Genomic DNA, 922,746 nt, shown 5'->3' with positions numbered 1-922,746 from the left:
GCACAGCATGGCCCCCAGGAAGTAACCCAGGTAGTTGGCCGTGGCCAGCCAGCCGCCCATCTGCAGCGACAAGCTGCCTTCGTGCAGCATCATCGGCAGCAGTGGCGTGAAGGCGAAGCGGCCGATGCCCATGGCTACCGACAGCGCCACCATGCCGGACAGGCAGACCTTCCAGGCCTGGCCGTGGCGGGGATGGGGGGCGGTAGATTGATGTGAAGACATGGGGGAGCGCATGAGCGTGTGAGCGTGTGATGAATGGGTATCCATGCTATCGTTTTTGGGTCATTCTAAAAAATGAATAATAAGGATGACTTCATCTTGATCTGAGAACATTGTCTGGAGCCTCGCATGGAACTGGCCGAACTGGAAATCTTCCGCACCGTGGTGGCCGAGGGTGGCATCACGCGCGCCGCCGAGCGGCTCAACCGGGTGCAATCCAATGTCACCACGCGCATCAAGCAACTGGAAGAATCCATCGGCGTACCACTGTTCGTGCGTGAGCGGCGGCGTCTGGTGCTGACCGCAGCCGGCGAAGCGCTGCTGGACTATGCCGAGCGCATCCTCGATCTGGCGCAGGAGGCACGCCAGGTGGTGGCGCCGCACAGCCCGCGCGGCCGCTTGCGCATCGGTTCCATGGAAAGCGCCGCGGCCAGCCGGCTACCCACGCCGCTGGCGGAGTTCCACCAGCGCTGGCCGGAGGTGCGGCTGGAGTTGTCGACTGGGCCCACCGATGTGCTCATGGCCGGGGTGCGCACCGGCAAGCTCGATGCGGCGCTGGTGGCGGGGCCGGTCGATGATCCGGCCTTCGAGGCTACCCCGCTGTACAAGGAAGAACTGCTGCTGGTGACGCCGCGCAGCCATCGCCGCGTGCGGGCGCCCGGGGATGTGGAGCTCGATACCCTGATCGTCTTCGAGCAGGGGTGTGCCTATCGCCGTCGCGCCGAGGCCTGGTTCGCCAGCCACAGCCGGGGCGGTTTGCCGCTGCGCACGCTGGAGCTGGCGTCCTACCATGCCATCCTGGCCTGTGTGGCGGCTGGGGCGGGCGTGGCGGTGGTGCCGCGTTCGGTGCTCGTCATGCAGGTCGCGCCGCATGGCTTTGCCACCCATTCGCTGGGGCGGGAAGGGCGGGTCGTCACTTATATGATCAGTCGCCGCGAGCGGGGCTCGGCTTCCTTGTTGGCATTGCGTTCTTTACTTATGGCCAGTGCTTGATATATTGGATGCATATGGTGCATATAGAAGAGCATTTGATATGTGCTAAATATGTCATGTCGTGCAGTATATGAAGAGGGTGTAACCATTTGTAAAAACGGCTGCGACATGGCGTCGATTTCCCTATATTGAAGTTCCCCCTCCATTCTCCCCCCCGAGAATGGGATTTACCCCACAGCCCGCAAGGGTTGTGGGGTTTTTCTTTTGTCCCGCCCTTTTTTCTGTGCTTTCCACGGTTCGCTGAAAATGCTTGTCAGCTTGTTGTCAAGTTGCCGTGAGTATTGGTGAGATAATATGTTTTCAAATGCAGATTGGGCGGCAGGAAAAAGCAGTTTTGCGACCGGGTGGCTGATCGTTTTGTTACAGCGACTCTTTTCCTTTTGAGGCATGAGTTTCCGGTGTGCCGGCTGCGACCAGGTTGCCGCGTGCCGCCGACTGTATGGCCAGCACTGCCGGATGACTCAGGCGGCGTTCCACCGAGATGGCATAGAACTGCTCGCGGATAGCGTCGGTCTTGCCGATATCGACCAGACCATATTGCTTGCGGATCTGCGCGGCAATGGCGGTGGGCGCGGCAAAGATGCCAGCGCCAGCATCGCCGAAGGCCAGCAGTAGGGCGCCATCGTCGAACTCGCCGGTGATCTGCGGGCGGATGCCTTGCTTTTCGAACCAGCGCAGCAGGCGCGGGCGTACCGCGGCGTCTTCGCCGGGCATCAGGAAGGGCGCACCATCCAGACTGAGCGGGAAGCCCTTGCGATAGCGCCGCGCCAGCGCGGGCGTGGCGAAGAAGCTGGTATCGCATTCGCCCAGCAGGTGGTGGTAGCCGCGCACATCCACGTTGGGCGGCATGGGACTGTCGGCGATGATGATGTCCAGCTTGTGGATGGCCAGGTCGGCCAGCAACACGTCGAGCTTACCTTCGCGGCAGATGATGCGGATCGGCTCCTGCATGGCCAGCGCACTTTCCAGCAGCAGGTAGGCAATCGCCTTGGGCACCGCATCGGCCACGCCCACGCGCAATTGCAGGGCGCGTCCGCCCGGACGCAGGCGCAGCGCTTCTTCCAGTTCCTGGCCCAGGCTGAAGATGCGTTCGGCATAGTCGAACACCATGCGGCCTTCATCATTGAGTTCCAGTCGTCGTCCCACGCGCTTGAAGAGCTTGTAGCCCAGGCTTTCTTCGAACAGGCTGATCTGGCCGCTGATGGTCTGCGCCGTCAGGTGCAGCCGTTCGCTGGCGCGCGCCACGCCACCGGTCTTGGCGACCGTCCAGAAATAATGGAGATGCTTGTAGTTGAGGCTGGCCATGCGGATTTCCCTTCATCCAATACTTCGGTTTTCTCGAAGGATTATCTCAAAATATTCGAATTTTCATTCATCAGGCTTTCGCCTAAAGTGACGCCTTGTCCGGTAGCGATCTTGAGTTGTCGACGTGCCGGGCATCGTTGCCAATACTGATGTTGAGGAGAGCCTGATGAAATGTCCCGTTTGCACATCTCACAACCTGCTGATCTCGGAACGCCAGGGCATCGAGATCGATTACTGCCCGCAATGTCGGGGCGTGTGGCTCGATCGTGGCGAGCTCGACAAGCTGATCGAACGTGCCATGGTCAGCCAGGCGGCACCGACATCGGCCCCGATGCCGGCGGCGCGCGTACCGGGGCCGCCGCCAGCGGCCTATGACGCCCGGTTCGGCCACGGCGGCTATGGATATGAACATAAACGCAAAAAGAAAGGCTTCCTGGGCGAGATCTTCGACTTCGATTGAAGATTTCTTCCAAAGTCGAACAAGCGATTTTCGCCCCTGGCGGATGAACAAGAAAAGAGAGGTCTGACGTGAACGGCGTAGAGAGTTTCGCAAGCCTGCCCATGTGGGGTGGCTTCATCGTATTCGTGCTGGGGATGCTGGCGGTGGACATGTTCGCCCTGGGTGGGCGCCATGCGCACCGCGTCTCGCCCAGGGAGGCCTTGAGCTGGTCGCTGGTCTGGGTATCGCTGGCCTTCCTGTTTGCCGGCCTGATGTGGTGGTACCTGGATGCCAACGTCGGGCGTGAGTTCGCCAACCAGAAGAGCGCCGAGTTCCTCTCCGGCTACCTGATCGAGAAGGCGCTGTCGGTCGATAACATCTTCGTGTTCCTGATGATCTTCAGCTACTTCGCCGTGCCGCCTGAAATGCAGCGCCGCGTGCTGCTGTATGGCGTCATCGGTGCCATCGTCATGCGTGCCGTGATGATCTTGCTGGGTGCCTGGATGATCGCCCAGTTCAGCTGGATCTTGTATGTCTTTGGTGCCTTCCTGGTGTTTACCGGCGTGAAGATGCTGATCTTCGCCGACAAGGAAGCCGACCTGGGCGACAACCCGCTGCTGCGCTGGCTGCGCGGACATCTGAAGATCAGCAACGACTACGATGGCGAAAAGTTCACCACCCGCATCAATGGCGTGCGCTATTTCACTCCGCTGATGCTGGTGCTGCTGTTGATCGAGATTTCCGACGTGATCTTTGCGGTCGATAGCATCCCGGCCATCTTCGCCATCACCAAGGATCCGTTCATCGTCTTCACCTCGAACATGTTCGCCATCATGGGGTTGCGTGCGCTGTACTTCCTGCTGGCCGATTCGGCCGAGCGCTTCCACCTGCTCAAGTACGGCCTGGCCCTGGTGCTGCTGTTCGTGGGTGGCAAGATGCTGCTGTCGATCTGGTTCCACGTGCCGGTACTGATCTCGCTGTCCATCGTCGGTGCCATCCTGCTGGTGTCCATCATTGCCAGCCTGGTGCTGAGCCGGGACAAGAAAAAAGTAGGTGGCGCCGTCTGAGAGCACTTGTGAAGAATTCAACGTGGGGCTTGACCGGCTGGAGCAATCTGGCCGGTTTTTTTATGCACAGGTGAAGTTTATTGCCGTTCGATGCAAATTTGGCATCGCTCGTTTATTGGGGACGGAGTGCATTAGAATGTCAGCTCCACTCTTCAGGTTTGCAGCGTCTGCCATGGCCCGCCTTCCCCGTCTCGTTGTCCCGCACCAGCCTCATCACATCATCCAGCGCGGCCATGATGGCCTGGTCATTTTCCGTGATGCCGAGGATCACCTGGCCTTCCTGGGCTGGCTCAAGGATGCTGCGCGGCAATTCAAGGTGGCCGTGCACGCCTACGTGCTCATGCCCGACCACCTGCATCTGCTGGTCACGCCCAGCGATGACGCAGGGCTGGCACGGATGATGCAATGGATAGGACGCCACTACGTCCCGTATTTCAACCAGAAGCATGGGCGCAGCGGCACGCTATGGCAGGGGCGTTACCGCGCCACCGTCATCGATGCCGAACTCTACCTGCTGGCCATCTGCCGCTACATTGAGCTCAATCCGGTGCGCAATGGCCTGGCGGCCAGCCCGGGTGAGTATCCGTGGTCCAGCTACATGCATCACATCGGTGCCAAGCAGGATGGCTTGATTACCGATCATCCTCAGTATTGGTCCATTGGCAACACGCCCTTCGATCGCGAGATCGCCTATCGCCAGCTCACCGAAGAGGGCCTGGCGCGCGCCGAAGTGGAGCGCATCACCGCTGCCACGCTCAAGGGTTGGGCGCTGGGATCGGACGATTTCAAGCAAGGTCTGGAGCGCCAGACCCATCGCCGTGTCAGTCCGGCCAAGCGCGGACGCCCGGCGGTGGTCCGCCCCGTGACTGAAGTTGAAGACGTATCCGTAGGAAAAGATTCGTAGTCGTTCAAAAATAAATGTGTTGAATCAATGAGTTAGATGTTTTCATCTTTGCTCTGTCCCTAATTAAAAAATCCGTAAATTTCTAGGGAATTAAATTGGACTCAGACCCCATTTATTTTCATTGAACTATTGGGTGCCGTGCACTATTCTTCAAATCCTTACTGTCAATGTGGTGGAGCACCGTTATGCACGCGCAAGGCCTTTACGACCCAGCAAATGAACATGACGCCTGTGGCGTCGGTTTCATCGCCCACATCAAGGGCAAGAAATCCCATTCCATCGTTGACCAGGGTTTGCTCATCCTGAAGAACCTGGATCACCGGGGCGCAGTCGGCGCCGATGCCTTGATGGGTGACGGTGCCGGTATCCTGATCCAGATCCCCGATCAGTATTACCGTGAAGAGATGGCCAAGCAGGGCGTGGACCTGCCGCCGCCCGGTGAATATGGCGTGGGCATGATCTTCCTGCCCAAGGAAAACGCTTCCCGCATTGCCTGTGAACAGGAAATCGAACGCTCGGTGCTGGCCGAAGGCCAGATCGTGCTGGGCTGGCGCGACGTCCCCGTCGATCGCGACATGCCGATGTCGCCCACCGTGCGCGAAAAAGAACCGGTGATCCGCCAGATCTTCATCGGCCGCGGCCCGGACGTGATGGTCACCGATGCGCTGGAACGCAAGCTCTACGTGATCCGCAAGTCGTCCGGCCACGCCATCCAGGCGCTGAACCTGTTGCACGGCAAGGAATTCTTCGTGCCCTCGATGTCGGCCCGCACCGTGGTCTACAAGGGCTTGCTGCTGGCCGACCAGGTCGGCGTGTACTACAAGGACCTGCAGGACGAGCGCTGCGTCTCGGCCCTGGCCCTGGTGCACCAGCGCTTCTCCACCAACACCTTCCCGGAATGGCCGCTGGCCCACCCGTACCGCCTGATCGCCCACAACGGTGAAATCAACACCGTCAAGGGCAACTTCAACTGGATGCGCGCCCGCGAAGGCGTGATGCAGTCGGCCGTGCTGGGTGCGGACCTGAAGAAGCTGTTCCCGCTGATCTATGAAGGCCAGTCCGATACCGCCAGCTTCGACAACGCGCTGGAACTGCTGGTCATGGCCGGCTATCCGCTGCCGCAGGCGATGATGATGATGGTCCCCGAAGCCTGGGAAAACCATACCTCGATGGACGACAACCGCCGCGCCTTCTATGAATACCACGCCGCCATGATGGAACCGTGGGACGGCCCCGCTGCGCTGGCCTTCACCGATGGCCGTCACATCGGCGGCACGCTCGATCGCAACGGCCTGCGTCCGGCGCGCTACATCGTCACCGATGACGACCTGGTGGTGATGGCTTCCGAATCGGGCGTGTTGCCGATTCCCGAATCCAAGATCATCCAGAAGTGGCGTCTGCAACCGGGCAAGATGTTCCTCATCGACCTGGACGCCGGCCGCATCATCGACGACAAGGAACTCAAGGACACCTACGCCAACGCCAAGCCCTACAAGCAGTGGATCAACTCGGTGCGCGTCAAGCTCGATGAGTTGAAGGAAGAGCCGCGCCAGCCGTCCTCGCCCCTGAAGCTGCTGGACCTGCAGCAGGTCTTCGGCTACACCCAGGAAGACGTCAAGTTCCTGATGGCCCCCATGGCCAGCGGTGGCGAGGAAGCCATCGGCTCCATGGGCAATGACTCGCCGCTGGCGGTCATGTCCAACAAGAACAAGCCGCTCTACAACTACTTCCGCCAGTTGTTCGCGCAGGTGACCAACCCGCCCATCGACCCGATCCGCGAAGCGCTGGTCATGTCGCTGGTGTCCTTCATCGGTCCCAAGCCCAACCTGCTGGACACCAACAACATCAACCCGCCGATGCGCCTGGAAGTGTCGCAGCCGGTGCTGGACTATGACGACATCGCCAAGCTGCGCAACATCAGCGCGCACAGCGGCGGCAAGTTCAAGTCCTACGAACTGAACATCTGCTATCCGGTCGCCTGGGGCAAGGAAGGTATCGAAGCGCGCCTGGCCTCGCTGTGCGCCAAGGCCGTCGATGCGGTCAAGTCGGGCCACAACATCCTGATCATCTCGGACCGCAAGGTCGATGCCGACCAGCTGCCGATCCCGGCACTGCTGGCCACTTCGGCCATCCACCAGCACCTGGTCAGCAAGGGCCTGCGCACCTCCACCGGCCTGGTGGTGGAAACCGGTTCGGCTCGCGAAACGCACCACTTCGCCCTGCTGGCAGGCTATGGCGCCGAAGCGATCCACCCGTACCTGGCGATGGACACCCTGGCCGACCTGGCCAAGGGTCTGCCGGGCGACCTGTCGCCGGAAAAGGCCATCTACAACTTCCAGAAGGCAGTCGGCAAGGGCTTGCTGAAGGTCATGTCCAAGATGGGCATCTCGACCTACATGTCCTACTGCGGCGCGCAGATCTTCGAAGCCATCGGCCTGTCCAAGGCCCTGGTGGACAAGTACTTCAAGGGTACCGCCTCCAACGTCGAAGGTATCGGCGTGTTCGAAGTGGCCGAAGAAGCGCTGCGCCTGCATACCGCTGCCTTCAGCGCCGACCCGGTGCTGGCCAACGCACTGGATGCCGGTGGCGAATATGCCTTCCGTATCCGTGGCGAAGAGCACATGTGGACCCCGGACGCGATTGCCAAGCTGCAGCACTCGACGCGTTCGAACAGCTACAACACCTACAAGGAATACGCCCAGATCATCAACGACCAGTCCAAGCGCCACATGACGCTGCGCGGCCTGTTCGAGTTCAAGATCGACCCGTCCAAGGCGATCTCGATCGATGAAGTGGAACCGGCCAAGGAAATCGTCAAGCGTTTTGCCACCGGCGCCATGTCGCTGGGCTCGATCTCGACCGAAGCCCACGCCACGCTGGCTATCGCCATGAACCGTATCGGCGGCAAGTCCAACACCGGCGAAGGTGGTGAAGACGTCAACCGTTATCGTAACGAGTTGAAGGGCATCCCCATCAAGCAAGGTGCAACCCTGGCTTCGGAAATCGGCCGCGAACACATCGAAGTCGACATCCCCCTGCTGGAAGGAGACTCGCTGCGTTCGCGCATCAAGCAGGTGGCGTCAGGTCGTTTCGGTGTCTCCGCCGAATACCTGATCTCGGCCGACCAGATCCAGATCAAGATGGCTCAGGGCGCCAAGCCCGGTGAAGGTGGTCAGTTGCCCGGCCACAAGGTCTCGGAATACATCGCCAAGCTGCGCGTGTCGGTGCCGGGCGTGGGCCTGATCTCGCCGCCGCCGCACCATGACATCTACTCCATCGAGGATCTGGCCCAACTGATTCACGACCTGAAGAACGTCAACCCGCGCGCGTCCATCTCGGTCAAGCTGGTCTCCGAAGTGGGTGTGGGTACCGTCGCTGCTGGCGTAGCCAAGGCCAAGTCGGATCACGTGGTCATCGCCGGTCACGATGGCGGTACCGGCGCTTCGCCGCTGTCCTCGATCAAGCACGCTGGTTCCCCGTGGGAACTGGGCCTGGCTGAAACCCAGCAGACCCTGGTCCTGAACGGCCTGCGCAACCGCATCCGCGTGCAGGCCGATGGCCAGATGAAGACCGGCCGCGACGTCGTCATCGGCGCCATGCTGGGCGCGGACGAATTCGGTTTCGCCACCGCACCGCTGGTGGTCGAAGGCTGCATCATGATGCGCAAGTGCCACCTGAACACCTGCCCGGTGGGCGTGGCTACGCAAGATCCGGTGCTGCGCGCCAAGTTCTCCGGCAAGCCGGAACATGTGGTCAACTTCTTCTTCTTCATCGCCGAAGAAGCACGCCAGATCATGGCGCAACTGGGCATCCGCAAGTTCGATGACCTGATCGGTCGTGCCGACCTGCTGGACCGTTCCAAGGCGATTGCCCACTGGAAGGCCAAGGGCCTGGACTTCAGCCGCATCTTCCATCAGCCCGAGTCGAAGCTGCCGGTCTACCACACCGACGTGCAAGACCACGGCCTGGACAAGGCACTGGACCACAAGCTGATCGCACAAGCCAAGATCGCGCTGGAAAAGGGCGAGAAGGTTTCCTTCATCTCCCCGATCAAGAACCTCAACCGCACCGTCGGCGCCATGCTCTCCGGTGAAGTGGCCAAGCGTTACGGCGACGAAGGTCTGCCGGACGACACCATCCACATCCAGCTGCAAGGTACCGCAGGCCAGTCGGCCGGCGCCTTCCTGGCCAAGGGCGTGACCCTGGACCTGGTCGGCGAAGGCAACGACTATGTAGGCAAGGGCTTGTCGGGTGGCCGCATCATCGTGCGTCCCAACACCGAGTTCCGTGGTCGTGCCGTGGACAACATGATCTCCGGCAATACCGTACTGTACGGTGCCATCAGCGGTGAAGCCTTCATCAACGGCGTGGCCGGCGAGCGCTTCGCGGTGCGCAACTCCGGTGCCATCGCGGTGGTGGAAGGTACCGGCGACCACGGTTGCGAATACATGACCGGTGGCACCGTGGTGGTGCTGGGCAATACCGGCCGCAACTTCGCTGCCGGTATGTCGGGTGGTATCGCCTACGTGTATGACCCGGAAGGTGACTTCGCCGGCAAGTGCAATACCGCCATGGTCAGCCTGGAAAAGGTCTTGTCCGACACCGAGCAGGAGCAGACTCTGGGCCGCAACATCTGGCACAGCCTGCTGCGCGGTGGCGAACGCCAGACCGACGAAGCCATCCTGCGCGGCTTGATTGAACGCCACTTCAAGTACACCGGCAGCACGCGTGCGCGCTACCTGCTGGATAACTGGGCGGCGTCGCGCGCCAAGTTCGTCAAGGTGTTCCCGACCGAGTACAAGCGTGCGCTGGCCGAACTGGCCGCCGCTGCCGAAACGAAGAAGGAAAAGGTCGCCGCCTGATCCATCCGCAGGCAGTGATCAGACTAATCAATCAAGCACGCCGGCGGGCGTGGCGCCACCCAGAGTGAGAGCGCAGCCCGCCGCAATCCTTAGCGAGAATGTGAGAGGAAAATGGGAAAAGCAACCGGTTTCATGGAGTACCAGCGCCTGAAAGAGGCCAGCGAGGCGCCTGCCGCGCGCACCAAGCATTACAAGGAGTTCGTCCTGCACTTGAGCGACGCCGACGCCAAGATCCAGGGCGCACGTTGCATGGACTGCGGCATCCCCTTCTGCAACAACGGCTGCCCGGTCAACAACATCATTCCCGACTGGAATGACCTGGTCTATCGGGGCAACTACAAGGAAGCCCTGGACACTCTGCACCAGACCAACAACTTCCCCGAGTTCACCGGCCGCATCTGCCCGGCTCCCTGCGAAGCAGCCTGCACCCTGGGCATCAACAACGACGCCGTGGGCATCAAGTCGATTGAGCACTTCATTATCGACAAGGGCTGGGAAAACGGCTGGGTGGTGCCGCAACCGGCCGCCCTCAAGACCGGCAAGAAGGTCGCCGTGGTCGGTTCCGGTCCTGCCGGCCTGGCCGCTGCCCAGCAACTGGCGCGCGCCGGTCATGACGTGACCGTGTTTGAAAAGAATGACCGCGTCGGCGGCTTGCTGCGTTATGGCATCCCTGACTTCAAGATGGAAAAGTCGCACATCGACCTGCGCGTGGAACAGATGAAGGCCGAAGGCGTGACCTTCCGCACCGGTGTGTTCGTCGGCAAGGATTTCCCCGAGACCGTCAACAACTGGTCCAAGGAATCCGTCACGCCTGAAGAACTGAAGAAGGAATTCGATGCCGTGGTCATCGCCGGTGGCGCCGAGTCTCCGCGTGACCTGCCGGTACCGGGCCGCGAACTGAAGGGCGTGCATTTCGCCATGGACTTCCTGCCACTGCAGAACAAGGTCAATGCCGGCGACAAGCTCAAGAACCAGATCATGGCCACCGGCAAGAACGTGGTCGTCATCGGCGGTGGCGACACCGGTTCGGACTGCGTGGGTACTTCCAACCGTCACGGTGCTGCTTCGGTGACCCAGTTCGAACTGATGCCGCAGCCGCCCGAGTCGGAAAACAAGCCGCTGGTCTGGCCTTACTGGCCGATCAAGCTGCGCACCTCTTCCTCGCACGAGGAAGGTTGCCAGCGCGATTTTGCGGTCACCACCAAGCGCCTGGAAGGCAAGGGTGGCAAGGTCGAGAAGCTGATCGCCGCACGCGTCGAGTTCAAGGACGGCAAGATGGTCGAAGTGCCGGATTCGGAATTCGAGATCAAGGCCGACCTGGTGCTGCTGGCTATGGGTTTTGTCTCGCCGGTGCAGCAGGTGCTGGACGCCTTCGGCGTCGAGAAGGATGCCCGCGGCAATGCCAAGGCCACCACCGATGGCGAAGGCTGCTACAAGACTTCGGTGGAGAAGGTCTTCGCCGCCGGCGACATGCGCCGCGGTCAGTCGCTGGTGGTGTGGGCGATTCGCGAAGGTCGCCAGTGTGCACGGGCGGTGGATGAGTTCTTGATGGGTTCTTCACTGCTGCCGCGCTGATAGGCGGCTCGCCGAACTGCGGTAAATGATTTATATGATTTAAAGCGTATGACAGTGTAGTTCGTGTGACTCTGGACCCGGGTCGACGCAAGTCGGTCCGGGCTTTTTTTCGTCTGCGCGCAGGCGCGACATGGCAACGGGGTGCAAGTGTAAAATGGCCCATCGCCGCACGCCGGCACCATCCCGAGTTCGCACCGCAATGGCCACCCCCACCCCAATCCGCTACAGCATCACTTCCCTCGATCCCGCCTCTCATCTCTACGACATCACGGTCACCGTCGATACCCCGGCCGCCGATGGCCAGGTGTTCTCGCTGCCGGCCTGGATCCCGGGCAGTTACATGATCCGCGAATTCGGCAAGAACATCGTGACCTTGCGCGGCGAGTCCAATGGCCGCAAGGTGGCCGTCAAAAAGCGCGACAAGCACACCTGGCAAGCCGCTCCCTGCAAGGGCGCACTGACGCTGCACTATCAGGTCTATGCCTGGGATCTGTCGGTACGCACCGCGCACCTGGATCGCACCCATGGCTTCTTCAATGGCACCAGCGTGTTCCTGGCCGCCCATGGTTTCGAAGATGGCCCGCACGTGGTGGACATCCGCCGCCCCGCAGGCGAGGACTTCAAGCGCTGGCGCGTGGCCACCGCGATGTCCGAACTCAAGGCCAAGCGCTATGGCTTCGGCACCTACGTGGCGCAGAACTATGATGAATTGATCGATCATCCGGTAGAGCTTGGCGACTTCGCCCTGGCCAGCTTTCAGGCCCATGGCGTGCCACATGACGTGGTCATCACCGGTCGCGTACCCAACCTGGACCTGGCGCGCCTGTGCGATGACCTCAAGAAGATCTGCGAAGCCCAGATTGCCTTCTTCGAGCCGCGCAGCAAGCGCGCGCCCATGGACCGCTACGTCTTCATGACGCTGGCCGTGGGCGATGGCTATGGCGGCCTGGAGCATCGCGCCTCCACCGCACTGATCTGCGCGCGCGCCGACCTGCCGGTCAAGGGCAAGCCGGAGCAGAGCGATGGCTACCGCACCTACCTGGGTTTGTGCAGCCATGAGTATTTCCACACTTGGAACGTCAAGCGCATCAAACCGGCGGTGTTCGCCCCCTACGATCTGCGCCAGGAAAATTACACCTCGCTGCTATGGCTCTTCGAAGGTTTCACCAGCTATTACGACGACCTGTTCCTGGTGCGTACCGGTGTGATCGATACCGAGCAATATCTGAAACTGGTCGGCAAGACCATCACCGGCGTGCTGCGTGGCACCGGCCGCAAGAAGCAGAGTGTGGCCGAGTCCAGCTTCGATGCCTGGGTCAAGTATTACCGCCAGGATGAAAACGCCAGCAATGCCATCGTCAGCTACTACACCAAGGGTTCGCTGGTGGCGCTGGGGCTGGACCTGAGCATCCGTGAACAGACCCGTGGCCGTCGTTCGCTGGATGACGTGATGCGCGGCTTGTGGACGCGCTATGGACGCGACTTCTACCACGGCAAGCAGCAGGGCGTAGCAGAAGACGAGATCCTGGCCGTGATGGAAGAGTTGAGCGGCGCCGACCTGAAGCGCTTTTATGACCGCCATATCCGCGGCACCGAGGATGTGCCGCTGGAAGACCTGTTGCCGGCCTTTGGCGTCGCCTACGATGCCTGCCTGCCTGCGGATGCCAAGCCCTGGCTCGGTGCGCGCATCGGCAAGGAGGGCGGTGATGCCAAGCTGGCGGCCGTGTATGAAGGCGGCCCGGCGATGCAGGCGGGACTGTCGGCCGGTGACAAGCTGGTGGCCATCGATGGCCTGCGGGTGCCGGCTTCGGGGGCGGATGGTTTGCTGGCGCGTTATCGCTTGAACGACACCGTGCGCATCCACGCCTTCCGCCGTGACGAACTGATGGAATTCAGCGTCAGGCTCAAAGCCGATAGCGCTCCGCAGGTCAGCCTCAGCGCCATGGGCAAGCCGGTGGCGGTGGTGCGCCGGCGTCTGGCGTGGCTGCAACCGGATGGTCAGGGCAAGGCCTGAGTGGCTAGCGAGAAGACGTAAAAAAACCCGCCAATTCACATTGGCGGGTTTTTTCTTGCAGCGGAAAAAGCGAATTACTTGGCTTCTTCAGCGCCGCCAGCAGCAGCTTCACCTTCAGCAGCCACTTGACCAGCCGGCACGGTGGCGGTGGCGATGGTCAGGTTTTCCTGGGTCACGGCGGTCACGCCATTGGGCAGCTTCAGGTCGCCCAGGTGGATCGATTGACCGACGTCCAGCTTGGACAGGTCGACTTCGATGAACTCAGGCAGGTTCTTGGGCAGGCAGGTCACGTCCAGTTCAGCAGCGACGTGGCTGATGATGCCGCCGTGCAGCTTGACGGCCGGCGAGACTTCAGCGTTCACGAAGTGCAGGGGCACCTTGGTGTGCAGCTTCTGGGAAGCGTCCACGCGCTGGAAGTCCACGTGCAGGACCAGTTGCTTGTATGCGTGGACTTGGAAGTCACGCAGCAGCACTTGCTCGACCTTGCCATCGATTTCCAGGTCCAGGATGGACGAGTGGAAGGTTTCCTTCTTCAGAGCGTGGTACAGAGCGTTGTGGTCAACGGCGATGTTCAGCGGGGCAGCAGTGCCACCGTAGACGATACCGGGGGTTTGACCCGCGCGACGCAGGCGGCGGCTCGCTCCGGTGCCCTGTTCATTACGCGCAAAGGCGATCACTTTCATTTGATAACTCCAATGTTGGCGGGGCTCATCGTGGAATCATTCCATGGACGGTTGCCCCGTGAGGTAAATATTCCCCGCGACCAGGGAATACGAAAAAACCTCGCTGCCGAACACTGCAGCGAGGCGAATGCAAATCTTATTCAGCAAACAGCGACATCACCGAGTCACCCTTGGTGATGCGCTTGAAGGTCTCGGCCAGCAGGTCGGCGCAGGTCAACTGACGCACCTTGGGGCAGCCGCGTGCCGCCGGCGACAGCGGGATGGTGTCGGTGACCACCAGTTCATCCAGCGGCGAATTGGCGATGCGGTCGATGGCCGGACCCGATAGCACCGGGTGCGTACAATAGGCCACCACCTTCTTGGCGCCACGTTCCTTCAACACTTCGGCGGCCTTGGTCAGGGTGCCGGCGGTGTCGACCATGTCGTCCATGATGACGCAGTTGCGACCTTCGACTTCACCGATGATGTTCATCACTTCGGAGACGTTGGCCTTGGGGCGACGCTTGTCGATGATGGCCAGGTCGCAGTTCAGGCGCTTGGCCAGCGCACGGGCGCGCACCACGCCACCGACGTCGGGCGAGACCACCAGCAGGTCTTCGTAGTTCTTGTTGACCAGATCACCCAAGAGGATGGGCGAAGCGTAGATGTTGTCCACCGGAATATCGAAGAAGCCCTGGATCTGGTCGGCGTGCAGATCCATGATCAGCACGCGTTCGACGCCAGCTTCCTGCAGCATGTTGGCCACCACCTTGGCCGAGATCGCCACGCGCGCCGAACGCGGGCGACGATCCTGGCGGGCATAACCATAGTAGGGGATGGCGGCGGTGATGCGACCGGCCGATGCGCGCTTCAGGGCGTCGACCATGATCATGATTTCCATCAGGTTGTCATTGGTCGGTGCGCAGGTGGACTGCAGCACGAAGACGTCCTTGCCGCGAACGTTTTCATTGATCTCGACCATGACTTCGCCGTCAGAGAACTTGGAAACGTTGGCCTTGCCCAGCGGGATACCGAGTTTCTCAGCGACGCCGCGCGCCAGTTCGGGGTTGGCGTTGCCCGTAAAAACCATCAGGTTCTCAAGTGCCATATGGGTATCCCTGGAATGCAATCGTTAAAAAGTCGAAAAGCCGACAATGCTAGACTTGTTCGGTCTCACATTGACGGCTTATTTTTCTGACTGGACCCGGGCCTGATTCAAAGGCCTGTCCGAATTAAATGGCAGGGGAACAAGGATTCGAACCTTGGAATGCCGGAATCAAAATCCGGTGCCTTAACCAGCTTGGCGATTCCCCTACGCAACTTGCTGTTTGCCGTGTCGGCGCGCTCATCATCAGGCGCTGCGTCTTCGTCAAACTAATTCTCAATTTTCAATTCTCTTTACGACTGCACTAAATGGGCGAGCGGATGTTCCTGCATCGCTTTGGCTTTCCAGCCGATCCAGCGCGAAGGCAATTGCTTGATCACTTCGTCTGCCTCATGTTCGTGTTCGAATGCACAAAACACACAGGCGCCAGATCCGGTCATTCTTGCATTTCCGAACTTGCCCAGCCATTCGACTGCTGCTGCAACTTCGGGGAAATGCGCGGTTGCCACCATTTCCAGATCGTTCTTCCCGAAGCTGGAAGCAACTTGTTTCGTCGCATCAGGAAAGTCCGTTATTCTGACGGGTTTGGTATCTCTTGTCAACAACTTTGATGAAAAAATTATTGAAGTCGGAACAGATACACCCGGTTCGATCACCACGTACCAGCAATCCGCAGTACGCAGTGCCGACAATTCTTCACCCACACCTTCGGCGAATGCATTGCGGCCGAACAGGAAGAAGGGAACATCGGCCCCCAGTTGCAGGCCCATCTTCATCAGCGAGGCGCGATTGTAGCCGCATTTCCATAGATGATTCAAGACCATCAGCGTGGTGGCGGCGTCGGAAGAGCCGCCACCAACACCGCCACCCATGGGCAATACCTTGTGCACAGTGATGTCAGCGCCCAGGTGAGGCTGGCCGCTGGCCTGGCGCAGCAGGTGGGCGGCGCGAATGACCAGGTCCGATTCGGCCGGCACGCCGGGCACTTCATTGGTGCGCACGATCCGGCCATCCTCGCGCAGCGAAAAGTCCAGCGTGTCGCAGCGGTCGATCAGTTGGAAGGCCGATTGCAGCAGGTGATAGCCATCCGGGCGGCGACCGGTAACGTGCAGGAACAGGTTCAGCTTGGCCGGCGCCGGGCAGGCGGTGAGGGTGGTGCTCATGCGTGGTGCGTTTATCCGGGATAGGGCGGTGGAGATGGACAGGCTCAGGGCTGCTTCCAGCCATCGATGGCGATGCGGATGGAGACCTTGCCGGCCTGGCTGGTATTGCGGCTCAGGTCGATGCGCTTGGGCCGGGTCTGGCCGCTGGCGGCATCGGTTTCCCAGTTGGCATAGGTGACGCGCCAGCCATCGCGGGTGCTGTAGCTGGTGTCATCCTCTCCGGCCTTGGCCACGAAGGGACGGCCAGACGCATCGACGCCGCTGCCTTGCAGCCACTGGCGCATCCCCGAGACCGGCAAGGGCCAGCCCAGCGATTGCGCAGCCAGGGCATCGACATCGGCAGCCACCTGCGGTGCGCGGCCCGACTGCACCAGGGTGGCGATGCCGGGCTTGACGTTGATGGTGGCCACCGTCTGGCCCAGCGGCGAGAACATTTCCAGGTTCAACTCCTGCGCGGTCTGCTTCCAGAAGAAGCTGCCATGCAGGGATTGCGGGCGCTGATCCTGTTCATACTGGACCGAGATGCGGCCATCGATCTCGATGTTGTTCTGGTAGGCCGCAGCGGCGGTACCGGTGGGAACCGCATCCTGCGACACCGTCGCGCAGCCGCCCAGCAGAGCGGCTGCGCAGAGGGTAGTGGCCCTCGCAAAAGCACATGTTTTGCTCATAACTTCACATTCAGACGCGCCAGCGTGCTCTTCAGGACTTCGTTCTGGGGTTCCTTCAGGCTGACTTCGCGCCACACCTTGCGTGCTTCGTCCTGCTTGCCGTTGGCCCACAGCACTTCACCCAGGTGTACGCCGATCTCGACGTCGGGGCGCAAGCCATAGGCGCGGCGCAGCTGGGCTTCGGCCTGCTCGGTGCGGCCCATGCGGAACTGCACCCAGCCCAGGCTGTCGGCGATGAAAGGATCTTCAGGGGCCATGTCGGCGGCCTTCTGGATCAATTCCAGCGCTTCCGGCAGCCGCACGTTGCGATCGGCCAGCGAATAGCCCAGAGCGTTGTAGGCTTGCTGGTTGCCGGGTGCGAGCTGGATCACGCGGCGCAGCGCCTTTTCCATCTCGTCGTACTTGCCCAGCTTTTCCAGGACCATGGAATAGTCGTAGAGCAGGTCGGTATTGTTGGGGAAGCGCTGCAGGCCGCCCTTGAGCACGTCGGCTGCTTCCTGGTTGCGATTGGCGTCGCGCAGCAGGCTGGACTCGGCCAGCATCAACTGCAGTTGCTCGCCATCGTTGTTGGAGTCGGCTTGCGCATCCTCCAGTGCCTTGCGGGCAGCATCGATGTCGTTCTTGCGGGCCAGCAACTGGGCGCGGCGCACCTGGATGTTGACGTAGCCTTCGCTGCCGGGTTCGGCCTGGTCCAGGTAACGCAGGGCCGAATCGAGGTCGCGCCGCTCTTCGGCAATGCGCGAGAGCAGCAGCAGTGCCTGGCTGGGGTCTCGGTCATCTTCCGGCTGCGCCGACAGGACCTGCAGGTAGCGCTGCAGGTAGTATTCGGCATCCTTCAACTGGTCGGTCTGGGCCGAGAGCACGCCGAGCGCAAAGAGCGTGGTGGCGTCTTCGCCGTCTTCCTTCAACAGCGTCTCGAACTGCGTGCGGGCTTGCTTGTAGTCCTTCTGTTCGACCAGGCTGCGGGCATAGGCCACGCGCACTTCACGCGAATCCGGGTACTTGCGCAGGAAGTCGGTCACCAGCTTGGTGGCGTCGGCATTGGTGGAGGCCACCTGGGCGGCGGTCAGCACGGCCAGTTCCGAGTCCGGCTTGATCTTCAGGGCGGTGGCGGCTTCGCGCTGGGCCGTAGCGGCGTCGCCCAGGCCAAAGGCGCCTTGCGCGAGCGCCAGGTGGGTTTCCAGCAGGTCGCCATAGGGCTTGGTGATGTTCTGCAGGATGGTGTAGCTGGCTTTCTTGTCCTTGGCGCGCGCCAGCAGGCGCTGGACTTGCATGATCATGGGGCCGCGTGCCTGCGGGGCGGCGTCGGCCAGGCGCTGGGTCAGCAGCGGCTCGATTTCATCGACGCTGTCCGAGAGCATGATCAGGCCCAGGTAGTTCTGCAGGGCTTCATCCGAATGCGGCGCCAGTTCGGTCCACAGGCGCACCGCCACCAGCGCTTCGCCCGCCTGGCGTGCAGCCACGGCCATCTCGGCGGCGCGCTTGGCCAGGCGCGGGTCGCGCGTCTGCTGGGCCGCCGACAGCATGGTCACATAGGCCGATTGCCACTGGCCGCGCTGGAAGGCGATTTCAGCCGTCAGGACTTTGTAAAGGATGTCCTCGGTCAGTTCCACGGCCGGTAGCGCATCTTCCTGCGGCTGTACCTTGGCCTTGGGCGCCTTCTTGCGGTTGCCCGCCTTGGCGGCGGCGGTCTTCTGATCCTGGGCCGCCTGGGCGTTCGCCTTGTCGCCGGGCTGCTGGAAGCTCGAGCAGGCCGTCAGCAGCAGGGAACTGGTGAGGAGGGCGATGGTTTTTTTCAAGATTTGATCCTGACGATTCGGAGAGTTTCGATTTTACGCGCAACAAACGTGGCTTTGCTGACAGCGCAGTGTAATCCATCTTTGACAAGCTTCCGCGCCCAGGTTGCACGCGCAGCTTCAGGTCTTGTTTTCGGCAAGTGCATTATCATATGCAGCTTCCCGCCCGTCGCCCCTTATCCGCAAGCCAATGCCAGAATTACCAGAAGTCGAAGTCACCCGTCGCGGGGTCGCCCCCTACCTGGAGGGCCAGATCGTCAGCGGCGTGGTCATGCGCCATACCGGCCTGCGCTGGCCTTTCCCGAGCGGTCTGCAGGCCCTGCTGGCTGGTCGCGTGATCCGCAGCACCGGACGGCGCGGCAAATACCTGCTTATCCATTTCGACCATGGCACGCTCATCGTGCACCTGGGCATGTCGGGTCACCTGCGCATCCTGCCGCCGGGCATCGCGCCGCAAAAGCATGACCACTTCGATCTGGAAGTCGGTGGCCAGGTCATGCGCATGACCGACCCGCGCCGCTTTGGCGCCATTCTCTGGCACGACCTGGCCGATGGCCACATCGAGGAACACCTGCTGCTGCGCAGCCTGGGCCTGGAGCCGCTGGAAGACAAGTTCAGCGCACGCGCGCTGTTCCAGCAGACGCGCGGTCGCAGCGCGCCCATCAAGCAGGTGCTGCTGGCGGGCGACATCGTAGTGGGGGTGGGCAATATCTATGCCTCGGAGAGCCTGTTCAAGGCCCGCATCAACCCCAAGACCCCGGCCTACAAGATCAGCCTGGCGCGCTACGAGCGCCTGGTCGAGGCCATCCGCGAAACCCTGGCGGCGGCCATCGAGCAAGGTGGCAGCACGTTGCGCGACTTCATCGCGGTCAATGGGCAGTCGGGTTACTTCCAGCAGAATTACTTTGTCTATAACCGTACCGGCGAGCCTTGCCGCATCTGTGCCACGCCGATTCGCCAGATCAAGCAGGGCCAGCGCTCCACCTTCTATTGCGTGAGTTGCCAGAAATGAAGGGCATTGTTGAATCGCGCCGCAAGACGGCGGCCCCGGGCGATGCCACTGGCGAGCAATATGAAGATCCCTCCTTTGCTGCCGCCGTCATCGCCTGGCAGAAACAGCATGGTCGCCACCAGCTGCCCTGGCAGAATACGCGGGACGCCTATCGCGTCTGGCTCTCCGAAATCATGTTGCAGCAGACCCAGGTAGCGGCCGTGATTCCCTACTACCAGCGTTTCCTGGAACGTTGCCCGGATGTCTTCGCGCTGGCTGCCGCCCCCTCTGAAGAGGTGATGGCGCTCTGGAGCGGACTGGGCTATTACACTCGCGCCCGCAACCTGCACAAGTGTGCGCAGCGGGTGGTGGAGCAATATGGCGGGCGTTTCCCGGATGATCCGGCGCTGCTGGCCGAGCTGCCCGGCATCGGTCGCTCCACGGCAGCGGCCATCGCCGCCTTTTCCTATGGTCGTCGTGCCGCCATTCTGGATGGCAACGTCAAGCGCGTCTTTGCGCGGGTGTTCGGCATCGATGGCTATCCGGGCGCCAAGCCTATCGAGGACAAGCTATGGCTGCGCGCCGTGGCGCTGCTGCCTGACGAGGATATCGAATCCTATACCCAGGGCTTGATGGACCTGGGCGCCACCCTGTGCGTGCGCGGCAAGCCCTCCTGCGGGCGTTGCCCGCTGGCCGGGCGCTGCGTGGCGCTGGCCGAGGATCGCGTGGGCGAGCTGCCGGTGAGCAAGCCCAAGAAGGCAGTACCGGAGAAGGAAACGGTGATGCTGGTCATCACCCAGGGCGCGGATGTCTTGCTGGAGCAGCGGCCTGATAGCGGTATCTGGGGCGGCCTGTTGTCCTTGCCGGAAATCGGCGTGAGCGATGCAGTGCGCTTCGACAGCGCCGTGCGGACCCTGGTGGCGCCCTATGGCGAGCTGGAAGGCTGTCGCAAGCTGCAACCGTTCTCGCATGTGTTTACCCACTTCAAGCTGCACGTCGCACCCTTCCAGGTGGCCCTGAAAAGCCGCACCCTGCACATCGCCGAGCGCGGTCTGGTATGGTATCCAACGCGCAAGCTGGCCGACGCGCCCTTGCCGGCGCCGGTCAAGAAGCTCTTGCTGGGGGTCTTGCGCAGCGATGATCTGCTGGCTGCGGTCTGATCGGATGATTGATTGGATGACCTGACAGTTGGATGTCGGGCACCTGACAGTTCAGTGCCCGGCACCTGTCAGTTCAGTTGGCGGTGCCTGCACACTACCTGTTCAGTTGCGCGGAAGTGACTGGCCAGTTGTTCAGCCAGATAGACCGAGCGATGCTGGCCACCGGTGCAGCCGATGGCCACCGTCAGGTAGCTGCGATTGTCGTTCTTGAAGGCGGGCAGCCACTTTTCGACGAAACCGCGGATATCGTTGAACATGTCGGCCACCTCGGGATAGGCCGCCAGGAATTCGATCACCGGCGCATCGCGTCCGGTCAGTGGGCGCAGCGCGGCATCGTAGTGCGGGTTGGGTAACATGCGCACGTCGAATACCAGGTCGGCATCCAGCGGCAAACCATGCTTGAAGCCGAAGGATTCGATGAGCAGGGTCAGCGGCGAACGTTCCAGGTCCACCAGTTCCTTGATCCAGCGGCGCAGCTTGTTGGAACTGAGCTGCGAGGTGTCCATCACCAGCCCGATATCCTGCAGGTCGCCCAGCATGTCCTTCTCGATGGCGATGCATTCGGTCAGTGTCAGCGGGTCGGCCGGATTGCGTCCCGGCAGCAGACGGTGCGACAGCGGATGGCTGCGGCGGGTTTCGGAAAAACGGGTGATGAGGGTGTCGTTGGAGGCGGTCAGGAAGAAGGCCTTGACGTCATGTCCATCGGTGCGCAATTGCGCGATGTCCACGCGTAGCGTCTCCAGGTAATCGGCGCTGCGGGCATCGATGGCCACGGCCAGCCGGTGGTCGCCTTCCTTGATGCGGGTCTGCACCAGCTCATAGAGCAGGGAAGGCGGGAGATTATCGACGCAGAAATAGCCGGCGTCTTCCAGCACATGCAGTGCCACCGATTTGCCGGAGCCGGAAATGCCGGTGATCAGAACGATTCTCATGCTGGCAATCATAACGCATCGTCTGTCAATGCGTGGCGTCACAGGTATGCCGAAATGTCGCCTAAAGTTTTCCCGTCAAGCGGGAAAGCCGCCCGGGCGGCGCTATTCGCCGTTCATGGCGCGCCGCTGGCGCTCGATGAATTCCTTGAGTGTATCGATGCCACGCAGTTGCAGGATGGTGTTGCGCACGGCCGCCTCCAGCAGCACCGCGATGTTGCGACCGGCCGCAACAGGAATGACCACCTTGCGGATCGGCAGCCCCAGCACTTCTTCGTACTGCGCATCCAGCGGCAGGCGTTCGTAGTTTTCTTCCAGGGTGCTGCGACGGACCAGGTGCACGATGAGCTTCAAACGCATCTTGCGGCGCACGGCGGTCTCGCCGAAGATGGCCTTGATGTCCAGCAGGCCCAGGCCGCGCACTTCCAGCAGATTCTGCAGCAGTGGCGGGCAGCGGCCTTCGATCATGTTGGGGGCGATGCGGGCGAACTCCACCGCATCGTCGGCCACCAGGCCGTGGCTGCGCGAAATCAGTTCCAGCCCCAGTTCACTCTTGCCCAGCCCGGATTCGCCGGTGATGAGCACGCCCACTCCCAGCACGTCCATGAACACCCCATGCATGGTGATCTGCTGGGCCAGCTTCTTGGACAGGTACACGCGCAGGTAGTCGATCACCTGGGCCGCCGGCAGCGGTGTGGAAAACAGTGGAATATTCTTTTCGTCGCACACCGCCAGCAGATCGGGCGGGGTGGACAGGCCCTGGGCGATGATGAAGGCCGGGGGCTCGCCGGCCACCAGCTCGGCGGTCTGGTAGGCGCGCGAGGTGTTGGAGAGGCGGTTGTAATACTCGATTTCCTGATGGCCGAACACTTGCAGGCGGCCCGGGTGGATCAGGTTCAGGTGGCCCACCTGGTCGGAGGCCGAGACGGCATCGCCGGAGATCAGGCGCTCGCCGCCGGGGAAGCCGGCAAACCAGCCCAGTTGCAGGGATTCACGGTTTTCTTCGTAGAGCTGCTGTATCGACAACGCGGAATAAGTGGGCATGTAGATCCGGTTCTGCTGGCGGTTGGATAGCGCGTGCGCGGCTGCTGAAGGACTCGGGGATCAGGACTCAGCCAGTCTTTTCCATCGAACTCTGCCAGGTCACGATGCGGGCGTGTACCACGGCAGGATCGGTCTCGATGGCGAGTTCGTTGCGGAAGGCGTCGTCGGAAAACATCTCGGCGATTTCCGAGAGGATTTCCAGATGCTGTTGCGTCACATTGTCCGGGATCAGCAGGAACACCAGCAGCTTGACCGGTTGGCCATCGGGCGACTCGAAGGGAATCGGTGCGGCCAGCCGCATGAACAGCGCCAGCGGCGACTTCAGGCCTTTGATGCGACCATGAGGCACGGCCACGCCATGACCCAGTCCGGTCGAACCGAGACGCTCCCGGGCAAACAGGTTTTCGGAAACGGTAGAGCGCGCGATGCCGCTATTGTTTTCGAAAGTCAGGCCGGCTTGTTCGAAAGCTCTTTTTTTGCTGGAAACTTCCAGATCCAGAACCACGTTTTCTGGAGACAGGATTTTTGCGAGATTAGTCATGACGCTCAAGGAATTGCCACAGGCTGAAGCTTTGAGCAGGATTATAGGCTTGTTTGGGGAGGGCGGAACGCTTTGAAAGCGCTGAACAGGAGGTGAATTCAGGCCGAAAGCCGGGATTTGAGGACGGCTCTGGCCTGGATGTCGATGATAAACAGCAACTTGTTGCCGGGATTACATTTTTACATTTCAATACGACCGAAGATCAGCAGCACATCGCCATTGTTCTTGTTGGACGACAAACGCGGCACGTAGGCGAACATGATCTTGGCTTTTTGCGTACCGATGGAGGCCAGTGGCAGCGGCACCGGGAAGGGGACGCTGTGGAAGTAATCCTGGCGGCTCATGAGCATGGCCGTGCCGCCCAGGCCCAGCTCCAGGCCGGTCTTGGCGATCGGGAACACCCATTCATAGGCATAGCCGGCCATGTATTGCGGATGGCGGTGCGAATCCTTGATGACGAAACCATACAGTGACTCATCGTCGCCCCGCTCATTGCGCAGGGTCTTGCCATAGCCCAGGCCCCAGGCGTGTTCATTGAGTTCGTTGAGCTTTTCGTGGGTGTAGGTGCTGCGGCCGTGGTGCGCCACGCCGGAAAGATAGAGGGCACCATCGCCCTGGTTCCAGATATTGGCGGCATGGTCCTTGGTCTGTTGCCACAGGCTGTACTGGTTGTCATCGGCACGGGCGGCCGGGGCCAGGGCCAGCGCGGTCGCCCCGAGCAGGGCCGAGCGGCGCAGCAGGGAGGTCAGCGTGGAAAAGGAAGCGGAAGAAAAAGCGGCCTGGCGCCGAAGCTGGGAGGTGGTTGTCATGGTTGTTGTAGAAGCAAAAAGCAGTCGTCCCATGCATTGCTGGCCTAAGCCGGGAAGCAGGAACGGGGTCATGCGGTGTTGAAGAAAAACGGAGGCGTGGCAGGCAAGCTCATCCGCGAAGGGATGGACTGCAATGGTGATGAAAATATCCTGCTACTGCGCTGTTGTGAAAAAGAAAGATGTTACCGAAAGCCCGCCATCCTGGCTGTCAACCCGAGACGGCAAGCAGCTTGCAGCGCGTTGGCTGCAAGATCTGGTCACAATTTACTGACAGCCGGGGCGGCTTACTGGCGTGCGTTGCGCAATTGCGAAGGCGGTTTGGCGCTGGAGAAATTGCTACGCCAGGGATTGATGTCCAGCCCGCCACGTCGCGTGTAGCGGGCATAGACGGCCAGCTTCTGCGGTTTGCAGTGGCGCAGGATGTCGGTGAAGATGCGTTCCACGCATTGCTCGTGGAATTCGTTGTGCTCGCGAAAACCGATGATGTACTTCAGCAGCCGCTCCTGGTCGATGGGCGCGCCCACGTAGTGGATCTGCACGCTGCCCCAGTCGGGCTGGCTGGTCACCGGGCAGTTGGACTTGAGCAGGTGCGACACCAGCGTCTCTTCCACCGTGGCTTCGTCGGTATTGGCGCGCAGCTGACTGCCATCGGGGTGCGGGTTGCCGGATACCGGTTCGATGTCCACATCCAGCCGGTCCAGCAGCAGGCCGGACAATTCACCGAACTGCACTTGCCCGAACTGGGCCGATTCGGTCAAGCTCACCTGGACATTCGCGCCGGCTGCGGCCGACAGGTCGGTGCGCAGCTTGTCCAGCAACTGCGCGCTGCTTTCCAGGCGTTCCTGGTTGAAGGAATTCAGATACAGCTTGAAGGACTTCGATTCGATGATGTTGGGAGAATCGGCCGGCACCATGAAGCTGGCGATGGCGATCTGGGGTTTGCCGCGCAGGTTCAGCCAGGAAATTTCATAGGCGGTCCAGAAGTCGGCACCGAAGAAGGGCAGGGTGCCGCTGATCTGCAATTCGGCGCGCTTGGGCGCACGCGGGATCGGGAACAGCAGGCTGGGGTCGTAATGGGTCGGATATGGCGAGCTCTTGCCCAGGGGCGAGCTTTCCGGCGAATGACCGGTGCCGGATGCGGACGGGGTGATGTGGTCCATGGGAATACTCCTGCGGTGCTGCGGGTTCAACTTGTTGGTTCTGTGATGCTGCCGCGCACCGGGGCAGTGGTGCGCGGCGTTCGGTGTCAGCCCAAGAACAGCTTGTAGAGCGGGTTCTTGGTTTCATCCCAGTGACGATAGCCCAGCTGGGCCAGGAAGGCGCGCAATTCCTTCATTTCCTTCTTCGGCACCTGCAAGCCGATCAGGATGCGGCCGACGTCACCGCCCTGGTTGCGGTAATGGAACAGGCTGATGTTCCAGCCGGGGTTCATGCTGGAAAGGAACTTCATCAGCGCGCCCGGACGTTCCGGGAATTCAAAGCGATAGAGCAACTCATCGCCCGCCAGTTCACTCTTGCCGCCCACCAGGTGACGGATATGGACCTTGGCCAGTTCATCATGGGTCAGGTCGAGCACGCCGAAACCGGCCTTCTCGAAGTTGCGCGCGATCTTGCCGGCTTCGTCCGCCGCCGACACCTGGATACCCACGAACACGTGCGCCGCCTTGGCATCGCTGATGCGGTAGTTGAATTCGGTGACGTTGCGCGGGCCCACGGTTTCGCAGAAGCGGCGGAAGCTGCCGCGTTCTTCGGGGATGGTGACGGCGAAGACCGCCTCGCGCGCCTCGCCGGCGTCGGCCATCTCGGCCACGAAGCGCAGGCGGTCGAAGTTCATGTTGGCGCCGCAGGCAATGGTGATGAGCGACTCGCCCTTGATCGGCTTCTTGCTAGCCTTGGCACGCTCCACGTAAGCCTTGGCACCGGCCACGGCCAGCGCACCGGCGGGTTCGACGATGCTGCGGGTGTCCTGGAAGATGTCCTTGATGGCGGTACAGACGGCATCGGTGTCGACGATGATGATGTCATCGACCAGTTCCTTGGCGATGCGGAAGGTTTCTTCACCCACCAGCTTGACGGCCGTGCCATCCGAGAACAGGCCCACGTCCGGCAGCGCCACGCGGCGGCCCGCCTTGAGGCTGCGCGCCATGGCGTCCGAATCGGTGGTCTGCACACCGATGACCTTGATGTCCGGGCGCACCGCCTTGACGTAGGAAGCCACGCCGGCAATCAAGCCGCCACCGCCGATGGCCACGAAGATGGCGTGGATCGGGTCCGGGTGCTGGCGCAGGATTTCCATGCCCACCGTGCCCTGGCCGGCGATCACATACGGGTCGTCGAAGGGATGCACGAAGGTCAGCTTCTGCTTCTTTTCCAGCGTCAGCGCGTGTTCGTAGGCATCCGTGAAGGAGTCGCCGAAGAGCACCACCTCGCCGCCGCGCGCCTTGACGGCATCGATCTTCACCTGCGGGGTGGTGGTGGGCATGACGATGACGGCCCGGCAGCCCAGGCGCGCGGCCGACAGCGCTACGCCCTGGGCATGGTTGCCGGCGGAAGCGCAGATGACGCCGCGCTTGAGTTGCGCCGGCGTCAGGTGGGCCATCTTGTTGTAGGCGCCACGCAGCTTGAAGCTGAACACGCTCTGCATGTCTTCACGCTTGAAGTAAATTCGATTATCAATCCTTTGCGACAGCGTGTTCGCCAGTTCCAGCGGGGTTTCTTGGGCGACGTCGTAGACGCGGGCGGTCAGGATCTTTTTCAGATAATCGTTACTCATGTTGGTCATCAGTGAAGTGAAGTCAGGCGAGCAGCAGCGGGTTCAGGCGCGGTCATATCGCAATCAGGTAAAGGAAATAAAGGCTGGGTAAGCCGCTGGAAATTCCTCCTGGGCAAGACTGGCCGGTCACCGATCCTGGCCAGGGGGAACTGGACATTATAAGGGAGCCGGGCGAGGCCACGCCAAGCGTGCACTGTCCAGGGGCGATATGAATGTTTCTTCCATTCTTGAAATCAAGCACTGCGGCACCAGCTAGAATGCTCGCTGCGCCACCAGACCGGGCTTGACGGGTGGCAAGTTTCCCTCCTGGCCGCGGCCAGTTCTCCACCTACCTGCCATCTGCATGATCGAATCCGCCGTCCTCTGGCTGCTCAATATCCTCGCCATTCCTACCGTGGGCCTGACCTCGGTGTTCCTGATCAGTTTCGTGTCGGCCACCTTGCTGCCGCTGGGCTCGGAACCGGCCGTCTTTGCGGTCATCAAGGCGAGCCCCGAGATGTTCTGGCCGGTGATTCTGGTGGCTACCGTAGGTAACACCCTGGGCGGTATTGTCGACTATTGGATGGGTTATGGCGCCAAGCAAGCCTTTGCCAAGGAGCGTTCCACGCGCTGGTTCCACTGGCTGGAGCGCTTCGGCGCCAAGACCATGCTGCTGGCCTGGCTGCCCGGTATCGGCGACCCCATCTGCACCCTGGCCGGCTGGCTGCGCCTGCCGTTCTGGCCGTCGGTGGTGTATATGGCCATCGGCAAGTTCATTCGCTATGTGTTGATGACCTGGCTGCTGTTGAACGTGCCGGATGGCTTCTGGCACAAGCTGGGCGACTGGCTGGCGTAAAAACCGGCCTGATATGAAGCAAAACGGCGCCGCAGGGCGCCGTAGTCGTGTTTCTGGCAGGGTGGGTGAATTATCCTACCAAGGTCGGCACCAGGCTCTCGACCACCCGGATGGCCAGGAAGGTAGCCGTCACGCCTAGCACGGCCAGGTGGCGGGTCTTGAGCTTCAGCAAGAGGCCAGGGTAGTGGTTCATCATTGCGCTATTCATGCTGATCTCCCTCACGCCTTGCATTGGGCATAGTCGGCCAGGGTAATGGCCAGGTTTTCCAGGAATTCGGTCATCAGTGCTTGCAACATGGGATCCTCCTTGCGGCGTTGGTTCAGGGCATGTCCCTGATGTCTGGATGGATTATAGGTTTTTACAATCAATTATATGAAATTGATTGTATTTATAAATTCAATTGGCGATGCCTATCGCCGCGCTAGTTCCTGCAAACGTCGCCCAAAAACCGTGCATTCCATCGCGAGTTTGGGCAATAGGCTAAAATGCACCTCCGGCAGCAGATTTACCTCATACATCGATGAACGCCCCCGCACAGATCCAGGCCTTGCTCACAGACGCGCCGCATGGCGCCGCCCTCCCGCGCTTGCGCGAAATTCCGTACAACTACACTTCCTTCTCCGATCGCGAGATCGTGATCCGGTTGTTGGGCGAATCCTCCTGGTCTCTGCTGGACGAACTGCGCGGCAAGCGCCAGACCGGTCGTTCGGCGCGCATGTTGTATGAAGTCTTGGGCGATATCTGGGTGGTGCGCCGCAATCCCTACCTGCAGGATGACCTGCTGGACAACCCCAAGCGCCGCGCCGCCCTGATTGAGGCCTTGAACCATCGCATCAACGAAGTCGACAAGCGCCGCCTGGCCACCGATTCGGCCGAGGCCGGTGACGCCGACGCCCAGCGCCGCAGCGCCAGCGTGGAAGCCTTGCTGAAGGCGGCCAAGAAGGCCATCGGCGACTTTGCCGAAGAATTCCGCCAGACCTACGATCTGCGCCGCCGCGCCACCAAGGTGCTGGGCCGCTACACCGCCCGCGACAACATCAAGTTCGACGGTCTCTCGCGTGTGTCCCACGTGACCGACGCCACCGACTGGCGCGTCGAGTATCCGTTTGTGGTGCTGACCCCGGATACCGAGGACGAAATGGCCGGCCTGGTCAAGGCCTGTATCGAACTGGGTTTGACCATCATCCCGCGCGGCGGCGGCACCGGTTATACCGGCGGCGCCGTTCCCTTGACGCCGATGTCGGCCGTCATCAATACCGAAAAGCTGGAACAGTTGGGCGCGGTCGAAATGACCATGCTGCCTGGTGTAGACAAGCCCTACGCCACTATCTACTCGGGCGCGGGCGTGGTCACCAAGCGCGTCTCGGATGCCGCCGAAAAGGCCGGCTTCGTCTTCGCGGTGGACCCGACCTCGGCTGAAGCCTCCTGCATCGGCGGCAACGTCGCCATGAATGCCGGCGGCAAGAAGGCCGTGCTGTGGGGTACCGCGCTGGACAATCTGGCCAGCTGGCGCATGGTCGATCCGCAAGGCGACTGGCTGGAAGTGACGCGCCTGGATCACAACCTGGGCAAGATCCACGATGTGGAAGTGGCGCGCTTCAAGCTGGAATGGTCGCACCCCGGTGAGAAGGGCCAGAAGACCGAAGTCTTTAAGACCGAGATCCTGGAAATCTCCGGCAAGAAATTCCGCAAGGAAGGCCTGGGCAAGGACGTTACCGACAAATTCCTCTCGGGCCTGCCGGGCGTGCAGAAGGAAGGCTGCGATGGCCTGATCACCTCGGCCCGCTGGATCCTGCACAAGATGCCCAAGCAGACCCGCACGGTCTGCCTGGAATTCTTTGGCCAGGCGCGCGATGCGATTCCCTCGATCGTCGAGATCAAGGACTATCTCGACGCCGAGACCAAGAAGGGCGGCGCCATCCTGGCCGGCCTGGAACACCTGGACGAGCGCTACCTGCGCGCGGTCGGCTATGCCACCAAGTCCAAGCGCGGCGTGCTGCCCAAGATGGTGCTGATCGGCGACATCGTCGGTGACGACGAAAACGCCGTGGCCGCTGCGGCTTCCGAAGTGATCCGCATGGCCAACAACCGCGTGGGCGAAGGCTTCGTGGCCGTGAGCCCGGAAGCGCGCAAGAAGTTCTGGCTGGACCGTTCGCGTACCGCCGCCATCGCCAAGCACACCAACGCCTTCAAGATCAACGAAGACGTGGTGATCCCGCTGAACCGCATGGGCGAATACACCGACGGCATCGAGCGCATCAACATCGAACTGTCGATCAAGAACAAGCTGCAACTGCTGGCCGAACTGGACAGCTTCTTCGTCAAGGGCAACCTGCCGCTGGGCAAGAGCGATGACGCCGAAGGCGACGACATTCCCGCTGCCGAAATGCTGGAAGACCGCGTGCACCAGGCCGAAAGCCTGCTGGAGCAGACCCATGCGCGCTGGTCCTATCTGCTGGCCAATCTCGACAAGCCGCTCAATGAAGCGGGTAACGAGATGATCGCACTGGGGATGGAAAAGCTGGGCGAGACCTTCATCAAGCGGGTCTTTGAGCAGCCTGATGCCAAGGTTTTCCACGTGGTGCAGGACCGCACCGTGCGCATTTCCTGGAAGCAGGAAGTGCGGGCGCAACTGCGCCAGATCTTCTCGGGCGCGGCCTTCAAGCCCATCCTGGAAGAATGCCAGGCCATTCACAAGCGCGTGCTGCGCGGCCGCGTCTTCGTGGCGCTGCACATGCACGCGGGTGACGGCAACGTGCACACCAACATCCCGGTCAATTCCGATCACTACGACATGCTGCAGGATGCCCACGTCGCCGTGGCCCGCATCATGAAGCTGGCCCGTTCGCTCAATGGCGTGATCTCGGGCGAGCACGGTATCGGCATCACCAAGCTGGAATTCCTGACCGAAGACGAGATCGGCGAATTCCGCGAATACAAGAAGCGCGTGGACCCGGAAGGCCGCTTCAACAAGGGCAAGCTGTTGAACCTGCCCGGCATGGAAGCGGATTTGTCCAATGCCTACACGCCGTCGTTCGGTTTGATGGGCCATGAGTCGCTGATCATGCAGCAGAGCGACATCGGTGCCATTGCCAGCAGCGTCAAGGATTGCCTGCGCTGCGGCAAGTGCAAGCCGGTCTGCTCGACCCACGTGCCGCGTGCCAATCTGCTGTACTCGCCGCGCAACAAGATCCTGGCGACCTCGCTGCTGGTGGAAGCCTTCCTCTATGAAGAGCAGACCCGTCGCGGCGTCTCCATCAAGCATTGGGAAGAGTTCGAGGATGTGGCCGACCACTGCACGGTGTGCCACAAGTGCGTCACGCCTTGCCCGGTCGATATCGACTTCGGCGATGTCTCGATGAACATGCGCAACCTGCTGCGCAAGATGGGCAAGAAGTCCTTCAACGCCGGCACCAATGCCGCCATGTTCTTCTTGAACGCCACCGACCCGGCCACCATCAACGCCACCCGCAAGGTGATGACGCAGTGGGGCTTCAAGGCGCAGCGCCTGGGCAACGACCTGATGAAGAAGTTTGCGAAAAAGCAGACCCAGAAACCGCCCGCCACCGTCGGCAAGCCGCCGGTGAAGGAGCAGGTGATCCACTTCATCAACAAGAAGATGCCGGGCAACCTGCCCAAGAAGACCGCGCGTGCCTTGCTGGATATCGAGGATGACAAGATCGTCCCCATCATCCGCAATCCCAAGACCACCACGGCCGATACGGAAGCGGTGTTCTACTTCCCTGGCTGCGGTTCGGAGCGCCTGTTCTCGCAAGTCGGCCTGGCCACGCAAGCCATGCTGTGGAACGTGGGCGTGCAGACCGTGTTGCCGCCGGGCTACCTGTGCTGCGGCTATCCGCAACGCGGCACTGGCGACTTCGAAAAGGGTGAGAAGATCATCACCGACAACCGCGTGCTGTTCCATCGCATGGCCAATACGCTGAACTACCTCGACATCAAGACCGTGGTGGTGTCCTGCGGTACCTGCTACGACCAGTTGCAGGGCTATGAATTCGAGAAGATCTTCCCTGGCTGCCGCATCATCGACATCCACGAATACCTGCTGGAAAAGGGCGTCAAGCTGGAAGGCGTGACCGGTACCCGCTACATGTACCACGATCCCTGCCACAGCCCGATGAAGCAGCAGGATCCGCTGAAGACCGTCAACTCGCTCATCACCACGGTGGATGCACAGAAGATCGAGAAGAACGATCGCTGCTGCGGCGAGTCGGGCACCTTCGGCGTGTCGCGTCCGGATGTCTCGACCCAGGTCCGCTTCCGCAAGGAAGAGGAAATGAAGAAGGGCAGCGACAAGGTGCGCGCCGATGGCTTTGCCGGTGACGTCAAGATCCTGACGTCCTGCCCATCCTGCTTCCAGGGCCTGTCGCGCTACAACGATGACGCCGGCACCACGGCGGACTACATCGTGGTCGAGATGGCGCGTCATCTGCTGGGCGAAAACTGGATGCCGGAATATGTCGAGCGCGCCAACAATGGCGGCATCGAACGCATCCTGGTGTAACAGGAGCTGACCATGAGCCAGACTCCAGTCTGTGAACTGTGTGCCGGCGACGGCGGCGAAGTGCTGTGGCGTCATGCACAATTGCGCGTGGTGCTGGTCGATGAGCCCGATTATCCGGGCTTCTGCCGCGTGATCTGGAGTGCGCACGTGAAGGAAATGACCGACCTCGCCCCGGCCCAGCGCACCCTGCTGGCCAATGCGGTATGGGCGGTGGAAGCTGCGCAGCGCGCAGTGATGCAGCCCGAGAAGGTCAACCTGGCTACGCTGGGCAACATGACCCCGCATGTGCATTGGCATGTCATCCCGCGCTTTACCGACGACCGTCATTTCCCCAGCCCGGTGTGGGCCGAGCCGCGCCGTGCGGCCGATGAAGCCACGCTCGCGGCGCGTCGTGCACTGCTGCCGCAGTTGCGCGAAGCAGTGCGCCAGCAGCTTGATGCGGCGGGTCTGACGGCCTGATCTGCAAGCCTCAAGCCCGGCCTGGATGTTCCGGCCGGGTTTGACCTCTCATACGAATTTCAAGGGAGAGCCCATGAGCGCCCCGTCTTCCCCCATTCCGGTGTCCTTCAAGGTCCGCAAGCTTTCGCGCGTGGTCGAAGTCGAGTTCGACGATGGCGTGATGTTTTCGCTGCCCTTCGAATTGATGCGCGTCTATTCGCCCTCGGCTGAAGTGCGTGGCCATGGACCGGGCCAGGAAGTGCTGCAGACCGGCAAGCGCGAGGTGGAGATCCACGGCATCGAACCGGTCGGCAACTATGGCGTGAAGCCACTGTTTTCCGATGGTCACGCCAGCGGCATCTTCACCTGGGATTACCTCTACCAGCTCGGCCGTGACCAGGCCGCGATGTGGGAGGCCTATCTGCAGAAACTGGAGGCCGCAGGTTTCACGCGTGACAGTGGACGCGATCACCAGGTCGAGGCGGGTGCCGGCCATGGCTGCGGTCATTCGCACTGAAGCTTAGCGCCTCCTGCTGATCCAGGGCAAGCCCTGCGCGGGCCCGTCTTTTATAATGTCGTCTTCATCGTTACAGGCCCAGCCATGACCAACACCACCCATTTCGGTTACGAAACCGTCAAAGAAGAAGAGAAGGTCCGCAAGGTCGCGGAAGTGTTCCACTCCGTCGCCGCCAAGTACGACGTGATGAACGACTTCATGTCGGCGGGCCTGCATCGCATCTGGAAAGCCTTTACCATCGCCCAGGCCGGCGTGCGTCCGGGTTTCAAGGTACTCGATATCGCCGGCGGCACCGGTGACCTCTCCAAGGTCTTCGCCAAGCAGGCGGGCCCCAGCGGCGAAGTCTGGCTCACCGACATCAACGAATCCATGCTGGGCGTGGGCCGCGACCGCCTGCTCAACAAGGGCATCGTTACCCCCACCATGCTGTGCGATGCCGAGAAGCTGCCCTTCCCGGACAATTACTTCGACCGCGTGTCGGTGGCCTTCGGCCTGCGCAACATGACCCACAAGGATGCCGCGCTGGCCGAGATGCGCCGCGTGCTGAAGCCGGGCGGCAAGCTGCTGGTGCTGGAATTCTCCAAGGTCTGGGAGCCACTCAAGAAACCCTATGACGTCTATTCCTTCTCGGTCCTGCCGTGGCTGGGCAAGAAGGTCGCCAATGACGCCGACAGCTATCGCTACCTGGCTGAATCGATCCGTATGCACCCCGACCAGGAAACCCTGAAGCAGATGATGGAACAGGCCGGCCTGGAGCGCGTGCAGTATTTCAACCTGACCGCCGGTGTGGCTGCACTGCATACCGGCATTAAGATGTAAACAAGGCTGGCTGTGGCGGCATTAAGGCTGGCTTAAGTCTGCCTGACCACAATGGCCGCACTGAAACGATGGGCTGGCTTTCCCTCCAGGCGTCCCGTCGTTTCGGCATCATCCACAAGAGGTAAGTCCATGAAAAAAATCCTGCTCGCACTGCTGCTGGCGATGACTTCGCTATCACTCATCATGTCTCCCGCCGAGGCCAAGCGCCTGGGCGGTGGTGGTTCCTTCGGCAAGCAATCGTCCAACTACTCGCGCCAGGCCGCACCGTCGGCGCCGTCCTCGCCCTCCTACAGCCAGCCTGCGGCCACGCCCTATCGCCCCTCGGCACCGACTGCCACGCCGCAAAGCGCTCCCATGTCACGCCCGGCCAGCCCCTGGCGCAACATGCTGGGTGGCGCATTGCTGGGCTTCGGCCTGGGGGCGCTGATGTCGCACTTCGGTATCGGTGGCGCCATGGGCGGCATGTTGGGTTCGCTGCTGACCATCCTGCTGCTGTGCGTGGCGGTGATCTTCCTGGTGCGCCTGTTCGCCCGCGGCCGACAAGCGCAGAGCAACAACCCGGCCTATGCCACCCCGATGCCGGGCGTGAGCCCCATCGGTAGCGCTGCCGGCGCCACGCCGGAAATCGGTTCCGGCCTGCGCGACATCAACCCGCCGCCCGCCGCGTTGCCAGGCGCCGGCTATGCAGCCAGCGCCCAGCCAGCGCAGATCCAGCACTGGGGCATCCCCGAGGGCTTCGATACGGCCGGCTTCGTGCGCAATGCCAAGACTTATTTCATCCGCCTGCAGGCGGCCTGGGACCGCGCCGACGTCAACGACATCCGTGAATTCACTACCCCCGAGATGTTCGCCGAGCTGCGGATGCAGTTGACCGAGCGCGGTGCCGCGCCCAATGCCACCGATGTGGTGCAGCTCGATGCTGAACTGCTGGGCATCGAGACCATGGCCTTCGATTACCTGGCGACCGTGCGCTTCCAGGGCCTCATCAAGGAAGCGCCGGATGTCTCGGCCGAACCCTTCGCCGAGATCTGGAACCTGTCCAAGCCGCTCAACGGCAGTGGCGGCTGGGTGCTGGCCGGTATCCAGCAGATCTAGGGTACTGGATCAAGGAACACGCAGCCCGCAAACCTTGTCCATGCGCCAAGCTGGTACACTTGAAACCGCCCGGCTTTTGCGGGCGGTTTTGTTTTTGCGGCGGTGAATTGTTCACCGTATTACCGTGGCTGTATTGATCTCTGTATCTCTGGCCCAACCCGATTCTGGAATCCATGTCCGTGCTGCCTGATCCCACCACCCTTGCCCTCGATCCGATGAAACCTGCTGCTGCGGTCATCAACCATCTGCTGGCGCAGGAGCCATGGGCGCGCAGCACGCTCATGGCCCATGCCGGCAAGGTCGCCTGCATCGATACCGGTGTCATGCCACTGCGCCTGAAAGTCAGCGGTGACGGCTACCTGCAGGAGGTGCCAGCTGATGCGCCGGCCAACGTCACCATCCGTCTGAAGCTCTCCGATCTGCCGCTGATCGCTGCCAACCGCGAGCGCGCGGTGTCCTACGTCAAGCTGGAGGGCGATGCCGATTTCGCCAATGCCATTTCGCAATTGAGCCAGAAGCTGCGCTGGGATGCCGAGGATGACCTGTCCCGCGTGGTGGGCGACGTCGCTGCCATCCGCATCGTCGCCGGTGCGCGCGAGCTGTTCGATGCGGCCCGCAATACCGGCCGCAAGCTGAGCGAAAACCTGGCCGAGTATTTCCTGGAAGAACAACCGATGCTGATCCGCCCCCGCCAGTTGCAGGATTTTTCTGCCGACGTCGTGCGCCTGCGCGATGACCTGGAGCGCCTGTCCAAGCGCATCGAGAAACTGGAGCGTCGTTAATGCTGCTGCGTTCCATGCGTCTATTCAAGATCATCCGTGTGGCCATTCTCTATGGCCTGGATGAAATCATCGCCGCCGAATTCGCGCCGCCGCGCATCGCCCGCATCATCAATCGCGTCTTCTTCTGGCGCGACCTGTCGGCGCCACGCGGTGAGCGTTTGCGGCGTGCGCTGGAAGACCTCGGTCCCATCTTCATCAAGTTCGGCCAGGTGCTCTCGACCCGGCGCGACCTGATGCCGCCTGACATCGCCAACGAACTCACCTTGCTGCAGGATCGCGTGCCGCCCTTCAGTTCGGAACTGGCGATCAAACAGATCGAGAAATCGCTGGGTGCGCACCCGGATCAGCTCTTCGCCAGCTTCGAACGCACGCCAGTGGCTTCGGCCTCGATTGCCCAGGTCCACTTCGCCACGCTCAAGGATGGCAAGCAGGTCGCCGTCAAGGTGCTGCGCCCCGGAATGCGCGACATCATCGATCACGATATCGGCCTGATGCACGTGGCCGCCGATTGGTTGGAGCGCCTGTGGGCAGATGGCCGCCGCCTGAAGGCCAAGGAAGTGGTGGGCGAGTTCGACAAGTACCTGCACGATGAGCTGGACTTGATGCGTGAAGCCGCCAACGCCAGCCAGCTGCGGCGCAACTTTGCCGAGTCGACGCTGTTGATGGTGCCGGAGATGTATTGGGATTATTGTTCACCTTCGGTGATCGTGATGGAGCGGATGTACGGCATCCCCATCTCGCAGACCGAGCGCCTGCGCGCCGAAGGAGTCGATCTGTCCAAGCTGTCGCGCGATGGGGTGGAAATTTTCTTCACCCAGGTATTTCGCGACGGCTTCTTCCATGCCGATATGCACCCCGGCAATATCCTGGTGTCGGTGGCGCCGGAGAGCTTTGGCCGCTACATCGCGCTGGACTTCGGCATTGTCGGCACCCTCAACGACTTCGACAAGGATTACCTGTCGCAGAATTTCCTGGCCTTCTTCCGCCGCGACTACAAGCGCGTGGCCGAGGCCCACATCGAATCCGGCTGGGCGCCCAAGGATACCCGCGTCGATGAACTGGAAGCGGCGGTGCGGGCCTGCTGCGAACCGATCTTTGACCGTCCGTTGAAGGATATTTCCTTCGGCCAGGTGCTGCTGCGCCTGTTCCAGACTTCGCGTCGCTTCAATGTCGAAGTGCAGCCGCAACTGGTGCTGTTGCAAAAGACCCTGCTCAACGTCGAAGGCCTGGGCCGCCAGCTCGATCCCGATCTGGATCTGTGGAAGACCGCTAAGCCCTATCTGGAGCGCTGGATGAGCGAACAGATCGGCTGGCGTGGTTTCATCGAGCAACTGAAGGTGGAAGTGCCGCGCTACAGCCGCCTGCTGCCGGAGCTGCCGCGCCTGGCGCACCAGGCGCTGACGCGCTATACCGAAGGCGAAGGCCAGCCGCAGAATACCGAACTGATCCGCAAGCTCCTGGCCGAGCAGCGCCGCACCAATATGCTCTTGGGCGTGATCGTCTATTTCGGTGGTGGGTTGATCGGCGGCATCATCGTGGTGCAGTTGTTGATGCACTTGCTGAGATTCTATTGATATAAATGGTATAAATAATTTCTCCAGGAAAAGCGCCGGCAGATGCCGGCGTTTCGCATGTGTGACCAGAAAAGCAGAGGCAGAGAACGTGGGAACCAACGATAACAGCTTGTCCGACGCACGCGTGCGCATGTTGCCCTACATCGTGGCGGCGACCTTCTTCATGGAGTATCTCGATACCACCATCATTGCCACCGCCTTGCCGGAAATGGCCAAGACCTTCGGGGTCGGCCCCAACGAATTGAGCCTGGGCATGACCGCCTACATGCTCACGCTGGCGGTGTTCATTCCCATCAGCGGCTGGGTGGCTGACCGCTTCGGTTCGCGCACCGTGTTCGGCCTGGCCATTGCCATCTTTACTTTCGCTTCCATCCTGTGCGGCTTGTCGCAGAACGTCTGGGAGTTCACCGCGGCGCGTGTGCTGCAAGGTCTGGGCGGGGCCATGATGGTGCCGGTCGGGCGCATGATCGTGGTCCGCAGTACCAGCAAGGAAAGGCTGATGAAAGCCATCGCCACCATCACCTGGCCGGCCATTGCCGCACCCGTGGTGGGGCCTTCCATCGGTGGCTTCATCACCACCTATGCCTCGTGGCACTGGATCTTCCTGATGAACGTACCGTTCGGTATTGCTGCCTTCGGTGCGGTGATGCTGGTGGTGCGTAATGAGCACGGGCAGGGCAAGCGGCCGCTGGATGTGATCGGCTTCCTGCTCTCGGGCTCGGCGCTGACTTCGCTGCTGTATGGCACCGAGATCGCCAGCCACATGGAATCCAACGTCAAGGTGGCGCTCGGCTTCGTGGTCCTGGGCATCGTGCTGGGCTGGTGCGCGTGGTGGCACATGCGGCGCATCGAGCATCCGCTGCTGGATTTTTCCAACTTGCGCATTCCCACCTATTCGGTCACCGTCTTCACCGGTTCGCTTACCCGCATCGGCGTGGATGCGGTGCCTTACCTGATGCCGCTGATGTTCCAGATCGGCTTTGGCTTGACCGCCTTCCAGTCGGGCTTGCTGCTGCTGGCTACCGCTCTCGGCAATCTGGGCATGAAGGCGTTTACCACGCGCATCTTGCAACGTTTCGGTTTTCGCAGCGTGGCGCTCAACAATGCTGCCATTGCCGGTTGTCTCATCATCGTCTGCGGTCTGCTGAGGCCAGGTACGCCGCTGCCGGTGATCCTGGGGGTGATCTTCTGCTACGGCTTGTCGCGTTCGATGCAGTTTTCTACCTTGGCCACGCTGGCCTATGCGGATATCAGTGATGCCCGCAAGTCTTCTGCCAGCACGCTCTGGAGCGTGGCTCAGCAGATGACCATCGGCATGGGCATCGCCTTCGGTGCGCTGGCCTTGCGCATTGCCGCCTGGTTGCGCGGCGATATGGTCGATGTGGTCGGTGCGGTCGATGCAAGCGGCGCGCATTTCACGTTGGGTGATTTCCAGTGGGCCTTTGCCATGGCTGGTGTGGTCACGCTCATGTCGGTGCTCGGTTATCGCGGCCTGGCACCGGATGCCGGCAGCAATATCGGGGGCGGGATGCGGGCCGTGCAGGGCAAGCGTTAAGCGCCGGGTCAGCATAAAAAAACCTCGCACCGGCGCAGACCGGGCGAGGTTTGTTGACGTGCGGGAAGATCAGGCGAACAGGCGCGCCAGCTCCACACCCGGCTCGGGCGCGCGCATGAAGGCTTCGCCGACCAGGAAGGCGTGCACATCGGCATCGCGCATCCGCTTGACGTCGTCGGGCGTGGCGATGGCCGATTCGGTCACCACCAGTTTTTCCGGCGGGATGCGCGGCAGCAGGTTCAGGGTGGTGTCCAGCGTGGTTTCGAAGGTGCGCAGGTTGCGGTTGTTGATGCCCAACAGACGGGTCTTCAACTTCAGGGCCGCATCCAGTTCGGCGCTGTCGTGCACTTCCACCAGCACGCTCATGCCCAGTTCGTGGGCGCAGGCTTCCAGATCGGCCATCAGGCCATGGTCCAGTGCGGCCACGATCAGCAGGATGGCGTCCGCACCCCAGGAGCGGGCCTGGTAGATCTGGTAATGATCCATCATGAAATCCTTGCGCAGCGCCGGCAGGGCGCAGGCGGCGCGCGCCTGTTTGAGGTATTCCGGCGAGCCTTGGAAGAATTGTTCATCTGTCAGTACAGACAGGCAGGCCGCGCCATGTTCGGCATAGCTCACTGCAATCTCGGCCGGCTTGAAGTCGGGGCGGATCACACCCTTGGAGGGCGAGGCCTTCTTGACTTCGGCGATCACGCCGGCCTGGCCCGCGGCGATCTTGTTGCGCAGGCCTTGTTCGAAGTTGCGCAGTTCCGAGCGCAATTCGCTGTCGGATTCCACATCGCGGCGCAGGCTGGCCAGGTCGCGCTGCTTTTGCGCAATACGGATTTCCTCGGCCTTGACGGCCAGGATCTTGTTGAGGATGTCAGACATGTTGCTCCTTGTCGGTTTCAGTGTTTGCCGCCGAGCTGGCGCGTGACCTGCACGAACTGCTCCAGCTTGGCACGGGCCGCGCCCGAGGCGATGGTGGCGCGCGCGGTGGCGATCCCCTCGGCAATGGAGGGGGCCACACCTGCCGCATACAGGGCGGTAGCGGCATTGATGACTACGATGTCGTGCACCGGGCCGGGTTCCCCGCGCAATGCCTCGAAAATCTTTTCCTTCGATTCGGCGGCGTTGGAGACCTGCAGGTTGCGGCTGGCAAACATGGACAGGCCGAAGTCTTCCGGGTGGATCTCGTATTCGCGGATCTCGCCATGGATGAGCTCGCCCACCATGGTGGCGCCGCCCAGCGTGACTTCATCCAGGTTGTCGCGGCCCCAGACCACGATGGCGTGCTGCGCGCCCAGGCGTTGCAGCACGCGCACCTGGATGCCGACCAGATCGGGGTGGAACACGCCCATGAGGATATTGGGGGCGCCAGCGGGATTGGTCAGGGGACCGAGGATGTTGAAGATGGTGCGCACGCCCAGTTCCTTGCGCACCGGCGCGGCGTGCTTCATGGCGGCGTGATGGTTGGGGGCGAACATGAAACCGATGCCGGTCTGGGCGATCGATTGCGCCACTTGCTCGGGTTGCAGGTTGATGTCCGCACCCAGGGCTTCGAGCACATCGGCGCTGCCGGAGGAGGACGACACGCTGCGCCCGCCATGCTTGGCCACACGCGCACCGGCCGCGGCCGCCACGAACATGGAGGCGGTGGAGATGTTGAAGGTATGCGCGCCATCGCCGCCGGTACCGACGATGTCGAGCAGGCCGCTGGTGTCGGCCATCGGCACCTTGGTCGCGAATTCGCGCATGACCTGGGCGGCGGCGGCGATCTCGCCGATGCTTTCCTTTTTCACACGCAGGCCCATGGTGAGGGCGGCGATCATCACCGGCGACATCTCGCCGCTCATGATCTGGCGGAACAGCGTGAGCATTTCATCGTGGAAGATTTCGCGATGTTCGATACAGCGCAGCAGCGCTTCTTGCGGAGTGATGGACATGTCGTGTCTCGTCTTGTTGTGATGGCCTCAGCCGTGGGCGCTACCGGTCAGGAAGTTCTTGAGCAGGGCGTGGCCGTGCTCGGAGAGGATGGACTCGGGGTGGAACTGCACGCCTTGCAGGTCGAACTGCTTGTGGCGCACGCCCATGATTTCACCGTCATCGGTCCAGGCCGTCACTTCCAGGCAGTCCGGCAGGGTGGCGCGGTCGATGGCCAGCGAGTGGTAGCGAATCACGGTGTAGGGCGAGGGCAGGTCCTTGAAGACACCCACGCCGGTGTGGGCGATCTTGGAGGTCTTGCCATGCATGACCTGCTTGGCGCGGATGATGTTGCCGCCGAAGGCTTCGCCGATGGCCTGGTGGCCCAGGCAGACACCGAGGATGGGCAGCTTGCCGGAAAATTCCTTGAGCAGGTCCACGCAGATGCCGGCTTCCTTGGGGCTGCAGGGGCCGGGGGAGAGGCAGATGCGCTCGGGGTTCAGTTTCCTGATGTCATCCAGCGTGATCTCGTCATTGCGGATGGTCAGCACCTCTTCGCCCAGCTCGCCGAAGTATTGCACCAGGTTGTAGGTGAAGGAGTCGTAGTTGTCGATCATCAGCAGCATTTAGATTTCTCCGTCCAGGCCATCTTGCACTTGTTCAGCAGCGCGCAGTACGGCACGCGCCTTGTTTTCGGTTTCTTCCCATTCCATTTCCGGCACCGAGTCGGCCACGATGCCGGCCGCAGCTTGCACGTACAGGGTGCCATCCTTGATGACGCCGGTACGGATGGCAATGGCCACATCCATCTCGCCACCGAAGGAGAGATAGCCACAGGCGCCGCCATAGATGCCGCGCTTGGTCGGTTCCAGTTCATCGATGATTTCCATCGCCCGCACCTTGGGCGCGCCCGAGAGCGTGCCTGCGGGGAAGGTGGCCTTGAGCACATCCAGGTTGGACATGCCGGGCTTGAGGATGCCTTCGACGTTGGAGACGATGTGCTGCACGTGGGAATATTTTTCGATCACCATCTGGTCGGTGACCTTGACGCTGCCGGTGGTGGCGATGCGGCCGATGTCGTTGCGGGCCAGGTCGATCAACATCACGTGTTCGGCGATTTCCTTGGGATCGGCCAGCAGTTCGCGCGCCAGCTGTTCATCGCGCTCGATGGTGGAGCCGCGCGGACGGGTGCCGGCCAGCGGGCGGATGGTGATCTTCTTCTGATCGTCGCCGATGGATTCGTTGCGCACCAGGATTTCCGGTGAGGCGCCGACGATCTGCATATCGCCGAAGTTGTAGAAGTACATGTAGGGCGAGGGGTTCAGCGAACGCAGCGCGCGGTACAGCATCAGCGGCGAATCCACATAGGATTTCTTGATGCGCTGGCCGATCTGCACCTGCATCAGGTCGCCGGCCATCACGTATTCCTTGGCGCGGGCCACGGCCTTGAGATATTCATCCTTGGGGAATTCGCGGACGGTCTCGGTACGTACCGAACCGGTGGTGACGGGCGCATCGGCCGGGCGGCGCAGCATGGCGCGCAGGTCGCGCAGTCGCTGGCGGCCACGGGAGAAGGCTTCCGGCTGGCTGGGGTCGGCATAGACGATCAGGTAGAGCTTGCCGGAGAGGTTGTCGATGACGGCCAGTTCTTCGGTCAGCAGCAGCTGGATGTCGGGCAGACCCAGCGTATCCTTGGGGGCGCTGTCTTCCAGGCGTTTTTCGATGTAGCGCACGGCGTCGTAACCGAAGTAGCCGGCCAGGCCGCCGCAGAAGCGCGGCATTCCGGGGCGGATGGCGACCTTGAAGCGGGATTGGTACTCGGCGATGAATTCCAGTGCATTGCCTTCGGCGGTTTCGATGACCACGTCATTCTTCAGTACTTCGATCTGCTTGCCGCTGCAGCGGATCTTGGTGGAGGCGGGCAGGCCAATGAAGGAATAGCGGCCGAAGCGCTCGCCCCCCACCACCGACTCCAGCAGGAAGGTGTTCTTGCCGGTGTTGTGGCTCTGGGCCAGCTTGAGATAGAGCGTGAGCGGGGTTTCCAGGTCGGCGAAGGCTTCGGCGATCAGAGGGATGCGGTTATAGCCTTCGGTGGCCAGCGATTTGAATTCGAGTTCGGTCATGTTTCACTCCAGACCGCTATTGTAGGGTACGCGGGCCTGGCCGCAGACCGATGTGCACACGCCATGAAGCCATGGACGCGATGCACGCGGATGCAGCAGACAGGTGCGGACTCTCGTCAGCGGTGTCGTTAATGGATTACGGGAAATGCGGAGGATGCGGTACCACAACAAACGACCCGGCACGCAGGTGCGGCCAGGTCCAGGCGTCATTTACTGCGCCTGGAATTGCCAGCGTCGCCACAGCCAGGCCTCAGGGGCGGCTGTCGGTTGAGCGGTTCGTTTGTTGTTACGAAACATTGATGTGGGTCGCGGTTGGATCTTTGGTCTATCGACCGGTAGCCTGACAGGGTGTCAGTCCACCGAGATTTGCTGCGCTGCTTCTACAAGCGTCGAAACTATACCATCCGAATCGACATTGTGTATAGATTCACCGTGGTTGTATCCATACGGAACATTCAGGACACGGCATCCCGCCGCACGGGCGGCCTGGGCGTCGTTGCTGGAGTCGCCGATGGCCACCACCTGCGCCGGTTCCAGGCCGAAATCCTGGCATACCTGCAGCAGCGGCATGGGATCGGGCTTCTTCTTGGGGAAGGAATCGCCGCCATAGACGATCTCGAAGAAGTCGCGCAGGCCCTTCTTCTGCAGCAGCGGCTGCGCAAAGGCCAGCGGCTTGTTGGTCACGCAGGCCAGGCGCAGGCCCTTGCCGCGCAGGGCTTGCAGACCTTCGAGCACGCCCGGGTAGAGCGAGGAATAGTCGCCGTTGATGGCCAGGTAATGCTCGGTGTAACTCTCCAGCGCCTGCTGGAAGTATTGCGCCGCCTCGTCCTCTGCATAGTCCACGGCCAGCACGCGGCGGATCAGGTTCTCGGTGCCCTTGCCGACGAAGTTGACGATGGTTTCCTGGGACAGGGGCGTCAGTCCCAATTCTTCACGCATCCGGTTGACCGCCACATGGAAGTCGGCCGCCGTATCCAGCATGGTGCCGTCCAGATCGATGATGGCAGCCTTGATATTGGTCAGATTCTTCATATGCCCTGGAAACCTCGTTGTTGGTGCGTCTGGCGCAGGGGAGTGGGATCAGACTTGCGCCAGTTCGGCGCGCATGGCGTCGATGACGGCCTTGTAGTCCGGCTTGCCGAAGATGGCCGAACCGGCCACGAAGGTGTCGGCACCGGCACGGGCGGCGGCGGCGATGTTCTCGACCTTGATGCCGCCATCGACTTCCAGCAGGATGTCGCGGCCAGATGCATCGATGCGACGGCGGACTTCGGCGATCTTCTTCAGGGCTTCCGGGATGAAGGATTGGCCGCCGAAACCAGGGTTGACCGACATGATCAGAACCATGTCCAGCTTGTCCATCACGTGATCCAGGTAGTGCAGGGGCGTGCCGGGGTTGAACACCAGGCCAGCCTTGCAGCCATTGTCGCGGATCAGTTGCAGCGAGCGGTCGATGTGTTCCGAGGCTTCCGGGTGGAAGGTGATCAGGTTGGCGCCGGCCTTGGCGAAGTCGGGGATGATGCGATCCACGGGCTTGACCATCAGGTGCACGTCGATGGGCACCTGCACATGCGGGCGGATGGCTTCGCACACCAGCGGGCCGATGGTCAGGTTGGGGACGTAGTGGTTGTCCATCACGTCGAAGTGGATGAAGTCGGCGCCGGCGGCGACGACATTGCGCACTTCTTCACCCAGGCGGGCGAAATCGGCGGACAGGATGCTGGGGGCGATACGGTAGGTCGGCATGGCTGTAAAGAAAGGATGGCTGAATCGACATTGGCCGCCGGGCAGGCGCGAGAGCGGCAAAACCACTATTCTACCTTGCTGGCTAGCCTGCCAGGGGGGCACACGGCGGCCACGCCGGCCGCACTTGCCCCACGACACGCATCGGCTTGCGCTGCGTGCTGAATTCGTGTGCAATCCGGGATGGCCGCAGCGCATCGACTTTCGAGGCTCAGGCGGCCCGCCACATTCACAACACAGGAAATCCCATGGCAGCGTATGAGTTCACGGTGACGGTCAAGACCCAGTACCTGGAGGAACAATCCGATCCATCGCGTTCGCACTACGTGTTCGCCTATGCGATCACCATCGTCAATTCGGGAACCGTGCCGGCCCAGTTGATCTCGCGCCACTGGGTCATCACCGATGCCAACAACCACGTCGAAGAGGTGCGCGGGCTGGGCGTGGTGGGGCATCAACCCTTCCTGCAGCCGGGCGAGCAGTTCGAATACACCAGCGGCACCGCCTTGAGGACCCCCCAGGGAAGTATGCATGGTGAATATTTCTGCGTTGCCGAGGATGGCGAGCAGTTCGACGTGCGCATTGCCGAGTTCGTGCTCTCGCTGCCGCGCACGCTACACTGAATTTTTCTTCCAGGAAGGCAGGGACGGATTTTTCAGCGCGGTGCGCTGTCTGTCTTGTCTTGCGCCGGCTGCTGCGCTTTCGATTGCTTGTGGACCGGTCTGCCATTGTTTTCCTTGCGGCCCGAGAACATGGTCCACCAGACGATGAAGACCAGCACGAAGAAGGCGGCGCAAGCCTCCAGGATCAACCACAACATGAATCTGTCTCCGATGTCATTGAATCGTTTTATCAAGCGTGCGGCGCTGCGTCGCCTAAGTGTACCTGTATTGGCGGTCTCGGTCGCCGTCCTGCTGGCAGCCTGCCAGACCACCCCGTTGACCACGCCTGCACCCGGCCAGCCTGGACCCCGACCAGTGGTGCAGCCGGGGCCGGCCATGCGCGCGACCACCTTCTCCCAACTTCCCGGCTGGACCAATGATGACCTGCGCGAAGCCTGGCCGGCCGTGCAATCGTCCTGCTCGGTGATGATCCGCAAGCCCGAGTGGCGCGCCGCCTGTAGTGCGGCCCAGCAGGTCAATGCCAATGACCTCGGTTTCCTGCGCCAGTATTTCGAGACCTATTTCACGCCTTACCAGTTGTTCAACCCGGATGGTACCGATACCGGGTTGGTGACCGGTTACTACGAGCCCCTGCTGCGCGGCTCGCGTCGGCGCGGCGGGCCGTACCAGACGCCGCTGTACCAGGCGCCGGAGGACTTGCTGACCATCGACCTGGCCAGTGCCTACCCGGAACTGAAGAACCTGCGCCTGCGCGGCAAGCTGGTGGGACGCAAGGTGGTGCCGTATCCGACCCGGGCCGAGTTGATGCAGGGCAATATCTTGGCCGGCAAGGAGATCGTCTGGGTGGATGATCCGGTGGAGGCTTTCTTCCTGCAGGTGCAGGGTTCTGGTCGGGTCTACCTGCCGGAGTCGCGCGAGACCATCCGCCTGGCCTATGCCGACCAGAATGGCCGGCCCTACAAGTCTATCGGGCGCTATCTGGTGGACAAGGGCGAGATGGAGCTGTCCCAGGCCTCGGCCCAGAACATCAAGGCCTGGGTCCAAGCCAATCCGGCGCGCAAGGAAGAGTTGCTCAATGCCAATCCCAGCTATGTCTTCTTCAAGGAAGAGAAGCTGCTCGATCCTTCCAAGGGACCCAAGGGCGCCCAGGGCATTCCGCTGACGCCGCAGCGCTCCATTGCCATCGATCCGCAGCATGTGCCGCTGGGGGCGCCGGTGTTCCTGTCGACCACCATGCCCAATAGCGAGCGGCCGTTGCAGCGCCTGGTGGTGGCCCAGGATACCGGCGGTGCCATCCGTGGCGTGGTGCGGGCCGACTACTTCTGGGGCTTTGGCGATGAGGCCGAGGACCGCGCCGGGTCGATGAAGCAGCGCGGCATGATGTGGGTGCTGCTGCCCAAGGGGATGACGCCGCCGGGCGGGAATTGATCGCGCTAGATTCCTGGTGGCAATAAAAAAGCCTGGTCCCATGAAGGGCCAGGCTTTTTTTGCAATGGGCGTCTGACTGCTTAGCGCAGCACCAGCACCGGGATGGTGGAATGGGTCAGCACCTTCTGTGTCTTGCTGCCCAGGAAGATGCGCGAGAGGCCGCTGCGGCCGTGGGACGCCATGAAGATGGCGTCGCAGCTATGGAATTGCGCGGCCTTGATGATTTCTTCATCCGGGTTGAAGGACATCACCACCTCGGCCTGGCAGGGCACGCCAGCGGCCGCTGCGGCGTCGGTGATCTTCTTGATGTACTGGTTGGCCAGGGTCTTGACGTTTTCTTCATAGAGCGCCGGGTCGATGGCCATGGAGCTTTCGGCCAGCGGCGAGAAGGGGTAGGGCTCGGCGACCGTGATGCCGATCAGGCGGGCGCCGCTGTTCTTGGCGTAATCCACGGCGGTGGCGATAGCCTTGTCCGAGCGTTCGGAGCCGTCGGTGGGAACGAGTATGGTCTTGAACATCATGGCCTCCTTATATAAGTCGTTCAGTCATTGAGTAATGCTTCAGGCGTGGGCTTGCAAAGATGACTCCAATATAGTCCTGTGCTGCCTTGCCTGCATGAAATTATTGGCAGTCATTGCGCCAGGTCGGACTGGCGCATTATTTTTGGCTTATTCTTGCGGTTCGCCGTGCCGGCTTGCTACCGATCCCATCTTAGAAGAAGGAGACCCACATGAGTTATGAAAACATCCTGGTCGAGACCCACGACAAGGTCGGCCTGATCCGCCTGAACCGTCCCAAGGCGCTCAATGCCCTCAACGACGCCTTGATGATCGAGCTGGGCCAGGCCCTGCTGGCCTTCGATGCCCAGGATGAGATCGGCTGCATCATCGTCACCGGCAGCGAGAAGGCCTTTGCCGCCGGTGCCGATATCAGCGTGATGGCGGGCTATGACTATATGGATGTCTTCAATGGTGAATTCATCACCCGCAACTGGGAAACCCTGCGTCGCATCCGCAAGCCGGTCATCGCGGCGGTGGCGGGATATGCGCTGGGCGGCGGCTGTGAGCTGGCCATGATGTGCGACTTCATCATCGCTGCCGACAATGCTAAATTTGGTCAGCCCGAGATCAAGCTGGGCATCATCCCCGGTGCCGGCGGCACGCAGCGCCTGCCGCGCGCGGTGTCCAAGGCCAAGGCGATGGATCTGGCGTTGACGGCACGCATGATGGATGCGCAGGAGGCCGAACGAGCGGGGTTGGTGTCGCGCGTCGTGCCGGCTGACAAGTTGATGGAAGAGGCGATGGCCGCCGCCGTCACCATTACCGAGATGCCGCGTCAGGTGGCCATGATGGTCAAGGACTCGGTCAACCGCGCCTATGAGAGCACGCTCACGGAGGGGATCAAGTATGAGCGGGCGCTGTTCTATAGCTGCTTTGCGACCGAAGATCAGAAGGAGGGCATGAAGGCCTTCCTGGAAAAGCGGCCAGCGGTATTCAAGAACGCTTGATCACATTTTCGCCGATGTAAAAAAAGGGTCGCCCGCCAGGGCGGCCCTTTTTTCTGAATGATTTACGATTTCTTCATATCCGTGAAAACCCAGGCCAGTAGAGGGGTTGAGACGGATCTGGGCAGACCTGGGAGTGGTGCGGCTAAATTATTTTCAATTATTTTTGAAAAAGGGCTTGCGCGGTGTGGGGAGGGTTGCTATAGTTCGCCCCCTGCTGACGCGACACACGAAGCGAAGTTGAAAGACAGAGCGACGGAGGTGGGCGAAGCAAAGAGGTGTGAAGTGGTTTGTAGGGCGTTTTAAATGGAAGTAGTCGAAGCGATCAGTTAAGCGAGACGAAAAAATTTAAAACGAATCGCAAAAAAGTAGTTGACGCGATAAACAAACTGCTACATAATCTCGTTTCTCTGCTGCTGACGAACAAAACGATTCGCAGCGATGCAAGCAGCGCCAAGCGCGTTTGCGGCAGACAAGATCTTTAAAAATTAACAGCCGATAAGCGTGGGCGTTTAATGAAGTGCGACAGAACTTCGGTTCTGGAAACTTTAAACATTAAATGCTCACAAGAAATATAGGTAAGATCGCAAGAAATTACCTGTCAGTATTTTGAGAGAGCGATGCCCTTCGGGGTAGCCAGAAATGGCACAAAACAGAGATTAAACTAAAGAGTTTGATCCTGGCTCAGATTGAACGCTGGCGGCATGCCTTACACATGCAAGTCGAACGGCAGCATAGGAGCTTGCTCCTGATGGCGAGTGGCGAACGGGTGAGTAATATATCGGAACGTGCCCTAGAGTGGGGGATAACTAGTCGAAAGACTAGCTAATACCGCATACGATCTAAGGATGAAAGTGGGGGATCGCAAGACCTCATGCTCCTGGAGCGGCCGATATCTGATTAGCTAGTTGGTGGGGTAAAAGCCTACCAAGGCGACGATCAGTAGCTGGTCTGAGAGGACGACCAGCCACACTGGGACTGAGACACGGCCCAGACTCCTACGGGAGGCAGCAGTGGGGAATTTTGGACAATGGGGGCAACCCTGATCCAGCAATGCCGCGTGAGTGAAGAAGGCCTTCGGGTTGTAAAGCTCTTTTGTCAGGGAAGAAACGGTGGTAGCTAATATCTACTACTAATGACGGTACCTGAAGAATAAGCACCGGCTAACTACGTGCCAGCAGCCGCGGTAATACGTAGGGTGCAAGCGTTAATCGGAATTACTGGGCGTAAAGCGTGCGCAGGCGGTTGTGTAAGTCAGATGTGAAATCCCCGGGCTCAACCTGGGAATTGCATTTGAGACTGCACGGCTAGAGTGTGTCAGAGGGGGGTAGAATTCCACGTGTAGCAGTGAAATGCGTAGATATGTGGAGGAATACCGATGGCGAAGGCAGCCCCCTGGGATAACACTGACGCTCATGCACGAAAGCGTGGGGAGCAAACAGGATTAGATACCCTGGTAGTCCACGCCCTAAACGATGTCTACTAGTTGTCGGGTCTTAATTGACTTGGTAACGCAGCTAACGCGTGAAGTAGACCGCCTGGGGAGTACGGTCGCAAGATTAAAACTCAAAGGAATTGACGGGGACCCGCACAAGCGGTGGATGATGTGGATTAATTCGATGCAACGCGAAAAACCTTACCTACCCTTGACATGGTCGGAATCCTGAAGAGATTTGGGAGTGCTCGAAAGAGAACCGGCGCACAGGTGCTGCATGGCTGTCGTCAGCTCGTGTCGTGAGATGTTGGGTTAAGTCCCGCAACGAGCGCAACCCTTGTCATTAGTTGCTACGAAAGGGCACTCTAATGAGACTGCCGGTGACAAACCGGAGGAAGGTGGGGATGACGTCAAGTCCTCATGGCCCTTATGGGTAGGGCTTCACACGTCATACAATGGTACATACAGAGGGCCGCCAACCCGCGAGGGGGAGCTAATCCCAGAAAGTGTATCGTAGTCCGGATTGTAGTCTGCAACTCGACTACATGAAGTTGGAATCGCTAGTAATCGCGGATCAGCATGTCGCGGTGAATACGTTCCCGGGTCTTGTACACACCGCCCGTCACACCATGGGAGCGGGTTTTACCAGAAGTGGGTAGCCTAACCGCAAGGAGGGCGCTCACCACGGTAGGATTCGTGACTGGGGTGAAGTCGTAACAAGGTAGCCGTATCGGAAGGTGCGGCTGGATCACCTCCTTTCTAGAGTGCGCACGAAGTTAAGCGTCCACACTTATCGGCTGTAATTCAAAGAACAGTTATTTGGTGAAGCGCGGTCTGTGACACAAGGTCACTGACTGGCTACTGATACTGATCCAAGCGGGTCTGTAGCTCAGCTGGTTAGAGCACCGTGTTGATAACGCGGGGGTCGTTGGTTCGAGCCCAACCAGACCCACCAAGGTTTCGGGGGTTTAGCTCAGCTGGGAGAGCACCTGCTTTGCAAGCAGGGGGTCGTCGGTTCGATCCCGTCAACCTCCACCAAGAAATGTCAAACCTAAGTCAGCGTCACAAAACGCAAGACGTAGTGATTTAGGTTTGATCTTTTACGATCAATGGCTGTTTTTGTTCTTTAACAATCTGGAAGAAGTAAAGATTCATTTAAACGATCGCCAGGACTACGGTTCTTGCGAAAGTAAAAATGGGTGTGATTGTATCAATCAAAGTATTACGAAGTGATCTTAGCAATTAGAAGACTTACTTTGGAATACGGCAAACGCTAAAACTCAACGCTTTTTATAACGCTCTTGCAAAAGAGGCTAACGTTATAGGAACAAGCGAATAAGTGCACATGGTGGATGCCTTGGCGATTACAGGCGATGAAGGACGTAGTAGCTTGCGATAAGCTGCGGGGAGCTGGCAAACGAGCTTTGATCCGCAGATTTCCGAATGGGGAAACCCGGCCGTAAGGTCATCGTTATCTGAATACATAGGGTAACGAAGCGAACGTGGCGAACTGAAACATCTAAGTAGCTACAGGAAAAGAAATCAACCGAGATTCCCAAAGTAGTGGCGAGCGAAATGGGATCAGCCTGCAAGATTTAGCATCAACGATAGTAGAACGGAATGGAAAGTCCGGCCATAGTGGGTGATAGCCCCGTATGCGAAATCGATGGTGTGGAACTAGGCTTGCGACAAGTAGGGCGGGACACGTGAAATCCTGTCTGAAGATGGGGGGACCATCCTCCAAGGCTAAATACTCGTAATCGACCGATAGTGAACCAGTACCGTGAGGGAAAGGCGAAAAGAACCCCGGAAGGGGAGTGAAATAGATCCTGAAACCGTGTGCATACAAACAGTAGGAGCCCTGTAAGGGGTGACTGCGTACCTTTTGTATAATGGGTCAGCGACTTACATTCAGTGGCAAGCTTAACCGAATAGGGAAGGCGTAGAGAAATCGAGTCCGAATAGGGCGTTCAGTCGCTGGGTGTAGACCCGAAACCAGATGATCTATCCATGGCCAGGTTGAAGGTGCGGTAACACGCACTGGAGGACCGAACCCACTAATGTTGAAAAATTAGGGGATGAGCTGTGGATAGGGGTGAAAGGCTAAACAAATCTGGAAATAGCTGGTTCTCTCCGAAAACTATTTAGGTAGTGCCTCAAGTATCACCATCGGGGGTAGAGCACTGTTATGGCTAGGGGGTCATCGCGACTTACCAAACCATTGCAAACTCCGAATACCGATGAGTGCGAGCTTGGGAGACAGACGCCGGGTGCTAACGTCCGACGTCAAGAGGGAAACAACCCAGACCGCCAGCTAAGGTCCCAAAGATTGGCTAAGTGGAAAACGAAGTGGGAAGGCTAAAACAGTCAGGAGGTTGGCTTAGAAGCAGCCATCCTTTAAAGAAAGCGTAATAGCTCACTGATCGAGTCGTCCTGCGCGGAAGATGTAACGGGGCTAAGCCAGTCACCGAAGCTGCGGATATCCGTAAGGATATGGTAGGAGAGCGTTCTGTAAGCCTGTGAAGGTGTCTTGTAAAGGATGCTGGAGGTATCAGAAGTGCGAATGCTGACATGAGTAGCGATAATGCGGGTGAAAAGCCCGCACGCCGTAAGCCCAAGGTTTCCTGTTCAACGTTCATCGGAGCAGGGTGAGTCGGCCCCTAAGGCGAGGCAGAGATGCGTAGCTGATGGGAAGCAGGTTAATATTCCTGCACCGTCGTTAGATGCGATGGGGGGACGGATCGCGGAAGGTTGTCCGACTGTTGGAATAGTCGGTTTTTGCATCGAAGAAGGCTGTTAGGCAAATCCGGCAGCGTAATTCAAGGGTGTGAGACGAGCGAACTTGTTCGCGAAGCAATCGGAAGTGGTTCCAAGAAAAGCCTCTAAGCTTCAGTCTAACGAGACCGTACCGCAAACCGACACAGGTGGGCGAGATGAGTATTCTAAGGCGCTTGAGAGAACTCGGGAGAAGGAACTCGGCAAATTGGTACCGTAACTTCGGGATAAGGTACGCCCAAGTAGTTTGACTGGCCTGCGCCAGAAGGACAAAAGGGTTGCAATAAAATGGTGGCTGCGACTGTTTAATAAAAACACAGCACTCTGCAAACACGAAAGTGGACGTATAGGGTGTGACGCCTGCCCGGTGCTGGAAGATTAAATGATGGGGTGCAAGCTCTTGATTGAAGTCCCAGTAAACGGCGGCCGTAACTATAACGGTCCTAAGGTAGCGAAATTCCTTGTCGGGTAAGTTCCGACCTGCACGAATGGCGTAACGATGGCCACACTGTCTCCTCCCGAGACTCAGCGAAGTTGAAATGTTTGTGATGATGCAATCTACCCGCGGCTAGACGGAAAGACCCCATGAACCTTTACTGTAGCTTTGCATTGGACTTTGAACCAATCTGTGTAGGATAGGTGGGAGGCTTTGAAGCAGGAACGCTAGTTTCTGTGGAGCCGACCTTGAAATACCACCCTGGTTTGTTTGAGGTTCTAACCTTGGTCCGTTATCCGGATCGGGGACAGTGCATGGTAGGCAGTTTGACTGGGGCGGTCTCCTCCCAAAGTGTAACGGAGGAGTTCGAAGGTACGCTAGGTACGGTCGGACATCGTGCTAATAGTGCAATGGCATAAGCGTGCTTAACTGCGAGACTGACAAGTCGAGCAGGTACGAAAGTAGGACATAGTGATCCGGTGGTTCTGTATGGAAGGGCCATCGCTCAACGGATAAAAGGTACTCTGGGGATAACAGGCTGATTCCTCCCAAGAGTTCATATCGACGGGGGAGTTTGGCACCTCGATGTCGGCTCATCACATCCTGGGGCTGTAGCCGGTCCCAAGGGTATGGCTGTTCGCCATTTAAAGTGGTACGTGAGCTGGGTTTAAAACGTCGTGAGACAGTTTGGTCCCTATCTGCCGTGGGCGTTGGAAGTTTGAAGGGGGCTGCTCCTAGTACGAGAGGACCGGAGTGGACGAACCTCTGGTGTATCGGTTGTCACGCCAGTGGCATTGCCGAGTAGCTAAGTTCGGAAGAGATAACCGCTGAAAGCATCTAAGCGGGAAACTCGCCTTGAGATGAGACTTCCCGGGAACTAGATTCCCCTAAAGGGTCGTTCGAGACCAGGACGTTGATAGGTCAGGTGTGGAAGCGCAGTAATGCGTTAAGCTAACTGATACTAATTGCCCGTGCGGCTTGTTCCTATAACATTAGCTCTGTTATAGACAAGTTGAGCATATATTGTGTTTGCCCTAGTGCATCACACCCTAGAATCTAAATACTTCTTCCAGTTTGGGTTAGTTGCTGCTCCATCGAGAGCAACTGGCTTTACAAGTTATGCCTGATGACTATAGCAAGTTGGTACCACCCCTTCCCATCCCGAACAGGACCGTGAAACGACTTCGCGCCGATGATAGTGCTGCAACCAGTGTGAAAGTAGGTCATCGTCAGGCTTGTTACTCCGCAGAACCCTCGTTACGAAAGTAACGAGGGTTTTTGCTTTTGCGCGATCGCTTTATGTTGATCGCTTTGTATTGTGAATCTGACTGTGCTTGGGCACATATCTGCACGGGTCGGCCCACTTCTGCGCAGACATCAGGGCGCTGACCTATGATCTCTGACCTCTGACCTCTGACCTCTGACCTCTGTGCTCTGATATCAGAGGTGGGGAGTATCGATCTTGGTGTTATACACAGCTCGCCCAACCAGCATCGCGCTCAATGAACTGACCTTATGCACAAGGTACTTAGTTTTTAGAGCGTGAATCCCCTCGAAAGCCGCATGTCAAGGGCATGTTTGAAAGCCAGTACTTAGATTTATACACAGCCCAAGGCAACGCCCGGCATCGCAGTTAATTTATGCACAGGCGAAAAATCTAAACCCCTCCCTCCAGCCCACCCCCTCGTACTATCCAAAGCAACTCAGTCCGACAAAACTAACAGACAATAAAAAAGCCGGCAAAGCCGGCTCAGATTGATGACAAAGCCTTGGCGAAAGCCAAGGCTTTGTTGTTTAATCGGTCATGCTCAAAAAACCGACAGCCGCCCAGCACGAGTTAGAGATGGTGACCATCGAGATGCTCGTGCCCAAGGACCACCTGCTGCGCAAGATCGACGCGGCGGTGGATTTCGAGTTCATCCGAGAGAAGGTGGCGCATCTGTATTGCGCCGACAATGGCCGCCCGGCACTGGACCCGGTGGTACTCTTCAAGCTCTTGTTCATCGGTTACCTCTTCGGTATCCGCAGCGAGCGCCAGCTCATCCGCGAGGTCCAGGTCAATGTGGCCTATCGCTGGTTTGCCGGATTCCGTCTGACCGACAAGGTACCGGACTCATCCACCTTCTCCCAGAACCGGCGCCGCCGCTTCATTGATACCACCGTCTATCAAGAGATCTTCGACGAGATCGTGCGCCAGGCCATTGGACGCGGCATGGTCGATGGCCGTGTGCTCTACAGCGACAGCACCCACCTCAAGGCCAACGCCAACAAGAACAAGTTCGACTACGTTCAAGTTACCCAGACCCCCTCGGCCTATCTGGCCGAACTGGATGCCGCTGTGGATATCGACCGTGCCGAGCATGGCAAGAAACCGCTCAAGCGTGACGACGATGATGAGCCGCCCACCAAAGAGATCAAGGTCAGTCGCACCGATCCCGAGAGCGGCTACATGGTGCGCGACGACAAGCCCAAGGGCTTCTTCTACCTGGATCACCGCACCGTCGATGCCAAGCATTCCATCATTACCGATACCCATGTCACGCCCGCCTCAGTCCATGACAGTCAGCCTTATCTGGCACGCCTGGATCGTCAGCGCCAGACGTTCGGATTTGATGTACAGGCCGTTGGCCTGGATGCGGGCTACTTCACACCGGCCGTCTGCCAGGGACTGGAGAATCGCGAGATCAGCGGCGTGATGGGCTACCGCACACCCAACCACAAGCCGGGGACATTCTTTAAACGGGCGTATGAGTACGATGCCTACCGTGACGAATACATCTGCCCGCAGGGTCAACCCTTGCGCTACAGCACGACCAATCGACTGGGGTATCGGGAATACAAATCCAACCCTGAGCAATGCCGAGGCTGCAAGGTACGCGAGCAATGCACCAATAGCGCCAATGCGGTCAAGGTGGTGACGCGCCATGTGTGGGAGCGTTCCAAGGAGAAGGTGGATGATCGGCGTCGTACCGAATGGGGCAAGCGCATCTATGCCCGACGCAAGGAAACGGTAGAACGCAGCTTCGCCGACGCCAAGCAATTGCACGGACATCGTTATGCCCGTATGCGGGGATTGCGCAAGGTCGCCGAGCAGTGCTTGTTGGCGGCGGCGGCCCAGAACATGAAGAAGATTGCCCTGTTGGTGGCGCGCTTGCGCGCGCTTTTACACGGTTTGAGCGCCTCTGCCAGCGTACAAAAGTGGCTACAGCGAAAAATGCGCGCCTTGCTTGGCTTCTGCGCCATCGACCATCTGCAAATTACCTGCGCCTGAAAAACAAAACCCCGTGTTCGAAAACACGGGGTTCGTCATCAACCTGAGCCGGCAAAGCCGGCTTCTTCCTTTTTAAGCCAGGAAGATGGTTCTCCATCCTCCTGCCAACATCTAGAACTTAGAACTTATAGGCCACACGCGCCACGGCAAAGTTCACGCCGCCGTTGGGCTCCTTGATACCGCCGTTGGAGAAGTGTTGCAGGCGGATGCCCAGGTCCAGGCCATTGCTGAACACATAGCCGGCGCCGACATGGTCACCGAACTGGAAGGCGGTGGACAAGACCTTGTCGTTGTTGCGGTACAGCTTGGAGAACAGATGCACGCCGATGCCGGCTTCGCCATAGAAGCCCTTGCCATCGTCACGCTGGAAACGCAGCACCGGGGTCAGGCCCAGATCGACCAGGTTGGCGCTGTCATTGGTCTTGTTGTAGTGGTTCATGCGCCAGTTGGCCAGCGACAGATCCCAGTAGCCACCGATGTGGGTGCCGTTGGATTGCCAGAAATTCCAGTTCGGACCCCAGTTGAACTGGGCACCCAGACGGGCCAGCTGAGTGCTGTTGCCGGTACCGTATTCCAGCGACATACCGTCGAGGCCGAAGGCGTAGCTGGGGGACTGGATGGCAAAGGCGGCGACGCCAGCAAAAGCGATCTTGGCAACCAGGCTCTTCATTTTAGTCATGGATTATCTTTCAGCGCGTAAAGTGTATTGAAGGATCTTTGCTTGTACGGGACGCGGCGCAAAGCGTCCGCGATAACGCGATATTCTCTCATAATCATCACAAAAGCATACTCGCGTGTCTGATTGTGCCGCTTGCATACCACAGGCCGCCGCCACGCTCATGGGCGATAGCTGTATTCCAGCCGTCCCGCTACCGCAACCCGTATTGCCAGCACATGGCCGGAGAAGGGATATTGCGCCAGCTCGGCCTGGCTGCGGCCATTGCGTCCGGTGGTGATGAACAGCGTGCGCAGATCGGTGCCGCCAAAGGCCACCATGGTCGGGCAACGCGCCGGCAAGCGGATCTCCTGCAGGATCTCGCCGGCCGGCGACAAGCGCAACACCCGCCCACCCTCGAACATCGCACACCAATAGGCGCCTTCGCTATCGACCGCCGCCCCATCCGGGCGACCACCATAGTCGGGCGCACTCTTGTCGCTGTCGAACTGGCGCAGCAGGCGGCAGTTGCTGGTCTGGCCGGTAGCCAGGTCGTAGTCATAGACGTTGATGCGGTGTGCCGGCGTATTGGCGTGATACATCAGCCGCTGGTCCACACTGAAGGCCAAGCCATTGGAGGTGGTCACCGCATGATGGGCATCGCGCAGCGCATTGCGTTCGAAGCAATACAGCGTGCCACCCTCGCGGTCTCGCGGCTCGTAGATGGTGCCGCACCAGAAGCGCCCGGAGGCATCGCAGCGGCCATCGTTGAAGCGGATGCGGCTGGTATCGTAGGGCGCTGCCAGCAGCGCCGACAAGGCGCCATTGCCGGTATTGAGATGGAACATCCCCGTGCGCAAGGCCACCACCAGGCCGCCTTGCGCGTGCTTGACGATGCTGCCGGGTTCTTCCGGCATGTCCCAGCGCTGGTGCTGCTGCGTCTCCAGCACCAGCTTGTGGACCGCCTTGCCGGGAATGTCGATCCAGTACAGTGCCCCTTCCTCGGCGTGCCACAGGGGCGACTCGCCCAGCAGCATCGGTTCGGGGGAGATGGCGGTGATGGTGTCCGCAGAAAGGGACGGGGAGGACGCGGAGGCCAGGGACATGGGCTTGCCTGTCAGCATGAACGAGGAAGCGCCCATTATGCCTTCATGATGTCGATTGATAAACCTGATCCACACCAGCCCCCGCCAACACGATCAGCAAAAAGAAAAACGGCATGTACGAGCTGGCGTACATGCCGTTTCCCTGCCGAGAAAGTCAGTGCCCACACCTCATCAGTTGGACCATCCCCCATCGATCATATGAACCGAACCGGTGGTGAAATTGGACTCATCCGAGGCCAGGTACAGCGCCAGCGCCGCCACTTCTTCGGCCTTGCCGATGCGGCCCATGGGTTGGCGCGCCACGAAGGCGGCGCGTACTTCATCCTCGCTCTTGCCGGTTTCCTTGGCCTGGGTGGCGATGCGCTGGTTCAGCGAGGGCGATTCGATGGTGCCCGGGCAGATGGCGTTGCAGCGGATGCCCTGCGCCACGAAGTCCGCCGCCACCGATTTGGTCAGCCCCACCACGGCGGCCTTGGAGGCGCCATAGGCGAAGCGATTGGCCACTCCCTTCACGCTCGATGCAGCCGAGGCGATGTTGACGATGGAGCCGGCCTTCTTGGCCAACATGCCCGGCAGCACCGCGCGGATGGTGTGGAACATGGCCTTGGCATTGAGGTTGAAGGAAAAGTCCCAGGCCTTGTCATCGCATTCCAGAATATTGCCGGCTGCCACGTAGCCGGCACAGTTGAACAGGACGTCGACCGTGCCGATCTCGGCCACCAGCGCCTTGATGGCGGCATCGTCGGTCACGTCCAGGATGCGGGTCTCGACCCCGGCCAGACCGGCCAAGGCATCCAGGTGGGGGCGGCTGATGTCGGTGGCGATCACGCGCGCGCCTTCGCGGGCGAACAGTTCGGTGGCGGCGCGGCCGATGCCCTGGGCAGCAGCGGTGATGAGGACGGTCTTGCCGGCGAGGCGGCCAGTGGATGCGGACATGCTGATTCCTTTGATTAAATGAGTTTGCGGTTGGCCAGGTTCTTGAACAGCGCCGTCAGCCCGAAGGTCCACGGTGCCGTTTGATCGCTGAAGTTGACAGTATTCACCAGCGCGCCCAGCTTGGGAGTGGAGATGGTGACGAGGTCGGCCACCTGGTGGGTAAAGCCCTGGCCGGGACCGAAACGGTCCTGGGTCGGTGCGAACATGGTCCCCAGGAACAGCACCAGGCCATCCGGGTACTGGTGATTGGGACCGATCGCGTGTTCCACCAGTTGCAGCGGATCACGACTGATCATGGACATCGAACTGCTGCCCTTGAGCGTGAAACCTTCCGTACCATCGACTCGCATTGTAAGTTCGGCGCGGCGCACGTCGTCAATTGAAAAGTTTGCGTCGAACAGACGAATGAAAGGCCCCACTGCGCAGGAGGCATTGTTGTCCTTGGCCTTGCCCAGCAGCAGGGCGCTGCGGCCCTCGAAGTCGCGCAGGTTGACGTCGTTGCCCAGAGTGGCACCGACCACCTTGCCACGGCTATTGATGGCCAGCACGATTTCCGGCTCGGGATTGTTCCAGGCGGACTTGGGGTGAATTCCTACCTCATCGCCCAGCCCTACAGAGGACATTGGCTGGGCCTTGGTGAAGATTTCTGCATCGGGCCCGATGCCCACTTCCAGGTATTGCGACCACACCCCCTGTTCCAGCAGCACTTCCTTCAAGCGCGCCGCCTCGGGCGAACCCGGCACCACGCTGGAGAGGTTCTCGCCGATCACAGCGCTGATGGCGCGTCGTACCGATTCGGCCTTGCCGGCGTCGCCGCGGGCCTGTTCTTCGATCACACGTTCCAACATGCTGGCTACGAAGGTCACGCCGCTGGCCTTGACCGCCTGCAGGTCGATGGGCGCCAGCAGCCAGGGGCGCGAGGTGTCGCGCTGCGCGGCGTCGGCATTGTCCAGCAGCTCCTGCAGCGTGGCGATGCGCGTCATGTTGCTGGCTGCGCGCACGGCGGCAGCAGGATCGTCAAGCTCCAGCAACTGGCTGGAGGTGGCGGCGATGAGGGTCAAGTCATAGGCGCCATCGGCGTCGATCTTGACGACTACCGGACCCACCTCCGGTTGCCAGACGCGGCCGATCAGCGTGGCCTGGGCGTGGTCTTCAGGCAGGTGCGCCTGGGGTGAAAAAGTATGTGCCATGTTCATCATTCCTTATCAATATCAGTGAAGACGGTCCCGGACTACATGGGAAGCGGGCACCGCCACAATGTCATGTCCTGCATCATCAGCATCAGGTATAGACGCCGATATGCCAGGGCACGAATTCATCCTGGCCATAGCCATGCAATTCGCTCTTGGTCTTCTTGCCCGAGGCGGTATCGAGGATCATCTGGAAGAAGCGCTCGCCGATTTCCTGCGGCGTGACGTCACCATCGGCAATCTCGCCGCAGTTGATGTCCATGTCTTCTTCCTGGCGTTGCCACAGCGCCGTATTGGTGGCCAGTTTCAGCGAGGGCGCCGGGGCGCAGCCATAGGCCGAACCCCGGCCGGTGGTAAAGCAGATCACGTTCGCCCCTCCCGCCACCTGGCCGGTAGCCGAGATGGGATCGTAGCCCGGCGTATCCATGAAGACGAAGCCACGGGCAGTGACGGTCTCGGCATATTGGTACACATCCACCAGGTTGGTAGTGCCGCCCTTGGCGACCGCGCCCAGCGACTTTTCCAGGATGGTGGTCAGCCCCCCGGCCTTGTTGCCGGCCGAGGGGTTGTTGTTCATCTCGGCATCGTTCTTGGCGCAATATCCTTCCCACCAGGCGATGCGCGCCAGCAGCTTCTGGCCCACTTCGGGCGAGACGGCGCGACGCGTGAGCAGGTGTTCTGCGCCATAGATTTCCGGCGTCTCGGACAGGATCGCCGTGCCGCCATGGCGCACCAGCAAATCGACCGCTGCACCCAGCGCCGGATTGGCGGTGATGCCCGAATAGCCATCGGAGCCACCGCATTGCAGGCCCAGCGTCAGGTGTTTGGCCGACACCGGTTGGCGCTGGATGTCATTGGCCTTGGGCAGCATCTTCTTGATCTTCTCGATGCCCAACGCCACCGTCTTGGCGGTGCCGCCGGTGCCCTGGATGGTGAAGGTATGGAAGTATTCGCCTTCCTTCAGATTGTGGCTTTCCATCAGTCCAGAGATCTGATTGGTCTCGCAGCCCAGGCCCACCACCAGCACCGCGGCGAAGTTGGGATGGGTGGCATAGCCGGCCAGGGTACGGCGCAGGATCTGCAAGGGCTCGCCCTGCGAATCGGTGGCGCAACCCTGGCCGTGCGTGAGCGCTACCACGCCATCGATGTTGGGATAGGCGGCCAGCACTTCCGGGTGGATGTCGCGCCGGAAGTAATCGGCAATGGCGCGTGCGGCCGTGGCCGAGCAGTTCACCGAGGTCAGCACGCCGATGTAGTTGCGCGTGGCCACGCGACCATCGGGACGCACGATGCCCATGAAGGTGGCCGGCTCGGCCACGAAATCGACCGGCTTCACGTCCGCGCCGAAATGGTGTTCGCGCGAGAACTCGGCCATGGCCAGGTTGTGCGTATGCACGTGCTGGCCGGGCGCAATGTCCTGGCTGGCCGTGCCGATGATCTGGCCGTAGCGCTTGACCGCTTCACCCACGGCAATGGCGCGGGTGGCCATCTTGTGGCCGGCAGGGATCAGGCCCATGACCTTGAGGCCGCCTTCTTCCTGCAGCACGGTGCCGGAGATGAGCTGCTGGCGGGCAATGACGACATCATCGACGGGATTGAGTCGGATGACGGGAGAGGTAGCTTTCATGTTGATCTCGGTGAGAACGTGGATGCTGCGGGCTGGCCGCAAACGCGGCGGGCGCATGTCGCATCCGATAAGCGATGCGACATGCAGGAAATTACTTGGCGGCGAACTGTGCCAGGTCAGGCATGGGGCTGCCCACCCATTGCTGATAGATGGCGGGCAGCTTGCCATTCTTCAGGTTGGCGGTGATCCATTCGTTGAGCCACTTTTCCAGCGCCGGCTCGCCCTTGCGCAAGCCGATGGCGTAGGGAATGTCCTTGATGGCGAACTTGGTTTCCAGGTTCTTGGACGGATTCTGCTTGGCAATGGCCGAGGCCAGCGAATTGGGCGTGCACAGGGCATCGACCTGGCCCGACAGGATGGCCGCCGTCACCGTGGCATCGTCATCGAAGCGCACGATGTTGGTCCCCTTGGGAGCGATGGGCGTGAGCAGCGAATCCTGCATATTGCCGCGCACCACCGCCACGCGCTTGCCGACCAGGTCATTGATGCTCTTGATGTTTTCAGTCTTGGGCGCGGCCACCACGAATTGCGAAGCGCCATAGGGCTGGGTAAAGGCCACCACCTTCTGGCGTTCCGGCGTGATGGAGAAGGAAGAGATCACCATGTCGGCCTTGCCGGTCATCAGGAAGGGAATGCGGTTGGGTCCGGTCACCTGCACGATCTCCAGTTCCACGCCCAGGTCCTTGGCCAGCAGGCGCGCGGTCTCCACATCCGAGCCCTGCGGCTCCAGCTTGGCATTGGTCATGCCGAAGGGCGGCGCGCCCAGGTCGATGGCGACCAGGACCTTCTTGCGCGCCTTGATGTCGGCCAGGGCATCGGCTTGTGCGGCCTGTGCCAAACAAGCCAGGCCGAGTGCGACGGCGGCGGCTTTTCTGATGAAGCTGAGCAGATGGTTCATTGGGGTCTCCTGTGTAGTTGTAGGGTGCTGCTGAAAATAAAATCCATACAAGCGCAATTCAGAGGTCGCTGGCGACGAACTTCTGCAATTCGGCTGTCCTGGGGTTGCTGAAGAGTTCGTCCGGCGGTCCCATTTCCCACACCTGGCCCTGGTGCATGAACACCAGCACATCGGCCAGCTTGCGGGCAAAGGCCATCTCGTGGGTGACCAGCACCATGGTCATGCCGCCGCGCGCCAGGTCTTCCATGACTTTCAATACTTCGGCGGTCAACTCCGGGTCCAGTGCCGAGGTCACTTCATCGAACAGCATCAGCTCTGGCGCCATCGCCAGCGAGCGGGCAATCGCCACGCGTTGCGCCTGGCCGCCCGAGAGCTGCTCGGGATAGGCTTCCTTCTTGTTTTCCAGTCCGACTAGTTGCAGCACCTTGTGGGCGATCTGCTTGGCTTCGTCGGTGGACATTTTCTTGATGGTGGTCAGCGCCAGCGTGATGTTGCGCTCCACCGTCAGGTGCGGGAACAGGTTGTAGCTCTGGAAGACGATGCCGACCTGCTTGCGCAATTCGCGCAGATTGAGCTTGTCTGGATGATGAATATCATGTCCGCATACATGGATGTCGCCGGCATCGACTGTCTCTAGACCGTTTAGGCAACGCAGCAGCGTGCTCTTGCCCGAGCCGCTCTTGCCGATGATGGCCACCATCTGCCCCTGTTGCACTTCCAGCGACACTCCATTCAAGACCTTGTTGCTGCCGAAGCTCTTGTGCAGATCCTTGATCTTAACGATGGCTGACATTCAATTTCCTTTCAAAGTGCTTGGACAGCGCCGACAGCGGGAAGCACAGGCAAAAATAGATGAGGGCGACGCAGCCGAACACGGTGAACGGCTGGAAGGTCGAGTTGTTGATGATCTGGCCGGCGCGCGCGAGATCGACGAAACCGATCACCGAGGCCAGCGAAGTGTTCTTGACGATCTGCACCATGAAGCCGACCGTGGGCGGCGTGGCGATCTTGACGGCTTGCGGCAGGATCACCTTGCTCAGTTGTTCGAAGCGATTCAAGCCCAGGCATTCCGAGGCTTCCCATTGCGTCTTGGGCACCGCCTGGATGCAGCCACGCCAGATCTCGCCGAGGAAGGCTGCGCAGTAGATCGCAAAGGAAATGCCGGCGGCCACCAGTGGCGTCAATTTCAGCCCGGCGATGGCCAGTCCGAAGTAAGCCACGAACAGGATCACCAGCAGCGGGATGCCTTGCACCACCTGGATGTAGAGGCTGGCGATGGTGCGCAGGCTGGCATGGGGCGAGACCCGCCACAGCGCAATGACGAAGCCGGCCAGACCCCCGAAGACGAACGCTACCAGCGACAGCACCACGGTCCAGACGGCCGCTTGCAGCAGGTACTCCACGTGCAGGAAACTGAATGCATTCATGGCGGCTCCTTACAGGTTGGTGCCCAGCTTGCGCTTGCGCACGAAGGCCATCTGGCTGATGAGCCAGAACGCGCCACGAAACAGGAAGGACAGCACCAGGTACGCCACCGCGATGACGGCATACACCTCGAAGCTGCGGAAGGTTTCCGACTGCACCAGGTTGGCCGTGGCGGTCAGCTCTTCTGCGGAAATCTGCGAGGTGATGCTGGAGGCCAGCATGAGCAGGATGAACTGGCTGGTCAGCGAGGGATAGACGCGCTCCACCGCCGGCAGCAACACCACATGCCAGTAGACATGCAGGCGCGACATGCCCAGGCATTCGGCCGCCTCGATCTGGCCCGGATGGATGGAGTTGATGCCGGCGCGCATGATCTCGGTGGTGTAGGCGCCGACGTTGAGGGTGAGGGCGATGACGGCCGCAGTCTCTGCAGAAAGCTTCCATCCTATGCTGGCCAGGCCGAAGAACACCAGGAACACCTGCACCAGCAAGGGCGTGTTGCGGATGATCTCGACATAAGCCTTCACCAGGCCGCGCAGCACCGCCAGATGGCTTTTTCCGGCCATCGCGCACAGCGTGCCCAGCACGAAGCCCAGCACGATGGACAAGGCCGAGAGCTGGATGGTCAGCCAGGCGCCCAGCAGCAGGCGATCCCACTGCGCGAACACGCTCATGAAATCGAAGGTGTAGTTCATCGGCGCTCCGGCAATCCAGAGGGAAGGCAATAGATCAGCATGAGGGTGGTCTCCTTTATCGTTATCCTGGGGGCGGTCTTTTGTGTTGCCGCCACTTCGAGGGTCATGCGCCGCTTGGCGCGGCTATCGGCTATCGGCTATCGGCTATCGGCTATCGTTGGCTATAACTGTTTGACGCCTCCCGGCCTGAAGTGCGACTGCACATGCGCGATGCCATTGACCAGCGGTGCGCCGAACTCGGCAATGCTGATCTCGATGCTGTCGCCATCCTGGGTGCGCACGCTGTAGGCAAAGGACAGATTGGCCGCGCCCATGTAATGCACGTGGACATCGCCCGGATGCAGCAGGTGGGCATACTTGAAGTAGTGGTATTCCAGGTTTTCGATGGCGTGGCACATGTTGTCGGGGCCGGTCAGGAATTCCTGTTCCCAGATCACCCGGCCATTGCGGCGAATGCGCGTCATGCCCACCAGATGCGCCGGGGGCAGGCCCACCAGCAGCTCCGGTCCGAACGAGCAGTGACGCAGCTTGGAATGGCCCTGGTAGAGGTAATTGCGGCGCTCCATGACGTGGTCGGAGAATTCATTGCCGATGGCAAAACCGAGCCGGCGTGGACAGCCGTCTTCATCGATCAGGTACAGGCCGACGATCTCCGGCTCCTCGCCGCCATCCAACGCGAAGTCGGGACGTGGCAGGGGCTGGCCGGGGGCGACGATGCTGCTGCCATCGCCCTTGTAGAACCATTCCGGCTGCACTCCCACTGTACCGGGCGCCGGACGGCCACCGGCAATGCCCCATTCGATCATCAACTGGGTATCGGTCTTGTCGAGCTCATCGCCTTGGACCCGGCGATGCATCTTGTCGCGCGTGGTGGCGCTGCCCAGGTGCGTGGTGCCGGCGCCGGAGACCTTGCAGTGAGCCGGGTCGGGATGATCCAGCGGCGCCAGGATGCGCGCCTCGGCCAGGATGGCGGCATAGTCTTCGCACTGGTCGGTATTGAGTAGTTGCGCCAGGCGTTCCAGGCCGGTGCCGCGCTGCAGCGCCAACTGCGCCAGCTCGCGCATGGTGGCGACTTCCCCCAGCGCCTGGATGTTGCTGCCATGGACGATGCCCACACGGCGCTCGCCCTGGCGGTCACGATATTGAATCAGCCTCACCGGGTCTCCTGATCTCCATGTCCTGAGTTTTTTTCACGCATCGCCTTGCGCCAAGGGCAGATGCGCTAGCATGGTGGTTTTTCCGGGACGACTATAAGAGGCTGGTACAGGGATGTCTAATGAGCTTAATTCATCGGGTGATAACCGACTGCAGGAAGAGGGTGGTGCGCTGCCCTCGGTCGGCTCCATCGTCAGCCGCCTGCGCTTTCGCCAGGTCGCCCTGCTGACGGCGCTCGACGAACAGGGTTCGCTGCACAAGGCAGCCGAGGTCATGCACATGACCCAGCCGGCCGCCACCAAGGCCTTGCATGAAATGGAAGATGCGCTGGGCGTGACCCTGTTCGACCGCTCCCCGCGCGGCATCGAGGCCACCGAGCTGGGGCGCTGCGTGATCCGCTATGCGCGCCTGATCCAGAGCGACGTGGCCAACCTGCGCGAAGAATTGCAGAACATGATCAGCGGCCGCGGCGGGCGCCTGTCCATCGGCACCATCATGGGCGCCGCGCCCTTCGTCACGCGCGCGCTGTCGCGCCTGCGCGAGATCCAGCCGGAGGTCTCCATCGAGATCAGCGAAGACACCAGTGCGCGCCAGTTGCTGCTGCTGGACCAGGGCCGCATCGACCTGATGATCGGGCGCTCCTCGGTCAGTTCCCAACCCAACCTCTACCATTACGAAATGTTGCGCGGCGAGCCCATGTGCATCGTCAGCGGCATCGACCATCCGCTGGCCACCGCCCAGAAGGTGCGATTGCAGGAGCTGGCCGGCGCTTCCTGGATTCTCTATTCCAGCAACATGCCCATGCGCATCTGGATCGAGCACGAGTTCAAGCTGGAGGGGGGGAAGGTGCCGGGCAACGTCATCGAGACCGCCTCGCCCTTCGTCACCATCACCCTGCTGGCGCAGTCCAACATGGTGGCGGTGATGCCGCTGGACATCGCCCACTTCTTTGCCGCGCGCCAGATGCTGGGCATCCTGCCGGTCAACCTGAAGACCCGCATCGAGCACTACGGCATCGTCACCCGCAAGAACAGCACCTTGTCGTCCTTGGCCAAGATGTTCATACAAATTCTGCGGCAGCAGAACTGAGGCCCGCTGTGGCGGGCATGAGCGCGGTGCCGGCGTTGTATTCCTGAATTTTTTTTCATTCTAGGGTTTTCCCGGATAGGGTGCTGGCGGGTTTTCCTGTTAACCTTCGGGGGCGGTCGGGGTGGCCGCACTCGATGTCTGTACACGATTCCCGCAGTTGATTCCATTTCTCCGGTTGGCCCTCATGAATGTGCCTCACACGCGCGTTGGCGCGCGCCTTGCTGCTGTGCTTGCCTGTTTGATCCGTTTGACTTCTTTGGCCTGTTTGACCCGCCGCCCGTCGTCCTTTGCGCGCAGCATGTTGGCCTCGGCCGGGCTGGGAGCCGCCATGCTGCTGGCCGGTTGTGCCGCCCAGAAGGCCGCACCGGTCGATGCCGCCGCCAAGCAGGCCCGGCTGGACCAGGCGTTGGCGCTGTTTTCGACCAATCCTCCGCAGGGGCTGCCGCAGGGCTGGGAGCCGCTGGTCATCACCCGCAAGAAGATTCCCACCGAATACAAGCTGGTCGATGACCATGGCCGCAGCGTCCTGCACGCCTATGCCGACCGCGCCTCCTCGGGGTTGCGGCACGTGGTGGATATCGACATCAACAAGAAGCCGTGGCTGTCCTGGAGCTGGAAGGCGGCGGGTCTGATTCCCACCGCCGATCTCACACATCGGGAAACTGATGATTCCCCGGTGCGCATCGTGTTGGCCTTCGATGGCGACCATAACAGGCTCTCGCTGATGGACAGCATCCTGTTTGACACCGCCAAGCTGTTGACCGGGCATGAATTGCCCTATGCCACGCTGATGTATGTCTGGGATGGCCAGGCGCCGGTGGGCAGCGTCATCGCCAATGGCCGCACCGGTCGCATCCAGATGCTGGTGGCCGAAAGCGGGGCCACGCACGAGGGGCAATGGCGCTCGTACCAGCGCAATGTCGCCGAGGATTACGAACGCATCTTCGGCGAAAAGCCGGGCCGCCTGATTGGGGTAGGGGTGTTGACCGATACCGACAATACCGGTCAGAAGATGGAGGCTTGGTATGGCGACATCCGCCTCATGCGCGAGGCGGAAGCAGTGGCGCAGTCGCAGCCTTGATCCTGGGTCTTAGACATCAGAGTTCAGAGTTCAGAGCTCTGATATCAGAAGATTAAGTTCAGACCCCGCGCCACCACGCGGCGACATGGCCCCAGAAGCCCTTGGGGCCGTCTTCGAAGAGCCAGGGTTTTTCGCGCTTGAGCTTGTCCATCATGTCTTTTTCGGCCTTTTCGGAAACATTGCCGAAGGCCCGTCCCAGCTTCAAGAGGGTACGCATGGCCCCCAGCTTTTCACGCGCCACCATGCCGGAGGCATGTTCGATGGCGATATGGGTCTCGCGCAGCTCCTGTACCATGGCCGCGGCCAGCATCGCCGCCGGCGTCTTCAAGCGTTCCTGCACTACCGAGATATTGGTGGCCGAGGCCTTGATCTGCGTGGCCAGCATGTCGATCTGGCTTTCATCGCCCTTGGCCTGCTTGATGATGGCCGTGGCCCAGGCCTTGGAGGCGGCGATCAGATCGTCGGTGCTCCAGTCGTGGCGCACCGCGATCCAGAATCCATAATTGGCGGCCTGCTCGATGAGGATCTGCACCACATCCGGGAATTCCTTGTCCATCGCCCGTCTGGCCCAGGCATACTGGCCCGAGAGCATCAGGTGCTGGACCGCTTCTTCGGTCAGGAAATTGGTATTTTCCGAAAGCTTGGCCAGCAGATAGCTATCGAAGGAAGGCTTCACGAAGCCCGAGTCGATCTTGGTCGAGAGCCGCACGAAGTTCTGGTAATCGCGTTCCAGCGAGTCGTAGACCTCATCCTTGAGGAGGAGTTTGATCTGTTTCATGCGGCTTCCTTCTGGACCTGGTCCGATGATGTCGTGGCGGCAGCCAGCAGTTGGGCTGGCTGGGTCGATGGCGATGAATGCTTGTCAATATTGATGCCGATAGGAAACTTGTTATCGGCGCTCTGCGGCGAAACTTTATTTTTCCGCTGAGATTTCAGTAACTGCGCAGCCCGTAGCGTTGTCGGGTCTCCCCATCCGGCAGTAGTTGATCGCGATACAGCGCCCAGGTCGGGTCGCTCAGGGTCACGGTGCTGGTCTTGCAAGCCTGGCAAAAGCGCGCGTGGATATCGGCCACCACCGGTTCCAGTCCATTGGGATCGGTCACGTAGAACCAGGATTGCTGCTGGCCCAGGCTGAAGGCGGTGCCGACAAAAAGGCTGCGGGTCTTCTTGCCGATGGCTGCGGCCACCTGTTCCGACAAGGCTTCCAGCCTATCCTGCTCGGGCAGGGGCGGCAAGCCTTCCGGTGTGTCGGGCGTATAGGCGACCCGGGTCACCACCACGTAAGGAAAGCCGGCCAGCGGGAAGGTCCGGCGCAAGGCCATGTCCAGCTTGACGGCATAGGCATGGTTGTTGCGCTGGGTCTGGTAGCTCCACCATTCGGCCTCCTGGTCCTGCGCACTGGCTTCTTGCGCCCTCAGCGCCATCAGGAGTAACAGGATCAGCAGGCGAGGCATGGTGCGCTCAACTGGCCAGCAAGGCCAGCAGCGCCAGCAAGGCGGGCAGGCCCTGGATGTAGAGGATGGAACGCTTGGCGGTGAGCCCGCCGTAGATGCCGGCCACCAGCACGCAAGCCACGAAGAACAACTGCACCGAACGGTCCCCGGTGGCCAGGCTCCAGAACAGGCCGGCAGCCAGGAAGCCGTTGTAGAGCCCCTGGTTGGCGGCCAGCACGCGGGTGGCTTCGGCGGCCTCGCGCGACTGGCGGAAGGTCTTCAAGCCCAGCGGTTTGGTCCACAGGAACATTTCCAGGATCAGGATCCAGACATGTTCCAGGGCGACGAGCAGGACCAGGATGGTGGCGAGGGTGTGCATGTATCTCCCTTTTATCGTAATGCATGGTGGCGCCTCTTGGCGGGCGGATGGTGTGCGGATCATGCCTGAAATGCCGCCGCTCGCCAATGCCGTCGCAGCCCGCCTTACTTCGCCTGCAGGAATTTTTCCGCCAGCCGCACCCAGTAGGTGGCGCCGATGGGCAGCAGGTCATCGTTGAAGTCATAGCTGGGGTTGTGCAGGTTGCACGGTCCCAGTCCATGACCCTGATCGCGATGGCCGCCGTCGCCATTGCCCAGGAACACGTAGCAGCCTGGCTTGTGCTGCAGCATGAAGGCGAAATCCTCGGCGCCCATGGTCGGCTCGGTGTGGGCATCGACACGATCGGCGCCGAACTGTTCGGTCAGTACTTCCACGGCGAAGGCGGTTTCCTTGGCGTGATTGATCAGCGGCGGATAGTTGCGGTTGAACCGGAAGTCCACCGTGGCATCGAAGGCCGCAGCGGTGTGCTCGGCGATTTCCTTCATGCGGCGCTCGATCAGATCCAGCACCGGCAGGCTGAAGGTGCGCACGGTGCCCACCATCATGGCTTCGTCGGGGATGACGTTGGTGGCGCTGCCGGTGTGGATCTGGGTGATGGAGACCACGGCCGGATCGTTGGGATTGATGTTGCGCGCCACGATGCTCTGCCAGGCCTGGGCGATGTGCACCGCCGTCATCACCGGATCGGCCGCCTTGTGCGGTTGCGCCGCGTGCGAGCCACGGCCCTTGACGGTGACGTGGAACTCGTTGCTGGAGGCCATCTGCGCTCCAGGCGTGACGCCAAAATGGCCGGCCGGGATGCCGGGCCAGTTGTGCATCCCGAACACCGCATCCATCGGATACTGTTCGAACAGGCCATCCTGGATCATGCGTTCGGCGCCGCGTCCGCCTTCTTCGGCCGGCTGGAAGATCACATAGACGGTGCCATCGAAGTTGCGATGCCGGGCCAGGTAATAGGCTGCGCCCAGCAGCATGGCGGTATGCCCATCGTGACCGCAGGCGTGCATCTTGCCCGCATGGCGCGAGGCGTGGGCGAAGGTATTGATCTCGGGCATGGGCAGTGCATCCATGTCGGCGCGCAGGCCGATGGCGCGCGGGCTGTCGCCCTGTTTGATGATGCCTACCACACCGGTCACGCCCAGGCCGCGTACCACCGGGATGCCCCATTCGCTCAGTTTTTGCGCCACCACATCGGCGGTGCGCACTTCTTCGTAGGCCAGTTCGGGGTGGGCGTGGATGTCGCGGCGGATCTGTTGCAGTTCGGACTGGAACTGGACAATGGGGTCGATGAGTTTCATGGGAATTGAGCAGCTAGGACGATCGATGGAAGTGCCGCTATCTTACCGCGCCTGGCGGCGCGGCAGGGGGCGGTGCAATTTTGTTCAATACAGCGCGCGCGACCCTGCGCAGGATGGGCCTCTTTTCTTGTCTTGCCGATGAGGCATGGAGGCGTAGTGATGTTTTCTTCCGAATTCCTGTTGCTGGCAGGGGCGCACTTGTTGGCGCTGGTCAGTCCCGGTCCCGATTTCCTGTTGCTGGTGCGCAGCAGCCTGCGGCATGGGCGTGGCTATGCACTGGCGGCCAGCTTGGGGATCGCCTTGGCCAACGGCATCTATATCGCGCTGGCCATCGGCGGCTTCAGTGTGCTGCAGGAAAATCCTTCCTTGCTGTTGGCCATGCAGTGGCTGGCTGCCCTCTACCTGGCCTGGCTGGGGTGGCTGTTCCTGCGCGCCAGTGGTCAACCGGCCGACCTGTGCGCTCATCTCAGCGGCGGCCAGCGCGTGCGGGTCTCGCCCCTGGGAGGCCTGGGTGCGGGCTTCCTGTCGGCGGCGCTCAATCCCAAGAATGGCTTGTTCTATTTCGGCCTGTTCACCGTGATCGTGGCGGCGCATACGGGCCTGCAACGCAAGCTTTTCTATGGTCTCTGGATGTTTGCCGCGGTGCTGGCCTGGGATGCGGGTCTGGTCTGCCTCATTGCGCAGCGGCGGGTGGTGCAGGCACTCACGCGCCTATTGCCGCTCATCGAGCGCGGTGCCGGCGTATTGCTGATGGTGGCGGCGCTGGCGCTGGTGGTGGGGCGCACGGCCTAGCGCTTGGTGAGTTAGACCAGGGTGGCCTGCGTGTATTGCAAGGGCGTGACCGCCACGCGCGACTTGAAGGCGCGGTGGAAATGGCTCTGATCGGCAAAGCCGGTGTCATAGGCGGCAGCCACCGCGCTGACACCCTGTTGCAGCAAGGTGCGCGCCTGGCGGATCTTCATGTCCAGTTGCAGCGCGTGGGGCGTGAGGCCGAAGCGGCGGCGGAACTGGCGGATCAACTGGTAACGGCTGGTGCCGGCAAGCTCGGCCAGGGTATCGAGTGCGATGCGCTCGCGGCAATGCGCCAGCAGGAAATCATGGGCACGCTGCAAGCCGTCGCCATCCTCCGCCAGGGGGGACGTGAGGGCCGACTCGCGCACGCAGGCCTGGGCGCACAACAGCATGAGTTCATGCAGGCAGGTGATGACCTCTGCCTGCAGATCGGCATTGCGCGCTTCCAGCGCCTGCGTCATGCGATCGAGCAAGTGCACCGCCTGTGGCGCGCGCAGCACCTGCGACTGCAAGCTCGCCAGCAGGCCGCGCGTGGCCGGGGTTTCGTCCAGCAGCCTGGCCAGCCAGCCGGTATCGAGGTGGAACATGCGATAGCTCCAGCTGGCCAGTTCGGTCGGATTGCAGCAGTGCACATCGCCGGCCCGCACCAGCACCACGTCACCGGGCACGATGGCTTGTCGCTGCTCGCCCAGCGCGAATATGCTGTGGCCGCCATCGACGATGCCGATCGAAAAACTGTCGTGCGTATGCGGTGCATAGCAGGACAGGCTGCCGGTGGCGCGCCGGCCTTCCAGGAAGGGCAATTCGGGGTCGCGCCAGAAGTGCTGGAGTGCAGGCATGGAAGGCAAGGGGAAGAGTCGTGATGCGCCATTTTAAGATAAAGTAGCCGCTTGGCCGCAAGGGGGGGGCATCTGTTGCGTTCCGGCTTGCTGTGGGCGTGAATCTGTTTCATTGCGCCTGATCCATTTTTATCTTTTCATTCCCGTTTTCGGTTTTTCCTCTTTGCCTGCTCGCCATGACCACCACCATCGTCCGTGCCGCCTGTCCCCATGATTGCCCCGATACCTGCGCCTTGCTGGTGACCGTCAAGGACGGTGTGGCCACCGAAGTGCGCGGTGACCCGGACCATCCGCCCACTTCCGGCGTGCTCTGTACCAAGGTCTCGCGCTATGCCGAGCGCACCTACCACCAGGACCGCCTGCTGCATCCCATGCGTCGGGTAGGCAAGAAGGGCGAGGGCAAGTTCGAGCGTATCAGTTGGGAACAAGCCATCTCCACCATCGCCCAACGCCTGGGCGAGATCGCCCGGCGTGATCCGCAGGCCATCCTGCCCTACAGCTATGCCGGTACCATGGGCCAGGTGCAGGGCGAGTCGATGGCGGGACGTTTCTTCAACCGCCTGGGCGCTTCACAACTGGAGCGCACCATCTGTTCCTCGGCCGGTGGCGCGGGTTATCGCTACACCATCGGTACCCGTGTCGGCAGCGACCTGGAGCAGGTGGATCACGCCAAGCTGATCCTGATCTGGGGCGGCAACCCGATTGCTTCCAACCTGCATTTCTGGACCCGGGTGCAAGCCGCCAAGCGCAATGGCGCGCGCCTGATCGCCATCGATCCCTACCGCTCGCTGACGGCCGAGAAATGCCACCAGCACATTGCGCTCTTGCCCGGCACCGATGCCGCGCTGGCGTTGGGCCTGATGCATGTGCTGATCGCCGAAGACCTGCTGGATCACGATTACATCGACCGCTACACCCTGGGCTTCGACCAGTTGCAGCAGCGCGTGGCCCAATGGACCCCGGCGCGTACTGCCGAGGTGTGCGGCATCAGCGCCGAGCAGGTGCAGGAGCTGGCGCGGGAATATGGTCGCGTGGCGCTGGCCGGCGAGGGTGTCTTCATCCGTGCCAACTACGGCTTGCAGCGCGTGCGCGGTGGTGGCATGGCGGCGCGTAACGTGGCTTGCCTGCCGGCCCTGGTGGGGGCTTGGCGGCATGCGGCCGGCGGCGTGCAGTTGTCGGTGTCGGACAGCTTTCCCAAGGATAGCGCCGCCTTGAGCCGCCCCGACCTGGCTGCGCGCCATGGCCAGCCCAGTCGCGTTATCAACATGAGCACCATCGGTGATGACCTGTTGCGACCCGCGTCGCCTGCATTCGGCCCCAAGGTGGAAGCGCTGATCGTCTACAACTCCAACCCGGTGGCGGTGGCGCCCGAGTCCGGCAAGGTGGCGCAAGGCTTTGCCCGCGAGGATTTGTTTACGGTGGTGCTGGAACATTTCCAGACCGATACCGCCGACTATGCCGACATCCTCTTGCCGGCCACCACCCAGTTGGAACACATCGATGTGCACGCCTCCTATGGGCACGTCTACATCATCGCCAACAACGCCGCCATCGCCCCCATGGGGGAGGCCAAGCCGAATACGGAAATCTTCCGCCTGCTGGCTGCGGCCATGGGCTTCACCGAAGATTGCTTCAAGGACAGCGACGACCAGTTGGCCGCCGTGGCCTTCCGCCGTGATGATCCGCGTAGTGGCGACTATGACTGGGAACAATTGAAGCAGAAAGGTTGGCAGCGCCTGGCGGTACCGGTGGCACCCTTTGCCGAGGGCGGGTTTGCCACGCCCTCGGGCAAGTGCGAGTTCTATTCCGAGCAGATGAAGGCGGCGGGGCTGGACCCCTTGCCGACCTATATCCCGCCCTATGAATCGGTGGCCAGTAATCCGCAACTGGGCGCGAAGTATCCGCTGGCGATGATCTCGCCACCGGCGCGCAACTTCCTCAATTCCTCCTTCGTCAATGTGCAGAGCCTGCGCGATACCGAAGGCGAGCCGCACCTGGACATGCATCCGCAGGACGCCGCCGCGCGCGGCATCGTCAACGGCGATACGGTGCGCATCTTCAATGACCGTGGCGCCATGCAGGCACGCGTGCGGGTCACTGACAAGGCGCGCCCGGGTCTGGTGGTGGGCTTGTCGATCTGGTGGAAGAAGTTCGCCGCCGATGGCAAGAACGCCAATGAAGTCACCAGCCAGCGCCTGACCGACATGGGCAATGCCCCGACCTTCTATGACGTGCTGGTGCAGGTGGAAAAACTGCCGCAGCCGGCCCTGGCGGACTGAGGCGTGCGCGTCTGATACCCCCTTGCGGCGCAGCAAGGCGAGGGGGTAAATCTTTCCTTCCTGCACCAAAAGACGGCCCAGGGACAGTGTCCCGGCGTATCATGCCGGATGGTTTTGCCGCTCCCTGTGCGCAGTTTGCGTATAAAAACTGAATGCGAAGTCGCTGCGAGCCGGCGCCAATTCGGGCACTAATTTGCAAAATTTCTCGCATTTCGGGAGCAAAAAGCTTGCTCCGCGTTCGAATGCTGGATAGCATCTGCGGTAAATAAAAAAACAGTCGTGCTTTTTTGCTGTGCGCGCCAATGCGGTGGCATCGTTTCACCGCCCAGCCTCAGCGCACGTTATGACCGGAGACAGAGGACACACTATGGACAGATTCTGGCTTGCATCGTATCCCGCAGGCGTTCCCGCTGACATCGACCCCAGCCCCTATGGTTCGCTGGTGCAGATGATCGATGAAGCTTTCGTCAAACATGCCGACCGCAATGCCTACGTCTGCATGGGCAAGTATCTGCGCTACCGCGAGCTCGATGCCATGTCGCGCGCATTGGGGGCCTGGCTGCAGGGACTGGGCCTGCAGAAGGGCGCGCGCGTGGCGATCATGATGCCCAATGTGCTGCAATACCCCATTGCCATTGCCGCCATCCTGCGGGCCGGCTACACGGTGGTCAACGTCAACCCGCTCTACACGGCCCGCGAGCTGGAACACCAGTTGAAGGACTCGGGTGCCGAAGCCATCTTCGTGCTGGAAAACTTTGCCTGCACCTTGCAGAAGGTAGTGGCCCATACCCGGATCAAGCACATCGTGGTGGCCAGCATGGGCGAACTGTTGGGCACGCTCAAGGGCGCCATCGTCAATCTGGTGGTGCGGCACGTCAAGAAGCTGGTACCGGCCTGGTCGCTGCCCAATGCCATCAGCTTCAGCCGCGCGCTGTCCCAGGCCCAAGGCCAGAGCTTGCAACCGGTGCTGCTGACGCCGGACGACATCGCCTTCCTGCAATACACCGGCGGCACCACCGGCGTGGCCAAGGGCGCGGTGCTGACCCATCGCAACCTGGTGGCCAACGTGCTGCAGGCCGAGCAATGGTTGACTCCGGCGTTGAAGTCGGGCCAGCCTATTGACCAGTTGGTATTCGTCTGCGCGCTGCCGCTGTATCACATCTTTGCGCTCACGGTCTGCAACATGCTGGGCACGCGCGAAGGGGCGCTCAACCTGCTCATCCCCAACCCGCGTGACATTGCCGGCTTCGTCAAGGAGCTGGCCAAGTACAAGGTCAACACCTTCCCGGCGGTCAACACGCTCTATAACGCGCTGCTCAACAATGCCGACTTCGCCAAGCTGGACTTCTCCGGCTATCGCTGCTGCGTGGGCGGTGGTATGGCGGTGCAAAAGGGCGTGGCCGACAAGTGGAAGGCGCTGACCGGCTGCCCCATCATCGAAGGCTATGGCCTGTCGGAGACCTCGCCCATTGCCAGCGCCAATCCCTGCACCATCGATGACTACACCGGCACCATCGGCCTGCCGCTGCCTTCCACCGAAATCGCCATCCTGGATGACGATGGCCAGCCGCTGCCGCTGGGCCAGCCGGGTGAAATCGCCATCCGTGGGCCGCAGGTGATGCCGGGTTACTGGCAGCGCCCCGATGAGACGGCCAAGGTCATGACGCCCGATGGTTTCTTCAAGACCGGCGACATCGGCATCATGGATGCGCGTGGCTATACCCGGATCGTGGATCGCAAGAAGGACATGGTGCTGGTGTCCGGCTTCAACGTCTATCCCAACGAGATTGAAGGCGTGGTGGCGCAGCATCCGGGGGTGCTGGAATGTGCTTGCGTGGGCGTGCCCGACGAACACACCGGCGAGGCGGTCAAGCTCTTCGTGGTGCGCAAGGACAAGTCGCTGACCACCGAGCAGTTGATGGCTTATTGCAAGGAACAGTTCACCGGCTACAAGAAGCCCAAGTACATCGAGTTCCGCGATGAACTGCCCAAGACCAACGTGGGCAAGATCCTGCGCCGTGAATTGCGCGATGAACCGGCCAAAGCGCCGCAGAAACAGGCGGCCTGAGCGGTTTGAATACCGATGAAAAAACCGCTGCCGTAATCTGATCTCATCATTTGGTCCGTAAAATTGCTACACGAAGGCCTGAGTCCGGTATCGCACTGGACTCAGGCCTTTTGGTTTTGATTTGATACCTTGCTTGTTGCAATCGTCGATGCAGGCTTGGCTCGACGCATAGCTGGGTGACTCCCCGTTGGGCAGGTCTTCAAGATCTTTAGGACATCGTCGGTATATACAATTGCAAGTTTCAACAGGGAAAAATTAGAATGCGCGCCGGTGTGACATCAGGGAGGGACACTTGATGAACACAGGAACTTCGCATGATCCAAGCGCCCCAGGGTCTGGAAAAGCTGCTTTCAGACTATCAACACGCCCGCATTCTGCGGCTGACTTTCCCGAATAAAGACGTCCTTCCATCTGCACCACTCGTCAAGCAGCTTGACGCTAGCGAGTGGCGATCACGTGACTTGACGCTCTTGAGATCATGGCTGATCAAGCCAGACTTGAGCTCAGAGACCTGCCATACCTCCCGTTCGACATGACGCGGGATGAGCTGGCATGACGACCAAAGGAGTCATCCTCGAGCAGGCGGAGAGGTCAACCACGCGCATCGAGCCGCACGGTGGCGGCACCAACGCAGCCGTCAAGGCCGAGACCGCGGCCGAGAAAACATTTTGGCAAAAATCCAGCCCCTGGGTGCATGGTGTGCTGGGCGTGGCCAGTTTCGTTCCGGGGTTGTCGGTCATCACGGGTGCGATCGACGCGGCAATCTACACCGCGGAGGGCGACTACACCGAAGCAGGTATTGCTGCGGCCAGCATGATACCCGGCGGCAAAGTCGTCACGACGGTAGGCAAGGTCGCCAAGCGTGCCGTCGGCATGGCCAAAGGTGTAGGAACGGCCAAACGAGGCGCGAAGGGAGCTTGCGAGACTGAAGAGGCGCTCAAGGCCGCGAGGGCTGCAAAAGAAGCGGAGGAAACCGCCAAGTTCGCGAAGGACGTCAATGCAGCGAAGGCGGCTAGAGAAGCTAAGCAAGCAAAGGAAGCAGCCCAGGCGGGTGCCGGAGGCAAGGGTGGTGGCAAGGATACGACCGTAAAGAAAAGGCCAAAGGGGCCTTGCGATCATTTGCGACAGGGAAGTGGAAAAGGGCCTTATCGAGGGGGAGCGCATGGGAAGACGAGCAAGCCTGCTAAGGACGGAAAAGATTCGCATCACATGCCAGCTGATGATGTCAGTCCGTTGAAGCGCAATGAAGGACCGGCAATTCAAATGGACCCCCTCGATCATAAAAAGACATCAAGCAACGGACAATCCCCTAAAGCTCACCTCTATCGAAAGAGGGTCGAAGAACTCATCAAGAACAAACAATGGCGTAAAGCGATGGCCGTTGAAATCAGTGATGTGCGAAGGATATCCAAGAAGGTATCTGTCGATAAAAGCTGGTGCTCCGAAGAATTGACCGAATATTGGAGCGAGAACGGTTTACAACTAACCTATTCGGAAACGGATGAAAGATTGCTAGAAATTAGCCTGTATCCCAATCTCCCAAATGTTCAATTGAACGGACTCAAATTGTTCGAAGTTCCGGGAGCGTATGCCTTTAAGGTTCTGCATGATTGGGACGATGCTCCGCTTTCAAGAACTGGCACGAGTGTCTTTCTCAAACTCGGATTAGCTGCCGGTGGCTTTCTCCACGACGACGACTTTGATAAATCGGTTACAGCGTTTGCCAAAGGAAGATGGGATGAATAGGCAGACACGAAAAGACGTGGAGCCTTTGATCTGCCGATATCTCGTTGATCTTCTCTTAAAAAATGAATGAACGTGATCCGTTCGACATTTTCCCATTAAGTGGAATCGGGAAAATCTGCTTCGGCATGACACCCTAAGAAATCGACGCAATATACGGTGCCTCAGAGAGTGTCCGCTTTAACCACTTGAAGAAAAAAGTAGTATTCCGCTCGTTCACGAATTTAGATATTGAAAGCGTGAGCGCGTATCAACGTTGAATTTTTAGACCGTCATGCAAGAACATATCATTACGTCTTACGTAGGCGTCGGACCGCTCAAGTTTGGAATGACTCGGGAAGAGGTTCATCAAATATTAGGTGCACCATCATCTACAAAGAAAAGCCGATTCTTCAATGAATCAAGAGAATATTGGAGCGATAACGGCTTGCAGTTAACTTTCACGGACACGGGTGACGGATTAGTAGAGATTGGCCTGTCTCCCAATCTCCCAAATGTCCAATTGAATGGACTCAAATTGTTCGAAGTTCCGGGTAGATATGCCTTTAAGGTTCTACATGATTGGGACGATGCGCCTCTTGCAAGAACTGGCACGAGTATCTTTCTCAAACTCGGATTAGCTGTCCATGGTTTTTTGGAAGACTATGACGATGACAAAGCAGTAGCGGCTTTTGCAAAAGGAAGATGGGATGATTAGCCAGCAGAAGAAACTTGAAGCCTCTGTTCTCACAAGCTTTTATTGATCTTCTCTAAAAGCATGAATGAACATGAGCCGGGCGACCGCATTCCATTGCGCTGGCGAGAAACTCCCGACACTGAAACCCCTCCCCCAATCCATCAACAAAAAGCCGCTGCCGGCGCAACCCGGCAGCGGCTTTTTGCCTGTATGAAGCTTTATTCAGGAACCGGCGTTACCACGGGCTTTCCGTCGAAGTGGACCTGCAGATTAGTGAACGCCAGTTCCGCCATGGCCGTGCGTGTGAGTAGCGTGCCGCTGGCCATGTGCGGGGTCAGCACCACGTTTTCCAGGGCGGCCAGTTCGGCCGGGATATGCGGTTCGTTGGCGAACACGTCCAGGCCGGCACCGGCGATCTTGCCAGCCTGCAGGGCGGTGATCAGGGCCGTCTCATCGACCACCGAGCCCCGTGCCACGTTGATCAGATAGCCCTGGGGGCCGAGCGCTTCCAGCACTTCGGCATTGACCAGCGCCCGCGTGCCGGCGCCACCGGGGGTGATCATCACCAGGAAATCGACCGCTGCGGCCAGCGAGACGATGTCTTCCATATAGGTGTAAGGCACGTCCTTGCGCGAGCGATTGTGATACGCAATCTGCATGTCGAAGGCCGCCGCTCTCTTGGCGATGGCTTGCCCGATGCGGCCCAGCCCGACGATGCCCAGGCGCGCGCCGCTGACCTTGGTGGTCAAGGGGAAGGGGCCGTTCTGCCACTGGCCGCTGCGGGCGAAATGGTCAGCCCGCACTACCTTGCGCGCCACAGCCAGCATCAGCGCCATGGCCAGGTCGGCCACATCATCGTTGAGTACGTCGGGCGTATGGGTGACCTCAATGCCGCGCTCGCGGGCGGCCGGCACATCCACGCCGTCATAGCCGACCCCGAACACCGAGACGATTTCCAGCGCCGCAAAGCGCGCCATGAATTCACGCCCGACCTTGGCTTCGCCATTGGCGGCAATGGCGCGCACCTGCGGGGCGATGGCGGCCAGTTGCGCTTCGCTCAGGCCATCGAGGATCAGGTTGTGGCAGGTGAAGTTCTGCTGCAGCAGCTCCAGCAGAGGCTGGGGCAGGCGGGCGACGATGAGGACGGTGGGGCGGCTGTGTGAAGTCATGGTCATCAGGAAGAGGGGAGGGAAGAGACAGGCATCACGATACGGATCAAACCGGCCCTGCGGGCTGAAAAATTTTCACCTCAGCAGAGGGTGCTTAGAGCGCCGGACTTGCGCCCGCTTCGCGTGCCGGATCCAGCGGCGGCAGCGGACGCGGCTTGCGGCTTTCGTCGGTGGCCACGTAGGTGAGGGTGGCTTCGGTGACCTTGACGATCTCGGTCTGCAAGCGGTTGCGCTCGGCATAGACCTCGACATTGACGGTGATGGAGGTATTGCCGACCTTGACGATGTCGGCATAGAAGGACAGCAGGTCGCCCACGAACACCGGATTCTTGAACAGGAAGGAATTGACCGCAATGGTGGCGACCCGGCCATTGGCCCGGCGCGTGGCCGGCAGCGAACCGGCGATATCCACCTGGGCCATGATCCAGCCGCCGAAGACGTCGCCATAGACGTTGGCGTCCGATGGCATGGGCATGACCCGCAGTTGCGGCGCCTTGCCAGGCGGGAGTTGGGGGACGGTGGATGACATGGGGGCTCCTTGGTAAAACGTGAAGTCCGGCGGCCTGCCGGGTTGACTCTTATAATTCGGGTTTGCGCCCGCAGGCGCGGCAAGGGCCTAGTGTATCGGATGTTGCCCTCCGGCTGTCTGCGCGGCTCGACTTCTTCCCCTGTGATCCGCCCATGCGCCGCTATCCCAATTCGTCCGCCTCGCCCCAAGCTCCTATCAAACGCCAGCGCGGCGACTGGGAAGTGGTCAGGACGCTCTTGCCCTATCTATGGACCTACAAGTGGCGCGTGATGCTGGCGCTGGCCTTCCTGGTGGGGGCCAAGCTGGCCAACGTGGGCGTGCCGCTGGTGTTGAAGAAACTGGTGGACGCCATGACCATCACGCCGGCCCATCCGCAGGCGTTGCTGGTGTTGCCGCTGGGCCTGCTGGTGGCCTACGGTGCCTTGCGGCTGGCCACCGCGCTCTTTACCGAATTGCGCGAACTGATGTTTGCCCGCGTCACCCAGCGTGCGGTGCGTACCATTGCGCTCCAGGTGTTTCGCCACCTGCACGCGCTGTCGCTGCGCTTCCATCTGAATCGCCAGACCGGAGGCATGTCGCGCGATATCGAACGCGGCACGCGCGGCGTTTCCTCGCTGGTGTCGTACACGCTCTTTTCGATCCTGCCCACCCTCATCGAAATCGTGCTGGTGCTGGCCTATCTGGCCACGCATTACGACATCTGGTTTTCGCTCATCACGGTCGGTGCGCTGGTGCTCTACATCCTCTTCACCATCACGGTGACCGAGTGGCGCACGCATTTCCGCCGCAGCATGAACGAACTGGATTCGCACGCCAATACCCGCGCCATCGATTCGTTGCTCAACTACGAGACGGTGAAGTATTTCGGCAACGAGGAATTCGAGGCGCGCCGCTATGACGAAGGTCTGCAGCGCTACGAACGCGCGGCGGTGAAATCGCAGAGTTCGCTCTCGCTGCTCAATACCGGGCAGTCGGCCATCATCGCCCTGGCAGTCACGCTCATTCTCTGGCGCGCCATCGCCGGTGTCATCGATGGCAGCATGACCCTGGGCGACATGGTGCTGGTCAATGCCTTCATGATCCAGCTCTACATTCCGTTGAACTTCCTCGGTGTGCTCTATCGTGAAATCAAGCAAAGCCTGGCCGACATGGAACGCCTCTTCTCGCTGCTGGAAGAGAACCGCGAAGTGGCCGATCGTCCCGGTGCGCAGTCGTTGAAGACGCATGGTGCGGAGCTGCATTTCGAGCATGTCGATTTCAGCTACGAGCGCAATCGGCAGATCCTCTTCGACGTCGATTTCAAGGTCCAGGCCGGTACCACCACCGCCGTGGTCGGCCACAGCGGTTCGGGCAAGTCCACGCTGTCGCGCCTGCTCTATCGCTTCTACGATGTCGATCAGGGCGCCATCCGCATCGATGGCCAGGACCTGCGCAATGTCACCCAGGCGTCGCTGCGCCAGGCCATCGGCATCGTGCCGCAGGATACGGTGCTGTTCAACGACACCATCGAATACAACATCGCCTACGGCAAGCCGGGCGCTAGCCGCGAGCAGATCGTGGCGGCGGCCAAGGCAGCCTATATCCACGACTTCATCGAATCGCTGCCCGAGGGTTATGCCAGCATGGTGGGCGAGCGCGGCCTGAAACTGTCGGGCGGCGAAAAGCAGCGCGTGGCCATTGCCCGCACCTTGTTGAAAGACCCGGCCATCCTGATCTTCGACGAAGCCACCTCGGCCCTGGATTCACGCGCCGAGCAGGCGATCCAGCAACAGCTCGAAGAGATCGCCCGCGAACGCACGACACTGGTCATCGCGCATCGTCTATCGACCATCGTCAATGCGCACCAGATCCTGGTGATGGATCATGGTCGCATCGTCGAGCGCGGCACTCATGCGGGGCTGCTGTTGGCCGGTGGTCTGTATGCGCAGATGTGGTTGCGCCAGCAGGCCGGGGCGGAAGAAGAGGGCGGTTCGATCTTGCCGGTGCCGCCATCGGCGGCGCCTGGCATCGAAGCCGATGCCGAACCCAGCGTGCTGATGCCGGCCCAGCGTCGCTAGTTTTTCGCGGCACAGGGCCGCTTGCGCCGGCGCGGGCGCAGCGGCACAATGCGCGCATTCGACCTAGAACGGAAGTGGGCGGGCAATGGAAAGCAAATGGCTTGAGGATTTCGTCTCCCTGGCGGAAACGCGCAGTTTCAGTCGTTCGGCGGAGTTGCGGCATGTGACGCAACCGGCCTTCTCGCGACGTATCCAGTCACTGGAAGCCTGGCTGGGTAGCGACCTGATCGACCGCACCTCCTACCCCACGCGCCTGACCGCCGCCGGCGAGGTGTTCTACGAACAGGCCGTGGCCATGCTGGGCCAGATCAACAATACGCGGGCGCTGCTGCGCGGCAAGCGGCCCACGGCCCAGACCACGATCGACTTCGCCGTGCCGCATACGCTCTCGCTGACCTACATGCCCAAGTGGTTGAGCGCGCTGGAATCGGGCTTCGGCGCCATCAATACCCGCCTGATCGCCTTGAACGTGCATGATGCCGTGATGACCATCGTCGAAGGCGGCTGCGACCTGCTGCTGTGCTATCACCATCCGCGCCAGCCGGTGCAACTCGATGCCAGCCGTTACGACATGCTGACCATGGGCACCGAGACCATGCGTCCCTATGCGCGCTGTGACCGCAATGGCAAGCCCGATTATGTGTTCCCGGGCAGTTCCAAGGCGCCCTTGCCCTTCCTCTCCTACACCAGCAATGCCTATCTCGGACGTATGGTGGAGTTGATGATGACCGATACCAAGCGCCCCCTGCACCTGGCCAAGCATTACGAAACCGATATGTCCGAGAGCCTCAAGATGATGGCGCTGGAAGGACATGGCGTGGCCTTCCTGCCGGAATCCTCGGTGGTGCGCGAGGTGCGCAATCGCCAGCTGGCGCGTGCCGATGGACCCACCGGTGAGTGGGAAGTGGAGATGGAAATCCGGCTCTATCGCGAGCGCCCGACCGCGCAACGTACCGGCAAGGCGCTGGTGGCGCGACTGTGGGAATACCTGGTGGAACTGGATGGGCAGCGCCAGGAAAAAGGCGGGCGACCGGAGCGTTCCGAGCGTCCTCGGACGGGCGCTGCCAGTGCGGCCAAGAGCGCCTCGGGCAAGTCCGCGCGAGCTGCCGAAAAACGCGAATCCTGACCCAAAAAGAGCGATAGTGTCGTTCGCAATCCCTTGACTATCAAGGACTTTAAATGGTTATGCATACGCTGCATAGTTACATGCTCACAAAGCATTAGCCTTGTTTTGGCCGGCTGGCTACGATGGCGGCGCTGAATCAGACAGGCACGAATTTCCAGCTGGCGCAACAGGGCCGGGCTGGCAGGCGCGCCTCCGTCGTCGCCGCTCGTGCGCGCCCTCTGAGGCGCCCAGCAGGCTGATGCAGACGGGGTAACATGCCTGGCGGACTTCGGAATTTGCAGGCCTTTTTGTCTTGAACAGCACGGCTATCCAAAGGAGCGATTGCATCATGTCGAACGTACCTAATCACGAAGTGCCTTCCTATCTCGTCCCGCACGGCATCGGTCCGTGGGGCGTCTACCTCGAGCAGATCGACCGCGTCACGCCCCATCTGGGCTCGCTGGCGCGCTGGGTGGAAACCTTGAAGCGCCCCAAGCGCATGTTGGTGGTGGACGTGCCGATCGAACGCGACGATGGCACCATCGCCCACTTCGAAGGCTACCGCGTGCAGCACAATACCTCGCGCGGTCCCGGCAAGGGCGGCGTGCGTTTCCACCAGGATGTGACGCTCTCCGAAGTGATGGCCCTGTCGGCCTGGATGACCATCAAGAACGCCGCCGTGAACGTGCCCTATGGCGGCGCCAAGGGCGGCATTCGCGTCGATCCCAAGACCCTCTCGCGGGGTGAACTGCAGCGCGTCACGCGCCGCTACACCAGCGAGATCGGCATCATCATCGGCCCCAACAAGGACATCCCGGCGCCGGACGTGAACACCGATTCGCAGATCATGGCCTGGATGATGGATACCTACTCCATGAACCAGGGCAGCACCTCCTCGGGCGTGGTCACCGGCAAGCCCATTTCACTGGGCGGCAGCCTGGGTCGTCATGAAGCTACCGGCCGTGGTGTCTTCGTGGTCGGTTGCGAAGCCGCTGCCAAGCGCGGCATGGACATCAAGGAGGCCAAGGTCGCAGTGCAAGGTTTCGGCAACGTCGGTGGCATCGCTGCGCGCCTGTTCGCTGAAGCCGGTTCCAAGGTGGTCGCGGTGCAGGATCACGTGACCACCGTCTTCAATGGCGGTGGGCTGGATGTACCGGCGCTGCAGGCCTACGTGGCCAAGAACGGCAGCGTCAAGGGTTTCGAGGGCGCCGATGAGATCACCGATCGCGCCCAATTCTGGTCGGTCGATTGCGACATTCTGGTGCCTGCTGCACTGGAACAGCAGATCACCGAAGCCAACGCCAACCACATCAAGGCCAAGATCATCCTGGAAGGCGCCAACGGTCCCACTACGCCGGCGGCCGACGACATCCTGCGCGACAAGGGCGTGCTGATCGTGCCGGACGTGATTGCCAATGCCGGTGGCGTGACGGTGAGCTACTTCGAATGGGTGCAGGACTTCTCCAGCTTCTTCTGGACCGAAGATGAAATCAACCTGCGCCTGACCCGCATCATGCGCGAAGCCTTCGCCGCCGTGTGGCAGCTGGCCGAAGAGAAGAACGTGTCGCTGCGTACCGCGGCTTTCATCGTGGCCTGCACCCGCGTGCTGCAGGCGCGCGAGATGCGCGGCCTGTATCCCTGATTCACCAGGAAGTCACCCCGGTGCGCGCGTGCGGACCGGCACGGCCAAGACGATACGCAAGAAGATCGTCGGCCGGATAAAAGAAATCCAGAGACCTTTGGTCCAGGAGGAGACGTGGTTGCTGTGCGTAGAGGCACCGCAGGCCAACCAGCCTTGCGGCGCAAGATCTTCAGTGACGGACCCGGCATGAACATGCCGGGCGCTGCCGCATGTGCGCGCCGTCTGTGCGCATGGTCCTCAGCCTGGAGGCGGGTGGTGTCGCCCATCTCTGCAGCAGAGCTTGGTAATATTCTTCACTCCCGTCACACTCGCTTTTCTCTTCTCTCCCTTCCTATCCGGCGGCCCCATCTTTTTCTTCACCAGGCTGCCAGATGCTTGCATACCAGCCTGATGCGCACCGCATCTCTGCCGTCTTCCTCCCCCTGTCGACTCGTTTCTGGCATGGATATTGCTGACCGGAATGTCGTTACTGCCGTTGCGCGCAGCGCATGGTTCAGTTCTCGCGATGAGGGATTCTGCGCATTGCCAGACCGGGCAGCATATGCCTACAATGCGCCCGCCGACAGTTGCGTATGGGTAATTTGCCGGCATCTGGTCCACTGTGGGGGTGGTTTGCGCAAGCATCGCCAGGCGGGGATCAAACAATGCTGGCAAAGATGTGTGTTAGCACACAGAATAGGCGGCACGGCAGAGAACAATAACAGGCTCGTCATACGGCCGGCCAGCCCGATTCCGGGCGCCGCGCAAGCGCGTCCGGGGCAGGGCATTCGAGGCATTTGATTTACACTACGTAAAAAATTTTTCCAGGAGGTCACACAATGAAGTTATTGAAGCTAGCAGGGGTGTTGGTTGGGGCAAGCGTTCTGATGAGCTCGGTGCACGCAGAAGAATTCACCGGCCGTCTGAAGAAGATCAAGGACTCCGGCACCCTGACACTGGGCGTGCGTGATTCGTCGATTCCCTTCTCCTATCTGGACGACAAGCAGTCCTATCAAGGCTACTCGATCGACCTGTGCTTGAAGGCCGCGACCGCCATCCAGAAGAAGCTGGGCCTGACCTCGCTGAACATCAAGATGGTGCCGGTGACTTCGGCTACCCGTATTCCGCTCATTGCCAACGGTACCACTGACATTTCCTGCGACTCCGCGACCAACAATCAGGAGCGCTGGAACCAGGTGGCCTTCTCGGTGACCGAGTTCGTGACCGCCAACAAATTCCTGTCCAAGAAGTCGGCCAACCTGAAGACCCTGGAAGACCTGAAGGGCAAGACCGTGGTCTCGACCTCGGGCACTTCCAACCTGAAGCAGATCACCGCACTGAATGCCGAACGCAATCTGGGCATGAACATCCTGGCTGCCAAGGATCACGCCGAAGCCTTCCTGATGGTGGAAACCGGCCGTGCCGCTGCCTTCGTGATGGACGACATCCTGCTGTCCTCGCTGGCCGCCAATTCCAAGGCGCCTGGCGACTACCAGGTGTCGGCGGAAGCCCTGTCGGTGGAGCCGTATGGCCTGATCCTGCCCAAGGGTGACAAGGACTTCAAGAAGGTGGTCGATGATGCGCTGACCGTGGTCTACAAGGGCGACGACATCAAGAAGATCTACGCCAAGTGGTTCCAGTCGCCGATCCCGCCCAAGGGTGTCAACCTGAACGTGCCGATGAGCCCGCAACTGCAGGCCGTGCTGGCCAAACCGACCGATTCCTACGATCCGGCGGCCTACGCTGTGGTGCCGGAAGCCCAGAAGAACCTGGGCAAGAAGAAGTAATCGGCATTGCCTGGTGCAATCTGACGAAACGGGGGCCAGTCCCCCGTTTTGTTTAGCCGACGTTGCCACGCTTGCCTGCGGGCAAGGCAGTGGTGCTTCGGCCCTCTATCAAAAATAAGTGGCGCGGCATTGGCCTGGTGAACGCGCCCGATCGATAAACGACTCGATACAGATTCGAACCACAGACGAGGGTATTTATGCATTACAACTGGAACTGGGGGATTTTCTGGGAGATGTCTCCCGATGGAATCCCTTATATCGATACGCTGCTGGCGGGCCTGAAATGGACCCTGGCTACGGCCGCCTGCGCCTGGATCATGGCACTGATCCTGGGCACCATCTTCGGTACCCTGCGTACCACCACCAAACCCTGGGTCGTACGCATCGCCAATGGCTACGTGGAACTGTTCCGCAACATTCCGCTGCTGGTGCAGATGTTCCTGTGGTACTTCGTGATGCCCGAACTGCTGCCTACGGCCATGGGCGACTGGATCAAGGGCCTGCCCAATGCGTCCTTCGTGACCGCGACCCTGGCGCTGGGCTTCTTCACCTCTTCCCGCGTGGCGGTGCAGGTGACCACCGGCATCCAGGCACTGCCGCGCGGCCAGCGCATGGCCGGTGCCGCACTGGGCTTGACGCCGGTGCAGACCTATCGCTATGTGCTCTTGCCGATGGCCTTCCGCATCATCATCCCGGCACTGACCAACGAGTTTGCCGCCATCATCAAGAACAGTTCGGTGGCACTGACCATCGGCTTGGTCGAGCTCACTGCGGCGACCTACTCGATGCGTGAATTTACCTTCCAGACGTTCGAGGCGCTCACCGGTGCCACCGTCATCTACGTGATCATTTCCGTCATCGCCCTGTTCATGGCGCGTCTGCTGGAAAAAGTCACCGCCGTTCCGGGCTACATCACCGGCGGCAGCACCAGCGCAGGAGGACATTGATCCATGTTCAGCAATTTCGATTTCGACGTCATCCAGCGTTCCTGGATCTACCTGTTTACGACCGGCCTGAAGTTCACCCTGATCCTGACCTTCTCGGCCATGGCCGGCGGCATCATCCTGGGTACGCTGTTGGCCATGATGCGCCTGTCTTCCAACAAGCCGTTGTCGTTCATCGCCACCACCTACGTCAACCTGATCCGCTCCATTCCGCTGGTGCTGGTGATCTTCTGGTTCTACTTCCTGGTGCCCTTCATCGGCGCCTGGATCATCGGCGCCTCCGAACCTATCCAGGTCGGCGCCTTCGAATCGGCCTTGATCACCTTCATCCTGTTCGAGGCGGCTTACTACTGCGAGATCATGCGTTCGGGCATCCAGTCCATCCCGCGTGGCCAGGTGTTCGCCGGCTATGCCATCGGCATGAACTACTGGCAGATGATGGGCAACGTGGTGCTGCCCCAGGCCTTCCGCAACATGACGCCGATCCTGCTCACGCAAACCATCGTGTTGTTCCAGGACGTCTCGCTGGTCTATGTGCTGGGTTCGGTGCCGGACTTCGTCACCAGCGCCTCCAAGATCGCTCAGCGTGATGGCCGTCTGGTAGAAATGTACCTGTTCGTGGCCGTGGTCTACTTCATTCTCAGTTTCAGCTTGTCGCAACTGGTCAAGCGCTTCCAGAAGAAGATCGCCATCATCCGCTAATGCCTTTGACGGCCGTCGCCGGTGCGCTATAGCGAGGCGGACGGCCAGTCAATCCAGAATTCAGAAATCCAGGAGAAACAAATGATTGAACTCAACAATGTCAGCAAGTGGTATGGCAGCTTCCAGGTCCTGACCGACTGCTCGACCTCCGTCAAGAAGGGTGACGTGGTGGTGGTGTGCGGCCCGTCCGGTTCGGGCAAGTCCACGCTGATCAAGACCGTCAACGGCCTGGAGCCGTTTCAGAAAGGCACCATCACCGTCGATGGCGTCTCGGTGGGTGACCCCAAGACCAACCTGTCCAAGCTGCGCGCGCGCATCGGCATGGTGTTCCAGAACTTCGAACTGTTCCCGCACCTGTCCATTCGCGAGAACCTGACCATCGGCCAGATCAAGGTGCTGGGCCGCTCCAAGGAAGAGGCCACCGAAAAGGGCCTGAAGTACCTGGACCGCGTGGGCCTGTTGGCGCACAAGGACAAGTTCCCCGGCCAGCTCTCCGGTGGCCAGCAGCAGCGCGTGGCCATTGCCCGTGCGCTGTCGATGGATCCGATCGCCATGCTGTTCGATGAACCGACCTCGGCGCTGGACCCGGAAATGATCAATGAAGTGCTGGACGTCATGGTCGGCCTGGCCCAGGAAGGCATGACCATGATGGTCGTGACCCACGAAATGGGCTTTGCCCGCAAGGTCGCCAACCGCGTGGTGTTCATGGACAAGGGCGTGGTGGTGGAAGATTGCGCCAAGGATGAGTTCTTCGCTTCGCCGCGTTCGGAACGCGCACGCGACTTCCTGGCCAAGATCATCACGCACTGATCGCGCCAGTCCTGTGCTGCAGCAAGGGCCGCTCCGGCAACGGGGCGGCCCTTGTCGTTTGGGCTATATCAAAAGGGCGGCAGGGCGGGTGCTCCGGGGTGCTTGACGGCTACGGTAGAATGTCGATCCTGAAGACATCGCGGCTGGCTCTCCACAGCCCGCATCCGCCGGGATGCCTCGCCTGACCCTCAGACCGACACCCACTCCAAGACCGAAAGACCCGCAATGAGCAACGTATTGACCATCACCCGCCCGGACGACTGGCACCTGCACCTGCGCGACGGCGCCACCATGCAGGACGTGCTGCCGCACACCGCTCGCCAGTTCGCGCGCGCCATCGTCATGCCCAACCTGAAGCCGCCGGTGACCACTACCGAGCAGGCCGGTGCCTATCGTCAGCGCATCCTGGCCGCGCTGCCGGCAGGCATGAGCTTCGAGCCGCTGATGGTGCTCTACCTGACCGACAATACCCCGCCCGATGAGATCCGCCGTGCCAAGGACAGCGGTTTCGTCAAGGCCGTCAAGCTCTATCCGGCCGGCGCCACCACCAATTCGGATGCTGGTGTGACCGATCTGTCCAAGTGCTACAAGACGCTGGAAGTATTGCAGGAAGTGGGAATGCCCTTCCTGGTCCATGGTGAAGTGACCGATCCCGAGATCGACCTGTTCGACCGCGAAGCGGTCTTCATCGATCGCATCATGAAGCCGCTGCGCCAGGCCATGCCCGAGCTGAAGGTGGTGTTCGAACACATCACCACCAAGGAAGCGGCCGACTACGTGCTGGCTGGCGAAGGCCCGACGGCCGCTACCATCACGGCGCACCACCTGCTGTTCAATCGCAACGAGATGTTCAAGGGCGGCATCCGTCCGCATTACTACTGCCTGCCGGTCTTGAAGCGCGAGACCCACCGCAAGGCGCTGGTGGCCGCCGCCACCTCGGGCAATGACAAGTTCTTCTTGGGCACCGACTCGGCGCCGCACGCCAAGGGCGTCAAGGAACATGCCTGCGGCTGCGCCGGTTGCTACACCGCCCTGCACGCGCTGGAGCTGTATGCCCAGGCCTTCGACAGCGCCGGCGCGCTGGACAAGTTTGAAGCCTTCGCCAGCTTCAATGGCCCGGACTTCTACAACCTGCCGCGCAACACCGGCACCGTGAGCTTGAAGCGCGAGACCTGGTCCATCCCGGCCGAGCTGCCCATGGGCGAGGCCACCGTGGTGCCGCTGTCGGCCGGTGAACAGATCCACTGGAAGATGGTCTGATCTTTTCAATTCCGATCAGCCATGTTCCTCCGTCCCCGGTTCGCCTCCTGTTCGATGCAGCGCGAGGCGGCCGGGATGTCACTGACAACGAGAGAAAGGCGAGGTGTATGCAATTCGTCGATGAACTGATTAACGATTTCGACAAGGCGCTGCGCGTGATCAATGGCGTGGTCTTCGAGAGCCGTCCCAATCCCGGGCGCGGCCTGCCGGATGGGATCATGAGTGAGGCCGAGAAGCGCCATGCGGCTGGGCTGATGCGCGTCAACAATGTGGGCGAGGTGTGTGCCCAGGCGCTCTATGACGCCCAGGGGCGGTTTGCCCAGACCCGCGAGATCAAGCAGGCCTTCGAGCGTGCCGGCATCGAGGAAGAGGATCATCTGGCCTGGACCGCCGAACGTGTGCGCGAGCTGGGTTCGCACACCAGTCTGCTCAATCCGCTGTGGTATGGCGGCGCCTATGTGCTGGGCAGCATTGCTGCGCGCCTGGGCGATGCGCGCAACCTGGGTTTCGTTTCCGAAACCGAGCGCCAGGTCGAGCATCACCTGATGGGGCATCTGGACAAGCTGCCGGCGCAGGACAACCGCTCGCGCGCCATCGTCGACCAGATGCGCATCGATGAAATCGCCCACGGCCAGGCCGCGCGCGACCTGGGGGCGGCCGAGATGCCGGCGCCGGTCAAGGGGCTGATGAAGCTCATGGCCAAGGTGATGACCACGGTGGCGTATCGGATCTGATCGAGCCGCCTTGCCGGTAGAAGAAAAAAGCGGCCGCGGCCGCTTTTTTCTTGGCGCCTGCGCGACTGGGCTTACTGTTGCTGCTGGGCGGCGGCCGAGGAAGTGTCGGTCAGGTCGTCGATGATCTCGAAGGAGTGCGTCATCTCGGCCGTCTTCTCCAGCATGATCGAGGCCGAGCAATACTTGTCGTGGGACAGCTTGATGGCGCGCTCCACCACATTGGTCTTGAGGTTGCGGCCACGCACGGTGAAGTGGAAATGGATCTTGGTGAAGACCTTGGGATCGGTCTCGGCGCGTTCGGACTTCAGGGTCACGTCGCAGCCGCGCACATCCTGGCCGCTCTTGCGCAGGATCACCACCACGTCATAGGCGGTGCAGCCACCGGTGCCGGCCAGCACCACTTCCATCGGACGCGGCGCCAGGTTGCGGCCACCGCCGTCGGGGGCGCCATCCATCGTCAGCAGGTGGCCCGAACCCGTTTCAGCCGTAAAGGTCATGCCGGACAAGCCGGTCCAGCGCACTGTGCATTCCATCTGTATCGTCCAAATCGGTTGAGTGAAGCCTGGTATTGTAGCTTTTGATCGGCATGACCGCAGCCGTGCGGAGGCCCTAGAAGGCGAGGGGAGGTGAAGGATAATGATTTTTGCATCGCGGAAAAATTGTTGAAGAGTTATTCATTTCTGGCATCTTTCTTCTGCAGATCGCTTCTTGTAACTCTCTTGTAACTCAAGTGTGACGCCACTTTCAGACGGTTACAATTTAATTCGTTTCTGCTTATTGCAACGCACAAACCCCTTTGCTATATTCAATTCAACGGAAGTTTTTGCAGCCCCTGTGCAGCACGTAACGATGTCTCCTCCACCCTCCTCAATGGTGTGGATTAAACCCGGAACCCAGTGTCCGGGTTTTTTTTGTCCATTTTTTTCGCGCTGCCGGCGATAAGTTGTTTCGATGGCAACGAAATGCGGTGCAAATGCCGTCAACATGCCGGATCGGCACCACAAATCCCCGAAACCTTTTGACGCTAAGTCCTTGAAAAGGCTATACTTGCCGGCTTTCCCATGCGCTCGGGAAGATAAAAGGATGAGTCCGCGAAGCGAAGCACCCAGGGTGGGCTGGTCATACAGGCTGCCCCGCATGAACGGAACCGCCATTTTGAGCGTTTATACATTGATAGAGAAAGTCAAACATGAAGACCTTTTCCGCTAAAGCCCATGAGGTTCAGCGCGAGTGGTTCGTGATTGACGCGACGGACTTGGTCCTCGGACGTGTTGCCAGCGAAGTGGCACTCCGACTGCGCGGCAAGCACAAACCCGAATTCACTCCGCACGTCGATACCGGTGACTTCATCGTCGTCGTCAACGCAGGCAAGCTGCGCGTGACCGGCACCAAGGCCACTGAAAAGACCTATTTCCGCCACAGCGGTTATCCGGGCGGCATCTACGAAACCAACTTCCTGAAGATGCAACAGCGTTTCCCCGGCCGTGCGCTGGAGAAGGCCGTCAAGGGCATGTTGCCCAAGGGTCCGCTGGGCTACGCCATGATCAAGAAGCTGAAGGTCTATGCAGATGGCAACCATCCGCACTCGGCCCAGCAACCGAAACCCCTCGCCCTCTAAGGAACAGACATGATCGGTAACTACAATTACGGAACCGGCCGTCGCAAGAGTGCAGTGGCGCGTGTTTTCATCAAGGCAGGTTCGGGCAACATCATCGTCAATGGCAAGCCCGCCGCTGAATACTTCTCCCGCGAAACCGGCCTGATGGTGATCCGTCAGCCGCTGGAACTGACCGGCAACGTCGAACGTTTCGACATCAAGGTGAACGTCCACGGTGGCGGCGAATCCGGCCAGGCCGGCGCTGTGCGCCACGGCATCACCCGTGCTCTGATCGACTACGATGCAGGCCTGAAGTCGGCTCTGTCCAACGCAGGCTTCGTCACCCGTGACGCACGTGAAGTCGAACGTAAGAAGGTTGGTCTGCGCAAGGCACGTCGCGCAAAGCAATTCTCGAAGCGTTAATCGTTTCTTGCATTACCGAAAGCCGTCGGCATACGTGCCGGCGGCTTTTTGCTTTTTTGACTGCAGACCTGTCCGCTGGGGCAGGGGACGGGTTCGCGCTTGCAGGACGTCTCGTAGTGTGTGGATAATTCCGGCTATTTCGGGAATAACTGTCCGGCCAGAAATCAGCGGGAAATATTCTCCTGCTAGAATTGAAAGCTTTCCAGCGTGTATCACACGCGCGTCAGGCGCTACGGTGCCCCGGCGCATTTCTTCGCCTTTTTTCGCAAGGACCAGACATGATCAAGGTAGGTATCGTTGGCGGAACCGGTTACACCGGCGTCGAATTGCTGCGTATTTTCGCCACCCACCCGCAAGCCCGGGTGCAGGCGGTGACCTCGCGCAAGGAAGACGGGATGCCGGTGGCCGAGATGTATCCTTCCCTGCGTGGCCGCGTGGACGTGGCGTTTTCCTCGCCCGACAAGGCTCAACTGAACGATTGCGACGTGGTCTTCTTCGCCACCCCGCACGGCGTGGCCATGGCCCAGGCGCCTGAACTGGTGGCCGCTGGCGTGAAGGTGATCGACCTGGCCGCCGACTTTCGGATGCAGGACGTGGCGGCCTTCGAGAAGTGGTACAAGCTGCCGCACAGCTGCACCGAGCTGTTGAAGGAGGCTGCCTACGGCCTGCCCGAACTGAACCGTGAAGCCATCCGCAAGGCGCGCGTGGTGGGCAATCCGGGCTGCTATCCGACCACCATGCAACTGGGCTTTGCCCCGCTCTTGAAGGCTGGCGTGATTGATGCCTCGCACCTGATCGCCGACTGCAAGTCGGGTGTCTCCGGTGCTGGTCGCAAGGCGGAGCTGAGCCTGCTGTTCTCGGAAGCCTCCGACAACTTCAAGGCCTATGGCGTCTCCGGTCACCGTCACTCCCCCGAAACCATCGAGCGTCTGTCGCACCTGACCAGCGACAAGGTCGGCCTGCTGTTCACCCCGCACCTGGTGCCGATGATCCGCGGTATGCATTCCACGCTGTACGCACGCCTGACCCGCGACATCGACAACGCTGCCCTGCAGGCCCTGTTCGAAGAGGCTTACAAGGATGAGCCCTTCGTCGATGTGCTGCCCTTCGGTTCGCACCCTGAAACCCGCACCACGCGCGCCTCCAACATGCTGCGCCTGGCCGTGCATCGTCCCGACAACGGCGACACGGTGGTGGTGCTGGTGGTCCAGGACAATCTGGTGAAGGGGGCCTCCGGCCAGGCCGTGCAGTGCATGAACCTGATGTTCGGTGTGGAAGAAACCAGCGGCCTGCAACAGGTCCCGGTCCTGCCGTGAAGTACCGCTTATGGCGTCGGCGCATGAGCATTTCTGCGCCGAAGATGACCATCAAGCGCCATCTCCCGCTGCCGCTGCTGATCTTGCTGTGGGCAGCGGTGGTGGCCGTGGGCGCGGCGGCGGCGGTCTGGACCTACCAGCTCGGCCGCAACAATCTGCCGGGTCTGCATGGCGACGCCGGTGATGCCAGCGAGCAGATTGAGCAGTTGAGCGAGCAGGTCAAGAAGCTCACCGCTGAAAACGAGCGCTTGCAATCTGCCTCCAACGCGTCGCAAAATGAACTGAAGATCGCCCAGACGGCCCAGGCCACGCTGGCTGGCCAGGTCAAGAACCTGGAGGCGGAAAACAACCGCCAGAAGGAAGACCTGGCCTTCTTCGACAGCCTCCTGCCGACCAACCTGGGCGCGCCCGGCATCACCATCCAGCGCTTCAAGGCCGAACAGGCCGCGCCCAACCAGCTGCGTTATCGCGTGCTGGTGATGCAAGGTGGTGGGGGAACGCAACAATTTGCAGGAAACCTACAGCTTAGTGTCAATATTGTGCAGGGCGGCAAAGGTGTTACCATCAACTTCCCTGAAAGCAATGCCGCCGACCAGGCGCGCTACCGGCTCGCATTCAAGTATTACCAGCGGGTAGAAGGCTTGCTGACTATCCCCGAGGGCGCCACCGTCAAGTCGGTGGCGGTCCGTGTTCTCGACCGCGGCCAGGTACGTGCCCAGCAATCGTTAGATCTGTGAGGTGATCCCATGTTTACACGCAAGACCAAAAGCACGATCGACAGCCTGATCGGCATGTCCACCAACATCACGGGCGATGTCGGTTTCAAGGGCGGCCTGCGCATCGACGGCGCCATCACCGGCAACATCAATGCCGAGGCCGGCCAGCCCAGCGTGCTGGTCATTTCCGAGCACGCCAAGGTAGTCGGTGAGATCCGCGCAGCGCACCTGATCGTCAATGGCGAGATCATCGGCGACGTCCACTCCAGCGAGCTGCTGGAACTGCAACCCAAGGCTCGCATTACCGGCAATGTCTTCTACAAGGCGCTGGAGATGCATGGCGGCGCCCTGGTGTCGGGCAAGCTCAGCCATGACCAGCAGGTGGAGACGCCGCTGCTGAAACTGGCGGCATCGTCGGAAGCATGAAAATGCGCAAGCGCTTATAATGGCTGAATCGATCTAATGTATTGATCCGCCTCAAGCCCAGCAGGAGTCCGAAATGAATGCCGTAGCCGAACTGCAACAAACCGACATGCCCGCCCCGATCAACTTCAGCGACAGCGCTGCCGCCAAGGTGGCCCAACTGATCGAGGAAGAAGGCAATCCCGACCTGAAACTGCGCGTGTTCGTGCAGGGTGGTGGTTGCTCGGGTTTCCAGTACGGTTTCACCTTCGATGAAATCGTCAACGAAGACGACACCACCATGAGCAAGAACGGCGTCCAGCTGTTGATCGACTCGATGAGCTACCAGTATCTGGTAGGCGCCGAGATCGACTACAAGGACGACCTGGAAGGTGCGCAATTCGTCATCAAGAACCCGAACGCCACGACCACTTGCGGTTGTGGTTCCTCGTTCTCGGTGTAAGTACCGCCAGACTCCCCCGACTGGCGTTGGCTGGCGGGGAGATGAAGAAAAAGGACGCCGCGGCGTCCTTTTTTCATGTCCTGAAACTTCATATCGGTCGCTACCCGCCGTCCAGCGGGCATTTCCTGCGAGGGGCTTGGCGTCCCCGGAAATGCCCTGGCCAGCCTCAAGCCAATTCAGTGAAGGCTTTGGCAGCGGCTGCGATGGTTTCCTCGATGATGGCGTCGCTGTGCTGGGCCGACACGAAACCGGCTTCGAAGGCCGACGGCGCAAAGTAGACGCCGGCATCGAGCATCTTGTGGAAGAAGCGATTGAAGCGCTCCTTGTCGCCCTGCATCACCTCGGCATAGCTGGTCGGCACCTTGGCATCGAAATACAGCCCGAACATGCCGCCAATCGCATCGGCGGTGAAGGTCACGCCAGCCGCCTTGGCCGCAGCGGTGAGACCATCGGCCAGCTTGCGGGTCTGGGCCGTCAGGTTGGCGTAGAACTCGGGTTGCTGGATGATCTTCAGCGTCGCCATGCCAGCGGCCACGGTCACCGGATTGCCGGACAGCGTGCCAGCCTGGTAGACCCCGCCCAGCGGCGCCAGATGCTTCATCACCTCGGCGCGGCCACCGAAGGCGGCCACCGGCAGGCCGCCGCCGATCACCTTGCCCAGCGCCGTCAGGTCGGGGACGATGCCGTTCAATTCCTGGGCGCCGCCACGGGCCACGCGGAAGCCCGACATCACTTCGTCGAAGATCAGGATGGCGCCGTATTCGGTACACAGACGACGCATGGTGCGCAGGAATTCGTCCGAGGCGCGCACCAGGTTCATGTTGCCGGCCACCGGTTCCACGATCACGCAGGCGATCTCGTGGCCGGCAGTCTTGAAGGCGTCTTCCAGTTGCTGGGCATTGTTGTAGTCCAGCACCAGCGTGTGCTTGGCGAAATCTTCCGGCACCCCGGCCGAGGTCGGATTGCCGAAGGTCAGCAAACCGCTGCCGGCCTTCACCAGCAGGGAGTCGGCGTGGCCGTGGTAGCAGCCTTCGAACTTGATGATCTTGTCGCGGCCGGTAGCGCCACGGGCCAGGCGCAGCGCGCTCATGGTGGCTTCGGTGCCGGAGGAGACCAGGCGGATCTGCTCGATGGAGGGCACCAGCTTGATGATTTCCTCGGCCATCTCGATCTCGGCTTCGGTCGGCGCGCCAAAGGACAGGCCGCGCGCGGCCGCTTGCTGCACCGCCTTGACCACCTCAGGATGGGCATGGCCGACGATGGCCGGGCCCCAGGAGCCGATGTAGTCGATGTAGCGCTTGCCTTCGGCATCCCAGAACCAGGGGCCTTCGGCGCGTTCGATGAAGCGCGGCGTGCCGCCTACCGAACGGAAGGCGCGCACCGGGGAATTGACACCGCCCGGCGTGCTTTGTTGGGCGCGGGCGAAGAGCGAAGCATTGGTCTTGGTCATGAGCTTGCGAAGGAGTGAACCCAGTATCAGTGAATCAATTGAGGGAAGGCGGCGCGTCCGGATCTTCGGATTCGCGCGCCCAGAAATAGCGGTCGGGCAGCAGTTTGCCCATGCCGATGCGCTGGGCATTGGCCAGCGCCGCCAGGGTGAATTCTTGGGCCTCGGAAGCCGCCAGCGGCGCCTCCAGGTCGTTGGCCAGCATGGCTGCCATGGCTGCCGAGAGCGTCGTGCCGGCGCCCACGAAGGAGCCCGGCAGGCGTGGCCAGGCATCCTGGCGCACCAGGCCGGATTCGTCGAAGAGCGAATTGGCCACTTCCTGCAGATCGGTCTGGGTGTTGGTCACCAGCAGGTATTCGCAGCCCAGCTCGATGATGCGCATGGCGTCCAGCATCAGCGTGTCGCCCAGTGCCGGCTCGCGCCAGGTCTCGGCCAGCCGGGTCAGTTCGCCCGCCGAGCACACCAGTACGGTGGCTTGCGGAATGAGCAGTTCGCGGATGGCGATCAAGCGGTCATCTTCATCTTCCTGGTTGGCCAGGGCGCTGATGAACGGATCCAGGATCAGGGGCACATCGGGATAGTCGGAGACGATCTCGGCGATCACCGAGATATTCTCGATGCTGCCCAAGGCACCGACCTTGAAGGCCGACACGGCCATGTCTTCCAGGATCACGCGCGCCTGGTCGGCGACCCAGTCCACCTCGACCACCTGCACGTCTTCGACGCGGGCAGTGTCGCCGATCAGCAGCGCGGTCACCACCGACAAGCCGTGGCAGCCCATGGCGGCGAAAGTGGCAAGATCGGCCTGCACGCCCGTGGCGCCGACCGGATCGGCAGCGCCGAAGGTAAGGATGAGGGGAGGAGTTTGGTTTTGCACGTCGAGTAGATTAAGATAGCTGACTTAGCATTTTACTTGATTGATTTTAGGGATAGTCAGCCGTGACGAATAGCAGCCAAACCGAATTCAAAACCTGGATGTGCCTGATCTGTGGTTGGATCTACGACGAAGAAGCAGGCCTGCCCGATGAAGGCATCGCCCCAGGCACCCGTTGGGACGACGTGCCCATCAACTGGACCTGCCCGGAATGCGGCGCCCGCAAGGAAGACTTCGAGATGGTCGCCATCTGATCTCTGGCTGAAGGTTCGGCAAGCCTGCGCAATCGCAGCCTCAATGGTCGCATCGGCGGCGCCTCCGTTTGGTACGGAGACGCCGCATCCTCCCCGCTTTTTCCCGTCTTTCGGGATTTGATCTATATCAAGTTCCCGTTTCGTCGCGTTTTCCCATCATTTTCTTGTGCCGGGCCGTGCATTGCATTTGCTGCGTGGAAAAACCTCGGACTTTTCTGGGTAAAATCGAGCCCAGTACCAGCATTGCCCGCCTGACCGGATGACAGGACGCACAGACGTTCGCCCGGCATGGTTCCGGCAACTCCCCTCAATGGTCTTGTCATCTGCCTGCGGCCCGCCATCGGGCTGCGGCGTCGCTCGGTCGCTCGCTCGGGCTGGATCGCATGGACTTTTCTAACCGTTTCATGAGGCTGGTATGTCACACCCCAAGGATTTCCTCATCGATGCGCCGCATTCTCCGGCAGCGCCAACATCGCCGCCGCGCGAAGGGCTGGAGCAGTTCCAGGCCTCGCTGCTGGCGCGCATGGCCGCCTGCGACAATGAAAGCACGCGCTCGCGCCGCCTGGCAGTGCTCATCGGCAACCGGCATTGCCTCATCCCCCTGACCCAGGCCAGCGAGATCCTGCCCCTGGACGGCCTGACCCTGACCCCGGTGCCGGCCACTCATGCCTGGTTTCGCGGCCTGCTCAACATCCGCGGCAACCTGGTCGGCCTGGCTGACTTGAGCGGTCTGGCCGGCGCTCCCCTGCAGCCGTGCGGTGCCGGCAGTCATGCGCTGCTGCTGGCGCCCAGCCTGGCACCACAGTGTGGCTTGCTGGTGGCGGGGGTGCTGGGATTGCGCGACATCGAAGAAATGACGCGAATCTCGAAAAAATACGAGGAAGGAATCCACTTACCTGGTGTCAACGGACGTTATAAAGACGGCAGTGGTCAGCAATGGGATGAGCTGGACCTGTCGGCACTGAGCCGGGACAGCAATTTCCTGCAGATCGGCCGCTAGCATCGGCGCGGTCGCGCGCAGCGCGTCACACCACAAGAATCTGAAAAAGAGGGGATAGGAATTCCGGCCATGGACCCGAGCTTGCCGTACCAGTCGAAAAAAAACGCGCCGCCGCGATCTGCGGCGCATAGCGCCGTGGCCGGCGCTGCGGGCAAGGCCTCGGCCAGTGTCACAGCGCCATCCCGCAGCTTGCGCCTGCCCTACCTGTGCCGCTTCTCGCTGCGCACCCAGACGCGCCTGTTGCTGGGCGTGCTGGCGGTGTCGTTGACGGCGCTGTGTCTGTTCATGTGGCTGGGCGCGCGCCTGTACCTGCTGGCGACCTTGCAGACCAATCTGGCCTCCGATCTGGTGATGCATTCGCAGCGCATCGGCAAGGCCGTGCCCAACGCCATCCAAGGCAATCCCCAGGCCTTCGTGCAACTGGCGCAAAGCCGCAACGAATTCAATCGCGGTCTGCTGCTGTTGAGTAGCGGTGGCCTTTATCAGGGCCAGAACATCGGCCCGCCCGATGCCGCCATCAAACCGGTGCTGGAAAACGTCGAGCACATCTGGCGTCGCACCGACCTGGCCGCCGAAACCATCCTCGGCATGGAAAAGGAATTGACCGGCTTCGGTACCACCTTGAAGCGCCTGAACCAGTTGCTGCCGGTGATGCTGGACTTGAGCGAGCAGATCGCCATGCTGCAATCGCAGGGCCACCCCACCACGCGCGAGATGGCCGCGGCCAGCCAACTGGTGATGCTGACCCTGCGCCTGGGGCGCAGCTCCAATGAGTTCCTCACCTCCGAAGGCGTCAACCCGGAAACCGCCTTCATGCTGGGCAAGGACATCACCGCCTTCGGTGACCTGCTCAAGAGCCTGCAGGAGGGCAACGACATGCTGCGCCTGCGTCCGGCCAGCGATCCCGATCTGCGCGACAAGCTGCAGGAACTGAGCCGCGTCTTTGGCGAATACCAGCCGCAGATCGCCGGCATCCTGGGCAACCTGCAGAATTTCATCGCCGCCAAGCGGGCCGAGCAACTGGTCTTTGTGGAGAACGAAACCCTCAAGCGCCACCTCACCGAATTGCAGGACGCCTACCGGGTCGCCCTCAAGGCCCGCTCCTGGACCTTCTGGGCAGTGCTGGCCGCCATGGCCATGGCCTTGCTCAGCGCCATCGGCATCGCCCTGGCGCAACTGCAAAGCAGCCGCAACAACGCCGCCGCCGCCGAAGCCCGGCGCCAGGAAGCCGAACAGCAGCGGCAACTGGCCCAGCAGGAAGAAGAAAAGGCCATGCGCGCCAATCACCAGACCCAGGCCGCCATCCTGCGCCTGATGACCGAGTTGCAGAAGGTGGCCGATGGCGACCTGACGGTGCACACCACGGTCTCCGACGACGTCACCGGCGCCATTGCCGACTCCGTCAACTACACCGTGGAAGCACTGCGCGGTCTGGTCGAGCAGGTCACCCAGATGGCCGCCAAGGTGGCGCTCAGTTCGCAACAGGTGCGCGGCACCACCACCGAGCTGGGGGCGGCGGCGCGGGCCCAGGCCCATCGCATCCAGCGCATCGCCCAGGCCATGCTGGAAATGTCGACCCAGATCAATGGCATCTCGGTGTCGGCCGACGAATCGGCTGATGTGGCCCGTCATGCCGTGGTGGTGGCCGAGCGCGGTACGCGTGCGGTGGAAGATGCGGTCAAGGCCATGGATGGCATCGGCGAGCAGATCCGCGAAACCTCGGGCCGCATCACGCGGCTGGGGGCGTCCTCGCAGATGATCGGCGAGATCACCGAGCTGATCTCCGACATCACCGAGCGCACCAATGTGCTGGCGCTCAACGCCGCCATCCAGGCGGCCTCGGCCGGGGAAGCCGGGCGCGGCTTCTCGGTGGTGGCCGAGGAGGTGCAGCACCTGGCCGAGCGTTCCAGCGCCGCCACCCGCGAGATCGGTGCGCTGGTGCGCATGATCCAGGCCGATACCCGCGACGTCGTGGTGGCCATGGAAAAATCCACCACCGGCGTGACCGATGGCGCCGTGCTCTCGGATGCGGCCGGTAGTGCGCTGGCCGATATCCGCAGCGTCTCCAAGCAACTGGCCGAGCTGATCCAGGGCATGGCCGCCGCCACCCGCGAACAGGCGGTCTCGGCCAGCGGCGTGGCGCAGCAGATTCAGGGCATTCTGAGCGAGAACGACATCATCGAACAAAGCCGCGAGCAGGTCTCCACGCTCTATGAAGAACTATGGGATGCAGCCCGGCAACTGGAAAGCTCGGTGTCGCGCTTCCGCGTGACCGTCTCCTGATCGGTGTGCCCGGATCATGAAGCTCGATTCTGCGTCCGTCATCGATGCCGCTACTTCGGCCGCTGCACCTGATCTACCTGATGCAGCGGATACTTTCGCCGCCGATACCGTCCTGCGCGAAACCCTGCGTCCGCTGCTGGCCATCGTCCGCCAGCAAAGTGCGGCATGGGGGGCGCGCCAGGAAAGTGAGGATGGCCCGCGCGCCGCCGTGCCGCCGCTGGCCCTGCGCTCGCTGGCGGCGCTGCGTGACTACGCCCGCAGCAGCAGCGCCGAGCCTTTCGCCGATGCGGCCGCCAGGCTCTTCGCACTGCTGGAGCAACAATCGGCGCAAGCCGACCTGGATCCGCTCACCCGCAGCATCATCCAGGCCGACATCGAGCAACTGGCCCAGCTGCTGGAAGCGCCGCTGACCGCCACTGCCGGTGCCGTCGCGGCCGGTGTGCCAGCAGCACCGGCCATGCATGAGGAAATCGATCCGCTGCTGCTGCCGGTATTTCTGGAAGAAGCGCAGGAACTCATCACCGGCATCGGCGAAACCTTGCTGGCCCTGCCGGCCGCCGAGCATCGTGGTGTGGCCGACGCCAGCCTGCTGGCCGAGCTGGCGCGTCCCCTGCATACGCTCAAGGGCAGTGCCCGCATGGTCGGTGCCCGGCACCTGAGCCGCTGCCTGCATGACATGGAAACCACCTTGCAGCGTCTGGCGCTGGACGATGCGGTGCAGGAAAGCGGCAGCCTGGCTGCGCTCCTGGCGCTGTACGACCAGGCCATCGAACAGTTCAATACGCTGGAACAGGGCCTGGCCGTTTCATCCTCTCCTGCCCGGCGCGACGGCCTTGCCGACAGCCAGCTCACTGCCCCGCTGATCCGTATCCGCACCACCTTGCTGGATAAGCTGCTCAACCAGGTAGGTGAAGTTTCGATCAGGCGCGCGCAACTGGACAACGAAATCACTGCCTTGCAGGGCGATGCCCGCGCACTGGGTGAACAATTGGGGAAATTGGCCGAGCAGCTAGGGCAATTGCAGCGCCACTGCGGCGACACGCCCTGGGTCGCGCCACCCGGCCAGGACCCCGACAGCGCCGCCCCGCTGGCCCTGGCCGGCAGTATGCAAGAGGCGCTGGGCGAGGCGCTGCAACACCAGAAGCAGTTGCTCCAGCGTGTATTGAAGACGCGCGAAGACCTGCGCCAGCAAGGCCGCACCACCCGCGAACTGCAGCAGGAGCTGATGCACGCGCGCATGGTCAAGTTCAACAGCATGGAGTCGCGGATGCAGCACCTGGCGCGCCAGGTCGCCCTCGAAACCGGCAAGCCGCTCACGCTGGAATTGTCGGATTACCGCCTGCACATCGACCGCGCCATCCTGGAGCGCCTGATGGGCCCGCTGGAACACCTGCTGCGCAACGCCGCCGTGCATGGCATCGAAGATGCCGAGGTGCGTCGTGCGGCCGGCAAGCCCGTCAGCGGCCAGTTGCGCATCCAGGCCAGCCACGAAGGCAATGAAGCCGTGATCCGCGTCAGCGACGATGGCCGCGGGCTGGATCTGCAAGCTATCCGCGACAAGGCCCGCCAGCGCGGTTTGATCGAGGCGCAGCAGATCAGCGAAGCGCGCCTGGCCGAATTGATCTTCGAGCCTGGTTTCAGCACCTCGACCCAGGTATCGGCCCTGGCCGGACGCGGTGTGGGCATGGACGTGGTGCGCGCCGAAGTGGCCGCGCTCGGTGGCCGCATGACGGTCCATTCGCGCGCGGGCCGGGGCGTGCTGTTTACCCTGTACCTGCCGCTGTCGCTGGCGGTCCAGCATGTCTGCCTGCTGCGCCATGGCCAGCAGCCGTATGCGATTCCTTCTACCTTGATCGAACGCGTGGTGCAGCTACGCAGCGACCAGGCGCAGGATGCCCTGCAACAGCGCGCGCTGGAATTCAACGGCCAGCGCTTGGCGCTCTATCCGCTGCATTGCCTGCTGGATGAACCAGCGCATCCCGCCTGGCCCGATCCATCGGACTCGGCCTTTGCGCTGCTCATCAAGCGTGGTGATGAATTGATGGTCATCATGGCCGACCACGTCAGCGGCAATCGCGAAGTGGTGGTCAAGCCGGTCGGCCCGCAAGTGGCCACCCTGGCCGGCGTGGTCGGCGCCACTGTGCTGGGTGATGGCCAGATCGTGTTGATCATCAACCCGCTGTTGTTGTCCGGCTCGCGCCGCGCCGATGGCAGGGCGGCAGAGCCGGCGCCCTGACCGAGGCAAGGGGGCGGGAGTAAGAGGTCAGAGCTCTGAGGTCAGAGGTCAGCGATCAGAGGATCAGTTGCCGGTCGCCACCGGACGTTGCGGATCGGAACTCCATTCGCTCCACGACCCCGGATAGAGGCTGGCTCCCGACAAGCCCGCCACTTCCAGCGCCAAGAGGTTGTGGCAGGCGGTCACGCCCGAGCCGCATTGCATCACGGCGGCGTGCGGATCGCCCACCACCGACAGCCACTCTTCGCGTAACTGGGCCGCGCTCTTGAAGCTGCCATCGGCTTGCAGGTTGTCCTTGAAGAAGCGGTTTTTGGCGCCAGGGATGTGGCCGCCCACCGCATCGATGGTCTCGTTCTCGCCGCGGAAGCGATCCGGTGCGCGGGCATCGACCACCTGCAGCGCCTGGGTCTTGAGGTTTTCCAGCAGTGCCTGGGCATCGACGGTCTTCACCAGCGAAGACAAGTCCTGCAGATTGCCTGGTGTAGCCGGTGCCGGGGCCTCGCTGGTGAGGCTCTCACCCAGCGCCTGCCAGGCCGCCATGCCGCCGTCGAGCACGGCCACGTCGCTGTGGCCCACCCAGCGCAACAACCACCACAGGCGCGCCGCATACATGCCGCCCTGGGCATCGTAGGCCACCACTTGTGAATCGTTGTTGATGCCCAGCTCGCGCATGGCCTGCACGAACTGCTGGCGATCCGGCAGCGGATGACGGCCATGGAAGCGGCCGTTGGCATCGGTCTTGGGGCCGGCGAGCAGCTCATCGAGGTGGGCGAAGCGGGCTTGCGGCAGGTGGCCGGCCGCATAGGCCTGGCGACCGAAATCCGGGTTGAGCAGGTCATGGCGGCAATCGACGATCACCAGGTTCAGGTATTGCGCACGATTCTTCAGTTCGTTGGCGCTGATGAGGGTTTGGTAGGTCATGACCATCTCCTTTTATTCATATATCCAAAAATAGGGGGGGAGGCGGGGCACTTCACGCTTCATATCTCACGCTTTACGCCTCAGTGGCAATCGGGTCCACCTTGGGCACATTCCTGGCCTCAGCTTGGGTTTGCTTCTGGTTGCGATAGGTGGCCAGCATTCCGCTGGCCAGGATCACCGCCATGCCCAGCCAGCCGATCCAGCCCGGCGCATCATCCCAGATCAGCACGCCGAACAGGCTGGAAAAGACGATGCCCGTATATTGCAGGTTGGCCGTGACCAGCGTATTGCCGAGCCGGTAGGCGCGTGTCATGGCGATCTGGGCGGTGGTGGCGGTCAAGCCTATCATGACCACCAGCAGCACACCCAGCCAGGAATGGCTGTGCCACAGCGGCACGCGGCCGGTGACCACGCTGCCGATGAGCCCGGCCAGCACGCCCGTGGCAGAAAAGTAGAACACCACACGATACTCAGGTTCCCCCAGCAGCCCCAGCTTGCGCACCTGCAGGTAGACCAGTGCCGAGAGCACGCCCGAGGCCAGCGAGATGGCGCCGCCCAGCAATTGCTCGGCATTGAGCGAAGGCCGCATTAACAGCGCCACACCGACAAAGCTCAAGGCCACCGTCCCGGCCAGGCCCCATTCGAACTTCTTGTTGCCCTGCCACCAGCCGGCTGCGAACAGCATCACCGCAATCCAGATCGAGGACATGTAGTTCAGCGTAGTGGCCGTGGCAACGGGCAAGAGGCTGAAGGAATAGAACCACATCCACAGCGAGATCACCCCCACCCCGCCGCGGATGAAGTGATCGCGCGGGAAGGGCGTGCGCAGCGTGCCGCCGCGCAGGCGGATCAGGCCGAGGATGAACAGCACGCCGATCACCCCCCGGCAGAGCACGATCTCGGAGGTGGTGTAGTAGCTGCCGGCGAGCTTGACGCACACGCCCATGACGGCGAAGAGAAATGAAGCAACGAGCATCCAGAGCGATTGCATGGCGACGGATCAGTAGTGGGAGAGGAGAGGGGGGAGGGCAGGTGAATCGGATGAAACGCAGGTGGCTGGGCAAGCCATTGCACACGCCGCAATGAAAACGGCAGCCCCGGTATGAACCGGGGCTGCCGTCGTGCAGCGGGTGCCAAGGCTAGTGCCAGTGCCGGAGGGAAAGCGACAATGACGGCGCAGACTGCGTCCGTCGTGAGATTGCCGCTGTGCTTGCATCTGCGTTCCCCCTGCGCGGCCGTTCGGCCTGGTTATGGTGTGCTGGTTCCTGGCGGCACGTCCAGTTGCTGGCGATACCATTCGTGGAAGTGCTGCATTCCATCTTCCATGGGCGACTGGTAGGGACCGACTTCGCTGGTGCCGCGATCCATCAGTATACGACGACCGGCATCCATGCGCTGGGCGATCTCATCATCCTCTACGCAGGTCTCCATGTAGGCGGCGCGTTCGGCCTCCACCAGCTCGCGCTCGAAGAGGGCGATTTCTTCCGGATAGTAGAACTCCACCACGTTGGTGGTCTTCTGCGGACCGCTCGGCCAGAGCGTGGACACCACCAGCACATGCGGATACCACTCCACCATGATGTTGGGGTAGAGCGTCAGCCAGATGGCGCCGAACTTGGGCGGCTGGCCATTGGAGAACTGCAGCAGCTTTTCCTGCCACTTGCCGTAGGTGGGCGAGCCGGACTTGATCAGGCCATGGTTCACACCCACGGTCTGCACGCTATAGTCGCGGCCGAATTCCCACTTCAGGTCGGAGCAGCTCACGAAGTTGCCCAGACCCGGATGGAAGGGCTCGACGTGATAGTCCTCCAGGTAGACTTCGATGAAGGTCTTCCAGTTGTAGTCACACTCATGCACTTCGGTGTGATCGTACAGGTAGCCTGAGAAATCCAGGTCCCGCGTCACGCCCAGACGCTTGAGCTTGTCGGCGATATCGACGCCATTGTTCTCGAACAGCAGGCCGTTCCAGCTTTGCAGCGGCGTCTTGGACAGGTTCATGCACGGCGTCTCACCGAAGTGAGGTGCACCGATCAGTTCACCCTTCAGATCATAGGTCCAGCGATGCAGGGGACAGACGACGTTGTTGGTGTTGCCGCGGCCATCGAGCATCTTGGCCTGACGGTGACGGCAGACGTTGGACAACAGTTCAATACCCTGCGCATTGCGCACCAGCATCCGGCCTTCGTTCTCCCACGGCAGGGTGGAATAGTCGCCGGCATTGGGCACCATCAGCTCATGGCCGACGTAACGAGGTCCGTGCTGGAAGAGTTGTTTCAGTTCCCGCTGATAGAGCGGTTCGTCGAAGTAGACGTGGACTGGAAGTTGCGCGTTGGAACGCGCCAATTTGGCAAAAGTAGCAAGATCGGACATTTCCGCCCCCAAATTAATTTGCACCAACCTAAGGAAGAAAATCCGCAAAAACCTATGTTCAAATAATATGAAGAGGAAATTTTGGACAGAACCGTGGATTATGCCACAAAACCCCCAGAAGGGACCGGGTTTTGTGGCCAAAATGCCAGTAAATTGACCGAATTTACAAGCTCGGCCAGAAAAGCAACGACATTTCCACGCCCTCGATTGACTTGGGAATCATTGGTTTGTTCTAAAATACCGGGTTAGTTTTTTGAATGGGTCGATATGCCTAGAACCTCTGCCGCTGCTGCCACCGCCACTGCCGCCTTGCCCGCCTCCTTCGAAGAGGCCATGCAGGAGCTGGAACAGCTGGTGGCCCGGATGGAAGCCGGCGAACTGCCGCTGGAAGCCTCGGTGGCCGCCTACAAGCGCGGTTCGGAACTGGTCAAGTTCTGTGCCGGCCAGCTCGACAAGGTCGATAGCCAGGTCAAGCTGCTCGAAGGCGACATGCTCAAGCCCTTCAACGCAGCCGAGGCTGCCGGCGGGGACGACTGATGAATGCACAGATGCCGGCGGCCAGCGCACAGGCCTCACATGATTTTGCAGACTGGATGCGCCAAGTCCAGGGTGGCATGGAAGACGTGCTGGACCGCTTCCTGGTACCGACCTCCAAGGTGCCGGCGCGGCTGCACCAGGCCATGCGCTACACCGCCATGGATGGCGGCAAGCGCGTGCGCCCGTTGCTGGTGTATGCCGCCGGTGAAGTCTTCGACACCCCGCCTGCGCTGCTGGACCGTGCTGCGGCGGCCGTGGAGATGATCCACGTCTATTCGCTGGTGCATGACGACATGCCCTGCATGGATGACGATGCCCTGCGCCGTGGCAAGCCCACGGTGCACGTGCAATACGATGAAGCCACTGCGCTGCTGGTCGGTGACGCCTTGCAGGCGCAAGCCTTCGAGACCTTGTCGGCACCGCTGGCCGGCGAGCCGGGCTTGAGCGTAGCCGACCTGCCGGCCCGCCAGCTGCGCATGGTGCAGTTGCTGGCCCAGGCCTCGGGTTCGGTGGGCATGTGCGGCGGCCAGGCAATCGACCTGGCCAGCGTGGGCATGACACTGTCGCTGGCCGAACTGGAACAGATGCATCGCTTGAAGACCGGTGCGCTGCTGCGCGCCGCAGTGCTGTTGGGCGCGCTGGGTGGCAAGGACTTGAGCGCCGATGAAAGTGCTGCGCTGGACGACTACGCGCGCGCCATCGGCCTGGCCTTCCAGGTGGTGGATGACATTCTCGATGCCACTGCCGACTCGGCCACGCTGGGCAAGACCGCCGGCAAGGATGCGGCCGACAACAAGCCGACCTATGTATCGATCCTGGGCCTGGCCCAATCGCAGGCGCTGGCCGACAAGCTGCGCGCCACTGCCCATGCGGCGCTGGCACCATTCGGCGAAAAGGCGCGCCGCCTGCGCCAACTGGCCGACCTGATCGTACAGAGAAAGACCTAAGACCTAACCCAGGCATGAAGACGGACCGCGCGGCAAGCTGCCGAGCTGCCAGATGCGGCCTTCAGACCCCAACACGGTAAGAACAAGATGCTCCTCACTACCATCAACGACCCGGCCGACCTGCGCCGCCTGACCCGCCATCAATTGAAGCCGCTGGCTGAAGAGTTGCGCGGTTTCCTGCTGGACTCGGTGTCCAAGACCGGCGGCCACTTGTCCTCCAACCTGGGCACGGTCGAGTTGACCATCGCGCTGCATTACGTCTTCAACACTCCCGAAGACCGCATCGTATGGGACGTGGGCCATCAGACTTACCCGCACAAGATTCTCACCGGCCGGCGCGAACGCATGGCCACGCTGCGCCAGCAGGAAGGCATCTCGGGCTTCCCGCGCCGCATCGAAAGCCAGTACGACACCTTCGGCACCGCGCATTCCTCGACCTCGATCTCGGCTGCGCTGGGCATGGCCCTGGCCGCCAAGACGCAAGGTTCGGAGCGGCACGCCATTGCCGTCATCGGCGACGGCGCCATGACGGCCGGCATGGCCTTCGAAGCGCTCAACAATGCGGGCGTGCATGAGGATGTGAAGCTGCTGGTCATCCTCAACGACAACGACATGTCGATCTCGCCGCCGGTCGGTGCGCTGAACCGCTACCTGGCACGTCTGATGTCTGGCAAGTTCTACGCCACCGCGCGCGACGTGGGCAAGTCGGTGCTGCCCGGCCCGGTGCTGGAGCTGGCCAAGCGCCTGGAAGAACATGCCAAGGGCATGGTGGTTCCGGCCACCATGTTCGAGGAATTCGGCTTCAACTACATCGGTCCCATCGATGGTCATGACCTCGATTCACTGATCCCCACACTGCAGAATCTCAAGCATCTGAAGGGCCCGCAGTTCCTGCACGTGGTCACCAAGAAGGGCCAGGGCTACAAGCTGGCCGAGGCCGACCCGGTGCTCTACCACGGCCCCGGCAAGTTCAATCCCAGCGAAGGCATCAAGCCCAGCGCTGGTGGCAAGCTGACCTATACCCAGGTGTTCGGTCAATGGCTGTGCGACATGGGCGCCGCCGATGACAAGCTGGTCGGCATCACCCCGGCCATGCGCGAAGGCTCGGGCATGGTGGCCTTCGAAAAGGCCTTCCCGAATCGCTACTACGATGTGGGCATCGCCGAACAGCACGCCGTCACCTTCGCCGCCGGCATGGCCTGCGAAGGCATGAAGCCGGTGGTGGCGATCTATTCCACCTTCCTGCAACGTGCCTACGACCAGTTGATCCATGACGTCGCCCTGCAGAACCTGGACGTGACCTTTGCGCTGGACCGCGCCGGCCTGGTCGGCGCCGATGGCGCCACCCACGCCGGGAATTACGACCTGGCCTTCCTGCGCTGTATTCCCAACATGGTGGTGATGGCGGCTTCCGATGAGAATGAATGCCGCCAGATGCTCTCCACGGCGTACCAATATCCCGGCCCGGCCGCAGTGCGCTATCCGCGGGGCGCCGGTATCGGTGCCGCGGTGGAAAAGACGTTGGACACCTTGCCGCTGGGCCGCGGCGAAATCCGCCGCCAGGGCAAGGAGGTGGCCATCCTGGCTTTCGGCAGCCTGCTGGCCCCGGCCCTGGGCGCGGGCGACAAGCTCGATGCCACGGTGGCCAACATGCGCTTCATCAAGCCGCTGGACGTGGAACTGGTGCGCCAACTGGCCGCTTCGCACGATGCCCTGGTGACGGTGGAAGAGGGCTGCATCATGGGCGGCGCCGGTGCCGCAGTTTCCGAAGCGCTGGCTGCGGCCGGCATCAACAAGCCTATCCTGCACCTGGGTCTGCCCGACCGCTTCATCGACCATGGCGATGTGGCGCAACTGCTGGCGCAATGCGGGCTGGATGCCGATGGCATCGCCCAGTCCATCGCACAGCGCTTTGGCAAGGATCAGCCCAAGCTGGTGGTCAACAACGGTTGATCGATGCGGATTCCCGGGGTTTAGTTTTTGCAGTGCTGAAACTAAGAAAATCCGGGCAGAGAACTAAGTAAACGAAACGCCCCGCCGGTTTCCCGCGGGGCGTTTCGTTTCTCTGCGCAGCCAAAGGAAAATCAGCGTTCCCGCCCCTTCTGCCACAACACATCCTGCCCCCCAGCTTCGCGGTTGAGCACCCGCGCCAGCACGAAGCACAGGTCCGAGAGGCGGTTCAGGTATTGCCGCGCCGGCGCATTCACGCCGGCCTCGGCCTTCTCCAGCATCACCACGCTGCGCTCGGCGCGGCGGCATACGGTGCGGCAGACATGGGCCAGTGCGGCAGTGCGCGAGCCGCCCGGCAGGATGAATTCCTGCAGCGGCGGCAGGGTGGCGTTGTACTTTTCCAGCAGCGCATCCAGCCGCGCCAAGTGCGCCTCGGCCAGCACCGTATAGCCGGGGATGCAGAGCTCGCCGCCCAGGTCGAACAGGTCATGCTGGATCGATACCAGTTCTTCGCGCAAGCTGGCCGGCAGGGTCTCGCACAACAGCACGCCCAAGTGCGAATTCAATTCATCCACATCGCCCAGCGCCTGGATGCGCAGGTTGTCCTTGCCCACCCGGCTGCCATCGCCCAGGCCGGTGCTGCCATCGTCGCCGGTACGGGTGGCGATCCTGGAAAGTCGGTTGCCCATCATTGCTCCTTGATAATCCGGGGGAGCTTAAGCGCAAGCATCGACCAAGGCAAGCGCAGCGGCCGATTGCGCCAATACCACCCAATATCGCGTAAATAATTCACTTGATTTGCCCCACCCGCCGAGACGGGTGGGGAGATCGCGGCATTCTCTTGCCCGCAAGAGAGTAAAATTCATCGATTGATCAGTGGTCAGTCCATTGCACCGGCCCAGCATCGTCCTGCACCAGACTGAGAACAACGACCCCGACCCGAGACACCCGAGACACCCGAGAGAAATTGCATGAATCATCTAGTTGATGCCCGCAAACTGAAACGCCCCGTGCCCCAGGCCCTGCTCGATGAGCTCAAGGCCGTCTTCGGCGAGCGCTGCTCCACCACCCTGGCCATGCGCGAGCATCACGGCCGCGACGAATCCTCCTACGATCCCATGCTGCCCGACGCCGTGGTGTTTGCCCATAGCACCGAGGAAGTCGCCACCTTCGTCAAGCTGTGCAGCCAGTACGACACCCCCATCATCCCCTACGGCGCCGGCACCTCGCTGGAAGGCCACGTACTGGCCCTGCAGGGCGGGGTGACGGTGGATCTGTCACAGATGAACCAGGTGCTGGCGGTCAACGCCGAAGACCTGACCGCGACCGTCCAGGCCGGCGTTACCCGCAAGCAACTGAACCAGGAAATCAAGGACACGGGCCTGTTCTTCCCCATCGACCCCGGTGCCGATGCCTCGCTGGGCGGCATGGCTTCGACCCGCGCCTCGGGCACCAATGCCGTGCGCTACGGCACGATGAAGGAAAACACCCTGACCCTGACAGTCGTGACCGCCCAGGGCGAGATCATCAAGACCGGCACCCGCGCCAAGAAATCCTCGGCCGGCTACGACCTGACCCGTGTCTATGTCGGCAGCGAAGGCACGCTGGGCATCATCACCGAAGTGACGGTGCGCCTGTATCCGCAGCCGGAAGCCATCTCGGCCGCCATCTGCTCCTTCCCCAGCGTGGCCGATGCGGTCAATACCGTGATCCAGACCATCCAGATGGGCGTGCCGCTGGCGCGCGTGGAACTGCTCGATGAAAACGGCGTGCGTGCCATCAATGCCCACGACAAGCTGAGCCTGCCGGTCAATCCGCTGCTACTGTTCGAATTCCACGGCAGCGACAACGGCGTCAAGGAACAGGCCGAGCTGGTGCAGGACATCGCCCATGAAAACCATGCGCGCGGCTTTGAATGGGCTACCCGACCCGAAGACCGCAGCCGTCTGTGGACCGCCCGTCACAACGCTTACTTCGCGCTGCTGCAATTGCGTCCCGGTGCGCGCGCCATTTCCACCGACTGCTGCGTCCCGATCTCGCGCCTGGCCGAATGCGTGCTGGCCACCAAGGCCGACTGCGAAGAGCAGGGCATCATCCACGCCATCATCGGCCACGTCGGCGACGGCAACTTCCACGTGCAGATGATGGTGGACCCCAACGACCCGGCCGACATCGCCCGCGCCGAAGGCGTCAACGCTCGCATGGTGGCGCGCGCCATCGGCATGGATGGCACCTGCACCGGCGAGCATGGGGTGGGGCTGCACAAGATGGATTTCCTGGTCCAGGAGCATGGCGAGGGTGCCATAGCCGTCATGCGCGCCATCAAACATGCGCTCGATCCCAAGAACATCATGAACCCCGGCAAGATCCTGCGCTGGGAGCAGTGAGTCCATTGCGCCAGGCTGGCCAGGTGCAAGGACTTAGTTTTTCGGTTTCGCCATGTTAGTTTTCATCAGTTTTGCTTGAACACGCAGCAGGAATCCACCACCCATGGCTACCCGCCTACCTCCCGTCCATGCCCTGTCCGCCTTCGAGGCGGCGGCTCGTCACAACTCTTTTGCGGTTGCCGCCGAGGAGCTTTGCATCACGCCCTCGGCGCTCTCGCACCGTATCCGCCTGCTGGAAGACTTCGTCGGTGAGCGCTTGTTTTATCGCGATGGCCGTTCCATCGGCTTGTCCGAATTCGGTCGCCGCTACCTCGACGTGGTGCGCTCGGCCTTGCGCACGCTGACCGACTTCCCGATGCCGCATCGCAATGCCGCCATGCAACCCAAGATCAAGGTGATGCTGCCGCCGACCTTCGCCCGTCACCTGCTCATGCCGCGCATTGCCGACTTCACCCAGCGCCACCCGGAGATCGTGGTGGAGCTCTATCTGTCGGTGCCGCTGTATGACCTGTCGCTCTCGGAAAGCGATGTCGAAATCCGCTTCGGTGCCGGCAACTATCCCAACATCATCACCGAGAAGCTGTTCGAGGAGCCGGCCTTCGCCGTCGCCAGCCCCGGCTATCTCAAGACGCTGCCGCCGCTGAAGACCCCCACCGATCTGCAGCATGCCACGCTGCTGCGCTCGGCACTGGAACCCTGGCAGCCCTGGTTCGAGGCGGCGGGTCTGAAGGAATGGGTGGAACCCTCCTCGGGCCTGCGGGTGGATGACCTGGGTTTGCTGCTGGAGGCGGTGCGTCATGGCTATGGCATTGGCTTGACGCGCCAGCATTTCGCCGAAGAATTGCTGGCCCGCGGGGAGATCGTGGAACTGTTCGACGTGCGCCTGCGCACTCCGCCGCACGCCTACTACGTGGTCTACGAGCGCGCGGTGCGCGAGCGCCCCGAGGTAGATACCTTCATCAACTGGATGCAGAACGCTTTCCGCAACCTCTGAAAGCGCCAGGGCGCGGCCTTGTCCACGGTCGCCCTGAAAATAATTCACTGCGGCCGGCAATTCTTTTCAGTCGGGCGGGTAGCCACAGCGTGCCGTCCATGCGGACAAAATTCGGTACACTTGTCGGATCGAACAAGCCCGCCCCCAGCGGGCTCACAACAAACGAGACAGCGTGAGCCGTGCCAGCGGACGCCAAGAGGGACGTCCACACCCCACACGCCTGCCTAGCTTACCGCCGAGGTCCAGCATGAATGCTCCCGCCCAACCGTCCTTCGCGCCGGCGCGCCAGCGCGAAGTCGTCGATGCTCTGCGCCGGGTCGTCCCCGCGCACTGCGTGCTGTCCGACGAGGAAGACACCCGCCCCTACGAATGCGATGGCCTGGCCGCCTACCGCCAGTTGCCCATGGTGGTGGTACTGCCCGAGACCGAGGCCCAGGTGGTGGCCATCCTGCGGACCTGCCATGCCCTGCAGGTGCAGATCGTGCCGCGTGGCGCCGGCACGGGTCTGTCCGGTGGCGCCATGCCCATTGCCGATGGCGTGGTGCTGTCCACCGCCAAGTTCAACCAGATCCTCAAGATGGACAAGTATTCGCGCACCGCCGTGGTCCAGCCCGGCGTGCGCAACCTGGCCATCTCTGAAGCCGCCGCCCCGCATGGCCTGTATTACGCACCGGACCCATCGTCCCAGATCGCCTGCACCATCGGCGGCAACGTGGCCGAGAATTCGGGCGGCGTGCACTGCCTCAAATATGGCCTGACGGTACACAACGTCTTGCGCGTGCGCATGGTCACCATCGAAGGCGACGTGGTGGAACTGGGCAGCGGCGCCCTGGATGCGCCGGGCCTGGACCTGCTGGCGGTGTTCATCGGTTCCGAAGGTATGTTGGGCGTGGTCACCGAGGTGACCGTCAAGCTGGTGCCCAAGCCGCAGGCCGCACGCGTGATCATGGCTTCGTTCGATGACGTGGTGAAGGGCGGCAATGCGGTGGCCAATGTGATTGCGGCCGGCATCATTCCGGCAGGTCTTGAGATGATGGACAAGACCAGCTCGCGCATGGTGGAGCCCTTCGTCAAGGCCGGCTACGACATCGACGCCGAAGCCATCCTGCTGTGCGAATCCGATGGCACCGCCGAAGAAGTGGAAGAGGAAATCGGCCGCATGACCGACGTGCTCAATGCCAGCGGCGCTACCGCCATCGCCTGTTCGCAGTCGGAGGCCGAGCGCCTGCGCTTCTGGTCCGGCCGCAAGAACGCCTTCCCGGCGGCGGGCCGCATCTCGCCCGACTACTACTGCATGGATGGCACCATCCCGCGCAAGCAACTGGCCCAAGTGCTGTTGGGCATCGCCGAGATGGAAAAGAAATACGGCCTGCGCTGCGCCAACGTGTTCCATGCCGGCGATGGCAACCTGCACCCGCTGATCCTGTTCGATGCCAACCTGGCCGACGAATTCCACCGCGCCGAACTGTTCGGCGCCGAGATCCTGGAGTTGTGCGTGGAAGTGGGGGGCACCATCACCGGCGAACATGGCGTAGGCATCGAGAAGATCAATTCCATGTGCGTACAGTTTTCGCCGGCCGAGCGCGAGAGTTTCTTCAAGTTGAAGCGCGCCTTCGATCCCCCCTTCCTGCTCAACCCCGACAAGGCCATTCCTACCCTGCATCGCTGTGCCGAGTACGGCAAGATGCACGTGCAGCGCGGCCAACTGCGCTTCCCCGACCTGCCGAGATTCTGACCATGCAAGAGCAAGCTCAACAAGCGCAACAAAACCCGGAGACCGTGCTGGTCTCGTTCCGTGAACGCATCCTGGCAGGCCGTCCCTTGCAGATTCGCGGCGGCGGCACCAAGGATTGGTATGGCCAGACGCCATCGGGCGAAGTGCTCGACACGCGGGCCTATCGCGGCATCGTCGATTACGAACCGACCGAACTGGTCGTCACCGCCCGTTGCGGCACGCCGCTCTCCGAGATCGATGCGGCCTTGGCCGAGCACAATCAGATGCTGGCCTGGGAGCCGCCGCGCTTCGGTGGCGCCGCCACCGTGGGCGGTATGGTGGCCGCCGGCCTGTCCGGCCCGGCGCGCGCCAGTGCCGGCGCGGTACGCGACTTCGTGCTGGGTGCGGTATTGATGGATGCCCAGGGCGAGCAATTGCATTTCGGTGGTCAGGTGATGAAGAACGTCGCCGGCTATGACATCGCGCGCCTGTTGGCCGGCTCGATGGGCACGCTGGGACTGATTCTGCAGGTGTCGCTGAAGGTCTTGCCGCGGCCCTTTGCCAGCAGCACCCGGGTCTTCGAGATCAATCAGGAAGGCGCACTGCGGCTGTTGAACCAGAGTGCCGGCCAGCCGCTGCCGCTGGTGGCCAGCGCCTGGCTCGACAATGTGCTCACGATCCGTTTGGCCGGCGCCCAGGCGGCCGTTGATTCAGCAATCGCAAAGTTGGGCGGCGCCGAGTTAATTCATTCTGAAGATGTCTGGACCGACCTGCGTGAACAGACGCATCCCTTCTTCGCTGATCCGCAGGCACCGCTGTGGCGCCTGTCCGTCCCTTCCGTGGTGCCGCCCATCGACCTGCCGGGGCGGCAACTGATCGAGTGGGGCGGGGCCCAGCGCTGGCTGCGCCCGGACAGCAGGCTCGATGCGGTCAGCATCCGCGCCGCGGCGCTGGCCGTGGGCGGCCATGCCAGTCTGCATCGCGGTGGCGACAAGGCCATCGGGGTGTTCCATCCGCTGCAACCGGCCGTGGAAAAGATCCACCGCAACTTGAAGCAGCAATTCGACCCGCGCGGCATCTTCAATCCCGGCCGCCTGTACGCCAGCCTGTAAGCGCTTTCCTTAGCCAGCGACCACTCATGCAGACCAACTTAGCCGATTTCATCCGCAACACCCAGGCCGGCCAGGAAGCCGACAGCATCCTGCGCTCCTGCGTGCATTGCGGCTTCTGTACCGCCACCTGTCCGACCTACCAGCTGCTGGGCGATGAACTGGACGGCCCGCGTGGCCGCATCTATCTCATCAAGCAGGTGCTCGAAGGAAAACCTGCGACTGCGGCCACGCAATCGCACCTGGACCGCTGCCTGACCTGCCGCAATTGCGAATCGACCTGTCCTTCCGGTGTGCAGTATGGCCGCCTGGTGGATATCGGTCGCAAGGTGGTGGAGCAGCAGGTGCCTCGTCCCTTGGGCCAGCGCCTCATGCGTACCGCCTTGAAGGAACTGGTGCCGCGCAAGTGGATCTTCCGCCCGGCGATGAAGGCTGGCCAACTGGTGCGCCCGCTCTTGCCCAAGCTGTTGCAGAACAAGGTGCCGCTGCCGCAGCAGGCCGGTGCCTGGCCTACGCGTAGCCATGCGCGCCAGATGCTGTACCTGGAAGGTTGCGTGCAACCCGCCATGTCGCCCAACATCAACAGTGCCACCGCTCGCGTACTGGATGCGCTGGGCGTGCAATTGTTTGCGCCACCCAAGGCCGGTTGCTGCGGCGCCATCCGCTATCACATGAATGACCAGGACGGCGGGCTGGACGACATGCGGCGCAACATCGATGCCTGGTGGCCCTACATCGAAGGCCGCGATGGCATTCGCGCCGATACCATCGTCATGAACGCCTCCGGCTGCGGCGCCACCGTCAAGGAATACGGCCACCTGTTGCAACATGACCCGGCCTATGCCGAGAAAGCCCGTCGCATCTCGCGCATGACGCGTGACATCAGCGAGATCCTGCCCGAGTTCGAGCAAGAACTGAAACACCTGCTCAAGCACTTCAATGGCAAGCGCGTGGCCTACCATCCGCCCTGCACGCTGCAACACGGCCAGCAGATCCGTGGCAAGGTCGAGGGCATCCTGCGCGCGGCCGGGGTGGATGTGCAACTGTGCGCCGACAGCCACCTGTGCTGCGGCTCGGCCGGCACCTATTCGATCCTGCAACCTGAACTCTCTTACCGCCTGCGCGACAACAAGATCAACAAGCTGCAAGCCACCGACCCGGACATGATCGTCACCGGCAACATCGGTTGCGTCACCCACCTGCAATCCGGCACCGATACCCCGGTGCGGCACTGGATAGAGTTGCTGGACTCGGCCTTGCAGCAGACCTGATCCATGATGGATTCATGATGGTTCATAGAGCATGACATCGCAGGCCAGCCTGCGATGTCATCGTCCTGTCAGATCGTCACCTTAAACTTCCGCCTCGACCAAACCAACCGGTGCGGCCAGGCCAAGCGCGCAATGCCTTGTATTGCCTGGCTGTCCACATGAGAGCCAGGATCATGGGCGGCCATTCCCGACGCGATTTTCTAAGATTTTCTGCCACGCTGGCGGGGGCGGCGAGCGCCACTGCGATGTTGCCGGCCTCCATTCGCAAGGCCATGGCCATCGCCCCGCAGGGGCGCACCGGCAGCATCGAGGATGTCGAACATATCGTGGTCTTCATGCAGGAGAACCGTTCCTTCGACCACTACCTCGGGCATCTGTCGGGTGTGCGTGGCTACAATGACCGCTTCCCGGTGACCCTGCCCAATGGCCGCCCGGTGTGGTTCCAGCCGCGCCAGGAGGATGCCTCTGCACTGATCGCGCCGTTCCGCTACGACACCACCGATCCCGCCATGAATGCGCAGTGCGTCGGTAGTCTCTCGCATACCTGGGCGACCACGCATGGTGCGCTCAACGCTGGCCGTGCCGACCAGTGGGCGCAGCAGAAGAGCAATATGTGCATGGGCTACCACGTGCGTGAAGATATTCCCTTCCATTACGCCCTGGCCGATGCCTTCACCGTCTGCGACCAGTATTTCTGTTCCATCCCCGGCAATACCCACCCCAACCGCATGTACCTGATGACCGGCATGGTCGATCCGCTGGGCACAGGCGGTGGGCCGCTGCTGGACAATACCGATTACATCGACAACCAGTTCAGCCACGTCAAGTTGCCGCCCTTCACCTGGACCACCTATCCCGAACGCCTGGAGCGGGCCGGCATTTCCTGGCAGGTCTACCAGCAGGGTACCGACTTCGACAAGTTCAGCGGCAACTACGGTACCAACATGCTGGCCAGCTTCGAGAACTTCGTCCATGCCCCCATCGGCTCTTCCCTGTATGAGCGCGGCATGAGTACGCGCACGATCGCGCAACTGAAGGCCGATGTGGAGCAGGGCAGCTTGCCGCAGGTATCCTGGCTGCTGCCGCCGGCGGTGTATTCGGAACACCCGGACTACACGCCGCTGTATGGTGCCAGCTACTTATCTGACATCTTGGATGCGCTCACCGCCAATCCCGAGGTGTGGAGCAAGACGGTGCTGTTCGTGATGTATGACGAAAACGATGGCTTCTTCGATCACATCGTGCCGCCCCAAGCGCCGACCTTGCCCGGCTCGGGCAAGAGCACGGTCGATATCGCCCTGGAGCGCCATGTGCATGTCACCCCGCGCCAGCAGGGCCAGTTCAGCGCCGACCAGTTGCCCTATGGCCTGGGGCCGCGGGTGCCGATGTTCGTGGTCTCGCCGTGGTCGCGCGGCGGGCGCGTCAATTCGCAGGTCTTCGATCACACCTCGGTACTGCAATTCATCGAGCGCCGCTTCGGTGTGAAGGAACCGAATATCTCACCCTGGCGCCGCGCGGTCTGCGGCGATCTGAGTTCGACACTGGACTTCACCCGGCGCGACGCGTCGCCGCCGCGCCTGCCCGACACCCGCCACTACGTGGCCGATGCCGACCAGCAATGCCGACGCCCGGTGGCCATCAGCGCCCCGGCCTTGGATGCGGCACTGAGTATGACGCCCCAGGAGCCGGGTCTGCGCCCGGCCTGTGCCTTGCCCTATGCGCTGCATGTGACCGGCTGGCTCGATGCGCAAGGCTATACCCTGACGCTGGACAATGTCGGCACCCAAGGCGCGCATTTCTGGGTCTATACCGATGCCCAAGGCGCTCACGCTGCCGCTGCCGCCCCGCGTGGCTACACCGTGGAAGCCGGCAAGCAATTGCGCGACCGGTGGGCGCTTTCAGCCGAAGGCCACTACCACCTCAGCGTCTGGGGACCGAACGGTTATTTCCGCCGCTTCGTGGGGCAGGTTGCCGCAGGCAGCCTTGCAGAGCCGGACCTGCGCACCCATTACGATGCCGCCGCCGGCGTGCTCACGGTGACCTTGCTCAACCCTGGCACCATGCCCTTGACGGCCACCGTCAGCGACCTGGCCTATGGCCAGCCGGCGCGCACCGTGCGGGTATTGCCGGGGCAGAGCGTGAGCAGCCGCTGGGAGCTGGCCGCCAGCCATCACTGGTACGACCTGCAATGGCGCATTGCCGAAGCGCCGCACTGGCTGCGCCGCCTGGCCGGCCATCTGGAAACCGGTCACCCCAGCATGAGCGACCCGGCCGCCACGACACCGGTGACCACGGCGATCTGAGCGCTCCCTCACTCCTTGGTCCACTGACAGAACGCTGACAACGATGTTGGCAGAATCGCCACATTCCGCCTCCTGTGGACGGTTTGCTGCATTTTGGGGCGCTTTTGACCGCTGCGGCTTGACGGCGGGGGGCATAAGTCAATAAGCTTCGTCCTTTTTTCGCGCGACGGGAAAAAACGGTCAGGGTTTCTCATCAGAAACTGAACTTTCCTGACCATCCAAGAGCACTGGCGCCCCTGTCACCGCACCGGCCGGCGCCAACCGCAAGCCTTACATCATCGTCCTCTCATCGGTGCCTGGTGCCGGTGGCGAGCGAGGGCAGGAGAACACATGAACAAACGCATCCCACAAGCCGCCTATATCTTTGCAGCCATGCTGCTGGGCATCCTGGTCGGTTATCTCATTTTCAGCCACTACGACAAGGGTGAAGCCAAGGAACTGGCAGGCTACATCTCGATCGCTTCCGACCTGTTCCTGCGCCTGATCAAGATGGTCATCGCGCCGCTGGTGTTCTCGACCCTGGTGGTGGGCATCGCCCACATGGGGGACGCCAAGTCGGTGGGCCGTATCTTCGGCAAGTCGCTGGCCTGGTTCTTCATCGCCTCGCTGGTGTCGCTGGCGCTGGGCATGATCATGGCCAACCTGCTGCAACCGGGTGCCGGTGTGGCGCTGCCTGCGCCGGACGCGGCGGCGGCCGGTCTGGCCACCAGCAAGTTCACGGTCAAGGAATTCTTCAACCACCTGGTGCCCAAGTCCATCGTGGAAGCCATGGCGCAGAATGAAATCCTGCAGGTGGTGGTGTTCTCCATGTTCTTCGGCATCGCCCTGGCGGCCCTGGGCGAGCGTGGCAGGCATCTGCTGCTGGTCATCGATGACCTCTCGCACACCATGTTGAAGATCACCGTCTATGTCATGAAGTTTGCCCCGGTGGCCGTGTTTGCGGCCATGGCTGCGACCGTGGCCGTCAATGGCCTGGACATCCTGGTCAGCTTCGCAGTCTTCATGCGCGACTTCTACTTCTCGCTGGTGCTGCTGTGGGTGCTGCTGATCGCGGTGGGCTTCGTGTTCCTGAAAAAGCGCATCTTCCACCTGCTGGTCCTGATCAAGGAAGCCTTCCTGCTGGCCTTTGCTACCGCCAGCTCGGAAGCAGCCTATCCCAAGCTGCTCGATGCGCTGGACCGCTTTGGCGTCAAGCGCAAGATTTCCAGCTTCGTCATGCCGATGGGGTATTCCTTCAACCTCGACGGTTCGATGATCTATTGCACCTTCGCCACGCTCTTCATCGCCCAAGCCTATGGCATCCACATGCCCATCTCCACCCAGATCACCATGATGCTGGTGCTGATGCTGACCTCCAAGGGCATTGCCGGCGTGCCGCGGGCCTCGCTGGTGGTGATTGCGGCCACCCTGCACCAGTTCAACATCCCGGAAGCGGGTCTGCTGGTGATCCTGGGTATCGATACCTTCCTCGACATGGGCCGTTCGGCCACCAACGCGGTGGGCAACTCGATTGCCTCGGCCGTGGTGGCCAAGTGGGAAGGTGGCTTGATGACCGAAGAGGAAGCTGCCCGCGCCGAAGTCGAGATCGAGCACGAGGCTGAAGCCAAGCTGCATACCGAAGCCTGATCCCGCACTGACTTCGCCAAGCGATGAATGCCGTCCAGCCAGCCGCTGGACGGCATTTTGTTTTTCCGGGACCGCAACGTATCCGGGTCGATGCAGATGACCGATGTTTCAGAGCCGGTATTGGCCCTGTTCTTCCAGCAGCGCCTTGATCTGCTTCTTGACGATCTTGCCGTAGCCCGACTTGGGCATCGTCTCCCAATAGACGAAGCGGCGCGGCCACTTGTACTTGCCGATGCGCGTTTCCAGGTGCGCCAGCAAGGCTTGCTCATCGACCTGCTGGCCGGGCTTGCAGACGATCACCGCCAGCCCGCTCTCGCCCCACTTGGGATCGGGCACGCCCAGCACCGCCACTTCCGAGACGGCGGGGTGGGTCAGCAAGGCTTCCTCGATCTCGCGCGGATAGACGTTTGAACCTCCAGAGATGTACATGTCAGAGGAGCGCCCCGTGATGTAGAGGAAGCCTTCCTCATCCACGTGACCCAGATCGCCGGTATGGAACCAGTCATGCTTGAAAGCCTTGGCATTGGCCTCGGGATTGTTGTGGTAACCCATGAACACAGCCGGGCCGCGCACGCAGATTTCACCGGTCTGGCGCGGCGGCAGCGACTGACCATCGTCGTCGAGGATGGCGATCTGCATCCCGGTGCGCGGAATGCCGCAGGTTCCTACCCGCGCCTGCGGATGGTCATCGTCCTCGAAGTGCATGTAGGGCGGCAGGAAGGTAATGTTGCCGGTCACTTCGCCCAGGCCGTAATACTGCACCAGCACCCGCCCCAGCTTCTTGAGCGCATAGACCTGATCGGCGCGATACATGGGCGCGCCGGCATAGATGACGTGCTTCAGGGAGGCATGATCGTAGCGATCCACCGAGGCATCCTCGACCAGGAGCTTGACGATGGTCGGCACGGTGAAGAGGTTATCGACCCGGTATTTTTCCACCAGTTGCCAGGCTTCTTCCACCACCAGCCGCTCGGACGAGAGCAGGATGCTGGCCGCGCCGCGCGCGGTATTGACCAGCGCATGGACACCCGCGCCATGCGACAGGGGCGCCACCACCAGCGAGCGCGACTGGTGGTTCAGGCCCGGCATCAGGTCGGCCAGGTGATTGGTGACCACGAAGGCCATCTGGCCATGCGAGAGCACGCCCGCCTTGGGGTGGCCGGTGGTGCCGGAGGTATAGAAGAACCACAGCGGGTCTTGGTGATCGACTTCGGCTTCTGCGAAGGGGCTGCCGTCGCCTTCAGCGAGCAGCGCCTCGTAATCCAGCTCATCCGGCCGGGCCTCGGCCAGGGCGATCACATGTTGCAGCGTCGGCGAGGCAGCCCTGACCGCATCCACATAGTGCGCAAAACCACGGTCATAGAGCATGATGCAGGCGCCGCTGGACTGGCCCAGATAGGCCGCTTCGGGTGGGGTGATGCGGAAATTGGTCGGCACCCAGACCACGCCCATCTTGAAGGCGGCCCAGGCACTCTCGAAGATCTGCTGGTTGTTGCGCGAATGGACCAGCATCTTGTCGCCCTTCTTCACGCCGCGGCGGGTGAGGGCATGGGCCAGGGCATCGACGCGGGCGTTGATCTCTTGCCAGCAGATGATCCGGTCGCTGCCATCGGCGTGGCCCTGCGCCAGGATCAGTCCCGGCTCCTGCGGAAAACGGCGCGCCACATCCGACAACAGGCGGCCCAGGTTCATCACTTTGCTTAACATCGTCTCACTCGTTGTTCTGATAGGAATGGATGGACTTGCCACGTTCTGTTTTTTGGCGCGTGGCTTCATCTTTCGCGCCGCCTGCCAACGAGCAGACGGCGCGGTGAGCTTGTTTTTGTATGGTTAGTTCACACGCTCCAGAATGCTCACATAGTTGGCCACCGCCGCGCCCCCCATGTTGAACACGCCGGCATAACGCGCATTGGCGATCTGCATGTCCCCCGCATCGTGGGCCGCCTGCATGGCCGCCATTACGTGCATGGACACGCCGGTAGCACCCACCGGATGGCCCTTGGACTTGAGGCCACCGGAAGGATTGACCGGCAGCTTGCCATCCTTGGCGGTGATGCCCTCGGCGATCACGCGTGCGCCCTGGCCGTGCGGGGCCAGGCCCATGGCTTCGTATTCCAGCAGCTCGGCCACGGTGAAGCAGTCATGGGTTTCCACCAGCGACAGATCATCCAGGCTCAGGCTGGCTTGGCCCAGCGCCTTCTTCCAGGCCAGCTCGGCCGCTTCGAAACGGGTCGGGTCGCGACGCGACAGCGGCAGGAAATCATTGACGTGCACCGCGGCGCGGAACTGCACCGCACGCGGCATCGAGCGCGCCACATCGGCAGCGCTGATGACCAAGGCCGCCGCGCCATCGGAGATGAGCGAGCAATCGGTGCGCTTGAGCGGACCGGCCACGAAGGGATTCTTGTCGGACACGGTACGGCAGAACTCGAAACCGAAATCCTTGCGCATGTGGGCGTAAGGGTTGGCCATGCCATTCTTGTGGTTCTTGGCCGCGATCATGGCCAGCGCATCGGACTGGTCGCCAAAGCGCTCGAAGTAGCTCTGCGCGATCTTGCCGAAGACCCCCGCAAAGCCGCCCGGAATGCCGGCTTCTTCCTTGGTATAGCAAGCCTTGAGCAAGACTTCGCCCACCTGCGCGGTGGCCAGTTCGGTCATCTTTTCAAAGCCGATCACCAGCACGTGCTTGGCGTGCCCGGCCTGGATCGCCTGCAGGCCGGAATGGATCGCCGCCGAGCCGGTGGCACAGGCATTTTCCAGCCGCGTGGCGGGTTTGAAGCGCAGTTGCGGCAGCGTGTTCATGACCAGTGAAGAAGGAAAATCCTGATACAGGAAGCCGGCATTGAAGGTGCCGAAGTGGACCGAATCGATGTCTTCCGGTGGCAGCCCGGCGTGCTCGATGGCGGCCTTGGCCACCTGGCCGATCAGCACTTCGGGATCGATACCGTCGAGCTTGCCGAATTGGGAATGATGCCAGCCGGTGATGCAGGGTGAGGATGCAGAAGCAGTCATGGTGAGTCCTTGTCAGACGATAGGGGGAGCGCGCTGGTGGGCGCGACCTGGCTCCGGTTCATGCAAGGGCAGGATGCAAATTCGATGCCACGCGCAGGTCGCTTGCCGTGGCGGCATCTTGTCCCGCTCCTGGGGCCGGCGCACAGCAGCGCCACGGCCGAGCGGATGAAGATAGCACGGACTTTACGTTAACGTAAATCATGCTGCCGCAACCGTCAGTTGTTGCCAGTTGTTGCCAGTGGGCAGCATTGACAGGTGTCGCTGCGGCGACAGTGCGGCGACAGTAGATGCGACAGCTGTCGCAGGAGCAGGCAGGAGCATTAAGCGCAAATAAATGCCCGATGTGATGGCTGCACTCTTGTACAGCGCCGCCCTTATCGCCGAGAATACAGGCGCAATGCCGATAACGATGAGCAACATGGCATCCAAATTGCTCTATCGCGGCATAGGCAGTGTTGACGACCGGGACAGGGCGCTGCACGCCAGATCCGTGGCACCCAAGGTAGCGGACGTCGGCAGAGGTAGAACTAGACAGATAAATCGACAAACAGGAGACAACACAGATGGACCATTCCACTGGCAAATTCACGCGCCGTCATTTTCTGAAGACCGCTTCGCTCGCTTCTGCGGCTGCCGCCACGGGCCTGTCCAGCAATGCGGCCCACGCCGCCGAGTTCAGCTTCAAGTACGCCAACAATCTGCCGGTCACCCACCCGATGAATGCGCGCGCCAAGGAAATGGCCGCCGCCATCGCCGAGCAATCCAAGGGCCGCATCGAGTTGCAGCTCTACCCCAACAACCAGTTGGGCACCGATACCGACATGCTCTCGCAAGTGCGGGCCGGCGCCATCGATTTCTTCACGCTCTCGCCGCTGATCCTGGGGACGCTGGTGCCATCGGCGCAGATTTCCGGCATCGGCTTCGCCTTCAAGGATTACAGCCAGGTGTGGCCAGCCATGGATGGCGAACTGGGCGCGCACGTGCGCAAGCAGATCGAATCCAAATCCACCCTGTTCGCCTTCGAGAAGATCTGGGACAACGGCTATCGCCAGATCACCAACAGCACCCGTCCCATCAAGACCGCCGACGACCTCAAGGGCATGAAGCTGCGCGTGCCGCCCAGCCCCCTGTGGACCTCGATGTTCAAGGCCTTCGATGCAGCCCCGACCTCGATCAACTTCGCCGAGGTCTATTCAGCCCTGCAGACCAAGATCGTGGAAGGCCAGGAAAACCCCATGGCCATCATCTCCACGGCCAAGCTCTACGAAGTGCAGAAGTACTGTTCCATCACCAACCACATGTGGGATGGCTTCTGGTTCCTGGGCAACAAGAAGTCCTTCGAGCGCCTGCCCAAGGACTTGCAGGAACTGATGGCGCGCATCATCAACGAAGCCGCCATGAATCAGCGCGCCGATGTGCGCAAGCTCAACGATTCGCTGGTCGATGAAATGAAGGGCAAGGGGCTGGTCTTCAACAATGCCGACGCCGACTCCTTCCGCGCCAAGTTGCGCACGGCCGGGTTCTACGCCGAGTGGAAAAAGAAGTTCGGTGACGAACCCTGGGCACTGCTGGAAAAATACACCGGCAAGCTGGCCTGAACGGCTGACCCGTGAGGGTCAGGTGGCGAGCGGCCAGGTAATGGCTGTCTCGCCCGTCGGCCCTGACTTCAATTTCGCTGGAGCTTGATGATGGAAGCTGCAATGACTTATCGCGCCCCGGCCAGGCTGCATCCGGCTGCGCGCGCGCTGGTCGGTTTGAATCGCCTGGTCATGCAGGTGGTGGGCGCGGTGGCCGCCGGCTTGGTGCTGGCCGAGACCGTGGTGCTGCTGACCGGTGTGATCTATCGCTACGCCTTGCATGATCCGCTGGTGTGGTCGGACGAACTGGCCTCGATGCTCTTCATCTGGCTCTCCATGCTGGGCGCGGTGCTGGCCCTGGATCGCGGCGAGCACATGCGGCTCACCGCCATCATCAACAAGTGTTCCGAGCAGGGCCGTATCTGGCTGGAGACGGTGGCCGCGCTGGTGGTCTGCATCTTCGTATTGATGGTGATCCATCCGGCCATCGATCACGCGGTGGAACAGATGCCCATCACCACCCCGGCCCTGGAAATCCCCGATGGCCTGCGCGCTGCGGCCTTGCCGGTGGGCGCCATCCTGATGCTGCTGGCAGCGGTCTCGCGCATGGCCGCCATGACCACGCTGCGCCTGCTGCTCTCGGCGTTGGCGGTGGTGGCCGTGATCGGCGCGGCACTATGGCTGGCCAAGCCGATGCTGCTGGCCATGGGCAACTACAACCTGATCGTCTTCTTCGTGCTGTTGATCGGCGTGTGCGTGGCCGCTGGCATTCCCATTGCCTTCGCCTTCGGCACCGCCACCATGGCCTATCTCGCACTGGCCACCACGGCCCCGCTGATGATCGTGGTCAGTCGCATGGATGAGGGCATGTCCAGCCTGATCCTGTTGTCGGTGCCGCTGTTCGTGCTGCTGGGCTCGCTGTTGGAACAGTCGGGCCTGGCCAAGACCCTGATCGATTTCATGGCAGCGCTGCTGGGCCATGTGCGCGGCGGTCTGCAATACGTATTGCTGGGGGCGATGTTCCTGGTCTCCGGTATTTCCGGTTCCAAGGCCGCCGACATGGCCGCCATCGCCCCGGCCTTGTTCCCCGAGATGAAAAAGCGCGGCTCCCAGCCCGAAGAACTGGTAGCGCTGCTCTCGTCGTCGGGTGCCATGACCGAGACCATCCCACCCAGCCTGGTGTTGATCACCATCGGCGCCGTGTGCAGCGTGTCGATCACGGCGCTCTTTATCGGTGGCCTGATGCCGGCCGCCATTGCCACCCTCGCCATTGCCGTGGTGTGCTGGAGGCGTGCCCGGCGCGAACCCATGCCCGCGGTCAAGCGCGCCCCTGTCTCTTTGATCCTCAAGACCCTGATTGCTGCCATTCCCGCATTGGCGCTACCCATGCTGATCCGCGTGGCGGTCATCGAAGGCGTGGCCACGGCCACCGAAGTGGCCACCATCGGCGTGGCCTATACGGTGGTGGTGGGACTGGTCATGCACCTGTTCATGCGGCACCTGGATTTCAAACGTCTTTATCCCATGCTCATCGAGGCAGCGGCCTTGTCGGGCGCCATCCTGCTCATCATCGGCATGGCCACCGCCATGGCCTGGGCACTGACACAGTCGGGGTTCTCGGCCAAGCTGGTGGCGATCATGCAGGGCGTGCCGGGCGGTGCTGCCGGTTTCCTGCTCATTACCATCGTCATCTTCATCGTGCTGGGCAGCCTGCTGGAAGGCATTCCCGCCATCGTGCTGTTCGGGCCGCTGTTGTTCCCGGTGGCTCGTTCGCTGGGCGTGCATGACGTGCACTATGCGATGGTGGTGATCCTGGCCATGGGCATCGGCCTGTTTGCACCACCCTTTGGCGTGGGCTTCTATGCCGCCTGCGCCATCGGCAAGGTCTCGCCGGACGGCGTCTTCAACCGGGTCTGGGGCTATCTGGCCGCGCTGGTGGTGGCGCTGTTGGTGGTGGCCTTCGTGCCTTGGATTTCCATCGGCTTCCTCTGATCGTCTCACCAGTCATGCGAGCGATCGGGGATTTTCCATGATTGACCTGCCAGCGACGAATTAAAAACGGCGGCCTCTTTTTTTTTCCTGCCGAGGCCGCCAACACTCACGGAGACAATATGAATCAACATGATAGCGGCGCCCGCGTGGCGCTCGTGACGGGCGGAGCCATGGGTATCGGCGCCAGCATTTCCCAACAACTGGCCGCACGCGGACACACCGTGCTGGTGGCCGACATCAATCTGGAAGCCGCTGCCAGCACTGCGCAGGCGCTGGTCGCAGCGGGCCATCGTGCTGCACCCGTGCAGATGGACCTGGGCAGTGCGGACTCGATTGCCTCGGCTTTTGCCGACATCGAAAAAGACTATGGTCGCTGCGATGTCCTGGTCAACAATGCCGGCGTGGCGCGCACCTATTGCTTCCTCGACTATCCGCTGGAGAACTGGCTGCTGACCATGAATGTCAATGTCACCGGCGTCATGCTGGCCGGCCAGCACGCGGCGCGGCTGATGGTGAAACAGCGCTGGGGCCGCATCGTCAACATCTCTTCCATCTCGGGCCTGCGTGCCGGTGCCGGACGTACTGCCTATGGCACCTCCAAGGCCGCCGTCATTGCCCTGACGCGTCAGATGGCCATCGAGTTGGCGCAGCACGGCATCACCGTCAACAGTGTCGCCCCCGGCCCGGTGGAAACCCAGATGACGCAGGCCATGCATTCCGAGCAGACCCGCGAGAGCTACTACCGCCTGGTGCCCATGCATCGCTATGGCACCACCGATGAGATCGCCTCGGCGGTGTGCTATCTGGCCGCTGATGAATCGTCCTACATCACCGGCCATGTGCTGCCGGTCGATGGCGGCTTCATGGCCGGTGGCGTGTTGGATATCTGATATCTGACCTGGAATCCGATCAGGAGAAGCGCATGGACAAGCTGATGCAAGACCGCGCCATCATCGTCACCGGCGCCGGCTCGGTGGGCGAGGGCTGGGGCAATGGCAAGGCCGCCGCCGTACTGTATGCGCGCCAGGGTGGCCGGGTGCTGGCGGTGGATCGCAGCATCCAGGCCGCTCTGGAAACGCAGGACATCATCCGCCGTGAAGGTGGCATCTGCGAAGTGCTGGCGGTCGACGTCTCGCGCAGCGATGAGGTCAAGGCCATGGCCGAGGCGGCCATGGATCACTTCGGCCGGGTCGACGTCTTGCACAACAACGTCGGCATCGCCGAGCTCGGCGGGGCGGTCGAAACCAGCGAGGAGAGCTGGAACCGCCTGGTGGCGGTGAACCAGACCAGCCTGTTCCTGACGCACAAGCATGTGCTGCCCATCATGGAGCGACAGAGGAAGGGCGCCATTGTGAATATCTCCTCGGTGGCGGCGCTGCGCTGGATCGGTTTTCCCTATCTCGGCTACAGCGCCACCAAGGCGGCGATCCTGGCCTTCACCAAGAACGTGGCGATGCAGTACGCCGCCATGGGCATCCGCGCCAATTGCGTGCTGCCGGGCATGATGAATACCTCGATGATCCGCGAACCGTTGAAGGCGGCCTACGGCGGCGATATCGAACAGATGTGCGCCCAGCGCGATGCGCAATGTCCGATGGGTTTCATGGGGGATGCCTGGGATGTGGCTCATGCGTCGCTGTTCCTGGCTTCCGACCATGCGCGTTACATCACGGGGCTGGACATGATTGTCGATGGCGGCTTGTCGCTGCGCTGTGCAGGATGAAATTGCGGTGTTGAGCAGTGTTTGTTGATCGCGGTCAGGCGGGCGTGGAAGCCGACCTGCTGCGGTTTGATGACCCGGGCGTGTCAGCGCGTCCGGGTCTTTTTTCATGATGTGTTCTAGCCATGCAGCGGCTGCATCCTGCTCCACACTTCCACCGCTGTCTGCGCAAAGGTCCGTATGCAGGGATTGGTATTCTCCCGGTTCCAGACCACCGCGACCTCCACCATCGGTGCGCCTATCAGCGGCTTGAACACCGTGCTCTCCAGATGCATGGCCTGCATCGAGGTCGGTACCAGGGCCACGCCCAGGCCTTCGCCGACCAGGTTGACGATGGTCTGCTGCAGGTTGGTTTCCAGCACGATGCGCGGGCGGAAGCCATGTAATTGACAGTGTTGCAGGATGAGGTCGAACACCACCGGGGCAATCGCACGCGGGATGCTGATGAAGGCATCCTCGGCCAGTTCGGCGGCCGAGATGGCAGGCTTGCCGGCCAGCCGATGCGCGCGCGGCAGCACCGCCAGCAAGGGTTCGGCGTAGATGGTGTGGCTGTCGAGGCGACGGCAATCCTCGGGGCGATACATGATGCCCACATCGACCTTCTCATCTTCCAGATCGGTGGCCAGCAGGTTGGGCAGGTATTCGCTCATGCGCAGGTCCACGTCAGGATAGGCCGCCGAGTAATGGCGCGTCACCGCCGGCAGGATGTTATAGGCCGAGGACATCATGAAACCCACCTTCAAGGCGCCAAGCGTGCCGCTGCTGGAAGAGGCCACGTTGCGTTTGGCCCGCTCCAGGGCCTTGAAGATTTCTGTGCTGTCGCGATAGAAATGTTTGCCCGCTGCGGTGAGCTGGATGGCGCGTTTGCTGCGGTCGAACAATTGCGCGTCCAGCTCTTTCTCCAATGCCGCGATCTGCCGTGTGAGCGGCGGTTGCGAGATGTGCAGCAGCGCCGCGGCACGCCCGAAATGCAGGGTTTCTGCTACGGTGCGGAAATAGAGCAGATGTCTCAATTCGATCATTTGATACCTTTAAGGTATTGATTCTGTCTGTACATTGTATTGGAAGTCATGGGTGTGTCTGGCTATTCTGGGCCGCAGAGCAGGGGCGCCAGCAGTGCCGCGTCCCATAAAAAAGCAGTTCGACAGGAGACCGACATGCCGACATCCTTGCCCGACCAGCCCCTGGCTGACAGTCAGATCCATGCTGCCAGCACGGCCTTTTCCACTCCGCTTTCCCCTCGTTGCGCGCATGGCCGCCAGGTGCCGCGCTATCGCGACATCGACCAGCTCGCCGGCGACGATGCTCTGATGCAGGCGCTGGTCGAACGTGGCAAGCGCTTGATCGAGCGCGGCATCCCGGTGCTGATCCTGGGCCAGACCGGCACCGGCAAGGAATACCTGTCGCGCGCCCTGCATGACTACAGCGCGCGGCGCCAGGCTGGCTGGATCGCCGTCAATTGCGCCTCGATCCCCGAAAGTTTGGCCGAAAGTGAATTGTTTGGTTATTGCAAGGGCGCGTTCTCGGGGGCTTTGCCGGGTGGTATGAAGGGAAAGGTACAGCAGGCCGATGGCGGCACGCTCTTCCTCGATGAGATCGGCGACATGCCGCTGGCTTTGCAGACGCGGTTGTTGCGCGTGCTCTCCGAGCGCGAGGTGACGCCGCTGGGCGCGCTGCGACCAGTGCCGGTGGACGTGCAACTGATCTGTGCCACCCACCAGGACTTGCCGAACCTGATTGCCCAGGGCCGTTTCCGTGAAGATCTCTACTATCGCATCGCCGGTGGCGTGCTGCGCCTGCCGGCGCTGCGCGAACGCGCCGACCTGTGCCGGCTGGTGCTGCAGATGATGGCCGATGAACTGGGTGTGCAGGCCGATGAGCAGCTTATCGCCCCGGCGGCGTGGCAGCGTCTGCTGGCCTATCCTTGGCCGGGCAACCTGCGTCAGATGCACGCGGTGATCCGCTATAGTTGCGCGGTGATGAATGGCACGCGCATCGAAGTGAGCGACCTGCCCGAAGAGTTGATGCAGTCGCAGGGGCCGGTGTTGGCCCAGGTCCATCCCTTGGCGCCGCGTATGGCAGAGAGGCCGCCCAGCGCGGTGGTCACGGGCGGGCCCTGGCCGGATGAGCGCACCCGCGTCATCGCCGCCTTGAATGGCAGCCGCTGGAATATCTCTGCCGCCTCGCGCCAATTGGGCATGTGCCGTGCATCCTTGTATCGCAAGCTGCGGCAACTGGATATTCCGCATGTGCGTGACCAGGGCGTGAGTGTGATGGATACGATGGGTACGTATGCTGTAGCCTAAAATAATATAAATAATTTATGTAATAAAGCGCGTCCTGCCAGAACCCGCGCACCCCTGAATTCCTGCAAGCAATTGCCGTATCGTTTGTCTGGTTTGTCATTAACTTGAAATAAATCCCCATTACCCTCACCCGGTCAAAAAGGGATTCGCCAAGGCACTAGCGTTGGTGCCATGTTCAAGCCAGTGAGCCAGTGAGCGAGTGGGAGTGGGTAAGCCGTTATCGTTCGAGCCGAAAGGACTGCTGACCAGACTGCTCTCGGGCAGAGGGGTGTCGGCAGGGATGGTGCTGCTTGCCGTGGCCGTGTTGTCGCTGGTCTGGTATTTCACCATCCTCCGCATCGAGAACGAAAAGCAGCTGGCCATCGCCGGCTCCATCGCCGACAGCCGCAACGTGGCCGCCATCGTCTCGGCCAATCTCGATGAGGTGCTGGGCAAGACCCTGCTGTATTCGCGCATCGGCCAGTCCATGCTCAATGGCGAGCAATCCTCTTCGGCCTATTTCAATCCCCTCTTCAACGGCGATTCGGCCTACCTGCGGGTGGCCATGTTCGATGCGCGCGGGCGGCTGGTGTATTCCTCGGCGCGCCAGAAGAGCGAGCCCGAGTTGAGTCGTCTCATCAATGCCGGCTACATGAGTTCGCTGACCAACTCAGGCGAACAGAACCAGATGATCATCAAGCCACCCATGAACCGTGATGGGTATAGCTGGCGCGTGCCGCTGCTCATTCCGCTGCAGGATGGCAAGGGCGCCTTGCAAGGCTTCTTCGCGGCCATTCTGGACCTGGGCTATTTCCTCAAGGCTTACCAGGAAGTGAGCGTGGATGGCAGCAGCCGCATCGAGATCATCAATGCCGCCGGCCTGCAATTGGCTGAACTGTACGGCGGCATCCTCTCGGGAGGCTCCGATTATGCCGGCCAGGAGTACGCCACCTTCCTCTTGACCGGCAAGGGCGATGGCCTCATTCATGCCTTGCGGCCGGGTGATCCGGTGCAGCACGTGGGCGTGCAGCGGCGTCTGGCGCATTACCCGCTGGCCGTGGTGGTCAGCCGCGACCAGCAGGCGCTGCTGAGCAAGCTGTGGCCGGCGCATCGGGTGTATTACCTGCAGGCCATCCTGATCTCGCTCTTGATCGTGGTGCTTTCGGGAGGCTTGATCAGCCTGGCGCACCGGCGTCGCTATCTGTATGAAAAGCTGGTCTATTCCGAGCGTGAGAAGAGTGGGCTGATCCATCAGCTGGAACAGGAAAAGAGCCGCGCCTACCAGTTGGCCTCGCACGATTACCTGACCGGTATTCCCAATCGCATGTTGTTCTATGAGCTGGCCGCTACCGAACTGTCGAGGGCGCGGCGCAGCCGCAACCTGTATGCGCTGTTCTTCCTCGATCTGGACAAGTTCAAGCTCATCAACGATACCCTGGGCCATGCCGTGGGCGATGCACTGTTGCAGGAAGTGGCACGCCGTCTGCGTGCCGCCGTGCGCGAATACGACCTGGTGGCGCGCCTGGGCGGGGATGAATTCGTGGTGCTGGTTTCCGAAATCCGTGATGAGGAAACCGTCGCCGAGATCGCCGACAAGCTGGTGGAAACCCTGCGCGCGCCTTACCCGGACCTGCTAGGCTGCGATGTCGAAACCTCGCCCAGCATCGGCATCGCGCTCTATCCGCGCGATGGCCAGAGCATCGAAGCCTTGATGACCAATGCCGACTCCGCCATGTACACCGCCAAGAGCGCCGGCGCCGGTCTGTATCGTTTCTACGATGCCTCGCTCAATGCGATTGCGGTGCGCGGGCTGGAGCTGCTGGGGCGCTTCCGTCAGGCCATCAAGGATGATGAATTCTGCCTGCATTATCAGCCCAAGGTAGAGCTGCAGGATTATCGCGTGGTCGGCATGGAAGCACTGATCCGCTGGCAGCATCCCGAGCACGGCTTGATCTATCCGGGCGAATTCATCGGCCTGGCAGAGACCCATGACCTGGTACAGCCGCTGGGCCCCTGGATCATCGAGGCAGTATGCCGGCAACTGGCGCAGTGGCGCGACGAAGGCTTGCCGCTGGTGCCGGTGGCCATCAATGTCTCGGCCAAGCAATTGAATGATGAACGGCTGATCGCCACCGTGCACGACGCTTTGCGCCGTTATCACCTCAGTGCCGATCTGCTGGAGATCGAGGTCACCGAGAGCTGCTTCATCAGTGACCTGGAACAGGCTCGCCAGACCCTGGAAAAACTGTGTGATGAAGGGCTGCGCATCTACCTGGACGACTACGGCACCGGTTATTCCAGCCTCAGCCACATCAAGACCTTGCCGGTGTATGCACTCAAGATAGACCGCTCCTTCGTGCGCGACATCCGCAACGACAACAGCGACGGCATGATCGTGGCCTCCACCGTCACGCTGGCACGCAATCTCGGGTTGAAGGTGGTGGCCGAGGGCGTGGAGACACGCGAACAACTGATGCATCTCAAACTGATGGGCTGTGACGAAGTGCAGGGCTTCTACCTGCAGCGCCCGGTGGCGCCGGCACAATTGGTACCGCTTTTGCAGAAAGGCAGATTCGAGATCGTATGAAGCGCTTACTGAAAACTGTATTGCTGGGCGCGGCAGTGGCGCTGTCGGCATCGACCACGGCGCCTGCTCTGGCGGGCGGCAAGAGCGCCTGCGAACGACCGCAGCGGCTGCGCTTTTCCTTCGTGCCGCAGGGCCGGGGCAATGACCAGCAGACGGCGCTCAATCCCCTCATCGAGGAATTGCGCGAGCGGCTGAAGATGCCGGTAGACGTGGTCGTGCCTACCTCCTATGGCAGCGTGGTCGAAGGCTTGATCGCTGGCGCGGTCGATGTGGCGCGACTGGGTCCGGCTTCTTACGTCACGGCGCGCAAGGGCGATCCGCAGATCACGCCGTTTGCCTCGATGCAACAGGTGGAGCCCAACTTTGCCGCGCAGGGTGGGGTGTCGTCGGTGTATTACGCCTTGTTGATCACGCGCCAGCAAGGTCCGTATGACAGCGTGGCTTCGCTCAAGGGCAAGGTGCTGGTGCTGGCCGATCCCGAGAGTACCTCGGGTTCGCTCATTCCGCGCCATATCTTTGCGCGCCAGTACAAGCTGCAGCTGGACCAGTATTTTTCGCGCATCGGGTATTCCGGCAATCACGAGCAATCGGTGATGGCGGTATTGCAGCGTCACGCCGATGCCGCCTTCGTGGCCAGTACCAATCTTTCGCGCATGATCAGCGACGGCAAGCTCAAGAAGAGCGACCTGCGCGTGCTGTGGCGCTCGGCGCCGATTCCCTTCGATCCCTTCGTCTATCGCGGGCAGTTGTGCGCCGATATCCGCCATACGATCCGCGCCGTGTTCCTCGACAAGAACGCCTTGCGCGTGAGGCTCACGCTGGACAACCTGCGCGCCACGCATTTCGTACCGGTGCGTGATGCCGATTACCAGATCATCCGCGCACTGCCCTGAAGCTGCGGCGGGAGCTTATTTGGTAGCCTCTTCGGCCAGCAGCGTCTCGATATCGGAAATCATTTCCTCCGGTCGCGTCTGCGGCGCATAGCGCTTGAAGACGCTGCCGTCGCGACGCACCAGGAACTTGGTGAAATTCCACTTGATGGCCTTGCTGCCCAAGAGACCCGGAGCTTCCTTCTTGAGGTACTGGAACAGCGGGTCGGCGTGTTCGCCATTGACATCGATCTTGGCGAACAGCGGGAAGCTCACGCCATAGTTCTTTTCGCAGAAGGCGCCGATTTCTTCGGCATTGCCGGGCTCTTGCGCACCGAATTGATTGCAGGGGAAGGCCAGCACTTCCAGGCCGCGCGCCTGGAACTGGCGATGGATCGCTTCCAGGCCATTGTATTGCGGCGTGAAGCCGCACTTGCTGGCGCTGTTGACGATGAGCAGCACCTTGCCGCGCAACTGTTCCAGCGGGAAGGGCGTCTGGTCCGGCAGCCTGGGCTGGAAATCGTAGAGTGTGGTCATGGGCTTGTCCTTGCGAGCTGGCGAAATGGTGGCCGCCATTCTAAACCGCGGCGCGCAGCGCTGCTGGCGAGCTGCCGCTTACCCGGTGGCGCCCTGTGCACGGGCGGTCTGCTCACTGATGCGGCCCTGGCGGACCAGCGCCGCCAGGCTGGCCTCCAGCGTCTGCATGGCTTGCGCGCCACCGGCCTGCATCACCGAGACCAGTTGCGCGTTGCGGCCCTCGCGGATCAGGTTGCGCACGGCCGGGGTGGCCACCAGCAATTCATGCGCCGCCACCCGGCCCAGACCGTCTACGGTGGGCAGCAGGGTCTGGGCGATCACCCCTTCCAGGGCCTCGGCCAGCAGGGCGCGTGCGGCTTCCTTTTCGCCGGCGGGGAAGACATCGATGATGCGATCCACCGTCTTGGCCGCCGAGGCGGCGTGCAAGGTGCCCAGCACCAGGTGGCCGGTTTCGGCAGCGGTCAGGGCCAGGCCGATGGTGTCGGCGTCGCGCAGTTCGCCCACCAGCAACACATCCGGGTCTTCGCGCAGCGCCGCGCGCAGGGCCTGGGCGAAGTCGGCGACGTGGGTGCCGATCTCGCGCTGGGTGACCAGGGCGCGCCGCGGCTCATGGATGAATTCGATGGGGTCTTCGATGGTCAGGATATGTACCGGTCGCATTTCATTGATGTGCCGGACCATGGCCGCCAGCGTGCTGCTCTTGCCGGCCCCGGTCGGCCCGCTCACCAGCACCAGCCCGCGTGGCCGCAGGGCCAGCTCGGCGCACAGCGGCGGCGTGGCCAGTTCAGAGAGGGATGGGGGCTGCTGTCCCAGGCAGCGGATGGCCGCAGCCGGGCCGCGTTGCTGGTGGAAGGCGTGTACCCGGAAACGCCCCAGGGTGGGCAGGGCGAAGGAAAAGTCACAGTCGGCCCCTGCGGCATGACGGCGATGCAGGGCGCTGGGCATGACGGCGTGCAGGGCCTGCTGCAATTGCGCGGCCTCCAGCGGCTGCAGGTTGATGCGGCGGATGGCGCCGTGGACCCGCAACAAGGGCGCCAGACCTGCACAAAGATGCAGATCGGAAGCCTGATTTCTGACGGCAAATGCCAGTAGGGTGGCAATGTCCATTTATAATCCCGGCGAGGTTTCACTAACAATCTGTTTATCTCCCTGCAGGCTGCCCCTCCCGGCTCCCGGATTATGTCGTCAATCGCCCAACGCTTACAACACGTGCAACAACAGATCGCCCGCGCCACCCAGGAGGCCGGCCGTGCGAGCGCCTCGGTGCAATTGCTGGCCGTCTCCAAGACCTTCGGGCCGCAGGCGGTGGCCGAAGCGGTGCAGGCCGGGCAGCGCGCCTTCGGTGAAAACTATTTGCAGGAAGCGCTGGACAAGATCGCAGCCATGCCGGCCCTGGTGCCCGGGATTGCGCTGGAGTGGCATTTCATCGGCCCCATCCAGAGCAACAAGACGCGTCCCATCGCCGAGCACTTCGCCTGGGTGCATTCGGTGGATCGTCTCAAGATCGCCCAGCGCCTGTCCGAACAGCGGCCTGCGGAACTGGGGCCGCTCAATATTTGTCTGCAAGTCAATATCAGCGGGGAAGCCAGCAAGAGCGGTCTATCCCCCCAGGAGTTGCCCGCGGTCGCCGCCCAGGTGGCGCAATTGCCCCATCTGCGGCTGCGCGGCCTGATGGCCATCCCTGCCCCCAGCGAGAACCCGGCACAGCAGCGGGCCGCCTTTGCCGCGGTGCGGGGGCTATATGAACAATTGCGCCAGAGTGGCCTGCCCCTGGATACTCTTTCCATGGGCATGTCGGCCGACCTGGAGGCCGCACTGGCCGAAGGGGCAAGCATAGTGCGCATCGGCAGTGCTATCTTTGGTGCTCGGCATTACGCTTGATGCGGCCTATATGAAGTTTTCAACCCAATAGCATCAGCCCTACACAAGACACAAGGAGCACAAGTGAAGATAGCGTTTATCGGCGGCGGCAACATGGCATCGGCCTTGATCGGTGGTTTGGTCGGCAAGGTGGCGGCGGCCCAGGACATCCACGTAGTCGATCTCAATGCCGATGCCCTGCAATCGCTCCAGGACAAGTTCGGCGTGGCCACCGCACAAACCATCGATGGCGCCATTGCCAGCGTGGACGTGGTGGTGCTGGCGGTCAAGCCGCAGCAGATGCGCGAAGTGGTAGCGACGCTCAAGCCCTTCATCGGTGCGCAACTGATCGTCTCCATTGCCGCCGGCATCCGCATGGTGGATCTGTCGCGCTGGCTGGATGGCCACCAGGCCATCGTGCGCGCCATGCCCAATACGCCGGCGCTGATCGGTCGCGGCATTTCCGGTGTGGTGCCGCATGAGCAGGTCTCGACCTTGCAGCGCGCCCAGGCCGATACCATCCTCAAGGCAGTCGGTGAAACCCTGTGGCTGGCGCAGGAAGCGCAGCTCGATGCCGTGACCGCCGTCTCCGGCAGCGGCCCGGCCTACGTGTTCTACTTCCTTGAAGCCATGGAGCAGGCGGCCGCGCAACTGGGCCTGTCGCGCCAAGAGGGCCTGGAGCTGGCCAAGGCCACCTTCGCCGGCGCCACCGAACTGGCGCGTCGCTCCGAGGAATCGGTGGCGACCTTGCGCGAGCGCGTCACCTCCAAGGGGGGCACCACCTATGCCGCGTTGACCAGCCTGGAACAGTCGGGCGTGAAAGCGGCCATCGTCACCGCCCTGCAAGCGGCTGCCACGCGCAGCAAAGAGCTGGGCGACGAATTCGGCCAGGCCTGATGAGACAGCCTTACCGTTTCAATGCATGGCTGGCGGCCTTGCCGCTGGTGCTGGCCTTGCTGCTGGCCGGCTGCGCTGCTACCGCCGACGGTGACGGTTACTACACCGTCAAGCGCGGCGATACGCTCTACAGCATCGGCCGCGACTTCGATCAGAGCCCGGCCAACCTGCGCACCTGGAACCGCTTGCGCAATCCCGACGACCTGGAAGTGGGCCAGCGCATCCTGGTGCGCCCGCCGGTAGGCGTGGTGGCCCGCACAGGTGCCGGACAGAGTCCGCGCCCGGCAGCGTCTTCTGCGTCAGGCACGCCGCGCAAGAGCACGACCCGGCCCGCGACCAAGCCGGCTACCAAGCCGCAGGATGACGATGACGACACCCCGGCTCCGGCTGACGCCAAGCTGGACTGGATGTGGCCGACCCAGGGCAAGTCCGCGCCCAGCGCCGATAGCTACAAGAAGGGCATCGACATCAGCGGCAGTCAGGGGCAATCGGTGGTGGCGGCGGCGGCCGGCAAGGTCACCTATGCCGGTCACGGCATCCGTGGCTACGGCAACATGGTCATCATCAAGCACACGCCGCAATTGCTGTCGGTGTATGCGCACAACGACAGCATCCTGGTCAAGGAAGGCCAGATGGTCACGCGTGGCCAACAGATCGCCACCATGGGCAACAGCGACACCAACAAGGTCAAGCTGTACTTCGAAATCCGCCGCAACGGCAAGCCGGTCAACGTGATGGCCTTGCTGCCGGCGCGCTGAAAGGGTAGGCGGTGCGGCGCAGAGCCGCACCGCCAATGCATCACAGAACCTCAGGAATGAACATGGCCAAGCTGGAAGACATCGTCAGGAAACAGAAAACCGGGGCCACCTTCGTCATCAGCGCGCAGATGCTGCAGATGAGCCCACGCGAGTTCGACGCCATCGCCCAGGTCTGGGACGACGAAGGCGGTCCGGGCTTCAATGTTGCGGGCGTACCGTTTCGCGTGGTGGTGGAGGGGGAGTTCCTGATCAGTCGGGTGACGGTGGTGCGCACTACGGCTGAGGTATAGCATTCCTGGTTTTTCACCAGCTTGCCCATGATGACCGGCTTTCCTTCATCTGCATGAAGGTGGGCCTTTCTGTTTTTTCTAAGCATTCCCCCCCTCTATCTCATGACTCGAAATTATGTGAGTCTTGACGAAAAGCTTCGCCTGTTTTCCCTCTTTTTATGTATATACAAATAAAATCATCGCGGATAGTGGTGTAGCTATATGCCGCATTTTGTGGTCATAGATAGTGAGATTTTCGGTCTTTTCGCTTGAAATATCTCCTTTCTTTGTGTATATACATTTTGAGGTGAAGATGGAGGCTTTGTCTATCTCGCTGGGCGTGCGTACCAAGCTGAACAGGAAAGTGCCGCCCGTCAGTGAAGACGAAATTGCGGAGTGCTTCGCCAACAGGTGCGGAGTCAATCTGCTGGATGAGCGCGAAGACAACAAGACTGATCCGCCCACTTTATGGTTTGTCGCGGAAACCAATGGTGGTCGGCTGTTGAAGATCGTCTACGTATTCAAGAATGGCACACACTATCTCAAGACTGCCTACGATCCCAATGAGATTGAAATTGCCATCTATGAAAAGTACGGAAAATAAGCCGGTGCCATCGTGGTGCGGCTGCAAGAGGAGAAGAAAATGAACGCTCCAAAGAAAATCAAAGGAAGTGTCGAGAACTGGGAAAACGGCACCTTGGGTCGGGATGCCCGCTACGCCAAGCGCGCTCCGCCCGAGCTGGAGCAGCAGATTGATGAGGCGCAAGGTTTGCAGGCAATTTCAATCCGCCTCGACCGCGACCTGATAGAAACCTTCAAGCAGATCGCCCGCATCCACAATGTCGGTTACCAGCCGCTCATGCGTGAAGCCCTGCGGCGTTTTGCCGATGCAGAAATCAAGGTCATCCTGGCCGCCGTGGCCAATGCCAGTGACCGCAACGGTCAGCACGGCGGTGGCAAGCACAGTGTCGAAGTGAAGCTCGACGACCTGCAGCGCCACGTCGCCTGATCAAGCCGACTGGCCGGTGGAGCGGTACGAACCTTTCTTCAAGCCTGGCGCTGCAAGCGATAAACCACCGTCTCCAGCGCCGTCAATCCGCGCTCCAGGAACTTGGGTTCCTTCTCCAGGATATCGCGGCGGTCTATCGCCACGGCTTCGCTGTGGGCGGCATACAGGCGCAGCACTTCTTCCTCGGCCACCGAGAAGGGTGGGCCGTCCATCTTCTGCTGGTCGTATTCCAGCGTGATGAGCAGGCTGCGCGCCTGTGCCGGCAGGCGGCCGTAGGTCTGCGTGACATAGTCGGCGCGCATGGGCGGCGGCAGCGCGATCAGTGCGGCGCGGTCGTAGGCGCCGGCGCAGGCGGCCAGGGTGGCGTCTTCCAGGGCGAAGATGTCGCCGCAGATCAGTTCGATGTTGCCGGCCACGTAGTGGCGGCCCTGGGCGCTCTCATGAATGGCGGGCGTCAACTGGTGCTCGCTGAAGAACTGGGTGATGGCCAGCTCCGACAATTCCACCCCCAGCACGCGATGGCCTTGCTGGGCCAGCCATAGCATGTCCAGCGACTTGCCGCACAGCGGGACCAGCACCGTGCTGCCATGGGGCAGCGCCAGTTGTGGCCAGTATTTCTGCAGCAGCGGGGTCACCCGCGACTGGTGGAAATGGGTGCGGCCTTCGCGCCAGCGTTCCAGCCAGAATTGCGCTTCCATCGTGTCTCCCTTTTTCGATGCGTTATTAGCGCATCAGGTAATCCAGCGCGACGCCGGCAAAGATCGCCGCGCCCAGCCAGTTGTTGTTGTTGAAGGCGGCGAAACAGCGCATCCGGTCGCGCTCGCGGATGAGGGTGTAGTGATACCCCGCGAAACCGCAGGCCACCAGCATACCCGCCGAGAACCACAGGCCCAGCCCGTATTGCAGGCCGACCACCCAGATCAGCGCCAGCGCCACCCCGTAGCACAGCATCACGGCGGCCACGTCGTAACGGCCGAAGGTGATGGCCGAGGTCTTGATGCCGATCTTGAGGTCGTCGTCGCGGTCCACCATTGCATACTCGGTGTCATAGGCCACCGCCCAGAAGATATTGGCCACCAGCAGCACCCAGGCCGCCAGCGGCACCGTGCCGGTCACGCTGGCAAAGCCCATGGGGATGCCGAAGCCGAAGGCGATGCCCAGGTAAGCCTGGGGGATGGCGAAGAAGCGCTTGAAGTAGGGATAGCTGCCGGCGATGAGGACCGCGGCCACCGACAACTGCAGCGTGAGCGCATTCAAGGGCAGGATCAGCAGGAACGACACCAGCGCCAGCACGCCGGCCACCATCAGCGCTTCCCACGACTGGATCTTGCCGGAGGTCAACGGTCGCTGTTCGGTGCGCTTGACGTGGCGGTCGAAGTCGCGGTCGGCATAGTCATTGATGGCGCAGCCGGCCGAGCGCATCAGCACCGTGCCCAGTACGTAGATCACCAGGATAGGCCAGTCAGGCGGGCCGCCCGCGGCCAGCCACAGGGCGATGAGCGTGGGCCACAGCAAGAGCAGGATGCCGATCGGTTTGTGGGCGCGCACCAGCAGCGCGTAAAGCCTGAGCCTGTCCATGGAATGTCCGCAAAAACGAAAGTCCGCATTATAATTCGCGTCGCCGTTTCCGCACTGTCGTGCTTTTCAAGAGAATGAACTGATAACAAGACGGACAGTGATCGGAGCCGGCGGCGTCAATCAGTAAATATTATAAAAACGCAAAAACATTTCTTTTGAGGCATTCCCGCTTCGTGCTGCAGGACGGCACGGTTTTTCTTTGCCCTGGCAGGCGAGTACGGCTAATGTAACGCCGCTGTCATGGAGCATTGTTAGCATCGAAACCCCTTTTTTGAGAGGTCCCCTCTGATGAACATGATGAAAAAACTGATCGCCACTGGCGTGCTGGCGACGATCACTTCCTCTGCCTTCGCTGCGACCGAGATCACCTGGTGGCATTCCATGACCGGTGCCCTGGGCGAGCGCGTCAACGCCTTGGCCGATGACTTCAACAAGAGCCAGAGCGACTACAAGGTGGTGCCCATCTACAAGGGCCAGTACGACGAATCGATGTCGGCCGCCATCGCCGCCTACCGCGCCGGCAATGCGCCGGACATCCTGCAGGTGTTCGAAGTGGGCACGGCCACCATGATCTACGCCAAGGGCGCGGTCAAGCCGGTCTATGAAGTGATGCACCAGGCCGGCGAAAAATTCGACCAGAACGCCTACGTGCCGGCCATCGCGGGTTATTACTCGACCCCCAAGGGCATGATGTCCTTCCCCTTCAACAGCTCCACCACCATCATGTTCTACAACAAGGACATGTTCGCCAAGGCGGGCCTGGACCCGGAAAAACCACCCGTGACCTGGCAGGAATTCGTCGGCATGGCTGCCAAGATCAAGGCCAGCGGCGCGTCCTGTGTATACACCACGACCTGGCAATCCTGGGTGCATTTGGAATCGTTTTCAACCTGGCATAACGTCGAGCTGGCTTCCAAGAACAATGGCTTCGGCGGCCTGGACGCGCGCCTGAAGATGAATAGCCCGCTGCACGTGCGCCACATCGAGAACCTGGCCAACTGGGCCAAGCAGGGCTACTTCACCTATGCCGGCCGCAAGGATGAGGCCAATGCCAAGTTCAATGCCGGCGAGTGCGCCATCATCACCGGTTCTTCTTCGGCCTATGCCGATATTCGCAAGAACGCCAAGTTCAAGTTCGGCGTAGCGCCGCTGCCTTACTACAGCGACGTGCCGGGCGCACCGCAGAACACCGTCATCGGCGGCGCTTCGCTGTGGGTGATGAGCGGCAAGAAGGCCGACGAATACAAGGGCGTGGCCAAGTTCTTCAGCTACCTCTCCAAGCCTGAAGTGGCCGCCAAGTGGCACCAGGATACCGGCTACCTGCCGGTCACCAAGGCCGCCTACGAGCTGACCAGGCAGTCTGGTTTCTATGACCGCAATCCCGGTACCGACGTGGCCGTCAAGCAGATGATCGTCAAGACCACCGAGAAGTCGCGCGGCCTGCGCCTGGGCAACTATGTCCAGATCCGCACCGTCTTCGATGAGGAACTGGAAAACGTCTGGACCGGTAAGAAGACCGCCAAGGAAGCCCTGGATTCGGCCGTCAAGCGCGGCGATGAACTGCTGGCCCGCTTCGAGCGCGCCAACAAGGGTAACCAGTAAGTCTGTCCGGTAGCAGCTTCGGTAGCGGCGTTGGGGTCCATGATCCTGGACCCCAACGCCGGCTTCCGTATTCAGATGTCTGAGCTCTGACTTCTGACTTTCTTCAACTTCTGCGGCCAGGTAATCCCTGGCTGAATGATCGTGGAAAAACGCGCGCGCTTCACCTCGAAGTGGTTGCCCTATCTGCTGGTGGCACCGCAGATCATCATCACCTTGCTGTTCTTCTTCTGGCCCGCCGTACAGGCGCTGGTGCAGTCGATGCTGCTGGAAAATCCCTTCGGCGGCTATTCCGAATTCGTCTGGTTCGACAATTTCAAGACCCTCTTCGCCGACCCCACCTATCTCGAAGCGTTCCGCACCACGGCGGTCTTCTCGGCGCTGGTGGCCTTCTTCGGGCTGGCGTTGTCGCTGCTGCTGGCGGTCTTTGCCGACCGCGTGCGGCGCGGTGCGGCGCTCTACAAGACCTTCCTGATCTGGCCCTATGCGGTCTCACCAGTGGTGGTGGGGGTGCTGTGGATGTTCCTGTTGAGCCCCTCGCTGGGCATCCTCTCGCATGTGCTGGCCTGGCTGGGCCTGCCCTGGGACTACATGATCAATGGCACCCACGCCATGATCCTCATCGTGGTGGCGGCCATCTGGAAGCAGATCAGCTATAACTTCCTGTTCTTCCTGGCGGGGCTGCAATCGATTCCCAAGTCCCTGATCGAAGCCGCGGCCATCGATGGCGCCGGACCGGTCAAGCGCTTCTTCACCATCGTCTTCCCGCTGCTCTCGCCGACCACCTTCTTCCTCTTCGTGGTCAACGTGGTCTATGCCTTCTTCGATACCTTCGTCATCGTCGATGCCACCACCCACGGTGGCCCCGGCAAGGATACCGAGATCCTGGTCTACAAGGTCTTCGTCGATGGCTTCCGCGGCGGCGACCTGGGTGGTTCGGCGGCGCAATCGGTGGTGCTGATGGCGGTGGTGATCCTGCTCACCGTGGTGCAATTCAAGTACGTTGAAAAGAAGGTGCAATACGCATGACACCTGTTCTCTTTCCCCTCCATTTCGCCTACCCAGAGGTGCGCACATGATAGAACGTCGTCCCATCCTCGACTTCCTCGGCCATGTGGTGCTGGTACTGGGGGTACTCATCGTGGTGTTTCCGCTCTACGTGGCCTTCGTGGCCAGCACCCAGACTGCCGAGCAGTCGGCGCTCTCGCCGCTGTCGCTGGTGCCGGGTGGCGAGCTGCTCAACAACTACAGCGCCATCCTCTTCAAGGGCACATCCGGCCAGGTGAGCGCACCGCCCGTGCTGCACATGCTGTGGGTGAGCCTGGTCACCGCGCTCATCATCGCCATCGGCAAGATCGCCATTTCCATGCTCTCGGCGTTTGCCATCGTCTACTTCCGCTTTCCGGGACGTGGCCTGTTCTTTTGGATGATCTTCGTCACCCTGATGCTGCCGGTGGAAGTGCGCATCACGCCGACCTACCAGGTGGTGTCGGACCTGGGATTGCTCAATAGCTATGCCGGTCTGAGCCTGCCGCTGATCGCCTCGGCCACCGCCACTTTCCTGTTCCGCCAGTTCTTCCTGACGGTGCCCGATGAACTGGCCGAGGCCGCGCGCATCGATGGTGCCGGCCCGCTGCGATTCCTCAAGGATGTGTTGTGGCCGCTGTCGCGCACCAATGTGATTGCGCTGTTCGTGATCATGTTCATCTATGGCTGGAACCAGTATCTGTGGCCGCTCATCGCCGCCACCGATCCCGGCATGTATCCGATTGGCATCGGCATCAAGACCCTGATCTCCGGCGGCGATTCGGCGGTGGAATGGAACCTGGTGATGGCCGCCATGGTCCTGGCCATGCTTCCGCCCGGACTGGTGGTGGTGCTGATGCAGAAATGGTTCGTCAAGGGCCTGGTCGATTCCGAAAAATAATTTATATCATTTAGATAATTACAGCCATGGCAGCTATCCATCTCAAGCAAGTCCGCAAGACCTATGGCGCCGGCGCCAAGGCGGTCGATGTGATCCACGGCATCGATGCCGAGATCGCCGATGGCGAATTCATCGTCATGGTCGGCCCCTCGGGTTGCGGCAAGTCCACCCTCCTGCGCATGGTCGCGGGCCTGGAAGAAGTCAGCAGCGGTCAGATCGTCATCGGTCAGCGCGTGGTCAATGACCTGGAACCCAAGGAGCGCGACATCGCCATGGTGTTCCAGAACTATGCGCTCTATCCGCACATGACGGTGTACCAGAACATGGCCTATGGCCTGAAGATCCAGGGGCTGTCCAAGAGCGAGATCGACGAACGGGTGCAGCGCGCCGCCGCCATCCTGGAACTGGGCGCCTTGCTGGAACGCACCCCGCGCCAGCTCTCCGGCGGTCAGCGCCAGCGCGTGGCCATGGGCCGTGCCATCGTGAGGAAACCGGCCGTGTTCCTGTTCGACGAACCGCTCTCCAACCTGGACGCCAAGCTGCGCGTGCAGATGCGCCTGGAAATCCAGAAGCTGCACGCCAATCTGCGCACCACCAGCCTGTACGTGACCCACGACCAGGTCGAAGCCATGACCCTGGGCCAGCGCATGATCGTCATGAACCGTGGCGTAGCCGAACAGATCGGCACTCCTGCTGAAGTCTACGCGCGCCCGGCTACCACCTTCGTGGCCAGCTTCATCGGTTCACCGCCGATGAACCTGCTGCGCGGCAAGCTGTCGGCTGATGGCGGCAGCTTTGAGGTCGACCAGGGCGGTGCGGCCGATACCGTCCGGCTGCCGCAGGCGCTGCCGGCTGCGGCCGGTCAGGAGCGCATCCTGGGCGTGCGACCGGAACATCTGCTGCCCATTCTCGATGGCTCGGAGGCGCAACTGGCGCTGGAGGTGGAACTGGTCGAAGCGCTGGGCGCGGAATTGCTGGTCCATGCGCGCTGCGGTGGACAGTCGCTGGTGTTGCGCTGTCCGGCCAATGTACCGGTCAGCACCGGTCAGCGTATCGGCGCCTCCTTCGGGGCGGCGGATGTGCATTGGTTCGATGTGCAAAGCACACACCGGATAGGCTGAAGGCAACAGCGCAAGCGCATGGGAAATGCAACGGGCCTCGCATTGCGAGGCCCGTTTGTTATTGTGGCTGGCTTGGTTGGCGTCAAGCCGTGGTGACGGTTTCGTTGGTCAGCATTTCCACGCCATTGAGCTTGCACGTCAGCACCGCCTGGTGCACGGCATCGATGGCGGCCTGGCGCGTGAAGCTCTTGCGCCAGGCAATCACCACCCGGCGCGACGGCGCGGGGGCGACGAAGGGGACGTAACGCACCATACCGTCGCGGGAATCGGCATCGGGGATGGAGGCACGCGGCAGCACGGTCACGCCGATGCCCGAGGACACCATGTGGCGGATGGTCTCCAGCGAAGAGCCCTCGAAGGTGCGGGCAATGCCATCGCCATTGGTGGAAAAGCGCGACATCTCCGGGCAGACTTCCAGCACCTGGTCGCGGAAGCAGTGGCCGTTGCCCAGCAGCAGCATGGTCTCGCTCTTCAGTTCGCGTGCATCGATCTGCTTGCGGTCGGCCCATTTATGCTGGCGCGGCAGGGCCACCATGAATTCTTCGTCATACAGCGGCAAGACGTTCAAGCCATGTTCGGGGAAGGGCAGGGCCATGATGGCGGCATCGAGCTCACCCTGGCGCAGCAGTTCGATCAGGCGGGTGGTGAAGTTTTCCTGCAGGATCAGCGGCATCTGCGGCACCCGCTCTATCATGGTCTTGACCAGCGAGGGCAGCAGGTAAGGGCCGATGGTATAGATGATGCCCAGGCGCAAGGGGCCCGACAGCGGATCCTTGTTCTGGTTGGCGATCTCCTTGATGGCCGCGGTCTGTTCCAGCACGCGCTCGGCCTGGGCCACGATCTGCGCGCCCAGCGGCGTGACCGAGACCTCGGTGCCGCCGCGTTCGAAGATGACCACGCCCAGTTCATCTTCCAGTTTCTTGATGGCCACCGACAGCGTGGGCTGGGCGACGAAACAAGCTTCTGCTGCATGGCCGAAGTGCTTTTCGCGCGCCACGGCCACGATGTATTTGAGTTCTGTAAGTGTCATGCTGTTATGCCGAATCTGTTTCCGGGACTATAGCGTATTTTGGCTGCGCTGGTTCTGCGCAGCATCATGGTGATTTCCCGCCCTTTGGCGCAGGATGCAAGGGCATTGGCAGGGTTTGCCGGCCTGGTCGCTGGGTGTTATCGTCCTGTCACGTCTTGGTCACAATGGGCAGGTATGTTGTCACGCACTTTTCAGGCGAAGGGGAGTGCCGCGTTCGCCACTTTATCTTGCACAAGAGGAAACAATGGATAAGGAAGAACTGGTCAAGCGCGTCCACCGCGAACTGGCCGACAGCTATGACGAAGAAATGGAACTGGAGCTGGAAGACCGCACCGTGGACCCGGTCACCGGCGAATTCTCCAGCGCCCATGGCAACGAGGAAAAGGAATACCGTCGCCTGTATTTCCGCGAGCTGTTCCGCCTGCAGGGTGAGCTGGTCAAGCTGCAGGACTGGGTGGTGCAGACCGGTCACAAAGTGGTGATCGTCTTCGAAGGCCGCGATGCCGCTGGCAAGGGCGGCGTCATCAAGCGCATCACCCAACGTCTGAACCCGCGCGTGGCCCGTGTGGCGGCGCTGCCGGCCCCCAACGACCGCGAACGCACGCAGTGGTATTTCCAGCGTTACGTCTCGCACCTGCCGGCTGCCGGCGAAATCGTGCTATTTGACCGAAGCTGGTACAACCGGGCCGGTGTGGAGCGGGTGATGGGCTTTTGCACCGATGAGCAATATGAAGAGTTCTTCCGCTCTGTGCCCGAGTTCGAACGCATGTTGACGCGTGCCGGCATCCAGGTCATCAAGTACTGGTTCTCCATCACCGATGAAGAGCAGCACCTGCGCTTCCTCTCGCGCATCCATGATCCGCTCAAGCAGTGGAAGTTGAGCCCCATGGACCTGGAATCGCGCCGCCGCTGGGAGGAATACACCAAGGCCAAGGAGGTGATGCTGGAACGCACCCACATCCCCGAAGCGCCATGGTGGGTGGTGCAGGCGGTGGACAAGAAGAAGGCACGCCTGAACTGCATCCAGCACCTGCTGCAACAGATGCCCTATGCCGAAGTGCCGCACCCTCCGGTGATCTTGCCCGAGCGCGAGCGCCACGAAGATTACGAGCGCCATCCGGTGCCCGACTCCATGATCGTGCCGGAATACTATTGACCTACGGAAGATCGGCGTCGATCACCTCCATGAAAAAATGGCCGGAGCAGTGCAGCTCCGGCCATTTTCATTGGGACCACGCCGGTACCAGCGTGGTGCCGGCCAGCTTAGTCGAAGTACTTGGAAATGACTTCGCCAAAGGCCTGTTCGGCCGACATGCCATTGAGCATGAGCTTGCTGATTTCATCGGAATGCTGGTTGATTTCATCGGGCAGCATGTGGCGGTTAGCCTTGAAGTAGGCGTACTTCTCGCCATCGACCGCTTCGCGCGCGCGGGCCGCGGCGGTAGTCGGGCGGGCCGTGCCGCCGGCGCTGCGGGCCGAGGCGGCGCGTGCCGAGCGCGGCGTGCTGCGGGTGCCGCTGCCACCGGTGGCGACGATGCGCTTGATCTGGTCAAGCGTGAAGATGGGCGTTACGTTGCCGGGACCGAACTCGGTTTCCTCGGCGCGGTGCAGGTGGTGGTTGCCGTCGAAGGCCATCTTCTTGTCGAAGCTGTTGATGACTTCATAGTGCGGTTTTTGCACCGAACCGAACATGCTGAAATGGACGCGGTCGCCGTAGGAGGTCATCTGGGTGATCACGCCGTTGAGGAATTCGGCCTTGATCGCCTCGACGTTGCCATGCCAACGTTTGGTTTTGCTTGAACTCAAAATAACTCTTCCAATGATGCAGGCGCGGCCTTTGGTCGATGCTGTTGCTATCGATGCAGCGGGTGCCGCCAAGGTCGCGCAAATTAAAAACGGGGGGATGAAGGCAATATTATCCTCCTCTGCACGTCTTCTTGCATACCCGATGCCGATTTTTTCTTTCTGCGAAGGGCTTGACTAACCGAATGTTGGGCCATTTTGCCGAGAATTTATGAGGTTTTTCGCAGAAATTGCTTGAAAAGCATTTTCCCAGCCTCCATCTGCTTGCCTTCTGGCAAGCTCCGGCGCCTGTGTGGCGCTATCCCATCTTCCTCTTGCAAAGGCATTCCATGCGACGTAGCTACGTTTCCGTCTTCATCGTCCTGGGCCTGCTGGCCGCGCTGCACGCCTGGATCGGCTGGCAGCTGCTGCCGGCACTGAGCAGCGATGCGCTCTGGATCGGCCTGGGGGTGACCGTGCTGGTCTTGTCCGTCCTGTTGATGCCCGTGGCGCTGGCCGTGCCCTACCTGAAGCGGCGCGGCCTACCCGAACCCTGGTCGGATCGCCCGGCCTGGGCCGGCATGTTGGCCATGGGCGCGTTTTCCTCGGCGCTGCTGCTGACCCTCTTGCGCAGCCTCGCCCTGGCCCTGTTGCCCTGGTTGCCGTTGTCGCCCATCGAGCGGCATGAGATGGTGGAACTGACCGCCTGGCTGGTGCTGGCGCTGACTGCAGCGGCTACCGTCATCGGTTATCTCAACGCCCGCCGCACCGCCGCCGTGGTCGAGGTCAGCGTACCCATCGCCGGGCTGCCCAGCGCGCTGGAAGGTTTTACCATCGTCCAGATTAGCGACATCCATGTCGGCCCCACCATCAAGGCGCCCTATCTGCAAGCCATCGTCGACAAGGTCAATGCGCTGCAACCGGACGTGGTGGCCATCACCGGTGACCTGGTCGATGGCAGCGTGCGCCAGCTCGCGCCGCATACCGCGCCGCTGGCGCAATTGCGCGCCCGCCATGGCAGCTACTTCGTCACCGGCAACCACGAGTACTACTCCAATGCCCATGAATGGATAGCCGAAGTGCGCCGCCTGGGCGTGACCGTGCTCATGAATGAACACGTGGTGCTGGACCATGAAGGGGCCGGCCTGGTGCTGGCCGGCGTGACCGACTACACCGCCCATCATTTCGATGAAGCCCATCGCAGCGATCCCAAGGCAGCCATCGCCGCGGCCCCAGAGGGTCATCCCCGCATCCTGCTGGCACACCAGCCGCGCACTGCGACCGCGGCCGTGGAGGCTGGCTTCGACCTGCAATTGTCGGGCCACACCCATGGTGGCCAGTTCTTCCCGTGGAATTTCTTCGTGCCGCTGCAACAGCCGTATGTGGCGGGCTTGAAGCGTTTGCAGGGGCTGTGGATCTACGTCAGTCGCGGCACCGGCTACTGGGGCCCACCCAAGCGCCTGCTGGCGCCGTCCGAAATCACGCGCCTGCGGCTCACGGCGCGCTGAGGCGTTCTATGTTTCAGTTTCACGTTTCATCCAGCCGCGCCAGTCGGCGCATGGCTTGCGGCGGCTGACCGAACAGGCGCAGGCAGGCGCGCCGCATCCGGTCGGCGTCGCCAAAGCCGGTGGCGCGGGCGATGCTCTCCAGGCTGTCCTGCGATTGTTCGATGCGCAGTCGCGCCGCTTCGGCCCGCATCTGCTCAATGGCGCGCGCCGGGGTCTGGCCGGTCTCGGCGGCAAAGGTGCGGTCGAACTGGCGGCGGCTGAGGCAGGCCACCTCGGCCAGCAGGTCCACCGTCAACTCATGCTGCAAGTGTTCGCGCGCAAAGCCCAGCGCGCGGCGGATGCGCTCGGAACCGCCATCCATCTCCTGCAAGGCCGAGAACTGCGACTGCCCGCCCGGGCGGCGGTGATACACCACCAGCTCGCGCGCCACGCTGCGCGCCAGTTCCACCCCGTGATCCTCTTCGATGAGCGCCAGGGCCAGGTCGATGCCGGCAGAAATGCCGGCCGAGGTCCAGACCTTGCCATCGCGCGAATAGATGCGGTCGCTATCGACCTTCACCTGCGGGTGCATCTGCTGCAGCTTGGCCGCCATGCGCCAGTGGGTGGTCGCGTGCCGGCCATCGAGCACCCCCGCGGCCGCCAGGACGAAGGCCCCGGTGCAGACCCCGGCGATGCGCCGCGAACGCGCCGCGGCCCGCACGATGTACCGCCGTAGCGCTGGCGACACCAGTCCCTCGCGCGGCGCACCACCACCGGCTACCACCAGCGTATCGAAGCTGGCACGGCCGATGCGCTCGGTCTGGATCAGCGCGCCGGCTGAACTGCGGATCATGCCGCCCGCTTCGGAATACAGCGTCAGCCGATACAGCGCCTGACCGGACACCCGGTTGGCGGCATCGAAGGCCGACAGCGGACCGGTGAAATCCAACATGCTGCAATCGGCAAAGATGAGAAAAGCAGTATCGCGCGCGGGCATGGTGCAGAAAACGTCAAATGGCTGGAAATGCCGGAATTATGACATTCAAGCCATCGACTTGCACGCCACACTGCAGGGCCTGATCCTCACCGGAGCCCGCCATGGAACCCGTCGCCACAGCCGCTGCACCACTGGCCTCAACGCCATCCTCATCCCTGTCCGCCAGCGCGCATCGCTGGAAAGTCCTGGCCGCCGGCGTGGCCGCCAATGCCAGCTTCTCGGCGGTGTTCTCGGGCATTCCCGTGACCTCGCTGGTCTTGCGCAGCGACTACCACTTGAGCAATGCGCAACTGGGCCTGGCGCTGGGCCTGTTGAGCCTGGGCGTGGCGCTGGGAGAGCTGCCATGGGGCTTGCTGACCGATCGCCTGGGCGACCGCAAGGTGCTGCTGGTGGGCCTGCTCGGCACCAGTGTGGCACTGGGCTTGCTGATGTTGCTGGCGCGCCCGGGGCAGGGGGCGGATGCGGCCTACCTGTGGCTGTGTGGCGGACTGATGCTGGCGGGTTTGCTGGGCGGTAGCGTCAACGGCGCCAGCGGGCGCGCCATCATGGGCTGGTTCGCCGAGGGCGAGCGCGGCCTGGCCATGAGCATCCGCCAGACCGCGGTGCCGCTGGGGGGCGGCATCGGCGCCTTGCTGCTGCCCTCGCTGGCGGCGCAGGCCGGCTTCGCCGCGGTGTTCGGCCTGCTCATGTCGTTGTGCCTGGCCAGCGTGGGCCTGGTGCTGTGGTGGCTGCGCGAACCCCCGCTGCAGCTGCACGCCCGACTCGCGGCCACCAGCGCCACCCCGGCCTTGCGCAATGCAATGGTGTGGCGCCTGGCGCTGGGCATCGGTTTGCTTTGCGCGCCGCAGGTGGCCTTGATCAGCTTCGGCGGCATCTTCCTGCATGAGGTGGGGCAGGCCGGCTTGCTGCTCATCAGCGTGCTGTTGACCCTGGTCCAGATCGGTGCGGCGGTCACGCGCATTGCCAGCGGCCGCTGGACCGACCGCCGCGGCCAGCGTCGCGATTACCTGCGCGGTTGCGCACTGGCCAGCGCCATCCTGTTCGCCGCGCTGGGCGCGCTGTCCCTCCTGAGCCTGCACGCTGCCTTGCCCTGGCTGTCACTGCTGCTGGTGAGCGCGGGCGTGGTGGTGTCGGCCTGGCATGGCGTGGCCTATACCGAACTGGCCGTGGTGGCCGGCCCCTCCCAGGTTGGCACGGCCTTGGGGCTGGGCAATAGCTGCGTGTTCCTGGTGTTTTTCCTCACCGCCCAGGCCGTGCCGCTGCTGCTGCACTGGCAGGGCTGGCCGGCCGTGTGGCTGGGCACGGCGCTGGTGGCCTTGCTGGTCTTTCCCTTGTTCCCGGCGCTGGTCAAACCACGGGCCTGATCTACCGAAAAAGACCGGTCTTAGACGACCGGTCTAATTTTCCTTTAGAATGGTCGCCATGCGAGAACACTATGGCCAAAACAAGCGCAACATCCTCCAGGCCGGCCGCGCCCTCATTGCGCAAAAAGGTTTTTCCAGGGTCGGCCTGTCCGAGATCCTGGCCGCAGCCGACATCCCCAAGGGTTCCTTCTACCATTACTTCGGTTCCAAGGAACAATATGGCCGCGAACTGATCGAGCATTATGTGGCAGGCTACCTGGACCGGCTAGGCGATGTCCTGGAGGCCCGCCATGGTGGCAACGCCCGCGAGCGCCTGCTGACCTACTGGGGTTATTGGCTGGAAAGCCAGTGCTGCCAGCAGGTCGAGCAGCGCTGCCTGGTGGTCAAGCTCTCGGCCGAAGTGGCCGACCTCTCCGAGGATATGCGCCAGGCCTTGCATGAAGGCACGCAGCGCTTCATCGAGCGCATTGCCGTGTGCATCGAAGAGGGTATCGCCGAAGGCTCGCTGCACACCGTACTGCAACCGCTGGCCACGGCCACCATGCTCTACCAGCAATGGCTGGGCGCCAGCCTGCTGGCGCGCTTGAGCCGCGACCGCGCACCGATGGAAGCGGCCATGCTGGTCACCCGCCATGTGCTGGTGCCGCCCCCGATTGCCTCGCATCGATGAACTGAACACAGAAAGGATTTCCCATGACCCAGCTTCCCCAGAACAATCGCCGCATCGTCCTCGCCTCGCGCCCGACTGCGGCCCCCAGCGCCGACAACTTCCGCCTGGAACAAGTCGCCATTCCGGCGCTGCAGGAAGGCCAGATGTTGTTGCGCGGCCAATGGCTCTCGTTGGACCCCTACATGCGCGGACGCATGAGCGATGCCCCCTCCTATGCCCCGCCGGTGGCCATCGGTGAAGTCATGACCGGGGGCGTGGTCTCGCAAGTGGTCAGCTCGCGCCATCCCGATTTCAAGGAAGGCGACCTGGTCATGGCCTACACCGGCTGGCAGGAATACGCCGTCTCCGATGGTACGGGCGCGCACAAGTTGCCGGCCGGTTTCGACCATCCCTCCCATGCCCTGGGCGTGCTGGGAATGCCCGGCTACACCGCCTATGCCGGCCTGATCGATATCGGCCAGCCGCGTGCTGGCGAGACCGTGGTGGTGGCCGCTGCCACTGGCGCGGTCGGCTCCCTGGTGGGGCAGATCGCCAAGCAGCGCGGTTGCCACGTGGTGGGCATTGCCGGTGGCGCGCAGAAGTGCGAGTCGGCGGTCAAGGAACTGGGCTTTGACGCCTGCATCGACCACCGCGCCGCCGACTTCGCCCAACAATTGCAGGCCGCCTGCCCGCGCGGCATCGACGTGTATTTCGAAAACGTCGGTGGTGCCGTGCTGGACGCCGTCTTCCCGCTGTTGAACATCCACGCCCGGGTGCCGGTGTGTGGCCTGATCGCCCACTACAACGGCGGCAGCCTGGCCACCGAAAGCAATGCGTTCTTGCGCCGCGTGCTGACCCAACGCATTCGCGTACAGGGCTTCATCATCTTCGACTACTACGTCAACCGTCCTGACCTGTATGCCGCGTTCCAGCAGGAAGTCGGCACCTGGCTCAAGCAGGGCAAGCTGCACTACCGCGAAGACGTGGTGCAGGGCCTGGAGCAGGCGCCAGAGGCCTTCATGGGTCTGCTGCAAGGCAAGAACTTCGGCAAGCTGGTGGTCAAGCTGGACTGAACCTCGCTTCAGGCACCGCCTGCATGACCCTTCCCGGGGAAGCTACCCGGCCACCGCGTCAACAAGGATGCACGCATGATTCCCTTTTCCGTTCTCGATCTGTCTCCCATCAACCTGGGCAGTAGCGCTGCCCAGGCCTTCCAGAACAGCAAGGAACTGGCGCAGCGCGCCGAAGCGCTGGGCTATCGGCGCTACTGGCTGGCCGAGCACCACAACATGCCCGGCATCGCCAGCGCGGCCACCGCACTGGTGATCTCACACATCGCCGCCCATACCCGTACCATTCGCGTCGGTTCTGGCGGCATCATGCTGCCCAATCATTCACCCCTGGTCATTGCCGAACAGTTCGGCACCCTGGAGTCGCTCTATCCGGGCCGCATCGACCTGGGTCTGGGGCGCGCACCGGGTTCCGACCAGCGCACCGCGCGCGCCTTGCGGCGTCACATGGGCGGTGACACGGCAGACAATTTCCCCCAGGACGTACTGGAACTGCAGCAATATTTCGATGAGCCCTCGGACTACCAGGCCCTGCGTGCGGTGCCCGGCGCCGGCCTGAAGGTACCGCTGTGGTTGCTCGGCTCGAGCATGTTCAGCGCCCAACTGGCGGCCGAACTGGGTTTGCCCTTTGCCTTCGCCTCGCACTTCGCGCCCGGTTTCATGAAGTCGGCGGTGCAGATCTACCGCGAGCGCTTCAAGCCCTCGGCCAACCTGAAGAAGCCTTACGTCATGCTGGCCCTGAACGTCTTCGCCGCCGATACCCAGCGCCAGGCCGAGCGCCTGTTCACCTCGCTGCAACAGCAGTTCCTCAATCTGATCCGCGGCACGCCCGGTCAGTTGCGCCCGCCGGTGGAGGATATCGATGCGCTCTGGCAACCGGGCGAGCAGGCGCACGTGGAGCGCTCGCTGGCCTGTGCCGTGGTGGGTGACCGCGAGACGGTACAGGAAGGCCTGCAAGCCTTCATCGATGAACATGCCCCCGATGAACTCATCATCACGGCGCAGATCTTCGATCATGCGGCCCGGCTGCATTCCTTCGAGATTGCCGCCGAGGCGCGCGCGGCCTTGCAGGAGCGGGGGGCGATCTGAAGTCGCTGGAGATGGTGGAGGGAAAAACGGCAAGGGCCTGGTCCCTGCCGTTTTTTTTATTTCGGTATGATGCCCGCATCGTAGTCCAGCACAAGAACAGCAACACATCAGGAGGCAGCCATGTTGTATAGCAAGACCTGTCTGGGCGGTATGGTCACCGCTCCCCATCACCTGGCCGCGCAAGCCGGCGCACAGATCCTGCGCGAGGGCGGCAATGCCGTCGAAGCCATGGTGGCGGCAGCGGCCACCATCGCCGTGGTCTATCCGCACATGAACGGCATTGGCGGTGATGGCTTCTGGGTCATCAGTGAAGCGGGGCAGGAACCGGTCGCCATCCGCGCCTGCGGCCCCGCGGCGGCATTGGCCACCCAGGACTTCTACACCGGGCAGGGCCACCGCACCATGCCCACCCGCGGCCCTCATGCGGCGCTGACGGTGGCCGGTGCTGTGGCCGGATGGTCGGCCGCACTCGACTATGCCCAACGCTTTGGCCGCGCCTTGCCGCTGCCGATGCTGCTGGCCGACGCCATCCGTCATGCACAGACCGGCGTGCCCATCACCCGCTCGCAACATGAACTGACCCGCGCCAAGTGGGATGAACTGAAGGACCAGCCCGGCTTTGCCGCGACCTATGCCGCCGACGGCATCCCGCCCCAGGGCAAGGTGCAGAAACAGTCAGCGCTGGCAGCCAGCCTGTCCCGCCTGGCCGAGGCGGGTCTCGATGATTTCTACCGCGGCGACCTGGCGCAACGCCTTGCTGCAGGCCTGCAAGCGGTCGGCAGCCCCTTGCGCCGCAGTGACCTGGAAGCCTTCCGCGCCCAGCTGTTGCCGCCGCTGATGGTGCAATTAAGGTCAGGCCGCGTCTACAATCTGCCGCCGCCCACGCAAGGCGTTTCGGCATTGATGATCATTGGTCTGTTCGATCGACTCGGCGTCCCGCAGGCCGAAGGTTTCGCGCACATCCACGGTCTGGTGGAAGCCACCAAGCGCGCCTTCATCCTGCGCAACCAGCACGTCACCGATCCCGCCCACATGAGCGTGGAGGCCGCACACTGGCTGCTGGCCGAGGCCCTGGACCAGGAGGCTAGGCAGATCGATATGCAGCGCGCCGCACCCTGGCCGCATCCGGCCAAGCCCGGTGACACCATCTGGATGGGCGCGGCCGATGCCCAGGGCCGCGTGGTGAGCTACATCCAGAGCATCTTCTGGGAATTCGGCAGCGGCGTGGTGGTGCCCGACACCGGCGTCGTGTGGCAGAACCGCGGTGCCAGCTTCACGCTCGACGATGGCGTCAACCAGTTGCAACCGGGCAAGCTGCCCTTCCATACGCTGAACCCTTCGCTGGCACGTCTGAACGATGGCCGCACCCTGGCCTACGGCACCATGGGCGGGGAAGGGCAGCCGCAGACCCAGGCCGCGGTCTTTACCCGCCACGTACTGTTCGGCCAGAACCTGCAGGCCGCCATCAGTGCACCGCGCTGGCTGTTGGGGCGCACCTGGGGCGATGTCTCCACCAACCTGAAGGTGGAAGGCCGGGTGCCGGACGCCACCATCGAGGCCTTGCGCCGCGCCGGGCACGAGGTGCAGGTGGTGGCGGACTACACCGACATGATGGGACATGCCGGTGCGGTCTGTGTGCACCCGGATGGCGTCATCGAAGGCGCCACCGATCCGCGTGCCGATGGGGGCTGCGCGGGCGTTTGAATATCGTTTACGTGGCGAGACGGCGAGGCGCAACGTATCGCCATGCCGGCTCGCTTCCGTTGTCTTTTTGCATCTCCCGCATGGCGGGAAAAGTTCGCTATTGGCCTCTTTTACGCTCACGCCGGGGCTTTTGATACGGCAACACGGAGGGAGGATTGATGAGTTTTACGCGTGAGAAAAATTTTCACGAAGTTTTTCGGCAAATGCGATGAAAAACCATAGCTGTTCTGGCAAGATGCCGAAATAGCTAGAACTTATTTCATCAATTAGCACGCAAGTCTGTTGATTGAATGTGTTCTCCGCGGTTCACAGGGGAGCCGTCATGCATCCAGCCGTATTGCAGCATCTTGTCTCAATTGAACAACAATAAAGCCCCATCTCCGCCGAATCTGTCGTCGTTGATTACGCTGGGGGTGGTTATAACCGTGCTCATCACGACCGTGTCGGTGCTGCTCCTGGTGGATCAGTTCACCCGTGGTTATGCGCGTTCGGAAAGCGAAACGCGCATGAAGCAGTTGGCCTGGCAGATGCAGGATGCGCTGGAGCGCGGCATGAGCGAGCGCGAAATCGACCTGCGGCAACTGGTGTCGCGGCCCTCGATCCGCAATGGACATGACTTGTCACTCATCCGCCGGATATTGGACGAATTGCAGGCCAGCGTGCCGCACTATGCCTGGATCGGCCTGGCGCGCCCCGACGGTTCCATCATGGTAGCCAGCCAGGGCTGGCTGGAAGGCGCCAGCGTGGCCGAGCGACCGTGGTTCCAGGAAGGCCGCAAGGGCCCCTACGCTGGCGACTACCATCCGGCCGTGCTGCTGTCGCACCAACTACCGCCGCAATCCAATCCCTGGCGTTTCGTCGACCTCTCGGCCCCCGTGCATGACCTGCAGGGCCGCTTTATCGGTGTGCTCGGTATGCACCTGTCCTGGTCCTGGGCGCGCGACATCGCGGGCAAGCTGCTGGCGCCGACCAGCAACCGCTATGACGTCGAGGTCATCATCGTGCGCAGCGACGGCACCGTCATCCTCGGCCCCAAGAGCATGGAAGAAAGCAAGATCGACACCGCCAGCTGGCGTGCCTCGTTGAAGGCCACCAATGGCGGGTCGATGATCGAGACCTGGCCCGATGGCCAGCGCTACGTCAGCGGCTATGCCCGCACCGGCAGCACCGGTGGCATGAAGCTACAATGGAGCGTGATCGTGCGCCAGCCCGAGGTGGTGGCGCTGGCCGCCTTCCGCGACCTGGAGCGGCGCGTGATCCTGGTCGGCGCGCTGTCCTGCGTGGCGCTGGTGATCCTGGCCTTCGTGCTCACGCGGCGTCTGGTGGCGCCCATCAATGCCTTGTCGGCAGCCTTGGAGCAACGCGCCGCCGGTCAGGCCGAGGTCGCCATCCCGCAGGTCAACAGCTATCGTGAAATCCAGTTGCTGTCCTCCACCCTGGTCAACATGGTCGAGCGCGAAGAACGTTATCTGAGCGAAGTGCGCTCACTCAACGAAAGCCTGGAGCAGCGCGTGGCCGAGCGCACCAGCCGCCTGCACGAAACTGCCACGGCCTTGCAGCAAGCGTTGGACCAGCAACAGGACAACCAGCTCCAGCTCGAAGAAACCGCCGCCGAACTGCGCGCCATCCTGGAAAACGCTCAGGACGCCTTCATCGCCGCCGACGAACATGGTCGCGTGGTGGAATGGAACCGCCAGGCCGAGCTGCTGCTGGGCTGGCCGCGTGACCAGGCGATGGGGCGCGACATGGCCGAGTTGATCATCCCGCCCGACCTGCGCGCGGCCCACAATCGCGGCATGGCGCAGTTCCTCAAGGATGGCACCAGCGTGCTCATCAACAATCGCATCGAGCTGCAAGCCTTGCATCATGACGGCCACGAGCTGCCCGTCGAGATCACGGTGGGTCACGTCAAGCGCCAGAGCGGCCACCTGTTCATCGCCTTCCTGCACGACATCACCGAGCGCCTGGCCTTCCGCGACCAGATGCGCGAGCTGGCCCTCACCGACGTGCTCACCAGCCTGCCCAACCGCCGCGCCTTCAGCGACCGCCTGCCCGAGGGCATGATGCGCGCGCGCCGCGCCGATCAGTTGCTGTCCCTGTTCTTCATGGATATCGACGGTTTCAAGGGCGTCAATGACCGCTACGGCCACGAGGCCGGTGACGAACTGCTGGTGGAGTTTGCGCGCCGCCTGCAACGCTCGGTGCGCGACGTCGATACGGTGGCGCGCCTGGCCGGCGACGAATTCGTGGTGATCCTGGAAAACCTGCAATCGCAGGAAGACGCGGTGATGGTGGCCGAAAAGATCCTGGCCACCATCCGTGAACCCTTCGAACTGACCCACTCCACGGTGCATATCTCCAGCAGCATCGGCGTGGCCGTCTACCAGCCCAACCTGGATGGCGAAGTCGGCCCCGAAGAATTGCTCTCGATGGCCGACAAGGCCATGTATACGGCCAAGCGCCTGGGCAAGAACCGCGTCGAACTGGGCCGCCCCACCGACGTATAAGCCAGCGGGGGCGAACGCGCCTGCGATCTTCTCCGGTTTCTCCTACCTCCCGATTGCACGAGTCGTTACGTCTCGTTTACATCCTGTTTACACCCTCGCCGCAAACATTTACCGGGATTTAATGCCCCTTTCTCTATCGTTGCACTGTCTCCGCCTCCGACCCCGGAACGGAGTCAGACAACGTCAACAATGGAGTGGGAAATGTGGCAAACGGATTTTCTCTACGTAGTCATGCTGCTGGTCTGTGGCATTTCGATGTGGGCATTCATCGCCCTGTGCAGCCGTCTGGAACGGCAAGAAGGGGATAAGAAATGAACCTCATGTATCTGCTGGGGCTGGTGGTCTCCATCGCCCTCTTGCTGTACCTGGTCTATGCCCTGATCAAGCCGGAGGATTTCTGATATGGACAGCAATAATTATTACCAGCTCGGCCTCTACCTGGTCGTGCTGCTGCTGCTCTCCCTGCCGCTGGGCTGGTACATGGCCCGGGTGATGGAAGGCAAGTCGCGCTTCAATCGCCTCTTCGGCGGTATCGAACGCATCTTCTATCGCATCAGCGGCATCGATGGTGAGCAGGAGATGAACTGGAAGCAGTACGCCATTGCCGTGGTGCTGTTCAACTTCATCGGCGTAGTGGTGGTCTACCTCCTGCAGCGCGTGCAGCTATGGCTGCCGTTGAACCCGCAGGCCTTTGCCAACGTCAGCCCCGATTCGTCCTTCAACACGGCCTTGAGCTTCGTCACCAATACTGATTGGCAGGGTTACACGGGCGAAGCCACCATGAGCTACCTGACCCAGATGGCAGCGCTGGCGGTGCAGAACTTCCTGTCGGCGGCCACCGGTATCGCCATTGCCTTTGCCTTGATTCGCGGCTTTGCCCGCCACAGCAGCAAGGGTATCGGCAACTTCTGGGTGGACATGACGCGCAGCATCCTCTATGTGCTGCTGCCCTTGTCGGTGGTGTTCGCGCTGGTGCTGGTGCAGCAGGGCAGCATCCAGAACTTCCATGCCTACCAGGACGTGAAGACCCTGGAAGTGACCAACTACACCATCCCCAAGCTGGACGCAGCCGGCCAGCCGCTCAAGGACGCCAAGGGCGAGCCGCTGACCGAAGCCCAAAGCACGGATAAGCAGACCCTGCCCATGGGCCCAGTGGCCTCGCAGGAAGCCATCAAGATGATCGGCACCAATGGCGGCGGTTTCTTCAACGCCAACTCGGCGCACCCCTATGAGAACCCGACGCCGCTGTCCAACTTCTTGCAGATGCTGGCCATCCTCATCATCCCGGCCGCACTGTGCACCAGCTTCGGCGTGCTGGTGGGCGACCGTCGCCAAGGCTGGGCCATCCTGGCCTCGATGACACTGCTGTTCGTGGTGATGACGCTGGTGTTGATGTACTCGGAGTCGCAACCCAATCCCATGCTGGCCTCGCTGCACGCTTCCGGCCCCAGCATGATGGAAGGCAAGGAAACCCGCTTCGGCATCCCGGCCTCGGCGTTGTTTGCCTCCATCACCACGGCTGCCTCCTGCGGTGCGGTCAATGCCATGCATGACTCGCTCTCGCCGCTGGGTGGTCTGGTGCCGATGCTGCAGATGCAACTGGGCGAGGTGGTGTTCGGTGGCGTCGGTTCGGGCTTGTATGGCATGTTGATCTTCGCGGTGCTGGCGGTGTTCATCGCCGGTCTCATGATCGGTCGCACCCCGGAATACCTGGGCAAGAAGATCGGCGTGTTCGACATGAAGATGATGTCCATCGCCATCCTGATGACCCCGGCCCTGGTACTGATCTTTACCGCCCTGTCGGTGATGGTCGAAGGGGGGCTGGCCGGCATCGCCAACCCCGGCGCACACGGCTTCTCGGAGATCCTGTACGCCTTCAGCTCGGCCGCCAACAACAATGGCAGCGCCTTTGCCGGACTGTCCGCCAATACGCCGTACTACAACATCACCACCGGCCTGTGCACCTGGCTGGGCCGCTTCGGCATCATCGTGCCGGTGCTGGCCATGGCCGGTTCGCTGGCCGCCAAGAAGCGCCTGGCCGCCACCTCCGGCACCCTGCCCACGCATGGTCCGCTGTTCGTGGCGCTGCTGATCGGCGCGGTGATCCTGGTGGGTGCCTTGACCTACGTTCCGGCGCTGGCGCTGGGACCGGTGGTGGAACACCTGCAGATGATGGCGATGTGAATGATTTGAAGGATTCCACCAGGCGCAGCGCCTGGTGGAGCAACCCGCAACGGATACCCATATGAAGAACTCTTCCAGCAATACCCCGGCCGGCAGCACCCAAGCCGTACCGGCCGATGCCATCCCGTCCGCTGCGCAGACTGCGCGCTGGATGTTCGATCCCAAGATCGTCAAGCCGGCCCTAGCCGACTCTTTCCGCAAGCTCTCGCCGCGCGTGCAGTGGCGCAACCCGGTGATGTTCGTGGTCTACCTGGGCAGCATCCTGACCACGCTGCTGTTCATCCAAGCCCTGGTGGGCAAGGGCGAAGCACCGGCTGGCTTCATCTTCGCCATTGCCGCCTGGCTGTGGTTCACGGTGCTGTTTGCCAACTTCGCCGAAGCCCTGGCCGAAGGCCGTAGCAAGGCCCAGGCTGCGGCCCTGCGCGGCGTCAAGAAGAGCGTGCAGGCCAAGAAGCTGCGCAGCGCCGATTACACCCGCGGCATGGATGCGGCCAACGCTGCACGCCAATGCGAAGTGGTGGAGGGCGGCAGCCTGCGCAAGGGTGACCTGGTGTTCATCGAAGCCGGCGATACGGTGCCGGCCGATGGCGACGTCATCGAAGGCGTGGCCACCGTCGATGAGAGTGCCATCACCGGGGAATCGGCACCGGTGATCCGCGAGTCCGGTGGCGACTTCTCGGCTGTCACCGGCGGCACGCGGGTGCTGTCGGACTGGATCGTGGTGCGCGTCTCGGTCAACCCCGGCGAAGCCTTCCTGGACCGCATGATCGCCATGGTCGAAGGTGCGCGTCGCCAGAAGACCCCCAATGAACTGGCTCTGACCCTGCTGCTGGTGGCCCTGACGTTGGTGTTCCTGCTGGTGACGGTGACCCTGCTGCCGTTCTCGATCTTCTCGGTCACTGCTGCCGGTACCGGCTCGCCGGTCACCGTCACGGCCCTGATCGCCTTGCTGGTGTGCCTGATCCCGACCACCATCGGCGGCCTGCTCTCGGCCATCGGCGTGGCCGGCATGAGCCGCATGATGCAGGCCAACGTGATCGCCACCTCCGGTCGTGCCGTGGAAGCCGCTGGCGACGTCGACGTGCTGCTGCTGGACAAGACCGGCACCATCACCCTGGGTAACCGCCAAGCTGCCGCCTTCATGCCGGCCCCTGGTGTGACCGAGCGCGAGCTGGCCGATGTCGCGCAACTGGCCTCGTTGGCTGACGAAACCCCGGAAGGCCGCAGCATCGTGGTGCTGGCCAAGAACCGCTTCAACCTGCGCGAACGCGAGATGGCCGGACTGGGCGCCGAATTCATTCCCTTCTCGGCCCAGACCCGCGTCTCCGGCATCGATATCGGCCATCGCCGCATCCGCAAGGGCGCTGCCGACGCCATCCGCAAGCTGGTGCGTTCAGCCGACCAGCGCCTGCCGGCCCAGGTGGAAAGCGACGTCGAAGCCATCGCCCGCCGAGGCGGCACGCCGCTGGTGGTGATCGAATGGAACAATGAAGCCGCCGTCATCCATCAGGGCGCACCGATCCGCATCCTCGGTACGGTGGAGTTGAAGGACATCGTCAAGGGTGGCATCAAGGAGCGTTTCGGTGAGCTGCGCCGCATGGGTATCAAGACCATCATGATCACCGGCGACAACCGCCTGACCGCAGCGGCCATTGCCGCTGAAGCCGGCGTCGACGACTTCCTGGCCGAAGCCACGCCCGAGCAGAAGCTGGCCCTGATCCGTCAGCACCAGGCCGAAGGCAAGCTGGTGGCGATGACCGGCGACGGCACCAACGATGCACCGGCACTGGCCCAGGCCGATGTGGCCGTGGCCATGAACAGTGGTACCCAGGCCGCCAAGGAAGCCGGCAACATGGTCGATCTTGATTCCAATCCGACCAAGCTGATCGAGATCGTCGAGATCGGCAAGCAGATGCTGATGACCCGCGGCAGCCTCACTACCTTCAGCATTGCCAATGACGTGGCCAAGTACTTCGCCATCATCCCCGCCATGTTCGTGGCCAACTATCCGCAGTTGGGTGCCCTGAACGTGATGCGCCTGGCCAGCCCCGAGTCGGCCATCATGTCGGCGGTGATCTTCAATGCGCTGGTGATCGTGGCCCTGATTCCCCTGGCCCTGCGCGGAGTGCGCTACCGCGCCCTGGGTGCGGCCGTGCTGCTGCGTCGCAACCTGCTGATCTATGGCGTGGGTGGTCTGTTGGTGCCGTTCGTGGGCATCAAGCTGATCGACATGCTGCTGGCCGCCTTCGGCCTGGTCTGAACCTGTTTGAGCACATCAAGGATAGCCTCATGAAAACCTCGACTTCCCATCCGCTGCGGCCTGCCATCACGCTCTTCATCCTGCTGGGCGTGTTGCTGGGCGGCCTGTATCCCTTGCTGGTGACCGGCCTGGCCCAGGCCTTCTTTCCGCAGCAGGCCAATGGCAGCCTGATCGAACGCCAGGGCCAACTGGTCGGCTCGGAATTGATCGGCCAGAACTTCACCAGCCCGGCCTATTTCTGGGGCCGGCCGTCGGCCGCCGGTACCTTCCCCAATAACGGCATGTCTTCCGGCGGCAGCAACCTGGGCCCGACCAATCCGGCCCTGAAGCAAGCCGCAGAAGATCGCGCCAAGGCCTTGCAAGAAGCCGATCCCGACAACAAGGCAGCCATCCCCATCGACCTGCTGACCGCCTCGGCCAGCGGCCTGGACCCCCAGATCAGCCCGGCCGCCGCCGAGTATCAGGCAGCACGAGTAGCCCGTGCCCGTGGCCTGAGCGTGGCACAGGTGCGCTCGCTGATCCGCAGCAACAGCGAGAGCCCGCAATGGGGCCTGTTCGGTGAGCCGCGCGTCAATGTGCTCAAGCTGAACCTGGCGCTGGATGCGGCCGCGCCCTTGCCCAAGACGGCACAGCCCAAGTAAGCCCCCCTTTACCTTGGTCTGATGGCCGGTGGCGCGCACAACGCGTGCCACCGGCTTTTTGCCACTACAATGCTTCAATTCTGATATCCCCTATATGAACACTCGCCCCGATCCCGACGACCTGCTGGAACGTGTGATGCGTGACGAAGAACGCCAGGCGCGTGGCCGCCTGAAGATCTTCTTCGGCTTTTCGGCCGGTGTGGGCAAGACCTTCGCCATGCTGGAAGCGGCCCAGGCCTTGGGCGCGCAAGGGGTGGACGTGCTGGCCGGCGTGGTCGAGACCCATGGCCGCGCCGAGACCGAGGCGCAACTGGCCGGCATCGTGCGCCTGCCCATGCGCCTGGTGCCTTACCGCAATCGTCAACTGCCCGAGTTCGATCTGGATGCCGCCCTGGAGCGCAAGCCCGGCGTGATCCTGGTGGATGAACTGGCGCACTCCAACGTGCCCGGCTCGCGCCATGCCAAGCGCTGGCAAGACATCGACGAACTGCTGCGCGCCGGCATCGATGTCTACACTACGCTCAATGTGCAGCACATCGAAAGCCTCAATGACGTGGTGGGACAGATCACCGGCATCCGCGTCTTCGAGACCGTGCCCGACCATGTCTTCGATGAAGCCGACGATGTCATGCTGGTCGACATCCCGCCCGACGAATTGCTCACGCGCCTGCAACAGGGCAAGGTCTACCTGCCGCAGCAAGCCGAGAAGGCCGGGCGCAATTTCTTCCGCAAGGGCAACCTGATCGCGCTGCGTGAAATCGCCCTGCGCCGCACCGCCGACCGGGTCGATGCCGATATGCGGCAATATCGTGCCGACCGGTCCATCGCCCAGTTGTGGCAGGCGCGCGAACGCATCGTGGTGGCCGTGGGCAGCGGCGCCGGCGAAGAACGCCTGATCCGCGAAGGCGCGCGCCTGGCCGCCAAGCTGCAGGCCGAATGGCTGGCCGTGCATGTGGACCTGCCGCGCCAGCGCCAGAGCATGAACGAACGCGAGCGCGTGGTGGCTTACCTGAAACTGGCGCAATCACTGGGCGCCGAGACGGCCAGCATCAGCGGCGAGCAATTGTCGGCTGCGCTGCTGCAATTTGCCCGCAGTCGCAATGCCGGCAAGCTGGTGATCGGGCAGGAAGAGGGCGGCCTGCGGCGTCTGTTGCGCTGGCCGCGCGGTTCGCTCTCGCAGCGCATTGCCAGTGCCGGCGGCGAGATCGACCTCTACACGATTGCCCGCAGCCGCACCCGCGAACATCAAGAAGAGCGCAGCATGGACAGTGCCGCCAGCGCCGCCGAAGCGCTGCTGACCCGGCGCCGCCGCACCCGTGGCAGCCTGTGGGCGGTGGCCAGTTGCGCCGCCACCACGACCCTGGCCTTCGTGCTGGATGGCAAGCTGCATCCGGCCAACGTCATCATGCTCTACCTGGTGGGCGTGATGCTGGTGGCGATGCGCTATGGCCGTGCCGCCTCGATCCTGGTGTCGGTACTGTCGGTGCTGTCCTTCGATTTCTTCTTCGTCGATCCGCGCTTTTCCATCTCGGTGTCGGACGCCCAGTATCTGCTCACCCTGGCGGTGATGCTGGCGGTGTCGCTGTTTATCAGCTCGCTCACCGCCCGCCTGCGCCGCCAGGCCAGCGTGGCCATGCAGCGCGAGGCGCGCGCGGCCAATCTCTACATGCTGGGCAAGGAATTGTCGGCCTTGCTCACGCTGGACCAGATCCTGGAAATCGGCCGCCGCCATCTGGCTGCCGTGTTCGGCGCCCGCATCGCCTTCTTCCTGCCTGATAGCGCCGAGCAGTTGCGCCTGGCCGAACCGCAAGCCGATAGCGGGGGCGCGCACGTCTTGCGCAGCGTCGATGCCGGCGTGGCGCAATGGGTCTACGACAACGGCCAGCCGGCCGGCAAGGGCACGGCCACCCTGCCATCGGCGGCGGCGCTGTACCTGCCGCTGATGGCCACCATGCGCACCCGTGGCGTGCTGGCCTTTGCCATCGAAGCGCCCAGCGAAGAAGAACGCCAACTGGCCGCCGCGCAACTGGCCCTGCCCGAGAACCGCCAGATGCTGGAAATCTTCTGCTCCCAGATCGCCATGGCCATCGAGCGCCTGCACTATGCCGAGGTCGCCCAGGATGCGCTGGTGACGATGGAGTCCGAGCGCCTGCGTAATTCACTGCTCTCGGCCATCTCGCACGACTTGCGCACACCGTTGACTTCGCTGGTGGGCAGTGCCGAAGTGCTGGCCGGCGACGCCCGACTCGATGACGACGCCCGCGCCATGGCCCGCACCATCAGCGAACAGTCGCAGAAGATGGTGGGATTGATGAACAACCTGCTGGACATGGCGCGCCTGCAAGCCGGCGTGGTGACCCTGAATCGCCAGTGGAACGCGCTGGAAGAACTGACCGGCTCGGCCTTGCGGCTATTGGCCAAGGCGCTCGAAGGGCGCCTGGTCGAGACCCGCATCGCGCCCGACCTGCCGCTGTTGCGGGTCGATGCCGTGCTGCTGGAACGGGTACTGGCCAACCTGGTGGAAAACGCCATCAAGTATTCGCCGCCCGGCAGCAGCATCACCATTGCCGCCCATGTCGAAGACATCGATGACGCGCCCCAGGTCAAGGTCAGCGTGATCGACCATGGACGGGGTTTCCCGCCGGCCATGACGCAGCACGCTTTCGAGAAATTCACCCGCGGCGACAATGAATCGGCCACCCCCGGCGTCGGCCTGGGTCTGGCGATCTGCCGCGCCATCGTCGAGGCGCACCAGGGCCGCATCTGGATCGCGCCGCAGGAAGCCGGGCAGGGCGCCACGGTCTGCTTCACGCTACCGGTGGAAGCGCAACCGGCGCTGCCGGAAGAATAAGGACAACCCATGCAAGAACACGCAGGCAACATCGTCTTCATCGAAGATGACCCGCACATCCGCAAGCTGGTCAAGAGCGCGCTGGAACAGGAGGGCTTCATCGTGCACGAAGCCAAAAACGCCCGCGAGGGCGTCACCGAAGCCGGCACCCGCAAGCCCGACCTCATCATCCTCGACCTCGGCCTGCCGGACGCCGATGGCAAGCAGGTCATCAGCGAAATCCGCAACTGGAGCAGCGTGCCCATCGTGATCCTTTCGGCCCGCACCCAGGAATCCGAAAAGGTGGAAGCGCTCGATGCCGGCGCCGACGATTACCTGGTCAAGCCGTTCGGGATGCCCGAGCTGCTGGCGCGGATGCGCGCCCAGTTGCGGCGTCATGCGCGCGCCTCAGGGGCGGGTCAGTCCAGTGGGCGCTATCGTCTGGGGGAGGTGGTGGTGGATCTGCCGGCGCGCAGCGTCAGTCGCAATGGCGAAGCCCTGCACCTGACGCAGATCGAATACCGCCTGCTCTCGACCCTGTTGCGTGACGCCGGTCGCGTCATCACGCACCGGCAATTGCTGGTGGCCGGCTGGGGCCCATCCCATGCCGAAGATGGCCACTACCTGCGCATCTACATGCAGCGCCTGCGCCAGAAGCTGGAACACGATGCGGCCCAGCCAGTGCATATCCTCACCGAGATCGGCGTCGGTTATCGCGTGGCCGAAGTGGTGGCCGAATAGCGCCTGCCTGCTGCCTGTTCTGCCCGGTCACGGCCAGTTCAGTAGCGGCAGCGCCAGCCCCACCATGGCGATGCAGCCCAGGTTGAGCAGCAGGCGCTGGCGCTTGAGCACGAACGACAGCAGCCAGGAGCCTGCCAGAAAGACGATGAAGTTGGCCAGGTATTGCTTGGCCGCCGCGGCCACCGGCAACTCCGGCGCCTCGGCCAGCCCCGAGAATTTCCAGGCACAGGCCAGTGCCGCCAATACCGCGCAGTTGAAGTAGGTGTTGACGGTGGGGAAGCTGTCTTCCTGATGATCCGATACGTCCACGCTTTGGCATTGATTGTCGCGGTAGCTTGCCTCCAGCCAGTGTCGCTCGCCGCGCCAACGGTACAGGCTGGCGCCGTCTTCACGTATCTGCTGGGATTGCGGCGGGCCCAGGCGGGCCGTCATGAATTCAGGCGTGGTGTTGCGCCACTCGGCAGTCTGTGCGGCACGGAAACGCTGCTCCAGTTGCCGCGCCTTGCGGCGCCGGCCCAGTTGCTTCAGGGCCAGCTGCGCCAGGGCCAGGGAATTGAACAGGTAGATCCATTGCAGGATGGTGTTGTAATCGGCTTGCATGGGCAGGTCGGATGATGGCAATAGCGATGAGGATGCCGCATCTTGCCGTCAGCCTTGACGCTTGTCCAGCCCAACCGTAGTCAGGGGATTCTAACGCGATATGAACCTAAAGATCCCCCCATAGATCAATCTGGCGGCGGATCTGGCCATTGCCTGCGTCGCAGATGAACATGACTTCCCGCAAGTCTTGCCGCACCACGTAGCGGAAATAGGCGTGATCGCTGCGGGCCACGAACTCCTCGCTCTCTATCTTGCCGGCCATGGCCTGGCCGATCTGGCGTCGGCAATCCTCGCGATGCTGCAAGGCCTGCGGCGAGGGGCCATAGTCCTGCTCCGAACGATAGGGCACTACCGCTTGCGTGAGCGGCGCCAGGCTGGCGCAGATCAGGAACAGCAGCAGCGCCACCAGCACGCAGCGATAGCGGCGCCGCTGCGCGGTACGCAAAAACAGATGACGCGGCGAGAGCGGGTGGAGGCGATCTTCGCCACGTTTCCAGTGCAGACGGCTACGCATGATGACTCACCTCCTTACCCATTCTCACGTTCAGTTCACATTGTCGTTTCAGGAAAACGCAGCTCAGAAACCTCAGAAACTCTTGTTGATCGACGCCACCCACTGGTTGCCGCCGATGTTCTTGCCGCGAATGATGTAGCCAGCGTTGGGCGCATTGCTGCCGGTATAGGCCAGACCCAGCACGTAGCCGGAGTAGTCGCGACTGAGGCCCAGCTTCCAGTCGGTATAGGAGAGACTGGAGGCATTGGGGCCGGTATAGTGCTGGCGCCCGATGTGGGCCAGGCCGTTGATGCCGGCAAACAGTTCATGGTTCACCGACAGGTCGGCATAGGTGGTGCCGCTGGTACCGGCATTGCCGAAGGTATCGCCGGTGCTGTAGGAATACTTGAAGGCGATCCACTTGGCATCCAAGCCCAGGTAGAGCTCGGTGGTATCGGGCTTGGTCATGTTGGTCGGATAGCTGCCGGGGTAGGCATAGTGCAGCACACCGATGTCGCCGCTGAGCCAGTCGTTCAAGGCAGGCTTCCAGCCGCCATAGAGATCGGCTTCCAGGCTGGCCGAAGCGGCTGGATTGCCATCGGAAATCCAGCTCACGTTGGACAGCCACACACCGGCATAGAGACCGTTGTCATGGTTCAGGTCGAAGCCGCCTTGCAGGGCCGGTTTCTGATTGGTCTGGGTGGTGCCACGGAACACATACTGGCTGACCACGCCGATATTGCCGGTGAGATGCAGCGGTGAAGCAGAGGTATCTGCGGCAGCGGCGGCGGGTGCAGCAGCCACGCTTTCCTGCGCCTGGGCCGGCGCGATCACGGCAATGGTCAGCAGCGCAGCGGCTGCCGCCAGTGTGGCCAGACCGGCCAGTTGCGCATTGCGCAGGCGGCGCTGCCCCAGCGGCGTGAAGCGGACGAGTTGTTCTGGATCTTGTTGGTCTTGTAGTGAGGGACGGCGGTTCATGCTGGATGCTCCACGGGTTGAGGAGCATGAAGCTTAGATTTTGTTATGTTTAATCCGGGTAAAACTTTAATTGTCCGTCGTAAAAATGGCGTAAAAAGTTCTATCGGAAGATCGTGGATGGCCGCGTCATTGCTGGAGAATCATCTTGTGCGATATCTCAAAAGGCGAGAGCCTTGTCTAGAAATATTTAGTTTTTCGTCTGGTTAACTTTCTAATTTTTCGCCATTTATCCAGACCACCCACCGCTTTCCTGGTAATCGCCTTCACAGTCCTGCCTTTGCGCGTGCATCCCGCACGCATCGGCATCGATCAGGCAGGAGATTCCATGGAGACGTCCCGTCCTTCCCTTCATCAATTCGAACAATGGATACAGCAATCCCAGCATCGTCGTTTCATGCGCCTGAGCTTTCCGCATCAGGACGCCCTGGCGGCGCGTCTGCTGGTGCAACGTCTTGATGCCGAGGAACATTTATCGCGCGACTTCGTCTTGCGCGTGCAATTGATCAGTGACGATCCCCATCTAGCGCTCAAGGATGTGATGGGAAAATTGCTGGTCATCGAACTGGTGCGTGAGGATGGCACCTTGCGATACTTTTCCGGCCATGTCTTTGCGTTTTGCCGCCAGCGCGCCGATGGCGCCATCGTGGTGTACGAAGCGGAACTGGGGCCCTGGTTCAGGTTGCTGTCGCTGCGCAGCGATCATTATATTTTCCACGACCGGACCCTGCTGCAGCAGACCGAAGAAATCTTCGCCGACTACCCCTCCCATGCGCGCTGGCAATGGCAGGTCAGTGCCAACGATCCGGCCATGGCCGATGCCTGCCAGTTCGGCGAGACCGATCACAACTACCTGTGCCGGCGCTGGGAAGCGGCAGGCTGGCATTACTGGTATGAGCATGACGCCAGCGGCCACACTCTCATCGTCGGCAGCGACAGTCGCAACCAGGCTGCCATCGATGGCGATGAGTGCGTGCGTTTTCATGGTGCTGCCGGCAGCATCGAGGACGATGCCATCGATCACTGGTCGCCGCAACGCCAGCTGGTGGCTAGCAGCGTGGCGCTGGGTAGCTTCGACTTCAAATCGCCCTATCCGAACTGGATAGATATTCCCACACTGAACCAGCAAGGCTTGGCGCCTGCCCTGGAACACTACGAGTACACCGGCCAATACGGTTATCGCGACCTGGCCGATGGCGACGCCCAAAGCCGTCTGCGCATCGAGGAGATCGAAGCCCGTGCGCGCCATGTCGCGGGACAGGGCAATTGCCGCACCCTGATGCCGGGCCGCTGGTTCCGTTTGCTGGATCATTTCGAGCGGCCGCGCTTTGATGCGCGCAGGCAGCGAGGCCAGGATGAGTTCCTCATTCTCACCGTGCGCCATCGTGTTCTCAATAATTATTTGCCCGATCTCGAGCAGGACCATCCAGCGCCTTACCGCAACTGGTTCAGCTGCACGCGCCGCAAGTATCCGTGGCGCCCTGGTCGCGGCTTCAATAGTGTCGCGCCCTACGCCATCGGTTCACAGACCGCGACGGTGGTCGGCCTGCCTGGGCAGCCCGCGCTGTATACCGATGCCTATGGACGCGTGCGCGTGCAATTCCACTGGGACCGCGTCGGCCAGAACGACAGCGGCAGTTCGACCTGGGTGCGCGTGGCCAGCAACTGGGCCGGCGCGCAATTGGGCGCGCTGGCCTTGCCCAGGGTGGGTACGGAAGTGGTGGTGCAGTGGCTCGATGGCAACCCGGATCGCCCGCTCATCACCGGCAGCGTCTACAACGGCAGCCACCTGCCGCCCTGGGAGTTGCCCGCGCAACGCAGCTTGAGTGGCCTGCGCAGTCGTGAGCTTACCGATCAGGGCGGCAATGCTGCGCTGGGGCGCAGCAACCACCTGATCCTGGACGACACCGCCGGCCAGATGCAGGCGCAATTGCACAGCGACCAGGCCAGCAGTGCGCTATCGCTGGGCCACCTGCACCGCATCGAAGACCACCTGGGCCGCAAGGAGGCCCGCGGCCAGGGCTGGGAATTGCGCACCGATGCCTGGGGCGTCTTGCGCGCCGGACTCGGAATGCTGATCACCACCGAAGCCCGCGCGCGTGCCCGAGGTCATGCCAAGGCACTGGCCGAGACCTTGGCACGGCTGGTGAGTGCGCGTCAGCAACAGCAGCGCCAGGCCAAGCTGGCCGAGCGCGCCGCGGCCCAGGACGGCGCGGCCCGGCAAGCCCAGGTGGTCGATGCGCTGCAGGCGCAGAACGCCGCCATTGGTGGCCGTGCGGGTGGCCAGGAGGCCGCAGCGCAAAGCGACTTCCCGGAACTTTCCGCCCCCTTTCTGGTGCTCTCCAGCCCCGCCGGCATTGCCGCCACCAGCGCCGGCGACACGCACCTGGCCAGCGCTGGCGATACCGCAGTGACTGCCGGCCGGCACCTGTCGCTGTCGGCGCTCGGAAATTTCTTTGCCAGTGTGCGCCAGGCCATTCGCCTGTTCATTGAACAGGCGGGCTTGCGCATCGTGGCTGCTGCGGGCGACATCGACCTGCGCGCGCTCAAGGACAACATTCACCTGCTGGCCAAGCTGAAGATCACCCAGACCGCAGATGAGATCGTCCTCAGCGCGCACCAGCGCATCGTCATCAACGGCGGCGGCAGTTATGCGCGGCTGGACGCCGAAGGGATAGAGCTGGGCACCCGTGGGCAGTTTCAGGTACGGGCTAGCGTCAAGCATTTCGATGGCGGGAAGACCATGCCGGTGCCGCAGGTGGATGGGGAGGGGATGGAGGGGTTTAATGAGAGATTCAGGGTGGTCGATGAGTTCAAACGTCCGCTCAAGAATGTCCGGTACTAGGTGCGCAGCAGCAGTGGAAAGACCTGGGAGGGAAGGAGCGATGCCCAAGGATGGACGCCCTATTTCAACACTGATCGGCCAGAAAATCTGGAGATCGAGATTCTGCATGAGGTAGATGATGAGACTAATGACGCAACTGAAGAAGCAGCAAAGGAAGAGGAAAAAAAAGCTGAGTCGCAAGGGGAACAAGAAAGCAGCGACGACTAACCGGACGAAGGACTCTGGCGTAGAGGTGATCGTGCGCAGGGATGACACAGGTGACTGGATCAAGCCGACGACGGGGGAGAAATTCTATATCGATGAGGATGCATTATTTCCAGACGTGGAGTTTGAATTCACGACCGATGTGCCTGGGCCTTATGTGTGGACATGGGAGATGATCTGGAGCGCGCAGGTAAGCAGTCTGAGCGAGAAGGAGAGAGGGAGAACCGTTAAGAATCTCAGGCGGGCGGGAAAATTCACGCAGGACGGTAGACACTGGAATGCCCGAAGCATTGGCGCTGTGATTGGCGGCACGCTGCGCATAGTAGTTCAGGTTGGTCAACAGGAATTCATCCGAACGGTAAAGGTGTTGGCAAAGCAGCCCGGTGCGGACCGGATCAAAGCCCATATTCGGGAACGCAATGAACCGCTGATGGAAAAGTTGATCCACCAGGAGTCTCGGTTCAAGCATGTAATCAACAACGATCTGGAGCCCATCGTGGCAGGAGACCGCGGTTTTGGCGTAGTGCAGCTTACCAACCCAATGCCGAGTTATTCGCAGATATGGAGCTGGAAGGAAAACGTGGATGCCGGGATTGCGCTGCTACGGCAGAAGCGGGCTGCGGCGAAAAGAGATTTTGAGCAACAAAAGCCGGTTTCGTACACAGCGGAGATGCTGGATACGGAAACGATTACCCGCTGGAATGGCGGAAAGTACCACGAATGGGATGAAGGGAAGAAGAAGTGGGTTCGGCAGAAGAGCATCCTCTGTGATTCAAAGACGGGAAATGTCGGATGGAATATGACACTGGAGTCCAATGCCGGAAAAACGGAAAGTGAGCTACATGACCGAGATAACGGTACCTATAGAAAGATGAAGGAGGGACAGAATGAAGAACATGCTTGGCAATATTCAGGAGTCTGTTATGCGGACCATATTGAAAAAAGGTAAGTGCGTTGTGTTGATTCGGTTTGGACATCTTCCCGAGTTTGCTATGAGAGCCATATCGTTAAGAAATAAGTGTTTTATTCTCTTGCTGCTACTGCCGTTGTTTTCCTTTGCCAGCGAACTCCCCAGGCTCAGCGAAAAAAGGCTTTCCCAGTATCGCGAGCAATCAAAAGATGGAAATCCGCCATGGAAGTATGTACTGATTCATGCCGATGGTTCGGCGGCCAATGCCGGTAGCTCGGCGCAGCCAGTGTATTTGCTCGACATCAGAGCAGATCCTGGGAGTAATGTCATTTCTTCAGCCGAGATCGACAAGCTCGTCAAAGGAGAGTTCAGCTTGGACCTTCAATCCGACACGCTCCTTAGTCAGGGGCAGACGGACTACATCGTTCTCACCATGTCACGTCCTGCGCAATACAACCCGCGCTATGTTCCCTGCATGATAGGTGCAGGCGAGGAGCGTGCCTATCTGTTAGCCATTTCTCCCGGCAAGCTGAAGGTCGTCAACAGATTCTTTGGTGGTTGTGCGACAAGTTATGAGGTGATACGAGACGGTACTGACCTTGGCTACCGGGTTATCGCGGAAGGACAAACACCCCACACGGTACGATACATGTTGCGCGGCAATAGTGTCATCAGGGAACCTGACTACCGGAAGAAAATCTCCAAATAAATGTGACACCGGCTGCGCATCAAGATTTTTCTATCGGGGTCTGTCGATGAATGGCATCGATCTCGATGCTTTGAAATTTACTAAATATTTTGACATGAGGCGGATATGCGTATCAGTTTCAGGATGATGTGTTGGGGGGGGATGTTCTTTTTCGGGATTGCCAGCGCCTGTGCTGCCGTTGTGCTTCCAGAAGAGAGGTTGGCGCAGATAAGAAAGGCGTATTTCTTGCGAAGTGATGGCCTCCCGCAATACGCCCTGGTATATGAAGATGGCAGCAAGTGTTGCGAGACACCGCCGCAAAAGCCCGTGTATTTATTGAACCTTCTGGTCTATGGGCCTCTCGAGCTGCTTTTTTCGGAAGAGATCAATGCCTTGATCGACAAGAAGTTCGTATTGGAAGTCGATAACGATAGCCTCATCCGATCAGGCAAGACACATTTTGTCGTGATGACCATCGCTCCTCCGGTAGACCAAAGGAATACCTATCCGCTCTGCTTTAATGGCGAGCCAGAAAAGCAGGCGTATCTCCTTGCACTGAGCAAGTCCAAGGTGGAGATAGTCCATCGCAACATGCTCGGCTGCGACACGGGCTACGAGATGGTGATGTATGGAAAGTCACTCGGCTATGAGGTCAGTCATGTCGGTGAGCCTGTCGAGTTTTTACGAGTGCGTGATGGAAAAGTGATCCGCCAGATCAAGCCGGTGGAATAGAACCATATTGCCCAGCATCACCCCAAGGAAAACACCCGATGACCACGCCATCCCAGCCCGACTATGAATTCATCCCCGACGACTTCATCCGTGCCGTCCTCTATCCCTTCGCCATGGCCGACTACGATGGCACTGAGGCGATCCGCCTCAGTGCCGTGCCGGGTTCGGATGTATTCGACGATCTACCCATCGACCTGGTCAACGAAGCCTTGTCGGCGGCCCAGGAGGCGGGCCTGATCGAAGCTGTAGAAGAGCGCCCCGGCGCCATCGCCATGACGCCGCTGGGCAAGAAGAAATTCCTGCTGGTACGCGATGACTTCTTCGATGATGACGCCCTCGCCGAGCTGCGCGACACCCTGGCCGCGCTCGACCTGTCTGCGCTGCGCCGTTCCAGCGACTATCGGCAGCACCAGCAGAGCTGCACCGCGCTGGCCGTGTATCCGACCCAGCCGTGCCCGCAGACCGGTCGTTGGCTGGCGCGGCGGCTGGAGGGGCGGCAATGCGTGATCCAGGAAGGGGAGAGCGTACCGCTACCTGACCTGGATGCCCACGACGCGCCCGTGCTGTGGTACCTGATGAAAACCTGAGCGCTTGCCATGGCGCCGGTGCGCAAGTCACCCTCGCCGCCATCAAGCCTGCGTCGACGGCCACTGCGGCGCACGCTTTTCCAGGAACGCCGCGATCCCCTCCATCGCTTCGCCGTCCATGATGTTGCAGGCCATCACCTCGGCCGCGTGGGCATAGGCATCGGGCAATGCCATCATCTGCTGCTGGTACACCAGGGCCTTGCCGCGTGCCATCGAGATGGCGGGCTTGCTGCAGATCTCGCGCGCCAGGGCTTCGGTGGCGGCGTCGAGTTGCGTCTCGGGCACGGCCTGGTTGATCAATCCCCAGTCGGCGGCGGTGGCGGCATCGATGAACTTGCCGGTGACCAGCATTTCAAAGGCGCGCTTGATGGGCAGGTTGCGCGTCAAGGCCACGGCCGGGGTGGAACAGAACAGGCCGACATTGATGCCCGAGACCGCAAAGCGCGCACTGTCGGCGGCCACCGCCAGGTCGCAACTGGCCACCAATTGGCAACCTGCGGCCGTGGCCAGGCCCTGGACCTTGGCGATCACGGGCACCGGTAGCGCCCGCAAGGATTGCATGAGCTGGCTGCAACGTTCGAATAATTGCTGGTAGTAAGCCTGCTCGGGAGTAGCGTGCATTTCGCGCAGGTCGTGGCCGGCACAGAAGGCGCGGCCATTGGCGGCCAGGATCACGCAGCGGACCTGGTCGTCGTGCGCCAGGGCGTCGAGTTGCGTCTGCAAGGCCTGCAGCATGGCTTCGGAGAGCGCATTGAATTGCTGCGGGCGATTCAGGGTGAGGGTGGTGATGCCGCGCTGGTCGTGCCGTAGCAGCAATTGCGGGCTGGATGCTTGCATGATCTCATCTCCTGGTGATGATGAAGCCGGCAGTCTGCGCTGCCCGGCATAGCCTCCAGACTACCTCAAAGCGAGCTTAAAGCGTCCTTAAGCATCCATACACGCCGCATTCATCCCATGCCGAGCAAGGCTTCCAGATCGTCGTCCTCGCCTTGCGGGGTGGACATGTCGAGCACGCTTTCGATGTGGTGCAGGTGCTCCAGCATGGTGGCGATCGCGTCCTCGGTGCGGCCCTCGGAGATGGCGTCGATGATGTGGCCATGATCGTCGTGGGTGCAGGCCGGTACCGTGGGCGAGTCGTAGAGCACGATGATGAGGCAGGTCAGCGAGGCCAGCTCGCGCATCATCTTGCTCATTACCGGGTTGTCTACCATGTCGGCGATGCGGATGTGGAATTCGCCGGATAGACGGATGATGGCGCGGCGGTCGTTGTCGGCGCGGGCCTGGGCTTCTTCGGCGACATGGGCGCGCAGCAGTGCGATGTGCTCGGGCCGGGTGTGTTCGCACAGGTGGCGCAGCAGGGCCGGCTCCAGCAGGCGGCGTGCAGCGAAGATGTTGCGGGCTTCTTCCGGGGTGGGGCTGGCGACGAAGGCGCCGCGGTTGGGGATGGTGATGATCAGGCCTTCATGCGCCAGCCGTGCCAACACCTCGCGCACGCGGGTGCGGTTCACGCCAAAGATGCCGGCCAGCTTTTCTTCCACCAGCTTGGTGCCGGGGGTGAGCCGGTGTTCCATGATGGCGCCGACGATGCGTTCGTAGATGGCGTCGCCGGCCAGCGGGCGCACGCTGAAGGCCTGGCCGGGCAAGGGGCTGTTGTCCGGGTTCTCGTGCTTGTTGTGCTTCTTGCGGGTGCTGCTGGCGGTAGAGGTGCTCATGAGGTCTGGGATGGATGCGGTATGGCGTTTGCCCGTCATCATAACGGAAAATTGTGCGGGTTTATTGTCACAAAATAATAAAAATTAAGGCACAAAGTTTATTGTTTATTGTTGCACTTCATCGGGGCATTTTTTTTGATCCTGACCGCAAGGATGGACTTGTTTGGTGCGTTCCCGCTTCTTGCTGATGGCCTATCATGACTGGCTGGATCAGCGGAAAGCCCATCAGATCGGACTTATTCGGGCAATTCCCAGCGCTTGCGATGCGCCATTTCTGGCTGGCACAGGCTTTGCATAAACGGTGGCAATAGAAAACTAGATTGTCACAAAATATTTTTTCGCTTGTTCACCTGGGAGAACACCATGCAACAGCAAGTCCGCAAGTCCCCCTTCGGCCTGTCCTTCAAGGCCGCCGCCCTGGCTACCCTGTTGGCCTGTACTGCATTGGGCGCCGGCTCGGCGCTGGCCCAGGCCAAGCCGAAGATCAAGCTGGCCTATGCCAAGTGTGCGCATTGCATGTCCATGGCCATGGTGCCGGCGTTGGCCCAGAACGTGGAGATCGAAGGCATCAACTTCACCGCCGGTAGTGATGCCCTCACCGCGCTGGTGTCCAAGAGCGTGGATATCGCCCAGGTGACTTACCTGGCCTACGTGAGCGGGCTGGACAAGGGCTTTGATCTGGTGGCGGTGTCGGGCCAGGTCAATGGCGGCTCCGAGATGCTGGTGGGCAAGGACAGCAAGCTGGGCGCGGACGACTGGGCCGGTCTCAAGAAGTTGATTGCGCAATACAAGGCCGAGGGCAAGCCCTTCCGCATTGCTGCCTCGCGCGGCAATGCGCAGGATCTGCACATGCGTGGCGAATTGGCCGGGCATGGCATCGATCCGTCCAAGGACGTGCAGTTCGTCAACATCCCCAATCCTTCGGACCATGCAGCCGCACTGGCACGCGGCGAGGTGGAACTGATCTGCTCGGTCGAACCTTTCGCTTCGCAGATCCGCATGACCGGGGTTGGCAAGCATTTTGCCTATCCCTATGACCAGGCTGCTGGTCGCCTGACCAACCTGATCGTCACGCGTTCGGATGTGATCAAGGAACATCCGGCCGAAGTCAGGGAAACGGTGGCCGCCGTGGTCAAGCTGGTCGATGGCTTGCAGAAGGATAAGCAGGGCTGGATCAATAGCATCGTCAAGGGTACCGGGCTGGATGCCAAGATCGCCACCGAGGCGCTCAACAATGCCTATCCCGACTATCGCATGTACCGCACCCAGACCAAGGCCATTGCCGCCATGATGAAGGACTTGAGGTACGTCTCCAGCGATGTCTCGGCGCTGGCTGAAAAGAACATGGACTACAGTTTCCTGATGAGCGTGACCGGCAAGCCCAAGACCGAACTCGGTTATTGATTCACGACGACACACTAGCCCCAAGGAACGATCATGAGTGGATGGAAGCAATCCCTGTCGGAAGCCAAGTGGCGCTTTGCGGTGCCGCTGTTGCTGGTGCTGGGCTGGGAGGCCTTCTCCCGCTCGGGCATGATCCCGGCCTCGCTGCTGCCGGCGCCCTCGCGCGTGTTTGCGACCTGGATGGACTGGATCTTCGGCATCAATGAGGCGGCCCAGGACAGCAGCGGCAAATGGATCTATGACGCCATGGCCAGTTGCCTGCGGGTGACGGCAGGCTATCTCATCGCGGCAGCGTCCGGCATTGCGCTGGGGGTGGCCATCGGTTGGTGGCGTTGGGTCGAGCGCACCATCGAGCCGACCGTGCAGATGCTGCGGCCGATCCCGCCGGTGTCGTGGATTCCGCTGGCCATCATCTGGTTTGGCATTGCCAACAAGCCGGCCATCTTCCTGGTGTTCCTGGGGGCGTTCTTCCCGATCCTGATGAATACCGTCCACGGCGTCAAAACCGCCGACCGCAACCTGTTGCGCGCGGCCGCCATGGCCGGTGCCAAGCAGAGCCAACTGCTGCGCTTCGTGATCCTGCCGGCGGCCATGCCCAGTATCTTCGCGGGCTTGCGCATCGGTATCGGCAGCGCTTGGATGCTCACCGTCACTGCCGAGATGGTGGCCGTCAAGAGCGGGCTCGGGTATGCGCTGTGGGATTCGTATTACTTCCTGCGCTATGACCTGGTGATCGCGGCCATGATCAGCATCGGCTTGCTGGGTTTCCTGGCGGACTGGATCCTCAAGCAGATCATGCATTCCATGCTGCGCTGGCAGCACGTGGCCACCGTGCAGGGCAAGGCCTGAACCAGCACCTCAACGATCAAGGACATCGCATCATGGCATTCATCGAATTGAACGATATCGTCAAGGTCTTCAAGGACCGCAAGCGCGGCACCGACATGCTGGCCATCGACCACGTCAGCCTGGCGCTGGAGAAGAAGGAATTCCTCTGCCTGCTCGGCCCCTCGGGCTGCGGCAAGTCGACGCTGCTTAACATGATCGCCGGTTTTGAATTCCCCACCAGCGGTGAAGTGAGGGTGGCCGGGCGGGCCATCACCGGGCCGGGTGCGGATCGCGGCATGGTGTTTCAGCAGGCCAACCTGATGCCCTGGCTGCCGGTCTGGGACAACGTGGCCTTCTCGCTCAAGCTGCAGGGCAAGAGCGCGGCCCAGCGGCGCGCGGCAGCGCAACCCTTCATCGAAACGGTCAAGCTCAAGGGCTTCGAGAACCACTATCCCAGCGAACTCTCGGGTGGCATGGCACAGCGGGTCGGCATTGCCCGCGCGCTGTTGCAGAATCCCTCGGTGATCCTGATGGACGAGCCCTTTGCCGCGCTGGATGCGCAGACCAAGATGGAGATGCAGGAAGAACTGGTCGCACTGTGGCAGCGCTACGAGGGCACTATCGTCTTCGTCACCCACAGCGTGGATGAAGCCTTGATCCTGGCCACCAAGGTGGCGGTGATGACGCATCGCCCGGGGCACATGCGCGAGCTGATCGACATCGACCTGGCGCGTCCGCGCGATACCACCACACCCGAATTCAACCAGTACAAGCGCCACGTGCTGAGCCTGATCCGCGAGGAATCGGCGCTGGCCCATGCCGACGCTGCCCTCCTGGCCGCCTGAAAGGAAACCTCATGATCCCACGCACCCTGCTCGGCATGCTCACGCCGTCCTCCAACACCACGCTGGAGCCGGTCACCACTGCCATGCTCGCCGATATTCCTGAAGCCAGCGCCCATTTCGGCCGTTTCCGCGTGACCGAGATTGCGCTGTCCAACCAGGCGCTGGCGCAATTCGATGACAGCGAGATCCTGCGCGCAGCCGAACTGCTCTCGCACGCCAAGGTCGGCAGCATCGCCTGGAATGGCACCTCCTCGGGCTGGCTGGGTTTTGATGCCGATGAACGCCTGTGCCGCCGCATCACCGAAGCCACCGGCATTGCGGCCTGCACCTCGGTGCTGGCCTTGAACGAGATCTTCGACCTCACGGGTGTGAAGCGCTTCGGCCTGGTCACGCCTTATCTGGACGAGGTGCAGGCCGCCATCATCGCGAACTATGCGGCCTCGGGGCTGGAATGCGTGTCCGAACGCCACCTGCGCAAGCAGGACAATTTCTCCTTCTCGGAGGTCGGTGCGGAGGAATTGCGCGCCATGGTGCGTGAGGTAGCCAAGGACAAGCCGCAGGCCATCACCATCTTCTGCACCAACCTGCGCGGTGCACCGCTGGTGGAAGAACTGGAGCGCGAGGTCGGCATCCCGATCTACGACACCATCTCCACCGTGGTCTGGAAGTCGCTGCAGCAGGCCGGTGCCGATCCATCGCGCATCCGCGGCTGGGGCAGTCTGTTCCGCGACGTGCGTTAGCACTGGCACTGGCCGCGTCGGCGGCATCTTCCATTTTCATCTTCTGCCTCACGCCGCGGCCCGTGCCGGCGGCGCGGGGTGATACACGCGCGTTCGAAAGGAATACAGATGGACAGCTTTGACCTGGTGATCCGCAACGGCACCGTGGCGACGGCCGCCGACATCATGCAATGCGATGTCGGCATCAAGGATGGCAAGGTCGCCATGCTGGGACGGGGCCTGCCTCCGGGGCGCGAGGAGATCGATGCCAGCGGCAAGCTGGTACTACCCGGTGGCGTGGATGCACATTGCCATCTGGACCAGCCGATGGAAGAGGGACTGCGCATGGCCGACGATTTTCGCAGCGGCACCATTTCCGCTGCCTGCGGCGGCACGACCACGGTGATTCCTTTCGCGGCCCAGGCCAAGGGTGGTTCTTTGCGCGCGGCGGTGGAGGATTACCATCGTCGGGCTGAAGGCAAGGCGGTGATCGACTATGCCTTCCACATGATCGTCAGCGATCCCAGCGAAGAGGTCTTGAAGCACGAGCTGCCGCAACTGGTGCGCGAGGGCTATACCTCCTTCAAGATCTACATGACCTATGACGATCTCAAGCTCAATGACCGCCAGATCCTCGACCTGCTGGCGCTGGCGCGCAGGGAAGGGGCGCTGGTCATGGTGCACGCCGAGAATGCCGATTGCATCGGCTGGCTCACCGAGCAGTTGGAAGAAGCCGGCCTGACCGCCCCCAAATACCACGCCTACTCGCGTCCGATGATGGTGGAGCGGGAAGCCACTCATCGCGCCATCGCCCTGTCGGAGTTGGTGGACGTGCCCATCCTGATCGTGCATGTCTCCGGCCGCGAAGCCATCGAGCAGATCCGCTGGGCGCACGGCCATGGCCTGCGCATCCATGCCGAGACCTGTCCGCAATATCTGGTACTGACGGCCGATCACCTTGATGACGGCTACCACGGCGCCAAGTGCGTCTGCAGCCCGCCGCCGCGCGACAAGGCCAACCAGCAATATGTCTGGGATGGCCTGGCCAGCGGCTTGTTCACGGTGTTTTCTTCGGACCATGCGCCGTTTCGCTACGAGGATGCGCAGGGCAAGAAACCGGGCGGCCGGGAAGTGCCGTTCCGCTACATCCCCAATGGCACGCCGGGGCTGGAGACGCGCCTACCCATCCTGTTCTCCGAAGGCGTGGGCAAGGGCCGTATCGATCTCAACCGCTTCGTGGCACTGACCGCCACCGACCCGGCCAAGATGTATGGCCTGTATCCACGCAAGGGCACCATCGCCATCGGCAGTGATGCCGACATCGCTATCTGGGACCCGCATCGCGCGGTCACCGTGCGTAACGAGATGCTGCATCACGACGTCGACTACACCCCGTATGAGGGCATGGAGCTGACGGGCTGGCCGGTGCTGACCCTGTCGCGCGGCGAAATCGTCTGGAACGATGGCCAAGTGAGCGCCACCCCCGGGCGCGGTCAGTTCCTGCCCTGCGGCCTGCCTGATCCGGCCAGACCAAAGCAGCGCGTGCCGGACTGAGGGCAAGGCGCTGAAAGATCGTGGTTTGGGGGCGATATGAAGTGATCTGCAGATGTGGTGCGGCAACACGCCCGAAGTGGTGCGTGCCGCACCAAATGGGTTTGTGCAGGTGAATATTCTTTCCAACATGCAGTTGGCCGCAAGAAATGCTGCAAACAGGCTTTCTTGCCATCCAATACGGCAGCACTATTGGTGACCTCTTCTCTACCATGGGAGCCGTTTGGATGCGCTGCAGCATACGCCGGGTGGACCGTTTTGATGGACCTTGCCACGGCGTTGCGGCGCTCCGTTTTCATCCTGGAGCCCGAGATGTCCACCGTCATTGCCACCCCCGTTGCCAACCGCTCTGCGACCCGCACCGCGTCTACCCGGCGCCAGCCGATGAGCCGGCTGTTCCTGCTGGCCGTGGTGCTGGCGATCTGCATCTGGGGCGGTAACTGGCCGGTGATGAAGTTCGGCAGCCAGTTCATCCCGCCGCTGTGGTTCGCGGCCAGCCGCTTCCTGTCGGCGGCCATCCTGAGTTTCGTCATTGCCGCCGCCCTCGGCAAGCTGCGCCTGCCGACCCGCCAGGAGTGGCCGGTGGTGGCCGGGGTGGGAGTGTTGCAGATGGGTCTGTTCACGGCCCTGGTGACCGGCGCCTTGCACTTTGTCATGCCGGGCCGCGCTTCGCTGATCGCCTATGCCACGTCGATCTGGGTGGTGCCGGGCGCGGCGCTGGTGTTGAAGCACAAGTTGAGCACCCAGCAATCGCTGGCCACCGTCTGCAGCTATGCCGGCATGGCCGTGATCGTGCTGCCGGCACTGCTGCACGCGGACATGCATAGCATGATCGGCTACCTGATGCTGGGCGCGGCCTCGCTGTCGTGGGCCATGAACATCCTGCAGATCAAGCTGACGCCGGGCGTGAAGCTGGACTTCGATCTGTTGCCCTGGCAGACCCTGGTGGCGGCCGTGCCGCTGTCCTTGCTGGCCCTGGTGGTCGATGGCGCGCCGACCTTCCTGGCCAATCCGCATTCCTGGGGTGTGATCGCCTATACCGGTCCGTTGGCGACCGCCCTGACTTTCCTGATCGTCTTGCAGATGACCCAGCGACTCTCGCCGGTGACGGTGTCGGTGTGCATGTTGGGCGTGCCGGTGGTGGGCTTGACGCTGTCGTCGCTGATCTTCGGCGAGCAGCTCTCAGGCGACCTGTTGCTGGGCATGGGCCTGCTGTGCCTGGGGTTGGTGTTGCCGGCTTTGCCTGCGCTGGCCACGCGCCGGGTGGCTGGCGGGGCCTGATGGCTTCAGGGTCGCGTCAGCGGTCGGTGAGATAACGCCCGATGCGTTCGCCCAGCAGTTCGCGCAAGGCGCGCACCGTGGGCGAGAGACTCATGCGGTGGGTGCAGACCAGGTTCAGCGGCGAGGCCTCGCCCACATAGTCCGGCAGCAGCGCTTCCAGCCTGCCGTTGCGCAGGTCGGCCAGCACGTCCAGGCGCGACTTGTAGGCAATGCCGCGGCCATCGACGGCCCAGCGGTGTACCAGTTCGCCATCGTCACAGACGCGGTCGCCGCTGACTTGCATCTGCAGCGGCGTACCGTCCTTGAAGAAGGTCCATTGCGAATGCAGCGTATCCGAGAGCAGGTAGCGCAGACAATTGTGCTGGCGTAGATCGGCCGGAGTGCGCGGGCGGCCATGGCGCGCCAGGTAGTCGGGCGAAGCGCACAGCACGCGCCGGTTGTCCGGGGCCAGCGCTAGCGCCACCAGGCTGGAATCCTCGGGCGGGCTGTAGCGAATGGCCACCTCCACCGGTTGGCGGAACATGTCGGCCACGCGGTCGCTGATGCGTACCTGCAGGTTCACCGCCGGATGCTGGGCCTGGAATTCATCGAGCCACTGGCACATCAGATTGCGTCCGAAATCCGAGGGCACCGATAGTGACAGGGTGCCGCCCACCACGCGGCGGCCATGGGCCACCGCATCGCGTCCGGCGTTGACTTCGGCCAGGACATTGCGGGCGTATTGCAGGTAGCGTTCGCCATCGGGCGTGAGGCGCAGGCTGCGGGTGGAGCGGGCCAGCAGGCGCGCGCCCAGTTCGCCCTCCAGGCGCTTCATGGCGGCGCTGGCCACCGCCGGGGTGACGTCGTGCTGGCGGGCAGCGGCGGAGAGGCTGCCGTTGTCGGCGGCGCAGACGAAGATGGTGAGGTCTTCCAGGCGGATCATGAGCAGAGACAATGAAGAAGTGGGATCGAAGCCCTCATTCTACTTTCAATTATTTTTTGAAAATGTTTCTGCCCCGCTGCGCTTTTTTGAAACCGCATCCTGGCCGATGATGTCACGCAAGCCGCACTCTCAGATTCATGAGCATTAAGCGCGCTTTAATACTCAACATCAGACCCATTCAACGGAAGGAAATACCATGAGCCTGCTCTCCGCCGCCCGCAAGCGTCACTCCACCAAGGCCTTCGACCCCAGCCGCAAGATCCCCGCATCCATCATCGCCGAGCTGCGCGAACTGCTGCGCCTGGCGCCATCCTCGGTGAACTCGCAGCCCTGGCACTTCGTCATCGCCGCCAGCGAGGCTGCCAAGGCGCGCATCGGCAAGGCGGCCGAGGCCGGTCATCCCTACAACCTGTCCAAGATCACCAATGCCTCGCACGTGATCGTGCTGTGCGCCCGCACCGCCATCAGCGAGCCGCACCTGGAGGCCGTGCTGGCCAAGGAAGAAGCCGATGGCCGCTTCGGCGATGCCCAAGCCAAGGCCGGTCAGCATGGTTCGCGCCTGCTCTACAGCAACCTGCATCGCTATGAATTGAAGGATGCCCAGCACTGGATGGAAAAGCAGGTCTATCTGGCCCTGGGCACGCTGCTGCTGGGCGCGGCCGAACTGGAAGTGGATGCGGTGCCGATGGAAGGCTTCAATGCCAAGGTGCTGGATGAGGAACTGGGGCTGCGCGAACAGGGCTACACCAGCGTGGTGCTGGTGGGCCTGGGTTACAGCGGCGCCGACGACTTCAATGCCAAGCTGCCCAAGTCGCGTCTGGCGGCCGAGACGGTGTTTACTGAACTCTGATGCGCAACCGGCGCTGCTCCGTCACACCTGATGGATCAGCGCATTGGCCGCCTGCTGCAAGGCCGGCAGGACGCGGACCAGCGTCTGTTCCTGCGATTCGACCGCCATCGGAAAGCTCAGACTGAGCGCGCCGATCACCTTGGCATGACGGTTCTTGAGCGGCACCGCGATGCCGCGCACGCCGCTCTGCAATTGCTGCTCCACCAGTGCATACCCCTGCTGGCGCGCCTGCGCGATCAGCTCGTAGAGACGATTCGGATCGGTGATGGTATGCGGGGTGAAGGGCGTCATGGCGCAGGTGGCCAGCCAGGCGCGTACCTGTTGCTCGGGCAGTGCGCCCAGCATGACGATGCCCGGTGAGGCCAGTTGCGCCGGCACTCTCGCGCCCAGCACGAAGCCGGTGGTCATGACGCGGGTGGCGCCGTTGCGGGCGATGAAGACCAGCTCCCAGCCATCGAGCACGCTGGCATACACCGCTTCACCGGTCTGGCCGGTGATCTGTTGCAGGTGCGGCTGCAGGATGCGCGGCAGTGGCGCCGAATCGAAATAGGACCAGCCGACCTTCAGCACCCGCGGCGTGAGGGCGAAGGTCTTGCCTTCGCTGTGCAAGTAGCCCAGGTGTTCCAGCGTCAACAGGTAGCGCCGCGCCGCCGTGCGCGAGAGGCCGGTGCGGGCCGCTACCTGGGCCGAGGTCATGCGCTGGTTGTCGTAGTCGAAGGCTTCCAGGATCAGCAATCCCTTTTCCAGCCCGGCGATCCAGTCGCGCCGCGACAGGCCGCCGGTGCTGCTGTCTTCGGTTTCTGCTGAGGCTGATGCTGCAGCTGCTGCGCTGTGGTCGATCTCGCTCATCGTCCAGGCTCCCTCTTCATACCCACATCATCAAGGTATTGGCCGTGGTCTGCAGTGCCGGCAGGCCGCGCGCCAGGGCTTCTTCGCGCGAGCAGGCGGCCAGGTTGGAGGTCACGCTCAAGGCGCCGATGACGCGGCCGCTGCGGTTCTTGACCGGGATGGCGATGCCGCGCATTCCCATCTCGAACTGGTTTTCGGTGATGCCGTAACCCTGCTTGCGCATGGTGAGGATTTCCTGGAACAGCGCGGCCTTGTCGGTCATGGCCATGTGGGTGTGCGGGATCAGGGTCACGCGTTCCAGGTAGGCCTGGATCTCGGCGTCTTCCCGCATCCCCAGCAAGACCCGACCGGCAGTGGTGGTGTAGGCCGGCAGGCGGGTGCCGGGTTCGAAGCCGGCATTGACCAGTTGCGCCGCCGTCACGCGGGTGACGTAGACGATCTCATCGCCATCGAGCAGCGAGAAATTGGTGGATTCCTGCAATTGCTGCGTGAGCCGCTGCAGGAAGGGCACCACCGCACGCGGTACGCGCGCCGACTCCAGGTAGGACTGGCCCAGGTTCAAGAGGCGCGGCATGAGCCAGAACTTCTTGCCGTCCGAGGCCGCCATGCCGGTATGCACCAGCGTCAACAGGTAGCGGCGCGCCGCGCTGCGGGTCAGGCCCACGCGCTCGGCCACCTCGCTGGCGGTCAATTGGGGGGAGTCGCTGTTGAAGGCGGTGATGACGTCGAAACCCTTCATCAATCCTTCGATCAGGTCACGCTTCTGGATGTCCAGGTCTACCGGGCTTTGGTCGATCATCGTAAAAAATATCCAAAAATGAGTGATTGCCGAACATCTTGCGCGATTATCGCACGTTTAGCTTCATTTTAGCCTTTTGGTGGGGGTGGGGCTTGGCTATACTCGGCTCCGAGACAAATCATCGGGATCATGATGAACACCATAGAAAACAATCCTGTCCCCACCAACCCGCTGGGCATCGATGGCATCGAGTTCATCGAATACGCCACCACCGAGCCGTTGGCGCTGGGCGCCGTGCTGGAGCGCATGGGGTTCGAGCAGGTCGGCCGGCACCGTTCGCGCGAAGTGGTGCTCTACACCCAGGGCGGGATGAACGTGATCGTCAATGCCGACGTGTCGGCTTGGTCCGGCTTCGACCATGAGGTGCAGGCCACCAACCTGAGCGCCATCGCGCTGCGGGTGCGCGATGCCAATGAAGCCTATCGCCGTGTGACCGAACTGGGGGCCTGGCCGATTCCGACCCGGGCCGGGGCGATGGAATTGAATATTCCGGGCGTGCATGGCTGTGGCGACTCGATCATCTATTTCGTCGATCGCTATCGCGACTTTTCCATCTACGACGTCGATTTCAAGCCATCCAGCCAGGAACGCCGCACCACCACGGCGCTCTCGGGCTTGCATTTCTTCGGCCTGGTGCAGGCGGTGGGGCCGGATCGTACGCGTGAGTGGATCGACTTCTATTCCACCCTGATGGGTTTTTCGGTGCTGCCGGAAGGGCAGTTCTTCGGCATCCTGCCCAAGGGCACATTGCTGGCCAGCCCTTGCCGCCAGTTCTACATCCAGTTGGTGGAGCCGCCCGAGGGTACCGAAGACATCCATTGGGAAGAAGAATGGCTGCGCCTGGGCCTGGGCACGCCCGACGTGTTGCAGGCGGTGCGGCAATTGCAGGAGCGCGGCGTGATCTTCGTCGACCGCGCGCCTACCCAGATCAGCGAGCGCGGTGCGCTCACCCAGCTCTACAAGGGCGGCGTCAGTTTCGAACTGGTACGCAGCCAGAAAGACAAGAATTGAGATCATGAAGGAAATCACAGGTACCACCCGCATCTTCCCTGTCATCGGCTGGCCGGTGGAACAGGTGAAGGCGCCGACCCTCTTCAATGCCTACTTCAAGCATCACGACCTGGATGCACGCGTCATCCCGTTCAAGATCGAGCCGCAGCGCTATTGCGAAGCGGTGCGCATGTTCATGAAGACGGAAAACGTGGGCGGCATCTTCGTTTCCATCCCGCACAAGCCCATGACGCTGGAGGCGGTCGAGCAAGCTACCTTGCGCGCCCGCGTGGCCGGCGCCTGCAATGCGGTGTATCGCGATGCCCAGGGAGTGATCTGGGGCGACCTGATCGATGGCGAGGGCTTCATCCGGGCGCTGGCCCGTACCGCCGGCGAGCAGCCGCTGGTGTGGCACCGCACGCGCGCCCTGGTGGTGGGCACCGGTGGCGTCGGTTGCGCCATCGTGGCATCGCTGGCGGCACAGGGCGTGGCCGAGATCAGTGTCTTCGATACCAATCGCGCCGGCGCCGAAGCCTTGCTGGCACGGGTGGCGGCGGCCTTCCCGGCGACCCGGGTGCGCTTTGCCCAGCCCGACGCCAGCGGTTTCGATCTGTTGGTCAACTGCACCCCGCTGGGGATGCATGTGGGCGACCCCATGCCCTTCGCGCTGGAAGGCGTCAACCGCCAGGCCATCGTGGCCGATTGCGGCATGAAGATCGAGATGAGCCAGTTGCTGGTGCAGGCCCAGGCGCAGGGGTGCCGCATCCAGAAGGGCAAGGAAATGCTGATCGAACAGGCGCCACTGTATCTTGAGCTGTTCGGCTGGCCGGGCGTGTCGGCGGATGACTTCCGCACATTGGAGGCATTGTGAACCTCGATCATTTCGGCATGGACACCATCACCCTGCCGGGTGGGCTGGAGTCCAAGTTGCAGGCCTCCAAGGCGGCCGGCTTCTCGCAGATCATGCTGTGGTCCAAGGATCTGGTAGGCCATCCGGGCGGGCTGGACGCCGCCGTCAAGCTGGTGCGCGACAGTGGCGTACGGGTCACCGGCATCCAGGTCATGCGCGACTACGAGGGCTTGCAAGGTACGCTGCACGACTACAAGGTGGACGTGGCCAAGAACCTGCTGCAGATCTGCAAGGCGGTCGGTTCGCCCTTGCTGCTGGTGTGTTCGTCCACTTCGCAACATGCCAGCGGCGATGCGCGCCACATCGCGCGCGACCTGTCCAAGCTGGCCAATCTGGCGGTGCCGCTGGGCATCCGCGTGGGCTTCGAGGCGCTGTCTTGGGGGCGGCACATCAACCAGTACATGCAGGCCTGGGAAGTGGTGGAGATGGCTGACCATGCCAACCTGGGCGTGGTGATCGATTCCTTTCATATCCTCGCCAACCGCGGCGCGCTGGAAGACCTGGACGCCATTCCTGGCAAGCGCATCGTGATGGTGCAGTTGTCGGACTTCATGTGGCGTGAAATCCGCACCCCCGAGGAGCGGCTGGAGACGGCGCGCCACCTGCGCGTCTTCCCCGGCGAGGGCGAGCATTCGCTGGAGCTCTCGGATATGGTGCGGCGCCTGCATCGCAGCGGTTATCGCGGCGACTACAGCTTTGAAGTGTTCAATGATGATTACCTGCAGATGTCGCCGGCCGTGGTCGCCGAGCGGGCAAGGCGCTCGGCCAAGTGGGTCACCGATCAGGTGCTGCGACGCGGATTGCGGGTGCGTGAACCGGTGGCAGCCTGACGCCGGTTTGCAGCAGTAGCGCCGGCTCGCCAAAACAATAACGATTGCGAGCGGGTTTGAGGATGTCGTCCCGGTGCCGGGCCGCATCAACACAACAGAGGAGACGACATGACACCGCAGCATCCCCCATCCTGATTTCGCTCCGGCATGATGGCCGGCGCAGTTCCCCGTTCTTGCCATTCCCGCGTCGATGATGCACGCCTTGCCATGTCTGGGCAGGGCGGGCTCTTGCCCGTAGGAAGGCTGATCCACTTCATCACAAGCATAACGACAACAGAGATCATCGAGACATGAAGCAACTATCCTTACGCACGCCGGTGGCCATGGGCCTGCTGCTGGCCGCCTCCGGCACGGCGTTGGCGCAGAGCGCCAGCAACGTTACCCTGTACGGTACCGTGGACCAATACCTGGGCTACATGCGCAGCAGCAGCGGCAAGAGCCTGTGGGCCCTCAACGATGGCGCCATCCTGCGCAGCCGTATCGGTTTGAAGGGGTATGAAGACCTGGGCGCTGGCTATGCGGCCACCTTCACGCTGGAAAACGGTTTTTCGGGTGACACCGGTGGCTTGGCCGACAGCAGCCGCCTGTTCGACCGTCAGTCCTGGGTCGGCATCAAGACCCCGGCGGCCGGCGAGTTCCGTATCGGGCGCCAGAACAGCGTGCCCTTCTTCATCGGCGGCGCCATCGACTATACCGAGCGCACCACTTACGGTTCCATCATCAATACCTTTGGCGTGCCTTCGCGCTTCGACAATGACCTGTCCTGGAAATCGCCGCGCTGGGCCGGTATCCAGTTCGATCTCCACTACGCCATGCCGGAGACCGCAGGCGAGGGATTGGGGCGGCGTGGTGTGTATCAGCTCGGGGTGGATTACACTAGCGGCCCGTATCGTGCCGGTTATGCCGGATTGATGGCAAAACCCAATGCCGGCGGCCGCTACGACAATACGGTGCAATACCATAACGTGTATGCCGACTACGACTATGGCCCGGGCAAGATCTACCTGGCCTACGTGCGCAGCAACAACACCACCGCCAACGCCAATGGCAACAATGCCGCGACCATCCTCAACAATGTCAGCAACCCCAACAATTTCTTTGCCGGTAACGATCCCAATATCCAGCGCTTCTACAATGTCTACCAGATCTCGGCGGACTATCGCCTGACGCCCCAATTGCGCATCGGCGCGCTCTACGGGGTCATGGTCGATACCTCCCACAAGGAGGGCGGCGCCCAGGGGGGCAACATCGGCGCCTACTACGACCTGTCCAAGCGCACCACGCTGTATGGCTTTGCCAACTATATGAAGAACCAGGCCAATGCCGGCTGGCGCTTCAGCGGTTCGGCCGGGCCGGGCAGCAACCTGGCCGGGGCCGACATCAATGGCAAGAGCCTGGTGGGCCTGCAGATGGGCATCCTGCATCGCTTCTGAATTTCTTCATTTTCCGGCAAGCCGGCCCGCTCCACCAGGGCGGCTTGCCCAGCATTACCCGACGGAGACATCATGCAATCCTCACATACCAACGATCACACGCAGCAGAGCAAGAAGGCCGCCGCCAGCGGCTGGATTGGCTCGGCGCTGGAATACTATGACTTTTTCATCTATGCCACGGCAGCCTCGCTGATCTTCCCGCAGCTGTTCTTCCCCAAGGGCGATCCGACCACCGCCATCATCGCCTCGCTGGCCACCTATGGCGTGGGCTACGTGGCGCGTCCCATCGGCGCCTTCGTGCTGGGCCACCTGGGCGATACCCACGGGCGCAAGAAGGTGCTGCTGTGGTGCATGTTCCTGATGGGTTTTTCCACCATCGGGGTGGGCCTGCTGCCGACCTATGACCAGGTCGGCCTGTGGGCGCCGGCGCTGCTGGTGCTGTTGCGTCTGGCGCAGGGCTTTGCGGTGGCTGGTGAAATTTCCGGGGCCAGTTCCATGATTCTGGAGCACTCGCCCTTCGGGCGGCGCGGTTACTACTCCAGCTTCGCTCTGCAGGGCGTGCAGGCCGGGCAGATCCTGGCCGCCGCCGTGTTCCTGCCACTGGCGCACTACATGCCCACCGAGCAGTTCAATGTGTGGGGCTGGCGCATTCCCTTCCTGTTGAGTTTCCTGGTCATCATCGTTTGCTGGATCATCCGCCGCAAGGTCGACGAAACCCCGGTCTTCAAGGCCGCCGACCAGCAGGAACTGAAGCGCCGCTCGCCGGTGGTGGAAGCCTTCCGCGATTGCACGCCTAATATGCTGCGGGTGGTCTGCATGGCATTGATGAATGTCATTCCGGTGGTGGCCACCATCTTCGGTGCCGCCTATGCGGTGCAGCCGGCCTATGGCGTGGGCTTTGCCAAGGATGTCTATCTGTGGATTCCGGTGGTAGGCAATATCGTGGCGGTGCTGGTGATTCCCTACGTGGGCAAGCTGTCGGACCGCATCGGTCGCCGCCTGCCCATCGTCGTCGGCTCGCTCCTGGCAGGGCTGTTTGCCTTCGCCTACCTGTATGCCATCAGCATCCGCAATGTCGAACTGGCCTTCGTCATGTCGATCCTGATGTGGGGTGTGGTGTACCAGGGATATAACGCCGTGTTCCCCAGCTTCTTCCCGGAACTGTTCCCGGCTCGTGCTCGCGTGTCGGCCATGGCCATCGGCCAGAACCTGGGTACGGCGATCACCGCCATGCTGCCGGCGCTCTTTACTGCGGTGGCGCCGCCGGGGGCCAGCCACATCTGGCTGACGGTGGGCAGCATCGCCTTTGGTATCACCATCGTGGCCGCACTGGCGGCCATGTCGGCCCGCGAGACTCACCGTATCCCGCTGGAGAAGCTCGGTGAAGCCGATGCCCAGCCGCTGCCCAAGAATGAGTATGAACGTTTGCGTCACCAGGCGGAATTGGAGGGGCGCTTGGCCAAATCGTGATCGAGATGACCGCGGCTGGTACCGCGCAGCTCATGAGCAACGCTGTTCCTGGCAAAAGGAGTAGCGTTTTTCGTTGGTGCGGCGTCAAGCTGTGCTGTCGCTCATGTGCGGCTCTTTTTCTTCACTGACCGGTGCAACTTTCGCCCTGGATGGCGGCCTTAGTCATGTCTTTGGCAATCGTATAATGACGAGAAGTCATTAAATCTTTGCACAATAAAAAACTTGACTTCCATCCCCATGAGCGATCATCCGCAGTCCAATCCGCCCCTAGCCTCTCCAGCGCAGCGTCCCAGCCGTATTTCGCTGCTCAGTACGGGCATTGGCGGTTTCGATGAGATCCTCGGGGGCGGCTTGCCCGAAGGCAGTCTCTATCTGATCCAGGGACTGGCCGGTAGCGGCAAGACCACGCTGGCCTCGCAGGTGGGGTTTGCCCAGGCGCGCAGCGGCAAGCCGGTGATGCTATTGACCCTGATTGCCGAATCGCACGCCAAGATGCTCAATCATGTGAGCAACTTCGATTTCTTCGATGACAGCCTGGTCGGCGACCGGATGCAGATGTTGAGCGGCTATGGCGCGCTGGCCAAGGAAGGCTTGCGCGGCCTGCTGCGCCTGCTCAGTGCCGAACTGAATCGCCATCGTCCCAGCATGTTGATCATCGACGGCTTCCGCGCGGTGCGCGATTCCGGTCCGTCCGACCTGAACCTGTCGGAATTCATGCATTCGCTCAATGCGCTGGTGTTCACCATGAACTGCACCACGCTGCTGCTCTCGCCGGTGGAGGGCAACCTGCCCGAATCCGAGAACACCCTGGTCGATGGCGTCATCGAACTGAGCCAGTACGAGTCGGGGATGCAACTGGTGCGCGAGATCAAGGTGTTCAAGCTGCGCGGCGCCAATCACCTGCTGGGCAAGCATGTCTTCGAGATCAACCAGAGCGGGGTGGAGATATTCCCGCGCTTCGAAGCCACCGCCACCCGTGCCGGCAAGGTACCCGGCACCTCCGACCGCTACGTCAGCGTCGGCATCCCGTCTTGGGACAAGTGCATCGGTGGCGGCGTGGTCAGTGGTTCGCTCACCTGCCTCTTGGGCAGCCCCGGGGTGGGCAAGACCCTGATGGGTTTGCATTTCATCGAGCAAGGCTTGAAGGATGGGCAGCAATGTCTGATCCTGGGGTTCTATGAATCACCCGAACGCCTGCTGGCCAAGGCGCGCAAGGCGGGAATGCAGCTCGATGAGCACATCGCCAGCGGCGCCTTGCAGATGATGTGGCAATTGCCGCTGGAAATGCTGTGTGACGACCTGGCCAAGCGCATGTTGGACAACATCGCCCGCCGTGGCGTGACGCGGCTGTTGATCGATGGCGTCGATGGCCTGCGCAGCATCGTGGTGCAGCAGCAGCGGATGCGCCCCTTCCTGGTGGCGCTGACCAATGAATTGCGCGCGCGCGGGGTGACCACCTTCATCACCGAGCAATTGCCGTATTTCCGCGAATCCCGTCCCCAGGTCGATCCCAGCTCTTCGCAGCTGTATGAAAACATGATGCTGCTGGAATACGTGGTCAAGGATGACGTCAACCGGCGCCAGATCTCGGTGATGAAGCTGCGCGAAAACGGCTATGACGGCGCCAGCCGGCTGATGAATATTTCGGACGCCGGCATTGAGATCGACGGCCTGGTATCGGCGGCGTCTGCTTCCTCTTCCGTTCCCTCTTCCGCGCCGGTTGCGGATGGACGTTGACCATGTCCGGCGTGTCTCCCCCACAGCAGGCGGTGCTGCCGCTGCTCCTCATCGTCGATGACGAGATCGATATCACCGATACCTATGCCATGCTGCTGGAGCTGCATGGCTATCGGGTGGTGAGCGCCATCCACGGTGCCGATGCGCTGACCAAGGCGCAGCAGCAATGGCCCGACCTGGTCATCTCGGATTGCATGATGCCGGTGATGAACGGACTGGAGCTGTGCGCCGCCCTGCGCGCCTTGCCGGGTGGCCCGGCGCTGCCCATCATCCTGTGCAGCGGCGCCCCGGAGCGCCACGATCTGTCGCAATCCAGTCACAACCTGTTCCTGCGCAAGCCGGTCTTCTTCGAGCGCCTGCTGCAGGAAATCCAGCGTCTGCTGCCCACGCGCTCCTGATCCTGCCCGCCCGCTCGGGCCTTCCTCCTACTCGCATTAAATCCGCACATCTCTTGCGTCAACGCAATGTTGTCGAGAGTTTCAGGAATTTCCTGATATCGCATTTCGTCGCCAACCATCACCATCCTTCACAACAAGTCACCGCAATGGTCGGGGCGGGGTGAATGGCAGGAGGGAATGGGGTGGGGACCAACAATGAAGAACAGACGGTACTGGTCGTGGAAGACCATGCCGAGTCGCGCGAGATGCTGTGCGACCTGCTGCGCAAGGGCGGCTTGAATGTCCTGGCTGCGGCCGATGGCGTGGATGCCATCGCGCTCATGCAGGATCATGCACCGGACCTGGTGTTGACCGATCTGCGGATGCCGCGCATGGATGGCATGGAGCTGGCGCGCTACATCAAGTCGCATGAACGCTATGCGCAGATTCCGGTGGTGCTTATCAGTGCCCACCTGCCGGCGGCCAGTGCGCGCATTCCCATGATTGCGGCTTTTCTTCTCAAACCTTGCTCGGTCGATCATCTGTTCGGCACGCTCACGCTGCTGTTGCGCCAACGCGCGCAAAGCCACGCCCGGCCAAGTTTTCAGGTGTAAGGAATCTGCGAGTTTTTATGATTTTATGCGCAGATATTTTCTGTATAACGTTGTGATTATGGAAATTCTCCCCGTGCCTGAGGGCTGGTCCGCAAGGCAGTAACGGACAGTGTGCGGGGAGGCTCCGGTAGTCATAAAAACAGGTTCGTCCAGAACAATAGAGTGATGAAAGTACTAATCGTAGAAAGCGATCTCGACTGGCGCAATACCTTGAGCACCCATGTTGGGGAATTGGGTTACGAAATCTCGGTCTGCTCCTCGCTGGGCCAGGCCAGGGACATTCTCAGGTGCCGCCAGCCAGACATGTTGCTATCCGACATCGGCTTGCCAGATGGCAGCCTCTCGCCCGAACTGGCTTCGCTGCGCCAGCATTTTCCCTCCATGGGCATCGTCATCCTCACCGCGGCCACCCGCAGTGAAGAGCGCTTGCGCTGCATGAGCGATGGGGCCGACTATTACCTGGTCAAACCGGTCAAGCTCGATGAGGTCTCGGCCACCCTGACGGCCCTGGCGCGCCGCATGAAGACCGCGCCGCACCAGAGTTCGCCGCAGTCGGAGAAGTGGGCCTTCAACCGCAAGTCGGGGCGTCTGTCCAGCAATGGCAAGGTGGCGCTGCAATTCACCGACAAGGAAAGCACCGCCCTGGCGGCGCTGTTGCAAAGCCCCAACTATCCGGTATCGCACACGCAATTGTTCGACCTGCTGCGCTCCGGGGGCGAGGAATATGACGCCCACCGCATCGACGCCCTGATCTATCGGGTGCGCCAGAAATTGCGCTCCTTGCCGGAGGCGCCGATGCAGATCCGCAACATCTATGGCGAAGGCTTCCTCATGCTGCGCCGTAGTTCGGCGGTCGATATCGTGCTCGAATCCTGAGCGGACCTGCCGCCACCGGCAGATCGTGGAAATTTCCTTCACTTCTTCATCAAGCTCGCGTTGCAGAGGGTGCTGCACTGCGGGCTTGCCTGTCTGAACCTTCACTTGGCCTTCCTCAGAGGGCGAGCCGATGCTGCACTTGGCCCCGATCCCGGCAAGAAATGCTGCGCCGCGAAAGTTTTGCCGCTTTCGGTTATCATGGAGCCAGTTTCGACGCTAAATCGTAGTTCTCCGCTTTAGATTTTCCGCTGAATCTGTCCTTCGCAGACATGCCGTCTGCGGCCACCCGACCGACAAGTTGAAGCAGGCATTGCGGCCCGCCGCGTCATCTCATTGCCCATGGGTTTTGCCCCTGGCCGAGTTGCGCGGCACGGGCCGGATCGCTGCTTTGCCGTTAGTGAACCATCATGACCACTTCCGCTGAATTTACCGGGGCCCTCAACGAGTCCCAGCATCGCCCTCTGACTTCTTCCGACTACCGCACCCTGGGCCTGTCTGCCCTCGGTGGCACGCTGGAGTTCTACGACTTCGTCATCTACGTGTTCTTCGCCGCCGTGGTCGGCAAGTTGTTCTTCCCGGCTGACATGCCCGAATGGCTGCGCATGTTGCAGACCTTCGGCATCTTCGCTGCCGGTTACCTGGCGCGTCCGGTGGGCGGCATCATCATCGCCCACTATGGCGACGTGATCGGTCGCAAGCGCATGTTTACGCTGTCGATCTTCTTGATGGCCGTGCCTACGCTGGTGATCGGCCTCTTGCCGACCTATGCCAGCATCGGCGTGGCCGCGCCCATCCTGCTGCTGTTGATGCGCACCCTGCAGGGCGCGGCTATCGGCGGTGAAATGCCGGGCGCCTGGGTGTTCGTGGCCGAGCACGTGCCGGCCAACCGTTACAGCTTCGGCGTCGGTTCGCTGACGGCCGGCATCACCGGCGGCATCCTGCTGGGTTCGCTCATGGGCATCTTCATCAACAGCGTCTATCAACCGGCCGAGGTGGCGGCGTATGCCTGGCGCATTCCCTTCCTCCTGGGCGGCGTGTTCGGTCTGGTGTCGGTCTATCTGCGTCGCTACCTGGAAGAGACGCCGGTGTTCCGCGAACTGGCTGCGCGCCGCAAGCAATCCCATGAACTGCCCTTGAAGACGGTGCTGCGCGAACATCGTGGCGCCAGCCTGCTCACGGCGGGCATGACCTGGTGCTTGTCGGGCGCAGTGGTGGTGGTGATCCTGATGACGCCGTCCTATCTGCAGACTGTGCACCACCTGCCGGCCAAGCTGGTAATGCAGGCCAACTGCGCCGGCACCCTGATGCTGACCATCGGTTGCCTGCTCATCGGCTGGCTGTGCGACCGCATCGGCACCCGCGCCAGCATGATCCTCGGCTGGGGCGGCCTGGGCTTGTCGAGCTGGTGGTTCTATGGCCAGTTGCCGGGTTCGCCCGAGTCGCTGATCTGGGGCTATGCGCTGGTGGGTCTGTTCGTGGGCAGCATTGCACTCACCCCCATCGTCTCCACCCGCGCCTTCCCGCCGCCGGTGCGCTTTACCGGTCTGTCCTTCGCCTACAACATGGCCTATGCCATCTTTGGCGGGCTCACGCCGGTGCTGATCTCGCTGTGGATCAAGGCCGACCCGCAAGGCCCGGCGCTGTATGTGATCGGCCTGTCCATCCTGGGCGTGCTGCTGGCCTTTGTGCCGATGAGCAGCAAGGGCTATCGCGCCTGATACTTCCCTCCGTCATGCCTGGCGCAAAACGCCAGGCCAACGGTGCGGGCACTACATCTCCAGCGTCATTGCATGATGGCTTTGTTCAGTCTTGAAGACGCTGACGGCGCCAGTGAGGATCTGCGCCTGATCACGCAAGCTGGAGGCAGCAGCCGCAGCTTCTTCCACTAACGCGGCGTTCTGCTGGGTGACCTGGTCCATTTGTCCAATGGCCAGGTTGACCTGGTCGATACCATTGCTCTGCTCCTGGCTGGCAGCGGCGATGTCCTCCATCAACTGGGCCACGCGCTTGACCGAATCCACGGTCTCTTCCATGACTGCGCCGGCATCGTTGACCAGGTTGCCGCCAGAGCTGATCTTCTGCAACGACGCTTCGATCAATTCCCGGATCTCCTTGGCGGCGCTGGCCGAACGCTGTGCCAGGCCGCGCACTTCTGAGGCCACCACGGCAAAGCCGCGCCCTTGCTCGCCGGCCCGCGCTGCTTCGACGGCGGCGTTGAGGGCCAGGATATTGGTCTGGAAGGCAATGCCATCGATGACGTTGATGATATCGACCATGTGGCTGGAACTCTGCTTGATATCGTTCATGGTGGCGACCACCTGGTTGACGATGCCGCCGCCGTTTTCGGCCTGCTTCCTGGCTTGCGCCATCAGTACATTGGCCTGGAGGGCGTTGTCGGCATTTTGCTTGACCGTCGACGTCAGTTCCTCCATCGAAGAGGCGGTCTGCTCCAGGCTGGCCGCCTGTTCTTCGGTGCGCGACGACAGGTCCAGGTTGCCCGAGGCGATTTCTGCGGAGGCCGTGGTGATGGAATCGGTACTGTGGCGTACCTGGGTGACGGCTTGCGTCAGCGCCTTGCTCATCTCCTGCAGGGCGCGCAGCAAACGCCCCATTTCATTGGTGCCACCCACTTCGATGGACTGGGTGAGATCGCCACTGGCAATGCGTTGGGCCACCTCGATGGCACTATTCAAGGGGCGGTTGATGCTGCGGATGAGCCACAGCCCGATGAGGCTACCCACGAGGATGGAGCAGATGATGGCGGCGATGGAAAAACTGCGGAAGCTCTGGTAGCGCTGCTGGGAGTTTTCGTATTCGGACTTGGCTACCTCTGTCTGCAGCTGGATCAGTGCATTCATGGTTTCTGTAATGGAGGTGGCGTAGCGGGCAATATCACCGTGGATGAGCGTCGCCACGGTCTTCATGTCTCCGCCATTCAAGGCATTGAGCGCTGGCGCAAAGCCTTTTTCATCCAGCAGCTTTTGTTCGCGCACCAGGGTGTCTGCAAGTGCTTTCTCATCGGGGGTCAGATAGGTGGCGAGATAGTCTTTCCACACCTTGTCGCGCACACTTTCTTCCTTCTTGAAGGAAGCAATGTGAGTGGCAAGCTCTTCCTGGCTTGAGACCAGGGCTCTTGCAATATTGATCTGCATCTTGTTGGAGGAGCGAATGACCTGGTCCAGCTGGCTTAGCGCGATGAGCCGGTCTTCATAGACGGTTTTCAACGAGTTGTTGACGTTGATGAGCGAGATCAGGCTGGTGGTGCCGATCAGGAAGCTAATCACCAGTAAAAAGCCGATGACGGTGATGAGGCGGGTTTTGATGGTCAGGTTCGCAAACATGGCGAGCTTCTCCTAAATGCAGAGTCAGGGGACGATAGGGGGACGAGGGGAAAAGAGCCTTGCTCTGACTGACGGACGCGATGTTCGCATCTTTTCTTTGCATGAAAGTCAAGTTTCACGTTCTTGGCTTCCACTTTCTTTCTGTCAGGTAGACGGAAGATATTACAAATTTAATATATTTTGTATTTTTAAATTGCAACATATGATAAATATGTGGTTTCGCGAGAATGTGGGCAGCTTGTAAAACCTCTTGTGCGTCTGCCGTCTTTCCCCCGGGACGCTCGCGTACAATGCTGGCCATTGCCGCAATGGCTGCACGGTGCGCTGCCAACGACCTCCACCATGTTCCTCTCCTTCCTGACTACGCGCCTGTGCCGGCGCGCTTCCTGGATACTCCTGGCCGTGCTGCTGGCCGCCTGTTCGCGGCTGTCCACCCCCACCCCCCGTCTGGCCCAGGATGTCTACGTATGGCAGCGCCAGTGGACCCCAGCGCTACGCAATGCCCTGTCGGCCTCCAATGCCCATGTGGCGCGCTGGCATGTGCTGGCCGCGGAACTGGGCGCCTCGGGCCGCTGGATCGACATCGAACCGGAGGCCGCCGTGCTGGCCGACACGGGGCGGCCCCTGCTGCTGACGGTGCGTCTGAACGGGCAGTTGGCGCGTTTCGATGGCGCTGCCATCCAGGCCCATCTGCTGGAACTGCTGACGGCCTGGCGCGCGCGCGGGCTGCAACCGGCGGCGCTGGAAATCGACTATGACTGCGCCACGGCGCGCTTGCCCGACTACACCGCCTTCCTGCAAGGGCTCAAATCCCGCATCGCGCCCTTGTCGCTGGCCGTGACGGCCTTGCCGACCTGGCTGGCCAGCCCGCAGCTGTCGGCCTTGCTGGCCGTGGCCGACGAATCGACCCTGCAGGTACACGCCGTGCTGGACCCGCGCCTGGGGCTGTTCGATGCGCAACGGGCGCAGGACTGGATGCAGCAGTATGCGGTGCGCACCCGTCATCCCTGGCATGTGGCGCTGCCGGCCTACGGTTCGCGCGTGAGCTGGGATGGGCAGGGGCGCATCGCCGCCGTCGAGAGCGAGCGGGCTCTGCTGGCTGGTGGCGTGGGGCGTGAGCTGATGGCCGAGCCGCGCGTGATGGCGCGCTTCGTGGCGCAACTGGAAGCGCAGGCGCCTGCCGGTCTGGCCGGCATCACCTGGTTCCGCCTGCCCACCGGCGACGACCGCCGCGCCTGGAGCCTGGCGACCTGGATCGCCGTGCTGCAACGCCAACCTTTGAAGGACGGCCTCACCGTCCGACTGGTGGCCGCTGCTGGCGAGCCGGGGGCGGCCAGCGATATCCGCCTGGACAACGCCGGCAACGCCGATGCTGCCTTGCCGCTGCGTGTGCGCATAGGGCGGCGCCAGCCAGAGCAGCCGGGGAACGCTTGCAGCGGCGACGGCATCAATGGCTACACCTTGGAAAACGATGCCCAGGGACGCTATCTGCGCCTGGAGCAGGCCGGTCTCTTGCGCGCCGGTAGCAGTCGCAGCATAGGATGGCTGCGCTGCGCCGCTGGCGTGCCCGCCCCCGACATCACACTGGAAATGGGATCCTGATGAAACAAATGAAGCTTTCTGCCAGCGGCAGCGCCAAGTCCGGCCTGCCCGGCGCCAGCCACATGAGTCGCATGAAGAAAATCGCCTACGCCGCCAGCGGCTTGCTGGTCCTGGGCGCCGCCACCGTGGTGGCCTGCGGGCCGGACTTCCCGCTGCAACTGCTGGATGACCGCGCCGGCACCTTGCGCAATACCCCCAACAATTCCTTCGCCTGGGAAGTGGCGCACCTGGTGACGCCCACCGACAAGTTGCAAGCCGACGAAGGCAGCGGCTATGAACACAATGCCGCGCGAGCGGATGATCCGCGCTCCTTGCAGATGCTGGAAAAAGGCCAGCTGGATGCGGCGCAGTGGACGGCGCTGCAGGCCATGCGCGCCGCCCCCGATGGCCAGAGCGCCTATGCTGCCGGCGCGGCACTGCCCCCGGCCATCCGCCTCTATACCGCCGGTGCTCAGGATTTCCGCGCCAATGCACTGGAGGCGGCACGCCAGCGCTTCGAAGCAGTATTGGCGCTGCCAGCGCCACAAGCCCGCGAGCGCGCAGTGTGGGCGGCCTACATGCTGGGCCGCCTGCACGCCATCGAAGGACGGCGCGAGCAGGCCATCGCCAGCTTCATGCAATCCCGTGCGCTGGCGCTGGCTGGTGCGCCCGATCCACTGGGTCTGGCCGTGGCCAGTTATGGCGAGCAGGCGCGCCTGTTGCTGGTGGGGGAGGCGGGGGCGTGCAACTGGTCCGATTTCAATGAGGGTCATGCCTGTGGCGAGAGCATCAAACCGGCCGATCTGAAGCAAGCCATCCATCTCTATGCCGAACAGGCCGCGCGTGGCTCGCTCAGTGCGCAGTCGTCCTTGCAGGCGCTGGCGTCCTGGAGTCTGGCGCGGTCGGCCACCAGTGCCGAGCTGATCGACGATGCGGTGGCGCAACAGCTGCTGGTGGCCTATGCGCTGGCGCGCGTGGGTGACGTCGTGGAGGGGCCGCAGGCCGGGGGCGGCGACTACGATCCGAGCGCGCCCACCTACGGTTCTTCCGGTTATGCCGATGCCGCCCGCAGCGCCAAGTTCAAGCCCAATACCATGCTGGTGAACCTGGTCGATGCGCTCAAGCGGCGCGGGCTGGAACATATCGCCGGTGCCGACCGCGTGGCGGCACTGGCCTATCGCAGCGGCCGCTATGAATTGGCTCAAGCGCTGGTGGATCAGCAGGAATCGGCGCTGGCCTGGTGGGTGCGCGCCAAGCTGGCGCTGCGGCGCGGTGACAATGAGGCTGCGGTCCAAGCCTATGCCCGAGCGGCGCAGGCTTTCCCGCGCAATGACGCCAGCCTGGAACCGGGCAATCTCGATCTGCTGGTGGGCGAGCAGGGCGTGCTGATGCTTTCGCGCGGGCAGTACGTGGAGGCGCTGGCGCAATTCCACCGCGCCGCCACCCAGAGTGCGCGCCAGAACAGAGGCTATTACTCGGCCAGCTATGGCGATTACTACAACGACCTGGCCTATGTCGCCGAACGCGTCCTGAGCACCGATGAATTGAAAACCTACGTCGACGCCCATGCCCCGGCCTCGCCCATGCCGTCGCCCCAGGCGGTGCAGGCCAAGGCGGCGCAGCAGCAGGGCCGGCCCTCGCTGCGTTGGGTCGCGCTTGAACTGGCGCCGTTGACGGTGGAAGACAACTTGCGCCAGTTGCTGGCGCGTCGTCTGGTGCGCGAGGGGCGGGTGGAGGAAGCCCTGCCTTACTTCCCGGATGAACGCGATGAACGTTTCGTCCAGAGCAGCTACGACGACCAGGGCCGTGAAACCCCGGTCACCTGGCGCGTGCGCGCCAAGGCCCGCGAGTACGGCCAGGCACTGGAGCGCGCCCACCACGCCTGGCGCGCTACCAGCCGCGCCCAGGGCTGGTATGAGGCGGCCGTGATCGCACGGCGCCAGGGCATGGAAATCATGGGCTATGAACAGGGACCGGATTACGCCGTCTATGGCGGCAGCTATGCGGGTGGCGCCGGTCGGGGCGTGGGTCTGTATCTGGATGAAACCAAGCCGGTGGCGGACACGCCCCAGGCACGCGCCCAGGCCGACCTGCCGGGGCCGCTGGTGACTGCGGGCGAGCGCCAGCGTTACGCGGCCAGCGAAGCCAAGCCCTACCAGCGCTTCCACTATCGGGCCATCGCTGCCGACTATGCCATGCAGGCCGCAGACGAATTGCCGGCGCGCTCGCAGGCCTTTGCTGCGGTGCTATGCCAGGGTGTCAATTTCGTGGCCGATGATCCTGCGCGCGCACAGCCGCTTTACCTGCGCTACGTCAAACAGGGTGCAGCCGTGCCATTCTCAGCGGATTTCGGGCAGAACTGCGTGGAGCCGGATTTTGCGGCGGCAGCGCGCTTCCCGTATCGCCAGGCCTGGCGCGCGACGCGACATTGGGTGGGGCAGCATCGCGCCGTGAGTGCGGCGCTATTGCTGGCGCTGGTGGTGGGGGCGGGCTGGGGCGCGGCGCACTGGCGGCGCCAGCGCCGCGCTGTATAGAAATGCTAAGAAGGCCCTAGTTGACCAGTTCGCGCTTCAATTCGGAGATCAGGTCCGGGTTGAGGGCGCCGGCACACAGAAAGGCCGGCCACTGGCCCTTGACCAGGTCCATCTCGCGTTCGTCGCGGCATAGCAGGATCACGGGCACATCGGCCAGGTTCTGCCGGGCCTTGAGGTAGTGCGCCAGGCGCAGACCGCTCATGCCGTCCATGGCCAATTGCGCCAGCACCACGTCGGGCCGGTCCAGCGCGATGTGCTCGATGGCTTCGTTGCCATTGCTGGCGATCTGGATGTCGATGTCGTTGATGGCCAGCCATTCGGTCAGGGCACGGCTGACCTCGGGCTGAGGCGTAGCGATCAGGGCGGTCTTGTGCATGACGGGACTCGACGGATAGTCAGTGGACAAGCTCATCATGCCCTGTGGGCAACAGCGCAGCCATCGGGTTTTTCCTGATCCGCTCTTGCCAATGCTCACACCTTGGGCCTTCTTCAGGTATTGACGATCTCGCCGCCATTGGGATGCAGCACCTGCCCGGTCATGTAGGAGGCGCCTTCGGTGGCCAGGAAGACATAGGCCGGTGCCACTTCGTTGGGCTGCCCCGGTCGGCCCAGCGGGACGTTCTTGCCGAAGCTGGCGACTTCTTCCTCGCTGAAGCTGGATGGAATCAGCGGAGTCCAGATCGGACCCGGCGCCACCGCATTGACGTGGATGCCGGCGGCGGCCAGTTGTTGCGACAGCGAGCGCGTGAAGGCCACGATGGCACCCTTGGTGGCGGCATAGTCGACCAGGTGCTTGCTGCCGCGATAGGCGGTCACGGAGGTGGTGTTGATGATGCGCGCACCCCGGGTGAGGAAGGGCATGGCTTCCTTGACCATGTAGAACATCGAGAAGATGTTGGTGCGGAAGGTGTGTTCCAGCTGCTCCTGTGAAATCTGCTCGATGCTCTTGGCCGGATACTGTTGGGCCGCATTGTTGACCAGCACGTCCAGGCGACCATAGGCCTCCATCACCGCACGCACGGCACTGCGGCAGAACTCGGGCGAACCGACGTCGCCCGGCAGCAGCAGGCAGGGGGCATCCAGACCCTGTACCTGCTGCTGGGTCTGGCGGGCATCCTCTTCTTCATCCAGGTAGACGGTGGCCAGGCGTGCGCCTTCGCGCGCATAGGCCAATGCCACGGCGCGACCGATGCCGCTGTCGCCACCGGTGATGAGCGCCACCTTGCCAGCCAGGCGCCGGCCGGGTTCGCCGGCCGGGGTGCTGTGCGGGCGCGGCTGCATCTGCTGCTCGCTACCGGGTTGATGGGCTTGATGCTGGGCGGGTACGCCCTCGGGTCGGGTATCGCTCATGCTGTCCTCCATGATGTGATCCCACATGGTAGGAAACCGGCGTGGCGCAGTATGTAGGCCGGCGCCGTGATGTGGACGCGGCGCGCGGATGACGGCGGTGCAGGAGGGACTGAAGATGAGTCGCTGTTGTCGGCGGGAAATATGATCCACTTCGGTGGACCCTCTTTCAGTCTTTCATTTCGTCTGTCTCGTGGAGGATGCACTACGCCTGTTACTTGAAACGGCTCGTGTCACAGGCTCGTCATCCTGTCGCCCATCAGCGACACAGTCACATTGTTGTCACAGGAATGAAATATGATCCGCGGTCTATCCAAAATCACGACGCGGGCGAGTACGGTGGAAAGTCATTTCAGTCTGACTCCGGTCATGGGGAGCAAGTTGTTCCAGCCGACAGCAGGTGCGCTGGCGGTACAGGTGCCGGTGGTCCAGTTCGATGAGAACAATGCGACGGTGCTGGAAATTTTCGGCCAGCACAAGGAACTGGTGAGCCTGCCAGTGGTGGAGCAGCAGCGGCCGATCGGCTTGATCAGCCGGCATATCTTCATGTCCCAGATGTCCAAGCCGTATCACCGTGAGCTGTATGAGCGCAAGAGCTGCATCGCGTTCATGGACAAGAATCCCCTCATCGTCGAAGCCGATACCCCCATCGAAACCCTGGGCGCGCTGGCCGTGGCCTCGGGGGACAAGACCCTGGCCGATGGCTTCCTGATTGTCGAGCAAGGCCGCTTGGCCGGACTGGGCGCGGGTCTGGCGCTGATGCGCGAACTGGTGGCCATGCAGGAAGAAAAAAACCGCCAGGTCATGCAGAGCATCGACTACGCCAGCGTGATCCAACGTGCCATGCTGAGCACCTCGCGCGCCGCCATGAGCCAGGCGCTGGCCGATGCCTGCCTGGTCTGGGAGCCACGCGACGTGGTCGGTGGCGACTTCTATCATTTCGAAGGCCATGCCGGTGGCTGGTTTGCCGCCGTGGGCGATTGCACCGGCCATGGCGTGCCGGGCGCCTTCCTGACCCTGATTGCATCGTCGTCGCTCAAGCAGGCGTTGGAACTGCACGGCCCGCATGATCCGGCGCGCCTGATGCGCGAGGTCAATCGCAGCATGAAGCGGGTGCTGGGCCAGCATGGGCAGGCCGACAAACCTTCCGAATCCGACGATGGCATGGATGCCTGCTTCTTCTGGTTCGACAGCACTACCCGTACCCTCACCAGCAGCAGCGCCAAGATGCCGCTGTTCCTGTTGGTGGCCGACGGTACCGAGGTGTTGACGGTGGAAGGCAAGCGCGTGGGCCTGGGTTACGTCGATACCCCCGAGGACATGCAATGGGACAACCACAGCCAGGTGATCGAACCGGGTGCCATGGTGTTCGTGTGCACCGATGGTGTGATCGACCAGATCGGCGGCCCCAAGCATATCGCCTTCGGCAAGCAGCGTTTGCGGCGCACGCTGCTGGAGCATGGTCGCCTGGCGATGCCGGCGCTGGGACGCATGGTGATGGATATCCATGCGCATTACCAGGGCAGCCAGCGGCGCCGCGACGATATCTGCTTTTTCGCTGCCCGTCCGGGCGGCACCTCCCTTCAAGACAGTCAACACGGAATGCACGCATGAACGGTATCCAGCAGGAGTGGGCGGAGTTCCACAGCTATGTCGCCCGGCGCGACATCGTCTTTTACTACGTCGGCTATTTTTCCCAGACCATCATCGCCGCCATGGCCGAGGCCGTAAAATTGCGTGCCGAGCATACCGGTGCGCTGGCACAGACACGACGCAAGCTGTTTTCTTCCTTCATCGAGATGGCGCAGAATATCGTTCACTATTCGGCCGATCTGCATGAAAAAGAGGGCAAGGTCACCGAGCCACCGATGCGCCATGGCGCCGTCTTCATCACCCAGACCGATGGCCACTATTTCCTGCATTGCGCCAACCCGGTTGATGCCGATATGGCCGACAAGCTGCGTATCAAGCTGGAACACCTGCGCTCGCTGACCAATGATGAGATCAAGGCCGCCTATAAGGAAATGCTGCGTTCCGAGACGCCGCCCGACAGCAAGGGTGCCGGGCTGGGCTTCCTGACGGTGGCGCGCGATGCCAGCGCGCCGCTGGACTTCGAATTTTCGCAGCCTGGCGCCGATGGCGAGCAGACCTTCTATCTCAGGGCCACCATCTGATGGCCAACTTTCAGGCGGGTATCAGTCAGGCCCGCCGGTATTCGGAATCAAGACATCATGGACAATCTATTCATCGCCGCCAGCGCCAGCTCCCCTGAAGTGGATTTCCGCTTCGACCAGCGCACGCTTTCGCTGAAGGGCGAATCCTATCCCGAGAATGCCGCCCAGTTCTGGGGCGACATCATCACCACTCTGCGTCGCTTCCTGGCCGATGACCAGGAGGGCAGCCCCATCACCGTCAACGTGGCCCTGGCTTACTTCAACAGTTCCAGCACCAAGATGTTGTTCTCGTTGTTCGATGCCTTGAACGAGAAGGCAGAAGCCGGCACCGAAGTCGTCCTCAATTGGTACCACGATGAGGAAGACGATACCATCTTCGAATTCGGCCAGGAGTTGCAGGAAGACTTCGCCGCGTTGGTCTTCCACGATCACGCGGTACAGAGCTGATGGAAGAGGTCGACCTTTTCCACGCCGAAGCCCAGGCCTTGCGCCGTGCCTCCGAGGTGCTGGCCGATGTCGCCAGCGATGCGGCTGCCCATCGTGCCGCGCTGGAAGAACTGGTGCAGCACTATGGCCAGTTGATGCGCCAGAGCCGTCGCCTGATTTCGCGCAGCGACCGCACCGAGCGCGAACTGAACCTGCTCAATACGCGCCTGAAGCAGTTGAGCGATGAGCTCGATTACAAGGCCAGGCATGACAATCTCACCGGTGCTCTCAATCGCGGCGCGGTATTTGAACGGGCGCATCAGATTCTGGAACAATCCTCGATGTCGCTGATCGTGCTGGACATCGATTTCTTCAAGCGCATCAACGATGAATTCGGCCATCCCACGGGCGACGCCGTGATCCGCGAACTGGTTGGGCGCTTGCGTACCACCCTGGCCGACACGGGCGTGATCGGACGAGTCGGGGGCGAGGAATTCACCATCCTGCTGCCGGACATGGTGCTGGAACAGGCGGTGGTCCTGGCCGCCAAGATCCGCCAGGCGATTGCCGGCGAACGCTTCCAGTGCCTGCCGGCGCGGGCGGTCACTTCCAGCTTCGGCGTGGCCTGGGCGGTGGCGGGCAGCGATTTCGAAGACGCCTATGCGCGTGCTGACCAGGCCCTGTACCAGGCCAAGCGCGGCGGTCGCAATCGGGTGGAGTCCGAGGATACGGTGGCCGGTTAAGGCGTTGCATCCCCGCAGCGGGGAGGGGGCTGCGGCGCCTGAGACCGCAGACCGGGACTTCTTCAGTAGCGCGTCATCGCCGCCACCAGCGCGGCCAGGGAACCGGCATTCATCTTGCGCATGACCTGCTGGCGATGCGCCTTCACGGTACGTTCGGAGGTACCCAGTTCGGCGGCGATCTGCTTGTTCAGGCGCCCCTTCACCAGCCGCTCCAGTACTTCGCGTTCACGCCGGGTCAGGGTCTTGAGGCGTTGGTGATGTTCCTGCCGCTGTTGCATCTGCGGGCCGGACTCGTCAAACGGCATCAGCGCCCCCCGAAACGCCGCCACCAGTTGCTCGCGCAGCATCGGCTGCTCGTGCTTGCCGGTACCGGCATCCATGTCGCTGTGCTGGCCGGTCGACAGCGCATTGCTTCTGGCCTCTTGCTGCATCATCGCCGACGGTTCGCCGGTGATGACGATCAGGGGCTGGCCTGTTTCACGTTGATCCAGCAGCGAACGCAATTGTGGGGCGTCCACGTCCTGCATATGAACTTCCAGGACCAGTCCGCGTGGTGTACTTCCGGTGGCCTGCTGCAGGAACTGGTCGGCCGAGGGATGGTGGGCGACATGGAATCCGGCGGCTTCCAGCAGGCGGACCAGCGGTCCACCCAGCGAATCTTCACCACCAACGATGTGAGCGAGATGTGCAGTTGTCATGTTTTTCTTCCTTGACCGATCGGACGCATCGAACGGAGCTAATGGGCTTCACCGCTCCTCGTTGCGGCAGCCTGGGCGCCGGATAACGAGGACATGCGGGAAGAAAAACGCAGTTTCGCTGTGATGTCGAACTTGGTCGACAAAAAAACAGAATTCAGTAGGGATAGCTCGAAAAAATTCTAGATGACAAGCCAGCCGGTTTTGCCCGATGGCCGCTGACCCCTGGTGCGATGGCCGTGGTCGGAGGCAGGGTAAGCTGGGGAGGGGCGGGAACAGGCCGATATGAAGATTAATTCTGCTGCCGCCCGGCCAGGCCGTCCTGGCCTGGCGCGGGGAGGGGGATTTTCATGCCATGCTGACGTTTAGTGCAAGAGTATCCTGGCCTTCAAGGGCATTTCATCGATCAACTCGAAGCGCCGCAGGCGCGTCAGGATGGCTTCGTCGAGGATGTGTTCCTTGTTGAGCAGCAAGACCCCCGAGCGGGTGCGCAGATCCTCGGCCAGCTTCATGCCCACCCGCAGTTCTTGCGGTGATAGCAGTCTGGTCTGTTGCTCCAGCGCCAGGCGCTGTTCTTCCATCATGGCGATGAAGGTTTCCACCACCAGCGGATCGTAGCGATGGTTGGCATGGGTGCGCAGCATGGCCAGGGCCTTTTCCACCGAGACGTTGTTGCTGGTGATGCCGCCATTGCACAGGCCTTCGAAGTCACGCACCACGGCCAGGATGCGCGAACCCAGCGGGATAGCGTCGCCCGAGAGGCTTTCCGGCACGCCGCGACCGTCATAGCGTTCATGCTGGTGGCGGATGATCTCGCCGGCCTCGGCCAGGGTTGGGATCGGCGTCAACAGCATCTGGCCCTTGACCGGATGCCACAGGAAGCGCTGCAGTTCCTCGCTGCTCATCTTTTCGATGGGCTTGCGCACCAGTTCATCGGACAGGTCCAGCTTGCCGATGCCATGCAGCATCCCGGCCATCATCGCATCCTTGGCATGGTGGCTGGTCATGCCCATGCGCAGCGAGAGCTGTTCGCACCAGCGGGCTACCCGCGCCGACTGACCGGTGGCCAGGCCCGCGCGCAATTCGCTGATGTCGGAGAACACCTGCATCATGGCCAGGAAGGCTTTCTGTTCTTCTTCCTGGCCGCTTTCCAGGAACATCACGGTCTGCCGCAGTTCTTCGGTGCGCGCCTGGACCTGGCGTTCCAGTTGGCGATTGAAGTCGGCCAGTTGCAGGTTCTGCTCGCGCACCTTGCGTTCCAGCGCCATCTTTTGCTTGCGCAATTGCTGTTCTTCCAGCGCATGGGTGACCGTCATCAAGAGCTCGCGGTCGTCCCAGGGCTTGGCCAGGTAGTGGTTGATGCCACCATCGTTGATGGCCGAGATGGTGCTGCCGATCTCGGAATAACCGGTCAATAGGATGCGCATGGTGGCCGGCCAGCGCTGGCGCACCTGGGCCAGGAACTGGGCGCCGTTCATGCCGGGCATCCGCATGTCCGAGATCACCAGGTCGACCTCGGCGCTGGCCAGGATGTCCAGGCCGGCTTCGGCGCTGGTGGCGGTCAGCAACTGATAGCCCTGGGGCCGGAAGGTACGCTTCAAGGCCGACAGGATGCTCTGCTCATCGTCCACCAGCAGCACGCACGGCGGCGGCAGGGCGAACGGGTCGGCTTGTTGCAGGGTCTGGATTTCCTGGCTGTGAATAGCGCTCATGATGCTTCTCCTGGTTCGCCCATGACGCCCACGGGCGTCTGGACGCTGGCGGGATCGATGGGCAATTCGATCCGAAAGGTGGTGCCTTGGCCCGGTTCACTGCAGACATGAATATCGCCGCCATGCTTCTTGATGATGCCGTAGGACAGCGACAGTCCCAGGCCAGTCCCGCTGCCGACCGGCTTGGTAGTGAAGAAAGGTTCGAAGATGCGGTTGATGTGTTCCGGCGCGATGCCGTGGCCGGTATCGCTGATGCTCACGGCCACCCGGTCGCCATGCCGTTCGGTGCGGATGGTCACGCTGCCGCGTTCGCTGATGGCCTGGGCGGCATTGACCAGCAGGTTCATGAAGACCTGGTTCAGTTCCGACGCCAGGCACTTGACCATGGGCAGTTCGCCATATTGCTTGACGATGTTGACCTTGTACTTCAATTCGTTGTTGGCGATGTTGAGGGTGCTGTCCAGGCCGCGATGCAGGTCGGCCATCTGCCAGTTGCTCTCGCCGGTGCGTGAGAAATCCTTGAGCGACTGCACGATGTTCTTGACCCGTTGCAAGCCTTCGTTGGATTCGGACAAGAGCTCGGTGACGTCTTCGCTCAGGAATTGCAGGTCAGCGCGGTCTTCGAAGGATTGCAGTTCGGATTGCGCCACACTGCTGGGCAGCTTGCCGCCGGCCACGCACTGGTAGAGCTTGATTCCTTCCAGCAGCGTGGCGACGTAATTGCCCAGGGTATTGAGGTTGGCGTTGACAAAGCCGATCGGGTTGTTGATCTCGTGCGCCACGCCGGCGGCGAGCTGGCCGATGGAGGCCAGTTTTTCCGACTGCAGCAACTGCGCCTGCGCCATCTTGAGTTGCTCGATCAGGGCGCGTTGTTCTTCGGCCTGGCATTGCAGGGCGTCTTCCAGTTGCTTGCGCCCGGTGATGTCGGTCATCAGTCCGATCACTTCCAGCGGGGTGCCGCTGGCATCCCTGATCAGGCGCAGCGTGTCATGCATCCACAGGTAGCTGCCGTCGCGGGTACGGAAGCGGTATTCATAGATCTTCTGGTCTTCCACGAACAGCATGGCCAGGCTGGAAAAGATGTTGGCGGTGTCGTCGGGATGGATGTGATTGAACCAGAAGTTGGGATCGTCCAGCATTTCCTGGGGCTCGTAGCCCAGCACCCGGGAGGCGTTCTCGCTGACGAAGGTCAAGCGGAAATCGCCCGAGGGCACACTGCTGTAGATGATGGCCGGGGTGTTGCCGATGATGTGCCGGTAGCGGGCGTTGGATTTCACCAGTGCCTGGATGTCGGGAGCCCCATCCACGGTGCAGCAACGGGCGCACTCGCTGGCCATCAATGCATCGTAATGTCCCATGATCGCCTCCCTCAGCGATAGCTCCGGATCAGGGGCCGGAGCACAGCCCCATGTTCATGCTGTGCGACCCATGATCAGTGCCTGCAGCTTGCTGCCCAGGCTGGTCGGCACTACTGCGCCACGCTGCACAGCCAGGAGGTCGCTTTCCTTCTTCAAGGCGTGATAGGCCTGCTCTGCAGCCTGGATCTCGCTGCGGCTGGGCTTGGTGCGCACCGACATGTAGCCGGTGCATACGCCGCGTTCCCAGATCGGGGTGACATTGGCCCTGACCCAGTAGAAGTCGCCATTCTTGCAGCGGTTCTTGAGCAAGCCAGTCCAGGGCTGGCACGCCGTGAGGTGGCTCCACAGGTCGGCGAAGATCAGTTCCGGCATGTCCGGGTGGCGCACGATGTTTTGCGGCGCACCGATCAGTTCTTGCTCGGTAAAGCCACTGATGGCAATGAAGGCAGGATTGATGTACGTGATGCGGCCCCCGGTGTCGGTACGGGAGACGATGGAGGCGTGGGCATCGATGTCGCGCTCATGCTCGGTGACTGGCAGGTTGAGGCGCATGATCAATTCCTGAAAAATTGATGGATGGAATCATTAAAGCATAAATTCATTTAATTTGGTAAAAAATGATTCTTCCTGTGAGTGGGCCAGGAATCCGTTGCGCCTTTCCAACTCAGTTGTCATCTGCCAAAGATCCCGCGGACAGGCTGTTTTGTTCGGCTTAGTCATTGATAATTAAGAAAAAATCAGGTTTTTACGTGTCGAGATGAAGCGCAGTGTGCAATTTGATGGAAGTGTTGTATAAACATTTAAAGTGTTTAAATTGAGTTATTTGCTAATTTAAGCTCTAATGATGAGTATCAGCGCGGCATTAATCGATTCGTACCGGTCCCTGGAGGGGAACAGGGGCTAGCAGGAAGGAGTGCATGTGAACAATAAAAGCAAGGTGGTGGCACTGGCGATCGTCGCCACGGTCGTTGCCGCCATCGCACCGGTGGCGGGAATGCTGTGGCTATCGCGTCAGGCGGTAATCCAGGCCGAGCACGAACGGCTGGCGCGCTATGCCGAAACCGTAGTGGAACGCGCCGAAAGCACCTTTCAGGCCACCCAGCGCTCGCTCAAGAGCCTCTCGCCGCTGTTCTTGCATCCCTGCTCGGATGAGCATATCGCGCAGATGCGCATGATTGCCGTCTATTCCAATGCCATCGAGGAGATAGGGTATTACGAATACGGCCAGCTCAAGTGCACTTCCTGGGAGCGCAATGTACAGGCGCAGCGGCGTGCGCAGCCAAGACCCCTGTTTACGACCCGGGAGGGTGTCGGCGTGGCGCCGCAGCAGCCCTCTTTCATTGCCGGTGGTCCCAGCATGATGTCGATCCAGTACGGTTCCCACGCTGCCCTGGTGCATCGCGATCGTTTCGTCGACGTGGTGCTGGAAGATGGCGTGCACGTGGTGCTGGCGCGCAATGGTTTCGGACAGGTGGCCCAGTACGGGATACCGATCGACCCCGGCGTAGCAGCACATGCGCTGCGCGGCGTGGGGCAACAGGATGTCGATGGTTTCTTTGTCTCTACCGTCAGCCGCGATGGCTGGACGGCGGCGGCCATCATCAATGGCCAGCAGGTGCTCGACAGCATGACCAGCGAGCAGCGCTGGTTCCTGCCGGTGGGGGTGCTGCTGGGACTGGCCCTGGTGCTGCTGGTGGTGCGCGCGTCGCAGGCGCGCCTGTCGCCACTGGCCGAACTGCAACTGGCGGTGTGCAAGCGCGAATTCATCGTCTGTTACCAACCCATCATCGAGCTCGATAGCGGCCGCTGCGTGGGCGCCGAAGCGCTGATCCGCTGGAAGCGCCCGGATGGCAGCATCGTGCGGCCCGATCTGTTTATTCCCCTGGCCGAGGAAAGCGGCCTGATCCTGCCGCTGACCGACCTGGTCATCGAAACCGTGGTGGCCGAACTCGGCGCCATCCTGCGCGCTGACCGTGCCCTGCACGTGGCCATCAACGTGGCGGCCCAGGACATCAAGACCGGTCGCATCCTGGAAGTGGTCGGCAAGAATCTAGCGGGCACCGATATCCGTACCGAGCAGATCTGGATGGAAGCGACCGAGCGCGGCTGCATGGACATCGCTTCGGCTCGCGTCACCCTGGCCCGGGCGCGCGAGCTGGGGCATTCGATGGCGCTGGATGACTTCGGTACCGGTTATTCCAACCTGCAATACCTGCAGGGCCTGCCCATGGATGCGCTCAAGATCGACAAGTCCTTCGTCAGCACCATCGGCACGGGGGCTGCCACCAGTGCCGTGATCGATCACATCATTGCCATGGCCAAGAGCCTGAACCTGTACATCGTCGCCGAAGGCGTGGAGACGCTGGAACAGGCCGCCTACCTGAGCCAGCAGGAGGTCGACTTCGTGCAGGGCTGGCTGTTTGCCAAGCCCATGCCGGCTGGTGAGTTCGTCGATTTCTATCGGGCCACCTTGGCCGACTATGGTACCGGGCCGGAGATCATTCGCGGGCCGTATCCGGCCAACGAGCCGGCGTCCCCGCTCAAGCTGGTGTGACGGGGCGGTATCGGACAGGAGCTTCTGTGCTTGGCCGAGGGCGCGTGCTCATGCCGTCCCTGGCACTTCCCCTTGCTGGCGCAATGCCAGGGCCAACTCCTGATCCATGCCCGACATGTGACGAATCAGCATGGCCGGGATCATCCCCATGACGATGTCCACCAGCGGTGCATTGCCATCCTCCAGGTACGGCCGCAATCGATGCAGCAGCGCCAGCAGTTCGGCGTGGTCGCGGCGATGGGCGTGCAGGCCGGGGTAGGTGATGTCGTCCATCATCTTTTCTTCTTCCCGGAACCCCTCTTCGATTTGCGCCACCAGCGCGGAATAGCCACTGGCAAAGCGTTCTGGTGGCACCAGGATCAAGGCCGAGATGCTCTCCAGCACCTGGCGATGCTCGGCATCCATCTCGGCCAGCAGGGCCGGGATGCGCTGGTTCAGCAGGGCGGTGTCCACAGACGGGGGCAGCGCAACATCGGGATCGGCAGTATGGGCCATGGCCAGCCTCCTGGGGCAGGGCGCGACCGAACGCTGGTCGAGGCGGAGACATTCATGTCACCGGCCGGGCCGGGTGGCCACCGGAGGAATGCTCACTTTGATTCTAGGAGCTTGGTCTCGAAATATTTTGAGATAGCTCAAGTTGGTCAGGATTGGTCGGGCCGTCCTGGCAAGTGCTCAAGCACAAAGCACCACGCCACCGGCGAGGGTGGCGTAGTGCGGGTTGCCGGCCACCGTGGGGCGGCCGTGCGCTTGTAAAAAGCGCCGTTCCTGGCTCTGCAAGTAGGTGCCGTCAGGGGGGCAGCACCTTGCGCAGCATTGCTGCCAGTTCAGGCGGTGAAAACTTTGCGACATAACCATTGGCGCCCACCGAACGCACATGGTCTTCGTTGGCCGAGCCGGTGAGCGAAGAGTGGATCACCACCGGCAATTGCTTGTATTGGTCCGAGGCCTTGATCTTGCGGGTCAGGGTGAAGCCATCCATCTCCGGCATCTCCAGATCGGTCAGCACCATGGCGACCTTGTCGGTGAGCGGCTTGCCTTCCTGCTCGGCCTGGCGCGCCAGTTCCTGCAGCTTTTTCCAGGCTTGCAGGCCATCGGTGGTCATCATGTAGGGCAGGTTGAGGTCTTTGAGGCATTGCTCGATCAGGGCACGTGCCATGCGCGAGTCGTCTGCAGCCAGCACCACCGAGCCAGGCTTGAGCTTGAGTTCGGTGCTGCCCGGCGGCGGGCTTTGCAATTGTTCCTTGACCGGCGAGACCATGTTGAGGATCTGCTCCACGTCCAGCACCTGCACCAGGCGGCCGCCATCCTGGGCCGAGTCGAGCCGGGCGATGCTGGTGACCACGCTGCCGGAGGCGTTGGAGTCGGCCGGCAAGACCTGACTCCAGTCCAGGCGCACGATCTCTTCCACCGACTCCACCGCGAAGGCCTGGGTATGACGGGCAAACTCGGTGATGAGCAGGATGTTCATGCCATTGCCTGGCTTGCAGCCAGCCACCGCCGGCAGGTCCACCACCGACATCACCTGGCCGCGAATGTTGACCATGCCCAGCATCGGCGAGCGCATCCCGGCAGCGGCCGTGATGTCCATCATCGGGACGATCTCACGGATCTTGAAGACATTGATGCCGTACAGTTCGCCGGGTTTGTCGGTACTGCCATCGGGTGTGCCGAGGCGAAACAGCAGCAGCTCGAACTTGTTGCTGGAAGTCAGGTTGGTGCGTTCGTCGATCTCTTTTTGAAAGGCATCCATAGCATCCTCAAAGGGTCAGAATTGTTCCCAGTCGCCGTGGTCGGCGCTGTCGTGTTGGCGCTTGCTCGGGGCGGCCTGGGCCGGTCGGGCAATGATCTTGGTGCGGGTTGCTGCTACGGCCGGGTGGCGCGGGAGGACATTGCGTGCTGCCTTGTTGTGCGCCGCCGCTGTATTGGCGGTGTTGGAAACCAGCGGTGCCTGGCTGGCATCCAGGTGGAATACGCTCACCGTCTGGCTCAGGCGTGCCGCCTGTTCCTGCAAGGCTTTGGCAGCGGCGGCGGCCTGTTCCACCAGAGCAGCATTTTGCTGCGTATTTTCATCCATCTGGGCCACGGCATTATTGATCTGTTCGATGCCTTGGGTCTGCTCGGCGCTGGCCGCCGTAATCTCGGCCACGATGTCGGAGACCCGCTTGACGCTGGCCACCACCTCGTTCATGGTCTGGCCGGCTTCATCGACCAGCTTGCTGCCGGCCTCGACCTTGGTCACGGAATCGTCGATCAAGGTCTTGATTTCTCGGGCGGCGGAGGCGCTGCGCTGGGCCAGCGAGCGCACTTCCGAAGCCACCACCGCAAAGCCGCGCCCTTGTTCCCCGGCGCGAGCCGCTTCCACGGCGGCATTCAGGGCCAGGATGTTGGTCTGGAAGGCAATGCCGTCGATGACCGCGATGATGTCCACGATGCGGCGTGAAGAGTCATTGATGGCTCCCATGGTATGAACAACCTTGCCTACTACCTGGCCTCCAGCCTGGGCCACCTCCGACGCAGATACCGCCAACTGGTTGGCTTGGCGTGCATTGTCAGAGTTCTGACGCACGGTGGAGGTCAACTCTTCCATGGCCGAGGCGGTTTCTTCCAGGGCGCCGGCTTGTTGTTCGGTGCGCGAGGACAGGTTCATGTTGCCGGTGGCGATTTCGGTCGAGGCGGTAGAGATGGTGTCGGTGCCGATGCGCACTTCTTGCACGATATCGCGCAGGTTGTCGTTCATCTGTCTGAGTGCATCGAGCAACTGGCCGGTTTCATCCTTGCTGGTGTTGGCCGCAATGTGGGCGCGCAGGTCGCCGGCAGCCACCTGGCGGGCGATGTCCACGGCGTGGGTCAACGGGCGAGCCACCAGGCGGGCGATCCACCAGGACATTAACAGGGCCAGTGCCATGCAGGAAGCGATCAGTCCGACGATGGCCAGGCGGGCCTGCTGGTAGACCTGGTTGGCCTGGTCGTCGGAGTCCATGGCGCCTTTCCGGTTGATCTCCGTGGCTTCATTGATCTGGTCTTGCAGCTTGCGATAGACCACCGTCGAGCTGGTACTGAGCACGGCATGGGCCTCTTGCTTCTTGCCTTGCGCGAACAATTGTTCCATGCGTTCGTGAGCGCTCTTGTAGTCGGCGACGTTGTGCTGGATTTCAAGGAACAGCTCTTTCTCGCGCGGTTCTGATACCAAGCTGCCGTAGATGCTCATTTCCTTGAGCAGGATCTCCATCTGCTTGCTGGCACGTTCGCGTGAGGCTTGCTCTTCCTTCTTGTCGTCGGTGAGCAGTTGCTGCATGTCGAAGCTGCGCGAGCGGGCCAGTGCCAGGCTGATCTTGGACAGGCTATTGATGCTGGGCAGCCAGTTGCGGGCGATATCGGTGGCGCTCTGGTTGACCTGGGCCAGTTGCAGGATGGACATGCCACCCAGCCCGACCAGGAACAGCAGCACCACCAGGAAGGCGGCATTGAGCTTGTGGGCGATCTTCAGATCGTAGAACCATTTCATGATGACGACTCCCCCGATAGTGGTGCGCAATTCGGTGATGTGATGCGCTTAGGAGTCATCATAGGCATACTCAGCAAATAAATCAAATAAAACAATTTAAGCAGTTGTTTTATTTCCCTAGGGATTTTCCTGAATCAGGTTTTTTGTAGCCACTTTTCCACCGTATTCATCAAGCCGACCTGGGTGAAGGGTTTGCTGAGGTAGTCGTCCATGCCGGCATCCAGGCAGCGCTGCCGATCACCTTCGATGGCGCTGGCGGTCAAGGCGACGATGGGCGTGCGGGGGCGGCCCTGCTCACGCTCCAGGGCACGGATGGCGGTCGTGGCCTGGTAGCCGTCCATGATGGGCATCATGCAATCCATCAGTATCAGATCGTAGTTCCCGTTGCGAACCGCTTCCAGCGCCAGTTGGCCGTTTTCCACTTCTTGCAGGATGCAGCCACGGCGCGCCAGCAGGATGCGCAACAGTTGTCGGTTGATCTCGGTATCCTCGGCCACCAGAATGCGTGCGCCGCTCAGCGAGGAGGCGGCGCCGACGACCGGAGTCGGTGCCGGCGTAGGAGGGGGCGTGCTGAGCTTGTCCAGGGTGACCGCAGGGGGCGGTACCGAGTGGGTGGCAGGGGCAGTGACCGGCTCTACCCCTTCCGGGCAGACGATATCGAAGCTGAACTTGGTCGATTCTCCCGGTATGCTCTGGCAACTGATGCTGCCCCCCATCAATTCCACCAAGTTCTTGCTGATCGCCAAGCCCAGCCCGGTGCCGCCGAAACGGCGTGAAATCGAACTGTCGGCCTGGGTGAAAGGCTGGAACAACTGGGTCAGTGCTTCGGGGGTGATGCCGATACCGCTGTCGGAAATGGCAAAGAAGAGGCGCCAGCGTGCCGGCGTCACCTGCTCTTGTTGCGCCGACATGCTCAGTCGCACATAGCCAGCCTGAGTGAACTTGATGGCATTGCTCAGCAGATTGCCCAGCACCTGTTTCAGGCGCGAGGGGTCGCCCACCACGCACAGCGCCTCCTCGCAATCGATGCGCACGTCCAGTTGCACGTCCTTGTTGTGCATCGAGGGCCGGTAGAGCTCGACCAGTTCGCGCACCAGCCGGACCGGGTGAAAGGCTACGCCTTCCAGGTCCAGCTTGCCGGATTCGATCTTGGAAAAATCCAGGATGTCATTGATGATGCGCACCAGCCCGCCGCTGGCATTATGGATGCTATCGGCATAGTGGCGCTGCTTGATAGTCAGGTCCGACTCCATCAGCAGTTCGGACAGCCCCAGGATGCCATTCATGGGCGTGCGGATCTCGTGGCTGACCATGGCCAAAAAGCGCGACTTGGCCTGGTTGGCCTTGACTGCCTCTTCCTTGAGCTCGACCGCCAGGATCGCATCCTGCTCGCGCCGCCGCATCTGGCGCAAGGCCATGACAAAGCCACCGATCAGCCCCACCAGGCTGATGGCCGCCACCATCATGAGCGGGTACATCGATTCCAGCCATTCACCGAAGTAGACCCGGTCGGTCACACCGATCTCCAGGAACATCTGGGTATTGCGCACCGGTCGGTGAATGCCCAGCCAGTGTTGCTGCATGAAGAAGTACGGGGTGCGGCCATCGTTGTCGGCGGGACGCTGGGGATGCAGTTCTGCCAGTGGGGTGATGTCGCGCTGGGCCGATATATCGTGCACCAGAGAGGTACTGATCAAGACCTTTTCATCCTTGCGCGAGAGCAGGATGGAAAAGGGCTTTTCCCGGGTGATGGCCTTGAAGAATTCTTCGAAGAACGAGCAGGGCAGGCCCACCACGATGATGGCCAGCATCCGACCCTGGCGGTCGTTGACACGCCGGCTCAGGTAGAAGGTCGGCACGCCGCCGGCACGGGAATTGACGGTTTCGCCCAGGAAGTCGGCGGTGGAGATCGACTGGTTATGGTGCTGGTAGTAGTCGCGGTCTGTCAGGTCCAGGGGCGGTGCCGGATGGCTGCGCGACAGTGCCAGAATCCGGCCTTCGGCATTGCTCACCCCGACGCCCGAGATGAAGGGCAGGCCGCGGATCTTTTCGCGCATGGTCTGGGAAAATTCGGCGCTGCCCACGTGCTGGCGCAACTGCTGTTCATCATTGATGTTGGCCATCTCGATGTCGGACTGGATGCTGTCGATCACCAGGCGGGCCGAGGACATGGTCTGGGCCGTGCTTTCGGCCAGGACGGTGGAGAGGGTGGAGAGATCATTGCGCCAGTCGTTGAGGCTGGCGCGGTAGAGCAGGGTACCGGAAACGATGACGGTGACGGCCAGCAAGCCTAACAGCAGCGCACCGATGGTGACGGCTGATTTACGGATGCGCGGCTGCATGGGCTGCGTACCGTTGGTGGGCGTGGGAGTCGTCATGGTCTGGACAGGCAGGACGGCGAGCACCGCCCTGGCAGGGTCAGGATTGCGGCGCCGAGCGCGCATAGCGCTCGATTTCTTCCTGCACCAGAGCAAAGCTGGTTTGCAATTGCTGCAATTGCTCCGGCTCAGGCGTGCAACCATCGCGGCCGGCCTGTTCGGTCTGGTGCAGCAGCTCGGTCAGTGCCTTGGCCTGGAACAGCGCGCACATGCCCTTGAGGGTATGGCTCTCATGCCGGCTGGCAGCGGCATTGCCGGCCAGGATCGCCTGTTCCAGCCGCAGGAAGATGGCCGGCGCGCCGGCCAGGAAGGTGCGTGCCAGCGAGGCGACGGTATTCACATCCCCGCCCACGGCATCAAGCAGGTGGCTGGGATCGATATGGTGATAGTCGCCGGTATTGCTGGTGTCGTTGGCAGCAGGTGTTGACTGGCCCAGATGCACGGTTTTTCCCCCTCTGTTCTCATGTCCTTGCGACCGATTACTTCGGTTCTTGCAGCGGCAATGTGAAGCTGAATGTTGAACCTTGGTGTTGCTTGGACTGTAACATGAGTTTGCCTCCCATGAGCGTCACCAGGCGTTGCGCGATGGTAAGACCCAGGCCTGCGCCATCCCTGGCACGCCGTTCGCTGTCGTCGGCCTGAGTGAATTTCTCGAAGATGGTATCGAGTTGTCCGGCGGGAATACCGATGCCGGTATCCTTGATGCGCACGGACAACTGGCTGCCGCTGCGCTCGACCTCGACCAGGATGCGACCGCTGTCGGTGTAGCGCACCGCATTGCCCAGCAGGTTCTCCAGCACCCGCAGCACCTTGCGCTGGTCGCATACTACCACCTGAGGTACCTCATCGCCGATGCGGCATTCCAACGACAGGCCCTTGGCCTGGGCGTCCGGGTAGTGACGGGCCACGGCCTGGCTGATCAGCTCGCGGATGTTTTCCGGCTCGGCCTGGATGGCCACGCGCTGGTCTTCCAGTTCGGTCACCTCCAGGATGGCATTGACCAGGTCCAGCAGGCGGTTGCCACTGTCGTGGATGGCCGTGGCATATTGCGCCAGGGGCGACTCGCCCAGTTCTTCGCGCAGCGCGTCGGAGTAACCCAGCACGCCATTGAGCGGGGTACGGAATTCATGCGACATGTTGGACAGGAAGCGCGACTTGGCATGACTGGCCTGCATCGCATCCTGGCGGCTCTTGACCAGCGAGCCGGCCAGCCAGATCAGCAGGGCATTGAACAGCAGCACGGCCAGCGTGATCAGCGTAGCCAGCAACAAGGTGCGGTTGCGTTCGCGATAGTAGGGTGCCAGGCGTTCTTCGATATCGATGCCCACCGAGGCATAGAGCGGATAGTCGCGCAGCTTGTGGAAGGCGTAGATGCGCTCGCGGCCATCGATCCGGCTGACCGCCTCGACCACACCGTCGCCTTGGGCCAGCATGGCTGCATACACCTTGCCGCCGCTGACCTGTTCGCCCATGGCATCCATCTCGCCGGTACGACGCACGCGTACCACGCCATCGGCACCCAGCAGCGTGATTACGCCGTGATGACCGACGTCGATCTGGTGATAAAGACTGGTGAAGTATTGCGGATCCATCGAGACCACGACCACACCGCCGAAGCTGCCATCGGGATGGTTGATGCGCCGCGTGAGCTGCAACGACCACTTGTTGGAGACCCGGCCCAGCACCGGCTTGCTGATAAAGAGCTTGTCCGGTCCGCCGTGCATGTGCACCTGTATGTGTTCGCGGTCGCTCAGGTTGATCGGCGTGAAGGGCTTGCTGGAGAGGGCGATATCGCCCTTGCTGTCGACGATGGTGAAGAGGTTGTAGACGTTGCGTGCCACCAGGCCATTGGCGATTTCGGTCGCCAGATCCAGGTTCTGGCCGCGTTCGCCGTAGCGGTAGCGCAGGTAGACCGCCGCCTGGTCGGCGGCCTCGATGGTGCGGTAGGCGTGTTCCAGGAATAGTCGGGAGAGTGACTGGGCGTCGCGGCGGGCGTCTTCAAGATTGTTCTGGCGGCTGGTCGCCAGCTCCTTGAGTGCGCCCAGCCATAGTCCGCAGATCAGCAACAGCGAAAACAGACCCAGGGCCAGGCGCAAGTCGATGCGCGCAAACCGGAGGGGGAGAGGAGAGTTTTTCCGGTCATTCATGGCTCTGCGGGCCTTTCCCTGATTGGTCTTTTATCGGCTTTCGCGCTCCCTGCGGGCACAACAGGCCCGCATGTAGCCGCGTAATTCATCAAAATTGACCGGTTTGGGGAAGAACACCACCCCGGCCGGAATACCCCCCCGCTGCGCCATGTCGTCCTGTCCCAGGCTGCTGACGATGGCGATGCTCACATCCCGCAACTGCGGATCGTGGAGGATGGTCTTGACCACTTCGTAGCCATCCATGCCTTCCATGACGATATCGGCCAGCACCACGTCGGGCTTGCTGCGCGCGATTTCCAGCAGCGCCTTGTAACCGTTGTCGCAATACACCAGGTCCAGCGGCAAGCCCCACGAAGCCATGGCACCGGCATACAGTTCGCGCTGCAGGTGGTTGTCCTCGATCACCAGCACTGCCGTGCGGCCATTGCCGGGCCGCGCCGTGGGGCTACGGCCATGCTCACCGGCCTCTGCCGAGGAAGAGCCTGGCGTGGCCTTGTAGGCGTGGACGGCCGCCAACGGGATGCGCCGATGCCCGCCCTTGGTCTTCCAGGCTTCGATGATGCCGGCCTCAACCAGTTGCTGCACGGAGGACACCGAGATGCCCAGAATGTGGGCCGCTTCCTGGGTTGTGCATACCTCGGAGCTGCTTGTCTTTGCGGTTTTCATAAATCTATTATCGGTATTTTACACAAATAAATCAAATTCATTAGATGTAATTTGAAATCGATATAATCGGTTTTCAACGAAAAGCAACAGTCATGCCGATGGGCAAGTTCTGGAGAGGCATTATGCAGAGAATTTCGTGACTTCGTCAGATTTTGTGTATTTTGCCTGTTTTTGCGGCGAGTGGCACAGATTATCGTGAAATGGGATTTTGCACCGGGCGCCTCAGCCTGGAGGGGGCTAGAGGGTATCCAGCCGGCTGCGCAGAGCCTGGGCGCGCGCTTGTAGCGCCTCGAGATCGGCTGGCGCCATCTTCCTGATTTGTTGGTAGACCATGCCCAGGCGTGGGTTGTGGCCGAAGCGGGCCTGGTGGCGCAGGAAGAAATCCCAGTACAAGGCATTGAAGGGGCAGGCTTGCGCACTGGTCTTTTGCTTGGGATCATAGGCGCAGCCGCGGCAATAGTCGCTCATGCGGCCGATATAGGCGGCGCTGCTGACATAGGGTTTGGTGGCGATGAGGCCGCCATCAGCCCATTGGCTCATGCCCAGGGTATTGGGCAACTCCACCCATTCGAAGGCATCGATGTATATGCCCAGGTACCACTGGTGCAGGGCCTTGGGGTCCAGCCCGGCCAGTAGCGCAAAGTTGCCGATCACCATCAGGCGCTGGATGTGGTGCGCGTGGGCGCTCTGCAGCGACTGGCCGATGGCGTGGCGCAGGCAGTTCATGCCGGTCTGGCCGGTCCAGAACCAGGCCGGCAGCGGCAGCCGGTGGTCAAGCGCATTGCGCTGTTCGTAGCCCGGCATCTGCGACCAGTAGATACCGCGCACGTATTCACGCCAGCCGATGATCTGGCGGATGAAACCTTCCACGGCCGCCAGCGGTGCATGGCCGGCCCGATAGGCCGCTTCGGCGCGGCGCACCACTTCCAGCGGATGCAGCATCTTGACGTTGAGCGCAAAGGACAGCAGCGAATGGAACAGGCGCTGGGCCTGGCTGCTCATGGCGTCTTCATAGTCGCCGAAATACGGCAGCACGGCCTGGATGAAATGCTCCAGGTGGTGCAGGGCTTCGGCGCGCGTGAGCGGCCAGCGCAATTGCGTGGCTTGGGGATCGCCGAAGCTGGCCACACCCTGGGTTTGCAGCATGGCCCATAGCGCCCCGTGGTCATGTGGCGTGCGCCAGTCTTGCGGCTGCGGTGGCGTGCCGGGCCAGCGCTTGCGGTTGTCGTGGTCGAAATTCCATTGACCGCCTTCGGGTTGACCCTGGGCATCGAGCAGCAATGCGAAGCGGCGCCGCATCTGGCGGTAGAACTGCTCCATCAGCCATTGCTTGCGGCCCTCGAAGAGACGCGGCAATTCATCTCGGGCAGTCAGGAAGTGTTCACTATCGACTACTACCGTCTGCAAGTCCTGCTGATCGCCCCATTGCTGCAAGGCCTGGTCGAGCCGCCATTCATCCGGCGCCTGCCATTGCACGCAGCGCGCCTGGTAATGGCTTGCCAGCGCCGCCAGGTTGTCTTCCAGCCGCTGGCGGTTGCTGGGATCATCCAGCCGGATATAGCGCACCCGGTGACCGGCTGCGCGCAGGTGTTCGCCGAAGGCGCGCATGGCGGCAAAAATGGCCAGGATCTTTTGCGCATGATGCAGCACGTAATCGGTTTCGCAGCGCACTTCCATGAGCACGTAGACCACATCGGTATCGACGCGCTCGAACCAGGAATGCTGTGGATTCAACTGGTCGCCCAGGATCAGGCGCAGCGTGGTGGCGGGAATGGGGTTCATCGTGCAATCTCAATGCCCATGCTGGCGACCATAGCGCCCCAGCGCCAGCAAGGCCGCCAGTTTCAGCACGCAGGGCAGGGCCGCGTACACCAGCGGCAGACTGCTGCTGGGCCCCTGGCCGGGGTGGTAGTCCAGGGCCGCCAGCAGGGGCAGGGCGACGCCGGCCAAGGCCAGTGCCAGCTTGCCCAGCATGGTGAGGATGCCAAACGCCGCCCCGACCGAGGCGGCTTGCGTCACCACCCGCGCCAGCAGCACCGGTGGCAGTAGCAGGTCGGCACCCAGCGCGGCTCCGGTGGCCAGGCAGACCAGCAGGAACGCCAGCTTGTCACCCGGCCCCAGCCAGACCGCGCCGACGAAGCCGGCCATGGACAGCAGCATGGCCAGGCGCCAGCAGGCTACCGGGCCGACGCGGTGCGCCAGCCGGCTCCACAGCGGCAGGCCGAGGGCCGCCGCACCGAAGTAGGCGGCCAGAAACAGGCTGGCCAGGGCGCGCTGCTGCAATTGGTCTTCGATGAAAAACAGCGCCAGCGTGGCTGGAATGGCCGCCGACAAGGCGTTGAGCAGATAGGGCGGTAGCAGCGCCCGGAAGGCGCGATTGCGCCACAGCCCCTGTAGTGCTTCGCGCCAGGGCTGCTGCTGCGCCACCATGACGGGCGCGGGTTGGTGCAGCAGCAAGAGCAGCGCCAGACCCAGCATGGCGGCAAAGAACAGGCAATACAGCGTGATACGCTCATCCACCCGTGCCGGGTCAGCGGCCAGGATGCCCACCGGCACCACGCTGGCCACGATCACCCCGGCCAAGCCTGCCCCCTCGCGCCAGGGTACGGCGTGCATTCCCTGCTCGGGCAGGCGCGACCCCCAGGAGAGATAGGCGATGCTGAGCATACTGTGCGCGCCATAGGCCAGCACCAGCATGGCTACCAGCCAGGGCATGGCCATTTCCGGTGGGTCAGGCGGTTTCCACAGACATATGAAGGCTAGCGCCAGCACCACGCCGGCCATGCCCATCCAGCGCTTCTGACGCTGGGCCGATCGATCCAGCATATGACCGAAAAGGGGATCTTGCAGCATGTCCAGCAGGCGCGCTGCAAACAGCACCCAGCCCAGCGGCGCCAGCGCTACCCCGACATGGCTGGCGTAATAGGCGGGAATCTGCACGAACAGCGGTAGCGCTGCCATGGCCAGTGGTGCTCCCAGCAGGCCGTAGGCGGCATTGCTCCAGCGCGTGGCGATGGGCTGCGGCAGTGCGCTCAAGGCGTCTCCCCGAGCAGGCGGCGGCGCAGGTTTTCGTCGCGGCTGGGCTGGCCCAGCCAGATGTTGAAGAAGGCGCGCGCCAGTTCCGGGTCGGCGATCTCGGCCAGCAGCTTGTCGCGGTCGTACAGACGCATTCCGCGCTGGGGCAGGTAGACCCCGACCAGTTCATCGCCATCGGCCACGTCGATGAAGGCACGGCCCAGTTCATTCTTCCAGCGCGCCAGCGTAGGGCCGGCAATCGGGGCGGCGCTCATGCGCTGGATTTCTTCGATGGAGGTGCTGGCCAGCTTGTCGCGACTGATCCTGACCTTATAGTCCAGTTGCAGGGCAAAGGGCTGGTTCTCCTCCAGCGGCCGCTGCGGCGCCCAGAGGGTGGCGTGGTAGATGCGAAAGCCCAGCCAGGTCATGCTGCCGCTGCCGATGCTCTGCACCGGGGGCAGCGCTTCGCGCCAGGGCTGGGTAGCGTGCGCGGCGCGACCGGGCAACACGGCAAGCAGTGCCAGCAGGATGGCGCAACAGGCCAGGCGCGGGTGCAGATAGTGCCAAGGGGCAGGCAAGCGGATGGCAGCGATGGACATCGGAAGACTCCTGGTGGGGACGTGCGCTCGACAAAAAGCGAAGGCGCAAGACTTCACATCGGCGACTAGCTTACTACCGCAGAAAGATAAAATCTACTGATTGGTATTTATTATTTACCAATCGGTATTGATGGCTGCGCAGCCAGGTCAGCGCGTCCACTTGCGCTCATAGTCCATTTCCGCGAAATGCTGCACCAGGAAGTCGATGAACACCCGTACCTTGGCCGGCAGGTGCTTGCGGCCCTGGTAGGCGATGTTGATGACCAGACGCGGCAAGTCCCATTCATCCAGCACCGGTACCAGGCGTCCGGCCACCACGTCGTCATAGATGATGTAGTTGGGCTGGATCAGGATGCCCAGCCCCTCCAGCGCCGCGGCGCGGATGATCTGGCCATCGTTGGATTGCATCAGGGCATGGATGTCCAGGCTGCACTGACTGCCATCGCGATGGGTGAAGCGCAGGCTGTTGGGGGTATTGGAATGGCTGTAGACCAGCAGGTCATGCCCGCTCAGTTGCTCCAGGGTGCGCGGCACGCCGCGTGCGGCCAGGTAGCCGGGGGCCGCGGCCAGGATGCGCCGGGTGCTGGCCAGACGGCGCACGGCGATGTTGGAATCAGGCTCGAACTCGCGGGTGCGGATGGCCACGTCGATGCCGCTGTCGAGCAGATCGACGTAGCGGTTGGCCGCCACCACGTCGAGCGTGATGTCGGGGTAAAGACGATGGAAACGCGGCAGCAAGGGACTGATGTGCTTCATGCAGAAAGACAGCGAGGAGGCGACCCGCAACAGGCCGCTGGGCGCCACGCTGTTGGCGTTGACCAGTTCCTCGGCTTCCTTCATCTGCGTCAGCGCCGCCTTGCACTGGCGATAGAAGGCTTCGCCGCTCTGGCTCAAGCCCAGGCGGCGCGTGCTGCGCTCCACCAGCCGCGCACCCAGGCGTTCTTCCAGCGCCGCCAGGCTGCGGCTGGCCGCAGCGTTGGACATGCCCAGCGCCTCGGCTGCGCGCGACAGGCTGCCCAGCTCGGCTACCTGCACGAAAAGTTCGAATTGCATCCAGCGGTCCACCAGCGCCTCCCAGGGCGCTGCAAGTGGAAAACAGTTTTCCACTTGCAGCATATATCCGTCCAAAAATAGGAACTATATTACCGTTGGCCGGAAAAATAAGAATCGCCCATTCCGTCATCCCATCGCGAGGAGACCATGCTCAACCTGAACGAAGACACCATTACCCAGGCCGTCCTGGCGCGCCACGCCGGCATGTCGGACGAACGCCTGCGGCAGATCATCACCAGCCTGGTGCAGCACCTGCACGCCTTCGCACGCGAGGTCAAGCTGACCGAGGCGGAATGGTTCGAGGGCATCCGCTTTCTCACCGAGACCGGCCAGCTCTGTTCGGACAAGCGCCAGGAATTCATCCTGCTCTCCGACACCCTGGGCTTGTCCACCCTGGTGATGGCCCAGCAGAACCACAAGCCGGCCGGCTGTACCGAAGCCACCGTCTTCGGCCCCTTCCACGTGGACAATTCGCCGCAGTATCCGCTGGGCGCAGACATCGCCAACGGCGCCAAGGGCCAGCCTTGCTTCGTCAGCGGCAGCGTGCGCGGCCTGGATGGCAAGCCGATCCCCCATGCCCAGATGGAAGTCTGGCAAGCCGACGAAGACGGCTTCTATGACGTGCAATATCCCGACCTCGACCAGTTGCAGGCTCGCGGCACGCTGCATACCGATGAGCAGGGCCGTTACCACTTCCGCAGCATCCTGGCCAACTCCTACCCGATTCCGCATGACGGCCCGGTGGGCAAGATGCTGAAAACCCTGGGCCGCCATCCCTGGCGTCCGGCGCACCTGCATTTCCGTATCCAGGCCGAGGGTTACGAGACGCTGATCACCCACGTCTTCCGGCGTGGCGATCCTTACCTGGAGTCTGACGCCGTCTTCGGCGTGCGTTCCACCCTGATTGCCGACTGGCCGCGCCAAGCAGCCGGGACCGCCCCGGATGGCACGCAGTGTGAGCAGCCTTTCTACACGCTGGACTATGATTTCATCCTCAACCCCCAGCGCAACTGACCCGGTCCCTGCCATTGCCATGCAAGCCTTCACCTATACCAGCGCCGCCGCCCGCGTCATCTTCGGCGCCGGCAGCCTGCAGCACCTGGTGCGCGAAACCGAACTGCTGGGCGCGCAGCGCGCCCTGGTGCTGTGTACCCCCGGCCAGCGTGCCGAGGCCGAACGTGTGGCCGCCCTGATCGGCCCGCGCTGCGCCGGCATCTACGACCAGGCCGTCATGCACGTGCCCATCGAGACGGCACGTCATGCACGCCAGGTGGCGCGCGAACTGAGCGCGGACTGCGCGATTGCCATCGGTGGTGGTTCCACGCTGGGCCTGGGCAAGGCCATCGCGCTGGAGTCCGACCTGCCGATCCTGGCCATCCCCACGACCTACGCCGGCAGCGAGATGACGCCTATCTATGGCATCACCGAAGGTGGTCTCAAGAAGACCGGCCGCGATGCCCGTGTCCTGCCGCGCACCGTGATCTACGACCCGCAATTGAGCAGCGGCCTGCCGCTGGCGCTATCGGTGACCAGCGGCATCAATGCCCTGGCGCACGCCGCCGAAGGCCTGTATGCAGCCGACGCCAATCCCATCATGTCGCTGCTGGCCGAGGAAGGCATCCGCGCCCTGGCCGCGGGCTTGCCGCAACTGACGCTGCGCAGCGATGACCAGGAGGCCCGCAGCCGCTGCCTGTATGGCGCCTGGCTGTGTGGTACGGTGCTGGGCAATGTGGGCATGTCGCTGCATCACAAGCTGTGTCACACACTGGGAGGCAGCTACAACTTGCCGCACGCCGAAACCCACACCGTGATCCTGCCGCACGCCCTGGCCTACAACGCCCCGGCCGCGCCGCACGCCATGCAGCGCATCGCCCGCGCGCTGGGTGCACAGGAGGCCGCCATGGGAGTCCATGCGCTGGCACGGTCGCTGCAGGCGCCGCTGTCCTTGCGAGAGCTCGGGATGCCATATGAGGGGCTGGAGCGCTGCACCGATATCGCACTGCAGAACGCCTATGCCAACCCGCGCCCATTGGAGCGCGCGGCGTTGCGGGCATTGTTGGAGAATGCCTGGCATGGTCATGCGCCAGTTTGATCGATGACCCGGGGCTTGTACCGCCAGGTTCAATCCAGTTCCGGTCGCAATTCGTCCTGGAACTGCGCCACCTGCGAGCCGCGCACCGAGCACCCGATGCGGCTGCCCGGGAAAGCCGGGTCGCGCGAGGGTTCGATGACCAGGCTGCGTTCACCCAACACGTTGGGCTGGCCGCGATAGTAGTCGAAGCGGGTGGTGCGATGCCAGCCACCGCGCTCGAAGATTTCCATGCGGGTGTATTTGCCGTCGAGTTCGCGGCTGGTGCGCTTGAAGTTAGGAATGGCCGCGCCCAGTGCCGTGGCCAGTTGTTCGGGCGTGGCCGGGCTATAGAAGCCCCAACTCATCTTCTGCAATTGGCCATTGATGACCACGCTCTCATCGTAGTAACCGCTCAGGGTCTGGCCATAGGCCTGCGCGCTGGCGGCAGCCGCGATGCGGTCGCGGCCAGGGGTGTGGCGATCCGGGACGTCGATGCCGGCCACGGGCCCCTTGAGCGTGACCACGAAGGCCGGCTGCACGGCACCGGAGAACTGGCGTAGCGTGGCTGCCAGGCTGGCGTCGCAACTGGCCAAGGCCTTGACGACATTCTCGAATGGGCCGCGCTGGTCAGTCACCGGGGTGACTTGGGTCTTGCCGCGCTGTTCGTTGCGCGTATCGGTGCGTTGGGCGAGCTGCTGCGCCTTCAATTCCATGCGTTGCTGCTTCAGTTGCAGCTTGGCCATGCGCTCTTCCGGTGTGGAGCAGGCGGTGGTCAACAAAAGAGTGCCGGCTGCGAGCAGCCAGGTGCGTGATGTGGTCATGTTTTTCCCCTTGAAATGTGACGCTGTTATGTGTTCTTGATGATGTTGCTCTTGCTGATGCTCTACTTGCCTGCCGATCTAGCTGCAAGTCAGTTCCAGCAAGCTTTCCAGCCCCACCCTGGCACTCTGATGTCGCTCGGGTCGGGTCGGACTGCACAGGCAGAGATGGTAGTGCGGGTCGTGCTCATGATGCAGGTAGGGCGTGGCCTGCGCTGCCACCGGGGTGCGCGTCAGGCTGGCATTGTGGCGGTACTTGTAGTCGGCTTCGTTGGCACACCAGAGCCGGTAGAAGGCGGCTTGTTGCTGCTCGGGTGACTGTTGCGTCAGCCAGGCCAACTCCTCTGATGTGAAGGCGAGGTCGGCCAGGGATTGCAGGTCGCGCTCCTGGGCCGGGACTTCGATATCCACCCCCACCTGTACCACCACGCCCAGCGCACAGGCAATCCAGCCGCGGCTGTGCGAGAGACTGGCAGCCGGATGGTCGATGCCATCGGCCAGTTGTCCGGCCACCATCACCAGCGGTGCGGCACCGCGTCGCTCCTTGACCTCGATATCGTCCAGCGTGCAACCGCAGACGGCCATCAGGGCATGACGCAGCAGCAGACGTCCGAGCAGGAATTCACAGGCGCGCTGCGGCCGCAGGAAGGCTTGCAGGCGTGCCCGCTCATCGGCTGACAGGATGCGCGCCAAGCTGCCCAGGGCGGCCGATGAGGTGGTCTCGGCCACGAAGGGGCCACCATCCACGATCCAGGCGAAGGTGGATGGCATGGCGCTTATTGGCCCAGCTTGACGATGTCACCCTTGAGGGCGACACCGGCCATGGTGGCACCGGCGTGGCATTCGAACTCGGTGGCGCTGGCCATCTCGTTCTTCTTGTAATAGCTCACGATGTTGACCACGGCATTGCCACCCAGCTCCTTGGCCTTCTTGTGCAATTGCACCAGCGCCGACAGGAAGACCCACTTGCAGGCTTCTTCATCGCTCTTGCCCACCGCGTTGGTCTTCTGGTTGGTGACATCGGTGGAAATCTTTTCCAGCACCGCAGGATGCGCCTGGCTGGCGAAGTAGAACTTCACCGAGCCATCCAGGATTCCATCCTTATCCTTCATATTGCTGGTGCTATCGAGCGGCAGCAGATGCTTGGTGTCGCGCACCTGGGCCGGCAGAGCGGCGGCGAGGGCCAGAGTCAGGGTGACGGCGAGGGAAATATGCTTCATATGCTTTCTTTTCCTTATAGTGAGGGGGCTACTTGCCGGCTCACGGCCAGCGCTTGAAGATAAGCGAGGTATTGATACCGCCGAAGGCGAAGTTGTTCGACATCACGTATTCGCACTCCAGCGTCCGTCCGCTGCCGGTGAGGTAGTCCAGTTCACCGCATTCGGGGTCGGGCTGCTGCAGGTTGATGGTGGGGGCGAACCAGCCGTGGCGCATCATTTCGATGGATAGCCAGGCTTCCAGCGCACCGCAGGCGCCCAGGGTGTGACCCATGTAGCTCTTGAGCGAGCTGATGGGCGTGGCCGTGCCGAAGATGCGCGCGGTGGCCTGGGTCTCGGCCACATCGCCCTGGCGGGTGCCGGTGCCGTGGGCATTGATGTAACCGATGGAGGAGGCCGGCAGGGCGGCATCGTCCAGCGCCATCTGGATGGCGGCCTGTATGGTGGCGGCATTGGGATTGGTGACGTGGGCGCCGTCGCTGTTGGTACCGAACCCGACGATCTCGGCGTAGATCCGGGCACCGCGGGCCTGGGCGTGGTCCAGATCTTCCAGGATCAGGCTGCCGGCGCCTTCGCCCAGGACCAGACCGTCACGGTCGCGGTCGAAGGGGCTGGGGGTGAGCTGGGGCGTGTCGTTGCGCACGCTGGTGGCGTACAGGGTATCGAACACCGCCGCTTCGGTGGCGCACAGTTCTTCCGACCCGCCTGCCACCATCGCCACCTGGCGGCCGCTGCGGATGGTCTCATAGGCGTAGCCGATGCCCTGGCTGCCGGAGGTGCAGGCGCTGGAGGTGGTGATGATGCGGCCGGTGATGCCGAAGAACACACCCATGTTGACCGGCGCGGTATGGGCCATCATCTTCAGGTAGGTGTTGGCGTTGATGTCGCGGGTGTTCTTTTCGGCAAACATCATGGCGAAGTCGGCAATCGCATTGGGTGTCCCGGCCGAGGAGCCATAGGCGATACCCAGTTGGCCGCTTTTCAGCAGGGCATGGTCCAGCAGCCCGGCATCGGCCAGCGCCCATTCGCTGGCGCGGGTAGCCATCAGGGCGACGCGGCCCATGCTGCGGGTGGTCTTGCGGTTGTAGCGTTCGGACAGTGAAAACTCCACCGCCGGCGCCCCCAGGCGGGTGTGCAGGCCGACGTATTCGTCCCAGCCCGACATGCGTTGCACGGCATTGGTATAGGTCTTCAGATGTGCCAGCGCACTGCTCCAGTCGGTGCCGATGGGGCTGATACCGGCCATGCCGGTGACCACCACGCGGCGCTCGGTGATCTGCCCACTCATGCCAGACCTCCATTGACCGAAATCACCTGGCGCGTGACATAAGCAGCATCCGGCGACATCAGGTAAGCCACTGCGGCAGCCACTTCTTCGGGCTTGCCGGCACGGCGCGCGGGGATCAGCTTGAGGATCTCTTCCACCGGCGCCTCTTCGGTCATGTCGGTCTCGATCAGGCCGGGTGCCACGCAGTTGACGGTGATGTCGCGCTTGGCCAGTTCCAGCGCCAGCGCCTTGGTGGCGCCGATGACGCCGGCCTTGGCGGCGCTGTAGTTGACCTGGCCGCGATTGCCGATCAGCCCTGATACCGAGGCCAGGGTGACGATGCGCCCCGGTGCCCGTCGCCGCACCATCGGCATCACCAGCGGGTTGAGCACGTTGTAGAAGCCATCCAGGTTGGTGCGCAGCACGCTGTCCCAGTCTTCGCCGGGCATGGCGGGAAAGGCGTTGTCGCGGGTGATGCCGGCATTGCAGACCACGCCGTAGTAGCAACCATGCTGTTCGATGTCCTCCAGCAGCACTTGCGAGGCCGCTTCACGCTGGGCGACGTCGAATTGCAGCACGCGCGTCTTGCGCCCCAGTGAGGCGATCTCGGCGGCCACCTGCTCGGCGGCCTCGCGTCGGGAGTGGCAATGCAGGACGATGTCATACCCCTCGCGTGCCAGGCGCAGCGCGATGGCGCGGCCGATGCCCCGGCTTGAGCCGGTAACGAAAATGCTGTGTTCCCCCGATGTGGTCATGCCATGCCTTCTTGAAGATAGTGTGTTGCGTCGTGCGGCTGGAACACCGACACGGTGGCTTGCGCCAGTTCTTGTTGCGTTGCCAGGTCGGTGATGCGGCACTCGAAGGAGCCCAGGCCATTGTCCGTCTGCAACAGCAATTGCACCGATACGCTCAGGCGCGTGCCGGTGGCAAATTCCGGGACTGCACACTGATAGCGGCGCGCGCCCAGCAGGAAACCGATCTTGACGCTTCCGCCCTGGCGCAGCGCCTGATAGCCGGCCCAGGCGGCGATGCCCTGGGCCATGTATTCGATGCCGACCCAGGCGCCGACGCCACTACCCTGGTGGAACAGGCTGTCGGGGCGGATCTCCAGTTCGGCTTGCAGCGTCTGCTCGTCCACTGCCACGACGCGGTCGATGAGGATCATGGGCGCGGCGTGCGGCAGCAGTTGTTCGATGGGCGGGATGTCCTGTTGCAGGCTGCTCATGCGACCTCCCGGCGCGAGAACACCAGCGCCACATTGCTGCCGCCAAAGGCGAAGGAGTTCGACAGCACATGCCGTAATGGTCGGCCCAGGCGCTGGCCCAGCACCACCGGCTGCAGCGCCGGCAACGCCGGATCGGCCACGCCATCCCACAGGTGCGGCGGCAACTGGCCGTCCGGGTTGTCGTCCTGCATGAGCAACCAGCACAGGCCAGCCTCGATGGCACTGGCTGCGCCCAGCGTATGGCCGGTGAAGGGCTTGGTGGAACTGACCGGTACATTCAGGCCGAACAGGGTCTGCACCACGTGCGACTCCATCGCATCGTTCTGTGCCGTGGCCGTGCCGTGCAGGTTGATGTAGTCGATCTGGGCGGCCTCCAGGCCGGCCCGGCGCAGGGCCTCGTGGATGGCCAGTTGCGCGCCTTTTCCTTCAGGATCGGGGGCCGAGATGTGATAGGCATCGGACGATTCGCCCCAGCCGCTCAACTCGACGCTGGCCGGTTCGCGGGTCAGCAGGAACAGCGCCGCACCCTCGCCGATGTTGATGCCTTGTCGATGCAGCGAGAGTGGGTTGCAGCGTTGTGCGCTGACCGATTCCAGGGCGGTGAAGCCGGCGATGGTGAATTCGCACAGGGTATCGACGCCACCGCACAGCACGGCATCGCACAGGCCCATGTTGAGCAGTCGTGCGGCGCTGGCGATGGCCTTGCCGCTGGAGGCGCAGGCGCTGGACTGGACATAGGCCGGGCCGCTGGTCCCCAGAGTGAGTTGCAGGGCGATGGCCGGCGAGCCCAGTTCCTGCTGGCCGTAGTGATAGCCTGTCGGGAAGTTGCCGCTGGCGGTGCGCTGGCTGAAGGCGGTTTCGCCTTCGGCGATGCCGGAGGTACTGGTGCCCAGCACGATGGCCAGGCGTTGCGCGCCATAGCGGGCGATGGCGGCATCTACCTGTGGACGGATGCCTTGCAGCGCGGCCAGCGCCAAGCGATTGTTGCGGCTGCGCTCGCGCAGCGGCAGGTGGCTGTCATCGGGTAGTACCGTGTCGTCGGCCACCGCGCCCAGGGCCAGGGACTGGCCGCTGGCGTCGACGTAGCGCGCATTGGCGCGCACGCCGCTGGTGCCGGCCAACAGGCGCGTACGGATCGTACCGTGCGCGCTGCCGAGCGGGCAGACCATGCCGAGGGCGTTCAGATAAAGGCTCATGCGTGTGACGATGTCATTCAGAGGTCACCACCACCGACTGGATGGTCAGTTTGTAGTGGTAACGCAGATTGTTCAGGATCACCTTGCCGCCCCAGGGTTTGCGGTCAGGGTAATCGATCACGGCAATCGTTTCACCGTGGAGCAGGAGAGTACGTTGCCCCTCGGCTTCGCGCAACTCCCATCCTTCGGGAAGGGCCTGGCGAAGCGCCGCGGTCGGCCATAGGGTCAGTTGTACATCCTGCAAGACATCGTCACCCTGCACCTGGCTGGGCAGCAGGGCGTGGCGCCAGACCTGCAACTGCTGCCCGTCGTAATGCAGGGACATGACGCGTTGGCCGAAGGCCAGGCCGACCAGGTCGAGATGGTCGGCGTCGATTTCCAGGGCGGTGTCGAGTTCATCGACGCGGTTGCCGCGCTCCACCTTCAGATGTTGCTGCAGGCTGATGCTCTGGCCTAGCGTGGCCGGTGCCAGGCGCAGTTGCAGGCGCGCCGGGGCTCGCATGTCCGGCTGGGCGGGGCTGGCGCAGGCGGCTAGCAGGGCGGTAGTGAGCAGGGCGGCCAGGGTCAGCAGTCGCTTGCAAGCGGTCATGGTGATTCCTTCCCCGGCGGCACTGCATGAGCGCCCTGGCCGGGATGGGTGAACAAGGGCGCCAGCAGCCACACCAGCAGCATTGCGCACAGCATGGTCAGGCCGAAGGCGTGCAGTGGAGGGCTGTGGCTCAAGGCCAGCAAGCCGAACGACAGCAAGGCACTGGCCGCCGACAGGCCGACCGTGAGCCAGGCGTGGGGGCGTTGGCGGGGGGACGATTCCAGCAGGAATATGCCATAGTCCACCCCCAGACCCAGCACCAGCAAGCCGGCCAGCACGTGGAACAGTTGCAGCGGCTGGCCCAGCCAGCCGAACAGGCCCAGCGTCAGGAACGAGGCCAACAGCGGCGGCGCCAGCGCGCGCCAGGCGCGGCCGCGGTAGCGCCAGCTCAGTAGCGCAAAGATGCCGGCATAGGCCGCCAGCAGCGCCCAGCCCATGTAGATCCGGTAATAGCGCAGCACCGAGGAAATCTCGCCGACCTTGTCTACCCATTGCACACCCTTCAAGCCAGCGGCCGCGGCGGCCAACTGGTCGAGCTGGCGATAGTCGGTCAGGCCGCGCAGGGCGACGATGCTGGCGTAGCTGCCCCCCACCCGGCCCAGCCACAGGTGACGCGAGGCGGCGCCGGCAGGCGTGGCGAGGAATTCCTCCGGGGTGATAGGGTGGGCTTTGTCCAGTAGGCGCTGGCGCAGGGCTTGGGCCCACGCCGGGCTCTCTTCGATGGCGCGTGCGGTGAGGGTGACCGGGTCGGGGGTCTCCCCTCGTGGTTCGAGCAAAGCCTGGCGCAGCAGGGCCAGGTTGTCCTGCTGGCGGCGCTGCGAGGGAACCCAGTTGGAGAGCGCCTGCACACCGTTGATGATCTGGCGATCCAGCAGCGGTTGCAGCTTGCTGCGCAGCGCTTCTTCCTGCTGCAGCACGGCTTCGGCTGACTCCCCTCGCACCAGGTAGAACTGCACGGGGGCAGCCATGTCCAGCAACTGGCTGATGCGGATCTGGTCTTGCAGCAGTTGTGGTGGGCTCTTCTGCAGGGCACGGAGATCGTCGCTGCTATGCAGGCGTGTGATGCCGGTCGCGGCCAAGCCCACCAGGGCCGCCGCAGTCGGCAAGACCAGGTGCCAGGCCAAGCCGCCCAGCAGGTTCGGCCAGCGCAGGATGCTTTGGCCGAAGCGTTGCGCCAGCGGGGTGGCGCGCAGGCTGTGCGGGCCGATCAGTTGCGGGAACCAGCAGGCCACCGTGAGCCAGGCGAACAGCAGGCCCAATGCCGAGAACACGGCCATCTGCTGCAAGCCCGGGAAGGGCGTGGCGGCCATGCCGAGATAGCCGATCACCGCCGCCAGCAGCATCAGTGCCAGACCCGGCAGCAGGCGTCGCAGCAGAGTGGGGGAATCCAGCTCGGCGGGCGCGGCCAGGCGTGCGCACAGGAAATAGATGCCGTAATCCTGGGCGATACCGATCAGGCTGGCGCCGAACACCAGCGTGAGCAAGTGGATTTGCCCGAACAGCCACATGCTCACCGACAGCGCCCCCAAGCAGCCCACGGCAATGGAGGTGGCGATGTAGAGGATGGGCTTGAGCGAACGGAAACTCAGCCACATCAATAGCAGGATGCCTACCAGCGAACCGGCGCCGATGGTGGCGCTCTCGCTGCCGGCCTGGGCGCTGGCGGCGGCGGCGTGCAGCACGACGCCGCCGGTCAGCACCTGATCCGCATGGGCCAGAGCGGCCTGTCTGGCGCGTGCCAGCAGCGGCACCACCTGTTCTTGTGCCTGCATGGAAAAGGCTGGGGCCTTCAGTTCCAGCAATAGCAGGACGTAGCTCACGCCATCGCGTTCCACGAAGAGCTTGCCGTCGCGCGGACGCACCGGGGTTTCGCGTGCGCGTTCCTGCACCCAGTCGCCAAACAGACTGAAGGGATCATCCTGCCAGGCCCCCAGGCGCGGGCCGCCAAAAGCACCATACAGACTTGCCAAGGCGCGCTGGCTCCATTGCTGCGGGCTCCAGCTGGCCAGTTGCGCGCGCTGGGCATCACTGAGCAGCACGGCGCGGCTGCGCTCCAGGCTGTCCAGCCACTGGCTCTGGAGCTGAGCGGTGTCGTCATTGATCGGCGCCAGCAGCTTGGCGTAGGGACGCAGCAGTGCGAGATAGGCATCGGCACCTTGCTGTGCGCGTGCCCAGTCGCGGTCGCCGACCAGTACCACCACTTTTTGCTGGGCCGCATCGACCATGTGGGTGAAGGCTTGCTGGCGTACCGCATCGTTGCCGCTACTGGGCAGCAGCGCCAGGATGTCGGTATCGGGACTGGCTCGCTGGCCCAGCCACAGCCAGGCGTTATGCCCGGCCAGCAGCAATACCGCCAGCAGCCAGCCCAGGGCAAGCAGACCTGGCAGGGAGCGGCCCGGCTTAGTCAAACAGCGCTCCTTCTTCTGGCGTCATGGCGCCTTCACCGGTCTTGATGCCAGAGAAGCTGAGATCGGTGCGGTCGCCGCTGGCTTCTTTCATGCTGACCTTGTCCACATAGGCGGCGCCGGCCAGGCTGATGTCGCCGATGGCCTTGGCCAGGGCTGGCTGGCGTGCCTTGAGGGCGACCTGCCAGTGGCCGTCGCGCAGGGTGCCGTCGAGTTCGAAGAGATTGTCCAGTTGGCTCAAGTCGCCGGCCAGCAGGGAAAAGAGCACGCTGTTGATCATCTTCACCACCGGCTCTTGTTGCGCATCGAGTTTCATGGCCACGCGGCCATCCTGGATCTGCACGATGGCCTCGCGCGTGATGCGCAGGGTGTTGGGGAAGGGTTGCAGCGTCTGCCACAGGATGCCGCGCCCCTTGACCACGCAGAAGCGTCCATTGGCCTGCAGCGGTTTCTTGATGCCGGTCAGTTGCTTGGTCTGGTCGAAGCGACCGCACATCACGGCCGGCTTGGCCAGGGTGGCCTGTATCTGCTGCACGGGGGCGCCGGCGTGGGCCGCGGGCAGCGCTGCCAGCAGGGTGGCGGCCAGTGTCAGGGAGGACAGGTAGGGGCTTGCGTTCATGGTGCAGGAAAATCCAGTCCGAGCTTGTGCCACAGTACCGGCGGCGATACGAAGCACATCTCGTGGTTGTTCATCTGTACCGCCACCTGGACGGTGGAGGCGCGGGTCAGTCGAGCGCCGCTGACGGCGTCGCTGATGAGGTAATCGATCTTGAGGCGGTGTTCCCATTCGACGATGGCCGCGCTGACCCGGATGCGCTGGCCGAAGCGAGCCGGCGCGGCGTAGCGCAGGTGCAGGTCGATCACCGGCCAGCCATAGCCGGAGGCCTTCATGGCCGGATAGTTGTAGCCGATGCCGTCCAGCAGGGCGCAACGCGCGTTTTCCATGTATTGCACGTAGCGGCCGTGCCAGACGATTTCCATCGGGTCCAGGTCATAGAACTGGATCTGCAATTCGATTTCGCCCTGCCAGGGGGAATTGGCCAGGGTGAGCTTGCCCGCTGGCAGGAGGGTGTCAGTCATAGAGCGTCCAGGCCTGGTCGCGGATGCGTTGCAGCAGCAGGCGCAGGTCCGGTTCCAGCATACGGTCTTCATCGACCACGGCAATGTCCTGTGCCAGTGCGGCCTGCATCGCCGCCAGGCGGCCCGCAGGCAGATCCTGCAGCGGGGTATCGCTGGCTTGCTGGCGCTGGTTGCGCAGCCAGACGCCCTGGCGCACCGTGATCAGCAGGGCGGCGGCCACCTGTTCGGTCAGTTCCAGCACGCGCAAGCAGTCGCGGGCGGCGATGGTCCCCATGCTGACCTTGTCCTGGTTGTGGCATTCGGTGGAGCGCGAGAACACCGAGGCCGGCATGGTCAGCTTGAGTGCTTCGGCAGTCCAGGCCGAGGCGCTGATCTGCAAGGCTTTCAGGCCGTGGTTGATGGGCGCGCGCGCGCCGCTGGCCCCGGACAGGTTGGCCGGCAAGCCGTTGTTGTAGCGCGGGTCCACCATCAGCGCCATCTGGCGATCCAGCAGGTCGGCGATGTTGGCTACCGCGGTCTTCATACTGTCCATGGCAAAGGCGATATGGCCGCCGTAGAAATGGCCACCATGCAGCACGCGCTCGCCATCCGGGTCGATCAGGGGATTGTCGTTGGCGCTGTTGAGTTCGTTTTCGATGAACTGGCGCAACCCCGGCAGGGCATCGTTGAGCACGCCGATCACGTGCGGCGCGCAGCGCACCGAATAGCGGTCCTGCAAGCGTTTTTCGTTACGGTGCGCCTGGTCGCACCGCAGGTCGCGCTGCAGCCAGGCCGCCACCTGCTGCTGGCCAGGATGGGGCTTGGCCGAGAACAGGGTGGCATCGAAATGGTGGGCATTGCCATCCAGCGTAAAGCTGCTCATGGCGGTGATGCGGGTGGCCAGTTGGCACAGGTAGCGGGCGCGGTCGAAGGCCAGGCAGGCCAGGGCAGTCATGACGGCCGTGCCATTCATGATGGCCAGCCCCTCCTTGGGGCGCAGGCGCAGCGGCGTCATACCGGCTGCTGCCAGCGCTTGTGCTGCGGGCAGGATCTGCCCTTGGTGCCAGACTTCGCGTTCCCCGCACAGCACGGCAGCCAGGTAGGACAGCGGGGTCAGATCGCCACTGGCACCCACCGAACCTTCGCAGGGGATCCGTGGCAACAGGTCGTGTTGCAACAGGCCGGTGATCTGTTTCAGCAGGGCTACGCTCACGCCCGAGAAACCCTGGCACAGCGAATTGAGGCGGGCCGCCAGGATGGCGCGCGTTTGTTCCGGCGTAAACAGCGCGCCCAGGCCGCAGCCGTGGTAGGTGTAGAGGTGATGCGGCAACTCCGGCACCAGCTCGGGCGGGACCGTCACGGTGCAGGAGTCGCCATAGCCGGTGGTGACGCCATAGATGGTGCCATCCTCGCGCAGCAGGCGGTCCAGGAAATCGGCGCCGCGGGCGATGCGCGCACGGAACTCGGTGGCCTCATGCAGTTGCGCGCCGCGCTTGCGCCGGGCCAGCGCTACCACCTCCTCGATGCGCAGCGACTGGGCGCCGAAACGGATCGGGGAACTGCTGGCCAAAGAGGAAACGTCAGTGTGAAGCATGGTGTTCGTCCAGGGCCGAGTCGGCCCAGAAATCATAGAAATTGAACCACTGGTAGGGCGCCTGCAGGCAATGCGCCTGCAGCCGCGCAGCATAGTCGCCGGCCAGTTCGGCCAGCACCTGCTCACGCTGTTTGCGCGGCAAGGTGATCTGCTGGCGAAACGTCTCGAAGGCCACTTCCGCGCCGCTGGCGGTACGCCGCGAAAACATCAGGTACACCGGGCATTGCAACAGTGCGGCCAAGACATAAGGACCGATCGGGAAAGGCGCGCGGCGGCCCAGGAAGGACGCTTGCGCCACACGCGGCTGCGGCGAGACTGGTACGCGGTCGCCGGCAATGACCACGAATTCACCCTGCGCCACCTTCTCAGCCAGCATCATCGCAGTGGCTGGTGACATCTCGGTGACCTGCAGCAGGTTCAACTGGCTGCCGGGATCGAGCTGGGCCAGCATCTGGTTGAAGGCCTGGGCATGGCGCGTGTGTACCAGCACGGTCAGCTTGAGCGCCGGATGCTGGCGACCGATCACGCGGCATAGTTCGAGGTTGCCGAGATGGGTGCAGATGATGAGTCCGCCGGTTCCGGCGGCGATGGCCTCGCTGATGTGCTGGCTACCGCGCAAGTGAACGTTTTTGATGGGGAACAGGCCACCCCATAGCAACATCTTGTCCAGCAGGCTTTCGCCGAAAGCGGCGAAGTGAAGGAAAACGCCCACCAGCCCGGTGCGCAAGGGCAGTGCCGGGGCATAGTGGCGCACCTGCGCCAGGAACTCGCGTGAAGCCTGCCGGGCCCGGCCATTGGCGGCGATGTACCAGCACAGTACGGGATAGAGCATCAGCCGGAATGGCAACCGGCCCAACAGGCGATAGACCGCGAACAGCAAGCGCATCCCGGCCACGAAGCTGACTTCGTTGATCTGCGCCCAGTGGCGCGCGCGCTGTGATTGTGATGGCTTCATCGGCGGCTCCCGGCCAGCCGACGCCAGGTGCCTCGTACCAGCAAGAACGGCGCGCGCGGCAACATGCCCAAGAACAGGCGCGTATGCATCCCCGAGATGCGCACATTGTCCTGCCACACCTGGAAATGCGAGACGCCATCGGCGGGATAGCGCACCCGGGTGGCCAGGTTGTGCACGCGCACGCCGCGCCAGAACAGGCGCACCAGGATCTCGGTATCGAAATCCATGCGGCGACCGATGTGGGCGCTATCGATCAGGCGCAGCGTGGGCAGCAGCGGATAGACCCGAAAGCCGCACATGGAATCGGCGATCTCCAGCGACAGGGTATTGATCCAGACCCAGACATGGGTCAGGTAACGGCCATAGAGGCGGCCTTTGGGCACGCTCTGGTCATAGATCGGGCGGCCATTGATGACAGCCGTTGGCGCGGCTCGCGAGGCCGCCAGGAAACGCGGGATGTCGGCACTGTCGTGCTGGCCGTCGGCATCGATCTGCAGCGCGTGGGTATAGCCCTTGGCTGCGGCGTGGCGCAGGCCGGTCATGACGGCACCGCCCTTGCCTTGGTTGTGGGGGTGTACCAGCAAGCTGACGTGCTGCGCATCGGCCGCAGCCAGTTGCTGTAGCACCGCCGCGCAGCCGGGGCTGCAGCCATCGTCCACCAGCACGCAGGGCAGGCCGTGGCGGCGCACTGCCTCGACCACGGCGCCGATGGCGTGTTCGTGGTTGTAGACCGGGATCACCACCACGGTCTTGTGCAGGTCGAGCGCGCTCATGCTGGTCCTAGCTGGAAACGTCCGCTGGCGTGCTGTCCACCTTCGGAATACAGGCGGAAGGACAGCACGGCCTTGGCGGCATCGTAATGCAGGTCCATCAGCACGCGCATTCCGGGGGTGATGACGCGCTGGAACTTGAGTGCGTTCAGGCCCAGAAAACGCGGTGGCAGCGTGAAATAACGCCGTCCCAGCAGCAGCGACCAGTCGGTCTGCACCACCCCCGGCAGGATGGGCGAGCCGGGGAAGTGGCCCTGGAAGTACAGCAGGTCGGGCGGGATCTCCAGCGCCAGCTGGACTTGATCGGCGGCGCGTTGCAGTTCGGTCAGGCGCGGCAGGGTGGGGGCGCGCGCGGCGCTCGGTGGTGGATTCTCCAGCAGCGCGGTCAGCGCCGACAGGGTGAGCTTGCCTTGCGCGTTCACTGGCATGGCGTCCAGATAGCGCCACAGGCGCGGCAGGGCGATGGCTTCGATGGCACCGGCCAGCACGCTCTTGAGCGCGCCATTGAGGGTCAGCTTGCCTTGGGCTTGCAACAGGGCGCGCCCGCTGGCGCTGGGGACCACGAAGGCGGCGATGAACTGGCGTGCGCGTCGACCCTGGTGGACGATCACGCGCACCTCGGCCACCAGCGGGCTGGCAGCCAGTAATTGTTCGATGCGGGTCAGCGAGATGCGTTTTTCTTCCAGCTTGACGATGCGGTCGCTGCGCCCGCGCAGTTCAAAGGCACCAGCTATCTCTTCCACCAGTACGGCACGGTCGGCCAGACCGAACCAGCTGCGATCGGGTAGGTGTGGCGAGCGTACTTCCAGCTCGCCGCTGGCGCCGATGCGTACCTCCACGCCCGGCATGACCTGCCAGTGCTCGCGCCGCAACGCGGGATCGGATTCGGGCTGACGCCAGGCAATGCCTCCGGTTTCCGAACTGCCATAGATTTCCAGCGGGCGCTGGCCCAACGTGAGCGCTGTATCGCGCGCCGCCTCGGCCGGCAGCGGGCCACCGGAAGAAAAGATGGCGCGCAGTTGCGTCACCTCGGGTTGGGTAGCCTGTTCCGGCAGGCGCTTCAAATGGGCCGGGCTGGACAGCAATACCCATGGTCGCTGACCCACCAGGCGTTGCAGGTCTTCGGGGAAGAAGGCGCTGCCAGCCTGTATCGGGCGACCGGCGCACAGTGCCCATAACACTTTGAATAGCAAGCCGTAGATATGCTGGTGCGAAACGGTAGAGATGATGTCTGCCTGGCCCAGGCGCGCGCCGAACAGGGTTTCCAGCGTGGCCACTTCATTGGCCATCTGTGCCAGTTGCTTGGGAATGGCTTGTGCTGCGCCGGTGCTGCCGGAGGTATAGACCACCAGTGCCGGAAAATCGCCGCGCAAGGCCGGCCAGGGGGCAGCTTCCTGCTCATGCGGCGCATCCTCGGTGGGTTGCAAGGCCGGGCAGTGCGAACCGAACTGGCCGAGGAAGCCATCGACTTCACCTTGTAGCTGGCGGCAGGTCTCGGGCAGGGCGTCGCTGGGCAGGTAAGTGGTCTTGCCGGCCAGCCAGGCAGCGAACAGGGCAGCAGCAAAATGCAGGGTGTCGTGATGGAACAGGGCGAAGCGCTGGCCCGGCGTTTCCTGCAGCAGTTGTTTCCAGCGCAGTAGTTCGCAGCGCCAGGCGGCATGGGTGACGGCCTCGCCATCGCGCCAGCCGATCACGCGTGCGGCGTCGAAAGCCTGGAAGGGAAGTTGCAGCAGGTCCAGCGGGGCGGCGAGCTGTACCATGCCGGCCTCACGCATGATGCTGGCGCCGCACGTGCAGGCGCACCAGGTATTCGCCGGCAAACAGCAAGCCCATGGCGAGATAGGAAATCACGCCCGTGTACATCGACCACACGATCGGCGAGGCCCACAGGGCGGTGCCCAGGGCGATGCTGCCGTTGAGGGCGAAGAACAGGCACCAGACCTGGGTCACGCGGCGCGTGTAGGCGATGGCAAACAGCGGCAGATCGGGCGAGCTCAAGCGCGCCATGCGTTCGATCACGGAGGGCGGCTTGTAGAGGCTGTAGCCGAACAGTGCCAACATGCCGGCGCTAATGGCCACCGGATAGAGTTTCAGCGGCAGTAGCGCATTCCAGTACAGGGCGGGCGCGGCCAGGGCCAGCGCCGCCACCCCCATCCAGCGCAGCGGGCGGCCCACGCGTGCGGTGAACAGGCGCACAGCGGCGATCAAGACCAGCAGCAAGGCCAGCGTGCGCGGCTCGACGCGGCCGTGGGCGTACCAGATCAGCAGGGGATAAAGCAGGATCAACAGCGGGCCGGCCAGGGTGGCCAAGCGGGACATCGCGGGCGGCTTCATGCGCTCACGCGTGCGCCTGTTCGCTTATCAGGCCGGCCAGGATCTCCACCACATCCTGCACCGTGCGCACGCTGCGGAAGACCTCCGGTTGGATGCGCTTGCCGGTGGTCTGGTTGAGCTTGACCACGATATCCACGGCATCGATGCTGTCGATGTCCAGGTCGGTATAGAGATTGGACTGGGGCGTGATGCTGGCTTTGTCGAGCTCGAACATCTCGTGCAGCATATCGACGATCCACACGGTGATTTCGTCCTTGGTCATGTCAGATGTGAGAGTGGTCATGATGTGCTTCTCTTGCGGGTGGCTTGGCGTGTTTGTCAGGTGGCGGATGCTGCTGCCTGATTTTGGTGACTGGCCACCAGGGCGGCCAGGGACTGGACCGAAGCGAAATGCTTGCGGGTTTCCTCGGAATTGGCCGCGAGCTTGATGCCATAGCGCTTTTGCAGGCTCATGCCCAGTTCCAGCGCATCGATGGAATCCAGGCCCAGGCCGTCGCCGAACAGCGGCGCGGCGCTGTCGATGTCTTCGGGTGTGAGGTCTTCCAGATCGAGAGTCTCGATGATGAGTTGCTTGATATCGTGTTCCAGCGCTTGCATCGCTTATTGTTCTTTCATGAAGTACTGTTGCAGGTAAGTCGTCAACTGGCGTGCGGCCAGCGTGGGGTTGTGGGCACCATGAGAAAGTTCATCACCGATGACGCGATCAAGATGGATGTCCTCGCCGATATGCAGCCGGAAGTGCGCCCGGGTCGGCGGTACCTGCCACCATTTCTCACCCTTGCTCAGCGTGCCGGGCGTACAGCGGATGCGCACCGGGGTGATGGCACACTGGCCGCGCACGGCCACGTTGGCGGCGCCGCGCTTGAGGTTGATGTCGCCATTGCTGGGGGTGCGCGTGCCTTCCGGGAAGATGATCAGGTTGCCGCCTGCGCGCACGGATTGGATGCAATCGTCGATCAGGTCTGGCCCCTGGTCATTGCTGATGTAGCCCGCGGCGCGGATCGGCCCGCGTGTGAAGGGGTTGCGCCACAGCGCATTCTTGACGATGCAGTCGGCGTGGCGCACGAAGGCCATCAGCAACACCGTATCGATCAGTGTGGGATGGTTGGCGAGGATCAGCAGGCCATTGCGGTTCAGGCGTTCCAGACCGGTGATTTCGTAGCGGATCACGCCCACCATGCGCATGAGTTCGACGAAGGCGCGAAACGCCAAGCGGATGATGTGGCGAGCCCACAGCACGCGTTGCCGTGCGTTCCGTACCAGCAACTGCAGGATGGGGAAGATCACCAGCCGCAGCAGCAGCCCGCCCACGCCGAAGACGGCGAAGCACAGGCCCGTGGCCAGCACGCGCCAGCCACGGTCGAGTTGCGAAAGGTGGCGCTCAATCATGCCGCGTCCAGTGCCAACGGCGACCATCGGCCTGGCGTTGCAGAGTGGGGCGGCCATGGTCGAGGAAAAAGCGCAGCACGGCGGCGGCACCGCTGGTGTCGGTGCAGGCAGCCGCTGGCGTAGATGCCAGCGGCTCGGCCGGTTGCCATTGTAGCGACAGCGTGGGCAGCGCCGCGTGTTCGTCGGCCGCCCGCATCAGCCAGGACCAGCCGCAGGGTTCCTCGCGTTCGTCGGCATAGTCGGCAAAAATTTCCGGCAACGGCGCATCGGCCACCACCATTAGGACTTGCCTTGCCCCATCGGCAAGCAGCCCGCAGGCTTCGATGACGGCCTGTTCTACCGTGCTTTGTCCGGCCGCCACGGCGATGGTATTGGCCTGGCTGCCACGGGCGATGGAAAACAGGCCAGCGTTGGCGTTGTGCACCGAGAGGCTGAAGGCGGTCGGCGACATCGGTGCGGCCTCGGCCAGTGCCATCTGCAATTCCACCGAACGGGCGCACTCGCCATGACGCGAGGCGAAGATCACGGGGATGTCGCGCGTAGAAAGTGTATCGGCGTCTGGGTCGGCAGGGGCAAGGGGGGCCAGGGCGGCGTAGGCAGTTTCAAGCGCCAGTTTTCCTACCGGGCTGGTGCGCCGGCGCAGCATGGGCGGCATGACCTTGACTGCCGGTTCTCCCGAACCTGCCGCCTGGCGATCACCCCGGATCCATTGTTGCCAATCTGCTGCAGATTCGATTCCCGGAACCCACTGCGCATGTGACGCAACTGAAAAACTGACATCCCCTGAAAACATATCTTCAAAAGCCCGAAGGCTTCTTTTCGGCGTTGTAGTGCACTGGATTCCCTCGTTTGCCCAACTTTCTGCGCACGCCGAGTACGGACCGTCAAGGAAGTAGGCTGTCTTTTATTGATTTGCAGCGTTAATCCAGTGTCGTAAATGGTTACATTTTGTAAGCGGGGTAATGGTACGACAAAACCCTATTGAATTAACACGAAATTTTCATACAAAAACGCGGAAAGCCACACCCACCGAGACTATCCGCTGTGCGGGCGTTGTCGTTTCGGTACGTTTTTCGTCGTGAATGTTGGAATCGGACGTGCTTTTTTTTGTGCCTGATTCTCTAATTCCCCAACAAAACATGCGCGTGGTTGGTAGGGGCGGGAACGAGAATTGTGTTGCTGGAAAGATAATGTTGTGTGGGGCAGGGCGTGCGCGTCGTGCTTTCCGACCAGCGCATTCAAAGTCATGTAGGTAAGCAGTCGCAGTATCTGCCCCTCCTCACCCGCCCCGCAACTTGACTTACATCTCGATGACCAGTGCGGAGTGCTCAAGCGGCAGCTTGAAGTCGCTGATCACTTCAGCCAGCACGACCGCCTGCTGGTTCAGTTGCAGGGTCGCAGACGTGGTTTGCTCCACCAGTGCCGCATTTTGCTGCGTAGCTTGTTCGAGCTGGGAGATCGCCGCATTCACCTCGCCAATGCCGCGACTTTGTTCTTCGGCCGCCACAGAAATCTCGGCGATGGTCTTGCGCACCAAGTCGACGTTCTGCACCACGTCCCGAATGATCTTGCCCGCGTCGTTGACCAGGCTCATTCCGCCACCGACCGCCGACATTGAGGCATTAATCAGGTCCTTGATTTCGCGTGCTGCGGTGGCGCTGCGCTGGGCCAGTGTGCGCACTTCCGAGGCCACTACCGCAAAGCCGCGGCCCTGCTCGCCAGCACGCGCTGCCTCGACCGCCGCGTTCAGCGCCAGGATGTTGGTCTGGAAGGCGATGCCGTCGATGACGCTGATGATGTCGGCGATGCGTCGGCTGGCTTCATCGATACGGTTCATCGTCTGCACCACATCGCCCATCACCTGACCACCTTGCTGGGCCACGTCGGACGCCTTGCTCACCTGGTGGTTCGCCGAACGCGCAAACTCGGCCGATTGCTGGGCGGTGGAAGCGATTTGCTCCATTGCGCTGGCGGTCTGCTCCAGACTGGAAGCTGCTTGCTCGGTGCGGGCGCTGAGGTCGCTATTGCCCGCGGCAGCCTCACTGCTGGCCTGGTTCACCGACATGGCGGCTTGGCGTGACTTGCTGACCAGCGAGCGCAGTGATTCCTGCATGTTGCCCACGTTGTTGAGCAGGGCCGCTAGTTCCGAACGCCCTTGCGCCGCTGGCACGCTGGCCGTCAGGTCACCGGCGGCGATTCGCAAGGTCAGGGTCTGCATCTCATGTAGCGGCGCGGCGATACTGCGGGTCAACAGCCAACCCAGCAGGATGGCGCAGACAATGCTGGCTGCCGTCGCGCCCAGCAGCACCAGACGAGAGCGATCCAGGGCAGCGTCGATCTCGCCGCCCAGTTCGTGGGTGCGTTTCTCCTGATAATGGACGAGATTGGTGCCCTGCTTGATGTAGGCCGTGGCGATCGACTGCATGTCTTGTACCAGTTGCGCGCGTGTGGCGGCATCGGCTCCGACTTCCTCCAGCTTTTGGCGCACGACCAGATAGCGCTTGCGTTCTTCGCCCATGCGCTGGAGGATGGCCTTGCCTTCCTCGGTCTGGTCAAGTTCGGTGTAGCGCTTCTGGATTTCGGTAGTGCGCTTGACCAGGTAGGCCATGTCGTCAGAAAAGAATTTCAGCAGCGTGTCGTTGGCGGTCACCCCCAGTGCCAATGCCCGCGCCACGTTGACAACGATGTTTTCCCGCCATTCCTTAGCCAGCGACAGCCGCTCGGCCTGCTCTTCTTGAAGAATATCGTTAGCCTGACCCACCGCACGGAGCTGCCCCAGCATGACCAGCAGCATGGCCACCATCAGTCCCACGATCACTGCGTAACCCAAGGCCAAACGCCTTCCCACCGACAACTTGTGCAATAACGACATACCTACCCAACCCCTCTTCATGAAAAAACAGAGATTCCTGTTTTTGAATATCGGTTTGACCCCCAAACCTTAAGTCACTTGGTGCGGTGAATTTACGCCGTAATCATTTAGTTCGTTGAATGTATTTCTTTACGGTCGTAACTTATTTTTGTTGCGTGCTGATTATATTGAGCCGGCCGATGATCTGGAAGGCCCATTACACCGTTCCAAGCAGCAATTAATGAAATAGTTGCGCGCAACAATAACAATCGTTGACTTTAATTTAACAAGGCTGGCGGAGAGGGAGATATTCCCCGTTTTTTTTAAGTATTTTCTTTAATTTTTCTAACTAATTAGCAGGCAATTTTTGTATTGGATTTCTCGCATGGGAGGCTGATCAGGGGGCGGTAGCCATTGCTACGGCGTGAGTGAGAAAAGTCTTACTGGCTGACGCCAGCGATGCGGTGAAGCGGATGTCAGTGAGGTGAAGAACCTTAAGATATTGGAACAAGAAACACGAGGCTGAAGAAGTGATGTGCTGGACGCGATCTCGCCAAAAAATGGTGAGCGCATCGGCGCTATTTCAAGTTGGCTTGGACTGAAGAAACGGGCAGATCAGATGACCATGGGTTCGCGCCGCTCCGTGAGTTGCGTCAAGACCTCGGCGAGCCCCAAAGAACACAGATGTCAACGAACTCGCTTGGACGCAATAAACAAAAAACCCGCTATCTCCTGGGAGAAAAGCGGGTTTTCTAGATGTCCCTGGACTTCAAAGGACAGATATTTGGTGGAGCCGGCGGGAATCGAACCCGCGTCCAGAAGCACTCTACAGACAGTTCTACATGCGTAGTGCAGCCAATTGGTTTTAATCCTGGCGACGCGGACGCACACGCTTCGACAGGACGAGTTACCTTGGATTTAATGACGTATGAAGTAACCCCATACGCCACGATTCCCTGTAAATGACTCTACCGCTGTTGCCAGCACACCCCAGGGAAGAAGTGCTGTAGAGCTAGAAGTTTCTTAGGTTTCTAGGTGCGATTTACGCTGCGAGAGCGTAAGATTCGTCGTTTGCATTTAAGCAGTTCCGGATGGATTAACGAGGTAACCAGTCCTCGGCATGCCCTGTTCCGCTTTGCAACCCCTGTCGAAACCAAGTCGGCCCCGTGGTGTTGAAGCTTCGCAAATCCCGCTGGGCGCGTGAACTTGCGTATTACGCTGGCCTCTCGCAGAGCTTCCTGAAGAGGCGCCCGCTTGATCGGCGGGAGGTCGATTATAACCTACTCCCTACTGTATGGGCAGCGCCTGGCTTTTCAAGGCTGGCCTGTGCGGCCTTTGCCTCACTGTATCGTCAGATCGACCCGTGCCTTCGGCTCCTGGGCCGGCAGGCCAGCGCCATCCAGCTTGGGCGCGATCAGGAAGATACGCGCCGGTTCGATGATGCTTTGTTCCTGTAAATAATTTCGCACCTGGTCGGCACGCCGCTGGGCCAGGTTGCGCAGGTCGTCCTGGGTGATGTCGGTGTGCTCCAGGATCATCTTTTCCATCTCGGCCTCAGGCAGCGACTTGGTCAGGCCGATCATGTTGCGCGGCTTGTCGAACGTGCTGTCCTTGTAGACCCGCTCCAGGTACTTGCCGCGCTCGGCCGCGGAGATGCGTACCGGGCCGGAGGGCTGACCTTCCTTGGCGATCAGGTCGGCGCGCTTCAAGCCGCGCATCTTGCGCTCCAGCGCTTCACGACGCAGACCCTGGTCGTCGACCTGCGGATCGACGCGGCCAGTGATGTCGAGCTTGATGCCGGGGCGTTCATGCAGGGCGTAACCGAGTGCGTCGAGCTTCTTGCGCACCTCGTCGTCGATCTCGGAAGAGCCGGGGGCGAAGGCGATGTAATGCAGGTCGCCAATGTGTTCGTCAGCGCGGAACATCGAGCCGATCAAGGCGAAGGGCGAGGTGACGGCCTTGACGATGAGGTTGACGAATACGCGCACGATGATGCCGCCCACCGAAAACTCCGGGTCGGAGAGCGAGCCCGAGATCGGCAGGTTCAGGTTGATGTTGCCCTCCCTGTCCTTGAGCAGCGATACCGCCAACATCACCGGTAGATTGGTGGCGTTGGGGCTATCCACGCGTTCACCGAAGGTGAGCTGTTCGATGCGCAGGTCGTTCTGGGCGACCAGCTTGTCGTTTTCGATCTTGTATTGCACGTCCATGGACAGCTTGCCCTTGGTGATCGGATAGCCGGCGTACTTGGCCGAGTAGGGCGTCAGGCGCGGCAGCTGTACGCCATTGGCGCTGGCCTTCAGGTCCAGGTACATGGGCTTGAACAGGGGGTTGAGCGCACCCGAGATCTGTAGCGGGGCGTCGTTGTCGATCTTGCCGCTGATGTTGACCGGTGCCGGTTGCGGTTTTTCCGAGGAAATCTGGCCGATGGTGCCGGCCAGGCCCGTCATGTTGGCCGTGTAGTTGGGTTTGACGAAGTTGTCGGTGTAGTTGATGTTGCCGCCTTGCAGTACGACCTGGCCGACTTGCACGATGGGGGTGTCGGCCGTTGGTGCCGCGCTGGTGAGCGCTGCGGTCGAGGTGGTCTTGCGCGTGTTGCTGGCGGTATTCGCCGGCGCTTCCTTGCTCCCCTTCTTGTCGTCCGTGATCGAACCCTGTTGCTGGGCATCGGCCACCACGATGTCTTGCAGGTTCAGGCGACCCTGCTCGGAGAGGATGGCGCGCGCGTAGAAGTTGGCTAGCGTGACTTTCTCCAGCGATACCTGGGGCCGTCCGCCCAGGCGCGCCTGGATGCCGGCCAGCTCCAGCGTGCGCCAGCGCAGGAAGTCGGTGCCGGTGCGCTTGTCCTGCATTCGCAGGTTGGTGACGGCGGCGCTGCCCTTGTAGTCCAGCGCCAGCTTGCGTTCTTGCAGTGGCGGTGTGATGGCCAGCTTGCCCTTGGCACTGGCCAGGCCGCTGCTGATGGTGACGTTGAGCACGTTGCTGAAGTAATGCTGGAAGGGTGTGATGGGCAAGTCCTTGATGTCCAGCTCCAGCTCCACGTTCTTGAAGTGCGGGGCGGCGTGGCCGCTCAGTTCGGCGCTGCCGTTCTGGTCGAAGCGCGCCTGCAGCTTGAAGGGGATGGCCTGGTCCAGCGTATCGCTGAGCGTGGGGGCCTGCAGCGACAGCGATGACAGGCTCAAGGGTTGGGCGCCCTGGCCGGGCGGGTTCAGGCGCAGGTCGGCCAGTTGCACGCTGCTGTCGTCGAGCTTGAGATGGTCTTCACGCAGTTGCAGGGTGGTCTTGCCGGAGAGCTTGCCGGACAGGTCGGTGATGGGCGCACGCGCCAGGTAGTTCTGGTAGCCCGCCAGGTCCACGCCGTCCAGCGTGATCTTGCCTGCCAGCGTCGGTTTGAGGGGTTGCAGTTGACCATCGAAGCCCAGCTTGCCGTGGCCGTTTTCCACGGCCGACAGGGTCAGGCGCGCCGGCTGTGCATCGGCGGCGGTGGAAAGTTGGGCGGCGTTGAGTTCGACCTTGCTGAGCTTGATGGTTTGCGCGGGGGCGGCATTGGCTTCGTCGCGCCAGTTGATTTCACCACCGTGCAGGTTCAGTTGTTGCAGGACGATGGCCGCGGCTGGCGTTGTTGCGGCAGGGGTGGTGGCCTTGGAGGGAGCACTGCTGGCGCGCTTGCTAGCGGGTTTGGTGGGGCTGGCAAAGGCGCGCACCCAGTTGAGCTCGCCACGGGCATTCATGCTGGCCCAGACTTGCGGTTGCTCCAGCGTGAGCTGGCTGACTTCACCGCTGGCGGCCAGCAGGTCGAATTGCTTCAACTGCAGGGCCAGCGACTTGGCCTTGAGCAGGGGGGCGCGGGTCTTGTCTTGCAGGGCGATGTCATCCAGGCGGATGTCGCCGGCCAGGGTCACGGTGGGCTTGGCATCCTTGCGCGTGAAACCCAGGTCCAGTCGGGTGCTCAGCTTGGCGCTCTGGATCGCCACCGGCAGCTCGGCCGGGACGAAGGGCAGGTAGCTCACCAGGTCCAGTTGATCGATATCGATGGCAAAGGCCGATTCCTGCGAGGCAGTGAAGGGTTTGCTGCGGCCTTTCAGGTGTAGCGGCGTGCCATTGATGATGGCCGACAGTTGCGGCTGGACATAGCTGTCGATATTGCCGGGCAGGTTGGAGATGAAGGGCAGGCCCACTTGCAGTGCGGCGATGTCGATGTTCTTGCCGCTGACCTTGTCTTCGAAATGGATTGCGCCATCTTGCAATTGCACATTGGCCAGCGAGAAGCGCGCCTGGCCTTCGCTCTTGGGTTGCGCGGCCAGGCGGTCGAGGATGTCGGAGAAATTGTAGTGGCCGATGCCATCGGCATCGAGCCGCACCAGGTGCAGTTGCGGTGTGGTCAGCTTGATTTCATCCAGCACCGGTGCCAGGCGCAGCAGCGAGGCCGAGGACAGGTCGGCCAGCAAGCCCTGGGTGCTGAAGAAGGGGCGCTTGCCATCGGCTTCGTAGAGTGTGATGTCGGAGGCGCGCAGGGCCAGCTTGAAGGGGTTGAAGCTGATCTGGCCGATCTCCAGCTTGCGGCCGATCTGGGCCTGGGTCTGGTCGATGGCGATCTTGCGCACCAGCGCCGGCAGCGCGGCCCAACTCAATGCGGCCAGGGTCAGCAGGACTGCCACGGTCCAGGCCAGCCAGCGCAGCGGTCGACGCAGGCGTTGCCATGTGGGGTGTTGGGTCAGTGCGGCGATGCCCGGCTTGCTCATTATGGTTTCCCTTGTCGGTGCCGGTCCGTCCTGGCGCAATGGCTGCGCAGGTGGCCGGTTCTGATTGTGATGGTAGGTGGGGCGGTGGCACGCCTATCCTGGCGGATGGATGCCGGTCTGCCGCCATTCTAATGCGCAGCGCCTTGGCTGTAACGCCGGGCTGCGCGGGAGTAGGAGGGGAAAGTCGCGCTCAAGTTTCCACGAGGGTGCGCGCAGAGGGCAATCAGGCCAGCAGCGTCAGGATCTGCAGCGGCTCATGCAGCAGCGCATCGGCTTGCCAGCCGGCCGGCTCGGTGTGGCCGCAATAGCCCCAGGCGGCGGCGATGGTGGGCATGTCGGCGGCGCGTCCGGCCTGGATGTCGCGCAGGTCGTCGCCGACGTACCAGCAGTCTGCGGCAGGCAGTTGCAGGCGTCGCGCGGCTTCCAGCAGGGGCGCTGGGTGCGGCTTGGAATGCGGGGTGGTGTCGCCGGAGACGATGCAGCCGGCATGTCCCAGGCCGATCTGCGGCGCCAGCACATCAGTGAAGCGCGCCGCCTTATTGGTGACGATGCCCCAGGCGATGCCGCGTGCTTCCAGTTGCGCCAGCAGTTCCGGGATGCCGTCGAAGAGGCGGCTGTGGGTGGTCATGTTGGCTTGGTAGCGGTCCAGGAAACGCACGCGCAAAGCTTCATATTCTTCGTCGCCCGGATGGATGCCCAGCGCTGCACCGATCAGCCCACGGGCACCGGCCGAGGCGACCGGGCGTAAGTTTTCATAGGGGGCATTTTCCAGGCCCCGTTCGTGGCGCAGGAAGTTGGCGGCGGCCGCCAGGTCGGGGGCGGTATCGGCAAGGGTGCCGTCGAGGTCGAACAGGATTGCGCGCGGAGGGCGTAGTGGCATGGTGTGTCAGTGCTGTGGAGAAAAACGCCGCAGCGCGGGGCTGCGGCGGCGAGCGGTAGGGGCCTCGGCGGTCGGGCTGGGCGCAGGCTCAGGCCAGCTTGGTACAGGCCACCAGGTAATTGACGCTGGTGTCTTCGTTGAGTGAATAGATCTTGGTCAGCGGGTTGTAGCCCATGCCCTTGAAGGCATCGATCTGCAGGCCGGCCTCACGGGTGTAGTGCGCCAGCTCGGCCGGGGTGATGAACTTGGCGTAATCGTGCGTACCCTTGGGCAGCAGGCGCAGCACGTATTCGGCGCCGATGATGGCCATCAGGTAGGACTTCATGTTGCGGTTCAGGGTCGAGAAGAACAGCTTGCCGCCCGGCTTGGCCAGGGTGGCAGCGGCGCGCACGATGGCGGCCGGATCGGGTACGTGTTCCAGCATTTCCATGCAGGTCACCACGTCATACTGGCCGGCTTCGCGCGCGGCCATGTCTTCGGCGGCGATCTTTTCGTAGCGCACCTGTACGCCCGACTCCATGCTGTGCAGGTCGGCCACTTTCAGGGCCTTGTCGGAGAGGTCGATGCCGGTAACATCCGCGCCTTTCCTGGCCATGGATTCGGCCAGGATGCCGCCGCCGCAGCCGATGTCGATCACCTTCTTGCCGGCCAGCGGGGCACGGGCATTGATCCACTCCAGGCGCAGCGGGTTGATTTCGTGCAGGGGACGGAATTCGGAACCCGGGTCCCACCAGCGATGGGCCAGTTCACTGAATTTCTGGATCTCTTGGGGATCGGCGTTCATGGTCGCATTGGTCGCGTTGGTCATATTCATGGGGCCTAATGATAGCCCAAACCGGCAGGGGCGGTCAGGCGCGCCAGATCAATACGCAGTGCAAAAGAGCGCTGAGGCGCAAACGCATCGACAATAAAAAAACCCCGCCGAAGCGGGGTTCTTGGTAGAGCCTTGTAGCGTCAATCGATTACTTGCGGGTGCCCACAACTTCGATTTCCACGCGACGGTTCTTGGCGCGGCCAGCAGCGGTCTTGTTGTCAGCGACCGGTTGCGACTTGCCCTTGCCTTCGGTGTAGACGCGGTTGGCTTCAACGCCCTTGGAGACCAGGTAAGCCTTGACGGATTCAGCACGACGAACCGACAGCTTCTGGTTGTAGGCGACGGAGCCGATCGAGTCGGTGTGGCCGACGGCGATGATGACTTCCAGGTTGATCGACTTCAGGTTGCCAACCAGTTCATCCAGCTTGGCCTTGCCAGCCGGCTTCAGGGTTGCCTTGTCGAAATCGAAGAAAGCGTCAGCAGCGTAGGTGACCTTTTCGGAGGTCGGAGCAGCGACAGGAGCCGGAGCAGGAGCGGGAGCAGCAGCGGCAACCGGAGCCGGGGCCGGCGGTTCTTCGCAAGGACCGTTGGCGAAGGCGGTTTGCCAGCACAGACCGTAACCGCTGCGGGTAACGACGTCACGACCATCTTGCAGGTACAGGCTGCCCGGACGAACCTTGATGTCCTTGGTTTCCTGAGCGGTGGCAGACAGAGCGATGGCTGCGGACGCAGCAGCGAAGACGAGTTTTGCTAATTTGTTCATGTTTCTCCTCTCGGGTGAGATATCCGCAGATAAACTGCGCTACAAGATTACGACATCAAAAAATGAATAATATCATGTGTTCAGGTCGTCACTGGCCCTTGTTCCATGGGGCTAGTAATGAACTTAGCCGCCATTCTGCCACACGGATTGCCCTTCAGCGATGCTTGCCAATTGGTCCAGACAACGTTTTTGGGACTGTGTTGTTTCTTCGCAACGGGATATTTTCGGGCTGTTTTTGTTCCGTTGCAGCAGAAAAAAGCCGGGTTTTTTCAAGAAAATCCTTATATTTCATACGGTTCGCTCATTTTCACGTCGGCAAGTAGTTGCCATTTTCTCTGCGGCATTGTGCGTTGCACTGGCCTCATGTTTTTCCTGATGGCGGAGAAAAGAAAATGCCGTGCATAAAAATTTCCACTCATTTGCACTTTGTTATCGCTCCGAGAGCTCGGGAAATCGATGCCGGACAGTGCGCGCCTTAGTTGCCCATGTGCAGCTTGTCCTCTCGGGCTGGCAGCTTGTCGCCTCTAATATATATAGCGAGTCGTCGCGCACGGCCTGCCACTCTCACATGCTGGGACTGCATTGCCAGCCTTTGTCGCGATGCTGCTGCAGCCCGAAGCGAGCCGTTGCCGGGGCGATGAGGGCGTTTGACGGGCTTTTGACCTTCTTGGCGTGCTAGAATGCACCGTTCTGATCAGTCCAAGGGCCACGCCCGCCCGGCACGCTTTTCTGGCCGGGAAACATCTTTCGACTCTCCAATGGATCAATTCGCTAAAGAAACCATCCCCATTTCCCTCGAAGAAGAGATGCGCAAGAGTTACCTCGATTACGCCATGAGCGTGATCGTGGGTCGGGCACTGCCGGATGTGCGCGATGGCTTGAAGCCGGTGCACCGCCGCGTGCTGTATGCGATGCACGAGATGAACAACGTCTGGAACCGCCCGTTCGTGAAGTGCGCGCGCGTGGTCGGCGAAGTCATGGGTAAGTACCACCCGCACGGCGACGCCTCCATCTATGACACCCTGGTGCGCATGGCTCAGGACTTCTCGTTGCGCTATACCCTGGTCGATGGCCAGGGCAACTTCGGTTCCATCGACGGCGACGGTGCGGCTGCGATGCGTTACACCGAGTGCCGCCTGGACAAGATTTCCAACGAATTGCTGGCCGATATCGAGAAGGAAACCGTCGATTTCGTGCCCAACTACGACGGCAAGGAAAAGGAACCCTCGGTCCTGCCGACCCGTATCCCCAACCTGCTGGTCAACGGCTCCTCCGGCATCGCCGTGGGCATGGCCACCAACATTCCGCCGCACAACATCACCGAAGTGATCAACGGCGCGCTGCACCTGCTGGCCAATGAACATTGCACCATCGATGAACTCATCGAGCTGGTGCCGGCGCCGGACTTCCCGACCGGCGGCATCATCTATGGTGTCTCGGGCGTGCGCGATGGTTACCGCACCGGCCGTGGCCGCGTGGTCATGCGCGCCAAGACACACTTCGAGGAATATGGCCGCGAAGGCCGTATCGCCATCATCGTCGATGAGCTGCCCTACCAGGTCAACAAGAAGGCGCTGCTCGAACGCATCGCCGAGCTGGTGCGCGACAAGAAGCTCGAAGGCATCTCCGACCTGCGCGACGAATCCGATAAGTCGGGTATGCGCGTGGTCATCGAATTGAAGCGCGGTGAAGTGCCGGAAGTGGTGCTCAACAATCTGTACAAGCAGACCCAGTTGCAAGACACCTTCGGCATGAACATGGTGGCGCTGGTCGATGGCCAGCCGCGCCTGTTGAACCTGAAGCAGTTGCTGGAATGCTTCCTGTCGCACCGCCGCGAAGTGGTCACCCGCCGCACCGTGTTCGAACTGCGCAAGGCGCGCGAACGCGGCCACGTGCTCGAAGGCCTGGCTGTGGCACTGGCCAACATCGATGACTTCATCGCCATCATCCGTGCCGCACCGACCCCGCCGATCGCCAAGGCCGAGCTGATGTCGAAATCCTGGGATTCGTCCATGGTGCGCGAGATGCTGGCCCGCGCCGGCGAAGCCAACGAAGGCGGCATCGAAGCCTTCCGCCCGGAAAGCCTGCCGGCCCATTACGGCATCCAGTCCGACGGCCTCTACAAGCTCTCCGACGAACAGGCTCAGGAAATCCTGCAGATGCGTCTGCAACGCCTGACCGGTCTGGAGCAGGACAAGATCGTCAATGAATACAAGGACGTGATGGCGCAGATCGCCGACCTGCTGGATATCCTGTCCAAGCCGGCCCGCGTGACGGCCATCATCATCGACGAACTCAACGCAGCCAAGAACGACTTCGGCATCGGCGCCAAGGACGAGCGTCGCTCCACCATCGAGCACAACGCCACCGACCTGGCTACCGAAGACCTGATCACGCCGCAGGACATGGTGGTCACGCTCTCGCACACCGGCTACATGAAGTCGCAGCCGGTCTCCGAGTATCGCGCGCAAAAGCGCGGCGGTCGCGGCAAGCAAGCCATGGCGACCAAGGATGACGACTGGATCGACCAGCTCTTCATCGCCAACACGCACGACTACATCCTGTGCTTCTCCAACCGTGGCCGCCTGTACTGGCTGAAGGTCTGGGAAGTGCCGCAGGGTTCGCGCAATTCGCGCGGCAAGCCCATCGTCAACATGTTCCCGCTGCAGGATGGCGAAAAGATCACGGTGATCCTGCCGGTGTCGGGCGCCAACCGCAGCTTCCCGGATGACCGCTACGTCTTCATGGCCACCAGCCTGGGAACGGTCAAGAAGACGCCGCTGTCTGACTTCTCCAATCCGCGCAAGGCCGGCATCATCGCGGTCGACCTGGATGAAGGCGACTTCCTGATCGGTGCCGCGCTGACCGATGGACAGCATGACGTGATGCTGTTCTCGGATGGCGGCAAGGCCGTACGCTTCGATGAAAACGATGTGCGTCCGATGGGCCGTACCGCCCGTGGCGTGCGCGGCATGAACCTGGAAGAAACGCAGCAGGTCATCGCCCTGCTGGTGGCTGAAAACGAGCAGCAGTCGGTGCTCACCGCCACCGAAAACGGCTTCGGCAAGCGTACTCCGATCACCGAGTACACCCGCCATGGCCGTGGCACCAAGGGCATGATCGCGATCCAGACCAGCGAGCGCAACGGTAAGGTCGTGGCCGCCACCCTGGTGGACTCCAGCGATGAGATCATGCTGATCACCACCGGTGGCGTGCTGATCCGCACCCGCGTTTCCGAGATTCGCGAGATGGGTCGCGCCACCCAAGGTGTGACCCTGATAGCAGTGGAAGACGGCACCAAGCTGTCCGGCCTGCAGCGCGTGGTTGAGTCCGATGTGGAAGACGTGATCGAAAGCGAAGGTACCGAGGCCGCCGGCGGTGAGACACCTGCCGCTGGCGAGTGAAGCAAGTCCAGGGCGGTGGGCAACGCGCCTGCCGCCTTTTTTGATGGCGAACGCAGAAATGGTCTATAACTTTTCCGCCGGTCCGGCGGTATTGCCCAAGGAAGTGCTGCAACAGGCAGCCGACGAGATGCTGGACTGGCATGGCAGTGGCATGTCGGTCATGGAGATGAGCCATCGCGGCAAGGAATACATGTCCATCATCGAGGCCGCGCTGGCTGACGTGCGCGCGCTGATGAACATTCCTTCCAACTACAAGGTGCTGTTCCTGCAGGGCGGGGCCATCGCCGAGAACGCCATCATCCCGATGAACCTGGCGGCGTTGCGTTCGCCCGCAGGAAAGCATGAAGCCGGTGTGGCCGACTACATCAACACCGGTTCCTGGTCGACCAAGTCGATCAAGGAAGCGGGGCGCTACTGCACTGTGAACGTGGCGGCCTCCTCGGCCGACCGCAAGTTCGCCAGCATCCCGGCGCGCGCTGACTGGAAGCTCTCGCGCAATGCGGCCTATGTGCATATCTGCAGCAACGAGACCATCGACGGCGTCGAATACCAGTACACCCCCGAGGTCGCTGCCGACACCGACGGCGCACCGCTGGTGGCCGACATGTCCTCGCACATCCTCTCACGCGAGGTGGATGTGTCGAAATATGGCGTCATCTACGGCGGCGCCCAGAAGAACATCGGCCCGGCCGGTGTGACTATCGTCATCGTGCGCGAAGACCTGCTGGGTCACGCACTGCCGTTCTGCCCCTCGGCCTTCGACTGGAAGACCGTGGCCGACCACGACTCCATGTACAACACCCCGCCGACCTATGCGATCTACATCGCCGGCCTGGTGTTCCAGTGGATCAAGCGCCAGGGTGGCGTGGCTGCGCTGGAAGCGCGCAACATCGCCAAGGCCGAGCTGCTCTACGGCTACCTGGACAGCACCGATTTCTACAGCAACCGGATCGCAGCGGATTGCCGTTCCCGCATGAACGTGCCGTTCTTCCTGCGCGACGAGTCGCTCAATGACACCTTCCTGGCCGGCGCCAAAGAGCGCGGCCTGCTGCAGCTGAAAGGCCACAAGTCGGTCGGCGGTATGCGAGCATCGATCTACAACGCGATGCCGATCGAGGGCGTACAGGCCCTGGTCGATTACCTGAAAGACTTCGAACGGCAGCACGGCTGAGGCTGTACCTCCCCGGGCGCGTTGCCCGTGCGGTGCTGGTCTTCTGCCACGCCCTGCCAACGCCACGCCAAACAGCGCCGCAGGCCGGTCTTTGCGCCGGGCTGCGGCGTGCAGATACTGAAAGAGCAAGATGAGTGACGACAAGTTGCTGCCCCTGCGCCAGAAGATCGATGCTATCGATGCGCAGATCCTCGACCTGCTGAACCAGCGCGCCCGCGTCGCGCAGGAAGTGGGCCACGTCAAGGCCGAGACCAATGCCCCGGTGTTCCGCCCCGAGCGCGAAGCCCAGGTGCTGCGCCGTGCTGCCGACCGCAATCCCGGTCCCTTGCTGGGCACCGATATCCAGACCATCTTCCGCGAAGTGATGTCGGCCTGCCGTGCGCTGGAAAAGCGCGTGACGGTGGCCTACCTCGGCCCCGAAGGCACCTTCAGCGAACAGGCGGTGTACCAGCAGTTCGGCCATGCCATCTCGGGCTTGCCCTGCGTTTCGATTGATGAAGTGTTCCGCGATGCCGAAGCCGGTACCGCCGATTTCGGCGTGGTGCCCATCGAGAATTCGTCCGAAGGCGTGATCAATCGCACCCTGGACCTGCTGCTGCAGACCACCCTGACCATCAGCGGCGAAGTGGCCATTCCAGTGCATCACAGCTTGATGACCGCCAGCGGCAAGATGGAGGGCATCACCCGCATCTGTGCCCACTCGCAGGCCCTGGCTCAGTGCAATGCATGGCTCAATATGAATTATCCTGCCATCGAACGCCAGGCGGTGGCCTCCAACGCCGAGGCAGCCCGCATGGCAGGTGAAGATAATAGTGTGGCAGCCATAGCCGGCGAGATCGCCGGCCAGAAGTACAGCCTGCAAACCGTCAATGCCCACATCCAGGACGACCCGCACAACCGCACCCGCTTTGCCGTGATCGGCCGTCTGCGCACGGCGCCTTCAGGCCGCGACCAGACTTCCATCGTGCTGTCGGTGCCCAACAAGGCCGGTGCGGTCTATAATCTGCTGGCGCCGCTGGCGCGCCATGGGGTGTCGATGACGCGCTTCGAATCGCGCCCGGCCCGCATGGGGGCGTGGGAATACTATTTCTACGTCGACCTCGAAGGCCATGAGCAAGATGAAAAGGTCGCCAAGGCGCTGGAAGAACTGCGCCAGAACGCTGCCTTCTTCAAGCTGCTGGGCTCTTATCCGCTGGGCCTGTAAGCGCCCGTGGTCCTGACATCCTTCAAGGCAGAGTCCAACGTGTTCAAGAAAGTCGTCATCTTCGGTGTGGGTCTGATCGGCGGCTCGTTCGCCCTGGCGCTGCGTCGCGCCGGTCAGGTTGCGCACATCGTCGGCGTGGGTCGTTCCGTGCAGAGCCTGGAGCGGGCACGCGAACTGGGCATCATTGATGCCTTCGCCACCGATGTGGCCGCGGCCGTGGCCGGCGCCGACCTGATCCTGGTGGCCGCGCCCGTGGCGCAGACCGAATCCATCCTCGCCTCGATCGCGCCGCACCTGGGCGAGCAAGCCATCGTCACCGATGCCGGCAGCACCAAGAGCGACGTGGTGGCCGCCGCCCGCAAGGCGCTGGGTGCACGCATTGCCCAATTCGTTCCGGCCCATCCGATTGCCGGGCGCGAAAAGCACGGGCCGGAAGCGGCTCTGGCCGAACTGTATGAAGGCAAGAAGGTGGTCATCACCGCCTTGCCCGAGAACACGGAGGCCGATGTGGAAACCGTGGCCGCGGCTTGGCGGGCCTGCGGTGCGGTCATCCATCGTCTTTCGGCGCAGCAGCATGATGCGGTGTTCGCCTCGGTGAGCCATCTGCCGCACGTGCTGGCCTTTGCGCTGGTGGACGACATCGCCGCCAAGCCCCATGCCGAGACACTGTTCCAGTATGCGGCCAGCGGTTTTCGTGACTTCACCCGGATTGCCGCGTCCTCGCCGGAGATGTGGCGCGACATCACCCTGGCCAACCGCGCTGCGCTGCTCACCGAAGTCGACGCTTACCTGGTGCAATTGCAGGGCATCCGGGAGATGATTGCCGCTGGCGACGGCGCGGCCATCGAGCAGGTATATGCCAATGCCCAGCACGCCAGGCTGCAATGGGCGGCGGCCATCGAAGCGGCCGAGCGCAAGGCTTGCTGAACCCTTATTCCCGGCAATGATGTGAGGGCCGCCTGGGCGGCCGGATCGCTCCACCGAATCATCCACAGAAAAGCAACCAAGATGAAACAAGCTTCCTACCCCCGTCATATCGACCTGGCCCCGGTGCATCATGTGCAAGGCACGGTCAAGCTGCCCGGTTCCAAGAGCATCTCCAACCGCATCCTGCTGCTGGCGGCGCTCTCGGGCGGCACCACCCGCATCTTCGACCTGCTGGCTTCCGACGATACTCTGGTCATGCTGATGGCCCTGCAGACCCTGGGCGTGAAGTGGGAACAGATCGAAGGCACCCAGGATTACATCGTGCATGGCGTCAACGGCGTGCTGCCGGTGCACCAGGCCGACCTCTTCATGGGTAATGCCGGTACTGCCATCCGTCCCTTGACGGCGGCCCTGGCCGTGCTGGGCGGCGACTACACGCTGCATGGCGTGCCGCGGATGCATGAGCGGCCCATCGGCGACCTGGTCGATGCCTTGAATGCAGTGGGGATGCGCATCGATTACACCGGCAATCCCGGCTACCCGCCGCTGCATATCCGCCGTGGCCAATTGACGTCTTCGCGCATGAAGGTGCGCGGCAATGTCTCCAGCCAGTTCCTGACCGCCTTGCTGATGGCCGCCCCGCTGATGGCACGCGACGAGGCCATGCAGATCGAGGTGGTCGGTGAGCTCATTTCCAAGCCCTACATCGAGATCACCCTGAACCTGATGCGCCGCTTTGGCGTCGAGGTCGAACGTGATGGCTGGCAACAGTTCACCATCAAGCCGGGCCAGCATTACCGTAGCCCCGGCAGCATCCACGTCGAGGGCGATGCTTCGTCGGCGTCCTATTTCCTGGCGGCCGGTGCCATCACCGGTGGCCCGCTGCGGGTCGAGGGCGTGGGGCGCGACAGCATCCAGGGCGACGTGCGTTTCGTGGAGGCGCTGGAAAAGATGGGCGCCACCATCACCATGGGCGAAAACTGGATCGAGGCCTCCTCCAATGGGCCCCTCAAAGCCATCGATGCCGACTTCAACCACATCCCCGACGCCGCCATGACCATCGCCGTGGCCGCGCTCTATGCCGATGGTCCCAGCACCCTGCGCAATATCGCCAGCTGGCGCGTCAAGGAAACCGACCGCCTGGCGGCCATGGCCACCGAATTGCGCAAGCTCGGGGCGCAAGTGGAGGAGGGCGCCGACTACTTGACGGTGACCCCGCCGGCCGAGATCGGCACGGCAGCCATCGATACCTACGACGACCACCGCATGGCCATGTGCTTCTCGCTGGCGGCGCTCGATGGTGCATTGCGGCGTGGCAACCGTATCCGCATCAACGACCCCAAATGCGTGGCCAAGACCTTCCCGGATTACTTCGACGTTTTCAAAAAGATTGCCGAACAAACCTTGATCTGATAAACCCTGTGTTTAACGGAATTACGCTAAATTATTCACAGATAAAGGGTTCAGGCCATGGAAAAAGCAAAGATACCGGTCATCACCATCGATGGCCCGACCGCCTCCGGCAAGGGCACCGTGGCGCAGAAGGTGGCCCGCGAACTGGGTTTCCATTACCTGGATTCGGGCGCGCTGTACCGCTTGACGGCGTTGTCCGTGTTGCGGCGCGGCATCGCGCTCAATGATGAGCACGCCCTGGCCAAGGCGGCCGAGCACCTGCATTGCCACTTCGATGGTGCCCATATCTTCCTGGCCAATGAAGACGTGACCCAGGCCATCCGCGCCGAAGAGGTCGGCAATACCGCCTCCAAGATCGCCGCCCTGATCACCGTGCGTCAGGCCTTGTATGGCTTGCAGTTGTCATTCAGGAAACCTCCCGGGCTGGTGGCCGATGGCCGCGACATGGGTACGGTCATCTTCCCGACTGCCCGTTTGAAGGTGTTTTTGACCGCCAGTGTGGAAGCACGCGCCACAAGGCGCTATAAGCAATTGATTGACAAGGGTTTTTCTGCTAATATCGAAGACCTCTCCAGAGATTTGAAGGAGCGCGACGAACGCGACATGAATCGCTCGTCGGCCCCCTTGAAGGCTGCGGAGGGCGCATATCACCTGGATACATCCGACATGACCGCTGACGAAGCGGTGCAGCAGGTACTCAGCTGGTACGCTGCCCTGGGGCACTGAAATCCGTTGCAAGCTGCTTGAAACGGCACTTTCAGCACCCATCATGGGCAAGTCCTTGTTGTACCCGTAGTGCCATTGGTGCCCGGCAGATGCAAAGTCTGACGGGTGTTGATAAACCTAACCCAGTACCCATGTCGTCGGCGGCAACGAAGACGGCAGTGCAAGTCAGCCTGATTGCATCACACGGATACCGGCCAATCTTTCTTACTTTCTTTTATGTCTACCACTACCGTTATCGCTGCAGGTGTTGATACCTCCAGCGAATTTGCTGCTCTGTTCGAAGAATCGCTGTCGCGTCAGGACATGCGTTCGGGTGAAGTCATCTCGGCAGAAGTCGTGCGCCTGGATCACAACTTCGTGATCGTCAACGCCGGCCTGAAGTCCGAAGCCTTCATCCCTGTTGAAGAATTCAAGAACGACAACGGCGAAGTCGAAGTCAACGTCGGCGACTTCATCTCCGTTGCGATCGAATCCCTGGAAAACGGTTTCGGCGACACCATCCTGTCGCGCGACAAGGCCAAGCGTCTGGCATCGTGGCTCTCGCTGGAAAAGGCGATGGAGTCCGGCGAGATCGTCACCGGTACCGTCAATGGCAAGGTCAAGGGCGGCCTGACCGTGCTGACCAACGGCATCCGTGCCTTCCTGCCGGGTTCGCTGGTCGACACCCGTCCGGTCAAGGACACCACCCCGTTCGAAGGCAAGACCCTGGAATTCAAGGTCATCAAGCTGGACCGCAAGCGCAACAACGTGGTGCTGTCGCGCCGCGCCGTGATCGAAGCCTCGATGGGCGAAGAGCGCGCCAAGCTGATGGAAACCCTGAAGGAAGGCACCGTCGTCACCGGTGTCGTCAAGAACATCACCGACTACGGTGCGTTCGTTGACCTGGGTGGCATCGACGGCCTGCTGCACATCACCGATCTGGCATGGCGTCGCGTGCGTCACCCGTCGGAAGTGCTGTCGGTTGGCCAAGAGATCACCGCCAAGGTCTTGAAGTACGATCAAGAGAAGAACCGCGTCTCCCTGGGCGTGAAGCAACTGGGCGACGATCCGTGGACCGGTCTGTCGCGTCGCTACCCGCAAGGCACCCGCCTGTTCGGCAAGGTCACCAACCTGACCGACTACGGTGCATTCGTGGAAGTCGAACAAGGCATCGAAGGCCTGGTGCACGTCTCCGAAATGGACTGGACCAACAAGAACGTGGCCCCGAACAAGGTTGTCCAGCTGGGCGACGAAGTCGAAGTCATGGTTCTGGAAATCGACGAAGAGCGTCGTCGTATCTCCCTGGGCATGAAGCAGTGCAAGCCGAACCCGTGGGACGACTTCGCCATGAGCCACAAGAAGGGCGACAAGGTCAAGGGTTCGATCAAGTCGATCACCGACTTCGGCGTGTTCATCGGCCTGCCGGGCAACATCGACGGCCTGGTGCACCTGTCCGACCTGTCCTGGACCGAAGCTGGCGAAGAAGCCGTGCGCAAGTTCAAGAAGGGCGACGAGCTGGAAGCCGTTGTGCTGGCCATCGATGTGGAACGCGAGCGCGTCTCCCTGGGCGTGAAGCAACTGGAAGGCGACCCGTTCAACAACTTCGCTGCCCTGAACGACAAGGGTGCGATCGTGACCGGTACCGTCAAGTCGGTTGAGCCCAAGGGCGCCGTGATCCAGCTGACCGACGAAGTCGAAGGCTACCTGCGCGCTTCCGAAATCTCCCGCGACCGCGTGGAAGATGCCGGTACCCACCTGAAGGTTGGCGACTCCGTCGAAGCCCTGGTCATCAACATCGACCGCAAGGCACGCAGCATCCAGCTGTCGATCAAGGCCAAGGACAACGCCGAGACCCAGGAAGCCATGCAGAAGATGTCGGCTGACTCCAACGCTGCTTCGGGCACCACCAGCCTGGGCGCGCTGCTGAAGGCCAAGCTCGACAACAAGAACTGATCTTCCGGTCACGATGACAAAGTCGGAGCTGATCGCCCGTCTGGCTGAGCGTTATCCGCAACTTGTTGCCAAGGATGCGGATTACGCGGTCAAAACCATCCTCGATGCCATGGTCGACGCTCTCGCGACCGGCCAGCGCATCGAGATCCGTGGCTTTGGCAGCTTCGCGCTCAACCGCCGTCCGCCGCGTATCGGCCGCAATCCCAAGTCCGGCGACAAGGTGATGGTCCCCGAAAAACGGGTGCCCCACTTCAAGCCTGGCAAGGAATTGCGCGAGCGCGTGGATGCGATGGTCGGCCAGCCAATCCGCGAGGATTGACCCGGCTAGGCCTGTGACCAGATAGTTCTTGCCGGGCGCAGATGAAGTTTTCTGCGCTCGCGAGCAGTAACAATCGTTGAAAGCTGCACACTCGCACACTGCGAGGTGAACGGGTGTAAAGGCAGATCAACAAAATGAACGGCATCTTTGGATGCCGTTTTTTTTTCACGTACAATCCCGATTTGCCCTGGAATGAACGGGAAAGCGCGCAAAATAGACGCGATTTTTCCGGCCAGCGCAATAATGCTGCGAACCGGTACCCAAGCTCGCTCGTGCTCAGTGCACAGCTTCGCCATCGGGCAATACCACGACCCGCCAGAAAGGATTACGCCATGAAAATACTCTCCCGATTGATCGCGGCCATCCTGTTCGTGTTCTTCTTTTTCTTCGCGCTGCGCAATACCCAGGAAGTGACCCTGCATTTCTTCCTCGGCTATGAGCGCAGCGACCCGCTGGTGCTGGTGCTGCTGGCCTTCTTCGTGATCGGCGCCGTATTGGGTGTACTGGCCATGGCACCGCTGGTGCTGCGTCACCGCCGGGAAGCTGCGCGCTACAGGAAGGCGCTGTCGCAAATCCAGAAGCAGCAGGAAGAAATCGCCCAGGCGCAGGCCCAGCCGCCCCAGCCTGACAGCGTGATTACCGCCCAGCACATCCTCTAATTGTCCCTCTCTCTTTATGGAATTTGAATTTTGGTGGTTGCTCGGCATTCCGGTCTTCTTCGGCCTGGGATGGATCGCGGCGCGGGTGGATATCAACCAGTTGCTCTCGGAGTCGCGCACCCTGCCGCGTGGTTACTTCAAGGGCCTGAATTTCCTGTTGAACGAGCAGCCCGACAAGGCCATCGATGCCTTCATCGAAATCGTCAAGTTGGATCCCGAAACGGTAGAGCTGCATTTTGCCCTGGGTAACCTGTTCCGCCGGCGCGGCGAAACCGAGCGTGCCATCCGCGTGCACCAGAACCTGCTGGCGCGTCCCGACCTGCCGGCCGAGCATCAAGGCCATGCGCTCTACGAACTGGGCCAGGATTATCTGAAGGCTGGCCTGTTGGACCGCGCTGAAGAAACCTTCAACAAGTTGATCGACACCCCTTACAGCGCCCAGGCCGGCCGTGCCCTGCTGGAAATCTACCAGCGCGAGAAGGAATGGGAACGCGCCATCTCCGCCGCCGAGATCCTGCAAGCCACCGGCGCCGGCGGCCGCCAGCGCGAGATCGCCCAGTTCTATTGCGAACTGGCCGCCGATGAACTGGTGCGCACCAATACCGAGGCCGCCATGGCCTTGCTGGAGAAAGCCCTGGCTGCCGACCGCAAGAGCGTGCGCGCCACCATGTTGATGGGCGACGCCTTGCGCGCCAAGGGCGACATCGAAGGCGCACTGGAAACCTGGCGTCGCGTCGAGCACCAGAGCGTGCCGCATACCGCCTTGGTGGCGCAGCGCCTGATGGATGGCTACATCGCCGTGGGGCGTCCGCAGGAAGGGATCAACCTGCTGCGCGCCTACTTGGCCGAAGCCCCTTCCATCGACCTGCTGGAAGTGGCCTTCAAGGCCGTGCTGGACGCCGATGGCATCGATGCCGCCAACGTGCTGGTGAGCGACGAATTGCGTCGTACTCCCACGCTGCTGGGCCTGGACAAGTTCCTGGAAGCGCGCATGATGAGCGCGCCCCAGAGCGTGCGTCCCGAGCTGGCCGTGGTCAAGACCCTGGTGCATGGCTATACGCAGAAGCTGGCGCGCTACCAGTGCAGCCATTGCGGCTTCAAGGCGCGCCAGTTCTACTGGCAATGCCCTGGCTGCAGCCAATGGGAGACCTATCCGCCGCGTCGCACCGAAGAATTGAATGTCATGAATTGAGGCCTGCAACGGCCGTACTTGGAACCTGGATCTACCATGAAAATCACCATCATCGGCACCGGCTACGTTGGCCTGGTGACCGGCGCCTGCCTGGCCGAACTCGGTAACGACGTGTTCTGCCTGGACGTCGACCAGCGCAAGGTCGATATCCTCAACAACGGTGGCATCCCTATCCATGAACCCGGCCTGGAAGAAGTGGTGGCGCGCAACCGTGCCGCTGGTCGCCTGCAGTTCTCCACCGACGTGGCCGCCAGCGTGGCGCATGGTGACATCCAGTTCATCGCCGTGGGCACCCCGCCCGACGAAGACGGCTCGGCCGACCTGCAATATGTGCTGGCTGCAGCACGCAACATCGGTCGCCACATGGAAGGCTTCAAGGTGGTGGTCGACAAGTCCACCGTGCCGGTAGGAACCGCCGACCGCGTCAAGGCTGCCATCGCCGCCGAACTGGCAACGCGCGGCAAGACCGACTTGAGTTTTTCGGTCGTCTCCAACCCGGAATTCCTCAAGGAAGGCGCGGCGGTCGAAGACTTCATGCGTCCTGATCGCATCGTCATCGGTCACGACCAGAGCCCCGAAGGCCAGCGCGCGCAGGCACAGATGAAAAAGCTCTACGCGCCCTTCAACCGTAATCACGAACGCACCTACTGGATGGACGTGCGCTCGGCCGAATTCACCAAGTACGCTGCCAACGCCATGCTGGCCACGCGCATTTCCTTCATGAACGAACTGGCCAACCTGGCCGATCGTGTCGGTGCCGATATCGAGTCGGTGCGTCACGGCATCGGTTCGGACCCGCGCATCGGTCACAGCTTCCTCTATGCCGGCTGCGGCTATGGCGGCTCCTGCTTCCCCAAGGATGTGCAGGCACTGGAACGTACCGCGCGCGACTATGACCAGTCGCTGCTGATCCTGCGCGCGGTGGAACAGGTCAACGATTTGCAGAAACATGTGCTGGGCAAGAAGGTGGTGAACCGCTTCGGCGACGATCTTTCCGGCAAGCACTTCGCTATTTGGGGGCTGGCCTTCAAGCCCAATACCGACGACATGCGCGAAGCATCTTCGCGCGTGCTGATCGGCGAACTGGTGCGGCGCGGCGCCAGTGTAGCGGTCTATGATCCGGTGGCCATGAAGGAAGCGGCACGTGTGCTGGAGCTGGATTTCGCTGACGACGCCAGCCTGCTGCAACGCATCCGTTTCGCCACTTCGCCCATGGATACCTTGCAGGGTGCCGATGCCCTGGCCATCGTCACCGAATGGAAAGCCTTCCGCAGCCCCGACCTGGAGCGCGTCAAGGCAGCCTTGAACAATCCGGTCATCTTCGATGGTCGCAATCTGTTCGATCCCCAGGTGATGGCCGACAGCGGCGTCGAATACTACGGTATCGGTCGTTCGCTGCCAGCGCGTGTGCAATAAGCGATAGAAAAAACAGGACAACAAGGTGGGCCAAATCGTGGACAAGAATATCGCATCGGCCTGGGACGCCGCCCGTATCCTCATCGTCGGTGACGTCATGCTGGACCGTTACTGGTTCGGCGAAGTCAACCGCATCTCGCCCGAAGCTCCGGTGCCGGTGGTGCGGGTCGAGCGCAAGGAAGAGCGCCTGGGTGGCGCGGCCAACGTGGCGCGCAATACCGCCAGCCTGGGTGCCCAGACCGCACTGCTGGGCGTGACCGGCGACGATGAACCGGCCCGCGTGATGGACCACATGCTGGGCGAGATGGGCATCCACAGCCATCTCAATCGCGACCCCAGTATCTCCACCATCGTCAAGCTGCGCGTGATCGGTCGCCAGCAGCAACTGGTGCGCATCGACTTCGAAGAAGCCCCCACCGATACTGTGCTGCGCGACAAGCTCACGCAGTTCAATTCGCTGGTGGCCGATTACGACGTCATCATCTTTTCCGACTACGCCAAGGGCAGCCTGGTCAACGTAGCCGAGATGATCGCCACCGCCAGCAAGCTGGGCAAGCGCATCCTGGTTGATCCCAAGGGCGAGGATTTTTCCCGCTATGCCGGTGCGTCCATCCTCACCCCCAACAAGTCGGAGCTGGTACGCATCGTCGGCCAGTGGAAGAACGAAGCAGACCTCACCGCGCGCGCCCAGCAATTGCGTACCGAACTGAAGCTGGAAGCGCTGTTGCTGACCCGTTCGGAAGAAGGCATGAGCCTGTACCGCGAAGGCGAGGTCACGCATTTCCCGACCATGGCGCGGGAAGTCTATGACGTCTCCGGCGCCGGTGACACCGTCATCGGCACCCTGGCCGTGATGCTGGGAGCGGGCGCCTCGCTGGTCGATGCGGTCACCATGGCCAATCGTGCAGGTGGCATCGTGGTCGGCAAACTGGGGACGGCCACCGTCACCCGCGAGGAATTATTGGCAGGATGATTTAAGCGAGCATTTCTAGTCGCTTTACGGTCAACAGGCAGCCTGGCTTGTCGTTGAGCAAGGGCAGTCCACCGCATGGTGGGCTGCCCTTTGTTTTTTCCTCAACCAAAAGTCGAAAGGAAGCATCATGTTGAAGCACACCCTGTTGTTCATTCTCAGCTTCTTCGTCGCCACCGGCTTGGCCTGGGCCGAAGTGGACGTCAACAAGGCCGACCAGGCCGCGCTGGATGGCGTGCGCGGTATCGGGCCGGCGCTGTCCAAGCGCATCCTGGAAGCGCGCACCAAAGAGGGCGCCTTCAAGAGCTGGGACGACCTGGAAAAGCGCGTCAAGGGCATCAAGGACAAGTCTGCCGTCAGGCTCTCCACCAATGGCTTGACGGTCAACGGCCAGTCCCGCTCGGCCGATGCCGCAGCGACTCCGGCGGCTTCGTCTGCCAAACCGGCCAAATCGCCCAAGACCCCGCGCAGCGAGAGCCAGGACAAGCAAACCGCCGCCCCACCGGCCAAGGGCGAGCAGCCCGCTGCTGCTGGGAAATGATCTTCACCTTCATCTCTCATCAGGTGAAATTTTCTAAAGGAGAGCCGCCCAGGACGGGCGTTTCGGGCGGATGCCCCATATCATGAGTCCAGCCGCCAAGGTTGGATCGACGGCAGGTCAGGGTGCATGGGAACCTGTCGTTCGGTCGCTTCAGAGGGATGGGTGAGGTTGTCGAGAGAGCCCGGTTTTGTGCTTAACTAATTCTTGTTTCTCGAAAAAATTGCGGTTAAAGTGAGGCGCATCTTGTCGCAAACGTCGGCAACCACGTCCCACCATGCGCTGATGAACCATGCCAATCGCCGAGCTGCCCGCCAATGAGTCTGCCCGTATCGAGGCCTTGCATTCCTTGCGCATTCTCGATACGCCGCGCGAAGAACGTTTCGATCGCCTGACCCGGCTGGCGCGTCGTCTGTTCGACGTGCCCATGGCCGTGGTGACCCTGATCGACGTGCATCGGCAATGGTTCAAGTCCTGCGTCGGCCTGGGCGATGCCAGCGAAACCTCGCGTGACATTTCCTTCTGTGCCCACGCCATTCTCAACGAAGAACTGACCATCGTGCCCGATGCCCGGCTCGATGTGCGCTTTGCCGACAATCCGCAAGTCACCGGCGAGCCCTTCCTGCGCTTTTATGCCGGCTGTCCGATCAAGAGCGAGGGCGGCTTCAACCTGGGCACTTTATGCCTGGTCGATATCGTGCCGCGCAGCTTCGATGCCGAGCAACAGGCCTTGTTGAAAGACCTGGCGGCCATGGTCGAGCAGGAGTTGGTCGCGGTGAGGATGGCCACCATCGACGAGCTCACCGGGGTCTCCAACCGGCGTGGCTTCACGACGCTGGCGCAGCACGCCATGGCTGCCAGCAAGCGCAGCGCGCGTGCGGCCAGTCTGCTGTATTTCGATCTCAATCATTTCAAGCAGATCAATGATCGCTTCGGCCATCTCGAAGGGGATAGGGCGCTGACCGATTTTGCCCGCCTGTTGATGGACAACCTGCGTGAGTCCGACGTCATCGGTCGCCTGGGTGGCGATGAATTCGTGGTGTTCCTGACCAATACCGCCCTGGCCGATTCGACCGTGGTGCTGGCCCACCTGCAAGCTGCCGTGCAGGACTTCAACCGCAACGGCCAACGGCCCTACCAACTGGATTATTGCGTGGGCGTAGCGCAGTACGACCCGGCTCGCCACCCGGACCTGTCGGCCCTGCTCGGCAGTGCTGATGCCGCCATGTACGAGCGCAAGAAGGCCAGTCGCGTGCTGGCCTGAGCGACTGGCGCGGTAGTGCCATGCAGGCAAAGGCGATGGCGGCGGTGAAATAGCTTAAAATGCCCCCCTGAGCCAAAAAGCCGACAGCAGCCACCCCATGTCTTATCAAGTTCTCGCCCGTAAATACCGTCCCCGCAGCTTCGACACCCTGGTCGGCCAGGAACACGTCGTGCGCGCGCTGATGCACGCGCTGGAACAGCAGCGGCTGCACCACGCCTACCTCTTCACCGGTACCCGCGGCGTGGGCAAGACCACGCTCTCGCGTATCCTGGCCAAGTCGCTCAATTGCGTCGGCCCTGACGGTACCGGTGGCATCACTGCCGCCCCCTGTGGTGTGTGCGAAGCTTGCGTAGCCATCGATGCCGGCCGCTTCGTCGACTACATCGAGATGGATGCCGCCTCCAACCGTGGCGTGGACGAGATGGCGCAACTGCTGGAGCAGGCCATCTATGCCCCTTCGAACGCGCGTTTCAAGGTCTACATGATCGACGAAGTGCACATGCTCACCAACCACGCCTTCAACGCCATGCTGAAGACGCTGGAAGAGCCGCCGGAGCACATCAAGTTCATCCTGGCCACCACCGATCCGCAAAAGATTCCCGTGACCGTGCTCTCGCGCTGCCTGCAGTTCAACCTCAAGCAGATGCCGCCCGGCCACATCATCAGCCACCTCGACAACATCCTGCACCAGGAGGGCATCGAATTCGACCCTCCGGCGCTGCGCCTGCTGGCCCAAGGAGCATCCGGTTCCATGCGCGATGCGCTCTCGCTGACCGACCAGGCCATCGCCTATGCCGCCGGCAAGGTCACGCTGGAAGCGGTGCAAGGGATGCTGGGGGCACTTGACCAGTCCTACCTGATCCGCGTGCTCGATGCGCTGGCCGTGCAGGATGGCGCCGCGCTGCTGGGCGTGGCCGACGACATGGCCACCCGCAGCCTGTCCTACAACGCCGCCCTGCAAGACCTGGGCACGCTGCTGCACCAGATCGCGCTGGCGCAGGCGGTGCCGGCCGCGCTGGCCGATGACCTGCCCAACCGCGAAGATATCCTGCGCCTGTCCGCCCAGTTCAGTGCGGAACATGTGCAACTGTTCTATCAGATCGTCGTGCACGGTCGCAACGAACTGGGCCTGGCCCCGGACGAATATGCCGGTTTCAGCATGACGCTGTTGCGCATGTTGGCCTTCCGCCCGGTCAGCGCCAGCGCAACTGCGCCGGTGCCCGCTGCCCCGGTGGCCCCTGCAGCCGGGGCAACCGGGGCCACTGGCCCCCGCACCGCCACGCCACGCCAGGCCGCACCGCTCATGGCGCCGCAGGCCGCCGTCACCAGTGCGCCGGTCAGCCGTGTGCAAGCGGCTGCCGCAGTGGCGCCGGTACCTGTTGCTGCGCCTGCTGCCGCGCCCGCCGATCCCGTTGCCGCTGTTGCACCGCCGGCTGCTGCCCCCACCTCTGCCCGCGAAGCCGCCCTGATGGCGCTGCGTGGTGGCAAGGGCGGCAAGGCCGCAGCCCGTCCGGTCGCACCGGTTCCCGCTGCAGAACCGGCGGCACCGGCCGCCGCTACGCCTGCTGTAAATGCCGCGCCCAGTGCCGCCACTCGCAGCGTGCGTGCAGCCAGCCCGATGCCGCCGGACATGCCCGAGCCGCCGCCCTTCGACGCCATCCCGCCATGGGAAGAAGAAACCGGTAGCGCCGCTATGCCACCGTCCGTGCCGATGGCCGAGGCGACTGAAAAAAAAGCTGAACCTGTCATTGCCCCTGCGGCAGCCGTAGAGCCGCCTGCACCCCAGCGCCCGTCCGCCACGCCTGCGCAACAGCAGGAAACTGCCCGTATCGCTGCCGAACTGGGCTGGGACGGTCATTGGCCCACCCTGGCGGCCAGCCTCAGCGCGCTGCGCGGCGTGGCGCACCAGATGGCCTTCCAGAGCGAGCTGGTACGCTGCGAAGCTCTCAATGGCGGCAATGTCTGCTTCCATCTGCGTATCCCGCTGGAAACCCTGCGTTCTTCGGGCAGCGTGGATAAACTGGTGGCGGTACTGTCCGAACGCTTCGGCAAGGAGATCCGGGTCGAGACCGAAATCGGTGCCGTCTCCGACACCGCCAATGCCGTGGCCGAGGCCGAGCGCGCCGAGCGCCAGCGCAAGGCAGAACAGAAGATGAAGAGCGATCCCTTCGTGGTGAGCATGATGCGCGAGTTCGGCGCCACCATCGTGCCGGGATCGATCCAGGCTTTATGAAGCAGCGATGCAAGAGTCAAGAGTAGGCGCCCTTGCCGGGCTCATCCATAAACACGATAGAATTCCGAGAATCGAAACAAGGAGCAAATAGCATGATGAAAGGTCAACTGGCAGGTCTGATGAAGCAAGCACAGGCCATGCAGGACAACATGAAGAAGGCCCAGGAGCAACTGGCCAACATCGAAGTCGAAGGCCAGTCCGGTGCCGGCCTGGTGAAGGTCGTGATGACCTGCAAGAACGATGTCAAGCGCGTCTCGATCGACCCGTCGCTGCTGGCTGACGACAAGGACATGCTGGAAGACCTGGTGGCCGCTGCCTTCAACGACGCCGTGCGCAAGGCCGAAGCCACCGCCCAGGAAAAGATGTCGGGTGTCACCGCCGGGATGCCGCTGCCCCCGGGCTTCAAGATGCCGTTCTGATGTCGCTGCGGTCCGCGGTAAACCCGCGGCCGCTGCCAGGCGTTGCGGTAGTGCAGAACTTCATGGTTCATGATTCTGGTGGAATGCAGGATTGCTTAGTGGAGGCTTCATGTTCATCGTCTCGATCACGTACACCAAGCCAGCAAGCGACATCGACGCCTTGCTGACCGCGCACAAGAAATTCCTCAACCAGCAATATGCCGAAGGCGTATTCCTGATGTCGGGCCGCAAGGTGCCACGCACTGGCGGCATCATCCTGGCCGACTGCGCCGACCGTGCCGAGATCGAAGCCATCATGGAATCGGACCCCTTCTTCATCGGTGGCGTGGCCGAATACGAGATCATCGAATTCGTCCCCTCCATGACGGCCGAGGCGCTCGAAGCCTTCCGCTATTCCGTAGACCGCAATTGAAAACGCCTTCCAGTCTCACCCTCCTGACCGAATCGCTGCGCCGGCTCCCCGGCATCGGCCCCAAGACCGCGCAGCGCATGGCGTACCACCTGTTGCAGCACGACCGCGATGCGGCCGCCGACCTGAGCCGTTCGCTAGCCAAGGCGCTGGACACCATCCGCCACTGCGCGCTGTGCAATACCTTCACCGAGCAAGTCATCTGCGACACCTGCCAGGACAGCCAGCGTGACCACACCCAACTGTGCGTGGTGGAGTCGCCTTCGGACCAGGTGATGATCGAACAGACCCTGACCTTCAAGGGCCTTTACTTCGTCTTGATGGGCCGCCTCTCGCCGCTGGACGGCATCGGCCCGCGTGACATCCACCTGGAAAAGCTCATCACCCGCGCCACCGATGGCGTGGTCACCGAAGTGGTCCTGGCCACCAATTTCACCAACGAGGGCGAAGCCACAGCCCACTACATCAGCGAGACCCTCAAGGCGCGTGGCCTGAAGGTCAGCCGCCTGGCGCGTGGCGTGCCGGTGGGCGGCGAGCTGGAGTACGTGGATGCCGGCACCATCGCGCGCGCCATGCTGGATCGTCGCACTACCTGAGCTTGTGTCTGAAATGCGCGACATCCCGCGCACGCTGCAATAGAATGTCGCCTGCCGGCTTGCACCTCTGATGTCCGGCCATAGCATGGAGTCCCCGAAGAAAAGGAGAACACCGGAGTCGCCCCACGGCACCTCGCACGTCGCACGCCGCGCCAGGCATCCGGTGCAAGCATGATGACCACAGCCACATCCAAGCCCGGCCCGCTGGCCGGCATCAAGGTACTCGAACTGGGTACACTCATCGCCGGGCCATTCTGCTCGCGCATGTTGGCCGAGTTCGGCGCCGACGTGATCAAGATCGAAGCCCCCGGCGATGGCGATCCATTGCGTCACTGGCGTGTGCTCAAGGACGGCACCTCGCTGTGGTGGTCGGTCCAGGCGCGCAACAAGAAGAGCATCACGCTCAACATGAAGGATGAGCGGGCCCAGGAAATCGCCCGCCAGCTCGCCCTGGACGCCGACGTCATCATCGAGAACTACCGCCCCGGCGTGCTGGAGAAGTGGAAGCTCGGCTATGAAGACCTCAGACATCTGAACCCTGCCACCATCATGGTGCGCCTGTCCGGTTATGGTCAGACCGGCCCGTTGCGCGACCTGCCGGGCTTTGGCGCCATCGGCGAATCGATGGGCGGCATCCGCTATGTATCCGGCCACCCGGACCGGCCGCCGGTACGCATCGGCATTTCCATTGGAGACTCCATCGCCGCCCTGCATGGCGTGATCGGCGCCATGATGGCCTTGCGCCACCGTGACGTTACCGGCGGTCGCTGGAACGGCAAGAGCGGCGCAGACTGTGTGGCCGGGCAGGGGCAGATGGTGGATGTGGCCTTGTATGAAGCTGTGTTCAACATGATGGAATCGATGGTGCCCGAGTTCGATTTTGCCGGTGTGGTCCGCGAGCGTACCGGTGGCGCGCTGCCGGGCATCGTGCCCTCCAATACCTATACCACTGGCGATGGCATTAACATCGTCATCGCCGGCAATGGTGATGCCATCTTCAAACGCCTGATGAGCGCCATCGGTCGCCACGACATGGCCAACGATCCCGGCCTGGCGCGCAACGATGGTCGCGTGCCGCGCACGCAGGAAATCGATGACGCCATCCAGCAGTGGTGCAGCACCCAGACCATCGAGTCGGCACTGGCGCGCTTGCAGGCTGCCGATGTCCCGGTGGGCAAGATCTATTCGGTCAAGGACATGATGAACGATGCGCAATTCCTGGCGCGCGACATGTTCGAGCAGCACCAGTTTGCCGATGGCACGCCGGTCAAGCTGCCCGCCATCACGCCCAAGCTCTCCGAGACACCGGGCCAAACCAAATGGCTGGGCCCGGAGCTGGGCGCGCACAGCGATGAAATCCTGCAATCGCTGGGGTATGATGAGGCCCACATCAAGAAGCTGCGGGACCAAGGCGTGGTCTGAAGCAGCCTGACAAAGGCGGGCGCCTGCACGGGGTTGCCTGCAACAAGCTGGACAAGAAGCGGTACCCCCCATCCACACTCGGAGGAGACATAATGAAATTGAGCTGGAAGCAATTGCTGATCGCCACTGGCCTGTTCCTGGCCGGTTACTTTTCCTTCAACGGCAGCGCCGATGCACAGGCACTGGAAAAACCCAAGGTCTCCATCGCCGTGGGTGGCAAGAACCTGTTCTACTATCTGCCCCTGACCATTGCCGAACAGCTCGGCTATTTCAAGGATGAAGGCTTGCAGGTCGAGATTTCCGACTTCGCTGGCGGCGCCAAGGCGTTGCAGGCCATGGTCGGCGGCAGTGCCGACGTGGTCTCTGGGGCTTACGAGCACACCATCAACATGCAGGCCAAGAACCAGCCCATCGTCGCCTTCGTACTGCAGGGCCGCGCTCCGCAGATCGTGCTGGCGGTCAACAACAAGACCATGCCCAACTACAAGAGCGTGGCTGATCTGAAGGGCAAGAAGATCGGAGTCACCGCACCGGGCTCCTCCACCAGCATCATGGCCAGCTACGTGCTGGCCAAGGCGGGTCTGAAGCCCACCGATGTGTCCTTCATCGGCGTGGGGGCCGCTGCCGGCGCCATCTCGGCGATCCGCTCGGGTCAGATCGATGCGATTGCCAACCTCGATCCGGTCATTTCCATGCTGGAGCAGCACAACGAGATCAAGATCATCGCCGACACCCGCACCCTGAAGGACACCAACGATGTCTTCGGTGGACCGATGCCGGCAGCGACGCTGTATGCGCCGGCCGCCTTCATCCAGAAGTATCCCAACACCACGCAAGCCCTGACCAATGCCATGGTGCGCGCGCTGAAGTGGATTCAGAAGGCCGGCCCCTCCGACATCATCAAGGCCGTGCCGGAAAGCTATCTGCTGGGCGACCGCTCGCTCTATATCGATGCCTTCATGAAGGTGCGCCAGGCCATCTCGCCGGACGGCTACTTCCCGCCGGGTGGCCCGGATACAGCGCTGCGCACGCTCAAGGCCTTCGAGCCGGCGCTGGCCGACAAGCAGATCGATCTGTCCAAGACCTTCACCAATGCCTTCGTCCAGAAGGCCAACGCCAAGTACAAGTAAGTCGATCCAAGGTTCCGCAAGCTCGGCTCCCGTTGACGCGAATGTATCGCAAATGCCCGGCAACGGGCATTTGCACTTCTGCACAGTGGAGTCGATGTCCCTGCCTCCGTACCACCCACCGTGGCCCTACCGGCCCGCATTGCCATGACGCCAGCCCTCCAGTTCGACAACATTACCTGCACCTTCGTCTCCAAGGACGACCGCTCCCAGCGCTACACGGCAGTGGCCAATACCGATCTGGCGATTGCCCCCGGCGAATTCGTTTCCGTGGTCGGCCCCACCGGTTGCGGCAAGTCGACCTTGCTCAATGTCGGCGCTGGCCTGTTGCAACCCTCCTCGGGCAGCGTCAAGGTCTTCGGTGAACCGTTGCAAGGCATCAACCGTCGCGCCGGCTACATGTTCCAGGCCGAAGCGCTCATGCCCTGGCGCAGCGCCCTGCAAAACGTGATCGCCGGCCTGCAGTATCGTGGCCATGATGAAAAGTCCGCCGAAGAACTGGGACAGCAATGGCTGGCGCGCGTCGGCCTGCAAGGCTTTGGCGACCGCTACCCGCACCAGCTCTCCGGCGGGATGCGCAAGCGCGTGGCGCTGGCGCAGACCCTGATCCTGGACCCGGACATCATCCTGATGGATGAACCCTTCTCTGCCCTGGACATCCAGACCCGGCAACTGATGGAAAACGAAGTGCTGGAATTATGGAATGCCAAGAAGAAGGCCGTGCTCTTCATCACCCACGATCTGGATGAAGCCATCGCCATGTCCGACCGCGTGATCGTGCTGGCGGCCGGACCCGGCACGCACCCCATTGGCGAATTCAGGATCGACCTGCCGCGCCCGCGCGACGTGGCCGAAATCCGTATGCACCCGCGCTTCGTCGAATTGCACCAGCAGATCTGGGATGTGCTGCGCGATGAAGTCCTCAAGGGTTACCAACAACAGAAGCGTGCCGCGTAAGCCGTAAGCCATCAGAAGCAAGGATCAGGGAAGAGAATCAGAACCATGTGGAAATTACTGAAACCGAATCACAAGAACATCCGCTTCTGGCAATTGATGGTCCTGGCCATCGTGCTGCTGGTATGGCATGTGGCCACTCGCAACCCGCAGACGGCGTTTTTCTTCGGCGAGCCGCTGAAGGTGGCGCAGCGTATCTGGGAGTGGTTCACGGTGGGCAGCGGCTCGCTGGAAGTGGGCTTCGGTGATACCACTTTCTTCACACTCAATTTCCCCGCCGAGATCTATTCGCACCTCTTGATCACGCTCACCGAAACCGTGCTGGCCTTCATCATCGGCACCGTCTTCGGCCTGGGCATCGGTCTGTGGCTAGCCCTCTCGCCGACGGCCTCGGCCATTCTCGATCCCTATGTCAAGGCGGCCAACTCCATGCCGCGCGTGATCCTGGCGCCGATCTTCGCCATGTGGTTCGGCCTGGGCATCTGGTCCAAGGTCGCGCTGGCGGTCACGCTGGTGTTTTTCATCGTCTTCTTCAACGTCTATCAGGGCGTCAAGGAAGTCAGCCCGGTGGTCTTGGCCAATGCCCGTATGTTGGGCGCCAATGCGCGCCAGTTGCTGCGCACGGTCTACCTGCCCTCGGCCACCTCGTGGGTGTTTTCCAGCTTGCATACCTCCATCGGCCTGGCCTTCGTGGGCGCCGTGGTGGGTGAGTATCTGGGGTCGGCGCGCGGTGTCGGCTACCTGATTTTGCAGGCCGAAGGCAGCTTCGACATCAACACCGTCTTTGCCGGCATCGTTGTGCTGACCGTCTTTGCGCTGGTGCTGGACCTGGCCGTGGGCGTGATCGAGAAGCGCCTGATGAAGTGGCAGCCCAAGAGTGGCGAAACCGAAAAGCTTTGAGCCCGCCTGCTTACGACATCGTCGACAATTCTTTCTTGCGCGGTGCGAAGAAGAGCGTGACGATGCGCTCCACGTCGATTACCTGGATCGTGCTGCCGGCGTCGGCGGTGCGAATCAGGTTGCAGATATAGTTGTGTTCGGAGCCGGGAATCCGGAAGGCGGCATCGATATGGATCTCGCCGAACTCCAGGACATCATGCAGGCTATCGACCAGCAGCCCCACCGTTCTTCCGGCATGACGAACGATGATGATTTCCTTGCCCTGGTGCTGCGCAGTGCTGCTGCCCATCAATAGCTGGCGCATATCCACCACCGGCACGAAGACCGAGGCCGCACCGCTGCCGTCCTGGTAATCCAGGGCGCCGGCCAGCACCGGCTTGAAGGTCGAGGTGGAGAGCATACGTTCGGCTTCGATGGATTCGACCACCTGAGCGGCGGGCAGCGCAAAGGTTGCGCCATCGAGCCGGATACTGGCAAATTCGCGCTTGGGGCCGGTGCAGGGTGTGGCTTCCACGCTCGAGCTTTCCAGTGCGGGCTCGGCATCGCTCTGCTGGCCAATCGGCACGAAGACACTGGCGATCACATCATTGACGTACTGCCCATCGTTCTTGTATTCGCGATAACCGAACGAGGTGGTGTGTCCCACCACCATGTAGCTGCCTTCGTGAATCCTGATATCCGCAGTACTGCTGCCATTGGCACCGGCACTGGCCTTGCTGCCCAGTGGCAGCACGCTGCCCGGTGGGTAATCGGCATGGGTACTGGAAATCACCTGGCCGTGGCGATCGGTGTAGGCGGCGAATGCCCCAGGGTGCTCCGGCAGTGCCCCGGCCAGCATGTTGGCGAACTCCGGGGTGGCGTCGAAGACCACGGCGATGCCGCCCATAGCCTGGGCGCGCTCTGGATGGAACAGGGCGGCACAGTAGAGATAGGTGGCCGCACCGTCATACAGCGGCGTGGGCGCGAAGGGCGAGACGCAGTATTGGCTGGCGTCGGTGAGGTGTAGCGTATCGCGCAGCAACTGTGGCTCGACGTAGGTGCCAATGAGCTCGCTGCCATCTGCCAACGGTGAGCTGGTGGCCACGATGCGCCCCTGGGCATCGAATACCACCAGCCTGGCATAGACTGTGTAGAGCGCGTTGATGGCACTGAGGATGGCGGTCATCTCCGCCAGCTCGGCGGCACTGCGCACTTCCTTGGCCATAATTTGCCGCAGACGCGGCGTGAGCGACCACCATCGACAATCATTGGCGCGCTCATAGAGATTGCGATCCATGATGTCGACCATCAGGCGCGAGATGTACTGCCCATCCTGCAAGTTGGCAGACAGGGCGGTGGCGTACAAGTCCAGGATCGATTTGCGGAATACCTCATTGGTCTCATCGCCGGTCTGGCTGATTTCCTGCAGGATGGCCTTGAGCCGCAACAGGTCACCGGCCTCGCCCGAAGCCATGATCTTGCCATTCCATACCACCCGTCGCAGCGAATGATTGATGGCGTCTGCCATGGTGGTGACATCGTGCAGCGGCGGGCAGAATGACTTGGCATGGGACATCACCCCGGCCAGCAACTGCGGATCATATTGCGCCAGCATGTCCTGGTTGGGTTGGCGGAAAGCCAGATCGCAGGCCACCATCACATGGCCGAACCAACCCGGGCCACTGTAGCCCTGATAATTGCGCGCGGCGCAGGTGCGCGCCAGGTACTCGCGGCCGGCATGGCTGACGATCTGATAGGAGTCCTCCAGCGCCAGGGGCACGATGCACCCGACGGGTACGTGTTGGCTATCGCTGCTGGCAATGACCCGACCTTCGCCATCGAGCATGAGCATGACACTGCGGTCATGGGGTTTGCGCAAGCCGCTGAAGATGTCATTCATCTCCACGGCCACCGGGAAACACAGGCACAGTACGCCGATAGGTTGGCCATCGGCCGGATCGACGATCTTGTGGGAATAGATCAGCGCGCGCTGGCCGCCGCGCAGATCGGATACGGCAAAGGTCTCCACATAGCCCGCTGCGGCCAGGGTACGCGCCACCAGGGGATCATATGAACATTCGACCGCGTTGTCCTGATCCAGATGGGCCAGCACGCGGCCTTCTGTATCGAGTATGAAGATTTCATCGTAGACGGTGTATTTCTGTCGATAGGCCTGCAAGCGCTCGACGATCTCGCGCGAGTCCGCCTCCGGTCCCTCCAGGATGAAGCTGCGGATGGCGTCATCCATGGCCAGGAAGCCGACATCGGCAGTGCGCTCGAAGAGATTGCGCACCACGATGTCGATGATGACCCTGGCCTTGAAGTCGAACTCCTGTACCACCTTGCTGATGTTCTGCTCAACCAGGTTGGCAATGAGCCGCTTTTCCAGTTGGTTGAAACCTTCCCGCGTGATCTTGATGGTCGGCAAGATGCTCTTGGCTTCTGCTGGACATACCATCTTGGTGGTGGACTCGATCAGGCGCCATGCCCCACTGAGTTCCCGCAACGCGCGTTCGCAGTCGACGATGGCGGGCATATGGCGCAGGAAATGCTGGCTCTGTTTATTCTTATTCATAGTCGGGTGAGGGCAGGCGAGGTGCGGGATTACTCAAGACAGATAAGCAAAGAGCAAGCCAGTGCCGACCCCGGGAGCGCAAGGTATTCCGATTCTCGCAAGATGGGTCAATCTCATGCATTGAAGAAACGAACGCCATTGCCCCTGCTCCCGACCAGCAGAGGGATTACCCCAAGATTTATGCCACCACGAACACTTCCACTACGCCACTGAGCTTGCGCGCCTGTGCCTGCAGGGATTGCGAAGCCGCCGCAGCCTGTTCCACCAAGGCCGCATTCTGCTGCGTGACCTGATCCATCTGGGCGATGGCATGGTTGATTTCATCAATGCCCTTGCTCTGCTCGCTGCTGGCTGCACTGATGGCACCGATCACCGAGACCACGCGCTCCACGCTGGTGACGACCTCGTGCATGGTCTGGCCAGCCTGATTGACCAGAGCGCTGCCAGTGGCAACCTTGTCCACCGAGTCGTCGATGAGCGCCTTGATTTCCCGCGCGGCGGTAGAACTGCGCTGGGCCAGGCTGCGCACTTCCGAGGCCACCACGGCAAAACCGCGTCCCTGTTCACCGGCACGTGCGGCTTCCACGGCCGCATTGAGCGCCAGGATATTGGTCTGGAAGGAAATGCCATCGATCACGCTGATGATGTCGACGATTTTCTTCGAGGAGGCATCGATGGCCGCCATGGTGCTCACCACTTCCTGCACCAGCTGGCCGCTTTCGGAGGCCACCGCAGAGGCTTGCTCGGCCAGCTGATTGGCCTGGCCGGCGCTATCGGCATTGTTCTTGACGGTGGCCACCAGTTGTTCCATGGCCGAGGCGGTTTGCTCCAGGGAACTGGCTTGTTCCTCGGTACGGGAAGATAGGTCCAGGTTGCCGGCGGCAATCTCGGTGCTGGCGGTGGTGATGGCATCGGTTCCTGCGCGCACCTCGCGCACGATGTCTCGCAGCGCTGTGTTCATGCTTTTCATCGACATCATCAGGCTGGCCGGATCGGCGCTGGCGACGTTGACTTCCCGACGCAGGTCGCCCTTGGCGATCAGGGACGCCAGTTCGGCCGCGTCGGCGGGTTCACCGCCGAGTTGCTTCACCACGCTCCTGATGATGAGGATGGCGCTGACCATGCCCAGCAGCAAGGCCAGCACCCCCAATGTGACGATCAATCGGCGCGCCGTCTTGTAGAGCGCCTTGGCGTCGTCCCTGGCCTCGCCGTTGAGTTTGTCTTCGAAGCGTGCGAGTTCGGCCAGCGTCGCGCGACGTTGCGCCTGCAGCCGGCTCAGGGGGCTAGCAGCCAGGACGGCCTTGATGGCGTCGCTGTCGTTATCCCGGACTGCCTTGATCAACTGCTGTAGCCGAGGCAATACCTCGGCCGATTGTTGCTGGATGAGGATGATGGCTTTTTTCTCGGTATCGGTAGTATCAGGCGCCTCGGCAAACATCTTGGCCAGGGTTTTTTCTGCTTCGCTGTAGATGGAAATCTGTTGCGGCAGCAGGTCGGCGTATTGTTTCAGCTCTTCACTCGTGGTGCTCATCAGGATGCCGCGCGATGCCAGCGACTGTTCAAAGACGGCTGCACGCATGATGGAGAGTTGTTGCACCTCGGCATTGTTGACGTCGGTAATACTGCTCAACTGCTGATCGATCTGGTCCATCTTCAGCAAGGCCATTGAGATGATAATCAACAGCAACAAGAGCACGCTGCCAAAGCCCAGCATGAGTCGTGAAGAAACCTTGAGCCGCCTGAAATCCATGAAATACTCCGTCGGATTATTGTGATTGTGAGTGTCTGCCCCGGATCGGACAAAGGAGGCACTCTAGTTCAAAAGCGGGGCTTTGATTAGCCAGTGTGGATTAATGGATGTATTCAGATAAACGGCGCAATGCCGCCATACGTGGCGACACTGACTGGCCTTGCACCAGAGACTGCCTGAAATTGCCCTGTCACGGTGCGTATGCAAGCACCGCGAAGGGGCTGGTGCTCATGGATGCACCGAGTAATGCCGAAAAAAATGCTCCTTGGAAAAGGAGCATGTCAGAGGACATCGTTCGTCAACCGAATGAAGGATCGGTTCGTGTGGCGGTCACGCCACAGCATGTCCGCATGTCCGCATGACCTTGCCCCTCGTCGTTGTCTGCCGGTCGTTGCAACTTTCCGGATAACGCCAGACCAGAACGGCGATCGGGCAAGGTACATGGGTTCAAGCCATCAACGCTTCAGTGCTGGTTGCGACCCCTTGCCCAGCACCAGGTTGGCCAGCACTGCCACCACCACATTGAGGGCCAGTGCGATCAGGCCGGTGTAGAGGGTATAGGTCTGGTCGCCGACGATGAAGCTGTGCACCGGCTTGATACCATCGATAAAGGCCAGCCAGCTACCGCCGACAATACCTACCGCCCAGCCGCACAGCAGCGCCCGTGCACCGAACCAGCCCACGAACAGACCGAACACCAGCGCCGGGAAGGTCTGCAGGATCCATACCCCGCCCAGCAGTTGCAGGTCCAGCGCGAACTTGGTGGGCAGGAACAGGATGAAGATCAGCGCTCCGAACTTGACCACCAGCGATACTACCTTGGCCACCTTGGCTTCGCCCTCGTGGCTGATGCCAGGACTGACGTAAGGCTTCCAGAAGTTGCGGGTGAAGAGGTTGGAGGCACCAATGGACATCACCGCCGCCGGCACCAGCGCACCGATGGCAATGGCCGCAAACGCGAAGCCGGCAAACCAGCCCGGGAACAGCGTATTGAACAGCGCCGGCACCACATCATTGTTGGCCTGCACCTTGATGCCAGCCGCGTAGGCCATGTAGCCCAGCAGCGCGATCAAGCCCAGCAGGACCGTGTAGGCCGGCAGGAACACCGCGTTCTTGCGGATGGTGTTGGCGTCCTTGGCGGCAAAGATGCCGGTCAGGGTGTGCGGATACATGAAGGCCGCCAGTGCCGAACCCAGCGCCAGCGTGGCGAAGGGCAGGAACTGGGTGGGCTTCAAGGTCAGGCCGGTGGCGCCACCCTTGAGCGCAAAGGCGTCACGGGCTGAATTGAACACCGCCCCATAGCCACCCAGCTTGGCCGGCACCACCACCACCGCCACCAGCACCACGATGTAGATCATGATGTCCTTGACGAAGGCGATCAGCGCCGGTGCCCGCAGGCCGGCCGAGTAGGTATAGAGCGCCAGGATCACGAACGCGGCCAGCAACGGCAGTTCACCGCTCATGCCCAGCGCCTTGATCACCACTTCCATGCCGATCAGTTGCAAGGCGATGTAGGGCATGGTGGCCACGACCCCGGTCAGGGCGACGGCAAACTCCAGCGGACGCGATTGATAGCGCCCCCACACCACATCAGCGGCGGTGACGTGACCAGCCTTGTGCGCGGCGTGCCACAGCTTGGGCATGATCACGAACACGATGGGATAGACCAGGATGGTATAGGGCAGGGCGAAGAAGCCATAGGCCCCGACCGCATACACCAGCGCCGGCACGGCGATGACGGTGTAGGCGGTATAGAAGTCGCCGCCCACCAGGAACCAGGTGATCCAGGTACCGAAATTGCGGCCTCCCAGGCCCCACTCATCGAGATGGGCGCCCTTGTTGCTGGGGCCGGCCATCCATTTGGAGGCCATGAAACCCAGCACGGTGACCAGGACGAAGAAGAACAGGAAGACCCACAGTGCGGTCCAGTGGATGTTGGACGCGTCCATCATTGGACTCCCTTCTTGAGGCCATCACGATAGACCAGCCAGACAATCAGCGAAGTCAGCGGCACCCAAGCGAACTGGTACCAGTAGAAGAAGGGGAAACCGAACAGGCTGGGCAATTCGGCGTTGTAGAACGGGACCCAGAGCAGGCCGATGAAAGGCAGCAGAAGTAATAGCCGCATGATTGATGCTCCTCGAACTTTTGGCGGAAGAATTTTTATATCGACGCAGTGGCGGCCTTGCGGGCCGAATGCGCCGTGAAAGTTGCAGGCCGATTATAGGGATATTCCTCGATCCGCGTCGGCCCGAATTGGCGTACTCTTCTGGCTGTCATTGTCCAGCGAGTTCTTCCATGAGCCAGAGCCTGACTGCATTCGCTCCCGATGCCATCACCGGCGACCTGCTGCTGGCCCTGGCGCAACTGCTGTTATCGCATCGCCAGGTCCTGGTGCTCACCGGTGCTGGCATCAGTACCGCCTCCGGCATTCCCGATTACCGTGATGACAGCGGCGTGCGCCGTGGCCGACTGCCGATCCAGGGCAGCCAGTTCCGCCAGTCCGAGGCGGCCCGCCAACGCTACTGGGCGCGCAGTATGCTGGGCTGGCCGCGCCTGGCACAAGCCGCGCCCAATGCCGCCCATCGCGCGCTGGCGCAATTGCAGCGGGCCGGCCATCTGGGCAGCATCCTGACCCAGAACGTGGATGGCCTGCATCAACTGGCCGGCAGTACCGAGGTGCTGGAACTGCATGGCAGCATCCATGCGGTGCGTTGCCTGTCCTGCGCCACGGTCTATCCGCGTGCCCAGATCCAGCAGGAGCTGGCACGCTGCAATCCCGCCTTCACGCAATGGCAGGCCAAGGCCTTGCCGGATGGCGATGCAGAACTCGAACCGCAGGCTCATGCCCGCTTCCACGTGCCGGACTGCCTCGCCTGCGGTGGCCTATTGCAACCCGACGTGGTGTTCTTCGGCGATGGCGTGCCAGCCGAGCGCAGCGCCCAGGCCGAGGCCGCCGCGCAGGCTTGCGATGCCATGCTGGTGGTGGGTTCCTCGTTGATGGTGTTGTCCGGTTTCCGCTTTGCCCGGATGGTGGCGGCGGCTGGCAAACCGGTGGTGGCGATCAATCGGGGCGTCACGCGCGCCGACGACCTGCTGGCCTTCAAGCTGCGCGAGGATGCTGAGCTGGTGTTGCCGCGCTTGGCAGAGTGGGTGTTGGCGCACGCAGCTCCTGCTGCAGTGTAGGTGGCGCTGTTAGCATGGATTAATGCACTAATCTTTGAGCATTAATGACTGCTTAATGAAAAAAGTGAAGCAAAAAGTGAAGCAACAAGCTCACCAGCAATTGCACCACCATCGTGTTCAGCAAGCTGATCCGATGCGATACGCCAGGGGGGCAAACGCATATCCCATCACAAGATCAAGAAAAATGGCTCCATCGCGGAGCCATTTTTTTCTGCGAGAACGGAGAGACTCAAGCCGACTGCAAGGCCTGTTCCAGATCGGCCAGCAAGTCATCGATATGCTCGATGCCGATGGACAGGCGCACCGTATCCTCGGTCACGCCAGCCTTCTCCAGTTCCCCTGGTGATAACTGACGGTGCGTGGTCGAGGCTGGGTGAGTGGCCAGCGACTTGGCATCGCCGATATTGACCAGGCGCGTGAAGAGCTGCAGCGCATCCTGGAAGCGCGCACCGCCGTCGCGGCCATTGGCTACGCCAAAGGTCAGCACGCCCGAGGCGCGGCCCTTGAAATACTTTTGCGCCAGCGCGTGATCCGGGTGATCTTCCAGCCCCGCATAGTTGACCCAGCGCACCTTGGGATGGCGCTTCAGGTATTGCGCCACGGCCAGGGTATTGGCGGTGATGCGGTCCAGGCGCAGCGCCAGTGTCTCGATACCCTGCAGGATCTGGAAGGCATTGAAGGGGGAGAGCGCCGCGCCGGTATTGCGCAGCGGTACTACGCGCGCGCGGCCGATGTAGGCGGCCTCGCCCAGCGCTTCGGTATAGACCACGCCGTGATAGCTGACGTCCGGTTCGTTGAGGCGCTTGAAGCGTTCCTTGTGCTGGGCCCAGGGGAACTTGCCCGAGTCCACGATGGCGCCTCCCAGCGTGGTGCCATGGCCACCCAGATATTTGGTCAGCGAATGCACCACGATGTCGGCGCCATGTTCGAAGGGGCGCAGCAGATAGGGCGTGGCCACCGTGTTATCCACGATCAGCGGCACGCCATGACGATGCGCGATCTCGGCCACGGCGGCAATGTCGGTGACGTTGCCCAGCGGGTTGCCGATGGATTCGATGTAGATGGCCTTGGTGCGCGCATCGATCAAGGGTTCGAACGAAGCTGGCTGGCGCGGGTCGGCAAAGCGGGTCTGGATGCCGAACTGCGGCAGGGTATGGGCGAACAGGTTGTAGGTGCCGCCATAGAGGGTGGAGGCGGAGACGATGTTGTCACCGGCTTCGGCAATGGTCTGGATGGCATAGGTCACGGCGGCTTGGCCGGAAGCCAGTGCCAGCGCGGCGATACCGCCTTCGAGTGCAGCCAGGCGTTTTTCCAGCACGTCCTGGGTCGGGTTCATGATGCGCGAATAGATATTGCCCTGCACCTTTAGATCGAACAGGTCGGCGCCATGCTGGGTATCGTCGAAGGCGAAGGCCACCGTCTGGTAGATCGGCACGGCCACGGCGCGCGTGGTGGGGTCGGGATCATAGCCGCCATGTACCGAGACGGTTTCGAATTTCCATTGCGGGTTGTCTGCCATGTTGTCTCTTTCTTGTCGTTGGTCGATGTCGGTCAGCGCAAGTTACGCGATCCAGACAAGCTAGCGCGAGGGGCGGCAGGCACCAAGAAATGATTTCTCATAAGCATATGCGGCAACGGAAGATGCACGCCGAAAACACCATGTAGGCGGGGTTTTGCGCGATGACATGCAACCCATGGTGCCGTTGTCAGGCGCACGAATATCTTTGAGAAGCGCCGCCTAGATCGCCGATGCCGGTAGAAGAGCGTGCGCTGCAAGACGATACTGCGGCGCACGACCGACAGCTCATCCCATTCCATCATGTCTCTTCCCCAAGCACTGCTGCAGCACCAGCACAACCGGCTACTGCGTTTGTCTTTCCCGCACGATGACGCGCCGTCTTCGACGTTGATGATCAATCGCTTCCATGGCACGGAATCGATGTCGCGCGATTTCCGCTTCACGCTGGAGTTGCTCAGTGACGATGCCGCCATTTCCCTGGAAAGCCTGATGGGAAAACTGGTGTGCGTTTCTTTGGCACTGAGCGATGGTGGCTTGCGTCCCTTCAGCGGTTATGTGTCGTCCTTTCGTTTCGTCAGGACCGATGGCGGCATCGTTTTCTATGAAGCCGTATTGGTTCCCTGGCTGCACTATGCGCGCCTGCGCCAGAACAATCGGCTGTTCCACGAGCAGAGCATAGAACAGCAAACCGAGTCCATCCTGAAGGATTACGGCATCCTGCCGCGCTGGCGCTGGCAAGTCGCAGCCGAACCCCATCAGTACACCATGTGCACCCAATGGGAAGAGAGCGACCACAACTATCTCTCGCGCCGCTGGGAAGCAGAAGGTTATTGCTACTGGTACGAACACACCGAGCAGGGCCACACCCTGGTGGTGGCCGATGACAGTACGGCTGCGCAGGCCATCGATGGACTGTCCGACGCCATTCGTTTCCACAGCAAGGATGGCGCCCAGGAAGAAGACGCCATTGCGCAATGGCAGGCGATACGGCAGTGGGCATCGTCTCAGGTCGCTGTCAGCGGATTCGATTTCAAGCATCCCTACCCACGCCATGTCGACATCGCCACCATCAACCAGCAGGGCGATATCGCGCGCATGGAAGTGCACAGCTATGCGGGACATTACGGCTTGCGCAACTTCGTCCATGCCGACCAACTGGCGCGGCAGAGAATGGAAGAGATCGAAGCCCGCGGCCTGCACTACGAGGCGCAGGGAAACCATCGGCAGGTGGCTGCGGGCAGGCACTTTCGCTTGCAGGATCATTTCCAGGTGGCCGCCGACGAAGAGCAGTTCCTGATCCTGGAAGTCGAGCACGAAGCCAGCAACAATTACCTGCAAGGCGCCGACGTGCCCGCCACCTACCGCAACCGGATGCGTTGCCAGCCCTTGCCTGTGCCGTGGCGACCAGGGTGCGGTTTCGACAGCATCCAGACCCGGATACTGGCTCCGCAGACGGCGGTGGTGGTCGGCCCGCAGGCCAAGGGGAGCCTGCATGTCGATCAATACGGACGCGTCCAGTTACGGTTTCATTGGGACCGCCAGCCCAGCAGCAGTTGCTGGGTGCGCGTGGCGACCAATTGGGCTGGCGCCCAGAGTGGCCTGAGCAGCCATCCGCGCGTGGGCGCGGAGGTGGTGGTGCAGTGGCTGGACGGTAACCCGGATCATCCACTGGTGACCGGGTGTGTCCACAATGAAGCCAACATGCCGCCCTGGGAACTGCCGCAACAGCAGGCCTTGAGCGGCTTGCGCAGCAGGGAACTGACGCCCGAAGGTGGCAACGCTGCCGGTGGTCGCAGCAATCATGTGATCCTGGATGACAGTTGGGAACGGATGCAGGTGCAGATCAGGAGCGACCACCAGTCCAGTCAACTCAGTCTGGGCCATATCACCCGCATCGACGACCATGCCGGTCGCAAGGACGGGCGTGGACAAGGGTTTGAACTGCGTACCGACGGCCAGGGCGCGTTGCGTGCCCAACATGGTTTGCTGATCACCACCGAAGGCCGGCCCGATGCCCAGGGCCATATCACCGCCATGGAAGAGACCACGGCACGGCTGGAGCAGAGTGGCCAGTGGCACGCGGAACTGGCGCACGCCGCGCAGCAGGCGGGGGCACAGCAAGCGGGCGACCAGGATGTGGTCGCTGCGGCCTTACGCCAGCAGAACGATGCCATCCGGGGGCAGCGCAAGCTGGCGGACGCAGGCTTTCCCGAATTCGAGCAGGCCCATCTCACACTGGCCAGCCCGGTGGGGATAGCAGCAGCCAGCGGCGGCTCCATCCATGTGAGCAGCCAGCAGCACATGGCCTTGAGCAGCGCTGCCCATGCCAGCATCAGTGCCGGCAAGAGCCTGCTGGTGAGCGTGCGCGAAGCGGTACGCATCTTCGCTTACAAGGCCGGCATGAAACTGCTGGCCGTGGCCGCCGACATCGACATCTCGGCCTTGCGCCAAAGCGTCAATATCTTCGCCCGCCTGAACATCACCCACACCGCCAACCGCATCAGTATCACCGCCAAGGAAGAAATCTTCATCAATGGCGGTGGCAGCACCTTACGCCTGAGCCAAGCCGGCATCCATCAGTGCACCAGCGGTCACTGGCACGCCCATGCCGCCCAGTACGACCACGATGGGCCAGCCAATGAAGCCGTTCCCGCACTGCCGGATCCACCGGCCATGTCCGAGCTGAAGCAGCAACAGCGCCTGAGCTTCCAGCTCAAGACGCATTGCGCGCAAGGACGGGGCTTCATGCACGAACCCTATGTTCTCTTCAAGGATGGCGTGCAGATCGCCATGGGCGTGAGCGATGCCCATGGCCTGGTGGTGATCGAAGGACATACGCCGGGCCCGGCACGTTATGCCGTCAAGTTGAGCAATGGCTGCGAATTTGAATTGCCAGCCAAGCCCGGTTTCGAGAGCGACGACGAACGACTGGTTGCCCGCGGCTACCGCGCGCTGTATGACGATGCCCAAGATCTCCAGCGCCATCGTGCGCTCAGGGAAGGCTAGTTGCTGCCGGTCTTGCTCCCCCATTGATATTGATTTTCTTCTTGCCTGGAGATGCCCCGTGTTGACCACCCACAAGAAATCCATTGTCCCTTTGAGCGAAGCACAGCCCCACAGCGAAGGCAGTGCCCAGTGGCTGCTGGAGAGCGAACATGACAAAGCCACGCCCATCCATCGCTGCAACCGCTTGAGGATGCTCTACTGCGGCGAGCAGGCATTCCAGCAGATCCTGGCCGACATCAAGCAAGCCAAGGACAGCGTGGAAATCATCTGCTGGGGCTTCGACCCGGCGATGGAACTGGTACGCGAAGCAACAAGCTGGCCGCGTGGCGATACCTGGGGCGGCCTGTTGCGGGACGTGGCCGCCGGCCGCTACAACGGCGGCAAGCCGGTGCAGGTGCGTCTGCTGTCCTGGTATGGCGTCATTGGTAGCGCACTGGCGCACAACATGCCGGGCTATGGAAAAGAGGCCGACTACGAGCTCAAACAGGCGTTGACGCACGGTCATGCCAGTGTGATCCAACCGGGCGGCAATGGCAGCATTGCTGATCCCGTGGAAGTACGCGACCGCCGCGAAGTCTTCAACGCACACTGGTATCGGGATGCCGAGCAAGGATTGATGCCCAACCTGAGCTTGCGTGTACGCGATGGCGACATCAGCGCCGTCTGGGGCAGCCTGAGCCAGGAAGCCGGCAAGCGCAGCCTGCTGGAGACGGCCGGCATGGTACTGGTTGCTACCGATCACCAGAAGAGCATCCTGATCGATTACGAACATGAAGGTGGGGTTAATGCCGTAGCTTATGTGATGGGCCTCAATTCGGTCACGGATTATTGGGATACCGAAGACCACCTGTACCACGACCAACGACGTGGAGAACTGTGGGAGGGACGTACCGAAGATGGTCGGCCTGGACTGAAGCCCTACCAGGATTACGCCTGCCGCATCGAAGGTGAAGCGCTGGTCAGTGTCAGCAAGAATTTTACGGATGCGTGGAATCGCGCCAAGGGCAAAGGTGCAGCGCTGGAGCGCACGCACGATCTCTATCAACCGCCAGCGGACCTGTGCGCATCGCTCGAGGGCCAACGCACCGTCAATGCGCAGATCGTGCGCACCCAGCCGGAAGAGGGAGACAAGAGCATCAAGCGCTTGTATCGACAGGCCAGCAGCTTTGCGCGCAATTATCTGTATGTGGAAAACCAGTATTTCCAGTATGAGCCCTGGGTCCAGCAGTTCAAGGAAGACCGGCGCAACTTCGTGGAGTGGTGGCAGCTTGCGGGGCAGAGCATGGATGCGCTGCCGAACCTGCATGTGATGGTGGTGATGCCGCTGCCGGAGTTGAAGCAGATGGTGCCGCGCACCTATGACGCCGTGCGTTCGCTGGGGCAGGGGGATTCGATGCCGAACCAGGACAAGCTCATTGAAGATGCACTGAAAGCCTCCGGTCCGTCAGGTGAGCCAAGCGAATTGGCCAAGAGCGCCGCAGCCGGCGGCAGCAAGGATGAAGTCGTCAGGCAGTTGAACATGCTCGGCATCCGCACCTTGATCGGCACTTTGTGGACCTACGACCATGCGTGGCGTGGACGTGCGTCGTTGCAGCAGGATGCGGCGCCGAAGATGGAAGAGCGGTATCGCGAAATCTATATCCACAGCAAGTTGATGATTATCGATGATGCGATGTTTACGGTGGGGAGTGCGAACTTGAACCTGAGGTCGATGGCGGGGGATGCGGAGATGAATGTGGCTTGTGATGATCCGGTGTTGAGCAGGGAGATCAGGCGGCATGTTTGGGGGAGGCATACGGGGGGGATGCAGGATGGGGGTGGGGGGAGTCGGGAGGAAATTTCTAATGCATTTTTCAAATGGAAAAAGCTGATGGATATAAATGATTTTGAAAGAAAAATAGGGGAGCCACCCGTTGGTTTCCTTTTTTCGTTCAAGGATGAACGCGTAAGTACAACCAGGCTGGCATAAGTAAATGATGAAGTTACTTATCAAAACTTTGATTCTTTTTTTGTTCTTTATTAGTCATCACTCCTACGCTATGAAAAATCTGCCACGTAATATGTCCTTGAGAGCATTTGATCCTCATCGCAAAGAATTCGTCTGCAAATACCAGGAGAATATTCTTCCCCGACTTGATGAAGAAGCCGAACGATGGTTTCAGGAGGGACTTGCACTCACTAGCCATACCTTGTGGCCGAACCAACGGGACTATGTCAAGGCAGCACAACTCTGGCAGCAGGCGGCTGACAGAAACCACTGGAAGGCAATGCTCAATCTGGCTAATTCGTATGCTCACGGAGAGGGAGTGAGAAGAGATACCGAGCGCGCAGTATTGATCTTGGAAAAGGCTATGCAACTTAGAATTCCAGCTGCCTTCGATGTCATGGGTACTTATCACATGAGAGGGATAGGCGTGAAGCAGGATGTGAGCAGAGCCTATGCCTTTTGGCAATTGGCTGCTGAGATGGGCAGTCCCAGTGCAATGGCCTATTTAGGCTCCAAAACGGATGCTATCTATGACAGCCCGCCGGCATTCTGGGGTAACCGAAAGATCGCGCTCCAGATGTTGGAATGCGGACTTAACCAGGGAAATGCTGATGCTGCGTTCAACCTTGGAGGAACCATCGCAGGTGAAAAAGAAGAGTTTGAGCAGGATAATGAACGTGCTCGACTTGTCTTGCAGGAGGGAGTAAGGCTGGGAAGTTACATGTCTGCTACTTTCTTATTTGGTGCTTTTGATGATGGCGAACCATTGTCGGGTGTCGGCAAGGACAAAAGTAGGGCAGAGCGATATTTTATTATTTCCGATGCCCTACAACGCAATCCCGACCTGCGCTTCCCCAACCTCGATAAAATCCTGCCACTTCCCCCGGTCAACCTGCCGATGTGGAACGGCGACCGCAATACCTTGTTGGACGCCGCCAAGCCAGTCTTGCAGAAACCTGATGCTCCGCCGCCGCCCGAACCGAATCCGGCGTGGCTGCGTACTGGCCGTGCCCATATTCCGCCGGGCCGTCAGTTACCTGCTGAACCGCAAATTCAGGTCTTGCCCCAATACGAAAGTACCGCCGCTCCACAAACCGGCTACTGGATTGCCAGGTTGATGCGTCCCGTTAGTGATCGTCATCATGCATGGAATGCAGAGCAATTACCGTTGCGTTATCAACAGGGAGAACTCTTTGATCGCAGCCGCAGTGGCTTGCAAGACGAAGACGGGCGCATCCAGTTTCATTACCTGGGCGAGCCTGTCGACCTGCTTCCACCAGTAACGGTGAAGGACGATCCACGAGTCACGCGTCGAGCGGCGCGTTATGTCGAGTTTCCTCAGATCGAGCGCAGATATCGCAGCCACTCACCCTGCCCGCGCAGCGGTATATGGCGACCCTATTTGCCCGATGAACATCCCTTGCATGAATCCTTCAATCGCTGGGATCGCCAGACTTATGTGCGAAAGGGAATGCCCTTCCCGGATGTGATCAAACAGCGTCCCGGCATCGAGCCGCATGAGCTCCTGTGGCAATGGTTGGGTAATGCGAACGAAAAGCGCGATGGATTGGAACGGATCAGTCTTACGCCCGGGGGCGATGACGTGGATGCTGATTAGAACGCATCTCACGTCTATTGATGAAATGCGTTCTAGGGCCATGACGACGATGGATGACAGGCGTCAGGTGTGTCATGTCGGCGTCCACCGCAGGGCCATCATCAAAAATTCTCTGGCGCAAAAAAACGCAGAAAATCCAATAAAACGCAGACTTTCCAGAAGCCGTGTGAACTTCCGCGACAAGACCGGGTAGTCTCATCGCCACTGGGGCAGGAAACAATGAGAGTGGTGAACCCGGTGGCAAGCGCTGTGCTTGCGCACCGAAGATGCGCAGTGCTGGCTCCAGGGTTGACAGACCGGTATGGAGGAGCCCGCAGATGTCCGCAGATGAAGAAAAACAGCCCAAGCCCTTGGTCGATCCCTCCCTGGATGCGATCTACGGCGCCTTGCTGCACACCGCCAGTTTCCTCGAGCACCTCGCACTTGAGCTGGAAGATATCGAACTGGCTTGCAAGACGGCCAATGGGGCGCCACTGCAACGGCAAGCAGCGGCGCTGTTGGAGAAGTTGCGCCGGATGGGTTAAGCCTGGGCTTACTGCTGTTGCATGGCCGAACTACTGAGCATCCGTTCCACATACCGCGCAATGAGGTCGATCTCCAGATTGACCTTGCTGCCCGCCTGCAAATGCTTCAAGGTGGTCACTTCCACCGTATGCGGGATCAGGTTGATTGAGAAGCGGCAGGCATCGGCCAGGTCTTCCACGCGGTTGACCGTCAGCGAGACGCCATTGACCACGATGGACCCCTTGTAGGCCAGGTACTTGCCCAGCGCCTTGGGGGCGTCCACGATCAGCTCGCGCGATTCTCCCACCGGCTCGAAGGAATGCACCTGGCCTAGGCCATCGACGTGGCCCGAGACCAGGTGGCCACCGAGGCGTTCGGCCAGGGTCAGGGCCTTTTCCAGATTGACTTCGCCGGGCGCGTCCAGGCCTGCGGTCAGGCGCAGGCTTTCACGCGAGACATCGACGGTGAAGCCCTGCGCGGTCTTTTCGACCACGGTCATGCAGGCGCCATTCAAGGCGATTGAATCGCCCAGGCTGACGTCGGCCATGGGCAGGGTGCCGGCGTCGATGTTCAGGCGCACGCCGGCATCAGGGCCGGCCGCCAGGGGAGTGACGGAAGTGATGGTGCCGATGGCGGCGACGATACCTGTAAACATGGTTCAGTCCTGATACGAAAAATCTGAAGAAAAATTATTCGAAGCGAGCAAGGATACGCAAATCCGGGCCGACCTGCTTGACCTCGTGGAAGCGGATACCGATCTTGCCCGACAAATCCTCCAGCGGCGGCAATTCGAACATGTTGCGGCCATCGCCGATGAGCGCCGGGGCCAGGTAGACCAGCAATTCATCCACGCAGCCTTCGCGCAGGAGCGCACCGTTGAGCTTGGCGCCGGCTTCCACGTGCAGTTCGTTGATCTGGCGCTGGCCCAGTTCGCGTAGCAGGCCGGGCAGGTCGACCTTGCCTTGGGCATTGGCCAGCAGGATCACCTCGGCCCCTTCGGCTTCCAGGGCGGCGCGTTTTTCAGGGGCGTCGGTGGCGGTGAAGACCCAGGTATTGCCGCCCTGGATCACGCGTGCCTCGGGCGAGACGGCCAGCTTGCTGTCGACCACGATGCGACGCGGTTGGCGCGGGGTCTCGATGGCGCGCACGTTCAGTTGCGCGTCATCCTTCTGGATGGTGCCGATGCCGGCCATGATGGCGCAGGCGCGGGCGCGCCAGATGTGGCCATCGTCGCGCGCGGCCTGGCTGGTGATCCATTGGCTCACGCCATTGTGCAGGGCGGTCTTGCCATCCAGGCTGGCGGCGCTTTTCATGCGTACCCACGGACGACCGGTGCGCATCCGGTGCAAGAAGCCGATGTTGATGTCGCGCGCTTCCTCTTCCAGCATTCCGCACGCGACGTCAATGCCGGCTGCCTCCAGGCGCGCCAGGCCTTGGCCGGCTACCAGCGGATTGGGGTCGGCGATGGCCGCCACCACCCGGGCTACGCCGGCGCGGATGAGGGCATCGGCGCAGGGGGGCGTGCGACCGAAATGGCTGCAGGGTTCCAGCGTGACGTAGACAGTGGCGCCGCGCACATCGTTGCCGCGGGCGGCAGCGTCGGCCATGGCCTGGATCTCGGCGTGGTTGCCGCCGGGCGGCTGGGTGAAACCGGCGCCGATGACGCGCCGGTCCTTGACGATGACGCAGCCTACGCGTGGGTTGGGCGTGGTGTCGAGGATGCCGAAGCCGGCCTGGATCAAGGCCAGGGCCATGGCTTGCTGGTCGTTTTCGATGTCGAACTGGTAGAGCGGTTCTGCAGTGGATGTCATGGCGGTCAAAGACGGATGAGGTCGCCCAGGGGCGACCGGATGCCCGTCAATATACACGGCTTTGCAGCATCCCCCCTTGATGTGCCTGCGTGTCGGCCTTACTCGGCTTGCGTCTTGCTGCACTGGGTATCGGTGATCGGATTGCAGATCCTGGCTCGCCCCAGGAAATTAATGGCCACCGCACGTGCATGAGTGCCGCCGCTGAAATACCAGGTGCCGCGCGTCACAGGCTGTCCGTTAGCCTGGTAGGCCACCAGTTCGCCGCCGCTGGTGTAGGCCACCGCGATGCCGTGTGCCAGGGGTGGATGGCGTGCTAGCACCTGCTGCCCGACGCTGATCTGCCAGCCGGTTTGCCAGTCGTCGTCTTCGACGGGCCGCATCTCGGCACGGCGGCCGGCGCGCAGGGCTTCTGAGCGGGTCAGTTGGACGGCGTGGAAGAAATCATTGCCGACCGTGGCCAATTGCTGTTCGCTGGAGAGGTCGCGCAGGACCGGTACACCCGCGGCCAGGATCAGCGCGGTGATCAGCAGCACCACCAGCAACTCGATGAGCGTAAATCCATGTTTGCGCATGATCTCACCAGCAATCCTTGCCATCGGCGCGCCGGGCGCCGCGGCTGTCGGCGTAAAGTACGCCGCAGGCTTCATCCTGGTAGCCGGCATTGACGCCGGTTCCGCCCGGGGCGGCGCTGACCAGCACGCAACTGGACAAGTCCTCACCCTCGCAGGCGCGCGCCGAGAGAGCGTAGGCGCTGGTCTGCGGCGTGGCGCCGGAATACCACTTGAAGCCGTGTGCCTCGCCCCCTGGCTGGAATGCCTTGTAGCGATGCTGGTAGGCGTAGTGGCGTTCCTGTTGCAGCAGCACTTGCAGGATCGCCGCTCGCCCTTCGGCGCGGCTGGCTTTCTGGGCGACGTGGCGGTAGCCGTTCCAGCCCAGGCCAGCCAGCAGGATCACGATGGCCAGGCTGACCAGAATTTCCAGCAGGGTGAAGCCGCGCGCTGGTGCGCGGGAGAGGACAAGAGACATGTTCATTCCAATACAGGGAGATAAAGGGGACGCCAGGCCCGCAAGGGGCAGGCGCTAGGCAGCGCTTGGCCCTGGGGCGGCAATTGCAGTACCGCTTGCAGGGCCACCGCAGCGCCCTGGCGGCCGTAGCCGATGGCGTTGAGGCGATAGCGCAGGGTTGGGGGCTGGTCGGGGTAGGATTTGTTTTTGTCCACTGTGGGCAGCAGACGTTCGATCAGGTAGCGCGGTGCCTCCAGGCCGGGTCGAAAGCGGCGTCCGGTGAACTGACCATAGCTGGCCGAGAGGGCTAGTGGGCCATGCAGTTGCGCCGGGTTCCAGCCGCTGCGTTCGTTCCGTCCCAGGCACAGTCCGGCGCCCGCGGCATCGGTGCGGCAACCCAGTGTGCTGTTGAACTGTTCGGGTTCGATGCGGCGATGCCGCAGGATGTCTTCGCAGGCGTCTTCCAGCGCGGCTTGCGCGGCCAGGTGGGCCTGGGTGTGTTCGCGGTGATTGCGCTCGGCGCGTTCGTCCAGCAGCAGCAAGGAGGTCGTCGCCGCACCCAGCAGCAGGATCACGCTTAACAGCATCAGCGCGATCATCAGGGTGGCGCCGCGCTGTTGGACCAGAAGGTTCATGGGGCGGCTCCGGTGGCCACCAGGTTGCGCAGCATTACCGTGCCCTGGAACACGGCGCGACGCCGTTGTTCACCTTCGGTTTCGGTAACGCGCCAGGCCGCGTCGCTGCGTCTGCCGGGGAGGAACAGATCGTAGCTGCGCGGCGCGATCTCATTGGCACCGGGACGGCGCTGACTGCCGCGCACCAGCAAGGCGATGCGCACCAGCACCACCTGGCGCCAAGCCGCAGCCGGCATGGCCGTGGCATCCAGCCAGCGGTCCGGCGCGCCATCGCCGTCGCTATCGATGGCGTAGCGCAGTTGCATTGCTTCCACGCCGCGGGCGATGGCGTCCGAGGTCCAGACGCCATTCTTGCCCTGGTAGCGGCAGCGCAATTCGGCTTCGTCACCCGTGCCGGGGGCGATGTAGTAGATCACCCAACTGCGGGCGCTTTCTTCCAACGGCCCGGCAGCGACCTCGGCGCCGCTGCAGTTGCCGACCTGTGCCAGGCTGCCGCGTGGCGTGCCGAACAAGCCCAGCATCAGCACATCACTGTGGTTGACGCCGTCGCCGGTACTGTTGCCGAAGAGGCCGGTCGCAGGATCAAGCAACTCGGCCTGGCCACTGTTATCCAGGCCGCGCAGGCCGGCTGCGAGGGTGGGGGCGGTTTTGCCGTCCAAGGTTTCCCAGGGCAGGTGAGCGGCCTGGCGCAAGGCCTGTTGCAGGTGATCCAGCGCCAGGCGACCGGTCTCTTGCACGCGGCCGGCGTCGTCGATGTCCTGGTAGGCGCTGCGCGCCTGTTGCAGCAGGCTGCCGGCCACCAGTACCACCAGCAGACCCACGGCCAGTGCGATCATCAGCTCGACCAGCGTCAGGCCAGCCTGGCGCGGTATCCCATGGCGTTGAGCGGGGGACAGGAGTGGGCTCATGTTCAGTGGCCCAGTACCAGGGTCAGCAGCGGGGCGCTGGCCACGGTGGAGGGCGTGGCTGCACCGATGCGGCGCCAGCCCAGCTTGAGTACTACCGGGGCACTGCCTTGGTCATCGCATTGCCAGTCCTCCGGCGTGCGGCTGCGGCCATCACGGCACACCGTCACGCGCGCGTGCGGGAAATCGCGGACCAGGCGCCCGGTCCAGTCGGCCAACGCGGCGCGGGTGAAGTCGCTGGGGCTGCAGGCGGCCAGTTCGCAATCGACCTGGGCCGGCAGCGCCTTGCCGGGGCTTAAGGAAAACAGGAAGGGATCAGATGTGCCTACAGGATGCGGCATGGCGCTGCGCAGTTCGGCCAGTTCTTGCGCCATCAGCGTGGCGCGGGCGTGCAGGCCGCTATCCTGGCTGCTGCGCAGGGCGTGCAATTGCAGCATCACCATGGCCAGGGCGCCCGTGCCGATGACCAGCATGGCCACCAGCACTTCGATCATCGAGAAACCACGGCAGCGACCACGCATGGGAGCTCCTGGAAAGGAAAGCCCGCGAGTCTATGGCAAAAGAAAATGACGCTCCAGCAAAAGTCCGAATCAGTCCGCAGTTCTCGAAAACTTCAGAAGGAGGAGCCCGGTTGCGTCAGGAATTCGGTTTCTTCCGGGGTGGATGTGCGGCCCAGGATGCGGTTGCGATGCGGGAAGCGGCCGAAGCGTTCGATCACCGCGTGATGCCGCCTGGCGTAGTCGGCATAGCCATCGAAGGCCGGTTTGTCCTCGCCGCTGGCGGCTTTGGCCAGGGTCCGCATCAATTGCACCACGTACTGCTGGTCATCCAGGTCTTCAGTATGTTCCAGCGGCAGGTAGATGAACACCCGGGCGATGGCCGGCAAGGCCTGGTCCAGTCCCATGGCCAGCGCCAGGTGGCAGCACTGGTGTGCCAGTTCATCGAAGGCGAAGGCTTGTGCTGTGTCGCGGTAGATGTTGCGCGGAATCTGGTCCAGCAACACGATCAGCGCCAGCATGGAGCGCGGCGTTTCAGTCCAGTCGTCCAGTTGGTTGGCGGCCGCTTGCTTGAGCAGTGGCTCGAAACGCTGGCGGCATTCGGCGTCGATGTCCGGGTTCTTGCTCCACCAGAGTTTTTTCTGACGTTCGGCCACCTGGTGCGCCGGCAGGGTATCCCACTGCGGGCCGAACCAGAAGTCCAGCAGGGCGTCGACGGCGGCCTGGCTCATTGTTCGGTGACCGTGATCTGGACATCGCCCAAGCTGACCTTCTGCCCGGCGCTGATCTTGCAGGTCTTGCGGCTCTCGGGCTTGCCATCGACCTTGACCTGGCCGTCGGCCACCAGTTGCTTGCCGGCGCCGCCGCTGTCGCACAGGCCGCAGAGTTTGAGCAATTGGTTGAGCTCGACGTAGGGATGGCCTTGCAGCGGGAAGGTGATCTTTTGCATATGCTTTCTTTCGGAAATGCCGCCCGCATCAGGCGCGGGGGAGCGGTACGGTACGCCGCTCAGGGCGTTTTGTCCAGGCCGTGTTCCACAGCATACACCGCAATCTGGACCCGGCTGCTCAGGTTGAGCTTCTTGAGGATGTTCTGTACATGAATCTTCACAGTGCTCTCGGCCACGTCCAGGCTGCGGGCGATTTCCTTGTTGCTCTGGCCCTGTGCGACGCAGCGCATCGTTTCGCGTTCGCGCGCGGTCAATTTTTCCTTCATATCGCCTGCAACCCCCGGCCTGGCGGCCCGGAATTGCATCACCAGCTTGGCCGTCATCGCCTCCGAGATGACCGGCTCTCCAGCAGCAGCGCGCTTGATGGCCTGCACCAGGTAATCGGCTTCGATGTTCTTGAGCAGATAGCCGGCCGCGCCATTGTGCAGGGCGGTGCTGAGGTCTTCGGCTTCTTCCGAGACCGACAGCATCAGTACGGCCGTCTCCGGCAAGTCCTCCACGATCAATTGCATGGCTTCCAGGCCCGACAGACCGGGCATGTTCAGATCCATCAGCACCACGTCGGGACGCAGCTGGCGGGCGCGCTTGACGCCATCCAGTCCATCGACGGCCTCGCCCACGACCTCGAATTCGGGATGGCGTTGCAGCAGCAGGCGGATGCCGCTGCGAAACAGGGTATGGTCATCGACCAGGAGAATGCGGATGCTCATGCGGCGACTGCTCCATTGAAAATTCGATACTGCGCTCAGGCTACCAGGCGTTCCTCACGCATCAGCCTGACGGTGATGCGGGTGCCGGCGCCGGGCTGGCTGGCGATGTCCAGATGCGCGCCCAGCCGTTCGGCGCGCTCCTGCATGATGCGCAAGCCCACGTGTTCGCTACCTTTTGCGCGCGCCTGGTCGAGCTGGAAGCCGTGGCCATCGTCGCTGACCGTGAGGCAGAAGTCGCGGCCATTGTCGACCTCGATCCTGACCCGGCTGGCCTGGGCGTGCTTGCGGATGTTGGACAGGGCTTCCTGCAGGATGAACAGCACCTGCAATTGTTGCTCCGGCGCCAGCGGCGGGCCGTCGCCGGTAATCTCGATGTCGCCCTGCAAGCCGCTCTGGCGTTGCAGTTTCTCGACCGCTTTGCGCATCTCGGATTCCAGATCGCTGTCCTGCAGGCGGCTGCGGAAGTTCAACAGTAGCTCGCGCACGTCTTCATAGTTTTCCTGCACGCCGGCGCGCAGCAGGGGCGCGATGTCGCGGATCTCGGCCAAGTCTTCGCGGGCCAGCGAATCTTCCAGCATCTGCACCTGCAGGTTCAGGAAGTTCAAGCCCTGGGCAATGCTGTCGTGCAGGCCTTGGGCCATCAGGTTGCGCTCGTGGGAAACCGCGAATTCCTTTTCGCGCGCAATCAGGCGCTGGTTTTCGATGGCCGAGCCCAGGTGCCGGCCCAGGGTTTCCAACAGCCGGCGTTCTTCTTCGCTGATATGGCGTTCGCGCGAGAAATGCAGCGAAAAGCTGCCGATGACCTGTTCGCGCACCTGGATCTGGAAGATGCCCAGCGATACCGCGCCTTCTTCCTGGCAGCGATAGCGGCGCTGCTGGTCCAGTTCGCGGAAGTCGCGCACCAGGATGATGCCCTGCGAGGTCGCGGTCCCGCACAGGCAATCGCCGACCTTGAGGCAACGTTCTTCATCGATGATGCGTTCGGAAATGCCCTCATGCACCGCGATATACAGGTTGCCGCGTTCATCGAGGATGCGCACCGTGCCGCCATCGGCCTGGATGCGTTGCATGATGCGGCGCAGGAAGCCGCTGCACAGGGCCTCGATGGCATGCGCCCCGGAGAGGAAGTCGGTGATTTCATAGAGCGTGCCGACTTCTTCATTCTGCTCGCGCAGGCGTGCGGTTTTGTCCGCCACCCGTTCTTCCAGCGTGCGGTGTACCCCCTGCACGTGATCGGCCATCTGGTTGAAGCCGCGCGCCAGTTGACCGAACTCATCTTCGCTGTCGATGGCCAGCCGCACGTCCAGGTCGTTTTGCGACATGCGTGCAATACCCACCTGCAAGCGCCGCACGGGGCCGACGATCCACAGGTAGAGCAGGTACAGCACGGCGATGCTGGCGGCCAGCGCCAGGAAGATCAGCGCCGTCTGGCACAGCCGCAGCCAGGTGGTCTTGCCGGCCAGGTCGGCTTCCACTAGGGCCACCAGCAGATTGATCTCGCCCACGAAATCGGGCAGCTCCTGCAGGTATTGCGCCAGCGCCTGCTGGCGTTGCTGAGCATCGTCCGCCTGCAACACATCCCTGGCGTGGACTTGCATACGTTGTTGCCACTGGCCTTGTACCTGCAGCAATTGCTCATGGATGGGGCCGCGTGATGGCACGAAGCTGGGCTGTCCGGTTTGCCCGGTCTGCAACATCGCCAGGATCTGGCTGAAGCGCTCGATATCGTGCTGCACAGTGTCACGCGCCTGTTGGTGTTCCAGCGCCAGTCCCAGTTGGTAGGAGCGCATCCGCAGGCTGCCGGCTTCGTTGATGACGGTACCGCCGCCTTCCAGTTGCCAGGACAGTAGCAGGGTATAGCCGATGGCCGTCATGGTCAGGCCCAGGCCGACCAGGGTCATCAGCAGGATGCGGAAGGTCAGCCGCTTGTGGGGCGGCAAGGGTAGCAGCGGGGCGGCAGGAGAGGGCATGGCGGTTCCGGGCGGCGGGCGAGCAGGCAGTCTATGCCTTCGCGGGGTGAAAATCACGGGGGGCAAGTCAATTTTCCTGCACTTTTTGTGCGGTCTTGCTCCTGCGCTTCAGCCCCCGGTCTGGGACATGAAACGAATGATCTTGTGCGGCTGTTCCTGGAATTCATGGCGTTCCGGTTTCAGTTCGATGGCCAGGCGGATGGCCTCTTCCAGGCCCGCATCATCGATCCCGGCACGCAGCAGGGGACGCAGCTCGACGCGCGCCTCCTGGCCCAGGCAGAGGTAGAGCGTGCCATCCACCGACACGCGCACGCGGTTGCAAGTGGCGCAGAAATGCTGGCTGATGGGCGAGATGAATCCGATGGCCCCGTCACCATCGGCGCGCTGCCAGTAGCGCGCCGGCCCGCCGCCCAGTTCGGCGGCCAGCGGTTGCAGGCCGAAGCGCGCCACCAGTTGCTCGCGGATCGGGCCGATATCGACGGTGCCGCTGTGGCGCCCGGTCTGGCCCATGGGCATGGCCTCGATCAGGCGCAGGATGAACCCTTGTTCGAAGCAGAACTCGGCCATGCGCGGGATTTCTGCTTCATTGACGCCGCGCAGTACCACCATGTTGACCTTGATGGGTGCAAAGCCCGCCGCCTTGGCTGCAGCCAATCCGGCCATGACGTTCCCCAGGCTGTCGCGCCCGGTGATGCGGGTGACGCAGGCGCGCTCCAGGCTATCCAGGCTGACGTTGATGCGCGTCACGCCCGCCGCGCGCAAGTCCTGGGCGTGCTTGTGCATCTGCGTGGCATTGGTGGACAGGGATAATTCCTCCACCCCTGGCAGTGCCGACAGTTGCGCTGCCAGCATCGGCAAGTGGCGTCGCAACAGCGGCTCGCCCCCGGTCAGCCGTACCCGGCCCACGCCCGGCCGGGCGAAGGCGCCGATGACGCGGCTGATCTCATCGAAACTGAGCCAATTGGCCGGCTCCTCGAAGCCGTTAAAACCCTTGGGCATACAGTAGCTGCAGCGCAGGTCACAGCGATCGGTGACCGACAGCCGGACATAGCTGATGCGGCGGCCGAAGCGGTCTTGCAGCGCCGGCCGGTCGGTAGGTAAAGGGGGGAAGGACATGATGATTCAGTCAGTGTCATTGCACCAGCGGCGTACCGGTGCCCGGCAGGTCGATGCCGGAGATGCGGGCGCGGCCGACCAGTAATTGCAGGTACTGACGCACGGCGCGGTCGAAGCTGGCGCGTTGCAGGGCCTGGGCGATGTTCTCGCGCACGGCCTCGAAGGGCAGAGCCTGGCCGTCGAATTTGCGGCCAAGCTGGACGATGTGCAGGCCGAAGCGGCTTTCCACCAGACGCGGGAGGATGGCGCCGGCCTGGGCAGCGAAGACGGCCTTCTCGAATTCAGGCACGCAGGCGCCGCGCGTGATCTGCCCCAGGCTGCCGCCCTGGGCGCCGGAGGGACAGTTGGAGTTGATCACAGCCAATTCCGCGAAGCGCTGCGGTTGCGCCAGCGATTCGGCCAAGACCGATTCGGCGTGTAGGCGCAATGCCGCCAGGTCCACTCCTTCGGTGACCTGGAACAGGATATGGCTGACCTCAGCCAGTGCGCCCACACGGAAGCGGTCCGGCGCGGCCTGGTAGTGGCGTCGGCATTCTTCCTCGTCCGGCAGCGGTGCATGGACTTCGCGTTGCAGCAGGGCTTCGATGCGGGCGTCTTCGTCGTCTTGTTCCAGGCCCAGTTGCTGTGCCTGTTCCAGCAACAGCCGGCGCAGCACCAGCGTGGTCATGGCCGCGTGCAGATCAGCTTCTTCTTCGGCGCGGGCAGCGAGTTCCTGCGCCATCTCGGCGTCGCTCAGTTCGTATTCGTTGACGATTACGGGCATGGTGATTCTCCTGGTTCAGCGCGGACGCACCAGTTGCCAGGCGCGGCCCAGATAGGTGACCGAAGCAAAGCCGCTCCAAACGTGCACCAGCCGCGTGAAGGGGAAGATCACGAAGAGCGTGAGTCCCATGAAGAGGTGTAGCTTGAACAGCAGCGGTGCTGCCTCGATGAAGCTGGCCGCATCGCCGCGCAGGGTGATGATGTGCTGGGCCCAGGTCATCAGCAGCACCATCATGTGACCATCGCGATGCTGGGCCGATTCGGCGATGGTGGACAAGCCCAGCCCCAGCGTGACCAGCAGCCACAGCAGCAGGAGCTTGTCGGACGGACGGGTGACGGCGGCGATGCGCGCATCGGTCCAGCGGCGGTGGATCAGGATCAGCAAGCCCAGCAGGCAGAGCGTGCCGAACACGCCGCCGGCGAGCATGGCTACCGCTTGCTTGAAGCTGTGCGTGACACCAATGGCATCCCACACCGCCACCGGGGTGAGCAAGCCCACCAAGTGACCGAAGAACAGTCCCAGTACGCCCACATGGAACAGGAGATTGCCCAGCCGCAGACGACCGGCGTGCAGCAGTTGCGAAGAGTCGCTCTTCCAGGTGTACTGCTCGCGCTCGAAGCGCACCAGGCTGCCCAGCAGGAACACGACCAGCGCGATGTAGGGATAGATTCCGTAGAGGAATTGATGCAGGTAATTCATGATGATCTCCCGATTCAGGCGATTGGATGGACTGGGCTCAATGACTGCTCTGGCTGGCCGGTCTGGCCGCTGGCCGGGGATGGAAATGCAGCGGCTGCACCCCGCCCATGGCCGGTTTGAGCAGTGGTTCCACGCCATCGGCACCAGGGCCGAAGACTTCCATGGCTTCATCCATGTCGCGCACCGGTGGTTCGTCCTGTTCGCGGGGTTCGACCTCGGTCAGGGTGGTCAGCAGCAGGAACAGGCTGGAGTAGGGGTGCTCCCGCTTCTGCAAGCGCAGGCCGATGGCGGCCAGCACGTGAATGGCTTCGCCCAGCAGTTTCTCGGCCGCGGCCGGTTCCAGCAGGCTCAGGAATTCCAGGAACAGCGGCACGTAATCGGGCAGTTCGTTCGCGGCCGGTTCCATGCCATGGGCGCGATATTCCTCCAGCAGATCGACCATGGCCTGGCCACGGTCGCGGCTTTCGCCATGGATGTGCTCGAACAGATGCAGCGAGAGCGCATGGCTACGGTCGAAGGTATCGACATAAGCTTCCTGCAAGTCGATCAGGGGCGTACCGGCCAGATGATCCAGCAGCGGCTGCAAGGCGCTCCGGTGGGTCGGTTCGGCTTGCACTGCCAAGCCGATCTCGGGCAGGGCCGCAATCAGGTCCGCTTGCGGATAGCTCATCAGCGCCGAGAGGATGCGATACAGCTTGGCGGTCTCGGCAGCCGGGTGAAGTTGCTTGGACATGGTGTGGTCTCCGTTCATTCGGTGAGGGCGGTCTTCTTGCGCGACTTGGGCATATCCACGAAGATCACGCTGCCTTGCGGTTTCTTGCCGAACAGGCTGCCGTCCGAGACCCCGCCCGAGCAGCCATTGCCGAAGGTGAAGCCGCAACTGCCCTTGTCGTTGAAGCTGTCTTCCACCATTTCCTTGTGCGAGGACGGCACCACGAAGCGGTCTTCATAGTTGGCGATGGCCAGGGTCTGGTACATGTCCTCGACCTCGGCCGGGGTCAAGCCGACCTGTTGCAGCACGGCCTCATCTTTCTGGCCGTGCACGGTCTCGGCACGCTTGTAGGCGCGCATGGCCAGCAGGCGTTCGAGCGCGCTCAGGATCGGCGCCTCCTTGCCGGCGGTCAGCAGGTTGGCCAGGTAGCGCACCGGAATGCGCAGCGACTTCACATCGGGAATGATGCCGGTCATGCCCATGTGACCGGCCTCGGCGGCCTTCTGGATGGGTGACAGCGGCGGTACGTACCAGACCATCGGCAGGGTGCGGTATTCCGGGTGCAGCGGGAAGGCGATCTTCCATTGCAGCGCCATCTTGTACACCGGCGATCTGCGGGCCGACTCCAGCCAGCTCTCGGCAATGCCCTGGCGCCGCGCCTCGGCGATCACGGCCGGGTCGTGCGGATCGAGGAAGCAGTCCAGTTGCGCCTGGTACAGGTTCTGCTCATCGGCCACCGAGGCGGCGGCTTCGATCTTGTCGGCGTCGTAGAGCAGCACGCCGAGGTAGCGGATACGGCCCACGCAGGTTTCTGAGCACACGGTAGGTTGGCCGGCTTCGATGCGTGGATAGCAGAAGGTGCATTTCTCGGCCTTGCCGGAGCTCCAGTTGTAATAAATCTTCTTGTAGGGGCAGCCGGAGATGCACATACGCCACCCACGGCACTTGTCCTGGTCCACCAGCACGATGCCGTCATCCTCGCGCTTGTAGATCGAACCCGAGGGGCAGGAGGCCACGCAGGCCGGATTCAGGCAGTGTTCGCACAGGCGCGGCAGATACATCATGAAGGTCGATTCGAAGGTGCTGTGCATTTCCTTCTGCACCCCTTCGAAGAGGGCATCCTTGCTGCGCGCGCTGAATTCGCCACCGAGGTCGTCTTCCCAGTTGGGGCCCCAGGTGATCTTGTCCATCTTCTTGCCGGTCAGTACCGACACCGGCCGCGCCGTCGGCGGGGTGGCCATTAGCGGGGCCTTTTGCAGGTGCTCGTAGTCGTAGGTGAAGGGTTCGTAGTAATCGTCGATGGCCGGCAGGTTGGGGTTGGCGAACAGATTGGCCAGGATGCGCACGCGGCCACCCTGTTTCGGTTCCAGCTTGCCGCTGGCATTGCGCAGCCAGCCGCCGTTCCACTTCTTCTGGTTTTCCCATTGCTTTGGATAACCGATGCCAGGCTTGGTCTCGACATTGTTGAACCAGGCGTATTCCACGCCATCGCGGCTGGTCCAGACGTTCTTGCAGGTCACCGAGCAGGTGTGGCAACCGATGCACTTGTCCAGGTTGAGCACCATGCCCACTTGTGCGCGAATTCTCATGATGCAGTCCTTTCTTGCTTGCGGCCATCCAGCCAGTCCACCTTGTTCATCTTGCGCAATACGATGAATTCATCGCGGTTGCTGCCCACCGTGCCGTAGTAGTTGAAGCCATACGACAGTTGCGCATAGCCGCCGATCATGTGGGTGGGTTTGAGCACCGCCCGCGTGACCGAGTTGTGGATGCCGCCGCGCTTGCCGCTCAGTTGCGCACCGGGGGTATTCACGATCTTTTCCTGCGCGTGATACATCAGGCACATGCCGCCCGGGATGCGCTGGCTCACCACCACGCGCGCGGTCAGCGTGCCGTTGCTGTTGAAGACTTCCACCCAGTCGTTGTCCACCAGGCCGGCCGCTTTGGCATCGTCTTCCGAGATCCACACGTGCGGCCCGCCGCGACTCAAGGTCAACATGCGCAGGTTGTCCGAATAGGTGGAGTGGATGCCCCACTTCTGGTGCGGCGTGAGGAAGTTGAGCACGATCTCCTTTTCGCCATTGGGCTGGCGGTTGAGCATCGGCGCTACCGTCTTGGTATCGACGGCCGGCTTGTAGACGCACAGGCCTTCGCCGAAATCCAGCATCCAGCGGTGATCCTGGTAGAACTGCTGGCGGCCGGTGAGGGTGCGCCAGGGGATCAGTTCATGCACGTTGGTATAGCCGGCGTTGTAGCTGACTTCTTCCGATTCCAGGCCAGACCAGGTGGGCGCCGAGATGATCTTGCGTGGCTGCGCCTGTACGTCTCGGAAACGGATCTTGTCGTGTTCGCGCCCGACCGCCAGGTGCGTGTGGTCGCGCCCGGTGATCTTGCCCAGCGCTTCCCAAGCCTTGACGGCGACGTGACCATTGGTTTCCGGCGCGAAGGAAAGGATCATCTCGCAGGCATCGATCGCACTGTCTAGGCGCGGCCGGCCCTGGCTCACGCCGGGTTCGGTGACGCGCTTGTTCAGGGCAGCCAGTTCGCCCACTTCATGGCCGGTCTGCCAGTTGATGCCCTTGCCGCCGTTGCCCAGCTTGTCCAGCAGCGGACCGATCGAGGTGAATTTCTTGTAGATATCCTTGTAGTTGCGTTCCACCACCACGAAGTTGGGGGCGGTCTTGCCAGGGATGAGGTCGCATTCACCCTTCTTCCAGTCCTTGGGTTCGAAGGGCTGGCCCAGTTCGGCCGGAGTGTCGTGCATCAGCGGTTGCAGCACGATGTCGCTGCGGGTGCCGAGATAGTCACCACCGATCTCGCTGAATTTTTTGGCGATGCCCTTGTAGATTTCCCAGTCGGTCTTGCTCTCCCACAGCGGCTGCACCGCTTCGGACAACGGATGGATGAAGGGATGCATGTCGGAAGTGTTCAGGTCATCCTTTTCATACCAGGTGGCGGTGGGCAGTACGATGTCGGCGTACAGGCAGGTGGTGCTCATGCGGAAGTCCAGCGTCACCAGCAGGTCCAGCTTGCCTTCGGCGGCTTGCTCGCGGTACTTGACCTCACTGGGTTTGATGGCTTCGTCGGGGTTGTCGAACAGGGCGTTCTGGGTACCCAGCAGATATTTCAGGAAATACTCGTGTCCCTTGCCTGAACTGCCCAGGATGTTGGAGCGCCAGACGAACATGTTGCGCGGGAAGTTCTTCGGGTTGTCGGGGTCGTCGCAGCTCATGTTGACGGTGCCCGACTTGAGCGCTTCCTTGAGGTAATCCTGCGGCGTCTGGCCCATGGCGCGGGCGTTGTCGCAGATGTCCAGCGGATTGGTTTCCAGTTGCGGGGCCGAGGGCAGCCAGCCCATGCGTTCGGACTTGGCGTTCATGTCGATCATGCTCATGGAGGACAGCTTGTCCTTGTCCGCCGTGGGCGCGACGATTTCATCGATACCCAGCTTTTCATGGCGCCACTGGCTGGTATGGGCATAGAAGAAGCTGGTGCCATTCATCTGGCGCGGCGGGCGCACCCAGTCGGTGGCGAAGGCCAGCGGTGCCCAGCCGAACTGCGGACGCAGCTTTTCCTGTCCCACGTAATGCGCCCAACCGCCACCGGACTTGCCGATGCAGCCGCACATCATCAGCAGGTTGATGATGCCGCGATAGATCATGTCGTTGTGGTACCAGTGGTTCAGCGCCGCACCGACGATGACCATGCTCTTGCCCTGGGTGTCGTGGGCATTCTGGGCGAATTCGCGCGCCACCTGAATCACCAGTTCGCGTTTGACGCCGGTATGCTTTTCCTGCCAGGCCGGGGTGTAGGGCACATCGTCATCGTAGCTGCGGGCAATCTCCCCGCCCAGGCCTTGGTCGACGCCGTAGTTGGCCATCATCAAGTCATGCACGGTCGCCACCAGCGCGGTGCTGCCATCGGCCAGGCGCACGTGGCGCACCGGCACTTGGCGCAGCGCCAGCGGCTGGGCATCGTCGCCGCCGAAGTAGTTGAAGGCGACCGTGACCACTTCATCGTGCTGCGCCACCAGCGAGAGCAGCGGGTCGATCTCGCGGCCCGAATGGCCATCGCGGCTTTCCAGGTTCCAGCGGCCGACCTTGGCGCCGTCATTGACCTGGCCTTCGCCCCAGCGGTAGCCAATGGAGCCGTTGGGGGCGACGATCTGGCCGGTGCTGGCATCGATGGTCAGCGACTTCCAGTCGGCATTGTTGGCTTCTTCAAGCTGGTCCGGCAATTGCGAGGCACGCAGCAGGTGATCCGGCAGGTAGTGGCCGTCGCGCTGTACCAGCCGCACCAGCATGGGCATGTCGGTGTATTGCTTGACGTAGGAACGGAAGTAGGCCGAGGGCCGGGCCTGGTGGAATTCCTTGAGCACCACGTGGCCCATGGCCATAGCCAGGGCGGCGTCGGTGCCTTGCTTGGGCGCCAGCCAGATGTCGCCGAACTTGACCATCTCGCCGAAGTCGGAGGACACCGCCACGGTCTTGGTCCCCTTATAGCGCACCTCGGTATAGAAGTGGGCGTCAGGCGTGCGAGTCTGCGGCACGTTGGAACCCCATACCATCAGGTAGGTGGAGTTGTACCAGTCGGCCGATTCCGGCACGTCGGTCTGCTCGCCCCAGATTTGCGGGCTGGCCGGCGGCAGGTCGCAGTACCAGTCGTAGAAGGACAGCGGCACGCCACCGATCAGGCTGAGATACCGTGCACCGGCCGCATAGGAGACCATCGACATGGCCGGGATGGGCGAGAAGCCGATCACCCGGTCCGGGCCGTATTGCTTGATGGTGTAGGCATTGGCGGCGGCGATGATTTCGTTGGCGGTATCCCAGTCGGCACGCACGAAGCCGCCCAGGCCGCGTACCGACTTGTAGCTGGTAGCCTTGGCGGCGTCGCTGGTGATGGCGGCCCAGGCCTCGACCGGGCTCAGGGTGCGGCGTGCTTCCTGCCACAACTGCATGAGGCGGCCACGGATCATCGGGTATTTCACGCGCTGCGCCGAGTAGACGTACCAGCTATATGAAGCTCCGCGCGGGCAGCCGCGCGGCTCATGGTTGGGCAGGTCGGGACGGGTGCGTGGATAGTCGGTCTGCTGGGTTTCCCAGGTGATCAGGCCGTTCTTGACATAGACCTTCCAGGAGCAGGAGCCGGTGCAGTTGACCCCGTGCGTGGAACGTACCTCCTTGTCATGCTGCCAGCGGCTGCGGTAGGCGTTTTCCCATTGGCGGTCTTCGTTGACCACGGCGCCATGTCCATCGGCGAAGGTGGACTTCACCCGTGACATGAACTTCAATCGGTCCAGAAAATGACTCATCGTGAATCCTCGGTTGCGTGGGTGGACATTCCACCTGCGTTGACTGTAGAAAAGTGTAGGCAAGCTGCGTGGTCGCGCCTATTCGCCAGCTTGTGCCACTGGCTTCTTCAGGCGGACTAGTCCGACTAGTTCGAAAGAACTAGGTCCGTTCTCAGCAAGGCATCTCCGCACCCCGGCGTGCGTAGTACCACCAGGTGATCAACATGCAGCTGGCGTAGAAGCCCACGAAGATGAACATGGCCATGTCAGGTGCGCCGGTCATGCGAATGGAAGTACCGAAGCTTTGCGGGATGAAGAAGCCGCCATAGGCCCCGATGGCGCCCGAGAAGCCCAGCACGGCGGCTGATTCCTTGGCCGCATCCAGGCGCGCCTGCTGCAGGGCGGCCTCACCCCCACCCTGGCGCTGGGCGGCGCGTTCGCGCTCGGTCTGGAAGATCAGCGGGATCATGCAGAAGGTCGAGCCATTGCCCAGTCCGGTCAGGATGAACATGATGATGAAGGAGGCCAGGAACAGCGTGAACTGGTGCGTATGCAAGGCCGGCAGGATGCCCAGCAGGATGGCCAGGCCCATGGCCAGGAACACCCACAAGGTCAGGCGCGCACCGCCGATGCGGTCGGACAACATGCCGCCCAAGGGACGCGCCAGGGCGCCGGCCAAGGGGCCGAGGAAGGCATACTGCGCCACCGCAATCTCAGGAAATTCAGCCTTGATCAGCATCGCAAAGGCCGCCGAAAAACCGATGAAGGAACCGAAGGTGCCTACGTACAGCCAGCACATGAGCCAGTTGTGCTTGCGCTTGAAGATCACCGCCTGGTCGGCCAGCGAGGCCTGCGCCGAGGCGATGTCATTCATACCGAACCAGGCCGCCAGCGTGGCCGCGATGATGAAGGGTACCCAGATGAAACCGGCATTGGCCAGCCAGAAGGTGCTCTCCACACCGCTCTTGGGGTCGTGGAAGAGGAAACCCTGCCCCGAAATGGAGACGGCGAACACCGCCGAAGAAATCACCATCGGTGTAACGAACTGCACCACCGACACGCCCAGGTTGCCGATGCCGGCATTCATCCCGGTGGCGTAACCCTTGCGCGCCTTGGGGAAGAAGAAGCTGATGTTGGCCATGCTGGAACTGAAGTTGCCGCCCCCCAGCCCGCACAGCAGCGCCAGCCCCAACAGGGTGGAATAACTGGTGCTCGGGTCCTGCAGCGCCAGGCCCATGCCGATGGCCGGGATCAGGAGGCTGGCGGTGGAAATGGCGGTCCATTTGCGACCACCGAAGACCGGCACCAGGAAGGAATAGAAGATGCGCAGCGTGGCCCCTGAGAGCGCCGGCAAGGCGGTCAGGAAGAACAGCTGATCTTTGCTGAAATGAAAGCCGGCCTTGTCCAGGTTGGCCGCCACCACGCTCCACAGCATCCAGACTGCGAAGGCCAGCATCAGGCAGGGGATCGAGATCCACAGATTGCGGCGGGCGACGGCTTGGCCCTGCTGGTGCCAGAACTCGGGATTTTCGGGTTCCCAGCGTTGTAATACGTGATTCATGATGAGTCCTTGTCAGGGAAAGGGATCAATGGCTTGGCAGCGCGTCCGACGAGGTCGGCGTCGGCTCGCGGCGGAACTGGAAATGCATCCAGACGAGCGAGCAGCAGACCGTGCCGTAGAGCAGCATGAAGCAGGAGCTGCGCACACCGGTCAGGTCCAGGGCGATACCAAAGAGGATGGGCAGGATGAAGCCGCCCAGCCCGCCGGCCAGGCCGACGATGCCGGAGACGGCGCCGATGTTGCTGCTGTAGTCGTCCGAGATGAACTTGAAGACCGAAGCCTTGCCCACGGCCATGGCCACGCCCACCACGAACAGCAGCACCGTGAAGAGCACTGGATTCAAGCCGATGTGAAAGCGTTGCGGGCCGTTCACGGTCTGGATGGTGAAATCGGTCTGTGGATAGGACAGCAGGAAGAACGCCACCCAGCAGATCCACATCACGTACCAGGTGACCTTGTAGGCGCCGTACTTGTCGGAGAGCCAGCCGCCCATGGCGCGCAGTACGCCGCCCGGCAGCGAGAAGCAGGCGGCCAGCAGGGCGGCGTGCTGGATGTCGAAACCGTATTCGGTGACGTAGTACTTGACCATCCACAGGCTCAGGCCGACGTAGCCGCCGAACACCACCGAGTAATACTGGCAGTAGCGCCAGACCTTGGGCTCCTTGAGCATACGGAGCTGATCGATGAAGCGGGTATCGGAGGCCACCTGGTGGCTGGGATTGGTGGCCGAGCAGAACCAGAAGATCAAGGCTGCCGCCAGCATCAGGCCGGCATACACCTGCGGCACCAGGACCCAGCCGCCGGCGGCGATGAGGGCCGGAGCGATGAATTTGTTGACTGCCGCGCCCGAATTGCCGGCACCGAACACGCCCATGGCCAGGCCCTGGCGCTCCTTCTTGAACCAGCGCGCCACATAGGGCGTACCGACCGAGAAGGAACCACCGGCCAAGCCCACGAACAGGCCCAGCACCAGGAAGTGCCAGAACGCGGTGGCGTAGGAAATCAGCCAGATCGGCAGCACCGTGCAGAGCATCAGAATGAAGAACACGATGCGTCCGCCATAGCGGTCGGTCCAGATGCCCAGAGGGACGCGGATGAGGGAGCCGGTCAGCACCGGCATGGCGGTGAGCAGACCGAATTCGGTTTCGTTCAGGTGCAGGGCATTCTTGATGGGAATGCCGATGACCCCGAACATCACCCAGATGGTGAAACAGACGGTAAAGGCCAGCGTACTGGAACCCAGTACGCCATAGGCCCGGCTTTGGTCGGACATGAAGCCTCCTGCGGATGGTGATCGATGAAGTCCAGCTTATCGATCACGGCGAGCAGGCAACATTGGTCCGACGGTGAGGAAGGTGAAGAAAGAAGGAGGAGAGGGGAGGCCGGGAGAACTAGTTCTTCCGGTGGGGATGGCGTATCGTCTCGCCCGTTTCAGGCGCGTGCCGCAATGACGAACAGCGCGATCACGCTCAGATAGCCAACGATCCAGACCGCCGAGCGGGCTGAAGGCTTGTCCGTCAGGTACAGCACGGTGTAGAGAATGCGTGCCGCAATGAAGACCAGTGCGGCGATGTCGATCTGAGCTTGCGGCGCACCGACCTGCTGCGCCACCAGCACGGCCGCGGCAAAGAAGGGGAAGGCTTCGAAGTGGTTGCGGTGTGCGTAGTCGGCGCGGCGGCGCAGGCCGGTCTGCTGGTCCAGCCAGGCGCGCGGTTCGGCATTGTCGAAATCGCGGCGGCCATACTTGGCTACCGCAATGGTCAGCACCGGCATCAAGCCGGCGATCAGGATGCACCAGTCAGCCAGGGTCATGCGTTGTGTCTCCTTGTTGTGAATTCAGATAATCAGAGTTCCTTGGTGGCGAAGGTATTGCAGGCACTGACCTTGCCTGCGGCAATGCCGCGTTTGAACCACGCCACGCGTTGGGCCGAGCTGCCGTGGGTGAAGGAATCGGGGACCACCACGCCGCGTGCCTGGCGTTGCAGGGCGTCGTCGCCGATGGCCGAGGCAGCGTGCAGGGCGTCTTCGATGTCGCCTTCTTCCAGGATGTGGCGCGCCTGGTTGGCGTGATAGGCCCACACACCCGCAAAGCAGTCGGCCTGCAACTCCAGCCGCACCGACATGGCATTGGCCTGCTTCTCGGTGGCGTTGCGGCGGGCCGCATCGACCTTGTCGGAAATGCCCATCAGGTGCTGTACGTGGTGCCCCACTTCATGGGCGATCACATAGGCCTGGGCGAAATTGCCGGAGACCTTGAAGCGCTGCTTCATCAATTCATAGAACGACAGATCGATGTAGACCTTCTGGTCGCCCGGGCAATAGAAGGGGCCGGTGGCGGTCTGGCCGGTGCCGCAGGCGGTGGGCGTGCTGCCGGAGAACAGTACCAGCTTGGGGCGCACGTATTGCTTGCCATTGTTGGCGAAGATCTGGCCCCAGGTGTCTTCGGTATCGGCCAGCACGGTGGAGACGAAGTGCGCCATCTGGTCGTTGGGCGAGGGTTTGTGCGCGGGCGCCTGCTGCACGGGGGCCGGCGCGCCACCGCCGGAGAGCAGATTGAGCATGGTCAGCGGATTGATGCCCAGGAAGTAGGAAGCTACCAGCGCCACGGCCACCGTGCCCAGGCCGATGGAACGACCACCGAAGCCAAAGCCGCCACCTCCGCCGCCCTCTTCACCGCGGCGGTCTTCCACGTTGTCGCTTTCGCGATTGCCTTCCCATTTCATGATGCGTTCCTCAGTGCGGCTGTCTGCAATGCCGGGATTGTAATGGATGACGTGTGCTGCCGGCTTGTCGGGTGTTGTCTGACCGGGAAGGGTTGTGCTGTCCGATTCCAGCGGCAGAGCTCGCGGGGTATGGTGTAACAAGGAGCAGGCGGTATTAGGTGTCACAATGGCAGAACTCCCGCATCGATGACAACGACGGCAACAGCACAGGAGGCGACATGATCATCTGGCTCATTGTTCTCATTGCAAGCACGCTGGCCCTGATGCTGCTGCGTGCTAGTGCCTGGGTCTGGCTGGCTGCCGAGGTGGTGCTGCTCTGGCTGGGCGCGCGCCTGGCCGGGATCGAATTGCCGGTGCTGGTGCTGCTGGCCCTGCTGTCGTTGACGCCGACCTTGCTGGTGGCCATCAAGTCGGTGCGCCAGTCGCTGATGACGCGCCCGGCTCTGGATCTGTTTCGCAAGATCATGCCCGGCATGTCGGCCACCGAGCGTGATGCCATCGAGGCCGGGACGGTCTGGTGGGATGCCGAGTTGTTCTCGGGCAAGCCCGACTGGCGGCGCCTGTTCGAGTTGCCTGCGCCGCGCCTGACGCCGGAGGAACAGGCTTTCCTGGACAATGAAGTGGAGCAGCTCTGCGCCATGGTCAGTGACTGGGAGACCAGCGTGAAGACGCAAGACCTGCCGCCCGAGGCCTGGCAATTCATCAAGGACAAGGGTTTCCTGGGCATGATCATTCCACGCCAGTACGGCGGCAAGCAGTTCTCGGCCTATATGCATTCGCAGGTGGTGATGAAGCTGGGCTCGCGCAGTTCGACCGCGGCCATTGCGGTGATGGTGCCCAATTCGCTGGGCCCGGCCGAACTGCTGTTGCACTATGGGACCGAGGCCCAGAAGCGCCACTACCTGCCGCGCCTGGCGCAGGGCCTGGAAATTCCCTGCTTTGCGCTCACCAGTCCCTATGCGGGTTCGGATGCGGCAGCCATTCCCGACATCGGCATCGTCTGCAAGGGCGAGCATGAGGGCTGCGAAACATTGGGCTTTCGCGTCACCTGGCGCAAGCGCTACATCACGCTGGCGCCGATGGCCACCGTGCTGGGTCTGGCCTTTCGCGTGCGCGACCCGGATGGCCTGCTGGGTGGTTCTGCCGAGCCGGGCATTACCTGCGCACTGATTCCCACCGATCATCCGGGCGTCGTCACCGGCCGTCGTCACTGGCCCTTGAATGCGGTATTCCAGAACGGCCCCACCGAGGGAAAGGACGTGTTCATCCCGATGGAGTGGGTGATCGGTGGTGCGCAGCAAGTGGGGCGCGGTTGGCGCATGTTGATGGAATGCCTGGCGGCGGGGCGGGCCATTTCGCTGCCGTCTTCCAGCGTCGGTTTTTCCAAGATGGCCGTGCGCGGCACCAGCGCCTATACTGCCACGCGGCGCCAGTTCAGGATCGAGATCGGCAAGTTCGAAGGGGTGCAGGAAGCATTGGCGCGCATGGGAGGACATCTCTACATGATGGACGCCACGCGACGCCTGTCGGCACTGGCGGTGGATGCGGGCGAGAAGCCCTCGGTGATCTCGGCCATTTCCAAATACCACGTCACCGAGCGCGGACGTATCGTGGTCAACGATGGCATGGACATCATCGGCGGCAAGGGCATCTGCATGGGGCCCGGCAATTTCCTGGCGCGGGCCTACCAGCAGGTGCCGATCGCCATCACCGTGGAGGGCGCCAATATCCTCACGCGCTGCCTGATCATCTTCGGGCAGGGCGCGATTCGCTGCCATCCCTATGTGTTGAAGGAACTGGCGGCTGCCGCCGATGAAGATCGTCAACGCGCCTTGCAGGAGTTCGACCGGCTGCTCTTTGCGCATCTCTCCTTCGTGGCCGCCAATGCGGCACGCAGCCTGGTGGGCGGCTTGAGCGGCGGCTGGCTGCTGCCAGCCAGCCGCCACGCCGGGCGTGCTACCCAGAGTTATGTCCGGGCGGTGGTGCACCTGTCATCGGCCTTTGCGCTGTTGACCGATGTCAGTATGGGTGTGCTGGGCGGCACGCTCAAGTTCCGTGAGCGCATTTCCGCGCGGCTGGGGGATGTGCTCTCGCAGCTCTATCTGGTGTCGGCGGTGTTGAAGCGTTTCGAGGATGAGGGCCGGCAGGAAGCTGACCTGCCCTATGTAGACTGGTCGGTGCAGGATGCGTTGAATCGCGCCCAGGAAGCCATCATCGAGGTCTTGCATAACTTCCCCAATCCCTTCATCGCGTTTCTGTTGCGGGGACTGATCTTCCCGCTGGGCCGACCCTATCGCAAGCCCTCCGATGTGCTGGGCACGTGCGTGGCCAAGGCCATGCAGACCCCTGGCGAGAGCCGCAATCGCCTGCTGGCCGATGCCTACCTGCCGCGCGAGGGCGACCCGCTGGCCTGCGGCGAGCAGGCCTTCGTTCTCACGCCTGTGGTACAGCAACTGGAGCATCGCCTGAAGCAGGACATCAAGGACGGCAAGCTGCCCACGATGCCGCAGAACCTCCCGGAATTGCCGGCCTGGAGTGCACTGGCGCTGGAACGCAGCCTGATCTCGGCGCAGGAGAGGGAGGCGCTGGATACCTTTGCCCACTATGCTGAGCAGAGCGTGCGGGTCGATGACTTCGCGGCCGATTTCGACCGTGCCGAGATGCTCGCATCCCAGCGTTGAGAGGCGTGCTGCGCTTTGCGCTATGCTGCCCTCTGACCAAACGACAGGATGAACCATGACCCAGCAGCCCCGCATCTATCTGGCCGGCCCCGATGTGTTCCAGCGCGACTATGCCCAGTACAAGCTGCGCATCAAGCAGTGGTGCACCGAACTGGGGCTGGTGGCGCTGTGCCCGGGAGATGATGAAGTCACGGGCGAGAGCAAGGCCGACATCGCCCGTCGCATCTATGAGATCAACGTGGCCTTGATCGAATCGGCCGATTACGTGGTGGCCAATGTCCGCAATTTTCGGGGACATGAGCCTGATTCCGGCACCGTCTTCGAAATCGGCTACGCGGTGGGGCGCGGCAAGAAGGTGTGGTGCTACAACACCCCCACCCAGGACTTGCTGCATCAGTTGCCCCAGGGCGAGCCCGGTTATTGCCTGGACGGGATGCTCATCGAAGACTTCGGCCTGCCACGCAACCTGATGCTGGCCCATGCCGCCCAACTGGTGCAGGGCGACCTGCGCAGTTGCCTGCAACAGGTGGCGCGCTGGCATGGCGGTCAGCGCTGATCCCTCCTGGCCGGCTGCTTGAATCCTTGTGTTGAGCGGCGTTGTTCTCGGGCGATTGCTAAAAAGAAATAAAAAATATTATTAAGATATATCTTGAAATGCTCGATATAAAGATATATCTTGACTATATCGATCGACACGCAGCGTGCGTCAGTCGCTGCATTTTGCAACCCGACAAGAAGGAAGCACCATGTTCAAGCATTTATTCAGCCACCATGGCCAGCCCGGCCATGGTCCCAAGCACCAGCGTCATGAGCGCACCCATCATGGCGGCGGCATGTTCGAGCAAGATGAAGCGCGTGGTCCGCGCGGCCACCACGGCCCGCGTGGCCGCGAAGGAGGCGGACGCGGTGCGCGCATGTTCGAGCAGGGCGCGCTGCGCATCGTGATGCTGCACCTGTTGCAGGAAAAGCCGCGCCACGGTTACGACATGATCAAGGCCATCGAGCAACTGGTCGGTGGCGGCTACAGCCCCAGCCCCGGCGTGATCTACCCGACCCTGACCCTGCTGGAAGAAATGGGCCATGCCTCGGTGCAGGGCGAAGATGGCGGCAAGAAGCTCTACACCATCAGCCCCGAAGGCAAGACCCACCTGGAAGAAAAGGATAACGCCGAGCTGCTGCAGCAGGTGCTGCGCAAGTTCGAACTGCGGCGTCAGGAACGTCCCGACGCCGATGCGCCAGAGCTGCAGCGTGCTGTGCAGAACTTCCGCCTGGCCCTGCATACCCGGCTGGCCAAGGGCAAGTTGGAAAAGGAAGAGCTGCACGCCATCATCGACATCATCGACCGCGCTGCCGTGGCGGTAGAACGCGTCTGAACGGGCGCCTCGCGAATCAGGAAAGGAAATTCACATGAGAGAACATCGCTACCGCATCACCCTGGAACACCTGGCTACCGCCTCGGAGGGACAGGTCTTGCACGAGCCCCTGCGTTTCGAGGCAGGCAATCATGACGATATCTTCAGTATCGTCTCCCGCCTGCGTGGTCGCGGGCAGTTCGACGACGATACCAGTGCGCAACTGGCGCTGGGCATCAAGCTGTTCGGCGAGGTGATGCTCAAGAACCGCAAGCATCCGCTGTTCGCTGAGATTCAGCCGGCGTTTCGCGAGTTCATCATGAAGCTCAAGTCGCAGGGGAAGGCCGCTGCGGGAGCAGATGCGGCTCCCGCTCCCGCCACCGAATGAGTCTCTTCCCGTGCCGGTCTCACTGATGGGCTGGCGCAATCATTTCCGCATAGTCATACAGCGCACCCAGGATGTCCTGGGTGCGTTCGTCATCGGACTCTTCCTGTAACTGGTCGATCTGCTCGAACAGTTGCGCGATGGTGCGCGCACCGCCGGCCCCTTCGAACAGTCGGGCGGCGCGGTGTTCTTCCCAGTGCTGGGCTTCGTCGGGGCTCAAGGTCTGGGGGAAGTTGCGTGCGCGATAGCGGAACAAAACTTCATTTAGTCGCATGTCGTCGAAGGCCACGCTGGCGGTGGCCAGCGCCTGCGGTGGCAGGGCGCGCAGTTGCGTCAACTGGCGGCGGTCGCCATTGCCGATGAAGCCGCCGTACAAATCTTCATCTACGTCTGCAGCCGCCTCACTGTCGCGCTGGTAGACCTGGCGCCACAGCGGCGCCAGGTCGGGCAGGGCGGCGGCCAGGTCGGCGTGACGCAGGGCGGCTTGGACGTCGATATTGAGCTCGGCGGCGCGCTCGGTAGTGAGGGTCTTGAGGTTGCCCACCACCATCGGTGACTTGTTGAGGTGGATGCTCTTGATCGGCAGGCGGGTCATGCCTTCGGGCAGTTCATCACGCTTGGTGAACATGCGTTGGCGCACCGCGGCCGCATCCAGGCCGGCCAGTTCGCTGGGGTCGTAGCCGAGATCCCAGGCGATCACTTCGTTCTTGTTGGTCGGATGCATCCCCAGCGGCCACATCAACGCCAGGCAGCCATTGGCCACCGGGAACATGCCCGAGACATGCAGGAAGGGCTTGGCCACAGGCAGGCCGATCTCGGCGGCGGCCTTATCCTTCTTGTGCAGGGCCAGGGCGAAGTCGAACAGGCGCGGGTTGTTCTGGCGGATCAGGCGCGCCAGTGCAATGGTGGCGCGCACATCCGAGAGCGCATCGTGGGCCGCTTCGTGGACCAGGCCATTGGCTTTGGAGAGGTCTTCCAGCTTGAAGCTGACGCTGCCGTCTTCCTTCTTCGGCCAGGTGATGCCCTGCGGGCGCAGTGCGTAGGTCAGCCGCACCACGTCCAGCAAATCCCAGCGGCCGCAGCCATTTGCCCATTCGCGGGCATACGGGTCGATCAGGTTGCGCCAGAACATGAAGCGCGTGACTTCATCGTCGAAGCGGATGGTGTTATAGCCCACGCCAATGGTGCCGGGCTCGCCCAGTGTCTGTTCGATGCGGGCGGCGAACTCATGCTCGGGCAGGCCGTGTTGCAGGCAATGCTGCGGGGTGATGCCGGTGATCAGGCAGGATATCGGGTCGGGCAGGTAGTCCGGGGCCGGCTTGCAATAGATCATGATGGCTTCGCCGATCTCGTTGAGCTCGGCATCGGTGCGCACGGCAGCGAACTGCGCGGGACGGTCGCGGCGCGGCACGGCGCCAAAGGTTTCGTAGTCGTGCCAGAGGAAGGTGTGATTGGACATCGCGGCGGCGTTCTCTATGGAATCGCGCGATTATAGAGCTTTGCGCGGCAGGCGCAGCCATGCAAGGCAGGCCAGGGCGAGAGCAAGCTCGATTTTTCGAAGGATTTTTGGGGCCGTAGCGGGATAGCGCCGTGCTTATTGCACCGGCGCCAACGGTGCGGTATCGCGTTGCAAGATCTTGCGCATGACATCTTGCAGGGTGCCGCTGCGCATGGGCGGGTTGCCGCCGGCGTAGTGGATGTTGTCGATCACCCAGCCGCGGGCGTCGCGGCTCAGGTCGACCTTGTCGGTCCATTTGATGGGCGATTGCAGCTTGGCGTCGCTGAAGATCAGTTCCACTGCACAGTTGGCGGCCTGTTCCTGCGCTTCGCACTGGAGGATGCGGAAGGTGGAGGCGCCGTTCGGGTTGCCCGTGAAGAGGTCACCCTGTACCAGCGGCGGCAGCGGTTCGGCATCAGGATCGGTAGCCTGGTCGGCGGCGGACTGGGCGGTGCGCGCTTCCTGAGCCACCGAGACATCCTTCAACAGGTCGAACAGCGGTACCGACAGGAAACGGCGGAAAGTGATCAATTCGCGCAGGGTCAGGGCGCCCGCGGGGCGGTTGGAGGCATGGGTCTGGTAGAACTCCGTGACCAGCTCCTTGGCCTTGCCCTCTTCATTGGCCGAGCACGCTGCAAGCAGCAGGCTGGCGGCGACGATGAGTGTCTTACCGATGCGCTTCAATCCGATTCTCCCTGGGCCATTCGCGTGCGCGGCGACGTGTTGATTCGTTGTGATGTTGTTTTCTGGGTACTTTATTGCATCTGGCCTGCCGGCCCATGGTGTGGGCAAAGCGACAAGCATTCCAAGTGGCAAGGATAGCTTGCCTACCTCAGCCGGAAGGCCCGGAACACATCGCCAAAAAGCCGCCAATTCCACCGCGGCCTGCCTCAGACGAGGCGGGGCGGCTCATCCGGCAGGAACAGCGGCCGTGGCGGCGATGTTACTCGGCCTGCTGGATGGCGTCGTTGAGGTTGTCGCTCAGGTATTCGCGCTGGGAAGACTGGTCGTTGCCAATGAATTCGATGTCATCGATGCGCCACTGGCGCTCTTCGCGTACCAGCAGGATCTTGTCGTTCCAGGTTTCGTCGCTGCCTTGTTTCTGGTAGCGGAAAGTCACCTGGCAGGAGGCGCGGTCGTTTTCGCTATCGCAGGATTGCACGGCGAAGGAGGTGGCGCCTTCATAGAGTGAGGTGAACAGGTCGCCTTCGATGAGGGGCGCGGCCACGCCGCCCGCGGCGCTCACGTAGCGCGCTTCGGCGGCTTCGGCACGGGTCAGCAGGGCATACAGCGCGCGGCTGACCAGCGGCTGGAACTGCTTGAGTTCATCGGCCGAGGGTAGGCCGGGGGCAGCGTTCTTGAGATGGATGCGGTAGAAGTCGCCGATCACGTCGGCTTGTTGCTGTTCGTCGCCGCTGAAATTGTGGCAGCCGGACAGAGCCAGCAACATGCCCAGCGCACAGGCGCCGGCGCGCAGATGGCGTGCGGGGGAGAAGGCAAAGCGGGGCAGTGTGGTCATTCTGGTGTTCCTGCGCGGTCGTGGCCGGCGCATGTCGTGTCCTCGGGTGGGCGGTAGCCGGTGGAGCCCGCCCCTGCGTGATACGCCCTTTAGTTCCGGGCGCGCCGCAAACGTTCCACAGCGCCTGGGGTGGTGGCGCTGCCGGGACGGTGTGTTGCGAGGGCCTGTTCAGGCCGATTCGGTCAGTAGGGCAAAATGTTCGACCTGTGGGGCGCCAGCGAAGAACGGGCCGACGATGCCGCGCCATTCGGTGAAGGCGGGCGATTCACGGAAATCCACGGTATGGTTTTCCAGGGTGGCCCAGTACACCATGAGCAGGTAACGCTCGGGCGACTCGATGCCTTTTTGCACCTTGTGGCCGAGATAGCCACGGGCCTTGCTGATGGTCTGCGCCAGGCCACGCTGGATGGCTTCGTCGAATTCAGCTTGCTTGCCGGGTTGGATGCGGATATCCGCCAGTTCCAGGATCATGTAGGTCTCCAGTGCATAGTCGAGGGATGCCGGGTGGCACCAGCTTGTGTGGTGCCGGCCAAGCTGAACGATTATCACATGTTCCCAGGATGGGGGCCGGCAATGCGATGGCGTTTTGCGCAAACAGCCGGTCTGTTTTTGGGGCATGGGGCTGGTGCAGCCAATGTTTTTGCACCGTCGAGTGGCAGCGCAGCGGCATCCCGAAATCTTTTACAGATTTTTTGGGCGATGCAGTACCGCAGCAATTGTTATTTGTGCGAGCGCTCAATACACTAGCCCCCGTTCCATTGATACCAATAATTCAAAAATATCCACAACGAAAGGGATCTCCATGTCGGGTTCGTATTTCCCCCAATGGCGGCTGCGCCAAAGCACCAACGACGGCCAGGGGGCCGTGATCGCCGCCGATGAGCGGCTGCCTGCGCCGCAGACGGTGGCCATGGGCGTGCAGCACGTGGTGGCCATGTTCGGTTCGACCGTGCTGGCGCCGCTGCTCATGGGTTTCGATCCCAACCTGGCGATCCTGATGTCGGGCGTGGGGACGCTGCTGTTCTTCCTGATGGTGGGTGGGCGCGTGCCGAGCTACCTGGGGTCGAGCTTTTCCTTCATCGGGTTGGTCATTGCCGTGACCGGTTACGCCGGTTCCGGCCCCAACGCCAACCTGGGTGTGGCGCTGGGCGGCATCATCGCTTGTGGTGCGCTCTATGCGGTGCTCGGCCTGATCGTCTCGGGCGTGGGCACGCGCTGGATCGAGTCGCTGATGCCGCCGGTGGTGACCGGTGCGGTGGTGGCGGTGATTGGCCTGAACCTGGCACCGATTGCCGTCAAGGGCGTGTCCGGCAGTAGCTTCGATAGCTGGATGGCGCTGGCCACCATTCTCTGCGTGGGCTTCGTGGCGGTGTTTACGCGCGGCATGTTGCAGCGTCTCTTGATCTTGATCGGGTTGCTGCTGGCCTATGCGCTCTATGCGGTGCTGGCCAATGGCCTGGGCCTGGGCAAGCCGATCGACTTTGCTGGCGTGGCCAATGCCGCCTGGTTCGGTGTGCCGCACTTTGCTACGCCGGTGTTCCACGCTGGGGCCATGGCCCTGCTGGCGCCGGTGGCCATCATCCTGGTGGCCGAGAACCTGGGCCACATCAAGGCCGTCTCGGCCATGACCGGTCAGAATCTGGACCGCTACATCGGCCGCGCCTTCATCGGCGACGGCCTGGCCACCATGCTCTCGGGCAGCGTGGGTGGGACTGGCGTGACCACCTATGCGGAGAACATCGGCGTGATGGCCGTCACCCGGATCTATTCCACGCTGGTGTTCGTGGTGGCGGCGGTCATTGCCATCCTGCTGGGTTTCTCGCCCAAGTTCGGCGCGGTGATCCTGACCATTCCTGGTGCGGTGCTGGGCGGCGTGTCGATCGTGGTGTTCGGGCTCATCACGGTCTCCGGTGCGCGCATCTGGGTCGAGAACAAGGTCGATTTTTCCAACAATACCAACCTGATCGTGGCGGCTGTCACGCTGGTGCTGGGGGCCGGCGACTTCACCCTGAAGATGGGCGGCTTCGCACTGGGTGGCATCGGGACCGCGACTTTCGGTGCCATCATCCTGCACGCCTTGCTCAAGCGCTGAGGATGATTCCAGGCTGACAAGACGTGCACGCAATAGTGCCAGGGCCGGTCCTTGTGACTGGCCTTTTTTGTTCTACTATTGTGTGAGTAAAGTGAAGATTTCCGTTGAGCAATCCACGCTGGCTGTCTATACTTTGTCGCGTCGCAGCGTAGAGCCGCCACCACGGCCCCGGGGAACGGGCCTGGCAGGAGGCCGGATGGACCGCTGCCTGTCTTCGGGCCTGGCCCGCTTATCAGGGGAATAACCGCATGAACTCCGCTCTCCGCCTGCCGGCGCTGCTGTGCATCGCTCTGCCTTTGCTGTCGGCTTGTGACGCCGTGGCCGGCAAGAAGGATTACGCCTATTTCCGCGGGCATATCGATGAGGCCAAGTCGGTCTCCGACCAGTGCCAGTTGAATGGTACATCCGGCATGAACCAGGCTCAGATCAGGGTCTGCGATGCCGCACGCGAAGCCTGGGGCAATCGCAACTTCAGCTACTGAGCTGGGCGGCTGTGGTCCGGCGTCGTCACGGCGCTGTCACAAATCTGTCAAAGACGGTGGTTAGAATGCCTGGTTCTTTACAGTTCCTTATCGACCTGGCCGCTCATGCACAATCCGCCGGACACTCCGCAAGCCCTGCACCTGCTCTATGAGCCGGCCGGATTCATCTGTGCCTTCCGCTTCGAAGAGGGCCGCGCGCGCCAGATGAACTGGAACGAGGTGGTCGATTATCATCCGGTGACTCCCGCCTTCACCTGGCTGCACGTGAAGACTGCCGATGTGAAGATCCAGCAATGGCTGGAGCATCACAGCGACATAGCCGAATACATCACTGAATTTTTATTGAGCAGCGACACCCATCCCGGTCTGCACGCCACGCCCGACGGCGTCTACGGCACACTGACCGATATGAAGATGGAGATCGGCGACACCGGTACCGAGAAGGGTGCGCTGCACTTCTACCTGGACCGCACGCGTTTGTTGACGCTGCGCACCCAGCCGCTGATTTCCACCAACATGCTGCGCCAGAAAGTGCTTGATGGCGGTGACTTCGACAATCCCATGGATTTGTTCGCCGAGCTGCTGCGCTGCCTGGCCGATGGCTTCAATGCGCGCCTGGACAAGCTCAATGACAAGGTCGATGACATCGAATTCTCGGTGCTCTCCGACCGCCGCGCCGAAGATCGCGCCGAACTCTCCAGCATCCGTCGTCAACTGGCTGAACTGCGTCGCTTCATCGCGCCGGAACGCCGCATCCTGGCGCAGTTCCAGCGCCTGCGTCCGTCCTGGGTGCCGCGCGAGGCGCTGGAAGACCTGACCCATGCGCTGGATGAATTGAACGAACTGCATTCCACCGTGGAAGCGGTCTATGAACGTGCCAAGCTGTTGCAGGAAGAGATTGCCTCGCAGATGTCGGAGCAGATGAACCGCAACCTGATGGCGCTATCGATCCTGACCGCATTGCTGATGCCGGCCACGCTGGTGTCGGGGATCTTCGGTATGAACGTGGCGGGTCTGCCGGGCCTGCATGATGAGGCCTCGTTCTGGATCGTGATGGGCGTGATGGGGGGCCTCGGTGTGGCCACCGTGGCCTTCCTGAAGTGGATGAAGATCTTCTGAACGAAGATCTTCCGCCGGGGCATCAGTCGCGCGCAGCCATGGCTTCTTCGCTTTCGCGGATCAACTGGTCGAGGTCCAGGTTGTCCACCGCTTCCACCTTCAGCGACAGCGGGCGCCATAGCGAATACAGCCACAGTCCGATGCAGCTCATGGTGCCCAGGAAGAGCGTGATGAAGGCCGACAGGAACAGGCCGATGAAGGGCGAGGCGAGCAGCCCGTCATAACCGATCAGGTGCTTGCCATCCCAGGTGATGGTTTGGGCGCCGAACAGCGACAGCACCCCCATCAAGGTTGAAAACGGCACCAGCGAGAACGTGGTGCCGATGGCCAGCAGCTTGTAGATGGACGCCATCGACAGGCGCTGGATCTTGATCTGCTCAAACATGAGCCTTCCCCTTGCACTCAGCGTGGCCCACGCCACGTTGCTGCGCCTTCCCTGTGGCACGGGCGGCTGGCGCTGTGCCGCCCGCGTCTTGGCCTTGCGGCCGTTTCCCTTGGCTGGGCCGCTTACTTGCCCCAGCTATCCTTCAGTGTCACGGCCCGGTTGAAGATGGGCTGGCCGGCGGTCGAATCCACGCGGTCGGCCACGAAGTAGCCGTGGCGTTCGAACTGGTAGATCTCGCCCGGTTGGGCGTTCTTCAAGGTCGGCTCCAGGTAGGCTGTGATGACTTCCTTGGAGTTCGGATTCAATGCTGCCAGGAAGTCCTTGCCACCGGCATCCGGGTGCGGATCCGAGAACAGGCGGTCGTACAGGCGCACTTCGGTGGCCAGGGCGTGGTCCGCGCTGACCCAGTGCAGGTTGCCCTTGACCTTGTAGTTGGAGCTGCCTTCGGTGCCGCTCTTGCTGTCTTCGAAGTAGTTGCAGTGCACGGCGATGACGTTGCCGTGTTCATCCTTGTCGCAGCCGGTGCATTCGACCACGTAGCCGTAGCGCAGGCGCACATTGTTGCCGGGGAAGAGACGGAAGTAGCCCTTGGTCGGTTCTTCCATGAAGTCTTCACGCTCGATCCACAGTTCGCGGGTGATGGGGAAATGGCGATGCGCGGTGTCGTGTTCCGGGTGCGCCGGCGGATAGACCGGGGCGCTGCAATCGATGGACACGCCTTCCGGGAAGTTGTCGATGATCAGCTTCAACGGACGCAGCACGGCCACCGCACGCGGGGCCTTGGGGTCGAGGTCTTCGCGCAGTGCGCCTTCGAGCACGCTGAAGTCGATCCAGCTGTTGTTCTTGGAGGCGCCGGTGCGGTCGCACATCAGGCGGATCGCTTCAGGCGTATAGCCACGGCGGCGCAGGCCGACGATGGTGGGCATACGCGGATCGTCCCAGCCGGAGACGATCTTTTCATCGACCAACTGGCGCAGCTTGCGCTTGCTGGTGATGATGTAGGTCAGGTTCAGGCGCGCAAATTCATATTGATGCGGCAGTGGCTTCTTGAAGAAACCTTCCTCGGCCAGGTGTTCCAGCAGCCAGTCGTAGAACGGGCGCTGGTCTTCGAATTCCAGGGTGCAGATGGAGTGCGAGATGTTTTCCAGCGCGTCTTCGATCGGATGCGCGAAGGTGTACATCGGATAGACACGCCACTTGTCGCCGGTATTGTGGTGGGTGGCGTGGCGGATGCGGTAGATGGCCGGATCGCGCAGGTTCATGTTGGGGCTGGCCATGTCGATCCTGGCGCGCAGGATCATGGAACCGTCCGGGTGCTTGCCGTCGCGCATTTCTTCGAACAGGCGCAGCGATTCCTCGGCCGGGCGGTCGCGCCACGGCGAATCCTTGCCGGCTTCGGTCAGGGTGCCGCGGTTCTCGCGCATCTGTTCGGCATTCTGTTCATCCACGTAGGCCAGGCCCTTGCGGATAAGCGCCTGGGCGCAGGCGTACATGACGTCGAAGTAGTTGCTGGCGTAGTACAGGTGCGACTTGCCTTCATGTTCCCAGGAGAAGCCCAGCCACTTGACCGAGTCGAGGATGGTGTCGACGTATTCCTGTTCTTCCTTTTCGGGATTGGTGTCGTCGAAACGCATGTGGCAGCGGCCGGCATAGTCGGCCGCCAGGCCGAAGTTCAGGCAGATCGACTTGGCGTGGCCGATGTGCAGGTAGCCATTCGGTTCGGGCGGAAAACGGGTGACCACCTGCGGCAGCGCCTCGCCATCCTGGTTGCTGCGCTCGGCATAGGTGCCGGAGACCAGATCGGATTCGATGATGCCGCGCAGGAAATTGGTGGAGGGGGCAGGGTTGTGTCCGTTTTTCAGTTCGTTGCTCATGGGATGAATCGGGAGGAATGCCTATTTATTCAGATGGCAAGCATTTTACCGCAGCTACCCATGTTCCACGGGCTTTGCGGCCGTCGCGGCGAGATTTTTTGCCATCCGACAACGCTTTGGGGGGAGGGGATGAAGGGTTTTTCTTGTTACACAAGATACGGCTGGGAATGACATGTCAGGAGGGGCGGCTGGCAATCTGCCGACATGACCTGGCAGGGTGCCGGGTGCAGTGAGCAAGACCTACGACAACAAAAGGAGTACATCATGAGCCGTTGCATCAAGCTGATCGTCGCCGCCGCAGTGGCCGCCGCCACACTCTCAGCCTGCGTGATGGTACCGGTGGGGCCGCCACCGCCCCATTACTACCGTCCCTATTATGGTCCGGGCTATTACTATGGCCGTTGAGGCGAGCGTGCTCCATCTATTTAGAACTCATTTCATAAATAAGGCATGAGTGCGAGCGAGTCTCGTTTGGGATGAAGTGCAAGGCGCGAATTTGGGTCAAGACTGGGCGTCTTGACCCAAATTCGTAACGCAGCAATTCGCCCAAACGAGCCGCTCCCTCCGGGTTCTGCCCAGAAAGGGCGCTGGCCGCGTTGCGCTCCTTGCGTGTGGCACCGCCACACGACGCGTCGCGCGCCTTGCCAGCGCCCTTTCTGGGCAGAACGCATCTCATGCCTATTTATGAAATGAGTTCTATTCATCTTTTTCTACATCTGCCTGAATAGATGGGCGAACAGGCGGCTGACCGCCAGTTTTTCCGGTCGGCCATGCAGGGTCAGCGAGAGCTTGCCGCTTTCATCGCGCACCGCCGCCTGGATCTGGCGCACTTGCACCACGGTGCTGCGATGGATCTGCCAGAACTGGCGGCCATCCAGTTGCGGGAGCAGTTCCCGCAGGCTGGTGCGGATCAGGGCGTCGCCGTCAGCGGTGACCACGTTGACGTATTTATCGGTGGCTTCGAAGTACAAGACTTCATCCACCGCAATCATCCTCACCTTGTTGCCGACGGCGGCGCGGATATAGTCCAGCCGCGGCGATGCCTCCTCCGTGAGCGACGTCGACAGCGTCCGTAGCTGTGCCAGGGCGCGCTCCAACTGGGCTTCCTGCTCGCCTGCTGCGCGCTGGGTCAGCAGGCTTTGCAGACGCGTGACGGTCTGCGCCAGTCGCTCCTGGCTGACGGGCTTGAGCAGGTAGTCGATGGCGGCGCGTTCGAAGGCTTGCAGCGCGTAGTCGTCATAGGCGGTGACGAAGACGATCAGCGGGAAGGGGCGTTGTGCCGGCCATTCCTCGGCCAGTTCGCGCGCTACCTCCATGCCGTTGCGCCCCGGCATCTTGATATCCAGGAACAGCACATCCGGTTGCAACAGCAAGGCCTGCTTCAGCGCCTCGTCGCCATTGGCCGCCAGTTGTGGTGTCGGCAATTCCGGCCAGCAGCGCGCCAGGGCCTGGCGCAGCGCCTGGGCCAGCAGCGGTTCGTCTTCGGCAATCAGGGCAGTGGGTGCAGCCATGGGGCCTCCGGTGATTCAGCTATCGAGCAGGCGGCTGTGCTTGCTGCTGCGGTGCGCCGCCTTGAGCGCCTTGAGGGGAATGGTGATCTGCGCCATGGCCCCGGCCGGCACGTTGTGGGTGATGATCAGTTCGGCCAGCGGCCCATAGAGCGTAGTCAGGCGTTCGCGGATGTTGTCCAGGCCGAAGTGCATACCGATGACCGGTTCCTTCTGCGCCGGCGGCTGGTTCAGGCTGATGCTGGTAGGCAGGCCGACGCCGGTATCGAGCACGCTCAGCACCAGCATGTCATTGTGGACGGCAGCGCGCACGGTGCAGTTGCCGCCTGCGACCTTGGGTTCCAGGCCGTGCTTGATGGCATTTTCTACCAGCGGCTGCAACAGCATCGGCGCCAGGCGCAGCCGGCCCAGGTGTTCCGGCAGTTGCAGGGTATAGCTCAGGCGCAATCCCATGCGTAGCGACATCAGGCCCAGGTAGGCCTTGATCAGGTCGAATTCCTTTTGCAGTGATGTGCTGTCGGCACGGGAGGCCGACAGTGTGGTGCGCAGGTATTGCACCAGTTGGTTCAGCATCAGTTCGGCCTGCAGCGGATCGGTGCTGATGAGCGATTGTAGCGTGGCCAGCGTATTGAACAGCATGTGCGGCTCGATCTGGGCCTGCAGCATCTGCAACTGGGCCTGCACTGCCTGCTTTTCGACCTGGCTGGCGTGCGCCTGCAGAGCGGCCATCTTCTGGCGGTTCCAGAAGAACAGGGTGGCTCCGAAGCAGACCAGGAAGGTCAGGACGATGACCGCAATGACGTTATCGCGATGTTCGGGCATCAGACTCAGGATGGGCTGGTCCAGCAACAGGCTGGCCAGGATGCGCCCCAGCAATACCGACAGCGGTGCCATCACGGCGATGATCACCAGCAAGCCCAGCTTGTTGGGCTCGCCATCGCCCCAGATCGCCAGGCGCGTACCGTTGATGAGCAGCATGGCCAGCAGGCCGATGCACATCGACACCTGCAGGTTTTCATAGAAGCTGCCGCCGATGCGCATCAGGTAGGTCACAGCCAGTGCGCACAGCAGGTTGATCGCCAGCGTGGGCAATAGCGATAGCGCCAGCTCGCGCAGCAGGATGATGAAGCGGTGGGGGACGGAAGTATCGTGTTGGGTCATGCGTTCCTGTGGATGAAGCAAACAAGCCGCGCGCGCTGGCAGGGCCATGTCAGCGGCGGCGCAGTTCACGGGCGATCATCGCCTGCTTCCAGCCGGCGGGTAAGCGCCCGAATACGCTCAAGGCGTGGAATAGTACCCCGATTCCCCAGCCAAGGAGAGGTCCCAGGCTCCACCAGTGGTAATACGGGCCGGCCAGATTCAACAGCAGCAGCCCGGCGTTGACTGCCAGGTAGATGGCCAGGTGGCGGAAAAAGCCCAGTTGTCGCTCTACCCGGCGTTCGGCACGGTCATGGTCAGCGGCAGTAATGGGGCTGGAGGGATGGCTCGGGTCGGGCAGGGTGGTGGTGTCGGACGGGCGCATGATGGACTCGCTGGGTGGGGGGAAGATGCGCCCAGGATGCGCCACTTGGCCGCTCCTCTCCAGCACCGGGCGACCAGCAGCGGTTTTTGCGGTGCCAGATGCTTGAAGCGCGGCGTGATCTGCTCTACCTTATGCGCCCAGTCTCAAGCAATGCCTGCCCTCCCATCCCCTTACTTCGGAGAACCTCATGTGGCCCTATCCCCCCATCCTTGCCCATCGCGGCGGCGGCACGCTGGCGCCGGAAAATACCCTGGCCGCTTTTCGCACCGGGCTTGAACACGGTTATCGCGCGGTCGAATTTGACGTCATGCTCACCCGCGACGAGGTCCCCATCCTGATGCACGACCCACAGCGTGGCCGCACCCTGCCGGGCGCGGGAAAGATCGCCGAGGCCGACTGGGCCGAACTGCGCGAGCTGGAAGCCGGTGCCTGGCTGGATGCGCGTTTTGCCGGGGAACGCATCTGCACCCTGGAGCAGGGCCTGGACTTTTGCCTGGCGCACGGCATCTGGATGAATGTCGAGATCAAGCCGGCCGCCCCGCAATACGCCCGCCGTACTGCCGAACTGACCGCCCAGGCAGTGGCGCGCCGCTTTGAAGGCAAGAGCGGGTCGGCGCTGCCGGTGCTGTCCTCGTTCTCCTTCGAGGCCTTGCTGGCGGCCAAGGAAGCGGCGCCGGCCCTGCCGCGTGGCTACCTGGTCGATGATGTGATGACCGAGGACTGGCAAGCGCGCCTGGCGCAACTGCAGGCGGTGGCGCTGCATGCCAACCACAAGCATCTCACACCCGCGTTGGCGGCCGCCGTCAAGGCCGCCGGCTATGGCCTGTTCTGCTACACCGTCAATGAGGTGGCGCGCGCCGAGGAAATCCGCCTGTGGGGCGTGGATGCCTTCTGCACCGACCGCATCGACCTGATCGCCGCCGATGCCTGGTGAATTTGTTCATATCGCGTAGCCGTGCAGCGTGGAAATGAACGGAAAATCGCGCTCTTACCGGCGTACTGATTTATCACGCGATATATATGATTTGCAGGCGGGTAACAGCAATTTGGGGGCAGTCGAAAGTTGCTGTCAACGCAACGCAAAAATCTTGCGTTAAAGGAAGCACAAGGCCGGCGCCCGTGAGCACGCCGGCAGACTTGTGGAAGCACACAACACTCAGAGATAGAGGAAAACGATGAAGATCAACAAACTGCTGGCTGCCGTACTCGTTGCCGCCTTCGCCATGCCGGTCCTGGCCCAGCCTGCACCCGCCGCAGCTCCTGCTGCCGAAGCACCGGCTGCCAAGCCCGCCCACAAGAAGCACAAGAAGCACGTCAAGAAGGCGAAAAAGCACAAGAAGCATAAGAAGCACGCCAAGAAGGCAGCCGTGCTGCCGATCAACAAGGGCGCCTGATCGTCTTTGCGCTGACCGCCATCCGGCGGCCAGCGACCGGTTTTACCGAAAAGCAAGGCTGACACAGTTAAGGTCCGGTGGCGCAATGCAAGCACGCAGTGCCGGGTCAGCCAAGCCTGTAACCCGTCCGGGATTTCCCGGCGGGTTTTTTTTTCGTCCCGGGCGGGGGGCGGATGTGTCGCCCCCTGGCCTGCGAATCTGCGCCCGGATCACGTATAATCACCGGTTCGCAATCGTTTTTTGCACCGACTCCCATCCGGGTCCGATCTGAGCGTTACCGGCGGCATCAGGCCCATTTATCCGTCTTCGAACATGAACTCAGCCGAAATTCGCGACAAGTTTCTGAAATTCTTTGAATCCAAAGAACATACCATCGTCCGCTCCTCCAGCTTGGTGCCGGGCAATGACCCGACCCTGCTGTTCACCAATTCCGGCATGGTTCAGTTCAAGGACGTGTTCCTGGGCACCGATAAGCGCAACTACGTGCGTGCGGCTTCCGTGCAGCGCTGCCTGCGCGCCGGCGGCAAGCACAACGACCTGGAAAACGTCGGTTACACGGCGCGTCACCATACCTTCTTCGAGATGCTGGGTAACTGGTCTTTCGGCGACTATTTCAAGCGCGAGTCGCTCAAGTGGGCCTGGGAACTGCTGACCCAGGTCTATGGCCTGCCGGCCGATAAGCTCTGGGCCACCGTCTACCAGACTGACGATGAAGCCTACGACATCTGGACCAAGGAAATCGGCCTGCCGCCCGAGCGCGTGGTGCGCATCGGCGACAACAAGGGCGCACCCTACGCCTCCGACAACTTCTGGCAGATGGCCGAGACCGGCCCCTGCGGTCCCTGCTCGGAAATCTTCTATGACCACGGCCCGGATATCTGGGGTGGCCCCCCGGGTAGTCCCGACGCCGATGGCGACCGCTATATCGAGATCTGGAACAACGTGTTCATGCAGTTCGACCGCCAGCTCGACCCGGCTACCGGCGAATACACCCTGACCCCGCTGCCGGCGCCCTGCGTGGATACCGGCATGGGCCTGGAGCGCCTGGCCGCGATCCTGCAGCACGTGCACAGCAACTATGAGATCGACCTGTTCCAGGCGCTCATCAAGGCGGCTGCTCGTGAAACCGGCGAGACCGACCTCTCCAATGCTTCGCTGCGCGTGATCGCCGACCACATCCGTGCGACTTCCTTCCTGATCGTTGACGGCGTGATTCCCGGCAATGAAGGCCGTGGCTACGTCCTGCGCCGCATCATCCGCCGCGCGCTGCGTCACGGCCACAAGCTGGGCCAGACCAAGCCCTTCTTCTACAAGCTGGTCAAGGACCTGGTCGTGCAGATGGGCGCGGCCTACCCGGAACTGCCGGAAGCCGCCGAGCGCGTCGAGATGGTCTTGAAGCAGGAAGAAGAACGTTTCGGCGAAACGCTGGAACACGGCATGAAGATCCTGGAAGCCGCGCTGGCTGCCCACACCGGCAAGCTGGATGGCGAGACCGCCTTCACGCTGTACGACACCTACGGCTTCCCGCTGGACCTGACCGCCGACATTTGCCGCGAGCGCAAGGTGGAACTGGACGAAGCCGGTTTCAATGCCGCCATGGAGCGCCAGAAGACCGCCGCCCGCGCTGCTGGCAAGTTCAAGATGGCCGCTGCCATCGAATATACCGGTGACAAGACTCGCTTCGTGGGCTACGAATCCCTGGCCCAGTCGGCCAAGGTCGTCGCTCTCTACGTGGCCGGCAGCCCGGTGCAGAAGATTGAGGCTGGACAGGATGCTATCGTGGTACTGGATACCACCCCGTTCTATGCTGAATCCGGTGGCCAGGCGGGTGACGCCGGTGCGCTGGAAGCGGCCAATGCCCTGTTCGCCGTGGCCGATACGCAAAAGATCCAGGCCGAGGTGTTCGGTCACCACGGCCAACTGATCAAGGGCAGCCTGGCCATCGGCGACGCCGTCCAAGCCAAGGTCGATGCCGATCAGCGCGCCCGCACCATGCGTAACCACTCGGCCACCCACCTGATGCACAAGGCCCTGCGTGAAGTGCTGGGTTCGCATGTGTCGCAGAAGGGTTCGCTGGTCGACGCCGACAAGACCCGTTTCGACTTCAGCCATAACGCGCCGATGACCGCTGAGGAAATCCGTCGCGTGGAAGAGATCGTCAACCGCGAAGTACTGGCCAACGTCGCCACCGGCGCCCAACTGATGGGCTACGACGATGCGATCGCCGCCGGCGCCATGGCGCTGTTCGGCGAAAAGTACGGCGACCAGGTGCGCGTGCTGTCCATCGGTACCTCCACCGAACTGTGCGGTGGTACCCACGTTGCTCGTACTGGTGACATCGGTCTGTTCAAGATCGTCTCCGAAGGCGGTGTCGCGGCCGGCATCCGCCGTGTCGAAGCCGTCACCGGCGAAGGTGCGCTGGCGCTGGTGCAGTCGCTTTCGACCCGCGTGGCCGAAGCCGCTGCGGCGCTGAAGACCCAGCCGGAAGAACTGCTGCCGCGTATCGGCCAGGTGCAGGATCAGGTCAAGGCGCTGGAAAAGGAACTGGCTTCGCTCAAGTCCAAACTGGCCTCCAGCCAGGGCGACGAGCTGGTCAACCAGGCCGTCGACATCAACGGCATCAAGGTGCTGGCGGCCACGCTGGAAGGCGCCGATGTGGCAACCCTGCGCGAGACCATGGACAAGTTGAAGGACAAGCTCAAGACCGCCGCCATCGTGCTGGGCAGCGTCAAGGATGGCAAGGTCAGCCTGATCGCTGGCGTCACGGCCGATGCGACAGCGAAGGTCAAGGCCGGCGAGCTGGTCAACTTTGTCGCCCAGCAGGTCGGTGGCAAGGGTGGCGGTCGTCCGGATATGGCCCAGGCTGGCGGCACCGAGCCGGCGGCTCTGCCGGGCGCGCTGCAAGGCGTGGCCGGTTGGGTCCAGTCCAAGCTGTAATTTCCAACGGCCCTGGCCCGCAGCGATCATGAGCCAGTTCAAGTTCTGCCCGGTCTGCGCAGCATCGCTGGTGCTGCGCGCCGATGAAGGCGAGGCCGGCAAGGTGCGGCTGGCCTGTCCCGATGGGCATTGGACCCATTGGGATAACCCGCTGCCGGTGCTGGCCGCGCTGGTAGAGATTGACGGCAAGATGCTCACTGCGCGCAATGCGGCATGGGCCGAGGGGCGTTTTGCCCTCATCACCGGTTTCATGGAGCGCGATGAGACGCCCGAGCAGGGCATCGCTCGCGAACTGAAGGAAGAGACCGACCTTGACGCCCAGCATATCGAGCTGATCGGCGTCTATGAATTCATGCGCAAAAACGAGCTGATCATCGCTTATTACGTCAAGGCGACCGGCAGTATCCGGCTCTCGCCCGAGTTGGTGGAATATCGCCTGTCCGATCCGGCCGACTTACGCCCCTGGCCGGCCGGGACCGGTCATGCCGTGGCCGATTGGATGCGCCAACGTAATCTGCCGGTACAGTACGTGGAATTCGCCGGATCGAGCACGCCGATTACCATGCCGCAGGTCCAGAAGTAATCAGGACGACAACAGTCGCGCCGGTTGTCAAATCTCGAAATATGCTCGCTTTTGCACAAGCATAGTGCGGCGAAAACAACACAACTTGTGCAATGCATCAACTCGGCGCATTTTGCAGTAGAATCGTTTTCGTCGTGATCCATTTTGAGTCGAAGTAATGACCATTCAATTCCACCGGGAACTCGATGCGCGCGGTCTGAACTGTCCGCTGCCCATCCTCAAGACCAAGAAAGCCTTGGCCGACATGACCAGCGGCCAGGTGCTTAGGGTGACCGCCACCGATACCGGTTCGGTGCGCGATTTCCAGGCCTTTGCCAAGCAGACCGGCAACGATCTGTTGGAGCAATCGCAGAACGATGAACACGAGTTCATCTTCTTCATGAAGCGCAAGTAATCCCTCCTGCCGACTCACCGCCGTTGCTCTGGCCACCCGGCAGGCAGAATTGGAAAAGCCCGCAGTTCAAGTCGATGAACTGCGGGCTTTTTGTCGCCTTGTCGTCTGGTCTTGTTATCGCCAGTTGGTCATGAAGCTGTCTTCAGAATTCGGGATGGAAGCTTTCCGCGCGGGCTATCGGCCAGAACTTTTCATAGACCCGATAGCGATAATTACCGTCGATCAGGTCATTGGGCTGCAAATACTTCAGCACGTTGGACATCAACTGGATCTCATGATCGGTGATACGCCGCACGATGTGATGCGGGCGCAGCGCCGAGGTGTGCGGCAGGCCGGCCGCCTGCACCAGTTCCTGCAGCGCGTGCAGGGTGCTTTGGTGGAAGCGGTAGACGCGCTCGGCCTTGTCCGGCACCACCAGGGCGCGAGCACGATTGGCGTTTTGGGTTGCCACGCCCGTGGGGCAGCGGTCGGTATGGCAGCTTTGCGACTGGATGCAGCCCAGCGCGAACATGAAGCCGCGCGCCGAGTTGCACCAGTCCGCTCCCAGCGCCAGTGTGCGTGCGACGTCGAAGGCAGTGACGATCTTGCCGCTGGCGCCGATCTTGACCTTGTCGCGCAGGCCGATGCCCACCAGGGTGTTGTGTACCATCACCAGCCCTTCCTGCAAGGGCATCCCCACGTGATCGACGAATTCCAGCGGCGCCGCACCGGTGCCGCCTTCGGAACCATCCACGGTGATGAAGTCTGGCACGATGCCGGTCTTCAACATGGCCTTGGCGATGCTGAAGAATTCCCAGGGATGGCCCACGCACAGCTTGATGCCGACCGGCTTGCCAGCGGAGAGGCCGCGCAGCTTCTCGATGAATTCCAGCAAGCCGATCGGGGTCGAGAAGGAGGAATGCACGGCCGGCGAGATGCAGTCCACGCCCATCGGGATACCGCGGGTGGCGGCGATTTCCGGGGTGATCTTGGCCGCCGGCAGTACGCCGCCGTGGCCAGGCTTGGCACCTTGCGAAAGCTTCACCTCGATCATCTTGATCTGTGGTGATTGCGCCTGGGTTGTGAATTTTTCTTCATTAAAGCTGCCATCCGCATTGCGGCAGCCAAAATAGCCGGAGGCGATCTGCCATACCAGGTCGCCGCCGAATTCACGGTGGTAGGCTGAGACCGAGCCCTCGCCGGTATCGTGGGCGAAATTGCCCTTCTTGGCACCCTGGTTGAGCGCGCGGATGGCATTGGCCGAGAGTGCGCCGAAACTCATCGCCGAGACATTGAAGACCGACATCGAATACGGCTGGGCGCGGTCGGCACCGACGGTGACCCGGAAGTCGTGGCTGGCGATCTTGGTGGGCGAGAGTGAATGGCCTATCCATTCATGGCCGGCCTGCTGCATGTCGATCTCGGTGCCGAAGGGGCGACTGTCGACTTCGGCCTTGGCGCGCTGGTAGACGACGCTGCGCTTCTTGCGTGAGAACGGGCGGCCATCCATTTCATCTTCGAAGAAGTACTGGCGCAGTTCCGGGCGGATGGCTTCGAACATGAAGCGGAAATGGCCGATCAGCGGATAGTTACGCAAGACCGCATGGCGCTGTTGTACCAAGTCGTGGATGCCGATGGCGGTCAAGGCCAGGGGGATCAGTACCCAGCCCCAATCCAGCAGGTGGGCTGCGGACAGGACCAACAGCGCCAGCGTGAGTGCAACGACAGCCCAGAAGACGAAATACCGATTTGCCCACATAGAAGAGTCCACTTGTTGTTATGAAGAAACTTTCGCTGACCGATGCGGCCAGCAACAGGGTGAGCAGGATTCTAACGCCCAATCTCAACCGTAGTGCGCGACGAAGTGAAGGGTGTTTCCGGTCGATCAGGACGAATAGGGCCGCCATGCCGCTGAACAAGCCTGTTACTGGCCCAGTGGCATCCTTATTGCTTGAGTGAATCATCCAGCCGCACGCCGAGGGGATTGGGCGTGCCGTGCATGACTCCACTCCACAACCACACCCTTGCCGGCAGGATGCAGGCAGGAGACACGATGTCGTTATGAAAACAGTTGCTTCCCGCGCCCTCTGTCGCCACGACGCCGGCCAGAGTCAATCGGTGACGGCCCTGGTGCGTCCGCCGCGCCTGCTGGAAACCTTGCTGGCCAACCTCGATGGCATGGTCTATCGCTGCCGCGACGACGCCCACTGGACCCTGGAATTCGTCAGTGATGGCTGCCAGGCCCTGACCGGTTACACGCCCGCGGATTTGTTGCTCAATAGCCGCATCTCCTTCCTCCAGCTGACCCACCCGGAAGACCGTGCCATGGTGCGCAAGCATATCGATGCCTGTATGCGCGAGCGCCGTCGCATCGACATCGAATACCGCATCGTGCACGCCGATGGCAGCCTGCGCTGGGTGTGGGAGCGCGGGGTGGGGCTCTACAACGCAGCCGGCAAGGTGGAAGCCATGGAGGGCTTTCTGCAGGACGTGACCGAGCGCAAGGAAGCCGCGCACGCCTTGCAGGAAGCCGAGCGCCGGTATCGCAGCATCTTCGAGAATGCCATCGAGGGTGTGTTCCAGACCACCCCCGATGGCACCTATATTGCCGTCAACCCGGCACTGGCGCGCATCTATGGCTATCACTCGCCGGAGGATCTGATCGTGGGCCTGCGCGACATCACCCACCAGCTCTACGTGGAGCCCGAGCGCCGGGCCGAATTCATGCGCCTGATGGAGCGGGAGGGATCGGTCTCCAATTTCGAGTCGCGCGTGTACCGGCGCGATGGCGACATCATCTGGATTTCCGAAAACGCCCGCGCCGTCTATGACGACAGCGGCAAGCTGGTTTGCTACGAAGGCACGGTGGAAGCCATCACCGAGCGCAAGCTGTACGAAGCTGAAATGCGCCACCAGGCCACCCACGATGCCCTGACCGGGTTGCCCAATCGCAACATGCTGCACGAACACCTGCAGCGCGCCATCCAGGTGGCGCGCCAGAAGGGTGGATTGACGGCGGTGGTGTTCGTGGACCTGGACCAGTTCAAGTTCATCAACGACAGCCTGGGCCACCAGGTCGGCGATGAGTTGCTCAAGGCGGTGGCCCAGCGCTTGCAGGCCTGCCTGCGCGATACTGACATGGTGGCACGCCAGGGCGGGGATGAGTTCGTGCTGGTATTGCAGAACCAGACCGGGGGCGAGCTGGGCATCGCCGAGGTGATGCAGCGCATCCTGGCGGCGGTGGCACGGCCCTGGCAGACTGGCGACCGCGAACTCCAGATCACCGCCAGCATTGGCGTGAGTCGCTATCCGGCTGATGGCAAAGATGTGGAAACCCTGTTGAAGCAGGCCGACTCCGCCATGTACCGGGCCAAGGAGCAGGGGCGCAACAACTTCCAGTTCTTTGCTCCTTGGATGGATACCCAGGTCAGCAACCGCCTGGAAATGCTGATCAACCTGCGCCGCGCGCTGGACCACGACGAATTCAAGCTGTATTACCAGCCCAAGCTGAGCCTCAAGGATGGACGCGTCATCGGCGCCGAAGCCTTGATCCGCTGGCAGTCGCCGGAGCAGGGCATGGTGCCGCCGGACCGCTTCATTCCCTTTGCCGAAGAGGCCGGGTTGATCGTGCCCATTGGCGAATGGGTGCTGCGTACCGCCTGCCACCAGAACAAGCGTTGGCAGCAAGCCGGCTTGCCGCCCATTCCGGTGGCGGTCAACCTGTCGCCGCGGCAATTGAACCAGAGCCTGCCCGACTTCGTCTCCGGGGTGCTGGCGCAAAGCGGCTTGGATGCGGCCTGCCTGGAGCTGGAAATCACCGAAAACGTGGTCATGAAGGATGCCGAAAAGAGCGTGGCCACCTTGCACGCCTTGAAGCGTCTGGGTTTGCAGATTTCGGTGGATGACTTTGGCACCGGCTACTCCAGTCTGTCCTACCTGCGGCGCTTCCCGGTGGATGCGCTGAAGATCGACAAGTCCTTCGTGCGCGACATTGCGCGCGATGCCGATAGTGCGGCCATCGTCAAGGCCGTCATTTCGCTGGCCCATATCCTGAACCTGCGCGTCATTGCCGAGGGCGTCGAGGATGAGCAGCAACATGCTTTCCTGAAGGAAAATGCCTGCGATGAAGTACAGGGTTATTACTTTGGTAAGCCCATGGCCGTCGAGGATTTCACTGCCTGGATGAGCCGTCAGGGGCCAAGTGCTCAGGTACTGTCATGCAAATAATTGTCCGTAGGGTGCAACAGGCTGCATCGCGGTAAATCTTTGTGCTACACTCCGCGCAGTACTTTTTATGCCTTGCGCCCCGACCGCCGCAGCCTGTGCGGCCAATAAAGGCTCCATGACGCAAGGCCGGTAGTTGAAAAGGTGCAGGTCGGCCGTCCGCAACCCCGCGACATGACGGCTTTGCGAAAGCGCGATACCTCCGCGACGCCGATTTGCCCGGGTCTTAGATTCCAGCTCATTCAATCTCCAAACACCGGAAGGCAGCAGCGCCGCCGCATCCAGCACTGCGCAAGACTTGTCGCACCTGGCCTGTTTCGGTCTGGCTGTTGGCCTGGCTGGTCGCACCCGTAGCGCCGGAGACACGCTGCAAGCCGAACTTTTGTTAACAACAAGACGCACAAGAGTGGTACATGAATATTGCTGAGGCCAAGAAAGTCCTCGAAACTGCATTGCTTTGCACGCATGAGCCCCTGTCGATCAATGATCTGAAGAAGCTGTACGTCGATCCCGAGAGCCAAGAGAGCAGCGACATCAATGCCGAGACCATCCGGCAGATGCTCGAAGAGCTGCGCGCCGACTGGGCCGACAAGGGCGTGGAAGTGGTCAGCCTGTCGACCGGCTGGCGTTTCCAGAGCCGTAAGGAAATGAAGGTCTACCTGGAGCGCCTGAATCCAGAGAAGCCGCCCAAGTACACCCGCGCCACGCTGGAAACGCTGGCCATCATCGCTTATCGCCAGCCGGTCACGCGCGGTGACATCGAAGAGATTCGCGGCGTGGCGGTCAACACCCAGACCATCCGCATGTTGGAAGACCGGGGCTGGATCGAGTCTATCGGTCATCGCGACGTACCGGGCCGCCCGGCACTGTTTGCCACCACCCGCAAGTTCCTGGATGACCTGGGCCTGAGTTCGCTGGAAGAATTGCCGCCGCTGCAGCAGGTCAGCGGCGAGGCTGCCGCCCAGGGCGCATTGCTGGAATTGCAGGCGCTCGAAGGTGGTGTAGCCGCCTTGGCTGAGCAAGATGAGCAGGAGCCGCAGGAGGGCCAGGCTGACACCGTCGACGCTTCCGACACGCAAGACGTGAAAGAAGTGAACGAAATGGAAGAGACGCAGCCGGCAGAGCAGTCGCCAGCCGCCGAGCACACCGATATCGCAGCCGCCGCCGGGGAAGAGCGCGCTGCAGGCAGTGAAGATGCTTCCCCAGCAGTGCAAGAACCTTTTGAGCAAGACGTTGCCGTAACTGGCACAGACGCCAACGAGGCCGCCGTCGAAGCGGCAGGCGAGCATAACGACACCACCGAGCGGGCCGATCAGCGGGAAGATGACGCGCGTCCGCCACATCCAGATTCGAAGAATGAAGCCAACTAGTTCCAAAGACGACACCCAGGTCGACCTGGCCGCGGCCGATGCCGCCGCATCCGACAAGCCGGTGAAGAAGCGTACCCGCAAGCCTGCGGCCGAGACTGCTGCGGTCGAGTCGGTTACGGCCGCACCGCAAGCTGACGCCGCCAATGCCCCGGCACCGAAAAAACGTGCGCCGCGCGCCAAGAAGGTCGCAGCCGATGAGGCCGCACCGGCTCCTGCTGCGGTGGTCGCCACCGAGCCGGCTGTTGCGCCCGAGAAAAAGCCGCGTGCCACCAAACCGCGCGCCAAGAAGGTGGAGCCGGCTGCTGCAGCTCCTGTGGCTGAGGCCCCGGCCCAACTGAGCCTGGCCATGGAGAGTGTGCCTGTCGCACCTGCGGCCAAGCCCAAGCGCGCGGCCAAGCCCAAGGTTGCCGCCGCACCTGAAGCGGCAGCACCAGCGCCGGCCCCGGTCACGCCCGAACTGCCCAAGGTCATCGTCACCGTGGGCGAGGAAGTGGTGGCGCCGCCCGTGCTGCTGGACGCGCCGGTCGATCCCAATCGCGCCAAGCCAGCCCGCCGCGGGGTGCGTGGTCCGCGCGCACTGCGCAACAACCGCGCTGCGCAACGCGCTGCGGCCGGTGGTGCCGAAGCCGCTCCCGCCCAGGGCAAGGGGGAGGGCGATGCTGTCCCCGCCGAGCGCCACCAGCCGCGCGGCCAGTTCGGCAAGAACAATGCACATGCCGGCCAGGCTGGCCAGCAAGGCAAGAAGAATTTCGACAAGAACGGCAAGAAGCCCAAGGCGCCGCAACTGGGCCTGCGCGCGAACGAGCCGGTCGATGACATCTTTTCCTACGTGACCTCCGAAGCCTACGACCGCGACGAAGGTGCCAAGGCCGGTGGCCGCCAGGCGCACCAGATGCGCGGCAAGAATGGCCGTCGCGATCTCACCGCCGAGGACGATGCCCCCAAACTGCACAAGGTGCTGGCCGACGCCGGTCTGGGTTCGCGCCGCGACATGGAAGAGCTGATCGTGGCTGGCCGCGTCTCGGTCAATGGCGAGCCGGCTCACATCGGCCAGCGCATCCTGCCCACCGACGCCGTGCGCATCAATGGCAAGCTGATCCAGCGCAAGGTGAGCAAGCGCCCGCCGCGCGTGCTGGTCTATCACAAGCCCGCGGGCGAGATCGTCAGCCATTCCGATCCAGAAGGCCGCAGCTCCGTGTTCGACCGCCTGCCGACCATGAAGGCCGGCAAGTGGCTGGCGGTGGGTCGCCTGGACTTCAATACCGAAGGCCTGCTGCTCTTTACCACCTCCGGTGACCTGGCCAACCGCCTGATGCACCCGCGCTACAACATCGAGCGTGAATACGCCGTGCGGACCCTGGGCGAGCTGGAAGAGGGGATGCGCCAGAAGCTGTTGGCGGGCGTGGAGCTCGATGACGGCCCGGCGCAGTTCTCGCGCATCGCCGATGGTGGTGGTGAAGGCGTCAACAAGTGGTATCGCGTGACCATCGGCGAAGGCCGCAACCGCGAAGTGCGCCGCATGTTCGAAGCGGTCGGCCTGACAGTTTCGCGCCTGATCCGTACCCGCTACGGCGCCATGACCCTGCCGCAGACCTTGAAGCGTGGTCGTTGGGAAGAGCTGGAAGAAAACGCCGTGCGCAACCTGATGGCCGCTTGTGGCCTGGAAAAGCAGGCTGGTGAAGCCAAGTCCGGCAACGGCGGTCATGCCGGCAAGGGCCAGGGCAATGGTAACGGCAATGGTCCGCGTGGCAACGCCATGCAGAACAAGGGGCCGCAGAAGGGCCGCAATGGCGGCAACTTCGGCAACCAGGGTGGTGGCAACTATGGCAATGGCGGCAACTACGGTGGTGGCAACAAGGGTGGCCAGCCCAAGAGCCGCCAGCCTGATCCGCTGCAGACCGCGCTGGGCTTCCCCGATATCGGCAATGGCCAGCGTCGCGGCAATCGCCCGCAGCGTGGTGGCAATACTGCCGCCAACTTCATGCTGGGCGGCCTGCCAGGCATGAATCGCCGGCGCGGCGGTCGCTGATGCCTGGCTTGCCCGGTGGAAATGCATCGGGCAGGCTGCGGTGTAGCCCCGCTGCCCTTGGCAAGCTCGCAGGAAGTGCGCCAATGACGTTTTTTATGGACGTTTTTGACGCCTCGAGCACATTTGACACCATTCCGGAATTGCTGCGCATAGCTGTATCGGTTATAATGTGTTAGTTAAACGCAACCTGCCGCGAATCGCATATGTGATAAATCATTGATAGATCCGCCTGCGCCATGAACGATGGAAGTACGGTGGTTCGCGTGATGTGTGATCTCGAGTTGCGTGAGATAACAAAAGATGGGCAGATGCCCATTTTTTTTTTGCTGATCAATTTTAGATGTCCGGCGGTCGCAACCCTGCCACCGGCATCCTGATGGAGAAATAGTCTTGCAATTGCTGGAGCTGATCGAATCCACCCTCGCGGGCCTGGGCTACGAACTGGTCGAGTTCGAGAAGGCGCAGCGCGGTCTGGTGCGTGTCTTCATCGATTTTCCGTTCGACCCCGAAGCAGAAGAAGCGCGTTCGATCACCGTCGAGGATTGCGAGAAGGCGACGCATCAGTTGTTGCACGTCTTCACCGTCGAAGACGTGGCCTATGAGCGCCTGGAAGTCTCCTCGCCCGGACTGGACCGCCCCTTGAAGAAGTTCTCGGACTTCGCGCGCTTCGTCGATTGCGAAGCCGTCATCAAGCTGCGCGTACCCTTGCCCGGCACGTCCAACCGCAAGACCTACGAAGGCGTGCTGCGCGAGCCCGAGGGCGAGGAACTGGTATTGGAATTTGAAGCAAACGATGGGTCGGCTGCCGTGTTGAATTTCACGCTGGCCGATGTGGATAAGGCACACCTGGTGCCGCAGGTCGATTTTAGGAGTCGCAAAGGATGAGTCGCGAAATTTTGTTGTTGGTCGATGCGCTGGCGCGCGAAAAGAACGTCGATAAGGAAGTCGTCTTCGGCGCATTGGAGCACGCGCTTGCGCAGGCTACCAAGAAGCGCTATGAAGGCGAGGTCGACATTCGCGTCTCGATCGACCGCGAAAGCGGCGAGTTCGAATCCTTCCGCCGCTGGCACGTGGTGCCTGACGAAGCCGGCCTGCAACTGCCCGACCAGGAAGTGCTGCTGTTCGAAGCCAAGGAACAGTTCCCCGATATCGAAGTCGACGAATACATCGAAGATCCGATCGAATCCGTCGAATTCGGTCGCCGCTTCGCGCAAGATACCAAGCAGGTGGTCCTGCAGCGCATCCGCGACGCCGAGCGCGAACAGATCCTGGCCGACTTCCTGGCCCGTGGCGACGCCCTGGTGACCGGTACCATCAAGCGCATGGAGCGCGGTGACGCCATCATCGAATCCGGCAAGATCGAAGCCCGCCTGCCGCGCGACCAGATGATCCCCAAGGAAAATCTGCGCATCGGCGACCGGGTGCGGGCCTACATCCTGCGCGTGGATCGCGGCGCCCGTGGCCCGCAGGTGATCCTGTCGCGCACCGCGCCCGAATTCATCATGAAGCTGTTCGAGCTGGAAGTGCCGGAAATCGAACAAGGTTCGCTGGAAATCAAGTCGGCCGCCCGTGACCCGGGCGTGCGCGCCAAGATCGCGGTCTATACCGCCGACAAGCGCATCGACCCCATCGGTACCTGCGTCGGTATGCGCGGCTCGCGCGTGCAGGCCGTGACCGGCGAACTGGGTGGCGAGCGCGTGGACATCGTGCTGTGGTCGGAAGATCCGGCGCAGTTCGTCATCGGCGCGCTGGCCCCGGCCAACGTCACCTCGATCGTGGTCGATGAAGAAAAGCACGCCATGGACGTGGTGGTGGATGAAGAAAACCTCGCCATCGCCATTGGTCGTGGTGGCCAGAACGTGCGTCTGGCAGCCGAACTGACCCGCTGGCAGATCAATATCATGACGGCCGAGGAATCGGCCGACAAGTCGGCGGCCGAGACCGCGCTGATCCGTACGCTGTTCATGGAAAAGCTCGATGTTGACCAGGAAGTGGCCGACATCCTGGTCGAGGAAGGTTTCTCGACCCTGGAAGAAATCGCCTACGTGCCGATCAACGAGATGCTCGAGATCGAATCGTTCGACGAAGAGACCGTCAATGAGCTGCGCAACCGCGCCCGCGACGCCCTGGTGACCGAAGCGATCGCCTCCGAAGAAGGCCTGGATGGCATGGATGAGGAGCTGATCAACTTCGAAGGCCTGGACCGTGTGCTGGCCGGCAAGCTGGGTCTGGCTGGCGTGAAGACGCTGCCGGCCTTCGCTGGCCTGGCTTATGACGAATTCGGCGCGATCCTGGCCCTGCCTTCCGAGCGCGCGCGCCAACTGATTGAAAATGCATTTGAAGATGTGACCGACGATGAAATGAAGCTCATCGATTCCAAATACGATGAGCGCGCCAAGGCCCTGCAGGCCAAGGCATGGAGCGCAGTCGAAGGCCGCTGAAAAGCGGAGCGTCTCCACATCATCTGCCGAGCCACATAGAAAAGAGGACTGAATGGCGAGTAACAACGTTGCCCAATTTGCCACCGAGCTTAAGATGCCTGCTGACCTGCTGCTGACCCAGCTGCGTTCGGCCGGGGTCGAGAAGAGCTCTGCATCCGATTCCCTGTCGAAGGAAGACAAGGACCGCCTGCTTGAACACCTGCGCCGTTCGCGTGGGGCCGCGCCGGAAGGCGATAAGAAAAAGATCACGTTGACCCGCAAGGAAACCACCGAGATCAAGCAGGCCGATGCAACCGGCAAATCGCGCACGATCCAGGTGGAAGTGCGCAAGAAGCGCACCTTCATCAAGCGTGACGAGCCCAGCGTGGAAGAGACTGCAGCGCGTGCTGCAGCGATCCAGCGCGATGCGGCTGCCGAAGCGCAGGAACGTGAGCAGGAAGAGGCTCGCCGTCAGGCCGAACTGAAGGCCCAGCAAGAACGTCTGGCCCAGTTGGAGGCCGAACGCGCCGCCCAGGCCAAGGCTGCCGAGCTGGAACAGCAACGTGCCCGCGAAGCCGCAGAAGCTGAAGCCAAGCGCCAGGCGGCAGAAGCTGCGGCCGCTGCCCAAGCCGAGAAGGCCAAGGCGGCTGCCGCTGCTGCTGCTCCGGCCCCTGCTGCTGCCGCGGCACCGGCTGCGCCTGCTGCGGTCGATCCGGCTGTGGAAGAAAAGAAGCGCGCTGCTGCTGAAGAAGCGAAGAAAAAGGCCGATGCTGCCGCCAAGGAAGCCGCCGACCGTGCTGCTGCTGCCGAGCGCGCGCGCAAGGCCGTGGAAGACGAAGTGGCCCAGATCAAGGCCATGATGAATGCGCCGCGTCGCGTCATCAAGGCACCGGAACCGGCCGCGCCTGCTGCCAAGACCTCCGAAGGCACGTTGCACAAGCCGGCGGCCGGCGCCAAGCCCGCCGAGAAGAAGGATGACAAGAAGCCCGCCGTGGCCGCAGACAAGAAGTCGATCAAGTCGGCCAATGTCTCCTCCACCTGGCAGGACGACGCCAAGAAGCGTGGCGCTGGCGGCATGAAGTCGCGTGGCGCCACCGGTGGCGGTGGTCGTGATGGCTGGCGTGCCGGCCCCAAGGGCCGTCGTCACTCGCATGGCGACGATCAGCGTGAGAGCAACTTCCAGGTGCCCACCGAAGCGGTGGTGCACGATGTCTACGTGCCCGAAACCATCACCGTGGCCGAAGTGGCCCACAAGATGGCGGTCAAGGCTTCCGAGGTCATCAAGCACCTGATGAAGCTGGGCCAGATGGTCACCATCAACCAGGTGCTGGACCAGGAAACCGCGATGATCGTGGTGGAAGAAATGGGTCACCGCGCCCACGCCGCCAAGCTGGACGACCCGGAAGCGCTGCTGGTCGAAGGCGAAGAACACGCCGACGCCGAAGCCCTGCCGCGCGCCCCGGTGGTTACCGTCATGGGTCACGTTGACCACGGCAAGACCTCGCTCTTGGACTACATTCGTCGCACCAAGGTGGCTTCGGGTGAAGCCGGTGGTATTACCCAGCACATCGGCGCCTACCACGTGGAAACCCCGCGCGGCATGATCACCTTCCTGGATACCCCGGGCCACGAGGCGTTCACTGCCATGCGTGCTCGCGGTGCCAAGGCTACCGACATCGTGATTCTGGTGGTGGCCGCCGACGACGGCGTCATGCCCCAGACCAAGGAAGCGATTGCCCACGCCAAGGCTGGCGGTGTGCCGCTGGTGGTGGCGATCAACAAGATCGACAAGCCCGGCGCCAACCCCGACCGCGTCAAGCAGGAACTGATCGCCGAAGAAGTGGTGCCGGAAGAATACGGTGGCGATGCTCCGTTCATCGCCGTGTCGGCCAAGACCGGCGAAGGCATCGACTCGCTGCTGGAAAACGTCCTGCTGCAAGCCGAAGTGCTGGAACTGAAGGCACCGGTCGATGTGCCAGCCCGTGGCCTGGTGATCGAAGCCAAGCTGGACAAGGGCCGCGGCCCGGTGGCAACGATCCTGGTGCAATCCGGTACCTTGAAGCGCGGCGACGTCGTGCTGGCCGGTTCGGCCTATGGCCGTGTGCGTGCCATGCTGGATGAGAACGGCAAGAACATCGCCGAGGCAGGCCCGTCCCTGCCGGTGGAAATCCAGGGCCTGACCGAAGTGCCCTCCGCCGGTGAAGAAGTGGTGGTCATGACCGACGAGCGCAAGGCGCGCGAAATCGGCCTGTTCCGCCAGGGCAAGTTCCGCGACGTGAAGCTGGCCAAGCAACAGGCCGCCAAGCTGGAAAACATGTTCGACCAGATGACCGAGGGCGAGGTCAAGACCCTGCCGATGATCATCAAGACCGACGTGCAAGGTTCCCAGGAAGCCCTGGTGCAGTCGCTGCAGAAGCTGTCGACGGCCGAAGTGCGCGTCCAGGTGGTGCACGCAGCGGTGGGTGGCATCAGCGAAAACGACGTCAACCTGGCGGTGGCTTCCAAGGCCGTCATCATCGGCTTCAACACCCGTGCTGACGCCTCCGCACGCAAGCTGGCCGAAGCCTCGGGCGTGGACATCCGTTACTACAACATCATCTATGATGCGGTGGACGAGGTGAAGGCGGCGATGTCGGGCATGTTGTCGCCGGAGAAGCGCGAACAGGCCCTGGGTCTGGTGGAAATCCGCCAGGTGTTCGTGGTCAGCAAGGTCGGTTCGATTGCCGGCTGCTACGTGCTCGAAGGCCTGGTCAAGCGTGGCTCGCAAGTACGCCTGCTGCGCAACAATGTGGTGGTATGGACCGGCGAACTGGACTCGCTCAAGCGCTTCAAGGACGACGTCAAGGAAGTCAAGTCGGGCTTCGAGTGCGGTCTCTCGCTCAAGGGCTACAACGATATCGAAGTGGGCGATCAGCTCGAAATCTTCGAAGTCCAGGAAGTCGCCCGTACCCTGTAATGCAATACGCCGGCGTATCGTTATCGATGCGCCGGCTTCACTGGCAAGATCCGTCGCAGCAACGCGGGAATCCTCCTGCCACGCCCTCGGCGGATTGTTTTTTTAAAGCATGGCAAAACACAGCAAATCCATTCCCGGACGCGGCTTGCGCGTCGCCGATCAGATCCAGCGCGATCTGTCGGAGTTGATCGCCTTTGAGCTCAAGGATCCGCGGGTGGGCATGATCACCATTACCGAAGTGCAGGTCACCCCGGACTACGCGCACGCCAAGGTCTTCTTCACCACGCTGGTGGACAACCCCGAAGCGATCAAGAACACCCTGGCCGGCCTGCGCAAGGCGAGCGGTTATCTGCGCACCCAGTTGGGCCGCAGGCTGACCATCCACACCTTGCCGGAACTGCATTTCGTGCACGACAACTCGACCGCACGCGGCATTGAGATGTCGCGCCTGATCGATGAGGCCAACGCCACCCGCGCCAAGGATTCGGACGACGAGGCCTGAGCCTGCGTTCTCTCGGTACGGGCTGCGCCGCTTGCACAGGCAGTCTCGCAGTTTTCTTCATTTTCTTCACACCGGTCTGCGTCTTCCTTCATGGGAAGCGTGAGGCCGGTCTTGCATTTCATGGCCGACGATACGACGGCGGATACCGCATCCGCTTCTCCTGATACCCCGCAGCCGCGCGCCAAGCGCGGCCAGCCGCCCCGCGCGCCGCGCCCTCCGCGCGTGCCGGTGCACGGCGTGCTGTTGCTGGACAAGCCCGTGGGCCTGTCTTCCAACGATGCGCTCATCCGCGCCAAGCGCATGATCAATGCGCCCAAGGCCGGCCACACCGGCACGCTGGACCCGTTTGCCACCGGCCTGTTGCCGCTGTGCTTTGGCGAAGCCACCAAGTTCTCGCAGGACTTGTTGGAAGCCGACAAGACCTATGAAGCTATCGTCCATCTGGGCGTGCGCACCGATACCGGCGACACCGAAGGGCAGGTCATCAGCGAGCGCGCAGTCGAGGTTAGCCTGGAGCAGATCGAAGCGGTCCTGGCGCAATTCCGCGGCCCCATCAGCCAGGTGCCGCCCATGCACTCGGCCTTGAAGCGCGACGGCAAGCCCTTGTACGAATACGCCCGCGCCGGCATTACGCTGGAACGCGAAGCCCGTAATGTCACCATCCACGCGCTGGAACTGCTGGACTACCGGGCGCCGATGTTGCGCATCCGCGTCACTTGCAGCAAAGGGACCTATATCCGCGTGCTGGGTGAAGATATTGGTGAATTACTGGGCTGTGGGGCCCACCTCAATGCCCTGAGACGCACCGGGGTCGGTGCTCTCACGCTCGATGGCGCAGTCACGCTGGAGGCTTTCGAGGCCGCTGGCGAGCTGGAGTCCCGCAAGGCGCTGCTGCTGCCGGTGGATGGTCTGTTGCGCAGCTTCCCGGCGGTGCAACTGACCGATGAGTTGGCGCGCCGCTTCCTGCACGGCCAGCGCCTGCCGCTGGGTAAGGAAGGTGTACAGGTGCCGCAGCAGACTGGCCGCGTGCGGGTCTATCGCAGTTCGGATGCCGCCCTGCTGGGTACCGGACTGTTGCAGGAATACGCCATCCTGGCCCCCGAAAGGCTGGTGTCCACCGCCTGAGGATAGATAGCTTCAAAACGGCTTGCAGTGCGGCCTTCTCCGATGTGCCAGGGACGTCGGCAAGCCGTTGATAACACAGGTTTTTCCAAAGTTCATGCGTCGCAACATGCTATAATGCGCGCCTCCCGAGATTCGGCATTTCCCAACCACATTCACCATGTCAAACAATATCCGCGCAATTCGTAACATCGCCATCATCGCCCACGTTGACCACGGCAAGACCACCCTGGTGGACCAGCTGCTGCGCCAGTCCGGCACCTTCCGCGACAACCAGCAAGTGGACAACCGCGTGATGGACTCCAACGACATCGAAAAGGAACGCGGCATCACCATCCTGTCGAAGAACTGCGCGGTGGAATACAAGGGCACCCACATCAACATCGTCGACACCCCAGGCCACGCCGACTTCGGCGGTGAAGTCGAGCGCGTGCTGTCGATGGTGGACTCGGTGCTGCTGCTGGTGGATGCCCAGGAAGGCCCGATGCCGCAGACCCGCTTCGTGACTCGCAAGGCGCTGGCCCTGGGCCTGAAGCCCATCGTGGTCTTGAACAAGATCGACCGCCCCGGCGCACGCGCCGAATGGGCCATCAACGCCACCTTCGAACTGTTCGACAAGCTGGGCGCCACCGAAGAACAGCTGGACTTCCCCGTGATCTACGCTTCGGGCCTGAACGGCTACGCCAGCCTGGATCCGGAAACCCGCGAAGGCAACATGGAGCCGCTGTTCGACGCCATCCTGAAGTACGTGCCGGCCCGCAAGGATGACCCGGACGCACCGCTGCAACTGCAGATCACCTCGCTGGAATACTCTTCCTACGTCGGCAAGATCGGCGTGGGCCGTATCCTGGCCGGTCGCATCAAGGGTGGCCAGGACGTGGTGTGGATGAACGGTCCCGAAGACAAGCCGACCAAGGCCCGCATCAACCAGGTGCTGACCTTCAAGGGCCTGGAGCGCGTACTGGTCGATGAAGCCCTGGCTGGCGACATCGTGCTGATCAACGGTATCGAAGAAATTGGCATCGGCTCCACCATCTGTGCGCCCGATGCCCCCAACGGCCTGCCGATGCTGAAGGTCGATGAACCGACCCTGACCATGAACTTCATGGTCAACACTTCGCCGCTGGCTGGCCGCGAAGGCAAGTTCGTCACCACCCGCCAGATCCGCGACCGCCTGGAAAAGGAACTGAAGTCCAACATGGCCCTGCGCGTGGTGCAGGCCGAGAACGACGACTCGACCTACGAAGTGTCGGGCCGTGGTGAATTGCACCTGACCATCCTGATCGAAAACATGCGCCGCGAAGGCTTCGAACTGGCCGTCTCGCGTCCGCGCGTGGTGTTCCGCATGGTCGACGGCGTGCGCGAAGAGCCGTACGAAAACCTGACTGTGGACGTCGAAGAAACCCATCAGGGCGGCGTCATGGAAGAACTGGGCCGTCGTCGTGGCGACTTGCAGAACATGGAACCGGACGGCAAGGGCCGTGTGCGTCTGGAATACCACATCCCGGCGCGTGGCCTGATCGGCTTCCAGGGTGAATTCATGACCCTGACCCGCGGCACCGGCCTGATGAGCCACGTCTTCGACGACTACAAGCCGGTGGACACTTCCAAGGGCGAGCTGGCCGGCCGTCGCAACGGCGTGCTGATCTCCCAGGACGACGGTGCTGCCGTGGCCTACGCACTGTGGAAGCTGCAGGACCGCGGTCGCATGTTCGTCAGCCACAACGACCCGGTGTACGAAGGCATGATCATCGGCATCCACTCGCGTGACAACGACCTGGTGGTCAACCCGATCAAGGGCAAGCAACTGACCAACGTGCGTGCTTCTGGTACCGACGAAGCCGTGCGCCTGGTGCCGCCGATCGAACTGTCGCTGGAATATGCAGTGGAATTCATTGAGGACGACGAACTGGTCGAAGTCACCCCGAAGAGCATCCGCCTGCGCAAGCGTCACCTGAAGGAACATGAGCGTAAGAAGGCCTCGCGCGAAGAGTCCATGTAAATCGTTAGTAGGGAAGGGCGGGCTCATAGGGGCCTGCCTGCAGTGAAGAGTCGGGAATGGTGGGCAAGGCTGCTGATGATATCTGGTTTGTGAATAACTGATATCAGTACAAAAAAGCAGACAGCCATGATGCACTGCCATATAGTTACACCTGTCTCCTCCAATTTCCTCCTAAAGAATTGGATTCAAGCCCGCAACTTCGGTTGTGGGCTTTTTTTTTTGCCATTCAGCTAAAGTGGCTGCTGGCAAGGGAGATTGCCTGTCAGGTTGGTGCTGCTCTTGGTTTTTCCTCTTCATTTCATCTCTTAGCAGGATGAACGTTTGTGCAAAATAATTTGTGCTGCGCTGTTTTTGTGCATTGCGAAATGACGGCTGCCGGATTGTGGTGCAAAATCGGGTCTGCTGTACGAAAAATCCTATCTCGAAGAGGATAGAGGGGACACCAGCCCGCAACGCGCAAGCCTTGCGGGCTTTCTATTTGGCTCGCTGTGGCTGATCCTCGGCACTGAAATGGGTAAGTGAAAGTTTATTCATCCCCGGCGCTTGTTGTCTGGTCTTCCGGCATCCGGCCCAGAACTTTAATGAAGCATTTCGTCAGTTTATGAAGAAAGCCCTGCCTCCTCGTACCCTGTCGGTCGCCCCCATGATGGACTGGATGGAATTAGGTGTGTAGGGCTTATAAAATAAGGGCGGGGTTAATATTTTGGCCAAATTATGTCCAATTTGACTGGAAATTCGTCCTCTCGGTGCCATCTCTGAGATGAAACTGACTGCATGTGTTTTGACATGCATAGTGAATTCACGTCTATTTTCGGGCCGCTGTCTGCTCCTGTTAAACTTTTAGCTTTGCTAGAATGCTTGGAACAGATCCATTAAACGGCGGTGGGTCTTGAAATCTTATAACTATGCCTGTATATATAAACAGTGAAACTATGGCAATCAGTAGTCGATCAGGATTTTTTTCGGGTCTTTTGGGTGGCTTGTTATCAGGGGTTGCTGTTTTTTGCGTGCTGAGCTATCTCTCCCCGCTGGCAACAAAGCCACAGTTGTCGGATGCGATTTCAATCGCGAACACGTACATCGTGTTCACAACGATTATTTTCGTAGCTATTACGGTTTTTTTGGCAGTGGCTGGCCTATGGTTCACGCAACAGTTTGCGACGAGTAAAGAGACTCAAATTCACCATTTGATTTTGGATATTCAAGCAAAGCTGAAGGAAAACAAGGATGACTTCGGCGTGAAGATGGTAAATGCGGCTTTTGAGAATCCAGATGTCTCCCGACATATCCAAACCAAGTTGGAGGAAAAGTTAAATCAGCTCACGACCGTGACGACGCAGCATGCTGACGCATCCGGTAAAGATTTGGATAATTTGGCTGGGAATATTAAGTAGGGGAAAGTCATGAATGCAGAAATAAATACCGTGCAAGAGCATTCGAAATTTCCAAATGCGGATGCTTTGCTGGATTACCTCGAAAGTCGAAAAGATTTCGACGTAGCTGCTCCAATTGATTTGATGGCGATCGCCAAAATTCTCGGAGTCGAAATCGATGAATCCATCAGCATGGATGATATGTCGTCTGTTGGAAAAATCTCGCTTTCAGAAGGTGGGCGCGCGAAAATATGGATTAATCCATTGGAGAACAGTTATGGGCCGAGAAAGCGTTTTACGTTAGCGCATGAGCTCGGTCACTATTGTCTGCATTTGTCGGAGTCTCGACAGTCGTTTGTCGATACTAAGACCACAATGAATAGGACTGAATCTTACTGGGATGTTCACGAATATGAAGCGAATACTTTTGCGGCTGAATTACTTATGCCTAAGCGGTTAATTATTTCCGAGGGTAATAAGATCATTCAGTCTTACAAGCAAGAACACAATTCCGAAGGTGTGCCGAAAGTGCAGTTCATAGACAGCCTGGCTCGGAAGCTGGGAGCGTCAACTAAGGCGATGGAATACCGGCTAATGAATCTGGGCATCATTCCAAAGAATTAATCATAGCTTGTGAAATAGATTCAACAGCAGTTCGGAGCTTCGTTCGTATACATACGACGCTGGAAACATGGCCATCTCAAAGAGGGTGCTGAGGGAGTTTAAGAAGATTTCTGAGGGCACTGTAGTTCGTGATCGAGGTGAGCGTATGTGGCGCCAGCGGCAGCCCTATGATGTTGCAGGTCGCCGCCAGGCCGACCAAAAAAAAGACGCCCGAGGGCGTCTTTTTTATGGGGGCGGTGATCAGCTCAGTGGCGGGTTTCATGGGCCTCCTTGGCCGCCTGGCGCTGGCGATCGAGGTATTCGCCCACATCACGGACGTCCGCTACCCGGTTTCGACCTTCCTTGCGTGTTGGGATGGGAAACGTGCCTGCAGATATCTTGTTGTGCGCGGTCCCGGTTTCCATGCTGATCTCGTCGCAGACCTCGGCCAACGTCATGGTCATCCTTTCGTACTTCATCACTAGGAACATCTGAGCTTTCATGCCTCACCTCTCATCGCGCTGGTGTAGTTTGCCGATGCTCATGCTCCTTCCCGCGACTTCGGGAAGGGCCATGCCGCAGCTGGATCGATGGTATCTTTCTGGACGTCTTTCTTTGGACGAGTTGGCTGCTTTGTTAAGGAAGGCGCCTCAGCGGGCTTAGCCAGAACTGGATCGAGGTGCTTCTTCCGGATGGCGTTAGCGTCAACCTGGCAAAGTGTGGCCAGTTGCATCAGGGCCGATGTGGCCATCCGCATGGGCTGGATAACGCCGCTGACCTTGATGCTGTCCGCCAGCTCCTGCAGGGCGTTTTCATCAAATGTCCGTCGCGGCTGGTTGGGGTCGGTCTCGATGAATTGCAGCGGGATCATCCCGAACTGCGCTTGGGTGACTTGATTCATGATCATCTCCGAATTAGTGAATAGTGGGGACGGTGAAGAGCAGGGCGCCAGCGAAGCCGAGCATGGGGTTCGCGACATCGATGCGCCAGGTGGTGTGGCCCGGCCTGATTGGCCGGCAAAGTTGTGGGATGCTCAGCTGGTAGCCTGCTGCGAGCATTGAGTTGAATTCGTCCAGGAGCGTGCGAGCGACATCCTGGCCAAGCAGGGGTGAGCACCCGGCCTTCGATGTGACCGCAAGCCCCAGATCCTGGAGCGTCATCTGTGGGGCGACCGACTTGGGTAGGTGGCGCATGTGGTCACTCCCCGAATGCGCGACAGGCCTTGCGGCGAGCCTCTGCTGTCATAGCGCCAGCAACCTCGCTCGGCCACTCGACCGAACACAGGGAGCGCAGTTGATCGACAGGCGGCAGCTCCTCGATGGCCATCTGTCGGCCGAGATCCACGAATGGCTCCAGCTCGGGACCGTTCTTGGTAAATGCTTGGGCGATCAGCAGCAGATAGACGACCGCAATGGCGGTGATGAGGCGGGTGAGGGTTGTCCGGATCATGCTGGCCTCACTGAGATCTTGCAGACGCCGAACATATCGAGTGCAGACGTATGCACATCGAAAGACGAGTGCGCGATGATGGTCAGCGTCAGCGGGATGCCGCTCTCGCGGGTGATCGTGAGGAGGAAGGCTTTCACGCTGCCACCTCCTGCACGACAGCGCAGCCGAGGAGGTCAGCGATAGTCTGGTAATCCTTCTCGTTGATTTCGAAGGCAGCGGACCCGATCCAGAGTGACCATTGGTCTTGCGCCTTCCGCAAGTGGCATCGGTCCGAAGTGTGCGAGATCGCGTAGACCAGAGGCGTTGGGGTCTGGTCGCCGCGCTGGAAGAACAGGTAGGCGGAGCAAGATTGCCCATCAGTCCAGACGTTGAGCTTTACGTTCCGCACGAGCGTGGTAAAGGTCTGCTTTTGGATCTTCTTGATGACGGGATAGCTCATGCCTCCCTCGCTTTCGTCCAGGCGGAAGGCGCGGGCCAGAAGCGGCGGTCGCCGTTCTCAGGTGAGAGGTAGTCCAGGTGGCCAGTTGTGAAAACAAACTTGATAGGCGGCTTCGCTGTTGCCTTCTGGCACGCCACGCAGTGACCGTATTGAGCCAGGTCTTTTGCGGTGGTCTGCTTGCCGCACTCGCACTTCTTCGCGACATGGGAAATCACGCGGGAGTGCGACACTCGCCGGAACGTATCTTCGCTCTCAGGCGCTAGGTAGAAGCGGCTCATTTAGCACCTCGCTTGGTGTTAGTGATGGCGATCGACTGCGCTTCAGCTGGAGTATGGCCAAGTGGCCACTCGCGGCGAGAGGGCGGTCGGCGACCGGCGAGGAAGTTGAACTTGGCTGGCAGTTGCGTGGCTGCGGCTTTTTTGGCGATGCGCATTTATCGCTCCGGTGATTGAACACGGGAGCGAGTATCACTCAAGTGATTTTATAATTCAACACTGTAGTGATATTTTGGATGGAAAATAATCACTTAATGTCTGTGTGGCAATTAAATGGACTGGCTGTAGATAGCCTCGCCGCATGAATTTCTCAGGCAGCGGGGTGGGAGCGGACTGGCAGGTTTTACTTGTGCCGCCTTTGGGCAAGCTCCTCGATTAGCTCAAAGTTGGCTTGTTTCGTAGCTTCAAGAGTCCTGATTATTTCGTCTTGCTGCTTCGAGGTAAGTCCATCGAATAACTGCAAGAGCACGACCTGTCGCGCCGACAGATCACCTGGCACGTCGCTGTCGTTGGAGGCGCTGTCTTGATGCTTTACGTCTGTTTCCATGCGTAGATAGGCCGGATCGACGTCCAGCGCTTTCGCAATATCCAGCAGGCTTTCTCCGTACCCCCTGATCCCCGATTCTATATTGCCAATTGTTCCTTGGGTCAAGCCGGCCCTTTGCGCAAGCTGCGCTTGCGTTAGTTGCTTGGCTTTTCGGGTGGCGCGAAGCCGTGCGCCCAAGGTTTCTTTGTTCATTCGCGGATTAAATCACTTGTGTGAATCACTTGGGTGTTGACTAAATTATCACTGCAGTGATTAAATGCCGCCATGAAACCACTCGACAAAGCCATTGATATTGCGCGGGGAGTGTCCAGGCTGGCGGACCAGATTGGCGTTGGGCAGTCCGTTGTTAGCAATTGGAGAAGGCGCGGCACGTTGATTGAGCCGCTGCTCTGCGCTCGGATTGAAAAAGTCACCCGAGGTGAGGTGAAGCGGCAAGACCTGCGCCCCAAGGATTGGCACGAGATCTGGCCTGAGCTCGTGGCGAGCGGCCCCATTACCCGTCGCGATGAGCCCAGCGATGCAGGCCAGGGTGCGAGGTAGCGATGCCTTCGCCCAGCGAAAAAATACTCAAGTTGTCGCCAGGCCTGAGATCGCTTGCTAGTAAGCGGAATAGCGAGTCTGCCGATGCACGAGACTCGCCCACGAATGCGACGGATGCAGAGGTCGAGCAAATCGCCTCGCTGTTCTGCAGGGTGGTTCGGACTGCTCGCGTTACCTGCACGGCTACCTCGGACAAGTTGGCCCTGGTGACTTTGGCCGCGAAGTGGATGAGAACTAAGTATCTGTCGGCCTTCATGCCCGTTCCCTCATGCTTTTTGAATGATGGGGCGAAGCATATGACTGCCAGGCAATCAAGAAAACCACAATGAAAGGGAATGGATTGTGAAATTCAAGCCGAAGCACGAACGCAAATTTTGGCGTATGGCTGGTGCAACTCCAGTGGCTTCCAGGCAATTTAATGACGGCATGGCCGAGGTGGCGCGTCTCTTCCAGGCATTGCAACCGAGGCTCACAGTCAACGTCGATGACAAGCAATACCGGCATTACAGGGGGGCCGACCGTCAATCTCGGATACCAGCTGTCTATGTGCCTGCGTCCTGGCGCAATACGACGCCTGTAGACGATGGTGCCAATGAAATCGGTATCGGCTTCGAGACTCGCGACGGCATTGTCCGGTTGTGCCTGAGCATGGATTCAGCGGAGTGCCTTGTTGCCAGCGTGGCCGACTACATCAACAGCTATACGTGCCGAACCCATACCGATGGGGCGGCCGCAGTTCCAGAAAAAGAGATTAGAGCGGCCGATGGAATCCGCCGGCAGTTTCAGCCGACGGTACTGCCACATGCTTGGTATGAACAGGTCTCGATTGATCAGACCGCTGTTCTCAGTGGAACAGCGTGCCGATCAGATCCTCCTGATCCTTCGCCGATCGAAGCCCACGAGCGATGTGACCCAAAACCATCTGAATAACTTCTCGGTGAGGAATCTCCTGTGGGAGAGCGTGTGCTGTCGCATCGTAGTGAGCAGATAGCGCTTCCTTGTCGAGAACGCCTGCTTTGTGAAGGCAGTCAGCAAGCGTGACGATGGCCGTTTCGCAGCCACCAATCAGCCCAACAAGTTTGTCTAGTTGTTGCTTTTCCATGGGAAGTCCTTTCTTTGGTTGACGCTGTGGGGCTTCAATCATACGACAGAGGGGACTTCCCGCCTAAATATGAGGGAGTACTTGTGAATTTACGTCAGGCACATCAGGGAATGATTGACGCATTCCCAGGAGGTTGGGACGCCATGGCCGCAGCTTTGGGCATGACGCGGGATGCGCTCTCCAACCGCGTCTATGAGCGCAAGGGCCAAGCGGTACGCACGCAGCACTCGTTGGAGATGCAGGCATTCACTAGTACCACGCTCTTCGCTGAAGCCATTGCGGTCGCGAGCGGTGGTGTATTCGTCAAGCTGATCACGCCTGGCAGCGTCGACCGCGAAGACCTGCATTCGAAGTTCCAGGAGCTGTGGGCGCGTCTCGGCGAATTGTCTCGGGCGTACACCGCCTATACCGATGACAACCACATCGATGCCCGTGAGAAGGCCGACCTGCAGCGCATCTCCAACGAGATTCAGCGCACTATGCAGGAACTCATGGCGCTCATGTTCCAGATCTATTGCAGTCACGAGCAGGAGCCGGTGAGTGGAGCTTGAGGACTTCGATGCGGTCAATGCGGCCGCGCTGGCCTCGCTGGATTCGCTGCTGGCTCAATGGTTTCCAAACGGCGTTGTTGATGGCGCCGAGTTTTGCATTGGTTCCCTTTCCGGCGAAGCCGGCAAATCTTTGCGTGTTCGCCTGAAAGGCGAAAAAGCTGGTTTTTGGTCTGATTTTTCCATGGACGGCGAAGCCGGCCGTGATCCTATTTCGCTCTACGCTGCGAAGGAATCCATCTCCCAAGGAAAAGCTTGTGCTCACCTCGCTCGCGAGCTGGGCATCGCTATTCACGGCGCAGATAAGGTCAAGAGGATTCCCAACGGAACTCCGCATTTGCCACAGAAATCAGCGCCTGCGCAAGCCGGCAAAGGGGTAGGAGCACCTCCGAAGGAGAAGAAATCCACTAGTTCCTGGTGCCCGATTCTGCCTATTCCCGAGGCGGCGTTACCGTATCCCGTCGCTCATCCAGTGCGAGGGCGGCCGCAGATGGTTTGGGAGTATCGGGACCAGCAGCGGCAGCTTTTAGGCATCGTTTGCCGGTTTGTCACATCGAACGGTGGCAAGGAAGTTTTGCCATGCGTCTACGCGCAGGATGAGAACACCGGCAACAGGAAATGGCATTGGATTCAGTGGCGTGAACCACGGCCCCTTTACCTTCCTCAACCGCTCAGGGACGGCTTCCCTGTTTTGGTGGTTGAGGGAGAGAAGTGCGCTGACGCGGCTAGGGCCGCTGTGGGCGACGCGTGGGATGTCGTGTCCTGGCCAGGTGGTGGGAAGGCGGTCAAGAAAGTTGATTGGTCGCTGCTGCGCAACCTTCCTCGGCGCACCCTGTTTGCAGCGACGACGAACGAAGGGCAGTACTTCAAAGACCCAACAGGCAGCCGCCGGTTCTGGCCTGTGAAATGTGGTCGCGTCGACACGGTCGGCCTGGCCGAGGTGAGGGACCAGTTGTTCGGTGAAGCCGTCGCGATGTGGCGCAAAGGGGTTAAGTGGTACGCCACACGTGACCAGGATGTCCGCCTGATCATGCCGGCGCAGGATGATCGCGAGATCCCTGACCAATGGATCGGGCGGCTGTACGACTACGTAGAGGGAATTGATGCCGATGGCAATTCTGTGAGTGTTCGGAAGCTGGATCGTGTGACTGCGCGTGAGCTGCTTACGCGGGCTCTCCACATCGAGATCGGCAAGCTCTCGCAGTCGAAGAACGAGACCATGCGCATCTCGGCGTGTATGCGCAAGCTGGGGTGGGAAAAGGAGCGTGATCCGAATGGGGCGCGGGAGTATTTCTACGTGCGTCCGAAGCCTGCTGTTGTCGAGCCAAAGATGGCGGAGGAGGGCGATTATGCGATCCCCTTCTAGCGTTGTGTTGTGTTGCCGAGTATCATCCTGCCAGGGATCGTGCGTGCAAGTTGCGCGTGCGGAAAAGGCGATGATTCTCGTCTCACCTCCCAACCTCGTCCAACCCTTCATTTTGAAGGTTGGACGGCTGAAAGCCGCCACCATAGCGGCTTCGCCAACCTCCCAACCTTTTTTGCACATTCGCACGCACACGTGCGCATACGCGCGCACGCGTAGGGACTTCCTTTTCCTTTTTTTATTTTCAAATCCATTCAAAAGTAGGTTAGCGAGGTTAGGAGGTTGGCAAAGCCGCATGGGTATTGGCTTTGCGCCGTCCAACCTTGCCGCCAACCTTTTTTTGTTCGAGGGGAGGTTAGTCGGATGAGCGATCTGCGTCAGGAAATGCCAATGGTCGCCAGCATGATCGACGACCTGCGAAGGGAGCATGGCCTGCTTCCGGTTGATCGCCAGATAAGGCGGTCGCTCCGAGGGGAACCGGTCTTTTACGCCCAGGAGAATGGCTCGCACATTGGAACGCCTTTGAAGCGAGGCACCGTTGAGATCTATTGGGACGAACGCGGCATTAGCCAGGAGCGCGAGATTGTGCTTCCACCCGTCTACATCGAAATCGTCATCGAATCTGGCAGCAAAGATCTGCGCGTCATGAATCGGTGGCTTGGTAAGCAACTGCCGCCGGCATCGCCCGGCAATAACAGCGACAAGTGAGGGAAAACATGAACACGGTTTTTGGGATCGATATCAACGATTTGTTCCGCAATGAGCATGAGGCGCTCAAGTTCGCCTTCAACTTCCAGAGCCAGCAATATCCTTTGTCGCCGATGTCCAAGCTGGGGAGTCTGGAGGCGTTGGGTCAGGGCAAGGGCTTGGTGTCGACTGACGGTGCGGCTCAGGCCGGCATGATACGCAAGAAGCTTGACCGCCTGGGTGAGGCTCACAGGCATTGCCTGGTAGCGCGTTTCTCGCCCAAGTACGATGTTTGCCCATGCTGCCAGGGTGAGCCGTATCCCCTTCGCGTAGTCCAGATGGGCGGCCTGGTGCTGGTGGCGGGGATCGACGTCCAGGACAACCGCTTCGAGGTGGTGGTTTGGGCGGTTGGACGCGGCGAGGAGATGTGGGTGGTGGACTACATGGTCCTGGCAGCGAACCCCGCGGTACCGGCTGACTGGGAGAAGCTGTCCTTCTATATGGAGACGCGGTTTCAGCACATGGCGGGCGGGACGCTGGGCGTCGAGGGGTACACCATCGATACCGGTGGCCACTTCACGCACCAGGCCTATGCTTGGGCGCGGATGCAGCAGGCGAAGGGGCGGCGCTGCTTTGCGAGCAAGGGTGACTCTCGCCTCGGCGGGCCCGTGAAAGGGCGTTCGTCTCTGCAGGACGTGAACTATGCAGGCAAGGTGATCAAGAGCGGCATCAAGCTCTGGCTGGTGGGCACCGACACGGCAAAGGATCTGATCTTCGGGCGGTTGAACGTGACGCAGTCGGGGCCAGGATGCCTGCACTTCTCGCAGGATCTGCCCGCCGAGTTCTACCACCAGCTGACGGCGGAGGCGCGCGTCAAAGTGCGCACGGTCTCCGGCGAGCAGTATCGCTGGGCAAAGATGCGCCTGCGCAATGAGGTGCTGGACTGCACGGTGCTGGCTCTATTCTCCTCGCACATGCTTGACCTGCATCGCTATACCGAACGCATGTGGGAGCGCCTGGAGGCCGCAGTACAGCCTGCAGTCGCTGACATGTTTGCATCGCCGCCACCGGCGCCCATGACATCGGCCGGTCCGGCCGAGTCGATAGAAATCAATAATCCACCCGCGCGGGTGCAAGTACCTGCACCGATGCCGCCGCCGTCCTCTGGTGGGCGGCGGGTTCGCTCGCGCGGGATTGAACGATAGGAAACGATATGTCCGGTATCACTCTGGATCAGGCCCAGGCCCAGCTGGCCGCATGGCTGGCCGCCAGCCTGGCCGTCTCGCAGAACCAGGAGTACACCATCGGTACGCGCAAATTGCGCCGCGCTGATGCCGCCGTGATCAAGGAACAGATCACCTACTGGCAGGGCATGGTGGCTCAGCTCTCGGCCGTTGCCTCCGGGCGCCGCCGCAGTCTGAACATCAGCTATGGGGTGCCGCGATGAGCGCCCGAGGCAAGTTGGATCTCGCGCCCAACGTGATCGATAAGGTCGTTTCGTACTTTGATCCCGTCGCGGGCACGCGCAGGATGCAGGCACGCGCACACATGGCGATCGCGGGATCTTATGTGGGTGCGGATCGCAGCCGGCGAAGCTTTCGCAACTGGTTCACCTCGGGCAAGAGTGCCGACGAAGACCTGCTGCCGGATCTGGCGACGCTTCGGGAAAACTCGCGAGATCTGATCCGCAATGCTCCTCTGGCCGGTGGCGCGATCAATACCGTGGTGACCAATGTCGTCGGGACCGGTCTGGCTATGCGGCCGGCCATTGATGGCGAGGCCCTCGGGATGAGTGAAGAGCAAGTGCAGGCGTGGCAGCGATCGGTCACCCGCGAGTATCTGCTTTGGGCTGAGAACCCGCTGGAGTGCGACTCGACTGCCACACAGAACTTCTACGATCTGCAGGATCTTGCCTTCCGCTCGGCGTTGATCAACGGCGACGCATTCGGGGTACTGCCATCGAACCAGGTGGCGCACTGCCTCTATGCGACGAAGGTGCAGGTCATTGAGGGTGATCGTGTGATGACGCCCCCGGACTTGGTCACGAAAGGTAACGTCTTCGGCGGGATTGAGCTGGACGACTTTGGCGCGATGACCGCAGTGCATGTCTGTGATCAGCATCCGGGCAGCGTGCGGATCGGGAAGAAACCGACCTTCACACGGATCGCCGCACGTGGCTCGCAGACCGGGCGCCGGAATGTGGTCCATCTGTTCAAGCGCTTGCGGCCGGATCAGCACCGTGGGGAGCCGTATTTGGCGGCGGTGATCGAGCCGCTCAAGCAGTTAGACCGCTACACCGAGGCCGAGATCATGGCGGCCGTGATCTCGGGGATGTTCACTGTCTTCATCGAACATGAGGCGGACCAAGATCAGCCGGCTCCGATCTACGATGACAACAAAGAGAAGGCGGCACCGGAGCTGGCGCTCTCGTCGGGTGCGATTATTGACCTGGCCAAGGGCGAGAAGGTGAACACGGCCAATCCCGGCCGGCCGAATGCCCAGTTCGATCCGTTCGTGATGGCCATCCTGCGCCAGATTGGCGTCAACCTGGAGCTGCCGTTCGAAGTGCTGATCAAGCACTACACCGCCAGCTATAGCGCCGCACGGGCAGCGATGTTGGACGCCTGGAAGTTCTTCCGGGTACGGCGTGCCTGGTTGGCGTCGAACTTCTGCCAGCCAATCTATGAGACTTGGCTTGCCGAGGCGGTCGCCATCGGCCGCCTCAGCGCGCCTGGCTTCTTTGCGGACGCCGGATTGCGCCGTGCCTGGTGCCAGGCGGTGTGGCTGGGCGACGGTCCCAGCAGTTTGGACCCGCTGAAGGAAGCCAGTGCCATCGAGAAGCGTGTCGATATCGGCGTGACGACGTTGGAGGAAGAAGTGGCGGCCTACGACGGCGGCGACTGGGAGACCAAGCACAAGCAGCGCGTGAAGGAACAGCGGATGCGCCGCGAAGGCGGTCTGTTGGACGCGGCGCCGAGCACTCCTCCGCCGGATTTGCCGCCGGATCCAGATTGATTCTTGAACCCTGACGGGCCTCGCATTGCGGGGCCCTTTTTACTTCCAAGTCATGAAACTGATCGAAATCCTCACCAGTCCCTGGGCGATTCAGCCGGAAAAGCTGTGCGAGATCCAGGGCATCTACGCTACGCATCTGCGCGGCGAGAAGATCGACATCGAGGCCATCGAAGCGCGCCTGAATCGGCCCCTATCGAGCGAGCAGCAGGACTACGAGATCCGGGATAACGGTGTCGCGGTCCTGTCGGTGGACGGCGTGATCGCACCGAAGGCCAATCTCTTCACCCGCGTGAGCGGCGGCGCCTCGGCCCAGCTGCTCATCAAGCAGGTCGAGTCGGCCATCGCCGACCCGCGCGTGAGCGGCTTGGTGCTGGCGGTGGACTCGCCTGGAGGCAGCGTGCTGGGTACGCCCGAGCTGGCCGCCACCATCCGCGAGCTGTCGGCCGAGAAGCCGATCGTCACCGTCTCCGAGGGCACGCTGGCCAGCGCTGCGTATTGGTTCGGCTCTGCCGCCAACGCGGTCTACATCAGCGGCCCGACCGTCAATGTCGGCAGCATCGGCGTGGTGATGACGCATGACTACAGCCCGCGCGCGACCGGTGGCCAGGCCACCGAGATCACGGCCGGCCGCTATAAGCGGATCGCCTCCAGCGTGGCCCCGCTCACCGCCGAAGGTAAGCAGTACCTGCAGGACCAGGTGGATCACATCTACTCGGTCTTTGTGGATGCCGTAGCCGATCACCGGGGCGTTGCTGCCGAGGATGTGGTGCAGCACATGGCCGATGGCCGCGTGTTCATCGGTCAGCAGGCGGTTGACGCCGGCTTGGTAGATGGCATGGCCACCGTGGACGCCATCGTGCAGCAGATGGCGGCCGATCCAAACCAGTTTTCAGCGCGTCGCGTCGCTCAAATCGCGGCGAAATCCAATACTGCAGCCGGCGCCGGTGGTGCGCTGGGCGGCAGTACTTCTCCAACTGTGGCCAGCGCCGGTGCTGCGAAGAGCCACGATCCTATCCATGAGGAAAATGAAATGCCCGACCCCGTTGCAACCGTTCTGACCCGTGAAGCGCTGGAGCGCGATCACGCCCCGTTGTATGCGCAGCTGCGTACCGATTTCATGGCCGAGGGTGCCGCCAGCGAGCGCCAGCGCATCCTGGGCATCGAGGCGCACTCGATGCCGGGCCATGAAGCCCTGATCTCGACCTTGAAGGCGGACGGCAAGACCACTCCGGACCAAGCCGCCGCCCAGGTGCTGGGCGCCGAGAAGACGAAGCTGGCCGCCATGGCGACCAATCTGAAAGGCGATGCGCCTGCTCCTGTGAAGCCGACCGACGATCCGCAGGCAACCTCGGCCAAGAAGCCGACCCATGAGGCGATCGCCGCACGTGCGCAGGAGATCGTGACGGCAGAAAGCAGCGCCGGTCGCCGCATTTCCTATGCCCAGGCGGCGGCCCGCGCCAACAACGAACTGTCCGCAGCCTGATCGGCGGACGGCCTACTTCCTCCAATTGATCGAAAGGAACCGCAATGCGCGTCCCCAATACCGTACTCAACTACACGGCCGAAACCGCCCTGGCCAAGTTCCGCATCGTCTGCTACGGCGCCACCGATGGCTCCGTGAAGCAGGCGGCGGCCTCCACCGATCTGATGATCGGCGTCACTGAAGGTTTTGCCTACGCTGCCGGCGATCGCGCCGACATCGTGCGCAGCGGCCCGGCCGAGATCGAGTTCGGCGGCCCGGTTACCCGTGGCCAGCCGCTGACCTCTGACGCACTCGGCCGCGCCGTCGCCGCTGCTCCGGCCGCCGGTGTCAATGCCCGGATCATCGGCTATGCCGAGGTCTCGGGCGTCCTGGGCGACATCGGCAGCGTGTACGTCGGCGCCGAGATGATCCAGGGCTAAGCCTTCCTGGTCTCAATCGCCTCTTTCATTCCCATTCCTATTTAGGAGCAAAGCATGAGTGCAGCAGCACCGTTTCCCATCAATCCGGCGCTCATTCGCGCCATCGTCATTGCCTACAGCAACACCAAGCTGATCGCCGACTCGGTCATGCCACGCGTGCCGGTGGGCGCCCAAGACTTCAAGTACATGCGCCAGAACATGGCGGACCAGTTCACCGTCCCCGAAACTCGCGTGGGCCGCAAGAGCGCCCCGAACCAGGTGGAGTCGATCGGTGACCTGATCCCGGCCAGCGTGTTCGAATACGGCCTGGACGAAGTCGTGCCGGTGGTGGACATCAAGAACGCCCCCGACGGCGTGGATCCCATCGCCAACGCGGCGGAGTTCGTCATGAAGCTGATCCTCCTGGATCGCGAGGTCCGCGTGGCCAATACCGTGTTCGCGCCCGCCAACCACGTCAACAAGCTGACCCTGTCGGGCACCTCGCAGTGGTCCGACTACAGCAACTCGGACCCGATCACGGCGCTCCTGACCGCGCTCGATGTGCCGGTGATGCGTCCGAACGTGATGACCATCGGTCGTGCCGCCTGGACCAAGTTGATCCTGCACCCCAAGACCATCGACTACGTGAACGGCAAGGGCGGCATGTCCGGCGGCGTCTCGCGCCAGCAACTGGCCGATGCACTGGAACTGGATGAGATCCAGGTGGGCGAGGCCTTCGTCAACACCGCGAAGAAGGGCCAGACCGCGAGCTATCAGCGTGCCTGGGGCAAGCACTGCGCGCTGACCTACCGCGAGACGCCGACCGAGGCGAGCCGCTCCACCACCTGGGGCTTCACTCCCCAGTTCGGCGAGCGCATCTCGGACACGATCTACAGCAAGGACTTCGGCGGCCTGGAAGGCGGTTACAAGACCCGCGCTGGCGAGCGCGTCACCGAGGTGGTGAGCGCCCCGGACCTGTCCTACTTCTTCCAGAACGTCGTCGCGTAAGCGCGCGCCTGGATTCAAACTGCGGCTCGCCTGGCGGGCCAATTTTCTATCCCTGAATAGGAGTCAACATGAAACTGCAAGTGAACTGGCAGCTGGAGCATAACGGCACGGTCTACCCGGCCGGCGCCACCATCGAGCTGGACGAGAAGAAGGACAAGGCCACCATCGAGCAGCTGACCGGCCTGGGTGTGGTCACCGACCCGTCCGTCAAGTCTGCCGAAGCGCAGTAAGCGGCCGTGTTCGCCGAAGATCTGGACGTCTTCTTCGCCGATATGGGCAAGCCCGTTGTTTGGGCGCCCAGCGGTGGAGCAGAGCAGACCACGATGGGCCTCGTCGATGCGCCGGATGTGTTTGCGCTGTCCGAGCATCTCGTCGTCGCGAACGTCGCCGAGCTGACGTATCCCGCCGGTAAGCTGGTCGGCCTGGATGAGGATGATTTCATCCAGGTCGGTAGCGTGCGCTACCGCGTGCGACAGATCCCCCGGCGGGTCGACGACGGTGAACTGATGAAAGTGCTGATCTCGGAGGCCTGACATGCACACTCGCAAGAAAATCCGGTTGGCTGTGCAAGAGAAGCTGGCAGGGCATCCGCTGCTGGAGAAGCTGTTCCTGGCTCGCACCCGGGCGGCTAGATCGGAGGATCTGCCCTTTGCCAACATCATCACCGGTGCCGAGGTCACCGAGGATCTGTCGGACCAGTACCAGGAGCAGCGCACGGTGCAGGTCTACGTGCAACTGTATGCCCTGAACGGTGCGGCTGTGGTCGATGAGCTGGACGACCTGGCCGACGTGGTCGAGCAGCGGTTGATCACGGATCCTTACCTCGGTGGCATCTGCCAGTCGCTCCGGTACAAGGGGAGTCAGCCGGACTACGAGAGCGCAGCCGATCTTGAGGCGGCGCTCCTCACGATGACCTATGAATGCGTCTACATCTGGCAGCCAAGTGTCGAGGGCGACGACCTGCAGAAGGTGGCCGTCGAGATTGACATGGCCTCGCCGCGCAATGATCCGCCATTGCCGGTCGGGCCGGACGGTCAGGTTGACGCCTCCGCAACAATCAATTTCCCACAATAGGAGCAACGCAATGAAGATCTATCCCGTGCCAGGGAGGACCGTTCGCGACCCCGTCACGCACCGCGAGGTCGCGGGCGAGACCGAGGTCAATGAGAACGATGCTTTCTGGATCCGCCGACTCGCCGACGGCGATGTCAGCACCGAGCCGCAGGCAGAAGGTGAAGCTGGTGGCGTTGCAGATGGTGGAGGTGAGCAATGAGTGACGGTTCCATTTCCTTCAACCAGATCCCGGTGGATCTGTTGACGCCTGGCCAGTACGTCGAATTCGACAACAGCAAGGCGATCAGCTCGCCGGTGAACATGCCGCAGCGCATCCTGCTGATCGGCCAGTCGCTGGCCACCGGTAACGGCGCTGCCAACGTTCCTCTGCAGGTGAGCGGCAAGACGGCGGGTATCGCTGCCTTCGGTCGTGGTTCGATTGGCGCGGCGATGATTGCCTCGCTCTTCGACGTCACCGACACCATCGAGACCTGGATCGTCCCGATCCCGGACAACGGCGCGGGCACGGCGGCGACTGGCACCATCACGATTACCGGATCTGCAACGCAAGGGGGTACGCTGAATCTGTATATCGGCGAAGACGTGGTGCAGGTCGCGGTTGCCACCACCGATACCGTTGCAGTCATCGCCGCGGCTCTGGCTGCTGCGATCAATGCCAAACCGGATCTGGTGGTGACCGCTGCCAGCGCTGCCGGCGTGGTGACCGTCACTGCGCGCCACAAGGGCACGCTCACCAATGATCTGATGATGCAGCTGAACTATTACCCGATGTCCGAGGCGACTCCGGCCGGTCTCGGCGTGGCTATCGTCCAGATGAGCGGTGGTACGGCTGATCCGAGCATTGCGACCGCTCTGGCCAACATCGGCGCAGTGCAGTACAACACCATCATCATGCCGTTCAACGATGCCGCCAACCTGGCGCTGATGGAGACCGAGCTGAACAACCGCTGGGGGCCGCTGTACCAGAACGATGGCCATTGCCATTCGGCCGTTCGCGGCACGGTGGGCTCCCTCAATACGCTGCTGTCCGCGCGCAACAATTCGCACATCACGCTGTGGACCTGCGAAACCGGTGGTGAGCCGGGCCCAGTATGGGAGAAGGCGGTGCTGGCCGGTGCGGTCTCGGCGTACTACCTGGCGATCGATCCGGCCCGTCCGCTGCAGACGCTGGTGCTGCCCACGCGTCTGCCGGCGCCGGCTGCGAAGCGGTGGCTGCGCTCCGAACGCAACAACATCCTGTCCTATGGCGGCGCGACGACGGTGGTGGACAACGGCGGCAACGTGGTGATCGAGCGCGCGGTGACGAATTACAAGACCAATGCGTCCGGTACGGTGGACCCGAGCTATCGGGACATCGAGACCATGTACACCCTGTCGCTGATGCGCTACCAGGTGCGTGCGCGCATCGCCCAGCGTTTCCCGCGTCACAAGCTGGTGGATGACACTACGCCGGTGGCGCCGGGCCAGGCGGTGGCCGCGCCCAAGGACATCAAGGCAGAGTTGATCGCCCTGGCTCTGGATTGGGTGGACGCCGGCATCATGGAAAACCCTGATCAGTTCAAGTCGGATCTGCTGGTGGTCCGTAACAAGAACGATCGCAACCGAGTGGACGTGCGCCTGCCGCCTGATCTGGTCAACCAGTTCCGGGTGTTCGCAGCACAGGTCCAATTCCGTCTTTAATAGGAGGCTTACATGCCAGCAAAGTATTTCGGGCGCGCATTCATCCGCGTCAATGGCGCGAGTATCGCCAGCCTGCCCGGCACTGCAAAGCTCAATCCGGGCGGCGTCGGCCGCAAGCCTGTCGTGGGCGACCACGGCTACCTCGGCTGGACTGAGACACCGGCCCATGCCGAGATCGAATGCGATATCGCGGTCAATGCTGATACCGATATCGTGGGATTGAACGCGATGACCAATGGCTCCATCGTGTTCGAGTGTGACTCGGGCCAGCAATTCATCGTGCGCGGTGCTGCTCTGGAGTCCCCGATCAGTCCGCAGGCGGGCGATGGTAAGGCGTCGCTCAAGTTCATCGGTGCACCGGCGGAGCAAGCATGAGCTACGATCAATTCTACGAGCGCCAACCGAACGGCCCGACCGCCGGCCCTGTGCAGACGTCTGCACCATCGCCCACGCTGCCGCCTTCCATGGGCACGCCGGCATCGGCGCCGGTGGGCGACGGCACCGCGCCGGTGCCCGCAGGTAGCATCACGGTGGTGCAGGAAGATCGCTACGACCTGGCATTCCCGATCAAGGCGGCGGACGGTTCCGATATCACCTTCCTGAAACTGCGCCGCCTGAAGGCGAAAGAGATGAAGGGTGTCGATCCGAAGACTTCGGACGGGAAGTTCGGTGGCGCGCTGAAGTTCATCGCGGAGATGAATGGCTTGCCGGCGGACACGCTGGATGAGCTGGACGCGGTCGATGTGATCGAGCTGGTGGGGAAGGTGGCGCCTTTTTTGGTACGTGGCACTGGCGTGACGCCATCGGCCTGATCGCGCACTTCTACCACTTTCCGCCGAGTGAGATGTGGGAGATGGATAGCTGGGAGTTGGACTTCTGGGCCAATGAGGCCAGTGAGGTGATCAAGGCGCAACAGCGGATGCAGGGCTCGTCTTGACGGTCAGGGCATTCTGTTAGAATGGGCCGATGGAAAAACCCGCCAAACCTAAGAAGGAAGTGCCCGGTCGCATGACAGGTCTGGTCGGCCTGCTGGCATTCGGTGCCGGTGCTATCGGGCTGATTCCTGCAGTGCTAGGGCTGATCCTGGTAGCCAGTATCGCCTGGCTCGGTCTGCGCTTTGTGATTGGCCTCTTCGGCATCCTCTTCTCCTGACGTAACGCAACTCTGACAAGCCCCGCCTGGGAAACCCGGCGGGGCTTTTCTTTTGCCCGCGAGAATCGAATGGGAACGCAACAGACAAAAACAGAGCTGGTGATCTCGGCCATCGACAAGGCCTCGACCACCCTCAATGAGATCGGCGCCAAGCTGGAAGGCATGATTAAGCCGGCCGGCGATCTGCACTCGGCCTTTGGCAAGCTGTACGACGCCACGGGCCTGGGCAAGGTCAAATCCGCGGTCGGCGCACTGTCCAAGTCGCTGGTGGGACTGGCTGTCACTACGGTCGGGATCGGCGGTGTGTATGCCGGCACGGTCGGGGAGATCCTCCATTTCGGGGTCGCAGCGGCCGAGGCCGCTGACAGCGTCGGTGACCTGGCCGAGAAATACCAGATCAACGCCCAGCGCCTGCAGGTGTTCGGCGAGCTGGTGAAGGAAGATGGCGGCACCATGGAAGACGCCGCCGCCGCCATGGGCAAGCTGAAGAAGGCAATGGGCCTGGCGCTGGCCGGTGGGAAGGAGCAGCAGCAAGCCTTCGCGGGCGTCGGAATCTCCATGGCGCAGCTGAAGGGGATGAAGCCCGAGGAGGTGATCGAGCGCATGGCCGATGCCTTCAAGGGCTCCAATAAGGACATTGCCAAGCAGGCGGTCCTGCTGGAGCTGATGGGCAAGTCTGGCGAGATCATGATGGGCACCATGAACCGTGGTGCTGATGGGATCCGTGAGAAGTATGAACAGATGACGGCGGATGGCCGGATCTTCACGGATGACCAGCTGCAGCAGGCCGATTCATTCGACAAGATGTGGAAGCGGCTCCAAGGCACGTTCGAGGGCATCAAGAACTTCCTCGGTCTGAAGCTGGCCGAGAAGCTGCAGCCGATGTTCGAGAACATCCAGAAATGGACGGTGGCCAACCGTGGCCTGATCGAGAGCAAATTCGACGCCTTCCTGGAGAAGCTGCCGGCGATCATCGAGATCGGTGTGCAGTTGTTCCAAGGCCTCTGGCAGGTGGCGCAGAAGGTCGGCGCAGTCTTCAAGTCGCTCAATAGCGCCTTCGGGCCGACAGTCTCCACGCTGTTGATGCTGGGCGGTCTCATGTCGCCGGTGTTGCTGGCCTTCGGGCAGTTAGGCTGGGCGCTGGGTGTGGCGGCTGTCAAGTTGAGCGTCTTCGCCTGGACGATGTTGCCGGCGGCGATGAGCGGACTGCAGGCGCTGTGGGGCGTGATGCTTGCAAATCCAATCGGGCTGATGATTGCGGGTGTGGTCGCTTTCGGCGTGATCATCTACAAGAACTGGGACAACATCGTTTCCTATGTCAGCGGTGCATGGGATCGGATCAAGGGCGTCTTCGATGTCAACTTCTTCAGCGGCATGATCCAGGTCTGGCTGGAGGGATGGCAGGCGCTGGCCAACGGCATCCTGGGGATCCTGAAGACGATCTTGCCTGACCGATTGATGCCGGACGCCATGAAGGACTTCAAGTTCACCTTTGCCACCGACCGGGCCAGCAACATCACGGCCGCCCAAGCCGCCAGCGCCGGCAAGACGGAGGTCGGCGGCACGCTCAAGATCCAGCTGGAAGGGGCGCCGGCGAAGGTGACCGAGCTTAAGCGTGCCGGCAATGCGATGGACATCGATGTCACGGCCGGCCTGGCCATGATGTAAGGGAGAAACCACATGGCATGGCGAGATAACTTGCGCCAGGCGAGTTTCCGAGGCGCGAAGTTCAACGTCGACGGATCCAGCCTGAGCGCCGGCCGCCGTATTGCGCGGCACGAATATCCGCAGCGCGACATTCCCTATGCGGAAGACATGGGACGGCGGGCACGTGAGTACAAGGTGGATGCCTTCGTGCTGGGTGATCCGGCGGCCGACAACGACTATATGGTCCCGCGCGATGCCTTGATCGCCGCGATCGAGAAGGCAGGCCCTGGCCAGCTGGTGCACCCGTACTACGGCACGGTCTCGGTGACCGTGTTCGGTGAGGTGCAGATCACCGAGTCATCGCGCGAAGGCGGGATGGCAAAGTTCTCGATCACCTTCCTCGAGGCGGGAAAGCAGGAAGAGCCGAAGACCTCGGAGGACACCGAGGCCAAGCTATCTCAGCAGGTCGGAGTGTGCGATGCGTCCTTCGAGAAAGATTTTGCTGACAACTTCTCGGTGGACGGGATGCCGGATTTCGCAGTCGATGATGCCCTCGGCCAGGTGGACAATCTCATGGCACTGCCGGATGTCGATCTCGGTGCTTTGGATTGGATACGGGCGGATCCGACGTCGGTGCTCACGTCACTGCTGCCTGAGAACCTGCGCAGCAGCCTGGATGCACCCCTGTCGCTGGCAAAGGGCGTGCTCGGGCTGATTGGTGGTGCGCAGCGCTGGCTCTCCTTCTTCAGCTTCTCCGAGGGGCTGGCGTCTTCGGCCTCAGCTGTCAACGCGACAACGGCGTCACGAATCGCCGTGGTGCGCAATCAGACGGCCTTCAGTGACCTGGTGCGCGGTAGCGCGACGTCCAATCGGATCTACGAACTGGCCACAACGCAGCCGGCCACGACTGCGGAGGCGCAGGTGCTGCGCTCGGAGATTGTCCAGCGGGCCGATACCATCCTTTTCTCGGACAAGGTCAGTCAGGCGACCAGCCAGGCGGTGGTGCAGCTTCGGACGGTGGCTCTGCAGCACCTGGCCAGCAATACGGTTGCGCTGCCGAGCCTGGTGTCGGTGACGCAGCAGCAGGTCCGGCCGGCCGTCGTGCTGGCGCATGACTTCTACGGAAATGCCTGGTACGCCCAGGGAAGGGCGGATGACCTAGTCAGCCGCAACTCGGTGGCGCATCCCGGCTTCGTGCCGGCCGGGCGCCCCCTTCAATTTGTTTCGGAGTGACGATGGCAGATTCCAATTTGCTGACCTTGCGGGTCGGCGGCCAGATCTATGGCGGCTGGAAGGGCATCAACGTGCGAACCAGCATCGAGCAACTGGCCGGTAACTTCGAGTTGGCGCTTACTGAGCGCTGGCCAGAGCAGCCGGTGGACTGGGTGATTGCCCCCGGAGAATTCTGCGAGATCCTGATCGGAGACGACGTGGTGATCACGGGTTACGTCGATGTCGTGTCAGTAACTTATGACCAGGGCAGCCACGAGATCAAGGTGACGGGCCGGGACAAGGCCGGCGACCTTGTGGACTGCTCGGCACCGACAACGGCCTTCGCTGGGCAGACGCTGGAGCAGATCGCCGAGGCGCTCTGTAAGCCATTCGGTATCACGATCTTCGATGAAACGGTGAGCGGCAAGCGCCTGAGCACCAAGCAGAAGAAGGCGGGCAAGAAGGGTACGCCGCCCAAGAAGACCAGGGTCAGCGGTAAGGTGCCGCGCCAGGCTTGCCAGGCCGGCGAGACAGTCTTCCGGACACTGGATAAGCTGGCTAGGACCGAAGGCGTGCTTTTCGTGTCCGACCGCGAAGGCGGCTTGGTCATCACGCGCGCCGGGCTGGGTGGCGAATGCGAGACGGTCCTGCAGCACGGAAAGAACATCCTGCAGGCCTCGTTCGAGAACAGCCACGCGGCACTTTTCAGCGAGATCACTGTGCAGGGGCAGACGGGTGCACCGGCCGCGGATCGCTTCGACGTGGTCCATGCCTCCCCCAAGGGCGCCGTCAAGCGCGCGCCGTCGAGTAAAACCGGACACAGCCAGATCGGCCGCTATCGTCCACTGATCATCGTGGCCGAGACTCAGGCTGATGCCGCTCGCTGCCAGAAGCGCGCCGAGTGGGAGGCATCCAACCGGGAAGCAAAGGCCAGGAAAGTCACCGTGACAGTGCAGGGTTGGCGGGAGGAGGCCACTGGTGAGCTGTGGGAGATCAACAAGATGGTCCGGATCCAGTGCCCCTGGATGCGCCTGGACGACTGGTGGCTGATCTCCTCGGCGAGTTTCAAGCTCGATGAGGCCGGCTCGACAACGGTGCTGCAGCTGGTCTCACGCAATGCATTCGACCAACTGCCCGAGATCCCGGATCCTGCCGGCGGCGCGGCGCAAAACCGATTCAACGTGCTGGGGAAATGATGGACATCTTGGCATTAATCAGAGAAGCGACCGCTGACTTCAAGGCAAAGATCAACCTCATGCTGGGCCGGGGCATCGTCAGCAAGGCCAACGATGGCGGCGCGATTCAGCTCATTCGCGGCAAGCTGATGGATGGTGAGGACTACGACCAGATGGAGCGCGTGCAGCAGTATGGCCTTACCTCGGTACCGAAGCCTGGCGCGGAGTTCCTCTCGACCTTCATTGGCGGTAACCGGGACCACTCGGTGATCGTGGCGGTGGATGACCGGCGGTATCGCTTGCGTGGCCTGAAGGACGGTGAGGTGGCGATTTACGACGACCAGGGTCAGAAGGTATACCTCACCCGCGCCGGCATCGTGATCGATGGTGGTGGGAAGCCGATCACGATCCAGAACACGCCCGAGGTCGATATGAATACGCCGATAGTCAAGATGGCCGGTGACCTCAAGGTGACCGGCAGCATCTCTGCAGACGGCGATATCAGCGATCACGGGAACAAGAAGATGTCGGATATGCGCGCCATTTATAACGGCCACGATCACGCCAATCCGGAAGGCGGCCGCGTCGGAAAGGACCAGGTGAAGATGTAATGGACATTGAGATCTTTTGGGACGCCGCCAATCATCGCGGCGACATCGCTGTGCTCAATGGCGACCTGGCCACGGATCACGACATCAAGACGGCAATCCTGATCTCACTCTTCAGCGACCGGCGTGCGGAGGATGACGACCCACTACCTGACGCCAGCGCGTCGAAGCGCGGCTGGTGGGGTGACGCCCTCGGCGGTGCCGGAGAAGGGCGGCGCATTGGCTCTCGCCTTTGGCTGTTGGCGCGGGAAAAGCAGCTGGCAGAGGTGGTGGCGAAGGCAAGGGAATACGGGCAGGAGGCACTGCTCTGGCTCGTCCAGGACGGTGTTGTGGATTCCGTCCAGGTCGACGCGCAGATCGTTCGCCAGGGTTGGCTTGGGCTCGCAGTCACGGTCACTCGGCCGAAGAAGGCGCCGGCCAAGTATCGCTTCGACTTCGCCTGGTCGAATATCAATCAAGGGAGGATGTAATGCCATTTGACAGGCCAACTTTGCGGGAGCTGGTAACGCGAGCGTTTGCCGATATCAACGGCCGGCTCACCGGTGCCGAGGCCCGGCTTTCGGTGGCCACGCTCAACGTGCTGGCCGTGGTGCAATCCGGTGCGGTCGACGGGCTGCATGGCCATCTGGACTGGCTCGCGGACCAGCTGATGATCGACCGCTGTGATGAAGATCACCTGGCGCGATACGCCAGCATCTGGAAGGTGCCGAGGAAGGATGCGGCACCGTCCGCCGGCTTCGCCTCGGTGAACGCCTTTGCGGCCTTGACTGTGCCTGCTGGGACGCTGATTCAGCGTCAGGATGGGGTGCAGTACAAGACCTCTGCTGCGACCAATCTGGCCGTGGGCGCCGGGTCACTTCCGCTCGTTGCCGTGGTGGCTGGGACGGCAGGGAATACGGCGGCAGGCGTGGGACTCAAACTCGTCACGCCCATCGATGGCCTGGATAGCAGCATGACCGTGGGCCCTGCCGGCATCACCGATGGCACCGAGCAGGAAACGGTCGATGCCTGGCGTGCTCGCTTGCTGGAGCGCATCCAGCAGCCGCCGAACGGCGGTACCAAATCCGACTATGAAGCCTGGGCGCTGGAGGTGCAGGGCGTGACGCGGGCGTGGGTATATCCGGGCGAGATGGGGGCCGGTACCGTGACGGTACGCTTCATGCGCGATAACGATGTGGTACCGATTCCTGACGCTGCGGCCGTGGCAGCGGTGAAGGCGTATCTGGATGCGAAGAGGCCGGTCACGGCGGAGCTGTATGTGGCCGCGCCGACAGGGGCGCCGATCAATTTCCAGTTCACGCAATTGAGCCCGAACACCCCTGCTACGCGCGAGGCGATCCGGGCGGAGCTGGCCGATCTGTTGAGGCGGGAGGCGATCCCCGGCGGCACCGTCAAGCTCTCGCATATGCGGGCAGCCATCAGCTCAGCTGCAGGCGAGGATGACTACGCACTGGCAACGCCGGCGGCGGATGTGATCAACCCTGTAGGAAGCATCGCCACGTTGGGGGTGATCACATGGCCATGACCGCTGAACATTACCAGGCGCAACTACTGGAGCTGCTGCCGTCTGGTCCTGTATGGCCTAGAGATCTGGATACCGGCCTGGCCAAGCTGCTTTTGGCCAAGGCGGATGAACTGGCCAGGGTGGACGCTCGGGCCGACCAGCTGCTCGAGGAGGCAGACCCTCGGACCACGTCGGAGCTCCTGTCGGACTGGGAGCGCGTGGCAGGTCTGCCCGATGAGTGTATGGATTTGGCACCCACGCCCGACGAGCGGCGCCAGCGCTTGCACCAGAAGCTGGCATGGCAGGGCGGGCAGTCGGTCGCCTTCTTCATCAACTTGCTTGAGGTGCTCGGTTATCCGGGCTGCACCATCGCTGAGTTTCGTCCGTTCCGGGCGAACTCCATGTGCAGTGCTTCACTGAACCAAGGCGGGTGGCGGTATGCCTGGCGAATCAATGTGCCGGGCAGCGTGACCATCCGCACCATGAACGCGACTAGTCCATGTAGCGCGCCGATTCGCCGGTGGGGAGATTCCTCGCTGGCCTGCATTCTGGCTCGCTACCGGCCGGCGCATACCGTTTTGTACATTTCCTATGGAGCTGCAGCATGAAGAGAATTTCTACGGCCACGAAGGTCGCTGACAAGTTTGGCCCGAACAAGCCCGGCTTCACCAATGGCAATGCAGTGGCCGGCCTGGCCGCGACTGATCTGGAGGCAGATTGGTTTGATCACGTACAGGAAGAAATCAGTCGCGTCATCGAGGCTGGTGGCGGGGCGGTGGATGGATCATCCTATACGCAACTGCTAACTGCAATCCAGAGCCTGATCGGTAGTCTTTCGATTCGCCAGTATTCCATCACCGCGCTGCCGGCGGCTGATGTCGGGCCGATCATTGTGAAGGAAGTCTGCGAGGTCTGGCGCTGGTCGACCAGCGCTTATTTCACAGGCTATCGCAGCCCGCTCTGCGGTCGGCCGATGGACGGGCATACAACTGCCCCGTTGGCGTCCGAGATCAGTGCAGTTGGCGGGACGTTGAGCAAGACGGCCTATGCTGGTCTCTGGGGCTATGCACAGGAGAATGGCCTTGTTTTGACGCAGGCGAACTGGACTACCAATATCGGCGGCCACTATTTCGTTGATGTGGATGCGGCCACCTTCCGGGTTCCGGATCTGCGCAATGTTTTCCGCCGTTACAGCGGGACGGACGCTGACTCGCTGGCGGCTCGGGTTCTCGGTTCGTATAAGACTGATACGTTCAAGTTACACGGTCACGGCACCGGCTATAACGTGATCAGCCTGAATGGTCTGTATGGTCCGAACAGCGGCGGCACGTTTGCTTCATCAGCGACACCGGGCACCTCGACTTTCGGGGCTGGCTCTGCAGAAACTGCGCCGAAGCATACGGTGTTTAACCCGGTCATCCATATTTGATCAGCCTCTTCCGGTGCTTTCAATGCGCCTGCTGTCATTTTTTCAAAAGGTAAACAATGAGTTCGATCACCGTATATCAAGCCGATCCGCTGGGCTTCTTCCTGTATGCGACCCACGCCTTTGAGCTGCCCCTGCAGCCGGGCGACTTCAATATTCCCTACGGCGCCTTGATCGAGGAGCCGCCGGCCGCGCCGCAAGGCTATGTTGCCCGTGTTGTTGGCAGCGGATGGCAGCTGGTAGAAGACCATCGTCAGGACCGGCTCTTCTACGTGCTGCAGCCGGCCGCTGGCGATGAGCTGGCCATCTTCGCGGAATACCCTATCGGCAGCCAGGTGGTGCTCGACGGTCAAGAACTGCGCTACGACGGTGGCGGCCCGGTACCGGCCTGGCTCATATCGCAGCTGCCGGAAAAGGGGCGGCTGCTCGTTCCGTCGCTGGAATGACCTTCCGGTAGTGCAGACGTCTGCACAGCACGGCCGCCAGCTTGGCGGCTTTTTCATTTCTTTCGGGGACATACATGCCAGAACCAACAACAGGGGCAGTGATCGGCGCCGGCTCGGGGGCGTTTGCCGTCGGCACCATCACCATTACAGGGTCATTCCTGGGACTGCAGTACGAGATGCTGCTGGCAGGGCTGGCCGGTGGCCTGGCCATGCTCTCCAGCCTGCCTCCAGTATCCCGCCCTCGGGCGGTCATGATCCTGATCACCAGCGCGCTCATGGGAGGCTACGTCGGCCCCATGCTGCACGCCTGGGCGATCCAGTCGGATGCGTTCGCCTGGTCCGGGAAGTACTCCGAAGCCACGCGCCTCTGCAGCGGCTTCCTGATCGGGGCCAGTTCGCAGACGATCATTCCGCTGGCACTGGGGTGGATGCGTACCAAATTCGGAGGGGGCAACATCAACCAGGAGCCATCCAAATGATCAAGATCCTGCTCGCTACCGACTACCTGCTGGTCGTCAACTTCCTGGCCAGCCTCGCGCTCTTCCTCCACTGCGTCTTCGCGCTGAACCGAATGAACCATCGCAGCAATCACCTGGTGCGTGCGTGGTACGTCATCTCGGCCGTGGGCGCATTCGGGGTGATCACCGGCCCGCTGTATGGCTACATCAGCCCGCAGCCGGCCGAGGTGATCTCGAACGTCGGGGTGGCCGGCCTGTTGGCCGGTGGGTGGATCTATCGCAACCGTCGTTCAACCGATATCGGAGAGCCAAGATGATACTCACGCTTGCCCAGCTCCAACGCATCATGCCCGCTTCCACGCGGGCATCGTTTTTTTTGGAGCCCCTCAACGCAGCCATGCAGGAATTCGGGATCGATACGCGCCTGCGCATGGCGGCCTTCCTGTCACAGGTCGGCCACGAGTCGGGCCAGTTCCACTTCATGGAGGAGCTGGCCAGCGGCGCCGCCTATGACAACCGGGCAGATCTGGGAAACACCAATCCGGAGGCGATCCGGATCGCGGCTGCTCACGGCTCGACGCCGGGCCGCTTCTGGAAAGGGCACGGCCCGATCCAGATCACCGGCTACCACAACCACCTGGCCGCGATGCTGGCGCTGCACGTGGATTGCGTGGAGCAGCCCCGGCTGCTGTGCGAGCCGGTCCACGGGTGTCGCGCTGCCGGCTGGTTCTGGTCGGTCAATGGCTTGGCCAAGTGGGCGGATGCCGGCGACATCGATGGCGTGAGTGACCTGGTCAACCGGGGCAAGAAAACGGTGGCCATCGGTGACGCCAACGGCTTTGCCGAGCGTAAGGCCATCTATGAGCGTGCGCTGGAGGTGATCCCATGAACAGGCTTCAGACCGTCGCGGCCGTCCTGGGCGCTGTGGTGTTGGCCCTCTGTCTGGGCCTGATTGGCGGCTACCTATGGGGTGGCCATCGCCAGGCGCAGATCGATGAGGGCAGGGCGGCTGAGGTCAGTGAGCAGCATGCGCTTGCCTTGGCCAGCGCCACCGAACGATACCGAGAGGCTGAACGTAGTGGCCAGCAGGCCGTCGCTGCGATCACGGCCGCTGCACAACAGGAGAAAGAGAATGCAAAGAAGCAAATGGATGTTTTGCGCGGTGAGCTGCGTGCTGGTGCTGTGCGCCTGTCAGTCACCGTCGACGCGGCTAGTGCAGCCGCCGCTGCCCAAGCTGCCGCCGCTGGGGATCGAGAAGCGCGAGCTGACCTTCTGCCAGCGGCTGCTGGGCGAATTCTCGATTTCGCCCTCGAAGGCGATGACATCGTGCGGGACCTCAACGCCTGCGTCGACAAGTACCACCGCGCAGAGCAAGTGATTAACGAAGCAGGACAGCAGTAAGAGTAGAGCGCCCGGCCGGTTGCTGTAACAACCGGACCGGGCCTCAATCCACTGAGTAAGCAGTGAATCAAGCCAGGGCCCTACCAGCCTCGCGAGGCGGGCAGGAGTCTACCACAACAAGGAAGGTTCACAGTGGCAACACCCAATCCCATCATTCCATGGCTCGGCGGCAAACGTCGCCTCGCCGATACCATCATCCCTCGATTCCCCGCGCATACCTGCTATGTCGAGGTGTTTGCAGGCGGCGCAGCTCTGTACTTCCTGCGCTCGCCAGCGAAGGTCGAGGTAATCAACGACGTGAACGGCGATGTGGTCAATTTGTACCGTGTCGTCCAAAACCACCTGGAGGAGTTCGTCCGCCAGTTCAAGTGGTCACTGTCCAGCAGGGAGATCTTCAAGTGGCTTCAGGACACGCCACCAGAGACTCTGACCGACATCCAGCGTGCAGCCCGCTTCTTCTACCTGCAGCAGCATTGCTTCGGCGGAAAAGTCGAGGGACAGACATGGGGCACGGCTACGACGGCGCCTCCCGTCAACCTGCTTCGGATCGAGGAGACGCTGTCGGCCGCGCACTTGCGGCTGGCTGCTGCGCAGATCGAGCGGCTCGACTGGGCAAAGTGCGTTGATCGCTATGACCGGCCCCATACGTTCTTCTACATGGACCCGCCATATCTGGAGACGGAAGGCTATGGCGTGCCATTCCCGGTGGGCGAGTACGAGAAAATGGCGTGCATGATGCGTTCGTTGCAGGGCAAGGCTATCGTCAGCATCAACGATCACCCGATGATCCGAGAGATTTTCGCCAGCTTTCAGCACGACGAGTTGAGCATTGACTACACGGTAGGCGGTGGCGGAAGGGCCACTCGGAGGGGCGAGCTATTGATTTACAGCTGGGATAGAGAAGGCGAACCTGTAGGCCTCTTTTAAAGATCGGCGAATCGGAAGCCGATATACTCGGCTTTTGTTCGCTGAGGAAGCCGATCATGAATTGATTGACTCGCAGAGTTGACACTTGCCTAGGTCATTTTTCGATGCAATTGAATAGGCACCCCGTGTAGCGGGTTGAATGGTTAAAATAACTTGAAATTTTATAGCGAGAGAGGGAAATGGCTAAGTTGCAACTAGAAGATAAGTCAGTAAAGGAATTTGTTTTCGAATTCCCTCTTTATGCTCCCTTATCTGGGAATGCTTTGCAAATTGGTGGGTTTATACAAGAAATGCGCAGCGGCGAAACGATGCGTTTCGATAGTTACTGCCCAAATTGCTGCCAAGACACGACTTGGGTTCGCGCAGAAGATCCCTTTTTGGATCATGTTAATGCCGAACTCACCGGTATGCAGCTAGCCTTCGGCCGCGCTGATGATCTTTCGCGAGTGTGGATTGATAATAGTCGGCATTACGCGGTGACTTACCAGTGCTCGCGAGTGCTGGAACATCATTTTCACGCTTATTTTGCTGTCTCATCGAACCCGACATCTGGCAACTACGAAATCGTGAAATGCGGCCAAATCCCTTCGTTACTATCGATGAAAAAGCCGCTCAAGGCTCACGAAGCTTTATTGGATAAAGAAGCTCGAAGTGAATTCCGGGAGGCGCTGTTGCTTTCCGCGCATGGCAATAATATTGCTGCGTTTCTTCATCTTAGAAGAATTTTGGAGAAGCTTGTCGATATAGCTGCCGTTGAGAAGGGGCGAGAGGATCCTAGTTTTGATGCGGTCGCATACTCGAGAGGCTCCTTTGGGGAAAAGGTTGGTTTAGTTAAAGACCGAGTTCCAGAGTTCTTAAATAATACACCGCAGCTTTATTCGATTCTGAGTGAAGGTCTGCATCAATGGAGTAACGAGAGGTGCGGTGCGGTAATCGATCTAATGGAGCTGGCCATCGATCTAATTTTGAAAAAAGTAGCTGAGGAGAAGCTAAGAAAGTCTGAAGAAGAGCGTACCAGAATTGCTCTTCAGAAACTCGCGAGCCAGATGCCAGCGCGCCCGACATAGGGGGCATTATTGGTTCTGACTTTTAAAGTGTCAAAAATAAGCTTTGCGCTATGCAACGGCCGTGACTATCTAATTCTGAACGGTAGATAAAGGCCAAACCTATCCCCGCAAACAGCGATATAGACGGCTCGGCTACTGACTTAAGTAGTCGAGCCGTTGCCATTTGAAGCAACGCTCGAATGGCGTAACTTTTGGCGTAGTTTTTTATTTATGGTGCGGCTGATACTAGGTCAAAAGACCAATCATCAACAGGGTATGATGAGGGTATCGTAGACAATTCTTTCTAAACAATGCGCGATATTTTTGCGGCGTTTTATCGTCCTTCCGATGCCGAACTGAAAGACGCATGGGCTAGTGCTCTTTTTGTTCTCGACACGAACATCCTCTTAAATTTGTATCGATTTCCATTGAGTGCTCGAAATGAGTTGCTAGAACTCTTCGAGAAACTACAGAGCCAGCTTTGGATTCCGTTTCACGTTGGGATGGAGTTTCAGAGGGGACGGTTGGGGGTAATTGCTGAGCAGCAACGCAGATTTTCGGAGGTTCAGAGTGCCCTAGAAAATGGTTTGCAGACTATGACGAAGAAGTTGGCGGAACTACAGTTGGCCAATCGGCATTCGACAATTAATGTGGATCCTATACTGAAAGAAATTGCTGAATCGATACGTGGGTTCGGGGAAAAATTGCAGCAGTTGAAAGAGAGTGATGACGTCAGTCTTGATCGCGATAGCATTCGGGATAGGCTGGATATGGTGTTCGCGGGACGTGTGGGCAACGCACCTACTAAAGACTCGCTCGCAAAAATTCAGAGAGATGGCGACGTCAGGTTTAAGTGCGAAATGCCGCCGGGATTTAAAGATGCCCAAAAAGACAAAGGCGGAAGCGCGCAGTTTATGTTTCAAGGTCTACTGTATGAGGCAAAGTACGGTGATTTGATACTCTGGAAGCAGCTGATTGAGTACGCAAAGGAAAAAGCTATAAAAAAAATAATTTTCTTGACTGACGATGACAAGGAGGATTGGTGGCAATCAGTAAGGGAAAGCGGCCCAAAGAAAATTGGTCCAAGACCTGAGCTTCGTGAAGAACTGAGAAGAGAGGCGGGCGTTGACTTCTTTCACATGTATAACTCTGCGACCTTCCTTACTCACGCAAAAGAAAATCTGAAGGTCGAAGTTCAGCAGCAATCGATTGACGATGTAGTGGATGTGCTGCGGTGGAACAATGCTAATCCAATTCATAACCAACCTCCGTTATCTGATCTTGAACGTGCAGGGACCTATGTAAAAGAGTGGCTTCATAGTAGGAACATCCCCATGCTGCAAACAGGGGATGGTGTGGAGCGCGTTAGTATCGACAGTACCCTCGTTGAGTTGAATATCCAGATTTTTGTTGGAATAGAGGATTTTGATGGCATTATTTTCGAGCTCCTTGATGCATATACCAAGCGCTCAAGACCTACTCCTTTACTCATAATAATCGTAGGTTTTGGTCCCCAATGTCGCACCGCCGCCGCGCGATGGTTCGAGCGTTATGAACGCGCAGTGGGCTTGCCCCAAGACATATCAATTGGCTATGGCGAACTTATTCTGGGTCCCTTGAAATTGGGAACCGAAGTCCAGGCACAAAAGCGCTTTTACCCGCTTTTTGCTGTTGGAGAGCTTGGAACGCTGTTCCTGTCAGACAGGCGCTTCCGGTTGTGAGGCAAATGCAGATCCTTGGCGCGTATCTGGGTATATCTCGCTAACATCTTCCAATCACGGTGCCCAGAAACTAGGGCGACTTGTTCGATGGTGTATCCGCGTTCAAATAGTCGCGAAACACCTTCATGCCGGAGATCGTGAAAGCGCAAATCCTTGATGCCAAGTGCCTTGCAGGCACGGGGAAAGAGAGAGCTAACCGTGCCCTCGGTAACAGGGAAAATACGCTCTTCCTTGTCGACCCTGGGCTGGCGCTTGACGATATCGAAAGCGTCGCCGAGGAGGGGGACCTCCTGATCATTGCCAATTTTTGCCCGAGGATGCTTTCGATTCCGGATGATAATGGTCTTGTCCTGCTCGTTTAGGTCAACCCATTTGAGGTTGATGATCTCGCTCAGGCGCATTGCCGTGTCGACCGCAAAGGCGATCAGATCTGCCATCGGAACCTTCTGTCGCACTTTCACTAGGAACCAGGTGCTGATGTTGCTTAGTTCGACTTTCGTCGGCCGTCGCATGCGCTCTTTCGACCTCGTCGATAAACCGATGTGCGCCATGTAGGCGCGCGCTTGGTCGATGGCATCCAAGTTCACAGGCCAGCGCCAGATGTTCTTGGCGGCTTTGATCACGCTGGTCAGGTAAGTGAGGTCAACGGCAATTGTCACTCCACCAGCGCCGGCAGCTTTTCTGTCCTTCACATAGTCGATCAGGACGTCCCCGGTGAGTGCTGGCATCGTGTGCTTGCCGAGTGCGAGTTTTAGATTTGACAACACCGCCTTTTTGTTTTTGCCCAACGGTCTGACTTGGGTCTGCTCCTCTACATAGCGCTCGATGGCGGAGGCGAGGGTCTTGTCTGCTATGATACGGACGTCCTGAAATTTGAGCGCCCGCATGTCGGCTTCCTGCCGCGAAGCCCACTCTTGTGCCTGCGCCTTTGTGTCGAACATCTCGCTCTGCGCGGGAAATCCCTTCCTCCGAATCCTCGCACGCCAACGCTTGCCAATTTTCTGGAATGTCGCCATTTGGATTTTGTCCATTTTTTGTCCAATGGTGAATGATAAACCATTTATTTTCGTGAAATATCGTGAAGTCTGAATTGGCCAAAGACGCGCCAGAAAGCCTTGCCAGTGCTGGAAATAAACCGAGTTTGCCGTCTCGGAGGATTTCTGTCGCCCCGATGATGGACTGGACCGACCGCCACTGCCGCGTCTTCCATCGTCAGATCACGCGTCACACCTGGCTCTACACCGAGATGGTCACCACCGGTGCGCTGCTGCATGGCGATGTGCCGCGCCACCTCGATTTCGATGAACAGGAACACCCGGTGGCCCTGCAACTGGGCGGCAGCGAGCCGGCCGACCTGGCGCATAGCGCCAAGCTGGGCGAGCAGTGGGGCTATGACGAGATCAACCTGAACTGTGGCTGCCCCTCCGAGCGCGTCCAGAAGGGCGCCTTCGGTGCCTGCCTGATGGGCGAGCCGGCGCTGGTGGCCGATTGCGTCAAGGCCATGCGTGATGCAGTATCGATCGACGTGACCGTGAAACACCGCATCGGCATCGATGACGTGCAATCCTATGACTTCGTGCGCGACTTCGTGGGCCAGATTGCCGAGGCGGGTTGCCAGACCTTCATCGTCCATGCCCGCAATGCCATCCTCAAGGGCTTGAGCCCCAAGGAAAACCGCGAGATTCCGCCGCTGAAATACCACTACGCCTATCAGTTGAAGAAGGATTTCCCGCAACTGGAAATCCTCATCAACGGCGGCATCAAGACCCTGCCCGAGATCGATGAACACCTGCAGCACGTGGATGGCGTCATGCTGGGTCGCGAGGCGTATCACAACCCCTATCTGATGGCCAGCTTCGATGCCCGCTACTACGGCGACCTGGAGGGAGGCCGCCAGCCCAGCCGGGCCGAGGTGATCGCAGCCATGTTGCCCTATATCAAGCGTCAGCTGGAGTTGCATGGCGACAATGGCCGTGGCCTGCGGCTGAACAGCATCACCCGCCACATGCTGGGCCTGCTGGCCGGAATGCCCGGTGCGCGTGCCTTCCGCCAGACCCTGTCGGATTCCAAGCGATTGGCGCTGGGCGACCCGGCACTGTTGCTGGAAGCACTGCAACGTACCCAGGCTGCACAGGCGGCGTAATTGCCCAGCGGGAGAGGCCCGCAATCCTTTAAAATAGCGGGTTCCAATTGGGAAAAGAGCGCGAATATGCCACTTGCTACAACCGAAGAAATCGTCGCCGAACTCCGTGCTGGTCGCATGGTGATCCTGGTCGATGAAGAAGACCGCGAAAACGAAGGTGACCTGGTCCTGGCCACCGATTTCGTCACGCCCGAAGCCATCAACTTCATGGTCACCCATGCGCGTGGCCTGGTCTGCCTGACCCTGACCGAGGAACATGTCGACCAGCTCGACCTGCCGCTCATGGCCAGCCGCAACGGCACGGCTTACGGCACCAATTTCACGGTCTCCATCGAAGCCGCCGAAGGCGTGACCACCGGTATTTCCGCCGCCGACCGCGCGCGCACCATCCAGGTGGCCGCCTCCAAGGGCGCCAAGCCGTCGGATCTGGTGCAGCCGGGCCACATCTTCCCGCTGCGTGCGCAGAAGGGCGGGGTGCTCATGCGCGCCGGCCATACCGAGGCCGGGTGCGACCTGACCGCCATGGCCGGCCTGACTCCGGCGTCCGTGATCTGCGAGATCCTGAAGGACGACGGCACCATGGCCCGCCTGCCGGATCTGCTGGAATTCGCCCAGAAGCACAAGCTGAAAATCGGTACCATCGCCGACCTGATCCATTACCGTAGCCGCAACGAGAGCATCATCGAACGCGTGGCCGAGCGCGAGATGCAGACCGCCCATGGCAGCTTCAAGGCCATCGCCTATCGCGATACGCCCTCCGGTGGCGCCCACCTGGCGCTGGTGCACGGTGACATCCAGCCGGGCAGGGAAACCCTGGTGCGCGTGCACCAGCCGGTGTCGATCCTGGACTTGCTGGAAGCGGGCGTGACCACCCACTCCTGGAACCTGGCTGCGGCCATGCAGGCCGTGCAGGCCGCCGAGTCCGGTGTGATCGTGCTGCTCAACTGCGAGGAATCGGCACAGCAGATGTTCGACCAGTTCGGTGCGTTGAACAAGGTCGGCACACCCGCCGCCGCCAAGCCCGCCCGCGCCGACCGCATGGACCTGCGCACCTACGGCATCGGCGCCCAGATCCTGAAAGACCTGGGGGTATGCAAGATGAAGCTCTTGGCCAGCCCGCGCAAGATGCCCTCGATGACCGGCTTCCAGCTCGAAGTGACCGGTTACCAGACGCGCGAAGGCGCGTGAGCGGCCTCCGGCAATCCAACCATTACGCAAGTCAACCTAACCAGAAGGAACAGCCATGACCATCGGAACCTACGACCCAGACCTCAATGGCGAAAGCTTGCGCATCGGTATCGTGCAGGCGCGCTTCAATGAAGACGTCTGCCATGGCCTGCTGGCCGCCTGCCTGGCCGAACTGAAGCACCTGGGCGTGGCCGATGAAGACATCCTGCACGTGACCGTGCCCGGCGCGCTGGAAATCCCGCTGGCGCTGCAGAAGATGGCCGAGACCGAACAGTTCGACGCCCTGATCGCGCTGGGCGCGGTCATCCGTGGCGAGACCTATCACTTCGAGCTGGTCTCCAACGAATCCGGCGCCGGCATCACCCGCATCGGCCTGGACTTCGGTCTGCCCATTGCCAACGCCGTGCTCACTACCGAGAACGATGAACAGGCCGAAGTGCGCATGGCCGAGAAGGGCGCCGATGCCGCCCGCGTGGCCGTGGAAATGGCCAACCTGTCCATCGTGCTGGAAGAACTCGGTCAGGCCACCGAAGAAGAATAATTCATAGGCGCTGCGGGACATGCGTCCCGCAGCCGCACTGCTGGCCTGGTGCCAGCACTCGCATTCATTTGTTTCAGTTATCCAAGGCCCCCGGCCGCAATCATCATGTCGAACAAATCTCAACACGCCAATTCGAACAAGAACCGCACCCCGCGTCACCGCGCCCGCGAGTTCGCGTTGCAGGGCTTGTACCAATGGCTGCTCAATCACGAGGACGCGGGTGCCATCGAAGCCCATATCCGCCAAGCCCACGGTTTCGACAAGGCCGACGCCGAGCACTTCGATACCTTGCTCACCGGTGCCATTCGTGACGCCGACAAGCTGCGTGCCGGCCTGTCGCCGCTGATTGATCGTCCCATCAAGGAACTCTCGCCGGTGGAACACGCCGCCTTGCTCATCGGTGCCTACGAGCTGCAGAACCACATCGAGATCCCCTACAAGGTGGTCATCAACGAAGCCGTGGAACTGGCCAAGTCCTTTGGCGGCATCGATGGTCACAAGTACGTCAATGGCGTGTTGGACCGGTTCGCGGCCCAGACCCGTGCCACTGAAGTGGAAGCGGCCGGTCGTCGTTAAGCGTATTTGAAGCGAGTATTGCTCGCTTTTTTGGTGAGGCTCCCGAGCGCCGCCATTTGTCTTCGTTGTCCCTTGTTGTCTGGAATTAGCGCATGAACCTGAATCAACTTGCTTCACGTTTGCAGCACATCGCTCCCTTCCACGTGATGGAATTGTCCAAGAAGGCTGACATCCTGGCCCAGCAGGGACGCGACCTGATCCACATGGGGATCGGCGAACCCGATTTCACGGCGCCACCCGCCGTAGTCGAGGCGGCCACCCGCGCCATGGCCGAGGGCAAGATGCAATACACCTCGGCCACCGGCCTGCCGGCATTGCGCCAGGCCATTTCGGACCATTACCGCAGCGTCTATGGCCTGGAGATCGCGCCTGAGCGTATCGTCATCACCGCTGGTGCGTCGGCGGCCTTGCTGCTGGCCTGTGCCGCATTGGTCGAGCGCGACAGCGAAGTGTTGATGCCCGACCCCAGCTATCCCTGCAACCGCCATTTCGTGGCGGCCTTCGAGGGCCGGGCCAAGCTCATCGCCAGTGGCCCGGAACATCGCTTCCAGCTATCGGCGCAGATGGTGCGCGAGCACTGGGGTGAGCGCACGCGTGGCGTGCTGCTGGCCTCGCCCTCCAATCCCACCGGTACCTCCATTGCCCCCGACGAGCTACGCGCCATTCTCGGTGAAGTGCGCCAGCGCGGCGGCTTTACCATCGTCGATGAGATCTACCAGGGCTTGTCCTATGAAGGCGCACCGTTCTCGGCGCTGTCGCTGGGCGAGGATGTGGTGGTCATCAACAGCTTCTCCAAGTATTTCAATATGACCGGCTGGCGCCTGGGCTGGCTGGTGTTGCCGCCGGCCTTGGTGCCGCAGGTCGAGAAGCTGGCGCAGAACCTGTTGATCTGTGCTTCCTCGATTGCCCAGCACGCCGCCGTGGCCTGCTTCACTCCCGAGACCATCGCCGTCTATGAAGCGCGCAAGGCCGAGTTCAAGCGTCGTCGCGACTACATCGTGCCGGCGCTGGAAAGCCTGGGCTTTAGCGTGCCGGTGGTACCGGATGGCGCCTTCTATGTGTATGCCGATTGCAGCGCCCTGTGCGACGATGCCGACCAGCTGAGCCTGGACATGCTCAATGAAGCTGGCGTGGTGCTGGTGCCGGGGCTGGATTTCGGTCCCTTCACGGCGCGCCGCTATATCCGCCTGTCCTATGCCACGTCGATGGAAAAGCTGCAGGAAGCCGTGGCCCGTCTGCGGGTGTTTTTTGCCGAGCGCAAGAAGGCGGCCTGAACGTCACCTGAGCGCCGCGCTGTCGCGCAGCCTGGCTGCAGGCGTAAAAAAAGGAGCCCGAGGGCTCCTCAGATTGATGACAAAGCCTTGGCGAAAGCCAAGGCTTTGTTGTTTAATCGGTCATGCTCAAAAAACCGACAGCCGCCCAGCACGAGTTAGAGATGGTGACCATCGAGATGCTCGTGCCCAAGGACCACCTGCTGCGCAAGATCGACGCGGCGGTGGATTTCGAGTTCATCCGAGAGAAGGTGGCGCATCTGTATTGCGCCGACAATGGCCGCCCGGCACTGGACCCGGTGGTACTCTTCAAGCTCTTGTTCATCGGTTACCTCTTCGGTATCCGCAGCGAGCGCCAGCTCATCCGCGAGGTCCAGGTCAATGTGGCCTATCGCTGGTTTGCCGGATTCCGTCTGACCGACAAGGTACCGGACTCATCCACCTTCTCCCAGAACCGGCGCCGCCGCTTCATTGATACCACCGTCTATCAAGAGATCTTCGACGAGATCGTGCGCCAGGCCATTGGACGCGGCATGGTCGATGGCCGTGTGCTCTACAGCGACAGCACCCACCTCAAGGCCAACGCCAACAAGAACAAGTTCGACTACGTTCAAGTTACCCAGACCCCCTCGGCCTATCTGGCCGAACTGGATGCCGCTGTGGATATCGACCGTGCCGAGCATGGCAAGAAACCGCTCAAGCGTGACGACGATGATGAGCCGCCCACCAAAGAGATCAAGGTCAGTCGCACCGATCCCGAGAGCGGCTACATGGTGCGCGACGACAAGCCCAAGGGCTTCTTCTACCTGGATCACCGCACCGTCGATGCCAAGCATTCCATCATTACCGATACCCATGTCACGCCCGCCTCAGTCCATGACAGTCAGCCTTATCTGGCACGCCTGGATCGTCAGCGCCAGACGTTCGGATTTGATGTACAGGCCGTTGGCCTGGATGCGGGCTACTTCACACCGGCCGTCTGCCAGGGACTGGAGAATCGCGAGATCAGCGGCGTGATGGGCTACCGCACACCCAACCACAAGCCGGGGACATTCTTTAAACGGGCGTATGAGTACGATGCCTACCGTGACGAATACATCTGCCCGCAGGGTCAACCCTTGCGCTACAGCACGACCAATCGACTCGGGTATCGGGAATACAAATCCAACCCTGAGCAATGCCGAGGCTGCAAGGTACGCGAGCAATGCACCAATAGCGCCAATGCGGTCAAGGTGGTGACGCGCCATGTGTGGGAGCGTTCCAAGGAGAAGGTGGATGATCGGCGTCGTACCGAATGGGGCAAGCGCATCTATGCCCGACGCAAGGAAACGGTAGAACGCAGCTTCGCCGACGCCAAGCAATTGCACGGACATCGTTATGCCCGTATGCGGGGATTGCGCAAGGTCGCCGAGCAGTGCTTGTTGGCGGCGGCGGCCCAGAACATGAAGAAGATTGCCCTGTTGGTGGCGCGCTTGCGCGCGCTTTTACACGGTTTGAGCGCCTCTGCCAGCGTACAAAAGTGGCTACAGCGAAAAATGCGCGCCTTGCTTGGCTTCTGCGCCATCGACCATCTGCAAATTACCTGCGCCTGAAAAACAAAACCCCGTGTTCGAAAACACGGGGTTCGTCATCAACCTGAGGAGCCCGAGGGCTCCTTTTTTGTGCGTTCTGAATACCGGTAATATTCACATCGCAACACGCTTTGCTGTATGGATATTACAGCGCGGCGAGTTGTTCTTCGGTCTTGGGCTTGGCCGCCGCAGCCACATTGTTGCTGGCCGGCTTGGGTTGTTCGGCGCTGGCCGAGACGCCCGAGGCCGCAGGCAGCTTCACGGTGGCGGTGGTGTAGATCGAGACGTTCTTGCCCATCGCCACTTGCTTCAGGTTCTGGTATTCGGACAAGACCTTGATGCCATAACCGCCATCATTGCTCATGTCAGCGGCGCCCACGTAGCTCTTCAGGCCGGCTTCCACTGAACCGCCACGGGTGACGTATTCCTTCAGGATCTGCGAACCCACGCGGATATTGGCCACGGGATTCAAGGCAGCTTTGATGCCACCCAGTTCCTGGAACTTGTCGTGGTGTACCTTGGCCATCACCTGCATCAGGCCCTGCGCACCCATCGGACTTTCGGCGAAGGGATTGAAACGCGATTCGATGGCGATCACCGACAGGATCAGCAGCGGATCAAGCTTGATGTCGCGCGCCGTCAGGTAGGCCGCCGAGACCAGCATGTCGGCCGCGTCGCTGGCCACGCGATAGCGCTTGGCCAGCCAGTTGGTGACCAGCTTTTGCTGGCGCGGATTGCCCAGCAACTGGCGTTCTTCAGGCGTGAGCGCCTGGGTCTGGTGCTGCGGCTGGGTTGCCACGGCCGACTGCACCGAACCTGCCACGGCCGCACCGGCTAAGGCATTGACCGATGCCACCGGGGTGGTGGGCGCCATCAGGTCGGCCAGCGCCGGGGTGGCCGGTGCATCGGCTTCCTGGACCTCTTCCGGTGCATCCGAGAAGGGCGACATGCTGATGAGCCTGTCGGCCAGGTCGGGGTTGAAGAACATCAGGCCCAGCACGAACAGCGCGGCAATCCCTGCCATCGTCAGCAGACGATGGGCGATGCCGAAAAATTGAGCAATGCGTGGGTTCCCGGAAAGATTCCGGAAATTCACGCGGCGAACCATCTGCGGGGCGCCTGATAAGGGCGCCTCGGAAGCTTGGTTGGACATTGAACCTCCTGCTGTATTGCGGCAAAAACAGGGCGCGCCTGGCCAAGAAGTGGAGACCAAACGGCTGAACTGTCGCTGCTGCAATCTATTACGTTACCGTCGCAAGGCGTTACGGCAAGGCCATCCGCGAGGCCTGCTGGCCCTGCCGTCGGATGACATGTTTCGGGGAGTAGGGCTGACGCCCTGGACACACTTCTTAAGTTGCTGGGACCCCGGATCCCTGGATACCTTGCTTGGCTCGACTATTTTCGGTCAAGCCTCTACGAGCCCATGGCTCACCTCTTCGGTTTAGAGTGGGCGCATTGTAGAAGCCACTTTATATCGAGTCAATACTATGAAAATAGTTCTTTATAACTTTTGTGTATCATATTCAACGTGGCCTTCCTTCAAAAATCAATAGAATCAAGCGTTTGCCGGGGATAGTTGAGCCGGCCGTGATGCAAAAAGAAATTTGTTAAAAAGTATGAAATACACCGATTTACGAGATTTTATTTCCAAATTGCAACAAAAAGGAGAGCTGAAACGCGTCTCGCATCCGGTTTCGTCCCGTCTGGAAATGACTGAAATTGCCGATCGCACCCTGCGGGCCGAAGGTCCGGCGCTTCTTTTTGAGCAGGTCGACCAGAAAAATATCCCCGTTCTCGCGAATCTTTTCGGTACTCCCCATCGTGTGGCCCTGGGTATGGGGGCGCAAAGCATCAGTGAGTTGCGTCGCATCGGCCATCTGCTGGCCCGCCTGAAGGAGCCGGAACCGCCCAAGGGCATCAAGGATGTGCTGGACCTGGGCGGGCTGGTGAAGTCGCTGTGGGACATGGCACCCAAGGAGCGTAGCTCAGCACCCTGCCAGGATGTGGTGTGGGAGGGCCAGGACGTGGACTTGTCGCGCCTGCCGATCCAGCACTGCTGGCCGGGCGACATCGCTCCGTTGATCACCTGGGGTCTGGTCATCACCAAGGGGCCGCACAAGAAACGCCAGAATCTGGGCATCTATCGCCAACAGGTGCTGGGCCCCAACAAGGTCATCATGCGCTGGCTAGCCCATCGGGGCGGGGCGCTGGATTTCCGCGAGCACTGCATCGCCCATCCGGGCCAGCCTTATCCGGTGGTGGTGGCATTGGGTGCCGATCCGGCCACTATATTAGGAGCGGTCACGCCGGTGCCCGATAGTTTGTCCGAATACCAGTTCGCTGGTCTCTTGCGCGGCAGTCGCACCGAACTGGTCAAGGCCATGGGTAGCGACTTGCGGGTACCGGCCTCGGCCGAGATCGTGCTGGAAGGGCATATCTACCCGGATGAACATCATGCCTCCGGTTTCGAGCACGCGCTGGAAGGTCCGTATGGCGACCACACCGGTTATTACAATGAACAGGACTGGTTCCCGGTCTTCACCATTGACCGCATCACCATGCGGCGCGATGCCATCTATCACTCCACCTACACCGGCAAGCCGCCCGATGAGCCGGCGGTGCTGGGTGTGGCGTTGAATGAAGTTTTCGTCCCCTTGCTGCAGAAGCAGTTTGCCGAAATCACTGATTTTTACTTGCCTCCAGAGGGATGCAGCTATCGCATGGCGGTAGTGCAGATGAAGAAATCTTACGCCGGCCACGCCAAGCGGGTGATGTTCGGCGTGTGGAGTTTCCTGCGCCAGTTCATGTACACCAAGTTCATCGTGGTGGTGGATGAGGATGTCGACATCCGCGATTGGAAGGAAGTGATCTGGGCCATCACCACCCGGGTGGATCCGGTGCGCGATACGGTGCTGGTGGATAACACGCCCATCGATTACCTGGACTTCGCCTCGCCCATCAGCGGGCTGGGCAGCAAGATGGGTATCGACGCCACCAACAAGTGGCCCGGTGAAACCAATCGCGAATGGGGTACGCCCATCGTCATGAGCGATGAGGTGAAAAAACGCGTCGATACCATCTGGAAGGATCTGGGGATTTAACATCGCGCGCAGGTGACTGCGCGCATTGCGCTTGTTCGACACCGCGTAAATTGTTTACGTATTTTGCGCGGGGTTTCACTTTCTGATGCACTGCAATGATTTCGCTGGTCGGGGCGAGGTGAATTGGGATACAATGCACCCCGGCGGGCCCCTGCGCATTGTGGCATGGTCAACCTGGTCAGGTCGGGAACGAAGCAGCCACAGCCATTTCCCGCAAGTGCCGCAGACAAGGCTCGCCTCTTCTCTTTCTTCCGCTGTTTCTTCCAGTCGTTCCGTTCTACTTCCCCCCATGCTGCATATCGTTACGCGTGTTTCATCGCGCCATGCCATGAAAAAAGGCTGACGCGAACATGGCGCATCAGCCTTCGTCAGCCGTTTGCCGCTGTGTTTACTCGTGCGGATCCAGGCGATCGGCGAGGATCGCGGACACGCCTGTGAAGGCCGGATATTCTGCCGTGATCACATAGGTCGGAATGGCCTTGGTCAGTGCCGACATGCGCCCCTTGTTCTCGAAGCGGGCGCGGAAAGGCGAGCGGGCGAAGTAGTCGCCCAGATGCGGCACCACGCCGCCGCCGATATAGATGCCGCCCAGCGCGCCCAGGGTCAGCGCCAGGTCGGCAGCCACCGTGCCCAGCATACTGCAGAACAGGTCCAGGGTTTCCTGGCAGAGGGCTTCGCCTTGTCGCAAGGCGCGTTCGACGATCTCGGCGGCCTTGAGCTCGGCTGTGGCATGACCATCGATGGCCAGCAGCGCACGGTGGATGAATTCCAGGCCGGGGCCGGAGACCAGTCGTTCGGCCGAGACGTGTTCATGGAATTGCCAGGCATAGGCCAGCACCGCTGCTTCGCGCGCATTGGCCGGAGCGAAGGCGACATGGCCGCCTTCGCTGGCCAGCGGCAGCCAATGGCCATCGCCCCGCACCAGCCCGCCCACGCCCAGTCCGGTGCCGGCTCCCACCAGGCCCACTGGCTGCTCGGCTTTGGGCGCACCACCGCCGATCTGCTGCAGCTCATCGGTGCGCAGTTGCGGCACCGCCATCGATAGCGCGGTGAAGTCATTGACCACCAGCAGCAGCTCGAAACCCAGCAGTTGGCGCGCCGCTTCAATGGAAAAGGCCCAGTCATGGTTGGTCATCTTGATTTGGTCACCCTGCACCGGATTGGCGATGGCGACGGCCGCATGTCTGACCGGGGGATGGCCGGCCAGCTTCAGGTAGGCTTGTACGGCATCGGTGAATTCACGGTAGTCGGCACCACGCAGCACCTGCACTTGTTCGATCTTGCCGGGCGCAGTTTCCAGCGCGAAACGGGCGTTGGTGCCGCCGATGTCGGCCAGCAGGCGCGGCCCGCCGGCATGGGCGTTGAGGGGGGAGGCAGTGGGGGCTTGCATCATCGTGTCCTTGTTTCTTCATGCCAACAGGACGCAGGCGGCAGGGCGCATGGCCGTGCCGCCTGCCTTATGGCATCGGTATGGGTTGCTGGGGGCTTGCCTAACGGGTATGAGGCAAGCCGATGCGCCAGGTTCCGGCGGATTAGCTGCTCATCCGCATCGGCGCGCATGGTACCAGATGTGAAGAGGCTCTATGCCAGCTGTTGTTGCAGTGCCGCGCGCACCTGGGCAATGACCTCGCTCCAGTCCGTGGCCTGGGTCTGGCGGAAGATCGTGAAGCTGGGATACCAAGGCGTATCGCTGCGCTCCAGTTGCCAGCGCCAGCAGGTGTTGACGCGGTTGAGCAGCCACACCGGCTTGCCCAGTGCACCGGCCAGGTGGCATACCGAGGTGTCCACGCTGATGAGCAGGTCGAGGTTGGCGACCAGCCCCGACGTATCGGCAAAGTCGTGCAGTTCTGGCGAGCAATCGCGCACGTGGGCCGATAGTGGATGGGCGCGCAATTGCGCCACTGCCGCCTCGCCCATCTGCACCGAATAGAACTCCAGTCGGGAATGCTCGCGTGCCAGTTCCACCACTGGTGCCAATGCTGCGAAGGGCAGCGAGCGCTGCTCGTCGATGCGCACTGCCTCCGGGTGGGTCTGGGCCGAGCTGCCGGCCCACACCAGGCCCACGCGCAGGGCCCGGTTATGCGGCAGGCGCTGCAGCCAGCCGGCCCAGGCGTCGGCCTCGGGCAGCAGATAAGGGGCGCGCGGGATGTCGGCTTCGCTCAAGCTTTGGCAGGCCAGCGGCAAGCTCATCAACGGGCAGTGATAGTCGAAGCCCGGACGCAGGAATTGTTCGCTGCTGATGACTTCGGCCGCGCCAGGTACCTTGGCCAGCAGGCGCAGCAGCGCCGGCGGCACTTCCAGGATCACGCGCGCGCCCAGGGCCGCCACGCGCGGCAGGTAGCGCACGAACTGCAGGGTGTCGCCAAAGCCTTGTTCGGCATGGATCAGGATGGTCTTGCCCTGCAGCGATTGCTCGCCCAGCCACAGCGGTTGTAGGAAGTGGCGCACCTGGGCGCGCATCTGCTCGGTGGCCCAGCGGCTTTCGAAGGCTTTCCAGCCATTGGCGAAATCTCCCTGGCGCAATTTCAGCAGGGCATCGTTCCAGGTAGCCGAGTTGGCGTCGGGCTTGAGTTCGCGGGCGCGGCGATAGCATTCGGTAGCTTCGTTGAAGCGATACAACTGCTCCAGCGTGGAGCCGCGGTTGAACCACAGGTCCGGCGAGCTATCGTCCAGCGCCAGGGCGCGGTCATAGGCTTCCAGGGCTTCCATCGGGCGCTGCATCTTGAAGAGTACATAGCCGCGGTTGGACTGGGCTTCGAAGAAGTCCGGTTGCTCCTGGATTGCGCGATCATAGGCACGCAGGGCTTCCTCGAACTGGTAGCTGTCCTTGCAGGTATTGCCGAGGTTGAACCAGGCTTCGATGAAATCGGGGCGCAGCGCGACGGCGCGTTCATAGCTGGCGCGGGCGTCACGATAGCCGTAATGCTCGTGCTGGCTGTTGCCCAGCTGGAACCAGGCATCGGCATTGTCCGGGGCCAGCGCGACAGCGCGCTCGAAGTCGGCCAGCGCTTCGCGGCTGCGCTTGAGGCGACGCAATGCTGCGCCGCGTGCCAGCAGGGCGTCTGTAAAGGCCGGGTTGTGCGTCAGGATCTGATCGTAGCGTTGCACCGCTTCGTCATCGCGGCCCAGGTGGACCAGCGCGCCGGCATGGTCGAAATAGGTATCCGGGTGATCAGGATTGAGTTCGATGGCATGGGCCAGTTGCGCCTCGGCCGCTTCCCAGTCTTCCTGGTGCAGCTTGAGCATACCGTAGAGGTAATTGGCCTCGAAATGCTTGGGCAGCTTAGCCAGGACTTTCTTGTAGAGCTCTTCGGCGGGAGCCAGGTCACCTTTTTGATGCAGGGCAAGGGCTTTTTGCAGCAGGATGAGTGAGGCGTTGGCTTGCTGACGCATGGTGTTGTTTTGAATAAAAAGAGGGTAGGCCGCAATACCAGCCTGATGATGTACAAGTGTCCCAAATTCATACTGTTTTATTTGGCCGATTACAGCCGGAAATGTCGCCTATATCTCTGTTGCTCCAGCGCCAAGCGGCATCGTGACTTTTCTTTTACACTAACAAGACGTCAGACAACTGAGTTCAGAGATCAGAGATCAGAGGTCAGCGCTAGCCGGCATCGACCGGTCTTTTCATGCGCAGGTGGCCTTGCCGACTGCCTGCATTCGCCAATACGGAGTCTTCCCGATGAGTTTCGCCATTCCCGTGCCTGCCCAGACTACCATCCCGGTGGTGGGCGGCTTGCCTTTCCCGGTCCGTCGCATCTATTGCGTAGGCCGCAACTACGCCGCCCATGCCCGTGAAATGGGCTACGATCCCGATCGCGAACCGCCGTTCTTCTTCATGAAACCGGCCGATGCCATCGTCCCCACCGATTCCGTGGTGCCGTATCCGGTGGCAACCGCCGACTATCACCATGAGATCGAAATGGTGGTGGCCTTGGCCAAGGGGGGACGTGACATTCCGGTAGAGCAGGCGCTGGAACTGGTCTACGGCTATGCCGTGGGCCTGGACATGACCCGCCGCGATCTGCAGGCCCAGGCCAAGAAAATGGGGCGCCCGTGGGACATGGGTAAGGGCTTCGATCACTCCGCGCCTTGCGCCCCCATCGTGCCGGTGGCCCAGGCCGGCCATCCCGACCAGGGCGCGGTATGGCTTAAGGTCAATGGCGAAGTGCGCCAGCAGGGTGATTTGGCTGACCTGATCTGGAACGTGGCCGAGACCATCTCCTACCTGTCGAGCTTGGTCGAGCTGTTCCCGGGCGACCTGATCTTCACCGGCACCCCCGAAGGCGTGGGCGCGGTGGTCAAGGGCGACCAGTTGCAAGGCCATGTCGACGGCTTGCCCGACATCAATATCACCATCGGGTAAAAGTACCGTGGCAAGGGCGTCGCAGCGGTTTTTGGCGCCCTCGGATGGGCCGTTTCCGGCCGCCCGCGCCATGGCGGGCGGGCCGGGAAACCAAACTGTCATGATGCCCGGGGCGATGCGGCGTATAATAGAGCGCTTCGGGAGGTCCGGGCCACGCAAATGGCCGTCCCCGTGAACATCTTTTTGCATCATCCGAAGCGCCCGGCCGTGCAGGTTTGGCCGGTTCGCCCGTAACACATCAACACAGAAAGCAATCAGAACCCGTGCCCATGCACCGGAGCCGCCTGGCGGTTGCCGCGGCGCTGTCGCACCGTTCGCAATACACCATGTCCGACACCACGTCCGCGTCCGCAGCACCGGCTGCACCTGCCGTCCGCTTCGAAGATTTCGGCCTCTCGCCCGATATTCTCAAAGCCCTGGCCGAACAAGGCTACGTTCACCCGACCCCGATCCAGGCCCAGGCCATTCCTGTGGTGCTGCAAGGCCGGGACGTGATGGGCGCCGCCCAGACCGGTACCGGCAAGACCGCCGGTTTCTCGCTGCCGATCATCCAGCGCCTGCTGGCTCATGCCAGCCATAGTGCCTCGCCTGCCCGTCACCCGGTGCGCGCCCTGATCCTGACCCCCACCCGAGAGCTGGCCGACCAGGTCGCCGACAACGTGGCGGCCTACTGCCGCTTCACCCCGTTGCGCTCGACGGTGGTCTTCGGTGGTGTCGACATGGCACCGCAGACCGCGATCCTGCGCGCCGGCGTGGAAATCGTCATCGCCACCCCGGGCCGCCTGCTGGACCACGTGCAGCAAAAGACGGTGAACCTGTCGCAGACCCAGATCCTGGTCATGGACGAAGCTGACCGGATGCTGGACATGGGCTTCCTGCCCGACCTGCAGCGCATCATCAACCTCTTGCCCAAGCAGCGCCAGAACCTGCTGTTCTCGGCCACCTTCTCGCCGGAAATCAAGAAGCTGGCCGCCAGCTTCCAGAACAACCCGGTGACCATCGAAGTGGCGCGCAGCAATGCCACCGCCGAAAACGTCACTCAGACCATCTACAAGGTGGAGGAAGCGGCCAAGGCCGATGCGGTGAGCTTCATCATCCGCCAGCGCGAACTGAAGCAGGTGATCGTCTTCTCCAATACCAAGATCGGCGCCTCGCGCCTGGCGCGCACGCTGCTGGCCGAGGGCGTGAAGGCCTCCGCCATCCACGGCGACAAGACCCAGTCCGAGCGCATGGCCGCGCTGGAAGCCTTCAAGCAGGGCCAGATCGAAGTGCTGGTCGCCACCGACGTGGCCGCACGCGGGCTGGACATTGCCGAGCTGCCCTGCGTGATCAACTATGACCTGCCCTACAACGCCGAAGACTACGTGCACCGCATTGGCCGTACCGGTCGCGCCGGTGCCTCGGGCGACGCCATCTCGCTGTTCTGCGACAAGGATGAGCGGCTGCTGGTCGACATCGAAAAGCTGATCAAGAAGAAGTTTGAACGCGCCGAACTGAGCGGCTTTGCGCCGCGTGCCCGGCATGAACGCAGTGAGCGGAGTGAACGTTCGGAGCGTGGTGAGCGTAGCGAACGCGGTGAACGTGGCGAGCGCAGTCGCAGCAGTCGTGAAGGCGGTGCGCCGGCAGCTCGCCGCGAAAAGATCGATCCCTGGTTCCTCAAACCCTACGAGCCCAGTACCACCGAGACCGTCTCCACCAAGCCGGAGCTGGCCAAGAACAACCGTCCCAAGCCCAAGGTAGCTGCCCTGCTGGGCGGAATGCCTAAGCGCTGAGCTTTTTTCTTCACTGCGGCCCGAAGCGCGCTTGCCAGCCGGTGAGCGCCAGGCGCCAGAATCCCTCGCGGTCGCGCGCCGCACCGGTCTCCAGCCCCAGGAACGCAGCCGCCTGCTGCAAGGCTTGCAGCGGCTGACCCAGGTCCAGCGCCTGCGCGCCGTTCTGCTTGGAAAACTTCTCCCCCGTCGTATTCATCAACAGCGGCACGTGCAGGTAGCGTGGCGTCGGATAGCCCAGCAAGCGCTGCAGGTAGATCTGGCGCGCCGTGGAGTCGAGCAGGTCGGCGCCGCGCACGATGTCGGTGACGCCCTGTTCGGCATCATCGACTACCACCGCCAGTTGATAGGCCCAGAAGCCATCGGCCCGCTGCAATACGAAATCCCCGACCTCGGAAGCCAGGTGCTGCGCTTGCGGCCCCAGCCAGCGATCCTGGAACTGCACCAACTCGCCCGGCTGGCCGGCATCGGGCACGCGCAGCCGCAGCGTGCGCGCTTGTTTGCCCGGTGCCAGGCCCGGGCGGCAGGTGCCGGGATAGATGGCCGCGCCATCGCTGGCGGTGCTCACCCGTGAATCGGCGATTTCCTTGCGGCTGCAACCGCAGGGGTAGGCCAGTGCACCCAGGCGCTCGCGTGCCAGTTCATAGCGTGCCTTGCGCTGGCTCTGCACCAGCACCGGCCCATCCGAATGCATGTCCAGCGCTGCCAGGGTGGCGATGATGTCATCGGCAGCCCCTGGGACGGTGCGGGTTTCATCGATGTCTTCGATGCGCAGCAGCCAGCGGCCTTGATGCACGCGTGCATCAAGATAGCTGGCCAGCGCCGCCACCAGCGAGCCGGCGTGCAGCGGGCCGGACGGCGAGGGTGCAAAACGGCCGACGTAGCCTGCCGCCCTCATGCCGGCTCCTGCGGCGTGATCGGTCCCATCAGCGACTGTCGCACATGGGGCTGGGCCAGGTACTGGATGAACCACTTGAGCGACTTGCCCTGTTCGGCCTTGGGCCAGGCCACCATGAAGTTGTCATTGGGCTTGGCGGCCAGGGTCTGCTTTTCCACCAGCGCGCCCGAGGCCAGGTAGGGCGCGGCCCAGATGCGTGGCAGGTGGCCGCAACCCAGCCCGGCCAGTTGGGCTTGCAGCTTGTCGGCCACGGTGGCCACCGTCAGCGTTTCCTGGCCCGACAGCAGGCCCATGGTCAGGGTCGGCAGCGACTGGCTGTTGTCGCCCACGGCAATGGCGCGGTGGCTGCGCACCAGCTCGGCCGAGAGCGGTTCGATGACGCTGGCCAGCGGGTGCTGCGGCGCCACGGCAAAGACCCAATCCACCGCGCCCAGCTCCTGCATCTGGAAGCGGCCGCTGGTGCGCACCACTTCCGGCCCATCCAGGGTGACGCCAATGACCAGGTTGGCACGGCCTTCGATGAGCTTTTCCCAGGCCCCGGTCAGCACTCCCGGCGTGAAGCGTAGGCGCGTGCCGGACTGTTCGCGGTCGAAAGCGGCGATAACGGGCAGCATCTTGTCGAACGGGATCAAGCTGTTGAGCACGATGTGCAGCTCGGTCTCGCGCCCGGTGGCGGTGCGCTTGACGCGTTGTTCCAGGTCGCTGGCGGCCAGCAACAAATGACGGCCCTCCTGCAACAATTGCAGGCCGGCCGGTGTCAACTGGGCCCGGTGGCCGCGGCGGTCGAACAGCAGCACATCCAGATCGTCTTCCAGCTTGCGCACACTGTAGGTCAGGGCCGAGGGTACCCGGTCCAGCGCTACGGCAGCGGCGGCGAAGCTGCCCTTGCGGTCGATCATGTCCAGGATCAGCAGGGATTCCAGGGTCAGGTTCACGGCGATTCCACTTGTTTAAATTTTTTGAATGAACACTACGGATTTTAGACCTTATCTGCCGAAAAGATAGCCACTATAGTGACGCCATCGACAAACATTTTGACCAAATCAATTCCGGTTTGTGTCTTATTGAGAAAAAGGTGTTGACATGATTGAAATCCGCAAAGCGAACGATCGTGGCCACGCCAACCACGGTTGGCTGGATTCGTATCACAGCTTTTCCTTCGCCGACTACTATGATCCCAAGCACATGGGGTTTGGCCCCTTGCGCGTGATCAATGAAGACCGCGTGGCCGCCGGCCAGGGTTTCGGCACGCACGGTCACCGTGACATGGAGATCATTTCCTATGTGCTCGAAGGTGAACTTGCGCACAAGGACAGCATGGGTAACGGTAGCGTGATCCGTCCGGGCGACGTGCAGCGCATGAGTGCCGGCACCGGCGTGCGCCATTCCGAGTACAACCATTCCCAGGATGGCACCACCCATTTCCTGCAGATCTGGATCATGCCCGACCGCGCTGGCGCCGAACCGGGTTACCAGGAAGCGCATTTCTCGGCCGCCGACAAGGAAGGCAAGCTGCGCCTGGTGGCCTCGCCCGATGGCCGTGACGGCTCGGTCAGCATGAACCAGGATGCTCTGCTGTTTGCCGGCCTGTTCGATGGCACGCAAGCCGCCCAGTACACTCTGCCACAAGGCCGCCTGGGCTATGTGCACGTGGCCCGTGGCAAGGTGAGCGTCAATGGCCAGTCGTTGGAGGCCGGCGATGCCGTCAAGCTCAGTGCGGTCGATCGTATTGAGATCGGTGACGGCGAGAAGGCTGAAGTCTTGTTGTTCGACCTGCCGCGCTGAGCACTTCAGCGCCCACCTGCAGGATGCAGTTTGCAGTAGCAAGCCCGCCGGTACCGATCACACCGGCGGTTTTTCCCGCGTTACTTCACTCTCTAGAGAAGGAATTTCGTCATGACCAAAGTTGCCATCGTTTATCACTCCGGCTACGGCCATACCAAGAAGCAAGCTGAAGCCGTGCAGGCTGGCGCTGCCGGCGTTGCCGGCGCCGCCGTCGAGCTGATCGCCATCAGCGCCGAAGGCACCATCACCGATGAACAGTGGGCCAGCCTGGATGCGGCCGACGCCATCATCTTCGGTTCGCCGACCTACATGGGTACCGTGTCCTGGCAGTTCAAGAAGTTTGCCGACGCCTCTTCCAAGCCCTGGTTCAGCCAGAAGTGGAAGGACAAGGTCGGCGCCGCCTTCACCAATTCGGCCACCATGAACGGCGACAAGCTCTCGACCCTGCACTACCTGTTCACGCTGGGGATGCAGCACAGCATGATCTGGGTCGGCACCGGCCTGATGCCTGCCAACAGCAAGGCGGCCCAGCGCAATGACATCAACTTCGTCGGTTCCTTCTCTGGCTTGATGGCACAAAGCCCGTCGGATTCCTCGCCGGAAGAAGGCCCGCTGCCGGGCGACCTGGAAACGGCCAAGCTGTTCGGTGCGCGCGTGGTGGAAACGGCTGCCAAGTTCAAGAAGTAAGATTCACATCTTCTGCAGAAGATGTGAATGTATAAAAAAGCCGGCCTCACCAGGGCCGGCTTTTTGCTGCCCATGGATGGGGCGGCTTGATCTGGCGCTCAGGCTGCGGCGGAACTGGTTTGCTCTGCCGCACGCTGCTTGGGTGCGCAGTGCGGGCAAGACTTGCCCGGCACGTAATCCGGCGACAGTTGTTCGCGCGGGGTGACCACGGCGCGGCAGGCGAAGCATTGTGCAGTCTGGGTTTCCTTGAGCTCGGGGCTCAGGGCGGTGCGATAGTCGAAGACGAAGCAGTCGCCGTTGTAGTGGGCGCCGCCGACGTCCTCGAAATACTTCAGGATGCCGCCTTCGAGCTGGTAGACATGGTCATAGCCGATGTTCTGCATATGAATGGCAGCCTTTTCGCAGCGGATGCCACCGGTACAGAAGGTGACCACGGTCTTGCCTTCGAAATCGGCCTTGTGGTCTTCGATCACCTTGGGAAATTCGGTGAATTTGCTGATACGGTAGTCAACCGTATTGTCGAAAGTGCCGACATCGACCTCGAAACCATTGCGGGTGTCGACCATCACCACCGGGCGGCCTTCGTCATCGTGCCCCTGGTCTAGCCAGCGCTTGAGCTCCCTGGGCTCGACGAAGGGCGCGCGACCCAGCTCGGGCTTGATCAGCGGATGCTTCATGGTGATGATCTCGGCCTTGAGCTTGACCAACATGCGCGTGAAGGGTTGCTTCTCGGAATAGCTTTCCTTGACGATGAGGTCGGTAAAGCGGGCATCGGCGCGCAACCAGTTCAGGAAGGCGTCGATATCCTGGCGCAGGCCTGCGAGGAACAGGTTGATGCCTTCCGGGCTCAGGATGACGGTGCCGCGCAGATTGTGCTGTCGGCAAAATTCCAGAAAGACCGGGCGCTTTTCAACGGTGTCATCGAAACTGACGAATTTGTAGGCGGCGATGTTGACGTAGGGTGTATCAGGGGACTGCATGGTTCGTTGTTCAACTCTAAGTCTTTGAATTGACGGCATTATAACCGCGCGGGCAGGGCGTTCGCAGCAATTTGGCGTGGCTGGACGGCTACTGTGGTGCTTCTCTGATGCAAGTCAAGGCAAGCAATTCCGATTTCCGTGTGGTTTTTGGTAAATAGTTATCAAGAAAGACAATATTCCTGATAAAAGCCACACACCGGAAAGAAAGGCGAGTGCCAAGCTCCGGTAGAATGTCGCCCCATGACTACCCCGCAATTTGTACACCTCCGTATGCACTCGGAGTACTCCATCGTGGACGGCCTTGTGCGTATCGACGACATCGTCAAGGCCGCCGCCAAGGATGGACAGGCCGCCCTGGCGGTGACCGACCTCGCCAACCTGTTCTGCATGGTGCGTTTCTACAAGGAAGCGCGCGGCAAGGGCGTCAAGCCCATCGCTGGCTGCGACCTGTGGATCACCAACGATGCCGACCGCGAAAAGCCCTTCCGCCTGCTGGTGCTGATCAAGAACCGTCACGGTTACCTGCAGTTATGTGAAGTATTGTCCCAAGCCTGGCTCAACAACCAGTACAAGGGCCGCGCCGAAGTGCGCATGGAATGGCTGGAGGCGCTGCGCCACCAAGAGGGTGGCAACGGCTTGATCGCCCTGTCAGGGGCCGCCATGGGCGATATCGGCCAGGCCATCGACAATGGCAACCTGACCCAGGCCGAAGCCTGCGCGCGTCGCTGGGCGGAAATCTTCCCCGGCGCCTTCTATCTGGAGCTGCAACGCGCCGGCCAGGCCAACATGGACGTTCAGGTACGTCAGAGCGTCGCGCTGGGCGCCAAGCTGGGCCTGCCCTGCGTGGCCACGCACCCGATCCAGTTCCAGAGCCCGGAAGAATTCATCGCCCACGAAGCCCGCACCTGCATCGCCGAAGGCGAGATCATGGCCAATGCGCGCCGGGTGCGCCGCTTCAACGAGCAGCAATACTTCAAGTCGCAGGCCGAGATGGCCGAGCTGTTCGCCGACCTGCCTGGCGCGATTGCCAATACCGTGGAAATCGCCAAGCGCTGCAACCTGGTGCTGCAGCTGGGCAAGCCGCAATTGCCGGATTTCCCCACGCCGGATGGCATGAGCATCGACGATTTCCTGGTAGCCCAGACCAAGGCCGGGCTGGAAGTGCGGCTCAAGGAACTGTTCCCCAACGAAGCAGAACGCGAAAAGCAGCGCCCGCGCTATGAAGCGCGGCTGGAGTTCGAGAACAACACCATCATCAAGATGAAGTTCCCGGGCTACTTCCTGATCGTGGCCGACTTCATTCAGTGGGCCAAGAACAATGGCGTGCCGGTCGGTCCCGGCCGGGGTTCCGGTGCCGGCTCGCTGGTAGCGTATTGCCTGTTGATCACCGACCTGGACCCGCTGCGCTACAACCTGCTGTTCGAACGTTTCCTGAACCCGGAACGCGTCTCGATGCCCGACTTCGACATCGACTTCTGCCAGGAAGGCCGCGACCGCGTGATCCAGTATGTGAAGGATCGTTACGGCAAGGATGCGGTCTCGCAGATCGCCACCTTCGGTACCATGGCGGCCAAGGGCGCGGTGCGCGACGTGGGCCGCGTGCTGGACCTGGGCTATAACTTCTGCGACGGCATCTCCAAGCTGATTCCCTTCAAACCCGGCAAGCTGGTCACGCTGGCCGACGCCATCGAGGAAGAGCCGCTGTTGAAGGAGCGCCTGGAAAACGAAGAAGAGGTCAAACAACTGATGGGCCTGGCCCAGCAGGTCGAAGGCATCGCCCGCAACATCGGGATGCACGCCGGTGGCGTGCTGATCGCGCCCGGCAAGCTGACCGATTTCTGCCCGCTCTACACCCAGGGCGGCGACTCCGGCGTAGTTTCGCAATACGACAAGGATGACGTGGAAGCGGTCGGTTTGGTGAAGTTCGACTTCTTGGGCTTGACCACGCTGACCATCCTCGACCGTGCGGTGCGCTACATCCGTATGCTCGACCCGGCCATGGCCGACTTCGACCTGGCCAAGCTGCCGCTGGATGACCGGCCTTCCTATGAACTGCTGACCAAGGCCAAGACGGTCGCCGTATTCCAGCTGGAAAGCCGCGGTATGCAAGGCATGTTGAAGGATGCCCGGCCCGACCGTTTCGAAGACATCATCGCGCTGGTGGCGCTGTATCGTCCCGGTCCGATGGACCTGATCCCCGACTTCTGCAAGCGCAAGCACGGCGAAGCCTTCGACTATCCTGACCCACGCACCGAGGGCATCCTCTCCGAGACCTACGGCATCATGGTCTATCAGGAGCAGGTGATGCAGATGGCGCAGGTCATCGGCGGCTATTCGCTGGGCGGCGCCGACTTGCTGCGTCGGGCCATGGGCAAGAAGAAGGCCGAGGAAATGGCCAAGCACCGTGAACTGTTCCGCGAAGGCGCGGCCAAGAACGGGCTGGACCAGGCCAAGGCCGACGAGATCTTCGACTTGATGGAAAAGTTCGCCGGCTACGGCTTCAACAAGTCGCACGCGGCCGCCTATGCGCTGCTGTCGTATTACACCGCCTATCTGAAGGCCCATCACCCCGCCGCGTTCATGGCCGCCAACTTGTCGCTGGCCATGGAAGACACGGACAAGGTCAAGATCCTGATCGAAGACTCGATCGATATCTGCAAGCTAGCCATCCTGCCGCCGGACATCAACAAGTCCGACTACCGCTTTATGCCGGTGGGCGAGCCGGGCAAGAAGGCCACCCAGATCCGCTATGGCCTGGGGGCCGTCAAGGGCGCCGGGCAGAACGCCATCGAAGCCATCCTGGAGGCGCGCAAGAGCGGTCCCTTCAAGGACTTGTTCGACTTCGCCAAGCGGGTGGACAAGAAGCAGATCAACCGCCGCACCATCGATTCGCTGATCCGTGCCGGTGCCTTCGATTGCTTCAAGGTCGACCGCGCCATCCTGCAGGCCTCGGTCAACCTGGCCTGGGAAAGCGCCGAGCAGGCCGAGAAATCGGCCAATCAGGTCAGCCTCTTCGGTGGCGACGACAGCGACTTGGAGGCGCCGCTGGAATACGTGCAGGTGCCGCCCTGGAGCGACAAGCAGCGCCTGACCGAAGAGAAGGGCGCGCTGGGCTTCTATCTCTCCGGCCATCTGTTCTCGGCCTACGAAAAGGAAGTGCGCCGCTTCGTGCGCACCAAGATCGCCAACCTGGAACCCTCGTGGGAGCCCCGCAGCCTGGCCGGCATCATCACCGGGGTGCGGGTGCAGATGACCCAGCGCGGCAAGCTGGTGATCTGCACGCTCGATGATGGCACGGGCGTGATCGAAGCCACGATCTATAACGAACTGTTCGAGCCCTTCAAGCATCTCATCAAGGAAGATGAATTGCTGGTGGTTTCGGGCAAGGTGTCGGAAGATCGCTTCAATGGTGGCTTGCGAGTGGCTGCCGACAAGGTCATGGACTTGGGCGCGGCGCGCATCCAGTATGGCGTGCGGATGGTGGTCTCGATCAATAAGGCGATCGACCCCAACCACCTGCGCGATACGTTGTCGGCACATCGTCAGGAACAGGGTTTACCCTTCGTGATGCGCTACCAGCAGGCCGATGCTGCCTGCGAGGTAGTGCTGGGCGACGCCTGGCGGATCAATCCCAGTGATAGCCTGCAATCGACGCTGGTGGCGTCTTTCGGGAAGGAGGCAGTGGTGGTCGAGTATTGAGGATTTGCACCGGAGGAAGTCAATGAATAAGAAGCCGGGTGAGGGGCCTGACTTCCCCGATCGCACGTTATCAAAACAATGGGGGGCTCTGGCCTTCGTCAATTCAAACTATAAACAGGATTCACTTAGATGGGCAGCTTTACCTCGTTTGCAGTCTTTCTCTTTTCTGCCATTTCACTGATCATCCCCAGCGGCTTTTCGGTGGGGGCCATCCTGCTGACCTTGGGCAGCTTTACTCTGGTCAACAAAAGCATCCGTTCTACCCTAAGCCGGGAAGATCGTCTGCTGATCGCGGTACTGGTGATCTACTTCCTGGTCACCGTGACCATGCACCTGTACCACCACGAAAGCCTCAAGGAATATGACCTGCCGCTGCGCTTCCTGCTGGCAGCCATGGCGCTGCTGACCTTGCGCGCCTATCCGCCGTCGCCGGCGGGTTTCTGGTCTGGTCTGATCCTGGGGGGTGTCGGCTCCTGCCTGTTTGCCGGCTGGCAGTACTTTGCGCATGGTGCGCGCGCCAACGGTTATACCAATGCGATCCAGTATGGCGATATCAGCTTCATCATCGGCATCCTCTGCCTGACCGGTTTCACCTGGGCGCTGCAGCAGCGCTCGGCGCGGACCTGGGTGATCCTGCTGATCTTGGGCGGTATCTCGGGTCTGCTGGGTTCCTTGTTTACCGGCAGTCGCGGCAGTTGGGTGGGCTTGCCAGTGTGTCTGCTCATTCTGTGCGTCTACTACAGCCGCTCGATCCAGCCGCGTTATGTCTGGGGTGGCCTGGCCGCGTTGATCGCGGCCATCGTGGTGGTGTTCGCGGTACTGCCGAGCACGGATTACCGGGCGCGGGTGACGCTGGCCTTCTCCGAGGCCTCGACCTACATGCACAAGAAAGATGCCGACAGCTCCATTGGTACGCGCATGGAAATGTGGCGTACCGGTGCCATGGCCGCAGCCGAGTCGCCCCTGTTAGGCATAGGCAAGGCCGGTTTCGTGGCCTGGGAAAGCAAGCAGATCGAAGCGGGCAAGGTCAACCCGTTGATGTCCGGCAATAACCACGTCTACAACGAATGGCTCGATGCCCTGGTCAAGCGCGGTATTCCTGGCCTGCTGGTGCTGCTGGCGCTGTATTTCATCCCGCTGCGCCTGTTCATTGCCCACCTGAAGTCGGCCCCTGCCCACGCCAAGCCCTATGCCGTGGGCGGCATCCTGCTCATCGTCAACTTCATCGGCTTCGGTTTTTCCCAGGTGTTCATGGCGCACAACTCGGGAGTGATGACCCTGGGCTTCACCATGGTCATCCTCTGGGGGCTGCTGCGCGGCCAGGAAGAACGTCACTGATGCGTAACTGATCAGCGCCCCAGCTTCCTGCGCACGGCCGTGAGCAGGAAGCGGGCGTTCCAGTACAGGCCGCAGGCATAGTGGCCACGCTTGATCAGGAAGCGTGCATAGACCCGCATCTCCTTGTGGTTCAGCGGTGCCGGGTCCAGTGCCAGGTCGCTCCAGGCCGACAGCGCGTGGTAACGCACATACAGTTCGCGCGCCGCATGGCCGCTCCAGTCGATCCAGGGCTTGACCAGGCCGGCGAAATGGATGATGCGAGCGTCCCCCACCGGGGTCATACTCTGGCGGCCCTGCTTGAGGTCGGCGATCATGCTGTAGATGTAATTCCACTTCACCGGGATGTAGCGCACCTGTCCATCCAGCACGATGTTGAGTGCATCCTGATCGTTGAAGCTCAGTTTCTCCGGGTTCGACACCAGCGCCCGGATGGCCGCTTCGCTGACCTTGTTCTTCTCCCAGACAGGGATGTTGATATAGAGCATCCCGGCATTGAAGTAGCGCGGGTGCTTCAGGCCCAGCACTGAATAACGTCCATCCCGCCCGTTGGCCGTCTCCCAGCCCACGTCATCGACCACCAGCGCCGTCGTGTCTTCCAGATCCATCGCCATCAGTTCTTCCAGGTCGCCCACGCACAGCATGTCGGCGTCCAGGTAGAGCACGCGGTCGGTCTGCTCCTTGAGCGTGGCCGGCACGATCAGGCGGGTGAAGGTGGATAGCGAATAGTAGGACTTGGCGATCATCTCGGCGAACTCCGCAAAGGTCTCCGGGGCCACCAGATGCGGCACCACCTTGATGTTGGGGTTGGCTTCGATGCTGCGCATCCGGCGCGTATTGTCTGCCGAGATGGCAAAGGCGAAGACGTGGAACACGAAGTGGCGCGAGGGGTTGTTGGCCACCAGCGAGGCCAGCATGGCCCCCATCGCGCGGAAATAATGATTGTCGACGCAGAAGGCGATGTGCCAGGCCTCATCGTTGGCGGAGGAGGCGCGATGCGCTTGATTCTGGAGCATGGGTTCGGAAGAGTTCATGGTTTACCGGAGTGCTGGCACTGGCCTGCGTCTTACTTCGCAGCGCGCTTGCCCAGGTAGCGCAGATACCACTTCAGACTTTCCAGCGGCCGCCCCTGGCGGTACAGGAAGCGCGAATGCATTCGCAGTTCCTTGGTATTGCGCGGCTCCTGGTCCAGCGCCATGTCGGCCCAGGGCGAGATATCCAGGTAGCGCCGGAACAGCGTGCAGGCCTCGTGCCGGCTCCACGCCGCCCACGGCTTCACGGCGCCGGCGAAGTGGACGAAGATGGCCTTGCCCACCGGTTTGAGGGCGAACTTGTTGACGTTCAGGTCGTGGATCAGGTCATACAGGTAGTTCCACTTCGGCGAGACATAACGCGCGCGGCCATTGAGGACGATATTGAGCGCATCCTGGTCGTTGAAGCGCATGTCGGTCTTGCTGTTGAGCAGGGCATCGAGGGTCTTGGGGGTGATGTCTTCGGCCAGCCATCTGGCGATGTTGATGAAGATGACCCCGCCATTGAAATATTCATTGTGCGCCAGGCCCAATGCCGCCACCCGGCGCTGCAGCGTGACCGGTGCATCCGGCACCACCACGGCGATCTCCTGCGAGATATCCATGTCCACCAGTTCATCGAGGCGGTTGAAGCAGAGGATGTCGGCATCCAGGTACAGCACGCGGTCGGTGACCTCGGCCAGCACGGTGGGGATCACCAGGCGCGTGAAGATCGACAGCGAGTAATGCGAATGCCCCAGGAAGTGCGAGAACTGGGTGAAATCGTTCAAGTCCAGCAGGTGCAGCTCGGTCTTGACCCGATACATCGATTCCAATTGCTTCAGGCGTCGCTGGTGGTCCTCGGACACCTCGAAGGCCAGCACGTGGAAGGTGAAATGCTGGCCCGGATTATTGGCCACGATGGAGGCGATGGTGCCGCCCATGGCGCGGAAATAATGGTTATCGACGCAGAAGGCGATATGGAAGGAAGGCTTGCCGTTGCCGGGCTGCGCCTGGATCTCTGCTTGGCTGGGGAGGTTCATCAGATGGCCTTCATGACTTGTTCGACGCTGACCGCCTTGACCCAGTCGCGGCGACCGGGCGCGGTAATGACGGTGCTGTGGGCGCGATCGACCGGCACCCACTCCGGGTTCTTCTGGCGCATGAGCGCAATGACCGGCACCTGTACCGCATTGGCCAGGTGCATCACCGCGGTTTCCACCGAGATGATCAGGTCGCAGCAGGCCAGCATGGCCGGCAATTGGAAGAAGTTTTCCTCGGCGCTGAACAGTTGCGTGCGCTGCAGCCCATAGCGGCCGATCACTTCGCGTGCGTTGGCCAGTTCCTGCGGTACGGCATTGACGATGAAGCAGGCATCCTGCCAGCCGTCACGCGCCTGCATGGCCGCAATCAGCGCAGCCACGTGTTCCAGCGGCCAGCAGCGTTTCTTGGTCTTGGCGTAGGGATTGATGAAGACCAGCTTGCCCGCGCGCGGTGCGAACTGCCAGGCGGCCAGTTGATCCTGTGCATAGTGCTGCCACTGCGCTGGAATATCGACGAACGGAAAGCGCGCCTGGCCGCTCACGTCCAGGCCGCTCAACTGCCGGAACCAGTGGGCATAGACATCGCTGATGTGGTGCTCGGGCGTGGCGCTGTGGTAGGGCGGCATGGCCGCATCGAGCTTGCGATAGGCCAGCAGGTGATGCGGCTGGAACAGCTTGACCGATTTCTTCATGCCCACCACCCAGCCCTCGGGGCTGATCTCGCGCGCCAGGCCAGCGTACAGATGCGGACGCAGGGTGGCCAGCGAGACCACGATGGGATAGTGCTCGCGGCGCGCTTCGGCGATCGAGGCACGGTACAGCTCGGGACTGTAGGTCTGGGTATAGACCTTGGCGAAGAAGGGGCAGGCGGCGGTCCAGTCGTACAAGGAATATTTCTTCAGATGCGGCCATTGGCTGGCATCGGCGGTGCGCCGTACTTCGTCGACCCACAGATGAATCTTCATATGCGGGTGTTGCGCGGCAAAGCCACGGAAGAAATTCTGCAGATAGGTGAAATCACCCAGCGCCAGGTGCGCGATGAAGAGGATCTTGTCCGATTTCTGCAGCAGTTCGGCGGGGATCAGGGTGCTCAGGGTGTTCTGGGTAGTCTGGTTGCTCATGCTCAGAGGGAGGCTTCCTTTTGCTGGGAGAACTGCAGGCGGTACAGGTTGGCGTAGACGCCTTCCTTTTGCAGCAGCTCCTGATGGGTGCCGATCTCGGCGATCTGGCCATGCGCCAGCACCACGATGCGATCGGCGCGTTCGATGGTGGACAGGCGGTGGGCGATGACGAAGGTGGTGCGGCCTTGCATCAACCGCTCCAGCGCGGCCTGCACGGCGCGTTCGGATTCGGTATCCAGCGCCGAGGTGGCTTCGTCCAGGATCAGGATGGGCGCATCCTTGTAGATGGCGCGGGCAATGGCCACACGCTGGCGCTGGCCACCCGACAGGCGCGAACCATTGTCGCCCAAGCGGGTCTGCAAGCCCTCGGCCAGACCGGCCACCACGTCGCCCAGGTGCGCGGCTTCCACGGCGGCCTCGATGCGCGCCGGGTCCGGCGTGGCATCACCGTAGGCGATGTTGGCCGCCAGGGTATCGTCGAAGAGCACGGTGTTCTGGTTGACCATGGCGATCTGGCGCCGCAGGCTCTCCAGCGAGATGGTCTCGATGTCGCGGCCATCGAGCCGGATCTCGCCGGCCGTGCAGGAGTAGAAGCCGGGGATCAGGCTTACCAGGGTGGACTTGCCGCCACCGGACATACCCACGAAGGCGATGGTCTCGCCAGCCTCGACGTGCAGGTTGATGTTCTTGAGCGCCAGTTGTTCGTGACCGGGATAGGTAAAGCCGACCTCGACGAAATCCAGCCGGCCGGTAGCACGCCCGCTCAAGGCTTGGCCGGTGGTGCGTTCGGTGGTCTTGTCGATGAGCTTGTAGACTTCTTCGGCCGCGGCCATGCCGCGTTGCAGAGGGCCGTTGATCTCGGCCAGTTGCTTCAAGGGCGTGAGCAGCATCAGCATGGCCGTAATGAAGGACACGAAGCCGCCCACGGTGATCTGGCCATTGCCCGACTGGATCAGGGCCATCACGATCACCACGGCCACGGCGGTGGCGGTCATGAGCTGGGTGATGGGCACCGTGGAAGAGAAGGCGGCCGTCATGCGCATGGTATAGCTGCGCAGGTTCTCGGCGCGGCGGTTGAAGCGTTCCTTCTCGTAGTCCTGGCCGCCGAAGATCTTGATGACCTGCTGGGCGCGCGTGGTTTCCTCGATCACCTGGGTCATCTCGGCATTGACCGCCAGCGAATCGCGGTTGAGTTTCTTGAGGCGCTTGCCGGTGGTACGCACCACCAGCGTCACCAGCGGCAGCAGCACCAGGGTGACGATGGTCAGCACCCAGTTCAGGTACAGCAGCCAAGCCAGCAGACCCAGCACCGTCAGGGCCGAGCGCAGGATGGAGGTGAATACCTTGGTCACCATGTCGATGATCTGCTGCACCTCGAACATCATGGAGTTGATGACCTTGCCCACGGTATTGGTGGCATAGAAGTGCAGCGGCAGGTCCAGCATCCGGGCGAACATCTGGCGCCGCAGTTCATTCAGGATGCGGGTGGAGACCCAGGTCATCATGTAGGAGCTGGTAAAGGTGGCGATGCCGCGGATGAAGAAGATGCCGATCACCGCCGCCGGTACCAGCCACAGCGAAAAGGCTGGCTTGCCCACGAAGCCCTTGTCCAGCAGCACCTGGAAGATATAGGGCACCACCGGTTCGGTGGCGGCGGTGACGATCATGGCAATGAATGCCAGGGACAGCCTCTTCTTGTAGGGCCAGTGCAGGGCCGCCAGGCGTTTCATGTTGTTGGACAGCATCGGGGGAATCCTTGCTTGCAGGTCGTGCAGAGACGAAAAAGAGAGATTATGCCGTGTTCGCCGGTCTGGCAGGCACTTCCTGGGAGCCTGACGACAAGATCAGCATCGGGAGGTCCGGTATCATCACGCCGTTGTTGCGCCTCGGGAACGAAAAACACTGGCAATGCGCCGTGAAATTGCCGATAGGAGGAAGACTGCAAGGGACGTATGGGTGGGCATGGAAAGAGAGAAAGCGTCGCTGGCCAGCTAAAAGAGTGCGCATTGTAATGCATGTGCTGTGGCCGTTGACCTGCGCGGCGATGAGATCGGGATAATGTTAAATGGATAAGAATGTGAATGTTTTCCTGAATGGATCCGATGCTCATTTCTTCAGCACTAATGGCGAGCCCCTGAGGGGTGATTGCGCTAAAATGAGCCACGCTCAGCCTAGCAATATCGCAACTCACGGCAAAATCCAGTAAAAGAAGTGCGACTACAGGTTCTCGATCCATGACCGGCCGCACGTTGATTGACGCGACATGCGTGCGGCGCTAATGATGAAGAGTGAGTAATGGCAAGAAAAAAACCGCCTTCAAGAGTCGTGGTTTCGCGGTCTCGAAATAATCCACATCGCAAGTTGATTGCTGCCGTGCCCACGTTGAGCCAGAGATTGGCACTCTCAGGGCAAGTGTCCTATGGGCCTTCGGCCAAGCATAAATTCCATCCAGTCGCGTACGGATTGGCACCTTATCAGGGACAAGATGTTGAGCGGACGTACTGCGACGAACATGCAAATTTTGATCAGAGCCAATGGGGGCAGATCCCCTTGCTCTTAGCGAGGGCAGTCAAACTGGGGCTTTGGTCTGAGCAAGACAATAAAGGTGCACCGAGCTTGCTGTGGACACTGTCTGACACTGGTTGGATTTACGAGCTACGTATTACCAATGCAGGACAGTTTCAGTATCACGGCTATCCGATACTGCCTGACGATGCATTTGCACGCCATGTTTTAGTGCGCGCCAGGGCGGTTCTCAATGCTGAAATGGGTCTTGCAAACTTCCATGATGCCGGGTTGGCATCAGCTATTGCCGCGGCAGAAGCCTTTTATCGATGAATACCTCTCGCTCTTTCACTTTTTCGGCCAACTGGCCAGATCCCACTGACGATGTGGCCGAGTTCAGATTGCAACTCGGCCACACGGTGATTTCAAGAATTGCGGATATTGGTAAAGGGACCAATCGTGATTACTTTCGTGCTTCGGCCACCACCCTTGCATTCTGGCTGGCGGATAACTGGTGGCGCCTGCGTTGGGAAACCCTTAGCGGGAATGGCCTTCCGTCGATCGATTGGCGTTTGCGTCATGAGTTGAATTCTGCCGCTGGTGGTGAGCTCTGGCCGCGCGTCATGATTTACAGCGTTGGCGATCGCATCGCTTTTGCTCCAAGTGTCGGGAAAAAGACAGTGGGTGGTCCACAGGCTTATTTTGATTTTCCAGTCGGTGTGGTGCCCGCGGATGACTATGAAAGGGAGCTGGATGCGCTGTTGGCTGCGATTCTTGGTCATTGCGCGAAGATGGCTGATGGCGAGGCTCTTCAAACCCTGGTCGCCCAAATCGCCAGAGAACGTAACGACCCGGAGCTGGCCGGCTGGAGGCGGCTGGAGGCTTGTCTGGGGTTCGATGCCGACATGGCGCCGGACGCGGTGATCAATGCCTTGGTTGACTTGGAAGCGATTGCTGGTGAAAACGGCGTTGAAGAAGCCGCACGCGCAGTTCCAGGTGCGAACTGTCCACAGACATTGCACACGGTGATCGAAGCCACCAAGGCATCGACCTTGGAGATTGATCTTGGTATGGCCGCAGAGATCAGTGAATTTTTGTCCGACCAGGCTTTGCCAAGCGCTGTCAGTCCGTGGCGGATGGCTGAAGTTGCCGCTGACCATCTCCGAGAAATCATCGGTATCGTGCGCGGGCCGCTTAACAATGACGAATTGACGGCACTGCTCAAGATTCGCTGGGACGATATCAAAGCCGCCACCGCAACAGCGAGGAAACTGCCCTATACCGCCCGCATCGATGGCCAGGGCAAATCGCGTGTCGCGCTCCAAAACAAAGTGCCGGTATCGCTACGCTTTGAGTTGATGCGTCAGCTAGGGGACGCCGTGTGGGCACAGGAGGAGCATTTTGGCATCGTGAGCCGCTCGAAAAGCGACCGACAACGATTCCAGCGCGCCTTTGCAAACAGTTTGCTGTGCCCCTTTGATGACATACAGAGAGAACTGGATGTGGCCAATCCCACGCCTGAGGACATGGAAGAGGTCGCTCGTCGATATGCGGTACACCCGTCAGTGGTTCGCTACCAATTGGTCTATAAGGGCTATCTTCCTTTTGAGAATGCCAGTGAGGCTGTTGAGGCGGTGTAGCGGCGATATTCACATCAGGATGATGGATCGATATCCGGCATGTGTTTACTCACACTGAATATTCGAATTGGTCGAAAGGAATAAGGACGAAATGAGCTTGAGCACCAAGTCGGGAGGGCTTCCCGAACTCGAAAAGGCGTGGACGGTAATCCCAAAGCAGTCCCATCTACGCCCTATTCGAAGTGCGTGAATAAGCATGGGCGATGAATTTTGTGCCTCGATCTTGAGAGATTAGATATGACAGTTTTTTCTGCAGGTCCTGACCTGATCTCTGCCCCAGAAGGGGATCCTCGGCGTCAGGCAATTGCCTCTCTAAGAGGTTACGCCTATCAGTTGCGAGTTAGTGCATTGGCTTGGATTGGCTTAAAAGCTGGAGAAGAGCTACATCTTGAAGTTGCTGAGGATTATGCGATTGCAACAGAAGACGCGCTAAAAGGTGTGCAGGTTAAAGATACGGCGAATTCTGGGTCATTGACGATCAATAACGCTGATGTCTCCGAAGCGCTAGACGCGTATGTCGATTTGGTCGAGCGCAATACTAACCGCCGGGTGAGCTTCCATTTTCTGACGACCGCAAGTCTGGGGAAAGAGCGGGATCACGCCGATCGGGTGAACGGACAAGGAGTGTTGGAATATTGGCGCCTGGCAGCAGCCGGAGCAGACGTCGCTCCACTCAGGAGGGCTCTATTGAGCGCTTTGTCATCAGACAAGGTGCGTCAATTTATTCAAACTCGCAATGACGAACAGCTAAGAGGTGAGCTATTAAGGCAAATTCATTGGGATTGTCAGCAGGAGGATCTGGCGGGAATTACCGAACAGCTCGATGCTTCAATAATTGAATTTGCTTCAGAGCGATTTGGATTGTCGCCGACCGATTGTAAGGGTCTTACGGATAGGGTGCTATGTGAAGTTTTGGATGCCATCGTTAAGCCACAGTCCGAGCGACGTTTACGCACTGCGGATCTGTTAAAGCTTTGTGAATCGCATACTCAGACTCCGGTGCCGAATGCGCTGTTAGTTCGTTTGCTGTCTGAGCAACTACCCGCGACGGCCAACAGGAATGTCTTGCAGCCAACATCTCTTCTTGAACCTGTTGAAAATCTGCCATTCCCATCCCTCATCGTGCCGAGGCAGTCGCTCATCACATCTGCACTGGGCTTATTGCACCAGCATCAATTTTTAGTCCTTGCAGGAGGGAGCGGCCTCGGTAAAACACTCGCTGCCCGCATGGTCGCCTCTCGATACGAGGGGCGTTGGCTTATTCTTGATCTGCGGGATATGCCTGCCGTCGAGATATGCCGGCGCATTGATACGGTGATAGGGCAGATTGTGTCTCGTAGCTTTGAAGGGATTATCGTTGATGATCTGAATGAGCTGGAAACATCTGCTGTCACGCTGAAAATGGCTCGACTCCTGCTCGCTATCAAAAGGCAGGATGGTGCATGTATTGTTACATGCTATAGGCAGCCCTCTAAGGCAGTTGCAGATCGTCTTGGTATCGAGGTTTTGCCATCGGTCCCAGTAGAAAATCTTAGTTTTGAAGAAGTAGCAGAATTAGTGCTTAAAGCAGGAGGCTCAGAGCGTGCAGCGTTTTTAGCGTATGTCTATGGCGGAAATGGGCATCCCCAACTGGTGCGCGCATTCATGGCCTATGCCAAGAGTATTGGATGGGCGGAGTTGGAGAGTAGCCAAGCCGTCACAAATATCGAAAACATCCAAGCGGATCTGAAATCTGATCAGCGTCAATTGCGCAGATCGCTGATTGATCGGTTCGATGAGAATACTCGAACGCTCTTATATCGACTCAGCCTGCTGATCGGTCGATTTGATCGAGCATTGGCTCTGCAAATAGGTGGGATAGATCCAGCCATCCGCCTTGCTGGAGAAAGTTTGGATCAGCTCGTAGGACCATGGATTGACGACGTGGGAGCGGAGCGCCTGCGAATATCACCACTTGTGGAACGTGCGGGCGAAGAGGTATTGGATAGCCAGGAACAGCAAGCTATTCATTGCCGCGCTGCCGAGGTACTGGCCGGCAATGAAGCGATCCAAGCTGAGAAAGCAAATGCTATTTATTTACATGCAAAAAGAGGCCATGCAGACTGGGTATTGTTAAAAATGGCCCTTGCAATCATAGCTGAAGGAATGAGGAAACCAAGTGCAATTGCTGATTGGATCCCCAGTCTTGTCGGCGAACCGACTGACGTTCTGATCTATCCACGTAATCCTCACACTTCACGTTATTTAAGATTTGCGCAACTTTTGCTGCTCGCTGAGCGTAAATCAGAAGAATTGCAGCTCTCTACATGGAGGGTGCTGTGCGAGGAAATTAAAAATGCGCCAAACGATGATGAGCGAGCAGTATTTGAGTATCTAGTTCTTAGTAAAGTACTCATTTCAAATAATCTTGCAAGTGTACTGCCCAATCCCATCGGACTCCTTGAGCGACACCACGAGCTGACAAGCTCTAATACCCAGTTCCAATCTGTCATGGCGGGTGCAGAGGAGCACCAGAGAGAGGAGAGTGGAGCACCTGTTAATGTATCCAGTCTCTTCTTTGTGACCCAGGCAATGGGCGTTCAAACGATAGAAAAGCAGTACGCTCTATTCGTCGAACTTGGAAAGCTTAGTAAGGAAGCGCGCGAAAAATACTTTTTAGAGCCGAATGACTCGCTTGACGCTTGCCATTCGATTGTCAACGCGGCTTGGCTTGCTGAGTTAAAGGCCGGCACGCTCGATTGGCAACGCGCTGCTGACACATTCCTTGGGCTCGCAACGCTTGTAGAGGAATGGGAGAAGAAAGAATTTGCTCTGTATTTCCACGTAGCGCGAAGTGTCATGCTTGATGAGTATGGAAATCAAACAAACCAAGCTTTGGAAGCGCTCGAGCTAGCTGACTCGGTATGCGGCGCCAACGCTATTACGACACGAGCGCGCGCAAGAATTTATTTTAGAGGTAAAAAATTTGCTGAATCTCTCTCTGCATTCGAACAGTTGTCATCAGACTTGTCGATGTATGGCCCTCTAGAACAGTTCTTTATTGGTAGAGAAACAGCGATCAGTGCATCGAAGATTGATGACTGGGCCAAATGCGCCGCGTGGTTTCAAATGGCGATCGACGCGTCGGAGAAGGTTGCCAGTGAGAATCTGGAACCGATGTTCTTGGGGGTAAGGGCAGACCATGCGCTTGCCATGTACAAGGCTGGAAATTTTGATGCAGCTATTGCGGAAATCGACAGTGTGTTATCTGATATGCCGCAGACGGAAGACGAATCATCGCTGAGTGCTGTCTATTGTCGCCGAGTAATACCCCATGGATTACTTTGGATGTATTCGCACGTAAAAAGCGGACACGCTGTGCTGGTCAATGATCAGCCGCCCGTTTTTGAGGCCGGGATGTGTAGTAATCCCGAGCCGCCGGCTGCAATACGGGAGCATCCTCGCACAAGCAAAATGACTTCCTGGCATCTTTGGGCCGCAATCAAGTCTTACCACTCGAGCGCCATCGAAGCACGGGCAGAATTGGACAAGCGAATTGGCGGGCGGATTTATCCAAGCCTCGAGTTTGTAACCAGGCACCGTTTCTTGGAAGACACTATTCGTAAGGTGGATGCTGTTGAGTTTGCCCAGCTCATTAAACCCTGGTTGGATGTCAATGCACTGGTTCATGCCAAGCGGGAGGAAATGAAAGCGGATTCACCGATCTCTCCCAAGGAGGGAGAAATTCCTTCACTACAAGGAATTCAGCTGGAAGACGAATGGATTGAAGGTAATGCGATAGATGCTATCCAAACCTTTGCAGTGAACGCAGCGATGAGCGGGCGCAGTGAATCATTGAAGACATTACAAGTTGCACTTGAAAATATTGTGCTGCCTAAAGGCGCGCGTAAAGTGCTTGAACTGATGATTTCGATTGATCCCGACGCGACCGAGGATACGTTGCAACGCTATGTGGCAGAGGAGATTCAGTCTGTTCTTAGAGGTAAGGATCAAACGCCAGAGCAGTTGTTTGCGTCGACATTACGATTTGTGCAGGTAGGAGCACGATCAAGCTTTAAGCCCGCAGTCGAAAGTCACTTAATTAGATGGGCAAAGCATCATTGGAGAGAAATGCTGCAGCGTCGGTTCGCTTTTAAAAATCCCGATGTCTACCTGCCGGCAATTGGTGCTACGTTGAGCGTACCCGGCCTGAATGGTATTGCTGCTATTCTTCTTGCCGCAGAACCAGCTTTAAAAATCAATCTCTCTGAGAGCTTCAGGATTTGGTTAAAAAGCCTTCGTTAACGTAATAAGCACAGCGAATCAGGGAAACGCCGATAGCCATATCGGCTTTATGGCTGCCAGTTCGCAAAGACGCTGATGCAGCTCCTCGTCATCAGGACGAGGAGATTCGTAGTGGTACAAGGAGCGGGGAATTCCTATCAGCCCGCCAGCTTGCGATCCCACTTGCAGATAACGTGAACGTAAGTCCGTCTCCATCGGACTTTGCGAGTGCTTTCCCATCTCGCAACCAGTTCCGCAACTGAAGGTCACTAAGCTTGCTCGTGGAATCCGTTTTCGATATTTTTTCCCCCACCTTCGTTAGGAGTAGGTCAGCTGGATGAGTGGCCAGGAAATTGGCGCAATATCAGAGTAGTGTTCGTTCCAGCTACCCGCTGAGCTGCCCAAGTGGGTAGCTAGGGCGATATATTGGTATAAACAAGGATAAAGTGTCAAAAATGAAGAACCCGCTACAGTAGCGGGTTCTGGGGTGATTTTATGTTCGAGGATAGCCTTGGATATACTCACATCAAAATGATGTCGTACTGCTCCTGCTGATAATCACTCTGCACCTGCAAGGAAATCGGCTTGCCGATGAAATCCCCCAGCATGGCCAGGTGTTGCGATTCTTCCTCCAGGAACATGTCCACCACCACCTGCGAGGCCAGGATGCGGAATTCGCGCGGATTAAACTGCTTGGCTTCGCGCATGACTTCGCGCAGGATTTCGTAGCACACCGTGCGCGAGGTCTTGACCTGTCCGCGTCCCTTGCAGGCCGGGCAGGTTTCGCACAGGATATGGGCCAGCGATTCGCGGGTGCGCTTGCGGGTCATTTCCACCAGCCCCAGGGTGGAGAAGCCCGATACCGAGATCTTGGTGCGGTCACGCTGCAAGGCCTTGCCCAGCTCGGCCAGCACGGCCTGGCGATGCTCCGTGCTTTCCATGTCGATGAAATCCAGGATGATGATGCCGCCCAGGTTGCGCAGCCGTAACTGGCGTGCAATGGCGTGCGCCGCTTCCAGGTTGGTCTTGAAGATGGTGTCGTCGAAGTTGCGACCATTGACGAAGCTGCCGGTGTTCACATCGATGGTGGTCATCGCTTCGGTCTGGTCGACGATCAGGTAGCCGCCTGACTTCAGGTCCACCCGTCGTCCCAGCGCCCGTTCGATTTCCTCTTCCACGCCATACAGGTCGAACAGCGGGCGCTCGCCACGATAGTGCATCAGCTTGGTCAGCACCGAAGGCGTGTAGATGGCGCCGAACTCCTGCAGCATGTGGAAGTTCTCGCGCGAATCGACCTGGATGGTGGCGGTATGGTCACTGACGAAGTCGCGCAGCACGCGTTGCGCCAGCGACAGGTCCTGGTGCAGCAGGGTCGGTGCTGGCTTGGTCTTGGCCTGCTTGGTGATGGTGGCCCAGGTGGTGCGCAGGTATTCGACGTCCATCTGCAGGTCGGCGTCGGAGGCGTCCTCGGCCATGGTGCGGATGATGAAGCCGCCTTTTTCTTCTGGCGGCAGCAGGGCCTGTACCTTGCTGCGCAACAGTTCGCGCTCGGCTTCGTTTTCGATGCGTTGCGAGATGCCGATGTGCTTGTCCTGCGGCAGGTAGACCAACATGCGCCCGGCAATGGAAATCTGCGTGGACAGGCGCGCGCCCTTGGTGCCGATCGGATCCTTGATGACCTGCACCGTGATGGTCTGGCCATCGTGCAACAGTTTCTCGATGGGAATGGCCGGCGCGTTCTGGCCGTCGTGCGGACGGGCTTCCCAGATGTCGGCCACGTGCAGGAAGGCGGCACGCTCCAGGCCAATGTCGATGAAGGCCGATTGCATACCCGGCAGTACCCGCACTACCTTGCCCAGATAGATATTGCCGGCCAGGCCGCGTGAGAGCGTGCGCTCGATGTGCAGTTCCTGCACCGCCCCCTGCAGGATCAGCGCCACGCGCGTCTCCTGCGGCGTGATGTTGATGAGGATGTCTTCGCTCATAGGATGCGAACGCCCGCTTGTTGTAATAGTTGAGCCGTCTCGAACAGCGGCAGTCCCATGATACCGGAATGGCTGCCCACGATATGGCTGATGAAGACCGACGCCAGGCCTTGGATGCCGTAGGCACCAGCCTTGTCGTAAGGCTCGACGGTGTTGCAATAGGCGGCGATGGCCTCGTCGGTGAGCGCGGCGAAGCTGACGTCGGATTGCTGCACGATCTGCCAGACCTCGGTGTCCACGCCATGCGTGACGCCCACGGCCACGCTGGTCAAGACCTGGTGGGTGCGGCCGGAGAGCAGGGTGATCATGCGCACCGCTTCGTCGTGATCGGCCGGCTTGCCCAGGATCAGGTCGTCCACCACCACGGTGGTGTCGGCCGCGAGCAGCGGGCGATGCGGCAACTGGCGCAGGATCATGGTCTGCTGGGCGCTGTCGAGCTTGGCGCGGGTCACGCGGGCGACGTAGTCCAGCGGGGCTTCGCCGGGCAGCACGCTTTCGTCGACTTCCTTGTCCGAGAGCAGCAGTTCGAAATCGATGCCGATCTGGCGCAGCAGTTCGCGCCGGCGCGGGCTTTTGGAGGCGAGGTAGATTTTGTGGTCCGCTTGTTTCATTGAGCCATGCATCATGTCAAAGGCCGGTGCCAGCAGGGCTGGCCGGCGGTGGACGAATTCAGGCGCGGTGATACGGATGGTTCTGCGTAATCGACCAGGCCCGGTACAGTTGCTCGGCCAGCATCACCCGCACCATGCCATGCGGCAAGGTCATGCTGGAGATGCGGATGAGCGTGTCGGCCCCCGCCTTGAAGCCGGGATCGAGACCATCGGCGCCGCCGATGACGAAGGCCACGTCGCGCCCATCCTGTTGCCACTGCACCAGTTGTTGCGACAACTGCACCGAGGTCCAGTCGCGGCCGCGCTCGTCCAGCGCAATCACGCGCGCCCCCTTGGGCAGCGCCGCTTCGATCTTCTCGCGCTCCTGCGCCATCACGGTCTCGGCCGTGCGGCTGCCGGAGCGCTCGACGGGTTTGATTTCCTTGAGGATGATCCGGCATTCCGGGGGCATACGCTTGGCGTACTCCTGGAAGCCGGTCTCGATCCACGCCGGCATCTTGTGGCCGACGGCGGCGATGACCAGCTGCATCAAGCCTTGCTGGAACGCTTGGCGGCCGGCTTCTTGGCGGTCTCGCTCTTGGCCGGCGCCACGCGCACGGTCTTGCCGGTCGGGGTCTTGGGCGCAGCCGCCTTGCGGGTGGTGGCGGCCTTGGTCGTGGTGGTTTTGCTGCCGGCAGCCGTGCCACGGGTGGTGGTGGTCTTGGCTGCGGTGGTCTTGGTGCCGGTGGTACGGGTAGTGCGGGTCGACCCGGTGGCAGCGCGGGTACCGGTGGTGGTCGCAGTGGTCGTGCGCGGCTTGCGGGCCGGCTTCTTCGGTGCGTCCTCATCATCGTCCAGGGCCTGGCTGGCTTCGACCGCTTCGGCCTGGGCGCGGGTGCGGCGGGTCTTGGGGGCCGGGGCTTCGTCGGCGGCGGCGCGCTTGGCGGCAGCCGAGGTGCCGGTGCGCTTGGCTGCACCCAGCTTGACTTCCTTGTCACCCCAGATTTCTTCCAGGCGGTAGTAGGTACGGATGGCCGGCTGCATGATGTGCACGATCATGTCACCCAGGTCGACCAGCACCCATTCGCCGGTGTCTTCGCCTTCGATGCTGACGACGTTGCCGCCCTTGGCCTTGACCTTGTCGCGCACGGAGGCAGCCAGCGCCTTGGTCTGGCGGTTCGAGGTACCGGAGGCAATGGCCACACGGTCGAACAGGCTGGTCAGGTGCGTGGTGTCATAGATGCGGATTTCTTGGGCCTTGACGTCTTCCAGGGCGTCCACGACCAGGGTTTGCAGTTTTTTGATGTCCATTGGTTTAATGTCGGTACAGATGTTGTTGTTCGATATAGTCTAGCACCCTGCCCGGGATCAGCGAATCGGGTCGGGTGCCGCGTTGCAGCTGGGCACGGATTTCAGTCGATGAAATATCGACCGCCAGCCCTAAGGCCAGGTAGCCGTATCCGTGCGGGGTGCTGCGGATGTCTTGCGGCGCAGCGTTGCGCCGCTTGAATTCTTCTCTCACGGCCGGCGGCACGTGCGCGTCGGCCAGCTCGAAGCCGGGCCGGGAGGCGGCGCACAGGTGCGCCAGGTCAAACAGTTCCTGCCAGTGTTGCCAGGTGTCCAGGTGCTGCAACTGGTCGGCGCCCATCAGGAACACGATGGACACTGCCGGCCCCAGCTCGGCGCGCAGCGCGCGCAGGGTGTCGATGGTGTAGGTGGCGCTGGCGCGGCGGATTTCCTGTTCATCGATCACCACCGGTACCTGCTGGCGGTCGAAGGCCAGCCTGACCATTTCCACGCGATCGGCCGGCGCCGCCTGCAAGCCATGCTTCTGCCAGGGATTGCCGGTGGGAATGACGCGCAGCTCATCCGGTTGCAGCAGTTGCACGAAGTGCTCGGCCAGGCGCACATGACCATTGTGCACCGGATCGAAGCTGCCGCCGAGCACGGCAATGCAGCGTGGCGCCGCAGGCGGCGCCATTACAGCCATTCCTTGTGTACCAGGAAGTCCGAATACAGCGCAGCTTCCGGGCTGCCGGGTTCGGGATGCCAGTCATAGCGCCATTTCACCAGCGGCGGCATGGACATCAGGATGGACTCGGTACGGCCCCCCGATTGCAGCCCGAACAGCGTGCCACGGTCGAAGACCAAGTTGAATTCCACGTAACGTCCGCGGCGATAAGCCTGGAAGTCGCGCTCGCGCTCGCCATAGGGGGTGTCGCGGCGGGCTGCCACGATGGGCAGGTAGGCCTCCAGGAAGGCGTCGCCCACGCTGCGTTGCATGGCAAAGGCTTGCTCGAAGGGCAGGGCGTTGAAGTCATCGAAGAAGATGCCGCCCACGCCACGCGGTTCCTTGCGGTGTTTCAGGTAAAAATATTCATCACACCAGGCCTTGAAGCGCGGATACAGGTCTTCGCCATAGGGCTGGAGGGCAGCGCGGCAGGTGCGGTGGAAGTGGACTGCATCTTCCTTCACACCGTAGTAAGGCGTGAGGTCCATGCCGCCGCCGAACCACCAGACCGGCTCTTCACCCTCGGCATGGGTGCTGAAGAAGCGCACATTCATATGCACCGTCGGCACATAGGGATTGCGCGGATGCAGCACCAGCGACACCCCCATGGCTTCCCAGGCGCGGCCGGCCAATTGCGGGCGGTTGGCTGCAGCCGAGGGCGGCAGCTTCTGGCCCATCACGTGCGAGAAGCCCACGCCGCCGCGCTCCAGCAGGTTCCCTTCCTCCAGCAGGCGCGAGGTGCCGCCGCCGCCTTCGGGACGTTCCCAGGAATCCGACAGGAAGGACTTGCCATCGGCCGCTTCCAGGGCCGCGACGATGCGCTCTTGCAGGTCTTGCAGGTAAGCCTTGACGGCTGCGGTAGGGGTGGAGGTGTTGGAATGGGTGGTCACGGGCGAGTCGCTCTGATGCACGGTTACTGGACGGAAATGCGTTCCAACCCGCCATTGTACCTTGCCAGGCCCACCCTGGGGCGGCAAAAGCCGGTCCGGCACACGCCCGGACCGGCAATGTGGGGCATTGGCCTCAGCTTTGCGGCGGCTGCGCCAGCGGTACCGCCACCTGGTAGGTGGCCGGGGCCGGCCAGCCTTGCTTCAGGCAGACCTCGGCGATGGCGTTCTGCACATCGTTGTAGACCTGGCCGAAATTGGGCGTGGGCGCGTGCACGCGGATGGCGATCAAGGTGCCGGTGGCATTGAATTCCTGGATTGCGATGCCCGGCGCCGGGGTCTGCAACACGTTGGGGATGGCGGTGATGCGGTCGGTCAGCTTGGCGATGGCTTGCTGTGGATCAACACTGTAGGCAATCTGGCAACGCAGGTCGGTACGGCGGGTGGCATTGACGTTGTAGTTGATGATGTTTTCCGAGAACAGCTTGTTGTTGCCGATGATCACGCGCAGGTTGTTGTCGGTGGTGATGATGGTGGTCACCAGTCCAATGTCGGATACCGAACCGGTCTGGCCAGCCGCGGTGATGTAGTCGCCTACCTTGAAGGGGCGCAGCACCACCAGGAAGATGCCGGCCGCGAAGTTCGACAGCAGGCCCGACCAGGCCACGCCCAGCGCCACGCCGACCGCGCCGATGACGGCGGCAAACGAAGTGGTGGGGACGCCGCAGACTTCCAGGATGCCCATCACCAGCAGGATGCGCAGGATCACGTGCATGGCCGAGCTGGCATAGTTGACCAGGGTGGTTTCGAACTGGCGTGCGGTCAGTACGCGGCGCACCACCTTGGCCAGGGTATTGATCAACATGCCGCCGATGATCCAGATGACGATGGCGGCGATCACCTTCAGGCCGAAGGGCACCAGATAGAGGTTGATGAGGGTGTCGAAGTTGAGCAGGTGGGTGGGCATCGGTATTTCCTTTTCTTGTGTCGTGACAATTCGTGGCAATGCGTGCCAATGAGTGGCAGGGTGTGCGGCACCGGTTGTGCTTAGTCCGAGCCAGGCCGGTTTTTGTTGCACAGCCAGCGCCCAAAACGAAATCCCCCGCAACACTGGCTGCGTTGCGGGGGACCGGTCAGCTCATTTGCTGGGCTGTAGAACGCTGTTTAACGTTTGAGCGCGCGCCAGCCGATGTCGCGACGCATCTGCGAACCGGCGAAGTGGATCAGGTCAGCGGCGTCATAGGCGTGCTTCTGCGCGACCTTGACACTGTCGCCCAGGCCCACCACGCACAGCACGCGGCCACCGTTGGTGGTCAGCTTGTCGCCGGTGAGGGTGGTGCCGGCATGGAAGGTCACGCAATCGGCGGTCTCGGCCGGGATGTCGGTGATCAGATCACCACGGCGCGGTTCTTCCGGGTAGCCATGGGCAGCCATCACCACGCCCAGCGCGGTGCGGCGGTCCCATTCCAGTTCCACCTTGTCCAGCGAGCCGGTCACGGCATGTTCGAATACGGTCAGCAGATCCGTCTTCAAGCGCGCCATGATCGGCTGGGTTTCCGGGTCGCCCATGCGGCAGTTGAATTCCAGCGTCTTGGGGTTGCCTTCGGCATCGATCATCAAGCCTGCATACAGGAAGCCCGAGAAGGGGATGCCATCCTTGGCCATGCCCTGCACGGTAGGCACGATGATCTCGCGCATGACGCGCGCGTGCAGCGCCGGAGTGACGATGGGGGCCGGCGAATAGGCGCCCATGCCACCGGTATTGGGGCCTTGATCGTGGTCTTGCAGGCGCTTGTGGTCCTGGCTGGTGGCCAGCGGCAGGATGTTCTTGCCGTCGACCATGACGATGAAGGATGCTTCTTCGCCGGCCAGGAATTGCTCGATCACCACGCGCGCGCCGGCGTCGCCCAGCTTGTTGTCGGAGAGCATCATGTCCACGGCGGTATGCGCCTCTTCCAGCGTCATGGCCACCACCACGCCCTTGCCAGCGGCCAGGCCGTCAGCCTTGATGACGATGGGCGCGCCCTGCTGGGCGATGTAGTCATGGGCGGCGGCCACGTCCGAGAAGGTCTGGTATTGGGCAGTGGGGATCGCATGGCGCTGCATGAAGGCCTTGGCGAAGTCCTTGGAGCTTTCCAGTTGCGCCGCTTCCTTGGTGGGGCCGAAGATTTTCAGGCCGCGGGCGCGGAAGACGTTGACGATGCCGGCCGCCAGCGGGCCTTCGGGGCCGACCACGGTCAGCGCCACGTGCTCCTGCTCGACGAAGTCGGCCAGTGCCATCGGATCGGTGATGGCGATGTTTTGCAGACGCTCGTCGAGCGCGGTGCCGCCATTGCCGGGAGCGACATAGACCGTCTGGATGCGCGGCGACTTGGCGATGGCCCAGGCCAGCGCATGTTCACGGCCACCGGAGCCGACAACTAGGATTTTCATGGGAATAGGAAGAAAAGAGTGGCGAATGGGGGCGAAATGTCCGAATTATCCGGGTCGTATGAAGAATTATTCTTCGATCACGGCGTTGGTATAGAGCTCTTGGGTATCGTCCAGGTTCTCCAGCGCATCCAGCAGCTTCTGCATCTTGACGCCATCCTCGCCGGCAAACACGGTCTCGGTGGAGGGCTTCATGGTGATCTCGGCCACTTCGGCCTTGAAGCCGGCGGCTTCCATGGCGCTCTTGACGGCGGCGAAGTCGTTGGGGGCGGTCAGCACTTCGATGCCGCCTTCGTCATCGGTGATGACGTCTTCGGCGCCGGCTTCCAGGGCCGCTTCCATGACGGCGTTCTCATCGGTGCCGGGGGCATACATCAATTGGCCACAGTGCTTGAACAGGAAGGCCACCGAGCCTTCGGTCCCCATGTTGCCACCGAACTTGGAGAAGGCGTGACGCACTTCGGCGACCGTACGCACGCGGTTGTCGGTCATGCAATCGACGATGATGGCCGCGCCGTTGATGCCATAGCCTTCATAGCGCACTTCTTCATAGTTCACGCCATCCAGGGCGCCGGTGCCGCGCTGGATGGCGCGGGTCACGTTGTCCTTGGGCATGTTGGCGTCGGAGGCACGGTCCACCGCCAGGCGCAGACGCGGATTGGTATCCGGGTCGCCCCCACCCATGCGGGCAGCGACGGTGATTTCCTTGATCAGACGGGTCCAGACGCGACCGCGCTTTTCATCCTGACGGCCTTTACGATGCTGAATATTGGCCCATTTGCTGTGTCCAGCCATGTTCAATCTTTCCTGCGAGAGGGTGAGGCCAGAACCGTCTTGTGGTCGCCACCGCCGCCCTTCGCGCTCGCTGCGGCAAGACCGGCAGGCGGATGCAACGAATCGGTGCAGAGGGAGACCAAGCACAGGCAGGACCGATCATGTCCATCCTGCCACCATGTTCTGACTATAATCGGGCGGGCATTTTACCATACCGCCACCCCGTCATTTTTGCCCTCAAGGCTGAGTTGAGATGATTAATCCGCTTCCCATTGCTTCCCATCCCGGCGGGCTCCTGTGCCTGCTGCCGCAACTGGCCAACCGCCATGGTTGCATCACCGGCGCCACCGGCACCGGCAAGACCGTCACCTTGCAGGTGCTGGCCCAGGCCTTGTCCGATATCGGGGTGCCGGTCTTCATGGCCGACGTCAAGGGCGACCTGTCCGGCCTGGGCAAGGCCGGCAGCGCCTCGCCCAAGACCACGGCGCGCCTGGCCCAACTGGGTCTGCCCGAACCGGCCTGGGCCGCCGCCCCGGTGGCGTTCTGGGATGTCTATGGCCAACAGGGCCACCCGGTCCGCGCCACCATTTCCGACATGGGGCCGCTGATGCTGGCGCGCATGTTGAACCTGAACGACACCCAGCAAGGCGTGTTGCAACTGGTATTCAAGATCGCCGACGACCACGGCCTGTTGCTGCTGGACACCAAGGACCTGCGCGCCATGCTGCAGCACGTGGGCGAGAACGCCGCCCAGTTCAAGACCGAATACGGCAATATCTCGGCCGCCAGCGTGGGCGCCATCCAGCGCGGCCTGATCGCCATTGATGAACAGGGCGGCGACCGCTTCTTCGGCGAACCGATGTTGAACATCGAAGACTGGATGCAGACCGACGCCCAGGGCCGCGGCGTCATCAACATCCTGGCCGCCGACCGCCTGATGAACGCGCCGCGTCTGTATTCCACCTTCCTGCTGTGGATGCTCTCGGAACTGTTCGAACACCTGCCCGAGGTGGGCGATCTGGACAAGCCCAAGATGGCCTTCTTCTTCGACGAAGCACACCTGCTGTTCGATGAGGCGCCCAAGCCGCTGTTGCAGAAGATCGAACAGGTGGTGCGCCTGATCCGCTCCAAGGGCGTGGGCATCTACTTCGTCACGCAAAATCCGCTGGACATCCCCGATACCGTCCTGGGCCAGCTCGGCAACCGCGTGCAGCACGCCCTGCGCGCCTACACCCCGCGCGACCAGAAGGCGGTGCAGGCCGCCGCCGAGACCTTCCGCCCCAATCCCATGGTCAATACCGCCCAGGCCATCACCGAGCTGGGCGTGGGCGAGGCGCTGGTGTCCTTCCTCGATGACAAGGGCCGGCCCAATATGGTCGAGCGCGGTTATGTACTCACTCCCGCTTCGCAGATCGGCCCCCTGAGCGCAGAAGAGCGCCGCGCCCTGATCGCCAGTTCGCTGGTGGCCGGCGTCTACGAGCAGGCCATCGACCGTGAATCGGCCTATGAACGCCTGAAGGGGCGCGCCGTGCAACAGCCGCAGGCGGCCCCGGCCCCGACGCCGAATCAGCCGCCGGCCCCCGCACCCGCACCGCCTCCGGTGGATGACAACGCCTGGGGCGCCTCGGCCGGCCACACCGCACCAGCGCCCGCGACCGGCTCCCGCCCCAGCGGTGGCGCCCGTATGCCTTCCCGGCAGCCGCAGCCCCAAGCGCAACCGCTGCCGCAGCAAGACGAGGGTGGCGGCCTGGGCGATCTGCTCAAGGATGCTGCGGGCGGCCTCTTCGGCAACGGCAACGGCAACGGCAGCCGCCGCAGCGATTCGCCCTTGCAAGCCATGGTCAAGTCGGCGGCGCGCAGCATTGGTTCACAGGTGGGACGCGAACTGATCCGCGGCGTCCTCGGCTCGCTGATGAAGAAGCGTTGACCCCTGGCGCGCCGGTGCAAGGCCGGCGCGGCGTTCAGGCGCTTGGGTGCTTAGGTGCTTAAGGCGTTGAAATGTTTACAATGGCGGCCATGACTGCTGCCACTTCCCACTCCACCCCGCGCCAGGCCTTCCTGGGCGGGCTCTTGCTTGCCATCGTCGGCGCCATCTTCTTTTCCGCCAAGGCCATCGTGGCCAAGCTGATGTACCGTTACCAGGTCGATGCGGTCATGGTCATCACGCTGCGCATGGTGTTTTCCTTCCCGATGTTCGCCGCCGTGGCGATCTGGAAGGCACGCACCCAGCCGCCGCTGGCGCGCGCCGATTATCTGCGCATCCTGGTGCTGGGGCTGATGGGCTACTACCTGTCGAGCTTCCTCGACTTCCTCGGCCTGCAATACATCTCGGCCGGGCTGGAACGGTTGATCCTGTTCCTCACCCCTTCCTTCGTGATGCTGATCGCCTTTTTCTTCTTCAAGCGCAAGGTCGGGGCGATTGAGTGGGGGGCGCTGCTGGTGTCCTACTTCGGTACCGTGCTGGTCTTGCAGCATGACCTGCACACCGGCGGCAGCGAAGTCATCCTGGGCAGCGCCCTGGTGCTGGGCTCGGCCTTGAGCTATTCGATCTACCTGATCGGCTCGGGCGAACTGGTGCGCCGGGTCGGCGCGGTGCGGCTGGTGGCTTATGCCATGTGCGTCTCCAGTGTGGCCTGCGTGATCCAGTTCTTCATCTTGCGCCCCCCGGCCGAGCTGCTCACCCAGGTGGCCCCGGTGTATCAGCTTTCACTCTTCAATGCGGTGTTCTGCACCGTGCTGCCGGTGTTTTTGACCATGGTGGCGGTGGCTCGCATCGGCGCCCCGACGGCCGCCCAGGCCGGGCTGGTGGGGCCGGTTTCCACGCTCTTCATGGGCGCCGTGCTGCTGGATGAACCCATTACCGCCATCCAGCTGCTGGGCACTGCGCTGGTGCTGGCCGGCATGTGGCTGCTGTCGCGCAAGAAGCGCTGAGGCGTTCTATACTGGCCCACCGCAAGTGAATTTCCAGGCTTGATACTGACCGACTACAGGAGACCCAGATGGCAAAAGCAATCCGCATGAACAAGACCGGCGGCCCCGAGGTGATGGAATACGTGGACGTCGAGGTGGGCGAGCCGGGTGCCGGCCAAGTGCGCATCCGCCATGCTGCCATCGGCCTGAACTTCATCGATTGCTATTTCCGCGCCGGTCTCTATCCGCAACCGCTGCCTGCCGGCCTGGGCCAGGAAGGCGCCGGCACCATCGAAGCGGTGGGGCCGGGTGTGAGCGACTTCAAGGTGGGCGACCGCGTAGCCTACGCCGGCCGTCCCAATGGCGCCTATGCCGAAGAACGGGTGATGCCGGCCGACATTCTGGTCAAGCTGCCCGATGCCATCAGTTTCGATACGGCCGCGGCCATGATGTTGCAGGGCATGACCGTGCAATACCTGCTGCGCCAGACCTACGTGGTGCAGCCGGGCGAGACCATCCTGTTCCATGCCGCTGCTGGCGGCATCGGCCTGATCGCCTGCCAGTGGGCCCGCGCGCTGGGTGTGAACCTGATCGGCACCGTTAGCAGCGAGGAAAAAGCCGCCCTGGCCAAGCAGCACGGCGCGGCCCACGTGATCAACTACAAGGCCGAGAACTTCGTCGAGCGTGTCAAGGAAATTACCGGGGGCAAAGGCGTTCCGGTAGTCTATGACTCCATCGGCAAGGATACCTTCATGGGCTCGCTGGATTGCCTGCGCCCGCGTGGCATGATGGTCAGCTTCGGCAATGCCTCCGGCCCGGTGGCGCCGTTCGGCGTGTCCGAGTTGGCTGCGCGCGGCTCGCTGTTCCTGACCCGGCCCTCCCTGGGCAATTACATCGCCACTCGCGCCGAGCTCGATGCCACTGCGGGCGACCTGTTCCACATGGTGCAAAGCAAGCAGATCAGCATCGAGATCAACCAGCGCTATGCCTTGAAGGATGTGGGCCAGGCTCATGCCGACCTGGAAGGTCGCAAGACCACCGGCTCGACCATCCTGATTCCGTGACCGTCTGAAACCCCCGATTTAAAGGGGGGAGCCAGTCTGATTGTTCACTTGTACCCGCCCAAAGAGGAAGCATCATGGACCAGCCCACGCACGCCCCCGGTCTTGACAACCCCATGGGCCATCCTCCCGAGCAGGCCGCCGGCACCGATGGCACGCCCAAGTTCGGGCGGCTGTTGGTGGTGCTGATCTGCGCGGTGTTGCTGATCGTGGTCATCACCTTCGCCAGCGAAGCCTATTTTTCCTAGCCGCTTAGCCGTTTGGGTGGCGGATATCGAAATTATTCGGTGAGAATCTCGCAAGATATCGGTATTTGCCCACGACTATGCGTTGATCACGCATTTTTTCCCGTCTTGATCGTCAAATGCAGCCTTTGACGCCTGCGACTTCCACGCAGGCGCATCCAGGGAACATTTTTGGCGGGAGAGGGAGATGGGATGGAGCTGGAGCAAGGCCCGGTACTGGTGTGGTCGTCTGATCATGGTATTCACCTTGGCAACCTGCCTGGTGGCTGCGGGCAGTACAGTGGCCACAGCGGCCGAGAATGGCGTGACGCCCACCGAGATCGTGCTGGGCCAGTCGGCGCCCTTCACCGGGCCGGCGGCCGAGATCGGGCGTGATTTCCAGGAGGGCGCGCGCAGCTACTTTTCCCAGGTCAATGCCAAGGGTGGCATCCATGGCCGCCGCGTGCGCCTGTTGAGCCTGGACGACCGCTACGAGCCTGAGCGTACCCTAGCCAATACCCAGCAACTGATCTGGCGCGACAAGGTATTCGCCCTGTTCGGCTATTCCGGCACGCCCACCGTGCTGGCGGCGCTGCCGGCCATGCGCGAGGCCGGCATCCCGCTGATCGCCCCGCATTCGGGCGCCAGCAGCTTGCGCGAGCCCTTCAATCGCCTGATCTTCCATGTGCGTGCCAGCTACCAGCAGGAAACCGACTTCCTGCTGCGCCAGTTGCAGGGCACCGGGCGCCTGCGGGTGGCGGTGTTCTACCAGAATGATGAGCTGGGCAAGGAGTTGCTGGACAACCTGCGCCTGCGGGCCCTGGTCTATGGCCTGACCGTGGTGGGCAGCGTGGCCATCGAGCGCAATAGCGATGTGGTGACCACGGCGGCAGAACAATTCATGAAGATGCAGCCGGATGTGGTGATCCAGGTGGTGCCCTACCTGCCGGCCGCCGCTCTCATCACCCGGATGCGCGCAGCCGGCTACCTGGGTGGTTTTTCCAACTATTCCTTCGTCGGCAGCCATTCGCTGGCCACGCGCCTCAAAGACGGCGGCGTCGGCACCGAGATCACCCAGGTGGTGCCTTTCCCCAACAAGGCCAGGCTACCCATCGTCTACGAATACCAGAAGGCCATGGCGCGTTCTTCCCGCGCCTGCTGCAACTTCATCGGCCTGGAAGGCTATATCGCCGCCCGCGTGCTGGTCGAAGCGCTGCGCCGCGCCGGCCCGCAATTGAGCCGCGAAGGCCTGATCCGGGCGCTGGAGAGCATCACCCCGGCCAACTACGATGGCGGCGGATTCAGCCTGCATTTCAGCCGCACCGACCACACCGGTTCGGACTTCGTCGATTTGACCGCCATCGGCACGGCCGGGCGCTTCATCAACTAGGGCCTGTTCCAGATCTTCAGTCGGCCGGTTGCCCATCCTTGTCGACCTTGATGCTGATATGCCGCGTCACCCCGCTGGGGCCGGGGAAATCCTCGAAGGCGGCGCGCACCATGGCCGGCATGGCCGCCGCCAGGCCGGCGCGCTGGCCTTCGCTATCGACCACCACATCGAACAGCTTCTTGCCATCGGCGAGCCTGCTGATGCCGATCTGCAGGCGTCGCAGGAATACCGGATAGCTGGTGGTCTCCATCGGTCCGCCATACCAGAAGGGATCATAGAACGGCCCATACGGGCCATAGAAGCCGAACGGACGCGGCCCGAAGCGGCCCCAGCCCGGTCCCGGACCATAGAAGAAGGGATCGTAGGCCGGCCGGCTGACCACTACCTGCTCGGTATTCATGCCATAGCTGAAGCTCACCTGCAGTTGCGCCGGTTTGCCCTCGCCGGCCTCGGTAAAGCCCAGGAACAGCAGTTCCTGGCGGATCAGGCCGGCGTAGTTCTGGTGCTGCAAGTCGTTTTCTTGCTCTTTGGTGGCAGCGAATGTGAAGGGTTTGGCGTTATCCCCGGGCGACCAGGCGTGGTAGGAGGTGACATTGCTCTGGATTACCGAGGCACAGCCGGACAGCAGCAGGCTGGCCGCCGCGAGGAAGAGATAAAGCCAGCGTTTCATGATGGAACTCCAATGGAAAAGGCCAGGTGTCGGGCCGGTGGCTGGGCGCTCTGCGCATGAAGCGGCAATTGCTGCAGGGGAGAGGGTGAGACCGGCTTCGGTCGTTTTCGATCCCGCTCTCATGCCGGCCGCCCTTCCTGCTGCCAGCGCCGTGGCCGCTATTGTAGTGCGGTCGTGCTTGCCGCGCAGCCAGCCAGGTGCCGGGCTGATGGTCTGGGTGGGGAGGTCAGGGCGATTTCGGTCGATTCCATCCGCGCTGTGCGCGATGATTGGTAAAATCGAACTTTTGCTGCACTTGACTTGGTTTTTGACTGTCGTCGCCTTCACCTTTCACCTCCACTTCCCTTCCTGGACAGGCCTCCATGCGCACCGATACGCCCCAGACGATCTACCGTAAAGACTACGCCGCTCCCAACTACCTGGCCGACACCGTCGAGATGGGTTTCGACCTTGATCCCGCCGACACCTACGTGGCCACCCGCATCACCCTGACCCGCAATCCGCACGCCCGCGGGCGCGACCTGCTGCTCTTCGGCGAAGAGCTGGAGCTGGTGGCCCTGCGCCTGAACGGCAAGACGCTTTCGCAAGCCAAGGGCGACTTCCGTATCGCTGGCGGCGTGCTGACCATCCCGGCCGCACCGGCCAAGGTGGTGCTGGAAATCGAAACCCTGATCCACCCGGACCGCAACACCTCGTTGATGGGTCTGTACGTCTCCAACGGCAATTTCTTCACCCAGTGCGAAGCCGAGGGCTTCCGCAAGATCACCTACTTCCCCGACCGCCCGGACGTGATGGCCAAGTTCACCGTCATGCTGCGCGCCGAGAAGTCGCGCTACCCGGTGCTGCTGTCCAACGGCAACCTGATCGAAGAGGGTGACTTGCCCGATGGCCGCCACTATGCCAAGTGGGAAGATCCGTTCAAGAAACCCTCCTACCTGTTCGCCCTGGTGGCCGGCAACCTGGTCTGCCAGGAAGAAACCGTGCGCCTGCATTCGGGCCGCGATGCGCTGCTGCAGGTATGGGTGGAAGAGGGCAACCTGGACAAGACCCAGCACGCCATGGATTCGCTGAAGAACAGCATCAGTTGGGACGTGCAGCGCTTCGGCCTGGACCTGGACCTGGACCGCTTCATGATCGTGGCCGTGGGCGACTTCAACATGGGCGCCATGGAAAACAAGGGCTTGAACATCTTCAACACCAAGTACGTGCTGGCCAATCCGCGCATCGCCACCGATGTGGATTTCGCCAACATCGAAGCGGTGGTCGGCCACGAATATTTCCACAACTGGACCGGCAATCGCGTGACCTGCCGCGACTGGTTCCAGCTGTCCTTGAAGGAAGGCCTGACCGTCTTCCGCGACCAGGAATTCTCGGCCGACATGATCGGCAACGACAGTGGCCGCGCCGTCAAGCGCATCGATGACGTGCGCGTGCTGCGCCAGGCGCAGTTCCCGGAAGATGCCGGCCCGATGGCGCACCCGGTGCGTCCCGACTCCTATGTCGAGATCAATAATTTCTACACCGTCACCGTCTATGAAAAGGGTGCCGAAGTGGTGCGCATGTACCAGACCCTGCTGGGCCGCGAGGGCTTCCGCAAGGGCATGGACCTGTACTTCAAGCGCCACGACGGCCAGGCCGTGACCTGCGACGATTTCCGCGCCGCCATGGCCGACGCCAATGGCCGCGACCTGTCGCAATTCGAACGCTGGTACAGCCAGGCCGGCACGCCCCTGGTGCAAGCCAGCGCCGAGTACGACGCCAAGCGCAAGACCCTGACCCTGACGCTGGAGCAAAGCTGCCCGGCCACCCCCGGCCAGAAGAAGAAACAGCCCTTCCATATCCCGGTGGCCGTGGGCCTGCTGGATGCACAAGGCCGTGACCTGGCGCTGACCCTGCAAGGCGAGAAGAAGGTCGGTGCCACCACCCGCGTGCTGGAGTTGACCAAGGCCAAGCAGAGCTTCACCTTCATCAACGTCGATGAAAAACCGGTGCCGTCGCTGTTGCGCGGCTTCTCCGCCCCGGTGGTGCTGCAGTTCGACTACAGCGATGCCGAACTGGCCTTCCTGATGGCCCACGACAGCGATCCCTTCAACCGTTGGGAAGCCGGTCAGCGCTTGGCCACCCGTCGCCTGTTGAATCTCACGGTGGCGGTGCAGGCGGCACGTCAATCCGGCCATGTGGTAGCCGTGGACACCGTGCTCAACAACATCGAACACGATGGCGCTCTGGCCGACGCCCTGCGTGCCACGCTCAGGGATGAATCGCTGGACCCGGCCTTCCGCGAACTGGTGCTGACCCTGCCCTCGGAAACCATGATCGCCGAACAGATGGAAGTCATCGACCCGCACGCCATCCACGTGGCGCGCCAGTTCCTGCGCCGCTCGCTGGCGCGCGCACTGCATGACGACCTGCTGGCGGTCTATCGGGCCCACCAGACGCCGGGCGCTTACAGTCCCGACGCCGCCTCGGCCGGCCATCGCGCCCTGAAGAACGTCGCCCTGTCCTACCTGGCCGAGCTGGATGACCAGGAGGCCATGACCTTGGCCCAGCAACAGGACCAGGACGCCAATAACATGACCGACCGCCTGGCTGCGTTGTCGGCCATCCTCAACAGCGCCGCCCCCGGCAAGAGTGAAGCCCTGCAGCGTTTCTACGCCGAGTTCGAAAACGAAGCCCTGGTCATCGACAAGTGGTTCACCCTGCAGGCCACGGCTCGCAATGCGGACGTCAACACCGTGCGCAGCCTGACCGAGCATCCGGCCTTCACGCTCAAGAATCCCAATCGCGCACGCAGCCTGATCTTCAGCTTCTGCAACGGCAACCCCTCGGCCTTCCATGCGCCGGACGGCAACGGCTATGCCTTCTGGGCCGAGCAGGTGATCGCCCTCAATGGCAGCAACCCGCAAGTGGCCGCACGCCTGGCGCGCAGCCTGGATCGCTGGCGCAAGTACAGCCCGGCGCTGCAGGAAAAGATGCGCCTGGCCCTGCAACAAGTGGCCGCCACGCCCAACCTGTCGCGCGACGTGGCCGAAGTGGTCAGCAAGGCGCTGGCCAATTGATCATTTAAAAAGATGATTGCAGCCTCACTCATTCATTCGATTTATTCATCATAAAAACCACTGCAAGGAAGACCACCATGAAACGTATCAGCCTCACGCAACATCTGATCGAGCAGCAGCGTCTGCACAACAAGATCCCGTCCGAACTGCGCCTGCTGATCGAAGTCGTCGGCCGCGCCTGCAAGTCGATCTCGCACGCCGTGGGCAAGGGTGCGCTGGGCGAAGTGCTGGGCAGCGCCGGCAGCGAGAACGTGCAGGGTGAAGTGCAGAAGAAGCTGGACGTGATCTCCAATGAAATCCTGCTGGAAGCCAATGAATGGGGCGGCCACCTGGCGGCCATGGCCTCGGAAGAAATGGAAACCATCCATCGCATTCCCAACCGCTATCCCAAGGGGGAATACCTGCTGATGTTCGATCCCCTGGATGGTTCTTCCAACATCGACGTCAACGTCTCCATCGGTACCATCTTCTCGGTGCTGAAGGCCCCCGAAGGCATGACCGAACCTAGCGAGCAGGACTTCATGCAACCCGGCACCAAGCAGGTCGCCGCCGGCTATGCCGTCTATGGCCCGCAGACCGTGCTGGTGCTGACCACCGGCGATGGCGTGCATTGCTTCACGCTGGACCGCGAAATGGGGGCCTGGGTGCTGACCCAGAAGGACATCAAGATTCCCGAAGACACCAAGGAATTCGCCATCAACGCCTCCAACCAGCGTCACTGGTTCCCGCCGGTCAAGCGTTATGTCGATGAAATGCTGGCGGGCGTGACCGGCCCGCTCGGCAAGGATTTCAACATGCGCTGGATCGCTTCCATGGTGGCCGACGTACATCGTATCCTTAACCGCGGCGGTATCTTCATGTACCCGGCCGACGCCCGCGAACCGGGCAAGCCGGGCAAGCTGCGCCTGATGTATGAAGCCAACCCGATGGCCTTCATCGTCGAGCAGGCCGGTGGCGCCGCCACCGATGGCCAGCAGCGCATCCTCGACATCCAGCCTGAGAAGCTGCACCAGCGCGTGGCCGTGTTCCTGGGCTCGAAGAACGAAGTGGATCGCGTCACTTCCTATCACCAGCAATAAGCCTGCCCGAGCACGCTGCCGCCCGCCTGATGCGGGCGGTTTTTTTTGCGCTTGAGCGGGCCGCTTATTGTTTTTCGGCCTGCGCCAGGCGCACCTGGTTGCGCCCGCCATGCTTGGCCTGGTAGAGCGCGATATCGGCCTGACCCAGCAGGTCTTCCAGCGTGCGCGCGCCGGGCCCCAGCAATTCCAGCGCACCGACCCCGGCACTGATGGTCACCACGCCGGCCGGATTGCCCCGATGCGGCAGATCCAGAGCCTGGATGCCGGCGCGGATCTTCTCGGCCACCTGCATGGCGCCGGCGGCATCGGTGTCGGGCAGCAACATCACCATTTCCTCGCCGCCGTAGCGCGCCGCCAGGTCACCTGGACGGCGCTGGCGTTCCTTGAGCACGGCGGCGATGCGGCGCAGGCATTCGTCACCGGCCTGGTGGCCGTAGAGATCGTTGTACTGCTTGAAGAAATCGACATCGATCATGATCAGCGAAAGCACCGCATTGCTGCGTAGGGCGCGCCGCCATTCCGCCGCCAGCACCGTATCAAGGTGACGCCGGTTGGCCAGGCCCGTCAGGCCATCCTGGTGGGCCAGCAGTTCCAGTTGCTGGTTGGCCTGGTGCAGCTCGCCCATGACCTGCAGGGCGCGGTCTTCGGCGGCCAGACGCAGATTGATCAGGCCGATCAGACGCACTCCGAAGATGGCGATGATGATCAGCAGCAGCAGCACCGCAGCGCCATATACCACGGTCTGCTGACGCCATATCGCCAGCGCTTCATCGCGCGCGATGGTTACCGCTACCATCAGCGGAAAATCCTGTACAGCCTGGTAGGTCAGGTAACGGTAGCTGGCATCCAGTGGCGAGACGATTTCCGCATGGCCGCTGGGCTGTCCCGTGAGCAGTTCATGCAGATTCGGGTCCTGACTCAGGTCACGATTGATGTAATCGGGTTCGAATGGCTGGCGCGTGAGGATGATGCCAGGGCGCAGGACGAGCAGGATGGAACTGTTGTGCCCGAGATCCACCGTCTGGTACAAGGTGTTGAAGTGTTCCAGTCGCAAAGTGGCCAGCAGCACCCCGGCGAAGCGCCCGTCGGGATGGTTCAGGCGCAGCGACATCGGGATCACCCATTGTGTAGTGCTACGGCTGATGATCGTGGCGCTGATGTGGGGCTGGTCATCCTGGTGGTCGCGGTGATAGTGGAAATAGGCGCGGTCGGCATTGTTGGCATCTCGGGGCGATGGCGGCGAGGAGCTGGCAATGCGATTGCCGTTGGCATCAAAGACGTAGAGTCCGTCCAGTTGTGGCATTTCACTGGCCATACGGCGCAGCAGCGGCCCCATGGCGGTGGTATGCGGGCTACCAATGCCGACTTCATTGATACGGTCGCTGATGTTGATCAGCGCGCCATGGGTGGCCTGGAAGACGTCATAGGCCTGGTGTGCCAGGGTGCGGGCGATGTTGCCGGAATAGATACGGGTATTGTTCACTTGTGCCATGCGTGCCGTCACGCTTTGCCAGACGTGGCTGGCAGCAATGGCCATGCAGATCAGGATGATGAACAGCCGGGCGCGCCGCGCCACAGAGTGGCGCGCAGCCGGTCCCGCCTTTGCCAGCATTGCCCGCATGTGATGTATCTCCCCCGTCCGATAGGCCGGCTGCCTGCCCAGGGCAGCCGTTTGGATCAGTATAAGGAGCCGGCACAGCACCTTGACCGGGATCAGCCCGCGAAAAAGCCCTCAATTCATGGGCTGGACCGCCGGCCGGCGCATCAGTTTGACGCTGTGCAAGGCTGTCAGCAGCACCGATAGCCAGATCGGCACGTAGGTGCCTAACTGCGCCAGGTGTAGGGTTTCGCCCAGCACCGCCATGGCCACCAGCACCAGCAGCACCGGTTCCACGTAGCCGAGGATGCCGAACAGCCCCATGGGCAGCAGCTTGCCGGCGCGCAGGTAGCTGGTCAGGGCGATCATGCTCAGTACCCCCAGCCCCGGCAGCAGCAGCCACATGGCGGGGGTATGCAGGGTGGCGACGGTGCGCGGGCTGGTGGCCAGGGCCAGCAGCGAAGGCAGTGCCAGCACCATCAATTCCACCGCGAAGATCAGCAGCGAATCGATGCGGATGCGCCGACGCAGGATGAAGTAGGGCGGATAGCCCAGCGCCACCGCCAGGGTCGGCCAGGAAAAGGCGCGCGTCATCCACAGTTCATGCGCCACCCCCACGCAGGCACACAGCACGGCCAGGCCTTGCAGCAGGTCCATTTTCTCGCCGTAGTGGAAACGTCCGACCAATACCATCGACAAGGGCAGCAGGAAGTAACCCAGCGACACTTCCAGCGCGCGGCCATTGACCGAACCCCACAGGAACAGCCATTGCTGCAGGGCCAGCAAGGCGGTCATGAGCAGCAGCAATGCGATGCGGGCCGGACTGCCCAGCAGTTCGGCCATGGCCGAGCGCAGCCGCGGCAGGTCGCCGCGCCAGGCCAGCAGGCCTAGTACGCATAGCAGGGTGATGACGATGCGCCAGGCAAAGATCTCGGTACCATCGAGCGGCGCCAGCAAGCGGGTATAACCGGAAAGAAAGGCGAACAGGGAAGAGGCCAGCACGGACAAGCCGATGCCGCGGCCGATATCTTGATGATTCATTACGGGAACCAGGTGCGCCCGGCGGCAAGGGAGAGACGCCGGCAAAGACGCGATTCTACGGCAAGCCGGCGCAGCAGGTGCTGGGCGCGCAAAAAGCCCCGGCACCGGGCCGGGGCTTCAGGTCGGGAAATCAGAGGTCAGAACTCAGAACTCTGAGGTCATAGCTGACTTATGCACCCGGCGAAGTACCCAGCGGCCCATCCTTCAGTTCACGGGCATAGTTGTTAGGGCGGCCATTGGGCATTTCATAGCTCTTGTGATCGACGTATTGACCGTTCTGCCCGCTCTCCTGCAGGGCTGCCGGTGAGGCGGTCTGCTCGCCTTGGTAGTTGTAGTACTGCGACGGCGAGGCAGCCGGGGAGGTCGAATCATATTGCTGCGGGTTGCCCTGCAGGGAGCTGCCACCCTGGTCGTAGGACTGGGCATAGGCACCGCTGGCAAAAGTGGCGGCGGCCAGTACGGCGGCGGTGAGGAAGGTCTTGGTCATGGCTGTTCTCCTTTATCCGGGTTGAGGGGGCGTGGCTGAAAACCTGGATTCATCATAGAAAGCTGCGCACATGGCTACAGTCGGAAAGCCCTGCATGTTCTTGTCGGCGTTTTCGCGCGTGTCCGACAGCCGGATTCGGTCCTTGAGAGAAACGCCGGCGGTGAATGGACTCTTGCAGAAAACGAGATCAATCCATCTCATCCTTGCACATCCTTTATCAATCAAGGTGTCCAGGACAGGCAGCTTGCGAGCTATTCGTCGTGTGGTCGAGCATGTCCGTGTCAGCGCCAAAGCTGACATGCGGGAAGCGATTCGTTACCAAACGTAGCATTGCCTCATGCTGAGTCATGCGAGTTTGTGTGAGGATATTTGCCGACCGGGGTGAGCCTGTAGGATGGCCTGGCCAATGAGCCCAGCGCGTGGGCCGCGTCTTTGTCGGCCTTTGATCTGCAACAAGTCTCGACTGATTGGTTGTCGTAAAAAGGCCAAGCCTCTCAGGCGGCGCGAAATGGACTTTGGTCTAGCCCGTAAGCAGGCTATGCTGAATCAAACATAAAGCCAATGACGCCCCATCGCTGGGCGCCGTGATGAGCAAGCAAGGGGGACCTCATGCAGAAACTTCTGCCCGCTATCATGCTGGTCGCAATGACCATGCCGCTGCCGGTTGCGGCCGCCGACTGTGCCAAGGTGATCATCTCGGCCGACTCCGATTACGCGCCCCTGCACTGGTATGACGGCAAGCGCCTCACCGGGGCCAGTATCGAGATTGCTACTCGTGCATTGACGGCGCTGAAGATTCCTTATGAGGTGCGCTATGTCGGTCCCTTCCATCGCGTGCTCAAGGAAGCCGAGAGTGGCGAAGTCTCCATGGTGGCATCGCTGAAGAACACCCCAGAACGGCAGCAATACCTGGCTTTTACCGCGGTGCCCTTGTTCCGCAATCCGATTGCGATCTTCGTGGCGCGCGACAAGGCCTTTGCCTATGCCGGCTGGAAGGACCTGGTCGGCAAGCGCGGCGCCATCACGCTGGGCAATCAATTCGGTGGAGGCTTCGATGAATTCATGCGCGACCATCTCAGCATCGAGACGGCGCAGAAGGTGTATATGAATTTCACCAAGCTCGATTCCGGTCGTATCGATTACCTCCTCACCGGTTACTACAGCGGCATGATCTATCTCAACCAGACGGGGCAGAGCGAGCGCTTCATGGCGCTGCGCCCCTTCGTCAGCGAAACCGATAATTACATCGCCATGAGCAAGGCCAGTCCTTGCGTGAAGTACCTGCCGCGTCTCAATGCGCAACTGGAGCTCATGCAAAAACGCGGCGAACTGCGCGCCGTGCTGCAAAGTTTCGAAACCGACTTGCGCATCGACCCTGCCACTGCCGAGGAATTGACTCGCACTAAGTAGTCATTGCGGCCTGAGCCGCCACGTAGCCCTCTCATTGCTATGAGAGTTGGTGAGTCTTAGCCTCTTTTTTCACTTATTTCTTTCTGCCAGGAACTCCCATCACTCAGCCTCTGTCTGTGAAGGGCTCGTATTTCCATCGGCACCAGTGATGGGAGACGAGACGGTCGGAATCACACAACAGAAAAATCAGGGGCCGAGAAAATCCTTACGATGGAAACGGTGATCTCGGTAGAATTGCCCGACAGAAAAAAAGCCTCAACCAAGCGGCTCAGCGATGCAACGTGGCGTCCAAGCGCATAGCGCAAGTGGCCAACGATGGCCCTTCCTCCACTCCAACACCAATAAGACCATGCGTTACTGGATCAATCATCTCAAATTCTCACGCAAGTTCGTCCTCATCGGCGCACTCGCTTTCATGCTGTTCATCGTTCCGACTACCTTGCTGGTGCGGGCCAACCTGCAAGACCTGGCTGTGGCCCAGCGCGAGGAACTGGCCATCCAACCCGGCCGCGACCTGTTGTTATTGCTCAAGCAGATGCAGCAACATCGCGGCCTGTCGGCGCTGTATTTGGCCGATGGTGACGGCGCTGCGGCCAGCCGGACCGAACGTCAGAAGGATGTGGAGGCGACGCTGGAACGCGTGCGCACCGGCCTGCTGCTCTTGGAAGACAAGGAGTTGACCGACGCACTGGATCGTCTGACCTCCGAGTGGCGTGTGCTGGCGCAGAGCATCGCCGCCAAGTCCATCAGCGGCGCCCAGAGCAATCAGCAGCACGCGCAATTGATTGCCCGCGAACTGCTGCTCATCGATGACCTGACCAATAGCTCCGGCCTGGCGCTGGAGTCCGAAGCCGCACTGTTCTACGTCCAGCGTGCCGTCATGAGCGAACTGCCGCAATTGACCGAAGCACTGGGCCAGGCCCGGGCCCGTGGCGCGGTCATATTGGGTCGCGGACAAGCCGATGCCGAGGAGCGCGCCCGCCTGGAAAGCTTGGCCGACCGTGCGCGTCGCGCCTATGAGAATGCGCGCCGTTCGCTGTCCATGGCGGCAGGCAAGCACGCCTTGCCGGCGACTGTGGAAGCGGCCCGTGTCGCCGCGGTGGCTGATGCCGATGAAGCCTTCAAACTGGCCGAGAACGCCATCGTGCGCGCCGACCAGTTGACCATGCCGGCTCCGCAATGGGTGGCCACCATGACCCGCATCATCGATACCCAGTTCGTCCTGGTGAACGCCTCCTTCGAGATGATGCGTGATGAACTGCAGGCCAAGATTCCACGCCTGCGCAATGAACTGATCGTGCTATGCCTGGCCCTGGCCGCACTGGCGCTGGCCGCGCTGTGGGTGATGGTCGCTATCACCCGCGCCACCACGGCGGCCATTGCCGATGCAGTACGCCTGACCGAGGCCGTGTCGGCAGGTGATTTGACGCAGCACGTGGAGGTCAAGGGCAGCGACGAAGTGGCGCGCTTGCTGACTGCCATGCAAACCATGACTGCGCAACTGAGCAAGGTGGTGGGCAGCGTGCGCAGCAATTCTGAAAGTGTGGCCACCGCCAGTGCGCAGATCGCGCAAGGCAATGCCGACCTCAGCAAGCGCACCGAGGAACAGGCCAGCGCCCTGCAGCAAACAGCGGCCTCAATGGAAGAACTGGGCTCGACCGTGCAACAGAATGCCGACGGTGCCCGTCAGGCCGGACAACTGGCGCGCGAGGCCGCCGACATCGCCAGCCAGGGCGGCGCAGTGGTGCAGCAGGTGGTGCAGACCATGCAAGGCATCCACGCCAGTTCGGACCGCATCAGCGACATCATCGGTGTCATCGATGGCATTGCCTTCCAGACCAATATCCTGGCCTTGAACGCCGCCGTGGAAGCGGCGCGTGCTGGCGAACAGGGCCGCGGCTTTGCGGTGGTGGCCACCGAAGTGCGCAGCCTGGCACAACGCTCGGCTACCGCCGCGCGTGAGATCAAGGAATTGATCACCGCCAGCGTCGACCAGGTCGGCCAAGGCACGCAACTGGCCGATCAGGCCGGCAAGACCATGGAAGAAATCGTCTCCTCGATTCGCCGCGTCAGCGACATCATGGTCGGCATCAACGCTGCCACCGCCGAGCAGAACACCGGCATCGCCCAGGTCGGCCAGGCGGTCACGCAGATGGATAGCACCACGCAACAGAATGCGGCGCTGGTGGAACAGAGTGCGGCGGCGGCCATCAGCTTGTCGGGGCAGGCTCGCGAGCTGGTGCAGGCGGTGGCGGTGTTCCGAGTGGCATCGCGGGCGCTGGCGGCCTGATGCCTTGAGTCGCAGGATTGATTAGCGTCGCTTCATCGCAGAAAGTGAAAGGCCCGCAGTTCATGCTGCGGGCCTTTGTTTTTGCGGAACAGGAAGAGCTCGGCTGGGAGCCGGCGTTCAACGATAGAAGGGTTCGACCCGGCCCTTGAGCTTGGTCAGCATGGGATTGCCCTTGCGGTCCAGCGCGCGGCCGGCGGGGATCTTGATCCAGCCTTCGCTGATGCAATATTCGCTGACGTTGTTGAATTCCTTGTCGTTGAGCTTGATGCCGATGTCATGCTCGAAGATGGCGGCATCGTAATGCGGGCTGCGGGGATCGACGCTGAGGCGATCGGGGAGGGCGGGGCGTTGTGCGGTGTCGTTCATGGGCGCGATTATCGGATATAAAAACGGGCAAGACAATTGTTTCATACCGGCGCAGCATCCTGCTGGCAGGTCATCCAGGGCCTGTATGCGAACGACCATCCAAGCCACCGGGCATCTATCCCAATTACTTCACCTTGCACGTGACCATCGACAATGCCGCCCGCGGCCACGCCCACAAGGCCGCCGTAGTGCTGCTCCAGACGGCCCGGTTGGCCGATGCACAACAGTTCATATATGGCGTGCAGCGCGCTTACCCAGGCAATGAACTGGGCGCTACCTCCTTGGGGGCGCCCAGAAGGGGATGGGCGGCGCCACTCGGCTATAATGTCTGGCCTTGGCCGCTGGCCCCTGCCGTGTTGCTGCGCTCACCCGCGCCTGCACGTGGGGCGTCCACCGCGGCCCAACCCCGTCACAGCACCGGCATCGTGCCGGTCGTAGGAGAAACCATGAACAACCGCGCAAGAAAACGTCTGATCTATCGCCGTCACCGCATCGGCCTGTTGATCGCAGCCATCGAATCCCTGATGGCCCTGGAAGAGTCGATGCTGCAAGCCAAGCAGGCGGCCTGAGTCTCCTCTTCCGTTTCAGTACTCAGATGAAGCCGGCCCGTAGGCCGGTTTTTTTACGGCCCTATGACCTTGTGCATCCTGTAAAGATCGATTGACGTCTACCCTCATTTTCTGCGAAATTGCTCAACGCCATTTTGTCATCCATCCCCCATATTGCGCGTTCCCGTCTGCTGATAACTGGGCGGGGGTGTGACCCTAGCCATAAGGGGCGGCGTTATCAATCAAGTCATCAATACAACATCAAAGGAACGGGGTATGGGGTGCAGCAGTGTGACCAATGCGACAGTCCAGTTCAGATGGAGAGGCATGTTGCTTGCCTCGGTGTTGCTTCTGGCGTGGGGCGAGGTGGCGGCTCAGGAAAGTACGGCCAGCCTGGCCGCTATCGTCAAGGTATTGCACGGCGATGTACAGACCCAGCGCGGTGGCAAGATGCAGCCGCTCGGCATCGGTACGCGCCTGTATGCGGGTGACCGTGTGGTCACGGGCGCGGCCAGTTCGGTCGGCTTCACCCTGCGCGACGATACCCTGATCTCGCTCGGACCGAACAGCCAGTTCCAGCTCGAACAGTTCGCTTACAACGACACCACCGACGAAGGCAACATCGCCGTGCGGCTCACCAAGGGTACGCTGCGCTATGTTTCCGGCCTGATCGGCAAGCACGCACCGCAACGTCAGCAATTGGCCACCCCTACGGCCACCATCGGTATTCGGGGCACTGACTTCATCGTCGAGGTGGGCGATGAATAAAGTCCTCGTTCTCATGGCGCTGGTGCTGGCCGGCTGCGCCGGTCCCAAGGAAAGATTCGTACTGCTGCCGCAAGCCGATGGTTCGGCCAGCAGTATCGTGGTCAAGACCGCTACTGGTGAAACGACCTTGTCTACGCCGTATGCGGCTACCGAGAGTATCGGCGGCAAGCTCGCCAAGACCGAGACCCTGGCCCAGGCCGATGTCGAAAAACGCTATGCCGAGGTGCTGGGCAGCTTGCCGGCGCGACCGCGCAGCTACGACCTGCTCTTCGAGCTGGGCACGGATCGCCTGACACCGGCATCGCAGGAACTGCTGAAGAAGGCGATGGCCGAGATCAAGGACTTCCCGGCCGGCGAATTCATCCTGACCGGTCACGCCGACAATATCGGCAGCGATACCACCAATGACGCCTTGTCGCTGCGCCGTGCCCGCCTGATCGAGCGCGAACTGCAACGCGCCGAGGTCAAGGCCTTGAGTATCGAGGTCGTCGGCAAGGGCGCGCGCGATCCGCGCGTGCCGCAGAAGCGCGGCGTGCCTGAACCACGCAATCGCTTCGTCGAAATCAAGATACGGTGAGTACGGCGGCGGGATGACTTGCTTCGCGCACCAGACTATTCGGATCTTTTCACATTCACATTCTATGAGTGGATAAATGATGCCCTTGGATACCTTGCTGCTCTTCGTGCCCTCCTGCTTTGCACTGAACATGGCCTTTGGCCCCAATAACCTGCTCTCCATGACCATCGGCGCGCAGCATGGGTTGCGGCCGGCACTGTTGGCGGCAGCCGGACGGTTGGTGGCATTTGCCCTGATGATTGCCATCGCAGCGCTGGGCATGGGCGCGCTGCTGATGGCGTCGCAGATCGCCTTTACGGTGGTCAAGCTGCTGGGGGCCGCCTACCTGGTCTGGCTGGGATGCAAGATCTTCTTTGCCAAGGCGACGGTGTCGGCGCAAGGTGTGGAGTTGGGGCGCGGTGGCATCCGCAGCTTTCTCCGCAAGGAATTCCTGGTGGCCATCGGCAACCCCAAGGCCATCCTGATCTTCACGGCCTTCTTCCCGCAGTTCGTAGTGCCGGGCAATTACTGGGGCAGCTTCCTGCTGCTCGGAAGCATCTTCCTCACACTGGAACTGGTGGCCATCGCCGCCTACGCCTATGCCGGCACCCGACTGTCCGGGTTGCTGCAGAATGCGCGTGGACTGCGCTGGATGAACCGCATCAGCGGCGGCATGATGATCGTCTTCGGCACCATCCTGGCGCTGGCAAGACGACCGGCTGCGTGAGCGCCCGCCTATGGAGTGAAGCAGTGTTTGAGGGATGACAATAATGGGCTCATCTCTTCGCATTACGTGGCATCAGTAATCAAATAAATCGAATAAATCATTTTATTGCGCGAAAAGTGCTGAGAAATTTTGTTTCTTTGCTCTTTTCTGCGAGAAAAATGCGCATCGCTGAACATTCCCCCCAATTTTTACAAGGCACACCTTCCTGCTGATAGAAGGGTTTTAGGGCTGAATTCCGCCTTAAATACAGCTTTCTTGCCGCGATCTATCAGAATCCTCTTCATTTTCTCTGTTGGCTTGACAGCGTCTCCCTTCTTTCTGATGTAAATGGACAACAGAAAAAACATTTATATCGAATTCATTAAATAAATGGTTTATATTGAAGTGGTGATAGGGGGCTGCTGCTCACGATGGGTAGCTTGTTCAATCGGCCTTGGGAATCGAGGCGTTCGGAGGGGGGCGTAACATGAAGATTGCAGATATCAAAATCAGTGTGCGGCTCGGTGCCTGTTTCTCGGCGCTGATTCTCGTGATGTGCGTGATCGCCACGGTAGGTGTGAAGAACCTGTGGGCCGTCACCGATGTCACCGATGAGATCGTCAATGATCGCTACGTCAAAGTGGCGCTGGTCAACCAGATCAGCGAGAAGGTCAATACCGCTGCCCGTGCGATACGCAATGCGATCATCGCGCCCGATGAGGCGACCATGGAGAAGTATCTGGACCGCGCCGTGGGCAACACGCGGGAGGTGAGCGAGCATATGGCCGATCTGGAAAAGATCATCAATACCCCCAAGGGCAGCGAACTGTTCAACAAGATCAAGGATGCCCGCGCCGACTACGCCAAGCCGCGTGACGGGGTCATTGCGCTGATCCGCGCGCAGAAAAAGGCCGAGGCGGCAGACTATCTGTTCAAGGAAGTGATACCGGCGCAGGACAAGTATTTTGCGGCGCTCAAGGAGATGACCGCCTTCCAGGCCGGCATCATGGAAAAGAGCGTCATCAAGAGCCGCGAAACTTCGGCCGATGCGGTCAAGCTGATGGTAGGTCTTTCCAGTGTGGCCATCCTGTTGTCGATCATGTGTGCGGTGATGATTACGCGCTCCATTACCCGCCCGCTTAATGAAGCGGTGGAAGTGGCCAGCGCCGTCGCAGCGGGTGACCTGACCATGCAGATCGCAGCGAGCTCCAAGGATGAGACTGGTGCGCTGCTGTCTTCGCTGAAGGTCATGAACGACAATCTGCACCGCATCGTCACTCAGGTTCGGCAGGGAACAGACACCATCGCGACCGCCTCCGGCCAGATCGCCACCGGTAACCTGGACCTGTCCTCGCGCACCGAGCAACAGGCCGGCGCATTGGAAGAAACTGCCTCGGCCATGGAAGAACTGACCTCCACCGTCAAGCAGAACGCCGACAACGCACGTCAGGCCAACACCCTGGCCGCCAACGCTTCGCAGGTGGCCATCCAGGGCGGTAGTGTGGTGGGTGAGGTGGTGCATACCATGAGTGAGATCAATGAGGCTTCGCGCAAGATCGTGGAGATCATCACCGTCATCGATGGCATCGCGTTCCAGACCAACATCTTGGCCTTGAATGCCGCAGTGGAGGCGGCGCGCGCCGGCGAGCAGGGCCGTGGCTTTGCGGTGGTGGCTTCCGAAGTGCGCACCCTGGCCCAACGCAGCGCGGCAGCGGCCAAGGAAATCAAGTCCCTGATCGATACCTCGGTGGCGCGGGTGGAAAACGGTAGCCGCCTGGTCGAACAGGCCGGCGCGACCATGAGCGAGGTGGTGGCCAGCGTCAAGCGCGTCACCGACGTGGTCGCCGAGATCACGGCGGCCAGTGGTGAACAGAGCGATGGCATCGAGCAGATCAATCAAGCCATCGTGCAGATGGATGAAGTCACCCAGCAGAATGCAGCACTGGTGGAAGAAGCGGCGGCCGCGGCGCAGTCACTGCAGGAGCAGTCGAGCCGGCTGTCGGAAACCGTGGGTATCTTCAAGCTGGGCAGTGGTGACTTCCGTCACGCTACTGCCGCTGCGGCCACGATGATGCGCCATACCGTGGACGTTACGCCGCACCCGGCGGGGCTGCCGCGTTAGCAATCAGTCTGGAAGGGATTGCGCTGGGGGAGTAGGAAGGTCGTCCTTGTTGGGCGCAGGAGTGACAGGACATCTGCCGTCGCGGCTGCGAAAAGGTTCCGAGTATAAGCGCTTTCGTGTTGTGGGCGCGTGATTACTCGCATTATTGTTGCGATCACATCGAAGCTCTGCTTTATCGGGAAAATCCCTACATCATTATTTAAAAGAATTGCCTATAGTCTCTATAGACTTAGATTGATTCTCTTGGGATTGATCGATATTCGGAACTCGTATTTCATCAGGGGGATTCTAACCATGAACGCATTCAGAAGTATGAAAATCGGCACCAAGCTGTTATTGGCTTTTGCCGTGTCACTGCTGCTCACAGTCATACTCGCAGCCATTTCGCTGACCAGCATCAATTCGCTGACGGCATCCATCAAGGCGGCCGATACGGTCCAGGAGCAACGGTTGTCACCGCTTTACTTTGCACGCGAAGCCCTCGACCAGACCGGCATTGCCGCCCGTAATGCCTATGTCTTCCGTAGCGACAGCGATGCGCAGAAAGAACTGGCCATCGTCGATGAGCAGAAGCAGCTCTATCTGAAGGCCTTGCGCGACATGGAGTCTACCTTCGCCGGTAGCAAGAACTTCGAGACGGTGCGTGCAGGCTTGCTGAAAATGGCCGATGAACTGAAGCGGCCGCGTCAGTATCGCGAGGGTGGCAAGATGGAAGAGTACCGCGACTTCCTGGTCAACGAATGCAGTCCTCTGCGTCGTCAGATCGTGCTCGATATCAACAAGGTGATCGACGAAGTGAGTGCGGAAAACGACAAGGCACGGCAAACCACTAACGACATGGCTTCCCGTGCCTCGATTATCGTGGCCGTGTTGACCATCATCGTGGCCATCATTTCCGTCCTCATTGCGTTTGTCATCACCCGTGGACTGTTGAAGCAACTCGGCGGCGAACCGGCTTACGCGGCCCAGATCGCCCAGCAGATCGCTGCTGGTGATCTGACCTCTGACGTGCAGACCAAACTTGGCGACACGACCAGCCTGCTGTTTGCCATCAAGCAGATGCGTGACAGCCTGGTGGCCATTGTCGGCAAGGTGCGCGAAGGTACGCATACCATCGAACAGGCTTCAGCCGAAATCGCTTCCGGCAACATGGATCTGTCGTCACGCACCGAACAGCAGGCCGGGGCACTGGAAGAAACCGCCTCGGCCATGGAAGAACTGATGTCGACGGTGAAGCAGAATGCCGACAATGCCAAGCAAGCCAGCCAGCTCGCGGTCTCGGCCTCGGAAGTCGCCAGCCAGGGGGGCGAAGTGGTGGGCAAGGTGGTCACCACCATGGAGGGGATCAATACTTCCTCGCGCAAGATCGTCGACATCATCAGCGTCATCGACGGTATTGCATTCCAGACCAATATCCTGGCCCTGAATGCTGCGGTCGAGGCCGCGCGTGCCGGTGAGCAGGGACGTGGTTTTGCGGTGGTCGCCTCGGAGGTGCGTAACCTGGCACAACGCAGTGCCACGGCGGCCAAGGAAATCACCGGACTGATCAATGATTCGGTGGCGCAGATCGAGCAGGGCAGCAGTTTGGTCGAGCAGGCCGGGCAGACGATGGAAAACGTGGTCAGCAGTGTGAAGCGAGTGACCGATGTGGTGGCCGAGATCTCGTATGCAAGCCAGGAGCAGAGCAACGGCATCAGCCAGATCAATGTCTCGATTACGCACATGGATGAAGCCACGCAGCAGAACGCGGCCCTCGTGGAGGAAGCCGCCGCTGCTGCGAACGCCATGACGGAACAGGCCAGTGCGCTGTCGGGGCTGGTATCGACCTTCCAACTCGAGGCATCGGTGACGCCTTCCATCACCATGGCTGTCGGGGAGCGTTCGCGAAAGACATTCACGGGCAAGGCATTGGCGCTGAAGTAGGATGCTTGCCTAAGACAGATACACCAGACATATGATTGCGCCCGCCTATTGCGGGCGCTTTTTTTCGTCTCGACTTCCGGGAATGTGACTGCTTCTCGCACAGATGTGCGCGCCAAGCGCGCATCCCGATGGCTTCTTGCCGTGCCGCATCCTTCGCGCAAATTTAGCGCCTTCAGTCAGGCAAACGTCAGCCAACGCGCCGAAATCTACTTTATGATTTTTTTACGATAGGTGGCCCTCAATATAACGACGCGTATCACGCGATACAGGAGACCAGCATGACTGCCACGGCTGCAAGCGCTTCCCGGCGCAAGACTTCGTTGACCGAAATGACCATCCGGCTGTTCGAGCGCATGATCCCTGATCCCTTCGTCCTGGCGATCCTGATCACGGGCCTGGTCACCTTGCTGTCGTTTCTCTTTGCACCCCATGCCACGCTGGCACACGTCATCGGCGGTTGGTACAAGGGCTATTTCGACATCCTGACCTTTGCCTTCCAGATCACCCTGATCCTGGTGACCGGCCACGCCTTTGCCCATGCGCCGCCGGTACAGCGTTGCTTCAAGGCCCTTGTTGGCCTGGCCAATACGCCGGCGCAAGCGGCCACGCTGACCTTTCTTTCGGTGGCTGTGGCTTCGTTCTTCAACTGGGGTTTTGGCCTGGTCGTGAGCGCCTTGCTGGCGCGCGAGGTGGCCAAGCGGATGCGCGTGGATTTTGCCTGGATCGTGGCGGCGGGGTATTCGGGTTGGGTGGTCTGGGCGACGGGGGTTTCGAGTTCGATCGCCTTGGCCCAATCCACCCCGGGCAGCGCCATGAATATCGTCGAAAAACTGACCGGACAGGTGCTGCCATTCAGTAGCACCGTCTTCACTCGCTTCAATATCATCCCGACCGTGATCATGCTGGTGGCCATGCCCGTGGTGCTGGCCTGGCTCAAACCGAATGATGAACAGGCCTCGGTGCTGGACATCGAAAACAATCCCGACGCCCCGATCCGTCAGAAACCCACGGGCAAGCTCAGTTTTGCCGCCTGGATCGAGCATTCCTGGATCGGCAGCGCCTTCATCGGCCTGGTCGGCATCGGCTTGCTGGTACTGAGCCAATTCCAGCACATCGCTTTTTCCGGCGTCAATGCCGTGATCTTCGTGATGTTCATCGCCGGTGTATTGCTGCATGGTTATCCGCTGGCATATGCAGACGCCATCAAGAATGCCGCCAAGCAGACCGGTTCGATGATGCTGCAATACCCGCTCTATGGCGGCATCATGGGCATCATGGATGCCACCGGGTTGCCGGATGTGATCGCTCATTTCTTCATCACCATTTCGAATGCGCATACCTTGCCCTTCTGGAGTTACGTATGCTCATTGATCGTGACCTTTTTCATTCCCAGCGGTGGTGGTCATTGGGCGGTGCAGGGCCCCTTCGTGGTACCGGCCGCAGTGGCCTTGCACGCGTCGGTACCGGCCACGACCATGGCCGTAGCCATGGGTGAGCAGGTATCGAACATGTTGCAGCCGTTCTGGGCTGCGCCGGTGGTGGCCATGGCAGGCATTGGGGTGCAGCGTGTTCTGGGTTATACCGCCACGACATTTCTGGTGGGAGCGGTGGTCTATGGAGCGGCCTTGTTGCTGCTGGTGTGAGCGGACCGTCATTGGATTGAACTGAAAGGGATGGCGAAATTGCAGTTTATTTTTTCAAAGAAGATGCTTGGGTATATTGTCCGCTTGCTGTTTCTTTACATGATCTGCGCCGTATTCTCCTGGGCCCAGGCTCAGGACCGGCGTGCGGTTTCAGAGCCGCAATTACCGACCCAGGCCTGCGCGACATTTTCTCCTTTGTTTCCGTCTTCCCTCGGACAGGAGACGGCACGACTGCAACAGGCGATTGATCAATGTCCCGCTGGCCAAGCGGTGCATCTGATCGTGGGCGGGCAGGGCGGGCGCTTTGAAACCGCGCCTCTGACCATGAAGTCCGGTGTCACCCTCTGGCTCGACAAAGGGACGGTGCTGGCGGCGACGACCAATGCACTGGCCTATGACCGCAACGGGCACTGCGGTAGCATCGACCGCAAAGGCAACGGCTGTCGTCCTTTTATCTTCTTCAATGGTACGCATGACGCCGGCATCATGGGCGAGGGCGTCATTGACGGTCAAGGCGGAGAGCTGATGGCAGGCACGAACGAAACCTGGTGGCAGCTTGCCCGCCGCGCCCAGCGTGAATCGGGAAAGCAGAATAATCCGCGCTTGATACAGGTCGACCATGCAAGCAACCTGATGTTCTACAAAGTCATCCTACGCAACTCGGCCAACTTCCATCTGGCGCTGAACCATGTGCAGGGCGTGACGATCTGGGGCGTGACTATCGATGCTCCGGCGCAGGCGCGCAATACCGATGGCATCGATCCGTCGGCGGCCGAAGATGTCACCATCGCTCACAGCTTCATCCGTACAGGAGACGACAACATAGCGATCAAGGCCGGAAACGGTGCGACCCGCTACCTCTCTATCCTCAATGATCACTTGTACTGGGGGCATGGGCTGTCGATAGGCAGCGAAACCGTGGACGGCGTGAGCGACGTGCTGGTGCGTAATGTCACCATCGACGGTGCGGTTTCGGGCTTGCGCATCAAAGGCAATTCCAGCCACGGAGGCGAAGTCAGAAAAATACGCTACGACAATATCTGTCTGCGCGGCAATGTGCGTCCTATCGACTTCGATACCCGCTATGGCGATGAGGCTGGCGGAGAAAATATTCCAGTCTATCGGGAAATTCTCTTGAAGGACGTCAGCGGAAGTGGTGGCGCCCTGGTGGTGCATGGGTATGACGCGAATCACTTGCTGGACATCGCTTTGGATGATGTCCGTTTTGATACGGACGCCCGATGGCAAGTCAGCGATGCCAACCTCTCCGTGCTCAAGGGCGGCGCGTATCCTCTTCCGGCGATATCTATGGCGTCGGCCACGATTGCCCCGGTCAGTGATTGCAGATTGAATTGGCTGGCGTTTCCGTCTGCCTTATAAACTTTTTCGACCAGCGCAAGCTTGGCCATCCTGCGGTGCGATCAGGGGAAGGTCATGTCCAGACCGAGCATCTTGCTGACAATATCGGTGACGATCCAAAGGCCCAGGAGCAATAGCAGAAAGACCAGTGCCACCAGGCCGCTGGTGCGCAGCACCGCGCGCGTGTCCATCATCTGCTTGCCCTTGTCCTTCTTTCCTTGGTCGTAATGCCACTTGATGGCGAAGAACATACCCGTGATGAACACGAGCAGCTTGAACGTCACGAAGACGATAGGGACCCAATCGATCATTTTGAGTATTTCCGTTTGCTGGGAGAGACAAAAAAATCCGATAACACTTCAGTTGCCTGAGCGCTATCGGATACAACCACATCAAACCCATTGCCAATCGTGGTGCCCAGCAATGCAGCACCAGCTACAAGTCTGAAAATAGTCAAGGTGTGTCACTGTCCCTGTAACACTTGTGTATGAATTCTAACCAGGCCATGTAGGGAAAGTCCAGAAGACAAGATCCATACAAGATTAACTTGCTCTTCCAAGCCGGGTGGACAATACCCGCGAAGGCGACAAGGATAGCGTTCAGGTCGCGGGCTATTGTCCTACGCCGAAGGAGCTAGAAGGATTCCCACTCTTCTTTTTTGTCGTCCTTGATGCTGTTGGGCAGGGCGCGTGGTGCCTGGTTGGCGCCGATGGCGGCCGGACGTGCGGACTGCGGTTGAGTTTGCTGTTTGGACGGCAATGCCTTGCTGGTGACTGCAGAGGATTTCAAGGACGCTGCCTGTGGCATCTGCATGGTACGCAACTCGGGCCCGCCTGCCTCATCCAGGCGGAACACGCTGACCAGTTCCAGCAATCGCTGCGCCTGATCCTGCAGGGCTTGTGCGGCGGCGGCGGCTTCTTCCACCAGCGCGGCATTCTGCTGGGTGGTGTTGTCCATCTGCATGATGGCCTGGTTGACCTGTTCGATACCTTCACTTTGCTCGTGCGTGGCAGATGATATCTCACTGACGATATGGCCGACCTGCTCGATGCTGCTGACCACCTGGTCCATGGTATTACCGGCTTGCGCCACCAGTTCAGTGCCGGAAGAAACCTGGTTGACCGAATCGTTGATCAGTTCCTTGATCTCCTTGGCGGCGGTGGCCGAGCGTTGTGCCAAAGCGCGCACTTCCGAGGCCACCACCGCAAAGCCGCGTCCCTGCTCGCCGGCACGGGCGGCTTCCACGGCGGCATTCAAGGCCAGGATGTTGGTCTGGAAGGCGATGCCATCGATTACCGAGATGATGTCGACGATCTTGCGCGAGGAATCGTTGATGGCGCCCATGGTCTGCACCACTTGCTTGACCGCTTCTCCGCCCTGGTTGGCCACGGCCGTGGCAGTGCCGGCCAACTCACTGGACTTGCGGGTGTGATCGGCATTCTGCTTGACGCTGGAGGTCAGTTGTTCCAACGAAGAGGCGGTTTCTTCCAGCGCGCTGGCCTGCTCTTCGGTGCGCGAGGACAGGTCGAGGTTGCCGGTGGCGATCTGGGTCGAGGCCGCGACCATGGAGTCCGTGCTGTGCCGGACTTCCAGCACGATGGCCTTGAGCTTCTGGTTCATCGCCGCCAGCGCCTGCAGCAGGCGGCCGGTCTCATCGGTAGAGTGGGCGGTGATGACGGCGGTCAGGTCACCGGCAGCCACCGTCTCGGCCACTTCCACGGCGCGGCTTAACGGACGGGTGATGCTGCGCGAGATGGTCCAGGCAATCAGGGAGGCGAACAGGGTGGACAGTAAGCCGGACCCCAGCATGATCAGGCGGGTGGTATTGTAGGCGGCCTCTGCGTCTTCCACGGACTGGTCCATCAGCTTTTTCTGCATGTTGGAAAAAGCTTCCAGTTCGCCGAAGTAGGCTTTCTGCAACGAGGTCAGTTTTACCACCAACAGTTCCACGGCAGTCTCCCGCTGACCTTTGGCATTGAGCTCTTCAATCTGCGTGCGCAATGATGTGTATTGATCGCGCGCGGTCATTACCTTCGCAAATTGCGCGCGCGCAGCCGGATCAATAAGGAATGTTTCCAGTTCCTGAAAGTGCGCCGCCACTTGGGACGCAAGTTCCTTGGTATTGGCCTGCTCCCGCGCCGCTTGCCCGGGGTCGGAAGTCAGCAACTGGTTGCGCACGGAAATCGCCACATCATCCATCTTCCCGGCAATGGTGTTGATCAGGGCGATCTTCTTGTAGCGGTCATTGACGACCAGGTTGATGGCCTCGTTGATATCCCCCAGGCGTATCAAGCCCAGTGTGACGATGGTCGCGATTGCCAGAATGAGCACAGAAAATGCAATAGCCAGACGCGTGGCGATACTGAAGTTATTGAAGCGCATGATTCCTCCCTGAAATGAACCGCTTGTAGTCGATTCTTCTGCTGTAAAGGCGCTTGATGGGCACTGACCGATTGCGAAAGCCAGGAAAAGCTCATGAGGATGAGTTGGCGACCGGTAATGGCACGTCATCTTGCCGCGGTGTGATCGTTATTTCGGTCCTTGGCGCGAAACAGTTCGCGTGCGGTCTCAAGCGCTTCGTGCTCTATGTATTTTTTATTCTTGAAGAACATGAGCGTAACAAACATGCAGCCAATGAACGCCAATGCTGCAAATATCAGGCAGACGATATACATGACGCATTTCCCCCCGGATTGCGTTTTCGTTCTGGACAGCCTAGCTTCAAAAGGAATAAACGAAAGTGAAAATTGGTGCCAAGCTGATCTAGGAAAAGACGACCCCAGTTACGTATTCATCGTATCTGGCAATCGGGGCGATCGGGTCCAATGAAACGCGAACTGGCATATTTTCCCTCTGGAATACTCCCTCACAAGATGCTAATAGATGTTGTAGGTTGATAGTAAATTATATTTATAGCGTAACTTACTTGGTTCGCAAGTGGCGGGCAAGTCAGGGGCGGCTACATCCTATCCTTCCATCAAATATCGACATGCGAATTTGTAATTTAACAATGGATAATCTATGCAATAAATTAGGAAGCCTGTTCTCAACGAAGAGGTTTCTTGATGCAACTCAACATTCGCCAATTTCGCCGATTTCCCCAGTTACCGCTGTTCTCGCTCTTGATGTTGTTCGGGGGCATCGCTCATGCGACTGACGGCTATTTTCAACATGGCTACGGTGTCAGGTCGCAAGGTGCTGGTGGCGTAGGCATTGCACTGCCTCAGGATGGGCTTGCAGCTGCATCAAATCCTGCCGGCACCGCATTTGTCGGAGATCGCCTGGACGTTGGCCTGACATGGTTCTCACCCACACGTGGCGCGGACGTGACGGGTAACCAAGGGTCGGTGAATGGCAGTTTTGATGGTAGTGGCAAAAAGAACTTTTTCCTGCCTGAGATCGGCTGGGTCAAACAGATCAATCCTCAACTGGCTGCGGGTATTGCTGTCTATGGCAACGGCGGCATGAACACGACTTACAGGAACGGTGTGCCCTTGTTCGGTTCAGGTGAGGCAGGGGTCAATCTTGAGCAGTTGTTCATCGCTCCCAATGTGGCCTGGAAAGTCAATGAATCCCATGCGTTCGGGCTGGCCGTGAATTTTGCGTATCAGCGTTTCGAGGCCAAGGGATTGACCAACTTCGATAATGCCTTGTTCTCTAACAGCCCTGGAAACGTCACCGACCGTGGCACTGATACCTCCACAGGATGGGGGCTGCATTTAGGTTATATAGGGAAAATCACTCCCGACCTGAGCGTTGGCGTGACCTGGTCCTCGAAAATCAAGGCCAGCAAGTTCGACAAATACAAAGGTTTGTTTTCCGATGGCGGGAGTTTCGATATCCCGGAAAACTATGGTATCGGCTTAGCCTACAAACTTACTGCGGCACTCACCCTCGCTGCTGATGTCAACAAGATCGTGTACAGCGGTGTGAGCTCCGTGGCGGCGCCCATCGCCAACTTCGCCTCCGCAAGACTTGGTTCATCTACGGGGCCAGGATTTGGATGGCAGGACGTTACCGTCTATAAAATCGGTACAGTCTACGAGATCACGCCGAACCTGACCTTACGCGCTGGTTATAACCATGCGAGCCAACCGATTTCCTCCAGCCAGACCTTGTTCAATATCCTTGCGCCCGGCGTGGTACAAGATCACGTCAGTGTGGGCGGTACTTATAAACTGGCTGGAGGTGGCGAAGTCAGTCTTGCCTATACCCATGCCTTCAAGAAAACCATCAATGGTGCCGCATCGATTCCGCCAGGCTTTGGTGGAGGCAATGCCAATGTGCATCTCGAGGAAGATATTCTCGGCGTTGCTTATACGTGGAAATTCTGACGTCATGTGCTTCTGACGTCGCGGTACTACGCAACAATATCCGAAGTTGGCTCGATATCCGGCTCCCGCAAAGAGGTCGCAACGCATTGGTTGAAAAATTACTCAATGTTGCGCGAATACCAAGACAAAACCGGGGGATTTTCCCGCACCAAGGAAAGCAAATTATTCACCAATACAGCCGGATCATGATGGGCCCGTTGCGCAGCATCGACCACCTCCCCCGATACGGTCCGCCGGGAATTGATATCTTGAAGATGCGCGAGAATATTAAGATTTTCTCGTCCACTCATATTAATTCCATCCTCCATGCTTTCGACGCCCAAAAGTCGATTGGATGCCTCAATAAGAATGTCAAGCGGGATATCGACGACACCGGGTGGTGGCAGGTCGGAGCGCCTGTTGAAAGTCCGCGAAAATGCTTGCCTTGGTACGTTGACGAGATTGTCTCGCGACGTGCTAGGACGAATGGCAAGCACATCGGGATTTTGCGTGTAATACCTAGACACCCTTAGATTGACGCGGGCGATGGCTCGCACAAGATCAGAGACACTTCTCTGGTCGCCAACCCCAGCAAGGCGTTGCCTAATCTGATCGCGGAGGCGAGTGGCAGACCTATACTCCCGGTCAAGCTGCTCAAAACGTTGACTGATATTGATCAAACCATCCAACTCCACCTCCATACGACGTAGGGTTTCAGCGGATATATGGCTGCCGGAAGCCCGCGTACGAACTCCTGCTGGAGCATTAACGCGGCCCTCCTGTTGCGTAGGAGCAGGAGCGACAGGCGCATCGGGGCGCTGCGCATAGTGCAAATTGACCTGTCGATTGATGCGACTTATGCGCTGCGTGAAGTCATCTGGCGCGCCCGCAAGAACATCCCCTTCCTCAACGCGACGGGTAATCTGATCCCGGACCCGAACGGCTGCGCGATACTGCGCGTCCAGTCCCTGAACACCATAGGTTCTCAAAATCAAACCATCAACTTCCTCCGCCATACGACCAACGCGCTCCCGGATCCGCAATTCAATCGCGTTTGCTGGAGTCCTGGGACGAGTTGCAAACGGTGCACTCCGCTGCCCCTCATGTAAAGGTGATGCGCTCGGAGTTGAAAAAGGAGTACGTCCTTGGGCCTGACGCAACGGAGACTGTGCTGCAGTAGAGGCGACTCCTCTATGTTGTACAGGTGTAGGCGGAGCCTCATGGTCATACTGCATATGAGCCTGCGTATTCACGCCACTAGAACATAAATTTCCCATATCTATTCCTCAGCAAAAAAGTAGCTATTCGCCTGATAGGTGATGGGTGCACATCCCAAGTTCCACTATGACGAGAAATTCTACTGGAATTCATTTCATAAATAGCGCCGCAGGTGGCAAGGACGAAAGCGCTAGAAAAAAGGCTTCTTAATGGAAGTCTCCCCCATCTGTAGGGAAGTGATTCGTACGAGGCCCGTATCAGAAAGCTGCATTAGTCTGGATGCGAATAGAAAGCAGCCCGCGCTAGCGGGCTTTTTCTTTTTACGACGACTTCACTAAAAGATTAAGTTAGCCGCTGTGCGCAATCGTCTGACGCAATATGTTATTACGAAGAAAAAATTCTCTAGGTAACTAGCTGATTACTCGCGAGTGCTGAGATAGAACCGGAGGGTCTTTCTGAACCAAGGCAAGCAAGTTATCCACTAATGTCGCCGCATCATTATTAGAGCGACGTGCCGCGTCAATAACCAGCGGCGATACCAACTGGTTATTTTGAATATCTTGAAGATGCGCCATCACATTCAGCTTATCCCGTGAGTTGACATCCGCGTAGGAGACCATAGTTTCAAAGCCCCCCAGGCGGTTAGCCGCGACTTCAAGAACTTCCCTTGAGACGTTAGCAGCGCTCCCCCGCAGTTCAACAACGGAGTATCGATGTGCGTCTGGATTGAGCGCGTAGGCCCTAACAATTTGCCGATTGATTCGTTCAATACGCCGTGTGAAATCGTCCGCTCCACCAGCCCGTATGTCCCCGTTAAGACGACGGCTAATCTGCTCCCGTACACGCAAGGCCGCCTGATATTGAGAGGCCAACGAGTCAATACCGTAAGTCACACGAATTAAGTTATCAACCTCGCGCGTCATACGGCGAATGCTCTCAAGCATCCGCAATTCAACTGCATTTACTGGCGTTCTGGTCGGGGTTCCAAGCGGTCTATGCTCATGCACCTGATGCAAAGGAGAGTGGGCAGGCGTCGCTGCCGCACTTGGCTGCTGCTCAGGCGTAGGTGGAACTTCATAGTCATACCGGCTCTGCGCGTGTGAACTCACACCGCCAGCACATAAGTTTCCCATATATCTATTCCTGAAAGAAAGAGTTCAATCCTCGGTATTACATCGCCTCCGGTAAGGGAGAAAGCGAAATAGACTGCACTTGCTTTGTGTGGAAATTCCTTTTCCTTAGTTCCGATATGAATTAAAAATCCTGAGGGGCGCAGTTCAGTTCAGGCTGCATAAGGGGCGGAAGATTGGAGGCAAAGGCCGAGAGATTCGTTGTCGAAAAATGAGCGTAGCGGCGCTCCATCTCTACCGATTCCCATCCCTCTGATTCTTGTAAGGATAAAAGTGGTGTACCGCTGACCGACTAAAAGCTGTACCGAGGTTCACTAGCGTGCGGGCACTAATCTGCGCCTCAACACCACCTACCGGAATTAAGACATTGACGAATACATCATGAGGCCCATTCCACCTCCAAACCAACCATCCCTTCCCAATTTACCGGAGGATGCGCAAAGCCAAATCGTCGGCCAGATACAAACCGCAATTCGTGGAGATATCTTGCGCACCAATCCTTCCGCAACACCGGAAGAATGCGCCAGATTGTCGGCGCGGGAATTCGCACGACTCAAGCTGGTAAGTCCCGCGATGCGAAATATCGTGAAGCAGACAATCAATCATTACGAGGATGTTGGCATGGCTGTTAGCAGGACGGCGATGCATAACATCATCGGCAGCACACGCTTTCGTCAGGAATTGGTAGCCATCCTAAATGGACACTGCTTTATCGAAGTGCCTTTTAGTTGGCTTTCCCCGTTAGAACAACAAATTACGCTAGAGGAGCTTTCCCGTCCTGCGCAATTAGCTCATCTAAAAAAAGTTCACATTGACGCCAAGTCATACATGAATACCGCAAGACTCCCTCTAAGGGGAATTGCAATGACACTTAACGTGCTTGATCGCTATGGATCAGATTCGATGAGCATTGACTTAGATCTAGCGCTAAATGGACTCGGAAATGAACGTCTGAAGGCATTCATTTTGAATCTACCTCAAGAACGCATCACGAAGTTGAACCTTGACGAAAATCACATAGGACAAGAAATTGCCCTCTTAATCGCCGATCGCCTGATGGGGAGGTTGAGAGAACTGTCAGCGTCAGACAATTTTTTGGGTCAGGAAGGTGCCCAGGCGCTGGCAAGAAAATTAGCAAATTCTCGTCTTGAATCGCTTAATTTAGAAGGTAACCATATTGGCTCTTCAGGTGCAATAGCGATCGCCGCAACACTACCGCAATCCGATCTATCCTCACTTAATATCAGCAGCAACCATATCGATGGGAATGGATGCAGGGCCATCTTCCTCATGATGAACAGATCCGCCCTCACGCAGTTGAACATCGGTGGTAACCAAATAGATATGGACGCTGCAATAGCGCTGACGAATGCCATACCAGGTTCTGGCATTAAGAAGCTAGATCTCAACAATACGGGGATTAATAAATTAGGTGGAACACTATTGGCTGAAAGATTTAAGGAAAGCGCACTGACAGATTTGAAACTTGGCACCAATCCGCTGTCGGATGAAGGGGTGCTAACGATAGTCAATGCCTTGCCGGAAAGCATGTTGACATCCATCCAGTTGAGCCGATGCCATCTAGGCAGAGCAAGTGTACTTGGCCTTGCAGATGCACTCCCGTTTTCGAAGCTGAAATGGCTGGCATTGGACGAAGTGCGCCTGACAAATGATTGCGTCAGTGCCTTCGCGGAAGCACTGTCATCCTCCAAAGTAGAGAGACTTCATCTAGATGGCGCAGCTTTAACTACTAACGGACTAAGAGTGCTTACGGAAAAAATCCCGAATTCCGCTTTATGCCAATTAAGCCTAGCGAGAAATATGATAGGAGACGCGGGGGCAGAAATCATAGGCGGCTCGTTAAAAAATTCGAAGCTGACTGACCTTACTCTTGACGCCAATGGAATTGGGAACAACGGTCTAGTAGCGCTAACATCCATATTAGAGAACTCCAGCTTACTGAGGCTTTCATTGGCGGCAAACAGAATATCGTCAGCGGGGATAACCGCCCTGGCAGCACGACTGCCTCTCTCCAGATTAACCAACCTTGATTTAAGCGAGAATTTCGTGCGCGATGACGGCGCTACGGCCCTGGCCGGAGCAATCACAGCCTCCCAATTGACTAACCTTAGCCTTCTAGGCAACGAAATCAGTAACCTGGGCGCAATACAACTCGCCAACGGCGTAATGCACTCTAAACTGATGCACTTAGATCTTAGTGAAAATCAAGAGATAAATGCCGAAGGATTTGCAGCCCTGGAAGTCGTACGAAGGCGTATAAACCCACCGCAGATCTACCTAGAGTAAAGGTATCTGAACCGCCCCGGATTTTGAGGAGGCTCTAACTCTTGAGAGAATAGAGCCATGAACAAGAAATCAAGCAAGTTTTCCCCTGAGGTACGAGAGCGTGCGGTGCGCTTGGTGCGTGAGCAGCGGGATGAGCATTCCTCCACGTGGTCTGCGGTCCAATCGATTGCGCCGATGATCGGCTGTACGCCTCAGACGCTGCTGGACTGGGTCAAACGCGCCGAGGTCGATAGCGGCGAGCGGGATGGCGTCAGCACGGCCGAGCGTGAGCGTATCAAGGCACTGGAGCGCGAGGTCAAGGAATTGCGCCGTGCTAACGAGATTCTCAAGACCGCGAGCGCTTTTTTCGCGCAGGCGGAGCTCGACCGCAAACTGAAGTCGTAAATACCTATATCGATCGCTATCGGGATATCCACGGGGTCGAGCCGATCTGCAAGGTATTGCAGGTTGCCCCGTCAGCATATCGGCGTTATGCAGCGAGGCAGCGCAATCCTCAATTGTGCTGTGCTCGTAGCAAGCGTGATGCGGTACTGCGAGTTGAAATCAGCCGGGTGTGGCACGCCAACATGCGTGTGTACGGTGCTGACAAGGTGTGGCGACAGCTGAATCGCGAGGGCGTATCTATCGCACGTTGTACGGTAGAGCGGTTGATGCGAAAGCAAGGGCTTCAGGGAGCCCGGCGTGGTAAGCAACTTCGCACCACGCGTTCTGATCCCAAGGCAGCCTGCCCGTTGGACCGGGTCAATCGTCAGTTCAAGGCTGATCGTCCCAACCAGCTTTGGGTGTCCGACTTTACCTACGTATCGACCTGGCAAGGCTGGCTGTATGTGGCCTTCGTCATCGACGTGTTTGCCCGTCGCATCGTTGGCTGGCGTGTCAGCAACAGTATGACGACGGACTTCGTGCTAGATGCGCTGGAGCAGGCGCTCTATGCTCGCCAGCCCGAAGGCAACGGCGGCTTGATCCATCATTCCGACAGGGGATCGCAATACGTCGGGATTCGCTACAGTGAACGCCTGGCCGAGGCGGGCATTGCGCCATCGGTCGGAAGCCGTGGCGACAGTTACGATAACGCCTTGGCCGAAACCATCAATGGCCTGTACAAAGCTGAATTAATTCATCGCCGTGCCCCTTGGAAAACCAGGGAATCCGTCGAACTGGCCACGCTCGAATGGGTGGCTTGGTTCAACCATCATCGACTGCTGGAATCCATCGGCTATATCCCTCCGGCAGAAGCTGAGGCAAACTACTACAGCCGGTTCGCCAGCAATACTGCAGTGTCGGCATAACTTAAACCAAATAGCCTCCGCGAAAGTCGGGGCGGTTCAATCTGTTAACTGTTGCGGCGTCGCGGCTTATAGGGGGGAGCAGGGACATTTTGTAGTCGTCGATGGAGTAACGGTTCGGGAAGGAAAGTCAGTTGTTGCCATTCGTGACCCGGCTGACGGAACGCAATTTTTTGTTCCAAGCGAGGTGTTCAAAAAACAGTTCAATGGATATGTTATTTTTACAAATAAAATCAGGTGACCATATGAAAATTTCGGAAATTCTGTCAGATAAAAACGTAGCAACAGGAACGAAATTAACCGTCCAAGGTATTTTTGTTCTCGAAGGTGACACCGGTTATCTTGTTCAGTCGAAGGAGAATTTTCGCGATAAAAGCTGTGCCATCATGGTTGATTTTAGGGGATTGAAAGAGCTATTGTTTTCGACTGTTCCGCCTTACGGAGGTAGCGTTTATAGTTATTTTAATGACGCAGTTATCACTGGAACTCTTATGCAGTCAAGCAACATCGATTTCCCGTTGGCTCTTATAAATATTGTAGAGCTTACTCTGTATGTCAGCGAAGAAGAGTTCCGCGTCATCCCCTCAACTTGAATCGGCATCTGTTCACTGCGAAAATTGGAAATCAAATCGAAGAGTTTAAATTTACGCAATGAAAACATTCAATTCTGTTGACGACGCTTATCAAGAAATAGCTCGTAGTTGCATCGACTTTGCCCATGGACGTGCTTGGGATCACCTTACTTGTCATGGACGAGTGGTTAGGAATAACAAGAACGAGAACTCTCAAGACGAAAGGAGGAAAGCATCGACTCTGTGATGTCGCAATCAATTCATAGAACGTGTATCCCGGCCAAATAGAACCCATTTCATAAATAGCGCCGCATGAGGATGACGGAGAAAGCGAGATGAACGAAGCCTGTGTAATGATCGGCGCAACGCTCCCATCGGGTAAGTACACGCTTGAAGGCATTAAGCCAGGCAAACAGTCGTTCGATCTTCCATCGGCGCCGGTATCGGCGCAGCGCCCGGCCGTCTTGAGTGACCGCTCTTTTTCGATTGCTCTTGTGTGGTGCGATCAGTTCAATGCCTTTGGCAGCAAGTCTTTGATCGAGCGGATCACTATCGTAGGCGCGATCCCCAATAATTCGTTCGGGTCGTCCCACGGTGACAATCTCATCGAGGGTAGCACCCAGAGAATCCCGTTCATGACGGCGCGGTTGCTGTGCAATTCCGGGCGTCCACGCCCATCATCACGTCTAGGTGTTTCTGGAATCAGCGGCTCCAGAATCGCCCATTGTTCGTCTGTTAGTTCTTCTCTTCTTGCCATACGAAGAAGTTAACACGCACGATAAAAAGTTAACAGACCCTATTTATGAAATGAGTTCTAGTGAAAGCCGGCCAAGTCGAGAAAGGAAAAATGCCAAAAGCTGTAATCACCAGGGCGAAGGATCGGGGCATTGGCGGCCTGGCGCTCGAAGCATTCGAGCGTGGGCGCCAGCAGCGTGCTATCGATGAACTTCTGGAAGAGCGCGCCGCCACCTCGTACTGGCCGTCGACAGTACAAAGGAAGTGCTAGTGTCACAGCTCAGTCAAAACTACATTTGAGCTGGCATTTTGTAGAGCAGCCATCCGCATAAGATCGAGAGCGTAAAAGCTAAAGTTCGCAGCGCCAATATCTCCCTTTGAGCTCGTGCGAACGATGCATCCTTTTCAACGCAGGCGGGACATCTAAGCTGATGTTGCGGTCTTTCAGTGTGTACTGCTTTCGCCACCTCTGGGACCGCACCCGGCCCCGGTTTGGTCACGCCTGCCGAAATCCATTCCTCTAGTGTTTCTTTCACGGTCGAATAATGCTCAATCGGGAGCTCGCGGAAATATCGAATTCCAAAGTCGTTCATAAAAATCTTATAGATTTCGACTTCCTTTTCACCGGAAATGGCGGACCATTCTTTCACCAATACGTTGATTCTTTTCCGCTGGAATTCAGTGATCCTTTTGGGATTTTCTGCTTCTTTTACTTCACTCGAATTCCGAGTCCCAGTGGTCGTGCGTCCGCTGACACTATGCACATCCCCATTGATGAGCTGAGAAACATTCCCCCGAATATTTATTTTTCCTACCATTCCTACCCTACTTCCGAAAAACAATCTGTAATGCAGCCTTCCGCTTGCATCGCAAAGGTACTGCTCTAATTCATGAGAAATTGGAAATCTATTTCTTCTTAGACGGGGCTTTGACCATTTGAGGTCCCACGACCTTTTTAAAGGTCTCGCCGTGAATTTGTTGCCCGACTCCGCCGTGAATGGTGATGTTCGCTCGGCCTTTAGGAGCGGGCGCGGGTGTATCTGTATCGCTCGCTCCTTCGACTACGCCAAGAACTCGAGCCTTGGCGCGCAAATCAAGTTTGCGATACCTTTTTACAAAAAGGTGGTGTCGATCTTTCGTCACTTCATTTTCTTCTATCTATTCCCGCAGGGAAGACTGCTTATCAGCATCTAGAGTTTCTAAATCGCACTTATTCTAATTTGCTGACTGCGCATGAGTCGCTTAATGCGGTGCTGATTGAAAGACAGAAAAAATTTGATGCTGCTACAGACGAGGAGCGAGAAAAAAAGACCGAGCCAGAATTGGTCGGCCTAATGACCTATGTGGCAGTAAGCGACTTTTTGCTTGCGGTAGTTGATCGCATAGAAAACGATGAGGAAATTTACATTAATGCAACAAACAAACTTGCCGAAGCAGCTGATGCATATCTAGGCGAGATAACGCCACTGAAGCATAAGGGATATGAAGAGCCGGAAAAGGTTGCCGGCAGAATGAAGCCTCTGCCGCGTATTTTTGTCGATATGCTGAAGTATGGTAACGGTTAATATTCGACCGTGAAAAATGCGAGCAGATCTGGCGGTAGATTGCGAAACGCAAAAAATTGCGGAGCAAGCCGAGAATTGCGGAGCAAAAAAAAGCGGCCTGCATCGCTGCAAGCCGCTTCTGTACTGGTGCTGATGGGCGGAATCGAACCGTCGACCTACTGATTACGAATCAGTTGCTCTACCAACTGAGCTACATCAGCTGAAGGAGCGCGATTATAACCTTTTCTTGTTTCTTCTTCTAGTGCAAGAGATTCCAACATTTGTTCGGCTGAAACCCCAGCCGCCTCAGCAATGGCCTTCGCTGCCTTAAAACTAGGCAAACGCTCGCCCCGAGCGTACTTATCTAGGGTCGGTTGGGGGATTCCCCACTGCTTAGCGAGCGAATTCACCGACTTGCCGTCCAGCGCCATCTTCAAAATTTCTGCGTAGCTCATCGATTTTCCCCTTGCGCAATTAATCCAAGTGAAGTAACTTAGAGTTAATTCGAATGGATTAACTCTTTTTGGGGTTACTCTGTTTGGATCAACAATACCACAAATCGAAGGGGATCTCAGTGGCGAATCAGTTCGGCGTTTTATTCGTGGCAACTGTTTCTGTGATTTGGTTCTGGCCGATCTGGAAGTCCCTCTTCAAGACTTCGATGTCCGGGATGTTGTTGTATCTGATTACTCGATATCCGGCGCTTGTCAGAAGCGCTTGCCGTTCAGCGTCTTGGTTTTCTCTCCCTTTGTGGCTTGAGTCGTCTAGCTCAATCACCGCCAGCACTTCGAATGATCTGTTCATCACTACGAAGTCGGCCACCTTTCTATCAAACCGATTCCTATCTGGTCGGTTACGAGTTTTGAGCAGCGCTGAAAAAGCTACTTGTGCGAAAACGATATGCCCGTGCAGCACTTCATTGAGCCGGAAATACATCACCTGTTCACGATTAGTTAGTGCATTTCGTTTCGTTACTAGTGCACTTGTACTAAGGCGCGCCCTCGATCTCGCCTTTCTTTTGAGTGTCGCTAGGCCTATTGCAACCACGATCGCCAATAGTAAAAACAGCATCGTTTGCATATTTCCCCCGTTAATTTTTCGTGATGCTCATCGTAACTCCGTATTTTTTTGGGCGTTCGTTTTTCGTGAGCATTCTTGAGTAACTAGTTCTTGTAGTAATTACCCGTGAAGGGTCCGCTTCGGCCACTTTGGCTTTTACCTACCTTAAGGAGTGATCATGTCCGCAATTGATAACAAGCACCTGATTGAAATCGTGTCTGTCCAAGAATCCTCCGGCGTCAGCCGCAAGACTGGCAACCCCTGGAAGATGTACCGGGCTCAATGCGTCGTCACTGGCGGCGACAACGGCGCGAAGGTTGGCGAGCTGCTGTTGCCTGATTCGCTGAAGGACACGATTCCCGGCAAGTACCTCGCAGAATTCCAACTGGATGTGAGTTTTGAGCGGCTCGTTGTTCCTCGCATTACCGCTCTTCATCCGCACGGTGGTGGCGTTGCACGTCCGCAAGCCAAGCCCGCTGCGTCTGCCGCTGTACCAGCCTGACCATGAAACAGGCGGCGGATAAATTCACGGCGGATCTGTTTGGTAGTCCCCGCCGTGGCCGCCCGCCGAAGCTCGCACCTAAAACCAATGCACAGCGTCAGCGCGAGTTTCGCCAGCGGCGCAAGTTCGATTTCCTAATTTCCGTTACGCGTAACGATAAATCCGATGCCTAAGTACGTCCTGTACTGCTCGCAAGATGCCGCTCCTACCGTGTCAGTAGACGGCAAGCTCTCATGCGACGGTGGTACATCGGCGCTACAGGTCGGGTTGCTGGAAACAACGCTGGACACCCCGGATGCATCGTCAGTGGCTGGTGTTTGGACTGCCGGTTTCTCCTTGGTGATGGCGTGTTTTCTGATTGGGCGTTGCATTGGCGCAGTACTTCAAATGATTCGGGAGGGGTGATGTCAACAGGTGCAATGACTGGACTATTGGCGGCAGGCGTCGCCGCTCTGTGGGTGCTGGACTTCGTGTTGATCTTCCGCGCCTTCTGCTAAAGATTTGCCTATGTTGGGCAAGCGCTGCCGGACGGTTCCGGCGTTTTATAGGGGTAAAACCATGCAAGTGCTTTCCAAGTTCAAGAAGGGTGCAGCCGTCGCCGCTGCTGGTGTGGCCGCCGTTGCTGCGGTGCCTGCTCATGCTGCTGGCACCACGGTGGATCTGAGTTCGATCACCGGTGCTGTCTCGTCCGGTGACATCGTGACCGGCGTTCTGGCCATCGGTGCGGTTCTGGCCGTGGTGCATGTGACCGTGAAAGCGGCCAAGCTGGTGATGGCGTTCCTGAAGTCGGCCTAAGGTTCGCCAAGCTGTAATCAGGGACGATGTAGCGCTGCATCGTCCTTTTTTTTGTCCATACGAAAAGGGGGAAGGCGTGAATTACTCGAACTGGTGGTATCTGATCGCATTCGCGTGGGGCATGGTGTGCGCGTGGGCGGTGGTCGTCGGCCTTGAGGTTTCAAAATGAAGCGCGCTCATTTCCTCTTGGTCGTAGCGCTGTGGACCGTTTGGCTGGACGCGCATAGCGCTAACGTACCGGTCTCGAAAGTACAGAATGCGCTGGCCGGTGTGATTCAGGCTAAAGCAGTGTCGAACGGTATTGCGGCTTCTGATCCTCGTTTGACCGAAACCTTAGTACGTTCTTCTTATCCGCTGACGGATGCTATGGTTAAAGCAACGCAGGCGCAAGCACAAGCCCAAGCTGCTGCCGGTGGAGCTGCTGCCGCCTCTAGCACGCTGGTAGCTTGGGGAACGGTCGGCGCTATTGTCATCGGAGCGCTTGCAGTGGCTGGCGCCGTTGGTTGGGCTATCGGCTATCTCGGGGCAAAGTGGTACTACGGTAAAAACGGAAGTGTGCAAGTTGGGGATAATCCTAGCTCGATCAATACGCCTGCGGGCCTCGCACCTCCGGATACCGTTTATATCTTTTCCAATGCGGTTGCCACTTCTCCGGCCACCGCTTGTTTAGGCGCTTCGTATACTGACTTCACGATTTCCGGTGGACATGGTACGCAACGCGCTGTCTTGAACTCAGACGGTTTCTGCCACCTGATACGCACCGTTGTTTCTGATACGGGCGGCTCCTATACGGAAGACAATGGCTCGTTGGGCGCGCCTCAAAAATCGTCCAACAATAAAACGCTCTGTCCTGGCATCAAGCTCACTGCCTCGAATGGTGTCTGTCCGGCCTCCAATTTCAAAGAGTTAGCTGCTGCCCCTTCGATGAGCGCTGCTGACGCGGCGAAATCACTGTCTTCCTCAGATCTGGCAGCGCCTTTGCCAACGCAACCCATTGCCGATATCGCCAATGCAGCATGGCGAAGCGCGGCAGGTTCGTCCGGTTATGATGGCTTGCCTTATGACGCCTCCAATCCGATCACAACCGGGGATGTCTCCAACTGGCAATCTTCGCACCCCGATTACTGGCCGACAGTAGGGGACTTTGCGACGCCACAGCAGGCCACTCCGGTAGATCCCGGCACCGGCAATGTGACCAATCCGATTCCGAGCAGCGGCCCGGTTTCTAGTTCGCCTGCTAGTTCGTCGCCCTTTGGGTTACCTACTTCCAGCGCTCCACAATCCTCGGTTGATCCGTCCAGTTCGGCACCGAATACAGGCAGCAATCCCAGCACTCAGCCACTGGAAAATCTTGGCCCTGATCCCGGTATTGGTGCGCCCTCATTGGAACCCATTCCGACCGCCACGCAAATTATTGCCCCCACGCGCAATATTTTTCCGACACTAAAATCCTTCGTTGTCCCTGGTGTGGATGTGCAATGCCCAACTTGGACTGTTCCGGTCTTCGGAAAGGACATCGCGTTCAAGGATCATTGCCCGCTCCTGGAGCAATCGAGGTCGTCTCTCTATGCGGCAATGGCCGTGGTCTATGCGCTCCTAGCGCTGTTCATTGTCCTTCGCTCATAAGGGGAATAAGGCATGTTTGGCATCGTTCTATCGGCGCTCAATGCGGTCCTTGCATTCGTCCTGCGGTCGATTATTGTTAAGTTCGTCGTCTTCTTCGCACTGTTCTTTGTGACGACTGAATTTATGGCCGTCATCGTGCAATTCCTTCCGACTGGCGATCAGCTCACGAATGCCTTCGGCGGCATTCCTAATGCAGTCTGGTATTTCCTCAACCTATTCAATATCAAGGCCGGGATACCGCTTTTGCTCTCGGCCTACGTGACGCGCTTCACGATCCGCCGTATTCCGCTGATTGGCTAATCATGGGCATCAATGTCTATACCGGCCTGATGGGTTCCGGAAAAAGCTATGAGGTGGTGGCAGAGGTCATTGTCCCTGCCATCGCCAAAGGACGGCGCGTCGTCACTAATGTGGACGGGATCGATGGAGAGAAGATCCGGGCCTACATTGGAAAGACATACAAGCCAGTTCCTGAGCAATTAGGCGAGGTGGTCCATGTGACAAATGGCGATGTCGCGCTCGCCAACTTCTTTCCCTATTACGACGACAAGAAAGGCGCGCATACCGATACCATCGTTCAGCCTGGGGATTTGGTGTGCATCGATGAGGCGTGGCGATTCTGGCCTGCCACTGGTGCGAATCTCTTGCAAGAGCATAAAAGCTTCTTCCTAGAGCATCGCCATTTCACTAATGAGCAAACGGGAGTGGCCTGCGATTTGGTACTGATGATTCAGGACATGTCCACGTTGAATCGCTTCGCAAAGAACGTGGTGGCGTTCCACATTCGCACCCACAAGAAGATATCGCTAGGCATGCCAACGCATTACAGCGTCTCGATCTTCGAGGGGAATAAGCAGAGCAAGGCAGCAAGGATCAGCGTTGAACTGCGCAAGTACCGCAAAGATATTTTTCCGCTGTATTCCTCCTTCAAGGGCGGCGCGGACGGGAAAATCGTCAATGTCGATAAGCGCCAAAACATGCTGGCGCGTAAAAAGATTTGGATGACAGCGGGGGTTCTGCTGGTGGCCTTGGTGGTTGGGCTGTACAGCATCAATCGCTTTTTTCACCCGAAGCCGGTCACCGAATCGACTCAGGCAGGGAAGCAAGACACGAACGCTAACAACGGAAAGCAAGCTGCTGCACAGCCAGCGAAGCCCGCATTCTCCGACGCGTGGCGGATTGTAGGGACGGCGCGATTCGGCACGACAAGCTATGTGGTCATCGCGGATGAGGCTGGCCGTTTGCGCTATGAATCTCCCTCGATGTTCGTCCAGATGGGGCCGCAGACCATTGGGGAAATTGATGGTGCCAAAGTGACGCGCTATTCCGGCGCAGTCGTTCATCCAGTTCATATCGAGGGGAAGAAATGAAGCGCGTACTTACTGCGTTACTGATGGCGTATAGCGCGCTCGCGGTCGCTGCCCCAAATGGGCCTCTGCTGCCGATCATGCCTTTGTCTATGCCGCTTCCCGCTGGCGCGCCTCCACAGTCCGATAGCGCAATGGAGTTCTCTCGGGTACGCGTGGCGGAAGCGGTCGAAGCGATGTATACGCAGATCCTCAAAACGCCCTACCTGATACAGCCCGAGGTGGTGGCCGATGAGCGGCTCGTCTCTTTCCGATTCGGCACGGGCGTTTCTGCTAGCTCTGAAGTCTCGCGGTTCATGGGCCTGCTCGGTTTATCAGTGCGCACAGTGAATGGCGTTGATATCGTCGGGATTGTGAAAGAAGTGGAGCCAGATAAAGAGCCGTTCGTCTATCGACCGAAGTATCGGGATGTGACGTATCTGGTAGAGCTGTTGCGGGGACTTTTCCCGAAAGGCGAATTCACTTCCACGCGCTCTGTTCACGGTGCGCCGCAAGCAATCACGGCAGATGCAGCCACCGGGCAATCGAAAGCGCCTGCTCCTGCAGGGTCTGCCGCCTCTCTGCTCGATACAGATCCGGACGCGCTGGTATTCAACGGGACGGAAACCGATATCAGGAAGCTGTCCTCGCTGCTTGCACAGCTGGATACGCGGCAAGGCGAGGTAATGGTACGCGGCCAGGTGTTTGAGGTTGCGTCCAATGGGGCAGAGGGATCAGCGTTTTCTCTCGCGCTGCATCTGCTCGGCGGCACTGTCTCTGCCGGTCTCTCTACGCCATCCACGCTTGACGGGTTCGTGCGGATCAAGAATGCGTCCATTGACGCCGTATTTGCAGCGCTTTCCAGTGATAGCCGCTTCAAGACGATTTCCGCGCCATCACTGCGTGTGCGGTCTGGTGCCGCTGGTCGCTTTGCTGTTGGTCAGGATGTGCCTGTGCTGGGTGCAATCAGCTATCCGGGCAATGGCAGCGCTCCGGTGCAGTCGGTGGAGTATCGGAGTTCGGGCGTTATCTTCGATCTGAAACCGATTGTGCGGGAGTCAGTAGTGGATTTAACAGTCGGTCAGCAGCTATCAAATTTCATCGTCACGCAAACCGGCGTCAACAATTCCCCCACGCTGACCAAGCGCGAAGTCAGTACGTCCTTATCGGTCGCTGACGGTGATGTCGTCATCATCGGTGGTCTTGCGGAGAACCGGGAAAGCTCCGGCCGCATTGGCTTCTCTTTCCTGCCTGATTGGATGAGATCCAACACGGGACAGACCGGAAAGACGGAAATACTTCTTGTCTTACAGGTTACAAAACTGTAGAGCGCCCAGCTTTATGGGCGCTCTACCGGAACCGTTTTTAGGTTCGATTAGCTCTTACCGATCTGCAAGGGTGTCTTTGTAGCGTTTGATCACTTCAGGGACGTCCAATTCGTCGAGCTTGTACTTCTTAATAAGCGCCGGTGGAATTTCACCTTTGCCGACGTATTCCTTCACCATTGAGGAGTAGCTTTGCCCCATTTTTACTAGATCAGCTGCAGCCTCATTGATGTGTCGTTTTGCCTTATTTAACTCCTGCTCCAGGCTGTAAATCTCCATCACTTCTTGTCTGCTACCAGTACTCCGCTGAAGAGTTGGCTCTGTTGGGACGTCGAAGCGGACTCGACGATTGCTGTCAGGGATACGGGTGCTTGGCTGCCAATTGCTGCTGCTCGACTCACCGCGCGAAGGAGACTGAGTGTTTTTACTTTCGTTGTCACTGTCACTGCTATCGTAAAACTCGAAGGGGGGTTTTGGATAAATGCGATCCATTTTTTCTCTCATTAGTAGATATGGGCAACTTTGATCTGAATGCCCGTCTTGCGAAACGGCAGGCCTTGCTCACTGCCGCAACCTATAAGGTAGGTAACAGGCAATGGTTCGATAGTTCCGTGAATGAAAGGGGGGATCGACGCAAAAGAAATTGAAATATGCCTTAGGTTTTAATCATTCGTATTCCATATTTCTTGAAAATTGTATGCAGGATATAGCCATCGTAGTCCATGATCCGCGCCACCAGCTGGCGCATGGTCTTGCAGAAGAATTGACGTCCATCCGGGCGTGTCCAGATGAACGCAGCACCCTTGCGCATCAGATTGCGGACATACAGCGTCAGACGCAGTTGCTTCCATGGCGGAACAAAGTTGGAAGGGGCCAGCGCCTTACGCGTGCGCTTGAAATGGGCGAAGTACGGTTGATACGGGAAATGCAGCAGGGGCAGTTCTGGTTGTTCCATGATCGCGCCTTCGAGGTGGTGTTAAAGCTGACCGGGTTCCTAGATTCGGAGCCCTCCGTAAGACCGGCGGTTTCGGTCGTTTCGACTCCACCGCCTGCCGCCGTTTTCCTGAGTTCTTCGCCCGATGATCGAATAGACGGCGCATGAGGCTTTTGCCGCAAGGGGGAAGGTTTGTAAAAGCGCGGCCGCTGGCGCTTTTATGAATGCCCCCTTGCGGCAAAAGACGCGCCGGCTATCGTTCATCGAAAAGGCGGAGAACTCTGGAAAACGGTGGCGGGTTGATCGGAGAAACGGCCTCAACTGCCCATGAGTGCGAAGCACTCACAAGTCAGGTTTTATGCGGTTGATGCAAGGCGCTGCGGCGCTCGATGAAGGTGGGGAATTTCCGTTACGCGTAACGGAAAAGAAGCGTAGCAAGATCGCGCCGCCCGCAGCTTGCGAGGACGGCGCGAGCGAAGCGAGCGCCTAGACTTGTACCTAGAACACTTAAGGAAAACAGAGAAAGAACAGCCTTTTCGGCGAGTTGGAAAAGTGGTTTTTGATGGACGTAAATATACCCGGATCAGCGCGCCAACGCTGCCGGGCTCACACAACGCTACCAAGGAAAAATTGTGCTTACTGCGAGTATAGATAAGGTTGCGGCTAACGCCAATCTGAAGGCATCACTAGGTTCATATTTTGCTGGGACAGATGTACAGCGTTGGAAAACGCTGACAGTGACAGAATTCCCGAACGGTATCGAGGTGTTTCTCGATGAGAACCGCGAGACCTTTAGCGACGGACAAATTTTTGAATATTCAACGGAATGCGAGGAGCCGACGAAGCGCGGTGAAGGCGACCATGAGAAAGCTCGGATGGTGGCCGCACGGCGGGCGAAGACAAAGGTACGCAGACTTGCCAAGATGCTGCAGGCAGATTGTTTGCTGACGTTGACCTATCGAGAATGCGTGACTGATTACGCGCGCGTGGAGGCGGATTTCAAAGCCTTCCGGCAACGTCTCCGGACTGTTGGCGACTTTCATTACGTTGCTACATTGGAAGTGCAAAAACGTGGGGCCTTACATGTTCATATCGCTTGCCAGCAATTTCCTGCTTGGCTCCAGAATGAACATGGTGTGCGCGTGCGTAGCTGGAATTTGATTCGCTCAATGTGGCGGCGTGTGGTTGGAAATGACAATGGTAATGTTGATTTCACTAGGCCGCGTGGCCGTAATTCTGCGCATCGGATCGCCAGCTATATCAGCAAGTACGTCTCGAAAAATCTGGAAGAGGCTCGATTCAACAAGAAGAGCTATTGGACGTCACGCGGGATTCCAAAACCAAGTCAATACAAAATTTACTTCAGCGCCAACACTGACACTTTCGATATTGTTGTGCTCGTGGCACAGGAGTTTTCTATGTGCGGTTTCGATGACTTCACGCAATATCATGACCGACTCAACTCATTTTATTGGTTCTCTGCTAGCCAAAGATAAGGTTTATTTTTGAGTAATGTTGAGGATTTCCACACGTTGATGCCGGTTAGTATTTTTTAATATGGTAATGGGAGGAGGGCGAGTGGAGACCGATAAAACTTGGGACGATGCGGTTGATAGGTGGCTAACAGATAAAGCGAGTAAGCGTTCTTTGAGGTCTGATCGGTCAAATATTCGGTGGCTAAATGGATTTCTCAGCGGCGTGCCATTACGCCAGATAGATCGTTCTTTTGTGGATTCGCTTCGCATGAAGAAAATTGCTAGTGGAGCTTCCAATGCAACCGTCAATCGGATGCTCGCACTTTTGCGGGCCGTGTTGCGGATGGCGGTGAGTGACTGGGAATGGATGCCATCTGCTCCGCGCGTTAGATTGCTTTGCGAACCTGTTCGTCGTGTGCGTTTTCTCTCGCTCAAGCAGGCTGAGCGCTTGTTGAGCGAGCTACCGCCCCATTTGGCAGCGATGGCGGCCTTTTCTTTAGCAACTGGCTTACGTCGTTCTAATGTCACTGGTTTGCGATGGGATCAGATTGACATCAAGCGCCAAATAGCTTGTTTTGATGGTGAGGATATGAAAAACGGGGCTTCACAGGTTGTACCGTTAAATGATGATGCGATGAGAATACTCCTAGCACGAATGGGAGCGCATCCAGTTTTTGTATTTACTTACAAAGGTAGAAGAATTATTCAAGCTAGTACTGCTGCCTGGTATAAGGCGCTCGACCGTGCCGGGATATACGATTTTCGGTGGCACGATCTCAGACATACTTGGGCGAGTTGGCATGTCCAAAGTGGAACTCCTCTGTTGGCATTGCAAGAGCTCGGTGGCTGGGAATCGGCGGAAATGGTGCGACGGTATGCACACTTTGCTCCTTCGAACTTGGCCGAATATGCAGCCAGTCTGCCATCCGTAGTACGGCCAGCTGCAAAAAATATCGTTTCTTAGTCTTCGTTCCGTTCATTGATGTGTTGCGAGAGGTAGTAGCGATGCCACTTTCTTGCTTGGCGAAGTTTTTTGAATTTCGTGAATGGACCCGTCAACCAACCAGAAGTTATTTGCTATGCTATGGTTGTTATCAGGGGCTAAGAAAAATGTAATTGGGGGATTTATGGCGGAAACGGTCAATATTGGCGAGATTGCCAACACTTTGTCTCGTGACATTTTTAAACATTTTCTTTGGAAAACCCATCCAAAATGGGACGACAACTTCAAGTGCAATAATCCAGAGCACAAATCAGATGGCGGAACGCCCAAGCTCACTCATCCGGGCGACGTTGTTTTCTTCTACGAAGACCCGTATTTGGGAAAACGAATCTATCTTCATACTGATCTGAAGAGTTATTCCAATTCTTCCATAAGTACTCCTAAGGTCCGCGATGCGTTGCGCTCATTGTGCATGACTGTGGATTGCGCTACTGCTTCTTCCGATTGGCGGGTCAAATACTCAGTTGACGAGTCGGAGCGATTCGAGGTGCGAGGGATGTTATTTGTGCATAACCATGATAATCAATACAAAAAGTCATTTAATGATGCGCTTGCAAGAATTGACTTATCTGCGCTTCCGCTACCGCCTCAGTCTATTGTGCATTTTTTGGGCCCTTTAGATATCCAGCGACTTTACAACATAGCCAATGACCTTATCCGGCTGAAGGGGGAGGGTGAACTCCCACAAGAGTACACATTCTTTTATCCGGATCTTGTCATTTCGCGCCGACAATGGGACGTCTGGAATCAGGCCGCTACGGTTGAGTCATTGGCGGGACCTTACCTCATTATTAAACATACTGGTTCTGAGTCCTTCGAAGCCGGTTATGTGATTTACTACAATAGTCCTTGTGAGTCGGTTGAGGAATTTGAATATTTTCTTGATAGTTTGTCGCGCTACCAGATGCTGGAATCGAAGGCAAAGATAAGAATCCGAGTGACTGCAGATATTCTTCCTGAAGACCTTAAGAGCCTATTTCATTCTGCGAAGAATCGTTACAGCAAAGCCTGGGGCTTCGACCCTACTCGGGCTGCCATTTTGGATCGCATCCATATTGATCCCTTAACTGCTGTAACGTCCACTTATACGCCAGGTAATATGGGGTGGCGGGAATGAATAAGCGTTTCGGTCCTTCTCTTTACTATGCATCAGATAAGAACATATTCGATGCTCTGACTCAGCAAAAAGTTACGATTCCGACGGTCACAGATCTTCTTTTGAGAAGAAACGTTATTGTTGGAAGGAAGACGTCGAAGGAGGTTTTAGCGACTTATTTCTCACGGTTGAGCCATGACTATGTGGATCATCAGGCTATTGCCGCAAGGTTGGGGATAGCTGCACGTAAGGAGCGCACCACTTCAATGGACGTTGAAGGTTTAGACCTTGAGCATTTGCAACAAGCGATTGCAGCTCTTAAAACTGAGTTGGAGGATGGTCAGGACATTGTCCAGATCACGCGAGAAGATGGTCGCGTATTAATTAATATTCGCTATACACGCTTCGATTATCGCAAAAGCGAGTTTTCTCAAATTCAGGTCCGCGACGGTGAAATTGAATTTGTAAAAATCGGGGGGGTATACCGTGTTCGGAACACTCAGAGCGACTATATCAATAACGTGCGTGACACGCTTCTTGGCAAGGTTGATAAATTATCGGATAGCCCTTTAAAGCGTTCTGAGGTTTCGTTATTTTCTGTTCCGTCGCCTGAGCTCAGGTCTAAATTCTTTCATGAGTTGATGAACAGCCTTCCAGGCTATATCCGAAAGGACGTGTCTGAAGTATATGTTTACAAAAAGAAGCCGAAAATTAGTAAGGGAGATTCTGGGAGCGACAGTTTTGTTGATGCAGATGACGATAGCAGTAAGGATGGTGACGGCGACGAAGGCCACGTTGAGAGAGTTTTCTTACGGGGAAATGGTGTCACTCGCTCAAAAATATTGAGCGACTTGTTGAAGGAGCGTCAGTACTATATCGTCAAAGTCGTATGGACGGTGCTTGAGCAGAGGGGGAGGGGCAGTGTCTATGAAATTGAGGCATTGTTTGAAGATCATGAATCGTGTAGTGGCTTCTCCTTTTTACTCGCAGGTGTTTACGTTCTTGAGGAAAGCGGTGCGCACTCAACTAAGCGTAGAAGCGCTCTTCGAGACGAAGTAGAGATTATCTCCAAAGCGATTGAGGCCAAGTCGAGGCTGCTCAAAGAGGCTCTGGAAGAAGAATACAAAAAACCTCGTGACGAAAGCAAAAAGGAGGGGGTGTGAATACTCGCTATCGTTGGTTTCAACTGCATATTCCGAAGGCAGATCGCGACCAAAATAGCTTGTTTGCGCTATATCCCTTCGCGAGCGACGCACAGTTCGGTTTCCAGACCTTGTCTAGTGCAAATGGTTGTTATCGATTTTTGTGGAGAGATCGTGTTTTAGTGTCGACGCTTGATAGTGAGGGATCACCTACCTATCAGGCGATTGACAGTATAAGTTTCAAAGATTTCTCTTTATTTGAAAGAGAGGGCACGTTTTTTCTGCGGATTGAGAATCCGGGGCGTAATTCGAGGGAGCTGTTCAATGCATTGGAGCTTCTATTCGGTTTCGGTTTTTCAGCAGATGCCATTACCTTCGGCCGTTCAAAGCCCACCCTTATTTTTGGCTCTGTGGATTCGTCAAAATTGATTGGTTTGAAGGTTTCGGGTGCTGTTGTCGGCGAAGAGGTTGTTGCTCGGATGGAGTTTGTATCCAAATATGGGATTGACGTCGCGAACGTTACAGCTTTAAAAGGATTGCGTTACAACGTAGATTTTGCTTCGTTTGATATGCTGCACCAGGGAGTCAAAGGAAACATTGCAATCTTTGCAAATGGGGTAGTGAAAATCGCCGGTCAATTAAGTCCCCTTCTGCTTGATCTATTGGAGCAGGAGCTTCCTGCGCTAATTAGCGGCTCTTGACGGTGCGATGCTTCATTCAAACGGGCGACAAGCTGCTCATTGGAAAAGGTGGTTTCGTCAATTTGACCAAGCTGATGGGGAACAAACGGTTGATATCAGCATGTTAATGCGCTGCAGGTGGCTGTCATAGAAGGGCAGTTAGCAGTTTGGTGACCGCCTTGCAAACAGTCCAAAAAATCTAATTAACAAAGAACTATGTCACGATTTTTTAGAATATCTATTTATCTTTTGCCCTTTGTATTGTGGCCGGTGGAATATTTCATGCGAGTAACGATGGGGAGTCCGGATGCAAACGACTTTTTTCCTTCCAGTTGTGCTGCTGGTGCCTTAGGGCTAATAATTCCAACACTTAGCTCGAAGCCCGTCGCTCCAGCTACGGGTGTTACTGTGCCATCAGGCTTCGCACTTGTCTCTGTATATGACGAGTCATTGCGTAGGGCTGGCATGATAGCTTTATTCGTAGGTCTCTTAGGTTGGATCGCAACAGTGTTTCTAAGTATCGGTGGAAAATTGCCTCAGAGTTGGACATTTTTGGCTTCAATCGACACTAAATTCTGGATAGGTTTTATACTCTATGTAGTAGGTATTGCGCTTAATGAGCTGAAGGAGGGAGTTTGATATGGATAGCGAAATCCTTGGTGTTCTTCTCAATGCGGCCGCTATGGTGAGCGTAATGGCTGCGATGCGCGTTGTCTCTCGCTATGTTGGTAAAAAGATAAGAAAAAATGACCGCTATGTTCTTTTAGATAAAAGCGGGCATAAGATTGAGTTCACCCTGCGGAGAAATGAGTCCGTAGAGAAACGCACCAAGATTGTGACAGAGAAAGCGGACGAGCTTGCTCGGCAGCAAGCTTCTTGAGCGGTGCAATACAGGATAATAAAGGGGCGATTGGGCCGCTTTATTTAAAAGTGGGTCAGTTTTCGACGCAACTCCACAATCTGTGTCCGATAAAATTAAGTCGAAATGATGAAAAAAAAAGCCCGCTCGTGCGGGCTTTTTTCATTGAAGTCTGGATCGATTGCGATGCCTGATGCGCTGCCGGGATTTACTGATTCGTGAGATTTGATTACGAATCAGTTGCTCTACCAACTGAGCTACATCAGCAAAAGTCCGCGATTATAGCGGTTTCTTTCCACTAATTCCACTCCCCCAGCGCGGAAATCCCCTTCATTTGCCCCAACGGGCGACCAGACCGCCGCGCCGGAGCCCGGCTGTTGCAGTCCGCCAGCCTCATCCATCAATCTTCTTGTCCTCTTCCTTGGCCTCTTTCATCGCGTCCGGCTCCAGCTCCTCGGCAGCGCGGTTGCAATAAATGAAATAACCCCAGGCCGCCAACAGTACCCCAGTGCCGGCCAGCAGGGCGGCGGCATAGATCAGGTCGGTGGCTTCTTCGTGTACCGCGCGGAAGGTCATGACCAAGCCTTCGATGGCCAGGGCGACGATCACCACCACGAAAAAGCGCGACAGGAAGCGGCGCACCCGGGTCGGGGCGCTGATGTTGGCGTCGCGCACGACTTCTTCCTCGGTGATGGTCTCGGCAATCTGGAAAGCCACGACCGCAGCAGCCAGGATGCCGATGGCCTCAATCAGGGCCTGCGCCAATCCCATGCCTTCGGTGAGCGCCTCAAATCCCATCCGCGCGGCAATGGCAATGAGTGCCAGCGCTGCCAAGGCAAACAACACAGCAATCACTCCATGTACCACCCCGAAGATGCCCATGATCTGTTTCATCGATCCCTCCCGCCTGTCTTTTGATTGAGAGCGGTTGGACTGAGCGGGGTGGGAAAGGTTTTTTATCAAGGGATATGAATATTCTTTCCATGTAGCATCAAAATTCGCGTATTTGGACAGGTCCATATGTCTGACAATGCTTTGAGCGACTGTGGAATGGCGAGGTAAGAGGGCATTTCCTAACATAGGAAACAAGCACGCGGTAACTTCGAACCCCCACCGCCCGGGGACGCCATCACGCCTGGGCTCAGTCCAACAGGAGGCCATCATGCCGCAGACCGCATGGAGCAATAAGCGCGAACGTCAATATGAACACATCAAGTCCAGCGCCGTGAAGCGCGGTACCGGCACCCGCCGTGCGGAGGAAATTGCTGCGCGTACCGTCAACAAGGAGCGGGCGCAGCACGGCGAATCCAAATCGGCCAGCAAGACCTCCACAGAGGACATGTCGCCCTCCCGTCGCGGTGGCTTGCGCTCGCACACAGGCGCGGGTGGTCGTACCTACAAGCAGCTCTATGCCGAGGCGGCAGCCCGGCATATCAAGGGGCGCTCGGGGATGAGCAAGGCAGAGTTGGAAAAAGAATTGGCCAAGTAGTGAAATCGCCTATATTCAAAAAATTCCAAAAACTTGGTAAGCCCGGCCATCACGGAAACGATCAATACGATTTACGTATGACTTATAGCGAGCGATCAGGAGTGGTCAGACTTGCTCGCCACAACCACCCCGTACCCCAAACGAAAACGCCCCCGATTCACATCGAGGGCGTTGCGCTGCATGGACCGTCCAGTGCTTACTTGGTCACCGCCAGCAGGGTGCGTTGACCGCCCTTGTAGGTGTACAGGGTCAGCGAGCCATCCTTGACGTCGCCATGGGCGTCAAAGGCGATCACGCCGGTCACGCCCTTGTGGCTGATCTTGGCCAGTTCGGGCAGGTACTTCTTGGGATCGGCAGAGCCGGCCTTGGCCATGGCGTCAGCCACCGTCATGGTGGCGTCGTAGGCGTAGGCGGCGTTGTAGACCACGTCGATGCCGAACTTCTTCTTGTAGGCTGCGCGGAAGTCATCCATGCCCTTCTTGCCGGCTTCATCCACGCCACCTGCTTCGGCGCATACCACCTGGTCGTCGCCCAGGCCATCACCGGCCAGGCCGGGCAGGGAACCGGTACAGATACCGTCGCCACCCATGAACTTGGCGCTGATACCCAACTGCTTCATCTGGCGCAGCATCGGGCCACCCACGGCGTCCATGCCGCCGAAGAAGATCACGTCCGGCTTCTTGCCCTTGAGCGAAGTCAGGATGGCGTTGAAGTCGGTGGCCTTGTCATTGGTGAACTGGGTGCCGACGATGGTGCCGCCAGCAGCCTTGGCGCCCTTGGCGAATTCCTGCGCTACGCCCTGGCCGTAGGCGGTACGGTCATCGATGACGGCGATCTGCTTGGTACCCAGCTTCTGCACGGCATACTTGCCCAGTGCGGCACCCAGTTGCGCATCGTTGGCGACCACGCGGAAGGTGGTCTTGAAACCTTGTTGGGTATACTTCGGATTGGTGGCCGAGGGGGAGACTTGCGGAATGCCGGCGTCGCTGTAGATCTTGGAGGCCGGGATGGTGGTGCCGGAATTGAGGTGGCCGATCACTGCGGCGACCTTCTGGTCGACCAGCTTGGTGGCTACCGCCGTGGCTTGCTTGGGATCGGACGCGTCGTCTTCACCCAGCAGTTCGAACTTGACCTTCTTGCCGCCAATGGTGAAGCCCTTGGCGTTCAATTCGTCCACCGCCATGCGGGCACCGTTCTCATTGTCCTTGCCCATGTGGGCGTTGGGGCCGGAGAGCGGGCCGACGTGAGCGATCTTGATGACTTCCTGGGCATACGCCGCGCCTGCGAATGCCATACCGATTGCAGCAGTTAAGGGAAGGATGGCGCACTTGAGTTTCATAGGATTCCTCTGTAGATTGGATTGACCACTTTTAATGTTTTGTCTCACAACTCAGTTTATTCAGATCTTTGTTGCGGCGACTGGGCGTCCCGCTTTGCTTTCGTCTCCGACTTTCTGAATAATGCGACGGTACAACATAAGAATCGGCCAAGCCAAGTTTTTTTTGCGCGGCTGACCTGAAAATCATCTTCATATTTGTCCCATGCCAGCCAAACTTCACACGCTCGACAAGGTGGATCGCAAACTGCTCAACATGCTGCAAAAGGACAACCAGATTTCCACGCGGGTGCTGGCGGAGAAACTGCACATCTCGCAACCGACCTGCCTGCGCCGCATCCGCGAGCTGCGCGAGGCCGGCATCATCAGCGCCGAGGTGGCGATGGTGGACCCGTTCGCACTGGGTTACGGAATGCTAGCCTTCCTGGAGATATCGCTCAACAACCAGTCCGACCAGCACATGCAGGACTTCGAGCAGCGCATGGCCAAGGAGGCCGAGGTGATGCAGTGCTATTTCGTCTCGGGTGAGTACGATTATTTCCTGGCGGTGCATGTCATCGACATGGATGCCTACTACCAGTTCGTCAGACGTGTGATCTCCGGTTCCGGTAATGTGCGTCATTTCCAGTCACGGTTCCCTATGAAGCGGGCCAAGTTCACCACCCGCATCGCCTTCGACGAAAAGGCGGTCGAGGTGCAAGTGCGGGTGCCGGGCTGATCTGGTCAGGACCGGTCGGTCCGCGCTGGAAACCGACTCATCAATGGCGCTTCCTTAGAGCTGCAGCGCCTCTTTCATAGCGCCTGACGACTGGATTTACTAAGTTTACTTAGTTTCAGGCCCCTTGCTCCCGCCTTGCGGGAGTCATGTGCGCGAATGCAGGCACACTGTTTGCATTGCAGTGAACTTGTCAGATGTGTTATTTTCGGGGCATCCAGCAGTGTGCGGCGAAGCTTCCTGCCGCTGCGTCCTCGCACGGGCAACCGTGGTCACAGGCAGCAAGAGCGGACACAGATCAGCATCCAGCGCCGGCGCCCGCAAGGCCGGCCAGTCAGCAGCACCGGCATTCCCTATCATCCACCGTCCGCGGCCTCGGCAGTCGCCAGGCGCAGCATTGCCCGGCACCGCTGGCCCGCTGACCTGTTGGAACTTGCCCTCATCTCTACAGAAAGGAAATCCCGCACGATGCACGAAGTCGAGTTATTCATCCAGGACATGGCAATCATCATGCTCATTGCCGGCATCGTCACGGTCGTCTTCAACAAGTTGAAACAACCGGTGGTGCTGGGCTATATCGTGGCCGGCGTCATTATCGGCCCGCATACTCCGCCCTACGACCTGATCCAGGATGAGAAGACCGTGCATATCCTCTCGGAGCTGGGCGTGATCTTTCTGCTGTTCTCGCTGGGGCTGGAATTCAGTCTCAAGAAGCTGGCCAAGGTCGGTGCCACCGCCTTCATCGGCGCTGCTGCCGAAATCCTGCTGATGATCTGGATCGGTTACGAGATCGGTCTCTACTTCGGCTGGAAGCGGATGGACGCCATCTTCCTGGGCGCCATGCTGGCCGTGTCCTCCACCACCATCATCGTCAAGGCCTTGAACGAGCTGGGCATGAAGAACGAGAAGTTCGCCCAGATCATCTTCGGCATCCTGATTGTCGAGGATATCCTGGCCATCGGCATGATCGCGCTGCTCTCGGGGGTAGCCACCAGCGGTTCGGTGGACTCCACCGAAGTCTTCACTACGGTAGGCAAGCTGGTGCTGTTCATGACGGTCTCGCTGGTGGTGGGCATCCTGGCGGTGCCGCGCCTGCTGGCGTTCATCGCCCGCTTCAAGAGCGACGAAATGTTGCTGGTGGCGGTGCTGGGCGTGCTGTTCGGCTTCTGCCTGCTGGTGATGAAGCTGCAATACAGCGTGGCGCTGGGGGCCTTCCTGGTGGGCGCGGTGATGGCCGAGGCGCGCCAGTTGCATCGCATCGAACGCCTGGTCGAGCCGATCCGCGACATGTTCTCGGCCATCTTCTTCGTGGCCATCGGCCTGCTGTTCGATCCCAGCGTGCTGGTCAAGTACTGGATGCCGATCACCGTCATCACCCTGGCCGTGGTCTTCGGCAAGCTCATCAGTTGCGGCCTGGGCACCTTCTTGGCCGGGCAGGGCGGGCGCACGCCCATGCGCGTAGGCATGGGGCTGGCGCAGATCGGCGAGTTCTCTTTTATCATCGCCGCGCTGGGTCAGAGCCTCAAGGTCACCAGCGACTTCCTCTATCCCATCGTGGTGGCGGTTTCGGCGGTCACCGCCTTGCTCACGCCTTATCTCATCAAGGCCGCCGATCCGCTCTCGGCCAAGGCGGTCACGCTGGTGCCGGCGCGTGTGTCGGGTTTGCTGGGCATGTATTCGCGCTGGCTGGAAAGCCTGCAACCTACCGGCGACCGGGCTGAGTTGACACGCATCATCCGCCGTATCCTGATGCAGGTGATGGTCAACCTGGCGCTGGTGATCGCGGTGTTCCTGGCCGGCGCCTTCTTCGTCGATGGCCTGTCGCGCCAGCTCTCGGCCTGGACGCCCGATCCAGACGTGCAGAAGGCCATCATCTGGGGCTGTGCGCTGGTGCTGTCGTTGCCCTTCCTGATCGCCACCTATCGCAAGCTGCAGGCGCTGTCGATGCTGTTGGCCGAGGTCAGCGTCAAGCCCGAGTTCGCGGGAGCGTATACTTCGGGGGTGCGCAAGATCGTCTCGGAGGTCTTGCCCATCATGTCCATCGTCGGCATCATGCTGCTGATCTTCGTGTTGAGCGCCAGTATCCTGCCGCCCCTGAACCTGCTGGCCTTCGTGCTGGCGGCCGCTGCCGGGCTGTTGTGGTTGCTGTGGAGCAAGCTGGTCAAGCTGCATTCCCGCTTGCAGATCGCGCTTTTCGAGACGCTGGATGAGCAACCGGATGATGTGCACTGATGTGCGTTCATCCCGTTTATTGAGAATTTATTCGTTTCCGGTTAGCGGAAACCAGGGCTTATTCAAGTTGGACTTTACGTTGGACTCTACGTTGGACTCATACACAATCATGACTCAAGACGAACTCAAGCAGGCAGTCGCCAAGGCTGCCATCGACTACGTGGTCGATGGCGAAATCATCGGTGTGGGCACCGGCTCCACGGCCAATTTCTTCATCGATGAGCTGGGCAAGATCAAGCACCGCATCAAGGGCGCGGTGGCCTCCTCCGAAGCCACCGCCGAACGCCTGCGTTCGCACGGCATCACCGTGTTCGATCTCAACGAGGTCGAGACCATGCCGGTGTATATCGATGGCGCCGACGAAATCAATGGTGCCGGCGCCATGATCAAGGGCGGTGGTGCTGCGCTCACGCGCGAGAAGATCGTGGCGTCGGTGGCGCAGAAGTTCGTCTGTATCGCCGATGGCTCCAAGCTGGTCGAGGTGCTGGGCAAGTTCCCGCTGCCGGTGGAAGTGATCCCGATGTCGCACGCCGTGGTGGCCCGCAAGCTGGCCGCACTGGGCGGTGAGCCGCGCCTGCGTCTGAAGGATGGCCAGCCGCTGGTGACCGACAACGGTTGCTACATCATCGACCTGCTGGGCCTGTCCATCACCGATCCGGCCGACATCGAAGACAAGATCAACAACATCGTCGGTGTGGTCACCAATGGCCTGTTTGCGCGCCAGGGGGCCAATGTCTGCCTGTTGGGCACGGCCGAGGGTGTCAAGAAGCTGGAGTTCTGAGACGACCGGTTGGTATTGGCCTCAATCAAAAATGGCCGTGTCTGCGTGACACGGCCCAGATTGATGACAAAGCCTTGGCGAGAGCCAAGGCTTTGTTGTTTAATCGGTCATGCTCAAAAAACCGACAGCCGCCCAGCACGAGTTAGAGATGGTGACCATCGAGATGCTCGTGCCCAAGGACCACCTGCTGCGCAAGATCGACGCGGCGGTGGATTTCGAGTTCATCCGAGAGAAGGTGGCGCATCTGTATTGCGCCGACAATGGCCGCCCGGCACTGGACCCGGTGGTACTCTTCAAGCTCTTGTTCATCGGTTACCTCTTCGGTATCCGCAGCGAGCGCCAGCTCATCCGCGAGGTCCAGGTCAATGTGGCCTATCGCTGGTTTGCCGGATTCCGTTTGACCGACAAGGTACCGGACTCCTCCACCTTCTCCCAGAACCGGCGCCGCCGCTTCATTGATACCACCGTCTATCAAGAGATCTTCGACGAGATCGTGCGCCAGGCCATTGGACGCGGCATGGTCGATGGCCGTGTGCTCTACAGCGACAGCACCCACCTCAAGGCCAACGCCAACAAGAACAAGTTCGACTACGTTCAAGTTACCCAGACCCCCTCGGCCTATCTGGCCGAATTGGATGCCGCTGTGGATATCGACCGTGCCGAGCATGGCAAGAAACCGCTCAAGCGTGACGACGATGATGAGCCGCCCACCAAAGAGATCAAGGTCAGTCGCACCGATCCCGAGAGTGGCTACATGGTGCGCGACGACAAGCCCAAGGGCTTCTTCTACCTGGATCACCGCACCGTCGATGCCAAGCATTCCATCATTACCGATACCCATGTCACGCCCGCCTCAGTCCATGACAGTCAGCCTTATCTGGCGCGCCTGGATCGTCAGCGCCAGACGTTCGGATTTGATGTACAGGCCGTTGGCCTGGATGCGGGCTACTTCACACCGGCCGTCTGCCAGGGACTGGAGAATCGCGAGATCAGCGGCGTGATGGGCTACCGCACACCCAACCACAAGCCGGGGACATTCTTTAAACGGGCGTATGAGTACGATGCCTACCGTGACGAATACATCTGCCCGCAGGGTCAACCCTTGCGCTACAGCACGACCAATCGACTGGGGTATCGGGAATACAAATCCAACCCTGAGCAATGCCGAGGCTGCAAGGTACGCGAGCAATGCACCAATAGCGCCAATGCGGTCAAGGTGGTGACGCGCCATGTGTGGGAGCGTTCCAAGGAGAAGGTGGATGATCGGCGTCGTACCGAATGGGGCAAGCGCATCTATGCCCGACGCAAGGAAACGGTAGAACGCAGCTTCGCCGACGCCAAGCAATTGCACGGACATCGTTATGCCCGTATGCGGGGATTGCGCAAGGTCGCCGAGCAGTGCTTGTTGGCGGCGGCGGCCCAGAACATGAAGAAGATTGCCCTGTTGGTGGCGCGCTTGCGCGCGCTTTTACACGGCTTGAGCGCCTCTGCCAGCGTACAAAAGTGGCTACAGCGAAAAATGCGCGCCTTGCTTGGCTTCTGCGCCATCGACCATCTGCAAATTACCTGCGCCTGAAAAACAAAACCCCGTGTTCGAAAACACGGGGTTCGTCATCAACCTGGGCCGTGTCTGCGTGACACGGCCATTTTTTTGTCCATCAGCGCTGTGCGGCCTTGGCCGCATCGCGTGCCATCACCACCGTCATGCGCGCCGGGTCAATGTACTTGCGCACGGCTGCATTCAATTGCGCCAGCGTCAGGTCGGCCAGCTTCAGGTCCAGCTGCTGCTGCCACAGGAAGCTGCGGTCCAGGTTCAGCAGGGCGGTCCAGCCGGTGGCCATGCCGCCGTCGCTGCTACGCTGCTGGTTGCGCTGTTGCAGGATGCCGGACTTGGCGCGCAATAATTCATCCTCGCTAAAGCCATCCTTGAGCAGACGCTCGAGTTCCTCGCGCACGGCGGCATCGACCTTGTCCATGTTCTGCGGTGTGGCGATGGCGTGGATGACAAGGTAACCGGCGTCGCTGATGGCGCCGATCTGCAGGCCGCTGTTGATGCCGTAGGACAGCCCATCCTGCTGGCGCACGCGATCGCCCAGGCGCGACTTCAGGCTGGATGCGCCCAGCAGGTAATTGGCCACGACCAGCGCCGCATAGTCGGGGTCATCATCACGCAGGCGCAGATTCTGGCGCGCCAGATAGACGCCATTTTCCTTGTCGGGGGTATCGATGAGGATGCGCTCGGGCGCGATATCGGACCAGGTGCGCAGGATGCGCGCATAGGGTGCGGCGCTGGACCAGCTGGCGAAGGCCTGGTCGATGGCGCTGCGTGCAGCCTGGGCATCGAAGTCGCCGACGATAGCCACTTCGCCATGCGAGGCGCCATAGAAGCGGCGATGGAAGGCCAGGACCTGTTCCAGCGTGACCGCCTGCACGGCGGCAATGCGCTCTTCCAGCGTGCGTGCGGCGCGCCAGTCGCCGGCCGGGTAATGGTCGAAGTGTAGTTGCAGCGCTTCGGCGGCGCGTGCGTCGGGTTCCTTGCGGGTGGCTTCCAGCGCGGCCACGGTTTCATTCTTCAATTGCGCGAATTCGGCCGGGTCCATGCGCGGATGACGTAATACTTCACCCGCCAGGGCGATGGCCGCGTTCAGGTTCTCGCGGGTGGTCTGGAAACGATAGACGTTGCCGTTGATCTTCAGGCGCGTGAATTCATCGGCCAACTGGCGGCGATCCAGTGTGCTGGTGCCGCGCATGAGCATGGCCGCGGTCAGCTGGGCCACGGCGCGCTGGCCGAAGAGGCTGTCGGCATCCCCGAACTCCAGGTTCATGCTCACCGAGACCGTCTGCCCGCGTGACTGCTTGGGCAGCAGCGCCAGCTTCAGGGCGGCGTGCGGTGGCTGTCCAGGGGCGATGCGGGTGGTACGCTGTTCGATGTTGCCCGGTGCCGGATCGAAGGCTTCGCCGGCAGCGATGGGCGCGCGCGGCTGGTATTGCGCCAGCAATGCGTCCACGCTGGGCGCGGGTGGTATCTCGGCGCGCTGCGGATGATCTTCCGGGATATACAGACCGACGGTACGGTTATCGCGGCGGAAGTACTTGCCGGCGGCGGTGGCAATGTCGGCGCTGCTCAAGCGCTGTTCGAGGTCGCGTTCGATGAAGAGCAGGCGCCAGTCGCCGCGTGCAATGGCATTGGACATGGCTACCGCCATCTGTTGCGGATTGTTCTGCAAGGTCTCGAAGTTGTTGGCGCTTTCGCGGCGCAGGCGCGCCATTTCCTCGGCCGTGGGCGGGTTGCTGTTGAAGGATTCGACGGTGGCGATCATGGCTTGCTTGACCGGTTCGATATCGGCCCCGGCCTTGAGCTTGGCGACGATGATCTGCAAGCCCGGTGCATAGCCGGCCAGCGGCATCGCATAGACTTCGGTGGCCAGTCCCGTTTGCACCAGCGACTTGTGCAGGCGGCCATTGGGGGTGTCGGTGAGGATGTCGCTGGCAAAGGAGAGCGCGGTGGCATCCGGGTGCAAGGCGGAGGGCATCTTGTAGCCCAGCGCCACCAGTTGCAGGTCGCCGCGGCGGCGGATCGTGAATTGGCGCTCACCGTCCTGAGTCGGCTCCACGGTCCAGAATGCGGGCAGCTTGCGCTTGGGCTTGGGCAGCCGACCGAAACTCTGGTTGACCCATTGCAGTACCTGGCCAGGCTCGAACTTGCCGGCGATGATCAGCACGGCGTTGTCGGGCTGGTAGTAGGTGCGATAGAAGGCTTGCAGGTTCTCGATGCGCACGTTCTCGATATCGCTGCGCGCGCCGATGGTGTTGCGGCCATAGCTGTGCCAGTCGTAGGCCACGCTTTGCATACGCTTTAGCATCACGCGCGCGGGCGAGGTTTCACCGGCTTCGTATTCGTTGCGCACCACCGTCATTTCGCTATCGAGATCCTTGCGCGCGATCTTCGAATTGACCATGCGGTCGGCTTCCATGGTGATGGCCCATTGCAGGTTGTCCTGGCCGGCCTGGAAGCTTTCGTAGTAGTTGGTGCGGTCCAGCCAGGTGGTGCCGTTGAAGTTCATGCCGCGCTTGCTGAACTCCTGCGGGATCGCCGGATGTTGCGGCGAGCCCTTGAACATCAGGTGTTCCAGCAGATGCGCCATGCCGGTCTCGCCATAGTTCTCGTGGCGCGAGCCGACCAGATAGGTGATGTTGACGGTGACCGTGGGCTTGGAGTCATCGGGCAGCAACAGCAGCTTGAAGCCATTGGCGAAGTGGTATTCGCTGATGCCCTCGGCGCTGGGACCGGCGCTCACGCCGGCTGGTAGCGCCAGGGTCGAGGTGGCCGCCTGCGAGGCGGGCGCGGCGAGGATGAAGCCGAAGCTGACGGACAGGATGGCAAGGCGCAGATGACGCAAGGACAAGATGAGCTCCAGCAGGAAGTCGGAATCGGAGCCGGCATTGTAGCGCCAGCCAGAGAGGCAGAAGAGGCAGAATCAACACCGCAAAACAAACGCCGCCGTGGCGAACCAGGGCGGCGTGGGTAGCAGTACTGCGCGGGGCGATTACTCGCTGGGCGGCGGCACGTAGCCGGCGGCCGCATCGGCGCCTTCGCCGAAGAAATGCTTTTCCATCTGCGCCGCCAGGTACTTGCGGGCGCGGGCATCGGCCAGCATCAGACGGTTTTCATTGACCAGCATGGTCTGGTGCTTGAGCCAGGCGGCCCAGGCTTCCTTGGAGACACTTTCATATATGCGTTTGCCCAGCTCGCCCGGATAGGGCGGAAAATCCAGGCCTTCTGCTTCTTTGTTCAGTTTGATGCAATGGACCATGCGTGCCATGTCGATTCCTTGGTTCGTTAAGGTGGAGCTCGTTGGTCGTGGCTGGCCTTGCGATTGGTGTCAGCGGTTGAGCCTGCTCACGTCCCGACGAAAATTCAATACAGGTTCTTGATCAATACCTGCGACTTGCGTTGCCAGTTGTAGATCTGCTGGCGATCCTGCGGCAGGTCGTTCACGCCTGCCAGCACGAAGCCGCGCTTCAAGAACCAGTGCGAGGTGCGGGTGGTGAGCACGAAGAGCTTGGTCAGTCCGGCTTCGCGGGCGCGGGTCTCGATGTGCTTCAGGATACGGTCGCCGTCGCCCTGGCCTTGCACTTCCGGGTTCACGGTCAGGCAAGCCATCTCGCCCATCCTTTCCTTGGGGAAGGGATAGAGGGCGGCACAGCCGAAGATGACGTTGTCGTGCTCGATCACCGAGAAGTAATGGATTTCGCGCTCGATCAGTTCGCGACCGCGCTTGACCAGGGTGCCATCGGCTTCCAGCGGTTCGATCAGCTTCAGGATGCCACCCACGTCCTCGATGGTGGCCTGGCGCAGGCTTTCCAGGTTTTCGTAGGTGACCATGGTGCCCACGCCATCGTGGGTGAACAGTTCCAGCAAGGCCGAACCATCGGTGGAGAAGGGCACGATGTGGGCGCGCGAGACGCCGGCATTGCAGGCCTTGACCACGCTGGCCAGGTAGAAGGCGGCGTCCGAGGGCAGGAAACCGGCCGACAGCACGGCCTCGGCCTGGTGCGAGGACAGCTCGCGGATTTCGGCGCCGGCTGCGTCCTTCATCAGCGGCGTTTCCGACAGGAAGATCAGCTTTTCGGCGCGCAGCGCGATGGCGGCCGACACGGCCACGTCTTCCATGGTCAGATTGAAGGCTTCCCCGGTAGGCGAGAAGCCCAGCGGCGAGAGCAGCACGATGCCGCCGGCATTCATGATGGGCTGGATGACATCGGCGGCGATCTTGCGCACCACCCCGGTCAGTTGCAGGTCCACGCCATCGATCACCCCCATGGGGCGGGCCGTGACGAAGTTGCCGGAGATCACGCGGATGGCCGAATGCGCCATGGGCGTGTTGGGCAAGCCCTGGCTGAAGGCGGCCTCGATGTCCAGGCGCAGCTCGCCGGCGGCTTCCTTGGCGCATTCCAGGGCGGCGCTGTCGGTCACCCGCAGGCCATTCTGGAAGCGCGCCTCGACATTGCGCAGCGCCAGCTGTTCGGCCACCTGCGGGCGCGAGCCATGCACCACCACCACGCGGATGCCCAGCGCGTGCAGCAGCGAGAGATCCTGGGCCAGGACTTGCAAGCCGCCGGCCGTGACCAACTCACCCGGGAAGGCGACCACGAAGGTCTTGCCGCGGAAGGCGTGGACATAGGGCGCGACGGAGCGCAGCCAGTTGACGAATTCGGTCTGTTTTTCCATGTCGCGCATTATAACCAGCGTCGCGCCCGGGCGTAGGCTTGCGGGCCGGTTCGGGGCAGATTTCTTGTGCAGATGTTGCAAACCGGAGCCAGCTTGCCGTCAAACCGGCATCATCGGCCGAGCAGCCGCCTGCAGCCTGACCGGGCGGGCGGTGGCAGGTATAATGTCGGCCTCATGTCCGTTACCAAAGCACCCAACACTCCCCCTGGCGCCCAGCCCCAGCAGACCCCGCAACAGGATCGTGGACGCGGCCCGCGCGAGCCGCGTGGACCCCGCCGCGCCGAGCCTGCCAGCGAGGCCGCGCCGCCGGTACGCAATCCGCTGCCTCCGGTGACCTTCCCGGAAGAGCTGCCGGTCTCCGGCCGCCGCCATGAAATCGCCGAGGCGCTGCGCCGACACCAGGTCATCATCGTCAGCGGTGAGACCGGTTCCGGCAAGACCACCCAGCTCCCCAAGATCTGCCTGGAACTGGGCCGTGGCGCCAAGGGCTTGATCGGCCACACCCAGCCGCGCCGTATCGCCGCCTCTTCCACCGCCAAGCGCATCGCCCAGGAATTGAATTCGCCACCGGGCGAGCTGGTCGGCTACAAGGTCCGCTTCAACGACACCCTGTCCAAGGGCGCCTGGATCAAGCTGATGACCGACGGCATCCTGCTGGCCGAGACCCAGACCGATCCGCTCTTACGCCAGTACGACACCATCATCATCGACGAGGCGCATGAACGCAGCCTCAACATCGACTTTCTGCTGGGCTATCTGAAGCAGTTGCTGCCCAAGCGTCCCGACCTGAAGATCATCATCACCTCGGCCACCATCGACGCCGACCGCTTCGCCCGCCATTTCGGGCGTGAGCTCAAGGGCGAGCTGGTGCCGGCGCCGGTGATCGAGGTCTCCGGCCGCCTCTACCCGGTGGAAATCCGTTATCGCCCTATCGACAATGCCGATCGCAGCGGCGTCTCCACCGAAGTGGCGCAAGCCCGTGCGCGTGCCGAGGGACGCGCCAGCCAGGCCCAGAAGGACCGCGAACAGCGCGACCTGATGGATGCCGTGGTCGATGCCGTCGATGAACTGGCGCGCATCGGTTCGGGCGACGTGTTGGTGTTCCTGCCGGGCGAACGTGAAATCCGCGACGCTGCCGAAGCGCTGCGCAAGCATCATCCACCGCATGTGGAAATCCTGCCGCTGTTTGCGCGCCTGTCGGCGCAGGAGCAGGAGCGCGTCTTCAAGACCAGCAACGCCCGCCGCATCGTGCTGGCCACCAATGTGGCGGAAACTTCACTGACCGTGCCCGGGATCCGCTATGTGGTCGATGCCGGTCTGGCGCGGGTGAAGCGTTACAGCTACCGCAACAAGGTCGAGCAATTGCAGATCGAGCCGGTGGCGCAGTCGGCTGCCAACCAGCGCGCTGGTCGCTGCGGCCGGGTGGCGGCGGGCGTGTGCATCCGTCTGTATGACGAACAGGATTTCCTGCAACGTCCCAAGTTCACCGATCCCGAGATTATGCGTTCGTCGCTGGCCTCGGTCATCCTGCGCATGAAGTCGCTGCACCTGATGGACGTGGAGAGCTTCCCCTTCATCGAGCCGCCGCTGGGGCGCGCCATTGCCGATGGCTACCAGTTGCTGCAGGAACTGGGCGCAGTCGAAGAGCAGGGCGGCGTCAATCGCTTGACACCCTTGGGCAAGCAACTGGCGCGCCTGCCATTGGACCCGCGCGTGGGCCGCATGATCCTGGCCGGCCGCGACAATGCCTGCCTGACCGAATTGCTCATCATCGCCGCCGCGGTGTCGGTGCAAGACCCGCGCGACCGGCCCATGGATGCGCAGAATGCGGCCGATAATGCGCACAAGAAATTCGCCGATGAAAAATCCGAATTCGCCAGTTACCTGAAGATCTGGAAGTGGTTCGAAGACGCCATCGCTCACAAGAAATCGAATCGCCAGTTGCAGGAACACTGCCGCGAGAATTTCCTGTCGCAACTGCGCCTGCGCGAATGGCGCGATGTCCATTCGCAACTGCTGACCATCGTCAAGGAACAGGGCTGGCGCTTGAACGAAGCAGCGGCCACTTACGACCAATTGCACCTGGCCCTGCTGACCGGCTTGTTGGGCAACGTCGGTTTCAAGAGCGAAGAGGATGCGCAATACCTGGGCGCGCGCGGCATCAAGTTCAACATCTGGCCCGGCGCCCATCTGACCAAGAAACCCGGTCGCTGGGTGATGGCGGCCGAGCTGGTCGACACCGCCCGCCTGTATGCCCGTTGCGTGGCCAACATCCAGCCCGAATGGCTGGAAAAACTGGGCGGCCACCTGTTGAAGAAATCCTGGGGCGAACCGCGCTGGGAAAAACGCGCCGCGCAAGTGACGGCCTCTGAGCGCGCCACCTTGTATGGCCTGGTGGTGTACAGCCAGCGCCGCATCAACTACGGCAACATCAATCCGGTTGAGGCGCGCGAGATCTTCATCCGCGATGCCCTGGTCGGTGGCGACTTCGAGACCCGCGCCCCGTTCTTCGCGCACAACCAGAAGCTGGTGCGCGAAATCGAAAACCTGGAACACAAGTCGCGCCGCCTGGACGTGCTGGTGGACGATGAATTGATCATCGGTTTCTACGACAAGCTGATCCCGCAGGACATCTGCAATGGCGTGGACTTCGAGAAGTGGCACAAGCAGGCCACGGCAGCCGACCCCAAGCTGCTCTACCTGAACCGCGACGACCTGATGCGTCACGAGGCGGCGGGCGTGACCACCGAGCTCTTCCCCAAGACCATGAATGTGGCGGGTATTGCCATGGCGCTGTCCTATCACTTCGAACCGGGTGCCGCGCGCGATGGGGTGACGCTGACCGTGCCGCTGTATGCATTGAACCAGGTCTCCGCGGATCGTTGCGAGTGGCTGGTGCCGGGCATGTTGAAGGAAAAAGTCCACCTGCTGTTGAAGTCTCTGCCGCAAAAGCTGCGCCGCCACTGTGTCCCGCTGCCCGATTATGCCGCGCGCTTCTGCGAGCGCATGGAAGAGCGCAAGACCTTTGGTCGCGGCAACCTGATCGACGCCATCATCGCCGACATCCGCGAGCAGATCACGCTCCTGGTCAAGCCCAGCGACTTCAAGCAGGAGACGCTCTCGGCCCACCATGCGATGAACTTCAAGATCGTCGATGAACATGGACGGCAACTGGAGATGGGCCGCAACCTGGCCGCGCTGCAAGCCGAATTCGGCGGTCAGGCACGCCAGCAGTTCCAGAAGCTGGCCGAGCAGGTGGCCATTGCCCCGCGTGAGGACGAGGATAGTGCGGCACCTTTGCCTGCGGCCGCCGCAGGCAAGGGGGGCGCGACCATCGCGACACCGGCTGCGCCTGCTTCGGTGGGCGAGTACAGCAATCTCACCAGCTGGAGCTTTGGTGAATTGCCCGAGCTGCTGGAGATCACGCGTGGCAGCGGCAAGCAGGCGCAGACGCTGATCGGCTTCCCGGCGCTGGTGGACAGGCTCACGCATTGCGACCTGGAAGTGTTCGATGACCCCACCGAGGCTGCGCGTTTCCATTACGCCGGTCTGCGTCGCCTGTTCGCCCTGCAGATGAAGGAACAGCTCAAGTACCTGGAAAAGAACATCCCGGGTCTGCAGCAGATGGGGATGCAGTTCATGGCCCTGGGCACGCAGGAAGAGTTGCGTGAACAGATATTGAATGCCGGCCTGGAACGCGCCTTCCTGCAAGACCCGCTGCCGCGCAACGCCGACGAATTCAACCGTCGCCGCGATGAGGGTAAGGCGCGGCTGGGTTTGCTGGTCAATGAAATTGCCCGCCTGTGTGGATTGATCCTGGCCGAGTACCACTCGCTGCCCAAGAAGCTGCAAGGCATCAAGGCCCACGCCCAGGCGGCGGCCGACATGCAGGCGCAATTGTCGCAACTGGTGGGCAAGCGTTTCGTGGCCGAGACCGACTATGGCAACCTGAGCCACTATCCGCGTTACCTCAAGGCCATCAACGTGCGGCTGGACAAGTTGCGCGCCGACCCGGCCCGCGATACGCGCTTGCTGGCAGAGTGGAATTCGGTGGCCCTGCCGTATCAGCGTGGTCTCAAGGACCGCGCTGGCCGTGCCGATCCCAAGATGACGGAATTTCGTTGGATGCTGGAGGAATTGCGGGTGTCCCTGTACGCGCAGGAATTGAAGACCCCCATGCCGGTGTCGGTGAAGCGCTTGCAGAAGGTGTGGGAGAGTATGCAGCGGTGAAGATGAGAAGGATGCTAGGGCTTGCTCTTCGTCCTGCCTGTGCTCTATCCCAGCGGTTCTTATGGAAACATCAGGATTTTCGATTGTTCAACTGCTTGGATAGTCTGCCGACGTGGATTCTTTGAAAAGAAATTTGAGTTGCTTGACACCTTACTGTTGAGCGGCAAAATGGCCAGAATCTTTCCAGATAATTCTTCGCGTTCCTTGTCGTTCCTGGTTTGCCACATTTCCAGAAATTGAGCCTTGCTGTACGTTCTGTTTCCAAGACTAGGATCTGCTAACCAGACCATGTTCTCATTGATGCCGCGCAGAACCGAAAAGTGATCATCCTTGCGGTGTTTGAGATACACCACGACTGGCGCTTTGAGCTTGACCAGTTGCTCATAACTTGCAGCAAATCCTTGCGCCTTGAATCCGAATCTCGGTAGTATCTTTTGCATGTCTTCGAAAGATGCCTTCAAGTCGCCCTTGTCCATCGCCTTGAGCAAAGACTCCTCAGTGAGAGACTGACCGTAAAACCCGTTGAGTAAGGTTGCCAGGGATGCCGCACTACACGAGTAGTCGAAGTCTTGCTTGACTACATCTACATCGCGTAGGCTCTTCCAGCTTCTGATGGCAATGCTGATTTGGGCAGTATGCGTGTTTAGCAGAAGAATGCTGTCAGGCGGATTTTTCTTTCCTAAATAACCGGGCAGGTCTAAAGAGAAAGCAGAGCTGGGGGCAAAGAGGCTGGTCAGAGAAAGGATGCATGAAAGTGCGTCGGTTCTTAAAGAGTAGAGCTTCTTACTTCTTGGTTTTTTCATGTATATAAATGGTCAGTACAAAAAAAATGCCGAGACTTACCCCTAAGATGGCTGACCCTGAGATGGCCAAAAGTACCCCGCTTCCATGTTCAAAAACAAGAAGGTTGACCAAAGAAGTAGCGAAAAAAATGGCGCTCGTTACAAAGAATATTTTGACCTTACTCCATTTCTTTTGTATTGAATATTCTGCCAGCATGCCACCTAGCATCTCTGTCAATGCAACTATCAAGCTCATAGCATCTCCTGAAGGATGAGGTGAGTTCGCACCTCATCTCATCCTTTTAGTTAATTACCAACCACGATATCGGCTGTATTGTGAGGCACCAAAGTTGGACGCCAGGATATTGGGCCTCCAGGCGATCTGTCCGGCAAGGCCTCCGCCAGATGCGCGTATTAGCGCACCACCCATTCCGCCGGTAAGCGCCCCCGTACCGATTGAATACAGCGAACCTTGCCAGGTAATTGGTCGATTGGTGACGTAATTAGCTAAGGCATAGGACCCAAAGCCGATAGCCCCGCCAACGGCGAAATTCACCCACGCTCCTTCAGTCTCTTTCATTTCTTGAGGTGAAAGCGCTGCTAATTGCATGGACTTAGTATCGTTTTCAAATAGAGCTTCAGCGTCCGTCATTGTGAATTGCGGCAATGGCTCTGATGCTATTTCCTTCGCGTAGACAAGGGGAGCCGTGCTGACAGACAGGGCGCCTACTATGATGATTTGTTTTAATTTCATATCTATCCTTAGGGGGAGTCAAGGCAAGATTTCAACCGGCAGACGTCAAAACGTGTGCAGCCAATTGAGCCTCAGGTCCGCCTCGTTTGAACCTGAGACATTGGATTTCAGAGTGATGTTGATGGTGCTTGCTTTTGAAATGCCATATCCCACGCCAAGTAACAAGGCGCTGCTTGTACGTCGGAATCCTTGAGCCTTTCCATCCCATTTATCCGCTTGACGATTGACCCACTGCATGCCGCCAGTCAAAGTGACATGATCGTTGACAGCAAAGGCGATGCCAGGATGGATCAACAAGAAGTTGCCGGGCTTATAGTCTTGTTCTCCATCGTTGCGGCTTTGGTTGAAGCGATAGGCAGTGGTAAGGGAAAACACAATGGGATCAAGCGCTGTGTGGGCAGTAAAGCCTAGCAGGAAGGAATGGAAAGAACTGCTGCTTCTCGTATGTCTTTCTCGTAAGGCGATCTCTGCAAAACCTAGCAAGGCCGGTGTGCCGTTGTCTTCTTTGAGTTGATAGTTGACGCCCGCCCATGTATCCGAAAACTGGCTTTCGCTGTCGCTGGTTGTTCTGGATAGATCTCTCTTTCTGGTGCTGCTATACAGATACGAGGTACGGAAGAAAATTTCAGCTTTGTTAGTTAATCCATAGCGTAATCCCACGGTGCTTACCAGCGAATCGCTGTTGCCGCGACTCTCGCCGATCAGTGTCGGTAACGTAACAAATGAGTTTTCTCCTGTCTGCACCGTGATCGGTTCGCCAGTGGATACGCCTTGTCTATCACTATTGGCATAGGCTACCGATACATCAATCTTGACCTTACCTTTTTCTGTAACAAGGTCATCAATAGTCAAGGGTAAGTCCGCTGATGCAGAATGGCTGTATGTCAATAACGCCACCAATAATAAGACATGTTTTTTGTTAGTAATATCGATTCCGGGCCTCTTAGCGATTCTTGGTTTTTCTCTACTCATATTGCGATTTTCTCTATCTTGGTACGGATGTTTGAACTAGGTGGTGGCATTAGATTATTTATGCTCGCCAATTTCTATCGAAGAGATTCGAACTCTTGATTACGTTTTTTCTGTGCTTTTAATATGGAACAAAATTTATGTAACGGAGAAAAAGCGGGGATGAATTTGAAGTGATTCGCGAGAGAGATGCTCTTGGAATTCGTGCAAAGAACGCGAAGTTTTTTTGAATATGCTTCCAATGAAGGAAAGTCAGGTTGGCTACCATGTCGGTAGGGACCAGATAGGTTTCGCATGGAGTTTCTTCTTCCCGCCAGGAGAATGGTCTCGATACTGAAGGACGTGCGGCAAAAATCTTGTTGAAGCTGATGTAGAACTACAGCGATGTCGTACAGCTTTGCCATCATGAGCAGGCATAGCGGCGGGTGATCAAATCCGAAGGGATTTGATCAGTGCGTTAATGAAATACGGAAAACTATTTGTTCGATAAGCCGAAAAGCCCAATTTTTACAACGATGTTTATGGGTTGGCAGACGGCTATCCTGCGCGCCTCGATTAAAAGATTGGGTTGGTGTGATGCTGTTGGTTCGCGAAGTGAATGGACGTCGTTGAGGTGAAAATCGGTCAGAGATGATGCCGATTTTCTTCTTTACTCAGTCTTAGCGTTGATAATTTTTCGTGCGATCAAAACAGGAAAGAGATAGGGCAAAAATCGATGATGTCGATAGATACTTGAGTCATCTTTTCTCACCGTCATGTCGTTGCAAATCGTTCTCTACAACATCGTTGAATTCATCGCAGACCGGATGAACGCCTGCGATAACTGGGTAGTCGCAGATGTCGGCAAGTCGGCGTTTGTACAAGGTAGTGATGCATTCCTTGTCCTTGCATCTGTTTCTTTCCTGAAGCCAGAGCCGTTGCGAAGCAGAGAGATTTTTCCGGGCAACCGTCCCGATATCCGAGGCCATCATGACGCGGTAATTCCTGTTTAGCGTCATGTCGAGCGCACTCAGTAAATGGTCTTTGCAGATTTCAGTTTCAGCGAAGTTTCTGGCTTTGCTGCAGTCGGATGCTTGGGCATGAAGCGCTGATAGTGAGAAGAGAATGAACGTGGATATTGTCTTTTTCATCGGTCGTGTAGATGAGAAAAGGGATCGTCAAATAGCCCGCATGGCTGACGATATTGAATCGAGGAATCTGGCGAATCGATATAAAAAGTATTCGGATGTTGAGGGAAGTTTTTCCTCGCCGGGGAAGCCAGGAAAGCATTGAGGCAGTCCTGCAAAGACGGGGATGAATCTGAGTCAGCTGTTTCCGATGTCAGCCCTGCATTGCCCGTTGTTCTGACTGCGCCAGCAGCGGGTCAGTCGTTGCAGCCATCTTGTCAGGAAATGCATGGTTTTTCCTGAAAGAAATGGGCGTTTATTGTCATTGAGCTCCCGCCTCATGGGAACCTTCTTTCCGGTAAAGGTTCGAAGTGGCGCCTTGCCCGCGTACCTCTGCATGGGGCGACATGGTCATCCTCAACAACCAGAAAGAAAAGAAAACCATGCAAACCGATCCCGCACGCCCTCTGAATCCCCTGGAAGAAGCCCTGGTCCGCGCCCAGAACGACCCTGAGGCGCGGCCGGCGTTTTATCGCCTGGTGCTGGACGCCACCGTCTTCGTGCGCGGTCACTTGCCGGAAGACGGTGACCGCGGAAAAGTGCAGATCATGCGCTGGCCGGGGGAGGATGGCAGCATGATGCTGCCCATGTTCAGCACCATGGAAGACCTCGAACGCGCCTTCGAGCCCGGCGCACCCTGCCTGTCCATGACGGTGCGCGAACTGTTTCGCATGTGCGGGGATGGGCGCAGCGTGTTCATCCTCAATCCCGATAGTCCCTATAGCAAGTATTTCGTGCCCGGCGAAGTCGCCCACGTGCTGCAAGAAGATAACGGTGGCACACCGGTAGCGCGCACCATCGGTGCCGAGACCACGGTGCGGTTGGGGGCGCCGGCCGAGCCGCCCACCGTCATGTTGGAGAAGCTGTCGCAATTGTTCGCCCGCGATGACAAGGTCAAGGCCGCCTACCTGGCCACGATGCATGACCCCACGCACGACCCCCAGCCGACCCTGGTGCTGGGGATCGATACCCCCGAGAGCCACATGGAGCAGGTGGCCCGCGCGGCGGGGCCGGTCATTGCCCAGCATGGCCGGCCGCAGGAGGCGGTGGACATGATGCGCGTGGAGCCGGGCAATGGGCATAGTGTGGCCGACTTCATGCTCACCGAACTGAAGCCCTTCTATGAGCGCCAGCGCGTGGGCTTTTTCAAATCCTTGTTCGGGCGCGCACGCTAGCCCAGACAGGCAGAACCGCGCCGGTTCAGCCATGTTTGGGCATTTTTCGCGTAAAATGCCGGATTCTTTGAATCAGTCGGAAACCTCGAACAACCATGGCCATCAAGTCAGACAAGTGGATCCGCCGCATGGCGGAGCAGGAAGGAATGATCGAACCCTACGAGCCCGGTCAGGTGCGTCAGGCGGCCGATGGCAGCAAGATCGTTTCCTACGGTACTTCGTCCTATGGCTACGATATCCGTTGCGCCAACGAATTCAAGATCTTCACCAACATCAATTCGACCATCGTCGACCCCAAGAACTTCGATGAAAAATCCTTCGTCGATTTCAAGGGCGATGTCTGCATCATCCCACCCAACTCCTTCGCCCTGGCCCGTACCGTCGAATACTTCCGCATCCCGCGTAGCGTGCTGACCATCTGCCTGGGCAAGTCCACCTATGCGCGTTGCGGCATCATCGTCAACGTCACCCCCTTCGAGCCGGAATGGGAGGGCTACGTCACCCTGGAGTTCTCCAACACCACACCGCTACCGGCCAAGATCTATGCCGGCGAAGGCTGTGCCCAGGTGCTGTTTTTCGAGAGCGATGAAATCTGCGAAACCTCCTACAAGGATCGCGGCGGCAAGTACCAGGGGCAGCATGGGGTGACCTTGCCCAAGACCTGATGGGCATGATCGTTCAAATGATATAAATAATATAAAAGGTCTTTCTGCTTCTGCATTGGGGTGGCTGGATAGGGTGACTAAGCACCTGGCAGCGTGTTTCTCTGGCCCTCCGCATTGACCACCACTTCGCCGTCTTCCTTGGTGAAAGCACCTTGCTGAGGGTGTTCCAGGATGTCCAGCACCAGCTCGGAGGGGCGACACAGCCGGGTTCCCTTGGACGTCACCACAAACGGCCTGTTGATCAGAATGGGGTGGGCCAGCATGGCATCGAGCAACTGGTCGTCGCTCAGAGCGAGGTCATCCAGGCCCAACTCGGCGTAGGGCGTCCCTTTTTGACGGATGGCGTCGCGCACCGTCAGACCGGCATCCTGAATCATCCTGACCAGTTGCTCGCGGCTGGGCGGGTGTTGCAGGTACTGGATGATCGTCGGCTCTTCACCGCTGTTGCGGATCATGGCCAGGGTGTTGCGGGAGGTGCCACATGCTGGGTTATGGTAGATCGTGGTCATGATGAATACCTGTGTAGAAGTTGACAGAGCGGGCAGGGCCATCCTGTTCATCCCCCCAGTCTGATCGCCAGAGCGGACAGGGTGATCAGCAGAACCGGTAGCGTCAACAATGCTCCCACCCGAAAATAATAGCCCCAGGAAATATGAATGTTTTTCTGGTCCAGCACGTGCAGCCACAGCAAGGTGGCCAGGCTGCCGATGGGGGTGATCTTGGGGCCAAGGTCGCTGCCAATGACGTTGGCGTAGATCATTGCCTCCTTCACCACGCCCTGCGCGGTGGTGGCCTCGATCGATAATGCGCCGACCAGCACCGTAGGCATGTTATTCATGATGGAGGACAGCAAGGCCGTCAGGAAACCGGTGCCGAGCGCAGCGCTCCAGACGCCATGTTCGGCAAGACCATTCAGCACGCCCGTGAGGTGGTCGGTCAGCCCCGCATTGCGCAGTCCATACACCACCAGGTACATCCCCAGCGAGAAGAACACGACCTGCCAGGGCGCGCCCTTGATGACTTCACGCGTGGAAATGACTTGGCCTTTGCCTGCGACCGCCAGAAGAATCACTGCGCCGGCTGCCGCCACGGCGCTGATCGGTACGCCCATATCTTCCAGCCAGAAAAATCCCACCAGCAGCAGCGCAAGCACCCACCAGCCGGCGACGAAGGTCGCTCGATCCTGGATGGCTGCGGCGGCTTCTTGCAACTGCGTGAGGTCATAGTGTTGGGGGATATCGCGACGGAAGTAGATGAACAGGACGATAAGCGTCGCTACGATCGAGACCATGTCCACCGGGATCATGATCGAGGCATATTGCGCGAATCCGATCTTGAAGAAGTCCGCCGAGACGATATTGACCAGGTTCGACACCACCAGCGGCAGGCTTGCCGTGTCGGCGATGAAGCCGGCCGCCATCACGAAGGCCAGCGTTGCCTGCGGCGAAAAGCGAAGCGCCAGCAGCATGGCGATGACGATGGGTGTGAGGATCAGTGCAGCGCCATCGTTGGCGAACAGGGCCGATACCGCCGCGCCCAACAGGACCAGCAGCACGAACAGCAGACGCCCGCGTCCGCCTCCCCAGCGCGCTACATGCAAGGCGGCCCACTCAAAAAAGCCGGCCTTGTCCAGCAACAGGCTGATGATGATGATGGCGATGAAGGTAGCGGTAGCGTTCCAGACGATATGCCAGACCACCGGGATATCCGAAAGATGGATGACGCCGGCCGCCAGCGCCACGGCCGCGCCGGCACAGGCGCTCCAGCCGATGCCCAGTCCCTTGGGCTGCCAGATGACAAACATCAGGGTGAGCAGGAAGATGACAAGAGCACTCAGCACTTTCTATCCTTGGTCAAGAAATGAGAGGGCACCGGGTTAACCCGGTGGGTGGTCATGATGAACTCTGCCTGATGGTTCCTGCTGCTGGTTACCTGGTGGTGGACGGTTCGCGGCAGGCGCTCACGGGCGAACAAGGATTGCCGCCGCAGCAGTTATCCGTCAGGAAACCCAATACTTCATTCATTGCGCCGTAGTTGGCCGCGTAGATGACGAAACGCCCCTCCTGGCGGGAGCTCACCAGGCCAGCGTGTGACAGTTCTTTCATATGGAACGATACGGACGAGGGTGCGATGTCCAAGGTCTCTCCGATCTTGCTGGCGGCGCAGCCTTCGGGCCCAAGCTGAACCAGGTGTCGGAAGATGGCCAGGCGTGATTCCTGGGCTAATGCGGCCAGTGCGGTGATGACGGTCTTGGTTTCCATGTCGCTCTCCTTCAATCCAATATTTCAATTATTGTTGAAATATTGGATTGATGCAAGAGTCCGTTTCCCCATCGCTGCCTATCTTCAAGTTGAAAACCATACTCTCATCGGCTGCAAGCCTGCTTTGTATGGATCTGCAACTTGCCATATGCAGCAGATATCAACGCCGCTTGCGCCCCGCACTCAATTTCAAGGCCTCTTCGCGCATCAGGCGCGCCGCACCGCTGATGCTGCCGGTCCGGTAAGCCAAGTGCAGCGGGGCTTTCAGCTCGGGCGCGCCGGTCAGCTTCAGGTACACCACGCCCTCCGCATTGACCCGCGTCATCGACGCCGGGATCACCGCCACCCCCACACCGGCGGCCACCAGCGAGAGCGTGGAGAGATTCTTGCGCGCCTCCTGGGTCACCTGCGGTGAAAAGCCGGCCGCATGGCAGGCGGCGATGATGGTGTCGTACAGCCCAGGGCCGTTGGGCCGGCGCGTCATGATGAAGGCTTGCTCGGCCAGTGCGTGCAGGGCGATGCTCTTGCGCTTGCCGTGCTCGGCCAGCGGATGGTCGATGGGCAGTGCGGCGACCATCTCTTCCACCAGCATGGTTTCGATGGTCAGGCCGCTGGCGTCGCCCACCGGCGAGCGCACGAAGGCCAGATCGAGACGCTTGGCGCGCAGTGCTTCGATCAGTTCATTGGTATTGCTTTCTTCCACCGTCATCACCACGTCCGGCGCATCGGCGCGGAAGGCGCGGATCACCGAGTGCACGAAGGGATGCAGCGACGCGGATTCGGTGAAGCCCACCGCGATGCGGCCCATCTTGCCCTGGGCGATGCGGCGCACGCTGGCCACCGTGGTGTCCAGTTGCGCCAGCAGGGCGCGGGCGTCGGTGAGCAGTGCCGTGCCGCTGTCGGTCAGTTCCATGCCGCGCGGCAGGCGGTTGAACAGCGTCACGCCCAGTTCGCGCTCCAGCAGGCGGATCTGTTGCGACAGCGGCGGCTGCTGGATGCCGATGCGCTCGGCGGCCTTGGTGAGATGGCCTTCTTCGGCCACGGCGATGAAGTAGCGCAGCAGGCGCAGGTCGATGGAAGGTGACATATCTTAATAATATGAATGGTGTGGTTGACATATATTAGACAAAAACACTCCCCAAGAGTAGCCTTTCGTTCATGCGGCAATCACGCCGCCTCCGCACGAGATGATGATGAGCACTCCTGACCTGCTGGCCCCTGAGCGGCCTATCCCCACCACCAGAGAAATATTCCTGGGCTTTCTCGGCCTGGGCATGACCGCCTTCGGCGGTGCGCTACCCTTGGCGCAGTGCATGATCGTGGAGCGTCGCCGCTGGCTCACCGACGCCGAATTCGTCGAGCTGCTGGGGCTGTGCCAGTTCCTCCCGGGGGGCAACATCATCAACCTGTCGGTGGCGCTGGGCATGAAGTTCCGCGGCTGGAAGGGCGCGTTGGCAGGCATTACCGGACTCATCGCCGTGCCGTCCGTGGTGGTGATCCTGCTGGGCATGATCTACCAGCACTTCCAGCACGATCCCAACGTCAAGCACCTCTTTGCCGGGTTGGCCGCAGCCGCAGCCGGTCTGCTGATCCAGATGGCGGTCAAGATCACCCTGCCGCTGCGCAAGAACGTGGTGCTGGCTGCCGTGGCGGTGGCCTGTTTCATCGCCATCGCCTTGCTGCGCATCCCGCTGCTGTGGGTGATGCTGGTGATGACGCCGATCAGCATCTTCCTCACGGCGCGCTATGGCGAGCGCTTTGCGGCCAAGCCGCAGGTCGCAGCGAAGCCGGATGCCGTCAAGCAGGAGGGCGCGCAATGAGCCAGACCCTGATCGCATTGGCTATCATCTTCACGCAGTTGTCGGTGCTGGCCTTCGGTGGCGGCAATACCATCCTGCCGGAGATGCAGCGCCAGGTGGTGGAGGTACATCACTGGATGAGCGCCGAGGATTTCAGCGCGCTGTTCGCCCTGGGCCAGGCCGCGCCCGGTCCCAACCTGATGGTGGTCACCTTGGTGGGCTGGCATGTGGCCGGTTTCTGGGGGATGCTGGTGACCAGCCTGGCCAAGTTCGGGCCGTCCTCAATCATCACCGTCATCATGTTGCACGTCTGGGAGAGGTTCAAGGACAAGCCCTGGCGGCGTCACGTGCAGGCTGGCCTGCTGCCGGTGACGGGCGGTCTGGTGGCGGCCTCGGCGCTGTTGATCACGCAGGCCTCGATCACCCATGGCTTCCTGGCGGCGATCACGGCAGCAACTGCCATCATCGCGCTCAAGACCAAGATTCATCCGCTGTGGTTGTTGTTTGGCGGGGCCTTGGCGGGGTACTTCTATCTCGGCACCTTCTGAGCTGATCGCCTCATGCGGTAGCATGAAAAAAGCCGATGCCCTCGCAGGCATCGGCTTTTTGCTTGGCAGCGCTGAGACTTACTGCTTGACGCAATCCACGAAGTAATCGCGGCGGCCATTGACTTCGCGCTTGACCAGACCGTGCACGTCGGTTTCGAAGCCGGGGAATTTCTCGTTGAAATCACGCGCAAACTTCAGGTAGTCGACGATGGTCTTGTTGAAGATCTCGCCCGGGATCAACAGCGGAATGCCCGGCGGATACGGGGTCAACAGGATCGAGGTGACGCGACCTTCCAGTTCGTCCAGGGGCACGCGATCGATTTCGCGGTGGGCCATCTTGGCGAAGGCGTCCGAAGGTTTCATGGCCGGCTGCATGTCCGAGAGGTACATCTCGGTGGTCAGGCGCGCCACGTCGTAGGCACGGTAGGTCTCGTGGATCTGCTGGCACAGGTCGCGCAGGCCGAGACGCTCGTAGCGGTGGTTGCGCTGGGCGAACTCGGGCAGGATGCGCCAGATCGGGGCGTTCTTGTCGTAGTCGTCCTTGAACTGCTGCAAGGCCGTCACCAGGGTGTTCCAGCGGCCCTTGGTGATACCGATGGTGAACATGATGAAGAACGAGTACAGGCCGCACTTTTCCACGATCACGCCGTGCTCGGCCAGGTACTTGGTCACGATGGAAGCCGGGATGCCGCTCTCGCCGAACTGGCCGTTCAGGGCCAGACCGGGGGTGACGATGGTGGCCTTGATCGGGTCCAGCATGTTGAAGCCCGGCGCCAGGTTGCCGAAACCGTGCCAGTCGTCCTCGGCCTTGATGACCCAATCCTCGCGCTCGCCGATGCCGTCAGCGGCGAAGCTGTTGGGGCCCCAGACCTGGAACCACCACTCATCGCCGAATTCCTGGTCGATCTTCTTCATGGCGCGGCGGAAGTCCAGCGCCTCCAGGATGCTTTCTTCCACCAGCGCGGTGCCGCCCGGTGCTTCCATCATGGCCGCGGCCACGTCGCAGGAGGCGATGATGGAGTATTGCGGCGAGGTCGAGGTGTGCATCAGGAAGGCTTCGTTGAAGGCGTCTTCGTCGAGCTTCACGGTTTCGGACTCGCGCACCAGGATCTGCGAGGCTTGCGACAGGCCAGCCAGCAGCTTGTGGGTCGATTGGGTCGAGAAGATCAGCGACTTCTTGGCGCGCGGACGGTCCTTGCCGATGGCGTGCATGTCCTTGTAGAAGTCGTGGAAGGTGGCGTGCGGCAGCCAGGCTTCGTCGAAGTGCAGGGTCTCGATCTCGCCGTCGAGCATGTCCTTGAGCGTTTCGACGTTGTAGACCACGCCGTCGTAGGTCGATTGCGTGATGGTCAGGATGCGCGGCTTCTTGTTCTTGGCTTCGCGGGCGAAGGGATTGGCTTCGATCTTCTTCTGGATGCTTTCCAGGGTGAACTCTTCCAGCGGGATCGGGCCGATGATGCCCAGGTGGTTACGCGTGGGCATCAGGAACACGGGGATCGCGCCGGTCATGATGATGGAGTGCAGGATGGACTTGTGGCAGTTGCGGTCCACCACGACGATGTCGCCGGGCGCCACGGTGGAGTGCCAGACCATCTTGTTGGAAGTCGAGGTGCCGTTGGTGACGAAGTAGCAGTGGTCGGCATTGAAGATGCGCGCCGCATTGCGCTCCGAGTTGGCCACCGGGCCGGTGTGGTCCAGCAGTTGGCCCAGTTCTTCCACGGCGTTGCAGACGTCGGCGCGCAACATGCGTTCGCCGAAGAACTGGTGGAACATCTGGCCCACGGGCGACTTCAGGAAGGCCACGCCGCCGGAGTGGCCGGGGCAATGCCAGGAGTAGGAGCCATCCTGGGCGTAATCGACCAGGGCGCGGAAGAACGGCGGCGCCAGGCCGTCCAGGTAGGACTTGGCTTCGCGGATGATGTGGCGGGCCACGAACTCCGGCGTGTCTTCGAACATATGAATGAAACCGTGCAGTTCGCGCAGCACATCGTTGGGAATGTGGCGCGAGGTGCGGGTTTCACCGTAGAGGTAGATGGGGATGTCGGCGTTTTTATGACGGATTTCGCTCACGAACGCACGCAGGGCCTTCAGGGCGAAGTCGGTTTCTTCGTCGGAACCTGCGCCCATTTCTTCATCGTCGATGGACAGGATGAAGGCCGAGGCGCGCGACTGCTGCTGGGCGAACTGGGCCAGGTCGCCATAGCTGGTCACGCCCAGTACTTCCATGCCTTCGGCTTCGATGGCGTCGGCCAGGGCGCGGATGCCCAGGCCTGAGGTATTTTCGGAGCGGAAGTCTTCGTCGATGATGACGATGGGGAATCGGAATTTCATGGATTTCTCCAGGCTTCGCGCGCGGGAAGCCGGGTCGGCCTACGCGCGCAGGGGGTCAAAAGAAAAGCGCCTGGGCTGGCAGTGCTTGCGCGCCGGAAAAATGAAAGCGGGATTGTCGCAGATATGCGCGCCATGTGCGCGCCAACTGCGCTAAAGAGGTGCGCAGTTTAAGCAAAAACGGGAAAAAACAACACCCTGCCGGGCCGTCTCTGTCAACGTCTTTCGTATGTCACAAAAGCGTAGTCCAATCCGGAAGTTTCGGCGTGGTGCTGCTCGCGCGCGGTCTCTTGCCAGAGCTCTTCATCGATGGCCGGGAAGAACGCATCGCACTCGAAGGCCCGTGCAATGCGGGTGATGATGAGGCGATCCACCAGCGGCAGGGCTTCGGCATAGACCTGGGCGCCACCGATGATGAAGGCGGGTGCAGCGCCGGCCAATGCGGCGGCCTGCGCCAGCGAGCCTGCCGTTTCCACGCCGGAGTGTTGCCACAGGGCATTGCGGGTGATGACGATGTTGCGGCGGTTGGGCAGCGGCCGGCCGATCGATTCGAAGGTCTTGCGGCCCATCAGGATGGTATGCCCCGAGGTGGTGCGTTTGAAGTGGGCCAGGTCTTCCGGCAAATGCCAGGGCAGGGTGTTGCGGATGCCGATGCCGTTGTTGAGGTCGGTGGCGACGATGATGGTGAGTTGGCCGGAAGAAGTGCTCATGCTGGGGCTGTGCTTGCCTGGAACAGGTGTAACGGATGTAAAGAGCGCCGCCAGCTGGGCCGGTGGTGCTGTCGTCAGAAGCATAATGTTACAGGAGCTATGCTGCGGCACGGAACTTTCTGCACCTGCGCCTGCCCTTATAGGTGAACCAAACTTCCGCAAGCACGCCTGCCATGGCAGTCCGACTGCACCGGGCGGCGCAGCTTGCCGGTGGTCAATGCTGAACTTAAATGGCTAAACCACGCCATCCATATGAACACTCCCCGCAACATTTGGGTAAACTAGCGCCTGCCTTCGGGCTGGTGCCATGGCCTTGGGCGTCAGCGCAGGGCTCTCAACCAGAAAATTGCATGTCAGACAAAACAATAATGCTGCTTTACACCACCTCCGGGCCAGGCCAGGGACATCGCTCCCCGCCGCGTGCCGCACGATTGACCTGGTGGCGCCGTCTGGCCGCTCCCGCAGCCCTGGCGGGTCTGCTGGCGCTGGCCTTGCCGCAGGCTGCCCTGGCTTTCGATTTCAATACGGTGGCCGCGCGCGCCAAGGCGTTGGCCGGCAAGTCCTACAAGAAACCCGCGGATGACCTGCCCAAGTCGCTCAAGGACTTGAGCTACGAGCAGGCCAGTCAGCTCTACTTCCGCGACGACAAGTCTTACTGGCGCGCGCAGAAGCTGCCCTTTGAACTTTCCTTCATTCACCTGGGCGGCAGCTACACCGAGCCGATCAAGATCAATGAAGTGGTGGGCGACGCCGTGCGCGAGATTCATTTCAGCCCGGCCCTGTTCGACTACAGCGCCAATCGCAGCGTCGATCCGCGCAGCCTGCGCAATATCGGCTTTGCGGGTTTCCGTATCCGCTTCCCGCTCAATTCGCCCAAGGTCAAGGATGACGTGCTGACCTTCCATGGCGCCAGCTACTTCCGCGCCATGGGCAAAGGCCAGAGCTACGGCCTGTCGGCACGCGGCCTGGCCATCGATACCGCGCTCTATTCGGGCGAGGAATTTCCGCGCTTCACCGAGTTCTGGCTGGAGCGCCCCTCTGCCGATGCCAAGGAACTGGTGATCTACGCGCTGCTGGATTCGCCGCGCGCCACCGGTGCCTATCGCTTCGTCTTGAAGCCGGGTGTCGATACCGTCATGGACGTCAAGGCCCAGCTCTACCTGCGCAGCAACGTCACCAAGCTGGGCATCGCCCCGCTGACCAGCATGTTCCTGTTCGGCGAGAACCAGCCCGGTCCGGCAGACGACTTCCGGCCGGAAGTGCATGATTCGGATGGCCTGTCCATGCAGTCGGGGACCGGCGAATGGCTGTGGCGTCCGCTGGTGAACCCCAAGCGCCTGCTGGTGACTTCGTTCTCCTTCGACAATCCCTTGGGCTTTGGCCTGATGCAGCGCGACCGCAGCTTCTCGCACTACGAAGACCTGGACTACAACTACCAGTCGCGTCCCAGCGCCTGGGTCGAGCCCAAGGGCAAGTGGGGTTCGGGCCGGGTGGAGCTGGTGCAGATCCCCACGCCCGATGAGACCAACGACAACATCGTGGCCTACTGGATTCCCAATACGCTGCCCAAGCCTGGCCAGCCTTTCAATGTGGAATACCGCTTGTCCTGGCAGAAGGACAATGAAAAACGTCCGCCGCTGGCTTACGTGACGCAGACCCTGTTCGGTCATGGCTATCGTCCCAAGCAGGAGAGCAAGGCCGAAGAGGTTCAGCAATTGTCGATCGACTTCGACGGCGCCAACCTCAAGAAGCTGCCCGCCAATGCGCGCGTGGAAGGCGTGGTCGAGGCCGATGCCAATGGCAAGCTGGCCAGCGTGACCACCCGCAAGAATGACGTGACCGGCGGCTGGCGCGTGGAAGTCAAGCTGCGCCGTCTGGAAGAAAACAAGCCTGTCGAGCTGCGCGGTTTCCTGCGCAATGCCAATGGCGGCACAACCTTGTCTGAAACGTGGAGCTACATATTACCCCCCAACTAAGGCAGACTTCGGCAGCTTCGCAGGCGCTGGAGGATTACCTCGCGCGCCTGCCGCTGTCGCCTGCGCAACGCCAGGACCTGGCCGCGCGCGCGGGTGCAATCGGCTCTGGCGATCCGGTGGCCGACCTGCACCGCGTGCTGGCCGAGGCCTCCGGGCGCGATGCCAGCACCTTGCCGGTGGCCGCCCAGGCTTCGGTCGATGCGCGCTTGCGCCTGATGTATCCAGAGGCCACTGCGGCCGAGCCGGTAGCCAGCGCGGCGGTTCCGCCCATCGCAGAAGAGCGCGGCCAGCCGCGCATTCCGGTGGGCCCGCCCATGCATCGCAAGTCCATGGTGCCGCGTCCCTGGGGCGAGTTGAATCCCTTCGCGCGCTGGGTGGAAGAGGAAAACCGCCGCCTGGAGCGCCGCCCCAGCCGCTGGCGCCGCGCCCGCAAGGGCCGCGCCAAGGCGGTCGAGCCGGAAGTGGTGGATGACGAACCGCGCTACATCGAAGACCACCTGGACCAGTCCGAGGCGCCCGATCCCAAGGGCCACTGGCAGCACACCGGCAACGTGCGCCGCATCACGCTGCTGATCCTGATGGTGTTGCAGACCTCGATGGCGACCTATTTCATGAGCGATGTGCTGCCCTATCACGGCACCAAGCCGCTGGAGATGGTGGTGCTGTTCCTGTTCGGGCTGCTGTTCCTGTGGGTGTCGGCCGGGTTCTGGACGGCCATGACGGGTTTCCTGGTCTTGATGCGGGGAGATGACAAATATCTGATCTCTCACGAAAAGGCCGGCAACACCGAGATTGCCCCCGAGGCACGCACTGCCATCGTCATGCCCATCTGTAACGAAGACGTGGCACGCGTCTTCGCTGGCCTGCGCGCCACCTACGAGTCGCTGGAGCGCACCGGGCAGATCGCGCATTTCGATTTCTTCATCCTCTCCGACAGTGGCGAGGCCGATATCTGCGCGGCGGAAACTGCTGCGTGGAATCGCCTGTGCCGCGAAACCGGTGGCTTCGGGCGCATCTTCTATCGCCATCGTCGCCGCCGCGTCAAGCGCAAGAGCGGCAACCTGGATGACTTCTGCCGCCGCTGGGGCGCCGATTACCGCTACATGGTGGTGCTCGACGCCGACAGCGTCATGACCGGCGATTGCCTCACCAAGCTGACCCGCCTGATGGAAGCCCATCCCGGCGCCGGCATCATCCAGACCGCGCCGCGTGCGGCCGGTCGCGATACGCTGTATGCCCGCATCCAGCAATTCTCGACCCGCGTGTACGGGCCACTCTTTACTGCCGGCCTGCACTACTGGCAACTGGGTGAATCGCACTTCTGGGGCCACAACGCCATCATCCGCCTGCAACCCTTCATGAAGTATTGTGCGCTGGCACCGCTGCCGGGCAAGGGCAATCTGTCCGGGCCTATCATGTCGCACGACTTCGTGGAAGCTTCGCTCATGCGGCGTGCCGGCTGGTCGGTCTGGATCGCCTACGACCTCGATGGCAGCTACGAAGAAATGCCGCCCAACCTGCTCGATGAGTTGAGCCGCGACCGTCGCTGGTGCCAGGGCAACCTGATGAACTTCCGCCTGTTCCTGGCGCGCGGGATGCATATCGTGCATCGGGCCGTGTTCGTCACCGGTGTGATGGCCTATGTATCGGCGCCGTTGTGGGGCTTGTTCCTGATCCTCTCCACCGTGCTGCTGGCTGCCCATACGCTGATCGATCCGCAATACTTCACGGCGCCGCGCCAGTTGTTCCCGATCTGGCCTGAATGGCATCCCGAGAAGGCCCTGGCGCTGGTCTCGGCCACCGCTACTATCCTGTTCCTACCCAAGATCCTGGCGGTGCTGCTGTTTGCGGTGAAGGGCGCGCGCGGCTTCGGCGGTGCGCTGGCGCTGCTGCTGAGCATGTTGATCGAACTGCTGTTTTCGATGGCACTGGCGCCGGTGCGAATGCTGTTCCATACCCGCTTCGTGCTGGGCGCTTTTCTGGGCTGGAATGCCGGCTGGAAGTCGCCGCCGCGCGCCGACAATGAAACCGGCTGGGGCGAGGCAATGCGTCGCCACGGCTGGCATTCGCTACTGGGCCTGGCCTGGGGTGCGCTGGTGTACTGGCTCAATCCATCCTTCATCTGGTGGTTGATTCCCATCGCCGGCTCGCTGGCGGTGTCGGTGCCGGTGTCGGTGCTGTCTTCGCGCGTGAGCTATGGCCGGGGTTTCCGCCGTGCGGGTCTGTTCAAGATTCCAGAAGAGACCTCGCCGCCGTTCGAACTGCGCGAGACCGTGCGCCATCATGAACAGACACCGCCCTTGCCCGGCTTTGTCGAGGCAGTGGTCGATCCTTCCTTCAATGCCCTGGTCTGCGCCACCGCGCACGCCCATCCGCAGGTGCCGCAACTGACCCGGCACCTGCGCGAGAAGCTGGTGCGCACCGCCTTGAAAGACGGCCCGGATGCACTGAACGACAAGCAGAAGAACAGCATCCTGGAAGAACCGGGCCTGCTGTCGCAACTGCACCAGGCGGTCTGGAGCGGCGTGCCCGAGGTCCATGCGGACTGGCGCGCCGCCCTGGAACGCCAAGTACCACCGGCACTGGCCGCCTGAGGGGGCGGATTGTGAGCGGGACGGCCGAAGACATTCGGCCGTCATCATTTTCTGGGATCATCCTTTCCGTTTGCCGCAAGCCATCATGACCGAGCCGCACGACCCACTTCCGCATATCGTCCCCACCACCCACACGCCTGCCCGCCAGAAGATGTGGGGCAGCGCGCTGGCGCTGGTGCTGGTGCTGGGCGGTGGTTACTGGCTGTATTCGCGCCAGCAACCGGTGCCGCCGGCGGCCAAGCCGATTCCGGTCAAGCTGGAAACGGTGACTGTGGAGCGGGCCGACCTGGAGCAGGTAGTCAATGCCACCGGCAACGTGGTGGCGCAGGATTACGTGGACGTGGGTTCCAAGGTGGCCGGCCAGATATCGGATGTGGATGTGGTGATCGGCGAAACGGTCAAGGCCGGGCGTCTGCTGGCCACCGTGGCGCCGGCCGTGCAGAGCAGCCGCATCGAGAGCAATCGTGCCACGCTGGCACGCCTGAAGGCCGAGCTGGCCGGCCAGAATGCCCAGCTCGACTTTGCCCAGCTGCAGTTCCAGCGCCAGACCCAGTTGAAGGCCGAGAACGCCACCCGCGAAGAATCCTACGAATCCAGCCGCATGAACATGGCTGCGGCAGCCTCGCGGGTAGATGCCACCAATGCCCAGATCCAGCAGACCGAGGCGGCCATTCGCGAGGATGAAGCGGTGCAGAAACAGACCCGCATCGAAGCCCCGGCCAACGGTACCATCGTCACCTTGAATGCGCGCCCCGGCCAGATGGTCGGCGCCAACCAGGAAGTGTTGATGCGCATTGCCGATCTGTCGCGCATGACGGTGCAGGTGCCGGTGGCCGAAGAAGACGTGACCCGCCTGCAAAAGGGCATGACCGCCTACTTCACCACGCCTGGCTATCCTGGCAAGCGCTGGAGCGGCAAGCTGCGCCAGATCATGCTGCTGCCCACCGACGACTCCGGTCGCCAGGGCAAGAAGGCGTATTACACGGTGCTCTTCGATGTGGCCAATCCCAGCCGCGAACTGATGAGCGGCATGAGTGCCGATGTCTATTTCGTGCTGGCCCGTGCCGAACACGTGCCGACCATCCCGCGCACGCTGGTGACCAAGCCCGGCATGGATGGCACGCAGACGGTCAAGGTGGTGCTGGCCGATGGCACATTGGAGAGCCGCAAGATCAAGATCGGCATTCGCGATGGCGAGCGTGCCCAGGTACTGTCGGGCCTCAAGGAAGGCGAGCAGGTGCTGCTGCCGGCCAATCCGCCGCAGCCGGAGGGCGCCGGCAACGCCGGGGCGCCATCCCGCTAGCCGGCGCGCTTGATGTACAGTAGAGGCTTTGCCGGGCAGGGCGGCCTCGTTTCCCTGTTTTGATGCACAAGGCCATGACATTGCGTAGTCCTCTCCCGCCCGCTTCTTCTTCCCTGCCACGCCTCATGCGCCTGACACGCCCGACGCGCCTGACCCTGGCCGTCACGCTGGTGCTCACCGTGGCCGGTTGCGTGACCAGGGAAATGCAGACCGATCCCATCCTGGAAATGCAGGTGCCCGACAAATGGGGCGGCGGCGCCTCGGCCGATGTGGCCCATGCCGAGCAACTATGGCCAGATACCGATTGGTGGAAACAGTTCGGCAGCAGTGAATTGTCCGAGCTGGTGCAGGAAGGCCAGCGCAACAATTATGAAATCGCCGCCGCCTACTCGCGCGTGAAGCAGGCCCAGGCCCAGGCCCGCATTGCCGGCGCGCCGCTGTTGCCCAATGTGGGGTTGAGCGCTGGCGCTACCCGCGAGATGCCCATTTCTGGTGGAACCCCGACCAATACGGCCAACGCCAGCCTGCAGGTCAGCTACGAGATCGATTTCTGGGGCAAGAACCGCGCCGGGGTCGAGGCCGCCGAAGCCACCCTGCGCGCCAATCGCTACGACCAGCAAACCGTGGCCCTCACCGTCACCAGCGGCATCGTCTCCACCTATCTGCAAGTGCTGTCGCTGCGCGACCGGCTGGAGATTGCGCGCCAGAACGTCAACAATGCCGAGCGCGTGCTGCGTCTGGTGGAGGCGCAAAGCCGCGCCGGTGCTGCCTCGCCGCTGGACCTGGCGCGCCAGCGTTCGGCCCTGGCCAACCAGCGCCAGTTGATCCCCGACCTGCAGCAGCAGGAGCAGGATGCGCAGACGGCGCTGGCGATCCTGTTGGGCCGTCCGCCGCAGAATTTCAAGGTCGAGGAAAAGGGCCTGGCCAAGATCCAGATGCCGCGCATCTCGGCTGGCTTGCCTTCCGAACTCTTGACCCGTCGCCCCGATATTCGCCGCGCCGAAGCCAATCTGGCCGCAGCCAATGCCAATGTGGCGGTGGCGCGGGCTGCGCTCTTTCCCAGCATCTCGCTGACCGGTTCGACCGGGGCGCAGAGCAGTGCCTTGCTGTCGCTATTCGATGGTCCCAACCTGTTCGCTAGTCTGGGCGCCAGCCTGATCGCCCCGATCTTCGACGGCGGCAACCTGCGCAACCAGCAGGCCCTGGCCGAGGCGCAGAAGGAAGAGCTGGTGCAGGTCTATCGCCAGCGTGTCATCACCTCGCTGTCGGAAGTGGAAAAGGCACTGGGCGCCATCCGCAGCCTGGAAGAACGCTATCGCCTGAAGGTGGGCGAAGTGGACCAGGCGCGCTTTGCCTTCGAGCTGGCCGAGATCCGTTATCGCGCCGGCGCCGAAGATCTGCTGGTGGTGCTCGACACCCAGCGCACCCTGTCGGAGGCGCAGAACCAGTTGGGCCAGATCAAGCTGCAGCGCCTGCAGGCGACCGTGTCGCTCTACAAGGCGCTGGGCGGCGGTTGGCAGGACAAGCAGGTACCGACCGAAACCGGCACGGCCAGCGTTTCCTGATCCACGGCAGGCTCGTCGCAGGCCCGGCTGCTTAGCGCGCGGCCTGCCACTCCTGCACTAGCAAGTGGATCAGCTCTCCCACCGTATAGCCATCGCGAATGAGCGCCGCACCCTGGCCGGCCCAGTGCGCGCCGAATTCGTGGACCTCGCGCGCGCTGGCCAGGGCATTCAATTGCTTGCCGGCGTCATAGGCGGCCGGGTACGCAGGAATGGCGGGGGCAGCCGATATGTCGATTTCTTCCATGAAGCGGTTGACGATGCCCCGTGCGCGGCGGCCCGAAATGGCAGCGGTGACCCGGGTATGCTGCGCACGTGAACTTTTGAGTAGATGTCGATAGGCGGCATTGGCGGCCGATTCGCGCGTGAGCAGGAAGGCCGTGCCCAGTTGCACTGCCTGCGCCCCCAGTTGCAGGGCGGCGGCGATCCCCTGTCCATCCATGATGCCGCCGGCGGCGATGATGGGCAGGCGGCTGTGTTGTGCCAGCAGGCGCACCAGGGCGAAGGTACCGATTTCGTCATCACGGTGTTCATCGAAGATGCCGCGATGGCCCCCCGCTTCGAAGCCTTGCGCCACGATGGCGTCGATGCCGGCGGCTTCGATCTGGCGCGCTTCTTCCAGGTTGGTGGCCGTGGCCAGCAGGAACACGCCGGCCTTCTTCAGTGCCTGGATCAGCGCGGCCTCAGGCAGGCCAAAGTGGAAACTCACCACCGCCGGTGGCTGCTCCAGCATCAATTGCTGCATGTCGGTATCGACGATGAAGCTCGGGTAGATCTCTTTCAAAGGCAGGCTGATGCTGCCGCCGAATTCATCCAGGTGGGCTTGCAGATGCTGTATCCAGGCTGCATCGCGTGCGGCATCGAGCACGGCCGGCTGGTGGCAGAAGAAATTGACGTTGAACGGTTTTTCGGTCAGCGCATTCAATTGCGCCAGCGCTTGGCGCGCCTGCGCCACCGACGCCGCGCCCAAGGCCAGCGAACCGAGCGCGCCGGCATTGGAGGCGGCGGCGGCCATGGCCACGGTGGAGCTGCCGGCCATGGGCGCCTGGATGATGGGATGGGCCAGGCCCAGTCGTTGCAACAGGGAAGTGGACATGCGTGCTCCCGAAGCGCAGGCCGTGCAGTGCCGGCCCGCAGGCGTGGATCAGACCGCCATGGGCGCGGTCAGCGGTGCGTGGTGCTGGTAATTGAGCAGCGAGAAGTCGGACGGCTCGATCAGCTCCAGCCATTGCGGGGCGTACTGGCCGGTCTTGGCGAACTCCGGCACGCGCTCGGCGATGGCCAGTTGCGGCAGCGGATAGGGCGCGCGCGTCAACTGTTCCTTGACCATGTCGATATGGTTTTCGTAGATGTGCGCATCGCCCACGAAGTAGCTGAACCAGCGCGGCTGATAGCCCGTCAGGCGTGCCACCAGGTGCAGCAGCGCAGCGCCTTCGGCCAGGTTGAAGGGCGTGCCCAGGCCGATGTCGTTGCTGCGCACGTACAGGCAGAGCGAGATTTCGCCGGTGCTCTGGTTGGGCAGGAATTGATAGAGCAGATGGCAGGCCGGCAGCGCGATTTCATCGAGCACTGCGCAGTTCCAGCCGTGGAAGAGAATGCGGCGGCTGCCCGGGTTCTTGACGATGGTGTCCAGGCATTCGCGCAACTGGTCCACTGCCTTGTAGAGCAAGACCTTGTCCACGCCCTCATCCTGCAAGGTGGAGACGAGGGCAAAACCCTTGGCGCGGGCGGCCTCGATCTGCGCGCTCTGGGCGGTATCGATGAGCTTGTAGGCTGGCCACTGGCGCCACTGCACGCCATACACCGGACCCAGGTCATCGCTGCCGGTACGGAAAGGGTTGGCCAGCCAGTCGGCGTTTTCGTTGGCGTTCTGGTCCCAGACCTTGCAGCCCAGGGCGCGGAAGTCGGCCGCGCTGCGGGTGGCGCGCAAGAAGCCGCACAGCTCGCCCACCACCGACTTGAAGGCCAGGCGCTTGGTGGTCACCGCCGGGAAACCCTTTTGCAGGTCGAAGCGCATCATCGCGCCGGGAATGCTCAAGGTGCGGATGCCGGTGCGGTTGTCTTGCCAGGAGCCGTTCTCTAGTACGTCCTGGATGAGGTCTTGATATTGTTTCATTGCAATGTGTCGGGTGTTGGCCGGAAGGCCGGAAGATGAAGGATTGTAGCCTATCAACAGCCCGAACACCGGTTGGCAAAGCAGCTTGCCATGGCAGCATTGCAGCGATATGAATGAAAACACCGGAGGCGGTGGCCCGCACTCCGGCGCGCAGCAGGGGCGGTGGGTCAGAACCCGACGTTGTGGCCGCCTTTGAGCTGCAACATGTCGCGTGCCTCGTCGGCGCTCGCCACCTGCAAGGAGAGCGCCTCGATCACGGTGCGGATGCGGCGCACCTGATCGGCATTGCTCCTGGCCAGTTGGCCGGGACCGTCCCACAGCGAATCCTCCAGCCCCACGCGGGTGTGGCCGCCCATGGCAGCGGCCATGGTGGCAATCGGGATCTGGCCACGGCCGGCGCCCAGCACCGACCAGAAATAATCGGCACCGAACAGGCGGTCAGCGGTGCGCTTCATGTGCATGACGTCTTCCACGTCATTGCCGATGCCGCCGCGCAGGCCGAACACCGACTGGATCAGGAAGGGTGGCTTGATCAGCCCGCGATCGATGAAATGGGCGGCGGTGTAGAGATGGCCGATGTCGTAGCACTCGATCTCGAAGCGGGTCTGGTTGGCGCTGCAGGATTGCAGGATGTAGGCGATGTCCTTGAAGGTGTTGCGGAAGATGCGGTCGTCGGAGCCAGCCAGGTAGGGCTGTTCCCAATCGTACTTGAAGTCCTTGAAGCGGTTGAGCATTTCATACAGGCCGAAGTTCATCGAGCCCATGTTCAGCGAGGCCACCTCGGGCTGCAACTGCAAGGCCGGTTGCAGGCGTTCTTCCACGCCCATGGTCGGGGCGCCGCCGGTGGTGAGGTTGATCACCACGTTGGAGCGGGCCTTGATCTGCGGCAGGAATTTGCGGAACTGTTCCGGGTCTTGCGTGGGCTTGCCGTTGTCCGGGTCGCGTGCGTGCAGGTGGACGATGGCCGCGCCGGCCTCGGCGGCGGCCAGGGCTTCATCGCGGATCTGCTCGGGTGTCACCGGCAGGTAGGGCGACATCGAGGGGGTATGGATGGCGCCGGTGACGGCGCAGGTGATGATGACTTTGCGGGGCTGGGCCATGCTGTGTGCTCCTTTGAGAGGGGATAGCTGGTGGGTGTTACTTGGGCTGCTGGCGTTGGTGGGCGATCAGGCCCATGAGCCGGTTGTCGCGCCAGCGGGCGCGCTCGGCCAGTTGCTCGACCGGGAGGACGGCGCGCCTTTCCTGCGCCAGTTGGTCCAGCGTGGCCGCTTGCCAGGCGTTGGGCAACTGGCTGCGCGCTACCTCGCCATAGGTGTGGCCGTAGCGTCGGGCATAGTCGAGCACGCCGGCGGGCGCATTCAGGTCGATGGTTTCGAACGGCCCCATGAAGGACCAGCGCAGGCCCAGGCCATGCTTGAAGACCTTGTCGATGTCTTCGGCAGAGGCATAACCGTTTTCGTAGAGATTGAGGGCCTCGTTCAAGACGGCACCCTGGATGCGGTTGAGCAGGAATCCCGTGATTTCCTTGTTCAACACCACCGGCGACTGTCCGGCGCTGGCATAGATCTGCTTGGCGCGCGCCACCGTGTCCGGCGCGGTCCAGGGTGCCGGGGCCAGCTCGACCAGCGGTACCAGATAGGGCGGATTGACCGGGTGAGCCACCAGGATGCGGGCGCGGCCGGGCAGGTGCTCGGAAAACGCCGAAGTGGGAATCCACGAGGTGGAGCTGGTGAGGATGGTGTCGGGAGCGGCCAGGCGATCCATCTCGGCAAAGATCTCGCGCTTGACCTCTACCGTCTCCTTGACGTTTTCCTGCGCCAGGATGGCATCCTGCAAGGCTTGCTCCAGACTGGCGGCGCGATGGATGCGATCCAGCAGTGCCTGCGGCGGATCGGCGATGAGTCCATGGGCAGCCAGGTCGGCCAGGTTCTCGCGCAGCAGTTGCTGGCAGCCCTGCAGGGCTTGCGGCACCGCATCCCACAGCGCCACCTCGAAACCGGCGCGGGCAAAGACGATGGCCCAGGCGCGGCCGATCAGGCCGGCGCCGATGACGGCGATCTTTTCAGACATGACATTCTCCTCAACCCAGGACTTCGACATTGCCGCACACCGACAGGCTGCGCCCGCTGATGCTGGCCCCAGCGGGGGAGCAGATGAAGATGACTTGGTTGGCAACATCCTCGGCGGTGACCATCTTGCGCAGCGAAACCTTGGACAGCAGCCGCTGGCGCATTTCTTCATGTGCGATACCGTAGGCGGTGGCCTTGGCGGCGACGATGCGCTCCTGGCGCGCACCCGCGACGATGCCGGGCAGGACGGCATTGACGCGGATGTTGCAAGGCCCCAGTTCGATGGCCCAGGTCTCGGTCAGCCCGATGACGCCATACTTGGAGGCCGAGTAGGGCGTGCGCAGCGCAAAGCCCAGCCGGCCAGCGACCGAGGAGATGTTGACGATGGCGCCGCCGCCATTGTTTTTCAGCATGGGCACGGCTCGCCGAGTGCAGAGGAAGGGGCCGGTGAGGTTGACGGCGATGGTCTGATCCCAGCCGGACAGATCGACCTCTTCCACCGGCAACGTCGGGCCGGCGATGCCGGCATTGTTCACCAGTACATCCAGCCTGCCGTCCCAGCGCTGGGCCAGTTCGGCGAACATGGCATCGACCTCGGATGCGCGACTGACATCGGTGCGGCTGTAGCTGACCGGGGCGGTGCCGAAGCGCTCGCGTGCGCTGGCGAGGAAGTCCTCGCTGATGTCGCAGATGTGAACATGCGCGCCGGCCTCGACGAAGGCAGCCGTGATGGCTAGGCCAATGCCTTGGGCGCCGGCGGTGACGATGACTTTCTGGTCTTTCAGGTTCAGGTCCATGGTGCGTTGTCCTTGTCGCGGGGGGAAGTGTGGGAAGTGAGGGCAGTGAGGAAGGTGAGCCAGTCGCTCAGAGCCACAGGATCTGCTTGCGATAGGCCAGGTCGGTGAGCAGCGGCTGGGCCGGGCCGGTATGGAACACCGCTCCGCGTTCTAATGCAAAGACGCGGTCGGCCAGGGCCAGCACCAGGTCCAGGTTGTGCTCGACGATGACGATGGAGATCTCGCGTCGCAGCTGGTCGAAGACCTTGAACAGTTCTTGCACCACGGCCGGGGCCAGGCCTTCGAAGGGCTCGTCCAGCAACAGCAGCTTGACGTTGCCCGACAGCGCCCGTGCCACCGCCACCATCTGTTGCTCGCCGCCGGAGAGGAAGTCGGCATGGGTATGCAGACGTTCCTTCAGACGCGGGAAGTAATGCAGGATTTGTTCTTCGCTCCAGGCCACTCCGTCGCTGCCATCGGTTTTGCGGGCCAGTCGCCCCAGGGCCAAGTTCTCGGCCACCGTCATGCCGGCGAACAGACCGCGCCCTTGTGGTACATAGCCGATGCCCAGGCGCGCAATCTCGGGGGCGGCCAGGCCGGCGATGTCGCGTCCCTGGTAGTGGATCGCGCCGGAAGCCGGCTTGAGCAAGCCGGTGAGGGTCTTGAGCAGCGTGGATTTGCCGGCGCCATTGCGGCCCAGCAGCGCCACGATCTCGCCCTGGCGCACGTCCAGGCTGGCGTCGTTGAGGATGTGGCTCTTGCCGTAGAAGGCATTGACCTGCTCGAAGGCCAGCAAGCGCGGGCGTTCGCCACTGTCGGCCTGGCTGCGCCCGGTGACCGGCGGGGTGCCGTGACCGGTATAGATTTCCTGCACGCGCTGGTCGGCGCGAGCCTGCTCGGGCGTGCCGGTCATCAGCACGCTGCCCTGGTTCATCACCGTGACCTGGTGCGAGAAGCCCAGCACGCGGTCGATGTCATGCTCGACGATGAGCACGGGGATGTTGGCGGCGATGATCTGCACCAGTCGCGAGACGCGTTCGCGCTCGGCCGCAGCCAGGCCAGCCAGCGGTTCATCCATGAGCAGCACCTGGGGTTTGGAACCCAGGGCGATGCCCAGGTCCACCAAGCGTTGACCACCGTAGGAGAGCGCACCGCCTTGGATGTCGTCGATGCCTTTGAGGCCGAGGAAACGCATCAGCGCATCGGTTTCGGCGTGGATCTCGGGATAGCTGTCGATGTCGCGCCACATGTTGTAGCGCCCAGGATGACGCGCCTGCAGCGACAGGCGCAGGTTTTCGTAGATCGACAGGCCCTTGAAGAGATTGGTGATCTGGAACGAACGCGTCAGTCCGCGCTGGCAGATGTCGCTGGGAGGCAGACCATGGATAGGCTCACCGTTGAGCAGGACGCTGCCGCCATGGGGGGCGAACATGCCGGAGATCAGGTTGAAGGTGGTGGTCTTGCCCGCGCCGTTAGGGCCGATCAGCGCGTGGATTTCACCGGCATGAAGGGCGATCTGGGCATTGCTGACCGCCTGGATGCCGCCGAAGCGGATTTCGATGTCCTTGGCTTCGAGCACCACGCCTGGTCGCGGCGGCGGCTGCAGGAACTCCGGCAGTGGCAGGCCATCGATGATCTGACGCGCACTCATGGCGGCCCCGACCTCGGCCGGCGGGCGCAGCCGACGTTGCAACTGGCGCCAGATACCGACCAGCCCGGTGGGCGAGAAGAGGATGAAGCCGACGAAGGCCAGGCCGAACCAGAGCAGCCAGTTCTCGGTCCAGATCGACAGACATTCGCGGAACAGGATGTAGAACAGCGCGCCCAGCGCCGGGCCGAGGAAACTGCGCATTCCGCCGATGACCACCATGGCCAGCAGTTCTCCCGAGAAGGCCACCGACGTCGGCTCGGCCGAGACGAAGCGATGATGGAAGGCCAGCAGTCCGCCGGCCAGTCCGGTGACGGTGGCCGAGATCACGAACATGTGCAGCTTGTAGACGATGGTGGCGTAACCCTGGAAGCGCGCCCGCTGTTCGTTTTCGCGGATGGCGACGATGGTGTGGCCGAAGGGCGAGCGGATCAACCGGTGCAGGCAGAACAGCACAGCCAAGGCGATCAGGCTGACCAGGACTTGGTAAGGGATGGGGCGGTCCAGGTCGATGCCGGCCACCACCGGGCGCACGATGCCGCCCAGCCCCGATTCTCCGCCGGTGAAGTCGGTCCAGCGGAAGGCCACGGCGAAGGTCAGTGCCGATAGCGCCAGCGTGAGTAGCGAGAAATACACACCGCGTCGCCGCAGGATCAGGAAGCCCACCAGCAGTGCGGCCATGGCGATGAAGGCGAGGGTGAACAGCAACGGCATGACGATCTGGCCGGGGAACCAGTGGGTCTGCGACAGCGCCGCTGCATATGCGCCCACTCCGAACCAGGCGCCATGGCCGAACGAGGTCAGGCCGGTGTAGCCCACCAGCAAATTGAGGCCCATGGCGGCGATGGCATAGATCACCACGTCGGTGGCCGAAGTGGTGGTCAGGCCCAGCAGGGGCAGCAGCAACGGCGTGGCGATCAGGGCGGCGGCGCCGATCCACAGGGGCTGCGATGTCTTGTGCAGAGGATTCATGGCAGTGGCCTCATTCGAAGCGTTCGATGCGCTCGCCCAGCAGGCCGCGCGGACGGAAGATCAGGACCAGCAACATCAGCAGGTACATCGAGGCCTCGCCAGCGGGGGCGTAGAACTGGATGGTGATGCCGCGCACCACCCCCACCAGCACCGCGGCCAGCACTACCCCCCAGAAGCTGCCCAGCCCGCCGATGACCACCACCACGAAGGCGGCCGTCATGATCTCGGCGCCCATGGCCGGCTGTACTCCCGAGATGGGCGCAAACAGCACGCCGGCCAGCGCTGCCAGGCCGACGCCCAGCATTACGATGGCCGTCATGTAGGGTTGCAGGCCAATGCCCAGTACCGCCACCATGTCCGGTTTCTGTACGCCGGCGCGCACCACGCGGCCAAAGGAGGTCTTGTTGAGCAGCAGCCAGATCAGCGTCAGCGCGGCTAGCACGATGGCCAGCATCAGCAGGCGATAGCGCGAGTACATGAAGTCGCCCACCATGAGCTGTCCCTTGAAGGCCGGCGGGATCGAGGCCGGCAGCGGCGAGGCTCCCCACAGGATGCGGATGGCCTGTTCGGCCACCATGGACAGGCCAAAGGTCAGCAGCAGGCCCAGGATGGGATCGGCCGAGTAGAAACGGCGCAGCAGGAAGCGTTCAAACAGGATGCCCAGCAGCGCCACCAGCAGCGGCGAGAGCACCACGGCGCCGGCGAAGCCCAGGTGCCGGGTGATCTCCACGGCCAGGTAGGCGCCGATGGCATAGAAGGCCCCGTGTGCCAGGTTGACGATGCCGCCCAGGCTGAAGATGAGCGACAGTCCCAGCGCGATCAGCAGGTAGTAACCGCCGACCAGCAATCCATTGAGGATTTGTTCCAGCAGGAAAACGATTTGCATTGCAGCTCCGGCGCAAGCCAGTCGGAAGGGAGGCGATGGACGGCCCCGCGCTCAGGTAGGTGAGGCAGGTGAGGCAGGGGCGCCACGCGCCTGGCGTCTTGAAGCGAGCGCGTCAGGTGAATTTGCAGGCGTTTTCCTGCGGGGTCGGCGCAATCGACTCCAGCGGCAGGTTCGGTCCCGGCACCGGCACACCCAGTTGCAGGAAGTCCCACTGATCCTTGGCGCGGCCCTTGGGTTTGGGCGAGAGCGTGTACATCTCCTGCATCAGTTGATGGTCCCAGTCGCGGTAGTAGCCTTTGCGGCCCTTGAGGATGTCGATCTGCGCGCCCTTCTCGAAATACTCGATCAGCTTCATGGTGTCCAGCGACTTTGTCTCGGCAATGGCCTGGGCAATCGAACGAAATCCCACGTATTCGCCCCAGGCCTGGTTCTCGGGCGGCTTGCCGTACTTCTTGACGAAGGCGCTCACGAAAGCCTTGGCCGAGGGCGCGTCCACATCGTGGTGCCAGGTGGTGGGCCAGGTACCGGCGAAGTTGTCGGCACCGGCACCCCAGGCGGCCACGGTGTCAAAGCCGAAACCGGCGATCGGGAAGGGCAGACCGAACTCGGCATATTGCTTGATGAAGTTGGTGATTTGGTTGCCCGCCAGATTGGAGATGACCAGGTCGGGTTTGGCCTGGCGGATCTTGAGCAGGTAGGGGCTGAAGTCGGTGGCGTCGGTGGGCACCAGCTCGTCATTGGCGATGGTGCCGCCATTGGCCGCCACGAAGGTCTTGGCGGTACGCAAGAGGTCGTGGCCGAAGGCGTAGTCGGCGGTGAGGGCATAGAGCTTCTTGCCCTTGATCAGGCCATTGTGCAGGAGCTGCTGGCCGCAGGCTTTCACGTAGGTGGAGTTGGCGGCCTCGATGTGGAACATGAACTTGTTGCAGCTCTTGCCGCGCAATTCGTCGGAATTGCAGCCGGTGTTCATGAACAGCTTCTTGTTGCGCTGGGCCACCTGGGCGATGCCCAGTGCCGAGGCCGAGGAAATCTCGCCGATCAGCAGCGCGGCGCCATCCCGCTCGAGCAGGCGTTGCGCCTTGGTGGAGGCGGTGGGCGGATTGACCGAATCTTCCGAGAGCAGGGTCAACTGGCGGCCCAGCAGGCCGCCGGCCTTGTTCTGTTCTTCCACGGCCAGGTTGATGCTCATCACCGCGTATTCGCCCATGGGGCCGAGAAAGCCGGTACGTGGCGTGAGGTGGCCGATGATGATCTTGTCGGACTGGGCCCGGACGATGGCCGGGAAACCCAGCACGGCAGCACCGGCGGCGGCGCTGAGGAGGCGCCGACGGCGCGCTGAGCGCGGATGGGTTGGATCGGTCGGATCGGTGGGACTGGTGGTGATCTTGCCGGACGTGCGCGGGTCTTGCTGCATGGTGCGATTCTCCTCAATATCCGGCGGGGCCGGTGTCTCCTCGGGAACTGCTTTGTATGGTCGAGCAGGGTGGCGGGGGCCACCTGTGGCAGCAGGCGTGTGGCACGGTCCGGGAAGGCGAAAAGGCGGCGTGGCAGGTGCCGCCCGCGGGTCCGCGCAATGCGGGCGGGGGGCTGATGAAGCTAGTCTCCTGAGAGGCCGTCACTGCTGCGCGCCGGGCCGATATGCCCGGCGTCGCGCCGATCCGTTAATGTCTACTGAGGTCTGCTGATGTCATTTATTTGACATGTGATCAAATGTATTCGATAGAATCGAGGGCGTCAACTTGTCATTGCTGACGATAGGGCGCACCGTCATGCTGTGCTCCGATATAATCCGCAAAATTCTTCACGCCTCGCCATGGACCCAACCCTCATCGCTGACCTTTCCACCGTGCGCAAGATCCAACATGCGACCTTGTCCGAGCGGGTGTATCAGGATCTATGCGAATTGATCCAGGCCGGGCAGGTGCGTCCCGGCCAGAAGCTGACCCTCAAGGGTTTGTCCGATGCCCTGGGCACCAGTCCCATGCCGGTGCGCGAAGCGGTGCGCCAGCTGGCCGCCGAAGGGGCATTGGAGATCCTGCCCAACCGCGCCATGCGGGTGCCTCTCATGACCAAGGGCAAGTTCCGTGAATTGCTGAAGATCAGATTGGCGCTGGAGGGCTTGGCCGCCGAACATGCCGCCAGACATATCGATGCGGCCGCACTGGAGGAAGTGGCGCGTCTGCATGAAGACCTGTCGGTCGAGATGAAGCGCAAGAAACCCAATGTGGATCTGGTCATCCGCCTGAACAAGCAATTGCATTTCGCTGCCTACCAGGGTTCTGGAATGCCGACCCTGGTGGACCTGATCGCCGGGTTGTGGCTGCAGGTTGGGCCGGTGATCAATCTTGACCTGCGCGCCGGCTCCCGGCGCCTGGCCGAAGCGCCGGCGCTGGTCCATCACGCGCGTTTGCTGGAGGGGCTGCGCGAAGGTTCGCCAAAGAAGGCCCGCGCCGGGCTGGAAGGCGACCTGCTGAGCGCGGCCGAGATGATCCTGGCCGGCGACGGCTTGCCCGAATAAGGCAGCCGTCTTGGCCGCAGACGCGCTTCAGGGATGCTCATCCAGATCGTAGGTGGCGCGCAGCAGCGCCTGGCGCCGAGCCAGTTCCCGCTGCCGCAGGCGGCGCGGCGGCTTGCGCGGCTGCTCCCGCATACTCAAGCCGAAGGCCAGCAGGACCGCCGACAGTGGTAGCAGGGCCACGGCGGCGGCCAGCAGATCCATATCGGCGCGCAACAGGAGATCGTGCAAGACGTCCGAGAAGATGCAGGCCAGCAGCGTCATGCCGATGGCCGCGCCCGTCAGCGGCAGGGCATCCAGGGTCTTGTCCAGCAGGCTCAACAGTGTGTGTTTCATGATCGGCTCCAAGGGCAGGCAAGGCATCAGGGGAAAAAACGCTCGCGGGGCAGCGCCACCGCTTGCATCAGATATCGGAATGCCGTGCGACAACTTGTGGGTAGAGGCCGGTAAAGAAACGCAAGATTGGGTCAGGGTGCTCCTTGCAAACCTGACGGCGGCCCGGCTTTCCGGGATGGCATGAATAGCCATTGGCGACCGGTAAGCAGTTGGTACAATGAGCGCTTTCCTTCATTTTCAGGTTTTATGGATATCCTTCTGTTCCTGGTCGATTTCATCGTCCACATCGACCGCCACCTGGCCGAGCTGGCCGTTTCCTACGGACCCTGGTTGTTCCTGATCCTGTTCCTGATCATCTTTTGTGAAACCGGCCTGGTGGTCACGCCCATCCTGCCGGGGGACTCGTTGCTGTTCGTCACCGGCGCACTGGCGGCTACCGGTGCCTACGACATCCACCTGATGGTGTTGACCCTGATCGTGGCCGCCATCCTGGGCGACAGTACCAACTACCAGATCGGCAAGATGCTGGGCATCAAGGTCTTCGACAAGCCCAATTCACGCATCTTCAAGAAGCAATATCTGGAGAAGACCCATGCCTTCTTCGAAAAGCACGGTGGCAAGGCCATCATCATTGCCCGCTTCGCCCCCATCGTGCGCACCTTCGCACCGTTTGTCGCAGGCGTGGGCGCGATGACCTATCCGCGCTTCTTCTTCTACAACGTCATCGGCGGCATCGCTTGGGTGGCCAGCTTCTCCTACGCCGGCTACTTCTTCGGCAACCTGCCGGTGGTCAAGCAGAACCTGAGTCTGCTGATCGTGGCCATCGTGATCGTGTCGATCCTGCCGGGCATCATCGAGTACATCCGCCACAAGCGTCGTCCGGGCTGATCGTTTGTTTTCCCTGGGCAAAAGAAATGCCGCTCTGCATGACGCCGAGCGGCATTTTGTTTTTTGACTGCTTGCGTTAGGTTTGGCTGGCGCCGTAGTCCACCTCCGGTCGCAATGGCGTCTTGCTCGATGCGGCCCGCACATACTGCGGTGGCCAGGCCATCTCATGGCGCAATTGCTGGGCCGCGTGCATGGGCCAGTACGGGTCGCGCAGCAACTCGCGCGCCAGCAGCACCAGGTCGGCCTGGCCGGTGCGCAGCACGTGCTCGGCCTGGATGGCATCGGTAATCATGCCCACCGTGCCGGTGGCAATGCCGGCCTGGGCCTTGACCTGCGCGGCAAAGCCGGTCTGGTAGCCGGGCCCCACGGGAATGGCAGCAGCCGGCAGGTTGCCGCCGGTGGAGACATCCACCAGGTCCACCCCCAGTTCGCGCAGGCGGATCGACAGGGCTACCGTTTCTTCCGGTGTCCAGCCGCCCTCGGCCCAGTCGGTGGCCGACAGGCGCACCAACAGCGGCAGTTCGTCCGGCCACACGGCCCGGGTGGCGCGCACCGTTTCCAGCAGGAAGCGGATGCGGTTCTCGAAGCTGCCGCCATATTGGTCATCGCGCTTATTGCTCAAGGGCGAGAGGAACTGGTGGCCCAGGTAGCCATGCGCGCCATGCAGTTCGATCACCTTGAAGCCGGCTGCCAGGGCGCGCTGGGCGGCCTTGGCAAAGGCTTGCACCAGGCCTTCGATGTCCTGCACCGTCAAGGCGGTGGGTTGGGTATAGGTGGTGTCGAAGGCCAGCGCCGAGGGCGCCTGCGGCACCCAGCCACCGTCAGCCGGCGGCACGCTGGCCGCCGGGCCAACCCAGGGCCGCAGGACGCTGGCCTTGCGCCCGGCGTGGGCCAACTGGACGCCGGGCACCGCGCCTTGCTGTTCGATGAAGCGGGTGATGCGGCGCAGGGGCGCAATGTGCTCATCCTTCCAGAGGCCCAGGTCGGCGCTGCTGATGCGACCTTCCGGCAGCACTGCCGTGGCTTCGGCGAGCACCAGCCCGGCCCCGCCCACGGCGCGGCTGCCCAGGTGCACCAGGTGCCAGTCGTTGGCCAATCCATCCGTGGCCGAGTATTGGCACATCGGCGAGACCGCGATGCGGTTGGGCAAGGTGAGGCCGCGTAGCGTCAGCGGCGAAAACAATTGACTGCTCATCCAAGAACTCCTGTCATGTCAGTGGCATCGCGTGATGCCGAGATGCGCAGTCTAGGGGATTTCCGGCCAGCGTGTCGGCGCTCACCCGGGTGAGCGCTTACTGGGTCTCGAACTGCAAGGCAGCCAGACCCGCATAGAGGCCATTGCGCGCCACCAGTTCGGCATGGGTACCGGTCTCGACGATGCGGCCATGCTCCAGCACGATGATGCGGTCGGCGCGCTGCACCGTGGCCAGGCGGTGCGCGATGACCAGTGTGGTGCGGCCGACCATGGCCGCTTCCAGGGCGCTTTGCACCAGCCGTTCGGATTCGGCATCCAGGGCGCTGGTGGCTTCGTCCAGCAACAGCAGCGGCGGATTCTTCAGCAGTGCGCGGGCAATGGCGATGCGCTGGCGCTGGCCACCGGACAGGCGCACCCCGCGTTCGCCGAGGAAGCATTGATAGCCGTTGGGCAGGCGTTCGATGAATTCATGGGCGGCGGCCATCTGGGCCGCGGCGATGACTTCAGCGTCGCTGGCGTCGGGGCGGCCGAAGCGGATGTTTTCCATGGCATTGGCCGAGAAGATCACCGTGTCCTGCGGCACGATGCCGATCGCTGCGCGCAAGTCCTGCAAGGTCAGGTAACGGATATCGACGCCATCGAGCCGGATGTTGCCCTGCTGCGGATCGTAGAAGCGCAGCAGCAACTGGAACAGGGTGGTCTTGCCGGCGCCCGAGGGACCGACCACGGCCACCGTCTCGCCTGGCTGCACCGCCAGCGAGAAGCCCGACAGCGAGGCACTGCCGGGGCGCGAAGGATAGTGGAAGTCCAGCGCATCGATCTGCAAGGCGGCGCCATTGGCGGTGCGCGGCGGCAGTTTTTCCGGCAGCAGCACCGACTGCACCGGGGATTGCGCGGCCAGCAGATCCAGCAGGCGTTCGGTGGCACCGGCGGCGCGCTGGGTGTCACCCATCACTTCCGAGAGCGCGCCCAGGGAGCCTGCTACCAGCGAGGCATAGAGGATGAACTGGCCGAGCTCGCCACCGCTCATGCTGCCTTCCATCACCGCGTGCGCGCCCAGCCACAGCACGAAGACGATGGCACCGAACACCAGCAGGATCGCCACCACCGTCAACAGCGAACGCGCCCGTATGCGTTCCATGGCGGTCTGGAAGGCGCGTTCCACCGACTGGGCGAAGCGGCGCGCTTCGATCTCTTCGTGGGTGAAGGCTTGCACGGTGGGCATGGCGTTGAGGATTTCACCGGCCATGGCCGAGGCATCGGCTACGCGATCCTGCGAGGCACGCGAGAGCTTGCGCACGCGGCGGCCATAGAACACGATGGGCAGTACCACCGCCGCCAGCATGACGATGATGATGGAGGTCAGCCTGGCGCTGGTGATGAAGAGCATCGTCATGCCCCCGGCAAAGAGCAGGGCGTTGCGCAGGGCCATGGAGATGCTGGTGCCGACCAGGGTCTGGATCAGGGTGGTGTCGGCGGTCAGGCGCGAGAGCACTTCGCCGGTCTTGGTGGTTTCGAAGAACTCCGGGCTTTGCGTGACCACGTGCGCATAGACCGCGCTGCGTAGGTCAGCCGTGACGCGCTCGCCCAGCCAGGACACCATGTAGAAGCGCAGCGCCGTGGCCACCCCCAGCACGCAGGCCACGCCGAACAGCGCCAGGAAGTAGAGGTTGATATGGCTGGCGCTCTTGCTGCCGGCCGCGCCAAAGCCCAGGTCGATCATCTGCTTGAAGGCATACGGCACGGCCAGTGTGGCCGCGGCGGCCACGATCAGGGCCAGCCCGGCCAGCAGGAATTGCTTCTTGTAGGGTGACAGGAAAGGGAGCAGCTTGCGCAAGGCTGCCAGTGCCGACTTGCGGGCGGTCGGGGAGCTCGACTGTGGGCTGTTGTCAGTGACTGCATGAGTGACGGGATGGGAAGTGCTGCGCGGAGGAGTCGTGGAGGACATGGACATGGATGAGGTGTTGGGAGGGCAGCGCGGCCTTGCCTGTTGCCGCATGGCCAGATGCGATGGCTGCCGTGAAAATCTGGTCGCCGCGTTGAACCACCGCTGGTGGCCTTAGTCGGAACAGGCATGAGTATAAACAGACTGCGAACATGTTGCGGCCCCGGCTAGGCCCGATACGAGTGGCATGTGAAGCAAATGGAAGCCGGGCGCCTGCTGGCGCCGCCTGGGAAGCAGCCTCCCAGGGCCATATGAAGCAATCTGCAATGTTGCCCGTCAGCCATTGCTTGCCTGCCTTGCCCTGCTACAGTGAGCAGGTCCGAAAAAACGCAACCGCAACGGCGCACAGCAGCTGGCAGCATGATCCATTACCGTCACTGGCAAGGAGAGTCGCTTGGCCCAACCCGCTCTGATGTCTTCCCACTGGGAGACCCCCGCATCACCTCGACAGCAGCACGCCGAACTGGCGGCCGCGTTGATGGCTCCCCAAGCCTTCATCGCTCCCAAGTATTTCTACGACGCCCTGGGCAGCAAGCTCTTCGAGGCCATCTGCGCGCTGCCCGAGTATTACCCCACCCGCACCGAAGCGGCCATCTTTGCTGCCCACCAGGAGGCCATTGCCGCGGCCGTCGGCCATGGCTGTATCCTCATCGACCTGGGCGCGGGCAACTGTGCCAAGGCGGCCTCGCTGTTCGAGGTGCTGCAGCCGCGCCAGTATGTCCCGGTCGATATTTCCGGCGACTTCCTGCAGCAGTCGGTGCAGGGGTTGCAGCGGTGCTTTGCGCAGCTTCCCATGCAGCCGCTGGTGATGGATTTCTCGACTACGCTGGACTTGCCCGATACGGTGCAGGCAGAGCAGCGACTGTTCTTCTATCCCGGCTCTTCCCTGGGCAACTTCGATGCCCGGCAGGCGCTGGCCTTCCTGCGCCGCCTGCGGGCCGCCTTGCCCGCCGGGAGCAATGACGGTGGCGTGCTGATCGGGCTGGACCTGGTCAAGGAGGTGGCAGTGCTGGAGGCGGCCTACGACGATGCGCTGGGCGTGACCGCGGTCTTCAACCTGAACGTGCTGCATCACGTCAATGGCTTGCTGGGCGCCGATTTCGATCCCCGTCACTGGCGCCATGTGGCCTTCTACAACATCCACCAGCAGCGCATCGAGATGTACCTGGAGGCGCGGCGCGACCTCATCGTGCGCTGGCCCGGGGTCCGTCGCACCTTCCATCAGGGCGAGCGCATCCATACCGAATACAGCCACAAATTCACCGAGCAGGACATTCTGAGCTTGCTGGAGCAGGCCGGCTTCGGCGCTTGCCGCATGTGGTTCGATGAGCGGCGCTGGTTCACGGTCTGCCATGCGCGGGCGCGTTAGCGCCCTTTCGCCCTTTCGCCCTTTCGCCCTTTCGCCCTTTTCCACGCTCTTTCCGATTCATTCATTCTTGCAGGAGGCCGGATGCCCGCCCTTGTCATCGCCCAGGACGCTACCGCGCAGCAGGTCGAACCCAGCCTGGATACCGCCGCCACTATCGACGCGGTGATCGATGCAGCGGTCCAGCAGGTCAATCATCGTTCGCGCGAGCGGCTGGGGGATCGCTACCGGCGCTTGCGCCGCCAGTCCTTGTTGATTGCCGAGCCACTGTCGGCCGAGGATTGCTGTGTGCAGGCCATGCCCGAGGCCAGCCCCGTCAAGTGGCATCTGGCTCACACCACCTGGTTCTTCGAGACCTTCCTGCTGGAGCGTTTCCAGAGCGGCTTCACGCCTTTCCATCCGCAGTTCCGTATGCTGTTCAATTCCTACTACGAAGGCGTGGGCGAGAAGTTTCCACGGCCGCAACGCGGCTTGCTCACGCGCCCGTCGCTGGCCGAGGTGCTGGCCTATCGGGATGAGGTCGATGGTCGCATGTTGCTGCTCATCGATGCGCTCGATTCGGGTCGGGCCGAAGCGGAGGAGGATCATGCGCAATTGGCCGATTTCCTGGCCCTGCTGGAACTGGGGATGCAGCACGAGCAGCAGCACCAGGAACTGATGTTTACCGACATCAAGATCCTGCTGTCGATGAACCCGCTGCAACCGGCTTACCAACCGCTGCCGATGAGCGTGTGCCTGGGCGACCCGGTGGAGCTGCCGCTGCAATGGCATCGCATCCAGGCCGGGGTGGTGGAGATCGGTCATGCCGGCAGCGGCTTTTGCTTCGACAACGAGAGGCCGCGTCATCGCCAGTTCGTCGAGGCTTACCAGTGCGCGTCACGGCTGGTCAACAATGCTGAGTACCTGGCCTTTGTCGAGGCGGGAGGCTATGAGGATGCTGCACTGTGGCTGTCCGAAGGCTGGGAGTGGAAGCAGCAGTTGTCGCTGGCGCATCCACTGTACTGGCGCCCGGCTGCGGACAATCAATGGCAGGAATTTACGGAATATGGAATGCAGCCTTTGCAGCCGCATCGCGCCGCCCAGCACCTGTCCTACTATGAGGCCGACGCCTATGCTCGCTGGGCCGGCGCACGCCTGCTGACCGAAGCCGAATGGGAACACGCAGCGGCCCACCTGCAGGGACAGGGACGTGAATTTTTTGGTGTGGCCTGGCAGTGGACCAGCAGCAGCTATGCCCCCTATCCGGGCTTCGTGGCCGCACCCGGGGCGGTGGGAGAGTACAACGGCAAGTTCATGGTGAACCAATATGTCTTGCGTGGCTCTTCCTCAGCCACACCCTTGAACCATGCGCGGCTGAGCTATCGCAACTTCTTCCCGGCCACGGCGCGCTGGCAGGTCAGCGGCATCCGTCTGGCCCGGCAACTCTGAGCGGCCCGCAGCCGCTTGCGTTGCGGGTCTCACTCAGATTCAGAGGGGATCAGAAGGATTCCCACTCTTCCTTTTTGTCTTCCTTGATGCTGTTGGGCAGGGCGCGTGGTGCCTGGTTGGCGCCGATGGCGGCCGGACGTGCGGACTGCGCTTGAGGTTGTGGCTGGGTTTGCGGTTTGGAGGGCAGTGCCTTGCTGGTGACTGCAGAGGATTTCAAGGCCGCTGCCTGCGGCGCCTGCATGGTGCGCAACTCAGGTCCACCTGCGTCATCCAGGCGGAACACGCTGACCAGTTCCAGCAATCGCTGCGCCTGATCCTGCAGGGCTTGTGCGGCGGCGGCGGCTTCTTCCACCAGCGCGGCATTCTGCTGGGTGGTGTTATCCATCTGCATGATGGCCTGGTTGACCTGTTCGATGCCGTCGCTCTGCTCGCGCGTGGCGGCCGAGATTTCGCCCACGATATGGCCGACCTGCTCGATGCTGTTGACCACCTGGTCCATGGTATTGCCCGCCTGCGCCACCAGTTCAGTGCCGGAAGAAACCTGGTTGACTGAGTCGTTGATCAGTTCCTTGATCTCCTTGGCGGCGGTAGCCGAGCGTTGCGCCAAAGCGCGCACTTCCGAGGCCACCACCGCAAAGCCGCGTCCCTGCTCGCCGGCACGGGCGGCTTCCACGGCGGCATTCAAGGCCAGGATGTTGGTCTGGAAGGCGATGCCATCGATTACCGAGATGATGTCGACGATCTTGCGCGAGGAATCGTTGATGGCGCCCATGGTCTGCACCACCTGCTTGACCGCTTCTCCGCCCTGGTTGGCCACGGCCGTGGCGGTGCCGGCCAGCTCGCTGGACTTGCGGGTGTGATCGGCATTCTGCTTGACGCTGGAGGTCAGTTGTTCCAACGAAGAGGCGGTTTCTTCCAGCGCGCTGGCCTGCTCTTCGGTGCGCGAGGACAGGTCGAGGTTACCGGTGGCGATCTGGGTCGAGGCCGTGACCATGGAGTCCGTGCTGTGCCGGACTTCCAGCACGATGGCCTTGAGCTTCTGGTTCATCGCCGCCAGCGCCTGCAGCAGGCGGCCGGTCTCATCGGTAGAGTGGGCGGTGATGACGGCGGTCAGGTCACCGGCAGCCACCGTCTCGGCCACTTCCACGGCGCGGCTTAACGGACGGGTGATGCTGCGCGAGATGGTCCAGGCGACGAAGCCGGCAAACAGGGCAGCCAGTACGCCCGAGGCCAGCATGATGTTGCGGGTGGCGAGGTAGGTTGCTTCGGCTTCTTCCACCGACTTGTCCATCAGTTTTTGTTGCATGTTGGCGAGCTCATCAAGCTGGCCGAAGTAGATCTTCTGCAAGGGCACCATTTGGCTCAACATCAACTTGATGGCGGCATCTTTTTCGCCGGAAGTGAAGAGCCTGTCGATTTCCTTGCGCATGGCTGCATATTTTTTACGGGTTTCAGTGACTTGAGTCAGCTTGGCCTTGGCCTCGGGATCGGCAATCAGGCGTGTAAGTTCATCGTAGAGCTTGGTGTTTTCAGCTGACAGGGCTTCGATGATTTTTTGTTCGTTGGCAATCTGCTCCGGGTTGGTCATCAGTAATTCGTTGCGCAGAGAAATCGCCACATCATCGACCTTGCCGGAAATGGTATTGATGATGGCGATCTTCTTGTAGCGGTCGTTGACCACCAGATCCAGGGACTGATTGATGTCGCTCAGGCGAGCCAGGCCCAGCGTGACGATGGCGGCGATGACCAGGATCAGAATGGAAAAGGCCAGGGCCAGTCGCGTGGAAATGCTGAAGTTGTTGAAGCGCATGATTTTCCCCCCGAAAAATGTGGATGCGGCTTGTGGTGGCGTGTTGCCGAGAACTGGTGTGATGACCAGGAAATCTATGATAAGGCAGTTACGTACAACGAGAACGTTCTTATCACGTAAATTGCGAGCTTCGGCACCTGCTCTCATGAGCCGGGATGAAGTGGGATGCCAGTGGGCAACATGCGCGTTGGGGGGACGCGCATGTTGCCGTCAGGATGGTGCTTGCTTCAGCGCAGGCGGGGCCGGTTCAGGAGCGGACCATAACGTAATACGAAGAGCAGGAAGGCCAAGCTCCAGCACACCGCCGACAGCCCCAGCCACCAGCTATTGCCAACAGTCAATGTGGCAGCGATGCGACAGCCGGCTGCCGCACTGATGCTCACGTAGATAGCCTTAGTACGGCGGTCGGCCTGCAAGGCTCGGCCGGTATGACCCAGCGATACGCGGGTCATCACCCCCAACACCAGCGTGCCCATGGCCCCGGCGGTGAGGGCATGGATGGCGGCCACCTGCAGGCCGTCCATGCCGACCACGCTCAGGCCCAGCAAGGCCACCCCGGCGATGAGCCAGAGATAGCCCAGATGCAGCACCACCAGCAGAGGTTCGGCCAGCGTGGCATGACCGCGCCAGCGCAGCAGTCGGGCCAGGTTCAATGCGGCCGCTGCCAGCAGCAGGGCGCCGATGATGGCCTGCTGTGGCGCCCAGGCCCAGGCCAGCAGGGCAGTGTGCAGGCTGGCGGTGGCGCTGATGTCGAGCCAGCGGCTGCTGGTGGCTTGTGCCTTGCTACGGCGGGCCAGCAACCAGTTGCGGGTGAAGGCTGGGATGATGCGCGCCCCGATCACCGACATCAGGATGCACACGGCCACCAGCGCCAGTCGCCAATCCAGGCCCGCCGGCAGGTCCAAGCCTTCAGCACGCAGCATCATCAACAGATCTGCCACGCCCAGGAGTGCCACCGGCAAGGGCATGGGCAGGTTGCGGCGGTTCTTGCCGGCAATGATCTCGCGCCAGGCCAGCGTGCACAGAGCCAGCGGGAAGGCCAGTTCGGCCAGCAACGCCAGCCACAGCGGCAGTAGCGCCGAGACGGTACCGACGATCCGTCCTAGCAGCCACGTGCCTGCCAGGGCGGCCAGCAGGGCGCCTCGTATCGGAGTGCGTCCGGTCCAGTTGGGAATGGCGGTGAGCAGGAAGCCGGCGATGGCGGTCATGACCCAGCCGAACAGCATTTCATGGATGTGCCAGTTCAGGGGATCGAGGCGGCTGGGTAAGGTGAGTTGGCCATGCAACATGCCTATCCACAGGGCCACGCAAAGTGCCGCCCAGAGGCTGCCGGCCAGGAAGAAGGGGCGAAAGGCCAGCGAGAACAGCGCAGGCGGCTCACCGGAGGTCTTGCGCGCAGCGTTGTGGGCAGAGGGTGATGGCGAGCGTTCGGCGATCTGGATCATGGCATGTCCCCGGGGCAGTGCCGGTGCGGCTTGCACGTCGGCTTGATCAGACGATGTTAGGTCCAGTCTGCCTGGCTTGCCTTGAGGTGACGCAATGCGGGGAGGCTTTGCAGGAGTGTATGTCTGTCATCTGAGCTCAGAGATCAGAACTCAGATGACAGAGGTCTGTGTGCTTGATGTGACAGGGGAGGCGTCAACGAAACAACGCCGACCGGTAGGTCGGCGTCGAGCTCGGGGACAGCGGCCGGGATCGCCGGCCGTCATCCGACTTAGGCAGCCTTGGCTTGCGCAGAGCCGGCCTGGTTGGCGCTCTCGCTGATGGCGATCTGACGGTTCACGGCAGACAGCACGGCCTTGAAGGAGGCGGTCACGATGTTGGCATCAATGCCCACGCCGAAACCGGTCGGCGCTTCGTTCAGGCGCAGCTCGATGTAGCTGGCGGCCTTGGCGTCGGCACCGGCGCCGATGGCGTGTTCATGGAAGTCCATCAGCTTGATGTCCAGGCCCAGCGCTTGCACGAAGGCATCGATGGGGCCATTGCCGCTGCCGCGCACGGTGACCGGCTGGCCATTGCGCACGATATCGACTTCAATGTTGATGGACTCGGCCTTGGAGCTGTCTTCGGACATGCGGTGGGCACGATAGACGTAGGGTTCGGTGCGCTCCAGGTATTCACGCTGGAAGATGGCGTGGATGTCGGCGGCCGCGATTTCCTTGCCGGTGGCGTCGGCCTCGCGCTGGATGGCGCGCGAGAATTCGATCTGCAGGCGACGCGGCAGGGCCAGGCCGTATTCCTGTTCCAGCAGGTAGGCCATGCCGCCCTTGCCGGACTGGCTGTTGACGCGAATGACGGCGTCGTAGCTGCGGCCCAGGTCGGCCGGGTCGATCGGCAGGTAGGGCACTTCCCAGATGGCGTCGGGTTGCTGCTTGGCAAAGCCCTTCTTGATCGCATCCTGGTGCGAGCCGGAGAAGGCGGTGAAGACCAGGTCGCCCACGTAGGGGTGACGCGGGTGCACCGGGATCTGGTTGCACTCTTCCACCACCTGGCGCACCACGTCGATGTCGGAGAAGTCCAGGCCGGGGTTGACACCCTGGGTGTACAGGTTCAGCGCCAGCGTGACCAGGTCGACGTTGCCGGTGCGTTCGCCATTGCCGAACAGGCAGCCTTCGACGCGGTCGGCACCGGCCATCACGGCCAGCTCGGCCGAGGCCACGGCGGTGCCGCGGTCATTGTGCGGGTGCACCGAGATGATGGTGCTGGCGCGATCCTTCAGGTTGCGGCACATCCATTCGATCTGGTCGGCGTAGACGTTGGGGGTGGCGCATTCGACGGTGGAGGGCAGGTTCAGGATGACCTTGCGCTCTGGAGTGGCGCCCCAGGTTTCGCAGACGGCATCGCAGATTTCCTTGGAGAAATCCAGTTCGGTGGTGCTGAAGGATTCCGGCGAATATTCGAAGCGCCATTCGGTGCCCGGACGCGCATCGGTCAGTTCCTTGACCAGACGGGTGCCGGTGACGGCGATGTTCTTGATCTCTTCACGCGACATGTTGAAGACGATCTTGCGGAAGGCCGGGGCCACCGAGTTGTACAGGTGGACGATGGCTTTCTTGGCGCCTTCCAGCGATTCCACGGTGCGGCGGATCAGTTCATCACGCGACTGGGTCAGCACGATGATGGTGACGTCATCGGGAATGCGGTTCTCGACGATGAGCTTGCGCACGAAATCGAAATCGGTCTGCGAAGCCGAGGGGAAGCCCACTTCGATTTCCTTCAGGCCGGTCTTCAACAGCAGTTCAAAGAAGCGCAGCTTGCGCTCGGCGTTCATCGGTTCGATCAGGGCCTGGTTGCCATCGCGCAGGTCGGTGCTCATCCAGATCGGCGGAGTGGTGATGACCTTGCTGGGCCAGGTGCGGTCGGGCAGGTCGATGGCCGGGAAGGGACGGTATTTGGCGGCGGGGTTGCTTAACATCATGATGGACCTCTTAGTCTTCGGATTTGCTGGGAATGCTGGAATGCTTCAGTGCGTCAGATGTGGCGGATCGGGTTGCCTGGCTGCCACGGGCGCGTGGCCAGGCAACCCGTCATAGAGCCAGAGGCGGCAACTCCCGCTGCGCGTGGCGCCGCTGGCCTGGGTGCCGACGCTGCTTGCCGATGGTGCTGGTCTTCGAATGCATGATCGCTTCACCTGTGGGGCTGCGACGTCGGCTCTCCATGGATAGCGCGTCACTGCCTGGTTGTACTGCCGGTACTGCTGATTTGATGGGGGTTGCCGGATCGCGTGTCGTCAGCGGGTACGGCAGGAACTACGGATTTTAGCGCGAGGCTAGTAGTAGCGACACCGGTAGCAACGCTAGCAGGGCGCTGGCGCTGTTGTGGCGTAGGGAGATGGTTGCTGCGGAAGTCATCTGAGCAATGTAGAAGATTGGCCAAGGGCTTGTCAAGCGCTATCTTTTCTATCCCGCTAAAAGGCGCGCCCGCTGCCCACGATTCGTTGCTAGAATCCTGTATTAATAACTTTTCGGTCATTTATTTTCATTGCCGCCGCGGCGATTCCTTGTGAGCATGGAACGCTGCGCAGCGAAAATGCTCCAAAACAAGCGCTGCAGTGGGCTTTACCGTTGTCGTGTTGCCCGGCTTCTCCTTGCAGTGCATCATGAAGAACAAACAACAGAACATTCGCCTCGCCGCCAGCAAGCCTCCTTCATCCATGCGAAAACGCACCGACCTCATCGTTTGTGAAGAATGTGACGCCGTCTACCAGCGGCCCCAACTGGGCCAGCGCGAGATCGCCAGGTGCCTGCGCTGCGGCGCCGAACTGGAGCGTGATACCGGGCGGCGCCTGCAGCATCTGTTGCCGCTGACCATCGGCGCGCTGATCCTGTTCGTCATTGCCAATATCTTCCCTATCGTCACCATCGAGCTGCAGGGCTTGTCGGCCGACACCACCCTGATCGGCGCGGTCATGGCGTTGACCCGCGATGGCATGTCCGAAGTGGCCTTGCTGGTGCTGGCCACGACTCTGCTGTTCCCGCTGATCCAGCTCGGCGTGCTGCTCTACCTGCTGCTGCCCGGCGCGCGCGCCACCCGGCCGCCCGGCTTCGTGCTGTTGCTGCGGCTGATGCAGGCGGCCCGGCCGTGGGGCATGATCGAGGTCTTCATGCTGGGCATCCTGGTGGCCCTGATCAAGTTATCCAACATGGCCGAGGTGATTCCGGGCGCGGCGCTGTGGTCCTTCGGTTGCCTGACGGTATTGCTGACCGTGGTGGTGTCCTTCAATCCCCGCTATCTGTGGCACATGTGGGAACAGCAGCAGGCCGAGCAGTACGGCGACAAGGGAGCCGGTGCATGAGCCTGCCTGCACAAGAGGAAGATGAAGACCTGCCGGTACAGGATGCCGCCTCGCTGGGCGTGATCGGCTGCCATCATTGCGGTACCGTCTGGGAAGCTGCGCACCAGCACGAGCCCTGCGGCGTGTGTCATGCGCCGCTGCACGTGCGCAAGATCGATAGCCTCAACCGCACCTGGGCGCTGCTCATTGCCGCCTGCATCATGTACATCCCGGCCAACCTGATGCCGGTGATGGTCACCAGTACGCTGTTCGATGAACAGCGCGACACCATTCTTTCCGGCGTCATCTATTTCTGGACCTCCGGCGAATGGGGGCTGGCCATGGTGGTGTTCATCGCCAGCTTCCTGGTGCCGCTGTTCAAGCTGGTGGCGCTGGGCATCCTGGTATTCTCGGCGCGCCGCCGCAGCCGCTGGCAGCGCCTGCAACGCGCCAAGCTGTATCGCGTGGTCGAGGCCATCGGCCGCTGGTCGATGCTGGACGTGTTCGTGGTCTCGGTGCTGACCGGGCTGGTCAAGATCCACGGTTTTGCCAACGTCCACGCCGGTATCGGCATCGCCGCCTTCGGTGCGGTAGTGGTCTTGACCATGCTGGCGTCCCTGGCCTTCGACCCGCGCCTGATCTGGGATGAGACCGACCGCAGCGAGGCCAGCATCCCCCCTCATTCAGAAGACACTGCCCACAAGCCACAGGAAACCGCATGACTCCACCCGACACTCCCGAGGACAAACCGGCGCTGCTGCAACCGCGGCGGGTGCGCCAGCGCAACTGGCTACCTTCGCTGGTCTGGCTCATTCCCATCATCGCCGCCATCGTCGGCCTGACCCTGGTGGCCAAGATCCTGGTTGACCGCGGCCCCATGGTGACGGTCAGCTTCCGTTCGGCCGAAGGGCTGGAAGCGGGCAAGACCAAGGTCAAGTACAAGGATGTGGAGATCGGCCAGGTGCAGACCCTGAAGCTGGCGTCCGACCGCTCGCACGTGCTGGTGGGCATTCAGCTCAACCAGGAAGCGTCCGGCTTCAACGCCGAGGACACCCGCTTCTGGGTGGTGCGTCCGCGCATTGCCGCCTCCGGCATTTCCGGCCTGGGTACCTTGCTCTCGGGCGCCTATATCGGCGCCGACGCCGGGGCTTCGGAAGAAACCAAGAAGAACTTCGTCGGCCTGGAACAGCCGCCCATCGTCACGCGCGACGTCTCCGGGCGCCAGTTCGTGCTGCATACCGATGACCTTGGGTCGCTGGACATCGGTTCGCCCATCTTCTATCGCCGCATCAAGGTCGGCCAGGTGGTGGCCTACGATCTGGATAGCGATGGTCGCGGCGTGACGCTGCGCATCTTCGTCAATGCGCCTTACGACAAGTTCGTCACACAAGGTTCGCGTTTCTGGCACGCCAGTGGCTTCGACATGGAACTCAACGCCAGCGGCTTCAAGCTGCACACCCAGGCGCTGTCGACTGTGGTGCTGGGGGGCATTGCCTTCCGCGATCGCGACGAATATCAGACCAGTGCGCCGGCCAAGGAAGGTACCGAATACCAACTGGTGGAAGACGAAAGCGCCGCCATGAAGGAGCCTGACGGCGTGCCGCAGACTGCGGTGCTGTACTTCGACCAATCCCTGCGCGGCTTGCAGCCCGGTGCCACGGTCGATTTCCGCGGCGTGGTGCTGGGCGAAGTCAAGAGCATCGGGGTGGAATACGACAAGCAGCGCGGCGAGTTCCGGATGCCGGTCATGGTGCAGATCTACCCGGATCGACTGGGCCGCCGCTTCCAGGAAGAGACCGACGGACAGCGCCGCTCCAACGCGCACTTGTTGCGCACCCTGGTCAAGCGCGGCCTGCGCGCGCAACTGCGCAACGGCAATCTGCTGACCGGTCAGTTGTATGTGGCCATCGACTTCTTCCCCAAGGCCAAGCCGGCGCAGATTGATCCCGACAAGACACCGCTGGAGTTGCCCACCATCCCGGGCAGCCTGGATGAGTTGCAGCAGCAACTGTCGGACATCGCCGGCAAGCTCTCCAAGGTGCCTTTCGATGAGATCGGACACGATCTGCAGACCACCTTGAAGACACTCAACAAGACCCTGTCCACGGCCGAGCAGACCGCTGCGCACATCAACAACGATATCGCCCCCGAGATGCAGGCGGCCATGAAGGATGCGCGCAAGACCTTGAATGCGGCCGAGCGCACCTTGTCCGACGATGCGCCGCTGCAGCAGGATATCCGCCAGACCATGCAGGAACTGAGCAAGGCGGCGGCCTCGATCCGCATCCTCACCGATTACCTGCAACAGCATCCGGAGTCGCTGATCCGGGGCAAACAGGAGCCATGATGCAAAAGAAAAACAGCCTCACTCTCAAGACCCTGGCCGCAACCGCGCTGGCGTTCTCCCTGGCGGCCTGCGGCAGCTCGCCGCCCACGCAGTTCTACACTCTGACCAGCCCCGCCGATGGCGGTGCCAGCACGCGCACCGCGGGTCAAGGGCCGCAGAGCTTCATCGAGGTGATGCCGGTGGCCGTGCCCGAGCGCCTGGCTCGTCCGCAACTAGTGGTGCGCAGCGATGCCACGCGGGTGGAGGTACTGGAGCAGGACCGCTGGGCCTCACCCTTCAACAATGAATTACGCGACGCCTTGGCCGCTGGCGTGGCTTCACGACTGGGCGCCATCGACGTCTCGCGCAGCGGACGCCCGGCCGACCAGGTCAGCTATCGCATCAACGTCGAGCTGCGCGACTTCGAAGCCACCCGCAACGGCCAGGTCCAGGCCGTCTTCGGCTGGACCATCACCCGCTCCGACGACCGCCGCAGCCTCGCCTGCCGCCTTACGGCGGTGGAACCGGTCAGCGGCGCCAGCAATGCCGAGGTGGTGGCGGCCACGCAGAAGGTGGTGGCGCAGGCGGTGCAGGAAATTGCCGGCAATGTACGCTCTTTGCAGGCGGGACAGGGGCAGTGTTCTTCCTGAGTTCGAAGATGTAGGCGAAGAAATCGCTGTCGTCCAAGCTTGCTTGTAAAATCTTGCGCGGGAGGGAATTACCCAAATCGGTATGAACCGATGGATACGAGGGTGAACCTGTGCCGACGATCAGTACGTTTTATGGAATCGTGATTCAGATGTTTTATCGTGATCACGCGCCTCCGCATTTTCATGTTCGCTATGCCGAATACAAGGCCGTGATTGATGTCAGGAAGTTGGTGCTATTGGAAGGGCAGTTGCCCCGCAGAGCCTTGCAACTTGTGCTGGATTGGACTGAGTTGCATCAAGCAGAATTGCTAGAAGACTGGACGCTTTGCCAGGACATGCAGGCCCCCAAGCCGATTGCGCCTTTGGAGTGATGATATGGAATGGGATGTGGTTGAAGTCAAACTTTCTGGCGACTATGCCTTGCAGGTCCGCTTCAGGGATGGGGTGGAAGGCCCGGTCAGATTCCTTCCCAGTTTCTTTCGTGGCGTCTTTGCACCGCTGCGCGATCAGAGGCAGTTCAGGCAGGTCTGCCTAGTGGATGGCGTGGTGACCTGGCCTGGGGAATTGGACCTTGCTCCCGATGCCATGCACGACGCCATCAAGCGCGATGGTCAATGGTTGCTTGCATGAGCCTGTGAGTTTGGCGTGCCAAGAAAAAGCCGCTTCCAAAGAAGCGGCTCAGATTGATGACAAAGCCTTGGCGAGAGCCAAGGCTTTGTTGTTTAATCGGTCATGCTCAAAAAACCGACAGCCGCCCAGCACGAGTTAGAGATGGTGACCATCGAGATGCTCGTGCCCAAGGACCACCTGCTGCGCAAGATCGACGCGGCGGTGGATTTCGAGTTCATCCGAGAGAAGGTGGCGCATCTGTATTGCGCCGACAATGGCCGCCCGGCACTGGACCCGGTGGTACTCTTCAAGCTCTTGTTCATCGGTTACCTCTTCGGTATCCGCAGCGAGCGCCAGCTCATCCGCGAGGTCCAGGTCAATGTGGCCTATCGCTGGTTTGCCGGATTCCGTTTGACCGACAAGGTACCGGACTCCTCCACCTTCTCCCAGAACCGGCGCCGCCGCTTCATTGATACCACCGTCTATCAAGAGATCTTCGACGAGATCGTGCGCCAGGCCATTGGACGCGGCATGGTCGATGGCCGTGTGCTCTACAGCGACAGCACCCACCTCAAGGCCAACGCCAACAAGAACAAGTTCGACTACGTTCAAGTTACCCAGACCCCCTCGGCCTATCTGGCCGAATTGGATGCCGCTGTGGATATCGACCGTGCCGAGCATGGCAAGAAACCGCTCAAGCGTGACGACGATGATGAGCCGCCCACCAAAGAGATCAAGGTCAGTCGCACCGATCCCGAGAGTGGCTACATGGTGCGCGACGACAAGCCCAAGGGCTTCTTCTACCTGGATCACCGCACCGTCGATGCCAAGCATTCCATCATTACCGATACCCATGTCACGCCCGCCTCAGTCCATGACAGTCAGCCTTATCTGGCGCGCCTGGATCGTCAGCGCCAGACGTTCGGATTTGATGTACAGGCCGTTGGCCTGGATGCGGGCTACTTCACACCGGCCGTCTGCCAGGGACTGGAGAATCGCGAGATCAGCGGCGTGATGGGCTACCGCACACCCAACCACAAGCCGGGGACATTCTTTAAACGGGCGTATGAGTACGATGCCTACCGTGACGAATACATCTGCCCGCAGGGTCAACCCTTGCGCTACAGCACGACCAATCGACTGGGGTATCGGGAATACAAATCCAACCCTGAGCAATGCCGAGGCTGCAAGGTACGCGAGCAATGCACCAATAGCGCCAATGCGGTCAAGGTGGTGACGCGCCATGTGTGGGAGCGTTCCAAGGAGAAGGTGGATGATCGGCGTCGTACCGAATGGGGCAAGCGCATCTATGCCCGACGCAAGGAAACGGTAGAACGCAGCTTCGCCGACGCCAAGCAATTGCACGGACATCGTTATGCCCGTATGCGGGGATTGCGCAAGGTCGCCGAGCAGTGCTTGTTGGCGGCGGCGGCCCAGAACATGAAGAAGATTGCCCTGTTGGTGGCGCGCTTGCGCGCGCTTTTACACGGCTTGAGCGCCTCTGCCAGCGTACAAAAGTGGCTACAGCGAAAAATGCGCGCCTTGCTTGGCTTCTGCGCCATCGACCATCTGCAAATTACCTGCGCCTGAAAAACAAAACCCCGTGTTCGAAAACACGGGGTTCGTCATCAACCTGAGCCGCTTCCAAAGAAGCGGCTTCAGATTGATGACAAAGCCTTGGCGAGAGCCAAGGCTTTGTTGTTTAATCGGTCATGCTCAAAAAACCGACAGCCGCCCAGCACGAGTTAGAGATGGTGACCATCGAGATGCTCGTGCCCAAGGACCACCTGCTGCGCAAGATCGACGCGGCGGTGGATTTCGAGTTCATCCGAGAGAAGGTGGCGCATCTGTATTGCGCCGACAATGGCCGCCCGGCACTGGACCCGGTGGTACTCTTCAAGCTCTTGTTCATCGGTTACCTCTTCGGTATCCGCAGCGAGCGCCAGCTCATCCGCGAGGTCCAGGTCAATGTGGCCTATCGCTGGTTTGCCGGATTCCGTCTGACCGACAAGGTACCGGACTCATCCACCTTCTCCCAGAACCGGCGCCGCCGCTTCATTGATACCACCGTCTATCAAGAGATCTTCGACGAGATCGTGCGCCAGGCCATTGGACGCGGCATGGTCGATGGCCGTGTGCTCTACAGCGACAGCACCCACCTCAAGGCCAACGCCAACAAGAACAAGTTCGACTACGTTCAAGTTACCCAGACACCCTCGGCCTATCTGGCCGAACTGGATGCCGCTGTGGATATCGACCGTGCCGAGCATGGCAAGAAACCGCTCAAGCGTGACGACGATGATGAGCCGCCCACCAAAGAGATCAAGGTCAGTCGCACCGATCCCGAGAGCGGCTACATGGTGCGCGACGACAAGCCCAAGGGCTTCTTCTACCTGGATCACCGCACCGTCGATGCCAAGCATTCCATCATTACCGATACCCATGTCACGCCCGCCTCAGTCCATGACAGTCAGCCTTATCTGGCGCGCCTGGATCGTCAGCGCCAGACGTTCGGATTTGATGTACAGGCCGTTGGCCTGGATGCGGGCTACTTCACACCGGCCGTCTGCCAGGGACTGGAGAATCGCGAGATCAGCGGCGTGATGGGCTACCGCACACCCAACCACAAGCCGGGGACATTCTTTAAACGGGCGTATGAGTACGATGCCTACCGTGACGAATACATCTGCCCGCAGGGTCAACCCTTGCGCTACAGCACGACCAATCGGCAGGGGTATCGGGAATACAAATCCAAGCCTGAACAATGCCGAGGCTGCAAGGTACGCGAGCAATGCACCAATAGCGCCAATGCGGTCAAGGTGGTGACGCGCCATGTGTGGGAGCGTTCCAAGGAGAAGGTGGATGATCGGCGTCGTACCGAATGGGGCAAGCGCATCTATGCCCGACGCAAGGAAACGGTAGAACGCAGCTTCGCCGACGCCAAGCAATTGCACGGACATCGTTATGCCCGTATGCGGGGATTGCGCAAGGTCGCCGAGCAGTGCTTGTTGGCGGCGGCGGCCCAGAACATGAAGAAGATTGCCCTGTTGGTGGCGCGCTTGCGCGCGCTTTTACACGGCTTGAGCGCCTCTGCCAGCGTACAAAAGTGGCTACAGCGAAAAATGCGCGCCTTGCTTGGCTTCTGCGCCATCGACCATCTGCAAATTACCTGCGCCTGAAAAACAAAACCCCGTGTTCGAAAACACGGGGTTCGTCATCAACCTGAGCCGCTTCCAAAGAAGCGGCTTCAGATTGATGACAAAGCCTTGGCGAGAGCCAAGGCTTTGTTGTTTAATCGGTCATGCTCAAAAAACCGACAGCCGCCCAGCACGAGTTAGAGATGGTGACCATCGAGATGCTCGTGCCCAAGGACCACCTGCTGCGCAAGATCGACGCGGCGGTGGATTTCGAGTTCATCCGAGAGAAGGTGGCGCATCTGTATTGCGCCGACAATGGCCGCCCGGCACTGGACCCGGTGGTACTCTTCAAGCTCTTGTTCATCGGTTACCTCTTCGGTATCCGCAGCGAGCGCCAGCTCATCCGCGAGGTCCAGGTCAATGTGGCCTATCGCTGGTTTGCCGGATTCCGTCTGACCGACAAGGTACCGGACTCATCCACCTTCTCCCAGAACCGGCGCCGCCGCTTCATTGATACCACCGTCTATCAAGAGATCTTCGACGAGATCGTGCGCCAGGCCATTGGACGCGGCATGGTCGATGGCCGTGTGCTCTACAGCGACAGCACCCACCTCAAGGCCAACGCCAACAAGAACAAGTTCGACTACGTTCAAGTTACCCAGACACCCTCGGCCTATCTGGCCGAACTGGATGCCGCTGTGGATATCGACCGTGCCGAGCATGGCAAGAAACCGCTCAAGCGTGACGACGATGATGAGCCGCCCACCAAAGAGATCAAGGTCAGTCGCACCGATCCCGAGAGCGGCTACATGGTGCGCGACGACAAGCCCAAGGGCTTCTTCTACCTGGATCACCGCACCGTCGATGCCAAGCATTCCATCATTACCGATACCCATGTCACGCCCGCCTCAGTCCATGACAGTCAGCCTTATCTGGCGCGCCTGGATCGTCAGCGCCAGACGTTCGGATTTGATGTACAGGCCGTTGGCCTGGATGCGGGCTACTTCACACCGGCCGTCTGCCAGGGACTGGAGAATCGCGAGATCAGCGGCGTGATGGGCTACCGCACACCCAACCACAAGCCGGGGACATTCTTTAAACGGGCGTATGAGTACGATGCCTACCGTGACGAATACATCTGCCCGCAGGGTCAACCCTTGCGCTACAGCACGACCAATCGGCAGGGGTATCGGGAATACAAATCCAAGCCTGAACAATGCCGAGGCTGCAAGGTACGCGAGCAATGCACCAATAGCGCCAATGCGGTCAAGGTGGTGACGCGCCATGTGTGGGAGCGTTCCAAGGAGAAGGTGGATGATCGGCGTCGTACCGAATGGGGCAAGCGCATCTATGCCCGACGCAAGGAAACGGTAGAACGCAGCTTCGCCGACGCCAAGCAATTGCACGGACATCGTTATGCCCGTATGCGGGGATTGCGCAAGGTCGCCGAGCAGTGCTTGTTGGCGGCGGCGGCCCAGAACATGAAGAAGATTGCCCTGTTGGTGGCGCGCTTGCGCGCGCTTTTACACGGCTTGAGCGCCTCTGCCAGCGTACAAAAGTGGCTACAGCGAAAAATGCGCGCCTTGCTTGGCTTCTGCGCCATCGACCATCTGCAAATTACCTGCGCCTGAAAAACAAAACCCCGTGTTCGAAAACACGGGGTTCGTCATCAACCTGAAGCCGCTTCCAAAGAAGCGGCTTTTTTTACACCTTGATACCGGTTGGCAATCAACGATCGCCGTAGGAACGACGCGGGCCGTCAGCACGGAAACCGCCGCCGTTGTTGCCCTTGTAGCCGCCACCAGCACCGCCTTCGCGACGCGGGCCGTTGCCCGGCTTGGCGCCACCGAAGCTGCGGCCTTCGCGATTGCCGCCGAAGCCACCTTCACGGTTACCGCCGAAACCGCCTTCACGATGACCACCACCTTCGCGGTTGCCAGCGCCGAAGCGCGGGCCGCTGTTGCTGCGGCCATCACCCGGACGCCAGCCGCCCGGCTTGCGCGGGCTGCGCGGCGCAGCGGTCTTTTTCGGTTCGAAACCTTCGACCACGTCCACCGGAATGGTTTGCTTGGTGAAGCGCTCGATGCGCTTGACTTGCATTCCTTCAGCGTGATTGACCAGTGAGATCGCCACGCCATTGCGACCGGCACGGCCGGTACGACCGATACGGTGCACGTAGTCTTCCGCGAACTTGGGCAGGTCGTAGTTGAATACGTGGGTAATGCCCGGCACGTCGATGCCGCGGGCAGCCACGTCGGTGGCTACCAGCATACGGACCTGGCCACGGCGCAGGCTGTTGAGGGTACGGTTGCGGGCGCCCTGGTGCATGTCGCCATGCAGTGCGGCGGCGGCGAAACCGGCGATGTTCAGACGATCGGCGATGGTGTCGGCGTCACGCTTGGTGGCGGTGAAGATCACGGCCTGGTCGATGCTGGTGTCGCGCAGCAGGTGGTCCAGCAGGCGGTTCTTGTGCGACAGGTCATCCACGAAGTGCACGCGCTGCATGATGTTTTCGTGACGGGTCGAGGAGCTGGCGATCTGGATGGTCAGCGGATTGTTGGTGATGCGCTTGGCCATGTTGCCCACCACACCGTCCAGGGTGGCCGAGAACAGCATGGTCTGGCGGGTGGCCGGGGTGGCCGCGACGATCTTTTCGATGTCGTCGATGAAACCCATGTCCAACATGCGGTCAGCTTCGTCCAGCACCAGGATCTGCAGTTGCGAGAAGTCGATCTTGCCGGACTCCATGTGGTCGATCAGACGACCCGGGGTGGCTACCAGGATTTCCGGGTTACGCGACAGCAGTTGCATCTGCTTGGGGTAAGGCATCCCGCCCAGGATCGACACCACGCGCACGCGGCGCATGTAGGCGCCGTATTTGTCGGTGGCGGTGGTCACTTGCAGGGCCAGTTCGCGGGTCGGGGTCAGCACCAGCATCTTGGGCTGCGCTGGCTGGTAACGCGGACGCTCGCCACGGGCACGGCTGGCCTGGCGTTCCTGGTTGGGGGTACGGGCTGCTTGCGGCGCCTGCGGCAGGTCTGCCAACTGGTGCAACGAAGGCAGCATGAAAGCGGCGGTCTTGCCCGAGCCGGTCTGCGAGGACACCAGCAGATCCTGGCCGCTGATGGCGGCGGGGATGGCTTTTTCCTGGACCGGGGTGGGGGCGGTATAGCCTGCTTCGGTCAGGGCTTTGATGATCGAAGGGTTCAGGCCAAGTGCTTCAAAAGTCATAATCTCTTTCGTGAATGTGAACGACAGGCACGAGATGGGCGCACGCAAGCGCGCCGGACATCGAGTGCCTGAACGAAGAAAAGCAACGCCAACCGACGAAATGACTATGAAAAATACAAAGAAATTTCGGCACAAAAGCTTTGCGCCGGGACGGCATCATCAAGGGATGCCAAGGGCGGGGGGCTTTTACGGGGAACTTGTCGTAATGACAGGTAAGGCTTGCGAAGCTGCTTGGGCGAATGCGGCTGGAAATCTCGCAGGGCAGGTTTCACGCCCGATTCGCCTTGTGTATCGGTTATTGCGATGCACAAGGCGAATCATACCCTAAAACATCGAAATTAGCACGAAGCTATTTCGAGAAACTGTCTCTTTATTGTGGGGGACGCTTGCTTATTCTGCCATTCCGCCCACAACGCGGGAGAAGCCACCATCCACATAGGTGATTTCGCCAGTGATGCCCGAAGCCAGGTCGGAGAGCAGGAAGGCCGAGGCATTGCCGACGTCTTCGATGGTGACGTTGCGGCGCAGCGGGGCGGTGGCGGCAACCGCCCCGAGGATCTTGCCGAAGCCCTTGATGCCGCTGGCCGCCAGGGTCTTGATCGGACCGGCCGAGACGCCATTGACGCGCACGCCCTTGGGGCCGAGCGACTCGGCCAGGTAGCGTACCGAGGCTTCCAGCGAGGCCTTGGCCAGGCCCATGGTGTTGTAGTTGGGTACCACCCGTTCCGAACCCAGGTAGGTCAGGGTCAGCAGGGCGGCGTTGGACGACAGCAGCGGCATGGCAGCCTTGGCCATGGCCGGGAAGCTGTAGGCGGAAATGTCATGGGCGATCTTGAAGCCTTCGCGCGAGAAGCCTTCCAGGAAGTCGCCGGCAATCGCTTCGGACGGAGCGAAGCCGATGGCGTGGACCAGCCCGTCCAGCTGGCTCCAGGACTTGCCCAGGTCGGCAAACAGGGCATTGATCTGCTCATCGCTGCTAACGTCGCAGTCGAAGACCAGCTTGCTGTCGAATTCTTCGGCGAACTTGGTGATGCGCTCCTTGAAGCGCTCACCCACGTAGGTGAAGGCCAGTTCAGCGCCTTCGCGCTTGCACGCCTGGGCGATGCCGTAGGCGATGGAACGGTTGGACAGCAAGCCGGTGATCAGAATTTTTTTGCCTTGCAGAAATGCCATGATGACTCCGTATGGTCCGCCGCGTACTGCGTGCAGCCGCCTGGGAGGCGGGCGCGCACCGCGGCCGGTGGTGATAGCGGCGCCGCGCGTGGGCGGCGGCCGGGCTGGGACAGACCCGGATTGTAGGGGCTAGTGGCAGGCGCGGCAAGCCGCCAGGGCAGGGCGGCGGTATTTGCTAAGTTGCTTTAATTGCTTCCCTGTAATCGCTGCTCTCTTTACAATGCCCCGAAACGAAATCGTTTCCAGGCCGAAGTACTAGGCTCCAGGTCGGCAGGCATGGGATTTGCCTGCCTCCCGACATCAACGCCCGCCACCGCGCAGACAGACAACCGCATGGTCCAGCCCCTGAAGACAACCAAGCTTTTCCTCTCCTGCCTGTTGGGCGCGACCCTGGCCCACGGCATTCCGGCTGCCGCCGAACACGCCTTTTCGCTGTACGACACACCCAAGTACGGCCCCGGCTTTACGCACTTTGACTACGTCAACCCGGATGCGCCCAAGCGCGGCACGCTGTACCTGGCCAATCCCGACCGCCGCACCAGCTTCGACAAGTTCAATCCCTTCTCGCTCAAGGGCGTGGCCGCAGCCGGCGTGGAGCCGTTCATGTTCGAAACCCTGGCCGTGGGTTCGGCCGATGAAGTCGCTTCCATGTATGGCTTGCTGGCCGACGACATGGTGCTGGCGCCGGACCGGCGTTCCATGCGTTTCCATCTCAATCCCAAGGCGCGCTTCAACAATGGCGATCCGGTCACGGCCGCCGACGTCAAGTATTCCTTCGATACGCTGATGACCAAGGGCGCGCCCCAGTTCAAGTCGGTCTTTGCTGACGTGGAGCGTTGCGTGGTGATCGATCCCATGACGGTGCGTTTCGACTTCAAGAGCGACAATCGCGAACTGCCACTGATCGTGGGCGGCTTACCGGTGTTCTCGCCCAAGTGGGGAGCCGACACGCCATTCGACCGCATTCAGCTCACCGCGCCGATTGCCAGCGGTCCCTATGCCATCGAAAGTTACGACCTGGGGCGCAGCATCGTCTATCGACGCCGCGCCGATTATTGGGGCAATGACCTGCCCTCGCGCCGCGGCATGTACAACTTCGCGCGCATCGTCTATCGCTTCTACAAGGATGACCTGGCCCGGCTGGAAGCCTTCAAGGCGGGTGAGTTCGACGTGACGGTCGAGTACAGCGCCAAGAACTGGGTCCGCGGTTATACCGGCCCCAAGTTTGCCAACGGCGAGATCATCAAGCACGCTTTTCCAAATCACAACGGCGCCAACATGCAGGGCTTCGTGATGAACCTGCGCCGCCCGCAGTTCCAGGATCCGCGGGTGCGCCGTGCGCTCGGCCTGGCGCTGGATTTCCAATGGATGAATCGCCAGCTGTTCTATGACCAGTACACCCGCGTCGATTCCTACTTCGCCAATTCTGAATTGGCCGCCACCGGCACGCCCTCGGCCGAGGAACTCAAGTTGCTGGAACCCTTGCGCGCGCAGTTGCCGGCCGCCGTGTTCGGCCCGGTCCCGGCGCAGCCCGATACCAATCCGCCCGGCTCACTGCGCGCCAACCTGATGCAAGCGCGGCAGTTGTTCCGGGAGGCTGGCTGGACCTATCGCGACGGCGCCTTGCGCAATGACAAGGGCCAGGTATTCCACATGGAAATCCTGGACGACCAGCCGGCCATGTCGCGGGTCATCAGCATCTACGTGCGCAACCTGGAAAAGCTCGGCGTGCGCGTGAACCAGCGCACGGTGGATTACGCGCTGGCGCAAAAGCTGTTGGAGAACTTCGAGTTCGATATGACCAGCCTGGCCATTCCCGCCACCAACAGTCCGGGTAGCGAGATGTTTGACATCTTCGGATCGCGCGCCGCCGATGAGTCCGGTTCCAACAATGTCTGGGGCCTGAAGAATCCTGCGGTGGACCAGTTGATCGGCAAGGTCGTGGCCGCCCGTTCGCGGGCCGAACTGCTCACGGCCACCCATGCACTGGACCGGGTGCTGCTCAATCTCTACATCACCGTGCCGCACTGGTATTCGTCCACCCACCGCATGGCCTATCGCAATCGCTTCGGCATTCCTGCGGTACTGCCCAAGTATTACGAAGCCAATCCCTTCGTGGTCAGCATGTGGTGGGAAGAAAAGCCGCGCTGACCGCGCCGCCTTCCCGCCCCCTCGACCAAGCATCAAGACCGCAGAAAGCACCTGTCATGAATATCTGGGCTTACATTCTCAAGCGCATCCTCCTGATGATCCCGACCCTGTTGGGCGTGATCGCCATTACCTTCGCCGTCATCCAGTTCGTGCCTGGCGGCCCGGTGGAACAGATGGTGCAGGAGTTGCGCGGGCGTTCCGGCGTGCACGAGTCGGCCGGTGGCGGTGGCGCCTATCGCGGCCGCCAGGGGGTGGATCCCGAACGGGTCAAGGAGATCAAGGCCTTGTACGGTTTCGACAAGCCGCCCCTGGAGCGTTTCTGGCTGATGTTGAAGGGCTTCGCCACCTTCGACCTGGGGCGCAGCTTCTATCATCATGCCGATGTCTGGGCATTGGTGAAGTCCAAGATGCCAGTGTCCATCAGCATCGGCTTGTGGACCTTTTTCATTACCTATCTGATCTCGGTGCCGCTGGGCATTGCCAAGGCGGTGCGCGCGGGCAGTCGCTTTGATTCCATCACCAGCGCGGTGGTACTGGTGGGCTACTCGATTCCCGGGTTCGTCTTGGGGGTGTTCCTGCTGGTGGTGTTCGGCGGCGGCAGTTTCCTGCAGTGGTTCCCACTGCGTGGTTTGACCTCTGACAACTGGGAGCAACTGTCCTGGTTCGGCAAGATCAGCGACTATCTGTGGCACATCACCCTGCCCATCATCGCATCGGTGGCCGGTGCCTTTGCCACCATGACCATGCTCACCAAGAACACCTTCCTCGAAGAAATCCGTAAACAATATGTACTCACTGCTCGCGCCAAGGGCTTGTCGGAACGGCGGGTGCTCTACAAGCACGTCTTTCGCAATGCCCTCATCCCGCTGGTGACCGGTTTCCCGGCAGCCTTCATCGGCGCTTTCTTCGCCGGCAGCCTGCTGATCGAAACCCTGTTTTCGCTCGACGGACTGGGCTTGCTGTCGTATGAATCGGTGCTGCGCCGCGACTATCCGGTGGTCATGGGCACGCTCTACCTGTTCACCCTGATCGGTCTGGTGGTCAAGCTCATCGGTGACCTCTGCTATGTCTGGGTCGATCCCCGCGTGCAATTTGAAAGCCTGGCGAAATGAATTCCGTATCTCTTTCCCCCATGCCCGCCACGTCTTCCACGCCCTCCATCTCGCCCGGCCGCCGCATCTGGCTGCGCTTTCGCGCCAACCGCACCGGCTACTGGAGCTTGCTGATTTTTTCAGTGCTGTTCGTACTGAGCCTGGGCGCCGAACTGTTCTCCAACGACAAGCCGCTGGTGGCCAGCTACCAGGGCCATATCATCTTTCCGATGTTCAAGGATTATTCGGACAAGAGCTTCGGCGGTGACTTCGATACCCCGGCCGATTACCTTGATCCCTTCATCCAGGGCCAATTCAAGAAGAACGGCAACTGGGCGCTCTACCCGCTGAACCGCTACAACCACGAAACCCTAAACTATTTCGCCAAGTCACCCAACCCGGCCCCGCCCTCGGCCGACAACTGGCTGGGCACGGATGATCGCGGCCGTGACGTGTTTGCCCGGCTGCTCTACGGTTTCCGGCTCTCGGTCCTGTTCGGCCTGGCATTGACGGCCATCGGCGTGGTGCTGGGCGTGCTGGCCGGGGCGATCCAGGGCTACTTCGCCGGCCGCACCGACCTGGTGATCCAGCGCCTGCTGGAAATCTGGGGGGCGATGCCGGAGCTGTATCTGCTGATCATCTTCTTTTCGATCTTCCAGCCCAGCCTGCTGGTGTTGCTGGTCTTGATGGCAGCCTTTGGCTGGATGGACCTGGCCGACTACCTGCGCGCCGAGTTCCTGCGCAATCGCAACCTCGACTATGTGCAGGCGGCGCGTGCCATGGGCTTGTCCAACCGCCAGATCATCTGGCGCCACGTGCTGCCCAATAGCATGACCACGGTGGTGACCTTCCTGCCGTTTCGCATGAGTGCTTCCATCCTGGCGCTGACCAGCCTGGACTTCCTCGGCCTGGGCGTGCCGCCGTCCACCCCCAGCCTGGGCGAACTGCTGTCGCAGGGCAAGAACAACCTGGACGCCTGGTGGATCGCCCTGTCGACCTTCCTGGTGTTGACCGTCACGCTGCTGTTGCTGACCAATATCGGCGATGCCCTGCGCAACGCCCTGGATGTACGGAGGAAGGCATGAGCGTGCCATTGCTGGAAGTGAAGGAATTGACGGTGCGCTTCGGTGACACCGTGGTGGTGGACCGGGTCAGCTTTGCCATCGCCCCTGGCGAGAAATTCGCGCTGGTGGGCGAATCCGGTTCGGGCAAGACGGTGTCATCGCTGGCCGTGCTGCAACTGAACCAGGATGCGCGCTATGAAGGCAGCATCCTGCTCGATGGCCAGGATGTGCTCAAGAAAAGCGAGCGCCAGATGCAGCAGGTGCGCAGCAACGATGTGGCGATGATCTTCCAGGAGCCGATGACGGCCTTGAATCCGCTCTTCACCATCGGCAACCAGATCGCCGAGGTGCTGATGCACCACGAAGGCATCTCTGCGCGCGAGGCCGCCAAGCGCGCCGTCGCGCTGCTGGAAAAGACCGGCATCGCCGAACCTGCGCGGCGGGCGCTGGCCTATCCGCATGAACTCTCGGGTGGCCAGCGCCAGCGCGCCATGATCGCCATGGCGCTGGCCTGCAAGCCCAAGCTGCTGATCGCCGACGAACCCACCACGGCGCTGGATGTGACCATCCAAGTGCAGATCCTGGCGCTGCTGAACCAGTTGCAGCGCGAAGAAAACATGGCCGTGCTCATCATCTCGCACGACCTGAACCTGGTGCGCCACTTCGCCGACCGAGTGGGGGTGATGGAGCAGGGCAGGCTGGTGGAAAGCGCCAGCGTGACGGAACTGTTCGCCCATCCCCAGCAACCCTACACCCGCAAGCTGCTGCAAAGCCACCCGCAGCGCAATGCCGCCGAGCTGGCAGCGGATGCGCCGGTGCTGCTGCAGGCCGAACAGTTGCGCTGCACCTACCAGATCAAGCAGGGCTGGTTTGCCAAGCGCGCCTTCCATGCAGTCGATGGCATCGACCTGCAATTGCGGCGCGGCCAGACCCTTGGCATCGTGGGCGAATCCGGTTCCGGCAAGTCCACGCTGGGCATGGCCTTGCTGCGCTTGTCAGGGGCCAGCGTGGAGGGCCGCATCCGCTTCGACGGCCAGCCCATTTCCGAGCGCAGCAGTCGCGCCTTGCGGCCCTTGCGCGCGCGGATGCAGGTGGTGTTTCAGGACCCGTTCGCCTCGCTCTCGCCGCGCCGCACGGTGGAGCAGATCGTCGGCGAAGGCCTGGCCCTGCATCATCCCGAGCTAAGTGCCGAGCAGCAGCGCCAGGCCATCATCGCCGCGCTGCAAGAGGTGGGGCTGACGGCCGCCGTGCTGGAACGTTATCCGCATGAATTTTCCGGTGGCCAGCGCCAGCGCATCGCCATCGCCCGCGCCCTGGTGCTACAGCCCGAACTGCTGCTGCTGGACGAGCCGACCTCGGCCCTGGACGTGACCGTGCAGCAGCAGGTGCTGCAACTGTTGGCCGAGCTGCAGCGCCGGCATGGACTGGCCTATCTCTTCATCACCCATGACCTGGCCGTGGTGCAAGCCATGGCGCATGAGGTGATCGTGATGAAGGATGGCAAGGTGGTGGAAAGCGGCCCCGTAACCCAGGTGCTGCAACAGCCGCAGCAGGAGTACACGCGCCGCCTGGTGGCGGCAGCCACCTACGCGCAGGCGACGCACTGAGCTCTGATATCTGAGTTCTGACTTCTTATTTCTAAGGCTCACGCCGCCGCGCTTCTTTTCAGGAAAAGAAAAACCCGAAGTCGGATCAGCGCCGGCTTCGGGTCCATGTTTGTTGCCACTACCTTGTTTTCTCGTGCCTGAGGCGCGTTTCTGGTTTCTTATGATGGGCGGTCAAGCCGCCCGGGTCTCCTCCGACATCCTCGGATGATTGCTTGCGCGTGCCATTGCCCGCGCTCAGGATCAGCGGCTGGCCAGCACCTTGCGTGCCGGGGCCGGTGCGGCCTTGCGCACGGGCGCCTTGGCCGAGGCCACCTGACGACGGGCCGGGGCGGCGCGATGATGGGACGCCACGCGGGTCGGTGTCGAGCGCACAGCGGCATTGGGCACGTGCAATTGCAGGCTCTGGCCAGCGGCCAGGGTATCGCGCTTCAAGCCATTCCATTCCTTCAACTGCGCCACGCTTACGTGATAGCGGCCAGCGATGCCGGCCAGGGTGTCACGCTTGCCGGCCCGCACGTAGATGCGGCGGGTTTCCGGCACGTCCGGGGCAATCGCCAGGCGGGCGTTATCGGCCAGTTCCGGGGTCAGGTCGGTGTCCAGTGCTGCAGTCTCTTCGTTCTTCGGCACCAGGATGGTGGAGCCGGCCTTCAACACCATGCGCGGCGGGATCTGGTTGACGCTGCGGATCACTTCCGGGGTGGTGCCGAACTTGCTGGCGATGGTTTCGATGCGTTCGCGGGCGCTGGAGACGGTGTGCGCGGTCCAGGTCGAGAAGGCCTGGGTCCACTTGGACATGTTGGCCTTGAATTTCTCGGCATTGCTCTCCGGCAGCAGAATCTTGGTGTCGTCGCCGCCGATGATGACGGGGCGGTTGAACTGCGGGTTCAAGGCCTTGAATTCATCGACCGACAGCTCGGCCAGTTGTGCGGCGACCTTCACGTCGATGTTGCGGGTCTTGCCGATGGTGACGAAGTAGGGCTGGTTGTCCACCTTGGGCAGGGCGATGTCGTAGGCGGCCGGGTTGGCGATGATGTTCTTGACCGCCTGCAGCTTGGGCACGTAGTTGCGGGTCTCGGCCGGCATCTGTGCCGACAGGGTATTGAAGTCGATCGGCAGGCCGGCTGCCAGATTGCGGTTCACCGCGCGCTGCACCGAGCCTTCGCCCCAGTTGTAGGCGGCCAGCGCCAGCTGCCAGTCGCCGAACATGCCGTAGAGCTTCTGCAGGTAGGTCAGTGCCGCATCGGTGGAGGCCAGCACATCGCGGCGCTCATCGGTGAACATGTTCTGCTTGAGGTTGTAGTCGCGCCCGGTGGAGGGGATGAACTGCCACATGCCGGCGGCCTTGGCGGTGGACAGCGCCTCCGGATTGAAGGCCGACTCGATGAAGGGCAGCAGCGCCAGTTCGGTGGGCATCCCGCGCTTTTCCAGTTCCTGCACGACGTGGAACAGGTAGCGCGAAGCGCGCACCGTGGTGCGCTGGATGTAGTCGGGACGGGAGCTGTACCACTGGGTCTGGCTCTCCACCAGGGCGTTATCCAGATCGGGAATCCCGAAACCCTTGCGAATGCGCGTCCAGATGTCGATATCGTTCATCCCCGGCAGGGCATTGCCGGCCAGTTCGGGATTGATTGCATTGAAGGGAGCGGGGTAGATCGAGATATCGTTGGCGTAGGAGAGCAGCGGAGTGCCAGCGCAGAACAGGGCGGCAATGGCGAATTGTTTCAAAGTACGCTGCATGAGGGCGATATCCTGTACCAGAGGCAAAAAGTTTGCGTGCGGCGCTTCCGTTGCAGAGCTGTCATGAAGCTCGACACCTCCTGCCGGCGGGACCGGAAGTCCGATCACGGGCGCGTGCAGATTAACGGTAATGCAAGGTCGGAAGCTGCGAGTTTCCCCGGCGTGGTGCCTAAGCAATGCAGGACACCGGACGGACGCCGTTGGTAAAAAATCGTAAAACGTTGGCGCCCAAATTGGGGAATTGAAGGAGTGTACGGAAGACCCTTTTCGCCAGTCAAGCAAAAATTGGCCTCTGTTACAAAGCCAAGTCCTTGATTTGGCTGGAATTTGGGGCTAAACCTCCTTCAACGTCGCTCTATCTGTAGGTATTTTTCCATTCGCGCAGGGCGGCGAAGCTGCTAACTTCGTCCAATTGCGTCAAACGCCCGGCCTTCTGCAGGGATTGCTGGATTTGCGTTTCGCCGGCGCGCAGGAAGGGGTTGGTCTGGCGCTCCAGCGCGATGGTGGTCGGTACGGTGGCTTCGCCTTTTTCTCGGCGGGCGCGTTCGCGCAGGATGCGCGCGGCCAGCTCAGCATTGCCCGGCTCGACCTCGGCGGCAAACTTCAGGTTGGACAGCGTATATTCGTGGGCGCAATAGACTTGCGTGTCGCCCGGCAGGCTGGCCAGCCGGGTCAGCGAATCGACCATCTGCGTCGGCGTACCTTCGAAGAGCCGCCCGCAGCCCCCGGCAAAGAGCGTGTCGCCGCAGAACAGCAGACCTGGCTCGGTCGAGTCCGAGTAATAGGCGAGATGGCCCAGGGTATGGCCCGGCACCTCGATGACCTGCAGCCGTAGACCCAGTGCGGGGATGTCAATGTCTTCATTCCCGTGCAGCGGGATGGTAATCCCCTTGATGCGGGACTGTTCGCGTGCCGGACCATAGACCGGTACTACCGGGAAGGCATCGCTGACCGCCTGGCGGGCCAGCTCGACCACACCGCCGACATGGTCAGCGTGATGATGAGTCAGTAGAATAGCGGCCAACGTCAGGCCCTCGGCCTGCAATGCGGCCAACACGGGGACCGCGTCGCCCGGATCGACCACGGCGGCATGGTGCCCGTCATGGATGATCCACAGGTAGTTGTCGTCGAACGCCGGTACGGCCATGACGTCCAATGAAGTTTTCTGATCTGCTTGAGCTGGCTTGGCTGGCTGGGTCATGAGCGCGAAAGAAGAGATGGCTGACAAGGCTGAAACTGCTGCGAATGTGAACAACGCCGAAATTATAGACCTGGCCGCCTGGTTGCAGACGCCCATCGGCAACTACCTGCGCCAGTGGGAGCAGCGTCATCTCAATACGCTCACGGCCGACATCTTCGGCTTCAACGCGGTGCAGATCGGTTCGCCCCAGATCCATGCGCTGCAGGCCAACCGGATGCCCTATCGCTGGCTCACCGACAACCGGATGCCGGTGGACGGCCAGTCCGAGCTGGAGATCCCCCAGGTGGTCACGCACAATTTCGGCGAGCTGCCGTTCGCCACGCAAAGCCTGGACCTGGTGGTCCTGCCGCACGTGCTGGAGTTCGCCGCCGAACCGCACCAGGTACTGCGTGAAGTGGAGCGGGTCTTGATCCCGGAAGGGCAGGTCATCATCTGCGGCTTCAACCCCAGCAGCCTGTGGGGCATGAGGCAAGCCGCCGGGCGTCTGACAGGCGCGCACTTCCTGCCGCGCGACGGCGAATTCATCCGCCTGCCGCGCCTGAAGGACTGGCTCAAACTGCTCAACATGGAAGTCAACCGCGGCCACTTCGGCTGCTACGCACCGCCTTGCGAAACCACGCAATGGCTGGACCGCTTCGGCTTCATGGAAAAGGCCGGCGACCGCTGGTGGCCCTATTTCGGCGCCGTCTATATCGTGCAGGCCATCAAGCGCGTCCCCGGAATGCGCCTCATCGGCCCGGCCTTGCAGCGCCAGAAACTGCAAGCCCCACGCGGCGTGCCGGTGACCAATCGCATCCACAGGACCGACTGAATTTACCGGGCCTCTGGCGCGATCAGGTATCATCGCGGCCCGCTTATATTGCGCACAAGTGCACAAGCAAACAAATTGAAGTGAAGAGTATGGACAAAGTAGAGATCTATTCCGATGGCGCCTGCAAGGGCAATCCTGGCCGTGGCGGCTGGGGCGCGCTGCTGGTGGCGGGCGGCAAGGAGAAGGAAATCTTCGGTGGCGAGCCCAACACCACCAACAACCGCATGGAGTTGATGGCGGTGATCCAGGCCTTGAACGCCTTGAAGCGCCCCTGCGAAGTGGTGGTCCACACCGACAGCCAGTACGTGCAGAAGGGCATCAGCGAATGGATCCACGGCTGGAAGGCGCGCGGCTGGAAGACTGCCAGCAAGGAACCGGTCAAGAACGCCGACCTGTGGCAGGCGCTGGACGCAGCTCAGCAGCAGCACCAGGTCGAGTGGCGCTGGGTACGTGGCCACAACGGTCATGCCGGCAATGAACGCGCCGACCAGTTGGCCAATCGTGGCGTGGACAGCATCAAGTAATCGATCCCGTCATTTCATTCATATCCCACTCTAACCACCCGCATTCGCATCAGCAGGAGTCATCATGCGTCAGATCATCCTCGACACCGAAACCACCGGCCTGTCGCCGCGCAACGGCAACCGCATCCTGGAAATCGGTTGCGTGGAAGTGCTCAACCGCCAGTTGTCGGGAAAGAATCTTCACCTCTACATCAACCCCGAGCGTGACTCCGAAGAAGGCGCGCTGGCGGTGCACGGCCTGACCACCGAATTCCTGGCCGACAAGCCCACCTTCAAGCAGATCGCCGCCGAGTTCCTGGACTACGTGCGCGGTGCCCAGATCATCATCCACAACGCGCCCTTCGACATCGGCTTCCTGGATGCCGAACTGGCCTTGCTGGGCCTGCCGCCGTTCAAGGAGCATGTGAGCGACGTGGTGGACTCGCTGCAGATGGCCAAGGAACTGCACCCGGGCCGCCGCAATTCTCTGGACGCCCTGTGCGACCGCTACGGCATCTCCAACGCCCACCGCGTCCTGCACGGCGCGTTGCTGGATGCGGAGTTGCTGGCCGAGGTCTACCTGTCCATGACGCGCGGCCAGAACTCGTTGACCATGGACCTGGGCGCCGAGGAAGACGTCACCGAAGGTGAAGACGGCAAGCTGGAACTGGCGCCGCTGGCCGAGGTAATCGTGGTCACGGCCAGCGAGGAAGAGCTGGGGCTGCATGAAGAGGTGCTCAACCAGCTCGACAAGGAAGCGCGCGGCAGCTGTGTCTGGCGCTTCGAACCGCCGACCGCGGAAGCGGGCGAGCAGGCGGCTTGATCAAGCTCGCGGACCAGAAGAGTGTGGCCTGCTGGCAGCAGGATTTTGCATGGCGATAAAAAATGAAGAATTATTTACGAGGTGCTTGCACACATTCAAAAAGCTTGGCATAATCTTGTCTCTCGATTGGCGCAGCAGCAAAAAGCCAGTTGAACTTGGAAGGTTAGCTCAGTGGTAGAGCACTGCATTCACACTGCAGGGGTCGCAAGTTCAAACCTTGCACTTTCCACCAAAATTCAGAAAAGCCCGCCTTGTGCGGGCTTTTTGCATTTCTGCTTTCGTTTCTTGTCTGTGCGATGTGCGCGATCCGTTAAGCTAGCGCCCATCCCTCCAGAACCAGAATCAGGACCCGAACCCGCCATGCACGACATCATCTGCCCCCACTGCGGCAAAGCCTTCAAGATCGATGAAGCCGGTTACGCCGACATCCTTTCGCAAGTCCGCGACAGCGCCTTCGAGCAGCAATTGCACGAGCGCCTGGAACTGGCCGAGCAGGACAAGCGCAATGCCATCGAGCTGGCGCGGGCCAAGGCCGAGGCCGAGTTGCAGAAAGCCGCAGCGGCCCGCGACGCCGAAATCCAAGAGTTGAAGGCGCGCCTGGAAGCCGGAGAAATGGCACAGAAGATGGCCGTGGCCGACGCCATGGCCAATGTCGAGCGCGAGCGTGACAAGCTGGCCAATGAGCTTGAGCAGGCCAGGAAGGAAAAGCTCGCCGACCAGCAGCTGGCCGAAGCCCGCCTGGCCCAGCAATTGCAGCAGACCGTCAGCGAGAAGGATGCCGAGATCCAGGCCTTAAAGGCCAAGATGGATTCCATCGCCCTTACCCAGAAACTGGCTGTAAACGAAGCTGTCGGCGTGGTGGAGAAGGAGCGCGACGAACTCAAGAGCAGCCTGATGCGCGCCGAACTGGAAAAGCAGTTGGCCGAGAAATCACTGAAGGACAAATACGAAACCCAGTTGAAGGACCGCGAAGACATGATCGAGCGCCTGCGCGACATGAAGGCGCGGCTCTCCACCAAGATGGTCGGTGAAACCCTGGAGCAGCACTGCGAGACCGAGTTCAACCGCATCCGCGCCACCGCCTTCCCGCGCGCCTACTTCGAGAAGGACAACGATGCGCGCAGCGGCAGCAAGGGCGATTACATCTTCCGCGATACGGATGAAGCCGGCACCGAGATCGTCTCCATCATGTTCGAGATGAAGAACGAGAACGATCACACCGCCACCAAGAATCGCAACGAAGACTTCCTCAAGGAACTGGACAAGGACCGCCAGGAGAAAGGCTGCGAATACGCCGTGCTGGTGTCGATGCTGGAGCCGGACAGCGAGCTCTACAACACCGGCATCGTGGACGTGTTCCATCGTTATCCCAAGATGTACGTGGTGCGTCCGCAGTTCTTCATTCCCATCATCACGCTGCTGAGGAACGCCGCGCTCAATTCCCTGAAATACAAGACCGAACTGGCGCTGGTGAAGGCGCAGAACATCGACATCACCAACTTCGAATCCGAGCTCGACACCTTCAAGGCGGCCTTCGCCAAGAACTACGACCTGGCTTCGCGCCGCTTCCAGACCGCCATCGATGAGATCGACAAGTCCATCGACCACTTGCAGAAGACCAAGGAAGCCTTGCTCGGCACCGACCGCAACCTGCGCCTGGCCAATGACAAGGCGCAGGATGTCACCATCAAGCGCTTGACCCGAGGCAATCCGACCATGGCGGCCAAGTTTGCCGAGATCAAGAAGGAGCAGTCCGAGGACGGGCAGTGATGGTCTTGCTTGCCGTGACGGCCTGAAGCGCTTAGAGCAATTAAAGCGCTTAAAGCGATGCAATCAGGCTGGCGCCGCAGGCCGTTGTATCTCCGTGATAGGCGACTTGTTTGCCATGATGTTTGCGGGCGCTGTTGCCGCCGCCTGGCTGGATGGCGAATTGTCCCTTGCACTTGGGGCAGGTCGTCATATCCCCTTCAAGCGCAACGCCTTTGCCCATGGCCTTGAGCGTATCGCTGGCTGAAATCACTTCGCCGCCGTGGGAGGTCTTGTCACCGAGGCGGATCACGGCTCTACCTTGTTGGTCTTTCATGGGGGGCTTTCAGTGGAGGCGGGGAGGGATGTCTTGTGCCCAGAGATGTGCGTTGGCGACGGGGTCTTTTTCACCGCGCCATGCGTCTATTCCTCTGCCAGGGTCATGGGGGTACTCGCCTCGTTCGATGGCAAGCAAGGTGTCCCCCCAGCCGCTTGGGGTACTACCGCGTGGCTCATCGAAAGGGTCGTCAGGTTCGATGCTGCTGACTTCTTCGACTGCTAGCGGCCAGACAGGATTTCGGCAAGTCCACAAGGCTAGGAGACGATGGGCGGTTAGCAGCAGGATGAAGGGCATCATCGAGACGCGATATGCGACGCTGGCACAAGGAGCGAATTCGTAAAGACAGAACAGAAAGCTTTCCAGCATGGTCTCTCGTTCTTTGTAGAAGAGCGGAGGTTTGGGTAATTCGGCCGGACCGCGGTTCATGTACCAGCACCAATAGTTCCATTGCGATAGCAGGCTTTGGAGATTTTCATTCCCTTCCCACGTTCGGCCGATTGCGAAAGCGCGGATGATATTGCCGTGCTCATCGACTTCATAGTGTCTTATATGGTATGCGGGTCTGTTGTTGACCATGCGTCTGTGGATACAAAAGATCGCCTTCTCGTCCCACGCAATCTCCCACGTGAAGTCGCCTTGGTCCGGCTTGGCTAGGAAACGGCGATGGCGGATCGCATAGACTTTTTTCTCCTTACGATTGAAACGAATAGGGCGGCGCTTTAGGGAAAAGAACTCATCTCGACCGTACTTGAACGTTAAATACGCGAAGATAGCTGAGCCACCCATCAATACGAAATACGCAATTCCTAAGCTGAGAACAAATTCCCTGGGTGGATGAATCAACGTGTAACCAATTAGCCACAATGGGGCGATTACTCCAATGCAAGAAGTAAGTACTCCAGCAGCATGCCACTGCCGATCTCTATGCGGCTGATCAGTGACATCCATATATGTAGAGTTAAGGCGGAATAGGGTGCCAGTGTCCTTGCATTCCGGACTTACTGGTTCGTGGATTGATAGCCGGTGTCGCAGATCCCATGCGGGAATTTGACTTCCGGCCTTATACGAAAAGACGCGCTCATCCATAATTAGCCACCGAAAATCTGATTGAAAGCATTTATCTGCTCTTCGAATGAACTGTATTTTTCCTTTGAGGAAAAATCACATCGAGAAATCCAAGTCTTTAATTGACTGTTATTAACCATAGCAATGGATGCGCTGATAGCGAAGGACACAATCAACAGCGGTGTCCATACGGCGGCGATTGAATAATAAGCAGCGAAGGCGATGCCGATTCCTGATAGACCGTTCAGCCCATAAAGAGTCATAAGGAGATAGTTCTCGTCTCTGTATGCGGGGAAAGCATTAAATGCCAAATCAAAAAGGCTGGCTAAAATGCCTGCACCCGCTCCGGCCATACGAGCACCTTTTAATAATGTACTCCCCCATTTTTTTTCTATCGCCCATTGGCCACGAATAAAAACAGCCAACGGGTGCTCCACTGATTTTTGAAGACTTGCGGCGGCAGTTTCGACAATCGTCGCACTTAAGCTGATGATCGCCAATGTTGTTTTCACACGAGTTTCCACCTGATTGAACTGATCATTTCCCACCAAATCCTTCATCGCAAAATTCAGCGCCACCATCTGCACAATCATGGTCACCACTCCAAGTTTGAAATCTCGTGGCGCCCCGGACCCCAGCCATTTCTGCGTCATGGCAAAGCCCGGAAGTCCAATTCCCTTGATGCTCCCCGGCGCAATTCGTCCCTCCTTCTCCAGCCTGGCGATATCCAGTTCGTAGACGACATGCTTCTCCACTTTGGCTCGCTTGATTGCCCTGCCAGCCTCGGTGCGCGCATCGGCCCTGGTTTTCTGTCGGGTGGTCTCCAGTTTGATGCCTTTCTCTTTCGCTTCTGCGATCGCCCATCTGGCTACATCGGCGCTGCTCATGTTGCTGACCTTGATGGCAACGCCTGCCATCAATTGAAGATGAATCTGCACCAGCCCCTTTGCCAGTAAGCTGCCACTCTCGCTGATGGCCTTGGCAATGACGTTGCCTGTTGTCAGTGCCAGGCGGTCGATCAATTGTTCCGCGTGGCCGGCGTTGTGCAACCTCTCAATGGCGCCCTTGTAGATGTTGAGGATGTTCTCAATCTGGATATCGCTGCCCTTGAGCTGTACTTCTGTGGCCGCGATGATGTCGGCCTGGTTGAGCAGCAAGGCACGGCCATACAAGTTCCGAGTGTCCTTCAGATTGTCACTGGAGATCCAGCGCATGAGCTGTTCAATACAAGGCTTGGAGCAGGCGGCCTTGCCGATGCATTGCGACATCGATTCGCTATAGGCATAACCACTGCGGATGTCAGCGTCGTCATGAACACCCTCCATCCAGTTGGCCAATTGCTCGCTCTTGAGCCATCCGACATGGGCCATCAGCAGTTGCAAGAGCTGCGGCTCGAATTGCTTGAGCGCAGCGTCGTAGATCGCCGGAAAGGCCTTGAGTGCCGCTTCGTCCAGCGTCGGTTTTCCATTGTCATGGGTCAATTCATGCCAGGCATCATCGGCCGCTGCCTGCTGGCGCCCGGCCAGGTCCTCGCCGTATTTCTTGCGCTGTTCATGGAGCTTCTTCTCATGACGGTTTATCCCGCCCAGCTTGAACATGGCGCCCAAGGTCTTCAAGCCGTTGTAGACATCGCCATCAGGATGATGCGCGGAAGCCTCTGCGACCGCATCGCTGAAGAGCACTTCCTGGCGGGCTTCCTGGCGTACGTGGTGCTCGGTCAGCGCGAGCAGGTCAGCAATCATCTTGCGCTGATGCAGCTTCTCATCGAACCCGGCTTGTAGATCCGGTATCGTCAATTCACTCAAGTCATTGGTCATTCCCACCGGATCATTGAGCGCGGCAATGTAGCCCTTGTGATGCGGCCCGTGCTCCGCCATGATCGCCTTGAAACGCACGGCCGTGGCGAGCTTGCGTGTCTCGGATTCAATGGGCGTGTTGCTGAAGGCGTAGGCCTTTTTCATGGCGGCTTCGTCCGCCACAAAATGCGCCACCTTGTCCGCACTCGCGTTGAATTCCCCGGTATGGGCTGCATCGCCAGCCAACATTGCCGGGATGTCGATGCACTGCATGTGCTTCTTGCGCCACCCCGCGTCACTGACCTTCTTGAGCAAGGCCTTGGTCCACTGCACGTTGGACCAGCCTATCCAGAAATTACCTGCCGGATCGGCTGCCGTATGAACGATGTCCACACAATAGGCCCGCACCAGCTCGCCCGTGTCAACACAGGCAAAACGGATCTTCGCCGGATGTGGCGGCTTGTACTCCAGCGGATAATTCCAAAGATGTCCGGTCGGCATGACCACATAAGCCTTGAGTCGTCTCCGCTTCTCGTCATAGGTATAGAGATAACCGGCACGCAGCGCACGCAAGGTGTATTTCGCCGCGCCGACGGCCTGCGGGGCGCCTTCGATCTTGAAATGGCCGGACAAGCCCGGTACGCCCGCCGCACCATAAGGACTGGCCACCGCATAGCGGACCGGATAGATCAGCAAGCCTTTCTTGTCACAAAAATTGCATCCGTTCATTGTGCTGCTCCTGTAGAAGGGGACATCAGGTGGCGCACTGCCTCCATCTGTCGGTAATCGTCGGGGCCGAGACGCTGTAGCAGGGTGCTCCAGTTGATCTTTCCGCGGGCTAGCGCAGGCCAGGCGTCGTACAGTGGGGGATGATCCAGAAACGCGCTGCCATAGCGCAGGCAAAGCAGGGCGTACTCCATCAGCTCGCCAGGGTCGGTGAGCTTGAGCACTTGCCGGCCTCGCATCAGAGCGGCCTCCGCGCGCCGCTGGTAGAGGAGGATTTCCGAGGGCGTACGGTCCGCCAGATTGTCGGTCAGGCGCCGCAGGACCATGTCGAGCACATCGCAGTGCGCCAGGCTGCTCCATTGGTTGGCGGTGGGCCAGGCCGGCCGGCTGCCGCCCAGCACGTCGATCTCCGCGCCGGGACCGGCCACGCTCCACCAGTGGCCGCACCAGGGAAAGCGCCATTGCGTCACCGGCCCCAGCAAGGCGCTGCTCTGTTCGGCTGAGAACAAGTGCATGGTCAGTGCAAAGACGCGCGGGTCGTAATAGCGCCAATAGACCGCTCGCCCCTCCGGGCCGGGGCCGATCAGGAAGCGCGTGATGGCCCGCTTGAGCAGCTCCAGGTCGGCGTCAGTGTCCAGCCAGGCGCACAGTATCGGCGGTTCATCCTCCAGTGGTGCGAAGCGCAGCCCAGTGCTTACCCACTTCTGCTGGGTCGGGGAGAGTGCGCTCATGTCGATGAGGCGCGGCGTCAGGTCGTCCGCATCCTTGATCCGGCCGACCTCGCAGAGCTGCATGGGCAGTTCCTGCCACGGCGAACGGGGATCCAGATTGGCCGATTCCAGCAGCACATAGCCGCTGGTGATGCATTCGGTGGGAAATGAAATGGCTTGCATGTGAACTCTCTTGCGATCAGGACAGTGCGACGCTGGCACTACCGGACTGCGCTGCGCCACTGGCGCGGGCAGGACAGAGTCGCGCACCGGGGAACTCGACGGGCTTGGCCTGTGGGCCCAAGGTCTGGTGGTCGGCGGCATGGATGTGGTGCGCACCCTGCGTGAAGCCGGTGATGCCCTCTGCGATCACCAGTTCGCTGCCGCCACCGTTCAGACGGATGCCTTTCTTGGCCTTGAGATTGATCCAGTCGCGGGTGCTGATGATGTCCACCACTTTCTGCGCCAGCAGTTCCATGCCATCGTTCTGCGCCTGGATTTCCACCCGGCCGCTGGCAGCGATCAGCTTGGCGCCGAGGCGATAGGCCAGCAGCGAAAGTTTTTCGGCGGCGCTGGCAAAGAAGGATTTGCCGGCAGCGACCGAGACATGGCTGCCGGCTGTCAGCGCGGCGTGTTCGGCACTGGCCAGATGGGTGGAGGCGCCGGAGCTGGCTTGGATGCCGCTGGGGCTGGAGAGGACCAGGTTCGGTTCGCTCAGTTCAGGGAAGCGCCCCTCCTGGGCGCTGCCTTCTCCCTTGATGGCCTCGTTCTGGGCCTCGATGGCCTGTGCCGCGTCGTGTTGGTCGGCATCCCGGTCCTGGGCCTGGTGCTCCTGGGCCAGCTTGCTCAGGCTCTCTATGGTGCCGCGTGCCTGAGTCAGGCGAGCGACGGTTTCGCCCATGTCGGTGATGTGGCCGCGCGCCTTGGGCCGGGGCTCGCTGGTGAGCACCAGGCCTTTTGCGGCCCGCAGCACGCCATGGGCATCGGTGCGCAGCTCGAAGCCTTCGCCCCTGGCCTCCTGGCGCCCAGCATGGCGTTCGATGCGGGTGACATGGCCCAGCGCCAACTGGCTGTCGAAGGCATCGCTGCGCACCTGGGTCTGGATGGCGTCATGGGTGTCGTCAAAGAGCACGTGGCCGGATCGCCCACCCGGCGCATTGCCCGCCTGCGGCGCCAGCTCGCGGCTGCGCAGGCCGGACAAGGCGGCCTGTGACGGCAGCTCCCACGGCGGCATGTTGCGCTGGTTGACCACCGAGCCGGTGATGATGGGGCGATCAGGATGGCCACCCAGCCATTGCACGATCACCAGTTGCCCGATGCGCGGCACCGCCACCAGGCCCTGTTGGCTTCCGGCCCAACTGCTGGCCACCCGCATCCACGCCGAACTGTGTTCATCGTTGCGGCCGATCTGGTCCCAGTGGAACTGCACCTTGACGCGGCCATATTCATCCACATGCAGGTTCTCACCGGCAGGGCCGACCACGGTGGCGGTCTGGATGCCATGCAAGAGCGTGGGCTGGCTGTAATAGCCACGGCCAGGATGCCAGGGGATGTGCTTGCGCACGCAGCGCACGCGGTTGGTGTAGAACGCCGGCGTCTCGGCGTCCTGCAGATAATTGTTGGTCGCACTGTGCTCGACGCTCACGATCAGGAATTCCTGGTCGCGAGTGCCATCGTCATGGCCTCTGGTAGGCTGCTTTGAGAAGTGACCGGTCAGGCGAAAGCTGCGTCCCGGCTGGAGCAAGCGACAATTGCCCGCGCCCTCGAATAACTGGGCCGATGCCTCGAATTCTTCTATGCGCAATCGGCTTTGTCGGTCGCCGTCCTCGCGGTCGGAAAATCCATAGGCACCCGTGTATTCGTAATGTTCCACCGGCACTACCGCACCCTGTTTGTTCAGCGTGGGCACATCCACCTGCTGTGGCTGTGCTGCCTTGAAGTCGTAACTGGAAAGACGCGTGCTGGACGGCTGGAACCGGCGCACGGTGGACCATTGCGCGATGCCGTCTTCTTCGATGGCGCCACCGTGGTGCTGGAACGGGATTTGTCCTGTGCCATCGATGGGTTTGGCATAGGTCGAATCATCGGCCAGTCGCAACTGATGGCCGTTGGCCTGATGTTCGTAGTAGTAATGCCAGCCGGCCTCTTCCCAGCGACGATGCAGCATATTGCTGTCGCTCTCGTTGAACTGGAACATCTCGGTACGCACCGGGTCGCCATGCCGCAACTGGCAATCCCAGTGCGCGTGCGTGCGGTAGTCGTTGAACAGTTCGGCACTGAGACCTTCCAGCGAAAGCTGGTGGAAGATGCGGTTGTTCCGGCGTGCCGCCAACAGGGCCAGCCAGGGTGCCAGCCGGGCTTCATAGAAGGCGATGCCGCCGTCGCTGCGCAGCAAGGCGAAGCGATCGACATAGCCGGTGAAGTAGCGGTGCGTGCCATCGGCGCGGGTCAATGTCACGCACAGCAGCTTGCCCATCATGGCGTGCAGTTCGATGCCGGCGTCGTCGCTGAGTAACTCCAGCGTATAGCTGAAATCGCGGCTCAAGGCCTCGCTGGCCTCCAGACGATTGACCAGCAATGCGGCCGCGGGGCCATCGTCATGGATGAAGCTGAGTTGCAGGATGCGGTTGTGCTGGCGCTGCCGGATGATGGCTTCCCAGCGGGTCGTGCGGTGCGGCATGTGAGTCCTTCTGCGGGAGGTGGGTTTCCCGTAGAAAGCGGAGGCAGGTCGTGCTGGCCAGTATCGGGAAAGCGCAGATGGTTACATGAGGCCTGCACGAAGTCTGTTGAAATGCTTCGAGAAATGCTGCGTTTTCCGCAAGGAGAAGGCAGCCGGTAATCCTCCACATTCACAACGTATCCCGGCATAACGCCATATCAAAAGATTGATGCATTCAGGAACAATCATCCCAAGAACACACTGCATGAGAAGCGCTCCATGCAGTCCACATTAAGCCGCCATCATTAAGCCGCCATCAATTCCCTCTTCGCACAATCGTTCAAGACAACATCTCGCGTCATCTTCAGACTTTGCTTGCCCGATGCCGGTGGCATGGTCGGCATTGGTGGCGTAGAGCTTAACTTTTTGACGGATGATGGATGATATGAAAGACGATACTTTGCTGAGGGCAATGACACGAGGCCCGGTAGGGCGCTCCCTGCTCAGGGCAGCGCCGACTGCGCTGGGCATAGTCCCGGTGGCCATGCTGTGCGGTGTTCTTGCTGCGCAGTCTGGTTGGGATGGGGTGGATGTGTTTCTCTTTAGTGCCTTCGGTTTTTCGGGGAGTGGGCAACTCGCCTTGCTGCCGTTGGCTGGGCAAGGGCTGGGTGTGCTGACGATGTTGCTGATGGCGCTATCCATCAACAGCCGATATATTCCGATCGCCTTTGCCACCGCCAATCGACTGCCATCGGCCAGACTGCCCCGGATATTGACCGCCCATATGCTGGGTGACGAAGCCTATGCCGTGGAACAGGAGCGGGATTGCAGCGTGGCTGTGGTGACGATCCGGTTGTCGATCTATGTGGTGTGGGTCCTGTCCAACATGTTGGGGGCATGGATGTTCAGTTCGATCCCGGAAGAACTGATCAATGCTCATTTCAATCTGGCTTTTCCGGCCAGTGCAGTGCTGCTCGTACTCTCTCTGCGCCAGCTCCAGGCTCGTATCGCTGGTAGCGTCGCCCCATGGACACGGCGAACCTGCGAAATTGCGGTGTGCGTTCTGGTCGCGATATTTTTTTGCCTGCTGTTGGGGAAGCTCTGGTTCTGGTTACCCAGTATTGCGTTCACTACCTGGCGAATGAGGGAGGTCTGTGCATGAACTTCACATCCAATGAAATGGCGATATGCGCATTGTCGATGGCCAGTGTCATGGTCCGAGTACTCCCGGTATTGCTGCCAATTCGCTTCAGCAAGAGCACACGGTCGATGCTGGAGCGGGAATTGCCGCTTGCCGTCTTTCTTAACTTTTCTGTCTATATTGTCTGGGCGGAGATTCAGGCAGCGCCGGTCCCGGCGATAGCGGCCATTGCAGTGGCCGCTGTTGTGACCCTCTCGACTAGACTGGATCTGATATTGATCACAGCATTATCGACTGCCATCTATGGCATGGCCGGGTCGATTTGAGTTCTCGCCAGCGGGCAGGCGATATGCCATAGGTGTTGACGAACTGTCGCGTCATATGGCTTTGATCTGCAAATCCGGCAATTGCCGAACTTTCTGCGAGAGATCGCCCATTGCTTATCAAGCGGCGAACGAGATCCAGGCGTCGCATGGTCAGATAGCGATAGGGGCTGGTGGCGAAGCAGCTTCGAAAATCCCTGCACAGATTCCAGCGATCTCGACCGGTGATCCGTGCCAGCTCATCCAGGGTCACCACCTTGTCCAGATTGTCGTGGATGTATTCACGGGCCAGGTGAGCTGATCGCCGGTCGCCCCGATTGGGCTGGTGCGTGAGCCGCGATAGGGATTGCAGTGCATTGGCCACATTCATGAGGTGGTGATCTCGTTCCAGCGGGCTGTGCCGTACCGCGATGTCGGACAGAAGCCGGCGTGTTGCGTGATACAGGGATGGATCCTTGCTCACGCCATCGTCGATGTACGGCAAAGGAGCATTGCCCAGAATCTGCTGCAATACCGCAGGTTCTATATAGGCAATCCGATAGAGAAAACCCGCGGCCGTCCCCGCTTTTCCGTCATGCAATTCATCCGGGTGAATGACCATGGTCTGGCCGGGAAGACTGGTGCGCGCCTCTTTTCGATAATGGAAGCGTTGAACGCCAGCCAAGGTGATGCCAATGGCATAGGTATCATGGCGATGAGGTTCATATCCATGCCCCTGGAAGAAAGCCTCGATGCGTTCCAGACCGGCACCGTCATCGGAGCGCAAGATCCTGTCTTCAGTCATTCTTGCGCCAGCCTGCTTGCCATTGTTCATGGTTCATTGTTTCCAGCTGGTAGATAAGGTCAAAGGATGTTCTGCGGCTGATGGAATGTCTTTTGCTTCCAGTTCATTTTTTTTTGTCTTCCCATCGCTGTGGCTCCCTATGCGATCCATTAAAGAAATTCGCTAGTTATGCCGTTTGCTGAAGAACTTCTCCAGCGATGGGTGAAGCAAAATGACTTATTTCAGAACTTTTTCTACCTGCAGCACAATTGCGTTTCAGGCAAGGCAAACTTTCGTAGTCAGCTTGCTTTCCTAAGGCAACATGACAAGGAAGAGCTTCCCGCTAATGTTCGTTGCTGGAATCAGTGCAGTGAATAATCAAGGAATTCCTCGCGCAAGGCGCCGTAGAGTCGGCGATAGTATTGCAGCCGGCGCGCGCTATGTGCTTGCCACTCTGGCTTGGGCAGGTAGCTATCCAGGACGGGGGGCGCCAGGCAGACCGCCTGTGCTGTTTCGCCCGTAGCAGCCAGGCGCCCCAAACGCGCCGCCCCCAGCGCCGCGCCCACTTCTGCCCCGGCATGGTGTCGCAGGGGAATCCCCAAGGCCGTCGCACACAATTGCCCCCAGAACGCACTGCGCGAGCCGCCCCCTACGAAGGCCGCACTGTGCAGCACGGTGCCAGCCGCCTGCAAGGCCGCATAGCCATCGGCCATGGCAAAGGCCACGCCTTCCATCACCGCATAGGCCAGGTGCGCCGCCTCATGTGCGGATGTCATGCCAAACAGCACGCCCTTGGCTGCGGCATCGTTATGCGGCGTGCGCTCGCCGTTCAGGTAGGGCAGGAACAGGGGCGCTTGCGCCTGCTGCGCTGGGGTCAGGCGTTCGGCAGCGCTGACCAGCTCAGGCACTTCGCGCCCCAGCACGCCGGCGAGCCAGTGCAGGCTGGCTGCGGCCGACAGGATCACGCTCATCTGGTGCCATTGGCCGGGCAGGCAGTGGCAGAAGGCGTGTACGCCCTGCTGGGAATTGGGCGCGTGCTGTGCGGTGGCGGCGAACAAGACGCCTGAGCTGCCCAGCGAGAGGAAGGCGTCGCCGGCCTGGATCACGCCGATACCCACCGCGCTGGCGGCATTGTCGCCGGCGCCCCCGGCCACCACCACCGGCGCGCTGATGCCCCATTCGCGGCGCAAGTCCTCGCGCAGGTGGCCGGCCACGGCGCTGCCTTCGACCAGGCGCGGCATGTGGCTGCGGCTCAGGCCCGTGGCGTGCAGCATCCGCTCGGACCAGTCGCGCCGGGCCACATCCAGCCACAGCGTGCCGGCCGCATCCGACATCTCGGAGACGAATTCGCCGGTCAGCTTCCAGCCCAGGTAATCCTTGGGCAGCAAGACCTTGTCGATGGCGCGGTAGACCGCCGGTTCATACTTCGACAGCCACAGCAGCTTGGGGGCGGTAAAGCCCGGCATGGCGCGATTGCCGGTGATGTCGGCGGCATCCGGGACCAGCGCTTCCAGCTCCACGCACTCGGCGTGCGCACGCATGTCGTTCCACAGGATGGCCGGGCGCAGTACGTTGCCGTTGCGGTCCAGCAGGGTGGCGCCATGCATCTGCCCCGAGATACCGATGCCGCGCAGCGCCAGGAAGGCTTGCGGGGCCGTGGCGCGTAGCGTGGCGATGGCGTCCAGGGTGGCGTTCCACCAGGCCTGCGGGGCTTGTTCGGACCACAGCGGATGCGGATGGTCCACCCGCAGCCGCGCACTGCTGGTGGCGATGATGTTGGAGTCAGGGTCGGTCAGGACCAGCTTGACTTCGGAGGTGCCAAGGTCGATGCCCAGATAGCTCAATTGGTTTCCTTTGCTTGCGTGAAGGTTCAGGCCACTGCCCGGGCTTCGTCATTGAGCCGGTGCAGCGCGCGAAAGCGCGAGGGCGGCATACCCTTGTAGGCCAGGAACTGGCGGTTGAAATTGGAGAGATTGTTAAAGCCCACCCGGTAGCACACCTCGGTCACGCTCAATTCGGTACACATGAGCAGCTCGCAGGCTTCGTTGAGGCGCAGGCCGTTCTGGTACTGGATGAAGGTGCTGCCGGTATGGCGCTTGAAAAAGCGCGTGAAGCTGCTCACGCTCATGCCGGCCAGTTCGGCCACGTCGGTTTCGCGCAGATTGCCGCCCAGGTTCTGGGCGATGTAGGACAGGACCTGGTTGATGGTGGAGGACATGTGGCGTTGGGCATGGACTTCGTAGCCGGGGCCGGCCAGGGGCCGGCGCTGCGGGCAGGAGGCCAGTTGTTCCAGTACCGCCATCATCAATACCACGCGCTTGGCGCCGCTGGCCTGGGCCAGGTCTTGCATGAGCGGGGTGATGGCCACGCCCAGCGCATCGGGAAACTGCAGGCCGCGCGCAGCGCCATCGAGCAAGTCCTGCAGCGGCGCGAGTTCGGGAATGGCGCCCAGCACGCGCTGGGCGAAGGCGCGCGAGAACTGCAGCACCAGGTCGCGCGAAGGCAACTGATCGCCCGCGCCCAGGTTGCTGACCCAGTTGTGCGGCAGGTTGGGGCCGGTCAGCACCAGGTTGCCGGGGGCGAAGTCGCCGATGAAGTCACCCACGAAGAACTTGCCGCTGGAGGCGGTGATGACGTGGACTTCGTATTCGGGATGGAAATGCCATTTGGCCACCGTGTGCGGGTAGTCATGCACCCAGGCCCTGAACGATTCGTCCTGGCGGGTATGGACTAGCTCCAGATCCGGGCTCATGCTTTGTCTCCTTGCTGTGCGGGTCGTCGTCCGGCCACGACGGCGCCAGGGCGCCAGCGGGCAGCGACAGGTTTTCTCCGCTCTTGACATCGAACACATGCAGTTCTTGTTCATCGAAGGCCAGCCGCAGCGCTGCGCCCGCTTGCGGCAGGCGCTGCGCGGGCAGCAGCGCGGTCAGCGTCTCATCGCCGTGGCGACAGGTCAGCAGGGCATCGGCACCCAGGATCTCGACCAGTTCCACGCTGACATCAGAGGTCAGACTTCTATTGTCGTCCTGCTCTCTTGCCAAGCGGACGTAATCGGGACGCACCGCCAACTTTACCGCCAATCCATCGGGCAGGCGTGAAAACCTTTCATCGTGCAGTACCCAGCATTGCGACTGTTGCGACCGTTGCGACTGTTGCGAGGTGCAGCGCACCGCCACTTGCTGACCGTGTCGTTCTACCACGCCGGAGAGGAAGTTCATGGCCGGCGTGCCGATGAAGCCGGCGGCAAACAGGGTGCGCGGATAGCGGTAGAGCTCGGCCGGGCTGCCGGCCTGCACGATGTGGCCGCCCTGCATCAGGACCACGCGGTCGGCCAGGGTCATGGCTTCCAGCTGGTCGTGGGTGACGTAGACGGTGGTGGTGCGCAGGCGCTGGTGCAGGCGTTTGATATCGCCGCGCAACTGGGCACGCAGCTTGGCGTCCAGGTTGGAGAGCGGTTCGTCGAACAGGAACACCGAGGGCGTCTTGATGATGGCCCGGGCAATCGCGGCGCGCTGCTGCTGTCCGCCGGACATGGCGCGCGGCTTGCGTTCCAGCAGCGTCTCCAGGTTCAGCATGGCCGCCACCTCGCGCACCCGCCGGTCGATCTCGGCGGCCGGGCGTTTCAGGCGGCGCAGGCCGAAGGCGATGTTGTCATAGACATTCATGTGCGGATACAGCGCATAGTTCTGGAACACCATGGCCACGTTACGCTCCCGCGCCGGCAGGTCGTTGACCACCTTGCCGCCGATGGAAAGCGTGCCGCCGCTGATCTCTTCGAGCCCGGCGATCATGCGCAGCATGGTCGATTTGCCGCAGCCGGACGGGCCGAGCAAGACGACGAACTGACCGTCATCAATCTTCAGGTCCAGCGGATGCAGCACCGGCGGGCCACCGGCGTAGTGCTTGGACAAGCCCTGGCAGAGGATGTCGGCCATGTTCAGCCTGCCATTTCGATCTGGATCTTCACATCCTGCGGCTGGCCGCTGGCGGCTTCTTCGAAGGCGCGGATGCTTTGCGAGAAGGGGAAGCTGCGCGAGATGAAGGGCTTCACATCGATCATGCCCGAGCTGATCAGGGCCAGTGCTCGCGGGAAGATGTTGGCGTAGCGAAACACCGATTCCAGTCGCACTTCACGGGTCTGCATGGCCACCACGTCCAGGGCCACCGGTGCGGCCGGCATCCCGACCAGCACCGCGCAGCCGCCAGGGCAGATCATCTCCAGCAGGTGGTGGTAGACGCCGGCATGACCGGAGGCCTCGAACACCACATCGGCGCCCCAGCCTTCGGTACGCTGCTGCACCACCTCCACCAGCGAGTGCTGGCTGACATCGACGGTGGTCACCGCCGGATTGCCGGCAAAGTGCGCCAGCTTCTGCGCCACCACATCGGCCAGGATCACGCGCGCCGCACCCCCGGCCAGCGCCGCCAGTGCGGTCATGGCGCCGATGGTGCCGGCACCGATCACCACGGCCGTGTCGCCCGGCTTCATGCGCGCCTTGGTGGCGGCTTGCAGGCCGATGGACAGCGGTTCGACGATGGCGCCTTCGGCGAAGCTGACGTTGTCCGGCAGGCGATAGGTGAAGGCGGCCGGATGCACCACGCTGTCGGTGAGGCAACCGTGGATCGGTGGCGTGGCCCAGAAGCGCACGGAAGGGTCGAGGTTGTACATGCCGCGCAGCGTGGCCGGTGAATCCAGGCGCGGGATGCCGGGTTCCATGCAGACGCGGTCGCCGACCTTGAGATGGTTCACTGCACTCCCGACCTCGATGACCGTGCCCGAGGCTTCGTGGCCCAGCACCATGGGCGCTTCCACCTTGAAGGGGCCAATGCTGCCGTGGGTGTAATAGTGCAGGTCGCTGCCGCAGATGCCCACCGTGTGGATGCGGATGCGCACATCCTGTGGCCCCACTTGTTGCGGCAGGTCGATCTCGCGCAGCGATAGTTGGCGCGTGGCTTCCAGTACGAGGGCTTGCATCGGGTCTCCTGTTGGTCTAGTTGATCTGGTTGGCTTATTTAGGGTTCAGCATGGTATTCAACAGCCGGCTCAACACGCCCACGAAGATCAGGGGCGGCAAGGCCAGCAGCACGGTCGAGGCATTGATGACGCCCCACGGCACTTCCTGCCCCAGCGAGGTAAAGGCCGAGGCCACCACCGGCAGGGTGGCGCTGTTGGAGGAGGTCAGCGCCAGCGCGATCATCAGTTCATTCCACACCAGCACGAAGCTGAAGATGATCCCGCCCAGCAGGGTGCCGGCGCAGTTGGGCAGGGCGATCTTGCAGAACACCGCGTAAGGGCCGTAACCATCCAGCGTGGCCGCTTCCTCAATCTCGCGCGGCATCCGCTGGAACACCGGGATCGAGAGCCAGGTGATGGTGGATAGCGTCGTCAGCAGGTAGGTCACGATCATCGAGAAACGGGTGTCATACAGACCCAGATCAACCCAGATCGCAATCAAGGGAATGGCCACTGCCACCGGTGGCAAGAAGCGCAGCGAGAGCAGGAAGAACTGGATGTCGCGCTTGCCCGGTACATGATAGCGGGCGATCACGTAGGCCGCCGGCACGCCCATGAGCGTGCCCAGCAGCACGGCGCTGCCGACGATGACGGCGCTGTTGGTCAGCCCCACCAAGACTTCCGGGCTGCCGATGACCTGGCGATAGTTTTCCAGTGTCGGCGTGAAGATAAAACGCGGGGTCGGCGTGACGATATCGAGCAGCGTCTTGAGCGAATTGAGCAGTGCCCACAGTAGCGGGAACACCGCCACCAGCACCAGCAACAGGCCCACGCCCCAGACGGCGCCGCGTGCGATCAGTCTTCCCATTGGCTCACCCGTTTCCAGATCAGGGTAAAGATCAGCGTGGTGGCCACCATCATCAGCACCGCCATGGTGGAGGCATACGAGACCTTGCCCGACAGCCCGATGCCTTGCGCATAGGCATACATGTCCAGCGTCTCGGTGGCGACACCGGGACCACCCTTGGTCATCACATAGATCAGGTCGAAGGAGCGCAGCGACTCCACCATCTTGATGAAGACCAGGCTGATGATGGGCGCCTTCAACATCGGCAGGGCGATGTAGGCATACACCTGCCAGGTGCGCGCATAGTCCAGCCGCGCCGCTTCCAGTGGTTCGGGCGGCAGCGTCTCCAGCAGTTTCAGGACGATCACCGCGAAGAACAGGCCCCACTGCCAGATATCGACCGCCGCCACCGCATACAGCGCCAGCACCGGGTCTGACAGGAAGGCCGTGTCATGGATGCCGAGCAGTCCCAGCAGCCAGCCCAGGATGCCGGTCAGCGGCGAATACATGAACTTCCAGATGAAGGCCGCCGACACCCGTGGCAGCAGCACCGGCGTGATCAGCAACACGCACATGGCATGACGCCATTTGCCATGCACCTGCTCGAACAGATAGATGGCAACGAGCACGCCCACCACCAGCGCGCCGAGCACGGTCACCACTTCCCAGATCGCCGAGACTTCGATGGCGTTGAGAAAGCGTCGATCCGACAGCAGTCGCTCGATATTACGCAGCCAGACGTAGTCGCTCTCGGGATAGCGCAGCACCCGGTTCTTCAGCGCCAGGTTGATGGCCGCCACCGTCGGCACCAGGCCCAGCACCAGCATCACCAGCAGCGGCGGGCCCAGGAACAGGTAGGGCAGCGAGGTCTTTCCACGGTTGAACATGCAGGACTCCAGAGGCCGCCGTGGCCCAGGACCACGGCGGTAACAGCATCAAAGAGGCATAAATGAAGTTACTTACTTGCGCACGTGTTCCATGGCCTCGCGGGCATACTGGTTGGCGTCGTTGAGGGCGCCCGGAATATCCTTTTGGGTGCCCGTGAAGATTTCTTCCAACGCCACGCCCAGGTTGTCACCGATGTCCGGCCATTGCGGGCTGGGCCAGATGGTCAGCTTGGAGACTGGCGTGGTGTCCTTCAGGCCAGCCAGAATTTGCGGCTTGACGTTCTTCTGGAAGTAGTCGCTCTGGATGGTGCTGCTGCGGTTGTAGTCGCTGAAGACCTTTTCGCGCAGGCGCGCCTGCTCCTGTTCCTTGCCGGTGGCAAAGGCGATGAACTTGCCAGCGGCCTGGCGCGTGCATTCATCCTTGGCTCCCACCGCCGAGATCGCCAGACCATGGCCATAGGCGGCCGAGGGCAGCGGTGCCGGTGGGCGCGCATAGCCGACCTTGTCGGCCACGCTGGACTTGCTGGCGTCTTCCATCCAGTCGGCAAAGGGCGTGGACTCGATCATGAAGGCCACCTTGCCGGAGCGGAAGGCTTCCAGCGCATTGCTCCAGTCATAGGTCGCCGCACCAGGCGGGGCGTACTTGAACAGCTCGGCATACAGTTGCGTGGCCTTGACGGCCGCCGGCGAATTGAAGCTCGGCTGGTTGTTCTTGTCGGTCCAGCTGCCACCGGCGGCCAGCATGAAGGGCGCCCAGCGCCACACGTTCATGCCCGAGCCGCGCTGGCCGCGCGCCACCCAGCCATACACGCTGGGTGGCGAATGCAGTTTCTTGATGTCGGCCACCAGTTCATCCAGCGTGCGCGGCACCGGCAGGCCGGCTTTTTCCAGCAGGTCGCGACGATAGAAGAGGAAGTCGGAACCACCGATCAACGGCGCGAAGTAGGCCACCTCCTTGTAGCTGGCCACGGCGCGGCGGCCCGGCAGGAAGTCTTCGTAATCGGCATCCTTGGGGTAATACTTCAGCAGCGGCACGATCCAGCCGGCCGAGGCGAACTCGGCCACGTTGGCTTCATCGACGTAATACACCTGGTAGGAACCGGCCTTGGTGGCGGCATCCAGGCGCGACTTGGCGCGGCGGTCGTTCTCGCCGAAGTAGCTGATCTCGATGCGGGTGCCGGTGCGCTTCTGGTAGTCAGGCAGCGATTTTTCCATCACCGTCAGGCCCAGACTCTTCTGCGCCAGCACCTTCAGGACGGGGACATTGCAGGACTGCGCCGATGCCACCAAGGGCAGGGCAGCGCCAAGGACGGCGCACGCGGCGCCCAAGCGGATCTTGTTCACGGTTTGTCTCCTGGTATTTTTATCGTTCAGGGCGGCTGCCTGCGCGGGGGGAATGGCGCGGTAACCGTTTGCCGAGCTAGCGGCAGGAGCAAGAGTACGAGCGCAGGGCGCGCCGCTCCACGCCAAAAGCGGGCAGCGGGCTGATACTTTTTGAGCGGAATTTGTGTGCGCTGCGAGATTTTGTATTGCTGACCTTCAACCAACCTGCGGCGGCAATGCCGGCAGGCAGACCGTAGCCACCAGCCCGCTGCCCTGGGCCGGCGCATCCAGTCGGATCGATCCCTGTGAGGCCTGCACGATCTCGCGCACGATGGCCAGGCCCAGGCCGGAGCCCGGTTGGTCCGGCGCGGCATTGCGGTAGAAGCGCTCGAACACGCGCTCGCGCACCTCGGCGGGGATGCCGGGCCCATTGTCGGTGACGGTGATGATGACCTGGCTGCGCTTGTTCTCCAGCCCCACGGTGACCTTGCCGCCTTGCGGCGTATAGCGCAGGGCATTGTCGATCAGGTTCATCAACAGGCCACCCAACTGGGCTTCGTTGCCGTTGACCAGGGCGCTCTCCAGCGTGGTTTCCAGGCCCAGGTCGATGCCTTTCTTCAAGGCCAGTCCGGCCAGCTCTTCCAGCACAAGCGCCGCCACCGCCACCAAATCCACCGGCGCGCGCGGGAAGGCGCTGCTGTTGGAGGCCTCGGCCTGCGAGAGCAGCAGCAGCTTGTTGGTCAGGTCGGTCATGCTGCGGCTGCCTTCCTGCAAGGCCGCCAGTACCTGCGCCACGCGCGCCGGATCGTCCAGTTGGCGCGCGAACTGGATCTGCGAATCGATCACCGCCAGGGGCGTGCGCAATTGGTGCGCGGCATCGGCCACAAAGCGCTTTTGCACCGTCACCTGGGCATTGAGCCGTTGGATGTACTGGTTGATGGCCTCCACGATGGGCCGCAGCTCCTGCTGCAAGCCGCCGGCGCGCAGCGGCGTGAGCGAATCCGGCTCGCGGGTGGTCAGTTCATCCTTCAAGGCCAGGATCGGGCGCAGTTCCATCGTCATGCCCAGCACCACCAGGCTCATGGCCAGCAGCAGCAAGACCATCTGGCGCCGCAGCGAGGCGTGCCACTGGTCGTCGATCATCTCCTGGCGGCCTTGCATGGTCTGGCCCACCGAGACCGCCACCATGCGTAGCGTGCCTTCATCGAACAGGGCGCGGATATAGCTGACCACGCGCAGCGGCTTGCCGTTGAAGGTGGTGGTGGTATAGACCGGGTAGAGCGCCGCAAAGTCGGGCTCGGCGGGGAAGTCCGGGCGGCCGGCCAAGAGCGTGTCGTCGTCCATGCGCACCTGGTAGTAGACCGCATCCTGGGCCGGCGAGGCGAACAGTTCCAGCGCCGCCGGCGGGATCGAGACCACCGGCGCACCATCGTTCCAGCCGACCTGGCCGGCCATCATGCGCGCCGACGCCAGCAGCGCCCGGTCCTGCACCAGGGTGGCGCTGGCCACGGCATTGTCGTAGGCGTCGCTGGTGGACAGGCCCACGTAGGCCGCCATCGGGATCAGCAGCCACCACAACAGCCGCAGACGCAGGCTGTCAATCATCTTTCTGCTTCAACAGATAGCCCAGCCCGCGCAGGGTCATGATGGCGGCGCTGGAGTGTTCCAGCTTCTTGCGCAGACGCGAGATATAGATTTCGATGGCGTCGGCGCTGGGTTCTTCGGACAGGCTGAAGACGCCCTTCATCAGGGCCATCTTGGACACCGTCTTGCCCTGCTTCAACATCAGCACTTCCAGCACGTCATGCTCGCGCGCCGGCAGTGCCAGGGTCACGCCAGCCACCGCGAACTGGCGCGTATTGCTGTCGTAGACCAGGTCGCCGCAATGGATCTCGGCGGCCTTGTCAGTGCTCTGACGACGCACCAAGACCTTGATGCGGGCCACCAGTTCGCGGATCTCGAAGGGCTTGACCAGGTAGTCGTCGGCGCCGGCGCCCAGGCATTCCACCTTTTCATCGATGGAGCCGCTGGCCGTCAGGATCATCACCGGCACGCCATTGTGGCGCTCGCGCAGGCGGCGCAGCACATTCTTGCCGTGCAGCTTGGGCAGCATCAGGTCCAGCAGCACGACGTCGTAATTCTCATCGCGCAGCACCTGGTCGGCGATCTCGCCATCGGCGGCGATATCGACCGTGAACTTGTGTTCCTTGAGGATCTGCTCCAGCCAGTGGGCGAGCTGGGGATTGTCTTCGATGAGGAGCAATTTCATGCGCTGGTCTCGTGTTTCTTGAGGATCTTTTTTGTTGCGTTGCAAAGCAAAAAGCCGGTTTTTGGAAAGCTGGATGAAGGTTTCGGCTTCTTAGAATAAGCCCGCAAGTCTACAAGAAGTGAAGATGGCTTCAGACCATCTCGCCCAAAAAATTCAGGAGACAATCATAATGCGTGACGATTTTTGCGTCTTGCCCGCCCCCAACCGCCCGTTGCGCCGTGTGCTCATGGCCCTGGGCGCCACCGCCATCACCGTCTGTGCGCTGGGCCTGAGCGCCCCGCAAGCCCGGGCGGCCGACAAGATCATCATCATGGTCGGCGGCATCAACAAGCTCATCTACCTGCCGCCCAAGCTGGCCGAAAGCCTGGGCTACTTCAAGGAAGAAGGCCTGGACGTGGAGCTGCAATCGCAGCCGGCCGGGGTCGATGCCGAGAATGAACTGCTGGCCGGCGCCGTGCAGGCGGTGGTGGGCTACTACGATCACTCCATCGACCTGCAGAGCAAGGGCAAGGAAGTCACTTCCATCACCCAGTTGCTGCTGGTGCCGGGCGGCATGGAAATGGTGCGCGCCGACCTGGCCGATAGCGTGCGCAGCATGGCCGATCTGAAGGGCAAGACGCTGGGCGTGACCGGGCTGGGGTCTTCCTCCAGCTTCATCGCCCAATACCTGGCCAGTCGTGCTGGCCTGAAGGCCGGCGATTATTCGATCCTGCCGGTGGGCGCCGGCAATACCCTGATCGCCGCCATGAAGCAAAAGCGCGTGGACGTGGCCTGGACCACCGAGCCGACCACCTCCATCCTGCTGGCCTCGGGCGCGGCCAAGGTGCTGGTCGACATGAGCAGCGTGGACGGGACCAAGGCCGCGCTGGGCGGGCTCTATCCGGCTTCCAGCCTGTACGTGCATCGGGCCTGGATGAATAGCCACAAGGCCGAGTCGCAAAAGCTGGCGCGCGCCTTCGTCAAGACCCTCAGGTACATCCAGACCCACTCGGCCGAAGACATCGCCGACAAGATGCCCAAGGATTACTACGGTGGCAACAAGGCCATCTATGTGCAAGCGCTCAAGGCGTCGCTGCCGATGTATTCGCCCGATGGCAAGATGCCCGCCGGCGGCCCCGAGCAGGTCTTGAAGGTGATGGCCGGCTTCAATCCCAACATCAAGGGCAAGAACATCGACTTGTCCAAGACCTTTACCAACGAGTTTGTGGACGCGGTAAAGTGAATTCTGCGGTTTATATGAAGGCACCGTAGAATCCACGGGCTTTCGCATCGATTTCCAGGAGTTAACGTGAACAAAAACATCCGTCATGGCTTGCTGTGGCTGGCCGTTGCCGGCACCGTGCTGGCGGCACTGCCGATCCAGGCCTCGGCCGCGGCCAAGATCACCATCATGGTGGGCGGCATCAACAAGATGGTCTACCTGCCGGCCAAGCTGGCCGAGCAACTGGGTTACTTCAAGGAAGAGGGGCTGGACGTGGAGCTGCAATCGCAGCCGGCCGGGGTCGATGCCGAAAACGAATTGCTGGCCGGCGCCGTGCAGGCGGTGGTCGGTTTCTATGACCACGCCATCGACCTGCAGACCAAGGGCAAGGAAATCACCGCCATCACCATCCTGGGCCAGGTGCCGGGCGAGGTCGAGCTGGTTTCCAGCAAGTCGGCGCCGCACTTCCAGAGCATGGCCGATGCCAAGGGCAAGACCTTGGGTGTGACCGGCCTGGGTTCTTCCACCAACTTCCTCACGCAATACCTGGCCGCGCGCCAGGGTATCAGTTCCAAGCAGTTCTCGGTGCTGCCGGTGGGCGCGGACAATACCTTCATCGCCGCCATGAAGCAGGGCCGCATCGATGCCGGCATGACCACCGAACCCACCGCCTCGCAGCTGTTGAAGACGGGTGATGCCAAGGTGCTGGTGGACATGCGTACCGTGGAAGGCACCGTGCAGGCGCTGGGCGGGCTCTATCCGGCCTCCAGCGTCTATGTGCAGCGCAGCTGGCTCAACAGCCACAAGGAAGATGCCCAGAAGCTGGCGCGCGCTTTTGTGAAGACGCTGCGCTTCATCCATACGCATACGGCCGAAGAGATCGCCGACAAGATGCCCAAGGACTACTACGGCAACAACAAGCCGCTGTATATACAGGCGCTGCACAATTCGCTGCCCATGTATTCGCAGGACGGCAAGATGCCCAAGGGCGGGCCGGAAACGGTGCTGGCGGTGCTCTCGGGCTTCAATCCCAACGTCAAGGGCAAGCATGTGGACCTGTCCAAGACTTACACGGATGAATTCGTCAATGCCGTGAAGTAATTCATGAAGTCAATGACGGGCTGGCCGACTGGTCAGTCGTCCTTTTAATTAACTAAATCATTTACGCCATGATGCGCCGCGGCGCGTCAGGGGTGCACTCAACCTCAAGCCAGGAAAGAGTCTTCCGATGAACGCGATCAACCAGCACGCCTTCACTCCCGCCAGTCAGGCTGCCCAGGCCACTCCGGCCATCGAACTGCGCAACGTGAGCTGCCGCTTCATCACTGCCGATGGCCGTGCCACGGTGGCGCTGCGCGACTTTTCCATGAGCGTGGCGCGCGGCGAATTCGTGGCCGTGGTCGGCCCCACCGGTTGCGGAAAATCGACCACGCTCTCGCTCATCACTGGCTTGTTGAAGCCGACCCTGGGCGAGGTGCGGGTGATGGGCCAGGTGGTCGATGGCATCGATCCGCGCATCGGTTTCGTGTTCCAGAACGATGCCGTCTTCCCCTGGCGCAGCGTGCGCGACAACGTCGCTGCCGGGCCCCTGTTCCGTGGCCAGCCCAAGGCGCAGGCACACGCGCTGGCCGATGAATGGATCCGCCGCGTGGGCTTGGACAAGTTCGGCGACCATTATCCGCACCAGCTCTCGGGCGGGATGCGCAAGCGCGTGGCGCTGGCCCAGACCTTCATCAATAGCCCCGAGATCCTGTTGATGGATGAACCCTTCTCGGCGTTGGACATGCAGACCCGCACCCTGATGCAGGATGAACTGCTGCGCCTGTGGTCGGCCCATTCCGGCTCGGTGGTGTTCGTCACCCATGACCTGGAAGAAGCTATCGCCCTGGCTGACAAGGTCTATGTCTTGACCGCCCGCCCGGCCACCTTGAAGAGCGTCTACCCGATCGACCTGCCGCGCCCGCGGGTGATGGAAGAGGTGCGCTACGAACAGCGCTTCATCGATCTCTCGCGCCGCATCTGGGCCGATCTGCGCGAAGAAGTGCATATCGCGTGATGCCTGTCCACATGGAAGCGCACTGACCAACGTCGAACATCATTTTGAAAAAATACAGGGGACTCTCATGACACAAGCTCAAGCCAGCCACAACGCCGCGACGATGGATATCGCCGCCGTCGAAGCCGAGGCCCAGCGCAAGATCCGCGCACGGCGCCACCTGGTCATCGGCCTGCGCATCGCCATCCTGGTGATCGTGCTGGGCGGCTGGGAAGTCTGTGCGCGCATCGGCTGGATCGATCCCTTCTTCTTTTCGCAACCCAGCCTGATCGTGGCGCAGATCTATGACTGGATGGTCGAAGGGACTTCACAGGGGCCGCTGTGGACCCAGGTGCTGGTGACGCTGGAAGAAACGGTATTGGGATTTCTGATCGGCTCGGTGGCCGGCGTCATCGCCGGCATCGTCCTGGGGCGCAACAAGTTGCTCTCGGATGTCTTCAGTCTCTATATCCAAATTGCCAATTCGATTCCGCGGGTGGTGCTGGGCTCCATCTTCGTCATCGCCTTTGGCCTGGGCATGGCCTCCAAGGTGGCGCTGGCGGTGGTGATGGTGTTCTTCGTGGTGTTCGCCAATGCCTTCCAGGGCGTGCGCGAGGCTGACCGCTACATGATCGCCAATGCCCAGATCCTGGGCGCCTCGCGCCGCCAGGTGACCATGGCCGTGGTGATCCCCTCGGCGCTGTCATGGATCCTGGCCAGCCTGCACGTGAGTTTCGGCTTTGCACTGGTGGGCGCGGTGGTAGGCGAATTCCTGGGGTCCAAGCAGGGCATCGGCCTGCTGATCTCGACCGCCCAGGGCGCCTTCAATGCCAGCGGCGTGTTTGCCGCCATGATCGTGCTGGCCGTGGTGGCGCTGGCGGCGGACTGGTTGTTGCACGCGCTGGAGCGACGTCTGTTGAAGTGGCGTCCGCAGGCCTTCTGATGGGCTCGCGTTAATTTAACTAAACGATATAAATCATTTGCAGGGAGGGGCGATCAGGTATCGCTCCATTGCCGCAGCAGGTTGTGATAGCACCCCACCAGCGTGCGCCGGGCCAGGGCGTCGGCCTCGGTCTGGTTCAGGCGCTGGATGGCGTTATCCATCTCGAACAGCAACTGGCGCTGGGCGTCGTCGCGCACCAGGCTTTGCACCCAGAAGAAACATCCCATGCGCACCCCGCGCGTGACCGGGGTCACGGTATGCAGGCTGGTGGCGGGGTAGAGCACCATGTCGCCGGCAGCCAGCTTGACGCTGTGCATTCCATAGGTGTCTTCGATCTGCAGTTCGCCACCGTCGTAGTCGGCCGGATCGGCCAGAAACAGCGTGGCCGAGACATCGGTGCGCAGCTTGCGGCCGTTGTGCGGATGGATGCGCACGCTGCCATCCACATGCGCGCCAAAGTTCATGCCCTGGCCATAGCGGTTGAACATGGGCGGATAGATGAGATTGGGCAGGGCCGCGCTAATGAAGCGCGGATGCCGCTCCAGCGCGCTGACGATGATGTGCTGGCAGCGCTGGGCCAGTTCCGAGCGTTCATCGATCTGCTGGTTGAACTTGACCGGCGCCCCCTGATAGCCGGCCGTCACGCGCCCATCCACCCAGGCCTCGCCGGCCTCATTGAGCAGCTTGCGTACCGCTTGCAAGGCTTGCGGGTCGAGTAGTTGAGGGATGGTGATGAGCATGGGCGCGTTTCCTTCTTGCAGGTTTTGCTTACATACGATAGGTCAGCGACAGCATCGCGGTGCGGCCCGAACCGGGAACCGAACGACCGCCATCGGACTGGATCAGGGCATCGTAATACATCTTGTTGGTCAGGTTGTACAGGTTCAGGCGGATGTCGTAGGCCTTGGTGGTGTAGGCCAGCATGGCGTCGTAACGGGTGTAGCCGCCCACCTGCACGGTGTTGGTGGCGTTGGCATAGCGCTGCGACATGTAGTTGGCGCCGCCGCCGACCTGCCAGTGCGGCGCCAGGTCGTAGGTGCTCCAGAGCGTGAAGGTGTGCTTGGGGGTATTGATGGGTACCTTGCCCACCGAGGTGTCGGCCACGGCGCCGCCCACCACCTTGGCATCCAGGTAGGTGTAGTTGGCGGCCACCTGCCAGTGGCGGGTGATGCGACCCGTCGCGCCGGCGCGCGCACCGTTGACGCGCACCGTACCGGCCAGCGCGTAGACGCCGGTGCCGACCTGGCTGCGGGCGTTTTCCTTGGTGATCTGGAAGGCGGCGGCCGTCAATGCCACGCCTTCAGCCACGTCCCACTTGCCGCCCAGTTCATAGGACCGGTTCTTTTCCGGGTCCAGGTTCTGCTGGCCCGCGGTGCCGGTCAACTGTTCCAGCGAGGGATTGAAGGAGGTGCCATACGACAGGTAGTAGGACTGCGCCGCGCTGGGTTCCCAGATCGCGCCCGAGCGCACGCTCAGGAAATTGACGGTCTGGTTGGCTGCGGCCAGGGCGGTGGAAGAACTGTTGTTGGTGGAATTGATGGAGTTGCTGATGCTGGCGATGTAGCGGTCATAGCGCAGGCCGCCGACCAGCTTGAATTGCGGTACCAGTTCGATGGTGTCGCCCACGTAGGCGGCAATGGTATTGGCGCTGCCACCGGCATGGTTGCCGACGGTGTCGGCGGTGCTGGCGCCGGCGGCACTGTAGACCGGATTGGCCAGGTTCACGCAATCCAGATAGCCGCTGGTGGAGCCGGCCGTGTTCAGCGAGCGGCCATTGCAACTGCCGTTGCGGTAGTAGCTCTGGTTGTCGTAGCCATCATGGCCCACTTCCACCCCGACCAGGGCGTCGTGCTTGATGCTGCCGGTGGTGAACTTGGCCGCCAGTTCGGTCTGGTTGAAGATGGAGTAGTCGTGGATGCTGCGATCATGGCTCTGGGCGCGCACGAAGAGACTGGACAAGGGCAGGCTGCTGCTGGCATTGGACAGCGGGGTGAAACCGTTAGAGGTGATCGTGCCGATGGTGTTGGGCGCGGTTTCTACGGCGTCGGTGTGGACGTAGTTGAATTGGGTCTGGCTGCGCAGGGTGACGTCCGGGGCGATCTTGTGCTTGATGCCGGCGTTCAATGAGGCCACATCCTGGATCGTGCGGTCACTGTTCAAGCCATAGGCGGTATCGCGGCCGACATTGGCGGGATGGCCGTTGAGTGGCGGCACGCCATAGTCGGGCTGGTCCTGGTTGTGCTGCAGCAGGGCCGAGAGGGTAATTTCGGTGGGGGTGCCGATACCCCAGACGTAGGACCCCGCCAGGCCGAAGTCTTGCACGTCGCTCTGGTTGCGGGTGCTGGCCGGGCCGTTCTGGGCCATGGCTTCGACGCGCACGGCCGAGGTATCCGACAGTGGATGGTTGACGTCAGCGGTGGTACGCACCAGGCCATTGGTGGTGACCGAGCCCGAGACTTCGGTGGCGGCCTTCAGGTTGGCCTTCTTGCTGACCTGGTTGATGATGCCGCCGGTGGAGCCACGACCAAACAGCATCGAGGACGGGCCCATCAATACTTCGACTTCGTCGATGGCGAAGGTGTCGCGGTAGTACTGGCCACGGTCGCGGAAGCCATCCAGGTAGATGTCGGTGCGCGCCGAGAAACCGTTGAGGTTGATGTTGTTGCCGATCTGGCCGCCTTCGGCGCCGCCCAGGGTGATGCCGGAAACGTTGCGCAGCGCATCGGCCAGGGAGCTCACGCCCTGCGACTGCATCTGCGCCTTGTTGACCACCGTCACCGATTGCGGTACGTCATGCAGGTCGGCCGGTAGCTTGGTGATGGCCGTGCCGGTACTGGCGAAGTCATCACGGCGGCCTTCCACCGTGACCGGGGCCAATTGCGGGCTGGCGGCAGCAGCGCTGCTGGGGGAGGAAACCTGCTGCGCATACAAGGGCAGGGGGGCGGCAAAGCTGGCCACCAGTGCGGCGGCGATCGGCGTGAGACGATTCATGTTTTTCTTGGCGATGTGGATGGAGTAGGAAACGCGAGGCCGATCCCGCTTGCGCAGGATCGGCCCCAATGGCTGGCTACTCCGTCCTTCGACAAGAAGGCCGTTTGGCTGGCTGACAACCAGTTTTTTAGTAGATGCGCGAATGATAAGGATTCGCATTCGCACAGTTGCCAAGATTAAGGCTTGAGTCTGACAAAAAGCTGTCGACAGGCTGACGTAGAACTGAGTGTGACAAAAAAGTAACACTCTGCGCACCTCCTTCCCGGCTTGGGGTAATGCCCGATTTGCAGCATCGTCCGGGCTGCAATACGATGCTGCGGTCACGCAGATGTTTTGCGCTGTTTTTTCTACCGAAGTCCCCTATGAATGTTTTGCTGGTCGAAGACGACCCGGTGCTCACCGACGGCCTGTCGCGCGTGCTCAATTCGCATGGTTTCACCGTGCATACCGTCAACAACGGCAACGATGCGCTGTCGCAGCGTTTCAACGCGGCCGTGCTGGTGCTCGATATCGGCTTGCCCGGTATCGATGGTTTCGAGGTCCTGCGGCGGATGCGTGCGGCCGGCAACAATACCCCGGTGCTGCTGCTGACGGCCCGTGACACCATCCCCGACCGCGTGCACGGTCTGGAGCTGGGCGCCGACGATTACCTGGTCAAGCCCTTCGCCACGCCTGAGCTGGTGGCGCGCATCAAGGCCTTGATCCGCCGCAGCGCGCCGCAGCCGGCGCAACTGTCGGTGGGGGGCCTGTCGCTGGACAACGCCACCAAACGCGCCGAGATCGATGGCCGCAAGATCGAGCTGTCGCTGCGCGAGTGGACGGTGCTGGAATACCTGATGCAACACGCCTCGCGCGTGGTCTCCAAGCAGCAGATCATCGATGCCGTGCTGCCCTGGGGCGAAGACTTCACCATCAATGCGGTGGAAGTCTATGTCTCGCGCATCCGCTTGAAGATTGCCGATTCGGGCGTAGTGATCCGCACCATCCGCGGCTTCGGCTACATGCTCGAAAAGAGCGAAAACTGAGCGTGGGCCGCGCGGCATGTCGGTAAGCGATCAGGTAGCACCAACGGCTGCGGCGGCGGCCAGCATCTCGTCAGCCCGCGCCAGCATCCGGCGCGACCTGCTCAAATGGCTCATCGCGCCGCTGCTGCTGTTGAACCTGGTGGGCGCCGGCCTGACCTATTGGTTGGCCTGGCTGCCGGCCCAGCACGCCTTCGATCAGAACCTGATGGATTCCACCTGGGGCCTGTATGCCCAGGTGCGGCACCGGCAGGAACGCACCAGCGCCGAACTGACCCAGCAGGCCGAGCAGATCCTGCGCAGCAACCATTCCGACACCACGTTCTTCGCCGTGCGCAATACCCAGGGCGAGATCCTGGTGGGCGACAAGGGATTCCCGCAGTTGCCCGAGAGCGAGACCTACGACCGTCCCTTCAACTATGACGGCGAGATGCGCGGCGAGCCGGTGCGTATCTCGGCCATCCAGGTGCGGGTCAAGAACGGCGTCATTTCGGTGGCGGTGGCCGAAACCATCCGCAAGCGCGACCGCGCCCACTACACCATCCTGCTGTCCTTCCTGCTGCTGGACGGGGCGCTGACCTTCGGTTCGCTGTCGGTGGTGATGATCGCCGTGCGGCGCGGCCTGCGGCCCTTGAAGAGCCTGCAGCGCAACCTGGAACAGCGCGACCACGGCAAGCTGGGGGCCATCGATGGCATCGGTGCGCCGGTGGAGTTGCAACCGCTGATCGTGGCCATGAACGAACTGATGGCGCGCATCAACAAGGGTGAACAGGCCCAGCAGAATTTCATGGCCGACGTGGCGCACCAGTTGCGTACTCCGCTCACCGGTTTGAAGCTGCAACTGGAGCTGCTGCACGACAAGCACCATGACCAGCCCGACACGGCCCGTTCGTTGGCGATGATGAATTCCTCGGTGGAACGCATGATCCGCCAGAGCCGCCAATTGCTGGCCCTGGCGCGCTCCGAGCCGGGCCTGTTCGAAAGCCGCAAGCTCGAAGAACTGTCGCTGGACAAGCTGGTGGAAGAGTCAGTGCAGCACTTCATCGAAGAGGCCGACAAGAAGCAGATCGACCTGGGTTTCGACCTGCAGCCGGCGCGCCTGCGCGGTGACCGCTTCCTCTTGAGCGACCTGATCGATAACCTGATCGACAATGCCGTGCGCTATTCGCCGCAGCAGGGTACGGTCACGGTGCGCTGCCTGGAACAGGATGGCGCCACGGTGCTGTCGGTGGAAGACTCCGGCCCCGGCATTGCGCCGGAACACCGCGAGTTGATCTTCGACCGCTATTACCGCGCCAACGACAAGATCGCCGGCAGCGGCCTGGGCCTGGCCATCGTGCGCGAGATCGCCCATGACCATGGCGGTGTCATCAGCGTCGATTGCAAGGAGCAGGGGCAGGGCACCATCTTCACGGTGCGCTTTCCGCTGGCGGACTGAACTCTGAGCTCTGATGTCTGACTACTGAGTTCAGTGCTCTGACAAGCGCGCTTTTTCTGTCGAACCTCGTGCATGACCTTGTGTCAAATGGCTTCATCGTGACCGATATAGGAGGCAGCATGACAGACAAGGTTCTGCAAAGTGGCACCCACATCGCCCGCTATGACGCGGTGGAAAAAACCGATCAAGGCTTTGAGGCGCAGGTCTTCGTGCGGCTGGCGCGCGAGCCCGAGATTGCCGAGACCTATATCCCGGTGGGCATCTTCCCGACCGAAGAAGAGGCGCTGGCCAGTGCCCGCGAGCGCGCCAAGCGCGCACTCAAGGAGCACGAGTTCTAGGCGGGCAAGAGCGGGCGAGAGCGGGAACACAGGCTGGACTGGCAGGCTTGAGCCGGGCGTGCTACTGTCCAGCTCTTGCGTGCCGCTGGGCCGCTTGCATCAAGTCTGATCTCAACAAAAACAATGTCCGTCGCCCGCCATATCGTCCAGGTCCACCCGCGTTTGCTCATCGGCATCGCCCTCGGCATCGTCGCCGCCATGTTCTTGCCCGCCAGCACCTGGATAGGCCGCAGCCTGATCGGCTGGAATGCTGGCGTCTGGTTCTATCTGTTGAGTCTGTGGCTGATGATGTTTAAGGCCGATGCCAAGGCCGTCAAGCGCCTGGCCGAGACCGAGGATGAAAGCGCCCACGTGGTGCTGGTGATGGTCTGCGTGGCGGCAGTGGCCAGCTTGCTTGCGATCCTGCTGGAGCTAGGCGGCAGCAGCCATCATGATGAGCGCGGCCGTCTGCTGCGCTATGCCTTCACGGCCTCTACCGTGTTCGGCTCCTGGGCTCTGATCGGCACCATTTTCACGCTGCATTATGCGCGCCTGTTCTATGCCGACGATGATGATGCGGCGGCCCTGCCGTTGCGTTTTCCCGAAGGCATCCGCAACCCGAACTACTGGGATTTCCTCTACTTCGCCTTCACCATCAGCGTGGCCGTGCAGACCTCCGACGTGGCCGTGGCTTCGCGGGCGCTACGCAAGTCGGTGCTGGCGCACTCGCTGATCTGCTTCGTCTTCAACGCCGCCATCATCGGCCTGTCCATCAATATCGCCGCCGGCCTGGCCGGCAACTGAAGCAGCCGCGCGCGCCAGATGCGGGCGCTGCGGAACCGAAATGACAACATCCGGTCCTAGGGCCTGTTGTTGCACTGCTGGTGTCGCGTCAGCGGCCGGCGCCAGGCGCTCAGCGCAAACCGGAAGCCGACGGTATCATGTGCGGCTTTCCCGGCAGTCATATCCAGGGGAGGGGGCAGAGCACGACAGACCCCCGCAGCTCGACCAACGATTCCAACAATGGAGCGCACCGTGCGGGTTTATTCCAGCCAAGCTGAAGAACGTATTGCCATCCTGAAACGCCAGGGCAAGGGCGTCTTTTCCGGCCTGCCCCTGCCACCGGGGCCGCTGATCGGCTTTGCCGTGGCCATCCTGGCAGTGTTGCTCATTGCCCTGTTTACCTACGAAGCCTCGGTCAGCCGTGGTGAGGCGGCCAGTGCGGTGTCCCACACCATGAAGGTGCGCGAGCAGTTGCAGGCCGTGGTATCGACCCTGAAGGATGCCGAGACCAGCCAGCGCGGCTTCCTGCTGACCGGCACCGAATCCTACCTGAGCCCTTACAACCAGGCCCGCGCGGCCCTGCCGGGCGAGATCGCCAAGCTGCGCGAACTGCTCGCCGACAATCCCGATCAGTTGCAGCGGCTCGCGCAGGTGGAACGCGTGGTGGGCGACAAGCTGGACGAGCTGGGCGAGACCATCAGCCGCCGCCGCAATGGCGACACGGTCGGCGCGCTGGCAGTGGTGCAATCGGATCGCGGCAAGATGTTCATGGACCGCGTGCGGGTGCTGACCCGCGACATGGAAGAACAGGAGCGCGACCTGCTGGCATCGCGTCAGTCCGACTGGCGTGGGGCAGTGGCCTTTTCCAGCGCCGTGGCCTGGGGCGGATCGGGCTTGCTGCTGGTGTTGATTGCGGCGGCGGCCGTGACCACCTCGCGCGACTATCGCGCCCGTGAAAAACAGGCCTGGATCCGCGCCGGCCAGATGGGCTTGGCCGAGCGTCTGCAGGGCGAGCAGCGTCTTTCCACCCTGGGCGAAAATACCCTGGACTTCCTCACCGGCTACCTCAATGCTCAGGTCGGTGCCATCTACCTGCGCAATGAGCGCGGCGAGTTCCAGCGCTTTGCCGGCTATGCGCTGGAGCAGGTCGATGAGCCATCCCATGCTGCGCAAGCGCTGCACCTGCGCGATGGTCAGGGCTTGCTGGGACAGGCGGCCAAGCTCAACCGTCCGATGCATGTCAAGGAGGTACCGGCGCATTACCTCGACATTTCTTCGGCGCTCGGCCAGCACGCCCCACGCGAACTGCTGATCGTGCCGGCCGCCATCGACGGTACGGTGCAGGCGGTCTTCGAGCTGGGCTTTCTGCGCCAGGTGCGCGCCGAGGAAGAGGAGTTGCTGGCACGCCTGGCAGACCAGATCGCCATTGCCGTGCGCTCCTCCAAGGACCGCACCCGCCTGGAAGAACTGCTGGAAGAAACCCAGCGCCAGTCCGAGGAATTACAGGCCCAGCAGGAAGAGCTGCGGGTCAACAATGAAGAGCTGGAAGAGCAGGGTCAGGCCCTGAAGGCTTCGCAACTGCGCCTGGAAACCCAGCAGGCCGAGCTGGAAGAAACCAATGCGCAACTGGAAGAACAGACCCAGTTGCTGGAGCTGCAGAAGGAAGACCTGGCCAAGACCCAGGTGGTGCTGGTGGAAAAGGCCACGGAGCTGGAGCGGGCCAACCAGTACAAGAGTGAATTCCTGGCCAACATGAGCCATGAATTGCGTACGCCGCTGAACTCCACCCTGATCCTGGCCAAACTGCTGGCCGACAACAAGCAGGGCAATCTGTCCGACGAACAGGTACGCTTCGCCCAGACCATTTCTTCGGCTGGCAACGACCTGCTGGCCCTGATCAATGACATCCTGGACCTGTCCAAGATGGAGGCCGGCAAGCTCGATATCGTCAGCGAATCCTTCGTGGTGAGCAAGCTGGCCGAGGAACTCAAGGCCAGCTTCGTCGTGATGGCCCAACAGAAGAGCCTGGGCTTCAAGGTCGAGGTCGAGCCGGGCGTACCGTTGCGCATGGAAACGGACATGCAGCGCCTGGGCCAGATCCTCAAGAACCTGCTCTCCAACGCCATCAAGTTCACCGAAAAGGGCGAGGTCAGCCTGCGCATCTCGCTGGACGCGGGCGGGCGCATCGTCTTTGCCGTGCGCGACACCGGCATCGGTATCGGCGCCGAGCAGCATCAGTTCATCTTCGAAGCCTTCCGCCAGGCCGATGGCAGCACTCACCGCAAGTACGGCGGCACCGGCCTGGGCCTGTCGATCTCGCGCGACCTGGCGCACCTGCTGGGGGGCGATATCGAGGTGCAAAGCCGCCTCGGCGAAGGCAGCATCTTCACGCTCTCGCTGCCCCAGGTCTATCGCCCCGAGCAAGCCGTCATGCGCACCGCGTTGCCGGTCCCGGCGGCTGCTGCGGCGACCTTGCAGGCGGCTCAGGTGGCCACCGCACCGGACGTGCGCATCCCCGGTCCGCAAGTGATGCCGACGCCCCAGAAACGCCTGCAGGACATCGCCATCGACGACGACCGCGATCGTATCGAAGCGGCTTCGCGCCTGATCCTGGTGATCGAGGACGATGCTGCCTTTGCCATGATCCTGCGCGACCTGGCCCATGAGATGGGCTTCCAGTGCGTGGTCACCCATTCGGCCAACGAGGGTGTGGCGGCCGCCGAGATGTATCGCCCCAGCGCCATCCTGATGGACATGAACCTGCCCGATTTCTCGGGCCTGGGCGTGCTGGACCAGATCAAGCGCAATCCGCGCACGCGCCACATCCCGGTGCACGTGGTGTCGGTGGCCGATTATTCGCAGGAGGCGCTGGAGCGTGGTGCCATCGGCTACGCCTTGAAACCGGTGCAGCGCGAAGAACTGGTGGGCGCCATCCGCAAGCTGGAAGCCAAGTTCCTGCAAGGTCTGCGGCACGTGCTGGTGGTCGAGGACGATGCGCGCCAGCTCGACAGCATCCGCCAGTTGCTGGCCGGCGAAAACATCAACCTGGTCGGTGTGCGCACCGCCGCCGATGCCCTGGCGCGCCTGCGCGAGACCACCTTCGACTGTATGGTGATGGACCTGAACCTGCCCGATCTGTCCGGCTACCAGTTGCTGGAAAAGATGGCCGAGCAGGAACACGTGGCCTTCCCGCCGGTGATCGTCTATACCGGTCGTTCGCTATCGGCTGAGGAAGAGCAGAACCTGCGCCGCTTCTCGCGCTCCATCATCATCAAGGATGCGCGTTCACCCGAACGCCTGCTCGATGAAGTCACGCTGTTCCTGCACCAGATCGAGACCACGCTGCCGCCGGAGAGCCAGCGCCTGCTCAAGGTGGCGCGCGACCGCGAAACGGTCTTCGAAGGCCGCCGCATCCTGGTGGTGGAAGACGATGTGCGCAACATCTTTGCACTCTCTTCGGTGCTGGAACCCAAGGGCATGAAGGTCGATATCGCCCGCAATGGCCGCGAGGCGCTGCAGGCGCTGCAACGCAGTCAGGAGCAGCCGGGCGCGCCCATCGACCTGGTGCTGATGGATATCATGATGCCGGAAATGGATGGCCTGACTGCCATGCGCGAGATTCGCAAGCAAGCCATCTGGAAGCGGCTACCCATCATCGCCTTGACCGCCAAGGCCATGAAGGATGACCAGGAAAAATGCCTGGCCGCCGGGGCGAACGATTACATCGCCAAGCCCCTGGATGTGGAAAAACTGTTGTCGCTGGTACGCGTATGGATGCCCAAATAAACCAGGCCCTGGCCAACCGGCATTTCGATATCGAAATGCAGTTGCTGCTGGACGCCATCTACCTCAAGTACCACTGCGATTTCCGCGGCTATGCCGGGGCATCCTTGAAGCGCCGCCTGGCCACCGCCATGATCCGCTTCGACTGCGCGACCCTGTCGCAACTGCAGGACAGGGTCTTGCATGATGCGGCGGTGTTTCCGGCCTTGATGGATTACCTCACCGTACAGGTCAGCGAGATGTTCCGCGATCCCAGCTACTTCCTGGCCTTGCGCGAGAAGGTGGTGCCGCTGCTGCGCACCTATCCATCGCTCAAGATCTGGGTAGCCGGCTGCAGCAGTGGCGAGGAAGTCTATTCGCTGGCGATCCTGCTGCGCGAGGAAGGCTTGCTCGAACGCAGCATCATCTATGCCACCGACATCAACCAGGCCGCGCTCAAGAAGGCCGAAGCCGGGGTCTACGAGCTGGACCGTATCGCCGGCTTCACCAGCAATCACCAGAAAGCTGGCGCAAGGACTTCGCTTTCGGATTACTATACGGCGGCTTATGGCGCGGTGATGTTTGACAAATCCTTGCGCAAGAACGTGGTCTTTTCCGACCACAGCCTGGCCACCGACAGCGTCTTTGCCGAGATGCACCTGGTCTCTTGCCGCAATGTGCTGATCTATTTCAACCGCCATCTGCAGGAACGCGCGCTGGGCCTGTTCCGTGAATCGCTGGTGCGCAAGGGCTTCCTGGGCCTGGGCTCCAAGGAGTCGCTGCGGTTTTCTTCGCATGGCCCGGCCTTTGATGAAGTGGTGCGCGAAGATCGCATCTTCCAGAAGAAGGGGGAGTTGTGAATCCCCGGCCGGCCCAGAGTGAGCTCAGTGGTTTCAATGACCTCGCTGGCCGCAGCATCGAGGCGATCGTCATCGGCGCCTCGGCCGGGGGCGTGGAAGCGCTCTCGGAAATCCTGCCGGCCTTGCGCCGCGGGGCGGCTGTGGCGACCATGGTGGTGCTGCACATCCCGCGTGAGCGGCCCAGCCTGCTGGCATCGATCTTTGCCGATCGTTGCGCCCAACCGGTGGTGGAAGCGCAGGACAAGGAGCCGGCCCAGGCCGGCGTGATCTATTTTGCGCCACCGGATTATCATCTGCTGGTCGATCGCGGCGAAGAAGGGCCCTTGCTGGCCATGTCCAATGACGAACTGGTCAACTTCTCGCGCCCGGCCATCGACGTGCTGTTCGAATCGGCGGCGGATGTCTATGGCCCGCAGCTGCTGGGCATCGTGCTCACCGGTGGCAACCACGATGGCGCAGCCGGCTTGCAGGCCATTGCCCGCGCCGGCGGCGTGACCGTGGTGCAAAGTCCGCAGCAGGCCCAGGTGCCTTACATGCCGGCGCAGGCACTGGCGCTGGGAAACATCGATTATGTGCTCACGCTCCCGCAGATCGCTGATCTGCTGCGCACCCTGGGCGTAACCGGGAATGACCAGGAAAAGGAACGCAGGTGATAGAAAAACATAAAGACCGAGACCTGCCGCGGGTGAAATTCCTGTTGGTCGATGATCTCGACGAAAACTTGTTGGCCCTCTCGGCGCTGCTGCAACGGGACGATGTCGAACTGCTGCTGGCCCGCTCGGGCCTGGAGGCGCTGGAGCTGCTGTTGCAGCACGAAGTGGCGCTGGCCTTCATCGACGTGCAGATGCCGGACATGGATGGCTTCGAGCTGGCCGAACTGATCCGCGGCAGCGAGCGCACCCGCAACGTGCCGCTGATCTTCGTCACCGCCGGTGTGCGCGATGAACGGCGCCTGTTCAAGGGCTATGAAAGCGGGGCCGTGGATTTTCTCTACAAGCCCATCGAGCCGCACATCCTGCGCAACAAGGCCGAGGTGTTCTTCCAGTTGTATCGTCAGAAGCAATTGCTGGCGCTGGAATTGCGCGAGCGCACCGAGACCCTGCGCATGAATGAAATGTTCGTGGCCATCCTCGGTCACGACTTGCGCAATCCCTTGAGCGCGGTGGTGATGGCCGCCACCCTGCTGCAGCGGACCTACAAGGAAGAGGTGGCGCAGAAGGCTTCGCAGCAGATCCTCAATGGCGGCAAGCGCATGGCCAAGCTGATCGAGAACATGCTGGATCTGGCCCGCGCCCGCCTGGCCGGCGGCATCCCGCTGGCGCGCGCCAGTGCCTGCCTGGGCGAGATCACGGAACGGGTAGTGCAGGAATACCAGGCCACCTATCCGGGCAGCGTGATCGAGCGCCGCATCGAGGGTGACGATAACGGTTTCTGGGATGGCGACCGCCTGGCCCAGGTCGCCGCCAATCTGCTGGGCAATGCCTTGCAGCACGGTGTGGCCGGCAGCCCGATCTGCATCGGCCTCGATGGCCGCAGCGAACATGAGGTGGTGCTGACCATCGCCAATCGCGGCGTGATCCCGGCCGAATTGCTGCCGGTGATTTTCGATCCTTTCCGCGGTGGCGGACGTGAAATCGGACGCAAGGAAGGGCTGGGATTGGGCTTGTTCATTGCGCAGCAGATCGTCAAGGCGCATGGGGGAAGCATTACCATGACCTCTGATGACCAGGTGCAGACGATGGTGACGGTGAGGTTGCCGCGGCGATAGGGGGGCGACCAGCGTAGCGTCGCTGATCGCGCAAGGCGCAAGATCTATTGGTGGGCGGACACGTGGTCCTGCTGGCGTAGCCGCGCCAGATTCATTCCTGCAGCGACCAGGATCGCGGAAACGACCCAGCACCAGAACGCCGGGTACTGGCTGAACTCCTTGGAGAACAGGGGGGCAAACAAGGTGTCCAATGCCGCCAGCGTAAAGAAGACCGAGCAGCGAGGATGGCTGATCAGGCGCCCCTTCCAGGCGATAAAGGCGGAGGCGATCAGGCCGGTGTTGACCAGTGCGTAAGTGCTCATCCAGATCAGTTGCGGGTCCAGGCGATCAAGGATGGACGTCAGAAAGACGAACGAAACGAGCAGGGCCACGTAGCCCCGATCATTGTTCTGCACAGGCAGGGCCAGCGAGATCATGAACAGCATCCATCCAGCCACGATCAGATAGCGTGCCTTGTTCAGATGAGGCATGGCGGCAGGGTTGTCGGGGGAGACGCTGAGGGTGGACATCTGTGGCTCCAGATCGAAGAGAGGGAAGTACTTCCGTGCTTGACTTTCGAAAGACCGATGGCAAACCGAAAGGTTCGCCATCTGCAGGCTTCTGGTTCGTTTGCATTTCTTCCGTCGGATCAGGGCGGATCAAGGAAAATTCCGTTCAGGTAAAAAGCTCCTTAGTTAAAAATGCCTGCTCCGTGGGGCAGGCATTTTTATTTCAAAATTGACTCAGCAGCTCACTGCCACCCATACCGCTTGGCATACCACCCCTTCATCCCCTGAATCAGCACCGCATACGCCACCAGGATCCCCACCAGCCACGGGAAGTAGGACAGCGGCAGCGCCTCCAGCTTGAAGTAATGCGCCAGCGGTGTCATCGGGATCGCAATGCCGATGGCCATGATGGCCAGCGTCATTCCCATCAGTGGCCACGAGGCACGGCTCTGGAAGAAGGGGATGCGGCGCGTGCGGATCATGTGCACGATCAGCGTCTGCGACAGCAGGCCTTCGATGAACCAGCCGGACTGGAACAGGGTTTGATGTTCCGGCGAGCTGGCGCCGAAGATGAACCACATCAGCGCAAAGGTGCTGATGTCGAAGATCGAGCTGATCGGGCCGAAGAAGACCATGAAGCGGCCGATGTCACCGGCATCCCAGCGCTGCGGCTTTTCCAGGAATTCCTTATCGACGTTGTCGAACGGGATCGAGATCTGCGAGACGTCATACAGCAGATTCTGCACCAGCAGATGCAAGGGCAGCATCGGCAGGAAAGGCAGGAAGGCACTGGCGATCAGGACCGAGAAGACATTGCCGAAGTTGGAGCTGGCGGTCATCTTGATGTACTTGAGCATGTTGGCGAAGGTCTTGCGGCCTTCCAGTACACCGGCTTCCAATACCATCAGGCTCTTTTCCAGCAGGATCAGGTCGGCTGCTTCCTTGGCGATATCCACCGCCGTATCCACCGAGATACCGATATCAGCCGCACGCAGGGCCGGGGCGTCGTTGATGCCGTCGCCCATGAAGCCGACCACGTGGCCACGGTCATGCAGCACGCGCACGATGCGTTCCTTGTGGGCTGGCGAGAGCTTGGCGAAGACCGTCACGGTTTCTACCGCCTGCGATAGTTCGGCATCGCTCATCTTTTCGACGTAGGAACCCAGCAACATGCCCTTGACCTCCAGTCCGACCTCGCGGCAGATCTTGGCGGTGACCAGTTCGTTGTCGCCGGTCAGGATCTTGACCTTCACGCCGTGCGCACGCAGCGCGGCCAGGGCCGGGGCGGTTGATTCCTTGGGCGGATCGAGGAAGGCGATGTAGCCGATCAGTACCAGGTCCGATTCATCGGCCAGGCTATAGACTTCCTTGGTCGGCGGCAGCTCCTTGGCGGCCACACCGACCACGCGCAGACCTTCGGCATTGAGGCCGCCGGTGGTGGCGCGGATCTCTTCCAGCAGGGCCGGTGTCAGCGGCACCACTTGGCCATTGACGCGAGCGCGCGAGCAGACCGAGACGATTTCCTCGACGGCGCCCTTGCAGATCAGTTCGTGGTGATCTTCGCGTTCGGAGACCACCACCGACATGCGGCGGCGCTGGAAGTCGAAAGGAATTTCATCGACCTTGCGATAGGCCGAGGCGATGGACATTTCACGTTGCAGTTCGGCGTGCTCCAGCACGGCCACGTCCAGCAGGTTTTTCAGGCCGGTCTGGTAATAACTGTTCAGATAGGCGTATTGCAGCACTTCATCGTCGGGTTCGCCGTGGATGTCGGTATGACGTTCCAGGAAGATCTTGTCTTGCGTGAGGGTGCCGGTCTTGTCGGTGCACAGTACGTCCATGGCGCCGAAGTTCTGGATCGCGTCCAGGCGCTTGACGATCACCTTCTTGCGCGACAAGGCCACCGCACCCTTGGCCAGGGTCGAGGTGACGATCATGGGCAGCATTTCCGGGGTCAGGCCCACGGCCACCGAGAGGCCGAACAGGAAGGCCTCGACCCAGTCACCCTTGGTGAAGCCGTTGATGAAGAACACCACCGGGGTCATCACCAGCATGAAGCGGATCAGCAGCCAGCTCACCTTGTTCACGCCGGCCTGGAACGCAGTCGGGGTGCGGTCGGTGGCGGTGACGCGCTCGGCCAGGGCGCCGAAGTAGGTGCGCTTGCCGGTGGTCAGTACCACGCCGGTGGCCGAGCCGCTGACCACGTTGGTGCCCATGAAGCACAGGTTGTCCAGCTCCAGGGGGCTGCTGGTGTTGAGGTTGCTGGCGGTGACGAATTTTTCCACCGGCAGTGATTCGCCAGTCATGGCGGCTTGGCTCACGAACAAGTCCTTGGCGGCCAACAGGCGCAGGTCGGCGGGGATCATGTCGCCGGCCGAGAGCAGCACGACGTCGCCCGGCACCAGCTTGCGGATCGGCACTTCGACGCGGCGCGCGCCCTTGGGGTGCAGGGTGACGTCGAAGTAGCGCTGGGCTTCGGCGGCGATCTCTTCGACCTGGTCGTGGCGCATCACGGTAGCGGTGTTGCTGACCATGGCCTTGAGCTTGTCGGCGGCAGTGTTGGAGCGGGCTTCCTGGACGAAGCGCAGCAGCGTGGAGACCACCACCATGGTACCGATCACGGTGGCGGCCTTCATGTCGTCGGTGTAGAAGGAGACGGTGGCCAGCAGGGTCAGCAGCAGATTGAAGGGGTTCTTGTAGCAGTGCCACAGGTGGACGTACCAGGTCAGCGGCTTTTCATGCTCGACTTCGTTGGGGCCGCTGTGTTCGCGGATGGCGTCGGCTTCGGCTTCGGTCAGGCCGTCCAGGCGGGTGTGCAGGCGTTGCAGCAGGTCCTGGGCTTGGCTGCGGGAGGCCTGGCTCAATTGCTCGGCCAGGGTGGGCGGGACTTCGCGGGTCACCGGGGCGCTGCGGAACATGTCCATGCCCAGGCGGCGGAAGTGTCGATCCATACCGCGGGCGCGGATGAAGCTGACAAAGGTTTCTTTCAGCAGGTTCAGAGTCATGGCGTGCTTCTTTTCTTGTTGGTCTTCGTCCCGTGGACGAAGGGTTTGCATCGCGCTGGCAAGCCGGCTTGAGGGGCTTGCAGCATCAGGGTTGGCGGTGTGGCCAGCACCGACAGGAACGGGCGAGCGCCCTCGGCGCGCGCGGTCTTCGCGGGTTCATGATGGATATGTCTGTCGCATTGCAGCCTCCGCCTGGTTGAGCGGAGCCCCTGTCATCGGCGCCTGATGGCGCAAGCGGACATGCCACCGCAGGGCCTGTGGCCATGCGGGATGCGCGGCGTCAGTCGGCAAGCAGCAAGCGGCCCGGCGCTGCACGGGGCAGGCAAGGCGGACGCGCTGGAAGATGCGTTCTGAGGCCGTGTCAGCGGCGGTCGATCGTCGATCTGTCGTTGTGAGGGAATGTCGCTATCGGCAGCAACGCTGGAACCAGCCACCTAAGTGGCCGTGCGCTACCGACATGAGATGCCGTCATCTGCCTGGTGCAAGATGACGACAGGAAGAAGTCCTGCTGAAATCCTTGCTAAGGCTTAACCCGGAATGAACCGGCAACAACTGTCACCCGAACAAGTGCCCATGAGAGGGACTCCAAAAAATGAAAACGGGCGAATTCTACGCCCGGGTAGAAAACAGGGTCAAGGCAATTCATCCCATGTTGCTAAAAATTTGTGCATCTGCAACAAGCGCGATCTGAAGCTTTTTGCTTCGTACTGGAGAACGGAAAGGTGTCGGTAAGCGCCTTGGACGCTGCTGTGCAGCACCGATTCCCGCCTGGCGAGCCTTGTCTTCTATGGTGTACGGCCTATACTTGAAACGAGGCAAGCCCCAACAAGAGAGCGCGCAGCACCCTGCGCAAGACCAATAAACTCGACAGGAGATGCATCATGCCCAACCTCATCATGAACAATCTGATGTTCTTCATTCCTATGACGTTGGCGGGATTGTTGCTATGCGGGGAGGTGCCGGTAGCCTCGCGGATGGTTCGTACCAGTTTGAGAGCAGTGGGCGCGGTCTTCGGCGCGCTGCTCGCCCTTTTAGTACTGGAGGCACTGCCAGTGCTAATTTAGCGGGCTTTCTACGGCCCGCTTTGCCGCTCGTAGCGGCAATGGCCGGGGCATCGGCGCAGGCATTTTTCCAGGGAAGTTGCCTATCAGTCCGTCATGCCGATTGCCCCGCCTTGATTTCCCTAGGTCGATGTTTTCACAGTGGTCTCGTGGCGGCCCCGAAGACATCGGCCTTTTTTGCGTCCATCGTTCTGGTGGAGGCGTCTGTTCCCGAGCTTTCCGATGAGGTCGCGACCCGCTGATCTTCAGGCCGCGCGCACCTTGCGTTCCAGTCTCTCGTTCCACACTACCAGGCGGTCGCGGCCGCTTTCCTTGGCGCAGTACATGGCGTGATCGGCGCGTTGCAGCCAGACGAAGTACGCCTCCATGTCGGTGGAAAAGGGCACCAGGCCGGCGCTGACGGTGCAACCGTATAAATTATTTTCATCATTGGCCGCGCGCGCAGCTTCCACCAGCCGTTGCGACAGCGCCAGGGCTTCGCCGGGCTGGATGTCGCGCAGGATCACCACGAATTCCTCGCCGCCATAGCGTCCGATCAAGTCATCCTCGCGCAGGTTGGCGCGCAGCAGTCGCGAGAAATTGCGCAGCACTTCGTCGCCGATCAGGTGGCCGTGGGTGTCGTTGATGCTCTTGAAGTGGTCCAGGTCCAGCAACAGCAGGAAGGCTTGATGGGTCGGGGCACGTTCCTGGCGGCGCCGCTCGAATTCGGCAGCGAGCAGGTTTTCCCAGTAGCGCCGGTTGAATAGCAAAGTGAGTCCATCGAGCTGGCTGACGATCTCGAACTGGCGCGAGCGCTCGGCCAGTTTCTTGGACATCGCATAGGTCGATTGGCCCAGAGCCAGCGGGTAGAGCGCCATCATCGGCAGGCAGGCGAGGATGGTGACCAGGTCCGATTGCGGCTGGAACTGCGCCTCCAGCAGCCACCAGGCCAGGATGGCAGTGGCCAGGCTGGCATAGAGGCCGCGCATGAACAGGCGCAGGCCGCCGGCGGCGATATTGTCCATCGATAGCATGGAGATGATCACTGTGCTGGGCACCAGGTTGCCGTTCAGGGCGGCGATCCAGAAGCCGCCGAAGGCGGCATCGATGATGAGATTGCGGCGTTCGGCGCGATAGGGGATGGTACTCTTGAGGGCCCAGTAGCGCGCCAGGTGCGGCCACAGGTAGCCGTGCGCGGCCAGCAGCAGCCACAGCGGCCAGGCGACCGGTTGTTGCAGGAAGCCTGCGGCCACGCAGAAAAAGCCGATCCCCAGGCCGATCAGCCGCAAGCGGAAGATGCGCTGCACGAAGCGCACGCCCTTGCCGATCAGCGCTTGCTGCGGTGGATCGTCGGGCCGTGCCGGTCGGCGGCGGTAGAGGCTAATGGGGTCGAGCAATTCGCGCAGCAGGCGCCAATGGGCCGACCGCGATGGCCGCAGCGCACCGAAATCAGGCTTGGAACGGGATGACATGGTGATCTTTTTCTTTCGTCAAATCCGCAGAAGGGGGGCGCCGGGATCGCCGCGCGCAAGGGCTGCGGGTACGCGACAATGACTTGCGGGTTAATTCATCATAGTGTGTGATGCAGCGTAACTCCACGGACGGGCCGCGTGCAAGCCTGATCCTGGACAACTTGCACAAGCTTTGATATCTGAGCTCTGACATATGGGCTCTGATATGTGAACTCTGATATGTGAACTCTGATATGTGAACTCTGATATGTGAACTCTGACATATGAGCTTTGACAACAAAAGGAAGCAGTCCAGCGCATCATCGCTCACTGGGAGCTAACAAATCGTTATTGTCGCACGGCAACGTGACGCCCCGATGTCTGGCTGCCTGCCTTCTGCGCGGCGAGCCCGGTGGCGACTTGCTATCCCCTATAATGCCTGGTCTTCATCCTGGCCTTGATTATGTTCCGCTTTCCCCGCCTGGCATCGCCTTCTTCCCCGACCTTTATCACCTTTGCCCTGGCGTTGCTGACCAGTGCTGCCAGTGCGGCGCAAAGTCTGCCGCCACCAGTGGTGGGGGCGCTGCGCGTAGCCCATATCCCGCAACAGAATGCTGGTGTGCTGGTGGTCGAGGCCGACAGTGGCAAGCGCGTGCTGGTTTCCAACAATGTGAGTCAGCCGTTCAATCCGGCCTCGGTGATGAAGCTGGTGACCACCGATGCCGCGCTGGAAATCCTGGGGCCGACCTATCGCTGGAAGACCCAGGCCTATATCGACGGCACGCTCGCCAACGGCGTGCTCAATGGCGACCTGATTCTCAAGGGCGGGGGCGACCCCAAGCTGGTGTTGGAAAACTTCTGGCTGTTTCTGCGCCAGTTGCGCGCGCGCGGGATCAAGGACATCCGCGGCAACCTGGTACTGGACCGCAGCTATTTCGCCGAGTCCAGCTACGATCCCGCGCAATTCGACGGCGACCCGCAGAAGCCCTATAACGCCGGTCCCGACGCCTTGCTGTTGAATTACCGCACCCAGGCCTTCCGCTTCGAGCCGGATGTGGCCAATGGCGTGGTCAATGTCAGCATGGACCCGCCCATGGCAGGTGTCACCATCACCCCGCCGCGCCTGTCGCAGGAGCCGTGCGGTGACTGGCAGGGCAAGCTGATGTTGGACAACCAGGCCAATGCCGCCAATTTCGCCGGGACCTATGCCGCCGATTGCGGGCCGCGCGTGTGGTATGTGCATCCTTATCGCATGACTAACCTGCAGTATGTCGGCGCGAGTTTCGTGCAGATGTGGGCCGAGCTGGGCGGCAGTTTTTCCGGGCGCGTGCTCAATGGACTGGTCACGCCCACGGCGCGGCTGATGGTGGAAGTGCAGTCGCCGCCGCTGCCGGAAGTCATTCGCGACATCAACAAGTACAGCAACAACTTGATGGCGCGCCAGGTGCTCTTGACGCTGGGCGCGGAGATGACGGGGCAGCCTGGCGACACCACCAATGCCGTGCGCGCGGTGCGCTCCTGGCTCAATGACAAGGGCATCGATACCAGTGCCCTGGTCATCGAGAATGGGGCGGGTCTGTCGCGCATCGACCGGGTCACGCCGCTATTGCTGGGCAGTTTGCTGGTGCAGGCGTATCGCTCGCCGCTGATGCCGGAGTTCGTGTCCTCGCTGCCGCTGGTGGGCTATGACGGCACCATGCGTCGGCGTCTGAAGACGCAAAGCGTGGCCGGTCAGGCGCATATCAAGACCGGTACGCTCAATGATGTGCGTTCGATTGCGGGTTATGTACAGGCGGCTTCGGGCAAGACCTACGTGGTGGTGTTCCTGATCAATCACGCGGCTGCACCCAATGGGCAGCAGGCGCAGGATGCCTTGTTGCAGTGGGTGTACGAGAATGGTTGATCGCTAAGGCAGGGGACTTAATCGCCGCCCCCGCCGCCGCCTCCACCGTCACCGCCTCCTCCACCGTCACCACCCCCACCGCAGTCGCCACCGCCGTGGCTGTCACAGCCGGCGCTGCCGTGGTTGTCAGAGAGGGGGCCGGTGCCACCACTGCCGGCGTCACTCTCGCCGAGAAAGGGTTCGGGCTGGAGATTGCCGGTGATGGCATCAATGATGGTGGCAATGACGGCCAGCCCGAACCAGACGACCATCACGATCATGAATAGCGACAGCAGGTTGCTCAGGACGCGCATGTGAGAAGGGGCTGCCTGCGGCCTTTCTTGGTGTGGCGCTAGAGCAGCAGTGGTTTGTCGGAGAGTTCGTTAGTCACCTTGCCGTCGGTATCGTTCCCACGCGGCAGGACGGTCCTGAGAATGTCGTGCAAGTCCGCCAGGGCTTGCAGGGTGCTGCGCTCGTAGTGACCCTGGGCGTAACCGGCCGTCATGGTATGGCACAGCTGCTGCCATTGCTCGCGCGCGACCCGGGCGCTGATGCCGCGGTCGGCGATGATCTCCACCTTGCGGTCGGCCAGGTTGATGTAGACCAGCACGCCGCAGTTTTCTTCGGTATCCCAGATGCGATAGCGGGCGAACAGTTCATGCGCGCGTTGCCGCGCCGTTTCGCCGCGTCGCACCGCACCCAGCGACAGCGCGGCTTCGACGATCACCCGCACTTGCGCGCGGTGGGTCTGTTCACCCGCGCCGATACTGGCCTGGATGGCCTTGAGCGTGGTCGAGGGGAAGGCCCGGCGGGCCGCTGCCCGGCTCATCCGCAGGTGACGCAGCAGACGTGCCAGCAGGGAAGGGGATGTGTTGTTGTGCGCCATGTCACCAGTCTCCCGAGGCGCCGCCGCCATCAAAAGTGCCACCGCCCCCAGAGAAGCCGCCCCCGGAGGAACCGCCGCCGAAGCCACCGCCGCCTCCCGAGCGCGGCCAGCCGCGTCCGGAGCTGGCCTGACGCAAGGCTTCATCGACCAGGCTGCCGATGATGACGCCGGCCGTGGTGCTGCTGCCCCGTCCCCAGTCATTGCTGGCCAGGTTGTTGCGGGCAGTGCGGCGCGACTTGAGCAGCATGGCAAAGAACACCACCAGGAACAGTACGATCACCATCAGCGTGATCCAGCCACCGCTATTATCGGCATGGGCGGCGCCGGCCTGGCGCTTGGCCGGGGGCAACTGTTCCTGTTCCAGCAGGGTGGTGATGGCGGTCACGCCCGCGGCCAGGCCGCCATAGAAATCGTTCTGGCGGAAGTGCGGGGCGATCACGTCTTCCAGGATGCGCTTGGATTGCGCGTCCGTGAGGCTGCCCTGCACCCCGCGTCCGGCTTCGATGCGCAGGCGGCGCAGCGACTTGGGGTTGTCCTTGGCGACGATCAGGATCACGCCATCGTCGACACCCTTGCGCCCCAGCTTCCAGGCCTCGGCCACGCGGATGCTGTATTGCTCGATGGCTTCCGGGGCGGTGGAGGCCATCAGCAGCACGGCGATCTGGCTGCCGGTGCGCTGTTCGATCTCGGCCAGCACGCCTTCGAGCGCCTGACGCTGCTGCGGCTGCAGCAGGTGGATCTGGTCGATCACGTGGGCCGACAACGGTGGCACTGCCACCAGGCCGTCATCGGCGCGGGCCGGGCCGACCAAGGCGATGCACGCCAGTAGCCAGCAGGTCAGGAGCAGCTTGCGCATGGCCAATCGGGCTCCCGCTTACTTGCCGAAGTTGACCGTGGGGGCGGTCGAGATGGCTTTTTCGTTTTCCACGGTAAAGGAGGGTTTGACTTCATAGCTGAACAGCTTGGCCGTGATGTTGGTGGGGAAGCTGCGGGCCAGGATGTTGTAATCCTTCACCGCGGCGATATAGCGCTGACGGGCCACGGTGATGCGGTTCTCGGTGCCTTCCAGTTGCGACTGCAGGTCGCGGAAGCTGGTGTCGGCCTTCAGTTGCGGGTAATTCTCGGAAACCGCCATCAGGCGCGACAGCGCCGAGGACAACTGGCCTTGCACTTCCTGGAATTTGGCGAAAGCCTTGGGGTCGTTCAAGACCTCGGGCGTGATCTGGAAGCTGGTGGCCGCAGCGCGGGCGCGGGTGACGGCTTCCAGCGTGTCCTTCTCATGCGAGGCGTAGCCCTTGACGGTGTTGACCAGGTTGGGGATCAGGTCGGCGCGGCGCTGGTACTGGTTGACCACTTCACCCCAGGCGGCCTTGGTGGCTTCATCCTTGGCCTGGAATTCGTTGTAGCCGCAGCCGGAGAGGGTGAGGGCGGTGATGGCAATGGCCAGCCAGGCGAAGAGTTTTTTCATGTTGTCTTTCCTCGTAGCAAAAGTGAAGCAAAGGGAGCGCGTGTGACCATAAAAGCCTCGTGAAGTGCCCGATGTTCCGGGAAAACCGCTGAACATCAGTCAAAAATCGAGGTTGGGGCAGGCCGGCGCGCTACAATAGCGCATCTTTCAGTTAAAGGCATCACCGTGACATTCATCGAGAAACTCAACGCCGCCTGGACCTCGCGCAATTCCCTGCTGTGCGTGGGCTTGGACCCCGACCTCAAGAAATTCCCCGCCGAGCTGCAAGGCAAGCCCGACGCCATCTTCGAATTCTGCCGCGCCATCATCGATGCCACCGCCGACGCCGCCTGTGCCTTCAAGCCGCAGATCGCCTATTTCGCCGCGCTGGGCGCGGAAGAGCAACTGGAGCGCATCTGCGCCTACCTGCGCAGCCAGTACCCGGATATCCCCCTGGTGTTGGATGCCAAACGCGGCGACATCGGCGCCACCGCCGAACAATACGCGCGCGAAGCCTTCGAGCGCTATGACGCTGATGTCGTCACGGTCAGCCCCTACATGGGCTGGGATTCGGTCTCGCCCTACCTGGAATGGAAGGATCGCGGCGTGATCGTGCTGTGTCGCACGTCCAACGCTGGTGGCTCGGACTTGCAATTCCTGGAAGTCGATGGCAAGCCGCTGTACCAGCACGTGGCGCGCCTGGTGGCCGAGAAATGGAATACCAATGGCCAGTGCGGCCTGGTGGTCGGCGCCACCTTCCCGCAGGAACTGGCGCAGGTGCGCGCTATCATCGGCGACATGCCCTTGCTGGTGCCGGGCGTGGGCGCCCAGGGCGGCGACGTGCAAGCCACGGTCAATGCCGGCAAGACCGCCTCGGGTACCGGCATGATGATCAATTCTTCACGTGCCATCCTCTACGCCAAGCCTGAGGCCGGTGAGGATTTCGCCGCTGCGGCGCGCCGCGTGGCGATCGAGACGCGTGACGCCATCAACCGCTTCCGCTGATTGGCGCCAGCCTATATGAAGAAAAGGCGGCGACTCCCAGGGGAGCGCCGCCTTTTTGTTCATCTTCGATGCTTTCAGTCTGCCAGCAGCTTCAGCAATCCCTTGAGCGAATGTTCGACAGTCTGGGCGCGCACCTGCTGGCGGTCGCCCTTGAACACCAGGCGCTCGGTATAGGTTTTCTCGCCCACGCGCCAGCCGAAGCAGACGGTACCCACCGGCTTGCCCGGCACGGCGCCGCCCGGGCCGGCGATGCCGGTAGTGGAGACGGCCACATCCGAGTTGCTGTTGGCCACCGCGCCTTCGGCCATGGCCCCGGCAATCTCTTCACTGACGGCGCCATGCTGGGCGATCAGGGCTTCGGAAATGTCCAGCAATTCGTTCTTGGAAGCGTTCGAATAGGTGACGAAGCCGCAGTCGAACCATTCCGAGGATCCGGCGATTTCCGTGATGGCATGGGCGATGCCGCCACCGGTACAGGATTCGGCAGTGGCCAGCAGCAGGCCTTTGGATTTGAGGGTGTGGCCAACGCGGGTGGCCAGGTCCAGGGTGCTGTCCATGAGTGTCATCTCCTCGGCTGTGCCGCAGTCTGGCGCCAGGTCGCCGGCGCACTGCGGTCGGTTGATCAACAACTTGCGCGAGCTAGCATACTCCGATGTCAGGATTTGTTGTATCGGACAAAGACCGATTGTTCACTTCTCATTGCCAATAGGTGTGCCAAAACGCAAACACCAGCAGCGTATAGAAGGCTGCCACGATGTCATCCCACATCACTCCGAAGCCGCCCTTGAAATGGCGGTCGAACCAGGCAATCGGTGGCGGCTTGACCATGTCGAAGAAGCGGAACACCAGGAAGGCCGCCAACTGCGTCTTCAGGCTGGCTGGCGTCACCAGCACCAGCACCAGCCAGAAGGCGATGATTTCATCCCACACCATGCTGCCGTCATCGGGTGAATTCAAGGCCAGGCCGGTGCGATGGCAGGCCCAGATGCCGATGATGAAACCGGCCGCGATGATGACCAGCCAGTTGGCGGCGGTGAATACCTGCGGCCAGCGCGTGCACAGCACCGCATACGAGAGCCATGCGAAGAGCGTACCGGCCGTGCCCGGCATGATGGGCGAGAGGCCGCTGCCGAAGCCCTGGGCGATCCAGTGCGCCGGATGGGCCAGCATGAAGTGCGGGGTGGGCTTGCGTTTGCGGGGAGAGGCCGAGGGGGGCGGCGGGAAGGGCGAAGAAGCTTGGTTCATGAACGGAAATGATCGAAGGAATCCGGGGTCTCCTGTAGCGGCTCGCCGGCCGCGTCCAGCAGGCGCAGCCCGGTCTGGGCATCAATGCGACCGATGCGGGTGACGGCCGTGCCGGCGGCGTGGGCCGCCTTCTGCACCGCCTCGCGCTGGCGCGCCGGGGCGGTGAAGCAGAGTTCGTAATCGTCGCCACCGGAGAGCGTGAAGCGGCGCCGCAGGTGCAGGTCGCGCTGTTGCAGCGCTGCGCCACTGGGCAGGGCATCCACATCCAGCGTGGCGCCTACGCGTGAGCGCGCCAGGATGTGGCCCAGGTCGCCGGCCAGGCCGTCCGAAATGTCGATGGCGGCATGGGCGATGCCGCGCAAGGCCAGCCCCAGCGCCACGCGCGGAGTGGGGGCGTGCATCCGGGGCGCGGCCTGTTGCAGTTGCTCGGGATGGACCTCGAACTCCTGACGGTAGCCGGCCAGCGCCAGCCGTGCATCGCCCAGCGTGCCGGAGACCCAGATGTCGTCACCCGCACGGGCAGCATCGCGGCGCAGTGCTTGTTGCGGCGGTACTTCACCGAAGACGGTGATGCTGATGGTCAGCGGCCCCTTGGTGGTATCGCCGCCGATCAGTTCGCAGCCGTGCTGGTCGGCCAGCGCCAACATGCCCTGCGAGAACGGTGCCAGCCATTCGGCGCGGGCTTGCGGCAGCGCCAGGGCCAGCGTGAAGGCAATCGGCTGCGCGCCCATGGCGGCCAGGTCGGAGAGATTGACCGCCAGGCACTTGTGGCCCAGCGTGTGCGGGTCGGCATCGGGGAAGAAGTGGCGGCCTTCTACCAGCATGTCGCTGGAGATGGCCAGTTGCATCCCCGGGGCCGGCGTCATCAGCGCGCAGTCGTCGCCCACGCCGAGCGCCGTGCGGCTGTCGGGGGCGGGCGGGCGGCTGAAGTAGCGCGCGATGAGTTCGAATTCGGAAAGCATGGCGCGATTGTAACCAATCCGTCATCGCTTCAGGCGCACAATATCCGCTCCACGTTGCCATCATGTTCCCTTCCTGCACGATGTTGCGCCGCAGCGAGATACCGCGCTAGGGGTTTTCCCCAATACCGATGATGCGGAGCCGGTGGCAGCCTGTGTCAGCGCAAATCAAGCTGTGCGCAATTGCGCGTATCGGACGACAAACGGACGTCATCTGACCGCTGAAAGAGCATGTTCGCGGTCATCATGGAATCCCGTGGAAACCCCGCAAAGCCAGTCCCGAAAAGGCTTTGCGCGGGGCAGCATGAGGCCGGTGGCCTATGATTGAGGGCTGACCTCTGCTAGAATCGACCCCCTTCGCAAGTCAACTAGAGAATACAGAGTATGGATTCGATGATCAGTAAGAAAGAAGAAGTGCGTCAGCAACTTCGTCAGGCAGCACTGGACTACCACGAGTTTCCGACCCCGGGCAAGATCGCCGTCACGCCTACCAAGCTGCTGACCAACCAGCGTGATCTGTCCCTCGCGTATTCTCCCGGCGTGGCCGCGGCCTGCGAAGAAATCGTGGCCGATCCGCTCAACGCCTTCCGCTATACCGCCCGTGGCAACCTGGTGGCCGTCATCAGCAACGGTACCGCCGTGCTGGGCCTGGGCAACATCGGCGCGCTGGCCTCCAAGCCGGTGATGGAAGGCAAGGGCGTGCTGTTCAAGAAGTTCGCCGGCATCGACGTCTTCGACATCGAGGTCAACGAGACCGACCCGGACAAGCTGATCGACGTCATCGCGGCTCTGGAGCCGACCTTTGGCGGCATCAACCTGGAAGACATCAAGGCCCCGGAGTGCTTCTACATCGAGCGCAAGCTGCGCGAAAAGATGAAGATCCCGGTCTTCCACGATGACCAGCACGGCACTGCCATCATCGTCGGCGCGGCCATCCTCAATGGCCTGAAGGTCGTGGGCAAGGACATCAAGAACGTCAAGCTGGTGGTCTCCGGCGCGGGCGCCGCTGCGCTGGCCTGCCTGGACCTGATCGTCGATCTGGGCTTCCCGATCGAGAATATCTTCGTCACCGACCTGGCCGGTGTGGTCTACAAGGGCCGCAAGGAGTTGATGGACCCGGACAAGGAACGTTTCGCCCGCGAAACCGAGGCCCGTACCCTGGCCGAAGTGATCCCCGATGCGGACATCTTCCTGGGCCTGTCGGCTGCCGGCGTGTTGAAGCCCGAGATGGTCAAGCAGATGGCGGCCCGTCCGCTGGTGCTGGCGCTGGCCAACCCGACCCCGGAAATCCTGCCGGAAGAAGTGATGGCCGTGCGTGACGACGCCATCATCGCCACCGGCCGTTCGGACTATCCGAACCAGGTCAATAACGTGCTGTGCTTCCCCTACATCTTCCGCGGTGCGCTCGACTCGGGCGCCACCACCATCACGCGCGAGATGGAGATCGCCACGGTACACGCCATCGCCGAGCTGGCCCAGGCCGAGCAATCCGATATCGTGGCCTCGACCTATGGCATCGCCAACCTGTCCTTCGGCCCGGAATACATCATTCCCAAGCCCTTCGACCCGCGCCTGATGATCAAGATCGCGCCGGCCGTGGCCCGTGCCGCCCAAAGCTCGGGTGTGGCCGCCCGTCCGATCCAGGACATGGATGCCTACATCGAGAAGCTGGAACAGTTCGTCTATCACAGCGGCACCTTCATGCGTCCGATCTTCCAGGTCGCCAAGAAGGCTGCCGAAGCCCAGAAGCGCATCGTCTACGCCGAAGGCGAAGAAGAGCGCGTGCTGCGCGCGGTGCAGGTGGTGGTCGATGAAAACCTGGCCAAGCCGATTCTGGTGGGCCGTCCGGAAGTGCTGGAACAGCGCATCCAGAAGTTCGGCCTGCGCCTGCGCGCCGGGGTCGACTTCGAGGTCATCAACCCCAACTTCGACAGCCGTTATCGCGACTACTGGCAGACCTTCCTGGAGATGTCGCGTCGCAAGGGCGTCACCGAGCAATACGCCAAGCTGGAAATGCGTCGCCGCCATACCCTGATCGGTTCCATGGCGATCCACAAGGGCGATGCCGATGGCCTGATCTGCGGCACCTACGGCACCACCCAGCTGCACCTGCACTACATCGACCAGGTGCTGGGCAAGCGCGCAGGCGTGAACGTGTACGCCGCCATGAACGCGGTGATTCTGCCCAATCGCCAACTGGTGATGGTGGACACCCACGTCAACGAAAACCCCAACGCCCGCGAACTGGCCGAGATCACCATGCTGGCTGCCGAGGAAATGCGTCGCTTCGGCCTGCATCCGCGTGCCGCGCTGCTGTCGCATTCCAACTTCGGTTCCAGCAACAATGAATCGGCCCGCAAGATGCGCGAGGCGCTGGCGATCCTGCGCGAAATCGCGCCGGAGCTGGAAGTGGATGGCGAAATGCACGGCGACACCGCGCTGGACTCCAAGCTGTTGAATGCGGTGATCCCGGATTCACCGTTGAAGGGCGACGCCAACCTGCTGGTCATGCCCAACATCGATGCCGCCAACATCGCCTACAACCTGCTCAAGACTGCCTCCGGCAACGGTGTGGCCATTGGCCCCATCCTGCTGGGTTGCGCCAAGCCGGTCCACATCCTGACACCCTCGGCCACCGTGCGCCGCATCATCAACATGACCGCCCTGTGCGTCATGGATGCGATCTCGGAGCGTTGATCGCTGTTTGATGCTGGCTTGATCGTTGCTTGATCGCTCAACGGCGCATGTCGCAAGACATGCGCCGTTTTTCATTGGCCGGCGTTGCGGCGTAGCACGTCTGGATGGATTGTCGGACATGCGGCGCAGCAGCATTCCGGGAATCCGCACCGGCTCGATGGATGGATTTCTTCCTGTTTTTAAAAAATCATTTCAAATCAATGGCTTATTTGTTTTGTGCCATTCTTTTCGTGCTGGCACGAAGCCTGCAATATGAATATCAAAACAAAAAAGCAAACACGGAGACTTCACCTGATGCGCTCGCATCGTCTTCCTGCGCCTGGCCTCGGGTCGCCTCTGCGGTTTGCCTTGTTCCGGTTCCACCAAAGCAAGATGACCCGCCGCCCACCTCACGCGGCCCACACAGGAGATAGGCATGAGCCATAGCACGCCACTGAGCACGCAGAACACTACGCCATCGGCGACCACAGCAAGCACACCACTGAGCGCGGCAGAGTACCGCAAACGCATCTTCGCCATCCTTGGCGCTTCCTCGGGCAACCTGGTCGAATGGTTCGACTTCTATGTCTATTCCTTCTGCGCCATCTATTTCGCCCCGGCCTTCTTCCCCAAGGGCGATGCCACCAGCCAGTTGTTGAACACCGCTGGCGTGTTCGCCGCCGGTTTCCTGATGCGTCCCATCGGTGGCTGGCTCTTTGGCCGCATCGCCGACAAGCACGGCCGCAAGACCTCCATGCTGATCTCGGTGCTGATGATGTGCGGCGGTTCGCTGGCCGTGGCCATCATGCCGACCTATGCCACGATCGGTGCCTGGGCGCCGGCGCTGCTGCTGCTGGCGCGCCTGTTCCAGGGCCTGTCGGTCGGAGGTGAATACGGCACCTCGGCCACCTACATGAGCGAAGTGGCACCCAATGGCCGCCGCGGCTTCTTCGCCTCCTTCCAGTACGTGACCCTGATCGGCGGCCAGTTGCTGGCGGTGCTGGTGCTGTTCGCCATGCAGCAGTGGCTGTCCAAGGCTGAACTGATGGCCTGGGGCTGGCGCATTCCCTTCGTGCTGGGTGCCGTCGGTGCGCTGGTGGCGATGTACCTGCGCAGCTCGCTGGCCGAGACCTCCTCGGCTGGCGCCCGCAAGAAGAAGGACGCCGGCACGATCAAGGGTTTGCTGCAGCACAAGCGCGCCTTCCTCAACGTGGTGGGCTTTACCGCCGGTGGTTCGCTGATGTTCTACACCTTCACCACCTACATGCAGAAGTACCTGGTCAACACCGCCGGCATGGACCCGAAGATGGCCAATGGCGTCATGACCGGCGCGCTGTTCGTCTACATGATCCTGCAACCGATCTTCGGCGCCATCTCGGACAAGATCGGCCGGCGCAATTCCATGCTGTGCTTCTCCTTCCTGGGCATGGTCTGCACCTTCCCCATCCTGCACTTCCTGAAAGACGTGAGCAGCCCCGGCGTGGCCATGGCGCTGGCGATCCTGGCGCTGACCATCGTCAGTTTCTATACCTCCATCAGCGGCCTGATCAAGGCCGAGATGTTCCCGCCTGAAGTGCGCGCGCTGGGCGTGGGCCTGTCCTACGCGGTGGGCAATGCCATCTTCGGCGGTTCGGCCGAGTTCGTGGCGCTGTCGTTGAAGTCGGTCGGGGTGGAATCGGCCTTCTACTGGTACGTGAGCGCCCTGTGCCTGGTGGCACTGATCATCAGCTTGCGGATGCCCGACCCGCAGCGTGATGGCCACCTCAAGGGCGATGTCGCCATGAACCCGGATGAAGCCCACGACGATCTCGATACCGGCAAGCTGCACAAACCGGCCTGATCCGGTGTTGTGGCAGCAGGACGCGCCGGCCTTGCCGCTCGCGTTATCATGATGCCTTCTGCGCGGCGCCCTGCGGGGCGCCGCGTTGCTTTGATCCCCAAGAATGCATGAGAGCCCGACGTAATCTGCTGATCCTGACGGTATTGCTCGCCACCACCTTGCTGGTGTGCGGCCTCACTTATCGCGTGGCCCTGGGCCGTGCCGAGGTCGATCAGCAGGCCCAGGGCGCGGCGCAATTGCAGATCGCCGCATTGGACCTGGAATCGATCCTGCAGAAGTATGAAGCCCTGCCTTTCGCGCTGGGCTTCCAGTCCGATGTGCGCCAGGTCTTGCAGCATCCTGAGGATGCGCTGGCGGTGGACCGCCTCAATCGCGCCTTCAAGACCATCCAGCAGCAATCGCGGGCGGTCAATATCTTCATGCTCAATCGCCACGGATTGACCCTGGCTTCCAGCAACTGGGATGATGAATTCAGTTTCGTTGGCCGCGATTTCGGTTTCCGGCCTTATTTCCGCGAGGCGATCCAGGGGCGGGCCGGGCGCTTCTACGGCATCGGCAACATCTCCAGCGAACCGGGCTATTTCATCGCCCAGCCGATCTACCGCCGTCAGGACCAGGCCGAGGGTGACTTGCCCATCGGCGTGATGGTGGTCAAGGTCGATCTGGCCGAGTTCGAACACACCTGGCGCAGCAGCAGCGATCCGATCACGCTGACCGATGCCGGCGGCGTGGTGTTCCTGAGCAATCGTCCCGAGTGGAAGTACCACAGCCTGCAAGCCCTGAGCGCGCCGGTGCAGCGTGAGCTTGCGGGCACCCATCAATATGCGGACCTGCCCATTACTCCGGTGTCGGCCTTGCCTGCGGCCTTGCAGCGTGGCTTCGGGACGCACGTCTCGCGGCCGGTGGGGCGGCTGGGCTGGCAATTGATGCTGTTTCCCTCGCAGGCGCAGATGCAGCGCACGGCCCTGCTGTGGGCGCTGGCGGCGGCCTTGTTCATGCTGGCGCTGGCCATTTCGCTGTTGGCCTGGTACCAGCATCGGCGCCGCCTGCAGGAGCGGTTGGCCTCGCGCGATGCACTGCGCCGCGCTGCCCAGGAGCTGGACCAGAAAATCGCCCAGCGTACCGAAGAACTGACCGCCGCCAACCAGGCCATCGCCGCCAAGTATGCCAAGCTGCAGCAGACCGAAAGCCTGCTGCGCACTACCCAGAACGAGCTGGTGCAGGCCGGCAAGCTGGCCATGCTGGGCCAGATGGCGGCCGGTGTGACGCATGAACTGAACCAGCCGCTGGCAGCCATCCGCGCCTTTGCCGACAATTCGCTCAAGTTCCTGGCGCGCGGCCAGACCGTGCAGGTGGCCGAGAACCTGGAACATATCAGCCACGCCAGCGCCCGCATGGGCAAGATCATCGGCCAGTTGAAGGGCTTTGCCCGCAAGAGTGGCGAGGCGGTGGCTGCGGTCGACCTGCGCCAGTCCATCGAGGCTTCGGTGCTGCTGCTCTCCAGCGACTTTCAGAAGCAGGACGTGCAAGTGCGCATCGAGGGCGAGCCGGCCGTGCTGGTCATGGGCGACGCCGTGCGCACCGAGCAGGTGCTCATCAACCTCTTGCGCAATGCCCTGGATGCGGTGGAAGAGGCGCCGCGCAAGTGCATCTGCGTGCTGCTGCAAGCAGATCCGCTCCGCCAGCAGGCGCTGGTGAGCATCCGCGACTCGGGCCCCGGCATTGCTGACGAGGTGGCGCCGCACTTGTTCGAGCCCTTCTTTACGACTAAGTCGTCCAGCAAGGGGCTGGGGTTGGGGCTGGCGATTTCCTCCTCCATCGTGCAAGCCATGAATGGTCAGTTGAGCGCGCATAATCATGAACAAGGAGGCGCCGAATTCGTGGTGCGCCTGCCGCTGTTGAAGACGGAGAATTGATGGATACACCCGCCGCTGCCCCCAGCGCCATCCTGATCGAAGATGAACAGGCGGTGCGCCGCGCCACCGCCCAGGCATTGGAACTGGAAGGGTTTACGGTGACCGCCTGCGCCAGTGCAGAAGAGGCCTTGCCGCTGTTGACCCGGGATTTTCCGGGTGTGCTGGTGACCGATGTGCGCCTGCCCGGCTGGTCGGGGTTACAGGTGCTGGCCCATGTGGTAGCCATTGATGCCGATTTGCCGGTGATCGTGGTCACCGGCCATGGCGACGTCGGCATGGCGGTGGAGGCCATGCGCGCCGGTGCCTACGATTTCGTGGAAAAGCCCTTCGGCTCCGACAGCCTGCTCGAGATCGCCTTGCGCGCCCAGGAAAAGCGCAGCCTGGTATTGGAAAATCGCCGCCTGCGCGAAGCCTGGGCACAAGACCCGGAGTTGCCGCCATTGGTGGGCCAGTCACCGGCCATCGAGCGCGTGCGCACCCTCATCCGTAGCCTGGGGCCGGCCGATGTCGATGTCCTCATCAATGGTCAGACCGGCAGCGGCAAGGAAGTGGTGGCGCGCCAATTGCACGCCGCCAGCGGCCGCAAAGGACCGTTCGTGGCCTTGAATTGCGGGGCATTGCCGGAGACGGTGTTCGAAAGTGAAATCTTCGGCCATGAAGCCGGCGCCTTCACTGGTGCCCAGAAGCGCCGCATCGGCAAGCTGGAATATGCCCACGGCGGCACGCTGTTCCTGGATGAAATCGAGAGTATGCCGTTGGCCTTGCAGGTCAAGCTCTTGCGGGTGCTGCAGGAGCGCCGGCTGGAGCGGCTGGGCGGTAATGAATCGGTGGCCATCGATTGTCGCGTGGTGGCCGCCAGCAAGGTTGACCTGTTGAAGCTCGCGGGCCAGGGCCAGTTCCGGGAAGACCTGTATTACCGTATCGGTGTGGTCGCCATCGACCTGCCGGCGCTGCACCAGCGCAGCAGTGACATTCCCTTGTTGCTGGCGCATTTCTGCCAGGCTGCCGCAGTGCGCTATCGGCGCGAGGTACCGCCCTGGACGGCGGCGCAGATGCAGCAATGGCAGCAACGCGAGTGGCCCGGCAACGTGCGCGAATTGCGCAACTTCGCCGATCGCTGGGTGCTGGGGGTGGAGCAGATGGCTGGCACTGGCTTGCCCGTCGGTGCGCAGCCGGCCTTGCCGCTGCCGGAGCAGGTGGAGCAATTCGAGGCGGGACTGATTGCCGCCGCCCTCAAGGACAGCGAGGGTAGTGTGGCGCTGGCGGCCGAGCGGCTGGGTATTCCCAGGAAGACGCTCTACGACAAGATCCGCAAGTACCAACTGGCAGGCACCTGAGACGAAAAAACGCCGCTGCGAGGCTTGCCTGCAGCGGCGTTCTGTTTTGCATCACGGTCGTGCTACCGCGTGCCGGCTCAGTCCTTCTGGTATTGCGGCGAACGCGGGCCGTACAGCAGGCCATTGTTGCCACCGGCACGCAGCAGACGATTGCTGGTGACGGCTGCCATCTTGTAGCTGGCGTCGGTGGTGGTGCTGATGATCTGGTTGACCACCGCCGAGATCAGCATCCCCAGCAGGCCGTTGTTCTGGTTCTGCCGCTGTTCGGCACTGGAGGCGCTGGCCGAGCCCTGCCACAGCGTCTTGCCCGAGCGCAGATCGATCAGCTTGGCTTCGGCGGCCACCACCGTGTCGCTCTGCACCACCTTGTAGGAGGTGCCATAGTCGGTGATGTTGATGTACAGCGCCGCATCGGCACCGAAGATCTCATGCAGCTTCTTGACCGGCACCTCGTGGATGTCGGCGGCGTTGGCCAGACCGTTCTGCTTGAAGGTCTCGGCGGCCAGCGACACCGGGATCACGTAGTAACCCGATTCGGCCAGCGGCAGCGTGGCTTGCGCCAACATGCCATAGGGTGCGATCACTTCGGAAGAACTGTTCATCGGCGGCAGCACCAGGATCGAGGCCGGACGCGCGGCCTTGTACTCGGCATAGTCATACGATTTTTTCTGGGTGGCGCAGCCTGAAGCCAGCAGTACCAGCAGCAGCGCGCCCAGCGCCTTGAATTTGCTCAAGCTCATTTGCTCAATCCCTTCTTGTAGTTGCGCATCAGGAAATCCATATACGGTGCCGATTCCGGGAACAGGGCCTTTTCGGTCTGCAATTCCTGGATCAACTGGTCTTCCTTGCCCACGGCGGCGTACAGCATACCCAGGTGGGCATGGTAGCCAGGCGGCACGGCGTCGTTGTTGGCGCGCATCTTCTGCAGGTTTTCTTCCAGGGCAGCGATCTCGGTTTCATTGCCGTTGCCTTCGGTCTTGAAGTGTTCGTAGAGCTGGTCCTGGTAATTGCCCCAGCCGTAGAGGGACTTCTGCTGTTGCTTGGCGCAGCCGCTCAAGGTCAGCGCCAGGCCGAGGGCGAACCCGGCGGCGAGCTTCTTGTTCATCATGGTCGGTCTCTTGTGTCGGTGTTTGGGTATCAGGGCTTCCATGCGCCGGAATCGATGCCGGTGACCAGGTTCTGGACGGCTTCGCGGATGGCCAGGTCGAGCACCTTGCCATTGAGCGTGGAGTCATAGCTGGCGGTGCCGCCGAAGCCGATGATCTCTCGGTTGCCCAGGCTGTATTCCCCTGCGCCCTGGGCTGAGTAGACCACCTGCGAGGTGTTCACGTCCACGATGTTCAGGCTGACCTTGGCGTAGGCTACCTGCGACTTGCCGCGACCGAGGATGCCGAAGAGCTGGCGATCGCCGGTTTCCTTGCGACCGAATTCGGTGACGTCACCGGTGACCACGTAGTTGGCCCCCTTGAGCGCCTGGGTCTGCTTGTTCAGCTTGGCTTCCTGGGCCAGTTCGCCCATGTTGTCGCGGTCCATCACGGAGAAGCGGTTGCTCTGCTGCAGATGGGTGATCAGGATGGTCTTGGCTTGGCCGCCCAGACGGTCCACGCCATCATTGAAGATGCCGCGCAGATAGCTGGAACGGTTATCGAACTTGCCCACCGCGATCGGGCTGCGAGGCCCCTGATACGCCTGCTGGGCGCTGGCCACCTGGGCCACCGGCAGACTGCGTGAATTCTCCGTGGCGCAACCCGCGAGCGCCGTCACCATGGCTACCGCAGCCACGGCCGTGACATACCTGCTGAACATAAATTTCCCCGAATCGTTGATGTTGATAAGGGCAGCGGGAGCTGCCCTTCAATGCACTCGAAAGCACCGCGCGTTGCGCTCGGTCTAGTTTCGAGGCGGCAATTTTATCAGGGGATAGGATGAAAAGTCTCTAGAAAAACTTGTAATTCTTGATGGAATTTAACAGGTAGGCGTAATTCGTTATTACGTTTGCAATGACTTGCCGGAACGGTCAGGTCGATTCCGGGCGATAATCCTGCGCTGACGTGATTGATCGACGTCGTCTTTATCCAGAATCCCAAGGGCCCCCGACCATGCGCGACATCATCAATGGTTTCCTGCGCTTCCAGCAGGATGTCTTCCCCTCCCGTAAGGAGCTGTTCAAGAGCCTGGCCAATGGCCAGACGCCCACGGCCCTGTTCATCTCCTGCTCGGACAGCCGCATGGTGCCCGAACTGGTGACCCAACGCGAACCGGGCGACCTGTTCGTCATCCGCAACGCCGGCAACATCGTGCCTTCCTTCGGTCCCGAGCCGGGCGGCGTGAGTGCCTCGGTGGAGTATGCGGTGGCCCAGTTGAAGGTGTCGGACATCGTCATCTGCGGCCATTCCGACTGCGGCGCCATGACCGCCGTGGCGACCTGCGCCTGCCTGGACCACATGCCGGCCGTGCGCAACTGGCTGCACCACACCGATGCGGCGCGCATGATCAATGAATCGCGCCACCACGAGACCGAAAAGGACCGCATCGATGGCATGGTGCGCGAAAACGTGATCGCCCAGTTGAACAACATCCGTACCCATCCGTCGGTGGCGGTGGCGCTGGCGCAGGGCCGGCTGGCCCTGCATGGCTGGGTCTATGACATCGAGTCCGGCTCCATCCTGGCGCATGACACCGCCACCAATACCTTCGTGCCGCTGGCCTTGCATCCGGCTGCCCACACCGAGGACTGAACCGGCCCTAGACGTTGAGCATCTTCATGCTGGCCTCGGTATAGCGCGCGCCGGCCGCCACACCGCGCGGGAAGATGGCCTCCAGCGCCAGCAGGTCTTCGGAAGAAAGCTTCACATTGAAGGCACCGGCATTTTCTTCCAGGTAGCGCCGTCGCTTGGTCCCCGGGATCGGCACGATATGCGGGTCCTGGGCCATCACCCAGGCCAGTGCCAGTTGGCTGGGTGTGCAGCCGTGGTGCTCTGCCATTTCCTTCACTTTGTCCACCAGCCGCAGGTTGCGAGCGAAATTCTCGCCCTGGAAGCGCGGATTGGTGCGCCGGAAATCATCCTCGGCCAGATCCTCGAAGCGCTGGATGGCGCCGGTCAGGAAGCCTCGTCCCAAGGGGCTGTAGGCCACGAAGCCAATGCCCAGGGCGCGGCAGGTGGCCAGTACCTCGGCTTCCGGATCACGGGTCCACAAGGAATATTCACTCTGCAAGGCGGTCACCGGATGCACTCGGTGCGCCCGCTCCAGCGTGGCCGCCGAGGCTTCGGACAGGCCGATGTAGCGGATCTTGCCGGCGCGTACCAGGTCGGCCAGCACGCCCATGGTGGCTTCGATGGGCGTGGCCGGGTCGATGCGGTGCTGGTAGTAGAGGTCGATGGTGTCCACGCCCAGGCGCCGCAGGCTGCCTTCGACCGCTTGGCGGATGTAGGCTGGGCTGCCATCCACGCCGCGCGCCTGCGGATCGGCCGGGTCGCGCCGGATGCCGAACTTGGTGGCGATGAAGAACTTGTCGCGGCGGCCTTGGATGGCGCGGCCCAGCAGTTCTTCGTTGGTGTAGGGGCCGTACATGTCGGCCGTGTCCAGCAGGTTGATGCCCAGCTCCAGGGCGCGGTCGATGGTGGCCAGCGATTCGGCGTCGTCGCGTCGGGCGTAGAAATCGCTCATGCCCATGCAGCCCAGGCCGATGGCCGAGACTAGCGGGCCGTTGCTGCCCAGGCGGCGGCTGCCGACCGGGGAATCCGGTTGCAGGTGGGAGGTGATGGGGGCGCTCATGGTGCAATCCTTTCTTCACTAGGGGAGGGTGGTGCCGCGTGGCTGCCGGCGCCTGCTTGTGCGGCCTGGGCTTGCTGCTCCAGCTCTTGGTAGAGGACGAGCTTGTGTTGCAGTACCGCCAGGTTGTCCTGCAGTTCGGCCAGGGTCTGTTGCACGTTGAGCGTATGCATTTGCAGCATGGCCTTGCGCTCTCTGACGCTTTGCACCGTATTGCCTTGGCGACGTAGCTCGGCATAGCGCAGCATGGCGCGCACCGGCAGGCCGGTGGCCTTGAGCTTCTTGAGGAAGGCGATCCAGTTCAGGTCTTCCTGGGTGTAGCGGCGGTGGTGGTTGTCGCGTCGTTCCACCGGATCGAGCAGGCCGATGCGTTCGTAGTAACGCAGGGTATGCACCGACAGGCCGGTGGCCTGGGCCGCTTGGGCAATGGTCAGGGAAGTCGTCATGGCAGCCAGTCTAGAAGTTGGAGTGCGCTCTAAGTCAAGCACCGTTGCTGCATTATCGGCGTGTCGCTGCGAACCTGCTGGCGGCCGCGAGTTCATTGTCTTGCCCAGCAGTGGGCGGCATTCTCGCCAGCCAGTACAATGCGCGCTGCATTGACTATCTGCTTTGGAGACTTCCGGTATGCACATCGACGCCGCCACCCAACTTCTGCTCGACGCCCGTCATAGCGGCCTGGCCCTGGACTGGCGCCGGCTGGCCGTGGGCGATGCCGAGACCGCCTATGCGGTGCAGGATGCACAATTGCGGCGCCTGGGGCCGGTCGGTGGCTGGAAGGTCGGCAGCAAGGGCGATGGCAGCCTGCCTGGCTGTGCGCCGCTGCCGGCGTCCGGCGTGCTGTCATCTGGAACGCAACTGAGCGGGCCGCAATGGCGGATGCGCGGGCTGGAAGTGGAACTGGCCTTGCGCGTGGGACGCGACTACGCACCCGGGGAGCAGGTGCCGGACGAAGCCGAATTGCGCACCGTCTTCGATGCCATCCTGCCTGCCATCGAAGTGGTGGAAACCCGTCTGGGTCATCCACCCTGTACCAATCCCTGGGCCAGCATGGCCGACCTGCAAAGCCACGGCGCGTTGGTGCTCGGCCAGGCGCAGCCGTTGCCGGCGATCTTGTCGCTGCGCCAGATCGCGGCCAGCCTGGCCATCGATGGCCAGCTGGTGACCCGCACCAGCGGCGGCAATCCGGCTGACCTGTGGCCCCTGCTGGGATGGCTGGCGCAGCATTGCGCACGCCGCGGCCAGCCCTGGCGCTGTGGCCAGATCATCACCACCGGTTCCTGCACCGGCCTGCAACTGGCGCGGGGCGGCCTGTTGATCGAGGCCGCCCTGGAAGGCATAGGCGCCGTATCGCTGCGCTTTGCCGGCTAACGCTAGCCCCTAGCCCCTAGCCCTTAGCCCCTAGCTCATCAACTGCGCAATCAAGCGTCCGACCTCGGCGTGCAGGGCATCGCGCCGTGCATCGTCGGCGGCATTTTCAGTGAGATAGACCGCAAACAGCAGCGGCTTGCCCTGCGGTGTCCACGCCACTCCCACATCATTGGCCGTGCCCAGGCGCCCGGTGCCGGTCTTGTCGCCGACTTTCCAGCCAGCCGGTAGGCCGGCGCGCACCCGCTTGTCGCCGGTCTGGTTGGCCAGCAGCCATTGCGTGAGCTGCGCTCGTGAGGCCGGTGTGAGCACATCGCCCAGCACCAGGCGCTGCAGGTCAGCGGTCATGGCAGCCGGGGTAGTTGTGTCGCGTGGATCGCCGGGCACCGCTTGGTTCAAGGTCGGCTCGTTGCGATCCAACAGGGTCAAGGCGTCGCCCAGCGTGCGCACGAAGGCCGTCATGCCAGCGGGACCGCCCATGCTGGCCAGCATCAGGTTGGCCGCTGTATTGTCGGACAGCGTCACAGCCGCTTCGCACAGTTGCGCCAGGGATAGGCCAGTGCCATCAACATGTTTGCCGGTGGTGGGCGAGTAGGGGATCAGGTCGCGCTGGTGGTAGACGATGCGGCGCGTCAACTGCTCCCGTCCTTCATCCACCCGGCGCAGCACGGCCGCCGCCGCCAGCCACTTGAAGGTGCTGCACATGGGGAAGCGCTCATCGGCGCGATATCCCCATTGGCGAGCGCCGACCGTATCCACCAGCGAGACGCCCAGGCGTCCCCCGATGTCAGCTTCCAGCCGCGCCAGGCGCGCGCTGATGGCAGCGGCATCCACGCTGTGGCTGGCCTGCTGCGGGCCGGCAGCCCAACTGCGATGGATCAATCCGCTGGCGGTCAGTGCCGCCAGGGTCAGGAAATGTCGGCGTTTGAACATGGGCTCTCCTTGGTGATAACGCTAGGGCAGCATGATAGAGGGTGGCAGGGGTCTTGGTCACGATGCGATGTTCTGTTGCGATGGTGCATGGAAAGACCGTGCGAGTGAACGTTTGTTCGCGATGCTGCTGACCTGTCTTTTGGGGAGGGAGAGGGAAGCTTGTTGATGCATCCGAGATCCCTGCCATTTTCATGCGCGACGTCGGAAATCCGCTCCCGTAGCGACTTTGCGAGAGAGCCGGTACGGCTCTTCAGGGCGCCTGTAGGCAAGCCTGAACTGATGATTACGCGCAACAGTGGCAGAGATGTCAGACAATTCCTGATAGACGTCGGCTCTGCATCCAAATAGAATAAATGATATAAACAATTTATACGGTTCGTGCCGGGCCGTATCTGGATAGACCGGCACAGGTGGGCAGCCTCTGGCTGCCACTATCTGCCAACAGTGAAAGGGGGCAATCATGCAATACTTCGCAAATCTCTATCGCAAGCTGGTCGATTACCTCAACGATTCCAGTGAACTGGACACGGGCTCGCACCGCGGCGCACCGCACTGCTGCAGTCTGTATTCGGGCTTGTCGACCATGTCGCAGGACGATCAGCGCCGCTGACACCAGCGCGCCTTGATATCCTTGCCAACCCGGGCCGCTCCAGCGTCCCGGGTTTTTCTTTATCTGCAGTAGCCTCAGCGCGTACCCAGGATATGCGCGATGCGTTCTTCATTGGCCGGATGGCTGGACAGATAGGGCAGCGCCGGGCCATCCTTGTGGTCCTCGCCGACCTGCTCCAGCTTCTCGAACACCAGCGCCAGCTTCTGGCGCGGCAAGCCGTTGGCCTTGAACATGGCAATGGCATAGTCATCGGCCTCGCGCTCGATGTCGCGCGAATACTTCAGGTCCAGCAAGACCGTGGGGATATTGGCCAGTACCGCGGAGACGTCGCCGAACAACACCGTGGCCGCAGCCGCGATGGCCGAGCTCTGGATCAGTCTTCGCATCAGGTGGCGCCGGTGCACGTGCCCCAGCTCATGGGCCAGCACGCCCATGAGGGCGTCATCGTCATCGAGCAGATTGACGATCTCATCGGTGACTACGATCTGCCCCGAGGGCAGGGCGAAGGCATTGGGACCGATGCGGCTCTTGCGAAAGACGATCTGGTATTCCGGCGCGTCGTCCATGGGGGCCGTCAGCGCCTTGAAGCGGGCGGTAATCGCCGCAGCGCGGCGGCCATCGAGCTGGCTTTTGGAAAGCACATGGCTGTCCAGGAATTCCAGCGTGCCGCGTCCGACCTGGCGATCCACTTCCACTGGCAGCACGGCCACGATGCCTTGCGCGGCCAGCGGCAGCAGGTAGAGGTAGCTCAATATCACTACCGCCACCAGCGCCACGCAGGCCGCCAGCGCATGGCGCCAGCTGTGCTGCAGCCGTACCACCAATGAGTCGCGATGGCCGGTCTCCTGCAGCAGGGCGCTGAAGGCTGGTCCATCGGTGACTTCCAGGTAGGCGCCATCAGGAAAGCTGACCTTGCGCGCGGCCCGCGTGAAGCGCTCGGACACGCGCAGCTCGGCGATCGGACATTCCCGCTCGACCTCGCCACGCAGTTGCGCCACGCCATTGCTCACCTGCAGCGTGACCTGGTGCGGCCGCGAGCTCTTGCCATCGTAGTAGGTAGCGGAAATGGTCATGGCTTACATCGACAGGTCGAAGTCCAGCAGATCGCCCAGGCCTTCGCCGGTGGCCGAGCCGGGGGGCTCGCTGGCGGCGAGGAACTCATCGAGGCTGCCACCCGGCAGCAGCGCCAGCGACTCGATGCGGTAGCGCATCATGCGGATCTGTGCGAAGGGGGTGTACAGCCCTAGCGTGAAGGCGATGCCCAGCAGGTTGGTGATGAAGATGAAGACCACGCGCTGCCAGCGCATCGTGCTCTTGAAGCCGTGTTCACCCAGCCGAGTGCTGTTCCAGACCAGATTTTGCAGTTGCGTCATCAGCAACGGATAGAGGGCGAAGGTCCAGGCATAGAGCGCGATGATGATCGGCAAGCCGTGAGGCAACATCACCGACAGGGAGATATGGAAGTAACCCACCGCCACCAGCGCGGCCATAGCGGCCAGAAAACCGACTAGCCAGATGCCAAATGCAATCAGGAACACCTTGTAGAACGCCCCCGGCTTGGCCGTGAAATCGAATTGCGTCGCCCCGAAGCGCGACTGGCCATGCTGGTAGCGCTTGAAGCGCTGGTAGGCCAGTGGTGCCAGCAGGCCCACGGAAAGACTGGCCAGCAGGGGCCAGAGGAAGAAGTTCTTGAACACCCCCCCGGCAGAGCCGAGAAAACCGAAACGGATGCCACGATAACTGGTGTTGTAGAGCTTGAATTGCAGGCTGCGCCAGATCAGCCAGGGGCCAGCCACGGCCATGGCGATGGCGGCGATCAAGCCCAGCACGATATTGAACGCTGCCGCCAGTTGATATAGCCCCATTACCACCACGGCGATGATGCGGCCCTTGAGGATGGCTATGGGATTGCCGTGATAGTCGAAGCTGGCCCCGGCCACCGAGGTGTTGTCGTAGAAGTAGCGCAGCCGACGGACCTTGGCCCAGGCGGAATAGATGCCCAGGGTGACGATGGACAGCAGCAGGTTGACGATCCAGATGCGGAAGTACTCCGAGCCGCTGCCGCTAAAGGAGAAGCCTTGCGGTGCGCTGTGGTCGGCCGAGTCGCGCAGGGTGGTGGCGAAATTGGCGGGTGCTTGGGGCGGCGTGGAGGGTGGTTGGGCCGCAGAGTCGGGCAAGTCAGGTTGATCGTTCATGGAAGCTCTTGTGTTGGTTGTTGTAAGGGATAGGTCTGCCAGTGGGGTCGGGGAAGAATCTATTGCTCGGAAGTAAAAGTCAAGCTGTCGGGCTCCATTGCGCATCATGTATGGATGTTGTAGGGGCAGGCCTCGCATTTTTTTGAGGCCAACTGCTCTGGTCTCCTGCAGAAATGCACTGTTTGTGCGAACATTGGTGCCCAGATGCGGTCAAGGAACGGGCATTACGCGATGACCTGAGGTTTTATCCTCCCGCATCCGCGCCAACCATAAAAGTTTCCTGAACGCCGACCGGTCTCCACGCTGGCCGGCGTTTTACCACCCAAAGGAGCCTCCATGTCCACGTCCTGGAATACCGCCGCCATCGCCGAAAAACTCGGCATCCCCCCATCCGAGCTCGGCATCGAGACCATTGCCCACAGCGCCGATGACATCGACTACGAAAGCGTACTGCTCTACAACAAGACCCGGCCGCAGACCTCGGGCGTGTTGACCGTGCCCAACTACTTCGGCCTGCGCCAGCAGGCGCTGGAAATCGCCGCCACCACCATCGGTGCCGGCCATGCCATCTTCGTGGCCGACGTGTTCGGCAAGACCCTGCGCCCGGCCAACCCGGACCAGGCCCTGGCCGCCATCATCCCCTTGAAGCAGGACCGTGCCCAATTGCGCAAGCGTATGCAGGCGGCCTTGCAGGCGTTCGGCCAGCAATCCTTCGTGAAGATCGCCGCCGACAAGTTCGGCGCCTGCGGTTTCTGCTTCGGCGGCACGGCTGCATTGGAGCTGGCGCGCGATGGTGGCGAAGTGCGCGGTACGGTGTCGCTGCATGGCGCGCTCGATACCCCGGCCCCCGCCACCAGCAAGGTCAAGGGCGGGGTGCTGGTGCTGCATGGCGTGCAAGACCCGTCGGTGCCGCGCGAGCAGGTCAATGGCTTCATCGATGAGATGAGCGCGCTTAAGGTCGATTGGCAACTGGTCAATTATGGCCAGGCGGGTCATTCTTTCACCGACCCGGATGCCAACAATCCCGGCTTCTTCTACCACCGCCAGACCGCCGAGCGCGCCGCCGTGGCGCTGCAGGCCTTCTTCGGCGAAGTGCTGGCCTGATGTCCTGAAGCAGGGCGGTGCCACCGTCCTGTCGATCTGTTTGTCAACCTGCGCGGTTGCGCCCGAAACGGCCGCACAGGTGCTTCACCATAACAATAAGAGAACGCGTCCATCCGGTACGCAGGGGGGCATCCTTGCATGGCCTGTTGTGCCAGCGTCCCGCATTACCCTCGTCAAAACCACATCCAAAGGATACCCATGTCAGAAGATAAAGAGCCCAGGCGGCGCTTTCTGCGCCAGGTGTTGGCCATCGTCCCAGCTGCGACCACGCTAGGCGGCGCCACCACCGTTGCCGTGACCCAGCCGGCCATGGCCGACAGCAGCGAACCGGGCAAGCCCCGCGCTTACACGCCTACCTACTTCACCGCGCCCGAATGGGCTTTCCTCAACGCCGCCGTCGATCACCTCATTCCCTCGGATCAGTACGGTGCCGGCGCGCTGGAAACCGGCGTGCCCGAGTTCATCGACCGCCAGATGGAAACCCCCTATGGCGCTGGCAAGCTGTGGTACATGCAAGGCCCCTTCCACCCGGATAGCGTGCCCGAACTGGGCTACCAGCTCTCGCTGGTACCGCGCGACATCTACCGCCAGGGCATCGCCGCCTGCAACGACTGGTGCAGCAAGAATCACGGCAAGGTCTTCGCCGAACTCGACAAGGCCAAGCAGGTAGAAGTGCTCAAGATGATGGAAGCCGGCAAGATCACTTTTGATACCGTGCCGGCCAAGACCTTCTTCAGCTTCATGCTGGGCAATACCAAGGAAGGCTATTTCGCCGACCCGATGTACGGCGGCAACCAGAAGATGGGCGGCTGGAAGATGGTCGGTTTCCCCGGTGCGCGCGCCGACTTCGCCGACTGGGTGGATCAATACAACGTCAAGTATCCATACGGCCCTGTGTCGATTCTGGGAGAGAAGGGCTGATCATGGCTATCAAAAAAGACAAAGTGGATGTGGTGATGGTGGGCCTGGGCTGGACCGGCTCTATCATGGGCATGGAGCTCACCGAAGCCGGCCTGAACGTGCTGGCGCTGGAACGCGGCGACATGCGCGATACCAATACCGACACGCCGTATCCCAAGGCCGTCGATGAACTGAAGTATTCCGTGCGCGGCGCTTTGTTCCAGGACCTCTCGCGCGAGACCGTGACGATTCGTCATACGCTCTCGGACGTGGCCGTCCCCTACCGCCAGCATGGTTCCTTCCTGCTGGGCGATGGCGTGGGTGGTGCCGGTTTCCACTGGAACGGCATGATGTACCGCAACCTGCCCGAGGAGCTGGAGATGCGCTCCCACTACGAGCAGAAGTACGGCAAGAAATTCATCCCCGAGGGCATGACCATCCAAGACCATGGCGTGACCTACAAGGAGTTGGAGCCGTTCTACGATTTCTCGGAAAAGGTCATGGCCGTGTCCGGCAAGGCCGGCAATCTCAAGGGCAAGATCGTCGCTGGCGGCAACCCGCTGGAAGGCGAACGCAGCGATGAATTCCCCAACCCGCCGCTGCAATACCAGTACAGCGCCTCGCTGGTGGAAAAGGCCATGCGCGAGGTCGGCTACCATCCCTATCCGGCACCGGCCGCCAATGCTTCGCAACCCTTCACCAATCCGTATGGCGTGCGCATCGGCCCCTGCAACTACTGCGGCTTCTGCGAAAACTATGGCTGCTACATGTATTCCAAAGCCTCGCCGCAGACCACCATCCTGCCGGTGCTGTTGAAGCGCAAGAACTTCGAAGTGCGCACCAAGGCGCAGGTCATCAAGGTCAACCTGGATGCCGCCGGCAAGCGCGCCACCGGCGTCACCTACATCGATGCCCAGGGCCGCGAGGTCGAGCAACCCGCCGACCTGGTGCTGCTGACGGCCTTCCAGACCCACAATGTGCGCCTGCTGCTGCTCTCCGGCATCGGCAAGCCCTACGACCCGGTGACCGGTGAAGGCGTGGTCGGCAAGAACTTCGCCTACCAGTACAACGGTGGCATCAACGTGATCATGCCCAAGGGTACGCAATTCAATCCCTTCATCGGCACCGGCGCCGGTGGCGTGGGCATGGACGACCTCAATGGCGACCAGTTCGACCATGGCCCGCTGGGCTTCATCGGTGGCGCCTCGATCCGTCACGTGCGCTACGGTGGCCGTCCCATCAAGCAGGCCGGCACCATGCCCGGCGAGAAAGTCCCCAACTGGGGTTCCGAATGGAAGGCCAGCGTGCAGGATGCCTACCAGCGCACCCTGACCATCGGCATGTCCGGCTCGGTGATGGCCTATCGCGATTGCTATCTGTCGCTGGACCCGACCTACAAGGATGCCAACGGTCAGCCGCTGTTGCGCATGACCCTGAACTGGAAGGAAAACGAAGGCAAGATGCTGACCCACATCGCCGGCGAGATGGAAAAGGTCGGCCAGGCCATGAACCCGGAAAAGGTCGTCAAGGCCGTGCGCAAGACCGGTTCATCCTGGGATACCCGGGTCTATCAATCGACCCACCTGACCGGTGGCGCCATCATGGGCACGACGCCCAAGAACAGCGTGGTCAACAAATACCTGCAAAGCTGGGACGTGCCCAACGTGTTCGTCTACGGGGCCTGCGCCTTCCCGCAGAACATGGGTTACAACCCGACCGGGCTGGTCACGGCGCTGGCGTATCACTCCGCCCGTGCGATCCGCGAGCAGTATCTGAAAAACCCCGGCCCGCTGGTACAGGCATAAGGATGACGACCATGATCAAGCATTATTTCATCGCCGCCTGCGCGGCAGTCATGTCGCTGTCCGCGTTCACCGCCGCAGCGCAGAGCAATCCCGCTGCACCCTCGGCGGACCAGCAGCTGGTGCAGCGTGGCGAGTATCTGGCCAAGGCCGGGGACTGCGTGGCCTGCCATACCGCCAAGGGTGGCAAGCCCTTTGCAGGTGGCCTGCCCATTGCCACTCCCGTGGGGAGGGTGTATTCCTCCAACATCACGCCGGACAAGGAAAACGGCATCGGCAACTACAGCGAAGAGGATTTCGACAACGCCCTGCGCCACGGCATCCGCAAGGATGGCGCGTCGCTCTATCCGGCCATGCCCTATCCCTCCTACGCCAAGGTCAAGCCGGCTGACGTGAAGGCGCTGTATGCCTACTTCATGAATGGCGTGCAGGCTGACCCCGCACCCAATCGCGGTGTAGACATCACCTGGCCGCTGTCGATGCGCTGGCCGCTGTCGATCTGGCGCAAGGTGTTCGCACCGGCGGTGGCGCTCGATGGTCCCGAGGATAACAGTCCCCTGGTCCGTGGCCAGTACCTGGTCGAAGGCCTGGGGCACTGCGGTGCCTGCCACACCCCGCGAGGTGTCGGGATGCAGGAAAAGGCCTTGTCCAACGACAGCAGTCTGTACCTCTCCGGTGGCGTCATCGATGGCTACCTGGCCAACAACCTGCGCGGCGACGCCCGCGATGGTCTGGGCAACTGGAGCCAGGCCGATATCGTGGCCTTCCTCAAGACCGGCCGCAACAGCCATTCCGCAGCCTTTGGCGGCATGGCCGATGTGGTCGCCCAGAGTACCCAGTACCTGAGCGAGGCCGACCTGTCGGCCATGGCGACTTATCTGAAGTCGCTCAAGCCGGTCAAGGAAGGGACGGCAGCGCTGGCCTATGACGACAAGACCCACCAGGCCTTGCGCAAGGGTAGCGATCAAAGTCCCGGCGCGATGACGTTCCTCAACAACTGTGCGGCTTGCCACCGCAGTAGCGGCAAGGGGTATGAAGAAACCTTCCCGACTCTGGCCTTGTCGCCCACGGTGAATGCGGACAATCCGGCTTCGCTGATCCGCATCGTGCTGGAAGGCGCCGAAATGCCCTGGACCCACAAGGCCCCGACGCAATTCGCCATGCCTGGTTTTGCCAGCCGGCTGTCGGACCAGGAAGTGGCTGATGTGGTCACCTTTATCCGCAGCAGCTGGGGCAACCAGGCAGCGTCGGTGAGTGCATCGGACGTGGCCAAGGTACGCAAGCAGGTGCCGGAGAAAAAGACGGTGGAGGTGGGCGCGGTGCCGCTGGCCAAGCAATAGTCCTCGGTCGTCGGACTGGCCAACGGGCAGCATCATTGCCATGATCTGAGCGCTGCCCGGAAGGCTAAATCGAAAGCCCGCGTCTTCACAGACGTGGGCTTTTTTGTTGTATTTCAAAAGCCTGACAAGTCTCCAAAATAATTGGATTTTTTTGTCCCCAAGTTTCGAATCTTCCCCAGGATTTTCAGGGCTTTTGCTGCGTGGCGCCCTGGCCGAACAAGAATGGCGGCCCGTCATTTCTCATCGCCACCTCCATGGATGCCGCCAGCAGCTTGTTGTCCCGCCTGGTCCGTTTTTCTGCGGACAGTCGTTTGTTTCGCTTGCAGATCGCCGGTCATGCCGAGGATCGCTTTTTGCTACAGGCTTATGTGTCCTCGGAACAGTTGCATGGCGTTGATGCCAGCGAACTGATCGTCCTGAGCCTGGACGCCGAGTGTCCGCTGAAGTCGCTGATAGGGTGCCACGCCACGCTGGAAACCCGGCTCGCCGATGGCACCCGAAGTCGTCGTACCGGCCTCATCCATGAAGCGGCGAAGTTGGGCGGCGATGGCGGTTTCTGTCGCTACCGGCTACGCATGGCGCCGTGGCCCTGGCTGCTGGGGCAGTCCCGTACCAGCCGCGTGTGGCAAGACAAGAGCTTGCTCGATGTCGTCGAGGACGTCTTGCGTGACTTCCCGCAGCACGCCGACTGGACCTGGTCGGCCGACGCGCTGGACGTGTTGACGCGCTTGCCGCTGCGCAGCTACACGGTGCAATACCGCCAGACCCACCTCGACTTCATCAGCCGCCTGCTGGCGGGCGAAGGGATGTCGTGGCGCGTGGAAGAACATGCGGCCAGCCCGCAGGGCCATCGCCTGGTGTTCTTTGGCGATTCCTCGCAACGCAGCGCCCTGGCCGAGGATGTCACCAGCGCCGCGGATGGCGGCATCCGCTTCCACGGCGCCAGGGCGCAAGAACAGCAGGACAGCATCCAGGCGCTGGCGGCTTGCCGCAGCCTGCAGGCGGCCAGCTATACGCTGCTGGGCTACGACGACCAGAACAAGCAGGCCATTGCCGCCAGCATCCCCACCCATCATGCCTTTGGTGGTCGCTCGGCGCCCCGGCTGGAAAGCTACGACAGCGCCGGCCTGAACGCGCCTGACGACAGCCAGGCAGCCGACCGCCATGCGCGCCTGATGATGGAGGCGGCCGAAGCGCTCAACAAGCGCTGGCGTGGACGCAGCACGGTACGCAGCTTGCGCGCCGGCAGCCGTTTCACGCTCATGGGCGGTCCCTTGCGTGAGCAGCATCAGGGCCAGCAAGAGTACGCGGTGCTGGCGCTGCTGGGCGTGGGCATCAACCAATTGCCGGCCGATACCGAAGCCTCCCTGGCCGAACTCTTCGGCCCCTTGCCACCCTTGCTGGAAGAGGCCATCGCCGCCTGCTTGCAGACCCAGCCTCTGCACCCGGACTGGCCCTTGGCACGCACCGACACGCTCATCGAGCAGGCCCGCAGCATGGGCTATGCCAATGTCTTCGAAGCGATCCGTGCCGACATCCCCTGGCGGCCCGTGCTGGCCGATGGTAGCGGCCTGCAGCGGCGTCCCCATGCCCTGGCGCGCGGCAGCCAGAGCGCCATCGTGGTCGGCTACTGGGGCGAAACCCAGGCCAACGGACCCGATGAAATCTGCTGTGACCGGCTGGGCCGCGTGCGCATCCGTTTTCATTGGCAGGGCCGGCATGACGATGCTGGAGCCACCTGCTGGGTGCGGGTAGGCCAGCGCTGTGCTGGACCGGGCATGGGGCTGCAATTCCTGCCCCGCATCGGACAAGAAGTCCTGGTGCAGTTCATCGAAAACGACCTGGAGCGACCGATTATTCTCGGGGCGCTCTACAACGGCCGTGGGGAGGGGGGCGTGATACCGACGCCGGGAGGCGAGGTGAAGGATTGTTCCAGCATGGAGGTCTTCGCCATGGCCAGCGATACCGGCATCAGCGGACAAGGCAACCTGGCCGGCACCCAGGCACCGACCTGGCATGGCGCCAGCGCCGACCGTGAGGGACATCGCAACCCGGCTGCGCAATGGGGCATCCGCTCCAAGGAATTCGGTGGCTGGGGCTACAACCAGTTGCTCTTCGATGACAGCGACGGCCAGGGGCGGCTCCAGTTCAAGACCACGCAGGTTGGCAGCGAACTGAACCTGGGCCACCTGATCCACAGTGCCGACAATTATCGCGGCAGTTTCCGCGGCACCGGTCTGGAACTGCGCACCGATGCCTATGGCGTGATCCGTGCCGGAGCAGGCATCCTGTTTTCCAGCTACCGGGTGCAACATCGTGCCCACCATCGTGATCCGGCGGCGGACAACACCGGCCTGCGGGCCATGGCGCGACAGGCCGCGCACATCAGCAAGAGCTTCGACGAGGCAGCCCGCACGCACCGCACCGTAGGCATGAGCCAGGGGCTCGATGCGATGAATGCGATGAAGCAGGCCGTTGCCAGTCAGGCAGAAATAGCGGGACAGACGCTGCCTGGCAGCAGTACGCCGCTCATCCAGATCGCCGCCAAGGAAGGACTGGGTGTCGTGGCGGGACAGCATCTGCAATTGGCCAATGGTCGCAGCGTCAGCCTGGTGGCCGGCCAGGATGTGCAGCACATCAGCGGTCACCAGTTCCGACTGCGCACGCAGCAGGCCATCGGGCTGCTGGCGGGGGCCAGTGCTGCCGGTGACCAAGGTATCGGCCTGCAGATGATCGCCGCACAAGGTGATGTCGCAGTACAGGCGCAGGCCGATGGCATGAGCGTGCAGGCGCGCGATCAGTTGACACTGGTCAGCGCCAATGCCGCCGTCAACTGGGCCGCGGCGAAGAAGATCAGCTTGTCCACCGCGGGTGGGGCCAACATCACCATCGAGGGCGGCAATATTACCGTGCAGTGTCCGGGGGAGCTGACGGTTCATGCGGGGCAGGTCTGGTTGGATGGGCCGGTGCGGCATCTGGTGCAACTGCCGGCACTGCCGCGTACTGCGGTGGATATCAAGAAACTCGTTTTCAATCTGCATATGCAGGATATCCCTGGCCCTCACGGGCTTGCGCTTGCTGAGACCCCCTGGCGCATCGTTGCCGCCGAGAGTGCCGAGCAGGCACTGATGGTGACCGAAAAACTGCTGCATGGCCGCAGCGACTCACTAGGAAAACTCACCCTCTCCGACACCGAGCAGCAAGCTCTGCTCGAGGCCTACAACGCCCAGCCCGGACAACTCTGGCTGGTCTATCTGGATCATGTGCAAAACATCGACATCACGCTCTACGACCCATCGTGGAGCGACATGCAGAAACACCTGCACGCCCTCAATGCCATGGGATACAGCGACGACTATGCCGAGGTCGCTGGTCGTGCACTGAACGCGGCCACTCTGGCGCTGGCCAGGCAAGAGACCGGCAAGGCCCGTGGCACCCCCCTGCTCAAGCAACTCAAGGAGTAAGCCCATGACCAACATGGACCGGAATCAAACCAAAAGAACCACGAGCATCATTGCCGCGCCGGATGAGACCTTCAAGACCGCTACCACCAGCGGTCTTTGGATCAACGACGGTCACGTCTATGCGCCCAAGCGCGATGGCAACGCTCTGCATCCCTTCCTGACGGGCAAGGCCTATTTTGCGGACCTCATCGAAAAGATGGAGAACGCCAGCGGCGAGATATGCATCGCCGGCTGGCAGATCAACTGGGACGCGCTGCTGGCGCCTGGCAAGCGGCTCTATGACGTGCTGCTCCACGCTGCTCGCAAGAAGGGCATGAAAATCTACGTCATGCCCTGGGATGACACGCGCCCGGTGCGTACCTACGAAGCGCAGACTATCCGGATCCTCAAGAGCATCAACCGGGAACCGGATGTGGCGCCGGGCACTGTCGCGGCAATAGCTTCCCCCAGCTTCAACCTGAGCAACAAAGCCTATTTCAGTCACCATCAGAAAACCATCATCATCGACCGGCGCTACGCCTATGTCGGCGGCATCGATCTGGCCTACGGCCGCTATGACGACGAGCGCTTCACGCTCAAGTGCGATGAAGATGGACGCGAGGTTATGAATCGCTACAACCCTTGCATCCCGGCGCTGCTGGAAGTGCCGGAGCCCACCACGATTGATCCGAACAAGACGGCGCAGATACATCGGACCTTATCTGTGCCGACTGCCAAGTCGGATCCTCAGTGGAACGAGACGCTGGATAAACTCGACGGGGGCCGGCAATTGTTTCCTCATGAAGACCTGAAAAAACTGAAAGGTAGCAAATGGCAAGTTCCCTATGATGACCCGGGCACTGTGGACGTTGCCACCAATGGTCGCAGCATCGATACCCCATCCCGCTTGACGCTGGACCCGGCCCGCCAGGCACGTATGCCCTGGCAAGACATGCACGCGCGCATGGAAGGTCCGAGCGTCGCAGATATTCTTAGAAACTTCATGGATCGCTGGCATGTCAGTGGCGGCGTGCGCCTCCCTCCTGCGCTACCTATGCAGCAGTTTGCGGCGGCGGGTTCGACCATGGTGCAAGTATTGCGCAGTGCACCTGCCGGCCAACGCAAAATGGAGAGTCGTCAGCTCAACAAGACTGACCGCCATCCTTGTGAGGACCACATCAAGCAGGCGATGTGCAATCTGATCGGCAAGGCCGATCATTTTATCTATATCGAAAACCAGTTCTTTGTCGGCAAGTTGGGCAAGCCGGTTCATGACGAGAAGCCCGCTCAGGGCGAAGCTTCTAGTCAGGCTCTTTCTCCTGCTGCCAAGTTCATCAACGCACAAAAGCATGGCTTAGGTAAAGTCTCGAGCTGGACCTTACGCCAAAATGATGCCAACAGGAGTTCGACACTCTACGAGCCCCCCACGAATCCCATCTGCGAAGCCCTGATCGAGCGGATCACGCGCGCCATCCTCAATGCAGAGCCGCAGCCCTTCCACGTCTACATCACCTTGCCGGTGCATCCCGAAGGTGACTTCTTCACCACTGCCTCGGTGGCCGTGCAGATCTACTGGACCATGCAGACGCTATCCTTCGGCACCAACAGCCTGCTCAACGGCATTCGCCGCGCCTTGCGTGCCCGCCAACTCAGGGACAAAGGCGACAAGAACTATGAGCGTCTGTTGACCAATACCACCCAGGACATGAGCAAGGAACTGGAGCACATCCCGGTGGAGGCCTGCTTCGAATACGTCACGCTGCTCAACCTGCGCAATTGGGCCAAGCTGGGCGAGCGCTACGTGACCGAGCAAGTTTATGTGCACACCAAGTTGATGATCGTGGACGACCGCTATGCACTCTTCGGCAGCGCCAACATCAATGATCGCAGCCTCAACGGGGAAGGCGATTCAGAGATTGCCTTGCTGGTGACGGATCAAGATGACAGCAAGGACGATCTATGCGGGGATGGTGTGAAACGACCCGTCAGGAATTTTGCACGCAAGCTGCGCATGGATATCTGGCGCAAGTTGTTTGGGATAGGTTTGAAGCCCAGTGCTGTCGGGGGTGTCAAGCCTGCTGATCATTTGCTGTCGGCGATTGAGAAGCCGGCGGCTCCCGCGAGCTGGCGGGCGATTCAGAAGCAGGCTGAGGAGAATGCTGCGGCTTATGAGGCGGTGTTTGATTACATTCCGAGAAGTTGGCGATATACAGCCGCCGGGCAGAAAAAAGCTAGCTCCATCATTCCAAATTGGGATCCGCAAAAAAAACCTCCAATTAAGGTGACGAAAAATATGGGAAAAATAGGCTATCCGGGATCTTCCTTGCCACATGAAACGTCCTTCTGGACGACTGCACGACATAACAGTGACCCGACAAGATCACCGAGGACTTCGGTTATCTGGTCGTGACCCAGGGTGACCCTGATGCCAAGGTCGATACCCCTGACCTGATGCTCTACGTCATCCGGGACGCGCAACAAGCCATCAAACGCGGCATCAAGCCAGTCCCCAAGAAGGAGTTTTTCAAGCTTGCGAGGCAAATTGCGGATTCCGTCAAACATCGCGGCGCGCTGGGGGGCGAGAAATGAAGCGCGTGCTTCACTTTCCAGAAACGTGCGGAGATGCGATGACGGATTCAATCCACTCGGACGGGTCCTTGCTTGCGCTGGACGGTCAGCAGTCTGGAAGATGGCATCAAGCCCGGGCACTGGACACGCTGATGTATGAGATCGGCCTGCGCGCCCCTGGTCGCTGGCATCGCCTGCCGCACCGGCGTTTGCTGGAATTCGTTTCGCAACATCGGGACTTGGCCTTGAGCGCCGGCCTGAAGGACCAGGAGCGCCAGCTTTACTACGTACTGCTGGCCGTCTTCACTTCCGGCAAGGCAGTGCAGCATCCGGTCGTGGTGGAACTGATGAAAGACCCGCCCACCGAGACGGCGCAATTCATTGAGGCCATCATGCGACTTCCTGGTGAGGTGTTCGTCAGCGGCCAGCCATTGTGGATGACGCAACGGCTGCCGGATGAGCCCCGGGGACGCCTGCATGAGTCAGGGTGAATGAAGCGGAGATGCTGCCTGCATCGCAGGACGGCATCTCCTTGGGGCAAGCCAATCGCCTTGCCTCGGGCAATCCTTATTCCTTCACCGCCCCCGTCATCCCCGACACGTAATACTCCACAAAGAACGAATACACCACCGCCACCGGCAGCGAGCCCAGCAGCGCCCCGGCCATCAGCGCGCCCCAGTGATACACGTCGCCATCCACCAGTTCGGTGACGATCCCCACCGGTACCGTCTTCACTTCCGAGGATGAAATGAAGGTCAGCGCATAGATGAATTCATTCCACGACAGCGTGAAGGCAAAGATGCCCGCCGAGATCAGTCCGGGCACGGCCAGCGGCAGGATGATCTTGACCAGGATTTCCCAGCGCGTAGCACCGTCGATCAATGCGCACTCTTCCAGTTCGTAGGGAATGGAGCGGAAGTAGCCCATCAAGAGCCAGGTGCAGAACGGGATCAGGAAGGTCGGATAGGTCAGGATCAGCGCCCAGCGCGTATCGAACAGGCCCAGCTTGAACACGATGGCCGCTAGCGGAATGAAGAGGATGGAAGGCGGGATCAGGTAGGCCAGGAAGATGCCCAGCCCGACCTGTTTGGAACCCTGGAAGCGCAGCCGTTCGATGGCATAGGCGGCAAACACGCTGGCCGCCAGCGAGGCGAAGGTGGAGACTACCGAGACGATCACCGTGTTCAGCAGCCAGGCCGGATACTGGGTGTCGAACAAGAGCTTCTTGAAGTGCGCCAGCGTCGGGGCGACCACCCAGAACGGGTTGCCGGTCTGCGAGAGCAATTCATTGTCGGGCTTGAAGGCGGTGATCACCATCCAGTAGAACGGGAACAGCAGCACAAACAGGAAGATCAGCAGCGGAATGTAGATCGTCACCCACTTGCGCGGGGTCGATTGCAGGAAATCCATGCCCTGGGTTTCCATCTGGTCGTCTTTTTTCTTGGCCATTATTTGTCACCTCCTTGTTGCCAGCCGCGACGTTGCAGGCCGAAGTAAGAGAACATGATCGCTGCCAGCAGGAAGGGGATCATGTAGGTGGCCAGCGCCGCGCCTTCACCCAATGCACCGCCGGGAATGGCGCGCTGGAACGACAGCGTAGCCATCAGGTGGGTGGCGTTCAAGGGGCCGCCGCGGGTGAGCACATAGATCAGCTGGAAGTCGGTGAAGGTGAACAGCACCGAGAAGGTCATCACCACCGCGATGATCGGCGTCAACAGCGGCAGGGTCACGTGGCGGAACTGCTGCCAGGGCGTGGCACCGTCGATGGCGGCAGCCTCGTACAGTGACGGCGAGATGGTCTGCAGACCGGCCAACAGCGAAATCGCCACGAAGGGAATACCGCGCCAGACATTGGCAAAGACCGTGGACCAGCGTGCATTCCACGGGTCGCCCAGGAAGTCGATGTAATGGTCGATCAGGCCCATCTTGTGCAGGGCCCAGCTGATGACGGAGAACTGAGCGTCATACAGCCACCAGAAGGCCAGTGCCGATAGCGCCGTGGGTACGATCCAGGGCAGCAGCACGATGGCGCGGAAGAAGGTCTTCAGCGGCACATTCTTGTTGAGCAGGATCGCCAGCCACAGGCCCAGCATGAACTTGAGGATGCTGGCGCTGACCGTGTAGAACACGGTATTGAACAGCGACAGTTGGGCCAGGGAATCGCCGGCCAGGTAGCTGAAGTTGTCCAGGCCGACGAAGCTGCCTTCGCCGCCGATCTTGGTGTCGGTAAAGCCCAGCCAGATGCCCAGGCCCAGCGGGTAGGTCAGGAACACCACCAGCAGGATCACGGCCGGGGCCATGAACAGCATCCCCAGTACGTTACGGTTGTTCAGGAATCGGGATAGCATGATGTGCCTCGATGAAATGGCCGCAGGGCGTGCCTGCGGCCGATACGATGATCGCGCGCGTCTTGGAGTCTTCGTGCCTGCACGTTGCTGCGCCGGGCTGGCAGGCCCTGACAACCTGCCCCTTGGCCCGCTGTCCCGAGGGAACCCGGCGTGGCCGCGTGAAGGCTCGAGCCAGCCGCATCAAGCCTTGTAGTAGCGCTTGGCGCGTTCGGCTGCGCGGTCGATGGCCTGCTGCACGGTCTTGGCGCCGGACGCTGCTTCGGCCACCATGTCCACCACCACATAGTCCGCCATACAGGCCGCCGAGGCTTGTCCCAGCGGGCCTTCGTGGCCATGGTCCAGCATCAGCGAGGCCGAGTCGCGGTACACCGTGGCCTTGGGATCGTCGGTCCAGACGGGGTTCTTTTCGTAGGCCTTGAGCGACTGACTGACGTAGCCGATGGAGGCCTTCATCCACGGGTTGTACTGGTCCGGCTCGAACATGAATTGCACGAAAGCCTTGGCCGCGTTGGGGTACTTGGTGTGCTTGAAGACCATCATCTGCGTGATCTGCATCAGCTCGGAGGGCTTGCCCACCGGACCGATGGGGAAGTGCGCGTGCTGGGTGTCGCGGCCGATCTCCTGCAGCTTGGGGTCTTGCGAATTCTTGGCGGCGTAATAGACCGAGATGCCGTTGGCCGTCAGGCTGATCTGGCCATCCAGGTAGGCCTTGTTGTTGGACGGATCCTGCCAGGACAGGGTGCCCGGCACGAAGGTAGCATAGAGCTGCTTGGCGTATTCCAGCGCGGCGCGGGTCTCGGGCGAGTTGATGGCGACCTGGCCCTGCTTGTTCACCAGCTTGCCGCCGTGCGACCACAACAGCCAGTGCGCCCAGTTGTTGGCATCCCCCACGGCCTTGCCCAGGGCAAAGCCGACTGGCGTGTCCTTGGCCTTCAAGGCTTGGCACAGCTTGAGGAAGCCGGCTGTGTCCTTGGGAATGGCGTCGAAGCCGGCCGCCTTGATCTGGCTTTCACGATAGACCAGGGCGTTGCCGATCACGCCCAGCGGCAGGGCGATCCACTTGCCATCCTTGGTGCCGTACTTGCGGCAGACGTCGTACCAGCCGCCATAGCGTTTGCCCAGCGAATCGGCAAGATCGGTCATATCGATCAGCTTGGTCGGATACTGCTGCGGATCGTCGAACCAGCCCAGCACGATGTCGGGGCCACTGCCCACATTGGCCGCCACCGCCGACTTGGGGCGCACATCTTCCCAACCTTCACTGTCGGTGCGCACCGGGATGCCGGTCAGTTCGGTAAATTTCTTCACATTGGCGTTCCACAGGTCTTCATCACCCTGGACGAAGCGCTTCCAGCGCAGCACGCGCAGGGTCGCACCTGCTTCGATGGGGTATTTGATGCTATCGGCGCCAGCCACGCCGGGGCCAGCGGCAAAGGCGTTCGCGCCCAGGCTGGATGCGGCTGCGGCGGCAGCACTGGTGACCAGAAATTCGCGTCGTGTCAGCTTGCTCATGTCTCCTACTCCTTCGGTTGAACGTCGAATTGGACCGCTTGCGAACAGAGGTTCTTGCGGATGGACTCTTGTTGTTCTGATGCTGCGCTACGGGTGTTGCCTTGGGACTGCGGTATGGTGGTATGGCGATGGTGCGGGATGGATGGGGCGATCAGCGCGCTGCCAGCGACTGGCCCGATGCAGTATCGAAGAGGTGCGTGCGGCTGTGGTCGGGCACCAGGTGGATCACGTCGCCCGCGCCAAAGTCATGACGCTCGCGGAAGATCGAGGTGAGGCTGGTCTGGCCAAAGCGCGAGAACACTTCGGTATCGGCTCCGGTCGGTTCCACCACGATGACCTGGGTGGCGATACCTGTTCCGGCGGCGCCGATGGAAAGATGTTCGGGACGCACGCCATAGGTGACCTGCTGGCCGTCATTGCCTTGCAAGGCGCTGCCATAAGGGGCGGGCACGCGGGTGCCATCGGCGAACTCGACTTCGGCCGCGCCAGCGCCACGGCGCAAGGTGGCCGGGATGAAGTTCATCGCGGGCGAACCGATGAAGCCGGCCACGAACAGGTTGGCCGGATGGTCGTACAGGTCCAGGGGGCGACCACGCTGTTCCACCAGGCCATCGCGCATGACCACGATCTGGTCGGCCATGGTCATGGCTTCGATCTGGTCATGGGTGACGTAGATGGAGGTGGTCTTCAAGCGCTGGTGCAGTTCCTTGATCTCGGTGCGCATCTGCACGCGCAGCTTGGCATCCAGGTTGGAGAGCGGTTCATCGAACAGGAACACCTGTGGATCGCGCACGATGGCGCGACCCATCGCCACGCGCTGGCGCTGGCCACCCGAGAGCTGGCGCGGGTAGCGGTCCAGCAACTGGTTCAGGCCGAGGATGTCGGCCGCCTTCTTGACCCGTTCTTCCACGAAGGACTTATCCTTCTTGGCCAGGGTGAGCGAGAAAGCCATGTTGTCGCGCACGGTCATGTGCGGATAGAGCGCGTAGTTCTGGAACACCATGGCGATGTCGCGGTCCTTGGGCTGGACGTTGTTGACCACGGTGCCACCGATGAGAATCTCGCCGCCCGTGATTTCTTCCAGGCCCGCCAACATGCGCAGCAGGGTCGATTTGCCGCAGCCGGAAGGGCCGACCAGGACGGTGAATTCGCCATCGGCGATATCGATATCGACGCCCCGGATGATCTGGGTGCTGCCGAACTGTTTCTTGACTGCGCGAATCTGTACTGATGCCATCAAATGCTCCTCGTGTCTATCCTCGTATCGACGCCATGTAACCGGTTCCAGGCGGGGCCGGCCACAGCGTGCTTGTTGTACTAGGTTCCTCACGCCGCTTGCGGCGCGTGCTGCTTATGCTGGATGGCCCTGGACGACGACGTAGGAGGGGCGTCCGTTGCGGTCCCAGTCGATCAGGTTCTGGGCCGCCTTGCGGCGTAGTTCGCGCGCGGCCACGTCCGAGAAGAATGCCGCGTGCGGCGACAAGAGCACGCGCGGGTGCTGCACGATCGCTGCCGATGTCGTGGGCGGCTCGACTGGCAACACATCCAGCGCCGCGCCCTTGAGTTGACCGTTTTCCAGCGCGGCCAGCAGGTCGTCGATCTGGATGAGCCCACCGCGTGCGGAATTGACCAGGTAGCTTTGCGGCGGCAGCAGCGCCAGCAGCGAGGCATCGATCATGTTGCGCGTCTCATCGTTGAGCGGAGTATGCAGCGATACCACGTGCGCCTGCCGGAACAGATCCTCGCGGCCGACGCGTTCCACGTAGGCCGGGAAGTCGCCATCGATGATGTAGGGGTCATAGGCGATGACGCGCTTGAACAGATTGCGCGAGATGTGCGCCATGCGCTTGCCGATGCGGCCCAGGCCGATGATGCCGAGGGTGAGCTCGGAGGCGCGCGGGATGATGCCGGCCGTGGTGTAGTGCCACTAGCCAGCCTTGACCGCGCGGTCGTAGACGGTGATGTTGCGGATCAGGTCCAGCGCCATGGCCAGCGCATGGGTGGCCACTTCGCCCACGCCATAGTCGGGCGAGTTGGCGACCCAGACACCGTGGCGGGCGGCGTCGGCGGTATTGATGGTGTCGAAGCCCGCGCCATAGCGGCTGGCGATGCGGATTTCAGGACGTGCTGCAAACACCTTGGCGTTCACCGGTGCGTATTGCACCAGCAAGCCCTGACAGCCTTCAGAGGCGGCGATGACGTCGTCTTCGGTGCGGCATTGCGCGGTCACGACTTCCACGCCGGCTTGCCTGTAGAGCGCCAGCTCCAGGTCGACGTCGGGGAAATCGTAGTCCGTAATCAGTACTTTCATTGCGGGTCTCCATGATGGTTGTCTCGGGCCACCTTGTTGCAACTACTTCCTGGAACACGGCCGCCGATTGTGTGGCTGTGTCGTGTTCCCGGGTACGACTGATGCTGATGTTGAGCTTGATGCGGGCCTAATGCGGGCTTAATACAGGCTTAATGCGAACTTGATACAGGGTTAATGCAGGCTTAATGCTCTTCTGATGGACCGGACAGGCTGTGACGGTCGGGCAGGCTGGTGTGACATGGCTGATGCGATTGGCTGCGAGTCTATTGCAGCCCGATTTGTTTGGTCAAGTGGTAATACCAGATCGCGAGAAAGCATTTTGTCAGGAAGCCACAGGGCTGTTTTCCATGCTGCCGTTGCAGCACGAGGCATCATCGCCGGCTGGCGTAGAGGCCAGGCGGGACAAGGCTTTGCGGCGGGTTCTCGAGGGTAGTGAAAATGCTGCGGCGCGTGAAAGAGGAATGATTTTTCGCCTCAGATTCATCCTTGACACCTGCGATCCGATATGAAATTCTGACCTGAGCTGGTCTGACCACATTACCGCATTCGCGGACCATCGATCACCATCGATGCTTGCGCAGGATGGTTAAAAAATCGATCCCGGAGACAGCAGACCGCTCCCACATCGTTGCACGCTGCATCGCACTCCTTGAAAGGATGGTTCTCTGCATGGCTGCACCCGAACGTTTTTCCGTCCAGGCCTTGCGCCAATTCGCCACGAGCTTGCTGCAACAGGCCGGGCTGGATGCTGACAAGGCCGATAGCGTGGCCGCCACCCTGGTCGATGGCGACCTGCTGGGCCACGATACCCACGGCCTGGCACTGCTGGCCCCGTATGTGAAGGAATTGGAAAAAGGTACGATGACCCGCACCGGTGAGCCGGAAGTGCTCTCCGAGCGCGCCGCCGCTCTGGCCTGGGATGGTCGCCGCCTGCCGGGACCGTGGCTGGTGCATCGGGGTATCGATGCCTTGATCCCCAAGGCGCGCGACTATGGCACGGCCTCATTGACCATCCATCACAGCCACCACATCGCCTGCCTGGCCGCCTACCTGCTGCGCGCCACGCAGGAGGGGTTCATGATGATCCTGGCCAGTTCCGACCCGGCCGTGCAGAGCGTGGCGCCCTTCGGTGGTACCCAGGCGGTGTTTACGCCCAACCCGATTGCGGCAGGCATTCCCACCTCGGGCACGCCCTTCCTGGTGGATATCTCGGCGTCGATCACCACCAATGGCATGAGCAATCGCCTGCACAAGGCGGGCCAGCAGTTCGAGGAGGAATGGCTGATCGATGGCCAGGGCCATCCCAGTCGCGATCCTGCTGTGCTCACGGCCACGCCCCCCGGCACCATTCTGCCGCTGGGGGGCTTGTCGGCCGGGCACAAGGGCTTTGGCCTGGCCTTGCTGATCGAGGCGCTCACCGGTGGCTTGTCCGGCTTTGGCCGTGCCGATCCGCCGGCAGGGTGGGGCGCCACCGTGTTCCTGTCGCTTTACGACCCATCGGCTTTCGGTGGCGAACAGGATTTCAAGCGCCAGATGGACCATATCGCACAAGCCTGCCGCCACAATGCGCCGCGCCCCGGCGTGGGCCAGGTGCGGATGCCGGGCGACCGTGCCCTGCAACGCCGCGCCGAGCAACTGGAGCAAGGCGTGGCCCTGCATCCGACTATCGCCCCCATGCTGCGCGAGGCGGCGGCCAGTCATGGCTTGGCCTTTCCGGCGGCCCTTGGCTAAACCTCCATCATGCCCATCGAAGCGATCGAACCGCAGCGACTGTATCGCCAGATCAGCGACCAGCTACGCAAGCTGATCGTGGACGGCGAATTCGCCGTCGGTTCGCGCTTGCCGTCCGAACGCGACCTGGCGCTGCAACTTGGCGTGAGCCGGCCCTCCTTGCGCGAGGCCTTGATTGCGCTGGAGGTGGAAGGACATATCGAAGTGCGGATGGGTTCGGGCATCTATGTCTGTCCGCCCGTGCAGCGCGAGCGGCGCAGCGATCTGTCCGGCGAGGAAGGGCCGCTGGAACTGATCCGCGCGCGCGAGATGATCGAAGGGGAGGTAGCCTACGCTGCCGCCCAGCATGGCAGCAAGCAACAGATCGCCGCGGTGGAAGAAGCCTATGCGTTGATGATGGCCCATGCCGAGGCCGGCATCGATCCGCTCGAAGCCGACCGCCTGTTCCACATCCGCCTGGCCGAAGCCACCGGCAACAGCGTGCTGGTCGGGCTGGTGACGCAACTCTTCGATGCCCGCCTGGGGCCCTTGTTCGAGCGCCTGCACAGCCATTTCGACGGCACCCGCGTATGGCAGGAAGCCATCGAGGAACATGGCCTGATCATGCAGGCCCTGCGCGCGCGCAACGCCGAACAGGCGCGTGCGGCCATGCGACGGCACATGGATATCGCCTTCACCCGCTACAGCGCCAACCTGATCCGCGCATACGGCCATCGCCAACAGGGGCCAGAGCAAGAACAGGAGCGAGGCAAGCCGCGCAAGCGCGCGACCCGCAAGAGCGCCCTTCAGTTGAAGTAGGTGCGCGCCATTTCAAAGCGGCGCGAGAAGTAGGGATTGTCCATGCGCGAGATATGCACCTTGCCATTGGTCGAGGGCGCATGGACGAAGCGGCCATCACCCAGGTAGATGCCTACGTGCGAGAACGGACGGTTCTCGGTGTTGAAGAACACCAGGTCGCCGGCACGCAATTGCGCCGGATCGATCTGTCGGCCGCGGCGCGCGATGTCGGCAGCGCTGCCGCTGATATGGTAGTTGGCAGCCTGGCCGAAGATATAGGTGACCATGCCGCTGCAATCGAGCCCGGCCGAGGGATTCTTGCCGCCGAAGCGGTAGCCGGTATCGATCAGTGAGAGCGCATAGAGCGCCACTTCATTGCCATTGTCGCTGGCCGGCAATGCCGGCACCTGCGATTGCGGGGCGCCCGGTAACCGGGAGATGGGCGGGGCGGTCGGTGCCGTGCCGCAGGCGGCCAGCACCAGTGCCGCCGCCAGCGCGGCCAGCCAGGACAGGGGGGATGGCAGTACCGCCATCCGGCTCGACTCGATCCGCACGCGCCCCGCCATGGCTTACTTCCCGATCTTGGCCAGGACTTCTTCCAGCATGGAGAACATCTGGTCGATTTCTTCCTTGCTCACGTTCAGGGCCGGCATGAAGCGCAGCAGGTTGGGACGCGGCGAATTGAGCAGCAGGCCCACTGGTTCCAGGTTGCGAGCGGCTTCGACGATCTGCGGACCGATGTCGCGACCCAATTGCATGGCGCGCAGCAGGCCTTCGCCACGTTCACCTTCAAAGCCATACTTTTCCGAGATTTCCAGGGAACGCTGGCGCAGGTACTGGCCGCGCTCGCGCACCGTTTCCATGAAGCCGGGCTTCAAGAGCTCCTTGATCACGGCCACGCCCACGGCGGTCATCAGCGGGTTGCCGTTGTAGGTGCCGCCTTGCTCGCCGGCTTCGAAACAGGCGATCTCTTCGCGTGCCAGCAGGGCTGCCAGCGGCACGCCGCCGCCGATGCCCTTGGCCAGAGTCATGATGTCGGGTTCGATGCCGGAATGCTGGTAGGCGAACAGCTGGCCGGTACGACCCATGCCGCTCTGCACTTCGTCCACGATCAAGAGCAGGTTTTTTTCCTTGGTCAGGCGGCGCAGGCCTTGCATGAACTCCTTGGAGGCGGGAATGACGCCACCTTCGCCCTGCACCGGTTCCAGCATCACGGCCACGGTATGGCTGCCGATCAGGGCCTCGACGCTGGCCAGGTCGTTCAGGGTGGCCTTGGGGAAGCCCGGCACCTGCGGGGCGAACATGGTGTCCCAGCCGTCCTTGCCGCTGGCCGACATGGTGGCCAGGGTACGACCGTGGAAGCTGTGCTTGAAGGTGATGATCTCGAAGCGCGCCGAACCGTCGCCGGCCGGGTTCTTCTTGCCCCACTTGCGGGCCAGCTTGATGGCGCCTTCATTGGCTTCGGCGCCGCTGTTGGCGAAGAACACGCGGTCGAAGACCGAATTGTCCGTCAAGAGCTTGGCCAGCTCCATGGAGGGCGCATTGTAGAAGGCCGGCGATGGGTTGATCAGCTTCTTGCTCTGCGCGGCCAGGGCGTCGGCGATGCATTGCGGGGCATGACCCAGGGTGTTGACGGCCCAGCCCTGGAGGTAATCGAGGTAACGCTTGCCGTGATGGTCGGTCAGCCACATGCCCTGGCCTTCGGTGAAGACCAGCTCGGGGCGGTTGGTGACGTACATCAGCTTGTTGGCGTCGGACTGGCTGTATTGCATCGAATGGCTCCTGCAAGAATAGGATGGTTGGGAAGGTGCGGAACAGACCGTCAGGTAAAACCAAGCGCTAGGCGGCAGGCGCACGACAGACCCGGATGGCGAATAAAAAAAGCCACAGGGTTTGCCTGTGGCTTCGCGATTCGTTTCACTTCACGCGTGCAGCAGCAAACCTTTCTCAGGTTGGCTGCGGCGTCGTAAAAATGTGGCGTTGGCGATCATGCGGTGAATATTAGGACGTTTTGCGCAGAGCGTCAAAAAGAAATTTCCCACAGGATCGGCTGGCGCTGGCTTGCGGCGCTTGGCCGTTGCATTTGTGTCGCACCGCGCCCAGCCGCGCGCCATCAGGCTTGCGCGGCATCTTCGCAAATGCGCATGACGCCGGCATGACATCCAGGGCCACGCACGGCGCCACCCAGATCCTCTCAGGCGGCCGGGGCCGGCTTGGCCAGATCGGCTTCGGATGTGAAGGAATCTGCGTAGAACTCGCCTTCCGGCAGCTTGCACTGGGCGCTGAAGTCGCGTTGCGCCGATTCGACCACGATCGGTGCGCCGCAGGCATAGACCTGGTGCGCCGACAGGTCGGGGAAGTCTTCCATCACGGCGCGGTGCACGAAGCCGGTACGGCCGCTCCAGTGATCCTCGGGTTGGGCGTTGGAGACCACCGGCACGTACTTGAAGTCGGGCAGTTCCTGTTCCCACTGCTGGCACAGCGCGTTCAGGTACAGGTCTTGCGGACGGCGGCCGCCCCAGTACAGGGTTACCGGGCGCTTGGAGCCGGCATGTTGCAACTGCTCGACGATGGCCTTGATGGGCGCAAAGCCGGTGCCGGAAGCCAGCAGGATGATGGGCTTGTCGGAGTCTTCGCGCAGGAAGAAGGTACCCAGCGGACCTTCGATGCGCAGGATGTCGCGTTCCTTCAGGGTGCTGAACACTTGGTCGGTGAATAGGCCGCCCGGCAGGTGGCGGATGTGCAGGCTCATGGGCTCATCCTTGTGCGGGGCGTTGGCCATGCTGTAGCTGCGACGCTTGCCGTCGCGCAGCAGGAATTCCACGTACTGGCCGGCCTTGTACTGCAGGCGGTCATTGGCCGGCAATTGCAGCGACAGGATGATCACGTCATCGGCCACCTTCTCCAGCTTGGCCACGCGTACCGGCAGCTTGCGCACCGGGATCTCGCCCACGCCGGCCACTTCGCGCGCCTCGATGGTGACGTCGCTCTGGGGCTTGGCCACGCAGAACAGGGCATAGCCCAACTGCTCTTCATGGGCCGAGAGGGCGCGCTCCTGATGCGCGCCGTGCTCGACCTGGCCGGACAAAAGCTTGCCCTTGCAGGAGCTGCAGGCGCCGTTCTTGCAGCCGTAGGGCAGGCCCACGCCGGCGCGGATGGCCGCGGTGAGGATGGATTCGTCGGCGTCGCAGGTGAATTGGCGACCGCTAGGCTGGACTGTGACTTGGAAACTCATACAATTCTGCTTCTGGATTAATTTGGGTGGAATATCGTGAAAAAACTGGGCTTGCCCCGTGTACTGATCCTGGGCTGCGGCGACGTCGGCCTGCGCCTGTTGCCGCTGCTGCTGCCGCGCTATCGCGTGCTGGCCGTCACCAGCCAGCCTGGGCGCTGCGCCGAACTGCGCGCGGCCGGGGCCGTTCCGGTGCTGGCCGATCTGGATCATCCCCTGAGCCTGGGCCGCCTGGCGCGCCTGGCACCGACCATCGTGCATCTGGCGCCGCCGCAGTCGGAAGGTCGTCTCGACCGCCGTACCCGCAATTTGGCCGCCATTTTACCCGAGGGCGCGCGCCTGGTTTATATCAGCACCACCGGTGTCTACGGAGATTGCGCTGGCGCAAGTTTTGATGAGACGCGCCGCGTGCATCCGCAAAACACCCGCGCCGTGCGTCGGGTCGATGCCGAAACCGTGCTGCGCGCCTGGGCCCGGCGTCGTCACGGCAAGCTTTCCATCCTGCGCGTGCCCGGCATCTACGCTGCCGACCGCCTGCCGCTGGAGCGCCTGCACAAGGGCTTGCCGGCGCTGTCGGCGGCCGAGGACGTCTATACCAACCACATCCATGCCGATGACCTGGCCCGCGTCGCCGCCGCCGCCCTGCGCCTGGGCGCGCCCAATCGCATCTATCACGCGGTGGATGACAGCGACCTCAAGATGGGCGACTACTTCGATCTGGTGGCCGATGCCGCCGGCCTGTCGCGCCCGCCGCGCCTGCCGCGCAGCGAGCTGGAACGCAACGTCTCGCCGATGATGCTGTCCTTCATGTCGGAGTCGCGTCGCCTGGAGAATCGCCGCATCAAGGAAGAGCTGGGCGTGCGGCTACGCTACCCGGACGTGCCTAGCCTGCTGGCGCAATGGAAACTGACAAGAAACTGAAGAAAACTGCCATCTATATGCGTTTTGCACGCCTTTCTTATTCGGAATGTGAATAAGCATACGATTTATAAGTAGTTGTTTTGCCTGGCGAGCAACAGTACAGTCCATGCCTGAATAAAAGGGAGAGGCGCGCCGGACCATCAGGCAGGCCAAAGAGCACCGTGCCCGGCATCTTCCCATCACTCCATTCCTAGCGCGGCCAGTGGGCCGGACGACATGAAGCTATCTTTCAACAACGTCGCCAAGCGGTTCGGTGACCTGCACGTGATCGAGGAATTCACCCGCGAGATTGCCTCGGGTGAACTGGTCGCGCTGGTGGGCCCTTCCGGTTGCGGCAAGTCCACGCTGCTGCACATGGCAGCCGGCCTGGAAAAGCCCAGCAGCGGCACGGTCGCCGGCGATGATCAGGCCATCCGTGGCCCGCATCCCGAGCGCACCCTGATGTTCCAGGAAAACGCCCTCTATCCCTGGCTGACCCTGCAGCAGAACGTGGCCCTGGCCCTGGAGTTCCAGGGCGTGAACAAGCAAGTCGCCGCCGAGCAGGCCCGCACCTGGCTGGAAAAGGTCAAGCTCAAGGGTTTCGAACACTATTACCCGCACCAGGTCTCGGGCGGAATGCGCCAGCGCGCCGCCCTGGCGCGCGCCTTCATCTCGCAACCCAAGGCCTTGCTGCTGGATGAACCTTTTGGCGCACTTGATGCGCTCACCCGCATGACCCTCCAGGATGCCCTGCGCGAGCTGATCCGCCAGCAGGGCCCGACCGTGGTGTTGGTGACGCACGATGTGGATGAAGCTTTGTTCCTGGCTGACCGCATCTTCGTGTTCAGCCCGCGTCCGGCCAAGGTCTTGAAGGAATTCAACCTGGTGCATCACGAAAAGACGCACGACCTGTCCGAATTCGCGGCCACCCGTCGCGAGATCCTTGGCCTGCTGGGCATCCATGCCGAGCAGGATGAATTTGCCAAAAACCTAGAAGGGGTTGGAGTATGAAACTCGCACGCATCCTGGCGCCGGCCATCACCGCCGCCGCTCTGGCTTTTTCCAGCAACGCCTTGGCCCTGGAAAAATTCAAGATCGGCTACCTGCGCGTGATGGACGATGCGCAAGCCATGGCCGCCTATGAGGCCGGTCTGTACAAGAAGTACGGCCTGGACGTGGAGTTGATCGAGTTCAAGTCCGGCACCGACCTGGTCAAGGCGATTGTCGGCGGCCAGCTCGATAGCGGCGTGTTCGGCTTTTCCAATGCCGTGGCCTGGGCTTCCAAGGGCGCTGACCTGAAGGTGGTGGGCGGCGCGCAACTGGGCTACCACGCCCTGGTGGCGCGTGACGATTCGGGCATCAACAAGGTGGCCGACCTGAAGGGCAAGACCCTGGCCTCGCAAGCCGAGGGCAGCACGGCTGACACCGTGCTCAAGGGCGTGGTGCTGCGCGACGCCGGCCTCAAGCCCGATGATGTGAACGTAATGGGCGTCTCGCCCCAGGTGGCGGTGCAGTCGCTGGTGGGCAAGCGGGTCGATGCCGCCTTCCTGTTCGAGCCGCAGGCGCGCATCGCGCAACTGATCGCGCCGGTCAAGCAGGTCTATGAGATCGGCGAAGTCTGGCCTTTCCCCTGCATGGTGGTCATCACTTCCGGCGAGACCCTGAAGAAGAAGCGTGACGCGGTCTGGAAGTCGCTCGATGCGCAGCGTGATGCCATCACCCTGCTGCAGAAGAAGCCAGCCGAAGCCTCCAAGCTGATCGCCGGCTACTTCATCGCCGAACCGACCTTGAAGACCTTGAAGCATGGCGAGATGCTGCGCGAAGACGTGATCCGCGACGCCATCAAGAGCCAGACCTTCACCCCCAAGATCAGCAAGAAGGACCAGGACCGGATGCAGGAAATCGCCGATATCCTGCAGTCACAGGGTTCCTTGAAGACCCGTGACGGCAAGCCCTTCGATGTCAATGGCATCACCGACCTGTCGTGGCAGAACGCGCGCAAGCTGTAAAACCTAAGTTTTTTGCGTGCGCAATATAAGTTTTTACCCTGGCCGGCCACAGTCCGGCCATCGTCTTTTATAAGTCTTTTATCGTATGAGCTCTCAGCGTCGTGTCACTGGTGTGCGCAAGAAACTGGCCATGTTGCTGGCCATCGCCTTCATCCTCCTGATGTGGCAGATCGCGGCCTGGTCGTTGCCGTCCTTCCTGATGCCGGGAGTGCCGGAGGTGGCGGTGCGCCTGTGGGAAGAGGTGCAGTCCAGTAATTTCCGCGCGGCGCTCTTCGGCAGTCTCTATCGCCTGGGGCTGGGCTATGGCTCGGCGCTGGTGCTGGGCATCGGGTTTGGGCTGATCGGCGCGGTGCTGTTCTTCTTCCGTGAAGTGCTGAAGTCGGCCATCGTGATCCTGCAATCGATCCCCTCGATTGCCTGGGTGCCGCTGTTCCTGATCCTGATGGGCTTTGGCAACCTGCCCATCGTGGTGGTGGTGGCCATTGCCGCCTTCTTCCCGGCCGCGCTGTCGGTGATGAATGCCACCGAGAGCGTGCAGCAGGTGCATGTGTCGGCGGCGCGCGTGATGGGTGCTTCGCGCCTGTCCATGCTGCGCCGGGTCTATCTGCCGGCGGTGATGCCGGAACTCATCACCGGCGCTCAGCTGGCCTTTGGCAATGCCTGGCGCGCACTGATCTCGGCCGAGATGCTGGTGGGTTTCGGCAAGGGGCTGGGCCGCACGCTAGCCTATTCGGGCGAGACTGCCGATATGATCGGTGTGATGGCCAATATCCTCACCATCGCCATCCTGGCCGCCTTGATCGACCAGGTGATCCTGGAAAACCTTAAACATCGCTTGCTGAAGTACCAGTATGTCTGATTCCAATAACTAAGTTTTCCGTTCTCTGAAACTAACGATGCGCAGACTTCATTGCTTGCTTCTGCTGGCGCTGCTGGCCTTCAATGTCAGCGCCCATGCGGGTGTCGTGGACGACGCCCGCCGCAACGGCCAATTGCGCATCGGCCTGGATCATGTGCCGCCGACTTACAAGGCCGGCATGAAATTCCGCACCCCCGAAAACATCGCCACCGTGCTGGCCGAGGATATGGCTGTGCAATGGAAGCTCAAGCCCGAGCTGCAAACCAACGCTGCCGAGCGTGCCGCGCTCAAGAGCTTACGCCCGGAGCTTGTATTGACGCGCATGGCAGCGGACGCAGCGACCACCAACGATCTCACTCAGATTCCCACCGGCTATAGCGCTGGCGGCATGGCCATCATGCGCAGCGACACCAGCATCCGCAAATGGGAAGACTTGAAGGGGCGCAGCGTCTGCGTGTCTGCCGGCTCGCCCTATGTCGGCACCCTGGCTGCGCGCTATGGCGCCATCGAAAAAGTGATGCCGGCCCCGGCCGATTCCTTGCTGGCCGTGCGTATCGGCCAGTGTGATGCCGCCGTGCATGACGACACCCTGCTGAAGGTCTTGCTCAAATTGCCCGAGTGGAAGAAATTCTCCGCGCAACTGGCCCCGGTGAGTCGCCAGACCCTGGTGCTGCAGGTGCGCGGCAATGATGCGGCAGACCTGGCCGCAGCACGCCAGGCTGCGGCCAGATGGAACGCTGCGTTCTGGGAGGCGGCCATCAAGAAGTGGGTCAACAACGTGGCCTTCGAGGTCTACCTGGATCAGAACGTCCCGGATTGTCACTGAGCGGGCTTGCCAGCTCGGCAATGATTTGCCAGCCCGATAAGGGCGCGATGGCATTTTGTTGCCAGCGGCATCACGAAGCGTCGCCAACTGGCACAAAAAAAGCAGGCCACGCAGGTTTTCCCTGTGGCAGAGGGCGACAATGGGCGTAACATAGAAGACATTCGCGTTACTGGAGGAGACAGGATGTTGCCTCCAGACTTCATCACTCAGCCTTCGTTCCAAAGGGAGCCCATCATGGCCATGGACATCGCCTCCGCTGTCAACTCTGTCGTTTCCGACCCCAACGGCAACGCCCCCACCACGGGCAAGGCCAACGATCCGGTCGCGGTGCGTCGCGCCGAGGAAGCGGCTGCCGCGCTCAAGGCCGAACAGCGTCGCCTGGAAGAAATCCAGGCCGATGAAACCCGCGCCGAAAACGCACGCCAGGAACGCAGCCGGCGCGAACAAGCTTCGCGCAACGCTACCGGCGATATCATCGGCACCACCGTCAATTCGGTCGCCTGATCCTCCATCTGCCATCCACAAAGCCCGCAGCCCTGAAAAGGTGCTGCGGGCTTTGTCGTTGCTGCCGCGATGCGGTAGCCGGCCGGCGTACTGCGACGGTGATCGTTCCCTGCGGTCGGTCGTGATGCTTTACCGCATTGGACATCAAGTTGCGCAACACTTGTTGCAGCGTTGGCTGGCAGGTTCTAATGAGAAAATTCTGCCCCTTCAGAGGCAAGGTAAAGGTCGAAACGGGTAGATACGAATCGTAGATCTGACGCACAAGGTCATGTCGGCACAGAATACACGGTCTATCAATGCAATTTGACTGTCGATAGAGTCCAGGGCTGCTCGGGGTAGCCAGAGGAAATTGCTTGCCACAGTGTTTTCGGACTGCGACTGACGATATCCTTCTTCACGGTCGCTCTTCATGCCCCCCGCTCCCATCCTTTGAAAGCCACCGTGTCTACGTAACCGGTTCAAGGCTCGTAGATGCACAAGAATAGATGTACACCTCTACGAACACGTCGGTCTATTTCATCGTGACTTAGCGTGGGTAGTGAGCAGGTCGCTATTTGCCAAACAGCCACGCCATGCCACAGCCCAACGATATCTCCGGCGGCCTGAGCGGGGTCACATGAGATGAGCCTGCCGCTTGCCATCGCTTGTTCGACAATGCGAGTGAGTAACGCATGCTCTCGGCACCGGGCTTCATGGAACATGCGTTCAACTAACCGAGGATATGTCTTGTTCGCTGAGGCCAGAAGTCGCGCCCATCTGAATTCTTTGCGCTGGTTGATGCCTTCTAGATATCTTATGCCGAGTTCGTACAGTGCATCTGCCAGTGGTTTTTCCAGGATGCCTGCAAGCTCGTCATCTGCTGTACCAATCGCTGTCTCAGCGTCTCGTAACAGCTCGGCTACGAAGGCTTCTTTATCTTCGAAGTAGCTGTAGAAAGTCCGTCTTGCTACACCAGCATTCACCGCAATCGACTCGATATTGAAGTCCAACCCCTGCTTCAATATCAGCATTCGTCCTGCGTCTAGAAGACGGGCTCTGCTTTCAGGATTGCGTGGTCTTCCAGGACGCCTCCTTGCAGCGCCTGGCTCGGAGTGAACTTGAATCATTCATGCCCCCCATCATCGACTAACTAAATAACTGATTTTTCGGTCTCTTGAGTTGACGCTCGGTTCGGGTTCAATAGCAATCTCAACGCGATTGCGTCCATTTTTTTTAGCGCGATAGAGTGCTGAGTCGGCCAAGGAAAGAAGCGTAGTGCCATCATGTCCAAATTGGTAGGCCGCAACGCCAAAGCTGCAGGTGCGCTTATCGATAAGTGCGAAGCTATGCCTCTCCACAATTAATCTTAGTTTTTCAGCCATACGCGAGGAAGCCTCTATATCGCATTGCGGCAGGATGAGGAGAAACTCTTCTCCCCCCCAACGACCGACTATGTCTGTGGCACGCACGTTAGTGCGTAATATCTCCGCAATACTGACAAGGACCGCGTCCCCGACCGAATGTCCAAACTTGTCATTCACTTCCTTGAAATGATCAACATCAAGCAGGATCAGTGATAACTTTGTTCCATATCGATGGGCACGGGCGATTTCGCTATCCAGTGTTTCGTCCAGCTTCATTCTGTTGGCCAGGCCGGTCAATTTATCCGTGACGGCCAGCAGCGCAAGTTTTTCATTGAGACGCTCTATGCGCTGTTCGGCTAATTTGCGTCCTGTAATGACGCTATGAGAAATGACGAAGAAACTTTCCATTTCCAACACGGGGGCGATACGCATGATGAACCAACGCTGTTGATTCGGGCTATGGCATGGATATTCGTACTGAAAGGACGGCGCTCTAGACTCAAGCACTGATCTGATGCCTGCGTAGACTTGTTGTCCATCCTCCTCGCTGCTCTTGCTTGCCGAACGGCAGACAGCAAGATAGTTTGTGCCAATCCAACTGTACTGAGGAGGAATACCATTCTCTTTGCCGAATTCACACCATGTCTGGTTGACGTAGCGGATCACTCCGGCACGGTCTATCAATGCAATTTGGCTGTCGAGAGAGTCCAGGACGGCGCGGAGCAGTCTGGGTAAGTGGCTTACCCCAGATTTTTCGGCCTGCGATTGACGATGCCTTTCTTCAAGGTCCCTCTTCATGCCCCGCCCCAATCCTTTAATTTAACTAGAACTGATTTCATCAATAGGCGTAAGTTCGAACGAGTCCCGTTGGGGATGATGTTCAAGGCGCAGATTGGCGCGCCTCGCCAGGGCGAGGGCCGTTCAGGCTCCCTCCAATCGAGACAGAATTCGCCTTGCGATCGAAGAGCGTGCGAAAAGTATCGCCAAATGGCGATGCCTAATGTGCCTAATGTGACTGAGAAGCGTAGTGAGCGAGCGCTTGAGATCGTCTTCGAGACGTTCTAAAGGCGCTGACAGGCAAGCATATGCATGTCGCGCTAGTTGCCCCTGATGAGTCGTGACGACGTTATGCATTAACCCCCCCCCCTTAACGCAGCTAGCCTAGCGATATCGTTGGTACTTGCGCCAACTTTTTTCATGAATAGTAGTGACCACCATTTAAGACCGCCCAGGCCCCCGTCTTCGGGCAAAGGATAATGAATCGGTGATCATCAAGCTAACGGACACGCTCGCACTCACGCCTATTTATGAAATGAGTTCTAATGAGTTTGAGCGAGCTCCAAAACAACACCATCCCCGTTCGATTTTCATGCCGTCTACCAGATATCGTCACGGATTGAACGTGGGACGGTGGACGAACAAAAGAATGCTCTATTCGCCACGTATCAATCACACCCATAATGTGATTGATCTAACGAGTTAGTTAACTATTTTCAAGGGTTTAGTGTGACGATTAATGACTCATCCTGTTTTTCTATTTTTCTATTTTTCTATTTTTATGTTTCCCCATTGCAATGCCGCCGCCTTTGAATGGAACGAACCCTCAGTGATGCTGCCCCGGCCCATTGAGCGAGCCCAGCAGCCAGGTCTCGGCCATGTCGATCTGGTTGATCAGCATCAGGAAGGTTTCGTCATTGATGCGCTGTTCGGCGCGCAGGTAATGCACTTCCAGTCGCTCGGCGCGGACCGCTTCGAGTCGTAGTTCGCGTTCGAACTGCTTGAAGCGGTTGGCGGCGCGCTGGGTTTCTTCCGAATCACTCTCGGCATTCATGCGCATCCGGTAGGTGGCCAAGAGGCTGCCGCTGACTTCCATCAACAGCGCCAGGTCCGATTCGTCCAGGTTTTCGCCGATGCGTTCCTGGGCCGTTTCGATGCTGCGCACGGCCGCCTCCGACAGGCGCAGGCGCGCCATCATTTCTTCGGCGCGGCGTCGCTTGACCTCGGCATCGAGTTGCAGATCCTTGAGCAGCCATGGCAGCAGGAAGCTGCCGAACAGCAGCGAGCAGATGATTACCCCGGTGGCCAGGAAGATCAGCAGGTCGCGTGCAGGGAAGGGCGTATGTTCCTTGAGCAGCAGCGGGATCGACATCACACCGGCCAGCGTGATGGCGCCGCGCACCCCGGACAAGGCGGTGATGCTGATGAGGCGCAGGTCGAACTTGCGATTGCGTCCGCTCTGTCCGCGCAGGGCCGAGGCGAAGCGGCGCATCCGCAGGTTGACCCAGACCCAGACAAAGCGCAGCACGATCAGCGCCACGGTGATGGCCAGGATATAGACGAACAGGTGCCACTCCGGCACGTTGCCCGCCATTTGCGCATCCACATGGGCCAGGCTGACGATACCAGGCAACTGCAGGCCCAGCAGCAGGAAGGACATACCGTTGAAGACGAATTCCAGCATGGTCAGGATGCTGCGTCCTTGCAGGCGGGTAGCTGCCGATTCGCCACCAGCGGTCTCCAGGTAGGGCATCAACATGCCGCCGGCCACCGCGGCCAGGATGCCGGACAGGCCAAAGTGTTCGGCGAAGATGTAGGCCGTAAAGGGAATCAACAGCAGCAACACCACCTGGATGCCCGGTTCGTCGCCGGCCCATTCGATGATCTTGCGCCGGATCAGTCCGAAGCCCCAGGCCACGATCAGCCCCACGGCGATGCCGCCGGCGGCGATCAGGACGAAGGAAATGCTGGCGTCCAGCAGGGAAAAGGTACCGGTGATGACGGCGGCGATGGCGAACTTGAAGGCCACCAGACCGGAGGCGTCGTTCATCAGCGCCTCGCCTTCCAGCACATGCTGCATGGAGGCCGGCAGCCGGCCCTTGCCGACGATGGAGGAGACCGCCACCGCATCGGTGGGCGAGAGCACGGCGGCCAGCGCGAAGGCCGAGGGCAGCGAAATGACCGGGATCATCCAGTGGATGAAGTAACCCACCCCGACCACCGTAAACATCACCAGACCCAGCGCCAGCGCCAGGATGGGGCGTGCCAGCCGGAAGAATTCGCGCTTGGGCATACGCCAGCCATCGGTAAAGAGCAGCGGCGGGATGAACAGCAGCAGGAACAGTTCTGGATCGAAGCTGATGCGCAGGCCGAACATGGGCAGTGCCAAGACCGCACCGAGCGCGATCTGGAACAGGGGCAAGGGCAACTTGAACGGGGCCAGCCTGGCGACCACGCCGGAGACGGCCACGGCCAGCAGCAGGATCAAGACGGTAAAGACGATTTCCATGGAGGCAGCGGTTGATGGTTCTGATAACGTGGGCGCGGGTGGGTCAGACTCGCGTGACCGCGGCGAGTTGCAGGGGGCGAACAAAGAGTTGCAACAGGCTTGCAAGTATACGGCAGGACGTACCGGCCTGCCTCATTGCTCGGCGGCGGACCGCAAAAGACGATGCCGGCACGCGGCCGGCATCGGGAGAGGTGGGGCGGATGCAGAATTGCGCTGCAAATCAGGCACAGGGGAATCCTGCGCAATTCTTCTTCAGGAGGGGAAAAACCGGCTTGCAGTGGGCAGATGACGCACAGACCTTCACTTTTTCAGCCAAAGCGCTTGTGCCGGGCCGGTGTGCAGTTTGCGGGCCGCCGCGGGTTGCGTCTTGATCTTGCTTCGACATATCTCTGGCTCCTAAGGGAATGTTGCGCTCACGCGCTGGCCACGGCCGCCTCCAGCTCCTTGCCGCGCGTCTCCGGCAGCGCCAGGCAGGCCAGGATCACCAATGCATAACAGGCCGCCGCGACCCAGCCAATGGTTTGCCCCAAGGGCAGGCTGTTGCCGAGGTATCCCACCAGCGCCGGGCAGATCGCCCCGAGGGCACGGCCGACGTTGTAGCAGAAACCTTGTCCCGAGCCACGCACGTCGCTGGGGAAGAGTTCGGACAGATAGGCGCCCATGCCCGCGAAAATCCCCGAGAGGAAAAATCCCAGCACGAAGCCCAGCGCCAGCATCCAGGCATCGGTAATGACCATTTGCGTATAACTCAATACCAGCACGATGCCCATTACCGCAAAGAACATGAAGCAGCGGCGGCGACCGATGGTGTCGGACAGCCAGGCCGAGGTGAGGTAACCACAGAAGGAACCACCGATGAGCACCAGCAGATAGGTACTGGTGCCCAGCACCGAGAGGTGGCGTTCGGTCTTGAGGAAGGTGGGCAGCCAGGTGGTCACCGAGTAATACGCACCCTGCATTCCGGTAGCCAGCAGACTGGCCAGTAAGGTCGTGCGCAGCAGGTCGCGGTGGAAGATGCGCAGGAAGTTGCCGCGTTGGCCGCTCTGGCGCAGCCGGGCCTGGGTCGCCAGGTAGATCTCCGGCTCGTGCAGGGTGCGGCGGATGTAGAGCGTCAGCAGAGCCGGCAGGATGCCGATCCAGAACAAGACCTTCCACGCCATCTCCGGCGGCAGTACTGCGTAGATGCCCCAGAAGGCCAGTGCCGAGGCGGCCCAGCCCACGGCCCAACTGCTCTGCACCAGGCCCGAGGCCTTGCCGCGATGACGTGCCGAGATGGTCTCGGCGATCAGCACCGATCCCACCGCCCATTCCCCGCCCATGCCGAAGCCTTGCATGGCGCGGGTGAAGAAGAGTTGGCCGAAGGAATTGGTAAAACCGGAGAGGAACGTAAAGAGCGCAAACCACAGCACTGTCCATTGCAGCACCCGCACCCGGCCATAGCGGTCAGCCAGCACACCGGCCGCCCAGCCGCCCACAGCCGAGGTGAGCAGAGCGCCGGTGGCGATGTAGCCGGCCTCGGCCTTGCTCATGCTCCATGCTGCCAGCAGCGTGGGGATGAGAAAGGTATAGATCATGTAATCAAAACCATCCACCGCATAGCCGGTGAAGGTCGCCGTGAGCGTGCGCCGCTCGCTTGTCGTTGTTTCCTGCAGCCACATGATGATCCCCGTAATGAAAGTATGTAAATCACTGACGTGCGCCCACCGTCTGCCTCGCACATATCGACGTGCCGGGCAGCGTGGGAGAAAAACGGATGTTCCTGCCGGCAGCTAGGCGGGCTGGTCCAGCAGTTCGCTATTGAGCTTGTCGGTCACCAGCATGTAGCCCGGTGCATGGGTGATGCACAATTCGGGCCGGGCGGCGACGATGGCGGCCTGGGGCGTGACGCCGCAGGCCCAGAACACCGGCAGTTCATCGGCATGGATGGCCACCGCCTCGCCATAGTCGGGCTGGTTGATATCGGCAATGCCGATCAGGCTCGGATCGCCGATGTGGATCGGTGCACCATGCACCTGCGGAGTGCGCGCGGTGATCTGGATGGCGCGAATGGCATCGGCGGCCTTGAGCGGACGCATCGATACCACCGTGGGACCGCTGAAGACACCCACTGCTCGGGTCGGCAGATTGGTGCGATACATGGCCACGTTGCGGCCCTGGCTGACGTGGCGCAGCGGGATGCCGGCGGCCAGCAGCGCGTGTTCAAAGGAGAAGGAGCAACCCAGCGCGAAGCTCACCAGATCTTCTCGCCAGTACTCGCGCAGGTCGTTCACCTCGGCCACGCGCTCGCCGTTTCTCCATACGTGGTAGCGCGGCACGTCACTGCGCACGTCCAGGTCCAGGCCCAGCCCCGGCAGGGCCGGCGAGCCCGGTTCGGAGACGCCCAGCAAGGGACAGGGAACAGGATTGCGTGCGCAGAATTCACGGAAGTCCGCCGCCAGTGCCGCCGGCAAAATGGCCAGGTTGACCTGTACGTGGGCGCTGGCCACGCCGCTGGTGTGCCCGGTGAAGGCGCCGCTGCGGGCGGCCAGACGCACCTCCAATGCGCTCGATGCCGCCGATAGTGCGGCTGGCGTGGCGGACAAGGCGGTGGCAGTCTCTGGCATGGCGGTCTCCCTAGTTGACTGGAGCCGATCTTAGGAGCGTGCCGGGAGGTCGTCCAACAAAAAATTTATATCTTTTGTTATCGATTTTTTCGATGAGGACAATGGAAAATTCACTATAGCGATTTCCGTGCCAGCCCCTCATTTTTCTGCTGCGCGGCCTTTTGCTTGTGCGCGCCGCGCATGGTCCAGGGCCGAATCGAGCACCAGCTCGGCCAGACTGGAACTGGGGTCTTCGCGATAGCTGGCATGGATCTGCAAGGCGGCAAGAGTGGCTTCGCAGCGCAGGATGCGCAGCGGCAGGCGACGCGTCAGTTCACGCACCGAGGCCCGCGGCAGGGTGGCCACGCCAAAGCCGCCTTCGACCAGTTGCACCATGGCCGAGATCGAGGAAATGGCGTGCACGCGGGGATTGAGCACGCCCCATTCCTGGCACAGTTGCAGCAGTCCCTGGTGCGGCTGCGAGCCGCGCTGGAAGGTGATGAGGTCGTGCGCGGCCAGTTCATCCAGGGTATGCACGCGGGTACCGAAGCGCTCACGGTGGCCGACGAAGACCATGTCCATCGGCGTCATCAGCCGTGAACGCACGGCGGTGTCGCTGCCGACCGTGGAGGTGAAGACCAGGTCCAGAGCCCCGCGCCGGATCTGTTCGGTCAGCACCGGCGAGGTTTCCACGGTCAGTTCCAGTGCGAAGTCGGGATAGCGGCTGCGGATCTCCTGCAACCAAGCCGGCAGCCAGCTATGCACCACCGATTCGATGCTGCCGATGCGCAGCAGCAGCGGGCCGGCGCTGTTGCCACCGAGTTCCTGGCGGATCTGGCGCTGCATGTCGAGAAGCTTCACGGCCAGGCGCTGGAAACGCTGGCCGGCGACCGTCAGACGGAATTGTTTTTCACGTCGGTCCAGAAGGACCACCCCCAGCTCTTCCTCCAGCGAGGCGATGCGGCTGGACATGGTCGATTGCGTGATATGCAGCTTTTCAGCGGCGCGGGTGATGCTCTTGAGCGAGGCGGCCCAGTGGAAGGCTTCGACGAAACGCAGGTTCATGAGGGTCAGGTAGAGGAAGGTTGGACTCAAGGGGGACAGGCCCTAGATCGATTCTGCCCTATGGTACGATGGAGCACCATACGTGAAATGCGTATGGTTCGCGGATGGAAGCCGTATTCAAAGAAACGCGAATGTTTGAAGCCTACCGGGCGAACTATCTCTCGGATGAGGCATATGCTGAACTTCAACAGATGTTGATGAGGCATCCTCATGCGGGCAAGCTGATCAAGGATACGGGTGGACTAAGGAAGATTCGTTTTCCTGATGCACGCCGTTGCAAGGGTAAACGCGGGGGCTTGCGGGTCATCTATTATTTTTGGAGTGAAGAACGTCAGTTCTGGCTTTTTTCAATCTATGACAAAAATGAAATGGCTGACCTGACAGCCGAACAGCGCAAGCTGCTCAAACACGTTCTTGAAGATGAATTGGCCCGAGGGAAAACATCATGAAGAAGAAAAGAAACCTGTTCGACGAACTGATGGCCGGAGTCGAGGACATGGCCGCCGAGCGCAAAGGTAAGCTCACTTTACGCACTACCAAGGTGAAGCTATCGCCGGAACCTGTCTCGATTACTGCCGAAGAGATTCAGCGAGTCAGGAGCAAGGTACGTGTTTCGCAAGCCATCATGGCGCGCAGTCTGCGCGTCAATGCCCGCACCTATCAGAACTGGGAACAGGGCGTCTCCCGTCCGAATGCCCAGGCTGCCGTCTTGCTGAAGTTGGTTGATCAGGATCCTAGCCTCATCGCCCGCATCAGTTCTCTGGTCTGAGGCAACCCTGCGCAGTACTGCATTTCTTGCGCACTGCACCAAAATTCCCGTCGCTTGACACATCCCGCCTCGATACCTATCCTCCACAGCCATTGGTCCTACCTTTTGTCGCCTTTGCAAGTCGCGGCGACCGACCACATAGGCATTGCCGGTGCGGCAATGATTCATCCCTTCAGGTACGCATTCCGACAGCATGTCCTTTGATCCTATCGTCCAGAAATCGATTTCCGAGCAGGTCGCGCAGCGGCTGCTGACCATGATCCGTAGCGGGCTGCTCAAGCCTGACCAGCAATTGCCGCCCGAGCGCGAGCTGGCCGCCATGCTGGGGGTGGGCCGCCCTGCGGTACGGGAAGCCATCCGTGGGCTGGCGCTCTTGGGCCTGCTGCGCATCCGCCAGGGCGAGGGCACCTTCGTCAGTTCGCTGGAAACGCGCGAACTGCTGGAGCCGCTGGAGATGATCATCGACCTCAATCCCGGCACGCTGGAAGCGCTGTTCGATGCCCGCCTCATCATCGAGACCGGCGTGGCGGCGCTGGCAGCAACCCACATGCCAGAGGCCGAACTGGCGCGCCTGGCGCGCAATGTCGAGGATGAGGCACGCCTGTTGTCGGACCCGGCGGCGTTTTCGGCGGCGGACGTGGAGTTTCATGAAGCCATCATCGAAGCCTGCGACAATCCTTTCCTGCAAAGCATCGCCGGCAGCCTCTACATGCTGGGCAAGAAGAGCCGCTCCATCACCTCGCGCATTCCCTCCACGCTGGAACGCAGCCTGCAGGATCACCGCGACATCCTCGCTGCGCTCAAGGCGCGCGATCCGCACAAGGCTGCCGAGGCCATGCGCCACCACCTCTTGCGGGTGCGCGACGCCTATCGCAGCGCCGGGCGCAGCCAGGACGAATCGATCCACGACTGAGCCTGCCGCTAGTCTGAGCAGGAGCATCTGGTTCAAGATGGATAAGGTGCTGCCCTCAGGCAAGTTCTTGCCCTAATGCTTCACATTGCGTTACAAGCAGGGCAGGGCCAAAGCGCGGCGGCGCGGCTAGAATAGCGCCCATGCTCAAAGACAAGAAACTCTCCGCCTATGCGCCCTCGGCCACCCGGATCCGGGCGCGCTTCGTGGCCATTTCCTGGCGCGACCTGGCCGTCAGCTTCGGTCCCATCATCCTGTTGATCCTGGTGGGGGCCTGGCTGGTGATCTGGCTGATCCGACCGGCGCCGCCATCTTCCATCACCATTGCCGCCGGTCCCAAGGACAGCAATTTCTGGCGCGTGGCCGAGCGCTACAAGACCTTGCTGGCGCGGGATGGCATCCGGCTCGATATCGTGGAGACCGGTGGTTCGCTGGACAATCTCAAGCGCCTGGCCGATCCCGATCAGGACATCGACGTCGGTTTCGTCCAGGGTGGCCTGGCCAGCGCCGTACCGGCCGAGGCGCTGGAGTCGCTGGTGTCCTTGGGCAGCATTTCCTATGTGCCGGTATCGGTGTATTACCGAGCCCCACCGCCGCGCGAGGATGGCCGCCCGGTGCCACCGCTGCGCCAGTTGTCGGAGCTGGCCGGCAAGCGCATTGCCATCGGCGGACAGGGCAGTGGCTCCAGCGTGCTGGCCGCCACGCTCCTGAAAGCCAATGGCGTGGAAAACGGCGGCGCCACCCAGCTATTGAACATCGGCGGCGACGAGGCGGCCCATGCCCTCACCAGCGGCAAGATCGATGCCGCCTTCCTGATGGGCGATTCGGTCTCGGTGGCGACCATGGGCAAGCTGCTGCGCGCGCCCGGTATCCGACTGCTGGACTTTTCCCAGGCCGATGCCTACGTGCGGCGCTTCCGTTACCTCAATACCCTGAAGATGCCCATGGGCGTATTCGACCTGGCACACAACCTGCCGGCGCGCGATACCCTGTTGATCGCGCCCACGGCCGAGCTGGTGGCGCGCGACGACCTGCATCCGGCGCTCTCGGACCTGCTCATTGCCGCCGCCCGCGAAGTGCATGGCAAGGCCAACGTGCTGCAGAAGGCCGGCGAATTCCCGGCACCGCTGGAACATGAATATCCGATCAGCGACGATGCCGCGCGCTACTACAAGTCCGGCAAGACCTTCTTCTACCGCACCTTGCCCTTCTGGATGGCCAGCCTGCTGGACCGGGCGGTGGTGATCGTGCTGCCGGTGATCCTGTTGCTGATCCCTGGTATCCGCCTGGTACCGATGCTCTATGGCTGGCGCGTGCGCTCGCGCATCTACCGCTGGTATGGCGAACTGATCGCCCTGGAACGGGGCCTCACGCGCGACTCCCCCGAGCAACAGGCCGAGATGCTCAAGCGCCTCGATGAGATCGAGATCGCCGTGAACCGCATGAAGATGCCGCTGGCCTTTGCCGACCAGTTCTACGTACTGCGCGAACATATCGGCTTCGTCCGTGCCCGCCTGGCCGGCGGTGTGGCCTAGGCGCCACGGTGATCCGAGGCCGGCGGGGCAGGATGGACGGTTTGTTGTATGCTCGCCATGGCAGCCACAGTACTGTATAAAAAATACTGTGTATTCATACAGTACTGTGCTAAAGTGAAGCCTCCTACCGACAAGAAGAGGAATCGCTGCCATGACACACTTTGATCTTGCTTCCGACGCTCGTTTCGCTGTTGCATCTTCCAGCCCGTCCTCGCTGGCCATCCGCCTGGGTCGCCGCGAAATCTTCATCTGCCGTGATACCTATGTGCGCCGTTACCGGGTCAATCCGGTGATCGAGTGCAGTGCTGGCATCGAACCTGGTCACGTGGAAATCCTGTTGTTCCGCCGCTGGCTGATGGTGCTCTCGAAGGCACGCAACTGATGCGGCGCGCCCTTGATTGGCTGGTGGTCGATGCGCTGGGGCAGGTGGCTGGCGTGGACCCGCGTAGGCTGCCATGCCCGTCCAGGACGGGCGTGGTGCTTGAGTTGGGGGTGGCGGCCAATGATGATTCGGTGCGGTTGAAGGGGCTGCCGGTGGAAGGGGAATGGTGCGGGAGTCGTGAGTTCCGTGGTCCCTAAGTCAGTATCGGAAATACAGGATGCCCCATTCTGGGGCGTCCTCTTCTCTTGCAAGTTTTTTGGATGACTTGACCAAGTCAATGTGAGCAGGTTGCCCTAGTTCAAGTGCCCGGAAAACCTTCTCCGCAGTAGTAGCGTTTTTCATTTACCTCGGTGTAGTTTCCTCGAACGGGCAGCGAAAATCGGCCCAGAATTTCCAGATCGGAGGTTCATCGCTCTTCTTCCGGGTAACGCCAGAGCCCATTTACTAGATCAAAGTCGATGATTTCGCGACCTGTGTAGTGCTGATAAACAAGCATTGCTATTTTCCTTAACGATCCGCAGGTGCGCTGTGCCGTGAAAGATATCCTGATTTGTTTTAGTCGGTGAAAAGGCCCGCAGGAATCAGTTCACGAGAAATCCATTCCCAATTCACATTGCGGCCCTGACTGGAGGGCATCAGCTCGCCTTGTTTGGCCTCTATCCGATAATCCACGGAATCGGCTACCAACCAAAAGCCATCTAGGGGACAGCGCTCTCCAGTTCTCGCCCGTATCCTGGATGCAGGCAGACTTTCGTTCTGCTCGCTTGAGCATTTCTTACTTATTTTTTCGACAGCATCTTTGAGCGCAACAAAGAAATCCCATGTTCCAAGATCTCTATCGGTAAAGGGTGTGATATCCATCATGTAGAGCTGAAGATACCGTTGCGAAAAATAAGAAACTTCGTGCAATAACGTACCGGTTTTGTCGTGCATTCGCACTGTTGAATATCCGGGAATAGCACTGCCATCTCTTCTCTCCGCCGGGACAATCTCGAATTTCAGCCCGTCGCGCAGATCTTCAAAACGTGCATCTGAAAGGTGGCGGAACAACGTATATTCGGTCCCATCTGGAAGTCTGAAGAGCAAGATCCGGTCCGCTGTCCAATAAAGGTAATAACGCTTGCCATCGACTTCAGTAAAACTCCCTCGCACCGGGAGGGTGAACCTTGCCATGATCTCAAGCTCAGGCGTCACTCTCGGCTTTTCTGGATAACGCCATAGCCCGGTCGCTGGGTCGAAATCGATAATGTCATCTCCGGTCACATGATCAAAGATCAGCATCTTCATTTCCTTCATCTGCTCATCCGCATTTGCGGTGACCTTTGCGGTTTTTGAGAGAGCTTATCTCGTTGGGGAAAGCGATCATTCCATCGACTCTTGATCTTCTGGGAATTAGCTATTTTGTCTGCGGATATACACATGCCCGACATCTTTTCAATTCCGTTTTTCAGGCTGATAAAGAAATCCCACGAGGCTAGATTTCTATCGGTGAGCGGAGTGAAGTCGGCGAGATAGAGTGACTTGCCCGTCAATCTAGTATCTGAAATACATGACGCCACATGCAGGTTCATCACCATCTCTCGCTAGTTTTTTTGATGATTTGACTAAGTCAATGTGCGAGGGATTTGGTAGTTCTAGTGTATGGAAAACTGCTTCTGCAAGGCGAACGAAAGGCATCCATTTCCTGATCAAAATTGCACAAATCAAAGTGGGTGACAAAAAAAAGGCGATATCTAATAGCATCACGGCTCGGCTGGCAAAAAAATCGCGCCAAAACAGTACTTCACCGGTTTCCCAGTCAATGCTGATTAGTGATGCAAATACAAAGCAGACAATAGTGAAAATGCTTGACCATTTCATCGCATTTTTGATGTGACTTATTTTTCCTCTGGAGCAATGAGGGTACAAGGCGATGATTCTTTTTTCCTTGTTTATCATTCCTAATAGTTGGTAGTGATCGCCATTTGATTGAACAGCGACCTCTACTTCGTCACCTTCTTTAAACGGGCTGTGCCATAACCAACCGCTTATCCTATTGCCATTCAATTCGAACTGAACGTGATCTGCCTCTTCTTCCATGGAAGAAGAATAGTTGGATAGGATGGCCGCTTGTCCAGCAAGACCCGCAGCAGCAGATGCCACAGCAAATACGCTCAAATTTCGCTGATCATTTGGAGTAAAGAAGAAGCTCGCAGTTTCTCGAGAAGCTTTATAGTTCTGAATTCTGCCTGATAGCTTTTCAAGCCTTTTCTCATCAGTTGGTGCCGGGTGTTCGACAAAAAAGCTCATATTCTCCTCTCAATCATACATTTTCATCTCTTCGATTGTAGGTTTGGGAGCTGATTCCCAGAATCTATCATTAGATGGGGCGGCGGCAGGTGCTAGATCAATCGAAACCAATGCGCGATTGAGTGCCGTGGTTTGTGCTGCGCTAGAAAGAAAAGCAGCTTTAGTATTACGCTCTTTGCCAAAGGCACATAAAGAACACCAGCTTTGCAATTCGTCGTCGCTAAAAATCCAGATAAGAACTTGAAGAGTAAAGACTAAAAGTGATGCTCCTGTGCCAACGGCCATTAAAAGAATTCGACCAGCTACCAGAGTGTAGTTGCCCCCGCAATTCAGGACACTCAGACATCGTTAAGTTAGTGATGCTGCAGCCCGTCTGAACTCGCGAGGCGAGCGGTATTTCAGGGCCTTGTGCGGATGGTGCTCATTGTATTGCTCGAAGGCAGAGGCCAGATGTGTGAGCGCCGTGGGCACATCGGGCTTGTCCATGAAGGCGATGTAATCATGTTTCATCGTTTTTACGAACCGCTCCGCCATGCCGTTACTCTGTGGCGAGCGCACGGGCGTGGTCAAGGGCTCCAGTCCCAGCTCGCGCGCGAAGCTGCGTGTGCGATGGTCGATGTAGGCAGAGCCGTTGTCGCTGAGCCATTCAATCACCTCTGGAGTCTGCGTGCTCCCAAACCGCTGCTCTACGGCAGCCAGCATCACGTCGCGCACGACATCCCCGCTATGCCCACCGGTAGTGGCCGCCCAGCTGATGGCCTCACGGTCACAACAATCCAGCGCAAACGTCACTCGCAATGCAGACCCGTCATCGCAACGGAATTCGAAGCCGTCCGAACACCAGCGCGCATTACTTTGCTTGACCGCTACGCGACCATCGTGGCGTCGATTGTCACGTCTCACACCAGGGCGGCGCAGCAGCAACTCGTGCTCTCGCATGACGCGATAGACCCGCTTATGGTTCACGCACGCCTGGCCCAGGGATTCCCGGCTACGTCGCAGCAAAGCCCAGATGCGGCGATAGCCATAGCTCGGCAAGCTCGCAACATGCAGTTCAATCTCTTCGAGCAAGCCGCTGTCGTCGACTTTGCGAACACTGCGGCCATCTCGCCATTCCGGGCTCCGGGCTCGTTTTACTGCCACTGCAGAGCGCGCCACACCGAGAACGTCACAAACCACTTTCATTGGTCGTCCTCCGGCAGCAAGGGCGAGCGCGCAATCAGGTTTTTTGACCGGCCCCATTCGACGGCCTCGCGCAGAATCTCGTTCTCCATGCTCTTCTTGCCCAACAGCCGCTGCAGTTCTTTGATTTCCTTGATGGCCGCGGCCAGCTCCGAGGCCGGCACTACCGTCTCGCCAGCCTTGACGGCAGTCAGACTGCCTTCCTGGTACTGCTTGCGCCAACCAAACACCTGGTTCGCGTTCACCCCGTGTCGCCTGGCAACGGCTGATACGGAAGCTCCAGGAGCCAAGGTCTCCTGGACGATGGCTATTTTCTCTTGGGGCGTGCGTCTTCTGCGACGCTCCGGCTCGGTCAGAATCTCGATATGGTCCACGGTTTGCCTAGTCGTAAAACTGGTCATAAGACTGTCCTCTATTTTAAGAGAGTCTTCGTGTCCTGAGATTCAAGGGGCTATTCCACAGAGTGATTTCTTTCTTTATGATCTGTGCAGCAGTATCTAAAAATATGCCTTTTATCAGGCCCCTTATATAGGGAGTGGAATATGTCATTGCAGTTGCAATCGACATGCATGAACTGATACTTCCGGCAATTATCTTTAAGAAATATAAGCCAGAGATAAAGAGTTCACCTTGATCGTTCTTATTTTTATAGTCTCGGTAATCGAGAACGGCTCCAACTAAAGCACTTCCAGCGCTCAATAATCCTCCAAAAAGCTTAAGCTTCTGATAGCTCCAAAGCGAAGCTCCCTTGTCAAAGTCGCCGTTAATATCCTTGGTCATTCCCTTGATGGCAGTCGATGCGACATCAAACAATCCGCTGGTGATTGTCATGCTCGATGCCGCCAGGCCCAGCCAGCTCTTTGCATCATTTTTCTGCTTGCAGGCATCCATCATCTTGGCAAAATTCACACCTTCGATGAGCATCACCAACAGTGCCGCACGAACGTCCTTGATCGCATTTCCTGAACTCTCGCTTTTTCTGAATTCTGTCCATGCCCTGCGCATATTGTCGACTTGCGCTGCCTTCATCTGAGGCCGCTCACTTGCAAGAAAAGTTTCGGCAGTACTCAATCGACTGATCATCAGCTCACGGGCGACGCCTTCATTGAGGGCTTGTGCTTGAATCAGCTGAAGTGAATCCATCGGGTCAACCAGCAAGCGGATGTTCAACAGATGCTGAACCATTTTCTCCCCGGCATAATCAAGGATTCCGTTGATGCGAAAAAACTTCATGATGGCATCGCCAGTGGCCATGATCTGGAAGTCGATGCCTTTGGTCTTGATGGGCTTCAGTTGTACATTGAATGCCATGGAGCCTTTTTCGGAGGCCGCCTTGACGTTGGCATTGTAGATGCTGAGCGCTTTCTTGTAGGTGTCCACAGTGGCCTTCAGACTCTTTTGGCCGACGGCTAGCCAGTCAATGCTGCTGGCGATGATCTTCTTGTCGTTCTTTTGCTTGGCCTCTTGAAGATAGGCATCCAGTTCGGGCATGGCGTCGATTTGGTTCAATGCCATGGCGCGCCACAAAAGGTTGGTCTCCGTTGCCTTCATTTCGGTGACCCAAGCGGTAATTTTCTCTTTTCCTGAGCGACTGTCATTCATGCCGAAGATGGCACGTCCTATCTGATCGTCGAAAGCCACACCATCGCGGACGCTTTTGCCATGAAATTCGGTCAATGCATCAATCAGGTTCTTGGCGCCCAGCCAACTGACCAAGTCAGTCGTGCGCTCTTCGGCGATTCGCGAGACAGTCGTCTGAAAGTCCTTGAAATTCTTCTTGAAGGCAAGGTATAGCGGCTTGTCCAGCTTGTCCTCATATTTTTGCCAGGCACCGGCACGAGCATCTTCGACGTTCTTATCTTTGAATGTGGCTCTTCTATTCAAGAATTGATCAGCTTGCGCGCGAAGCTTGGCGAGTTCCTTGCTACGTGCAGGCTCTGGCATCTGGTTGACATGCCCCAGCAGATAGGAAGAATCGACCACGTTAGGTGGAACGGTCTTGGCGCGCAGATCGTCAATGAAATCGCAGATTTCCGCGGTGCGGGCTTGTTCTTGAGGGGAGAGTTGGGCCGCCCTCGCACGAATGCCTAAGGTTTCAGGTTGCGATCGCATGATCGGGTTTTCCTGATTCTCTTTCATCTTTTGGGCGGCGCGCTCTCCGAGAACTTCTTTCAGTCCATCGATAGTCACCATGGCCGCAACTTCCAATTCCAGTTCATCGAGGTACTTCTGCGACCAGCCAACGACTTCGTTGCGAAAGCCATTGAGTTCATGGGCGATCCCAATGGCGTCCCACAGCGCAATGACCAACGGCTGATGATCGGAACCCTTGGGGTTTTTCCCTATCTCGCTCATTAACTTGGAAAGAGCCTCACTTTCCTTTGCCCGGCTGACTGCCGTATGCACCGTGCTTTCTCGTTTGAGATAGGCAGAAAAATAAGCACCATTTTTCTGAGGCTTGCTGATCTTCGGGACATTACTCTTATTGAGGCTTTCAGCGAGAAAATTGGTCTTGTATTCGAGGATATGTTCTATGTTGCTCTTGGTCGCAGGCAACCCGTGCCGGTAGCCGCCCGCAGTAATCCATGTCGCCGGCAGAAAGGTCTGCATACGGCGATCCCGGAGCTTGGTGTCTTTTTCGAAATCCGCCAAGGTCTCATCGCTCCAGATATGTTCGGAAAACGCAATCCAGATACGCTTGCATTTCTCGGGCGTCTCGATGGTAATGACCGAAGCAGGAAGATTGTGACCATCACGTGAGCATTGCGGTTCACTGTCTACGGTCTTGATGGCATTGACGGAGGGCATCTTCCACAGGGTTCCGGCTTCCGATACTCCATAGACTTCCCACTTGATGTGACTGCCGCGCGGATGCTTTTCGTGGAAGATATAAACGAAACCTGCTCTGAGGGTGCGTAAGGCGTACTTGTGATGGGCCAATTTCACATCGGTTACCTTATTGCCCATCGGTGGGGGGACAGTGGCATCGATATCTATCGGTACCACGGCATAACGTGCCGGTAGAATGGCAAGCCCGCTCTTATTACAGTTTGGACATTGAGGGTTTTGGGGGTTAGTGCAAGCCATGATTAAACCTTCTCGTGCAGATGAAATGCCAAACGATCGGCGCTATCGCCGATCACCTCTTCAAGAGCCGGGCCATAGAAATCGCCTGTGCGTGTTTTATCCCACACTAATTGAAGTAGAGGATGAAGATGAAAACCAGAACCGATATCCAAGGCATGTCTGGCAAACAGCGCCTTATCCGTAAGGTCTCGGATGCCATAGGAGGGAGCAATGTGGAGCGCATCAAGAGCCGCGCGATCCCAATCAGGCTTGCGCGATAGTACTTCTCGGCATTCTGGATTTGCAGAACACAAGTCAAGCCAAGCGGCATGAACCGCGGCATAGTTTTCTACTTCATCCCATTGGCGCTCGCTCAAGGACAGTGTATCCGTAGGCAGCGCCTGATCTCCATAGATACCTGCTTCGTTTGCGGGCCCTTGAGTGAGCAGTTCCCCTGTGCGACTAATGGAGAATATCTTCTCTGCCGGACCAAGCATGAGCTGGCGCTGGCGAAGTTCCAGAGATGGCCAAAGCCACTCCCGTACAGCCGGGTCATGAAATCGCAACAACTTGGCAAGGCCTTGTCGATAGTGAAGGTGACATGTCCGAGCCCAGTAATGGCCGAGTTCGGAGGAGGAACCGTTTGCAGCAACCCAGCCGCATATCGGTTGCCCGTTCATGTTCCGCAAGCTATCAAGGCTCCACGCACGGCAAGCCAGTTCCACGCTACGAGCAAGAACATCGCTATCTTTACTGCGCGATAAATCGAGTCGCACGAGATAGGGCGCGTAACGTAGGTCGAAGCGTGGGTGCTTGATCGGCACTCTGAATTTTCGTTCCTCCACAAGAAGGCCGCCTTCAAAGGGATCGCTTTGGGCAGGATTCACCCATAGCAGGCAGTGCCGGCCCGGTGGTCCGGCAAAAATGGAGTGGAGCGCCAAGACATGTTTGTCCCAGCTTGATGCCATGAGAAATTGCTCCGGTTGATCTCGAGACATGAGTAAGTCGTGGTCTTTTTTGAATGGTTATAAGGTTTGGGTGCCCGCGAGGGCGGCACTGGCGTCTTTGCTTGCTTGCGCGCATCCCTTGATCTCCCCGGTTCCCATCGCCAATCCAGACGAACTCCCCTGCGGCCCAGTCAACTCCTTCACACTCCCCCTGAACTCCATCGCCCCCGGCCCATGCACTTCGATATTGCCGCCCTCCAGCTTGATCCACGCCCCTTGCGCACTGAACTGCACATGCTGCTTGCCGGTGATCTGCACATCCTTGCCCACACTGGCCACCGTCAACTGCTTGGCCGAGGTCAGCGAGGTCTGTCCTGAGGGGCTATGCACACTCACCTTGCCGGAGGCCGCGTGCAAGGCGATGCCGCTGTCCTGCACCGGCTTGCTGCTGTTGCTGACCTTGCCGTAGGTGAACAGGCTGATGCCGGACTGGGCCAGGTGGTGCAGGTTGCCTTGGGCGATCTGGTTGATGTCCTTGCCTGCGGTCACGCTGCTGGTCACGCCGGCGGCCAGGATGGCGCTGGCCGGGGTGGTGGCGGCGATGCCGGCCGGGCTGGAGAGTTGCAGTTGCGGAGCGCTGAAGGCAGGGGCAGCGCTTGAGGCGCCTTCACTGCCATCGTCGCCGCCACTGCTGTTGCCGGCTGAAGCCGTGGCGCTCGCCTTGAGCACCTCGACCGACTGCGCCAGCGACTCCACCGCAGGCAACTTGCTTGCCTCTGCTTCGCCGTCGAATTTGGCGTTGTGCTTCTGCGCGGTCTCGGCCAGTTGCTTCTGCTTTTCGACACTGTCAGCCAGTTGCGAGAGCGCTCCTCGCACATCCAGTTGAGCGCCGCTGCTCTTTTCGGTCGAGACCAGCAAGCCCTGGCCTGCACGCACCGCTGCGCTGTAACGGGTCTTCAGTTCAAAGCCCTGGCCGGTGGCGGCCAGGCGTTGGTTGTCGGTCTGCTGGCGCAAGGCGCCCAGGTTGAGTTCGCTGGCGCCATCGTGGGCGTCGGTGTGCTGCTGGAGCGAGGCGCGCGACTGGCCGGGGGTGTCGTCAAACACCAGCTGCTGGTAGGCGCCCGCGCCACCTTGACTGGCGCTCATGGCCTGGGTCTTGATACCCGAGAGCACCGCCGCATGATGGTGCGCATCGCTGTCGCCAGGGAACCAGGCCGGGGCATTGCCGGTGGCGGCGCCTGCGCCCTGGCCGGCCTGGTTGCCCTGGGCATTGGCTAAACCCTTGCCGTTGTAGAGCGTGCCAATGACCACCGGGCGGTCGATGTCGCCTTCGATGAAATCGATCAGCACTTCCTGGCCGATGCGGGGCACGGCCTGGCCGCCCCAGTTGGCGCCGGCAGTCGGCGCCAGTCCGGCCAGCACGCGTACCCAGGTGCCGGAGGCTTCATTGGCCGGTGCCCCGCTATGATCGTCAGGGGCGGGTGAGCTCAGGCCGCTGTGGCTGCGCTCGCCACGCTGCCAGTGAAACTGTACGCGCACACGGTTGTCGCGATCGGTGTGCACCGCTTGTCCCTGGGCGCCGACCACCACGGCGGTCTGCTGGCCGGTGACGGTGGGCTTGGCATACAGGGCTTGGCCATCGGCAGCGGTGAGCAAGGGGCGATAGGGGATCTTGTCGCGGATGGCTTCGAAACGATTGCGATAGACCGGTCGCGCCTCGCCCGGCGCCGGGTTCAAGGCCGCATCCAGCAGGCTGCCCTGGTCATCTTCGTCGGCCAGTACGGCTTGGCCCAGCAGTGTCATGACCTCGCTCTTGAGGTCGGCATTGAGGTTGTTGTGGGCCTGGTGGACCACCCGCAGCAGGACGAAGCGGTCATTGTCGCCGCCGACATGGTCGGCGTGGCCGCTCAGGGTGAAGGTGGTGCCGGGGACGAAGCTGCGCACCGTGCCGGCGCCGGTGAAAATCTTGTTGCGCACTTCGATGGCCTGCATCTGGAGCTTGGCCTGGCGTTCGGCCTGGACGCGGTTTTCGTTGGCGTAGAGGCCGGGGGCGTCGCGGCTGACCAGGGCCAAGGCGGGGGCGCCGCTGTCGGCGGCGGTGGCGCTGGTGGCTTCCCGCACGGCGGCCTGGCGGTAGTCCCAGGTGAGAATTTCCACGGCATTGGTCTGCCAGCGACGCACGCTGCGCCAGCGGTCGATGCTGTCTTGCGCCATCACGGCGCTGGATTGGCTGAAGGCGACGCTGGCGCGCGCATTGTCCTTGAAGCTGCCGTTGTGATCGGCGATGACCATGGTGTGCGCGCCCAGGCTGGGGCTGTTGCTGTGGCCCTGGTGTTCGATGTAGTAGAACATGCCTTCTTCGGCCAGCAGGCGGCTGATGAAGGCCAGATCGCTTTCCTGGTATTGCGTGACCAGGCTGCGCCGGGCATAGACGCTGCTGTCCTGCAGGTCCAGGCGCCACTGCGGTTGCAGCTTGCCTTGGCCCTGGTAGTCGCGCAAGACGGCTTCGATGACTTCAGGCACGGTCATGTCCTGGTACACCGCGCTATCGCGACGATGGCGCAGGAAGGATAGCCACGGTTCGATGGTCAGCAGATAACGGGCCATGCCGCCATTGGCGCCTTGCAGCGTGCTTTGGGTGATGTGGCCATGGAAGTGGCGGGCGGCGCCATCGGTCTGCAATACCAGCAGCACCGGTTGACCGATGAGCTTGCGCAGCGACAGGTGGGCGTCCAGGCTCAGGCAGGATAGTTGCAGGCGATAGCCGGCGATGGCCTCGTCGATGTCGCCGCCCTCCAGGAGCGGGCTGATGGTTTCGACGGCCTGGAGTTTTTCGGCCATCAGGCCGTCGAGACCGGCGTCGCTGTCTGGCGACATGAACAGGCGCATGACACGCGAGGATTGGTGCCAGGCACCAAGAAGGGAGGCGGGAAGTGTGGGCATGATCACAGGAGGGTTGCATTGGCATTCCGGGGAATGCGACCTGGCCAGCTTCTTGATCTGCGTTGTGACTGGCCTATCCGGGCGAACTTAACAACTGGGCGATAGACCAGATGCCTAAGCCTGGGTTCCCTATCCAGTGATAATGACTATTTAGGTTGACTATCGATTAACGATCCAATACAGAGCGAGCGTTTCAGGCGGTTTGCCTGGCATCGGCACTGTAGAAAAAATCTTCATATGCCGTTTGGTCAGCCCTGCACGCTCGCGCCCTCGGCCGCGCCAGGAAAGGTCACCAGATGCGTTACGTCCAAGCGGATGCCTATCCATTCACCTATCGCGTGATCGTGATGGGAGGGGACCAGCGACAGCAGTTGCTGGCCATTCTCCAGGGCCAGCGTATAGAGGAATTGCGCACCCCGGAAGGACTTGCGCAGCACTCTAGCCTTGAAGGGGGAGGCGTCATCGTGCAGCACGTCGTCAGCGCGCAAGAGCACGTCCACCTGGGTCGGGCTGGGGGAGGGGGCTTGCAACGGGATCCCGCGCAGCAAACCGGCGGCGGTCTGCACTTCGATCTGCGGCGAGGCGCCCGTTGTCACCGGTTGCAATTGCCCGCGCAGCAGGACGCCATGCCCGATGAAATCGGCCGCAAAGCGGGTGGCCGGGCGATGGTAGAGGGCGTAGGGGCTATCCCATTGTTCCAGCCGTCCGTGGCGCATCACGCCCACCACGTCGGCCACGGCAAAGGCTTCCAGTTGATCGTGGGTGACCATCAGGGCGGTGGTGCCGGTGCGCTTGAGGATGTCGCGCACGTCATGCGCCAGGCGCTCGCGCAATTCCACGTCCAGGCTGGAAAACGGTTCGTCCAGCAGCAGCAGGCGCGGTTGCGGGGCCAGTGCGCGTGCCAGCGCGATGCGTTGCTGCTGGCCACCGGAGAACTGGTGCGGGAACTTGCGGCCGGCCTCAGGCAGGCCCACCAGGTCCAGCATCTGCGTCACGATCTGCTCGCGTTGCGTGCGTGCCATGCCGCGCAGGCCGAAGCCGATGTTGGCCGCCACGTCCAGATGCGGGAACAGCGCGAAATCCTGAAACACCATGCCGATGCGGCGCGCTTCGGCCGCCACCCGCACGCCATCGCCTTCGAGCAATTGGCCATCCAGCAGGATGCGTCCCGCCTGCGCCGGTTCCAGGCCGGCCACGGCGCGCAGCAGACTGGTCTTGCCGCTGCCGGAAGGGCCGATCAGCGCGCCCAGCTCGCCCGGCTGCAGGCGCAGCGAGACGGCATCGACGGCGGCAGTGGCGGTGCGGGGATAGCGGATGCTGAGGTGCTCGACTTCCAGAAACATGGGCAGGCTCGATGAAATGGTTACAATTCGCGTTTGTCTCGGTGGCTGCAGTGTAACGCATGGGCCGGGGGACTTCCTTTTTTCTGGCCTCTTCCAGTCTTCCTGCTATGCACATCATCGCTTTGCTCGCTGTCCTGATCGCCTTGCCCCTGTTGGGCATCCTCGCTGCCTGGCTGGGGCTGGATGCCGCCGGGGTCGATAGTCTGCGCCAGCAGGCCCAGACCGTGCTGCCCGGTTACCTGGCCACTTCCGGCTGGCTGGCGCTGCTGGTGCCGCTGGGGGTGGTGCTGGTGGGTGGGGCGACGGCGGTGACGGTGAGCCTGTTCGAGTTCCGCGGGCGGCGTTGGCTGTCGTGGGCCTTGCTGCTGCCGATGGCCATGCCGGCCTATGTCTCGGCGTATGCCTATACCGATTTCCTGCAATACGCCGGCCTGGTGCAGAGCACACTGCGCGGCTGGTTCCCGGGCTGGCGCATGGATGTGCGCGGCTTGCCGGGGGCGATCTGCATGTTCGTCTTCACGCTCTATCCCTATGCCTACCTGCTGGCGCGCAATGCCCTCTGCGAGCGCGGTACGCATCTGATGGAAGCGGCGTGCATGTTGGGTACGCCCCTGTCCGCACGTATCGTGCGCGTGGCCTTGCCGCTGGCGCGTCCGTCCCTGGCCGCAGGCGCTGCGCTGGCCTTGATGGAGACGCTGGCCGACTATGGCGTGTCGGCCTATTTCGGGCTGACCACGTTTACGACCGGCATCTACAAGGCCTGGGTGGTACTCGATGACCGTCTCGCTGCGGCCCAATATGCCTCCTTGCTGCTGCTGTTCGTGGCGCTGCTGCTGTGGCTGGAGCGGCGCGAACAGGGCCGGATGCGCTTTGCGGCCTCGCGTGGCGGGCGCGGCAGCGATGGCGCCGAGGCGCGCTTGCCGCGTCTGTCGCGCGGGCCGACGCTGCTGGCCTGGCTGGTATGCGCGCTGCCGGTGGTGCTGGGTTTCCTGCTGCCGGTGGCGATCCTGCTGCATCTCTGGTGGGGCGAGCTGGGACGGGCGCCAGCCGGCCTGGACATTGCCGCGCCGGCCTTCGACCTGGGCCGCTATGCGGGCTGGGTGTGGAACAGTTTCCGCTTCGGCGGCTTGGCGGCATTCATAGCGATTGGGCTGGCGCTGGCCCTGTGCTTTGCGTTGCGCACGGGTGGCCTGCCCCGCTTGCAGGGGGCGCTGCTGCGCCTGACGGCACGCCTGGCCGGCATGGGGTATGCCATTCCCGGTTCGGTCATTGCCGTGGGCATCCTGCTGCCGGTGGCCTGGCTGCAGGCGCTGTGGCCGGCAGCGGGACTGGGTGTGCTCTTGACGGCCACCTCGCTGGGCGTGATCTATGCGTATCTGGTACGCTTCACGGCGGTTGCGGTGCAGTCGGTGGAGTCGGGCTATACGCGCATTCCGGCCAGCCTCGATGAAGCGGCGCGCACCCTGGGCAGTGCGCGCGCGGTGATTGCCTGGCGCTTGCACATGCCGCTGTTGTGGCGTTCGCTGGCGGTGGCGGCGCTGATGGTGTTCGTCGATGTGGTCAAGGAATTGCCGGCCACCTTGCTGCTGCGTCCCTTCGATACCGACACCCTGGCCGTGATCGCCCACAACCTGGCGCGCGATGAGCGCCTGGGCGAGGCGGCGCTGCCGGCCTTGTCCATCGTGCTGGTGGGGCTGGCGCCGGTGCTGCTGGTGATGCGGGCGCTGGATGGCCGGCGCAATGCGGACTTGCAAAGCGGCGTTCCGCCCGCATGATGCCAGCACGCAAAGACCAACCAAGGGCGTAGCCAGGGGGCTGCGGCCACTCTCTGGAGAAACCATGAGCCAATACGATTACGACCTCTTCACCATCGGCGGCGGCTCCGGTGGCGTGCGCGCGGCGCGCTTCGCCGGTCAGGCCGGCGCCCGCGTGGGGCTGGCCGAGAAGGGCGAGCTGGGCGGCACCTGCGTCAATGTCGGGTGCATCCCCAAGAAGCTCATGTCCTATAGCGCGCATTACCACGAAGACTTCGCCGATGCCGCCGGTTACGGCTGGACCTTGCACAGCCAGCCCAGCTTCGACTGGTCGGCCCTGATCGCCAACAAGGATCGCGAGATCGCCCACCTCAACAACATCTACCAGCGCCTGCTCGATGGCGCCAACGTCACGCTGCATCGCGGCTTTGCCACGGTGGAGGATGCCCATACCGTCAACGTCGATGGCCAGCGCTTCACCGCCCGTCACATCCTGGTGGCCACCGGCGGCCATCCCGACAAGCCGCAGATTGCGGGCAGCGAATGGGGCATCACCTCCGACGAATTCTTCCACTTGCCGGGTCTGCCCCAGCGCGCGGTGGTGCTGGGCGGCGGCTATATCGCGGTGGAACTGGCTTCCATCCTCAATGGCCTGGGCAGCGAGGTGACCCTGGTGTATCGCCGCGAACGCCTGTTGCGCAACATGGATGCGGATCTGGGCATCCACCTGGCCGATGAAATGGCCAAGAAGGGCATCCGCCTGATCTTCAACGCCAGTATCGATGCCATCGAGGCGGCCCATGCCGGGCCAGACAGCCTCAAGCAGGTGCATCTGACCAATGGCGAAACCCTGGCCGCCGAGTGCGTGCTCTTTGCTACCGGGCGCACGCCCAATACGCGCGGGCTGGGGCTGGAGCAGGCCGGTGTGGCGCTCAAGGAAAACGGCGCGGTGCTGGTCAACGACAATTTCGAGAGCAGCGTTCCCTCGATTCTCGCCGTGGGCGACGTGATCGACCGCGTGGCCTTGACGCCGGTGGCGCTGGCCGAGGCCATGGCGGTGGTGGCGCGCCTGTTCGGCCAGGGCGAACGCAGCATGTCCTATCGCAATATTCCGACCGCGGTGTTCAGTCATCCCAACGTAGGCACCGTGGGACTGAGCGAAGAACAGGCGCGTAGCGAGCATGGTGAAGTAAAAATCTTCAAAACCGACTTCAAGCCGCTCAAGAACACCCTTTCGCGCAATACCGAACGCACTTTTATGAAGCTTGTGGTCGATGCCAAGAGCGACCGGGTGCTGGGCGTGCACATGGTCGGCGGCGACGCCGGCGAGGTGATCCAGGGCTTTGCGGTGGCCCTGCAATGCGGTGCCACCAAGGCGCAGTTCGATACCACCATCGGCATCCATCCGACCTCGGCCGAGGAGTTCGTCACCCTGCGTACACCGGTGGCCTGATCCTGCGTCAGAGCGGAAGAGCACTCACCGCCACAGCGCGTAGCCGATGCGCAATTGCGGGTGATCCTTCTGGTTGTAGGTCAGCAGACTTTCACCATAGCCGTAGAAGTAGCTGGCCATCAGGTAGCCGGCCGTGCCGGGCAGCAGGCGCGAGAGCGGGTAGGTGACCTGGGTCTCGGCGCTGTACTTGCCCCCCAGCCGGCCCTTGCGCAGCATGGTCGCCACTTCCACGCCATCGGGTTTGCCATAGGCCAGCTTCAGGTCCAGGTGACCACGGTAGTCGCCGATGTCCGGGTTGTCGCGGGTGGGGCCGAGATAGGCATAGACCTTGGGGGTGACCTTGAAGTGATAGTCGTTGAGGTTGCCGAAGTTGAAGGTCGGTTCGATGAAGTAGGTATTGATGCTGCGCGAGGCGGTGCCATCGCGGCCGTTGGATTCGTGCTCCAGGCCGGTGGCAATGCCGATGCGGCTGAAGATGCGATTCTGGATACCTACGTCCGGCAGGTAGTAGTACAGGCTGGGGCGATAGCTGGTATCGCGGAAGGGCGCCGACGGGACCGACAGGTCCCACAGCGAGAACTGCGTGTAGCCCAGGTAGAGATTGTCCAGCAGGCCGCGCGAGCGCGGATCGTCGGGCACGAACAGGCGGAACTTGAAGCTGAGCTGGAAGCGCGCATGGGTCTCGCCTTGGTTGTGGCCCACCGTGAAATACATCGGCTCATTGAAGGACAGGCGGCGATTGTTGGAGAGGATGTCCTCGGCGGCCGGCGCGCTGTCCAGCGGCGAGGCATTGACGCCGGGCGTCAAGACGGTGGCTGAGGGCGCCACCGGCGCCACCTTGCTGCTGGAGTCGGCCAAGGGCGCATTGATCAGGTCGGGCGAGGCCGCCAATGGCCCCAGCGCGGCATCCGGGCGCACCACCGCCACCAGCACCGGCGCGGCATCGATGCCGATCGGTTCGATGCGCACCATGCCGCGCAGGCGCTCGGGCAGCACGCCGCGATAGTGCACCTTGCGCAATTCTCCCTGCTTGAGGGTAAGGCTGTCGCTGCCATCGATGCGCTGCAAGGCGATCTGCTGGGGCGGGATCATGTCGGCCGAGGCCGCCACCAGCAGGGTGGCCGGCAAGGTATAGCTGCGCTGGGCCTGCTCATCTTCGGTCACCAGCAGGGTCAGTTCCAGCGGCTTGCTGGCATCGATGCGCTTGGGGGGCTGCACCAGGGCGATGCCAGCCTGGGCCGGCGTGGCCAGGTACAGCGGGGCGCCCAGGCTGCACAGGAGCAGCGCCAGACGACGTCGGGGGCGGAGGAGACTGAGCATGGTTTCCTTGTTAGCGATCTGTTTTGATGGGGTCTGTATTGTTTTAATTTTGCATCTTGTTGTGCTGTGATGGCATTATTTGGCCGCAATTAGAACAGATCGACAGTTGCCCATAAAGTTGCCATTCGCGGTATGGAGGTGTCAAAATGACAAGGGGGTATTTCCTGATTGCGGGACAATGCCGCGCCTTCTAAGCTTGGTAACAAGGATTCATCTTTGCCAAGTCTGCGGTGAATCTTCATATTCACTGTCCCCGTACCTGATACCTGATCCGCTGCACCGTCCGCCATGCTCATCGCCCACTACGACAAGCTGCTGGTTGTCGTCTCCCTGCTGGTTGCCATCCTCGCCTCCTATACGGCGCTGGACATGGCCGAGCGCATCAGCACCAGCAACCACCTGTATTCGCGGGCGGCGCGCTTCTGGCTGGCCGGGGGCGCCATTGCCATGGGGGTGGGCATCTGGTCCATGCACTTCATCGGGATGCTGGCGTTTCGCCTGCCCATCGCGCTGGGCTACGATGCCTGGATCACGCTGGTCTCGCTGCTCATTGCCGTGCTCACCTCGGGCTTTGCATTGTGGATCGTGACCCGGGCCGAACTGCCGCTGCGGCGCCTGTTGGGCAGCGCCGTGCTGATGGGTTCGGGCATTGTCGCCATGCATTACACCGGCATGGCCGCCATGCGGATGCAGCCGGGCATCGACTACGACCTGGTGCTGTTCGTGGGCTCGGTGATCATTGCGGTGGTGACCTCGGCCACCGCCCTGTGGATCGCCTTCAGCCTGCGCCGCAACACCCCGCATGTGAGGGTCGCGCGCGCCGGTGCTTCGGTGGTGATGGGCCTGGCCATCGTCGGGATGCACTATACCGGCATGGCCGCAGCCAGCTTTCCGCGCGGGGCGGTGTGTCTGGCCGCGCGCGAAGGCGTGGGCAGCGGCTGGCTGGCCATCCTCATCATCGTGGTCACGCTGGCGGTCCTGACCATCGCCTTGTTGACCTCGGTGCTGGATGCGCGACTGGAGTCGCGCACCGCCAAGCTGGCCCGTTCCCTGGCCGAGGCCAATGAAGAATTGACCCAGATGGTCTTGCACGATCATCTCACCAAGCTGCCCAACCGTACCCTGCTGGAAGACCGTCTGACCCAGGCCATCCACAAGGCGGCGCGCACCCAGGGTCATTTCGCGCTGATGTTCATGGACCTGGATGGTTTCAAGGCCATCAACGATTCGCTGGGCCACCATGTGGGCGATCGCCTGCTGGTGGAGGTGGCGCGTCGGCTCAGTTCCATCATGCGCGCCCAGGATACGGTGGCGCGCCTGGGCGGCGATGAATTCGTGATCCTGGTGGAACTGGAGCAGCCGGAAGGCGCCATGCCGGTGGCTGAGAAGCTGGTGGAAGTGGTCAATCAAGCTTTCACGCTGGCCCAGCAGGAGCTGCGGGTCTCGGCCAGTGTCGGCATTGCGATTTACCCGGAAGACGGCGCCACCCGCCATGATCTGGTCATCAATGCCGACGCCGCCATGTATCACACCAAGCGCGCCGGCCGTAACGGCTACCACTTCTTCGAGCCCTCGATGAATGCCAACGCCCATCATCAGTTGCAATGGCTGCAGGAGTTGCGGGTGGCGGTGGAGCGCAAGCAGTTGCGGCTGGTCTACCAGCCCAAGTTCGGCCTGCCCGATGGCCAGGTGCTGGGCGCCGAAGCCTTGCTGCGCTGGCAGCACCCGCAACGCGGCCTGGTGGGGCCGGATGAATTCATCGGCCTGGCCGAGCGTTCCGGCCTGATCATTCCGATCGGCGCCTGGGTGCTGGACGAAGCCTGCCGCCAGATGCGCCAATGGCTGACCCTGGGGTATGCCCACTGGAAGATCGCGGTCAACCTGTCGGCGCTGCAGTTTGCCGATCCGCACCTGGTGGAGGTGGTGCGCACCGCCCTGGACAAGCATCAACTGCCGCCGCATTGCCTGACCCTGGAAGTGACCGAATCCACCGCCATGCACGATACCGAGGCCAGCTTGCAGACCCTGCAGAAGATTGCCGAGCTGGGCGTGGAGATTGCCATCGACGACTTCGGCACCGGCTATTCCAGCCTGCTGTACTTGAAGCGTCTGCCGGCCCATGAATTGAAGATCGACCGTGGTTTCGTGCGCGACTTGAGCGAGGGCAGCGAAGATGCCGCCATCGTCTCGGCCATCGTGGCGCTGGGGCGGGCGTTGCGCCTGCGCATCGTGGCCGAGGGTGTGGAGACCGAGGGGCAGCAGCAATTCCTGGCGGCGGCGGGCTGCCACGCGCTGCAGGGCTACCTGCGCGGACGGCCGATGGCGCCCGACTTGTTCCTGCAGACCATGCGCGAGCAGCAAAAGAGCGCGGCCTGATCCGGTAAATTGGCCGTGGCAAGGGCTCTTATTCCATGGATTGCGGCGCGGCGCTTGATGCAAAGATGATTACATAGAGGAAGGCTGGTGTAATGGGCCTTCCAGGCAGGCTCCTGAGGGGGAGGTCGGGGCGGACGGCTCGTATTGGCGTCCGTCCCTTTTTTGTTGGGATGCGCCGAGTTCAGATGTCAGAGGTCAAAACTCTGAACTCTGAACTCTGAACTCTGAACTCTGAACTCTGAATTCAGAGCACCTTGCCAGGATTCATCAATTGCTGCGGATCGAGCGCCGCTTTGATGGCGCGCATCAGACGCAATTCCACCGGCGACTTGTAGCGCAGGATTTCCTCGCGCTTCAAGGCGCCCAGCCCGTGCTCGGCCGAGATCGAGCCGCCGAAGCGGTCCACGCTGTCATGCACTACCCGGTTGAGTTCGGTCTGACGGGCGATGAAGTCGGTATCGGCCACCCCCACGGGTGGCGAGATGTTGTAGTGCAGGTTGCCATCGCCCAGGTGGCCGAAGCAGACCATGCGGCAGCCGGGCGAGGCTTGCTGCACCAGGACATCGGTGACGGCGATGAAGTCGGCGATGCGCGAGATCGGCACTGAGATGTCATGCTTGATGTTCTTGCCTTCCCTGGCCTGCGCACTCGAGATGCTTTCGCGCAGCCGCCACAGGGCCTGCGATTGGGCCAGCGAAGCGGCGATCACGGCATCCTCGGCCAGGCCTTGCTCCAGGGCTTGGCCGATCAGGTTTTCGAAGAGCTGGCGGGCGTGCTGTTCCGATTCGCTGTCCGAGACCTCCAGCAACACGTAGTGCGCGTAGGGTTGGGCAAAGGGCAGGCGCTGCTCGGGGAAGTGTTTGCGGACCAGTTGCAGGCAGAAGTCTGACATCAGCTCGAAGCCGGTCAGTGCCGCCCCGCATTGCGCTTGCGCCAGTTGCAGCAGTGCCAGCGCCTGGGCCGGCGCGGGCAGGGCCACCATTGCGGTGAGCTGGGCCTGTGGTGGCGGGAAGAGCTTCAAGACTGCGGCGGTGATGATACCCAGCGTGCCCTCGGCACCGATGAACAGATCGCGCAGGTCGTAACCGGTATTGTCCTTGCGCAAGCCCTTCAGGCTGCTCATGACGTCCCCTTGGGCCGTCACCACTTCCAGCCCCAGGCACAGTTCACGGGTATTGCCATAGCGCAGCACGCCAGTCCCACCGGCATTGGTGGAGAGATTGCCGCCGATGGTGCAACTGCCTTCGGCCGCCAGCGACAGCGGAAACAGGCGCTGTACCGCAGCGGCCTGCTCCTGCAGCTGTTGCAGGATGCAGCCGGCTTCCACCGTCATCGTATTGTTGATCGGATCGACCGCGCGCACGCGGTTTAAGCGGCGCAGCGACAGCACCACGGCATTGCCCTGCTGGTCGGGCACGCTGCCCAGCACCAGGCCGGTATTGCCCCCTTGCGGCACCAGCGGCACCGCGTACTGCGCGCACAGCTTGACGATGGCGGCCACCTCGGCGGTATTGGCCGGCCGCAGCACGGCCAGTGCGCGGCCGGTGAAGCGGCCGCGCTGGTCGGTCAGGTAGCCGGCGGTGTCGGCGGCATCGGTGAGGACATGGGCGGCGCCGATGGCGGCACGGCAGGCAGCGAGGAAATCGGTCATGGAAGAGGGCAAAGAGGGAGCGCGCCACCTGGGGCAGCGCGCCGTGATCGGGGCAGAGCGCTTACTGGGAAGCCTTCTGGATCGCCTGGCGGGCGATTTCCTTGGCGGCTTTCTTGAACGGATGCAGATAGGCCAGCGCGCAGACGAAGTACAGCGTGGTCAGCGCCACTTCCACCCAGGCCAGCATGACCGAGGTGCGGGCGGTATCGCTGGTGGCGCGCACCAGGCCTTCGGCCAGGTAGACCAGGATCAGCATGGAAGACCATTGCAGGGTGTAGACGTCGCGTTTCAACACGCCGCGCAAGGGCAGCAGCAGCGGCACCACCTTCAATACCATCCACGAGCCGCCCGGACGCAAGGGCGCCAGCATCAGTTCCCACGCCAGGCACAGCAGGATAAGGGCCACCAGGCTGGAACCGGCCCCCAGGTGGAAGTAACGCGCGCTGTTGTTCATGATGGTCTCCGTAGTTTGATCGCGTTTTCTGCCAGCCGTTTGCCTAGCGCGATGGCCAGGGTACGCGAGTCGTCCGACAGTGGCTGGTTGCCGTTGACGCCCGCCCAGTGGCTGGCGCCGTAGGGGGTGCCGCCGCTGGCCGTGTTCATCAGTTCAGGATGTGAATAGGGCAGGCCCAGCAGCAACATGCCGTGGTGCAGCAGCGGCAGCATCATGCTCAAGAGCGTCGATTCCTGGCCGCCATGCAGGCTGCCGGTGGAGGTGAAGACGCAGGCCGGCTTGCCGGCCAAGGCGCCGGAGAGCCATTGCGGCGACGTGCCGTCCCAGAAATACTTCATGGCCGCGGCCATGTTGCCAAAGCGGGTGGGCGAGCCCAGCGCCAGGCCGGCGCAGTCTTGGAGGTCGCTGGCTTCCACGTAGGGGGCACCGGAGCCGGGTACCTCCGGCTCCACCGCCTCGGTCACGGTCGAGACCGCGGGCACGGTGCGCAGGCGGGCATCGCAGCCAGGCACGCTTTCCACGCCCTGGGCGATCAGCTCGGCCAGCTTGCGGGTGGCGCCATGGCGCGAATAGTAGAGCACCAGGATGGTGGCGTTGGCAGAAACGTTCACGGCAGTCGAAGAGGTAGTCATGTGACTTATTATATTTCCGTTTTTTTGCAGCCAGACATCAGGAAAAGACTGGGGATACGCCTTTTTCTTCGCCAGCCTCAAGGGGAAGCAGAAACATTTCGCTTCATCCCGGATTTTGCGGTATGTTGCCGGCAGCTTGGGTGATAATGGTCAACTAAGCACTAGATAAGTACTAGATAAGCAGTAGATGGCGGGTAGATGGCGGGTAGATGGCGGGTAGATAAGCGGCCAAGCACCAGTGAGCTTGCCATCCGCGCTCTGCCGGCAAGGAACCTTAGTCTGACTCTGCAGTCTTGCTGCGTTGTTTCCTACAATGAAGTCCAGAAGTCGAGAAGTCCAACGGATGTCCTCTTTGCGTGTTTCCCTGTCCCGTATGCGTGGTCTGACCCGTCAGCAGTTGAGCGACCTGTTGCGCTTCGCCGGCCGGCGTCTGCGCGAAGACCGCCTGCCGCAAGTGGCCGGCAGCCTGACCTTTACCACCATCCTGTCGCTGGTGCCGATGCTGACCATCGCGTTGGCGCTGTTTACGGCCTTCCCGCTGTTCTCGACCTTCCGCGCCTCGCTGGAAGCCTATTTTGTCGACAACCTCATGCCCAAGGGCGTAGCCAATACCATCCTCGGCTACCTCAACCAGTTCGCCGCCAAGTCGGCGCGCATCTCGGCCGTGGGCGGGGTGCTGCTGATCCTGACCTCGGTGTTGACCATGTCCACCATCGAGAGCGTGTTCAACCAGATCTGGCGCGTCAAGAAGTCGCGCCCGCTGGTGCAGCGGGTGTTGGTGTACTGGGCCATCATCACGCTGGGGCCGCTATTGATCGGGGTGTCCATCAGCGTGACTTCGTATCTGTCCACCGCCACCGGAGGCGCCGTCAAGAGCCTGCCGTGGCTGGGGGCGAGCTTCTATACGCTGGTCTCGCTGATGTTCTCGACCCTGGCCTACACGCTGCTCTACAGCACCGTGCCCAACCAGACCGTGGACTGGCGCGATGCCGCAGCCGGCGGCCTGCTGGCCGGCATCGGCCTGGAAATCGCCAAGCGTCTCTTTGCCGCCTATATCCTCAAGTTCCCGACCTACACCATGGTCTATGGCACGGTGGCGGTGCTGCCGATCTTCCTGGTGTGGATCTACATGATGTGGATGGTCACGCTCTTTGGTGCCCTGTTGACCGCCGCCCTGCCGGTGGTGCGCTACGAGCGCTGGTGGCACGTCCCTTCGCCGGGAGCGGAGTTCATCGATGCGGTCAAGGTCTTGAAATGCCTGCACGCGGCGCGGGTCGGGGTGGACTCGGCCGTGGTCAGCATGGAAGAAGTGCGCCGCGCCACCAAGCTGGGCCTGGGCGAGTTGCAGCAATTGCTGGCCAGGATGAGCGAGGAGGGCTGGGTGGCCTCGGTCAAGCCCGATACCCGCGCCCGCAGCGGCTGGAACCGGCGCATCACCGACGACATGGATCGCTGGACGCTGGCCGCCAATCCCGGCACGATCCAGTTGGCGCGGGTCTATCGCCTGTTCGTGTTCGACCCGGCCGTGCTGGCCCAGGCCGGCGAGGAAGAAACCCTGGTGACGCGGGTGGAAGAGGCCATCAATGCGGTGCTGGCGCAATCGCTGGAAGAGTATTGCCAGGGCGGCCGCGCCGCAGATCAGGCGGTGCAGGAAGCGGCCGCAGCAGTGACCGCCATGCCCTATGCCGCCGTGCCGCTGGAGCAGCGGCGCCGCATGTGGGAGCGTTGAAGCGCAAGCCAGGCGCAGGGTGGGGGGGCTAGGGCAGTTTTGGACGGGATATGAACAATTCTTAGAAAGACACCTGTCCCGTGAGCATTTGCCAGTACATCACCCAGTCGCCCATGAAGGAATAGAGCGGATGGCGGAAGGTGGCCGGCTGGTTCTTCTCCACCATGAAATGTCCGACCCAGGCCAAGCCGTAGCCACACAACAGCGCCACCGCCAGCCACCACCACTGGCGCGTGAGCAGCAGCAACAACAGGCTCAACAGGGCCAGCGTCGATCCCAGGAAGTGCAGTTGCCGGTTGACCCGGTGCGTATGCTCGCTGAGATAGCTCGGATAGAACTCGCTGAAGCTGGCGTAATGGCGGTCGGGCAGGGTGGCAGACATGGGCTTCTCCTGATTCTCCTGGGGATCCAGACTCTTCCAGCTTAGTCAGCCAGGCCGCCATATGCAATCCTTATGCTCAAGCAAGCTTCACCATGACTGGCGGCAATACTGCATAGCAATGCGTTTGGCGGTTGCCCAAAGGGCGCGCTTGCCCGTACCATGTGCCTTGCATCCCGGCATGGGGGCGGTGCCAGCGGCCCTGCACAGGATCGGTTAAGCTATGGCCCCCATGAATTGGATTTTCCCGGCGTCATCGCCTACAGTCAAAACAGCTTCATACAACTAGGACGACATCATGAAAGTCTCTGAAATCCTCAAGGTCAAAGGCAACATCCTCTTCACCGTCACGCCCGACACCCCGATTCAAGAGGCGGTGAACGCCATGGCCGAGAAAGACATCGGCTCGCTGGTGGTGATGGAATATGGCGACCTGGTCGGTATGCTGACCTTCCGCGAAGTGCTGCTGACGCTGCACCAGAACGGTGGTGCCCTGGGCGGCTCGACCGTGCGCAAGCACATGAACGATGCCCCCATCACGGTCACGCCCGACACCGACCTGAACGAAGTGCGCCGCATCATGCTGGAAAAGCACGCGCGCTACGTGCCGGTGATGGAAGCGCGCACCCTGCTGGGCGTGATGTCCTTCTATGACGTGGCCAAGGCCGTGCTGGATGCGCAAGGCTTCGAGAACAAGATGCTCAAGGCCTACATCCGCGACTGGCCGGCCGAGGAAGAAGAGCGCGAAGGCAATCGCTGAATCCGGCCCATGTCCTTGCCAGCGGCGTGCGCCCGGCTGTGAGGGGCGGCGCCGCCATGACCGTTCCTGCTGGAGCGGTTTTTTATTGCCCGATGGTGTCGTTGTCATTGAACTCCAGCCTGCGTAGGCTGCGCTACTTCCTGCCCTCCCTCTCCCGACCCCCTGCCGACCTGATTGCCCCCTCATGCAAAAGAAAAGCCAGTTCACGCTCTTTGCCCAACGACGGTTTGCCCCCTTCTTCTGGACCCAGTTCCTGGGCGCGCTCAACGACAACGTCTTCAAGACCGCGCTGCTGACCATCCTCACCTATGACGCGCTGTCCTGGACCGACATGGACCCGGGCTTGCTCAATAACCTCATTCCGGGTTTGTTCATCCTGCCGTTCTTCCTGTTCTCGGCCACCTCCGGTCAACTGGCCGACAAGCTGGAAAAAGGCCGCATGGCGCGCGCCGTGAAGCTGTTGGAAATCGTCATCATGGCCATCGCCGCCTATGGCTGGATGACCCATCATCTGGTGCTACTCATTGCCGCCGTCATCGGCATGGGCATTCACTCCACCCTGTTCGGGCCGGTGAAATATGCCTACCTGCCGCAGCAGTTGCGCCAGGACGAACTGGTGGGCGGCAATGGCTTGATCGAGATGGGCACCTTCGTCGGCATCCTGCTGGGGGAAATCCTGGGTGCGGTGCTGGTGGTGCACAAGCCCTGGGGGCTGCACCTGGTGGCCGGCGTGACCATCGGCATTGCCGTGCTGGGCTGGCTGGCCAGCCTGCGCATTCCGCTCTCGCCGGCACCGGTGCCGGAGCTGAAGGTGAACTGGAATCCCTTCACCGAGACCGTGCGCAACATCGGTTTTTCGCGGCGCAACCGGCCGGTGTTCCTGTCGCTGTTGGGCAATTCCTGGTTCTGGTTCTATGGCGCCATCATGCTGGCGCAGTTTCCGGTCTATGCGAAGAACTACCTGCATGGCGACCATGGCGTGTTCGTGCTGTTGCTGGCGGTGTTCTCGGTGGGTATCGGAGCCGGCTCGCTGTTGTGCGAGCGATTGTCCGGTCACAAGGTGGAAATCGGGCTGGTGCCGTTTGGCTCAATTGGCCTGTCGGTGTTCGGGCTGGAGCTGTACTTCGCCAGCCAAGCCTATGTGACGCCGGCGGCCATGCTGGATGTGGCCGGCTTCCTGGCGCAGGGCGGTAGCTGGCGCATCCTGGGCGATTGCCTGGGCATTGGTCTGTTCGGCGGGCTCTACATCGTGCCGCTGTTCGCCTTGATCCAGACCCGCTGCGACCCGGCCCACGTCTCGCGCACCATTGCCGGGATGAACATCATGAATGCCCTGTTCATGGTGGTCTCGGCGCTGGTGGCGATGGTGCTGTTGAAGGCAGGGCTCACCATTCCGCAGATCTTCCTGGCCACTGCCATCATGAATGGCGTGGTGGCGGTCTACATCTTCTCGCTGGTGCCGGAATTCCTGATCCGCTTCCTGGCCTGGATCCTGATCCATACCTTCTACCGCGTGCGCATCGTCAATGGCCAGGCCATCCCCGACCAGGGGCCGGCGGTCTTGGTATGCAATCACGTGAGCTATGTCGATGCCATCGCCATCATGGCCGCCAGCCCGCGTCCGGTGCGCTTCGTGATGGATTACCAGATCTTCAAGATTCCGTTGATGTCGTGGCTGTTCCGCAATGTGCGGGCCATTCCGATTGCCCCGGTCAAGGCCGACCCGTGGCTGACCGAAAAGGCCTTCGTCGATATCGCCCAGGCCCTGCATGAAGGCGAACTGGTGTGCATCTTCCCCGAGGGCAAACTGACCCGCGATGGTGAGTTGAATCCCTTCAAGGGCGGCGTGCAAAAGATCATCGACCGCACCCCGGTGCCGGTGTTGCCGCTGGCCTTGCGCGGCTTGTGGGGCAGCCTGTTCTCGCGCGACCCCAGCAATCCCGTCACCCGTACCTTCAAGCGCGGACTGTTCTCGCGCCTGGAACTGGTGGCCGGCGAGCCGATTGCAGCCGACCAGGTCAGCCCCGAGCTGCTGCAGGAAAAGGTGCGCGAACTGCGCGGGGACTGGAAGTAAGGGCGCACGGGCCAGTGGCCCGGCTCGCCGACGCCCGGCCGGGCTGGTAGAATCGCGGTTTCCCCTTTTTTTGCGCGAATTCCACCATGTCCGGCAATACTCTCGGCACGCTCTTCACCGTCACCACCTTTGGCGAATCCCACGGCCCGGCCATCGGCTGCGTGATCGACGGCTGCCCCCCGGGCATGACGCTCTCGGAAGCCGACATCCAACCGGAACTGGATCGCCGCCGCCCCGGCACCTCGCGCCACGTGACCCAGCGCCAGGAGCCGGACACCGTGGAGATTCTCTCCGGGGTCTATGAAGGCAAGACCACCGGCACCCCGATTGCACTGCTGATCCGCAACCAGGACCAGCGCAGCAAGGACTACGGCAACATCCTCGATACCTTCCGTCCCGGCCACGCCGACTACACCTACTGGCACAAGTACGGCATCCGCGACCCGCGCGGCGGTGGCCGTTCCTCGGCGCGCCTGACCGCGCCGGTGGTGGGGGCGGCCGCCATCGCCAAGAAGTGGCTGTTCGAGAAGTACGGCACCACCTTCAAGGGCTGCATGAGTCAGCTGGGCGAGATCGCCATTCCCTTCGAATCCTGGGAACACGTGCCCAACAACCCCTTCTTTGCGGCCAACGCCAGCCTCATCGAGCGCCTGGAAGAGTACATGGACGCCCTGCGCAAGGATGGCGACTCCATCGGCGCGCGCATCGACGTGGTGGCGCAGAACGTGCCGGTCGGTCTGGGCGAGCCGCTGTACGACAAGCTCGATGCCGAGATCGCATTTGCCCTCATGGGCATCAACGCCGTCAAGGGCGTGGAAATCGGCGCCGGCTTCCGCGCGGTGGCGCAGAAGGGTTCCGAACACGGTGATGCGCTGACCCCGCAAGGTTTCGTGGGCAACAATGCTGGCGGCATCCTGGGCGGCATCTCGACCGGGCAGGACATCACGGCCTCCATTGCCATCAAGCCGACCTCCAGCATCCGCACCCCGCGCCCGTCCATCGACAAGAACGGCCAGCAGATCTCGGTGGAAACCTTCGGCCGCCACGACCCCTGCGTGGGCATCCGTGCCACCCCGATTGCCGAAGCAATGCTGGCGCTGGTGCTGATGGACCATGCCTTGCGCCATCGGGCGCAGTGCGGCGACGTCAAGGTGGATACGCCGGTGCTGCGCTAAAGAAGGCGGCCCATTGTTGCTGGCAAGCCGGCCATCGCGCACGCGATCGCCGGTTTTTTCTTATATGAAACAATTTGCAGCCGGCCTGGTCGAAGCGCTCACGGCTAGCCCGCGACCGCCATGAGCGTGGGCAGACCGACCCCGGGATCAAGATCAATTATTCAATGGAGGCGGGCATGAAGCTCAACCCTATCATCAAGAACAGCCTGTTGGCCGCAGCCCTGGTGGGCCTGGTGGCCTGCGAAACGGTACAGACGACGCAAGGCGGTGCAGTGGGCATCGACCGCAAGCAGCAGATGCTGGTGTCTTCTGCGGAAATGGAAGCGGCGTCCAGCAAGGAATACGCCCAGGTGCTGGCCGAGGCGCGCAGCAAGGGCCAACTCAATCGCAACACCGCCCAGGTGCAGCGCGTGCGCGCCATCGCCAACCGCCTCATCCCGCAGACCGGTGTATTCCGGCCGGATGCGCTGAAGTGGAACTGGGAGGTCAATGTATTGAGTTCCGATGAAACCAATGCCTGGTGTATGCCGGGCGGCAAGATCGCGGTCTATACCGGCTTGATCGACAAGCTCAAGATCACCGACGATGAACTGGCCGCCGTGATGGGCCATGAAATCGCCCATGCCCTGCGCGAACATGCCCGCGAGCGCGCCTCGCAGCAGGTGGTGGCCAATTCAGCCATCTCCATTGGCGCCGCCTTGCTGGGCCTGGGCGATGTGGGCAAGCAGGGCGGTCAATATCTGTACATGGGCTTGATGGGCTTGCCCAATTCGCGGGCCAATGAGACCGAAGCCGACCGCATCGGCGTGGAACTGGCCGCGCGCGGTGGCTACGACCCCAAGGCGGCCGTGACGCTCTGGCAAAAGATGGCCAGCCTGGGCGGCGATGAGCCGATCAAGTTCATGTCCACCCACCCCTCCAGCAGCGAGCGCATCGCCGACCTGACGGTCTATGCCCAGCGCGTCGAGCCGCTGTACCAGCAGACGCGCAAGCGTTGATCCGCGGCCGCCCTCTGAAGGGGGGGGGCGATCCGGCATGGGCTCCAGCGATGGGGAAATGCCGGATTTTTCATACGCGCCGCAACTCCTGCGCTTTTTCTGCTGCCTTGCAGCATTTCTATCTGTTGTTGCGATGCGGTGGAAAACGCGGCAGGAAGCGCAGGGATGTCGCTTTATGGCATAATCAAATGCTATTTTTCCCTACCAGCATCCCTTTTCTGTTCTGCAGGACCGCAACATGCTCAAGACGCTCTACGACAAACTCTGGGAGTCGCACGTCGTTCATACGGAAGATGACGGTACCGCCATCCTGTATATCGACCGCCACCTGCTCCATGAAGTGACCAGCCCGCAAGCCTTCGAAGGCCTCAAGCTAGCCGGTCGCCAACCCTGGCGCAATTCGGCCAACCTGATGGTGGCGGACCACAACGTCCCCACCACCGACCGCGCCCAAGGCATCGCCGACCCCATTTCGCGCCTGCAAGTGGAAACGCTGGACGGTAACGCAAAAGAATTCAGCTTGACGTACTTCGGCATGAACGACAAGCGTCAAGGCATCGTGCACGTGATCGGCCCCGAACAGGGCGCCACGCTGCCGGGCATGACGGTGGTCTGCGGCGACTCGCACACCTCCACCCACGGCGCGTTTGCCGCCCTGGCGCACGGCATCGGCACTTCCGAAGTGGAACACGTGCTGGCCACGCAGACCCTGTTGGCGCGCAAGTCCAAGGCCATGCTGGTGCAGGTCGACGGCGCGCTGCCGGCCGGCGTGACCGCCAAGGACATCGTCCTGGCCGTGATCGGCAAGATCGGCACCGCCGGCGGCACCGGTTACGCCATCGAATTCGCCGGTTCGACCATCCGTTCGCTGTCCATGGAAGGCCGCATGACGGTCTGCAACATGGCCATCGAAGCGGGGGCCCGTGCCGGCATGGTGGCCTTCGACGACACTACCCTGGAATACCTGAAGGGGCGTCCCTTCTCGCCCTCCGGCCCGCACTGGGAGCGCGCCGTATCCTACTGGCGCACGCTGCATTCGGACCAGGGGGCCAAGTTCGACCTGGTGGTGACCCTGAACGCTGCCGAGATCAAGCCGCAAGTCACCTGGGGCACTTCGCCCGAGATGGTGGTGGCCGTCGACGCCCGCGTGCCGGACCCCGACAAGGAAAAGGATCCGACCAAGCGCGACGGCATGGAAAAGGCCCTGGCCTACATGGCCCTGAAGCCCAACACCCCGATCGAAGACATCCGCATCGACAAGGTCTTCATCGGTTCCTGTACCAATTCCCGCATCGAAGACTTGCGCGAAGCCGCCAAGGTGGTGCGCGGCAAGTTCCGCGCCTCCAATGTCAAGCTGGCGATGGTGGTGCCGGGTTCGGGCCTGGTCAAGGAACAGGCTGAACGCGAAGGCCTGGACAAGATCTTCCGCGACGCCGGCTTCGAATGGCGTGAACCGGGCTGCTCCATGTGCCTGGCCATGAATGCCGACCGCCTGGAACCGGGCGAGCGCTGCGCCTCGACCTCGAACCGCAACTTCGAAGGTCGCCAGGGTGCCGGTGGTCGTACCCACCTGGTGAGCCCGGCCATGGCGGCGGCGGCGGGCATTGCCGGTCACTTCGTGGACGTGCGCTCGCTGTAAGCGCGGGCTTGTGAATCTTTTCGAGAGAATACAACCATGAAAAAAATCTCCGCTCTGGTTCTGCTGGCCGTCACCCTGGGTGCGCTGGCTGGTTGCAATACCGTCAATGGTTTCGGCAAGGATGTCGAAAAGGTCGGCGAGAAGATGCAGGACGCCAGCAAGAAATAAGCAGGAATAAGTGCAACAGGCTGCGGCCAGCGTGCCGCAGCTTCAGTTTTTGAACAGGAAACAGGAAGGGTAGGGCAGAGCAATCGCCCCACCGACCCAAGGTCAAGCTCATGAATAAATTTATCGTGCATGAAGGACTGGTGGCGCCGCTGGATCGCGCCAACGTCGATACCGATGCGATCATCCCCAAGCAGTTCCTGAAGTCGATCAAGCGCAGCGGCTTCGGCCCCAACCTGTTCGACGAATGGCGCTACCTGGATCATGGCGAGCCGGGCATGGACAATTCCAAGCGCCCGCTGAACCCGGATTTTGTGCTCAACCAGGAGCGCTATCAGGGTTCGTCGATTCTGCTGTCGCGCAAGAACTTCGGCTGCGGCTCCTCGCGCGAGCACGCACCGTGGGCGCTGGACCAGTACGGTTTCCGCGCCGTGATCGCGCCCAGCTTTGCCGACATCTTCTTCAACAACTGCTACAAGAATGGTCTGCTGCCCATCGTCCTGACCGAACAACAGGTCGATCACCTGTTCAATGAAGTCAAGGCCTTCCCAGGTTACCGCCTGGTCATCGATCTGGAAAAGCAGATCGTCAGCACCACCAATGGCAGCCAAGTCTATCCGTTCGACATCAGCGAGTTCCGCAAGTACTGCCTGTTGAACGGTTTCGACGACATTGGCCTGACCCTACGCAAAGCCGACACCATTCGTGCCTACGAAGAGAAACACCTGCACGAACAGCCCTGGCTGAGCAACACGATCTGAAGCGATCGTTGACACAACAGCAAAGGGCGGTCAAGTGGCCGCCCTTGTCGTTACTATTCCAAGAACGCTGGAAACACTGAGAAAGAGAAGCCATGAAGATTGCTATCCTGCCGGGTGACGGCATCGGTCCCGAGATCGTCGATGAAGCCGTGCGCGTGCTCAACGCCCTGGATGAAAAGTTCGAGATGGAAACCGCCCCGGTCGGCGGCGCCGGCTATGAAGCCCACGGCCATCCGCTGCCGGACGGCACCCTGAAGCTGGCCAAGGAGGCCGATGCGATTCTCTTCGGCGCGGTCGGCGACTGGAAGTACGACAAGCTGGAACGCGCCCTGCGCCCCGAGCAAGCCATCCTGGGCCTGCGCAAGCACCTGCAATTGTTCGCCAATTTCCGCCCGGCGATCTGCTACCCGGAACTGACCGGCGCCTCGTCCTTGAAGCCCGAGCTGGTGGCCAACCTGGACATCCTGATCGTGCGCGAACTGAACGGCGACATCTATTTCGGCCAGCCGCGCGGGATGCGTGAAGCGCCGGACGGTCCTTTCAAGGGCGCACGTGAAGGGTTTGATACCATGCGTTATTCGGAACCGGAAATCCGCCGCATCGCCCATGTCGCCTTCCAGGCCGCGGCCAAGCGCGGCAAGCGCCTGTGCAGCGTGGACAAGGCCAACGTGCTGGAAACCTTCCAGTTCTGGAAGGACATCGTCACCGAAGTGGGCAAGGAATACCCGGACGTGGAGCTGTCGCATATGTACGTGGACAACGCCGCCATGCAACTGGTGAAGGCACCGAAGAACTTCGACGTCATCGTCACCGGCAACATGTTCGGCGACATCCTCTCGGACGCCGCCGCCATGCTGACCGGTTCCATCGGCATGTTGCCCTCGGCTTCGTTGGATGCCAACAACAAGGGCCTGTATGAACCTTCGCACGGTTCGGCCCCGGATATCGCCGGCAAGGGTATTGCCAATCCGCTGGCGACCATCCTGTCGGCGGCGATGATGCTGCGCTTCTCCTTGAACCGTGCCGAGCAGGCCGACCGCATCGAGAATGCGGTGAAGAAAGTGCTTGCGCAAGGTCTGCGCACCGCCGATATTTATGAAGAAGGCTGCACCAAGGTCAATACCCAGCAGATGGGTGAAGCCGTGGTCAAGGCCCTTGCTTAAGCTTCAATAGGGTCAAACCGTCCCGCCGGCCCGCACCGGGTACGGCGGGATGCTTGAAATGCCGGATGGTCCGGCGCAATTGTGTTCAATCTGATTTGTTCACCATGGATGTTCTAAATAGGGAAAGATGATGAAACTGGTTGGTTTGGTTGGCTGGCGTGGAATGGTGGGTTCGGTCCTGATGCAACGTATGCAGGACGAAGGTGATTTCGATCACATCGAACCGGTGTTTTTCTCGACTTCGAATGCGGGCGGCAAGGCGCCGTCGTTTGCCAAAAAGGAAACGACGCTGAAAGACGCCAACAGCATTGAAGAGCTGAAGAAATGCGACATCATCATCACCGCACAAGGCGGCGACTACACCAATGAGATCTTCCCCAAGCTGCGTGCCGCTGGCTGGGATGGCTACTGGATCGACGCTGCGTCCTCGCTGCGCATGAAGGATGACGCCGTCATCGTGCTGGACCCGGTCAACAGCAACGTCATCAAGGACGCGCTGGCCAAGGGTGTTAAGAACTACATCGGCGGCAACTGCACCAACTCCATCCTGCTGATGGGCGTGGGCGGTCTGTTCAAGGAAGGTCTGGTCGAGTGGGTCAGCTCCATGACCTACCAGGCAGCCTCGGGCGGCGGTGCCAACCACATGCGCGAACTGTTGAAGGGCATGGGCGTGATCAACGCCGCCGTGGCTGAAGAACTGGCCACCCCGTCATCGGCCATCCTGGACATCGACCGCAAGGTTGCCAAGACCATCCGCGAAGACGTGCCCACCGAGTTCTTTGGTGCCCCCCTGGCCGGTGGCCTGATCCCCTGGATCGATGCCCAGCTGGAAAACGGCCAGTCCAAGGAAGAGTGGAAGGGCCAGGCCGAAGTCAACAAGATCCTCGGCAATGAGCAGATCATCCCGGTGGACGGCCTGTGCGTGCGCATCGGCGCCATGCGCTGCCACAGCCTGGCGCTGACCATCAAGCTGAAGCGCGACCTGCCCCTGGCCGAGATCGAGTCCATCATCCGTGCCGGCAACCAGTGGGTGAAGTGGGTTCCCAATGACCGTGCCATCACGGTCAAGGAACTGACCCCGGCCGCCATCACCGGTGGCCTGGAAATCGGCGTGGGCCGTGTGCGCAAGCTCAACCAGGGCCCGGAATACATCTCCGCCTTCGTCATCGGCGACCAGCTGCTGTGGGGCGCGGCCGAGCCGCTGCGCCGCATGTTGCGCATCATCCTGGGCAACCTGGCGTGATGGTGACGGCCGGATGTTGTCCGGCCAGCAACACTGCGACGATGCTGCAATGCGAATAAGGCTTGCCTATCCCGTTGTCAGTCTGCAACAATAGCCCGCCAGCTTTCACTCAGGTGAAGGCTGGCGGGTTTTTCTCATCTTGAGAAAGTAAGTACACTTGCGGGTGTAAGTTCTTGATGATAAGTTGAAAAGCCCATTCATTTCATGAAAACCAACATGCGGCAGTGCGCTGCTTGGCACTTGCTGGATTTGATGAAATGGATCTGCGCTCCAGTCTGCTGGCCTGCCAGAACAGGATTCATAACAGCCAGGCGGCAAGACAGGAGTGGCGCCGGCCGGATCACAGGCCGCGCGGCACCTGCCCCATTCACGGAGTTTGACGGCATTGCACGGCTAGCGCCGGGTTTAACGCCAGCGTGACGGGTTTCAAGCGGAACGTTTCTCTAAGCCAATGACAACATGCCTGTGAATACTAACAAGAAGCTGCCCCGGTCCCAGATGAAGAACCTGAGCGCTGCCATCGCACTGACGCTGGCCTTGCCGCTGGGCGCGCACGCCGCTGGGCTGGGCAAGCTTACCGTGCTCTCCGCCTTGGGGCAGCCGCTGCGCGCCGAGATCGAAGTGACCTCGGTGAGCGCCGAGGAAGCCGGCAAGCTCACGGCCCGCCTGGCCCCGGCGGAGGCCTTCCGCCGGGCCAACATGGATTACAACCCGGTGTTGAGTTCGCTGTCCTTCGTGATCGAACAGCGCCAGGGGCGGCATTTCATCCGCATCAGCTCCTCCCAGCCGGTCAGCGACCCCTTCGTCGACCTGCTGCTGGAATTGAGCGCAGGCAATGCGCGCCAGATGCGTGAATACACCTTCCTGCTCGATCCGGCAGACAGCAAGACGCCGCGCAACGCCCAGGTGGCACCGCTGACGCCGGGCAATGCGCCGGCAGCGACTACGCCTGCGGCGGCCCCGGCAGCGGCACCAGCCACGCCGGCTGCTGTTGCACCGGCTGCCGAACCCACTCCCGCCGCAGCGCCTGTTGCTGCGCCAGCCGCACCGGTTGCGGCCGCCACGCCGGCACCGGCTGCCACACCAGCGGCCCCCGCGGCCTCCGCTCCCAGCAGCGCACCGATCCCGATCAGCGGTGAAGAGCCGGCGGCCAGCATCGTGCAGCGTCCCGCTCCCTCGGCCCTGGCTGAAGAACTGATCCGCCGCCAGCAGGCCTCCCCCGACAACACCCCGGCCTCGGCCAGCCCCGATGCCGTGGCCGCCGTGCCCAGCGCTTCGGGTAGCGTCAAGCCGGCAGCTGCGGCACCCGCGGGCAGTGCTGCGGCGCCGGCCGGCAAGAGCGGTGAATACCGCGTCAAGCCGGGCGATACCTTGGCCGGGATCGCCACCCGCAACCAGCCGGCCAACGTCTCGCTGGACCAGATGTTGATTGCGCTGTATCGCGCCAACCCGGATGCCTTCCAGGGCAACAACATCAACCGCCTGCGCGCCGGCAAGATCCTGGCCATTCCCGACCAGCCCAGCGCCGCTGCGGTGGACCGCGACGAAGCGCGCAGCATGGTGGTGGCCCAGGCCCAGGATTTCAACGCCTACCGCAACAAGCTGGCCGGCCAGGTCGCCAATGCGCCTGCCGGCAAGCCGGGTAGCAGCCGCCACAGCGGCGGCGGCAAGATCACCACCCGGGTGGAAGAGCGGGCCGGCAACCAGGACGCTCGCGACCGTCTGGAACTCTCGCGCGCCAACAAGGGCCGAGGCAAGACTGGCAACACCGGTACCGCCGCCGAGGACAAGGCCGCCAGCGAACGCGCCCTGGCCGAGGCCAATGATCGCGTCAAGGACCTGGAAAAGAACGTCGACAACCTCCAGAAACTGCTGGAGTTGAAGAACAAGACCATCGCCGAGATGAGCGCCCAGCAGCAGAAGCCGGCCGATGCGGCCAAGCCTGCTGTGGCTGACAACGGTGCTGCGAAGGCAGAGAACCAGCCGGCTGAGGCAGCCACTCCCACACCAGCACCAACCCCAGCCCCGGCTGCGGCCACTACGCCCCAGCCTGTGGCCAGTGCCAAGCCTACCGACAAGGGCGACAAGTCTGGTGGCAGCTTCCTCGACAAGGTCAAGGAAAACCCCTACATCGTCGCCGGCGCCGGCGTACTGGTGGCCTTGCTGGCCGCCGGTGGTGGTGTGCTGGCCATGCGCCGTCGCAAGAAAAAGACCGAAGATGGCCCGACCGAACCCACCATCGAGCCAGAGCCTGCCCCCGCACCTGCTCCTGAACCTGCGGCGGCCATCGCTGAACCCAGCCCTGAACCGGTAGCCGAAGCGCCCGCTGCGGAAGTGGCTGAGGCCGAGCCGGTGGCGGCTGCCGCTCCGGTGGAGGAAGCCCCGGTCGACCCGATTGCCGAAGCCGACATGTACATCGCCTACGGCCGCGACGAGCAGGCCGAGGACATCCTCAAGCTGGCCTTGCAGACCCAACCCGAGCGTCAGGCCCTGCATTCCAAGCTGCTGGAGATCTATGCCAAGCGCGGCGATGTGGCCAATTTCAATCGGGTGGCGCTGAATCTGCACGCCTTGAGCGGCGGTCTCAACGAAGCCTGGGTCAAGGCTGCGGCGTTGGGCCTGGAGCTCGATCCGACCAATCCGCTCTACGGTGGTGCTCCCGCCGAGCCGGAGCCGGTGGTGGCCGAAGAACCCGGCATGGAATTCGACCTGTCCGACTTCAAGGGCGCCGAACTGCAGCCCGAACCCGTGGCCACCGCCGCGGCTGCGGCCGCCCCGATGGATCTGGGCAAGGACATCGATTTCGACCTGGACCTGGAAAACGGCGCCAAGCCCGATGCCAGCGAGCCCATCCTGCCGGCCTCCAGTGGCGCTACCTCGGCCTCCATGCTGCTCGATAGCATGGATGACGTGCCGGCGGCCACCAGCCTGTCGGACCTGGACCTGAGCCTGCCGGAGGAGAGCACTGCGCCATCGGCCACCAACCTGCTGGAGGAGGATGAAGAATCCGCCTTCGAACAGGAAATGACCACCAAGCTCGACCTGGCTGCCGCCTATGAAGAAATCGGCGACAAGGAAGGCGCCCGCGAATTGCTGGAAGAAGTCATGCGCGGCGGCAACGATGCCCAGATCGCCCGTGCCAAACAGATGATGGCCGCGCTGGGCTGACGCAGCGCTGCACCCTGGGGGCGATTACAATAGCCTGATCTCGCGGGCAGCTCGCATGAGCTGCCCGTTCGTTTTTATCGTGCCGCCAGACGGCGGTGTGCGGCCTGTATGAAGATTTCTGCACACCTCTACCGGAAAACCGGCCGTTGCGGCAGGCAGTGAACATCCATGACTGAACTTTCTTCCCCGATTGACGGCCTGCGCCGCGTGGTGCTGGGCGTGCAATACGATGGCGCCAGCTGGCAGGGCTGGCAGACCCAGCCGCACCGCCAGACCGTGCAGGACCAGCTGGAAGCGGCCCTGCAACGCTTCAGCACCACCAGCATCGCCACCACCTGCGCCGGCCGTACCGATTCCGGCGTTCATGCGCTGGAACAGGTGGTGCATTTCGATACCGCCATCGCTCGCGACCGTTTTTCCTGGGTGCGCGGCACCAATGCCTTCCTGCCGCCCACCATCGCGGTGCGCTGGGCCTGCGAACTGCCCTGGGTGGATGATGCCGCCATTGCCGGCGCCCAGGCCGCCGAACTGCACGGGGCCGAGCGGGAAGGGGCCGAAAGCCTGGCGCAGTTCGGTTTCCATGCGCGCTTTTCGGCCATCGCCCGCACCTATCACTATGTGCTCTACAACCATGCGGTACGCTCGCCGCTGCTGGCAGGCAAGGCCGGCTGGACCTTCCGCCCGCTGGATGCAGACCGGATGCACCGGGCCGCGCAACACCTGATCGGTGAACATGATTTCACCAGCTTCCGCGCCGTCGAATGCCAGGCCAAGTCCCCCGTGCGCAAGATGGAAAGCATCGCCGTGCGGCGGCATGGCGATATGATCGTTTTTACCTTGAAGGCCAATGCCTTCCTGCATCACATGGTGCGCAACATCGTCGGCTCGCTGGTGGTGGTGGGCAGCGGCAAGCAGGGGCCGGAATGGATGGGGCAGGTGCTGGCCCTGCGTGACCGCAGCCGCGCTGCGCCCACCTTCATGCCGGATGGCCTGTATCTGGCGCGGGTGGATTATCCCGATGCCTGGGCGCTGCCGCAGGAAATGCGTTCCTGGCCTTGGCTATAGCGTAGAAGTTTTCATCCATAGGGCAATGTTCATGAGCTTTCGTACCCGCATCAAGATCTGTGGCCTGACCCGCGAAGAGGACGTGTGCGCCACCGTGGCCGCTGGCGCCGACGCGCTGGGCTTGGTCTTTTATCCCAAGAGCCCGCGCTACGTGACACCGCAGCGCGCCGGTGAGCTGGCCCGGGCGGTGCCGCCGTTCGTCAGCATGGTCGGCCTGTTCGTCAATCCGAGCCTGGAAGAGGTGCAGCAGGTGCTGGCTCAGGCGCCGCTGACCGTGTTGCAGTTCCACGGTGACGAAACGCCCGAGCAGTGCGCCGCCATCGCCCGCGCCGTTGTCCGACCCTTCATACGCGCCGCCAGAATAGGAAGTTCGACGCAGCCCGCGGATTTGTTAGAATATGAACAGGCATATCGCTCTGCCAGTCCGTTGTTCACCGGGCTGCTGCTCGACACCCTGGTCGAGGAGTATGGCGGCAGCGGAAAGGTTTTCGATTGGTCTCTCATTCCAAAAGAACTCGCGCCTCGGGCCGTTTTGAGTGGTGGCTTGAGCGTACACAACGTCACTGAGGCGGTGGCCGGCGTGCGCCCCTATGCGGTCGATATCAGCAGTGGTGTCGAAGCCGCCAAGGGCATCAAGGATGCCGCCAGGATCGAGGCCTTTATCCAGGCCGTGCGTCTGGCCGACGCTACCCCAGCGTAGCCCCTCCCTTACAGAGTTTCAGAGGAACACCATGAAAGAATTGAATCCCCTCGGCGGTTTCGCCGAGCGTCAAGCCATTCCCGCGGCCGCCCTGCACCAGACGGCCCATTACAACCTGCCCGACGCCCGTGGCCACTTCGGCCCCTATGGCGGCAGCTTCGTGTCCGAAACGCTGACCCTGGCGCTGAACGAGCTGCGCGAGGCCTATGCGCGATACCAGCACGATGAACAATTCCTCGCTGAATTTCATACCGAACTGAAGCATTTCGTCGGCCGTCCCAGCCCGGTGTACCACGCCAAGCGCTGGTCCGAGCTGGCTGGTGGGGCGCAGATCTACTTCAAGCGTGAAGACCTGAACCATACCGGCGCCCACAAGATCAACAACGTGATCGGCCAGGCGCTCTTGGCCAAGCGCATGGGCAAGCAGCGTATCATCGCCGAGACCGGCGCCGGCCAGCATGGCGTGGCCACCGCCACCATCTGTGCGCGCTTCGGCATGGAATGCATCGTCTACATGGGCAGCGAAGATGTGAGGCGCCAGTTGCAGAACGTCTATCGCATGAACCTCCTGGGCGCCAAGGTGGTGCCGGTCGAATCCGGTTCCAAGACCTTGAAGGATGCGCTCAATGAAGCCATGCGCGACTGGGTCACCAATGTCGAGACCACCTTCTACATCATCGGCACCGTGGCCGGTCCGCATCCGTATCCGATGATGGTGCGCGACTTCCAGTCGGTGATCGGCAACGAGTGCATCCAGCAGATGCCGGAAATCGCTGCGCGCCAGCCCGACTATGTGGTGGCGGCGGTGGGTGGCGGCTCCAATGCCATGGGCATCTTCTATCCGTATATCGACTACCCGGACGTCAAGCTGGTCGGCGTGGAAGCCGCCGGCGATGGCCTGGATACCGGCCGCCACTCGGCCTCGCTGACCCTGGGCTCGCCCGGCGTGCTGCATGGCAATCGCACCTACCTGCTGCAGGATGCCAACGGCCAGATCATCGAGACCCACTCGGTCTCGGCCGGCCTGGATTATCCGGGCGTGGGCCCGGAACACGCCTGGTTGAAGGACAGCGGTCGTGCCAGCTATGCCTGCATCACCGATGATGAGGCATTGGACGCCTTCAATACCTGCTGCCGCATCGAAGGCATCATCCCGGCGCTGGAGTCCAGCCATGCCCTGGCCCATGCGGCCAAGCTGGCGGCGACCTTGCCCCGCGACCAGATCGTGCTGGTGAACCTGTCCGGCCGAGGTGACAAGGATATGCATACCGTGCAACAGCGCCAGGGCTGATCCTGGATCTGGCCCGCATAGGCCGGCTGGTGCAGGCGCACCAGCCGGTCGGTTCGACAAAATACTTCATATCATCATGTCCAGAATCCAGACCACCTTTTCCCAACTGGCCGAGCACAAGCGCAAGGCCCTGATTACCTTCATCACCGCTGGCGATCCGGCCCCTGAGTTGACTGTGCCGCTGCTGCACGCGCTGGTGGCCGGTGGCGTCGATATCCTCGAACTGGGCGTGCCGTTCTCCGACCCCATGGCCGAAGGCCCAGTGATCCAGCGCGCCTGCGAGCGTGCGCTCAAGTTCGGCATCAGCACCCATGACGTGCTGGGCTATGTGCGTGAATTCCGCAAGACCAACAGCCACACCCCCATCGTGCTGATGGGCTATGCCAACCCGATCGAGCGCTTTGGCGTGGATGCCTTCATCGCGGCGGCCAGCGAAGCCGGCGTGGATGGCACCATCGTGGTGGACTATCCACCCGAGGAATGTGAAGAATTCGCCCAGAAGATGCAGGCCCAGGGCATGGACCCGATCTTCCTGCTGGCGCCGACCTCCTCGGAAGAGCGTATCCGCCAGGTGGCGGCGGTCAGCAGCGGTTTCTGCTATTACGTTTCACTCAAGGGCGTCACCGGCGCCGGCCACATCGACACCGCCGAAGTGGCTGAGCGCATCGCCGCCATCCGCCAGCATGTGAAGCTGCCCATCGCAGTGGGCTTCGGCATCCGTGATGGCGCTACCGCCCGCACGGTCGGCAGCGTGGCCGATGCGGTGGTGATCGGCAGCCGCATCATCGCCGAGCTGGAAAACACGCCCCAGGACCGGGCCTGCGCGGCGGTGCAAGCCTTCGTCTCCGACATTCGCCAGGCGCTCGACGCCTGAGCACTCTGATCCCCGTCCGCCAGGGCAGGGGGCGCAAGCCTGCGGCGTCGGTCGCAGGCTTGTTTTTTTGATACGGCGCAAGCCGGCAGTGTGCATCTTCTTGCCTGCTGGAAAGCATGACCGTGCTTTACGTCCGTCGCCGGTCGGCTCTGGTACAATGCGCGCCACCGGAAAAATCTATGAGGTCTCTATGAGCTGGCTTGAGAAGTTACTGCCACCCCAGATTCAACGCGGTTCTACCAGCCGCAAAGCCATCCCGGAAGGTTTGTGGGTCAAGTGCCCCTCCTGCGAAGCGGTGCTCTACCGTACCGACCTGGAATCCAATCTGCATGTCTGCCCCAAGTGCAGCCATCACATGCGCATCCGCGCCCGCGCTCGTCTGGATGCCCTGCTCGACGAAGGCGGTCGCTATGAGATCGGCCAGGAAGCCCTGCCGGTCGATACCCTGAAGTTCAAGGACAGCAAGAAGTACCCGGATCGTCTGAAGGACGCCATGGAATCCACCGGCGAAACCGATGCCATGGTGGTCATGGGCGGCGCCATCATGACCCTGCCGGTGGTGGTGGCCTGCTTCGAGTTCGAGTTCATGGGCGGTTCCATGGGTTCGGTGGTCGGCGAGCGCTTCGTGCGCGGCGCCCAGGCCGCCCTGGAACAGAAGGTCCCCTTCATCTGCATCACCGCCACGGGCGGCGCGCGGATGCAGGAAGGCCTGCTGTCCTTGATGCAGATGGCCAAGACCACCGCCATGCTGACCAAGCTGGCAGAAAAGAAGCTGCCCTTCATCAGCGTGCTGACCGACCCCACCATGGGTGGCGTGTCGGCCTCGTTTGCCTTCATGGGCGACGTGGTGATGGCCGAACCCCGTGCCCTGATCGGCTTTGCCGGCCCGCGCGTGATCGAGAACACGGTGCGGGAGAAGCTGCCCGAAGGCTTCCAGCGTGCTGAATTCCTGGTCACCAAGGGCGCCATCGACATGATCGTCGACCGTCGCAAGATGCGCGAGGAAATCGCCCATCTGCTGGCCCTGTTGCAGAACCAGGCGGCCGAAACGGTTTCCTGATCAGCGCTATACTTCAGGCCCGGATTTGCAGAAGTGCAATTCCGGGCCTTGTTTTTTCGTAATCCGTAATTCGTGTATGTGCAGTAGCTTCACCCACCGAGACGCGCCATGACTTCCCAAGCCTCCCCGACTCCCGCCACCTTGAACGAATGGTTGGCCCTGCTGGAACAACGCCATTTCAAGCAGATCGATATGGGCCTGGAGCGTGTGCTGGCGGTCAAGCAAAAGCTCGACATCCGTTTCGACTGCCCGGTCATCATGGTGGCCGGCACCAATGGCAAGGGCTCGACCTGCGCCATGCTGGAGTCCATCCTCTTGCGCGCCGGTTACCGCGTGGGCCTGTATATCAAGCCGCATTTCCTGCACTTCAATGAACGTGCCCGCATCAGCGGCGACATGGCCAGCGATGCCCAGTTGATCGCCGCCTTCGAGGCGGTGGAAGCCCAGCGCGGCGAGATCTCGCTGACCTATTTCGAATTCACCACCCTGGCCATCATGAAGCTCTTGGCCGATGCCAAGCAGGATGTGGTGATCCTGGAAGTCGGCCTGGGCGGGCGTCTGGATGCGGTCAATGTGGTCGATGCCGATGTGGCCATCGTCACCAGCATCGATATCGACCATACCGAATACCTGGGCGAGACCCGCGAAGAGATCGGTTTTGAGAAGGCCGGTATCTTCCGTCCCGGCAAGGTGGCGGTGTGCGGCGATCCGCTGCCGCCCAAGTCGCTCATCGCCCACGCCGAGAAGATCGGCGCCGACCTCTGGCTCATGGGCCGCGACTACAACTACCAGGGCGACAAGCAGCAATGGGCCTATGGTGGCCGCGCCATGCGCCGCAATTCGCTGGCCTATCCCAGTCTGCGCGGCGCCAACCAGCTATTGAACGCCTCGGCCGCGCTGGCCGCACTGGAAGCCCTGCGCGAAGTGCTGCCGGTGGGCGCCCAGGAAGTGCGCACGGGGCTGGCCACGGTGGAGTTGCCGGCGCGCTTCCAGGTGCTGCCGGGCCAGCCGCTGGTGATCCTGGATGTGGCGCACAACCCCCATGCGGCGGCTACCCTGGCCCAGAACCTGGACAACATGGGCTTTCATCCCTACACCTATGCAGTCTTCGGTTCCATGCTGGACAAGGATATCGAAGGCGTCATCAGCCACCTCAAGGACAAGATCGACCACTGGTGCGTGACCGATCTGCCGCTGCCGCGCGCGGCCAGCGCGCAACAGCTCAAGGAGACCCTGCTGGGGGCCGGCGTGCAGCCGGAATTCAGGCGGGACGCGGCGCGTAGTATAGAAACCTTCACTTCCCCGGCCCAGGCATATGCAAATGCATTAAGCAGAGCAGGGGAGAATGATAGAATTGTGGTTTTCGGATCCTTCCTGACCGTAGCCGGCGTCATGCAGGCGCGCCGCCCCGGTCGGCACTGATTCCGAACCCGATTTTCGGAGCCGGCCGCCACGCCCGACGGCGCCAGGACCTGATTGGCCAGGCAGGTTTTCCACGATTTCCCGATCAATTCAAGACGACTCCGCATGGGCTTGTTCTCGCTTTTCCGTAAAAACAAGCAGGACTCTGCTTCTGACCAAGGTACTTTCCGCTCGCGTGCCGACGAGCAATCTTCCGTCATTCGCAGCCGCAACAGCCGCAGCACCGCCAATGGCAGTGGCCGCGCCGCCAGTGGTCGCGCCAAGGCCGGCAAGGATGCGGCCGACCCGCTGCTGCCGGAAAAGAAGCGCGCCCGCCGTCGCCTCATCGGTGCCGTCGCGCTGGCCCTGGCGGTGGTGATCGTGTTGCCGATGATCCTCGATTCCGAGCCCAAGCCCTTGAACGAAGACATCGCCATCCAGATCCCGTCCAAGGACGCACCCGTGGCGGACATGACCCAGCCCGGCCGCAGCGACCCCAAGCAGGCCTCGCTGGACCAGAAGGAAGAGATCGTCGAGCCCGCCAGCATCGCCCCGGAACCGGCCAGCCCGACCCCGACCCCGACACCAGCACCGGCAGCGGCCCAGCCGGAGACGCCGCCGGTGGCAGTGACGCCCAAGGTGGTCGAGAAGACGGTGGAGAAACCGGTCGAAAAGCATCAGGAAAAGTCGACCGAGAAGCCGACCGAAAAGTCCGCCGCCAAGACCGAACACAAGGAAGAGCCCAAGAGGGAAGAACCCAAGAAGGAAGCCGCCAAGCCCAAGGCGCCGGCCGCCACCGATGACGATGCCGCCCGCGCCCTGGCGATCCTGGAAGGCAAGTCGGGCGCTGCGGCAGCCCCGGCTGAGAAGAAGCCGGCTGCTGCCGGTGGCAAGTTCGTCATCCAGGTGGCCGCGCTGGCGACCCAGGACAAGGTCAATGAATTGCGTAACAAGTTGAGCGCCGCCGGCATCCATTCGTACACGCAAAAGATCGCCACCCAGGCCGGAGACCGCACGCGCATTCGCGTCGGCCCCTTCGCCAGCCGTGAAGAGGCCGAACGCATGGGCGGCCGAATCAAGAAGCTGGGCCTGAATGCGACGATTGTTCCTGCTTGAATTTGGCTACAGATAGCCGCATATTGTTGCCATCGTGACGATATTTGACTACTTGGTGCTGCTGATCCTGGCCTGTTCGGTGATCATTGGTACGCTGCGCGGTTTCGTGCGTGAGGTGTTGTCGCTGGCCGGCTGGATCGTCGCGCTGGTGGTGGCCAATACCTATGGCGAGGCCTTGTCGGCGATGTTGCCGGATGTGGTGCCGGGCGAATTGACGCGGCTCATCGTGGCCTTCATTGCCTTGTTCATCGGCACCCGCTTGCTGGTAGCGCTGGTGGCCAAGACCCTGGGTGAGCTGGTCAAGGCCACCGGCCTGGGTTTCCTGGACCGGACCTTGGGCAGTGTGTTCGGCGTGGCGCGTGGCGTGCTGCTGGTGGTGGCGGTAGCCTTGCTGTGCGGCACCACCGAGATTCCGCGCCAGCCGTTCTGGACCCAGGCTCGCTTCAGTCCCTGGGTGGTACAGGCGGCCCAAGCGGTGTTGCCCTACCTGCCGGGCAAGCTGGCCGAGCATGTGAGTTTTTCCACTCCGGTCTGAAGGGTGACCCCGTGGCGGGGCGCATTGAGATCGGGTGGCAAGCGTGGTTCATTTTCGTTTTCGTTTTTCGTTAGGAGTCCACCATGTGTGGCATCGTCGGTATCGTCTCTCATAGTCCCGTCAACCAGATGCTGTATGACGCGCTGCTGCTGCTGCAGCACCGCGGCCAGGATGCGGCGGGGATCGCAACCAATCACGCCAACGGTTTCTCGATGCACAAGGCCAATGGCCTGGTGCGCGACGTCTTCCGTACCCGCAACATGCGCTCGCTGCCCGGCAACACCGGCATCGGCCAGGTGCGCTATCCGACCGCAGGCAGCTCTTCTTCGGAAGAAGAAGCGCAGCCGTTCTACGTCAATGCCCCTTTCGGCATCATCCTGGCGCACAACGGCAACCTGACCAATGCGGAACAGTTGAAGATCGAGATGTTCAAGAACGATCGCCGCCACATCAACACCGATTCCGATACCGAAGTGCTGTTGAACGTGCTGGCCCACGAGATCCAGCAAGCCACCACCGGCTATTCGCTGGACCCGGCCGCGCTCTTCAAGGCGGTGGCCATGGTGCACAAGCGGGTGCGCGGCTCCTACGCCGTGGTGGCGCAGATTGCCGGTTATGGTCTGTTGGGCTTCCGCGATCCGTATGGCATCCGTCCGATGTGCCTGGGCTTCAACGAGAGCGACAAGGGCATCGAATACATGATGGCCAGCGAATCGGTGGCCCTGGAAGGCATGGGCTTCCGCTTCCTGCGCGACGTCAATCCGGGTGAAGCGATCTTCATCGACAACGACGGCAAGCTGTACAACCAGCAATGCGCCGAGAACCCGACCCTGAACCCTTGCGCCTTCGAATACGTCTATCTGGCCCGTCCGGACTCCATCATCGATGGTGCCTCGGTCTATGCCACCCGTCTGAAGATGGGCGAGTTCCTGGCCGAGAAGATCCGCAAGCAGTTCAAGCATGGCGAGATCGACGTGGTCATGCCGATTCCCGATTCCTCGCGTCCGGCCGCCATGGAACTGGCCTTGAAGCTGGGCATCGAGTACCGCGAAGGCTTCATCAAGAACCGTTACATCGGCCGCACCTTCATCATGCCGGGCCAGGCGCTGCGCAAGAAATCGGTGCGCCAGAAGCTCAATGCCATCGGCAGCGAATTCAAGGGCAAGAACGTGCTGCTGGTGGATGATTCCATCGTGCGCGGCACCACCAGCCGTGAAATCGTGCAGATGGCGCGTGAGTCCGGCGCCAAGAACGTGATCTTCGCTTCGGCGGCGCCCCCGGTGAAGTTCCCCAACGTCTATGGCATCGACATGCCGACCCGCGATGAACTGATCGCCTTCGGTCGCAGCGAAGAGGAAGTGTGCCGCGAGATCACCGCCGACGCCCTGGTCTACCAGGACGTGGAAGACCTCAAGCGCGCCATCTCCGACGCCAACCCGGCCTTGAAGCAGTTTGAAGCGTCCTGCTTCGACGGTCACTACATCACCGGCGACATCACCCAGGAATACCTGGACCGCATCGAATACGCCCGCAAGAACCCCAAGCCGGCGCTGGAAGATGTGGTGCGTTCACAGCTGAACCTGAACCTGGCACGCGCGGACTGATCCCCGCTGCCTGAGCAGAAGCTGGAACAAGACGCCGGTGGCCTTGGTGGCACCGGCGTTTTGCATGGACCCGTCCGGCGGGAAATTGGCTTATCATTTTGCCTTTGGCCGCGCTGGCCTCGGCCCTTCACCCTGCATTTCCGATCACGCGATGAACGATAAAAAAACCTACGGCTTCACCACCACCATCCTCCACAGCGACCGCCAGAAGGGCATCGAGCACGGCTCGCTGCACAAGCCCGTCCACACCTCGGTGACCTTCGGCTATGAAGATGCGCGCCAACTGGCTGAAGTGTTCCAGGGCAAGCAGCCGGGCTATCGCTATGGCCGCCAGGGCAACCCGACGGTGTCGGCGCTGGAAGACAAGATCACCAAGATGGAAGACGGCAAGTCCACCATCTGCTTTGCCACCGGCATGGCCGCCATCGGCGCCATCGTCCAGGGCTTGCTGCGCGAGGGCGATCATGTGGTGTCATCGGCTTTCCTGTTCGGCAATACCAATAGCCTGTGGATGACGGTGGGCGCGCAGGGCGCCAAGGTGTCGATGGTGGATGCGACGGACGTGAAGAACGTGGAAGCGGCCATCACGCCCAATACGCGTCTGGTGTTCGTGGAAACCATCGCCAACCCGCGCACCCAGGTGGCGGATTTGAAGCGTATCGGCGAACTGTGCCGCCAGCGCGGCATCCTCTACGTGGTGGATAACACCATGACCTCGCCTTACCTGTTCCGTCCCAAGACGGTCGGGGCCGGGTTGGTGGTCAATTCGCTGACCAAATCCATCGGCGGCCACGGCAATGCGCTGGGCGGGGCGCTGACCGATACCGGTGAATACGACTGGACCCGCTATCCCCACATCGCCGACAACTACAAGAAGAACCCGCCCGCGCAATGGGCCATGGCGCAGATCCGCGCCAAGGCGCTGCGCGACTTCGGCGGCTCGCTAGGGCCGGAAGCGGCGCACCACATTGCCGTGGGCGCCGAGACCATCGCCCTGCGCCTGGACCGCGAATGCCAGAACGCCCTGGCGCTGGCGCAGATGCTGCAAGCCGACCCGCGTGTGGCGGCGGTGCATTATCCGGGCCTGGAATCGCATCCCCAGCACGCCCTGTGCAAGCAATTGTTCCGCTCCTTCGGCAGCCTCATGTCCTTTGAACTGAAGGACAGCATCGATTGCTTCGACTACCTCAATCGCCTCAACCTGGCAGTGGCCGCCAGCAACCTGGGCGACACCCGCACCCTGGTGATCCCGGTGGCGCATACCATCTTCTACGAGATGGGCGCCGAGCGCCGCGCCAGCATGGGCATTGCCGAGTCGTTGATCCGCGTCTCGGTGGGGCTGGAAGATACCGATGACCTGGTCCAGGACTTCCGCCAGGCGCTGGATGCCTGAGCAGCCCGGCTAGGGTGATTCAAGCCCGTATATGAAGAAACGACAACGCCCGTCCCCTGGCAAGGGGGACGGGCGTTGTGCCTTGTGGGCGATATGAAGAAACTTACGCAGATGGGCAGTGCCTCCTTGGCTGCCGCTGCGGCCGGCTCAGGGCACCAGGTTGGCCACGGCCTCGCGATCGGCCCATTTGGTCTTGTAGGTCGGCTTGAAGTTCTGGAAGCGCTCGATCAAGGTGGCCGGATTGACTTCATGCATCATCAGCCCGGACTGGTCGGTGCTCACGAAGCGTTGCGAGACCAGGTGATTGACGAAGGCGATCAGGTTGTCATAGAAGCCTTCCACGTTGTACAGGCAGATCGGCTTGTAGTGGAAGCCCAACTGCGCCCAGGTCAGTACCTCGAACAGTTCTTCCAGGGTACCCATGCCGCCCGGCATGGCCACGAAGCCATCGGAGAGCTCGGCCATCATGGCCTTGCGTTCGTGCATGTCCTTGACGATGTGCAGGCGGGTCAGGCCATCGTGGCCCAGTTCCTTGTCCAGCAAGGCCTTGGGGATGACGCCGGTGGCTTCGCCGCCCAGGCGCATCACCTCGCTGGCGATGATACCCATCAGGCCGACATTGCCGCCGCCGTAGACCAGGGCGATGTTGTTCTTCACCATTTCCTGCGCCAGCTTGCGCGCTGCCTCGGCATAAGCCGGGGAAGCGCCAGGGGAAGAGCCGCAATATACGCAAATCGATTTCATGTGTCCTCTGCTAAGTCCGTCCGTCATTGGCTCGTGAGCTCGTTACAATGGCTGGGCTGGAGTACCAAATGTTGCTCATGGGCATCAGGATGTCGCCCCAATGTCCACTATCTCCAAGCCTTTTCTGTTATACCATGATAGTGCAGTGCAGCATAAGCTTATGTGCTGACGCCGGCGTGACAGGCGATGCGCTGCAACCGAGAGCGAACAAGGATGAAGGGACATCATGTCGAACAAGATCGTCAGTCTGGCTCTGCAGGGTGGTGGCTCGCATGGGGCCTTCACCTGGGGCGTGCTGGATCGCCTCCTGGAGGATGGCCGATTGGACCTGGAAGGGATCAGTGGTGCCTCGGCCGGGGCCATGAATGCGGTGGTGCTGGCCCAGGGTTACGTGCAGGATGGCCGCGCCGGTGCGCGTGCTGCGCTGGAGCGCTTCTGGACGGCGCTGTCCACCGGGGCGCCGCTGGACTTCATCAATGCCGAAGGCGCGCCGGTGATCGCCAATCCGGCGCCCATGCCGGGGATGCAGGCGCTGCTGGCGATGACGCGCTTTTTTTCGCCGACCCAATTGAACCCGCTGGATATCAACCCGCTGCGCGACATCCTGGTCGAGCAGGTCGATTTTGAGCGCCTGCGCCGCCAGCGCGAACTGAAGCTCTTCATCGCCGCCACCCAGGTCAGTACCGGCACGCTGAAGATCTTCCGCAATGCCGACCTGTCGGTGGATGTGCTGCTGGCCTCGGCTTGCCTGCCCTCGCTGCACCGGCCCATCGAAATCGAGGGCGAAGCCTACTGGGATGGCGGTTTGACGGCCAATCCGCCGATCTTCCCGCTGCTGCATTCCTGCACCGCGCGCGACGTGATGGTGGTGCTGCTGCATCCCAGCCGCCGCGCCGGCACCCCCACCACCAGCCATGACATCGGCCAGCGCCTGTCGGAAATCAGCTTCAGTTCGGCCTTTTTCACCGAACTGAGCGCGCTGGCCCTGGCCAAGCGCGAAGCCGAGAGTTCCACGCTGGCCTTCGGGTCGCTGGAGCGGCGCTTGCGCCAGTTGAATCTGCACATGATCGATGCCAATGAGGTGATGGAGCAGTTGACCAATCTCTCCAAGCTCAATACTCAGGCCAGCTTCATCGGTAGCCTCTTCCAGCAGGGCCGCGAACGCGCCTCGGAATGGCTGGAGCAGAACTTCGCCCAGATCGGTCATACCTCCACCTTCGACCTGGGGCGCTTCCTGCCCTGATGACCTCAATGCCAGGCTGTGCGCACGATCGTTCTCTTTTGTCTATACTTTGCTGCTTGAACCTTCATAGCAGATAAAACAACGACAACGCCATGCGCTCAACCATCGCCCAGAAAGCTTCCCGTTCCGAATTCTTTGATGTGCGCGGTCTGCGCTACCACGTGCGCCACTGGGGCGACCCGCAGGCGCCCAAGATCTTCATGATGCACGGCTGGATGGATATGTCGGCTTCGTTCCAGTTCATGGTCGATGCACTGCAAGGGCAGTGGCACGTCATCGCTCCCGATTGGCGCGGCTTCGGCCTGACCGAGCGCAGCCCGGCGCAATCCTACTGGTTCCCCGATTATCTGGCCGACCTCGACGCCATCCTCGACCACTATGCCCCCGACCAGGCCATCAACCTGCTCGGCCACAGCATGGGCGGCAATGTCGTGACCCTGTATGCCGGTGTGCGGTCGCAGCGCATCGCGCGCCTCATCAATCTGGAGGGCCTGGGCCTGCCCACGGCCAAGCCGGAACAGGCGCCGGGGCGCTTTGTGCAATGGATGGATGAAGTTAAGAATCGGCCCATCCTGCGCGGCTATGCGACGCTGCAAGAGGTGGCGGCGCGGCTGCAGAAGAACAACGCGCGCCTGTCCGATGAACGCGCCGCTTTCCTGGCCCAGCACTGGGCGCAGCAGGATGAGAGCGGCCTGTGGCAGATCCTGGGCGATCCGGCGCACAAGCAGGTCAGCCCCATCCTGTACCGGGTCGATGAAATGATGGCCTGCTGGAGCCGCATCAGCGCGCCGGTGCTGTGGATCGAAGCCATCGACAGCGATATCTGGCGCTTCTTCGGCCCGGCTTCGCTCAAGCGCGAGGAAATCGACCGTCGCATCGCCTGCATCCCCAAGACGCAGGTGGAGATGATCGCCGAGGCCGGCCACATGCTGCACCACGACCAGCCCGAACGACTGGCGCAACTGATCGAGACTTTCCTGCAGCAGCCGGTCTGAGCGGGAGCCATCGTGCGGGGGAGGGCCGAAGCGCGTAAAATGAGAGAATTCCCAATCAATCGCACCCCCTGATCGGCGGCAGCCACAAGCGACCGGCCCGAGTCATCGTGCTTTTCTATGCCTGAACTCAAGTTCGATCTGCATTGCCATTCCAACGTCTCCGACGGCCTGTTGTCGCCGGAGGAGGTGGCTGCACGCGCCAAGGCCAATGGCGTCGACGTCTGGGCGCTGACCGACCATGATGAAGTGGGCGGTGTGGCGCGCGCCCGTGCCGCTGCGCACGCGCTGGGCATGAAGCACGTGGCCGGGGTGGAAATTTCGGTCACCTGGGCCGGCCATACGGTGCACGTGGTGGGTTTGCGCATCGATGAGAACAACCGCGCACTGGTGGAAGGCCTGGCCGCGACCCGCAATGGCCGCGAGCGCCGCGCCCGCGAGATTGCCGCGGCGCTGGAGCAGCATGGTATCGGCGGCGCCTATGAAGGTGCCTTGCAGCATGTGGGCAATCCCGACCTGATCTCGCGCACCCACTTCGCGCGCTACCTGGTGGAGTGCGGTCACTGCTGCGATACCAAGGAGGTCTTTGCCAACTACCTCACCGAAGGTAAACCGGGCTACGTGCCGCACCGCTGGGCCACGCTGGAAGAGGCTGTGCGCTGGATACGCGGGGCCGGCGGGGTGGCCGTGATCGCCCATCCGGGACGCTACAAGTACACCCAGACCCAGTTCGGCGCGCTGTTCGATGAATTCAGGCAGCTCGGGGGCGCGGCCATCGAAGTCAATACCGGCAGTCATACGCCGGAGCAGTACCAGCAATATGCTCAGGTGGCGCGCAGCTATGGCTTTTTGGGGTCGATGGGCTCGGACTTCCATGGTCCGGGCGAGTCGCGCCTGGACCTGGGCGAGTTGCCGCCGCTGCCTGTTGGTGTCAAGCCGGTGTGGCATGACTGGGAACTGTAAGCGCGGCCCTTGAATTGCAAGGCAGGATGCCTATCTAATAACCACTTTTCCGATAGGAGTTTTCCCGATGAAACGCATCCTGCTGTTTATCGCCACCAACATCGCCGTACTGGTGGTGATGAGCGTGATCCTGTCCTTGCTGGGCGTAGACCGCTTCCTGACCCGCTCCGGCCTGAACCTGCCGATGCTGCTGGTGTTTTCGCTGGTGGTCGGTTTCACCGGATCGATCATCTCCTTGCTGATGAGCAAGAGCATGGCCAAGTGGTCCACCGGCGCCCGCGTGATCGACACTCCCATGAATGGCACCGAAGCCTGGCTGCTGCAAACCGTGGGCAAACTGGCCCAGCGCGCCGGCATCGGGATGCCGGAAGTGGCGGTCTATGACGGTGAACCCAATGCCTTTGCCACCGGTGCGTTCCGGGATTCGGCCTTGGTGGCGGTCTCCACCGGCCTGTTGCAAGGCATGACCCAGGAGGAAGTGGAAGCCGTGCTGGGTCATGAAGTGGCGCACATCGCCAATGGCGACATGGTGACCATGACCCTGATCCAGGGGGTGGTCAATACCTTCGTGGTGTTCCTGTCGCGGGTGGTCGGCTATTTCGTCGATTCGGCTCTGCGCCGCAACAACGACGAGTCCGGTCCCGGCATCGGCTACATGGTGACGGTGATGGTGTGCCAGATCGTTTTTGGCATCGGCGCCTCGATCATCGTGGCCTGGTTCTCGCGCCACCGCGAGTTCCGTGCTGACGCCGGTGCGGCGCGCCTGTTGGGCACGCCCCAGCCGATGATCAATGCCCTGGCGCGGCTGGGCGGTTTTTCGCCGGAAGGCTTGCCGCAGAACATGGCGGCCCTGGGGATCAGCGACAAGCCAGGTTTCATGGAGCTGTTCTCGACCCACCCGCCGCTGGAACAGCGCATTGCCGCCCTGCGCGGCCAGCGTTGAGCGCAGCGCACTCTTGCAACGGCGGTGGCGACACCGCCGTTGTGCTTTTTACGAATTGCATTGAATTGGATGTGGAAACGAAGTCATGAGCCAGTTTTTCGAGATTCACCCCGACAACCCGCAGTTGCGTCTCATCAAGCAAGCCGCACAGATCATCCACAAGGGCGGCCTGGTGGCCCTGCCCACCGACTCCTGTTATGCCCTGGTCTGCCAGCTGGACAACAAGGATGCCGTGGAGCGCGTGCGCCGCATCCGTGGCGTCGATGAAAAGCACCACCTGACCTTGCTGTGCCGCGACCTCTCCGAGATCGCCCAGTATGCCAAGGTCGATAACCGCCAGTACCGGCTGATGAAGGCCGCCACGCCGGGCGCCTTTACCTTCATCCTGGAAGCCACCAAGGAAGTACCGCGCCGCCTCTCGCATCCCTCGCGCAAGACCATCGGCCTGCGCGTGCCCGAGAATCGCATCGCCCACATGCTGCTGGAAGAACTGGGCCAGCCCTTGCTGGGCACCACCCTGATCCTGCCCGATGAAGAACTGCCGCTGACCCACGCCGAAGACATCCGCAGCCATCTGGAAAAGAGAATCGAGCTGGTCATCGACAGTGGCGCCTGCAGCCTGGAGCCCACTACCGTGATCGACCTGACCGACGATGAAGAGCCGGTGCTGGTGCGCCAGGGCAGGGGGGATGCGAGTATCTTTGGTCTGCAGGCTGCATAAAGCGAATATTTATTCATATAAGCAGGGGCCGGCAGCTTCATTGTCACGCAATTCCCGGGCTTCGTATTGCCCCTCTGCTAAAATCCCCGCCCATGAACGATCTCATCCAGACTGTCGCGGTCTACGCGCTCCCGGTGCTCTTCGCCATCACCTTGCACGAGGCAGCGCACGCCTATGCTGCCAAGTTCTTTGGCGACAACACCGCCTATTCGATGGGGCGCATGAGCATGAACCCGATGAAGCACATCGACCCCTTCGGCACCATCCTCATTCCCGTCCTGCTGTACTTCGCCACCGGTGGCAATTTCCTGTTCGGCTATGCCAAGCCGGTACCGATCAATTTCGGTCACCTGCGCAAGCCCAAGCGCGACATGGCTTGGGTCGCGCTGGCCGGTCCGGCTGCCAATTTCTTCATGGCGTTCTTGTGGATGGTGGCCATCTATGCGCTCGCACTGGGCGGGGTGCAAGAAGAATTCTTCACCCTCATGGCCCGGGCCGGGGTGCTGACCAATCTGGTGATGTTTGCCTTCAACCTGTTCCCGATTCCGCCGCTGGATGGCGGGCGCATCCTTACCAGCTTGTTGCCGCACAAATATGCGTATAAATTCGCCCAGATTGAGCCCTATGGCTTCTTCATCGTCATGGCGCTGGTGCTGCTCAAGTTGATTTATACCTGGTGGATGGCCCCGGTGATGTATGTTGCCGGCCAGCTATTGCAACTCATTACTTATCCCATCACCTTGCTGTTCTGAATGAACCGCCAACCGACAACCCTCGCCCAACGCCATGTATCCTGACCGCGTCGTCTCCGGTATGCGCCCCACGGGCGCGCTGCACCTGGGCCACTATCACGGTGCCCTGAAGAACTGGGTCAAGCTGCAATCCGAATTGCCCTGCCTGTTCTTCGTGGCCGACTGGCACGCCCTGACCACCCATTACGACGATCCTTCCGTGATCGAGACCAGCACCTGGGAAATGGTGATCGACTGGCTCGCCGCCGGAGTCGATCCGTCCCAGGCCACGCTGTTCATCCAGTCGCGCGTGCCGGAACATGCCGAACTGCACCTGCTGCTGTCCATGGCCACCCCGCTGGGCTGGCTGGAACGCGTGCCGACCTACAAGGACCAGCAGGAAAAGCTGGCCGACCGTGACCTGGCCACCTACGGCTTCCTGGGATACCCGCTGCTGCAGGCGGCCGACGTGCTGATCTACCGCGCCAGCCAGGTGCCGGTGGGCGAGGACCAGGTACCGCATATCGAGATCATGCGCGAGATTGCGCGCCGCTTTAACCATCTTTATGGCAAGGAAAAAGGCTTCGAGGAAAAGGCGCTGGCGGCCACCAAGAAGCTGGGCAGCAAGCGCGCCAAGCTGTATCTGGAACTGCGCACGCAATTCCAGGAAAAGGGCGATGATGAAGCCTTGGAACAGGCCAAGGCCATGCTGGACGATGCCCAGAACCTGTCGATGATCGATCGTGAACGTTTGTTCGGCTATCTCGAAGGCAGCCGCAAGCTGATCCTCACCGAACCCCAGGCCATGTTGACCGAAGCCTCGCGCCTGCCAGGTTTGGATGGCGCCAAGATGTCCAAGAGCTACGGCAATGCCATCGCCCTGCGCGAAGACGCGGCCACGGTCACCAAGAAGGTCAAGACCATGCCCACCGACCCGCAGCGCGTGCGCCGCAGCGATCCGGGCGACCCGGATAAATGCCCGGTCTGGCAATTCCACCAGGTCTATTCCACGCCGGAAGTGAAGGAATGGGCCGCCAAGGGCTGCCGTTCGGCCGGGATCGGTTGCCTGGAGTGCAAGCAGCCTGTGATCGATGCCATCTTGCAAGAACAGCAACCGATGCTGGAGCGGGCCCAGCCTTATCTGGACGACCCTTCGCTGGTGCGCGCGATCGTCGCCGATGGCTGCGAAAAGGCGCGCAAGCTGGCCCAGGACACCATGCGCGACGTGCGCGAAGCCATGGGGCTGGGTTATTGAGTATCGGCAAGCCGGGTAGCGCGCCCGCCAGCACGCGGTTCTCCGTTTTTTTTACGTCCGCTTTCATCTGTAGCAGCGGCAAATTGACCTGATGAGGCGTCTATCCGCTACAATCAGGCCTTTATTTTGACCATCATCTAAAGCACGCACACCATGATCAAGGGTAGCATTGTTGCAATCGTCACTCCCATGCATCCGGACGGCAGCCTCGACTACGACGGCCTGCGCAAGCTGATCGACTGGCATATCGCCGAGGGAACGGACAGTATCGTCATCGTCGGCACCACCGGCGAATCGCCCACCGTCTCGATGGAAGAACACTGCGAACTGATCAAGGTCGCGGTCGAACACACCGCCAAGCGCATTCCCATCATCGCCGGAACCGGCGGCAATTCCACCTCCGAAGCCATCGAACTGACCGAGTTTGCCAAGAAGGTCGGTGCCGACGCCTCGCTGCAAGTGGTGCCCTACTACAACCGTCCGACCCAGGAAGGCATGTACCTGCACTTCAAGACCATCGCCGAGGCGGTGGATCTGCCGGTGATCCTGTACAACGTGCCCGGCCGCACCGTGGCCGACATGAGCAACGAGACCATCCTGCGCCTGGCCCAGGTCAAGGGCATCGTGGGTGTGAAGGACGCCACTGGCAACATCGCCCGCGGTAGCGACCTGATCCGCCTGGCGCCCAAGAGCTTTGCGGTCTATTCCGGTGACGACGCCACTGCCTTCGCCCTGATGTTCTATGGCGGCGCCGGCAACATCTCAGTCACCGCCAACGTCGCCCCGCGTGACATGCACGAACTGTGCGTGGCCGCCATGAGCGGCAACATCGCGCGCGCCGTGGAACTGAACAACAAGTTGCTGCCGCTGCACAACAAGCTCTTCGTCGAACCCAATCCGGTGCCGGTCAAGTGGGCCATGCAGGAAATGGGTCTGATCCCGACCGGAATGCGCCTGCCGCTGGCGCCGCTGGGTGAGGCTTTCCACGACACCGTGCGCGCCGCCCTGCGCGAGTCCGGTGTCTTAAACTGATCGGCTTGGCCGCTTTGGCGCAGGTCTCCTGAAATCCGATTCCGCTTTCAATAGTAACGATATGACTAATCGCAACAACGTTCGTCCGGTATCCCGCTCCGCGTACACCCTTACCCAACGCAGCATCGTCGTCGCACTGGCGCTGGCCGGACTGGCGGGATGTTCGTCCATCGGCAATATGCTCGAAGGCGACCGTATCGATTACAAGAGCGCCGAAAAGGCCCGTGGCCCGCGCCTGGAAGTGCCACCCGACCTGACCCAGCTGCAGCGCGACAACCGTTACTCCATCCCCGAAGCCAACAAGGGCGTGGCCACGGCTTCCGGTTATCAACTGGAACAGCAGACCAAGCCCACCACCGACCTGACCTCGGTGGCACCCGATGCCCAGGGCAAGGATATCCGTATCGAGCGCGATGGCTCGCAGCGCTGGTTGGTGGTCAAGCAGACCCCGGAACAACTGTGGCCGCAGATCAAGGACTTCTGGCAGGACAACGGTTTCCTGATCAACGTCGAATCGCCTGACACTGGCGTGATGGAAACCGACTGGGCCGAAAACCGCGCCAAGATCCCGCAGGACTTCATCCGTAACACCTTGGGCAAGGTATTCGACTCGCTGTACTCCACCGGTGAGCGCGACAAGTTCCGCACTCGCCTGGAGCGCGGCCCCAACGGCACCACCGAGATCTTCATCAGCCACCGCGGCGCTGAGGAAGTGCTGACCGGTTCGGCCAAGGAAACCTCGGTGTGGACTGCGCGTCCCTCCGATCCGGGCCTGGAAGCCGAATTCCTGTCGCGCCTGATGGTGCGCCTGGGCGCAGATGCAACCAAGGCCAAGGCCGCTGTGGCCAACGCTCCCTCTCTGCAGGCCCGTTCGCGCCTGGTCAAGACCGCCACTGGTACCAGTGTGCAAGTCGATGAAGGCTTCGACCGCGCATGGCGTCGTATCGGCCTGGCGCTGGACCGCGTGGGCTTCACCGTGGAAGACCGCGACCGCAGCCAGGGCATCTACTACGTGCGCTACGTGGACCAGGACCAGGATGCCAAGGACAAGAAGGACAGCGGTTTCTTCTCGCGCATCTTCAGCTCCAAGGACAAGGACAAGAAGGCCGCCAAGTACCGCATCGTGGTCAAGGGTGCCGGCTCCGACAGCAGTAACATCGTCGTGCAGAACGGCGAGGGTGGCCCGGATACTTCGGGTATCTCCGACAAGATCCTGGGCTTGCTCAACGACCAGCTGAAGTAAGCAGGATCCGGGGCTCAGATGAAGTTCGCGAGCCTCGGCAGCGGCAGCGAAGGCAATGCGCTGCTGATCTCGGCCGCAGCCGGCGACTCTCGTCCCTCTTCCGGGACGACCGTCATGCTGGACTGCGGCTTTACCTTGCGTGAAGCCGAAAAACGCATGTTGCGTCTGGGCCTGGACCCGTCGGACGTCTCGGCCATCGTGGTCACGCATGAACATTCTGACCACGTCAGTGGCGTCTTCAAGTTTGCGCGCCGCTATCGCATCCCGGTTTGGCTCAGTTATGGCACTTTCCAGGCCGTCGCCGAGCAGGCCAGCGATGTCGATGTGCGCTTCTGTGCCGATGGCCAGAAGATCGCCATCGGCGACCTCGAACTATCCCCCTATACCGTTCCGCATGACGCCCGCGAGCCCATCCAGTATGTGGCCGGCGATGGCGACCGCCGCCTGGGCGTATTGACCGATGCCGGTCAGCCGACTGCGCACCTGGTGCAGGCGCTGGGTGCCTGCGACGCCTTGCTGCTGGAGTGCAACCACGACCGCGAGATGCTGGAGCGCTCGCCTTATCCCGCCTTCCTCAAGCGCCGCATTGGCGGTGACTATGGCCACCTGGCCAATGATGCCAGCGCCGAGATCCTGCGCCTGCTCGACCGCAGCCGGCTCAAGCGTGTCATCGGCGCGCATCTCAGCCAGCAGAACAACACCCCCGAACTGGCGCGCGCGGCCATCGAAAGCGTGCTCGGCCATACCTTTGGCGACATCGGCATTGCCTGCCAGGAGGAAGGTTTCAGCTGGCTCGATGTCTGAGCCGGAATGCGAGTAGGTCAGGTTCCTGTCAGCCTGGCGTGCGCTGCAGCAGAAACAATTTGTTGCGCTTTGATTGCAGTCCGCGATCCGTTTTTTTCGTCTCTTCCACCTTCTGCTCCCCAGGTTCGTATCGTTTAAGCGGTCGCTGGAGGCATGTCAGTGCTTTGTCAGTACCCAGGTTGCCCGCAGGGGATTTGATGCGCTTGTGGCGCGTTTTGATGGGTTTTGAGGTGGATCAAAAAGAGGGGACTCGCTGGCGCAGAGTTGGGCTTGAGCACGAGAGGCAGGCGTTGGGAAAAACAGAACCGCAGGACGAAAAAAAACCGGCCTTGCGACCGGTTTTTTCCGAGATAATCCGAAGATTACTTGGCCGGGGCTTCAGCCGGCTTTGCGTCAGCGGCCGGAGCGGCTTCAGCAGGCTTGGCGTCAGCAGCCGGAGCAGCGGCGTCGGCCGGCTTGGATGCGTCAGCAGCCGGAGCAGCGGTGTCAGCCGGCTTGGCAGCGTCAGCAGCCGGAGCAGCAGCGGCCGGAGCTTCAGCAGCAGGAGCAGCTGCAGGTGCCGGAGCGTCTTCCTTCTTGCCGCAAGCAGCCAGAGCAATAGCCAACAACGAAGCGATCAACAGAGTCTTTTTCATGAATATTCCTTCAATATTAAAAATTGTGCGATGAATAATTACCGGTAATTATCGCTCTACTGGGAGGCTTTCGCCGCGGGGTATGACCTCACGGTCGGGCTTCGGTTCTGGCTTCTTTTGTACTGCCGAAACATCACCGGACAACGAAAACTTTCCAGCCCATCATTATAGCTATTTTTTTCCAGAATCGCAGCGCCAGTGCGTTTATTCGTAAGAATTTGTAAGAACTTACATCCCTCTCACTGCAACCGGAAGGCCTTGTCACAAGCGACTTTCCGAGATTTTCTAAAGTGATTTCGAGATAGTCGCCCGATAATTTTTCACTAATCTCGAATAATCTCTAGCCAGCCACTTTCATGCCACTGGTGTAGGGCTTCCAGCAGGTCTTCCGACGCCTGCGCGAAGTCGGTTTTTTCCAGTGTGCGGTGATCTGCCAGCTTGACCAGGATGACCTTGTCAGCGCGACCTACCTGGAACGATTCGCCATTGATGAAGACGTGCGAGCCGCGATACAGCATCCGCGTCTTGCGATGCAGTGCCAGACCACGTTTCTTGGCCCCCTGGAAAAAGCGAGCAAAGGACATTTCTTCAGCCGGTGCTTCGAAGAAAACGCTGGGTTTTGGTTCCGACAGATGTTGGCCGAGAAAGATGGTGATGTCGTCGTCGGTGAAGCGGATCTTGTTGAGTTCTTCGCGGATGCGCGTGAGCATGTCCAGTTGCAGCTCGGCCGGCTTGGCGCTGGTCTTGAGGTCCGGGTCGGCATAGCGGCCGGGCAGGTCGATGGTGTCCATCATGAATTCCAGGAAGGATTCGCCCAGTTCCTGATAGGTCGGTGCGCGGAATCCTATGGAATAGGTCATGCATTCGCCCACGGCCACGCCATCGTGGGCGTAGTGCGGTGGCAGGTAGAGCATGTCGCCCGGTTCCAGCACGAATTCCTGTTCCGCTTGGAAGTGGCTGAGGATCTTCAGCGGCACCCCTTCTTCCAGCGTCAGGTCGTCCTGGGCGCTGATGCGCCAGCGGCGCTGGCCATGCGCCTGCAGCAGGAACACGTCATAGGAATCGAAGTGCGGGCCGACGCCGCCGCCATCGGTGGCATAGCTGATCATCAGGTCGTCCAGGCGTGCATCGGGCACGAAGCGGAACTGGCGCAGCAGGGCGTCGGCGGCCGGGTGGTGCAGGTTCACGCCTTGCACCAGCAGGGTCCAGGCCTTTTGCTTCAAGGGCGGCAGCTTGTTGAAGGGGCCGTGCTGCATGTCCCAGCCGTCGCTGCGATGGGTGATGAGGCGCGATTCGACCTCATCGCGGCGGGCCAGGTCGAACAGCTCCTGGCGCGGTAGCGGTGCGGTAAAACCGGGGATGGCATTGCGGATCAACAGCGGCTTCTTGTGCCAGTAGTCACGCAGGAATTGGGCGGGCGTGATGCCGCCGAGCAGATCGAGTTTTTTCATGGTCGCCATTATAGGCGGGCTGACGCGGCGGCAAGCCATTGGCAGCCACCAAGTTTGATGCAGGTATAATCGCGGAGTCGAGAATCCGTTAGAAAGAGTCCTTGCCGCGCGGGAATGGCAAGGGGATGGTTCTTAGGCCCCAACCCGGGTGGCAGGCGTCCCGCGCGAACCGACCGCAGTACCTGCCGCTCCCGCACCACTATCGATACAAAGGACCCTTACGATGAAGATCGCGAAGAATACCGTCGTTTCCGTCAACTACAAGCTGTCGGATGCCCAGAACAACCTCATCGAGCAAAGCAGCGAGCCGATGGTCTACCTGCACGGTGGCTACCACAACACCCTGCCCAAGATCGAAGAAGCGCTGGACGGCAAGGAAACCGGCTACAGCACCACCATCCAGGTCGAGCCGGAAGATGCCTTCGGCGAATACGATTCCGAGCTGGTCAAGATCGAACCGGTCGAGCGCCTGCCGCAGCCGCTGGAAGTGGGGATGCAGTTCGAAGGCTCGCCCGATGACGACAGCGAAGAGTCGGTTATCTTCACCGTCACCGAAGTGGCCGACGGCAAGGCCGTGCTGGATGGCAACCACCCGCTGGCCGGCATCGCCCTGCGTTTCGAACTGGCCGTCACCGAAGTGCGCGCCGCCTCCGAAGAAGAAGTGGCCCACGGCCACGTACACGGCGCCCATGGTCATCACCATCATCACGATGACGAAGATGAAGGCGAAGCCGGCGATCATTTCCGCAGCCAGCCGCTGAACTGATCCGATATCGCTGCACCGGCCTGGTGGCAAACCAGGCAATGAGTAAGATCTGTTCATACGATGCATGAAAAAACGCCCGCAGAAGCCATCTGCGGGCGTTTTTCTTCATATAGCCGCCAAAAAACACCTTAGCGCCGGTCTCCATCGGCATCCGCCACTGCAAACAGCTGGGGCAATTGCTCATCCATGACGATCTTGAGCCAGCGTTCACCCACGCCGACGTTGCCCAGGTTGCCGCTCCACAGGATGTGGGCGGGGGTCTTGTTCTTGCCGCCCTGGGAATGCACCACCAGCACCCGGCCATGGAACTTGCCGGCCAGTTCCGAAAACAGTTTACGGGTTTCGGCAAAGCCGTCGCGCTGGGTACGGAAGAAGGAGTGCTTGGGCGGCGGGCCGAAGGGATTGCCATCGCTGAAGAAGACGATGGCCGCGCTCTTTTTCAAGGCGGCAAAGGCGAACAGGTGCTGCAGCCAGTTGCGGTTGGCGATGAGCCTATCCTCGAATTCATTGTTGCGCCCGCCATCGAGCAGGAAGTGATTGTTACCGGCCGGCAGGTTGACGGTGGCAAAGAGCACATTGCCGATTTCCCAGCGGGTGTTTTCGGCATAGCTGCGGAACTTGGGGGTGAGCGACTGGCGCAGCAGCGGCAGGCGGGTGGCGCCCAGCGAGAATTCACCGGCGTAGAAGATATCTCTCATGCGCGCCAGGCGTTCGATGGCGTCCGAGCGGTTTTCACGGTCGCGGCAGGTGATCCAGTCACTGCCGGCCAGCGACATGAAGATGCCGTTCTGCGCCTGCGACAGCAGCTCGTGGCGGGCATTGTAGAGACTATCCTCGCAACCCTCGGAGGGCGACTTGATGCCATTGACCACCACGAAGGCCAGGTTGTCGGCATCGGTTTCGGTCAGTGCCTGGCGCAGGCTGTCTTCCCCCTTGGCGCCCGCGCTGGCGTGGTTGATCACCCCGAACGAAAAATCCGGCGTCCCGCCCCAGGCCGCACCGGCTGCCAAGGTCGCAGCGCAGGTGAGCCAGGTGCACAGCAGGATGCGTTGGAGCGGGCGGAGGGTCATACCGTCTCTCGGTGGAGGGTGGGGGGCGGGTCAGGCTTACTGGCCCCGGCTCAAGGCCTTCAACTGGTACAGCGCCTCCAGCGCCTGGCGCGGCGTGAGGGCGTCGGGGTCGATGCCTGCCAGCGACTGCAGCAGTGCCTGCGCCAGCGGATCGGGTTGGACCGCCTCGGGCGTAGTGTGTTCATCGTCCAGTGCTTCAGCTTCATCTTCGGATGCGGGTTCGGTGAAGGCGGGCGAACTGAACAGGTCGAACTGCGGCGTGGGTTGCATGGACTGGCTTTCCAGCGCCGAGAGGTGCTTGCGTGCCGCGCGGATGACCGGCGCCGGCACGCCGGCCAGTTGCGCCACCTGCAGGCCATAGCTCTGCGAGGCCGGGCCGCTTTGCACCGCATGCAGGAAGACGATGCTGTCCTTGTGCTCCACCGCCGACAGATGCACGTTGGCCGCACTCGGATGGATGTCCGGCAACTGCGTCAGTTCGAAGTAGTGGGTGGCAAAGAGGGTGAAGCTGCGGGTCACGTCGATCAGGTGCTTGGCAATCGCCCAGGCCAGCGCCAGGCCGTCGAAGGTCGAGGTGCCGCGCCCCACCTCATCCATCAGCACCAGCGAGTGTTCTGTGGCATTGTTGAGGATGGAGGCCGATTCGGTCATCTCCACCATGAAGGTGGAACGACCGCCGGCCAGGTCGTCGGCGGCGCCGATGCGGGTGAAGATGCGGTCGATCGGCCCGATCACGGCGCTGGTGGCCGGCACGAAGCTGCCCACGTAGGCAAGCAGGGTGATCAGCGCCACCTGGCGCATGAAGGTCGATTTACCGCCCATGTTGGGGCCGGTGATCAAGAGCAGCTTGCGTTCTGCTGCGAGCTGGCAATCGTTGGCGATGAAGCGCTCGATCTGGTTTTCCACCACCGGGTGACGGCCTTGCTCGATCTGGATGCAGGGCTCGGCCACCAGTTGCGGCGCGCACCAGTTGTTGCGCACGGCGTGATCGGCCAGCGCCACCAGGGTGTCGAGCTGGGCCAGGGCATGGGCGATGGCTTGCAGGCGCACGATATGAACGCCCATGTCATTGAGTAACTGTTCGTAGAGGAATTTCTCGCGTGACAGTGAACGTTCCTGCGCAGACAGCGCCTTGTCTTCGAAGGCCTTCAGCTCGGGGATGATGTAGCGCTCGGCGTTCTTCAGGGTCTGGCGGCGGCGATAGTCTTCCGGCACCTTGTCGGTCTGGCCGTGGGTGACTTCGATGTAGAAGCCATGCACCTTGTTGTATTCGACGCGCAGGTTGGCAATTCCGGTGCGCTCGCGCTCGCGGGCTTCCAGCTCCAGCAGATACTGGCCGGCGTTTTCGGACAGGCCGCGCAATTCATCCAGTTCGGCATCGAAGCCGCGTGCGATCACGCCGCCGTCGCGCACCATGGCGGCGGGTTCCAGCATGATGGCGCGTTCCAGCAGGTCCAGGCATTCCACCGGCGTGGCCAGGTCGTCGTGCAATTGCTCCAGCAGCGGCGCCTCGGCGTCACGCGCGCACATTTCCACATAGGCGCGCAGCGACCCCAGTTGCTGCAGGCCGGCACGCAAGCCCGCCAGGTCGCGCGGACGTGCCGAGAGCAGGGCGATGCGGGTGGTGATGCGTTCGATGTCGGGCACCGCTGCAAGAGTCGCCGACAGGCCCGAGCAGGCATCGGTGCGCATCAGGGCATTGATGGCGGCGTGGCGCGCGCGCGCTACCTGCTGGTCGCGCAGGGCGTGATGCAGCCAATGGCGCAGCAGGCGCGAACCCATGGCGGTACGGCAGTGGTCCAGCGTGGAAAAGAGCGTGGGCGCCAGGGTGTTGGCATCTTGCGCGCGGATGGTTTCGGTCAGTTCCAGGTTGCGGCGGGTGGCGGCATCCAGGCCGATGAATTCATTTTCGGATTCGACGGTGAGGGTGCGCACGTGCTGCAGGCCGCGTCCCTGGGTCGATTGCGCATAACGCAGCAGGGCGCCGGCGGCGCAGATGGCCGGGCCCAGGCCATCTGCGCCGAAGCCGTGCAGGGTGGCCACGCCCAGTTGATCGAGCAGGGCCTTTTCGCCGCTGGGCTGGTCGAAATGCCAGTCGGGCACTGTGACGGCGCGATTGGGCAAGAGCGGCTCGCACTGTTCCAACTGGCCTTCGGCCACCAGCACTTCGGCGGCCGAGATGCGTTCCAGTTCCTGCTTGACGCGGCCATCCAGCAAATGCGCCTCGACCGTGAATTCCATCATCTTCAGCGCACCGCTGGCCATGGATAGCCAGGCCAGGCCCACCTGCATCTGCTTGCGCGATTTCGACGGCAGCAACTGCATGGCCAGCAGGCAGCGCTCGGCCTTTTCAGGCAGCAGATCGGAATCGGTCAGGGTGCCGGGGGTGACCACCCGCACCACCTTGCGCTCCACCGGGCCTTTGCTGGTGGCCGGGTCGCCGATCTGTTCGCAGATCGCCACCGATTCGCCCAGCTTGATCAGGCGCGCCAGGTATTGCTCCACCGAATGGAAGGGCACGCCGGCCATCTTGATCGGGTTGCCGTTGGAGGAGCCGCGCTGGGTGAGCGTGACGCCCATCAGGCGCGAGGCCTTTTCGGCATCCTCGAAGAACAATTCATAGAAATCGCCCATGCGGTAGAACACCAGCGTGTTGGGATGATCGGCCTTGATGCGAAGGTACTGCTGCATCATAGGTGTATGGCGCGATACTTCCTCATCGCTAAACCGTTGATTTGATGCGGGGTTTTCTTTAACTGCTTGATTCATAAGGATTTTGCTGTTCTATCTGGCGTAAATTGTTTCCCCGTTAAGCCTCGCTAAACCAAGCATACACTTCGCTTTTAGCGTAGCTTTTTCGGCTGGCGTCAGGGGGAAGTTACGCTACAATTCCGGCGCATCACGCGTGTGGTGAAAAGTTACGCCGGAGGGGTTATGCATTTTGACGCGAGGGCCGCAAAGCTGCTGCAGCCTGGTCAACACTTAACAGTCCCTGATTATCCTGGGCTGAGGTTGAAAGCTACCGAGTCTACCCGAACCTGGGTCTATAGATACAAAAGCCCGGTCGACGGGAAGATGCGTCAGGTGAAGATTGGTTCGTGGCCGGCGATGTCGGTCGCGGCCGCGATTGTACGTTGGGAGGAGCTTAAGGTCGAGCGCGATGCTGGCGTCGACCTGGCTGTGCAGCGCCGGGATGAGCGCAAGCAGGCTCAAGAGCTGGCCAACTCGGAGAAGGAGTCCGCGAGGCTCGCCAGCCTATCGGTCAGTGAAGTTTGTACGTTCTACCTTGAGGGATACATCCGACTGAACCGAATGGAGAAGGGGTACAAAGAGGTTAAGCGAACCTTCGAAAAGATGCTGGGTGAGTTCGGAGACGCGCCATGTGTGGGAGCGTTCCAAGGAGAAGGTGGATGATCGGCGTCGTACCGAATGGGGCAAGCGCATCTATGCCCGACGCAAGGAAACGGTAGAACGCAGCTTCGCCGACGCCAAGCAATTGCACGGACATCGTTATGCCCGTATGCGGGGATTGCGCAAGGTCGCCGAGCAGTGCTTGTTGGCGGCGGCGGCCCAGAACATGAAGAAGATTGCCCTGTTGGTGGCGCGCTTGCGCGCGCTTTTACACGGTTTGAGCGCCTCTGCCAGCGTACAAAAGTGGCTACAGCGAAAAATGCGCGCCTTGCTTGGCTTCTGCGCCATCGACCATCTGCAAATTACCTGCGCCTGAAAAACAAAACCCCGTGTTCGAAAACACGGGGTTCGTCATCAACCTGAGGCGGCCACCGAAGTGGCCGCCTGCCCAGTCCGCAGGGGGAGACGGACTGGAGGGGAGAGCAGGGGATCAGTGCGCCGCCGTGGTGTCGGCCACCCGGGTCGGCTTGGGTGCCAGCCAGACCGCCAGCGCCGCCAGCGAGAACGAGACCGCAGCCATCATGAAGATGTGATTGGTTGACAGCATCACCGCCTGGTTCTGTACCGTCTGCGCCAGTGACGCAGTGGCCTGTTCCAGACTCATGCCGGAGGCCATCATGCTCTGGATCGCCGCGCCGCTGCGATCGACCAGGCCCGCCAGTTCGGCATGGAAGTGGGTGGCGTCGTTTTCCCAACTGGTATTGACGATGGAGGTGGCAATGGCACCTGACATGGTGCGGCAAAAGCTCATCAGGCCAGCTGCCGAGGCGGTCTCTTCTTCGTTCACGCTGGACAGCGCCAGGCTAGTCAGTGGCACGAAGAACAGCGGCAAACCGATGCCCTGCAGGAACAAGGGCCAGCCGATCTGGAAGAACGACATATCGGTGGTGTTGAAGGCCCGCACGAAGGTGATCAAGCCCAGCCAGGTCACGCCGAAGCACACCAGCTTGCGCGCATCGATGGTGGCCGACATCTTGGCCACCAGCGGCGCGGTCATCACCGCCAGGATGCCGGTCAGCGCCGAGATGCAGCCCGACCAGGTGGCGGTATAACCCATGTAGCCCTGCAGCCAGAGCGGGGTCAATACCACCGAGCCGAAGAAGGCGCCGAAGGCCAGGCAGATGGTGGTGACGCTGGCAGTGAAGCCGCGATGGCGGAATACCCGCAGGTCGACGATGGGATTGTGCTCGGTCAGCTCCCAGATCAGGAAGGCGATGAAGAACACCACCGCCGTGATGGCCAGCAGCACGATCTCGGTGGAGGCGAACCAATCCTTTTCCTTGCCTTCGTCCAGCATCAGTTGCAGCGCCGCTACCCACACCACCATCAGGATCAGCCCGATGCGGTCGATGGGCAGCTTGCTGGTCTTGGTTTCGAAGCGCTTGAGCATACGCCAGCCGAGATAGCCGCAGATCAGCGCCACCGGCACGTTGATCCAGAAGATGTAGGGCCAGCTGTACTGGTCGCACAGCACCCCGCCCAGGATCGGGCCGGCAATCGGCGCCACCAGCGTGGTCATGGCCCACAGGCCCACGGCAGCCGGCGCCTTTTCCTTGGGGAAGATGCGCAGCAGCAGGGTCTGCGAGAGCGGCATGAGTGGACCACCGGCTAAGCCCTGCATGACCCGGAAGGCGATCAACATGCCCAGCGAATTGGCCAGGCCGCACAGCGCCGAGAACAGCCCGAACATGATCATTGACAGGATGAACACGCGCACCGTGCCGAAGCGATTGGCCAGCCAGCCGGTCAGCGGCACCGTGATGGCCTCGGCCACCGCATAGGAGGTGATGACGTAGGTGCCTTGGCTGGTGGAGGCGCCCAGCGCCCCGGAAATGGTCGATACCGAGACGTTGGCGATGGTGGTATCGAGCACCGCGATGAAGTTGGCCGCCGCCAGCAGGATGCCGGCGCCCACCAGCTGGCCGCCGCTCAGCGGCGCCTCCAGAGGACCAGGCTGCGGGGCTGGCAGATCGCCGGCCTCTGCGCTCAATGTGGATGACATGATGAAGTTCTCTCAGTCGTGGTCGCCGGCTTACAGCGCGGCAGCCTTGGTATCGGTGTTCTGGGCCGACTTGGCCTGCACGTTACCGGCCTGGATCTGGCCGCGGGTATCGATTTCCACCACCATCGACAGGCCCACCGACAGCGGGTGTTGGGCCAGTTCCTTGGGGTCCAGCGAGATGCGCACTGGCAGGCGCTGCACCACCTTGATCCAATTGCCGGTGGCATTCTGCGCCGGGATCACCGCAAAGGCCGAACCGGTGCCGCCCGACAGGCCCGTGACCACGCCGTGGTACTCCACCGAGCCGCCATAGAGGTCGGAGGTCATCGTCACCGGCTGCCCGATGCGCACCTTGGTCAACTGGCCTTCCTTGAAGTTGGCATCCACGTGCATCTGTTGCATCGGCACCACCGACAGCAGGCTGGCGCCGCTCTGCACGCGCTGGCCGACCTGCACCTGGCGCCGTGCGATGACGCCATCGACCGGCGAGCGCAGCACGGTGCGCTCCAGGTCCAGCTTGGCCTGATCCAGCTTGGCACGGGCCAGGACCACTTCCGGGTTGTCCTCGACAGTGGTGTCGGCGGTCAACACGGTGCTGGCCTTCTGCGCGCCCTGGGTGGCCTTGATATTGGCACGGGACTGCACTTCTGCCGCTTCGGCCGCCTTCAGGTTGGCCTGCGCGGTCAGCAGGGCAGTGCGGGCATTGGTCAGTTCTTCACCGGAGACCGAACCCGACTTGGCCAGCGCTTCGCGGCGCTGCAGGTCGATCTGGGCGCGCTGCAGATCGGCCTGGGCCGACAGCAGCTGGGCGCTGGCGCGCTTCTGGTCTGCTTCACGGGCCAGCACCTGGGCTGCCAGGCCGGCATCGTTGGCGAAGTAACCCCGGACCTTACGCTCGGTGCGGTCCAGGTCGGCGGCGGCCTGGTCCACGGCCAGCTTGGCGTCGGCGTCATCGATGCGCACCAGCACGTCGCCCTTCTTGACGGCCTGGGTATCGACCACATCGACGGCGGCCACGATGCCATTGATGGCCGGGGTGACGGTGGCCACTTCGGTGCCGGTATAGGCATTGTCGGTCTCGACGTAGCGCGAGCCGATCAGGTACCAGTAGGCGCCGTAACCGACGGCGACGATGGCGACCACGCCGCCGAAGATGGCAAAGAGCTTCTTGCGCTTTTGCGTGTTGGCGGCGCGCTCGGCGGCTTCGTTGCGCTGCTTGGCCTCTTCGGCCAGGGTGTGGGCGGCTTGGGAATCGCTATGGGACATGATGATCAACCTTTCGCTTGCGGTTCGGTGTGGAGCGCGTGGGCGCTGTCTTGGCTCTTGCTGTTGTCGGCGGCACGGTAGCCGCCACCCAGGGCACGCACCAGCGCGACATCCAGAGTGAACATGCGCGAGCGCAGATCGGAGAGTTGGCGCAGGTTGCTGATGAGGGTGTCCTGCGCATTGAGCACGTCGAGGTAATTGGCCAGGCCACCGTTGTAGCGGTTGCTGACAATGCGATAAGCCTCGTCGGCGGCATCGGCCGCAGCTTTTACATCGGCCAGGCGGCCAGTCAGGGCTTTCTCGCTCACACCCACGTCGGCCACGTCCTGCAGGGCCTGGGTCACGGCCTGGTCATAGTTGGCCACGGCTTCGTCATAGCTGGCGCTGGCCGAGCGGAACTGTCCGCGCAGACGGCCGCCATTGAAGATGGGTAGCGAGATGGCCGGGCCGACGCTGCCGATGTCGGAGCCGCTGCGGGTCAGCATGCTCAGGCCCAGCGATTGGAAACCGATATAGGCCGACAAGTTGACGTTGGGGTAGAACGCCGCCCGCGCCACCTTGATCTGTTTGCCCGCCGCTTCAGCGCGCAGACGGGCAGCCACGATATCGGGCCGGCGGCCCAGCAGTTCCACCGGCAGTTGCTGCGGCAGGCCGAAGGGTTTGGACAGGTCGATCTGGGGTCGCGCCAGTTGCAGGCCGCGATCCGGGCCGGCACCGGCCAGCGCGGCCAGCTTGTTGCGTTGCAGGGCGATGGATTCGTCGGTGGCCTTGAGGTCGGCCTGGGCGATGGCGCGCCGGGCCTCCATCTGCATCACCGAGCCGCGCGTCTCCAGGCCATTGGCAAAGCGCTGCTTGAACAGGTCCAGGGTTTCCACTCGCACCTTCAAGGCCGCTTCATTGGTATCGCGCTGGGCATACAACTGGGCCAGTTCGGCATAGGCCGAGGCAATCGAGGTGGCCAGGGTGATGCGCGCTTGGGCGGCATCGGCACGGCTGGCTTCCAGTTCCGAGGTGGCCGCAGCCAAGGCTGCGCGGTTCTTGCCCCAGAAGTCGATTTCATAGCTGAAATCCAGGCTGGTGCGGGTTTCGTTGTTGTAGCCGTGCGGCACCAGCGCAGGCGGGAAGCCGTTGTTGTAGGACTGCTTCATGTGGTCCAGCGAGGCATTGCCGCTCACTTCCGGGAGCAGTGCTGCACCTTGCTGCTGGGCCGCGCCCTCAGCCTTCATCAGGCGCGCCTTGGCCACTGCCATGGAGGGTGCGCTTTGCAGGGCTTCATCGATGAGACTGTTCAGTTGCGCATCGCCATAGACCGTCCACCATTGATCGCTGGGCCAGGTCGCTTGGAGCGCGCTGGCGGCCAGGCTCTGGTTGCTCTGGTAGTGATCGATGGACTTGGGTTCGGCACGCGGGCCCAGATCGGTAAAGGAAGCACAGCCCGCCATGAGCGCTGCCGCCAGCACGGCCGCCGAGGCCGACGCCGTTTGCCGCCAGGGCCGGCCGCGCTTCTGCGCCAGGGGCGCGGCCGGGTCTTGGGGAGATGAGGTGTTATTCATGTTCGTGGAAAGTGGGGTGAACGAATGAATCAGGAAATCTGTGGTTTTAAAACTGTACAGTTCAGTATAGTATTCAGTATCGGAAAACGTCAAGGCTCATTGCGACAAATTACTCGTTTTTATGCGGCAATGCCGCAACAGCGATTTTTGCCTGGCATTTGAGTTGAATATGGCGGCTTTGGGCGGTATCTCCGCCTATAATTCGGGATTGGCCGCGACCACGGCCGGCATCACAGGAAAATTCATGCGCAAGAAAAGTGAAGAACGGCGGCAGGCGATGATCGACATTGCCGCCGAGGTATTCAATGAAATCGGTTTCGAAGGCGCCTCCATGGCGGAAATCTCGGCCCGTGTCGGCGGCTCCAAGGCCACGCTGTACAACTATTTCAGTTCCAAGGAAGAAATCTTCGTGGAGGTGATGATCAAGCAGGTGGGCTGCCAGTTCGAAGAGCTTTTCATGGCCTTGCGCAATGAAGACGATGTACGCAGCGGTTTATTGCGTCTGGCCGATCATTATTTGGCGGTGGTATTCCGACCCGAGGTGATTGCGGTCAAGCGGCTCGGTTCCTATTACGCCGGCAAGTCCGAGCTCGGCCCCATGCTGTATGAGCGCGGCCCCAAGCGGGGCTGGACGCGCATTGCCGAGTTCCTCAAGGTCAAGATGGACGAAGGCAAGCTGCACCCGGGCGACGCGTGGATTGCGGCCATGCAGTTCCGCGGCCTGGTGGAAGCGGAATGGATGGAAATGCGGATGCTCAATGTGGTCACCGAGATTGCGCCGGCGCAGTTGCAGGCCTCGGCGCGGCGGGCGGTGGAGGCGTTTGTGTATCTGTATCAGCCGCGGTGAGGGTGGTTCAGAGATTGAATGCATCTGAGGACAGGCGCAAAAAAACCGGGCCCACCGCAATGGCAAGCCCGGCTGGTGCCCTTAAAGCGGGGATATGAACTAGGGCCTGTTCCCATTCAATCTGCGAGTGCGAGAGGTCGCCAAGCGTTGTCTGCCTAGGCGCGGCGACGCGGCGTAGTGGTGCTACGGCAAGGAGCTGCAACAACGGCAGGCAACGCATCTCGCAGATTGAATGGGAACAGGCCCTATTCACCGCTGGTGGACCTTCACCCCCGCCGCATAAGTCGCAGCGACGGCCCGGTCATCGCCCAGGATGGCCAAGGCGAACAATTGTTCTTCGAGGCTGTCGGTGGTGGCGCTGCGGCGCGCCAGCAAGGGCGTAGCCTGGGGATCGAGGACGATGAAGTCGGCTTCGCAGCCGGGGGTGAAGCTGCCGATGGTTCCCTCCAGTTGCAAGGCACGGGCGCCGCCCAGCGTGGCCAGGTAGAACATGCGTTGCGCCGGCAGGTAGGTGCCGCCCATGCGCGCCACCTTGTAGAGCTCGTTCATGGTCTGCAGCATCGAAAAACTGGTGCCGCCTCCTACGTCGGTGGCCAATGACAGCGGTACCCGGGCCGCATCGGCGCGGGCGAAATCGAACAGGCCGCTGCCCAGGAACAGGTTGGAGGTCGGGCACAGGGTGGCTGCCGATTGGGTGGCCGCCATGCGCGCGCGGTCCTGGTCGTCCAGCCAGATGCAGTGGGCATACAGCGCCCGCTGGCGCATCAGGCCATAGCCGTCATACACATCCAGGTAGCTGCGCGCATCCGGGTACAGCTCCTTGACCCATTGCACTTCATCGGTATTTTCGGCCACGTGGGTCTGGATGTAGGTGTCCGGGTATTGCGCCGCCAATTCACCGGCCAGCTTCATCTGCTCAGGCGTGGAGGTCGGCGCAAACCGCACGGTGATGGCGTAATGCTGGCGTCCCTTGTTGTGCCAGCGGCCGATCAGTGCTTCACTCTCGCGCAGGCCCGATTCGGCGGTATCGCACAGGAAATCCGGTGCATTGCGATCCATCAGGCACTTGCCGGCCACCATGCGCAGGTTGCGCGCATGACTGGCATTGAAGAAGGCATCCACCGACTGCGGATGCACGGTGCAATAGACCGCTGCGCTGGTGGTGCCGTTGCGCAGCAGTTCGGCCAGGAAGAAGTCGGCCACTTCGGCTGCGTGTTGCGGCTGCTGGAAGCGGCGCTCGGCGGGGAAGGTGTAGTTGTCCAGCCAGGGCAGCAGGCCCGGTGCGGGTGAACCGATGATGTCGGTCTGCGGATAATGGACGTGGGTGTCGATGAAGCCGGGGCAAATGATCTTGCCGCGCAGGTCGTCGATGGCGGTGCCGGCCGGCAGGCGGGCCGACAGTTGGGCATAGTCGCCAGCGGCCTGGACCTTGCCGTCTTGCACCAGCAGGAGGCCATCGCTGTGCCATTGCGTGGCGTGTTCGTCGAAGGCGGGATCGTTGGTGAAATACAGCAGGCTGGCGCGGTAGGCTTGCAGCGGTGTGCTCATGGCGTTTCCTCAAGGCGGGCAGGCCTGGCGCGTACTGCACAGGCCGTCGATTCAATGGTCATCATACTGGAAGGCACTGTCGTGACCGTGCTTTCCGTAAGGGGGCGGGTGGAATCGAAGGGCAATCCGTATCCGCCTGGACAGCGTGTTAACAGGATTGCCAGAGGGTGACGGCAGGGTGTTCCTTCAGCCTCTGCCGTCCAGAGCGTGTGTGGCCATAGGTAATGACAATGCCTTGGATGGGGGATGGCTCAGGCGCAGCTCCCACAACTGCATCAGTTGCGCCACCACCGCGATGGCGATGCTGGCCGGTTCCTTGCCGTAGATGCCGGGGATGCCGATGGGGCAGGTGATGCGTTCCAGTTCGGCGGCGCCAAAGCCGCGTGCGGCCAGGCGATGTTCGAACTGCTTGCGCTTGGTGATGGAGCCGATCAGGCCGAACCAGGCGATGTCCTGGCGCTTGAGGATGCGTTCGGTCAATTGCTGGTCGAGGGCGTGGCTGTGGGTCATCACGAGATAATACGCGCCGGGCTCGGCCATGTCGACGGCGGCATTGGGCACGTCGGTGGCTTCGATGCGGATCTGCGCGGGCAGATCGGGCGGGAACATGTCTTCCCGCTCATCCACCCACAGCACGCGGCAGGGCAGGGTGGACAAGACCTTGACGATGGCCGCGCCCACATGGCCGGCGCCGAACAGCACCACCTGCGGCTGGTGCGCCCGGCACAGGTCGAGCAGCCAGCGATGGCCGTGACGGTCACGCAGCAGGTGGGTCTGGCGCACATCACGCAGATCCATCGGCGGCAGGCCATGGTCAGGCACATCGGGCTGGCAGTTGCGGCCATCGATTGCATGGAGTTGTTGTGCATGGATCTGGTCCAGCGGCACAGCCCGCCACAGGTCATTGCCACGGCACCACGATTGTTCCAGCACCTGCCATGTGCGCAGAGCTTCTTCATCCGCACCGATGCGCTCGAAGCAGAGCACCACCACGCCGCCGCAGCACTGGCCCAAGCTAGGGCCGAGCGCGATGCGCTCCAGCCGGCGCTGTCCGGGCAGTGAGGCGGCATCGGTTTGCAGCATGGCGCGTGCAATCTGCGCCGCGCGCCATTCCAGATGGCCGCCGCCGATGGTATCGAACTGCTGATCGGCACTATAGACCATGCGAGCGCCGGGTTCGCGCGGGGTCGAACCCTGGATCTGCGCCACCGTCACCAGCACCGCGGGGATGGCCTCTTGCTGCATCCGGCGCAGGGCGCTTAACCATGTCGTCATGATCGTTCTCCGGTGGCGGTCTTACTGGATCGCGGTGGCCGCGCGCACGGCATCGACCGCGTCGAGAATGGCTTCACTGGTGGCCGGGGCGCGCAACGGCGGGTTCACGCGATGTTGGCCCACCGCCGAGACCGCATCGCGAATGGCCAGGAACACCGAGAACGGCAGCAGCAACGGCGGCTCGCCTACCGCCTTGGAACGGTGGATGGTGTCGGACACATTGCTGTTGGCATACAGCTCGGTGCGCAAGGCTGCCGGGCAATCCGAGATGGCCGGGATCTTGTAGGTCGAGGGGGCGTGCGTCATCAGCTTGCCATCCTGGCTCCACCACAGTTCCTCGGTGGTCAGCCAGCCCATGCCCTGGATGAACCCGCCTTCGACCTGGCCGATGTCCAGCGCCGGGTTCAGGCTTTCACCAGCGTCATACAGCAGGTCGGCCTGCAGCAACTTCCATTCACCGGTCAGGGTGTCGATCACCACTTCGGACACCGCCGCCGCATAGGCGTAATAGAAGAAGGGATGGCCGTACATACGCTTGGCATCCCAATGCACCTTGGGCGTGGAATAGAAACCATCGGACCACAACTGCACGCGTTGCAGGTAAGCCTGCATCACCAGTTCGACAAAGGGCAGCGACTGTTCACCGGCTATCACCAGGCCATCGGCAAAGCGCAGCGCCGAGCTCTCCACCTTGAAATGCCGGGCCGCCACCTCGGCCAGGCGCGCACGGATCTGCAGGGCCGCATCCTGCGCCGCCTTGCCGTTGAGGTCGCTGCCGGTGGAGGCAGCGGTGGCCGAGGTGTTGGCGACCTTGCTGGTGTCGGTGGCGCTGCAGCGCACCTTTTCCAGCGGTACGCCCAGGGCGTGGGCCACCACCTGCGCCACCTTGGTGTTCAAGCCTTGTCCCATCTCGGTGCCACCGTGATTGACCAGCACCGAACCATCGGTATAGACATGCACCAGCGCGCCGGCCTGGTTCAGGTGCGGCACGTTGAAGGAAATGCCGAACTTCACCGGAGTGAGCGCCAGGCCTTTCTTCAACACCGTATTGGCGGCATTGAAGCGGGCGATCTCGCCGCGCCGTTCCTGGTAGCGGCTGCTCTGTTCGAGTTGGTCCACCAGGCCATGGATGACGTTGTCTTCCACCTTCTGACCGTAGTGGGTAACGTTGCGTGCCAGCGGTCCTTCTTCCTCGCTGGGACCGTAGAAGTTATTGCGGCGGATCTCCAGCGGATCGCGTCCGAGATTGCGGGCGATCTCATCGATGATGTACTCGATGGCCAGCGCCCCCTGCGGTCCGCCGAAGCCGCGGAAGGCGGTATTGGACTGGGTGTGGGTCTTGCCGCACATGGCGTGGATTTCCACGTCCGAGAGATAGTAGGCATTGTCGAAGTGGCAGACCGCGCGCGTGGCCACCGGCCCGGACAGGTCGGCCGAGAAACCGGCGCGCGAGATCATATCGATCTTGGCGGCGACGATGCGGCCATCGTCGTCGTAGCCGATCTCGTAGTCATAGGCAAAGCAGTGGCGCTTGCCGGTGACCATCATGTCGTCGTCGCGGTCGGCGCGCAGCTTGACCGGACGGCGCAGGTGCGCGGCTGCCACGGCTGCTGCGCAAGCCCACAGGGCCGATTGCGATTCCTTGCCGCCGAAGCCGCCGCCCATGCGCCGGCATTCCACCAGCACGTCGTGCGCAGCCAGTTGCAGGACGGTGGCGATGTGGTGCTGCATCTCGCTGGGGTGCTGGGTCGAGCAATACACATGCATGGAGCGCCCCTCCTTGGGAATGGCATAGGAAATCTGCCCTTCCAGGTAGAACTGCTCCTGCCCGCCCACATCGAATTGCCCGCGCAGCTTGTGCGGCGCCAGCGCCAGGGCCACGGCCGGTTCGCCGCGGCTCAGGTGCATCGGCGGCAGTACGTAGGATTGCGCGGCATGGGCGGCCCGCGGGGTGAGGATGGGTGGCAGTTCTTCGTAGTCGATCACGGCCAGACGCGCCGCGCGACGGGCGCGGTCGTGGCTGTCGGCCACCACGATGAAGATGGGTTGGCCCACGTATTGCACCAGCTCGTCGGCCAGCACCGGATCGTCATGGATGATGGCGCCGCATTGGTTGTCACCGGGGATGTCTTGGGCAGTCAAGACGGCCACCACGCCCGGGGCTGTCTTGACCTTGTCCAGGTCGATGGCGCGCAGCCGGGCATGGGCTTTCTGCGACAGGCCCAGGGCCGCATGGAGCGTGCCTTGCAGCTCGACGATGTCGTCCGTGTAGGTGGCTTCACCCGTGACGTGCAAGCGTGCCGATTCATGCGGATGGGGCTTGCCCACGGTGGCCCAGTCGGCCGGCGGCGGCACCAGGGTATGAAGGAATTGTTCGCTTTGCTTGTTCATGCGCTTCTCCTGCGGAGGCTGTATATACGGTGAATACGGTGCAACCGGCGTCACGCCGCATCGACCGCAAAGGCGCGCACGTCCTGGCGCGTCAGCGGCGCCTCGGTGCGGGTTTCCAGCCAGTAGCGATAGAGCAGGTTCTGGGCGCTGCGCAGGCGATAGGAGGCGCTGGCGCGCATGTCCGACAGCGGCGCGTAATCCTGCGCCAGGGCTGCCATGGCGGCGCGCACCTGGGACTCGCTCCAGGCACCGCCCTGCAACAGCGCCTCGGCCTGGGCGGCACGCTTGGGCGTGGCTGCCATGCCACCGAAGGCGATGCGTGCCTCGCTGATGGTGTCGCCCTCCATGCGCAAGGCGAAGGCGGCACAGACCGCCGAGATATCCTGGTCGAAGCGCTTGGAGAGTTTGTAGACCCGGAAACGCACATCCTTCTGCGGCAGCGGGATGCGCACGGCTTGCACCACTTCATCGGCTTGCAGGGCCGACTTCTGGTAGGCCAGATAGAAATCTTCCAGCGCCATGACGCGCTGTCCCCGCACGCTGTAGAGCAGGATCTGCGCCCCCAGTGCGATCAGCCAGGGCATGGAGTCGCCGATGGGCGAGCCATTGGCGACATTGCCGCCCAGCGTGCCGGCATGGCGCACCGGCAGCGAGGCAAAGCGCTGCCAGAGTTCCGACAGTTCTTCCGGGTAATGGCGCGCGGCTTCGGCATAGGCCTCTTCCAGCGACACGCCGGCACCGATTTCCAGCATCTCGCCGTGCACGCTGATGGTGCGCAATTCTTCGACGCGACCGATATAAATGATATTGCCCAGCTCGCGCATCTGTTTGGTCACCCACAGGCCCACATCGGTGGAGCCGGCCAGGATGCGCGCCTGGGGCAGGGCCGCGCGCAGTTGCGCCAGTTGTTGCAGCGTACGCGGGGCGTGGAAGGTCTGGCCGGCATGGCTCACCGCCAGCGGCGCGTCGTGATCGATCTCGCGCAGGGCTTGCTTGACGGCTTCGCGGTCGAACTCCATCTTGGGCAACTCGCCCATGCGGCGTGCCGCATCGATGATGGGGCGATAGCCGGTGCAGCGGCACAGGTTGCCGGAGAGGGCGTCGTCGATCTCGCGCTTGCTGGGCGTGATGCCGTCCTTGTCATGTTTCAGGTACAGGCCCCACAGCGACATCACGAAGCCCGGCGTGCAAAAGCCGCACTGCGAACCGTGGCATTCCACCATGGCCTGTTGCACCGGATGCAGGCAGCCATCGGCCTGCTTCAGGTCTTCCACGGTAAACAGCGCCCGGCCATCGAGGGTGGGCAGGAACTGGATGCAGGAATTGACCGTCTTCAATTCCAGCTGGTCATGGCGCAACTCGCCCACCACCACGGTGCAGGCGCCGCAATCGCCTTCGGCACAGCCTTCCTTGGTGCCGGTGCAGTGAAGGTCTTCGCGCAGATGCTGCAGAACGGTGCGGGTCGTGGGTTGGCCTGCTACTTCGTGGGTCTGGCCGCGAAAATAGAACTGGATGGGGCGCTGGGTCTCTGGCATTTGGCTTTACTCAATTTGAATTGTCTACAAAACAGACTGCTTTATGGCGCGCTCCAGGGCGTATCGTGGGGCGTGCTTCTTATTGTTGGATCTGCTTTCAGGCGGCATGTCCGCTCGGGGCGGCGGCCGACCTGTGGTGTCTCCCGTGGCCAGATGGCATTCAAGAAACGTGCCGGGGTCGTCAAAAGAGGAAACGGATTGTCCGCAGCACATTGTTGCCGACGATTGTCGGATTCCCTCTTGTCACGATCCCGAAGAGGTGGGCACGCGGTTGCGGGGCCACCTCTTCGATTTTTCAATTTACTTCATACCGCTGGATTGCCGCTCACTCGCCACCGAGGTAGATGAGCTTGAACAGGAAGATGGCAGCGATGATCCAGATTACCACTGAAACATCCTTCATACGACCGGTCAGCAGCTTCAACCCGGCATAGCTGATGAAGCCCAGCGCCAGGCCATTGGCAATGGAGTAGGTGAAGGGCATGACCAGCGCGGTGATGACGGCCGGCACGCACTCGGTGGTGTCATTCCAATCAATGTGCACCAGCTCGCGCAGCATCAGGCAAGCCACGAAGAACAGCGCCGGCGCGGTCGCATAGGCCGGCACCACACCGGCCAGCGGGGCGATGAACAGGCACAGCAGGAACAGTACGGCGATGGCCACGGCGGTCAGGCCAGTGCGACCGCCGGCCTGCACGCCAGCGGCACTTTCGATGTAGGCGGTGGTGGAGGAGGTGCCCAGCAGGGAGCCGGCGACAATGGCGGTGCTGTCGGCCATCAGGGCTTTGTTGAGGCGCTCCATCTTGCCGTCCTTCATCAACCCGGCGCGGGTGGCCACGCCCATCAGGGTGCCGGTGGCGTCGAACAGTTCCACCAGGAAGAACACCAGCACCACGTTGATCAGCCCCATGGAAATGGCGCCCTTGATGTCCAGTTGCAGGAAGGTCGGCGCAATCGAGGGTGGCGCGGCGAAGATGCCGGAGAAATGATTGCCACCGAAGAGGAAGGACAGCACCGTCACCAGCAGGATGCCGATCAGCAGCGCACCGCGTACCTTGAGCCGATCCAGCGCCACAATCACCAGGAAGCCGATGCTGGCCATCACCGGCGCCGGCTGGTGCAGGTCACCCAGGGTCACGAAGGTGGCCGGATTGGCGGCGACGATGCCGGCACTCTTCAAGGAAATGATCGCCAGGAACAGACCGATGCCGGCCGGGATGGCCGTGCGCAACGAATGCGGGATGCTCTTGATGATCACTTCGCGGATGCGCAGCACGCTCACCACCAGGAACAGGCAACCCGAGATCAGCACCGCTCCCAATGCGGCCTGCCAGGGAAAGCCCATGCCCTTGACCACGGCATAGGCGAAGTAGGCGTTCAAGCCCATGCCGGGCGCCAGGCCGATGGGGTAGTTGGCGTACAGGCCCATGATCAGGGTACCCACCGCCGCTGCCACGCAGGTGGCCACGAAGACGGCATCCTTGGGCATCCCGGCGTCGCCCAGGATGGAGGGGTTGACGAAGATGATGTAGGCCATCGTCAGGAAGGTGGTCAGGCCGGCCAGCAACTCGGTGCGGACGGTGGTGCCGTTCTCTTCCAGGTGGAAGAATTTGTTGAGGACATTCATTGTGGGCGGTCTCCGTGGGTTCCGTTTTTATCCGCCGGAGCGCTCGCCTGCGGTGCGCTCAGGCGGGAAACCGGCGTTGCTGTCGGCCTTGGTGTGCGCTTTGTTGTGGCAGCGGTGCTAATGTCGTTGAATTTCATTGAGGGGATGTAAGGGCCAGGAAATAGCCATTATTAACCTGGCGTGATAAGTGGGTGGCGCTGCGCGTCGTTGACATGCGGATATGTCATCGTCTTCCAGAAATGCAAGATTTTGCCAGTTTTATTGGCTGGAGGCATCGCTCGGACTGATTTGTTGCTGAGGGTTATTTTCTTGTTTATTGGGTAGTCTGCACGGGATTTGTTCTTGCACTGTCGCTTAATGCTGATCTATCCCGAGGCTGGCACACCTTTGATATTGCCTGATCTATTTGAAATCAACCGTACCATCGTCCAGGTGGATCAGACGACGAAGCAGAACGCAGCACTCCTGGAAGAAGCCGCCCCGGCTATGTAATCCTTGAAAGACCAGGCGAACATCCTTGTGGTGGCGATGAGCTTGTTTCGGCTCGGCGCAGAGACGGTGCCATTGGTAACGCTTGGAGTGGAGCCAAGCCTCATGAGACTGTCCCCATCAAACCGCGCGATGTGGATAAACCGCGTATTGCCGAGAAAGCCAAGCCGATAAAGCGTACCGAGCTGATTAGCGAGGCTCCTGACTCAGACGTATTGAACATTACTACATCGACCGATATGTTGGGCCGTTGAGCTACTGTCTAATCACCAGATCGTCAAAGAATGGAGATGTCCTGCTGACGACATCAGGGTTCACGCAGGCGTTGCAGGCTTCCCTCTTTATTCAGCGCCAGGAGACATTTGATCAGTAATTGCTGAAACAGATCATCCTGGACCGGCTTGAGTGGTTGCAGGCGAGGGTCATGGGGCAGAGTCGATTTGCCCAATACGCTATAGAAAGCGCCGCGCACGGCAGGCGACTGTGCAGTCTGGTTTCCAACGCGGATTTCAAGAGACATCTTCATCTCTTCCTTGGTGGTGATGTATCCGTCGCCCCATTTTTCGCTTAAGCGCACACCTTGGTTCATCGCCTCGGCAATATCGGAAACGTCATCGAGAGTGACCTTGACCACTCCCACTGCATCGGTCTGACTGATCACGATCACGCCGGTTTGTTGGAATGCTGGTTCCATGATGTTGCGCAATACCACGGGGTCAGGCACAGGGAAAGGGACTTCCATGAAGTGTGTGTCGGTATCAGGCTGGCGACCATTGATCAGCCACCGCACTTCCATTTTCAGTTTCAGTGGGGCTGCGCCATTAGGAAGATCTGCCGGACTGACACGCGTCATCGTGTTGTCTGGATAGGCTGCCGTCGGATAGGGGGCGCAGCCACCGAGTATCAGTGCGCATGTACTAGCGCATAGCAGGAGCAGTTTTTTCATGAGCATGAGGTTTGGTACGCGGCAAGGCGACGTCGTTATTTATCGAAGAAGCCCAGTTCCGCTGAACCATTGACTTCGATCTTCTTGCCAACCATGGTGCTGGTTCCTTCTTCTTCGATCCATACGGCGCTGTAGGTCGGTCCCAGCTTGCCACGCACTACGTAGCTCTTGCCCGCCTCCGGCGTAAAATCGACATCGCCCTTGACCTGGTAGACGGTGCCGGTCATTGCCATGATGGGCATGGCATATGCGGTTCTTGCCACTACTTGGACTTTGAGCGGTGTAGCTGGGATACGGCGCTCCACTTTCTGCAACAGCATCATGGCGCCGCGACCCTCGCTGGCGCTTCGGGTGGCGAAGCGGACATTGTCTACCGCAATGGTATTGACACTGGCGGCATAGTACATGTCGGCCTTGCTCATGTTGAGCATGTCGGCAGAGTCCTTCAGTACGGCGCTCGGGCCAGCATAGTTGTCGGGCAGCAAGGGCGTGCGGGTGGCGCAGGCGGTCAAGGACAGGACGATGCCGACCAGCATGGACGCGCGCACGCCACCGATGATGGTTATTCGAAAGCTCATGTTTTCCCCCTATGGAATTTTTTTCGAGCCGATTAGCCTATCACGATAGCGTTCGGCAAGCACGCGACATCTTACGTCATGTGACAGCGTATTGCACACCCCGTGCTGTAGAGGATCGTCCAGCCTTTCCGGTCGGAAAAGCTTAGCGCGCCGCTTCGGCCAACTGGTGCGAGAGCCGATTATGTCGCTCCAGCACCGCCCCCAGCTCGATGGTAGTGCATTGCCCCTCGCGCACGATCACCCGGCCATTGATGATGCTGTAGTCCACATTGGCCGGGGTGCAGAACACCAGGGCCGCCACCAGATCGTGCAGCGCCCCGGCAAAGGCGATCTGGCGCGTATCGAACAACACCACATCGGCCGACATGCCGGGCTTGAGCGCGCCGATGTCGTCGCGGTTCAAGACCCTGGCCCCGCCCAGGGTGGCCATTTCCAATGCCTGGCGCGCGGTCATGGCGTCCGGTCCGAATCCCACCCGTTGCAGCAGCATGGCCTGGCGTACTTCGCCCAGCATGTGAGCGCTATCGTTGGAGGCGCTGCCATCCACACCGAGCCCGACCGCCACGCCGGCATCGAGCATCTTGCGGATGGGAGCGATACCGGAGGCCAGGCGCATGTTGGAGCAGGGGCAGTGTGCCACGCCCGTGCCGGTGCGGGCGAACAGGTCGATGCCGTGCTTATCCAGTTGCACGCAGTGGGCGTGCCAGACATCGTGGCCGACCCAGCCGCAGTCTTCGGCATATTCGGCCGGGGTCATGTTGAATTTTTCGCGGCTGTAGGCGATGTCGTTGAGGTTCTCGGCCAGGTGGGTGTGCAGCGAGACGCCATAGTGACGCGCCAGGTCGGCGGCTTCGCGCATCAGGTCGCGCGAGACCGAGAACGGCGAGCATGGCGCGACCACGATGCGTTGCATGGCGTGGCGCTTGGGGTCGTGGTAGGTCTCGATGAGGCGGCGGCTGTCTCGGAGGATGGCTTCTTCGTCTTCGACCACGCGGTCGGGTGGCAGGCCGCCCTTGGACTGGCCGACGCTCATGGCGCCGCGCGCGCCGTGGAATCTCATGCCGATGCGCGCGGCGGCTTCCAGGCTGTCGTCCAGGCGGGTCTGGTTGGGGTAGATGTAGAGGTGGTCGCTGCTGGTGGTGCAGCCCGAGAGGATTAGCTCGGCCATGGCGGTCAGCGTGGAGACCTGGATCATCTCGGGGGTCAGGCCAGCCCAGATGGGGTAGAGGTTGGTGAGCCAGTGGAACAGTTCGCCATTCTGCGCGCTGGGGATGGCGCGCGTGAGGCTCTGGTACATGTGGTGGTGGGTGTTGATGAGGCCGGGGATCACCACGTGGTGGGTGGCGTCGATGACCTCGTCGGCTTCTTGGGGCAGCTCTTGGGTCTGGCCGACTTGTTCGATGACGTTGTCGCGGATGAAGAGGGCGCCGTTGGCGATTTCTTCGCGGGTCTCGTTCATGGTGACCAGGACGCGGGCGTTCTTGATCAGCAGGGTCTTGCCGTGGGCGGGGTGTTGCATGGTGCTGGACTCCTTCTTGGGTTCCTTGTGTGGTTGATGTTGGCTTGCGGGTCGGCGCAGGTGACAGGGGGAGTCCCTTTCTTGCCCTATTGACGGCTGCGTCGGGTGGGGTTGTTGGGAGGGTTAAGGTCCGCTTAATGCTGGGTGTTGTAGCGTTATTTCTGGTTGAATTCAATTGCTATAGGTAGTCTGCACGGCATGCTGGTTTGCGCTCTAGCTTAATGTTTTTCTTTCTCCGGTCGGAGGTGAGCGCCGGGGGCGGCCCGGCAGCCGCTCACTTTCTTTGGCCCGCCAAAGAAAGTAAGCAAAGAAAGCGGCCCCCTAAGAGCCAGCCCTCCTACGGAGGGTACCCGCCGCAGCGAAGCGAAAAGTGGGAAAAATAGAGTCGCTACGCTCCCACTATTTTTCTGATCCACTTTTCGCTTCGCTGCGGCGGCTGGCCCCCAAGGGGGAAAGCATGACCGGCTCGCCTTTGGCCTCGCCCCGGTCTCCTACTCGCCTTCGGCTTTGGGTTGGATTGCCTGCGACTCCGAGTCGTTCCGCGTCGCGCTTGTTCCCTCTACCGTTCGTCCTGAGTAGCGGCCGCGCCGCGTATCGAAGGCGCGCCGTACTGTAAATCATATAAATAATTAGTTCTTCGCCCTGAAGCTACGCAGGAAATCCAGCAGGATCTGCCCCGACACCTCGGCATCATCGGCCGTCATCGTTTCCAGCGGGTTGTGGCTGATGCCGCCGTTACCGCAGCGGGTGAAGAGCATACAGACGTCGGTCAGCCTGGCAATGGCCATGGCGTCGTGGCCGGCGCCGGAGGCCAGCTCGAAGGGTGGGATGCCGGCGCGTTCGGTGGCGGCGGCTAGTTGGGCCATCAGCCAGGGGGCGCAGGGAGCCGCCGGGGCGCTCAAGGTTTCTTCGAGTTTGACGTCGATGCTGCGGCGTTCGCAGATGGCGGCGATCCTCTCCAGGATGTCCTGCACCGCAGCTTGTCGCACATCGTCACGGGCGGCGCGGATGTCCAGCGAGAGCTGGCAGGCGCCAGGGATGACGTTGGTGGAACCACGCGGAACCTGCAACTGGCCCACCGTGCCGACCAGAGCGGCGTGCTGGTCCTGCGCGCAGCGCTGCTCGACGTACAGGATGATTTCGGCCGCTGCCGCCGCAGCATCCTTGCGCATGTCCATCGGGGTGGTGCCGGCATGACTGGCTACGCCTTTCAAGTCCACCAGATAGCGCGAGCTGCCGGCAATCGAGGTGACGATGCCCACCGGCAGGTCGCGGTTGAGCAGGACCGGGCCTTGTTCGATGTGGACTTCGACGTAACCAAGGATGTCGGCGGGGTCGCGGGCGATCTGCGGGATGGCGGCTACATCGTGGCCGGCCTGGGTGATGACCTCGCGCAGGAGGATACCGTCCTTGTCCTGCAAGTCCAGCAGATTCAAGTCGAAGTGGCCGGTGATCGCATTGCTGCCCAGGAAGGTGCTCTTGAAACGCACGCCTTCTTCTTCCGAAAACCCGATCACCTCGACATGGAAGGGCAGGCTCTCGCCACGCTCGTGCAGGTGCTTGATCACGGCGATGGGCAGCAGGATGCCTTCGCGGCCATCGTACTTGCCGCCATTGCGCACCGTGTCGTAGTGCGAACCGGTCAGCAAGGTCTTGGCCTGCGGGTCGCTGGAGAGGTAGCGGCCAACCACGTTGCCCACGGCGTCGATGTGGACGAGCATTCCGGCCTCGCGCATCCATTGGGCGATCTGCGCGGCGGTGCGGCGGTGGGTGTCGGTGAGGTAGGTGCAGGTGAGGGCGCCTTCGTCTTCGGACAGGGCGCCGATGTCTTCGGCCCATTGCATGACGGTGGCGCCCAAGGCCGGGTGATAGCCGAGCAGCTCGTTGAGGCGCAGTTCGGCAATGCGACCGATCTGGCGCAGGGCTTCACGCAGCTCATCGGCGACCTGGTTGCGCAGGCGGCGGGAGAAGGTGGCGATGATCTGCTGGCGCGTCAGGCCGGCACCGGTCGGGCCCTTGACAGCCAAGATGAAGGGGAAGCCGAACTTGGCGTTGTAGTTCGCATTGAGGGTTTGCAGGGTGGCGAATTCTTCCGGGCTGCACAGGTTCAGGCCGGCTCGGGCTTGTTCGCCGGTGGATTCGGCGGTCAGCTCGCCGGCAATGGCGGCGCGCCCTGCCAGTTCGGGGTGGGCGCGGATGAGGCCCAGTTGCTCGGCGTGGCTGGCTTCGCTGACGACGTTCTGCAGGGCCAGCTTGAGCGCGGTGAGAGTGCGGAATGGGCGCTGCGCGGCGGCGCGTTCGGGAATCCAGGGCGAGTGTTCGTAGATGCCGTGCAGGGCGGCGATGAAGGCCGAGCGCTCGGCCTGGTTCAATTGGTCCAGTGTGGTGGTCATGTAGTTGCCGGCCGGCATGGCGCCGGCGCCCTCGCTTGTTCGTTGGTGATGCGCTCAAAAACGGCGCCGGCAATCTGTAGCAATCTGTACCTCAGGATTGTCGGCGCCCATTGTTGCGTGCGGCTGTTGTCTCAAACTGTGCAGCCAGGCCCGTCCGGTGGGCATCTGGGCGCGTTGGAGTGCAGATGAGACTTTAAAACATCTTGGCGCGGATGACATCAATGCTTTCATCTGGAGAGTATGGCTTCAGGCCCGCGCCTGGGCCATCGTCTTGGCCGCCGCGCTGACCTGGGCGCGCAGCCATTTGTGTTCGGTCGCCTGGTGCACGCGCTCATGCCAGAGCTGGTAGAAGCGCAGCGGCGGGAATTTGATGGGCACCGTATAGCTTTTCAGAGGCAGCAGTTTTTCGTAGAAGCGGGCGAACTGCTGGCCGGCTGTCAGCACCAGGTCGGTCTGCGCCACCATGTAGGGCAACATGCGGAAGTGGGCGGACTCGACCACCACGTTGCGGCGCAGGTTCTGTTTTTCCAGGAAGCTGTCGATGCTGCCGTGGTAGCCGGGCAGGATCTGCGACGGGGCGGCATGGGGCAGGTCCAGGTAATCCTCCATGCGCATGGCCTCGCGCGCGGTGCGCTTGGCGTAGGCGCAGTCGGCGCGCATCAGGCAGACGATGGGGTCGTCGAACAGCTTGGAGAGGTGCAGGTGGGCCGGTGGCGCATCCCAGTTGGCGATCACCAGGTCCAGGTCGCCATCCGAGAGCCGGCGCACGTAGTCGGTATCGGGCCCCAGGGCATGGATGACGATGCGGCTGCGTGGCGACTCGCGGCGCACGCGGGCGATCACTTCGGTGAAGAAGGGGGTGTTCATGTAGTCCGGCGCGGCCAGGTGGAAGGTGCGCTCTTCCTCCTGCGGCACGAAGGCGGTCTTGGGCACGAACAGGCGCTCGGTTTCATCGAGGATGCGCTTGGCGGGCTTCAACAGGCTCTCGCCATGCTGGGTCGGCACCATGCCACGCGCCCCGCGCACCAGCAGCGGATCGCCGGTCAGTTCGCGCAGCTTGCGCAGCGAGGCCGAGATCGAGGGTTGCGGCTGGTTCAGTTTCAACGCCACCCGCGAGACATTCTTTTCGCACAGCAACAGGTAGAGGATGCGGATGAGGTGGATATCGAGATGGTCAGGCAGCCTGGACATGGACATGTCTCCGGGGTTTGGGTGGCGGGGCAGGTGACGGTTTTTCGTTCACTCTGGGGTGGCTGCATCGGGGCAGGCGCATGATCGTTGCGGTCGCCGAGGCCGGCGTGGGCCAGGGCTGCGGCCGCAGCGTCTCTCATCCAGAGGGTATTTTTGTATATTGTTATTCGTATGTCAAATATACGTTGGTAACCATGTTGTGGAGCAGTGCCGCGTTTATCGTTCGTGCAACCGGTTCGTGCCAGCCATTGCCAGCCTCACGAGGGCAGCGCCGCAGGCAGGACCGCACAACAGATGGCCACAGCCATCGGGTCGTAGCGGCAGCGATGACCAGGAGAGCCGGGGCGGCCATGTCTTTTGCCCCGGCTTCCTGGCGCGCGGAAAGCCTTCACTCCACACAGCCACGGATTCCCCTGTGACATGCCTGGGGAGGGAAGACTTTCATGGCGGCCCTTTCCTGAGGCAATGCCTCGCCTGTTCGCAGTAGCTCGCGGTGGCGGACAGTCATTCTGCGTGGGGAAGACATGGAAGCAATCCTGGTTGCATATGGTCTCGAATGGGCCAATCTGCTGGTCCGCTGGCTGCACTTGATTACCGGTATCGCCTGGATCGGCGCCTCGTTCTATTTCGTCTGGCTGGACAATTCCATCCGGCCGCCCAAGCCGGGCAGCGACCTGGAAAAGAAGGGCGTCTCCGGCGAGCTGTGGGCAGTGCACGGTGGCGGTTTCTACCATCCGCAAAAATATCTGGTGGCGCCGGCCGAATTGCCCGCCGAACTGCACTGGTTCAAGTGGGAAGCCTATGCCACCTGGATGAGCGGCATCGCCATGCTGTTGATCGTCTATTACTTCAATGCCTCGGCGATGATGGTGGACAAGTCGGTGGCCGATCTCTCCGGTTTGCAGGCCGTGGGGGTGGGTATCGCTACGCTGGTGCTGGGCTGGATCGTCTATGACCTGTTGTGCCGCTCGCCGCTGGGTAAGCGTGAAGGCTTGCTGGGGCTGGTGATGTTCGTCTTCATCGTGGCCGTGGCCTACCTGCTCACGCACCTGCTCTCAGGTCGTGCTGCCTACATCCATGTGGGGGCGATGATCGGCACCATCATGGTGGGCAATGTGCTCATGGTCATCATTCCGGGGCAGCGCAAGCTGGTGGCGGCGATGCAGGCCGGTCGCGCGCCCGATCCCATCCATGGCCAGCGCGGCAAGCAGCGCAGCGTACACAACAATTACTTCACGCTGCCCATTCTCTTCATCATGATCAGCAACCACTATGCGATGACCTACACCCATACCTATAGCTGGCTGGTGCTGGCCGCGATCATGGCGGCCGGGGTGTTGATCCGTCACTTCTTCAATCTGCGCCACAAGGGCAGGATCGCGGTGGCTTATCCGCTGGCCGGGGTGGCCTTGCTGTTGGTGGTGGCGATAGCCATTGCACCGCGCCCGGTGGTGCCCACTGTGCCTGTAGCGCAAGGCGCAGGTGGTGGCGCATCGGTGGCCACGGTGCCAGCAGCTGCACCGGACTTTGCCAGGATCCAGTCCATCATCACCCAGCGCTGCGCCACCTGCCACTCCGATAAACCGACCCAGCCCGGCTTTGCCACCGCCCCGGCCGGCATGATGCTGCAAACGCCCGAACTGATCCACCAGCACGCCGCCAAGATCTTCCAGCGCGCCGTGCAGACCAGGGACATGCCGCTGGCCAACCTGACCCGGATGACCGATGAAGAACGCGCCGAATTGGCGGCATGGTTCCAGGCGGGCGCCAAATAAAATAAATGATATAAAAGATTTATACTTCCGCCCACTGCCGCAGCAGGTTGTGATAATGCCCCGTCAGGCCTAGCACTTCCTCGGTGTCGCCGATCTTCTGGCGCAGACTGTAGATGTTGCGATCCAGCTCGAACAACATGCTGCGCTTCCAGTCGTCGCGGATCATGCTCTGGCTCCAGAAGAAGGCGCACACGCGGGCGCCGCGGGTGACCGGTTCGACCCGGTGCAGGCTGGTGGAGGGATAGACGATCAGGTCGCCGGCCGGTAGCTTCACTTCATGTGTGCCATAGGTATCGACCACCACCAGTTCGCCCCCCTCGTAGTCGTCCGGGTCGCACAGGAACAGGGTGGAGGAGACATCGGTACGGATGCTGCCGGCGGCATTGGGCAGGTTGCGCACCGAGCCATCTACATGCAGGCCATAGTGCTCGCCCCCTTCATAGCTGTTGAAGAGCGGCGGCATGGTCTTCTTGGGCAGGGCGGCGGCAAAGAACAGGGGATTCTTGCGCAAGGCCTCCAGGATGATCTCGCCCAGCGCGAAGCCCAGTGGCGAGTGTTCCGGCAATTGCCGGTTGCGCTTTACGCGCGCCCCCTGGTCGCCCACGGTGGCGCGGCCGTCCACCCAATCGGCGCGATCCAGTTCGGCACGGATGTGACGCACCTGCTCGGCGCTGAGGACTTCGGGGATATGCAGCATCATGATGGAATTCTCCTGTCGCTAATGAAAAGGCCCCTCCGGTGAAGGAGGGGCCGTCAAGTCTGGCTGATCCATGACTGGACTCAGTGGGCATCCGCCACTTTAAGCAAAGCCCTTGGTGGCGGGACTGAGGCAGATCAATTCATTGCGATCGGCTGGTTCAGAACTTGAAGTTGGCGGTCAGCGCCACGGCGCGTGGCGTGCCCGGGGTGTAACGATAGCCGCTCTTGTTGATCGCGGCGACGTAGTCCTTGTTGAAAATATTGTAGACATTCAACTGCAGGTCCACATTCTTGTTGACGACATAGCCGACCATGCCATCGAAGACCCAGTAGGCATCGGCAAAGGTCGGTGTGCCCACCGCGCCATCCTTGCCCCGCAGCAGCGAGCTGACGTAGCGCGCACCACCACCCACGGTAAAGCCTTGCGGCAGCCGGTAGGTCGCCCAGGAGGTGAAGGCCTGCTTGGGCGTGTAGGCCAGGTTGTTTTCACCGGAAGCCGTGGTGATGGCGCCGTTATCGACCTTGGTATCCATCCAGGTATAGCCGGCGGTGAGCGACAGATTGCTGGTCACGTCACCGGTCACGCCCAGCTCGATGCCCTGCACAGTCTTCTTGCCGGTCTGGAAGTATTGCAGCGAGGTCGGATCCTGCTCGACTTCATTGGTCACTTCGGTGTGGAACACGGCGGCGGTGACGGCCAGTTTCTTGTTCAGCAGATCCCACTTGGTACCCAGTTCGGAAGTCTTGGTCTTCTGCGGGGCATAGTTGGTATTGGCCGCGCTGTTGGCCGAGGCCGACAGCGTGAAGTTGGCGCCGCCCGGAGGTTGCTGCGAGGTGGCATACAGCGCATAGATGCTGCTGTAGTCGGTCGGTTTGAAGATGGCCGCCAGCTTCCAGTTGAACAGGTTGCCCGAGGTTGACAGATTGGTGAGGGCGCCGGCCGCGTTGGCGTTATAGGTGGTGCGATAGTGATCTTCGCGGATGCCACCGTTGATGGACCACTGTTCGTTGAACTTGAGGGTATCGAACAGGTAGGCCGAGACGGTGTCGGTCTTGCCATCGTTGTAGCCGGTCGCACGGATGCTGTAGCTGCCGTTGCCGAAGTTGGGATTCGGGTTGTACAGGTTGGCCGCCGGCAGCGTGCCGGTGGCGGTGAAGGAGGTGGCGTGCTGCTTTTCCTGGGTGAACTCGACACCGCCCACCAGGGTGTGCTGCAGGCCGCCGGTCTTCAGGTTGGCAGTGACGTTGGTCTGGTTGGTGAGGATTTCGTTGGACTGGTCCTTGCGGGTGGGCAGGTTGCGCGCCAGCATCCAGCTCGACAGATTGCTGGCCGAGGGCGTGACCAGGCCGGTGGGACGGCTGCTGCTGGCCGCCGATGCCATGAAGGACGTCAGGAAGTAATCCTGGCTGGTCTTGGCGTAGCGGGTGGTGTTCTGCAGCTTGACGTCCTGCGAAAAGTCATGCTCCACGCGCGCGGTGAACATGTCGGCGGTGACCTTGTCGTAATCGTTTACATTGCCGTAGAAATTGCTGGAGGCCACGCGCGGCGCGCCGGAAATGTAAGGGCGTGCGGGATCGGGCGAGGAATAGCCGGGCAGGCCGATGGTCGGTACGCCACCGTCCGGGACGTTGTCCTGGTCCGCGTGCAGGTAGTTCAGGAACACGCGGGTCGGGCTGTTCAGGCCGAAGGCCAGCGAGGGCGCGATGCCCCAGCGGTCGTTCTTGACTTCATGACGGCCGGGCACGCCGCTGTCCTGCTTCATCAGGTTCAGGCGCATGGCGATGCCGCGTTCTTCGTCCAGGGTCTTGTTCCAGTCGGCCGTGGCGCGCTTCTGGTTCCAGCTACCGTAGGTGGCCGAGGCATTGAAGAAGTTGCTCATCTCGGCCTGCTTGGTGACCAGGTTGATCGAGCCGGTCGGCGAGCCGCGGCCATTGTCGGTGCCGGCCGGGCCTTTGAGGACTTCCACCTGCTGGATGTTGAACATGTCGCGCGAGACCGAACCGAGGTCACGCACGTTGTCCACGAAGATCGCGCTGGAGCTGTCGAAGCCGCGCATGTAGATGGCGTCACCGGTGCTGGTCGAACCGTTTTCACCGAGATAGAAGGTGCCCACGCCGGGGCTGTTGCGCAGCGCTTCGGTCAGGGTGGTGGCGCCTTGTTGGTCGATCAGCTGTTTCTTGATCACGGTCAGGGTCTGTGGGGTATCGACCAGCGGCTGGCTGTACTTGGCCGAGGAGGCTTTGTCGGCCTTGTAATCCGATTCCTGGGTGGCGGTCACTTCGACCTTGGGCAGGGTGGCGCTGGTCTGGGTATGGGCCGCTACCACCGGTAGCAACAGGGCGCCGGCGACGGCAGCCGACAGACGGGTTGAAGCGAGCGCGCCATGGGCGTGCTTGCGGCTCTTGATGTAACTCATGGCAAGGTTCCGAGAGAAGTTATCGAGGGTTTCTCTTGGCTGGCTATGAGTCTGACGGCAGGCCTTGCGGTCAAGATGGACCTGGTCTGCGTCGCTGGAATGGCTGGCGAGTATATGTTGTTGTGTATCCAGTACCAGTCACGGAATGTCGAATTGATACGGGATTTTTACAATTATAAGGAACGCCTAAATAAAAGTGATTCTTATTCTTGAAAATTTTATCTGACCATTCGTCCCCTAAACCGGTCATCACAGCAAAGTCGCTTGGCGGCGGGCTTTTGCGCGCGTCAAGAGCAGAGGCTGATTTGTTGTATAAAAAATACGTCTTCATATTGGGTTTCGCAAAAATGCGTAAATGATTTGCTTGCAGGTGGGCGGGCGGTGGCGGCAGGGCGCCACCACCGTCTGGCGCGTTGGGCGTCAGAACTTCAGGTTGGCCGTCAGCGCGAAGGCGCGTTCGCCGCCCGGGGTATAGCGGTAGCCGCTCTTGTTGATGGCGGCCACGTAGTCCTTGTTGAACAGGTTGGTGACGTTGAACTGCAGGTCGACATGCTGGTTGATCACGTAAGCGGCCATGACGTCGGCCACCCAGTAGGCGCCGGTACTGGTGGGCGTGCCCACGGCGCCGTCACGTCCGCGCAGCAGGCCGCTCGAGTAACGCAGGCCGCCACCCAGGCTCAGGCCGGGCGCGGCGCGCCAGGTGGCCCAGGAGGTGAAGGATTGGCGCGGTGCATAGGCCAGGTAGTTCTCGCCGCCAGCCGTCACCACGCGGCCGCGGGTGACGCGACTATCCATGCGGCTAAAACCCGCCGTCAAGGAAATGTCCCGCGTGACTTCGCCCACCACGCCCAGTTCCAGGCCGGAGGTGGTCTTCCTGCCGGTCTGGAAGTAGGTGTTGGCCACTTCATCCAGTTCCACTTCATTGCTCACTTCGGTGCGGAACAGGGCGGCCGTCAGGGCCAGCTTGCGATCGAGCACCTCCCACTTGGTGCCGAGTTCGGCGGTGCGGGTCTTCTGCGGCGCGTAGTCGGGGTTGGCGGCACTGCTGCGGCTGGCGCTCAGGCTGAAGTTGGCGCCGCCCGGCGGTTGCTGCGAGCTCGCATAGAGGGCATAGACACTGCTGGCGCTGGTGGGCTTGAAGACCCCGGCCAGCTTCCAGTTGAGCAGGTTGCCGGAGGTCTTGAGGCTGCTGGTATTGCTTGGCGAGGTGCTGTCGAAGCTGGTGCGATAGTGGTCTTCACGCAGGCCCAGGTTGATCGACCAGCGCGGCGTAAACTTGATGGTGTGCAGGGCATACAGCGAGACCGTATCGGTCTGGCCTTCGTTGAAGCCGGTGGCGCCGACCTTGACCTTGGATTCGTCGAAGTGGGCGTCGGGCTGGTACAGGTTGGCATAGGGGCGCAAACCAGTGGCAGTGAAGGAAAGTGCACGCTGGCGCTCGCGCGTGAGCTCCAGGCCGCCCACCAGGGTGTGCTTGATATCGCCGGTGGTGAAGGAACTGGTCAGGTGGGTCTGGTTGCTGAGGATTTCGTTGGACTGGTCGCGCAGGGTCACCAGTTGCCGGGCCAGCTGCCAGGTGGAGCGGTCGCTGACCGAGGGTGTGAGGATGCCGGCCGGGAAGCGGCTGCTGGCCACGCCGGTGGCGAGGAAGGAGCTGAGGCGATAGTCCTGGTCGGTGCGGGCGTAGCGGGTGCTGTTCTGTAGCTTCAGGGTCGGGGAAAAATCATGCTCCACGCGCAGTGTGGTCATGTCGGCGTTGACCTTGTTGTAGTCGTCGATATGGCCATAGAAGTTGCGCGGGTTGACCTTGGGCGCTTGGCCGATGAAGGGGCGCGCCGGGTCCGGCGAGCTGTAGCCGGGCAGGCCGATGGTGACCACCCCACCATCGGGGCGGTTGTCCTGCTGCATGTGCAGGTAGTTCAGGATGATGCGGGTCGGGCTGTTGAGGCCCCAGGCCAGCGAGGGGGCGATGCCGTCGCGGCTGCTGTGTACTTCGTGGCGGCCGGGCACGCCGCTGTTCTGCTTCATCAGGTTCAGGCGCAGGGCCAGGCCGCGCTCGCTGTCGATGACCTGGTTCCAGTCCACCGTGCCGCGCTTCTGGTTGAAGCTGCCATAGGTGGCGCTGGCAGTGACCGAGTTGCTCAGTTCGGGCTGCTTGGTGACCAGGTTGATGGAGCCGGTCGGCGAGCCACGGCCATTGTCGGTGCCGGCCGCGCCCTTGAGTACTTCCACCTGCTGCAGGTTGAAGACGTCGCGCGAGATGGCGCCGAGGTCGCGCACATTGTCCACGAAGATGGCGCTGGAGACATCGAAGCCGCGCATGTAGACCGTGTCGCCAGTACTGGTGCTGCCGTTTTCACCGAGGAAGAAGGTGCCCACGCCCGGGGTGTTGCGCAGTACCTCGGAGAGCGTGGTGGCGCCTTGTTGCTCCATCAGCGGGCGTTTGAAGACCTGCAGGGTCTGTGGCGTGTCCACCAGTGGTTGCGTGTATTTGGGCGAGGCCGATTGTTCGGCCTTGTAGGGGGAGTCCTTGGTGGCATCGACCTGCACGCCGGGCAGCGATGGGCTGGTCGATTGGGCGTGCGCAGCCATGGCCGGCAATAGCAGGGCGCCAGCGACGGCCGCCGACAGGCGGGAGGAGGAGTGTTTGCGGCTCTTGATGAAGCTCATGTCAGGTTCCGAGAGAAAGGGTTGGAAATCTCTTGGCTGGCGATGAGGGCGGGTGCGGGACAGGGCGGCGTGAATGCTGTGGGTGTCGCTCCTGCTCCAACCCGGGGAAGGCTGGCGATCAGATATCAGGGGAATCCGGCCAGTTGCTGGGGCGCATCTGGCATGGATCGGGCGAGTATAGGAAGGGCGGCGGGAAAAGGAACTAGTAGAAATTTCGATTTATTGCGGGTATTTTTGACTCCTGCGATGGCTTGCTGGAATTTCGATTTTCTTCAATCAGAATTGTCTGAATCGGTGGGCATGAGGGCCGCCTCATCGATGGTCGGTATCAGCGTATTCGTATAGGGAGGGGTGTGCTGCCGCTATATCATCGCCCTTCATCACTCCATCCAACCACACAGGGAAAGGACTGCAACATGGGCAAACTGAGCACGCACGTGCTGGATATCACCAAGGGCAAGCCGGGCGCGGGCGTGAAGCTGGCGCTGTATGCCGTGGAGCAAGGCGGCAAGCGTCTGCTCAAGCAGGCCGTCACCAATGACGATGGCCGCTGCGATGAGCCGCTGCTGGCCGGTGACACACTCCAGGTCGGCAAGTACGAACTGGTCTTTGCCGCCGGCGACTATTTCGCCGCGCAGGGCCTGAGCCTGCCGCAGCCGCGTTTCGTCGATGAGGTGGTGATCGCCTTTGGTATTGCCGATGCCACCCAGAACTACCATGTGCCGCTGGTGGTGTCGCCCTGGGCGTATTCGACCTATCGCGGGAGTTGATGTCGCCACCCTGATGCATTTTGCTGGTCGATAAAAAATCCGGTCTTCGCAAGAAGCCGGATTTTTTGTTTTGGGTAGGGCAGGTGTCAGAACTCGTTTTGTAGTTTCTTGTAGCCCAGTACCAGTTCATTGTTGGTGCGTGCCACGTTTTCCGAGAACTCGGAAGCGGCCACGGTCACGCGCGGAATGGTCGCCAGGTCGGTCTTGGGACCGATGCGTTCGGTGGAGGGCACGTAGAAACCGGGCGGCAGGTCGCAGCCATCGACCACGGCGTTGTGACGCACCACGCAGCCGGCGCCGATGCTGCAATTGAAGAGCACGCTGTTGAAGCCGATGAAGGCGCCGTCGCCCACCGTGCAGGGACCATGCACGATGGCGCGGTGGGCAATCGAGCTGCGTTCGCCGATGGTCACGGCCGCGCCCGACTTGGAGTGGATCACCACGCCATCCTGGATATTGGAATGGGCGCCGATGACGATGGCTTCCATCTCGCCATGCTCATTGACTTCGTCGGCGCGGATGACGGCATAGGGACCGATGAAGACATTCTCATGCACGATCACCTTGCCGCACAGGATGGCGGTGTGGTCGACATAGGCGGATTCGTGGACTTGGGGCCGGTGGCCGGATGGGTTGCGGCGAAGCATGGATCGGATTCTCCTGGTGATGCGATGGTGCAGAGGGGGCGGATGGTAGTGCAGGGCAGCGGCGGCAATGCTGCCGCTCTGCGCTGGCGTGATGACTCGCATTGGGGCGGACGTCATCGGCGCGCGAGCGGGTAGCGATCATACCCGTTTGGCGCGGCGCTGGACAGGGGCCCCACGGGGGCTTTTGATGGGATGCCCGTGCGCATTGCGCCAAGGCCCGGCTTTCGTTCTCGCGCATGGGGTTTGATGTGGATTAAGGGGAGAGTGGTTGAAATCGGGTCCAATCTCAATTCCTCTCTGTTGTATTTGCGGGCTGCGGCAATATGTCGCAGCCCTTTTTTTTCGTCCGATGCCGACGCTAAATCCTTGTTCGAAAAGGGTTTTTTATGCCGGTGCACGGTGCTCTTGCCAGCTGGCAGCATGGCTGCTGGCGCGCGGCGCGCAGGCTGCGTGATAGATTGCGCCGATGAAAAAAACGGGGAGTGCGAACGCCACGGCGGTCGCGGGTGCGACTGCGCGCGCTTCCCGATCACACCAAGATATCGCCGCCATGACTCCGCCGTTGCCTTCTTCCTGCTTTCCCAGATTGAATCGCCGTCCCTTGCTGCTGGCCATCCTGTGTGCCTGGAGCAGTAGTGCCCTGGCCCAGCAAGCGGCCACCGATTTGCCCACCATCGAGGTGCGCGGCAGTGGTTCGGTGGCCGAACGCGATCAATTGCCGCAGACCAGCGCCAGCGTCACCGCCGACACCGCCGCCGCTAGCATCAACGTCACCGACAGTTCGGACGCCCTCAAATACCTGCCCAGCCTGACCGTGCGCAAGCGCTACATCGGCGACACGCAAGCGCCGCTGGCTACCCGCACCACGGGCGTCAACGCCAGTGCGCGCAGCCTGGTCTATGCCGATGGCATCCTGCTCTCGGCGCTGGTGAACAACAACAATGGCAATGGTTCGCCGCGCTGGTTCATGGTGGCGCCGGAAGAAATCGAACGCATCGATGTGATGTATGGCCCCTTTGCCGCCGAGTATCCGGGCAACTCCTATGGTGCAGTCACCGAGATCACCACTCGGATGCCGCAGCAGTTCGAGGCCAGCATCAAGGCCCAGTATGCGCAGCAGGACTTCAGCCACTACGGTGCTTCCGGTACCTATCGCGCTCAGGAGTACAACGTCGGTTTGGGTAACCGTAGCGGGGCGCTGGCCTGGCGTTTCTCGGTCAATCATCTGGACAGCTATACGCAACCGGTGACCTACATCACTGCCGCCAGCAACCCGGCGGGTACCACCGGCGCGGTGCAGACGCAGGATCGCACCGGCAAGAACCTCTACGTGCTGGGCGCGGGCAACCTCACGCATACGGTGCAGGATACGGCGCGCTTGAAGTTCTCCTATGACTTCACCCCCAGCCTCACGGCCACCTATACGCTGGGTTTCTGGCAGAACCAGGCCAATGCCAATCCGCAGAGTTTCCTGCGCAATGCGGCCGGGGCTACCGTCTATACCAGCGGCTTCTCTAGCAACCAGGTGGACCAGCAGCAGTGGATGCAGTCGCTGGCCTTGCGCAGCAAGACCGGCGGGCCATGGGATTGGCAAGTGCAGGCCTCGACCCTGTCGGCTTCGCGCGACCTGACCCGCACATCCACGGCGGCCTTCCCGGCCGGTCTGGGCGGCGGTGCCGGCACCATTGCCGACGCCAGCGGCACCGGCTGGAGCACGCTGGACGCCAAGGGCATCTGGCGGCCGCAAGGGGTGAATCAGGTGATCAGCTTCGGTGCGCACTACGACCGCTATACGCTGGCCACGCCGACCTGGAATACCAGCAACTGGATCAGCGGTGGCAATGGCACGCTCAATGCCGATTCGCGCGGCAAGACCGAGACCTCGGCCTTGTGGGCGCAGGATGTATGGCATCTCGCCCCCGCCTGGAAAGCCACCCTCGGTGCGCGTTATGAATGGTGGCGCGCCTTCGATGGCAGCAATTATTCGACGGCGGGCAATACCGGTTTCGCGGTCAGCCAGCCCCAGATCAGTCACAACGGTCTCTCGCCCAAGGCTTCGCTGGCCTGGGCCGTGGCCGACGACTGGCTGGCCACGCTGTCCACCGGACGCGCACTGCGCTTTCCCACGGTGGGCGAGCTGTACCAGAACGTGCAGGTCAATGGTGTATTCCTGCAGGCCAATCCGAACCTGAAGCCCGAGAAAGTCTGGTCAACCGAACTGGCCATCGAAAAACAGTTACAACAAGGGCAGGGCAAGTGGCGCGTATCGCTGTTCGAGGAGCGGGTGGCCGATGCGCTGATTTCGCAATCGTCCACTATCGGCAGTGGCGTGGCTTCCTTCACCCAGAACGTGGACCGTACCCGCCAGCGTGGCATCGAAGCCGCCTTCGAGCGTAACGACCTGCTGCTGCGCGGCTTCTCGCTCAATGGCAGCCTGACCTGGGTCGATGCCCGCATCCTGGAAAACCGCGGCTACGTCGCCACCATTCCAGGGGCGACGTCGGTGGGCAAGCGTACGCCCTATGTGCCCGAATGGCGCGCCACGCTGGTGGCCAGCTACAAGCCCGACGACCGCTGGACCTATACCCTGGCCGGGCGCTACAGCGGCCGCGTCTATGCCACCGTGGACAATACCGACATCAATACCCATACCTACCAGGGCTTCGATGGTTACACCGTCTTCGATGCGCGGGTGCGTTACCGCTTCGACCAGCACTGGAGCGGTGCGATGGGGGTGGACAACCTGACCAACCGGGATTACTTCCTGTTCCATCCCTTCCCGCAACGCACGGTCTTTGCCGAGTTGAAGTACAACTTTTGATGAACTGCCAGCCATCGGTGGGTGATGCCGGGTGCGAATGGGAGGAGGGATTTGAGGCTGGACAGCAGAGGCAGGCCGGGATGGGCCCGGCTGCCGGATGAGGTGGGAGGACTGCGGCTGATGGTGATCAGCTGCCGCGTGCCTTTTCGATGGTTTCGCGCGCGGCTTCCATCATGGCTGCCGGTTCTGGAGCGTCGGATTCGAGATAGCTGTTTTCCAGCGTGACCGAGAGATTGCTCATCTTCTCCGACAGATCGGCTAGCGCCACGCTGAGCTCACACATCAGCTCCGAGATGTTTTTTGGGGACTGCGTCATTCCGTTTTCCTTTTCAGATGTCGCACTGTTTGCGCGGCGCCAATGGCGGGGATTCATCGTGCGCGCAGACCGGTGCGTATCAATCGATTACGTCGTGAGCTTCGGCTATTCTAAGCCATGCCGAATGCCGGTACGACTGCCCCTAAGGGGAAAAGTGCGACGAAATGTGCAAGAAAATTCATCCTTGTTGCACTGTGGACATGCTGGAATGGCTTGCCTTGCCAAGGGGGCAGAGATCTAAAGGAATGATTGCTGAAATTCGAAGGATACTCATCTGATCTCTGAGCTTTGACCTCTGAACTCTGACAAGGCGGTCCAGGCGCAGCGACCATTGATGAGTTTTGTGGCGTTCATCAGCCTGGCTCTTCGGTGTCAGCGGCCCGCGCCAACACCACCAGGCCCGGCACGGCCTGCTGCATTTCCACGCGCAGGCTGTCCTCGCGCATCAGCACCACCTGCAAGCCCGCTGCGGACAGACACTTTTCCACATAGCTACGCTGGTGGCGAAAGCGTCCACTGGCGTGCAGGGTATAGCTGGCCTGTTGGTCGGCATCGGCCAGTTCCACCGTGAAGATCACATGACCGCCGCGCCGCAGGGTCGTGCGCAGCGCCTCGAAGAAATCGACCAACTGGCCGCAATAGATCAGCACATCACAGGCGGCCACCAGATCGTAGTGCGCAGGATGGGCCACCATCCATTCCACCACCTCAGCCTGGGCCAGCGTGCTGTAGTGCGGATGGCGGGCAGCGTGGCGCAGCATGTTGGGCGAGAGGTCGATGCCCTCCAGCCGACGCGCATAATGCGCCAGCACCGCCGCACACAGGCCGGTGCCGCAGCCGGCGTCGAGCACGTCCAGGCCGCTCAAGCCGGGCAGGCAGCCCTGCAATACCTGGGCCAGCACTTGCGGGCCGCGATAGTCGAGCTGGGCCAGCAGCTTGCTATCGAAATGATCGGCATAGTCATCGAAGCGGCGCACGATGTAGTCGCGCGGCACGGTCTGGCGGGGCAGTCCGGCGTAGGCGGCGTGCATGTGGCTGGCGATGGGATGGCCCGGTTCTTCCAGCAGCCACTGACGGCATATCTCGGCGGCTTCATCGATGCGGCCGAGAAAGTAGCAGCAGGTTGCCAGCAATTCGCGCGACTTGCCTTCATGCGGTGGCAATACGTAGGCCATGCACTGGTAGCGCGAACTGAGCATGGTGTGGCCCTGTTGCGCGTAGAGTTCGGCCAGTTGCTGCAAGGCCGGCAGGTACTGCGGTGTCAGCGCCAGGGCGCGTTGGCAGGCGGCAATGGCGGCATCGGCCTGTCCCTGGGCGCGACGTGCAGCGCCGAGGTTGGTCCACAACTGCGCATCCTCGGGGCGCAAGACCAGCGCCTGCTCATAGGCCTGCACCGCCTGCTCGAACTGCTGGCAGGCAAACAGCACATTGCCCAGATCGTTGCACCAGTCGGCGTTGGCTGGCCTCGATTGGCTGGCCTGATGCATCAACGCCAGGGCGGCTTCGTGCTGGCCCTGCTGGTGCAGCAGGATACCCAGATAGTGTTGCGAGGGACCATGCCGTTCATCCAGGTCGAGGGCGACGCGGTAGTGCTCTTCGGCCTGGTCGAGCCGGCCGGCGACATGGTGGGTGAAGGCTTCGCTGAAGCTTTCTTCGACGATCTCGCGCAGGGCGCTGGAAGGCATCACGTGGGGCTCCGGTTGCATTCAGCGCAGGCCGAAGCGACGGTCCAGCGACCAGGCGCCAGCACCGCGTGCTACCAACAGCAGGAGCAGGCCGGCCCAGGACAGATGGGTGGGCCAGGCATCGGGATAGACGAAGATCTCGATGACCGCCGTCATGCCTAGTAGTGCCAGCGCGGCACCGCGGGTGAACAGGCCGAGGATGAGCAGCAGCGGGAAGAAGTGCTCGGCATAGGTGGCCAGGTGCGCGGCCAGTTCGGGCGGCACTAGCGGCAGGCGATATTCCTCCTGGAACAGGACGTAGGTACTGTCCTTGATGTCCAGCAAGCCGGTGACCTTGGTACGGCCGGACAGGAAGAAGATCGAGGCGATCGCTACGCGCGCCACCAGGGCCAGCAAGGTGTCGCTGATGAGGCGCGTGGCCAGGTCGGCAGCGCGCGCGTAGAGGGTGGGGCGCAAGGGTGCCATGGGCTGCAGGGTGACGGGCTGGTTCATGGGGTTCTCCATCAATAAAAGGAAGTGAAGGCCGCAGCCTGGACCAACTGGCCCAGCATGGCCGCCATCTCCAGGTCGGGTTCTTGCGTCAGCGCCTGCTCGGCTGCGCTGGCGATGCTGTAGCCGTCGCGGCAGGCAGCCAGGAAGCGGCATCCGCCCAGGCTCAAGGCTTGCCATTGGACTTGGCCGTCCACGCGGGTGTGCAGGGCGCCTTCGCCTTGCCAGTGCGGGGCGAATTCGTCGCTGAGGTTGTCGTTGACCGCCTCGTGTTCGTCTTGCTGGCGATTGGCGGCCCAGATGCTGTAGATGGGATGCTGTGCATCGTGGTGCCAGCGCGTGGCTGCGTGCGGCACCAATTGCACATCCTGCCCCGCGGCCAGCGCCCTGTGCAGGGCCGCCACGTCCAGCGCCGGCTGGTCGGCAGCCAGGTGGGATTCGGTCCAGCAGCGATCCAGTGCGGCCACGCCGGGCAGGTAGGGAAGTTCACTTACTGCTTCCAGTGTATGAAGAAAATCGGCGAAACCGTCCCCATAGGCGATCAGGCTGGCCTGGCGCGGCAGGTGCGCTCGCGCATAGTCCAGCGCCGTGGCCTGCATCCAGGCGCTGCCTACCAGCCGGTGCACGGCGGGGTAATTGGCCAGCAGGGCATCGACGCAGCCCTTGAAGACGGTATTGCGATAGACCGCAAAGGCTGGCTGGCGCGATAGCGCGGCTACGGTCGGGGCATCGCAATGGCCGTCGAGCAGGGCTTGCACGAAGGCGGCGTAATAAGCATGTTCGGGGGCGTTCATGCGGGCTGCTCCTGGGCCAGCATTGCGCTGGCCTGGCTGCGCTCGGCCAGCATTGCGCTGGCCTGGCTGCGCTCGGCCAGCAGGGTGGCAAAGGACGGTACCTGGCCATCGCGTTCGATGAGCGTCGGGCGCCGGCCGATGCGCTCGATCAGGTACTGGTAAAGCGCCCATACCACCGGCGCCACCGGTGCGTCGTGCGAATCGATCAACAGGCCTGGCAGGCTGGCGTCGGCACTGTGGCCGGCCAGATGGATTTCGAGGATGGCTGAGGCCGGCAGTTGATCCAGGTAGTCATGCGCATCCAATCCCAGGTTGGTGGCGCTGACGTGAACATTGTTGACGTCCACCAGCAGGCCGCAGCCGGTGCGGCGCACCAGTTCCTGCAGGAAGTCTGGTTCACTCCAGCCATGCTGCTCCATGTGCAGGTAATGGGAAGGATTCTCCAGGGCGATGCGCCGCTTGAGCACATCCTGGGTGCGGCCGATGTTGGCCGCCAGTCGCGCCAGGGTGTCGCTGGTGCGCGGCACCGGCAGCAGGTCGGGCAGGTAGTGACCATCATTGCGCGACCAGGCCAGGTGTTCCGAGACCAGCACCGGTTCGATGCGCGCCGCCAGTTGCGCCAGTTGGCGCAGGTGCTCGGGATCGGGCGCATCGGGCCCGGCCAAGGACAACGACACCCCATGCAAGGCCAGCGGATGCTGTTCGCGGATGGCCTGCAACCAGGCCAGGCGCGGGCCGCCATCCATCAGGTAATTCTCGGGATGGACTTCGAACCACAGACCCGAGGCGGTGCAGGCCAGGGCCGCGTCGAAGTGCTGGGGTTTCAAGCCCAGGCCGGCCGTGATGGTGTGCGCTGTCATGGCGGACTCGCTCAGATCGGCTTGAGCGAACCCATGCCGCGCGGGGTCTTGATGGAGGTGCAGGTGCCGGCCGGGACGTTCTTCCAGGCGTTGCCCTGGTAATCCATCTTGGCAGTGCCGGCGCAGGTGGTGCCTTCGCCCGCCTTGCAGTCGTTCTGGCCGGCCATGGACACGCCATAGCACTTTTCCATCGCCGGTTTGTTCATCGGTTGCTTGTCTTGCGCCATGGCCACGCCTGAGGCCAGGGTAGCGAGGGTCAGGGCGGCGGTGGCGACGATACGATTGTTCATGGTGTACTCCTTGAAAAGAGAGAATGGGGAAGACGACAGTGACCGGTGCCAACTAGCTTGCTTGCCTGTTGGCCGGTCTGCTGGTTAATTCGCCGGGGGCTGGGGTTCGGTTACAGCGGGGCTGCAGATTTTTTCGATAAATATTTTTGCTGGCTGCTGTAACCGGAAGCCGTTTCTGAACGAATAGACAGGAGAGCGCCACTGGGTGCAGCCCGCCCGCCATGGGTCTACAGGGGATATGAATGAAAACGATGGAACTGGTCAACATGCTGGCCACCGGCACCGGTCGCCAAGCCGATGCCGACAACCGCGCCGTGGCACGCCATGCCGCCGCGCGCATGGCCGTGGCGTTGGCGCTGGGCCTGCTGGGAGCGGCGCTGTTGCTGGCCATCCTGTATGGGGTGCGCAGCGACTTGCGGCAGTTGCTGCAGCAGCCGCTGTTCTGGATGAAGGTCTCGTTCCCGCTGGCCGCGCTGCTGGCCGCTCAGGTAGCGGCGGCGCGCCTGGCGCGGCCGGGGATGCGCATCGGCCTGGGGCCGGCTACGGCGCTGCTGCTGCCACCGGCCGTGCTGTGGCTGGCCGGCGGCAGCTGGCTGGCGCTGGCGCCTCCCTCGCAGCGGCTGGAGCTGTTGCTGGGCAGCAGTTGGGAAGTCTGTTCTTTGAACGTGGCGCTGCTGTCGCTGCCCACCCTGGCTACCATGCTGTGGTTCCTGCGCGGTTTCGCGCCCACCCGACTGCGCGCCGCGGGCGCGGTGGCCGGATTGGTGGCGGGAGCGCAGGGCGTGCTAGTCTATACGCTCTATTGCGTCGAGATGGCGCCTCCCTTCTGGGGTGTCTGGTATGTACTGGGGGTGCTGCTGCCGACGCTGGCCGGCGCCTGGTGCGGCCCCTGGCTGCTGCGTTGGTGATTGGGCGGCGTTTCCATGAGCGAGAGTCCATTCCTGTTGGCCCGTTCCGCCTCGGCGTTGCCGCAGGAGGTGTCGGGCCGTCCCGGCCAGGAGCCTGTGCATCCCACCGAAGAACGCCTGCGCACGTTGCTTTTGGCCGGGCTTGATGGCGATGCGGTAGCCTATCGCAACTTCCTGGCCGAATTGAGCGGGCGCTTGCGCGCCTTCCTGCGCAAACGCCTTTTACACTTGCAGGATGAAGTCGAAGACGTGGTGCAGGAAACCCTGCTGGCCATCCACAATGCCCGTCATACCTATCACGCCGACCAGCCGGTGACGGCCTGGGTACATGCCATTGCGCGCTACAAGCTGATGGATTTCCTGCGCGCGCGTTCGCGCCGCGAGGCCTTCCACGATCCGCTGGACGAAGAGCACGAGCTGCTGGCCACCTGCGACGATGAACCGGCCCAGGCCCGGCGCGATGTTGGTGCCTTGCTGGAAGAATTGCCGGACAAGCAGCGCCTGCCGATCCTGCACGTCAAGCTGGAAGGCTTGTCGGTGGCCGAGACGGCACAACTGACGGGGATGTCGGAGTCGGCCGTGAAAGTAGGTATCCACCGCGGCCTCAAGGCCCTGGCCCTCAAGATTCGGGAGAAATTGCAAGCATGAAGACGGACGACCTCATTTCCATGATGGCCAGCGGCGTGGCGCCGGTGGATCGTCGCTTGCCGATGAGGCAAATGCTCCAGGCGCTGGTCCTGGGCGGCGTCGGGGCACTGATCCTGATGCTGACCATCTACGGCCTGCGGCCGGACCTGTCGGTGATGCTGGGCGTGCCGCTGTTCTGGATCAAGCTGGCCTTCCCGACCACCCTGGCCATCGGCGCGATGCTGGTGCTGCGGCGCCTGGTGCGACCCGGTCTGCGAGTGGGCCTCAACTGGGCCGGCATCGCGCTGCCGAGCCTGGCGATCTGGGCCGCGGGCGCGCTGGTGCTGGTGAGCACCCCGCTGGCGCAACGCCTGCCGCTGGTGTTGGGGATCAGCTGGCGTAGCTGCCCCTTCAATATCGCGCTCTTGTCGGTACCGCTGTTCATCGGCATCTTCTGGGCCGTGCGCGGCATGGCGCCGACCCGGCTGCGCCTGACCGGCGCGGTAGCGGGCCTGCTGGCCGGCGCTTCGGCCACCATGGTGTATTGCCTGCATTGCCCGGAAATGGAGGTGCCGTTCTGGGGCATCTGGTATTTCCTGGGTATGGTCATCCCGGCTGCAGCAGGGTTGCTGCTGGGGCCGCGCCTGCTGCGCTGGTAAGCGCGCCGACAAGAAAAAGCCCGCACGAGGCGGGCTGGTGGGCGATACCGGGACGGGCTCAGAAGGTTTCCCAATCTCCCTCATCTTCTCCGGCCGGCAGGCGCGATGCTGATTTGCCAGCGGCTTTGGTGGCGGGTGCCTCGGCTTTGGCGGTCGGTGCTGCCGCGGCTTTGGGCGCGGCTGCCTTGGGGGCGGCAATGGCCGGGTGGGCGGCAACCGGCTTGCGCTGCGCCGGACTTGGCGCAGCGGTGGTTGTCGGACGTGCAGCCGGCTTGGAGGCGGCTGACTTCACTGCAGCAGCAGGTGCGGCCTGCACCGCGTGGGCCTGGCTGCCATCGATCTGGAAGCGACCGACCAGGCCGGCCAGGGTGGCGGCCTGGTCCTGCAAGGACTGGGCAGCGGCAGCCGCTTGTTCCACCAGTGCGGCGTTCTGCTGCGTGCCTTCATCCATCTGCGTGATGGCACGGCCTACTTCTGCAATGCCGGCACTTTGCTCCTGGCTGGCCGAGCTGATCTCGCCGACGATGTCGGTCACGCGGCGCACGCTGGCCACCACTTCGGTCATGGTGGTGCCGGCCTGTTCCACCAGCTTGCTACCCGAATCGACCTTGGCCACGGAGTCATCGATCAAGGTCTTGATTTCCTTGGCGGCCGAGGCCGAACGCTGAGCCAGCGAGCGCACTTCGGAGGCCACCACCGCAAAGCCGCGTCCCTGTTCGCCGGCACGGGCCGCTTCCACGGCGGCGTTCAGGGCCAGAATGTTGGTCTGGAAGGCGATGCCGTCGATCACGCCGATGATGTCGGCAATCTTGCGTGAGCTCTCGGTGATGCCTTCCATGGTCTGCACCACCTGGCCGACCACGCTGCCGCCCTGGATCGCCACTTCCGAAGCTGACTCGGCCAACTGGTTGGCTTGGCGCGCGTTGTCGGCGTTCTGCTTGACCGTAGCGGTCAGTTCTTCCATGGCCGAGGCGGTTTCTTCCAGGGAGCCGGCCTGCTGTTCGGTGCGGCCCGACAGGTCCAGGTTGCCGCGGGCAATTTCATGGCTGGCCGAGGCGATGGTCGTGGCTGAACTCTTGATGTTGGCGATAGTAGAGAGCAGCGAGTCGCGCATACCGCGTACCGCATAGAGCAGGCTGCTCTGGTCGCCCGGCTGGGTGTCGATGTTGGGGGTGAGGTCGCCCTGGGCGATGCGGTTGGCGACTTCGGCTGCCTTGGCCGGATCGCCGCCGATGGTGCGCAGGATGCCGCGGTTGATCACGATCACCAGTGCCACCAGTGCGGCGGCTACCACGGCGAACAGGATCGCCATGCGGGTCAGCGTACCCATGAAGGCGGCGTTGATGTCATCCATGTAGGCGCCAGTGGTCAGGTTCCAGTCCCAGGGCTGGTAGGCGATCACGAAGGACGTCTTGGGCACCGGTTCGGCCGCACCCACCTTGGGCCAGAGATAGCTGACGAAGCTGCCGCCCGGTTTGCTGCCGGCCTTGCTGATTTCCACGAACAGGTTGGTACCGGCCGGATCCTTGAAGTTGGTCAGATCCTTGCCATCCAGCTCGGTCTTGATCGGGTGCATGACGATGATCTGCTGCGAGGTGGAGATCGAGAAATAGCCATCGGTACCATAGCGCAGGCTTTTGATGGCGGCCTTGGCGCGCTGCTGCGCTTCTTCCTTGCTCAAGGCACCGCTCTCGGCCAGGGTGCCGTAGGCCTTCACCAGCGAGAGCGCGGTCTGGCCGATGTTGGTAAGGTCGGTCTTGCGTTCCTGCAGGCGCACGTCGCGCACCATGAAGGCACTGAAGATGGAAGTCGCCAGTAGTGCGATGAGGCTAAGCCCGAGTGGCAGCCACAGCTTTTTGCTGAAGGATAACTGGCCCATGATGTAATCTCCCTTTGTTCAAAGCGCTCGTTGACGTCATCGCGCCGGGGGCGATTGCGTAAGTGCACGCAAGTGCATCGTCTTCGTTGAGCGTAATTATTGCGGTCTTGGATGTGTGCGGCCTTGCGCAAGATGCAAGACGCAAGACGCGCGACTTTGCCACTTTACCGCCGGATGTCGGCGGCGAATGGGGGAACAGGAGGTGGAAGGGCAGTTACTTGCGGGCTTAGTTTTTGGCTGATGGGGTGTCATGGCGCAGTCGCGCCACGGACCCGATACCACCATTGGCCGATCCTTTCACGCAATGCATAGCTGGACATCTGCAAGTGGCTGGCACCGGGCAGGTAGTCGCTCACCCGTGCGCGCGCCGGTTGCAACAGCAAGGTGGGCGCAGCCTGCACCTGCAAGCCGGTCTGCGCGAATGCGCGCATGGCACGCGGCATGTGCACGCTGTCGGTGACCAGCAGGATGTGTGTGATGCCCTCGGCCTTGAGCAGGGCCGCCGAATCGCGGGCGTTCTGGGCCGTGGTATCCGAATGTGTCTCCTGCCAGCGCACCGGCACGCCGAAGTCGCGCTGCAGGCTGCGCGCCATCAGGGCCGCTTCACTTTCGGGGGAGCCATCGGGGTTGCCGCCACTGACCAGGATCGGCAGGCCGCTTTGGCGCTGCAGGAAGGCGCCGTATTGCAGGCGCTTCATGCCGATCGGGGTGGGTTCATCGCTACCGCCGTATTCCGGGGCAGCATCGATCCGGCCCGATCCGAGGATGACGATGGCCTGGGCCTGCTTGATCTGGCCCGGATGTGTCAAGGGCGGATACTGGCGTTGCAGCGGCTGGATCAGCCATAGCGCCGCTACACGCGTACTCAGGACTAGCAGCAGCGCCACACCCAGCAGCATCAGCGCCAGACCGGTGCGCGGCGCGCGGCGGCGCAGCCAGCACCCGGCCAGGCTGAGCAGGACGGGCGAGACCGGTGGCAGCAGTAGGCTGCTGGCCAGGGCCGAGAGCAGGACGGACAGGGGCATGGTTGCAGTCAATCGGGATGATGGGGATGACAGTCCGGCATTGTGCGCGATTGCAGCGGCTTGATCCACTCTTGCGGCTCGGTGATTTGCCTCGCGCCACGTAATCCCCCAAAATGCGTGATCGAAAAAAGGGAAGGGCGCAAGCCCGGGGAAAACGCCGTGATACGTCTTGTCTTGTTGTTGCTGGGCGCCGACTTCATCCGCCGCAATTGGCACGCGCTGGCCGTGGCCGGCCTGGCCTGGGGCTGCATCGGGGTGTCGTTGATGATCGATGCGCTGGATGGCGTTCTCAATTTTCCGCTGACGCTGTTCGGCTACCTGTTGCTGCTGGAAAGCCTGGTCACCCTGTGGGTGGCCAATAGCGGCATGGGAGCACAAAAGACGCTGCGCTATGCCAAGGGGGCGCTGTTTCTGTTGATCGCGGTGCTGGTCATCACCCAGCACCAGACCAGCAACATGGTGCTGGCTATGCTGTTCGGCATCGCTTTTACCATCGGTGGTACGCTGCAGATCACTTCGGCGCTGGTCGTGCGTTTTCCGCGCTGGCGCACGGCTATGCTGGGCGGCATGGTGCAGATCGCGCTGGCGATCTTCTTCTTTCAACCCTATCCCACTCATTACAAGGGCACCGTGCCGTATTGCCTGGGCCTGGGACTGGTATTTGGCGGCTGGAACCTGATCTGGCTGGCCTTGCGCACCCGCATGTTGCCGCAACAGGCCTCGACCGACGTGCTGGTGCAGCGCAACAGCGGCGACGACCGCCCGTTCGATGCCGGGTTGCACGATGCCGCCGCCGGCCTGTCAACACGGCTGGACAGCTCGGCAACGGCGGCAGCTGCATCGCTCATGGAGTCCTTGCCGCCACTGACGGTCCACGTTTGGACACCCACCGGCAGCGCCAAGGGGCCAGCCCGGCGGCAACCGGTGATCGACCGCTACATCGCGGCGGTGGACGTCAACGGCGTCATCTCGACCGGCCATGCTGCCTTGGAGATATCACCCGAGCTCTACATCAGCCTCTACCCGGCCGAGGAAATCGACCGCTCGCCCGACCAGTTTGCGCGCCTGCTGCGCGCCACCGCAGACAACGACATCAAGGGGCGTTATCTGAGCGACTACCGTAGCGAGGCCGCAGCCTGGTGCGAATCGACAGAAAAAATCATCTTTCGCGACTATCGCCGTGCGCCGCTGGACCGCTTCTGGCAGCATTACCGTCAGACGGAAATCTACAATCTCACCTACCGCAACTGTTCCAGCACCGTGGCGCGCGCCTTGGAGGCGGCGCTGGAAGGCGTCATCGGCGGTCGCGACCGGCACTGGTTCAATGCGGTGCGCATGATGTTCACGCCCGAGATCTGGGTCGCCAGTCAGATCCGCAAGCGTGCCGTCACCATGGCCTGGACGCCCGGCATGGTACTGGACTATGCCCGCGCCTTGCGCGCCGTGGTACACCCGCGCCCCTTGTCCTGGGCCGCTTCCTTGCACCAGGCGCTGCGCCAGAGCCGACGCCTGCGCCAAGGCTGGCGTGCGACACGCCGCTCCACCCGAACCGAAGCTTCCACCGTGAAAGAGCCATGAGCCAAGCTACGCCCCCGCAGGAACACTGGATCGACGCCGCCGACGGTACCCGCCTGTTTTGCCGTGACTGGCTGCTGCCCGGTGCCACGGCGGCGGTACAGATGGTCCATGGCCTGGGCGAGCATGGCGGCCGTTATGCCGCACTGGCACAGTTGTTCAATGAAGCCGGCCTGTCGGTGCGCATCTGCGACCATCGTGGCCACGGCAATTCGGGAGGCCGGCAGGGCAGCCTGATCCAGCCCGACGATCTATTGCGCGACCTGAAGCAGAGTTTCGATGATTTCAGCCGCCGCACGCTCTGCACGCCGCTCCTGTTCGGCCACAGCATGGGCGGACTGGTGGCGGCGCGCTTTGCCACTGGCGGTTTCAGTCCGGTGCGCGCGCTGGCCTTGTCGTCACCCGCGTTGGCGCTGGATCTGGCGGGTTGGCAGCAAGTGCTACTCAAGCTTTCTACGGCAATCGCACCGGGCCTAGCGCTGCCGACCGCCTTGCCGGCCAGTCGTAGTTCGCATGATCCGCACCAGGTGCAGGCTTATCGCCAGGATCCGCTCAACCACGGCAAGATTTCTGCCAGGATGCTCAATTTCATGCTCGATGCCATGCGTCAGGCCGCACGCGACGCCGTGCAATTCACCCGCCCAGTGCTGCTGCAGGTGGCCGGGGACGATGCCTTTGTCGCGCCGCGCGGCAGCCGGGCCTTTTTCGACGCCTTGCCGGGGCCGCGCAAGACGCTGCACTGGTATGACGCGGCCTATCACGAGATCTTCAACGAGGAAGCCAGCCTGCGCGAGCAAGTCATGCATGATCTGCGGCAGTGGCTGGCGCAGTTGCCCGCGGATTGAGATGCCCTACAAGGCGATCTTGATGGCGGCAAAAGAGCGAGAGCGCGCAGCGCAATCGGCGCCCCGCAGAGGCGGGAATTAACCTGGAATTACCTGTGTAAAGCTGCGCTATCGGCGTTCTGCAGGGCCTGTTAGGAAGCTTTCTTCATGTCAGGGCTGTGCGCTGGGAATGTTGTGGAACTGGCAGCGGCTGTCGAAACCGACGAAGCCCGGCGCGCAGGCGCAGCCTTGCACGGCCAGCAGCAGGGCGGAGGCGGCGAGGAGGGAGGCGAGTCGCTTCATGCTTGGCTTTCGTTGCAGTGGCAAAGCTTGCGAGTGTAATGCGCTACACAAGCTTTGCAAGCCAGGCCAGGGCCGCGGGTTCGCTCTTGCGGCCGTCTGAAGGACGGCGATTGGCCTTGAGTTCCAGATATCATCGATAATGATAATGGTGCAAAAAATGTCCCAAAACGGGTTGATTTGCACCTGCGAAGGGCAAAAGAAAAAAGCGGCTTGTCAGCGTTGCAACGCGACAATGACCGCTTTTCAAATCTGCTCCGATGTTCCCTGCCAGCATCCTCGGGGATGCTGGCGAGAACCCGGCCAGGAAGCTGCTTACTTGACCGAAATCAGGTAGCGCGCAACCATGGCGCCGATGAGCAGGGTGTACGGGAGGATGTCGGCGACGATGTTCATGGTGAGCTCCGTGAGGAAGAAATTGATCTGTTGCATTGCAATATATTCGCTTCACGGCCAGTGTTCCAATTTTGAATCCCAATACCAGTTATCGAGTTTGTGAATAATTCTTCCCTTGGCGGGCGTTCAGTTTGTGCTGGATTGTAATTTCCCTTTTAAATCAGTGGTTTATTGATGTTGTTGGATCGTCAAGCAACAAGCCCCTGCCGCACGATGTTTCATTTGTGCGACAGGGGCTGTGTCGTAAATCAACATGATCCGGCGCTTTTTGTTGCGCCCTCGGTCACTGCGGGGGGGGCTTACTTCATCAACTGGATGCTCAAGCCACGTAGCTCGCTGCTGATCTGGATCTTGTAGGCGCCGCTCTGGTTCACTTGCAGCGTCAGCTTGTGCTGGGTGGGTGCCGAACCCTCGGTCAGGGTATTGATGCGCTTGACGCTGAAATCGTAGCTACCGGGCTTGAGCCAGATGGACAGGTGTTCGCCACCGGCGATCTGGGCCAGCACCACGTCATTGATGGCCAGTTCCAGCAGTTCATTGTTGAGCAGGCCGCCGTTGCGGCTCAATTCAACCTGCGACAGGCCGGCCGCCTGTTCGGTCATGCTCTTGATATAGATGCGCGCGGGCGGGATTTCTCCACTGGCGGTGCGTTGCACGGGCGTGGCGCAGGCCGCCAGCGCGAGGGCGACGGTCAGGCTTGCGGCAAGGGCTTTGATCATGTTGTTCATCCTCATGGTGGTGTTCAATGCGGTGCGTTCAAGTAGCGGCGCGACTGCCAGACGATAGCATGGCCGTCTGCGGGGCCAGTTGCAGCAGGTGTCGTTCGATGTCGAAGACATGGCGGTCTTCGGCGCCCAGTTCGCGCAGCGCCTGGGCCAGCTTGAGCAGGTATTCGCTGTTGCGCCCGCTGGGCCCGACCGCGCCGGCAATCTGGCGCGCAATCTCGGCTTCGCTGGCTGGGCCGGCGAAGGCGGCATTGTCTTCGGCGGCGATGTAGATCAGGCCTTCGACGGGCTGCTCACCATCCTCGAAGCTGATCGGGGTCGCCAGGCGCAGGTAGCCGTTCTTTTCACGGTGATCCAGGTGGGCAAACACTTCCGGCGTGATCAGGTAAGCCATGCCGGCGCAGATCGCCCCGGCTTGCGGCACCAGGGTGACCACCCGACCGGGGGCGTCAGGCGTGCCGCGGTGATCGTGCGAGGCTTGCCAGAAGCGGCGCGCCCAGCCCTTGATGTGGGCCGGGCGGCGCTCCAGATAGGGGAAATCGGCCTTGAAGATGATGGAGCCATAACCGAACAGCCAGAGGCTGGCATGGTCATCGAAGTGGCTCATCTGACGGTTGATGGCGATGGTGTTGACGGACATGGACAGGATGCGGCAGCGACGGCTTGGCCGTCGGAAGCCTGTCATTATAGAGGTGAACGCAAAGTCGGCTGAAGGTGAAATCTTTCCTCGCGGACTTGTCGCATCATTGCCATTTGCGCATAAAATGGCGCCTGCCGGCTGCTGTGGCCCGCCAGCGATCGGGCCCAGGGGCTACATCCGAATCTTCAGGGGAATATCATGCGTGTTGTCGTCATGCTGCTGACGCTGGTCGTGGGCGTAGTGCTGGTCGGTTGCGAAAAGACCGATTTCGAGAAGAAGTCCGAGTCCGATGCCAATGCGCGCCGGATCTTCAATCTGAAGCGGGAGTCGTCCAAGGACTGAGCAAGCTTTGCACCGCACGGTAGATTGCTGCGCATATAGACCATCAGACAAAAACAGCAGGCACCTGGCCTGCTGTTTTCGTTTGCAATACCTTGCAGGATTCAGTGATGCGCTGCCACCGCCAGCGGTGCGCGCAACGCCTCGGCGCATTCGCGCACCAGCGCCGGCCCCTGGTAGATCAGGCCGGTATAGAGCTGCACCAGTGAGGCACCGGCATCGATCTTGGCACGCGCATCGGCACCGCTGAAGATACCGCCTACGCCGATGATGGGCAGGGCGTCGCCCACTTCGGCCTTCAGGCCGCGGATCACCTGATTGGACAATTCCAGCACCGGCTTGCCCGATAGGCCGCCGGCCTCTTCGCCATGCGGCATCCCCTGGACGGCATCGCGGGTGATGGTGGTGTTGGTAGCGATGACGCCATCGATCTGGTGCCGCAACAGTGCATCGGCAACGTTCTTGACCTGTTCCATGTCCATGTCGGGCGCGATCTTCAGCGCCACCGGCACGTAGCGGCCATGGCGGTCGGCCAGGCGGCGCTGGGCCGATTTCAGTTGCGACAGCAGTGCATCCAACTCGGAGGCGCCCTGCAACTGGCGCAGGTTCTTGGTGTTCGGTGAAGAAATGTTCACTGTCACATAGCTGGCGTAGGGATAGACCTTTTCCAGGCAATGCACGTAATCCTCGGCGGCGCGCTCGATGGGGGTATCGGCGTTCTTGCCGATGTTCAGGCCCAGCACGCCCTGGCGCTCCTGGTAGAAGCGCGAGGATTGCACATTGGCCACGAAGGCATCGACCCCGCCATTGTTGAAGCCCATGCGGTTGATGACTGCGTTGGCGGCCGGCAGGCGGAACATGCGCGGCAGCGGATTGCCCGGCTGGGCGCGCGGCGTGACCGTGCCCACCTCAATGAAACCGAAGCCCAGCGCGGCCAGGCCGTCGATGTAGGCGCCATCCTTGTCCAGGCCGGCGGCCATACCCACCGGGTTGGGGAAGCGGATGCCCATGACCGTGCGCGGATCGGCGGCTGGCTTTTTGGTGATGAAGTCGGTCAGGCTGTAGTGCGCAGCGCAGCGCAGTGCCGGCAGCACCAGATGATGCGCGGTTTCGGGTTGCAGGGAAAACAGCAGGGGACGCGCAAGCGCGTAGAGGAATTTGTCGGACACGATGGGAGGCTATTGAAAGGCGGATGGCCAGGAAAAAGTGCCGCTATTCTAACGCGAGCCGCCGCCAATGCCTGCAATCCTGGCACCATCGGAGCGAATTCGGGAGGCGAGGCATCTTTTTGCAGACATCGCGCCACAGCCCGGCTCAACCCGCCTCAACCCTCCAGCAGGCGCCACTGCCCTTGGTGTAAGGCTTCCAGTGGCTGGTAATTGGTCTTGTAGGCCATCTTCTGGCTTTCCTTGATCCAGTAGCCGAGATAGACATAGGGCATGTCCAGCTGGCGTGCCTGTTCGATCTGCCACAGGATGTTGTACGTGCCGAAGGAGGCCGCGGGCAGGTCGGGATCGAAGAAGGTATACACCGAGGACAAGCCATCATTGAGCACGTCGATGATGCTGACCATGCGCAGCGTGCCATCGGCCTCGCGGAATTCCACCAAGCGGGTATTGACCTTGCTCTGCAACAGGAACTGTGCGTACTGGTCGCGGCTGTCCTGGTCCATGCCGCCGCCGGCATGGCGCGCGCACTGGTAGCGCAGGTAGAGCTCGTAATGTTCGTGGGCGTAGGTCAGGTTGGTGACCAGCGTCTGCAGGCCGGCGTTGCGTTCCCACGCGCGGCGCTGGCTGCGGTTGCGCTGGAATTCGGCTACCCGGATGCGCACCGGCGTGCAAGCCGCGCAGCCATCGCAATAGGGGCGATAGGTAAAGATGCCGCTGCGCCGAAAACCGGTCTTGACCAGTTCCGAGTAGACATCGGCATTGATGAGGTGTGAAGGCGTGGCCACTTGCGAGCGGGCCTGCTGGTCGTCGAGATAGCTGCACGGGTAGGGCGCGGTTGCATAGAACTGCAACGTGGAGAACGGCAAGTCTTTGAGATGCGTCATGTGCGTCCTGTCCTGTCTTGCTGGAAGCGGCGGCGGGCGTGGTCGCCGAGGCCGTCCGGTCCGTGGAGTCAGGTTCCAATTTACACCATTTTGATAGCAGCAGTGAACAACTGTGTCAGCTTCAATCGCGTCGGGTGGATGCAATCCCTGTTTCCAGCAGGTTTAGCGGTGTCCAACCACGGATCTGCGGCTGCTGGATGGCCCCACGCAGGTGGCGCAGGAAATCGCTGCGGGCAATGGGCCGCGCGCCCAGCGAGGCCAGGTGCGAGGTCTCCTGTTGACAGTCGATCATTTCCACGCCGTGGCTGTGCAGGAAGAACACCAGGTGTGCCAGCGCCACCTTGGAGGCATCGCTAACCCGGGCGAACATCGATTCGCCGTAGAACATGCGCCCGATGGATACCCCATAGGCACCGCCTACCAGCTCACCGTTGAGCCAGACCTCCGAGGAGTGCGCGAAACCGGCGCGATGTAGTCCCGTATAGCCCTGCATGATCTCCGGCGAAATCCAGGTGCCGTGCTCATGCCGACGGGGGCCGGCACAGCCTTGCATGACTTGTTCGAAGGCGGTATCGAAGCTGACCTGCCACAGACCATCGCCGTGGCGGCTGCGCTCGACCCGGCGCAGGGTTTTCTTGAGACTGTCGGAGACCACGAAGCGGTCGGTATAGAGCACCATGCGCGGATCGGTACTCCACCAGAGGATGGGCTGGCCTTCCGAGAACCAGGGGAAGATGCCTTGTCGATAGGCTTCCAGCAGCCGTTGTGGCGACAGGTCGGCGCCCGCCGCCAGCAAGCCTGGCGGATCCTCCAGTGCACGCGAGACATCGGGGAAGGGCGTATCCAAGTCCAGCCAGGCGATCATCCGTGGCTCCTACCGATCAGATCATGCGGCGGCGGATGTCTTCGGTGTGCAGCGTGAAGCCGCCTTCCCCGCTGCGCACTTTCTTCATATCGGCGAAGAAGGCGCGCAGGGTGAACTCCACCGTGGGAAAAGCGATGTCCTGCCAGGGGATCTGTGCTTCTGTATAGAGCTCCACTTCCAGGCTTTCGACGCCGGCGTGGTAGTCGAGGTCGAGCAGGGTAGCGCGATAGAACAGGTGGACCTGATGCACGTGCGGCACGTTCACCAGGGAAAAGAGCTCATGCAACTGGACGCGGGCGCCGGCTTCTTCCTCGGTTTCGCGACGGGCGGCGTCTTCGGTGGTTTCATCGTTCTCCATGAAACCGGCCGGCAGAGTCCAATAACCCAGGCGTGGCTCGATGGCACGCTTGCATAGCAGCACCTTGACCTGGCCATCCTGTTCCCACACCGGGATGGAGCCGACCACCATCTTTGGATTCTGATAATGGATCGCCCCGCAATTGCTGCAGACGTAGCGTAGCCGCGTGTCATCGGGAGGAATCTGCTGGGATACTGTCTGACCGCACTCGGAACAGAATTTCATAGAGGCTCGGATCGTGGCTGTATATATAGAAGATGGGATGGCCCCGGATTGCGATGGATAGGGCTGGGATGGGTTGCTTTCGCCGCCCCGTGCGTGGCAATCCTGGAAGCCGTAATGCGGTTAGGAGTGTATCACTGTAAAAAGATTGCAGAAAATGTTTGCATTCCGTTTTTAGCTGTCCTATAATCATTTTCTTCAGACGCGGGGTGGAGCAGTCTGGCAGCTCGTCGGGCTCATAACCCGAAGGTCGTAGGTTCAAATCCTGCCCCCGCAACCAGTTTTAGAGACATGCCGCTAGAAGCTAGTAATAGTTTCTCAGCGGCATTGTTGTATTCAGCGTAGATATTCTCGCCCTCGGCGACAACATCGATCTTCCCATAAAGCTCGGCCACCAAAATGCGCGCCTGCTGCACGTCAGCGGCCAAGGCGCTTTCCAGGTTGGCCAGCGTCTTCCCGATCCTTTCCTCGATTTCTGCTGCAGACGGCCCGTCACTGCCGGCCTTTGGCTTGCTCGCCGCCAGTTGGCCACGCTCGGCCTCGGCCGCTCGCAGCCGATCCGCCAGTGCCTGAGAGGCGCCGATGTTGGCAATGGCATCCACCAGGCGCTGAATTTCCCCATCCAGCTCCTTGCGCCGGCCGGCCGCTGCCACGCCCTCGGCCATACTGTTGCGCTGGCGCTCTGTCAGGATGGCCAGCACCTGGCGCCGCAACTGTTCCTGTGCGGCAGGGGAGAGCAGCTCATCGCGCAAGGTCTCCAGCAGGTTCTTGTCCGCGGTCTCCCGCTTGAAGTGAATACCCTTGCAGACCGTTGGCCCGCGATCCTTTCTGTTGGCGCAGCCGTACAGCCGGGAATTGATGGCCACAATGGCCCCGCCACAATACGGGCAGGCCATCAGGCCGCCAAACAAGGTCCGTACCGGCGCCCCCTGTTTGCGGCCAGGCAGCCGGCCATCGATCCGCTTGCGCACGGTCTGCCACAGATCTTCATCGACGATGCGTAGCTCAGGCACCTGAATTTCTCGCCAATCCTCACGCGGTCGGTCCACTCGTTGCCGCTTGCCGGTGTCTGGATCTTTCACCCACTGCGAGCGGTTCCATATATACAGACCCTGATACAGGCAGTTGTTGAGAATGCCGCTGCCTTTGTTGGGCGAGCCGTAGATGGCCGATACCACCCAGGTGCTGGCGCGCGGGGAGGGGACTTTGCGGGCGTTGAGCTCATGAGCGATGCGCTGCACGCTCCAGCCTTCGGCATAGCGCCCGAAGATCCAGCGCACCCAGCCGGCCTGAACATTGTTGACCTGATACTTGCTGCCGAGGTGGTCGCGCACGACGTCATAGCCGTAGGACTTGCCGCCAGCGGCATAGCCGCGTTCGACCTGGCCGGCCTGGCCGCGGTGCGTCTTGTGGCGCAGGTCATCGAGGAACATCTCATTGATGAGCCCGCGCACGCCGCGCATGATCTTGCGGCCACCCATGCGGCTGTCGTAGCTGTCGGCCACGCCGATGATGACGATGCCGCGATGCTCCAGGCGGCGCACCAGTTGCTCTTGCTCGACCTGGTCACGTGACAGACGGTCCAGGCCTTCCACGATCAGCACATCGAAACGACCATTGAACGCATCCATGAGCAGCCGCGCGCCGCCAGCGCGGCGGGCTACCGGCGTGGAGCCAGATACCCCGTCATCGCTGTAGCGCTGGGCCAAGTCGAGATCTTCACGCTCGGCGCGCCGGGCGCAAATGGTGAATTGGTCCTCGATGGAGGCCTCGCGCTGCTTGTCGGTGCTATAGCGTGCGTAGATCGCTGCTTTCATGGTGCTGAATATAGAGTGCTTTTTCGGTTTCATCATCGCCGGATAATTCCGGCGCCTGCTGCAGAACTTCGTTCGCCACCTGCTCGGCCAGCATCCGTAGAAGCTGGCCCCAGGCGGTGGGATTTTTAATTGCGAGCATCCATTCTCCCCCTGTCGATAATGTTCGCGCTGTAGTCGCTCAGGCACAGACGCCTAGCTTCGCGGTTCGGAGTATTGCGGCGCAGATCGCCGGCATCATCGCAAGTGAGGATGTCTGCCAACGGCACGCCGCGAAACAGCCCGGCCGGCTCGTTGTCGAGCTCGACCCAGGCGAATCGCTGACCGTTGCCCAGGTGCTGACGAATGACCGACACATAGCCGGCCAGCACGCCATCGTCGGGCGTGTTGAAGGTGATGCGGTCCAGGGACTGCGGGGGCTGCATCACGAAGTCACGCGGCTTGCTGCTGGTGGTGGCGATCACATCGAATTTCACGGGTGCATTCATTGTTTCTTCTCCTTGGTGGCCGTTACAGAGCACACGCCAAAGCGATCGACGGCGGCGGCGATCACGTCGCAGCTATGGGCTGCGATGGCGGTGTAGGAATGGCGTGCGCTGGCAGTGCGCACGACGACACGAAACGCGGTCATGGGGCGTTCCCTTTCGTTTGGTTGGTATCAATCGGAAGTTCGGTCACATCAAGCCGGCCGGCGCGCCAGTCGGCCACCTGGCGCGGCGTGCCGCGGCGCGGGGACTTGTCCGGCACGGGCACCACGCGCGGCCAGGGACACGCCTTGATGGCATCCCAGGCGGCCAGGGCCCGGCGCTGCTCATCGGCGGTCACGGCTGGCCCTGGCCATGTCGGCATGTCGTCGACCACTGGTCGAGGCCAGGGACATGCGCCCAGGGCGAGCCAGGCATGATCGATCTGCACGGCCTGGTCGGGCTTGAACATGACCGGAGCCGGCGCAGTCTTCGGATCGAAGGACACATCCGCCGCAAAGTCAGGCCCAGCGGACTGCGTACAGTTATTTACACGAGTCCAAGGGAACCCCGAACCCGCCGATACGCGGGCGTCGTGCCCTTGAACTGGCGTCCATGTATGCCGAACCGATTTAAAGACCACCCCGGCCATTTGGCGACACTGCACGCCATAGGGCATGACGCGTTCACACTCTTCATAGCGACCGGTCACAGTCTTGGTTTCTTTGGCCAGAGTGACCATCAGATCGTCGCGCTTCACGATGGCACCACCTTGGGCGCGCAGATAACTGGCCCAACACGCACGCTTCTCGCCCTCGATCTTCTGGACAGCATCCCAGGCGGCGGCCATCGCCGGGGGCGCCTCTTGCACCATCTCTGCCGGCACGCGGCGCAGCTCGCGCCACACGCTCACAGGCGCGCCACCCCATTGCTGGAACTGACGAATGCCCCAGCGAGCGGCCCAGGCTTCCACGCGGGCCGATGGCGTCAGTTCGTAGTCGCCGGCTGTGTCAGTGGTGACCACATAGCCTTCCTTGGTCTTGTGGTCGGCCACGCCATCGATGTTCTTGGCCACGTATTTGGCGATGTAGCCAGCAGCGCTTCCCTTTGACCAGTCGATGCGCTTCACGTCGAGGCGACGCTTGAATGCACCCGGCTCGCCGCGATCCACGCGCCAGGCGTACCGCTTCATGATACGGATAGCACGGCTGGCCACATCCTTGACGTGCGGCGTGGTGTAGCCCGGCAAAGCGCGCACGAACACCAGCATGTGCCAGTGCGGGCATCCATCGTGATGCGGTTCAGCGATGCGGAATCCGTACAGGCCGATGCCGCGCCTGGCCAGCGCCGAGCGCGCCAGCGCAGTCATCTTGCCAAGGTACTTATTGGCCGTGCGTGGGTCCGAGCCGTCATATTTGGGATTCGGTTTGCCCGTGTACAACGTCGCATGGAAGCGTGATGGGCAGGACCAGGTAAGGAACAGCCCCTGGTCGTTGCATTCCTTCGCAATTACCTCGAAGCCATTGATGCGCAGCATGAGTTCGCCACGACGAATGGTCTTATTGGCCGTAGTCTTCTCGGCCAGCTCGGCAATGCTGAATTCCTGGCCCGCCTCATTGCGCACGATGGTGGCTTCCAGCGCGGCAGCATTGCGCTTGTTCTGGGCCAGGCGAGACAATACGGCATCATTACTGGCATAGGGCTCGCCGTGGTAATGGACGTAGCCGAGGCGGATATTGCCGCCCTCGAAGGCCCGGCCGACCACCTTGCGCAATTGCCGACGCCACCAGCGGGGATCAACCACGCGGGCAATGATGGCGCGCAAGTCGTCATCGTCCACTTCCGGCATATCAATGCCGTAGTCGCTGCATTCCTGCTCGATGATGTCGCGAGCGTGGGTATCGGAAATCGCCTTCCACAGCATTTTCTTGACGTTGTCAGCGGCCTTTTCTGCCGTGGCGCAGATATCCGCATCGTCTTGAGATAGATCGATGCCGGCCGGAACGTACTTTTCTGCGAAGTCGCGGACGAACTCGACGGCCACCGGCTCGAAGATGCGGCGCCAGTGCCAGACCGACATCAGCTCTAGAGCCTCACTGACCACGCGGCCACGCCACTTCAACGGGATGCGTGCCAGCTCCCTGGAGAACTGCGGCGACTCGGTGAACGCCCTATGCTGGCGCCGGGTCTTCGCATCGACTTTCCTATACTGCATTGAGCGCTCTTTCATAGGTCGTAATCGCACGCAGCACGGCATGGCGCATGGCCAGGCGTTCGGCTTCGGTGAAGGAGTGAATGGGGGATTCCCAGCGATCCGGCGAGAGTCCTGCCAGGGCCAGGATGTGTCGGCGCACCGGCTTGGCAGTGGCCGCCCAGGAATAGGCGACGCCAAGCTGATGGTTGGGCCGCTTGCGCGTGCGGAGCAGCGTCATGGCCTTTTCCAATTCAGCCTTTGCTGCCTCATCGCCTGGTGGCGTCGGCGCCAGTGCGGCACGCTCGCGCAGCAGATCCGTGACGGGACGGAATGACGCATGGTCCTTGATTCGGGCACCGCGCATGGTCAGCCTTTCACCATGCCGAGGGCCGACAACAGTGTTGGGGCGAGCAGCAGTAAAGCCGCCACGCAGTAGGCCAATACGGTTCGCATCACCATTCCCCCTGCACACCGTCCAAGAGCTGAAGCCGCCATGCAAGACGCTTGCTGATGGCTTGCTTCCCTTCCCAAATCACGTCCCATTGCTGGCTAGTGACAGAGCGGCGATACAGCATTCTCTGTGCGCAGAGATACGCGGCCAGATCATCGTTGAAATGCTGCCTGATGGCGTCCTTTGCATTCAGATTCGCAGTAGTCATGATTTTTTAGGGTGAGCGAATCCCGCGTGCGCCAATTGGCGCACGGCAGGTTTTGATTTATCGGGAGTTGGGCGGCTGCTTAGGCGGTCGCGAGGTCTAACGTCATTTGGTTCTTCGCAGCCAGAAATGCGCGTGAAGAAATGGGGATGCGCACTTCCGGGTTCGGCATGGCTGACATCGACACGGTGCGCGAAACTTCAAGCGTGGCCACGAAGGTATGGCCGCACTCGACGTTCTGGCACTGGTAGGTGATTTCCTTCATCATCAATGACATGGTGCGGCTCTTAGCCGCTCTCACACGATGTTGGCAGTGTGGGCATGGAATGCTGATTACGCGCATGGCTTCTTCCCCTCAACGGCATAAAGCACTCTTGCCTTGCCGGTAACACGCTTTGCGCCTTCACGAACCGCTGCGGACAAAACGAACTCGGCGGCGTCTTCGATTGTTTCGAATCCTTCGCGCGCCATCAGTCTTTCCAATGCCTCAATGAGTTCGGGGCTTGTCTGCGTCAGTTCGATATCAGGCATTTTGAGGCACTAAAAAGTGGCTCTTGAGCGCCTTGGTTTGCATGTTTTGATTGATTACTATGGGCACATCACGAGCAACAACGAACTCAACGGCCATATGCAGCATCATGTCGTGGGCCAAGGTCGCCAAGTTTTCACCCTGCAGTTGGGCGAGCGACTTCATAAAAGCGTAGTTGTCGGCGTTGCAGCGGATCACGATTCGGTGATCGCGGATGTGGCGCGGATCGTCGTACATAGATTCCCCCTGGTCAGGCGGTTGCGGATTGGTGTTCTTTTTCGTAAGCCTGAATACCTTTCAGCACCATGAGGCGGAGAAAGGACGAGCGAGTTCGATGGTCTTGAACCGCATAGACCGAGACTTTTTCCGCCTCGCGAGAATCCAGGCGGGTGGTCATAACCACTGATGTGACATCCCCGGTAGCTGGGATGTTAGTTTCATTTCTCATTGGCAACGAAATGGCGGATGTAGACATAGAGTAAAATTTGTATACGTCACTTAGCAATGACGGAAATATAGTATTTAAAAACATACCCGTCAAGAGTTTTCTAATATGGAATTAAATACATTTGGCGAGCGATTGAAGAGCGAGCGCAATAGGCTTGGCCTTTCGCAAGAAGCATTCGCTGCAGTCGGGGGCGTCAAAAAGTTGGCCCAAATTTCTTACGAACAAGGGAAAACACTTCCTGACATCGGTTTTATGGTGGCGGTGTCAAAGATCGGTGTTGATGTGACTTACGTTATGTTTGGAGTGCCTACTCCCGGAGCTTTATCGGCTGAGGAGGATCAGTTATTGAGCGGTTTTCGAAAACTTGATCTTATGGGGAAGGTACGAGTGCTAGGTGTCATCGAAGGCGCAGTTCCTCATGAAAAACCTAAGTCTCGACATATGGTTTCAATCGGCGGCAGTGTTGGCCATCAGGTCAACGGTGATGTCTACGGCACAGTCAACAATGGGGATATTCCCAGCAAGGTGAAAGCCCCTCGCGAGAAGTCCGAAAAGAAAAAATAGAAGGTGCGCAGTTCGGCATTGGTCGGGTTGCGCTCCTACACGGTTTTTTGCGTAACAAGTAGTGGATGTTTAGGCGTTATTGGCAAGGAAGTAATGGAACACAAATTAGATATTGCCGGGGATGTCGCCCATCTGGTTAATGGCAATGTTCATGAAGCACCGCAATTAAGCAGCGTGGTCAATTTCAATGTGTTGGCCGAAGACAAGAAGGTAGAAACGCTGACCCAACTTCAGCGCCGTACTATCGCTGATCTCGTCGACCAACTTTGCGCAATATCAGGCGAAGAGCCCCTAGCGGTGTACCGCATAATCTTGACGGATTTCGGTGCGACGAAGATGAGGCTGATGCCGCGCGAGAAGTACCCGCAAGTGAAAGCGCAGATTAATCAATGGATCGCCGAAGCAAAGCACGGGAGAGAAACCTCAGAAACTGAGCCTGCGCCAACTGGCGGTGAGGAGTCTAATATCACCCCGTTAGAAGAGGTTGTGCCGCCGATCGTCGTCCCTCAGGTCTGTCCTGCCTGCATTGAGAAAGACGTCGGCTATGCACGATTACAAAGAAGTGCGCGTGGCCAATGGGTGTTGTCTGCAGTGCTTACGCTTGTATGCGGTTTTTTGCTCTATAGAATGCCAGCCCCGGTCGAGCCACAGCAGGTTTCTGACAACACATGCTATTCAGAAGGCAAGGCATACACGACAGGATTCACTATCAGATCAGAAGGTGACTTGCGCCAAGAATGCATCTTCGATGCCACGAGCGGTAAATCACTTTGGTCGAAACCAAGATAGTCAGTCAAATTGTTTTCTACAGTGATCGCGACTCAGGTTTCCTGATGAAGCTACAGGCTAACTAGATTTTCCTTCGACCCGATTGCGCCCATTCGCTTTGGCTCGATAGAGATGTTGATCAGCCTCGAAGAACAGATTCTCAGGCGAGACGTTGCCGGTAATCTCTAAGGTAGACACGCCGATACTGGCTGTGACAGTGCCAAAAGACGATCCCCTGTGTGGAATTGCCAGATCTTGGATTGCTTGTCTTAGTCTTTCAGCAAATACCAAAACATTTTTTTGGGACATGCCCGGCAGAATGCATATAAATTCTTCGCCTCCATATCTCGCAGCTAATTCATTCGTAGATTGAATTGATGCGCTGATCGTCGCAGCTACGCGTTTTAAGCAATGATCGCCTTGTATATGCCCATATAGATCATTGAATGCCTTGAAATAATCAACGTCGATAAGAACCAAAGAAAAAGGAGTTTTCTGTTCTAGAGCACGTTGAAGCTCTCTTTTAAACACCTCGTCAAAATAGCGCCGGTTCGCTATTTGGGTTAGGTCGTCGGTAATGCTCAGCAAATAGATTTGCTTGTTCAGTGCGAGCAATGAGGCTTCAGTGCGCTTTCTCTCAGAGATATTTCGAACGATAGAGCAATTAAATTTTTTTCCTTCAAATTGAACTAGGCTTGCGTTCACTTCAATTGGAATAATCTGCCCGGATTTTTTCCTGTTGGTCGTTTCCAAACAAACGGACTGCTTTATCTCAAGCTCCTTCCAATGATCTTTCCAGCGTACCTCGTCAAAGTCTGGATCAATATCACAGACTCTCAATTGTCCTAGCTCTTGAGATGTATAGCCTAAAAACTCTGTGGCAGCCTTATTGACGAATACGTAGTATCCGTCTTCGTCGAGCCAAATAATCATGTCGCTCACTGCGTCAATTGAATATAACGCTAGCTCGGCCCCAAGTTCCGGTAATGTCGATCTCATTTACTTATACGCCTTGATGCCTCTGCAATGCTGTCGAGAAAATTTTGGTCATCGACATTCTATTTAATTTCTTTGAAACATCCTTCGCTCCAAACAGCGGCATAAATGGCTTTATTGGGCTTGGTCGCGCTGTTTTACCTTTATTTTGAACTCGGAATAAAGGGGGGCGAAGGTACGTCTTGAGTATGGAGTAGATATGATATATCAGCAGCAATGAGACCTTTCTAGTCTGTATTATTCTCCCTAATAATCTCACGGACCTCCTTGATTTTTGCCCACTCCAGAGCTGCGGCGCGGCTCGCACTTTGCTTGGTGGCATAGGTCCGTTTCAGTGAACCGCCCCGGATTTTGAGGAGGCTCTAACTCTTGAGAGAATAGAGCCATGAACAAGAAATCAAGCAAGTTTTCCCCTGAGGTACGAGAGCGTGCGGTGCGCTTGGTGCGTGAGCAGCGGGATGAGCATTCCTCCACGTGGTCTGCGGTCCAATCGATTGCGCCGATGATCGGCTGTACGCCTCAGACGCTGCTGGACTGGGTCAAACGCGCCGAGGTCGATAGCGGCGAGCGGGATGGCGTCAGCACGGCCGAGCGTGAGCGTATCAAGGCACTGGAGCGCGAGGTCAAGGAATTGCGCCGTGCTAACGAGATTCTCAAGACCGCGAGCGCTTTTTTCGCGCAGGCGGAGCTCGACCGCAAACTGAAGTCGTAAATACCTATATCGATCGCTATCGGGATATCCACGGGGTCGAGCCGATCTGCAAGGTATTGCAGGTTGCCCCGTCAGCATATCGGCGTTATGCAGCGAGGCAGCGCAATCCTCAATTGTGCTGTGCTCGTAGCAAGCGTGATGCGGTACTGCGAGTTGAAATCAGCCGGGTGTGGCACGCCAACATGCGTGTGTACGGTGCTGACAAGGTGTGGCGACAGCTGAATCGCGAGGGCGTATCTATCGCACGTTGTACGGTAGAGCGGTTGATGCGAAAGCAAGGGCTTCAGGGAGCCCGGCGTGGTAAGCAACTTCGCACCACGCGTTCTGATCCCAAGGCAGCCTGCCCGTTGGACCGGGTCAATCGTCAGTTCAAGGCTGATCGTCCCAACCAGCTTTGGGTGTCCGACTTTACCTACGTATCGACCTGGCAAGGCTGGCTGTATGTGGCCTTCGTCATCGACGTGTTTGCCCGTCGCATCGTTGGCTGGCGTGTCAGCAACAGTATGACGACGGACTTCGTGCTAGATGCGCTGGAGCAGGCGCTCTATGCTCGCCAGCCCGAAGGCAACGGCGGCTTGATCCATCATTCCGACAGGGGATCGCAATACGTCGGGATTCGCTACAGTGAACGCCTGGCCGAGGCGGGCATTGCGCCATCGGTCGGAAGCCGTGGCGACAGTTACGATAACGCCTTGGCCGAAACCATCAATGGCCTGTACAAAGCTGAATTAATTCATCGCCGTGCCCCTTGGAAAACCAGGGAATCCGTCGAACTAGCCACGCTCGAATGGGTGGCTTGGTTCAACCATCATCGACTGCTGGAATCCATCGGCTATATCCCTCCGGCAGAAGCTGAGGCAAACTACTACAGCCGGTTCGCCAGCAATACTGCAGTGTCGGCATAACTTAAACCAAATAGCCTCCGCGAAAGTCGGGGCGGTTCATTTTGGCCAAAACCTGGTTGTCTTCTCTCACCTCCGGTTGGATTGGTAATCCCCCCATTTCTAACGTTTGCCAGAAGTAGAAACGTCAAGCAGCCATGGCCAGCCGCTGTTTCGGGGTAAATCCCCTTTGACCTGCCCCCCAAGATTAGCAACAAGAGTGAGTAGAATCCAATTCTGAAAGGAGTTGGATCATGAAGAAACGCTTTACTGAAGAGTGTCCGTTATTGACAGTACACCTCAATACTGACTGCCACGGTCGGAGTGATGAATCAGGCCATGTGCCGGGCGTTTGTGCTGCACCGCTTTCCACAAGGCCTTCATGGTCAATTCCTGCGTCATCCTCTCCCCCATGGCGTACCCCACCAGCTCACACGTGAAGACGTCCTTCACGCCCGCCAGGTACAACCAGCCTTCGCCAGTGGGCACGTACGTTATGTCTGTCACCCATACCTCATTGGGTGCCGTTGGCGCAAATTGCTGGTCAAGCAGGTTGGCTGCAACCGGCAGGTTGTGATTCGAGTTGGTCGTGGCACGGAACTTCCTCCGCTGTTTGCAGCGCAGGCCGAGCTCACGGCGCAGCCGCGCAATACGGCCACGACCGGCGACAAAGCCTTGCTCGCGCAGTTCTGGCTGAATACGGCGGGGACCATAGGTCTCTCGGCTTTGACGATGCACGGCCTGAATGGCGACCTTCAGCACTGCGTCCTCCTGTGCGCGTGGCGATGGCTCTCCTTTGAGCCATGCGTAGAAGCCGCTACGCGAAACCTCAAACGCCAGGCACAGCCGCTCCACCGCATATTCGGGCCGCATCGATTTCATTTGCGCGTACCGGGCAGCGACTCCCGTGCAAAGTACGCGGTGGCTTTTTTTAATATTTCCACCTCGACATTCGCATTGGCCAGCTCCTTGCGCAGTCGCGCCACCTCGGCCTCTAACTCACTGACACTTCGTCCGCCAGAAGCTGCAGCGGCACCGTCACCTCGCTTGGCAGCGCTCACCCAGTTCGCCAATGTCCCTTTGAACAGCGCCAGGCTTGTGCCGGCGGCCTTTAGCGTCATCCCTTGCTCCAGCACCAGCTTGACGGCCTCGGTACGGAACTCCCTTGTGTATCTGCGTTTCTCTGATTTGCTCATTGCTTGCTCCTGTTGGTCAAGTTTAACAAACAGGAGTGTCCGGAAATTTCAGGCTACCTCAGTCGGGTATGCATCTCTGCAAATCATGCGGAAGGGTAGATGGGCGTGGGGGCGAGATTTGTCTGTTATCTACCTTCCAGGATTACCTGAAACAAAACTAGCATTTGCAGTCGAGCGCCCTGCCCCCCACCGCCATTACAACAGGTTCAAGCGGTCAGCAGCATTTCGTTTTCTGAAGCGCTGCGATATATTTAGGCCGTCTCATTCATTCCTGTGACTGAATTTCGCCGTCGGTTCTATATGTGCCCCGCATGGAATTATCTTGATCGCGCATCGTCTTACCCAAGCTATGAGCATGAATTAGAATGCTGGCATTCTAACGGCATATCAAAATTCTCGCCGAATAAGGTAAATTTGCTAAATTCTTCACTGTGTTGCATTCTTGACCGAGTTAAAAATTAATATCCGACGTATTACACCCGAGCAGAAAGTCTTGTTTCGAAATGCCGCCTTCAATTATGGCGGTATCATATGGCGGGCATCCCTTAGCATTTTGCTAATACCCATCTATGTAAAGTATCTTCCGGCGGGGCAGTGGGGTGTAGTTGCCTTCTGTATGACCCTTCAAGGTTTTCTCACTCTGGTGGACGCGGGACTAGCCCAAATCGTTCCCAGGGATATTGCAAGCGCTAGCGCCTCGGCAAATTTATGCGCCCGTACATTCGCTAAATTTTCTCGAATATATCTTTTCCTAGCTGTCCTAGTACTTGGCCTTGGTCAAATTGCAGTTCCATGGCTCGCGTCCACCTGGCTGAAGCTGAACAGTGTCGCGCCATCAAGCCTGGAGTTCACGCTGCGACTCGCTTTCGTATTGTTTTTCTTTCAATTCTGGAACACAGTTCACCTAGGTTATTGGAACGGGACGCAGGAGCAGCACCTGTCAAATATCAGCCAAGTCGTTTTTGCAAGCCTGAAGCATAGCGGCGCGTTACTGATGGTGCTCTTTTGGTCGCCCAGTGCCAATTCTTATTTGATCGCATTCTCGACTGGTGCGGCAATTGAATGGTTATGCAATCGCAAACTAATCGCGACCGGCCTACCCCAACAGCCTTCCAAGCTCACCTTCTCTGAACTATATACAACCGCGCGTTCTACTGCGACGCTTTCTCTTGCGGTGGTTTTAGGGATATTGGTTTCTCAGCTGGACAAATTGCTCTTACCAGGGATCGTGTCGATCGACAACTACGGTCGATATGCAGCGGTAGCAGGACTTGGGCTCGCCTTTCTTCAGTTCCAATCACCGGTCGTCAGTGCACTCTATCCTCGTCTTGCCAAGGAACTGCCGGTCGGTGAAACTAAATCTCTACACACGCTAATTCTCGCGGTCATCGCAACCAATATATTGCCCTGTCTAATAGCAGTGGCTACCGCAAACTGGTTGCTTCATCTCTGGATTCGCTCTCCCATAATCGTCAGTATGGGCACCCTCCCGCTACAACTGATTCTTCTCTCCATCGCAGTTAATTCCGCCTACCAGATTGTTTACCAGCAGATCCTCGTTTTGGGAGATGGACGCTACGTAATGTGCGTCAATGCCTGCAACATCCTCGTTGTTGCTGTATTCATTACTCTCGCAGCCCCTCATGTAGGCATCGTCGCCGGGGGGGCCGGTTGGCTGCTTGGCTCGTGCGTACAGCTGGCAGCAGGACTGATTTGGGTCTTCTTCCGCAAGCCCAGAATGATAGCGGCCAAAGCCATTAATTAATTGCCTAAAACACAAATGCCCTTCCCAGAACGAACATCAGCTCAGATCTTTTGGTCCGGCACGGGGTTGTATCTAATTCTAGGTATGGCCGTGGGGGTGTTTACCCAAGTCCACTTCACCGAAGCGCTTCATCTAGGCATAGCTGTAACCGATGTCTCAGCACTCGCTCATTCATTAAGCGAAGTCTATGACCTCAACACATTTCTGTACATCAAACGTTATGATCTCGGCGGATTGATGCTGCTTTATGCCCCTGGCTATCGTATAAGTCCTTCGCTTTACCTCACAATTAACGCTCTCCTTTTCATAGTGTCAGCGCTTATATACAAGCGATTAATTGTTGATCGGATTTCTGCCGGAGGCAGCCTTACAATAGCTATGCTAGGCCTACTCGGCAACCCGTTCTTTCTACTAAATATGGCCGGGCCGAATAAGGAACTTCCCCTCCTTCTGCTGACATTGCTGTTGGCATTTAACCTAACGAACAAAACTAAGGGTTGGTTCTGGAAATGCACCCTGATAGCAGGCCTCGCCGCCTTTTTCCGGGATGGCTATGGCATGTTACTGATGATCTTCGTCTTCGTGTACTACCTCGCCAACATCCCAAGATGGCAGCTTCCGATGCACGCGAAAGTAATTTTTATATGCTTAGTGATCTCTGCGGGTACAGCTTTATTCGCGCACCCGCTAGCCGAGTGGCTACCATTTGTTCGACGAAATCTGAGCGTAGCAAGCCTTCTTCCACATGACGCAGCGGCCGGCGCTGCTAACAACGCCATCACATGGCTCGACATCATCAAGGTCTTTGTTCAATGGGGACGGCACCTCGTGTTGAATGCCACCAGTCTTTCATTATTCCCGATGCTCACCCAGCAGAACGGCTCTATCTATTGGATCGGAGTCAGCTACACCATTTTCGGGATTCTCAATCTGGTGGCATGCATCTGCGCCATTTTCACGCTCGTTTCGACGGTAAACGCCGATACGGACGTCACCCAACAACTTGACACTTTGACGCTGGTACGAATCCTATCTGTTATATGGCTGGGCTTGTTTGTGCTGATGTCGGCTTCAGCCTATATTCAACCGCGTTACCAGATGACGATTTTGCCCACCGGCCTAGCGGCAGCTGCACTCCACACGCGCCATGTCCGTCGCGCGATTCTATGGGTTCCGATTGTGCTTGTTCTTGGATTTCTCGCGTCACGCTACGCGCATGGGCTACTGCCTCCATCTGTTCCATTCGATTTTTTCCCAGTCAATCCTTACATACCCCGCTGAAGTGTGAATATGCCATGGCCGAACGCGGGGCATCTTGCCTCTGTCAGCCCTGCCTACCACCAATGGCGTGCAGCAGCAGTTTTTCGCCGCCAGCGCCTTTAGCCGTTGGGCCTTGGATACCGTCGTCCCGCCGAACTTGGATTTTCAGTTGTAGTACGTCGCGTCGCTGATGCCGTGCTTCCGGCATACCTCGGCCACTTTCATACCGGCTTCGGCTTCCTTGAGTACGCCAATAATTTGCTCTTCGGTAAATCGTTTCTTCATGTTGCCTCCGTATTGACCCTAGCCGATGATCACCACCCGCGCCGAGTCAGGTTGCTGGACTCGATTGACCGTCAAGATCACCTCTTCAAGAGGGCAGGGTTTGGTGAGCAATGCCGAGAACGTCTGGAGTGCCTCCCCGGAGTTTGTCATCGGGGTCGCACTCAACAGGACAATCGGGATGTGGGCGAAGCGTTCGTCCGCCTTTACTTTCTGTGCAAATTCCAGCCCATCCATGACCGGCATCTTAAGATCGGTGAGGATGACATCGATGGGGTGGCGCTCCATCAATTCCAGTGCTTTCATACCGTTTCGCGCTTCCATCACGGTATAGCCTTCGATGGCAAGAACCGCGGAGAAAAGTGAGCTGACTTCGACGTTGTCTTCCACCACCAAAAGTATTCGTCCAGTTCCCGTCGGTTCCATGAGTCTTTCCTTTAAATCTACGTTCCTACATTCATCTTCATGACTATGGCATGAGGATTTGAGATTGTGTCACTCCCTCAGCATCGGGCAAGAGACGCTAGTCTAAGTGCTGAAGGCACATTGCCCTATAGGGGCATCCCTTAAAAGTTGATCTGTATTGTGTGCCGGGCTTGATTGGGCCCGTTCTGTTCTTGCAAGCCAAGAAAGCCAGGCAGAAAAGGACGAGGCGCTAGCACGGTTCACGCAAGACCACACCAAACAGAATCCACTGTGCAAACCGCCCAGGTCCAATCCCTTCAGCCTTCGTGTTAACATTTCCCACCTTCATTCATGACGAAAGAGAGATGTCCATGTCGGAACAGGATCCCTGGATCACCCGCGCCGAAGAGTTGAAGACGCAGATGGAAGCGCTGCTGGTCGCCCAGCTGGAAGAATATGAACAGATGACCGCCAAGCTGGAGCAGTGGAAGCAGAACCCGGACGGCGGCTGGCTGACCGAGGCGGATTACCAGCCCTGGCAGGAAGCACTCCAAAAGCTGGAAGCGGCGCAGCGTGAGTTCGATGCGCACATCAGCGCGCGTGTGAAGAAATAAGCAGCAACGCTTGACTGCCTCGGTCTGGGCCGTGGCTCGGACTCCACTGACAGACCAGAACGACAAACGCCGTGACGTGACACTGTCATGGCGTTTTCGTTGATGCAGGTCCCACGCGCGCACGGCCTCACTGCACCTCATCATTTTTTCCGGTGGCCGCCTTTGTTGTACGGCGACGTCGCCGCCTGTCGCTCCAGTATCTTGCGCGATCCACCACGGCTTGCATGAATTGCTGCGCGGTCTCGGGCTTGAGCAGGTATTCCACGGCGCCAGCGTCGATGAGCTCCGGCATCTCCGGGGGATAGTCGCTGTCGGGGAAGACCACGATGGGCACCGCCCGGGTGGAGCGGCCAGCCTTCATGGCCTGGATGAATCCCAGGCCATTGTTCTCCATCATCCCTGGATCCAGAAAGATCATCCTGGGTAATTCCGAATCACTCTCGCGGCGGCCATGCTGCAATAGGGATTCGGTGGCGATGTCCGCTTCGTCAATCCACTGCAGCACGCAATGGAAATTGTGGCGCCAGAGCGCAAAGCGCGCCAGCTCGACTGCTTCGCCGTTGGACTCAATCATCAATATGATCGGCGGCTTCATGGTCTTGTCCTTCTCTGCTAGTGACCCTGATCACCATTCCTGCATTGTGGGAATCTTATCTATCCTCTCTGGGCGATTCTCCTGACGCAAAACTTCACTTGCAGTCTGACAAAAATGCTTGCCGGCTCCTATCATGATTTTCCTGATGGACACATGGACAGGCTGCCAACGCCAGATGGTGCGCCCGGCCGGCAGCGACCAGGCCCACGAACGCTGCCACTCCCTGTTTGCCAATGCGGTGTAAGCTAGGCGCTGTTGCGAACAGCAGCCAGTCCCGTGACTGCGATTGATTCCCGGATTGTGGGAATTTTGATGCAACATCATTGTCCACTTTGATCTGCTTCGGTCCGTCGCTTGCCGCGCGGCCAGCGGGCAGGTCCATGGCACGGGGCTTGCTGCGCATCTGGCGCAATACGGAAGCGGCCTGTCAATTGCGCAGGCGCCTGGCGTTCCGGATTTGAACAGGCAAAACACCATCATGAATGCACCATTGAAAACATCCGCTTCGGAACCGACGAAGCAGACGCTGGATATCTTGAAGACCCTCATCGGTTTCAACACCATCAGTCGCGAGTCCAATTTGGGCCTGATCGAATGGGTCCGCGATTACCTTGAGCGCTACGGCGCCACCACCCGCCTCACCTACGATGCCCAACGCCGCAAGGCCAACCTGTTTGCCACGCTCGGCGATGCCGGTCCCGGGCGCTTTGGTACGGTCTTCTCCGGCCATACCGACGTGGTGCCGGTGACCGGGCAGAATTGGGATACCGATCCCTTCCTGGCCCACGTCGCCGATGGCAAATTGTTCGGTCGCGGTGCTTGCGACATGAAGGGTTTCATCGCGGTCTGCCTGGCCCGCCTGCCGGCCATTGCACAGGACAGGCTGCACACGCCGCTGCACTTTTCCTTTTCCTATGATGAAGAAGTCGGCTGCCTGGGCGTGCGCGAATTGCTGGCCGACCTGCAGCGCAATGACATCAAGCCTACCGGTGTCATCATCGGTGAACCGACCATGATGCAACCGGTCGTCGCGCATAAGGGCAAGCGGTCCTATCGCTGCTCGGTGCATGGTCATGCGGCCCATTCGTCCTGTCCGCACCTGGGGATCAACAGCATCGACTATGCGGCAATGATGCAGTTGAAGATCCGCGAGATAGCCTTGCGCGTGCGTCATTCCGAGGTGCAGGACTATGACTTCGACGTGCCGTATTCGTCCATCGTGACCACGCTCTCCAATGGCGGCAACGCGCCCAACATCATCCCGGACAAGGCCGAGTTCGTCTTCGAGCACCGCTTCCTGCCGGGCATCGATCCGGGCGAGGTGTTCGAGGAAGTCAAGCGTTATGCCGAGCAGGAAGTGCTGCCGCAGATGCACATCGAAGGGGCGCAAGGCCGCATCGAGTTCGAGACCCTGACCGCCTATCCCGGCATGAGCACTTCACCCGATGATCCGCTGGTGAGCTCGGCGCTGCGTATCCTGGGAAGTGAGCGGGCGCGCAAGGTCGGCTTCGGTACCGAGGGTGGTTTGTTCGGCCAGGCGGGGATGCCGGCGGTGATCTGCGGGCCGGGTGACATCGTCCATGCGCACAAGCCCAATGAGTTCGTCACACTGGAGCAATTGGCACGATGTGAAAGTTTCTTCGATAATTTCATCGCATCGGCCCATCTGAAGCCGGTCTGAAAGCGGCTTGAAACCAGTCCGTACTCAGAATATGAAGAAAGGCGCCTGTCCCTCGCGGGGCAGGCGCCTGGTGTTTTGCGGGCAGGGCAGGTTCAGGCGGGAGCGCGCACGCGCTTGTCCAGCGAAGCCGAGAAGGCTACCGTGGCCAAGCCCAGCAGGGCGAACACCGAGCCGATCAGGGGCAGGTCGGTCAGCGGCAGGCCGGCCGAGATGGCCAGGCCACCAATCCAGGCACCGCTTGCATTGCCCAGGTTGAAGGCGCCCTGGTTGAGCGTGGAGGCCAGGTTGGGCGCGCCACGTGCGGTATCGAGCACGCGGATCTGCGCGCCCGGCACCACCGCGAAGGCGAAAGCGCCCCAGGCGAACATGGTGGCCAGGGTCGGCCACTTGTAGTGGCTGGTGAAGGAGAACAGCCCCAGCACGATGGCGATGCACAGGAACACCGCACACATCACCGGCATCAGTTTCCAGTCGGCCAGCTTGCCGCCGACCAGGCCACCGACGGTGATGCCGGCACCGAACAACAGCAGCACCCAGCTTTCTTCCTGCGCGCTGAAGCCGGTCACGTTCAGCAGGATGTAGGCGATGTAGGTGATGACGCTGAACATGCTGATCGAGGCCAGGGTCGAGGTCAGCAGCGAGAGCTGGACGCGGGTATCGATGATGGAGCGGAATTCCTGGAAGATATTGCCCCCTTGCATGGGGAGATGTCTGGGCAACATGGTCCACAGCATGGTGGCAGCCAGTGCGCCGATACCCGTGACTGCCCAGAAGGTGGCGCGCCAGCCGGCCACATGGCCGAAGGCGGTGCCCAGCGGTACGCCCAGGATATTGGCCACCGTCAGGCCGGTAAACATCAGGGCCACAGCCTGGGCGCGTTTCTGGGGCGGTACCAGTTCCGCCGCCACCACCGAGCCGATGCCGAAGAAGGCGGCATGACAGAACGCGGTGACCACGCGGGCCACCATCAGGAAGTTGTAGTTGGGGGCCATTGCACACAGCACATTGCCCAGGATGAACAGGCACATCAGTCCCACCAGCGCCTGCTTGCGCGGCCACTTGGCGGTCAGGATGGCCAGGATGGGGGCGCCTGCAGCCACGCCCAGCGCGTAGCCGGAGACCAGCATACCGGCTGCGGGGGCCGACACCTTCAGGTCGCCGGCAACATCGGGCAGCAGGCCCATGATGACGAATTCGGTGGTGCCGATGCCAAAGGCGGCAACGGCAAGGGCAAACAGAGGCCAATTCATGCGCAGTCCAGGTGGAGGGTGGAGTGGAGAAGGGCGCGGCAGTGGAGACCGCGCAAAGCCGCAAGTTTACCGTTGGATGGAAATGCCTGCAGGACTCAGGCTGGATCGGACACCAGGGGTCGTGCGAAGCAGCTCTTGAGCATCGACATCAGCGCGCCGTAGGCCGGCAGGAAGAACAGCAAGCTGATGGCGATCTTGAAGCCATAATCGACCAGTGCGATCTCCACCCAGTGGGTGGCCATGAAGGGATCGCTGCTGCGCCAGAAAGCGATCGAAAAAAAGGCGATGGTATCGCTGGCGTTGCCGAAGATCATCGACACCGCCGGCGCCAGCCACCAATGACGCGAGGCCCGCAGCCGGTTGAAGACCTGCACGTCCAGCACCTGTCCCAGCACGTAGGCCATGAAGCTGGCCGCGGCGATGCGCGCCACGAACAGGTTGAAATGCGCCAGCGCGCCGAAGCCTTGCCACTGTCCCTGGTAGAACAGGGCTGAGATGCCATAGGAAATGAACAAGGCCGGCAGCATCACCGCAAAGATGATGCGTCGTGCCAGTGGCGCGCCGAAGAAGCGTACCGTCAGGTCGGTGGCCAGGAAGATGAAGGGAAAACTGAAGGCGCCCCAGGTGGTATGCAGGCCGAACACCGATACCGGCAATTGCACCAGGTAGTTGCTGGAGGTGATCACCAGCAGGTGGAACAGGCAAAGCCAGGTCAGCACGGCGGCGTGCCGGCGCAGGTTGAGAGTGGTCATATGAACCTTTTTGATGAATGGGGGTGAGGGAACCCATGGAACATGCCCGGCCGCCAGCATGGCGATGGCCACAACGGGCCGGACAGAAGGGGCATATTCTACCACAAGGCCGCCATGGGCCTCTGCGGCAGGCGGACGCTGGCCAGTGCGGTACACTCTTGCGCTTTTGGATAGGTGCAATGGAGAGCAAGAAAGCAACCCTGATCGGACTCAGTGCAGTGCTCTTGTGGAGCGCCATCGTCGGCTTGATCCGCGGTGTGAGCCAACATCTGGGCGCCACCGGCGGGGCGGCGGCGATCTATACGGTGGCCTCGGTGATCCTGTGGATGTCGGTGGGTTTTCCGCGGCTCTCGCGCTTCCCGCGCAAGTACCTGCTGTGGGGCAGTGTGCTGTTCGTGGCCTATGAGTTGTGCCTGTCCTTGTCCATCGGCTATGCCCATAGCGCACGCCAGGCCATCGAGGTGGGCATGGTCAACTACCTGTGGCCGACCTTCACGCTGGTGGCGGCGATTCTCTTTGGCGGGCAGCGCGCCACGCTCCTGGTGGTGCCGGGTTTCGTTCTTTCCATGCTGGGGATCTGCTGGGTGCTGGGCGGGGAGCAGGGGCTGGACCTGGCCGGCATGATGGCCAACCTCCAGGACAATCCCTTGAGCTACGGCCTGGCTTTTGTCGGCGCGTTGATCTGGGCAGCTTATTGCACTGTGACCGTCACGCTCGCGCAGGGAAGCAATGGCGTGACACCTTTCTTCATATTGGTGGCGCTGGCGCTGTGGGGGAAGTTCTTGCTGGGCGACCATGCAGGCGAGCTGGTCTTGAGCCTGCCGGCGCTGATCTATCTGGTGCTGGCCGCAGCGGCCATGGGCTTGGGGTATGCCGCCTGGAACGTGGGCATCCTGCATGGCAATGTGACGCTGCTGGCCGGGGCGTCCTATTTCATTCCGGTGTTTTCCTCGGCCTTGTCGGCGCTGCTCTTGCGTGCGCCACTGCCGGCTTCGTTCTGGGTCGGTGCAGCGCTGGTGTGTGGCGGCTCCATCCTGTGCTGGCGGGCCACGGCAGGGCGCTGACGCGCATCAATTGGCGTACTCGACGCCTGAGAAAATCTGCATTTTCGGGCGTTCTTGACGAATACTTACACTATCTCTCCCATTTCTGACGGCCTTGTAACCAAAGTGTAACGGCGAGGTCATCATCACTGCCTAGACTCCTGTTTTTTTCAACGCCATCCCGCTTCCTGCGGCAAGAGTCATGGTCTTACTCATTCCGTTCAAACTGCTGCGCACCTACGGTCGCGGGCAGTTTGACTTCGTCAATGAGCCATAGCGAAGGTCGCTGCAAGTGCAACTGCACACCCCATGGCGCTTGATCACACCTATAAAACCAACAGCAAGACTCCCCTCCTTTTTTACTCATCCACTGCGAGCCTTTCATGATTTCCACTCATATCGCCAGCTTCCGTCTCACCACGATGCAACGAGCTCTCTTGAGCCTAGGATGGCTGCTGGGTAGCGCTTACCCTCTGCTGGCGCAAGCCGATGACAGCGCTTTGCCACCCATTACCGTCACCGGCGGCAGCGATACCAAGCAGTTAGCCGAAAAAGTCAGCGGTGGCGCTCTGGGTGAGCGTTCCGAACTGGACACGCCATTCTCCACCCGCGCCGTCACCAGCGATGAGATCGTAGGACGCCAGGCCAGCTCGCTGGCCGAAGTCCTGAAGTACGACGCCAGCGTGACCAACATCAGCCCCGCCAACGGCACTCACCCGGCTACCGTGGCGGTGCGAGGCCTGCGTCTGGATGACCTGAACGGCTACAAGATCGACGGCCTGGCCAATATCAATCGTGGCACCGAGATGCCGCTGGAAATGTTCGATCAGGTGGAAGTGCTCAAGGGCTTGTCCGGCTTCATGTATGGCTTCGGCTCGCCCGGCGGTATCGTCAACTATGTCAGTAAGCGTCCCACCGATGACCACTTCCTGGCCACCGACCTCGGCTACGCCAGCGGCGGCACCTGGAAGGAGCATGTCGATGCCGGTGGCCGCTTCGGCAACGATCAGCGCTTTGGCTACCGGGTCAACCTGGTCAACGAGAACGGGGATATCGCGGCGGACCACGGCGGTATCAATCGTCAGGCCATTGGTGCATCCTTCGATGCGCGCCTGACCAAGGATCTGACTGTCACTCTGGATGCCATCTACCAGCGGCGCATCGCCAGCGGCGGCACCGATGTCATCGTCAGCGGCTTCAAGGTTCCCAATGCACTGGACGGAGCGAGCCGTCTCTACAGCAATGGCTCATCGACCGACGTGGACTATCGCCTGGTGACGCTGAGCGCCGATTATCGCCTCTCTGACGACTGGAAGGCCACTTTCGCCGTGCGCCATTCGGAGTCGGTACGCGTCTACAAGAAGGATCAGTACTACATCACCAGCAATAGCGGCAACTACCGCGACCGTGTGACGTCCGAATATCACGGCTACGAGTTCAACGAAGCACAAGCCATGGTCCAGGGCAAGGTGCGCACCGGTTGGCTGCAACATGAGCTGGTATTCGGCGCGATGGCGCAGAACCTGCTATCGACTTCCTCGGTCAACACACCCAAGCCCTACATCGGTACCGGCAACATCTACGCACCCACGATCTACTCGGTGGGCTCGATCAATTACAGCGGCGGTACGTATCGTGACGAAAAGACGACCCAGAGCGCCTTCTTCGCCAGCGATACCATGAAGTTCGACGATCGCTGGTCGGTGCTGGCCGGCGTGCGTTATACCAACTACGGCGACACGGCCTACACCACCACCAACGCGACCAGCGCCAAGTTCACCGCCAATCCGATGAGTCCGACGGCGGCTGTGATGTACAAGCCTCGTGCCGATACCACGGCCTACGTCAGCTACGCCGAAGCGCTGGAGCAGAGTGCTTCGGCCCCGACTACTACGCTCAATGCCAACCAGACCTTTGCACCCATCAAGAGCAAGCAGGCTGAAGTGGGCGTGAAGACCGAGCATGAGGGCTGGAACGGTAGCCTGGCACTGTTCCGCATTGAGCGTGGTTCGCAATACATCAACAGCGCCAACATCTATGTTGCCGATGGACAGAGTGTCTATCGTGGTGTGGAGTTGAACGGTTCGGTGCAGATGACGCGTGATCTGAGTCTGGATGGCAGCCTCATGGTGCTGGGCTCGGAGATGACCCACGCGGCCGCTGCCGTCAACGGCAAGCGCGCAGTGGGTGCGGCCGACATGCAGGCTGGTGCGCAACTGAGCTATCGCGTGCCGACCCTGCCTGGCTTGTCGCTCCATGCCGGGGCGCAGTACATTGGCACCATGGCCCTGGATTCGGCCAATGCCAACATGCTCTCACCCTACAGCCTGTTCGATGCCGGTCTGAACTACTTCACCTACATTGGTGGGCACCTGACGACCTGGAGCGCCAACATCACCAATCTGGCCAATCGCAAGTACTGGACCTACTATCAAGAAACTTACTTGAACGTGGGAGCGCCGCGTACCTTGAATCTGAATGTGCGGGCAGAGTTCTGACCTCTGATGTTGTCCGGAGCGTAAAGACATGATCGACATGATCGGTGGCACGCCACTCAAGAAATCCATGCAGGCCGGGGCCTGGCTGGCAGGTCTGCTGCTGACCTGTAGCTTGGCAGTGGCCGCCGATCGTGATGATCGTCAGACCAAGACACCCTATGTACCGCGCCAGGCCAGCAGCAGCCTGGAGCCGGTGCCGGTCGGCTACGTCCCGGTCTTCACCCAGATGCTGGCTCGCCATGGCTCGCGTGGCCTGACGAGTATGAAATCGGATCTGGCGCTTTACCGCATGTGGCAGCAGGCCGAGCGGGAGGATGCGTTGACCGCGCTGGGACGCGAGCTGGGACCGGCATTGCTGGCCATGTTGCGTGCCAACTTTTTGCTGGGCGCCGGTGTGCCTGGCATCAGCCAGCCAGGCTATGGCAACGAGACACAGGTCGGATTGCAGGAGCAGATCGGCTTGGCAAGCAGGATGGTACAGCGCCTGCCTGGGCTGTTCGCGCCGGATGAGTCCAGTCGTGCACGGCAGGTGGTGGTGGTCAGTTCGGGCAAGGATCGCGCCGTAGACAGTGCGCAAGCTTTCATCGGCGCTTTGCTGGCGGCGCGTCCGGCATTGCGTAGCGAGGTGCTGGGGCCGAACAAGGATACTTACCTGCTGTATTTCCATCGCTTGCCCAAGACGCCGCCGCTTGATCCTGTGGCGTCCTCGCAAGACCCACAACAGGCGCTGCGGCTGCAGACCTGGCGGGATAGCCAAGCCTACCAGGCCTATATGCATAGTGCGGTACTGCAAGCCCAGTTGGCGCGTATCCGCATCGATCCGCGCTTGCAGGTGGCGGCTGACGTGGTGTTGCCGCGCCTGTTTACGGCGGCGTTCCTGCAACGTCTGGAGCAGGGCACTTACCGTTTCAGCAACAGCGGTACGTTGAGCTTTACCAGCAATGACGGGCGATTTGCCAATACCTTGACCGGCGATGGTCGCAGTGTCATTGCGAGGCCCATAGAGGCGGCGTGGGCGTTGTATGAGCTTTACGCCATCAGCGCGGCGATGCGGGTCGAACTGGAACAGGCGGGCGGCAGCGCACAGGCTTTCTCTGCCTTCATGCCTCCGGCTGCCGCACACGCCTTCGCCGAGGCCGAAGACGCTGAGGATTTTTATACCAAGGGACCTGGAATGCTGGAGCAGGGCGACGTGACCTCACGCATGGCCACTATCCTGCTGCAGGATTTCTTCCAGGAGGCCGATGCCATCGCGGCCGGGCGCCGTCAGCATCTGGCCAAGCTACGCTTCGCCCACGCCGAGATCATCATCCCTCTGGCCACCCTGCTGGGGCTGCCGGGTGCGGCACAGCAGGTCTCCGAGAGTGAGCCTTATGAGGCCAGCCGCAATGGCTGGCGTGGTGCCGAGGTGGCGCCGATGGCGGCCAATCTCCAGTGGGACATGTTTGCCGATACGGCAGGTCGCACGCTGGTGCGCCTGCTCTACAACGAAGGCCAGGCGGATTTCAAGCCGGCCTGTGATGGCGCACGAATCGCGCCGCAAAGCCATTACTACGATTACCGGGCGTTGCGGGCTTGCTATCAAGCGCTCCTGGGGCGCGATCAGAACTTGTAGCTGACCCCCACGCGCAGCACCGGGTACAGGTTGTAGCCGTGCACCTTGTCGCTCAGTTCGGCATTTTCCGCCGCCACATCCGTGGCCAGACGGGCGCACAGGGCTGCCGGGGCGTTGCAGCCGGAGTTGCTCACCGAGGTCGAGGCATTGCCCTGGAACATCACGCCCAGATCGGCCGTAAAGCCCCAGCCCTTGTCGGGGGCCACCGCATTGCCCCAGCCCAGGCCCAGGTAAGGTGCGAACTTCTTGAAATCGATGCGGCCATCGACTTGGCCAGCCTGGGAGGCGGTGTAGACGTTGCCATTGAGGGTATAGACGCCGTTGGCCTTGGGCTTGCCGGTGGCATCGATTTTGTTGCCGTTGTAGACCACCCCGCCCGAGAGACGGAAACCGTTGTCAAACGGGAACCAGTCCAGCAGCGCGTCGAAAGTGCGCAGCTTAGCCTTGGCGTCATAGTTCATATCCTTGGTGCTGGAATTGAACGAATAGTCGAAATAGTTGACGCCGAAACGAGCATTGAGCTGCTGCGCCAGCGGCACGCTCAGGTGGATGCCGACACCAGTGGTGCCGACCTCGCCACTGACGCCAAGATTGGCGGCGTGGGCGGTGCTGCCGAGTGCAGCCAGGCTGATGAGACAGATGCAGGAAAGTGGTAAACGTTGCACGAAAAATCCCCCGGGATTGAAGATGGACTGGTCGGCCAATGGAAGCTGGCCGGACGGGTAGGAGCCGTCCATTGCAGCCTAGGGGTGGTGTAAGTTGCTGTAAAGCACAAAAGTGCTGAGGGGCAATAAAAACCAGGGCGGACAGGGCAGCGTGACATTTGCGCCACATCAGTTCGGCGCATCGTCTGCGCTGATATCGTCCTGTCAACGCGGCCGGCGTGCGCCGTTCACGGCCAGGTAGATGGCATAAAGCGAGCTGGTGGCCGTGATGAACAAACGGTTGTTGCGCGGTCCGCCGAAGCAGACGTTGGAGACCACTTCCGGTACCAAGATCTTGCCCAGCAGGCTGCCATCGGCGGCATAGCAATGGACGCCATCGCCGGCGCTGGTCCAGACGTTGCCGCGTTCATCCAGGCGCAAGCCATCGGCCAGGCCGGGAGAAATGGTGGCGAAGACGCGGCCGCCGCTCAACCGGTCATCGCCGCCGACTTCGAAGACGCGAATGTGGTGCGGGCCATCGGGGCGGTGGGTGCGGCCGGTGTCGGCAATGTAGAGCAGTTTTTCGTCCGGTGAGAAAGCCAGGCCGTTGGGGCGTTCGAAGTCATCGCTGACCAGCGTGAGCTGGCCGCTCTGGCCATCGATGCGGTAGACGTGGCAGCCGCCGATTTCGCTGTCGGCCTTGTGGCCTTCGTAGTCGCTGTCGATGCCGTAGGTCGGGTCGGTGAACCAGATCGAGCCGTCCGACTTGACGACTACGTCGTTGGGTGAGTTGAGGCGCTTGCCCTGCCAGTGCGAGGCCAGCACTGTGCGGCTGCCATCGTGCTCGGTGCGCACCACAGCGCGGGCGCCGTGCAGGCAGCCGATAATGCGGCCTTCGCGGTCCAGGGTGTTGCCATTGTTGTAATCGGATGGCTGCCGGAAGGTACCGGCACCGGCCCCCTCGGACCAGCGCATGAGCCGGTTGTTGGGAATATCGCTCCAGATCACTTCATCGGTGGCGGGCAGGTAGACCGGTCCCTCGGTCCAGCGGTTGCCGCTGTGAAGACAGTCCAGGCGGGCGCTGGGCACCACCAGGGCAGCAAAGCGCGGGTCGAGGTGTTCGTAGGGCGCCGCAGCAGTAGCAGCAGCGGAAGGGGATGGGACGCTCATCGTATCTCCTGGTTGGTCTTGTGCATGGCTTGGCGGCTAGCCTGGGATGATACCTGCCGGCGGCCAGGTGCAGGAATCGTCAGCCGAACCCGGCTGCACTCTGCGCTTTGATGCATATCAATGCGAGCAGGCCTTGATGTGGCTATCCTGCAAACTCCAGTCAATACCAGCTCGCCCGGTGGGCTCGCGGCCCAGCGCATGTGCGCGCCGCGTCAGTCCGGCGTGGCAGCCGGCCAGGAGTATCCATGCAAGCCGCCCATCCGTCTATCCTGCATCCATCCGCCAGTCTTGCCGGCATGAACAAAGCCGTGCTGCGCAAAATGGATCAGCGTGGCCCGCGCTATACGTCCTATCCCACGGCAGATCGGTTTTCCAGCGACTTCGCCGTGACCGACTACCTTCATGCGGTGTCCGACCGTCGCAACATGAGTGCCTGGCGCGCGCTGTCGCTGTACCTGCACATTCCATTCTGCGACACCATCTGCTATTACTGCGCCTGCAACAAGATCGTCACCAAGAACCGCGCCAAGGCTGCGCTCTACCTGAGCTACCTCAAGCGCGAGATCAGTATGCAGGGCTCGCTGTTTTCCGGCATGAACCAGGTGGAGCAACTGCATTTCGGCGGCGGCACACCCACTTACCTGTCGGATGAACAAATGTCCGACCTGATGGATCATATCCGCCACTGCTTCACGCTGGCGCCCGACCACGTGGGGGAATACTCGATCGAGATCGACCCGCGCACGGTGTCGGTGGCGCGCGTGCACAAGCTGCGCCAGCAAGGTTTCAACCGCATTAGCCTGGGCGTGCAGGACTTCGACCCCGAGGTGCAACTGGCAGTGAACCGCGTGCAGTCTGAGGAACAGACGCTGGAGATCATCCAGGCCGCGCGCCAGGCCGGTTTCCGTTCGGTCAGCATCGACCTGATCTATGGTCTGCCCAAGCAGAACGTGATGTCCATGTCGCGCACGCTGGCCAAGGTGATCGCTGCCAGCCCTGACCGCATCGCCGTCTACAACTATGCGCACATGCCGCAGTTGTTCAAGACCCAGCGCCAGATCAAGGAAGAAGACCTGCCCAGCGCCGACAGCAAGCTGGATATGCTTTCGCTGTGCATCCGCCAGTTGACCGGCGCCGGCTACGTCTATATCGGCATGGACCACTTCGCCAAGCCCACCGACGACCTGGCCATCGCCCAGCAGCAGGGGCGCCTGCATCGCAACTTCCAGGGGTATTCCACCCATTCCGAAACCGACTTGGTTGCTTGCGGTGTGTCAGCCATCAGTGCCGTGGGTGGCAGCTACAGCCAGAACGAGAAAACCCTCGACGGCTATTACGCCCGCCTGGAAAATTCTACCCTGCCCATCGCTCGCGGCATCCAGCTGGGCATGGATGACGTCTTGCGCCGGCTCATCATCCAGCGCCTGATGTGCAATTTCGAGCTGTCGATCAACTCGCTGGAGATCGCCTATCCCATCGTCTTCCGCGAATACTTCGCCAGCGAGATGGAAAAGCTGAAGCAACTGGAAGCCGACGGCCTCATCAGCATCGAGCCGGAATGGATCACCGTCGAGCCCAAGGGCCGGCTGCTGATCCGCAACATCTGCATGGTCTTCGACCGCTACCTCACGCAGGACCGCGAAAAGGCCGCCAGCCAGAACAAGGATGCACCACAGCGCTATTCGCAGACGGTCTGAGCGGGGCGCAAGTGAACCTGCTACCGATCTTTCTGGTGGGGCTGATGGGTAGCGTCCACTGCATTGGCATGTGTGGAGGCATCGTCGGCGCGCTCAGTTCTGCCGCGCCGGCACGCCCGACACCTGCCCCAACCTTGGCATCGGCACTGGCTTCGCAAGCGGCCAGTCCACTACCGCGTGTCATCCCCATTCGCATCGCTGGCAGTGCCCAGGTTCAGGCATTCGGCCGGGATCTGGTGCGCGTGCTGGGTTACAACCTCGGTCGCCTGTCCAGCTACGCGCTGGCCGGGGCGCTGGCGGGTGGCATCGCCGCTGGCTTGTTGCGGGGCGCCGATGTGCTGGGCTGGCTGGCGCCAGCGCAGACTCTGGCCTATGTCGTCACCAATCTCGTGCTGGTCCTGCTGGGTTTGTACCTGACCCAGTGGTGGACCGGCATGTCGCGCATGGAACAACTGGGGAGCGGCCTGTGGGCGCGCCTGCGCCCGCACGCGGCACGCTTGGTGCCGGTCGATACGCCAGCCAAGGCCTTGCTGCTGGGCAGCCTCTGGGGCTGGCTGCCGTGCGGCATGGTCTATAGCGCCTTGTTGACCGCCCTGATGGCCGGTAGCGCCGTGCAGGGCGCACTGACCATGTTGGCCTTTGGCACCGGTACGCTGCCGGTCTTGCTGGTGGCCGGCCTGTCGGGTGCCCGTTTGCGGCAACTGGCAGCGCGCCCCGCAGTCAGGCGCGTGGCCGGTGTGATCGTGCTGGCCTTCGGGATATTGGGCTTGCTGCGCGCCGCCGAGATCGGTGGCCTGGGCATTGCACGCGGCTGGATTGATGTCTTCTGCGTTAGTCCCGTGCATGGAGTCTGAGCATGAGCAATGAAGGGAGCGGGGAGGGGAGTCTGTGTTTCCATTGCGGCCAGCCGATACCGACCGGGCAGACATGGCTGCTCGATATCGGTGGCGCCACGCGCGCGCTGTGTTGTGTGGGCTGCCAGAGCGTGGCTCGCTTGATCGTGGACAGCGGTTGCGAGGATTTCTACCTGCGTCGCACCGTGCCCTCCGCCCGTGTGGACCCCGAACAATTGCTGCCACCCGAACTGGCCCTGGTGGATCTGCCAGCGACTGCCGCTGGCGAAACAACGCGTGACCAGACCGATACCGCCGAGGAACTGGTGCTGTCCATCGACGGCCTGCGTTGCTCGGCCTGCGTCTGGCTGATCGAAAAATACCTGGCACGCCTGCCCGGCGTGCAGATGGCCGAACTGAACGTGGCCAGCGCGCGCCTGCATGTGCGCCGCGATCCTGCACTGTGCCCGACCTCGACCCTGCTGCGCGGCCTGCGCGGTCTGGGCTATACCGCCTATCCCTTCGATCCGCTGCGCCAGGGTGAACAGGCGCGCCGCGCCGGGCGTCGGCTGTTCCGCCAGTTGTTCATCGCCGGACTGTCGATGATGCAGGTGATGATGTACGCCGTGCCGGCCTACATGACCCATGAAGGTATCGACCCCGACATGATGTCGCTGATGCGCTGGGCCAGCCTGTTCCTGACCATCCCCGCGGTGTTCTATTCGGCCTTGCCCTTCTTCACCGGCGCCTGGGCCGGCCTGCGGGCGCGTGCGCCGGGAATGGACCTGCCAGTGGCCATCGGCATTGCTGCTGCCTTCACCGGTAGCGCCATTGCCACCTGGCGTGGCGAGGGTGAGATCTGGTTTGACAGTGTGAGCATGTTCATCTTCCTGTTGCTGGCCAGCCGCTATCTGGAAACGGCGGCCCGGCGCAAATCGGCCAGCGCGCTGGAGCGGATGCAGCAAGCTTTCCAGGCCTCGGCGCTGCTGCTGCCGGGATACCCGCAGCAACGTGAAACCACCCTGGTCGCCGCCGCCCAGCTCCAGGCCGGCGACGTCATACTGGCGCGCCCGGGCGACACCATCGCCGCCGATGCCTGCCTGCTCGAAGGTGTGGCCGAACTGGACCTGGCCTTGCTCTCCGGCGAGAGCCGGCCGCAAACCTTCCAGCTCGGGCAGGAAGCGCCCGGTGGTGCCGTCAACCTGAGCCAGCCGGTGCTCTTGCGCGTGGTGCGGGCCACCCGCGACAGTACCCTGGCCGCCATCACCCGCCTGGCCGAGCAGGCCGGGCAGGGCAAGCCGGCGCTGGCGCAATGGGCCGACATCGTGGCCTCGCGTTTCGTGGTGGCCTTGTTGCTGTTGGCGGGGATCACTTTCGTGGTCTGGCATATGATCGATCCTTCTCGCGCCTGGGCCACGGCCATTGCCGTGCTGGTGGTGTCCTGCCCCTGCGCCCTGTCGCTGGCCACGCCCTCGGCGCTGGCGGCGGCCACCGACCGGCTCTTGCGTGAGGGCACGCTGGTGGTGCGCGGCAATGTGCTGGAAACCTTGCAGCGCGCCGATACCATCGTCTTCGACAAGACCGGCACGCTGACCCAGGGGCGTCCGCAACTGGCGGCACTCTGGAGTACCGGACCGCAACAACAGGCATTGGCCATGGCCGCAGCGATGGAACGCGGCAGCCTCCATCCACTAGCCAAGGCGCTGGTGGAAGAGGCGGCTCGACGCGAGATCGCCGCCATCGATGTGGCGCAACTGGGTTCGGTCACCGGGGCCGGGATGCAATGTGTCATCGACGGTGTGCCGCATCGCATCGGCTCGCGTCATTTCGTGGCCGAGATTGCCGGCAGCGACCTGCCGAGCGCCCTGAACCTGCCGGCAGCAGTGGGCGCCGGTTCGGTGTACCTGGGCAGCGTGAATGGCTGGCTGGCACGCTTCGACCTGGCCGATGCGCTGCGCCCGGACGCGGTGGAAACGGTCGCTGCCTTCCGTGCCCTGGGCCTTCGCACCATTTTGTTGAGCGGCGACCAGCCGGAAGTCTGCGCCGAGGTCGCGGCGGCCACCGGTATCACCGAGGTGATCGCCGGCTGCACGCCCGAGCGCAAGCTGGATATGGTGCGTCAATTGCAGCAGGGTGGGTCGGTGGTGGCCATCGTCGGCGATGGCATCAATGACGCGGCCATGCTGCGTGCCGGTGACGTCTCCTTCGCCATGGGCAAGGGCGCTGCGCTGGCCCAGGTCAGTGCCGATGCCGTCATCATGAGCGACCGTCTGCAGGCCGTGGCCGGCTGTGCCCGCATGGCCCAGCGCACCATGCGCATCGTGCGGCAGAACCTGGTGTGGGCCAGCGTCTACAATTTCCTGGCCATTCCGGCTGCCGCCTTCGGCTTGCTCGATCCCTGGATGTCGGCCGTGGGCATGTCAGCCAGTTCGTTGCTGGTGGTGGGCAATGCCTTGCGCCTGAGCCGGGCCTCGCGTTCGGTTACTGCTGTCAACGCGCCTGCCGCGGCGCAACCAGCTGCCCTGGTTGGAGGTGCATGATGGAAGCGCTCTACCTGCTCATTCCCTTGAGTACCCTGCTGGTCTTCCTGGCGATCTGGGTGTTCTTCCGCGCTTCCGACAGCGGCCAGTTCGATGACCTCGAAGGCCCGGCCATGCGCATCCTGCACGACGACGATACGACGCCGGATCGGCATGGCTCGGACACCCCTTGAGCACTGCTTGAGCGTCCTGGACCAACGTGTAGGATGCGCTGTTTTTTTGCACGAAATCACGGAGTTTATACCCAAGCGTCTTCCCACTTGATACACGTCAATGCCCGCCCGGTGCAGGTTCCGTAAGCTCGCATTGAACAATACTCAACATAGTGGGGAGAGTTTCGTGAACAAAGAAAATAGCTACAACTACACGGTTGTGCGCCAATTTACCGTGGCGACCATCCTGTGGGGCGTAGTCGGTATGCTGGTCGGTGTCATCATCGCCGCCCAGCTTGCATGGCCCGAACTGAACATGGGGATTCCCTGGCTGAGCTTCGGCCGGCTACGTCCCTTGCATACCAACGCAGTGATCTTTGCCTTCGGCGGTTGTGCGCTGATGGCAACCTCGTATTACGTCGTCCAGCGTACCTGTCAGGTGCGCCTGTTTTCCGATTTCCTGGCGGCCTTCACCTTCTGGGGCTGGCAACTGGTGATCGTCGGTGCGGCCATCACGCTGCCGATGGGGCTGACCCGAGGCAAGGAATACGCCGAACTGGAATGGCCCATCACCATCCTTATCGCCGTCGTCTGGGTGGCCTACGCTGTGGTGTTCTTCGGCACCCTCATCAAGCGCAAGGTCAAGCATATCTACGTGGCCAACTGGTTCTACGGCGCCTTCATCATCGCCGTGGCCATCCTGCACATCGTCAACGGCATGACCATGCCGGCCACGCTCACCAAGTCGTACTCCATGTACAGCGGTGCGCAGGATGCGATGATCCAGTGGTGGTACGGTCACAATGCGGTGGGCTTCTTCCTGACCGCCGGCTTCCTGGGCATGATGTATTACTTCATCCCCAAGCAGGTGAATCGTCCGGTGTATTCCTACCGCCTGTCCATCGTGCACTTCTGGGCGCTGATCTTCACCTACATGTGGGCCGGTCCGCACCATCTGCACTACACCGCACTGCCTGACTGGACCCAGTCGCTGGGCATGGTGTTCTCGCTGATCCTGCTGGCACCGTCCTGGGGTGGCATGATCAACGGCATGATGACCATGTCGGGCGCCTGGCACCAGCTGCGCACCGATCCCATCCTGAAGTTCCTGGTGGTCTCGCTGTCCTTCTACGGCATGTCCACCTTCGAAGGTCCGATGATGGCCATCAAGACCGTCAACGCCTTGTCCCACTACACCGACTGGACCATCGGTCACGTGCACTCGGGTGCCCTGGGCTGGGTCGGCTTCGTCACCATGGGGGCGATGTACTACCTGATTCCGCGTCTGTCGGGCAAGACCCAGATGTGGAGCAAGGACTTGATCGAGATCCACTTCTGGGTGGCTACCATCGGCATCGTGCTCTACATCGCCGCCATGTGGATTGCCGGTGTGATGCAAGGTCTGATGTGGCGCGCAGTCAATGACGACGGCACCCTGACCTACAGTTTCGTGGAAGGCGTCAAGGCAACTTACCCGTACTACGTCATCCGTCTCGTCGGTGGCCTGATGTACCTGTCCGGGATGCTGGTGATGGCCTACAACACCTGGCGCACGATGCGCGGCACCGAACTGGCTGTCGCACCGATTCCTGCCGTGACCAACGCTGCGCACTGATTGGGGGAAATATGAAGTTTTCGCATGAATGGATTGAGAAGAACCCCTGGCTGCTGATTGGCCTGGTGCTGCTGGTGGTCAGTGTGGGTGGCCTGGCCGAAATCGTGCCGCTGTTCTTCCAGAAATCGACCACCGAGCCGATCGCCGGCCTGAAGCCCTACTCGGCCTTGCGCCTGGCAGGTCGCGATATCTACATCCGCGAAGGTTGCTACAACTGTCACTCGCAGATGATCCGTCCGCTGCGTGCCGAGACCGAGCGCTATGGTCACTATTCGGTGGCCGGTGAGTCGGTCTACGACCACCCCTTCCAGTGGGGCTCCAAGCGGACCGGTCCTGACCTGGCACGCGTGGGCAACCGCTACAGCGACGAATGGCATCGTGCCCACCTGCACAATCCGCGTGATGTGGTGCCGGAGTCCAACATGCCGGCCTACCCGTGGCTGGAGCAGACCAAGCTGGACAATTACGACATCGTCTCGCGCATGAAGGCCTTGAAGCGCATCGGCGACCCGTACACCGAAGAAGACATCAAGAATGCCCCGGCCGAACTGGTCGGCAAGACCGAACAGGATGCGCTCATCGCCTACCTGCAAGGCCTGGGTATCCTGATCAAGGCGGAGAGATAAGACCATGATTGAAATGATTACCGATCCACGCAGCCTGATCACGCTGATCAGCTTCATCACCTTTGCCGGCATCCTGTGGTGGACCTACGTCGGCCACAAGCCCGCCGATTTCGAGCAAGCCGAGATGATCCCCTTCGCCGATGGCGATATCGGCCAGCCGGCTGCCGCAGCCGATGACAAGGAGGTGCGCCATGGCTGATTTCACCAATGGTTTCTGGAACCTCTGGATCATCGTCCTGACCGTGCTGGGCATCGCCGGCTGCGCGCTGCTGCTGTGGCAGCAATCCAGCTGGAAGGTCAAGAAGGGTGACCAGCCCATTCCCGGTTCGACCACCGGTCACGTCTGGGACGAAGACCTGACTGAACTGAACAACCCGCTGCCGCGTTGGTGGATGTGGCTGTTCTACTTGACCATCTTCTTCTCGGTGGGCTACCTGATCGCCTATCCCGGCCTGGGCAACCTGCCCGGTACCCTGGGCTGGCGTTCTACCGGCGAGCACGATGCCGATGTGAAGAAGGCCGAAGCCAAGTACGGCCCGCTGTTCGACAACTACCTCAAGCAAGACCTGAAGGTGGTGGCGGCCGATCCGCAAGCCCATGCCATCGGCGAGCGCCTGTTCCTGACCTACTGCGCGCAGTGCCACGGTTCGGATGCTCGCGGCAACAAGGGCTTCCCCAACCTGACCGACAACGACTGGCTGCATGGTGGTACCCCCGAGATCATCAAGGAAACCATCATGAAGGGGCGTCATGGCGTCATGCCGCCGATGGCTGCCGCCGTGGGGAGCGCCCAGGATGTCGATAACGTCGCCAACTACGTGTTGAGCCTGTCCAATTCGGCCCATGACCCGATCAAGGCCGAGCTGGGCAAGCCCAAGTTCGCTGCCTGCGCGGCCTGCCACGGCCCGGGCGGGGTGGGTAACCAGGCCATCGGTGCCCCCAATCTGAGCGACAAGATCTGGCTCTATGGCGGCAGCATCGACACCATCAAGGAAACCATCAACAAGGGCCGCGACAACACCATGCCGGCGTTTGGCGAATTCCTCGGTGAACCCAAGGTGCATGTGCTGGCAGCGTATGTCTGGAGCTTGTCCAACAAGCCCAGCAATGCCGCCGCCAAGTAAGGCGTTGTGATGAAGTAATCCCGCGCCGGGGCCGACGCAGACACAGATCTGCGCGGCCCCGGCGTGTTTCTTGATTGCGTTTCCAGCTCCCGTCCAGGGCCGGAGCGCAGAGAGTGAAAGCAGAGCAGGAAAATCATGGAAAAGGCCGTAACCACAACCCGGCAGGGCAAGGAAGGGGACCCGCCACCCAACTCCGAGGGCCAGCAAGGCCAGGGCAGCAAGGATGGCAAGGATGAATATGCCGTCATCCGCATGTATGCCGCACGTGAACAGATCTACCCGCGCGAGATCCAGGGCCGCTTCGCCAGCCTGCGCTGGCTGTGCGTGTTCCTGACGCAACTGGTGTTCTACGGCCTGCCGTGGATCAACTGGAACGAGCGCCAGGCCGTGCTGTTCGATCTGGCGTCCCGCAAGTTCTACCTGTTCGGCCTGGTCCTCTGGCCGCAAGACTTCATCTGGCTGGCGGCCTTGCTGATCATTTGCGCCTTCAGCCTGTTCCTCTTCACGGCCATTGCAGGCCGTGTGTGGTGCGGTTATTCCTGTCCGCAAACGGTCTATACCGAAATCTTCCTGTGGATCGAGCGCCGCATCGAAGGCAATCGCAGCGCCCGTATGCGCCTGGATCGTCAGCCCTGGTCGTTCGACAAGCTGTGGCGCAAGTCGGCCAAGCACCTGGCCTGGGGCAGCTTGGCCCTGTGGACGGGCATCAGCTTCGTCGGCTACTTCTCGCCGATCCGTGGCCTGCTGCCGGAAATCGGCACCTTCGCGCTGGGCCCGTGGGAAAGCTTCTGGATCGTCTTCTATGGCTTCGCCACCTATGGCAATGCCGGCTGGATGCGCGAGCAGGTGTGCAAGTACATGTGCCCCTACGCCCGCTTCCAGAGCGCCATGTTCGACCGCGACTCGCTCATCATCACCTATGATGCCGCCCGTGGCGAACCGCGGATGCCGGCCGCCAAGGCGGCCAAGCTGCAGGCCGGCGCCAAGTCCGGCGATTGCATCGATTGCACCATGTGCGTCCAGGTCTGCCCGACCGGCATCGACATCCGCCAGGGGCTGCAATACATGTGCATCGGTTGTGCCGCCTGCGTGGATGCCTGCGACAGCGTGATGGACAAAATCGAGCGCCCGCGCGGCCTGATCCGCTATTCCACCGAAAACGCCATCGAGCAGGGCTTCTCGACACCGGAAATCCGACGTCGCGTGTTGCGCCCGCGCATCCTGATCTATACCGCCATCCTGGGCGCGGTCATTTGCGTCTTCCTTGGTTCGCTGGTGGTACGTACACCCTTGAAGCTGGATGTGATCCGCGACCGTGGTTCGATGGGGCGTGAGGTGGAGGACGGCATCATCGAAAACGTCTATCGCCTGCAGGTCATCAACACCGACGAACGCGGTCACCGCTACCGCATCAGCGCCAGCGGCATCGATGGCTTGACGGTCGATCCGTCCGACCCCATCGAACTGGCCGCCACCCAGACGCTGATGGTGCCGGTGCGGGTGAGGGCGCCGCATGGTGCCGGCGAGGTCGGCTCCAACAAGATTCACATCGCCTTGCAGGCCGAAGACCAGCCGGCGCTGCAGGTCAGCGAAAAGGCGGTGTTCCTGGTGCCGCGTCGCTGATGCAATGGTCAGTGGTCAATGAACTGATGTCACTTTGAGAGGAAATCATGCAAACTATCTCCCCCAAGCTTGCTGCCGCCGTTCCCTGGTATCGTCATCGCTGGCCCTGGCTGTTGATGTCGGGCCCGGCCGTGGTGGTGGTGGCCGGCATCTTTACTGCCTGGCTGGCCATCTCGCGCGCCGATGCGCTGGTGGCCGACGATTATTACAAGCAAGGCAAGGCCATCAACAAGGATCTGCGCCGCGACCATGAAGCCCAGCGTCTGGGCGCTTCCATTGGCATCGCCTATGATCCGGCCGCCGCGGTGCTGCGTGGCCGCCTGCAGATGCGCCAGACCCCGGCTGCCGGCGAAGAGGGCCGGACCCTGATCCTGAACCTGGTGCACCCCACCCAACCGGCCAAGGACCGCACGCTGATGGTCCAGACCGCCGCCGATGGCAGCTTCTCGCTGTCGCTGCCGGAGATGGAGCAGGCGCGCTGGCGCCTGGTCGCCGAGGATGGCAGCCATCTCTGGCGCCTGCACGGCAATTGGGCATGGCCGCAACAGCGCAGCATCGAAATGAATGCGGAGGCCTACGCACCGGCCGAATAATGCGCTAAGCTGGAGTGAAGCCGGCTTCAAGACCGGCCACCTGCGGATGAACCTTTAAGGAGACAGCCATGCGCAAACAGCAACGCAACGTCGCCATCGTGGTCTGGGTGGCTTTCCTGATGGCCATTGCGGCCGAGGGTGTGTTCTTTTCTCTGTTCAATCCCGAGGAGCTGGCTATGGCCTCCGGTCGTGATTGGGAGGCGCTGGGCGCCTATACCATCGGGTTCTTCTGCTTCTGGGGAAGTTTTGCCGTCTGCGGCCTGCTGGCCGTGCGGCTGACCCGGGCGCTGCCTAGGGAGCGCCTGCGCCATTACGCCCAGGGCTGAACGCCCCGGACTGTTTTTCTGTTCCTTTTCTTCCTGGCCTTGATCGCTCCGGCTTAGCTGCCGGTGCGAGCTGTTGCCGTCGCCGCCGCAGGTGCTGCCGCATTGCAGGCATCCACACCGGCAGCCAGGCGCTTCAAGGCCGGAAGGTCGATCACTTCCACATCACGCTGTTCCACGGCCAGCAAGCCTTGCTTGCGGAACTTGGAGATCAGGCGGCTGATGCTTTCGATGGTCAGGCCGAGATAGTTGCCCACGTCCTGGCGCGTCATGCGCAGCTGGAAGCGCGTGGAGGAATAGCCGCGTGCAGCGTAACGTGAAGACAAGTTCACCAGGAATGCCGCAAAACGCTGCTCTGCACGCATGTTCCCGAGCAGCATGATGACGTTTTGTTCGCTGGTGATCTCATGGCTCATCATGCGGTGGAAGTGGCGCAGCAGATGCGGGATCTGGCCAAACAGTTGTTCCAGGCGCGCAAAAGGGATTTCGCAGACTTCGCTGTCCTGCAGCGCCACGGCATCGCACTGGTGATGTTCGGTGCTGATGGCATCCATGCCCAGCAGTTCGCCAGGCATCTGGAAACCGGTGATCTGGCGGTCGCCGTCCAGATTTTCCTGGTAGGTCTTGAAGTGGCCCACGCGCACTGCGTATAGCGCCGTGAAGCGGTCGCCAATGCGGTACAGGAAGTCATCGCGCGCCACCTTGCGGCGGCCGATGATCTTGTCCAGGCGTTTCATGTCGGATTCGTCCAGGCCCATGGGCAGGCACAACTGGTGCATACCGCAGGCGGTGCAGCTACGCAGCGCCGAACTGGCGGCGGCTTCGCGGGCGGACGTCAGCGGCGAGCATTGGGTCATGGGTGCGGTGGCATTGGCCGAAGCGGCCAGCGTAGTGGAGTGGCAAGACTGGTTCATACGATGTTCCCGGCGGACTTGTGGCAATCGAATGACTCGATTTTAAGTGCGCGGAACGCAATAGGAAGCACAATATTCCCGAATCAGACGGGATTTCTTGTCCCAGATCAAACATGTCTGAAGTACTCGCCGGAATCGGTGGCGCGGCCCCTGTCAGACGGGATTTTCTGGCTGAAAAACGTCAGAAATGAACATCACTGACGCACAAGCAAGGGAAGAGAAGCGGCCTTGATGGGGGAAAGTGGGCGGTATCACGGGGTTACCGGGGACCCGCGAATGCCCTTCCATGCGACCGTCTTGTTATTGAAACTTCAGATACCTCGTGGCTACCTGAATGGTTGAACCCAAGCCATCGACATCAGGCTTCAGCGGTGTTCTTGCTCACTTCCGGCATCGGCAGCGGAGTACTGGTGGGACGACCGCGATAGTCGGTCCAGCACAGGCGCTTGAAGTCGTACAGCTTGCAACGACGCGCGGTGTCGAAGTACCAGCGCCAGGAGAAACGCTGGATTACGATGCGGCCGGGCAGCATGGTTTCCAGTTTCTTTTGCGCCTGCTTCAAGCGATACAGCGGCACGCTCATGTCCACGTGGTGCGCGGTGTGTTCCATGATGTGATGCAGCAGGGCGCCCCAGTAGCGGCCAAAGGTCAGGTGCACGGTGGTGGAGACGAAAGGTTGCGCAGCAGCCCAGGTGATCTTGTCTTCATACCAGGCCACCGAAGTATGCGTATGGTGCACATACACCACGAAGCCGATCATGGCCTTCCAGAACAGCAGCGGGATGGCAAAGCCGGTTACCAGCAGGGTCCAGAATGATTGCTCGGTGGCTTGCGCCGCCCAGGCCAGGCCGGCGATCCATACGGCTGCTACGGCAGTCACCAGCACGCCATCCCAAATGAATTCGGCACGGCGGGTCGGCATCTGCTTCTTGGACGGGAAGTACATGCGCTTCCACCACATGTCGATCATGTAGTACAGGCCGGGACCGAAGCCGCTGCGGTAGATGCGCTCCAGGCGCTGGCGCCAGCGCGGCAGGGCGCGGAACTCTTCCAGCGAACGCGGTTGCCAGACGAAATCGAAACCCTTCAGGTTGGTATAGCCATGGTGCACCACGTTGTGACCGACTGCCCACAGGCTGTAGGGGGTGAGCGAAGGCATGAACAGCAGGCGACCCAGCCAGGTATTGAGCTTGCGATTGGGGGTGAAGGCCTGGTGGCAGGCATCGTGGCCGAGGATGAACAGGCGCCCGATGATGAAGCCATTGACCACGCCCAGCGCGATCTTGGCCAACAGCCAAGGGGCCCAGACGATGGCCGCCAGGCTGGCGCCAAACAGGCAGAAATCCAGTACCGACAAGGCCAGCGCGATGGCCGTGCTGCGCTGGCTGATGGGAATCACCCAGGAGCGGATCACCTTGCGGTGGGGCATCGGTGCGCTGGGGGCGACCGGGGTATGGGGGTGCGAAGTCGTCGACATCGTAATTACCTTCCTACTATCAAACGGTGGACGGGTGAGCAGGCCGCAGGTGACTGCTCCAGCTAACGTTGCAAGGGCCGATGGGGCTTGCAAGAGGTGGCGCACGGCGCGGGGCCAGTGGCGGGGACGTTAGCGCTTATCCCAAAAAACAACGCGACCGGTCATCATCGATGACGGATCGCGCCGTTTGGGTGCGGCAAGAATACCTTAGAAACGGTAGCCCACGCCAATACCGATCAGCCACGGGTCGATCTTGACGTTGCTGATTTTGGTGCCGGTGGCGTCCTTCACGTCGCTGGAAATCTGCACCTTCTTCACGTCGAAGTTGATCAGCCAGTTCTTGTTGATCTTGTAGTCGGCGCCGAACTGCAGGGCGCCACCGACGCTGCTGCTGTCCAGTTGCAGGCCGCCAGGCAGGCTCACGCTGGAGATGCGGGTGTAGTTGATACCGGCACCAACGTAGGGGCTGAAGGCTGCTTCAGGCATGAAGTGGTATTGCACCGTCAGGGTCGGCGGCAGGTGCTTGAAGCTGCCGATCTTGTTGCCGTCCAGGCGCACGTCCTGCTTTTGCGGATAGGTCAGGATCAGTTCGGTGGCGATGTTCGGGGTGAAGAAGTAGCTGATGTCGAATTCGGGAATCACCTTGTTGTTGATGGTGAGACGGTCCGAAGCGCCTACGCCGCCAACCTGGTCGGACTTGTTTTCAGGGCTCAGATTGACGGCGCGCACGCGGACCAGCCACGGGCTTTGCGCTTCTTGAGCGAACACAGGAGCAGCTGCGAACGAGGATGCCAGGGCTGCCACGGCGGCAGTGAAAGTGACGATTTTTTTCACGGTTTTTACCTATCGAGTGAGGATGTGCGAAAGGTACGCGTGAAGCGCTCGATGAGCTTTGATGCCGATCAAGCGCACTGGCACATGGTGAAGAATCGGGTAAAAACAACACAAGCCCGATCTGCAATGTACAGACCGGGCTTGCGCGGTGAGGCGAGCTATGACAGCGCGACCCGGCCAGCCGGCCGGGCGCCGCCATTACTCCTTGTAGCGGGCTTCGCGGGCCAGTTTGGTCAGGTTTTCTGGATCTTCGAAGGCCTTGTAATAAGCGTTCAGTGCCGGTGCACCGCCCAGGTGGGCGTACAGCACGCGCTGGCCCTTGAAATGGCCCTTCTTGGCCATGTCGATCAGGCCATCGATGGATTTTCCTTCATATACCGGATCGGTCAGCATGGCTTCCATCTCGGCCGCGGTACGGATGGCGGCGATGGTCTGCTCGCTCGGCAGGCCATAGGCCGGGCCGCTGTAGTCAGGGATGATCTCGATGTCGGCATCGCGCACCACCACGCGCTTGCCGCCCTTGGAGGCGATCAGTTCGCTGGTGTCGTTGGCGATTTTGGTAACGGCGCGGCGGGTCATGGCTTCGTCGTCGGCGGTGTCGATGCCGATCACGCGGCGGCGCTTCTCCTGCGCGGCAAAGCCGACCACCATGCCAGCCTGGGTGGAACCGGTACAGGTGGCCACCACGATGTTGTCGAAGAAGATGCCCAGCTGCTGCTCTTGCATGGCCACTTCATCGGCAAAGTTGGCATAGCCCAGGCCGCCCAGCGGATGGTCCGACGCGCCGGCCGGAATCGCATAGGGCTTGCCGCCCTTGGCGCGCACTTCTTCCAGGGCACGGGCCCAGGTGTCCTTCTCGGTGGTGGAGTAGCCATAGCCGCCCATGATGGGATTGCCGCCCATGATGCGGGTCAGCAGGATGTTGCCGACCTTGTCGTAGACCGGGTCATCCCATTCCAGCCAGGTTTCCTGCACGGTATAGGACTTCATGCCCACGGCGGCTGCGGCCGCGCAGACCTGGCGGGTGTGGTTGGATTGGATGTTGCCGATCGAGACCAGGGTGTCGCAACCCTTGGCCAGTGCATCGGCCACCAGCCATTCAAGCTTGCGGATCTTGTTGCCGCCGAAGGCCAGGCCCGAGGAGACGTCATCACGCTTGGCCCACACTTCCACGCCCAGCATGGCGGAAAGGCGTTCCAGCTTGTGGATGGGGGAAGGGAAGAAGCCCAGCGTCTTGCGGGGGAAGAGTTTGTCGAGTGCCAGCATGGTGGAGTGCTCCGGTTCAGGTGGATGGTCGAAAGTGGTCCGAATCTGGTTCGATTCATATCGAATCGCCGGGATCAACTTTACGCCTGCCGATTAAAATGGTGCTTCCGAATTTGTGGCATGATTCGTGATAAAAAAGCGATGTAAATTATTTCATGCAAAGAAAATTGCGATAAAACCATATTGGGAGAAATATTCATCATGTCGCTAGACCGCATGGACAAGCGCATCCTCAAGGCGCTGCAGAAGGATGGCCGCATCGGCAATGCCGAGCTGGCCAAGAAGCTGGGCATGAGCGCTACCGCCTGCTGGAATCACACCAAGCGCCTGATGGACGAAGGCTATGTGAAGGAAGTGCGCGCCATCCTCGACCCCGAGAAACTGGGCCTGCCGGTGCTGGTAACGGTGGGCGTGGTGCTGGACCGCTCCACCCCGGAGAGCTTTGCCGAATTCGAAAAGGCCGTGCGCGAGATCGCTGCCGTCCAGGAATGCCTGCTGCTGGCCGGCGAGTTCGATTACTGGATCAAGCTGCGGGTGAAGGATCTGCAAGCCTTCAACCGTCTGCACGCCAATACCCTGCTGCGCCTGCCGGGGGTGCGGCAGTTGCGCTCCTTCTTCGTGCTCAACGAGGTCAAGAACAACCCGGAACTGGTGGTCGAGTGAAGGATTTTGCTTCCAGTCCTATACTTCGTTTTTCGCTTCGTTTTTGATTTTCGTTTGTCTTCACTATCAAGGATTCCCGATGAGCTCCACCAGTAACGCTCCCTTGCGCAGCCTCTATCCCCCCATCGAACCCTACGACCATGGCTTGCTGGACGTGGGTGATGGTCACCAGGTCTACTGGGAAGTCTGCGGCAATCCGAATGGCAAGCCGGTGGTGTTCCTGCACGGTGGCCCAGGTGGTGGCTGTGGTCCTTCGCACCGGCGCCTGTTCAACCCGGAGAAATACCGCATCGTGCTGTTCGACCAGCGTGGCTGTGGTCGCTCGCTGCCGCACGCCAATCTGGAAGCCAACACTACCTGGGATCTGGTGGCCGATATCGAACGCCTGCGCGAACTGCTGGGCATCGATCGCTGGCAGGTCTTCGGCGGTTCCTGGGGCAGCACCCTGGCGCTGGCGTATGCCCAGACCCATCCACAGCGCGTGACCGAATTGGTGTTGCGTGGCATCTTCCTGCTGCGCCAGGCTGAGCTGGATTGGTACTATCAGGAAGGCGCCTCGTGGATGGCGCCGGATCGCTGGGATGAATTCCTGGCACCGATCCCGGTGGCCGAGCGCGGCAATCTGGTTCATGCCTATCGCAAGCGCCTCACCGGTGACGACCAAGCCGCCAAGCTGCAGGCCGCACGCGCCTGGAGCCGCTGGGAAGCCAGCACCATCACGCTGGTGGCCGATGAACGTCTGATCGATTCGTTCAACGATGCGCAATTCGCGCTGGCCTTCGCGCGCATAGAGAACCACTACTTCTTCAACAAGGGCTTCATGGAGGAGGGCCAGTTGCTGACCAATGCATCGCGCCTGGAGGGCATCCCAGGTGTGATCGTGCAAGGCCGCTATGACCTGGCCACCCCGGCCAAGTCGGCCTGGGATCTGCACCAGGCCTGGCCGGGTTCGCAACTGCACCTGATCGACAGCGCCGGTCATGCCTATAACGAACCTGGCATCCTCGACCAGTTGATTGCGGCCACCGACCGTTTTGCTGATCGCTGATCGCTACATTCCCCGGTTCAGACGCTCTCCTCGCGGGAGCGTTTTTTTTATCCGTCTTTCTTGCGACTGCGCTTGCCGGCTGACTCATCCTTGGGCGTCGCTGTGATTGGCGGTGCGCTCGCATACACCTCTTCCAGTTGCGCCAGTCGTGCATTGAGCTTGCCCAGCACCGTGGTGAGCGCGCTGATCTCTTCTTCGTTCAACACCGTGAACAGGCCATCGATGAAGGTTTTCTTCACGGGTTCCGACGCCCGCAGCACTTCCTTGCCCGCCGCTGTCAAAGCGATGTACTTGACGCGCCGGTCATGAGTATCCGCGCTACGCAATACCAGCCCGTCGCGCTCCAATCCATCGATTGCCTCGGTGATGGTACGCGGCGCAAAGCCGAAGGCCGCGACCAGATCGGCCGCCCGCACCGGACTGTTGCGCTCGATGTGGCCGAGCATCTTGTTGCGGGACAAGGACGCACCTTCACCCGCCATGAGCTTGTCCAACGCGCGGTGCGAACGCACGTAGAAGTCGCGTAGCGCCTCGGCGGCGCTGCTGTGATCGTTTGTAAAGCGTGTAGACATAATTTTTCCAGATACCATATCATATGGTACCTCATTAATTTCTCTCTTCGCTTGATCGAAGTTGTATTGACGCTGTATTGATACCGTATTGCTCTGGTATCAAGAGCGTATTGAAACCGTATTGCACCGTATTGAATGGCCTTCCCCAGCCATTAACGCCCCGATATTAGGACAAAAAAGATGACCGACGCCATCTCCAGCAACCCAGAAGCCCAGCCACCGCAGCCCCAATCCGCCTCCACCGACAGCAACAACACGCCCCCCAAGAAACGCATGAGCCCACGCGCCCGCTTCGTGCTGCGCGCTCTGGGCCTGCTGGTGCTGGTGATCGTGGTGGCCTGGGTGCTGTACTACCAGTTCCGCGGCAAGTACCTGGAAAGCACCAACGATGCCTTCGTCCAGGCCGATAGCGTGACCGTTTCGTCCAAGGTCACCGGCTATGTGGACCAGGTGATGGTGGCCGACAACCAGGTCGTCAAGGCCGGTCAGCCGCTGGTGCGCATCGATGCCCGCGACTATTCGGCCCAGGCCGCCCAGGCCAAGGCCCAGATCGACGCCGCCGCCGCCAGCGAAGAAGCCGCCACCGCGCAACTGGCCGAGCAGCAGGCCGCCATCGACCAGGCCAAGGCCCAGTTGGCGGCCGCCCAGGATGATGATCGCTTCGCCACCGCCGAGGTCGAGCGCTACACCCCGCTGGCGGCCAGCGGCGCCGAAACCCGCGAACGCCTGACCACCCTGCGCAACCAGCAGGCCCAGGCACGCAGCACCCTGGCAGCGCGTCGCGCAGCATTGGAAGCGGCCCAGTTGCGCGTGCGTTCGCTGCAGGCGCAGGTGCGTCAGGCCCAGGCCCAGGGCGAAACGGCCAAGGCCCAGTATGACGCGGCCAGCGTCAATCTCGGCTATACCGAGATCCGCGCCAGTGTCGATGGCCGCATCGGCGACAAGCAGGTGCGGGTCGGTCAGTTCGTCTCGGCCGGCACGCGCTTGATGACCGTGGTGCCGACGCGCTTCTACGTCAACGCCAATTTCAAGGAAACCCAGATCGGCATCATGCGCATCGGCCAGCCCGCCACCATCAAGGTCGATGCCTTGCCGGGTGTGGAATTCCGGGGCCATGTAGAGAGTCTCTCGCCTGGCACCGGCGCTCAGTTCTCGCTGCTGCCGCCGCAGAATGCTACCGGCAACTTCACCAAGATCGTCCAGCGCGTCCCGGTGCGGGTGGCCATTGACGCCACCCCGGAACAAACTCGCGCCTTCGTGGCCGGCCTGTCGGTGACGGTAGAAGTCAATACCATTGGCGCCAAGGATGAACTGCGCACCCTGCGCGAGCGCAACAGCGAAACCAATGCCACCGGCACGGAGCCGCAGTGAGTAGCGCCCCCGCCAAGCCGCTAGCCGGTCCGGGCGCGCAGGAAGAAAAGGCCGATGCCGCCGCCTGGCTGGCGGTGGCGGCCGGCACCCTGGGGGCGCTCATGGCCACGCTGGATATTTCCATCGTCAACTCTTCACTGCCTACCATCCAGGGCGAGATCGGCGCTTCCGGCACCGAAGGTACCTGGATCGCCACCGCTTACCTGGTGGCCGAGATCGTCATCATTCCCATGTCGGCCTGGCTGGAACGACTGCTGGGCCTGCGCGTGCTGCTGCTTACTGCGGCCAGCCTGTTCACGCTGTTCTCGGTGCTGTGCGGTCTGTCCACCACGCTGCCGATGATGATCATCGGGCGGGTCGGGCAGGGCTTTACCGGTGGTGCGCTCATTCCTACGGCCATGACCATCATCGCCACCCGACTTCCGCGCTCACAGCAACCGGTGGGCAATGCCATGTTCGGCGCTACCGCCATCCTGGGTCCGGTGCTGGGGCCGGTGATGGGCGGTTGGCTGACCGAGAACGTGAGCTGGCACTACGCCTTCTTCATCAACCTGCCGGTGGGGGCAGCGCTCATCACCTTGCTGCTGGTGGCTATTCCCTATGAACGTCCCAAGTTCGAGCAATTGGCCCAGGCCGACTGGTTCGGCATCGCCGGCCTGGCGCTGGGGCTGGGCGGTCTGACGGTGGTGCTGGAGGAGGGCGAGCGCGAGCAGTGGTTCTCTTCGCCCGACATCCGCTGGCTAGCCGCCACGTCCTTGCTGGGCTTCATCCTCCTGGCCATCGGTCAGATGCGCTCGCGTCACCCGGTGATCCAGTTACGCTTGTTGCGCGACCGCCAGTTCGGCTCGGTGGTGATGATGGCCATGATCGTCGGCGTGGCGCTGTATGGCACCGCCTACGTGATCCCGCAGTTCCTCTCCGGCATTGCCGGCTACAACTCGCTGCAGTCGGGCTGGATCGTGCTGCTCTCGGGGGTGCCGATGATCCTGATGATGCCCTTCACGCCCTTGCTGATGCGGCGGGTCGATATCCGCATCGCGGTGGGAACCGGCTTCCTGCTGCTGGCGACCTCGGCCTTCCTCGAAACCGACCTGAGTCCTTTGTCCTACGGCGGCTCCTTCGTCGCCTCGCAGTTGATGCGCGGTTTGGGTACGGTGCTGGCCATGCTGTTCCTGAACCAGGCGGCGATCCGCTCGGTGCCGCCCGCGCAGGCCGGTGACGCTTCCGGGCTCTATAGCGCGGCGCGCAACCTGGGCGGTTCGCTGGCGCTGGCGGCCATCGCCGTGATCCAGGACCAGCGCCTGTGGCTGCATAGCCGGCGCCTGGAAGAGAGCCTCTCTGCCAATTCCGACCTGGTGCAGTCCAGCATCGCGGCCCAAGCGCACCTGCTGGGTGGCCAGGACGTAGCGATCCAGCTCATGGGCGCCACCATCCAGGCCCAGGCGCTGACCATGACCTATGCCGACCTGTTCTGGTTGTTGGGCGTGGCCATCGTCTGCGTCACGCCGCTGGTGCTGTTCCTGCGCCCCTTGCCAACCAACGCCGCACCGGTGGCTTCTCATTGATGATGATTATGTACAAGACCGATTCTTTCTTTCCCCGCGCCCGCCTGATCGCCCTGGCAGCGGCTGCGTTGCTGGCCGGCTGTGCGCTCGGCCCGGAATACGCCGGCCCGCCCGAAGCCGCACCGCAGGCTGCGCATAGGGGCCACTTCGTGCGCGCTGGCGATAGTGCCACTACCGCCATGCCGGTGAACCGCTGGTGGCAAGGTCTCAACGATGCGGAACTCGACAGCCTCATTGAACGCGCCTTGCAAGCCAATCCCAATCTCGGCATCGCCCGCGCCCGCCTGCAGCAATCGCGCGCCGGGCTGGAGCTGGAACAGGCCAACTCCGCCCCCAGCGTCGGCGCCTCGGCGCTAGCCGGCCATGCGCGCCTGCCACCGGCCAACCTCGGTGCGCTCACCGGCGGCTCCAGTTCCGGCAATGGTTCGGCCACCAGCGCCAATCTCTACAGTGCGGGCTTCGATGCCACTTGGGAAGCCGACCTCTTCGGTGCCCACCGCCGCGCCATCCAGGCCGCAGGCGCCACCGCGCAAGCCGCCGAGGCGTCGCTGGCCGATGTCCAGGTCAGCCTGGCCGCCGAAGTGGCCAATGCCTACATCAGCCTGCGTGACCTTCAGCAGCGCCTGGCCCTGGGCGAACAGGCGGTGCAGGCACAGGAGCAGATGCTCAAGCTCACCAGCCAGCGCGTGGCACGCGGCACGGCCTCTTCGCTGGAGCAGATCCGCATCCAGAACCAACTCGACGCCAGCCGCGCCGACCTGATCCCCCTGCAAGCCGATCGTGAGGCCTACCTGAACCAGCTAGCTACGCTGCTGGGCCAGGAGCCTGGCACGCTCGATAATGAACTCACGGCCACCGCGCCTGTGCCGTTGCCACCGCAGCAGGTCGCAGTAGGCGATCCGGTGACCCTGCTGCGGCGTCGACCCGACGTGCGCGCCGCCGAACGCACGTTGGCGGCCGACACTGCCAAGATCGGCCAGGCCGAGGCGGCGCGCTATCCCAGCCTGAAACTGTTTGGGGTGATCGGCCTGGGTGGCACGCATCCTTCGGACCTGACCCGACTGGATGATTTCGCCGCCATCGGTGCACCGATGCTGAGCTGGAACTTCCTCGACTTCGGCCGCGCCAAGGCGCGCGTCACGCAAGCCGAGAGGGTGCGTGACGAAGCCGAGATGAAGTACCGCCAAGCCGTGCTGGAAGCCTTGCGCGACGCCGAGGATTCCTTGTCGCGCTTCCGCTATGGCCGCGTCACGGTGGCCACCTTGGCGCGTACCAAGGCTTCTGCCGATCGCGCCCTGGAACTGGCGCGCCAGCGTTACCAGGCCGGTACCGGTACCTTGATCGAATTGCTCGATACCACGCGCCAGCAGATCACCGCCCAGCAGAACCTGCTGCAGGCCGAGGCCAATCTGACGCGCAGTTTCGTCGGCATCCAGAAGGCCCTGGGCCTGGGCTGGTCAGACCAGCAGAGCTGATCTCAGGCTTATTGTTGCTCATGCCGGCAGCGACCTGGTTCGCTGCTGGCCAGTAGTCCCTCTCTCGTCCCTCTCTCTTTCCCCTTTTTCTCCCACCTTCTCCAGCGCCGTGCAACGGCGTTGGCAGCAGCCCGTACCTGCGTCCAGGTGGCATTCCCGCGCTTTTTATTCCTGTCTTCACGTGCTGACGTGATGCAAAAAGCTTCAGCTTTTCCTGGTCTGGACAGCACCAAAAGACAATGTCCAGAACGGCGTAGGCCCCCGACAATGCGCCCCTACAAAAAGGCCGGTATCAGCCGGCATCAGGGAGACGACAACAAGGACGGGGTCGGACTGGCATTCCCGATCACCTGGCCAATTCCACATGATCGACCTAGGAAGGGAAGATGACGAATAAAAAGAAGCCGTCAAGGCAAGCCACGATGACGTCAACGGCGGGTTTGCAAAAGAAGCGCCTCTGCGGCGCTGTACTGCTGACCCTGGGCCTGCCGGCCAGCGCCCAGAGCTACGTCAACTATGACGGCAGCAGCAGCACCGATGTCGCCGCCGCCGTGGCCAGTTGGGCCGCCAATAGCGAATTCAAGACCGATTGGGGCTTGGGCGCGATGAATGCCCAGTATGCCTACGCGGCCGGGTTCTCGGGTCTGGGCATCAAGCTGGGTTCGGTCGATTCGGGGCTCTTGCTGACGCATGCCGAATTCGTCAGTCGCAACGTCAAGGCCCTGGCCGTCATCGGCACCTATGCCAACGATGGGTCGCAATACCAGAATGGCAGCCAGCCCTGGAAAGCCGGTGACGCCTTCAGCACCACCGGTGCAGTGAGCACGCTCAACGACAAGCACGGCAGTCATGTTTCCGGCTCCATTGCCGCGGCCAAGAATGGCGCGGGCATCATGGGCGTGGCCTTCGCCAGCGACTACTACATCACCAATACCAACGGCACCGACAGTTCGGTCTATGGCGTGAACATGGACTACAACTACTTCAAGGCGGCCTATGGCAACCTCGCCAGCGCCGGTGTGCGCGTCATCAACAGTAGCTGGGGCAGCCCTGATTCGCGCGATGACTTCGGCTCCATCGGCGGCGTGGCGGCGGCCTACCAGCGCCTGCAGGGTGGCGCCAAGAAGAGCTGGCTGGATGCGGCAGCCGACGTGGCGCAAGCATCCAATACCCTCATGGTGTGGGCGGCGGGCAATAGCAGTAAGAGCAACGTCAACATCCGCTCGGCCCTGCCGTATTTCAGGCCGGAGCTGGAACAGAACTGGATTGCGGTAGCCGCCGTCAACGCCAGCTCGGTCCTGCCCAGCTTTTCCAACCAGTGCGGCCTGGCCAAGTACTGGTGCCTGTCGGCACCGGGCTCGGCCATCCCCAGCCTGAACATCACGTCCGACACTGCTCTGGTGAACGCCTCCGGCACCTCCATGGCCGCGCCCCATGTCACCGGCGCCTTGGGTGTACTGATGGAGCGCTACCCCGACCTCGACAACCAGGCCATCCGCACCATCCTGCTGACTACCTCCACCCACCTGGGCGGTGGCGCGGTCGATGTGCCCAACGCCATGTTCGGCTGGGGCCTGCCCGATTTGAAGAAAGCCTTGAATGGACCGGCGCAACTACTGGGCGTCTTCAATGCCAACATTGGCAGCGGCCGCAGCGATACTTGGAGCAACGACATCTCCGAGGCCGCCTTGGTCCAGCGCAAGAGCGAAGAAAAGGCCCAACTGGCAGCCTGGCAGGCCTTGTCGGTGAGCACCCTTCAGGCGGCGGTGGACAGTGCCACCGCCCAGGTCACCAGCCGCGTCAACAGCGGCTACGATGCTGCCCTGGCGCTGGTGCAGACGCGCGCCCAGCGCAATGCCACCTACCAGGCCAGCAAGAAGAAGGAAGACAATACCGCCTTCCAGAATGCCGACAAGGCGGTCGCTGCCAATCCCTTGGCCGCGGCCATTCTCAAGCAATCCGGCACGGGAGCGTTGTTGAGCAAGGAGCAGTTGCTGACCTACGTGCTCTCTACCGACACCGATATGGTTGCCGCCAACCTGGCACTGGGCAACTACAAGGGGCAGACCGCCTACCTCGATGCGGTCCAGAAGAAGACCGATGCCGACTACGTGGGGACCTTGGTCAAAAGCGGCGCCGGCGTTCTCACGCTGTCCGGCAACAATAGCTATTCCGGGGGCACCCGTCTGGAGGGCGGTACGCTGGCGGTGGCGTCGGCGACGGCGCTGGGCAGCGGCGCCTTGGGCATGAACGATGGCACCACCCTGCGTGCCGCTGCGGATGGGCTCGCGCTGGGCAATGCAGTCAGCCTCCATGGCGAAGGGCGCATCGATACCCAGGCCTTCACGCTCACGCTCAACGCCGGCATCGCTGACGGCAGCGGCAAGGGTAGTCTGGTCAAGCAAGGCGAGGGCACGCTGCGTGTGCTCGGTCCGGTCCGCTACAGCGGCAATACCACCATCGCTGCCGGTACCCTCAGCGTGCCATCCTTTGCCCAGACCTCGGAGCAGATCCTGACCGTAGGTGTGGCCAGTGCGACCCAATACGGCAAGCTGGCCGTCACTGGCACGGCCAGCTTCGCCTCGGGTGCTCGACTGGCGGTTGACGTGAGCAAGGCCGCGACGCTGGCACGCGGCCAGACACTGGGCGGCGTCATCACGGCCGGCAGCCTCAGTGCGCCGAGCCTGAACGTCTCCGACAATTCGCTGCTGTTCGACTTCCGGCCTGTGGTTGCGAATAACGCGGTGGACCTGAACATCGTCGATGTGGTCAGCATCCAGCAGGTGGTCAAGGATACCCTGGCACCTGCCACTGTGGCAGCGGCTCCAGCTGCCGTCATCACGCCGACAGCAAGTACTCCGACAGCAAGCACTCCGACAGCAAGCACTCCGGCAGCAAGTACTCCGGCAGCAAGTACTCCGGCAGCAAGTACTCCGGTGGCAAGTACTCCGGTGGCAAGCAAGCCCGCAGCAAGCACCCCGGTAGCAAGTACGCTGGTAGCGCCACCACCAGCATTCCGAACCTCTCTGGCAATCGCCTCCGCAGTTGCCGCTACGCCGGTGGCGCCAGTGCTGGACCGGCAGATCCAGCATCCATCCAGCGGTGACATGGCCCAGGTCGTCACTGCGCTGGGTCGGTTGCCTGATGCCGCCAGCCTGATGCGTGCGGCCAGCCAGACCCTGCCCAGGAACGATAGCGCCAGTGCCATTCGTGGTAGCCAAGCCTCACTCAATCGGGTCATCGCCACGCGCGTCGAGACCGGCTCTTCCGGCATCGATGGCGTAGGCGTAGGCGCTGGCAGCGGCCTGGCCTACGGCGAGGCAGGGGCGGACCGCCAAGTCTGGATCATGCCCTTCGAATCGCGTACCAACCAGGGCGACCGGGGCGGCGCGTCCGGGTTCAGTGCCAGCACCTGGGGCATGGCTGCCGGCGCCGAGATGGAACTGGAGCGCGGACGCGTTGGCATCTCCTACGCCTATGCCGGCACCCGCACCAGCGGCAACACCGCCATCACCGGCACCGGCAGTCGCGGCCGCATCGAATCCAACATGCTGGCCCTATATGGCAGCGTGGCGCTGGGCGAGCTGGCGCTGGGCTGGCAGGCTGATCTGGGCTGGATCGGCAACCGCCTGAGCCGCGATCTGCAGTTCGGTGGTCTGAACCGCATCGCCAGCAGCCGCTATCACAGCTGGAGTGCGCATGTGGGTGCAAATGTGTCGCACACGTTGCCCTTGAGTGAAGTATTGGGTCTGGTACCTGCCTTGCAGCTCGACTACACCCGCCTGCAAAGCCCAGCCTACGCTGAGAGCGGGGCAGGTGATCTGAGTTTGTCGGTACAAGGCAAGCGCAGCCAGGCCTTGTTGCTGGGCGTGAGCACGCGGTTGAACTACGCTGTGACAGCCGCCTCCCAGATCAGCAGCTACCTCGGTGCCAGCTACGATGCCATCAACGACCGCGATGACTTGGTCGCCACCTACGCCGGGGCGCCGGGGCAAGCCTTTACCGCACCCGGTACGGCCCGCTCGGCGTGGCTGTTCAAGGCGGGCGTGAGCTATCGCTACCAGCTGATGGCGACGGCTGACATCACGTTGCGCTTGGATGCTGAAGGCCGCAGCGGTTTCATCAACCAGTCCGCCGCGCTCAAGGCCGGTTGGCGTTTCTGAACGCCTGATATGCCCCCCGGCCGCGATGGCGGCGGTCGGGTGGCGGTCACAGATCCTTGCTCAATTCCGTCACCAGGTAATCAAGGAAGATTTCCACGCTGCGCGGCAAGGTGCGTCCGGCCAGGGTCTGCACTTCCACGAAACGGCCATCGACCGGGCAATCACGGATCGGCCTCATGCTCAATTCGCCGCGTTCGATGCGATAACGCACGGTGACGTCACCGGTGATGGAAATCGCATCGTTGTCCAGCACGTAGTTGTGCAGCGACTGGATGTAGTTGCTGGTCATCACCGGTTCGATTACCACCTGCTGGCGACTGCAGGCGATGTCGAACAATTGCCGCAGCGTGGTGGTGGGGTCGGGCAGGGCCATCGGATAGGGTTTGAGCTGGGCCAGCGAGAGATGGCGAAAGCGCGCCAGTGGATGGTCGTTGCGCATGACCAGCGCAATCGGTCCGGGCTGGCGATGCACCACCTTGATTTCCGGCTCGGGCAGGCGCGAGAAGGTCAGCCCGATGTCGGCATTGCCTTCGCGCACCTGGCGCGCCACCATGGTCGGTATCCCCACGAAGAGCTGGAACACGAAACCCGGATATTGTTTCTGGAAGGTATTGATCACGCGCGGCAGGAAATCGATGGCAAAGCCCTCCGAGGATGCCAGCCGCACGCGCCCGCTGCGCAAGCCCTTCAAGGCCTGCAGGTCGGCCACCACGCGGTCGGCTTCCAGCGCCATCTTGCGCGCATGGGCCGCCAGCATCTCGCCTCCTGCCGAGAGCACCATGCCGCGCGGACGGCGCTCGAACAAGACCGTGTCGAGGATTTCTTCCAGGCTGCTGATCTGGCGGCTGATGGCCGAGCTGGCCACATTGAGGCGTTGCGAGGCCTCGCTGATGGAGCCGCAGCGCACCACTTCCAGGAAGTAACGCAGGGCAGTCTCTTGCAGGTGATGTGATTTCATGTGCTGTCTCGTTGGCGGCTGGCAACCGCTTGTTTGGGTAAAGAATGACCAATGCTGACCAGCACGGCATGAACAGTGCGGTACAAATTTCCATGGTTTATTTGGTGCGCACCTCACGCCTTTGGTGCAGTCCTGGCGTGCCTGTCACGCACTGCGATGCTGCACCTGCTTCAAGGCCCGCGACCCAGTGGCGATGCGCCTTTCATCGGGGTGGCTACATTGTGGTGCAGCATCCATGCCTTCCTTAAAAAGCAACGCAGACATAGAAATTCTATAATTGCGGCATCGATTAATCCTAGCCTAGTATGCCCTTCGACGTCGCGGTTTTTTTCAAACATCTCTTCTTCGAACTAAGGGGCTGGAATGAACGCAATACGCAAATCCATCATGGGCTGGTCGCGCTGTGCAGTGTTGGTGGGCGGGGCCTTGACGGCCTTGGCCGCCCATGCCAACAAGGCCAACGACACCCTGGTCTATGCCTCCGACAGCGAAGTCGAGAACATCAGCCAGTACCACAACAACCTGCGTGAAGGCGTGATCCTGGCGCACTTGATCTGGGATACGCTGATCTACCGCGATCCCAAGACCAACGAATACAAGCCGCAACTGGCCACCGCCTGGAAGTGGGAATCGCCCACCGCGCTGGTGCTGGACTTGCGCCAGGGCGTGCAATTCCAGAATGGCGACAAGTTCAGTGCCGACGATGTGGTGTTCACCTTCAACTATGCGGTCTCGCCTGAATCCAAGGCGGTCACGCGCCAGAACACCGACTGGATCAAGAGCGTGGACAAACTGGGCGAGTACCAGGTGCGCATCAACCTGAAGGGCCCGTTCCCGGCGGCGCTGGAATATCTGGCGGGCCCCTTGCCTATCTATCCCGCCGCCTACTTCAAGAAGGTCGGCCTGGAAGGCTTTTCCAAGGCGCCCATCGGCACCGGTCCCTACAAGGTCACCAGCGTCACGCCAGGGCAGGGCGTGACCCTGGTCAAGAACACCAACTACTTCAAGGATAGCCCGCAGGGCCAACCTTCCATCGGCAACATCAAGTTCGTGGTGATCCCTGATCCGGAAACCCGTGCCGCGCAACTGATGACCGGCGCCATCGACTGGATCTGGCGCGTGCCGCCGGACCAGGCCGATTCCCTCAAGACCAATCCCAAGTTGACCGTGCAGAGCGGCGAAACCATGCGGGTCGGTTTCATCACCCTGGATGTGACCGGTAGCTCGGCCCCCAATTCGCCCTTCAAGGATGTGCGCGTGCGCCAGGCGGTCAACTATGCGATCAATCGCAAGGGCTATGCCGACAACCTCATGCGTGGCGGCAGCCAGCCGGTCTATACGGCCTGCTTCCGCACCCAGTTCGGTTGCGACAGCAATGCCGCCATCAAGTACGACTACAACCCGGCCAAGGCCAAGGAATTGCTGGCGGCAGCCGGTTATCCCAACGGCTTCGATACCGACATCTATGCCTATCGCGAACGTGAAATCGCCGAAGCCATCATCGGCGACCTGCGCAAGGTCGGCATCCGTGCGCGCCTGCACTACATGAAGTTCGCCGCCCTGCAGACCGAGTACCGCAGCGGCAAGACGCCCATGAGTTTCTATTCCTGGGGCTCGTTCTCGATGAACGATACCTCGGCCTTCGCTGGTGTCTATTTCAAGGGTAGTGCGGACGACATCACCAAGGATCCGCAACTGCAGCAATACCTGCAGACCGCCGACACTTCGATCGATCCGGCCGTGCGCAAGGCCAACTACTCCAAGGCATTGGAACTGATTTCCAAGCAGGCCTACATCGCACCGATGTTCTCCTACTCGACCTATTACGCCTACAACGCCCAGCTCAAGTTCCAGGGCTATCCCGATGAGCTGCCGCGCTTTTACGAAGCGTCCTGGAAGTAAGCGCCGGGGTGCGCCGCCGGGCTCGCCCCTTCACCATGCCTCATGACTAGCCTCTGCAAGGAAGGGACGCCATGTTGATCTACATCCTGCGCCGCCTGGCCATCGCCCTGTGCGTGGCGCTGACGGTCTCCATCGTCAGCTTCACGCTGCTGCACATGTCGGGCGACCTGGCGGTGTCCATCGCCGGGCCGGAAGCCACCGCCGCCCAGGTCGAATCGGTGCGTACCCAGTTCGGCCTGGACCGTCCCATGGCCACGCAATACATGGATTGGCTGGGGCGTGCCGTGCGGCTTGATTTCGGCAATTCCTTCTACTTCCAGGGGCCGGTGATGGAAATGATCACCGAACGTCTGCCGATCACCTTCAAGCTCGGCGGCAGCGCCTTGTTGCTGGCTATCCTCACGGCCATCCCGCTGGGCGTGCTGGCGGCCATCTACCGCGATACCTGGCTGGACCGCATCGCGCTGCTGATCGCCGTAGTAGGGCAGGCCATGCCCAGCTTCTGGTTCGGCCTCACGCTGATACTGATCTTCGCGGTCACCCTGCACTGGCTGCCGGTGGCGGGCAATGAGAGCTGGCAGCACTTCATCCTGCCGGCAGTGGCGCTGGGCTATTACGCCATGCCGGCCATGATGCGTCTGACCCGCTCGGGGATGTTGGAAGTGCTGGGGTCGGATTACATCCGCACTGCCCGCGCCAAGGGCCTCTCCAAGTCGCGGGTGGTGTTCAAACATGCGCTGCGCAATGCCGTCATTCCGGTGGTGGCATTGGCGGCGGTGGAGTTGGGCTTCATGCTGGGCGGCTCGGTGGTGATCGAATCGGTGTATTCCATGCAGGGCCTGGGGCAGTTGGCCTGGGATGCCATCTCGCGCAATGACTATCCGGTGGTGCAGGCGGTGGTGCTGATCATCGCCATGTTCTACATCGGCCTGACCTTCCTGGCTGATGTCATCAATGCGCTGCTCGATCCGCGCATCCGTACCCGTTGATGTCGCTATCGATCATCAGGAATCTGCCATGAATGCGATCACTACTGCCACCCCTCCCACCATGACCTCCACTCCCGTGCTGCAAGCGGCACTGCCGCCGCTACCTGCCTGGCGCCGCCAGTTGCGTCGCCTGCTCGGCCATCGCGGCCTGATGCTGGGCGCCGCCGTGCTCGCCGTGATCGTGCTGGCGGCGATCTTTGCACCGTTGCTGGCGCCCCATGATCCCTTCGATCAGGATGTCACCGCGCGCCTGATCCCGCCCGTGTGGCAGGCCCAGGGCAGTTGGGAACACATCCTCGGCACCGACAAGCTGGGCCGCGATTACCTCTCGCGCCTGATCTTCGGCGCCCGCGTCTCGCTGACCATCGGCGTCGCCGCCGCGCTGATCTCGGGCCTGATCGGCACCACTCTGGGCGTGCTGGCCGGCTACTTCGGCGGACGCACCGATGCCGTCATCAGCTACCTCATCACTACCCGCCTGGCCATGCCGGTGGTGCTGGTGGCGCTGGCCATGGCCTCGCTGGTGGGTGGTTCGTTGAAGGTGGTGATCGTGTTGTTGGGCCTGCTGCTGTGGGACCGCTTTGCCGTGGTCACGCGCTCGGCCACGCAGCAGTTGCGCGATGCCGAATTCATCGCGGCGGCCAAGGCCATCGGCGCCTCCACGCCTTACATCCTGCTGCGCGAGATCCTGCCCAACATCATGGGCGCCTTGATCGTGGTGGCGACCTTGGAGATGGCCCACGCCATCCTGCTGGAAGCCACGCTGTCCTTTCTGGGGCTGGGCGTACAGCCGCCCACGCCGTCCTGGGGCCTGATGGTGGCCGAGGGCAAGACCTACATGTTCTTCAAGCCGTGGGTGATCGTCATTCCCGGCGTGGCGCTGGCGTTGCTGGTGCTGGCCATCAACCTGGTCGGCGATGGCCTGCGCGATGTGAATGCGCCCGATGGCCGTAACTGAAATCCCCACGCACCCACCGTACCCAAGGAGCAGACCATGAGTGTATTGCTGGACGTGAAGAACCTGAAGGTGGACCTACCCACCGAGAACGGCATGTTGCACGCCGTGCGCGGCATCGATTTCCAGGTGCGGCGTGGAGAGATGCTCTGCCTGGTCGGCGAGTCCGGCTGCGGCAAGTCCATGACCTCGTTGGCCCTGATGGGATTGCTGCCGCGCAAGGCGCAATGCAGTGCCGACCATATTCTGTTCGACGGCGCCGATCTGAATGGCATGAGCGAAAAGCAGCGGATGCAATTGCGCGGCAAGCGCATGTCGATGATCTTTCAGGAGCCGATGACCTCGCTCAATCCCTCCTACACGCTGGGCAATCAACTCTGCGAGGCCATGTTGCAGCAACCCGGCGTGACCCGTGGCGAAGCGCGCGAGCGCGCACTCTACCTGTTGCATCGCACCGGCATTGCCAATGCCGAAGACCGCCTGCGCCAGTATCCGCACCAGCTCTCGGGCGGCCTGCGCCAGCGCGTGATGATCGCCATGTCGCTCATGTGCAGTCCCGACCTGATCATCGCCGATGAACCCACCACCGCCCTGGACGTGACCATCCAGGCCCAGATCCTGCGCATGATCCGCGAACTGCAACAGGAGTTCGGTACCGCCGTCATCTTCATCACTCACGACCTGGGCGTGGTCTCGCGCATCGCCGACCGGGTGGCGGTGATGTATGCGGGGCAGGTGGTGGAAACCACCGATGTGGCGCAACTGTTCGCCCAGCCGCGCCATCCCTACACGCGCGGCTTGCTCAACTGCATTCCGGTGCGTGGCAAGACGTTGCCGGGCAGCCGCCTGCAAGCCATTCCCGGCGTGGTGCCCAGCCTGGTGGGCCAGGTCAGCGGCTGCGCCTTCCGCAATCGCTGCGCGCTGGCCGATGGTGCTTGCGAGAGCGATCCGCCCATGATGCAGCAGGGTCCTCGCAACGCGCCGCACCAGGCGCGCTGCTGCAAGCTGGATGTTCCGGTTTCCGAGATGGAGGTGGCAGCATGACGACCCAGACCTTGCCCCCGGTGCCGTTGGACGATATCGCGCTGGAGCTGTGCGCGCTGTCCAAGGTATATCCGATCAAACGTGGCTTGTTCCAACCTCCAGGCGAACTGAAGGCCGTCAATGACGTCTCGCTGCGCCTGTATCGCGGTGAGACCCTGGGTCTGGTGGGCGAATCCGGCTGCGGCAAGAGCACCCTGGCCAAGATGCTGCTGGGCCTGTTGGCGCCGAGTTCGGGCAATGTGCTCATCAATGGCCAGGAAGTCGATCCGACCCAGCGGCGTGAACATGCGCGGCATATCCAGCCGATCTTCCAGGACCCGTATTCATCGTTGAATCCGCGCAAGACCGTGGGTGAGATCGTCGGCCTGCCCTTGAAGCTGCATGGCCTCGGCAACGCCGCCGAGCGCAGCCGCAAGGTCAAGGACATCCTCGACCTGGTGGGGATGCCCGAGCGCACCCACCTCCAGTATCCCAACCAGCTCTCGGGCGGCCAGCGCCAACGGGTGGCCATTGCGCGCGCGCTGATCCTGCGCCCCGACATCCTCATCTGCGATGAACCGACCTCGGCGCTGGACGTGTCGGTGCAGGCGCAGATCCTCAACCTGCTGCTGGACCTGAAGGCCGAGTTCGGCCTGACCTATCTCTTCATCAGCCATGACCTGGGCGTGGTGGAACACCTGGTGGACCGGGTGGCGGTGATGAACAAGGGCAGCATCGTGGAATGTCAGAGCCGTGAACAAATCTTCAGCAACCCGCAACACCCTTATACCCGCATGTTGCTGGCCTCGGCGCTGACGCCCGAACCGGGCCTGGGCATCCCGGCGCTGGCTGCGGCCGCATGAAAAGATGAAGCAAAACGACAACGACACAGGAGCAGCAGCATGAGCAGAGCACAAGCCATCGCCGGCGTACAAGCCTACTTCGACGAAGGCCGTTTCATGGACACCTTGAAGCGCCGCGTGGCCATCCGTACCGAAAGCCAGGAGCCGGCCAGCCTGCCTATCCTCTACGACTACCTGCACCAGGAAATCACGCCTTACCTGCAGACCCTGGGTTTCCAGTGCGAGGTGATCGACAACCCGGTGGCCGGCGGTGGCCCCTTCTTGATCGCAGAGCGCAGCGAAGCGGGCGCGGCCTTCACGGTCCTGACCTATGGCCACGGCGACGTGGTGCGCGGCTATGACAAGCAATGGCGCGCCGGCCTCTCGCCGTGGGAGATCGTGGTCGAAGGCGAGCGCTGGTATGGACGCGGGATCGCCGACAATAAGGCCCAGCACACCATCAACTTTGCCGCCCTGGAAGAAGTGATGAAGGTGCGCGGCGGCCAGTTGGGCTACAACGTCAAGCTGATCCTGGAGATGGGCGAGGAAAACGGCTCGCCCGGTTTGAACGAGGTCTGCCAGCAATATGCGCAACGCCTGCAGGCTGACCTCTTCATCGCCTCCGATGGGCCGCGTGTGAATGCGCCGACGCCGACCATGTTCCTCGGCTCGCGCGGCGGCTGCAATTTCGACCTCACCTGCCACCTGCGCGACGGCGCACACCATTCCGGCAACTGGGGCGGCCTGCTGCGCAATCCCGGTGTGCGCCTGGCCCATGCGATTGCCTGCCTGGTCGATGAACGCGGCGCCATCCGCGTGCCGGCGCTGTTGCCGGATGCGCTGCCGCAGAGCGTGCGCAAGGCGCTGGCCAACGTCAAGGTGGGCGGTGGGGCGACCGATCCCGAGATCGACCCGGATTGGGGCGAGCCCGACCTGAGCCCGGCCGAGCGCGTGTTCGGCTGGAATACGCTGGAAGTGCTGGCCTTCAAGACCGGCAACCCGGATGCCCCGGTCAATGCCATTCCCGGCCATGCCAGCGCGCATTGCCAGATCCGCTTCGTGGTCGGCAGTGACGATGCACATTTCATCGACCATATCCGTGCCCATCTGGATGAACATGGTTTCGATGATGTCGAGGTCCAACAGGTCGGCGTGCAGTTCGCCGCCACCCGGCTCGATCCCGATGACGAATGGGTGCGCTGGGGCCTGACCTCGCTGCAGGAGACTACCGGCAAGACACCCACGCTGTTGCCCAATCTCGGTGGCTCGTTGCCCAACGATGTGTTTTCCGAAACACTGGGCTTGCCCACGCTGTGGGTGCCGCACTCCTACCCGGCCTGCTCACAGCACGCGCCCAACGAGCATATACTGGCCAGCGTTTCACGCGAGTCGCTGCAACTGATGGCCGGCCTGTTCTGGGATCTGGCCGAGCAGGGCCGCGATGTGCTGGCGCGCCGCGCCCCCGTACCGGAGCAGACATGAATCACCCCCACGAGCACCAGCTGTGCGAGGTCGCCGACCTGCACGACCTGAAAGAGGAAATCACCGGCCTGCGCCGTCACATTCACCAGCATCCCGAGCTGTCCTTCGAGGAGGTCGATACCGCCGCCCTGGTGGCTGCGCGCCTGGAAGAATGGGGCTATGCGGTGACCCGCCACATCGGCGGCAATGGCCTGGTAGCGACCTTGCGCGTGGGCAGCAGTACGCGCAGCATCGGCCTGCGGGCCGACATGGATGCCTTGCCGATCCAGGAAGAAACCGGCCTGGACTGGGCCAGCATCAAGCCCGGCGCGATGCACGCCTGCGGTCATGACGGCCATACCGCCATGCTGTTGGGGGCGGCCAAGCACCTGGCGCGCACCCGCCGTTTCGATGGCACCTTGAACCTGATCTTCCAGCCCGCCGAAGAGGCCGGCTTCGATAGCGGTGCGCAGAAGATGCTGGCCGATGGCCTGTTCGAGCGTTTTCCCTGCGACGCCGTCTTCGGCATCCACAATCATCCGGGCGTGGAGGAGGGGACCTTCATGTTCCGTAGCGGCCCCTTCATGGCTGCCTGCGATACGGTCAAGATCCGCATCACCGGTCGCGGCAGCCATGCGGCACGGCCGCACCTGTCGGTCGATCCGGTGGTGGCGGCGGCCAGCGTGGTGATGGCCTTGCAGACGGTGGTGGCGCGCAATGTCGATCCGATGGAAACAGCGGTGGTCACGGTGGGCAGCCTGCACGCCGGACGCGCCTCCAACGTGATCCCGGAATTCGCCACGCTGGAATTGAGCGTGCGTTCCTTCAAGCCCGAGGTGCGCGAGCTGCTGGAGCAGCGCATCCGCGCCCTGGTCAGCAGCCATGCCGAGAGCTATGGCGCCCAGGCCCAGATCGAATACCTGCGCGGCTATCCGGTGCTGGTCAATAGCCAGGCCGAAACCGACTTCGCTCGCAGCGTGGCCGAAGAACTGGTGGGGCCGGACAAGGTGATAGCCCCCTTTGGCCCGATTGCCGGCAGCGAAGACTTCGCCTACTTCCTGCAACAGCGTCCCGGCTGCTTCCTGCGGGTGGGCAATGGCCGTGGCCAGCCCATGCTGCACAACGCCGGCTACGATTTCAACGATGCCAATATCCCGGTGGGCGCGGCCTACTGGACCCGCCTCGTGGAACGCTGGATGCCTGCCAAGGCGGACTGAGTGGCAGGCCAGCGCTTATGCGTCACCGGTATAAGCGCATGAGCAATGCTTCGTTCCACGCTGGGCGGGAGATGGTTACAGTAGGTAAGTCTCCTCAGGACGTCCTCGACTTGGACTATTCGAGCTTGAACCCGCCATGCGCAAGCCTGGCGGGTTTTTTATTGTCGCGCAGCGCTGCTGCTTGCATTTTGCGTAACTGCGCCGCCTGCCTGCGATTCCCAGCATCGCCCGCCAAGCCGCAGCCTGCCTACGCTTGAGCTTGGCAATCCTGTGACGGATCAGGAATTCCCCGATGTTCGCCCAGACCTGCAGCACCTACCATGGGAACCAATGAAACGCGGTCTGTGCCTCTGACTCCCGGCATCACGATGGAGAGTCATCCATGGTACGCAAGACCTCACCGAAGTCGCTTGCCAGGAGCCAGTCATGCATTTTCTCGCCGAATCCTTAACGGGTGAAATCACCCTGATGTTCATCAGTTACCTGATTTTTTGCACCGTCCTGATGTATCTGTTCGTCAAGACCGATCGCGAATGGGGCCAACTGGAAGTGTCGCTGGATGATGTCGGTCAGCGCGAGCCGCACGCCATGGCCACGACCATGCGCTATACCGCATTAGCCACTGACGACCGCTCGCTGTTCAACAACGGCCTCACCCGGCCGTCGCTGCAGCACTGCGCGCAGTATCACGATATCGATTGCACCTGCTTCATGCAGGAGCAAAAGCAACAGGATTGAATGCCTGGGGGAAAGAGGGTGGGGGAAGTAGGGGTGTAGGGGGAGTAGTGAAGCTGTACGGTAGCAAGGCAGTAGCCTTGCCGGTACTAGGGGTAGTGCTGGTAAGGGTGGCAGTGGCTGTAAGCAGCAAGTTTGTGAGCTAGGGTTGTACCGCAGTTGAAGTGGTAGTAGCTGTAGTAGTGGCAGTAGCAGTAGCAGTAGCAGCAGAGTTGTTGCAGTAAAAATCTCTTGAGGGTGGAACGGCAAGTCGTGAATCCGCTTTTGTTCCAAAGCGCGTCACGCAACGGAAGTCGGCAGTGTGGTGCTTCCGTGGAGCGGCCTAGCGGCTTGCCCGTTCTTTTCCATGAGAAAATAGCGCCCATGCAAAGTACACATTCCTCCGCGCAGAACCTGCGCCCATTGATTCCCCTGGCCGATTACCAACGCATCTTCCGCGTCATCCATTCGGTGCTCCATAGCGTGGAGGCCGATATCCCGGCCGCCAGTTTCTTCTTCTCCGTCACCGCTGCCCAGATCCTCAAGAAGTTCTACAAGCGCAATGCCTTCCCCGTGGCCGGTGCCGCCTTCTACCTGATCCGCGAGGATGGTGGCGGGGCCCTGTCCTTCGGTACGCTGGGCGAGGATGGCCAGAGCGTGGCCAGCCATCAGGATGCCTTCCACGCCTGGGTCCAGTGCGATGGCTATGCGCTGGACTTCATGGCGCCGTTGTTCCAGGAACTGCTGGTCTCGGCCGGCCATCCGCTGCCGGTGCCGCGCCAGATGTTCCAGAAGGACTTGCAGCGCATGAGCGAGGGCGTACAGGCCCTGGCCCGACCGGGTGACTTCTACCTGGCCTCCAACCTGGAACTGACGCGCGAACTGTTGCAGCAGTTCATGGCCAAGAAAGCCCTGACCAACCTGTCGCAACTGTGCCTGGAATGGTTCCGCAAGCCGCCCAAGACCATGCCGGACGATCTGGCCCTGCAAGGCGCCGATGGCGAAGTCTCGCGCATCAAGCTGCAAGCCACCGCCATCGAAGGCGTCTGGTAATGCTACTGAAGTTCTTCTGAAGGGAAATGTCGTGGAGGCGGACGCCTCCGAAGGGAGGGTGTGCTGGACAGATGTCCAACACACCATGCGATCATGCATATCGGTTGCATGTACCGCACTAAGGTTCTCACTATAGGTCGTCGATATGACGGCCTCATGACATTTCTGCATATTGCCCGTCTGTTTTTTCCTGTTTCTTCATCTTTTTTTGATTCCTTGTGCACTGTCACGGCACGGTCATACGTGCTGGCTAGACTTGCGCCTGTCTCCTCTGACCTGTGCAGATGTTTTGCCTGCGATGCGAGTGCATCGCAGGCTCTTTTCTCCGGGGCAGCCAGTTTCCTTGCGCTTTATGCTTCACGCCCAGGCCGGACAGTGGCGTCGTAACCCGGCAGTACGCACACGTGGTGGAAGCCGCGGTCCTCCCTTCCCGGTGGGTGTAAACCTGCCGGTGCGCGGCGCGGGGTGCGTCCATCCCTTCCTTCTAGTCCCTTGCGCTGCACGCGTCTTGCCCATCTGCTGTCCTGATGGGAAATCTCCTTTTGAATCAGTGACTTGAATCGCTTGCCCAGGGTTTGTCCACAGGCTTGCCACCAAAATATGTGGATATCCTGTGGCGCTGCACCGCGGCAGGGCTGGGTGAAGTCGCCTGCGCTGGCGGCGATCAAAAGCAAAAAGATCTTTGGAATCAATGAGTTGAATCGCTTGTCCAGTCCTTGTCCACAGGCTTGCTCCCAAAAAGTGTGGATATCCCCCCGCCCAGCCAGGCTGGGCGCGGCTTGTCGCCCGATGGGCGAAAATCGGGCGCAGTTGCTGCGCTTTGCATCCAGTCAAGAAATTGCTTATAAATCAATGGCTTGGGCGCTTTGTCAAGCCCTTGTCCACAGGCTTGCTACCAAAAAGTGTGGATATCCTGCGCGCAAGGCCCTCCAGACGTTGTTTTTGGTGCGGATAAGAAGGGAAACGCGATTTTTTGCTGCACTTTCTTGCCGTTTGCCGGCGCATGTTGCGTTCAAGGAAAGTTGTTTGGAATCAATGGCTTGACTGGCTTGTCAAGACCTTCTCCACAGGCTTGCCACCAGAAAATGTGGATATCGCCGAGACAGGCGCGTCAGACGGGGCCGGGGCCGGGCTGCCTGTTTTTTGCCATCCTTCGGGGCGAACAAGGAAATACCTTTGGAATCAAGGCCTTGGCTGGCTTACCCAGCGCTTCTCCACAGGCTTGCTCCCAAAAAATGTGGATATCCTGGCATGTCGGAGGGATAAGTCGTCCCAGGCGCGGCGTGGTGACGCCCCTGCCTAGGGTCTGCACGAGTCGAAAGCGGGAGAGGAAAAGTCTTATGAATCAGGGGCTTGCATGGCTTGTCAAAGCCTTGTCCACAAGCTTGCCCCCGGAAAGTGTGGATAAAGGCCTGCCTGCGACAGGCCCTGGCGGGGTCGGGAGGAAATTGGGGATAAGCGTCGCCGCTGTGAGACGGACTCAGCTATTGTCAGGTGCCGTGTAGGGCTGCACGCTGACCGCCTTCATGCTGTAGCTGGAGGCGCCCATGGACGAATCCGAACGTTCCACCTTGAGCACGCCGCTGATCCACACCGCATCCATGGTGCGCACGTTCTTGACCGCCTTGGCGCTCCTGACGTGGATGATCTGGTTGGCCGGTGGCGGCGGCACGTGGATGCAGGCGCCGAAGTAGGGCACCAGCAGGAATTCCTTGAGCGCTTCGCCTTCGCGGTCCAACGAGACCACGAAACCGGGCAGGCGTACCGGCTTGCCTTCCATGCTGGGGTCGACCGGGGCCTCCTTCCAGTACTTCTTGGCCTTCCACAGCGCAGCATCGGCGCGCGGGTCGTCGTCGCTCAATTGATCCAGTTTCAAGCCCTTGAAGGGCGCCATCGGGTCCCAGTCCTTGGGGATGAGCGACTCCCAGGCGATTTCCTGGTAGCCGTCGACCATCTTGCCCGAGGCCTGGTAGGGCTTTTCGGTGACGGCGGCGCTTTGCTGCAGCTTGTCGCCCACCTGGTATTGGCCCACGCCGGCCACGGTGCTGCCGGCATCGGCGCGGGCAGTCACCGCTGGCACCGCACCGGCCAGCGGTGCGCCCGCGGCAGGGGCGCTGCTGGCCGTGGGCGGGGGCGCCGTGGACGTCACGTGGGCATAGCCTTGCGAGAGCAGGCGTACACCGAGGCCGGCCCACAGGCCGGCGACCACGATGCCGCCTATCCAGTAGAGAGTCTTCATGTCAGTACTTCCAAGATCAGGTTCGCGGCGTCAGACCGTCCGACAGGCTCAGGCGATAGGCGCGCCAGGCCGGCAAGAGGCTGGCCACCAACCCGGCCAGCACGGTCCAGAGCAGCAATTGTAATTCGCCTGCGGCCGGCCACGTCGGCTGCAAGGCAATGCCGAACTGCGCGGCCAGCCAGGGGCCCAAGGCCCACACCAGCACGCTCAACAACACCAGCCCGGCCAGCACGCCCGAGAGCATCACGCCCAAGCCCTCCACGCACAGCAACAGCAACACATCCAGCGGGCGCGCCCCGACCGAGCGCAGGATGGCCAGCTCGCGCCGCCGTTCGCCCAGACTGGCCAGGATCGCCGCCACCAGCCCGGCCAGGCCGACCACCACCACCATGCCGGACACCACCAGCAAGGCGTTCTCGCCGATGCCCACCACATCCCACAACTGATCCAGCGCCACCCCCGGCAGCACCGCCATGAGCGGTTCCTTGTAGCCGTCGCCATCGGCGATGGCGCGCTGCACGGCAAAGACCCGGGCGCGGCTCTTCAAGCCTACCAGCACGGCGGTGATGCTAGTCGGGGTGAGGTTGAATTTCTTCACGAACTGGGCCGGAATATGCACGCCCGGCATCGGTGCGCCGCCTTCCCAGTCGAGGTGGATGGCTTGCATACCGTCCAGGCCGATATGCACCGTGCGGTCCACCGGGGTGCCGGTACGCGCCAGGATGCCGACTACCGTGAAGGGTTTGTCGGCATGTTGGGTCAGGCCCATGCCACCCATGCCATGCGAGAGGATGATGATGTCACCCAGCCGGTAATGCAGCTTCTCGGCCACGTCCGCCCCCAGCACGGCTTCGAAGACATCATTGAAAGGCCGGCCCTGGGCCAGCTTGAGCGCCTGGTTGCTGCCGTAGCGGAAGTGGGTGAAATAGTCGCCATTGGTGGCCAGCACCGGGAAGCCGCGATGCGAGTCGCCCAGCGAAATCGGAATGGTCCAGGCCACGGCCGGATCGCGCGCCAGGGTCTGGGCGCTGTCCCAACCCATGTTGTTGGTGGCGCCGCCGATGCGGAAGATGGCATAGAGCATCAACTGGATCGGACTGGTGCGGGCCCCCACCACCAGGTCAGTGCCGGACACCGATTGCGAAAAGCCGGAGCGCACTTCATGGCGCACCCGCTCGATGCCCAGCAGCATGGTGGTGGACAGGGCGATGGCCAGCAGCATCAGGCCCAGCGTGAAACGCCGGTTCCAGGCACTGCGCGCAGCCAGGCGTAGCAAGAGCTTCATGCGGCCTCCTCGGTACGTGCTGCCTGGTTGATCTGCTCCAGCGCAATGCGGCGAGTGAAGCGTTCGGCCAGGCGCTGGTCGTGGCTGACGAATACCAGCGCCGCACCGCTTTGCGCGCATTCGCGTTGCAGCAGGTCGAGGAAGGCTTGCTGGCGGTCGCTATCGAGCGCCGAAGTGGGTTCGTCGGCGACGATGATCTCGGGTCGCCCGATCAGCGAGCGCGCCGCCGCCACCCGTTGCTGCTGGCCGATGGAAAGCTGGGTCACGGGTCGCCTCCAGAGTGCCGGCGCCAGGTCCAGGGCGGCCAGCAGGGATTGCGCCACCTGCTTCAGGTCGTCTCCTTGCTGGCGTGCGCGCTCCTTGCGATAGGGCGAGAACTGGCAGGGCAGCAGCACGTTGTCGAGGATGGACAGATAAGGCAGCAGATTGAACTGCTGGAAGATATAGCCGATGTGGTCCACCCGGAACCGGTCGCGCCGCGCCGCCGACAGCGTTTGCAGGGGCTGGCCCAGCACCTCGACCTGGCCGGCCTGGGGCAGGATGATGCCGCCGATGGTGGCCAGCAGGGTGCTCTTGCCACTGCCGCTGGGGCCGCTGATGAAGATATGTTCACCTGGGGCGACGGACAGCCGCTCCAGGAGCAGGGCTGGCTGGGACTGGCCGGGCCAGGTGAAGCTAAGTTCCCGCATGTCGATGGCGGCAGCCGGGGAAGAGGAGTCTGGAAGATTCATGAGCGAGGGGAGGACCAGCGGGGATGCGCCAAGGGTAGCACGGTAGCCGACGATCATAGCCGCAGCGGCTGTCAACGACCTGACTGCGGCCTGATGGTGGGCGGACGGTGCTCAGAGATCAGAGATCAGAGCTCAGATGAGGCGCCGTCCGCGTCCTGCCAGGGGCAGGGTCAGTTCAGCGGGATCACGGCGCTGCCCGGCACCAGTTGCGCCGCACCTTGCTTCTTGGGCGTGGCCATTTGCACATCGATGCGATGGAAGCCGGGGAAGGCGGCAAACAGGCCGCTCACGTCGATGGTATTGAGCGCGCCGGGGCTGGCGCAGACCAGGGTGAAGTCGCCATCCAGATCAGCATGGCCATCGGTGGGCGCGGCTTCGCTGCTGGCGGGGGCTTTTTCACCCAGCAGCGCGGGCGTGAGGACGGCCGATTCCAGTTGCACTTCGGCCGGCTTGCATTGGGCGCTGGCATCGGTGGCAAACATGCGGCCAACGTCGCGCAGACTCTGGGCGGCGGCGCGCACGGTGTCCTTGTCCTTGGCGCTGTTGGCGGCATGTTCGAAGCCCACCAGGTTGATCAGCGGGCTATCCAGGTGCAGGGTCAGGGTATTGCCTTCCAGCGCCACGTCCAGCTTGCCCACGCCATGGACGTGGGGCGGGTGGTTGCCGTGATGGTCGTGGCCGTCATCGGCGGCCAGCGCCGGCAGGCTGGTCAGGGACAGAAGGAGCAAAGGCAACAGGGGGCGGGACAGGAACATGGGCGGCTTTCTTGTGCTTGTTGTGGGGGAAGGTCAAGGATGCGGCAGCATTTGTAAATGACAGATATCAGATATCAGATGGCAAACCACTGTGGATGCTTCGGTATTGTGCCGTGGCGACCGCCAGAATTTCAGTGTTGTTACATTCTGCAACAGGGTTGCATTATAATGCGTGTTTTCCCTGTTGCTGCAACCAGGTTGCGTCAAGTACAGGTGCGCGCGGGCCAGCCCCGCCAGCCGCCCTGCCAGGCCTCCCCGTTGCGCCTTTTCAGATTGCCTGCCGTGTCGTTTCTCTCTCGTTTCGTATTGCAACAAGGCGTGCTCGCCAGCCCCTGGTGGCAGCGCGTGCTGGCCGTTGCGCCCGTGATCCTGCTGCTGTGGCTGGGGGTGCACTGGGCGCTGGGGGAGGGCTGATATGAATGCCGCCATCTCCCTCGATAACCTGACCGTCAGCTACCGCCGTCATCCGGCCTTGCACCACGTCAGCGGCGCCTTCGAGCGCGGCTCGCTCACGGCCATCGTCGGCCCCAATGGCGCTGGCAAGAGTACCTTGCTCAAGAGCATGTTGGGGCTGGTACGCTGCAATGACGGGCGCGTGCAGACCCACGTCGATTCACGTCGCATCGCCTACCTGCCGCAGCAGGCCGAGATCGACCGCAGCTTCCCCATCAACGTGCTCGATTGCGTGCTGCTGGGCTACTGGCAAGCCAAGGGCAACTGGGGCGGCATCGATGCCGCCATGCGCCAGCGCGCCGTGCAGGCGCTGGCCGCAGTCGGGCTGGACGGCTTTGCCACGCGCCCGGTATCGAGCTTGTCGGTGGGGCAGTTCCAGCGCGTGCTGTTTGCCCGCATCCTGCTGCAGGATGCCGAAGTGATCCTGCTGGACGAACCCTTCAACGCCATCGACGCCCGCACCACCGGCGACCTGCTGCGCATCATCTCGGCCTGGCACGCCGAGCGCCGCACCGTGATCGCCGTGCTGCACGACCATGACCAGGTACGCCGCGCCTTCCCGCAGACCCTGCTGCTGGCGCGCAACGTAGTGGCCTGGGGCGAGACTGCCGAGGTGATGTGCGAGGAAAACCTGCAACGCGCACGCGCCATGGCCGAGGCGGTGGATGAACATGCCGGCGTGTGCGAAGTCAGCCAAGCCGAGGTGATGGCGCTGTCGCGCCTGCATGAGCATGGACACGATCATTCACATCTGCACGATCACGCCGCTCACCGCGCAGCCAAGGGAGGCCGGCCATGAGCGTGCTGAGCACCTTCCATGAACTGGCGATTGCCCCCTTCGAGGAATTTTCCTTCATGCGCCGCGCCTTGGTGGCCGCCTTCGCGCTGGCCCTGGGCAGTGCTCCGCTGGGGGTATTGCTGACCTTGCGTCGCATGAGTCTCTTCGGCGAGGCCTTGAGTCATGCCGTGCTGCCGGGGGTGGCGGTGGGCTTCATCTTCTTCGGTTTGTCGCTGCCGGCGCTGTCCATCGGCGGCTTTGCGGCCGGGGTGGTGGTGGTGGCGGTGGCGGGCTGGATCAGCCGGCATACCGAACTCAAGGAAGACGCCAGCCTGGCCGCCATCTATGTGGTGGCGCTGGCGCTGGGGGTGATCCTGATTTCGCGCCACGGTACCCAGCTCGATCTCTTGCACATCCTGTTCGGCAACGTGCTGGGTGTGGACAGCCAGGGCCTGGTGCTCATCGCCGGCGTGGCCAGCGTGAGCGTGCTGGGCATTGCCGCGCTTTATCGTGGTCTGCTGCTGGAAAGCTTCGATCCCTCCTACATGGCCGTGGGTGGCGGGCGCAGCGGCGGGGCGATCTACCAGCAGATATTCCTGATGCTGGTGGTGATGAACCTGGTGGCATCCTTCCAGACTCTGGGCACGCTTATGGCCGTGGGCCTGATGATGTTGCCGGCGGTCTCGGCCCGGCTGTGGCATGACACGCTGCCGGCGCAGCTCTGCAATAGCGTGCTGCAGGCGGCGCTGGCCGGGTATGCGGGTTTGCTCATTTCGTATTACGCCTCGGTGCCGTCCGGCCCCGTCATCATCGTCTGTGGTGGCGTGCTGTATGCCGCCTCGCTGCTGTTTGCGCCGCGCGGCTGGCTGCCGCGGCTGCTGCGCCGGCCGCACCTGCAGGCCTGAGTCGTTCGCTTTCCCCTGTTTTTTTCGGAGCTTCCATGACACTGTTTCGTCCCCTTTCCGCGCTGCTGGCCGCCCTGGCCCTGGCAGTGAGTCTGCCGGCCGCCGCCGCCGAGCGTATCCCGGTGCTGGCCAGCTTCAGCATCCTGGGCGACATCGTCGCCAATGTCGGCGGGGAGCGCATCACCGTCTCGACCCTGGTCGGCCCGGATGAAGATGCCCACGTCTTCCAGCCGGCCCCGGACGATATCAAGGCGGTCTCGCGTGCCAAGCTGATCGTGGTCAATGGCCTGGGTTTCGAAGGCTGGATGGATCGTCTGGCGCAATCGGCCAACTATCACGGCCCCATCGTGGTGGCCTCGGCCGGCATCAAGGCGCGCGAGCGCGTGGGTGAGGAAGAAGGGCATGACCACGAGCACCACAGCAAGGATGACCCGCACGCCTGGCAGGATCCGCAGAACGTGATCGTCTACACGCGCAACATCGTCACCGCCCTGGCCAAGCTGGACCCGGCCGGTGCCGAGACCTATCGCAAGAATGGCGAAGCCTACATCACCAAGCTGCAAGATCTGGATGCCTGGGCCGCCCGTCAGTTCGCCCAGATTCCCGATGCCAAGCGCAAGGTCATCACCTCGCATGACGCCTTCGAATACTTTGGCGCCCGCTACAAGGTGCGCTTCCTGGCTGCCCAGGGCGTCTCTACCGACAGCGAACCCAGCGCCCGTGATATCGCCACCCTGATCCGCCAGATCCGCAGCGAAAAGATCAAGGCCCTGTTCTTCGAGAACATGAGCAACCCCAAGCTGTTGCAGCAGATCGCCCGCGAATCGGGCACGGCGGCCGGTGGCAAGCTGTATGCCGATGCGCTCTCCAAGCCCGATGGCCCGGCGCCCGACTACCTGTCGCTGATGCGTTACAACATCACGCAATTGCTGGAAAAGATCCGTCTGAACTGAGAACCGCCAAATCGCGTATGCTGGTGGCCCCGTGCCGTCGCCCTGGCGGCACTTGCCACCCCGCATAGGAGTCCACCCGCATGAGCATCGTTACCGTCGTCGCCATCATCACCGCCAAGCCCGGCAAGCGTGAAGAATTGTTGTCCATTGCCCGCGCCAACCTGGCCGCCGTGCGCGCCGAAGCAGGCTGCATCGAATATGGCCTGGTGACGGATGTCGAAGGCTTCGGCCCCAACCAGGCGCCGCTGGGCCCCGATACCTTCGCCTTTGTCGAGAAATGGAAGGATGAGGAGGCGCTGCGCCTGCACTTCACCCTGCCGCACATGACCGACTATCGCGAGAAGTCCAAGGATCTCATCGCCGAGCGCAAGGTTCACGTGCTCAAGTCGGCTGACTAATCCATCCCCGGCTCGGGTTCAATACTCGCCGGGGAAATCCGCAGGCCAGGTCTGCTGCGCATCGAAGGACGAGGCCAGCCCCATCTGCTTCAACCACGTGATGAAGGTCTTCAACGCCGGATTGCTGTCGGCGTTGCTGCGATAGAGCATGTGGTAACCCTCGCCATGCAGCACGATCTCCGGGAACAGCCGCACCAGGCGGCCCGCCGCCAGATCGTCATCGACCAGCGCCAGCGTGCCCATGCCGACCCCCTGGTCGGTCGCCGCCGCCTGCAGGCTCAAGAAGGAATGTTCATATACCGTCCCCGGCATCTTGCGCCGCACCGCCACCCCGGCCTTGCCCAGCCACTGCGACCAGGCCGCTGAACGGCTGGAAAGGTGGATCAGCGGCACTTCCACGAAATCGCGCGGTACCCGGATCGGGTGCGTCTCCAGGAAGTGGGGCGAGGCCAGCGGCACCGAGACGTCATCCAGGAAGCGCACGCAGTCATAGCCGCTGCGCTCCAGCGGACTGCGCCAGATGATGACGTCGAAAGGATCCTTCACATCCTCGAAATATTCCGACATGGTGGTGGTGACCCGCACCTCGATGCGCGGGTTGTCGATCTGGAATTGCGACAGGCGCGGGATCAGCCAGCGCATGGCCACCGAGGGCGCGGCGATCAGGCGCACCACGCGGCTCTTGCCGGCCAGCGCCAGGTGCTCGGCTGCCAGCGCGATGCGGTCCAGGCTGGCCTTGACCTCGGCATAGAAGGCCAGCGCCGCTTCTGTGGGCTCCACGCCACGCGACTGGCGTAAAAACAACGGTTGTTCGAAATACTCTTCCAGCGATTTGATCTGCTGGCTGACCGCGCTATGGGTGATGAAAAGTTCATGCGCGGCCAGCGTCAGACTGCGCGTGCGGACTGCGGCTTCGAACACTTTCAGGGCCTTGAGCGGCGGCAGGGGAGACGGCATGGTGTAAGAAAAACTTATAGAGGTGTCGGAAAATGTTGCTTTGCAAAAGGTGGGGGCGCCCTTATTCTTCAATCACCGAAACGTCTAACTGAGAGAAATGAAGATGAACACCGTGAGTATATTGGCAAAGGATGCCGGTTTTTCTAACAATTTGCGCTCGCTCGTCGAACTGGTGAAGTTTGCCGTCCAGCAAGTCATCGCCGCCCATGCCTTGAAGCCGGTGCGCAACGATGCTTCCGAATTCCACGACGCCGCCTATTTCGACGGCGTGACCGATCACTTCGAGATGGAAGTGCGCCTGCGTCAGCTTGACCATAGCCACCTGCACGCCGTCTGGAAGCTGCAATCGCAGATCTGAAGTACTGACTTGTCGTAGAGCGAGTCAGGTCGTCCCGGTAGTACCCTGCACCACCAGGCCGATGCGCCTGAAGAAAAATGATGAAGAGACCGGTTCCGTAGCGTCGGAACCGCGGGCCGCGGTCCGGCAGCGTCCGCCCCCGAGGCCAGTCGTCAATCCCATCCCCGCTCCAGCGGGGATTTGTCGTTTACGGCGCTTTGTTGGCGACGGTAAATTTCCTCTTAACAAAAATGAAATCACCTTGCCAGTACGGCACTGCTATATTGGATTAGGGGTAGAGATTTGTGTTGCTGTTCTTTCAGTATCCGCATCTTCAAAAGGGGAATCCACCATGTTGTCCTCACTTCGTACCCGCCTGATCGTCATCTGCGTGCTGATCGTGGCCATTGCCATGATCGTGCTCAGTGCCGTCAACATCACCACCGTGCGCAGCGATACGCTGGCCGCCATTTCCAGCCAGACCCAACAGCTCACCGAGAGCCATGCTGCCAACATCAGCGAATGGGTGCGCAGCAAGCGCGTGGCCACCGGGGCCATGAAACAGGCCTTGAAGCAGAGCGATGTGCTGCCCATCGTAGCGGCCGCCCAGGAAGCCGGTTCCTTCGACGATGCCTACATCGGCTATCCCGACAAACGCATGTTGGCCCTGCACCCCATGCCGCCCGGCTACGATCCCACCGCCCGACCCTGGTACAAGCAGGCGGTGGAGGCCGGCAAGTCGGTGTTGACCGCACCTTACGTGGACGCCACTACCGGCAAGCTGGTGGTGAGCTTCGCCGAGCCGGTGATGGACAAGGGCAGCCTGCAAGCGGTGCTGGGCTCGGACGTGCAATTGGATAACGTGGTGCGCAACGTGGCTGGCATCAAGCCCACGCCCTCCAGCTTTGCCTTCATCGTCGGCAAGGATGGCCTCATCATCACCCACCCCAACAAGGAACTGGCCTTGAAGCCGGTCTCGGCACTCGACCCGAGCCTGTCGGCGCAATCGCTGGCGGGGATGAAGCAGGGCGGCAGCGCCACCATCGGCGGCGTGTCTTACCTGTTGTTCACCCAGCCGATTGCCAATACCGACTGGTCGCTGTTGGTGGCGCTGGATTACCGCGAAGCCACCCAGGCCATCGGCGTGCTGATGACGCTCTCGGTGGTGCTGGCGCTGGTGGCCATCGCGGCCGCAGCCGTCCTGCTCAGCTACACCATCACGCGCCTGCTGCGCCGCCTGGGCGTGGTGCGCGATGCGATGGAAGACATCGCCTCCGGCGATGGCGATCTGACGCGCCGCCTCGACACCAACGGCAAGGATGAACTGGCGCAGATCTCGCGCGCCTTCAACCACTTTGCCGACAAGATCTCGCGCACCCTGCTCGATATCCGCCGCGCCAGCGAGTCTGTGAAGGTTTCTTCCAGCGAGATCGCCAGCGGCAACATGGACCTGTCCGCCCGCACCGAGCAGCAGGCCGGTTCGCTGGAAGAAACGGCCTCAGCCATGGAAGAACTGACCTCCACTGTGAAGCAAAATGCCGACAATGCCCGCCAGGCCAACCAGCTGGCGGTGTCGGCGTCGGATGTGGCTGTGCATGGCGGCACCGTGGTGGGGCAGGTGGTCAGCACCATGAGTTCCATCAATGAGTCTTCGCGCAAGATCGTCGACATCATCAGCGTGATCGATGGCATTGCCTTCCAGACCAATATCCTGGCCTTGAACGCCGCCGTCGAAGCGGCGCGCGCGGGCGAGCAGGGGCGCGGCTTTGCGGTGGTGGCTTCGGAAGTACGTTCGCTGGCGCAACGCTCGGCCACGGCGGCCAAGGAAATCAAGCAACTGATCGACGACTCGGTGCAGAAGGTGGAAACCGGCAGCCAACTGGTGGCACAGGCCGGCTCGACCATGGATGAAGTGGTCTCCAGCGTCAAGCGCGTGACCGACATCGTCGGCGAGATCAGCTCGGCCAGCCAGGAGCAGAGTGCTGGCATCAGCGAAGTGGGCAATGCGGTCACGCTCATGGATGAAGCCACCCAGCAGAATGCCGCGCTGGTGGAGCAGGCCGCAGCGGCGGCCAAGTCCTTGCAGGAGCAGGCGGCGCACCTGGCTGAGGTGGTGGCCGGCTTCAAGCTCGATGAAAGCGCGCACGCCGCACCACGCGCCGCTTCGGCGCCACCACCATCACCGGCTGCATCGCCAGCGCCGGCAGCCCGCAGCGCGCCCATCAACGTGACGCCCAAGCCGGTGCCATTGAAAGCCAAAACACCGAATCGTCCGGCGCTGCCAGCCGAACCGGCTGCCGCCAAGTCGGAGCCCAAGCCGACGACCAAGGCCGCCCCCAAGAGCAGCGGTGGTGACGATTGGGAAGAGTTCTGAAGACAGTTGGCCAGACGGTTGGCTGGAGATTTTCCACTACTCCCATGACAGTCGCCGGACGGTTCGGAAGCTAGCACCGATACAGTAGCGGTACGCTTTTCAGGTCACTTTCTTCTTTATTTCTTCTTCAGCAACTGCATGGCGCCGAACAGTGCCTGCATTCCACTGTGCTCGATGAAGCTCAGGTTGTAGGGATGCTCGGCCACCGCCCGTGGGAATTGCTCCACCAGCGGCAGGCTGTGCAACTGTTCGGCGATCTTGCCCCACAACACCAGGGTGGGCAGCGGCCTGCGCTGCGCCTGACCGTGTTCGGCCAGTGCCCGCAGCACGGTCTCGAAGAAGGGTTTCCAGGCGCGGGCATCCTTGAGCGGCGCCACGTGGGCGCGAAACACCAGGCTGGCATTGAGCAGCAGGAAACCCTGTGCGGTGAGATTGTCCTGCAGGTCGGCCAAGGTCTGGATCGTGCCTTGCACGTCCGCCTGGGCCTGGGCGGCGATGCCGGCCAGCGCGTCGCCGCTGGTATTGCCAGCCTGCAGGCGGCCATCGGCCACCAGCAGCATCTTCATGAAATTGCGCAGGGAGGTGGCGCGATTGACCTGCTTGGACAAGCCCTTGTCCGACCACAGCGAACCCACTGCGCCATCCATGAAACACACACCGGTGGCACTGGCCGCCCGCGGGTAGGGGCCTTCGCCGACCAGCACGTAGCGCACCTGGTCCAGCGGCTGTTGGAAGGCGGCGAAGATGCGACCCTCGGTGGGCAGGTAATCATCCTGGGCGAGCGTGCCGAGGTAGGCCGGATCGGCTTGCTGGATCGCCTCCAGGCCGGCGCGCAAGGCGGCGTGCCAGGAGGAATGGGCGGTCTGGATCAGTTCCAGCAGGGAGGCGGGCAGGGCAGGGAAGGCAGTGGCAGTAGGCATGGGGCAGATAGCGCAATCGATAAAGTGGCGGCATTGTATCTCGCGCTGGCCCGCCACCGCAGCACGCCATCCTCCGCCCTGATCAGGCCACGGCCGTATCGCTGCCGGGCGCGCCGAAGAGCTGCTGCTTCAGCAGGTGCAACTGGTCGCGCGCGGCGGCCGCCTTTTCGAACTCCAGGTTCTTGGCGTGTTCCTGCATCTGCTTTTCCAGGCGCTTGATTTCCTTGCTGATCTGCTTTTCGCTCATGGATTCGTAGTTCTTCTTTTCCTCGGCCACCATCAACTCGGTGCGCGCCTGGGCCGGGTTGAAGATACCATCGATGAGCTCGCGGATTTCCTTCTTGATGCCGGTGGGCACGATGCCATTGGCTTCGTTGAAGGCCAGTTGCTTGGCGCGCCGCCGTTCGGTTTCGCTGATGGCCTTGTGCATGGAATCGGTCACCACATCGCCATAGAGAATGGCCATGCCGTTGAGGTTACGGGCGGCGCGGCCGATGGTCTGGATCAGACTGCGCTCGGAACGCAGGAAGCCTTCCTTGTCCGCATCCAGGATCGCCACCAGCGAGACTTCGGGAATGTCCAGACCTTCGCGCAGCAGGTTGATGCCCACCAGTACGTCGAAGGTACCCAGGCGCAGGTCGCGGATGATTTCCACGCGCTCCACGGTATCGATGTCGCTGTGCAGGTAGCGCACCTTGATGCCATTGTCGGACAGGAATTCGGTCAACTGCTCGGCCATGCGCTTGGTCAACGTGGTCACCAGCACCCGCTCGTTCTTGGCGATGCGGTCGTGGATCTCCTGCATCAGGTCGTCCACCTGAGTGGTGGCCGGGCGCACCGCGATGATGGGGTCGACCAGGCCGGTCGGACGCACCACCTGTTCCACCACCTGGTCGGCGTGGGTGTTTTCATAGTCGGCCGGGGTGGCCGAGACAAAGACGGTCTGGCGCATCTTCTTTTCGAATTCATCGAACTTCAGGGGCCGGTTGTCCAGCGCCGAGGGCAGGCGGAAACCGTAGTCCACCAGGTTCACCTTGCGCGCGCGGTCGCCGTTGTACATGCCGTTCAACTGACCGATCAGCACGTGCGATTCATCCAGGAACATCAGCGCATCCTGGGGCAGGTAATCCACCAGCGTCGGCGGTGGATCGCCCGGCTTGCCACCGGAGAGGTGGCGCGAGTAGTTCTCGATGCCCTTGGTGAAGCCGATCTCGGTCATCATCTCGATGTCGAAACGGGTGCGTTGCTCCAGCCGCTGTTCTTCGATGAGCTTGTTTTCCTTGCGGAAGAATTCCAGGCGCTCGGCCAGTTCTTCCTTGATGGTCTCGATGGCGCGCAACACGGTTGAGCGCGGCGTGACGTAGTGCGAACCGGGGTAGATGGTGAAGCGCGGAATCTTCTGGCGCACGCGGCCGGTGAGCGGGTCGAACAGTTGCAGGCTGTCGATCTCATCGTCGAAGGTCTCGATGCGCACGGCAAGTTCGGCGTGTTCGGCCGGGAAGACGTCGATGGTGTCGCCGCGCACGCGGAAGGTGCCGCGTCCGAAGTCCACTTCATTGCGGGTGTACTGCATCTGGATCAGGCGGGCGATGACGTCGCGCTGCGAGACCTTGTCCTTGGCGCGCAGGGTCAGGATCATCTGGTGGTATTCGTTGGGGTTACCGATACCGTAGATGGCCGAGACGGTCGCCACGATCACCACGTCGCGCCGTTCCATCAGCGACTTGGTGCAGGACAGGCGCATCTGTTCGATGTGCTCGTTGATCGAGGAATCCTTCTCGATGAACAGGTCGCGCTGGGGCACGTAGGCTTCCGGTTGGTAGTAGTCGTAGTAGCTGACGAAATATTCCACCGCATTGTGCGGGAAGAATTCGCGGAATTCGCTGTAGAGCTGCGCCGCCAGCGTCTTGTTGGGGGCGAACACGATGGCCGGGCGGCCCAGGCGGGCAATGGTATTGGCCATGGTGTAGGTCTTGCCCGAGCCGGTCACCCCTAACAGCGTCTGGTAGAACAGGCCGTCGTTGACCCCTTCGACCAGCTTGTCGATGGCCGCCGGCTGGTCGCCCGCCGGTGGGAAGACCTGGTAGAGCTTGAAGGGCGAGTCGGGGAAGGTGACGAACTTGCTCTCGTCCAGCTCGGGATTGATGGGGGTCAGTTCAGCCATGGTCTGGATTGCCTTTGTCGCTCGATTGCGGGTGGGCCGCCACGGTGCACAGGGCAGCGCCCATGCCCGGAAGCAGGGCATTGCGCGCAGGCAAGGTGGCGGCGGGAATATTCATCAAATGCTGCCGGGATGTGTAAGTTCAAGACGCAATCGGCCCGACGCGGCCTGGGTTATGTCGATTGAACATGGTCCCATGCAGATTCGGCAGGCAATTGAGCCGGTCTGTGTCTGTGATTGGTCATCCACATTTGCTAGAATGCAGTGTTGCAAAAAGGTGCACACCCAACTCTTGCCGTGTGCATCCATTTCCTTCTGCAGCGCTTTGTTGCAGCTAACTTTTCATGTTATCACGATGAACGCACCTGTCTCCGCCTCCCTGTTTTCCGCCATCGAAATGGCGCCGCGCGACCCCATCCTGGGCGTGACCGAAGCCTACAACGCCGACCAGAACCCGGCCAAGACCAACCTGGGCGTGGGCGTGTACTACGACGACAACGGCAAGGTTCCCCTGCTGGAATGCGTGAAGAAAGCCGAGGCGGAACTGGCAGCCAAGCTGGCTCCCCGCACCTACCTGCCCATCGATGGCCTGGCCACCTATGACCGCGCCGTGCAGGAACTGGTGTTCGGCACCGGTAGCGCCGTGGTGACCGAAAAGCGTGCCATCACCGTGCAAGCCCTGGGCGGCACTGGCGCCCTGAAGCTGGGTGCTGACTTCCTGAAGCACTTCTCGCCGACTGGCACCGAAGTCTGGATCAGCGACCCGAGCTGGGAAAACCACCGCGCCCTGTTCGAGATGGCCGGTTTCAAGGTCAACGCCTATCCCTACTACGACCCCGCCACCCGCGGCGTGAACTTCGCCGGCATGTTGGATGCCTTGAAGACCATGAAGACCGGCTCGGTCGTGCTGCTGCACGCCTGCTGCCACAACCCGACCGGTGCCGACCTGACCGCCGACCAGTGGACCCAGGTCATCGAGGTGGTGACTTCGCGCGGCCTGATCCCCTTCCTCGACATGGCCTACCAGGGCTTTGGCGACGGCATCGCCGAAGACGGCCAGGTGGTGCGTCGCTTTGCTGAGGCTGGCGGCCCACTGTTCGTGTCGAACTCCTTCTCCAAGTCCTTCTCGCTGTATGGCGAACGCGTCGGTGCGCTGTCGATTGCTGCGGCCAGCGCAGAAGAAGCTGCCCGTGTGTTGTCGCAATTGAAGCGCGTGGTCCGCACCAACTACTCCAACCCGCCGATCCACGGTGGCCAAGTGGTCGCCACTGCCCTGGCGTCGCCCGAACTGCGCAAGCTGTGGGAAGACGAATTGGCCGAAATGCGCGTGCGCATCCGCGAAATGCGTCACCTGCTGGTGGCCAAGCTGAAGGAAAAGGCCCCCGGTCATGACTTCGACTTCGTCATCAAGCAGCGCGGCATGTTCTCCTATTCCGGCCTGACCAAGGCTCAGGTGGACCGCCTGCGCAACGAGTTCTCGATCTACGCCGTCGACACCGGTCGCATCTGCGTGGCTGCATTGAACACCAAGAACATCGACGTGGTGGTCGACGCCATTGCCAAGGTGCTGTAAGGGCTGCGGGAGGGACTTTCTCCTATGAGAAAAGTCCCTTTCCCTGAAAAAAGTTTTGACATGAAATAAAAATCGCGTCATAATCTTTTTCTCAGCTGTTCCCTGATAGCTCAGTCGGTAGAGCGACGGACTGTTAATCCGCAGGTCCCTGGTTCGAGTCCAGGTCGGGGAGCCAAAGAATGCGAAGGCCTCGCAAGTGATTGCGGGGCCTTTTCAATTAGTGTGAGGCGCTGGTTGTTTTTGGTCTCGCGCAAGGGCGGCAGGGCTATGCCGCCACGATGCAGAACGATGTAAAAAATTTTCGTTTTCCTCTCTGGTAATTCTGAAAAAAATCGTTCATAATCGCGCCCTCAATTGATCCCTGATAGCTCAGTCGGTAGAGCGACGGACTGTTAATCCGCAGGTCCCTGGTTCGAGTCCAGGTCGGGGAGCCAGAATATGAAAGCCTCGCAAGTTTCTTGCGGGGCTTTTTTGTTTTTGGCGTCGTATCTCATGATGATCACGCATTGCGCTAAAAATGAGCGCAGTCGAGCTGGTTTTTAGCTCACCAGATTTTTACGGCACCGAGCATCTCTTCACATCGCAGCGGTCGCTACCGGCCTTGGCCGTTTCACTTCCTGGCATTTAAACGCTGCTAGAATCGGCATCCCCCGATCAGCCAGGACTTTCCCATGAGCGACCCCATTCGTTTGACCCAGTACAGCCATGGCGCCGGTTGCGGTTGCAAGATTTCGCCGCAGGTGCTGGAGGTGATCCTCGCCGGCAGCGGTGCCCAGCATCTCGATCCCAAGCTGTGGGTCGGCAATGCTTCCCGTGACGACGCGGCGGTCTATGCCATCGACGAAGAACGCGGCGTGGTCTCGACCACCGATTTCTTCATGCCCATCGTCGATGATCCTTTCGACTTCGGGCGCATCGCCGCCACCAATGCCATCAGCGATATCTACGCCATGGGCGGCGACCCGCTGATGGCCATCGCCATCCTCGGCTGGCCGGTCAACGTGTTGCCACCCGAAGTGGCGCGCGAGGTGGTGCGCGGTGGGCGTGCGGCCTGCGACGCGGCCGGCATCCCACTGGCCGGTGGCCATTCCATCGATGCCCCGGAGCCGATCTTCGGCCTGGCCGTGACCGGCGTGGTCGAGAAGCGCCACATGAAGCGCAACGATACCGCCAGCGCCGGCTGCCTGCTCTATCTCACCAAGCCGCTGGGCATCGGCATCCTGACCACCGCCGAGAAGAAGGGTCGGCTGCGTCCCGACGACGTGGGCGTGGCGCGCGACTGGATGTGCCAGCTCAATCAGCCCGGTAGCCGCTTCGGCAAGTTGGCGGGCGTAGCCGCCATGACGGATGTGACCGGCTTCGGCCTGCTGGGTCACCTGGTGGAGATGTGCGAAGGCAGCGGCGTGAGCGCCCGTATCCAGCACGCGCTGGTGCCCAGCCTGCCGGGCGTGCCGTATTACCTGGCCGAAGGCTGTGTGCCGGGCGGTACCGGGCGCAACTTCGAGAGCTATGGCAGCAAGATCAGCCCCTTGAGCGAGAGCCAGAAGCACCTGCTATGCGACCCGCAGACCAGCGGCGGCTTGCTGGTGGCTGTGCGGCCCGAGGCCAACCCGGAATTCCTCGCCACCGCTGCTGCCCTCGGCCTGGAACTGGCGCCCATCGGCGAACTGGTGGAACGACAGCGCTACGCGGTCGAGGTGCTCTGATGTCTGATCTACAGCCCAGCCGTGCCTTGTTCATCGCCGATACGCCCATGCTGGATGCGCGGGCGCCGGTGGAGTTCGGCAAGGGGGCGTTCCCCACGGCAGTGAATCTGCCACTGATGAATGACCGGGAGCGTCACGAGGTCGGTCTGCGCTACAAGGAGCAGGGCCAGCAGTCTGCCATCGCGCTGGGACATCAACTGGTCAGCGGCGCGGTCAAGGAGGCGCGCATTGCGGCCTGGGCGCAGTTTGCCAAGGCGCACCCGGAAGGTTGCCTGTATTGCTTCCGCGGCGGGCTGCGCTCGCAGATCACGCAACAGTGGTTGCAGAGCGAGGCCGGCATCGCCTATCCGCGCGTGGCAGGTGGCTACAAGGCGCTGCGCCATTTCTTGATGGACACCATCGACCAGGCACTGGCCGAGTGTGGCTTCGTGGTGGTGGGCGGCATGACCGGCTGCGGCAAGACCGACGTCCTGCTGCAACTGGACAATGCGCTGGATCTGGAAGCCTATGCCAATCATCGCGGCTCCAGCTTCGGCAAGCGCGCCAGCCCGCAACCGGCGCCCATCGATTTCGAGCACAGGCTGGCGATTGCCCTGATCAAGTTGCAGGCGCAAGGGCATCACTGGTTTGCCCTGGAAGATGAAAGCCGCCTGATCGGCGTGTGTGCCTTGCCGCTGGCCTTGCACCAGCGGATGCAAAGCCTGCCTATGGTGTGGCTGGAGGATAGTCGGGAAGGGCGGGTGGAGCGCATCCTGCGCGATTACGTCAGCGGTCTGTGCGAGGAATACCTGGCGCTGGATCCGCACCACGGCTTTGAACGCTATCGCGCCCACCTGCTGGCGGCGCTGGGCAAGCTGGTCAAGCGCCTGGGTGACCAGCGCTACCGGCGCCTGCTGCACCTGATGGAAGTCGCGCTGGCGCGGCAAGAAGCCGATGGCGTGGTCGACCTGCACCGCGCCTGGATCGAGGCCCTGCTGGCCGAATACTACGATCCCATCTATGAATTCCAGCGCGAGTCCAAGCGCTCGCGCCTGCTGTTTGCCGGCAATCAGGCCGAGGTGGTCGACTTCCTGCGTCAGTATCGGCCCTGAACCGGCCTTGAACCCGCCCTGAACGGCTCAGAGCACGACCACGGCCACCAGCCCGCTGGCCGCACCGATGAGGATGGTGAGCAGTGTCACCGTCACCAGCACACGGCGCGTGAAGGAGGTGCGCAGCATCAGCAGCGAGGGCAGGCTGATGCTGGGCAGGGTCATCAACAAGGCCACCGCCGGACCGACGCCCATGCCCAAGGACAGCATCGATTGCACGATCGGGATTTCGGCGGCCGTGGGGATCACGAACAAGGTGCCGATCACCGCCAGCGTCACGATCCACAGCAGGCTGTTGCCCATGCTGGCATCGACCTGCGGGAACAGCCACACGCGCGCCGCACCCAGGGCCAGCACCACCACGATGTAGACCGGGATGGTGGTCCAGAACAATTGCCACAGCTTGCCGGCCCAGCGCAGCAGGAAGGGGCGGCCGTCGTCGAGGGGTTCATATTCGGCCGCGGCCACGGCGTCCAGCGCCGCCTGCGGCAGGGTTTCGGCCTGCGCTACGCGTTGCGCGATGAGCGCCACGCCCAGCACCAGCAGCACACCCGCCACCAGGCGCAGAGCCGCAAAATTCCAGCCCAGCACGAAGCCCATGAACACCAGCGTGGCCGGATTCAATACCGGGTTGGCGATCCAGAAGGCCAGCGCGGCCCCCACCGAAACCTGCTGACGGCGCATCCCGGCTACCACCGGCGCGGCACAGCAACTGCACATCATGCCGGGCAGCGCGAAGAGGCCGCCGCGAATGGTCGAGCCCAGTCCGGCACGACCGAATACGCGCAGCAGCCAGTCACGCGGCACCAGCACCTGCACCAGCGAACCCAGCAGCACGCCTAGCACCGCGGCTTTCCAGATGGCCAGGAAATACACGCCGGCATATTCCAGGGCGGCCGACCATGGGGCAGCGGGGGCATTGGCCAGGATGGAGTTGCCAATGCTGTGCTTGTCGGCGGCTACGAAGGATTTCAGGTAGTAGGGCGACCACTTCACGTAGTACAGGCCGATGGCCGCCACCAGGATGAACAGCAGGGGCTTGAGCCAGGCGGACGCGCCGCGCGGGGAGGACGGCAGGCTGGAAGAGGAATTCATGATGGGTAGGCAGAAGATGAGGAAATGCGGAAAGTGCGCGCATCATACCTGCGCCCGGGCGCTACGTCAGCGGCTTGTGCATGTCATACCACCAGGGGGCAGCCGGCATCCGCGCCAACCAGCCCCCCCACCAGCTCCCACGGACTTTGCAGGAATGCGCAAAGTCTTTGCCGGACTGCATTGAGCGCTTGCGTCCGTTTCGTGTCCTGTTATACTGCGCCACATGTTGTATGACGTCTTATAACAAATCACTTCAAACCATAACAATACGCCAAGAGACACTCCCGGTCCGGCCTGATACTTCATCTGCCCGCGTTCCTGCGGCCAGCGAGTCGGCCGGGCAGGGTAGAGCGGATGGCGATCGAGACTCGGAGAATCCAATTGGCGCAAAGCAACATCCCCAGCGGGGCCGGGGCGGTCAAGCCCACCCATATCCGCTACCTGATCCTGTTCCTGCTGTTCGTCGTCACCACGGTCAACTATGCGGACCGCGCCACGCTCTCCATTGCCGGCTCGGCCATGAAGACCGAACTGTCGCTGGACCCGGTGACCATGGGTTACATCTTCTCGGCCTTCAGCTGGGCCTACGTGCTGGCGCAATTGCCGGGCGGCTGGCTGCTGGACCGTTTCGGTTCCAAGACGATCTACATGTGGAGCATCGCCCTGTGGTCTTTCTTCACGTTCCTGCAAGCCGGGGTGACCTGGATGAGCACCGGCGCGGCGGTGGTGGCGCTGTTCCTGTTGCGCTTCATGGTGGGGCTGGCCGAGGCGCCATCGTTCCCGGCCAATGGTCGCATCGTGGCGGCCTGGTACCCGACCAAGGAGCGCGGCACGGCTTCGGCCATCTTCAATTCGGCGCAATACTTCGCGGCCGTGATCTTCACGCCGCTCATGGCCTGGATCGTCCATTCCTATAGTTGGCACCACGTCTTCACGGTGATGGGCGTGGTCGGCATCCTGCTGGCGCTGATCTGGGGCCGCATCATCTACAGTCCCAAGGATCACCCGCGCATCAATGCGGCCGAACTGCACCACATCGAGTCCGGTGGCGGCCTGGTGGACATGGACAACAAGAAGGTCGCCGCGCCGTCCGTGCAGGGCAAGGGATATCTCCGCCAATTGCTCTCCAATCGCATGTTGCTGGGCGTGTACATCGGCCAGTACTGCATCAACGTGATCACTTATTTCTTCCTGACCTGGTTCCCGGTGTACCTGGTGCAGGAGCGCGGCATGTCCATCCTCAAGGCCGGTTTCGTGGCTTCGATCCCGGCCGTGTGCGGCTTCATCGGGGGCGTGGTGGGCGGCCTGATCTCGGATCGTCTCATCAAGAGCGGCCTGTCGGTCACCTGGTCGCGCAAGATTCCCATCGTGGGCGGCATGTTGCTCTCCATGACCATGATCCTGTGCAATTACGTCCAGGCGCAGTGGCTGGTGGTGGGCATCATGGCGCTGGCCTTCTTCGGCAAGGGCGTGGGCGCGCTGGGCTGGGCGGTGGTGGCCGATACCGCGCCCAAGCAGATCGTGGGCCTGTCGGGCGGGCTGTTCAACATGTTCGGCAACGTCGCCGGCATCACCACGCCGATCGTGATCGGCTACATCGTCAAGCAAACCGGTTCCTTCTCCGGCGCCCTGGTCTTCGTGGGCATCAATGCTCTGGTGACCGTGATCAGCTATCTTGTCATCGTCAAGGAGATCAAGCGCGTCGAACTCAAGGACGCCTGATCGGTTTGGTCGGCGGCTTCCTGGACAGGGGCCGCCATTTCATTGGAATTGCAGCATTTTCGTCGTTTGGGACTTAGCATGAGCAACGATACCACCGCCAGCCAGGCATTCACCCCGCGCTACATCATGATGAACGATACCGACAATGTCGCCATCGTCGTCAACGACGGTGGTCTGCCGGCCGGCACCGTTTTCCCGGATGGCCTGACCCTGATCGACCGCGTGCCCCAGGGGCACAAGATCGCCTTGCGCGACCTCAAGCAGGGCGACGCCATCGTGCGCTACGACGTGGCCATCGGCTACGCCGTGCGCGACATCCCCAAGGGCAGCTGGATCGAGGAATCGCTGGTGCAGATGCCGCCGGCGCGCGAACTCGACAACCTGCCCATCGCCACCAAGAAGCCAGCGCCGCAGCCGCCGCTGGAAGGCTATACCTTCGAGGGTTATCGCAATGCCGATGGTTCGGTGGGCACGCGCAATCTGCTGGCCATCACCACCACCGTGCAATGCGTGGCCGGTGTGGTCGAGCACGCCGTCAAGCGCATCCGAGCCGAGCTGCTGCCCAAGTATCCCAACGTGGAAGATGTGGTGGCGCTGGAACACACCTATGGCTGCGGCGTGGCCATCGATGCCCCCAATGCCGGCATCCCCATCCGCACGCTGCGTAACATCAGCCTGAACCCCAATTTCGGCGGCCAGGCCATGGTGGTCAGCCTGGGTTGCGAAAAGCTGCAACCCAACCGCCTGCTGCCAGAAAACATGATCCCCATCCACAAGGAAGGCGAACCCTATGTGGTCTGCCTGCAGGATGCGGAACATGTCGGTTTCAATTCCATGATCGATTCCATCATGAACATGGCCGAGGCCCGCCTGACCGAACTGAACAAGCGCCGCCGCGAAACCTGCCCGGCCTCCGACCTGGTGGTGGGCGTGCAGTGTGGCGGCAGCGATGCCTTCTCCGGCGTGACGGCCAACCCGGCCGTGGGCTATGCCACCGACCTGCTGGTGCGCGCCGGCGCTTCGGTGATGTTCTCGGAAGTGACCGAAGTGCGTGACGGCATCGACCAGTTGACCTCGCGCGCGATCAACGAGGAAGTGGCGCAGGCCATGATCCGCGAGATGGACTGGTACGACAATTACCTCAAGCAGGGTGGCGTCGACCGCAGCGCCAACACCACCCCCGGCAACAAGAAGGGCGGCCTGGCCAACATCGTCGAGAAGGCCATGGGCTCCATCGTCAAGTCCGGTTCCAGCCCGATTTCGGGCGTGCTCGCGCCGGGCGACAAACTTCAGCAGAAGGGCTTGATCTACGCCGCCACCCCGGCCTCGGACTTCATCTGCGGCACCTTGCAACTGGCGGCTGGCATGAATCTTCATATCTTCACCACGGGGCGCGGTACGCCCTATGGCCTGGCGGCGGTGCCGGTCATCAAGGTCGCCACCCGCAACGACCTGGCGCGACGCTGGCATGACCTGATGGACGTCAATGCCGGCCGCATCGCCAGTGGCGAGGCCACCATCGAACAGGTCGGCTGGGAGCTGTTCGAACTGATGCTGGACGTGGCCAGCGGCAGGAAGCGCACCTGGGCCGAGCAATGGAAGCTGCATAATGCACTGACCCTGTTCAACCCGGCGCCAGTGACCTGATCCTCCCTTGGGGCTCGCGTGCGAGCCCTTTTTTGTCTCGACTTTCTGCGCGCTTCAGCGCTTTTTTATTCTGTTTTTCTCTCGCTACCTTGAACGCCTTGAACGCTATTTCCCCCCTCAAGCCGGCCACCTCAGCGGCTGGCACCACTACCGTGGCCTACGTCTCCAACGCCGACAGCCAGGACATCTACGTCCTGCAGATCAACGACGATGGCAGTGTCGAGCTGATCGAGCGGGTCGATACCGGTAGCAACGTGATGCCGCTGGCCATCAGCCCGGATCGCAAGCGGCTCTATGCCAGTCTACGCGCCGAGCCCTATTCGGTGGTCAGCTATGCCATCGATGCCGGCAGCGGCAAGCTCAAGGAATTGTCCCGGGTGCCATTGGCCGACAACATGGCCAACCTCGCCACCGATCGCAGCGGGCGCTATCTGCTGGCAGCGTCCTACTTCGGGCACAAGATCTCGGTCAACGCCATCGGTAGCGATGGCACGGTGCAGGCGCCGCCGCTGGCGGTGATCGCCACCGGCAAGAATGCCCACTCGGTGCAGCTCGCCCCCGACAATGCCTTTGCCTTCGCCAGCAACCTGGGCAGCGACATGATCCTGCAATACCGCTTCGATGCAGCCACCGGCGCCGTCACCCCCAATACACCACCGTCCGTGGCGACCAAGGCCGGGGCTGGGCCGCGGCACTTCGTGTTCGCCCCGGACCAGCGCTTCGTCTATGCGATCAATGAACTCGATGCCACCGTCGACACCTATGCCTATGACCGCCAGCAAGGCCATCTGACCTGGCAGGCCAGCGATTCGGCGCTGCCCGACGGTTTCACCAGCAGCGCAGCGCTGGCCGCCGCCGATCTGCACCTGAGCCCGGATGGGCGCTTCCTCTACGCCAGCGAGCGCGCCTCCAACACGCTCACCGGCTATCGCGTGGAGCGTGCCAGCGGCAAGCTCACCCGCATCTTCAACATTCCTACCGAAACCCAACCGCGCGCCTTCCACATCGATCCGCAAGGACGCTACCTGCTGGCTGTGGGGCAGCAGGCCGGGTTGACCAGCTATGCCATCGACCACGACAGTGGTGCCTTGACGCCGTTGTTCCGCTATACCTTGGGTCGTAATCCGAATTGGGTTGAGATCATCGACCTGCCTTGAGGCGGCCGCGGTGTTGTTTTTGCGCCAGTTTGCGTGCCATTTTGGCAAGACTCTTCACTTTGTTGGCTGATGACATGAATTTTGCTTGATCCAAGACAGGCAGGAGCGGGTGTTGCCGTTGCACAATACGCAAGCGAATGCTTCCTGACCACCCTAACCGGGAATTGGGGTGGTTTTGGTCAGTTTGCCGTCCGATTGCCTGTGAGGCGGGTGCTGTATCGTCAGGGCAATGTTTTCATTTCATTTGTTGTAAAAAACTAAGCGGAGAGAGGGAATGCGGAATCTGACGGTTCGCTTCAGCCTGATGAGCGCGCTTGCGCTGTTTTCAATCATGATCGTGGTGGGTGCTGCAGTGGGCATCTTTGCGCTGGGCCGCGCCAACCAAGCGACCGAATATGTGCACGAGATTGCCGAGCACGTGATCATCATCAATGACGCCTACAAGGACAGCACGCGCACGCGTTCGGCCTTGACCCGCGCCTATGCCAACCTCAAGGAAAAGAACGATCCGGCCATCGCCGAAGGCGCCTTGAAGAGTGCCCAGGGCAGCTATGAGCGCGGCCTCAAATTCGTGGATGAATTCAGTAAGTTGCCTGACTTGGCCGGCGAGGAGCCGGTGGTCAAGAAAGAACTCATCGAATCGGCGCGTAGCTTGTCTGAACTGCTGATGAAGGCTTCCGGCCTGCTCAAGGCGGGCGATGCAAGCGCCTATTCGGAACTCAACGACAAGCAGATCAATCCCGCCGGCGCGCGTTTTTCCAAGGCGCTGGATGAATTCCAGAAGCGCGCCATGAAGCTCAACGACACGGCTGCCAATGAACGTCAGCGCGAGTACAGCATGGTGGTCTGGCTGGTGGTGGTGGGCCTCATCGGCGCCATGTTCCTGGTCATCGGCGTGCACTTCATGCTGCGCAATATCGTGCTGACCCCGCTCAACCGCGCCGTGCACCTGCTGGATCTGGTGGCCAATGGCGACCTGACCACCAAGGTCGAGGTCCAGAGCAGCAATGAAATCGGCCGCCTGTTCGCCGCCATCCGCAGTATGCAGCAGGCGCTCTTGACCACCGTCTCACGCGTGCGCAGCAGTTCCGACAGCATCGATACCAGCGCCAAGGAAATCGCCGCGGGCAACATGGACCTGTCTTCGCGTACCGAGCAGCAGGCCAGCTCTCTGGAAGAGACGGCCGCCTCGATGGAGCAGTTGACCGGCACCGTCAAGCAGAATGCCGACAACGCCTTGCAGGCCAACCAACTGGCGCATTCTGCTTCTTCCACGGCCAGCAAGGGTGGGGAAGTGGTAGCCCAGGTGGTCGATACCATGCAGGCCATCAATGCCTCTTCGCGCAAGATCGTCGATATCATCAGCGTCATCGATGGCATTGCCTTCCAGACCAACATTCTGGCCTTGAACGCGGCGGTGGAAGCGGCACGTGCCGGCGAGCAGGGCCGTGGCTTTGCGGTGGTGGCGTCCGAAGTGCGTTCGCTGGCCCAGCGTTCGGCGGCGGCAGCCAAGGAAATCAAGTCGCTCATCGATGATTCGGTGGACAAGGTCGAGGCCGGCAGCCAACTGGTCGAACAGGCCGGCGCCACCATGAGCGAAGTGGTCACCAGCGTGCAGCGCGTCACCGACATCGTGGGCGAGATCGCCGAAGCCAGCCGCGAACAGAGCACCGGTATCGAGCAGGTCAACCGCGCCATCACCCAGATGGATGAAGTGACCCAGCAGAACGCCGCCTTGGTGGAGCAGGCTGCTGCGGCCGCCCAGTCGTTGCAGGCCCAGGCCACCAACCTGGTGGGTGCGGTCAGCATCTTCAAGATCAATGCACAGCAGGCTGCCAGCGCACCCAAGCCGCGTGCGGCGCCGGTGGCCTCCGTGGCACCGCCGCCGGCGGCACCAGCCCCGGCGCCCGTGGCCGCTGTCACTGCTGCGTCGGCGGCTGCCAAGGCCGCTCCCAAGCTGCCCCCGGCCAAGCCCGCCAAGGCAGCGCCTGCTGCGCCCGCCAGCCGTCTCAAGGACGATGCACAGGATTGGGAAGAGTTCTGATCCTGGCGGGGCGACGCCGGCTACGCTTGCCGGCTTGGCCCTGAATTGACTCTATATGAAGGAAAAAACCTCCGTGGCCTTGGCCACGGAGGTTTTTTTTTGGTCCCTATGAAGAAAGGGACCACCTTGCCCAGTGCTCCCTCGGGCTTATTGCGGGCCCAGCTTCTGGATCAGAGCTGCCAGTTCTTCGTGTTCTTCCGGGGTGCAGTCGGTCAAGGGCGTGCGCACCGGGCCGGCGTCATGACCGACGATGCGGGCACCGGCCTTGACGATGGACACGGCATAACCGGCCTTGCGGTTGCGGATGGCCAAGTAGGGCAGGAAGAATTCATCGATCAGCTTGCCCACGGTGTCGTGGTCATCCTTGGCAATGGCTTGGTAGAACTGCACGGCGGTCTTGGGGATGAAGTTGAACACGGCCGAGGAATACACCGGCACGCCCAGCGCCTTGTAGGCGGCGGCATAGACTTCGGCGGTCGGCAGGCCACCCAGGTAGGTGAAACGGTCACCGAGCTTGCGGCGGATATGCACCATCGGTTCGATCTCGCCGATGCCATCCTTGAAGCCGATCAGGTTGGGGCAGCGCTCGGCCAGCTTTTGCAGGGTATCGGCATTGAGCTTGCAGACGGCACGGTTGTAGATGATGACGCCGAAGTTGACCGACTTGCAGACCGCTTCCACGTGGGCGGCGATGCCGTCCTGGCTGGCTTCGGTCAGGTAGTGGGGCATGAGCAGGATGCCGTGTGCGCCCAGGCGCTCGGCTTGCTGGGCATAGGCGATGGCAGCGCGGGTAGAACCACCGGCGCCGGCGATGATGGGCACCTTGCCACGGCAGGTGTCGACGGCGGTACGGATGATGTCCGAATATTCACCCGGCACCAGGGAGAAGAATTCACCGGTGCCACCGGCGGCGAACAGGGCGCTGGCGCCATACGGGGCCAGCCATTCCAGGCGCTCGATATAGGTCTTGGGGCGGAAATCGCCTTGCTCATCGAAGTCCGTCAGCGGGAACGACAGCAGGCCGGAAGAGAGGATCTGTTTGAGGTCTTGGGGAGTGTACTGGGACATGGTTGCGCTCGACGCCGTTAAAAATGGGATGGATGGGATGAGTTGGATGGAAATGAAGACATTGTTCTTGGTGTTGTCTCTTGAATCTCTTTATCCGCATAGGATATCAGTCATCGTACAACATAAGATTTGAGAAAGCCAGTACTTTCTGGTCGAGCAAGAGGGTGTTTGCGGGGAGGTAGTAAGGAGGAGGGGAGAGGGCGCCGACCCGCCCAGGCGGATCGGCAAGCGTGCAGGTGTCAGGCGCCGGTGGTGGCGCCGGATTCGGCTTCCTGCTGTGCGCGCCGCAGTCGTTCGCGGCTGTTGGTGAGGTGATTGCGCATGGCCGCCCGGGCCGCTTCGGAGTCGCCGCGGGCGATGGCATCGAAGATATCTTCATGCTCGCGCTGCACCCGGTCCAGGTAGCTGGACTGCTGGTCGTGGGCCAGTTCGGCGGTGTTGATGCGCTTGCGCGGGATCACGCCCATGCCGAGATGGCTGATGATCTCGATGAAATAGCGGTTGCCGGTGGCGTTGGCAATGGCGAAGTGGAAGCGGAAATCCGGGCCCACGGTATCGCCGCCGTTCTGCTGGTTTTCTCTGAACAGGTTCAGGGCTTCGCGGATTTCCTGCAATTGCTCTTCGCTGCGGCGGGCCGCGGCCAGGCCGGCCGTCTCGGTTTCCAGGCTGATGCGCAACTCCAGCAGCGCCAGCAGGTCACGCATGGTGGTGATGGTGGCCGGATCGATGTTGATGTTGGAACCCTTCTTGGCTTCCAGTACGAAGGTACCGATGCCATGGCGGGTTTCCACCAGGCCGGCGGCCTGCAGGCGCGAGATGGCTTCGCGCACGACGGTGCGCGAGACCCCCTGGGTCTGCATGATTTCGGACTCGGTGGGCAGTTTTTCGCCCGGTTTGATGCTGCCGTTGTCGATCATGGCCGACAAGGTCGCCACCACCTCCTGCGACAGGCTCTGGGGCTTGCGGCGCGGGCGCAGCAGCGGGTTGGGGGTATCGCTTACATCCATATCGTTCTTTGATGGGGGCGCTGGCGGACCCGACTGGTGTTGTTGTGGGTGGTCCGCATCTGGCCGGGTGGAAATTGTCGCGTCATCTTACCAGATCGATAAGCCGGCACGACGCCGATGCCAGCCGTCCCCGTGAGAGTAGCGCACTTTGCGCAAGAGGTCAGACAAGTTTCGCCGGAATTTGATGCCGGCCGGTTTTTGATCGATATGAAGGAAAAGCAAGGGTACCTGACAGAATTACTCGGGTTTGTTATACTTGACTCAAATATTCGGGAATTCAGGGCAGCCGGCCGTGCCGGTTCATTTGTTTCTGGAGCGGAATCCATGCGTCTAACCACCAAAGGTCGTTTTGCCGTGACGGCGATGATTGACCTGGCCTTGCGCCAGGGCAAGGGCCCCGTCACGTTGTCGGCCATCAGCGAGCGCCAGGAAATTTCTTTATCATATCTGGAGCAGTTGTTCGGCAAGTTGCGGCGTCACCAGATCGTCGAGTCCGTCAGGGGCCCCGGCGGTGGTTACAATCTCGCCCGCAAGGCCGCCGACGTGTCGGTGGCCGACATCATCATCGCGGTGGACGAACCCCTGGATGCAACCCAGTGCGGTGGCAAGGAAAATTGCCACAGTGCTGCCCATCCTGGCGGGGCGCGCTGCATGACGCATGAGCTGTGGTCCACCCTGAATGAAAAAATGGTCGAGTACCTGGATTCGGTATCGCTCCAGGACCTGGTCGACCAGCAAAAAGAACCCAAGCCGGTGGAGCATCGCGCCGCCGACTCGCAGAGCGTGGTGGTATTGCACCGCCCGCAAGCCGCAGCCTGATTTGGAGCAAGCACATATGAACGCACCCCTGGAAAAAAGCCTGCTGGAGACCATCAAGGCTCCGCACTTCCCGATCTACATGGATTACTCGGCGACCACCCCGGTCGATCCGCGCGTGGCCGACAAGATGATCCCTTACCTGCGCGAGCAGTTCGGCAATCCCGCCTCGCGCAGCCACATGTATGGCTGGACCGCTGAAAAGGCGGTGGAAGAGGCGCGTGAAGAAGTGGCCAAGCTGGTCAACGCCGATTCGCGCGAGATCATCTGGACTTCCGGCGCCACCGAGAGCAACAACCTGGCCATCAAGGGTGCGGCGCAGTTCTACAAGTCCAAGGGCAAGCACATCATCACCGTCAAGACCGAGCACAAGGCGGTACTGGACACCTTCCGCGAACTGGAGCGCGTGGGCTTCGAAGCCACCTACCTGCAGCCGCAGGACAATGGCTTAGTCACCGTCGAGCAGATCGCCGCAGCGCTGCGTCCAGACACCATCCTGGTCTCGGTGATGCTGGTCAACAATGAAATCGGCGTGATCCAGCCGGTACCGGAAATCGGTGAATTGTGCCGCTCCAAGGGCATCATCTTCCACTGCGACGCGGCGCAAGCCACCGGCAAGGTGAAGATCGACCTGGAAAACTGGAAGGTCGACCTGATGAGCTTCTCGGCTCACAAGAGCTACGGCCCCAAGGGCATCGGTGCGCTCTACGTGCGCCGCAAGCCGCGCGTGCGCATCGAAGCGCAGATGCACGGCGGTGGTCATGAGCGCGGCCTGCGTTCGGGCACCCTGGCTACCCACCAGATCGTGGGCATGGGTGAAGCCTTCCGCATCGCACGTGAAGAAATGGACAGCGAACTGGCCCGCATCCGCGCCCTGCGCGACCGCCTGGCCAAGGGCTTGCAGGAAATCGAAGAAACCTACATCAATGGTGACATGGAGCATCGCGTGCCCCACAACCTGAACGTGAGCTTCAACTACGTGGAAGGTGAGTCGCTGATCATGGCCATCAAGGATATCGCCGTCTCTTCCGGCTCGGCCTGCACCTCGGCCAGCCTGGAACCGTCCTACGTGCTGCGCGCCCTGGGCCGCAGCGACGAACTGGCGCACAGCTCGATCCGCTTCACCATCGGTCGCTTCACCACCGAGGAAGACATCGACTTCACCATCGAACTGATCAAGAGCAAGGTCGGCAAGCTGCGTGAACTGTCCCCGCTGTGGGACATGTACAAGGACGGCGTGGACCTGTCCACCATCCAGTGGGCGGCCCACTAATCAGGACTCTGCCAGCCATCGCCAGCAGCTGCAGCAGGGCAGGGCGATGGGTGAAACCATCATCTAGGGAGCAAGAACATGTCTTATTCGGAAAAAGTACTCGACCACTATGAAAACCCCCGCAACGTCGGCGCCTTCGAAAAGGGCGATGACACCGTGGGGACCGGCATGGTCGGCGCGCCGGCCTGCGGCGACGTGATGAAGCTGCAGATCAAGGTCGGCGCCGATGGCGTGATCCAGGATGCCAAGTTCAAGACCTATGGCTGCGGTTCGGCCATTGCCTCTTCCTCGCTGGTGACCGAATGGGTCAAGGGCAAGACCCTGGACGAAGCGCTGTCCATCAAGAACACCCAGATCGCCGAAGAACTGGCGCTGCCGCCGGTGAAGATCCACTGCTCGATCCTGGCCGAAGACGCCATCAAGGCGGCGGTGCAGGACTACAAGGCCAAGCACGGCGAGGACCAGAAGGCCAAGGCCGCCTGAGTGGCGTTTCCCGGCAACAGGCATCGGCCGTTTTCGATTTCGTAAGGCAAGCATCATGGCAATCACGTTGACAGAGAAGGCAGCAAAACACATCAGCCGCTACATGGAGCGCCGTGGCAAGGGCATCGGCCTGCGCCTGGGCGTGCGTACCACCGGCTGCTCCGGCCTGGCCTACAAGCTGGAGTATGTGGATGAACAAGCGGCCGAAGACACCGTCTTCGAGTCGCATGGCGTGCGCGTCTTCGTCGATCCCAAGAGCCTGCCCTACATCGATGGCACTGAGCTGGACTTTGCCCGCGAAGGCTTGAACGAAGGGTTCAAGTTCCAGAATCCCAACGTCAAGGATGAGTGCGGTTGCGGCGAAAGCTTCCGCATCTGAATCTGAATCTGATCCCCGACCCCGGATGGGATCATCGCCGATGCCGTCGCGCCGCCGTGGTGGCGCAGCGGCCAGTGCTTAGCCGGCTCGTGATAGCCTTGTGACAGCCTTGTGATAGCGCCATGCGGGGCCGCCTGGTCACCGTGCCGTCCTTGATGTGCCAAGCCTGTTGCCGTCCGACAGGCTTTTTTATTTTTCAGCCATGCAAAACCACTACGACCTGTTCCAGTTGCCGCAACGCTTTGCCGTCGACCAGAAGGCGCTGGAGCAGGCATACCACCAGGTGCAGAGCCAAGCTCACCCGGACAAGTTCGCCCATGCCAGCGACGCCGAAAAGCGCGTGGCCATGCAATGGGCTACCCGCGCCAACGAGGCCTACCAGACGCTGAAGAATCCCCTGAAGCGCGCCCGGTACCTGTGCGAGCTGCATGGCGTGGACTTGCAGACCGAGTCCAATACCGCCATGGCCCCGGCCTTCCTGATGCAGCAGATGGAGTGGCGCGAAATGCTCGACGATGCCAAGGCCGGCAAGGATGTCGATGCGCTGGAACGCCTCAACGCCGAACTGCTGGCCGAGAAGAAAGCCGAGATCGCCCGCATCGAAGCGCTGCTCGATGCCGCCGATTACGCTGCGGCCGGACAACTGGTGCGCCAATTGATGTTCCTCGACAAGTTCGGTGCCGAGATCGGCGATGCCTTCGCCCTGATCGAAGGCTGATCTGCGAAACTGATCCGCGAAAGCCGCCCATGCCCGACCTGTTCCTCTTCCTGCTGGCCGCCATGACGCTGACCCTGGCCCCCGGCCCGGACAACCTCTACGTGCTCACCCGTGGCGTCGCGCAAGGTCGCCAGGCCGGCCTGGTGGCGGCCGCCGGTTTCTGCTCGGGATTGATCTTCCATACGCTGCTGGCGGTGCTGGGTTTTGCCGCCCTCATCAAGGCCTACGCGCCGGCCTATCACGCCCTGCAATATGCGGGCGCGGCTTACCTGGCCTATCTCGGCGTGCGCACACTGCGCTCGGCCTCGGCCGGCATCGCGCTGGCTGCGGACGGGCAGGGCATGAGCGCCGTACCGCTGCGTCGCATCTACTGGCAAAGCGTGCTGGCCAACATGCTCAATCCCAAGGTGACGCTGTTCTTCATCGCCTTCCTGCCGCAGTTCGTGCGGCGCGAAGCCGGCCATGAAGCCTTGCAGATGCTGGTGCTGGCGCTGCTGTTCATTGTCCAGGCCTTTGTCATCTTCAGCGCCATCGCGCTTTTTTCCGGCAGCGTCGGCGCCTACTTCCGCCGCCGCGCCACCGCTTCCGTCCATCTGAACCGCCTTGCAGGTTGCGCCTTCATCGGCCTCGGCATTCGGATGGCCTTACCTGAATAACGCTTCACGACCCGTCCACCTCCTATGGCTTTACTGCAGATTTCCGAACCGGGCATGTCCACCGCGCCGCACCAGCGCCGTCTGGCCGTTGGCATCGACCTGGGCACCACCAATTCGCTGGTGGCCACCGTGCGCAACAGCATCCCTGAAGTGTTGGCCGATGACGATGGCCGCGTACTGCTGCCTTCCATCGTGCGCTACCTGCCCAATGGCCATGCCAATATCGGCTACAAGGCCCAGGCCGCGCAGACCATCGACCCGCGCAATACCATCGTCTCGGTCAAGCGCTTCATGGGCCGTGGCCTCAAGGACATCGCCCACGCCGAGAACATGCCCTATGACTTCCAGGACCAGCCTGGCATGGTGCAGATAAAGACCGTGGCGGGCGTCAAGAGCCCGGTGGAAGTCTCGGCCCAGATCCTGGCCACGCTGCGCCAGACCGCCGAAGACGCCTTGGGCGACGACCTGGTGGGTGCCGTCATCACGGTGCCGGCCTACTTCGACGATGCCCAGCGCCAAGCCACCAAGGATGCCGCGCAACTGGCTGGACTGAACGTGCTGCGCCTGTTGAACGAACCGACCGCCGCAGCCATCGCCTATGGTCTGGACAATGCCTCCGAAGGCATCTTCGCCGTCTACGACCTGGGCGGCGGCACCTTCGATATCTCCATCCTCAAGCTCACGCGCGGCGTCTTCGAGGTGCTCGCCACCGGTGGCGATTCGGCCCTGGGCGGGGATGACTTCGATCATCGTCTGTTCTGCTGGATCAGCCAGCAAGCCCAATTGCAGCCCCTGTCGGACGAAGACACGCGGCTCTTGATGGTCAAGGCGCGCGAGGTCAAGGAACTGCTCTCCACCAAGGACGAAGTGCAGATCGATGCGGCGCTCAAGTCCGGCGAGCAAGTCCACCTGTCCATCACCGCGGCGCAATTCAACGAGATCACCCAGCACCTGGTAGCCAAGACCATGACCCCGGTGCGCAAGGCCCTGCGCGACGCCGGCTTGACGGTGGAAGACGTGGATGGCGTGGTGCTGGTCGGCGGCGCCACCCGGATGCCGCACATCCGCCGCGCCGTGGGCGAGTTCTTCAAGACCAACCCGCTGTCCAACATCGACCCCGACAAGGTGGTGGCCCTGGGTGCCGCGGTGCAGGCCAATCTCTTGGCCGGCAACCGTGCCCCCGGCGACGACTGGCTGCTGCTGGACGTGATCCCGCTGTCGCTGGGCATCGAAACCATGGGCGGCCTGGCCGAGAAGGTCATCCCGCGCAATTCCACCATCCCTTGCGCCCGCGCCCAGGAATTTACCACCTTCAAGGATGGCCAGACTGCCATGGCGATCCACGTGGTGCAGGGCGAGCGCGAACTGGTGGCCGACTGCCGCTCGCTGGCGCGCTTTGAGCTGCGCGGCATCCCACCCATGGCAGCCGGTGCGGCACGCATCCGCGTGACCTACCAGGTCGATGCCGATGGCTTGCTGGCGGTATCGGCGCGCGAAATGACTTCCGGCGTGGAAGCCTCCATCACCGTGAAACCCTCGTATGGCCTGGGCGACGATGAGATCGCCCGCATGTTGCAAGAATCCTTCAGTTCCGCTGATGAAGATATGCAGCGTCGCGCCCTGCGCGAAGAGCAGGTCGAAGCCGAGCGCATCGTCCTGGCCACCCGTTCGGCGCTGCAGGCCGATGCTGCGCTGCTGTCAGAAGATGAGCGCGTGGCCATCGAAGCCCAGATCGAAGCCGTGACCGCCGCCGCGCAAGGCAGTGACCATCTCGCCATCAAGGCAGCGGTGGATGCCCTGGCGCACGGCACCGAGGAATTCGCCGCGCGCCGCATGGACCGTAGCGTCCACGCCGCGCTGGCCGGCAAGAAACTGGATGAAGTAGCTTAAGCGATTTCATCACCTGAACACTGTAGACACTGTAGACAAGACACGAGAGCCACCATGCCCCAGATCGTCATCCTCCCTCATCCGGTCCTCTGCCCTGAAGGCTCGGTGATCGACGCCCCCGCCGGCAAGACCCTGTGCGATGCGCTGCTGGACAGCGACATCGACATCGAGCACGCCTGCGAGAAGTCCTGCGCCTGCACCACCTGCCACGTGGTGATTCGCGAAGGCTTCGAGACCCTTGATGATCCGACCGACAAGGAAGAAGACTTGCTGGACATGGCCTGGGGCCTGGAAGCGACGTCCCGCCTGTCTTGCCAGGTGGTGCTGGGCGAAGACGACCTGACCGTCGAAATTCCCAAGTACACCATCAACCACGCGTCCGAAAACCACTGAACACGCCGCCAGCGCGGTGCAGGAGAGCGACATGAAATGGACCGATACCCAGCAGATCGCCGAGGAGCTTTGCGACAAGTTTCCCGAGGTCGATCCCAAGACCATCCGCTTTACCGACCTGCATCGCTGGGTCATGGAGCTGGATGGGTTTGCGGATGATCCCAATCGCTCTGGCGAGCGCATCCTGGAAGCGATCCAGGCGGCGTGGATTGCCGAGGCGGAGTGACGTCAGCCAGATTGGCAATCGTGACCAAGCTTGGGTCAAAACAACGACAATCTGGCTCTAATCCAATCCCACTTTGTTGGTGGGATGTTCAGGCGTTTCTCGAATCTAGAGTTTTCAGTTACGTCAATATATCGAACGAAGTCGTCCTCGTAGGCTAAGGGGGGATGGAAGCTTCTGCCTGCATACCAGTTGACCGAAAAATATCTCCGGGCTAGCAGCGTGCCTTGATCGTTGAACACCTTCAGTTCGATTTTATCGTCCGTTCCGTCCTGATCATTTCCGCCAGTACCGCACATCTGGAATCGGTATGACGTTCCGTTCAAGAGTTTCACACCACCGTCCAACGTTTCCGGCCGATTGTAAAAGTCGCAGCGACCGTAGTGGAGTCTTGTGAAATGAACGATCAAGCCTAGCGAAAGATAAACTAAAAGAGCTAGGCCAAAGAACTTAACGGTTCTGGTCTGCATATCTCTCCAAGGTTGGGGCTGAGCGGTTACAGCAACTTCAATAAACGGCTTTCGACTACACCATAAAGTCGCCGCCCTATGATCTTTATCTCGCCGACGGTTGTGGTTGGGATTGAACAGGAGAAAGTGGGCGTCAGGCTCTTCGAATTTTCCAGGCAGACCATTGCTTGTGTCCATTGGTTTATGGAACAGGCTTGACCGGTATTTGTATTCAGAGCATGAGATGGTGGATTAACCCGATCAAGCGCAAACTCACGCCTGCTGGTTCTTTGCGCTAAACTATTCGAGCCGAAACATCCTCAAAGGGTGTCTCTCAGAGGTGGCCTCCTGAGACTGATGATGGCTGGCTGTGTGAACCGCCCCGGATTTTGAGGAGGCTCTAACTCTTGAGAGAATAGAGCCATGAACAAGAAATCAAGCAAGTTTTCCCCTGAGGTACGAGAGCGTGCGGTGCGCTTGGTGCGTGAGCAGCGGGATGAGCATTCCTCCACGTGGTCTGCGGTCCAATCGATTGCGCCGATGATCGGCTGTACGCCTCAGACGCTGCTGGACTGGGTCAAACGCGCCGAGGTCGATAGCGGCGAGCGGGATGGCGTCAGCACGGCCGAGCGTGAGCGTATCAAGGCACTGGAGCGCGAGGTCAAGGAATTGCGCCGTGCTAACGAGATTCTCAAGACCGCGAGCGCTTTTTTCGCGCAGGCGGAGCTCGACCGCAAACTGAAGTCGTAAATACCTATATCGATCGCTATCGGGATATCCACGGGGTCGAGCCGATCTGCAAGGTATTGCAGGTTGCCCCGTCAGCATATCGGCGTTATGCAGCGAGGCAGCGCAATCCTCAATTGTGCTGTGCTCGTAGCAAGCGTGATGCGGTACTGCGAGTTGAAATCAGCCGGGTGTGGCACGCCAACATGCGTGTGTACGGTGCTGACAAGGTGTGGCGACAGCTGAATCGCGAGGGCGTATCTATCGCACGTTGTACGGTAGAGCGGTTGATGCGAAAGCAAGGGCTTCAGGGAGCCCGGCGTGGTAAGCAACTTCGCACCACGCGTTCTGATCCCAAGGCAGCCTGCCCGTTGGACCGGGTCAATCGTCAGTTCAAGGCTGATCGTCCCAACCAGCTTTGGGTGTCCGACTTTACCTACGTATCGACCTGGCAAGGCTGGCTGTATGTGGCCTTCGTCATCGACGTGTTTGCCCGTCGCATCGTTGGCTGGCGTGTCAGCAACAGTATGACGACGGACTTCGTGCTAGATGCGCTGGAGCAGGCGCTCTATGCTCGCCAGCCCGAAGGCAACGGCGGCTTGATCCATCATTCCGACAGGGGATCGCAATACGTCGGGATTCGCTACAGTGAACGCCTGGCCGAGGCGGGCATTGCGCCATCGGTCGGAAGCCGTGGCGACAGTTACGATAACGCCTTGGCCGAAACCATCAATGGCCTGTACAAAGCTGAATTAATTCATCGCCGTGCCCCTTGGAAAACCAGGGAATCCGTCGAACTGGCCACGCTCGAATGGGTGGCTTGGTTCAACCATCATCGACTGCTGGAATCCATCGGCTATATCCCTCCGGCAGAAGCTGAGGCAAACTACTACAGCCGGTTCGCCAGCAATACTGCAGTGTCGGCATAACTTAAACCAAATAGCCTCCGCGAAAGTCGGGGCGGTTCAGTGTTCATATGATCTTTGGCCCACTTGGTTTCCTTGTGGGCTTCGTTGTTGCAGAGTTCATTGCAGTGCTATCCAACAGCAGAAAGGAGGATTTGCTTATGGTGAAGAAGGTATTTAAAGAGGTAATCGCATACGCAAAACGCATCAAAGGGCGCTTCATCGCGTCTTGGGAGGCCCACCTCCCTTCCAGGGATACCCTGCTGACGAGCCTGTGAAAGTCAGGCGAAAAGAAACGTGGGAATAGCTTCGAAACAAGAAAATCTAATGAGCACCGCCGTCGCACAATTCGAGCATTTAATGAGACAGATGATGTGGCTTGATAGCTTGTCGACGGGCTTAGATCTGCCGGCAGACGAACGATCGTTGATCGCTCTTGGATGTTTTGATGTAGCTATTGAGCATCAAGCAGCAATAGCACTTTTATGCTCATCTGAACTATATGGATCTGCCTTCGCGTTGCTTAGAGTACTGGTGGAATCCCTGATACGCGGAATGTGGTTACGTCGATGCGCAACTGATCAACAAATCAGAAAATTCAAAACTGGGGATATTGACCGAAGCTTTAAGCAGCTTGTCGCTGACATCGAACCAAAACTAGGGCGTTCGGAAGTATTGTCATCATTAAAGACCCACGTCTGGAAAACTATGAGTGGATTTACTCATACGGGTTTTCACCAAGTATCGCGACGGCATAACAGTGGCAAGGTTGAGGCTAACTATTCAGAGCAAGACATAGTTTTCATATTGGTCACCACTGAATTATTTGGGGCGGTTGCTCATGGCGAGGTTATCGACATGTCTGGTAGGCAAGACTTGATATTGGAATACAACGCAAAGGTTAGTTTGTTTACTGGCCCGGCAAAGGGTGTCGATAACTAAGGATTGGGAAAATATCCAAAACTTGGGTTGGAAATTCATCCCGATAATTCTTGCGCCGTCTTAGACAAAGAGCGCAGGCACACCTTTAGAACCCGCAGCATATTGGGGAAATATTTTCTCCAATGCCTGGTCAGGGATGCGCATATGCTGCTCCGCCAGCGCACACAGCACGGCGCGGAAATCGGTGGTGATGGCCAGGTCGCGGCCTTCGTTCAAGGCTGCCTGGTTCAGGCCCGGCCATTGTCCGTAGATCTTGCCGCCGCGCAGGTTGCCGCCCATGAGCCACATGGCATTGCCATGGCCGTGATCGGTGCCGCCATTGCCGTTTTCGCGGAAGGTGCGGCCGAATTCGGACATCACCACGATCACCGTGTCATTGAAGGCCGGCCCCAGTTCGCGCGCCAGCGTGGCCAGGCCCGCGCCTAGCGGCGAAAGGCGGGCCGCCAGTTGGCCGGTACCGTTGCCCTGGCCGATATGGGTATCCCAGCCGCCGGCGGCCAGGAAGGCCAGTCGGATGCGCGGATCGTGACGCATCAGGCGGCCCAGGCGCGCCGTATCCATCGACATGCCATTGGGCAGCGGGGCGCCATTGTTGGCCATCTGCTGTTCCTGGCTATTGATCTCGGCCATGAGTTGCTTGCGCGCTGCCAGGCCATCGCGATAGGCCTTGCCCAGCGCATCGTCGTCGCCATAGAGCGGGTCGAAGACCTGGCTCCAGCGCGGTTGGTCGATCATGCTCGGGCGCGTGGCCTCGCGCCCGGTGGGCAGGTTGGCCGCCACGTTGTGGCCGCTCAGGATGCGCGGCGTGGCGTTGCCTACGTTGATGGTCTGCAGCGGTGATTGCGCCGGTGGCAGGTAATCCATGACGCGGTTGAGCCAGCCATCAGGCGTATTGTGCTGGCCCGGCGTGCCGGTCTCCATGTAGTCCTGCGCCTCGAAGTGCGAGCGCGAACTATCGGGGGAGCCGGACGCATGGACGAAGGCTAGTTGGCCGCTTTGCCAGTACGGCATCAGCGGTTGCAGGGCCGGGTGCAGGCCGAAGTAGCCGGTCAGGTCGAGTACGCCATTGGCTTGTCCCGGACGCGCCACCGCAATGGTCGGCCGTGCCTGGTAATACGCGCCATCGCCATACGGCACCACTACGTTGAGACCATCGACGGCACCCCGCAGGAACACTACCACCATGCGCGGCGCGCCATCGCCTGCGGCATGGGGCCGCGCGGCCGGCGCGCCGTAGGCTACCTGGCCGGAAGAGATATGGTTGGCGCTACTGGCCCGGCTGATGCTCTTGTCGCCGGTGGGCACGACGGCGCAACCGGACAGGCCGATGGGGACCAGGATGGCGCCGCTGCCGGCAGCGCCCAGGTAACGGAGGAAATCGCGGCGGTTCATGGTGCCTCTGCAGGGTCAGCGTTTCATGAAATCGGGACTACCCAGGATCAGGCTGGCCCGCTGGTTCTCGGGCGCGGCCTCGATGCGGGCAGCGGTCTGGGACGTAATGGCCGGGCCTAGGGTGGTGCGCAACAACTGCGCGTCCAGCGGGCGGAGCTCGGCCTTGGAGGGCGGCGGCGTGCCTTCGGGCCGCGCGATGGGCGACCAGCCGCTGGCCAGGTAGCCGGCGAAGTTGATCCGTCGCAGCAGGGCATCGGGATTGAGCCAGGCCGCTTGCGAATACTTGTAGCCCTCGGGCGTAAGCCAGCCATAGAGTGGCATCCCGAACTGGCTCAGCTCGCCATTGACCGCCTTGGCATTGCGCACCGGGATGTCCTCCGCGCGCAGGGCCGAGACCACGAATTGGTAGGGCGTCTTGAACTGGGTCTGGTAATTGCTGCGCGCCCAGAATTGCGGGCTGTCGAAGAGCGTCTGCAAGACGGCGCGGATATCGCCGTGGGTGCTCAGGAATTTCTGCGACAGCTTGTGCACCAGCGCCGGATCGGCTTGGTCAGACACAAAATACTGCACCAGTTGCGTGGCAATGAAGCGTGCCGTCGAAGGATGATTGGCCAGGATGTCGAGCGCCGCTTCGCCCTCCTGGTAGCCGCTGGCGGCCAACGGCTTGCCGAGGAATATCTTGGGGCCATTGTCGTGGCGCTGCGCGATGAAGCGGAACGGCGCCGCGCCAGCCTTCATGGCATCGACATCGATGGTCCAGCCCGAGAGGATGCGCGCCAGCGTGATCACGTCGGCCTGCTGGTAGCCGCCATTCACGCCCAGGGTATGCAGCTCCATCAACTCGCGCGCGTAATTTTCGTTCAAGCCCTTGAAGCGTCCACGCGCACCGGGAGTGCCGGCGCCGCTGGAGAGCCAGTTGTCGAGGTAGTAGAGCATGGCCGGGTGATGTGCCACCGCGCCCAGCAGTTCGCGGAAGTTGCCCAGCGCGTAGGGGCGGATGGCATTCTTTTCATAATCCCCGACCCAGTACCGCACCCAGTCCTTGCCCTCGAAGACGTTGAAGTGATTGGCCCAGAATTCGGTCATCACTTCTTCCAGCTGGCGCGGGCTTTCGGTGGCCTGCAGCAGCCGCGCCATATGCCATTGCGGCGTCAGTTCGCGCACGGCACGCTGGCGCGCGACGGCCTGTTCTTCCTTGCTGATGTTGCGCTCGAAGGAGGGCGGACCATAGTCGACGAACAATTGCGAGGTCGTCATCTGCAGCCCCGGCAAGGCTGCCAGACTGGCTTGCAGCTCGGCGGGCAAGGGGATGCGCTCGGGATGCAATTGCTGGTCGATGTAGCGCTTCACGCCCATGTGCTCGACCTGCTCCAGATCACCCGGACGGGGACCGTAGCCCAGGCGGTTGAGCACGTGCAGGGCGCGCTCCTGCTCCGACAGCGGGGCGCTGGCCGGCCCCGCTGCCGTCGCAGCCTGGGCCTGGCCGCAGGCAGTGATCAGCAGTGCCAGCGTCAACAGTAGTCGCGCCGGGAGCAGGGACGGACAACGCAGCGGTAACGGGGGCATCGGTGAGCCTCGCGGGTTCGGAAAAGGGGGAGGCCAGTATCGTCAATGGCCTGGTTGACGGCTGTAAGCAAGTGTAATGCGCGGCGTGCCGCAGCACCCCGGCACTGGCGGCATAACGCCTGGGTCGGGGTTGAGGTTGTCATCATGCCGCTTGTCAGCGACAAAAAAAAGAAGGTCTTGTCTCGATACTTGTTACTTCATACACGGTGTTACAAAGCTGACGCTATCGTCAGCTTGTCGAGCACGGGTCGCTGTAGAAAAACTTGCTTTTTCTCGATGTTTTTCAGACGATTCTTATGCGCTGGTGGCGCGCGCTCCGCCAAAATAATGCCTTTGCCAACGCCGCGCCCGCTCGCCGGACAATGTGCAGAAGAAAGCTTCATATCACCACAATACGAGGGGACAGCGCATGACATGGAAAGTGGGATCGAAGATGCGCATCGCCTTGCTCGACGACCACGCCGTGGTGCGCTACGGCCTAGCCAAGCGACTGGCCGAGGAGCCGGACTTCTCGGTCATCGGCGCTTTTGCCACCAGCAAGGAGTTGATGACGGCATTGCGGGCCGAGCCGGCCGATCTGCTATTGATCGATTATTCACTGGGCAGCAACGACATCGATGGCCTGAACCTGATCCGTGCACTGCGGGTGCGCTTCCCGCGCAGCAAGATCCTGGTGACCTCGGCCCACAGCAGCCCGGCCACCGTGGTCATGGCCATGAAGGCTGGGGCGCGCGGTTTCGTTGGCAAGTCGCAGGAACTGAGCGAACTGATCCTGGCCATCCGCGCCATCCACACCGGCCGTGAATATCTGAGTATTGCCATGAGCCGCGAACTGGCCGCCCTGCAGGCCGCCGATCCCGGTGCACGCAGCGAGCCCGAACCAGCTCCACCGCGCCGCCGCCGTGCGCGCAATACGCCACCTTCTTCCGATACGCTCTCCGACATGCCCAACCTGTCGCCGCGTGAGCGCGAAGTCTTGCGCTGCTGCCTGGATGGCCTGTCGGTGACCGACATTGCCGAAAAATTCGCGCGCAGCGTCAAGACCATCAGTTGCCAGAAGCAATCGGCCTTCCGCAAGTTGGGAGTGCGCAGTGACAACGAATTGTTCAAGATCGAATACCAGATCAAGGACTTGTGAACGCCGCATCAGGAAAGGGGGAGTGATGATGAAGGATAGTGGGCCGCGCGTGCTCCTGGTCGATGATTCGGCCACGATACGCTACGCCATGCAAAACCGCTTGCAGATGCTGGGTTGCCAGGTCGATTGCGTGGCCGATGGGGGCAGCGCCCTGGCCGCCATCCAGGCCCAGTCCTATGGGATGGTGCTGCTGGATTGCTTCCTGCCGGACATGCCCGGCCCGGAAGTGGCGCGCCAAGTGCGTTTGCTGGAGCAACACGATTCGACGCGTTCCTATACGCCGCTCATCGGCATCTCGGCCGAGGCTGATGCCACCCATGTGCAGCGCTGCCTGGACAGCGGCATGGATGGGACGCTCGACAAGCCCTTGCAGACCGTGGCCATCCGCCGCCTGCTGGCCTTGTGGTGCGATCACGAAAGCGGCGAAGACGGGGGGCCGGCCACGGCCGAAGAAGAACACAGCCAGGATCTGGCACGCTTGTTCATCCAGACCGCCCAGAGCGACTTGCAAGCCTTGCAGCAGGCCAGCGTGATGGGTGATGCGGCTCGGCTGGGTCAGCTCACGCACCGCATGAAGGGGGCGGCGCTGACCATGGGGCGGGCCGAGATCGTGGCCCTGCTGGAATGCGTGGAAGAAGCGCTGCGCGCCGACACCGATGAACGGCAAGCCATCGGCCTGCTGTTGCAATCCCTCTCCAGTGCATTGCAGGCGCGCAGCCTGCAATCCTGAACCGATTCCCAACGAGGGGGCTGTGGTTCAGGCGCCGACCCAGGGCAGGCCGGCCTTGCACCAGCCTTCCACCGTCTTGCGATGACCGGCGGCATCCTTGTTGCCCTCGAAGCCTTCCAGGATATCGAAGCAGCGGCTATAGCCATGTTCGCTGGCCAGCTTGGCCGCGTGCTTGGAGCGCACGCCGGAACGGCACAGGAACAGCACGATGTCTTGCGGTGCGGCCACCTCGCGCAATTGCTCCAGGAATTGCGGATTGGGCTTGCCTTCGGGGTACAGGTTCCACTGCACCGCCAGGTGCTGCGCCGCCGGGATCTGGACTACGCCCACCCAGTCGCGCTCGGCGCGGGTGCGCACGTCGACCAGCTTGACGGCGGGATCGGCCTGGATCAGGGCCAGCGCTTCTTGCGGAGTGACGGCGCCGGCATAGGGGAGTTGGCCTTCGGTGGCACGTTGGGTGGCGGTGGCGAGAATGGCTTGGGTGCTCATGGGCAATCGCTTTCTTGGATCTCTTGATGGGATGAGGGGATGCGTTCGGGATGAGGTCTTGCGTCCTGCATCTTGATTCTAAACAATATAAACATTTGGGCAATTTTCCCAAGACTGTGCACGTTTTTCAGTCGGGGATTCCTTGCTCCACGATGGCGCACGCACCAATGTGGGGTGTTTCAGATGTATTGCTCAATATGTGCATTATTGTGGTGCGTTTTATATAAAATGCACCACAATAGCGCACATGGAGGGGGGCTCTGCACCGCTCCCAGCGGGCGTTTTGCCGGCTCCTCCCTAAAATATTCCATTATTGGCGCACCCGAAAGGTTGGTGGCATGGAATCTGCTATCATCCGCGACTGAGTTCGGCGCAAGACCGTTGTATCAAATGCAAAGATCCAGTCGCAGAAAACGGCTCAACACCCCAATTTATACTACTTCCTCGTTTTAGGAGATTCGCATGGCAAGGACGGCCGCAGAGGTTTTGAAGATGGTGAAGGACAACGAAGTCAAGTTTGTCGACTTCCGTTTCGCTGACACCCGTGGCAAGGAACAGCACGTTTCCGTGCCTGTTTCGCATTTCGACATCGACAAGTTCGAATCCGGTCACGCCTTCGACGGTTCGTCGATCGCCGGCTGGAAGGGTATCGAAGCCTCCGACATGCTGCTGATCCCGGACCCCAACACCGCCAACATCGACCCGTTCATGGAAGAGACCACCCTCTTCATGCAATGTGACGTGATCGAGCCGTCCGACGGCAAGGGCTACGACCGCGATCCGCGCTCCATCGCCAAGCGCGCTGAAGCCTACCTGAAGTCCTCCGGCCTGGGCGATACCGCCTACTTCGGCCCGGAACCCGAATTCTTCATCTTCGACGGCGTGCGTTGGGGTGCCGACATGTCCGGTTCCTTCGTCAAGATCGAATCCGAAGAAGCTTCCTGGAGCACCGGCGCCGAGATCGAAGGCGGCAACTCCGGCCACCGTCCGACCGTCAAGGGCGGCTACTTCCCGGTTCCCCCGGTCGACAGCTTCCAGGACATGCGTTCGGAAATGTCCCTGATCCTGGAATCCCTGGGCATCCCCGTCGAAGTGCACCACCACGAAGTGGCTGGCGCTGGCCAGAACGAACTGGGCACCAAGTTCTCGACCCTGGTCGAGCGCGCTGACTGGACCCAGACCCTGAAGTACGTGATCTGGAACGTCGCCCACACCTACGGCAAGACCGCGACCTTCATGCCCAAGCCGCTGGTGGGCGACAATGGCTCCGGTATGCACGTGCACCAATCCGTGTGGAAGGATGGCAAGAACCTGTTCGCTGGCGACGGCTATGCCGGCCTGTCCGAGTTCGCGCTGTACTACATCGGCGGCATCATCAAGCACGCCAAGGCCTTGAACGCCATCACCAACCCCGGCACCAACTCCTACAAGCGTCTGGTTCCCGGCTTCGAAGCTCCGGTCAAGCTGGCCTACTCGGCTCGTAACCGTTCGGCCTCGATCCGTATTCCGCACGTGGCCAACCCCAAGGGCCGTCGTATCGAAACCCGCTTCCCGGATCCCCTGGCCAACCCGTACCTGTGCTTCTCGGCGCTGCTGATGGCCGGTCTGGATGGCGTGCAGAACAAGATCCACCCGGGCGAAGCTGCCACCAAGGACCTGTACCACCTGCCGCCGGAAGAAGACAAGCTGATCCCGACCGTCTGTGCTTCGCTGGATGAAGCCCTGGAACACCTGGACAAGGACCGCGAGTTCCTGACCCGTGGCGGCGTCTTCACCGACAGCATGATCGATGCCTACATCGAGCTGAAGATGCAGGAAGTCCAACGCTTCCGCATGACCACGCACCCGATCGAATTCGACATGTACTACTCGCTGTAATCGAATCCGTATCCGGACCAAAAGGGGAAGCTTGCTTCCCCTTTTTTTATGCTCGGCAGGCCGCCAGCCCACCAGCCCAGTGCGCCCGAAACTTGCTAGACCTTCCGATCATTGCCTATCACCGACTTCTCTCTACCACATGAATCCAGGCCTCACCCATTCCACCATGAAGACTGCACTTCCTTCCCTTGATGGCCTGGACCTGCTGGCCTCGGCTGTCATCATCCTCGACGCCAAGGGTGGCATCGTCTATGCCAACGCGGCAGCCGAGAACCTGCTGGAGAGTTCCTTCAAGGTCCTCTCGCAACAGAAGCTCTCCGAGCTCTTCCTCAACGGCAAGGAGCTCACCGCGCTGTTCTACCAGGCCATCGAACACCAGTTCGCCGACAAGCGCCTGGACCTGGTGCTGGAGCGCGCCAACCGCGAACCGCTGCAGGTCCATACCATCGTCACGCCCCTCGATAGCCTCGACATACCGGTGCTGCTGGAGCTGCGCGAGAACGTGCAGCAACTCAAGCTGGACCGCGAAGAGCGCATGTTCGACCAGAGCCAGGCCAACAAGGAGCTCATCCGCAACCTGGCCCACGAGATCAAGAATCCGCTGGGCGGTATCCGTGGCGCAGCACAGCTGCTGGAGCTGGAGCTGCCCGAGCGGCATCTGAAGGAATTGCGCGAATACACCCAGGTCATCATCAAGGAAGCCGATCGCCTGCAGACGCTGGTCGATCGCCTGCTGGCCCCGCATCGTCATCCGCACATCGTGGGTGACGTCAACATCCACGAAGTGTGCGAACGCGTGCGCAGCCTGGTCATGGCCGAGTTCCCGCAGGGGCTGACCATCAAGCGCGACTACGATCTGTCCATTCCCGAATTCCGCGGCGACAAGGAGCAACTGATACAGGCCGTCCTCAACATCGTGCACAACGCCGCCCAGGCCCTGGCCGACCGCATCCGTGCGGGAGATGCCGAGCTGATCCTGCGCACCCGCGTCTCGCGTCAGGTGACGCTATCGAAGGTCAGATATCGGCTGGCACTAGACTTGCATATCATCGATAACGGTCCGGGCATCCCCCCCGACATCCAGGACAGGATCTTCTATCCCCTGGTATCGGGTCGGGAGGGTGGCAGCGGACTGGGGCTGACCCTGGCGCAGACCTTCGTCCACCAGCACATGGGAGTGATCGAATGCGACAGCCGGCCGGGTTGCACCGATTTCAGAATACTAATACCGCTGCCGTGAGCCCAGCGCCGCAGGCAGTGCGCCAACGCTGCAATAAGGGGGCTGCGGACCTGGTGCCAGAAGTGCCAGGACTCGCGGGAGCATTAACAGCATGACCAACGCAGGAAGACGTTATTTATGAAGCCAATCTGGATTGTTGACGACGACGAATCGATACGCTGGGTGCTCGAAAAAGCACTGGCCCGAGAAAATCTCGCCACGCAGAGTTTTTCCAGCGCACGCGATGCCATGGCTGCCCTGCAGAACGGCACGCCGCAAGTGCTGGTGTCCGATATCCGTATGCCCGGCGCCTCCGGCCTGGAGTTGCTGCAGACCGTCAAGGCCAAGCATCCCGGCATTCCGGTGATCATTATCACCGCCTTCTCAGACCTGGATTCGGCGGTCTCCGCCTTCCAGGGCGGTGCTTTCGAATACCTGGCCAAGCCCTTCGACGTGGACAAGGCGGTCGAACTGATCCGCCGTGCCCTCGACGAAAGCCTGCGCGAAACCGACATCGAGCAGGGCGCGGCCCAGACCCCCGAGATTCTCGGCCAGGCCCCCGCCATGCAGGACGTGTTCCGCGCCATCGGTCGCCTGTCGCAGTCGAACGTGACGGTCTTGATCACCGGCGAATCCGGCTCCGGCAAGGAGCTGGTGGCACGTGCCCTGCACAAGCACAGCCCGCGCGCCAGCCAACCCTTCGTGGCATTGAACACCGCCGCCATTCCCAAGGACTTGCTGGAGTCCGAACTGTTCGGTCATGAACGCGGCGCCTTCACCGGCGCGCAAGCCATGCGTCGTGGCCGCTTCGAACAGGCCGAAGGCGGCACCTTGTTCCTCGATGAAATCGGTGACATGCCGCTGGACTTGCAGACGCGCCTGTTGCGCGTGCTCTCGGACGGTCACTTCTATCGCGTCGGTGGCCACCAATCCTTGAAGGCCAATGTACGCGTCATTGCGGCCACCCACCAGAACCTGGAACAGCGGGTACGTGAAGGTTTGTTCCGCGAAGACTTGTACCATCGCTTGAACGTGATTCGCCTGCGCCTGCCCAGCCTGCGCGAGCGCAGCGAGGACATTCCCATCCTGGCCCGTTATTTCCTGGCGCAGAGCGCGCGCCAGCTCGGCGTGGAAGCCAAGCGCCTGTCGCCGCAGGCCATGCAGTTCCTGTCGCAACTGGAGTTCCCCGGCAACGTGCGACAACTGGAAAACCTGTGCAACTGGATCACCGTGATGGCGCCTGGCCAGACGGTCGAGATCAAGGACTTGCCGCAAGACCTGGTGGAAGAACGCGTACACGCACCGCAACCGGCGCAGATCGTGGCCGCCCCCGCCTCGGCGTCGGCCCTGGCAGCCCCGCTCGCCTATGCCGAAGCGGCGCCAGGTGCGACGACTGCCGAAGCCGGGAGTAGTAGCTGGATCTCGCTGCTGGAAACCGAAGCTGCCCAGATGCTGGCCTCGGAACAGCCCGAGGTGATGGATATCCTCGGCCGTCAGTTCGAAGCGGCATTGATCAAGATTGCCCTCAAGCACACCCACGGCCGCAAGAACGACGCCGCCGTGCGCCTGGGCATCGGTCGCAACACCATCACCCGCAAGATCCAGGAGCTGGGCATCGGCGGTGCTGAAGACGACTGAGCTGTCCTCAGCAACCGTGAGCAACAGTGCGCAACAGTCAGCAGGGGAGGCCTGCCCACGTGCCGCCGTGTGGGTAGGATTTGCAAGGGGAAGAAACGGCGGCCCATAAAAAAGGAAATGGCCTGGATCTCACGATCCAGGCCATTTTTATGCACACGGTTCATCGATCATCGTTGCTGGCTGACGAGCCGGTAGTGCTTGCCGTTTCGAATAATCTGTACGAAGCCTTCTTCGCCGAGGTGCATACCGGCAATGAGCAGTTGGTCGGCACTGACGATGTCGAGCAAGCGCGTTCGTGTGGCTGCAGCAAGATGCGCATCGAGATCGAATGCGATGGAGACTTCAGGGTGACTGATCTGCAGGTGCGGGAAATGCACGATATCCCCCCAGATCAGCAGGTCCTGATCATTCGACTGGACCCGATACCCGCAATGTCCGGCGGTATGTCCGGGAAGCGACAGGGCGCTGATGCCAGGAAGTACCTCTTCGCCGGCGAAGAGGCGGATCCGGTCGCGATACTTCTCGAACACCTGGCGTGCGAAGAGAAAGTTGCCACGTGCCCGTTCGTTGGCGCGGTGCAGGTGGATATCGTTCTGCCAGAAGGAGAGTTCCTGCTCATGCAGTACCAGCTCCGCGTCGGGAAAGCCTAGTTCTCCTGTGCTATCGAGCAGCCCCCCGATATGATCAGGATGCGCATGGGTCAGGAGGATCGTATCGATATCGGTCGGCAGAACGCCGGCCCGTCGGAGATTGTCCTGCAACCTGCCACCCCATTGCTTGAAACCGCCTGCACCCGTATCGACCAGTATGGTTTTGCTCTGGCTGCGGATCAGATAGCAATTGATATGGATGGCAGAGGGGTCGGTCATGCCGGCATCTTGCTGTAGCCGAGCGGCCTCCGCGGGATCGATATTGGACAGCACATCCAGTGGTGCGCGGAGAAAACCATCGCTGATGGCGGTGACGGAAAAATCACCGATTTGCTGACTGGGGAAATTCATTTTCGTATGGTCGTCTTCGGTCGGTGTCAATGACGCGCACTGATGGCCTGCGCTGCGTAAGCAAAGCAGCGGATGCGTGGCATCAGTCCGGTACAGGCTTGTATGGCCGCGTCCAGTTGTTGCATGAAATCGTCCATGACAGCCGGCGTTCTATGGGGCGACATCCGATATCGGATATCGGCCCAGGCAGGATGACCTTTGCCATGGCTGACCGCGACATAGACGATGTGGACGTTTTCCGGCAGGGCTTCCAGTATCTCGGTGCAGAGTTGCTCGCAGCTCGCGCTAAGCCGCTCCAGGCATTCTGCGCCAGGCATCCGGTCTTGATGGATGAAGATGGTCACGTTGGGCATCGCGTCAGCTCGCCGGGTGGATGGCCGGTTCGCTACCGCTGCTCAGTTGCGCGGTCATCGGCGTGTAGAGGTGTAGTCCTTCAGGAAGAGCAGCGTGGTCGATATCGATGGGATCGCGCAAGACTGCCATCCATCTCTGTGGCGGGGATTGCTCCAATGCGACTGCGTTGAGGAGCCCAGGCGATAGTCCCATCGCCCGCAGCGGATCGGGGCCGGCCGCACTGAGCAGCAGATACGCGCCATCCAACACAGCAGGCGCGGCTGCCGATGTTTCATAGAGATTGCGATGCCAGTGCGTGATGTGCTGTTGCCAGCGTGCGAAATTGCCGCCGCCTTTGCGCTGATACTCCTCAGAGAGCAGGACCTCGAGATCGTCGATGGTATGCAGCGCAAGATAGGTCGGACAGCCTTTGCTCAAGGCCTTGAATCGTTGTGAGGTGTGAAAGCCGCTCACGGAGATGAGGGCCGGGAGCTTTTCCAGGCTATAGAAATCGTTCCATTCTGCTTCGCTGAAGGGATCGGCAAAGCTGCATTCGACGGTATAGATCATCATGATGGCGGTCCGCCGCGCATCTGGGCGGAGACCTGTTTGGTTGAGGAGATATCATCATAGGTAGTGTTTTCGCACCAATAAATCGATATTTAGGTAAGCTTCAGTGACAAAAAGTAAAGCTGGCATCGCCAGTCATCTCCCGGACAGGAACACTATGCGGCGCAGGATTCCCAGCAATAGCTCATTGATGGCATTCGAGGCTGCGGCACGTCATGGCAGTTTCGCCCGGGCCGCCGAAGAACTGGCCCTGACGGAAGGCGCCATCAGCCGTCAGATCGGGCGTCTGGAAGGGTTTCTGGGGGTAACGCTGTTTGAGCGGATCGGCAATCGGGTGCGCTTGCTGCCACATGGCCAACGCTACGCCGGCCACGTCCGGGAAACGCTTGAGCGTCTTGACCGTGACAGTCAGCATCTGATGTCCCTGCCGACCCATGGGGCCAGCCTCGATATTGCAGTGAGCCCCACGTTCGCCATGCGCTGGCTCATCCCTCGTCTGCCGCGCTTGGCCGCATTGCATCCTCACATCACGGTGCATCTTGCCCAACGCATGGAGCCGTTCCTGCTGGCCGGCAGTGGATTGGATGCGGCGATTCATTTCGTCCATCCGGCCTGGGCCGGAATGCACACGTATCGCCTGCTCGATGAGGTGCTGATCCCGGTATGTCATCCGGCCTTGCTGCCAGAAGCTACCCGGGTACCGGCACTGGACACCTTGCCCAGACTGCATCGACGCCAGAATCACGACGCCTGGCAGCGTTATGCCGCGCAGACCGGGATCAGCCTGACTCATGCCGCCCAAGGCCCCCGCTATGACTTGCATGGGATGCTCATCGAGGCCGCGTTGGCCGGCCTGGGCGTAGCGCTGGTGCCACGCCTGTATGTGGAAGGGGAGCTGGCGCAAGGCCGTCTGGTGGCACCCTGGCCGCAAGACGCAGGCATTTCCAAGACCTTCTGTCTGGTGCTCCCTGAACCATTGCAACATGCTGGCGAGCCCCTCCAAGCGTTCGCACAATGGCTGCTGGAAGAAGCGAAACGGCCGGCCGGGCTGGTCTAGTGGCTAAAACGAAATGGCCTGGATCGTGAGAGCCAGGCCATCATTTTTATGCGCTTAGAGTCCCAGCTCGGAAAGTCCCGGGTGATCGTCAGGACGGCGCCCCAGCGGCCAGCGGAACAGCCTTTCGCTTTCGGCGATGGGGCGATCATTGATGCAGGCGTAGCGGTTGACCATCAGCCCGTCTTCCTTGAATTCCCAATTCTCATTGCCATAGGAGCGGAACCAGTTGCCGGAATCGTCGCGCCATTCATAGGCGTAGCGCACAGCAATGCGGTTGCCGGTAAAGGCCCACAGTTCCTTGATGAGACGGTATTCCAGCTCCTTGGCCCACTTGCGCTCAAGGAAGGCACGCGCCTGGTCACGGCCATTGGCGAACTCGGCGCGATTGCGCCAGCGGGTATCCAGGCTGTAGGCAAGCGACACCTTCGCGGCGTCGCGGGTGTTCCAGCCATCTTCAGCAAGGCGCACCTTCTGAATGGCGGACTCTAGGGTGAACGGCGGAAGGGGAGGACGGACTTCGGTATTGGATGACATGATAGGACCTCAACGGGTAGGTGAACTTGATCCTGCCTCTTGCGGCAGGGTCGATAAAAGCAGGGCGGCCGCCCTGCCAGCACTATCGGCGGCACTCGCATCACCGGTGACCATTGCAACTGCTGTTGCGCCGTCGATCAGGATAAGAAAATAGTTGGCGACTTCATCGGGATTGGCCAAGCCTGACGCACTGGTCAGCTCCCGAAGATAGGAACGCAGACGCTGCTTATGCAGCGCCGAGACAGCGCCGATGTCGGGATGGGTCTTCCCCAGCTCACCGGCGGCATTGATGAACGCGCAGCCATGGAAGTCTTCACTCTCGAACCATTGGCGTAGCGCAGGGAAGATCGACTCCAGGCGCGCCATCGGTGCGCTGGTCTGTGAAGTCGCACCAACAAACCACGACATCCAACGCTGGTCCCGCGCCAGCAGAGCGGCCGCCACCAACTCCTCCTTGTTCGCGTAGAGCCGGTAGATACTACGTCGCGCTACACCGGACTCCTTGACGATGGCGTCCATGCCGGTGGCATGAATGCCGCCCGAATAAATCAGCTTTTCCGTGGTCGCCAACAGGCGGGAGGTAAGGGATGCGTCGTCTGAAGAATCCATGGGAACCTCTGCATGAGAATGATCGTTCTACACATAGTAGAACGAGCATTCTCAGAGGTCAACCACTTTTTCAGAATCTGTTCGGGAATGCGAGGAGTGGGCAACAAACTTTTGCCGCAGGACGATAGGGCCTGGGTCGTGGAATCACCGAGTCGGTGGCCGGCAGGTTCGGCCAATAGGCCAGTGATGGCGGGGAGTTGCGACCGAATGAGCTTGGTCAAGGGGAGCCTCGCCCGGAATCGTGGCAAGGGAGAGCAGCTCTTGCATTGGGTAGCGGCCCGCACTTACCAGTTGGCGTTTGTCTGCGCGTGTCACGACGC

At 61.4% G+C, this 922,746-nt stretch carries 823 protein-coding genes, 8 tRNA genes, 3 rRNA genes, 3 other RNA genes, 5 pseudogenes and 3 other annotated features (1 of these 845 running past the window's edge); of the genes and pseudogenes, 466 read left to right on the top strand and 376 right to left on the bottom strand.

Annotated features, from left to right (window positions below; all coding sequences use genetic code 11):
- Window positions 1-222: the start of a YbfB/YjiJ family MFS transporter gene (locus RC54_RS20705; RefSeq protein WP_061790303.1), read on the bottom strand. 1,008 nt of this gene lie to the left of the window's left edge; the window shows 222 of its 1,230 coding nt (coding positions 1-222); it begins with the start codon at window positions 220-222; its stop codon lies off the left edge, out of view.
- Between the two features lie 126 nt (window positions 223-348).
- On the opposite strand from RC54_RS20705, the gene RC54_RS20700 reads away from it, so the two are divergent.
- Window positions 349-1,212 (top strand): LysR family transcriptional regulator, encoded by an 864-nt coding sequence (locus RC54_RS20700; RefSeq protein ID WP_058896728.1) that lies wholly within the window; start codon window positions 349-351, stop codon window positions 1,210-1,212.
- A gap of 360 nt (window positions 1,213-1,572) precedes the next feature.
- Here the strand turns inward: RC54_RS20700 and nhaR are convergent, their stop codons facing one another.
- Complete coding sequence (gene nhaR / locus RC54_RS20695) at window positions 1,573-2,517, bottom strand: transcriptional activator NhaR (RefSeq protein WP_058896727.1); 945 nt, start codon at window positions 2,515-2,517, stop codon at window positions 1,573-1,575.
- Window positions 2,518-2,683: 166 nt separating this feature from the next.
- On the opposite strand from nhaR, the gene RC54_RS20690 reads away from it, so the two are divergent.
- From RC54_RS20690 to RC54_RS20665, 6 genes are all read left to right on the top strand, one after another.
- A complete protein-coding gene (locus RC54_RS20690; protein WP_058896726.1) occupies window positions 2,684-2,977 on the top strand; it encodes a TFIIB-type zinc ribbon-containing protein in 294 nt (97 codons plus the stop codon).
- A 68-nt stretch (window positions 2,978-3,045) separates the two neighbouring features.
- On the top strand, window positions 3,046-4,023 hold the full coding sequence (locus RC54_RS20685; protein WP_061790302.1) for a TerC family protein: 978 nt from the start codon (window positions 3,046-3,048) through the stop codon (window positions 4,021-4,023).
- Between the two features lie 172 nt (window positions 4,024-4,195).
- Entirely contained in the window at window positions 4,196-4,927 is a 732-nt protein-coding gene (locus RC54_RS20680) for a transposase (protein ID WP_061790301.1), read from the top strand.
- Between the two features lie 185 nt (window positions 4,928-5,112).
- Window positions 5,113-9,789 carry a glutamate synthase-related protein gene (locus tag RC54_RS20675; RefSeq protein WP_058896723.1) on the top strand — a complete coding sequence of 1,559 codons (4,677 nt, stop codon included), beginning with the start codon at window positions 5,113-5,115 and terminating at the stop codon, window positions 9,787-9,789.
- 111 nt (window positions 9,790-9,900) lie between these two features.
- A complete protein-coding gene (locus RC54_RS20670) occupies window positions 9,901-11,364 on the top strand; it encodes a glutamate synthase subunit beta (protein ID WP_061790300.1) in 1,464 nt (487 codons plus the stop codon).
- A 199-nt stretch (window positions 11,365-11,563) separates the two neighbouring features.
- The gene (locus tag RC54_RS20665; protein ID WP_061790299.1) at window positions 11,564-13,378 is read left to right on the top strand and encodes a M61 family metallopeptidase; all 1,815 of its coding nucleotides are present in this window, start codon (window positions 11,564-11,566) and stop codon (window positions 13,376-13,378) included.
- Between the two features lie 74 nt (window positions 13,379-13,452).
- Here the strand turns inward: RC54_RS20665 and RC54_RS20660 are convergent, their stop codons facing one another.
- The 6 genes from RC54_RS20660 to RC54_RS20635 all read right to left on the bottom strand — a co-directional run bounded on the left by RC54_RS20660 (window position 13,453) and on the right by RC54_RS20635 (window position 18,775).
- Window positions 13,453-14,061, bottom strand: coding sequence for a 50S ribosomal protein L25/general stress protein Ctc (locus RC54_RS20660; RefSeq protein ID WP_058896720.1), 609 nt, complete (start codon window positions 14,059-14,061; stop codon window positions 13,453-13,455).
- Between the two features lie 136 nt (window positions 14,062-14,197).
- Window positions 14,198-15,148 (bottom strand): ribose-phosphate pyrophosphokinase, encoded by a 951-nt coding sequence (locus RC54_RS20655; RefSeq protein ID WP_058896719.1) that lies wholly within the window; start codon window positions 15,146-15,148, stop codon window positions 14,198-14,200.
- 129 nt (window positions 15,149-15,277) lie between these two features.
- Window positions 15,278-15,354 (bottom strand) — tRNA-Gln (locus RC54_RS20650).
- Window positions 15,355-15,438: 84 nt separating this feature from the next.
- Window positions 15,439-16,308: a 4-(cytidine 5'-diphospho)-2-C-methyl-D-erythritol kinase gene (ispE, locus tag RC54_RS20645; RefSeq protein WP_058896718.1), complete on the bottom strand. Its 870-nt coding sequence runs from the start codon at window positions 16,306-16,308 to the stop codon at window positions 15,439-15,441.
- 44 nt (window positions 16,309-16,352) lie between these two features.
- Window positions 16,353-16,976 carry a lipoprotein insertase outer membrane protein LolB gene (gene lolB, locus RC54_RS20640; protein WP_061790298.1) on the bottom strand — a complete coding sequence of 208 codons (624 nt, stop codon included), beginning with the start codon at window positions 16,974-16,976 and terminating at the stop codon, window positions 16,353-16,355.
- A complete protein-coding gene (locus RC54_RS20635; protein ID WP_061790297.1) occupies window positions 16,973-18,775 on the bottom strand; it encodes a tetratricopeptide repeat protein in 1,803 nt (600 codons plus the stop codon). Before RC54_RS20635 ends, lolB begins: the two co-directional genes overlap by 4 nt.
- A 187-nt stretch (window positions 18,776-18,962) precedes the next feature.
- Here RC54_RS20635 and mutM point away from each other — a divergent pair, with 187 nt between their 5' ends.
- Together mutM and mutY are read left to right on the top strand one after the other, a co-directional pair.
- Window positions 18,963-19,784 (top strand): bifunctional DNA-formamidopyrimidine glycosylase/DNA-(apurinic or apyrimidinic site) lyase, encoded by an 822-nt coding sequence (mutM, locus tag RC54_RS20630; RefSeq protein ID WP_061790296.1) that lies wholly within the window; start codon window positions 18,963-18,965, stop codon window positions 19,782-19,784.
- Window positions 19,781-20,923, top strand: a complete 1,143-nt coding sequence (gene mutY / locus RC54_RS20625) for an A/G-specific adenine glycosylase (protein WP_061790295.1) — start codon at window positions 19,781-19,783, stop codon at window positions 20,921-20,923. Before mutM ends, mutY begins: the two co-directional genes overlap by 4 nt.
- A 68-nt stretch (window positions 20,924-20,991) precedes the next feature.
- Here mutY and rapZ read toward each other — a convergent pair whose 3' ends face one another.
- The 6 genes from rapZ to ilvA all read right to left on the bottom strand — a co-directional run bounded on the left by rapZ (window position 20,992) and on the right by ilvA (window position 27,028).
- Window positions 20,992-21,855, bottom strand: a complete 864-nt coding sequence (gene rapZ, locus RC54_RS20620; protein WP_061790310.1) for an RNase adapter RapZ — start codon at window positions 21,853-21,855, stop codon at window positions 20,992-20,994.
- A gap of 102 nt (window positions 21,856-21,957) precedes the next feature.
- Window positions 21,958-22,896: an HPr(Ser) kinase/phosphatase gene (hprK, locus tag RC54_RS20615; protein ID WP_006465120.1), complete on the bottom strand. Its 939-nt coding sequence runs from the start codon at window positions 22,894-22,896 to the stop codon at window positions 21,958-21,960.
- A gap of 67 nt (window positions 22,897-22,963) precedes the next feature.
- Window positions 22,964-23,437, bottom strand: coding sequence for a PTS sugar transporter subunit IIA (locus RC54_RS20610; protein WP_058896713.1), 474 nt, complete (start codon window positions 23,435-23,437; stop codon window positions 22,964-22,966).
- Window positions 23,438-23,616: 179 nt separating this feature from the next.
- Entirely contained in the window at window positions 23,617-24,246 is a 630-nt protein-coding gene (locus RC54_RS20605; protein ID WP_058896712.1) for a hypothetical protein, read from the bottom strand.
- A 284-nt stretch (window positions 24,247-24,530) separates the two neighbouring features.
- The gene (gene queF / locus RC54_RS20600; protein ID WP_058896711.1) at window positions 24,531-25,406 is read right to left on the bottom strand and encodes an NADPH-dependent 7-cyano-7-deazaguanine reductase QueF; all 876 of its coding nucleotides are present in this window, start codon (window positions 25,404-25,406) and stop codon (window positions 24,531-24,533) included.
- A gap of 86 nt (window positions 25,407-25,492) precedes the next feature.
- Window positions 25,493-27,028: a threonine ammonia-lyase, biosynthetic gene (gene ilvA, locus RC54_RS20595; protein WP_255221007.1), complete on the bottom strand. Its 1,536-nt coding sequence runs from the start codon at window positions 27,026-27,028 to the stop codon at window positions 25,493-25,495.
- 334 nt (window positions 27,029-27,362) lie between these two features.
- Between ilvA and RC54_RS20590 the strand changes: the two genes are divergently transcribed.
- Window positions 27,363-27,854, top strand: a complete 492-nt coding sequence (locus tag RC54_RS20590) for a YqaA family protein (protein WP_017452482.1) — start codon at window positions 27,363-27,365, stop codon at window positions 27,852-27,854.
- A gap of 70 nt (window positions 27,855-27,924) precedes the next feature.
- Here RC54_RS20590 and RC54_RS25470 read toward each other — a convergent pair whose 3' ends face one another.
- Complete coding sequence (locus tag RC54_RS25470; protein ID WP_164471180.1) at window positions 27,925-28,062, bottom strand: hypothetical protein; 138 nt, start codon at window positions 28,060-28,062, stop codon at window positions 27,925-27,927.
- An 11-nt stretch (window positions 28,063-28,073) separates the two neighbouring features.
- Entirely contained in the window at window positions 28,074-28,223 is a 150-nt protein-coding gene (locus RC54_RS25465) for a hypothetical protein (RefSeq protein WP_164471231.1), read from the bottom strand.
- Window positions 28,224-28,375: 152 nt separating this feature from the next.
- Between RC54_RS25465 and RC54_RS20585 the strand changes: the two genes are divergently transcribed.
- From RC54_RS20585 to RC54_RS20550, 8 genes are all read left to right on the top strand, one after another.
- Window positions 28,376-32,377 (top strand): DUF3683 domain-containing protein, encoded by a 4,002-nt coding sequence (locus RC54_RS20585; protein WP_061790294.1) that lies wholly within the window; start codon window positions 28,376-28,378, stop codon window positions 32,375-32,377.
- Window positions 32,378-32,389: 12 nt separating this feature from the next.
- On the top strand, window positions 32,390-32,836 hold the full coding sequence (locus tag RC54_RS20580) for an HIT family protein (RefSeq protein WP_061790293.1): 447 nt from the start codon (window positions 32,390-32,392) through the stop codon (window positions 32,834-32,836).
- 73 nt (window positions 32,837-32,909) lie between these two features.
- Complete coding sequence (locus RC54_RS20575; RefSeq protein ID WP_061790292.1) at window positions 32,910-33,332, top strand: gamma-butyrobetaine hydroxylase family protein; 423 nt, start codon at window positions 32,910-32,912, stop codon at window positions 33,330-33,332.
- 84 nt (window positions 33,333-33,416) lie between these two features.
- Window positions 33,417-34,151, top strand: coding sequence for a bifunctional demethylmenaquinone methyltransferase/2-methoxy-6-polyprenyl-1,4-benzoquinol methylase UbiE (gene ubiE, locus RC54_RS20570; RefSeq protein ID WP_061790291.1), 735 nt, complete (start codon window positions 33,417-33,419; stop codon window positions 34,149-34,151).
- Window positions 34,152-34,280: 129 nt separating this feature from the next.
- The gene (locus RC54_RS20565; RefSeq protein ID WP_017452475.1) at window positions 34,281-35,246 is read left to right on the top strand and encodes a Tim44 domain-containing protein; all 966 of its coding nucleotides are present in this window, start codon (window positions 34,281-34,283) and stop codon (window positions 35,244-35,246) included.
- Between the two features lie 173 nt (window positions 35,247-35,419).
- Window positions 35,420-36,028 (top strand): ubiquinone biosynthesis accessory factor UbiJ, encoded by a 609-nt coding sequence (locus RC54_RS20560; RefSeq protein ID WP_082686097.1) that lies wholly within the window; start codon window positions 35,420-35,422, stop codon window positions 36,026-36,028.
- Window positions 36,028-37,602 (top strand): ubiquinone biosynthesis regulatory protein kinase UbiB, encoded by a 1,575-nt coding sequence (gene ubiB / locus RC54_RS20555; RefSeq protein WP_058896706.1) that lies wholly within the window; start codon window positions 36,028-36,030, stop codon window positions 37,600-37,602. The genes RC54_RS20560 and ubiB overlap by 1 nt, the downstream gene beginning before the upstream one ends.
- A 130-nt stretch (window positions 37,603-37,732) precedes the next feature.
- Window positions 37,733-39,157, top strand: coding sequence for an MFS transporter (locus RC54_RS20550; protein WP_174526140.1), 1,425 nt, complete (start codon window positions 37,733-37,735; stop codon window positions 39,155-39,157).
- A 69-nt stretch (window positions 39,158-39,226) separates the two neighbouring features.
- Here RC54_RS20550 and trpC read toward each other — a convergent pair whose 3' ends face one another.
- The 6 genes from trpC to rpe all read right to left on the bottom strand — a co-directional run bounded on the left by trpC (window position 39,227) and on the right by rpe (window position 44,928).
- On the bottom strand, window positions 39,227-40,027 hold the full coding sequence (trpC, locus tag RC54_RS20545) for an indole-3-glycerol phosphate synthase TrpC (RefSeq protein ID WP_017452469.1): 801 nt from the start codon (window positions 40,025-40,027) through the stop codon (window positions 39,227-39,229).
- 17 nt (window positions 40,028-40,044) lie between these two features.
- Window positions 40,045-41,082 (bottom strand): anthranilate phosphoribosyltransferase, encoded by a 1,038-nt coding sequence (gene trpD / locus RC54_RS20540; protein WP_058896703.1) that lies wholly within the window; start codon window positions 41,080-41,082, stop codon window positions 40,045-40,047.
- Window positions 41,083-41,109: 27 nt separating this feature from the next.
- A complete protein-coding gene (locus tag RC54_RS20535) occupies window positions 41,110-41,685 on the bottom strand; it encodes an aminodeoxychorismate/anthranilate synthase component II (RefSeq protein ID WP_017452467.1) in 576 nt (191 codons plus the stop codon).
- Window positions 41,686-43,182, bottom strand: coding sequence for an anthranilate synthase component I (gene trpE, locus RC54_RS20530; protein ID WP_061790289.1), 1,497 nt, complete (start codon window positions 43,180-43,182; stop codon window positions 41,686-41,688). It lies immediately after the preceding gene.
- 351 nt (window positions 43,183-43,533) lie between these two features.
- Entirely contained in the window at window positions 43,534-44,214 is a 681-nt protein-coding gene (locus RC54_RS20525) for a phosphoglycolate phosphatase (protein WP_061790288.1), read from the bottom strand.
- Between the two features lie 48 nt (window positions 44,215-44,262).
- Window positions 44,263-44,928 (bottom strand): ribulose-phosphate 3-epimerase, encoded by a 666-nt coding sequence (rpe, locus tag RC54_RS20520; RefSeq protein WP_044531148.1) that lies wholly within the window; start codon window positions 44,926-44,928, stop codon window positions 44,263-44,265.
- Window positions 44,929-45,173: 245 nt separating this feature from the next.
- On the opposite strand from rpe, the gene apaG reads away from it, so the two are divergent.
- Window positions 45,174-45,548, top strand: coding sequence for a Co2+/Mg2+ efflux protein ApaG (gene apaG / locus RC54_RS20515; protein ID WP_058896701.1), 375 nt, complete (start codon window positions 45,174-45,176; stop codon window positions 45,546-45,548).
- A 32-nt stretch (window positions 45,549-45,580) separates the two neighbouring features.
- Here the strand turns inward: apaG and RC54_RS25460 are convergent, their stop codons facing one another.
- The gene (locus RC54_RS25460; RefSeq protein WP_164471230.1) at window positions 45,581-45,745 is read right to left on the bottom strand and encodes a hypothetical protein; all 165 of its coding nucleotides are present in this window, start codon (window positions 45,743-45,745) and stop codon (window positions 45,581-45,583) included.
- Between RC54_RS25460 and mltA the strand changes: the two genes are divergently transcribed.
- Complete coding sequence (gene mltA, locus RC54_RS20510) at window positions 45,744-46,976, top strand: murein transglycosylase A (protein WP_061790287.1); 1,233 nt, start codon at window positions 45,744-45,746, stop codon at window positions 46,974-46,976. The genes RC54_RS25460 and mltA overlap by 2 nt on opposite strands.
- 80 nt (window positions 46,977-47,056) lie before the next feature.
- On the opposite strand, the gene RC54_RS20505 is transcribed toward mltA, so the two are convergent.
- Entirely contained in the window at window positions 47,057-47,494 is a 438-nt protein-coding gene (locus tag RC54_RS20505) for a universal stress protein (RefSeq protein ID WP_058896699.1), read from the bottom strand.
- 212 nt (window positions 47,495-47,706) lie between these two features.
- Here RC54_RS20505 and RC54_RS20500 point away from each other — a divergent pair, with 212 nt between their 5' ends.
- The 7 genes from RC54_RS20500 to RC54_RS20470 all read left to right on the top strand — a co-directional run bounded on the left by RC54_RS20500 (window position 47,707) and on the right by RC54_RS20470 (window position 56,397).
- Window positions 47,707-48,483 carry an enoyl-CoA hydratase gene (locus tag RC54_RS20500; RefSeq protein ID WP_058896698.1) on the top strand — a complete coding sequence of 259 codons (777 nt, stop codon included), beginning with the start codon at window positions 47,707-47,709 and terminating at the stop codon, window positions 48,481-48,483.
- Between the two features lie 658 nt (window positions 48,484-49,141).
- A 16S ribosomal RNA gene (locus tag RC54_RS20495) occupies window positions 49,142-50,674 on the top strand.
- A 119-nt stretch (window positions 50,675-50,793) separates the two neighbouring features.
- Window positions 50,794-50,870: transfer RNA gene (locus RC54_RS20490), tRNA-Ile, on the top strand.
- A 7-nt stretch (window positions 50,871-50,877) separates the two neighbouring features.
- Window positions 50,878-50,953: transfer RNA gene (locus tag RC54_RS20485), tRNA-Ala, on the top strand.
- A 287-nt stretch (window positions 50,954-51,240) separates the two neighbouring features.
- Window positions 51,241-54,112, top strand: a 23S ribosomal RNA gene (locus tag RC54_RS20480).
- 136 nt (window positions 54,113-54,248) lie between these two features.
- Window positions 54,249-54,361: ribosomal RNA gene (gene rrf / locus RC54_RS20475) — 5S ribosomal RNA — on the top strand.
- Together the 16S, 23S and 5S rRNA genes with 2 tRNA genes alongside form the textbook arrangement of a ribosomal RNA operon.
- Before the next feature lie 569 nt (window positions 54,362-54,930).
- A complete protein-coding gene (locus RC54_RS20470) occupies window positions 54,931-56,397 on the top strand; it encodes an IS1182 family transposase (RefSeq protein WP_244216356.1) in 1,467 nt (488 codons plus the stop codon).
- A gap of 118 nt (window positions 56,398-56,515) precedes the next feature.
- Here RC54_RS20470 and RC54_RS20465 read toward each other — a convergent pair whose 3' ends face one another.
- From RC54_RS20465 to araD1, 10 genes are all read right to left on the bottom strand, one after another.
- Window positions 56,516-57,076, bottom strand: coding sequence for an acyloxyacyl hydrolase (locus RC54_RS20465; RefSeq protein WP_058896697.1), 561 nt, complete (start codon window positions 57,074-57,076; stop codon window positions 56,516-56,518).
- A gap of 158 nt (window positions 57,077-57,234) precedes the next feature.
- On the bottom strand, window positions 57,235-58,194 hold the full coding sequence (locus tag RC54_RS20460; RefSeq protein WP_061788624.1) for an SMP-30/gluconolactonase/LRE family protein: 960 nt from the start codon (window positions 58,192-58,194) through the stop codon (window positions 57,235-57,237).
- Window positions 58,195-58,329: 135 nt separating this feature from the next.
- The gene (locus tag RC54_RS20455; RefSeq protein ID WP_058896695.1) at window positions 58,330-59,094 is read right to left on the bottom strand and encodes an SDR family oxidoreductase; all 765 of its coding nucleotides are present in this window, start codon (window positions 59,092-59,094) and stop codon (window positions 58,330-58,332) included.
- Between the two features lie 14 nt (window positions 59,095-59,108).
- On the bottom strand, window positions 59,109-60,284 hold the full coding sequence (locus tag RC54_RS20450; RefSeq protein ID WP_058897649.1) for a fumarylacetoacetate hydrolase family protein: 1,176 nt from the start codon (window positions 60,282-60,284) through the stop codon (window positions 59,109-59,111).
- A gap of 91 nt (window positions 60,285-60,375) precedes the next feature.
- Window positions 60,376-61,911 carry a UxaA family hydrolase gene (locus tag RC54_RS20445; protein WP_061788750.1) on the bottom strand — a complete coding sequence of 512 codons (1,536 nt, stop codon included), beginning with the start codon at window positions 61,909-61,911 and terminating at the stop codon, window positions 60,376-60,378.
- 91 nt (window positions 61,912-62,002) lie between these two features.
- The gene (locus tag RC54_RS20440; protein WP_058896694.1) at window positions 62,003-62,809 is read right to left on the bottom strand and encodes a transporter substrate-binding domain-containing protein; all 807 of its coding nucleotides are present in this window, start codon (window positions 62,807-62,809) and stop codon (window positions 62,003-62,005) included.
- Between the two features lie 58 nt (window positions 62,810-62,867).
- Entirely contained in the window at window positions 62,868-63,602 is a 735-nt protein-coding gene (locus tag RC54_RS20435; RefSeq protein ID WP_061788625.1) for an amino acid ABC transporter ATP-binding protein, read from the bottom strand.
- A complete protein-coding gene (locus tag RC54_RS20430) occupies window positions 63,586-64,236 on the bottom strand; it encodes an amino acid ABC transporter permease (RefSeq protein ID WP_061788626.1) in 651 nt (216 codons plus the stop codon). Before RC54_RS20430 ends, RC54_RS20435 begins: the two co-directional genes overlap by 17 nt.
- A gap of 9 nt (window positions 64,237-64,245) precedes the next feature.
- Window positions 64,246-64,929, bottom strand: a complete 684-nt coding sequence (locus RC54_RS20425; RefSeq protein WP_061788627.1) for an amino acid ABC transporter permease — start codon at window positions 64,927-64,929, stop codon at window positions 64,246-64,248.
- A gap of 161 nt (window positions 64,930-65,090) precedes the next feature.
- Window positions 65,091-66,086 carry an AraD1 family protein gene (araD1, locus tag RC54_RS20420; protein ID WP_058896690.1) on the bottom strand — a complete coding sequence of 332 codons (996 nt, stop codon included), beginning with the start codon at window positions 66,084-66,086 and terminating at the stop codon, window positions 65,091-65,093.
- Window positions 66,087-66,198: 112 nt separating this feature from the next.
- On the opposite strand from araD1, the gene RC54_RS20415 reads away from it, so the two are divergent.
- Complete coding sequence (locus RC54_RS20415) at window positions 66,199-67,173, top strand: LysR family transcriptional regulator (RefSeq protein WP_061788628.1); 975 nt, start codon at window positions 66,199-66,201, stop codon at window positions 67,171-67,173.
- Window positions 67,174-67,471: 298 nt separating this feature from the next.
- Entirely contained in the window at window positions 67,472-68,254 is a 783-nt protein-coding gene (locus RC54_RS20410; protein ID WP_061788629.1) for a DUF3047 domain-containing protein, read from the top strand.
- Between the two features lie 58 nt (window positions 68,255-68,312).
- On the opposite strand, the gene RC54_RS20405 is transcribed toward RC54_RS20410, so the two are convergent.
- From RC54_RS20405 to RC54_RS20390, 4 genes are all read right to left on the bottom strand, one after another.
- A complete protein-coding gene (locus tag RC54_RS20405; RefSeq protein WP_058896688.1) occupies window positions 68,313-69,032 on the bottom strand; it encodes a DUF4088 family protein in 720 nt (239 codons plus the stop codon).
- A gap of 154 nt (window positions 69,033-69,186) precedes the next feature.
- Entirely contained in the window at window positions 69,187-69,708 is a 522-nt protein-coding gene (locus tag RC54_RS20400) for a DUF695 domain-containing protein (protein WP_058896687.1), read from the bottom strand.
- A 7-nt stretch (window positions 69,709-69,715) separates the two neighbouring features.
- A complete protein-coding gene (locus RC54_RS20395) occupies window positions 69,716-70,066 on the bottom strand; it encodes a DUF1304 domain-containing protein (protein ID WP_058896686.1) in 351 nt (116 codons plus the stop codon).
- Window positions 70,067-70,170: 104 nt separating this feature from the next.
- Window positions 70,171-71,364, bottom strand: coding sequence for a M20 aminoacylase family protein (locus RC54_RS20390; protein WP_061788630.1), 1,194 nt, complete (start codon window positions 71,362-71,364; stop codon window positions 70,171-70,173).
- A gap of 159 nt (window positions 71,365-71,523) precedes the next feature.
- Here RC54_RS20390 and RC54_RS20385 point away from each other — a divergent pair, with 159 nt between their 5' ends.
- Window positions 71,524-72,156: a LysE family translocator gene (locus tag RC54_RS20385; RefSeq protein WP_061788631.1), complete on the top strand. Its 633-nt coding sequence runs from the start codon at window positions 71,524-71,526 to the stop codon at window positions 72,154-72,156.
- A gap of 11 nt (window positions 72,157-72,167) precedes the next feature.
- Here the strand turns inward: RC54_RS20385 and RC54_RS20380 are convergent, their stop codons facing one another.
- Window positions 72,168-72,995 (bottom strand): AraC family transcriptional regulator, encoded by an 828-nt coding sequence (locus RC54_RS20380; RefSeq protein ID WP_058896683.1) that lies wholly within the window; start codon window positions 72,993-72,995, stop codon window positions 72,168-72,170.
- 176 nt (window positions 72,996-73,171) lie between these two features.
- Between RC54_RS20380 and RC54_RS20375 the strand changes: the two genes are divergently transcribed.
- From RC54_RS20375 to RC54_RS20350, 4 genes are all read left to right on the top strand, one after another.
- Window positions 73,172-75,274: a molybdopterin-containing oxidoreductase family protein gene (locus RC54_RS20375; RefSeq protein ID WP_061788632.1), complete on the top strand. Its 2,103-nt coding sequence runs from the start codon at window positions 73,172-73,174 to the stop codon at window positions 75,272-75,274.
- A gap of 367 nt (window positions 75,275-75,641) precedes the next feature.
- Entirely contained in the window at window positions 75,642-77,342 is a 1,701-nt protein-coding gene (locus tag RC54_RS20370; RefSeq protein ID WP_061788633.1) for a long-chain fatty acid--CoA ligase, read from the top strand.
- A 552-nt stretch (window positions 77,343-77,894) separates the two neighbouring features.
- Window positions 77,895-79,088 carry a hypothetical protein gene (locus RC54_RS25805; protein WP_244216390.1) on the top strand — a complete coding sequence of 398 codons (1,194 nt, stop codon included), beginning with the start codon at window positions 77,895-77,897 and terminating at the stop codon, window positions 79,086-79,088.
- A 271-nt stretch (window positions 79,089-79,359) separates the two neighbouring features.
- Window positions 79,360-79,782: a DUF7738 domain-containing protein gene (locus RC54_RS20350; protein ID WP_082686096.1), complete on the top strand. Its 423-nt coding sequence runs from the start codon at window positions 79,360-79,362 to the stop codon at window positions 79,780-79,782.
- 197 nt (window positions 79,783-79,979) lie between these two features.
- Here RC54_RS20350 and RC54_RS20345 read toward each other — a convergent pair whose 3' ends face one another.
- Both RC54_RS20345 and RC54_RS20340 read right to left on the bottom strand, forming a co-directional pair.
- On the bottom strand, window positions 79,980-80,930 hold the full coding sequence (locus RC54_RS20345) for a 2-hydroxyacid dehydrogenase (RefSeq protein ID WP_174526047.1): 951 nt from the start codon (window positions 80,928-80,930) through the stop codon (window positions 79,980-79,982).
- Window positions 80,931-81,024: 94 nt separating this feature from the next.
- Window positions 81,025-81,459, bottom strand: a complete 435-nt coding sequence (locus RC54_RS20340) for an acyl-CoA thioesterase (protein WP_058896678.1) — start codon at window positions 81,457-81,459, stop codon at window positions 81,025-81,027.
- A gap of 152 nt (window positions 81,460-81,611) precedes the next feature.
- On the opposite strand from RC54_RS20340, the gene RC54_RS20335 reads away from it, so the two are divergent.
- The 9 genes from RC54_RS20335 to coq7 all read left to right on the top strand — a co-directional run bounded on the left by RC54_RS20335 (window position 81,612) and on the right by coq7 (window position 92,479).
- On the top strand, window positions 81,612-83,516 hold the full coding sequence (locus RC54_RS20335; protein WP_058896677.1) for an ABCB family ABC transporter ATP-binding protein/permease: 1,905 nt from the start codon (window positions 81,612-81,614) through the stop codon (window positions 83,514-83,516).
- Between the two features lie 85 nt (window positions 83,517-83,601).
- Window positions 83,602-84,642: a LysR family transcriptional regulator gene (locus RC54_RS20330; RefSeq protein ID WP_058896676.1), complete on the top strand. Its 1,041-nt coding sequence runs from the start codon at window positions 83,602-83,604 to the stop codon at window positions 84,640-84,642.
- A gap of 328 nt (window positions 84,643-84,970) precedes the next feature.
- A complete protein-coding gene (locus RC54_RS20325; protein WP_017452431.1) occupies window positions 84,971-86,263 on the top strand; it encodes a Glu/Leu/Phe/Val family dehydrogenase in 1,293 nt (430 codons plus the stop codon).
- An 818-nt stretch (window positions 86,264-87,081) separates the two neighbouring features.
- The gene (locus RC54_RS20320) at window positions 87,082-88,029 is read left to right on the top strand and encodes an amino acid ABC transporter substrate-binding protein (protein ID WP_058896675.1); all 948 of its coding nucleotides are present in this window, start codon (window positions 87,082-87,084) and stop codon (window positions 88,027-88,029) included.
- 197 nt (window positions 88,030-88,226) lie between these two features.
- Window positions 88,227-88,976 carry an amino acid ABC transporter permease gene (locus RC54_RS20315; protein WP_061788634.1) on the top strand — a complete coding sequence of 250 codons (750 nt, stop codon included), beginning with the start codon at window positions 88,227-88,229 and terminating at the stop codon, window positions 88,974-88,976.
- Between the two features lie 3 nt (window positions 88,977-88,979).
- Complete coding sequence (locus RC54_RS20310) at window positions 88,980-89,675, top strand: amino acid ABC transporter permease (RefSeq protein WP_061788635.1); 696 nt, start codon at window positions 88,980-88,982, stop codon at window positions 89,673-89,675.
- Window positions 89,676-89,756: 81 nt separating this feature from the next.
- A complete protein-coding gene (locus RC54_RS20305) occupies window positions 89,757-90,485 on the top strand; it encodes an amino acid ABC transporter ATP-binding protein (RefSeq protein WP_017452427.1) in 729 nt (242 codons plus the stop codon).
- A 225-nt stretch (window positions 90,486-90,710) separates the two neighbouring features.
- Entirely contained in the window at window positions 90,711-91,745 is a 1,035-nt protein-coding gene (gene pyrC, locus RC54_RS20300; protein WP_058896673.1) for a dihydroorotase, read from the top strand.
- Window positions 91,746-91,852: 107 nt separating this feature from the next.
- The gene (gene coq7, locus RC54_RS20295) at window positions 91,853-92,479 is read left to right on the top strand and encodes a 2-polyprenyl-3-methyl-6-methoxy-1,4-benzoquinone monooxygenase (RefSeq protein ID WP_017452425.1); all 627 of its coding nucleotides are present in this window, start codon (window positions 91,853-91,855) and stop codon (window positions 92,477-92,479) included.
- A gap of 71 nt (window positions 92,480-92,550) precedes the next feature.
- Here the strand turns inward: coq7 and RC54_RS20290 are convergent, their stop codons facing one another.
- Window positions 92,551-93,012, bottom strand: a complete 462-nt coding sequence (locus RC54_RS20290) for an OsmC family protein (RefSeq protein ID WP_017452424.1) — start codon at window positions 93,010-93,012, stop codon at window positions 92,551-92,553.
- 219 nt (window positions 93,013-93,231) lie between these two features.
- Window positions 93,232-93,618 (bottom strand): hypothetical protein, encoded by a 387-nt coding sequence (locus RC54_RS25455; RefSeq protein WP_156481259.1) that lies wholly within the window; start codon window positions 93,616-93,618, stop codon window positions 93,232-93,234.
- Window positions 93,619-93,668: 50 nt separating this feature from the next.
- On the opposite strand from RC54_RS25455, the gene rplM reads away from it, so the two are divergent.
- The 6 genes from rplM to erpA all read left to right on the top strand — a co-directional run bounded on the left by rplM (window position 93,669) and on the right by erpA (window position 97,396).
- Entirely contained in the window at window positions 93,669-94,097 is a 429-nt protein-coding gene (rplM, locus tag RC54_RS20285; RefSeq protein ID WP_006461967.1) for a 50S ribosomal protein L13, read from the top strand.
- Between the two features lie 9 nt (window positions 94,098-94,106).
- Window positions 94,107-94,499: a 30S ribosomal protein S9 gene (rpsI, locus tag RC54_RS20280; RefSeq protein WP_006461968.1), complete on the top strand. Its 393-nt coding sequence runs from the start codon at window positions 94,107-94,109 to the stop codon at window positions 94,497-94,499.
- 278 nt (window positions 94,500-94,777) lie between these two features.
- Window positions 94,778-95,815 (top strand): N-acetyl-gamma-glutamyl-phosphate reductase, encoded by a 1,038-nt coding sequence (gene argC / locus RC54_RS20275; RefSeq protein WP_061788636.1) that lies wholly within the window; start codon window positions 94,778-94,780, stop codon window positions 95,813-95,815.
- A gap of 23 nt (window positions 95,816-95,838) precedes the next feature.
- Window positions 95,839-96,552 (top strand): DUF6776 family protein, encoded by a 714-nt coding sequence (locus RC54_RS20270; protein WP_017452422.1) that lies wholly within the window; start codon window positions 95,839-95,841, stop codon window positions 96,550-96,552.
- A gap of 9 nt (window positions 96,553-96,561) precedes the next feature.
- Window positions 96,562-96,957 (top strand): bactofilin family protein, encoded by a 396-nt coding sequence (locus RC54_RS20265; protein WP_017452421.1) that lies wholly within the window; start codon window positions 96,562-96,564, stop codon window positions 96,955-96,957.
- A gap of 73 nt (window positions 96,958-97,030) precedes the next feature.
- Window positions 97,031-97,396, top strand: a complete 366-nt coding sequence (gene erpA / locus RC54_RS20260; protein ID WP_008331898.1) for an iron-sulfur cluster insertion protein ErpA — start codon at window positions 97,031-97,033, stop codon at window positions 97,394-97,396.
- 166 nt (window positions 97,397-97,562) lie between these two features.
- On the opposite strand, the gene hemL is transcribed toward erpA, so the two are convergent.
- The gene (gene hemL, locus RC54_RS20255; protein ID WP_061788637.1) at window positions 97,563-98,846 is read right to left on the bottom strand and encodes a glutamate-1-semialdehyde 2,1-aminomutase; all 1,284 of its coding nucleotides are present in this window, start codon (window positions 98,844-98,846) and stop codon (window positions 97,563-97,565) included.
- A 34-nt stretch (window positions 98,847-98,880) separates the two neighbouring features.
- Window positions 98,881-99,720: a bifunctional hydroxymethylpyrimidine kinase/phosphomethylpyrimidine kinase gene (gene thiD / locus RC54_RS20250; RefSeq protein WP_017452419.1), complete on the bottom strand. Its 840-nt coding sequence runs from the start codon at window positions 99,718-99,720 to the stop codon at window positions 98,881-98,883.
- Between the two features lie 98 nt (window positions 99,721-99,818).
- Between thiD and RC54_RS20245 the strand changes: the two genes are divergently transcribed.
- The 4 genes from RC54_RS20245 to RC54_RS20230 all read left to right on the top strand — a co-directional run bounded on the left by RC54_RS20245 (window position 99,819) and on the right by RC54_RS20230 (window position 105,490).
- The gene (locus RC54_RS20245; RefSeq protein WP_034311797.1) at window positions 99,819-99,971 is read left to right on the top strand and encodes a rubredoxin; all 153 of its coding nucleotides are present in this window, start codon (window positions 99,819-99,821) and stop codon (window positions 99,969-99,971) included.
- Window positions 99,972-100,386: 415 nt separating this feature from the next.
- Window positions 100,387-100,971, top strand: coding sequence for a chemotaxis protein CheW (locus RC54_RS20240; protein WP_058896670.1), 585 nt, complete (start codon window positions 100,387-100,389; stop codon window positions 100,969-100,971).
- A 69-nt stretch (window positions 100,972-101,040) separates the two neighbouring features.
- Entirely contained in the window at window positions 101,041-103,254 is a 2,214-nt protein-coding gene (locus tag RC54_RS20235; RefSeq protein ID WP_061788638.1) for a methyl-accepting chemotaxis protein, read from the top strand.
- A gap of 16 nt (window positions 103,255-103,270) precedes the next feature.
- A complete protein-coding gene (locus RC54_RS20230) occupies window positions 103,271-105,490 on the top strand; it encodes a chemotaxis protein CheA (RefSeq protein WP_058896669.1) in 2,220 nt (739 codons plus the stop codon).
- Between the two features lie 63 nt (window positions 105,491-105,553).
- On the opposite strand, the gene RC54_RS20225 is transcribed toward RC54_RS20230, so the two are convergent.
- The 3 genes from RC54_RS20225 to RC54_RS20215 all read right to left on the bottom strand — a co-directional run bounded on the left by RC54_RS20225 (window position 105,554) and on the right by RC54_RS20215 (window position 108,781).
- On the bottom strand, window positions 105,554-106,411 hold the full coding sequence (locus RC54_RS20225; protein ID WP_058896668.1) for a sulfurtransferase: 858 nt from the start codon (window positions 106,409-106,411) through the stop codon (window positions 105,554-105,556).
- 73 nt (window positions 106,412-106,484) lie between these two features.
- A complete protein-coding gene (locus tag RC54_RS20220) occupies window positions 106,485-107,402 on the bottom strand; it encodes a DMT family transporter (protein ID WP_061788639.1) in 918 nt (305 codons plus the stop codon).
- Between the two features lie 257 nt (window positions 107,403-107,659).
- Complete coding sequence (locus RC54_RS20215) at window positions 107,660-108,781, bottom strand: aromatic ring-hydroxylating oxygenase subunit alpha (protein WP_058896666.1); 1,122 nt, start codon at window positions 108,779-108,781, stop codon at window positions 107,660-107,662.
- A gap of 267 nt (window positions 108,782-109,048) precedes the next feature.
- On the opposite strand from RC54_RS20215, the gene RC54_RS20210 reads away from it, so the two are divergent.
- The 3 genes from RC54_RS20210 to dxs all read left to right on the top strand — a co-directional run bounded on the left by RC54_RS20210 (window position 109,049) and on the right by dxs (window position 112,218).
- A complete protein-coding gene (locus tag RC54_RS20210) occupies window positions 109,049-109,318 on the top strand; it encodes an exodeoxyribonuclease VII small subunit (RefSeq protein WP_058896665.1) in 270 nt (89 codons plus the stop codon).
- Complete coding sequence (locus RC54_RS20205) at window positions 109,318-110,265, top strand: polyprenyl synthetase family protein (RefSeq protein ID WP_061788640.1); 948 nt, start codon at window positions 109,318-109,320, stop codon at window positions 110,263-110,265. Before RC54_RS20210 ends, RC54_RS20205 begins: the two co-directional genes overlap by 1 nt.
- An 87-nt stretch (window positions 110,266-110,352) precedes the next feature.
- Entirely contained in the window at window positions 110,353-112,218 is a 1,866-nt protein-coding gene (gene dxs, locus RC54_RS20200) for a 1-deoxy-D-xylulose-5-phosphate synthase (protein WP_061788641.1), read from the top strand.
- A 131-nt stretch (window positions 112,219-112,349) separates the two neighbouring features.
- Here the strand turns inward: dxs and RC54_RS20195 are convergent, their stop codons facing one another.
- A complete protein-coding gene (locus RC54_RS20195) occupies window positions 112,350-112,904 on the bottom strand; it encodes a cob(I)yrinic acid a,c-diamide adenosyltransferase (RefSeq protein WP_058896662.1) in 555 nt (184 codons plus the stop codon).
- A 282-nt stretch (window positions 112,905-113,186) separates the two neighbouring features.
- On the opposite strand from RC54_RS20195, the gene RC54_RS20190 reads away from it, so the two are divergent.
- From RC54_RS20190 to RC54_RS20160, 7 genes are all read left to right on the top strand, one after another.
- Complete coding sequence (locus tag RC54_RS20190; RefSeq protein WP_061788642.1) at window positions 113,187-114,602, top strand: FAD-binding oxidoreductase; 1,416 nt, start codon at window positions 113,187-113,189, stop codon at window positions 114,600-114,602.
- 103 nt (window positions 114,603-114,705) lie between these two features.
- Window positions 114,706-115,596 (top strand): LysR substrate-binding domain-containing protein, encoded by an 891-nt coding sequence (locus RC54_RS20185; RefSeq protein ID WP_058896660.1) that lies wholly within the window; start codon window positions 114,706-114,708, stop codon window positions 115,594-115,596.
- A gap of 247 nt (window positions 115,597-115,843) precedes the next feature.
- Window positions 115,844-117,331 carry an FAD-linked oxidase C-terminal domain-containing protein gene (locus tag RC54_RS20180; protein ID WP_061788643.1) on the top strand — a complete coding sequence of 496 codons (1,488 nt, stop codon included), beginning with the start codon at window positions 115,844-115,846 and terminating at the stop codon, window positions 117,329-117,331.
- Between the two features lie 2 nt (window positions 117,332-117,333).
- Window positions 117,334-118,422 carry a glycolate oxidase subunit GlcE gene (gene glcE, locus RC54_RS20175; protein WP_061788644.1) on the top strand — a complete coding sequence of 363 codons (1,089 nt, stop codon included), beginning with the start codon at window positions 117,334-117,336 and terminating at the stop codon, window positions 118,420-118,422.
- A gap of 26 nt (window positions 118,423-118,448) precedes the next feature.
- Complete coding sequence (gene glcF, locus RC54_RS20170) at window positions 118,449-119,690, top strand: glycolate oxidase subunit GlcF (RefSeq protein ID WP_061788645.1); 1,242 nt, start codon at window positions 118,449-118,451, stop codon at window positions 119,688-119,690.
- A gap of 173 nt (window positions 119,691-119,863) precedes the next feature.
- Window positions 119,864-121,993, top strand: coding sequence for a phosphocholine-specific phospholipase C (locus RC54_RS20165; protein ID WP_061788646.1), 2,130 nt, complete (start codon window positions 119,864-119,866; stop codon window positions 121,991-121,993).
- A gap of 330 nt (window positions 121,994-122,323) precedes the next feature.
- A complete protein-coding gene (locus RC54_RS20160; RefSeq protein WP_061788647.1) occupies window positions 122,324-123,619 on the top strand; it encodes a dicarboxylate/amino acid:cation symporter in 1,296 nt (431 codons plus the stop codon).
- Between the two features lie 108 nt (window positions 123,620-123,727).
- On the opposite strand, the gene RC54_RS20155 is transcribed toward RC54_RS20160, so the two are convergent.
- The 3 genes from RC54_RS20155 to RC54_RS20145 all read right to left on the bottom strand — a co-directional run bounded on the left by RC54_RS20155 (window position 123,728) and on the right by RC54_RS20145 (window position 127,051).
- The gene (locus RC54_RS20155) at window positions 123,728-125,395 is read right to left on the bottom strand and encodes an acyl-CoA synthetase (protein ID WP_058896654.1); all 1,668 of its coding nucleotides are present in this window, start codon (window positions 125,393-125,395) and stop codon (window positions 123,728-123,730) included.
- Between the two features lie 54 nt (window positions 125,396-125,449).
- Window positions 125,450-126,631: an acetyl-CoA acetyltransferase gene (locus RC54_RS20150; RefSeq protein WP_061788648.1), complete on the bottom strand. Its 1,182-nt coding sequence runs from the start codon at window positions 126,629-126,631 to the stop codon at window positions 125,450-125,452.
- Between the two features lie 198 nt (window positions 126,632-126,829).
- Window positions 126,830-127,051: a hypothetical protein gene (locus RC54_RS20145; protein ID WP_061788649.1), complete on the bottom strand. Its 222-nt coding sequence runs from the start codon at window positions 127,049-127,051 to the stop codon at window positions 126,830-126,832.
- Between the two features lie 143 nt (window positions 127,052-127,194).
- Between RC54_RS20145 and RC54_RS20140 the strand changes: the two genes are divergently transcribed.
- The 4 genes from RC54_RS20140 to RC54_RS20125 all read left to right on the top strand — a co-directional run bounded on the left by RC54_RS20140 (window position 127,195) and on the right by RC54_RS20125 (window position 131,923).
- Window positions 127,195-128,229: a TRAP transporter substrate-binding protein gene (locus RC54_RS20140; protein ID WP_058896652.1), complete on the top strand. Its 1,035-nt coding sequence runs from the start codon at window positions 127,195-127,197 to the stop codon at window positions 128,227-128,229.
- Window positions 128,230-128,316: 87 nt separating this feature from the next.
- The gene (locus tag RC54_RS20135) at window positions 128,317-130,200 is read left to right on the top strand and encodes a TRAP transporter large permease (protein ID WP_017452393.1); all 1,884 of its coding nucleotides are present in this window, start codon (window positions 128,317-128,319) and stop codon (window positions 130,198-130,200) included.
- Between the two features lie 119 nt (window positions 130,201-130,319).
- Window positions 130,320-131,090, top strand: coding sequence for an SDR family NAD(P)-dependent oxidoreductase (locus tag RC54_RS20130; protein WP_061788650.1), 771 nt, complete (start codon window positions 130,320-130,322; stop codon window positions 131,088-131,090).
- Between the two features lie 32 nt (window positions 131,091-131,122).
- Complete coding sequence (locus RC54_RS20125; RefSeq protein WP_061788651.1) at window positions 131,123-131,923, top strand: SDR family NAD(P)-dependent oxidoreductase; 801 nt, start codon at window positions 131,123-131,125, stop codon at window positions 131,921-131,923.
- A gap of 116 nt (window positions 131,924-132,039) precedes the next feature.
- Here the strand turns inward: RC54_RS20125 and RC54_RS20120 are convergent, their stop codons facing one another.
- Window positions 132,040-132,942 carry a LysR family transcriptional regulator gene (locus tag RC54_RS20120; RefSeq protein WP_061788652.1) on the bottom strand — a complete coding sequence of 301 codons (903 nt, stop codon included), beginning with the start codon at window positions 132,940-132,942 and terminating at the stop codon, window positions 132,040-132,042.
- A 135-nt stretch (window positions 132,943-133,077) separates the two neighbouring features.
- On the opposite strand from RC54_RS20120, the gene RC54_RS20115 reads away from it, so the two are divergent.
- The 3 genes from RC54_RS20115 (at window position 133,078) to RC54_RS20105 (ending at window position 137,685) form a co-directional block, all read left to right on the top strand.
- Window positions 133,078-134,226: a sigma-54-dependent Fis family transcriptional regulator gene (locus RC54_RS20115; RefSeq protein WP_174526048.1), complete on the top strand. Its 1,149-nt coding sequence runs from the start codon at window positions 133,078-133,080 to the stop codon at window positions 134,224-134,226.
- Window positions 134,227-134,506: 280 nt separating this feature from the next.
- Window positions 134,507-136,792, top strand: coding sequence for a bifunctional diguanylate cyclase/phosphodiesterase (locus tag RC54_RS20110; RefSeq protein WP_061788654.1), 2,286 nt, complete (start codon window positions 134,507-134,509; stop codon window positions 136,790-136,792).
- Between the two features lie 20 nt (window positions 136,793-136,812).
- A complete protein-coding gene (locus tag RC54_RS20105) occupies window positions 136,813-137,685 on the top strand; it encodes a phosphate/phosphite/phosphonate ABC transporter substrate-binding protein (RefSeq protein ID WP_017455128.1) in 873 nt (290 codons plus the stop codon).
- Window positions 137,686-137,700: 15 nt separating this feature from the next.
- On the opposite strand, the gene RC54_RS20100 is transcribed toward RC54_RS20105, so the two are convergent.
- A complete protein-coding gene (locus tag RC54_RS20100; RefSeq protein ID WP_058897647.1) occupies window positions 137,701-138,198 on the bottom strand; it encodes a glutathione peroxidase in 498 nt (165 codons plus the stop codon).
- A gap of 78 nt (window positions 138,199-138,276) precedes the next feature.
- Window positions 138,277-139,305: a type IV pilus twitching motility protein PilT gene (locus tag RC54_RS20095; protein WP_061788655.1), complete on the bottom strand. Its 1,029-nt coding sequence runs from the start codon at window positions 139,303-139,305 to the stop codon at window positions 138,277-138,279.
- A gap of 72 nt (window positions 139,306-139,377) precedes the next feature.
- Here RC54_RS20095 and RC54_RS20090 point away from each other — a divergent pair, with 72 nt between their 5' ends.
- From RC54_RS20090 to RC54_RS20065, 6 genes are all read left to right on the top strand, one after another.
- Window positions 139,378-140,079: a YggS family pyridoxal phosphate-dependent enzyme gene (locus RC54_RS20090; RefSeq protein ID WP_061788656.1), complete on the top strand. Its 702-nt coding sequence runs from the start codon at window positions 139,378-139,380 to the stop codon at window positions 140,077-140,079.
- A gap of 63 nt (window positions 140,080-140,142) precedes the next feature.
- Window positions 140,143-140,955 carry a pyrroline-5-carboxylate reductase gene (gene proC / locus RC54_RS20085; RefSeq protein WP_082803051.1) on the top strand — a complete coding sequence of 271 codons (813 nt, stop codon included), beginning with the start codon at window positions 140,143-140,145 and terminating at the stop codon, window positions 140,953-140,955.
- On the top strand, window positions 140,955-141,713 hold the full coding sequence (locus tag RC54_RS20080) for a peptidoglycan DD-metalloendopeptidase family protein (RefSeq protein ID WP_061788657.1): 759 nt from the start codon (window positions 140,955-140,957) through the stop codon (window positions 141,711-141,713). The genes proC and RC54_RS20080 overlap by 1 nt, the downstream gene beginning before the upstream one ends.
- Before the next feature lie 62 nt (window positions 141,714-141,775).
- Window positions 141,776-142,003: a hypothetical protein gene (locus RC54_RS20075; RefSeq protein ID WP_017452379.1), complete on the top strand. Its 228-nt coding sequence runs from the start codon at window positions 141,776-141,778 to the stop codon at window positions 142,001-142,003.
- Window positions 142,004-142,295: 292 nt separating this feature from the next.
- Window positions 142,296-142,586 carry a BrnT family toxin gene (locus RC54_RS20070; RefSeq protein ID WP_058896643.1) on the top strand — a complete coding sequence of 97 codons (291 nt, stop codon included), beginning with the start codon at window positions 142,296-142,298 and terminating at the stop codon, window positions 142,584-142,586.
- A gap of 39 nt (window positions 142,587-142,625) precedes the next feature.
- Window positions 142,626-142,991 carry a BrnA antitoxin family protein gene (locus tag RC54_RS20065; RefSeq protein ID WP_058896642.1) on the top strand — a complete coding sequence of 122 codons (366 nt, stop codon included), beginning with the start codon at window positions 142,626-142,628 and terminating at the stop codon, window positions 142,989-142,991.
- A 38-nt stretch (window positions 142,992-143,029) separates the two neighbouring features.
- Here the strand turns inward: RC54_RS20065 and RC54_RS20060 are convergent, their stop codons facing one another.
- Window positions 143,030-143,689: a thiopurine S-methyltransferase gene (locus RC54_RS20060; RefSeq protein WP_061788658.1), complete on the bottom strand. Its 660-nt coding sequence runs from the start codon at window positions 143,687-143,689 to the stop codon at window positions 143,030-143,032.
- Window positions 143,690-143,714: 25 nt separating this feature from the next.
- Complete coding sequence (gene ubiA, locus RC54_RS20055; protein ID WP_061788659.1) at window positions 143,715-144,569, bottom strand: 4-hydroxybenzoate octaprenyltransferase; 855 nt, start codon at window positions 144,567-144,569, stop codon at window positions 143,715-143,717.
- A 288-nt stretch (window positions 144,570-144,857) separates the two neighbouring features.
- On the opposite strand from ubiA, the gene ugpB reads away from it, so the two are divergent.
- The 4 genes from ugpB to RC54_RS20035 all read left to right on the top strand — a co-directional run bounded on the left by ugpB (window position 144,858) and on the right by RC54_RS20035 (window position 149,216).
- Window positions 144,858-146,171, top strand: a complete 1,314-nt coding sequence (gene ugpB / locus RC54_RS20050; RefSeq protein WP_058896639.1) for a sn-glycerol-3-phosphate ABC transporter substrate-binding protein UgpB — start codon at window positions 144,858-144,860, stop codon at window positions 146,169-146,171.
- Between the two features lie 141 nt (window positions 146,172-146,312).
- Window positions 146,313-147,197 carry a sn-glycerol-3-phosphate ABC transporter permease UgpA gene (gene ugpA, locus RC54_RS20045; protein ID WP_017452375.1) on the top strand — a complete coding sequence of 295 codons (885 nt, stop codon included), beginning with the start codon at window positions 146,313-146,315 and terminating at the stop codon, window positions 147,195-147,197.
- Window positions 147,198-147,243: 46 nt separating this feature from the next.
- A complete protein-coding gene (gene ugpE / locus RC54_RS20040) occupies window positions 147,244-148,095 on the top strand; it encodes a sn-glycerol-3-phosphate ABC transporter permease UgpE (protein WP_017452374.1) in 852 nt (283 codons plus the stop codon).
- Between the two features lie 26 nt (window positions 148,096-148,121).
- A complete protein-coding gene (locus RC54_RS20035) occupies window positions 148,122-149,216 on the top strand; it encodes a sn-glycerol-3-phosphate import ATP-binding protein UgpC (RefSeq protein WP_058896638.1) in 1,095 nt (364 codons plus the stop codon).
- Between the two features lie 82 nt (window positions 149,217-149,298).
- Here the strand turns inward: RC54_RS20035 and RC54_RS20030 are convergent, their stop codons facing one another.
- Window positions 149,299-150,246, bottom strand: a complete 948-nt coding sequence (locus tag RC54_RS20030) for a LysR substrate-binding domain-containing protein (RefSeq protein ID WP_058896637.1) — start codon at window positions 150,244-150,246, stop codon at window positions 149,299-149,301.
- A 244-nt stretch (window positions 150,247-150,490) separates the two neighbouring features.
- Between RC54_RS20030 and ppk2 the strand changes: the two genes are divergently transcribed.
- Window positions 150,491-151,402 (top strand): polyphosphate kinase 2, encoded by a 912-nt coding sequence (gene ppk2 / locus RC54_RS20025; RefSeq protein WP_017452371.1) that lies wholly within the window; start codon window positions 150,491-150,493, stop codon window positions 151,400-151,402.
- Between the two features lie 107 nt (window positions 151,403-151,509).
- Here ppk2 and RC54_RS20020 read toward each other — a convergent pair whose 3' ends face one another.
- Window positions 151,510-152,052 (bottom strand): hypothetical protein, encoded by a 543-nt coding sequence (locus tag RC54_RS20020; RefSeq protein ID WP_026052079.1) that lies wholly within the window; start codon window positions 152,050-152,052, stop codon window positions 151,510-151,512.
- Window positions 152,053-152,378: 326 nt separating this feature from the next.
- On the opposite strand from RC54_RS20020, the gene RC54_RS20015 reads away from it, so the two are divergent.
- The gene (locus RC54_RS20015) at window positions 152,379-153,536 is read left to right on the top strand and encodes a metallophosphoesterase (RefSeq protein ID WP_061788660.1); all 1,158 of its coding nucleotides are present in this window, start codon (window positions 152,379-152,381) and stop codon (window positions 153,534-153,536) included.
- A 19-nt stretch (window positions 153,537-153,555) separates the two neighbouring features.
- Here RC54_RS20015 and RC54_RS20010 read toward each other — a convergent pair whose 3' ends face one another.
- Entirely contained in the window at window positions 153,556-154,512 is a 957-nt protein-coding gene (locus RC54_RS20010; protein WP_058896635.1) for a GlxA family transcriptional regulator, read from the bottom strand.
- Between the two features lie 101 nt (window positions 154,513-154,613).
- Between RC54_RS20010 and RC54_RS20005 the strand changes: the two genes are divergently transcribed.
- The 12 genes from RC54_RS20005 (at window position 154,614) to RC54_RS19950 (ending at window position 171,551) form a co-directional block, all read left to right on the top strand.
- Window positions 154,614-155,876 (top strand): MFS transporter, encoded by a 1,263-nt coding sequence (locus RC54_RS20005; RefSeq protein ID WP_061788661.1) that lies wholly within the window; start codon window positions 154,614-154,616, stop codon window positions 155,874-155,876.
- A gap of 58 nt (window positions 155,877-155,934) precedes the next feature.
- Window positions 155,935-156,546 (top strand): TetR/AcrR family transcriptional regulator, encoded by a 612-nt coding sequence (locus tag RC54_RS20000; protein ID WP_061788662.1) that lies wholly within the window; start codon window positions 155,935-155,937, stop codon window positions 156,544-156,546.
- A 23-nt stretch (window positions 156,547-156,569) separates the two neighbouring features.
- A complete protein-coding gene (locus tag RC54_RS19995) occupies window positions 156,570-157,598 on the top strand; it encodes an NADP-dependent oxidoreductase (RefSeq protein ID WP_058896632.1) in 1,029 nt (342 codons plus the stop codon).
- 75 nt (window positions 157,599-157,673) lie between these two features.
- A complete protein-coding gene (locus RC54_RS19990; RefSeq protein WP_061788663.1) occupies window positions 157,674-158,684 on the top strand; it encodes an LLM class flavin-dependent oxidoreductase in 1,011 nt (336 codons plus the stop codon).
- 120 nt (window positions 158,685-158,804) lie between these two features.
- Complete coding sequence (locus tag RC54_RS19985) at window positions 158,805-160,388, top strand: gamma-glutamyltransferase family protein (protein ID WP_061788664.1); 1,584 nt, start codon at window positions 158,805-158,807, stop codon at window positions 160,386-160,388.
- Between the two features lie 290 nt (window positions 160,389-160,678).
- Window positions 160,679-162,895 carry a diguanylate cyclase domain-containing protein gene (locus tag RC54_RS19980; protein ID WP_061788665.1) on the top strand — a complete coding sequence of 739 codons (2,217 nt, stop codon included), beginning with the start codon at window positions 160,679-160,681 and terminating at the stop codon, window positions 162,893-162,895.
- Window positions 162,896-163,206: 311 nt separating this feature from the next.
- Complete coding sequence (gene kdpF, locus RC54_RS19975) at window positions 163,207-163,296, top strand: K(+)-transporting ATPase subunit F (RefSeq protein ID WP_017452361.1); 90 nt, start codon at window positions 163,207-163,209, stop codon at window positions 163,294-163,296.
- Between the two features lies 1 nt (window position 163,297).
- A complete protein-coding gene (gene kdpA / locus RC54_RS19970; protein ID WP_061788666.1) occupies window positions 163,298-165,079 on the top strand; it encodes a potassium-transporting ATPase subunit KdpA in 1,782 nt (593 codons plus the stop codon).
- Window positions 165,080-165,140: 61 nt separating this feature from the next.
- Window positions 165,141-167,339, top strand: coding sequence for a potassium-transporting ATPase subunit KdpB (gene kdpB / locus RC54_RS19965; protein WP_058896627.1), 2,199 nt, complete (start codon window positions 165,141-165,143; stop codon window positions 167,337-167,339).
- A gap of 29 nt (window positions 167,340-167,368) precedes the next feature.
- The gene (gene kdpC, locus RC54_RS19960) at window positions 167,369-167,980 is read left to right on the top strand and encodes a potassium-transporting ATPase subunit KdpC (RefSeq protein WP_044529355.1); all 612 of its coding nucleotides are present in this window, start codon (window positions 167,369-167,371) and stop codon (window positions 167,978-167,980) included.
- Between the two features lie 94 nt (window positions 167,981-168,074).
- The gene (locus RC54_RS19955; protein ID WP_061788667.1) at window positions 168,075-170,831 is read left to right on the top strand and encodes a sensor histidine kinase; all 2,757 of its coding nucleotides are present in this window, start codon (window positions 168,075-168,077) and stop codon (window positions 170,829-170,831) included.
- Between the two features lie 9 nt (window positions 170,832-170,840).
- Window positions 170,841-171,551 (top strand): response regulator, encoded by a 711-nt coding sequence (locus RC54_RS19950; RefSeq protein ID WP_058896625.1) that lies wholly within the window; start codon window positions 170,841-170,843, stop codon window positions 171,549-171,551.
- A 27-nt stretch (window positions 171,552-171,578) separates the two neighbouring features.
- Here the strand turns inward: RC54_RS19950 and RC54_RS19945 are convergent, their stop codons facing one another.
- The 3 genes from RC54_RS19945 to RC54_RS19935 form a co-directional block, all read right to left on the bottom strand.
- Window positions 171,579-172,151: a hypothetical protein gene (locus tag RC54_RS19945; protein WP_058896624.1), complete on the bottom strand. Its 573-nt coding sequence runs from the start codon at window positions 172,149-172,151 to the stop codon at window positions 171,579-171,581.
- A 106-nt stretch (window positions 172,152-172,257) separates the two neighbouring features.
- Window positions 172,258-172,665 carry a hypothetical protein gene (locus tag RC54_RS19940; protein ID WP_058896623.1) on the bottom strand — a complete coding sequence of 136 codons (408 nt, stop codon included), beginning with the start codon at window positions 172,663-172,665 and terminating at the stop codon, window positions 172,258-172,260.
- A gap of 72 nt (window positions 172,666-172,737) precedes the next feature.
- Window positions 172,738-173,622: a TorF family putative porin gene (locus RC54_RS19935; protein ID WP_061788668.1), complete on the bottom strand. Its 885-nt coding sequence runs from the start codon at window positions 173,620-173,622 to the stop codon at window positions 172,738-172,740.
- Window positions 173,623-173,947: 325 nt separating this feature from the next.
- On the opposite strand from RC54_RS19935, the gene RC54_RS19930 reads away from it, so the two are divergent.
- The 5 genes from RC54_RS19930 (at window position 173,948) to RC54_RS19910 (ending at window position 179,585) form a co-directional block, all read left to right on the top strand.
- Complete coding sequence (locus RC54_RS19930; RefSeq protein ID WP_061788669.1) at window positions 173,948-176,464, top strand: type VI secretion system Vgr family protein; 2,517 nt, start codon at window positions 173,948-173,950, stop codon at window positions 176,462-176,464.
- Window positions 176,465-176,591: 127 nt separating this feature from the next.
- Window positions 176,592-177,617, top strand: coding sequence for a hypothetical protein (locus RC54_RS19925; protein ID WP_061788670.1), 1,026 nt, complete (start codon window positions 176,592-176,594; stop codon window positions 177,615-177,617).
- Entirely contained in the window at window positions 177,556-178,287 is a 732-nt protein-coding gene (locus tag RC54_RS19920) for a hypothetical protein (protein ID WP_231738775.1), read from the top strand. Before RC54_RS19925 ends, RC54_RS19920 begins: the two co-directional genes overlap by 62 nt.
- A 105-nt stretch (window positions 178,288-178,392) precedes the next feature.
- A complete protein-coding gene (locus RC54_RS19915; RefSeq protein WP_231738773.1) occupies window positions 178,393-178,998 on the top strand; it encodes a hypothetical protein in 606 nt (201 codons plus the stop codon).
- A 38-nt stretch (window positions 178,999-179,036) separates the two neighbouring features.
- Entirely contained in the window at window positions 179,037-179,585 is a 549-nt protein-coding gene (locus RC54_RS19910) for a hypothetical protein (protein WP_061788671.1), read from the top strand.
- A gap of 42 nt (window positions 179,586-179,627) precedes the next feature.
- Here RC54_RS19910 and RC54_RS19905 read toward each other — a convergent pair whose 3' ends face one another.
- Together RC54_RS19905 and RC54_RS19900 are read right to left on the bottom strand one after the other, a co-directional pair.
- Complete coding sequence (locus RC54_RS19905; RefSeq protein WP_058896619.1) at window positions 179,628-180,422, bottom strand: enoyl-CoA hydratase; 795 nt, start codon at window positions 180,420-180,422, stop codon at window positions 179,628-179,630.
- A gap of 110 nt (window positions 180,423-180,532) precedes the next feature.
- A complete protein-coding gene (locus RC54_RS19900; protein ID WP_231738771.1) occupies window positions 180,533-181,297 on the bottom strand; it encodes a GntR family transcriptional regulator in 765 nt (254 codons plus the stop codon).
- 363 nt (window positions 181,298-181,660) lie between these two features.
- Between RC54_RS19900 and RC54_RS19895 the strand changes: the two genes are divergently transcribed.
- The 6 genes from RC54_RS19895 (at window position 181,661) to RC54_RS19870 (ending at window position 187,925) form a co-directional block, all read left to right on the top strand.
- Window positions 181,661-182,701 (top strand): ABC transporter substrate-binding protein, encoded by a 1,041-nt coding sequence (locus RC54_RS19895; protein WP_171939869.1) that lies wholly within the window; start codon window positions 181,661-181,663, stop codon window positions 182,699-182,701.
- Window positions 182,702-182,734: 33 nt separating this feature from the next.
- Window positions 182,735-183,550, top strand: coding sequence for an ABC transporter permease (locus tag RC54_RS19890; protein ID WP_061788672.1), 816 nt, complete (start codon window positions 182,735-182,737; stop codon window positions 183,548-183,550).
- A gap of 32 nt (window positions 183,551-183,582) precedes the next feature.
- Window positions 183,583-184,374 (top strand): ABC transporter ATP-binding protein, encoded by a 792-nt coding sequence (locus RC54_RS19885; protein ID WP_061788673.1) that lies wholly within the window; start codon window positions 183,583-183,585, stop codon window positions 184,372-184,374.
- Window positions 184,375-184,385: 11 nt separating this feature from the next.
- Window positions 184,386-185,114 (top strand): maleate cis-trans isomerase family protein, encoded by a 729-nt coding sequence (locus RC54_RS19880; protein WP_058896616.1) that lies wholly within the window; start codon window positions 184,386-184,388, stop codon window positions 185,112-185,114.
- 102 nt (window positions 185,115-185,216) lie between these two features.
- On the top strand, window positions 185,217-186,647 hold the full coding sequence (gene hydA, locus RC54_RS19875) for a dihydropyrimidinase (RefSeq protein WP_255220984.1): 1,431 nt from the start codon (window positions 185,217-185,219) through the stop codon (window positions 186,645-186,647).
- Window positions 186,648-186,956: 309 nt separating this feature from the next.
- Entirely contained in the window at window positions 186,957-187,925 is a 969-nt protein-coding gene (locus tag RC54_RS19870) for a DMT family transporter (RefSeq protein WP_061788675.1), read from the top strand.
- 16 nt (window positions 187,926-187,941) lie between these two features.
- On the opposite strand, the gene RC54_RS19865 is transcribed toward RC54_RS19870, so the two are convergent.
- Complete coding sequence (locus tag RC54_RS19865; protein WP_061788676.1) at window positions 187,942-188,847, bottom strand: LysR family transcriptional regulator; 906 nt, start codon at window positions 188,845-188,847, stop codon at window positions 187,942-187,944.
- A 196-nt stretch (window positions 188,848-189,043) separates the two neighbouring features.
- On the opposite strand from RC54_RS19865, the gene nfsB reads away from it, so the two are divergent.
- Window positions 189,044-189,697, top strand: coding sequence for an oxygen-insensitive NAD(P)H nitroreductase (gene nfsB / locus RC54_RS19860; RefSeq protein ID WP_061788677.1), 654 nt, complete (start codon window positions 189,044-189,046; stop codon window positions 189,695-189,697).
- 21 nt (window positions 189,698-189,718) lie between these two features.
- On the opposite strand, the gene RC54_RS19855 is transcribed toward nfsB, so the two are convergent.
- Together RC54_RS19855 and RC54_RS19850 are read right to left on the bottom strand one after the other, a co-directional pair.
- Window positions 189,719-190,546 carry an IclR family transcriptional regulator domain-containing protein gene (locus tag RC54_RS19855; RefSeq protein WP_082803052.1) on the bottom strand — a complete coding sequence of 276 codons (828 nt, stop codon included), beginning with the start codon at window positions 190,544-190,546 and terminating at the stop codon, window positions 189,719-189,721.
- A gap of 16 nt (window positions 190,547-190,562) precedes the next feature.
- Window positions 190,563-191,345 (bottom strand): IclR family transcriptional regulator domain-containing protein, encoded by a 783-nt coding sequence (locus RC54_RS19850; RefSeq protein WP_058896612.1) that lies wholly within the window; start codon window positions 191,343-191,345, stop codon window positions 190,563-190,565.
- A gap of 129 nt (window positions 191,346-191,474) precedes the next feature.
- Here RC54_RS19850 and RC54_RS19845 point away from each other — a divergent pair, with 129 nt between their 5' ends.
- The 10 genes from RC54_RS19845 (at window position 191,475) to RC54_RS19800 (ending at window position 202,300) form a co-directional block, all read left to right on the top strand.
- Window positions 191,475-192,356, top strand: coding sequence for a 4-hydroxyphenylpyruvate dioxygenase (locus tag RC54_RS19845; RefSeq protein ID WP_058896611.1), 882 nt, complete (start codon window positions 191,475-191,477; stop codon window positions 192,354-192,356).
- Window positions 192,357-192,360: 4 nt separating this feature from the next.
- Window positions 192,361-193,206 carry a shikimate dehydrogenase family protein gene (locus RC54_RS19840; protein WP_058896610.1) on the top strand — a complete coding sequence of 282 codons (846 nt, stop codon included), beginning with the start codon at window positions 192,361-192,363 and terminating at the stop codon, window positions 193,204-193,206.
- Window positions 193,203-194,075, top strand: coding sequence for a sugar phosphate isomerase/epimerase family protein (locus tag RC54_RS19835; protein ID WP_061788678.1), 873 nt, complete (start codon window positions 193,203-193,205; stop codon window positions 194,073-194,075). Before RC54_RS19840 ends, RC54_RS19835 begins: the two co-directional genes overlap by 4 nt.
- 290 nt (window positions 194,076-194,365) lie before the next feature.
- Window positions 194,366-195,508 carry a porin gene (locus RC54_RS19830; protein ID WP_058896608.1) on the top strand — a complete coding sequence of 381 codons (1,143 nt, stop codon included), beginning with the start codon at window positions 194,366-194,368 and terminating at the stop codon, window positions 195,506-195,508.
- A 72-nt stretch (window positions 195,509-195,580) separates the two neighbouring features.
- Window positions 195,581-196,978, top strand: a complete 1,398-nt coding sequence (locus RC54_RS19825) for an MFS transporter (RefSeq protein WP_058896607.1) — start codon at window positions 195,581-195,583, stop codon at window positions 196,976-196,978.
- Between the two features lie 237 nt (window positions 196,979-197,215).
- Window positions 197,216-198,715, top strand: a complete 1,500-nt coding sequence (locus tag RC54_RS19820) for an ATPase domain-containing protein (RefSeq protein WP_061788679.1) — start codon at window positions 197,216-197,218, stop codon at window positions 198,713-198,715.
- 2 nt (window positions 198,716-198,717) lie between these two features.
- Window positions 198,718-199,113 carry a response regulator gene (locus RC54_RS19815; protein ID WP_058896605.1) on the top strand — a complete coding sequence of 132 codons (396 nt, stop codon included), beginning with the start codon at window positions 198,718-198,720 and terminating at the stop codon, window positions 199,111-199,113.
- 182 nt (window positions 199,114-199,295) lie between these two features.
- Window positions 199,296-199,706: a response regulator gene (locus tag RC54_RS19810; protein ID WP_058896604.1), complete on the top strand. Its 411-nt coding sequence runs from the start codon at window positions 199,296-199,298 to the stop codon at window positions 199,704-199,706.
- 165 nt (window positions 199,707-199,871) lie between these two features.
- Window positions 199,872-200,582: a response regulator transcription factor gene (locus RC54_RS19805; protein WP_017452324.1), complete on the top strand. Its 711-nt coding sequence runs from the start codon at window positions 199,872-199,874 to the stop codon at window positions 200,580-200,582.
- Window positions 200,583-200,989: 407 nt separating this feature from the next.
- Window positions 200,990-202,300: an MFS transporter gene (locus tag RC54_RS19800; protein ID WP_017452323.1), complete on the top strand. Its 1,311-nt coding sequence runs from the start codon at window positions 200,990-200,992 to the stop codon at window positions 202,298-202,300.
- Between the two features lie 51 nt (window positions 202,301-202,351).
- Here the strand turns inward: RC54_RS19800 and RC54_RS19795 are convergent, their stop codons facing one another.
- Window positions 202,352-203,923 (bottom strand): methyl-accepting chemotaxis protein, encoded by a 1,572-nt coding sequence (locus RC54_RS19795; RefSeq protein WP_061788680.1) that lies wholly within the window; start codon window positions 203,921-203,923, stop codon window positions 202,352-202,354.
- Between the two features lie 342 nt (window positions 203,924-204,265).
- Between RC54_RS19795 and RC54_RS19790 the strand changes: the two genes are divergently transcribed.
- Both RC54_RS19790 and RC54_RS19785 read left to right on the top strand, forming a co-directional pair.
- Window positions 204,266-205,525, top strand: coding sequence for a DUF3142 domain-containing protein (locus tag RC54_RS19790; RefSeq protein WP_244216389.1), 1,260 nt, complete (start codon window positions 204,266-204,268; stop codon window positions 205,523-205,525).
- A gap of 8 nt (window positions 205,526-205,533) precedes the next feature.
- Complete coding sequence (locus tag RC54_RS19785) at window positions 205,534-208,038, top strand: hypothetical protein (RefSeq protein ID WP_061788681.1); 2,505 nt, start codon at window positions 205,534-205,536, stop codon at window positions 208,036-208,038.
- 16 nt (window positions 208,039-208,054) lie between these two features.
- On the opposite strand, the gene RC54_RS19780 is transcribed toward RC54_RS19785, so the two are convergent.
- Window positions 208,055-208,414: a response regulator gene (locus RC54_RS19780; RefSeq protein ID WP_061788755.1), complete on the bottom strand. Its 360-nt coding sequence runs from the start codon at window positions 208,412-208,414 to the stop codon at window positions 208,055-208,057.
- A gap of 113 nt (window positions 208,415-208,527) precedes the next feature.
- The gene (locus RC54_RS19775) at window positions 208,528-209,388 is read right to left on the bottom strand and encodes an SDR family oxidoreductase (RefSeq protein ID WP_061788682.1); all 861 of its coding nucleotides are present in this window, start codon (window positions 209,386-209,388) and stop codon (window positions 208,528-208,530) included.
- A gap of 294 nt (window positions 209,389-209,682) precedes the next feature.
- On the opposite strand from RC54_RS19775, the gene RC54_RS19770 reads away from it, so the two are divergent.
- From RC54_RS19770 to RC54_RS19755, 4 genes are read left to right on the top strand one after another with little or no spacing between them, the layout of a single operon-like run.
- Entirely contained in the window at window positions 209,683-210,999 is a 1,317-nt protein-coding gene (locus RC54_RS19770; protein ID WP_061788683.1) for a SpoIIE family protein phosphatase, read from the top strand.
- Window positions 210,996-211,559 carry a SiaB family protein kinase gene (locus tag RC54_RS19765; protein WP_058896599.1) on the top strand — a complete coding sequence of 188 codons (564 nt, stop codon included), beginning with the start codon at window positions 210,996-210,998 and terminating at the stop codon, window positions 211,557-211,559. The genes RC54_RS19770 and RC54_RS19765 overlap by 4 nt, the downstream gene beginning before the upstream one ends.
- Window positions 211,560-211,616: 57 nt before the next feature.
- Window positions 211,617-212,006, top strand: coding sequence for a DUF1987 domain-containing protein (locus RC54_RS19760; RefSeq protein WP_017452307.1), 390 nt, complete (start codon window positions 211,617-211,619; stop codon window positions 212,004-212,006).
- Entirely contained in the window at window positions 212,006-212,728 is a 723-nt protein-coding gene (locus tag RC54_RS19755) for a GGDEF domain-containing protein (RefSeq protein WP_058896598.1), read from the top strand. The genes RC54_RS19760 and RC54_RS19755 overlap by 1 nt, the downstream gene beginning before the upstream one ends.
- A 62-nt stretch (window positions 212,729-212,790) precedes the next feature.
- On the opposite strand, the gene RC54_RS19750 is transcribed toward RC54_RS19755, so the two are convergent.
- From RC54_RS19750 to RC54_RS19735, 4 genes are all read right to left on the bottom strand, one after another.
- Window positions 212,791-213,426 (bottom strand): response regulator transcription factor, encoded by a 636-nt coding sequence (locus RC54_RS19750; RefSeq protein WP_061788684.1) that lies wholly within the window; start codon window positions 213,424-213,426, stop codon window positions 212,791-212,793.
- Window positions 213,427-213,788: 362 nt separating this feature from the next.
- Window positions 213,789-215,135: a response regulator c-di-GMP phosphodiesterase, NosR family gene (gene nosR, locus RC54_RS19745; protein WP_058896596.1), complete on the bottom strand. Its 1,347-nt coding sequence runs from the start codon at window positions 215,133-215,135 to the stop codon at window positions 213,789-213,791.
- Window positions 215,132-216,493 (bottom strand): ATP-binding protein, encoded by a 1,362-nt coding sequence (locus RC54_RS19740; protein ID WP_231738763.1) that lies wholly within the window; start codon window positions 216,491-216,493, stop codon window positions 215,132-215,134. The genes nosR and RC54_RS19740 overlap by 4 nt, the downstream gene beginning before the upstream one ends.
- Window positions 216,494-216,547: 54 nt before the next feature.
- Window positions 216,548-217,045, bottom strand: a complete 498-nt coding sequence (locus RC54_RS19735) for a PAS domain-containing protein (protein ID WP_058896595.1) — start codon at window positions 217,043-217,045, stop codon at window positions 216,548-216,550.
- 367 nt (window positions 217,046-217,412) lie between these two features.
- On the opposite strand from RC54_RS19735, the gene RC54_RS19730 reads away from it, so the two are divergent.
- Window positions 217,413-219,047, top strand: coding sequence for an EAL domain-containing protein (locus tag RC54_RS19730; RefSeq protein WP_061788685.1), 1,635 nt, complete (start codon window positions 217,413-217,415; stop codon window positions 219,045-219,047).
- A gap of 48 nt (window positions 219,048-219,095) precedes the next feature.
- Here the strand turns inward: RC54_RS19730 and RC54_RS19725 are convergent, their stop codons facing one another.
- The 11 genes from RC54_RS19725 to RC54_RS19675 all read right to left on the bottom strand — a co-directional run bounded on the left by RC54_RS19725 (window position 219,096) and on the right by RC54_RS19675 (window position 232,422).
- Window positions 219,096-219,542 carry a bacteriohemerythrin gene (locus RC54_RS19725; RefSeq protein ID WP_058896593.1) on the bottom strand — a complete coding sequence of 149 codons (447 nt, stop codon included), beginning with the start codon at window positions 219,540-219,542 and terminating at the stop codon, window positions 219,096-219,098.
- Between the two features lie 292 nt (window positions 219,543-219,834).
- Complete coding sequence (locus RC54_RS19720) at window positions 219,835-220,797, bottom strand: chemotaxis protein (protein ID WP_058896592.1); 963 nt, start codon at window positions 220,795-220,797, stop codon at window positions 219,835-219,837.
- A 15-nt stretch (window positions 220,798-220,812) separates the two neighbouring features.
- Complete coding sequence (locus RC54_RS19715; RefSeq protein WP_061788686.1) at window positions 220,813-222,552, bottom strand: methyl-accepting chemotaxis protein; 1,740 nt, start codon at window positions 222,550-222,552, stop codon at window positions 220,813-220,815.
- A gap of 134 nt (window positions 222,553-222,686) precedes the next feature.
- Window positions 222,687-224,930 carry a hybrid sensor histidine kinase/response regulator gene (locus RC54_RS19710; RefSeq protein ID WP_244216388.1) on the bottom strand — a complete coding sequence of 748 codons (2,244 nt, stop codon included), beginning with the start codon at window positions 224,928-224,930 and terminating at the stop codon, window positions 222,687-222,689.
- Window positions 224,931-224,970: 40 nt separating this feature from the next.
- Entirely contained in the window at window positions 224,971-225,372 is a 402-nt protein-coding gene (locus RC54_RS19705) for an Hpt domain-containing protein (protein ID WP_058896589.1), read from the bottom strand.
- A gap of 37 nt (window positions 225,373-225,409) precedes the next feature.
- On the bottom strand, window positions 225,410-227,077 hold the full coding sequence (locus RC54_RS19700; protein WP_174526049.1) for a cache domain-containing sensor histidine kinase: 1,668 nt from the start codon (window positions 227,075-227,077) through the stop codon (window positions 225,410-225,412).
- Between the two features lie 30 nt (window positions 227,078-227,107).
- A complete protein-coding gene (locus tag RC54_RS19695) occupies window positions 227,108-227,743 on the bottom strand; it encodes a response regulator (protein ID WP_058896587.1) in 636 nt (211 codons plus the stop codon).
- A gap of 237 nt (window positions 227,744-227,980) precedes the next feature.
- On the bottom strand, window positions 227,981-229,525 hold the full coding sequence (locus RC54_RS19690) for a cryptochrome/photolyase family protein (RefSeq protein WP_061788689.1): 1,545 nt from the start codon (window positions 229,523-229,525) through the stop codon (window positions 227,981-227,983).
- A gap of 9 nt (window positions 229,526-229,534) precedes the next feature.
- A complete protein-coding gene (locus tag RC54_RS19685) occupies window positions 229,535-230,779 on the bottom strand; it encodes an MFS transporter (RefSeq protein ID WP_061788690.1) in 1,245 nt (414 codons plus the stop codon).
- On the bottom strand, window positions 230,776-231,357 hold the full coding sequence (locus tag RC54_RS19680; RefSeq protein ID WP_058896584.1) for a chalcone isomerase family protein: 582 nt from the start codon (window positions 231,355-231,357) through the stop codon (window positions 230,776-230,778). Before RC54_RS19680 ends, RC54_RS19685 begins: the two co-directional genes overlap by 4 nt.
- 147 nt (window positions 231,358-231,504) lie before the next feature.
- Entirely contained in the window at window positions 231,505-232,422 is a 918-nt protein-coding gene (locus RC54_RS19675) for a LysR family transcriptional regulator (RefSeq protein WP_174526052.1), read from the bottom strand.
- Window positions 232,423-232,557: 135 nt separating this feature from the next.
- On the opposite strand from RC54_RS19675, the gene RC54_RS19670 reads away from it, so the two are divergent.
- Entirely contained in the window at window positions 232,558-233,424 is an 867-nt protein-coding gene (locus RC54_RS19670) for an intradiol ring-cleavage dioxygenase (RefSeq protein ID WP_061788691.1), read from the top strand.
- Between the two features lie 19 nt (window positions 233,425-233,443).
- Window positions 233,444-234,502, top strand: coding sequence for a maleylacetate reductase (locus RC54_RS19665; protein WP_061788692.1), 1,059 nt, complete (start codon window positions 233,444-233,446; stop codon window positions 234,500-234,502).
- Window positions 234,503-234,531: 29 nt separating this feature from the next.
- Here the strand turns inward: RC54_RS19665 and RC54_RS19660 are convergent, their stop codons facing one another.
- From RC54_RS19660 to ompA, 26 genes are all read right to left on the bottom strand, one after another.
- A complete protein-coding gene (locus RC54_RS19660; RefSeq protein WP_058896581.1) occupies window positions 234,532-235,302 on the bottom strand; it encodes a hypothetical protein in 771 nt (256 codons plus the stop codon).
- Between the two features lie 78 nt (window positions 235,303-235,380).
- The gene (locus RC54_RS19655; protein ID WP_058896580.1) at window positions 235,381-236,070 is read right to left on the bottom strand and encodes a 4'-phosphopantetheinyl transferase family protein; all 690 of its coding nucleotides are present in this window, start codon (window positions 236,068-236,070) and stop codon (window positions 235,381-235,383) included.
- Between the two features lie 5 nt (window positions 236,071-236,075).
- On the bottom strand, window positions 236,076-236,519 hold the full coding sequence (locus tag RC54_RS19650) for a hypothetical protein (protein WP_061788693.1): 444 nt from the start codon (window positions 236,517-236,519) through the stop codon (window positions 236,076-236,078).
- 40 nt (window positions 236,520-236,559) lie between these two features.
- Window positions 236,560-237,804 carry a beta-ketoacyl-ACP synthase gene (locus RC54_RS19645; protein ID WP_061788694.1) on the bottom strand — a complete coding sequence of 415 codons (1,245 nt, stop codon included), beginning with the start codon at window positions 237,802-237,804 and terminating at the stop codon, window positions 236,560-236,562.
- A complete protein-coding gene (fabG, locus tag RC54_RS19640; RefSeq protein WP_058896577.1) occupies window positions 237,801-238,538 on the bottom strand; it encodes a 3-oxoacyl-ACP reductase FabG in 738 nt (245 codons plus the stop codon). The genes RC54_RS19645 and fabG overlap by 4 nt, the downstream gene beginning before the upstream one ends.
- Window positions 238,535-239,008, bottom strand: a complete 474-nt coding sequence (locus RC54_RS19635) for a hotdog family protein (RefSeq protein ID WP_058896576.1) — start codon at window positions 239,006-239,008, stop codon at window positions 238,535-238,537. The genes fabG and RC54_RS19635 overlap by 4 nt, the downstream gene beginning before the upstream one ends.
- Window positions 239,005-240,204: a beta-ketoacyl-[acyl-carrier-protein] synthase family protein gene (locus tag RC54_RS19630; protein ID WP_061788695.1), complete on the bottom strand. Its 1,200-nt coding sequence runs from the start codon at window positions 240,202-240,204 to the stop codon at window positions 239,005-239,007. Before RC54_RS19630 ends, RC54_RS19635 begins: the two co-directional genes overlap by 4 nt.
- 13 nt (window positions 240,205-240,217) lie before the next feature.
- Complete coding sequence (locus tag RC54_RS19625) at window positions 240,218-240,793, bottom strand: DUF3261 domain-containing protein (RefSeq protein WP_061788696.1); 576 nt, start codon at window positions 240,791-240,793, stop codon at window positions 240,218-240,220.
- Window positions 240,790-243,201, bottom strand: coding sequence for an MMPL family transporter (locus RC54_RS19620; protein WP_061788697.1), 2,412 nt, complete (start codon window positions 243,199-243,201; stop codon window positions 240,790-240,792). Before RC54_RS19620 ends, RC54_RS19625 begins: the two co-directional genes overlap by 4 nt.
- The gene (locus RC54_RS19615; RefSeq protein ID WP_058896572.1) at window positions 243,194-243,817 is read right to left on the bottom strand and encodes an outer membrane lipoprotein carrier protein LolA; all 624 of its coding nucleotides are present in this window, start codon (window positions 243,815-243,817) and stop codon (window positions 243,194-243,196) included. Before RC54_RS19615 ends, RC54_RS19620 begins: the two co-directional genes overlap by 8 nt.
- Window positions 243,814-244,278 (bottom strand): acyl-CoA thioesterase, encoded by a 465-nt coding sequence (locus RC54_RS19610; protein WP_061788698.1) that lies wholly within the window; start codon window positions 244,276-244,278, stop codon window positions 243,814-243,816. The genes RC54_RS19615 and RC54_RS19610 overlap by 4 nt, the downstream gene beginning before the upstream one ends.
- Window positions 244,271-245,851 carry an HAL/PAL/TAL family ammonia-lyase gene (locus tag RC54_RS19605; RefSeq protein ID WP_061788699.1) on the bottom strand — a complete coding sequence of 527 codons (1,581 nt, stop codon included), beginning with the start codon at window positions 245,849-245,851 and terminating at the stop codon, window positions 244,271-244,273. The genes RC54_RS19610 and RC54_RS19605 overlap by 8 nt, the downstream gene beginning before the upstream one ends.
- Window positions 245,838-246,806, bottom strand: a complete 969-nt coding sequence (locus tag RC54_RS19600) for an LpxL/LpxP family acyltransferase (RefSeq protein ID WP_061788700.1) — start codon at window positions 246,804-246,806, stop codon at window positions 245,838-245,840. The genes RC54_RS19605 and RC54_RS19600 overlap by 14 nt, the downstream gene beginning before the upstream one ends.
- Complete coding sequence (locus RC54_RS19595) at window positions 246,803-247,579, bottom strand: glycosyltransferase family 2 protein (protein ID WP_061788701.1); 777 nt, start codon at window positions 247,577-247,579, stop codon at window positions 246,803-246,805. Before RC54_RS19595 ends, RC54_RS19600 begins: the two co-directional genes overlap by 4 nt.
- The gene (locus tag RC54_RS19590; protein ID WP_061788702.1) at window positions 247,576-249,351 is read right to left on the bottom strand and encodes an ApeI family dehydratase; all 1,776 of its coding nucleotides are present in this window, start codon (window positions 249,349-249,351) and stop codon (window positions 247,576-247,578) included. The genes RC54_RS19595 and RC54_RS19590 overlap by 4 nt, the downstream gene beginning before the upstream one ends.
- Window positions 249,344-249,910 (bottom strand): COG4648 family protein, encoded by a 567-nt coding sequence (locus RC54_RS19585; RefSeq protein WP_061788703.1) that lies wholly within the window; start codon window positions 249,908-249,910, stop codon window positions 249,344-249,346. The genes RC54_RS19590 and RC54_RS19585 overlap by 8 nt, the downstream gene beginning before the upstream one ends.
- Before the next feature lie 4 nt (window positions 249,911-249,914).
- Window positions 249,915-250,193, bottom strand: a complete 279-nt coding sequence (locus RC54_RS19580; protein ID WP_123020484.1) for an acyl carrier protein — start codon at window positions 250,191-250,193, stop codon at window positions 249,915-249,917.
- Window positions 250,194-250,228: 35 nt separating this feature from the next.
- Window positions 250,229-250,507, bottom strand: a complete 279-nt coding sequence (locus RC54_RS19575) for a phosphopantetheine-binding protein (protein WP_061788704.1) — start codon at window positions 250,505-250,507, stop codon at window positions 250,229-250,231.
- Window positions 250,508-250,510: 3 nt separating this feature from the next.
- Window positions 250,511-251,299, bottom strand: coding sequence for a lysophospholipid acyltransferase family protein (locus tag RC54_RS19570; RefSeq protein ID WP_058896564.1), 789 nt, complete (start codon window positions 251,297-251,299; stop codon window positions 250,511-250,513).
- Complete coding sequence (locus tag RC54_RS19565; protein ID WP_244216387.1) at window positions 251,292-252,092, bottom strand: beta-ketoacyl synthase chain length factor; 801 nt, start codon at window positions 252,090-252,092, stop codon at window positions 251,292-251,294. The genes RC54_RS19570 and RC54_RS19565 overlap by 8 nt, the downstream gene beginning before the upstream one ends.
- A gap of 507 nt (window positions 252,093-252,599) precedes the next feature.
- Window positions 252,600-254,129: a methyl-accepting chemotaxis protein gene (locus RC54_RS19560; RefSeq protein ID WP_164471229.1), complete on the bottom strand. Its 1,530-nt coding sequence runs from the start codon at window positions 254,127-254,129 to the stop codon at window positions 252,600-252,602.
- 806 nt (window positions 254,130-254,935) lie between these two features.
- Window positions 254,936-255,316: a transfer-messenger RNA gene (ssrA, locus tag RC54_RS19555) on the bottom strand.
- Window positions 255,317-255,490: 174 nt separating this feature from the next.
- Window positions 255,491-258,892 carry a DUF748 domain-containing protein gene (locus tag RC54_RS19550; RefSeq protein ID WP_061788707.1) on the bottom strand — a complete coding sequence of 1,134 codons (3,402 nt, stop codon included), beginning with the start codon at window positions 258,890-258,892 and terminating at the stop codon, window positions 255,491-255,493.
- 223 nt (window positions 258,893-259,115) lie between these two features.
- Window positions 259,116-259,772, bottom strand: coding sequence for an HAD family hydrolase (locus RC54_RS19545; protein ID WP_058896560.1), 657 nt, complete (start codon window positions 259,770-259,772; stop codon window positions 259,116-259,118).
- 88 nt (window positions 259,773-259,860) lie between these two features.
- Window positions 259,861-260,586 carry a bifunctional 2-polyprenyl-6-hydroxyphenol methylase/3-demethylubiquinol 3-O-methyltransferase UbiG gene (ubiG, locus tag RC54_RS19540; protein ID WP_061788708.1) on the bottom strand — a complete coding sequence of 242 codons (726 nt, stop codon included), beginning with the start codon at window positions 260,584-260,586 and terminating at the stop codon, window positions 259,861-259,863.
- Window positions 260,587-260,734: 148 nt separating this feature from the next.
- Window positions 260,735-261,349: an outer membrane protein OmpA gene (gene ompA, locus RC54_RS19535; RefSeq protein WP_061788709.1), complete on the bottom strand. Its 615-nt coding sequence runs from the start codon at window positions 261,347-261,349 to the stop codon at window positions 260,735-260,737.
- Between the two features lie 117 nt (window positions 261,350-261,466).
- On the opposite strand from ompA, the gene RC54_RS25450 reads away from it, so the two are divergent.
- The 9 genes from RC54_RS25450 (at window position 261,467) to RC54_RS19500 (ending at window position 272,445) form a co-directional block, all read left to right on the top strand.
- Window positions 261,467-261,754, top strand: coding sequence for a hypothetical protein (locus RC54_RS25450; protein WP_156425871.1), 288 nt, complete (start codon window positions 261,467-261,469; stop codon window positions 261,752-261,754).
- Window positions 261,755-262,107: 353 nt separating this feature from the next.
- On the top strand, window positions 262,108-264,753 hold the full coding sequence (gyrA, locus tag RC54_RS19530; RefSeq protein WP_061788710.1) for a DNA gyrase subunit A: 2,646 nt from the start codon (window positions 262,108-262,110) through the stop codon (window positions 264,751-264,753).
- Window positions 264,754-264,811: 58 nt separating this feature from the next.
- Window positions 264,812-265,924, top strand: coding sequence for a 3-phosphoserine/phosphohydroxythreonine transaminase (gene serC / locus RC54_RS19525; protein ID WP_061788711.1), 1,113 nt, complete (start codon window positions 264,812-264,814; stop codon window positions 265,922-265,924).
- A gap of 130 nt (window positions 265,925-266,054) precedes the next feature.
- Window positions 266,055-267,128, top strand: a complete 1,074-nt coding sequence (gene pheA, locus RC54_RS19520) for a prephenate dehydratase (protein ID WP_058896555.1) — start codon at window positions 266,055-266,057, stop codon at window positions 267,126-267,128.
- Between the two features lie 39 nt (window positions 267,129-267,167).
- On the top strand, window positions 267,168-268,055 hold the full coding sequence (locus RC54_RS25800) for a prephenate dehydrogenase (RefSeq protein ID WP_174526050.1): 888 nt from the start codon (window positions 267,168-267,170) through the stop codon (window positions 268,053-268,055).
- An 81-nt stretch (window positions 268,056-268,136) separates the two neighbouring features.
- Window positions 268,137-269,468 (top strand): 3-phosphoshikimate 1-carboxyvinyltransferase, encoded by a 1,332-nt coding sequence (gene aroA, locus RC54_RS25795; protein WP_061788713.1) that lies wholly within the window; start codon window positions 268,137-268,139, stop codon window positions 269,466-269,468.
- A gap of 57 nt (window positions 269,469-269,525) precedes the next feature.
- Window positions 269,526-270,194 carry a (d)CMP kinase gene (gene cmk / locus RC54_RS19510; RefSeq protein WP_017454467.1) on the top strand — a complete coding sequence of 223 codons (669 nt, stop codon included), beginning with the start codon at window positions 269,526-269,528 and terminating at the stop codon, window positions 270,192-270,194.
- A 216-nt stretch (window positions 270,195-270,410) separates the two neighbouring features.
- A complete protein-coding gene (gene rpsA / locus RC54_RS19505; RefSeq protein ID WP_082686088.1) occupies window positions 270,411-272,126 on the top strand; it encodes a 30S ribosomal protein S1 in 1,716 nt (571 codons plus the stop codon).
- 13 nt (window positions 272,127-272,139) lie between these two features.
- On the top strand, window positions 272,140-272,445 hold the full coding sequence (locus tag RC54_RS19500; RefSeq protein ID WP_006462119.1) for an integration host factor subunit beta: 306 nt from the start codon (window positions 272,140-272,142) through the stop codon (window positions 272,443-272,445).
- Between the two features lie 5 nt (window positions 272,446-272,450).
- Here RC54_RS19500 and RC54_RS25445 read toward each other — a convergent pair whose 3' ends face one another.
- The gene (locus tag RC54_RS25445) at window positions 272,451-272,741 is read right to left on the bottom strand and encodes a hypothetical protein (RefSeq protein WP_164471228.1); all 291 of its coding nucleotides are present in this window, start codon (window positions 272,739-272,741) and stop codon (window positions 272,451-272,453) included.
- Between the two features lie 36 nt (window positions 272,742-272,777).
- On the opposite strand from RC54_RS25445, the gene RC54_RS19495 reads away from it, so the two are divergent.
- The 14 genes from RC54_RS19495 to RC54_RS19430 all read left to right on the top strand — a co-directional run bounded on the left by RC54_RS19495 (window position 272,778) and on the right by RC54_RS19430 (window position 286,544).
- Entirely contained in the window at window positions 272,778-273,104 is a 327-nt protein-coding gene (locus RC54_RS19495; protein WP_058896551.1) for a LapA family protein, read from the top strand.
- 16 nt (window positions 273,105-273,120) lie between these two features.
- A complete protein-coding gene (lapB, locus tag RC54_RS19490) occupies window positions 273,121-274,296 on the top strand; it encodes a lipopolysaccharide assembly protein LapB (RefSeq protein ID WP_058896550.1) in 1,176 nt (391 codons plus the stop codon).
- 36 nt (window positions 274,297-274,332) lie between these two features.
- Window positions 274,333-275,712, top strand: coding sequence for a UDP-glucose dehydrogenase family protein (locus tag RC54_RS19485; protein ID WP_061788714.1), 1,380 nt, complete (start codon window positions 274,333-274,335; stop codon window positions 275,710-275,712).
- Window positions 275,713-275,749: 37 nt separating this feature from the next.
- Complete coding sequence (gene rfaE1 / locus RC54_RS19480) at window positions 275,750-276,685, top strand: D-glycero-beta-D-manno-heptose-7-phosphate kinase (protein WP_082803058.1); 936 nt, start codon at window positions 275,750-275,752, stop codon at window positions 276,683-276,685.
- Window positions 276,686-276,812: 127 nt separating this feature from the next.
- Window positions 276,813-277,223, top strand: a complete 411-nt coding sequence (locus RC54_RS19475) for a ComEA family DNA-binding protein (RefSeq protein WP_061788716.1) — start codon at window positions 276,813-276,815, stop codon at window positions 277,221-277,223.
- A gap of 289 nt (window positions 277,224-277,512) precedes the next feature.
- Window positions 277,513-278,484 carry a sensor domain-containing diguanylate cyclase gene (locus tag RC54_RS19470; RefSeq protein ID WP_058896546.1) on the top strand — a complete coding sequence of 324 codons (972 nt, stop codon included), beginning with the start codon at window positions 277,513-277,515 and terminating at the stop codon, window positions 278,482-278,484.
- Window positions 278,485-278,581: 97 nt separating this feature from the next.
- Window positions 278,582-280,717, top strand: a complete 2,136-nt coding sequence (locus RC54_RS19465; RefSeq protein ID WP_061788717.1) for a DNA polymerase III subunit gamma/tau — start codon at window positions 278,582-278,584, stop codon at window positions 280,715-280,717.
- A 92-nt stretch (window positions 280,718-280,809) separates the two neighbouring features.
- Window positions 280,810-281,136, top strand: a complete 327-nt coding sequence (locus RC54_RS19460; protein ID WP_017452041.1) for a YbaB/EbfC family nucleoid-associated protein — start codon at window positions 280,810-280,812, stop codon at window positions 281,134-281,136.
- 109 nt (window positions 281,137-281,245) lie between these two features.
- On the top strand, window positions 281,246-281,548 hold the full coding sequence (locus tag RC54_RS19455; RefSeq protein WP_058896544.1) for a YciI family protein: 303 nt from the start codon (window positions 281,246-281,248) through the stop codon (window positions 281,546-281,548).
- The gene (gene recR, locus RC54_RS19450; protein WP_017452043.1) at window positions 281,545-282,141 is read left to right on the top strand and encodes a recombination mediator RecR; all 597 of its coding nucleotides are present in this window, start codon (window positions 281,545-281,547) and stop codon (window positions 282,139-282,141) included. Before RC54_RS19455 ends, recR begins: the two co-directional genes overlap by 4 nt.
- Before the next feature lie 174 nt (window positions 282,142-282,315).
- A complete protein-coding gene (locus RC54_RS19445; protein WP_061788757.1) occupies window positions 282,316-283,563 on the top strand; it encodes a CaiB/BaiF CoA transferase family protein in 1,248 nt (415 codons plus the stop codon).
- A gap of 92 nt (window positions 283,564-283,655) precedes the next feature.
- Entirely contained in the window at window positions 283,656-284,693 is a 1,038-nt protein-coding gene (locus tag RC54_RS19440) for an ABC transporter substrate-binding protein (protein WP_058896543.1), read from the top strand.
- A 144-nt stretch (window positions 284,694-284,837) separates the two neighbouring features.
- Window positions 284,838-285,647 (top strand): ABC transporter ATP-binding protein, encoded by an 810-nt coding sequence (locus RC54_RS19435; protein WP_044529977.1) that lies wholly within the window; start codon window positions 284,838-284,840, stop codon window positions 285,645-285,647.
- Window positions 285,648-285,692: 45 nt separating this feature from the next.
- Window positions 285,693-286,544 carry an ABC transporter permease gene (locus RC54_RS19430; RefSeq protein ID WP_026052037.1) on the top strand — a complete coding sequence of 284 codons (852 nt, stop codon included), beginning with the start codon at window positions 285,693-285,695 and terminating at the stop codon, window positions 286,542-286,544.
- A 10-nt stretch (window positions 286,545-286,554) separates the two neighbouring features.
- On the opposite strand, the gene RC54_RS19425 is transcribed toward RC54_RS19430, so the two are convergent.
- The 4 genes from RC54_RS19425 to RC54_RS19410 all read right to left on the bottom strand — a co-directional run bounded on the left by RC54_RS19425 (window position 286,555) and on the right by RC54_RS19410 (window position 292,976).
- A complete protein-coding gene (locus tag RC54_RS19425; protein WP_244216386.1) occupies window positions 286,555-289,098 on the bottom strand; it encodes a chemotaxis protein CheW in 2,544 nt (847 codons plus the stop codon).
- A 178-nt stretch (window positions 289,099-289,276) separates the two neighbouring features.
- Window positions 289,277-290,848: a methyl-accepting chemotaxis protein gene (locus RC54_RS19420; RefSeq protein WP_058896542.1), complete on the bottom strand. Its 1,572-nt coding sequence runs from the start codon at window positions 290,846-290,848 to the stop codon at window positions 289,277-289,279.
- A gap of 455 nt (window positions 290,849-291,303) precedes the next feature.
- A complete protein-coding gene (gene mctP / locus RC54_RS19415) occupies window positions 291,304-292,797 on the bottom strand; it encodes a monocarboxylate uptake permease MctP (RefSeq protein WP_058897633.1) in 1,494 nt (497 codons plus the stop codon).
- Complete coding sequence (locus RC54_RS19410; RefSeq protein ID WP_017452052.1) at window positions 292,797-292,976, bottom strand: DUF3311 domain-containing protein; 180 nt, start codon at window positions 292,974-292,976, stop codon at window positions 292,797-292,799. Before RC54_RS19410 ends, mctP begins: the two co-directional genes overlap by 1 nt.
- A gap of 170 nt (window positions 292,977-293,146) precedes the next feature.
- On the opposite strand from RC54_RS19410, the gene RC54_RS19405 reads away from it, so the two are divergent.
- The gene (locus RC54_RS19405) at window positions 293,147-294,034 is read left to right on the top strand and encodes an NAD-dependent protein deacetylase (RefSeq protein WP_058896541.1); all 888 of its coding nucleotides are present in this window, start codon (window positions 293,147-293,149) and stop codon (window positions 294,032-294,034) included.
- A gap of 229 nt (window positions 294,035-294,263) precedes the next feature.
- Here the strand turns inward: RC54_RS19405 and RC54_RS19400 are convergent, their stop codons facing one another.
- On the bottom strand, window positions 294,264-295,553 hold the full coding sequence (locus RC54_RS19400; protein WP_058896540.1) for an O-acetylhomoserine aminocarboxypropyltransferase/cysteine synthase family protein: 1,290 nt from the start codon (window positions 295,551-295,553) through the stop codon (window positions 294,264-294,266).
- Between the two features lie 300 nt (window positions 295,554-295,853).
- Here RC54_RS19400 and RC54_RS19395 point away from each other — a divergent pair, with 300 nt between their 5' ends.
- The 4 genes from RC54_RS19395 to RC54_RS19380 all read left to right on the top strand — a co-directional run bounded on the left by RC54_RS19395 (window position 295,854) and on the right by RC54_RS19380 (window position 302,688).
- Window positions 295,854-298,559 carry a type VI secretion system Vgr family protein gene (locus RC54_RS19395; RefSeq protein WP_082803053.1) on the top strand — a complete coding sequence of 902 codons (2,706 nt, stop codon included), beginning with the start codon at window positions 295,854-295,856 and terminating at the stop codon, window positions 298,557-298,559.
- 58 nt (window positions 298,560-298,617) lie between these two features.
- A complete protein-coding gene (locus RC54_RS19390; RefSeq protein ID WP_061788719.1) occupies window positions 298,618-300,528 on the top strand; it encodes a phospholipase D-like domain-containing protein in 1,911 nt (636 codons plus the stop codon).
- A gap of 4 nt (window positions 300,529-300,532) precedes the next feature.
- Window positions 300,533-302,164, top strand: a complete 1,632-nt coding sequence (locus tag RC54_RS19385; protein WP_244216385.1) for a DUF6396 domain-containing protein — start codon at window positions 300,533-300,535, stop codon at window positions 302,162-302,164.
- 317 nt (window positions 302,165-302,481) lie between these two features.
- Entirely contained in the window at window positions 302,482-302,688 is a 207-nt protein-coding gene (locus RC54_RS19380; RefSeq protein WP_058896537.1) for a hypothetical protein, read from the top strand.
- An 8-nt stretch (window positions 302,689-302,696) separates the two neighbouring features.
- On the opposite strand, the gene RC54_RS19375 is transcribed toward RC54_RS19380, so the two are convergent.
- From RC54_RS19375 to ypfJ, 21 genes are all read right to left on the bottom strand, one after another.
- A complete protein-coding gene (locus RC54_RS19375) occupies window positions 302,697-303,323 on the bottom strand; it encodes a riboflavin synthase (RefSeq protein ID WP_061788720.1) in 627 nt (208 codons plus the stop codon).
- Between the two features lie 34 nt (window positions 303,324-303,357).
- On the bottom strand, window positions 303,358-304,479 hold the full coding sequence (ribD, locus tag RC54_RS19370) for a bifunctional diaminohydroxyphosphoribosylaminopyrimidine deaminase/5-amino-6-(5-phosphoribosylamino)uracil reductase RibD (RefSeq protein ID WP_061788721.1): 1,122 nt from the start codon (window positions 304,477-304,479) through the stop codon (window positions 303,358-303,360).
- A gap of 98 nt (window positions 304,480-304,577) precedes the next feature.
- Window positions 304,578-305,051 carry a GspH/FimT family pseudopilin gene (locus tag RC54_RS19365; protein ID WP_061788722.1) on the bottom strand — a complete coding sequence of 158 codons (474 nt, stop codon included), beginning with the start codon at window positions 305,049-305,051 and terminating at the stop codon, window positions 304,578-304,580.
- Between the two features lie 4 nt (window positions 305,052-305,055).
- Entirely contained in the window at window positions 305,056-305,505 is a 450-nt protein-coding gene (locus tag RC54_RS19360; RefSeq protein ID WP_061788723.1) for a type IV pilin protein, read from the bottom strand.
- A gap of 2 nt (window positions 305,506-305,507) precedes the next feature.
- Window positions 305,508-306,119, bottom strand: coding sequence for a pilus assembly protein (locus tag RC54_RS19355; RefSeq protein WP_061788724.1), 612 nt, complete (start codon window positions 306,117-306,119; stop codon window positions 305,508-305,510).
- Window positions 306,116-307,027, bottom strand: coding sequence for a PilW family protein (locus tag RC54_RS19350; RefSeq protein WP_061788725.1), 912 nt, complete (start codon window positions 307,025-307,027; stop codon window positions 306,116-306,118). Before RC54_RS19350 ends, RC54_RS19355 begins: the two co-directional genes overlap by 4 nt.
- 2 nt (window positions 307,028-307,029) lie before the next feature.
- Window positions 307,030-307,545 (bottom strand): type IV pilus modification protein PilV, encoded by a 516-nt coding sequence (pilV, locus tag RC54_RS19345; protein WP_061788726.1) that lies wholly within the window; start codon window positions 307,543-307,545, stop codon window positions 307,030-307,032.
- Window positions 307,546-307,637: 92 nt separating this feature from the next.
- Complete coding sequence (locus tag RC54_RS19340; RefSeq protein ID WP_058896529.1) at window positions 307,638-308,252, bottom strand: DUF924 family protein; 615 nt, start codon at window positions 308,250-308,252, stop codon at window positions 307,638-307,640.
- Window positions 308,249-308,470, bottom strand: a complete 222-nt coding sequence (locus tag RC54_RS19335) for an RNA-binding S4 domain-containing protein (RefSeq protein ID WP_017452082.1) — start codon at window positions 308,468-308,470, stop codon at window positions 308,249-308,251. Before RC54_RS19335 ends, RC54_RS19340 begins: the two co-directional genes overlap by 4 nt.
- A 59-nt stretch (window positions 308,471-308,529) precedes the next feature.
- Complete coding sequence (locus tag RC54_RS19330) at window positions 308,530-309,180, bottom strand: response regulator (protein ID WP_058896528.1); 651 nt, start codon at window positions 309,178-309,180, stop codon at window positions 308,530-308,532.
- A 35-nt stretch (window positions 309,181-309,215) separates the two neighbouring features.
- The gene (locus RC54_RS19325) at window positions 309,216-311,150 is read right to left on the bottom strand and encodes a type IV pili methyl-accepting chemotaxis transducer N-terminal domain-containing protein (protein WP_058896527.1); all 1,935 of its coding nucleotides are present in this window, start codon (window positions 311,148-311,150) and stop codon (window positions 309,216-309,218) included.
- Between the two features lie 108 nt (window positions 311,151-311,258).
- The gene (moaA, locus tag RC54_RS19320; protein ID WP_061788727.1) at window positions 311,259-312,266 is read right to left on the bottom strand and encodes a GTP 3',8-cyclase MoaA; all 1,008 of its coding nucleotides are present in this window, start codon (window positions 312,264-312,266) and stop codon (window positions 311,259-311,261) included.
- A gap of 16 nt (window positions 312,267-312,282) precedes the next feature.
- A complete protein-coding gene (locus RC54_RS19315) occupies window positions 312,283-313,029 on the bottom strand; it encodes a peptidylprolyl isomerase (protein WP_058896525.1) in 747 nt (248 codons plus the stop codon).
- 15 nt (window positions 313,030-313,044) lie between these two features.
- Window positions 313,045-313,728, bottom strand: coding sequence for a respiratory nitrate reductase subunit gamma (gene narI / locus RC54_RS19310; protein ID WP_017452087.1), 684 nt, complete (start codon window positions 313,726-313,728; stop codon window positions 313,045-313,047).
- A gap of 37 nt (window positions 313,729-313,765) precedes the next feature.
- A complete protein-coding gene (gene narJ / locus RC54_RS19305; RefSeq protein WP_058896524.1) occupies window positions 313,766-314,461 on the bottom strand; it encodes a nitrate reductase molybdenum cofactor assembly chaperone in 696 nt (231 codons plus the stop codon).
- A gap of 14 nt (window positions 314,462-314,475) precedes the next feature.
- Window positions 314,476-316,029: a nitrate reductase subunit beta gene (gene narH / locus RC54_RS19300; RefSeq protein ID WP_061788728.1), complete on the bottom strand. Its 1,554-nt coding sequence runs from the start codon at window positions 316,027-316,029 to the stop codon at window positions 314,476-314,478.
- The gene (locus tag RC54_RS19295; RefSeq protein ID WP_061788729.1) at window positions 316,026-319,754 is read right to left on the bottom strand and encodes a nitrate reductase subunit alpha; all 3,729 of its coding nucleotides are present in this window, start codon (window positions 319,752-319,754) and stop codon (window positions 316,026-316,028) included. The genes narH and RC54_RS19295 overlap by 4 nt, the downstream gene beginning before the upstream one ends.
- A gap of 151 nt (window positions 319,755-319,905) precedes the next feature.
- A complete protein-coding gene (locus tag RC54_RS19290; protein WP_058896521.1) occupies window positions 319,906-321,294 on the bottom strand; it encodes a NarK family nitrate/nitrite MFS transporter in 1,389 nt (462 codons plus the stop codon).
- Window positions 321,295-321,319: 25 nt separating this feature from the next.
- Window positions 321,320-322,567, bottom strand: a complete 1,248-nt coding sequence (locus tag RC54_RS19285) for an MFS transporter (RefSeq protein WP_058896520.1) — start codon at window positions 322,565-322,567, stop codon at window positions 321,320-321,322.
- Between the two features lie 158 nt (window positions 322,568-322,725).
- The gene (locus tag RC54_RS19280; RefSeq protein ID WP_058896519.1) at window positions 322,726-323,106 is read right to left on the bottom strand and encodes an MAPEG family protein; all 381 of its coding nucleotides are present in this window, start codon (window positions 323,104-323,106) and stop codon (window positions 322,726-322,728) included.
- A 32-nt stretch (window positions 323,107-323,138) separates the two neighbouring features.
- Complete coding sequence (gene ypfJ / locus RC54_RS19275; protein ID WP_061788730.1) at window positions 323,139-324,017, bottom strand: KPN_02809 family neutral zinc metallopeptidase; 879 nt, start codon at window positions 324,015-324,017, stop codon at window positions 323,139-323,141.
- Between the two features lie 218 nt (window positions 324,018-324,235).
- Here ypfJ and RC54_RS19270 point away from each other — a divergent pair, with 218 nt between their 5' ends.
- The 4 genes from RC54_RS19270 to RC54_RS19255 all read left to right on the top strand — a co-directional run bounded on the left by RC54_RS19270 (window position 324,236) and on the right by RC54_RS19255 (window position 328,438).
- Window positions 324,236-326,698, top strand: coding sequence for an acyl-CoA dehydrogenase (locus tag RC54_RS19270; RefSeq protein ID WP_061788731.1), 2,463 nt, complete (start codon window positions 324,236-324,238; stop codon window positions 326,696-326,698).
- Between the two features lie 55 nt (window positions 326,699-326,753).
- Window positions 326,754-327,254 (top strand): nucleoside 2-deoxyribosyltransferase, encoded by a 501-nt coding sequence (locus RC54_RS19265; protein WP_058896516.1) that lies wholly within the window; start codon window positions 326,754-326,756, stop codon window positions 327,252-327,254.
- A gap of 190 nt (window positions 327,255-327,444) precedes the next feature.
- Window positions 327,445-328,071 carry a PadR family transcriptional regulator gene (locus RC54_RS19260; protein ID WP_058896515.1) on the top strand — a complete coding sequence of 209 codons (627 nt, stop codon included), beginning with the start codon at window positions 327,445-327,447 and terminating at the stop codon, window positions 328,069-328,071.
- A 34-nt stretch (window positions 328,072-328,105) separates the two neighbouring features.
- A complete protein-coding gene (locus RC54_RS19255) occupies window positions 328,106-328,438 on the top strand; it encodes a DUF3861 domain-containing protein (RefSeq protein WP_061788732.1) in 333 nt (110 codons plus the stop codon).
- A gap of 19 nt (window positions 328,439-328,457) precedes the next feature.
- Here RC54_RS19255 and sbcB read toward each other — a convergent pair whose 3' ends face one another.
- From sbcB to RC54_RS19235, 4 genes are all read right to left on the bottom strand, one after another.
- A complete protein-coding gene (gene sbcB, locus RC54_RS19250) occupies window positions 328,458-329,894 on the bottom strand; it encodes an exodeoxyribonuclease I (RefSeq protein ID WP_058896513.1) in 1,437 nt (478 codons plus the stop codon).
- 135 nt (window positions 329,895-330,029) lie between these two features.
- Window positions 330,030-330,617 carry a YqhG/Tai3 family protein gene (locus tag RC54_RS19245; RefSeq protein WP_061788733.1) on the bottom strand — a complete coding sequence of 196 codons (588 nt, stop codon included), beginning with the start codon at window positions 330,615-330,617 and terminating at the stop codon, window positions 330,030-330,032.
- A 259-nt stretch (window positions 330,618-330,876) separates the two neighbouring features.
- Window positions 330,877-331,452: a DUF3828 domain-containing protein gene (locus RC54_RS19240; RefSeq protein ID WP_058896511.1), complete on the bottom strand. Its 576-nt coding sequence runs from the start codon at window positions 331,450-331,452 to the stop codon at window positions 330,877-330,879.
- 168 nt (window positions 331,453-331,620) lie between these two features.
- Window positions 331,621-331,923 (bottom strand): antibiotic biosynthesis monooxygenase family protein, encoded by a 303-nt coding sequence (locus RC54_RS19235; protein ID WP_008331444.1) that lies wholly within the window; start codon window positions 331,921-331,923, stop codon window positions 331,621-331,623.
- A 331-nt stretch (window positions 331,924-332,254) separates the two neighbouring features.
- Here RC54_RS19235 and RC54_RS19230 point away from each other — a divergent pair, with 331 nt between their 5' ends.
- The 3 genes from RC54_RS19230 to RC54_RS19220 all read left to right on the top strand — a co-directional run bounded on the left by RC54_RS19230 (window position 332,255) and on the right by RC54_RS19220 (window position 335,145).
- Window positions 332,255-333,544, top strand: a complete 1,290-nt coding sequence (locus RC54_RS19230) for a solute carrier family 23 protein (RefSeq protein ID WP_058896510.1) — start codon at window positions 332,255-332,257, stop codon at window positions 333,542-333,544.
- Between the two features lie 248 nt (window positions 333,545-333,792).
- On the top strand, window positions 333,793-334,026 hold the full coding sequence (locus tag RC54_RS19225) for a hypothetical protein (RefSeq protein ID WP_058896509.1): 234 nt from the start codon (window positions 333,793-333,795) through the stop codon (window positions 334,024-334,026).
- A gap of 105 nt (window positions 334,027-334,131) precedes the next feature.
- On the top strand, window positions 334,132-335,145 hold the full coding sequence (locus RC54_RS19220) for a transporter (RefSeq protein ID WP_058896508.1): 1,014 nt from the start codon (window positions 334,132-334,134) through the stop codon (window positions 335,143-335,145).
- Window positions 335,146-335,167: 22 nt separating this feature from the next.
- Here RC54_RS19220 and RC54_RS19215 read toward each other — a convergent pair whose 3' ends face one another.
- Window positions 335,168-335,530 (bottom strand): hypothetical protein, encoded by a 363-nt coding sequence (locus RC54_RS19215; protein WP_174526051.1) that lies wholly within the window; start codon window positions 335,528-335,530, stop codon window positions 335,168-335,170.
- Window positions 335,531-335,652: 122 nt separating this feature from the next.
- The gene (locus RC54_RS19210; protein ID WP_061788734.1) at window positions 335,653-337,404 is read right to left on the bottom strand and encodes a glutamine--tRNA ligase/YqeY domain fusion protein; all 1,752 of its coding nucleotides are present in this window, start codon (window positions 337,402-337,404) and stop codon (window positions 335,653-335,655) included.
- A gap of 264 nt (window positions 337,405-337,668) precedes the next feature.
- Between RC54_RS19210 and RC54_RS25440 the strand changes: the two genes are divergently transcribed.
- Window positions 337,669-337,809: a hypothetical protein gene (locus tag RC54_RS25440; RefSeq protein ID WP_164471227.1), complete on the top strand. Its 141-nt coding sequence runs from the start codon at window positions 337,669-337,671 to the stop codon at window positions 337,807-337,809.
- 305 nt (window positions 337,810-338,114) lie between these two features.
- On the opposite strand, the gene RC54_RS19205 is transcribed toward RC54_RS25440, so the two are convergent.
- The 3 genes from RC54_RS19205 to RC54_RS19195 are packed head-to-tail and all read right to left on the bottom strand — an operon-like array spanning window position 338,115 to window position 340,434.
- Window positions 338,115-338,915: a LytR/AlgR family response regulator transcription factor gene (locus RC54_RS19205; protein WP_061788735.1), complete on the bottom strand. Its 801-nt coding sequence runs from the start codon at window positions 338,913-338,915 to the stop codon at window positions 338,115-338,117.
- Between the two features lie 15 nt (window positions 338,916-338,930).
- A complete protein-coding gene (locus tag RC54_RS19200; RefSeq protein WP_061788736.1) occupies window positions 338,931-340,073 on the bottom strand; it encodes a sensor histidine kinase in 1,143 nt (380 codons plus the stop codon).
- A gap of 49 nt (window positions 340,074-340,122) precedes the next feature.
- Complete coding sequence (locus RC54_RS19195; RefSeq protein WP_231738745.1) at window positions 340,123-340,434, bottom strand: 2TM domain-containing protein; 312 nt, start codon at window positions 340,432-340,434, stop codon at window positions 340,123-340,125.
- A gap of 187 nt (window positions 340,435-340,621) precedes the next feature.
- Here RC54_RS19195 and ugpQ point away from each other — a divergent pair, with 187 nt between their 5' ends.
- The 5 genes from ugpQ (at window position 340,622) to RC54_RS19170 (ending at window position 345,742) form a co-directional block, all read left to right on the top strand.
- The gene (gene ugpQ, locus RC54_RS19190; RefSeq protein ID WP_061788737.1) at window positions 340,622-341,368 is read left to right on the top strand and encodes a glycerophosphodiester phosphodiesterase; all 747 of its coding nucleotides are present in this window, start codon (window positions 340,622-340,624) and stop codon (window positions 341,366-341,368) included.
- Between the two features lie 241 nt (window positions 341,369-341,609).
- Window positions 341,610-341,828: a hypothetical protein gene (locus RC54_RS19185; RefSeq protein ID WP_058896501.1), complete on the top strand. Its 219-nt coding sequence runs from the start codon at window positions 341,610-341,612 to the stop codon at window positions 341,826-341,828.
- A gap of 312 nt (window positions 341,829-342,140) precedes the next feature.
- Window positions 342,141-344,765 carry an alanine--tRNA ligase gene (gene alaS / locus RC54_RS19180; RefSeq protein ID WP_061788738.1) on the top strand — a complete coding sequence of 875 codons (2,625 nt, stop codon included), beginning with the start codon at window positions 342,141-342,143 and terminating at the stop codon, window positions 344,763-344,765.
- 28 nt (window positions 344,766-344,793) lie between these two features.
- On the top strand, window positions 344,794-345,348 hold the full coding sequence (locus RC54_RS19175; protein ID WP_061788739.1) for an NUDIX domain-containing protein: 555 nt from the start codon (window positions 344,794-344,796) through the stop codon (window positions 345,346-345,348).
- Window positions 345,349-345,505: 157 nt separating this feature from the next.
- Window positions 345,506-345,742, top strand: coding sequence for a sulfurtransferase TusA family protein (locus tag RC54_RS19170; RefSeq protein WP_017452113.1), 237 nt, complete (start codon window positions 345,506-345,508; stop codon window positions 345,740-345,742).
- A 142-nt stretch (window positions 345,743-345,884) separates the two neighbouring features.
- On the opposite strand, the gene RC54_RS19165 is transcribed toward RC54_RS19170, so the two are convergent.
- Window positions 345,885-347,480: an FMN-binding glutamate synthase family protein gene (locus tag RC54_RS19165; RefSeq protein WP_061788740.1), complete on the bottom strand. Its 1,596-nt coding sequence runs from the start codon at window positions 347,478-347,480 to the stop codon at window positions 345,885-345,887.
- A gap of 302 nt (window positions 347,481-347,782) precedes the next feature.
- Between RC54_RS19165 and RC54_RS19160 the strand changes: the two genes are divergently transcribed.
- From RC54_RS19160 to RC54_RS19110, 11 genes are all read left to right on the top strand, one after another.
- Complete coding sequence (locus RC54_RS19160) at window positions 347,783-349,948, top strand: putative bifunctional diguanylate cyclase/phosphodiesterase (RefSeq protein ID WP_061788741.1); 2,166 nt, start codon at window positions 347,783-347,785, stop codon at window positions 349,946-349,948.
- A gap of 410 nt (window positions 349,949-350,358) precedes the next feature.
- Window positions 350,359-351,315, top strand: coding sequence for an SMC-Scp complex subunit ScpB (scpB, locus tag RC54_RS19155; protein WP_061788742.1), 957 nt, complete (start codon window positions 350,359-350,361; stop codon window positions 351,313-351,315).
- On the top strand, window positions 351,302-353,344 hold the full coding sequence (gene rluB, locus RC54_RS19150) for a 23S rRNA pseudouridine(2605) synthase RluB (RefSeq protein WP_061788743.1): 2,043 nt from the start codon (window positions 351,302-351,304) through the stop codon (window positions 353,342-353,344). Before scpB ends, rluB begins: the two co-directional genes overlap by 14 nt.
- Before the next feature lie 390 nt (window positions 353,345-353,734).
- Window positions 353,735-354,229, top strand: coding sequence for a ribosome maturation factor RimP (gene rimP / locus RC54_RS19145; RefSeq protein WP_061788744.1), 495 nt, complete (start codon window positions 353,735-353,737; stop codon window positions 354,227-354,229).
- Window positions 354,226-355,785: a transcription termination factor NusA gene (gene nusA, locus RC54_RS19140; RefSeq protein WP_017452119.1), complete on the top strand. Its 1,560-nt coding sequence runs from the start codon at window positions 354,226-354,228 to the stop codon at window positions 355,783-355,785. The genes rimP and nusA overlap by 4 nt, the downstream gene beginning before the upstream one ends.
- A gap of 52 nt (window positions 355,786-355,837) precedes the next feature.
- Complete coding sequence (gene infB / locus RC54_RS19135; RefSeq protein ID WP_058896494.1) at window positions 355,838-358,720, top strand: translation initiation factor IF-2; 2,883 nt, start codon at window positions 355,838-355,840, stop codon at window positions 358,718-358,720.
- A gap of 109 nt (window positions 358,721-358,829) precedes the next feature.
- On the top strand, window positions 358,830-359,222 hold the full coding sequence (rbfA, locus tag RC54_RS19130; RefSeq protein ID WP_058896493.1) for a 30S ribosome-binding factor RbfA: 393 nt from the start codon (window positions 358,830-358,832) through the stop codon (window positions 359,220-359,222).
- Window positions 359,223-359,342: 120 nt separating this feature from the next.
- Complete coding sequence (gene truB, locus RC54_RS19125) at window positions 359,343-360,347, top strand: tRNA pseudouridine(55) synthase TruB (RefSeq protein ID WP_061788745.1); 1,005 nt, start codon at window positions 359,343-359,345, stop codon at window positions 360,345-360,347.
- Window positions 360,348-360,504: 157 nt separating this feature from the next.
- A complete protein-coding gene (typA, locus tag RC54_RS19120) occupies window positions 360,505-362,346 on the top strand; it encodes a translational GTPase TypA (RefSeq protein ID WP_058896491.1) in 1,842 nt (613 codons plus the stop codon).
- A 932-nt stretch (window positions 362,347-363,278) separates the two neighbouring features.
- On the top strand, window positions 363,279-363,740 hold the full coding sequence (locus tag RC54_RS19115; RefSeq protein ID WP_156481260.1) for a hypothetical protein: 462 nt from the start codon (window positions 363,279-363,281) through the stop codon (window positions 363,738-363,740).
- Between the two features lie 9 nt (window positions 363,741-363,749).
- The gene (locus RC54_RS19110; protein ID WP_061788747.1) at window positions 363,750-364,343 is read left to right on the top strand and encodes an ImmA/IrrE family metallo-endopeptidase; all 594 of its coding nucleotides are present in this window, start codon (window positions 363,750-363,752) and stop codon (window positions 364,341-364,343) included.
- Window positions 364,344-364,588: 245 nt separating this feature from the next.
- Here RC54_RS19110 and RC54_RS19100 read toward each other — a convergent pair whose 3' ends face one another.
- The 9 genes from RC54_RS19100 to RC54_RS19070 all read right to left on the bottom strand — a co-directional run bounded on the left by RC54_RS19100 (window position 364,589) and on the right by RC54_RS19070 (window position 367,224).
- Window positions 364,589-364,825 (bottom strand): hypothetical protein, encoded by a 237-nt coding sequence (locus RC54_RS19100; RefSeq protein ID WP_082803055.1) that lies wholly within the window; start codon window positions 364,823-364,825, stop codon window positions 364,589-364,591.
- Between the two features lie 38 nt (window positions 364,826-364,863).
- On the bottom strand, window positions 364,864-365,223 hold the full coding sequence (locus RC54_RS19095; RefSeq protein WP_061788749.1) for a ParB N-terminal domain-containing protein: 360 nt from the start codon (window positions 365,221-365,223) through the stop codon (window positions 364,864-364,866).
- A 13-nt stretch (window positions 365,224-365,236) separates the two neighbouring features.
- The gene (locus tag RC54_RS19090) at window positions 365,237-365,515 is read right to left on the bottom strand and encodes a hypothetical protein (RefSeq protein WP_123020483.1); all 279 of its coding nucleotides are present in this window, start codon (window positions 365,513-365,515) and stop codon (window positions 365,237-365,239) included.
- Between the two features lie 4 nt (window positions 365,516-365,519).
- Window positions 365,520-365,771, bottom strand: a complete 252-nt coding sequence (locus RC54_RS19085) for a hypothetical protein (protein WP_061790757.1) — start codon at window positions 365,769-365,771, stop codon at window positions 365,520-365,522.
- Entirely contained in the window at window positions 365,768-365,908 is a 141-nt protein-coding gene (locus RC54_RS25435; RefSeq protein ID WP_156481375.1) for a hypothetical protein, read from the bottom strand. Before RC54_RS25435 ends, RC54_RS19085 begins: the two co-directional genes overlap by 4 nt.
- On the bottom strand, window positions 365,905-366,210 hold the full coding sequence (locus RC54_RS19080; protein WP_061790756.1) for a hypothetical protein: 306 nt from the start codon (window positions 366,208-366,210) through the stop codon (window positions 365,905-365,907). The genes RC54_RS25435 and RC54_RS19080 overlap by 4 nt, the downstream gene beginning before the upstream one ends.
- Window positions 366,207-366,488 (bottom strand): hypothetical protein, encoded by a 282-nt coding sequence (locus tag RC54_RS19075; RefSeq protein ID WP_061790755.1) that lies wholly within the window; start codon window positions 366,486-366,488, stop codon window positions 366,207-366,209. The genes RC54_RS19080 and RC54_RS19075 overlap by 4 nt, the downstream gene beginning before the upstream one ends.
- Window positions 366,485-366,643, bottom strand: a complete 159-nt coding sequence (locus RC54_RS25430) for a hypothetical protein (RefSeq protein ID WP_156481374.1) — start codon at window positions 366,641-366,643, stop codon at window positions 366,485-366,487. Before RC54_RS25430 ends, RC54_RS19075 begins: the two co-directional genes overlap by 4 nt.
- Before the next feature lie 185 nt (window positions 366,644-366,828).
- Entirely contained in the window at window positions 366,829-367,224 is a 396-nt protein-coding gene (locus RC54_RS19070) for a helix-turn-helix domain-containing protein (protein WP_123020426.1), read from the bottom strand.
- Window positions 367,225-367,296: 72 nt separating this feature from the next.
- On the opposite strand from RC54_RS19070, the gene RC54_RS19065 reads away from it, so the two are divergent.
- A complete protein-coding gene (locus RC54_RS19065; RefSeq protein WP_061790715.1) occupies window positions 367,297-367,572 on the top strand; it encodes a transcriptional regulator in 276 nt (91 codons plus the stop codon).
- Window positions 367,573-368,416: 844 nt separating this feature from the next.
- Here RC54_RS19065 and RC54_RS19055 read toward each other — a convergent pair.
- Window positions 368,417-368,674 (bottom strand): hypothetical protein, encoded by a 258-nt coding sequence (locus RC54_RS19055; RefSeq protein ID WP_061790713.1) that lies wholly within the window; start codon window positions 368,672-368,674, stop codon window positions 368,417-368,419.
- Between the two features lie 26 nt (window positions 368,675-368,700).
- Between RC54_RS19055 and RC54_RS19050 the strand changes: the two genes are divergently transcribed.
- From RC54_RS19050 to RC54_RS18890, 33 genes are all read left to right on the top strand, one after another.
- On the top strand, window positions 368,701-369,225 hold the full coding sequence (locus RC54_RS19050) for a YmfL family putative regulatory protein (protein ID WP_306305702.1): 525 nt from the start codon (window positions 368,701-368,703) through the stop codon (window positions 369,223-369,225).
- The gene (locus RC54_RS19045; RefSeq protein WP_061790711.1) at window positions 369,215-370,588 is read left to right on the top strand and encodes a VapE domain-containing protein; all 1,374 of its coding nucleotides are present in this window, start codon (window positions 369,215-369,217) and stop codon (window positions 370,586-370,588) included. The genes RC54_RS19050 and RC54_RS19045 overlap by 11 nt, the downstream gene beginning before the upstream one ends.
- 360 nt (window positions 370,589-370,948) lie before the next feature.
- Entirely contained in the window at window positions 370,949-371,293 is a 345-nt protein-coding gene (locus RC54_RS19035; RefSeq protein ID WP_156481366.1) for a hypothetical protein, read from the top strand.
- 8 nt (window positions 371,294-371,301) lie between these two features.
- Window positions 371,302-372,477 carry a terminase gpA endonuclease subunit gene (locus RC54_RS19030; RefSeq protein WP_061790709.1) on the top strand — a complete coding sequence of 392 codons (1,176 nt, stop codon included), beginning with the start codon at window positions 371,302-371,304 and terminating at the stop codon, window positions 372,475-372,477.
- 8 nt (window positions 372,478-372,485) lie between these two features.
- Window positions 372,486-372,719 (top strand): DUF6148 family protein, encoded by a 234-nt coding sequence (locus RC54_RS19025; protein WP_061790708.1) that lies wholly within the window; start codon window positions 372,486-372,488, stop codon window positions 372,717-372,719.
- Window positions 372,716-374,287 carry a phage portal protein gene (locus RC54_RS19020; protein ID WP_123020481.1) on the top strand — a complete coding sequence of 524 codons (1,572 nt, stop codon included), beginning with the start codon at window positions 372,716-372,718 and terminating at the stop codon, window positions 374,285-374,287. The genes RC54_RS19025 and RC54_RS19020 overlap by 4 nt, the downstream gene beginning before the upstream one ends.
- A gap of 52 nt (window positions 374,288-374,339) precedes the next feature.
- On the top strand, window positions 374,340-375,770 hold the full coding sequence (locus RC54_RS19015; protein WP_123020480.1) for a S49 family peptidase: 1,431 nt from the start codon (window positions 374,340-374,342) through the stop codon (window positions 375,768-375,770).
- Window positions 375,771-375,814: 44 nt separating this feature from the next.
- A complete protein-coding gene (locus tag RC54_RS19010) occupies window positions 375,815-376,189 on the top strand; it encodes a capsid cement protein (protein ID WP_061790766.1) in 375 nt (124 codons plus the stop codon).
- 54 nt (window positions 376,190-376,243) lie between these two features.
- On the top strand, window positions 376,244-377,176 hold the full coding sequence (locus tag RC54_RS19005) for a phage capsid protein (protein ID WP_123020479.1): 933 nt from the start codon (window positions 376,244-376,246) through the stop codon (window positions 377,174-377,176).
- Window positions 377,177-377,244: 68 nt separating this feature from the next.
- Complete coding sequence (locus RC54_RS25425; protein WP_156481372.1) at window positions 377,245-377,406, top strand: hypothetical protein; 162 nt, start codon at window positions 377,245-377,247, stop codon at window positions 377,404-377,406.
- Window positions 377,407-377,412: 6 nt separating this feature from the next.
- Window positions 377,413-377,709, top strand: coding sequence for a head-tail joining protein (locus tag RC54_RS19000; protein WP_061790746.1), 297 nt, complete (start codon window positions 377,413-377,415; stop codon window positions 377,707-377,709).
- Window position 377,710: 1 nt separating this feature from the next.
- Complete coding sequence (locus tag RC54_RS18995; protein ID WP_061790747.1) at window positions 377,711-378,250, top strand: hypothetical protein; 540 nt, start codon at window positions 377,711-377,713, stop codon at window positions 378,248-378,250.
- A gap of 10 nt (window positions 378,251-378,260) precedes the next feature.
- The gene (locus tag RC54_RS18990; protein WP_061790748.1) at window positions 378,261-378,449 is read left to right on the top strand and encodes a DUF2635 domain-containing protein; all 189 of its coding nucleotides are present in this window, start codon (window positions 378,261-378,263) and stop codon (window positions 378,447-378,449) included.
- A complete protein-coding gene (locus tag RC54_RS18985; protein WP_123020478.1) occupies window positions 378,446-379,930 on the top strand; it encodes a phage tail sheath C-terminal domain-containing protein in 1,485 nt (494 codons plus the stop codon). The genes RC54_RS18990 and RC54_RS18985 overlap by 4 nt, the downstream gene beginning before the upstream one ends.
- A gap of 12 nt (window positions 379,931-379,942) precedes the next feature.
- The gene (locus tag RC54_RS18980) at window positions 379,943-380,305 is read left to right on the top strand and encodes a phage tail tube protein (protein WP_061790758.1); all 363 of its coding nucleotides are present in this window, start codon (window positions 379,943-379,945) and stop codon (window positions 380,303-380,305) included.
- Complete coding sequence (locus tag RC54_RS18975; protein WP_123020477.1) at window positions 380,302-380,742, top strand: phage tail assembly protein; 441 nt, start codon at window positions 380,302-380,304, stop codon at window positions 380,740-380,742. Before RC54_RS18980 ends, RC54_RS18975 begins: the two co-directional genes overlap by 4 nt.
- A 154-nt stretch (window positions 380,743-380,896) precedes the next feature.
- Entirely contained in the window at window positions 380,897-381,082 is a 186-nt protein-coding gene (locus tag RC54_RS18970; protein ID WP_061790727.1) for a hypothetical protein, read from the top strand.
- A 69-nt stretch (window positions 381,083-381,151) separates the two neighbouring features.
- On the top strand, window positions 381,152-382,750 hold the full coding sequence (locus RC54_RS18965; protein WP_156481369.1) for a phage tail tape measure protein: 1,599 nt from the start codon (window positions 381,152-381,154) through the stop codon (window positions 382,748-382,750).
- Window positions 382,751-382,762: 12 nt separating this feature from the next.
- Window positions 382,763-383,962, top strand: coding sequence for a DNA circularization protein (locus RC54_RS18960; RefSeq protein WP_082803240.1), 1,200 nt, complete (start codon window positions 382,763-382,765; stop codon window positions 383,960-383,962).
- Between the two features lie 2 nt (window positions 383,963-383,964).
- Window positions 383,965-385,137 (top strand): phage baseplate assembly protein, encoded by a 1,173-nt coding sequence (locus RC54_RS18955; RefSeq protein ID WP_061790724.1) that lies wholly within the window; start codon window positions 383,965-383,967, stop codon window positions 385,135-385,137.
- Window positions 385,134-385,727, top strand: a complete 594-nt coding sequence (locus RC54_RS18950) for a phage baseplate assembly protein V (protein ID WP_082803239.1) — start codon at window positions 385,134-385,136, stop codon at window positions 385,725-385,727. Before RC54_RS18955 ends, RC54_RS18950 begins: the two co-directional genes overlap by 4 nt.
- Complete coding sequence (locus RC54_RS18945) at window positions 385,727-386,194, top strand: phage GP46 family protein (protein WP_082803238.1); 468 nt, start codon at window positions 385,727-385,729, stop codon at window positions 386,192-386,194. Before RC54_RS18950 ends, RC54_RS18945 begins: the two co-directional genes overlap by 1 nt.
- A complete protein-coding gene (locus RC54_RS18940; RefSeq protein WP_123020476.1) occupies window positions 386,194-387,249 on the top strand; it encodes a baseplate J/gp47 family protein in 1,056 nt (351 codons plus the stop codon). The genes RC54_RS18945 and RC54_RS18940 overlap by 1 nt, the downstream gene beginning before the upstream one ends.
- Complete coding sequence (locus RC54_RS18935) at window positions 387,240-387,836, top strand: YmfQ family protein (protein ID WP_123020475.1); 597 nt, start codon at window positions 387,240-387,242, stop codon at window positions 387,834-387,836. The genes RC54_RS18940 and RC54_RS18935 overlap by 10 nt, the downstream gene beginning before the upstream one ends.
- A complete protein-coding gene (locus RC54_RS18930) occupies window positions 387,833-388,657 on the top strand; it encodes a hypothetical protein (protein ID WP_061790749.1) in 825 nt (274 codons plus the stop codon). The genes RC54_RS18935 and RC54_RS18930 overlap by 4 nt, the downstream gene beginning before the upstream one ends.
- Before the next feature lie 56 nt (window positions 388,658-388,713).
- Window positions 388,714-389,100 carry a hypothetical protein gene (locus RC54_RS18925; protein WP_061790750.1) on the top strand — a complete coding sequence of 129 codons (387 nt, stop codon included), beginning with the start codon at window positions 388,714-388,716 and terminating at the stop codon, window positions 389,098-389,100.
- A 74-nt stretch (window positions 389,101-389,174) separates the two neighbouring features.
- Window positions 389,175-389,579 carry a restriction endonuclease gene (locus RC54_RS18920; protein ID WP_244216383.1) on the top strand — a complete coding sequence of 135 codons (405 nt, stop codon included), beginning with the start codon at window positions 389,175-389,177 and terminating at the stop codon, window positions 389,577-389,579.
- Window positions 389,576-389,875 carry a hypothetical protein gene (locus RC54_RS18915; RefSeq protein WP_061790752.1) on the top strand — a complete coding sequence of 100 codons (300 nt, stop codon included), beginning with the start codon at window positions 389,576-389,578 and terminating at the stop codon, window positions 389,873-389,875. Before RC54_RS18920 ends, RC54_RS18915 begins: the two co-directional genes overlap by 4 nt.
- Window positions 389,872-390,447, top strand: coding sequence for a glycoside hydrolase family 19 protein (locus tag RC54_RS18910; protein ID WP_123020474.1), 576 nt, complete (start codon window positions 389,872-389,874; stop codon window positions 390,445-390,447). The genes RC54_RS18915 and RC54_RS18910 overlap by 4 nt, the downstream gene beginning before the upstream one ends.
- Window positions 390,444-390,959 (top strand): lysis system i-spanin subunit Rz, encoded by a 516-nt coding sequence (locus RC54_RS18905; protein WP_061790695.1) that lies wholly within the window; start codon window positions 390,444-390,446, stop codon window positions 390,957-390,959. The genes RC54_RS18910 and RC54_RS18905 overlap by 4 nt, the downstream gene beginning before the upstream one ends.
- Before the next feature lie 132 nt (window positions 390,960-391,091).
- The gene (locus tag RC54_RS18900) at window positions 391,092-391,886 is read left to right on the top strand and encodes a DNA adenine methylase (protein ID WP_061790696.1); all 795 of its coding nucleotides are present in this window, start codon (window positions 391,092-391,094) and stop codon (window positions 391,884-391,886) included.
- Window positions 391,887-392,065: 179 nt separating this feature from the next.
- Entirely contained in the window at window positions 392,066-392,953 is an 888-nt protein-coding gene (locus RC54_RS18895) for a hypothetical protein (protein WP_061790697.1), read from the top strand.
- Window positions 392,954-393,243: 290 nt separating this feature from the next.
- Entirely contained in the window at window positions 393,244-394,653 is a 1,410-nt protein-coding gene (locus RC54_RS18890; protein ID WP_061790698.1) for a PIN-like domain-containing protein, read from the top strand.
- Here the strand turns inward: RC54_RS18890 and RC54_RS18885 are convergent.
- Window positions 394,587-395,684 carry a tyrosine-type recombinase/integrase gene (locus RC54_RS18885; protein WP_244216382.1) on the bottom strand — a complete coding sequence of 366 codons (1,098 nt, stop codon included), beginning with the start codon at window positions 395,682-395,684 and terminating at the stop codon, window positions 394,587-394,589. The two genes, RC54_RS18890 and RC54_RS18885, sit on opposite strands and share 67 nt — an antisense overlap.
- Window positions 395,685-395,794: 110 nt before the next feature.
- Between RC54_RS18885 and dusA the strand changes: the two genes are divergently transcribed.
- From dusA to RC54_RS18855, 6 genes are all read left to right on the top strand, one after another.
- Complete coding sequence (gene dusA / locus RC54_RS18880) at window positions 395,795-396,796, top strand: tRNA dihydrouridine(20/20a) synthase DusA (RefSeq protein ID WP_255221018.1); 1,002 nt, start codon at window positions 395,795-395,797, stop codon at window positions 396,794-396,796.
- A gap of 66 nt (window positions 396,797-396,862) precedes the next feature.
- Complete coding sequence (gene ribBA / locus RC54_RS18875) at window positions 396,863-397,984, top strand: bifunctional 3,4-dihydroxy-2-butanone-4-phosphate synthase/GTP cyclohydrolase II (RefSeq protein ID WP_061790699.1); 1,122 nt, start codon at window positions 396,863-396,865, stop codon at window positions 397,982-397,984.
- Window positions 397,985-398,039: 55 nt separating this feature from the next.
- Complete coding sequence (gene ribH, locus RC54_RS18870; protein WP_017452181.1) at window positions 398,040-398,525, top strand: 6,7-dimethyl-8-ribityllumazine synthase; 486 nt, start codon at window positions 398,040-398,042, stop codon at window positions 398,523-398,525.
- 105 nt (window positions 398,526-398,630) lie between these two features.
- Entirely contained in the window at window positions 398,631-399,101 is a 471-nt protein-coding gene (nusB, locus tag RC54_RS18865) for a transcription antitermination factor NusB (protein WP_058896465.1), read from the top strand.
- A gap of 92 nt (window positions 399,102-399,193) precedes the next feature.
- A complete protein-coding gene (locus tag RC54_RS18860; protein ID WP_058896464.1) occupies window positions 399,194-400,375 on the top strand; it encodes a pyridoxal phosphate-dependent aminotransferase in 1,182 nt (393 codons plus the stop codon).
- Between the two features lie 122 nt (window positions 400,376-400,497).
- Window positions 400,498-401,964: an IS1182 family transposase gene (locus tag RC54_RS18855; protein WP_244216356.1), complete on the top strand. Its 1,467-nt coding sequence runs from the start codon at window positions 400,498-400,500 to the stop codon at window positions 401,962-401,964.
- A 124-nt stretch (window positions 401,965-402,088) separates the two neighbouring features.
- On the opposite strand, the gene RC54_RS18850 is transcribed toward RC54_RS18855, so the two are convergent.
- Window positions 402,089-403,096, bottom strand: coding sequence for a lytic transglycosylase domain-containing protein (locus tag RC54_RS18850; RefSeq protein ID WP_058896463.1), 1,008 nt, complete (start codon window positions 403,094-403,096; stop codon window positions 402,089-402,091).
- Between the two features lie 463 nt (window positions 403,097-403,559).
- On the opposite strand from RC54_RS18850, the gene ubiD reads away from it, so the two are divergent.
- Both ubiD and ffs read left to right on the top strand, forming a co-directional pair.
- A complete protein-coding gene (gene ubiD / locus RC54_RS18845) occupies window positions 403,560-405,044 on the top strand; it encodes a 4-hydroxy-3-polyprenylbenzoate decarboxylase (protein WP_058896462.1) in 1,485 nt (494 codons plus the stop codon).
- A 142-nt stretch (window positions 405,045-405,186) separates the two neighbouring features.
- Window positions 405,187-405,285: signal recognition particle sRNA small type (ffs, locus tag RC54_RS18840), an RNA gene on the top strand.
- 147 nt (window positions 405,286-405,432) lie between these two features.
- On the opposite strand, the gene RC54_RS18835 is transcribed toward ffs, so the two are convergent.
- Complete coding sequence (locus RC54_RS18835) at window positions 405,433-406,434, bottom strand: glucokinase (RefSeq protein ID WP_123020509.1); 1,002 nt, start codon at window positions 406,432-406,434, stop codon at window positions 405,433-405,435.
- Between the two features lie 191 nt (window positions 406,435-406,625).
- On the bottom strand, window positions 406,626-408,437 hold the full coding sequence (locus tag RC54_RS18830) for a tetratricopeptide repeat protein (protein WP_058896460.1): 1,812 nt from the start codon (window positions 408,435-408,437) through the stop codon (window positions 406,626-406,628).
- A gap of 289 nt (window positions 408,438-408,726) precedes the next feature.
- On the opposite strand from RC54_RS18830, the gene RC54_RS18825 reads away from it, so the two are divergent.
- Together RC54_RS18825 and RC54_RS18820 are read left to right on the top strand one after the other, a co-directional pair.
- The gene (locus RC54_RS18825) at window positions 408,727-409,410 is read left to right on the top strand and encodes a fumarylacetoacetate hydrolase family protein (RefSeq protein ID WP_058896459.1); all 684 of its coding nucleotides are present in this window, start codon (window positions 408,727-408,729) and stop codon (window positions 409,408-409,410) included.
- Window positions 409,411-409,736: 326 nt separating this feature from the next.
- Window positions 409,737-411,182: a DEAD/DEAH box helicase gene (locus RC54_RS18820; protein ID WP_061790230.1), complete on the top strand. Its 1,446-nt coding sequence runs from the start codon at window positions 409,737-409,739 to the stop codon at window positions 411,180-411,182.
- Window positions 411,183-411,192: 10 nt separating this feature from the next.
- Here RC54_RS18820 and gluQRS read toward each other — a convergent pair whose 3' ends face one another.
- Both gluQRS and RC54_RS18810 read right to left on the bottom strand, forming a co-directional pair.
- Window positions 411,193-412,077, bottom strand: a complete 885-nt coding sequence (gluQRS, locus tag RC54_RS18815) for a tRNA glutamyl-Q(34) synthetase GluQRS (protein WP_061790216.1) — start codon at window positions 412,075-412,077, stop codon at window positions 411,193-411,195.
- Window positions 412,074-413,012, bottom strand: a complete 939-nt coding sequence (locus RC54_RS18810; protein ID WP_058896457.1) for a LysR family transcriptional regulator — start codon at window positions 413,010-413,012, stop codon at window positions 412,074-412,076. Before RC54_RS18810 ends, gluQRS begins: the two co-directional genes overlap by 4 nt.
- Before the next feature lie 148 nt (window positions 413,013-413,160).
- Between RC54_RS18810 and RC54_RS18805 the strand changes: the two genes are divergently transcribed.
- The gene (locus tag RC54_RS18805; protein ID WP_061790217.1) at window positions 413,161-413,862 is read left to right on the top strand and encodes a pirin family protein; all 702 of its coding nucleotides are present in this window, start codon (window positions 413,161-413,163) and stop codon (window positions 413,860-413,862) included.
- Window positions 413,863-413,973: 111 nt separating this feature from the next.
- The gene (locus RC54_RS18800; RefSeq protein ID WP_017452193.1) at window positions 413,974-414,549 is read left to right on the top strand and encodes a flavodoxin family protein; all 576 of its coding nucleotides are present in this window, start codon (window positions 413,974-413,976) and stop codon (window positions 414,547-414,549) included.
- Between the two features lie 98 nt (window positions 414,550-414,647).
- On the opposite strand, the gene RC54_RS18795 is transcribed toward RC54_RS18800, so the two are convergent.
- Window positions 414,648-415,529, bottom strand: a complete 882-nt coding sequence (locus tag RC54_RS18795) for a sulfurtransferase (protein WP_058896455.1) — start codon at window positions 415,527-415,529, stop codon at window positions 414,648-414,650.
- Window positions 415,530-415,769: 240 nt separating this feature from the next.
- On the opposite strand from RC54_RS18795, the gene dnaE reads away from it, so the two are divergent.
- Complete coding sequence (gene dnaE / locus RC54_RS18790; RefSeq protein WP_061790218.1) at window positions 415,770-419,228, top strand: DNA polymerase III subunit alpha; 3,459 nt, start codon at window positions 415,770-415,772, stop codon at window positions 419,226-419,228.
- A 129-nt stretch (window positions 419,229-419,357) separates the two neighbouring features.
- On the top strand, window positions 419,358-420,566 hold the full coding sequence (locus RC54_RS18785) for an O-antigen ligase family protein (RefSeq protein ID WP_058896453.1): 1,209 nt from the start codon (window positions 419,358-419,360) through the stop codon (window positions 420,564-420,566).
- Between the two features lie 11 nt (window positions 420,567-420,577).
- Here the strand turns inward: RC54_RS18785 and RC54_RS18780 are convergent, their stop codons facing one another.
- Genes RC54_RS18780 through msbA form a run of 4 tightly spaced genes read right to left on the bottom strand, consistent with a single transcriptional unit; the run spans window position 420,578 to window position 425,482 of the window.
- A complete protein-coding gene (locus RC54_RS18780; RefSeq protein WP_061790219.1) occupies window positions 420,578-421,579 on the bottom strand; it encodes a glycosyltransferase family 8 protein in 1,002 nt (333 codons plus the stop codon).
- Window positions 421,580-421,629: 50 nt separating this feature from the next.
- Window positions 421,630-422,616, bottom strand: a complete 987-nt coding sequence (locus RC54_RS18775) for a glycosyltransferase family 8 protein (protein ID WP_058896451.1) — start codon at window positions 422,614-422,616, stop codon at window positions 421,630-421,632.
- Window positions 422,616-423,737 carry a glycosyltransferase family 9 protein gene (locus RC54_RS18770; protein ID WP_061790220.1) on the bottom strand — a complete coding sequence of 374 codons (1,122 nt, stop codon included), beginning with the start codon at window positions 423,735-423,737 and terminating at the stop codon, window positions 422,616-422,618. Before RC54_RS18770 ends, RC54_RS18775 begins: the two co-directional genes overlap by 1 nt.
- Window positions 423,738-423,739: 2 nt before the next feature.
- Entirely contained in the window at window positions 423,740-425,482 is a 1,743-nt protein-coding gene (gene msbA, locus RC54_RS18765; RefSeq protein ID WP_058896449.1) for a lipid A export permease/ATP-binding protein MsbA, read from the bottom strand.
- A 550-nt stretch (window positions 425,483-426,032) separates the two neighbouring features.
- Here msbA and RC54_RS25420 point away from each other — a divergent pair.
- The 3 genes from RC54_RS25420 (at window position 426,033) to RC54_RS18755 (ending at window position 432,166) form a co-directional block, all read left to right on the top strand.
- Entirely contained in the window at window positions 426,033-426,575 is a 543-nt protein-coding gene (locus RC54_RS25420) for a hypothetical protein (RefSeq protein WP_156425867.1), read from the top strand.
- Window positions 426,572-427,882, top strand: coding sequence for a hypothetical protein (locus RC54_RS18760; protein WP_058896448.1), 1,311 nt, complete (start codon window positions 426,572-426,574; stop codon window positions 427,880-427,882). The genes RC54_RS25420 and RC54_RS18760 overlap by 4 nt, the downstream gene beginning before the upstream one ends.
- A gap of 237 nt (window positions 427,883-428,119) precedes the next feature.
- Entirely contained in the window at window positions 428,120-432,166 is a 4,047-nt protein-coding gene (locus RC54_RS18755; protein WP_123020473.1) for a tetratricopeptide repeat protein, read from the top strand.
- Window positions 432,167-432,666: 500 nt separating this feature from the next.
- On the opposite strand, the gene rng is transcribed toward RC54_RS18755, so the two are convergent.
- The 9 genes from rng to RC54_RS18710 form a co-directional block, all read right to left on the bottom strand.
- Window positions 432,667-434,130, bottom strand: a complete 1,464-nt coding sequence (gene rng, locus RC54_RS18750; RefSeq protein WP_058896446.1) for a ribonuclease G — start codon at window positions 434,128-434,130, stop codon at window positions 432,667-432,669.
- On the bottom strand, window positions 434,127-434,741 hold the full coding sequence (locus RC54_RS18745) for a Maf family protein (RefSeq protein ID WP_058896445.1): 615 nt from the start codon (window positions 434,739-434,741) through the stop codon (window positions 434,127-434,129). The genes rng and RC54_RS18745 overlap by 4 nt, the downstream gene beginning before the upstream one ends.
- A 58-nt stretch (window positions 434,742-434,799) precedes the next feature.
- Entirely contained in the window at window positions 434,800-435,270 is a 471-nt protein-coding gene (gene rlmH / locus RC54_RS18740) for a 23S rRNA (pseudouridine(1915)-N(3))-methyltransferase RlmH (protein ID WP_006464668.1), read from the bottom strand.
- Window positions 435,270-436,031, bottom strand: coding sequence for a ribosome silencing factor (gene rsfS / locus RC54_RS18735; RefSeq protein WP_017452204.1), 762 nt, complete (start codon window positions 436,029-436,031; stop codon window positions 435,270-435,272). The genes rlmH and rsfS overlap by 1 nt, the downstream gene beginning before the upstream one ends.
- Window positions 436,032-436,035: 4 nt before the next feature.
- Window positions 436,036-436,701 carry a nicotinate-nucleotide adenylyltransferase gene (locus RC54_RS18730; RefSeq protein WP_058896443.1) on the bottom strand — a complete coding sequence of 222 codons (666 nt, stop codon included), beginning with the start codon at window positions 436,699-436,701 and terminating at the stop codon, window positions 436,036-436,038.
- Window positions 436,701-437,621, bottom strand: coding sequence for an oxygen-dependent coproporphyrinogen oxidase (gene hemF, locus RC54_RS18725; protein WP_061790231.1), 921 nt, complete (start codon window positions 437,619-437,621; stop codon window positions 436,701-436,703). Before hemF ends, RC54_RS18730 begins: the two co-directional genes overlap by 1 nt.
- A gap of 133 nt (window positions 437,622-437,754) precedes the next feature.
- The gene (locus tag RC54_RS18720) at window positions 437,755-438,585 is read right to left on the bottom strand and encodes a mechanosensitive ion channel family protein (RefSeq protein WP_058896442.1); all 831 of its coding nucleotides are present in this window, start codon (window positions 438,583-438,585) and stop codon (window positions 437,755-437,757) included.
- A 197-nt stretch (window positions 438,586-438,782) separates the two neighbouring features.
- The gene (gene purD, locus RC54_RS18715; protein WP_058896441.1) at window positions 438,783-440,051 is read right to left on the bottom strand and encodes a phosphoribosylamine--glycine ligase; all 1,269 of its coding nucleotides are present in this window, start codon (window positions 440,049-440,051) and stop codon (window positions 438,783-438,785) included.
- A gap of 66 nt (window positions 440,052-440,117) precedes the next feature.
- Window positions 440,118-440,843 (bottom strand): YebC/PmpR family DNA-binding transcriptional regulator, encoded by a 726-nt coding sequence (locus RC54_RS18710; RefSeq protein ID WP_058896440.1) that lies wholly within the window; start codon window positions 440,841-440,843, stop codon window positions 440,118-440,120.
- 232 nt (window positions 440,844-441,075) lie between these two features.
- Between RC54_RS18710 and RC54_RS18705 the strand changes: the two genes are divergently transcribed.
- The 5 genes from RC54_RS18705 to RC54_RS18690 all read left to right on the top strand — a co-directional run bounded on the left by RC54_RS18705 (window position 441,076) and on the right by RC54_RS18690 (window position 446,407).
- Window positions 441,076-442,749 carry a helicase HerA-like C-terminal domain-containing protein gene (locus RC54_RS18705; RefSeq protein WP_061790221.1) on the top strand — a complete coding sequence of 558 codons (1,674 nt, stop codon included), beginning with the start codon at window positions 441,076-441,078 and terminating at the stop codon, window positions 442,747-442,749.
- 89 nt (window positions 442,750-442,838) lie between these two features.
- Window positions 442,839-443,753, top strand: a complete 915-nt coding sequence (locus RC54_RS18700) for a DMT family transporter (RefSeq protein ID WP_174526134.1) — start codon at window positions 442,839-442,841, stop codon at window positions 443,751-443,753.
- A 68-nt stretch (window positions 443,754-443,821) separates the two neighbouring features.
- Entirely contained in the window at window positions 443,822-444,796 is a 975-nt protein-coding gene (locus RC54_RS18695) for a quinone oxidoreductase family protein (RefSeq protein ID WP_058896437.1), read from the top strand.
- A 74-nt stretch (window positions 444,797-444,870) separates the two neighbouring features.
- On the top strand, window positions 444,871-445,041 hold the full coding sequence (locus tag RC54_RS25415) for a hypothetical protein (protein ID WP_164471226.1): 171 nt from the start codon (window positions 444,871-444,873) through the stop codon (window positions 445,039-445,041).
- 244 nt (window positions 445,042-445,285) lie between these two features.
- Complete coding sequence (locus RC54_RS18690; protein ID WP_244216381.1) at window positions 445,286-446,407, top strand: ABC transporter substrate-binding protein; 1,122 nt, start codon at window positions 445,286-445,288, stop codon at window positions 446,405-446,407.
- Window positions 446,408-446,423: 16 nt separating this feature from the next.
- Here RC54_RS18690 and RC54_RS18685 read toward each other — a convergent pair whose 3' ends face one another.
- Window positions 446,424-447,077: a DUF4136 domain-containing protein gene (locus RC54_RS18685; RefSeq protein ID WP_061790223.1), complete on the bottom strand. Its 654-nt coding sequence runs from the start codon at window positions 447,075-447,077 to the stop codon at window positions 446,424-446,426.
- A 362-nt stretch (window positions 447,078-447,439) separates the two neighbouring features.
- Between RC54_RS18685 and pepN the strand changes: the two genes are divergently transcribed.
- Together pepN and RC54_RS18670 are read left to right on the top strand one after the other, a co-directional pair.
- On the top strand, window positions 447,440-450,136 hold the full coding sequence (gene pepN / locus RC54_RS18675; RefSeq protein ID WP_061790224.1) for an aminopeptidase N: 2,697 nt from the start codon (window positions 447,440-447,442) through the stop codon (window positions 450,134-450,136).
- Window positions 450,137-450,213: 77 nt separating this feature from the next.
- Window positions 450,214-451,215, top strand: coding sequence for a class 1 fructose-bisphosphatase (locus RC54_RS18670; protein WP_058896432.1), 1,002 nt, complete (start codon window positions 450,214-450,216; stop codon window positions 451,213-451,215).
- Window positions 451,216-451,279: 64 nt separating this feature from the next.
- On the opposite strand, the gene RC54_RS18665 is transcribed toward RC54_RS18670, so the two are convergent.
- The 3 genes from RC54_RS18665 to RC54_RS18655 all read right to left on the bottom strand — a co-directional run bounded on the left by RC54_RS18665 (window position 451,280) and on the right by RC54_RS18655 (window position 454,340).
- The gene (locus RC54_RS18665; protein ID WP_061790225.1) at window positions 451,280-452,836 is read right to left on the bottom strand and encodes a sensor domain-containing diguanylate cyclase; all 1,557 of its coding nucleotides are present in this window, start codon (window positions 452,834-452,836) and stop codon (window positions 451,280-451,282) included.
- A 111-nt stretch (window positions 452,837-452,947) separates the two neighbouring features.
- Window positions 452,948-453,853: an EamA family transporter RarD gene (rarD, locus tag RC54_RS18660; RefSeq protein ID WP_058896430.1), complete on the bottom strand. Its 906-nt coding sequence runs from the start codon at window positions 453,851-453,853 to the stop codon at window positions 452,948-452,950.
- Between the two features lie 169 nt (window positions 453,854-454,022).
- Window positions 454,023-454,340: a hypothetical protein gene (locus tag RC54_RS18655; protein WP_058896429.1), complete on the bottom strand. Its 318-nt coding sequence runs from the start codon at window positions 454,338-454,340 to the stop codon at window positions 454,023-454,025.
- A 609-nt stretch (window positions 454,341-454,949) separates the two neighbouring features.
- On the opposite strand from RC54_RS18655, the gene RC54_RS18650 reads away from it, so the two are divergent.
- Together RC54_RS18650 and RC54_RS18645 are read left to right on the top strand one after the other, a co-directional pair.
- Entirely contained in the window at window positions 454,950-455,750 is an 801-nt protein-coding gene (locus tag RC54_RS18650) for a substrate-binding periplasmic protein (RefSeq protein ID WP_058896428.1), read from the top strand.
- Window positions 455,751-456,099: 349 nt separating this feature from the next.
- Window positions 456,100-458,040, top strand: coding sequence for a methyl-accepting chemotaxis protein (locus tag RC54_RS18645; RefSeq protein WP_061790232.1), 1,941 nt, complete (start codon window positions 456,100-456,102; stop codon window positions 458,038-458,040).
- A gap of 117 nt (window positions 458,041-458,157) precedes the next feature.
- Here the strand turns inward: RC54_RS18645 and RC54_RS18640 are convergent, their stop codons facing one another.
- Entirely contained in the window at window positions 458,158-458,406 is a 249-nt protein-coding gene (locus RC54_RS18640; RefSeq protein ID WP_017452221.1) for a DUF3297 family protein, read from the bottom strand.
- A gap of 140 nt (window positions 458,407-458,546) precedes the next feature.
- On the opposite strand from RC54_RS18640, the gene RC54_RS25410 reads away from it, so the two are divergent.
- The 8 genes from RC54_RS25410 to RC54_RS18605 all read left to right on the top strand — a co-directional run bounded on the left by RC54_RS25410 (window position 458,547) and on the right by RC54_RS18605 (window position 468,052).
- Window positions 458,547-458,975: a hypothetical protein gene (locus RC54_RS25410; protein WP_164471179.1), complete on the top strand. Its 429-nt coding sequence runs from the start codon at window positions 458,547-458,549 to the stop codon at window positions 458,973-458,975.
- Between the two features lie 306 nt (window positions 458,976-459,281).
- Complete coding sequence (locus tag RC54_RS18635; protein WP_231738731.1) at window positions 459,282-459,722, top strand: FecR family protein; 441 nt, start codon at window positions 459,282-459,284, stop codon at window positions 459,720-459,722.
- A complete protein-coding gene (locus RC54_RS18630; protein ID WP_061790227.1) occupies window positions 459,715-460,299 on the top strand; it encodes an OmpA family protein in 585 nt (194 codons plus the stop codon). The genes RC54_RS18635 and RC54_RS18630 overlap by 8 nt, the downstream gene beginning before the upstream one ends.
- 79 nt (window positions 460,300-460,378) lie before the next feature.
- Window positions 460,379-461,005: a LysE family translocator gene (locus tag RC54_RS18625; RefSeq protein ID WP_058897623.1), complete on the top strand. Its 627-nt coding sequence runs from the start codon at window positions 460,379-460,381 to the stop codon at window positions 461,003-461,005.
- A 466-nt stretch (window positions 461,006-461,471) separates the two neighbouring features.
- The gene (locus tag RC54_RS18620; protein WP_058896424.1) at window positions 461,472-463,106 is read left to right on the top strand and encodes a methyl-accepting chemotaxis protein; all 1,635 of its coding nucleotides are present in this window, start codon (window positions 461,472-461,474) and stop codon (window positions 463,104-463,106) included.
- Between the two features lie 294 nt (window positions 463,107-463,400).
- The gene (locus RC54_RS18615; RefSeq protein WP_061790228.1) at window positions 463,401-465,029 is read left to right on the top strand and encodes a methyl-accepting chemotaxis protein; all 1,629 of its coding nucleotides are present in this window, start codon (window positions 463,401-463,403) and stop codon (window positions 465,027-465,029) included.
- A 278-nt stretch (window positions 465,030-465,307) separates the two neighbouring features.
- Complete coding sequence (locus tag RC54_RS18610) at window positions 465,308-466,672, top strand: short-chain fatty acid transporter (RefSeq protein ID WP_061790229.1); 1,365 nt, start codon at window positions 465,308-465,310, stop codon at window positions 466,670-466,672.
- 30 nt (window positions 466,673-466,702) lie between these two features.
- The gene (locus RC54_RS18605) at window positions 466,703-468,052 is read left to right on the top strand and encodes a glycoside hydrolase family 28 protein (RefSeq protein WP_244216380.1); all 1,350 of its coding nucleotides are present in this window, start codon (window positions 466,703-466,705) and stop codon (window positions 468,050-468,052) included.
- Window positions 468,053-468,093: 41 nt separating this feature from the next.
- On the opposite strand, the gene RC54_RS18600 is transcribed toward RC54_RS18605, so the two are convergent.
- The 3 genes from RC54_RS18600 to RC54_RS25405 form a co-directional block, all read right to left on the bottom strand.
- Complete coding sequence (locus RC54_RS18600; protein ID WP_017452230.1) at window positions 468,094-468,342, bottom strand: hypothetical protein; 249 nt, start codon at window positions 468,340-468,342, stop codon at window positions 468,094-468,096.
- Window positions 468,343-468,664: 322 nt separating this feature from the next.
- Window positions 468,665-470,413 (bottom strand): methyl-accepting chemotaxis protein, encoded by a 1,749-nt coding sequence (locus tag RC54_RS18595; protein ID WP_058896421.1) that lies wholly within the window; start codon window positions 470,411-470,413, stop codon window positions 468,665-468,667.
- 125 nt (window positions 470,414-470,538) lie between these two features.
- Window positions 470,539-470,706, bottom strand: coding sequence for a hypothetical protein (locus tag RC54_RS25405; protein WP_164471225.1), 168 nt, complete (start codon window positions 470,704-470,706; stop codon window positions 470,539-470,541).
- 390 nt (window positions 470,707-471,096) lie between these two features.
- On the opposite strand from RC54_RS25405, the gene RC54_RS18590 reads away from it, so the two are divergent.
- Window positions 471,097-472,365, top strand: a complete 1,269-nt coding sequence (locus RC54_RS18590; protein WP_058896420.1) for an OmpP1/FadL family transporter — start codon at window positions 471,097-471,099, stop codon at window positions 472,363-472,365.
- 98 nt (window positions 472,366-472,463) lie between these two features.
- Here the strand turns inward: RC54_RS18590 and RC54_RS25400 are convergent, their stop codons facing one another.
- Both RC54_RS25400 and RC54_RS18575 read right to left on the bottom strand, forming a co-directional pair.
- Entirely contained in the window at window positions 472,464-473,360 is an 897-nt protein-coding gene (locus RC54_RS25400) for a hypothetical protein (protein ID WP_156481329.1), read from the bottom strand.
- Between the two features lie 612 nt (window positions 473,361-473,972).
- On the bottom strand, window positions 473,973-474,695 hold the full coding sequence (locus tag RC54_RS18575) for a hypothetical protein (protein ID WP_156425864.1): 723 nt from the start codon (window positions 474,693-474,695) through the stop codon (window positions 473,973-473,975).
- A 378-nt stretch (window positions 474,696-475,073) separates the two neighbouring features.
- Between RC54_RS18575 and RC54_RS18570 the strand changes: the two genes are divergently transcribed.
- From RC54_RS18570 to RC54_RS18555, 4 genes are all read left to right on the top strand, one after another.
- Window positions 475,074-476,999, top strand: coding sequence for a leucine-rich repeat domain-containing protein (locus tag RC54_RS18570; RefSeq protein WP_082686082.1), 1,926 nt, complete (start codon window positions 475,074-475,076; stop codon window positions 476,997-476,999).
- A 57-nt stretch (window positions 477,000-477,056) separates the two neighbouring features.
- Window positions 477,057-478,288 (top strand): IS3 family transposase gene (locus tag RC54_RS18565; RefSeq protein WP_373281464.1). Its coding sequence is split into 2 segments (ribosomal slippage): window positions 477,057-477,339 and window positions 477,339-478,288, totalling 1,233 coding nucleotides; the frame shifts between segments, so codons are not numbered across the junction.
- Window positions 477,338-477,454: a sequence feature (AL1L pseudoknot), on the top strand. It overlaps the preceding gene by 117 nt.
- The gene (locus tag RC54_RS26005; protein ID WP_425269546.1) at window positions 478,191-478,526 is read left to right on the top strand and encodes a cysteine peptidase family C39 domain-containing protein; all 336 of its coding nucleotides are present in this window, start codon (window positions 478,191-478,193) and stop codon (window positions 478,524-478,526) included. The genes RC54_RS18565 and RC54_RS26005 overlap by 98 nt, the downstream gene beginning before the upstream one ends.
- Window positions 478,492-478,878 (top strand): hypothetical protein, encoded by a 387-nt coding sequence (locus RC54_RS18555; RefSeq protein ID WP_244216379.1) that lies wholly within the window; start codon window positions 478,492-478,494, stop codon window positions 478,876-478,878. The genes RC54_RS26005 and RC54_RS18555 overlap by 35 nt, the downstream gene beginning before the upstream one ends.
- Before the next feature lie 275 nt (window positions 478,879-479,153).
- Here RC54_RS18555 and RC54_RS18550 read toward each other — a convergent pair whose 3' ends face one another.
- Complete coding sequence (locus tag RC54_RS18550) at window positions 479,154-479,450, bottom strand: transposase (protein WP_373281462.1); 297 nt, start codon at window positions 479,448-479,450, stop codon at window positions 479,154-479,156.
- Between the two features lie 432 nt (window positions 479,451-479,882).
- Complete coding sequence (locus RC54_RS18545; protein WP_156481352.1) at window positions 479,883-480,410, bottom strand: hypothetical protein; 528 nt, start codon at window positions 480,408-480,410, stop codon at window positions 479,883-479,885.
- Between the two features lie 216 nt (window positions 480,411-480,626).
- Here RC54_RS18545 and RC54_RS25395 point away from each other — a divergent pair, with 216 nt between their 5' ends.
- Window positions 480,627-481,157 carry a hypothetical protein gene (locus RC54_RS25395; RefSeq protein WP_156481353.1) on the top strand — a complete coding sequence of 177 codons (531 nt, stop codon included), beginning with the start codon at window positions 480,627-480,629 and terminating at the stop codon, window positions 481,155-481,157.
- Between the two features lie 124 nt (window positions 481,158-481,281).
- On the opposite strand, the gene RC54_RS18530 is transcribed toward RC54_RS25395, so the two are convergent.
- The 3 genes from RC54_RS18530 to RC54_RS18520 form a co-directional block, all read right to left on the bottom strand.
- Window positions 481,282-481,357 (bottom strand) — tRNA-Thr (locus RC54_RS18530).
- Window positions 481,313-481,567, bottom strand: coding sequence for a helix-turn-helix domain-containing protein (locus RC54_RS26000; protein WP_425269545.1), 255 nt, complete (start codon window positions 481,565-481,567; stop codon window positions 481,313-481,315). The genes RC54_RS18530 and RC54_RS26000 overlap by 45 nt, the downstream gene beginning before the upstream one ends.
- Window positions 481,568-481,718: 151 nt before the next feature.
- Entirely contained in the window at window positions 481,719-482,216 is a 498-nt protein-coding gene (locus RC54_RS18520) for a DUF2726 domain-containing protein (protein WP_244216378.1), read from the bottom strand.
- 157 nt (window positions 482,217-482,373) lie between these two features.
- Between RC54_RS18520 and RC54_RS18515 the strand changes: the two genes are divergently transcribed.
- The 7 genes from RC54_RS18515 to RC54_RS18490 all read left to right on the top strand — a co-directional run bounded on the left by RC54_RS18515 (window position 482,374) and on the right by RC54_RS18490 (window position 487,792).
- Entirely contained in the window at window positions 482,374-482,697 is a 324-nt protein-coding gene (locus tag RC54_RS18515) for a hypothetical protein (protein WP_061790619.1), read from the top strand.
- Between the two features lie 2 nt (window positions 482,698-482,699).
- On the top strand, window positions 482,700-482,870 hold the full coding sequence (locus tag RC54_RS25390) for a hypothetical protein (RefSeq protein ID WP_156481354.1): 171 nt from the start codon (window positions 482,700-482,702) through the stop codon (window positions 482,868-482,870).
- A 385-nt stretch (window positions 482,871-483,255) separates the two neighbouring features.
- Window positions 483,256-483,492, top strand: a complete 237-nt coding sequence (locus RC54_RS18505; protein WP_061790620.1) for a hypothetical protein — start codon at window positions 483,256-483,258, stop codon at window positions 483,490-483,492.
- A gap of 165 nt (window positions 483,493-483,657) precedes the next feature.
- Complete coding sequence (locus RC54_RS25385) at window positions 483,658-485,118, top strand: hypothetical protein (protein WP_156481355.1); 1,461 nt, start codon at window positions 483,658-483,660, stop codon at window positions 485,116-485,118.
- Between the two features lie 12 nt (window positions 485,119-485,130).
- Entirely contained in the window at window positions 485,131-485,418 is a 288-nt protein-coding gene (locus RC54_RS18500; RefSeq protein WP_017453338.1) for a DUF2523 family protein, read from the top strand.
- 2 nt (window positions 485,419-485,420) lie between these two features.
- Window positions 485,421-486,488 (top strand): zonular occludens toxin domain-containing protein, encoded by a 1,068-nt coding sequence (locus RC54_RS18495; RefSeq protein ID WP_061790621.1) that lies wholly within the window; start codon window positions 485,421-485,423, stop codon window positions 486,486-486,488.
- Window positions 486,485-487,792, top strand: a complete 1,308-nt coding sequence (locus tag RC54_RS18490) for a type II secretion system protein GspD (protein WP_244216377.1) — start codon at window positions 486,485-486,487, stop codon at window positions 487,790-487,792. Before RC54_RS18495 ends, RC54_RS18490 begins: the two co-directional genes overlap by 4 nt.
- A gap of 54 nt (window positions 487,793-487,846) precedes the next feature.
- Here RC54_RS18490 and RC54_RS25380 read toward each other — a convergent pair whose 3' ends face one another.
- Entirely contained in the window at window positions 487,847-488,281 is a 435-nt protein-coding gene (locus RC54_RS25380; protein WP_156481356.1) for a hypothetical protein, read from the bottom strand.
- A gap of 163 nt (window positions 488,282-488,444) precedes the next feature.
- On the bottom strand, window positions 488,445-488,744 hold the full coding sequence (locus tag RC54_RS18480; protein WP_061790624.1) for a hypothetical protein: 300 nt from the start codon (window positions 488,742-488,744) through the stop codon (window positions 488,445-488,447).
- 611 nt (window positions 488,745-489,355) lie between these two features.
- Here RC54_RS18480 and RC54_RS18475 point away from each other — a divergent pair.
- The 6 genes from RC54_RS18475 to RC54_RS18450 all read left to right on the top strand — a co-directional run bounded on the left by RC54_RS18475 (window position 489,356) and on the right by RC54_RS18450 (window position 494,999).
- Window positions 489,356-490,219: a rolling circle replication-associated protein gene (locus RC54_RS18475; RefSeq protein WP_123020469.1), complete on the top strand. Its 864-nt coding sequence runs from the start codon at window positions 489,356-489,358 to the stop codon at window positions 490,217-490,219.
- Between the two features lie 82 nt (window positions 490,220-490,301).
- Window positions 490,302-491,162, top strand: a complete 861-nt coding sequence (locus RC54_RS18470; RefSeq protein WP_244216376.1) for a tyrosine-type recombinase/integrase — start codon at window positions 490,302-490,304, stop codon at window positions 491,160-491,162.
- An 82-nt stretch (window positions 491,163-491,244) separates the two neighbouring features.
- A complete protein-coding gene (locus RC54_RS18465) occupies window positions 491,245-492,318 on the top strand; it encodes a PD-(D/E)XK nuclease domain-containing protein (RefSeq protein WP_244216375.1) in 1,074 nt (357 codons plus the stop codon).
- Window positions 492,315-493,460, top strand: coding sequence for a hypothetical protein (locus RC54_RS18460; protein WP_061790626.1), 1,146 nt, complete (start codon window positions 492,315-492,317; stop codon window positions 493,458-493,460). The genes RC54_RS18465 and RC54_RS18460 overlap by 4 nt, the downstream gene beginning before the upstream one ends.
- Window positions 493,457-494,140 carry a hypothetical protein gene (locus RC54_RS18455; protein WP_244216374.1) on the top strand — a complete coding sequence of 228 codons (684 nt, stop codon included), beginning with the start codon at window positions 493,457-493,459 and terminating at the stop codon, window positions 494,138-494,140. Before RC54_RS18460 ends, RC54_RS18455 begins: the two co-directional genes overlap by 4 nt.
- A 619-nt stretch (window positions 494,141-494,759) precedes the next feature.
- On the top strand, window positions 494,760-494,999 hold the full coding sequence (locus RC54_RS18450) for a hypothetical protein (RefSeq protein WP_061790628.1): 240 nt from the start codon (window positions 494,760-494,762) through the stop codon (window positions 494,997-494,999).
- 372 nt (window positions 495,000-495,371) lie between these two features.
- On the opposite strand, the gene RC54_RS18445 is transcribed toward RC54_RS18450, so the two are convergent.
- Entirely contained in the window at window positions 495,372-495,872 is a 501-nt protein-coding gene (locus tag RC54_RS18445) for a GtrA domain-containing protein (protein WP_061790629.1), read from the bottom strand.
- A gap of 268 nt (window positions 495,873-496,140) precedes the next feature.
- On the opposite strand from RC54_RS18445, the gene RC54_RS18440 reads away from it, so the two are divergent.
- Window positions 496,141-496,467, top strand: a complete 327-nt coding sequence (locus RC54_RS18440; RefSeq protein ID WP_061790630.1) for a hypothetical protein — start codon at window positions 496,141-496,143, stop codon at window positions 496,465-496,467.
- 196 nt (window positions 496,468-496,663) lie between these two features.
- On the opposite strand, the gene RC54_RS18435 is transcribed toward RC54_RS18440, so the two are convergent.
- Window positions 496,664-497,806 (bottom strand): branched-chain amino acid ABC transporter substrate-binding protein, encoded by a 1,143-nt coding sequence (locus RC54_RS18435; RefSeq protein ID WP_017453999.1) that lies wholly within the window; start codon window positions 497,804-497,806, stop codon window positions 496,664-496,666.
- A 202-nt stretch (window positions 497,807-498,008) separates the two neighbouring features.
- Between RC54_RS18435 and RC54_RS18430 the strand changes: the two genes are divergently transcribed.
- The 4 genes from RC54_RS18430 to RC54_RS18415 all read left to right on the top strand — a co-directional run bounded on the left by RC54_RS18430 (window position 498,009) and on the right by RC54_RS18415 (window position 503,107).
- A complete protein-coding gene (locus RC54_RS18430) occupies window positions 498,009-498,521 on the top strand; it encodes an Lrp/AsnC family transcriptional regulator (RefSeq protein ID WP_017453998.1) in 513 nt (170 codons plus the stop codon).
- A 465-nt stretch (window positions 498,522-498,986) separates the two neighbouring features.
- Window positions 498,987-500,750 carry a cation:proton antiporter gene (locus RC54_RS18425; RefSeq protein WP_061790631.1) on the top strand — a complete coding sequence of 588 codons (1,764 nt, stop codon included), beginning with the start codon at window positions 498,987-498,989 and terminating at the stop codon, window positions 500,748-500,750.
- Between the two features lie 109 nt (window positions 500,751-500,859).
- On the top strand, window positions 500,860-501,531 hold the full coding sequence (gene rpiA, locus RC54_RS18420) for a ribose-5-phosphate isomerase RpiA (protein WP_061790632.1): 672 nt from the start codon (window positions 500,860-500,862) through the stop codon (window positions 501,529-501,531).
- A gap of 109 nt (window positions 501,532-501,640) precedes the next feature.
- A complete protein-coding gene (locus tag RC54_RS18415) occupies window positions 501,641-503,107 on the top strand; it encodes an IS1182 family transposase (protein ID WP_244216356.1) in 1,467 nt (488 codons plus the stop codon).
- 82 nt (window positions 503,108-503,189) lie between these two features.
- Here RC54_RS18415 and RC54_RS18410 read toward each other — a convergent pair whose 3' ends face one another.
- From RC54_RS18410 to argA, 3 genes are all read right to left on the bottom strand, one after another.
- Window positions 503,190-505,937: a M16 family metallopeptidase gene (locus tag RC54_RS18410; RefSeq protein WP_061790355.1), complete on the bottom strand. Its 2,748-nt coding sequence runs from the start codon at window positions 505,935-505,937 to the stop codon at window positions 503,190-503,192.
- 141 nt (window positions 505,938-506,078) lie between these two features.
- The gene (locus RC54_RS18405) at window positions 506,079-506,354 is read right to left on the bottom strand and encodes an oxidative damage protection protein (RefSeq protein WP_017453994.1); all 276 of its coding nucleotides are present in this window, start codon (window positions 506,352-506,354) and stop codon (window positions 506,079-506,081) included.
- A gap of 95 nt (window positions 506,355-506,449) precedes the next feature.
- Window positions 506,450-507,763 (bottom strand): amino-acid N-acetyltransferase, encoded by a 1,314-nt coding sequence (argA, locus tag RC54_RS18400; protein ID WP_026052214.1) that lies wholly within the window; start codon window positions 507,761-507,763, stop codon window positions 506,450-506,452.
- Window positions 507,764-507,937: 174 nt separating this feature from the next.
- Here argA and hrpA point away from each other — a divergent pair, with 174 nt between their 5' ends.
- Window positions 507,938-511,993 (top strand): ATP-dependent RNA helicase HrpA, encoded by a 4,056-nt coding sequence (hrpA, locus tag RC54_RS18395; protein WP_061790354.1) that lies wholly within the window; start codon window positions 507,938-507,940, stop codon window positions 511,991-511,993.
- 59 nt (window positions 511,994-512,052) lie between these two features.
- On the opposite strand, the gene RC54_RS18390 is transcribed toward hrpA, so the two are convergent.
- The 5 genes from RC54_RS18390 to RC54_RS18370 form a co-directional block, all read right to left on the bottom strand.
- Window positions 512,053-512,796 carry a C39 family peptidase gene (locus RC54_RS18390; RefSeq protein ID WP_082803182.1) on the bottom strand — a complete coding sequence of 248 codons (744 nt, stop codon included), beginning with the start codon at window positions 512,794-512,796 and terminating at the stop codon, window positions 512,053-512,055.
- Window positions 512,777-513,031 carry a hypothetical protein gene (locus tag RC54_RS18385; RefSeq protein ID WP_061790353.1) on the bottom strand — a complete coding sequence of 85 codons (255 nt, stop codon included), beginning with the start codon at window positions 513,029-513,031 and terminating at the stop codon, window positions 512,777-512,779. Before RC54_RS18385 ends, RC54_RS18390 begins: the two co-directional genes overlap by 20 nt.
- A 54-nt stretch (window positions 513,032-513,085) precedes the next feature.
- The gene (locus RC54_RS18380; RefSeq protein ID WP_061790352.1) at window positions 513,086-513,529 is read right to left on the bottom strand and encodes a hypothetical protein; all 444 of its coding nucleotides are present in this window, start codon (window positions 513,527-513,529) and stop codon (window positions 513,086-513,088) included.
- 45 nt (window positions 513,530-513,574) lie between these two features.
- Complete coding sequence (locus RC54_RS18375) at window positions 513,575-514,381, bottom strand: hypothetical protein (RefSeq protein WP_244216373.1); 807 nt, start codon at window positions 514,379-514,381, stop codon at window positions 513,575-513,577.
- Between the two features lie 854 nt (window positions 514,382-515,235).
- Window positions 515,236-515,628 (bottom strand): lysozyme inhibitor LprI family protein, encoded by a 393-nt coding sequence (locus RC54_RS18370; RefSeq protein WP_061790350.1) that lies wholly within the window; start codon window positions 515,626-515,628, stop codon window positions 515,236-515,238.
- A 419-nt stretch (window positions 515,629-516,047) separates the two neighbouring features.
- Between RC54_RS18370 and RC54_RS18365 the strand changes: the two genes are divergently transcribed.
- Both RC54_RS18365 and dcd read left to right on the top strand, forming a co-directional pair.
- Window positions 516,048-516,839: an enhanced serine sensitivity protein SseB C-terminal domain-containing protein gene (locus RC54_RS18365; RefSeq protein ID WP_244216372.1), complete on the top strand. Its 792-nt coding sequence runs from the start codon at window positions 516,048-516,050 to the stop codon at window positions 516,837-516,839.
- Window positions 516,840-516,934: 95 nt separating this feature from the next.
- Window positions 516,935-517,504 (top strand): dCTP deaminase, encoded by a 570-nt coding sequence (gene dcd / locus RC54_RS18360; protein WP_017453989.1) that lies wholly within the window; start codon window positions 516,935-516,937, stop codon window positions 517,502-517,504.
- 77 nt (window positions 517,505-517,581) lie between these two features.
- On the opposite strand, the gene arsC is transcribed toward dcd, so the two are convergent.
- The 4 genes from arsC to RC54_RS18340 form a co-directional block, all read right to left on the bottom strand.
- Window positions 517,582-518,013: an arsenate reductase (glutaredoxin) gene (gene arsC / locus RC54_RS18355; protein ID WP_061790356.1), complete on the bottom strand. Its 432-nt coding sequence runs from the start codon at window positions 518,011-518,013 to the stop codon at window positions 517,582-517,584.
- Window positions 518,014-518,060: 47 nt separating this feature from the next.
- On the bottom strand, window positions 518,061-519,344 hold the full coding sequence (locus RC54_RS18350) for an arsenic transporter (protein WP_061790348.1): 1,284 nt from the start codon (window positions 519,342-519,344) through the stop codon (window positions 518,061-518,063).
- 88 nt (window positions 519,345-519,432) lie between these two features.
- A complete protein-coding gene (locus RC54_RS18345; protein ID WP_061790347.1) occupies window positions 519,433-519,765 on the bottom strand; it encodes an ArsR/SmtB family transcription factor in 333 nt (110 codons plus the stop codon).
- Window positions 519,766-519,925: 160 nt separating this feature from the next.
- Complete coding sequence (locus RC54_RS18340; protein ID WP_061790346.1) at window positions 519,926-520,852, bottom strand: LysR family transcriptional regulator; 927 nt, start codon at window positions 520,850-520,852, stop codon at window positions 519,926-519,928.
- 100 nt (window positions 520,853-520,952) lie between these two features.
- Here RC54_RS18340 and RC54_RS18335 point away from each other — a divergent pair, with 100 nt between their 5' ends.
- Together RC54_RS18335 and RC54_RS18330 are read left to right on the top strand one after the other, a co-directional pair.
- The gene (locus RC54_RS18335) at window positions 520,953-521,585 is read left to right on the top strand and encodes a chromate transporter (protein ID WP_061790345.1); all 633 of its coding nucleotides are present in this window, start codon (window positions 520,953-520,955) and stop codon (window positions 521,583-521,585) included.
- Window positions 521,582-522,112, top strand: a complete 531-nt coding sequence (locus tag RC54_RS18330) for a chromate transporter (RefSeq protein WP_058896400.1) — start codon at window positions 521,582-521,584, stop codon at window positions 522,110-522,112. Before RC54_RS18335 ends, RC54_RS18330 begins: the two co-directional genes overlap by 4 nt.
- Before the next feature lie 78 nt (window positions 522,113-522,190).
- On the opposite strand, the gene RC54_RS18325 is transcribed toward RC54_RS18330, so the two are convergent.
- Together RC54_RS18325 and RC54_RS18320 are read right to left on the bottom strand one after the other, a co-directional pair.
- Window positions 522,191-524,443, bottom strand: a complete 2,253-nt coding sequence (locus tag RC54_RS18325; protein WP_017453986.1) for an arginine/lysine/ornithine decarboxylase — start codon at window positions 524,441-524,443, stop codon at window positions 522,191-522,193.
- A gap of 212 nt (window positions 524,444-524,655) precedes the next feature.
- Window positions 524,656-525,150, bottom strand: a complete 495-nt coding sequence (locus RC54_RS18320; protein ID WP_061790344.1) for a dihydrofolate reductase — start codon at window positions 525,148-525,150, stop codon at window positions 524,656-524,658.
- A 350-nt stretch (window positions 525,151-525,500) separates the two neighbouring features.
- Here RC54_RS18320 and RC54_RS18315 point away from each other — a divergent pair, with 350 nt between their 5' ends.
- The 4 genes from RC54_RS18315 to RC54_RS18300 all read left to right on the top strand — a co-directional run bounded on the left by RC54_RS18315 (window position 525,501) and on the right by RC54_RS18300 (window position 532,588).
- A complete protein-coding gene (locus RC54_RS18315; protein ID WP_017453984.1) occupies window positions 525,501-527,126 on the top strand; it encodes a glucan biosynthesis protein G in 1,626 nt (541 codons plus the stop codon).
- The gene (gene mdoH / locus RC54_RS18310; protein ID WP_061790343.1) at window positions 527,099-529,720 is read left to right on the top strand and encodes a glucans biosynthesis glucosyltransferase MdoH; all 2,622 of its coding nucleotides are present in this window, start codon (window positions 527,099-527,101) and stop codon (window positions 529,718-529,720) included. Before RC54_RS18315 ends, mdoH begins: the two co-directional genes overlap by 28 nt.
- A gap of 85 nt (window positions 529,721-529,805) precedes the next feature.
- Window positions 529,806-531,023 carry an efflux RND transporter periplasmic adaptor subunit gene (locus tag RC54_RS18305; protein WP_174526142.1) on the top strand — a complete coding sequence of 406 codons (1,218 nt, stop codon included), beginning with the start codon at window positions 529,806-529,808 and terminating at the stop codon, window positions 531,021-531,023.
- A 74-nt stretch (window positions 531,024-531,097) separates the two neighbouring features.
- Window positions 531,098-532,588, top strand: coding sequence for an efflux transporter outer membrane subunit (locus tag RC54_RS18300; protein ID WP_123020507.1), 1,491 nt, complete (start codon window positions 531,098-531,100; stop codon window positions 532,586-532,588).
- 31 nt (window positions 532,589-532,619) lie between these two features.
- On the opposite strand, the gene RC54_RS18295 is transcribed toward RC54_RS18300, so the two are convergent.
- The 8 genes from RC54_RS18295 to RC54_RS18260 form a co-directional block, all read right to left on the bottom strand.
- Window positions 532,620-533,681: an NAD(P)H-dependent flavin oxidoreductase gene (locus RC54_RS18295; RefSeq protein WP_061790341.1), complete on the bottom strand. Its 1,062-nt coding sequence runs from the start codon at window positions 533,679-533,681 to the stop codon at window positions 532,620-532,622.
- 48 nt (window positions 533,682-533,729) lie between these two features.
- A complete protein-coding gene (locus tag RC54_RS18290) occupies window positions 533,730-534,701 on the bottom strand; it encodes a thymidylate synthase (protein ID WP_061790340.1) in 972 nt (323 codons plus the stop codon).
- Window positions 534,702-534,868: 167 nt separating this feature from the next.
- Window positions 534,869-535,801, bottom strand: a complete 933-nt coding sequence (kce, locus tag RC54_RS18285; protein WP_017453978.1) for a 3,5-dioxohexanoate:acetyl-CoA acetone transferase — start codon at window positions 535,799-535,801, stop codon at window positions 534,869-534,871.
- A 37-nt stretch (window positions 535,802-535,838) separates the two neighbouring features.
- Window positions 535,839-536,771 (bottom strand): 3-hydroxyacyl-CoA dehydrogenase, encoded by a 933-nt coding sequence (locus RC54_RS18280; protein ID WP_061790339.1) that lies wholly within the window; start codon window positions 536,769-536,771, stop codon window positions 535,839-535,841.
- 10 nt (window positions 536,772-536,781) lie between these two features.
- Window positions 536,782-537,567, bottom strand: a complete 786-nt coding sequence (locus tag RC54_RS18275) for an SDR family oxidoreductase (RefSeq protein ID WP_058896392.1) — start codon at window positions 537,565-537,567, stop codon at window positions 536,782-536,784.
- 67 nt (window positions 537,568-537,634) lie between these two features.
- A complete protein-coding gene (locus RC54_RS18270; RefSeq protein ID WP_061790338.1) occupies window positions 537,635-540,166 on the bottom strand; it encodes a branched-chain amino acid ABC transporter ATP-binding protein/permease in 2,532 nt (843 codons plus the stop codon).
- A 10-nt stretch (window positions 540,167-540,176) separates the two neighbouring features.
- Window positions 540,177-541,052 (bottom strand): branched-chain amino acid ABC transporter permease, encoded by an 876-nt coding sequence (locus RC54_RS18265; protein WP_058896390.1) that lies wholly within the window; start codon window positions 541,050-541,052, stop codon window positions 540,177-540,179.
- A gap of 112 nt (window positions 541,053-541,164) precedes the next feature.
- Window positions 541,165-542,466, bottom strand: coding sequence for an ABC transporter substrate-binding protein (locus RC54_RS18260; RefSeq protein ID WP_082803181.1), 1,302 nt, complete (start codon window positions 542,464-542,466; stop codon window positions 541,165-541,167).
- Between the two features lie 399 nt (window positions 542,467-542,865).
- Here RC54_RS18260 and RC54_RS18255 point away from each other — a divergent pair, with 399 nt between their 5' ends.
- A complete protein-coding gene (locus tag RC54_RS18255; RefSeq protein WP_017453973.1) occupies window positions 542,866-543,570 on the top strand; it encodes a GntR family transcriptional regulator in 705 nt (234 codons plus the stop codon).
- 27 nt (window positions 543,571-543,597) lie between these two features.
- On the opposite strand, the gene RC54_RS18250 is transcribed toward RC54_RS18255, so the two are convergent.
- A complete protein-coding gene (locus tag RC54_RS18250; protein ID WP_058896389.1) occupies window positions 543,598-543,903 on the bottom strand; it encodes a hypothetical protein in 306 nt (101 codons plus the stop codon).
- A 246-nt stretch (window positions 543,904-544,149) separates the two neighbouring features.
- Between RC54_RS18250 and RC54_RS18245 the strand changes: the two genes are divergently transcribed.
- Window positions 544,150-544,791, top strand: coding sequence for a DedA family protein (locus tag RC54_RS18245; RefSeq protein ID WP_058896388.1), 642 nt, complete (start codon window positions 544,150-544,152; stop codon window positions 544,789-544,791).
- A 76-nt stretch (window positions 544,792-544,867) separates the two neighbouring features.
- On the opposite strand, the gene RC54_RS18240 is transcribed toward RC54_RS18245, so the two are convergent.
- Together RC54_RS18240 and RC54_RS18235 are read right to left on the bottom strand one after the other, a co-directional pair.
- Window positions 544,868-545,986: an NADH:flavin oxidoreductase/NADH oxidase gene (locus RC54_RS18240; protein WP_061790337.1), complete on the bottom strand. Its 1,119-nt coding sequence runs from the start codon at window positions 545,984-545,986 to the stop codon at window positions 544,868-544,870.
- 97 nt (window positions 545,987-546,083) lie between these two features.
- A complete protein-coding gene (locus RC54_RS18235) occupies window positions 546,084-547,940 on the bottom strand; it encodes an ABC transporter transmembrane domain-containing protein (protein ID WP_061790336.1) in 1,857 nt (618 codons plus the stop codon).
- 385 nt (window positions 547,941-548,325) lie between these two features.
- On the opposite strand from RC54_RS18235, the gene egtD reads away from it, so the two are divergent.
- Window positions 548,326-549,300, top strand: coding sequence for an L-histidine N(alpha)-methyltransferase (gene egtD, locus RC54_RS18230; RefSeq protein WP_061790335.1), 975 nt, complete (start codon window positions 548,326-548,328; stop codon window positions 549,298-549,300).
- 81 nt (window positions 549,301-549,381) lie between these two features.
- Window positions 549,382-550,725 carry an ergothioneine biosynthesis protein EgtB gene (egtB, locus tag RC54_RS18225; protein ID WP_061790334.1) on the top strand — a complete coding sequence of 448 codons (1,344 nt, stop codon included), beginning with the start codon at window positions 549,382-549,384 and terminating at the stop codon, window positions 550,723-550,725.
- 49 nt (window positions 550,726-550,774) lie between these two features.
- Here egtB and RC54_RS18220 read toward each other — a convergent pair whose 3' ends face one another.
- The 3 genes from RC54_RS18220 to leuA form a co-directional block, all read right to left on the bottom strand.
- Entirely contained in the window at window positions 550,775-552,535 is a 1,761-nt protein-coding gene (locus RC54_RS18220; protein WP_058896383.1) for a methyl-accepting chemotaxis protein, read from the bottom strand.
- Between the two features lie 227 nt (window positions 552,536-552,762).
- Window positions 552,763-553,980 (bottom strand): NnrS family protein, encoded by a 1,218-nt coding sequence (locus tag RC54_RS18215; protein ID WP_061790333.1) that lies wholly within the window; start codon window positions 553,978-553,980, stop codon window positions 552,763-552,765.
- A 269-nt stretch (window positions 553,981-554,249) separates the two neighbouring features.
- The gene (leuA, locus tag RC54_RS18210) at window positions 554,250-555,953 is read right to left on the bottom strand and encodes a 2-isopropylmalate synthase (RefSeq protein WP_061790332.1); all 1,704 of its coding nucleotides are present in this window, start codon (window positions 555,951-555,953) and stop codon (window positions 554,250-554,252) included.
- Between the two features lie 735 nt (window positions 555,954-556,688).
- Between leuA and RC54_RS18205 the strand changes: the two genes are divergently transcribed.
- The 9 genes from RC54_RS18205 (at window position 556,689) to RC54_RS18165 (ending at window position 565,662) form a co-directional block, all read left to right on the top strand.
- Window positions 556,689-557,330, top strand: a complete 642-nt coding sequence (locus tag RC54_RS18205) for a paraquat-inducible protein A (RefSeq protein WP_058897618.1) — start codon at window positions 556,689-556,691, stop codon at window positions 557,328-557,330.
- Window positions 557,327-558,031: a paraquat-inducible protein A gene (locus RC54_RS18200; protein WP_058896380.1), complete on the top strand. Its 705-nt coding sequence runs from the start codon at window positions 557,327-557,329 to the stop codon at window positions 558,029-558,031. The genes RC54_RS18205 and RC54_RS18200 overlap by 4 nt, the downstream gene beginning before the upstream one ends.
- On the top strand, window positions 558,028-559,656 hold the full coding sequence (locus tag RC54_RS18195; RefSeq protein ID WP_058896379.1) for a PqiB family protein: 1,629 nt from the start codon (window positions 558,028-558,030) through the stop codon (window positions 559,654-559,656). Before RC54_RS18200 ends, RC54_RS18195 begins: the two co-directional genes overlap by 4 nt.
- Window positions 559,653-560,285, top strand: a complete 633-nt coding sequence (locus RC54_RS18190) for a PqiC family protein (protein WP_061790331.1) — start codon at window positions 559,653-559,655, stop codon at window positions 560,283-560,285. The genes RC54_RS18195 and RC54_RS18190 overlap by 4 nt, the downstream gene beginning before the upstream one ends.
- Before the next feature lie 110 nt (window positions 560,286-560,395).
- Window positions 560,396-560,656, top strand: a complete 261-nt coding sequence (locus RC54_RS18185) for a DUF4160 domain-containing protein (RefSeq protein WP_039784494.1) — start codon at window positions 560,396-560,398, stop codon at window positions 560,654-560,656.
- 4 nt (window positions 560,657-560,660) lie between these two features.
- Window positions 560,661-560,915 (top strand): DUF2442 domain-containing protein, encoded by a 255-nt coding sequence (locus RC54_RS18180; RefSeq protein WP_017453959.1) that lies wholly within the window; start codon window positions 560,661-560,663, stop codon window positions 560,913-560,915.
- 102 nt (window positions 560,916-561,017) lie between these two features.
- A complete protein-coding gene (locus tag RC54_RS18175; protein WP_244216356.1) occupies window positions 561,018-562,484 on the top strand; it encodes an IS1182 family transposase in 1,467 nt (488 codons plus the stop codon).
- A 122-nt stretch (window positions 562,485-562,606) separates the two neighbouring features.
- Window positions 562,607-564,073 (top strand): IS1182 family transposase, encoded by a 1,467-nt coding sequence (locus RC54_RS18170; protein ID WP_244216371.1) that lies wholly within the window; start codon window positions 562,607-562,609, stop codon window positions 564,071-564,073.
- 122 nt (window positions 564,074-564,195) lie between these two features.
- Window positions 564,196-565,662, top strand: coding sequence for an IS1182 family transposase (locus tag RC54_RS18165; protein ID WP_244216371.1), 1,467 nt, complete (start codon window positions 564,196-564,198; stop codon window positions 565,660-565,662).
- A 97-nt stretch (window positions 565,663-565,759) separates the two neighbouring features.
- On the opposite strand, the gene RC54_RS18160 is transcribed toward RC54_RS18165, so the two are convergent.
- Window positions 565,760-567,262 carry a DEAD/DEAH box helicase gene (locus tag RC54_RS18160; protein WP_017453958.1) on the bottom strand — a complete coding sequence of 501 codons (1,503 nt, stop codon included), beginning with the start codon at window positions 567,260-567,262 and terminating at the stop codon, window positions 565,760-565,762.
- A gap of 390 nt (window positions 567,263-567,652) precedes the next feature.
- Complete coding sequence (fabI, locus tag RC54_RS18155; protein ID WP_017453957.1) at window positions 567,653-568,435, bottom strand: enoyl-ACP reductase FabI; 783 nt, start codon at window positions 568,433-568,435, stop codon at window positions 567,653-567,655.
- Window positions 568,436-568,768: 333 nt separating this feature from the next.
- On the opposite strand from fabI, the gene RC54_RS18150 reads away from it, so the two are divergent.
- The 4 genes from RC54_RS18150 to RC54_RS18135 are packed head-to-tail and all read left to right on the top strand — an operon-like array spanning window position 568,769 to window position 574,348.
- Window positions 568,769-570,586: an extracellular solute-binding protein gene (locus tag RC54_RS18150; protein ID WP_061790121.1), complete on the top strand. Its 1,818-nt coding sequence runs from the start codon at window positions 568,769-568,771 to the stop codon at window positions 570,584-570,586.
- Between the two features lie 56 nt (window positions 570,587-570,642).
- Entirely contained in the window at window positions 570,643-571,698 is a 1,056-nt protein-coding gene (locus RC54_RS18145; protein ID WP_058896376.1) for a microcin C ABC transporter permease YejB, read from the top strand.
- The gene (locus tag RC54_RS18140; RefSeq protein ID WP_061790120.1) at window positions 571,695-572,762 is read left to right on the top strand and encodes an ABC transporter permease; all 1,068 of its coding nucleotides are present in this window, start codon (window positions 571,695-571,697) and stop codon (window positions 572,760-572,762) included. Before RC54_RS18145 ends, RC54_RS18140 begins: the two co-directional genes overlap by 4 nt.
- Window positions 572,759-574,348 (top strand): ABC transporter ATP-binding protein, encoded by a 1,590-nt coding sequence (locus RC54_RS18135; RefSeq protein WP_061790119.1) that lies wholly within the window; start codon window positions 572,759-572,761, stop codon window positions 574,346-574,348. The genes RC54_RS18140 and RC54_RS18135 overlap by 4 nt, the downstream gene beginning before the upstream one ends.
- Before the next feature lie 240 nt (window positions 574,349-574,588).
- On the opposite strand, the gene RC54_RS18130 is transcribed toward RC54_RS18135, so the two are convergent.
- Window positions 574,589-576,085, bottom strand: coding sequence for a transglycosylase SLT domain-containing protein (locus RC54_RS18130; RefSeq protein ID WP_061790118.1), 1,497 nt, complete (start codon window positions 576,083-576,085; stop codon window positions 574,589-574,591).
- Between the two features lie 355 nt (window positions 576,086-576,440).
- Complete coding sequence (gene gloB / locus RC54_RS18125) at window positions 576,441-577,241, bottom strand: hydroxyacylglutathione hydrolase (RefSeq protein WP_061790117.1); 801 nt, start codon at window positions 577,239-577,241, stop codon at window positions 576,441-576,443.
- A gap of 61 nt (window positions 577,242-577,302) precedes the next feature.
- On the opposite strand from gloB, the gene RC54_RS18120 reads away from it, so the two are divergent.
- From RC54_RS18120 to RC54_RS18100, 5 genes are all read left to right on the top strand, one after another.
- On the top strand, window positions 577,303-578,097 hold the full coding sequence (locus tag RC54_RS18120) for a class I SAM-dependent methyltransferase (protein WP_058896371.1): 795 nt from the start codon (window positions 577,303-577,305) through the stop codon (window positions 578,095-578,097).
- Window positions 578,098-578,186: 89 nt separating this feature from the next.
- Entirely contained in the window at window positions 578,187-578,621 is a 435-nt protein-coding gene (rnhA, locus tag RC54_RS18115) for a ribonuclease HI (RefSeq protein WP_017453949.1), read from the top strand.
- A 64-nt stretch (window positions 578,622-578,685) separates the two neighbouring features.
- Window positions 578,686-579,423: a DNA polymerase III subunit epsilon gene (dnaQ, locus tag RC54_RS18110; protein ID WP_058896370.1), complete on the top strand. Its 738-nt coding sequence runs from the start codon at window positions 578,686-578,688 to the stop codon at window positions 579,421-579,423.
- A gap of 157 nt (window positions 579,424-579,580) precedes the next feature.
- A tRNA-Val gene (locus RC54_RS18105) sits at window positions 579,581-579,655 on the top strand.
- A 128-nt stretch (window positions 579,656-579,783) separates the two neighbouring features.
- Window positions 579,784-581,193 (top strand): DUF2130 domain-containing protein, encoded by a 1,410-nt coding sequence (locus tag RC54_RS18100; protein ID WP_061790116.1) that lies wholly within the window; start codon window positions 579,784-579,786, stop codon window positions 581,191-581,193.
- A 49-nt stretch (window positions 581,194-581,242) separates the two neighbouring features.
- Here RC54_RS18100 and RC54_RS18095 read toward each other — a convergent pair whose 3' ends face one another.
- From RC54_RS18095 to RC54_RS18075, 5 genes are read right to left on the bottom strand one after another with little or no spacing between them, the layout of a single operon-like run.
- Window positions 581,243-581,506, bottom strand: coding sequence for a PAAR domain-containing protein (locus RC54_RS18095; protein WP_061790115.1), 264 nt, complete (start codon window positions 581,504-581,506; stop codon window positions 581,243-581,245).
- A gap of 9 nt (window positions 581,507-581,515) precedes the next feature.
- A complete protein-coding gene (locus RC54_RS18090) occupies window positions 581,516-582,595 on the bottom strand; it encodes a DUF6708 domain-containing protein (RefSeq protein WP_061790114.1) in 1,080 nt (359 codons plus the stop codon).
- Between the two features lie 2 nt (window positions 582,596-582,597).
- Window positions 582,598-585,099, bottom strand: a complete 2,502-nt coding sequence (locus tag RC54_RS18085; RefSeq protein WP_061790113.1) for a T6SS effector BTH_I2691 family protein — start codon at window positions 585,097-585,099, stop codon at window positions 582,598-582,600.
- Window positions 585,096-585,989, bottom strand: a complete 894-nt coding sequence (locus RC54_RS18080) for a DUF4123 domain-containing protein (protein WP_061790112.1) — start codon at window positions 585,987-585,989, stop codon at window positions 585,096-585,098. The genes RC54_RS18085 and RC54_RS18080 overlap by 4 nt, the downstream gene beginning before the upstream one ends.
- Before the next feature lie 16 nt (window positions 585,990-586,005).
- Window positions 586,006-588,486, bottom strand: a complete 2,481-nt coding sequence (locus tag RC54_RS18075; protein ID WP_061790111.1) for a type VI secretion system Vgr family protein — start codon at window positions 588,484-588,486, stop codon at window positions 586,006-586,008.
- 424 nt (window positions 588,487-588,910) lie between these two features.
- Between RC54_RS18075 and RC54_RS18070 the strand changes: the two genes are divergently transcribed.
- The gene (locus RC54_RS18070; RefSeq protein ID WP_244216370.1) at window positions 588,911-589,627 is read left to right on the top strand and encodes an AzlC family ABC transporter permease; all 717 of its coding nucleotides are present in this window, start codon (window positions 588,911-588,913) and stop codon (window positions 589,625-589,627) included.
- Entirely contained in the window at window positions 589,624-589,932 is a 309-nt protein-coding gene (locus tag RC54_RS18065; RefSeq protein ID WP_061790109.1) for a hypothetical protein, read from the top strand. The genes RC54_RS18070 and RC54_RS18065 overlap by 4 nt, the downstream gene beginning before the upstream one ends.
- Here RC54_RS18065 and RC54_RS18060 read toward each other — a convergent pair.
- The 10 genes from RC54_RS18060 to RC54_RS18015 all read right to left on the bottom strand — a co-directional run bounded on the left by RC54_RS18060 (window position 589,886) and on the right by RC54_RS18015 (window position 600,972).
- Complete coding sequence (locus RC54_RS18060; RefSeq protein WP_082803163.1) at window positions 589,886-590,743, bottom strand: AraC family transcriptional regulator; 858 nt, start codon at window positions 590,741-590,743, stop codon at window positions 589,886-589,888. The genes RC54_RS18065 and RC54_RS18060 overlap by 47 nt on opposite strands.
- 311 nt (window positions 590,744-591,054) lie before the next feature.
- Entirely contained in the window at window positions 591,055-592,536 is a 1,482-nt protein-coding gene (gene xylB / locus RC54_RS18055; protein ID WP_061790106.1) for a xylulokinase, read from the bottom strand.
- Between the two features lie 26 nt (window positions 592,537-592,562).
- Complete coding sequence (locus RC54_RS18050) at window positions 592,563-593,444, bottom strand: AraC family transcriptional regulator (protein WP_058896362.1); 882 nt, start codon at window positions 593,442-593,444, stop codon at window positions 592,563-592,565.
- Window positions 593,380-594,627 carry an ABC transporter ATP-binding protein gene (locus RC54_RS18045; protein WP_061790105.1) on the bottom strand — a complete coding sequence of 416 codons (1,248 nt, stop codon included), beginning with the start codon at window positions 594,625-594,627 and terminating at the stop codon, window positions 593,380-593,382. The genes RC54_RS18050 and RC54_RS18045 overlap by 65 nt, the downstream gene beginning before the upstream one ends.
- 2 nt (window positions 594,628-594,629) lie before the next feature.
- Window positions 594,630-595,667, bottom strand: a complete 1,038-nt coding sequence (locus tag RC54_RS18040; RefSeq protein WP_061790104.1) for an NAD(P)-dependent alcohol dehydrogenase — start codon at window positions 595,665-595,667, stop codon at window positions 594,630-594,632.
- 34 nt (window positions 595,668-595,701) lie between these two features.
- Window positions 595,702-596,514 carry a carbohydrate ABC transporter permease gene (locus RC54_RS18035; protein ID WP_017453933.1) on the bottom strand — a complete coding sequence of 271 codons (813 nt, stop codon included), beginning with the start codon at window positions 596,512-596,514 and terminating at the stop codon, window positions 595,702-595,704.
- A complete protein-coding gene (locus RC54_RS18030) occupies window positions 596,502-597,380 on the bottom strand; it encodes a carbohydrate ABC transporter permease (protein WP_061790103.1) in 879 nt (292 codons plus the stop codon). Before RC54_RS18030 ends, RC54_RS18035 begins: the two co-directional genes overlap by 13 nt.
- 72 nt (window positions 597,381-597,452) lie before the next feature.
- Window positions 597,453-598,724: an ABC transporter substrate-binding protein gene (locus tag RC54_RS18025; protein ID WP_061790102.1), complete on the bottom strand. Its 1,272-nt coding sequence runs from the start codon at window positions 598,722-598,724 to the stop codon at window positions 597,453-597,455.
- A gap of 195 nt (window positions 598,725-598,919) precedes the next feature.
- A complete protein-coding gene (locus RC54_RS18020; protein WP_061790101.1) occupies window positions 598,920-600,308 on the bottom strand; it encodes a sensor histidine kinase in 1,389 nt (462 codons plus the stop codon).
- Window positions 600,301-600,972, bottom strand: coding sequence for a response regulator (locus tag RC54_RS18015; protein ID WP_061790100.1), 672 nt, complete (start codon window positions 600,970-600,972; stop codon window positions 600,301-600,303). Before RC54_RS18015 ends, RC54_RS18020 begins: the two co-directional genes overlap by 8 nt.
- A gap of 169 nt (window positions 600,973-601,141) precedes the next feature.
- Here RC54_RS18015 and RC54_RS18010 point away from each other — a divergent pair, with 169 nt between their 5' ends.
- The 4 genes from RC54_RS18010 to RC54_RS17995 all read left to right on the top strand — a co-directional run bounded on the left by RC54_RS18010 (window position 601,142) and on the right by RC54_RS17995 (window position 605,151).
- On the top strand, window positions 601,142-602,194 hold the full coding sequence (locus RC54_RS18010) for an ABC transporter substrate-binding protein (RefSeq protein ID WP_061790099.1): 1,053 nt from the start codon (window positions 601,142-601,144) through the stop codon (window positions 602,192-602,194).
- A gap of 66 nt (window positions 602,195-602,260) precedes the next feature.
- On the top strand, window positions 602,261-603,274 hold the full coding sequence (locus RC54_RS18005) for an ABC transporter substrate-binding protein (protein ID WP_061790098.1): 1,014 nt from the start codon (window positions 602,261-602,263) through the stop codon (window positions 603,272-603,274).
- Between the two features lie 127 nt (window positions 603,275-603,401).
- A complete protein-coding gene (locus RC54_RS18000; RefSeq protein ID WP_061790097.1) occupies window positions 603,402-604,229 on the top strand; it encodes an ABC transporter ATP-binding protein in 828 nt (275 codons plus the stop codon).
- Between the two features lie 67 nt (window positions 604,230-604,296).
- Window positions 604,297-605,151 carry an ABC transporter permease gene (locus RC54_RS17995; RefSeq protein ID WP_058896353.1) on the top strand — a complete coding sequence of 285 codons (855 nt, stop codon included), beginning with the start codon at window positions 604,297-604,299 and terminating at the stop codon, window positions 605,149-605,151.
- Window positions 605,152-605,204: 53 nt separating this feature from the next.
- Here RC54_RS17995 and RC54_RS17990 read toward each other — a convergent pair whose 3' ends face one another.
- Entirely contained in the window at window positions 605,205-605,891 is a 687-nt protein-coding gene (locus RC54_RS17990; RefSeq protein WP_061790096.1) for a Fe2+-dependent dioxygenase, read from the bottom strand.
- Between the two features lie 28 nt (window positions 605,892-605,919).
- A complete protein-coding gene (locus tag RC54_RS17985; RefSeq protein ID WP_174526123.1) occupies window positions 605,920-608,142 on the bottom strand; it encodes a TonB-dependent receptor in 2,223 nt (740 codons plus the stop codon).
- 362 nt (window positions 608,143-608,504) lie between these two features.
- On the opposite strand from RC54_RS17985, the gene RC54_RS17980 reads away from it, so the two are divergent.
- The 8 genes from RC54_RS17980 (at window position 608,505) to RC54_RS17945 (ending at window position 618,092) form a co-directional block, all read left to right on the top strand.
- Entirely contained in the window at window positions 608,505-609,167 is a 663-nt protein-coding gene (locus tag RC54_RS17980) for a response regulator transcription factor (RefSeq protein ID WP_017453922.1), read from the top strand.
- 16 nt (window positions 609,168-609,183) lie between these two features.
- On the top strand, window positions 609,184-610,602 hold the full coding sequence (locus RC54_RS17975) for a sensor histidine kinase (protein ID WP_061790095.1): 1,419 nt from the start codon (window positions 609,184-609,186) through the stop codon (window positions 610,600-610,602).
- A gap of 119 nt (window positions 610,603-610,721) precedes the next feature.
- Complete coding sequence (locus RC54_RS17970) at window positions 610,722-610,940, top strand: hypothetical protein (protein WP_061790094.1); 219 nt, start codon at window positions 610,722-610,724, stop codon at window positions 610,938-610,940.
- Window positions 610,941-611,063: 123 nt separating this feature from the next.
- Window positions 611,064-611,723 carry a DUF1345 domain-containing protein gene (locus RC54_RS17965; protein ID WP_058896349.1) on the top strand — a complete coding sequence of 220 codons (660 nt, stop codon included), beginning with the start codon at window positions 611,064-611,066 and terminating at the stop codon, window positions 611,721-611,723.
- A gap of 231 nt (window positions 611,724-611,954) precedes the next feature.
- Entirely contained in the window at window positions 611,955-615,488 is a 3,534-nt protein-coding gene (locus RC54_RS17960) for a response regulator (RefSeq protein ID WP_061790122.1), read from the top strand.
- Window positions 615,473-616,324 (top strand): CheR family methyltransferase, encoded by an 852-nt coding sequence (locus tag RC54_RS17955; protein ID WP_058896348.1) that lies wholly within the window; start codon window positions 615,473-615,475, stop codon window positions 616,322-616,324. Before RC54_RS17960 ends, RC54_RS17955 begins: the two co-directional genes overlap by 16 nt.
- Window positions 616,321-616,977, top strand: a complete 657-nt coding sequence (locus tag RC54_RS17950) for a chemotaxis protein CheB (RefSeq protein WP_082686075.1) — start codon at window positions 616,321-616,323, stop codon at window positions 616,975-616,977. Before RC54_RS17955 ends, RC54_RS17950 begins: the two co-directional genes overlap by 4 nt.
- The gene (locus RC54_RS17945) at window positions 616,974-618,092 is read left to right on the top strand and encodes a hybrid sensor histidine kinase/response regulator (RefSeq protein WP_017453915.1); all 1,119 of its coding nucleotides are present in this window, start codon (window positions 616,974-616,976) and stop codon (window positions 618,090-618,092) included. The genes RC54_RS17950 and RC54_RS17945 overlap by 4 nt, the downstream gene beginning before the upstream one ends.
- Before the next feature lie 44 nt (window positions 618,093-618,136).
- On the opposite strand, the gene RC54_RS17940 is transcribed toward RC54_RS17945, so the two are convergent.
- Window positions 618,137-618,601, bottom strand: coding sequence for a hypothetical protein (locus RC54_RS17940; RefSeq protein WP_017453914.1), 465 nt, complete (start codon window positions 618,599-618,601; stop codon window positions 618,137-618,139).
- 221 nt (window positions 618,602-618,822) lie between these two features.
- The gene (mgtA, locus tag RC54_RS17935) at window positions 618,823-621,585 is read right to left on the bottom strand and encodes a magnesium-translocating P-type ATPase (RefSeq protein ID WP_061790093.1); all 2,763 of its coding nucleotides are present in this window, start codon (window positions 621,583-621,585) and stop codon (window positions 618,823-618,825) included.
- Window positions 621,586-622,466: 881 nt separating this feature from the next.
- On the opposite strand from mgtA, the gene RC54_RS17930 reads away from it, so the two are divergent.
- A complete protein-coding gene (locus RC54_RS17930) occupies window positions 622,467-622,649 on the top strand; it encodes a hypothetical protein (protein ID WP_058896347.1) in 183 nt (60 codons plus the stop codon).
- A 242-nt stretch (window positions 622,650-622,891) separates the two neighbouring features.
- Here RC54_RS17930 and RC54_RS17925 read toward each other — a convergent pair whose 3' ends face one another.
- A complete protein-coding gene (locus RC54_RS17925) occupies window positions 622,892-624,097 on the bottom strand; it encodes a diguanylate cyclase (RefSeq protein ID WP_058896346.1) in 1,206 nt (401 codons plus the stop codon).
- 442 nt (window positions 624,098-624,539) lie between these two features.
- Here RC54_RS17925 and dacB point away from each other — a divergent pair, with 442 nt between their 5' ends.
- Window positions 624,540-625,979: a D-alanyl-D-alanine carboxypeptidase/D-alanyl-D-alanine endopeptidase gene (gene dacB, locus RC54_RS17920; RefSeq protein ID WP_061790092.1), complete on the top strand. Its 1,440-nt coding sequence runs from the start codon at window positions 624,540-624,542 to the stop codon at window positions 625,977-625,979.
- 17 nt (window positions 625,980-625,996) lie between these two features.
- Here dacB and RC54_RS25635 read toward each other — a convergent pair whose 3' ends face one another.
- Genes RC54_RS25635 through RC54_RS17900 form a run of 4 tightly spaced genes read right to left on the bottom strand, consistent with a single transcriptional unit; the run spans window position 625,997 to window position 628,312 of the window.
- Window positions 625,997-626,272, bottom strand: a complete 276-nt coding sequence (locus RC54_RS25635; RefSeq protein ID WP_061790091.1) for a hypothetical protein — start codon at window positions 626,270-626,272, stop codon at window positions 625,997-625,999.
- A 38-nt stretch (window positions 626,273-626,310) separates the two neighbouring features.
- Complete coding sequence (locus tag RC54_RS17910) at window positions 626,311-626,844, bottom strand: TPM domain-containing protein (RefSeq protein ID WP_061790090.1); 534 nt, start codon at window positions 626,842-626,844, stop codon at window positions 626,311-626,313.
- A 1-nt stretch (window position 626,845) separates the two neighbouring features.
- A complete protein-coding gene (locus RC54_RS17905) occupies window positions 626,846-627,700 on the bottom strand; it encodes a TPM domain-containing protein (protein WP_174526122.1) in 855 nt (284 codons plus the stop codon).
- 18 nt (window positions 627,701-627,718) lie between these two features.
- A complete protein-coding gene (locus RC54_RS17900) occupies window positions 627,719-628,312 on the bottom strand; it encodes a LemA family protein (protein ID WP_017453905.1) in 594 nt (197 codons plus the stop codon).
- A gap of 165 nt (window positions 628,313-628,477) precedes the next feature.
- Here RC54_RS17900 and pyrF point away from each other — a divergent pair, with 165 nt between their 5' ends.
- Window positions 628,478-629,296 (top strand): orotidine-5'-phosphate decarboxylase, encoded by an 819-nt coding sequence (gene pyrF / locus RC54_RS17895; RefSeq protein WP_017453904.1) that lies wholly within the window; start codon window positions 628,478-628,480, stop codon window positions 629,294-629,296.
- Between the two features lie 74 nt (window positions 629,297-629,370).
- Here pyrF and RC54_RS17890 read toward each other — a convergent pair whose 3' ends face one another.
- The 3 genes from RC54_RS17890 to thiL form a co-directional block, all read right to left on the bottom strand.
- Entirely contained in the window at window positions 629,371-629,853 is a 483-nt protein-coding gene (locus tag RC54_RS17890; RefSeq protein WP_017455489.1) for a CinA family protein, read from the bottom strand.
- Window positions 629,854-629,992: 139 nt separating this feature from the next.
- Window positions 629,993-630,541: a phosphatidylglycerophosphatase A family protein gene (locus RC54_RS17885; protein WP_061790089.1), complete on the bottom strand. Its 549-nt coding sequence runs from the start codon at window positions 630,539-630,541 to the stop codon at window positions 629,993-629,995.
- Entirely contained in the window at window positions 630,538-631,503 is a 966-nt protein-coding gene (gene thiL / locus RC54_RS17880) for a thiamine-phosphate kinase (RefSeq protein WP_058896340.1), read from the bottom strand. The genes RC54_RS17885 and thiL overlap by 4 nt, the downstream gene beginning before the upstream one ends.
- A gap of 381 nt (window positions 631,504-631,884) precedes the next feature.
- On the opposite strand from thiL, the gene RC54_RS17875 reads away from it, so the two are divergent.
- The 4 genes from RC54_RS17875 to RC54_RS17860 all read left to right on the top strand — a co-directional run bounded on the left by RC54_RS17875 (window position 631,885) and on the right by RC54_RS17860 (window position 639,269).
- Complete coding sequence (locus RC54_RS17875; protein ID WP_061790088.1) at window positions 631,885-634,197, top strand: NADP-dependent malic enzyme; 2,313 nt, start codon at window positions 631,885-631,887, stop codon at window positions 634,195-634,197.
- A 415-nt stretch (window positions 634,198-634,612) separates the two neighbouring features.
- Window positions 634,613-636,016, top strand: coding sequence for an MFS family transporter (locus RC54_RS17870; protein WP_058896338.1), 1,404 nt, complete (start codon window positions 634,613-634,615; stop codon window positions 636,014-636,016).
- A 107-nt stretch (window positions 636,017-636,123) separates the two neighbouring features.
- Window positions 636,124-637,932 (top strand): sensor histidine kinase, encoded by a 1,809-nt coding sequence (locus RC54_RS17865; protein WP_061790087.1) that lies wholly within the window; start codon window positions 636,124-636,126, stop codon window positions 637,930-637,932.
- The gene (locus RC54_RS17860) at window positions 637,932-639,269 is read left to right on the top strand and encodes a sigma-54-dependent transcriptional regulator (RefSeq protein ID WP_058896336.1); all 1,338 of its coding nucleotides are present in this window, start codon (window positions 637,932-637,934) and stop codon (window positions 639,267-639,269) included. The genes RC54_RS17865 and RC54_RS17860 overlap by 1 nt, the downstream gene beginning before the upstream one ends.
- A gap of 77 nt (window positions 639,270-639,346) precedes the next feature.
- Here RC54_RS17860 and RC54_RS17855 read toward each other — a convergent pair whose 3' ends face one another.
- The 3 genes from RC54_RS17855 to RC54_RS17845 are packed head-to-tail and all read right to left on the bottom strand — an operon-like array spanning window position 639,347 to window position 641,075.
- Window positions 639,347-640,009, bottom strand: coding sequence for a DUF799 domain-containing protein (locus RC54_RS17855; protein ID WP_058896335.1), 663 nt, complete (start codon window positions 640,007-640,009; stop codon window positions 639,347-639,349).
- Window positions 640,006-640,377: a DUF4810 domain-containing protein gene (locus RC54_RS17850; RefSeq protein WP_058896334.1), complete on the bottom strand. Its 372-nt coding sequence runs from the start codon at window positions 640,375-640,377 to the stop codon at window positions 640,006-640,008. Before RC54_RS17850 ends, RC54_RS17855 begins: the two co-directional genes overlap by 4 nt.
- A gap of 29 nt (window positions 640,378-640,406) precedes the next feature.
- Window positions 640,407-641,075 (bottom strand): CsgG/HfaB family protein, encoded by a 669-nt coding sequence (locus RC54_RS17845; protein WP_058896333.1) that lies wholly within the window; start codon window positions 641,073-641,075, stop codon window positions 640,407-640,409.
- A 293-nt stretch (window positions 641,076-641,368) separates the two neighbouring features.
- On the opposite strand from RC54_RS17845, the gene RC54_RS17840 reads away from it, so the two are divergent.
- Window positions 641,369-642,007: a carbonic anhydrase gene (locus tag RC54_RS17840; protein ID WP_017453893.1), complete on the top strand. Its 639-nt coding sequence runs from the start codon at window positions 641,369-641,371 to the stop codon at window positions 642,005-642,007.
- Between the two features lie 7 nt (window positions 642,008-642,014).
- Here RC54_RS17840 and RC54_RS17835 read toward each other — a convergent pair whose 3' ends face one another.
- Both RC54_RS17835 and RC54_RS17830 read right to left on the bottom strand, forming a co-directional pair.
- Entirely contained in the window at window positions 642,015-643,046 is a 1,032-nt protein-coding gene (locus tag RC54_RS17835; RefSeq protein WP_058896332.1) for an aldo/keto reductase, read from the bottom strand.
- A complete protein-coding gene (locus RC54_RS17830) occupies window positions 643,043-643,489 on the bottom strand; it encodes a MerR family transcriptional regulator (RefSeq protein WP_017453891.1) in 447 nt (148 codons plus the stop codon). Before RC54_RS17830 ends, RC54_RS17835 begins: the two co-directional genes overlap by 4 nt.
- A 178-nt stretch (window positions 643,490-643,667) precedes the next feature.
- On the opposite strand from RC54_RS17830, the gene RC54_RS17825 reads away from it, so the two are divergent.
- Entirely contained in the window at window positions 643,668-644,411 is a 744-nt protein-coding gene (locus RC54_RS17825) for a 2-keto-4-pentenoate hydratase (RefSeq protein ID WP_061790086.1), read from the top strand.
- A gap of 30 nt (window positions 644,412-644,441) precedes the next feature.
- On the opposite strand, the gene bla is transcribed toward RC54_RS17825, so the two are convergent.
- Window positions 644,442-645,341 carry a class A beta-lactamase gene (gene bla / locus RC54_RS17820; RefSeq protein WP_061790085.1) on the bottom strand — a complete coding sequence of 300 codons (900 nt, stop codon included), beginning with the start codon at window positions 645,339-645,341 and terminating at the stop codon, window positions 644,442-644,444.
- A 460-nt stretch (window positions 645,342-645,801) separates the two neighbouring features.
- Here bla and RC54_RS25370 point away from each other — a divergent pair, with 460 nt between their 5' ends.
- Window positions 645,802-645,951 carry a hypothetical protein gene (locus RC54_RS25370; RefSeq protein WP_164471224.1) on the top strand — a complete coding sequence of 50 codons (150 nt, stop codon included), beginning with the start codon at window positions 645,802-645,804 and terminating at the stop codon, window positions 645,949-645,951.
- A gap of 74 nt (window positions 645,952-646,025) precedes the next feature.
- On the opposite strand, the gene RC54_RS17815 is transcribed toward RC54_RS25370, so the two are convergent.
- Window positions 646,026-647,024, bottom strand: coding sequence for a M48 family metallopeptidase (locus RC54_RS17815; protein WP_058896329.1), 999 nt, complete (start codon window positions 647,022-647,024; stop codon window positions 646,026-646,028).
- A gap of 3 nt (window positions 647,025-647,027) precedes the next feature.
- The gene (locus RC54_RS17810) at window positions 647,028-648,146 is read right to left on the bottom strand and encodes a YjgN family protein (RefSeq protein WP_058896328.1); all 1,119 of its coding nucleotides are present in this window, start codon (window positions 648,144-648,146) and stop codon (window positions 647,028-647,030) included.
- Between the two features lie 336 nt (window positions 648,147-648,482).
- Between RC54_RS17810 and RC54_RS17805 the strand changes: the two genes are divergently transcribed.
- The 8 genes from RC54_RS17805 to RC54_RS17770 all read left to right on the top strand — a co-directional run bounded on the left by RC54_RS17805 (window position 648,483) and on the right by RC54_RS17770 (window position 659,794).
- Window positions 648,483-649,250: a dienelactone hydrolase family protein gene (locus tag RC54_RS17805; protein ID WP_061790084.1), complete on the top strand. Its 768-nt coding sequence runs from the start codon at window positions 648,483-648,485 to the stop codon at window positions 649,248-649,250.
- A 198-nt stretch (window positions 649,251-649,448) separates the two neighbouring features.
- Window positions 649,449-650,171, top strand: a complete 723-nt coding sequence (locus RC54_RS17800; RefSeq protein ID WP_061790083.1) for a gluconate 2-dehydrogenase subunit 3 family protein — start codon at window positions 649,449-649,451, stop codon at window positions 650,169-650,171.
- A 2-nt stretch (window positions 650,172-650,173) separates the two neighbouring features.
- Window positions 650,174-651,955: a GMC family oxidoreductase gene (locus RC54_RS17795; RefSeq protein WP_061790082.1), complete on the top strand. Its 1,782-nt coding sequence runs from the start codon at window positions 650,174-650,176 to the stop codon at window positions 651,953-651,955.
- 11 nt (window positions 651,956-651,966) lie between these two features.
- Window positions 651,967-653,292, top strand: a complete 1,326-nt coding sequence (locus RC54_RS17790; protein WP_174526121.1) for a cytochrome c — start codon at window positions 651,967-651,969, stop codon at window positions 653,290-653,292.
- Between the two features lie 254 nt (window positions 653,293-653,546).
- Window positions 653,547-656,756 (top strand): type VI secretion system Vgr family protein, encoded by a 3,210-nt coding sequence (locus RC54_RS17785; protein WP_123020468.1) that lies wholly within the window; start codon window positions 653,547-653,549, stop codon window positions 656,754-656,756.
- Window positions 656,757-656,760: 4 nt separating this feature from the next.
- The gene (locus RC54_RS17780) at window positions 656,761-659,145 is read left to right on the top strand and encodes a phospholipase D-like domain-containing protein (RefSeq protein ID WP_061790541.1); all 2,385 of its coding nucleotides are present in this window, start codon (window positions 656,761-656,763) and stop codon (window positions 659,143-659,145) included.
- Window positions 659,142-659,324, top strand: a complete 183-nt coding sequence (locus RC54_RS17775) for a hypothetical protein (protein ID WP_061790542.1) — start codon at window positions 659,142-659,144, stop codon at window positions 659,322-659,324. Before RC54_RS17780 ends, RC54_RS17775 begins: the two co-directional genes overlap by 4 nt.
- 131 nt (window positions 659,325-659,455) lie before the next feature.
- Window positions 659,456-659,794: a hypothetical protein gene (locus RC54_RS17770; RefSeq protein WP_244216369.1), complete on the top strand. Its 339-nt coding sequence runs from the start codon at window positions 659,456-659,458 to the stop codon at window positions 659,792-659,794.
- Between the two features lie 76 nt (window positions 659,795-659,870).
- Here RC54_RS17770 and RC54_RS17765 read toward each other — a convergent pair whose 3' ends face one another.
- From RC54_RS17765 to RC54_RS17745, 5 genes and pseudogenes are all read right to left on the bottom strand, one after another.
- Window positions 659,871-660,752, bottom strand: coding sequence for a carbohydrate ABC transporter permease (locus RC54_RS17765; protein ID WP_017453014.1), 882 nt, complete (start codon window positions 660,750-660,752; stop codon window positions 659,871-659,873).
- Window positions 660,752-661,651 carry a carbohydrate ABC transporter permease gene (locus tag RC54_RS17760; RefSeq protein WP_058896320.1) on the bottom strand — a complete coding sequence of 300 codons (900 nt, stop codon included), beginning with the start codon at window positions 661,649-661,651 and terminating at the stop codon, window positions 660,752-660,754. Before RC54_RS17760 ends, RC54_RS17765 begins: the two co-directional genes overlap by 1 nt.
- 180 nt (window positions 661,652-661,831) lie before the next feature.
- Window positions 661,832-663,163, bottom strand: coding sequence for an ABC transporter substrate-binding protein (locus RC54_RS17755; RefSeq protein ID WP_058896319.1), 1,332 nt, complete (start codon window positions 663,161-663,163; stop codon window positions 661,832-661,834).
- Window positions 663,164-663,314: 151 nt separating this feature from the next.
- The gene (locus tag RC54_RS17750) at window positions 663,315-664,400 is read right to left on the bottom strand and encodes an ABC transporter ATP-binding protein (RefSeq protein WP_017453011.1); all 1,086 of its coding nucleotides are present in this window, start codon (window positions 664,398-664,400) and stop codon (window positions 663,315-663,317) included.
- 114 nt (window positions 664,401-664,514) lie between these two features.
- Window positions 664,515-665,474 (bottom strand): annotated as a pseudogene (locus RC54_RS17745) (C-terminal binding protein).
- 669 nt (window positions 665,475-666,143) lie between these two features.
- Between RC54_RS17745 and RC54_RS17735 the strand changes: the two are divergent.
- Entirely contained in the window at window positions 666,144-667,205 is a 1,062-nt protein-coding gene (locus RC54_RS17735) for an Ldh family oxidoreductase (protein ID WP_174526150.1), read from the top strand.
- A gap of 9 nt (window positions 667,206-667,214) precedes the next feature.
- Complete coding sequence (locus RC54_RS17730) at window positions 667,215-668,003, top strand: FadR/GntR family transcriptional regulator (RefSeq protein WP_061790544.1); 789 nt, start codon at window positions 667,215-667,217, stop codon at window positions 668,001-668,003.
- On the opposite strand, the gene RC54_RS17725 is transcribed toward RC54_RS17730, so the two are convergent.
- From RC54_RS17725 to RC54_RS17715, 3 genes are all read right to left on the bottom strand, one after another.
- Entirely contained in the window at window positions 667,991-668,515 is a 525-nt protein-coding gene (locus RC54_RS17725; RefSeq protein ID WP_174526151.1) for a C40 family peptidase, read from the bottom strand. The genes RC54_RS17730 and RC54_RS17725 overlap by 13 nt on opposite strands.
- Before the next feature lie 36 nt (window positions 668,516-668,551).
- The gene (locus tag RC54_RS17720; protein WP_058896315.1) at window positions 668,552-669,754 is read right to left on the bottom strand and encodes an acetylornithine transaminase; all 1,203 of its coding nucleotides are present in this window, start codon (window positions 669,752-669,754) and stop codon (window positions 668,552-668,554) included.
- A 422-nt stretch (window positions 669,755-670,176) separates the two neighbouring features.
- Window positions 670,177-671,217 carry a CDP-6-deoxy-delta-3,4-glucoseen reductase gene (locus tag RC54_RS17715; protein WP_058896314.1) on the bottom strand — a complete coding sequence of 347 codons (1,041 nt, stop codon included), beginning with the start codon at window positions 671,215-671,217 and terminating at the stop codon, window positions 670,177-670,179.
- 36 nt (window positions 671,218-671,253) lie between these two features.
- Between RC54_RS17715 and RC54_RS17710 the strand changes: the two genes are divergently transcribed.
- The 6 genes from RC54_RS17710 (at window position 671,254) to RC54_RS17685 (ending at window position 676,312) form a co-directional block, all read left to right on the top strand.
- The gene (locus RC54_RS17710; RefSeq protein WP_061790545.1) at window positions 671,254-672,135 is read left to right on the top strand and encodes a sugar nucleotide-binding protein; all 882 of its coding nucleotides are present in this window, start codon (window positions 671,254-671,256) and stop codon (window positions 672,133-672,135) included.
- A gap of 216 nt (window positions 672,136-672,351) precedes the next feature.
- A complete protein-coding gene (locus tag RC54_RS17705) occupies window positions 672,352-673,125 on the top strand; it encodes an ABC transporter ATP-binding protein (protein WP_058896312.1) in 774 nt (257 codons plus the stop codon).
- Window positions 673,122-674,123 carry an ABC transporter substrate-binding protein gene (locus RC54_RS17700; RefSeq protein WP_058896311.1) on the top strand — a complete coding sequence of 334 codons (1,002 nt, stop codon included), beginning with the start codon at window positions 673,122-673,124 and terminating at the stop codon, window positions 674,121-674,123. Before RC54_RS17705 ends, RC54_RS17700 begins: the two co-directional genes overlap by 4 nt.
- Window positions 674,124-674,208: 85 nt before the next feature.
- A complete protein-coding gene (locus RC54_RS17695; protein ID WP_058896310.1) occupies window positions 674,209-674,982 on the top strand; it encodes an ABC transporter permease in 774 nt (257 codons plus the stop codon).
- 37 nt (window positions 674,983-675,019) lie between these two features.
- The gene (locus RC54_RS17690; protein ID WP_244216368.1) at window positions 675,020-675,808 is read left to right on the top strand and encodes a type 2 periplasmic-binding domain-containing protein; all 789 of its coding nucleotides are present in this window, start codon (window positions 675,020-675,022) and stop codon (window positions 675,806-675,808) included.
- A 234-nt stretch (window positions 675,809-676,042) separates the two neighbouring features.
- Window positions 676,043-676,312, top strand: coding sequence for a hypothetical protein (locus tag RC54_RS17685; protein ID WP_058897614.1), 270 nt, complete (start codon window positions 676,043-676,045; stop codon window positions 676,310-676,312).
- A gap of 458 nt (window positions 676,313-676,770) precedes the next feature.
- On the opposite strand, the gene RC54_RS17675 is transcribed toward RC54_RS17685, so the two are convergent.
- From RC54_RS17675 to RC54_RS17645, 6 genes are all read right to left on the bottom strand, one after another.
- Window positions 676,771-677,418: a TetR/AcrR family transcriptional regulator gene (locus tag RC54_RS17675; protein WP_255221014.1), complete on the bottom strand. Its 648-nt coding sequence runs from the start codon at window positions 677,416-677,418 to the stop codon at window positions 676,771-676,773.
- 12 nt (window positions 677,419-677,430) lie between these two features.
- Complete coding sequence (locus RC54_RS17670) at window positions 677,431-678,453, bottom strand: sensor domain-containing diguanylate cyclase (protein WP_061790549.1); 1,023 nt, start codon at window positions 678,451-678,453, stop codon at window positions 677,431-677,433.
- Between the two features lie 805 nt (window positions 678,454-679,258).
- Entirely contained in the window at window positions 679,259-680,941 is a 1,683-nt protein-coding gene (locus RC54_RS17660; RefSeq protein ID WP_058896307.1) for a Na+/H+ antiporter, read from the bottom strand.
- Window positions 680,942-681,354: 413 nt separating this feature from the next.
- Window positions 681,355-682,599, bottom strand: a complete 1,245-nt coding sequence (locus RC54_RS17655; RefSeq protein WP_044531396.1) for an MFS transporter — start codon at window positions 682,597-682,599, stop codon at window positions 681,355-681,357.
- Between the two features lie 111 nt (window positions 682,600-682,710).
- A complete protein-coding gene (locus RC54_RS17650; protein ID WP_058896306.1) occupies window positions 682,711-683,544 on the bottom strand; it encodes a putative hydro-lyase in 834 nt (277 codons plus the stop codon).
- 138 nt (window positions 683,545-683,682) lie between these two features.
- Window positions 683,683-684,588: a LysR family transcriptional regulator gene (locus RC54_RS17645; protein ID WP_061790548.1), complete on the bottom strand. Its 906-nt coding sequence runs from the start codon at window positions 684,586-684,588 to the stop codon at window positions 683,683-683,685.
- Between the two features lie 104 nt (window positions 684,589-684,692).
- Between RC54_RS17645 and RC54_RS17640 the strand changes: the two genes are divergently transcribed.
- The 6 genes from RC54_RS17640 to RC54_RS17615 all read left to right on the top strand — a co-directional run bounded on the left by RC54_RS17640 (window position 684,693) and on the right by RC54_RS17615 (window position 688,381).
- The gene (locus RC54_RS17640) at window positions 684,693-685,037 is read left to right on the top strand and encodes a type II toxin-antitoxin system RelE/ParE family toxin (RefSeq protein ID WP_058896304.1); all 345 of its coding nucleotides are present in this window, start codon (window positions 684,693-684,695) and stop codon (window positions 685,035-685,037) included.
- Entirely contained in the window at window positions 685,034-685,357 is a 324-nt protein-coding gene (locus RC54_RS17635; protein WP_044531392.1) for a helix-turn-helix domain-containing protein, read from the top strand. The genes RC54_RS17640 and RC54_RS17635 overlap by 4 nt, the downstream gene beginning before the upstream one ends.
- A gap of 193 nt (window positions 685,358-685,550) precedes the next feature.
- A complete protein-coding gene (locus RC54_RS17630) occupies window positions 685,551-686,270 on the top strand; it encodes a FadR/GntR family transcriptional regulator (protein WP_058896303.1) in 720 nt (239 codons plus the stop codon).
- 140 nt (window positions 686,271-686,410) lie between these two features.
- On the top strand, window positions 686,411-687,802 hold the full coding sequence (locus RC54_RS17625) for a TAXI family TRAP transporter solute-binding subunit (RefSeq protein WP_017452986.1): 1,392 nt from the start codon (window positions 686,411-686,413) through the stop codon (window positions 687,800-687,802).
- Between the two features lie 151 nt (window positions 687,803-687,953).
- On the top strand, window positions 687,954-688,184 hold the full coding sequence (locus tag RC54_RS17620) for a hypothetical protein (protein WP_017452985.1): 231 nt from the start codon (window positions 687,954-687,956) through the stop codon (window positions 688,182-688,184).
- A complete protein-coding gene (locus tag RC54_RS17615) occupies window positions 688,184-688,381 on the top strand; it encodes a hypothetical protein (protein WP_058896302.1) in 198 nt (65 codons plus the stop codon). The genes RC54_RS17620 and RC54_RS17615 overlap by 1 nt, the downstream gene beginning before the upstream one ends.
- A 358-nt stretch (window positions 688,382-688,739) precedes the next feature.
- Here the strand turns inward: RC54_RS17615 and RC54_RS17610 are convergent, their stop codons facing one another.
- From RC54_RS17610 to RC54_RS17575, 8 genes are all read right to left on the bottom strand, one after another.
- Window positions 688,740-689,480, bottom strand: coding sequence for a hypothetical protein (locus tag RC54_RS17610; protein WP_058896301.1), 741 nt, complete (start codon window positions 689,478-689,480; stop codon window positions 688,740-688,742).
- 237 nt (window positions 689,481-689,717) lie between these two features.
- Window positions 689,718-690,473: a putative type VI secretion system effector gene (locus tag RC54_RS17600; RefSeq protein WP_082803205.1), complete on the bottom strand. Its 756-nt coding sequence runs from the start codon at window positions 690,471-690,473 to the stop codon at window positions 689,718-689,720.
- Between the two features lie 9 nt (window positions 690,474-690,482).
- Window positions 690,483-690,758, bottom strand: a complete 276-nt coding sequence (locus RC54_RS25365; RefSeq protein ID WP_164471223.1) for a hypothetical protein — start codon at window positions 690,756-690,758, stop codon at window positions 690,483-690,485.
- Between the two features lie 63 nt (window positions 690,759-690,821).
- Window positions 690,822-692,056, bottom strand: a protein-coding gene (locus RC54_RS17595) for an IS3 family transposase (RefSeq protein ID WP_123020402.1) whose coding sequence is annotated in 2 segments (ribosomal slippage) — window positions 690,822-691,696 and window positions 691,696-692,056 — 1,236 coding nt in all. Because the reading frame shifts where the segments join, the coding sequence is not laid out codon by codon here.
- Between the two features lie 16 nt (window positions 692,057-692,072).
- On the bottom strand, window positions 692,073-694,742 hold the full coding sequence (locus RC54_RS17590) for a T6SS effector BTH_I2691 family protein (protein WP_164471222.1): 2,670 nt from the start codon (window positions 694,740-694,742) through the stop codon (window positions 692,073-692,075).
- A 2-nt stretch (window positions 694,743-694,744) separates the two neighbouring features.
- Window positions 694,745-695,719, bottom strand: a complete 975-nt coding sequence (locus RC54_RS17585) for a DUF4123 domain-containing protein (protein WP_082803166.1) — start codon at window positions 695,717-695,719, stop codon at window positions 694,745-694,747.
- Between the two features lie 27 nt (window positions 695,720-695,746).
- Window positions 695,747-698,611 carry a type VI secretion system Vgr family protein gene (locus RC54_RS17580; RefSeq protein ID WP_255221006.1) on the bottom strand — a complete coding sequence of 955 codons (2,865 nt, stop codon included), beginning with the start codon at window positions 698,609-698,611 and terminating at the stop codon, window positions 695,747-695,749.
- Between the two features lie 248 nt (window positions 698,612-698,859).
- The gene (locus RC54_RS17575; RefSeq protein WP_061790168.1) at window positions 698,860-699,954 is read right to left on the bottom strand and encodes an ABC transporter ATP-binding protein; all 1,095 of its coding nucleotides are present in this window, start codon (window positions 699,952-699,954) and stop codon (window positions 698,860-698,862) included.
- 107 nt (window positions 699,955-700,061) lie between these two features.
- Here RC54_RS17575 and RC54_RS17570 point away from each other — a divergent pair, with 107 nt between their 5' ends.
- Entirely contained in the window at window positions 700,062-701,729 is a 1,668-nt protein-coding gene (locus RC54_RS17570) for an ABC transporter permease (RefSeq protein ID WP_061790169.1), read from the top strand.
- A gap of 64 nt (window positions 701,730-701,793) precedes the next feature.
- On the top strand, window positions 701,794-703,161 hold the full coding sequence (gene gorA / locus RC54_RS17565) for a glutathione-disulfide reductase (RefSeq protein WP_061790170.1): 1,368 nt from the start codon (window positions 701,794-701,796) through the stop codon (window positions 703,159-703,161).
- 24 nt (window positions 703,162-703,185) lie between these two features.
- Here gorA and RC54_RS17560 read toward each other — a convergent pair whose 3' ends face one another.
- Window positions 703,186-704,481 carry a phospholipase A gene (locus RC54_RS17560; RefSeq protein ID WP_061790171.1) on the bottom strand — a complete coding sequence of 432 codons (1,296 nt, stop codon included), beginning with the start codon at window positions 704,479-704,481 and terminating at the stop codon, window positions 703,186-703,188.
- A 288-nt stretch (window positions 704,482-704,769) separates the two neighbouring features.
- Here RC54_RS17560 and RC54_RS17555 point away from each other — a divergent pair, with 288 nt between their 5' ends.
- Window positions 704,770-706,857 carry a putative bifunctional diguanylate cyclase/phosphodiesterase gene (locus tag RC54_RS17555; protein ID WP_061790172.1) on the top strand — a complete coding sequence of 696 codons (2,088 nt, stop codon included), beginning with the start codon at window positions 704,770-704,772 and terminating at the stop codon, window positions 706,855-706,857.
- Between the two features lie 244 nt (window positions 706,858-707,101).
- On the opposite strand, the gene RC54_RS17550 is transcribed toward RC54_RS17555, so the two are convergent.
- The 3 genes from RC54_RS17550 to wrbA all read right to left on the bottom strand — a co-directional run bounded on the left by RC54_RS17550 (window position 707,102) and on the right by wrbA (window position 709,594).
- Window positions 707,102-708,508, bottom strand: coding sequence for an FAD-binding oxidoreductase (locus tag RC54_RS17550; protein ID WP_061790173.1), 1,407 nt, complete (start codon window positions 708,506-708,508; stop codon window positions 707,102-707,104).
- 61 nt (window positions 708,509-708,569) lie between these two features.
- Complete coding sequence (locus RC54_RS17545; protein WP_058896291.1) at window positions 708,570-708,962, bottom strand: DUF2069 domain-containing protein; 393 nt, start codon at window positions 708,960-708,962, stop codon at window positions 708,570-708,572.
- Window positions 708,959-709,594 (bottom strand): NAD(P)H:quinone oxidoreductase, encoded by a 636-nt coding sequence (gene wrbA / locus RC54_RS17540; RefSeq protein WP_061790174.1) that lies wholly within the window; start codon window positions 709,592-709,594, stop codon window positions 708,959-708,961. The genes RC54_RS17545 and wrbA overlap by 4 nt, the downstream gene beginning before the upstream one ends.
- A 343-nt stretch (window positions 709,595-709,937) precedes the next feature.
- Here wrbA and RC54_RS17535 point away from each other — a divergent pair, with 343 nt between their 5' ends.
- A complete protein-coding gene (locus RC54_RS17535; RefSeq protein WP_044529361.1) occupies window positions 709,938-711,323 on the top strand; it encodes a YihY family inner membrane protein in 1,386 nt (461 codons plus the stop codon).
- A gap of 61 nt (window positions 711,324-711,384) precedes the next feature.
- Here the strand turns inward: RC54_RS17535 and RC54_RS17530 are convergent, their stop codons facing one another.
- Window positions 711,385-711,705 (bottom strand): Mpo1-like protein, encoded by a 321-nt coding sequence (locus tag RC54_RS17530; protein ID WP_017452972.1) that lies wholly within the window; start codon window positions 711,703-711,705, stop codon window positions 711,385-711,387.
- Between the two features lie 295 nt (window positions 711,706-712,000).
- Here RC54_RS17530 and RC54_RS17525 point away from each other — a divergent pair, with 295 nt between their 5' ends.
- The 20 genes from RC54_RS17525 to RC54_RS17430 all read left to right on the top strand — a co-directional run bounded on the left by RC54_RS17525 (window position 712,001) and on the right by RC54_RS17430 (window position 735,887).
- On the top strand, window positions 712,001-712,462 hold the full coding sequence (locus RC54_RS17525; protein WP_017452971.1) for a CBS domain-containing protein: 462 nt from the start codon (window positions 712,001-712,003) through the stop codon (window positions 712,460-712,462).
- A 184-nt stretch (window positions 712,463-712,646) separates the two neighbouring features.
- On the top strand, window positions 712,647-714,536 hold the full coding sequence (locus tag RC54_RS17520; protein ID WP_058896289.1) for an MFS transporter: 1,890 nt from the start codon (window positions 712,647-712,649) through the stop codon (window positions 714,534-714,536).
- An 86-nt stretch (window positions 714,537-714,622) separates the two neighbouring features.
- Window positions 714,623-715,711, top strand: coding sequence for a chorismate synthase (gene aroC, locus RC54_RS17515; protein ID WP_058896288.1), 1,089 nt, complete (start codon window positions 714,623-714,625; stop codon window positions 715,709-715,711).
- A 176-nt stretch (window positions 715,712-715,887) separates the two neighbouring features.
- A complete protein-coding gene (locus RC54_RS17510) occupies window positions 715,888-716,709 on the top strand; it encodes a M48 family metallopeptidase (RefSeq protein WP_174526131.1) in 822 nt (273 codons plus the stop codon).
- A 238-nt stretch (window positions 716,710-716,947) separates the two neighbouring features.
- Window positions 716,948-718,348: a 3-isopropylmalate dehydratase large subunit gene (leuC, locus tag RC54_RS17505; protein ID WP_034333111.1), complete on the top strand. Its 1,401-nt coding sequence runs from the start codon at window positions 716,948-716,950 to the stop codon at window positions 718,346-718,348.
- Between the two features lie 36 nt (window positions 718,349-718,384).
- A complete protein-coding gene (locus RC54_RS17500; RefSeq protein WP_008330868.1) occupies window positions 718,385-718,516 on the top strand; it encodes an entericidin A/B family lipoprotein in 132 nt (43 codons plus the stop codon).
- A 110-nt stretch (window positions 718,517-718,626) separates the two neighbouring features.
- On the top strand, window positions 718,627-719,274 hold the full coding sequence (leuD, locus tag RC54_RS17495; protein WP_017452966.1) for a 3-isopropylmalate dehydratase small subunit: 648 nt from the start codon (window positions 718,627-718,629) through the stop codon (window positions 719,272-719,274).
- Window positions 719,275-719,366: 92 nt separating this feature from the next.
- Window positions 719,367-720,437, top strand: coding sequence for a 3-isopropylmalate dehydrogenase (gene leuB, locus RC54_RS17490; protein WP_017452965.1), 1,071 nt, complete (start codon window positions 719,367-719,369; stop codon window positions 720,435-720,437).
- A 130-nt stretch (window positions 720,438-720,567) separates the two neighbouring features.
- Window positions 720,568-721,680 (top strand): aspartate-semialdehyde dehydrogenase, encoded by a 1,113-nt coding sequence (gene asd, locus RC54_RS17485; RefSeq protein WP_058896287.1) that lies wholly within the window; start codon window positions 720,568-720,570, stop codon window positions 721,678-721,680.
- Window positions 721,681-722,139: 459 nt separating this feature from the next.
- Window positions 722,140-724,848 (top strand): motility hub landmark protein FimV, encoded by a 2,709-nt coding sequence (locus RC54_RS17480; RefSeq protein WP_061790175.1) that lies wholly within the window; start codon window positions 722,140-722,142, stop codon window positions 724,846-724,848.
- 168 nt (window positions 724,849-725,016) lie between these two features.
- The gene (locus RC54_RS17475) at window positions 725,017-725,913 is read left to right on the top strand and encodes a tRNA pseudouridine synthase A (protein WP_058896285.1); all 897 of its coding nucleotides are present in this window, start codon (window positions 725,017-725,019) and stop codon (window positions 725,911-725,913) included.
- Between the two features lie 31 nt (window positions 725,914-725,944).
- Window positions 725,945-726,613, top strand: a complete 669-nt coding sequence (locus RC54_RS17470; RefSeq protein ID WP_061790192.1) for a phosphoribosylanthranilate isomerase — start codon at window positions 725,945-725,947, stop codon at window positions 726,611-726,613.
- 31 nt (window positions 726,614-726,644) lie between these two features.
- Entirely contained in the window at window positions 726,645-727,904 is a 1,260-nt protein-coding gene (trpB, locus tag RC54_RS17465; RefSeq protein WP_123020466.1) for a tryptophan synthase subunit beta, read from the top strand.
- A 76-nt stretch (window positions 727,905-727,980) separates the two neighbouring features.
- Window positions 727,981-728,778, top strand: coding sequence for a tryptophan synthase subunit alpha (gene trpA, locus RC54_RS17460; protein WP_061790176.1), 798 nt, complete (start codon window positions 727,981-727,983; stop codon window positions 728,776-728,778).
- 190 nt (window positions 728,779-728,968) lie between these two features.
- Entirely contained in the window at window positions 728,969-729,838 is an 870-nt protein-coding gene (gene accD, locus RC54_RS17455; RefSeq protein ID WP_017452958.1) for an acetyl-CoA carboxylase, carboxyltransferase subunit beta, read from the top strand.
- A 108-nt stretch (window positions 729,839-729,946) separates the two neighbouring features.
- The gene (gene folC, locus RC54_RS17450) at window positions 729,947-731,260 is read left to right on the top strand and encodes a bifunctional tetrahydrofolate synthase/dihydrofolate synthase (protein ID WP_061790177.1); all 1,314 of its coding nucleotides are present in this window, start codon (window positions 729,947-729,949) and stop codon (window positions 731,258-731,260) included.
- Between the two features lie 105 nt (window positions 731,261-731,365).
- A complete protein-coding gene (locus RC54_RS17445) occupies window positions 731,366-732,355 on the top strand; it encodes an SPOR domain-containing protein (protein WP_061790178.1) in 990 nt (329 codons plus the stop codon).
- 34 nt (window positions 732,356-732,389) lie between these two features.
- Entirely contained in the window at window positions 732,390-732,890 is a 501-nt protein-coding gene (locus RC54_RS17440) for a CvpA family protein (RefSeq protein ID WP_058896279.1), read from the top strand.
- A gap of 83 nt (window positions 732,891-732,973) precedes the next feature.
- Complete coding sequence (gene purF, locus RC54_RS17435) at window positions 732,974-734,494, top strand: amidophosphoribosyltransferase (protein ID WP_017452954.1); 1,521 nt, start codon at window positions 732,974-732,976, stop codon at window positions 734,492-734,494.
- Between the two features lie 151 nt (window positions 734,495-734,645).
- Window positions 734,646-735,887 carry a cystathionine gamma-synthase family protein gene (locus RC54_RS17430; RefSeq protein WP_061790179.1) on the top strand — a complete coding sequence of 414 codons (1,242 nt, stop codon included), beginning with the start codon at window positions 734,646-734,648 and terminating at the stop codon, window positions 735,885-735,887.
- Window positions 735,888-736,034: 147 nt separating this feature from the next.
- On the opposite strand, the gene RC54_RS17425 is transcribed toward RC54_RS17430, so the two are convergent.
- Window positions 736,035-736,631, bottom strand: a complete 597-nt coding sequence (locus RC54_RS17425; RefSeq protein WP_017452952.1) for an LOG family protein — start codon at window positions 736,629-736,631, stop codon at window positions 736,035-736,037.
- Between the two features lie 226 nt (window positions 736,632-736,857).
- On the opposite strand from RC54_RS17425, the gene RC54_RS17420 reads away from it, so the two are divergent.
- From RC54_RS17420 to RC54_RS17375, 10 genes are all read left to right on the top strand, one after another.
- Window positions 736,858-737,874, top strand: a complete 1,017-nt coding sequence (locus tag RC54_RS17420; protein ID WP_017452951.1) for a patatin-like phospholipase family protein — start codon at window positions 736,858-736,860, stop codon at window positions 737,872-737,874.
- Window positions 737,875-737,966: 92 nt separating this feature from the next.
- Window positions 737,967-738,869 carry an alpha/beta fold hydrolase gene (locus tag RC54_RS17415; RefSeq protein ID WP_061790180.1) on the top strand — a complete coding sequence of 301 codons (903 nt, stop codon included), beginning with the start codon at window positions 737,967-737,969 and terminating at the stop codon, window positions 738,867-738,869.
- Between the two features lie 117 nt (window positions 738,870-738,986).
- Window positions 738,987-739,829 carry a 3',5'-nucleoside bisphosphate phosphatase gene (locus RC54_RS17410; RefSeq protein WP_058896275.1) on the top strand — a complete coding sequence of 281 codons (843 nt, stop codon included), beginning with the start codon at window positions 738,987-738,989 and terminating at the stop codon, window positions 739,827-739,829.
- 67 nt (window positions 739,830-739,896) lie between these two features.
- Window positions 739,897-740,772 carry a protease HtpX gene (gene htpX, locus RC54_RS17405; protein ID WP_058896274.1) on the top strand — a complete coding sequence of 292 codons (876 nt, stop codon included), beginning with the start codon at window positions 739,897-739,899 and terminating at the stop codon, window positions 740,770-740,772.
- Between the two features lie 85 nt (window positions 740,773-740,857).
- Window positions 740,858-741,493: an L-threonylcarbamoyladenylate synthase gene (locus RC54_RS17400; RefSeq protein WP_058896273.1), complete on the top strand. Its 636-nt coding sequence runs from the start codon at window positions 740,858-740,860 to the stop codon at window positions 741,491-741,493.
- Between the two features lie 92 nt (window positions 741,494-741,585).
- Complete coding sequence (locus tag RC54_RS17395) at window positions 741,586-742,245, top strand: site-2 protease family protein (protein WP_058896272.1); 660 nt, start codon at window positions 741,586-741,588, stop codon at window positions 742,243-742,245.
- A gap of 34 nt (window positions 742,246-742,279) precedes the next feature.
- Window positions 742,280-743,479, top strand: coding sequence for a tryptophan--tRNA ligase (locus tag RC54_RS17390; protein WP_044530245.1), 1,200 nt, complete (start codon window positions 742,280-742,282; stop codon window positions 743,477-743,479).
- Between the two features lie 153 nt (window positions 743,480-743,632).
- On the top strand, window positions 743,633-744,511 hold the full coding sequence (dapA, locus tag RC54_RS17385; protein WP_058896271.1) for a 4-hydroxy-tetrahydrodipicolinate synthase: 879 nt from the start codon (window positions 743,633-743,635) through the stop codon (window positions 744,509-744,511).
- 61 nt (window positions 744,512-744,572) lie between these two features.
- Entirely contained in the window at window positions 744,573-745,754 is a 1,182-nt protein-coding gene (gene bamC, locus RC54_RS17380; RefSeq protein ID WP_058896270.1) for an outer membrane protein assembly factor BamC, read from the top strand.
- 18 nt (window positions 745,755-745,772) lie between these two features.
- The gene (locus RC54_RS17375) at window positions 745,773-746,558 is read left to right on the top strand and encodes an MBL fold metallo-hydrolase (protein WP_058896269.1); all 786 of its coding nucleotides are present in this window, start codon (window positions 745,773-745,775) and stop codon (window positions 746,556-746,558) included.
- A 362-nt stretch (window positions 746,559-746,920) separates the two neighbouring features.
- On the opposite strand, the gene RC54_RS17370 is transcribed toward RC54_RS17375, so the two are convergent.
- Window positions 746,921-747,193 (bottom strand): hypothetical protein, encoded by a 273-nt coding sequence (locus tag RC54_RS17370; RefSeq protein WP_058896268.1) that lies wholly within the window; start codon window positions 747,191-747,193, stop codon window positions 746,921-746,923.
- 323 nt (window positions 747,194-747,516) lie between these two features.
- Window positions 747,517-748,644 (bottom strand): JmjC domain-containing protein, encoded by a 1,128-nt coding sequence (locus RC54_RS17365; RefSeq protein WP_341867330.1) that lies wholly within the window; start codon window positions 748,642-748,644, stop codon window positions 747,517-747,519.
- A 223-nt stretch (window positions 748,645-748,867) separates the two neighbouring features.
- On the opposite strand from RC54_RS17365, the gene RC54_RS17360 reads away from it, so the two are divergent.
- Complete coding sequence (locus RC54_RS17360) at window positions 748,868-749,410, top strand: FKBP-type peptidyl-prolyl cis-trans isomerase (protein WP_058896266.1); 543 nt, start codon at window positions 748,868-748,870, stop codon at window positions 749,408-749,410.
- Between the two features lie 128 nt (window positions 749,411-749,538).
- Here the strand turns inward: RC54_RS17360 and RC54_RS17355 are convergent, their stop codons facing one another.
- Complete coding sequence (locus RC54_RS17355; RefSeq protein WP_058896265.1) at window positions 749,539-750,480, bottom strand: hypothetical protein; 942 nt, start codon at window positions 750,478-750,480, stop codon at window positions 749,539-749,541.
- Between the two features lie 36 nt (window positions 750,481-750,516).
- Entirely contained in the window at window positions 750,517-753,174 is a 2,658-nt protein-coding gene (gene mutS, locus RC54_RS17350; RefSeq protein ID WP_164471221.1) for a DNA mismatch repair protein MutS, read from the bottom strand.
- Between the two features lie 240 nt (window positions 753,175-753,414).
- Between mutS and RC54_RS17345 the strand changes: the two genes are divergently transcribed.
- Both RC54_RS17345 and RC54_RS17340 read left to right on the top strand, forming a co-directional pair.
- Window positions 753,415-753,894 carry an Arm DNA-binding domain-containing protein gene (locus RC54_RS17345; RefSeq protein WP_061790183.1) on the top strand — a complete coding sequence of 160 codons (480 nt, stop codon included), beginning with the start codon at window positions 753,415-753,417 and terminating at the stop codon, window positions 753,892-753,894.
- Window positions 753,854-754,207 (top strand): annotated as a pseudogene (locus RC54_RS17340) (transposase); the annotation flags it as partial. The gene RC54_RS17345 and the pseudogene RC54_RS17340, both read left to right, overlap by 41 nt.
- Window positions 754,208-754,321: 114 nt before the next feature.
- On the opposite strand, the gene RC54_RS17335 reads toward RC54_RS17340, so the two are convergent.
- Genes RC54_RS17335 through RC54_RS17325 form a run of 3 tightly spaced genes read right to left on the bottom strand, consistent with a single transcriptional unit; the run spans window position 754,322 to window position 758,712 of the window.
- Window positions 754,322-755,893, bottom strand: coding sequence for a DHA2 family efflux MFS transporter permease subunit (locus RC54_RS17335; protein ID WP_174526132.1), 1,572 nt, complete (start codon window positions 755,891-755,893; stop codon window positions 754,322-754,324).
- Between the two features lie 30 nt (window positions 755,894-755,923).
- Window positions 755,924-757,159: an HlyD family secretion protein gene (locus tag RC54_RS17330; RefSeq protein ID WP_174526133.1), complete on the bottom strand. Its 1,236-nt coding sequence runs from the start codon at window positions 757,157-757,159 to the stop codon at window positions 755,924-755,926.
- 5 nt (window positions 757,160-757,164) lie between these two features.
- Window positions 757,165-758,712 carry an efflux transporter outer membrane subunit gene (locus RC54_RS17325; RefSeq protein WP_373281454.1) on the bottom strand — a complete coding sequence of 516 codons (1,548 nt, stop codon included), beginning with the start codon at window positions 758,710-758,712 and terminating at the stop codon, window positions 757,165-757,167.
- Between the two features lie 244 nt (window positions 758,713-758,956).
- Here RC54_RS17325 and RC54_RS17320 point away from each other — a divergent pair, with 244 nt between their 5' ends.
- On the top strand, window positions 758,957-759,559 hold the full coding sequence (locus RC54_RS17320) for a TetR/AcrR family transcriptional regulator (RefSeq protein WP_058897610.1): 603 nt from the start codon (window positions 758,957-758,959) through the stop codon (window positions 759,557-759,559).
- A 249-nt stretch (window positions 759,560-759,808) separates the two neighbouring features.
- On the opposite strand, the gene guaD is transcribed toward RC54_RS17320, so the two are convergent.
- From guaD to RC54_RS17270, 10 genes are all read right to left on the bottom strand, one after another.
- Entirely contained in the window at window positions 759,809-761,107 is a 1,299-nt protein-coding gene (gene guaD, locus RC54_RS17315; RefSeq protein ID WP_061790186.1) for a guanine deaminase, read from the bottom strand.
- 186 nt (window positions 761,108-761,293) lie between these two features.
- Complete coding sequence (xdhC, locus tag RC54_RS17310; protein WP_061790187.1) at window positions 761,294-762,382, bottom strand: xanthine dehydrogenase accessory protein XdhC; 1,089 nt, start codon at window positions 762,380-762,382, stop codon at window positions 761,294-761,296.
- A gap of 21 nt (window positions 762,383-762,403) precedes the next feature.
- Window positions 762,404-764,773 carry a xanthine dehydrogenase molybdopterin binding subunit gene (gene xdhB / locus RC54_RS17305; RefSeq protein WP_058896259.1) on the bottom strand — a complete coding sequence of 790 codons (2,370 nt, stop codon included), beginning with the start codon at window positions 764,771-764,773 and terminating at the stop codon, window positions 762,404-762,406.
- Between the two features lie 50 nt (window positions 764,774-764,823).
- Entirely contained in the window at window positions 764,824-766,308 is a 1,485-nt protein-coding gene (gene xdhA / locus RC54_RS17300) for a xanthine dehydrogenase small subunit (protein WP_061790188.1), read from the bottom strand.
- A 325-nt stretch (window positions 766,309-766,633) separates the two neighbouring features.
- A complete protein-coding gene (locus tag RC54_RS17295) occupies window positions 766,634-767,935 on the bottom strand; it encodes an NCS2 family permease (RefSeq protein WP_058896257.1) in 1,302 nt (433 codons plus the stop codon).
- Between the two features lie 796 nt (window positions 767,936-768,731).
- Window positions 768,732-769,370, bottom strand: a complete 639-nt coding sequence (locus RC54_RS17290; RefSeq protein ID WP_156481324.1) for a hypothetical protein — start codon at window positions 769,368-769,370, stop codon at window positions 768,732-768,734.
- A gap of 35 nt (window positions 769,371-769,405) precedes the next feature.
- Window positions 769,406-769,948, bottom strand: a complete 543-nt coding sequence (locus RC54_RS17285; RefSeq protein WP_156481325.1) for a hypothetical protein — start codon at window positions 769,946-769,948, stop codon at window positions 769,406-769,408.
- Window positions 769,949-770,090: 142 nt separating this feature from the next.
- Entirely contained in the window at window positions 770,091-771,467 is a 1,377-nt protein-coding gene (locus tag RC54_RS17280) for an 8-oxoguanine deaminase (RefSeq protein WP_061790191.1), read from the bottom strand.
- 629 nt (window positions 771,468-772,096) lie between these two features.
- Window positions 772,097-773,860: an allantoate amidohydrolase gene (locus RC54_RS17275; protein ID WP_174526148.1), complete on the bottom strand. Its 1,764-nt coding sequence runs from the start codon at window positions 773,858-773,860 to the stop codon at window positions 772,097-772,099.
- Between the two features lie 246 nt (window positions 773,861-774,106).
- Window positions 774,107-775,051: a LysR substrate-binding domain-containing protein gene (locus RC54_RS17270; protein WP_061790539.1), complete on the bottom strand. Its 945-nt coding sequence runs from the start codon at window positions 775,049-775,051 to the stop codon at window positions 774,107-774,109.
- A gap of 524 nt (window positions 775,052-775,575) precedes the next feature.
- On the opposite strand from RC54_RS17270, the gene RC54_RS17265 reads away from it, so the two are divergent.
- Entirely contained in the window at window positions 775,576-776,826 is a 1,251-nt protein-coding gene (locus tag RC54_RS17265; protein ID WP_061790538.1) for a urate hydroxylase PuuD, read from the top strand.
- A gap of 19 nt (window positions 776,827-776,845) precedes the next feature.
- Here RC54_RS17265 and RC54_RS17260 read toward each other — a convergent pair whose 3' ends face one another.
- The 3 genes from RC54_RS17260 to RC54_RS17250 form a co-directional block, all read right to left on the bottom strand.
- Window positions 776,846-777,526 (bottom strand): Fe2+-dependent dioxygenase, encoded by a 681-nt coding sequence (locus RC54_RS17260; protein ID WP_017454773.1) that lies wholly within the window; start codon window positions 777,524-777,526, stop codon window positions 776,846-776,848.
- Window positions 777,527-777,683: 157 nt separating this feature from the next.
- A complete protein-coding gene (locus tag RC54_RS17255) occupies window positions 777,684-779,942 on the bottom strand; it encodes a catecholate siderophore receptor Fiu (RefSeq protein WP_061790537.1) in 2,259 nt (752 codons plus the stop codon).
- Window positions 779,943-780,362: 420 nt separating this feature from the next.
- A complete protein-coding gene (locus RC54_RS17250; protein WP_061790536.1) occupies window positions 780,363-782,612 on the bottom strand; it encodes a catecholate siderophore receptor Fiu in 2,250 nt (749 codons plus the stop codon).
- 416 nt (window positions 782,613-783,028) lie between these two features.
- Between RC54_RS17250 and uraH the strand changes: the two genes are divergently transcribed.
- Window positions 783,029-783,382 (top strand): hydroxyisourate hydrolase, encoded by a 354-nt coding sequence (gene uraH / locus RC54_RS17245; RefSeq protein ID WP_061790535.1) that lies wholly within the window; start codon window positions 783,029-783,031, stop codon window positions 783,380-783,382.
- An 86-nt stretch (window positions 783,383-783,468) separates the two neighbouring features.
- Here the strand turns inward: uraH and RC54_RS17240 are convergent, their stop codons facing one another.
- Window positions 783,469-784,029: a gamma carbonic anhydrase family protein gene (locus RC54_RS17240; RefSeq protein WP_017452917.1), complete on the bottom strand. Its 561-nt coding sequence runs from the start codon at window positions 784,027-784,029 to the stop codon at window positions 783,469-783,471.
- A 550-nt stretch (window positions 784,030-784,579) separates the two neighbouring features.
- Here RC54_RS17240 and RC54_RS17235 point away from each other — a divergent pair.
- Complete coding sequence (locus RC54_RS17235; protein WP_061790534.1) at window positions 784,580-786,850, top strand: TonB-dependent receptor; 2,271 nt, start codon at window positions 784,580-784,582, stop codon at window positions 786,848-786,850.
- A gap of 127 nt (window positions 786,851-786,977) precedes the next feature.
- On the opposite strand, the gene RC54_RS17230 is transcribed toward RC54_RS17235, so the two are convergent.
- The 6 genes from RC54_RS17230 to RC54_RS17205 form a co-directional block, all read right to left on the bottom strand.
- On the bottom strand, window positions 786,978-787,166 hold the full coding sequence (locus RC54_RS17230; RefSeq protein WP_017452915.1) for a hypothetical protein: 189 nt from the start codon (window positions 787,164-787,166) through the stop codon (window positions 786,978-786,980).
- Between the two features lie 353 nt (window positions 787,167-787,519).
- Window positions 787,520-788,851 carry a tetratricopeptide repeat protein gene (locus tag RC54_RS17225; protein ID WP_061790533.1) on the bottom strand — a complete coding sequence of 444 codons (1,332 nt, stop codon included), beginning with the start codon at window positions 788,849-788,851 and terminating at the stop codon, window positions 787,520-787,522.
- Between the two features lie 21 nt (window positions 788,852-788,872).
- Window positions 788,873-789,343, bottom strand: a complete 471-nt coding sequence (locus RC54_RS17220) for a DoxX family protein (RefSeq protein WP_061790532.1) — start codon at window positions 789,341-789,343, stop codon at window positions 788,873-788,875.
- 11 nt (window positions 789,344-789,354) lie between these two features.
- Complete coding sequence (locus tag RC54_RS17215; protein WP_061790531.1) at window positions 789,355-790,134, bottom strand: HvfC/BufC N-terminal domain-containing protein; 780 nt, start codon at window positions 790,132-790,134, stop codon at window positions 789,355-789,357.
- Window positions 790,131-790,994 (bottom strand): MNIO family bufferin maturase, encoded by an 864-nt coding sequence (gene bufB / locus RC54_RS17210; protein ID WP_061790530.1) that lies wholly within the window; start codon window positions 790,992-790,994, stop codon window positions 790,131-790,133. The genes RC54_RS17215 and bufB overlap by 4 nt, the downstream gene beginning before the upstream one ends.
- Before the next feature lie 11 nt (window positions 790,995-791,005).
- The gene (locus RC54_RS17205) at window positions 791,006-791,284 is read right to left on the bottom strand and encodes a BufA1 family periplasmic bufferin-type metallophore (protein ID WP_058896244.1); all 279 of its coding nucleotides are present in this window, start codon (window positions 791,282-791,284) and stop codon (window positions 791,006-791,008) included.
- 242 nt (window positions 791,285-791,526) lie between these two features.
- On the opposite strand from RC54_RS17205, the gene RC54_RS17200 reads away from it, so the two are divergent.
- From RC54_RS17200 to RC54_RS17190, 3 genes are read left to right on the top strand one after another with little or no spacing between them, the layout of a single operon-like run.
- Window positions 791,527-792,192: a DUF1109 domain-containing protein gene (locus RC54_RS17200; RefSeq protein ID WP_244216366.1), complete on the top strand. Its 666-nt coding sequence runs from the start codon at window positions 791,527-791,529 to the stop codon at window positions 792,190-792,192.
- Window positions 792,193-792,207: 15 nt separating this feature from the next.
- Window positions 792,208-792,840 (top strand): sigma-70 family RNA polymerase sigma factor, encoded by a 633-nt coding sequence (locus tag RC54_RS17195; RefSeq protein ID WP_058896242.1) that lies wholly within the window; start codon window positions 792,208-792,210, stop codon window positions 792,838-792,840.
- A complete protein-coding gene (locus tag RC54_RS17190; RefSeq protein WP_058896241.1) occupies window positions 792,837-793,478 on the top strand; it encodes a DUF1109 domain-containing protein in 642 nt (213 codons plus the stop codon). Before RC54_RS17195 ends, RC54_RS17190 begins: the two co-directional genes overlap by 4 nt.
- A 58-nt stretch (window positions 793,479-793,536) precedes the next feature.
- On the opposite strand, the gene RC54_RS17185 is transcribed toward RC54_RS17190, so the two are convergent.
- Together RC54_RS17185 and RC54_RS17180 are read right to left on the bottom strand one after the other, a co-directional pair.
- Window positions 793,537-795,357: a methyl-accepting chemotaxis protein gene (locus tag RC54_RS17185; RefSeq protein WP_061790528.1), complete on the bottom strand. Its 1,821-nt coding sequence runs from the start codon at window positions 795,355-795,357 to the stop codon at window positions 793,537-793,539.
- 248 nt (window positions 795,358-795,605) lie between these two features.
- Window positions 795,606-796,382 (bottom strand): YdcF family protein, encoded by a 777-nt coding sequence (locus tag RC54_RS17180; protein ID WP_061790527.1) that lies wholly within the window; start codon window positions 796,380-796,382, stop codon window positions 795,606-795,608.
- 159 nt (window positions 796,383-796,541) lie between these two features.
- Between RC54_RS17180 and RC54_RS17175 the strand changes: the two genes are divergently transcribed.
- On the top strand, window positions 796,542-797,960 hold the full coding sequence (locus tag RC54_RS17175; protein ID WP_058896238.1) for an HdeD family acid-resistance protein: 1,419 nt from the start codon (window positions 796,542-796,544) through the stop codon (window positions 797,958-797,960).
- Window positions 797,957-798,802 carry an alpha/beta hydrolase gene (locus tag RC54_RS17170; protein ID WP_058896237.1) on the top strand — a complete coding sequence of 282 codons (846 nt, stop codon included), beginning with the start codon at window positions 797,957-797,959 and terminating at the stop codon, window positions 798,800-798,802. The genes RC54_RS17175 and RC54_RS17170 overlap by 4 nt, the downstream gene beginning before the upstream one ends.
- Window positions 798,803-798,952: 150 nt before the next feature.
- On the opposite strand, the gene RC54_RS25915 is transcribed toward RC54_RS17170, so the two are convergent.
- The 3 genes from RC54_RS25915 to RC54_RS17160 form a co-directional block, all read right to left on the bottom strand.
- On the bottom strand, window positions 798,953-799,084 hold the full coding sequence (locus RC54_RS25915; protein WP_255221012.1) for a hypothetical protein: 132 nt from the start codon (window positions 799,082-799,084) through the stop codon (window positions 798,953-798,955).
- Window positions 799,085-799,776: 692 nt separating this feature from the next.
- On the bottom strand, window positions 799,777-800,205 hold the full coding sequence (locus RC54_RS17165) for a hypothetical protein (protein ID WP_058896236.1): 429 nt from the start codon (window positions 800,203-800,205) through the stop codon (window positions 799,777-799,779).
- 28 nt (window positions 800,206-800,233) lie between these two features.
- On the bottom strand, window positions 800,234-800,842 hold the full coding sequence (locus tag RC54_RS17160) for a gamma-glutamylcyclotransferase (protein ID WP_058896235.1): 609 nt from the start codon (window positions 800,840-800,842) through the stop codon (window positions 800,234-800,236).
- A gap of 198 nt (window positions 800,843-801,040) precedes the next feature.
- Between RC54_RS17160 and RC54_RS25360 the strand changes: the two genes are divergently transcribed.
- Window positions 801,041-801,184 carry a hypothetical protein gene (locus RC54_RS25360; protein ID WP_156425858.1) on the top strand — a complete coding sequence of 48 codons (144 nt, stop codon included), beginning with the start codon at window positions 801,041-801,043 and terminating at the stop codon, window positions 801,182-801,184.
- A 101-nt stretch (window positions 801,185-801,285) separates the two neighbouring features.
- Here RC54_RS25360 and RC54_RS17155 read toward each other — a convergent pair whose 3' ends face one another.
- The 4 genes from RC54_RS17155 to RC54_RS17140 all read right to left on the bottom strand — a co-directional run bounded on the left by RC54_RS17155 (window position 801,286) and on the right by RC54_RS17140 (window position 804,682).
- Entirely contained in the window at window positions 801,286-802,350 is a 1,065-nt protein-coding gene (locus RC54_RS17155) for a quinone-dependent dihydroorotate dehydrogenase (protein WP_017452896.1), read from the bottom strand.
- A 155-nt stretch (window positions 802,351-802,505) separates the two neighbouring features.
- Entirely contained in the window at window positions 802,506-803,234 is a 729-nt protein-coding gene (locus tag RC54_RS17150; RefSeq protein WP_058896234.1) for an arginyltransferase, read from the bottom strand.
- 121 nt (window positions 803,235-803,355) lie between these two features.
- Window positions 803,356-804,099, bottom strand: a complete 744-nt coding sequence (aat, locus tag RC54_RS17145) for a leucyl/phenylalanyl-tRNA--protein transferase (protein ID WP_058896233.1) — start codon at window positions 804,097-804,099, stop codon at window positions 803,356-803,358.
- Window positions 804,100-804,115: 16 nt separating this feature from the next.
- A complete protein-coding gene (locus RC54_RS17140; RefSeq protein WP_017452893.1) occupies window positions 804,116-804,682 on the bottom strand; it encodes an NUDIX hydrolase in 567 nt (188 codons plus the stop codon).
- Window positions 804,683-804,882: 200 nt separating this feature from the next.
- Here RC54_RS17140 and RC54_RS17135 point away from each other — a divergent pair.
- Both RC54_RS17135 and RC54_RS25785 read left to right on the top strand, forming a co-directional pair.
- Window positions 804,883-804,959, top strand: a tRNA-Met gene (locus tag RC54_RS17135).
- Between the two features lie 244 nt (window positions 804,960-805,203).
- The gene (locus tag RC54_RS25785; RefSeq protein WP_061790526.1) at window positions 805,204-805,683 is read left to right on the top strand and encodes a hypothetical protein; all 480 of its coding nucleotides are present in this window, start codon (window positions 805,204-805,206) and stop codon (window positions 805,681-805,683) included.
- 3 nt (window positions 805,684-805,686) lie between these two features.
- On the opposite strand, the pseudogene RC54_RS25780 reads toward RC54_RS25785, so the two are convergent.
- From RC54_RS25780 to RC54_RS25345, 11 genes and pseudogenes are all read right to left on the bottom strand, one after another.
- A pseudogene (locus tag RC54_RS25780) lies at window positions 805,687-806,496 on the bottom strand (recombinase family protein); the annotation flags it as partial.
- Window positions 806,468-806,635 carry a hypothetical protein gene (locus RC54_RS25355; protein ID WP_156481345.1) on the bottom strand — a complete coding sequence of 56 codons (168 nt, stop codon included), beginning with the start codon at window positions 806,633-806,635 and terminating at the stop codon, window positions 806,468-806,470. The gene RC54_RS25355 and the pseudogene RC54_RS25780, both read right to left, overlap by 29 nt.
- A complete protein-coding gene (locus RC54_RS17125) occupies window positions 806,622-806,981 on the bottom strand; it encodes a hypothetical protein (protein ID WP_017455156.1) in 360 nt (119 codons plus the stop codon). Before RC54_RS17125 ends, RC54_RS25355 begins: the two co-directional genes overlap by 14 nt.
- On the bottom strand, window positions 806,978-807,124 hold the full coding sequence (locus RC54_RS25350; RefSeq protein ID WP_008330650.1) for a hypothetical protein: 147 nt from the start codon (window positions 807,122-807,124) through the stop codon (window positions 806,978-806,980). Before RC54_RS25350 ends, RC54_RS17125 begins: the two co-directional genes overlap by 4 nt.
- Window positions 807,121-809,172 carry a replication endonuclease gene (locus RC54_RS17120; RefSeq protein ID WP_061790524.1) on the bottom strand — a complete coding sequence of 684 codons (2,052 nt, stop codon included), beginning with the start codon at window positions 809,170-809,172 and terminating at the stop codon, window positions 807,121-807,123. Before RC54_RS17120 ends, RC54_RS25350 begins: the two co-directional genes overlap by 4 nt.
- Window positions 809,162-809,515: a hypothetical protein gene (locus tag RC54_RS17115; RefSeq protein ID WP_061790523.1), complete on the bottom strand. Its 354-nt coding sequence runs from the start codon at window positions 809,513-809,515 to the stop codon at window positions 809,162-809,164. Before RC54_RS17115 ends, RC54_RS17120 begins: the two co-directional genes overlap by 11 nt.
- Window positions 809,516-809,603: 88 nt before the next feature.
- The gene (locus RC54_RS17110) at window positions 809,604-809,810 is read right to left on the bottom strand and encodes a hypothetical protein (RefSeq protein WP_061790522.1); all 207 of its coding nucleotides are present in this window, start codon (window positions 809,808-809,810) and stop codon (window positions 809,604-809,606) included.
- A gap of 79 nt (window positions 809,811-809,889) precedes the next feature.
- Window positions 809,890-810,150 (bottom strand): Ogr/Delta-like zinc finger protein, encoded by a 261-nt coding sequence (locus RC54_RS17105; RefSeq protein WP_017455160.1) that lies wholly within the window; start codon window positions 810,148-810,150, stop codon window positions 809,890-809,892.
- On the bottom strand, window positions 810,141-810,338 hold the full coding sequence (locus RC54_RS17100; RefSeq protein WP_061790521.1) for a hypothetical protein: 198 nt from the start codon (window positions 810,336-810,338) through the stop codon (window positions 810,141-810,143). Before RC54_RS17100 ends, RC54_RS17105 begins: the two co-directional genes overlap by 10 nt.
- Entirely contained in the window at window positions 810,331-810,573 is a 243-nt protein-coding gene (locus RC54_RS17095) for a hypothetical protein (RefSeq protein WP_017452874.1), read from the bottom strand. The genes RC54_RS17100 and RC54_RS17095 overlap by 8 nt, the downstream gene beginning before the upstream one ends.
- Before the next feature lie 13 nt (window positions 810,574-810,586).
- On the bottom strand, window positions 810,587-810,733 hold the full coding sequence (locus RC54_RS25345; protein WP_156481344.1) for a hypothetical protein: 147 nt from the start codon (window positions 810,731-810,733) through the stop codon (window positions 810,587-810,589).
- Between the two features lie 156 nt (window positions 810,734-810,889).
- Between RC54_RS25345 and RC54_RS17090 the strand changes: the two genes are divergently transcribed.
- Both RC54_RS17090 and RC54_RS17085 read left to right on the top strand, forming a co-directional pair.
- Window positions 810,890-811,348 (top strand): helix-turn-helix domain-containing protein, encoded by a 459-nt coding sequence (locus tag RC54_RS17090; RefSeq protein WP_061790520.1) that lies wholly within the window; start codon window positions 810,890-810,892, stop codon window positions 811,346-811,348.
- A gap of 93 nt (window positions 811,349-811,441) precedes the next feature.
- The gene (locus RC54_RS17085) at window positions 811,442-812,137 is read left to right on the top strand and encodes a hypothetical protein (RefSeq protein WP_061790519.1); all 696 of its coding nucleotides are present in this window, start codon (window positions 811,442-811,444) and stop codon (window positions 812,135-812,137) included.
- A gap of 57 nt (window positions 812,138-812,194) precedes the next feature.
- Here the strand turns inward: RC54_RS17085 and RC54_RS17080 are convergent, their stop codons facing one another.
- A complete protein-coding gene (locus tag RC54_RS17080; RefSeq protein ID WP_061790518.1) occupies window positions 812,195-813,115 on the bottom strand; it encodes a sensor domain-containing diguanylate cyclase in 921 nt (306 codons plus the stop codon).
- 382 nt (window positions 813,116-813,497) lie between these two features.
- Here RC54_RS17080 and RC54_RS17075 point away from each other — a divergent pair.
- Window positions 813,498-814,729 (top strand): IS3 family transposase gene (locus RC54_RS17075; RefSeq protein ID WP_373281464.1). Its coding sequence is split into 2 segments (ribosomal slippage): window positions 813,498-813,780 and window positions 813,780-814,729, totalling 1,233 coding nucleotides; the frame shifts between segments, so codons are not numbered across the junction.
- Window positions 813,779-813,895: a sequence feature (AL1L pseudoknot), on the top strand. (Overlaps the previous gene by 117 nt.)
- A 279-nt stretch (window positions 814,730-815,008) precedes the next feature.
- Here the strand turns inward: RC54_RS17075 and RC54_RS17070 are convergent.
- A pseudogene (locus RC54_RS17070) lies at window positions 815,009-815,901 on the bottom strand (IS3 family transposase); the annotation flags it as partial.
- Between the two features lie 442 nt (window positions 815,902-816,343).
- On the opposite strand from RC54_RS17070, the gene RC54_RS17060 reads away from it, so the two are divergent.
- Together RC54_RS17060 and RC54_RS17055 are read left to right on the top strand one after the other, a co-directional pair.
- Window positions 816,344-817,666: a lipopolysaccharide biosynthesis protein gene (locus RC54_RS17060; protein WP_156481320.1), complete on the top strand. Its 1,323-nt coding sequence runs from the start codon at window positions 816,344-816,346 to the stop codon at window positions 817,664-817,666.
- A gap of 96 nt (window positions 817,667-817,762) precedes the next feature.
- Window positions 817,763-818,947 (top strand): hypothetical protein, encoded by a 1,185-nt coding sequence (locus RC54_RS17055; RefSeq protein ID WP_156481319.1) that lies wholly within the window; start codon window positions 817,763-817,765, stop codon window positions 818,945-818,947.
- A 78-nt stretch (window positions 818,948-819,025) separates the two neighbouring features.
- Here RC54_RS17055 and RC54_RS25775 read toward each other — a convergent pair.
- Window positions 819,026-819,211, bottom strand: a pseudogene (locus RC54_RS25775) (transposase); the annotation flags it as partial.
- Between the two features lie 18 nt (window positions 819,212-819,229).
- Complete coding sequence (locus tag RC54_RS17045; protein WP_061790072.1) at window positions 819,230-819,634, bottom strand: response regulator; 405 nt, start codon at window positions 819,632-819,634, stop codon at window positions 819,230-819,232.
- 350 nt (window positions 819,635-819,984) lie between these two features.
- Between RC54_RS17045 and RC54_RS17040 the strand changes: the two genes are divergently transcribed.
- On the top strand, window positions 819,985-820,227 hold the full coding sequence (locus tag RC54_RS17040; protein WP_017451530.1) for a hypothetical protein: 243 nt from the start codon (window positions 819,985-819,987) through the stop codon (window positions 820,225-820,227).
- 127 nt (window positions 820,228-820,354) lie between these two features.
- On the opposite strand, the gene RC54_RS17035 is transcribed toward RC54_RS17040, so the two are convergent.
- Complete coding sequence (locus RC54_RS17035; RefSeq protein ID WP_058896225.1) at window positions 820,355-820,822, bottom strand: response regulator; 468 nt, start codon at window positions 820,820-820,822, stop codon at window positions 820,355-820,357.
- Between the two features lie 478 nt (window positions 820,823-821,300).
- Here RC54_RS17035 and argE point away from each other — a divergent pair, with 478 nt between their 5' ends.
- Window positions 821,301-822,503, top strand: coding sequence for an acetylornithine deacetylase (argE, locus tag RC54_RS17030; RefSeq protein WP_061790071.1), 1,203 nt, complete (start codon window positions 821,301-821,303; stop codon window positions 822,501-822,503).
- Between the two features lie 92 nt (window positions 822,504-822,595).
- Here argE and RC54_RS17025 read toward each other — a convergent pair whose 3' ends face one another.
- Together RC54_RS17025 and RC54_RS17020 are read right to left on the bottom strand one after the other, a co-directional pair.
- Window positions 822,596-823,753 (bottom strand): MFS transporter, encoded by a 1,158-nt coding sequence (locus RC54_RS17025; RefSeq protein ID WP_058896223.1) that lies wholly within the window; start codon window positions 823,751-823,753, stop codon window positions 822,596-822,598.
- A 95-nt stretch (window positions 823,754-823,848) separates the two neighbouring features.
- Window positions 823,849-824,505: a 7-cyano-7-deazaguanine/7-aminomethyl-7-deazaguanine transporter gene (locus RC54_RS17020; RefSeq protein ID WP_058896222.1), complete on the bottom strand. Its 657-nt coding sequence runs from the start codon at window positions 824,503-824,505 to the stop codon at window positions 823,849-823,851.
- Between the two features lie 179 nt (window positions 824,506-824,684).
- On the opposite strand from RC54_RS17020, the gene yddG reads away from it, so the two are divergent.
- The 3 genes from yddG (at window position 824,685) to RC54_RS17005 (ending at window position 829,661) form a co-directional block, all read left to right on the top strand.
- A complete protein-coding gene (yddG, locus tag RC54_RS17015) occupies window positions 824,685-825,569 on the top strand; it encodes an aromatic amino acid DMT transporter YddG (protein WP_061790070.1) in 885 nt (294 codons plus the stop codon).
- Window positions 825,570-825,931: 362 nt separating this feature from the next.
- The gene (locus tag RC54_RS17010) at window positions 825,932-828,046 is read left to right on the top strand and encodes a TonB-dependent siderophore receptor (RefSeq protein WP_244216365.1); all 2,115 of its coding nucleotides are present in this window, start codon (window positions 825,932-825,934) and stop codon (window positions 828,044-828,046) included.
- Between the two features lie 28 nt (window positions 828,047-828,074).
- Window positions 828,075-829,661 (top strand): histidine-type phosphatase, encoded by a 1,587-nt coding sequence (locus tag RC54_RS17005; protein WP_244216364.1) that lies wholly within the window; start codon window positions 828,075-828,077, stop codon window positions 829,659-829,661.
- Here the strand turns inward: RC54_RS17005 and RC54_RS17000 are convergent.
- Together RC54_RS17000 and RC54_RS16995 are read right to left on the bottom strand one after the other, a co-directional pair.
- Window positions 829,649-830,398, bottom strand: coding sequence for a hypothetical protein (locus RC54_RS17000; RefSeq protein WP_373281452.1), 750 nt, complete (start codon window positions 830,396-830,398; stop codon window positions 829,649-829,651). The two genes, RC54_RS17005 and RC54_RS17000, sit on opposite strands and share 13 nt — an antisense overlap.
- A 132-nt stretch (window positions 830,399-830,530) precedes the next feature.
- On the bottom strand, window positions 830,531-831,475 hold the full coding sequence (locus RC54_RS16995) for an SMP-30/gluconolactonase/LRE family protein (RefSeq protein ID WP_061790069.1): 945 nt from the start codon (window positions 831,473-831,475) through the stop codon (window positions 830,531-830,533).
- Window positions 831,476-831,720: 245 nt separating this feature from the next.
- Here RC54_RS16995 and hemN point away from each other — a divergent pair, with 245 nt between their 5' ends.
- The 11 genes from hemN (at window position 831,721) to RC54_RS16940 (ending at window position 842,604) form a co-directional block, all read left to right on the top strand.
- Window positions 831,721-833,172, top strand: a complete 1,452-nt coding sequence (gene hemN, locus RC54_RS16990) for an oxygen-independent coproporphyrinogen III oxidase (protein WP_058896219.1) — start codon at window positions 831,721-831,723, stop codon at window positions 833,170-833,172.
- A gap of 11 nt (window positions 833,173-833,183) precedes the next feature.
- The gene (locus tag RC54_RS16985; RefSeq protein WP_061790068.1) at window positions 833,184-834,026 is read left to right on the top strand and encodes a sulfite exporter TauE/SafE family protein; all 843 of its coding nucleotides are present in this window, start codon (window positions 833,184-833,186) and stop codon (window positions 834,024-834,026) included.
- Between the two features lie 2 nt (window positions 834,027-834,028).
- Entirely contained in the window at window positions 834,029-836,545 is a 2,517-nt protein-coding gene (locus RC54_RS16980; protein ID WP_061790067.1) for a heavy metal translocating P-type ATPase, read from the top strand.
- The gene (gene ccoS, locus RC54_RS16975; RefSeq protein WP_017451542.1) at window positions 836,545-836,718 is read left to right on the top strand and encodes a cbb3-type cytochrome oxidase assembly protein CcoS; all 174 of its coding nucleotides are present in this window, start codon (window positions 836,545-836,547) and stop codon (window positions 836,716-836,718) included. Before RC54_RS16980 ends, ccoS begins: the two co-directional genes overlap by 1 nt.
- 166 nt (window positions 836,719-836,884) lie before the next feature.
- Window positions 836,885-838,312: a cytochrome-c oxidase, cbb3-type subunit I gene (gene ccoN / locus RC54_RS16970; RefSeq protein ID WP_017451543.1), complete on the top strand. Its 1,428-nt coding sequence runs from the start codon at window positions 836,885-836,887 to the stop codon at window positions 838,310-838,312.
- Window positions 838,313-838,323: 11 nt separating this feature from the next.
- Entirely contained in the window at window positions 838,324-838,938 is a 615-nt protein-coding gene (ccoO, locus tag RC54_RS16965) for a cytochrome-c oxidase, cbb3-type subunit II (RefSeq protein ID WP_017451544.1), read from the top strand.
- Window positions 838,939-838,942: 4 nt separating this feature from the next.
- On the top strand, window positions 838,943-839,137 hold the full coding sequence (locus tag RC54_RS16960) for a cbb3-type cytochrome oxidase subunit 3 (protein ID WP_017451545.1): 195 nt from the start codon (window positions 838,943-838,945) through the stop codon (window positions 839,135-839,137).
- Complete coding sequence (gene ccoP / locus RC54_RS16955; protein WP_058896215.1) at window positions 839,130-840,062, top strand: cytochrome-c oxidase, cbb3-type subunit III; 933 nt, start codon at window positions 839,130-839,132, stop codon at window positions 840,060-840,062. Before RC54_RS16960 ends, ccoP begins: the two co-directional genes overlap by 8 nt.
- Before the next feature lie 135 nt (window positions 840,063-840,197).
- On the top strand, window positions 840,198-841,685 hold the full coding sequence (gene ccoG / locus RC54_RS16950) for a cytochrome c oxidase accessory protein CcoG (RefSeq protein WP_058896214.1): 1,488 nt from the start codon (window positions 840,198-840,200) through the stop codon (window positions 841,683-841,685).
- A gap of 47 nt (window positions 841,686-841,732) precedes the next feature.
- Window positions 841,733-842,278, top strand: coding sequence for a FixH family protein (locus RC54_RS16945; RefSeq protein WP_061790066.1), 546 nt, complete (start codon window positions 841,733-841,735; stop codon window positions 842,276-842,278).
- Between the two features lie 68 nt (window positions 842,279-842,346).
- Window positions 842,347-842,604 (top strand): hypothetical protein, encoded by a 258-nt coding sequence (locus RC54_RS16940; RefSeq protein ID WP_017451549.1) that lies wholly within the window; start codon window positions 842,347-842,349, stop codon window positions 842,602-842,604.
- Window positions 842,605-842,657: 53 nt separating this feature from the next.
- Here the strand turns inward: RC54_RS16940 and fnr are convergent, their stop codons facing one another.
- From fnr to RC54_RS16920, 4 genes are all read right to left on the bottom strand, one after another.
- Window positions 842,658-843,515, bottom strand: a complete 858-nt coding sequence (gene fnr, locus RC54_RS16935) for a fumarate/nitrate reduction transcriptional regulator Fnr (protein WP_058896211.1) — start codon at window positions 843,513-843,515, stop codon at window positions 842,658-842,660.
- A 358-nt stretch (window positions 843,516-843,873) separates the two neighbouring features.
- Entirely contained in the window at window positions 843,874-844,944 is a 1,071-nt protein-coding gene (locus RC54_RS16930; RefSeq protein WP_026051997.1) for a fatty acid desaturase, read from the bottom strand.
- A 255-nt stretch (window positions 844,945-845,199) separates the two neighbouring features.
- On the bottom strand, window positions 845,200-845,826 hold the full coding sequence (locus RC54_RS16925; RefSeq protein ID WP_058896210.1) for an OmpW/AlkL family protein: 627 nt from the start codon (window positions 845,824-845,826) through the stop codon (window positions 845,200-845,202).
- A 198-nt stretch (window positions 845,827-846,024) separates the two neighbouring features.
- Window positions 846,025-847,092 carry a 1-aminocyclopropane-1-carboxylate deaminase gene (locus tag RC54_RS16920; RefSeq protein WP_058896209.1) on the bottom strand — a complete coding sequence of 356 codons (1,068 nt, stop codon included), beginning with the start codon at window positions 847,090-847,092 and terminating at the stop codon, window positions 846,025-846,027.
- A gap of 201 nt (window positions 847,093-847,293) precedes the next feature.
- Here RC54_RS16920 and RC54_RS16915 point away from each other — a divergent pair, with 201 nt between their 5' ends.
- Both RC54_RS16915 and pip read left to right on the top strand, forming a co-directional pair.
- Window positions 847,294-847,755 (top strand): Lrp/AsnC family transcriptional regulator, encoded by a 462-nt coding sequence (locus tag RC54_RS16915; RefSeq protein WP_017454720.1) that lies wholly within the window; start codon window positions 847,294-847,296, stop codon window positions 847,753-847,755.
- Window positions 847,756-847,834: 79 nt separating this feature from the next.
- A complete protein-coding gene (gene pip / locus RC54_RS16910) occupies window positions 847,835-848,803 on the top strand; it encodes a prolyl aminopeptidase (RefSeq protein ID WP_058896208.1) in 969 nt (322 codons plus the stop codon).
- A 47-nt stretch (window positions 848,804-848,850) separates the two neighbouring features.
- Here the strand turns inward: pip and RC54_RS16905 are convergent, their stop codons facing one another.
- A complete protein-coding gene (locus RC54_RS16905; protein ID WP_061790065.1) occupies window positions 848,851-849,375 on the bottom strand; it encodes a MarR family winged helix-turn-helix transcriptional regulator in 525 nt (174 codons plus the stop codon).
- A gap of 180 nt (window positions 849,376-849,555) precedes the next feature.
- On the opposite strand from RC54_RS16905, the gene RC54_RS16900 reads away from it, so the two are divergent.
- From RC54_RS16900 to RC54_RS16885, 4 genes are all read left to right on the top strand, one after another.
- Complete coding sequence (locus RC54_RS16900) at window positions 849,556-850,746, top strand: HlyD family secretion protein (protein ID WP_058896206.1); 1,191 nt, start codon at window positions 849,556-849,558, stop codon at window positions 850,744-850,746.
- Window positions 850,743-852,311 carry an MDR family MFS transporter gene (locus tag RC54_RS16895; protein WP_058896205.1) on the top strand — a complete coding sequence of 523 codons (1,569 nt, stop codon included), beginning with the start codon at window positions 850,743-850,745 and terminating at the stop codon, window positions 852,309-852,311. The genes RC54_RS16900 and RC54_RS16895 overlap by 4 nt, the downstream gene beginning before the upstream one ends.
- Window positions 852,311-853,786 (top strand): efflux transporter outer membrane subunit, encoded by a 1,476-nt coding sequence (locus tag RC54_RS16890; RefSeq protein WP_061790064.1) that lies wholly within the window; start codon window positions 852,311-852,313, stop codon window positions 853,784-853,786. The genes RC54_RS16895 and RC54_RS16890 overlap by 1 nt, the downstream gene beginning before the upstream one ends.
- Before the next feature lie 422 nt (window positions 853,787-854,208).
- On the top strand, window positions 854,209-857,949 hold the full coding sequence (locus RC54_RS16885) for a S8 family serine peptidase (protein ID WP_244216363.1): 3,741 nt from the start codon (window positions 854,209-854,211) through the stop codon (window positions 857,947-857,949).
- Window positions 857,950-857,995: 46 nt separating this feature from the next.
- Here RC54_RS16885 and RC54_RS16880 read toward each other — a convergent pair whose 3' ends face one another.
- The gene (locus tag RC54_RS16880; protein ID WP_058896203.1) at window positions 857,996-858,907 is read right to left on the bottom strand and encodes a LysR family transcriptional regulator; all 912 of its coding nucleotides are present in this window, start codon (window positions 858,905-858,907) and stop codon (window positions 857,996-857,998) included.
- Window positions 858,908-859,270: 363 nt separating this feature from the next.
- Here RC54_RS16880 and RC54_RS16875 point away from each other — a divergent pair, with 363 nt between their 5' ends.
- The 10 genes from RC54_RS16875 to RC54_RS25340 all read left to right on the top strand — a co-directional run bounded on the left by RC54_RS16875 (window position 859,271) and on the right by RC54_RS25340 (window position 870,107).
- On the top strand, window positions 859,271-860,809 hold the full coding sequence (locus RC54_RS16875) for an ABC transporter substrate-binding protein (RefSeq protein ID WP_061790063.1): 1,539 nt from the start codon (window positions 859,271-859,273) through the stop codon (window positions 860,807-860,809).
- 71 nt (window positions 860,810-860,880) lie between these two features.
- Window positions 860,881-861,798 (top strand): ABC transporter permease, encoded by a 918-nt coding sequence (locus RC54_RS16870; RefSeq protein WP_017451563.1) that lies wholly within the window; start codon window positions 860,881-860,883, stop codon window positions 861,796-861,798.
- A gap of 28 nt (window positions 861,799-861,826) precedes the next feature.
- Complete coding sequence (locus RC54_RS16865; protein ID WP_058896201.1) at window positions 861,827-862,756, top strand: ABC transporter permease; 930 nt, start codon at window positions 861,827-861,829, stop codon at window positions 862,754-862,756.
- Between the two features lie 36 nt (window positions 862,757-862,792).
- The gene (locus RC54_RS16860) at window positions 862,793-863,797 is read left to right on the top strand and encodes an ABC transporter ATP-binding protein (RefSeq protein ID WP_058896200.1); all 1,005 of its coding nucleotides are present in this window, start codon (window positions 862,793-862,795) and stop codon (window positions 863,795-863,797) included.
- The gene (locus RC54_RS16855; RefSeq protein ID WP_058896199.1) at window positions 863,794-864,639 is read left to right on the top strand and encodes an ATP-binding cassette domain-containing protein; all 846 of its coding nucleotides are present in this window, start codon (window positions 863,794-863,796) and stop codon (window positions 864,637-864,639) included. Before RC54_RS16860 ends, RC54_RS16855 begins: the two co-directional genes overlap by 4 nt.
- A 39-nt stretch (window positions 864,640-864,678) precedes the next feature.
- Window positions 864,679-866,100: a M20 family metallopeptidase gene (locus tag RC54_RS16850; RefSeq protein ID WP_061790062.1), complete on the top strand. Its 1,422-nt coding sequence runs from the start codon at window positions 864,679-864,681 to the stop codon at window positions 866,098-866,100.
- Window positions 866,097-867,296 (top strand): M20 aminoacylase family protein, encoded by a 1,200-nt coding sequence (locus tag RC54_RS16845; RefSeq protein ID WP_058896197.1) that lies wholly within the window; start codon window positions 866,097-866,099, stop codon window positions 867,294-867,296. Before RC54_RS16850 ends, RC54_RS16845 begins: the two co-directional genes overlap by 4 nt.
- Before the next feature lie 426 nt (window positions 867,297-867,722).
- Window positions 867,723-868,034, top strand: coding sequence for a hypothetical protein (locus tag RC54_RS16835; RefSeq protein WP_058896195.1), 312 nt, complete (start codon window positions 867,723-867,725; stop codon window positions 868,032-868,034).
- A 360-nt stretch (window positions 868,035-868,394) separates the two neighbouring features.
- Window positions 868,395-869,063 carry a DUF2026 family protein gene (locus RC54_RS16830; protein WP_044530426.1) on the top strand — a complete coding sequence of 223 codons (669 nt, stop codon included), beginning with the start codon at window positions 868,395-868,397 and terminating at the stop codon, window positions 869,061-869,063.
- 639 nt (window positions 869,064-869,702) lie between these two features.
- Window positions 869,703-870,107, top strand: a complete 405-nt coding sequence (locus tag RC54_RS25340; RefSeq protein ID WP_156481318.1) for a hypothetical protein — start codon at window positions 869,703-869,705, stop codon at window positions 870,105-870,107.
- Window positions 870,108-870,543: 436 nt separating this feature from the next.
- On the opposite strand, the gene RC54_RS16825 is transcribed toward RC54_RS25340, so the two are convergent.
- From RC54_RS16825 to RC54_RS16810, 4 genes are all read right to left on the bottom strand, one after another.
- Window positions 870,544-871,302 (bottom strand): DUF3299 domain-containing protein, encoded by a 759-nt coding sequence (locus RC54_RS16825; RefSeq protein ID WP_061790061.1) that lies wholly within the window; start codon window positions 871,300-871,302, stop codon window positions 870,544-870,546.
- A 16-nt stretch (window positions 871,303-871,318) separates the two neighbouring features.
- On the bottom strand, window positions 871,319-872,587 hold the full coding sequence (locus tag RC54_RS16820) for an ABC transporter permease (RefSeq protein WP_061790060.1): 1,269 nt from the start codon (window positions 872,585-872,587) through the stop codon (window positions 871,319-871,321).
- Window positions 872,584-873,318 carry an ABC transporter ATP-binding protein gene (locus RC54_RS16815; protein ID WP_061790077.1) on the bottom strand — a complete coding sequence of 245 codons (735 nt, stop codon included), beginning with the start codon at window positions 873,316-873,318 and terminating at the stop codon, window positions 872,584-872,586. Before RC54_RS16815 ends, RC54_RS16820 begins: the two co-directional genes overlap by 4 nt.
- A 170-nt stretch (window positions 873,319-873,488) precedes the next feature.
- Window positions 873,489-874,073 (bottom strand): DUF2796 domain-containing protein, encoded by a 585-nt coding sequence (locus RC54_RS16810; protein ID WP_044529351.1) that lies wholly within the window; start codon window positions 874,071-874,073, stop codon window positions 873,489-873,491.
- A 282-nt stretch (window positions 874,074-874,355) separates the two neighbouring features.
- Between RC54_RS16810 and RC54_RS25910 the strand changes: the two genes are divergently transcribed.
- The 5 genes from RC54_RS25910 (at window position 874,356) to RC54_RS16790 (ending at window position 877,560) form a co-directional block, all read left to right on the top strand.
- Window positions 874,356-874,487: a hypothetical protein gene (locus RC54_RS25910; protein WP_255221003.1), complete on the top strand. Its 132-nt coding sequence runs from the start codon at window positions 874,356-874,358 to the stop codon at window positions 874,485-874,487.
- Window position 874,488: 1 nt separating this feature from the next.
- The gene (locus RC54_RS16805; RefSeq protein WP_061790059.1) at window positions 874,489-875,325 is read left to right on the top strand and encodes a metal ABC transporter ATP-binding protein; all 837 of its coding nucleotides are present in this window, start codon (window positions 874,489-874,491) and stop codon (window positions 875,323-875,325) included.
- Window positions 875,322-876,209 (top strand): metal ABC transporter permease, encoded by an 888-nt coding sequence (locus tag RC54_RS16800; RefSeq protein WP_061790058.1) that lies wholly within the window; start codon window positions 875,322-875,324, stop codon window positions 876,207-876,209. The genes RC54_RS16805 and RC54_RS16800 overlap by 4 nt, the downstream gene beginning before the upstream one ends.
- Before the next feature lie 35 nt (window positions 876,210-876,244).
- Window positions 876,245-877,162 (top strand): metal ABC transporter substrate-binding protein, encoded by a 918-nt coding sequence (locus RC54_RS16795; protein WP_044530623.1) that lies wholly within the window; start codon window positions 876,245-876,247, stop codon window positions 877,160-877,162.
- An 80-nt stretch (window positions 877,163-877,242) separates the two neighbouring features.
- Complete coding sequence (locus RC54_RS16790; RefSeq protein ID WP_058896191.1) at window positions 877,243-877,560, top strand: putative quinol monooxygenase; 318 nt, start codon at window positions 877,243-877,245, stop codon at window positions 877,558-877,560.
- Window positions 877,561-877,578: 18 nt separating this feature from the next.
- On the opposite strand, the gene RC54_RS16785 is transcribed toward RC54_RS16790, so the two are convergent.
- A complete protein-coding gene (locus RC54_RS16785) occupies window positions 877,579-878,517 on the bottom strand; it encodes a LysR substrate-binding domain-containing protein (RefSeq protein ID WP_061790057.1) in 939 nt (312 codons plus the stop codon).
- A gap of 103 nt (window positions 878,518-878,620) precedes the next feature.
- Here RC54_RS16785 and RC54_RS16780 point away from each other — a divergent pair, with 103 nt between their 5' ends.
- Together RC54_RS16780 and RC54_RS16775 are read left to right on the top strand one after the other, a co-directional pair.
- Complete coding sequence (locus tag RC54_RS16780) at window positions 878,621-878,875, top strand: hypothetical protein (protein ID WP_044528134.1); 255 nt, start codon at window positions 878,621-878,623, stop codon at window positions 878,873-878,875.
- A gap of 331 nt (window positions 878,876-879,206) precedes the next feature.
- Complete coding sequence (locus RC54_RS16775; RefSeq protein WP_061790056.1) at window positions 879,207-881,228, top strand: methyl-accepting chemotaxis protein; 2,022 nt, start codon at window positions 879,207-879,209, stop codon at window positions 881,226-881,228.
- Between the two features lie 116 nt (window positions 881,229-881,344).
- On the opposite strand, the gene RC54_RS16770 is transcribed toward RC54_RS16775, so the two are convergent.
- From RC54_RS16770 to RC54_RS25905, 3 genes are all read right to left on the bottom strand, one after another.
- Entirely contained in the window at window positions 881,345-882,148 is an 804-nt protein-coding gene (locus RC54_RS16770) for a uracil-DNA glycosylase family protein (RefSeq protein WP_061790055.1), read from the bottom strand.
- 82 nt (window positions 882,149-882,230) lie between these two features.
- Window positions 882,231-884,312 carry an excinuclease ABC subunit UvrB gene (uvrB, locus tag RC54_RS16765; protein ID WP_061790054.1) on the bottom strand — a complete coding sequence of 694 codons (2,082 nt, stop codon included), beginning with the start codon at window positions 884,310-884,312 and terminating at the stop codon, window positions 882,231-882,233.
- Window positions 884,305-884,427 carry a hypothetical protein gene (locus tag RC54_RS25905; protein WP_255221002.1) on the bottom strand — a complete coding sequence of 41 codons (123 nt, stop codon included), beginning with the start codon at window positions 884,425-884,427 and terminating at the stop codon, window positions 884,305-884,307. Before RC54_RS25905 ends, uvrB begins: the two co-directional genes overlap by 8 nt.
- A gap of 237 nt (window positions 884,428-884,664) precedes the next feature.
- Between RC54_RS25905 and RC54_RS16760 the strand changes: the two genes are divergently transcribed.
- The 5 genes from RC54_RS16760 (at window position 884,665) to mnmH (ending at window position 888,679) form a co-directional block, all read left to right on the top strand.
- Window positions 884,665-885,882, top strand: coding sequence for an amino acid aminotransferase (locus tag RC54_RS16760; RefSeq protein ID WP_058896187.1), 1,218 nt, complete (start codon window positions 884,665-884,667; stop codon window positions 885,880-885,882).
- A 99-nt stretch (window positions 885,883-885,981) separates the two neighbouring features.
- Window positions 885,982-886,057: transfer RNA gene (locus RC54_RS16755), tRNA-Asn, on the top strand.
- 183 nt (window positions 886,058-886,240) lie between these two features.
- Window positions 886,241-886,316, top strand: a tRNA-Asn gene (locus RC54_RS16750).
- 237 nt (window positions 886,317-886,553) lie between these two features.
- Complete coding sequence (gene selD, locus RC54_RS16745; protein WP_061790053.1) at window positions 886,554-887,588, top strand: selenide, water dikinase SelD; 1,035 nt, start codon at window positions 886,554-886,556, stop codon at window positions 887,586-887,588.
- Window positions 887,588-888,679: a tRNA 2-selenouridine(34) synthase MnmH gene (gene mnmH / locus RC54_RS16740; RefSeq protein WP_058896185.1), complete on the top strand. Its 1,092-nt coding sequence runs from the start codon at window positions 887,588-887,590 to the stop codon at window positions 888,677-888,679. The genes selD and mnmH overlap by 1 nt, the downstream gene beginning before the upstream one ends.
- A gap of 27 nt (window positions 888,680-888,706) precedes the next feature.
- On the opposite strand, the gene RC54_RS16735 is transcribed toward mnmH, so the two are convergent.
- Entirely contained in the window at window positions 888,707-889,774 is a 1,068-nt protein-coding gene (locus RC54_RS16735; RefSeq protein WP_058896184.1) for a permease, read from the bottom strand.
- Between the two features lie 381 nt (window positions 889,775-890,155).
- Between RC54_RS16735 and RC54_RS16730 the strand changes: the two genes are divergently transcribed.
- From RC54_RS16730 to RC54_RS16715, 4 genes are all read left to right on the top strand, one after another.
- Window positions 890,156-891,496, top strand: coding sequence for an MFS transporter (locus RC54_RS16730; RefSeq protein WP_061790052.1), 1,341 nt, complete (start codon window positions 890,156-890,158; stop codon window positions 891,494-891,496).
- A gap of 78 nt (window positions 891,497-891,574) precedes the next feature.
- Window positions 891,575-893,143, top strand: coding sequence for a galactarate dehydratase (gene garD, locus RC54_RS16725; RefSeq protein WP_061790051.1), 1,569 nt, complete (start codon window positions 891,575-891,577; stop codon window positions 893,141-893,143).
- Between the two features lie 98 nt (window positions 893,144-893,241).
- Window positions 893,242-894,300, top strand: coding sequence for a lactonase family protein (locus RC54_RS16720; RefSeq protein ID WP_061790050.1), 1,059 nt, complete (start codon window positions 893,242-893,244; stop codon window positions 894,298-894,300).
- Window positions 894,301-894,574: 274 nt separating this feature from the next.
- On the top strand, window positions 894,575-896,344 hold the full coding sequence (locus RC54_RS16715; RefSeq protein ID WP_061790049.1) for a methyl-accepting chemotaxis protein: 1,770 nt from the start codon (window positions 894,575-894,577) through the stop codon (window positions 896,342-896,344).
- Window positions 896,345-896,491: 147 nt separating this feature from the next.
- Here the strand turns inward: RC54_RS16715 and kdgD are convergent, their stop codons facing one another.
- Both kdgD and RC54_RS16705 read right to left on the bottom strand, forming a co-directional pair.
- Window positions 896,492-897,412 (bottom strand): 5-dehydro-4-deoxyglucarate dehydratase, encoded by a 921-nt coding sequence (kdgD, locus tag RC54_RS16710; RefSeq protein WP_061790048.1) that lies wholly within the window; start codon window positions 897,410-897,412, stop codon window positions 896,492-896,494.
- A 239-nt stretch (window positions 897,413-897,651) separates the two neighbouring features.
- Window positions 897,652-898,419: a FadR/GntR family transcriptional regulator gene (locus RC54_RS16705; protein ID WP_058896178.1), complete on the bottom strand. Its 768-nt coding sequence runs from the start codon at window positions 898,417-898,419 to the stop codon at window positions 897,652-897,654.
- A 324-nt stretch (window positions 898,420-898,743) separates the two neighbouring features.
- On the opposite strand from RC54_RS16705, the gene iscR reads away from it, so the two are divergent.
- The 9 genes from iscR (at window position 898,744) to iscX (ending at window position 905,253) form a co-directional block, all read left to right on the top strand.
- Window positions 898,744-899,238 carry a Fe-S cluster assembly transcriptional regulator IscR gene (gene iscR / locus RC54_RS16700; RefSeq protein WP_017451602.1) on the top strand — a complete coding sequence of 165 codons (495 nt, stop codon included), beginning with the start codon at window positions 898,744-898,746 and terminating at the stop codon, window positions 899,236-899,238.
- Between the two features lie 16 nt (window positions 899,239-899,254).
- Window positions 899,255-900,508 carry an IscS subfamily cysteine desulfurase gene (locus RC54_RS16695; protein WP_061790047.1) on the top strand — a complete coding sequence of 418 codons (1,254 nt, stop codon included), beginning with the start codon at window positions 899,255-899,257 and terminating at the stop codon, window positions 900,506-900,508.
- Between the two features lie 78 nt (window positions 900,509-900,586).
- Window positions 900,587-900,991: a Fe-S cluster assembly scaffold IscU gene (gene iscU / locus RC54_RS16690; protein WP_058896176.1), complete on the top strand. Its 405-nt coding sequence runs from the start codon at window positions 900,587-900,589 to the stop codon at window positions 900,989-900,991.
- Between the two features lie 55 nt (window positions 900,992-901,046).
- Entirely contained in the window at window positions 901,047-901,370 is a 324-nt protein-coding gene (gene iscA / locus RC54_RS16685; RefSeq protein ID WP_017451605.1) for an iron-sulfur cluster assembly protein IscA, read from the top strand.
- A 202-nt stretch (window positions 901,371-901,572) separates the two neighbouring features.
- Window positions 901,573-902,088 (top strand): Fe-S protein assembly co-chaperone HscB, encoded by a 516-nt coding sequence (gene hscB, locus RC54_RS16680; RefSeq protein ID WP_058896175.1) that lies wholly within the window; start codon window positions 901,573-901,575, stop codon window positions 902,086-902,088.
- 29 nt (window positions 902,089-902,117) lie between these two features.
- Window positions 902,118-902,744, top strand: coding sequence for a LysE family translocator (locus RC54_RS16675; protein WP_058896174.1), 627 nt, complete (start codon window positions 902,118-902,120; stop codon window positions 902,742-902,744).
- Between the two features lie 24 nt (window positions 902,745-902,768).
- Window positions 902,769-904,634, top strand: a complete 1,866-nt coding sequence (gene hscA, locus RC54_RS16670) for a Fe-S protein assembly chaperone HscA (protein WP_017451608.1) — start codon at window positions 902,769-902,771, stop codon at window positions 904,632-904,634.
- A 54-nt stretch (window positions 904,635-904,688) separates the two neighbouring features.
- Window positions 904,689-905,027, top strand: a complete 339-nt coding sequence (fdx, locus tag RC54_RS16665) for an ISC system 2Fe-2S type ferredoxin (RefSeq protein WP_013235088.1) — start codon at window positions 904,689-904,691, stop codon at window positions 905,025-905,027.
- 31 nt (window positions 905,028-905,058) lie between these two features.
- Complete coding sequence (gene iscX / locus RC54_RS16660; RefSeq protein ID WP_061790046.1) at window positions 905,059-905,253, top strand: Fe-S cluster assembly protein IscX; 195 nt, start codon at window positions 905,059-905,061, stop codon at window positions 905,251-905,253.
- 35 nt (window positions 905,254-905,288) lie between these two features.
- On the opposite strand, the gene RC54_RS25770 is transcribed toward iscX, so the two are convergent.
- Complete coding sequence (locus tag RC54_RS25770) at window positions 905,289-905,897, bottom strand: hypothetical protein (protein ID WP_244216362.1); 609 nt, start codon at window positions 905,895-905,897, stop codon at window positions 905,289-905,291.
- 109 nt (window positions 905,898-906,006) lie between these two features.
- Here RC54_RS25770 and RC54_RS16650 point away from each other — a divergent pair.
- From RC54_RS16650 to RC54_RS16635, 3 genes are all read left to right on the top strand, one after another.
- Window positions 906,007-906,072, top strand: an RNA gene (locus tag RC54_RS16650) — hammerhead ribozyme type II.
- 50 nt (window positions 906,073-906,122) lie between these two features.
- A protein-coding gene (locus tag RC54_RS16645) for an IS3 family transposase (protein ID WP_373281464.1) occupies window positions 906,123-907,354 on the top strand; the annotation gives its coding sequence in 2 pieces (ribosomal slippage) (window positions 906,123-906,405 and window positions 906,405-907,354; 1,233 coding nt in all).
- Window positions 906,404-906,520, top strand: a sequence feature (AL1L pseudoknot). Its footprint overlaps the gene before it by 117 nt.
- A 303-nt stretch (window positions 907,355-907,657) precedes the next feature.
- Window positions 907,658-908,272 (top strand): DUF6988 family protein, encoded by a 615-nt coding sequence (locus RC54_RS16635; protein WP_061789008.1) that lies wholly within the window; start codon window positions 907,658-907,660, stop codon window positions 908,270-908,272.
- 60 nt (window positions 908,273-908,332) lie between these two features.
- Here the strand turns inward: RC54_RS16635 and RC54_RS16630 are convergent, their stop codons facing one another.
- From RC54_RS16630 to RC54_RS25335, 3 genes are all read right to left on the bottom strand, one after another.
- Window positions 908,333-909,664 carry a DUF1501 domain-containing protein gene (locus tag RC54_RS16630; RefSeq protein WP_061789007.1) on the bottom strand — a complete coding sequence of 444 codons (1,332 nt, stop codon included), beginning with the start codon at window positions 909,662-909,664 and terminating at the stop codon, window positions 908,333-908,335.
- Window positions 909,665-909,679: 15 nt separating this feature from the next.
- A complete protein-coding gene (locus RC54_RS16625) occupies window positions 909,680-911,230 on the bottom strand; it encodes a DUF1800 domain-containing protein (RefSeq protein WP_061789006.1) in 1,551 nt (516 codons plus the stop codon).
- Window positions 911,231-911,439: 209 nt separating this feature from the next.
- On the bottom strand, window positions 911,440-911,613 hold the full coding sequence (locus RC54_RS25335) for a hypothetical protein (RefSeq protein ID WP_156425854.1): 174 nt from the start codon (window positions 911,611-911,613) through the stop codon (window positions 911,440-911,442).
- 26 nt (window positions 911,614-911,639) lie between these two features.
- On the opposite strand from RC54_RS25335, the gene RC54_RS16620 reads away from it, so the two are divergent.
- Together RC54_RS16620 and RC54_RS16615 are read left to right on the top strand one after the other, a co-directional pair.
- Entirely contained in the window at window positions 911,640-912,368 is a 729-nt protein-coding gene (locus tag RC54_RS16620) for a response regulator transcription factor (RefSeq protein WP_058896170.1), read from the top strand.
- 25 nt (window positions 912,369-912,393) lie between these two features.
- Entirely contained in the window at window positions 912,394-913,098 is a 705-nt protein-coding gene (locus tag RC54_RS16615) for an Hpt domain-containing response regulator (protein ID WP_061789005.1), read from the top strand.
- 27 nt (window positions 913,099-913,125) lie between these two features.
- Here the strand turns inward: RC54_RS16615 and RC54_RS16610 are convergent, their stop codons facing one another.
- Complete coding sequence (locus tag RC54_RS16610) at window positions 913,126-913,587, bottom strand: rhodanese-like domain-containing protein (protein ID WP_058896169.1); 462 nt, start codon at window positions 913,585-913,587, stop codon at window positions 913,126-913,128.
- A 462-nt stretch (window positions 913,588-914,049) separates the two neighbouring features.
- Here RC54_RS16610 and glnA point away from each other — a divergent pair, with 462 nt between their 5' ends.
- The 3 genes from glnA (at window position 914,050) to ntrC (ending at window position 918,322) form a co-directional block, all read left to right on the top strand.
- On the top strand, window positions 914,050-915,465 hold the full coding sequence (glnA, locus tag RC54_RS16605) for a type I glutamate--ammonia ligase (RefSeq protein ID WP_017451619.1): 1,416 nt from the start codon (window positions 914,050-914,052) through the stop codon (window positions 915,463-915,465).
- 166 nt (window positions 915,466-915,631) lie between these two features.
- Complete coding sequence (gene glnL / locus RC54_RS16600) at window positions 915,632-916,705, top strand: nitrogen regulation protein NR(II) (RefSeq protein ID WP_061789004.1); 1,074 nt, start codon at window positions 915,632-915,634, stop codon at window positions 916,703-916,705.
- Between the two features lie 117 nt (window positions 916,706-916,822).
- Window positions 916,823-918,322: a nitrogen regulation protein NR(I) gene (gene ntrC, locus RC54_RS16595; protein WP_058896167.1), complete on the top strand. Its 1,500-nt coding sequence runs from the start codon at window positions 916,823-916,825 to the stop codon at window positions 918,320-918,322.
- A 167-nt stretch (window positions 918,323-918,489) separates the two neighbouring features.
- Here the strand turns inward: ntrC and RC54_RS16590 are convergent, their stop codons facing one another.
- The 3 genes from RC54_RS16590 to RC54_RS16580 are packed head-to-tail and all read right to left on the bottom strand — an operon-like array spanning window position 918,490 to window position 920,226.
- Entirely contained in the window at window positions 918,490-919,323 is an 834-nt protein-coding gene (locus RC54_RS16590) for an MBL fold metallo-hydrolase (RefSeq protein ID WP_061789003.1), read from the bottom strand.
- Window positions 919,324-919,349: 26 nt separating this feature from the next.
- Window positions 919,350-919,676 (bottom strand): hypothetical protein, encoded by a 327-nt coding sequence (locus RC54_RS16585; RefSeq protein WP_061789002.1) that lies wholly within the window; start codon window positions 919,674-919,676, stop codon window positions 919,350-919,352.
- A 4-nt stretch (window positions 919,677-919,680) separates the two neighbouring features.
- Window positions 919,681-920,226 carry a hypothetical protein gene (locus RC54_RS16580; RefSeq protein WP_061789013.1) on the bottom strand — a complete coding sequence of 182 codons (546 nt, stop codon included), beginning with the start codon at window positions 920,224-920,226 and terminating at the stop codon, window positions 919,681-919,683.
- 157 nt (window positions 920,227-920,383) lie between these two features.
- Here RC54_RS16580 and RC54_RS16575 point away from each other — a divergent pair, with 157 nt between their 5' ends.
- Window positions 920,384-921,283 (top strand): LysR substrate-binding domain-containing protein, encoded by a 900-nt coding sequence (locus tag RC54_RS16575; RefSeq protein ID WP_058896163.1) that lies wholly within the window; start codon window positions 920,384-920,386, stop codon window positions 921,281-921,283.
- A gap of 54 nt (window positions 921,284-921,337) precedes the next feature.
- On the opposite strand, the gene RC54_RS16570 is transcribed toward RC54_RS16575, so the two are convergent.
- The gene (locus RC54_RS16570) at window positions 921,338-921,817 is read right to left on the bottom strand and encodes a nuclear transport factor 2 family protein (protein WP_058896162.1); all 480 of its coding nucleotides are present in this window, start codon (window positions 921,815-921,817) and stop codon (window positions 921,338-921,340) included.
- Window positions 921,818-921,826: 9 nt separating this feature from the next.
- Entirely contained in the window at window positions 921,827-922,426 is a 600-nt protein-coding gene (locus RC54_RS16565; RefSeq protein ID WP_061789001.1) for a TetR/AcrR family transcriptional regulator, read from the bottom strand.
- Window positions 922,427-922,746 lie beyond the last annotated feature (320 nt).

The sequence above is a fragment of the Herbaspirillum rubrisubalbicans genome, assembly GCF_003719195.1.
Lineage (GTDB): Bacteria > Pseudomonadota > Gammaproteobacteria > Burkholderiales > Burkholderiaceae_D > Herbaspirillum > Herbaspirillum rubrisubalbicans.
Note: the sequence above shows the minus strand (reverse complement) of the source record. Positions and strands in the feature narration are given on the sequence as shown.

Bases quoted from the DNA above. Each gene is read 5' to 3' on its own strand.
- RC54_RS20700 (WP_058896728.1), top strand. From the start codon at position 349: ATGGAACTGGCCGAACTGGAAATCTTCCGCACCGTGGTGGCCGAGGGT.
- nhaR (WP_058896727.1), bottom strand. From the start codon at position 2,517: ATGGCCAGCCTCAACTACAAGCATCTCCATTATTTCTGGACGGTCGCC.
- RC54_RS20690 (WP_058896726.1), top strand. From the start codon at position 2,684: ATGAAATGTCCCGTTTGCACATCTCACAACCTGCTGATCTCGGAACGC.
- RC54_RS20680 (WP_061790301.1), top strand. From the start codon at position 4,196: ATGGCCCGCCTTCCCCGTCTCGTTGTCCCGCACCAGCCTCATCACATC.
- RC54_RS20675 (WP_058896723.1), top strand. From the start codon at position 5,113: ATGCACGCGCAAGGCCTTTACGACCCAGCAAATGAACATGACGCCTGT.
- RC54_RS20670 (WP_061790300.1), top strand. From the start codon at position 9,901: ATGGGAAAAGCAACCGGTTTCATGGAGTACCAGCGCCTGAAAGAGGCC.
- RC54_RS20665 (WP_061790299.1), top strand. From the start codon at position 11,564: ATGGCCACCCCCACCCCAATCCGCTACAGCATCACTTCCCTCGATCCC.
- RC54_RS20660 (WP_058896720.1), bottom strand. From the start codon at position 14,061: ATGAAAGTGATCGCCTTTGCGCGTAATGAACAGGGCACCGGAGCGAGC.
- RC54_RS20655 (WP_058896719.1), bottom strand. From the start codon at position 15,148: ATGGCACTTGAGAACCTGATGGTTTTTACGGGCAACGCCAACCCCGAA.
- ispE (WP_058896718.1), bottom strand. From the start codon at position 16,308: ATGAGCACCACCCTCACCGCCTGCCCGGCGCCGGCCAAGCTGAACCTG.
- lolB (WP_061790298.1), bottom strand. From the start codon at position 16,976: ATGAGCAAAACATGTGCTTTTGCGAGGGCCACTACCCTCTGCGCAGCC.
- mutM (WP_061790296.1), top strand. From the start codon at position 18,963: ATGCCAGAATTACCAGAAGTCGAAGTCACCCGTCGCGGGGTCGCCCCC.
- mutY (WP_061790295.1), top strand. From the start codon at position 19,781: ATGAAGGGCATTGTTGAATCGCGCCGCAAGACGGCGGCCCCGGGCGAT.
- rapZ (WP_061790310.1), bottom strand. From the start codon at position 21,855: ATGAGAATCGTTCTGATCACCGGCATTTCCGGCTCCGGCAAATCGGTG.
- hprK (WP_006465120.1), bottom strand. From the start codon at position 22,896: ATGCCCACTTATTCCGCGTTGTCGATACAGCAGCTCTACGAAGAAAAC.
- RC54_RS20610 (WP_058896713.1), bottom strand. From the start codon at position 23,437: ATGACTAATCTCGCAAAAATCCTGTCTCCAGAAAACGTGGTTCTGGAT.
- RC54_RS20605 (WP_058896712.1), bottom strand. From the start codon at position 24,246: ATGACAACCACCTCCCAGCTTCGGCGCCAGGCCGCTTTTTCTTCCGCT.
- queF (WP_058896711.1), bottom strand. From the start codon at position 25,406: ATGGACCACATCACCCCGTCCGCATCCGGCACCGGTCATTCGCCGGAA.
- ilvA (WP_255221007.1), bottom strand. From the start codon at position 27,028: ATGACCAACATGAGTAACGATTATCTGAAAAAGATCCTGACCGCCCGC.
- RC54_RS20590 (WP_017452482.1), top strand. From the start codon at position 27,363: ATGATCGAATCCGCCGTCCTCTGGCTGCTCAATATCCTCGCCATTCCT.
- RC54_RS25470 (WP_164471180.1), bottom strand. From the start codon at position 28,062: ATGAATAGCGCAATGATGAACCACTACCCTGGCCTCTTGCTGAAGCTC.
- RC54_RS20585 (WP_061790294.1), top strand. From the start codon at position 28,376: ATGAACGCCCCCGCACAGATCCAGGCCTTGCTCACAGACGCGCCGCAT.
- RC54_RS20580 (WP_061790293.1), top strand. From the start codon at position 32,390: ATGAGCCAGACTCCAGTCTGTGAACTGTGTGCCGGCGACGGCGGCGAA.
- RC54_RS20575 (WP_061790292.1), top strand. From the start codon at position 32,910: ATGAGCGCCCCGTCTTCCCCCATTCCGGTGTCCTTCAAGGTCCGCAAG.
- ubiE (WP_061790291.1), top strand. From the start codon at position 33,417: ATGACCAACACCACCCATTTCGGTTACGAAACCGTCAAAGAAGAAGAG.
- RC54_RS20565 (WP_017452475.1), top strand. From the start codon at position 34,281: ATGAAAAAAATCCTGCTCGCACTGCTGCTGGCGATGACTTCGCTATCA.
- RC54_RS20560 (WP_082686097.1), top strand. From the start codon at position 35,420: ATGTCCGTGCTGCCTGATCCCACCACCCTTGCCCTCGATCCGATGAAA.
- ubiB (WP_058896706.1), top strand. From the start codon at position 36,028: ATGCTGCTGCGTTCCATGCGTCTATTCAAGATCATCCGTGTGGCCATT.
- RC54_RS20550 (WP_174526140.1), top strand. From the start codon at position 37,733: ATGTTGCCCTACATCGTGGCGGCGACCTTCTTCATGGAGTATCTCGAT.
- trpC (WP_017452469.1), bottom strand. From the start codon at position 40,027: ATGTCTGACATCCTCAACAAGATCCTGGCCGTCAAGGCCGAGGAAATC.
- trpD (WP_058896703.1), bottom strand. From the start codon at position 41,082: ATGTCCATCACTCCGCAAGAAGCGCTGCTGCGCTGTATCGAACATCGC.
- RC54_RS20535 (WP_017452467.1), bottom strand. From the start codon at position 41,685: ATGCTGCTGATGATCGACAACTACGACTCCTTCACCTACAACCTGGTG.
- trpE (WP_061790289.1), bottom strand. From the start codon at position 43,182: ATGACCGAACTCGAATTCAAATCGCTGGCCACCGAAGGCTATAACCGC.
- RC54_RS20525 (WP_061790288.1), bottom strand. From the start codon at position 44,214: ATGAAGAATCTGACCAATATCAAGGCTGCCATCATCGATCTGGACGGC.
- rpe (WP_044531148.1), bottom strand. From the start codon at position 44,928: ATGCCGACCTACCGTATCGCCCCCAGCATCCTGTCCGCCGATTTCGCC.
- apaG (WP_058896701.1), top strand. From the start codon at position 45,174: ATGGCAGCGTATGAGTTCACGGTGACGGTCAAGACCCAGTACCTGGAG.
- mltA (WP_061790287.1), top strand. From the start codon at position 45,744: ATGAATCTGTCTCCGATGTCATTGAATCGTTTTATCAAGCGTGCGGCG.
- RC54_RS25460 (WP_164471230.1), bottom strand. From the start codon at position 45,745: ATGTTGTGGTTGATCCTGGAGGCTTGCGCCGCCTTCTTCGTGCTGGTC.
- RC54_RS20505 (WP_058896699.1), bottom strand. From the start codon at position 47,494: ATGTTCAAGACCATACTCGTTCCCACCGACGGCTCCGAACGCTCGGAC.
- RC54_RS20500 (WP_058896698.1), top strand. From the start codon at position 47,707: ATGAGTTATGAAAACATCCTGGTCGAGACCCACGACAAGGTCGGCCTG.
- RC54_RS20470 (WP_244216356.1), top strand. From the start codon at position 54,931: ATGCTCAAAAAACCGACAGCCGCCCAGCACGAGTTAGAGATGGTGACC.
- RC54_RS20465 (WP_058896697.1), bottom strand. From the start codon at position 57,076: ATGACTAAAATGAAGAGCCTGGTTGCCAAGATCGCTTTTGCTGGCGTC.
- RC54_RS20460 (WP_061788624.1), bottom strand. From the start codon at position 58,194: ATGGGCGCTTCCTCGTTCATGCTGACAGGCAAGCCCATGTCCCTGGCC.
- RC54_RS20455 (WP_058896695.1), bottom strand. From the start codon at position 59,094: ATGTCCGCATCCACTGGCCGCCTCGCCGGCAAGACCGTCCTCATCACC.
- RC54_RS20450 (WP_058897649.1), bottom strand. From the start codon at position 60,284: ATGGCACATACTTTTTCACCCCAGGCGCACCTGCCTGAAGACCACGCC.
- RC54_RS20445 (WP_061788750.1), bottom strand. From the start codon at position 61,911: ATGAAAGCTACCTCTCCCGTCATCCGACTCAATCCCGTCGATGATGTC.
- RC54_RS20440 (WP_058896694.1), bottom strand. From the start codon at position 62,809: ATGAACCATCTGCTCAGCTTCATCAGAAAAGCCGCCGCCGTCGCACTC.
- RC54_RS20435 (WP_061788625.1), bottom strand. From the start codon at position 63,602: ATGTCAGCCATCGTTAAGATCAAGGATCTGCACAAGAGCTTCGGCAGC.
- RC54_RS20430 (WP_061788626.1), bottom strand. From the start codon at position 64,236: ATGAATGCATTCAGTTTCCTGCACGTGGAGTACCTGCTGCAAGCGGCC.
- RC54_RS20425 (WP_061788627.1), bottom strand. From the start codon at position 64,929: ATGAACTACACCTTCGATTTCATGAGCGTGTTCGCGCAGTGGGATCGC.
- RC54_RS20415 (WP_061788628.1), top strand. From the start codon at position 66,199: ATGTCTAATGAGCTTAATTCATCGGGTGATAACCGACTGCAGGAAGAG.
- RC54_RS20410 (WP_061788629.1), top strand. From the start codon at position 67,472: ATGTTGGCCTCGGCCGGGCTGGGAGCCGCCATGCTGCTGGCCGGTTGT.
- RC54_RS20405 (WP_058896688.1), bottom strand. From the start codon at position 69,032: ATGAAACAGATCAAACTCCTCCTCAAGGATGAGGTCTACGACTCGCTG.
- RC54_RS20400 (WP_058896687.1), bottom strand. From the start codon at position 69,708: ATGCCTCGCCTGCTGATCCTGTTACTCCTGATGGCGCTGAGGGCGCAA.
- RC54_RS20395 (WP_058896686.1), bottom strand. From the start codon at position 70,066: ATGCACACCCTCGCCACCATCCTGGTCCTGCTCGTCGCCCTGGAACAT.
- RC54_RS20390 (WP_061788630.1), bottom strand. From the start codon at position 71,364: ATGAAACTCATCGACCCCATTGTCCAGTTCCAGTCCGAACTGCAACAG.
- RC54_RS20385 (WP_061788631.1), top strand. From the start codon at position 71,524: ATGTTTTCTTCCGAATTCCTGTTGCTGGCAGGGGCGCACTTGTTGGCG.
- RC54_RS20380 (WP_058896683.1), bottom strand. From the start codon at position 72,995: ATGCCTGCACTCCAGCACTTCTGGCGCGACCCCGAATTGCCCTTCCTG.
- RC54_RS20375 (WP_061788632.1), top strand. From the start codon at position 73,172: ATGACCACCACCATCGTCCGTGCCGCCTGTCCCCATGATTGCCCCGAT.
- RC54_RS20370 (WP_061788633.1), top strand. From the start codon at position 75,642: ATGGACAGATTCTGGCTTGCATCGTATCCCGCAGGCGTTCCCGCTGAC.
- RC54_RS25805 (WP_244216390.1), top strand. From the start codon at position 77,895: ATGACGACCAAAGGAGTCATCCTCGAGCAGGCGGAGAGGTCAACCACG.
- RC54_RS20350 (WP_082686096.1), top strand. From the start codon at position 79,360: ATGCAAGAACATATCATTACGTCTTACGTAGGCGTCGGACCGCTCAAG.
- RC54_RS20345 (WP_174526047.1), bottom strand. From the start codon at position 80,930: ATGACTTCACACAGCCGCCCCACCGTCCTCATCGTCGCCCGCCTGCCC.
- RC54_RS20340 (WP_058896678.1), bottom strand. From the start codon at position 81,459: ATGTCATCCACCGTCCCCCAACTCCCGCCTGGCAAGGCGCCGCAACTG.
- RC54_RS20335 (WP_058896677.1), top strand. From the start codon at position 81,612: ATGCGCCGCTATCCCAATTCGTCCGCCTCGCCCCAAGCTCCTATCAAA.
- RC54_RS20330 (WP_058896676.1), top strand. From the start codon at position 83,602: ATGGAAAGCAAATGGCTTGAGGATTTCGTCTCCCTGGCGGAAACGCGC.
- RC54_RS20325 (WP_017452431.1), top strand. From the start codon at position 84,971: ATGTCGAACGTACCTAATCACGAAGTGCCTTCCTATCTCGTCCCGCAC.
- RC54_RS20320 (WP_058896675.1), top strand. From the start codon at position 87,082: ATGAAGTTATTGAAGCTAGCAGGGGTGTTGGTTGGGGCAAGCGTTCTG.
- RC54_RS20315 (WP_061788634.1), top strand. From the start codon at position 88,227: ATGCATTACAACTGGAACTGGGGGATTTTCTGGGAGATGTCTCCCGAT.
- RC54_RS20310 (WP_061788635.1), top strand. From the start codon at position 88,980: ATGTTCAGCAATTTCGATTTCGACGTCATCCAGCGTTCCTGGATCTAC.
- RC54_RS20305 (WP_017452427.1), top strand. From the start codon at position 89,757: ATGATTGAACTCAACAATGTCAGCAAGTGGTATGGCAGCTTCCAGGTC.
- pyrC (WP_058896673.1), top strand. From the start codon at position 90,711: ATGAGCAACGTATTGACCATCACCCGCCCGGACGACTGGCACCTGCAC.
- coq7 (WP_017452425.1), top strand. From the start codon at position 91,853: ATGCAATTCGTCGATGAACTGATTAACGATTTCGACAAGGCGCTGCGC.
- RC54_RS20290 (WP_017452424.1), bottom strand. From the start codon at position 93,012: ATGGAATGCACAGTGCGCTGGACCGGCTTGTCCGGCATGACCTTTACG.
- RC54_RS25455 (WP_156481259.1), bottom strand. From the start codon at position 93,618: ATGCGGGGCAGCCTGTATGACCAGCCCACCCTGGGTGCTTCGCTTCGC.
- rplM (WP_006461967.1), top strand. From the start codon at position 93,669: ATGAAGACCTTTTCCGCTAAAGCCCATGAGGTTCAGCGCGAGTGGTTC.
- rpsI (WP_006461968.1), top strand. From the start codon at position 94,107: ATGATCGGTAACTACAATTACGGAACCGGCCGTCGCAAGAGTGCAGTG.
- argC (WP_061788636.1), top strand. From the start codon at position 94,778: ATGATCAAGGTAGGTATCGTTGGCGGAACCGGTTACACCGGCGTCGAA.
- RC54_RS20270 (WP_017452422.1), top strand. From the start codon at position 95,839: ATGAGCATTTCTGCGCCGAAGATGACCATCAAGCGCCATCTCCCGCTG.
- RC54_RS20265 (WP_017452421.1), top strand. From the start codon at position 96,562: ATGTTTACACGCAAGACCAAAAGCACGATCGACAGCCTGATCGGCATG.
- erpA (WP_008331898.1), top strand. From the start codon at position 97,031: ATGAATGCCGTAGCCGAACTGCAACAAACCGACATGCCCGCCCCGATC.
- hemL (WP_061788637.1), bottom strand. From the start codon at position 98,846: ATGACCAAGACCAATGCTTCGCTCTTCGCCCGCGCCCAACAAAGCACG.
- RC54_RS20245 (WP_034311797.1), top strand. From the start codon at position 99,819: ATGTGCCTGATCTGTGGTTGGATCTACGACGAAGAAGCAGGCCTGCCC.
- RC54_RS20240 (WP_058896670.1), top strand. From the start codon at position 100,387: ATGTCACACCCCAAGGATTTCCTCATCGATGCGCCGCATTCTCCGGCA.
- RC54_RS20235 (WP_061788638.1), top strand. From the start codon at position 101,041: ATGGACCCGAGCTTGCCGTACCAGTCGAAAAAAAACGCGCCGCCGCGA.
- RC54_RS20230 (WP_058896669.1), top strand. From the start codon at position 103,271: ATGAAGCTCGATTCTGCGTCCGTCATCGATGCCGCTACTTCGGCCGCT.
- RC54_RS20225 (WP_058896668.1), bottom strand. From the start codon at position 106,411: ATGACCTACCAAACCCTCATCAGCGCCAACGAACTGAAGAATCGTGCG.
- RC54_RS20220 (WP_061788639.1), bottom strand. From the start codon at position 107,402: ATGCAATCGCTCTGGATGCTCGTTGCTTCATTTCTCTTCGCCGTCATG.
- RC54_RS20215 (WP_058896666.1), bottom strand. From the start codon at position 108,781: ATGTCCGATCTTGCTACTTTTGCCAAATTGGCGCGTTCCAACGCGCAA.
- RC54_RS20210 (WP_058896665.1), top strand. From the start codon at position 109,049: ATGCCTAGAACCTCTGCCGCTGCTGCCACCGCCACTGCCGCCTTGCCC.
- RC54_RS20205 (WP_061788640.1), top strand. From the start codon at position 109,318: ATGAATGCACAGATGCCGGCGGCCAGCGCACAGGCCTCACATGATTTT.
- dxs (WP_061788641.1), top strand. From the start codon at position 110,353: ATGCTCCTCACTACCATCAACGACCCGGCCGACCTGCGCCGCCTGACC.
- RC54_RS20195 (WP_058896662.1), bottom strand. From the start codon at position 112,904: ATGGGCAACCGACTTTCCAGGATCGCCACCCGTACCGGCGACGATGGC.
- RC54_RS20190 (WP_061788642.1), top strand. From the start codon at position 113,187: ATGAATCATCTAGTTGATGCCCGCAAACTGAAACGCCCCGTGCCCCAG.
- RC54_RS20185 (WP_058896660.1), top strand. From the start codon at position 114,706: ATGGCTACCCGCCTACCTCCCGTCCATGCCCTGTCCGCCTTCGAGGCG.
- RC54_RS20180 (WP_061788643.1), top strand. From the start codon at position 115,844: ATGAATGCTCCCGCCCAACCGTCCTTCGCGCCGGCGCGCCAGCGCGAA.
- glcE (WP_061788644.1), top strand. From the start codon at position 117,334: ATGCAAGAGCAAGCTCAACAAGCGCAACAAAACCCGGAGACCGTGCTG.
- glcF (WP_061788645.1), top strand. From the start codon at position 118,449: ATGCAGACCAACTTAGCCGATTTCATCCGCAACACCCAGGCCGGCCAG.
- RC54_RS20165 (WP_061788646.1), top strand. From the start codon at position 119,864: ATGGGCGGCCATTCCCGACGCGATTTTCTAAGATTTTCTGCCACGCTG.
- RC54_RS20160 (WP_061788647.1), top strand. From the start codon at position 122,324: ATGAACAAACGCATCCCACAAGCCGCCTATATCTTTGCAGCCATGCTG.
- RC54_RS20155 (WP_058896654.1), bottom strand. From the start codon at position 125,395: ATGAAGCCACGCGCCAAAAAACAGAACGTGGCAAGTCCATCCATTCCT.
- RC54_RS20150 (WP_061788648.1), bottom strand. From the start codon at position 126,631: ATGACTGCTTCTGCATCCTCACCCTGCATCACCGGCTGGCATCATTCC.
- RC54_RS20145 (WP_061788649.1), bottom strand. From the start codon at position 127,051: ATGTTGCTCATCGTTATCGGCATTGCGCCTGTATTCTCGGCGATAAGG.
- RC54_RS20140 (WP_058896652.1), top strand. From the start codon at position 127,195: ATGGACCATTCCACTGGCAAATTCACGCGCCGTCATTTTCTGAAGACC.
- RC54_RS20135 (WP_017452393.1), top strand. From the start codon at position 128,317: ATGATGGAAGCTGCAATGACTTATCGCGCCCCGGCCAGGCTGCATCCG.
- RC54_RS20130 (WP_061788650.1), top strand. From the start codon at position 130,320: ATGAATCAACATGATAGCGGCGCCCGCGTGGCGCTCGTGACGGGCGGA.
- RC54_RS20125 (WP_061788651.1), top strand. From the start codon at position 131,123: ATGGACAAGCTGATGCAAGACCGCGCCATCATCGTCACCGGCGCCGGC.
- RC54_RS20120 (WP_061788652.1), bottom strand. From the start codon at position 132,942: ATGATCGAATTGAGACATCTGCTCTATTTCCGCACCGTAGCAGAAACC.
- RC54_RS20115 (WP_174526048.1), top strand. From the start codon at position 133,078: ATGCCGACATCCTTGCCCGACCAGCCCCTGGCTGACAGTCAGATCCAT.
- RC54_RS20110 (WP_061788654.1), top strand. From the start codon at position 134,507: ATGGTGCTGCTTGCCGTGGCCGTGTTGTCGCTGGTCTGGTATTTCACC.
- RC54_RS20100 (WP_058897647.1), bottom strand. From the start codon at position 138,198: ATGACCACACTCTACGATTTCCAGCCCAGGCTGCCGGACCAGACGCCC.
- RC54_RS20095 (WP_061788655.1), bottom strand. From the start codon at position 139,305: ATGGACATTGCCACCCTACTGGCATTTGCCGTCAGAAATCAGGCTTCC.
- RC54_RS20090 (WP_061788656.1), top strand. From the start codon at position 139,378: ATGTCGTCAATCGCCCAACGCTTACAACACGTGCAACAACAGATCGCC.
- RC54_RS20080 (WP_061788657.1), top strand. From the start codon at position 140,955: ATGAGACAGCCTTACCGTTTCAATGCATGGCTGGCGGCCTTGCCGCTG.
- RC54_RS20075 (WP_017452379.1), top strand. From the start codon at position 141,776: ATGGCCAAGCTGGAAGACATCGTCAGGAAACAGAAAACCGGGGCCACC.
- RC54_RS20070 (WP_058896643.1), top strand. From the start codon at position 142,296: ATGGAGGCTTTGTCTATCTCGCTGGGCGTGCGTACCAAGCTGAACAGG.
- RC54_RS20065 (WP_058896642.1), top strand. From the start codon at position 142,626: ATGAACGCTCCAAAGAAAATCAAAGGAAGTGTCGAGAACTGGGAAAAC.
- RC54_RS20060 (WP_061788658.1), bottom strand. From the start codon at position 143,689: ATGGAAGCGCAATTCTGGCTGGAACGCTGGCGCGAAGGCCGCACCCAT.
- ubiA (WP_061788659.1), bottom strand. From the start codon at position 144,569: ATGGACAGGCTCAGGCTTTACGCGCTGCTGGTGCGCGCCCACAAACCG.
- ugpB (WP_058896639.1), top strand. From the start codon at position 144,858: ATGAACATGATGAAAAAACTGATCGCCACTGGCGTGCTGGCGACGATC.
- ugpE (WP_017452374.1), top strand. From the start codon at position 147,244: ATGATAGAACGTCGTCCCATCCTCGACTTCCTCGGCCATGTGGTGCTG.
- RC54_RS20035 (WP_058896638.1), top strand. From the start codon at position 148,122: ATGGCAGCTATCCATCTCAAGCAAGTCCGCAAGACCTATGGCGCCGGC.
- RC54_RS20030 (WP_058896637.1), bottom strand. From the start codon at position 150,246: ATGACACTTACAGAACTCAAATACATCGTGGCCGTGGCGCGCGAAAAG.
- ppk2 (WP_017452371.1), top strand. From the start codon at position 150,491: ATGGATAAGGAAGAACTGGTCAAGCGCGTCCACCGCGAACTGGCCGAC.
- RC54_RS20015 (WP_061788660.1), top strand. From the start codon at position 152,379: ATGCGACGTAGCTACGTTTCCGTCTTCATCGTCCTGGGCCTGCTGGCC.
- RC54_RS20010 (WP_058896635.1), bottom strand. From the start codon at position 154,512: ATGCCCGCGCGCGATACTGCTTTTCTCATCTTTGCCGATTGCAGCATG.
- RC54_RS20005 (WP_061788661.1), top strand. From the start codon at position 154,614: ATGGAACCCGTCGCCACAGCCGCTGCACCACTGGCCTCAACGCCATCC.
- RC54_RS20000 (WP_061788662.1), top strand. From the start codon at position 155,935: ATGCGAGAACACTATGGCCAAAACAAGCGCAACATCCTCCAGGCCGGC.
- RC54_RS19995 (WP_058896632.1), top strand. From the start codon at position 156,570: ATGACCCAGCTTCCCCAGAACAATCGCCGCATCGTCCTCGCCTCGCGC.
- RC54_RS19990 (WP_061788663.1), top strand. From the start codon at position 157,674: ATGATTCCCTTTTCCGTTCTCGATCTGTCTCCCATCAACCTGGGCAGT.
- RC54_RS19985 (WP_061788664.1), top strand. From the start codon at position 158,805: ATGTTGTATAGCAAGACCTGTCTGGGCGGTATGGTCACCGCTCCCCAT.
- RC54_RS19980 (WP_061788665.1), top strand. From the start codon at position 160,679: ATGTGTTCTCCGCGGTTCACAGGGGAGCCGTCATGCATCCAGCCGTAT.
- kdpF (WP_017452361.1), top strand. From the start codon at position 163,207: ATGAACCTCATGTATCTGCTGGGGCTGGTGGTCTCCATCGCCCTCTTG.
- kdpA (WP_061788666.1), top strand. From the start codon at position 163,298: ATGGACAGCAATAATTATTACCAGCTCGGCCTCTACCTGGTCGTGCTG.
- kdpB (WP_058896627.1), top strand. From the start codon at position 165,141: ATGAAGAACTCTTCCAGCAATACCCCGGCCGGCAGCACCCAAGCCGTA.
- kdpC (WP_044529355.1), top strand. From the start codon at position 167,369: ATGAAAACCTCGACTTCCCATCCGCTGCGGCCTGCCATCACGCTCTTC.
- RC54_RS19955 (WP_061788667.1), top strand. From the start codon at position 168,075: ATGAACACTCGCCCCGATCCCGACGACCTGCTGGAACGTGTGATGCGT.
- RC54_RS19950 (WP_058896625.1), top strand. From the start codon at position 170,841: ATGCAAGAACACGCAGGCAACATCGTCTTCATCGAAGATGACCCGCAC.
- RC54_RS19945 (WP_058896624.1), bottom strand. From the start codon at position 172,151: ATGCAAGCCGATTACAACACCATCCTGCAATGGATCTACCTGTTCAAT.
- RC54_RS19940 (WP_058896623.1), bottom strand. From the start codon at position 172,665: ATGCGTAGCCGTCTGCACTGGAAACGTGGCGAAGATCGCCTCCACCCG.
- RC54_RS19935 (WP_061788668.1), bottom strand. From the start codon at position 173,622: ATGAACCGCCGTCCCTCACTACAAGACCAACAAGATCCAGAACAACTC.
- RC54_RS19930 (WP_061788669.1), top strand. From the start codon at position 173,948: ATGGAGACGTCCCGTCCTTCCCTTCATCAATTCGAACAATGGATACAG.
- RC54_RS19925 (WP_061788670.1), top strand. From the start codon at position 176,592: ATGACGCAACTGAAGAAGCAGCAAAGGAAGAGGAAAAAAAAGCTGAGT.
- RC54_RS19920 (WP_231738775.1), top strand. From the start codon at position 177,556: ATGAAGAACATGCTTGGCAATATTCAGGAGTCTGTTATGCGGACCATA.
- RC54_RS19915 (WP_231738773.1), top strand. From the start codon at position 178,393: ATGCGTATCAGTTTCAGGATGATGTGTTGGGGGGGGATGTTCTTTTTC.
- RC54_RS19910 (WP_061788671.1), top strand. From the start codon at position 179,037: ATGACCACGCCATCCCAGCCCGACTATGAATTCATCCCCGACGACTTC.
- RC54_RS19905 (WP_058896619.1), bottom strand. From the start codon at position 180,422: ATGCAAGCATCCAGCCCGCAATTGCTGCTACGGCACGACCAGCGCGGC.
- RC54_RS19900 (WP_231738771.1), bottom strand. From the start codon at position 181,297: ATGAGCACCTCTACCGCCAGCAGCACCCGCAAGAAGCACAACAAGCAC.
- RC54_RS19895 (WP_171939869.1), top strand. From the start codon at position 181,661: ATGCAACAGCAAGTCCGCAAGTCCCCCTTCGGCCTGTCCTTCAAGGCC.
- RC54_RS19890 (WP_061788672.1), top strand. From the start codon at position 182,735: ATGAGTGGATGGAAGCAATCCCTGTCGGAAGCCAAGTGGCGCTTTGCG.
- RC54_RS19885 (WP_061788673.1), top strand. From the start codon at position 183,583: ATGGCATTCATCGAATTGAACGATATCGTCAAGGTCTTCAAGGACCGC.
- RC54_RS19880 (WP_058896616.1), top strand. From the start codon at position 184,386: ATGATCCCACGCACCCTGCTCGGCATGCTCACGCCGTCCTCCAACACC.
- RC54_RS19870 (WP_061788675.1), top strand. From the start codon at position 186,957: ATGTCCACCGTCATTGCCACCCCCGTTGCCAACCGCTCTGCGACCCGC.
- RC54_RS19865 (WP_061788676.1), bottom strand. From the start codon at position 188,847: ATGATCCGCCTGGAAGACCTCACCATCTTCGTCTGCGCCGCCGACAAC.
- nfsB (WP_061788677.1), top strand. From the start codon at position 189,044: ATGAGCCTGCTCTCCGCCGCCCGCAAGCGTCACTCCACCAAGGCCTTC.
- RC54_RS19855 (WP_082803052.1), bottom strand. From the start codon at position 190,546: ATGAGCGAGATCGACCACAGCGCAGCAGCTGCAGCATCAGCCTCAGCA.
- RC54_RS19850 (WP_058896612.1), bottom strand. From the start codon at position 191,345: ATGATCGACCAAAGCCCGGTAGACCTGGACATCCAGAAGCGTGACCTG.
- RC54_RS19845 (WP_058896611.1), top strand. From the start codon at position 191,475: ATGATGAACACCATAGAAAACAATCCTGTCCCCACCAACCCGCTGGGC.
- RC54_RS19840 (WP_058896610.1), top strand. From the start codon at position 192,361: ATGAAGGAAATCACAGGTACCACCCGCATCTTCCCTGTCATCGGCTGG.
- RC54_RS19830 (WP_058896608.1), top strand. From the start codon at position 194,366: ATGAAGCAACTATCCTTACGCACGCCGGTGGCCATGGGCCTGCTGCTG.
- RC54_RS19825 (WP_058896607.1), top strand. From the start codon at position 195,581: ATGCAATCCTCACATACCAACGATCACACGCAGCAGAGCAAGAAGGCC.
- RC54_RS19820 (WP_061788679.1), top strand. From the start codon at position 197,216: ATGAGCGATCATCCGCAGTCCAATCCGCCCCTAGCCTCTCCAGCGCAG.
- RC54_RS19815 (WP_058896605.1), top strand. From the start codon at position 198,718: ATGTCCGGCGTGTCTCCCCCACAGCAGGCGGTGCTGCCGCTGCTCCTC.
- RC54_RS19805 (WP_017452324.1), top strand. From the start codon at position 199,872: ATGAAAGTACTAATCGTAGAAAGCGATCTCGACTGGCGCAATACCTTG.
- RC54_RS19800 (WP_017452323.1), top strand. From the start codon at position 200,990: ATGACCACTTCCGCTGAATTTACCGGGGCCCTCAACGAGTCCCAGCAT.
- RC54_RS19795 (WP_061788680.1), bottom strand. From the start codon at position 203,923: ATGTTTGCGAACCTGACCATCAAAACCCGCCTCATCACCGTCATCGGC.
- RC54_RS19790 (WP_244216389.1), top strand. From the start codon at position 204,266: ATGTTCCTCTCCTTCCTGACTACGCGCCTGTGCCGGCGCGCTTCCTGG.
- RC54_RS19785 (WP_061788681.1), top strand. From the start codon at position 205,534: ATGAAGCTTTCTGCCAGCGGCAGCGCCAAGTCCGGCCTGCCCGGCGCC.
- RC54_RS19780 (WP_061788755.1), bottom strand. From the start codon at position 208,414: ATGCACAAGACCGCCCTGATCGCTACGCCTCAGCCCGAGGTCAGCCGT.
- RC54_RS19775 (WP_061788682.1), bottom strand. From the start codon at position 209,388: ATGAGCGATACCCGACCCGAGGGCGTACCCGCCCAGCATCAAGCCCAT.
- RC54_RS19770 (WP_061788683.1), top strand. From the start codon at position 209,683: ATGATCCGCGGTCTATCCAAAATCACGACGCGGGCGAGTACGGTGGAA.
- RC54_RS19765 (WP_058896599.1), top strand. From the start codon at position 210,996: ATGAACGGTATCCAGCAGGAGTGGGCGGAGTTCCACAGCTATGTCGCC.
- RC54_RS19760 (WP_017452307.1), top strand. From the start codon at position 211,617: ATGGACAATCTATTCATCGCCGCCAGCGCCAGCTCCCCTGAAGTGGAT.
- RC54_RS19755 (WP_058896598.1), top strand. From the start codon at position 212,006: ATGGAAGAGGTCGACCTTTTCCACGCCGAAGCCCAGGCCTTGCGCCGT.
- RC54_RS19750 (WP_061788684.1), bottom strand. From the start codon at position 213,426: ATGACAACTGCACATCTCGCTCACATCGTTGGTGGTGAAGATTCGCTG.
- nosR (WP_058896596.1), bottom strand. From the start codon at position 215,135: ATGAGCGCTATTCACAGCCAGGAAATCCAGACCCTGCAACAAGCCGAC.
- RC54_RS19740 (WP_231738763.1), bottom strand. From the start codon at position 216,493: ATGGGACATTACGATGCATTGATGGCCAGCGAGTGCGCCCGTTGCTGC.
- RC54_RS19735 (WP_058896595.1), bottom strand. From the start codon at position 217,045: ATGCGCCTCAACCTGCCAGTCACCGAGCATGAGCGCGACATCGATGCC.
- RC54_RS19725 (WP_058896593.1), bottom strand. From the start codon at position 219,542: ATGGCCCATACTGCCGATCCCGATGTTGCGCTGCCCCCGTCTGTGGAC.
- RC54_RS19720 (WP_058896592.1), bottom strand. From the start codon at position 220,797: ATGGATGCCTTTCAAAAAGAGATCGACGAACGCACCAACCTGACTTCC.
- RC54_RS19715 (WP_061788686.1), bottom strand. From the start codon at position 222,552: ATGAAATGGTTCTACGATCTGAAGATCGCCCACAAGCTCAATGCCGCC.
- RC54_RS19710 (WP_244216388.1), bottom strand. From the start codon at position 224,930: ATGACGACTCCCACGCCCACCAACGGTACGCAGCCCATGCAGCCGCGC.
- RC54_RS19700 (WP_174526049.1), bottom strand. From the start codon at position 227,077: ATGAATGACCGGAAAAACTCTCCTCTCCCCCTCCGGTTTGCGCGCATC.
- RC54_RS19695 (WP_058896587.1), bottom strand. From the start codon at position 227,743: ATGAAAACCGCAAAGACAAGCAGCTCCGAGGTATGCACAACCCAGGAA.
- RC54_RS19690 (WP_061788689.1), bottom strand. From the start codon at position 229,525: ATGAACCCCATTCCCGCCACCACGCTGCGCCTGATCCTGGGCGACCAG.
- RC54_RS19680 (WP_058896584.1), bottom strand. From the start codon at position 231,357: ATGTCCATCGCTGCCATCCGCTTGCCTGCCCCTTGGCACTATCTGCAC.
- RC54_RS19670 (WP_061788691.1), top strand. From the start codon at position 232,558: ATGCTCAACCTGAACGAAGACACCATTACCCAGGCCGTCCTGGCGCGC.
- RC54_RS19665 (WP_061788692.1), top strand. From the start codon at position 233,444: ATGCAAGCCTTCACCTATACCAGCGCCGCCGCCCGCGTCATCTTCGGC.
- RC54_RS19660 (WP_058896581.1), bottom strand. From the start codon at position 235,302: ATGACCACATCACGCACCTGGCTGCTCGCAGCCGGCACTCTTTTGTTG.
- RC54_RS19655 (WP_058896580.1), bottom strand. From the start codon at position 236,070: ATGCCATCCACCTTCGCCTGGATCGTGGATGGTGGCCCCTTCGTGGCC.
- RC54_RS19650 (WP_061788693.1), bottom strand. From the start codon at position 236,519: ATGAAGCATATTTCCCTCGCCGTCACCCTGACTCTGGCCCTCGCCGCC.
- RC54_RS19645 (WP_061788694.1), bottom strand. From the start codon at position 237,804: ATGAGTGGGCAGATCACCGAGCGCCGCGTGGTGGTCACCGGCATGGCC.
- fabG (WP_058896577.1), bottom strand. From the start codon at position 238,538: ATGACCACATCGGGGGAACACAGCATTTTCGTTACCGGCTCAAGCCGG.
- RC54_RS19635 (WP_058896576.1), bottom strand. From the start codon at position 239,008: ATGAGCAGCCTGCAACAGGACATCCCGCCCATCGAACAACTGCTGCCG.
- RC54_RS19630 (WP_061788695.1), bottom strand. From the start codon at position 240,204: ATGAGCCTTTATCTGAACGCCCTCGGCATGGTCTGCCCGCTCGGCAGC.
- RC54_RS19625 (WP_061788696.1), bottom strand. From the start codon at position 240,793: ATGACCGCTTGCAAGCGACTGCTGACCCTGGCCGCCCTGCTCACTACC.
- RC54_RS19615 (WP_058896572.1), bottom strand. From the start codon at position 243,817: ATGAACGCAAGCCCCTACCTGTCCTCCCTGACACTGGCCGCCACCCTG.
- RC54_RS19610 (WP_061788698.1), bottom strand. From the start codon at position 244,278: ATGACTGACACCCTCCTGCCAGCGGGCAAGCTCACCCTGGCCAATTCC.
- RC54_RS19605 (WP_061788699.1), bottom strand. From the start codon at position 245,851: ATGCTTCACACTGACGTTTCCTCTTTGGCCAGCAGTTCCCCGATCCGT.
- RC54_RS19600 (WP_061788700.1), bottom strand. From the start codon at position 246,806: ATGAAGCCATCACAATCACAGCGCGCGCGCCACTGGGCGCAGATCAAC.
- RC54_RS19595 (WP_061788701.1), bottom strand. From the start codon at position 247,579: ATGAGCGCGCTCGACCTGCACAAGACCGTGGTGGTGATCCCGGTCTAC.
- RC54_RS19590 (WP_061788702.1), bottom strand. From the start codon at position 249,351: ATGCGTGAGGCCGGCATGGTACAGCTCGCCGCCCCGCTGGACCTGCTG.
- RC54_RS19585 (WP_061788703.1), bottom strand. From the start codon at position 249,910: ATGAAGCCGCCCGCGATGTCCCGCTTGGCCACCCTGGCCGGCCCGCTG.
- RC54_RS19580 (WP_123020484.1), bottom strand. From the start codon at position 250,193: ATGACCACTCTCACATCTGACATGACCAAGGACGAAATCACCGTGTGG.
- RC54_RS19575 (WP_061788704.1), bottom strand. From the start codon at position 250,507: ATGCAAGCGCTGGAACACGATATCAAGCAACTCATCATCGAGACTCTC.
- RC54_RS19570 (WP_058896564.1), bottom strand. From the start codon at position 251,299: ATGATTGAGCGCCACCTTTCGCAACTCGACCGTGGCTGGCGCGTGCTG.
- RC54_RS19565 (WP_244216387.1), bottom strand. From the start codon at position 252,092: ATGTTTTCAGGGGATGTCAGTTTTTCAGTTGCGTCACATGCGCAGTGG.
- RC54_RS19550 (WP_061788707.1), bottom strand. From the start codon at position 258,892: ATGAGCAAGCCGGGCATCGCCGCACTGACCCAACACCCCACATGGCAA.
- RC54_RS19545 (WP_058896560.1), bottom strand. From the start codon at position 259,772: ATGCCACTACGCCCTCCGCGCGCAATCCTGTTCGACCTCGACGGCACC.
- ubiG (WP_061788708.1), bottom strand. From the start codon at position 260,586: ATGAATATGACCAACGCGACCAATGCGACCATGAACGCCGATCCCCAA.
- ompA (WP_061788709.1), bottom strand. From the start codon at position 261,349: ATGAACAAATTAGCAAAACTCGTCTTCGCTGCTGCGTCCGCAGCCATC.
- RC54_RS25450 (WP_156425871.1), top strand. From the start codon at position 261,467: ATGAACTTAGCCGCCATTCTGCCACACGGATTGCCCTTCAGCGATGCT.
- gyrA (WP_061788710.1), top strand. From the start codon at position 262,108: ATGGATCAATTCGCTAAAGAAACCATCCCCATTTCCCTCGAAGAAGAG.
- serC (WP_061788711.1), top strand. From the start codon at position 264,812: ATGGTCTATAACTTTTCCGCCGGTCCGGCGGTATTGCCCAAGGAAGTG.
- pheA (WP_058896555.1), top strand. From the start codon at position 266,055: ATGAGTGACGACAAGTTGCTGCCCCTGCGCCAGAAGATCGATGCTATC.
- aroA (WP_061788713.1), top strand. From the start codon at position 268,137: ATGAAACAAGCTTCCTACCCCCGTCATATCGACCTGGCCCCGGTGCAT.
- cmk (WP_017454467.1), top strand. From the start codon at position 269,526: ATGGAAAAAGCAAAGATACCGGTCATCACCATCGATGGCCCGACCGCC.
- rpsA (WP_082686088.1), top strand. From the start codon at position 270,411: ATGTCTACCACTACCGTTATCGCTGCAGGTGTTGATACCTCCAGCGAA.
- RC54_RS19500 (WP_006462119.1), top strand. From the start codon at position 272,140: ATGACAAAGTCGGAGCTGATCGCCCGTCTGGCTGAGCGTTATCCGCAA.
- RC54_RS25445 (WP_164471228.1), bottom strand. From the start codon at position 272,741: ATGGCGAAGCTGTGCACTGAGCACGAGCGAGCTTGGGTACCGGTTCGC.
- RC54_RS19495 (WP_058896551.1), top strand. From the start codon at position 272,778: ATGAAAATACTCTCCCGATTGATCGCGGCCATCCTGTTCGTGTTCTTC.
- lapB (WP_058896550.1), top strand. From the start codon at position 273,121: ATGGAATTTGAATTTTGGTGGTTGCTCGGCATTCCGGTCTTCTTCGGC.
- RC54_RS19485 (WP_061788714.1), top strand. From the start codon at position 274,333: ATGAAAATCACCATCATCGGCACCGGCTACGTTGGCCTGGTGACCGGC.
- RC54_RS19475 (WP_061788716.1), top strand. From the start codon at position 276,813: ATGTTGAAGCACACCCTGTTGTTCATTCTCAGCTTCTTCGTCGCCACC.
- RC54_RS19470 (WP_058896546.1), top strand. From the start codon at position 277,513: ATGCCAATCGCCGAGCTGCCCGCCAATGAGTCTGCCCGTATCGAGGCC.
- RC54_RS19465 (WP_061788717.1), top strand. From the start codon at position 278,582: ATGTCTTATCAAGTTCTCGCCCGTAAATACCGTCCCCGCAGCTTCGAC.
- RC54_RS19460 (WP_017452041.1), top strand. From the start codon at position 280,810: ATGATGAAAGGTCAACTGGCAGGTCTGATGAAGCAAGCACAGGCCATG.
- RC54_RS19455 (WP_058896544.1), top strand. From the start codon at position 281,246: ATGTTCATCGTCTCGATCACGTACACCAAGCCAGCAAGCGACATCGAC.
- RC54_RS19445 (WP_061788757.1), top strand. From the start codon at position 282,316: ATGACCACAGCCACATCCAAGCCCGGCCCGCTGGCCGGCATCAAGGTA.
- RC54_RS19440 (WP_058896543.1), top strand. From the start codon at position 283,656: ATGAAATTGAGCTGGAAGCAATTGCTGATCGCCACTGGCCTGTTCCTG.
- RC54_RS19435 (WP_044529977.1), top strand. From the start codon at position 284,838: ATGACGCCAGCCCTCCAGTTCGACAACATTACCTGCACCTTCGTCTCC.
- RC54_RS19430 (WP_026052037.1), top strand. From the start codon at position 285,693: ATGTGGAAATTACTGAAACCGAATCACAAGAACATCCGCTTCTGGCAA.
- RC54_RS19425 (WP_244216386.1), bottom strand. From the start codon at position 289,098: ATGAATAAGAATAAACAGAGCCAGCATTTCCTGCGCCATATGCCCGCC.
- RC54_RS19420 (WP_058896542.1), bottom strand. From the start codon at position 290,848: ATGGATTTCAGGCGGCTCAAGGTTTCTTCACGACTCATGCTGGGCTTT.
- mctP (WP_058897633.1), bottom strand. From the start codon at position 292,797: ATGGACGCGTCCAACATCCACTGGACCGCACTGTGGGTCTTCCTGTTC.
- RC54_RS19410 (WP_017452052.1), bottom strand. From the start codon at position 292,976: ATGCGGCTATTACTTCTGCTGCCTTTCATCGGCCTGCTCTGGGTCCCG.
- RC54_RS19405 (WP_058896541.1), top strand. From the start codon at position 293,147: ATGAGCCAGAGCCTGACTGCATTCGCTCCCGATGCCATCACCGGCGAC.
- RC54_RS19400 (WP_058896540.1), bottom strand. From the start codon at position 295,553: ATGGCAGACAACCCGCAATGGAAATTCGAAACCGTCTCGGTACATGGC.
- RC54_RS19395 (WP_082803053.1), top strand. From the start codon at position 295,854: ATGTCTCTTCCCCAAGCACTGCTGCAGCACCAGCACAACCGGCTACTG.
- RC54_RS19385 (WP_244216385.1), top strand. From the start codon at position 300,533: ATGATGAAGTTACTTATCAAAACTTTGATTCTTTTTTTGTTCTTTATT.
- RC54_RS19380 (WP_058896537.1), top strand. From the start codon at position 302,482: ATGTCCGCAGATGAAGAAAAACAGCCCAAGCCCTTGGTCGATCCCTCC.
- RC54_RS19375 (WP_061788720.1), bottom strand. From the start codon at position 303,323: ATGTTTACAGGTATCGTCGCCGCCATCGGCACCATCACTTCCGTCACT.
- ribD (WP_061788721.1), bottom strand. From the start codon at position 304,479: ATGACATCCACTGCAGAACCGCTCTACCAGTTCGACATCGAAAACGAC.
- RC54_RS19365 (WP_061788722.1), bottom strand. From the start codon at position 305,051: ATGCGCAAACATGGATTTACGCTCATCGAGTTGCTGGTGGTGCTGCTG.
- RC54_RS19360 (WP_061788723.1), bottom strand. From the start codon at position 305,505: ATGTCTCTTGTCCTCTCCCGCGCACCAGCGCGCGGCTTCACCCTGCTG.
- RC54_RS19355 (WP_061788724.1), bottom strand. From the start codon at position 306,119: ATGAACCTTCTGGTCCAACAGCGCGGCGCCACCCTGATGATCGCGCTG.
- RC54_RS19350 (WP_061788725.1), bottom strand. From the start codon at position 307,027: ATGAGCCCACTCCTGTCCCCCGCTCAACGCCATGGGATACCGCGCCAG.
- pilV (WP_061788726.1), bottom strand. From the start codon at position 307,545: ATGCGTGGTCGCTGCCGTGGTTTCTCGATGATCGAAGTGCTGGTGGCC.
- RC54_RS19340 (WP_058896529.1), bottom strand. From the start codon at position 308,252: ATGAGCCAGGCCGCCGTCGACGCCCTGCTGGACTTCTGGTTCGGCCCG.
- RC54_RS19335 (WP_017452082.1), bottom strand. From the start codon at position 308,470: ATGCAAAAGATCACCTTCCCGCTGCAAGGCCATCCCTACGTCGAGCTC.
- RC54_RS19330 (WP_058896528.1), bottom strand. From the start codon at position 309,180: ATGAGCATCCGCATTCTCCTGGTCGATGACCATACCCTGTTTCGCAGC.
- RC54_RS19325 (WP_058896527.1), bottom strand. From the start codon at position 311,150: ATGCCCTCTCCTGCCGCCCCGCTGCTACCCTTGCCGCCCCACAAGCGG.
- moaA (WP_061788727.1), bottom strand. From the start codon at position 312,266: ATGTCCTTCCCCCCTTTACCTACCGACCGGCCGGCGCTGCAAGACCGC.
- RC54_RS19315 (WP_058896525.1), bottom strand. From the start codon at position 313,029: ATGCCCGTAATCGTCAACGAATACGAACTGAGCGACGCCGAGATGGCG.
- narI (WP_017452087.1), bottom strand. From the start codon at position 313,728: ATGAATTACCTGCATCAATTCCTCTACGGAATCTATCCCTACATCGCG.
- narJ (WP_058896524.1), bottom strand. From the start codon at position 314,461: ATGTCCAAGCAACTTCACCCGGCTGCCGAGACCGCCAAGCTGTATCGC.
- narH (WP_061788728.1), bottom strand. From the start codon at position 316,029: ATGAGAATTCGCGCACAAGTGGGCATGGTGCTCAACCTGGACAAGTGC.
- RC54_RS19295 (WP_061788729.1), bottom strand. From the start codon at position 319,754: ATGAGTCATTTTCTGGACCGATTGAAGTTCATGTCACGGGTGAAGTCC.
- RC54_RS19290 (WP_058896521.1), bottom strand. From the start codon at position 321,294: ATGAATCACGTATTACAACGCTGGGAACCCGAAAATCCCGAGTTCTGG.
- RC54_RS19285 (WP_058896520.1), bottom strand. From the start codon at position 322,567: ATGTCCGACCAAAGCCGGGCCTATGGCGTACTGGGTTCCAGTACGCTG.
- RC54_RS19280 (WP_058896519.1), bottom strand. From the start codon at position 323,106: ATGACCCTGGCTGACTGGTGCATCCTGATCGCCGGCTTGATGCCGGTG.
- ypfJ (WP_061788730.1), bottom strand. From the start codon at position 324,017: ATGAAATGGGAAGGCAATCGCGAAAGCGACAACGTGGAAGACCGCCGC.
- RC54_RS19270 (WP_061788731.1), top strand. From the start codon at position 324,236: ATGATCATCTGGCTCATTGTTCTCATTGCAAGCACGCTGGCCCTGATG.
- RC54_RS19265 (WP_058896516.1), top strand. From the start codon at position 326,754: ATGACCCAGCAGCCCCGCATCTATCTGGCCGGCCCCGATGTGTTCCAG.
- RC54_RS19260 (WP_058896515.1), top strand. From the start codon at position 327,445: ATGTTCAAGCATTTATTCAGCCACCATGGCCAGCCCGGCCATGGTCCC.
- RC54_RS19255 (WP_061788732.1), top strand. From the start codon at position 328,106: ATGAGAGAACATCGCTACCGCATCACCCTGGAACACCTGGCTACCGCC.
- sbcB (WP_058896513.1), bottom strand. From the start codon at position 329,894: ATGTCCAATCACACCTTCCTCTGGCACGACTACGAAACCTTTGGCGCC.
- RC54_RS19240 (WP_058896511.1), bottom strand. From the start codon at position 331,452: ATGACCACACTGCCCCGCTTTGCCTTCTCCCCCGCACGCCATCTGCGC.
- RC54_RS19235 (WP_008331444.1), bottom strand. From the start codon at position 331,923: ATGATCCTGGAACTGGCGGATATCCGCATCCAACCCGGCAAGCAAGCT.
- RC54_RS19230 (WP_058896510.1), top strand. From the start codon at position 332,255: ATGTCGGGTTCGTATTTCCCCCAATGGCGGCTGCGCCAAAGCACCAAC.
- RC54_RS19225 (WP_058896509.1), top strand. From the start codon at position 333,793: ATGAACTCCGCTCTCCGCCTGCCGGCGCTGCTGTGCATCGCTCTGCCT.
- RC54_RS19220 (WP_058896508.1), top strand. From the start codon at position 334,132: ATGCACAATCCGCCGGACACTCCGCAAGCCCTGCACCTGCTCTATGAG.
- RC54_RS19215 (WP_174526051.1), bottom strand. From the start codon at position 335,530: ATGTTTGAGCAGATCAAGATCCAGCGCCTGTCGATGGCGTCCATCTAC.
- RC54_RS19210 (WP_061788734.1), bottom strand. From the start codon at position 337,404: ATGAGCAACGAACTGAAAAACGGACACAACCCTGCCCCCTCCACCAAT.
- RC54_RS25440 (WP_164471227.1), top strand. From the start codon at position 337,669: ATGAGCCGTTGCATCAAGCTGATCGTCGCCGCCGCAGTGGCCGCCGCC.
- RC54_RS19205 (WP_061788735.1), bottom strand. From the start codon at position 338,915: ATGGCTGCACCCACTGCCCTGATTGCCGAAGACGAACCGCTGCTGGCC.
- RC54_RS19200 (WP_061788736.1), bottom strand. From the start codon at position 340,073: ATGACCCAACACGATACTTCCGTCCCCCACCGCTTCATCATCCTGCTG.
- RC54_RS19195 (WP_231738745.1), bottom strand. From the start codon at position 340,434: ATGCGCCCGTCCGACACCACCACCCTGCCCGACCCGAGCCATCCCTCC.
- ugpQ (WP_061788737.1), top strand. From the start codon at position 340,622: ATGTGGCCCTATCCCCCCATCCTTGCCCATCGCGGCGGCGGCACGCTG.
- RC54_RS19185 (WP_058896501.1), top strand. From the start codon at position 341,610: ATGAAGATCAACAAACTGCTGGCTGCCGTACTCGTTGCCGCCTTCGCC.
- alaS (WP_061788738.1), top strand. From the start codon at position 342,141: ATGAACTCAGCCGAAATTCGCGACAAGTTTCTGAAATTCTTTGAATCC.
- RC54_RS19175 (WP_061788739.1), top strand. From the start codon at position 344,794: ATGAGCCAGTTCAAGTTCTGCCCGGTCTGCGCAGCATCGCTGGTGCTG.
- RC54_RS19170 (WP_017452113.1), top strand. From the start codon at position 345,506: ATGACCATTCAATTCCACCGGGAACTCGATGCGCGCGGTCTGAACTGT.
- RC54_RS19165 (WP_061788740.1), bottom strand. From the start codon at position 347,480: ATGTGGGCAAATCGGTATTTCGTCTTCTGGGCTGTCGTTGCACTCACG.
- RC54_RS19160 (WP_061788741.1), top strand. From the start codon at position 347,783: ATGAAAACAGTTGCTTCCCGCGCCCTCTGTCGCCACGACGCCGGCCAG.
- scpB (WP_061788742.1), top strand. From the start codon at position 350,359: ATGAATATTGCTGAGGCCAAGAAAGTCCTCGAAACTGCATTGCTTTGC.
- rluB (WP_061788743.1), top strand. From the start codon at position 351,302: ATGAAGCCAACTAGTTCCAAAGACGACACCCAGGTCGACCTGGCCGCG.
- nusA (WP_017452119.1), top strand. From the start codon at position 354,226: ATGAGTCGCGAAATTTTGTTGTTGGTCGATGCGCTGGCGCGCGAAAAG.
- infB (WP_058896494.1), top strand. From the start codon at position 355,838: ATGGCGAGTAACAACGTTGCCCAATTTGCCACCGAGCTTAAGATGCCT.
- rbfA (WP_058896493.1), top strand. From the start codon at position 358,830: ATGGCAAAACACAGCAAATCCATTCCCGGACGCGGCTTGCGCGTCGCC.
- truB (WP_061788745.1), top strand. From the start codon at position 359,343: ATGGCCGACGATACGACGGCGGATACCGCATCCGCTTCTCCTGATACC.
- typA (WP_058896491.1), top strand. From the start codon at position 360,505: ATGTCAAACAATATCCGCGCAATTCGTAACATCGCCATCATCGCCCAC.
- RC54_RS19115 (WP_156481260.1), top strand. From the start codon at position 363,279: ATGGCAATCAGTAGTCGATCAGGATTTTTTTCGGGTCTTTTGGGTGGC.
- RC54_RS19110 (WP_061788747.1), top strand. From the start codon at position 363,750: ATGAATGCAGAAATAAATACCGTGCAAGAGCATTCGAAATTTCCAAAT.
- RC54_RS19100 (WP_082803055.1), bottom strand. From the start codon at position 364,825: ATGAAAGCTCAGATGTTCCTAGTGATGAAGTACGAAAGGATGACCATG.
- RC54_RS19095 (WP_061788749.1), bottom strand. From the start codon at position 365,223: ATGAATCAAGTCACCCAAGCGCAGTTCGGGATGATCCCGCTGCAATTC.
- RC54_RS19090 (WP_123020483.1), bottom strand. From the start codon at position 365,515: ATGCGCCACCTACCCAAGTCGGTCGCCCCACAGATGACGCTCCAGGAT.
- RC54_RS19085 (WP_061790757.1), bottom strand. From the start codon at position 365,771: ATGATCCGGACAACCCTCACCCGCCTCATCACCGCCATTGCGGTCGTC.
- RC54_RS19080 (WP_061790756.1), bottom strand. From the start codon at position 366,210: ATGAGCTATCCCGTCATCAAGAAGATCCAAAAGCAGACCTTTACCACG.
- RC54_RS19075 (WP_061790755.1), bottom strand. From the start codon at position 366,488: ATGAGCCGCTTCTACCTAGCGCCTGAGAGCGAAGATACGTTCCGGCGA.
- RC54_RS25430 (WP_156481374.1), bottom strand. From the start codon at position 366,643: ATGCGCATCGCCAAAAAAGCCGCAGCCACGCAACTGCCAGCCAAGTTC.
- RC54_RS19070 (WP_123020426.1), bottom strand. From the start codon at position 367,224: ATGAACAAAGAAACCTTGGGCGCACGGCTTCGCGCCACCCGAAAAGCC.
- RC54_RS19065 (WP_061790715.1), top strand. From the start codon at position 367,297: ATGAAACCACTCGACAAAGCCATTGATATTGCGCGGGGAGTGTCCAGG.
- RC54_RS19055 (WP_061790713.1), bottom strand. From the start codon at position 368,674: ATGGAAAAGCAACAACTAGACAAACTTGTTGGGCTGATTGGTGGCTGC.
- RC54_RS19035 (WP_156481366.1), top strand. From the start codon at position 370,949: ATGAGCGATCTGCGTCAGGAAATGCCAATGGTCGCCAGCATGATCGAC.
- RC54_RS19030 (WP_061790709.1), top strand. From the start codon at position 371,302: ATGAACACGGTTTTTGGGATCGATATCAACGATTTGTTCCGCAATGAG.
- RC54_RS19025 (WP_061790708.1), top strand. From the start codon at position 372,486: ATGTCCGGTATCACTCTGGATCAGGCCCAGGCCCAGCTGGCCGCATGG.
- RC54_RS19020 (WP_123020481.1), top strand. From the start codon at position 372,716: ATGAGCGCCCGAGGCAAGTTGGATCTCGCGCCCAACGTGATCGATAAG.
- RC54_RS19015 (WP_123020480.1), top strand. From the start codon at position 374,340: ATGAAACTGATCGAAATCCTCACCAGTCCCTGGGCGATTCAGCCGGAA.
- RC54_RS19010 (WP_061790766.1), top strand. From the start codon at position 375,815: ATGCGCGTCCCCAATACCGTACTCAACTACACGGCCGAAACCGCCCTG.
- RC54_RS19005 (WP_123020479.1), top strand. From the start codon at position 376,244: ATGAGTGCAGCAGCACCGTTTCCCATCAATCCGGCGCTCATTCGCGCC.
- RC54_RS25425 (WP_156481372.1), top strand. From the start codon at position 377,245: ATGAAACTGCAAGTGAACTGGCAGCTGGAGCATAACGGCACGGTCTAC.
- RC54_RS18995 (WP_061790747.1), top strand. From the start codon at position 377,711: ATGCACACTCGCAAGAAAATCCGGTTGGCTGTGCAAGAGAAGCTGGCA.
- RC54_RS18990 (WP_061790748.1), top strand. From the start codon at position 378,261: ATGAAGATCTATCCCGTGCCAGGGAGGACCGTTCGCGACCCCGTCACG.
- RC54_RS18985 (WP_123020478.1), top strand. From the start codon at position 378,446: ATGAGTGACGGTTCCATTTCCTTCAACCAGATCCCGGTGGATCTGTTG.
- RC54_RS18980 (WP_061790758.1), top strand. From the start codon at position 379,943: ATGCCAGCAAAGTATTTCGGGCGCGCATTCATCCGCGTCAATGGCGCG.
- RC54_RS18975 (WP_123020477.1), top strand. From the start codon at position 380,302: ATGAGCTACGATCAATTCTACGAGCGCCAACCGAACGGCCCGACCGCC.
- RC54_RS18970 (WP_061790727.1), top strand. From the start codon at position 380,897: ATGGAAAAACCCGCCAAACCTAAGAAGGAAGTGCCCGGTCGCATGACA.
- RC54_RS18965 (WP_156481369.1), top strand. From the start codon at position 381,152: ATGGGAACGCAACAGACAAAAACAGAGCTGGTGATCTCGGCCATCGAC.
- RC54_RS18960 (WP_082803240.1), top strand. From the start codon at position 382,763: ATGGCATGGCGAGATAACTTGCGCCAGGCGAGTTTCCGAGGCGCGAAG.
- RC54_RS18955 (WP_061790724.1), top strand. From the start codon at position 383,965: ATGGCAGATTCCAATTTGCTGACCTTGCGGGTCGGCGGCCAGATCTAT.
- RC54_RS18950 (WP_082803239.1), top strand. From the start codon at position 385,134: ATGATGGACATCTTGGCATTAATCAGAGAAGCGACCGCTGACTTCAAG.
- RC54_RS18945 (WP_082803238.1), top strand. From the start codon at position 385,727: ATGGACATTGAGATCTTTTGGGACGCCGCCAATCATCGCGGCGACATC.
- RC54_RS18940 (WP_123020476.1), top strand. From the start codon at position 386,194: ATGCCATTTGACAGGCCAACTTTGCGGGAGCTGGTAACGCGAGCGTTT.
- RC54_RS18935 (WP_123020475.1), top strand. From the start codon at position 387,240: ATGGCCATGACCGCTGAACATTACCAGGCGCAACTACTGGAGCTGCTG.
- RC54_RS18930 (WP_061790749.1), top strand. From the start codon at position 387,833: ATGAAGAGAATTTCTACGGCCACGAAGGTCGCTGACAAGTTTGGCCCG.
- RC54_RS18925 (WP_061790750.1), top strand. From the start codon at position 388,714: ATGAGTTCGATCACCGTATATCAAGCCGATCCGCTGGGCTTCTTCCTG.
- RC54_RS18920 (WP_244216383.1), top strand. From the start codon at position 389,175: ATGCCAGAACCAACAACAGGGGCAGTGATCGGCGCCGGCTCGGGGGCG.
- RC54_RS18915 (WP_061790752.1), top strand. From the start codon at position 389,576: ATGATCAAGATCCTGCTCGCTACCGACTACCTGCTGGTCGTCAACTTC.
- RC54_RS18910 (WP_123020474.1), top strand. From the start codon at position 389,872: ATGATACTCACGCTTGCCCAGCTCCAACGCATCATGCCCGCTTCCACG.
- RC54_RS18905 (WP_061790695.1), top strand. From the start codon at position 390,444: ATGAACAGGCTTCAGACCGTCGCGGCCGTCCTGGGCGCTGTGGTGTTG.
- RC54_RS18895 (WP_061790697.1), top strand. From the start codon at position 392,066: ATGGCTAAGTTGCAACTAGAAGATAAGTCAGTAAAGGAATTTGTTTTC.
- RC54_RS18890 (WP_061790698.1), top strand. From the start codon at position 393,244: ATGCGCGATATTTTTGCGGCGTTTTATCGTCCTTCCGATGCCGAACTG.
- RC54_RS18885 (WP_244216382.1), bottom strand. From the start codon at position 395,684: ATGGACAAAATCCAAATGGCGACATTCCAGAAAATTGGCAAGCGTTGG.
- ribBA (WP_061790699.1), top strand. From the start codon at position 396,863: ATGCCACTTGCTACAACCGAAGAAATCGTCGCCGAACTCCGTGCTGGT.
- ribH (WP_017452181.1), top strand. From the start codon at position 398,040: ATGACCATCGGAACCTACGACCCAGACCTCAATGGCGAAAGCTTGCGC.
- nusB (WP_058896465.1), top strand. From the start codon at position 398,631: ATGTCGAACAAATCTCAACACGCCAATTCGAACAAGAACCGCACCCCG.
- RC54_RS18860 (WP_058896464.1), top strand. From the start codon at position 399,194: ATGAACCTGAATCAACTTGCTTCACGTTTGCAGCACATCGCTCCCTTC.
- RC54_RS18855 (WP_244216356.1), top strand. From the start codon at position 400,498: ATGCTCAAAAAACCGACAGCCGCCCAGCACGAGTTAGAGATGGTGACC.
- RC54_RS18850 (WP_058896463.1), bottom strand. From the start codon at position 403,096: ATGTCCAACCAAGCTTCCGAGGCGCCCTTATCAGGCGCCCCGCAGATG.
- ubiD (WP_058896462.1), top strand. From the start codon at position 403,560: ATGAAATACACCGATTTACGAGATTTTATTTCCAAATTGCAACAAAAA.
- RC54_RS18835 (WP_123020509.1), bottom strand. From the start codon at position 406,434: ATGCAAGCCCCCACTGCCTCCCCCCTCAACGCCCATGCCGGCGGGCCG.
- RC54_RS18830 (WP_058896460.1), bottom strand. From the start codon at position 408,437: ATGCGTCAGCAAGCCAACGCCTCACTCATCCTGCTGCAAAAAGCCCTT.
- RC54_RS18825 (WP_058896459.1), top strand. From the start codon at position 408,727: ATGAGTTTCGCCATTCCCGTGCCTGCCCAGACTACCATCCCGGTGGTG.
- RC54_RS18820 (WP_061790230.1), top strand. From the start codon at position 409,737: ATGTCCGACACCACGTCCGCGTCCGCAGCACCGGCTGCACCTGCCGTC.
- gluQRS (WP_061790216.1), bottom strand. From the start codon at position 412,077: ATGAGGGCGGCAGGCTACGTCGGCCGTTTTGCACCCTCGCCGTCCGGC.
- RC54_RS18805 (WP_061790217.1), top strand. From the start codon at position 413,161: ATGATTGAAATCCGCAAAGCGAACGATCGTGGCCACGCCAACCACGGT.
- RC54_RS18800 (WP_017452193.1), top strand. From the start codon at position 413,974: ATGACCAAAGTTGCCATCGTTTATCACTCCGGCTACGGCCATACCAAG.
- RC54_RS18795 (WP_058896455.1), bottom strand. From the start codon at position 415,529: ATGCAGTCCCCTGATACACCCTACGTCAACATCGCCGCCTACAAATTC.
- dnaE (WP_061790218.1), top strand. From the start codon at position 415,770: ATGACTACCCCGCAATTTGTACACCTCCGTATGCACTCGGAGTACTCC.
- RC54_RS18785 (WP_058896453.1), top strand. From the start codon at position 419,358: ATGGGCAGCTTTACCTCGTTTGCAGTCTTTCTCTTTTCTGCCATTTCA.
- RC54_RS18780 (WP_061790219.1), bottom strand. From the start codon at position 421,579: ATGCTCCAGAATCAAGCGCATCGCGCCTCCTCCGCCAACGATGAGGCC.
- RC54_RS18775 (WP_058896451.1), bottom strand. From the start codon at position 422,616: ATGAACCTCCCCAGCCAAGCAGAGATCCAGGCGCAGCCCGGCAACGGC.
- RC54_RS18770 (WP_061790220.1), bottom strand. From the start codon at position 423,737: ATGAGCAACCAGACTACCCAGAACACCCTGAGCACCCTGATCCCCGCC.
- msbA (WP_058896449.1), bottom strand. From the start codon at position 425,482: ATGCTGTCCAACAACATGAAACGCCTGGCGGCCCTGCACTGGCCCTAC.
- RC54_RS25420 (WP_156425867.1), top strand. From the start codon at position 426,033: ATGGCAAGAAAAAAACCGCCTTCAAGAGTCGTGGTTTCGCGGTCTCGA.
- RC54_RS18760 (WP_058896448.1), top strand. From the start codon at position 426,572: ATGAATACCTCTCGCTCTTTCACTTTTTCGGCCAACTGGCCAGATCCC.
- RC54_RS18755 (WP_123020473.1), top strand. From the start codon at position 428,120: ATGACAGTTTTTTCTGCAGGTCCTGACCTGATCTCTGCCCCAGAAGGG.
- rng (WP_058896446.1), bottom strand. From the start codon at position 434,130: ATGAGCGAAGACATCCTCATCAACATCACGCCGCAGGAGACGCGCGTG.
- RC54_RS18745 (WP_058896445.1), bottom strand. From the start codon at position 434,741: ATGAAACAAGCGGACCACAAAATCTACCTCGCCTCCAAAAGCCCGCGC.
- rlmH (WP_006464668.1), bottom strand. From the start codon at position 435,270: ATGCAGCTGGTCATCGCCGCCGTCGGCCACAAGATGCCGGCGTGGATC.
- rsfS (WP_017452204.1), bottom strand. From the start codon at position 436,031: ATGGACATCAAAAAACTGCAAACCCTGGTCGTGGACGCCCTGGAAGAC.
- RC54_RS18730 (WP_058896443.1), bottom strand. From the start codon at position 436,701: ATGGCGCCGCCTGCGGCGCCACGCTGCATTGCCGTGCTCGGCGGCAGC.
- RC54_RS18720 (WP_058896442.1), bottom strand. From the start codon at position 438,585: ATGCCCACCCACCTGCTCAACTTCGACACCCTCATCAACCTCTATCTG.
- purD (WP_058896441.1), bottom strand. From the start codon at position 440,051: ATGAAAATCCTAGTTGTCGGCTCCGGTGGCCGTGAACATGCGCTGGCC.
- RC54_RS18710 (WP_058896440.1), bottom strand. From the start codon at position 440,843: ATGGCTGGACACAGCAAATGGGCCAATATTCAGCATCGTAAAGGCCGT.
- RC54_RS18705 (WP_061790221.1), top strand. From the start codon at position 441,076: ATGATTAATCCGCTTCCCATTGCTTCCCATCCCGGCGGGCTCCTGTGC.
- RC54_RS18700 (WP_174526134.1), top strand. From the start codon at position 442,839: ATGACTGCTGCCACTTCCCACTCCACCCCGCGCCAGGCCTTCCTGGGC.
- RC54_RS18695 (WP_058896437.1), top strand. From the start codon at position 443,822: ATGGCAAAAGCAATCCGCATGAACAAGACCGGCGGCCCCGAGGTGATG.
- RC54_RS25415 (WP_164471226.1), top strand. From the start codon at position 444,871: ATGGACCAGCCCACGCACGCCCCCGGTCTTGACAACCCCATGGGCCAT.
- RC54_RS18685 (WP_061790223.1), bottom strand. From the start codon at position 447,077: ATGAAACGCTGGCTTTATCTCTTCCTCGCGGCGGCCAGCCTGCTGCTG.
- pepN (WP_061790224.1), top strand. From the start codon at position 447,440: ATGCGCACCGATACGCCCCAGACGATCTACCGTAAAGACTACGCCGCT.
- RC54_RS18670 (WP_058896432.1), top strand. From the start codon at position 450,214: ATGAAACGTATCAGCCTCACGCAACATCTGATCGAGCAGCAGCGTCTG.
- RC54_RS18665 (WP_061790225.1), bottom strand. From the start codon at position 452,836: ATGCGGGCAATGCTGGCAAAGGCGGGACCGGCTGCGCGCCACTCTGTG.
- rarD (WP_058896430.1), bottom strand. From the start codon at position 453,853: ATGAATCATCAAGATATCGGCCGCGGCATCGGCTTGTCCGTGCTGGCC.
- RC54_RS18655 (WP_058896429.1), bottom strand. From the start codon at position 454,340: ATGACCAAGACCTTCCTCACCGCCGCCGTACTGGCCGCCGCCACTTTT.
- RC54_RS18650 (WP_058896428.1), top strand. From the start codon at position 454,950: ATGCAGAAACTTCTGCCCGCTATCATGCTGGTCGCAATGACCATGCCG.
- RC54_RS18645 (WP_061790232.1), top strand. From the start codon at position 456,100: ATGCGTTACTGGATCAATCATCTCAAATTCTCACGCAAGTTCGTCCTC.
- RC54_RS18640 (WP_017452221.1), bottom strand. From the start codon at position 458,406: ATGAACGACACCGCACAACGCCCCGCCCTCCCCGATCGCCTCAGCGTC.
- RC54_RS18635 (WP_231738731.1), top strand. From the start codon at position 459,282: ATGTTGCTTGCCTCGGTGTTGCTTCTGGCGTGGGGCGAGGTGGCGGCT.
- RC54_RS18630 (WP_061790227.1), top strand. From the start codon at position 459,715: ATGAATAAAGTCCTCGTTCTCATGGCGCTGGTGCTGGCCGGCTGCGCC.
- RC54_RS18625 (WP_058897623.1), top strand. From the start codon at position 460,379: ATGCCCTTGGATACCTTGCTGCTCTTCGTGCCCTCCTGCTTTGCACTG.
- RC54_RS18620 (WP_058896424.1), top strand. From the start codon at position 461,472: ATGAAGATTGCAGATATCAAAATCAGTGTGCGGCTCGGTGCCTGTTTC.
- RC54_RS18615 (WP_061790228.1), top strand. From the start codon at position 463,401: ATGAACGCATTCAGAAGTATGAAAATCGGCACCAAGCTGTTATTGGCT.
- RC54_RS18610 (WP_061790229.1), top strand. From the start codon at position 465,308: ATGACTGCCACGGCTGCAAGCGCTTCCCGGCGCAAGACTTCGTTGACC.
- RC54_RS18605 (WP_244216380.1), top strand. From the start codon at position 466,703: ATGGCGAAATTGCAGTTTATTTTTTCAAAGAAGATGCTTGGGTATATT.
- RC54_RS18600 (WP_017452230.1), bottom strand. From the start codon at position 468,342: ATGATCGATTGGGTCCCTATCGTCTTCGTGACGTTCAAGCTGCTCGTG.
- RC54_RS18595 (WP_058896421.1), bottom strand. From the start codon at position 470,413: ATGCGCTTCAATAACTTCAGTATCGCCACGCGTCTGGCTATTGCATTT.
- RC54_RS25405 (WP_164471225.1), bottom strand. From the start codon at position 470,706: ATGTATATCGTCTGCCTGATATTTGCAGCATTGGCGTTCATTGGCTGC.
- RC54_RS18590 (WP_058896420.1), top strand. From the start codon at position 471,097: ATGCAACTCAACATTCGCCAATTTCGCCGATTTCCCCAGTTACCGCTG.
- RC54_RS25400 (WP_156481329.1), bottom strand. From the start codon at position 473,360: ATGGCGGAGGAAGTTGATGGTTTGATTTTGAGAACCTATGGTGTTCAG.
- RC54_RS18575 (WP_156425864.1), bottom strand. From the start codon at position 474,695: ATGGGAAACTTATGTGCTGGCGGTGTGAGTTCACACGCGCAGAGCCGG.
- RC54_RS18570 (WP_082686082.1), top strand. From the start codon at position 475,074: ATGAGGCCCATTCCACCTCCAAACCAACCATCCCTTCCCAATTTACCG.
- RC54_RS18555 (WP_244216379.1), top strand. From the start codon at position 478,492: ATGGATATGTTATTTTTACAAATAAAATCAGGTGACCATATGAAAATT.
- RC54_RS18545 (WP_156481352.1), bottom strand. From the start codon at position 480,410: ATGGTAGGAAAAATAAATATTCGGGGGAATGTTTCTCAGCTCATCAAT.
- RC54_RS26000 (WP_425269545.1), bottom strand. From the start codon at position 481,567: ATGGCGCTGGACGGCAAGTCGGTGAATTCGCTCGCTAAGCAGTGGGGA.
- RC54_RS18520 (WP_244216378.1), bottom strand. From the start codon at position 482,216: ATGCAAACGATGCTGTTTTTACTATTGGCGATCGTGGTTGCAATAGGC.
- RC54_RS18515 (WP_061790619.1), top strand. From the start codon at position 482,374: ATGTCCGCAATTGATAACAAGCACCTGATTGAAATCGTGTCTGTCCAA.
- RC54_RS25390 (WP_156481354.1), top strand. From the start codon at position 482,700: ATGAAACAGGCGGCGGATAAATTCACGGCGGATCTGTTTGGTAGTCCC.
- RC54_RS18505 (WP_061790620.1), top strand. From the start codon at position 483,256: ATGCAAGTGCTTTCCAAGTTCAAGAAGGGTGCAGCCGTCGCCGCTGCT.
- RC54_RS25385 (WP_156481355.1), top strand. From the start codon at position 483,658: ATGAAGCGCGCTCATTTCCTCTTGGTCGTAGCGCTGTGGACCGTTTGG.
- RC54_RS18500 (WP_017453338.1), top strand. From the start codon at position 485,131: ATGTTTGGCATCGTTCTATCGGCGCTCAATGCGGTCCTTGCATTCGTC.
- RC54_RS18495 (WP_061790621.1), top strand. From the start codon at position 485,421: ATGGGCATCAATGTCTATACCGGCCTGATGGGTTCCGGAAAAAGCTAT.
- RC54_RS18490 (WP_244216377.1), top strand. From the start codon at position 486,485: ATGAAGCGCGTACTTACTGCGTTACTGATGGCGTATAGCGCGCTCGCG.
- RC54_RS25380 (WP_156481356.1), bottom strand. From the start codon at position 488,281: ATGGATCGCATTTATCCAAAACCCCCCTTCGAGTTTTACGATAGCAGT.
- RC54_RS18480 (WP_061790624.1), bottom strand. From the start codon at position 488,744: ATGGAACAACCAGAACTGCCCCTGCTGCATTTCCCGTATCAACCGTAC.
- RC54_RS18465 (WP_244216375.1), top strand. From the start codon at position 491,245: ATGGACCCGTCAACCAACCAGAAGTTATTTGCTATGCTATGGTTGTTA.
- RC54_RS18460 (WP_061790626.1), top strand. From the start codon at position 492,315: ATGAATAAGCGTTTCGGTCCTTCTCTTTACTATGCATCAGATAAGAAC.
- RC54_RS18450 (WP_061790628.1), top strand. From the start codon at position 494,760: ATGGATAGCGAAATCCTTGGTGTTCTTCTCAATGCGGCCGCTATGGTG.
- RC54_RS18445 (WP_061790629.1), bottom strand. From the start codon at position 495,872: ATGAAACAGATCATGGGCATCTTCGGGGTGGTACATGGAGTGATTGCT.
- RC54_RS18440 (WP_061790630.1), top strand. From the start codon at position 496,141: ATGCCGCAGACCGCATGGAGCAATAAGCGCGAACGTCAATATGAACAC.
- RC54_RS18435 (WP_017453999.1), bottom strand. From the start codon at position 497,806: ATGAAACTCAAGTGCGCCATCCTTCCCTTAACTGCTGCAATCGGTATG.
- RC54_RS18430 (WP_017453998.1), top strand. From the start codon at position 498,009: ATGCCAGCCAAACTTCACACGCTCGACAAGGTGGATCGCAAACTGCTC.
- RC54_RS18425 (WP_061790631.1), top strand. From the start codon at position 498,987: ATGCACGAAGTCGAGTTATTCATCCAGGACATGGCAATCATCATGCTC.
- rpiA (WP_061790632.1), top strand. From the start codon at position 500,860: ATGACTCAAGACGAACTCAAGCAGGCAGTCGCCAAGGCTGCCATCGAC.
- RC54_RS18415 (WP_244216356.1), top strand. From the start codon at position 501,641: ATGCTCAAAAAACCGACAGCCGCCCAGCACGAGTTAGAGATGGTGACC.
- RC54_RS18405 (WP_017453994.1), bottom strand. From the start codon at position 506,354: ATGGCACGCATGGTCCATTGCATCAAACTGAACAAAGAAGCAGAAGGC.
- argA (WP_026052214.1), bottom strand. From the start codon at position 507,763: ATGGAAAAACAGACCGAATTCGTCAACTGGCTGCGCTCCGTCGCGCCC.
- hrpA (WP_061790354.1), top strand. From the start codon at position 507,938: ATGTCCGTTACCAAAGCACCCAACACTCCCCCTGGCGCCCAGCCCCAG.
- RC54_RS18390 (WP_082803182.1), bottom strand. From the start codon at position 512,796: ATGAAAAAACCAAGAAGTAAGAAGCTCTACTCTTTAAGAACCGACGCA.
- RC54_RS18385 (WP_061790353.1), bottom strand. From the start codon at position 513,031: ATGAGCTTGATAGTTGCATTGACAGAGATGCTAGGTGGCATGCTGGCA.
- RC54_RS18380 (WP_061790352.1), bottom strand. From the start codon at position 513,529: ATGAAATTAAAACAAATCATCATAGTAGGCGCCCTGTCTGTCAGCACG.
- RC54_RS18370 (WP_061790350.1), bottom strand. From the start codon at position 515,628: ATGAAAAAGACAATATCCACGTTCATTCTCTTCTCACTATCAGCGCTT.
- RC54_RS18365 (WP_244216372.1), top strand. From the start codon at position 516,048: ATGCAAACCGATCCCGCACGCCCTCTGAATCCCCTGGAAGAAGCCCTG.
- dcd (WP_017453989.1), top strand. From the start codon at position 516,935: ATGGCCATCAAGTCAGACAAGTGGATCCGCCGCATGGCGGAGCAGGAA.
- arsC (WP_061790356.1), bottom strand. From the start codon at position 518,013: ATGACCACGATCTACCATAACCCAGCATGTGGCACCTCCCGCAACACC.
- RC54_RS18345 (WP_061790347.1), bottom strand. From the start codon at position 519,765: ATGGAAACCAAGACCGTCATCACCGCACTGGCCGCATTAGCCCAGGAA.
- RC54_RS18340 (WP_061790346.1), bottom strand. From the start codon at position 520,852: ATGTCACCTTCCATCGACCTGCGCCTGCTGCGCTACTTCATCGCCGTG.
- RC54_RS18335 (WP_061790345.1), top strand. From the start codon at position 520,953: ATGATGATGAGCACTCCTGACCTGCTGGCCCCTGAGCGGCCTATCCCC.
- RC54_RS18330 (WP_058896400.1), top strand. From the start codon at position 521,582: ATGAGCCAGACCCTGATCGCATTGGCTATCATCTTCACGCAGTTGTCG.
- RC54_RS18325 (WP_017453986.1), bottom strand. From the start codon at position 524,443: ATGAAATTCCGATTCCCCATCGTCATCATCGACGAAGACTTCCGCTCC.
- RC54_RS18320 (WP_061790344.1), bottom strand. From the start codon at position 525,150: ATGAGCACTTCTTCCGGCCAACTCACCATCATCGTCGCCACCGACCTC.
- RC54_RS18315 (WP_017453984.1), top strand. From the start codon at position 525,501: ATGTCAGACAAAACAATAATGCTGCTTTACACCACCTCCGGGCCAGGC.
- RC54_RS18305 (WP_174526142.1), top strand. From the start codon at position 529,806: ATGACCGAGCCGCACGACCCACTTCCGCATATCGTCCCCACCACCCAC.
- RC54_RS18300 (WP_123020507.1), top strand. From the start codon at position 531,098: ATGACATTGCGTAGTCCTCTCCCGCCCGCTTCTTCTTCCCTGCCACGC.
- RC54_RS18295 (WP_061790341.1), bottom strand. From the start codon at position 533,681: ATGTCCACTTCCCTGTTGCAACGACTGGGCCTGGCCCATCCCATCATC.
- RC54_RS18290 (WP_061790340.1), bottom strand. From the start codon at position 534,701: ATGAAACAATATCAAGACCTCATCCAGGACGTACTAGAGAACGGCTCC.
- kce (WP_017453978.1), bottom strand. From the start codon at position 535,801: ATGGCCCAGCCCCGCAAAGTCATCATCACCTGCGCCGTCACCGGCGCC.
- RC54_RS18280 (WP_061790339.1), bottom strand. From the start codon at position 536,771: ATGTCTGAAAAGATCGCCGTCATCGGCGCCGGCCTGATCGGCCGCGCC.
- RC54_RS18275 (WP_058896392.1), bottom strand. From the start codon at position 537,567: ATGGACCTGAACCTGAAAGACCAGAAAGTCATCGTCACCGCCGGCGCC.
- RC54_RS18270 (WP_061790338.1), bottom strand. From the start codon at position 540,166: ATGAATCCTCTGCACAAGACATCGCAGCCCCTGTGGATCGGCGCCGCC.
- RC54_RS18265 (WP_058896390.1), bottom strand. From the start codon at position 541,052: ATGCAAATCGTTTTCCTGCTGGAACAAATCCTCAATGGATTGCTGGTC.
- RC54_RS18260 (WP_082803181.1), bottom strand. From the start codon at position 542,466: ATGCAGCAAGACCCGCGCACGTCCGGCAAGATCACCACCAGTCCCACC.
- RC54_RS18255 (WP_017453973.1), top strand. From the start codon at position 542,866: ATGGACCCAACCCTCATCGCTGACCTTTCCACCGTGCGCAAGATCCAA.
- RC54_RS18250 (WP_058896389.1), bottom strand. From the start codon at position 543,903: ATGAAACACACACTGTTGAGCCTGCTGGACAAGACCCTGGATGCCCTG.
- RC54_RS18245 (WP_058896388.1), top strand. From the start codon at position 544,150: ATGGATATCCTTCTGTTCCTGGTCGATTTCATCGTCCACATCGACCGC.
- RC54_RS18240 (WP_061790337.1), bottom strand. From the start codon at position 545,986: ATGAGCAGTCAATTGTTTTCGCCGCTGACGCTACGCGGCCTCACCTTG.
- RC54_RS18235 (WP_061790336.1), bottom strand. From the start codon at position 547,940: ATGTCCATGTCCTCCACGACTCCTCCGCGCAGCACTTCCCATCCCGTC.
- egtB (WP_061790334.1), top strand. From the start codon at position 549,382: ATGCCCGCCCTTGTCATCGCCCAGGACGCTACCGCGCAGCAGGTCGAA.
- RC54_RS18220 (WP_058896383.1), bottom strand. From the start codon at position 552,535: ATGCGCTTCAACAACTTCAGCATTTCCACGCGACTGGCCCTGGCCTTT.
- RC54_RS18215 (WP_061790333.1), bottom strand. From the start codon at position 553,980: ATGATCCAGATCGCCGAACGCTCGCCATCACCCTCTGCCCACAACGCT.
- leuA (WP_061790332.1), bottom strand. From the start codon at position 555,953: ATGATGTTAAGCAACCCCGCCGCCAAATACCGTCCCTTCCCGGCCATC.
- RC54_RS18205 (WP_058897618.1), top strand. From the start codon at position 556,689: ATGCGAAAACGCACCGACCTCATCGTTTGTGAAGAATGTGACGCCGTC.
- RC54_RS18200 (WP_058896380.1), top strand. From the start codon at position 557,327: ATGAGCCTGCCTGCACAAGAGGAAGATGAAGACCTGCCGGTACAGGAT.
- RC54_RS18195 (WP_058896379.1), top strand. From the start codon at position 558,028: ATGACTCCACCCGACACTCCCGAGGACAAACCGGCGCTGCTGCAACCG.
- RC54_RS18190 (WP_061790331.1), top strand. From the start codon at position 559,653: ATGATGCAAAAGAAAAACAGCCTCACTCTCAAGACCCTGGCCGCAACC.
- RC54_RS18180 (WP_017453959.1), top strand. From the start codon at position 560,661: ATGGAATGGGATGTGGTTGAAGTCAAACTTTCTGGCGACTATGCCTTG.
- RC54_RS18175 (WP_244216356.1), top strand. From the start codon at position 561,018: ATGCTCAAAAAACCGACAGCCGCCCAGCACGAGTTAGAGATGGTGACC.
- RC54_RS18170 (WP_244216371.1), top strand. From the start codon at position 562,607: ATGCTCAAAAAACCGACAGCCGCCCAGCACGAGTTAGAGATGGTGACC.
- RC54_RS18165 (WP_244216371.1), top strand. From the start codon at position 564,196: ATGCTCAAAAAACCGACAGCCGCCCAGCACGAGTTAGAGATGGTGACC.
- RC54_RS18160 (WP_017453958.1), bottom strand. From the start codon at position 567,262: ATGACTTTTGAAGCACTTGGCCTGAACCCTTCGATCATCAAAGCCCTG.
- fabI (WP_017453957.1), bottom strand. From the start codon at position 568,435: ATGGCATTTCTGCAAGGCAAAAAAATTCTGATCACCGGCTTGCTGTCC.
- RC54_RS18150 (WP_061790121.1), top strand. From the start codon at position 568,769: ATGGTCCAGCCCCTGAAGACAACCAAGCTTTTCCTCTCCTGCCTGTTG.
- RC54_RS18145 (WP_058896376.1), top strand. From the start codon at position 570,643: ATGAATATCTGGGCTTACATTCTCAAGCGCATCCTCCTGATGATCCCG.
- RC54_RS18140 (WP_061790120.1), top strand. From the start codon at position 571,695: ATGAATTCCGTATCTCTTTCCCCCATGCCCGCCACGTCTTCCACGCCC.
- RC54_RS18135 (WP_061790119.1), top strand. From the start codon at position 572,759: ATGAGCGTGCCATTGCTGGAAGTGAAGGAATTGACGGTGCGCTTCGGT.
- RC54_RS18130 (WP_061790118.1), bottom strand. From the start codon at position 576,085: ATGCAGCGTACTTTGAAACAATTCGCCATTGCCGCCCTGTTCTGCGCT.
- RC54_RS18120 (WP_058896371.1), top strand. From the start codon at position 577,303: ATGGCTGACAAGGCTGAAACTGCTGCGAATGTGAACAACGCCGAAATT.
- rnhA (WP_017453949.1), top strand. From the start codon at position 578,187: ATGGACAAAGTAGAGATCTATTCCGATGGCGCCTGCAAGGGCAATCCT.
- dnaQ (WP_058896370.1), top strand. From the start codon at position 578,686: ATGCGTCAGATCATCCTCGACACCGAAACCACCGGCCTGTCGCCGCGC.
- RC54_RS18100 (WP_061790116.1), top strand. From the start codon at position 579,784: ATGCACGACATCATCTGCCCCCACTGCGGCAAAGCCTTCAAGATCGAT.
- RC54_RS18095 (WP_061790115.1), bottom strand. From the start codon at position 581,506: ATGAAAGACCAACAAGGTAGAGCCGTGATCCGCCTCGGTGACAAGACC.
- RC54_RS18090 (WP_061790114.1), bottom strand. From the start codon at position 582,595: ATGGATGAGCGCGTCTTTTCGTATAAGGCCGGAAGTCAAATTCCCGCA.
- RC54_RS18085 (WP_061790113.1), bottom strand. From the start codon at position 585,099: ATGAACGGATGCAATTTTTGTGACAAGAAAGGCTTGCTGATCTATCCG.
- RC54_RS18080 (WP_061790112.1), bottom strand. From the start codon at position 585,989: ATGCAAGCCATTTCATTTCCCACCGAATGCATCACCAGCGGCTATGTG.
- RC54_RS18075 (WP_061790111.1), bottom strand. From the start codon at position 588,486: ATGCCGCACCGCACGACCCGCTGGGAAGCCATCATCCGGCAGCGCCAG.
- RC54_RS18070 (WP_244216370.1), top strand. From the start codon at position 588,911: ATGAAAGACGATACTTTGCTGAGGGCAATGACACGAGGCCCGGTAGGG.
- RC54_RS18065 (WP_061790109.1), top strand. From the start codon at position 589,624: ATGAACTTCACATCCAATGAAATGGCGATATGCGCATTGTCGATGGCC.
- RC54_RS18060 (WP_082803163.1), bottom strand. From the start codon at position 590,743: ATGAACAATGGCAAGCAGGCTGGCGCAAGAATGACTGAAGACAGGATC.
- RC54_RS18050 (WP_058896362.1), bottom strand. From the start codon at position 593,444: ATGAGCCCGGATCTGGAGCTAGTCCATACCCGCCAGGACGAATCGTTC.
- RC54_RS18045 (WP_061790105.1), bottom strand. From the start codon at position 594,627: ATGGCCGACATCCTCTGCCAGGGCTTGTCCAAGCACTACGCCGGTGGC.
- RC54_RS18040 (WP_061790104.1), bottom strand. From the start codon at position 595,667: ATGCAAGCCCTCGTACTGGAAGCCACGCGCCAACTATCGCTGCGCGAG.
- RC54_RS18035 (WP_017453933.1), bottom strand. From the start codon at position 596,514: ATGGGAAGACTGATCGCACGCGGCGCCGTCTGGGGCGTGGGCCTGTTG.
- RC54_RS18030 (WP_061790103.1), bottom strand. From the start codon at position 597,380: ATGTTCAACCGTGGAAAGACCTCGCTGCCCTACCTGTTCCTGGGCCCG.
- RC54_RS18020 (WP_061790101.1), bottom strand. From the start codon at position 600,308: ATGATTGACAGCCTGCGTCTGCGGCTGTTGTGGTGGCTGCTGATCCCG.
- RC54_RS18015 (WP_061790100.1), bottom strand. From the start codon at position 600,972: ATGAAATTGCTCCTCATCGAAGACAATCCCCAGCTCGCCCACTGGCTG.
- RC54_RS18010 (WP_061790099.1), top strand. From the start codon at position 601,142: ATGCGTGACGATTTTTGCGTCTTGCCCGCCCCCAACCGCCCGTTGCGC.
- RC54_RS18000 (WP_061790097.1), top strand. From the start codon at position 603,402: ATGAACGCGATCAACCAGCACGCCTTCACTCCCGCCAGTCAGGCTGCC.
- RC54_RS17995 (WP_058896353.1), top strand. From the start codon at position 604,297: ATGACACAAGCTCAAGCCAGCCACAACGCCGCGACGATGGATATCGCC.
- RC54_RS17990 (WP_061790096.1), bottom strand. From the start codon at position 605,891: ATGCTCATCACCATCCCTCAACTACTCGACCCGCAAGCCTTGCAAGCG.
- RC54_RS17985 (WP_174526123.1), bottom strand. From the start codon at position 608,142: ATGAATCGTCTCACGCCGATCGCCGCCGCACTGGTGGCCAGCTTTGCC.
- RC54_RS17980 (WP_017453922.1), top strand. From the start codon at position 608,505: ATGAATGTTTTGCTGGTCGAAGACGACCCGGTGCTCACCGACGGCCTG.
- RC54_RS17975 (WP_061790095.1), top strand. From the start codon at position 609,184: ATGTCGGTAAGCGATCAGGTAGCACCAACGGCTGCGGCGGCGGCCAGC.
- RC54_RS17970 (WP_061790094.1), top strand. From the start codon at position 610,722: ATGACAGACAAGGTTCTGCAAAGTGGCACCCACATCGCCCGCTATGAC.
- RC54_RS17965 (WP_058896349.1), top strand. From the start codon at position 611,064: ATGTCCGTCGCCCGCCATATCGTCCAGGTCCACCCGCGTTTGCTCATC.
- RC54_RS17955 (WP_058896348.1), top strand. From the start codon at position 615,473: ATGGATGCCCAAATAAACCAGGCCCTGGCCAACCGGCATTTCGATATC.
- RC54_RS17940 (WP_017453914.1), bottom strand. From the start codon at position 618,601: ATGTCCACCCTCAGCGTCTCCCCCGACAACCCTGCCGCCATGCCTCAT.
- mgtA (WP_061790093.1), bottom strand. From the start codon at position 621,585: ATGACTCTGAACCTGCTGAAAGAAACCTTTGTCAGCTTCATCCGCGCC.
- RC54_RS17930 (WP_058896347.1), top strand. From the start codon at position 622,467: ATGCCCAACCTCATCATGAACAATCTGATGTTCTTCATTCCTATGACG.
- RC54_RS17925 (WP_058896346.1), bottom strand. From the start codon at position 624,097: ATGTCATCCCGTTCCAAGCCTGATTTCGGTGCGCTGCGGCCATCGCGG.
- dacB (WP_061790092.1), top strand. From the start codon at position 624,540: ATGTTCCGCTTTCCCCGCCTGGCATCGCCTTCTTCCCCGACCTTTATC.
- RC54_RS25635 (WP_061790091.1), bottom strand. From the start codon at position 626,272: ATGCGCGTCCTGAGCAACCTGCTGTCGCTATTCATGATCGTGATGGTC.
- RC54_RS17910 (WP_061790090.1), bottom strand. From the start codon at position 626,844: ATGGCGCACAACAACACATCCCCTTCCCTGCTGGCACGTCTGCTGCGT.
- RC54_RS17905 (WP_174526122.1), bottom strand. From the start codon at position 627,700: ATGCGCAAGCTGCTCCTGACCTGCTGGCTACTGGCGTGCATCGCCTTG.
- RC54_RS17900 (WP_017453905.1), bottom strand. From the start codon at position 628,312: ATGAAAAAACTCTTCGCCTGGCTGGCCATTGCCATCACCGCCCTCACC.
- RC54_RS17890 (WP_017455489.1), bottom strand. From the start codon at position 629,853: ATGGACAGCACCCTGGACCTGGCCACCCGCGTTGGCCACACCCTCAAA.
- RC54_RS17885 (WP_061790089.1), bottom strand. From the start codon at position 630,541: ATGAACCAAGCTTCTTCGCCCTTCCCGCCGCCCCCCTCGGCCTCTCCC.
- thiL (WP_058896340.1), bottom strand. From the start codon at position 631,503: ATGCTTTCCGAATTCGAACTCATCGCGCGCTACTTCAGCCGCCCGCCC.
- RC54_RS17875 (WP_061790088.1), top strand. From the start codon at position 631,885: ATGGATTCGATGATCAGTAAGAAAGAAGAAGTGCGTCAGCAACTTCGT.
- RC54_RS17870 (WP_058896338.1), top strand. From the start codon at position 634,613: ATGAGCCATAGCACGCCACTGAGCACGCAGAACACTACGCCATCGGCG.
- RC54_RS17865 (WP_061790087.1), top strand. From the start codon at position 636,124: ATGAGAGCCCGACGTAATCTGCTGATCCTGACGGTATTGCTCGCCACC.
- RC54_RS17860 (WP_058896336.1), top strand. From the start codon at position 637,932: ATGGATACACCCGCCGCTGCCCCCAGCGCCATCCTGATCGAAGATGAA.
- RC54_RS17855 (WP_058896335.1), bottom strand. From the start codon at position 640,009: ATGAGCTTGAGCAAATTCAAGGCGCTGGGCGCGCTGCTGCTGGTACTG.
- RC54_RS17850 (WP_058896334.1), bottom strand. From the start codon at position 640,377: ATGATGAACAAGAAGCTCGCCGCCGGGTTCGCCCTCGGCCTGGCGCTG.
- RC54_RS17845 (WP_058896333.1), bottom strand. From the start codon at position 641,075: ATGTTCAGCAGGTATGTCACGGCCGTGGCTGCGGTAGCCATGGTGACG.
- RC54_RS17840 (WP_017453893.1), top strand. From the start codon at position 641,369: ATGCGCGACATCATCAATGGTTTCCTGCGCTTCCAGCAGGATGTCTTC.
- RC54_RS17835 (WP_058896332.1), bottom strand. From the start codon at position 643,046: ATGAGCGCCCCCATCACCTCCCACCTGCAACCGGATTCCCCGGTCGGC.
- RC54_RS17830 (WP_017453891.1), bottom strand. From the start codon at position 643,489: ATGACGACTTCCCTGACCATTGCCCAAGCGGCCCAGGCCACCGGCCTG.
- RC54_RS17825 (WP_061790086.1), top strand. From the start codon at position 643,668: ATGCACATCGACGCCGCCACCCAACTTCTGCTCGACGCCCGTCATAGC.
- bla (WP_061790085.1), bottom strand. From the start codon at position 645,341: ATGTTCAAACGCCGACATTTCCTGACCCTGGCGGCACTGACCGCCAGC.
- RC54_RS25370 (WP_164471224.1), top strand. From the start codon at position 645,802: ATGCAATACTTCGCAAATCTCTATCGCAAGCTGGTCGATTACCTCAAC.
- RC54_RS17815 (WP_058896329.1), bottom strand. From the start codon at position 647,024: ATGACCATTTCCGCTACCTACTACGATGGCAAGAGCTCGCGGCCGCAC.
- RC54_RS17810 (WP_058896328.1), bottom strand. From the start codon at position 648,146: ATGAACGATCAACCTGACTTGCCCGACTCTGCGGCCCAACCACCCTCC.
- RC54_RS17805 (WP_061790084.1), top strand. From the start codon at position 648,483: ATGTCCACGTCCTGGAATACCGCCGCCATCGCCGAAAAACTCGGCATC.
- RC54_RS17800 (WP_061790083.1), top strand. From the start codon at position 649,449: ATGTCAGAAGATAAAGAGCCCAGGCGGCGCTTTCTGCGCCAGGTGTTG.
- RC54_RS17795 (WP_061790082.1), top strand. From the start codon at position 650,174: ATGGCTATCAAAAAAGACAAAGTGGATGTGGTGATGGTGGGCCTGGGC.
- RC54_RS17790 (WP_174526121.1), top strand. From the start codon at position 651,967: ATGATCAAGCATTATTTCATCGCCGCCTGCGCGGCAGTCATGTCGCTG.
- RC54_RS17785 (WP_123020468.1), top strand. From the start codon at position 653,547: ATGGATGCCGCCAGCAGCTTGTTGTCCCGCCTGGTCCGTTTTTCTGCG.
- RC54_RS17780 (WP_061790541.1), top strand. From the start codon at position 656,761: ATGACCAACATGGACCGGAATCAAACCAAAAGAACCACGAGCATCATT.
- RC54_RS17770 (WP_244216369.1), top strand. From the start codon at position 659,456: ATGTATGAGATCGGCCTGCGCGCCCCTGGTCGCTGGCATCGCCTGCCG.
- RC54_RS17765 (WP_017453014.1), bottom strand. From the start codon at position 660,752: ATGGCCAAGAAAAAAGACGACCAGATGGAAACCCAGGGCATGGATTTC.
- RC54_RS17760 (WP_058896320.1), bottom strand. From the start codon at position 661,651: ATGCTATCCCGATTCCTGAACAACCGTAACGTACTGGGGATGCTGTTC.
- RC54_RS17755 (WP_058896319.1), bottom strand. From the start codon at position 663,163: ATGAGCAAGCTGACACGACGCGAATTTCTGGTCACCAGTGCTGCCGCC.
- RC54_RS17750 (WP_017453011.1), bottom strand. From the start codon at position 664,400: ATGGCATCAGTACAGATTCGCGCAGTCAAGAAACAGTTCGGCAGCACC.
- RC54_RS17735 (WP_174526150.1), top strand. From the start codon at position 666,144: ATGGCTGCACCCGAACGTTTTTCCGTCCAGGCCTTGCGCCAATTCGCC.
- RC54_RS17730 (WP_061790544.1), top strand. From the start codon at position 667,215: ATGCCCATCGAAGCGATCGAACCGCAGCGACTGTATCGCCAGATCAGC.
- RC54_RS17725 (WP_174526151.1), bottom strand. From the start codon at position 668,515: ATGGCGGTACTGCCATCCCCCCTGTCCTGGCTGGCCGCGCTGGCGGCG.
- RC54_RS17720 (WP_058896315.1), bottom strand. From the start codon at position 669,754: ATGCAATACAGCCAGTCCGACGCCAACAAGCTGATGTACGTCACCAAC.
- RC54_RS17715 (WP_058896314.1), bottom strand. From the start codon at position 671,217: ATGAGTTTCCAAGTCACAGTCCAGCCTAGCGGTCGCCAATTCACCTGC.
- RC54_RS17705 (WP_058896312.1), top strand. From the start codon at position 672,352: ATGAAGCTATCTTTCAACAACGTCGCCAAGCGGTTCGGTGACCTGCAC.
- RC54_RS17700 (WP_058896311.1), top strand. From the start codon at position 673,122: ATGAAACTCGCACGCATCCTGGCGCCGGCCATCACCGCCGCCGCTCTG.
- RC54_RS17695 (WP_058896310.1), top strand. From the start codon at position 674,209: ATGAGCTCTCAGCGTCGTGTCACTGGTGTGCGCAAGAAACTGGCCATG.
- RC54_RS17690 (WP_244216368.1), top strand. From the start codon at position 675,020: ATGCGCAGACTTCATTGCTTGCTTCTGCTGGCGCTGCTGGCCTTCAAT.
- RC54_RS17685 (WP_058897614.1), top strand. From the start codon at position 676,043: ATGGCCATGGACATCGCCTCCGCTGTCAACTCTGTCGTTTCCGACCCC.
- RC54_RS17675 (WP_255221014.1), bottom strand. From the start codon at position 677,418: ATGATTCAAGTTCACTCCGAGCCAGGCGCTGCAAGGAGGCGTCCTGGA.
- RC54_RS17670 (WP_061790549.1), bottom strand. From the start codon at position 678,453: ATGAAGAGGGACCTTGAAGAAAGGCATCGTCAATCGCAGGCCGAAAAA.
- RC54_RS17660 (WP_058896307.1), bottom strand. From the start codon at position 680,941: ATGGAAATCGTCTTTACCGTCTTGATCCTGCTGCTGGCCGTGGCCGTC.
- RC54_RS17655 (WP_044531396.1), bottom strand. From the start codon at position 682,599: ATGTGGCTGCAGGAAACAACGACAAGCGAGCGGCGCACGCTCACGGCG.
- RC54_RS17650 (WP_058896306.1), bottom strand. From the start codon at position 683,544: ATGCCAGAGACTGCCACCGCCTTGTCCGCCACGCCAGCCGCACTATCG.
- RC54_RS17645 (WP_061790548.1), bottom strand. From the start codon at position 684,588: ATGAACCTGCGTTTCGTCGAAGCCTTCCACTGGGCCGCCTCGCTCAAG.
- RC54_RS17640 (WP_058896304.1), top strand. From the start codon at position 684,693: ATGGAAGCCGTATTCAAAGAAACGCGAATGTTTGAAGCCTACCGGGCG.
- RC54_RS17635 (WP_044531392.1), top strand. From the start codon at position 685,034: ATGAAGAAGAAAAGAAACCTGTTCGACGAACTGATGGCCGGAGTCGAG.
- RC54_RS17630 (WP_058896303.1), top strand. From the start codon at position 685,551: ATGTCCTTTGATCCTATCGTCCAGAAATCGATTTCCGAGCAGGTCGCG.
- RC54_RS17625 (WP_017452986.1), top strand. From the start codon at position 686,411: ATGCTCAAAGACAAGAAACTCTCCGCCTATGCGCCCTCGGCCACCCGG.
- RC54_RS17620 (WP_017452985.1), top strand. From the start codon at position 687,954: ATGACACACTTTGATCTTGCTTCCGACGCTCGTTTCGCTGTTGCATCT.
- RC54_RS17615 (WP_058896302.1), top strand. From the start codon at position 688,184: ATGCGGCGCGCCCTTGATTGGCTGGTGGTCGATGCGCTGGGGCAGGTG.
- RC54_RS17610 (WP_058896301.1), bottom strand. From the start codon at position 689,480: ATGAAGGAAATGAAGATGCTGATCTTTGATCATGTGACCGGAGATGAC.
- RC54_RS17600 (WP_082803205.1), bottom strand. From the start codon at position 690,473: ATGAGCTTTTTTGTCGAACACCCGGCACCAACTGATGAGAAAAGGCTT.
- RC54_RS25365 (WP_164471223.1), bottom strand. From the start codon at position 690,758: ATGGCCGTTGGCACAGGAGCATCACTTTTAGTCTTTACTCTTCAAGTT.
- RC54_RS17590 (WP_164471222.1), bottom strand. From the start codon at position 694,742: ATGGCTTGCACTAACCCCCAAAACCCTCAATGTCCAAACTGTAATAAG.
- RC54_RS17585 (WP_082803166.1), bottom strand. From the start codon at position 695,719: ATGTCTCGAGATCAACCGGAGCAATTTCTCATGGCATCAAGCTGGGAC.
- RC54_RS17580 (WP_255221006.1), bottom strand. From the start codon at position 698,611: ATGCCCACACTTCCCGCCTCCCTTCTTGGTGCCTGGCACCAATCCTCG.
- RC54_RS17575 (WP_061790168.1), bottom strand. From the start codon at position 699,954: ATGTTTCTGGAAGTCGAGCACCTCAGCATCCGCTATCCCCGCACCGCC.
- RC54_RS17570 (WP_061790169.1), top strand. From the start codon at position 700,062: ATGCACATCATCGCTTTGCTCGCTGTCCTGATCGCCTTGCCCCTGTTG.
- gorA (WP_061790170.1), top strand. From the start codon at position 701,794: ATGAGCCAATACGATTACGACCTCTTCACCATCGGCGGCGGCTCCGGT.
- RC54_RS17560 (WP_061790171.1), bottom strand. From the start codon at position 704,481: ATGCTCAGTCTCCTCCGCCCCCGACGTCGTCTGGCGCTGCTCCTGTGC.
- RC54_RS17555 (WP_061790172.1), top strand. From the start codon at position 704,770: ATGCTCATCGCCCACTACGACAAGCTGCTGGTTGTCGTCTCCCTGCTG.
- RC54_RS17550 (WP_061790173.1), bottom strand. From the start codon at position 708,508: ATGACCGATTTCCTCGCTGCCTGCCGTGCCGCCATCGGCGCCGCCCAT.
- RC54_RS17545 (WP_058896291.1), bottom strand. From the start codon at position 708,962: ATGAACAACAGCGCGCGTTACTTCCACCTGGGGGCCGGTTCCAGCCTG.
- wrbA (WP_061790174.1), bottom strand. From the start codon at position 709,594: ATGACTACCTCTTCGACTGCCGTGAACGTTTCTGCCAACGCCACCATC.
- RC54_RS17535 (WP_044529361.1), top strand. From the start codon at position 709,938: ATGTCCTCTTTGCGTGTTTCCCTGTCCCGTATGCGTGGTCTGACCCGT.
- RC54_RS17530 (WP_017452972.1), bottom strand. From the start codon at position 711,705: ATGTCTGCCACCCTGCCCGACCGCCATTACGCCAGCTTCAGCGAGTTC.
- RC54_RS17525 (WP_017452971.1), top strand. From the start codon at position 712,001: ATGAAAGTCTCTGAAATCCTCAAGGTCAAAGGCAACATCCTCTTCACC.
- RC54_RS17520 (WP_058896289.1), top strand. From the start codon at position 712,647: ATGCAAAAGAAAAGCCAGTTCACGCTCTTTGCCCAACGACGGTTTGCC.
- aroC (WP_058896288.1), top strand. From the start codon at position 714,623: ATGTCCGGCAATACTCTCGGCACGCTCTTCACCGTCACCACCTTTGGC.
- RC54_RS17510 (WP_174526131.1), top strand. From the start codon at position 715,888: ATGAAGCTCAACCCTATCATCAAGAACAGCCTGTTGGCCGCAGCCCTG.
- leuC (WP_034333111.1), top strand. From the start codon at position 716,948: ATGCTCAAGACGCTCTACGACAAACTCTGGGAGTCGCACGTCGTTCAT.
- RC54_RS17500 (WP_008330868.1), top strand. From the start codon at position 718,385: ATGAAAAAAATCTCCGCTCTGGTTCTGCTGGCCGTCACCCTGGGTGCG.
- leuD (WP_017452966.1), top strand. From the start codon at position 718,627: ATGAATAAATTTATCGTGCATGAAGGACTGGTGGCGCCGCTGGATCGC.
- leuB (WP_017452965.1), top strand. From the start codon at position 719,367: ATGAAGATTGCTATCCTGCCGGGTGACGGCATCGGTCCCGAGATCGTC.
- asd (WP_058896287.1), top strand. From the start codon at position 720,568: ATGAAACTGGTTGGTTTGGTTGGCTGGCGTGGAATGGTGGGTTCGGTC.
- RC54_RS17480 (WP_061790175.1), top strand. From the start codon at position 722,140: ATGCCTGTGAATACTAACAAGAAGCTGCCCCGGTCCCAGATGAAGAAC.
- RC54_RS17475 (WP_058896285.1), top strand. From the start codon at position 725,017: ATGACTGAACTTTCTTCCCCGATTGACGGCCTGCGCCGCGTGGTGCTG.
- RC54_RS17470 (WP_061790192.1), top strand. From the start codon at position 725,945: ATGAGCTTTCGTACCCGCATCAAGATCTGTGGCCTGACCCGCGAAGAG.
- trpB (WP_123020466.1), top strand. From the start codon at position 726,645: ATGAAAGAATTGAATCCCCTCGGCGGTTTCGCCGAGCGTCAAGCCATT.
- trpA (WP_061790176.1), top strand. From the start codon at position 727,981: ATGTCCAGAATCCAGACCACCTTTTCCCAACTGGCCGAGCACAAGCGC.
- accD (WP_017452958.1), top strand. From the start codon at position 728,969: ATGAGCTGGCTTGAGAAGTTACTGCCACCCCAGATTCAACGCGGTTCT.
- folC (WP_061790177.1), top strand. From the start codon at position 729,947: ATGACTTCCCAAGCCTCCCCGACTCCCGCCACCTTGAACGAATGGTTG.
- RC54_RS17445 (WP_061790178.1), top strand. From the start codon at position 731,366: ATGGGCTTGTTCTCGCTTTTCCGTAAAAACAAGCAGGACTCTGCTTCT.
- purF (WP_017452954.1), top strand. From the start codon at position 732,974: ATGTGTGGCATCGTCGGTATCGTCTCTCATAGTCCCGTCAACCAGATG.
- RC54_RS17430 (WP_061790179.1), top strand. From the start codon at position 734,646: ATGAACGATAAAAAAACCTACGGCTTCACCACCACCATCCTCCACAGC.
- RC54_RS17425 (WP_017452952.1), bottom strand. From the start codon at position 736,631: ATGAAATCGATTTGCGTATATTGCGGCTCTTCCCCTGGCGCTTCCCCG.
- RC54_RS17420 (WP_017452951.1), top strand. From the start codon at position 736,858: ATGTCGAACAAGATCGTCAGTCTGGCTCTGCAGGGTGGTGGCTCGCAT.
- RC54_RS17415 (WP_061790180.1), top strand. From the start codon at position 737,967: ATGCGCTCAACCATCGCCCAGAAAGCTTCCCGTTCCGAATTCTTTGAT.
- RC54_RS17410 (WP_058896275.1), top strand. From the start codon at position 738,987: ATGCCTGAACTCAAGTTCGATCTGCATTGCCATTCCAACGTCTCCGAC.
- htpX (WP_058896274.1), top strand. From the start codon at position 739,897: ATGAAACGCATCCTGCTGTTTATCGCCACCAACATCGCCGTACTGGTG.
- RC54_RS17400 (WP_058896273.1), top strand. From the start codon at position 740,858: ATGAGCCAGTTTTTCGAGATTCACCCCGACAACCCGCAGTTGCGTCTC.
- RC54_RS17395 (WP_058896272.1), top strand. From the start codon at position 741,586: ATGAACGATCTCATCCAGACTGTCGCGGTCTACGCGCTCCCGGTGCTC.
- RC54_RS17390 (WP_044530245.1), top strand. From the start codon at position 742,280: ATGTATCCTGACCGCGTCGTCTCCGGTATGCGCCCCACGGGCGCGCTG.
- dapA (WP_058896271.1), top strand. From the start codon at position 743,633: ATGATCAAGGGTAGCATTGTTGCAATCGTCACTCCCATGCATCCGGAC.
- bamC (WP_058896270.1), top strand. From the start codon at position 744,573: ATGACTAATCGCAACAACGTTCGTCCGGTATCCCGCTCCGCGTACACC.
- RC54_RS17375 (WP_058896269.1), top strand. From the start codon at position 745,773: ATGAAGTTCGCGAGCCTCGGCAGCGGCAGCGAAGGCAATGCGCTGCTG.
- RC54_RS17370 (WP_058896268.1), bottom strand. From the start codon at position 747,193: ATGAAAAAGACTCTGTTGATCGCTTCGTTGTTGGCTATTGCTCTGGCT.
- RC54_RS17365 (WP_341867330.1), bottom strand. From the start codon at position 748,644: ATGAAAAAACTCGATCTGCTCGGCGGCATCACGCCCGCCCAATTCCTG.
- RC54_RS17360 (WP_058896266.1), top strand. From the start codon at position 748,868: ATGAAGATCGCGAAGAATACCGTCGTTTCCGTCAACTACAAGCTGTCG.
- RC54_RS17355 (WP_058896265.1), bottom strand. From the start codon at position 750,480: ATGACCCTCCGCCCGCTCCAACGCATCCTGCTGTGCACCTGGCTCACC.
- mutS (WP_164471221.1), bottom strand. From the start codon at position 753,174: ATGATGCAGCAGTACCTTCGCATCAAGGCCGATCATCCCAACACGCTG.
- RC54_RS17345 (WP_061790183.1), top strand. From the start codon at position 753,415: ATGCATTTTGACGCGAGGGCCGCAAAGCTGCTGCAGCCTGGTCAACAC.
- RC54_RS17335 (WP_174526132.1), bottom strand. From the start codon at position 755,893: ATGTCATCCACATTGAGCGCAGAGGCCGGCGATCTGCCAGCCCCGCAG.
- RC54_RS17330 (WP_174526133.1), bottom strand. From the start codon at position 757,159: ATGTCCCATAGCGATTCCCAAGCCGCCCACACCCTGGCCGAAGAGGCC.
- RC54_RS17325 (WP_373281454.1), bottom strand. From the start codon at position 758,712: ATGAATAACACCTCATCTCCCCAAGACCCGGCCGCGCCCCTGGCGCAG.
- RC54_RS17320 (WP_058897610.1), top strand. From the start codon at position 758,957: ATGCGCAAGAAAAGTGAAGAACGGCGGCAGGCGATGATCGACATTGCC.
- guaD (WP_061790186.1), bottom strand. From the start codon at position 761,107: ATGAGCACACCGCTGCAAGCCTACCGCGCCAGCCTGCTGTATTTCACC.
- xdhC (WP_061790187.1), bottom strand. From the start codon at position 762,382: ATGACGACATGGTTAAGCGCCCTGCGCCGGATGCAGCAAGAGGCCATC.
- xdhB (WP_058896259.1), bottom strand. From the start codon at position 764,773: ATGAACAAGCAAAGCGAACAATTCCTTCATACCCTGGTGCCGCCGCCG.
- xdhA (WP_061790188.1), bottom strand. From the start codon at position 766,308: ATGCCAGAGACCCAGCGCCCCATCCAGTTCTATTTTCGCGGCCAGACC.
- RC54_RS17295 (WP_058896257.1), bottom strand. From the start codon at position 767,935: ATGAATGTCCTCAACAAATTCTTCCACCTGGAAGAGAACGGCACCACC.
- RC54_RS17290 (WP_156481324.1), bottom strand. From the start codon at position 769,370: ATGAAAAAACTGCTCCTGCTATGCGCTAGTACATGCGCACTGATACTC.
- RC54_RS17285 (WP_156481325.1), bottom strand. From the start codon at position 769,948: ATGAGCTTTCGAATAACCATCATCGGTGGCGTGCGCGCGTCCATGCTG.
- RC54_RS17280 (WP_061790191.1), bottom strand. From the start codon at position 771,467: ATGCAACACCCCGCCCACGGCAAGACCCTGCTGATCAAGAACGCCCGC.
- RC54_RS17275 (WP_174526148.1), bottom strand. From the start codon at position 773,860: ATGACCACCACACTGGACCAATTGAACCAGGCCGAGCGCTCGGCCTTC.
- RC54_RS17270 (WP_061790539.1), bottom strand. From the start codon at position 775,051: ATGTCCAGGCTGCCTGACCATCTCGATATCCACCTCATCCGCATCCTC.
- RC54_RS17265 (WP_061790538.1), top strand. From the start codon at position 775,576: ATGGAAGCAATCCTGGTTGCATATGGTCTCGAATGGGCCAATCTGCTG.
- RC54_RS17260 (WP_017454773.1), bottom strand. From the start codon at position 777,526: ATGATGCTGCATATCCCCGAAGTCCTCAGCGCCGAGCAGGTGCGTCAC.
- RC54_RS17255 (WP_061790537.1), bottom strand. From the start codon at position 779,942: ATGAGTTACATCAAGAGCCGCAAGCACGCCCATGGCGCGCTCGCTTCA.
- RC54_RS17250 (WP_061790536.1), bottom strand. From the start codon at position 782,612: ATGAGCTTCATCAAGAGCCGCAAACACTCCTCCTCCCGCCTGTCGGCG.
- uraH (WP_061790535.1), top strand. From the start codon at position 783,029: ATGGGCAAACTGAGCACGCACGTGCTGGATATCACCAAGGGCAAGCCG.
- RC54_RS17240 (WP_017452917.1), bottom strand. From the start codon at position 784,029: ATGCTTCGCCGCAACCCATCCGGCCACCGGCCCCAAGTCCACGAATCC.
- RC54_RS17235 (WP_061790534.1), top strand. From the start codon at position 784,580: ATGACTCCGCCGTTGCCTTCTTCCTGCTTTCCCAGATTGAATCGCCGT.
- RC54_RS17230 (WP_017452915.1), bottom strand. From the start codon at position 787,166: ATGACGCAGTCCCCAAAAAACATCTCGGAGCTGATGTGTGAGCTCAGC.
- RC54_RS17225 (WP_061790533.1), bottom strand. From the start codon at position 788,851: ATGCCTTCCAGCGCCCTGCGCGAGATCGTCGAAGAAAGCTTCAGCGAA.
- RC54_RS17220 (WP_061790532.1), bottom strand. From the start codon at position 789,343: ATGAACCAGCCCGTCACCCTGCAGCCCATGGCACCCTTGCGCCCCACC.
- RC54_RS17215 (WP_061790531.1), bottom strand. From the start codon at position 790,134: ATGAACGCCCCCGAACATGCTTATTACGCCGCCTTCGTGCAAGCCCTG.
- bufB (WP_061790530.1), bottom strand. From the start codon at position 790,994: ATGACAGCGCACACCATCACGGCCGGCCTGGGCTTGAAACCCCAGCAC.
- RC54_RS17205 (WP_058896244.1), bottom strand. From the start codon at position 791,284: ATGAACAATCGTATCGTCGCCACCGCCGCCCTGACCCTCGCTACCCTG.
- RC54_RS17200 (WP_244216366.1), top strand. From the start codon at position 791,527: ATGAAAACGATGGAACTGGTCAACATGCTGGCCACCGGCACCGGTCGC.
- RC54_RS17195 (WP_058896242.1), top strand. From the start codon at position 792,208: ATGAGCGAGAGTCCATTCCTGTTGGCCCGTTCCGCCTCGGCGTTGCCG.
- RC54_RS17190 (WP_058896241.1), top strand. From the start codon at position 792,837: ATGAAGACGGACGACCTCATTTCCATGATGGCCAGCGGCGTGGCGCCG.
- RC54_RS17185 (WP_061790528.1), bottom strand. From the start codon at position 795,357: ATGGGCCAGTTATCCTTCAGCAAAAAGCTGTGGCTGCCACTCGGGCTT.
- RC54_RS17180 (WP_061790527.1), bottom strand. From the start codon at position 796,382: ATGCCCCTGTCCGTCCTGCTCTCGGCCCTGGCCAGCAGCCTACTGCTG.
- RC54_RS17170 (WP_058896237.1), top strand. From the start codon at position 797,957: ATGAGCCAAGCTACGCCCCCGCAGGAACACTGGATCGACGCCGCCGAC.
- RC54_RS25915 (WP_255221012.1), bottom strand. From the start codon at position 799,084: ATGAAGCGACTCGCCTCCCTCCTCGCCGCCTCCGCCCTGCTGCTGGCC.
- RC54_RS17165 (WP_058896236.1), bottom strand. From the start codon at position 800,205: ATGAACAACATGATCAAAGCCCTTGCCGCAAGCCTGACCGTCGCCCTC.
- RC54_RS17160 (WP_058896235.1), bottom strand. From the start codon at position 800,842: ATGTCCGTCAACACCATCGCCATCAACCGTCAGATGAGCCACTTCGAT.
- RC54_RS25360 (WP_156425858.1), top strand. From the start codon at position 801,041: ATGCGTGTTGTCGTCATGCTGCTGACGCTGGTCGTGGGCGTAGTGCTG.
- RC54_RS17150 (WP_058896234.1), bottom strand. From the start codon at position 803,234: ATGACGCATCTCAAAGACTTGCCGTTCTCCACGTTGCAGTTCTATGCA.
- aat (WP_058896233.1), bottom strand. From the start codon at position 804,099: ATGATCGCCTGGCTGGACTTGGATACGCCCTTCCCCGATGTCTCGCGT.
- RC54_RS17140 (WP_017452893.1), bottom strand. From the start codon at position 804,682: ATGAAATTCTGTTCCGAGTGCGGTCAGACAGTATCCCAGCAGATTCCT.
- RC54_RS25355 (WP_156481345.1), bottom strand. From the start codon at position 806,635: ATGCTCGCAATTAAAAATCCCACCGCCTGGGGCCAGCTTCTACGGATG.
- RC54_RS17125 (WP_017455156.1), bottom strand. From the start codon at position 806,981: ATGAATGCACCCGTGAAATTCGATGTGATCGCCACCACCAGCAGCAAG.
- RC54_RS25350 (WP_008330650.1), bottom strand. From the start codon at position 807,124: ATGACCGCGTTTCGTGTCGTCGTGCGCACTGCCAGCGCACGCCATTCC.
- RC54_RS17120 (WP_061790524.1), bottom strand. From the start codon at position 809,172: ATGCAGTATAGGAAAGTCGATGCGAAGACCCGGCGCCAGCATAGGGCG.
- RC54_RS17115 (WP_061790523.1), bottom strand. From the start codon at position 809,515: ATGCGCGGTGCCCGAATCAAGGACCATGCGTCATTCCGTCCCGTCACG.
- RC54_RS17110 (WP_061790522.1), bottom strand. From the start codon at position 809,810: ATGACTACTGCGAATCTGAATGCAAAGGACGCCATCAGGCAGCATTTC.
- RC54_RS17105 (WP_017455160.1), bottom strand. From the start codon at position 810,150: ATGCGCGTAATCAGCATTCCATGCCCACACTGCCAACATCGTGTGAGA.
- RC54_RS17100 (WP_061790521.1), bottom strand. From the start codon at position 810,338: ATGCCTGATATCGAACTGACGCAGACAAGCCCCGAACTCATTGAGGCA.
- RC54_RS17095 (WP_017452874.1), bottom strand. From the start codon at position 810,573: ATGTACGACGATCCGCGCCACATCCGCGATCACCGAATCGTGATCCGC.
- RC54_RS25345 (WP_156481344.1), bottom strand. From the start codon at position 810,733: ATGACCACCCGCCTGGATTCTCGCGAGGCGGAAAAAGTCTCGGTCTAT.
- RC54_RS17090 (WP_061790520.1), top strand. From the start codon at position 810,890: ATGGAATTAAATACATTTGGCGAGCGATTGAAGAGCGAGCGCAATAGG.
- RC54_RS17085 (WP_061790519.1), top strand. From the start codon at position 811,442: ATGGAACACAAATTAGATATTGCCGGGGATGTCGCCCATCTGGTTAAT.
- RC54_RS17080 (WP_061790518.1), bottom strand. From the start codon at position 813,115: ATGAGATCGACATTACCGGAACTTGGGGCCGAGCTAGCGTTATATTCA.
- RC54_RS17045 (WP_061790072.1), bottom strand. From the start codon at position 819,634: ATGGAACCGACGGGAACTGGACGAATACTTTTGGTGGTGGAAGACAAC.
- RC54_RS17040 (WP_017451530.1), top strand. From the start codon at position 819,985: ATGTCGGAACAGGATCCCTGGATCACCCGCGCCGAAGAGTTGAAGACG.
- RC54_RS17035 (WP_058896225.1), bottom strand. From the start codon at position 820,822: ATGAAGCCGCCGATCATATTGATGATTGAGTCCAACGGCGAAGCAGTC.
- argE (WP_061790071.1), top strand. From the start codon at position 821,301: ATGAATGCACCATTGAAAACATCCGCTTCGGAACCGACGAAGCAGACG.
- RC54_RS17025 (WP_058896223.1), bottom strand. From the start codon at position 823,753: ATGAATTGGCCTCTGTTTGCCCTTGCCGTTGCCGCCTTTGGCATCGGC.
- RC54_RS17020 (WP_058896222.1), bottom strand. From the start codon at position 824,505: ATGACCACTCTCAACCTGCGCCGGCACGCCGCCGTGCTGACCTGGCTT.
- yddG (WP_061790070.1), top strand. From the start codon at position 824,685: ATGGAGAGCAAGAAAGCAACCCTGATCGGACTCAGTGCAGTGCTCTTG.
- RC54_RS17010 (WP_244216365.1), top strand. From the start codon at position 825,932: ATGATTTCCACTCATATCGCCAGCTTCCGTCTCACCACGATGCAACGA.
- RC54_RS17005 (WP_244216364.1), top strand. From the start codon at position 828,075: ATGATCGACATGATCGGTGGCACGCCACTCAAGAAATCCATGCAGGCC.
- RC54_RS17000 (WP_373281452.1), bottom strand. From the start codon at position 830,398: ATGGACGGCTCCTACCCGTCCGGCCAGCTTCCATTGGCCGACCAGTCC.
- RC54_RS16995 (WP_061790069.1), bottom strand. From the start codon at position 831,475: ATGAGCGTCCCATCCCCTTCCGCTGCTGCTACTGCTGCGGCGCCCTAC.
- hemN (WP_058896219.1), top strand. From the start codon at position 831,721: ATGCAAGCCGCCCATCCGTCTATCCTGCATCCATCCGCCAGTCTTGCC.
- RC54_RS16980 (WP_061790067.1), top strand. From the start codon at position 834,029: ATGAGCAATGAAGGGAGCGGGGAGGGGAGTCTGTGTTTCCATTGCGGC.
- ccoS (WP_017451542.1), top strand. From the start codon at position 836,545: ATGGAAGCGCTCTACCTGCTCATTCCCTTGAGTACCCTGCTGGTCTTC.
- ccoO (WP_017451544.1), top strand. From the start codon at position 838,324: ATGAAGTTTTCGCATGAATGGATTGAGAAGAACCCCTGGCTGCTGATT.
- RC54_RS16960 (WP_017451545.1), top strand. From the start codon at position 838,943: ATGATTGAAATGATTACCGATCCACGCAGCCTGATCACGCTGATCAGC.
- ccoP (WP_058896215.1), top strand. From the start codon at position 839,130: ATGGCTGATTTCACCAATGGTTTCTGGAACCTCTGGATCATCGTCCTG.
- ccoG (WP_058896214.1), top strand. From the start codon at position 840,198: ATGGAAAAGGCCGTAACCACAACCCGGCAGGGCAAGGAAGGGGACCCG.
- RC54_RS16945 (WP_061790066.1), top strand. From the start codon at position 841,733: ATGCAAACTATCTCCCCCAAGCTTGCTGCCGCCGTTCCCTGGTATCGT.
- RC54_RS16940 (WP_017451549.1), top strand. From the start codon at position 842,347: ATGCGCAAACAGCAACGCAACGTCGCCATCGTGGTCTGGGTGGCTTTC.
- fnr (WP_058896211.1), bottom strand. From the start codon at position 843,515: ATGAACCAGTCTTGCCACTCCACTACGCTGGCCGCTTCGGCCAATGCC.
- RC54_RS16930 (WP_026051997.1), bottom strand. From the start codon at position 844,944: ATGCCCCACCGCAAGGTGATCCGCTCCTGGGTGATTCCCATCAGCCAG.
- RC54_RS16920 (WP_058896209.1), bottom strand. From the start codon at position 847,092: ATGCTGGCACTCGACAAACTCTTCCCCCGCAAGACGCTGGGCTTCTTC.
- RC54_RS16915 (WP_017454720.1), top strand. From the start codon at position 847,294: ATGTCGCTAGACCGCATGGACAAGCGCATCCTCAAGGCGCTGCAGAAG.
- pip (WP_058896208.1), top strand. From the start codon at position 847,835: ATGAGCTCCACCAGTAACGCTCCCTTGCGCAGCCTCTATCCCCCCATC.
- RC54_RS16905 (WP_061790065.1), bottom strand. From the start codon at position 849,375: ATGTCTACACGCTTTACAAACGATCACAGCAGCGCCGCCGAGGCGCTA.
- RC54_RS16900 (WP_058896206.1), top strand. From the start codon at position 849,556: ATGACCGACGCCATCTCCAGCAACCCAGAAGCCCAGCCACCGCAGCCC.
- RC54_RS16890 (WP_061790064.1), top strand. From the start codon at position 852,311: ATGATGATTATGTACAAGACCGATTCTTTCTTTCCCCGCGCCCGCCTG.
- RC54_RS16885 (WP_244216363.1), top strand. From the start codon at position 854,209: ATGACGTCAACGGCGGGTTTGCAAAAGAAGCGCCTCTGCGGCGCTGTA.
- RC54_RS16880 (WP_058896203.1), bottom strand. From the start codon at position 858,907: ATGAAATCACATCACCTGCAAGAGACTGCCCTGCGTTACTTCCTGGAA.
- RC54_RS16875 (WP_061790063.1), top strand. From the start codon at position 859,271: ATGAACGCAATACGCAAATCCATCATGGGCTGGTCGCGCTGTGCAGTG.
- RC54_RS16870 (WP_017451563.1), top strand. From the start codon at position 860,881: ATGTTGATCTACATCCTGCGCCGCCTGGCCATCGCCCTGTGCGTGGCG.
- RC54_RS16865 (WP_058896201.1), top strand. From the start codon at position 861,827: ATGAATGCGATCACTACTGCCACCCCTCCCACCATGACCTCCACTCCC.
- RC54_RS16860 (WP_058896200.1), top strand. From the start codon at position 862,793: ATGAGTGTATTGCTGGACGTGAAGAACCTGAAGGTGGACCTACCCACC.
- RC54_RS16855 (WP_058896199.1), top strand. From the start codon at position 863,794: ATGACGACCCAGACCTTGCCCCCGGTGCCGTTGGACGATATCGCGCTG.
- RC54_RS16850 (WP_061790062.1), top strand. From the start codon at position 864,679: ATGAGCAGAGCACAAGCCATCGCCGGCGTACAAGCCTACTTCGACGAA.
- RC54_RS16845 (WP_058896197.1), top strand. From the start codon at position 866,097: ATGAATCACCCCCACGAGCACCAGCTGTGCGAGGTCGCCGACCTGCAC.
- RC54_RS16835 (WP_058896195.1), top strand. From the start codon at position 867,723: ATGCATTTTCTCGCCGAATCCTTAACGGGTGAAATCACCCTGATGTTC.
- RC54_RS16830 (WP_044530426.1), top strand. From the start codon at position 868,395: ATGCAAAGTACACATTCCTCCGCGCAGAACCTGCGCCCATTGATTCCC.
- RC54_RS16825 (WP_061790061.1), bottom strand. From the start codon at position 871,302: ATGAAGACTCTCTACTGGATAGGCGGCATCGTGGTCGCCGGCCTGTGG.
- RC54_RS16820 (WP_061790060.1), bottom strand. From the start codon at position 872,587: ATGAAGCTCTTGCTACGCCTGGCTGCGCGCAGTGCCTGGAACCGGCGT.
- RC54_RS16815 (WP_061790077.1), bottom strand. From the start codon at position 873,318: ATGAATCTTCCAGACTCCTCTTCCCCGGCTGCCGCCATCGACATGCGG.
- RC54_RS16810 (WP_044529351.1), bottom strand. From the start codon at position 874,073: ATGTTCCTGTCCCGCCCCCTGTTGCCTTTGCTCCTTCTGTCCCTGACC.
- RC54_RS16805 (WP_061790059.1), top strand. From the start codon at position 874,489: ATGAATGCCGCCATCTCCCTCGATAACCTGACCGTCAGCTACCGCCGT.
- RC54_RS16800 (WP_061790058.1), top strand. From the start codon at position 875,322: ATGAGCGTGCTGAGCACCTTCCATGAACTGGCGATTGCCCCCTTCGAG.
- RC54_RS16795 (WP_044530623.1), top strand. From the start codon at position 876,245: ATGACACTGTTTCGTCCCCTTTCCGCGCTGCTGGCCGCCCTGGCCCTG.
- RC54_RS16790 (WP_058896191.1), top strand. From the start codon at position 877,243: ATGAGCATCGTTACCGTCGTCGCCATCATCACCGCCAAGCCCGGCAAG.
- RC54_RS16785 (WP_061790057.1), bottom strand. From the start codon at position 878,517: ATGCCGTCTCCCCTGCCGCCGCTCAAGGCCCTGAAAGTGTTCGAAGCC.
- RC54_RS16780 (WP_044528134.1), top strand. From the start codon at position 878,621: ATGAACACCGTGAGTATATTGGCAAAGGATGCCGGTTTTTCTAACAAT.
- RC54_RS16775 (WP_061790056.1), top strand. From the start codon at position 879,207: ATGTTGTCCTCACTTCGTACCCGCCTGATCGTCATCTGCGTGCTGATC.
- RC54_RS16770 (WP_061790055.1), bottom strand. From the start codon at position 882,148: ATGCCTACTGCCACTGCCTTCCCTGCCCTGCCCGCCTCCCTGCTGGAA.
- uvrB (WP_061790054.1), bottom strand. From the start codon at position 884,312: ATGGCTGAACTGACCCCCATCAATCCCGAGCTGGACGAGAGCAAGTTC.
- RC54_RS25905 (WP_255221002.1), bottom strand. From the start codon at position 884,427: ATGAATATTCCCGCCGCCACCTTGCCTGCGCGCAATGCCCTGCTTCCG.
- RC54_RS16760 (WP_058896187.1), top strand. From the start codon at position 884,665: ATGAACGCACCTGTCTCCGCCTCCCTGTTTTCCGCCATCGAAATGGCG.
- selD (WP_061790053.1), top strand. From the start codon at position 886,554: ATGAGCGACCCCATTCGTTTGACCCAGTACAGCCATGGCGCCGGTTGC.
- mnmH (WP_058896185.1), top strand. From the start codon at position 887,588: ATGTCTGATCTACAGCCCAGCCGTGCCTTGTTCATCGCCGATACGCCC.
- RC54_RS16735 (WP_058896184.1), bottom strand. From the start codon at position 889,774: ATGAATTCCTCTTCCAGCCTGCCGTCCTCCCCGCGCGGCGCGTCCGCC.
- garD (WP_061790051.1), top strand. From the start codon at position 891,575: ATGAGCAACGATACCACCGCCAGCCAGGCATTCACCCCGCGCTACATC.
- RC54_RS16715 (WP_061790049.1), top strand. From the start codon at position 894,575: ATGCGGAATCTGACGGTTCGCTTCAGCCTGATGAGCGCGCTTGCGCTG.
- kdgD (WP_061790048.1), bottom strand. From the start codon at position 897,412: ATGTCCCAGTACACTCCCCAAGACCTCAAACAGATCCTCTCTTCCGGC.
- RC54_RS16705 (WP_058896178.1), bottom strand. From the start codon at position 898,419: ATGGATGTAAGCGATACCCCCAACCCGCTGCTGCGCCCGCGCCGCAAG.
- iscR (WP_017451602.1), top strand. From the start codon at position 898,744: ATGCGTCTAACCACCAAAGGTCGTTTTGCCGTGACGGCGATGATTGAC.
- RC54_RS16695 (WP_061790047.1), top strand. From the start codon at position 899,255: ATGAACGCACCCCTGGAAAAAAGCCTGCTGGAGACCATCAAGGCTCCG.
- iscU (WP_058896176.1), top strand. From the start codon at position 900,587: ATGTCTTATTCGGAAAAAGTACTCGACCACTATGAAAACCCCCGCAAC.
- iscA (WP_017451605.1), top strand. From the start codon at position 901,047: ATGGCAATCACGTTGACAGAGAAGGCAGCAAAACACATCAGCCGCTAC.
- hscB (WP_058896175.1), top strand. From the start codon at position 901,573: ATGCAAAACCACTACGACCTGTTCCAGTTGCCGCAACGCTTTGCCGTC.
- RC54_RS16675 (WP_058896174.1), top strand. From the start codon at position 902,118: ATGCCCGACCTGTTCCTCTTCCTGCTGGCCGCCATGACGCTGACCCTG.
- hscA (WP_017451608.1), top strand. From the start codon at position 902,769: ATGGCTTTACTGCAGATTTCCGAACCGGGCATGTCCACCGCGCCGCAC.
- fdx (WP_013235088.1), top strand. From the start codon at position 904,689: ATGCCCCAGATCGTCATCCTCCCTCATCCGGTCCTCTGCCCTGAAGGC.
- iscX (WP_061790046.1), top strand. From the start codon at position 905,059: ATGAAATGGACCGATACCCAGCAGATCGCCGAGGAGCTTTGCGACAAG.
- RC54_RS25770 (WP_244216362.1), bottom strand. From the start codon at position 905,897: ATGGACACAAGCAATGGTCTGCCTGGAAAATTCGAAGAGCCTGACGCC.
- RC54_RS16635 (WP_061789008.1), top strand. From the start codon at position 907,658: ATGAGCACCGCCGTCGCACAATTCGAGCATTTAATGAGACAGATGATG.
- RC54_RS16630 (WP_061789007.1), bottom strand. From the start codon at position 909,664: ATGAACCGCCGCGATTTCCTCCGTTACCTGGGCGCTGCCGGCAGCGGC.
- RC54_RS16625 (WP_061789006.1), bottom strand. From the start codon at position 911,230: ATGCCCCCGTTACCGCTGCGTTGTCCGTCCCTGCTCCCGGCGCGACTA.
- RC54_RS25335 (WP_156425854.1), bottom strand. From the start codon at position 911,613: ATGAAGCTTTCTTCTGCACATTGTCCGGCGAGCGGGCGCGGCGTTGGC.
- RC54_RS16620 (WP_058896170.1), top strand. From the start codon at position 911,640: ATGACATGGAAAGTGGGATCGAAGATGCGCATCGCCTTGCTCGACGAC.
- RC54_RS16615 (WP_061789005.1), top strand. From the start codon at position 912,394: ATGATGAAGGATAGTGGGCCGCGCGTGCTCCTGGTCGATGATTCGGCC.
- RC54_RS16610 (WP_058896169.1), bottom strand. From the start codon at position 913,587: ATGAGCACCCAAGCCATTCTCGCCACCGCCACCCAACGTGCCACCGAA.
- glnA (WP_017451619.1), top strand. From the start codon at position 914,050: ATGGCAAGGACGGCCGCAGAGGTTTTGAAGATGGTGAAGGACAACGAA.
- glnL (WP_061789004.1), top strand. From the start codon at position 915,632: ATGAAGACTGCACTTCCTTCCCTTGATGGCCTGGACCTGCTGGCCTCG.
- ntrC (WP_058896167.1), top strand. From the start codon at position 916,823: ATGAAGCCAATCTGGATTGTTGACGACGACGAATCGATACGCTGGGTG.
- RC54_RS16590 (WP_061789003.1), bottom strand. From the start codon at position 919,323: ATGAATTTCCCCAGTCAGCAAATCGGTGATTTTTCCGTCACCGCCATC.
- RC54_RS16585 (WP_061789002.1), bottom strand. From the start codon at position 919,676: ATGCCCAACGTGACCATCTTCATCCATCAAGACCGGATGCCTGGCGCA.
- RC54_RS16580 (WP_061789013.1), bottom strand. From the start codon at position 920,226: ATGATCTATACCGTCGAATGCAGCTTTGCCGATCCCTTCAGCGAAGCA.
- RC54_RS16575 (WP_058896163.1), top strand. From the start codon at position 920,384: ATGCGGCGCAGGATTCCCAGCAATAGCTCATTGATGGCATTCGAGGCT.
- RC54_RS16570 (WP_058896162.1), bottom strand. From the start codon at position 921,817: ATGTCATCCAATACCGAAGTCCGTCCTCCCCTTCCGCCGTTCACCCTA.
- RC54_RS16565 (WP_061789001.1), bottom strand. From the start codon at position 922,426: ATGGATTCTTCAGACGACGCATCCCTTACCTCCCGCCTGTTGGCGACC.